Genomic DNA, 897,634 nt, shown 5'->3' with positions numbered 1-897,634 from the left:
CCGGCCGCGTCGATGACCTTGCTTACCTCGATGCTCGACTTCTCCGACACGGGCGTGCTCGACGTCTTCGTCGACGAGGCGCACGTGGCGATGCGCGAGCAGACCATCGGCGGCAAGAACGGCGCGCCGCCGGGACTCATGCGCGGCATCGAGTTCGCCAACACGTTCTCGTATCTGCGCCCGAACGATCTGGTGTGGAACTACGTCGTCGATAACTACCTGAAAGGCCGCACGCCGCAAGCGTTCGATCTGCTCTTCTGGAACAGCGATTCGACGAACCTGCCCGGTCCCATGTGCGTCTGGTATCTGCGCAACACGTATCTGGAGAACAAGCTGCGCGAACCGGGCGCGGTGACGGTGCTCGGCGTGCCCATCGACTTGTCGACCATCACGACGCCGACATTCATCTATGGTTCGCGCGAAGACCATATCGTGCCTTGGAAATCGGCGTATGCTTCGGCGCCGCTGCTCTCCGGGCCGCAGACCTTCGTGCTCGGCGCATCGGGGCATATCGCGGGCGTGATCAATCCGCCGTCGAAGAACAAGCGCAGTTTCTGGATGCTCGATAGCGCGGGCGAGCGCCTGCCGGAGACCGCCGACGCCTGGTTCGAGGCAGCGAGCGAGCACCCCGGCAGCTGGTGGCCGACGTGGACGCAGTGGCTCGCCAAGCAGTCCGGCGAGCAGCAGAAGGCGAGCGCAGGGCTCGGCTCGAAGGATTATCCTGTGATCGAGGCGGCTCCGGGCCGTTACGTCCTCAAGCGCGACAGTTGACCGACGCGAACGGATCGGCCGCAGCCACACCGCTCTAACATTCGATGCCAAAGGAAACGGAAATGACTGACGTAGTGATCGTATCGGCCGCGCGCACCGCGGTCGGCAAATTCGGCGGCTCGCTTGCGAAGATCGCAGCACCGGAGCTGGGCGCCACCGTTATTCGCGCGGTGCTCGAACGCGCGGGTCTCAAGCCCGAGCAAATCAGCGAAGTCATTCTGGGTCAGGTGCTGACCGCGGGCTCGGGGCAGAACCCGGCACGCCAGTCGGTCATCAAGGCCGGCTTGCCGGAGATGGTCCCCGGCATGACGATCAACAAGGTCTGCGGCTCGGGACTCAAGGCAGTGATGCTCGCGGCCAACGCGATCATCGCGGGCGATTCGGAGATTATCGTCGCGGGCGGCCAGGAGAACATGAGCGCCGCGCCGCACGTGCTGCCCGGCTCGCGCGACGGCTTTCGCATGGGCGACGCGAAGCTGATCGACTCGATGATCGTCGATGGCCTCTGGGACGTCTATAACAACTACCACATGGGCACCACCGCCGAGAACGTCGCGAAGGAATACGGCATCACGCGCGAAGCGCAGGACGCGTTCGCCGCGCTCTCGCAGAACAAGGCGGAGGCCGCGCAAAAGGCCGGCCGCTTCAACGACGAAATCGTGCCGGTGTCGATTCCCCAGCGCAAAGGCGAGCCGATCCAGTTCGCCACGGACGAGTTCGTGCGCCACGGCGTCACCGCCGAAGCGCTCGCGGGACTGAAGCCCGCGTTCTCGAAGGAAGGCACGGTGACGGCGGCGAACGCATCGGGCATCAACGACGGCGCGGCGGCGGTGGTCGTGATGTCGGCGAAGAAGGCCGAAGCGCTGGGTCTCACGCCGCTCGCGCGGATCAAGGCGTACGCGAGCGCGGGCGTCGATCCGAAGATCATGGGCATGGGCCCGGTGCCGGCATCGAAGCGCTGTCTGGAACGCGCGGGCTGGAGCATCGACGATCTCGACCTGATGGAGATTAACGAAGCCTTCGCCGCGCAGGCGCTCGCGGTGCACAAGCAGATGGGCTGGGATCAGGAAAAGATCAACGTGAACGGCGGGGCGATCGCGATCGGGCATCCGATCGGCGCATCGGGCTGCCGCATTCTGGTCACGCTGCTGCACGAAATGCAGAAGCGCGACGCGAAGAAGGGCCTGGCGTCGCTGTGCATCGGCGGCGGCATGGGCGTCGCGCTGGCGGTCGAGCGGCTGTAACGCGGCAAGCGGCTGCAAGCCGCGTCGGAATGAAGAAAGGGACAAGCGGGCGGCGCCTTCGGGCGCGCACCGCATAACGAAAAGGGAGTCGAGCATGACGAAGCGCGTAGCGTATGTAACGGGCGGGATGGGCGGCATCGGCACCAGCATTTGCCAGCGGCTCCACAAGGACGGCTTCACGGTCGTGGCAGGCTGCGGGCCGAACTCGCCGCGCCGGGTGAAATGGCTCGAAGACCAGAAGGCGCTCGGCTTCGACTTCATCGCGTCCGAGGGCAACGTCAGCGATTGGGAATCGACCAAGAACGCGTTCGACAAGGTGAAGGCCGAGGTCGGCGAGGTCGACGTGCTCGTCAATAACGCGGGCATCACGCGCGATGTCGTGTTCCGCAAGATGACGCATGAGGACTGGACCGCGGTCATCGACACCAATCTGACGAGCCTCTTCAACGTCACGAAGCAGGTGATCGACGGCATGGTCGAGCGCGGCTGGGGCCGCGTCATCAACATTTCGTCGGTGAACGGCCAGAAAGGCCAGTTCGGCCAGACGAACTATTCGACGGCCAAGGCCGGCATTCACGGCTTCACGATGGCACTCGCGCAGGAAGTGGCGACCAAGGGCGTGACGGTCAACACGGTCTCGCCGGGCTATATCGGCACGGACATGGTGAAGTCCATTCGCCCGGAAGTGCTGGAGAAGATCGTCGCGACCATTCCGGTGCGGCGACTCGGCACGCCGGACGAGATCGGCTCGATCGTCGCCTGGCTCGCGTCGGAGGAATCGGGTTTTTCCACCGGGGCGGATTTCTCGCTCAACGGTGGCTTGCACATGGGCTGACGGGCCGCGATCGCCGGCGGGGCGCATGGGGCGCCCGCGCCGGCGAATGCCGCCTGCCGGATACATCAACGATGCGGCGAACCCGCAGCAACGCTTTTTTGCGACAACGCAAGACATGCTTGCTGCCATCGCAGTAAAGTCTCGCGTTTTGAAGGCGTTCAATGACCACCACGACTACTACAAAGAAATCCGCCGAACGACTCATCAAAAAATATCCGAACCGGCGGCTCTATGACACGGAGACGAGCACCTACATCACGTTGTCCGACGTGAAGCAGCTCGTGCTCGATCAGGAAGACTTCAAGGTGCTCGACGCCAAGTCCAACGACGACCTGACGCGCAGCATCCTTTTGCAGATCATTCTGGAAGAAGAGAGCGGCGGCTTGCCGATGTTTTCGTCGGTGATGCTCTCGCAGATCATCCGCTTTTACGGCCACGCCATGCAGGGCATGATGGGCACGTATCTGGAGAAGAACATCCAGGCGTTCATCGACATCCAGCAGAAGCTCTCCGAGCAAAGCAAGGGCATCTACGACGGCAACGCGCTCAACCCCGAAGTCTGGTCGCAGTTCATGAACATGCAGGCCCCGATGATGCAGGGCATGATGACGAGCTACATCGAGCAGTCGAAGAACATGTTCGTGCAGATGCAGGAGCAGATGCAGAATCAGGCGAAGACGATGTTCAACACGTTCCCGTTCCCGACGCCGACTGCGCCGTCAGGGGACAAGAAGTAAGGAAGTCGGGCGTTCTCGCTTCGGGCGAGCCGGCCCGGAACGGCTTTGACGGATGCTCCGGGGTAAAATACGGGATTGGCCTCGTGCGTCCGGCGACGCCCCTCATCCGACCGTTTCCCCGTGAAAAATTCCCCAGATTCAATCGTCAAGACGAACTCCGCGCCGAAGATCGGCATGGTCAGCCTCGGCTGCCCGAAAGCCCTCGTCGATTCGGAGCAGATCATCACCCAGTTGCGCGCCGAGGGTTATCAAATCTCCGGCAGCTATGACGGCGCCGACCTCGTCGTCGTCAATACCTGCGGCTTCATCGACGAAGCCGTGCAGGAAAGCCTCGACGCCATCGGCGAGGCGCTCAACGAAAACGGCAAGGTCATCGTGACCGGCTGCCTCGGCGCGAAAAAGAGCGCGAGCGGCAGCGGGCTCATCGAGGAAGTGCATCCGAAGGTGCTGGCCGTGACCGGCCCGCACGCGACCAACGAAGTGATGAACGCGGTTCACGCGCACCTGCCGAAGCCGCACGATCCGTTCGTCGATCTCGTGCCGCCCGCCGGCATCAAGCTCACGCCGCGCCATTACGCGTATCTCAAGATATCCGAAGGCTGCAACCATCGCTGCACGTTCTGCATCATTCCGTCGATGCGCGGCGATCTCGTTTCGCGCCCCGTCGCCGAAGTGATGCTCGAAGCCGAGAATCTCTTCAAGTCGGGCGTGAAGGAACTGCTCGTCATCTCGCAGGACACGAGCGCGTACGGCGTCGATGTGAAGTACCGCACCGGCTTCTGGAACGGCAAGCCGCTCAAGACGCGCATGACCGAACTCGTCGGCGCGCTGGGTGAACTCGCCGCGCAGTACGGCGCGTGGGTGCGCCTGCATTATGTTTATCCGTATCCGAGCGTCGATGAAGTCATCCCGATGATGGCGGAAGGCCCGCTCAAAGGCCACGTGCTGCCGTATCTCGACGTGCCGTTCCAGCACGCGCATCCGGAAGTGCTGAAGCGCATGAAGCGCCCGGCCAACGCCGAAAAGGTGCTGGAGCGCGTCAAGGCATGGCGCGCGATGTGCCCGGATCTGACGATTCGCAGCACGTTCATCGCGGGTTTTCCGGGCGAGACGGAGGAACAGTTCCAGACGCTGCTCGACTTCATCGAGGAAGCGGATCTGGATCGCGTCGGCTGCTTCGCGTATTCGCCGGTCGAAGGCGCCACCGCCAACGAACTCGACGGCGCGTTGCCTGACGACGTGCGCGAGGAACGCCGCGCGCGCTTCATGGAACTGGCCGAGGAACTGTCGGCGAAGCGCATGAAGAAGAAAGTCGGGAAGACGCTGAAAGTGCTCGTCGATGAAATCAGCGCGGAAGGCGGCATCGGGCGCACGGCGGCGGATGCGCCGGAAATCGACGGCGTCGTGTATATCGCGCCGCCGACGAAGGCGTCCAAGCGCTACAAGGCAGGCGACTTCGTCTCGGTGAAGATCACGGGCGCGGACGGCCACGATCTCTGGGGCGAGGTCTGATCGATGACCCCGAAGACGCCCCACGCGCCGCACATCCTCGCGCTCGGCGAGGCGATGATCGAGTTCAATCAGGCGAGACGTGACGAGCCGACGTATCTGCAAGGCTTCGGCGGCGACGTATCGAACTTTCTGATCGCGGCGGCGCGGCAGGGCGCGGCGACGGGCTTCGTTTCGGCCGTCGGCAACGATGGGTTCGGGCAACTGCTGCTCGATCTGTGGCGTGCGGAGAACGTCGATACGTCCGCCGTTCGCGTCGATCCGGACGCGCCAACGGGCGTCTATTTCGTGTCGCACGGCGCGAGCGGGCATCGCTTCGATTATCTGCGCGCGGGGTCGGCGGCGAGCCGCTACGCGCCGGCGCATCTGCCGCTCGACATGATCGCGGCGGCGAAAGTCGTGCATCTGTCGGGCATTAGTCTCGCCATCGGCGTGAGCGCGTGCGATGCCGCGTTCGCGGCGATCGACCATGCGCGCAGCAACGGCGTGAAGGTCAGCTTCGACACGAACCTGCGCTTGAAGCTCTGGCCGCTCGCCCGCGCCCGCGCGGTGATGCTCGAAGCGATCCGCCAGAGCGATATCTGTCTGCCGAGCTGGGACGACGTCACCGTGCTCACGGGCCATGAAGACAAAGACGCCATCGTCGATTCGCTGCTCGCGCTCGGCCCGAAAATCGTCGCGATGAAGCTCGGCCCGGAAGGCGCGTATATCGCGACGCCGGACGAGCGGCGCGTGGTGCCGGGCCGCGTCGTGAATGCGGTCGATGCGACCGGCGCGGGCGATTGCTTCGGCGGCGCGTTCATCGCGCGGCTCGTCGCGGGCGACGATCCTTTCACGGCCGCGCACTACGCGAACGCGGCGGCGGCCTTGTCGACGCAAGGCTTCGGCGCGGTCGCGCCGATTCCTGACCGGGCGGCCGTCGAACGCGCGCTGGCGTGAGCTTTCAAAAAATCACTCGATAGGCAAAGGAGACGACATGGAACGCGAAGTGGTGGTGGCAAGCGGCGTGCGCACGGCAATCGGCGACTTCGGCGGCGCGCTCAAGGATTTCGCGCCGACCGATCTCGGCGCGCGCGTGGTGCGCGAGGCGCTGTCCCGCGCGAGCGTCGCGGGCGAGGAAGTCGGACAGGTCGTGTTCGGCAACGTGATCCAGACCGAGCCGCGCGACATGTATCTCGCGCGCGTCGCGGCGCTCGACGGCGGCGTGTCGCAGCACGCGCCCGCGCTCACCGTGAACCGGCTGTGCGGCTCGGGCTTGCAGGCGATCGTGTCGGCTGCGCAATCGATTCTGCTCGGCGACGCCGACATCGCCATCGGCGGCGGCGCGGAAAGCATGAGCCGCGCGCCGTACGTGATGCCCGCCGCGCGCTTCGGCCAGCGCATGGGCGATGCGCGCGTCGTCGACATGATGCTCGGCGCGCTCAACGACCCGTTCCACAAGATTCACATGGGCGTGACGGCCGAGAACGTCGCGAACAAGTACGGCATCACGCGCGAGGCGCAGGACGCGCTTGCGCTGGAATCGCACCGTCGCGCGGCCAACGCCATCGAAGCCGGCTACTTCAAGGAGCAGATTCTGCCGATCACGCTGGCATCGAAGAAGGGCGACACCGTCTTCGATCGCGACGAGCACGTGCGCATGAACGCGACAGCGGAAGACTTCGCGAAGCTTAAGCCGGTCTTCGCGAAGGAGAACGGCACGGTGACGGCGGGCAACGCGTCCGGCATCAACGACGCCGCGGCAGCCGTCGTGCTGATGGAACGCGGCGTCGCGGAGAAGCGCGGCGCGCGGCCGCTCGGGCGGCTCGTGGCGTACGCGCACGCGGGCGTCGATCCGACCATCATGGGCATCGGCCCGGTGCCGGCCACGCGCAAGGTGCTGGAGCGCGCCGGGCTTTCCGTCGACGATCTCGACGTGATCGAAGCCAACGAAGCGTTCGCCGCGCAAGCCTGCGCCGTCACGCAGGAGTTGCGGCTCGATCCCGCGAAAGTGAACCCGAATGGGTCGGGCATTTCGCTCGGGCATCCGATCGGCGCGACGGGCGCGCTCATCACGGTGAAGGCGCTGTACGAGCTCCAGCGCATCGGCGGGCGTTACGCGCTCGTGACCATGTGCATCGGCGGCGGGCAGGGGATCGCCGCGATCTTCGAGCGTATCTGACGTGGTATCGAAGGAAAGAAGGATGAGAGAAGCAACGAAGCGGCCGGGCTTGCCGGCCGCGCTGACGATGACCGCCGCTGTGTTCGTCGCGCTCGCACTCGCGGGCTGCAATTCGCTGATGCCGCCCGACGCGTCGGCGTCGGCGTCAGCGAGCGCCCGGAGCGCGCCGAGCGGCGAATCGTATGGCGCCGACAAGGCGATCCGGACGCTCGCGCTGCCGCCGCAAAAGCCGCTTGCGCCGAATCCGGAGTACGCGCGCTTTCCGCGCTACGTGGGCACGCTCGGCGGCAAGCAGATCGAGATGAAGCTCGGCGCCAAGACCGATGACGCGTCCGGCGTGCACGGCGAGTATCGCTTCGCCGGCAGTCCGACGGTGATTCTCGTGGCGGGCGACCGCGACGGCGAAACGCTCGAAATCGAGGAGTCGAACGACGGGACGCACATCACCGGCAACTGGGTCGGCAAGTTCGAGGCGGACGGAAGCGTCTCGGGCGAACGCATGGACCCGGACGATTCGAATGCGCAGCCTTTCGAACTGCGGCCTGCCGTCGCTGGCGTCATGCTTCCGCGCGCGCCAGCGGGCAATGCGGCGCCTGCTGCGCCATCGCTTGAGCCGGCGCCTCCTGCGCTGCCGCCGTCGCCGTCGAACGCCGTCGGCGGCACGAGCAACGTCATCATCGGCGAATAACGCCTTCTTCCATCCACGCTGACAGCCAGCCCATGACCGATTTCAGCAGCAAGGACCGAGACCTGCAAACGCGCATCGTCCAGCCGGACGACCGCATCACGCCCGGCTTCGAGTCGTTCTCCGTGCCGGTGGCGCGGGCCTCGACGGTCGTTTTTCCGGATCTCGCGACCATGCGCGCGCTCGTCTGGAGCGACGACTCGAAGTGGCGCTACGGCCTGCACGGCACGCCGACGACGATCGCGCTCGCGCAGCGCCTCGCCGCGATCGAAGGTGGCGAGCATGCGCTCTTGCAGCCGTCCGGCCTCGCGGCGATTTCGAACGTGTACTTCGGCCTCGTCAGAGCGGGCGATCACGTGCTCGTGCCGGACAACGCGTACTCGCCGAATCGCGAGCATGCAGACTGGCTCGCGAGCGACTTCGGCCTCGAAGTGAGCTACTACGATCCGATGATCGGCGCCGGCATCGCCGATTCGATCCGTCCCAACACGAAGCTCATCTGGCTCGAAGCGCCCGGCTCGGTCACGATGGAAGTGCAGGACGTGCCGGCCATCGCCGCGGTCGCGCGGGCGCGCGGCATCGTGACCGCGATCGACAACACGTTCTCGGCGGGACTCGCGTTCAAGCCGTTCGATCACGGCGTCGATATTTCGGTGCAGGCGCTGACGAAGTACCAGTCGGGCGGCAGCGACATTCTGATGGGCGCAACCATCACGCGCGACGTCGAATTGCACAAGAAGCTCAAGCGCGCGCGCATGCGGCTGGGCGTCGGTGTGTCGGCGGACGATGCATCGCTCGTCTTGCGCAGCCTGCCTTCGATGAAACTGCGTTACGAAGCGCACGACCGCTCGGCGCTCGCGCTCGCGCGTTGGCTCAAGACGCGCCCAGAAGTGGCGGCGGTGCTGCATCCCGCGCTCGACGATTGCCCCGGCCATGAGTTTTTCGCACGCGACTTTTCGGGCGGCGCGGGTGGCTTGTTCTCGATCGTGTTCGATGCCCGATACAGCGCCGAACAGGTCGATGCGTTCGTCGAGGCGCTCGAACTATTCTCGATTGGCTGGAGCTGGGGCGGCGCGCATAGCCTCGCGATGCCCTACAACGTGCGCTCGATGCGCACCGCGTCGCAATGGCCGCACGAAGGCGTGCTCGTGCGGCTCTACGTGGGTCTGGAAGACGAAGCGGATTTGCGCGCGGACATCGAATCCGCGTTCGGCAAGGCGTTCGCGTAACGTAACGTGACGTGACGGACGCTGCGCTTGCCTCGTTCAGAAGAGGCGAAGCAGTCCGTCCAGTCCGACGAAGTTGAACGCGACGCTCGCCAACTCCCGCACGACGGGCTTCGCGCGAAACGCCACGGACAGGCCGGCTTCGGCCATCATCTTCAGATCGTTGGAGCCGTCGCCCATTGCAATCGCCCGCTTCGGATCGATGCCGATCTTCTCGCACGTCTCGCGCAGCGTGCGCGCCTTCACGTCGGCATTCACGATTTCACCGATGACCTTGCCGGTCAGCTTGCCATCGACGATTTCGAGCGTGTTCGCGCGCGTGTAGTCGAGCCCGAGACGCGTTTTCAGGCGCTCGGTGAAGAACGTGAATCCGCCGGATACGAGCAGCGTCTTCAGTCCCGCCGCGCGCGCGCCTTCCAGCATGCGCTCCGCCCCCGGCGACAGTCGCAGGCGTTCTTCATAGACGCGTTCGAGCGCCGTGGCGTCGAGGCCCTTTAACAGGGCGACGCGGCGCGTGAGGCTTTCGTTGAAGTCCTTGATCTCGCCGCGCATCGACGCTTCCGTGATGGCGGCGACTTCGGCCTTCAGCCCGCAAAAGTCCGCGATCTCGTCGATGCATTCGATGGTGATCAGCGTCGAGTCCATGTCCATGGCGACGAGACCGAAATCGGAAAGCTGCGCTTGCGGCTCGATGTAGGCGTAGTCGAGCGCCTGCGTTCCGCAATACGCATCGACGTCGGGACGCTGAAGCGGATCGGCATCGACGAGGCGCAACAGCGTGTCGTCGATACGTGAAGCCGTGCGCGAGCGGGCGAGGGCGGCAAGCGGCCGCAAATGCGAATCGGCGATCGGGGCGGGGCTTTGAATGACGAGGTTCATCGGAGCGGGTATGTTTCGAGCGATGGCGCGGGAAGCGGGTATTGTACGGGGCGGGGTCTTGTTTCGACGCCGTGCGGCATCCTTGGCATTTTGCATGCGGCGTAGGGCATGCGGCATGCGGCATGCAAACGCGAACCTCCCTACCGCATGACCGCGGCCGGCTCGACGGTCTCAGTACGGCGGGTGGCCGAACCGCCTCGCGAGCTGTACGCGAGGGGCGCTACGTCGACGCCGTGCGGGCATCCTTGGCATTTTGCATTCGGCATAGCGCGTGAGCCATGCAAAACGCAAGACTTGCTACCGCATCACCGCAGCCGGCTCGACGTGCCAATACCGCGGCTCGCCGAGCCGCTTTGCGAGATGTAGGGCGGGGCGCTACCTCAACGCCGGGCGAGCAGCGTTGGCATCTTGCATGCGGCATAGGGCACGCAGCATGCAAAACACAGAACTCCCTACCGCGCGACCGCAGCCTACTCGACGGTCCCAGTACGGCGCGTGGCCGAACCGCCTGGGGAGATGTACGCGCGAGGGGCGCTACCTCGACGCCGTGCGGGTATTTTTGGCATTTTGCATCCGGCATAGGGCATGCGGCATGCAAATCACAAAACTCGCTACCGCATCACCGCTGCCGGCTCGACGTCCCAATAAGGCGGCTCCCCGAACCGGCCCGCGAGAAACTCGATGAACGCCAGCGTCTTCGGCGGAACGAAGGCGCGACTCGGGTACACCGCCCAGATCGCGACGGTCTGCGCGATCGGATAGTCATCGAGCACCGTGACGAGTTCTCCGCTCGCCAGCAACGGGGCCACGCTCCACGTCGACTTCAGCCCGATACCGATGCCCGCCGCGAGCGCATCGCGGATCACTTCGCCGTTGTCGGTGACGAGCCGGCCGGACACGCGCACATCGATTACGCCCGTCGGCGTGACGAAACTCCAGTCGCGCTGATCGGCGAGAATCACGCATTCGTGCTGCGCAAGATCGGCGGGATGGCGCGGCGTGCCGTGTTTCTCGAGATAGGCAGGCGACGCGCATAGCACGCGCCGGTTGCTCGCGAGCTTGCGCGCGACGAGCGTCGAGTCCTTCAACGCGCCGATGCGTATCGCGAGGTCGATGCCTTCATCCACCAGATCGACGATCTGATCCGTCATGCGCAAGTCCATCGTCACGCTCGGATACTGCGTGAGAAATGCCGGAATCAACGGCGAGATGTGCTGACGGCCGAGCGAAGAGGGCATCGTCACGCGCAGCCGCCCATGCGGCTCCGCGAGCGCCCGGCCGACCGACGCGCGCGCCGCTTCCGCCGCATCCAGCAACTGGCGCGCATGCGCCGCGAAAATCTCGCCTTCCTGCGTGACGCTCACGCGCCGCGTCGTCCGATGCAGCAGCCGCGCGCCCAGCATGCGCTCCAGGCCCGCGATCCGCGCGCTCGCCACGGCCGGCGACAAACCGAACTCCCGCGCGGCCGAGGACAGATTCGAGAGCGCCGCCGCCCGCACGAAAAGGCTTACGTCCAGCAGATCGAGCCGGTCTCGCGCGTGTCCTTCAACCCATGCGTCGCTCGCCATTCGATGGATTTCCCGAAAAATGTTTCCTGCATTATCGCGGTTTTCCGATAGCGTGGCGCGCGATACGATGCAGTCACCGTTTGCATTAAGAATCCAAAGTCACCTCAACAAGGACACGTCATGAAAGCCATCGGTTTGACCCGCTACTTGCCCATTTCGAATCCTGAATCGCTGATCGACATCGAGCTCGACAAGCCCACGCCGACCGGCCGTGATCTGCTCGTCAGAATCGAGGCCATCGCGGTGAATCCGGTCGACACGAAAGTGCGCGCGCCGAAGGACAAGGTCGAAGAAACGCCGCGCGTGCTCGGCTGGGACGCGGCCGGCGTCGTGGAAGCCGTCGGTCCGGACGTCTCGCTCTTCAAAGTGGGCGATGCCGTGTACTACGCCGGCGACATCACGCGGCAAGGCGCGAACAGCGAATTCCATCTGATCGACGAGCGCATCGTCGGCGCGAAGCCGAAGTCGCTCGACTTCACGCACGCGGCCGCGCTTCCGCTCACCACGCTCACGGCATGGGAAGCGTTGTTCGACCGGCTGAAGGTGTCCGCCGAAGGCAAGGACGCGGGCAAGACCGTGCTCATCATCGGCGGCGCGGGCGGTGTCGGCTCGATCGGTATTCAGCTCGCCAAGCAAGTGGCGAAGCTGCACGTGATCGCGACGGCGTCGCGGCCCGAGTCGGCGAAATGGGCGACGGAGCTGGGCGCGGATCGCATCGTCAATCACTTCGAGGACATCCCGGCGCAACTGAAGGACGCCGGCATTCCTCAAGTCGACTATGTGCTCATCTTCAACGACACCGACAAGCATTTCCCCGCCGCTGCCGAAGTCGTGAAGCCGCAGGGCAGCATCTGCACGATCGTCGAGAATGCAGCGCCGCTTCCAGTCGAACTGCTGAAGGCGAAAAGCGCGGCGTTCCACTGGGAATTCATGTTCACGCGGGCGATGTTCCAGACACCCGACATGATCGAGCAGCACAAGCTCTTGTCCGAAGTGGCGCGGCTGATCGACGCAGGCACCATCCGCACGACGCTCGGGAAGAACCTCGGAAAGATCAACGCCGCGAATCTGCGAGAAGCGCATCGCCTTCTGGAAGAAGGGCGCGCGATCGGCAAGCTCGTGATGACGGGTTTCTGAAACGCTTCGGCGCATTCTTTCCGGCATGCGCGGGCTCGGGTTTTCCCCGACGAAGCCCGCGCATCCTCGGCGCTAGACTGACTCCGCCTTAAGCCGATCCGGCGCCCAACGCGCCGGATTGCTCTCGCGCTTATTCAGGAGATGCCGGATGAATCGACTCTCGAACGCAGTGCGCGGCGCGTGTGCAGCCGTGGTCGCCTGCGGGCTGCTTGCGACGGCGCACGCCACGCCCGGCATCCGCGTCTTGTCCGAAGCGCCCAACGACGGGCCGATCAAATACACGGTCAAGATGACGTCGAAGACCTTCGGCAACGAGCAGGAGACGCGCACCATCCGCTCCGGCGAGAGCGACGACTTCACCTGGCAGGCGTCCGCGCCCAAGGGCGCGCAGGCGGTGCCGGACGGGTGCCCGCAGCTTTCGTCGATCCCGCGCAGCGCCGAGGGCGCAGCCGTGCGGCAGGTGCAGATCCGCTTTGCGCCCGTCGTCGCGGAGAACGGTTCGGCTAACATTCAACTCAGCTTTCGCGGCTATGCGCCGAAGGGCACGAGCAAGGTCACGGTCGCGGGCAAGGCGTTGCAGTGTCCCGTCGATTCCCGCGTCAGCCAGATCGTGCGTTTCAGCATGCCGACGTCGACCGGATCGAAGAAGACCGTCACGCTCGATGACGGCACTCAGCTGACCATCACGGCGAGCCGGAAGTAAGCCGCTCGCGCCGCGCCTCAACGCGGCAGATGATCACGCAACTAACGGTCTTTGTCGCCCACCGTCGTCGACAACAGGCGGTCGGCGACGTTGGCATCCTTCCTGCTACCAGAACCGATGCGCATGGCGTCGCGCTCGATCGCGCCGCCGACATGCCAACCGCCAACGCATCGACCGTTCCGTCAGCGAGGTAATCGCGATGCCGCACATGATCTGGAAAGGCGCGATCAGCTTCGGGCTGGTCCACGTGCCTGTGCAACTCTATCCGGCCACGCAGTCGGAGAAGGTCGGCTTCAATCTGCTCGATAAACGGTCGATGGACCCCATCGGCTACAAGCAGATCAACAAGAACACCGGCAAGGACGTCACGCGCGACAACATCGTGCGAGGCTTCGAGTACGAGAAGGGCAAGTACGTCGTGATGACCGACGCCGAAATCCGCGCGGCCAATCCCGAATCGACGCAGACGGTCGATATCCTCTCGTTCGTCGATGCTCCCGAAATCTCGTTCCTCTCGCTCGACACGCCGTATTACCTCACGCCCGACCGCAAGGGCGAGAAGGTCTATGCGCTCCTGCGCGACGCGTTGAAGGATACCGGCAAGGTCGGCATCGCGAGCGTCGTGCTGCACAACAAACAGCATCTCGCCGCGCTGATCCCGGTCGGCCCCGCGCTCGCGCTCAACACGCTGCGCTGGGGCGATGAAGTGCGCGACTTCAGCCAGTTCACGTTCCCTGACGAAGACACCAAGAAGGCCGGCGTCACGGCGAAGGAACTCGACATGGCGAAGCGTCTCATCGACGACATGAGCGACTCGTGGGATCCGACGAAGTATCACGACACCTTCCGCGACGACATCATGGCGCTCGTCGAGAAAAAGGTGAAGGAAGGCAAGGTCGCCGAAGTGATGAAGTTCGAGGAAGGCGGCGAGACAAAGGCGAGCGCAGACATTCTCGACCTGTCCGAACTGCTCAAGCGCAGCCTGAAGAAAGGCGGCGCGACGAAGCGCGGCGGCAGTTCCGCCAGTGCCGACGACGGCGGCGACGACGCGGGCAAGGACGCCAGCGAGGAACCCGCGCGCCCGGCGCGCAAGACGGCGCGTCGCAAGCGCGCTTAGCGCGAGATAAGCGCCATCGGACGACACAAGGACTCCACGACGATGACGGGCAAGCTCGAAACCTATCAGCGGATGCGGCGTTTCAACGAAACGCCCGAGCCTTCGGGCGAAAAGACCGCCGCGCGCAAAACGGCGCGCCGCAAGAAGGCGCCCGCGCAGGCGCTTTCTTTCGTGATTCAGGAACACGACGCGCGGCGCTTGCACTATGACTTCCGGCTCGAACTCGACGGCACGCTGAAATCCTGGGCCGTGCCCAAAGGGCCGAGCCTCGATCCGTCGGTGAAGCGGCTGGCGGTGCATGTCGAAGATCACCCGATCGACTACGGCTCGTTCGAAGGCGCCATTCCCGAGGGCAATTACGGCGCGGGCAGCGTCATCGTGTGGGATCGCGGAACGTGGGCGCCGCAGACCGGCACCGCCGAAGACGCCGCCCGCGAGTACGAAAAGGGCAAGCTCAAGTTCACGCTCGACGGCGAGAAGCTGCACGGCGGCTGGACGCTCGTGCGCAGTCACATGCGCGGCAGTGGCGACAAGGAACAGTGGTTCCTCATCAAGGAACGCGACGAGGATGCGCGGCCCGAATCCGAATATGACGTACTTCTGAAGAAACCAGGCAGCGTGCTGTCCGACTCGCTCGGCGCGCGGCTCGAAAACGGCGAACTGCGCGATCGCAACGAGCGCAAGGCGAAGCCGGCGGCGCGAAGAACAGTGCCGCGCGCACCGAGCGACGCATCGAACGGGCACGCGCATCCGGATATCGTCGCGACGCGCAACAGCGAATCGCTGCGGGCGCTGTCGCACGATCCGGCCATCGAAGGCGCCGAAAAAGCGAAGCTCCCCGCGCTTCTGAAGCCACAACTCGCCACGCTCGTCGATGCCGCGCCGCCCAGCGACGAGTGGTCCTACGAGATCAAGTTCGACGGTTATCGCGTGCTCGCGCGCATCGAGCGGACGAAGGGCAAGAGCGATATCCGCATCTTCACGCGCAACGGCAACGACTGGACGGCCAAGTTTCCGAAGCAGGTGAAGGCGCTGGAGAAGCTCGATATCGACAGCGGCTGGCTCGACGGCGAAGCGGTCGTGCTCGACGACCGCGGCTTGCCGGACTTTCAGGCGCTGCAGAACGCGTTCGATGTCGGGCGTCCGCAGGGCATCGTCGTGTACTTCTTCGACCTCGCGTTTCTGAACGGCTACGACCTGCGCAACGTGCCGCTCGTGCAGCGCCGCGCGCTCTTGAAAGCGATCGTCGAACCGGTCGACGACACCGCCTTGCGCTATTCCGAAGACTTCGCCTTCAGCGCCGACGACCTGCTCAAGAGCGCGTGCGACATGGCGCTCGAAGGGATCATCGGCAAGCGAATCGACTCGACGTATGTCTCCGGGCGCAGCAACTCGTGGATCAAGCTCAAGTGCCGGCGCCGACAGGAGTTCGTCGTCGCCGGTTATTCCGAGCCGTCCGGCAGCCGCGGAGCGTTCGGCGCGCTTCTGCTCGGCGTGTACGACGCGAAGGGCAAGCTGCAATACGCGGGGCGCGTGGGTACCGGCTTCGATCACGCGATGCTCGTCGCGGTCAAGAAGGAACTCGACAAGCGCGCGACGGATCGCATGCCGTTCGAGAAGGAGCCGCAGGAACGCAGCCGCACGCCGGTGCATTGGGTGAAGCCCGAACTCGTGGCCGAGTGCAATTTCGCGGAATGGACCAAGGAGCGCATCGTGCGACAAGCATCGTTCGTCAGTCTGCGCGACGATAAACCGGCGCGGCAGATCGTGAAGGAAGAGCCGGCATCGGCCGAAAAGGTCGAGGCTGAGCAAGAAGAGACAGTGACGCCCAAGGCGCGAAAGACGGCTGCTAAGACTGCGAAAAAGACAGCGGCCAAAACAGCCGCCAAGACAGCCGCCAAAACGGCCTCGAAGTCCCGCGCGAACGCGACCGAAATCGAAGGCGTGAAGATCAGCCATCCGGACCGCGTGATCGACAAGTCGACGGGCCTGAGAAAGATCGATGTGGTCGAATACTACGCGTCGATTGCCGAATGGATGCTGCCGCACTTGCAGGACCGGCCGGTGTCGCTCGTGCGCGCGCCCGACGATATCGGCGGCGAACTGTTCTTCCAGAAGCACAGCGCGCGGCTCGCTATTCCGCACATCACGCAGCATCCGGACGTCGATCCCGGACATCCGCCGCTTCTGACGGTGGAATCGGCGCAGGCGCTCGTCGGCACCGCGCAGATGGGCACCATCGAACTGCATACGTGGAACTCGGTGGCGTCGAACATCGAGAAGCCGGATCGCATGGTGTTCGATCTCGATCCGGGCGAGGGCGTCGGCTGGGATCGCATGGTGGAAGCGGCGAAGCTGACGCGCGACCTGCTGGAAGAGCTCGGGCTCGCGTCCTTCTGCAAGACGAGCGGCGGCAAGGGACTGCATGTGGTCGTGCCGCTCGCCAAGCAGGCAGGCTGGGACGAAATGAAGGGTTTCTCGCAAGCCGTCGCGCAGTTCATGGCCAAGACGCTGCCGAAATTTTTCTCGGCGAAAATGGGCATGCAGAATCGGCAGGATAAAATTTTCGTCGATTATCTGCGCAACAATCGCGGGTCCAGCACGGTCTGCGCGTTCTCGCTGCGGGCGCGGCCGGGCATGGGCGCGTCGATGCCGATCAGTTGGGACGAACTCGACGACACCACGCGCGGCGACCAGTGGAACATCGGCAATGCGCGCGAGCGGATGGACGCGCTCACCGCCGATCCCTGGGAAGGCTATGCCAAGGCGCGCCAGCGGCTCACGGCGCAGATGAAAAAGCGCCTGGGCATCGACGGCTCGCGCGGGTGATTGATCAAACCGGCATGCAGCGAAGCGCAAACGGAGCGCATCATGAAGCAGGCGAAGGACGAACCCAAAAGCACGCCCGAAGCGCCTCGGGACGACGAGGCCAACGCAACGAGCGACGACCGCGCGAAGCCCCCGCTGCCTCACGAGTCGGATCAGAGCGTGCAGTCGCAAGATGAGGGAACGCCGCGCGATGTAGGCAAGCAGGCGCATGAGGACATCGAACGCGGTCTCGTCGATACGGACCGCAGAAGCAGCGAACCGTGAAGCAGAAAACTGGCTGAAGCGCCGCCGAAGCGGCGATGTCCATGACATCGAAGGGGCGCCTGCGTAGAATGATCGTCTGTCTCGAAAAAAACGGGTAACACAGCCTGTTTTTACCGGACGCCACGCGCAACGCTCCTCCGGCCGGTAAGACCTTCCAGCCAGCTTGCCTTTTGCCGCATATCCGGCGCAACAAGCCACACAACCGAACATGCGACACGACCTTCTGTCCCGCCTGAAGCAAGAAACCGCTGCGTGTCATTCCCGTCTGGAGCATGCGCTCGACCTGATGCGGGACGGCTTGCAGCGCGACGATTACATTGCGCTGCTCGAACGTTTCTATGGCTACGTCGCGCCGTGGGAAGACGCGGTCGGCGCATGCCTGCCTGCGTCGCTGCATGCGTTCTTCGATGAGCGCCGCAAGGCGTCGCTGCTTGCCGCCGATCTCGTCGCGCTCAGTGGCGACCCCACAGCCGCCGAGTCCATCATGATCGCCAACGCACGGAGCTTGCCGCCGATCGACGATCTCGGCAGCGCCTTCGGCTCGCTCTATGTGATGGAAGGCTCGACGCTCGGCGGGCGCTTCATCGCGCCGCACGTGGCCGAGCAACTGGGCCTCGCGCCGGGCGTCGGCAACGCCTACTTCGACGGCTATGGCGCGCGCACGGGCAGCATGTGGAACGCGTTCCGCGAAACCGCCGTCTCGGTCGTCCCGGAAACGGGATACGACGCCGCGGTGAGCGCCGCCATAGGAACGTTCGAGAGTCTGCAGGCGTGGCTGTGCGTGGATGCGCCCGACGCGCGAGCGATTTCGGGAGCCGCCGCATGAGCCATATTCCAGAGGATTCTCTGAACGGAAGGCACGTCGCCGGTCCGCCGGACGCCGAAGCGCGCCGCCTCACGCTCGATTCGGGCGTGGCGAGCAAGGACTGCGAGGCCGAGCCGATTCACATTCCCGGCGGCATTCAACCGCACGGTTATCTGATCGTGCTGGCCGAAGAAGCCGGCGATCAGGCCGGCCCGCGCATCACGCAGGCAAGCGAGAACATCGCGGCGCTGATGGGCGAAAGCGTCGAGGCGCTGCTCGGCAAGCCGCTCGATGCGCTCGTCGGCGAAGACGCCGCGCGGCGCGTTCTGCGCGCCGCATCGACGATGCAGGTGGAGGACTCGCCGCTCTACGTCGGCGCCACGGATAAGCCCGCGCGGCTCGATGTCACGGTTCATCGGCACGACGGCGTGCTGATCGTCGAAATGGAAGCGACCGCCGAGCCCGGCGAAGCGGCGTTCTCGTCGATGTATCCGCTCGTGCGCACGTTCGCCCGCGATCTGCAGGACGCCACCACGGTCGAGGAACTCGCGGCGCTGGCCGTGCGCGAGGTCCGCGCGATCTGCGGTTTCGGCCGCGTGATGCTCTACAGCTTCGACGCCGAAGGCCGCAGCCACGTGCTCGCCGAAGACCGCGACCCGCGCTATCCGTCGTTCCTGCATCAGTTCTTCCCGGCATCCGACATTCCGACTCAGGCGCGCGCCTTGTACCTGCGCAACCGCATCCGCCTCGTGTCGGATGTGAACTACGTGCCCGCGCGCCTCGTCCCGGCAGTCAACCCGGTCACCGGCCGCCCGGTTGATCTGACCTTCGCCACGCTGCGCAGCTTCTCGCCGGTGCATCTGGAGTACATGCGCAACATGGGCACGAACGCGTCGATGTCCGTGTCGATCGTCGTGCGCGGGCAGTTGTGGGGCCTCATCTCGTGCCACGATCAGGACGCGCGCCGCGTGCCGTTCAGCACGCGCGTGGCCGTCGAGCATCTCGGGCACATGCTGTCGCTGCAAATCGAGGCGAAGGAGGAGCGCGAGCAGGGCGAATATCTCGCCGAACTGCGCCGCACGATGGCCCGCCTCATCGCCGCGATGAGCGAGCACGAGAGCTTCGTCGCCGGGTTGCAAGACGTGCCGGGCGATCTGCTCGGCTTCACGCGTTCCGAAGGCGCGGCCATCGTGATGAACGACCAGATCACGCTGATGGGCAAAACGCCCGACGAAGAGACGGTGCGCGCGCTCGCGCTCTGGCTCGCGGAGAACACGTCCGGCGTCTGGTCGACGGATTCGCTCGCGCGCCAGTGGCCGCCGGGGCAGGCGCATCAGGACACGGCGTGCGGCGTGCTCGCCGTGCCCGTGTCGCAGATTTTCCGGAACTATCTGTTGTGGTTCCGGCCCGAGGTCATGCAGACCATCAAGTGGGCCGGCGAGCCCGTGAAGATTCGCGGCGAGGACGGCGCGAGCGCGCCGCGCACGAGCTTCAGCCCCTGGCTCGAAACGGTGCGCGGACATTCGGTGTCGTGGCGCCAGGCCGAACTCGAGGTCGCGAGCGAACTGCGCGGCGCGCTGCTCAACATCGTGCTGCGTCGCGCGGAAGAGCGCGCCGAGATGGCGACCGAACTCGCCCGCGCGAACAAGGAACTCGAAGCCTTCTCCTATTCCGTGTCGCACGACCTGCGCGCGCCGCTGCGCCATATCGCCGGGTACGGAGACCTGCTGCGCGAGCTGGAAGCCGAGCGCATGTCCGACAAGAGCCGCCGCTTCCTCAACAACATGCTGGAATCGGCGCGCTTCGCAGGCACGCTCGTCGACGATCTTCTGACGTTCTCGCAGATGGGCCGCGCCGCGCTGCGCCCCGCGCCGGTCGACCTCGGGCAACTGGTGCGATTCGTCGTGCGCGAGTTCGACTCGGAAACCGTCGGACGGCACATCGAATGGGTGATCGGCGAGCTGCCGCGCGTCACCGGCGACGCCGCTTTCCTGCAACTCGCGGTGCGCAATCTGATCTCGAACGCAGTGAAATATACGCGGACGCGGGAATCGGCGAAAATCGAGATATTCGCGACTCGCAGTGGCGACGAGCACATCATCGGTGTGCGTGACAACGGCGTCGGGTTCGACATGAAGTACGAAGGCAAGCTCTTCGGCGTGTTCCAGCGGCTGCATCGCGCGGAGGAGTTCGAAGGCACGGGAATCGGCCTCGCGAACGTGCGGCGTATCGTCGAGCGGCATGAGGGGCGCACGTGGGCCGAAGGGCGGCTGGGCGAGGGCGCGGTATTCTATTTCTCGTTGCCGGTCGAGTTTCACAGCGTGACGGGCCGGGAGGCCGGCAAGCCGAAGGCCGCATCCGCAACGTCAGTGACAAAATCAAGACCAGACCATGCTTAAACCGATACTGCTCGTCGAAGACAATCCGAACGACCTCGAGCTTACCCTCGTCGCGCTGGACAAGAGCCAGCTCGCCAACGAAGTGATCGTTGCGCGCGACGGTCAGGAAGCCATCGACTATCTCACGTGCGAGGGCCAGTGGAAGGAACGCGCGCCGGGCAATCCTGCCGTCATCCTGCTCGATCTGAAGCTGCCGAAAATCGACGGCCTCGAAGTGCTGGACATGGTGCGGTCGAACGCGGGGCTCAAGAGCATTCCGGTCGTCATGCTGACGTCCTCGCGCGAGGAGCAGGATCTCGTGCGCAGCTACGAGCTCGGCGTGAACGCCTATGTGGTGAAGCCGGTGGAATTCGCGGAATTCGTCGAGGCCATCAGCGATCTCGGCGTCTTCTGGGCCGTGCTCAACGAGCCGCCGCCAGGCTCCACGCGCTTTCGTCGTCCGTCGGCGGGGCAGTGACGGTTGTGCCCATGTTCGCCGTCGTGACTTTCCCAGCGCCCGCGCGCCCGCTTTCGAGCGAGGCCGCCTAGACCATGCAGCCCCTGCATCTGCTTCTCGTCGAAGACAACGCACTCGATGCGGAACTGACGATTGCCCAGCTCGAACGCGCCGACTACATCGTGGACGCGACCATCGTCTACGATTCCGCGAGCTTCAACGCCGCGCTCGACAGCCAGCGTTTCGACGTGATTCTCGCCGACTTCGTGATGCCGACGTTCTCCGGCATCGAGGCGTTGTCCATTGCGAGCGAGCGCACGCCGGACACGCCGTTCATCTTCGTGTCGGGTCTGCTCGGCGAAGAACACGCCGTCGACATGCTCAAGCGCGGCGCGACCGATTACGTGCTGAAACAGCGTCTGCAACGCCTACCCGCGGTGGTGCGCCGCGCGCTGCGCGAAAGCGCGGAACGCGAGCAACGCATCGCGGTGGAGCGGGCGCTGCGCGAAACGGAAACGCATTTTCGCCTGCTGATCGACGCGCTGAAGGATTACGCCGTCATCACGCTCGATCCCGAAGGCCGCATCCGCACGTGGAACGCGGCCTCCGAGCGCATTCTGGGCTTTCCGGCGCAGGACGTGCTCGGGCAGAGCGCGAGCATCTTCTATAGCCAGGAAGACCGCGAAGCCGGCGTGTACGACAACGAGCTGGAAACGGCGCGGCGCGAAGGCAGCGCGAGCGACGATCGCTGGCTGTGGCGCAAGGACGGGCACTCGTTCTTCGCATCCGGCGTGACGACCGCGATCCGCACCGAGCATGACGAGCTGATCGGTTTCTCGAAGATCGTGCGCGACGCGACCGATGCCCACATGGCCGCCGACGCGCTGCGGCTCGCGAAGGATCAGGCGGAATCCGCGAACCGCGCGAAGGACCATTTTCTGGCGGTGCTCTCGCATGAACTGCGCACGCCGCTCACGCCGATTCTCGCGGCTGTGCGGCTGCTCGAAATCAAGCACCCGCTGCCGCCCGACGCGCATCCGACGCTCGATCTCATCCGCCGCAATGTCGAACTGGAGGCGCGGCTGATCGACGATCTGCTCGATCTCACGAGCATCGCGCGCGGCAAGCTGAGCCTGAACTTCGCGAACGTCGCGCTCGATACGCTGCTCACGAGCGCGGTCGACATGTCGGAGGCCGACTTGCGCGCGAAGCAGCTCACGCTCGAAACGCGGTTCGAGGCGGAGCGTTTCGTCGTGCTCGGCGATGCCGCGCGGCTTCAGCAGATCATCTGGAATCTGATGAAGAACGCGGTCAAGTTCACGCCGGCGGGCGGGCGTATCGAAGTGCGCACGTGGAACCCGGACGACCGGACCATTGCGGTGTCCGTGACGGACAGCGGCATCGGCATCAGCGCGGAGGCGTTGCCGCGCATTTTCTCGGCGTTCGAACAGGCCGACGATTCCATCACGCGCTCATTCGGCGGATTGGGCCTCGGTCTTGCCATCGCGAGCACGCTCGCGCAGAAGCACGGCGGCACGCTCTCCGCGCATAGCGACGGCCGCGACATGGGCGCGCGTTTCACGCTGACGCTGCCGCTCGCGCGCGTGCAGCCCACGCACGAAGCCGCGCCACTGCCGGAAGCCGCGCGCCACGAGAAGGGCCGCGCGCTGCGCGTGCTGCTCGTCGAAGACAACGAGCAGACGTCGTCGGCCATGGCGGAAGTGCTGGAGATGCTCGGCCACGATGTCGCGGTCGCCACGACCGTCGCGGCGGCGCTCGAACGCGCAAAGGGCGCGCCGTTCGACTTGCTGGTCAGCGATATCGGCTTGCCGGATGGCAGCGGACTCGATATCGCGCGCGCATGGCGCGAGCTTCAGCCGGACAAGCCTTCGGTCGCCATCACGGGATACGGCATGGACGAGGACATCCGCCGCTGCCGCGAGGCAGGCTTTCGCGATCATCTGACGAAGCCCGTCAACTTTTCGCGGCTGGAAGCGCTGATTCGCTCGATCGCGGAGCAGCTCTCGCAGTAGCGCCCTCGGTGCGCGCACGTCTGCAAAAATTTGCGCCGGATGCTCGGAACGATGTCGATTGGCGGCATGCTTGCACGTCGTAGGACAGAGAGAGCGGGTGAGCCCGCTCGTCCACCACGTTCATTCACGGAGCCACCATGTCGCACAGTCCCGTCAAAGCCATTCCCGAAGGCATGCACTCGCTCACGCCGCACCTCGTCTGCGCGGGCGCGGCCGAAGCCATCGAGTTCTATAAACGCGCGTTCGGCGCCGTCGAGATGGGACGCCTGCCCGGCGACGACGGCAAGCTCATGCACGCGATGGTCAAGATCGGCGATTCCATGCTGATGCTCGTCGACGAGCACCCGGACTTCGGCATGCTCGGCGCGAAGTCGCTGAAGGGCTCGCCCGTCACCATTCATCTGTACGTGGAAGATGTCGACGCCACGGTGAAGCAGGCCGAAGCCGCCGGCGCGCGCGTCACGATGCCCGTCGCCGACATGTTCTGGGGCGACCGCTACGGGCGTCTGGAAGACCCGTTCGGGCATCAGTGGTCGGTCGCCACGCATAAGCGCGATGTGAGTCCCGCCGAGATGCAGCAGGGCAAGTGCGCGCCCCGCGAATGACGTCAGGCGGTATCCGAATCCCAAGGAGAAAGCTCATGCAGAAGATTTCGCCCTGTCTGTGGTTCGAGGCCGACAATGCGCAGGAGGCCGTCGACTTCTACCTCACCGTGTTCAACAACGCGCGCATCGTCGAAACCATGCGCCATACCGAAGCCAGCCCCGGCCCCGCGGGCAGCGTCCTTGCCGTGCTGTTCGAACTCGACGGCGAGGAGTTCATGGCGATCAACGGCGGCTCGCAGTTCAAGTTCACGCCCGCCATTTCGCTGTTCGTGAACTGCGAGAGCCAGGACGAGATCGACCGGTACTGGGACAAGCTGCTCGAGGGCGGCCAGGCGCTGGCTTGCGGGTGGGTGACGGACCGCTTCGGCGTAACGTGGCAGGTTGCGCCGTCGCGCCTGCGCTCGATGCTTCAGGACCCCGACCCGGCCAAAGCCAACCGCACGATGCAGGCGATGATGAGCATGATCAAGCTGGACATCGCGGCGCTGGAGCGCGCTTACCACGGCGCGTGATCACGCGCGGCGCATCTTCGCCTTGCGCTCGACGAGCTTCGACGCATTGAAGCGGTGGTCCGGCGAGAAGAGCCGCCGGTACGTCATCACGACCGCGCCGACGACGCCCAGCCCCGACGCCGCCGCGATCAGGAACATGATGACGATCTGATAGCGCACCGCCTGCAACGGCGACTGCCCCGCCAGCACTTGCCCGGTCATCATGCCGGGCAGGCTCACGAGACCGACCACGGCCATCTGGTTGAGCGTCGGAATCATGCCCGCGCGCACTGCCTGGCGCGCGGGCCCTTTGGCTGCTTCCCAGCGCGTCGCGCCGAGCGCGAGCGACATCTCGACCGCGCCGCGTCCCGCGGTCAGTTCTTCCGTCATGCGTTCGATGCCGAGCGACACGCCCGTCAGCGTATTGCCGAGCACCATGCCGAGAATCGGAATCGTGTATTGCGGCTCGTACCACGGATGAATGCGGATCACGACGAAAAGCCCGAACGCGCCGATGAGCCATGAACTGCCCCAGATCGACACGATGCTGTCCGCGCGCTGGCCGGCATACGTGCGCCGCCCGCGGCCGGACGCCGCGAGCCCCGCGATCACCGTCATCAGGACCATGAGCGGCAGCACGACATACCAGCGGCTGAACGCGAACACCCAGCCGAGCACGTAGCCGATAAAGAGCAATTGCACGACGGTGCGCACCGCCGCGATCAGGAGCCGCCGCTCCAGCCCGAGGTCGAGCGCGACAGAAAGCGCCCCGTTCACGACGATCAGCGCCGCCGCGAGCCCGATATCGACGAGGCTCAGATTCTGGTAGCCGTTCACGCGGCCTCCGCGGTTTCGGTGAGCGTGCCCGCCGACATCGCGAGATGGCGCGTGGCGACGCGGCGAGCCTGCTCCGGATCATGCGATACCCAGATGCACGCGCGCGCTTGCGCGCCGTCCGAACCGTCGCCCCCGTCGAACCATGCGCCGACGAGCGCTTCGATCGCGCGCACGGACGCGGGATCGAGCGAAGCGGTCGGCTCGTCGAGCAGAAGCACATCGGGCGCGAGTTGCAGCACGCGGACGAACGCGGCGATCTGCGCTTCGCCGCCCGACAACTCGCTTGCGAGCTTGTCGAGGAAGTCGGCGCTGCGTCCGGCTTCGTGCGCGAGGCGCGCGGCGGCGTCGCGATCGAATTGCGCATCGCGATAGGTCTTCAGTGTGTACGGATAGCGCAGGTTGTCCTCGACCGTGCCGTCGAGCATGGCGGGCCGCTGCGCGATATAGGCCACGCGCCGCCGATACGCCGGAATGCCCGCGCGTTCGATGCGCTCGCCGCGCCACGTGACGACGCCCGCATCGCACGGATCGAGCAGCGCAAGCGTGCGCAGGAACACGCTCTTGCCCGACCCCGAGGGCCCGGTGATGGCGACGCGTTCGCCCGCGCGCAGCGTGAAATCGGTGGGATGCAGAAGTACCGTGCCGCGCAGCGCATCGCGGCGCGCGACGCCCTTGGCCGCTACGAGCGGTCTGTCGTTAGCCATCTGCGTAAATCGTGGGGAGTCTCGTGTGGCCGTCATCTTACGCGGCCTCGCCGACATGAGCCGGGCACATGTCATGCTGGCGCGAAGTGAATCAGAAAAAACGGATGGAGAGGTCATGGCGCAAGCCCGAACCGCCGGAAAAATCGGAAAGATCGCAGCATGGTTCTTCGCCATTCTCGCGGTCCTGATCGCCGTGCTGGTGATCGTGTTCCTGACCTTCGACTGGAACCGGCTGCGGCCCTGGATCGACGACAAGGTCTCGCAGGCGATCGGCCGTCAGTTTCAGATCACGGGCGACCTCAAGGTCGGCTGGCGCCGTCCGCCGAACGAAACCGGCTGGAAGCGGTGGGTGCCCTGGCCGCGCTTCTCCGCCGAAAAAATCACCATCGCGAACCCGGACTGGGCGCGCCAGCAGCACTTCGCGACGCTCGACGAAATCGACTTTCAGGTCGCCGTGCTGCCGCTTCTCGCGCATGACATCGTGATTCCGAACATCAACCTCGTGAATCCGTCCATCGACATCGAACGGCTGAAGGACAATCGCAACAACTGGACGTTCAAGTTCAAGCAGTCGAGCCAGCCTTCGACATGGAACCTGAAGCTCGGCGACATTTCGCTCGCCAAAGGCACGATCGGCGTCCATGACGAAGTGACCAAGACGCAGATGGACATCGTCGTCGATACGCTCGGCCAGGCCGTGCCCATCGGCGAAGTGATGAAGCAGCAGGAAGCGGCATCGACCAAGTCGTCGGCGGAAATGGTCGGCAAGGGCGGGGCGGCCAAGCTCAGCAAGCAGGCGGATGCAGCGGCGGCATCGGAAGCGTCGGCTGCATCGGCGGCGTCGGCGGCGGCAGCGGCGAATGCATCGGCGCCGAATCCGGCGAGCACATCCGCGAACAAGAGCATCACGACCAAGGACGCGCCGAAGCCGCCGATTCCGCCGTATGCGTTCGGCTGGACCGCGAAGGGCACGTACAACAACGGCAAGGTCTCGGGCGAAGGCAAGCTCGGCGGCGTCCTCGCGGTGCAGGACGCGCAGCGCCCGTTCCCCGTTCAGGCGGATGTGCGGCTCGGCGATACGCATATTGCATTCGTCGGCACCGTGACCGATCCGGCGCATCTCGCCGCGGTCGATCTGCGGCTCTGGGTGCAGGCGGTCAGCATGGCGCATTTGTACACGTTCACCGGCGTCACGCTGCCGGACACGCCGCCTTTCGCAACGGAAGGACGCCTGACCGGTCAGTTCAGAGAAGAAGGCAACGTCTTCCACTACGAGAACTTCACCGGGCGCGTGGGCGGCAGCGATATCAACGGTTCGCTCGTCTATGCCGCCAGGAAGCCGCGGCCGCTGTTGCAGGGCGAACTGGTATCGCACCTGCTGCAGTTCTCGGATCTCGCGCCGATCATCGGCGCGGACTCCAACGCCAGCAAGGAGAAGCGCGGCGACGCGAAGAAACAGCCGTCCGCCAAGGCGCTGCCGACGGAGGAATTCAAAACGGACCGGTGGAAGGCTATCGACGCCGACGTGAAGTTCACCGGCCAGCGCATCATCAAGGACCCGAAGCTGCCGATCACGGATCTCTACACGCATGTGGTGATGAAGGACGGCGTGCTCTCGCTCGAGCCGCTCAAGTTCGGCGTCGCGGGCGGCACGTTTGCATCCAATATTCATCTCGATGGCAGCGACGCGCCGCTGAAGGGCAAGGTGTCGGCGGAGGCGCGGCATCTGAAGCTGAAGCAGCTGTTCCCGACCAACAAGACGATGCAATCCGCGCTCGGCGAAGTGAACGGCGATGCCGCGCTGTCCGCGACCGGCAATTCGCCTGCGGCGCTCGCCGCGAGTTCGAACGGCGAAGTGAAGGCGCTGATCACCGAGGGCACGGTGAGCCGGCTCTACATGGAGGCGGCGGGCCTGAACGTGGCGAACGTGGTCTACGAGAAGCTCTTCGGCAACCGCGATGTGAACATCAATTGCGCGGCCGCCGACTTCGTGGTGACGAACGGCGTGCTGGATTCGCGCGTCTTCGCGCTCGATACGGACGATGCGGTGATCAACGTGGACGGCACCATCAATCTGAAGACCGAGGACATGGATCTCGGCATTCATCCGCACACCAAGGGCTTCCGCATTTTCTCGCTGCGCTCGCCGTTGTACGTGAAGGGCACGTTCAAGGAGCCGAAAGTAGGTGTGAACGTCGGGGCGCTGGCGGTGCGCGGAGGCGCGGCGGTCGGGCTCGGGCTGATCAATCCGTTCGCGGCGCTGATTCCGCTCATCGCGCCGAGCAACAACAAGCCGCTGCCGTGCGGGCAGATGCTCGCGGACATCCAGAAGCCGCCGACCGCGCCGCCCGCCGGGCAGAAGCAGAAGGCGAAGGCTGCGCCGGCGTATATGTCGTCGGGCGCGGCGGCCGCGGGCGCGGGTGCTACGGACAAGGCGCCGAAGAAGCCGGCGGTGCCGGGGGCGGCCAGTGCGGGGCAGTATCGGGGGAGTTGATTAATCCGCGACGCCGTGGCGCGCGCGTCTGTTGCGTGACGATGCGGCCGCGACGCTACCGCCGCTTACCTTTCTATTCGATGGAGCACGGGAAAGCCGGGGAGCGCGTTGACGGCAGGTCCTTTGAAGACGATGCAGAGGCCTTCGGGCAGACGCGGCAACGTAGAGTCGCATTCACGCGTGCGCGACGCCGCCGATTACGCAGACCGAGAGGGCTCCGTTGCCGAAGCGTGACGCGTTTCGACGCGCGCGTCGCTTTCGCTGCGCCCTCAACGACTTAACGCAGTTCTCGGCAGGTTATCAACAGGGTGATGCACGGTTTGTGTGGATAGCGGTCCGCGCCCGCGCGCGAAAGCATACGCTTGGCGCGTGCATCCGCGAAGTCGCTAGCGGACCGATGCTTCGTTGATTGACTTACGCGACGACGCGCCTTACCCCGCCATCCCCGGCCCGCCGTTACTCCCGAGCAACTGCTCGACCGAATCCGCGTCCGCATAATCCTGCTCCGGCAGGCCATCGAACACGTTGATCACATCGTTGCTCGCGCCCGCCTGCCGCGCCGCTTCCACCAACGCGTCCTTGTTCGCGGGAAACTGCACCATGCGCAGCGTCTGCGCGATCTCATCGTCGATCGGCTCGTCGTTCAGAAAGTGGTTCTCTGCGGGCTTGTCGGTCATCGTCGAATCCGTTGTTATGAAAGTAACGAGCGGTCAGGTCAGCACTTGAATCGGCTGGCTCGCCATGCCATGACTCGGCGTGCGCGATTTCGGCAGCGGCACATGACGCCAGCGGGCGTGATCGAGGTTTTGCGCGCTGACATCCGGGGCGGGCGGCGACACCGGCCCGGCATTCACGCGCAGCGCGGCGCGGGTCGCCGACGCGACCTCCGAATCCGTCGAACTGGTATGCAGCGGCGCGGCGTAGCACGACACCGAAACCAGCGCCATCGACAACAACGTTGAGGTCTTCATCGGGCAACCCCTCCTCACGTAAGCAGCCAGAGCATCAAGCAGCATCAAGCAAAGCCTATGCCGATCGTTCTGCGGCGGGCGTCCCGCGCGTTCGAGCGTCGCGCCGGCTTGCGCACGGGCGCGACGAGCGGGCGTCGCGAGACCGAACTTCGAGTGATGCGTGAACTCGCCATCCGCGCCTCGGACGCGCGTTCGCGTGAAGCTGCGAGCCACGAAATTGCACGGCCGCGCAGTTTCAGCGCGTGGTCGGGTTCAGACGGAAGTATGCGTCCAGAAGCGAGGTCTTGTACACGACGCCGAGCAGGAGCGGCGCGGACTTGCGCTCGATCACCGGCAGCCGCTCGCCCTGAAACGCGAGGAAGTGCTGTAGCGCCTCGCCGAGCGACATGTCGGGCGTGAGCACGTCGAATTGCGGCTGAAGATAATCGGCGGCGGTCTTCGTCGCCGTGTCGTGGGCGTCGAGCAGATCGGACGTGATGTCCTTCAGCGCGACGACGCCGCGAAAGCGTCCGGCTTCATCGATCACATAGAGGTACTTGACCGGATATTCGAGGAAGACGCGCGTCATGTCCTTCACGTTCGCCGTCAGCGGCACGACCGTATCGGCGGGCTTGACGAGTTCGCGCATCTGCGTCGCGGCGAGCCGCAGCCGCTCCTTTTCTTCGCGCGTGCGGCGCAGCGTGACTTCGTACATCGAGGTCTGCTCGGAGGTGCGCGCGATGAAATACGCGACGACGCACGAGAGCATCAGCGGCAGCACGACCTGATACGAGAGCGTCATTTCGAAGATCATCAGGATCGCCATCAGCGGCGCGTGCGTGGCCGCGGCGAGAAAGGCGCCCATGCCGACCATCGCGTAGGCGAACGGCGCGGACGTCGAATGCGGCCAGATGCCATGCACGCCCAGCCCGAAGAGACAGCCGAGCACCGCGCCCACGAAGAGCGTCGGCGTGAAGATACCGCCGACCGCGCCAGAGCCCGCGGTCGCCGCCGTCGCGATGGTTTTGAAGACGAGCACCGTGAGCAGCGCCGTCCAGGTCCACGGTTGATGCAGCAGCGAGTTCACGACCTCATAGCCGTTGCCCCAGACTTCCGGCCACCATACCGAGATGATGCCGACGATCAGTCCGCCGAGCGCGAGCCGCACCGGCAAAGGCAGCGGCAGCAGCGCGAAGCGGCGTTTCGACGCCGCGAGCAGCCGCAGAAAATGCGGCGCCAGCGCGCCGCACAGCAGGCCGAGCACCACGAAAAGCAGCACTTCGACGCCCGCGATGGTCGGGAACACCGGCATCTCGTAAGGCGGCCGATAGCCCGCGAACTCGCGCATCGTGATATTGGCGACGACCGACGACACGACGATCGGGCCGAAGCTCTCCATCGCCATCGAGCCGAGCACGATCTCGGTGACGAAGAACGCGCCGGCGATCGGCGCGTTATACGCCGACGTGATGCCCGCCGCCGCGCCGCACGCGACGAGCAGACGCAGGCGCGGCGGATCGAAGTGAACCCATCGGCCGATGAGCGACGAGGCGAGCGCGGCGAGCTGCACCATCGATCCTTCGCGGCCGATCGAGCCGCCGCTCGTGATGGTGAAGAGCGACGAGAGGCTTCGCCAGACCGTTTGCGAGACCGGCACCGCGCCGTCGCCGATGGTGACGGCTTCCATGTAATCGGCGTTGGCCTGCTTCTTCGCATGCCGCCGCGCCGCGATCAGGCAGAAGCCCGCGACGAGTCCGCCGGCGGCCGGCAGCGCGATGCGCGCGGGCCACGGCAGCATGGTCGCCAGCGCGACGAGCCCCTCGGAGTGGTTGCCCAAAAGCCGCTGCGAGAGCGCGATGCCTCCGCGAAACACGGTTGTCGCGAACGCGCCCGCCACGCCGACGACCACGGCCCAGATGAGCATCGTGTGCGAGTCGGACAGCCGAAAGAGTCGTTGCGCGTGCGTGCGCAGCTTGAGCAGGAACGAGAGCACGGGTCGATTAGCTGTAAGCGTGGATAGCTTAGAAGCAAAAGGAATAAAGCGCCGCAAGGATAGCATTGCGCGAGGGCCCCGCAGCCCGTGCGCGCGCAAAAAAGCCCGGCGCGCGATCGCGGGCCGGGCTCCGTGCGCGGACAGGCTACCACTTCGGCGCGAACGACGGATTCGCGTTGCGCTTGCCTTCGTCGAGCTTGTCGATTTTGGCGATGTCGTCGGAATCGAGCTTCAGCTCTTGCGCGTCCCAGTTGGCTTGCTGGTGCTCCGCATTCGTCGATGCCGAGAGCACCACGATGTCGCGCGACAGCAGCCAGGCGAAGGTCACCTGCGCGGGCGTCGCGCCGTGTTTCTGGGCGATCGCTTTGATGGTCGTGTCGTTGTGCGCGCGGCCTTCGCCGAGCGGCATGTAGGCGGTGACCTTGACGCCGAGCCGCTGCGTCGCTTCGACAAGCGGGCGGTTGGCGAGGAAGGGACTCACCTCGATCTGGTTCGTGACGATCTCGCGCCCGCCCGGCGCATTCAACGCTTCTTCGAGCAGCGGCGCGGTGAAGTTCGACACGCCGTAGTGACGGATCAGGCCGAGCTGCTGCGCTTCCTGCATCGCGGCGAGCGTTTCGGCGATGGGCACCGCGCCGTCGGGCGACGGCCAGTGCACGAGCGCCAGGTCGATGGTGCCGATATCGAGCTTCGCGTGACTGTCCTTCAGGCTCGCGATCAGCTTGTCGTGCGCAAGGCGATCCCACCAGACTTTCGTTGTCACCCAGACGTCGTCGCGCGCGATGCCCGATTCGCGCACGCCCCGGCCGACGGCGGCTTCGTTGTTGTAGAACTGCGCTGTGTCGATATGGCGATAGCCGATTTGCAGCGCGCTCTTGACGGCTTGCGTGGTTTTATCGGCATCGACGCGGAACGTGCCGAGACCGAAGGAAGGGATCGTTTCGACCATGCTGGCTCCTTTGTTGAGGTAGGTGACGTCTGGACGCGCCTTACTGCGCGTCCTGATCGAGTTCAGGGTAGTGCCGGAAAATGCCGGATTCGTTGAACGGAATGCGCCGCTCCGAATCGACGTACGCCGCGATGTTCGGCCGTTCGAGCACGGCGTCATGCAGCGCCGACACGCGTGGATAGTGCTTGGCGAAGGTCTTCATCGCGCGGGGGAATGCATAATGCAATCCCTCGACGATCTGGAACATAGACAGATCGACATAGGTGACCGTGTCGCCGATCATCTGCGTGTCGCCGTGCGGGTTCTGCTTGAGCACGCGCTCGAAATAGCCGATGAACTTCGGCACGCGCTTCTCGATGAAATTCTTCGTGCGAATTTTCGCGGCGTCTTTCTGGTCTTCGTAATACAGATCGGTGGCAAGCGGATGATGCGTGTCGTGTACCTCGGCGACGAAATCCGCGATGGTCAGCTGCAATCCATGCGCGACGTAGCGCAAGGCTTCGTCGCTCGGCGCAAGGTTCAGCTTCGGGCCGAGATAGAGCAGGATGTTCGCCACGTGCGGCACGATGATCTCGCCGTCTTTCAGGAACGGCGGCGCAAACGGAATATGCGGCTCCGTCTTGCTGTTCAGCAGCTTCATCATGGCGTCCATGCCGTAACCGCTCTTCTTGGATGCGCGCGCGACATCGATGTACTCCGCACCGGCATCTTCCAACGCGAGCCGCACGAATTCGCCGCGGCCCTGCAGGCCGTCCCAGTAATACAGTTCGTAAGCCATGCGTGAACTCCTCATCGATCGGCCGCAAGCGGCAAAGCGCGTCGTTGCTGCTATTGAAGCACGATGCGCGCGGCGCGAAGCGTGATCGAAGCAACGGCTATACCCGCGCGCGGAGCGGCGATTGGCTGAAAAGCTGCGGTGTAGAATGGCCTTTTGCATGCGGTCTACATAACGCCGCATGCAGCATGCAAGCGATACATCGACAAGCAAGCGGAGAAGGGATGGACAAGCAAGGCTTCACCACGAGCATCGTTCACGGCGACCGCAACGCGGGCGTCGAACATGGCGGCCTGCGCCAGCCGATTCATACATCGGTGCAGTACGGGTTCGAGCGCGTCGAAGACCTGATCGGTGTGTTCCAGGGCACGAAGAAGGGCGGCTATAACTACGCGCGCCAAGGCACGCCGACGACCGCGGCGCTGGAACGCAAGCTCACGATGCTGGAAGAGGGCGTCGGCTCGATCTGCTTCAGCACCGGCATGGCCGCGATCACGGCGGTGTTCCTGACGCTGTTGCGCGCGGGCGACCATGTCGTTGCAAGCCGCTATGTGTTCGGCAACACGAACAGTCTCTTCAATACGCTTCGCACGCTCGGTATCGAGGTGACGACCGTCGATGCCGGCAAGACCGAACATGTCGCCGAGGCCATCACGCCGAAGACACGCATGGTCTTCGTCGAAACCATCGCGAATCCGGGCACGCAGGTGCCGGACCTCGCGGGTATCGGCGAACTTTGCCGCGAACGCGGCCTGGCTTATGTCGTCGATAACACGATCACGTCGCCGGCGCTTTTCAAGCCGAAGCACGTCGGCGCGAGCCTCGTCGTCAATTCGCTGACGAAGACCATCGCGGGTCATGGCGCGGCGCTCGGTGGCGCGGTCACGGACACGGGGCTCTTCGACTGGAGCCAGTATCCGAACATCGCCGACGATTACCGACGTGCCGGTCCGAGGGAACAAGGGCTATTGCAGATCCGAAAGAAGGGGCTGCGGGACATGGGCGCCGCGCTCTCGTCCGAGCAGGCGCATCAGATCGCGCTCGGCGCCGAGACGCTCGCGCTACGCGTCGCGAAGTGCAGCGACAACGCGCTCGCCCTTGCGCGCTTTCTGGAAGGCCACGAGGCCATCGGGCGCGTCTTCTATCCGGGGCTGGAAAGTCATCCGCAATATGGCATCGCGAAGTCTTTGTTCAAAAGCGGCTCGTGGCTGCTTTCGTTCGAGCTGCGCAATCCCGACAAGATGATCGACGTCGTCAATGCACTGCAACTGCCGGTGAAGGCTACGGGTCTGGGCGATACGCGCACGCTCATTATTCCCGTCGCGCCGACGATCTTCTTCGAAGCGGGCGCGCAGACGCGCAAGGCGATGGGGATTTCCGACGGCATGATTCGGCTGTCGGCGGGCATCGAAGAGCGCAACGATCTGATCGCAGATTTGGAGCAGGCGCTTCGGCTTGCTTAATTTCGCGGGACAGCGATCGATTTGTTGAGGGACCGCCTTCTGGCGGTCCTTTTGATTTTGCTAGGTAGGATAACTAAAGATGGCTTGCTTGCTCGAATGATAGCTTCTGCGATGCGCAACCGTTGCGCCGAGTCTTACTGGCGACGCGCCAGTGGAAGCGCGCACGAACCGACACGTGTGCGAGGCCCGGTCACTCGACAAGCAACCGAGCCGAAGCGCACGGCTTAGCGATGGTGCTCGGCGTAGTAGCCCGCAGCCTGATCGAGCTCCGCCTGAGCCTGCTTCAACAACTGCTTGGCCTTTTCTGCGTGACCGCCGAACTGACCGTGACCGGCCGATTGCGCGGCCTCGATGTGCCGATATCCCTGATCGACGAGCTGGTGCGCGCCTTCGATGTCGTGATTGACTGCACCGCCAGCAGCCATCGCAGCGGTAGCGGCAAATGCGAGGGCAGCAGCAGTGATGATCGAGCGTTTCATATGTCTTTCTCAGTTGCGTTGTTGAGCAGCAGACGACACGGTAAGAGACGGTCTCTTCGTGTCGTTGACGGCGAATCGCGCTGCTTTGCAGCTATTCGCTGAGGCCTACAACGTTACTGAAGCACATGCCGCTGACTTGGCAGATTTTCCTTTTCGTAACCGCGAATTACGAGATCAGTCGGGTCTGCTTTTGTTATAGCGAAGGGAAGTTAGCACTCCGGTGCATTGCACGAGGTTCGTCGCGCAACAGCGAAAGGGCGTCTCAATGCATTGGACGCCGCATTCGCAGACTCACGAGCAGATCAACCGAAAAGGCGTTCAACGCCGTACGTGATCGCCAGCCCGCCACCGACCAGCCACACGTAGAGGATCCCGCCGGTTGCGATCGCCCGCGGGCCGGCTTCCCGAATCTGCGCGATGCGCGTTTCCATGCCGAGCGCAGTCATCGCCATCGTGAGTGCGAAGGTATCGAGCGTGTTGAGCGTGCTCGTGGCGCTTTCCGGCAGGATATGCAGCGAATTGACGACGACGAGTGCGAGGAATCCGAGCGCGAACCACGGCACCGCGAGCTTGCCTTTTGCATGGTTGACGCTCGTTGCCGCATCGCCGCGTGCCCGGTTGATCCATACGCCGACCACGAGCAGCACCGGCACCAGCAACATCACGCGCGTCATCTTGACGATCGTCGCGATGTGCGTCGCCTCCGGGCTCACGTTGCTCGCCGCGCCGACGACCTGCGCGACTTCGTGGATCGTGCCGCCAAAGAAAAGCCCCGCGCCGAGCGTATCGAGGTGCAGCCATCCCGCGTGCATCGCGATCGGATAAAGGAACATCGAGAGCGTGCCGAACAGCACGACGCTTCCGACCGCCATCGCGCTCTTGTGCGGCTTGGATTGCAGCGTCGATTCGAACGCGAGCACGGCCGCCGCGCCGCAGATCGCGCTGCCGGCCGCCGTGAGGAGCGCCGTATCGCGGTCGAGCTTCATGAGCTTCATGCCGACCCACGTGCCGATAACGAGCGTGCTCACGACGACGAGCGCCGATACGGCGAAGCCCGGCAGGCCGACTTGCGCGATCTCCTGAAGACTTACGCGCAGTCCAAAGAATGCCACCGCGATGCGCAGGAGCTTGCGCGCCGAGAAGTTGACGCCGGCGGCCCAGCTTTGCGGCATGCCGTCCTTGAGCGCATTGCCGTAGAGCGCGCCCGCCACGATTCCGACGATCAGCGGGCTGATCCCGAGCCCGGCGATGGCAGGAAGCGCGGATAGCCGCGTGACCGCAGCGGCGAACAGCGCGACGAACAGGATGCCGTTGAGTTGACCACGGGTGGACGAACCGGAGGCAAGCGAGGCGGGGGCGGTGGACATATACGGCGTCCTTCGATGAGCATTTGAGCGATGCCGCTATCCTAGTTCGGATATATGCATATGAGAAATCGTGATTTAGAATGCCAAATATCAGCTATCACGATACTTGCACGCCATGACCCCCGACCAGTTGATAACCTTCGCCACTGTAGCGGAGCACGGCAATATCAGCCGGGCGGCGGTTGCATTGCATCTTTCGCAGCCCGCCGTGTCGGGCCAACTCCGTTTACTGAATGAAGAATTCGGTGAACCGCTGTATCAGCGAGACGGACGCGGCATCCGACTCACGCCTGCTGGCGAAGGGCTGCTCGGCTACGCGACGCGCTTGCGAGAGGCGTACCAGCAAGCGCACGCGCTGCGCGACGCGATGCGCGGGCTGGAAAGCGGCACGTTGCGCATCGGCGCGAGCACGACGCCCGCGAGTTATCTGCTGCCATACCTGATCGCGGCGTTTCGCCAACGCTACCCGGACGTCGTCGTCACGACCATCGACGGGAACACGGCGGAAATCGTCGCGGCGCTCGGCTCGCTCGATGTCGCGATCATCGAGGGACCGGCCGGCCTTGGGCTGCCGCCAACGGCGGGCGTGACGCCTTGGCTCGACGACGAAATCGTGGCCATCGTGCGCGGCGGGCATCCGCTTGCCGACGGCCGTGTCGGGGCGACGCTGGAGGTCATCGGCGGGCATCCGCTGGTTTTGCGCGAGCGCGGTTCGGGCGTGCGCCAGATCGTCGAGCGGGCGTTCGCCGAAGCTGGGGTGGAGATGCGCGTCGCGCTCGAGATCGCAGGCGTGGAGGGCGTGAAGGAAGCGGTGCGGGCGGGCATGGGCATCGGCTTCGTCTCGGCGATGTCCATCCGTCACGAGGACGATGCGCTGCGGCGTCTGCATATCGCGCCCGAGCCGCTCATGCGGCGTTTCTCGATTTTGCTGCCACATGCAGCCGCGCCGTCGCGCGCAGCGGCGCGATTTCTCGAGATCTGCGAAGACCGCGCCGCGATCGGCTAGGGAATTCCACTATGGCGCGAGCGCCTCGTCAGGGCGCAGTATCCGAACTCAGTCAGGCGCTTCGGCGTCTTTTTTGAATGCGATATTGGAACCGGTTCCATGAGACAGTCGAGCAGCAGCGCCAGAACCGAAGTCGTGATCGTCGCGAGCGCGTTCGGCGTCGATGCGATTCGCCGCGACGGTCATGCCGCGTGGGCGGAGAAGGCGTCGCTCTCGGGCGCGGACGGTTTCGAGGTGCGTCGCGAACTGTGCGAAGACGCCAGCCTGGACGCACTCACGCGGCTCGGCGAGCGCATCCGGGCCGCTGGTTTATGGGCCGTGCATTCGACGCCTGCCGCGCTATTTTCTGCTGACGGCTCGCTCGACCATGAAGCGCTTGCGCTCGCAATCGATGAAGCGCGAGCATTGGATGCGCGCATCGTCAAGCTGCAACTAGGCGGCGACGAGCGCGGCGTGGCGACGGATTCCGCGACGCTGGAGGCGCTCACACGCGCCACCGACGGCTCTCCGGCCCGGGTGTTGGTCGAGAACGGTCAATTGCGGGCGGGCGGTTTGCCGAATGCATTCGAAATGCTATTTGCCGCGCTGCCGGCCGAGAGCAATCTTGCAATGACTTTCGATACCGGCAACTGGCGCTGGGCCGACGTCGATCCGCTCGACGCCGCCAGGCGGCTCGGGCAGCACGTCGGCTATATCCATTGCAAGGCGACGCAAGGCGAGGGCGCGCGGCGCTTCGCCGTCGCCCCGGACCATGACGACACGCAGTTCGCCGCGCTTCTCGCCCATTTGCCGTCCGATGCGCCACGCGGCATCGAATTTCCGTTCCGCGACGAAGCCGACGCGGCGACTCAGGTGGCGCGCATCGCGGCGTTCTGATTTGAATTCTGTACGCAAAAGACAAGGATCGAACATGCAGGTTGAGCACGAAGCTCTGGATGTCGTCACCTACGGCGAAGCGATGACGATGTTCGTCGCCGCGGAAACGGGTGATCTCGCGTCGGTCGGCCACTTCACGAAGCGCGTCGCCGGGGCGGATCTTAATGTCGCCATCGGCTTGTCGCGGCTCGGCTTTAAGGTCGGCTGGATGAGCCGCGTCGGCCGCGATTCGTTCGGCCGCTACGTGCTCGACGTGCTCGCGGCGGAAGGCATCGACGCGCGCTGCGTGAGCATCGACGAACGCTATCCGACAGGCTTTCAGCTGAAGGGTAAATGCGACGACGGCAGCGATCCGGCAGTCGAGTATTTTCGCAAGGGCTCGGCGGCAAGCCATCTTTCGGTGGACGATTACGTCGCCGACTACGTGCTCGGCGCGCGTCACCTGCACCTCACGGGCGTCGCGCCGGCGATCTCGGCAAGCTCGCGTGAACTCGCGTTCCATATGGCCCGCGAAATGCGTGCCGCAGGCAAGTCGATCTCCTTCGATCCGAACCTGCGCCCGACGTTATGGCCGTCTCGGGAAGCGATGGCCGAGTCGCTGAACGCGCTCGCCGCGCTCGCCGACTGGGTTCTGCCCGGCGTGAGCGAGGGCCTCGTGCTTACCGGTTATGCCGCGCCCGAGGACATCGCGGCGTTCTATCTCGATCGCGGCGCGAAAGGCGTGGTCGTCAAGCTCGGCGCAGACGGCGCATACTTCCGCACCGCCGATGGCGACTCCGGCGTCGTTGCCGGCGTGCCGGTCGCTAACGTGGTCGATACCGTCGGCGCTGGGGATGGCTTCGCAGTCGGCGTCGTCAGCGCGCTGCTCGAAGGGCGCAGCGTGCGCGATGCAATCGCGCGCGGCAATCGCATCGGCGCATTGGCGATTCAGGTGATCGGCGACAGCGAAGGCCTGCCGACGCGCGAGGCGCTCGATGCGCTCGAATCACAGGATCACAACGACAAGAACGACAAGAACGACAAGACGGCCCAAGCCGCGATCATCGTCTGACATCGCGAGACGACACCGAGGCGAGCTCGATCACGACCTCGCCCTAAACACCCGACACTCAGCGTTCGGAGACAACATGCACACATCCTCGACACCCAAGCTCGCCGTGCGCCGCTGGTGGACGATCATGCCGATCGTCTTCATCACGTACAGTCTTGCGTATCTCGACCGCGCGAACTACGGCTTCGCTTCGGCCGCCGGCATCAATCAGGACCTCGGGATCAGCAAGGGACTGTCGTCGCTGATCGGCGCGCTCTTTTTCCTCGGCTATTTCTTCTTCCAGATTCCGGGCGCGATCTACGCGGAACGCCGTAGCGTCAAAAAGCTCGTGTTCTGGAGCCTCGTGCTGTGGGGCGGATGCGCAGCGGCGACCGGCATGGTCAGCAACATTCCGTCGTTGATGGCGATTCGCTTCGTGCTCGGTATCGTCGAAGCGGCAGTGATGCCCGCGATGCTCGTCTTCATCGCTAACTGGTTCACGAAGTCCGAGCGATCGCGCGCCAATACGTTCCTCATTCTCGGCAATCCGGTGACGGTGCTGTGGATGTCGGTCGTATCCGGCTATCTCGTGAATTCGTTCGGCTGGCGTCACATGTTCGTCGCCGAAGGTCTTCCGGCGATCGTGTGGGCGGTGATCTGGTGGTTCATCGTCAAGGACAAGCCCGCGCAGGTGAGCTGGCTTTCGGATCAAGAGAAGCGCGATCTCGATGCGACGCTGCGCGCGGAGCAGGCCGCGATCAAGCCGGTGAAGAACTATCGCGAAGCCTTCAAATCGCCCGCGGTCATGAAGTTGTGCGCGCAGTATTTCTGCTGGAGCATCGGCGTGTATGGCTTCGTGCTGTGGCTTCCGTCGATTCTGAAGAGCGGCTCGACGCTCGGCATGGTCGAGACGGGATGGCTTTCGTCGGTGCCTTATCTCGCGGCCACCATTGCGATGCTGCTGGCCTCGTGGGCATCCGACAAGCTGCAGGCGCGCAAGGCGTTCGTGTGGCCCTTCCTGTTGATCGGCGCGGTGGCGTTCGCGGGTTCGTATCTGCTTGGGACAACTAACTTCTGGGCTTCGTACACTTTGCTCGTGATTGCCGGTGCCGCCATGTATGCGCCGTACGGGCCTTTCTTTGCGATCGTGCCCGAGTTGCTGCCGAAGAACGTCGCAGGCGGAGCGATGGCGCTCATCAATAGCATGGGCGCGCTGGGCTCCTTCGTGGGTTCCTACGTGGTCGGTTATCTGAATGGGGCGACCGGGTCGCCGGCGGCCTCGTACGTGTTCATGAGCGTTGCGCTCTTGCTTTCTGTTTGGTTCACGTTGGCTGTCAAGCCTCAGGCGGCCGTTCCGGCTTCGGGGGTATTGCGGTCTTGATGTATGCGGTTTCGTGCGACTGGCTTCGTCGGTATGTTGGCGTTGAATCGCACAACGGATTAATTGACACGTTAAGCTGAAGCAAGAACCGCAAAGAGAATTCATCGCTCACAGGGCGCAACCCAAATTCCGACCATGACCCAGAAAAAGATCGTAGCCTACAAGCCCCTACCACCCGACGTGGAAGCGTACCTTCGCACGCACGCGGAAGTCGTCAACGTCGATCCGAAGGACCACGCCGCGTTCGTAGCGGCGCTCAAGGACGCCGACGGCGCCATCGGCGCAAGCGTGAAGATCACGCCCGATATGCTCGAAGGCGCGACGCGCCTGAAGGCGTTATCGACCGTATCGGTGGGCTTCGACAACTTCGACGTCGACGACCTGACGCGTCGCGGCATCGTCCTGACGCACACGCCCGACGTGCTGACCGAATCCACCGCCGATACGGTCTTCGCGCTGATTCTTGCGAGCGCGCGCCGCGTCGTCGAACTCGCCGAATGGGTGAAGGAAGGCAACTGGAAGGGAAGCATCGGCGAAGCATGCTTCGGCGTCGACGTGCAGGGCAAGACGCTCGGTATCGTCGGGCTCGGGCGCATCGGCGGGGCAGTCGCGCGGCGCGCGGCACTCGGCTTTCGCATGAACGTGCTCTATACGAACAGGCAGCCCAACGAGCAAGCCGAGCAGCAGTATGGCGCGAAGCGCGTTCCGCTCGACGAACTGCTTGCGCAGTCCGATTTCGTGTGTCTGCAAGTGCCGCTCACGCCCGAAACGCGCGGTCTGATCGGCGCGAACGAGTTGAAGAAGATGAAGCCGAGCGCGATTCTCATCAATGCGTCACGCGGGCCGACCGTCGACGAAGACGCGCTCATCGAAGCCCTGAAAAACGGCACGATCCGCGCCGCCGGTCTCGATGTGTTTCAGCAGGAGCCATTGCCAGCCGATTCGCCGCTTCTCTCGATGAAGAACGTCGTCGCGCTGCCGCACATCGGCTCGGCCACGCACGAAACGCGGCATGCAATGAACCGCAATGCCGCGGAGAATCTGATCGGCGCGCTCGACGGCACGCTCACCGAAAACATCGTCAATCGCGAAGTGCGGATGCGCTAACCGCGATGGGATCGGCGCGTCGCATGCGATAACATGCGCTTGGGCGGCACGCTTGCACCGCCTCGCATTTTGTATGCAACGCGCATCGGCGCTCGACGAGCACGAGCCAGTCCTCACGACACATCATGTCCGACGATCCCAACAAGCAGACTCTTCGCCCGCTGACTTTCGCCGCGCGACGCGCGACGATCACCGACGTCGCACGCGAGGCCGGCACCGGCAAGACCAGCATTTCGCGTTATCTGAACGGCGAGACGGGCGTGCTCTCGCTCGAACTACGTGAGCGCATCGAAGCGGCCATCGCGAAGCTCGACTATCGGCCGAACCAGATGGCGCGCGGCCTGAAACGCGGGCGCAACCGGTTGATCGGCATGTTGCTCGCGGACCTCACCAATCCCTATTCGGTCGAAGTGCTGCAAGGTGTCGAGGCCGCTTGCCATGCGCTCGGCTACATGCCGCTCATCTGCCATGCCGCGAACGAGGTCGACATGGAGCGGCGTTATCTGCAACTGCTCACCACCTACCGCGTGGAAGGCGTGATCGTCAACGCGCTCGGCGTGAAGGAAGAACTGCTGCAGGGCTTCACGCAAGGCGGCATTCCGGTCGTGCTCGTGGACCGCACGGTCGAGGGCATCGTCACCGATATGGTCGGTCTCGACAATCCTGCCGCCGTGGCGCTCGCCACGCGTCATCTCGTCGATGAAGGCTTCGACGAGTTGCTCTTCATCGTGCAGCCGGTGACGCACGTGAGTTCCCGACGCTTGCGCGAAGCCGCGTTTCGCGAGACCGTCGCGACGCTCGGCGCAAGCGGTTCCACGCTCGTGCTCGATCTCTCGGATGCCGCATCCGCGCTCGCCGAAATGGACCGGCGTGTCGATACCGCGCGCTCGGCCGGCAAGCGCGTGGCGCTTTTCGCGGCGAACGGGCCAGTTGCGCTGCGCGTCGCCGTGCACCTGAAGGAGCGGCACGGCCCAAACTGGCAGGCGAGCGTCGCGCTGCTCGCCATCGACGATTCGGAATGGGCGGAACTCGCGGGCATGACGGCGGTTCGTCAGCCGACCTACGACATCGGCCGGCGCGCGGTCGAGTTTCTGCACGAGCGGCTCGGCGGTGCGTTGATGCCGGCGCGTGAGTGCCTGCTGCCGGGTGAACTCATCGTGCGGTCCTCGACGCAGCGCTCGGCCGGCGTCACGCAACAGCCGGCGACCCACGGACTCTGAAGGAACCTGAATGGTCAGCATCCCGACGCTGGCGGGCCTCGTATTCGTGACGCTCGTCGTCGCGGCCATGCCCGTCGTGTTGTACCGAAAGCTGCGCACGCGTTTTGCATTGGTGCCGCGCGAGCCGATTCTCGGCATCGCGGTCTTCGCGCTCTTTGCGATGGTCATCGAGCGCGCGCTGCACGGCTTCGTGCTCGGCAATGCGGTGACGTCGCATTGGTTGTCGAATCCTGTGGTGTTCGTCGTGTACGGCGCGCTCGCGGCGGGCGTATGCGAGGAAGCGGGGCGCTTCGCCGGCATGAAGTGGCTGATCCGGCGCGAGCCCGGTGCGCTCGAACGACACGGCCCGGCGCTCGGCTACGGCATCGGTCACGGCGGAGCGGAAGCCTGGATCGTCGGCGCGCTGGTGCAGGCGCAGTGGATCTTGTATGCAATCCTCGCGAATAACGGCACGCTCGACGCCCATTTCGAAAGCGCGCCGCTCGACGCCCTCGCGCGCATTCACATGATCCTCATGAGCTTGTCGCCGGTGTCGGCGGGCATCTTTCTGGTCGAGCGCGCGAGTGCATTCGTCTTCCAGCTCGGCTTCTCGGCGCTCATGTGGCAACTGCTGCGCGAGCGCTCGCGCGCTGCTCTTGGCGTGCTGATCGCCGCTCATGCGCTCGTCGGGCTGCCCGCAGCGCTGTTTCAGGCGCGCATGATTCCGCTCGTCGCGGCGGATGCGGTGTATCTCGTGCTGGGCGTGATCGTCGCGCTCGCGCTCGTGCGCTACTATCGCCGCGCCGCCAAAGCCGACAATTCAACGTCTCCCGCCGCCCGCCACCACTAACGACCGAAACCGAATGGACGACTACCAATACGACTGCGCGAGCGCGGATATCGACATGCTCGCGCACGCGATCAGCGATCTCTTCCCCGAGCAGACGCAGTTCGCCGAGCGCATCGACGACAACGGCCGTACTTCGCTAATGATTCACTACATCGCGATGCGGTTCGGCTCGACGGCGCGACGCATCACCATCGACGTGCGCTTCGATCCTGGCGCGCTCGCGCGATACCGCGCGCTGCCGCCGCGCTTGCAGGCGCGCAGTTACGCGGTGCTGCGGGCCTATGTCGAGGCGACGCTTGGCTCGCTCGAAGAACGTTATGCGAACGGGGAGGCCGTGCCGCGCGAGGTCGAGATCGAAATGAGCGATGACTTTGCTTGAGCGCACTCAGGGCTGCGCGTGAAGATTGAGAGTGTTGAAGCCGCTCGAAGCAGTTCGAGCGGAAAAGGCACCTTCACGCCATCGAGGCGTATGGATTTCGTCTGTGCGTTGAACGTATGGCGCTTGCAGCGTTGAAGGCGCAAGCCGTTCGCGCGCGTTGATCGGCACTTGGGATAGAGGGGCACTTGCAGATGCCGAGGCGTTCACGCCTCTTCAGAAGCGCTTCAGTCGAGAAGCTCAAGCGTCGCGATACACCTTCGCGAATCGCGCCGCCTTGACCACGCCATAATCGCCCGGTGCATACTGCATTACCCAGTCGCCGGGCTCGCCTATCAGCACGTCGCCCGCAGCGGAGCGCGCGATGCTGAACGGCTCCTGCATCTGCTTCGCGAGCACGACGCTCGGCCGGTTCCGATACGTGCCCGGCTCGCCATGCACGATGCCGCCTTCAGGCGCGTACTTCGCGTCGAAACGTTCGCGCGACACGACCCAGCGTTCGCCCGATGCGCTCGTCACGATGGCGTCGCCCGCCACATAGCGGTTCGGTCCTTCGAGACTCATCAGTTCACCGGCGGCAGCCGCGAATTCGACGGTAACGGCCTCATTCTTTACGACGCGGCGCGCGAGAGGATCGACGGAAAGGTCGGGTTGGGCGAGTTCGAGCATGGGAAAGATGAAGACATGAAGACGAGGTGAAGACCGCGATGCTAACGGCTATTGCGCTATTTTGCATCCATCACGCCGCGCGCATCATGCCGCATGCAGAATGCGAAAAGGCCCGCATCGATGAAATGCGGGCCTCTCGTTCCGGGACAATCGCCGCTTACTTAGGGCTTCGTCGTCGATGCAGCGTCCGCACCGGATGCGCGCGGATGCCGCGACCCATGTTCACGACGACCGTGGTGTTCGCCTTCCTGACGGAAGCTCGTATCGGCGAGCTTCTTCTGTTCGGGCGAGAGGCTCGCGTACAGCGGTTCGAATGCGTCGACCAGACGCTTCGTGCCGTCCGCATTGGCTTGGGTGATTTGCTGATACTGCTTCATGTCGTCCAGCGCGGACATGGTGTCGCGTTGCGCGATGCGTTGGCGATACAGGTCCGCCATCGTGCGGGCGTTTTCACGCATGGCGTCGGCGAAGGGCGCCCACTGTGCTTCCTGCGCGGACGTGATCTTTAAACTCGAATGCAATTGGGCGATGCGTTCTTCAACGCGCGCTTCGCGCTTCGAACCTGCCGGCGCGGCCGCCGACGCGGGTTGGGCGGCGACGGCAGGAGCGGATGCGCTTGCCGCAGGCGCCGACGATTGTGCGAAGACCGCCGTGACGGCGCAGGATGCCGCCAGTGCGACGAGTGTTTTTTTCATTCGTAAGCCTTTCGATCAATGGAAAAGTGGCGAGCCGCGTGGCCGGGCCCCGTCCAACAGTAGGGCCGGCTCGACCGCGAGAATGACGCCATCGCCCGATATTAGTATCACGAATGAGCGACAATCCGCCTGCATTGCCACAACTGCTTACATTCGATACGTCTCTGGAAAAATGCACATCGAATAAAGAATGCCAAACAAAGCCATGCAAAGCCAAGCGAAGGGGATGACGACATGAGACCACCGCGCCTCGATCAACTCGATGACATCGACCGCAATCTGGTCGCGCTCTTGCAGACCAATGCCCGCGACAGCGTCGCGAATCTCGCGCGGCAACTGGGCGTCGCGCGCACGACGGTCATTGCCCGCATCGCGCGGCTGGAGAAGAACAACGTGATCGCGGGCTACGGCGTGCGACTCGGGCAGGACGTGCTCGACGCGAGCATTCAGGCGTACGTCGGCATCAAGCTCGCGCCGAAGTACGGCCGCGACGTGCAGAAGCGTCTCGCGCGCATGCCCGAAGTCCAACTGCTGTGCGCGGTGAGCGGCGAATTCGATTACGTTGCGTGGCTTCGCGCCGACTCCCCCGACCGTCTCAACGACATGCTGGACGAGATCGGCGCGCTTGAAGGCGTCGAGCGGACGACGACATCGATCATTCTGGCACGCAAGATCGACCGCACCGGCTAAGGCATGCAAAGTACATATCGCATCGAACGGTCGTCTAAATGACGAAAACCGTCGCCGTTTCGCATCATTTTGAGTCTAGGATCAATATTCACGGGCTCCTACACTGAGGCGTTCATGCCCCAACAAGGAGACAAAGATGAAAGTGGCACTCGTCGGCGCAGGATTGATCGGTCAAAGCATTGCGCATCTGCTGCGTGAAACGGGCGACTTCGAGGTCGTCGCTTTCGATCGCGACGAACACGCGCTCGCGCAACTCGACGCGCAGGGCATCGCGACGCGCCGCGTCGATTCGGCCGATACGCCGGCCTTGCGTCACGCGCTCGGCGGTTTCGATGCGCTCGTCAACGCGCTGCCGTATTACCTCGCGATCGGCGTGGCATCCGCGGCAAAGTCGGCGGGCGTCCACTACTTCGATCTGACCGAGGACGTGCGCGCGACGCATGCGATTCGCGCCATCGCCGACGGATCGCATACTGCATTCATGCCGCAATGCGGGCTCGCGCCGGGTTTCATCGGCATCGTCGCGCACGATCTCGCCGGACGGCTCGACAACTTGCGCGAAGTGAAGATGCGCGTCGGCGCGCTGCCGCAGTTCCCAACCAACGCGTTGAAGTACAACCTGACGTGGAGCATCGACGGCCTCATCAACGAGTATTGCCAGCCGTGCGAAGCAGTGCGCGAAGGCCGCACGCAATGGGTGCAGCCGCTGGAAGGCGTCGAACATTTCTCGCTGGACGGCATCGAGTACGAAGCGTTCAACACGTCGGGCGGACTCGGGACCTTGTGCGAAACGCTTGCGGGAAGAGTCGAGACGCTGGATTACAAGTCGGTGCGCTATCCGGGGCATCGCGACCTGATGAAGTTCCTGCTCGACGACCTGCGCATGTCCACCGACCGCGACGGCCTCAAGGCGATACTTAAGCGCGCGGTCCCCTCGACGGCGCAGGACGTGGTGCTGATCTTCGTCACGGTGACGGGCATGCGCGGCGGCAGCGATCAACTGGTCCAGCAGGTCTTCACGCGCAAGATCGTCGCGAAGGATGTATGCGGTATGCCAATGAGCGCGATTCAGATCACGACGGCGGGCGCCGTGTGCGCCGAGCTGGATCTGTTTCGCGAAGGCGTCTTGCCGCAGAGTGGCTTCGTGCGGCAGGAGCAGGTTCCGCTGGATGCATTCCTCGCGAACCGCTTCGGCAAGCTCTACGAAGGGGCGAACGCGCTGGAGACGACGCGCCGCCTCGCGGTCGCATAGCACACTCGCTCATGTGTGAGCCACGAGGCGCGCCAGCAGACGCGCCTCGTCGTCCGCAGTCGAGGCCGTGTTGTCGAACATCAGCAGATCGGCGGCGAGCGCATCGTCGGGAAGGAAAAGGCGCTGCCGGTAGTCCTCCCAGTGCGCTAGTTTGTATGCATCATTCGGATCCGCCCGCGCGGCAATGCGCTCGCGCGCGACGTCCTCTCCGACATGCACCCACACGACGCGAATCGTCACATCGTCGTCGATGCCGAGCCATGCGCGATCGAAGAGCCGCCGCTCGCGCACTTCACGCGATAGCGGCGCGACCACGACCACGCTCACGCCGAGGGCCAGATTTTCCGCGGCCGTATCGACGAGACTTCGATACTCCGGGTCGCGCAGATGCTTGATGAAGAGCGGGCTGTCGCGGTCCTGCGGATCGCCCGTCAGCGCGCCGATGGCCGCCGCGCTGTACGCGCCGTAGAGCGTGTCTTTGTCGAGCAGACAGAACGGCTCGCCCGTTTCGCGCATCAGCGGCGCGAACAGGCGCTTCGCAAGCGTCGTCTTGCCGGTTCCCGCGTGGCCGCAAAAGAAAAGCAAGTGCTTCATGGGATCGTATCTTGTATTCAATCGTCGTCACGCGCGCGCTGATAGCGGTTCATCAGCGGCGTCGATGTCACGCCATGCACGATGACCGACGCCGTTATCGCCGCGATGATGATCGGCGTGAGCGGGGCGGCGACCTGCTTCGGAGCGTGCTCGATCGCGTAAAGCAGATAGTAGAACGATCCGACTCCGCGGATGCCGAACCAGCTCATCAATAGCCGCTGCCCGCGCGACGCGCACGAGCCGACGAGTGACGCCTGCACCGCCAGCGGCCGTATCACGAGAAAAAGCCCGCCGATGATGATGACCGCGCGCCACGTGAAGATATCGCGCCACATCGTCGCGAGCACGGAGCCGACGAGCAGCATGATCGCCACTTCGGCGATGCGTTCCAGTTCGATCGTGAAGCCGTGCACGCGCTCAGCCATGAACGCGTACGCGCGGTCGGGATCGGCTGCGGTCGCGCTGAGGTCCCCGACATCCACGGTGCCGACGGCTTCCCGCGCGCCCTTGTCGCCGCTTTCGCGATGCTCGACGCGCCGCATCGCAAGTCCTGCCGCGAACACGGCGAGGAACGAATACGAATGCAGCAACTCGGCGACGCCGTACGACAGCGCGATCAAACCGAGCGCATAGAAGCCTTCCGAGCCCAGCGCTTCGCCGTGGCGCGTGCGCAAGTAGCCCACCACGCGCACCGTCAGTTCGCCGAGCAGCCAGCCGCTTCCAAGCGCCGCGAGCGTGCCCCATACGGCCTGCAGGACGAAGCTCCACTGCAACGCATCGTGCGGCGATGCTTCGAAGCGGCAAACTGCAATGCCGAGCAGCGCGAACGGTAGCGCGATGCCGTCGTTCAGGCCGCCTTCGGCGGTCAGCGAGAAGCGCAGCAGATCCGTGTCGCCGGGGGCTTCGACCTGAACGTCGTGCGCGAGAACGGGATCGGTCGGCGCGAGCATCGCGGACAGCAGCAGCGACGCGCCCCACGACATGCCGAGCCCATACGTGCATAGCAGCGTGAGCACGCCGATGGTCAGCACCATCGCGACGAAGCCCAGACGCAGCGGCAGCAGCCAGCGGCGGTCGGTGGGCGGCACGCGCAGGCGCAGCCCGATGGCGAAGAGCGACACCAGCATGCCGACTTCGGTGATGAGGCGCAGGACGGCCGTGTCGCCGTCGAGCTGGACGTGCAGCAGATTCGCGACGCCGGGCCCGAGCAGGAAGCCGATGGCCAGATAGCACATGGCGGTGCTGATCGGAAGGCGTTTGAACGTCGAACTGGCGAGCGCCATCAGAATGAGCACGCCGCCGACGACGAGAAACCAGATCGTCTCGGTCATGAAAGCCTTGAAGCGGTGAGTCGGTTCGAGCCGGGCGAAAGGCCAATGGGGTGGGGCGAGCACGGAGCATGCCCGTGGGCGGCGTTCGGCGTAAGATGGCCGGGCATCGCCATCGGCTCATCTTCGTCTTCGTCGTCTTCGTGTTTGCGTCGCGCACAACGGTCAGGGAGGCTCAGCATGTCACAGCACTTCGATGCAGTCGTCATCGGCACAGGGCAGGGCGGCTCGCCGCTTGCCGTGCGACTCGCGCAAAACGGCAAGCGCACCGCCGTCATCGAGCGGCATCTTTTCGGCGGGACCTGCGTGAACTTCGGCTGCACGCCGACCAAAACCTATGTCGCGAGCGCGCGCGCGGCGCACGTGGCGCGCACCGCCGCGAAATACGGCGTGAATATCGGCGGACCCATTACGGTCGACATGGCGCGCGTGAAGGCGCGCAAGGACGAAGTGATCGGCGCGTCGCGCAACGGCATCGAGCAATGGCTCCATGAAACGCCGAATGTGACGGTATTCAAAGGACACGCGCGCTTCACCGGTCCGCATGCGCTCTCTATCGTAGGCGGCGACGGTGAATCGCACGACATCGACGCCGGCATGATCTTCATCAACACCGGCACGCGCGCCGCGGTGCCGGCCATCGACGGGCTCGACAGCGTGCCCTATCTCACCAATTCGAACGTCCTCGAACTGACGCACGTGCCCGAGCATCTCGTGATCGTCGGCGCGAGCTATATCGCGCTGGAGTTCGGGCAGATGTTCCGGCGCTTCGGCAGCCGCGTCACGCTGCTCGTGCGCGGCGAGCGTATCCTCACGCGCGAGGACGCCGATATCGCTCGCGCGATCCAGGACGTGCTCGTGCGCGAGGGCATCGAATTTCGCTTCGGCGCAGAGCCGCAGCGCGTCGAACGGAGGAACGACGGCGTGCGGATTTCGCTGCGCGACGAAGCCATCGACGCGTCGCATCTTCTCTTTGCGACGGGACGCACGCCGAATACCGACGATCTCGGACTCGACAAGGCCGGCATCGACGTAAACCGGCACGGCCTGATCGACGTGGACGGTCAGCTGCGCACGAAAGTGGATGGCGTCTGGGCTATCGGCGACGTGAACGGGCGTGGCGCATTCACGCATACGTCGTGGAACGACTATGAGATCGTCGCGGCCAATCTGCTCGATGGCCAATCGCGCAGTGTGGATACGCGCATCATGACGTACGCGGTGTTCGTCGATCCGCCGTTCGCCCGCGTCGGCATGAGCGAGGAGGACGTGCGGCGAGACGGCCGCGATGCGCTGATCGCGACGATGCCGATGTCGCGCGTCGGCCGGGCGCGGGAACGCGGCGAGACGGACGGTTTCATGAAAGCGCTCGTCGATGCGAAGACGAAGCGCATTCTCGGCGCGGCGATTTTCGGCATTGAGGGTGACGAAGTGATTCATACGTTCGTCGACATCATGAATGCGGACGCGCCGTACACCACGCTGCAACGCGCGATGCATATTCATCCGACGGTGAGCGAGCTTGTGCCGACGTTGTTGGGTGATTTGAAGCCGCTGGGGTGAGGGCGATGGCCGCGGCTGCATCTAAGACGCGACCGCATTTTGAGTGCCGACGCGTGACGCAGGGGCGCGCCAGGCAGGTTCGACCGATGGTGCGCGAGTTGAGCTTAGCTTCGTCCGGCGACTGGTGCCGCTCGCACAATCGAGCCCGCCGCGTCTTTTCGTATTTGGCGACGGCATTATGAATGCCAACGCTCCAACGCTGCGCTGCACTAGATGCGCAGTTAGCCGAGGGTGTGTTGATGTAGCCGTTGTGGGCGACCTGGAGCCGCCGACATAACCACGCCGTCACGTTCCCTGTGGAGCTCGACGGCACTATGAATGCCGACGCGCGAGGCTGGGCGCGCCGTGCATGTTGAACCGATGATCAGCAAGTTGACGAGTAACACTGTCGGGCGAGCTGTAGCTGCTGGCATAACGGAGCCCGCCGCGGTTTCGCTTACTACGCGTTGGCATTATGAATGCCAACGCGCGATGCATCGCTACAACCCGATGCACGTTCAACCGACGGTGAGCGAGCGGAGATAGCGTTGTGTGCGACCTGGAGCCGCCGGCATAACCCGCCAGTCGCGTCTCGGATGCACGTTGCGACGGCATTATGAATGCACGACACCGCATGCAACAGCCCAAAGCGCAATGCATAGCGATGGGACGGCGGGGGAAGTGGTGCCGACGTTCTCCAGCGTTCTCAAGTCACCCGAAATTGCCGGCTTACTGAATTTTCAATTCCGGCGCAATCGCGGCGTCGCCTCGATCGCATTCTGAATGCCAGCGCGTCATACAACGAAGACCGCCCCTGTCACAAATCACGCCCGCCCCACGCCTCAAGCCTCCACCGGCGGCTTCTGCACATTCTTCGCCGCGACCCCAGCCCCCCGCGTCTCCGGCATCGCGAGCCAGACGAGCGCGACCGCGATCGCGCCCGCCGCCGCCAGCCCGAAGAAGCTCATCGCCGTGCCGAAGCGGTCGGCGGCAAACCCGGCCGCCGCCGTCGAAAGCGTCGCGCCGACGCCCGCCGCGAGGCCGAAAAAGCCGATGGTGAGGTTGTAGTGGCCGCGTCCGCCGGCGACATCGGCGGCAATGAGCGGCAGCATCACGCCGAACACGGCCGCGCTGATGCCGTCGAGCATCTGCACCGGCACGAGCAGATACGGACTGCTGACGCCCGCAAACAGCAGCGCGCGCACCGGCAACGCACAGAAGCCGAGAATCAAGACTGGACGGCGTCCCCACTTCTGCGCCTGCCGTCCGACCCAAGGCGAAAGGGCCGCCACGATGAACTGCGGCACGATGATGCACGCCGCGATCACGAGTTGAACGTTGTCGCCCATGTGCGCGGTGACCTCGCCGGCGGCGAGATTCAACATCGCCGCGTTCGAAAGGTGGAACAGCACGACGCACGCGGCGAAGATCAGCAGGCGCTTGTCCTTCAGCAGTTCGCGCAGTGATTCGCGCTCTTCACCCTCGGGAGTCAGCTTCGGCTTACCCGGCGGGGCGCGCGGCACCGCGGGCAGCGGTTCGTAGTGAATCATCCGCAGCGCGAAGATGGCGGGCAGCGCGAGCGCCGCCGTCAGGAAGAACACCGAGCGCAGCGACAGATACTCGCCGAACGCGCCCATCAGCGCCGCCGTCAGCGCGCTGCCGATCGACGCCCAGCGCGCATTGCGCCCGAGCCGGTCGCCGAGATCGGCGCGCGAGACAAGCGCGAGCGAGATCGCGGCCATCGCCGGGACCAGCATGCAGCTCGCGAAGCCGTGCAGCACTTCCGCCGCGAACACGGGGACGAACGTCGGACTCGCGGCCAGCAAGAGCGCGCTCGCGATGATCGCGACGATCGCCGAAAGAGCCGCAAACTTTTTGTTGCGCATGGCGTCGACGAGCGCGCCCGCGGGAAGCTGGCTCGCCATCGCGCTGATCGTGCCGACGGACAGCATCAGGCCGATCTCGCCCTGCGTCCACTTGTTGGCCGCAAGGTACGAAGCGATGAACGGGCCGAAGCCGGTCTGCACGTTGGCGACGAAGAAGTTCAGCCAGTCGAGCGCGCGCAGACTGCGTGCAATTACCATGTCGTGAATCGGTTATCCATGTGGTGTTCCGTTATCGGGCCGGGCGCGCGCCGGACGACGGCGTTTGCGCCGCGACCGCGCCCGAGGCGGTCGTGCCGCCGGAGTTGGCCGAGGCTGCTCCGCTCGCCGCGCCGCTCGCCGTCGCCGACGACGCCGGCGCGGGAACGACCGGCGACACGATCTTGATCGGCTGCTCGGGCGCATAGGTGGGCGCGGCTTTCAGTTGCGCGTCGTTGAAATCCATCTGCAGCGCGAGCTGCTTGTTGCGCGACACCACCTGCAGATCGCTCCAGTTCACCGCGACGTGGCGCTTGTCCGCGGCGAGCGAGCTCGACAGATCGACGACGAGCGCCTGCGGTTGCGCCTGCGAATCGACGAGCACGTCGACCACGCGGCCGATGCGCGCGCCGTTTTTCTGCGTCACCGTCGAATCAACGAGCTGCATGAAGTTCGACGGCGCCTCGCTGACGGGCTGCGGCTTCGGCACCGGATCCGCCGCTGGCTTGCCCTTCACGGGCGGCGGCGGTGGCAGGAAGGTGATCGGCGCGGTCTTCGAATTCGGCGTGAAGCGAAACGCCGTCCACGGGAAATTGACCTTGCGATCGCCGATGCCCATGAAACCGGACAGGTTGACCATCAGCAACTTGGGTTTCGCCGACGGATCGACGTACAGATCGACCGCGCGGCCGACCACCTTGCCGTCGGGACGCTGAACTTCGGCATCGAGCAGGCCGTGAAGCTGGTCGTGCTGCATGAGGCGCGTCGAGATGATCTGCGGCGGGGGCGGCGGCTCGGGCGGCTCCGGCGGCGGCGTCACGACCGGCTCCGGCGGCTTCGGTTTCACGACGCGGCGCTTCGGCTTCGGCGCGGGCGCCGGCTTCACGGCGGACGCGGGCTCCGGCACGGTGACGACCGGGGCCGGTTCTTCCGGCTCGTTGGTTTCGGTCTCGCTCGGGCCCGGAATGTACGAATGCTCGACGATGGGCGCGGGCGTCTGCTGCTGAAAAATCCCGCAGGCCGACAGGCTGCACGCGCCGAGCACGACGAGCACCGACGATAGCCGCAGCGCGCGAATGCATTGGACGAGGGCGCTTACCAGAGCGAACAATCGCGCCGCCGCGCCCCCGATCGAGACCGAAAGAGCCGGCGCAAAGGCGCCCGCGCCGACCGACGACGCATCGCCCCGATGCGAGATACCGCCTGCCATCACAAACGCTCCATGTGTCCGGGCCGCCTTCCAGTTTTTGTTGGTGTCGATGAACGCGCTGCGCGCGCGCGTCCCTGTTCGTTCGATGCGCTCATGCGCCGCGCGCCGCCGGGTTGTCGCCAGCGTCCCCAGCGTCCGCGTTTTTGGCGAGGCGCGCCGCCGTATCGGCCGCGCCCATTCTCGCGGCGGCTTCACGCGCGGACAAGCCGCCCTGATCGCGGGCGTCCGGATTCGCGCCGCGAGCGATCAGCAAATCCAGAATCTCGACGCGGTTGAACATGGCCGCGATCATCAGCGCTGTGCGGCCATCGGGCGATGCGCCTTCGACATCCGCGCCGTGATCGAGCAGCGTCTCGGCGACATCCTTGAAGCCCTTGAATGCGGCCCCGGCGATCGGCGTCTGGCCGTTGTCGTTGCGCATGTCGGGATCGGCGTTGTGTTCGAGCAGCACGCGCACCGCGTCGGCGTGGCCGTGATAGCTCGCGAGCATCACGAGGCTGTCGCCCTTGTCGTTGCGCAGGTTCGGCGGCAAGCCCTTCTGGAGCCAGACTTCGAGCAGGGCGGCATCGCCCCGGCGCGCAGCGTTGAAGACTTCGTTGGCAAACGCGATGGTCTCTTCGTCGGGGCCTTCGCGCGCCGGTTGTTCCGGGTTCTGGTTGCTGTCCTGCTGCATGTTTGGCTCCGTGTCGGGCGCTCTGCGGCGCGCCGTTTCGTCGTGATGCGTTCGATGCTGCGCGTGGACTTTCGCAAACGCTCGAAAGAGGCGAGCGCGCCGGCTCATCGGGAGCATACACAGGTTGATGATGCTCCGCGCCTGAGTGCGTGCCTGTCGCGACGGTCGATGGAGAGCCCGGGCAGCACGTTTTGCGCCAAGGCTTTCGCCGCTCGCGACGGCTTGACGCCGCAGCGCGCGCGCCCTTAGTCTCGATGCCACCATTCGCAACTATCGACCGCCCGCGCGATCACCGCTCGATGCAAGCTCCATCCCATACTCAAGCCAGCGTGCGCCGCCGCGCGCCCGCCGCCGAACGCAATCGCGATGCGATTCTAACGGTGCTCGCACGCGTGCTGCCGCAAAGCGGCACGGTTCTCGAAATCGCGAGCGGCACCGGCCAGCATGCGGTGCATTGCGCGGCGGCGCTGCCGCACATCGTCTGGCAACCGAGCGATCCGGACGCCGCCGCGCGCGATTCCATCGCCGCCTGGCGCGCGCATGCGGGCCTCTCCAACCTCGCCGCGCCGCTTGCCATCGACGTGACCGAGCGCGACTGGGGCATCGGCGACGTGGCGGCGGTCGTTTGCATCAACATGATCCATATCGCGCCGTGGCAGGCGGCCGAGGCGCTCTTTCGCGGCGCGGCGAAGCGGATGGCTGCGGGCGGCGTACTGTACCTGTATGGGCCGTATCGGCGCAACGGGGCGCACACCGCGCCGAGCAACGAAGCATTCGATGCCCAGCTGCGCGCCACCGACCCGCGCTGGGGCGTGCGCGACATGGAAGCCGTCGAGGCGCTCGCGCACGACGCGCGATTCACGCTCGCCGAAGCCGTTCCAATGCCGGCGAACAACTTCAGTCTTGTGTTCGTGAAAGACGCGAAGCCGTAGGCGCCGCCGCATGCGGCTTTTCGCTCGCGCTGAAATGCGCGTCGCCGTGTAGACTGCGGAGGTCGTTCGTCGTGTCGTTTTTGCGCCGCTCCGACGGCGCGTACCCTGATCTCCCTCTACCGGAGGCGTTCTACATGCACGCAGCGTTGCCGCAAGGCGATGAGGATGGCGCTCTGACCGAAACGCCGGGAACCCCGCGCGACTTGCGCCGCACCGACATTCATCCCGATCACTGGTATCCGCTCGCGTGGTCGGGCGAAGTGAAGCGCGGCCGCGCGCACGCGGTGCGCTTTGCCGGCGACCCGATCGTGCTCGTGCGCACGGACTCGGGCAAGGTGTTCGCGCTCGAAGACCGCTGTGCGCATCGGCAAGTGCCGCTCTCTGCGGGCGTGGTCGACGGCGAGTCCATTCGCTGCTGCTATCACGGCTGGACCTACGACTGCACCGGCCGCTGCACCGACATTCCGTATCTCGGCCGCGAGCGTCTGCCCAATGGCGTGCGCGCATATCCGTGCCGCGAAGAAGCGGGGCTCGTCTTCGTCTTCACGGGCGACCCGCAGCGGGCCGCCGCCGCGAAGTTTCCCTCGCTCGTGAGCGCGACCGACAAGGCCTATAAGACGCGCCGCTTCGGCCGCGAAGTGAAGTGCCATTACACGTTCATGCACGAGAACCTGATGGACATGAACCATCAGTTCCTGCATCGCCGGCAGATGGGCAGCATGCGGGCGCGCTCGCTCGGGCGTCGCCGGGGCGAGGACTGGATCGAAGTGGACTACACCTTCGCGCGCGAGGCGGGCAAGCAGCCGATCGGCGAGGCGCTCGTGTTCGGGCAGAAGCGCGGCGAGAAGCCGGATGCGTCGCAGAAGGACGTGATGACCATCCGCACGGACTATCCGTACCAGACGCTCAAGATTCGCACGAAAGACGACACCATGGTGATGGACCTGTGGATCGCCTACGTGCCGCTCGACGCCGAGCAGCGCACCAACCGCACCTTCGGCCTGTTGTCCATCCGCCGCCCGAAAATCTCCGGCCTGCTCGACGTCGCGTGGCCGCTGCTCGTGTGGTTCACCGAGCGCATTTTCAAGGAAGACCGGTGGATCGTCGAGCGCGAGCAGGAAGCGCACGACCGGCAGGGCGCGGACCACAATCACGAAGTCTTTCCGGTCATCAACGAACTGCGCGCGCTTCTGATGGAGCACGGCGTGCCGCATCGCGCAGCCGGCGCGCATCCCGGCGACGGCCGGCGCGTGCATCGCATCGTGCCGGTGCAGGAAGTGCCCGCGCCCTAGGTGACACAGCGGCGCGACACTGCGGCGCGGCGGGCCCGGATTGCGGCCGTCGCGCGGCGGCGTTATACAGGAAGCGTGCACAGCTACGAAGGCAGACCATCATGAACGACGACCCGACCGATCCGCGCCCGCTTTCCCCGAACGTCGACGAAGCGCATCCGGATGTCGAGCATTTCGATGCGGCCATCACGCACGTCGATGAATCCGTCGCCGCCGGACGAATGGCCGCAGGCGCGGCGAAGGGCATCTTGTACAGCCTGATCGAGACGCTCGGCACGCTCGTCGGCGATCCCGATCTGCCTTCGCACGCCCGCTCGGGCTATGAAGGGCTGCTGGAAACCGCTCGGGAACTGCGCGCGAAGATCGAGCAGTAGGGTTCTTTCGTCGCGCAGTACGGCCGGAGCGAAGGCGAGCGGGGTGCTCGCCCGTTTACGTTTGCTTGCGACTCGCTGTCGGCGCTGGTTTCGTTGTTCTCTATTTTCTTCCTTCTTGGCAACCCGCCGCGCGGCTTGCCGGCCGGCGCGCGAGCTCCCGTCGTGCGTTGGTTTTCTGTCAGTTTCGTGCCTGGTTGCCAAATATTTGCGCGCTAGCAAATACTGGTTAACCACACGGTGAAAAAAAAAGACACCAGTACGCGCGATTCTTTCGAATTCCATCCGCAAGCCATACACTTGCCAGCGATAAAAGTTGCGCTCGCGGCGCGATAGCGCGCCGGTTTCGGCGTCGACGACGAAGAATCCGCTCATACCGCACAAAGCAAGAGGAGAAAAAATGAAGGGCTTGAAACTGACCAAGGCCGCCGTCATCGCCGCGACCGCGTTCGCAGCCGCCGCGCCGGCGTTCGCGCAAAGCAGCGTGACGCTGTACGGTATCGTCGACGATTCGATCGTCTATCAGAGCAGCCAGACCAATCTGGCGAAGACCCAGCCGGGCCGTTCCAACGTCAAGCTCGCCTCGGGCATCTGGGCGGGCAGCCGCTTCGGCCTGAAGGGTGCGGAAGATCTCGGTGGCGGCAACAAGGCCATTTTCCAGTTGGAGTCCGGCTTCAATATCAACAACGGCGCGCAGCAGTACACCAACGCGATGTTCGGCCGCCAGGCATGGGTCGGTCTCACGAATGCGAACTACGGTACGCTGACCGTGGGTCGTCAGTACACGTCCTACTACACGCTGATGTCGCCGTATAGCCCGACGAACTGGCTGACCGGCTACTTCGGCGCGCACCCGGGCGATCTGGACGAGCTCGACACGATCTACCGCGCGAACAACTCGGTCGTCTATACGTCGCCGAAGCTGTATGGCGTGACGGTCAGCGGCTCGTACTCGTTCGCCGGCGTGCCCGACAGCGTGTATCAGGGCTCGACGTGGTCGGCTGCGATCCAGTATCAGCAAGGCCCGATCGGCGGCACGGTGGCCTTCACGCGCATCAACAACTCGACGGTCGGCGGCGGCGTCTACGGCGATGCATCGACGACCAACACCGCAGGCCAGTCGGGCGTGTCCGCCGTGACCAACGGCTACCAGGGCGCGCAAGCCCAGAACCGCTTTGCGGTGGGCCTCGGCTACACGTTCAACAGCGCGTGGGACATCACCGCGACGTACACCAACGTTCAATACATTCCGGGCATCAACTCGAAGTTCACCGACGAAGCCGTCTTCAATACGGCCGGCACGGTGCTGCACTGGAAGGCGACGTCGGCATGGGACTTCGCGGCAGGCTACAGCTACACGTGGGCCAGCAAGGCGAACGGCATCTCGGATGCCGCGTCCTACCACCAGTTCAACCTGTCCCAGTACTACTCGCTGTCGAAGCGTACCGGCCTGTACGCGCTGGAAGCTTTCCAACGCGCCAATGGTCGTACGCTCGCGCAGCCGACGTTCTCGCCGACCGGCGCTGTAAACGCGCAGACGGCTGCGAACGCAACGATCGGCGACGGCTTCAACACGGCTCCGTCGGCGTCGCGCAGCATGTTTGCAGCAGGCGTGGGCATCATCCACCGCTTCTAAGCCGCACCTGCTTCACAGCGAACCGGACGCCTCGGCGTCCGGTTTTTTTTGCGCCGCGAAATCGCACGAACGCTGCGCGTCAGATGAACATCCCGCCCGACACCTCGACGCGCTGCGCCGTCATCCACCGGTTGCCGTCGGACAGCATCGCGGCAATCGCGCCGCCTATATCATCCGGCAGCCCAACGCGCCCGAGCGCCGTGTTCTGCGCGACGAATTCGTTCACTTCCTGATCGTCGCGCACGACGCCGCCGCCGAAGTCCGTTTCGATCGCGCCCGGGGCGATGGCATTGACCGTGATGCCGTGCGGCCCCAACTCCTTCGCCAGATAGCGCGTCAGCACTTCGACGCCGCCTTTCATTGCCGCATACGCCGCGTAGCCCGGCAGCGCGAAGCGCGTCAGTCCGCTCGACACGTTCACGATGCTGCCTTCCTCGTGCAGGAACGGTAGCAGCGCCTGCGTCAGAAAGAAGGGCCCCTTCAGGTGTATGTTCACGAGCTGGTCGAACTGCTCGGGCGTCGTGTCGGCGAAAGCCGCGTGTATGCCGATTCCCGCGTTGTTCACGAGAAAATCGAAGTTCGTGCGATCGAACGATTGTTCGAGCGCCTTGCATACTTCATCCGCGAAGGCGCCGAAGGTCTCACTGCGGGAGACGTCGAGCTGCAGCATCGCGCACTTGCAGCCGAGTTCCTCGATCTCGCCGGCCACGGCTTCGGCTGCGGCCGCGTCGCTGTGCCAGGTGCCGATGATGCCCACGCCCTGTTGCGCGAGCTTGAGTGCGGCGCTGCGCCCGAGCCCGCGGCCCGCTCCCGTGATGACTGCGACTTTCGCGCTCATGGTTCCGTCCACTTGCTGCTCCTTTGGGTTCGTCCTGCGAGTTGCATTCCGCGAGTCGTATCTCGTATTGCATCGGGTGACTACAGCACTTTAGGACGACCCGGTCCGCAATGGAAACATTGCGCGACGTTGCGCACTTCGCGTGGGACGGCGCGCGTCGGGCGCATGGCTTGCTTCCAGAAAACGACCTTAAGCATCCGAGGAGAAGCAGCGATGACAGCGCAAACGAATTCGAATGCAAAAGACCAGACCGGCTCGACGTCGGGCTCGGGCGACCCGGTCGGACTCGAGCGGCCTTTTCGCCTGTTCGCCGTTGAGCAGCGCGTGCTGGCGCAGAACGTCGATGGCAAGGTGATCGACATTGGCGCGATGGAATCGAAGGGCGGCGAATACTGCGCGCGCCTGGACGTCGACGATATCACGGTCGAGCCGAAACGCAGCCCCGAGCTTGCGCTGAAGGCGCTGGTCGACAAGCTGACCTTCGATTATCTCGACGGCCTCTTCACGAGCGAAGGCGAAGCCGAAGTGGCCGGCCGCTTGCAGGATTTCCCGAGCGTCGAGTTCGAACTCGAAGAACCGCTGCCCCGGGATATGGTGGATCGAACGCCGCCGCATCTCTTCTGAAAGCGCGCTCGGTGTTCCGACCCGTGCGGAAAGCGCATACAGAATACCGGGCGGTCGAAGCTAGTTCGCAAGGCCGAGATCGACCGGCTCTTGAGCGCTTCGCGGCGACGCGCGGCTCCGTCTAGCAGACGTCTTTCAGCGGCAGGTTCTTCTGTGTGAACTCTGAATGCAGAATGCCCTCAGGTTCCGACTGGTAGCGCGCGCAACTGGTCACGCAGAGAAGGGAATGCATCCAGAAAACCGGGTGTGCCGAGCCGGTCTGCAAGACTGCGGTCCACCGTCTCGTTGAGCGCGGATCCGGCGACGCGAGGCTCCTTTTTGCAGACATCTTCGAGCAACGGATTCATCTTTGTGAATTCCGAATACGAGTCGATCGGCTCGCAGCAGTAAGCCTCTTTAGGAATCTCGATCGGCTTGTCGAACGTGAGGCCGTGCAATTGCCCCTTGTGCCGGAGCCATTCGGCCGGGATCAGCGGCAGCAGATCGGCGGGATCGCGCGGCGGGCTTAAATAGCCGCCGCCCACGTTGGCGTGCGCCCCCGCGAACCATCGCTGTTCGAGCGGCAGCGGCCCGCGGTCCTCGGTTCCCTTCGTCCAGAGCGTAGGCTTGTAGAGCGAGCGGAATTCGTTCGCGGCTATCGCGTGATACGCGGCGCGCGTGCTGTTCGCGAGCGTGGTGTCGTGGAAGTTGTAGTAGCTGGAGAAGCCCGGCACCGGCAACCCGCCGATAGGAATGCCGAGTTCGCCGACGGTATCCCACACGCCGATGAACGCGACATCCACCTCGCGCGCGAACTGTTTGCGATACGCCTGCACCGAGTCGTCGGATGGCCCCACGCCCTGATCGCGATAAATGCCGTACGCCTGATCGACGGATTCATCGCTCCAGTCGTTCGACAGACCGCATTTGCGAATGAGGCCGGCCAGACTGCGTGCGGAGTAGGCGCCGCGCGAGAAGCCGAAGATATAGATCGAAGCATCGGGCTTGTACCGCTGGCAGAGCCACGCATAGCCGCTTTTGATGTTCGCGGAGAGGCCGTCGCCGAACGCGCCGCCGAGAAACTTGTTCGCCAGCGCGAACAGGCCGTTTCCCTGCGTGCCGACGCCGGGCACGTACAGCGTCTCTTGATCGTCGGTCTCGGGCGCGAGCTTGTAGAGCAGGTAGGCGTTGGTTCGGTCGTTCGGCTCATTCCAGGTGCCGTCGAAGAAAATGGCGAGTCTCATGGCGGGCGTCTCCTGAACATAGCGTTTGAGCTAACAGATAGGAGATGGCTGCGCCGCCCGCAAGGCCGCCTTTGCATGCAACATGCAGACGGCGCGGCGACGCTGTATTTTGGCGGATACGGGAGAGGCTCGCGATCGAGCATCGACGCGCGCATCCCGTCTTCCTGCGGAGGTGAATAATGAATACCAAACGCCTGAAGGCTATCGCTCTGATCGCGGGCGCCATGCTCGCGAGCGCAACGGCGCACGCACGCGACGATGGCCCGCGTTTCGCGCAGGATCGCCTCGATGCACTCGTCGCTCATCATGCGGAGGCGAGTCGGCATATAGCGCATGGGCGTGGACAGGCAACGCTGCCCGAGCGCCGCCACGAACCAAAAGACGCGTCCTGAACGTCTTGCGTGGCTGGCTATGCCGTTGCTTCGCCTGATGCAACGGGCGGGAAGGCTTGCGCCTGCGCGTCCGATGTTAGAAATGGTATGAGAATTGCTGCCGGCCCCGAGGCTCCGCGGCCACTGCGCCGACGATCTCCTCGCTGACCTCACTCAAGGCCATATGAACCGGACGACACCGACCCAGAAATCAACGAAGGCCCTTTCCATCGCTCTCATCAGCGCGACGTTCCTCGCGGCGGGCTGTTCGGGCATCGGGCCAACACGGCTCAAGGCCGATCAGGTGGACTATGCCCGCGCACTCGGCGACGCGCAGAAGCGCGAGATTCTCGCTGCCATCGTCGGGCTGCGTTTCGCCGATGCGCCGTCGTTTCTCACGGTGAGCAGCATCATCGCCGCGTACACGTTCGATGCAACAGGCGGCGCAATTTTGAATGCAGGTTCCGGCGCGCAGCCGAACTACGCGCAAGCGTCGGGCAGCGTCTCGTATTCGAATCACCCGACGTTCACCTTCACTCCGACCACCGGCGACGCGTACGCCAGCGCGTACATTCGCCCGCTCTCGCCGACGCTCGTGTTGCCGCTCGCAGAAAGCGGCATTCCGGTCGACTTGTTGCTGCGCATCACCGCGCAATCCATCGCGGGCCTGCAGAACGGCAATGCGCTCGGCGGTCCCAACGCGTCGGGCGCGCCGGAGTTCTTCCTGTTGCTCCAGGCGCTGCGCCGTCTGCAACTTGCCGGCGAACTGAATGTGGAAACGCGCGACCAGGATCATCAGCCGCGCATTTTCATGACGCTCGGCGCGACGCGCAGCGGCGCGAACAAGCAGACCGTCGACGACCTGGCGCTCGTGCGCAGGCTGCTGCATCTTTCGCCGAAGATGAAGACTTACGAGATCGTGTACGGACAGTCGGCGGACCACGATCGCATTCCGATGGTCACGCGCTCGGTGCTCGGCATCCTCACCGATCTGGGTGCGCAGATTCCGGTGCCGGATTCGCAGGTCGGCAGCGGGGCGACGAAGCCGACGATCGGGCTGATCGGCGGCGAAACGCGTCCGACGATCGTTGTGAAAGTCGGCGAGAAAGCGCCGCCGGACGCCTACGTGAGCGTGCTGTACGACAAGTCGAACTACTGGATAGACCGCGCCGACTTCGATTCGAAGTACGCATTCACCGTGGTGCAGAACCTGATGGCGCTCGGCGAGGTGACGGATACCGCGAAGGCGCCGGTGGTCACGATTCCGGCTAACTGACGCGCGGCATTTTGCATGCCGCGTCATGCATGCAAAATGCCAGCCGCAGCCTGTCCGCATATGCATAGGCTGACGCTCGCGTCCAGCCGAAGCGACGCGCGGGTCGAAGCGTTGCTTTCCGGAAGGCCAGCTAACCTTGAAGCAAATGCGGGCGGCAAAGCTCCGCGACGGGGCTGCCCGTTCACCTTAGCCTCGCACACGCGCCTCGCATTTTGCGTGCGTAGTGTTGCATGCAGAATGCGGGGCGCAGCCTTTTCGCATACGCATACGCTGACGCTCGCGTTGAGCCGCAGCGATGCGCGTTGCCCGCTTACCTCAACCTGGCCCGCGCGCCCCCGTTTTTCGCATGCGGCGTGTTGCATGCAGAATGCTGGACGCAACTGTCCGCATACACATACGCTGACGTTCGCGTTGAACCGCAGCGACGCGCGGGTTGGAACATTGCTTTCCGGAAAGTGCCGCTAACCTGGATGCGGGCGCGAGCGGAAAAGCTCCTCGACGATCGTTGGCCGTTACCTTAACCTCGCCAGCGCGCCCGCATTTCGCATGCGGCGTGTTGCATGCAGAATGCCGCCGCCTGTCCTCGCATGTGACGCCGGTGTTCCCCGACCAGCGCCCCGTGCCTGCACGCGTCGCTTTCTGAAAGAAGCCGTCAGCAGCAACGCGCACGCGGGCAGAAAAAGCTCGTCGACGCGTGTCCTTCGCAGACCTGAAGCTCCGAAACGCGCGCGGCAACGCCTCCCATCGCACTTCGAAGTACTACGCCCGACGCGCATGATCGACTTCCGCGACTGACGCACACCCTTTTCGAAAGCCCGGTCGGTCGCCGGACGAACGCAACGCAACCCGCACCCTCAGCGCAGCCCGTGCGTCCGGCAAACCATAAAGTACTGCGAACTAATCCACCAAGGCGCGTGCGGCACCGGACTCGTATGCACTGCATCGACAACGAAGCGCTCGCTCACGAGCTCGCGAAGCTCGCGAAAATCGAATCCCTTATGCGTCGTGCGCGGGTTCGCCGGCCGGCTCACGCGCATGCCGATCATCGACTTGAGCAATTCCGCAGGCGTGTATTCGGACTTGAGCGTGCGGCTGCGGATCATCCAGTTCGACACTTTCGGCGCAATCGCGAGTCCGTACATGATCGGCACTGAAATGACGAGCGCGCCGTCCGGCTTCAGGATTCGCGCGGCGTCATCGAGCAGCGCGTCCACTTCGCGGGGATAAAGATGCTCGCAGACCTCGAAAGCCGTCAGCACGTCCACGCTATGCGATGCAACCGTGTCCAGCGACTCCGCATACTTCACTTCGGCAAAGGCGGGCGCCATGAACTTGTCGTGGCCGATCAACGTGATGTCCCGCCGCGACTCGCCGAGCGTATGCAGAAAAAGGCCCGGTCCCGCGCCGAAGTCCACCACGGTTCCGCGTGCGGGGCATAGACCGGTGACGAGCTCGGTCGCCACGGTCATGCGCGTGCGATGGGCGAAGCGCGCGAGCGGATTGATCGAATTGACGGTTTGTTCTTCGTACGAGATTTCGCGCATGACAGAGTCCCCGTTGTTATGACTTTTATCGGACCGGCCGGGTCCGTATCTTGGCGCAGCACAGCGTTTTTTATTCGTCGTTTTCGGCGATATTGCCGGGACGCGAGGACTCGTGCAATCGGCGGCGGTAGGCGTTAGGCGCCGAACTTCTGCCGCCGCCCGCCATCGCGGTGCGCAACGAAAAGCGGCATCCACGCTATACCCAGAGCCAGATGCCGCATGCGATCAACGCCACACTCCAAAGCCAGTCGACGTTGACCCAGCCCGTGCGCAGGAACGCGAGGCCGGTACGCTCATGCAGCGACATGGCGGCCAGCGCGATGACCGCGATCACAGCGAGCATCGCCACGGTATGCACGGACAGCGCGAGCGCGCCGGCTTCGAACGCTGCCGCCGAGGACGCGCCCGCCGCGCCTGCATTTGCACCCGCGCCCCCGCACAGCGGCAGCAGGGCGGGCACGAGCATCAAGCCCGCGCCGTGCGCGCTCGACATCACGAATGACCATAGCGCGAGACCCGCGAGGCCGGTCCGCATGCCCACCGTCGGCCGTCCGCGATGTCCGCGCCACGCACGCCATGCGCCCCAGCCGATCAGACACACGCCAGAACCGCGCGCAAGCGTCTCATGATCCACCACCGAGCCGAGCGTCAGCACGCCCGCGAGCACCAGCGCCACCGACGCAGCATGCCCGAGCGCAATCGGCACGAGCGACACCAGCACCACGCGCCTGCTATGTGCATAGAGGCCGAGTGCGAGCGCGAACAGCCATCCCATCGCGGGATTCACGCCATGAAACGCGCCGAGGCCCGCCGCCGTGAGCCAGAGCGACGGCGTAACGGCATTCATGCGATGACGTCCGACGTGAGCATCAAGGATAACTCACGGGTAACAATAGGAGTCCGAAGAACAATCGCCGCCTTGCAGCCGGATCTGATGCGGGCGGTGTCCCTTCGGCCAGTCGATGAAGAACTTCTCGTCGATGGAGAGGCCGCCGTTCGGATCGGCGTCGAGCTTGACCATCCATCCGTCGATGCCTTCGGGGTAGAACTGCGCATCCACCGCGCCGTAGAGCGAGTTGGTGAAGTACACGCGTCGTCCGTCGCGGCTGACTTCGACCATCTGTGGCCCGCCGTTCAGCGAACCGTTCTTCGCGCCCGCATGCGTGGCGCGCGCCACCACACCGCCGATGCGGACCTTGCCCGTGAGTTTCGGCGTGAAGGGGTCCGAGACATCGTATTGCAGCATGTCGCCCGTGCCCCAGCATGACACGTAGAGGAAGCGGTCATCCATCGAGAGATCGATGTCCGACACGAGCGGCGGCACCGCGCCGAAGCCCTGCAAGAGCGGGGGAAGCACCGACGCATCGGCGGGCTCGGCCGGGATGTCGATCACTTTTTTCACGGCCCATTTGTCCTTGTCGCGATACCACGTCCAGATCGACGAAGACAGGTCCTTCAGGCTGATGACGCAATTGACGAAGCCATACGCCTTGGTCGGATCGTGGGCGGGCCGCAGTTCGAAGACGAGTTGATACTCGTCGCCGAAGTCGATCTCCTGAATATGCTTTCGCTTCGTGAAGTCCCAGAAATGCAGCTTGCGCCCGTACTTCGCGCCGAGCAGCAGTTCGGGCACGAGGCCCTCTTCGAAGGTGTCGGGCGTGCCCCATTCGCTCGTGACCATCGTGTCGTAGCCGAGATGCCACCAGCCGTCGTAGGCCAGTTGCTGCGGTCCGCGATCCACTTCCCAGCGGCCGAGTGGATCGAAGCTCTGCTGGTCGAGCAGCAGCACGCCGCCGGGCGCCTTGCCTTCGGCGTTGCCGAGCGCGGTGACATAGATGCCGCCCGGTCCGCAATGAACCGTATGCGGGCGCGTATAGCCCGTTTTCTCAGCAAGTTCTTCGGGCTCGATCGTCTTGACGATGACCGGGTTCTTCGGGTCGGGCTTCGTATCGACGATATGAATCCGCGACGAACGCAGTCCCGGCACGACGAGATAACGCCGCTCCATATGCGGATGCGGCGCGTTCGGGCACAGACACGACGAGCACGCGTTCCAGCCGAAGTGATGCAGTTCGTCGCCGGCGTCGGGCATCGCCAGTTCGCCGACGATCTGCGCATAGCTCGACGAATCCGGGTCCACATCGACGACGGCGAGCTTGTCCGGACTCTTGCGCTCGGGATCGAACGTCGCGACGTAGGCGAGCGTTTCGCGGGGCGCCTTCGCAGCAAGACGCGGGGAAGGGTAGAAGCTCGGGTCGGGTTTCCATGTCGCCATGTCGTGTCTCCCTCATGCGGTCCTCTGCACTATAGGACATGGTTAGAGCGCATGCGGCGGCTCGCATATAAGGGATTGCGCAATACAAAGCTGTCGCGTCGCAATCCCGTCTGGCTTAGACTGGGCACTTCTCAAAAGAGGACGGTTCGACGGATGTTCAGCTACGTAGGCGGCTGCGTGCTCTTCGCCGCACTTTTACACGCGACCTGGAACGCGATGCTGCACGGCAACGCGGACCGCTTCCTCTCCATGACGTGGATGAGCCTTTGCATCGGCGTCGTGTCCGTCGTGGCCATTCCGTTCTTGCCGCTGCCCGCGAGCGGCGCATGGCCGTGCATCGTGGCGTCGGGGCTCGTGCATATCGGCTATAACATGGCGCTCGTGCGCGCCTATCAGGGCGGCGATCTCGGCGCGACGTATCCCATCGCGCGCGGTTCTTCGCCGATGCTCGTCGCACTCGGCGCGGCATTTTTCGCGCGCGAGCATCCGGGCGCGCTTCCCGTGGTGGGTATCGTGATGGTATCGGCGGGCATCGTATGGCTCGCGTTGCAGCGCGGCAATCTGTCGGGAAAGGGCGCGTTGGCCGCGTTCGTCACGGGCGCGACCATTGCCGTCTACACCGTGATCGACGGCATCGGCGTGCGGGCTTCGGGGCACGCGCTCTCCTATACGGCGTGGATGTTCGCGTTCTATCTGCTGATGCTGCCGCTTTTCGTCGCGCTGCGAGGGCGGCATGCGTTGCGCGCGCCCGCCGCCGCCGTCGCGCAGAACGTAGCGGGCGGGCTCGTCTCGGTGGCCGCATACGGCATCGTCATCTGGGCGATGCAGTTCGGCGCGATGGGCGCCGTCTCCGCTCTGCGCGAAACGAGCGTCGTGTTCGCGGCGCTCATCGGGCGCATCTTCCTCGGCGAGCAACTGACCGCGCGACGCCTGCTGGCCTGTTGCGTGATCGCGGCGGGCGCGGTGTGCATCGGCGCGTGACATTCGCGTGTTCCGCGGCGGCGCAAGCACCTACAATGAAAGCGTTGCCCCTCGAGCCCGAAGGAGGTTGCGATGACCGAGCCGATGATCAGCTTGATGGTGGGAGTCGTCGTGGTGTTATGCGCCATCGTGATTCTCGTGATGCATCACAAACATCCGAACATTCATCCGCCGAAAGCGCGCTGGCTAGACACGCATCCGCCGCGAGACTGGACGCATCGCAGGCACTGAACGAGCGTGCGGACGCGAACGGCGCCGTCCACGCCGGCGCTTCTCGGGTCAACCATGCTTATCAACGCCGCGGGCCTTTCATCGCTTCGGCTTCCATTGCCGCGTGCCATTCCTCGCTGCTTTCGATCGGGTCCATGACATCGTCGATGAAAGCCGAAGCCCGTTCGGCCACCGCGCGCGCGTCGTCGTCCGCGACTTCATCCATCGCGCTTTCTTCGTCGGGCGGCTCGAGCATGTCGCGCAACATCGCGCGCAATTCGGGCGTCTTCCACGGCTCGCCGCGCTGCTTTTTCTTCTTGATGTAGTGCCTGACTTCGGCGTCCTGCTCAGGCGTGAGCGGTAGTCCGCGGAACGTGCTGTTCGCGTCTAGATCGATCATTCCAACCTCCTCGCCCGATGCACGCGTGCGATCGAGCGCCCTCAGTGTAGTCCCGTTTCTGCCGATGGATGCGCCGCGCTGCTTCGCATAAAGCCGGCGGCTCGCGCCACGCCGCATGCGTCGTATAGAATGGCCCGCTTTTCCGAACAACATCGAAAGCGCCGCCATGTGGTTCAAGAATCTTCAGCTTCACCGTCTTCCCGTTCACTGGACCGTCACGCCCGATCAGATGCAGCAGTGGCTCGCGCCGCTTGCTTTCAGCGATGCATCGAGCATCGAAAACGAGCGGCGCGGCTGGGTCTCGCCGCGCGGCGACGATGCGCTCGTCTACACCGTGAATCGCCAGATGCTGCTCACGTACCGCGCGGAGAAAAAGCTTTTGCCCGCGTCGGTGGTCACGCAGTTCACGAAGGACCGCGCGCTGGAACTCGAAGAGCAGCAGGGCTTCAAGCCGGGCCGCAAGCAGATGCGCGAACTGAAGGAGCAGGTGACCGATGAACTGCTGCCGCGCGCGTTCAGCATTCGCCGCGATACGCGGGTGTGGATCGATCCGGTGCACGGCTGGCTCGCCATCGATGCGGCATCCGCCACGCTCGCCGACGACATCATCGGCTTGCTGGTGAAGTCGGTCACGGACTTGCCGCTCGCCAGCGTGCGCGTCGCGCGCTCGGCCGTGTCGGCGATGACGGAATGGCTGCTGACGGGCGACGCGCCCGCGGGCTTCACGCTCGATCGCGATACGGAACTGCGTTCGGCGGGCGAGGGCAATGCGACCGTGCGCTATGTCGGTCACGCGCTGGAGGCGGAGGACATGCGCCGCCATATCGAAGCCGGCAAGCAGTGCATGCGTCTTGCGATGACCTGGGACGACCGCGTGTCGTTCGTGCTTACGCCGTCGCTCACGCTCAAGCGCGTGAGCCCGCTCGACGTCATCAAGGAAGCAGCCGATCCCACCGCCGCGAACGACGACGAACGCTTCGAGTCGGATTTCCTGCTGATGACGGGCGAGCTCGCGCGCCTTTTCGCGGCGCTGACCGAAGCGCTTGGCGGCGAAGAAGACTTGCGCGCGGCGGCCTGACGCGGACGATCGCGCAGCAGCGCGTAGTTATGAGGCCGCCGACGCGAACGCGTAGCCGTTCTTGCCGTTGCGCTTGACGGCGTACATGGTTTCGTCGGCGGCGGCGACGAGCCGCCAGTAATCGGTCACGCGATCCGGAAAGCTCGCGATGCCGATGCTCGCACGCACGAGCGACAAGCCCATGCGCGTGTCCGTTTCCGCGACGCAATGGATGATGCGTTGCGCAATGGCCGCCAGTTCCAGATCGCTCGAAAACTCTCTGACCAGCACCGCGAATTCGTCGCCGCCGATGCGCGCGACGATATCGCTGTTGCGCACCGTCTGCCGGAAACGCCGCGACACTGCGATCAGGAATTCATCGCCGATGCGGTGCCCGAGCGTGTCGTTGACGCGCTTGAAGCCGTCGAGGTCGATATACAGCACGGCGATGCGCTTCGCCTGCGAGCCGTCGGCGAGCGCCTCCGCCGATTCCTCCAGCGCCGCGAAGAGCTTGCGGCGATTGGGCAGATCGGTCATCGCGTCGTGCAGCGACGCGTGCTCGAATTCGCTGGAGATGCCGACGAGCTGCCGATTGCGTTTTGCATACATGCCGAGCGCCGTGATGAGCACGCCGAACACGACCGCCGTTAATGCAATCAACGTGTGCGACACGCTGACGATGCGCGCGCGAACGTCGCTGCTCGCGCGATCGCGTTGATCGCGCCAATAGGCGTCGGCGGAATCGAGCGCGGCGCTCGCCTGATTGAAGTCCGCTGCCGCGGATAGCGCGGAGGGCGGCAACGCGGGTGCGGGCGTGGGACTCGACGTGATGAGCGCATGCAGGCTCGCGAGTCGCGCCGCCCACTCGATGCGCGCCTCGCGGTATGCGGCGCGATGCTGCGCGTCGGTGGCGGACGCGTCCTTCAGCGCGATCGCCGAAGCGCGCGCCGCGTCCGCGCGCTCGACGGCCTGAAGCACGAGCCCGACGTATTCCTGCTCGAGCTGCGCGGAGAAGATGCCGCGCACCTGATACGCGAGAAACAGCAGGCCGATCAAAAGACACAGCAGCGCGGCGGCGGCCATCGGCGCCGGGCCGGGCATGCGCAGCCGCCCGGCCTGCGCGCGGGCCTCGTCGAACACGCGCGCGGCGCGCGCCGCCAGCACGTGCGTCGCGCCGTTCTCACGGACGGGAATATTCCTCTCGCTGGCCGGATGTGGCATTGCGTCGATAGCTCACTCGATGAAAGAACGCGCCCACGCGGGCAAAGAGTCCCGGCTCGGCCCTGGCACGCGACGCTCGATGCCGGGCCTCTTTTGCCTGTGTCGTGCGCACCGCCTGGCCGCTTGCGCCGCGACTCGGGCGATTCGCCGCGACCGTCTGCGACGCAGGAGTTGCCGCCGTTCGCGATGGCGACGCCGCATCTTGCGATGCGCCAGCGACGGTCGCGGCCGTGGCCACCGGCGCGACCGCGACGGGCCCGAGACTCGTGGTGCCGGACGTGTCGGCGGGCGGGTTGTCGGCGAGCGCCGTGGTGTCCGCGTGCGCCGCGACGAGGCTCGTGGTGGGCGGCGGTGCCTGCACGACGCCCGACGACAGCGTTTGCGACGGCGGCCCCGCCGCGATCACCGGCTGGTCGATGCCGAGCGTGCGGCGCGCGCTCGCCATCGCTTCCGTATAGACGCGCTGGTCGTGGTTGAACCACATGCTGTAGGCGACCGTGCCGAGCACGCCGATGCCGAGCGCGCTCGCCGACGCCATCCAGAGCGCGAGCCGCCCGAAGCGCAGGGGCGCGCGCGGCGCGTCGAGATCGTCGTCGAAGTCGGGCGCGGTCTCGGACGCGGCAAGCGGTACGGAAGGATCGTTCGCTGGCGTCGCGACGCCAGCGAACGGCTCTTCGGGTAGTTCAGCGTGGTGAGGCATGGCTGCGCTCTCCAGAACATGTACATCAGCGGCGGACACCGACCGCGCGCGCGGTCGTGCGCGGGTCGCCGCAGGAAGCCGGATGAAGCGCGTAAGCGAAGCGGGCGTGACCCCTTACGCTGCGCGCGTCATTCGAAATGAATAATCAAACTGAAAAAGCGTGCGGCCGATCTCGACGGCGTTGCCCCGAGCGTGGCTCATCGGGAAGCGGAGAACCGGCCGTACCGCCTGCAACGATGTAAGGCTTGCCGCAGGCCGGCAAAATCTGCCAATCGTCAGCAGCCACGGTGTTGCGCGACGCGCGCTGCCGGCCGCAAGCCGCACTGCGCATGACGCTGCCGCACGTGACCGCGCGAATACCGAATACTACCGTAGCATCGAGCAGGCCAGCCGACCGCAATCGCCATTCCTCAGATCAGCGAGGCTTCGCTTGGTTGCCTTGCGCACAGACGGAAGCGGCGAATGCATGAAGCGCCGCTCATTCTAGCGTTTTCGGCGACTGGCGATGACGAGCGCGATACCGCCGAGAATCGCCACCGAACTGACGACGAGCCGGACCGTAAGCGCCTCGCCTAGCAGCGCGACGCCGCCCGCTGCCGCAAGGACCGGCACGCTCAGTTGCACGGTCGCGGCGGTCGCGGGTTCGAGCTTCTTCAGCGCCGCATACCAGATGATGTATCCGAGTCCCGACGTCAGCGCGCCCGAGGCCAGCGCATAGCCGAACCCGGCGGCGTCGAACGTCGCGTGCCGGTAAGCGAGCGCGAAAACCGCCGCCACGATCGGGAACGCACGCAGAAAATTGCCGGCGGTCGCGGCGGTCGGATCAGCGAGACCGCGGCCTCTTAGCGAATACACGCCCCAGCCGACGCCCGCCACGAGCATCAGCGCCGATGACAACGGCTGCGGCGCGGCCAGTCCCGGCAGCACGAGCCAGACAAGGCCGGCGAGCGCGAGCGTCAGGCCGAGCCATTGACGCGCGGTGAGGTGTTCGCCCCGAAAGAGACCGTAGCCGATCATCGTCGCCTGCACCGCGCCGAAGAGCAGCAGCGCGCCTGCGCCGGCCGACAGCGCGACATAGGCATAGGAGAAGGCGGCCGCATAGAGCGTGAGCATCGCGGCCGACGCCCAGCTTCCGGCGCGCCGCGCATCGCCGCCGCGCGCCGCGAGTATCAGCCACAGCACGAGCGCCGCCGACGCGATGCGCACGAACGTGAACGTCGCGGCATCGATGCTCGTGCCCTTCAGCGCCAGGCGACACAGCAGCGAATTGCCGGCGAACGCGAGCATCGCGAGCGCGGCGAGCGTGGCGGTGCGCGCCGGCGACGACGCATCGGGATAGGCTTCGTCCATCGAAAGTCCCGGTGATGGCAACGCGCCGAATGTATCCCAACCGTGCCGCGCGGACATCGCGCGGTGTGTCAGTCGGCGTGTCAGTCGGTGCGAAAGGCGGGCGGCTTGTCCGGCTGTGGCAAGCCGAAACGCTCGAACTCCGAGATGACCTGCGCGCCGAAGAGCAGCAGCGTCGCAAGCGCTTCGAGGCTGAACAGCACGACGATCGACGTCGTGAGCGACCCGTACACCACGCTCACCTGCGAAAGCGTCGCGAAGTACCAGACGAGCACGTGGCGCGTGATCTCCCAGAGCAGGGCGGCGGTGATGCTGCCGAGCAGCGCGAGCCTGAACGACGGCCGCCCCACCGGCATCACGAGATAGATGGACGTCAGCACGAACACCTCGCCCGCCACGCCGAGCAGATAGAGCAGCACCCGCGACGCGCCCTTGAGCGACACGTCGAAGCCGAGCAGGGTGACGCTGTTATCGCCCATCGCCTGAAGGCCGTTCGACACCAGCGTGACGATCAGCATGCCCACGCCGAGAAACAGGATGTAGCAGTACGGCAGCAGCGCGGACCAGAGAAAGTGGCGCCGTCGAATGGCGACGCGGTGCACGAAGATGACCGACATCGCGTTCTCCAGCACGGTGAAGGCGAGCGAACTGAAGAAGATCATCGTGACGAGAAGCAGCCAGCCGATCACCGCGCGATGCGTCAGAAAATTGGCGAGCTCGCGCACGATGGCGCGCGCCTGTCCCGGCACCAGCCATTCCAGCAGATGCGCGAGCGTGTCCAGCAACTCCTGCTGACCGACGAACTTCGACAGCACGATCACGATGAGAATCAGGAGCGGCACGATGGAAAGCAGCGCGTAATACGCCACCGCGCCGGCGAGCAGCATGCCCTGATTGGCGCGGAACGCCTTCACGGTCCGCGTGAGAAACCCGAGCGGATGGCGCGCGACGCTTTTGATCTGTGGCCCGAGCACGGGGCCGAGAATCTTCGACATGGAACCTCCGCGGCGCGTGTGCGGCCCTCGCACGATGGCCAGCCCCATGTTCAGGGCGACGGGACGACAAGCCGCCAAGCAACTTGCACGCCCGAAGCGATGTCTATCCCGCGCGATGCGCTTTCGTGCGGCGTGCGGCGGCTTGCTGCGCGGCTTCTTCGAACGCGATGTCGAGCAGCGCATCGACGTCCTGTGCCGGCAGATCGGCCGCGTCGATGCGGCGCAACCGGCAGATGAGCGCAAGGGCTTCGGCGGCAGCGGCGAAGGCGAGATTCACATCGCGGGCGGGAAGGCGTTTTTTTCTCATGCCCCGCATATCGGCAAGCGCGCCGTTTTACTTTAATCTCTCTGTAACGGCGGGCGCGCGCCCGTCGTGGCCGGGCCCGCGCGCTTTTCCCCGGATCTGGCGATTCGCATCTCCATCGCGGCTTCATTTGTCGGCCGTTTGCGTTGCAGGCAACGCTACTCAACGTTGCTCAACGCGGCTCGACGCTTTGAACAGAGGGGACGATCATGCCAGCTTCGCACGTTGCGAATACCTCCGCTCTCGGTCCGGGCGCCGATGTCGACGTCGCCGACGCCGACGAGCGTCTCTACAACCACGACCTCGCGCCCGTGCCGCGCGCGCGGCGCACATGGACCGGCTACAGCATCTTCGCGATGTGGATGTCGGACGTGCACAGCGTCGGCGGCTACACCTTCGCGGCGAGCCTCTTTCTGCTCGGGCTCTCGGGCTGGCAGGTCCTGCTTGCGATGACCATCGGCATTCTGGTGGTCTACGTGCTGATGAACTGGGTCGGCAAGCCGAGCCTGGTGCACGGCATTCCATTCCCCGTGATGGCGCGCGTCTCGATGGGCGTGATGGGCGCGAACCTCGCCGCGCTGATTCGCGGCGTCGTGGGCATTGTCTGGTATGGCGTGCAGACGTACTTCGCGTCGAAGGCGGTGGCCACGCTGCTCTTGCTCTTCGTGCCGTCGGCCGTGGCGTTGCGCGATTCGAGCTTTCTGCGGCTCGACATGCTCGGCTGGGTCAGCTTTCTCTTCATGTGGCTGCTGCAACTCGTGATCTTTCAGCGTGGCATGGAGATCATCCGCAAGTTCATCGACTTTTGCGGGCCGGCTGTGTACGTCGTGATGTTCTTTCTGATGGGATGGATTCTGTATCGCGCGGGGCTCGGGAGCCTGAATCTCACGCTCTCCGGCAAGGTGCTGCCGGGCGACGAGCAATTGCACGCGATGGTGAACGCCATTCTGCTCGTCGTTAGCTATTTCGCCGCGCTGCTGCTGAATTTCGGCGACTTTTCGCGCTTTGCGAAAAGCGAGCGACAGATGAAGATCGGCAATTTCCTGGGCCTGCCGTTCAACTTCATTGCGTTCGCCATCATCACCGTGATCGTCACGGCGGGCAGCGAGAAAGTATTCGGCGCGATGATCATGGACCCGGTCGAGATCGTCTCGCGCATCGACAACAAGCTCGCGGTGGCGGTCGGCAGCATTACGTTCGTGATCGCGACGATGGGCATCAATATCGTCGCGAACTTCGTATCGCCGGCCTACGACATCGCCAATCTGTTCCCGAAGCACGTGGACTTCAAGAAGGGCGGGCTGATCGCGTCGGTGCTCGCGGTGGTCGTGTGTCCGTGGATCTTCGTCGATAGTCCGAAGGCGATCACGATTTTCGTGTCGGTGTTCGGCGCGGTCCTCGCGCCGCTCTATGGCGTGATGATCGCCGACTATTACCTCGTGAAGCGTCAACACGTGAACGCCGCCGAGCTGTACACCATGCAGCCCGGCTCGCGCTTTTACTACGACGGCGGCTGGAACAAGGTCGGGCTCGCGGCGCTGATCGTGTCCGGCGTGATCTCGGTCGGCTGGGAACTCTCGACGCAACTGCTCAAGGTGCTGCCACCGAACAACCTCGGCTGGCTGATCGGCGCGGTGGCGGGGGCGTTGCTTTATATCGTCTTCATGCGCGTTGCTCGGCGTACTTGACCGGAACGGCGCGTTCGCGCGACGACGCGGGCAAGGTGCTGCGAGCGGACGACGCGGATGTTGCCGTGCTGCACATGCCGATGGGAAGATGCCGAGTGCTTGCGCGATGCAACTCCATGTGCGCGAAGCCATTGCCGTATCCGCACGGCCGCACGGTCTGCTGCCGGCGTCGCAGCACGCGATGCGCTCTCACGGCCATCTCGCGCTCTCGCTGGCCGAAAGCGAGGCTCGTCGCACGCCTCGGCGGGCATCGCTGAGCCCGGGTCAGCGGCCCACAGCGATGGCCAGTCTTCGGCCCAGCGAGCCGCTCGACATTTGCATGCTGAGCGTGGAGCTCGCCACGTCGGACATCGCATACTTCCGTCGTCGCAGCCGTGGCTTTCACACGAATTCACTTCAGCCAGCGGCGGACATCCTGTTCCCAGTCGGGTTGTCCGCAATTCGGCGGATTCTCCGGGCCGAGCACGGTGATGTAGCCCTGCGTTTTCATGCACGCTTCATATGCGCGAACCTGCGCGCATCGGCCGGGGCCCGCGTTGCGCGACGAGGCTTTGCAGGTGTCCATCGCGCGGTCCATGCCGCTGAAGTCGGCGTTGACGGATTCGCTGGCAGGCGGCGGATTCGCGTTCGCGGAGAATTCGACGGGGCCGGTGCAGGCGGCCAGCGCGAGCAGAACCAGGGTGACGAGCGTGCGTGCGATGCGATATGCCATCGTGTCGTTTCCTCGCGTGAATGATGCCGTGGATGTTACGCGCAGTTTGGCGCTGCGGAGCATCGCGAGTCTGAGACGATCGAGCAGCCGAACAAGACGTTGCGACATTTGCGCCGCCGGCCCTCGCCACTAAGCTTTCTCCAACGACGAAGAACGCAACCGCGCGCTTCGGACATGCGAAAAGGAGAAGGCAATGGACAAGAACCAACCTGCAACCCGTCCCGGCCCGATGCCGGTGGCGTTCTTCGGCATCGCGGTGGGCACGCTGGCGCTGGCGGGCGCATGGCGCGCGGCGGCTCGCGTGTGGCATGTCCCGCATGGCGTGCCGGATCTGCTGACGGCGGGCGCGCTCGTCGTATGGATCGCGCTTCTGGTCGCTTATGGCCGGAAGTGGCTGACCGAGCGCGAGGAGGCCATCGCGGAGATGCGGCATCCGGTGCAGTCGTCGTTTGCGGCGCTCGTCCCGGTATCGACGATGCTCGCCGCGCAAGCGGTTCAGGCCGTTTCGCGCGAACTCGCGGTGGGGCTCTTCTTCGTAGGCGTTGCGAGCCAACTCGCGCTCGGGGCGTTCCTGCACGGGCGCTTCTGGCAAGGCGGCCGCAAACCCGAACTTACGACACCGGCGATGTATCTGCCGACTGTCGCGCCGAGCTTCGTCGCAGGCACGGCAGCCGCGGCCTTCGGCTGGACGCAGCTCGGCGCGTTGTTCTTCGGCGCGGGCGTGTTCTCGTGGCTCGCGATCGAATCGATTCTGCTTCATCGCGCCGCCGTGCACGAGCCGCTCGCCGATGCGCTGCGCCCGACGCTCGGCATTCAGCTCGCGCCGCCGGTGGTGGGAGGCGTGTCGTATCTCGCGATCACGCACGGGGTGCCGGATGTCTTCGCGTACATGCTGCTCGGTTACGGACTCTATCAGGCTTTGATCTTGACGCGCCTCGTGCCGTGGATTCGTCAGCGCGCGTTCGCGCCTTCGTACTGGGCGTTCAGCTTCGGCGTGGCCGCGTTGCCGACGATGGCCATCCGCATGCTTGAGCGCGGGGCGCAGGGTCCGGTGGAATGGATCGCGGTGGCTTCGTTTATCGTGGCTAACGTGGTGATCGCGGGGTTGGTTGCGGGGACGGTGCGGGCGGCTTTGCAGGGGCGGCTGGTGCCGGTGGTTCCGGCAGTGCCGGTGCAGGCGACGCAGGCGTGACGCGGGCGAGGCGGCGGGCGGGGCGGCGGGCGTCGGCGGTGGGTTGGTGGGGGGCTTCTTTGTCGGGAGTGAGTTGTTTGAAGTGGGGGACGGCGAAGGTCAAAGGCATGCTTAATGCCGAATGCAGAATGCCAAAGGCCAAGCGCGAGAAGCCAGAGCCGTTGTGCGCACCGGTAAACGCCGCCCGCTACGCTCGCCTCGCGCACCCTCAAGCCATAGGCTCGGTCGCGGGTTGGCGCCGGCCGTCTCCGTTGAAGCGAACTGATCGAATAGGGGCGGCATACGCCGAAGGGCGAAGGTCAATGGCATGTGGAATGCCGCTTGAGGAATGCCGAATGCCAAACGCCAAAGGCGAGAAGCCAGAACCCGTTTGGGGGCAACAGTAATCGACGCCCGCTGAGTCCGCGTTTGTGCACCCTCAACCCATAGGCGTCAGTGCCGGGGTGATGTCGGAACTCGGCGTTGGGAGCGAACCCCCAACAAGGGGCGATGGTCCTCAATGGGTAAGGCAAAGGCACGCAGAATGGCGAATGATGAACGGCGAATGGTGGATGCAAAACGCCAAACGCCAAAGGCGAGAAGCCAGACCCGTTCCTAGGGCAAACTGCAAACGCCGCGGCCACGCCCAACTTCATGCACCCTCAACCCATAGTTTTCAGTGGCGCGGTGATGCCGGGAGTCTGCGTTGCAAGTGACTGATCTAAGACGGGGCGGCGAACGCCAAAGGGCAAGAAGGTCAAAGCCACGTGGGACGAGATGCCGCATGCCGAATGCAAAACCCAAACGCGAGAAGCCAGACCCGAGAAGCCAGACCCGAGAGGCCAGACCCGAGAAGCCAGACCCGAGAAGCCAGACCCGAGAGGCCAGACCCGAGAGGCCAGACCCGAGAGGCCAGACCCGAGAGGCCAGACCCGTTCAGGGCAACCAGCAAATGCCACCCGCCACGCCCAGCTTCCCGAACGGTCAACCCGTCGGCTTCGGTGATGGGATGACGTGGGCCGTCTGCTTTTAGGAGAAGTTGTTCAAGTGGGGCCGGCAAGTGCCGAAGGGCAAAGGTCAAAGGCACGCGGAATGCCGAGTGCGAAATGCCAAACGCCAAACGCCAAACGCCAAACGCCAAACGCCAAACGCCAAAGGCGAGGCGCCAGACCCCATTCAGGGCAACCAGCAAACGCCGCCCACTGCGCCAGCTTCGCGCACCCTCAACCCATCGGCTTCGGTGGCGGGTGACGTCGGCCGGCTGCGTTGGAAGTCAAGGTTGTTCGAAGAGGGACGGCGAACGCCAAAGGACAACGTCAAAGGCAAGCGGAATGCCGAATGCAGAATGCCAAAAGCGAGACCGGTCGAACGCAACGAACAAAGCCCCGCCGACCACCCCGAGAACTTCCCGCCCCCTCACCCCATCTGCTCCGCCAGCGTCCCTTCGACGAATTCCTTCAAAAACGCCACCCACGTCTTGATCTTCGCATCGAGATATTGCCGCGACGCATACATCGCGTAGATCGTCATGGTTTGCAGTTCCCACTCGGGAAGCACGCGCACGAGTTCTCCGCTTCTAATGGACGGCAGCGCGGACAGCGCCGGCAGCGGCGCAATGCCGAAACCATCCGCGACCGCGAAGGCGAGCGCATCCGCCGAATTGACCCGCAGGCGCCCCGGCGGAAGATCCACCTCGGCTCGTCCGCGCGGGCCCTCGAACGCCCAGCGATCGACCGGAAAAAACGTGGTGACGAGTTGCAGGCAAGCATGCTTCGACAGATCGTCGATATCGCGCGGGACGCCCGCCCGCTCCAGATAACGCGGCGACGCGCAGAGCACGCTCGGCATCGAGCAGATGCGGGTCGAGACGAGCGCCGAGTCCGGCAGCGCCGATGTCGTCACCTGCACGAAGACGTCGTAGCCTTCGTCGAGCATGTCGGGCACGTTCTGCGACAACGTCAACTCCACGCGAACTTGCGGATGCGCCTCCAGATACCGCGTGAGCGCGGGCACCACATAGTGATGCCCGAACGTAATCGGCGCATGCATGCGCAGCACGCCGCTCGGCAGCACGCGGGCATCGCCGGCTTCGGCTTCGGACAGATCGACTAGCTCGATCACTTCCTTGCATCGCGCGAGATAGCGGTTACCGGCATCCGTCAGCGCGACGCGCCGCGTCGTGCGATTCAGAAGCCGCGTGCGCAAGTGCGTCTCGAGATCGGTGATGGCCCGCGATGCCTGCGCCGTCGTGATGTCCAACTGTTGTGCCGCCGCCGTGAAGCTCGACGCTTCCGCCACGCGCGCAAAAATCCGCATGCTTCGCAACAGGTCCATTCGCTCACAACCTTTTTTGACGAAGCCCGCACTATCCCACCGGGCGCCCGACCGCGCAACCGCTTGCGGCGACATCGCCGATACGCTCGCGACGGGCGATACGGCGCAAGCCGACCGTTCGTTTCAACGTTCACATCTGTTACAGGCGTTGTAACGCAAGGCCCGACGCGCCCGCCTAACATGCGGTCATGGCCGTGCTGCGGCCGTCAGGCAGAGGACAACATGAACGTCAAAACAATTATCGGACTGGGAATCGCCGCATGCGCCGCGCTCGCGTGCGAGGCGGCATTCGCGGGCGTGAGCATCGGGGTCAATCTGGGCGTCCCGGTCGCGCCGGTCTATGCCGCGCCTGCGCCGGTGTACGCCGCGCCGCAACCCGTGTACGCGCCGCCGCCGCCCGTCTACGTCGAGCAACCCGCGCCGCCGCCCGTCGTGTATGAGCCCGCGCCGCCGCCCGTCGTGTACCAGCCCGCGCCCGTGATGGTCGCGCCCGCGCCGGCTATCGTCGTCGGCTGGCACGGCGATCGTTACTGGGACGGCTACCGTTATTGGGACCGTCGCGACTGGTACGCGCATCACGGCGTCTATGGCCATCGCCATTGGTGAGACCGGACGTCGGGGAGCGCACATCATGAATAGGCACATGAACACCAAGCCGGGCCGGCGCGTGTCGCGTCTGGCGATCGTCTCCGCGACGCTCGCGCTCGCGGCGGCATTGAGCGGCTGCGTCTATGCGCCGCCGTATGCCTATGCGCCCGCGCCGGCTTATGGCTATGCGCCCGCATACGGCTACGGTTATGCGCCGGCGTACTACGCGCCGTCGGTATCGGTCGGCGTTGGCTTCGGCGGATACGGACACTGGCACGGCCGCTAAGCTCCGCGAGCCGGAGAGGCGTGGAAACGCGACGAATATCGGTCGGCGTCGGGTTCGGCGGATATCGACACTGGCACGGCCGCTAAACTCCGGTGAGCCGGAGAAGCGTGGAACGCGATGAATATCGGTCGGCGTTGGCTTCGGCGGATACGGGCACTGGCACGGCCGCTAAGCTCCGCGAGCCGAAGAGGCGTGAAAACGCGATGAATATCGGTCGGCGTCGGGTTCGGCGGAATGAACACTGGCACGGCCGCTAATCCCGGCGAGCGGAAGAGGCGTGGAAACGCGACGAATATCGGTCGGCGTCGGCTTCGGCGGATATGGACACTGGCACGGCCGCTAAACTCCGGTGAGCCGGAGAGGCGTGGAACGCGATGAATATCGGTCGGCGTCGGCTTCGGCGGATACGGGCACGGGCACTGGCACGGCCGCTGATCTCCGCGAGCCGGCGACGCGTGACAACGCGGTTAATAGGTGTCGGCGTCGGGTTCGGCGGAATGAGCACTGGCACGGCCGCTAATCTCCGCGAGCCGACGAAGCGCGAAAACACGCTGAACCGCGCCTAACGACAGGAACAGCCGTTGCTGCGATGCTCCCGATTCCACGGAGAAACGCATATGGCCGAGCACACCGAAACCGAGCAGGCGGCCGACGCCCGCTGCGAGTCGTTCATGCTCGCGGCGAACGGCTGGGTGCCGAACAACGCGCGCTTGCCGGTACTCGTCTGGCACGGCGCGATCGATCCTCAGGACCGCGACTGCGGCAGCCGCTTCGAGGCGCTCTTCGCGCAGAACGGCTGGCCGCCGCAATGGCGCGACAGCGTCTTCGACTATCACCATTTCCATTCGACGGCGCATGAGGCGCTCGGCGTGGCGTCAGGCGAAGCTGAACTGATCATCGGCGGACCGAACGGGCGCGTGATCCCCCTGCGCGCAGGCGATGCCCTGATTCTGCCTGCCGGCACGGGGCACTGCTTGCTGACGAGCGGACGCCGCTTTCAGGTGATCGGCGCGTACCCCCGGACCAGCAGTGGGACATTCGCCGCGACGCGCTCTCCGACGACGAGCGGCGCGCGATGGAAGCCCTGCCGTTCCCGAAAAGCGATCCGGTCGGCGGAGAAGGCGGACCGCTCACGCGCTTGTGGCGATAAGCGGCGTACTGCGCACTACGTTCACTGCTTGGCGCACGCCGCGCGGCGTTCGCGCACGAGCGGCACGCGCTTGACGACGCCCGTCGCGAGCGCGGTGCCGGCCAGCACGACGGCGCAAGCCGCGGCCATGCCCGCCGACACGCGCTCGGCCAGAAAGAGCGCGCCCCACAGAATCCCGAATATCGGAATCACGAACGTGACGGTGATCGCCCGCGCGGGTCCGGCGACCGCGATCAGGTGAAAGAACACCATGTAAGCCACGCCCGTGCACGCGACGCCGAGGCCGAGCACCGCGCCCCACGCGCTGAGCGACACCGCGCCCGCGGGCCACGCGACGAGCGCGAACGGGATGAGCACGAGCGTCGCTGCGCTCATCGTGCCGGCTGCCACGGTCAGCGAATCGACACCGGTCAGATACCGCTTCGTGTAACTGGCGGCGATGCCATAGCAGAGCGTCGCGGCCAGCGCGGCGAGGGCCGCTAGCGCCGTCGTCATCGGCGCGATCGCGGGTGTCGTGGCGTCGTGAACGAACATCTGATCCCACACGAGCGCCATCACGCCCGCGAAACCGATGCCCAGTCCCGCCACGCGCAGGCGGCTCAAGCGATCGCCGAGCCACAGGTAGGCGACGAGCGCGCCCCAGAGCGGCGTCGTCGCGTTGATCACGGAGGTGACGCCCGCGGTCAACGTCAATTCCGCATAGGCGAAGAGACAAAACGGCGCGGCGGAGTTGAAGACGCCGACCACGAAAAGCGGCCACGCGCGCTTGCGCATGGTCGCGAACGCCTCGCGCGGCGAGCCCCGCAGCATCAACACGATAACGAGAAAGGCAGCGCCGATGCCCACGCGCAGCGCCATCAGCGGCGCGACGCCGAGATCGGTCACCCCCACGCGAATGAAGAGAAATGAGCCGCCCCACAGCGCGGCGAGCAAAAGCAACTGAGCTAGATTGACGGGATTCATGACAGGCTTCGCGTAAAGAAAGGATGAAGCCATCGTAGCGGCGCGCAATCGCGCGATGCTTCGCTGCGGCCTGAAACGAAAGATGCGCGAGCCGAGGGCTTCGTCCGATGGAGGAGCATCGTAGGCGCGCGGCCGGGCGTCGGCAAACGAGCAATTCTCACCGGTATGTGAAAGAAATTGCGATTCATGCGGACGCGCTCCGGCGTCGGGCTTATGCCGTGCGGACGAGTGGCGCGCGTCTGTCGTCGGTGCGACTCTTGCTGGCAGGACGAAGAACGGCTCACGCATGACATCAACGACGCGAAAGGAGAGCGCCATGGAGAACGTCAACGTCAACGCAAATGCCAACGCCAGCGGCAACGCGAATGCAAAAGGGAACGCCGCGACATCGTCGGGCGAACCCGCTGTGTCGCGCAAGGCCGTGGAGCGCGCGATGGACGCCGCACTCGGGCCCGGCATGGAGCAGAGCGGCGAGGGCAACGCGGCGGCGCACGCGCCCGGCGCTGCGCAACAGCCCGCGCGTAATGCTCCGTATCCCGCGCCCTATCATGCGCACGGCAGCGTGCTGGAGGGCGGCGACAGTCCGGCCGTGCTTGCGCAGCCGGCGTCGGCTTCCTCGCAAGGGCAGGGCAGTCCGTTGCGTCCGGAGCGGCTGTCGGCGGGCCGCCGGGCGCAGCGCGTCATCTCGGGGGCGCAGGATGTCGCCGTGGCGCGCTATCGGCTCGTCACGGAAGGCACCGACGACTTCGTGCACGATAACCCGTGGAAGTCCATCGCGATGGCGGCGATAGGCGGCCTGATCGTCGGGCTGCTGATCGCGCGCTGATGCCGCATGGGGCGCGGCGGGCCTCGTCTTGCTTCGCAGCGATGGACGGCGCGGTGCGCATCGCCGCGCCGGACCGCTATGAATGGTTCGACGAGCGAAGCGCGCGCAAGCGGCTAACTATGGACGTCACGCAAGGCGGTCGTGCCGATGCACGATGAAAGCCGCGCCGCGTACTCATTGCGCATTCCGAATCGAAGGCAGGCGTTGGTCTAGCGCTCGTGCTTGCGACGCGCGGCTTCGAAACCGCGAGAAATCGGCGATGCTGGGGCAGCTGACAGCTCGCGTCGTCGCGGCGGCAGCTGGCGCTCTCCGTGAAAACGCGCATCGGCACGCGCACTGATTGCGCATTCCAAATCAAAGGTAGGTGTTTGTCTGACGCTCATGCTTGCCATGCGCGCCTCGAAACCGCGTGACCTGGCGATGCTGCGGCTGCGTTCGGGCCCACGTCGTCCCGGCGGCCGCAGGCGCTTCTCGTGGGCACGCGCATCGGCACGCATACTGATTGCGCATTCCGAAGCGATCGCAGGCGTTTGTCTCGCGCTCACGCTTGCCATGCGCGGTTTCGCAATCACGCGAATCGGCGGTGGTGCTGCTGTCAGGCTCGTGGTGTTCTGGCGGTGGCAGGCGCATTTCGTCGACACGCGCATCTGCGGGACGGGCCGGCAGCGCCAGGCGACGAATGGCATCGACATGCGCTTGAGCACTTCCGGTGGGAACTACAGCGCGAGGAACGTGTGGCAGGGTAGGAGCCGCTGCTGATCGGCGCTAGCCACGAACGAAGGCACCGAACCGCGCGACGCGTTGCGAGAAGTGGGCTACGACGGATCTATCGCGATCCTTCGCTGGTGAGTAATGGACCCGTCGCCGCACTTCTCGGATGCCGAAGCATTTCGGCAAGCGACGTCGGCGCCGTAGCGTCGACGCTGCCGTCGATTGAATCAAACCGACCGGCGGCGTCGATATATGAATGTTCAGGCCGTCTTCTTGAAGTCGTTGGTTTCGAGTTCCACCGACTGACCGCCATTGCGCTCGAGCGCCCGGCGCGCCGCTTCCTCGATCTGCAGACGTCCGCCTTCGAACGCGCTCAAGATGGCGTGCGACGAGGTTCCGCTATTGCCGAAGTGGTCGTTGAGCGCGTCGAGAGACACGCTGCACCAGACTTCGCGGCCGTCCACCGACGCTTCGAATGCGACACGCGCTGCCGCTACCACATGACGCCGCCCGCTGAACTCTATCGTCATCCTGATCACCTCCTGTTATTCGTTTGAGTTAAACGTTGGGAAAAAAGGAAAACTGGAAAGGCTTGATACACGCTGACCGTCACGCTCGGGACGAACTGGCCGAATGCCGGCATGCCGCCGGTGCCGCTTTCATCATACGCCGCGCGGCGCGTTCGCAGGGAAGTGCAACGCGTATGCCTGGCTGCGCGTCGGAAACGGCGCGCGCATCGGCGAGGACCGTTTCAGCAGCAGAGGCAGCCGCCGCGATGCCGCATGCCGTAACTGCCGACGTCGTCGTTCTGGGCCTGCGAGCTGCCGCCGCTGCTCCCGACAGACGGCGCGCCGACGGTCACGCGCACGGCCGTCGCGCCGCATGTGGGGCAGGCGGCGGGGTCGTCGCGTTCGGAGATGCGGCGGACTGCTTCGAATGCGCCGCATTCGGAGCATGCGTAGTCGTAGACAGGCATGGCGTCTCGTAAAGGAATTGAGAAGGGAAAGTGTAGCAAGCCAGCATCAGAAGGGCAGCAATAGCTATTCCGGAAGCGCGAGCGGCTCTCGGCTGGGTGGCATCGCCATTGCTATCGAAGGGGAGCTATCACCGCCAAAGGAGGCATCAATGAAACGCAATGCAGTTCTGCTCACCGCGCTGGCATCGGCGCTATTTGCCGCCGCGCCGGCAGTCACGCTCGCGCAGACGCAGGCGGCCAGCACCACGATGGCCAACGACTTGCCCTCGCCTGACAAGGAATTCGTGCAGGCCGCGTCGAAGTCCAGTTCCACGGAAATCGACGCCAGCAAGCTCGCCACCAAGCAATCGCAAGACAAGGATGTGAAGAGCTTCGCGCATCACATGATGGTCGATCACACGAAGCTCACGATGCAGCTGAAGATGGCCGCGCCGCACGGCATCGCCGTGCCGAAGGACAATTCGGACACGGCCGTGCTCGATTCGCTGAAAGGGCTGAAGGGCAAGGAGTTCGACACCGCCTATATCCAGAAGGTCGGCGTGCAAGGCCACCAGGAAGCGGTCGAAGCCTTCAAGAAGGAAGCCGAAGGCGGCCAGAACGCGGACTTGAAGAAGGCCGCGCAGAAGGCATTGCCGACCATCGAGCAACACCTGAAGATGGCGCAGGACCTCGCCTCGAAGAAGGGCGTGCAGTAAGCGTAAGCATCGAAACGGCGGGCGCGGCGTTCGGCGCCGCGCCGCCTTTCCTTGCTTCCCTCTGCTCCTGTCAGCGCGAGCCGCTGTGCAGGAGCCGCTCGCGTGCTTGCGGAATCGACTCGAACGCGCCGGCGTACTCATCGAATACGGACACCTCGCCCTGTCCGATGTCATAGACCCAGCCCTGCACCTGTAGCTTGCCGAGCGCGAGCCGTCCCGCCACCGCCGGGTGCGTGCGCAGATGCGTAAGCTGGAGGCGGATGTTTTCTTCGACCATCGCCTGCACGACGCGGCTTTCGTCGAGTTTCCTCGTCATCACGACACTGCGCGCCGCTTCCGCGTTGCGCAGCCACGCGTGGACCGTCGGCATTTCATCGGCAATGGTGGCGCCGGACGCGAGGCCCTTCATGGCGCCGCAATCCGAGTGGCCGCAGATGACGATCTGGCGCACGTTCAGCGCCAGCACCGCGAATTCCACCACGGCGGACACGCCTCCGAGCATTTCCCCATAAGCCGGCACGATATTGCCGATGTTGCGGCACACGAAAAGCTCGCCCGGGTGCGTCTGGGTAATCATCTCGGGCGACACGCGCGAGTCGGCGCACGTGATGAACAACGTATGCGGAGCCTGCTGATGAGCGAGGCTCTTGAAAAGCGCCTCGCGGTCGGGAAAGACGAACCGGCTGAAGTCTTCGGCGCCCTGCAGCAGATACAGCAGGTCGGGGTTATCGGAGCCTTTGCGCTCTTCGTTCATCGTCAATTTGTCGGACATGGGACCTCTACGTTTCACAGACCGGCGCGCGTCACGCGCCGCAACCGAGAGCTTGCGGGGTTTTGAGATGATCTGCAAGCGTGAGGCATTGTCGCGCTGAATGATGCAGTCGGCAGGAAACCGTTTTCTCTCTGCAGAAGAGCGGTGAAAGCTGCCTGGAAGCGTCGAGCTCGCCACTATGAGGCGTTCGTCACGGCCGCGCCGAAGCGCGACGCGCGATCATGCACCATCCGGGGTCGCAACGCGAGTCACGCCCGACGCTGCCACGGATGCCGACTCATCCGCTCAGAGCGCGTCGAGCCCGGTGACGGTCTCGACAGGAAACACGGCGTCCGACGGCGTGGCCAACTCGTGCCGGCGCAAGCGGTTGACCGCCGACAGTCCCAGCGACAAGCCCGGGTCCAGATAGTGAATGACGAGGCTGCGGCGTTCCCCTGCGAGCACATCCAGATTGCAATGCTGCATCAGGAATCCGTTGAAGACGTACACGTCGCCCGCGAAGCCCCGAATGCGAGAGCACAGGCCGCGTTCGAGATGCCGCTCGGTGCGCGCGGCGCGAAGCTGGAACGGCAGGCCGCGCTCGCCCCACTGCATGCTCTTGCGCAAGAGGTTGTGACGGCGTCGCGGAATCTCGCGTGTTCGCGGATAGACGACGAGATCGCCGCTCTTGTCCTTATCGCTCGCTGTCTTCAGCACGATCACGAGCGTGAGCACTTGCGAGTCGAAGTGTCGGCAATGGCTGCCCGCCGTCGTCGTGCTGCTTCCGATGCGCAGACCGAACCACGGTCCGACCGTCGCGGTGACCTGCATCGTCGACCTGAGCCAGTCGGATGCGGCGCGCACGGCCTCGTTTTCGAGTTCCTTGAAGGCGGGAATGTCGCGCAAGGTATGCACCACATCCTGCGCGCTGCCGAAAAACTGCTCGTGGTCGTGCGTGGCTTCATAGGCCGCATCCAGCATGCGGTTGATAGCGGAAAGCGTAGCCTGCGGCACGACGGATTCGAATACCGCAATGCTGCCCTTCGATGCCTGCGTCAACGCGGCACGGTCTTGTGCGTTCATATGCGCTCCCGAAGATGACGTGGAAAAGACGGCGATTCGTTGCGGGCGCGAGAGTCATCGGAGGCCGCGTGGCGCGTGCCTCGAAGCGAGAAGCATGACGTTGCCGCTGACGTGTGCGGCATTGCAGGCGTGCGTGCTGGTCTGACTCATGGCGAGCCTCTTTGATCTTTTCGATTCGTTCGATACCGCGACCCCGCGCGTCCGGCCCCGACCGCCTCCCGGCGCGCATTCCTGTCCGGCTTGATTCGTACGTAATCCTACGCGTTTCGATTCGTGCCGATATGGCTCTAATGTACGACGTCACGCGCGTTCGCGACACATGACGACCACGAGGACAAACCCGTAGCGACGCCACAATAAGCCGGCTTATGTTCGGTAACGATCGCAAGGAACGTTCGGGTGCAGACATCAGCGCCTGCGTGTGGCGGCTTATGAGCGCAAGCCGACATAGCAAACGTGAGCGCGGAGCATCGACCGGAACGAGCGTGCGTAGGCGCACGGAGGGGCCTCGACGGCGGCGGTAAGTTTTCGGCAACGGGGGCGGGCCTGGCCGGGTCCGTCGCGCTGGAAGCACAGCGCATACAACAAGAGGCGATCGGCGGCGACATGGGCGACATGCGCGACCGGCGATCCCCGGCGACATGCGACGGTGAAACAATGGAAAGGGCATCGCTCGAAGACAAACTGTGGGTCGCGACGTTTCTCGCCGCCGTGGCAAGCGACGTGCTCTCGGGCGTCATGCGCTATTACACGTCGATGGCCGGCGTGCCTCAGGCCGCGTATCTTCCGAAAGTCGTCATGGTCGCGTGGGTGTTGTTCACGCTCATCAAGCGCCCGAAGGCGAGCCACGCGCTCATTGGGCTCTACATGCTCGCGCAGTCGTGCGTATCGCTCTCGCATGGCGTCGTGCCGCAAGCCGTCGCGTTCTGGGTGTGGACGGTGACGCCGATGCTCTTTGCGCTCACGGCGCCGCGCGGCGCGCTCGCGCTGCTCAACGCGCGTACCGCGACAACCGGCTTTGTCGTGCTCGCCGCGCTGTGCGGCATCGGCATTCTCGCCAACACGTTCATGACGCTGCCGTGGGTGGGCGTGAGCGTATCGGTCGGCGGGCACAACGTGCGCGCCGCGGTGTCTTCCTATGTCGGTATCGCATCGCGGCTGTCGGGCTTCGGCCGCGATAGCGCGTCGACGGGGCTCATGGCCGGTCTGCTCACTACGTGGCTTCTCATGCGGACCGACAATCGCTGGTTGCAGTGCGCGTTGCTCGCGGCAGCGGGCGCGGCCATTCACGCCACCACCAACAAGACGGCGCCCGTGGCGCTCGCGCTTGTCGTCGGTGCGCACTGCCTTTTCTCCACGATGACGATGAAACGCGCCTGCCTGTGGGCGACGGCCTTCGCCATCGGCTTTCCGCTCGCGTCGTTCATCGCGGCCTCGGCGTTCAATCTCTCCGGCACGGGCTACATGACGCTCGCATCCTTCCAGGATCGCATGTTCAATACATGGCCGATCCTGATAGAAGGACTCCTGAAGAACAACCGCATATGGCTCGGACTCGGACCAGGTGGCTTCGGCTCGGCATCCACCTATTACGAAAGCGCGTTCGGGTTCAATGTGGCCTATGCGGACAACACGGTGCTGTATGTGCTCGCGAGCTTCGGCATGCTGGGCGCAGTAGCGCTTATCGGCTTTTTCGTGCGCGTGTTGCTGAGAGCGCAACCCGAGGACAGACCGTCGTGGGCAATGCTTCTTTATCTGCTCTTCGCCTGCGCCACGACCGATATCTGTGAATCGATCGGCTGCCTGCTATTCCTCGGCATCACGCTCGCTTATCTGCGTGAGAGCGGGCTCGCTGTGGAGCCGCGCGTGTGGCGCATGCCGGTGCCGTTGTCCGCGATGCAATGGCGCGCCCGCATGCCGGCGATGCATGCGATGCATGCGATGCCGTCGGTCAAGAGCGAGCCGATGCTCGAATCGGCGCGCGACGGACTGCGGAGCCTTTGACATGATCCGCGCGAAAAGCATCGCCCGGCACATCGCGGTAGCGGGCGTCGTGGCCGCCTGCATCACGATGCTGCCCGCATCCGCCACGACCGATGTAGCGCTCGACGGCTCGCCGGTGTCGCTCGAGCGCGCTTATGTCGCGTTGCCGTCGTTTGCCGCGTCGCGGGCGAACACGGGCGTCGCCATTCATCAGATCGGCGATACGCAACTGCTCGACGCGGTGAAGGACGTCGGCTTCTCGTTCGTGCGCACCGACCTCTTCTGGGAAGCGGTGCAAGCGCCGGACGGCTGGCACTTCGGTGAGTTCGACGGTCTCGTGAACAACCTGAAGGCGCGCGGTCTCGGCGCGCTTTTCATCCTCGGCTACAAGCATTACGCGTACAGCCCGGACCAGCCGCCGACGTCCGCGCCGCAGCTCGCCGCGTTTCAGACGTACACGTATCAGGCGGCATACCGCTATCGCAATGCGCCGGTACGCTTCGAAGTGTGGAACGAAGAAGATCATAAGGACTACTGGTTAGTCAGTCCCTCGGCGACCGCGTATCGCGCGTTGCTTCAGACTGCGGTGAAAGCGGCACGGGCCGCGAATCCCAACGTGGTGATTGCGACTGGTGGCGTGCAGCAGGTCGATCGCGACTTCATACGCGCGGTGGGCGATATCAGCGCGACGCAAACCGGGCCGGACGCCGTGAGCGTTCATCCGTACCGGCAGCAAGAACCGGAGACCGTGCTCGGGGATTATCGTGCGTTGCGCGAGGACCTCTCGACGTATGCAAGGCGTCCGCAAGTGTGGGCCACCGAATGGTCATACCCGAGCGTCGGCTATCACTATGTAGTTGATATCGGCAATGGTCACGCGAGCGAAGCGCGCGCGAGACAGGCGAACTATGCGGTGCGCTTGCTGTTGATGAACTGGATCGCGCAAGTGGGACTGACCTCCTACTACGACATGCGCAACGACGGCAATGATCCGAAGGAGATGGAACATAACTTCGGTCTGCTGGATGCGCAGAACGGAAAGCTCCCGGCGTATCGAGCGGTGAAGCATCTGTTCGCGTTCACGGCGGATGCGAAGAACGCGCGGTATTTCATCGACGAGAAGGAGCAATACATCGTGCTCAAGTTCGACGACGCGCAGGCAACGAAATATGTGGTCTGGTGCTACGGCGCCGGCAACGTGGTGAATCTGGATGTGTCGCGTCTGCCTGCGGGCGCGCGGATCACGGATCTGTTTGGCGTCGCGCGAGCCGGGCAGAAGGTGCTCGCCGTGACGGAAGCGCAAGGGCCGGTCTTCGTGACGGTTTCCTCGTAGTGGTTCGCTGTACGTATCAGCAGGCACATGCGAGGGAATGTGCCTGCGTGGAAATGCACTGACGTCCTGGGTCTTTTACTTTTCTTAGGGATATAACATGCTTTCATATAATATGCGCCCGGCCATGACGCCAGTTCCGCAACGCGGCGACGGTCTCGTCGACTTATGGCGCAGCGTGGTGCGCCATAAGACCTTGTTGGGCGCAGTCACCGGCACATGCTGCGCGGCCGGTGTGCTGTATGTGCTGCTCGCCACGCCGCAATATCGCGCTGAAGCGCTGTTGCGCGTGCAAAGCAAGGCCGGCACGTCGATCAGCGCGCTCTCCGACGTATCTGGCTCGATGGCCGCCGACGCCTCCGCGAACGACGAGAGCGACGTGCTCACGTCGCGTTCCGTGGTGAGCGCGGCTATCGCGCAGACGGGCGCGGAGACCGTCGTCGAGACGAAGAGCCACTTTCCTTTGATCGGTAGCTATCTCGCGTCGCGCCACGCGAGCGACAACGAGCTTGCGCCATCGCTCTTCGGCCTCGATGACTATGCTTGGGGCGGCGAGCGCCTGAAGCCCGGCGTGTTCACCGTTCCTGAGTCCACTTACAAGGCGAAGTTCCGCGTGGTCGCGGGACCAGCGGGACGATGGACGCTCTACGACAAGGACGACAGGCAACTCGCACAAGGGCGCGTCGGCGAGACAGTGCCGTTTCAGGTCAGTACGCCGGAAGGGCAGGCGCCCGGCGAACTGCGCATCGACACGCTGCGCGCGCGCCCGGGCATCAGCTTCGAACTGCGCAAGTACTCGCAGCAGATGACGTTCGACAACGTGATTGCGCGGCTGCGCACATGGATTCCGCCGCGCGAATCGTCGTTGCGCGACCCGTCGCTGATCCACCTGAGCTATCAGGCGGAATCGCCGCTGCTCGCGCAGGCCATGGTCAACGCGATCATCAAGACGTATCAGCAGCGCGACGTCGAACGCCGTGCCGCGCAGGCGCAGACGAGCCTCGACTTCCTGAAGCAGCGCCTGCCCGCGTTGAAGCAGGATCTCGAAACGGCCGAGCGACGCCTCAATGCATTCCGCACGCAAACGGGCACGGTCGACATGGCGCAGCAGAACACCGCGCTCATCACGCGCATGAGCCGGCTGGAAGAGCAGCAGACGACGCTGCAACTCGCCCTCGATGCCGCGCAGCATCGCTACAAGCCCGACAACGAGAACTATCAGAGCGCGCTCACGCAGTTGAATCAGGTGAAGCGCGAGATTGCCGATACGTCGAAGATCGCGGCGAATCTGCCGACCGTGCAGCGGCAATACGTCGAGCTCGCGCGAGATGTCGCCGTCACGACGCAGCTTTACACGAGCGTGCTCACGAATGCGCAACAACTGGAAGTGGCGGCCGCGAGCACGCCGCCGGGCGTCGCGGTTGTGGATTGGGCCGTCGCGCCCGAGAAGCAGTCGTGGCCGCGCGCGTGGATCGTGCTGCTCGGCTCTGTCTTCGGCGGCCTCTTTATCAGCACCGTTTCGATCTATCTGATCGCGTTGAATCGGCGCGAACTTCGGAGTCCGGAAGAAATCGATCAGTTCTCGCAGTTGCCGCGTCTTGCGGTGATCGCGCGTTCGACGGCGCAACTGCGCCAGGACGTGCGCGCGCTAACGCACAACGCCGCGCCTGCGAAGCTGCTCGCCATGACGAGTCCGACCGACCCGAGCATCGAGGCGTTGCGCTCGTTGCGCAACAGCGTCCGCGCGATGCTGAGCGGCGCGCCGGTGCCGATGGTTCATGCGGGACTCGGCGGCGGACTCAACTCGCTGAACCCGATGAACGGGATGCCTTTCGGCACGACCACGACGATGATGAATCCGCGCTATGTCGCGAGCGCCGACGATCGTCACGGCAAGGTGATCCTCTTCACCGGCCCGACGCAGGGCGTGGGCAAGAGCTTCGTCTCCTCGAACTTCGCGTATCTGCTAGCGGAAACGCGTGCGTCGGTGTTGCTGATCGACGCGGACATGCGGCAGGGCCGTCTGCGCCATCTCGTCGATGGCCGCACCGGGCCCGGTCTCGCTGAAGTACTGGAAGGCTCCGCGCACGTGGATGAAGCGATCGTCTCGCTCGGCGGTGGTCTTTCGATGATGGACGCGGGCGCGTTCTATCCCGAGAATCCCGCGGAACTGCTCGGCCGTCCGGCGTTCCAGGAGACGCTGTCGATGCTGCGCGACATCTACGATTACGTCGTCATCGACTCGCCGCCGGTGCTTCCGGTCAGCGACGCGCTCTCCATCGCCATGCACGATTGCGATCTCGTGCTGCTGGTGTCGCGGGCGGACCGGACGGGCGCGCGGCAACTGGAAGAGACCTTGCGCCGCCTTGAAAACGTGGGCGCGAAAGTGGGCGGCCACGTGTTCAACGGCTTCGCGCCCGGCCGCTACGGCGCGCGCGAGGAGTACGGTTTCCGGGCAGTCGCGCGCTGAGCGCGGCTAGCGTGCGTCGGCATTGAGCAGTCGCTGCAACGCGCCGACCACGTCGCCCCAAGCGCCCAGCTCGCGCGCCCGGACGAGCCGCACGTTCGGGTACCAGGCCGTTGTGGCGCCTTCGCGCTCGTAGCGCCATTCGGCGACGTGGTTCAGAAAGAGATAGGTGCGCTTGCCGAGCGCGCCGGCGAAATGCGTGAGCCCGCCGTCGTTGCCGATGAACGCATCCAGCCGATCGATCAGCGCCGCCGACTGACCGAGCGTCATGTCGAGATCGAGCGTGGTAAAGCGGTCGAGATCGTTCGAGCGCGGGTCGTTCAGCCAGCGGCGGCGTTCGAAGCCGCGCTGCATGACGACCCAGTAGACGTCGCTCTGCGTATCGAACAGCGGGTCGAGGTCGGGCAGGGTGAGGCTGCGGCTCGCGAAGTTATTCGCCGATTCGCACGATGACCAGAACACGCCGACGCAGCGCCGGCCCCGCGCGCGATGCCAGATGCGGTCGACGACGGCATCGACGCTCGCGGAGGCCGCCGGTTCGATGTACCGGTGCGACGGCGCGTGGCCGAGCACCGGGAAAAGGGCGGTGAACAGCGTGAACGGGTCCGTCCACATTGCGCCGTCGCCCGTCGGTCGCGTGAAGCCGGCGGCTTCCATCGCCCGGACGTAGTCGGCGCGATCGGCTTCCGGCGTCGCCACGCGGAAGAGGTCGGTGTCGTAGTCCACGGCGACGCGCATCGCCTGCAACGCGCCGATGTAGCGCGCCCAGTTCACCAGATCGCCGAAACCCGACGCGATGAGTTGGACAGACAGGCGCGCGGGCAGGGCGCGCTGACCGGTCCAGTAACCTTCGCGGTTCACATGCGGGAAAAGCACGCGCCGCGCGTCGTCGGACGACCAGTACTGATGCATCGCCTCGACGCCATGCGCGATGCCGTGAAGCCGCATGCGGCTGCGCGCCTGGTGATGACCGAGCACGAAGGCGGAATGCTCGTCGATGCCGTCGGGTCTCAATTCCAGTACGCGATTGTCTTCACCGAGATAATGCCATCCGTACACGCGCCACAGAAAACCGGCGATTTCAGGCGTCGACGCTTTCTGCGCGAACGATTCGATTCCCGCGAGCGCGACTTCTTTCAGACCGAGATGTGCGGCGACGTCGCACATGCAGTGGACGTGAAAGGCGAAAGAATCGGACAGACGCGTGAGCATGAAACAAATATCGAGCGCCTGAAGAAATTGTCCCGCGCGCAGATGCACGATTGCGCGCCAATGCCAGTATTCGGCCGTGTTGCCATCCGCCGCTCGCCGTTCGTCGAGAAAGCGCGCGCATGACTCGACATCGCCGGCGTAGAGTTTCGGATAAAGGTCGTCGTATTGTTCGAGCATGCTGTCGTGTCGTGGGTGGTGCGCAAAACTGGGCTTGAGCCCAGACGGAAGCGCTAATTACGCGACTATGGCACGATGCCGGGGCAGGTTTCGCTGAGTGAACGAATCGTCGAAGAAATTTGACGATTCAGCGCGCGTGCTTTCAGTATAGGTCGTGGTTTTGGTTTGGGGAGCACGGGGGAAAGCGCGTTGGAGAAGCGCCGACTTCTCGCGCTAGAACGCGTAAAGCTCCGGCACTCGTTCGCTCAGCTTGCGCGCTCGATACAACATGCGGTGGGTCTTCGGCGACAATACGTTGACTTCTCCTCTCAGCAAGCGGCTCACCATCTGTACGACGTCCTGTAACTCGTCGGCTTTATTGGCGACGCTCGGTCGGTTCAAATGCGTCATTTTCTCCAGAATTTGCGGATCGGTCACCGTGGTATGCAGGAGAATGGAAACGTGAGAATGCCGATTAATGAAAGCAGTGAGCGAATCGATATTGCCGAGATCGAGATCGTGCTGCAAGAATGCGGGATCGAGAATAAGAATATTGATGTCGCTACGATTTAGGCGGTCCGTTAATTCGACTTTGCATGAGGATATTCCGACAACTACCGGAAGACTGCTTTCGCTTAGAAGCAATTTTAAGCCTTCCGCTATCATCGGTGTCGTGTCCGCGATAAGCACTCGGTGTAAAGCCTTTCCTCGTTTCATCTTCAAGCCCCAAATCGATTGAAAGGTGCCACTGAGAAGGAGGATAACGCGGAACGCCTAGTTTCTCGAACGATTTTTATGCGCGTTTTTGCGAATGTCTTTTACTGAGCATTTTCTGATTAAATTCCGATGCCTTCGGGAAATACTCTCGGACGTCAAGCAATTGGTTCGGAACGGTTTGAAGTTGCTGAGACGAATTCGGCCGCGCCGATTATCGACGCGCACCATTGACGTGTTATCGCAGAGCAGTATCAGCGATCGTCCGGACGTGGAACGCCCGCCGGACTCGGGGGATCGCGCAAATCGGCGTCCGCTTGCGGCGGATGCGGCGGGTCTTCGGGCTGCGCCGGCCCGAGATCGGTCAGTCCCTCGGAGTCGATCGGGTTTTCGGGTGGTTTATTGGTTGAGCTGGTCGATGCGGACATGGTTGGCTCCGGTTGTCGAATACATCGACGCAACGAAGCAACGCGCATTCCGCGATCAGGCACTGTCGATGCTGATGGTCGGCAGCAATCTCAACAAAGGAGACGATCATGAGTATTCCGCAGAACGAACCGGGCACCGATGTCGTCGATACGGACAAAGCGGCGCAGCCCGCGCCGAAGTCCGGCGATCAACCGGCCGATATGCCGCTGACCGAGGCAGACGACGGCAACACGCGCACACCAACTGCGCCAGCGCAGGAATAGCAACGTAGGATCGGCGATGGCATAAGCGGTCGCCGATCATCAATTAAACGGCTAACTAAAAATGTGCTAATTTATCTTATGTCAAGTGACATAGCCGTCGCCCCCCCAATCAACCCATCTCCCGACTCCGCTCCAACAAAAACTCGCGCTCCCGCGCATTTCTCGCCAGCCCCGCCGCCCGCATGAACTCGTCCCGCGCCTCATCCACGCGACCGAGCCGCGCCAGCAAATCCGCGCGCACGCCGGGCAACCAGTGGTAGTTCTTCAGCGCGGCAGCATCTCGTAACCGGTCCACGATGGCGAGCGCCGCCTCGGGCCCCGACGCCATGCTCACCGCGACCGCGCGATTGAGCTCGACCACCGGCGTCGGCGCCACCTCCATCAGCGCATCGTAAAGCGCGACGATCATCGGCCAGTCGGTCTCGGCGGCGCTCGGCGCGCGCGCGTGGCATGCCGCCAGCTCCGCCTGCAACGCGTACACGCCGCGCGCGCCGCCCAACGCCGCCGCGCGCCGCAGCGCCGCCAGACCGCGCTGGATCAGCAACGGATCCCAGCGGCTGCGATCCTGGTCCGGCAACAGCACCGGGCGGCCGTCGCGGTCCACCCGCGCCTTCGTCCGCGATGCCTGGATCTCCATCAGCGCGACGAGGCCGTGCACCTCGCTCTCATGCGGCATCAGTTCGGCGAGAATGCGGCCGAGTCGCAGCGCGTCGTCGCAGAGCGCAGGCCGCATCCAGTCGTCGCCGGCTGTGGCCGAGTAACCTTCGTTGAAAACGAGATAGATGACTTCGAGTACCGATGCCAGCCGCGCCGCGCGCTCGCCGGCCTTCGGCACCTCGAACGGCACGCGCGCCGCCGACAGCGTGCGCTTCGCCCGTACGATGCGCTGCGCGATGGTCGGCTCCGGCGCGAGAAACGCCCGCGCGATTTCGTCCGTCGTGAGGCCGCCCAGAAGCCGCAGCGTCAGCGCGACGCGCGCATCCAGCGACAGCACCGGATGGCACGCCGTGAACACGAGCCGCAGCAGATCGTCGCCGATGTCGTCGTCGCGGGCGGCATCTAGGGAATCGACGAAATCGGGCGTGATGTGTCGCTCCTGCGCATCCAGATCGCGGCCGAGTTCCTCGTGCTTGCGCGCGTGCAGCGCGTGCTGACGCAGACGGTCGAGCGCGCGGTTCTTCGCTGTCGTCATGAGCCACGCTCCCGGTTTCTCGGGCACGCCTTCGCGGCTCCAGTGCTCGAGCGCCGCGACGAACGCGTCCTGCGCCAGCTCTTCCGCGAGCGCGACGTCGTGCACGACGCGCGCCGCGCTCGCAATCACCTTCGCCGATTCGATGCGCCACACCGCCTCGATGGTTCGCCGCGTCGCTGCTTCGCGTTCGTCCGACGACGCGCTCACGCTGCTTCCGGCTCCATATGCACCAGTTCCCAGGTATGGCCGTCGAGGTCCTCGAACGCGTGACCGTACATGGAACCGTGGTCCTGCGGCGCGCGCGGCGTGCGCCCGCCCGCAGCCACGGCCTTGGCGATGAGTTCGTCCACTTCCGCCCTGCTCTCGCATGACAGGCACACGAGCGCCTCGACGCTTTCACGCGCATCGACGAGCGACTTGTCGGTAAAGGTCTTGAAAAACGCCTCGGTGAGCAGCATCGCGAAGATGTTCTCGCCGATGACGAGGCACGCGGCGGCGTCGTTCGTGAATGCCGGGTTGAAGTGAAACCCGAGGGCCTTGAAAAACGTCATCGATTGCTGAAGGTCGCGAACCGCCAGGTTCACGAAGATCTGTTTGTGCATGGCGTGATGCTCCGTTTTCATGGGATGTCGTTTGAACGACGATCGAAGCACGCGGAAATCGACACCGCGTCACAGGTAGCACGGCCCGAGCTTGCGGACTTCCACCGTGCACCATGCCGCCGCCGGGCACTCGGCGGCAATCGCCACCGCTTCGGCGTGCGTCTCGCAATCGAGCAGGAAGAAGCCGCCGATCATTTCCTTCGCTTCCGCGAACGGGCCGTCGATGACCCGCGCGTCGCCTTTTAACGTGGAAACGCGCGACGCGTCCGCAAGCGACGTCAACGATTCGCACGCGCGCAGGACGCCGCGCGCCTTCAGCGTGTCGGCGAACTCGACCATCTGCCGATACGCCTCTCGCCCTTCCTCGGCCGTGCGCTGCGCGCGCTGACCGACGGGTTCCACGATGAGCAACAGAAAAGCCACGGCGGTCTCCTTTCGTGAAGTCATGTGCCGACAAAGTTAAACCGGCATCGCCTGAACAGCAACCTTCGGCCGCCACGCTCATTAGTCAGACGAAAAGACGTAATTGTCGTACGTTACAAGACGTTACGAGCTGTTACGTGCCATTGTCTGAATTATCCCGTAGTATTTGCCTCCGTCGGCCGGTAAGCGAATTGCCAAGAAGCAATTTATACCGCCCGGTGTCGCATGCCCTCAGTAGAGCGTCGCGCGGCGGTGGCCACCGCTGTACGTCCGCTCGTCCATCACGACGGCGCATTCGTTCGCTTCTTCGACATCCGGCCCGAAGCCGGGAGAGGCGAATACGTCGGTTCCCTGCCCGTCCCGAACCCGATGCCGAAGGCGTCGCCGGTCGCCTGCGCGCGTCCGGTCCATGCATATGAATCCATGAAGAAGAATACTTTCCTGCTTCCGACGCTCGTTCTCGCTCTCGCCGGTTGTGGCGGCAGCGACGACGCCTCCTCGCCCGCCTCCGTCATGAACGCAGCCGACGGTTCAACGGCTTCCGACCCGACTGCGGTCGCCAAGGCGGCGAGCGCGCAGTCGATGACTTGCGGCGCGCCCTCGGCAGCGGCGGCATCGGGCGGCAGCGGACAGATCACGGCGGACACGCCGAGCAGCGACGGCTCGCGCATGTTCCCCGCCGGCACGAAGTTCCAGGTGGCGATCACGACGCGCGCGGCTTCAGCCGACACGCTCAAATGGACCATCGCCGATGCGCTCGGCAAGACGGTCGCGAGCGGCAGCTTCCCGGCGCCCGCCGCGGCCACGAAGACCACGCTGACGTGTTCCTCGACGCTCGCTGGCTATTTCGCGGTCTCCGCGACGCTCGCCAATCACGGCGGACAGGTTCAGACGGCCGGCACGCGCCCGAACGGCATCGCCACCTTCGGCGTCATTCCGGATCTCGGCGGCGTGATTCCCGCCGTCACGTACGCGAAGCAGGAGCAGCATCGCTTCGGCATGCAGGGCTTCAACGGCAACGGCACGATGCTCGCCGCGCTCGGCATCTCGTCGACGATCGACGACCGCCAGATGTCCGTGATGGAGCCGAACGGCCGCTTCGCGTTCAACCCGAACGCGAACAACCTCGACCCGTTCTATACGTCCGGCAAGGTCATGCGCCTCGTCCGTCTGGACGGCATTCCCGGCGGCGCGAGCATGCACGGCCTGAGCCCCGACTACAGCTACATCCCGAACGACCTGAACTACTACGCGAACTACATGGGCCGTGTCGGACAGGAAACGGAAGCGATCCGCGCGCGCTACTACCCGACCATGTCGGCGAACTACTATCAGGTGACGTGGGAGCCGTACATCCAGTGGAAGGACACGGACGCGAACTTCGTCGCGCTCTACAAGGCGGCATATCAGGGCCTGCATTCGAAGGACCCGCACGCGGTCGTCATGGGTCCGGCCGAGCCGTTCCCGTCGCTCACCACCGATCGCCTGAAGCGCCTCGCGCCGCTCGGCCTCGCGCAGTATCTCGACGGCATCGCGACGCACGGTTACTACGATGCGGGCACGTCGCCGTCGCATCCGCCGGAGCGTCATCACACGGACGCGAATGCCGCCGATGCCGCGAACTCGCTGCTTAACGAAATGCGCAACCTGCGCGCGGAAATGGCGAAGGACTACAAGCCGAACATGAAGCTCTTCGTGACCGAGACGGGCATCAGCTATGACATCGGCGCGAACTACGGCCCGAACTATCCGTCGCCGAACATTCTGTTCGCGCACGGCGCGGTCGTCGCGCGCGCGCACATCATCCTGCTCGGCGAAGGCGCGGATCAGACCTACGTGTTCTTCGGGCCGGACTTCCCCGGCGAGCCGGGCTACGGCACGTTCTTCGATCTGGATCATCCGCAGGCCGCGTTCGGCACGACGAACATCAGCCCCAAGCCGGCCGCGATGGAAGTCGCCGCCATGACCCGCGTGCTCGACGGCACCACCACGCTCGGTCCCGTGAACAACCTGCCCTCCGGCGTGTACGCCTATGCGTTCCAGCAACTCGGCAACGGCAAGGTCATCACCGCGGTCTGGACGCACAACAACGCGGTGTGGCCGGCTTCGAACGGCGCATTCAGCACGACCTACAGCACTGCCTACAAGCTCAATGTCGATGCAGCCGGCACGAGCGGCACGGTGAAGCTGATCGACGCGATGGGCAACGTGTCGAGCGCGCCGTACACGAACGGCGTGGTGACGCTCACGCTCACCGAGTCCCCGCAGTACGTCGTTTCGACCAACGCCGACGTCGCGAAGAAGAACGCGACGAAGCCGCAGGGTTACACGGGCATGTGACCTCCGCGCCGTAGAAATGCGAACGCGCCCGCTATCTCGATATTGACAGCGCCGCGCGTTCGCATCGATACTGCGTTTCATGCACGCAATCCTTTCCCTCGCCATCGCCGCGATTAAAAACCCAGTGAACGCCATCATCGGCGGGTCATCGGGAGAACGCGTGCGCTAGCGAGACAGGCAAGCAAGTCGATTCCGAAGGCCCCGCCGCAAGACGGGGCCTTTTAGTTTGATGCGTGCCTGGCCTTCCGTCTTCGGCTCTATATGGAGAGCAAGATGGAAGAGCTATCGCAAGTGCTGGAAGGGCGTGGCGCGCGCCACGGCGTCGCCTCGGGCAAGCTGCATGCGTCGGGCGCGCGGGTGGTCGTGTATGTCGAGGTGTTGCCGCATCAGATGGTCTCGTGGCGGCTTGCGCGCGATGCCGAATTGCGCGCGGATGCCTCGATATGGCTCACGCGTCATGAGGACCCCTACGATTACTGGCTCAAGCCCGGCGATGTCGTGCGGCTTGCGCGCGGCGAACGCGTGTGGCTGTCGTCGGAGTCGGAGGGCGCGGTCGAGGTGTCGCTGACTTCGTATCGCGCGCAGCACGTTCGGCCCGCGTGGGCGCGCTTCATCGTTCGGTTCATCGCCCGCCTCAAACCGCCCGCCGTGAACGCGCTCTGATGGCGGCCGCCTACGGTGCCGTGCAGCGGAAGCTCGCGGCCACGTTCACTCGTCCCTTGCCGAGATAGCGCGGATAGCCGGGGTATCGGCAGATGGGACGCGTGCGTCCGTTGGTGGCCGGCGCGATGTCCGTGCCGATGAGCGTCTCCGGCGCGACGCCGTTCGTCACCCACTCGTCGAGCGCGCCGAGTTCGTCCCATGCGGGAATGAACACGCCGTTGCCGTGCTGGAAGCCCGGCACCATGTAGAGCCGCATGAACGAATCGACGGTCTCCTGACCATATCGCTCGACGAGTCCGCGATAGAACGCGATCGTCTGGTTCGGGCTGATCACTTCGTCGGCGAGGCCGTGCATGGCGACCAGCTTGCCGCCGTGCGCGATGAACGCCGAGAAATCCGGGTTCATCGCGCCGACCGTATAGGCGAGCGTGACGAGCCGCTGCCGGTAGCGGCCGGGATTGTCGATATCGAACGAGAGTCCGCTGACTGCCGCATCGCGCGTGACGAAGTGGCGGATATACGCGTCGCCCTGCGCGAACAGATAGCCGTTCGCGGCGAACGTCGGCGGGTTCACGAGCGTGGGCGAATCGCCGAGGCCGAGCACGCCGGAGAAGTCCACGCCCTGAAACACGTTGTAGCCCGGATAGGTCGCGACGCCATAGGCGAGCGGATAGCGCATCGAAAGACCGTCGCGCAGCAGTTCCAGCGTGTCGAGTTGGGCATCGGAGAGGCAACTGTCGCGCAGCGACGGACGCTGACCGTTCGCGCAGCGCAACGACGCGATGATCTGCGGTTCCAGTTGCCGGCACGCTTCGACATTGCCGACGATGCCGTCCGCGAGACCGTCGAGCCGGTCGCATTCGTGGACCACCGTCTCGTAGACGCGCCGTTGCTGCGCGAGCCCGACGAAGCCGCCCGGCTTCGCGTACGACGCCTGCCCCACTTTCACGCCGAGCAGCCGCACGCCCGAGAAGTTGATGGCGGGCGCGTTGGCGATCACGCCGTCGTAGTCGTTCGGGAAACGCTCGATGACGGTGAAGCCTTCGCGCCCGCCCGTCGAGCCGCCCGCGAAGTAGATCTTGTCGGGCAAGCGCCCGTAGCCCATTTCGATCAGCGCGAGCGCGACATCGCGCGTTTTCTTCAAATGCGCGAAGCCGAAGTTGACGATGGCTTCGTCGTTCACGGCGAAATCCGCGCGTCCCGAATTGCCGACGTGCCCCGAGTCCGAGCCGAAGGTCGCGTAGCCGCGCGCGAGCGGCGTCGAATCGGGCGCGAAGGGCATCGGCTCGGTGCCGGACACGAGCACGCCGTTGTAGCCGCCGCCGCCCATTTGCAGCGCGCGCCCGTTCCAGTGGCTCGGCAGGTTCACTTCGAAGCGGATGTCCGGCGTCGTCTCCTGAATCGCGCGGATGATGCCCGTCACGCGGCAGTACTCGCCGTTGCGATTGCCCGGCGCGGCCGCCTTGACCGCCGACGCCGTGACGATCAGCGCGCCGCGCGTCGGCAAGCCGATGATCGACGCGGGCACGGTCTTGCCGGCGAGGTCTTCGCAGTGCCGGGTCACGTACGCGGCGGCGTGCGCGCGCGAGAGCGGCATCAGCGCGAGCGCGGCGACGAGCAATGCCCGGCACGCGCGGCGCGAGGCATCGGCGAGGAAAAGACGGCGGAAAGAAAGCACGGGCTGGAGTGGATACTTCAATGGCCGCTCAATATATAAGAAGCGTTTCTGGTTAGCCATTCGGGGCCGCCGCCCGGCGTTGCGGCGGCACGACGTGATTGATCCGCCCAAAGCACGCCGCATTCCCTACTCCCCGTCCCACTCCCCGCGCAAATCGCTCGTCTCCAGAAGCTGGAGCAGCGTCTCCGCCGGCCGGCTCAGATGCTTCGCGCCGAACGCGATGAACTCCACCTCGGGCAACTCCGGCAAGTCCGCGCGATTGACCGGCGGCGCGAGCCCGCGGCCCGCCAGAAAGTGCGAGCGCACCGTCAGCCCGAGCCCGCCGCGCGCCGCCGCGATGCAGCCCGCGTGGCTGCTGCTCGTGCAGACCATTTGCCAGCGCGCGCCGCTCGTCGCGAGCGAATCCAGCACGACGGCGCGCGTGACGCTCGGCTCGGCGACGAGAATCAGCGGCAGCGGCAGCGTCGTATCGACGACGGTCCCCGGCTTCGCGAGCCATTCCAGCCGCCCGCTGAAAAGCCGCGTGCCGCGCGCATCGCCGAGACGCCGCTTGCCGACGGCAAGATCCAGCTCGCCCGCGTCGAGCAGTTGATACAGCCGCCCGGTCATGCCGATGGTGATTTCCAGTTCCACGTCCGGATGCGTGTCGCGAAACGCGGCGAGCACGCTTGGCAGCGGTCCGAGCGCGAGATCGTCCGATGAGCCGAGCCGCACGCGTCCGCGCAGTCGAGGCGAGCGGAACTGCGATTCGGCGTGCGACATCGCTTCCAGAATGACGCGGGCGTGGACGAGCATCGCTTCGCCGTCGGCGGTCAGCGCAAGCGAGTGCGTGTCACGCAGGAAAAGCCGCCGGCCCACGCTCTCCTCCAGGCGCCGGATATGCTCCGACACGCTGGACTGACGCAAGCCGAGTTGCCGCCCGGCTTCGGTGAAACTGTGCGACGCGGCCACCGTCGCGAAGGTGTTCAGCCAGAGCGGATTGAGCATGCGGCATTGTCATCGCCTATGCCGATGACAGTCAATGCGGTTAGCGGTCTTCCCGATAACGCTTGCAGTCACTAAGATTTCACAGATGCGCTGAAAACGGTTCCAGCGCGACGCCCAGCTCTCTCCCTTATGACCAGACAGTCTTCGCACACGGCGCTTTTGTGGATCGTCGCCGTGGGCTTCTTCATGCAGGCGCTCGATACGACGATCGTCAACACGGCGCTGCCTTCCATCGCGCGGGACCTGCACGCCGCGCCGCTCGCAATGCAGTCGATCGTCGTCGCCTACACGCTCACGATGGCGCTCTTCACGCCCGCCTCCGGCTGGCTCGCTGACCGCTTCGGCACGCGGCGCGTGTACTTCGTGTCGATCAGCTTGTTCGTCGTCGGCTCGCTCGCCTGCGCGGGCGCGCATTCGCTCGACCAACTCGTCTTTGCGCGCGTGCTGCAAGGCATCGGCGGCTCGATGCTGCTGCCGATCGGCCGCCTCGCGGTGTTGCGCGCCGTCAGCGGCGAAGCCTACGTCTCCGCGCTCGCGATGATTTCCGTCGCCGGACAAGTCGGCCCGATTCTCGGCCCGACGCTCGGCGGATGGTTCGTCCAGTCGTTCACATGGCACTGGATCTTTCTGATCAACGTGCCGATCGGCGCGGCCGGCCTCTATGCGGTCCAGCGTTTCCTGCCTCACGACACGCTGCACGACGCGCCGCCCTTCGACTTCATCGGCTGCGGCTTGGTCTCGCTGTGCATGGTCGCGTTTTCGCTCGCGCTCGATCCGCCTGTCGAGACGCATCGCGGCGCGCTGTCGGCGGCGCTTTTCGCGCTCGCGGCGATATCCGCCCTCGCCTACATTCCGTATGCGCGTCACCGGCGCAACCCGCTCTTCAAGCTCGCGCTCTTTCGCGAGCCCAACTTCAGCGTCGGCCTGATCGGCAATCTGCTGTGCCGCATCGGTTCGAGCGCGGTGCCGTTTTTGCTGCCGCTCATGATGCAGCTGGAACTCGGCTATAGCCCGCTGCATTCCGGGCTCATGATGCTGCCCATCGCGATTGCGGGCACCGTCTCGAAGCGCTGGATCGCGCGGCTCGTCAAGCGGTACGGCTACGACACGTTCCTGTTGGTGAACACGGCGCTCGTCGGCGCGTCGATCGTCGCGTTCGCGGCTTTCTCGCCGTCATTGCCGCTCGCCGCCGAAATCGCGATTCTCGCGATCTTCGGCGCATGCAACTCGATGCAGTTCGCCGCGATGAACAGCGTCACGCTCAAGGGTTTGTCGAAGCAGGACGCGGGCAGCGGCAACAGCCTGTTCTCGATGGTGCAGATGCTGGCCATCGGCCTCGGCGTGTCGATCGGCGGCTCGCTCGTGCAGGTCTTCGAAGGACACTTCGGGTCGGCGTCGCTCGGCTTCAAACTGAGCTTCGCGTGCATGGGCGTGGTCACGCTGCTGTCGGGCGCGGTGTTCCGCCGGCTCGATTCCGCGCCGCGCACGTCCGCGCCGACGCCCGCCGCACGATAAGCAGGCGCGCGCGGTACGGGCTATCCTGCCCGTTGCCGCACGCCTTCTTCCCTTCTTCTGGAGCGCAACCGTGCAATACCGCAAATTCGGCAGCACCGGACTCACCGTATCGCGTCTCACCCTCGGCACGATGACCTTTGGTCTGCAGACCGACGAGAACGTGTCGCGCAGCATCATGGACCGCGCGAGCGAGGCAGGCGTCAATTTCATCGATACCGCCGATGTGTATCCGCTCGGCGGCACGCACGATATCGTCGGCCGCACGGAGGAGATCGTCGGGCGATGGGTTGCGGGCAAGCGCGACCAGTTCATCCTCGCGACCAAGGCCGTTGGCGTGATGGGACCGCTCGACTGGAACAAGGGCGCGTCGCGCAAGCACCTGCTCGATGCCATGGACGCGTCGCTCAGGCGCCTGAACACCGATTACGTCGATCTGTATCAGCTGCATATGGACGACCGCGACACGCCGCTCGACGAAACGCTGGAGGCGCTCGACGTGATCGTGCGGCACGGCAAGGCGCGTTATATCGGCGTGTCGAATTTCCTGGCGTACCGGCTCGCGCGGGCGCTCGGCCGCGCCGACGTGCTCCGTACCGCGCGCTTCGTCTCGGTGCAGCCGCGCTACAACCTGCTCTTCCGGCAGATCGAGCGCGAGTTGCTGCCGCTCGCAACCGAAGAAGGGCTCGCCGTGATTCCGTACAACCCGCTCGCGGGCGGCCTGCTGACGGGCAAGCACAAGCACGGCGCGGCGCCTTCCGAGGGCCGCTTCACCGCGACCGTCGGCAAGGCGGGCGAGATGTATCAGGAGCGTTACTGGCACGAGCGCGAGTTTCAGACCATCGAGAAGCTGAAGGAAATCGTCGCGCCGACCGGGCGTTCTCTTGCGAGCACGTCGCTCGCGTGGGTGCTTGAGAATCCCGCGGTGACATCGGCGATCATCGGCGCGAGCCGCCCGGAGCAGCTCGACGATACGCTCGCTGCCGTCGATCAACCGCTGGATCCGGACATCAAGGCGAAGCTCGACGATGCGACCGTCGAATACCGCTGGGGCGATGCATCGCGCTGAACGGCGCTGACCGGCATCGGTCGGCTCAAGCTGCACGCGCTCGCCGCGCGCAATAGACGCCTTCGAGCGAATACAGCGCGAGCGCGGCCCAGATGGCGCCGTAGCCGATCAGCTGATCGTGCCCGAACGCCTCCTGATAAATCGCCACGCCGATCAGCAGTTGCAGCGACGGCGTGATGTATTGAATCAGCCCGAGCATGGACAGCGGAATGCGCCGCGCACCGGCGGCGAACAGCAGGAGCGGCACGGCCGTCACCGGTCCGGCCGCCGCGAGCAGCAGCTTCACGCTGATCGTCGCGTGCGCGAAGCCGCTTCCTCCGTGCGAGCCGAGCACGAAGAGATAGAGCAGCGCCACCGGACACAGCAGCATGGTTTCGAGCGTCAGGCCTTCGAGCGCGCCGAGCGAGGCGGTCTTGCGCAGCAGGCCATAGCCGCCGAACGTGAGCGCAAGCGCGAAGCTGATCCAGGGCGGCGCGCCGTTGACCCACGTGAGCCACGCGACGCCCAGCGCGGCCACGATCACCGCGATCCACTGCACCGGCCGCAGGCGTTCGTGCAAAAACGCCATGCCGAACAGCACGTTGACGAGCGGATTGATGAAGTAGCCGAGACTCGCCTCGACGATACGCCCCGCGTTCACCGCCCAGATATAGATGCCCCAGTTCGCTGAGAGCAGCACCGCGCTCGCCGCGAAGCGCGCGAGCAGCCGCTTGTCGCGCAGCACGGGCACGAGCCATTGCCATTGACGGCGCGCGGTCAGCACGATCAGCAGGAAGAGCATCGACCACGCCATGCGGTGCGCGAGCATTTCGATCGCGCCGATCGAATGCAGCGCCTTGAAGTAGATCGGGAAAAGACCCCAGATGGCAAAAGCCGCGAATGCGTAGACGACGCCTGGATTCATGGTTCGATGCGTGGCGCAGATGTAAGCCGTCCGGACGTGGCCGGAAGCCGTCTGCAAGAAATGGAAGCCGGATTTTAGTCGATGCGGACCACCCAACCGCGCATCTCGCGAACGTCAGGCGAGCTTCGTGCTCGCAGCGTGCGTGAAAGCTCGCCGACAGCGCGTGCTAGCATGGCCCGCTAACCCTCGCCCTGCCCGCTTTTTTGCCTTCTCCCGTCGCCGCTAATGAACAACAACCCGTCCGTTCACCAGAACTTCTTTCATATCCTGCTGTTCGTCGTGACCGTCGCGCTCGGCTGGGTGCTGCTGCCGTTCTTCGGCGCGATCTTCTGGGGCGCGATACTCGCGCTGCTTTTTCAGCCGATGCAGCGCTGGCTCACGGCACGCTTTGGCAAGCGCCGCAACCTGGCCGCGCTGACGACGCTCGCTGCCGCCATTCTCATCGTCATCATTCCGGTGTCGGTGGTCGCGGTGACGCTCGTGCAGGAAGTCGCGCTCGTCTATACGCGCATCAAGAGCGGCGATCTGAACTTCGGCATGTACTTTCAGCACGTGCTTCATGCGCTGCCGGCGTCGGTGCAGCAACTGCTCGGGCGTTACGGCCTCGACGACATCGGCGGCGTGCAAAGCAAGCTGATGGAAGGCGCCTCGCGCATCAGCCAGTTCGCGGCGGCGCAGGCGCTGCTCATCGGTCAGAACACGTTCCAGTTCATCGTGAGCTTCGGCGTGATGCTCTATCTCGTGTTCTTCCTGCTGCGCGATGGCGGCGAGATCGGGCGACGCATCCGCCGCGCGCTTCCACTCGACCCGGCGCCGAAGCAGCATCTGATCGCGAAGTTCACGACCGTCGTGCGCGCGACGGTCAAGGGCAATATCGCGGTGGCTGCCGTGCAGGGCTTTCTAGGCGGGCTGATCTTCTGGATTCTCGGCATCAACGGCTCCTTGCTCTGGGGCGTGCTGATGGCGTTTCTGTCACTCTTGCCGGCGGTGGGCGCGGCGCTCGTCTGGGCGCCGGCCGCGCTTTACTTTTTCATGACCGGCGAGATCTGGCGCGGGCTGGTGCTGGTGGCGTTCTGCGTCGTCGTGATCGGGCTCGTGGATAACGTGCTGCGCCCGATTCTCGTCGGCAAGGACACGAAGATGCCCGACTGGGTCGTGCTCATCTCGACGCTCGGCGGCATGGCGTTGTTCGGCATCAACGGCTTCGTGATCGGGCCGCTCGTGGCCGCGTTGTTCATGGCGAGCTGGGATATCTTTTCGCAGGATGAGGACCCGCAATAGCCAAGAAAAATGGCTCCGCGAAGGAGCCATTTCTCATTGCACACGAATCTCGATCAGCGCGAATTCGGCGCGGTGTACCGGCAGTCGAAGCGCTTCCTCACCGTGCCGTTTTCATCGACGCTTTCCAGATACACGTCGAACTGCCACAAGCGCGCCATGTGCTTGAGCACTTCGTCGCTGTCGTTCGAGAGGTGGCGATTGTCGGTCATGAAGTGACGCAGCGTGAGGCTGCGGTCGCCGCGCGTGTTGACCGAATACACCTGAATGTTCGGCTCGCGATGATGAATGTCGTACTGTCGCGACAGCGCCTGCCGCACGTAGCGATAGCCGCTTTCGTCGTGAATGGCCGAGACTTCGAGCGCGTCGCGCATGTCGTCGTCGAGAATCGAAAAAAGGCGCATCTCGCGGATCAAATGCGGCGACAGATACTGCGCGATAAAGCTCTCGTCCTTGAAGTTGCGCATCGCGTAGTGCAGCGATTCGAGCCAGTCGCTGCCTGCGAGGTCGGGGAACCACTCGCGGTCTTCGTCCGTCGGGTTCTCGCAGATGCGGCGAATGTCGCTCATCATCGAAAAGCCGAGCGCATACGGGTTAATGCCGCTGTAATACGGCTTCGTCACCGGCGGCTGATAGACCACATTCGAATGCGAGTGCAGGAACTCCATCATGAAGCCGTCTTCTAGCCGGCCTTCGTTGTAGAGCGTGTTCAGCAGCGTGTAGTGCCAGAACGTGGCCCAGCCTTCGTTCATGACCTGCGTCTGCCGCTGCGGATAGAAATACTGTCCGACCTTGCGCACGATGCGAATGACTTCGCGCTCCCAAGGTTCGAGGAGCGGCGCGTTCTTTTCCGCGAAATACAGCAGATTCTCCTGCGGCTCCGGCGGATAGCGGCTTTCGATTTCCTCGGCGGACGGCGCCTTTTTGTTCGGCAGCGTGCGCCACAATTCATTCACCTGCGATTGCAGATACGCCTCGCGCTCGCGGCGCATCGCGGCTTCTTTCGCGAGCGACAGTTTCTGCGGACGCTTGTAGCGGTCCACGCCGTAGTTCATCAGCGCGTGGCACGAGTCAAGCAGTTCTTCGACGCGATCCAACCCGTGACGCTCCTCGCATTCCGCGATGTAATTCTTCGCGTAGACGAGGTAATCGATGATCGCGTGCGCGTCCGTCCACAGACGGAACAGGTAGTTGCCCTTGAAGAAGGAGTTATGCCCGTAAGCGGCATGCGCGATGACGAGCGCCTGCATCGTCATCGTGTTCTCTTCCATCAGATACGCGATGCACGGGTTCGAGTTGATGACGATCTCATACGCGAGGCCCATCTGCCCGCGCCGGTAGCTCTTTTCCGTCGAGAGAAAGTGCTTGCCGAACGACCAGTGCCGATAGTTCACCGGCATGCCGACGGACGCGTACGCATCCATCATCTGCTCGGCGCTGATGATTTCGAGCTGGATCGGATACACGTCGAGCCCGTAGCGATTCGCGACGCGCGAGATTTCGGCGTCGTACTCCTCGATCAGCTCGACGCTCCAGTCCGATGGGCATGGCAGCGGCCGCCGTTTTTCTGCAACGTTCATGCTTACCTCGTGCGTCGTGGCGGACGCATTGCGTTGCCCCGCTTCCGGTCCGAGTTTCGACGGCGCACGATCGTCCGTGCCGTCGAGATGATATCCACGCGTTTCGTTGTTCACGTGCCTCGTCGTCATGCGGCCGCCTGTTGTTTTTCGAAGAGTTCGCGGAACACCGGATAAATGTCCGAGGCCGAGTCGACCTTCTTCATCGCCAGTTCAGGCGCGCCGGCCGCAAGTTGAGCATACTCCAACCACAGGTTCTGCTCTTCTGGCGCGACTTGAATATACGCAAAATACCGCACCTTCGGCAGGATGTCCTCCGCGAGCAGCTTGCGGCATTTCGGGGAATCGTCGGTCCAGTTGTCGCCGTCCGATGCCTGTGCGCCGTAAATGTTCCATTCAGTCGGCGAGTAGCGCTCGTCCATGATTTTCTTCATGAGTTCGAGCGCGCTCGACACCACCGTGCCGCCGCTTTCCGTCGAATGAAAGAACGTGTCTTCATCGACTTCTTCGGCGCGCGTATGGTGACGGATGAAAACTACCTCGATCTTCTCGTAGTTCCGCTGCAGGAAGAGATACAGCAGGATGAAGAAACGCTTCGAAAGGTCCTTGCGCTGTTCGTCCATGGAACCGGACACGTCCATCAGGCAGAACATCACCGCCTTGCTCGAAGGCGTGGGCTGCTTCACGCGGTTGATGTAGCGCAGATCGAACGGATCGATGAACGGAATGCGCGTGATCCGTCCCTGCATGATGACGATGTCCGCTTCCAGCCGCGCGATGTCGTCCGGATTGCCGTCCTCTTCCTTCAATTGTTCGAGCTGGCGTTCCATCTCGCGCAATTGCGCCGACAGCGGCCACCCGAGCGCGATGCGCCGGCCGAGCGCGCTGCGCAGCGAGCGCACCACGTCGATGTTGTTCGGCGTGCCTTCCGCCGCCCAGCCCGCGCGCACGTTCTTCCACGTCGGCACGGCGAGCAGCTGCGTTTTGACGAGGCGCGGCAGTTCGAGATCGTCGAAGAAGTACTGCATGAATTCTTCGCGCGACAGCTCGAAGACGAAATCGTCCTGGCCTTCGCCCTCGTTGCTCGCGCTCTTGCCGCCGCCGCCCGAGCCGCCTTGTGGGCGCGGGATCTTGTCGCCGCGCACGTAGTCGGCGTTGCCCGGATGCACGTATTCACGCTTGCCGCCCGGGCCATGCCGGAACGACGGCTCCGCGATGTCCTTCTTCGGAATCGTGATGCTCTGCGTGCTCTGAATGTCTTTGATGCTGCGATCGCGCACCGCGTCGGAAACGGCGCGGCGAATGTAGTTCTTGACGCGTCGCAGGAAGCGTTCGCGGTTCGCGATGCTCTTGTTCTTGCCGGCTAACCTGCGGTCGATGATTTGGTGCAGCACATCCAGTCTCCCGCAAAAATGGCGAGTGCGAGAGGCGCCGCATGTTTGCGCCACAAGCGGCGCCTCTCGCTCGCAATCTGCCCGCTTGGCCATCCGGATGCAAGCATCGAACCCGGACGGCGCGGACCTGCACTGCTTTACTGCAACTTCCTTCGTGAAACCGCGCCGCTTAAGACGACTTGCGCACGCGCAGATACCAGTCGCACAACAAACGCACCTGCTTCGGCGTATAACCCTTCGCGACCATGCGATTCACGAAGTCCTCGTGCTTGCGTTGCTCTTCGGCCGATCCCTTCGCATTGAAGGAGATGACCGGCAAGAGTTCCTCCGTATTCGAGAACATCTTCTTCTCGATCACGACGCGCAGCTTCTCGTAGCTGATCCACGCGGGATTCTTCCCGCCGTTGTTAGCACGCGCGCGCAGCACGAAATTCACGATCTCGTTGCGGAAGTCCTTCGGGTTGCTGATGCCCGCGGGCTTCTCGATCTTCTCCAGTTCCGCGTTGAGCGCGGCGCGGTCGAAGCTCTCGCCGGTGTCGTGATCGCGGAACTCCTGATCCTGAATCCAGAAGTCCGCATACGTCACATAGCGATCGAAGATGTTTTGTCCATACTCCGAATACGATTCCAGATAAGCCGTCTGAATCTCCTTCCCGATGAATTCGGCGTAGCGCGAAGCCAGTACGTCCTTGATGAACGACAGGTACTTCTGCTCCGTTTCCGGCGGGAACTGCTCGCGCTCGATCTGCTGTTCGAGCACGTACATGAGATGCACCGGGTTAGCCGCGACCTCGGTCGAATCGAAGTTGAACACGCGCGACAGAATCTTGAACGCGAAACGCGTGGACACGCCCGTCATGCCTTCGTCGACGCCCGCGAAGTCGCGATACTCCTGATACGACTTCGCTTTGGGATCGGTGTCCTTCAGGTTCTCGCCGTCGTAGACCTGCATCTTCGAGAAGAGGCTCGAATTCTCCGGCTCGTGCAGGCGCGTGAGCACGGCCATCTGCGCCATCATCTTGAGCGTGCCGGGCGCGCACACCGCTTCGGCAAGCGAAGAATTGCGCAAGAGCTTCTCGTAGATCTTCACCTCTTCGCTATAGCGCAGGCAGTACGGCACCTTTACCACGAAGATACGATCGAGCAGCGCCTCGTTGTTCTTGTTGTTGCGGAAAGCCTTCCATTCCGATTCGTTCGAGTGCGCGAGAATCACGCCGTCGAACGGAATCGCGCCGAAGCCTTCCGTGCCCTTGAAGTTGCCTTCCTGTGTTGCCGTCAGGAGCGGATGCAGCACCTTGATCGGCGCCTTGAACATTTCGACGAATTCGAGCAGGCCCTGATTCGCGAGGCACAGGCCGCCGGAATAGCTGTAAGCATCGGCGTCGTCCTGCGAGTAGGTTTCGAGCTTGCGAATGTCCACCTTGCCGACGAGCGAGGAGATGTCCTGATTGTTCTCGTCGCCCGGCTCCGTCTTCGCGATGCCGATTTGCCGAAGGATCGACGGATAGCGGCGCACCACGCGGAACTTGCGGATATCGCCGTTGTATTCGTGCAGGCGCTTCACAGCCCACGGCGAAAGAATGCTCTTCAGGTAACGGCGCGGAATGCCGTATTGTTCCTCGAGCACGGGACCGTCTTCGTCGTAATCGAAAAGACCGAGCGGCGATTCGTTTACGGGCGAGCCCTTGAGCGCATAGAACGGTACGCGCTCCATGAGTTGCTTGAGCCGTTCTGCAATGGACGACTTGCCGCCGCCCACCGGACCGAGCAGATACAGGATCTGCTTTTTCTCTTCCAGACCCTGCGCGGCGTGCCTGAAATACGACACGACGTTCTCGATCACTTCCTCCATTCCGTAGAACTCGCGGAACGCCGGATACACCTTGATGACCTTGTTTGCAAACACACGCGATAAACGCGGATCGAGGCGAGTGTCGACCATTTCGGGTTCCCCGATGGCCGTCAGCATGCGTTCGCCCGCTGTTGCATATGTGGCAGGATCTTCCTTGCAGAGCGCGAGATACTCTTCGAGCGAGAATTCCTCCTCGCGCGTTTTTTCGAAGCGGGTCGCGAAACTGCTGTAGATATCCATGCTACCTCCTCGCCGAAGTCAGAAAGCCTTGGTCGTCTCAACGCGCGTTATCGAAACGACATCGCTTGAATTCATCCTAAACCCTTTCGAATTTTTTTTCACGCACTTGCTTGGTTGATTTGCTTAGAAGCTGCTCGGAACAATCACTAGCTTGGTAGGTTATTTTCGTTCACCTACAATCCTCAGTCCCAAGATGCTCATCGTATCTGCTTCAAGCATCGCCGCGCATGAGTGCAGCCTGCGCTGCATCTGCGCTTCGGCATGTACGCTGCGCCGCGCCCGCTTCATCGGTACACCGCGACCTTCCGCCAAAGCATGTCGCGAGCGCATGTCGTCACGTCAGCACGAGTTCCAGTTCCCCGATGCGATCGATCGAGCCATGCACCATGGCCGGTCCTTCCACGCGATAAGCGCCTGTGTATGAGCCCGTGGTGATGGTCCAGAAAGGCTCGACCGTTAAACCCATGCGCGAACAATGGTTGACGAGCCAGGGCAGCAATTCGCGAGGATCGCCCGCCGGATTGCCGAGGGTAGCTGGAGCAATCCCCACGCCATCGAGCGTGAGTTCAAGGCGCGGCGCAAGAAAATCGAAGCCCGGCGCGACGACCTCGTAAGGTTCCATGCCGCTCGTGATGAGCGCGCCGTTGTTCTGCGCATCGGCAAGCTGCGCGAGCGGATCGAGATTGGGCCACTGCGCGAAACGGCTATCGACCACTTCGAGCGCGACTGCAATGCCGCTGATGGCCGCGAGCACTTCGGCGCGCGTGTAAGGATCGTTCTTCGGGGGCAACGCATACGCGAAGCGAAAGGCAATCTCCAGTTCCACGAGCACGCGAAAGAAGCCTTCGAAAGGAAGGCGCGCGGGCGAAACATAGACACATTCGGCATCGATGGGCGCGCCCGCCGCGAGCGCATCGGGCGCGCGCGCGCCGATCTTCCATGCGCCGATGCGCGCGTGGCTGTCGCGCAGGACTTCGTGCTGGATGGCGTAAGCGGTGGGCGCGTCGGCGGGGAGATCGCGCGGCTCCAGCGTGTCGATCAGTCGATGCTGACGCCGGGCCGCGACGAGCTTGGCGGCAAGTGTCGATCCGGTCATGTCGATCCCCTCGTGTGAATGGACGCGCAGTGTCGTCAGTGTACGGGTTACCGGACCGGCGGTGCTTCACGTTGCCCGCTTGCTGCTATTTCATGCGCTCGCATGCGATCTCATGCGCACGCGCGATGCGGGCAACGGCATCAAAAGGTCAGAACGTCTCCCAGTCGCCGCCCGCCGTCGACAGCGCAGCGGGTTTCGCGCTCGCCGCAGGCTTCATGCTCGCCGCGGGCTTAACAGCCGCCGCAGGCGGCGCGACGCGCTTCGGCTTCGTGGATACGGTCGCCGGCACTTGCAAGGAAGCAGCAGCAAGCCCCGCGCCTTCAGTCACCTGAAACACTGCGACCGCCTGACGCAGGCGCGCGGCCTGATCTTCGAGCGACTGAGCGGCCGCCGCCGCTTCTTCCACGAGCGCCGCGTTTTGCTGCGTGACCTCGTCCATCTGCGTGACGGCGCGCGACACCTGCTCGATGCCGGTCGTCTGCTCCGCCGATGCCGCCGCGATCTCGCCCATGATGTCGGTCACGCGTTGCACCGCGCCGATGATCTCGTTCATCGTGCGGCCCGCTTCGTCGACGAGCGTGGTGCCCGACTGCACGCGCGCGACCGACGTGTCGATCAACTCCTTGATTTCCTTGGCCGCCGTCGACGAACGCTGCGCCAGATTGCGCACTTCGCCGGCCACGACCGCGAAGCCGCGCCCTTCTTCGCCCGCGCGCGCCGCTTCGACGGCCGCGTTGAGCGCGAGGATGTTGGTCTGGAACGCAATGCCTTCGATGATCGTGATGATGTCGGCGATCTTCGCCGAGCTGCGGCTGATTTCGCCCATCGTATCGACGACTTGCGTGACGACGGCGCTGCCCTTGCCCGCGATCTCCGACGCGTTGGCGGCGAGCGTGCTGGCCTGACGCGCGTTATCCGCGTTCTGGCGCACCGTGCTCGTCAGTTCCTCCATGCTCGACGCCGTTTCCTGTAACGCGGACGCCTGTTCCTCCGTGCGCGACGAAAGATCGGTATTGCCCGCCGCGATCTGCTGCGTGGCCGACGCGATCGATTCGCTGCCCGAGCGCACCGTGCGAACCGTCGTGAGCAGACTGGCGCGCATCTTCGCGAGGCCTTCGAGCAGCAGGCCCATTTCGTCGCGCGAGGTCACGACTACGTCGCGGCGCAGGTCGCCGGCGGCGATGGCTTCGAAATGCGTGAGCGCGGCTTCGAGCGGCCGCGCGATGGCGCGCCGCAACGCGAACCACGCGAACGCCGCCGCCGCGAGGCCCAGCGCGATGGCCGAAAGACTCAGCGCGCGGAACCACGTATAGCGGCTCTGCGCGTCTTCGTAGCTCTTCTTCGAGGCGTCGGTGAGAAACGCGCGCAGCGCGTCGTTCGCGTTGGCGAGTTCGTTGTAGGCCGCCTGCATCGCCTTGGCCGCCTCGATCATGCCCGCGCGGTCGTCCGCCGTGACGGCCGCGAGTCCCCTGTCGACGGCGCGTTGAAGCGCGAGCCGCTTGTCCTGCGACGCATCGGCCAGACGCCGCTCGTCGGGCGTCTGCGGCAGCGACATGTAGTTCTTCCAGAAGGCGTCGGCGCGCTCGCGCATCATGCGCGAACGCTCGATGGTCGCGCTCACCTCGGACGTGCCGGCGAGCAGCGCCGCGCGGTCGAACACGAGCCGTTCGCGCGCCGCATACATTTCGCTGTTGCCGACCGCGATGGCGCCCGGCATCTGCACCGAGTATGTGTCGAGGAAAGCCTCGTTCGTGCGGCCCATGCCCGCGAGTCCCAGTGCGCCGATGCCGATGAGCAGCGCGCCGAGAAACGCCATCGAGATGCCGATGCGTGCCTTGATCGTCAAAGCCTTTTTCATGGATGTGTCCCTGATGCCGGTTCGAATGTGCGCGGGCGTCGTGACGCATAGAGCCGCGATCGGGCGGCACGCGTTTGCGCAGCCGCTTTCGACATGAACGGCATGAAGACACCGGGACTTGAGAAGGTTCTTTCCCTGATAGGGAAAACGACGCGTTGCGCGCGCCGTTATTCAGCGCGTGTTGAAAACTTATGCTGCGATTTCGCTGCGGCGCGGAATGGACGGCTGCGCGCCCTCGCGCGTGACGGCGAGCGCGGCGGCGCGCTGACCGAAGGCGATCGCATCCGCGACGGCGCTGCCGCGCGCCAGTTCCGCCGCGAATCCGCCGATGAACGTATCGCCCGCGGCAGTCGTGTCGACGGCCTCGACCTTCGGCGACGGCAGATGCTGGCCGTCGCTGTCGTCTCCTAAGAGCGCGAACACGCCCTGCGCGCCGAGCGTGACGATCACGTTGCGCGCGCCTTTCTCCTTCAGCACGCGAGCGGCGCGGCGCGCATCGTCCGGCGTCGCGATGGCGATACCCGAAAGCGTCGCGGCTTCCAGTTCGTTCGGAATCAGGTAGTCGATGAGCGCGAACCAGTCGGCGGGCAGCGTGCTCGCCGCGGGCGCGGGATTGAGAATCGTCGTGCGGCCCAGTCGGCGGCCCGCGGCCAGCGCCGCGCGCACGGTCTCCGGCGGCGTTTCGAGCTGGCAGACGATGACATCGGCGCGTGCGAGCAGTGCTTCTTGTTCGTCGATGACCGCAGGCGTGACCTGCGCGTTGCTGCCCGCGACGATGACGATCGCATTCTGGCTCGCGTCGTCCACGATGATGAGCGCGACGCCCGTCGGCGCGTCCGCGCTCGTCGCGAGCGCGGCGCAGTCGATGCCTTCCGCTTCGAGGCCCGCGCGCAGCGTTGCGCCGTTCGCGTCGCGGCCGACGCAGCCGATCATCGCGACCTGCGCGCCGAGACGCGCGGCCGCCACCGCCTGATTCGCGCCCTTGCCGCCCGGCGCCTGCACGAAGGCGGAGCCGGCGAGCGTTTCGCCCGGCTTCGGCAGGCGCGGCGCGCGCGCGACGAGGTCCATGTTGAGACTGCCGACCACTACCACGCGCCCGCGCGTGCCCGTTTCACTCGTTGCGTTGTCGCTCATCGCGATGAAATCCTGCTCCGGTTGTTGGTCCGCGTTATTCCGCGCTATTCCGCGTTATTCCGATCTGGCGTCTGCCACGGCGCCGCTCTCGGCGCCATGCGACTCGGGCACGACCGCCGTGGATTCGCGCAGCACGAGACGCGGCGGGACCACGCGGCGGCGCGTCGTGCCGCCGAGCTTGCCGACGATGCGCTCGATGAGCGTCTGCGCGGCCATCTCGCCGAGCGCGCGCACCGAATGGCCGACCGTCGACAGGGCAGGATACGTGTAGCGCGACAACTCGACATCGTCGAAGCCGATGATCGAGCAATCGTCCGGCACGCGAATCTTGCGCTCGGCCGCCGCCCGCAGCGCGCCGATGCCCATCATGTCGTTACACGCGAAGATCGCGGTCGGCTTCATCGCGTCGAACAGTTGCGAGGCCGCCGCATAGCCGCCCGTCGCGGAAAAGTCGCTCTGAACGATCGCGTTCGGCTCGATCTCGACGCCGCGCTCGGCCATCGCGCGGATAAAACCGTGCAGGCGCATGGCGCTCACCGCCGTCGCGACCGGACCGGTAATGCAGCCGATCTCCGAATGCCCCGTTTGCAGCAGATGCTTCGTCGCGATATACGCGCCTTTCTCGTGGTCGATCTGCACGAGGTCCGCCGAGACGCCCTCGATGTTGCGGTCCACGATGACGAGCGGCTCACGCGCGCCCGCGAGACACTGCGCGAGCACCGCGTCCTCGCCCGCCGATGCGATCACCAGGCCGTCGATGCGCTTTTCCTGCAAGACGCGCAAATAGTTGCGCTGCTTGGCCGGATCGTCGTCCGAGTTGCAGAAGAAGACGCAGTAGCCGTTTTTCGCGCAGCCGTCCTCGACGCCGCGCGCGAGTTCGGCGAAGTACGGATTCGTCGCATTCGGCACGAGCAGCCCGATGGTCGCCGTGGACTTCGCCTTGAGCGAGCGCGCCACGGCCGACGGCACGTAGTCCAGCTCGCGGATCGCGCGCTCGACCTTCGCCCGCACATCGGCCGACACCGGCCTTGAATTGTTCACTACGTGGGACACCGTCGTAAACGACACCCCAGCAATGGCTGCCACGTCCTTGATCGTCGCCATACATCGTCCTTCGCTTATGCTTTGGTCCAACTTCTTTTATTGACCGGAAACGTCCTCTCGCGCGGCCCTCCCGCGCCGGCCGTTTTCCTTCCGCTCAGCGCTCTCGACGTTGTCTAGACGTTGAACGGACTGCCCGGTCGTCTCTATTTGACTGCACTTACGTTTAACGTCGCCGCCCACCCCGTTGCGAGGCGCCGACGTGCTGCCTGCTGCCCTGCTACATCGAGCTCAACCGCGCCTGCGCCGGCTCCGGTACGTATCCAGCACCACCGCGACCACGATCACCGCGCCCGTGATGATGCGCTTGGTCGGCTCGTTCGCGCCGATCTGCGCGAGCCCCGCCGCCAGCACCGAGATGATGAGAACGCCGAAAAACGTGCTGATGACCGAGCCGCGCCCGCCCATCAGACTCGTTCCGCCGATCACCACCGCCGCGATCACCTGAAGCTCCACGCCCGCGCCCGCGTTCGGATCCGCGGCTTCGAGACGTGAAATCTGGAACAGCGCGGCCAGTCCCGACAGCGCGCCCATCAGCGCGAACACGATGACCTTGTACGGCCGCGGATCGACACCCGCGAGCCGCACCGCTTCCTCGTTCGTGCCGATGCCTACCAGATAACGGCCGAAAATCGTCCGGGTCAAGACCCAATGCGCAAGAATCATCACCGCGACCGCAATCAGGAACGCCGGCGAGATGCCGAACGCGATCGGATTCGACAGAAAATCGAACGCATCGCCGATGTACGCGGTGCGCGAGTTCGTCATCTGATACGCGAGCCCGCGCGCCGCTTCCAGCACGCCGAGCGACACGATGAACGACGGAATGCGCCACGCCACCGTGACGAGCCCCGTGACCGTGCCCGTCAGCGCGGCGGCGGCCAGCCCGATGAGCGCCGCCGGAAGCGCGGGCCAGTGCCACTTCAACGCGGCCACGCTCACCACCGACGCGCCGAGCGCAAGGACCGAGCCCACCGACAAGTCGATCCCCGCGATGATCAGCACGAACGTCATGCCGACCGACATCACGACGAGATCCGGTATCTGGTTCGCGATCGTGCTGAACGTGTCGTACGTCAGGAAGTGCGAACTCAGCACGGAGAAAAGCGCGATCATCGCGGCGAGCGCGCCGGCCAGCCCCAGATAATTGGAAAAGCCCAGGCGCGTGCCCGCGCCCTTCGCGTTCTTGCCGCTTTTCGGCGCATCGGCTGGCAGATTCGCTTCGGTCTGTCCGGTCATTCAATGCTCCAGCAAATTGTCTTGTTCGGGCGGCTTCGCGTCGGGCGCGAGCGGCTCGTGCAGAATCGCCTCGCGCTTCGCGTAGCCCGCGAAAGCCGCCGCGAGCAACGCATCCTGCGTCCAGTTCGCGCGCTCGAACACGCCGGTCATGCGCCCGGCCGACATCACGCCGATCCGGTCGCAGATCAACATCAGTTCGCGTAGATCGCTCGACACGACCACCAGCGCGCGGCCTTCGCGGGCGAGCGCGCCCATCAGCCCGTAAATATCGAACTTCGCGCCGACGTCGATGCCGCGCGTCGGTTCGTCGAAAAGCAGCACGGCGCAGTCGCGGGCGAGCCAGCGGCCGATCACGACTTTCTGCTGATTGCCGCCCGATAGCTCGGACACCGCTTGCGCCGGCCCCGACGTGCGGATGCGCATGGCGTCGATCTGGCGCTCGGCGAGCGCGGCTTCGCGGCGCGTGTCGATCACGCCGTGACGCGCCACCGCGCCCACGTTGCCGAGTGAAACGTTCACGGCGATGGGCAGGCCGAGCAGCAGGCCCTCGCCCTTGCGGTCCTCCGTGATGAGCGCGATGCCGTTTTTCACCGCGTCCGACGGCGACTGGATGTTCACCGGGCGCAGTGATTTGCCGCCGCGCGAAACGGACACCGTGCCGGCGTCCGCGCGATCCGCGCCGTAGATCAGGCGCATGAGTTCCGTGCGCCCCGCGCCGATCAGCCCGCTGATGCCGAAAATCTCGCCCGCGCGCACCTCGAAGGACACGTCGCGCACGGCCGGGGCGCGCGTCATGCCGTCCACTTTCAGCGCGACGCCGCCCAGCTTGCGCTCGCCGAGATCGATGCGTTCGCCCAGTTCGCGGCCGACCATCAGCGTGACGAGCTGGTCGCTGGTCAGCGCGCTCATCGGCCCGACGTGCACGAGGCGGCCGTCGCGCAACACCGCCGCGCGCTCCGCGATGCGCCTCAGTTCTTCCAGCCGATGCGAGATATAGACGAGCGCCACGCCGCGCGCCTTGAGCCGCGCGATCTGCTCGAAGAGGAGATCGACTTCGCGTGCGGTGAGCATCGCGGTGGGTTCGTCGAGAATCAGCACGCGGCAATCGCCGATCAGGTTGCGCGCGATTTCGACCATCTGCTGATGCCCGATGCCGAGGTCGCCCACGAGCGTGTCCGGGTCGATGGCATCGAGCCCGACTTGCGCCATCGCGTGCCGCGCGTCCTCGGCGAGCCGCTTGCGGTCGATCCAGCCGATCTTGAGGCGCCCTTTCTGCGGCAGGCGGTTGAGGAAGAGGTTTTCCGCGACCGAAAGCGTCGGCAGCAGGTTCAGCTCCTGCATTACCATGCGCACGCCGAGCGATTCGGCTTCGGTGCGGCTTTGCGGCGCGTACGGCTGGCCCGCGAGCGTCATCGTGCCCGTGGTCGGATTGGTGAGCCCGCCGATGATCTTCGACAGCGTGCTCTTGCCCGCGCCGTTTTCGCCGGTCAACGCGAGCACCTCGCCCGGCGAGAGTCCGAGCGATACGTCGGCCAGCACCGGCTCGACATAGGTCTTGCCGATTCCCGTGACGGTCAGCACGCTCGCGTCGTGCGCGTCTTTCATCATGGCGTAAGGTCGCTCAAGGCGGTCGGTGCATCCTCGGCAAAGTGGTGCATGCGTTGCGGCGGGACGGCGGCCGGCGCGCTCCGCCGCCATCCGTCCACCGCGCTCGTCCGTCTTAACGGCATGATGGCCGCGAACTTGAGGACGAACGGTTCGCGGCGCAACGCTGGCTGCGCTTTACTTCGTCACGAGATCGACGGGCGTTTCCACCACGGTCGAGAGCTCCGACTGCTTCTTGTGCCCGGAAATGGCCTTGAGCGCCACGTCGATGCCGAACACGGCCTGCTTCGCCGCGTATTGATCCGCGGTGGCGAGCACGCGGCCGTCTTTCAGCATCGGCTTGATGGCGTTGATGTTGTCGTAGCCGACCACCTGCACCTTGCCGGCCTTGCCCGCCGCGCGCACCGCCGACACCGCGCCGATCGCCATGTTGTCGTTGCCGCAGAGCAGCGCCTTGACGTTCGGATTCGCGTTGAGAATCTGCGACGCGACGGCGTTGCCCTTGTCGATTTCCCAGTCGCCCGACTGGAGCGCGACCACCTTCATGCCGGCCGCGTCCATCGCGTCCTTGAAGCCGGCCGTGCGCTGCTGCGCGTTGGTGGTCGTCGAGACGCCTTCGATGATGCCGACTTCGTCGCCCTTCTTCAGGTGCTTGGCGAGATAGTCGCCGACCTGGCGCGCGCCCTTGCGGTTGTCCGGGCCGACGAACGGGACGTTCAAGTCCTTCGACTTGAGCACGTCCTGGTCGAGCCGGTTGTCGATATTCACCACGATGATGCCTGCGTCCGCCGCCTTCTTGATGACCGGCACGAGCGCCTTCGAATCCGCCGGCGCGATGACGAGCGCATCGACCTTCGAGACGATCATCTGCTCGACGATGCGGATCTGCGCGGCCGTATCGGTTTCGTCCTTGATGCCGTTGGTGATGAGCTCGAACTTGTCGGCGTTGTGCTGCTGGTAGTCTTTCGCGCCGTTTTCCATCGTGAGGAAGAACTCGTTGGCGAGCGACTTCATCACGAGCGCGACCTTCGGCTTGCCGGCGCTTTGCGCGAACGCGGGCGATGCGGCGAAAGGCAGCGCGCTGCACGCAACGAGCGCGACGGCGGCTGACAGGACGCGACGGCGAATGGCTGACTTCATGCGGTTCTCCTCCAGTGTTTTGATTGATTTGTTTGCAGTGGGTCCTGCATGTCACGCGAAACGTGGGCGGTTCAACGTTTGCCGCCGTCGATTCTCGTTCGTGGGAGGCGCGCGGTCAATCGGGCTAACGTGCAGTGGGCGCTTCGGACGCACGCGCAATGTGGTCTCGCGCGCGTTCGGCGTTAACCGCAGCCGCTCAGAGATCGGCGACGGACTGGCCCTCGATCTCGTTGTCGATGATCTTGCGGCCATAGTCGATGCCAGCGCGCGTCGCATCGATCGGGCTCTCGAACGGCTCCTGCTCCGGCACGCCGAACATGGCGGAGCGGCCGCTCTCCCCGGCCGCGTCGCGGGAAATGGTCACGAAGATGTCGAAGTGGCGCGGGCCGTCGTCCGGCTCGTCGCGCTCTTTCGCGCGGCGCATGGCCTGCACGTGGATGGCGAAGCCCTTGTAATGATCGGCGAGCGGTGTGGACATGAAGCGGCTCCTGTCGTGGGATGAAGGATCGAAGCAACCGGATGACGAACACTGCGTCCGCTCGCCGGCGAAAGCGCGTTGCAAGGCCGCGGCGCGGCGGTGAAAAGATCAACCTCGAGATTTAACCTTATCGCACACTCAGTTGAAACCTGCTTTGCCATAATGCGCGGGCGAGACGTCGAAACTCGCTTATTCAAGAAGAATCGTCAATTACTCAGGGAGCGTCACATGACCATCCGAGCTACTGCCCTTATCGCTGTTTTAAGTCTTACGCTGGGCGCGCATACGGCTTTCGCTGCCAATAGCCAGCAGTCGAAGATGAGCGACTGCAACAAGCAGGCAGGCGACAAAAAGGGCGACGACCGCAAGGCGTTCATGAAGAGTTGCCTGTCCGCGACGCCCGCCGCGGCCTCCGCCGCCTCCGCGCCGATGACCCAGCAGCAGCGCATGACTGCGTGCAACAGCCAGGCATCCGGCAAGAAGGGCGACGACCGCAAGGCGTTCATGAAGAGTTGTCTCAGTACCAAGGGCTGATCGCGGCGCCGGCCGCATCGTCTGATTCGCGCCGCGTCGATTGCATGCGGCGCGCACTATTGCTTCCTTCCTCGTAGATATTGCACTGCACCCAAGCAAGTGTTTCGCACCGCCGTCTTTTTCTCATAAGATGGCGCGAAGGCGGCCCCTCACGAATACAAGAAACACGCCATCGGCCGCCGCTCGTCTAGCGTGGCGACAAGCCTCGCATGGAGGCAACGGATGGCATGGAAATACAAGAACCGCTGGTTCCGCCGGTGGCTCGTGACGATCACCTTCTGGGCCGTGCCCGTGATGATCGTCGCGGTCAACGAGGTGCGCGAGGAAATGGCCTACAACACGGTCGATCTTCAAAAGGCGCTCTCGACCTGGGAACTCACCGATGCCCAGCGGTCGGCCGGTGCCGCCGCCCGTTGCCACGGCGCGCCGGACGAAGCGCGCGCAGCCGGCTGCCCCGCCGACGTTCTCAGCGCCAATGCCCTCCGTCATCAGGAAGCGCTCGATGAATACGCGCATCGCAAGGCCACACTCGCCGACTATCTGTGGCATGCGTTCATCGGCTATTGGGTCGTGCCCGCGGCGTTTCTGCTTGCCGTCGGCATCGTGATCGGCGGCATCAAGCGCGCCTTGCGGCGGCCGTCGCGCGCGCCGGAGCCCGTTCCTCCGACCAAAGTAAAAACGACGAGCCAGTGACGCGGTCGACCCGGGTACGGTCGTTGCTACTCGCTACGCGGCGTTGCCGCCGTCACCGTGACCGGTGCGGTGAAATTAATGCAGGGCTTCAGGCAGCGGGGCGGGCGAAATAGCCGGCCATTCGCCGTCGTCAAGTGGACGACGCGCGGATGCGACGCAGGGCTTGCGCGGCACGCGCGGAACGCGGTATCTGTGTCCGGTGCGAGCGTCGCGTTGTTGCGTCGCTGTGCTATAACTTGGCGTGCCTCACCCTCCCGCACTATGGGGTTTCCTAAATTCCACGATGGAGAACAATGATGCAAAGACGAAACTTCATGCTCAAGACGACGGCCGTGTTGGCGCTGGGAGGCCTCGCGCTTGCCGGTTGCACGACGAATTCGAATACCGGCGCTGAAAAGGCCGCCGGCAGCGCGGACGATCGCCGCAGCATCGACGCGGACGTCGACAGCACCATCCAGCGGCTCTATGCGACGGTTCCGGGCTCGCGCGAACTGGTCGCGAAGTCGCGCGGCGTGCTCGTGTTCCCGTCCGTGATTCAGGCAGGCTTCATCGTCGGCGCGCAGTACGGCAAGGGCGCGCTGCGCGTGGGTGGCGGCACGGTCGGCTACTACAGCACGACCTCCGGCTCCTTCGGCTTGCAAGCGGGCGCGCAGTCGAAGTCGATCATCTTCCTCTTCATGACGCAGGACGCGCTCGACAAATTCCGCAACTCGGACGGCTGGTCGGCAGGCGCCGATGCATCCGTGGCGCTCGTCAAGATGGGCGCGAACGGCGCGGTCGACACGACCACCGCCACCAACCCGGTCGAAGCGTTCGTGCTGACGAACGCGGGCCTGATGGCCGACGTGTCGCTCCAGGGCACGAAGGTGACGCGCCTGAAGATGTAAGGCGGCGCGCGCCGTCTCACGGTCCCGGCGGAAAGCATGACCGCCGTGCGGCGCGACTCACGGTCGCGTCGCACGGCGGTTTTTTCGTCTTTGTTCTGGCGGTTCGAGGACTCAGGTTGCCGCGCGATCGATCAGCTTGAAGCGCGAGCGCTTTTGCGCGCGCACCACGGCCTGATACGCGTCGAGATATTGCCGCGCCATGCGGTGCGACGTGAAGCGCTCCTCGAAGCGCTGGCGCACGCCCGCGCGCGAGAGCGTATGCAGCCGGTTCACCGCCGCCACCGCGCCGATCTCGTCTTCCACGATGAAGCCCGACACGCCCTCGTCCACCACTTCCGGCACCGCGCCGCGATTGAACGCGATAACGGGCGTGCCGCACGCCATCGCCTCGATCATCGCGAGTCCGAACGGCTCGGGCCAGTCGACCGGGAAGACCAGCGCGTGCGCGCCCGACAGGAAGTCCGCCTTCTGCGCATCGTTGATCTCGCCGATGAATTCGACGTAGGGCAACTCCAGCAGCGGCGCGATTTCGCGCTCGAAGTATTCGTGATCGGCTGCATCGACCTTGGCCGCGATCTTGATCGGCAAGCCGCAGCGTCCCGCGATGCGAATGGCCGTATCGACGCGCTTTTCCGGCGAGATGCGCCCGAGGAACGCCAGATACTTCTGCTCGACGGGCTGCGGCACATAACGCGTCTCCGGCAGGCCGTGATAGACCGTCGAGACCCACTTCGCCTGCGGCAACGGATGGCGCTGCGAATCCGAGATCGAGATCACGGGCGCGGTGTTGAACGTGTCGAACACCGGCTGCTGCTCGGGCAAGTCGAGCCGCCCATGCAGCGTCGTGACGAACGGCGTGTCCTGCCGGTTGAAGAGCGAGAAGGAGTAGTAGTCCATGTGGAAATGCAGGACGTCGAACTCCTCGGCGCGGCGGCGCACCAGTTCCATCAGCAGCATGTGCGGCGCAATGCGGTCGCGGATCGCCGGGTCGAGGCGCAGCGCACGCGGCCAGACGGCCTCCAGCTTCGCGCTGGTTTGTGAATCGCCGGTTGCGAACAGCGTCACATCGTGGCCAAGCTCGACGAGCGCCTCCGTGAGATACGACACGACGCGCTCCGTGCCGCCGTAGAGCTTGGGCGGGACCGACTCGGTCAACGGGGCAATTTGGGCAATTCTCATCGTTCTCGTCTCCATGCGAACTTCGACGTGCGAGCGTGTGCTCGTGTTCTTAATGCGTCGCGCGAGATCGAGTATGACAGCAGACTGTCAGCTGGCTAACGAGGGTTTCCCTCGATCGATGGATGCGGCAAGCCGGCCCGCCGCGCGACGATTCATTATCGACGGCGACGCGGCGCGAACCGGCGTTCTCTTGCACTTTCATTGCTCTGTTACAGGCCGGAAACAACCGTTTCGCGCGCCTGTTACTTGCGTCGCACGCCGCGCAGGTCGGCCAGGAAATCGTCGCGCCAGACGCCGAGATTGTGTTTGCGCAGCGCCGCCATGTTGGTCTGGTAACGCTGCTGGCGCTCGGCGAGCGGCATGGCGAGCGAACGGGCGAGCGCGTCGCTCATGCCGACGACATCGTGCGGATTCACCATCACCGCGCCCGTCATTTCGCCCGCCGCGCCCGCGAACTGCGAGAGCACGAGCACGCCCGGATCGTCCGGATTCTGCGCGGCGACATATTCCTTCGCGACGAGATTCATGCCGTCGCGCAGCGGCGTCACGAGCCCGATCTGCGATTCGCGGAACAGCGACATCAGCTTCCAGCGGTCATATCGCTGGTTCAAATAGCGGATCGGCGTGTAATCGAGGCCGGAATAGCGCCCGTTGATGCGCCCTGCTTCGTATTCGAGGTTCTGGCGGATCTGCTGATACGTTTCGACGTCCGAGCGCGTGGGCGGCGCGATCTGCACGAGCGTGACGTTGCCGCGCCATTCGGGCGATTTCTCCAGAAAATGCTCGAACGCGCGAAACCGTTCGACGAGCCCTTTCGAATAATCCAGCCGGTCCACGCTCATGATGAGCTTGCGGCCTTCGAGACTCTGCTTCAGGTCCATCACGTCCTGCCGCGCCTCGCCGCGCTGCGCCTGTTCCGCGATCTCGTCGGGGAACACGCCGATGCGGTAGACGCCCGTCTTCAGCTTGCGCCCGAACGCCTCGACGTGGCCGTCCTCGGTCGCCGTGCCGCGCGCGTGCCGCACGATGTAGTCGTGAAACGCGGTCTGATCGCCTTCGGTCTGAAAGCCGACGACGTCGTAGCAGCACAACGACCGCACCAGTTCCTCATGCGGCGGAATGTTGAGCAGAATCTGCGGCGACGGAAACGGAATATGCAGAAAGAAGCCGATCCGGTTCGTGATGCCCGCGCTGCGCAGCGCCTCGGCGAACGGTATCAGGTGATAGTCGTGGACCCAGATGACGTCGTCGGGCTCCAGCAGCTTGATGAGCTTGTGCGCGAGCCACGAATTCACGCGGCGATAGCCGGCGTATTCGTCGCGGTCGTAGACGGCGAGATCGTTGCGATAGTGGAAAACGGGCCACAGCATGGCGTTCGAGAAGCCGCGGTAGTACTGGTCGTAGTCCTTCTTCGGCAGGCCGACGGTGGCGAACGTCACGGCGCCGTCCTGCACGAGCGTGGGCCCCTGATTCGCGACGCTCTCGCTCACCACGTCCCCGCTCCAGCCGAACCAGACGCCGCCGCTGTCCTTCAGCGCGCCGAACACGCCGACGGCGAGCCCGCCGGCCGAGCCCTTGGTTTCGGTCGGCGTGGCGACCCGGTTGGATACGACGACGAGACGGCTCATATGCTTTCCTCTTGCGTTTCTTGTGTGATGTGGGCGGATCGCTGTCCGACGTTCGACTAGCAAACGGCGTGCGGGTTTCCGCGCCGCGTCCGATCACCCGAGCCGTTGCAAGAGGCGCGTCGCCGTGCGTTCAGCGTTCCGCCTTGCAGGGAAACGCCTTGCCGAGACCCAACGAAACCATCGTCGTGGCGTTGAAATTCGCCTTGTCGGGGTTGTCCGCGATGTACTTGCGCACCGCGTCCGTCAGTTGCTGCGGCTTCACGTCGGCCGGCAGGCAGAAGTACTGGCCGACTTGCGGCCCCGTGGTGCCGCCGATGGCTTCGATCGTGTTGTACACGCCGTCGGCCGCGCCTTCGATATAGGCGGCACACGCGGTACGCGAGTTCGGGTCGGTTTTGATGCAGAGCTTGTTGAGATCGTTGCCGGTGAATGCGAACGCGCACACGGGCGTCGCAAGAACACAGGCGATGGCGAATTCCCGCAGCATGGTCTTCCTTGTCTGTTGAGCGGCGGCGTATTAGGGCGAGGCGGCCGCGCCTGACCGCGCTCGCCCGGTTTCGAGCGTAGCGGTGTTATTTTGACCCATTTGCGCCGCTTTGAGCAGCGCCGCCTTGCATGGCGTCGAGGCGCGCCTGCAAACCTTCCGCGACGTCCTTCTCGTTGTACTTGCGGGCGAAATCCACCGCCGTCATGCCGATCTGGTTCTTCACGCGCAAATCGGCGCCCTGATCGAGCAACAGCTTGCACGTCGACAGATGCCCGCCGCGCGCCGCCATCATGAGCGGCGTCGTGCCGTTCGGCGATCCGGCGTCGATGTAGGCGGAGTGGTCGAGCAGAATCTTAACGATGTCGTCGTGGCCGTTGGTCGCCGCGTAGTGCAGCGGCGTCCAGCCCTTCTTGTTCACTTCGGCGTCCTTCGCGATCAGCAGATTCACGAACGTCGCGTCGCCGTTGAGCGCGGCGATCATCATCGCGTTCTCGCCGGCGGAATCCAGCTTTTCGAGGTCCGTGTTCGGGTTGTCGGCGAGCAACTGGCCGACCTTGTCCGACTTCTCCCGCGCGGCGATGACGAGCAGCGGCGCGCCGGTGTTGTCGACCGTATTCGGGTCGGCGCCCTGCGCGAGCTGTTTCTTGACCTCGGACACGTCGTCGAACTTCACTGCCTTGATGAGCGAGTCCACGGAAGCGGCCCAGACCGGCTGCGCGAACGCACACGCGGCGATGAGCGCGCCCGCGAAAAGCCCGCGCACCGCCGCGCGCCTGCCGCCGCGCGTGGCGGGCTGCGAGCGTGCATTCGTGGCGGACTGAGTGGAAACCATCGGGGAATTGTTCATAGTGGACCTTCGAATTGCCATGAAACGATGAATCGCGCCGCTTGCCTGACCGTACTCAGGCAGCCGCGCGCGCGATCTTGAAAAGCCGGAAGAAGTTGTCGGTGGTCGCTTGCGCTACCGCTTCGTCCGTCTGCTCGCGCAACTGCGCGATGAAACGTCCGACATAACTCACGTACGCAGGTTCATTCGGCTTGCCGCGATACGGCACCGGCGCGAGATACGGCGAGTCGGTTTCGATCAGCAGCCGGTCGAGCGGCACGCGCCGCGCGACGTCCTGCACGTCCGTCGCCTTCTTGAACGTGACGATGCCGGAGAGCGAGATGAAGAAGTTCTGCGCGAGCGCCGCTTCCGCTACGTCCCACGGCTCGGTGAAGCAGTGCATCACGCCGCCCGGCACGCTCGCGCGCTCCTCTTCCATGATGCGCAGCGTGTCTTCCGACGACGACCGCGTGTGGATGATGAGCGGCTTGCCCGTCGCGTGGGCGGCGCGTATATGCGTGCGGAACCGCTCGCGCTGCCATTCCATGTCGGCGATGCTGCGGCCTTCCAGCCGATAGTAGTCGAGTCCCGTCTCGCCGATCGCGCAGACCTTCGGATGCGCCGCCAGTTCGACGAGCTCCGCGACGCTCGGCTCCTTCGCGTCCTCGTGGTCCGGATGCACGCCGACCGACGCATAGACGTTCTCACACTGCTCGGCGATATCGAGCACCGAGGGCAGCGTCTCCAGATCCACCGAGACGCACAGCGCATGCGTGACCGAGTGCGCGCGCATCTTGTCGAGCACGTCCGGCAGCCGGTCGGCCAAGCCTTCGAAATTGATGTGACAGTGCGAATCGACGAACATCCCGTGCTCCTTGCTACTGGTTCTGACCAAGGCCGTTTTTTCGTTGCGGCGCGCTTTCCAACCGCAAGCCGAGAATGACCAGATCGCGTTCCACGCCATCTAGCACGGCGACGCGTGGCAGCGTGCCCCACGCTTCGAAGCCGAAGCTCGCGAAAAGCCTCATGCTCGGCTCGTTGTGGCCGAAGACGAAGCCGAGCACCGTATCGACTTGCAGCGACGGCGCCTTATCCAGCGCTTCGCGCAGCAGTTGCTTGCCGAGCCCCTTGCCGCGCGCGCGCTCGTCCAGATAGATGCTGACTTCGACGGTGCGCGCATACGCCGGCCGGCCGTAGAAATCCGAGAAACTCAGCCACGCGATCACGGCGCCGCCCTCTTCGACCACCCACAGCGGCCGCGCGTTCGGGCCGTGCGAATGGAACCACGCGAGACGGCTTTCGACGCTGACCGGATCGAGGTCCGCGGTCACCTGCCGCGAGGCGATCGTCGAATTGTAGATGGCGACGATGGCGGGCAGGTCGTCGAGGGTGGCGTCGCGATACGTGAGACTCATGGGCGATGGCGTTGGAGACGAAGCGAAAGATCAGGCGGTGAAAATCCCGCGATAAGCGAGAAACAGTTCTTCGAAGACGAGCCGCGCGTTCAGCGGATGGTTCTCCACGGCGCGCTGACGCGTGACGGCCTTGATGCAGCGGGCGAGCGCGGCAGGATCGGCGGCTTGCGCGCAGCGCGCGAGCGCCTTGCCCGCGCCCGGGAAATAACGCGGCCGGCCGGCGGTGCGCTGCGCGAGCACGTCGTAGAGCCAGCGTTGCAGCCAGCCGAGGACCATCGGCACGGGCAGCTTCTGCAAGTTCTCGCCGCACGCAAAGGCATCGCAGTTCGGGCCTGCGGCGAGTTGCGCGAGCGTGAAATCGCGCAGCGCGCGGTTCTCGTCGTGCGCGAGCGACAGCGCGGCGAGCGGCGCGCCGCCCGCTTCGGCGAGCAGGCTCGCGGCATCGTCCACGCCTTGCGACGCGAGCCACGCGCGCGCCGCGTCGGCGTCGGGCAGGCTCATCGGCCATTGACGGCAGCGGCTGATGATCGTCGGCAACAGCCGGTCGATTCTCGCCGACACCAGAAGAAACACGACGCCCGAAGGCGGCTCTTCGAGCGTTTTCAGAAGCGCATTCGACGCGGCGACATTGAGCGCTTCGGCCGGGTACAGCAGCACCACGCGCAAGCCTCCGCGATGCGAACCGAGGCTGCAAAAGTCCAGCAGCGCGCGCACCTGCTCGATCTTGATTTCCTTGCTGGGCGCGCGCGATTTCTTGCCTTCGCCGTCGTCGGCCTTGTCGGCGGATGCTTCATCTGCGCCCGACGGTCCGGCGAGCGCGGCAAGCGCCTCGGGCAGCACGGCGCGGTAATCCGGGTGATTGCCTTGCGAAAACCACAGGCACGCGGGGCACGTGCCGCACGGCTCGCCGTTGCCGGCGGGCGTCTCGCACAAGAGCCCCTGCGCGAGATGCTGCGCGAACGCGAGCTTGCCGATGCCCGCCTCTCCGTGCAGCAACAGCGCATGCGGCCAGTGCGCGCGCAGTTGCTGGAGGCGTTGCCAGTCGTCGGTTTGCCAGGGGTAGATCATCTTTTCGTGTCGTAGTCTCAAAGGCCCGCGATCACGTCTTTCAGACGCTCGCGGATCGCGTCGATCGGCTGAGTCGAATCGACGATGATGAAACGCTCAGGCGATTCCGCAGCGCGACGCAGATATTCGGCGCGCGTGCGCTCGAAGAACGCGTCCGACTCGCTTTCGAACTTGTCCGGCGCCCGCGCGGCCGAGCGGCGGTCGCTCGCGGTCTCGGTCGGCACGTCGAAAAGCACCGTCAGATCCGGATGGAAACCGCCCTGCACCCACCGCTCCAGTGCCTCCAGCTTGTCGCGCGGCAGGCCGCGCCCGCCGCCCTGATACGCGAATGTCGCATCCGAGAAGCGGTCGGATAGCACCCAGTCGCCGCGCGCGAGCGCCGGCTCGATGACCTGCGCGAGATGCTCGCGGCGCGCGGCGAACATCAGGAGCGCCTCGGTTTCGAGGTCCATCGGCTGATTCAGCAAAATGCCGCGCAGCGTTTCGCCGAGTGCGGTGCCGCCGGGTTCCCGCGTCATGACGACATGGTGGCCGCCCGGCGCGATCTTCTCTTCGAGCTGCTGTCGAAACCAGTCGAGATGCGTGGTCTTGCCCGCGCCGTCGATGCCTTCGAACGTGATGAAAGTGCCGCGCGCCATCATTGACCCCGGATGTACTTGTCGACGGCCCTGTTGTGGTCGCCCAGATTGTCGGAAAAGATGCTGCTGCCGTCGCCGCGCGCCACGAAATACAACGCGCTGCTCGGGGCGGGATTCAGCGTGGCGCTGAGCGCGGCCACGCCCGGCAGCGCGATCGGCGTCGGCGGCAGGCCCATGCGCGTGTAGGTATTGTACGGAGTGTCCGTCTGCAGATCCTTTTTCTTCAGATGGCCTTCGTAGGTCGAGCCGAGACCGTAGATCACGCTCGGGTCCGTCTGGAGCGGCATGCCGATGCGCAGCCGGTTCGCGAACACGGCGGCCACGAGCGGCCGGTCTGAGGCGCGCCCCGTCTCCTTCTCGACGATCGACGCCATGATGAGCGCCTCGTACGGCGTCTTGTACGGCAGGTTGGGCGCGCGCGTCGCCCAGGCTTCGGCGAGGCGCTTTTGCATGGTGCGATACGCCCGCTTGTAGACGGCGAGATCGCTCGTGCCCTTGTCGAAGAGATAGGTGTCCGGGAAGAACAGGCCCTCGGCGGAGGCTTTGTCCACTTCCGTCGCGCCGATGGCTTTCAGCAAGTCGATGTCGCTCATGCCGGCCGTGTCGTGCGTGAGCGCGGGATTGCCGTCCAACTCACTCCGCATTTTCTGCAGCGTCCATCCTTCGATGACGGTCGCGACGTATTCGTTCACGTCGCCGCGCGCGATTTTCTGCAGCACCTCATAAGGCGTGATGCCGCTCTTGAACGCGTAGTTGCCGGACTTGAGCTGCGCGGACAGGCCGAGCACGCGCGTCATCAGCACGAACAGTTCGGGCTCGACAGGCACGCCGCCGCGATTCAACTGCGCGCTCACGCTGCGCAGACTGCTGTGCGGCTTGATGGTGACATCGAGTTCGGCGGGCGAAAGCGCCATCGGCCGATTGGCCCAGTAATAGACGCCGCCCGCGACGGCCGCTGCGAGTATCGCGACGAGCAGCGCGGCCACGACGCATTTCTTCAGGAAAGACACGACGAATAGAGGCAGTAATGGAGTGATGATGGAGAGGTGCGCGCCGATCAGGTCAGCGTGCGACTCCCTCTTGCAGCCGTTTGGCCGATTTCGACCCGTATTGTATAGATGCGGCCACGCTTCGGTCAGAGCGGACGGGTTGCTGATGCGAACGACCGGGCGAACGCGGCACGGCACTTGCGACTCATTCAATTAAGCAGGCGATGAGCGTCTGCCTCGATTTTGGAGAATAGCCAAGGAGGAAGAGATCATGAGCAAGGCAATGAGCACATTGATCGCGGCGGTCGCCGCGCTGACGCTGTCGGGCGGCGCGTTCGCGCAGGCGGGCGGCGGCGGCTCGGCGGGCGGTTCCAACGGCGGTTCGACGGGCAGCACGGCGAGCCCGGCGAATCAGGTCAACTCGGTCAACGGCGCGACGGGCGGCTACGGCTCGCCGGGCGCGACGGGCTCCGCCAGCGGCATGTCCGGCGGCGCGCCGAACTCGGGTTTGCCGAGCAGCACGAACGGCACTACCACTACGGCTCCTGCCACGAGCAATAACACGCTCGCGACGCCTAGTGTGAGGTCGCCGGCGGGGCAGTGAGGGGTGAGGCAGGGTGGCGCGGAGGATCGCGCCACATTCAGGGAAGCGGGAGCATCAGAGTCGCTCGAGCTGCCGCCTCCCGCAGTTTCGACGACAGCGGCGGGTGACACGCCCGCTGCTGCGTCTGATTTCAGCCGCTGAAGTTAATGAACAGGCGCGAGCAAGCGCATGCCAATGAGCAGGGGGCCGTCGCGGTACGGCCGCAGTCGGCCGTTTCACCTAACGGCCACTGCCCGACGGCACGCGCGGTCGATCGCCATGGAACGCACGGCCTGCCCAATAGCGAGTTCTCAGCGCATCTTCTGGTCAAGCCCCGACTGGCCGCACACTTAACGCGATACAAGATCGACGGTCGCGGCAGACCCCATCAACGCATCGGCTGATTCCGCGAAGCCCTGACTGGCCGCGCATGCAAGCGACTCTGTTCGCCTCGAGCAGACGCGCCTGCCTACGCCTACGCAATAGCCGTGCGCCGTGATGCTCGCCATCGGCGCTCGCCGCAATCCTCGCCCCACGCCGCCAGCGCGCGAAAACACGCCCCGCCCAACCCCCATATAATGACTTGCACCTGCGCGGGGCCGGATCGACCGGCCGCGCCTTTCGCATCGACACATCGTCCCTATGAATTCCCAGACCAGTTCCCTCGCCGCCGCCGATTTCGAAGCCGTCAGGACCGCGGGCGTCCACATGCCGCTCACGCAGTTCGGCGTGATCGACGTGAAAGGCGATGACGCCGTCGCGTTCCTGCATAACCAGTTGACCAACGACGTCCAGCATCTCGACGCCTCCACCGCGCGCCTCGCCGGCTATTGCTCGGCCAAAGGCCGCCTGCTCGGCTCGTTCCTCATGTGGCGCACAGCCGACGCCGTGCGTCTCCTGATCTCGCACGACATTCAGGCGCCCGTACAAAAGCGCCTCTCCATGTTCGTACTGCGCGCGAAAGCCAAGCTCTCCGACGCGACGCCCGAAGTCGCGGCCGTCGGTTTCGCGGGCGATGTGCGCGCGGCGCTCTCCGGCATCTTCGACGCGCTGCCGGATGGCATCCACGTCAAGGTGGAAGGTCCGCACGGCGCGCTGATCCGCGTGCCGGATGCCGCGGGCCGTCCGCGCTTTCTGTGGGTCGGCCCGAAAGCCGATATCGAGGCGCAGTTGCCGAAGCTCGACGAAAAGCTGCGGCGCGGGCCCGCCGAACTGTGGGACTGGCTCGACATTCACGCGGGCGAGCCGCGCATCACGGAGCCGACCGTCGAGCAATTCGTCCCGCAGATGGTCAACTTCGACGTGCTGGGCGGCGTCAACTTCAAGAAAGGCTGCTATCCGGGTCAGGAAGTGGTGGCGCGCAGTCAGTATCGCGGGACCATCAAGCGGCGCACGGCGCTCGCGCACGGGGAAACGGCCGCGCCCGGCGCAGCGCTCTTTCATTCCGACGATCCCGGCCAGCCGTGCGGCATGGTCGTCAATGCGGCGCCAGCCGAAGGCGGCGGCGTCGATTGCCTCGTCGAAATCAAGCTCGCGGCGCTCGATAACGGCTCGGTGCACGTCGGTGCCGTCGACGGTCCGCGACTCGACTTTCTGCCGCTGCCGTATGCGTTTCCGTCCGACGTCTGATCAGCCATGTGCCTGATCGTATTCGACTGGCAGCCCGACGCGCGTTCCAACGACGGTCGCCCGCTGCTGACGCTCGCCGCGAACCGCGACGAGTTCTTCCGCCGCGACGCCGAGCCGATGCACTGGTGGACCGATGCGCCCGGCGTGTTGGCCGGCCGCGATCTGACGGGCGGCGGCACGTGGCTCGGCGTGAGCCGCGACGGCCGCTTCGCCGCGCTGACGAACTATCGCGCGCCAAGCGAAATGCGCCCGGATGCGCCCACCCGCGGCACGCTCGTGAGCGCGTTCCTCGCGGGCGAACGCGAAGCGCCGCTGGACTATCTGCGGCGCGTGGCCGAGCAAGGGCATCGCTATAACGGCTTCAATCTGCTATGCGGCGATTTCGCGCGACGCGAGCTCGGCTGGTACGGCAATCGCGCCGACGCGCCCCCCGCGCTGCTCGAAGCCGGCGTGCACGGTCTCTCGAACAGCCTCTTGAACACGCCGTGGCCGAAGCTCGTCGCGCAGCGGCAGGCGCTTGCCGATCTGATTCATGCCGGCGAGCATCCGGCGCTCGACGTGCTGATCGACACGCTGCGCGATCCGCGTATTGCCGATGACGAACATCTGCCGTCCACCGGCATTTCGATCGAGCGGGAGCGCGTGCTGTCGGCGGCGTTCATCGAGACGCCCGATTACGGCACGCGCAGCACGACCGCGCTGCGCGTGCTGCCGACTGCACGCGGCTTCTCGCTGGCGATCAAGGAGCGCAGCGATGATGATGGTTCGCATCGGGTCGTCAGGCCGGGGAATGTGGAGCGGGCGTTTTCGTTTGGCATTGCGTGAGGGCGGCTTTCGGGCTCCGTGTCCTGTGTGCGTTCGCCGCTTCAGATACCTAACGGCCCATCGCGGTGCTGACGGACGCGTTGCATCGTCGCGCTGGGGGACGGCCGCGCCTCAGGTCTCAAACGCGCCGTTCACCGCCGCCACCGCATCTGCGTCGCCTGCGTCACTTCCGGCACGAAGCCGCCCACTTTGAAGAACGCGTGTATCGCGTGCGGCGATAACGGACGGCTCGCATCGTCGAGTTAGGAAACGTCCAACCATGCCGCGCCTTAGGTTCCGAACGCGCCTTCAACGCCGCTACCGCATCCGCGTGCGCCTGCCCCACTTCCGGCACGAAGCCGCCCACTTTGAAGAACTTGTGGATCACGCGGCGCTGACCGACGGCCGCATCACCGAGTTGGCGAAAGTCCGAAACCGCCGCGCCTCAGCTCTCAAACGCGCCCTTCAACGCCGCTACCGCATCCGCGTGGGCCTGCGCCACTTCCGGCACGAAGCCGCCCATCTTGAAGAATTCGTGGATCATGCCTTCGTAACGCGCGAGCGTCACCGGCACGCCCGCGGCCGCGAGCTTCGCCGCATACGCTATGTCTTCGTCGTAGAGCGGATCATGGTCCGCCGCCGCGATCCACGCCGGCGCCACGCCCGCGAAATCCGGCTGGCCGCCCGCTGCATCGAGCGGGGCGAAGCGCCAGTCGTCGCGGTCGCGGTCGTCGCGCAGATATTGAGCGAAGAACCACTGAATGGTCTCGCCCGAAAGCAGATAGCCCTCGGCCAGCCGCGCATGCGATTCGCTTTGCTGCCGCGCGCTCGTGCCCGGATAGATCAGCAGTTGCAGCCGCAATGCGATGCCCGCGTCGCGCGCCAGCACCGCGCAGACGGTCGCGAGCGTGCCGCCCGCGCTGTCACCGCCGATGGCGAGCCGCGCCGGATCGATGCCGAGCATCGGCGCTTCACGCGCGAGCCATTGCAGCGCGTCGAACGCGTCGTTCACGGCGACCGGAAACTTGTGCTCCGGCGCGAGCCGGTAATCGACCGATACCACCGCGCAGCGCGCGTCGAACGCGAACTTGCGGCAGAGCGCGTCGTGCGTCGCGATGCTGCCTACCGTAAAGCCGCCGCCATGCAGATACAGCAGCGCGGGCGCGGGCTCGGCCCAACTCGGCGCGGCCGGATGATAGACGCGCACGCCGATCTCGGCGCCATCGCGCGTGGCGATGCGCATGTCTTCGACGCTATAAAGCGGCAAGGGCGCGATATCGAGAATCGGCGCGCTCATCGCATACGCGGCGCGCGCCTCGTCGGGCGTCAGGGTGTGATACGGCGGACGGTTCGCGCGCGCGACCATGTCGAGGATCTGCGCGATCTTGGGATTGAGCGGCATCGTCACGCGTCCCGCTTGGTTTCGCCCCTGACCGACATCGGATCGCTCGGGTTGCGCAGTTGCGCGATATCGTCGAGCCGTAGGCGAATCGACGCCATGATGCCCGGATGCGTGATCACGTAGAAACGGCCTTCGCGGACCGCATCGAACGTCATGTGGGCGATGTCGCGCGCCGAGAGCCGCCCGCTTTCCACTGCGCGCGCCAACTGCCGCGCGGCCATCTTCTGCGATGCGGTCAGCGGCGCGTCGTTGGTCAGCGCGTCGGGGCGCGAGCGTTCGGCATCCGCAATGCCGGTCGGCACGAACGCCGGGCAAAGGAGCGACACGCCGATGGACGCGCCCGCGAGCCGCAGATCGTGATACAGCGTCTCGGTCAGGGCGACGACCGCATGCTTCGATGCGTTGTAGACGCCCATCGCGGGCGCGGCCAGCAGCCCCGCCACCGACGCCGTGTTCACGATATGCGCCGGCTCCGCCTGCTTCAGCATGATCGGCGTGAACGCGCGCACGCCGTTCGCCACGCCCATCACGTTCACGCCGAAAACCCACTGCCAGTCTTTCGCGCTGTTCTCCCAGACGAAGCCGCCCGCGCCCACGCCCGCGTTGTTGAAGAGCAGATGCACGCCGCCGTATGCATCGAGCGCGGCCTGGGCGAGCGCATCGACTTGCGCCGCATCCGAGACGTCCGTGCGCACGCCGAGCGCATCGCCGCCTTGCGCGCGCACGGCGTCGACGGTGGCGGCGAGCGCGGTGTCGTCGATATCGGCGAGCACGAGCTTCATGCCAAGCGACGCGCCCTTGTACGCGAACTCGCGGCCGAACCCGCTGCCCGCGCCGGTAATGACGGCGACCTTGCCTTCGAAACGATCCACGCGGATTCCTCTGCTGTCGTTAAATCAGCTTGACGAGTTGCTTGCCGAAGTTCTTGCCGCGCAACAGGCCAAGGAACGCTTCGGGCGCGCTTTCGATGCCTTCTGCAATCGTCTCGCGATACTTGAGCTTTCCGGTCGCGACCGCAGCGCCCAGTTCCTTTAACGCCTGCGGCCACACGTCCATGTGCTCGCTGACGATGAACCCTTGCAGCTTCAGCCGCTGCGTGAGCAAAAGCGCGGGCGCTTTCATCGGCAACGGCTTGCCGTCGTAGCCGGAAATCATGCCGCACAGCGCGATGCGTCCGAACGCGTTCATGCGCGCGAGCACCGCATCGAGCACTTCGCCGCCGACGTTTTCGAAGTAGCCATCGACGCCGTTCGGCGCGGCCGCCTTCAGATCGTCGCGCAGATTGCCCGCCTTGTAGTCGACGCACGCATCGAAGCCGAGCGTTTCCACCACATAGCGACACTTCTCCTCGCCGCCCGCGATGCCGACCGCGCGGCAGCCCGCCGCTTTCGCGAGTTGCCCCACGACGCTGCCGACCGCCCCGCTCGCCGCCGACACGACGACCGTCTCGCCCGCCGTCGGCTCGATGATGCGGTTCAGGCCGTACCACGCCGTCACGCCCGGCATGCCGACCGGCCCGAGATAAGCCGAAAGCGGCACGTGCGTCGTATCGACGATCTGCATGCCTTTGCCATCGGACGTGCCGTATTCCTGCCAGCCGAACATGCCGACGACCTTGTCGCCCGGCTTGAACGCCGGATTGCGCGACTCGATCACTTCGCCCACTGTTCCGCCGATCATCACTTCGTCGAGCGGTTGCGGCGGCGCATACGACTTCGTGTCGTTCATCCGTCCGCGCATGTACGGATCGAGCGAGAGATAGTGATTGCGCACGCGCACCTGCCCCTCGCCGAGCGGCGCGAGCGGCGTCTCGACCACCCGGAAGTTGTCCGCCGACGCTTCGCCTTGCGGACGCGAAACGAGCAGTATCTGACGATTGATGTTGGCGTTTGCCATAAGGATCTCCTGATCAGGCGTCGCTCGGTCCGGGCGTGGCCGCCGGGTCCGAACGCAGTTTCTGACGCACGACGTCGCGGCCCACCGCGAGCCGCTTCATGTACTTGAACGTGCCGAGCGCCTTCGCGACGAAGTGCCCTTCGCTGTCGCGGATTTCGCCTTCGCAATAGGCCATCGTCGTCGAGCGATGCAGCACGCGGCCGTAGCCGCGCAACTCGCCGCGGCCCGGCTGCATGAAGTTCACCTTCATCTCGACGGTGACGACGCCGACGCCGTCGCCCGCGACACTGCGCGCCGCAATGGCGAGCGCCGCGTCGAGCAAGGTCATCGTGACGCCGCCATGCGCGATGCCCCACGTGTTCAGATGCGCTTCGCTGAGCGGCAGGCGCACTTCGCCTTCGCCATCGACGGCTTTCACGAGCTGCACGCCGAGCGCGTCGATGAACGGGCTTTCGATTGCGATGGCGTGGTTCGCGGGCTGTTTTTGCGTATCGGTCATCGCGATCACACTTCGTAGTCGAGACATTGACGCGCTTCGTGAACCGCGGCCACGAAGTCCTTCACCGCGAGATGCTTCTGGTGAATCTGGTACGCCTGAAGCGAAGCGGTGTCGTCGAAGTCCGAGACGAGCACCACGTCATACGTGCAGTCGAAGCCCGGCTGCGCGATGCCGACCTCGAAGTGTCCCTGCCCTTTCACGAGGCTACGGCACGTTTCGAGCTTGGTCTTCAGCTTTTGCGCGTTCTCCGCGCGACTTGCGCCCTCGGCGAACTCCTTCAGCTTCCACATGACGATGTGACGTAGCACGGCGGCTCCTGTAATGCGAATGAACGAACGAAGCGCCAAGCGTAGCAAAAATCGCGAGCAGCCTTAGCCGGTGACATCGTCCGACCGCACCCGCGCGACGCCCGCCGCGCGCATGTCGGACCACGCGCGGTCCAGCGAGCCGTTCAGGTCGATCGCGCGGCACGCGTCTTCGATCACGCTCGCCTCGAAGCCCGCGGCGCGCGCATCGAGCGCGGACCACGCGACGCAATAATCGGTGGCGAGTCCCGCGAGCCATACGCGCTTCGCGCCCGTTTCGCGCAGATAGCCGGCGAGTCCGGTCGGCGTCGTGCGATCTGCCTCGACGAACGCCGAATAGCTGTCGACGCGCTCGTGATGTCCCTTGCGCACGATCAGCCGCGCATGCGGCACATCGAGATCGCGATGCAGCGCCGCGCCCTGCGTGCCCTGCACGCAATGCGGCGGCCACAGCACCTGTTCGCCATAAGGCATCGCGATGGTTTCGAACGGCGCGCGTCCCGCGTGATTCGCCGCGAACGACACATGCGACGCCGGGTGCCAGTCCTGCGTCAGCACGACATGCGAGAACGCCTTCGCGAGCCGGTTGATGACGGGCACCACTTCATCGCCCCGCGCGACCGCGAGCGCGCCGCCGGGCATGAAGTCGTATTGCACGTCGACGACAAGGAGCACTTCTTCCGCTGATTTCATTCGGCACTCATGCATTGAAGCGGCCGTTGCTCGCCGCCAGTTCCATAATGCGGGCAGCCGGCTGCCACGCTTCGCCGTTGCGTTGCGCGGCGTACTTGCTCATGGCGCGCTCGACGTTCGGCAGGCCGAGCGTGTCGGCATAAAACATCGGCCCGCCTCGCCACAACGGAAAGCCGTAGCCCGTCAGATACACGATGTCGATATCCGATGCCTTCGCCGCGATGCCTTCTTCCAGAATCTTCGCGCCCTCGTTGACGAGCGACAGCACGAGCCGCTCGACGATCTCGTCGTCGCTAATCTCCCGCCGCGCGATGCCCTGTTCCTTCGAATACGCGACGATCATCTCAATCACTGCCTGCGACGGCTTCGCCTCGCGGGAGCCGGCTTCGTAGTCGTACCAGCCCGCGCCGGTCTTTTGCCCGAAGCGGCCCAATTCGCACAGCCGGTCCGCGACGCCCGAATAGCGCATGTCCGGCTGCTCGCGATAGCGCCGTTTGCGGATCGCCCAGCCGATGTCGTTGCCCGCCAGATCGCTCATGCGGAATGGACCCATAGCGAAGCCGAAGGTCTCGATGGCGCGATCGACTTGCGCCGGCAGCGCGCCTTCTTCGAGCATGAAAAGCGCCTGCCGCAGATATTGCTCGACCATGCGATTGCCGATGAAGCCGTCGCACACGCGCGCCACGACCGCCGTCTTGCCGATCTTCCTGGCGAGTTGCATGACGGTCGCGAGCACGTCCTTGTCGGTCTTTGCGCCGCGCACCACTTCGAGCAGCTTCATGACGTTGGCAGGACTGAAGAAGTGCATGCCGATCACATCGCCGGGACGCTCAGTGAATGCCGCGATCTTGTCGAGATCGAGTGTCGATGTATTCGACGCGAGGATTGCGCCCGGCTTCGCGATCGCGTCCAGTTGACGGAAGACTTGCGCCTTCACGTCGAGGTCTTCGAACACGGCTTCGACGATCAGATCGGCTTGCGCGAGATCGGCGTAGTCGAGCGTCGGATGCACGAGTTGCATGCGCGCTTCGAGCTGTTCCGGCGTGAGCTTGCCCTTTTTCACCTGCGCTTCGTAGTTGCGCCGCACAGTGGCGAGGCCGCGATCGAGCGCGTCCTCTTTCGTTTCCAGCAGGACGACCGGCAAGCCCGCATTGATGAAGTTCATCGCGATGCCGCCGCCCATCGTTCCCGCGCCGATCACGCCGATGCATTCGACTTTCCGAACCGGCGTATTCGAGGGCACGTCGGCGATCTTGCTCGCCGCGCGGTCGGCGAAGAACGCATGCCGCAGCGCGCGGCTTTCCGGCGTCTGCACGAGAAAGAGAAAGCACTCGCGCTCGAAGGCGAGCCCGCGATCGAAGCCTTCCTTCGCGCCCATCTCGATGGCATCGATGCACTTGTGAGGCGCGGGAAAGTGCCTGGCTTTCTCAGCAATCGCATGACGCGCGGACTCGAAGCAACGCGCGGCGTCGGCATGCGCGATCGGGCGATCGCGCACTTTAGGATGCGGACCGCCTCGTTCGGCCATGCGCCGCGCAAAGCCGATGGCCGCATCGAGCAAATCGCCTTGCGCCATGTCGTCGAAGACCGCGGTGTCGGCGAGCTTCTCGGATCGCACTGGCGTGCCGGACACGATCATGTCGAGCGCCCGTTCGAGTCCGACGACGCGCGGCAGACGCTGCGTGCCGCCCGCGCCCGGCAACAGGCCGAGCTTCACTTCCGGCAGCGCGATCTGCGCGCCCGGCAACGCGATGCGGTAGTGCGCCCCGAGCGCGAGTTCCAGCCCGCCGCCCATCGCGACGGCGTGGATCGCCGCGACGACCGGCTTCTCGCTGCCTTCGACGGCTTTGATGACGGTGGCGAGCGTCGGCTCCTGCGTTGCCTTCGGCGTATTGAATTCGGTGATGTCCGCGCCGCCCGAGAACGCCTTGCCCGCGCCGATCAGCACGATCGCATGCACCGACGCATCGCTGCGCGCCCGCTCGATGCCCTCGACGATGCCAAGCCGCGTCGAATGTCCGAGCCCGTTGACCGGCGGGTTGTCGAGCGTGATGACGGCAACGCCTTCGCGGATCGTATAGTCGACTGCCATGGATGTTCCCTCTCGCGTGATGGCTCATTGTGGGCGATCGGGCAAAAATACACAAAGACGAACGACCGTGCAATTCGGCCGTGCCCTCATGCGCCACAAGCGCCGGATGCAAGAACGCCCCGCGGCGCGGGGCGTTTCAGCGGACCACGAGAGCGCTCAGACGGCCTTTTCTTCCGCGACAGGCAGCACATGATCGCGGTACTGCTCGCGCAGTCGCACCTTCTGCAGCTTGCCCGTGGCGGTATGCGGCAACTCGTCGGCGAACACGACGTCGTCCGGAATCCACCACTTCGCGACCTTGCCTTCGTAGTACGCGAGCAGTTCCTCGCGCGTGAGCGTCGCGCCCGGCCGCAGCACGGCGACGATCATCGGCCGCTCGGTCCACTTCGGATGCGAACACGCGATGCACGCGGCCTCCGCTACTTGCGGATGCGACATCGCGATGTTCTCCAGATCGATCGAGCTGATCCATTCGCCGCCCGACTTGATCACGTCCTTGCTGCGGTCGGTGATGTGCATGAAGCCGTCGGCGTCGATGGTCGCGACGTCGCCGGTCGGGAACCAGCCGTCGACGAGCGGGGATTCGTCGCGGCGGTAATAGCGGTCGATGACCCACGGCCCGCGCACGTAGAGATCGCCGAACGACTGGCCGTCCCACGGCAGTTCACGGCCGTCGTCGCCGACCACTTTCATATCCACGCCGAAAAGCGCATGCCCCTGCTTCTCGCGCGATGCGCGCTGTTCCTCCGGCGAGCGCTGCTTTTGGCGGAACGACAGGCGCGCGAGCGTGCCGAGCGGCGACATCTCCGTCATGCCCCACGCGTGAATCACTTCGACGCCGTATTCTTCTTCGAACGTGCGCAGCATCGCGGGCGGACACGCGGAGCCGCCTATCACGGTGCGCTTGAGCGTCGTGAAGCGCTTGTCCGCCTGCTTCATATAATTCAGGAGTCCGAGCCAGACCGTCGGCACGCCCGCCGAATACGTGACACCTTCCGCTTCCATCAGCTCATAGAGCGACTTGCCGTCGAGGTCTTTGCCCGGGAACACGAGCTTCGCGCCGACGAGCGGTCCGGCATGCGGAATGCCCCAGGCATTGACGTGGAACATCGGCACGACGGGAAGAATGGCATCGCTCGACGAGGCGCCCATCGCATCGGGCAGCGCGGCGGCGTACGCATGCAGCACGGTCGAGCGATGCGAATACAGCGCGCCTTTCGGATTGCCGGTCGTGCCCGACGTGTAGCAGAGAAACGAGGCTTGCCGCTCGTCGAGCACCGGCCATTCGAAGACGCCGTCCTGCGGCGCGATCAGGCTTTCGTAGCTCATCACGGGCACGCTCATGTCGCCGAGATGTTCGGCGATGCACGCCGCGTCGCCGAGCGCGATCCAGCCCTTCACATTCGGACAATACGGCGCGATGCGTTCGACGAGCGGCCCGAACGTCATGTCGAAGAAGACGTATGAATCGTCGGCGTGATCGATGATGAACGCGATCTGATCCGGAAAGAGCCGCGGATTGATGGTGTGGCACACGGCGCCCATGCCGCTCACGCCGTAATAGCACTCCAGATGTCGATAACCGTTCCACGCGAGCGTGCCGATGCGCTCGCCCTGTTCGACGCCGAGCGCGGCGAGCGCCTGAGCGAGTTGCTTCGCGCGCTTTTCGCAATCGCGATACGTGTAGCGATGGATATCGCCCTCGATGCGCTTCGACACGATCTCCGTATCGCCGAAGTGGCGCGCCGCATGCGAGAGCAACGACGATGCGAGCAGCGGAATGTCCATCATCTGACCGTAAAGCGGCGACGCCATGTGTGAAGTCCTCGACGAGTGGATGGTCCGAAAGATGGCCCGAAAGATGGTCCGACAGCTGCACGAGTGCCGCCCTGCAGGCCCGCGGGCGCGGAATTACAATATCGTTTAACTCAGAGGCGCTCAACATGTCGTTTTCCCCAAGCAATGCCGTGCGCGCAACGACCGGCGCAGCCGAATCCGAACTTGGCGCGCAGTCGATGCCGCAGTCGATGGAAGCCGTTGCCGAGTCGATTCAAAGCAACCGTCCCGGCTCGTTCGCCTCGCTCGGTCCCGCGTTTCTCACTCGTCTTCCCGCCACGCCTGTTCCCGATCCGTATGTCGTCGCCGTGTCGCGCGAGGCCGCCGAACTGCTCGGCTTCGACGCACGCATCGCAGAAGACGAAGCAGCCGCGTTCGCCGCTTACTTCGCGGGCAATCCCACGCGCGAATGGCCGCCCGAGGCGCTGCCCTATGCCGCGGTCTATTCGGGGCATCAGTTCGGTGTGTGGGCCGGTCAATTGGGCGATGGCCGCGCGCTCACGCTCGGCGAAGTCGACCGCGCGGGCGCCCGTCTCGAAGTGCAGCTGAAGGGCGCGGGCCGCACGCCGTATTCGCGTATGGGCGATGGACGCGCGGTGCTGCGCTCGTCCATCCGCGAATTCCTGTGTTCGGAGGCGATGCATCATCTCGGCATTCCGACGACGCGCGCGCTCGGCGTCGTCGGCTCCGACTTGCCGGTGCGCCGCGAGACCATCGAGACGGCGGCGATCGCCACGCGCATCGCGCCGAGCTTCGTGCGCTTCGGCAACTTCGAGCACTTCTATGCGAACGAGCGCGTGGACGATCTGAAGACGCTGGCCGATCACGTCATCGAGCGCTTTTATCCGCAGTGCCGCGACGCGGACGATCCGTACCTCGCGCTGCTCGATGAAGTCGTGCGTCGCACGGCGGATTTGATGGCGCAATGGCAAGGCGTGGGCTTCTGCCACGGCGTGATGAATACCGACAACATGTCGATTCTCGGCCTTACCATCGACTACGGTCCGTTCGGCTTCATGGACGGCTTCAACGCGCATCACATCTGCAATCACTCGGACACGCAAGGGCGTTATTCGTATAGCCGGCAGCCGCAAGTCGGGTACTGGAACCTGTTCTGTCTCGCGCAGGCGCTCGTGCCGCTCTTCGGCGCGAAGCTGCCGGAAGAAGGCCGCGCGGAACGCGTGGTCGAGGAAGCGCAGAAGGTGCTCGAACGCTACAAGACGTACTTCGCGCCCGCGCTCGAAGACAAGATGCGCGCAAAGCTGGGTCTGGAAACCGCGCGCGAAGGCGACGACAAGCTCGCCAACGGCCTGCTGGAAATCATGCACGCGAATCGCGCGGACTTCACGCTGACATTCCGCAATCTGTCGAAGCTCACGAAAGCGGACGCATCCGGCGACGCGCCCGTGCGCGATCTCTTTCTCGACCGCGCGGCCTTCGACGCCTGGGCGGTGCAGTATCGCGAGCGCCTCATGCACGAAGCGCGCGACGATGCGGCCCGCGCCGCGGCGATGAATCGCGTGAATCCGAAGTTCGTGCTGCGCAATCATCTGGCCGAGCAGGCCATCCGTCAGGCGAACGAGAAGGACTTCTCGGAAGTCGCGCGCCTGCTCGACGTGCTGCGCCGCCCGTTCGACGAGCAACCCCAAAACGAGGCTTACGCCGGCCTGCCGCCGGACTGGGCGAGCGACCTGGAAGTGAGTTGTTCTTCCTGAGCCCGCCCCCAACTACACAGCCCAGAGCAACGAAAGGAAGACCATGAACCGAGACGACACCCCCGGCGCTACCGAGCATCCGCTGCAAAAGGACGACGCGGTCTATCGCCGCGAGCTCAACGAGATGCAATACCAGGTCACGCGCCACGCGGCGACCGAACGCCCGTTCACCGGCGAGTACTGGGATCACTTCGAGCGCGGCGTGTATGACTGCGTGTGTTGCGGCACGCCGCTCTTCGAATCCGACACCAAATTCGATGCCGGCTGCGGCTGGCCGAGCTACTTCAAGCCGATCAACGGCGAAGTGATTCAGGAAAAGACCGACCGCTCGCACGGCATGCTGCGCATCGAAGTGCAGTGCAAGAACTGCGGCGCGCATCTCGGCCATGTGTTCGAGGACGGCCCCGCGCCGACCGGCCTGCGGTATTGCATCAATTCGGCTGCGCTACAATTCGAACCCAAGTAACCGGGTTCAGCCTTGAACGGACACGGGCTGGCACACTCGCTCGTGGCCGACGCCCGACCCGCGCCCGCTCTTTCGAGCGGGCGTTCGTTTAGCGTCATCGCGCCCCGCATCGCACCATTCGCCTCATCTCCGGACGCCAATGAAATTCCTGTTCGATCTGTTTCCGATCATCCTCTTTTTCGTCGCTTTCAAGATATGGGGCATCTATACGGCGACGGCCGTGGCGATCGCGGCGACGCTCGTGCAGATCGCGTGGGTGGCGTTCCGGCACCGCAAGGTCGATCCGATGTTGTGGGTGAGCCTCGGCGTCGTCGTCGTGTTCGGCGGCGCGACGCTCGTGCTGCATAACGACACGTTCATCAAGTGGAAGCCCACTGCCCTTTACTGGCTGTTCGCGTTCGCGCTGATCGTCGCGCAAGTCGGCTTCAGGAAGAACCTGATCGAAGCGATGATGGGCAAGCAGATCGTGCTGCCGCATCGCGTATGGGGACAGCTGAATATCGCGTGGGCGGTGTTTTTCGCGCTGCTCGGCATCGTGAATCTCTTCGTCGCCTATCACTTCACCACCGACCAGTGGGTCAACTTCAAGCTCTTCGGCGCGACCGGCTGCCTCGTGCTGTTCATCGTCGCGCAGAGTTTCTGGCTCGCGAAGTACATGAAGGAGGACAACCAGTGACCGCTCCTTTCGATTTCATGGCCGCCAGCGCGCAGGACAAGATCGCGCATCTCGAAGCGCGCCTGAACGCCGCGCTCGATCCGCAGTCCGTCCATATCGAGGACGACAGCGCCGCGCACGCGGGCCACGCCGGCGCGGCGTCGGGCAGTCACTACACGGTGACGATTGTCGCGGAACGCTTTGCCGGCAAGGCGCGCGTGGCGCGGCATCGGCTGGTGTATGATGCGCTGGCCGAAGAAATGCGGCGCGGCGTGCACGCGCTCGCCATCCGGGCTTATACGCCGCAAGAGTTCGCAGAACAATTCGAATAAATCGCGGTTCGGCCCGATCTCGCTAAACCCGCCTTTGAAGGCGTCTGTTTGTTCAGTTAGGAACCTCCGATGACTTTGAAAAAAACCCGTGTCTGGGTGTTGCTGGCTGCGTTCGCGGCGGCTCCCGCGTTTGCGCAGAACATCGCCGTCGTGAACGGCACGCCGATTCCCACGGCGCGCGCCGATGCGCTCGTCAAGCAACTCGTCCAGCAGGGTCAGCAGGATTCGCCGCAACTGCAACAGGCCGTGCGCGAAGAACTGATCAACCGTGAAATCCTGATGCAGGAAGCCGCCCGCGAAGGCGTGGCCAACCGCCCGGACGTGAAGGCGCAACTGGCCGTCGCGCAGCAGACCGTCGTGCTGCGCGCGATGATCGAAGACTACCTCGCGAAGAACAAGCCGACCGACGCCGAGATCAAGGCGCGTTACGACCAGCTCGTGAAGCAGCAAGGCGGCGGCAAGGAATTGCATCTGCATCACATCCTCGTCGAGAACGAAGCGCAGGCCAAAGACCTGATCGCGAAGATCAAGGGCGGCGCGAGCTTCGAAGATCTCGCAAAGCAGTATTCGAAGGATCCGGGATCGGGCAAGAACGGCGGCGATCTCGACTGGTCGTCGCCGTCGGCCTACGTGCCGGAATTCGGCGCAGCGGCCGAAAAGCTGAAGAAAGGCGAAGTCACGGCCGCGCCGGTCAAGACGCAGTTCGGCTGGCACATCATCCGCCTCGACGACAGCCGCGAAATCGCGCCGCCGCCGTTCGATCAGGTCAAGGCGCAGATCGCGCAGCAGATGCAGCAGGAAAAGCTGCAGGCCTTCGAAGAGGATCTGCGCAAGAAGGCGGTCATCAAGTAATCGCCCTTCTCACGCGAATCTGCGCATTAGACGACAAAGCCGCCCTCGGGCGGCTTTGTCGTTTCTGAAACCGCGAAGTTTAAAAGAAACGCCCCGGCAGCCGAGGCTCCGGGGCGTTGTTCTGCGCTTACGCGCGATCAGCCGAGGAAGCGTCGCGCATTCTGGAACGCGCGCAGCCACGGGCTCGCGTCGGTGGTCCAGTCGGCGGGCGTCCAGCTCATCTGCACATTGCGATGCACGCGCTCCATGTGCGGCATCAGCACCGTGAAGCGCCCGTCGGGCGTCGTGACCGACGTGATGCCCTGCGGCGACCCGTTCGGGTTGAACGGATACTGCTCCGTCGCGTTGCCGCGATGATCGACGTAACGCATCGCGACGAGCGCGCTCGCGGCATCGCCCTGTTGCGAGAAGTCCGCGAAGCCTTCGCCGTGCGCGACCGCCACCGGAATGCGCGAGCCTTCCATGCCGGCGAAGAAAATCGACGGCGAGCTTTGCACTTCCACCAGCGAGAAGCGCGCCTCGAACTGCTCGGACTTGTTGCGCGTGAACTTCGGCCAGCTTTCCGCGCCCGGGATGATCGACGCGAGGCTCGACATCATCTGGCAGCCATTGCAGATGCCGAGCGCGAACGTGTCCTGACGCGCGAAGAATGCCGCGAACATGTCCGCGAGGCGCGGATTGAAGCGGATGGTCTTCGCCCAGCCCTCGCCCGCGCCGAGCACGTCGCCGTACGAGAAGCCGCCGCACGCCACCGCGCCCGCGAAATCGGCGAGCGTCGCGCGGCCTTCGAGCAGGTCGCTCATGTGCACGTCGTGCGCGTCGAAGCCGGCGCGGTCGAATGCGTAAGCCGTCTCCAGATGCGAGTTCACGCCCTGCTCGCGCAGAATCGCCACGCGCGGGCGCTTGTTCGTCGCGATGAAAGGCGCGGCCACGTCTTCCGCCGGATCGAACGTGAGCACGGGCGAAAGGCCCGGATCGCTCGCGTCGAGAAGCGCGTCGTATTCCGCGTCCGCGCAGGCCGGGTTGTCACGCAGACGCGCGATGCGCCAGCTCACCTCGCTCCATGCGCGATGCAGTTCGACGCGCGGCGCATCGAAGATCTTCTTCGCGTCGCGATAAATCTCGACGGCATCGCGCTCGTTCGGCTTGCCGATCACGTGCGAGCACGCCGACAAGCCGTGTTCGCGCAGCGCGGCGAGCACCGCGTCGCGGTCGGCTGCGCGCACCTGCACGACCGCGCCCAGTTCCTCGGCGAAGAGCGCGCGAACGGTGCGGTCGTCGCGGCGGCCGCTTGTCTGCTTCGCCCAGTCCTTGGCGTCGCCGTAGTCGGATTCGTGCTCGGCGTCGAGCGTCAGCATGTCCACGTTCAGCGACACGCCCACGTGCCCGGCGAACGCCATTTCGCAGACCGTCGCCCAGAGACCGCCGTCCGAGCGGTCGTGGTACGCGAGCAGCTTGCCGTCTGCATTGAGCGACTGGATGGCGGCGAAGAAGCGCTTCAGGTCTTCCGCGTCGTCCACGTCGGGCACGGCGTCGCCGACCTGCTGCGTGACTTGCGCGAGAATGCTGCCGCCGAGGCGATTGCGCCCGCGCCCGAGATCGATCGCGATCAGCACCGTGTTCGTATCGGCGACGAGTTGCGGCGTCAGATGCCGGCGCACGTCCTCGACCGGCGCGAACGCCGAGATGATGAGCGACACCGGCGACACCACTTCCTTCTGAGCGCCGCGCGCGTCCTGCCATTTGGTGCGCATGGACAGCGAATCCTTGCCGACCGGAATGCTGATGCCGAGCGCCGGGCACAGTTCCATGCCGATCGCCTTCACCGTCGCATAGAGCGCGGCGTCTTCACCGGGGCTGCCGCACGCGGCCATCCAATTGGCGGAGAGCTTCAGCTTGTTGAGCGACTCGATCGGCGCGGACGCGATGTTGGTCACCGCTTCGCCGACGGCCATGCGGCCGGAGGCCGGCGCGTCGATGACGGCGAGCGGCGTACGCTCGGCCATCGTCATGGCTTCGCCGCGAAAGCCCGCGTAGTCCATCGTCGTGATCGCGCAGTCGGCGACGGGCACCTGCCACGGACCCACGAACTGGTCGCGCGCGGTCGTGCCGCCCACCGAGCGGTCGCCGATGGTGATGAGAAACGACTTGCTCGCCACCGTCGGATGCTTCAGCACGTCGAGCGCGACTTCCGACAGTGCGAGCCCGGTCACGTCGACCGGCTCGAACTGCGCGCGCTCGCGCTTCACGTCGCGATGCATCTTCGGCGGCTTGCCGAGCAGCACGTCCATCGGCATGTCGACGGGCTGCTGGCCTTCGTTCTCGTCGTCGATCAGCTTCAGTTGACGCTCTTCCGTCGCCACGCCGACGACCGCGACCGGGCAACGCTCGCGCGCGCAGATGGCTTCGAACGCGGGCAGATCGGCAGGCGCGATGGCCAGCACGTAGCGCTCTTGCGCCTCGTTCGACCAGATTTCGCGCGGCGACAGGCCGCTTTCTTCGAGTTGCACCTTACGCAGTTCGAAGCGCGCGCCCTTACCCGCGCCGTCGACGAGTTCGGGGAACGCATTCGAGATGCCGCCCGCGCCGACGTCGTGAATCGACAGAATCGGGTTGCGCTCGCCCAACTGCCAGCACGCGTTGATGACTTCCTGCCCGCGGCGCTGGATTTCGGGATTGCCGCGCTGCACGGAATCGAAGTCGAGCTCGGCGGTGTTCGCGCCCGTCGCCATGGACGAAGCCGCGCCGCCGCCCATGCCGATGCGCATGCCCGGCCCGCCGATCTGGATCAAGAGCGTGCCGGCCGGCAAGTCGTGCTTGTGCGTGTGCTGGTCCGAGATATTGCCGATGCCGCCCGCGATCATGATCGGCTTGTGATAGCCGCGCACGCGGCCGCCGACGTTCTGCTCGTAGGCGCGGAAGTAGCCGCCGAGATTCGGCCGGCCAAACTCGTTGTTGAAGGCGGCCGCGCCGATCGGGCCGTCGATCATGATCTGCAACGGCGATGCGATGCGGTTCGGGCGGCCATACGGCTCGTGCGTGTCGGCGGGATTGCGCGCGGACGGCGGCGTGGCGCTGTCGCGGGCGTTTTCCCACTTCTGACGCGCGTCGGGCAGATCCAGATTCGACACGGTGAAGCCCGCGAGACCCGCCTTCGGACGCGCGCCGCGGCCGGTCGCGCCCTCATCGCGGATTTCGCCGCCCGAGCCTGTCGCCGCGCCCGCGAACGGGGAGATGGCGGTCGGGTGATTGTGCGTCTCGACCTTCATCAGCGTGTGCGTCAGCTCGACGTGGCGCTCGTAGTGCTCGCTCTCGCCACGCGGGAACCAGCGTTCCGCTACGCCGCCCCGCATGATCGCCGAGTTGTCCGAATACGCGACGATCGTCCCTTCGTGATTCAGCTTCTCCGTGTTGCGGATCATCTGAAAGAGCGACATGTCCTGCTTCTCGCCGTCGATGGTCCACTCACCGTTGAAAATCTTGTGGCGGCAGTGTTCGCTGTTGGCCTGCGCGAACATCATCAATTCGACGTCGGTCGGATTGCGCCCGAGGCTCTGGAACGCGTCCACCAGATAGTCGATCTCGTCATCCGCCAACGCGAGGCCCAGTTCGACGTTCGCCGCTTCCAGCGCCGAGCGCCCCGTGCCGATGATATCGACCGTTTGCAGCGGCTTTGCGGGCAGTTCATCGAAGAGATGCAGCGCCTGATCGCGCGATGCCGCGACGCTTTCCGTCATGCGATCGTGCAGCGCGGCCGCGACCTGCGCGCGCGCCTCGTCCGACAGCGCCTTCTTGCCGCCGAGCAGCCCGCTTTTCATGACGACCGAATACTCGACGCCGCGCTCGATGCGCCGCACCTGCGTCAGACCGCAGTGATGGGCGATGTCGGTCGCCTTGCTCGCCCACGGCGACACGGTGCCGAAGCGCGGCACGACGAGAAACGTCTCGACATGGCCGCGCTCTTTCTGGTCCGCGAACGGCGTGCCGTAGTGCATCAGCGCGTGGATGCGATTCGTGTCCTCGTCGCTGAGCGGCTCGGACGCGTTGACGAAATGCAGGAATTGTCCGCGCACGCCGACGATGTTGGCGTCGATGCGGGCGAGCGTTTCGAGAAGACGAGTCTGACGGAAATCGGAGAGGGCCGAAGCGCCGGGGAAACACGAGAAGTGGGCCATTGTGACGGTGCGTCGATGACGTCTGTGAGCCGCTCGAGGGCACTCGGCGCGCCGAGTGCGGGAAAGCGGCGTGAGGCGGAGTGAAGACCGCGATTATAACCCGGATGCGTCTCGAAATCGGCTGCGCCCGGCCGGGCGGTGCTGTCGTGGTGGCGCCCGTCGTCCTGAAATTTCGCGGCTAAGTTGCACCGCTGGGTGACACGCTTTTTGACACATGAGCGGTTCCGGAATGGCCGTCCCTGGACGGCGCATTTGGCGCTATCATGGCGCGCTTTCTTCGGGCGCGGCATGCCGCCGCGCCTGCCGTCTTACCGTCAGGACACGCGGCTCGCCGGGCGCTCGATGCGCCGCGCCGCGCGTGCGTTCTCCCGCCCTCGGGCACAAAAAGTCATGGATGTCATCGTCATCGGCGGAGGAATCGCCGGCATCGCCACCGCTTATCAGTTGCACGCGGCCGGGCATCGCGTCTGTGTGATCGAGCGCCACGCGACCGTCGCGCAAGGCGCGACGTACGGCCAGGGCGGCGCGCTTCTGCCCTCGCCGCTCGACGTCTGGTTCGGGCCGACATTCATGGCGTCGAGCCGCGCGAAGCAAAGCGGCATGATCGTGAAAACCGGCTTCGACGGCGCCGCGCGCGATTTTCTCAAGCGACTCGGCGAGCTGCGCGATCCGCAGGCGTTCGCGGCGCAGTACGCGCGCCTGCAGCCGCTCGTCGAACTGTCGCGGCGCGCGCTTGCCGATATCGAAACGCGCTTCGAGCTCGACTACGAGCAGCGCGTCGGCATGCTGCACGTCTTCCGGCACGCCCGCGAACTCGACGACGCCCAGCCGGCCATCGAACTTCTGAAGAGCTTCGGCGTGCCGCACCGGCCGCTCGCGCCGGACGAATGCGTGCGGGCGGAGCCCTCCGTGCCGGACGATCCCGCGTTCGCAGGCGGCGTTCTGCTCCCCGAAGAACGCACCGCCAACTGCCCGCTTTTCACGAAGCAACTGAAGCAATTGCTGGAAGAAGCCGGCGTCGAGTTCCGCATGAATTGCGAAGTGGCGTCGCTGCGGCTCGAAGACCGCCGCGCTGCGGTCGAACTCGCACGCTCGAAGGACGACAAGAAGCGCCACGCCGACGCCGAAGTCGTATCCGCCGATGCGGTCGTCGTCGCGGCAGGCGCGGATACGCCCGCGCTCGTCGGCGGCTTTCGCTCCACGCCTTCGCTGTATCCGCTGCGCGTGCATACGCTGACCGCGCCCGTCGCCTACGAGGAACGCGCGCCGCATATCACGGTGGTCGATTCGGTGAAGCGCATCAGCATGTCGCGGGTGCATCAGCGGCTGCGCGTCGGCGGCGCGGGCGTTTTCCAGAGTTTCGCGAAGGCTGACAAACCCGCGCGCGCCGGGCTCGCGCGCCGCGCCTTCGACGTGCTCGGCCAAGGCACGCACGACTGGATTCCGGGCGCCGCGCGGGTATCGGCTGCGCGTTCGTGGGATGGCTTGCGGCTGCTTTCGGCGGACGGGCTGCCGGTCGTCGGCGCGACGCGGCATCCGCGTCTTTTCGTCAACGCGGCGCACGGTCCGGCGGGCTGGGGCCTCGCGTGCGGGTCTGCTAAAGTGGTCGCGGATCTCGTCTCCGGTGTCGCGCCCGATCTTCCCGCCGAGACGCTCGCGGCCATCGGCGTCGAACGTTTTTGACACGCTTCTGATGCGCTTCTGATGCGCTTCGAGGCGCAAGTCGCCCGCCCGGCGCGGCGTGGCATGAAGGGTGCGAGCCGGAACGCTTCTGCCTTCTTTGCCGACCCTTCGTTCGCGCCATCATGACCGCATCCGCTTCGTACTTTACGCCCGACGACGACGCGCTCCCGCTCTTCACGCTCGCGGAGCTGCGCAGTCTCGAAGCGCGAGCCGCCGCCGCGCTGCCGCCGCACACGCTGATGGCCCGCGCGGGCGCTGCCGCCGCGCAGTATCTGCTCGATGCCCTCTCCCGCGATCCGGACGCCCGCGCGCTGCCCGTGTGGATCGCGGCCGGCCCCGGCAACAACGGCGGCGATGCGCTCGTGGTCGCCGAGCATCTGCACCGCGCGGGCGTGGCCGTCGAGGTTTGCATGCCGATAGCCGTCAAGCCCGATGACGCGCGCTGGGCGCTCGATGCCGCGCAGGCGGCCGGCGTGCCGATCAAGAGCGAACCGCCCGCCTCCTTCGACGGTTTCGGCTGGCTCGTCGACGGCATGTTCGGCATCGGACTCACGCGCCCGCTCGACGGCGTTTTCGCGACGCTGGCCGCGCGCATGTCGCGTCGCGCGCAGCAATCCGGCCGCGTGCTCGCGCTCGATGTGCCGAGCGGCCTCGACAGCGATACCGGCGCGCCCGTCGGCGGCGGCGAGGCGCTGCGCGCGAACACCACGGTCACCTTCATCGGCGCGAAGCCGGGTCTCATCACCGCGCTCGGCCGCGATCTATGCGGCACGCTGCACGTCGCGACGCTGGACGTGGAGCCGCCCGCCGCGCCCGCGATCATGCTCAACGCGACAGCGCTTTTCCGGGCGAGCCTGCCGCCGCGCGACTTCGCGACCAACAAGGGCACGTTCGGCACGCTGGCCGTCGTGGGCGGCGACACGGGCATGTGCGGCGCGCCGATCCTCGCGGCGCGCATGGCGCTCTACGCGGGCGCGGGTAAGGTCCACGTCGCGTTTCTGGGCGAAGGCGGCCCGCCCTACGACCCGCCGCATCCCGAGCTGATGCTGCATCACGTCGACGGCTTCGCGCTCGACAAGACGGATGCGCTGTCCATCGGCTGCGGCATGGGGAAGACGGATCGCGCCAAGCGCGTGCTCGCCGATGTGCTCAAGCTCGACATGCCCAAGCTCCTCGATGCCGACGCGCTCAATCTCGTCGCGACGGACGACGCGCTCGCGGGCGAAGTCGCGGCACGCGGCCGCGCGGGCGATCCGTGCGTGCTGACGCCTCATCCGCTGGAGGCCGCGCGGCTTCTGCAATCCGACGCGAAAGCCGTGCAGGCGGATCGCATTGCCGCGGCGCGCCAGCTTTCGGCGCGCTACGCGGCTGTCGTCGTGCTGAAAGGATCGGGTACGGTGATCGCGTCGCCGGATGGCCGCGTCGCCGTGAATCCGACCGGCAACGCGGGACTCGCCACAGGCGGCACCGGCGACGTGCTCGGCGGACTGATCGGCGCATTGCTCGCGCAAAAGCTGCCGCAGTACGAAGCGGCGCTCGCGGGCGTCTATCTGCACGGACTGGCCGCGCAGTCGCTGACCGGTCGCGGCATCGGACCGGCCGGGCTCACGGCGGGCGAACTCGCGCCCGAGGTGCGCGGTCTCATCAACCGCCTGTTTTATCCGCCGAACGGCTAACGCGGCGGCGCGTGTGACGGCTTGCAAGCATCCATTCACGCATCGTCGCTATACTCCCTTTGATTCGTTGCTTCGATTCGGGCATCCGCGGCGGCACGCACCGCGTTCACGAACCTTCGATGGTCGCAGTACGCAGCCTCGGCAAACCGCATCCGCACGGACGTTTCCCACTGTCACTCTGGACTATCAGACCGCTATGACGCTCAAATCGCACCCTGCCTGGTCGGCGCTCCAATCGCACTACGATGCCATCTCCGGCGAGCGCCTGCGCGACTGGTTCGCGCCGCAAAACGACACGGCGCCGACGCGCGCCGAGCGCCTGACGTTCGAAGGCGGCGGCCTCACGATCGATTTCTCGAAGAACCGCATCACCGACGCCACGCTCGAACTGCTCGTCCAGCTCGCCGAAGAAGCCGGCGTCACGAAGCGTCGCGACGCGATGTTCGCCGGCGAAACCGTCAACGTCACCGAAGGCCGCGCCGCGCTGCACACGGCCCTGCGCGCGCAGTCGCCCGATGCGCCCTTCCACGAACAGGTGCAGAAAGAAAAGGCGAAGATGGCCGCGTTCGCCGACAAGGTCCGCGACGGTTCGTGGACCGGCTACACCGGCAAGCGCATTCGCCATGTGGTGAACATCGGCATCGGCGGCTCGGATCTCGGGCCGAAGATGGTCGTGCACGCGCTGCATCATCTCGCGTCGAAGGAACTGGATACGCACTTCGTCTCCAACGTCGACGGCGCCGATCTCTATAGCGTGCTGCAACAGATCGACGCGGAAGAGACGCTCGCCATCGTCGTCTCGAAGACCTTCACCACGCTCGAAACCATGACCAACGCGCACTCCATGCGCGACTGGTTCCTGAAACAGGGCTGTCCGGAAGACCAGTTGTCGAAGCACTTCGTCGGCGTGTCGGCGAATACGGCCGAGGTCGTGAAGTTCGGCATCGCGAAGGAGAACGTCTTCGAGATGTGGGACTGGGTCGGCGGGCGCTATTCGCTGTGGTCGGCGGTCGGGCTGTCGATCATGCTGTCGGTCGGGCCGCAGAACTTCGAGGCGCTGCTGCAAGGCGCCGACGCGATGGATCAGCACTTCCGCACCGCGCCGCTCGCGCAGAATCTGCCGGTGCTGATGGGCATGATCGGCATCTGGTATCGCAACTTCTTCGGCTCGCAAAGCGATCTCGTCGCGCCGTATTCACAGGCGCTGCACTATCTGCCGTCGTATCTTCAGCAACTGGAGATGGAGAGCAACGGCAAGTCCGCGACGCTCGACGGCGGCATGGTCGACTACCCGACCGCCGCGGTGATCTGGGGCGAGCCCGGCACGAACGGCCAGCACGCGTTCTTCCAGATGCTGCATCAAGGGCCGACCATCATCCCGATCGACTTCATCGCGCTGCTGACGCCGGAACATCCGCTCGTCGATCATCACGCGAAGCTGCTCGCGAACTGCTTCGCGCAGAGCGAGGCGCTGATGCTCGGCCGCACGCTCGAAGAAGCGAAGAAGGTGGCGGGTCCGGGCAAGGAAGAACTGGCGACGCACCTGAGCTTCCCGGGCAACCGGCCGACGACGACCATCCTGCTCGACGCGCTCACGCCGCAGTCGCTCGGCGCGCTGATCGCGCTTTACGAGCACAAGGTGCTGGTGCAGGGAACGGTGTGGGACATCAATTCGTTCGACCAGTGGGGCGTCGAGCTGGGCAAGATTCTCGGCAAGGTCGTCGAGGCGGATATCACGGCAGCGAGCGTGGACCCGGCCAAGCACGATTCGTCGACGTCCGCCTTGATCGAGCGCGCGCGCAAGGCGCTCAAGCGCTGACGCGCTGCCCGCCGTTTCCTTCAGTGCCGACGCCCGCATCTTCGCCGATGCGGGCGTTTTCACGTCTAGACCGCGAGACCGTTGACGAGCCGCCCCGCTTCGATCGTCACGGTCGCGTCGCAGCGTTGCGCGAGTTCGGTGTCGTGCGTGACGAGCACGAGCGTCGCGCCGTTGCGCGCGTTCATCTCGAACATCAGGTCGATGATCGCGTAGCCGGTCGCGGCATCGAGACTGCCGGTCGGTTCATCGGCGAAAAGAATGGCGGGATGCGTGACGAAGGCGCGCGCGAGCGCGACGCGCTGTTGTTCACCGCCCGAAAGCAGCTTTGGGTAATGCCCGGTCCGTTGTGAGAGACCGACCTGATCGAGCAGCGAGCGCGCGCGCTGCGCGATTTGTTCATGCGGCATCTCGGCGCGCAATTCGAGCGGCAGCATGACGTTCTCGAGCGCGGTCAGGTGCGGCATCAACTGGAACGACTGGAACACGAAACCGACCGCGCCGCTTCTGAGCGCGGCGCGCTCGTCTTCGTTCAGTGCCGACAGGTCCTTGCCGAGCAGGCGAACCGAGCCGTCGCTCGCGCTGTCCAATCCCGCGAGCAAGCCGAGCAACGTCGACTTGCCCGATCCCGATGCGCCGACGATCGCCACGCTGCTACCCTTCGCGATGGACAAGTCGATGTTGTCCAGAATCGTCAGCTCGCCCGTGGCGTCCTTCACCCGTTTGCTCAATCCCCGAACTTCGATGACCGGCTCGATATTGTTTTGCATGGACACCTTGAATAAGAACTGGAGCGCGCGCGGCTTCGTGAAGGCTGCGATCGCGAGCATCATGTTGTCGGCGGCCGCTTTCTCGCATGCTCAAGCTGCCGATGCGCAGACGAAGCCCGCCATCGTCGTGCTGGGCGACAGTCTTTCGGCGGAATACGGCCTGCCGCGCGATACCGGCTGGGTCGCGCTGCTGCGCGAGCGGCTGGCGAAAGAGCGTCTCGATTATAGCGTCGCCAATTCGAGCATCAGCGGCGACACGACGAGCGGCGGGCGCGCCCGGCTCACTGCCGTGCTCGCGCGGATCAAGCCGTCGGTCGTCATCGTCGAACTCGGCGCCAACGATGCGCTGCGCGGCGTGCCGCTCGCGACCACGGAGGCGAACCTTCGCGGCATCGTCGACGCGTCGCAGGCGGCGCACGCGAAAGTGCTGCTCGTCGGCATGTACGTGCCGCCCAACTACGGCCCGGACTATTCGCAAAAGTTCCACGCTGTGTATGAGCGCATCGCGAAGGACAAGCACGTCGCGCTCGTGCCGTTCCTGCTCGCCGGCATCGAAGACAAGCCCTCGATGTTCCAGTCCGACCAGATTCATCCGACGGCTCAGGCGCAACCCTTGCTATTGAACAACGTCTGGCCGACGTTGAAACCCTTGCTAGGCGCAAGCGCTTCGCAATAGCGGGACGCAAGCGCCGTAGCGGCGGGAATAACGCGGAACGCGGCCAGGATTCAGTCATCAGACTCTCGCGTCACTCTTATAACCCGCTCGACATCGAGCGACTCTACAAGGAGGTCACGTGAAACATATCCCCTTGCTCGCATTGACCGTTGCGATCTCTGCCTGTGCTGCGCAGCCGCCTGCCGGCGTGCAGCAAGTCGGCACGAGCCAGAAGGCGCCGAAGGTGGTCGCGCAATGCATCTCCCAGCAGTGGGCGACGAAGTCGCAGCAGCAGGTGATTTCGCAAGACACGCTCGCGAACGATCAGGCCGTCGACGTGTTCGTTCCGGGCCAGCAGCCGCCTAACGGCGCGGCGGCCGTGGTGCGTCCGTCGTGGTCCGGCTCGGGTACGTGGGTCGGCTTCCGCGCCTCGGGCGCAGCGGGCAGCGACGCGACCGGCGACATTCAAGGCTGCCTGTAAGTCCGCGTTCGCTCTGTGATGTGCCGAGACATCGCAGGCGGCTGATTCGCGGATGACGGCCAAGACAAAGCCCCCGCTCCTTTCGGACGCGGGGGCTTTTTCGTGAGCGACGCTTGAGATGCTTACTCGTTCGCGGACGGCGCCGGCGCCGCGCTGAGCTTGACCTTCGAGCGCGCCTTCAGCGAGTCGATATAGGCTTCCATTTCGGCCTGCCCATACACCTGCGCAATCTGCTGCTGCGCGCCCGCGAGGCGGTCCGCTGCGACCGGGGCAGCCTTCTCGATCCCGTTCACGCGATAAATGGCGTAGCCGTCCGCGCCCAGATCGACGCCCACATACGCCGGCAGTTTCGATGCGTCTGCCTTGAAGATCGCGGCGAGCGCGGCAGGCGGCAAGCCTTGCGCGTCGTTGCGCGAGACCGTGACGGCCGACGTGAAGCCGTCCGCCGACTTCGACTTCTGCAATTCCGCGAGCTTCGCCTCGCCTTCCTTGTGCGCGAGCGCCGCAGCCTGTTCCGCGACGACCTTCGTGCGCACGGCGTCCTTGACGGCGTCGAACGCCGGCACCGTAGGCGCCTTGTAGTCGGTCACGCGAGCCGCGATCAGCGTGTTGTTGCCGACGTCGATCGCCTGCGTGTTGTAGTGCTGCTTCACCGAATCCGGCGCGAACACGGCCGCGAGGAACTTCGCGTTATTGAGCGGATTGTCCGGCGGCAATTGGGGATTCGGCTTCGGTCCCACCGTGGCGGTCTGGATCGTCAGCTTGTACTTGTCGGCGGCGGGCTGAAGCGACTTCTCTTTCTCGTAGACGAGGTCAGTGAAGCCCTGCGCACTGTCCGCGAAGCCCTTCGAGCCCTGCTGCGCGGCGTAGTCCTTCGCGACGGCGTCCTTCACTTCGTCGAACGGCTTCGTCACGGCGGGCTTCACGTCCGTCGCCTGAATGATGTGATAGCCGAAGTCCGATTCGACGATGTTGCTGACCTCGCCCTTCTTCAGGCTGAACGCGGCGTCGTCGAATGCCTTGCCGCCTGCGATCTGGCCGGGTGCGAAGTAACCGAGATCGCCGCCCTTTTCGGCGGAGCCCTGGTCATCCGAATTCTTCTTGGCGATATCCGCGAACTGGTCCGGATGCGCCTTCACTTGCGCGAGCAGCGCTTCGGCCTTCTGCTTCGCCTTGGCCTTGTCGGCGGCGCTGGCGTCCTTCGGCGCGTTGATCAGAATGTGGCTCGCGCGCACTTCGCCCTGCGTGCGGTAACGCTGGATGTTGTCGTCGTAGAACTTCTTGAGGTCGGCGTCGCTCGGCTTCGATGCCGCCGCGAGCGTGGCCGGCGACAGCACGAGATACTGGATCGTCGCGGTCTCGGGCGTCGCGAATGCGTTGCGATGCGCGTCGTAGTAAGCGTGCAGTTGGGCGTCGGTCGGCTGGACCTTCGCGGTGTAGTCCGCGCTGCGCAGCGACAGGCCCTGCACCGATCGGCGCTGCTCGGCCAGTTCCGTCAGGTTCTGCGCAAGCGACTTCGACGTGAACGCGCTCTGCTGAATGCTCGACGGAATCTGATCGTTTGCAATCGTGTAGCGCATGCGTTCGTCGTATTGCGCGGGCGTCATGCCCTGCATCGCGAGAAGCTGCTTGTAACGGTCGAGGTCGATGGTGCCGTCCGGCTTGCGCAACGACGCAATGCCCGGATCGGACAGCAGCGCGCGACGCACGGCGTCGTCCGAAGCCGTGAGATGCAGGCGCTGGGTTTCGTCGGCCATGACGCGTTGCTGCACGAGGCTGTTCACCATCGCGCTGCGCGTTTCGGGCGAGTCGAACATTTTGGGATCGAACTGCGCGCCGAGCATGGCGCGGGCGCGGTCGACCTGCTGCCGGAAGGCGCTTTCATATTCGGCGCGCGTGATCTTGTGACCGTTCACGCTGGCGACGTAGGCGCTTTCGTCGAAGAAGTTGCTGAAGCCCTGAATCCCGACGATACCCAGTCCGGGCACGATGATGAGAATCAGCAGGGCCATCATCAGGCGCTGGTGGTTGCGGAAGAAGTCGAGCATGCGTTGCGCTGCGAGGTTAGACAAAACGCTCGATATTACAACAGCGGGAGGCGAAAAGGCGAAAGCCGGCGGCGTTTTGCGCTTTTTGATGCGGCGATCTTTCCTGCGATCGACGCGCGATGTCTCAACTTCGCCCGAATCGTTGCGCGAACTGCAACTCGAGAATCATTAGGATACTTAACCAAAGGCGTCGAAAATAAAAAATCCCGCAAGCCGTGAAGCTTGCGGGATTTCCAGTCGTTCTTGGCGGAGCGGACGGGACTCGAACCCGCGACCCCCGGCGTGACAGGCCGGTATTCTAACCGACTGAACTACCGCTCCTGGGTGCTGCTACTGCATCAATGTACTGCCTGCCGCTGGAAGTGGTGGGTGCTGAGAGGCTCGAACTCCCGACCTACGCCTTGTAAGGGCGCCGCTCTACCAACTGAGCTAAGCACCCGGATTTCTGTTCGCCTGGAACAGAAGAACCGGTGAATTGCACCGTTCCCAGCGAGTCAGCTAGTTTAGCGCATCCTTCAGGGCTTTGCCAGCGCGGAACTTGGGAATTTTTGCCGCTTCGATGGTGATCGCCGCGCCGGTGCGCGGATCGCGGCCGGTGCGGGCGACGCGCTCGCCTACCGCGAAGGTGCCGAATCCAACGAGCGTCACCGAATCGCCCTTTTCCAGCGTCGCGCGCACGCCGTCGATGACCGCTTCGAGCGCCCGCCCGGCCGTTGCCTTGGATATATCGGCTTGCTGCGCGATATGGTCGATCAGTTCCGTCTTGTTCATTGTTTCCCCAAATCTGAAATGGCACGTTGTAATCGATTTTTCGGCCCGCCGTCGTTCGCGAACCGCATCCGCCTGAGCCGATGCGCGGCCATTAGACGCAGCCGAAACTGCCGTGTCAACGAGGGTTGCGCCCGATTGGAACGCGTGCTCGGGCGAATTGGAAGCGGCAGACGAAAAAAAACCCGCGGACGAAGCCGCGGGTTTTGTTTGATGCCTTGAAACGCTCAGTGCTTCACGACGTCGCCCGTAGCGGGTTGGTCCTTCTGCGCTTCCGCTGCCACCGGGGTCGCTTTCGCTTCCTCTTCCGGCAGCGGTTCGGGCAGACGTTCCAGCGCCAGTTCCAGCACGCGGTCGATCCAGCGAACCGGCACGATCTCGATGGCGTTCTTCACGTTGTCGGGGATGTCGGCCAGATCCTTCGTGTTCTCTTCCGGGATCAGCACGAGCTTGATGCCGCCGCGATGCGCCGCCAGCAGCTTCTCCTTCAACCCGCCGATCGGCAGCACTTCGCCGCGCAGCGTGATTTCGCCGGTCATCGCCACGTCCGCGCGCACCGGAATGCCGGTCAGCACGGACACCAACGCCGTCGTCATCGCGATACCGGCGGACGGACCGTCCTTCGGCGTCGCGCCTTCGGGCACGTGGATGTGGATGTCCTTCTTCTCGAAGGACTCATCCGTGATGCCGAGACGCCGCGAGCGCGAGCGCACGACCGAGCGCGCCGCCTCGACGGATTCCTTCATCACGTCGCCGAGCGAACCGGTGCGGATCACGCCGCCCTTGCCCGGCATGACCGCCGCTTCGATCGTGAGCAGATCGCCGCCCACTTCCGTCCACGCGAGACCCGTCACCTGACCGATCTGGTTTTCCTTCGCGGCCAGACCGAAGTCGTACTTGCGCACGCCGAGGAACGTGTCGAGGTTCGAACCGTCCACCTTCACCGCGCCTTCCGCCTTCTTCAGGAGCAGCATCTTCACGACCTTGCGGCAGATCTTCGACACTTCGCGCTCGAGCGAACGCACGCCCGCTTCACGCGTGTAGTAGCGAATGATGTCGCGGATGGCTTGTTCCGCCACCTCGATCTCGCCTTCCTTCAGGCCGTTGTTGCGCTTTTGCTTCGGCAGCAGGTAACGCTGCGCGATGCTGACCTTCTCGTCCTCGGTGTAACCCGAGAGGCGAATCACTTCCATCCGGTCGAGCAGCGGCGGCGGAATGTTCAGCGAGTTCGACGTCGCGACGAACATCACGTCCGACAGGTCGAAGTCCACTTCGATGTAGTGGTCCGCGAACGTATGGTTCTGTTCCGGATCCAGCACTTCGAGCAGCGCGGAAGCCGGATCGCCGCGGAAATCCATGCCCATCTTGTCGACTTCGTCGAGCAGGAAAAGCGGATTGCGCACGCCGACCTTCGCCAGGCTTTGCAAGATCTTGCCCGGCATCGAGCCGATGTACGTGCGACGGTGCCCGCGAATCTCGGACTCGTCATGCACGCCGCCGAGCGCCATGCGCACGAACTTGCGATTCGTCGCGCGGGCGATGGACTGCCCGAGCGAGGTCTTGCCGACGCCCGGAGGCCCGACGAGGCACAGGATCGGCGCTTTCACCTTCTCGACGCGTTGCTGAACCGCGAGATATTCGAGAATGCGTTCCTTGACCTTTTCGAGGCCGAAGTGGTCTTCGTCGAGCACGCGTTCCGCGTTCGAGAGGTCGTTGTTGACCTTGCTCTTCTTGCGCCACGGCAAGCCGATCAGCGTGTCGATGTAATTGCGCACGACGGTCGCTTCAGCGGACATCGGCGACATCAGCTTCAGCTTCTTGAGCTCGGCGTCGGCCTTCTTCTTGGCTTCCTTCGGCATGCGCGCGGCGGCGATGCGCTTCTCGAGTTCTTCGAGATCCGCGCCTTCTTCGCCTTCGCCCAGTTCCTTCTGGATGGCCTTGACCTGTTCGTTCAGGTAGTACTCGCGCTGGCTCTTCTCCATTTGACGCTTCACGCGCCCACGGATGCGCTTCTCGACCTGCAGAATGTCGATTTCCGCTTCGAGCTGCGCGAGCAGGTGCTCCAGCCGTTCGATGACCGGGAACATCTCGAGGATGTGCTGCTTCTGGTCGAGCTTGAGCGGCAGATGCGCGGCGATGGTGTCAGCGAGACGACCCGCCTCGTCGATACCCGACAGCGAGGTCAGGATCTCCGGCGGAATCTTCTTGTTGAGCTTCACGTACTGATCGAACTGCGAGACGATCGCGCGGCGCAGGGCTTCGGTCTCGGCGCTGTCGGCGTGGTCCGGTTCGAGCGGCATCACGTCGCAGGAGAACTGGGTTTCCTGCTCTTCGATCGAGAGCGTCTTTGCGCGCTGCAAGCCTTCGACGAGCACTTTCACCGTGCCGTCCGGCAGCTTCAGCATTTGCAGAATGTTGGCGACACATCCCACTTCGTACATGTCTTTTTCGGTCGGCTCATCTTTCGCCGCCGTTTTCTGGGCGACGAGCATGATGTGCTTGCCGCCTTCCATCGCGGCTTCGAGTGCCTTGATCGACTTGGGCCGCCCAACGAAGAGCGGAATCACCATGTGCGGGAACACGACTACGTCGCGCAGCGGGAGCAGCGGCAACGTGATGCGTTCCTGCGGGAGGAGTTGGGTTCCTGACATTTCATTTCCCCATTAATGGAATCGGTTCGTTCGTAAGTAAGGCCGTTAAGAGCTATTGCAAGCCTTTATCGGAAGGGAAAAGTCGGTAGTCCAAGTTCGTCAGTAACGTCCACAAGATAAACCGAAAAATAAAAACAAAGGCCGTTCACGTCGCCATGAACGGCCTCTCGCCGACACACAGCCCGATTTAGTTCGACCCTGCTACTTTCGGTGCGTCTTCATAGATGAGCAACGGTTTGCCGTCGCCGTCGATGGTGTTGTCATCGACGATCACCTTCGACACGCCCTTCATCGTCGGCAGTTCGTACATCACGTCGAGCAACGCCTGTTCCAGAATCGAGCGCAGCCCGCGCGCGCCGGTCTTGCGGCGAATCGCCTTTTGCGCGATAGCCTGCAGCGCGGCCGGACGAATCTCCAGTTCCACGCGTTCCATGGCGAAGAGCTTGTGATACTGCTTCACCAGCGCGTTCTTCGGCTCGATCAGAATCTTCACGAGCGCGGCTTCGTCCAGCTTGCCGAGCGTCGCCACGACGGGCAGACGGCCGATCAGTTCAGGAATCAGGCCGAACTTGATCAGATCTTCCGGCTCGACTTCGCGCAGCACTTCGCCGGCGTCGCGATCCTGCTTGCTCTTCACGCTCGCGCCAAAACCGATACCGGTTTTTTCCGTGCGGTCCGTGATGACCTTCTCCAGACCGTCGAACGCGCCGCCGCAGATGAACAGGATGTTCGTCGTATCGACCTGGATGAAGTCCTGGTTCGGGTGCTTGCGCCCGCCCTGCGGCGGCACCGATGCCATGGTGCCTTCCACGAGCTTCAGCAGCGCCTGCTGCACGCCCTCGCCCGACACGTCGCGCGTGATGGACGGGTTGTCCGACTTGCGGCTGATCTTGTCGATTTCATCGATATAGACGATGCCGCGCTGCGCCTTGTCGACTTCGTAGTTGCAGTTCTGCAGCAGCTTCTGAATGATGTTCTCAACGTCTTCGCCGACGTACCCCGCTTCGGTGAGCGTGGTGGCGTCCGCGATCACGAACGGCACGTTCAGCATGCGTGCGAGCGTCTGCGCGAGCAGCGTCTTGCCGGAGCCGGTCGGCCCGATCAGCAGGATGTTGCTCTTCGACAGCTCGATGTCGTCCTTCTTGTCGAGATGCTTGAGCCGCTTGTAATGGTTGTACACGGCCACCGCGAGAATCTTCTTCGCGCGTTCCTGGCCGATCACGTACTGATTCAGGATGTCGCTGATTTCCTGCGGGCTCGGCAGGTCGGACTTGGTCAGCCCGGCCTCTTCCGCCGCGCCGGCCGCTTCATCGCGAATGATCTCGTTGCACAGGTCGATACATTCATCGCAGATGAACACCGACGGGCCGGCAATGAGCTTCTTCACCTCATGCTGGCTCTTTCCGCAGAACGAGCAGTACAGCAGCTTTTCGCTGCTGGAACCTTTTTTGTCCGCCATAAATGTGTAAGCCTCCGGACACTCTTGTTACATGATACGCCCTTCGATCCGGCCACGCAGATTCGACTCCGCGCGCCTGCCACGAAGGGCGTTTTGGCGTTGCGCCGCATGCGCCATCCGCATTGCCCGGCCCTGTTTACAGGGCCGGCGCGGCGCCGCTCCGGACGCCTTCAGGGACGCTTGTGCAGCACCTGGTCGACGATGCCGTAGGCTTGCGCGTCGTCGCCGGACATGAAGTTGTCGCGATCCGTGTCGCGCGCGATGCGCTCGACCGGTTGACCCGTGTGATGCGACAGCAACTGGTTCAGACGCTCCTTCAGGTACAGGATTTCCCGCGCCTGAATTTCGATGTCCGACGCCTGGCCGCGTGCGCCGCCGAGCGGCTGGTGAATCATCACGCGTGCGTTGGGCAGCGCGACACGCTTGCCCTTCGCGCCCGACGCCAGCAGGAAAGCGCCCATGCTGGCAGCAAGCCCCATGCACAGCGTGGAGACGTCCGGCTTCACGAACTGCATGGTGTCGTAGATCGCCATGCCGGCCGACACCGACCCGCCCGGGCTGTTGATGTACAGGCTGATGTCCTTGTCGGGATTCTCGCTTTCCAGGAACAGCAACTGGGCGACGACGAGATTCGCCGACTGGTCGTTGACCTCGCCGACGAGGAACACCACGCGCTCCTTCAGGAGCCGGGAATAGATGTCGTAGGCACGTTCGCCACGGCCGCTCGTTTCCACGACCATCGGGACGAGGCCGAGCGCCTGGGCTTCGAAGTCCCGCGGAGCGTGGGACGCCAACGTATCGAGCAATTCAGCGCGAAAGGTCATGCAATTTCCTTGTTCGGAATAGGGATACTGATCGACGAAGGAACATCCAAAAGAACGGCACGTGCATGCACAACTTTAATGCAAAAAAGGCGTGCGGGCCGCCCTCCGACGACCCCGCACGCCCCTTGGCTTTCCGCGTCAGGCTTGCGCCGTTGCGCTGGCCAGTTCCTCGAAGCTGACTTCCTTGTCGGTCACCTTGGCCTTGCCGAGCACGAATTCGACGACGTTGCTTTCCACGACGTACGCTTCCATTTCGGCGAGGCGCTGCTGGTTCGAATAATACCAGCGGACGACTTCCTTCGGGTCTTCGTAGCTTTTCGCGAATTCGTCCACTTCAGCGCGGATCTGTTCGGGCTTCGCCTGCAGGTCGTTCGCCTTCACCAGCTCGGCCAGCACGAGGCCCAGCTTGACGCGGCGCTCGGCCTGCTCCGCGAACATTTCCGCCGGAATCGGCGCGTCCGCTGCGTTCGGCACGCCGCGCTGCTGCAGGTCCTGACGGGCCATTTCCACCAGGCGCTGCTGGTCCTGCTCGATCAGCGCCTTCGGCACGTCCAGCTCCGAAATCTTCAGGAGCGCGTCCATGACCTGGTTCTTCACGATCTGCTGCGTGCGGCGCTTGGCTTCGCGTTCCAGGTTGTCCTTGATCTCGGCGCGCATCTTCGTGAGATCGCCGTCTTCGATGCCCAGCGACTTCGCGAATTCCGCGTCCACTGCGGGCATATGGGGCCATTCGACCTTTTTCACAGTGATCGTGAATTGCGCCGTCTTGCCCGCCACTTCCTTGCCGTGGTAGTCCTCGGGGAACTTCAGGTCGAATTCGCGCGTTTCGCCGACCTTCAGGCCGGTCGCCGCCTGCTCGAACTCCGGCAGCATGCGGCCTTCGCCGAGCACGAACGCGAAGTCCTGTGCGCTGCCGCCTTCGAATTCCACGCCGTCCAGCTTGCCGACGAAGTCGAGCGTCACGCGATCGCCGTTCTGCGCCGCCGTGTCCGCGCCACCGTCGCCGTGCTCGCCGCCTTCGCCGCGCGGGTGGAAATGCACGCGCTGCTTGCGCAGGATTTCCAGCGTGCGGTCGACTTCGGCTTCCGAAATGGTGGTGACGGTGCGCTCGATTTCAGCGGTGGCGACATCGCCCAGCTTCACTTCCGGATAGACCTCGAAGGTCGCGTCGAACGCGTACGCGTCGGCGGCCGGCTCGGCCTTCGGCGCGAAGCTCGGCTGGCCCGCGACGCGCAGGTTTTCCGCGCGCGTGACATCGAAGAACTCCTTGCCGACCTTGTCGCTCAGCACTTCGGCCTCGACCTGGCCGCCGTACTGCTGCGTCACCATCTTGAGCGGCACCTTGCCCGGGCGGAAGCCCGGCATGCGCACGTTCTTGGCCAACTGACGGATGCGCGAATCCACTTCCTTCTGCACCGAGTCTTTCGGCAGGGAAATGGTCAGGCGGCGTTCGAGCTTGCCGAGGTTTTCAACTACGTTAGCCATGGCTTCAATCGTCCTAGAGTAATTCGGTGTTCGTTCGGTGGTCGGTTCTTCCGCGGTTCTAAAGGCGCGGGTCCGGTGAGCTTGCCGGCGCTCGCCACTTCGACGCCCGATTCGCGAAAGCGCATGGATTGCGCATTTCGAAGACGCCCGGACCGTCGCCGAGCGAGTCAGCCAACAGAGCCCAGCATTTTAGCAAACAAATCAGGCTGCCCTGCTTGCGCGAACGTGAATGAAGCGCTTCTCGGGCGTTTTTGGCGGATTTAGGGCGCGGATACGGCGTAAATCCCCGTTTTCCGGACGGGCGCGGCCGCGCACAATTCCCGCTATCGCAGCCGCGCTATTTTGCCGGACACCGCGCGCTGCTAAGCTTGCCGCGCGTCGTTGACCCAATCTGCGCGCAGTTGTCCGACGCCGCGCCTCAAACAGAACATTCGAGACACCATGCCTACTACGTCCGCCACGCCCGCTCCCGTTGTCGTCATCGCGCCCGATTCGTTCAAGGGATCGCTCTCTGCGGAAGGCGTCGCGAACGCGATCGCGGAAGGCATCAGGCGAGCGCGGCCCGACGCGGAAATCCGCATTCGCCCGATGGCCGATGGCGGCGAAGGCACCCTCGACGCGATGCTCGCGGCCGGTGGCGAGCGCCGCATGCTCAATGTGCGCGGCGCGGCGGCGGCACGCCGCGAAGCTGCGACGGGCCTGCTCGCCGATGGCAGCGCGATGATCGAGACGGCGGAGGTCGTCGGCATCACGGACCCGGACGGCATGGCCGTGCCCGTCACCGAACGCAGCACGCTCGGCATGGGCGAGGCGATCCGCGCGCTCTTCGACTCCGGCGCGCGCCGGTTCTTCGTCGCGCTCGGCGGCAGCAGCACGAACGACGGCGGCGCGGGGCTGCTCGTTGGCCTCGGCGTGAAGCTCTTCGATGCCGACGGCAACGAACTCGCGCCGGTGCCGTCGTCGCTCAGCAAGATCGCGCGGGTCGACGCATCGGGGCTCGATCCGCGCGTGAAGGAAGCGGAGTTCGTCGGCATGTCGGATGTCGATAATCCGCTCACCGGCGAGCACGGTGCGACCGCCGTCTTCGGGCCACAAAAAGGCGTGACACGCGAGCAGATCGCCACCATCGACGCCGCCCTCGCCCATTTCGCTGACCGGCTCGAGCCGGCGATGGGTCTCGTGAAACGAAACGAGCCGGGCGCCGGCGCGGCGGGCGGTCTCGGCTTCGCGCTGCACATGCTGGGGGCGCGCTTCGAAACGGGCGCGGAAGTCGTCGCGCGCGAGATCGGTCTGGACGCGGCGCTGGAAGGCGCGAACTGGCTCATCACAGGCGAAGGCCGCTCCGACGTGCAGACGCTGCATGGCAAAGCGCCCTTCATCGCGTGCAAGCATGCGCGGGCGTCGGGCGTGCCGGCGTCGCTGCTCTCCGGCGCGATCGATCCGGCCGCGCTGCCGCGCCTGTCGGAATTTTTCAGCGGATGCTTCTCGCCCGCGCCCGGCCCGATCACGCTGGATGTCGCGATTCGCGACGCCGCGCGTCTGCTCGCCAACGAAGCGGAGCAACTGACGCGCTTGAAGTTCGGCGTCGCATAAGAGAAGGCCGCCGTCAGGTTTGCGCTGACCCCGCCCCGACTCTCGTTCGATGTCGCCATTCGCGACGCCGGGCGTCTGCTTGCCGACGAAGCGGAGCAACTGACGCGCTTGAGATTCGCGTCGCATGAGAAAGACGCGGCGCTACATTTGCGCCTGTCACCGCGCCCCGATTCTCGCCCACGCCCCGCCCGATCACGCTGGACGTCGCGATTCGCGACGCCGCGCGTCTGCTCGCCAACGAAGCGGAGCAACTGACGAGCTTGAGGTTCGGCGTCGCGCAATAGCGTCAGCCTTGCGCTCGTGCCCGCGCGCCGAACGCGAGGCGGTCGAGACACCAGACGGCCAGCATCGTCAGCCCCATCAACGGGAAAACCGCGCCGACGAGCGCGAGGCCGGCGCGCCACGCGCGCATCGGCGGGCGTTTCGCGGGCCGCGACGGCGCGCCGAGCGTGCGCGACGGGCGGCGCTTGAACCACATCACGAAGCCGGTCACGGACAGGGCGGCAAGCCCGAGCGAGATCGCCGCACACACGATCTGATTCCCGACGCCGAAATAGCGCCCCATGTGCAAGGACGTGCCATACGAGATGAAGCGCGCGACCGTGCCATAGGTGCCGTACGAAATGTCGGACAGCACGCGGCCGCTGTATTGGTCGATGTGCAGCGTGTGTTCCGAGCGCGGATCGGCGGGGAAATACGACACTGTGTAGACGCCCGTTGGCGACGTGGGTAGCGCGATCCCGTAGTCGCTCGTCACGCCCTGTTTCGCGGCGAGCGCGATCACATCGTCGAGAGAGAGGCTCGCCGCCGCCGACGCCTTCGCGGTCTGCGGCACGTCCGTCGCGCCGACGGCCCACGGCGTCTGATGCAGCGGGAGATCGTCCATTTTCATCGGCATGGCGTGCATCGCGTGATCGGCCGGCACGCTCGAATGGACGTGCGCCTCGCCCCACGCCCCTTTCGGATAGCCGAGCGATGCGGACGTCGCCAGCGCCTTGAACTGCTTGCCCCACGATCCGGACCACGGCAGTCCGCTCAACACGAAGAAAAGCGCGCCGATAGCGAGCCACACGCCGCCCACCGCGTGCAGATCGCGCCACCACGCGCGGCCTTCGAGCGTAAGACGCGGCAGCCACACGCCGCCCGCGCGACGGCCCGCGCCGCCCCACGGCCACCACAGCGCGACGCCCGTGCCGATCATCACGAGCGTCCAGCATCCCGCGAGTTCCATCGCGAGTTCGCCGGTCTTGCCGAGCATGAGCCCGCGATGCAGATTGCGAATCTGCTTCATCAGCCGATGCTCGACGGATAGCGTGCCGAGCACCGCGCCGTCGTACGGATTCACGTACACGCTCTCGCTCTCGCCCGAAGGCAGGCGGAACACGAATTCGGCGCTGCGCGTGCGACGCGTGTCGATCTGGGCGAGCGTCGGCACGGCGCCGCGCGGCTCGTGGGCGACGGCTCTGGCGAGCAGCGCATCGGTGGAAAGACGCGGGCCGTGCGTATCGGCGACAACCATGCGGTCGCGGTACAGCATCGGCTCGATCTGAGGCTGAAAGCAATACAGCGTGCCCGTGATGGCGAGCACGACGAGAAGCGGCATCACGAAGAGGCCGGCATAGAAGTGCCAGCGCCACAGCGTGCGGCGCTCGGCGACGGCGTCGCCCTGCGTCGAAGCGGGCGTGAAGGAAGGTGCGTGCATGACGTGTCCTTTGGAATCCAACGAATGCGAATGAATGGAGATCAGATGCCGATGCGTCCTTCGACATAGAACGTGCGTCCCGCATACGGGTGGAAGACGTAGTAGCGGCGGTCGAACAGGTTGTCGACGCCGATGCCCAGTTCCGTGCGCTTGGTCGGCTTGTAGGAGAACTTGGCATCGACGACGGCGTAGGTGCTCGTGCCGCCATACGTGTCCGGATTGACGTCCGTGTTGGTGAGTGTGTTGTACTGGCGTCCCGAATAACGCACCGCGAGCGTCGCCGCGGTTTTCGCGTTCGCGCGATACGTCGCCACCGCGTTCGCCCGCCACAGCGGAATGCGATAGAAGTACTTGCCCACGGACGCCGGATTGCCACTGTTCGCGAGAATCTTCGACTGCGTGTACGCGACGTTGGCCGCGAGATCGAGTCCGCGCAACAACACGTCCTGACTTTCGTAGCTCGCCTCGGCGCCGCGCGAGCGCACCTTGTCGATGTTCTGGAAGTTGGTGACGTTCGGAATGACGGTCGTGTTCGTCTGACTCAGGATGGTGTTCTTTACGTCGTCCTGAAAGAGCGTGAAGCGGTATAGGCCGTTGCCGTGCGCCCATTCCGCGATCAGTTCTTTCGAAAGATCGTCTTCGGGCTGGAGGTTCGGATTGCTGTTGACGATCGACACGCCGTTGATTTGCCCTTGGAACAGCTCGCCGACAGTCGGAAACCGATACGCCCGCCCGATGGATGCGCGCAACGTCAGATCGTTGGTGGCGTCGAACGAAAGCGACGCCTTGGGCGACCAGTGGCTCTGGCTCGCATCGCCGTAATCGAGCGATGTCGCGCCGACGGCCCGCGTGCCGTCATAAGCGTTCCAGTTCTCGTAACGCAGACCGTAAGTGAACGCCCAGCGCGGCAGGAAGCGAAACGCGTCCTGCGCATAGACCGCTTGCGTGCGCGTGCGCCCGCCGAACGCGTTAGCGAACGAGATGCCCGCGCCATCGCGCCATGCGGCCGTGTTCGAACTCACGTTGTCGAGAAAGTAATTGTCGTAGTGGTAGCCGAAAGACAGCGCATGCGCGGCCAGTCCCGAGCGCACGGTCGGCGTCCAGCTCGTGCGCAAGTCCAGCGATTTCCATCCCGATCCGGAGCCGTCCGTGAGCGTGCCGGGGCCGTCGCCGGGCACGCCGGAATTCGCCGTGCGCGCGATGCTCTGCGTGATGTCGAAGTACGACGCGATTGCTTCCGCGTTCCAGCCGGTGTCGTGGTGCGTGCGCAGCGTGAGGCCGTAGAGAAAGTTTTCGCTCGATCCCATGCTCGGCGCGAACGTCGCGGCGGGAATGATGTATTCGAACCCGCCGATGTTCACGCGTCCGCTATACACCGGGTTGCCGGCCGCGTCGCGCAGAAAGGTCGTCGTATCGCTGTTGTATTTCTGATGCCAGTAACCGAGCGTGAAGCCGGCTTGCAGCGTGTTCGTGATGTCGTAGGCGAGCTTCACGCGCAACTGGTCCTGAAACGTGCGCTCGATGCCTTCCGACGACGTGCCGAGCACCGCCGTGCGCGCGCCGTTCTGATCGGTGTAGAACGTCGCGCCGGTCACGGGCCGGTCGGCGGCGGTGGCGGGCGTCTTCGACTGCGCGAGCGTCGCGAACTGCAGCGGCTGCCCGGTGTTTTCCAGATGATTGACGCCGATCAGAAACGACAGCTTGCCGATGCGGTCGCCGACGGTCGCGGTCGTGTTCGTGCCGTTGAAGCTGCGGTTGATGCCGAAGAGGTCGAAGTGCTGCGTGAAGGCCTGCACTTTCGCGTCGGCTTCGAACTGCGTCGGCATGCGCGTCGTGATGGCGACGGTCGCGCCGATCGAGTTGCCCGGATAGAGCGCCGAGTAAGGACCGTACATGACGTCCGTGCGCGCGATGTCGTCGGCGAAGACCATCGACCAGCGCGGCGCGAAGGTGAACGTGTTACCGAGGAAATTGCTGAGCAGAAGGCCGTCGGCATACACGAGACCGCGCGCCGTTTGCGCGTTGCTCGTGCCGCGCACGGCGATGGGCGCGTTCACGTCGCCGATGAAGCGCTTGCGCACGGCCATGTTCGGCGCGTACTTGAGCACGTCTTCGGGTGTGACGACGTTCCAGTACTGCGACTCGTCCGCCGTGACGGTCGCGACGCTCGCGGGCAGGTTCGGATCGAGCGGCGATTTCAGGGACGCTGACTGCGCGCTCACCATTACCGGCGCGAGCGTGGTCTCGGTATCGGAAGCGGCTGCTGCTGCCGGCGTGGCCGGCCATGCGGCATGAGCGAAGAGGGACAGCGGCAATGCGGCGTGCAAGGACGCGACGGCGCGACGGCGCGCGTGTCGGCGCGCTCGCGCGAGGAGCGTGAACATGGTGAATTGAATTCCTGAATGAACTGACGAGCGAGCGCGCGCGTCGCCGGGCGCTCAGGCGCCTGACGAACAACGAAGCGATCGGACGGAGAACGGCTTCAGGAAAGGACGGGCGGCGCGCGCGCAGACGCGGCGTTGAACGACTTCGAGCGGGCGGCGTCGACCGCCGCGATGGGCACCGCGCGCGTGACGCGCTCGACAGGCGTGACCCCAAGCGCCGCCGCCGACGCGACCGGCAGATGATGCGCGAGCAGCCCGCAATACGCGCAGGCGTCGAAGTGGCTTGCGGCGTCATGATGGCCCGCGTGCTCGTCGGCGTCCGCATGCGCGGCATGGTGATCAGCGTGCTCGCCGCCTTGCGCGAAGAAGCTCGCTAAAGTACTGACGGTACAGAGCGGCGCCTCGGGATCGAGTGCCGCGTTGCGCGCGGCGATGCTCTGGCTGATGACCGGCGCGACAATGGCGAGCCACACGGCGGCGATGCCGAGCCATGCGACGAAGCGATTGCGCGCGTTGCGGGTCATTAGAGAGCGAAACGGAAGGATTGAGCGAGATTCTAGGCAGACGCCTGCCTCGCCGCAATGCTTGCGCCCATATCGCCACCATCGCGCGCTGCATGGCGCTGCGACCCATGCAGTCGTCACGCAAATTCCCAGACATCGCCTGACGAATGCGTTAGAATGCCCGGCTTGGCACAGTGGACCGGTGCCGGACACGGGGTGTGTCAAGCGCGGCAGGATTGAATCCGCTGCCTCGCAAAGCCCCCGTGCTGCGAGGATGGCGAAATTGGTAGACGCACCAGGTTTAGGTCCTGACGCCCGCAAGGGTGTGGGGGTTCGAGTCCCCCTCCTCGCACCACTCCCTTCACCGCTCGTTCAGAGCGGCTACAGCGCGATGTCGCTCAGCTCGACCATCATCACTTCGCCCTTCTCTTGCGATCGTCCCGCGAAGTCCACGCCCGTCTGATTCATCAGCTTCCTGATTTCTTCCGGCACGCGCTCGCTGGCACGCGCGGCGGCAATCGGCCGGTCCAGGTTCGATAGAAACTGGCGCACGCTCGACGGCGGCAAGTACACGAACACGTTGAGCGGATACGACGCTTTCGCGTCCGCCCGACGCGCCGCCGTGATGTGCAGTCCGGGCGTCGGCGAGACGCTCATCTGACGCGGGCATACGCGAAAATCGAACCCGAGGCCCGTTGCCAAGCTCCTCACGATGAGCGGCAGGCACTTGTCGCCGAACTGTTTGGTTTCCGTTTTGCTGAGCGGCATGGCGGCTGTCTCCGTTGGTCTCGCGCTTGTGCGTGTTTCGCGCAGTGTTGCGCGGGCCGTTCGCCGCGTCGGTGGGTCGGCGCACACGCGCAGGCAGCGCGGCGCGGGCGGCTGCGAAAGCCGCGCCGGGATAAAATGAGCGCCCGTCTCGCTCGACGCGCGGCGAACCGCGAGCGCAGGACAACCTATCGCCCTCCCCACCACAAGCTTCCCGTCCGTGAATTTCGACGACTATTGCCAGCAAAAGGCCGCTCCCGAAGGCTCAGGCACGTACTACGCGCTGCGCCGGGCCCCGGCCGCGCGTCAGCCGCTTCTCACCGCCCTCTATGCGCTCTATCGCGAGCTGGAGGAAACGGTGAAGGAGACGAGCGATCCGACCATCGGCCGCACCAAGCACGTGTGGTGGCAGAGCGAACTCGAGCGGCTTTTTCTCGGCGAGCCGACGCATCCGGTCACGAAGGCGCTGCACGCTCACGCCGACGGAAGCGGCCTGCTCGACGAAGAAGGCCGCGCGTCGCTGGCGATGCTCGTCGACGGTTTCTCGATGGACCTCGACCAGGCGCGCTATCTGGACTGGCCCGGCCTGCGGCGCTATCTGGACCAGACGGGCGGCGCGTTCGCGACCGCCGTCGCGCGTGCGACCGCGCGTCCGACTGCGCGCGGCGACGTGTCGTCGTGGGCCGCGCCGCTCGGCTCTGCGCTGCTGCTCGCCGAACGCGTGCAGGAAATCGGCGACGATGCGCGCAACGGCCGCGTCTACGTGCCCATCGACGAGTTGCAGCGGTTCAATGTCACGGCGGCGGATATCATCAACCGCAAGTACAGCGACGCGTTCACCGAACTCATGCGCTTTCAGACAGAGCGCGCGCGCCGCTCGCTCGACGAGGCGCTTGCCGCCATTCCGCCCGCCGAGCGCGCCTCTCAGCGCGTGTTGCGGGCACAGGCGGCTTTGTCGCTGGCCCGCTTCGATGAAATCGAGCGCGAAGGCTTCAAGGTGTTGCACCAGCGCATTACGCTCACGCCGATCCGCAAGCTTTGGATCACGTGGCGCACGCGGTAAGCGCGGGGCTCATGCGTGCGTGATCGGTTGTCGCGCGAACGGCCGACCGGGAACCGTGACGCGCGTGGTGAGCTTGGATCTAACGCGCGGATGATCGGCAGCGGCGCGAACTGCCGCTCAAAAAAAACTAACGCACGGGCTAAGCCCGAACCTCACGCGCGCATGACTGGCAGCGGCGCGAACGGCCGCCCGAGCACATCGGCGGCGTTCGCGTTCCAGCATGCATCGAGCGCGGTGGCGCAAAGCCGCCTGAAGTCGACCGCGGCCGTCACCCCGCCTTCCGCATCCAGCGCATCGAGTCGCGGCGCTTCGCCGAAAAGACCGCCGCGCACGGCGCCGCCCAGCACGAACTGCGGCGCGGCCGCGCCATGATCGGTGCCGCGCGTGTCGTTCTCGCGCGCCGATCGTCCGAACTCCGAACGAGTCATCACGAGCGTGTTGCGCCAGTCGCCGGTCGCGAGCAACGCGGCCCGCAGCGAAGCGATGCCGTCCGCGAACTGCGCGAGCAGCGCCGCATGTCGCGCCGCCTGATGCTGATGCGTGTCGAAGCCATCGAGCGTGAGTCTGATCAGCGTGACGCCGCTCTGCGCGCGATTCGCCGCGATGACGCGCGCAGCCGCCTCACACGATGCCGTAAAGGATCGCGGATCGAATGGCGTGCTTGCCGGATGAACCATCGCGGCTTGCGGCGCTTTCACGCGCGCGAGCCACGCGTCGCGGCGATATTCATCCGCCTCGGATGCCGTGTGCCATATCTGCTGCGCGCGATAGTGCGAGCGGTTCGGCCGCGCATAACCGACGCCCTGCACGATGGCGCATTCGCCCGCATGCCACGCCGGCATCAGCGCGCGCAGCGACGGATGCAGACCGGTGCGCTCGTCGATGCGCAACGCGTGATCCCGCGAAATGGCGAGCGTCGGCCGCAGCGCGTAGTAGCGCGGATCGGCGATCGGAATGACCGTGTTGAGTCCGTCGTTGCCGCCGTTGAAGTCGACGAGAACGAGCGCCCTCGTCGACGGGCGACGCGCTTCGGATGCGCAGCAGAGCGCGACCGGTTGTACTGCGGCGACGCTTGCGATCGACAGGAACTCACGTCTGTTCATCGCGTTCGTCCCTGTGTGAATCAGCGTTTGTAGAGATCCCGCACGGCCTCTTCGATGTGCTGACGCAAGAGGCGCCGCTCGTCGGCCGTCATGACGGTGTGGCGCGGCGGCCGCGCAGGCGGAGTGTCTTCGACTTGCTGCACCGGTTGCAGCGCGGCCGGCTTGCCGTCGCGCTCGCGCTTGTTCGAGCCTTTGCCTGTGCGATCCTGCGCGCGAATCATGCGGCCGTCGTAGCGACCCGCAGGCATATGCACGGAGCGGTCGAACTCGTTCGAGGATTGCGAAGAGGACGAGGACGAAGACGACGAAGACGACGACGCAGCGAAGCGGGAAGATTGCGCATAGGCATGCTGTGCGCTCAGTACAGCGTATAGCGCACTTGCCACTAACGTCTTTCTGAAAATGCGCTCGGTGCGCACAGGTCCGCGCCGCCGCGCTCCCTTCATGTTGTTCCCTTCGTTGCTCGACAACCGGACAGCCTCATTCTTTTCATGCGTCTCACGCGGCCTGGTCGCGCCGCTTGGGGCCGCTGGTCTAATGGAGTATCTACCGAATGGCGGGCTTAGGTAAAGCAGTGTACGCAGAGAAGTCAGGGGCCGTGCCACAGGCCCCGTAAATTTTGTAACTAACTGTTACACTCGCTTTTGTTACAAACTCGGCGTTTGAACAAACGCGCTAAGATGCCGCCATGGAAACCAAAAATCCTTCGAAAATTCTGGTAGTCGATGACGATCCGCGCCTGCGCGATCTGCTTCGGCGTTATCTCGGCGAGCAGGGCTTCAACGTGTATGTCGCGGAAAACGCCCCGTCGATGAATAAGCTATGGGTGCGCGAGCGTTTCGACCTGCTCGTGCTGGACCTCATGCTGCCCGGCGAAGACGGCCTTTCCATCTGCCGCCGTCTGCGCGGCAGCAACGACCGCACGCCCATCATCATGCTGACGGCGAAGGGCGAAGACGTGGACCGCATCGTCGGTCTGGAAATGGGCGCGGACGACTATCTGCCGAAGCCCTTCAATCCGCGCGAACTGGTCGCGCGCATTCATGCGGTGCTGCGACGCCAGACGCCGTCGGAGTTGCCCGGCGCGCCGTCCGAAACCACGGAAGTGTTCGAGTTCGGCGAATTCGCGCTGAATCTCGCCACTCGCACGCTGACCAGGAACGGCCAGGAGATTCCGCTGACCACCGGCGAATTCTCGGTGCTCAAGGTGTTCGCGCGTCATCCGCGCCAGCCGCTGTCGCGCGAAAAGCTGATGGAACTCGCGCGCGGCCGTGAATACGAAGTGTTCGATCGCAGCCTCGACGTGCAGATCTCGCGCCTGCGCAAGCTGATCGAGCCGGATCCGAGCAGCCCGCGCTTCATTCAGACGGTGTGGGGTCTCGGCTACGTCTTCATTCCCGACGGCGCAGCCTAAAGCACGTCGCGCCGCCTAGTCCCACGCACTTCAAGCGAGTCCGATACGCTTTATCCTCTTCACCGAGCGGAACCCGATAGACCCATGCGCATCGACAGGCGGCTACTGGCGCTTGCGTTCGGCGGCCTGTTCTGGCGAACTTTCGCGCTGATCGCGCTGCTCATCGCGGTCAGCCTCACCGCCTGGTTCCAGAGCTTTCGCGTGATCGAACGCGAGCCGCGCGCGCAGCGCGTGGCGCTTCAGCTCGTCGCCGTCGTGAAGCTCACGCGCACCGCCCTTCTCTATTCCGATCCCGATCTGCGCCGCGCGTTGCTCCAGGACCTGGAAAGCAACGAAGGCGTGCGCGTGTATCCGCGCGAGACCACGGACAAATACAAGCTCCAGCCGGACGAATCGCTCAACCGGTTGATCGAGCGCGACGTGCGCGGGCGGCTCGGCAACGACACGATCATCGCGCAGTCGGTCAACGACATTCCGGGCGTGTGGATCAGCTTCAAGATCGACGATGACGACTACTGGGTGGCGCTCGACCGCGATCAGCTCGACACTGTCACGGGCCTGCAATGGGCCGGATGGGGCGTGTTCGCGCTCGCGCTGTCGCTCTTCGGCGCAGCGTTCATCACGAGTCTCGTGAACCGGCCGTTCGCGCGGCTCGCGCTCGCGGCGCGCAAGGTCGGTTCCGGACAGTCGCCTGAGCCGTTGCCGGAACGCGGCATGGGCGTAGCGGCCGAAACGAACCGCAGCTTCAACCAGATGGTGCAGGACCTCGAACAGCTCGAAGCGGACCGCGCGCTGATGCTCGCCGGCATCTCGCACGACCTGCGCACGCCGCTCGCGCGCCTGCGGCTCGAAACGGAAATGAGTCCGTCGGACGAAGCGACCAAGCTCGCGATGATCGACGACATCGAGCAGATGGACATGATCATCGGGCGCTTCCTGGACTACGCGCGGCCGATGCAGCGCATGCCCGAAGCCGTCGATCTCTCGATGATCGCGAGCGAACTCGCCGCGCGCTTCCAGGCGGACGAAGGCGTCGTGATGCGCACGGACCTCGCGCCGGGCGCGGTCATCGAGGGCGATCCGACGGATGCGCGGCGCGTCGTCGGCAATCTGCTCGAAAACGCGCGGAAGTATGGCCGCAGCGAACGCGACGATATCGCGCGCATCACGCTGCAAACGCGCGTGGCGCACGGGCGCGTCGAGCTGTCCGTGATGGACGAAGGTCTCGGCATCCCTGACGATCAAGTGGCGCTCATCACGCGGCCCTTCTATCGCGTGGACGCGGCGCGCACGCAGGCCAACGGCACGGGCCTCGGCATGGCGATCGTGCAGCGGCTCGTCACGCGCCAGCGCGGCGCGCTCCGGCTGCGCAATCGCACGCCGCTTCCGGGCTTCGAAGTGACCATCGACTTCCCGCAGATGAAGGGCGCGCGCTTCGACGGCCCGCGCGACTAGCCCGCGTATTCACCTGCGCGTTCACCCGCGACTCGCTCGCACGTTCGAAAAAAGCTATCCGCGTCATTGGGCAAACCTTTTGAAGCGGTTCTGCCGTGGGGTTATGATGATCCGGTTCGACGCGCGGCATTCACGACCATGCTGTCATGCGCGCGTTACCGCTTTCCGGTAGTTTGGCTTGAGTTGTCCTTTCAACGAACACAGGAGCGTTGCATGAAGACCGTTGGCGATAAAGTCGAAGCATTCACCGTCACCGCTGCAAAACCCGGCTTCAACAACCACGAGGAAAACGGCCAGTCCGCCTTCGAGGAAATCACCGAGCAGTCGTTTCCGGGCAAGTGGAAGATCATCTACTTCTATCCGAAGGACTTCACCTTCGTGTGCCCGACCGAAATCGTCGAGTTCGGCAAACTCGCGAAGGACTTCGAGGACCGCGACGCGGTGCTGATGGGCGGCAGCGTCGACAACGAATTCGTCAAGCTCGCATGGCGCCGCGAGCACAAGGACCTGAACAAGCTGAACCACTATTCGTTCGGCGACGTGAAGGGCGAACTGATCGACCAGCTCGGCGTGCGCGACAAGGAAGCGGGCGTCGCGTTGCGCGCCACGTTCATCGTCGATCCGGACAACGTCATTCAGCACGTGTCGGTCAATAACCTGAACGTGGGCCGCAATCCGGAAGAAGTGCTACGCATTCTGGACGGCCTGCAAACCGACGAGCTGTGCCCGTGCAACCGCGCGGTCGGCGGCGCGACGCTCTAAAGCGAAGGCACACGAGCGCATGCGTGAGCCCGCCTTCTTTCGAGTGCAAGCTCGGGAGCCGGCGGGCTTTTTCAACGCCATCGAATAGGAGAAATCAATGGAATTCCTGTCGTCGATCAAGGAGCTGGTTCCCGATTATGCGAAAGACATTCGCCTGAACGTCGACGGCACGATCGCCCGTTCGTCGCTGGAAGGCAATGACGCGGTGGGCGTCGCGCTCGCTGCGGCTTACGCGGCCAAGGCGACGAAGCTTGTGTCGATCATCCGCAATGCCGGCGTGCTCTCGCCCGAGGAGACGAACGCGGCCCTCACCGCCGCCGCGCTGATGGGCATGAACAACGTTTGGTATCCGTATCTGGAGATGGCCGACAACGCCGACCTGAAGACGCAGCCGGCGGGGCTACGCATGAACGCGTACGCGTCGCACGGCGGCGTGGACAAGCGGCGCTTCGAGATGTACGCGCTTGCCGCGTCGATCATCGGCAAGTGCCACTTCTGCGTGAAGTCGCACTATGAGAATCTCGTGACCGAGGGCATGTCGACGACGCAACTGCGCGATGTCGGCCGCATCGCCGCGGTGATCGGCGCGGTGGCGCTCGCGATCGAAGCCGAAGGGAAGTAACGCGCCCCTCGACGCAGGCAGACGCCACGTCGTTCGCGCGTGGCGTCGCTCGTTCAATGATCGATCGACGTGCGCCGCAACAGCACGGCCGCCTGCGCCTCGATGCCTTCCTTGCGGCCGAGATAGCCGAGCTTCTCGTTGGTCTTCGCCTTCACGTTGACGCGATCGACGGGAAGATCGAGGTCGGCGGCGATGTTCTCGCGCATCGCCTCGATATGGGGACTCAGCTTCGGCGCCTGGGCGATCACGGTGCTGTCCACGTTCGCGATCGCGAAGCCCGCCTCCGACACGCGCTTGGCCGCCTCGCGCAGCAGCACGCGGCTATTTGCGCCGGCAAACTCGGTGGCCGTATCCGGAAAATGCCGGCCGATATCGCCGAGCGCCGCCGCGCCGAACAACGCGTCGGTGATGGCGTGCAGCAGCACGTCGGCATCCGAATGGCCGAGCAGCCCGCGTTCGTACGGAATCGTCACGCCGCCGATGATGAGCTCGCGCCCTTCGACGAGCTGATGCACGTCGTACCCCTGTCCGATTCTGAAATCCATCGATGCCACCTAGCAGTAGAGAGTGAGCGGTCCGTCAGGCGCGCGCCGAGAGGATCGCGCTGGCGAGACCGAAGTCTTCCGGATAAGTCACCTTGAAGTTGCGCAGGCTGCCCTGCACGAGCTTCGGCGAGTGGCCGAGCCATTCGATGGCGCTGGCTTCGTCCGTCAGATCGTGGCCGTCGCGGCGCGCACGGTCGATCGCTTCGCGCAACATGCCGAGCCGGAACATCTGCGGCGTCTGCGCCTGCCACAAGCCGTCGCGCGATTCGGTCCGCGCGATGCGCGCGCCGCCCGCCGGCGCATCGGGCATGGTCGGTGCGACGCGCTTCAACGTATCCGCGACCGGCAGCGCGAGAATGCCGCCGACGGGATCGTCGCGCACTTCGGTGACGAGCTTGCGAATCAGCTCGGGCGTGATGCCGGGGCGCGCGGCGTCGTGCACGAGCACCCAGTCGTCGTCGCGCGCGCCGAATTCCGCGAGCGCGACGAGGCCGTTATAAACCGACGCCTGCCGCGACGCCCCGCCCCGGCGCTGCACCACGAAGCGCAGGCCGGCGAAGCGGCGCGCGTCGAAGTGATGATCGTCCGGTGCGAGGACGACGAGTGTCTGCGAGAATTCGGGGCACGCGTCGAATGCGGCGAGCGTGTAGCCGAGCATCGGCCGTCCCGCGACCGTCTGGTATTGCTTGGGCATCGGCGCGCCGGAGCGGCTGCCGGTTCCGGCGCAGGGAATGAGCGCGAAAAGACGCGCAGTGGTAGACGGGGCGGCGGGCGAAGTCACGAGAAAATCATGTGGCCAAGTCAAAGTGAAGCCCGGATTTTATAATAGGTCCTCCGCGACCACGTCCGGCGCGCGCCTTTTCAGTGGCAGCGCGCGGGCGGTTCAATGCACACCTTATGTCTTCGAAAGCCGTCAACGCGCAGTCCAATTCCCCCATCGCGCTCGTCAAGGCAGGTCAGCGTTTCGTCTTCGACGGCGCTTCCGGCTCCGCCGATGCGCTCGCCATCGCGCGCTATCTAGCGGCGCATCGCGAGGCGGTGCCGCTTCTGACGGTGGTCTGCGCGAGCGCCGTCGATGCGCAGCGCCTCGCAGCCGAGTTGCCCTACTTCGCGCCGGACGCCCGCGTGCGCCTCTTGCCCGACTGGGAAACGCTGCCCTACGACACGTTCTCGCCGCACCAGGATCTCGTCTCCGAGCGGCTCGCGACGCTGCACGATCTCGGCGAAGGACGCTGCGACATTCTCATCGTGCCGGCGACGACGGCGCTGTATCGCATGCCGCCCGCGTCGTTTCTCGCGGCCTACACGTTCTCCTTCACGCAAGGCGAGCGACTCGACGAGGCCAAGCTCAAGGCGCAATTGACGCTCGCGGGCTACGAGCACGTGAGCCAGGTCGTGCGGCCGGGCGAATACTGCGTGCGCGGCTCGCTGATCGACCTGTATCCGATGGGCTCGCCGCTGCCGTATCGCATCGACCTGTTCGACGATCAGGTGGACTCGATCCGCGCGTTCGATCCCGACACGCAGCGCAGCCTCTATCCGGTGCGCGACGTGCGACTCTTGCCGGGCCGCGAGTTTCCGTTCGACGAAGCCGCGCGCACCGCGTTTCGCAGCCGCTGGCGCGAAGTGTTCGAGGGCGATCCGAGCCGCTCGCAGATCTACAAGGACATCGGCAACGGCGTGCCGTCGGCGGGCATCGAATACTATCTGCCGCTCTTCTTCGATGAAACCGCGACGCTCTTTCACTACTTGCCGCAAGGCTCGCAACTCGCGTTCATCGGCGATCTCGACGCCGCGATCAAGCGCTTCACGCACGACACGAAGCAGCGCTACGAATTTCTCTCGCACGACCGCGAGCGTCCGCTCTTGGAGCCGCGCCGACTCTTTCTCACGGACGACGACTTCTTCACGTTCGCCAAACCGTTCGCGCAACTGAAGTTTCCGCCGACGCCCGAAGGCGGCTGGGCCGTGCCGCTGCCCGGCCTTGCCATCGACCGTCACGCGGACGAACCGCTGCTCGCGCTGCGTCACTATCTGGAGCAGACGCCGAACCGCGTGATGCTCGTCGCGGAATCGGCGGGCCGGCGCGAGACCATTCAGCAATTGCTCGCGGACAACGGCTTGCGCGGCGAGTTGCACGACACGTTCCAGGAATGGCTCACGACCGACGCGAAGTTTACGCTCGGCATCGCGCCGCTCGCGAACGGTTTCGCGCTGCCCGCCGAAGAGCTTGCGATCATCACGGAGACCGAACTGTACGGGCCGCTCGCGCGCCGCGCCGGGCGGCGGCGTCAGGAACAGGCGAGCAACGTCGATTCGATGGTGCGCGACCTTGCCGAGCTCAAAGTGGGCGATCCGGTCGTGCACGCGCAGCATGGCATCGGCCGATACATGGGCCTCGTGTCGATGGACCTCGGCGAAGGCGAGACCGAGTTTCTGCACCTCGAATACCAGAACGAATCGAAGCTGTACGTGCCGGTCGCGCAGTTGCATGTGATCTCGCGCTACAGCGGCGCGGACCCGGAAAGCGCGCCGCTTCACACGCTCGGCTCCGGCCAGTGGGAGAAGGCCAAGCGCAAGGCCGCGCAGCAGATTCGCGATACCGCCGCCGAGTTGCTGAACCTGTATGCCCGCCGTGCCGCGCGCGAAGGCTTCGCGTTCAAGCTCGATCCGCGCGACTACACGAAGTTCGCGGAGAGCTTCGGCTTCGAGGAAACGCCGGATCAGGCGGCGGCGATCGCGTCGGTCATCGCGGACATGACGAGCGGCAAGCCGATGGACCGCCTCGTGTGCGGGGACGTCGGCTTCGGCAAGACGGAAGTCGCGCTGCGCGCCGCGTTCATCGCGGTGATGGCGGGCAAGCAGGTGGCGATTCTTTCGCCGACGACGCTGCTCGCCGAACAGCACACGCAGACCTTCACGGACCGCTTCGCGGACTGGCCGGTGCGCATCGCGGAGCTGTCGCGCTTCAAGAGCACGAAGGAAGTGTCGCAGTCAGTGCAGCAGATCAACGAAGGCTCGGTCGATATCGTGATCGGCACGCACAAGCTCCTGTCGAGCGATGTGAAGTTCAAGCGGCTCGGGCTTGTCATCATCGACGAGGAACACCGCTTCGGCGTGCGACAGAAAGAGGCGCTCAAGGCGCTGCGCGCCGAGGTCGACGTCCTCACGCTGACGGCGACGCCGATTCCGCGCACGCTCGGCATGGCGCTCGAAGGCCTGCGCGACTTCTCGGTGATCGCGACGGCGCCGCAGAAGCGTCTCGCGATCAAGACCTTCGTGCGCCGCGAGGAAGACGGCGTGATCCGCGAGGCGATGTTGCGCGAACTCAAGCGCGGCGGCCAGGTGTACTTCCTGCACAACGAAGTGGAGACGATCGACAACCGCCGCGCGATGCTGGAGGCGCTCGTGCCGGAAGCGCGCATCGCGGTCGCGCACGGGCAGATGCACGAGCGCGAGCTCGAACGCGTGATGCGCGATTTCGTCGGCCAGCGCGCGAACGTGTTGCTGTGCACGACGATCATTGAAACGGGCATCGACGTGCCGAGCGCGAACACGATCATCATGCATCGCGCGGACAAGTTCGGGCTCGCGCAGTTGCATCAGTTGCGCGGGCGCGTCGGGCGCTCGCATCATCAGGCGTATGCGTATTTGCTCGTGCATGATCCGCAGTCGCTGACGAAGCAGGCGCAGCGCCGGCTCGAAGCCATTCAGCAGATGGAGGAACTCGGCTCCGGCTTCTATCTCGCGATGCACGACCTCGAAATTCGCGGTACCGGCGAAGTGCTCGGCGACAAGCAATCGGGCGAGATTCACGAGATCGGCTTCCAGCTTTACACCGACATGCTCAACGACGCGGTGCGCGCGCTGAAGGACGGCCGCGAGCCGGACTTGAACGCGCCGCTCGCCGCGACGACCGAGATCAATCTGCACGCGCCGGCCATTCTGCCCGCCGATTACTGCGGCGACGTGCAGGAGCGTTTGTCGCTCTACAAGCGGCTTGCGAACTGCGAATCGAGCGATGCGATCGACGGCATTCTCGAAGAACTCGTCGACCGCTTCGGCAAGCTGCCGCCGCAGGCGCATGCGCTTGTCGAGACGCATCGGCTGCGATTGGCCGCGAAGCCGCTCGGCATATCCAAGATCGATGCCGCGGAGCTTTCCATCGCGTTGCAGTTCGTGCCGAATCCGCCCGTCGATGCGATGAAGATCATCGAGATGGTGCAGAAGAATAAGCACATCAAGCTCGCGGGGCAGGACAAGTTGCGTATCGAGACGCGTAGTCCGGATTTGGCGGTAAGGATCGCTACGGTGAAGGAGACGTTGCGGGCGTTGGGGGGGCCGGTGAGGACGGCGGTTGCGGCTCGGTGAGCGTTCCTTGCTCGAGCGTAGATATCACATACTGCCCCGATGCCGCGCTCTTAGTCGACGCTGTCGATTCGATGATGGAGGAAGCGCCCTTCGTAGCTGCCGTCCGATTCGGAGTAGTTACGCATTGCGTCGCGTCATCGTATTTGACCGACGGCAAAGGCTTCGGATACGCTTGCGGACTGATTCGGTAGCGAGCTCTATCTGTACTCGGCCCTCGCAGCGGGACCGTACTGGCGCCATCGGGCACGTCGTTTGGCTTCCGGTAGGAACGCAAACGTGGCGACTCAAAGCCGCACTTGCATGACGTTTTCAGGATTCGAATGAGGGTGCACTTCAGAGGAACCGACTCGTCCGGGATGTTATACATGTCTTGCACGATACGTCACCTACGCCTCGATCTAAACATGGAGCTCAAAGGCTGTGGATGCCGACCTTGAAGCGTCCTTCATGGAATAACGACATCGCCACGGTCACGCTTAAGCCGATGCAGATTTCGTCGAGCGGACGATGAGAGTCATGGGTTGGCGGCGCTCTCGGGTGGAGCAAGTCGGCCGCGCGGCTTAGAGTGACTATCGACGCCGCCGTGGCCGGACGGCGTCGTTGGCGCGGATTCAGTTTGCGATCCACATATTGCGCTAACATCGGCCCACGCATGCGAAGTCCCGACATACCGACACCTCTCCACATTTTCGCTTGATCGCAGGGATTCATGGAAGGCCATATCGGGCGGCCGTAACGGCATCGCGAAAGCGCTTTACCTCTGCCTTTTGCAAGTGAAGTATTGGGAAACATTGGGCAGAGACATCGGGCGCAGAATAGTAGAGAGCCAGTGACCCGTCTGACTCCGGCGCGAAGGTCAGCGGGAAGTTCGCTAATCCTTCCAGTAAATCTGGGTTGTCCAGGCAGGACGGGTTGCCGGCGTTCACTTGTCTGTAGACCTCTGCTGTGGAATCGACAAGCTCCGGCCGAAGGAACAAGTACTTGTCTTCGCGGATCGCAATCTGATAGACCGGCGCTAAATCGACCGGCTTTCCGCTTGCCTTCTCAAAAGCGACACCGTACCGGTATGTCGAGGAATGCACTCCGTCGCACATCTTCGACCCGGAGACTTGCAGAACAAGTATCTTCTCGTTGTCGACCATCTTGGTTAGAGACGCATTGTAGTTCCCTTTGGTTTCCATACCACGCGCGTTCTCGAGACAATCGCGCCCGTCGGACTGTGTGCGACTGGTTAGCGAGCGGAGTGCTTTTTTCAACCCCGGCGAAGCGTTCCCGAAAGCCGGCGTGAAGCCTACACTCATCAAGCCATTCAAGGCCCAAGCAGGCGGAAGGAAAAACAAAGTGGCAACGGTTAACCCTGCAAAACGTTTCATTGTCCGGGGGATATTTCGAGCTACGACCTTGGGGCAAATGGGCGAAAAGGTTCGCGGTGAGCGGAAACCTACGGCAGCCCTTCGTTAGCGGCCGGTGTCGAATGGCGTCGCGGCAAATGCGTCAAACGGACCCGATGGCCGACTCTCGGGTCTAGCGATTACAACGAGCGGCTATTAGTTGAACGTTGATTAGTCGTTGCTTCATAAGGTTCAACTTCATGTCGCTACCGATCCAACCTGGAATACGGTCTGCAACTTCAGCAGTACGCTGTTCCATGCGCGATGCGTCGTCTAGATATCGTTTGGCTAAATCAGCACATGGACCACCGTTCGTTCTCTCTAGACTCGACAAGATGACACTGATCTTGCTTTCCGCGTCGGCGACCGTTTCGTCATAGCACTGTTGGACTATCATCCCGCATCCGGCCTGGCAAGCGAAGCGACTTTGTTCGGTCCGACGTACACATTCTCGGAAGGTGTGCGGACTCGGTGACTTCGACAGCACCGCCACAGTAGTTCCTCCAAGGACAATAAACACCGCTGTCTTAATTAGTTTGATCATTCGAGAGAGTCTACGGGATCCGCATCGGCTCGGGAAAGTGAGAGTGCGGTTCGGGTGACACCCAACCAGGCTGGCCTCACGGTAAAAGAGACTCTCTTCCCGCCGCTATACGTCTCGACGTATTCGTAACGTTTCCCGGCTGCGTCGCAATCTGTCCCGGCCCTTTCCACGAGCGATACCTTCTCGCGTGGAGACGATCTGTGCCGCTCCGTCCAGTTTCCACACGCACTCTTGTGAAAACACTTCCTAATCAACCTGGTGCGTAACGCAAAGATGGCAGCCAATCCTTATCAATCTGGTGTATCGAAAGCAAAGGATGAGAACAAACGCCTAAGAACCGACCATTCTGTTCTTTGTGCGTTGTCTGCCCTCATGGGATATAGATAGTAAACGGCAGAGTGCCATCTGTCGCCAGCGGCAAAGATGACCTCGCGCGACTGTCTGAGCTGGAGCATTGACGCTGTTGGCTTGGCAGAGGAGTAGGTAAAAACATATCCGTCGCCCCGGACGGGGTTCGCGCGAACCTTCGAGTCCAACGTGAAGATGCCACCTTGACTTCCACCGCTCGCTGATTCAATCGCCTCGATCTGCTTGTCCAGCGGAACTTTCTTGATGGTTACCCAGAAGTCTACCTGTGTACGCCACTCATCCGGAATTGGAGGAAGATTCTGGGAATGCTTGTTTCCGGCAGATGAAGCATAGTTGAACGCTATATAACAAAGTTCGTCATTCGAGACCTGGGCTCCAGCTACCTCAATGTAACTCGACTCTGCTGGCACAGAGAAGGACAGGCGGCAATCAGGTCGCGTGATCTGTTGCGGCTCACCGCTTACAGCGTTTCCGAGAAACAGCATAACAGTCGCCGCGAGAAGCACTGAATATTTCATACACAACGCTGGTGGGGAGTCGGTATTGGGGCTTGACCTTGTTGTCCAATGTGAAGCCGGATAGTTACGGACGGAGAATGATCATTCGCGTGACCCCTCCCCTACCAATAGCATTACTTACTGACGCTCAGATCACCGACGCAGAAGGCGGCGAATCTCGAACGACCGAGGTCGATTCTCTCAACTATGAAATCAGCGCGGCCGTCCTGAGGAACCTACCGGACTAGGTAGAGTGTCGGAGCGGAGTCACTCGCCTGTTAGCGCACCGCTTTCGTCCCTGGTGGCGCTGAAGAGACAGGCCCTTTAATGCTGCTGTTTCGATCTCAGGTAGTCCGAAAACGCTTCGATCTCGTTGGGCGTCGAGGGATAGTCATGCGGAAACTCAATCATCTGATTGACCGAGTTCATCTCAATCACTCCCTTCAGTTCAGCGGGAGACACAACTCGGAGAACCATCGAAGCTCCGATCGAGTATTGTCCCTTCTTAAAACTCGCTTGTGGAAACACTCTGAATCGCGCGGTTCTCGTCTGCATGCTCGGAATGCACAAAAGATCATTTGGGAATTCACTGGCGTTGAGCATCGCCGAACCGCCAAAAAAACCCGTCCTCAATTCCCGTTGATCGCGTCGCAAACCCGAAGTATCGCTGCGTTTTGCACTCACGGCAATCCACGAACTGCCGGCGATGGGATTGTACGTGCCCTCCCACGTCGCTGGGCTCCGTAGGCATAGCTCTTCTCGCCCGGTGTTTATGAATTCGACAGTGACTAAGAGGGCGCCGTTTGTCGGAGCTATGTTGACAGTGGCGTCGAGCTTTACGATACGATCACCCTTTGCGTAGAACGACCTAATGAACTGGTCAATGATTGGAGTGGGAGTGAGCGGTCCATACTCTTTCGCTCGCTCATACGCAATAGCAATCTTCTGCCGTTCTTGGCTAGTCAACATCCCTTCGAAGATTCCGGCTCCCGGCATCGTTGTGTCCGCAGAGTCGCCTCGCATGATCAGCTTATACGTCTCTTGATGCACTGAAAGCGTAGTCAAAGCTGTATCGCCCTGTGTGTAACCGTTTGTGGAAAAGAAGTAATGATCTGTCGCAGCCATGCTTCCAGTTGTCAAAGAATATAAGAGAATTGTAAAGATTATCCGAATGGTGTAGTTCAATCTGCTAACCAATCTTTTAAATCGAGTCATTGAGCAACCTTCCACGTTGCTCCTGTCTTCTCAGAGAACCACTGTCGTATATGCGTAAGGTAGTAGGGCGGAATGGCAGGTTTATTCGGTCCATATACCCCGTTTCCCATTAACGTGTCCTTTGTAGTCCCTTGCCATACTTCTTTGTTCCGGTTGTTCTTCGCTAACTCCAAGTTGACCTTTTTCTCCTCGTCTAAGTAGGCCTTATGGACCGCCCCCGCTGCCCAATAATATTCGTCAGGGAAGCCGAACAGGTGCCCGACTTCATGGGTATGGACATGCTCGTCCAGGATGGGCTGATCGTCTCCAAAGTTATCACTGTAAACGCATTGCAGTCCCCAGTTTGCTGCGTCAGCGCGATATGCAGTAGGGAACAGATTGACGGATTTGTGCGCCGTCTCGTTCGGATCCTCCAGAAGGAATTCGACCCGGTATCTAACAGGAATCCTGCAATCGCATGAGGCTCCTTTCTTGCAGTCGGCGACGGTAAGGTAGTAGCCATCTTTGTTAAGGACGTCCTCGATTTTGGCTTTGTGTTTCGCGAGGGTTGACGTCAGTTCACTCTTCAAATCGGGAGACAAATCGCGCTTGATCTTCTTGCGTTGCGGGAACAGGTCCGGAAACGATTCTTTGTTCGCGTTATATGCTGAGTCCGCGATGGTCCCATCGGATCGAGTTTCTCGGATTGAGCAGGGGACGACGAGAATGCGAACGGTCGCTGCGATAGATCGAGCATCGGCTTTATATTCGAAGTCCGCGTTTCCACAGTAACTCGCGTAGTTGACAAAATACTGCCCCTTGGTTCCCTGCGGAATATAAGGCGTTCCGTCTTCGTTTACGGCCCAATAGTCGCCGCTCTGTATGTTCAACGCCTTCTTCGAGTCAAGGATACTTGGAAGTGGCGAGCACATTGAACCCGTCGCTTTGGTCGTTGAGTCAGTTGGTTTTGCCGCACCAGAATTCGCCGCACCAGAATTCGCCGCACCAGAATTCCCCGCGCCAGAATTCACCACGCCAGAATTCACCACGCCAGAATTCACCACACCAGAATTCACCACACCAGAACTCTCCGCACCAGAACTCTCCGCACCGGAATTCGCCGCACGCGATTCGGTTGGGTATGGATGAGTTCCTCTAGACTTTGGGTTTATAGGCCCAGTCGGATGCCCGGTCATGGTTGGCGGAGGCACGGCTGCACGAGGTATGAAGTCAGGTGTCGATGCACGGTCTTCGTCGAACTCTGAACTCTCTTCGCACACGTACAGGAAGGGATGCGTTGCCAAAGCTGAGAATCGCGGATACATCGTGCTCGCTTCAACCTTAGCCCATGTCGCGCCTTTTTCGAGGATCGGCCCTGGCGAGCCGTTAACTATTCCGCTACCGCTAATCTGGATGTAAGAGCCACCTGCACCAATCCAGACCTCCTTTTCGGCGGTAATGACTACGCGTCCTTCCGAACTGCTGACGGTAATGTCCTTCAACGCTTGTAGCGCCATCTGGTCACTCAACGCCTTCACTTCGACTCTGCCTTTCGCCGCAATCAACTTCAGCCCAAGCTTATAAGCAAACATCGAAATCGCGCCACGCACGGATGCAAACAACGAGCGCCCGAGCGACACGCTCATGTCCCGCCCAGCGGTGATCGCATGGTCTTCACCGCTCGCCTGATGCGTGCTCTCGGCCGCAGTGGTCGCGATCCCCGCGCTGCTCGCGAGCACCACGTCGGGCCGCGTCATCTCCGGCGACGGATTGTCGTGCGCCTTCGCGCCGCCTTTGATCGCCTCGTTCTGCGCTTTGATGGCTTGCGCCGCGTCGGCCTGGCTTATCTCGGCGGTCTGCGCGAGATGTCGCTGCGCAAGCCGCCCCAACTCCTCATGCTGTCCGCGCGCCTGCGTGAGCCGCGCGACAGTCTGGCCCATGTCCTTGACGGGCGATGTCGCACCGGCGCGTGCCTCGGTGGTCATCAACAGACCAGCGTTGGCACGAAGAACGCCATGCGCCTCGGTCGCCAGTTCGAACCCAACGCCGCGCGCCTCGCCGCGGCCCTTATGCCCGTCGATGCGCGTATTGGAGCCCAGCACCAGCCGCGACTGCGCGTGATCGCTCGCCACCTGAACCTGAAGTTGGCCCGGCGTATCGTCGGTGAGCACGCTATTGGCCGACTGCCCGTTCAAGTCGCGGCTGCGCCAGCCTGAGAGCACGCTATTGCGCGGCAACTCCCACGGCAGTTGATGGTTTTCCGTGCTGTGCGCAGCCATCACGAAAGGCCGGTCCGGATCGCTATCGAAATAGCCGATCTGCACCATCTGCCCCACACGCGGCGTCCACAACGCGCCGTAGCCGGGCCCTTGCCAGGGCGAGGCCACCTGCAGCCAGCAACTTGCCGTGTCGTTGAGCGGACTCACGCGGTCCCAGACGAAATGCACCTTCACGCGCCCATACGGGTCGGTGAGGATCTTGTCCTGATCGTCGAAGCCGACCACCACCGCCATCTCGCCGAAAGCGCGCGGCTTGACCGCCGTCTGCGGCGTGCGATAGAAGGTGTCGGCGGGCACGGCCGTGAAGTGCGTCTCGCACTGATAGCGTCGCTCGAGCGCGCCGCGAGTGGTGACCGTATCGTTGTTGACGATTTCCAATTCCGTCGAGACGACCAGATACTCGCCGTCGCCCGGCGTGAGCGGATAGCCTTCCAGCCGGAACGTGTAGCCGGTCATCAGTCCGCGCAGATTGCCCGAGCCGCTCGCGAGCCGACTTTGCGCGCGATGCGCCTCGACTTTGACCTGCGCCAGATGCTCGGCTTCGAATATCGCATCGTTCGGGCGTCCCGAGACGCCGAGCGGCGTCGCGAGCGGTTGTGCGTAGTCGCCCCAGGCGTACTCTTCGGCGTTGTCCTGCGTGCTCTCGCTGTGCTGCGTGCGCTGCGCGGTGAGCTTCGCGACCGACTGCGTGTAGTCGTAGTCCACCAGCGACACCTTGCCGGTGGTGATGCGACGCGTCACACTGAACGCGTGGATATGTTCTTCGTCGATGCGCTGGCCGCCGCGATCCAGATAGCGCACGGTCTGATACGCCGGCCCATGCTGCTTGAACGAGCCCGGCGAATCGCACAGCACGAGCGTCGCGTCGTCATAGAAGTACGTGATGCCCCATTCTTGCCAGAGCCGGTCGAGAAACGCGTAGTCCGACTCCCACCACTGTCTCTGATAGTCGCGCGCCGGATATCCGCGCTTGCCGAGAAACGGTCCGCTGAGCCGAAACTCGAACGGAATGCTCAGCCGGTTGAGAATCTCCGTCGAAATCTGTTTGATATCGCGGTTTTGGTACGTTCGGCTATCGCGGTTGAGGGTGGCAATCCACAGGCGCGGGCGCAGCTTGAAGCGATAGAACGCGCGCCGCTCGTCCGCGCCGATGGCTTGAGCTTCGGCGATCACGCCGGTGATCTTGCGCACGTCCGCGCCGATGTTGAGCATCGAGGCGCGCGTGGCGCCTTGTACCCACGTGCCGTTGCCTTCTATGGCAATGGATAGCGTGACTTCCTTGCCGGCGAGTTCGTCCAGATCGACCAGTGCCTGCGCCTGCTGCACGGGCAGGTGGGCGTCCTCTACAGTGCTGAGCTCGATGTAGTATTCATAGAGCTTCCCGAGCTCTTCGTTGCCCTTCACGCGCGAGACGACGAGCAACGGCTCGTCGAGCCACTGCGGCAGCGCGCGGCCCGACAAGGCGAGCGTGCGCGGCTGATCGAACCAACTCATGCTGCTACTCCTTTCTTGTTTCTACTTGTGAGACTCAAGCGATGCCTCGTGTACCCATGCGCGGCTGCCATTGCGTAATAAGCCCCCGCTGCACGGACCTGAGCGCCGTGGTCGTATAGCTGTGCGTGGACACGTGCCGCGCGACATAGCGCTCCAGCGCCAAGGCAACCGCATAGGGGCTCACGCCGTCCATGCGCGCCTCATCGAAAGTGAGTGCACATTCGATCGCGCGTCCGTACGGCTGGTCCAACTCGGGCGACAGCAGGCACGTCACCGGTTGCGTGCGCGTGCCGACCAGGGCATCGATCTGACGGCGCTGCGATGCGGCGTCGTCCTTCAGATACAGGCGCAAGAGGCGGCGCAAGCCTTCCGCGGACGATTCATCCGACGACGAATTGAGCGTGTGGTAGTCGAGGTTTAGTTGCCCGTACAACTCCCAGGCCCGCTTGCCGATCGCCATAGCCGGTTTAGGTGCGGTGGGCGCGCGAATTAGTCCGATGCCCGTGATCGGCAGCGTGCGGTCGGCAACCACATCGTTATGTTCGTTGCATTCGATCAGGCAAGGCAGGTCGCGATTGGTGAGCCACGCGTCCAGCGTCAGATAACCGAAGGCTTGCGCAAGCGGCTGGCCGTCCTTGTCCATCAGCGCGAGCAGCGTGCGCGTCTCGGTGAACGGCCGGCGCGTCTCGTACTGACGCTCGTCGTAGTCTGTCTGATTGAGCACCCGACGCAGCGCGAAGTAGCGCGCATCGCGCAGGCGGTCGTCCCGATAGGCGGCGTGATAATCATGAAAGGCCACCGGCGGCGAGTCCTGCCCGGCTTGCGCGCGCACGGCTTGCACCGAATGCACTTCGTAGTCACGTGGCGCGTCGGGCACGGGCGTCAGAACATGCTCACGAGCGGCAGCGTCGATCTTAAGCGGCCCGACAGTTCGCGGAAACAGGTTGATGATCGGCGTGCAGTAAAGGGCGAAGTCCGCCGCGCTTATCCGCTCCGCGAGCGCCCCGAACGGCCGATTCAACAGCACGACGATCTCGGCCTCGGATCCATGAATCGACGCGAGCGCCTTGCTCAGACCGGTCAGGGTGAAAAACCCGAAGCGCGCCGGAAAGCAAAACCACTCGTGCAGCAGATTGTGGCCGTGGAAACGGTCGGGCACGCGCGGCAACAGACTCTGCTCAGGATCCAGCCCCTCGTGAACCACGGCATCGCGGTTGACGCAGTGCAGCCTGCCGTTGGCGAACGCGCCGGGCGCGGCGATAACCGTCGAGATGCTGGCGGTGTGAAGCATTTCGAACAGGTGCGAGGCGGTGGTCTGATCACCTGCCAGATACACCGGCAGGCGGTCCAGGCCGCTTAGCCCGGAGATCGGCATGCCGTTGACGGTGCGCAGCGTGATGCGTAGCGCGCCGAGCACCGCCCGGTCCGCCGGCACGTAGCGATAAAGCATCGGGATGTCGGGCGGTGGAGCGTTGATGGCGCGAACCCGCGCGATGTCGAGCGGGAAAATCCTCACGTCCTGACTGCTGCGAAACTCGCATGCAGTCTGAGCTTCGTTGACCATCGAGGAACTGAACGCGGTGCCACGGGGCAGCAGAAGGCCGTCGTGACGATGCCCGTCGCCGTCCTTGGGGAACGCACGCGCCATCGCCATCGAAGGAATGGGCGTGACGTAGTTGGGGTAGGTCACCGCCAACAACGGCTGAATGAAGTCAGGAAACGCGTCCTCGATGCGTTGCGCGCCACGCGCCATGACGAAGGCAAACGTTTCGAGCAGCCTTTGAACGAAGGGATCGGCAACTTCGTTCTCGCTGATGCCCAGCCGTCGGCCGATCTTTGCATGATCGTTGCCGAATTCATGCGCGCTTGCTTCGATATAGCGCAGTTGCTCCAGATACTGCTCGAGAAAGCGCGGATCCATGACTATCGCTTATCGCTGGAGCGACCGGATGCTGCATTGATGCTCGGCTTGACGAATCGGACTGGCATGCGACTGAGCTAGGGACAGACGCGGAAGAGTTTGCCATCCTAAACATCGTTTTGTCTCTCGCTGCAATGAAACGTGACAGAAACGGATGATGTCTAGGCGCGCCGTCTGGAAAGGCTCGTCCACCGAAGGTTTAGCGTAATGCAGGTTAGAGATTGGACCAACAGCGCGACGCTGCATTCGAGCCGCCGCCGCTTTTGTTCTTTGAAACACTCTTGTCGCTGTCGGTGAGCGCAGACGACGATGAGGGGTGACCTGGAAAGGATGACGACGGTGGACTGGAACCGGTCGAACGCAAGTCTTATCTTTGTATTCAACGCCACCTGACAGAATTATCTGGCTCAGACACATAGGTGACGGGCTATCTCGGGGGGTCTCATGCGGGCTACGCCTGACGCAGTTCGACCACGCGCGCCTCGACATCGGCCGCCGTACGCTACGGCTATGGACGAACGCCGACATCGATCGGCAGTCGCGGCGTCGCCCTACTCGTAGTGCCCGATCCAGTTGTAACCGGCCTTCGGACTAATGCGGTACTGACGACACGAGGCGCGTTGATTGGCACCTTCTTGGCTGGCCAGGTTCGCGAATCCAAGCCGCAGTTGCTTCATGGCTTTGCTATCCAGGTCCACGACCGACTCCTGGGCGAACCATTCATCGGAATGTTACCTATGTTTTGACACACCCGCTACCCATGTCGCCGCCCTGCTCTGCAGCAAAGAACGTGACCCGCGTGCGCGTAAAGGCAAACCATGGGCCAGTACGAAACAAGTGCCCCGACGGCCGAAATCGCAATCAATAAAACGCGCTTCGACCGGCCCCTTTTTTTTCAGCTATGATCGAACCCTACCCGCAGGAGAGAAAAAATGTCACAGGTCGCTGACCCGGCGCATCGGCAGCAAGAAGCCGCAGCAAGCTCGAGCAACCCCCAATCCCTGCCGTGGATCGAACGGCTCATTTCCTTCGATACGGTAAGCCGCAATCCCAACCTCGGCCTGATCGAAACCGTCCGCGACGACTTGCGCAAATCGGGCATCGAAGCCGTCATCACGACCGACCCGCGCGGCCAGTGGGCGAATCTCTTCGCGACCGTGCCCGCGCACGACGGCGAGACCAACGGCGGCATCGTGCTGTCGGGTCATACCGATGTCGTGCCGGTCGACGGCCAGGACTGGACAAGCGATCCGTTCAAACCCGAAGTCCGCGACGGCCTGCTCTACGGCCGCGGCGCGTGCGACATGAAAGGCTTCATCGGCGCGGCGCTCGCAATGCTGCCCGTCATGCAGTCGACGAAGCTCGCCAAGCCCATTCACTTCGCGCTTTCCTATGACGAAGAAATCGGCTGCGCAGGCGCGCCGCTGATGATCGAAGACCTCAAGAAGCGCGGCGTGCGTCCGGACGGCTGCATCGTCGGCGAACCGACGTCCATGCGCCCGATCATCGCGCACAAAGGCATCAACGCGTTTCGCTGCTGCGTGCGCGGCGCGGCGGCGCATTCGTCTCTGACGCCGAAGGGCCTCAACGCCATCGAATATGCGGCGCGCCTGATTTGCTTCATCCGCGATGTCGCCGACGAATTCCGCGCCAAAGGCCCGTTCGACGAACTGTACGACGTGCCCTTCACCACCGCGCAGACGAGCACCATCAAGGGCGGCAACGCGCTGAACACCGTGCCCGCCGAATGCAGCTTCGACTTCGAATTCCGCAATCTCCCGACGATGGACCCGGAAGCCATCTTCGCGCGCATCGAGTCGTACACGCGCGAGACGCTCGTGCCGAAGATGCAGAAGGAGCACGCGAACGGCGCGATCGAGTTCTCCAAGATCGCGTCGGCGCCGGGGCTCGATGCCACCGAGCAGGCCGCCATCACGCAACTCGTGCGCGCGCTCACCGGCAACCAGGAAAAGCGCAAGGTCGCGTACGGCACCGAGGCGGGACTCTTCGCGCTCGCGGGCGTGCCGAGCATCGTGTGCGGGCCCGGCAACATCGAGCAGGCGCACAAGGCGAACGAGTACGTGTCGCTCGAACAACTCGCCGCTTGCGAAGCGTTCCTCGGCAAGTTCATTCACAGCATGTCGGTCGACGCGCAGGCGCGCTGATCGTTCATCGGAAAACGCATTGCACGCCATGTCCAGCGCGATACAGCCTACCGACAACACGATCGACGGCACGCCGATCCCGACCCTGGACGAGATCGCCGAACAGCATATGGCGCTCGCGCCGTGGGTCGCGCGCACGCCGGTGTTCGAGCGGCACGACTTTCCGAAGCTGGAAGGCACGCCCGTCACGTTCAAGTTCGAGCTGTTGCAGGCAAGCGGCACGTTCAAGGCGCGCGGCGCGTTCTCGAGCATCCTCGCGCTGACCCAGAGCGAGCGTGCCGCGGGCGTCACCTGCGTGTCGGCGGGCAATCACGCGGTCGCCGTCGCCTACGCGGCGCAGCGCATGGGCGTCGGCGCAAAGGTCGTCATCATCAAAACGGCGAACCCGGCGCGCGTCGAGTTGTGCCGGCGCTTCGGCGCGGAGATCGTGTTCGCGGAGAACGTCGCTGAAGCATTCGATGTCGTGCGGCGCGTCGAAGCGGAAGAAGGACGCGTGTTCATCCATCCGTTCAACGGTTATCGCACGGTGCTCGGCACCGCGACGCTCGGCTATGAGTGGACGTCGCAAGCGCCCGATCTGGATGCGGTCATCGTGCCGATCGGCGGCGGCGGGCTCGCGGCGGGCGTCTCGACCGCGATGCGCCTCGCGAATCCCGCGCTGCACGTGTACGGCGTGGAGCCGGAAGGATCGGATGCGATGAGCCGCAGTTTCGCGGCCAACCATACGGTGAAGATGGGCACGATGCACAGCATCGCCGATTCGCTGATGGCCCCGCATACCGAGCAGTACAGCTACGAGTTGTGTCGCCGTCACATCGACGCCGTCGTGACCGTGTCGGACAGCGAGTTGCGCAACGGCATGCGCCAGTTGTTCAGCGAACTGAAGCTGGCGGTCGAGCCGGCGTGCGCTGCGTCCACCGCCGCCCTGCTCGGCCCGTTGCGCGAGACCTTGCAAGGCAAGCGCGTCGGCCTCCTGCTCTGCGGGACCAACACCGACGCCGACACGTTCGCGAAGCATATCGCCACGCCCTGATGTGCAAACGGCCCCTTCCGGGGCCGTTTTGTCGCTTGCACGCGTGAACGCGTCAACTCACCGCCGCGAGCCGCCGCCGCTCGCTGCGCTGCATGAAGACATTTGCCGCGATCACCCCCACCGTTACCAGCGCGATAAAGAGCGTGGCCAACGCATTCATCTCCGGATTCAGGCCGAGACGCACGCGCGAAAACACGACGAGCGGCAGTGTCGTCGATCCCGGTCCGGACAGGAACGCCGACAGCACGAGGTCGTCGATGGACAGCGTGAACGACAGCAGCCAGCCGGCGACGAGCGCCTGCGAGATGAGCGGCAACGTGATCGCGAAGAACACGCGCAGCGGCGTCGCGCCGAGATCGAGCGCGGCTTCCTCGAGCGACGGATTCAGTTCCCGCACGCGCGATTCCACGATGATCGCGACATACGAGATGCACAGCATCACATGCCCGATCCAGATGGTGAAGATTCCGCGCCCCGCCGGCCAGCCGATCAGCTTCGCCATTTCGACGAACAGCAGCAGCAGCGAGATGCCCTGAATGACTTCGGGAATCACGAGCGGCGCGTTGATCATGCCGGTGTACAGCGTGAAGCCGCGAAAGCGCCCCATGCGCGCGAGCACGAAGCCCGCCCATGTGCCGATGACGACCGACGCGCACGCCGTCAGAAACGCGATGCGCAGCGACAGCCACGCGGCGTTGATGAGTTCGTCGTCGGACCACAGCGCGCGATACCACTTCAGCGAGAACTCGGTCCACACGGTGACGAGCGGCGAGTCGTTGAACGAGTACACGACGAGGCTGATGATCGGGATATACAGAAACGCGAACCCGATTGCCAACGCCGTGATTTGCAGCGAACGGCTCGGCTTGATCATCGGTTTTCCTCCAGTTGCTTCGCCTGGAAGTGCTGGAAAAGCGCCATCGGCACGAGCAGCAGCAGGACCATCGCGCAGGTGACGGCCGAAGCCATCGGCCAGTCGGCGTTATCGAAGAACTCGTTCCACATGACGCGGCCGATCATCAGCGTATCCGCGCCGCCGAGCAGTTCCGGAATCACGTACTCGCCCACCGCCGGAATGAACACGAGCAGGCATCCCGCGATAATGCCGTTCTTCGACAGCGGCAGCGTGATCTGCACGAATGCCTTCCACGGTTTCGCGCCGAGGTCGTAGGCGGCTTCGAGCAAGGTCAGGTCCATTTTCACGAGATGCGCGTAGAGCGGCATCACGAGAAACGGCAGATACGAATACACCATGCCGATATAGACGGCGATATTTGTGTGGTATAGCTCGATCGGCGTATGAATCAGGCCGATGGACATCAGGAAGTTATTCAGGAGTCCGTTGTTCTTGAGAATGCCGATCCACGCGTACACGCGAATCAGGAACGAGGTCCAGAACGGCAGCATCACGGCCATCATCAGCACATTGCGCGTGGCCGGATTAGAACGCGCGATGTAATACGCCATCGGATACCCGATCAGAAGGCACAGCACCGTCGACACCGCCGCGACCAGCAGCGAATTCATGTAGGTCGCGAAGTACAGGCTGTCCGTCAACAGGAACGCGTAGTGCGAGAAATCCAGCGCGATGTTCATCACGCCGTCTTTCATCGCGACGAGTTGCGTATACGGGGGAATGCCGAGTTCGCTGTCCGCGAAGCTGATCTTCACGACCAGCAGGAACGGCACGAAGAACAGCAGCAACAGCCACAGATACGGCCCGGCGATGACCGCGGTGCGCCCGCTCACGCCGATGCGCTTGAGCACGTTCATCATCATGACGTCAGCACCACGCCCGCCGACGCGCTCCAGCGCACGTAGACTTCGTCATCGAAAGTCGGCGATTCGATCTCGCCGATCGCGAGGCTCGACAGATTCGCGACCACGGTTTTGCCGCTTTCCAGCGTCACGTGATAGAGCGTGTAGCCGCCCATATAAGCGATGTTGCTGATCTTGCCGCGGCCCCAGTTGAACGCGCCTTCGGGCGGCTTGCGCGTGAGCGCGATGCGCTCGGGGCGCACGGAAATGGTCACCGGCATGCCGAGCGGCCCGGTGATGCCGTGGCTCACGTACAGGCGCACCGGCAGTTCCGCCGATTCCACGAAGATGTGGTCCGGCTCGTCTTCGACCACCGTGCCGTCGAAGAGATTCGTCGAACCGATGAACTGCGCCGAGAAACGTGTATTCGGATACTCGTAGACATCATGCGGCGTGCCGAGCTGCACGATGCGGCCTTCGCTCATCACGGCGAGGCGGTTCGCCATGGTCATCGCTTCTTCCTGGTCGTGCGTGACCATGATGCAGGTGACGCCGACCTTGTCGAGAATGTTCACGAGCTCCATCTGCGTGCGCTGGCGAATCTGCTTGTCGAGCGCGGACATCGGCTCGTCGAGCAGCAGCAACTTCGGACGCTTGACGAGACTGCGCGCGAGCGCCACGCGCTGCTGCTGGCCGCCGGAAAGCTGATGCGGCTTGCGCTTTGCGAACTGCGCCATCTGCACGAGTTGCAGCGCGTTCTCCACGCGGTCTTTCAGCTCGCCGCCTTTCACGCCTTCCTGCTTCAGCCCGAACGCGACGTTCGACTCCACGCTCATGTGCGGAAAGAGCGCGTACGACTGGAACATCATGTTGACCGGCCGGCGATACGGCGGCATTTTGGCGAGGTCTTCGCCGTCGATCAGAATCTGCCCTTCCGTCACGGATTCGAGGCCCGCCAGCATGCGCAGCAGCGTCGACTTTCCGCATCCGGAACTGCCGAGCAGCGCGAAAAGCTCGCCCTTCCTCACCGACAGATCGACGCCCCGAACGGCCACCGTCTCGCCGAATTTCTTGACGACGTTCACGACCTGCACGAAGTTGTCGTCCGTGCCCGGACCGGATGCCGCACTGCCCGGCTGCGGCCGGCCCGATTGTGGCGCTGCCTTCAACGCGCTCGACTGCTCACTCATGATTGCCTGTTCGACTCCTGCGTCTGTGGTTCGCCGCTTTCACTTTCGCCGACGAATCACGAACAAAGCCCCCGGAGGTCCGAGGGCTTCGTCATTTCAATGAATAACCGGTTCTCTCGACTCAGCGGCCGGACTTGAATTCCGTCCAGAGCCGCGTCTGCAGACGCTGGATCTCGGGCGGCAGCGGCTTCAGCAGGAACAGGGTCTTGATGACGTCCTGCGGCGGATACACCGCCGGGTCGTTCGCCACGTCCTTGTCCACGTACTTGCGCGCTTCCAGATTCGCGCTCGGGTAGTACACGGCGTTCGTGATCGCGGCATGGACCTGCGGCGTCTCGATGTAGTTGATCCACTCGTGCGCGGCTTCCTTGTTCTTCGCGTCCTTCGGAATCGCCATCACGTCGAACCAGATCGGCGCGCCGCCCTTCGGAATGTAGTAATCGATCTTGAACGGTTTCTTCGCCTCGATCGCGCGGTGCTTGGCGATCACCACGTCGCCCGACCAACCGTATGTGAAGCAGATATCGCCGCCGACCATGTCGTTGATATAGCCCGACGAATTGAACTGCGTGATGTAGGGGCGAATCTTCTTCAGCATCGCGAGTGCTTCGCGATAGTCGGCGGGATTCGTGCTCATCGGATCCTTGCCGATGTAGTGCAGCGCGGCCGCGAACATCTGGTCCGGCGCGTCGAGCACGGACACCCCGCACGCCTTCAGCTTCGAGATGTTCTCCGGCTTGAAGAGGATGTCCCAGTTGTTCAGCTCGGCGTTCGGGCCGAGGATCTGCTTCACCTTGTCGACGTTATAGCCGAGGCCGGTCGTGCCGTACGCCCAAGGCACCGCGAATTTGTTGCCGGGGTCCGCGCCCGCGACGAGTTGCATCAACGTGGGATCGAGATACTTCAAATTCGGCAGCTTCGACTTGTCGAGCGGCGAGAAGATGTTCGCGGCAATCTGCTTGCCGGCGTAGTTGCTCGTCGGCACGACGATATCGTAGCCCGAGTTGCCCGTGAGCAGCTTCGCCTGCAGCGTGTCGTCGCTATCGTAGTTGTCGTACTTCACCTTGATGCCCGTCTGCTTGGTGAAGTTCGGGATCGTGTCCTTGGCGATGTAGTCCGACCAGTTGTACACGTTGAGTTGCGTATCTTTCGCCGATGCCCCGAGCGGAAGCAGCATCGCCGCGCACCCGAGCGCGCCCGCGAGCTTCGCCAGTTTGTTGTTCATCTCGATTCTCCCTTGTTCCGACTTCTCGATGGCATCGCGCACGCGGTACGGCTCTTCTGGTCGAGCGGCCCGCGACAGCCTGTAAAACCCCGAAAACTACCACTAAACCGAAGTGCGACAAAAAATAATGCGCCGCTTGTCGCGCAAAGCACACGGGCGACGGCGCCAACGCCCTTCGCCCGTAAAAGTGCGCGCATTTTAGCCCCTAATCGCCCCGCGCGACACCGGATAAAACCACGCGCTTCGGTTCGGCCGCGCCGAAAGGCCGCAGTAATGTCATCACATGTGACGTTCGCCCGTCCGCCGGTCGCGTGCCCTTCTCGTTCCGCCGCGAAAAGCGGCGCGTGGCGCTTTCGGACCTCGCCCGAGGGGGCAGCGGAACAGTCGTTGCTTAACCAACCGGCGTGCGTCGCGGGAAAGCGTCGCCGTCGTGGCATCCGTCACGCTTATCCGTCACGCACGATGCCGCGGCGGCCTCGGGAACCGCCCGAGCGCGCCGTCGCACCGCACCTCGAGGCCACCGTCTGCATGAACACCAACCCGTCCGCGCTTGCTCAACTCTCCGCCTCGAAGTCCGGCGCACCGTCCCGCCCCGGCACGCGCGATCTCCCGCCCCGGCGGCCGCGCGGCCGCTGGTATTCGTTCGCCGGAGCCGGCGCGCTCGTCGCCGTCGGCTACATGGACCCGGGCAACTGGGCGACGGCGCTTTCCAGCGGCGCGCGTTACGGCTATCAGTTGCTCTTCGTCGTGCTGCTCGCGAGCCTGATGGGCATGCTGCTCCAGTGGGTCGCCTCGCGCGTCGGCGTCGTGACCGGCCGCGATCTCGCGCAGCTTTGCCGCGAGCGCTACAGCCGCCGCACGACCATCGTGCTGTGGCTCGCGTGCGAAGTCGCGATCATCGCGTGCGACGTCGCCGAGGTGGTCGGCAGCGCCGTCGCGTTGCAGATGCTGCTCGGCGTCTCGCTCACGGTGGGCGTGCTGATGTCGGCGGTCGGCACGTTCGCGATGCTCGCGCTGCAAAGCCGCGGCAAGCGGCGGTTGCAGCGCGCCGTGACCGCGCTGATCCTGTTCGTGAGCTTCTGCTTCGTGATCCAGCTTGCGCTCGCGCATCCGGCGTGGCACGAGGCGCTGGCAGGCTTCGCGCCGCCGCGCGCCCTGATTCGCGACGCCGGCATGCTCTGGCTCGCGGCCGGCGTGCTCGGCGCGACCGTGATGCCGCACAACCTCTATCTGCATTCGTCGCTCGTGCGGGACCATGCGGCGGACCGCGACGACGAAGCCATCGGCGACGCGCTCAAAGGTGTGAACATCGACACGTTCGCGTCGCTTGCGATTGCGTTCATCGTCAACGCGTCGCTGCTGATCGTGGCCGCCGCCGTCTTCCACGCGGGCGGCCACGCCGAAGTCGACGATCTCGCGGACGCGCATCGGCTCATCGCGCCGCTCGTCGGCAGTCACTGGGCGGGCATTGCGTTCGCGTCGGCGCTGCTCGCGTGCGGACTCAACGCGACGGTGACCGGCACGCTCGCCGGCCAGGCCGTGATGGAAGGCTTTCTGAATCTGAAAGTGGCGCGCTGGGCGCGGGCGCTGCTCACGCGCGGCCTCGCCATCGGCCCCGCGCTCGCGGCGGTCGCGAGCTTCGGTCCGCATGGCTCGAACTCGCTGCTCGTCGCGACGCAGGTCGTGTTGAGCGTGCAGTTGCCGCTCGCGGTGATCCCGCTCGTGCGCTTCGCTTCGGATGCCGGGCTCATGGGCCGCTGGCGCGTCGCGCGGGTGCCGCTCCTGCTGTCGTGGGGCTGCGCGGGCGTGATCGTCGCGCTCAATGCCGCGATGCTGTGGCAAGCGGCGACGGGCCACTGAACGTTCGACATCGCGGACAACACAGCGCCGGCGTCTGGGCAAGGTCGGCGTCATCCGGTTAGGATCGAAAGTTCGTGCTCTTCGTCGGACGCATAAAGACCGCAGCGACACCGCAGTCCGACGATCTCCCCTTTGCCAACAGGATGCCGACTACATGGCCTCAGGCCCCCGTTTGCTTGCGATTCCGTTCCTCCACCTCCGAATCCGCCGCACGCTGCGGTGCATGTGCCTTGTGTCGGGTCTCTCGATCGGCACCGCCGCGCACGCGACCGTCGCCGTGCTGCAACCGGCGCGCGAAGCGGCCGCCACGCAGCCGCTCGAACTGACGCTTCTCTACACCGACGACGACGAGAAGCCGCTCACCGTGGACGTGCCGAAGCAGCTCACCGTGCGCCTGACCAACGGCGATCTGCCGCCCGCGCCGCTCGTCCTCGCGCGCGATCCGAAGACGCCAGATCGACTGCGACTCGCGCCGGGACAGTATCGGCGCGTGCGTTATTCCGCGCCGTGGCCGGACTCGGCGCGCGGCACCATCAAGATCGATCCGGTGGGCTTCGATGCCTCGCCGATGCTCGTCACGCTGAACCGGGGCGAGGATCAGACGCAGGTGGTCGCCGCCGAGAAGCGCGAGACGCAAGCGGCGACGCCGACGCAACTCGCGAGCGCGGCCGCCGTTGCAAACACGTCGGACGTGCCGACCACGACGACCGACACCATGCTCTCCGGCCGCTTCTCGACCTTCGAGCCGATCTACTTCGCCGACGGCCGCAACGGCGACAATCTCGCCAAGTTCCAGTTCAGCTTCAAATACCGGCTGCATCTGCCCGACGATCCGCGCTCGCGCGGCTTTCTCGACAACCTGTATTTCGCGTACACGCAGACGTCGATCTGGAATCTGTCGGCGCCGTCCGCGCCCTTTCGCGACACGAGCTATCAGCCGCAGCTTTTCTACTACGTGCAGGACACCGGCTGGAAGAGCCCGCTGTTTACGCGCATGGGCGTCGCGGCGGGAATCGGGCATGAGTCGAACGGGCGAAGCGGCCCCGAGTCGCGCGCGATCAACATCGCGTTCGTTCGACCGACCTGGGATTTCGGCGACCTCAACAGCAATCACCTGACGCTATCGCCGAAGTTCTACTACTACCTGTCGAAGAGCGGCAACGAAGATATCGCGGATTACCGCGGCTATGTCGATTTCCTCGTGAAATACGGCAGCCCGGATAGCTGGCAACTCGCGACCACGCTGCGCAAGGGCACGAAGCACTGGTACGGCAGCGTCGAATCGCAACTGACCTATCCGCTCGCGAAGCTGATCGGCAGCGCGTGGGGCGGCTATCTGTTCGCGAGCTATTTCAACGGCTACGGCGAGGACATTCTGGACTACAACCAGCGGCATCACTGGATCGCGCGGATAGGCTACAGTATTGCCCGCTGATTCATTTCCGACGATCCCGCTCATGTCCTCGATTCTCCACGACCTTCCCGACAGCCCTTGCATCGGCGTGTGCTCCACGCTTTTCGACGAGGTCTGCAAAGGCTGCGGCCGCACGGCGGGCGAAGTCTCGAACTGGGTTTTCCTGAGCGACGAGGAAAAGCGCGCGATCTGGGAGCGGATCACGCGCGAAGGAACGGCGATGCGGTTTCGGAACGACAAGCTGTGAGCGTTGGGCGGTCGCCCGACACAGCAAAACCGGCGTCTAAAAACGAAAAAAGCCGCGAACGCGGCTTTTCCCTCTTCTTCGGCCGAACTTGCCGGCTTACTGAATCCCCTGGCTCGCCAGGAAATCCTCGTAATTGCCGCCGAAGTCCCGCAGCGTGCCGTCCGTCTTCACCTCGATGATCCGGTTCGCCAGCCCGCTCACGAATTCACGGTCGTGCGACACGAAGATGAGCGTGCCTTCGTACTTGTCCAGCGCGATCTGCAGCGACTCGATCGACTCCATGTCCATGTGGTTGGTCGGCTCGTCCATCAGGAGCACGTTGTGGCGGCCGAGCATCAGCTTGCCCCAGATCATGCGGCCCTTCTCGCCGCCCGACAGCACCTTCACGTTCTTCTTGATGTCGTCCGCGTTGAACAGCAGCCGGCCGAGCGTGCCGCGCACCATCTGGTCGTCGTCGCCTTCCTGACGGTACTGGTCGACCCACTCGGTCAGCGTCTCGTCCTTCGGGAACTCTTCGTACGTGTCCTGCGGCATGTAGCCGACGTTCGCGTTTTCCGCCCACTTGACCGTGCCGCCGTCCAGTTCGAGCGCGCCCTTCAGCGCCTTGAGCAGCGTGGTCTTGCCCGCGCCGTTCTCGCCGATGATCGCAATGCGTTCGCCCGGCTGCACGCTCAAGCTGAAGTTCTGGAAGATGGTCCGGTCGTACTTCTTCGTGATGCTTTCGGCCACCACCGCGATGTTATGCAGCTTCTTCTCGAAGTCGAAGCGGATGAACGGGTTCTGCCGCGACGACGGCTTGAATTCCTCGATCTTGATCTTGTCGATCATCTTCAGGCGGCTGGTGGCCTGGCGCGCCTTCGACTTGTTGGCCGAGAAGCGGCGCACGAAGTCTTGGAGATCGGCCACGCGTTCCTTCGCCTTGGCGTTCGCGGCCTGCTGACGCTCGCGCGCCTGCGTGCTCGCGAGCATGTAGTCGTCGTAGTTGCCCGGCCAGATTTTCAGCGTGCCGTAGTCCATGTCTGCCATGTGCGTGCAGACCTGGTTCAGGAAGTGCCGATCGTGCGAGATGATGATCATCGTCGAGTTGTACTGGTTGAGCACGTCTTCCAGCCAACGGATCGAGTTGATGTCGAGGTTGTTGGTCGGCTCGTCGAGCAGCAGCACGTCGGGCTTCGAGAACAGCGCCTGCGCGAGCAGCACGCGCAGCTTCCAGCCCGGCGCGATGTTGCTCATCGGGCCGTTGTGATCGGCAATGTTGATGCCGATGCCGAGCAGCAGTTCGCCCGCGCGCGCTTCCGCCGTGTAGCCGTCGTATTCCGCGAACTTCGCTTCGAGTTCGGCGGCGCGCATGTAGTCGTCGTCGGTGGCGTCCGGGTTCGCGTAGATCGCGTCGCGCTCGGTCATCGCGGCCCACATTTCGGTGTGGCCCATCATGACGACGTCGAGCACGCGCATGTCTTCGTACGCGAACTGATCCTGACGCAACTTGCCGAGACGCACGTTCGGCTCCAGCATGACGTTGCCGGAAGTGGGTTCGAGATCGCCGCCCAGAATCTTCATGAACGTCGACTTGCCGCAGCCGTTCGCCCCGATCAGGCCATAGCGATTGCCTTCGCCGAACTTGACCGAGATGTTCTCGAAGAGGGGCTTGGGCCCGAATTGCATGGTGATATTGGCGGTAGACAGCACGGCGCGTCCTTTCGAATGGAGTACGGCGAAAAACCTGAGATTTTAGCAGCTTTTGACGGCTTTTTCGCCGTCTGCGGCGGTTCTGCGGGCAGTTGTCCGGCACGGCGTCCGGCAAAAATGCCCGCGATGATGCGTCATGGGCGCGGTGCGGGCGCTGAAAGCACCGCGGGGGCGCGGCCCTCGCTCAGGCCGCGCCCCCGCGCGTCGTGTGGCTCCCGAAACTCAGGTCCGCTCGGCGATGTATGCCTTCACGACAGCCGCATCGGCAGGAACGATATCGAACCTTTGTGGCAGTTTTTCAAGTCCCACGAATGCCGCCGGCCGCTCGGGCTCGCGATCGAGCGCCTCGCGGATGGTTTCGCCGAATTTGATCGGCTGCGCCGTCTCCAGCACGATCATCGGCACGCCGGGCTTCAGGTTTTCGCGCGCCACCTTCACGCCGTCCGCCGTGTGCGTGTCGATCATCGTGTCGTAACGCTCGAAGACGTCGCGGATGGTCCGCACGCGGTCGTCGTGGCCGCTCTTGCCCGACACGAAGCCGAACTGCTTCACGCGGGCGTAGTCGCCGCTCGCCGCGAGGTCGAACCCGCCCTTCTCCTCGACATCGCGGAAAAGCTGCACGACGCGCGCCGGATCGCGGCCGAGCAGGTCGTACACGAAACGCTCGAAGTTCGACGCCTTCGAAATGTCCATGCTCGGCGAGGTCGTGTGATACGTCTCCGCCGCGCCGCGCACGCGATACACGCCTGTTCTGAAGAACTCGTCGAGCACGTCGTTTTCGTTCGTCGCGACGACGAGTTGGTCGATCGGCAGGCCCATCATGCGCGCGATATGTCCCGCGCACACATTGCCGAAATTGCCGGACGGCACGGTGAACGACACACGCTCGTCGTTGCTCTTCGTCGCGGCGAAATAGCCCTTGAAGTAGTAGACCACCTGCGCGACGACGCGCGCCCAGTTGATCGAATTGACCGTGCCGATCTTGTGCTTGGCCTTGAAGGCGTGATCGTTCGAGACGGCTTTCACGATGTCCTGGCAGTGGTCGAAGTTGCCTTCCACGGCCAGATTGAAGATGTTCGGGTCCTGCAGCGAGAACATCTGCGCGGTCTGGAACGCGCTCATCTTTTTGTGCGGCGACAGCATGAAGACGCGCACGCCCGTCTTGCCGCGCATCGCGTATTCGGCCGCGCTGCCCGTATCGCCCGACGTCGCGCCGAGGATGTTCAGTTCCTCGCCGTGTTTGGCCAATGCGTACTCGAACAGATTGCCGAGCAGTTGCATGGCCATGTCCTTGAACGCGAGCGTCGGACCGTTGGAGAGCTCCAGCAGCGAAAGCGGCGCGCCGTTTTCCACGCCCAGAGTCTTGAGCGGCGTGATCTGCGACGCGCTTTCCTCGTGGCGCACGTTGCTGTAGACCTGCGCCGTGTACGTCTTGCGCGTGAGCGAGCGCAGGTCGTCGGCGGGAATGTCGTCGCTAAACTTCGAGAGCACTTGGAATGCGAGATCCGCGTAAGACAGCGTGCGCCAGCGCGCGAGTTCATCGGCCGATACGCGCGGATATTCCGCCGGCAAGTACAAGCCGCCGTCCTTCGCGAGACCGCCGAGCAGGATGTCGGAAAACGTGTGGCGCTCGCCGGTGCCGGCGCCGCGCGTCGAGATGTAGTTCATGTCGCTTTCCTGCGCTTAATTGAGGGCTGCGATGCGCAGCTTCGTCACCTTCGAGACCACCGTCGCGAGCGCCTCGATCTCGGCGATGGCCGCGTTCGCGTTCTTTTCCACGGTCTCGTGCGTGATGAGGATGATGTCCGTTTCGCCCTTGTGGCCGCCGTCGACCTGTTGCGATTCCTTTTGCAAGAGCGCGTCGATGGAAATGCCCTTGTCCGCCAGAATGCGCGTGATGTCGGCGAGCACGCCCGTGACGTCCGCCACGCGCAGCCGCAGGTAGTAACCGCTCGTGATCTCGTCGATCGGCAGGATCGGCGTGTTCGAAAGACTATCGGGCTGGAAAGCCAGATGCGGCACGCGATGCTCCGGATCGGCGGTATGCAGACGCGTGACGTCCACGAGATCGGCGACCACGGCGGAAGCCGTCGGCTCCGCGCCCGCGCCCTTGCCGTAGTAGAGCGTCATGCCGACCGCATCGCCGTGCACGACGACCGCGTTCATCGCGCCTTCGACGTTCGCGAGCAGGCGCTTTTCCGGCACGAGCGTCGGATGCGTGCGCAACTCGATGCCCTTCTCCGTGCGCCGCGCGATGCCGAGCAGCTTGATGCGATAGCCGAGATCTTCCGCGTAGCGAATATCGATGGCCGCGAGCTTGCTGATGCCTTCCACGTACGCGCGGTCGAACTGCACCGGCACGCCGAACGCAATCGCGCTCATGATCGTGATCTTGTGCGCGGCGTCGACGCCTTCGATGTCGAAGGTCGGATCGGCTTCCGCGTAGCCCAGCCCCTGCGCGGCCGAAAGCGCCGTCGCGAAGTCGATGCCGCGGTCGCGCATCTCCGAGAGAATGTAGTTCGTGGTGCCGTTGATGATGCCCGCGATGGCCTCGATGCGATTCGCGGTCAGCCCCTCGCGCAGCGCCTTGATGATCGGAATGCCGCCCGCCACCGCCGCCTCGAACGCGACCATTACGCCCTTCGCGCGCGCCGCTTCGAAAATCTCCGTGCCGTGGACCGCGAGCAGCGCCTTGTTCGCGGTCACGACGTGCTTGCCGTTGGCGATCGCGCGCAGCACCAGCTCCCGCGCGAAACCCGTTCCGCCGATCATTTCGCACACGATATCGATGGCAGGATCGTCGACGACCGCGTGGAAGTCGTCGGTGACAGCGACGCCCTCCGCAGCCTTCGCCTTGGCCGGCGTGCGCACCGCGATGCGCGCGATCTCGATGCCGCGGCCCGCGCGTCGTTTGATTTCTTCCTGATTGCGCCGCAGCACCGTGAAGGTGCCGCTGCCCACCGTGCCGAAGCCCAAGAGTCCTACTTTGATCGGTTCCATACTGCGCGAGTCTTATAAAGGGAGATTTAAGCGGAGTGCCGTTTGCGATAGCCGTCGAGGAAGCGCGCGATGCGGTTGATCGAATCGGCCAGATCGTCGATGTTCGGCAGGAAGACCACGCGGAAATGATCCGGCGTCGGCCAGTTGAAGCCGGTGCCTTGCACGAGCAGCACGCGTTCTTCGAGCAGCAGGTCCGTGATGAACTGCTGGTCGTCGGCGATCGGGTACATCTTCGGATCGAGCTTCGGGAACATGTAGAGCGCGGCCTGCGGCTTCACGCAGCTCACGCCGGGAATGGCCGTGAGCATGTCGTAGGCGAGATCGCGCTGCTTGAAAAGCCGCCCGCCCGGCACGATCAGGTCGTTGATGCTCTGATAGCCGCCGAGCGCCGTCTGAATGGCGTACTGGCCGGGAACGTTCGGGCACAGGCGCATCGACGCGAGAATGCCGAGCCCTTCCAGATAGTCCTTCGCGCGGCGACGGTTCTCCTCGATCAGCCCGGAAATCGCCATCCAGCCCGCGCGATAGCCGCACGAGCGATAGCTTTTCGACAGGCTATTGAACGTGACCGTGATGACATCTTCGGAGAGCGCGGCCATCGACGTATGCGTCTTGCCGTCATAGACGATCTTGTCGTACACCTCGTCCGCGAAAATGATGAGACCGTGCTCGCGCGCGATGCCGATCAGTTCCAGCAGCAGTTCGTCCGAATACAGCGCGCCCGTCGGGTTGTTCGGATTGATGACGACGAGCGCCTTCGTGTTCGGCGTGATTTTCGCGCGGATGTCGTCGAGATCGGGCATCCAGCCGTTGCCTTCCTCGCACATGTAATGGCGCGGCGTGCCCGCCGAAAGGCTCACGGCCGCGGTCCACAGCGGATAGTCGGGTGCGGGCAACAGCACTTCGTCGCCGTCGTTCAGGAGCGCCTGCATGGCCATCACGATCAGTTCGGACGCGCCATTGCCGATGAAAATGTCGTCCAGTTCGACGCCCGCCACGCCCTTTTGCTGCGTGTAGTGCATGATCGCCTTGCGCGCCGCGAACACGCCCTTCGAGTCCGAATAGCCCGACGAGCCGGGCAGATTGCGGATCATGTCCTGAATGATCTCGTCTGGCGCCTCGAAGCCGAACGGCGCCAGATTCCCGATATTCAGCTTGATGATGCGATGCCCTTCCTCTTCGAGGCGCTTCGCGTGTTCGAGCACGGGTCCGCGGATGTCGTAGCAGACGTTTTGCAGCTTATTGGATTTAAGGATCGGTTTCACGGCTAGCGGCTCTTTTGTTGAACGGGCTGTCGGGTTCGCTTGTTGTGCGGCTGCTGAAGCGGGCGATTTCGGCGGCCACCGCGCCGTCCGGACGCGCGGCGCCGCTCGAAGTATCGCCGAAGTGTCGACGAGTATCGACGAAACAGCGCCGGACAGGCAAAGCGGGACGTTACGGAGTTGTGCGGCCGACCCAGCCGTTTGACTCTGCGCAATGGCCGGCGCCGCGATTGACGCCGGGCCAGATAGGGCAAGGGCGCTGCCGGCCGGATTGCGTGTCGATGGCGGCTTGTGGCGGCACGCGAGCGCAACGGGCGCCGCAAGCGAACCCGGCGGCCGGAAAGTTATAATTTACTGATTATGGCTCAGTTCCGCAATGCACCATCGGCGGGAGCGCTTCGCCCCGTTAAAGCGCCGCGCCGGATCAGCCGCGGCGCATCAGCCGGAACCGGGCCCGCCCCCTCTTTCCTTGCCGGATCATCGTTTTGAAACTTCATCAGGAATCCAGCGGCGCGCTCAACACCATCACGAGCTACGGCGAAGGTTTCGTGGCCGTCAATCTTCAGCGCCACGAAGGCAGCGTCATCATCGTGCCGGACGCGCCCGTGCAGGCTTGGCCCGTCGCCGCGTTCGACGCCCTCACCCCCGCCGACTTCGATGCGCTCATCGAAGCCGCGCCCGAAGTGGTGATCTTCGGCAGCGGCGCGAAGCTGCGCTTCCCGCATCCGCGCCTCGTCGCGAATCTGGCGAAGCATCACATCGGCGTCGAGACAATGGACTTCGGCGCGGCCTGCCGCACCTACAACATTCTGATGTCCGAGGGACGGCGCGTCGCCGCTGCGCTTCTGATCGAAGAGTGATGTCACCCGGAGCTTCAATAAGCGTCCGATAAGCCGGGGTCAGGCACACTCGCGGGTCGCGGGCTGCGCGTGCCCTAACCGCGTGCGCCAAATTGACGAATCGCGGCCGTCCGTGCGATACACTCCCGCCCGGCGCGCACGCCACCGCGTCCCGCACGTCATGGCCGTTGCGAGCGAACTTCGGCGGCGCATGCGTGCCTCAGGATGCGCGAGCGCGCCGGGAGCACCGGGCGCATGAAAGCGCCGGCATCGCGCCTCGCCAAGCCATTTCGAATCACTAGCGCCGCAATTGCGGCATCGGACAGGTCGACTTCATGAACGATACGCCTTCGCGGCTACCGCTCACACGTCTTTCGCTCATTCTTCTCGTACTCGCGCTCGCGATCGTCTGGTTCGCGCCGCTCGGCCTGCGTCATCTCGTGCCGAGCGACGAAGGCCGCTACGCCGAAATGGCGCGCGAGATGTTCGTGACCGGCGACTGGATAACGCCGCGCTACAACGGCTACAAGTATTTCGAGAAGCCGCCGCTGCAAACCTGGGCGAACGCGCTGACGTTCGCGTGGTTCGGCATCGGCGAATGGCAGGCGCGGCTCTATACGGCGCTCACCGGCTTCGCGGGCGTGCTGCTCGTCGGCTACACCGGCACGCGCGTGTTCAACGCGATGACCGGTTTCGCCGCCGCCGTGATCCTCGCGACGTGCCCGTATTGGAACCTGATGGGCCACTTCAACACGCTCGACATGGGCCTGTCGTTCTGGATGGAGGTGACGCTTTGCGCGCTGCTGCTCGCGCAGCGCCCCGGCCTGCCGACGCGGCAAGTGCGCCTGTGGATGTGGCTCTGCTGGGCCGCGATGGCCGCCGCCGTGCTCTCGAAGGGGCTGGTCGGGCTGATTCTGCCGGGCGCGGTGCTCGTGCTCTATTCGCTGGTCTCGCGCGACTGGGCGCTGTGGAAGCGGCTCTATATCGGCAGCGGGCTGATCGTGTTCCTTCTCGTCGCCGCGCCGTGGTTCGTGCTCGTGCAGATGAAGAATCCCGAGTTCTTCGATTTCTTCTTCATCGTCCAGCAGTTCAAGCGCTATCTGACGCCCGAGCAGAACCGCCCCGGCGCGTTCTATTACTTCGTGCCGGTGCTGATCGTCGGGTTCCTGCCGTGGCTGTCCATCGCGTTTCAGAGCGTGCGCCACGGCATCAAGACGCCGCGCCAGCCGAACGGCTTCGCGCCGGTGACGATGCTGCTCATCTGGTCCGCGTTCATCTTCATGTTCTTCAGCGCGTCGCACTCGAAGCTGATTTCGTACGTGCTGCCTATCGCGCCGGCCATCGCGCTCGTGCTGGGGCTCTATCTGCCGTCGCTCACGCGCAGCCAGTACCGCAGGCACCTGATCGGCTATGCGGTGTTTCTGATCGCCGCGGCGTTCGGCGCGATCTTCATCGGCCGGGCCGGGAGCGCGAACACGCCGAATGCGCTGTATCGCGAGTTCCAGGTGTGGGTCTATGCGGGACTCGCGGTGGCGTTCGTCGTGACGATCGTCGCGCTGTGGCTGAACCGTCGCAGCGTGCTCGCGGGCGCGGCGGGACTCGGCGCGGCGTGGCTGCTGCTCGGGACCATCGCGGGCACCGGCCACGATGTGTTCGGCACCGACAGCTCGGGCGTGAAGCTCGTGCCCGCCGTGAAGGCGGCGATGGCGAAGCTGCCGCCCGACACGCCGTTCTATTCGGTCGCGAAGCTCGATCACACGATGCCCTTCTACCTCGGCCACACGATGATCATGGTGCAGGAAGCCGACGAGCTGAATTTCGGCGTGCATGCGGAGCCGCAGAAGTGGCTGCCGACGCTCGACGACTGGGTGAAACAATGGGACGCCGACCGCTACGCGCTTGCGCTGCTGCCGCCGTCGCGCTATGACCAGATGCTCGCGCGCCATGTGCCGATGCAGGTCATCGCCCGGGACGCGCGCCGCGTGATCGTCGAAAAGCCGCAGCCTTGATGGCGCCGCCCCGCCCCGCCACGGTGCCGCCGGCGCACGAGCGTTCGGCATCCGGCGGCGAACCGAGTATCCTTATTCTTCATCGATGAACCCGATTTCCTTCACTTGCATCGTCATCGGCGTATTGTTGAACGCGTGCGCCCAACTGTTGCTCAAAGCAGGCGTGAATGCCGTCGGCCATTTCGACATGACGCCGGCGAACATTCTGCCGGTCGGCTTCAAGATCGCGACGCAGTGGCCTATCATCGGCGGCCTCGCGTGCTACGTCGTGAGCGTGGTCGTGTGGATCGTCGGGCTGTCGCGCGTGGACGTGTCGCTTGCCTACCCGATGCTCTCGCTCGGCTACGTCGTCAACGCGTTTGCGGCATGGTATTTGTTCGGCGAAGTGCTGTCGGTGCAGCGGCTCGTCGGCATCGGCATCATTCTCGTCGGCGTGGCCGTGCTCGCGCGCGGCTGACCCCCGATTCTCTCCACACTCTTTAAGCACACACTCCATGACTCAGACCTCGCGGCCGTTCCTGCCCTTCGTCAAGCCCGAGATCGACGAAGAGACCATCCAGGGCGTCGTCGACGTGCTGCGCTCCGGCTGGATCACCACCGGCCCCCAGAATCAGCAGTTCGAAGCGGAGTTGTCCGCGTACTTCGGCGGCCGTCCGGTGCGCGCGTTCAATTCCGGCACCTGCACGATGGAAATCGCGCTGCGGATCGCGGGCGTCGGCGCGGGCGACGAGGTCATCACCACGCCGATGACCTGGGTCTCGACCGCGAACGTCATTCTGGAAGTGGGCGCCACGCCGGTTTTCGTCGATATCGACCCGGTCACGCGCAACATGGACCTGAACTTGCTGGAACGCGCGATCACGCCGCGCACGAAAGCGCTGATGCCGGTGTATCTCGCGGGCTTGCCGGTGGACATGGACCGGCTCTATGAGATCGCGCGCGCCCACAAGCTGCGCGTGATCGAAGACGCCGCGCAGGCGGTCGGTGCGAGCTGGCGCGGCAAGCGCGTCGGTTCGTTCGGCGATCTGGTGTCGATCAGCTTTCACGCGAACAAGAACGTGACGTCGATAGAAGGCGGCGCGCTCGTGATGAACAACGAAGAGGAAGCGGAACTCGCGCGCAAGTACCGGCTGCAGGGCATCACGCGCACGGGCTTCGACGGCATGGACTGCGACGTGCTGGGCGGCAAATACAATCTCACGGATGTCGCGGCGCGCGTCGGGCTCGGTTCGCTGCGCCGGATCGAGTCGATCACCGAACGCCGCCGCGAACTGGCGCGTCTCTACTTCGACGCGTTCGAAGGCGGCGCGGCGGCGCGGCTCGGCGTGGGGCTGCCGGTCAAGAACTTCGCCGACAGCAACTGGCATATGTTCCAGATCGCGCTGCCGCTGGACAACCTGAACCTCACGCGTGCGGAGTTCATGGCGCAACTGAAGGAGCGCAACGTCGGCAGCGGCGTGCATTATCCGGCGCTGCATCTGTTCACGCTGTACCGCGAGCGCGGGTTCAAGGAAGGCATGTTCCCGCATGCGGAGCGCTTCGGCGCGAGCACCGTGACCTTGCCGCTCTTTCCCGGCATGAGCGCGGACGATGTCGCGCATGTCGTGAAGTCCGTCGACGAAATCTGCGAGCAGTATGAACACAATCGTTAAGGAAACGCACAGCCACATGAGTCATACCGATTTTCCGGCGAGTTCGCCCGAGGTCTCGGTCATCATCCCGGTGTACAACGAGGAGGACGGTCTCGCCGCCCTGTTCGAGCGTCTGTACCCGGCACTGGATGCGCTCGGCGCGTCGTATGAAGTCATCTTCATCAACGACGGCAGCCGCGACAAATCGGCCGCGCTTCTCGCGCAGCAGTTCCACGCGCGCCCCGACACCACGCGCGTCATTCTGCTCAACGGCAACTACGGCCAGCACATGGCGATTCTCGCGGGCTTCGAGCAGTCGCGCGGCGAGATCGTCGTGACGCTCGACGCCGATCTGCAGAATCCGCCGGAGGAAATCGGCAAGCTCGTCGCCAAGATGCGCGAGGGCTACGACTACGTCGGCACCATTCGCCAGCAGCGGCAGGACAGCCTGTGGCGCAAGAAGGCTTCGCGCGCGATGAACCGCCTGCGCGAGCGCATCACGAAGATTCGCATGACCGACCAGGGCTGCATGCTGCGCGCGTACAGCCGCCACATCATCGACACGATCAACCGATGCGGCGAGATCAACACGTTTATTCCGGCGCTCGCGTACACGTTCGCGCAGAATCCGATCGAAGTGGACGTCGCGCACGAGGAACGCTTCGCGGGCGAATCGAAGTACTCGCTCTATAGCCTGATCCGCCTGAACTTCGACCTCGTCACCGGCTTTTCGGTGGTGCCGCTGCAATGGCTGTCGTTCATCGGCGTGATTCTGTCGGTCGGCTCCGCGGGCCTGTTTGTGCTGCTCTTGATTCGCCGCTTCATGTTCGGCGCGGAAGTTCAGGGTGTGTTCACGCTCTTCGCCATCACGTTCTTCATGCTCGGCGTGATCATCTTCGCGCTCGGGTTGCTCGGCGAATACATCGGCCGCATCTATCAGCAGGTGCGCGCGCGTCCGCGTTATCTCGTGCAGACGATTCTCGAACAGCGCGACGGGCTCTCCATCGCGAGCAAGCCGATGCAGGAACCCGTGCAGCCGGTCGCCGCTGCCGTGATCGGCCGCGAGGAACCGGGCCGATGAAGCCGCGCGCCGTCGTCTTCGCGTATCACAACGTCGGCGTGCGCTGTCTGCAAGTGCTGCTCGCGCGCGGCGTGGACGTCGCGCTCGTCGTCACCCACGAGGACAGCGCGAGCGAGAACATCTGGTTCGGCAGCGTCGCGCAGGTCGCGGCGGAGCGCGGCATCGAAGTCATCACGCCCGCCGATCCCAAAGCGCCCGACGTGCACGAAGCCGTGGCGAAAGCCGCGCCCGATTTCATCTTCTCGTTCTATTACCGGCACATGCTGCCCGTCGCGCTGCTCGCGCTTGCGAAGCGCGGCGCGTACAACATGCACGGCTCGCTCTTGCCGAAGTATCGCGGCCGCGTGCCGACGAACTGGGCGGTGCTCAACGGCGAGACCGAAACCGGCGCGACGCTGCACGAAATGGCCGAAAAGCCCGACGCCGGCGCGATCCTCGCCCAGACGCCCGTGCCGATCCTCCCGGACGACACCGCCGCGCAGGTCTTCGATAAAACCGTGGTCGCCGCCGAGCAGACGCTCTGGCGCGTGCTGCCCGCCCTGCTCGCCGGCGAAGCGCCGCATCTGCCGAACGATCTCGCCGCCGGCAGCTACTACGGCGGGCGCAAGCCGGAAGACGGCCGCATCGACTGGACGCAGCCGGGAGAGCGCGTCTACAACCTGATTCGCGCGGTCGCGCCGCCTTATCCGGGCGCCTTCACCGATATCGGCGAGCATCGCTTCATCGTCGCGCGCGCGCGGCTCGTGCCGCCGACCGGCGCGCCCGGCATGCCCCCCGCGCGGCTCACGGCGATGGCCAGTTTGCCGCCGGGCCTGACGGTGACGGATAATGCGCTGTTTGGCGTCTGCGGCGATGGCCGCGTGATAGCCGTGTACGAGCTGCGTCACCGGCTGCTCGACAGCGCGTCGCAACCTTTGGGCGAAGAACGCGCCGTCGATTCCGCCGAATTCGGCCGACTCATTCAATCCTCTCGTCATTCATGAAAAAAGTTCTCATCCTGGGCGTCAACGGCTTCATCGGCCATCACCTGTCCAAGCGCATCCTCGAAACCACCGACTGGGAAGTCTTCGGGATGGACATGCAAACCGATCGTCTGGGCGACCTCGCGAATCACGAGCGGATGCATTTCTTCGAAGGCGACATCACCATCAACAAGGAGTGGGTCGAATATCACGTGAAGAAGTGCGACGTGATCCTTCCGCTGGTTGCCATCGCCACGCCCGCGACATATGTAAAGCAGCCGCTGCGCGTGTTCGAACTGGACTTCGAGGCGAACCTGCCGATCGTGCGTTCGGCCGTGAAGTACGGCAAGCATCTCGTGTTTCCGTCGACGTCCGAGGTGTACGGCATGTGCACCGACGAGCAGTTCGATCCGGAAAATTCGGTGCTCTCCTACGGTCCCATCAACAAGCCGCGCTGGATCTACGCGTGCTCGAAGCAGCTGATGGACCGCGTGATCTGGGGCTACGGCATGGAGGGGCTCAACTTCACCCTCTTCCGCCCGTTCAACTGGATCGGCCCGGGCCTCGACTCCATTTACACGCCGAAGGAAGGTTCGTCGCGCGTGGTGACGCAGTTCCTCGGCCATATCGTGCGTGGCGAGAACATCAGTCTCGTGGACGGCGGCGCGCAAAAGCGCGCGTTCACCGATATTGACGACGGCATCGGCGCGCTGATGAAGATCATCGAGAACAAGGACGGCGTGGCGACGGGCAAGATTTATAACATCGGCAATCCGAAGAACAACTTCTCGGTGCGCGAACTGGCGAACAAGATGCTCGCGCTCGCGGGCGAGTTCCCGGAATACGCTGACACGGCCAAGCAGGTGCAACTCGTGGAAACGTCGTCGGGCGCGTACTACGGCACGGGCTATCAGGACGTGCAAAACCGCGTGCCGAAGATCGACAACACCATGCAGGAGCTCGGTTGGGCGCCGCAGGCCACGATGGACGACGCGCTGCGCAAGATTTTCGAGGCGTATCGCGGACACGTGGGCGAAGCCCGTAAGCTCGTCGAACAGGCGTAAGAAAGCAGCGTGGCCCGCATCGTCCTCAAGATCGACGTCGATACGCTGCGCGGCACGCGCGAAGGCGTGCCGAACCTCGGGCGCCTGCTCGACAAGTACAACGCCCGCGCGACGTTCCTCTTCAGCCTCGGCCCGGATCACACGGGCTGGGCGCTGCGCCGCGTGTTCCGGCCCGGCTTTCTGCAAAAGGTGTCGCGCACGTCGGTGGTCGAGCACTACGGCATCAAAACGCTGATGTACGGCGTGCTGCTGCCGGGGCCGGACATCGGCCGGCGCGCGGTGTCGGAGATGCGCGCGATCCACGAAGCCGGCTTCGAGTGCGGCATCCATACGTGGGATCACGTCTACTGGCAGGACAACGTGCGCTCGCGCGACCGCGCGTGGACCGTCGGGCAGATGCAGCAAAGTCACGCGCGCTTCGTCGAGATTTTCGGCGCGCCGCCCGTGACGCACGGCGCGGCCGGCTGGCAGATGAACGGCTACGCGTTCGAGCAGATCGACGCCTGGGGCATGCGCTATGCCTCCGACGGCCGCGGACACACGCCGTACATTCCGGTGCTCGATGGCCGCACGCTCGCGCACATCCAGATGCCGACCACGCTGCCCACGCTCGACGAAGTGCTCGGCGTGAACGGCGTCGACGAGAGCAACGTCGCGGCGCACGTCTTGCGTCATACCGCGAATAATCCGCACGATCAGGTGTTCACGCTGCACGCCGAACTCGAAGGCCAGAAGCTCGCGCCGGTATTCGAGCAGCTGCTCGCGGGCTGGCGCGCGCAGGGACACAGCTTCGCCACGATGGGCGACTATCATGCGACGCTCGACCGCGCGAGCTTGCCGTCTTATCCGGTGACGTGGGGCGAGATCCCGGGCCGCGCAGGCGAGCTGATCTTGCAGCCGGGCTGAGACGCCGTTCTGCCTCGGCGATACACAGCGAACACAAGACAACAACAGGAGAAACCTTCGTGCCAGTCGCAGTCGACCAGCCCGTTCCCGACTTCACCGCGCCCGCCACGGGCGGCGAGTTCACGCTTTCCAGCCTGCGCGGCCAGAAAGTCGTGCTCTTCTTCTATCCGAAGGACAACACGCCGGGCTGCACCACGGAGAGTCTGCAATTTCGCGACCACTACGACCAGTTCAAGGCGGCCGGCGCGGAAATCGTCGGCATCTCGCGTGACAGCGTGAAGTCGCACGACAACTTCAAGGCCAAGCTGGAACTGCCCTACACGCTCGTCTCCGACGCCGACGAAGCCATTTGCTCGCTGTTCGACGTCATCAAGATGAAGAAGATGTACGGCAAGGAAGTGCGCGGCATCGAGCGCTCGACCTTTCTGCTCGACGCCGACGGCGTGCTGCGGCGCGAGTTTCGCGGCATCAAGGTGCCGGGGCACGTGGAGGCCATCGTCGAGGCTGTACAAGCCATTTGAGGCACGTTATATTGATTCGCAATGAGCGCCTGTCCACCCCATTCCTCAAGCCTTTGCGCGAGCCGCCGCATGCCGTTTGGCGCGGTCGGCATGGACCCGGGCTATGTGGAACGGGCACGGCGCAGGCGCTCTGAAAGAGAAGTCAGCCGCTGGTTCCGGTAGCCGGAACGGCGGCTTTTTTATTGGTGTCGCGCGCTTTATCGCTTTTGTCGTGGGCGCGACACAACCTCAAGGAGCAGATCGAAACCTAGGCGAACCGGCGTTTTCGACAACGAAGCGCGCCACCGGGCGCAAACTGCGGCACACGTAGCTTACGGGCGGACGAGCAGGATGCGACAGGCGGCGCACGATACACGACCCGATTCCTTTCGAGGGAACACCATGCCTTTGCCTACCGCCCCGGCCAAGCTCGGCCATCTCCTTCCGGCCGAAGAGTACAAGGCCAAAGCCCGGCCTTCGAAGCAGCCGAAAAAACAGGCTGCGGCGAGCGACGACGACGCCATCGGCTCGGTCGAGACCGTCGCCGCCGAGCGTCCCGCAGCTGCGAATGCGGCCACCACGCTGCGCTCCATCGCCAGTGACGTGCTCGCGCAGGCGCCGCAAGACGCATCCGCCGAGACGCCCGCCGCTGCCGCGCCGGTTGCACCCGCCGCGCGCGGCCGTCGCACGAAGCAAACTGCCGCCCTGCTGCAACCGGTGCCGGCCGCTCGCCAGAAAGAGGAAGAGACAAGCGAGGAAGCCCGTCCCGTCAAGCGCGAGGCCCGCGCGGACGCGCCCGCCACGACGCCGGCTCCGAGCGCCGCGCCCGCCAAGGACGCGCGCACGCAGAACAAGCGCCGCCAGCGCGGCGCGGTCGAGGAAGAACTGCGCAAGCTCTTCGTGCTCGACACCAACGTGCTGATGCACGACCCGAGCTCGCTTTTCCGCTTTGAGGAACACGACGTCTATCTGCCGATGATGACGTTGGAAGAGCTCGACAACCACAAGAAGGGCATGTCGGAAGTGGCGCGCAATGCCCGTCAGGTGAGCCGCACGCTCGACGCGCTCGTCGCGCACGCGGGCCAGATGTCGGAGGGCATTCCGCTTGCCGCGCAGGGCAACCGCGACGCGCTCGGCCGCCTGTATTTCCAGACGACGCTGACCGATATCGAGCCGGTCGAAGGCCTGCCTATCGGCAAGGCGGACAACCAGATTCTCGGCGTCGTGCGCGCGCTTCAGAAGGAGCGGCCGGATCGGCAGGTCGTGCTGGTGTCGAAAGACATCAACATGCGCATCAAGGCGCACGCGCTCGGCCTGCCCGCCGAGGACTACTTCAACGATCAGGTGCTGGAAGACAAGGACCTGCTCTATTCCGGCGTGCGCGCGCTGCCCCAGGATTTCTGGACGAAGCACGCGAAGGGCATGGAAAGCTGGCAGGACACCAAGACCGGCACCACGTATTACCGCGTGACCGGGCCGCTCTGCCCTTCCATGCTCGTCAACGAATTCGTCTATCTGGAGCCGCAGAACGGCGAGCCGTCGTTCCACGCGGTCGTGCGCGAACTCAACGGCAAGACGGCGCTGCTTCAGACGCTGCGCGACTACGGGCATCACAAGAACAATGTGTGGGGCATCACGGCGCGTAATCGCGAGCAGAACTTCGCGCTAAATCTCTTGATGAATCCGGAAGTCGATTTCGTCACGCTGCTCGGTCAGGCGGGCACCGGCAAGACGCTGATGGCGCTCGCCGCCGGCCTCGCGCAAGTGCTCGACGACAAGCGCTACAACGAAATCATCGTGACGCGCGCGACGGTGCCGGTCGGCGAGGACATCGGCTTTTTGCCGGGCACCGAGGAAGAGAAGATGCAGCCGTGGATGGGCGCCTTCGACGACAACCTCGAAGTCCTCCAGAAAACCGACGATGCCGCCGGCGAATGGGGCCGCGCAGCCACGCAGGAATTGATCCGCTCGCGGCTAAAGGTCAAGAGCATGAACTTCATGCGCGGGCGCACGTTCGTCGATAAATACGTGATCATCGACGAGGCGCAGAACCTGACGCCCAAGCAGATGAAAACGCTCGTCACGCGCGCCGGTCCGGGTACGAAGATCGTGTGCCTCGGCAACATCGCGCAGATCGACACGCCGTATCTGACTGAGGGCAGTTCGGGGCTGACTTACGTCGTCGACCGCTTCAAGGGCTGGACGCACAGCGGCCATGTGACGCTCGCGCGCGGCGAGCGTTCGCGGCTCGCGGACTACGCTTCCGACATTCTGTAAAGCACGCGCAGTTGGATGAGACGGCCCGGCGGAGTTATCCGCCGGGCTTTTTCTTGTCCGCGCGTTCCGCTCTCGCAACACTTATCGCACAAAGTTAAAGTGGAACCTCACGATGTCTTGCCGCACGGCCGTGCGGCGGGCTAGTATCGGCGGACTGTCTTCTCTTCGGCGAGCGCGCTCGCTCGGCTTCAATGCGTCGAATCTGGCTACCGCTTCTCGTGTCCGTCCTGCTTGCCGCGTGCGGAAGCGCGCCGCAACAGGCGGCGCACAAGCCCGCGGTTTCGGCGAGCACGACGCCGCGCGCGTATAAGCCGCCGTCGGGCTTCCCGAACTTCGTCGACCACAGCGTCGGGCGCGAGGAGATCTCCATTCAGGCGATGTCGCTCGTCGGCGTGCCGTACCGCTGGGGCGGCAATACGCCGGAGGCGGGCTTCGATTGCAGCGGGCTCGTGCGCTATGTGGTCGATCGCGCCGCGTCCGTGACTCTGCCGCGCACGACCGCCGAAATGAGCGGGCGCGGAGAATCCATCGAGCCGGACGAAGTCGCGCCCGGCGATCTGATCTTCTTCAACACGACCGGGCGACCGCATTCGCACGTCGGCATTTATGTCGGCAAGCTGCGTTTCGTGAATGCGCCGTCGACGGGCGGCACCGTGCGGCTCGATTACCTGACGAATCCTTATTGGGCGAAGCGGTTCGACGGCATTCGCCGCGTCGCGCCGCCGAAGACGGCGCCGACCCCGTTCGATGCGCCGACGTATGTGGCGGGGCGCGGCGCGGATTCTGGGGAGCCGGCGTATGCGCGTCAGCCGATGCCGGCAACCGCCAGCGTCGCTGCCGTCGAGCGACCGTCGACATCGATCGGCGCGGCGCAGCTGCAAACGTCTACGGCTTCGGCTTATGCGAGCCGGGCGCCTGTCTCAGCGACGACGGCCGGGGCTTCGGTCGCCTCGGCCTATGCCCGCCAGAAGCCGGCGGCAACCGCCGGCGCGGACCCGTTCGAGCCGCCGCCAGCGTCGTTGAGCGCTGCGCAGCGGCAGTCGTCGGCTGTGGCTTCGGCTTATGCGCGTGGTACGCCTGGCGCAGCCGCCGGTACAGACGCGACTGAGCCACCGCCCGCAACGTTGAGCGCCGCGCAGCGGCAATCGTCTGCTGCGGCTTCGGCTTACGCGCGTGGAACGCCTGGCGCAGCCGCCGGCACCGATGCGTTCGAACCGCCGCCCGCATCGTTGAGCGCTGCGCACCGGCAGTCGTCTGCTGCGGCTTCGGCTTACGCACGTCAAACGCCCACAGCGACCGCAAGCGCCGATGCGTTCGAACCGCCGCCCGCTTCGTTGAGCGCGGCGCAGCGGCAATCGTCGGCTGCGGCTTCGGCTTACGCGCGTCAAACGCGTACCGCAGCCGCCAGCGCGGACGCGTTCGAACCGCCGCCCGCATCGTTAAGCGCCGCGCAGCGACAGTCGTCTGCAGCGGCTTCGGCTTACGCGCGTCGAACGCCCGCAGCGTCAGCTAGCGCCGATGCCTTCGAACCGCCGCCCGCATCGTTAAGCGCCGCACAGCGTCAATCGTCTGCAGCGGCTTCGGCCTACGCCCGTCAAACGCCTGCCGCCGGCGCTGACCCATACGAACCACCGCCCGCATCGTTGAGCGCCGCGCAGCGCCAGTCGCAGACAGCCAGCAGAAGAACAACCACCTCCGCGAGCCAGGCACCCGACCCGATTCAGGCCGCCGCCGATGCCTACGAGCCTCCGCCGCCACTCTCACGCGCCGCCCGCCAGCAAGCGCAAGCGGCCATGGCGTCGCAGCCCGCCGAACCGCCCGTGCGCGCGATGCGGGCGTCGACGGGCTCGCTTACTCCGCCGCGCGCCGCATCGAACGACGACCCCATCGCCCGGTTCGCAACAGGCGCCGACTGACGCGACGCAAGCCGCGCAATGCGACACCCGCGGCCTGCTCTGCTATCGTGTCCGATACTTCCTCGACAGCGACAGCAAAGAACCGATAGGAGCGCAAGATCATGGATCTGGGACTGGCCGGCAAGGTCGTGTTGATCACGGGCGGCAGCAAGGGAATCGGCTTTGCGTGCGCGAAGGCGTTCGCGAGCGAAGGCGCGAAAGTCGCCATCGTCTCGCGCGATGCCGCGAATCTCGCCCGTGCGCGCGAACAACTCGCGGCCGACGGTCATCACGTCCACCTCGCGCGTGCCGATCTGCACGAGGCGCATAGCGCGGAAGACGTGGTCGAAGAAGCAAGCGCCGCGCTCGGTCCCATCGATATTCTGATCAACAGCGCAGGCGCTGCCCGCCGCTACGACCCCGATACGCTCGACGCCGCCGCCTACAAGGCCGCGATGGACGCGAAGTACTTCTCGTACGTCTATCCGCAACAAGTCGTCCTCAAGCGCATGGCCGAGCGCCTGCGCAACGATCCCGGCGCGGAGCCGGGCGCGATCGTCAATATCGTGGGCATGGGCGGCAAGATCGCGACGGACATTCATATAGCGGGCGGCGCGGCCAACGCGGCGCTGATGCTCAACACAGTCGGACTCGCGCATCACTACGCGAAGCTCGGCATCCGCATCAACGCGATCAATCCGGGCGCGACGCTCACCGAACGCGTCGAGGAAGCGCTGCAACTGGAGGCGCAACGACAAGGCGTCACGCGCGATCAGGTGCTCGCCGAAAGTCAGGCCAAGGTGCCGCTCGGGCGTTACGCGAAACCGGAGGAAATCGCCGACGTCGCCCTCTTTCTGGCGAGCCGCCGCGCAAGTTATGTGTCGGGCGCGATCATCCCGATGGACGGCGTGTCGTCGCCGATCATCTGATGCGCCGCGGCCCGCTTTCTGACGCGGGCCGCGGGCCAAGCTGACTGCTTACAGGAAGCGGTGTCCGAGCCACCAGCCCGCCGCGGCGAGCGCCGAGGAAGCCGGGATCGTCAAAATCCACGCCCAAACGATATTGCCCGCGACGCCCCAGCGCACCGCGCTGAACTTCTGCGTCGCGCCGACGCCGACGATCGCGCCGGTGATGGTGTGCGTCGTGGAAACCGGAATGCCGAGGAACGACGCGACGAAGAGCGTGATCGCCCCGCCCGTCTCCGCGCAGAAGCCGCCGACGGGCTTGAGCTTCGTGATCTTCTGGCCCATCGTCCGCACGATGCGCCATCCGCCGAACAGCGTGCCGAGCCCCATCGACAGATAACACAGCCCGATGACCCAGATCGGCGGCGCGTCCGAGCCTACGGAAGCGTAGCCGGTTGCGATCAGCAGCATCCAGATGATGCCGATGGTCTTCTGCGCGTCGTTGCCGCCGTGCCCGAGCGAATACAGCCCGGCCGAAAGCAATTGCAGGCGCCGGAAGCGCCGGTCCACTTTCGACGGCGGCGTGCGGAAATACAGCCACGACACCAGCAGCATGAAGAACGAGCCGAGCACGAAGCCGAGCAGCGGCGAGATGAAGATGAACGCGACCGTCTTCAGGAGCCCGTCCCAGTTGAGCGAGCCCCAGCCCGACTTCGCAAGCGCCGCGCCGACGAGCCCGCCGATCAGCGCATGCGACGAGCTCGACGGAATGCCGTACACCCACGTGACGATGTTCCAGCCGATCGCGCCCACGAGCGCGCCGAAGATGACGTAGTGATCGACGATGTCCGGGTCGATCGTGCCCCTGCCGACCGTCGCGGCGACCTTCAGGTGGAAGATGAAATACGCGATGACGTTGAATGCGGCCGCGAACGCGACGGCTTGCTGCGGCTTCAGCACGCCGGTCGAAACGACCGTCGCGATGGAGTTGGCGGCGTCGTGAAAGCCGTTCATGAAGTCGAACACGAGTGCGACCATGACGAGCGTAGCGACTGCCCAGATAGCGAGTTGAATCGAATGCATCAGTTGGTGTGGTATTGACCGGCGCTGTACTGACGGCCGGTCTGTGTCGTCATCGCCCGCCGCATCCGATGAGTCCTGCGCGAACGGGCTCGGGCGGCATGATCAGGCGTTTTCCAGCACGATGCCTTCGATGATGTTCGCGACATCCTCGCACTTGTCGGTGATCGTCTCCAGAAGCTCGTATATCGCCTTGAGCTTGATGAGCGTCTTCACGTCGTCTTCTTCGCGGAAGAGCTTCGACATGGCCGAGCGCAGCACGCGGTCCGCATCCGACTCCAGGCGGTCGATTTCTTCGCAGATCTTGAGAATCTCGCTCGCGCGTTTCATGTCTTCGAGCAAACTCACGGCCTGCTGCACGCGCAGACACGTCGCCGTGCAGATGTGCGCGAGCTGGCTCGCTTCCGACGTCACCGCGCGCACGTCGTACAGCGAAATGGCCGTGGCGACGTCTTCCATCAGGTCGAGGATGTCGTCCATCGTCGTGATGAGCTTGTGGATTTCGTCGCGGTCGAGCGGCGTGATGAACGTCTTGTGCAGCAGATCGATGGTTTCGTGCGTGAGCTTGTCGGCACGCTTTTCGTTGGTCTGGACGTTCTGCTTGTGAACCTCGGCTTCGTCGAGGTTGTCGATCAGCAGTTCGAGCTCGCGGCTTGCATCGACCATGCATTTCGCGTGCGCGTTAAAAATCTCGAAGAATTTGCCCTCGGTGGGCATGAAACGACCGAACATGAAAGTCCCGATAGATGGGTCAATGAGGCTGACATCAAACCGACATATTGTACCTGCGCCCAGCACCCCGCGCACCGCGCTCGGACGCCGCGTGCATGGGGCTCTGATCGAAGGCTTGACAGTCTTGCGCGAACGAGGCTATTCGCCGCCGTAGAAGCTCTGAACGCCGGCGAAGTTGTCGAACTTCGTGTATTGGCCGTGGAACGTCAGGCGAACCGGTCCGATGGGACCGTTACGCTGCTTGCCGATGATGATTTCCGCGGTGCCTTTGTCCGGACTGTCAGGGTTATACACCTCGTCGCGGTAGATGAAGAGGATCACGTCCGCGTCCTGCTCGATAGCGCCGGATTCGCGCAGGTCCGACATGATCGGCCGCTTGTTCGGACGCTGCTCGAGACCGCGATTGAGCTGCGACAGCGCGATCACCGGCACGTCGAGTTCCTTCGCGAGCCCCTTCAGCGAACGCGAGATTTCCGAGATTTCGGTCGCGCGGTTCTCGCCGCCGCCGGAGCCTGACATCAGCTGCAAATAGTCGACGATGATCAGCCCGAGCTTGCCGCACTGGCGCGACAGGCGCCGCGCCCGCGAGCGCAGTTCCATCGGATTGAGACCACCGGTCTCGTCGATGAAAAGCTGCGCCTCGCTCATTTTCTGCACGGCATGCGTGAGCTTCGGCCAGTCTTCGTCGGTGAGTCGGCCCGTGCGCATGCGGTGCTGGTCGAGCCGGCCGACCGAACCGAGCATACGCATGGTCAACTGCGTGCCGGGCATTTCCATCGAGAACACGGCAACGGGCAAGCCGTACTCCACGGCTACGTATTCGCCGATGTTCATCGAGAACGCCGTCTTACCCATCGACGGGCGCCCCGCCACGATAATCAGTTCGCCGCCGTGCATGCCGGAGGTCATGCGGTCGAGATCGACGAAGCCAGTCGGCGTGCCGGTCACGTCGCTCGGGTTGGCGGTGTGGTAAAGCGTATCGATGCGCTCGACGACCTGCGTCAGCAGCGGTCCGATTTCGAGAAAGCCTTGCGTGCCGCGCGCGCCGTCCTCGGCGATCGAGAACACCCGCGCTTCGGCTTCGTCCAGAATTTGCCGGACTTCCTTGCCTTGCGGATTGAACGCGTCGGCGGAGATTTCATCCGCCACGGACACGAGACGGCGCAGCACCGCGCGGTCGCGCACGATTTCCGCATAGCGGCGGATATTCGCCGCGCTCGGTGTGTTCTGCGCGAGCGCGTTCAAATACGCGAGACCGCCCACTTCCTCGGCCTTTCCGGCCATCGTGAGGGATTCGTAGACGGTGATCACGTCGGCCGGCCGCGTCGCGGCGATCAACTTGCCGATGTGCTCGTAGATGATGCGATGGTCGTAGCGATAGAAGTCGCTCTGCGACATCACGTCGGCGATGCGGTCCCATGCCGCGTTATCCAGCAGCAAGCCGCCGATTACCGATTGTTCGGCTTCGATCGAGTGCGGCGGAACCTTCAGCGCGTCGAGTTGCGGATCTTTGGACGGTGCGTTCATGGGGTGGAATTATCGACGAAATCGGCCATGCGGTGTATTGATCGGACAAACAAAAAAGGCAGGAACCCGCGAAGGTTCCTGCCCTTTCTTACTGCTCGCGAAGCCGAAGCCTCGCGTAAAACTTAGGCGTGTTCGCCGAGCACCGACACCGTGACGTCGACCACGACGTCCGTGTGCAGCGCCACTTGAACCGGATGGTCGCCGACCATCTTCAGCGGGCCTTGCGGCAGACGCACTTGCGCCTTTTCCACTTCCGCGAAGCCTTGCGACTTCAGTGCTTCGGCGATGTCCGCGTTCGTGACCGAACCGAACAGACGGCCGTCGACGCCCGCTTTCTGCGAGATCTGAACCGTGAAGCCGTTCAGCTTGTCGCCTTGAGCTTGCGCTGCAGCCAGCTTTTCAGCGGCGTTCTTTTCGAGTTCGGCGCGGCGAACTTCGAATTCGGCGATCGCGTCCTTGGTCGCGCGGCGAGCCTTCTTGCCGGGGATCAGGAAGTTACGTGCGTAGCCGTCCTTGACCTTGACGATGTCGCCCAGGTTGCCCAGGTTGACGACCTTTTCCAAAAGAATGATTTGCATTTTTGGCTATTCCTTATGCGTCGTCTGATTAGGCCTTGTGCAGGTCGGTGTACGGCAGGAGCGCGAGGAAACGCGCGCGCTTGATCGCCGTGTCGAGCTGGCGCTGATAGTGCGCCTTCGTGCCAGTCAGACGAGCCGGCGTGATCTTGCCGTTTTCGCCGATGAAGTCCTTCAGCGTTTCCGTGTCCTTGTAGTCGATGTACTCGACGCCGGCTGCCGTGAAGCGGCAGAACTTCTTGCGCTTGAAGAGCGGGTTTTGTTGCTGACGACGCTTGTCGAATTTCTTACCAGTCGGGCGGGGCATGTTCAGTCCTTTCCAATGTCCTGCAATTCTGTGATGTGAAACACCAGGGTTCGTGAGTTACGGCCTTTCTTCGCCAGAAAGCCCGTGAAGCGCGTTTCGACGCCCATCGGACAGCTTTCCAGCCTGCCGCTCGCTTCTCCGGCAGCGACTGCGGGCAGTGTCAGTTCGATCTTTCGGGCGATGCCCGCTTCGACGACTTCTGCCGCGTGTTGCAACGTGCAGCTTGCGATCGGAATGCCTGCGGGCGTGTATCGCACCGGTTCGCGTTCCACGACGCTCGCTGTCAGTTGCAGCCGGTTCACGAGTGAGTTTCGGTTCCCTGGTGGCTTGACAGTGTTGAACTGTCCTTAAGCCTGCGCTTCGGACGGCTGGCTGGCCGCCTTCTTGGCTTCTTCGCGCTGCACTTCCTTCATCATCGGCGACGGGCCGGTTTCGGCCTTCTTCATCTTGACGATGAGGTGGCGCAGAACGGCGTCGTTGAACTTGAACGCGTGTTCCAGTTCTTCGAGCGTCGCCTGGTCGCATTCGATGTTCATGCAGACGTAGTGAGCCTTCGCGAGTTTCTCGATCATGTAGGCCAGTTGGCGGCGGCCCCAGTCCTCGATACGGTGGATCTGGCCACCGTGCGACGTGATCGTGCTCTTGTAACGCTCGATCATCGCGGGCACTTGCTCGCTTTGATCGGGATGCACGATAAAGACGATTTCGTAATGACGCATATTCACTCCTTTTGGATATAAGCCGCCCGGGCGTCGGACCGGTGCGGCAAGTGAGAAGCCAGCGAGTATATACCGTTTGGCGGTCGGACGGCAAGCCAAACCGGAGTTTTCCGACTGACTTTCGCCGCTTTTTCAATCATTTAGCGCGCCCGCGCTCCGCTGCCGATGCGTTTCGCCGGGCGGCTCGAGCGCGCGGCTCCAATAACCGGGCTGCGCGTAGATTTCTTTCAGGTAATCAATGAAGTAGCGCACGCGCGCCGGCACGTAGCGTTGTTGCGGGTAGACGGCGAGGATGTCGTAGTCGGGCAGCTCGTACTCGTCCAGCACGGTTTCCAGTTCGCCCGCCGCCAGTTGCCGCTGAATCTCCCACGTCGAGCGCCAGCCGAGCCCGAGTCCTTCCGACACCCAGCGATGCAGCAATTCCCCATCGTTGCAGTCGAGGTTCCCGCTCACGCGCACGGTCGCGAGCTTGCCGTTGCGCCGGAAGTACCAGCCGCGGTTCTGCCCGCCTTGCAGGTTGAACGCGAGGCAGTTGTGATTCGGCAGATCGTCGAGCGATTTCGGCTTGCCGTGCTTGCGGAAATACGCGGGCGTGCCGCACACCACGCGCCGGTTGCTCGCCAGCTTCACCGCGACGAAGTTCGGATCGACCGTGCCGCCGATGCGAATCGACAGATCGTAGCCCTCGCGCACCAGATCCACGACGCGGTCGGTCAGATTGAACGACATCTGCAATTCCGGCTTGTCGGCAAGGAACGCCGGCGCGTGCGGCGCGACGTGCATGCGCCCGAACGCCGCCGGCGCCGACACGATCAGATGCCCGCCGACCGCGCGCCGCCCCGCCGCGAGTTCGTTCTCCGCCTGATCCCACTCGGCGAGCAGGTTCTTGCAGCGGTCGAGGAACGCCGCGCCCTCTTCGCTGACGACGAGCCGCCGCGTCGAGCGGTACATCAGCTTGACGCCGAGACGCTTTTCGAGCGCGTCGATGCGCCGTCCGAGAATGACCGGCGACACGCCCTCTTCCAGCGCGGCCGCCGCGAGGCTGCCGGCTTCCGCGACGCGCACGAATGTCTCGATCTGCTTGAAGCGGTCCATTTCCTTGTCTCCTGTGCCCAGCCGCGCCGCTGCGTCATTCGAAACTTTTTGTTTGGGAAAAAGCGACTCCGACTGATCTTATCAAACCTTTTCCACAATCTTAAAGTGCAACGGAACCCTGCTTCGATGCAGACAGCGATAACGGAAAGAGACTGAAGGAAGGAGACATTCATGGCCAAGATGAGAGCCGTCGACGCAGCCGTCCTCGTGCTGGAAAAGGAAGGTATTGATACCGCGTTCGGCGTGCCGGGCGCCGCGATCAACCCGTTCTACTCGGCGATGAAGAAGTCGGGCAGCATCAGCCACGTGCTCGCGCGACATGTCGAAGGCGCGTCGCACATGGCCGAAGGTTATACGCGCGCCGCGCCCGGCAACATCGGGGTATGCATCGGCACGTCGGGGCCGGCGGGCACGGACATGATCACGGGCCTCTACTCGGCTTCCGCCGACTCGATTCCGATTCTCGCGATCACCGGGCAGGCGCCGCGCGCGCGTCTTTACAAGGAAGATTTCCAGGCGGTCGATATCGAATCCATCGCCAAGCCCGTCACGAAGTGGGCGGTGACCGTGCGCGAGCCGGCGCTCGTGCCGCGCGTGTTCCAGCAGGCTTTCCACCTGATGCGCTCGGGCCGCCCCGGTCCCGTGCTGGTGGATCTGCCGATCGACGTGCAACTCGCCGAAATCGAATTCGACATCGACACCTACGAGCCGCTGCCCGTGTACAAGCCGAAAGCGACACGCGCGCAGATCGAGAAGGCGCTCGCGATGCTCAACGACGCCGAGAAGCCGCTCATCGTCTCGGGCGGTGGCGTGCTGAACGCGGCGGCCGAAGACCTGCTCGTGCAATTCGCCGAAACGCTCGGCGTGCCCGTCATCCCGACGCTGATGTCGTGGGGCGCCATTCCCGACGATCACCCGCTCATGGCCGGCATGGTCGGCTTGCAGACGTCGCATCGCTACGGCAACGCGACGATGCTCGCATCGGACTTCGTGCTCGGCATCGGCAATCGCTGGGCGAACCGGCATACGGGCAGCATCGAGGTCTACACGAAGGGCCGCAAGTTCGTCCACGTCGATATCGAGCCGACGCAAATCGGCCGCGTGTTCGGACCGGATCTCGGCATCGTCTCGGATGCAAAGGCGGCGCTGGAACTCTTCGTCGAAGTGGCGAAGGAATGGAAAGCCGCGGGCAAGCTGAAGGACCGGAGCGCCTGGGTCGCCGACTGCCAGCAGCGCAAGCGCACGATGCAGCGCAAGACGCACTTCGACAACGTGCCGATGAAGCCGCAGCGCGTCTACGAAGAGATGAACCTGGCGTTCGACCGCGACACGTGCTTTGTGACGACGATCGGTCTTTCGCAGATCGCCGGTGCGCAGTTTCTGCACGTGTTCAAGGCGCGCAACTGGATCAACTGCGGTCAGGCCGGCCCGCTCGGCTGGACGATTCCTGCTGCGCTCGGCGTGCGCGCGGCGGACCCGCAGCGCAAGATCGTCGCGCTCTCGGGCGATTACGACTTCCAGTTCATGATCGAAGAACTCGCCGTCGGCGCACAGTTCAAGCTGCCGTACGTGCATGTCGTCGTGAACAACTCGTATCTCGGTCTCATTCGCCAGGCGCAGCGCGGCTTCGACATGGACTACTGCGTGCAACTCGCGTTCGACAACATCAACGCGCCGGAACTCGAAGGCTACGGCGTGGACCACGTCGCGGTCGCCGAAGGCCTCGGTTGCAAGGCGCTGCGCGTGTTCAAGCCCGAGGACATCGCCGGTGCGCTGAAGCAGGCACAGGCGCTTGCGGCCGAACATCAGGTGCCGGTCGTCGTGGAGATGATCCTCGAACGCGTGACCAACATCGCGATGGGCACCGAGATCGACGCCATCAACGAGTTCGAAGAGCTCGCCGAGAGCCGTGCCGACGCGCCCACCGCCGTCACGCCGCTCGACTGAAGCATCAACTGACGACCCACTGACCGACCATCAGGAAAAGAACAATGCCGAAATTCGCCGCGAATCTGACGATGCTCTTCAACGAAGTCCCGTTCCTCGACCGCTTTGCCGCGGCGGCGAACGCGGGCTTCGAGGCAGTCGAATTCCTGTTTCCGTATCCGTATTCGATCAGCGATCTCAAAGCGCGCGTGCGGGACAGCGGCTTGCAGATCGTCTTGCACAACCTGCCTGCCGGTAACTGGGAAGCAGGCGAGCGTGGGATCGCGTGTCTGCCGGATCGCGTCGCCGAGTTTCGCGACGGCGTCCCGCGCGCGATCGAATACGCGAAGGCGCTGAACGTGCCGCAACTGAACTGCCTCGTCGGCATTCCGACGGCGGGCGTCTCGGCGCAACAGGCGCGCGAAACGATCATCGAGAACCTTCGTTTCGCCGCCGATGCGCTGAAGCAGGAAGGCATCCGTCTGCTCGTCGAGCCGTGCAATTCATACGACATTCCGGGCTTCGCGCTGAACCGTTCGCACGAAGGACTCGACGTGATTCGCGCGGTCGGCTCCGACAATCTCTTCCTGCAATACGACATCTATCACATGCAGCGCATGGAAGGCGAGCTGGCCGCGACGATCAGGAAGAACCTGCCGTCGATCGCGCACATTCAGCTTGCCGACAATCCCGGCCGCAACGAACCCGGCACCGGCGAAATCAACTACGCGTTCCTGTTCGATCTGCTCGATTCGATTGGCTATGACGGCTGGATCGGCTGCGAATACAAGCCGCTCGCGGGCACGGAAGCCGGGCTCGGCTGGCTGCGCTCGATCGCGACGGACAAGGCGCGCGCCGCTGCCTGAACCATGACACAAAGGAGGAGCACACAGTATGGCAACGATCGGTTTCATCGGCCTCGGCATCATGGGCGCGCATATGGCGCGCAACCTCATCAAGGGCGGTCACGCGCTCGTCGTGAACGGCAAGTATCCGGTGCCCGACGATATCCGCGCGCAAACGAAAGTCGTCGCGGACTCGACGGCCGTCGCGCAGGCAAGCGAGATCGTCATCACGATGGTGCCCGACACGCCCGATGTCGCCAACGTCTTGTTCGCCGATGACGGCGTGGCCAAGGGTCTTTCGAAGGGCAAGCTCGTGATCGACATGAGCTCGATCAACCCGCTCGACACGCAGGAGTTCGCGAAGAAGATCAACGCGCTCGGCTGCGATTACCTCGATGCGCCGGTGTCCGGCGGCGAAGTCGGCGCGCGCGAAGCGACGCTCACGATCATGGTGGGCGGCCCGGAGAAGTCGTTCAACATCGCGAAGCCGCTCTTCGAACTGATGGGCAAGAACATCTCGCTCATCGGCGACAACGGCGCGGGTCAGACCTGCAAGGTGGCGAATCAGATCATCGTCGCGCTGAACATCGAAGCGGTCGCGGAGGCATTGCTCTTCGCGTCGCGCTCGGGCGCCGATCCGGAACGCGTGCGCAAGGCGCTCATGGGCGGCTTCGCGTCGTCGCGCATTCTCGAAGTGCACGGCGAGCGCATGACGAAGCGCACGTTCAATCCCGGCTTCAGGATCGAACTGCATCAGAAGGACCTGAACCTCGCGCTCGACGGCGCGCGCAAGATGGGCCTCGCGCTGCCTCACACCGCGAGCGCGCAGCAGTTGTTCAGCGTGTGCGCAGCCAATGGCGGCAAAGCGTGGGATCACTCGGCGCTCGTGCGCGCGCTCGAGATCATGTCGAACTTCCAGGTGGCGGACGAACCGCAGCATGCGAAGGCTGCTGCGTAGGCTCGCGCCTGAACCGTGGGGCGTCCCGCGTATGGGCACGCGGGACAAATGCCGCTCTGGGCTGAGGGCGGCAAGTAAGGTCCGAGAGCGGCATCCGGCGGCGCGCCGGGTTAGCCTTGGTCGGTCAGACGGTTTGCCGTCGGGTGTCCGCGTCGGATTGCGTTCAGTAGGTATCGAAGATGCGTTGCAGCGCCGCGGCGTCCTCGATGCCGGCCGATAGCGCCAGCATCAACAGCACGCGCGCCTTGTAGGGATTCAGCGTTCCCGCGCTGACCGTGCCGAGCACATCGTCGCTGGCTGCGCCGTTGCGCATCACATGTCCCGAGCCGACGCGCGATGCCCGCACCACCGCGACGCCCGCCTTCACGGCATCGCTCACGGCTTCTGCGATGCTCTCGTGCATCGACCCATTGCCGGTTCCCGCGACGACGATTCCCTTCACGCCCGCCGCGACGAGCGCATCGATCGCGACGCGCGAAACGCCCGCATAGCTCGCGACGATCTCGACCATCGGCCAGCTTTCAGCCACCGCGAATTCGCTTGCCGTCGTATGCGGCTTCGTCACCGCACGCTGGAATTCCACGCGGCCGTCCTGCACGAAACCGAGCACGCCGGTTTCGGGCGAGCGAAAGGCATCGACGGCATACGTGCTCGTCTTCGTGACATCGCGGGCGCTGTGGATCTGGTTGTTGAACGCGACGAGCACGCCCTGCCCCGATGCTTGTTTCGACGCCGCGACCGTGACCGCGTTGAGCAGATTGAGCGGGCCATCGGCGGATAGCGCGGTCGATGGCCGCATCGCGGCCGTCAGCACGACAGGCTTCGCAATCTTCACGGTCAAGTGCAACAGATACGCGGTTTCTTCGAGCGTGTCGGTGCCATGCGTGACGACGATGCCGTCGATGTCGTCCTGCGCGGCGAGTTCATTGATGCGCGCGGCGAGCGTCGTCCATAGCGCAAGGCTCATGTCCTTGCTGTCGATGCTCGCGATCTGCTCCGCATGAATTCGCGCGACGGAAGCGAGCGCAGGCACGGCGTCGAGCAGCTTGTCGACGCCTACGACGCCTGCCTTATATCCGGCTGTGGAAGCAGCATTGCCGGCCTGTCCGGCAATCGTGCCGCCCGTTGCAAGCACGGCGATGCGAGGGAGTGTCTGTGTGTTCATGCCGGCGATTGTAAATCAGCCGGCATGCGTGTTTCAGGCCGCTTCGCGCAGTTGCGCGGCGATCTGCGCTTCGTCGAGTTGCGGCGCGAACATTTCGATCAGCCGGTACGCATACGCGCGCAGGAACGCGCCCTTGCGCAAGCCCACGCGCGTGGTGCTCGCCTCGAACAAGTGCTGCGTATCGAGCGCGACGAGTTCGGTGTCGCGCTTGGCGTCATAGGCCATCGCCGCGACGATGCCGATGCCCATGCCGAGTTCCACATACGTCTTGATCACGTCCGCGTCGATGGCGGTGAGCACGATGTCGGGCATCGCGCCCGCGCTCGCGAACGCCTGGTCGACGTGTGAACGCCCCGTGAAATCCTGATCGTAGGTGACGATCGGATATTCGGCGATCTGCTCCAGCGTGATGTCTTTACGCCCGACGAGCGGATGGTCCTTCGGCACCACGACCGTGTGGTGCCACGAATAGCACGGAAACGTGACGATGTCGGGATAACGGTCGAGCGCCTCTGTCGAGATGCCGATATCCGCCTCGCCGTTCACGATCATCTGCGCGATCTGTTGCGGACTGCCCTGCCGCAGCGCAAGATGCACCTTCGGGAATACTTCGGTGAACTGACGGATCACTTTCGGCAGCGCGTAGCGAGCCTGCGTGTGCGTTGTGGCGACCACGAGATGGCCGTTGTCCTGATCCGCGAACTGGCGCGCCACGCGCCGCAGGTTCTCCGCATCGAGCAACATGCGTTCGATCAGCTGATGCACCTGCTTGCCCGGCTCGGTCAGCCCCGTGAGCCGCTTGCCGCGCCGGATGAAGATATCGACGCCCAGTTCGTCTTCGAGATCCTTGATCTGCTTGGACACGCCCGACTGCGACGTGTACAGCACGTTCGCTACTTCCGTCAGATTCATGTTCTGACGCACGGCCTCGCGCACGAAGCGCAGTTGCTGGAAGTTCATGGTTCGCCTCTCTTGTCTTGCTGCCGTTTTATGGATGTCTCATTGCGCCGGAAAGACGCGCAGCGCGCGCGGCACGGCGCGCACGCCATCGCCGATATCGAGCTTCAGCGCGCGCCACGCTTCCCGATCCAGTTCCGCTTCGAGCACGCCGCCCGCGTCGCCTTCCAGTTCCACACGCACCGAGCCGCCGAGCGTCACCACGCGCCGCACGCCGACCACGATACCGTCGCGATGCGCGAGGCCCGCGGCATCGTCGGCGCGGTACAACGCGAGGTCGTGCGGCCGCACGTAAGCGAGCGCGCGTCCGCTGAAGTGCGCTTGCGCGGCGATGGCTTGCGCCGCGCCATCGGCGACGAAGCCGCCCGCATCGACATGACCCTGAAGGCGATTCGCCGCGCCGAGGAATTCATATACGAACGATGTCTGCGGATGATCGTACACATCCTGCGGGCTGCCGATCTGCTCCACGCGGCCATGATTCATCACGACGATACGATCCGCCACTTCGAGCGCCTCTTCCTGATCGTGCGTGACGAAGAGCGTGGAGATATGCAGATCGTCGTGCAGGCGTCGCAGCCAGCTTCGCAGTTCCTTGCGCACCTTCGCATCGAGCGCGCCGAACGGCTCGTCGAGCAGCAGCACTTTCGGTTCGACAGCGAGCGCGCGCGCAAGCGCGATGCGTTGCCGCTGCCCGCCCGAGAGCTCGGAAGGAAACCGCTGCGCAAGCCAGTCCAGTTGCACGAGCTTCAGCAATTCGTGCACTTTCTCGCGGATCACGGCTTCCGACGGACGCTCGCGGCGCGGCTTCACGCGCAGACCGAACGCCACGTTTTCGAACACCGTCATGTGGCGGAACAGCGCGTAATGCTGGAAGACGAAGCCCACTTGCCGGTCGCGTGCGCCCACTTGCGCGACGTCTTCGCCGTTGAGCACGACCTGGCCGGCATCGGCATATTCGAGGCCCGCGATCACGCGCAGCAGCGTGGTCTTGCCGCATCCCGACGGCCCGAGCAGCGCGACGAGTTCGCCCGCGGGAAAGTCGAGCGTGACGTTGTCGAGCGCGGTGAAATCGCCGAAGCGCTTTTGCAGATTGCGAACGATGATGCTCATGATGTTTCCTTTGCCTTAGTTCTTGGCGCCTGCATCGGCGAGCGATTGCGACATGCGGCGTTCCGCGACGAGCTTGAGTCCGAGCGTCACGAGCGCAAGCAACGCGAGCAGCGAGGCCACGGCGAACGCGGCCGAGAAGTTGTATTCGTTATAGAGGATCTCGACGTGCAGCGGCATGGTGTCGGTCTGTCCGCGAATGTGGCCCGATACCACCGAAACCGCGCCGAACTCGCCCATCGCGCGTGCATTGCAGAGAATCACGCCATACAGCAGGCCCCACTTCACGTTCGGCAGCGTCACGCGGCGAAAAATCTGCCAGCCCGAAGCGCCCAGCACATGCGCGGCTTCTTCCTCGTCGTTGCCTTGCGCCTGCATCAGCGGAATCAGTTCGCGCGCGACGAACGGGAAGGTCACGAAGATCGTCGCGAGCACGATGCCCGGCACCGCGAAGATGATCTGCACGTCGTGCGCCGCGAGCCACGGACCGAACCAGCCCTGCGCGCCGAACATCAGCACGTAGATCAGGCCTGAAATCACGGGCGAAACCGAGAACGGCAAGTCGATGAGCGTAGTCAGCAGCGCCTTGCCGCGGAAGTCGAACTTCGCGATCGCCCACGACGCCGCGAGGCCGAACACGACGTTGAGCGGCACCGCAATCGCCGCCGTCGTCAACGTGAGCTTAATCGCGGACCACGCGTCTGGGTCTTTGAGCGACTCGAAGTAATAGTCGATGCCCTTTGCGAACGCTTGCGCGAACACGGCGACGAGCGGCACCACGAGAAAGAGCGCGAGGAACAGCAGCGCGATGCCCGTGAGCAGCCAGCGCACCGCGCGCGGTTCGGTGACGGGATCGAGCGTGCGGGCATCGCGTGGCGCAGCGGTGTTCATCGCGATGGCTTTGGTGTCGGGCGTGCTCATGCGTGGCTCCCTTGCGCGGACGCGGCATGCGCGGCGTGCGCAGGGATCGCGCCCGTGCGGCTCGTGCGCCGTTGCAGGAACCATTGCAGCGTGTTGATGAGGAGCAGCATCAGGAACGACACGCACAGCATGACGACGGCGAGCGCAGTGGCGCCCGCATAGTCATACTGTTCGAGCTTCGTGATGATGAGAAGCGACGTGATTTCCGACTTCATCGGCACGTTGCCCGCGATGAAAATCACCGAGCCGTATTCGCCGAGCGCGCGCGCGAACGCCAGCGCGAAGCCCGTCAGCAGCGCCGGGAAAAGCGTCGGCAAGACGACGCGGCGAAACGTCAGCCAGCGCGTCGCGCCGAGGCACGCGGCGGCTTCTTCCTGCTCGCGCTCGAAGTCTTCGAGCACCGGCTGCACCGTGCGCACGACGAACGGCAAGCCGATGAACGTCAGCGCCACCAGCACGCCGAGCGGCGTGAACGCGACCTTGACGCCGAGCGGCGCGAGATACTGCCCGATCCAGCCGTTGCCCGCATAGACGGCCGCGAGCGAGATGCCCGCGACCGAAGTCGGCAACGCGAACGGCAAATCGACGATGGCATCCACGATGCGCTTCATCGGAAAGGTATAGCGCACGAGCACCCACGCGACCAGAAAGCCGAACACCGCGTTGATGAGCGCCCCGCCGAGCGCCGCGCCGAAGGTCAGCCGATACGACGCCAATACGCGCGGCGATGTCACCGCGCGGACGAACTGCGCCCAGTCGAGCGTCGCCGTCTTCGCGAACGTGGCGGCGAGCGGTATCAACACCACGAGGCTCAGATACGCGAGCGTGATGCCGAGCGTCAGGCCGAAGCCCGGTAGCGCGCTCGGCTTGCGCAAAGTGAAAGTCGTCATCCTTGCTTTCGTCCTGTTCCAGTGCGCCGGGGAGCGCGTGTCATCGAATGCTTGTGTGACCGGCGGCGTCATGGCGCGCCGCTTCGGTTTGCTTCGCGCTTTGCGCGCTTACTGCAGTTGTTATTGCGGCTGATAGATGGAATCGAACACGCCGCCATCGGCGAAATGCGTCTTCTGCGCCTTGGTCCAGCCGCCGAACGTGTCGTCGATGGTGTAGAGCTTGATCTTCGGGAACTGCTTCGTGAGGTCGGCCGGCACCTTGTCCGAGCGCGGACGATAGAAATTGCGCGCGGCGATCTGCTGGCCTTCGTCGCTGTACAGATACTTGAGATACGCCTCGGCGAGCTTGCGCGTGCCGTGCTTGTCGACGACCTTGTCGACCACCGCGACCGGCGGCTCGGCCAGAATGCTCACCGAAGGCACCACGATCTCGAACTTGTCCGGACCGAACTCCTTCAACGACAGAAACGCCTCGTTCTCCCACGCAATCAGCACGTCGCCCTGGCCGCGCTGCACGAAGCTCGTCGTGGCGCCGCGCGCGCCGGAATCGAGCACGCCCGCGTTCTTGTACAGCTTCGCGACGAAGTCCTTCGCGGTTTGCTCGTTGCCGCCCGGCTTGTGCTGCGCGTAGGCCCACGCGGCGAGATAGTTCCAGCGCGCCCCGCCCGACGTTTTCGGGTTCGGCGTGACGATGGAGACGCCCGGCTTCGTGAGGTCGTCCCAGTCCTTGATGTGCTTCGGGTTGCCCTTGCGCACGAGGAACACGATCGTCGACGTGTACGGCGAGGCGTTATCCGGCAGCCGCTTCTGCCAGTCCGCGGCGACGAGTCCCTTGCCCGCGAGCGCGTCGATGTCGTAGGCGAGCGCGAGCGTGACGACGTCCGCCTGCAGGCCGTCGATGACCGCGCGCGCCTGTCCGCCCGAGCCGCCATGCGACTGCTTGAACGTGACGGCCTCGCCTGTTTCGGCTTTCCACTTCTTGGCGAATGCCTGATTGAAGTCCTGATAGAGCTCGCGCGTCGGGTCGTACGACACATTCAGAAACGACGTCTGCGCGTGGGCTTGCGTGCTCGCCGCGACCATCGCGCCGATGCCCGCCGCCGTCAGCGCCAGCGCGGTCAGCGCTTTGCGTGCCCTGGTCCCCAATCCCGCTTTCGTGCTTTGCATTCCCCGTTCTCCGTCTTATCCAATTGACGGAATCAGTCTATCGGCGGGCCTATATGAACAGAAATAATCGTTTTTCAGTCTTTTATATCGAAAGCTGCTAAAGCAAGTCGCCGGCGCTTGCGGGGGGCCGAACGACGGAGCGTGTTGCGGTTTCGAGCCGAACTTAAAGTAATGCTTGAAAAGCGCCGAATACTGTATAAAAATACAGTCATCTGTTGATCCATACAGTGCACGAGAGGCCCGAGCCAGTGACCAGAACCTCAAAACTTACCGCGCGTCAGCAGCAGGTCTTCGAACTGCTCCAGCGCGCAATCGAGCGCACCGGCTTTCCGCCGACCCGCGCGGAGATTGCCGCTGAGCTCGGCTTCAGTTCCGCGAACTCTGCGGAAGAGCATCTGCGGGCACTGGCGCGTAAGGGCGTCATCGAGCTGGCTGCGGGTTCGTCGCGCGGCATCCGGCTGATTGGCGACGCGGGCCGGTCCGAAGACGTTCCGCACCAGTTCACCTTGCCGCACGCAAGCATCATGCAGCTCTCGTTGCCGCTCGTGGGCCGTGTGGCGGCGGGCAGTCCTATCCTCGCGCAGGAGCATATTTCGCAGCACTACGCGTGCGATCCCGCGCTCTTCTCCAGCAAGCCCGACTACCTGCTGAAAGTGCGCGGTTTGTCGATGCGCGACGCCGGCATTCTGGACGGCGACCTGCTCGCCGTTCAAAAGCGCACCGAGGCGAAGGACGGACAAATCGTCGTTGCGCGGCTCGGCGACGACGTCACGGTCAAGCGTTGGAAGCGACGTCCCGACGGCGTCGAGCTCATCGCGGAGAACCCGGACTACGAGAATATTTTCGTGCGGTCGGGCAGCGGAGACTTCGCGCTGGAAGGCATTGCAGTGGGCCTGATCCGCTCAGGCGAGTTCTAGTCAGCGGCGGCAGCGCGCTTTGAAGCGTCGCTGAGCGCCTCTTCACGCCACGCAAGACGCGGCGCGTTTCGAGTACATCAAGCACGGACGGCAGCCGCTTGCGGCATGCCGTGGTGCGTCCTATCGTCTGGAGAGTCATGATGGAACGTTTTGCCCGTTTGCTGCCCTTTCGCAAGTTCGGCCGTCTGCGCCATCTGCGTGCGTTGATTCCTTGCGGCGCCGCGGCGCCTTCGCGGGCCGAAGCTGCACCGGATCTCTTCGATTCCATGCCCGCGCTGCCGTCTCGCCAGCCTGCGTTCGCGCGGGTGTCGCTGACGCAGACGGTTCACGCGGAGCCGCCGCGGAGTACTCCCGTGCGCGTTTATCGGAGCGAGTCGCGGCTGATCCTCGTCGGCAAGATCGGCGAAGTGTCGCGCATGATCGACCGCTGCATCGACGAAGAGCGCGCCGGTCTCACGGGCGGAACGGTGGCGTGAACTGGCGGCGAGTTGGGGAATTAGTCGTGCGTCGGCGCGGTCAATCCTGCATTAACCTTCGCTAAAGGTTTGGCCGTCGCATGTCCCGCACCGCTCGTTCCGTTATTGCCACGCTCGCCGCCGTATTGCTCGTCGCGGCGCTCGGCTTCGTCTATGCGTCGCCGTATATCGTGCTGGACCGCGTCAAGCGCGCCGCCGACGCGCGCGACGCCCAAACGGTCAACCAATACGTCGATTTCCCCGCATTGCGCGCGAGCTTGAAGGATCAGATCGCCGCGCTGCTCACGCGGCGCATCGATGTGCAGAAGAGCGGCAACCCGCTCGCCATCATCGGCGCGATGATCGGCGCGGCGCTGGTCGGCCCGCTCGTGGATTCATACGCGACGCCGGACGGAGTCGCCGCCATCCTGAACGGCATACCGCCGCGCGGCAATCCCGGCGAACGTCCGCCCGCGGCCGGCAAAGCCGATGCAAACGCGTCGGCTTCGGCGAGCGCGTCCGTGAGCGCATCCAATTCGGCTCCGCAACCGCCGCAGACGACGGCCGGCTATCGCGGCATCAACACGTTCGTGGTGACGTACCAGCACGGCGCAGGCGACGCCCGCTATTCCGCCATATTTCACCGCAGCGGGCTAGTGTCATGGAAGCTCGTCGCCGTCGATCTCAACGGCTGACGCGCCTTCGCCAGCCATCCACGCTCACGCGCCCGCTTCGGCCTTCGCGGGCTTCGCGGCATACGCAGCGGCATCTTCCGCTTCCGCCGATTCGCCTGCCTGACAGACGGCAACCAGAATGCTGCACGACACGCGATCCAGCAAAGGGGTGTTGCCCGCGCCCATCCACCAACGAGCGAGTCCGCTCCGGCAGCGGTGCCCGACGACGACGAGATCGACCTTAAGGCTGTCGGCCAGCGCCGCGATTTCGTCGATCGGATGGCCGAACGCGAAATGCCCCTGCGCCGACAGGCCACGCTCGCGCAGCCACTCGACGCCTTCCTGCAAAATATCGCGCGCCGCGTCTTCGAAGCGCCCGCAGGCCATATCGGTCAGCAATCCGGCGCTCTGCGCAATGCTCGACCGCATGTCGACCACCGCGAGCACGTGCGTTTCCGCGTTGAGGTCGAGCGCGAGGTTCGCGCCCTGGCGCAGCGCCTTGCGGCCCTCTCTGGAACCGTCGTAGCACAGCAGAATCTTTCTGTAGCTTGTCATGATGCCTCCCTGCCGCATCGCAGATTGACTGCGGCGTAACTTCATGATCCTGTGCCGCGCCGGACGTGGCAACGATGGAAAACGCTAACTTCACGCAATAGCGCGCCGAACCCGCGCCACGTTGGACTCATGACTAGCTGGCCGCGTGCCAGATTGCGACGAAGCCCGTCGCACAAGGCTTCGCGGCTTTCTGCATGTTCGCACGACTCGCCCGGCGCACCGCTTCTGCCCGCGCAAGCGCCGCGCCGGTGCATTCGATTACACTAGCTCGCTGAACTTTCCCCGGCATAACACGCATGACACAGCGCACCACGCGCGAGCACGCCCCGGAATCAGCCGGCGCGCCCGCCATCGAATTCAGCGAAGTTATAAAAAGCTACGGCGCGAAGAACGTCGTCGACGGCCTGTCGTTCGACGTGCGTCCCGGCGAATGCTTCGGCTTGCTCGGGCCGAACGGCGCGGGCAAGACGACGACGCTCAGGATGCTGCTCGGCATGACGTCGCCGGATCACGGAAACATTCGGCTCGTCGGCGAAACGGTGCCGTCGCGCGCGCGTTTCGCCCGCGAACGCGTCGGCGTCGTGCCGCAGTTCGACAATCTCGATCCCGACTTCAGCGTACGCGAGAACCTCGTCGTCTTCGGCCGCTATTTCGGTATTGCGGGCGCGCGCATGGACGCGCTCGTGCCGTCGCTGCTCGAATTCGCGCGGCTCGAAAACAAGGCGGATGCGCGCGTCGGCGAATTGTCCGGCGGCATGAAGCGGCGGCTGACCTTGGCGCGCGCCCTCGTCAACGATCCCGACGTGCTGATCATGGACGAACCGACCACCGGTCTCGACCCTCAGGCCCGCCATCTCATCTGGGAACGTCTGCGCTCGCTGCTCGCGCGCGGCAAGACCATGCTGCTCACGACGCATTTCATGGAGGAAGCCGAGCGCCTGTGCGACCGCGTCTGCGTGATCGAAGAAGGCCGGAAGATTGCCGAAGGCCGTCCGCGCGACCTGATCGCGTCGGTGATCGGCTCGGACGTGATCGAGATTTACGGCCCCGATCCGCAGGCGCTGGCCGCCGAACTGCAACCGCTCGTCGAGCGCATGGAAGTGAGCGGCGAGACGCTTTTTTGCTACGTCGACGATCCGCAAGCCGTCCACGCGCGCGTCAAGGGGCGCGAGGGCGTGCGCTATCTGCATCGTCCCGCGAATCTGGAAGATGTTTTCTTGCGCCTGACCGGGCGTGAAATGGTGGATTAAACGCGATGGAAACCTTCGATCAACCGCGCGTCGCCAGCAAAAAGCCGAGCGAGACGCACCCGCGCGACGCCGCGCCGCTCACCAACGCGCTGCCGGCGAACGCAACGCACTGGATGTCGGTCTGGCGGCGCAATTACCTCGTCTGGAAGAAGCTCGCGGTCGCCTCGATGATCGGCAACCTCGCCGACCCGATGATCTATCTGTTCGGCCTCGGACTCGGTCTCGGCCTGATGGTCGGCCACGTCGAGGGCGTGTCGTATATCGCGTTTCTCGCCGCGGGCACGGTGGCCTCCAGCGTGATGATGTCCGCGAGCTTCGAGGCGATGTACTCCGGCTTCTCGCGCATGCACGTGCAGCGCACATGGGAAGCGATCATGCACACGCCGCTCACGCTCGGCGATATCGTGCTCGGCGAAGTGGTCTGGGCCGCGAGCAAGTCGGTGCTCTCGGGCGTCGCGATCATGCTGGTCGCGGGCGCGCTCGGCTACGCGAGTTTTCCGTCGATGCTGCTCGCGCTGCCCGTTATCGTGTTGACCGGGCTGGCGTTCGCGAGCACCGCGATGATCGTCACGGCCATCGCGCCGAGCTACGACTTCTTCATGTTCTATCAGACGCTCGCGCTCACGCCGATGCTGCTCCTGTCCGGCGTCTTCTTTCCGGTCGCGCAACTGCCCGCGCTCGCGCAGCATGTGACGCAGGCGCTGCCGCTCGTTCACGCCGTCGAACTGATCCGCCCCGCGATGCTCGGCCGCCCGCTCGACGGTTTCGCGCTGCACGCAGGCGTGCTCGCCGCTTATGCCGTGCTGCCGTTCTTCATCTGCGCGTGGCTTTTCCGCCGTCGCATGATGAAATGAAAAACGGCGATGGACCGTCGCGGTTCATCGCCGTCTAACGAGCGCTCAGCGCGTCACTTCGCCGGAAACTCCTTGTGGCCGCCAAAGCCGAAGCGCATCGCGGACAGCATGCGCTCGGGGAACAGATCGGCGTCGCGCGAGCGGAAGCGCGTGTACAGCGCCGCCGAAAGCACCTGCGCAGGCACGGCTTCCTCGATGGCCGCCTCGATCGTCCAGCGCCCTTCGCCGCTGTCCGCCACGATGGTCGAGAAGTGTTCCAGCCCGCCGTCGCTCGCGAGCGCGCCCGCCGTCAGGTCCAGCAGCCACGACGACACCACGCTGCCGCGCCGCCACACTTCCGCGATATCCGCCAGGTCGAGCGAATAGCGCTCGTTCTCGGGAAGGTCCGTCGATTCCTTGTGCTTCAGAATGTGGAAGCCTTCCGCATACGCCTGCATCAGGCCGTACTCGATGCCGTTGTGCACCATCTTCACGAAGTGCCCCGACCCGACCGGCCCGCAATACATGTAGCCGTTCTCGACGCGCGGATCGCGTCCTTCGCGGCCCGGCGTCGCGGGAATGTCGCCGCGTCCCGGCGCGAGCGTCGCGAAGATCGGATCGAGCCGGCTCACGATGGCCTCGTCGCCGCCGATCATCATGCAGTAGCCGCGTTCCAGTCCCCAGATGCCGCCCGACGTGCCCACATCGACATAATGCACGCCCTGCTCCCTGAACTGCGCGGCGCGGCGAATGTCGTCCTTGTAGAAGCTGTTGCCGCCGTCGATGACCACATCGTCCGCTTGCAGGATCTTGTGCAGGTCCGAAAGCGTGTCCTCGGTGATCTTGCCGGCCGGCAGCATCAGCCAGATGACGCGCGGCGCGGCGAGCTTCGCAACGAGATCGCCGAGATCGTTCGCGCCGGTCGCGCCTTCGCTCGCGAGCGCGTCGGTGGCTTGCGGATTGTGGTCGTACACGACGCATTCGTGTCCGTCGCGCATCAGGCGGCGGCCGATGTTGCCGCCCATGCGCCCTAGCCCTACGATGCCGATCTGCATGTCGATCACTCCCCGGCTGATTTGACGCGCTCGATCTGCTTTTTCGCCGCTTCGTAGACGCCTTCGAGCGTGAAGCCGAACTTCGTCTTCAGCGCCTTCAGCGGCGCCGACGCGCCGAACGTGTGCATCACGATGGTCGCGCCGAAGCGCCCCACGTAGCGGTCCCAGCCGAGCGTCGCGGCCTGCTCGACGGCCACGCGCGCATGCACGTCGGGCGGCAGCACCGAGTCCTTGTACGCGTCGTCCTGCTTCTCGAAGATGTCCCACGACGGCATGGACACGACGCGCGCCGCGATTCCCTCGCTCGTGAGCTTCTCCCATGCTTCGACGCACAGCGACACTTCGCTGCCGGTCGCGAGCAGCAGCACTTCCGGCTTCTTGCCGCCCTCGGCATCGGCGAGCACGTAGGCTCCGCGCCGCACGCCTTCAGCGGAGCCGAACTTGGTGCGGTCGAACGTCGGCAGCGGCTGGCGCGTGACGACGATGCACGACGGCTCCTTCGAGAACGACAGCGCCACGCGCCACGCCTCGCTCACTTCGTTCGCATCGGCCGGACGCAGTGTGCAGAGTCCCGGCACGCCGCGCAGCGAAGCCAGTTGTTCGATCGGCTGATGCGTCGGGCCGTCCTCGCCCACGCCGATGGAATCGTGCGTGAACACATAGATGACCGGCACTTCCATGATCGCGGAGAGCCGGATCGGCGGCTTCATGTAGTCGCTGAAAATCAGGAACGTGGACGCGAACGGCCGCATGTTCGAGAGCGCGAGCCCGTTGGCGACCGAGCCCATGCCGTGCTCGCGAATGCCGAAGTGCAGATTGCGCCCCGCGTAGTTGTCATGCTCGAAACTGCCCGCGCCTTCGAACTTGAGATTCGTCTTCGTCGATGGCGCGAGGTCCGCCGCCCCGCCGATCATCCACGGAATGCGCTTCGCGATGGCGTTGAGCACCTTGCCCGACGATTCGCGCGTCGCCATGCCCTTCGCGTCCGCCTCGAACGTGGGGATGTCGGCGTCCCAGTCATCGGGCAGCTTGGATTCGAGCATCTGCCAGAGCTGTTTCGCCAGATCCGGGTTCTGCTTCTCGTAGTCGTCGAAGCGTTGCTTCCATTCCGCATGCGCCGCCTTGCCGCGCGCGCCCATGCCTTCGGCGAAGTGCTGCATGACGCCGTCGGGCACGAGGAATTGCGCGTCTTCCGGCCAGCCGTAGAACTTCTTCGCGAGCTTGATTTCCTCGTCGCCGAGCGCCTCGCCGTGCGCCGCCGCCGTGTCCTGCTTGTTCGGCGCGCCCCAGCCGATGATGCTCTTCACGACGATCAGCGTCGGCTTGTCGGTCGTCGCCTTTGCTTGCTTGAGCGCGGCTTCGAGCGCGTTGGCGTCGTTGGCGTCGTCGACGTGCAGCGTGTTCCAGTTATAGCCGCGAAAGCGCGATTCCACGTCGTCGCTGTATGCGAGGTCGGTGTGGCCTTCGATCGTCACGCGATTGCTGTCGTAAATCCAGATGAGGTTGGACAGCTTCAGATGCCCGGCGAGCGATGCCGCTTCGTGCGAGATGCCTTCCATCATGTCGCCGTCGCCGCACAGCGCATAGACGCGGTAATCGAAAAGCGGCGCGCCCGACTTGTTGAAGTGCGCTTCCTTCCAGCGCGCGGCCATCGCCATGCCGACGCTGTTGCCGAGGCCCTGGCCGAGCGGCCCGGTCGTGGTTTCGACGCCGGCCGTCATGCGGAACTCCGGGTGGCCGGGCGTCTTGCTGTCGAGCTGGCGGAACTGCTTGATATCGTCGAGCGACACGGCCGGGTTGCCGGTCGGCTTGCCGCTTTCGTCCACTTCCTTGACGCCCGCGAGGTGCAGCAGCGAATACAGCAGCATCGACGCGTGCCCGACCGACAGCACGAAGCGGTCGCGGTTCGGCCAGAGCGGCGCGTCGGGGTCGTAGCGCAGATGGTATTGCCAGAGATGGAACGCGACGGGGGCGAGCGCCATCGGCGTGCCGGGGTGGCCGGAATTGGCCTTCTGCACGGCGTCCATCGACAGCGTGCGGATCGTGTCGATCGTGAGGCGATCCAAATCTTGGGACTGCGGCGTTGCTTGAGACATGAGCGACGACTCCTTTCGCGAAGAGCGCGCTGAGGCACGACGGGCGCCTCAGCGGCAACCAGGACCATCGAGCAAGCGCAGTGCCTTGCTAAAAGGCACCGCGCCCGGGTGCGAGCGGCCGCGCGCAGCCGTTTCATGCTGGCGCGGCGGCTTTCGGCAGGACGCGAACGCGCGGTATTCGGATGCGCGTTCGGTGTTTCAGCCGGGCGACGCGATGCAACGAAGGCGCATCGCCCGGATAGTGCATGCGGCTTCTGAGCCGCTAAAGTGCTTGAACATCAATGCTGACACATTCGCGGCGCGGCGGCCCGAATCATGCCTATGATTCATAGCCCGACTCACGGCGCCGGATTCGGCTGGCGCTCGTGCAGCGCCTCGATCTCGGCCAGAATCTCATCGGACAGTTCGATGTCCACGCTCGCGATATTCTCCTGCAACTGCGCCATCGACGTCGCGCCGATGAGCGTGCTCGTCGTGAACGGCCGCGTGTTGACGAACGCGAGCGCGAGCTGCGTCGGGCTCAGACCGTGGCGCTTCGCCAGTTCGACGTAAGACGACGTCGCGGCGATCGCTTGCGGCTTGCTGTAACGCTGGAACCGCTCGTAGAGCGTGATGCGCGCGCCGGCCGGACGCGCCCCGCCCTCGTACTTGCCCGAGAGCCAGCCGAACGCGAGCGGCGAATACGCGAGCAGACCGATGCCTTCCTTGTGCGTGAATTCGGACAAGCCCAACTCGTAGGTACGATTCACGAGACTGTACGGATTCTGAATGCTGACGATGCGCGGCAGCCCGGCCTTCTCCGCTGCGCGTAGGAATTGGGACACGCCCCACGGCGTTTCGTTCGACACGCCGACATAGCGAATCTTTCCTGCCTTGACGAGATCGCCGAGCGCGACGAGCGTTTCCTCGATCGGCACCGTGTATTCGTCGTCGATGTACGGATACGCCGAACGGCCGAAGGTCATCGTGCTGCGGTCCGGCCAGTGCAGTTGGTACAGGTCGACGTAATCCGTCTGCAGGCGCTTGAGGCTGCTGTCGATCGCCTCGTTGATGTTCTTGCGGTCGAACTGGTTGCCCGCGCCGCGAATGTGACGCGGATTGTGCGGCTGGCGCGCGGGCCCGGCGATCTTGGTCGCGAGCACGATATCGCCGCGTTTGCCCGCGTTCTTCGCGAGCCACGTGCCGATGTATTCCTCGGTGCGGCCCTGCGTTTCGGGGCGCGGCGGGACCGGGTACATTTCGGCGGCGTCGATCAGGTTCACGCCTTGCGCAAGCGCATAGTCGATTTGCTCGTGCGCCTCGCTCTCGGTGTTCTGCTCGCCCCAGGTCATGGTGCCGAGCCCGATGAGGCTCACGTCGACGCCCGAATCGCCCAGTTTCCGATACTTCATCGCTTCGTTCCTTTTTGTTGACGCCTGCTGGCGCGGTTCAACGGCGGCATTGCCGGCAAGCGCAGAAGCTACCATAGGCGCGCGAGGTCTGCTCCGCCGATAGAATGCAGGGCTTAGCGATGCAGCGGAACCGGTTCCCGGGCTTGCAGTTCGCTTGATATGGCTTACCGAAAACGTCTTCCAACGACAAACCACGCAGCCGATGTCATCCTCCACGACGCCCAGCCAGTCCGACGAAGCGAAGCCCGGTTCGTCGCTGATCGTTTCCCTCGTCGCCGCGACTTTCTTCATGGAGAACCTGGACGGCACGATCATCGCGACGGCCATGCCGCAGATGGCGCACTCGTTCGGCGTGCATCCGGCCGACATGAGCCTCGGCATCACCGCGTATCTTCTGACGCTCGCCGTCTTCATTCCGATCAGCGGCTGGGCGGCCGACCGCTTCGGGCTGCGCACCGTGTTCGGCAGCGCGATCGCGGTGTTCACGGCGGCCTCCGTGCTGTGCGGCGCCACGTCCACGCTGCCGGCGTTCGCCGCGGCGCGGGTGTTGCAAGGCATCGGCGGCGCGATGATGGTGCCGGTCGGCCGCCTGGCCGTGCTGCGCGCCACGCCGAAGGACGGACTGATGCGCGCGATCGCCATCATCACCTGGCCGGGGCTCGTCGCGCCGGTGATCGGACCGCCGCTCGGCGGCTTCATCACCACGTATTCGTCCTGGCGCTGGATCTTCTATCTCAACGTGCCGCTCGGTCTGATCGGCTTGCTGCTGACGCTGCGCCATATCGACAACGTGCGCGAAGACGCGAACCGCCGCTTCGATTTCGCGGGCTTCGTGCTGTGCGGCATCGCCTGCACGACGCTGCTCTACGCGATGGAACTGATCGGGCGCAACGACGCGTCGTGGAGCATGATCGGCGCGCTCGTCGCTGTCGGCGCGGCGGCAGGCATCGCGTCGTGGCGATATCTGATGCGAGCGACACAGCCGGTGGTCGATTTGTCGGCGCTGAAGGTGCACACCTTCGCCGTGGCGATGGGCGGCGGGTCGCTCTTTCGAATCGCGATCAGCGCCGCGCCGTTCCTCTTGCCGCTGATGTTCCAGGTCGGCTTCGGCATGAACGCGTTCATGTCGGGACTGCTCACGCTCTCCGTCTTCGCCGGCAATCTGGCGATGAAACTCGTCACCACGCCCGTCATGCGGCGCTTCGGCTTCAGGCCGGTGCTGGTGGTCAACGGGCTCATCGCCGCGCTCTCGCTTGCCGCGATGAGCCTGCTCGCGCCTTCGACGCCCACGCTCGCCATCGTCGTCGTCTTGTTCGTGAGCGGCCTGTCGCGCTCGCTGCAATTCACCGCGCTCAATACGCTCAGCTTCGCCGACGTGCCGAAGACGCAGATGAGCGGCGCCTCCGCGCTATCCAGCACGCTGTTTCAGATGTCGATGGGCGTGGGCGTCGCGGCCGGCGCGATCGCGCTGCGCATCGGCGAGTGGCTGCACGGGCATGATGCGCACTCCATCGGTCCTGAGGATTTCGGCGTGGCGTTCCTGATCGTGGCGTTGATCGGGGCTCTGGGTGTGATCGATCTGTGGCGTCTTCCGAAGGATGCAGGCGCGCTGGTTTCGGGGCATGTCAGAGGGAAGGCTACGGAGCGTTAGGCGCGTGAGAGGCGCGCAATGCGAGCCTTGCAGAACTGGAAGCGTTGGTGTCCTGCAAGGCTCGCACGGGCGGGGACGCTTACAAGAGTCCGAGCGGTTCATGGGTTCGGAACGGCTGCTGGTTCGAAGCTCTGGAAAGGTCGCCAGGCATCAAAGGCTCGGAAGCTTTGGAACGCTTTCAAGACTGCCAACAGTTCCAGGGTTCGGAACGGCTGCCGGCTTGGCGCCTCGGAAAGGTCGCCCGGTTCCACGGGCTTGCAAGATCGAACCAGGTTAAAGGTTTGCGCCCTTGCGCCGTAAACCCGCGTATGAATCTGCAAAGTCTCGAATCCCTCGCCGCGTTGAGCGAAGCCGTCGCCGTGATCCGCCATGCCCGCGGGCTGAAGAATCCGGATGACCTGCCGACCGGCACGCCCGAATGGCAAGCCGCCAGCGACGCCTTCGCGGACGACTTCCTGCGCGCGCTCGACGGCGAGCCGACCGTGCGCGCGTGGTGGACCATCTAGGCTTCGCCTCACCCCTAGCGTCTGAGTGAATCCAGCCAGCCGAGCGCGATCGCCGCATTGACGATCACGCCGGCTGTCGCCGCCAGTGCCGCGATCATCGTCCAGAACGCCGACCGGCGCGATGCCTCCGCGGATTCGCGAGCGAGTTGCGCGGCGTCGTTGGCCGACGACACCGACGCGAACATCGCCCGGAACTGCTCGTCCTGACGCGCCGTGTCCTTCGCGTGCAGCCATGCGCGCTTGTGCGCCGCTTCGGGGTCGGCGGAGGGCGCCGCGTCGAGTTGCGCGCGTATGGACGCTTCGCCGGCCGCTTCGTAGCTGCGGAAACGTGCTTCTCGCGCCTCGTCCGTGTCTTCTCGTTGATGCTCGGCCATACCCCCTCGCGCGCCGCTGACCGTGCCGCTACCGATCGTTCGACATCGCCTTCAGGCGATCGTTGCCGGCATCGCGCGCGGCGTCGGCCGTGGCGAAGTTGTCTTCGGACACCAACGCGCGCTTGACCTCGCCCGCCGCGAAATCGACGAGCGTGATGACCCACACGAACCCGCCGCCCTGTTCCGCCGTCTGCACGAATGCACGCAGCTTGCCTTCATTCGACGATGCCATCTGATCCTCCACGTTCGTCCGGGTACTTCCGACAAGGCGCGGCGCTCACGCCTCGAAGTCGAGCCCGCCGAGCAGCACCGACGGCTCCGCCTGCGAGCGCGTCGGTACATCCACTTCGCGGGCGTCCTGCCATGCGCGCAGCTTGTCGCCGAGCGCGTCGAGATAACGCTGCAAGCGTGCTTCGCCGCCGGGACGCAGCAATCGCTCGATTTCTTCGTCGTCCCACGTCAGGAAGACGTTCATGTCGAACGGATAACGCCGCGAGCGCGGGCCATCATCCGAGGGCGGCGCGCTCACGCGCAGCCGCGCCGGCTCGCGCGGACTGCCGCCGGGTACGATTTCGACGCGCAATTTAGCATCGACCACGCGGGCCACGCCCTCGGCGATGCGCGGCATGATTTCGGTTTCGAACCTGTGCGCCTGTTCGCGATTCAACGCCTTCCTCTCAAACCAGATTCAGACGTGCGGCAAGTCTTCGAGCGATTTCTCGATCTGCCCTTCCTGCACGCGCGCCTCGATGCCCACGTGGCCGTTCGAGTACGGCAGTGCGGTGACTTTGGGTCCGAGAAACGTGCGGCCGCCTAGCCTGAACAGCGTGCGCACTTCCTTGCCGCTTTTGATGGCGTCCACGACTTGATGGACGTCGACGATGGCGGTCGGCGCCGTCCAGTCGTTCGTGGCGGAATCGAAGCTGCCCCAGCGCACATTGGTCACGCGGTCGTTGACCCAACGCACGCCGTCGATCGCCAAAGTAGCCATAGCTGTCTCCGTGGTCGTTCGTTCGGGGTGGTGGTGCGTTGATGCTAGCACGGTGCGGGGGCTGTGTTTAGCGGCGGAAAAGCAAAAAGCCCGGTCGCGATGACCGGGCTTTTCGTATGAATTCTTTGGGGTGGCTGATGGGACTCGAACCCACGACGACAGGAATCACAATCCTGGACTCTACCAACTGAGCTACAGCCACCGCTGACAACTGCTGATTTGCTACTTCGCTTTACTACTTCTCGTATTAGCAAGATTGCCTGCCAATCGAGAAGCGAGATTATACGAACAAAGTATTTGCTTGCCTAGCCCTCTTGAGCATTCTTTTACGACCGACGCGTGCGGTCAGGACTCCACCGCTTCCGCCGCTTCGCGCAAGTACGCGCGCGCCTCGTCGAAGATGCTCAGGTCGCCCTTCGCAAGCCGGCGGCTGTCCGACAGCGTGCGCCGCCATCCACGCGCGCCCGCGACGCCGCGATATAGCCCCAGCGCATGGCGCGTCACCGCGCCGAGATACGTGCCGCGCGCGAGTTCGGCGCGCGCGTAGTCGATCAACTGGGCTTCGATTTCTTCGCGCGTCGGCACCGGCGTCGTCGCGCCGTAGAACCGCGTATCGACGCCCGCGAGCACATAAGGATTGTGGTACGCCTCGCGCCCGAGCATGACGCCATCGACATGCTTCAGGTGCTCCTCCACTTCGTCGAGCGTCGTGATGCCGCCGTTGATCGAGATCTCGAGATGCGGGAAGTCGCGCTTCAACCGGTACGCGTAGTCGTACTTGAGCGGCGGAATCTCGCGGTTCTCCTTCGGGCTCAGGCCCTTCAGGATCGCATTGCGCGCATGGACGATGAACACGTCGCAGCCCGCCTGCGCCACCGTGCCGACGAAATCGCGCACGAACGCGTAGTCCTCGACCGCATCGACGCCGATGCGATGTTTGACCGTCACCGGAATCGACACCGCATCGCGCATCGCCTTCACGCAGTCGGCGACGAGTTCCGGCTCCTTCATCAGGCACGCGCCGAACGCGCCCCGCTGCACGCGCTCAGACGGGCAGCCGCAGTTCAGGTTGATCTCGTCGTAGCCCCATTGTTCGCCGAGCTTCGCGCTCTTCGCGAGGTCGGCCGGTTCGCTGCCGCCCAGTTGCAGCGCGACGGGCGCCTCGGCCGGCGTGAAGGCGAGATGACGCGCGACATCGCCGTAAAGCAGCGCGCCCGTCGTGACCATTTCGGTGTAAAGCCACGCGTGATGCGACACCATACGATGCAGCGAGCGGCAATGGCGGTCGGTCCAGTCCATCATGGGAGCGACGGACACGCGGCGGGGACTGGTTTTCGAAGCGGCGGACATGGCAGACGTCTGTTTCAGCTAATCCGCGATTTTACCGCAGCGCGCAATGGGCGGTTCTGGGCGCGCATCCCGAATCTTTCCCCGCGCCGGCTGTCACACCGAACATGCGACGCCCGCGTGCGTCGAGCCTCGCGGAGACTGACATGAAAAGCAAATCGATCGCGGCCGCTGCGCTGCTGTGCGCGGCGTTCGCCGCACAGGCGCAAACCGCGCGACCGGGACCGGACGAAGGCGCGTCCATGGTCAAGCCGCCCAGCGCGCCCGGTTCGCCGGCAACGAGCGCCGCGCGCCCCGACAATCCCGACAACATGCCGGTCAAGCGCCCCGCGCCGCCGCCCAACAGCGACCGCATGCTGCATCACAGTCCCGCGAGCGACGCCATCGCGAAGTAGGCATCGGCTCCGGCTGGCGGGCGCGCGCCCCTATAATGGCGCTCGTCCCGATTTTCGCGCGAACCGCGTTCTCGCCCGCCAGCGGTCCAGCCAATGCATAAACTCATTCTGCCGTTCGTCTCCGGTTTTCTCGCCGCACTCTTCTTTCGCGAATCGACGCTCGCGCTGCTGCACGCAGCCGGAATGATCGACGCCGCCGGCTTCTCGACCGCGCCGTTCCTGCCGCTCGGCATTCCGGAATTCATCGCCAATGCGTTGTGGAGCGCCGTGTTCGGCGTATTGATGGCGTGGCTGTTGCGCGTCGCGCCGGAACACCGCGCGCCGTGGATCGGCGCGCTCGTGTTCGGCGGCATCGTGCTGACGGCGGTCAGCGCTTTCGTGATCGATCCGGCGCGCGGCATCTGGCCGAGCGGCAACATGCTGCCGCGCCTCGCGCCGGGCTTCATCGCAAACGCTATCTGGGGCTGGGGCGCGCTGGTGTTCATGCGCGCTTTCATGGCGGGCAGCGAGACCGCCTGAAGACAAGCACAAGCGCAGGCACAAGCGGCCAAGCGGCCGCTTCCATCAGTCCTTCAATGACCGCAGCGGATGCGTCGCCGGCGTCCAGGCGCTGTCGAACATGCGCTCGACGTCATCGGGCCGCACGTCTTCTGCGCGCGCCACTTTCCATTGCGGCTGATTGTCCTTGTCGACGATGCGCGCCCGGATGCCTTCCAGCACGTCGCCCCGCTCGAACACGGAGCGCGTCAGATCGAGATCGCGACGCAGCGTTTCGGCCATCGTCGAGAAGCGCGCGCGGTCGACCTGCTGAAGCGACACATCGACGGAGAGCGGCGAACGCTCGCGCAATGCGGCCGCCGTGGCACGCAGCCATTCGTTGCCGGATGCATCCGCGTCCCGCTCCAGCGAAGCGAGAATGGCCGCGCCGTTGCCGGCGGCGAAATGCTTGTCGATGAGCGTGCGCGCCTCGGCGAGCGCGCTCGTATCAGGGATCGGCGACACCTTGTACTTCGTGGTCTCGTTCTCGACAAAGCGCACGATTGCGACGCCATCCAGGAAACGCTGATGACGCAGCGATTCGATCAGGCCGGGCAGCGCGCCGTCGTCGAGATACGCGTCGGCCAGGCGGGCATAGAGCGCATCCGCCGGGCCGATGCTCGCGCCGGTGGCGGCGAGATAGCGACCGATCGCGCCGGGCGCGCGGGCGAGAAACCAGCTCACGCCGACATCCGGAAAGAGACCGATGCGCGTTTCCGGCATGGCCATCTTCGTGGATTGCGTGACGATGCGCAGGCCGCCCGTATGATGCGCGCCCTGCGAAATGCCCATTCCGCCGCCCATCACGACGCCGTTCACCACGGCAACATAAGGCTTCGGAAACGTGAAGATGGCGTGGTTGAGCTTGTATTCTTCCGTGAAAAAGGCGTCGATCGAATCGCGGTCGCCGGCCTTCGCGGCTTCATAGAGGAAACGGATGTCGCCGCCGGCGCAGAACGCGCGCACATGCGGGCTGTAGACGATTACGGCGCGAATCGCCTGATCGTGACGCCACGCGCGCAATGCCTCGCCGATGGCGTGCAGCATCGAGGGCGTCAGCGCGTTCAACGCTTTCGGGCGATCGAGCGCAATGAAGCCGATGCCGTTAGCGGTGTCAATACGAATGTCTTCGGTGGTCATCGTGTCGAGAAGTCGAAACGGTTCGTACGGTCACTTCACTCAGCAGGCGGCGAGCCACGCATCGAGCGACAACTCGACGAGTTCTCTCGCCGCGACGTCGGCGCTTGCCGCGCCGTTCAATTGTAGCGCGGTGATGCCATGCAGGTTCGCCCAGAAAGCCTGCGCGCAGGCAGTCGCAGCCGCGCCGGACGGCAGCCTTACGAGCCGGTTCGCTGCCTGTAGTTCCAGAAAGGCGTCCGCTATCAGCGAAAGCATGGCGGCGCTGTCGTCCGACACGTTCGCGCTGTTGGCGTTCGTGTTCGCATGGTCCATGAACATCAGGCGGTACGTTTCCGGCTCGTTCAGTCCGAACTGCACATAGGCGCGGCCGATCGCTCTCAGGCGCGCAGCAGCATCCGCGATGCTCGCGTGCGGCTCGAACGCCGCGCGCAGTTGCGCATGCCCTTCTTCGCGCAACGCCCGCTCGATCTCGCCGCGATTCCGAAAATGCAGATACAGCGCGGCGGGCGAGTAATCGATCGCCTCCGCGAGCTTGCGCATTGACAGCGACGCGAGCCCTTCCCTTTTGACAATGCCGCGCGAGACTTCGAGTATGCGCTCGCGCAGCGCGTCGCGCTGCTGCTTCTTATGTCGTGACTGGCGCGTGGGCGCGTCGTCGACACTCATACGAGGCATGGTCGGCTCCGCCCGTTTTGATGCCGCTTTCGAAGACGAGCCGCGTACTGGCGGACTCGCGGACCGGAGACGGTCAGACGATCATCGGACCGTCGTCGTCGCGGCGAGATCCCGATGCCGCGCGATACAGCGGCTCCTCCGAGTCGCCGAGCACGACCGACGAAAACACGATGCAAAAGCCCAGAATCAGGACACCGACCGCCGCCCAGATGAGCCACAGTGCATTGGACTCGACGAGCGCGTGAAGAAAGGAATGAAACATGACGACCCCGCGCGATTTTTATAATGGCTGCTCAACGCATACACAGACTGGTGAGCAAGTGACATGCCGTGCGAATCGCATCGCAAGCGGCAGAATGACAGGATCTTACTCCGTTGCTGCGCCGCGGGAAAGCGGGCGCAGCCTTCTCAGGCGCGGTTGGACGGTCAATTACACGCTCGAAGCGGTTAGGTGCGCCGCCGCTATTCGACGATCACCCGCCCCGGCGGAAAGTGGCCGCTTTTCAGCAGCACCGGCATGCCCTGCGTGACCTGCAGATGTTCGCGCGCCACCGCTTCAATGCGGGCGCGGCCGGCATCGAATGCGTCGATCCAGCCTGCGCTGTCGAAGGTCTTCGCGCCGAAGTGGTCTTCGAGCGCTTCGACGGAAATGGCGCATGGCACGCGTCGGCCATCGACGAGCGCGGCGAATTCGATCGTGAGATTGGAATCGCGATAATCGGGCGCGTCGGAAAGAAAACGAATGTTCATGAGACTCTCGTGGATCGGGCGGCGAGCAGCAGGCGGTGCCTGCGCCCGCACGCGATGAGGTTGACGCACTCGGTTCGGTACGCGGCACTGTATCGCTGGCGTGCGCGTGAATCGATTCGCGGTCTATGGTACTCGCGCTCGCGCCGCCGGGTCCAGCGGCGCGGCGCGCAGGCACCTCACGGATCGAGCACGTCTTCGTTCACGTCGACGACGAGCAGCGAGCTCGCGAGCGGGTCGGCGTAGTTGAAGTCGAGCGAGCGCGTCATGTCGCGCACGCGCTCGCAGACGCGTTGCCGCGCTTCATCCGACAAAGGCGGATAGTCGCGCAGCACTCGCGCGTCGAAGCGGTAATGCACGCCCCAGCCGATATTGCCCGCATGATTCGCCACCCCGCCCGTGCGCCAGCTCACGAATAGCGCCGGCGCAACGTCGGCTCCGCCTCCGATCTCGATGATGTCCGCGCCGATCGGAAACAGGTCGACGAGGCAGTTCGCGATATCGTAGAGCACCGCATGGCGAAGATGGATCGGGCGCATCATGTCGGTTGCAGCAATCGGTCGATGTAATCGCGCGCTGCCTTCTCGACGCTCGCGAGCGCTTCGTCTTCGGTGGCGAAGCGCTGCTCGGGACCGAGATCGACCAGCGCCTCGAAGTGACGCGGCTCGTCCGGGCCGTTCTGCGCAAGACTCACGGACCCGACGTAGATTGCCGTGCCGGGCTCACCCGGCTTCGCGTCGTGCGCCGGAACGAGCCGCGCCGATGCGCTGATGTAATAGCCTCGATACGGGCCCGTCACTCTGTCGACCATTCCCTTGCCTCCGTATGTGTTCCGGGATGTGTGCTCGGCCGCGCTCCATCGTCCGTTCGACGGCAAATCGAACCGATGCTCAGTAGCATAAGGCGCGCGACCCGGAAAATAGTTCACGGCTCATCGGGCCGTGATCGATGAAGCGAGTTCGTCGATTCAGGCATCGCAAGCATTGCGCCCGCACTGCTTCGTGCCCGCGCGCTCGGCGTCACGCAAGCGCCCTATGGGACAATGCTCATCCGAAAATACGCGTCTACGAACACAACGAGGAAAAGATGAATCGAAACGATCGGCCGATGCGCCGACTCCCGGCGTGCGCAAGCACGATGCCGAAAGCATTGCGCGCGGCGAGCATTAGCGCGGCCATCGTACTGGTCGCGAGTCTCGGCGCATGCGCGTCGTCGAACGAAGCGTCGCTGATTAATTTGCCGGATGGCCAGACGGGCTATGCCGTCAATTGCAGCGGCGCGGACGCGGGCTCGAGCTGGGCGAGCTGCTATGTGCTCGCGGGCAAGGCGTGCGGCGCGACGGGCTATGACATCGTCTCGAAGGACAATGAGGAAGGCGGGCCGAGCGGCGGCGGCATCAGCAACGTGATCTCGGCGAACGTGAAGAACCGTTCGATGATCGTGCGGTGCAAGTAGACGCAACCGGCAACGCAACGACAAGGCGCGCTCGCCTGCGTGGCCGGACCTTCAGTTATGGTCCAGCGAAAGTGCCGCGAAGCTATGGCCGAGCACGGCGCAGAGCGCTTCGACGACCATCTGGTGATCGCCGCGCTGCGGCAAGCCCGACACGGTCACGGACCCGATGACGCCCGCACTCGCGACGCGGATCGGGAAACTGCCGCCGTGCGATGCGAACTGCGCGGGATCGAGGCCGAACTTGTCGGCGAGCGTGGTGCCCGCCTGTTGCAATGTGAGACCGATGGCATACGAACTGCGTCGAAAGTGCTCGACCGTCTTCGATTTGCGCTCGGCCCAGCGCGCGTTGTCCGGGCTCGTGCCATCGAGCGCGGCGAAGAAGAGCCGTTGACCGAAGGTGCGCACGTCGATCACCACGGCAGCATCGCGAGCCAGCGCCATCTCGCGCAATTGCGTGCCGAGTTGCCACGCCTGATCGGCGTGAAACTGCGCAAAGACGAGCGTGTTTTCCTGATGCGCGATGGTTTGCAGGTCGTGCGGAATGTCCATGAGCGGCGCCTCTTCGTTAGCGTGGTGGCTGTTGTCGAATGCGGGATTTTGACACGGGCGCGCGCCGTGGTGAGCGATTCGATAGGAATACTGACGCTTAGAGAAAATACCCGGCGGAAAAACAGAAAGGGGTTACAGGCCGAAGCACTGTAACCCCTTGAATTTGGTTGCGGGGGTAGGATTTGAACCTACGACCTTCGGGTTATGAGCCCGACGAGCTGCCAGACTGCTCCACCCCGCGTCCGTCGAAGAAAAGATTATAGAGCATCGTTTATGGAAAAGCAACGGTCCATGACGATCAATACTCGAAACGACGCCCACGCACTGCGTCGATTCGACTCGTTACGCACCGGGCGCATCAGTAAAGCCGCACTTTCGTGCATGGCATAATCGCCCGTTCAGCGGCATCGGTTATTGCGGTTATCGGTTATCGGCTCGGGAACAGGCATGCATTCCTTGCGGCGCGGCGTTATGAGAAAGATCGGCGGCATCGCGGCGGTATGGGCGATGCTGCTTCTCTCGCTCGCGCCCGTCGTATCGCAGACGCTGAAGGCCGAGCCGTTCGAAGCGCTGCTCGCATCGATATGCGCGTCGCGCATCGATACGCCTGACATCCACTCGGCGCACCATGCCGGCCACAGCGCCGTCGGCGCGCTCGACGCCTGCGGCTATTGCGGCTTCGTCGGGCACGCGCCGGCGCCGCCGAGCTTGGTTCGCGCGAGTATCTTCGCGCACTTCCCTCGCGACGCTTTCCCATCAGGCAACGCCGTCAGCGCGTCGCCTCTTTCGCGCTTCGCTAACGCGCAACCTCGCGCTCCGCCTGCATTCGGCTGAGTCGCTCAACATCCGCACGCGTGGACCGCTTCTCTGCAAAGCGATAAGGCGCGTCGCGACACCATGTTTTCGACAGGACACACCATGACGTTTCAATCCGCATTGCGGACCGTGCTCGGCCTCGCGCTGGCCGCTTCCACACAACTGGCGCTCGCTCACGCGCTACCGAAGCTCCAGCAGCCCGGCCCCGGCGCGACGGTCAGCGCGCCGCACGAAGTCTCCATCGAGTTCGGTGAACGCGTCGAGCCGACTTTCAGTTCGCTCCTCGTCACCGACGCGCACGGCACGCAAGTCAACGCCGCGAAGTCGGCCGTCGATGCGAGCGACAAGAAGCACATGAGCGTCGCCCTAGGCGATCTCGCGCCAGGCGTTTATACGGTGCAATGGACCGCGGTCGCAGCCGACGGTCATCGCACGCAAGGTCACTATAACTTCACGGTCAAGTGAGGCCGCTTTGAACAAGAACACATTCCTCTCGGGCGCGCTCGCATGCGCGTCATTCGCCGTCTTCGCCAGCGCCGCGCACGCGGCCACGCTCGAAGCGCATGATTGCTGGGTCCGCGCGATGCCGCCGAGTCTGCCGTCATCGGGCTACTTCGTCGTGTCGAACAAAGGCGATGCGCCCGCGACGCTCACCGCCGCAACGAGTCCCGCGTTCGCCATGACGATGATGCACAAATCGGAAGACAAGGGCGGCACGGCAACGATGGCGCCCGTCGATACCGTCGAGGTGCCCGCGCACGGCTGGCTGGAATTCGCGCCGAAGGGCTATCACCTGATGATGGAACAGCCCGCCAAGCCGCTCAAGATCGGCTCGACGATTCCGCTCGCCCTCACCTTCGCCGACAAGAGCACGCTCAACGTGGAGTGCGCGGTGAAATCGGCGGCGACAGTCGGCAAGTAACTCGCCGCCGACGCAAAAAAAAAAACGCGCCAGCCACGGCGCGTTTTTTTCTGAGCAAGCCGATCAGGGCCGATTGAACATGTCCATGATCTGCTTGCGCTCGTCGGTAGTGACTTGCGGCACCGGCGGCGCCTGCATGCCCGCCGGGCCGACGCCGCCCGCGGTCGTCGAATCGCCCGCCATCGGGTTCGTATTGTCGAGACCGATACTCGCGACGAAGCCCGCGCCCGGCGTGCGGTCCGCATAGAACAGTTCGCCGTCGACGGTCGTCACGCCGTCGGGCATTGCCATCTGCTGTTGCGGAATGCCGCGCAGCGCTCGTCCCATGTACTCGACCCAGATCGGCAACGCGAGTTGCGCGCCGAACTCCTTCGTGCCGAGCGACTTCGGCTGGTCGTAACCCATCCACGCCACCGCGACGAGCTGATGCTGATAGCCCGCGAACCAGCCGTCCTTCGCGTCGTTGGTCGTGCCGGTCTTGCCCTGCAAGTCGTTGCGCTTGAGCACGTTGGTGCCCGAGCCCGTACCCGAAGTCGCGACCGTGTGCAGCAGGCTGTTCATCACGTACGCGTTGCGCGGTTCGAGCGTCTGCGGCGCATTCGCGCCCGCGGTCAGCGGATCGGCGCGCGAAATCACGGTGCCGCGCGCATCGGCGACCTGCGCGATCAGATACGGATTGATGCGATAGCCGCCGTTCGCGAACACCGAATACGCGCCGCTCAGTTGCAACGGCGTGACGAGCCCGGCCCCCAGCGCGAGCGGCAGATACGGCGGCGTCTTGTCCTTGTCGAAGCCGAACTTCTGCGTGACGAAGTCCTGCGCGTAGCCCGTGCCGATATACGACAGGATGCGGATCGACACTAGATTCTTCGACTTCTGCAAGCCGGTGCGCATGGACATCGGGCCGTCGGGCTGATCGTCGTCCTTCGGCTCCCACGGCTCGCCGCCCGCGGGCGCCGGGAAGTACAGCGGCGCGTCATTGATGATGGTCGCCGGTCCGAGACCCTTGTCGAGCGCCGCCGAGTAGATGAACGGCTTGAAGCTCGAACCCGGCTGACGCCAGGCCTGCGTGACGTGATTGAACTTGTTTTTGTTGAAGTCGAAGCCGCCCACGAGCGCGCGGATCGCGCCGTCCTGCGGCACCATCGAAACGAGCGCGCCTTCCACCTGCGGCAACTGCGTGACCTGCCAGTTGTCCTTCGCGTCCTTCGTCAGGCGGATGATCGATCCCGGTCGGATCGCGAGCGCCTTCGACGCATTGCTGCGCAACGCCGCTGCCACGAAGCGCAGCCCTTCGCCGGAAATCGTCGCGGTTTCGCCGCCGACGAACTGCACGTTCACCTGCTTCGGGCTCGCCGCCGTCACCACGGCCGCGACGAGATCGCCATTGTCCGGATGATCGACGAGCGCGTCTTCGATGGCTTCGGCGCGGTCATCCGCCGCCGACGGCAGCGCGATGTTGCCCTCCGGCCCACGATAGCCGTGACGCCGCTCGTAGTCCATCACGCCCTTGCGCACGGCGCGATAAGCGGCGTCCTGATCGGCCGAATCGATGGTCGTCGTCACCGTCAGGCCGCGCGTGTAGGTCTCTTCCTTGTACTGCGCGTACATCATCTGTCGCACCATTTCCGCGACGTATTCCGCATGCACGCCGTACTCGGTGCCCGCCGACTTCGTGTGGATTTCCTCGGCGACGGCCTGATCGTACTGTTCCCGCGTGATGAAGTTGAGGTCCAGCATGCGCTTCAGGATGTACTGCTGGCGCACCTTCGCGCGCTTCGGATTCACGACCGGGTTATACGCGGATGGCGCCTTGGGCAGACCCGCGAGCATCGCGGCTTCGGCCAGCGTGATGTCTTTCAGGTCCTTGCCGAAGTACACACGCGCCGCGGCCGAAAAACCGTATGCGCGCTCGCCCAGATAGATCTGGTTCATGTACAGCTCGAGAATCTGGTCCTTCGTGAGCGCGCGCTCGATCTTGTACGCGAGCAGCATCTCGTAGACCTTGCGCGTGTACGTCTTCTCGCTGGAGAGAAAGAAGTTGCGCGCCACCTGCATCGTGATCGTGCTCGCGCCCTGCGATGCGCCGCCGTGCATCAGGTCGGTCACGCCCGCGCGCAGGATGCCGACGAAATCGACGCCGCCGTGATCGTAGAAGCGGTAGTCTTCGATCGCGAGGACCGCTTTTTTCATCTGGTCCGGGATGTCCTGGAAGCGCACGAGGCTGCGCCGCTCTTCGCCGAATTCGCCGATCAGCACGTGATCCGCCGTGTAGACGCGCAGCGGCACCTTCGGCCGATAGTCGATGAGCGCATTGAGCGACGGCAGGTTCGGCTCCATCACGACGAGCGCATAGCCCACAATCAGCGCGCCGACCACTGCCGCCACTGCGGCAAGACCCGCGAACCACAGCGCGATGCGCGCGAACACTGAGCGGCCGCCATCGCGCCTGTCCCGGTCATTGCGGCCGTTGCGGCCGTTTCCACCGTTGCGGCCGTTCCCACCGCTACCGCCGCCGTCGCGGCCTGCCCCCGAGTCGTTGCGTGAGTCGTTCCAGCGCGGCTCGCGATCGTGTCGCGATGAATTCGATGAGTCGGGGCGTTTGATGATAGGCATGACTGGGATGGTTCGGCGCGCCTTATAGCACGCTTGGTAGCGCGCACTGCGCGGCGTATCGAAAGAAGCGGATCAGGCGGCGGATCAAGGCGCGCGTGGAAGAACGCAAGCGCGGCAAAGACCGGCGAGCGAATGCATGAGCCGGTCCGACCGAAGAGTAACGGCACATTTTAAAGAATTCGGGCGGCCCGCTACAGAATGGGCGGGCATTTTTTGTAAGCAAATGCCGCCGGTCGGCTCGAAAAAGCGGGCCGAAGACAACGTGCGCTTACCCACAGAAAGTGTTGAGAGCCTTGTGGACAACCCTATGAGAAAATAGCCAAGCCATTGAACGGACGCGTTTTTTCGTGCACGCTCATACGATGATCCAGGACGCGCATTCGGTGGACGCTGCAGAACAGCGAGCACGCACAGCCGCCTCGCGAACCGATATGATGGATACATGTATAGCCGGGGCTTTTCGCCGGCGAACGACCTGCGGTAACGAAGTGAGCGATCCCGGCGCCGGGACCGCGCATGCGATGTTTGCAATCGCCTTACTGTCTGCGAGCCGCTCATGACGACCAAGCCTACCGAACGCATCGTTGTATTCGTGACTCCCGCGCAGAAGCTCGCCATCAACAAGACCGCGGACGACCTCGGCATCAGCGTGAGCGAACTCATGCGGCGGGCGGTGCTCAACTTCAACGCGACGAGCGAGCAGATCAAGGTGGCGGGCATCGTCGACCGTCTGCGCGCGCCGAAAGCCCCCGATCCGCTCGATGTCGCGCTGCGCAGCGTGGCCGCCAAGGCAGCGGCCCGCGAGGCGCGCGAAGCCGCCGCGGGCGCGGCCAAGATCGCGCGATCGCAGGCTGCGGCCGCGGCTGCATCGACGGTGGCGACAGTGGCGACGACAAGCGTTCCCGTCAGCCGCGACGACACCGAAAGCGCCGGCGAAGACGCCTCGCTGACCGGCGACGAACGGCTCGGCGGCTAGGCTCGTCGGCACGCCTCCCTCTTCACGGCGCGCGTCTGCGCAGCCGTTACATTCCTTCACCTTGCTTAAGTCCATATTAAGTCGCGACGTGCTCTAATGAACGGGTAAACCCGCGCGTGAATGCCGCGCGCTTGCGCTTGCATTCCGGGCGCGGCGCCTCACATTCGATGCGCGGCGCGCCAGCCGCGGTCTAGTGGTCCGTGGTTTTCCTCCAGGAGATACATACATGTCGCTTTTCGATTCCATTTCGCGCACCGTCAAAGGTCTGCTGAACGATGCCGCCGACACCATGCAGGATCCCTCGCGCGACGCCCGCCAGATCGTGCGCGAACTGGACGACAGCATCGCGAAGGCGGAGAACTCGCTGATCGAGATCGAGGCGCAGGTCGCCACGCAGCAAAGCAAGCGCGACGCAGCCGCCGAGAAAGCGAAGAAGTACGAAGACGGCGCCAAACGCGCGCTGCAAAGCGGCGACGAAGGTCTCGCGCGCGAAGCGCTCGCGGCGCAAGCCAATGCCGAAACGGAGCGCGACGCGCTCGCGGCCGAACTGCAAACGCTCGTGCCTTCGGTCGATCACCTGAAGCAGCAGATCGCCGACATGCGCCAGCGCCGCAACGATCTCAACGCGCGCTCGAACATCCTTCAGGCGAAGCAGCAGATCGCGCAAGCAAAGGACACGGCCGCGACCGCGCTGGGCGGCATCGGCGGAAGAAATCTGTCGGAAGATTTCCAGAAGCTGGAGGACAAGGTCCAGCTCGCGAACGCCCGCTCCGACGCGCGCCTGAATTCGGCGGATCAGAAGTCCGGCAAGGCGCTCGATGACAAGCTCGCGGCGCTCAATCGCGGCCCTTCGGTGGAAGACCGTCTGGAAGCCCTGAAAAAGCAGCTGAATACGCCGGCGCAGTAACCCCGGCGGCTGCCGCCGTCGCTTCGCGGACTTTTGCGCTTTCGGGTATCCGCCTTGCGATGTCACGGCAATCACCGATCGCAGCTTCGAATGGAGACGGGCGTCGCAACGCCCGGCCCGCATATGAAAAAGACTTTGACGGCTCTCGCCTTATCGATGTCCCTCGCGCTGGCGGTCGCCTCGCCGCTCGCATCGGCCGCCGTGCCGACCGCGCAGCAGGTCGAGCAATCGATGACGCAGGGCAACTGGCAGAAGGCCGACGCGCAGTTGAGCGAAGTGCTCGACGCGCATCCGAACAACGCGCACGCCCACTATCTGTACGCGCAGGTGCTGGACCGCGAGGGCCGCGCAAGCGACGCGCTTTCCCACTTGCAGCAGGCGAAGACGCTCGATCCGTCGCTGAGCTTCACGGACCCGTCGCGATTCGCGTCCACCGAAGCGCGCATCCGCAGCGACGCCAACCGCGCCAATGCGACGACCAATCGCGGCTCCAACGGCTCCGTCGCGCTGAATCCGTTCAACCCGGCGCAAGCCGCCGCGCCGCAGAAGCATGGGCCGTCGATGGGCATGTGGATCGGCCTGGCGGTGCTGATTGCGGCGATTGCGCTGGTGCTGCGCTGGGGCCTGCGACGCGCTCGCGCCCGTGACGACGGCCGCAGCGAAGACGACCGCCGCGCGCAGCTTAAACGCGCGACCGAATTGCTCAACGATGTGCGCACGCTGAAGCTGGACGTGAGACTCTCGACCGCGCCCGGTCATGAGGCGCTTTTGCGCGACGTCGAGGGCGCGGAGACGCAGTTGCGCGAGATGGTGGAGTCGCTGTCGAACGCGAAGAACCCGGTGCCGCCCTATGCGATCGAGGATCTCGAGAATCAGGTGGCGAGCCTGAAGGCGCGCGCCGAAGGCCGGCCGGATCCAAATGCGGCGAATGCGGCGAATTCCAGTGCGCAAGGGCAGTCGCCGTTCGCGCAGGAGGCCGAGCGCTTCGGGCGCGGCCAGCAGCCCTATGGTCCGCAGGCGCCGTTTCCGCAGCAGGGACCGTATCCGCCGCAACCAGGGCAGCAGCCGCCCGTCATCATCCAGCAAGGCGGCGGCGGCTTCGGTGGCGGCATGGGCGGCCTGCTGACCGGCGTGCTGCTCGGCGAAGCCATGTCGCACGGACGCGACCGCGTGATCGAGCGCGAAGTGCCGGTCGAACGCCGCGACGTCGGCAACGACAATGGCGGGCTGGACTTCGGCAACAACAACGGCGGCGGCCTGGACTTCGGCAACGGATCGAACGACTGGGATGACGGCAGCGGCGGCGGAGGCGGCGGTCTCGACCTCGGCAGCAACGACGACAACTGGCGCGACACCTGAAGCGCTTCGTTGAGCCGCAAGCAAGCAAGGCCCCGCTCGCGGGGCCTTCTTTTTTTGCATGCGCGCTTCAGCCGCCGCCCAGAAAACGCAGCAGCGCCCACAGAAACTCGAAAAAGCCGACGACGAATTCCCAGATGCGTTCGAGCTGATCCCACGTCGCCACGCGCAACAACGTGTGCAGGATCATGCGAGGGAGCGTGGGAGGGAACGTGAAGAAGGCATCGTGGAAACAAAAGAGGCGGCTTGCGCCGCCTTTTGCGATTGCAAAGATCGCATGATAACCAATCGGCGTAAGCTCCCGCGTGATCGGCGGGAGCCCGTGCGTCAACTGGCGGACGGCGTGTCGCCCTGCTCCGGCGGCACCTCGTCGGTCAGCGCTTCTTCCAGCCGCTCGAACACGCGTTTCGTGGCCCCGCGCGCCTGAAGCGCGAAAAGCAGCAGCGACCGGCCCGTGACCTGATACACATCGCCCGAATCGAACTGCGGCAGTTCCTCGCGGACCGGCGCGTTCGTGTCGATCAGACAGCTCCACTGATCAGGGCCGGGAATGTCCGGCAGCGTGAAATCGACGACATCGTGGTACGCGTTCACGATCAACAGAAGCGTCGCGTCCGATGCCGGCTTGCGGATGCCGGTGGCCTGCGCGCGGCCGTCGATCACGAGACCGAAGCAGCGCATGCCGGGGTCGCTCCACTGCTCGGGCGTGAGCGCGTCGCCGCTCGGACTCAGCCATTTGACGTCGGCCACGCCCATATCCTCGCGGACTTCGCCCGTCAGGAAGCGCTGGCGTCGCAGCACCGGCAGCGTGTGGCGCAGCGTCGTCAGCTTGCGCACGAACTCGGTCAGCGCGCGGCCGTCGTCGTCGATGCCTTCCCAGTCGACCCAACTGATCTCGTTGTCCTGACAATACGCGTTGTTGTTGCCCTGCTGCGTGCGACCGAACTCGTCGCCCGCGAGGACCATCGGCGTGCCTTGCGAGAACAGGAGCGTCGCGAGCAGATTGCGCTTCTGGCGCTCGCGCAGCGCACGGATCTCCGGGTCGTCGGTCGGTCCTTCGACGCCGCAGTTCCACGATTTGTTGTCCGAATGACCGTCCTTGTTGTCCTCGCCGTTCGCCTCGTTGTGCTTGTCGTTGTACGAAACGAGATCGTTGAGCGTGAAGCCGTCGTGCGCCGTGATGAAGTTCACGCTCGCCCACGGACGACGCCCGCGCTTGTTGAACTTGTCGCCCGAAGCGGTGATGCGCGTCGCAAGTTCCGCGGATTCGCCCTCGTCGCCCTTCCAGAACGCGCGCACGGTATCGCGATAGCGGTCGTTCCATTCGGCCCAGCCCGGCGGAAAGCCGCCGACCTGATAGCCGCCCGGACCGCAATCCCACGGTTCCGCGATCAGCTTGACGCTCGAGAGAATCGGGTCTTGCCGGCAACTGTCGAGGAAGCCGCCGCCCTCGTCGAAGCCATACGGCTCGCGGCCGAGAATGGTCGCGAGATCGAAACGGAAGCCGTCGACGTTCATCTCCGTCACCCAGTAGCGCAGGCTGTCGGTGACCATCTGCAAGACGCGCGGATGCGAGAGATTGAGCGTGTTGCCGGTGCCCGTGTCGTTGATGTAGTAGCGCGTCTGGTCCGGCATCAGCCGGTAGTACGACGCGTTGTCGATGCCGCGGAACGACAGCGTCGGCCCGCGCTCGTTGCCTTCGGCGGTGTGGTTATAGACCACGTCGAGAATCACTTCGAGGCCGGCTTCGTGCAAGCGGTCGACCATCTCCTTGAACTCCGCGACCACGCCGGCTCCGCGCGAGAAATAGCGCGGATCGGCCGCGAAGAAGCCGATAGTGTTATAGCCCCAGTAGTTCGTCAGGCCCTTGTCGAGCAGATAGCTGTCGTTCACGAACGCGTGGATCGGCAGCAACTCGACGGAGGTCACGCCGAGGCTCTTAATGTAATCGACCACTTCCTTCTGTCCGAGCCCTTCGAACGTGCCGCGCATGTTTTCCGGAATCGCCGGGTGCCGCTTCGTGAAGCCGCGCACGTGCGTTTCGTAGAAGATCGTGTGTTCCCAAGGCACGCGCACGCGCGTCGCATGGGTCCACGTGAAGTTCTGGTCGATCACCTGGCATTTCTGCATGAACGGCGCGCTGTCGCGTTCGTCGAAGGTCAGATCGTCGCCTTCCGCGTTGAGCGTATAGCCGAAGAGCGCCGGGTCGAACTTCATCTCGCCGACGTGCGCCTTCGCGTACGGGTCGAGCAGCAGCTTGTTCGGATTGAAGCGATGCCCGTTCTCCGGCTCGTAGGGCCCGTGCACGCGGTAGCCGTACACGGCGCCCGGCGCGAGGCCATGCAGATAGACGTGCCAGACTTCGTCGGTGTATTCGGGCAGCTCGATGCGCTGCGTTTCCTTTTCGCCTTTCTCGTCGAAGAGGCACAGTTCGACTTTCGTCGCGTTCGCTGAAAACAGGGCGAAGTTGACGCCGTTTCCGTCCCACGTGGCGCCAAGCGGAAACGGGGACCCTTCGGCAATGCGGAATTGATTCGGCATGAGATGATCGGCAGAGAATGACGCGCGATGCGTCGGGATAAGGGTGCCGCATTGCACGGCATTAAGCGGATTGGGTTAGAGCAAGGCACGTGCCCGGCATCGGCGAAGCAGCGCTTTCCGAGTTGCGCCCCGTTACCGCGCGCGATCTGCGGTATGCTGGCCTGTCCATCGCACATGCAGCATTCGCTCGCCGAAGGAGGCACGTTTGTCCACGCGCTTCAGCTCCATCCCGACGACATCGCAAGCCAGCGGCACCGCCGACGAAAGCCGCTCCGCCGGCCGCGCGCTGCGCGACGCCATCCCTTTCGAAGCCCACGCGAACTGGCAGCCCGAGCCGGACCGCCCCGATCCCGTCGAGCGCGTGCTCGCCGTCAACGCCGGACGACAGGAACGGCTCGTGCCGCTGCGCATGTCGCGCATGGCCGAATCGCCGTTCGCGTTCCTGCGCGGCGCGGCGACCGTCATGGCGTGGGATCTGTCGAGGTCGCCGTCGATCGGCCACAACGTGATGATCGACGGCGACGCGCACATCAATAACTTCGGACTCTTTCGCACGCCGCGTCAGGACGTCGTGTTCGATCTGAACGATTTCGACGAGACGATCGTCGCTCCGTGGGAATGGGATCTCAAGCGCCTGACCGCGAGCATCAACGTCGCGGCCCGCGAAAACAGCGTGGACATGGAAGGCCGCGAGCGCGCCGTGCGTTCCGCGTGCGAGGCGTACCGCACGACGATGAACGAACTGCGCCAGGTGAGCCCGTACGATTTGTGGCAGATGCGCTCTTACGCGAGCGCACTGCACATCGACGCGCCCACGCATCTCGACGCCGACGAAAGAGCCACGATCGAGCGCACCGTCGAGCGCGCGATGAAACGCTCGCACGCGACGATGCTCGCCAAGGTCGCTGAGCCGGCCGGCAAAAGCTGGCGCTTCAAGGTCGATCCGCCGATCCTGACGCAACTCGACGCCGCCGAGAAAAATCACGTCATCGACGGCTTCAGGGCGTATTTGCAGACCATCGCGGGCGAGTGGCGCATGATGCTCGAACGCTACGATGTCGTGGATGTCGCGCATCGGGTGGTCGGCGTCGGAAGCGTCGGCACGCGTGCGTATCTCGTGCTGTTGATCGGCCGCGCGCTCGGCGACCCGATCTTCATGCAGGTGAAGGAAGGCATCGTGCCGGCTGCCGCGCCGTTCGTTCCGCCGCTTGAAGAGCCGTTCCGGCATCAGGGCAGGCGCGTCGTGCATGGTCAGCGGCTCCTGCAAAGCTCATCCGATGCGCTGCTCGGCTGGACGACCATCGCCGGGCGCGATTTCTACGTACGCCAGATGAAGCAGATTCGCGGCTCCGTTCCCGTCGACTGGCTGCACGGCGCCACGTTCGACTTCTACGCGTGGTGTCTGGGACTGCTGCTCGCCCGCGCCCATGCGCGCACCGGCGACCCCGCGCTCATCGCGGGCTACTGCGGCTCATCAGACAAGCTCGACGCCGCCTACGCGGTCTGGGCCGAGCGATACGGCGCTCAGACCGTCGCGGATCACGCGGCCTTTTGCGCGGCGATCAGCGTGGGGCGCGTTAAGGCCGCGTAGCCGTACGTGTCGCCCACGCAGTCACTCGCCGCGCGACGCGCCACTGGATTGACTATCATTGCCTTGCCTGCGAGCAAAACGCACGGCGTGCGTAAGTACTGCTCGCGCTCGATGCAGCGGCGCGCGCTCGTGGCCCGCCGCACCCTCACAACAATCGTTTCGGACCTGAAAAGGAGGAATCCCCGCATGAGCATGATCGAGGAATTCAAGAATTTCGCCCTCAAGGGCAACGTCATGGACCTCGCAGTCGGCGTCATCATCGGGGGCGCGTTCTCGACTATCGTGAACTCCGTCGTCAAGGATTTGATTATGCCGGTCGTCGGCCTCGCGACAGGCGGGCTCGATTTCTCGAATCTCTTCATCCGGCTCGGCCACATACCGCCGACCTTCAAAGGCAATCCCGATTCGTACAAGGATCTGCAAACCGCAGGCGTCGCGGTCTTCGGCTACGGCTCGTTCATCACCGTGCTGATCAACTTCATCATCCTCGCATTCATCATCTTTCTGATGGTCAAGTTCATCAACAATCTGCGCAAGCCCACCGAAACGCCGGCGCCCGCCGCGCCGCCCGAAGACGTACTGCTTCTGCGCGAAATCCGCGATGAACTCAAAAGGACGCCGCGCGTCTAGATCAGCAAGTGCGTCCAGCGGCACGAACGGGCCGTGAGAGCCCCGCTTTAGGGCACGCTATCCGCCTTTCGTTAGCATGGGCGCTTTTTTTCTTCGCGAAGTCTGTTCGCGCGGCTCGCAGCAGGACTATTATTGAGACAGATGTCAGATAGATACCCATAGGAAATGCCGAGGGGATGCCAGCGGGCCGCCAACGGGTCATCGGCACGATTCGTGCGCTTCTGACGCCTGTCGGCAATTTTGCCGATCGCGCGTTCCGGAGGCCCGAATCACCGTGACCCGATCACATCGATGCGCTATAAAAGATCGACGTGCGGCACGCAAGACGGGAGTGGCCGCATGAGGACGCTGCGTTTCTTGCAATTCTTTTTCAGGCGAGTTTTTATGTCCTTCCCGAAAAAGCGTAGACGCGTGAAGGCTGATGGCGATGAGTCGTTTCTCGCCGTGCTGAGGCATTTCAAGCCGTTCGGCCAGCTCGATACAAAGATTGCACGCGCTCGCGCGCAGGACGAACCGGTGCTGTATGCCCATGCGCTGCCAGGACTCGATGTCCTGCTGTGCAGCGTGCGCGGCGCCCAGCCGCCCTATCCGGCCATCGACGAGCTGCACCGGCGCTGCGTCGAATCCATCACGAATGCGCTGGAGCAGCCGCTCGACGGGCTCGAGAACGGCGGCTACTGGTATGAGGCGAACGGCTTCGGCTTTCTTGTCTTCGCGAGCCGCGCCCGCACGCAGATTCTGAGCGAATTCGGCGCGACCGTTTCGGCTCGCAGACGCCGCGGCACGCGCCGTCAGGATGCAGGCGACGCCGCTTCGCGTCCGCTGCGTTGAACGCCGGCATTTTGCATTCGATGTCTCCTGCGTGACACGGCAGCCTTGCTGCGCCGTGGCGCGCGCCTTGCTGGATCGCAGTCCGAGCACACCACAAGGAGAACAGCATGTCGGATCACGTCTATAAGCAGATCGAACTCACCGGCTCCTCGACTCAATCGAGCGACGACGCCGTGCGCGTCGCGCTGGCCAAGGCTTCGAAGACGTTGCGCAATATGCACTGGTTCGAAGTGACCGAGACGCGCGGGCATATCGAGAACGGCGAGGTCCTGCACTGGCAGGTGACGATCAAGGTGGGGCTGCGAATCGATGACTGAGCGTCGAGTGTTGGCGTTTTGCATGCCATAAGTGAAAACCGCGCCCTCGGGCGCGGTTTTCGTTTCGGCTGACGACGCGCCTTACTTCGGCAGCGACCCGTCCACGCCTTCCACATACCAGTTGATACGCTGCAGCTCCGGATCCGTCAGCGTCTTGCCCGTCGGCACCTTCTCCGCGCCCGACTGATCCTTGATCGGGCCGCTGAATACATCCCACTTGCCCGAGTGCAGTTCGTCACGCTTGGCGGCAACAGCCTGCACCGCCTTCGCCGGAATCGCGCCGGTGTTCAGATCCTCCAGGTCCACGGCCTTCTGCGGGATGCCGAGCCAGACCGGATCGTTCTTCCATTTGCCGTCGAGCACCTTCTGAATCACGTCGTTGTAGTACACGCCCCAATGCGCGACCACCGAGCCGAGATGCGCGTCCGGGCCGAACTTCTTCATGTTCGAATCCCAGCCGAACGCATGCACATGCTTTTCGTTCGCGGTGTTGAGCGTCGCGTTCGAATCGGTGTTTTGCAGCAGCACGTCCGCGCCCTGTCCGATCAGCGTCTCGGCCGCCTGCTTTTCCTTGCCCGGATCGAACCAGCTATTGATCCAGATCACCTTCGTATGGATCTTCGGATTCACCGAACGCGCGCCCAAGGTGTACGCGTTGATGTTGCGGACCACTTCGGGAATCGGAACCGACGCGACGAAGCCGAGCGTATTCGTCTTCGTCACATAGGCCGCCGCGACGCCCGCGAGGTACGCGCCCTGATACATGCGCACGTCGTATGTGCCGAAGTTTTTCGCCTTCTTGAAGCCCGTCGCGGTCAGGAAGATCGTGTCGGGAAAGTCCTTCGCGACCTTCAGCTGGAAGTCCTGATAGCCGAAGCTCGTGCCGAAGATGACCTTGTTGCCCTTGTTAGCCAGATCGCGGAACACGCGTTCGGAGTCCGCGGATTCCGGCACGTTCTCGACGCGCGTGATCTTGATCTTGTTGCCGAACTTCGCTTCGGCTTCCTTGCTGCCGGCGTCGTGCGCGAAGGTCCAGCCCGCATCGCCCGGATTGCCGAGATAGACGAAGGCGACGCCGGGGGCGTCGGCGGCTTGCGCACTCGCGGCGGCGAGCGTCGCGGAGAGCGCGACAGTGGCCGTGATCGCCTTCAGCCAGGTTTTCTGCATCGTGATGCTCCTCTTTGGATGTTGTATGCAAAACGGAAAACGGTTCGCCTGAAGTTTCGTCGGCCAAAAAACGCGGCGGAACTCAGGCGCGCGCGGTGCGGTGGCGGAACAACACACCGACCGCGCGAATTGAATGCGGCACTTTGCATGCGGTACCGCGAATGCAAAATGCCGGCGCGCCACGCGCTTCAACTCGCTGCGAAAAACGGCTTGCCGAGCGATGCAGGCGCGTTGAGCTTGATCGTGTTCGGGTTGCGCGAGATCAACACGAGCACGACGATGGTCGCGATATACGGCAGCATCGCGAGGAACTGCGTCGGCACCGGCACGCCGATGGCCTGCGCGTAGAACTGCAGCGCCATCACCGCGCCGAACAGCAGTGCGCCGATCAGGAGACGCCCCGGCCGCCACGTCGCGAAGACGACGAGCGCGAGCGCGATCCAGCCGCGGCCTGAGGTCAGTTGCTCCTGCCAGACATGCAGATAGACGATCGAGTAGTAGCCGCCCGCGATGCCCGCCATGCCGCCGCCGAAAAGGGTCGCGCCGTAACGCACGCCGACCACCGGGAAGCCGACCGAATGCGCCACCGCCGGCGATTCGCCGACCGAGCGCAGCACGAGCCCCGCGCGGGTCTTGTACAGGAACCAGCCGATCACCGCGAACATGAAGAACGCCAGGTAGCCGAGCGGCGTCAGCGAGAAGATCGCCGGGCCGAGAACGGGAATCGACGAGAGGCCGGGAATCGGCACCACGTCGATGGTCGCGCGCACCGCGGCCGACGTGTACGGCTTGCCGACATACGCCGAGAATCCGATGCCGAAGATCGTCAGCGACAGGCCCGTGGCGACCTGATTCGCAAGCATGGTGATGGTGAGGAAGCCGAAGAGCAGCGCCATCGCGAGCCCGGCGAACACCGACGCGACGATGCCGAGCCACGGACTGCCCGTGATCGACGTGACCGCGTAGCCCGTGACCGCGCCCATCAGCATCATGCCTTCGACGCCCAGGTTGAGCACGCCCGACTTCTCCGCGACGAGTTCGCCCGCGCCCGCGTACATCAGCGGAATGGCCGCGATGACCGCGCTCGATGCGAGATTGCTGGCTTGATTGATATCCATCTTCGAGTTCTCTTATGCGGTCTCAAGCAGCGCGGTGCGCCGGGGTCCTGCGCCTGATGCGGTAGTTCACGAACAGATCGCAGCCGAGCAGACAAAACAGCAGCAGCCCCTGAAACACGCCCGCGAGCGCCTGCGGCAATTGCAGCGATGTCTGCACCGCTTCACCGCCGAGATACAGCAGCGCCATCAACAGACTCGCGAGCACGATTCCCACCGGATGCAGCCGCCCGACGAATACGACGATGATCGCGGTGAAGCCGTAGCCCGGCGACCAGCCGGCCTGAAGCTGCCCGATCGGTCCCGCGACTTCGCCCACGCCCGCGAGACCCGCGAGTCCGCCGGAAAGCAGCAGTGAAGTCCAGATGGTCTTCTTGTCCGAGAAGCCCGCGTAGCGCGCGGCGAGCGGCGCGAGGCCGCCGACGTTCATCCGGAAGCCCGCGAAACTCTTGCGCACGAAAAGCCAGATGAGCGGAATCGCGATCACCGTCAGAAACACCGACGCGTTAATGCGCGTGCCCTTCAGGAAGCTCCAGTGCCAGTCGCCGTAGAGACGCGGGAACAAGGCGTCGTCGACGAACATCGCGGAAATCGGGAAGTTCATGCCTTCCGGGTCGCGCCACGGGCCGCTCACGAGATAGATCAGCAGTTGCGTCGCGACGTACGTGAGCATCAGGCTCGTGAGAATCTCGTTGGTGTTGAAGCGGCTTTTGAGCAACGCCGGAATCGCGGCCCACAGCATGCCGCCCGCGATGCCGCCGATCACCATGAGCGGCAGCGTCCACCAGCCGGATGCATCGCCGACGTGTATCGCAATGCCGCCCGCGACGATGCCGCCGAGCAGCATCTGCCCTTCCGCGCCGATATTCCACACGTTCGCGCGATAGCCGACCGCGAGCCCGAGTCCGATCAGGCACAACGGCGACGCCTTCAGCACGAGTTCGGACCAGCCGTTCACGGTCGAGAGCGGCTCGATGAAGAACGCGTGCATCGCGCGCAGCGGGTCCTGGCCGACGACGCCGAAGATCAGGAAGCCGATGACCAGCGTCGCGACGGCCGCCACGACCGGAACCGCAAGCTGCATGGCGCGCGAGGGCGTCGGGCGCGCTTCGAGTCGATAGGGAAAGATCATGCTTATTTGCTCAAAGAATCCAGTTCGGCCGCGGCCGCGCGCTTGCCTTCGAAGAGCCCCGCCATGAAGAGGCCGATTTCCTCGGCGTTCGTCTCGCCCGTCGCGCGCACCGGCGAGAGCTTGCCGCGCGCGAGCACCGCGAGCCGGTCGCAAATGTCGAACAGTTCTTCGAGCTCTTCCGAGATCACGAGAATGGCGACGCCGCGCGATGCGAGATCGAGCAATTGCTGGCGGATGAAACCGGCCGCGCCGACATCGACGCCCCAGGTCGGCTGCGCGACGACGAGCACCTTCGGCGCCTGCAAAATCTCGCGTCCGACAATGAACTTCTGCAAGTTGCCGCCCGACAGGCTCTGCGCGAGCGCGCCACTGCCGCCGCAGCGCACGTCGAACGCCTGAATGCAGCGGTCAGCGAAGCTGCGCACCGCGCCCGCGCGAATCCAGCCGCCGCGCACCATCTGTTGCCGATGCGCGGTCAGCAGACCGTTTTCCGCGAGCGACATCGCCGGGACCGCGCCGCGCCCGAGCCGTTCTTCCGGCACGAACGCAAAGCCGAGCCGCCGCCGCGCGCCCGCCGTGAGCCGCGCCGCGGGCGTGCCGCAGATCGACACGGCATCGGTCGCGACGTGGCGATCGCGAATCTCGCCCGACAGCGCGGCGAGCAGTTCCGCCTGGCCATTGCCCGAGACGCCCGCGATGCCGAAGATTTCGCCCGCGCGCACCTCGAACGACACGTTCTGCAGCGACGTCCCGAACGGGTCCGGACTCGCCACCGAAAGATTACTGACCGCGAGCAGCGCATCGCCCGGCGTGTGGGCACGGCGCGTGTAGTCGGGCAGCGAATGACCGACCATCAACTGCGCGAGCGACGCATGCGTTTCCTTGCGCGGATCGACATTGCCGGTCACGCGGCCGCCGCGCATCACGGTGGCGTTCTCGCAAAGCGCCTGGATCTCGTCGAGCTTGTGGCTGATATAGAGAATGCTGCAGCCCTCGGCGGCGAGTCGGCGCAGCACCGTAAAGAGCTTCTGCACAGCCTGCGGCGTGAGCACGGAAGTCGGCTCGTCCATGATCAGCAGCCGCGGATTCTGCAAGAGGCATCGCACGATCTCCACGCGCTGCCGCTCGCCCACCGTTAGGCTATGAACGTGCCGCTGCGGATCGACATCGAGCCCGTAGTCCTTCGACACGTCGCGAATGCGCTTCGAAAGCGCCTTCATGTCGAACTTCTCGTCGAGCGCGAGCGCGATATTTTCGGCGACCGTCAGCGTTTCGAACAGCGAGAAGTGCTGAAACACCATGCCGATGCCGAGCTTGCGCGCCGCGGCCGGACTGCCGATGTCGACTGTCTCGCCCTGCCAGCGGATTTCGCCTTCGTCCGGGCGCACCGCGCCGTAGATGATCTTCATCAGCGTGGACTTGCCCGCGCCGTTTTCGCCGAGCACCGCGTGGATCTCGCCCGGCATGACGACGAGATTCACGCCGTCGTTGGCCTTGACGGACGGGTACTGCTTGCTGATGCCGGACAACGCCAGGCGCGGTGGCGTTGTCGACTTTTGAATGGCGTCGCCCATTGAGCTCTGAATAAGCGCCCGGCCACCGAGCAGGCCGGACTGGAAAGGATTACCGCGAGAGCGAGCGCAAGACACCGGTTGTCGCACGAACTCATATCGCGGGCAGAATTTACAGAATTCGAGACGCTAAGTCGATAACTCAAAATTAGCGCAACTCCCCGCCGAGCCAGTATTTGCGGGTTAGCCACACCTTGACGCAAAGTCTATGTCATATTAAAAATGATATGTTGTACCCCACCGTCGATCAGCCAGAACATATAGTGGAGATAACATGAGTCAGCAACGCGAGGCGATCGATACGTACTTATTGCGCGTCTTGCATACCTTGCTGATGGAACGCAGCGTCACCCGCGCGGCCGTCAAGCTCAATCAGTCGCAACCCGCCATCAGCGCCGCGCTGCGCCGCCTGCGCGACATCACCGGCGACCCGCTGCTCGTGCGCGGCAAATCCGGCATGGTGCCGACCGAATACGGCCTGCGCCTGCTCGAACCGACGCAGAACGCGCTGCGCGAGATCGAGCGGATCAAGGTCCAGCAGCACAACTTCGACCCTTCGACGTCCGTGCGGTGCTATCGCATCGGCTGTCCCGACTATCTGAACGTGCTCTTCGTGCCGACGGTCGTCGAGCGTTTCCGGCAGGCCGCGCCGAACGCGACGCTCGAGTTCCATTCGCTCGGCCCCGCGTTCGATTACGAACTGGCGCTCGAAGACGGCAAGCTCGATATCGTCGTCGGCAACTGGCCGGAACCGCCCGAGCAACTGCATCTGTCGAATCTCTTCGTCGACAAGATCGTGTGTCTCGTCAGCAACACGCATCCGTTCGCGAAGCGCGGCGGGCTCACGCTCGATCAGTATCTCAACGCGCCGCACCTCGCGCCGACGCCCTATTCCGTCGGTCAGCGCGGAGCAATCGACGTGCATCTGGCGCGCGAACGCCTGAAGCGCCATGTCGTCGTGACGCTGCCGTACTTCAATCTTGCGCCTTACGTGCTGATCAAGTCGGACCTCGTGTTCACGACCACGCGCCTCTTCGCCGCCCATTACGCGAAGTTCCTGCCGCTCGCGGTGGTGCCCGCGCCGCTCGACTTCCCGCCCATGCAGTATTACCAGCTTTGGCATGAGCGGTGTCACTACTCCGACGAAGTTCGCTGGCTGCGCAGTCTCGTCGCCGAGGCGACGCGCTCGCTGATCGACCAGCCTTGACCTGATCGCAGGCGCATTCGCCCTCAGTGCGCCGCGTTCGCCAGTTCGGGCGGCAGTGTGTTGCGCCGGTCGACCGCCGCGCGCAAATTTACCGTCGTCAGGCGCCATTCGCCAGTTCGCGCGCCAGCAGGTTGTGCCGCTCGAAGACCGCGCGCAGAACCACAGTCGTCAGGCACCCTCTTTCACGACCGCTTTTCGGTCGATGACACTCGTCACGACCCGCGAAGGCGCGCGCCTCGCCTTGAGGCGCGGATCGCGCCTTCACTGCGCCGCATTCGCCAGTTCGCCCGCCAGCGCGTTATGCCGCTCCACGACCGCGCGCAGATCCACCGTCATCAAGCGCCCTTCCTTCACGACCACTTTCCCGTCGATGACGCTCGTCGCGACCTGCGACGGCGCGCAGAACACGAGCGCCGCGACGGGATCGTGCAGCGCGCCCGCGAACGCCGGCTGCGACAGATCGAATGAGACGAAATCCGCCGCCATGCCGGGCGCGAGCGCGCCGATGTCGTCGCGGTTCAGTACCTTCGCCCCGCCGAGCGTCGCGATTTCGAGCGCTTCGCGCGCGGTCATCGCGTCCGGTCCGAAGCCGACGCGCTGGAGCAAAAGCGCCTGCCGCACTTCGGCGACCATTTGCGCGCCATCGTTCGATGCCGAGCCGTCCACGCCGAGCCCGACCGCCACGCCCGCGTCGCGCATCGCGCGGATCGGCGCGATGCCGGACGCGAGCCGCATGTTCGAGCACGGACAGTGCGCCACGCCCGTTCCCGTGCGCGCGAAAAGCTCGATACCCGGCTTGTCGAGCTGGACACAATGCGCATGCCACACGTCGTGGCCGACCCAGCCCAGGTCTTCGGCATATTCGGCCGGCGTCATGCCGAACTTTTCGCGGCTGTACGCGACATCGTTCACGTTTTCGGCCAGATGCGTGTGCAGCGACACGCCATACCGACGCGCGAGCGCCGCGGAATCGCGCATCAACTCGCGGCTCACCGAAAACGGCGAGCACGGCGCGACGACCACGCGCAGCATCGCGTAACGGCCTTCGTCGTGATACGTCTCGATGAGGCGCTGCGAGTCCTTCAGGATCGCGTCTTCCTTCTCGACGACCGAATCCGGCGGCAGCCCGCCGTCTTTCTGGCCGACGCTCATGCTGCCGCGCGCCGCGTGAAAGCGCATGCCGATCTCGCGCGCCGCCGCGATGCTGTCGTCGAGCCGGCTGCCGTTCGGATAGATATACAGGTGATCGCTCGATGTCGTGCAGCCGGAGAGCAGCAGTTCGGCCATCGCGGTCGTCGTGGAGACGGAGATCATCTCGGGCGTCAGATGCGCCCAGATCTTGTAGAGGTTCGTGAGCCAGCCGAAAAGCTCGGCGTTCTGCGCGGCCGGAACCGCCCGCGTCAGGCTCTGATACATATGGTGGTGCGTGTTGACGAGACCGGGAATGACGAGATGCCCGCGCATGTCGAGCACGTCGTCGGCGGTCTGCGGAAGCTCACTCGTCGGGCCGACCGCGACGATGCGGTTCCCTTCGATATACAGGCCGCCATCGGCGATTTCGCGGCGCTCTGCGTCCATCGTGACCAGCATGTGGGCGTTCTTGACGAGCAGGCTGCGGGGTGTCGCATTCATCGAATGTTCTCCGTAAACGGGTTGCATCAGGGTAAGAGGACCAGTGAAAGCCCCGGTTACCCAGCGTGGAACGCCGTCTTCGGGACGCGGCTCGATTGCGCGCGGTGTCACTGTCGGCAGCCAAAAACATGGCGGCAATCACGCAGGCGTCATAGTCGAGTTCAGCCCGGCGATATATTTGCGAATTTTGGCGCAGGTAGCATCGCAGCAAAAGCCGTGCAGGTTGTCCGCGCGCCGTGGCTTTGCGCGAGCGGCGGCGCTCATGCGCCCGGCATTATCTTTCCTATCGCGGACGCACAGCGCGTCTCGAATTTCTACAATGCTGTACACGGCGCGCATCTGAAACGCCGACGGGTATGTAGCCACTGACGTGGAGCCTCGATCCGCCGCCGCCGCACGGTTCCCCAAGTGCGGATTTCGGATCGATGCGCGAGCCGGACATCGCACAACACAAGGAACATGCGAATGGGCAAGCTCACCACCCACGTCCTCGACACCGCGCACGGCCGCCCCGGCGCGAATATTCAAGTCGAGCTCTTCGCGCTATCCGGCGACACCCGGCGCGCAATCAAGACCACCCTGACCAACGACGACGGCCGCTGCGACTCGCCGCTGCTCGAAGGCGCGGAACTCGAAACCGGCGAATACGAACTCGTCTTTCACGCGGGCGAATATTTCGCCGCGCTTGGCGTGAAAGTGCCCGAGCCGCGCTTCGTCGATCGCGTCGTGCTGCGCTTCGGCATCGCGGACGCCGCCGCGCACTATCACGTGCCGCTTTTGGTCTCGCCGTGGGCGTACAGCACGTATCGCGGCAGCTAACCCGCGGCAGCTAACACGCGCCAGACATAGCGATCACAGCACGCCGCGCATCGACGGCGTGCGCATAACGAATCGGTAGTGGAGGAGTTCATGGAAGGCTTTATCACCGACTGGCTGAACCTGGTCTTGCGCTGTCTGCACGTCATCGTGGCGATCGCGTGGATCGGCGAGTCGTTCTATTTCGTCGCGCTCGACAACAGCCTGAAACCGCCGCAGGACCCGAACGCGCGCCGGCGCGGCGTGTTCGGCGACTTCTGGCACGTGCACGGCGGCGGCTTCTATCACATGCAGAAGTATTCGGTCGCGCCGCAGGACATGCCGGAAAATCTGCACTGGTCGTTCTGGCCGTCCTATACCACGTGGATGTCCGGCTTCGGCCTCTTCTTCGTGCTGTATCTGCTCTCCCCGAGCACCTATCTGATCGACAAGAACGTGCTCGACATGGGACCGGTCGTTGCGGTGTCGGCGGCGCTCGGCTTTCTGATGGCCGGCTGGATCGTCTACGATTCGCTCTGCCGCCTGCTCGGTCACAACGACAAGCTGCTCGGCATCTGCGTCGGCATCTACGTACTGATCGCGGCGTTCGTCGCGTGTCACGTATTCTCGGGCCGCGCGGCGTATCTGATCACCGGCGCGATGATCGCGACGATCATGTCCGCGAACGTGTTCTTCGTCATCATTCCGGGACAGCGCAAGATGGTCGCGGCGATGCTCAAGGGCGAAACGCCGAACGCCATCTACGGCAAGCGCGGCAAGCAACGTTCCGTACATAACACGTACTTCACGCTGCCGGTCGTCTTCGCGATGCTGTCCAACCACTACGCGATGACCTACACGCACAAGTACAACTGGGTGATCCTCGTGCTCATCATGCTGGCGGGCGCGCTGATCCGGCAGTTCTTCGTGATGCGTCACCGTGGGCAGGTGCTGTGGTACATGCCGGTCGCGGGTCTCGTGCTGGTGCTCGGCGCATTCGCGTGGACGATGCCCGCGCCGACGGTGCCGGTCGCGCAAGCCGCAGGCGCGCCGACGATCAAGGTCGCCGATATCCAGCCGATCATCCAGCAGCGTTGCGCGGCGTGCCACTCCGCGCATCCGACGATGATGGGCAGCGCGCCCGCAGGCGTTCTGCTCGACACGCCCGCGGAGATTCGCCAGAACGCGCAGCGCGTGCATCAGCAGGCGGTGACGCTAAAAGCGATGCCGCTTGGCAACGTCACGCAAATGACGGATGCCGAGCGTCAGAAGATCGCTGCATGGTTTGACGGAGGCGCGGTGCAGTAAGCATCGCTGCCGATGCGAGACGGGCCGATTCGGTTAGCGCCGATCGGCCCGTTTCTCATTGCGCGGCGAAGTAGGCTTTGACCGCGTCGATGACTGTGTCGATATCTTCGCGCGACACATCACGATGCGTCACGAACCGCGATGCGTAGAGCATCTGCGTGAGAATGCCGCGTTCCTTGAGCCAAGCTTCGAGCGGCGCGCAATGCTTCTCGGGAATTTGCGCGAACACCATGTTGGTGGCTTGCGACTGAATCACGATTCCGTCGATGCCGGCAAGCCCCGCTGCGAGCCGCGCCGCGTTCTCATGATCCTTCGCGAGCCCGTCGACATGATGATCGAGCGCATGAAGGCACGCCGCCGCGAGCACGCCCGCCTGCCGCATGCCGCCGCCGAGCACCTTGCGCCAGCGGTGCGCAACATCCACGAGCGCCTTGCTGCCGACCAGCACCGACCCGACCGGCGCGCCGAGCCCTTTCGAAAAGCAGATGGAAACCGTATCGAACGGCGCGCACAGCTCGCTCACCGGCCGGTCCGACGCCACCACCGCGTTGAAGATGCGCGCGCCGTCCAGATGCGTCGAGAGGCCGCGATCGCGTGCCAGCTTCGTCGCCTGCGCCACGTAGTCGGCCGGCAGCACTTTCCCGCCGATGGTGTTCTCCAGCGCGAGCAGGCGCGAACGCGCGAAGTGGTCATCGATAGGCTTGATCGCCGCCGCGATCTTTTCGAGCGGCAACGAGCCGTCGGGCGCGTTCTCGATAGGCTGCGGCTGAATGCTGCCGAGCACCGCCGCCCCGCCGCCCTCGTATTTGTACGTATGCGCCGCCTGCCCGACGATGTACTCGTCGCCGCGCGCGCAGTGCGCCATCAGCGCGGCGAGGTTGCTTTGCGTGCCGCTCGGAAAGAACAGGCCCGCTTCTTTGCCGGTGCGCTCCGCGAGCGTTGACTGGAGCTTGAGCACCGTGGGATCGTCGCCCCAGACGTCGTCGCCCACTTCGGCGGCTGACATGGCGGCGAGCATCGCTTGGCTCGGGCGGGTGACGGTATCGCTGCGTAGGTCGATCTGGCGTGCTGGCATCGTGAGTCGCTTGGTCGGGGATGAGCGGCATAGTGTAGCGCGCAACAAAAAAGACCGGCCATGCTGCGCCGGTCTTTCCGTGACTGCCAGGGGCAATACGCGCAATACGCGCAATACGCGCGACGACTCAGCGCAGCGCCTCTTGTGTCAGCCACAACGACTCTCTCAGGTCCTGCTCGTTCAGATTCAAGCCTTCCCCGCCGCGATCGACGACGATGAAATCGCTGACCTTATCCAGCGCAATGAGCGGATGATGCCAGACGCCTTTCGCGTAATTCACGCCCTGCCAGCCGCGCGTGACGAACGCGCGAATCTGCGACTCGTCGAGTTCTCCCGCCGGCGCCACGACCACGAGATACGGCCGCTCGTCGAGCGGAATGAACGCCTGCGAGCCCAGCGGATGACGCTCCATCATCTTCACTTCGAACGGCAGCACGCGCGGCTGTCCGCGAAAGAGATTCACGAGCGTTCGGCCGCCCTCGTCGGTCACGTCGACCTTGCAGAGATCGTGAAAGCGGATCGTCGTGCCGAGGTTGATCGGGATCTGCTTCGCGCCGTCGAGCTCGATCACATCGCCGAAAGGCTCGAACGCCGCGCGCGTCAACGGTTCGATCGCGAGCGTCTTCATCATGCAAGCGTTCCGAAAAGACGCAGGCGCGACACGCCGCCGTCCGGGTAGATGTTGAAGCGCACGTGCGTGACCGGGCCGAGCGCCGCGAGTTCGGACTCGAAGAAATGCTGCTTGTCCATCTGCAGCTTCTGTTCCGACAACAGCACCGGCCAGAACATGGCCTGCGTGACGAGCGAGCTGTCCGTGCCGCCCTTCACATACGCCGCCTGCAGCGAGCAGCGGTCGGGGAAATTGCCCTTGAAGTGCGCGGTATCCACTTCGACTTTCTTGATGATGCCCGGCTGCGCGAGCGCGACGATACACCAGTCGTTGCCCGGCTCCCGGCGGCGGCGCGTTTCCCAGCCGTCACCCATGTTGACGCCGCGGCCCGGCATCAGCAGCGTGGACGCGAGACCGAAGTGCTGGTTGTTCGTGCCGACCATGTACGCGCCGTTTTCCATCGCGGCGAGATCGAACAGTTCGTTGCGATCCGCGTTGCGCCAGTCGAGCTGCGGCTGACCGTACACCCGCAACCGCGCGATGCCGCCGTCCGGATAGATGTTCACGCGCAAGTGCGTGAACGGCTCGGCCGATGCGACGTCGAGATAATGATGGCTGTTGCCCTGCAGCGTCGTGGACGGCACGATTTCCGTCCATTGCGTGGACTGGCTCGGCGCGCCATCCGCGACATGCGCGCCTTCGATCGACGCCGCCGGCGGGAAGTTGCCCGTGAAGTGGCTCGTATCCAGATCGATGCCCTTGATCACGCCCGGCCGCGCCAGCTTGACGATGCACCAGTCGTAGCCGGTCGTGCGCTTGCGGCGCGTTTCCCAGCCGTCCATCCACTTGCCGTGCTCGTCGTACTTGCCGGGGATGAACACGGCCGGCTCGGGGTTCAGCATGCGTTCCTTCGGCGCGAAGAAATCGTCGCTCGCCTCGAGTGCCTGCGCGCCCAGACGCGGGTCCGCGAGATTCACATAGCGGCGCGTGAAGTCGGGCGCGTTGGGATCGAGTGTCGGAATTGCCATTGTCTTCGTCCTATTGTCGTTGCAAGGGAGGATCAGGCGCAGATCAGGTCGTCGAGCCTGAAGCGCGCGATCCGGTAGATCTGGTCGAGACTCGTGCGAAGCTCTTGGGCGCGGTCGTGATTCACGCGCGCCTCGAAGTTCGCGATGATGCCGTGACGGTCATAGCCGCGCACCGCGAGAATGAACGGAAAGCCGAACTTCTCGCGATACGCCGTGTTGAGCGACTGGAGCTTGTCGAATTCTTCCTGCGTGCAGAGGTTCAGCCCCGCGCCGCTCTGCTCACGCGTCGATTCGGCCGTCAGTTCGCCGCGCACCGCTGCCTTGCCCGCGAGTTCCGGGTGCGCGTTGATGAGCGCGAGTTGCTTCTCTTCGCCCGCCGTCTCCACCGCTTGCGACATGGTCGCGTGCAATTCGTCGATGCTCGAAAACGGGCGCTTCTCAGCCGCGATCTCCGCGACCCACGGCGAATGCTCGAAGATGCCGGCGAGCACGGTCACGAACGCGTCTTCGGGCATGGTGTTGAGTTGGTCGAGTGTGGTTTGCATCGCCTTCATGCCGCCGTCCCGTTGTCTGCCTGCGTTTGATCGTAAGGGTGATGTTCGCGCCAGTGCCGCGCGATATCCACGCGCCGCGTCACCCAGACGCGGTCGTGCTTTTCAATGTGATCGAGAAACTTCTGCAGCCCGCGAAAGCGCCCCGGCCGGCCGAGCAGCCGGCAGTGCATGCCGATGGACAGCATCTTCGGCGCTTCGTCGCCTTCTTCGTACAGCACGTCGAAGGCATCGCGCAGGTACGTGAAGAAGTGGTCGCCCGTATTGAAGCCTTGCGGCGTGGCGAAACGCATGTCGTTGGTGTCGAGCGTGTACGGCACGATGAGTTGCGGCGTGCTCTTGCCGTTGCCGAGCTCGACGTCCATCCAGAACGGCAGGTCGTCGCCGTAGTAGTCCGAGTCGTACAGGAAGCCGCCGTATTCCGCCACCAGCCGATGCGTGTTCGGACTGTCGCGGCCCGTGTACCAGCCGAGCGGCCGCACGCCCGTCACGCGTTCGATGGCTTCCATGCCGAGACGCATGTGCTCCGCTTCGCGCTCCGGCGACATGTCCTGATAGTGAATCCAGCGATATCCGTGGCACGCAATCTCATGCCCCAGCTCCACGAACGCCCGCGAAAGCTCGGGATGCCGCTCCATCGCCATGCCGACGCCGAACACGGTCAGCGGCAGGCCGCGCTTCTCGAATTCGCGCAAGATGCGCCAGACGCCTGCGCGGGAGCCGTATTCGTAGATGGACTCCATGCTCATGTGACGCGCCGGATACGACGCCGCGCCCACGATCTCGGACAAGAACTGCTCGGAGCCGGGATCGCCGTGCAGCACGCAGTTTTCGCCGCCTTCTTCGTAATTGAGCACGAATTGCACGGCGACGCGCGCACGCCCCGGCCAGTTCGCCTGCACGGGATGGCGGCCGTAGCCGATCAGGTCGCGTGGATAGTTCGGATCTAGAGACATGGCTGGGTCAGGAAACGGGGCGTTGGGAAGCGGAATGTCGACGATTCAGTGTAGCGAAAACGCCCGGATGCGCCCATACAGCAGCGCAGATATTGCGGGTCACGTCACCGGTATGTGTCGATCGCTTCGGGCGTTCAGCGCGGGCCGAAATCGGCCAGCACGCCGTCGTAGCGTTTCGGGAGCGGCCGCGCGAAGTCGCCGCGCTTCGCCGTATGCAGCCTGAGCGCGATGAGCGCCTCGGCCCATTTGACGGCCGCCGTCACGCCTTCGACGACCGGCGCGCCGATAGCGTCCTCCACTTCGCGGCAGAATTCCGCCATGCCCGCGCAGCCGAGCACGATGGCGTCCGAGCCGTCTTCGTCTAGCGCGCGCCAGCATTCGTCGATGATCGTCTGCCGCGCGGCCGAGCCCGGCTCGTCGAGTTCGAGCACCGCGACGTCCGTCGCACGCACGTTCTTGCAGAAGCGCGTCATGCCGTAGCGCTCGGCGAGATGCCATGCCATGCCGCACGTGCGCCGCAGCGTCGTCACGACCGAGAAGCCCGGCGCGATGACGCTCGCCGCGTGCATGGCCGCTTCCGCGATGCCGATGACCGGCCCGCGCGCCAGTTCGCGCGCCGCATACAGCGCCGGGTCGCCGAAACACGCGATCACGTAGCCGTCGAAGCCCTGCCGCTCGCCCGCCTCCACTTCGGCGAGCAGCCCGAGCGAGGCAATGGCTTCGTCGTAGTAACCTTCGATGGAAGGCGGGCCCATCGTCGGGCTGACCGCGATGATTTCCGTGCCCGGCGCGGCGACCTCGCGCGCGCAGCGGGCCATCGATTCCGTCATGCGCTGCGTGGTGTTCGGGTTGATCAGTTTGATGCGCATTGCTGTCTCCTGCTTATTGCGTCTTTCCGTCCGCCGCAACGTGTCGCGGCGGCTCGGGTTGCCTTCACTTCAAGCCGCGTGCTTGCGATCCGCCAGCATCCAGTAGAACAACGCGCCGAGCCCCGCGCCGATGAACCACGAGAAGTTCGAGGCGCCTTCGAGCGAAGGCAGCATCACACACAGAATCGCGATGACTGCGGCGGGCAAGAGCGCCATCACTGCGCGGCGATTCACCCCCTTCGTGTACCAGTACTTGCCGGTGTCGGACGTCGTGTAGAGGTCGTTCACCGCGAGCTTGCCGCGCTTGAGCAAATAAAAGTCGAGGATCAGCACGCCGTACAACGGTCCGATGAAGCTGCCGAGAATGTCCAGCGTGTAGTGGATCACGGCGGGGTTGTTGAACAGGTTCCACGGCGTGATGAAGATCGACGCGGTCGCGGCCATCATCCCGCCCATGCGCCAGCTGATGAGACGCGGCGCGACGTTGGAGAAGTCGAACGCCGGCGACACGAAGTTCGCCACGATATTGATGCCGATGGTCGCGATGGTGAACGTCAGCGCGCCGAGAATGACGGCCGTCGGATGATCGATGCGCCCGACCGTTTCGACCGGATCGGTAATCAGTTGTCCGAACACCGGCAACGTGGCCGCGGTCGTGATGACCGTCACGAGCGAGAACGCGAGGAAGTTGACCGGCAGCCCCCAGAAGTTGCCGCGCTTCACGCTGCGAAAGCTTTTGCAATAGCGCGAGAAGTCGCCGAAGTTCAGCATCGGCCCGGAGAAATAAGAGACGACGAGCGAGATCGCGGTAATCATCACCGGCACGACTTCCATGCCGTGATACTTCACGCCGCCGAGATTCAGCCCGATGTTGTGGATGCCCGCGCGCCACACCATGTATCCGGCGAGCCCGAACATCACGACATACACGGCAGGTCCCGCGAAGTCGATGAACTTCTTGATCATCTCCATGCCGCGCCAGAACACGACGGCCTGCAACACCCACAGCAGCATGAAGCCGGCCCAGCCGAGCGCCGACAGCCCGACGAAGCCGTAGCGATGCACGTCCGCATAAGGCATCAGCGAAGGCACGAACTTCAGCACGACGATCACGAGCGCGCTCGAAGCCAGATACGTCTGGATGCCATACCACGCCACCGCGATCAGTCCGCGAATCACAGCGGGAATGTTCGCGCCGAGCACGCCGAACGTCGCGCGGCACGCGACCGGATACGGCACGCCCGCGACCTGACTGGGCTTTGCGATGAGATTGCACAGCAGATTCACGAGCCCGATGCCGATCAGAAGCGACACGAGCACCTGCCAGCTCGTCAGCCCGAGCGCGAAGAGACTGCCCGCGAACACATAGCCGCCGACGCTATGCACGTCCGACATCCAGAACGCGAAGATGTTGTACGCGCCCCACGTCTGATTCCTGAGCGGCGCAAGATCTTCGTTGTACAGACGATCGCTGTAGCCGGCCGGCAAGCCGGTATCGTGCTCGGAAGATTCGTACGGGGTTTCATACGGCGGCAGTGCTGAACTGCCGGGCGTTGCACTGAACTGAGCCATGACCTCTCCTTGGATGGGCGGCTTGCGTCATGAAAAAGCGGCAATTGCTTGGGATCAAGCGTCGTCGGATACCTTCGCGAACGGGCTCGCCGCCACGCTCGCGCGGTACTCTTCGGATTTGCTCCATCGCCTGCGGCGTAGTGCCGAGAGCGAGCGGGCTTCGGCCCATCTCGCTCGCCGTCAGGCGCTTTTCATTGCACGCTCATCGATGAGCGTCTCGTTCAGTGCGGCGCATGCTGCGAACGGGGTCGCGCGCGCGTCTCGCCACGCGTCCGCTGCAATCAGCGCGGACGCGGTCTCCAGTCATGTGTGTTCGTGCTACGGCTTGGCTACGCGCCGAACGCCTTCTCGCGTTCGCCCGGCCTTGCAAATACTTCCTTCAGATCGACCGCGCCACGGGCGGGCCGCTCCAGCATCTTCAATTCGACATCGCGCAGATGTTGCGCCATCAGTTCCCCGGCTTTTGCGGCGTCGCCGGCATCGAGCGCGGCGAGGATCGCTTCGTGATCTTCGAACGAGCACGAGCTCTTGCCGAGCGATTCATACAGCGCCGAGATCAGCGTCGAGCGCGCGACGAGTCCGGACAGACAATCGCACAGCACGGCGTTGCCGGTGAGCGCGGCCAGTTCGGTGTGGAACTCGCCCGACAGCCGAATCCACGCGGAGAAATCGCGGTTCTCGAAGGCTCGCCTTTCGCGCCCGATGGTCGCGCCGATCGACTTCAGCCGCCGCGTGCCGTGCCCTTTGCAGATGCGCTCGACGACAGCCAGCTCGACGATGCGTCGCATCTCGAACACGTCGTGCACTTCCTGCAGCGACGGACTGGCGACGAACGCGCCGCGATTCGGTTCGAGATCGACGAGCCGCTCGCCTGCCAGTTGCGACAGCGCCTGGCGCACCGGGCCGCGTTTCACGTCGAACACTTCGCACAACTGCGCTTCGGTCAGCTTCGCGCCGGGAGCAAGCCGGTGTTCGAGGATCGCGGCGCGGATGTTCTCGGCGATCGACTCGGGGCTCGCTGCGACGGCTCCGTTCAGAGAACCGGCGGAAGCGTTCGATGCAGCACTCGTTTTACGGTCGGACATGATGTGCTCGCTTGCATGATGACCATCTTAGAATCGACATAAAGATTGTCAACAATTCAAATTAAAAATCTTGGTGGAGGACGGCGTCGCGCGAGATGATGTCTGCCTGCACGCCAATACCGGCAAGCATTTCAGGCGATTACGCCACTTTTTGTCGGCATTGCCTGCCGTATTTTGTCGACAATCCGGTGTGCTCGAATGGTGCATCGCGATTCACGGTGACGCATGAGGAGGACCGTTAGTTGCGTCAACATCCGAATAAAAAGGCACTCGCAACAAGTGCCCTCACCCGCGAACTCAAGCCAGATGCGGATAGTCCGACAGCGCCAGCGTGAAACCCCGCTCGTTCGCGACGAGGTGTGCAGTCGCACCAAAAGGCAGCGTGAGCAGATTATCGACGTGCCCGAACTGCAAGCCGGTCACGAACGGCACGCCGGTCGCCGCCCTCATCTGCTCGATCACCGCGTCGAGCGAGAAGCCGTTGTCGTAGTCGGACAGGCGCCCGCCTGAGAACTCGCCCATGATCACCGCTTGCTGCCGTCCAAGCACGCCCGCCTGATGCAGCTGATAGATCATCCGCTCGATGCGGAACGGATGCTCGTTCACGTCTTCGATGAAAAGAATCCCGCCATCCACAGGCGGCAGATACGGCGTGCCGACGAGCGCGGCGAGTATCGCGAGGTTGCCGCCCCACAGCATGCCGGTCACATCCACTGACTGGCGCTGCGGCGTGTGGCTCGTCACGGTGAAGCTCGGCTGCGAGATCGCCTGCCAGAAGTGGTGCATGGTGAACGCGCTCAGGTGCTCCGCGCCGAAGTTCCCGGCGAACATCGGGCCGCCGAAGCTCTTCACCGCCGAACGCGCGTACAAGGCGCACTGAATCGCCGTGAAATCGCTATGGCCGACGAGTGCCACGGGTTCGTCGGCCAGGCGCCGCAGGCCGTCGTAATCGAGGCCGTGCAGGATGCGCGATGCGCCATACCCGCCGCGCACGGCCAGCACGATATCGGGCAGCGGCCGCGACGGATCGGCGAGACGGTTCAGATCGGCGGCGCGTTCGCTGTCGGTGCCGCCGAATCGCTGGAAGCGCCGGCGCGTCGCATCGAGATTTTCGAGCCGATGACCCTGCGCCCGCAAACGCCCGATGCCCCGCTCGACGGCGGCGGGATCGTGCGGATAGCCGGAAGGCGCGATAAGGTCGATGGTGCGTGATTTCACGATGTTTGGTTCGTGTTGGTGATGGAATCGGCTGTTAGGCGCGCGGCCCGCTCTTCCCGCGCGAGAAGCCGGCGCTCGGCGAAAAAGTTCTTGAGCGCGTGTCCGCATTCGTCGGCGAGCACGCCGCCCGTCACGGCCGTGTGATGATTCAGCCGCTCGTTCGCGAACATATCGACGACGCTGCCGCACGCGCCGGTCTTCGGGTCGGCCGCGCCGTACACGACCCGGGCGATGCGCGCGTGCATGATCGCGCCCGCGCACATCAGGCACGGCTCCAGCGTCACATACAGCTCGCAGCCCGGCAGCCGATAGTTCCGCAGCGTCTGCGCGGCGGCCCGCAGCGCGACCATTTCCGCGTGCGCGGACGGATCGTGCCCGCGAATCGGATGATTGAAACCCGTGGCGATGACTTCATCGCCCAGCACGACGACCGCGCCCACCGGCACTTCGCCCGCGCGGCGCGCTTCGTCGGCGGCGCGTTGCGCGAGCGCCATGAAGCGGCGATCGCGGTCGCTGGCGGGAGCGGGATCTTCTGGTGTGTCGGGAGAAGCGCCGGGCGGCGGTTCGGTGAGCGTCAAGGCTGCTCCGGCTCCGTGTCGCCACGCGCCGCGACGCGCTCGGAGAGCCGCTCCGCGATGCGCCGACGATATTCGTGCGGCACGCAGCCGCCGCCGCGCAGCGATTCGAGCGCCATGTCGAGCGCGAGCATCTTCACCTGAATGCGGCAGCGGGCGGCAGGATCGGTCACCTTGTCGAGTTCGTCCTGCAGGCCGCGCAGCGCGCGAAGCTGCTCGACGGCGGGCGGAACGAAACCCGCGTTCTTGAGAATACGGTTGGCGACGCGCACTTCCTCGGGAACGAGAAGATCGTCGTCCAACTGAAGCGGCGCGCCTGCGCCCGGCAAGTTGTTCAACTCGCCGCGAGACACGGCTTCGTTGATCCGCTGTTCTACCAGAGCATCTAGCAATTTCATCGGGGATTACGACCGGCTTTCGAATGACGCCGAAGCGGTCTGTCACGATTTGCGGGGTTAGCGTGAAGTCGGAGCCCGCCGGAAAAACGCGCGCGCGTGGTTCGGCTCGCTTCGACAATTCATCTCGTATTCTATCAGCGGCGGCCCTGATTGCTTCGCGCGGCGCACGGCCGTTCGCGCGCGCCGGCCGTATAGAGCAGATATGCGGGTTTCCGCGACATCGCTTGCCGCGCGTCGGCCGTCTGTGCTTACGAGCGCACGGGCTCGCGCGTGTAGCCTTGCGTCGCGAGGAGAAGACGCCGCGTGTACTCGTGCTCGACGTCGTGCGCCCTCACCGCCTCCACGCCGAGTTGCTCGACGACTTCGCCGTTGCGCATGACGGCCACGCGCTGACAGAGGAAGCCGACGACCGCAAGATTGTGGCTCACGAGGATCATCGTGAGCTTGCGCTCGCGATGCAGACGCCGCAGCAGGTTCAGAATTTCGGCCTGCACGGAGACATCGAGCGCGGACGTCGGCTCGTCGAGCAGAAGCACGCGCGGCTCGACGATCAGCGCGCGCGCAATGGACACGCGTTGCCGCTGCCCGCCCGACAACTGATGCGGATAGCGAAAGCGGAACGCGGCCCCGAGGCCGACTTCGGCGAGCGCATCCAGAATGCGCGCGTCCTGATTGCCGATGCCGTTGATCGCGAGCGGCTCGCGCAATGTCCGGTCGACGGTGAAGCGCGGATGCAGCGAACCGTACGGGTCCTGAAACACCATCTGCACGTCGCGCTGCGGCCGATGCGCGATGGCCTGCCCGTCGATGCGCATGGCGCCTTCTGCAAGCGGCACGAGGCCCGCGAGCGCCCGCAGCAGCGTCGACTTGCCGCTGCCCGATTCGCCGACGAGACCGAATACTTCGCCATCCTCAACGCGCAACGACACGTCGCGCACGGCATCGACATGGCCGGTTTTCGTCTTGAAGCGAATGTGCGCGTGGTCGATCTCGATCATCGCGCGGCTTCCTCGATCGTTTCCGCGAGCCACGACGGATCGCGGCGCAGCGTCGGCAATTCGTCGGGCGGGTTCGTCAACGGCGGGCTGGCCGCGAGCAGTCCGCGCGTGTACGGATGCCGCGCGTTGGCGAGTTCACGCGCCGCGCACGTCTCCACGACGCGCCCGCCGTACATCACCGCGACGCGATCGCAGAACGACATGACGAGCGGCAAGTCGTGGCTGATGAACACGAGCCCCGTGCGATGACGCTCGATCATCTCGTCGAGCACGGCGAGCACCTGCATCGACACGAGCACGTCGAGCGCGCTCGTCGGTTCATCGGCGATCAGAAGGCGCGGACCAGCGCTCACCATCATCGCGATCATCACGCGCTGGCCCATGCCGCCGGACAACTCGTGCGGATACGCATCCGCCACGCGCTCCGGATCGCGGATGTGCACGGCCGCGAGCGCCTCCACGATGCGCGCACGCATCGCGCGCCGGCTCAAGCCGCCGTCCTGACGCGCGATGGTTTCGCGCATCTGCTGGGCGACCGTCATCACCGGATTGAGCGAGTACTTCGGGTCTTGCAGGATCATGCTCATCTGCGTGCCGCAGAGGCGCCGGCGCGCGTTCGGCTTCATCGCGAGCAGGTCGTGGCCATCGAAGCGCAAAGCCTTCGCAGACCATCGCGCTTCGGGCGGCAAGAGGCCGAGCAGCGCGCGGCCGGTCAGCGACTTCCCCGAGCCCGATTCCCCGACGATGCCGAGCCGCTCGCCGCGCCGTACCGTGAGCGAGACGCCGCGCACCGCGGGCATCGCGACGCCGTCGTGGCCGGCGAAGGCGACTTCGAGACCGTCGATTTCAGCGAGCGCATCTTCCATGTCAGCCTCCATGACGCGGATCGAAGACATCGCGCAGACCGTCGCCGAGCAGATTGAACGCGAGGCTCACCGCGAGTATCGCGAGGCCGGGAATGGTCGCGACCCACCAGGCGTCGAGCAGCACGTTACGGCCCGACGCCACCATGTAGCCCCATTCCGGGCTCGGCGGCTGCGCGCCCAGCCCGAGAAAGCCGAGCCCCGCGACGGCGAGAATGATGCCGGCCATATCGAGCGTCGCGCGCACGATCACCGACGACGAGCACAGCGGCACGATATAGCGCAGCAGGATGCGCGTATGCGATGCGCCCGCCAGCCGCGCCGCGTGGATGAAATCCGCCTGCGCGAGCCGCAGCGATTCGGCCCGCGCAAGCCGCGCATAAGGCGGCCACGCGGTGATGGAAATGGCGATTACCGCGTTCAGCACGCCCGGCCCCAGCGCCGCCGCGAACGCGAGCGCCAGCACGATCTTCGGGAACGCGAGCGCGACATCGGTCACGCGCATGAGCGCCGTGTCGACGAAGCCGCCGCAATAGCCCGCCAGCGTGCCGATCAGGAGTCCGACCGGCACGACGAGCACGACGACGAGCATCGCGATGGATAGCGTGAGACGCGAGCCGTGCACCAGTCTCGACAGGATGTCGCGGCCGAGTTGATCGGTGCCGAACCAGTGCGCCGCGCCCGGCGGCATCAGACGATCGGCGAGCACCTGCCGCAGCGGGTCCTGCGTGACCAGAAGCGGCCCGACAGCCGCCGCCACGACGAGCACGATGAGAATGACGAGGCCCAGCATGCTGAGCGGATTGCCCGAAAACCGCCGCCAGCGCCGGTACGCGCGCCCGAGCGCGGCCTGTCGCGGGGACGCGGGCGTGTCGGTCAGGAGCCACGCGCGCCACGAAGTCGGCGCGGGTTTCATCGGCGTGCGCTTGGCGGGCGAATGCATGCGGCAAAGGTCTCCGTTGTCAGCGAGCGCGCGGATCGAACACGCGGTAGAGCGCATCGGTCAGCAGATTGAGCGCGATGAACGTCGCGCCGATCACGAGCGTGCTGCCGAGCACCGCGTTCATGTCGGCGTTCAGCAGCGCGCCCGTCAGATACGAGCCGATGCCCGGCCACGCGAACACGATCTCGGTCAGCACCGAGCCTTCCAGCAGATAGCTGTACGCGAGCGCGATGACCGTGAGCAAGGGCACCGCGATATTGCCGAACGCATGACGCCAGATCACGCGGCGCTCGGGCAGACCCTTCGCGCGCGCCGTGGTCACGTATTCCTGGCTCAGTTGTTCGAGCATGAACGAGCGCGTCATGCGCGACAGATACGCGATCGAATAAAACGCGAGCACGCCCGCCGGCAGCGCGATATGCGAGAACGCGTTGGCGAACACGTCCCACTCGCGGGCGATGAGCGCATCGATCAGCAGACTGCCGGTGCGCGTATCGACCATGCCGTCGTACAGCGGATCGATGCGGCCCGGTCCCGACACCCAATGCAGCCGCGCGTAGAACAGCAGCAGTCCCATCAGCGCGAGCCAGAACACCGGCACCGAACTGCCCGCGAGGCCGATCACACGCGCGACGTGATCGACGATGCGGTTGTGGCGCACCGCCGCGATCACGCCGAGCGGCACGCCGATCATCACGCCGATGAACGTCGAGAGCGTCGCCAGTTCGAGCGTCGCGGGAAAGACGCGCCGGATATCGTCGATGACCGGATTCGCCGTCAGCAGCGACACGCCGAGATTGCCGTGCAGCACGTCGCGCGCGTAGATCAGGAATTGATCGACGAGCGGCTTGTCGAGCCCGAGCTGCGCGCGCGCCGCGGCATACGCGCTCGCCGATGCGCGGTCGCCGAGAATCGCGAGCACGGGGTCGATCGGGATCTTGCGCCCGATGAAGAACGTGATCGCGAGCAAGCCGGTGAACGTGACGGCGAGCATCGCGATCCAGCGCAGCAGCGCCAGCGCGATCCGCGCGCCGCCGCGATTCGCGTTCACGGCGCGCAGGCGGTCGAGCACGGTCGGATGCGGCGTCATCGCGTCACTGCTTCTTCAGGTTGCGATACGACACGAGATCGTTGATCGGCCCGACTTCGAGACCGGTCACGCCCGGACGCGCCGCCACTTGCGACACCTTCTGGAACATGATGACGAACGGCGACTTCGCGAGCATTTCCCGCTGCATTTTCTCGTACATCTGCGCGCGCTTGGTGGTCGAGCTTTCCGCGAGCGCCGCGTTGGTTTCCTTCGTCAGATCGGGAATATTCCACGCATTGCGCCACGCGAGCATCTTGAAGCTGGACGCATCCGAGTTGTCCGGATTCCACACGAAGCCCTGCGCGTTGCTGTGCGGATCGATATAGTCCGCCGACCATTCGCCGATATAGATGTCATGCGCGCGCGCCCGATAGCGGCCGAGCGTCTGCTTGTTGTCGCTCGGAATGAGCTGCACCTTGATGTTCGCGAGCGCCAGATTCGCCTGCACCGCCTGCGCGATCTCGCTGTACGGATAGTCGTTGCGCACGTCCATCTTCACGGTGAAGCCGTCCGCGAGCCCGGCTTTGGCGAGCAGCGCCTTCGCCTTCGCGACGTCCTGGTGATACGGGTTCTCGTTGAGCGCGCCGAGGAAGCCTTCGGGCAGAAACGTTTCGTGAACCTTGTACGTCGTGCGGATCACGTTCTTCTGGATGCCCTGATAGTCGATCAGCCACTTCATCGCTTCCCAGACTTCCGGCTTCGCCAGGTACTGATTCTTGTTGTTCAGGCCGAGATACATGAGCGTCGCCTGCGGCACGGCCGTCGCCTTGATGACGCCGTTCTTCGAGAGCGTGTCGAGGTCGTCGGGGCTCAAATCGCGCGCCACGTCGATATCGCCGTTCTGGATCATCAGGCGCTGGCTCGCCGCCTCGGTCACATGGCGCAGCACGATGCGCTTCATCGCGAGCGGCAGGCGATAGCCGTCGAAACGTTGCAGCACGATGCTGTCGTTCGCCGTCCACTTCACGAGCTTGTACGCGCCCGAGCCGGCCTCGTTGGTCTTGAGCCAGTCGTTGCCGTAGTCGTTACCTTTGGCATGCGATTCGAGCAGCTTGCGATCCACCACCGACGCCGGCCACGCGCCCAGCACGTTGAGCACGAAGGTCGGCGCATAGCGTTGATCGGTCGTCACGGACACCGTGCTGTCGTCGATCTTCTTCACGTTCGTGAGCGCGTTGGCCTTGGTGATGCCGATGCCCGCGAGCACCGCCGCCGCGCCCTTGTCGAGCAACGCGGTGCGCTGGATGGACCACGCGACGTCATCGGCCGTGAGCGGATTGCCGGAATGGAACTTGAGCCCCGAACGGATCTTGAACGTGAACGTGAGCCCGTCCGGGCTGACCGTCCACGATTGCGCGACATCGCCGTTGAACTTCGAGGGGTCTTTCAGATCGACGCGAACCAGTCGGTCGTACGTGTTCGCGACGTATTCCTCCGGCACGAGCTCGTAGACTTCGCCCGGATCGAGCGTGGTGAATTCGTCGAGCAGCGTCGCCATGACGAACATGTCTTTCGGCGTCGCCGCGTGCGCTGCGCAGGCGACGCTCAACGCCAGCGTCATCGCGACAAGGGCCTTTCGTGCGCTCAGTCTCATGGTCGTCTATCCCCGTTCACATCAGCCGCAAGGGGCCGCTTTCTTCGTTGTCGATGAGCGCGAGTTCGCGCGATCCGGGTAACTCGTAATGCCACCATTCGCTCGGAATATGCGCGAAGCCCGCGCCGTGCATCACGCCGAGCAAGAGCGTGCGATTGCGCTGCACGTGAGCCGGCAGACCCGCGTGAAAGTGGCCGGACTCCGGCACCATCGCGTCGAAGCCGGTGCCCATGTCGAACTCGATGCCGTCGCTATCGACGAGCGTCAGGTCCACCGCCGTCCCACGGCTGTGATTCGAGCCGCGGCCGAGATCGGCGATGAAGGTGGGATCGGGCAGGAAGTTCCACAGCACTTCCTGCGCTTGCGGCGGGCGGTAGGCGTCGAAGATCTTCAGCGTCGCGCCGAAGCTCTGCGCGATCGTCACCGCTTGGCGCAATGCCGCTTCGGCGGGTTCGAGCAGCAGGCAGTGCTGCGTCTTGTAGATGGGCTTGCCGGTGAGATTGCGATCGGTCGCGTAGACGAGGTCGATCTGGACGTGATGCGTTTCGGGCGTGACGGGCAGCAGACGGGATCGAGTCATGTAGGCGGAATCCTTGGGTCGAACCCTTGAACCTTAACCCGGACGAAAAATCCGCGAAACAGTTTATTCCGAATGTGCGGTGTCTTATGCGTCGAGCGGCCAGCGTTCGATGACCTGATGCTCCGAGCGTCCGAGCAGACTGCGCACGAGCGCGAACTCGCGGACGGTCCATGTGATCGGCTCGACGGCTTGCCGCGCGACGCGGTGCTCGTCGTAAAGCAACGTCACGTGCGGGATGAAGCGCGGATGCGATTTGACGAAGATGCCGACCGATTGCAGCGACTTGTCGAGTCGATCGACGAAAGCGGAGAACGCGTCGCCCGGCTCGCCGGCTATGACGAGCGGCCGCCTGGGACGGCGCGTGGCGAAGGTCTCGACGCGGTCGAGCGTCACGTCGAATGACGGCATGCGAACCGATGAGGCCGCCGCGTGGGCCGCGGCCAGCGTGTCGGCCGGCACGCCCGCGAAGGCGCCGAGGTAATGCAGGGTGATGTGAAGGCGGTCGGTTGGAATTGGCCGCGCTTTCAGCGCATGCGCGGCGCGAAGACGGGCCGCATGGTCCCCGATGCGCGCGGCTGCGGCGGCATCGGGGTAGACCGCGAAGAAGCGGGAGTCGGTGGGGCGGTTAGCGGGAGGAGTGTCCAAGTGACCGGCTCCGTTTCAGCGCTGCGCGACCGTCCTCACTCCCACTCGATCGTCGCAGGCGGCTTGCCCGAGATGTCATACACCACCCGATTGATCCCGCGCACTTCGTTGATGATGCGGTTGCTCACATGCCCGAGCAATTCATGCGGGAGATGCGCCCAGTGCGCGGTCATGAAGTCCATCGTCTGCACGGCGCGCAGCGCGACGACGTAATCGTAGGTCCGGCCATCGCCCATCACGCCGACGCTCTTCACCGGCAGAAACACCGCGAACGCCTGACTCGTCAGCTCGTACCACGACTTGCCGGTTTCCTTGTCGATGGTATTGCGCAACGTCTCGATGAAAATGGCGTCCGCGCGGCGCAGCAGATCGGCGAACTCGCGCTTCACTTCGCCGAGAATCCGCACGCCGAGGCCGGGACCGGGGAACGGATGGCGATACACCATCGCGGGCGGCAGGCCCAGCTTCACGCCGAGTTCGCGCACTTCATCCTTGAAAAGCTCGCGCAGCGGTTCGAGCAGCTTCAGCTTCAGCGTCTCGGGCAGCCCGCCCACGTTGTGGTGACTCTTGATCGTATGCGCGCCCTTCTTGCCCTTGCCCGCCGATTCGATCACGTCCGGATAAATGGTGCCCTGCGCGAGCCATTTCGCGTCGGTGAGCTTGTGCGATTCGGCGTCGAACACTTCGATGAACTCCGCGCCGATGATCTTGCGCTTCGCCTCCGGATCGGTCACGCCGGCGAGCTTCTCGAGGAACGCTTCGCTTGCATCGACATGAATGACCTTCACGCCGAGATGATCCGCGAACGTCGACATGACCTGCTCGGCTTCGTTTTCGCGCAAGAGGCCGTGATCGACGAACACGCACGTCAGCTGATTGCCGATCGCGCGATGCAGAAGCGCCGCGGCCACCGACGAATCCACGCCGCCGGACAAGCCGAGAATGACGTGCTCGTCGCCGACCTGCGCGCGAATCTTCGCGACGGCTTCGTCGATGTAATGGCCCATCTCCCAATCCGCCTTCGCGCCGCACAGTTCGAGCACGAAGCGGTCGAGCATCGCGCGGCCCTGCACCGTGTGCGTGACTTCCGGGTGCCACTGCACGCCGTAGAAGCGGCGGTCGTCGTCGGCCATCGCGGCGATCGGGCACGCGGGCGTCGAGGCCATCAGCTTGAAGCCGGCCGGCATGTCGGCCACCTTGTCGCCGTGGCTCATCCAGACCTTGAGCATCGACTCGCCTTCGGCGGTCTTGAAGTCTTCGATGCCTTCCAGAAAGCCCGTATGGTTCAGCGCCTGCACTTCCGCGTAGCCGAACTCGCGCACCTTGCCGAGCTCGACCTTGCCGCCGAGCTGGTCGGCCATGGTCTGCATGCCGTAGCAGATGCCGAGCACCGGCACGCCGAGATCGAACACGATCTGCGGGGCGCGCGGCGACTTCGCCTCGGTGACCGAATTCGGGCCGCCCGACAGGATGATGCCCTTCGGCGCGAACTCGCGGATGAACGTCTCGTCGACGTCGTACGGATGGATTTCCGAGTAGACGTGCGACTCGCGGATGCGCCGGGCGATCAGCTGGGTGACTTGGGAGCCGAAATCGAGAATCAGGATTTTGTCGTGCATGGCTGCGGCCAAAGGCTAAGTGAACGAATGGTGTGGGCAGCCGTCCCGGTGCTGCCGGGTCCGGCTGCCAATAAATCGACGGCCGGCGCGAAGGCCGACCGTCCTTGTGTTTCCTTGCTGCGCGCGCCGCCGCGCTCGCTTTCGCGCATCTGCGGGCGCCTCAGCGCGGCGTCCCGCTCGCCGGGTCCGGCGCCACGCGGCCTGTCAGCGGGTCCACGCGCCGTCCGGTGGCCGGATCGATGTCGCTGCCGATCACCGGGTCGATGCGCCTGCCGGTGGCCGGGTCGATCTCGCGGCCCGTTTGCGCATCGAGCGTGCGGCCCGTGACCGGATCGACGACGCCTGCTTCCGTGCGCGTGCGCGCAACCGGTGGCGTGGTATCGGCATCGATCGGACGCCCCGCCGAATCGACCGCTCGTCCGGTGACGGGATCGATGGCAGTCGCTTCGGGCGCGCGCGCCGCGGGACGCGTTGCCGTATCCGACGGCGGCACGGCGGTCGTGGCAGGCGGCCGCGCTTCGTCGCGCTTTTGCGCCGCCTTCTTTTCGGCCCGCTCCGCCGATGCCGCGCCCGCCAGTGCCGCGCGTTCCCGCCGCCGCACCGCGCCCGCGAGCCTCACGCTGCCGAGCCCCAGCACCAGCAACACGATGCCGATCAGCGCCGCGCCGACCTGCCCGAAGCCGTCGACCTCAGGCGTGCGCAGTCCGAGCAGCCAGACCAGCACGACGATGCCCGACAGCCATTCGACATGGCCCGACGCCCTCGCGGCTGCGGCGGTCAGCGCACCGTCGATGGCCGCATGCAGCGACAGCCACGCGAAACCGATCAGCGCGATGCCGAGCAGTTGCCCGGCGAACGCCGGTTCCACTCGCATCGCCTCGAGTTGCAGCGCGTCGTAGAGTCCCGCCCACGGCGTCAGCAGGAACAGCACGCCGAACACCAGAAAAATGAGGGCATTGACGACCAGCACGACGCGCAGCAACGGTTTCATGATCGGTCCACGAGGTTATCGGCGCAAAAGCCGGGAGACGGCGCGAGCAAGCCGGTCAGTCGACGTGATAGTTCGGCGCTTCCTTGGTGATCTGCACGTCATGCACGTGCGATTCGCGCATGCCCGCCGCCGTGATCTGCACGAATTCCGCCTTGTCGTGCAGTTCCGCGATGGTGCGGCAGCCGCAATAGCCCATGCTCGCGCGCACGCCGCCGACGACCTGGAACAGGATGGCGTTGACCGAGCCCTTGTAGGCCACGCGGCCTTCGATGCCTTCCGGCACGAGCTTGTCGATGTTCGCCGAGTTGTCCTGGAAATAGCGATCCGCCGCGCCGTCCTTCATCGCGCCGACCGAACCCATGCCGCGGTACGCCTTGTACTGACGGCCCTGGAACAGGAACACGTCGCCCGGCGACTCTTCGGTGCCGGCCAGCATGCTGCCCATCATCACGACGTTCGCGCCTGCCGCGAGCGCCTTCGCGACATCGCCCGAGAAACGCACGCCGCCGTCCGCGATGACCGGGACGCCGCTGCCGCGCAGCGCCTCGGACACGTTCGCGATAGCCGTGATCTGCGGCACGCCCACGCCTGCGACGATACGCGTCGTGCAGATGGAGCCCGGGCCGATGCCGACCTTCACGGCGTCCGCGCCGTACTCGACGAGCGCCTTGGCCGCCGCCGCCGTCGCGATGTTGCCGCCGATCACCTGCACGCGCGGATAGTTCTGCTTGACCCAGCGCACGCGCTCCAGCACGCCCTGGCTATGTCCGTGCGCCGTGTCGACGACGATCACGTCCACGCCCGCCTGCGCCAGCAGATCCACACGCTCTTCGTTGTCCGGGCCCACGCCGACCGCGGCGCCCACGCGCAGCTTGCCGTCTTCGTCCTTGCAGGCGTCCGGGTTTTCGGTCTGCTTCGTGATGTCCTTCACGGTCATCAGGCCGCGCAGTTCGAACGCGTCGTTGACCACGAGCACGCGTTCCAGGCGATGGCTGTGCATCAGCGCCTTCGCTTCGGCGAGCGACGTGCCTTCCTTGACCGTCACGAGACGCTCGCGCGGCGTCATGATGTTGCGCACCGGTTCGTCGAGCCGCTCTTCGAAACGCAGGTCGCGGTTGGTGACGATGCCGATGAGTTGCGTGCCTTCGACTACCGGGAAGCCGGAGATGCCGTGCTGCTGCGTGAGCGCGATGACATCGCGCACGCGCATTTGCGGCGGCACGGTGATCGGGTCGCGCACGACGCCGGACTCGAAGCGCTTGACCTTCGCGACTTCGCGCGCCTGTTCCTTCGCGGTGAGATTCTTGTGAACGATGCCGATGCCGCCCATCTGCGCCATGGCGATGGCGAGCCGGCCTTCGGTGACCGTGTCCATGGCGGCGGACACGAGGGGCATATTCAGGGAGATGTTGCGAGTCAGCTGGGATTTCAGGCTGGTATCGCGCGGAAGAACGCTGGAGAACGCAGGCACGAGGAGCACGTCATCGAACGTGAGTGCTTTCTGGATCAGACGCATGGCAAATCCTATGGGCGCAAAAGCAGATTATACCGATAGTTCCCCGCATTTTCACTGCCCGAACAGCAGGTTACGGCCGATCGCCGCAAAATCCGGGCCGGCGGCGGCGCGCCACGCGGTGCAGGTTTGAACAAGACGCGGGCGGCGCGCCGCGCTACGCTTTCGCGTCATTCGAGTGCAAGTCGGAGTCGGTCAATGCAGCGCGGTGTCGTTTATGGAATGCTGGCGGGAGCCATCTGGGGTTTCATTTTTCTCGCGCCGCGCCTGTTGCCGGACTTTTCGCCGCTCATGCTGAGCATCGGGCGCTACGTGATGTATGGCGTCGTGTCGCTGGCCGCCGCCCTGCCGTTCGCGCGACGGCTCGCCGCGAAGCTCACGCGCGCCGATGTGGTTGCGCTCGTGAAGCTCGCGCTCGTCGGCAATCTGCTCTACTACATGCTGCTCGCGAGCGCGGTGCAACTCGTGGGCGTGGCGCCGTCTTCGCTGATCGTCGGCATTCTGCCGGTGACGGTGACGCTCGCGGGCCGGCGCGATCACGGCGCGGTCGAACTCAAGCGCCTCGCCGCGCCGCTCTTGCTGGTGCTCGCGGGCATCGCCTGCATCAATCTGGACGTGTTCAGCGACGTCTTCACGCATCACGGCGACGCGAGTGCGAGTAGCGTGCTCACGCGCCTTGCCGGGCTCGCGTGCGCGGTCGGCGCGCTGGCGTCGTGGACGTGGTATGCGGTTGTCAACGCGCGCTATCTGCAGGCGAACCGCCACTTCGACGGCAACGAGTGGTCCGTGCTGTGGGGCATCGTGACGGGCGTGCTCGGCGCGGTCCTCGGGGCGGTTGTCTGGATGTTGCCCGCCGGCGTCGCGCAGGCGAGCGTGCCGGCCGCGCGCTGGCATCTGTTCTGGATCGTGTGCTTCGCGCTGGCGACGGGCGGTTCCTGGCTCGGCAACATGCTGTGGAACGCGGCGGCGAAACGCCTGCCGCTCACGCTTTCCGGGCAGATGATCGCGTTCGAAACGCTCTTCGCCCTGCTCTATGCCTTCGTCTACGACGCCCGCTGGCCGCGCGCCCCGGAAATGCTGGCTATCGTGCTGCTGCTGGCGGGCGTGAGCTGGTCGGTGCGGCAACATACCGTCGAGCCGGCGGCGGCATCGAAGGAAGCGCCCGCGCATTGATGCGATCCGGGATCAGCGCGAATCCTTCGACTGCCACTTGCGCCCTTCGATGGACCCCGCCTTGCGCGCCTTGTCCACGCGGCGCTGGCGTGCGGTCTTCGGATCGACCTTCAGCGGCCGATAAATCTCCACGCGGTCGAGATCGGCGAGCGCGGCATCGAGCGCTTGCAGCTTGCCGAACACGCCGACCTTCTGCGTCGTCAAATCGATCTCCGGATGCGCTCGGAGCACGCCACTCGCCTCGATGGCTTCGCGCACGGTCGCGCCGTCGCGCAGATCGACGCGCGTGAGAAAGCTCTTGCCGTCCGGCAGGCCGTAGCAGACATCGATATGCAGATTCATTTCTTGCCGTACCGCTGATCCGCGCGCTTCACGAACGAATCGACGAACGTGTTCGCGATATGGCTAAACACCGGCCCGATGATCTTCTCGAGAATCAGGTTCGAGAACTCGTAGTGCAGCGCGAATTCGATCTTGCACGCGTCGGCGCGCAGCGGCGTGAAGCGCCAGTAGCCCGTGAACTTCTTGAAAGGGCCGCTCAGGAACTCCATATCGATGTTCGTCGGGCGCTTCTGCACGTTGCGCGTCGCGAAGTGCTGCTTGATGCCCTTGAAGTTGATGTCGATCTTCGCTTCCATGCCGGTCTCGTCCTGGCGGCCGATCTCGACGCCGCCGCACCACGGCAGGAAGTTGGGGTAGTCGGCGACATCGGTGACGAGGTCGAACATTTCTTCCGCCGAATGGCGGATCAACACGGTTTTCTGGACGTCGGCCATAAGGGCGCAGCGGGTGACTGGATCGGGTGGCGGCGCGTGCGGCTTTAAGCGATGAGCTACGTCTGCCCATCGTGCGTCAAGCGGCGCGCTGCTAAAATCGTGATTTTAAACGAGTTGGGCACTTTCCATTCATGAGCATCATTGACAACAGAAAAGCCTTCTTCGATTACTTCATCGAAGAACGCTACGAGGCCGGTCTCGTGCTCGAAGGCTGGGAAGTCAAGGCGCTGCGCGAAGGCCGCGGGCAGATCAAGGAAGGCTATGTCGTGATCAAGAACGGCGAACTGTTCCTGATCGGCACGCACATCAGCCCGTTGCCCGAGGCGTCGAAGTTCGCCAATCTGGACCCGGTGCGCACGCGCAAGCTGCTCTTGCATCGCGAGCAGATCGACAAACTCATCGGTAAGGTGGAGCAACGCGGCCATACGCTCGTGCCGCTCAACTTCCATTACAAGGAAGGCCGCGTGAAGTGCGAAATCGGTCTGGCAAAGGGCAAGAAACTGCACGACAAGCGCGAGACCGAGAAGAAGCGCGACTGGGAACGCGAGCGCGCCCGTTTGATGCGCACCGCCGCACGCTGATCTTCGTCGTTGCATACAACTAGGGGCGCTTCGAAGCGCCCCTTCTTACATCAACTCTTTCGGATGACGCCGCCGCCCTCGCCCTTCACGATGGCAAGCGCCGACGCGATCATCGAACTCATGTCCGACATGTTGCCCGGCACGATCAGCGTGTTGCCGGTCTTCGCAATGTTGGCGAACGCGCCGACATACTGCTCCGCGACCTTGAGGTTCACGGCGTCCATGCCGCCCGCCGACTGAATCGCGGCGCCGATCTTCTCGATGGCCTGCGCGTTCGCCTCGGCCACCGCGAGAATCGCCGATGCCTCGCCCTGCGCCTGATTGATCGCCGCCTGACGCTCGCCCTCGGACTTCTGGATGGCCGCTTCGCGCGCGCCCGAGGCCAGATTGATCTGCTCCTGCTTGCGCCCTTCCGACGCCGCGATCAGCGCGCGCTTCTCGCGCTCGGCGGTGATCTGCGCCTGCATCGCGTGGAGAATCTCCTTCGGCGGCGTCAGGTCCTTGATCTCGTAGCGCAGCACCTTCACGCCCCAGTTGGACGCAGCTTCGTCGAGCGCATTCACGATGCTGTGATTGATGTACTCGCGCTCCTCGAAGGTCTTGTCGAGTTCCAGTTTGCCGATGACCGAGCGCAGCGTGGTCTGCGAAAGCTGCGTGATGGCGAGCACGAAGTTGCTCGAACCATACGACGCCTTCATCGGGTCGGTGACCTGGAAGTACAGCACGCCGTCGACCTGAAGCTGCGTGTTGTCGCGCGTGATGCAGACCTGGCTCGGCACGTCGAGCGGAATTTCCTTGAGCACGTGCTTGTACGCGATGCGATCGACGAACGGCAACACGATGTTCAGCCCCGGCGTGAGCGTGGCGTGATAGCGGCCGAGGCGTTCCAGCACCCACGCGTGCTGTTGCGGAACGATCTTGACCGTGTTGATCACGATCACGATTGCGATGACGAGCAGGACGACGGCGATAGTCATGTGTGACTCCTTCAGTTCTTATGCGGCGAGTGTGCGTGCTCTAGCGTTTGGCGGCGACGACGAGCCGGCTTCCGTCGAGCGCGGTGATGCGATACCAGCGCGCGCTTTCCGATTCGCCCGGCGCCAGCTCGACGTCCCACTCCGCGCCGCGATACATCGCGCGGGCCCGGCCGTCGTGCCATTCGGCCACTTCCAGCGTCGCGCCGATGTCGAGGTTGACGGCGGCATCGCGCGAGGCGTCGCGCCGCTTCCAGCTTCCGAAGCGCGACCGGCGCAGCGCTGCGACAGCGACCAACGCGACGAGCGCCGCGACGCCCAGTTGCACGTGCAGCGCAAGCCCGACGGCGAACGCGATGCCGCCCGCGATCATCCCGAGCGCGATCATCAACAGATAGAACGTGCCGGTGAAAAGCTCGGTGACGATCAGCGCGCCGGCTGCAATCCACCAGATGAGTACATGGGTCGCCATGCCAGTCTCCAAACGAAAACACCCCGGAAGGTCCGGGGTGTTTTTTATAGCACGCAGCGCCTTCCCGAAAGCATCCGGAAAGGCGTGACCGACTTATTTTGACAATGTGGTCGCGAGCTTCTGCCACGTGTCGATGATCGTGTCCGGGTTCAGCGACATCGATTCTATGCCCTGCTTCGCCAGCCACTCGGCGAGGTCCGGATGATCCGACGGCCCCTGGCCGCAAATGCCCACGTACTTGTTCAGTCTCAGACACGTCTCGATGGCGCGCTTGAGCATGAACTGCACGGCTTCGTCGCGCTCGTCGAAGTCGGCCGCGAGCAGTTCCATGCCGGAGTCACGGTCGAGACCGAGCGTCAACTGCGTCAGGTCGTTCGAGCCGATCGAGAAACCGTCGAAGTATTCGAGGAACTGTTCGGCGAGAATCGCGTTGCTCGGCACTTCGCACATCATCACGAGCTTGAGACCGTTCACGCCGCGCTTCAGGCCGAACTTCTCGAGCAGCCCGACCACGCGCTCCGCCTGCTTCAGCGTGCGCACGAACGGCACCATGATCTCGACGTTGTCCAGACCCATTTCCTCGCGCACCTTCTTCAGCGCGATGCATTCCATGTGGAACGCCTCGGCGAAGTCTTCCGCGATATAGCGCGACGCGCCGCGGAAACCGAGCATCGGGTTCTCTTCGTCCGGCTCGTAGCGCGAACCGCCGATCAGCTTCTTGTACTCGTTCGACTTGAAGTCCGACAGACGCACGATGACGGGCTTCGGATAGAACGCCGCAGCAATCGTGGCGATGCCTTCGGTCAGCTTGTCGACGTAGAACGCACGCGGCGACGCGTGGCCACGCGCGACGCTTTCGACCGCTTTCTTGAGATCCGCGTCGACGTTCGGGTACTCCAGAATCGCCTTCGGGTGCACGCCGATGTTGTTGTTGATGATGAACTCGAGCCGCGCGAGGCCGACGCCCGCATTCGGCAACTGCGCGAAGTCGAACGCGAGCTGCGGATTGCCGACGTTCATCATGATCTTGACCGGAATCTTCGGCAGTTCGCCGCGCTGGACTTCGGTCACTTCGGTTTCGAGCAGGCCGTCGTAGATCTTGCCTTCGTCGCCTTCCGCGCACGACACGGTGACGAGCGCGCCGTCCTTCAGCACGTCCGTCGCGTCGCCGCAGCCGACCACCGCCGGCACGCCCAGTTCACGCGCGATGATCGCCGCGTGGCAGGTGCGCCCGCCGCGATTCGTGACGATGGCGGATGCGCGCTTCATCACCGGCTCCCAGTTCGGATCGGTCATGTCGGCGACGAGCACGTCGCCCGGCTGCACGCGTTCCATTTCCGACGGATCGTAGATCACGCGCACGGGACCCGCGCCGATCTTCTGGCCGATCGCGCGGCCCGTGGCGAGCACGTTCGACTGGCCCTTCAGCTTGAAGCGCATCTCGGCCTTGCCCGCCGCCTGGCTCTTCACCGTTTCAGGACGCGCCTGAAGGATGAACAGCTTGCCGTCGCGGCCGTCCTTGCCCCACTCGATGTCCATCGGACGCTGATAGTGCTTCTCGATGATGACCGCGTACTTCGCGAGCTCGATCACGTCTTCGTCCGAGATCGAAAAGCGGTTGCGCTGCTCGTGCGGCACGTCGACGGTCTTCACGCGGCCCGGTTCGCCCGGCTGCGTGAACTCCATCTTGATGAGCTTCGAGCCGATGGAACGACGGATGATCGGATACTTGTTCTGCGCGAGCGTGGTCTTGAAGACGTGGAATTCGTCCGGATTCACCGCGCCCTGCACCACGGTTTCGCCGAGGCCGTAGCTCGACGTGATGAAGACCGTGTCCTTGAAGCCGGACTCGGTGTCGATGGTGAACATCACGCCCGCGGCGCCGACGTCCGAGCGCACCATGCGCTGCACGCCGGCCGACAGCGCGACTTCCGCGTGCGTGAAGCCCTTGTGGACGCGATACGAGATGGCGCGGTCGTTGTACAGCGACGCGAACACGTGCTTCATGCGATCGAGCACGTCTTCGATGCCGACCACGTTCAGATAGCTTTCCTGCTGCCCCGCGAACGATGCGTCGGGCAGGTCTTCGGCCGTGGCGGACGAGCGCACGGCGAACGACAGCTCTTCGGGCGAGCTCTTTTGCAGGACTTCGAATTGACGGCGGATTTCGTCTTCGAGACGCGGCTGCAGCGGCGCGTCGACGATCCACTGACGGATTTCCTTGCCGGCTTCGGCAAGCGCCTTCACGTCGTCGACGTCGAGCGTCTCGAGACGTTTGGCGATGCGCTCCGTCAGTTCGTTGTGGTGGAGGAAGTCGCGGAATGCGAGCGCGGTCGTGGCGAAGCCCGTCGGCACGCTGACGCCGGCTTCGGAAAGCTGGCTGATCATTTCGCCGAGCGACGCATTCTTGCCACCGACGATTTCCACGTCGGTCATTCGCAACTGCTCGAATGGAACTACATACGCTTGATCCTTTGCGACATCGTTCGCAACATTGACTGCGTTGGTCATACAAGCCCCTAAGGTGGATGGAATTCACGATCGCACGAGTGGGCTCGCATGCGGCGGCGCTCATTGGAAGCGCCGGCGCATCTCGTACAACCTGTTTGATAAGCCTTCGCGGCAGTGAGGGACCTCACTCCGGTTTGCCGAAAATCGCGCAGTCCTGCGGTGAAAACGCACGAACTACCCGTCAATTGAGGAAGAACAGGCTCAATCTCGACGCAATTGCTTATCGAACAGGTTGCCGCTATTCTACCGTGCCGATTCTCGCATTTGTCCGGGCACGGACAGTAAATCCACGGCAAAATCGAGGTCTTTCACGCCTCTTGGTGCGCCTGCGCACACGTTTGGGCCGCTCAATGTAACACACGCTCAGGCGAGGCCGCCTGACCGCGCACGCTCCGGTTGGAGCGTGCTGTTTTCAACTCGTTCCCACTGGTTCACCGCTGATGCCGCCTTCCGTATTCATCGTTTCCGACGGTACCGGGATCACCGCCGAAACGTTCGCGCATTCGATCCTCGCCCAGTTCGACCAGAAATTCCGGCTCGTGCGCGTGCCGTTCGTCGATTCCATCGACAAGGCGCATGCCACCGTCGAGAAGATCAACGAAGCCGTGTCGCTCGACGGACGCCGCCCGATCGTGTTCACCACGCTCGTGGACAGCGCATCGAACGAGATCGTCAAGCGCTGCAACGCGCTCGTGCTCGACATGTTCCAGACGTTCATCGAGCCGCTCGAACACGAACTGGAAATCAAGTCGACGCACGCGATGGGCCGCGTCCACCAGAATGCCGACACCGAGGAGTACAAGAACCGCATCGAGGCGATCAACTTCTCGCTCGCGCACGACGACGGCCAGTCCAACCGCAATCTGACCGAAGCGGACGTGATTCTGGTCGGCGTGTCGCGCAGCGGCAAGACGCCGACGAGCCTCTACCTCGCGATGCAGTACGGCGTGAAGGCGGCGAACTATCCGCTGATTCCGGAAGACTTCGAGCGCGGCAAGCTGCCGACGCCGCTTTTGGATCACCGCGACAAGATGTTCGGCCTGTCTATCGACCCGCAGCGCCTCGCGGAGATTCGCAACGAGCGCCGGCCCGGCAGCAAGTACGCCGCGCTGGAAAATTGCCGCTACGAGATCAACGAAGCCGAGAGCATGATGAAGCGCGAAGGCATCAAGTGGCTGTCCTCGACGCATAAGTCGATCGAGGAAATCGCCACGACGATCCTTCAGGAAATCAAGCCCGAGCGGCCTTCGTACTATTGATTGAAGTTTGACTTAGCGCTGCTGGCGGCACTGTTCGAAGAGACAGATGGCCGCCGCGGCCGCGACATTGAGCGATTCCATGCCGCCCGGCTGCGGAATGGTCACGCGATGCGTCACGGCATCGCGCCAAACCTGCGACACGCCCGCGCCCTCGTTGCCGAAGACCCACGCGACGGGCGACGACAGATCGCAATCGTAAATGGGGACGGCGCCGTGCGAATCCGTGATCGTGACCGGCACGTCGAGCCGCGCGATGAGCCCGGCGGGATCGACGTCCTCGAAGATATCCAGCAGAAAATGCGCGCCCATGCCCGAGCGCAGCACCTTCGACGACCACGCGTACGCGGTGCCCGGCGCGCAGAACACGCGGCCGACGCCCGCCGCCGCCGCGCTGCGCAGAATCGAGCCGACATTGCCCGCATCCTGAATGCCGTCGAGGATCACGCACGTCTCGCCGACGCGCTCGGGCAGAGCCGCTTCGATCTTCTCGACGAGCAGTAACATCCCCACGCCGTGCACGACGCTCGATAGCTGTCCGAAAAGCGCGTCCGGCAACACGACCACGCGCTTTTCTTCGATGCGCGCGACGATCTCGCGGGCTTCCGCGTGCGTCAATGCGCCTTCGGTGACGACGCACGTCTCCGGCTGGCCCGCAGTGTCCAGATAAGCAGCGGCGAGATGCAGACCTTCGAGCAGCGCGTGGCCGCTGCGGCGCTGCTGTGCGGTCGAGCCGGCGAGCGCCTTCAGGCGCTTGTAGAGCGGGTTGTCCCGCGAAGTGACGGATTTCACGTTGGAATGGAACGGCGAGGCCGCTTAGAACGGATGCGCTTCGGGATCGGCATCCAGCGCGGCGGTGGCCTGAATGACTTCGGGCGCGATGTCGGGCAGCACGGAGCCGAAGCGAAGATGCGCCTCGCGCACCGGCGCGAACGAACGCCGATGATGCGCGCAAGGCCCGTGTTCGCGCAGCGCGGCGAGATGCTGCGGCGTGCCGTAGCCCGCGTGCACGTTGAAGCCGTACATCGGATGCGCCTCGTGCAGTTCGCACAGCAGACGGTCGCGCGTGACCTTCGCGAGAATCGACGCCGCCGAGATTTGCTTGACGAGCGCATCGCCGCCGATCACGGCTTCCGCGCGTATCGACAGCACCGGGCAGCGATTGCCGTCCACTTTCACGAGCGTCGGCGCGACGGACAAGCCTTCGACCGCGCGCTTCATCGCCAGCATCGACGCGTGAAGGATGTTGATGGTGTCGATTTCCTCGACGCTCGCCGACGCGATGCAATACGCGAGCGCGCGATCCACGATCTTCTCGTAGAGGTCCTCGCGCTTCTTTGCGGAAAGCGCCTTCGAATCGTCCAGCCCGTTGATGCGCGGCTTCGCGGGATCGAAGATCACGGCGGCCGCCACGACCGGCCCCGCGAGCGGGCCGCGCCCGGCTTCATCGACACCGCAGACGATGTCGAACGGCGAGCTGAAGTCGAGTCCGCGTTGCGCCGACCGGTTCGCAGCCTTCATTGCGCCCTCCGCGTGTCGAGCACTCGCGCCACGGCTTCGGCCGCTCGCTGCGACGTGTTCTGGCGCAGCGCGATGTGCATCTCGGTGAAGATTTCGGTCAGGGTACGGCGGTTCGCGTCGTCGTTCAACTGTTTCAGCGTGGCTTCGGCGAGCGCTTCGGGCGTCGCGAAATGCTGGAGAATTTCCGGCACGACGAAACGGCCCGCGAGAATGTTCGGCAAGCCCACATACGGCAGATAGCCCTGCCGCTTCATGATCTGACCCGTGAGCCAGGGCACCTTGTATGAGATGACCATCGGCTTCTTCAGGAGCGCCGCTTCGAGCGTGACCGTGCCGCTCTTGACGAGGATGGCATCGGCGGCGGTCATCGCGGTTTGCGCGCGGCCGTCCGTGATCGTCAGCGACAGATGCGGATGCGCCTCCACCAACGGTTGCAGCAGTTCGCGCAGCGCCGGATTCGCCGCCGGCATCAGAAAGCGCACGCCCGGCTCGCGAAGCTGCATCAACTCCATGGCGTCGAAAAATGTCGGGCCGATCAGCGAGATCTCGGAACGGCGGCTCCCCGGCAGCACTGCGATGACCGGGCCGCCTTCCGCGATGCCCAGCTCGCGCCGCGCCGCCGCCGTATCCGGTTCGAGCGGAATTTCATCGGCGAGCGGATGGCCCACGTAGCTTGCCGCGACGCCCGATTTCGCCAGCAGCGCCGTTTCGAACGGAAACACGCAGAGCATGTGATCCACGGCTTTCACGATCTTCTTGATGCGCCCGCCGCGCCATGCCCAGATCGACGGACACACGAAATGCACGGTCGGAATGCCGGCTTCGCGCAACGGCTGTTCGAGCCCGAAGTTGAAGTCCGGCGCATCCACGCCGATGAACACCGACGGCGGATCCGCCAGCAACTGCCGCTTCAGCTCGTTGCGAATGCCCAGAATCTCGGGAATATGCCGCAGCGCCTCGACGTAGCCGCGCACGGTCAGCTTGTCCATCGGCCAGTGCGCTTCGAAGCCGGCCGCCGTCATGCGCGGGCCGCCGATGCCGCTATAGCGCGTTCCGGCCGGCAGCCGCTCCTGCAAGCCCTTGAGCAGCGAAGCCGCGAGCAGATCGCCGGACGGCTCGCCCGCGACCATCGCGATACGCGGCGCAGTGGTGATAAGCGTCATCGGATGGCGCGATCAGCGGATGATGCCGCGCTGCGACGCCGCGATGAAATCGGTGAACGCCTTGACCGGCGCGTCGCCGTCGCCGCCTGCCGCGCCCAGTTCCTTCAGTTGCGCCTTGGCTTCTTCGAGCGACAGACCGCTCTTGTAGACGATGCGATACGCCTGGCGCAGCGCCGAAATGGCGTCCGGCGTGAAGCCGCGGCGGCGCAGACCCTCGACGTTGATGCCGTGCGGTTCCGCCTTGTTGCCGGCCGCGATGACGAACGGAGGCACGTCCTGCACGAGCGCGGATGCGCCGCCGAGCATCGAATGCGCGCCGATCCGCACGAACTGATGCACGCCCGACATGCCGCCGACGATCGCGTGGTCGCCCACCGTCACGTGCCCGGCCAGTTGCGCATTGCTCGACATGATGACGTGGTTGCCGAGCGTGCAGTCATGACCGACGTGCACGTACGCCATGATCCAGCAATCGTCGCCCATCGACGTCACGCCCCGATCCTGCACGGTGCCGGTATGCAGCGTGGTGAATTCGCGGATGGTGTTGCGGTCGCCGATGACGAGACGCGTCGGCTCGTCGCGGTACTTCATGTCCTGCGGCCGTCCGCCGATGGACGCGTAATGCCCGATGCGGTTCTCGCGTCCGATGGTCGTGTGACCTTCGATCACGCTGTGCGAGCCGATCGTCGTGCCCGCGCCGATGACGACATGCGCGCCGACGACCGCGTATGGTCCGACTTCGACCGAATCGTCCAGTTGCGCGCCTGGCTCGATGATCGCGGTGGGGTGAATGATGGTCATGCGCCTCGCCTCTGTATGCTGTGTTTCTGCCGTTGTCTGCTGCGCTTAAGCGCCGGCGTCCGTGTTCTTCACGGTGCACATGAGTTCCGCCTCGGCGGCCGTCACGCCGTCCACTTCGGCGCGCGCCTTGAACTTCCAGATGCCGCGCATGTACCGCTCGAAGTTGACGTTGAGAATCAGCTGATCGCCCGGCTCCACCACGCGCTTGAAGCGCGCGCCGTCGATGCCGACGAAGTAATAGAGCGTGGTCGTCGGGTCGTGCGGCTCTTCGGCGAACGTGAGCAACGCCGCGGTTTGCGCGAGCGCCTCGAGAATGAGTACGCCGGGCATCACGGGCCGCGTCGGGAAATGACCCTGGAAATACGGCTCGTTGATCGACACGTTCTTCAGCGCCTTGATGCTCTTGTGCGGCTCCAGTTCGAGCACGCGGTCCACGAGCAGGATCGGGTACCGATGCGGCAGCAGCGTGAGGATCTTATGGATGTCGAGGTTGATTTTTTCTGTGCTCATGGTGGTTCTGCTCGCGCGCATCTCCTGCGCGGAAATTGACTGCGGGCGTCGTGCGCCCGCTTGGTGAATCTTACTGTGTTGCCGGTGCTCGCCTGCGCGCTCATCCGGCAGCCTTCTGGTTAAGCTTCGTCGCCCTGCTCGCCTGCCTTCTGCTGGCTCAGCGCCGATTCCAGCGCCTTGATGCGATCGCGCAGCTTGTCCAGATTGCGCACGAGCGCGGCGCTCTTGTTCCAGTCGGCGTGGTTCACGGCCGGGAATGCGCTCGTGTACATGCCGGGCCGCGTGAGCGACTTCGAGACGCCCGACTGCGCGGTGACGATGACGTGATCCGCCAGCGTCACGTGGCCCGCGATGCCCACCGCGCCGCCGATCATGCAATGCCGCCCGATGTTCGTGCTGCCCGCGATGCCCGCGCAGCCCGCGATCACCGTGTAGGCGCCGATGCGGCAGTTATGGCCGATCTGCACGAGATTGTCGATCTTTACGCACTCTTCGATGACCGTATCGGCCATGGCGCCGCGGTCGATGGTCGTGTTCGCGCCGATCTCCACGTCGTCGCCGATATCGACCGCGCCGACCTGCGGAATCTTCACCCAGCTTCCGGTGCGCGCCTCGCCCTCGCCGACGAAATCCGGCGCGAAACCGAAGCCGTCCGCGCCGATCACTGCGCCCGCATGCACGATCACGCGCGCGCCGAGCTTGCAGCCATGATAGACGGTGACATTGGGATACAGATGCACGTCGTCGGCCAGCGTGACGCCCTGACCGACGGACACGCCGGCGTCCAGCCGCACGCGCTCGCCGACGACCGCGCCCGCTTCCACCGTGACGTGCGGGCCGATGACCGCGCTCGCGGCCACTTTCGCGGCCGGGTCGATCCATGCGCTCGGATGCACGCCCGGCACCGCCTTCGGCGACGCCAGATCGATGAACGCCTGCGCGACGCGGGCGAAGTAAGCGTAGGGATTCGGCGTGACGATGAAATTACTGCCTTCGCGCGGCGCGGGCAGTTTGTCGAGATCCGCGCGGGAAATCAGCACGGCGCCGGCGCGCGTCGTCTCGACCTGCGGCAGATACTTGTGATTCGCGAGAAACGCGAGTTGCGCAGGCCCCGCCTTGTCGAGCGGCGCAAGGCCCTCGACGCGATGCGCGCCCTGGCCGACCACCTCGCCGCCAAAGCGCCTGACCAGTTCGTCGAGCGTGATCGCCATGCCTGATGCCATGCCTATGAAAACTCCTCGTCAGTTCGGGCTCGCGCCGCCGTTCTGGCTCGTCGCCGCCAGCGCCTTCAGCACCTGATCCGTGATGTCGATGCGCGGGCTCACGTACACCGCTTCCTGCACGATCAGGTCGTAGTGCTGCTGCTCGGCAATCTGCTTGATGACCTTGTTCGCGCGATCCAGCACCGCCGCCAGTTCCTCGTTGCGGCGCTGGTTCAGGTCTTCGCGGAATTCGCGCTGCTTGCGCTGGAAGTCCGCGTCGAGTTGCGCGAGATCGCGTTGACGCGCGGCGCGGTCGGTGGCCGACATCGAGGCGCCGTTCTTGTCGATGTTGTCCGACATCGACTTGAGCCGCTGCGCCATGTCCTGCAGCGCCTTGTCGCGCTTGGAGAATTCCTGCTCCAGCTTCGACTGCGCGGCCTTCGCCGCCGACGATTCGCGCAGGATACGGTCCGAATTGACCGCTGCGATGCGCGCTTCCTGAGCGTCCGCTTTCGCGACGGCGCCGAGGCCGAAGACCAGAGACAAAGCCAGCGCCAGCGCCGCATGTTTCGAAAGCATACCGGTTCGCAAAGTGTTCCTCACGTCACGTCGATTTGGATGAAGTGTCCGTTCGTTCACGTCGGGCCGTCTCTTAGAAGGCCGTACCGATCTGGAACTGGAACTTCTGGTATTGGTCGCCCGTGTGTTTCTGCAGCGGGAAGCCGAGGCTCAGCTTGAGCGGGCCGATCGGCGAAATCCACGCGAGACCCACGCCGTAGCCGTAACGCAGGCCGTTCGCGCCGCTCGTCGTGCCGCCCTGACCCGGATCGCCCCAGACGTTACCTGCGTCGAGGAACGTGAACACGCGCAGCGTGCGGTCGTAACCCGTTCCCGGCAGCGGGAAGGTCAGCTCGATATTGCCGACCGCCATGCGCGAGCCGCCGATCGGATCGTTCGTGGTGGCGTCGCGCGGGCCCAGCGAGCTCGGCGAGTAGCCGCGCACCGAACCGATACCGCCCGCGTAGTAGTTCTTGAAGATCGGGAACGTCTGGCCGTCGAGACCCTTGCCGTAACCGCCTTGCAGGTTGAAGCCGAGCACGAAGCCGCGAGCGAACGAGTAGTAGTACTGGAACTGCGCGTCGAACTTCGCGTACGTGGTGTTGCCGAGCGGCGTGCCGTATTCCGCGTTCGACTGGATGTAGTAGCCGCGGCTCGGCACGAGCGCGCTGTCGCGATTGTCGCGCGACCAGCCGACCGTGAGCGGGAAATTGTTGACCACGCGGCCGAACTCGGCGACGTAGTTCTTGTACGACTGCGGCGTGGATGCGTCCACGTCCATCGTGTTCTGCTCTGCGCCGACGCCGAAGAACACCGTATCCTGCTCCGAGAACGGAATGCCGAACTTCGTGTCCGCGCCCATCGTCACGATCTTGAAGCTCGAATCCGTCGAGTAGTACAGCGGCTGATACGTGCGGTAGTACGCGTCCGTGATGCGCTTGATGCCGTCGATGGTGAAGTACGGATCGACCTGCGTGACCGTGAGCGTGCGATACGTCTTAGCCGTGTTCACGTTGACGGAAAGGCTCGTGCCCGAGCCGAACACGTTGTCCTGCGACACGCCCGCCGACAGCACCACCTTGTCCGTCGACGAGAAGCCCGCGCCCAGCGTGATCGCGCCGGTCGGCTTTTCGGCCACCTTGACGTCGACATCCACCTGGTCGTTCGTGCCTTCCACCGGCGTCGTGGTGACGTCAACGTCGGTGAAATAGCCGAGACGATTCACGCGGTCCTTCGACAGCGCGAGACGGCTCGAATCGAACCACGAGCTTTCGAGCTGGCGCATTTCGCGGCGCACCACTTCGTCGCGCGTGCGCGTGTTGCCGACGATATTCACCCGGCGCACATAGACGCGGCGGCTCGGATCGACTTGCAGCGTGAGCGCGACCGTGTGATGCGCCTGATCGATTTCCGGCTGCGCATTGACTTGCGCGAACGCGTAGCCGTACTGGCCGAGCTTGTCGACGATCGCCTTGGTCGTCGCCTGCAGCTTCTCCGCCGAGAAGAGCTGGCCCGGCTTGACGGTAATGAGCTTGTTCAGCTCGGCTTCGCGGTCGAGCAGATTGCCGGCGAGCTTGACGCTCGCGACCTTGTACGGCTCGCCCTCATGCACCGCGATGGTCAGGTACATGTCCTTCTTGTCGGGCGAGATCGACACCTGCGTGGAGTCGATGCTGAACTCGAGGTAGCCGTGATTCAGGTAGTACGAACGCACGTTCTCGAGGTCGCCCGTCAGCTTTTCCTTCGCGTACAGGTCGCTCTTCGTATACCACGAGAACCAGTTCGGCGTGGACAGCTGCATTTCGCTCAGCAACGTGCCGCTGCTGACCGCCTTATTGCCGACGAAGTTGATCTGGCGAATCTTCGCGCTCGGGCCTTCGGCCACCGAGAAGAGGATCGACACGCGGTTGCGGTCCACCGGCGTCACCGTGGTGGTCACTTCGGCCGCGTAGTAGCCGCGCGTCAGGTATTGGCGCTTCAGTTCCTGCTCGGCCTTGTCGAGCAGCGACTTGTCGTAAGAACGGCCCTGCGACAGACCGACCGAGCGCAGCGCCTTGGTGATGGTGTCCTTGTCGAACTCGTGGAGACCGCTGAATTCGATGTTCGAAATGGCCGGCCGCTCCTGCACCTGCACGACCACCACGTTGCCTTCGGTTGCGATTTGTACGTCGTTGAAGAAGCCGGTTGCATACAGCGCGCGAATCGCTTCGGAGGCCTTGTCGTCGGTGAACGTGTCGCCTTGCTTGATCGGCAGATAAGCGAATACGGAGCCCGGCTCGATGCGTTGAAGACCTTCGATCCGGATATCCTGCACGACGAACGGCGTGGTGGCGTGTGCCGCCATGCCCGTTGCGGCGAGCGCCGCGGCCACAGCCGACTTAGGAACAAAGCGATGAGGTTTGAACAACGTGCTTCCCCAGTATTTAAAGCTGCATTCGTTCCGGCGGTCGCGTGAGGAGCGCCGCCAGACATTATCAAAGTGGATCAGAAACGGATCAGGCGAGTCAGGTCGTTGAAGAGCGCGATCACCGACAGAGCGACGATGCAGACCAGCCCCGCCCGCTGCAGAACCAGCTGCCAGCGATCGGACACGGCTTTGCCGGTAACGGCTTCAACCAAATAATATAACAGATGCCCACCGTCCAGAACCGGAATCGGTAACAAGTTCAACACACCCAGGCTGATGCTGACGAGCGCCAGGAAAGACACGAACGCGGTCAGACCGAGCCGCGCGCTCTTGCCCGCGTAATCCGCGATGGTGACCGGGCCGGACAGGTTTTTCAGCGACGCCTGCCCGACGATCATGCGGCCGAACATGCGCAGCGAATACACGCTGATGTCCCAGGTCCGATTGACGCCGAGACGCAGGCTTTCGAGCGGACCGTAACGCACGTCGACGGTCGGCAACTGGTTCGCGAGCGCCGCGCCGATGCGACCGATGTCCTTGCCCGTCGCCGCATCGCGCTTCACATCGGGCACGATCTGGACGGAGGCGCGCTTCGCATCGCTGCCCGCGCCGCGCTCGATTTGCAGCGTCACGGGCTTGCCGCCGTGCGCCTTCACGTAGTCGATGAAGCTCGTCGCGTTGTCGACGGGACGGCCGTCGATCGCGCGCAGCCGGTCGCCGGAAACCAGACCGCTCTTCTGCGCCGCGCTGCCCGGCTCGACGCCCGCGACCGTCAGCGTGCCGCCGCCCGGCGTGAAGCCGAGCTTGTCCATGAAATCCTGTTCGGCATCCGCGTCCGTGATGCCCGCGACGTTCACCGGAAAGTCGAACGTGCCGTCGTGCGTCTTCGCCATCAGCACGACGCGCCGGTGATCGAACGACGCGTCGAGCAGCTTCCAGCGCAGGTCGGACCACGAGCGGATCGGCTCGGTCTGGCCGCCTTGGGCATCGCGCATCGACACGATCTTCTCGCCGCCCTCGAAGCCCGCGCGTGCGGCGGCCGTCGCCGGTGCGGGCGTCGACACGATGGCCTGCGGTTCGGTCACGCCGCCCGCGAACACGGCGGAAAAGAGCGCAATGGCCAGCAGGAAGTTGGCGACCGGCCCGGCGGCGACGATCGCGATGCGCTTGATGACCGGCTGCCGGTTGAACGCGCGCGGCAGATCCTCGGACGGGATGCTGTCTTCCGTCTCGCGCTCGTCGAGCATCTTCACGTAGCCGCCGAGCGGCAGCGCCGCGATCGTCCACTCGACGCCGGTCTTCTTGCTGACCCAGCGCACGAGCGGCTTGCCGAAGCCGACCGAGAACCGCAACACCTTGACGCCGCACAGTCGCGCGACGCTGTAGTGACCGAATTCGTGGACGACGACGAGCACGCCAATCGCGACGACGAAGGCGACGATTTCGGTCAGGAAGTTCATGACGGCCTCAATGGGCGATGGGTTCCGCGCCTGGCGCGCTCGCAGTGAGCTCTGCGACGAAACGGGACGCGAGACGGCGCGCGCTGGCATCGGCGGCGAGCACGTCGTCGAGCGATGCGGCGCTCGTGTTCGGCAAGGCGCTCAGCACCCGCTCCACCACGCCGCCGATCGACATGAAGCCGATGCGCCGCGCGAGGAACGCTTCGACCGCGATCTCGTTCGCCGCGTTCAACGCCGCGCTCGCGATGCCGCCGGCTTCGAGCGCGTCGATGGCGAGCGCGAGACACGGAAAGCGAGCGAAGTCGGGCTTCTCGAAAGTCAGCGACGCGATCTGCGCGAGGTCCAGCGGCGCGACGCCCGACTCGACGCGATCCGGGAACGCCAGCGCGTGCGCGATCGGCGTGCGCATGTCCGGATTGCCGAGTTGCGCGAGCACCGAGCCGTCGGCGTACGACACCATCGAGTGAATCACGCTTTGCGGGTGAATCAGCACTTCGATGCGCGAGCCCGGCAGATCGAAGAGCCAGTGCGCCTCGATGACTTCGAGGCCCTTGTTCATCATCGTCGCGGAATCGACGGAAATCTTGCGGCCCATCGCCCAGTTCGGATGCTTGCAGGCTTCGTCGGGCGTGACGTCGACGAGCGTCGAAGGCTCGCGCGTACGGAACGGACCGCCGGAAGCCGTGAGAATGATCTTCGACACGCCGCCGTGCAGGCGCGCCTCGTTGTCCGCGCAGGGCGGCAGGCACTGGAACACGGCGTTGTGCTCGCTGTCGACGGGCAAGAGCACGGCGCCGTTGTCGCGCACGGCGTCCATGAAGATCTGGCCGGACATGACCAGGGCTTCCTTGTTCGCGAGCAGAATGCGCTTGCCGGCGCGCGCGGCGGCCAGCGTCGGCGCGAGGCCCGCCGCGCCGACGATCGCCGCGACCACGGTGTCGCACTGCGCGGCGCGGGCCACGTCGACGAGCGCGTCCGGGCCGTACGTCACTTCGGTCTTGCTGCCGGCGGCGCGCAACGCCGCGGCGACGCGCGCGGCGGTTTCGGCATCGCCCACGACCGCCACTTCGGGCTGGAAACGCAGGCACTGCGCGACGAGTTTGTCGCCGTTACGGTGAGCGGTGAGCGCGTAGACCGAGAACCGGTCCGGGTGCCGCTCCACGACGTCGAGCGTGCTGTCGCCGATCGAGCCCGTGGAGCCGAGCAATGTAAGACGTTTTTGCATGAAATCTTCTCTGGCCGATCTATCCGAGCATGAGCAATGCGATCGGCAATACCGGCAACAATGCATCGATGCGGTCGAGCACGCCGCCGTGGCCCGGCAGCAGAGCGCTTGAGTCCTTGACGCCGGCCTGGCGTTTCAGGAGCGATTCGAACAAATCGCCGACCACGCTGAACGCCACCAGCACGGTGAGCGCGACGAGCGCGCGCGCCCAGCCGAGATGTCCGACGAAAGCGGAGAACACGGTCGGCGCATAGACGCCGGTGGCCGCCGCCAGCGAGCCGATCACCATGACGGCCGCCCAGCCGCCGATGGCGCCTTCCCACGTCTTGCCCGGGCTGATGGACGGCGCGAGCTTGTGGCGGCCCAATGCTTTTCCGGCGAAGTATGCGCCTATGTCAGCCAGCCAGACGACTAGGAGAAGCGATAGCACGAACGCGACGCCGACGGTGCGCGCCGCGACGACCGCATGCCAGCACGCGACGAACACGATGATTCCGGCGAAAAGCAGAAACGCGCGCCACGCGCCGCCTGCCAGAACCGGCTTGCGCAAGAGCGCATACGGTCCCGCGAGCACCCAGAAAATCGCCGCCATCTGGAAGAGCGCCTTCGGCGCGACGCCGAGGTACGTGCTGAAAATGAGCGCGAGCCCTGCGACCAGCGCGTACGCCACGGGCCCTGCGCCGTTGAGCTTCAGCAGGCGTCCCCACTCCCACGCGGCGAACACGACGACGAAACCGATCAGCGCGCCGAATGCGCCGATCGGCGCGAACAGCGTGACCGGCACCAGAACCGCCAGCAGCACGATTGCCGTGATGACACGGGTCTTTAGCATGAAAGGGTGTCGGCCTTCTGCGATTGGGACGCGAGTTGCGCGCTGGTGCGCCCGAAACGGCGCTCACGGCCGCCGTATGACGCGATCGCGCGGTCGAGCGCGTCGGCGTCGAAGTCGGGCCAGTAAGTGTCGGTGAAATAGAACTCGGTGTACGCAAGCTGCCACAGCAGGAAATTGCTGATGCGCTGCTCGCCGCCCGTGCGGATGAAGAGGTCCGGCTCGGGCGCGTAAGCCATGGCGAGATGCTCGGCGAAGGACTCGTCGTCCACGCGGGCGGGCGTGCCCTGTTCGAGCGATTGCGCGATGAGCTTCTTGGTCGCCTGCATGATGTCCCAGCGCCCGCCGTAATTGGCCGCGATGGTCAGCGTGAGGCGCGTGTTGCGCGCGGTCTTGGTTTCGGCGCGCTGAATCAGCGCGCGGATACGATCGTCGAACATGGAGATGTCGCCGACGACGCGCAGGCGAATGCCGTTGGCGTGCAGCTTGCCGATTTCGCGTTCCAGCGCGGTCACGAACAGGCGCATGAGGAACGACACTTCTTCCGTCGGACGACGCCAGTTTTCGGAACTGAACGCGAACAGCGTGACGAATTCGACGCCGCGCTTGGCGCAGCTTTCGACGGTCGCGCGGACCGCATCGACGCCGCGCGTATGACCGGCGACACGCGGCAGGCGCCGCTCGGTCGCCCAACGGCCGTTGCCGTCCATGATGATCGCGACGTGGCGCGGGACAGCCGCGACATCGGGCACGCGAACGGTAGAGCTGGTATAGGTCATGGCCGCTGAATCTTGTAATCGACGGGAAATGAAAAGCCAGCCTGGGTTTTTCGTCACCCGAGGCTGGCAGGACCGGCTAGGGCCTCACACCGTCATGATTTCGGCTTCTTTCGTCTGAACGAGCTTGTCGATTTCCGCCACGAATTTGTCGGTGAGCTTCTGAACGTCGTCACTTGCGCGGCGCTCGTCGTCTTCCGAGATTTCCTTGTCTTTCACGAGCTTCTTCAGTTGCTCGTTCGCGTCGCGGCGCAGGTTGCGCACCGCGATCTTCGCCGTTTCACCTTCGCTCTTCACGACCTTCGTGAGTTCGCGGCGGCGCTCTTCGGTGAGCGCGGGCATCGGCACGCGGATCAGATCGCCTTGCGTGGCCGGATTCAGGCCGAGATCCGATTCACGGATCGCCTTTTCGACGACGGCGACCATCTTCTTTTCCCACGGCTGCACGCCGATCGTGCGGGCGTCGACGAGCGTCATGTTCGCCACTTGCGAGATGGGCACGTTGGAGCCGTAGTAATCAACCTGGATGTGATCCAGCAGGCCGGTGTGCGCGCGGCCCGTGCGGATCTTGGCGAGATCGGCCTTGAATGCTTCGATCGATCGCTGCATCTTCTGATCGACGCCCTTTTTGATGTCAGCCACACTCATTTGAACCTCCAAAACCTGGGTTTACTGGCGATGCGGGCGCCCGCTTCGCCCTCGCCCGGCGCGGTTCACGCCGGGGTGCGCGCGGCGCCCGATTACGCGAGAGTTTACACGTGGACGAGCGTCCCTTCGTCGTCGCCTTGCACGATGCGCTTGAGCGCGCCGGCCTTGGTGATCGAAAACACGCGGATCGGCAGCTTCTGGTCGCGGCACAGGGCGAAAGCCGTGGCGTCCATCACTTGCAGATTGCGGCCGATCGCCTCGTCGAAGCTGATCGTGCTGTAGCGCGTCGCGCTCGGGTCCTTCTTCGGGTCGGCGGAGTATACGCCATCGACCTTCGTCGCCTTCAACACCACCTCGGCGCCGACTTCCGAGCCGCGCAGCGCGGCAGCCGTATCCGTCGTGAAGAACGGATTGCCCGTGCCGGCCGCGAAAATCACGACCTTGCCTTCTTCGAGCTGTCGAATGGCGCGCGGGCGGATATACGGCTCGACCACCTGATCCATGCGCAGCGCCGACTGCACGCGCGCCTCGATGCCCGCGTGGCGCATGGCGTCCTGCAGCGCGAGCGCGTTCATCATCGTGGCGAGCATGCCCATGTAGTCGGCCGTCGCACGGTCCATGCCGGCCGCGCCGCCCGCGACGCCGCGAAAGATGTTGCCGCCGCCGATCACGACGGCCAGTTGCGTGCCCATCCGCACCACTTCAGCGACGTCCGCCACCATCCTTTCGATTGTTGCGCGATTGATGCCGAATGCATCGTCGCCCATGAGGGCTTCGCCGGAGAGTTTGAGGAGTACGCGTTTGTAGGCTGTGGGCATATGAGGTTCCGATCGCGCCGAGGAGGGTTGCAACAACGTAGAACTGTAGGGGTGAAACAATAGTTACCGCAAGCGGCCCGGATCGGACTGACGGGCGCGGCATGCACGGGTTAACCCGAACCTACCGCGCCCGCCACATGATGCGAACCGGAACGCCTTGAATCTTGCGGCAGACGCGTGCTGCGATCCGCCGCGGGTGTTCGCTTCGATGCGGCGCCGCGCCATTTGCGCGCAGGCGCCGCGAATACCGCTTACGACTGCTTGGCCGCCGCGACTTGCGCCGCCACTTCGGCTGCGAAGTCGTCCTGGCGCTTCTCGATGCCCTCGCCCACGACGAACAGCGCGAACTTCTGCACCGACGCGTTGGCTGCCTTCAGCATCTGCTCGATGGTCTGCTTGTCGTTCTTCACGAACGGCTGGTTCAGCAGCGACACTTCCTTCAGATACTTCTGGATGCTGCCGTCGACCATCTTCGCGACGATCTCAGCCGGCTTGCCCGACTCGGCGGCCTTCTGCTCGGCGATGCTGCGCTCCTTGGCGATCAGGTCCGCCGGCACTTCGTCCGACGACAGCGACACCGGCTTCATCGCGGCGACGTGCATGGCCACGTCTTTGCCGACCTGCTCGTCGGCGCCCGTGAACTCGACCAGCACGCCGATGCGCGTGCCGTGCAGGTACGACGCCAGCTTGTTCGTGGTTTCGAAGCGCACGAAGCGGCGGATCGACAGGTTCTCGCCGATCTTGCCGACGAGCGCGAGACGCACCGCGTCCACCGTGTTGCTTTCGTACGGCAGTGCCGACAGCGCGGCCACGTCAGCCGGGTTGCTCTTCGCGACCAGCGCCGCGATGCCCTTGCCGAACGTCATGAAGTCGTCGTTCTTCGCGACGAAGTCGGTTTCGCAGTTCAGCTCGACGAGCGCGCCCACGCCGCCTTCGACGTGCGCCACGACGATGCCTTCGGCCGTCACGCGCGATGCCGCCTTGCTCGCCTTGTTGCCGAGCTTCACGCGCAGCAGCTCCTCCGCGCGCGCCATGTCGCCATCGGCTTCGGTCAGCGCCTTCTTGCATTCCATCATCGGCGCATCGGTCTTCGCGCGCAGTTCTGCCACCATGCTTGCGGTAATTGCCGCCATCATTCGCTCCTTGAGTCTGTTTGATACGTGCCGCCGGCGTCTGCGCCCACGGCAAAGATTGGTTCAACCATCGCGCCGACTAAAAAAAAGGGGCCTTTCGCAAAGCCCCCTTTTTTGTCGGCCACAGGGCTCGATTACGCCTCTGCGTTGACCTCGACGAACTCGTCGCCTTCGCCGTTGCGCACAGCCTGAACGACGTCGTTCACGGCGTTCGCGCGGCCTTCGAGGATCGCGTCCGCGACGCCTTCGGCGTACAGGGCCACGGCCTTCGACGCGTCGTCGTTACCCGGGATCACGTAGTCGATGCCTTCCGGCGAGTGGTTCGTGTCGACCACGGCGATGACCGGAATGCCGAGCTTCTTCGCTTCGGTGACGGCGATCTTGTGGTAACCGACGTCGATCACGAAGATCGCGTCCGGAATACCGCCCATGTCCTTCACGCCGCCGATCGACTTTTGCAGCTTGGCGATTTCGCGTTCGAACAGAAGCGCTTCCTTCTTGCTCATGCGCTCGGTTTCACCCGACTCGACCGCTGCTTCCATGTCCTTCAGGCGCTTGATGGACACTTTCAGCGTCTTGAAGTTCGTCAGCATGCCGCCGAGCCAGCGGGCGTTGACGAAAGGCATGCCCGCGCGCTGAGCTTCCTGCGCGATGGTGTCGCGCGACTGGCGCTTCGTGCCGACGAAAAGGATCGTGCCGCGATTCGCTGCCAACTGGCGCACGTACTTCAGCGCGTCGTTGTAGAGCGGCAGCGTCTTTTCGAGGTTGATGATGTGAATCTTGTTGCGATGACCGAAGATGTACGGGGCCATCTTGGGGTTCCAGAAGCGCGTTTGGTGACCGAAGTGGACACCGGCTTCCAGCATTTGACGCATCGTGACTGCCATGAAATTCTCCGCGAGGGTTGGGTCTTAAGCCGGCTGCCGCATCCTGCGCCCGGTTTGAGCGACATCTCGCTGACCAGACGCCGGACACCCTGGGTGCGCCGGCTTGAGTTTCGAAAAAGCGCCGCCATTCCTTTCTTATGAACCGCGAGCGCTCTAAGTCTTCCACTCCGGGTGAGCTAAGAAAGTGGACTAAGACTTAGCCCATGAGTATAGCATGTGACGATTACACCGCTCAAGCCGCCCGATGCCCGCGAAAACCGGCGCGCAAAGCGGCGCCGGCGCCCCGCGCGCCGCAGAATCGCCCTGCGAGGCCTTTCCTAAGGTGCGATAATGCCGGCTTCGCGGCTCACGCCCGCCTCCCTGCAAAACCGCGCATTCAGAGCCCGTCATGTCCATTACGCTGAAAAACGAACACGATATCGCGCACATGCGCGTCGCCTGCCGGCTCGCCAGCGAAGTGCTCGATTTCATCACGCCGCATATCGTGCCCGGCGTGACCACCGAAGAACTCGACCGCCTCTGCCACGAATACATGGTGAAGGAACAGGGCACGGTTCCCGCGCCGCTCAACTATCAGCCGCCCGGCTATCCGCCGTATCCGAAGGCCACCTGCATTTCCGTGAACGACGTGATCTGCCACGGCATTCCCGGCGAGAAGGTGCTGAAGAACGGCGACGCGCTGAACATCGACATCACGGTGATCAAGGACGGCTATTTCGGCGACACGAGCCGCATGTTCATCGTCGGCGAAGGCTCGATTCTCGCGAAACGCCTCGTGCAGACGACCTTCGACTGCATGTGGCTCGGCATCGATCAGGTGCGCCCCGGCGCGCATCTGGGCGACATCGGCCACGCCATTCAGAAGCACGCCGAAGCGCAGGGCTACAGCGTCGTGCGCGAATACTGCGGCCACGGCATCGGCACGGTGTTCCACGAGGAGCCGCAAGTGCTGCATTACGGGCGGCCGGGCACGGGCATCGAGTTGCAGCCGGGCATGATCTTCACCGTCGAGCCGATGATCAACGCCGGCCGGCGCGACATCCGCACGATGCCCGACCAGTGGACCGTCAAGACGCGCGACCGCAGTCTCTCGGCGCAATGGGAGCACACCGTGCTTGTCACGCCGACGGGCTACGAAGTGCTGACGGTGTCCGCCGGCACGCAGGCGCCGTCGCAACTGATCGCGGCGACGGCCTGAGTGCCGCGCCAACGCGCTGCGCGCGCCGCGCGAGAGCCGCCTTCCGGTTCCCTCGTCCGCCGTTCCATTCATCTCTCGCTGATCCGTCCCATGAGCGTCACTGCCGTCGTCGCCTCGCCTTGCGAAACGCTGCGCGCCGCCTACAAGGCGGCGAAGGCGGCACTCATCGAACGCTTCAAGACGGCATCGAATGTCGACTCGTTGATGCAGGCGCTCGGCCGCGCCACCGACGACGCGCTCAAAGGCGCCTGGTCCGCCTCCGAGATGCCCGCGAACGCCACGCTCGTCGCGGTCGGCGGTTACGGGCGCGGCGAGCTTGCGCCCTACTCCGACGTCGACATTCTCGTGTTGCTGCCGGACGCCGTGCCGCAGGCCGAGGAGGCCGATCTCAACGAACGCGTCGAGCGGTTTATCGGCATGGCCTGGGATCTCGGCCTCGATATTGGCAGCAGCGTGCGCTCCGTCGAGCAATGCATCGCGGAAGCCGCGAACGACGTGACCGTGCTGACGTCGCTGCTCGAAGCGCGGCGCCTTTGCGGCGACGCGGCGCTCTTCAGTCGCTTCACGGAGCGCTATCGCGAAACGCTCGATCCGCGCGCCTTCTTTCAGGCGAAGGTGCTGGAGATGCGGCAGCGTCACGCCAAGTTCCAGGACACGCCGTACAGCCTGGAGCCGAACATCAAGGAAAGCCCGGGCGGGCTGCGCGACCTGCAACTGATTCTCTGGATCACGCGGGCGGCGGGGTTCGGGTCGAGCTGGCGCGAACTGGATGCGCGCGAACTGATCACGGAGCGCGAGGCGCGCGAACTGCGCCGCAATGAAGCCTTTTTGAAGACGCTGCGCGCCCGCCTGCATGTGATCGCAAAGCGCCGGCAAGACATTCTCGTGTTCGATTTGCAGACGCCGCTCGCCGAGAGCTTCGGCTTCAAGGCGACTGCCGCCAAGCGCGCGAGCGAACAGCTGATGCGCCGCTATTACTGGGCGGCCAAAGCCGTCACGCAGCTCGCCACTATCCTGATCCAGAACGTCGAAGCGCAGCTTTTCCCGTCGACGTCGGGCGTCACGCGCGTGCTGTCCGAGCGTTTCGTCGAGAAGCAAGGCATGCTCGAAATCGCCAGCGACGACGTGTTCGAACGCGAACCGCACGCCATTCTCGAAGCCTTCCTGCTCTACGAGCAGACGCGCGGCGTGAAGGGCCTGTCCGCGCGGACGTTGCGCGCGATCTACAACGCGCGCGAAATCATGGACCGCAACTGGCGGCGCGACCCGGAGAACCGGCGTCTTTTCATGGAGATCCTGAAGCAGCCCGAAGGCATCACGCATGCGCTGCGGCTCATGAACCAGACGAGCGTGCTCGGGCGCTACCTGCTGAACTTCCGGCGCATCGTCGGGCAGATGCAGCACGACCTCTATCACGTCTACACGGTCGATCAGCACATCCTGATGGTGCTGCGCAATCTGCGCCGCTTCGCCATTGCGGAGCACGCGCACGAATACCCGTTCTGCAGTCAGCTGATGGGCAACTTCGAGCGGCCGTGGGTGCTTTACGTCGCGGCGCTGTTTCACGATATCGCGAAGGGCCGCGGCGGCGATCATTCGACGCTCGGCATGGCGGACGCCCGCCGCTTTTGCCGCGAGCACGAGATGAGCGCCGACGACACGGAACTCGTCGTGTGGCTGGTGCAGCAGCATCTGACGATGAGCCATGTCGCGCAGAAGCAGGACACGAGCGATCCGGAAGTCATCAAGCAATTCGCGTCGGTGGTGAAGACGGAGCGCCGCCTGACCGCCCTCTATCTGCTGACCGTGGCGGACATTCGCGGCACGAGCCCGAAGGTCTGGAACAACTGGAAAGGCAAGCTGCTCGAAGACCTGTACCGTGCGACGCTCGCCGTGCTCGGCGGCGCGCGGCCCGACACGCATTCCGAACTCAAGTCGCGCAAAGAAGCCGCGCTTGCGCTTCTGCGCCTGGAAACGGTGCCCGAGCACGCGGAAAAGCGGCTGTGGGGTCAGCTCGATGTCGGCTATTTCCTGCGACACGATCCGGCGGACATCGCCTGGCAGACGCGCGTGCTGTACCGGCACGTGGAGAGCGACGCGCCGATCGTGCGCGCCCGTCCCTCGCCGATCGGCGCGGCGCTGCAGGTGCTCGTCTATCTGCGCGACCGGCCGGATCTTTTCGCCGGCATCTGCGCGTACTTCGACAAGAACGGCCTCTCGGTGCTCGATGCGCGCATCACGACGACGCGCCACGGCTACGCGCTCGACAACTTCCTCGTCGCGCATCCGGATCACGACGGCAGTTATCGCGATATCGCGAATCTCGTCGAGCAGCAACTGAGTGCGCGCCTGACGGACGAAAGCATTCTGCCGGAGCCGTCGAAGGGCCGCGTCTCGCGGCTCGTGCGCACTTTTCCGGTCACGCCGCGCGTGGATTTGCGCCCCGACGAGCGTGGCCAGTACTACATCCTGTCTGTGTCGGCGAACGACCGGCAGGGCCTTCTTTATTCGATCGCGCGCGTGCTCGCGCAACACCGGATCGGCGTGCAGGCGGCGCGCATCAACACGCTCGGCGAACGCGTCGAGGACGTGTTCCTGCTCGATGGCCGAGGCCTGTCGTCGAACCGCACGCAGATCCAGGTCGAAACCGAACTGCTGCGCGCGATCGCAGCCTGAGACTTTATGCGCGTCAAACTGACAGCCAAACATCCGCGTCCCACGTCGGCGACGCGATCGCCGATCCGTTCCGGATCGATCACTGGGCGCAAGCCTGCGCGCGATGCCGCGCCTGAGAAGGCGCTGGTCAAGCGCGGGAAGCCGGCGGAGGCGCGGGCGGGTTCGACCGGGCGGTCGGATGCGTCGGGCGAGCGGAGGCCTTTCAAGTCGCGTGATGCGGCTGGGGATCGCGATACGCGTTCCGACGAGCGGCGTGCTTTCAAAGCGCGTGGCGATGATTCGCGGGGTGCGTTCGGCGATCGTGGTCCGCGTCGGGCGGCTGAAGGACGCGGTGACCGCGAATCGCGTTCCGACGAGCGGCGTGCTTTTAAGCCGCGTGGCGATGATTCGCGGGCTGCGTTCGGCGATCGTGGTCCGCGTCGGGCGACTGAAGGACGCGGTGACCGCGATTCGCGCAGCGACGACCGCCGCCCGTTCAAGCCACGCGGCGAGGATTCGCGCCCGGCTTTCGGCGATCGTGGTCCGCGTCGAGCCACTGAAGTACGCGGCGACCGCGATTCGCGTTCCGACGAGCGGCGTGCTTTTAGGCCGCGCGGCGATGATTCGCGGGCTGCGTTCGGCGATCGTGGTCCGCGTCGGGCGACTGAAGGACGCGGTGACCGCGAATCGCGTTCCGACGAGCGGCGTGCTTTTAAGCCGCGCGGCGATGATTCGCGGGCCGCATTCGGCGATCGCGGTCCGCGTCGGGCGACTGAAGGACGCGGCGATCGCGATTCGCGTTCCGACGAGCGGCGTCCTTTCAAGCCACGCGGCGACGACTCGCGCCCGACTTTCGGTGATCGTGGACCGCGTCGCACAGCGGAAGGACACGGCGAACGACGTTCCAGCAGCGACGACCGGCGCCCGTTCAATCCACGCAGCGACGACTCGCGCCCGACTTTCGGTGATCGTGGACCGCGTCGGGCGACCGAAGAGCGCGGCGATCGCGATTCGCGTTCAGACGACCGCCGCCCGTTCAAGCCACGCGGCGATGATTCCCGCCCGGCCCTCGGCGATCGCGGCCCGCGTCGTCCGACTGAAGCGCGCGCCGACCGTGATTCCCGCAGCGACGACCGCCGCCCGTTCAAGCCACGCAGCGACGACTCCCGCCCGTCGTTCAGCGATGGCGGCCCCCGCAAGCCGACTGAAGCACGCGATTCCCGCACGGACGACCGTCGCTCATCGAAAACGCGCGGCGACGCTCCGCGCGCGGCCTTGGCAGCCAACGAAGGAGCCCCCAAGAAACCCCACGCTCACGGCGACAACCTCGTACGCCTGTCGAAAGTCATGTCCGAACTCGGCCTGTGTTCCCGCCGCGAGGCCGACGAGTGGATCGAAAAGGGCTGGGTGCTCGTCGATGGCGAAGTGATCGACACGCTCGGTTCGCGCATCCGGCCGGATCAGAACATCGAAATTCTGCCCGCCGCCCGATCCGCGCAGTCGCAACTGGTGACGATCCTGTTGCACAAGCCCGTCGGCTACGTGTCGGGTCAGGCCGAAGACGGCTACGAGCCCGCCGTCACGCTCATCAACCCGTCGAATCACTGGGACGAGGACCGCTCGGGCATTCGTTTCTCGCCCGGACATCTGCGCACGCTCGCGCCGGCGGGCCGTCTGGATATCGACTCGACCGGCCTGCTCGTTCTGACGCAGGACGGCCGCATCGCGAAGCAACTGATCGGCGGGCACTCCGAAGTGGACAAGGAGTACCTCGTGCGCGTGCGTTACGGCGAGCATACCGTCGATGTCGACCAGCACCTGCCCGCCGAAAAGCTCGCGCTGCTGCGTCACGGTCTGGAACTCGACGGCGTGCCCCTCAAGACCGCGCAGGTGAGCTGGCAAAACGGCGAGCAGCTTCGCTTCGTGCTGCGCGAAGGCAAGAAGCGTCAGATTCGCCGCATGTGCGAACTAGTCGGGCTGGAAGTCGTCGGCCTGAAACGTATCCGCATGGGACGCGTGACACTCGGGGCGCTGCCGCCCGGCCAGTGGCGTTATCTCGCACCCAACGAGACCTTCTGATTCGTCACGCGTCGCGAAAACGCGACATCCGAAGCCCGAAAACGGCGCGATCGCTTATCGATCGCGCCGTTTTATTTTGTTCACATTTAGGCTAAAGAAAATCGGTCAAATGTCCGTTAGGTACGGAATGTCCGAGAACTTTTGACAGCCCCTACGCGTCGAGGGCGGGCATCGGAATAACGGCAATCAGCATCAACGCTTCAAGGAGAAATGGCCATGTCAGTTGAGATCATCGTTCGTGCGACAGAAACCGGTCTTGAAATCGTGAGCGGCCGACGACGGCTCGAAGCCCTGCTCGCCCTGCGCGATGAAGTCGTCGTGACGAGCCCCGGCATCGGAGAGATGGTGTTCGCGCGCCTGCCCGACGGCCGGCTGCAAGGCTCGGCCAATCCCAAGCACGTCGCGCTCTTTCGCCAACCGGACCCCACGCGCGATCCTGAAACGTTGGCCTGAACGAAAAAAACCCGCTTGCAGCAAGCAGGTTTTTTCTTGGGCGGCGCGAGAATCGGCCGGCTCAGTCGTCGCGCGCCGGGTCAAGGCCCGGAAAAAGCACTTCGGTGAAGCCGAACTTCGAAAAGTCGGTGATGCGCATCGGGTACAGCTTGCCGATCAGATGATCGCACTCGTGCTGCACCACGCGCGCATGAAAGCCCTCCGCGAGCCGTTCGATCGCGTTGCCGTATTGATCGAAGCCCTGGTAGCGGATCATCGAGAACCGCTGCACCGCGCCGCGCAGCCCCGGCACCGAAAGACAGCCTTCCCAGCCCTCCTCCATGTCGTGCCCGTTGGGCGTGATGATCGGATTGATGAGCACCGTCTCCGGCACGGGCGGCGCGTCGGGATAACGCTCATTGTGGCCGAAGCCGAAGATAACCACTTGCAGATCGACGCCGATCTGCGGCGCGGCGAGTCCCGCGCCGTTCGCGTCGCGCATCGTGTCGAACATGTCCTGCACGAGCGTGTGCAGTTCCGGCGTGTCGAAGTGTTCGACAGGCTGCGCGATACGCAAAAGACGCGGATCGCCCATCTTGAGAATTTCCCGGATCATGGAGTGACTCCTTCCAATAGCTTCTTCATGCCGTCTTCGTCGACGACGGGAACCCCGAGTTCCTCCGCCTTCGCGAGTTTGCTGCCCGCTTCGGCGCCCGCCACCACGTAGTCGGTCTTTTTCGAGACGGAACCGGCCACCTTCGCGCCGGCCGCCTCCAGCATTTCCTTTGCTTCCTCGCGCGACAGCGTGGGCAGCGTGCCCGTCAGCACGACCGTCTTGCCGGCGAGCACCCCCTGCGGCGCTTTCGGCGCGGGCGGCCCTTCCGGCCACGACACCTTGGCGCGCAACTGCTCGATCACGTGCTGGTTATGCGCTTCGCTGAAGAAGTTGTGAATCGCTTCGGCGACGACCGGCCCGACATCATTCACTTCGAGCAACTGTTCGACCGATGCCGCCATGATCGGATCCAGCGAGCCGAAGTGCTTCGCGAGATCCTTCGCTGTCGATTCGCCGACATGCCGGATGCCGAGTGCATAGATGAAGCGCGGCAGCGTCGTGTGTCGCGCCTTCTCGAGCGAATCCAACAGGTTCTGCGCTGACTTGTCGGCGAAGCGGTCGAGCGCCGCGAGCGTCGAAAAGCCGAGATTGAAAAGATCCGCGGGCGTGCGCACGAGGTTCTGCTCCACCAACTGGTCGATGATCTTCTCGCCGAGACCGTCGATGTCGAGCGCGCGGCGCTGCGCGAAATGCCACAGCGCCTGCTTGCGTTGCGCCGGACAGAAGAGCCCGCCCGTGCAGCGCGCCACGGCTTCGTCCGGCAGGCGCTCGATTTTCGAGCCGCACACCGGGCATTCCGTCGGCATGACGAACTCGCGGGCGTCGGCAGGACGGCGTTCGAGGATCGCGCCGACGACTTCGGGAATCACGTCGCCCGCGCGGCGCACGGTCACCGTATCGCCGATGCGGATGTCCTTGCGGCGCACTTCGTCTTCGTTATGCAGCGTCGCGTTCGTCACCGTCGCGCCGCCGACGAACACCGGCGCGAGCCGCGCCACCGGCGTGATCGCGCCCGTTCTGCCGACTTGCACGTCGATGGCCACGAGTTGCGTCAGCGCTTCCTGCGCCGGGAACTTGTGCGCGAGCGCGAAGCGCGGCGCACGCGAGACGAAGCCGAGCTTGTCCTGCTCGTCGCGCCGGTTGACCTTGTAGACGACGCCGTCGATGTCGTATGGCAGCTTGTCGCGCTTGTCGCCGGTCTTGCGGAAAAAACCGAGCAAGCCTTCCGCGCCATCGACCACGCCGCGCTCGGCATTCACCGGCAGCCCCATGTCACGGTACCAGTCGAGCAGCGCCGCGTGCGTATCCGGCATCTCGGCGCCTTCGAGCACGCCGATGCCGTACGCGAAGAACGACAACGGCCGCTGCGCCGTCATTTTCGGGTCGAGCTGGCGCAGGCTGCCCGCGGCCGCGTTGCGCGGATTCGCGAATTCCCGCTGTCCGGCGTCGCGCTGGCGCGCGTTCAGGCGGTCGAAGTCGCGCTTGAACATCAGCACTTCACCGCGCACGTCGAGACGCTTCGGCACGTTCGCGCCTTTCAGCGTCAGCGGGATCGAGCGAATGGTCCGCACGTTGGCCGTCACGTCCTCGCCGGTCGCGCCGTCGCCGCGCGTCGACGCCTGCACGAAGCGGCCGTCGTCGTAGCGCAAGGAGATTGCCAATCCGTCGAATTTCAATTCGCACGCGTACTGCACCGGCGCATGGCCGAGCGCGTCCGACACGCGTTTGTCGAACGCGGCGATGTCTTCGTCCGCGAAGCCGTTGTTGAGCGACAGCATCGGCACGTCGTGCACGACCGGCGCGAAGCCCTCGGCGACCTGACCGCCCACGCGCTGCGTCGGCGAATCCGGCGTGACGAGTTCCGGATGCGCCGCCTCGATGCCCTGCAATTCCTTGAAGAGCGTGTCGTATTCGGCGTCGGGCAAATCCGGCTGGTCGAGCACGTAGTACGCGTAGTTCGCGCGCTCCAGTTCCGCGCGCAGCCACGCGGCGCGCTCCTCCGGCCGGTCGGCGCTGGGCACGGGCGCGAGCGACTTGGCGGTGGCGGCGGATTCGGCTTTCGTTTTGGCGGACATGCGGCTTTCGAGGGATGAATTGAGTCAGTTGAACCGACCGTTCGATTGTCTCAGAAGAACGGTCGTCGCGGCATCGGCCGAACGGTCTAGGCCATGCGCGCATGTGGCGGCGCGTACCAACGGAAAGCGCCCCAAAGCGGGGCGCAATCGCGACACGACATGCAGCTACGAACCAAGCGCTTACTGGCTGAACAACCTGCGCGTGGCGGGCGACCCGGCCGGCATGCCCGCCTGCTCCAGCTTCGCGTACAGCGTCATCAGTTGTTTCTCGATGGCGAGCAGCGCCGATTCCGGCAACGGGCGACGCTGATCGTCGACCACGCGCGCCCCGATGCGCTCGGACAGCGACTTCGCGTAATCGCACATCAGGCGGAACGGCAAGATGTCTTCGTCGGCGACGGGCACGTCCAGCACCAGCGTAATCATCTGGCCGCCCTTGTACGTGAGGTCGTCGCGCAGAAAATTGGTGTCGCCGAACTGGAGCATGAACACCGGGTTCTGCTTGGCGTCCAGCTTGACGAAGCGCGTGCCGTCGCGCGACAGCAGCAAGCCGTCTTGCGAGGCCACCGCCTGCACGTAGTTCGCGGACCACGGCGCGCCGTCGGAGAGAATGTTGATGGACAACTGCGCGTCGCACTGGGCGGCGAACGCGTCGAGCTCGCGCGCCATGCCGACGGTTTCCATCATGTCGGGGAATTCGGGCGCGCCGTCGATGGCGTCCGCGAGACGCTGCACGCCCGTGACGAACTCCGAGAACTCGAGTTCGTTCAGCGGCCCGCTGCGATTGGCGAGTTGCGCGGCCGCGCGCAGTTCCTCGTAGCGCACGCCGTGGCGCAACAGCTCCCACGTGCTCTCGCCTTCGGCCTTGCCTTCGATGGTCACGGGCTTCGTGCCCGCGCGACGCAGTCGCTGCGCGAGCGGAATCACGCGGTCGCCGGCCACGGGCGTGGCGAGCCGAATCGGCACGACGCAGTCGATGCGCCGGTCGACGACAGCGGGCGGCGTCGACGAAATGGTCGTGGCGGCGGGCATGACCGGCTCGCTGCGCTCGTCTTCCTCGACGACCGCGGGTTCATCAGCGACGCCGTTCGCGGAAGTCGCTTCCGCCTGCAGGTCGACGGGGGTATCCGCTGGCGCGACGGCAGGCGTGACCGCCGCAGCCTCGGTCGACACAGGGACGCCGCCGAAGCTGGGTTCGACGCGCGCGTCTTCCTGCGCATCGCCCGCGCCGCCGCCCGCTACAGGCTCGCGCCGCGCGGGGCGCACCGGCTCGATGAACGGCTGCTCGTCGTCGGTTTCCTGGCGCGCGAGCGCATCGGCGGCTTCGTCGGGCATCGGACGCGGCATCTTGCGCCGCACTTTCGCGGTCTGCCACGCGTTGTACACCACCACGCCGCCGACCACGACAGCTCCCGCTCCGATCAATCCGAGTGTCAACTCGTCCATGCACGCTCCATCATTCTTTTGAGTTACGAAGCGCCGCGCGATCTGTCGCGCGCATCCGATGCACGCCACTCCGCGCCTGCGCGCCTGGCCGGCTCCACGTCCGGCCTTCATTCATAAAACCGGGTCAGCCGTTTTGCGCGAATCCCGCGGCGGATTCCATATCCACCGCGACGATGCGCGACACGCCCTGCTCCTGCATCGTGACGCCGATCAGTTGCTGCGCCATCTCCATCGCGATCTTGTTGTGCGAGATGAAGAGGAATTGTGTCTTGCTCGACATGGCCCGCACGAGGTTGGCGAAGCGTTCCGTGTTCGCGTCGTCGAGCGGCGCGTCCACTTCGTCCAGCAGACAGAACGGCGCGGGATTCAGCTGGAACATCGCGAAGACGAGCGCCGTCGCGGTGAGCGCCTTTTCGCCGCCCGAAAGCAGGTGAATCGTCGAATTCTTCTTGCCGGGCGGCTGCGCCATGACCTGCACGCCCGCGTCGAGAATTTCGTCGCCCGTCATGATGAGCTTAGCCTGCCCGCCGCCGAAAAGACGCGGGAACAGGTCGCCGAAGTGGCGGTTCACTTCGTCGAACGTGCCTTGCAGCAAAGCGCGCGTTTCCTGGTCGATCTTCTGGATCGCGTCTTCCAGCGTGCCGATGGCGTCGTTCAGATCGGCCGATTGCGCGTCGAGGAAGTGCTTGCGCTCGGTCGCGGCCGCCAGTTCTTCGAGCGCGGCCATGTTGACCGGCCCGAGCGCGATCACCGCGTTGTTCAGGCGCGTGACTTCGCCTTGCAGATACGACGGCTTCATGTCGGGCGTGAGCTTCGCCTGCAATTCGGCTTCGTCGACGCCCGCGGCCTGTAACTGCTCGGCGAACTGCTCGCCGTTGATGCGCGCCGCCTGCTCCTTCAACTGCAATTCGTTGATCTTGTCGCGCAGCGGCTGAAGCGACCGCTCCGTCTGCAGACGCTGCTCGTCGGCCTGACGCAGCCGCGCGGTGAGATCGTCCAGTTCGATGCGCGCCGCGTGCAGCGCCTCTTCGCGTGCCGCGCGCACTTCGAGCGCGTCTTGCAAGCCGGTCTGTGCGGTCTGCGCGTTGATGGTTTCGAGTTCGGCCCGCGCGTCTTCCAGCGCGCCTTCGACGCGTTCGCTCTGCTCGTGCGCCGTGTCGATGCTGCGCTTGTATTCCTCGATCTTCGCCGCGAGGCCGCGCGCCGCGAAGTTCGCGTCGCTGGCCACGCGTTCCAGTTCGCGCAGTTCGTGGCGCGCGTTGGTGAGCGCCTCGTCGAGCGATTCGAACGCAAGCTGATTGTCTTCGAAGCGCGCCTGCAATTGCGCGATCTCGGCGTCGTGCTGCTCGAACGCGGCTTCGGATTCGGCCCGCAGCGCGCGTTGTTCCTCGATCTGCGCGGCGATTTCTTCGAGTTCCGCGCCGATCTGCGTGCTGCGCTGCGTGTAGCGCTCGTGCGCCTGCGTGAGCTTGAGCACGTCCATCTGCAACGCGTGGACGCGCTGCGTGGCGCGCTCGGCGGCGGCACGCGCATCGGCGAGAACTTGCGATGCCTGCGTGTGAGCCGCGTCGGCGCGCACGGCGTTGGCTTTCGCTTCGTCCGCGAGCAGTGCCTGCGCGCGCACTTGCCGCGCGAGATTTTCGATTTCCTGCGCGCGAGCCAGCATGCCCGACTGCTCGGAATCCGACGCATAGAGTTGCACGCCGACGCGCGTGACCGTATGCCCCGCCTTCACGACGAACGCGCCGCCTTCGGGCAACTGATTGCGCATGGCGAGCGCCTGCGCGATGTCGTCGGCGATGAACGTGTTGCCGAGCCATTCGTTGAGCACGGCGCGGATGCCCGGATCGTCGATGCGCACAAGCGAAGTCAACGGCCGCAAGCCCTGCGGCGCGTCCAGCGGCTTGCCCGCGACAGGCGGCGCGAAGAACGCGAGCTTGGCGGGCGGCGCGTCGCTCGCGAACGCCTTGATCCAGTCGAGATTCGAGACCTCCAGCGCGGCGAGACGCTCGCGCAGGACGGCTTCGAGCGCCGGCTCCCAGCCCGCCTCGACGTGCAGCTTCTTCCACAGACGCGGCAGTCCGCCGAGTTCGTGCTTGTCGAGCCACGGCTGGATCTTGCCTTCGGTCTGCACGCTTTCCTGCAACGCTTTCAGCGCGGCAAGGCGCGCTTCGAGCTGATGGATCTGCGCGCTTTCCGCCTGCACGCGCTCTTGCGCGGCGCGGCGATCGGCGTCGAGACGCGGCACGGTTTCCTGCGCATCGGCAAGACGCGCCTGTGCTTCGGCCAAGATCTCTTCGTTCTCGGCAAGCTGCATGCGCAGTTCTTCGAGTTGCGCTTCGTCGGGCGCGTCGAGACCGCCCGCTTCGTTCTTCAGGCGTTCCTGGCGCTGCTGCAATTGCTGAAGCTGTTGATCCGCGTTGCGCTGATGCGCGGCTTCGAGCTTCAACGCCTGTTCCGCCCGCGCGATGCCGGCGCGTTCCTCGTTCAATTGCGCCTGCGCGTCGCGCCAGCGGGCTTCGAGCGCGGGCAGCGCGTCGTGCTTCGCTGCGGCGTTCTCTTGCGCGATCGCGGCCTTCTCTTCGCCCTCGGCCAATGCTTCGGACGCCGTTTCGATTTCGTCGCGCGCCTTTTGCGCCTGCATCTGCCATTGCTCGCGCTGCGCGGCGAGCGCGGCAATCTGCGCCTGCACGCGGTTGCGCGACTCGACGATGAAGCGGATCTCCGCTTCCAGCCGGCTCACTTCGGCGTTGGCTTCGTAAAGCGCGCCCTGCGCGCCCTGCATCGCGTCGCTGGCGCTGTAGTGCGCCACACGCAGCGTTTCCAGTTGCGCTTCCACTTCACGCAGACGCGCCGTTTGCGCTTCGAGTTCGATCTGCGCGTCGCGAATGGCGCGCTGCTGGCGCTCGGCTTCGTTGCCCGCTTCGTTCTTGCGCAAGAGCCACAGCAGGCGCTGCTTCTCTTCGCCTTCGGTCTGCAAGGCCTTGTATTTCGTCGCGACGATGGCCTGCGCTTCCAGCTTCTCCAGATTAGCCGTCAGCTCGCGCACGATGTCTTCCACGCGCGTGAGATTCTCGCGCGTATCGTGCAGACGATTCTCCGTCTCCCGGCGACGCTCCTTGTACTTCGAGACGCCCGCGGCTTCTTCGAGGAACACACGCAGGTCTTCGGGCTTCGCCTCGATGATCCGCGCGATCATGCCCTGCCCGATGATCGCGTACGCGCGCGGGCCGAGACCCGTGCCGAGAAAGATGTCCTGAATGTCGCGGCGGCGCGCGGGCAGGTTGTTGATGTAATAGCTGGACGTGCCATCGCGCGTGAGCACGCGCTTCACGGCGATCTCGCCGTAGGCGCTCCATTGACCGGCGGCGCGGCCATCGGCGTTATCGAAGATCAGTTCGACGCTCGCGCGGCTGCCCGGCTTGCGCGCGGTGGATCCATTGAAGATGACGTCCTGCATCGATTCGCCGCGCAATTCGGATGCGCGCGATTCGCCGAGCACCCAGCGCACCGCGTCGATGATGTTGGACTTGCCACAGCCATTCGGCCCGACGACGCCGACCAGTTGGCCGGGGACCTGGAAATGCGTGGGATCGACGAAGGACTTGAAACCAGCGAGTTTGATCGAAGTCAGACGCACGGCGATATCGCTGTTTGAAGTGAATGACGGAGGATGAACGGCAGACAAGCCGCGGCGCGGCCGGTCGCGGATGAAAGATCTCATGCGCGCCGGACGCCGCCTGCCGCGGCGCGAGCGGACACCATCATACCATCGCGCGTGTCGATTTCTTTTCGGGTTCGGCCTCGCCGGGCGGCCGTTGCGATGGCTCGCGGCCCTGCCTGTGCGCCCATGCCGACAGCACGCACGCGGCCACGATGCACGCGCCGCCCGCCCATTCGCGCGGCCCCGGCACTTCGCCCGCGATGAGCCACGACGACAGCGCCGTCACCACGAGTTCGAACAGCATGATGATGGACGCGCGATTGGCCGGCACGCGCGCGAGCCCGATCTGCACGATCACGTTGTTGACCGCGAGCACGACGCCGAGCGCGATCACGATGAACGCGACCGTGCCCATCTGCGATGCGGCGGGCGGCGCGGGCATCGGCTCCAACAACGTGGCGACCGACGCCACGATCGCCGCGCCGCCGAAGATCACGGCCGTGCGCATCTCCGGCTTCATGCCCGGTAAGACGCGCGTGATCTTGACGACGAGCACGTTGCTCATCGCGAAGCCCATGCCGCCCATGAGCCCGGCCCATTCGGCAAGATTCGCGGGCAGCGGCACGCCGAGTTGGGGCGACCAGAGCATCGTGACCGCGCCCGCGAGCGACAAGAGCGACAGCGCCGCATCGGCGCGCGTCAAGCGGTCGCGCAAGATGAAATGCGCGAAGACGGCGGTCCATGCGGGCGTCAGATAGAAAAGCAGCAGCACGCGCATGACCTGCCCGTGGATCGCGCCCCAGACGAAGCCCACGCTCGTCACGCCCGCCGCCACGCCGAGGCACGCGAGCAGCCAGTGCCACGACACCGTGCGGATCGAGCGGCGTTTGAGCAGCAAAACAAAGAGACACGCGGCGCCGCTCGTCGTCGCGCTGGCGGCGGTGCCGGTGAGTCCCATCGATGCGAGCAGGCGCATCGGATACCAGACGAAGCCCCACACGGAAGCGCCGATCATGATGGCGAGCGTGGGCAGCGCGTCGTGCAGGCGGCGCGTCATTGCGGCGCTCCTCTGCGCGTGGATTTCGATACGGTTTCGCTACGTGTCATGCGTCTGTCGTCCTTGCCGCCGCGCGCCGTGGAGCGCAAATGCGCGCGGTATAATCGCCCGTTCTCTGATGTCTTTCTCATGCCGCTACATAGATCGCTGCGGCCGCATGGCGCCTCGCCGCCGCCCGACGTTCATCGCTCAATCGACACGCCGTGAATCCACTTCTCCAGAAACTCCAGCCGTATCCCTTCGAAAAGCTGCGCGCGCTGTTCAAGGGCATCGAGCCGCGCGCCGGATTCACGCCGATCAGCTTCGGCATCGGCGAGCCGAAGCATGCGACGCCCGCGCTGATCCGCGACGCGGTGATCGACGCGCTCGGCGGCCTCGCCGCCTACCCGGCGACGCTCGGCAGCGAGCCGCTGCGCGAAGCCATCGCCACATGGGTGAAGGCGCGCTACGGACTCGCTTCGATCGACGCGGCCACCGAAGTGCTGCCCGTTTCCGGCTCGCGCGAAGCCTTGTTCGCGCTCGCGCAGACGTTGATCGACAGCCGCAGCACGCAGGAACTCGCGGGCGCGAAACCGCCGATCGTACTCTGCCCGAACCCGTTCTACCAAATCTACGAAGGCGCGGCGCTGCTCGCGGGCGCGGAACCGTACTTCGTCAACAGCGACCCCGCGCGCAACTTCGCGTGCGATTACTCGGCCGTGCCCGACGACATCTGGGCGCGCACGCAACTGCTCTACATCTGCTCGCCCGGCAACCCGACAGGCGCGGTGCTCACGCTCGACAACTGGCGCGAACTCTTCGCGCTGTCGGACAAGCACGGCTTCGTGATCGCCTCCGACGAATGCTATTCTGAGATCTATTTCGACGAAGGGCAGCCGCCGCTCGGCGGTCTCGAAGCCGCGCGTCTGCTCGGTCGCGGCTTCGAGCGCCTCGTGATGCTGTCGAGCCTCTCGAAGCGATCGAACGTGCCGGGCATGCGCTCGGGCTTCGTCGCCGGCGACGCTGCCGTGCTCAAGAGCTTCCTCTTGTATCGCACGTATCACGGCGCGGCGCTCTCGACCGTGTTCCAGCGCGCGAGCATTGCCGCGTGGCAGGACGAAGCGCACGTGCGCGAGAACCGCGCGCTCTACGCGAGCAAGTTCCGCACGGTCACGCCGATGCTCACCGACGTGCTCGACGTGCGTCTGCCCGACGCCGCGTTCTATCTCTGGGCGAATGTTTCGCGCACCGGACTCAGCGATACCGAGTTCGCCGCGCGCCTGTACGCCGACTATAATGTGACGGTTCTGCCGGGCTCCTATCTCGCTCGTCCCGCGCATGGCACGAATCCCGGCGAAGGGTTCGTGCGTATCGCGCTCGTTGCCGGGACCGAGGAATGCATCGAAGGCGCCCGCCGCATCGTCGAATTCTGCCGCACGCTCAAGCCCTGAATGGTCCTGAAACGCGCTGCCGGTCCCTCTCTCTATCCTTGATATCACTATGTCGGAACAACTTCAGAGCATCATCGACAACGCCTGGGAAAACCGCGCCGAGCTGTCGCCGAAAGCCGCGCCCGCGGAAGTGCGCGAAGCCGTCTCGCACGCCATCGAGCAACTGGACCGCGGCGCCTTGCGCGTCGCCGAAAAACGCGACGGCGACTGGGTCGTGAACCAGTGGCTGAAGAAAGCCGTGCTGCTGTCGTTCCGCCTCGAAGACAACGCGCCGATGCCCGCCGGCGGCTACAGCCAGTTCTACGACAAGGTGCCCTCGAAGTTCGCCAACTACACCGCCGAAGACTTCGCAGCGGGCGGCTTTCGCGTGGTGCCGCCGGCCATCGCGCGGCGCGGCTCGTTCATCGCGAAGAACGTGGTGCTGATGCCGTCGTACACGAACATCGGCGCTTACGTCGACGAAGGCACGATGGTCGATACGTGGGCCACCGTCGGCTCATGCGCGCAGATCGGCAAGAACGTGCACCTGTCGGGCGGCGTGGGCATCGGCGGCGTGCTGGAGCCGTTGCAGGCGAACCCGGTCATCATCGAGGACAACTGCTTCATCGGCGCGCGCTCGGAAGTGGTGGAAGGCGTGATCGTCGAGGAGAACTCCGTCATTTCGATGGGCGTCTACCTCGGCCAGAGCACGAAGATCTATGACCGCGAAACCGGTCAGGTGAGCTACGGCCGCATTCCGGCGGGCTCGGTCGTCGTGGCGGGCAATCTGCCGTCGAAGGACGGCTCGCACAGCCTGTACTGCGCGGTGATCGTGAAGAAGGTCGATGCGAAGACCCGCGCGAAGGTCGGCCTGAACGAACTGCTGCGAGGCGACTGATCGTGGCGCGCGGCCCCAATGCCTTGACGGTCGTGTACGGCATTCCCAATTGCGACACGGTGAAGAAGGCGCGCGTGTGGCTGGAAGAGCACGGCGTGCCGTTCGAGTTCCACGACTTCAAGAAGGCGGGCGTGAACGAGAAGCTGCTTCAGGACTGGCTGAAGGACGTGCCGCTGGAACAGCTCATCAACAAGCGCGGCACGACGTGGCGCGGTCTTTCTGACGTGCACAAGGCGGAAGCCGACACGACTTCGGGCGCGATCGCGCTGATGATCCACAAGCCGTCGATCATCAAGCGGCCGGTCGTCGTGGTGAACGGCCGCGTGAAGACGCTCGGCTTCTCGGCCGAGCAGTACGAGACGCTCTTCGCGTGATCTCTGTGCGATGGCTCTGAACATCACGCCGTCGCGTCACGCCAAACCGCTTGCCGGCCCCGCGCCGGCATTTTTTTACGCTGTCGAAAGAAATGCAGGCTGAAACCATGTCCGGCACCTTGTCCTTAACCGAAGCCCTGATCGAGCGCGCGTCCGTCACGCCCGACGACCGCCATTGTCAGGCGCTGATGATCGAGCGTCTGTCGGCTGTGGGCTTCGAATGCGAAACCATCGAATCGGGCGGCGTCACGAATCTGTGGGCCGTGAAGCGCGGAACGGACGGCGCGTCGGGCAAGCTGCTCGCATTCGCCGGACATACCGACGTCGTGCCGACCGGCCCGCTCGATCAATGGACTTCGCCGCCCTTCACGCCGACGCATCGCGACGGCAAGCTCTACGGGCGCGGCGCCGCGGACATGAAGACGTCGCTCGCGGCGTTCGTCGTGTCGAGCGAAGAGTTCATCGCGAAGTGTCCGCAGCATCGCGGCTCGCTCGCGCTGCTCATCACGAGCGACGAGGAAGGCCCCGCCACCGACGGCACCGTGAAGGTGGTCGAAGCCTTGAAGGCGCGCGGCGAGCGGCTCGATTACTGCATCGTCGGCGAGCCGACCTCGAACGAAACGCTCGGCGACATGGTCAAGAACGGGCGGCGCGGCTCCATGTCCGGCAAGCTCGTCGTGAAGGGCGTGCAGGGGCATATCGCCTATCCGCATCTCGCGCGCAATCCGATTCACCTGCTCGCGCCCGCGCTCGCCGAACTCGTCGCGCAACGCTGGGACGACGGCAACGAATATTTCCCGCCGACCACCTGGCAAGTGTCGAACCTGCGCTCGGGCACCGGCGCGACGAATGTCATTCCGGGCCACGCCGAGCTGATGTTCAACTTCCGCTTCTCGACGGCGAGCACGGTCGAAGGCTTACAAAGCCGCGTCCACGCGATTCTCGACAAACACGCGCTCGACTACGATCTCACGTGGACGGTGAGCGGCCTGCCGTTCCTGACGCCGCGCGGCGCGCTCTCCAACGCGCTCGAAAAAGCCATCCACGATGAAACCGGCGTGCGGCCGGAGTTGTCCACCACGGGCGGCACGTCCGATGGCCGCTTTATCGCGCGCATCTGCGAGCAGGTGGTCGAGTTCGGGCCGCCGAACGGCAGCATCCACAAGATCGACGAACATGTCGACGTGCGCTTCATCGAGCCGCTGAAAAACGTCTACCGCCGCGTGCTCGAAGAATTGATCGCGTAAATCTTTACCCGTAAAAAAACAAGGAGCCTTCGATGGCGCTACCCTTCACCACCGTCCGCGACCTGCTGCGCTTCGGCGTCTCGCGCTTCACGGAAGCCGGGCTCTCGTTCGGCCACGGCTCGACCAACGCCTATGACGAAGCGGCGTATCTGATCCTGCATACGCTGCACTTGCCGCTCGACACGCTTGAACCGTTTCTCGATGCCCGCCTGCTCGACACCGAAATCGATGCCGTCATGCAGGTGATCGAGCGCCGTGCCAAGGAACGCGTGCCGGCGGCGTACATCACGCAGGAAGCATGGATGCACGGCCATCGTTTCTATGTCGACGAGCGCGTGATCGTGCCGCGCTCGTTCATCGGCGAGTTGTTGCAGGATGGCCTGCAGCCGTACGTGCCCGATCCGGACCACGTCACGCGCGTGCTCGAACTCTGCACCGGCTCCGGGTGCCTGGCGATTCTCGGGGCGCAAGCCTTCGAAAACGCGGATATCGATGCCGTCGACATCTCCGCCGATGCCCTCGCGGTCGCGCGCCGCAATGTCGACGACTACGGGTTGCAGGACCGCATCACGCTGCATGAAGGCGACCTGTACGCGCCGCTTTCGCCTGCCCGCTACGAGGTCATCATCACCAACCCGCCGTACGTGAACGCGACCGCGATGCAGGCGCTGCCCGAGGAATACCGTCATGAGCCGGAACTCGCGCTCGCGGGCGGCGCGGACGGCATGGACGTGGTGCGGCGCATCGTGCGCGACGCGGGCAAGTGGCTGACCGAAGACGGCGTGCTCGTCGTCGAGATCGGCAACGAGCGTGCGAACGTCGAGGCCGCGCTCGGCGGGCTCGATCTCATCTGGCTCTCGACCAGCGCCGGCGACGACAACGTGTTCCTGATCCAGGCGGCGGACCTTCCGGCCTGAGCGGCCTGAGCGGCATTCGCCGCGCAAGTCAGGTTCGGTAAGCGGGTTCGGTAAGCGGGTTCGGTAAGCGGGTTCGGTAAGATAAGGCATCGCCGCCGCGGCTCGCGGCGGCGATCGTCGTCTGGCTTCGCGTGGCGATCCGCGCGCATCGAGCTCCGAATCGAACGCATCTATGCAAGCAGCAGACTGGCTCCACGTTGGCACGCTCGTGATGGCCGCGCATGTGCTCGGCGTGATCGCGGCCGTCCACGCGATCATCAATACGCGCACCTCGCAAGGCGCGGTCGCGTGGGCGGTGTCGCTCGTCGCGATGCCTTACCTCACGCTCATTCCGTATCTCTTTCTCGGGCGCAGCAAGTTCGCCGGTTATATCGACGAGCGCCGGCTTGAAATCGAAATCCTGCGCAACCGCTCGAAGCCGACCGAGTGGGATTCCACCGACCGCAGCGACACTTCGACGACAGGCACGGCGCTCGTCGACGCTTCCGGCGCGCGCGGCGAACTCGACACTGGCCCCGCGCGATACCTCGGCAATCCGACCATCCGCACGCTGCAACGGCTCTCCGGCATGCCGTTCCTGCGCGGCAATGCCGTGCGTGTGCTAGTGAACGGCGACGCGACGTTTTCCGCGATCCTCGAGGCCATCGAAGCGGCCGAACAGTATGTCGTCGTGCAATTCTTCATCGTGCGCGCCGACGCGCTCGGCGAGATGCTGAAGGACGCGCTCATCGCGAAAGCGAAAGCCGGCGTGCGCGTCTATTTTCTCTACGACAGCATCGGCAGCTTCGACCTGCCGCATCGCTACGTGCATGCGCTGCGCGCGGGCGGCGTCGAAGCGCATCCGTTCGCGACCAAGCGCAAGTTCGTGCACCGCTTCCAGATCAACTTTCGCAATCATCGGAAGATCGTGGTCGTGGACGGCAAGCGCGCATTCGTCGGCGGGCACAACGTGGGCGTCGAGTATCTCGGCGGCAATCCCCGGCTTTCGCCGTGGCGCGACACGCATGTCGAAGTGCGCGGGCCGGCGATCGCCAGCATTCAGTTCGTCTTCACCGAGGACTGGTACTGGGCGACGCAGCGCCTGCCCGAGCTCGGCCCCGCGTCGCATTCGGACGAGAACATGCATTGCATGGTCCTCTCGAGCGGCCCCGCCGACAAACAGGAGACCTGCTCGCTCTTCTTCGTCGAGGCGATCAACGCGGCGCGCGAGCGGATCTGGATCACGTCGCCGTATCTGATTCCGGACGAAGCCGTATTCTCGGCGCTGAGGCTCGCCGTGATGCGCGGCGTGGACGTGCGCATTCTCATTCCGAGCCGGCGCGATCATCGCGTGGTGTTCGCGGCGTCGAGGCTGTACGCATACGATCTGGTGCAGGCGGGCGTGCGCATCTTCCGCTACAAGCCGGGCTTTTTGCATCAGAAAGTCGTGCTCGTCGACGACATCGCCGCGTCGGTCGGCAGCGCCAATCTCGACAACCGCTCCTTCCGGCTGAACTTCGAGATCACCGTGCTGACCGTCGATCACGACTTCGCCCGCGAAGTGGAGAGCATGTTGCTCGTGGACTTCGCGCATGCGTATGAGATCGACGGCAACGATTATCGCGGCGCCGCGTTCTGGCGGCGCATGGCGATGCACGTCGCCCGGCTCTTTTCCCCGATTCTCTGAGCGCGTCAGAGCAGCTTTTCGATGTCGTCCGCGATGGACTCGGGCTTCGTGATCGGCGCGTAGCGTTTCACGATGTTCCCGTTGCGGTCGATCAGGAACTTCGTGAAGTTCCATTTGATCGCCTCCAGTCCGAGCACGCCCGGCTCCTTCTCCGTCAGATACTTGAAGAGCGGATGCGCATTCGGCCCGTTGACGTCGATCTTCGCGAACATCGGAAACGTGACGCCATAGTTCGACTCGCAGAAGCTGCCGATCTGGGCCGCGTCGCCCGGCTCCTGCTTGCCGAACTGGTTGCACGGAAAGCCGAGCACCTCGAAGCCGCGCCCCGCGTACAGCGTGTAGAGCTCTTGCAAGCCCCGGTACTGCGGCGTGAAACCGCATTCGCTCGCGGTGTTCACGATTAGCAGCACCTTGCCGCGGTACGTGTCGAGGCTGACGGTCGTGCCGTCGAGCCGCTCTGCCGTGAAGCCGTAGATGCTGTCGGTAGTCGAATTCATGCCTGCTCCGCGCATTGAAGAGGTGAATCATCGAAGGGTGAAAGTCAGGCGATGCTACTCCGCCGCGCGCTCGCCCGCCATTAGCCGAACGGACGATCCCTTGCGGCATACGCGCCCGGTCTAAAATAGCGGTTTCCTCCAGTCCGCGCTCTGCCGCCGCCCTCCGACGTGATTCGCTTCAACCAGTTCAGCCTGTCCCGCGGCACCAAGCCGCTCTTCGAAGAGACCAGCTTCACGCTCAATCCGGGCGAGAAAGCCGGTCTCGTCGGCGCGAACGGCGCGGGCAAATCCACGCTCTTTTCTGTGCTGCGCGGCGAGTTGCACGCGGACGGCGGCAATTTCTCGATGCCACCGTCGTGGCGCATCGCGCATGTCGCGCAGGAAACGCCCGCCGTGGATCGCACCGCGCTCGACTACACGCTCGACGGCGACACGCACTTGCGCGCCATCGAAGCACGCATCGCGGCGGCCTCCGCGGCGCACGACGGCGCAGCGGAAGCCGAAGCCCACGCCGCGTTCGCCGATGCCGCCGGCTACACCGCGCCCGCCCGCGCGGAAACGCTGCTGCTCGGGCTCGGCTTCACGCTCGAACAGACGCGCGAGCCGGTGGCGAGCTTCTCGGGCGGCTGGCGCATGCGTCTGAACCTCGCGCAGGCGCTGATGTGTCCGTCCGACCTGCTGCTGCTCGACGAACCGACCAACCACCTGGACCTGGACGCCATCGTCTGGCTCGAAGACTGGCTCGGCCGTTATCCGGGCACGCTCGTCGTGATCTCGCACGACCGCGAGTTTCTCGATGCGGTCTGCAACGTCACGCTACATCTGGAAAACCGGCAGGTGAAGCGTTACGGCGGCAACTACAGCCAGTTCGAAGTGCTGCGCGCGCAACAACTCGCGTTGCAGCAAAGCGCCTACGAGAAGCAGCAGAAGACGGTGCAGCATCTGCAGAGCTTCATCGACCGCTTCAAGGCCAAGGCCACCAAGGCGAAGCAGGCGCAAAGCCGCGTCAAGGCGCTCGAAAAGATGGAGCTGATCGCGCCCGCGCACGCGAGCTCGCCGTTCACGTTCGAGTTCCGCACGCCGGATGCCGCGCCGAATCCGATGATGGTGATGGAAGACGTGCGCTGTGGTTATCGCACCGAGGACGGCGCCGAGATTCCGATTGTCGAAGGCGTGACGCTGTCGATTCAGAACGGGCAGCGCATCGGTCTGCTCGGCGCGAACGGTCAGGGCAAGTCGACGCTCATCAAGACGCTCGCCGGCACGCTCGACGCCCTCTCGGGTCACGTGCGGCAAGGCAAGGGCTTGCAGATCGGCTATTTCGCGCAGCATCAACTGGAAACGCTGCGCCCGGACGACTCCGCGCTCGCTCACCTCGCGCGCCTCGCGCCGGACACGCGCGAGCAGGAACTGCGCGACTTTCTCGGCAGCTTCAACTTCTCGGGCGACATGGCCACCGCGAAGATCGCGCCGTTCTCCGGCGGCGAGAAGGCGCGGCTCGCGCTCGCGCTCATCATCTGGCAGAAGCCCAATCTGCTGCTGCTCGACGAACCGACGAACCACCTCGATCTCGAAACGCGTCATGCGCTGACCATGGCGCTCGCGCAATTCGAAGGCACGCTCATTCTCGTGTCGCACGACCGGCATCTGCTGCGCGCCACCACCGACACGTTCATGCTGGTGGCGAAGCACCGGCTGAGTCCGTTCGACGGCGATCTCGACGATTATCGCGACTGGCTTCTGCAACATGCCGCCGACACGCGGGCGGCGGCGAAAGAAGCAAACGGCGTCGGGTCGGCTGCCGGCAATGCGCCGGACAGCACGGCGAATCGCAAGGAACAGCGAAGACAGGAGGCGCAAGAGCGGCAAAAGCTGTCGCATCTGCGCAAGCCGCTGCAATCGCGCATCGCGAAGATCGAGAAGGAAATGGACGCGCTGAATGCCGAAAAAACGACGCTGGATGCGTTCGTCGCCGATCCCGCAAGCTACGACGCCGCGCTCAAGGCGAAGCTCACCGACACGATTCGCCGTCAGGGCGAAGTCAACGCGCGGCTCGAAACGCTCGAACTGGAGTGGCTCGACGCGCACGAGGAACTCGAACAACTGAGCTCGTAATCCTCTACGGAGACCGACGACTTGACGACCTCCCCCGCTCTCGCCGGTCTTCGCGTGCTGGATCTGACGCGGCTTCTGCCCGGACCGGTTGCCACGCTGCGCCTCGCCGAACTCGGCGCGGACGTGTTGAAGATCGAGCCACCGGGCGAAGGCGACTACGCCCGCTCGATGCTGCGAAGCGACGCCGACCGCGCGAGCGGCGCTCCGAGCGCGTTCTATCGGATCGTGAATCGCGGCAAGCGCTCGCTCACCCTCGATCTGAAGACCGAAGCCGGGCGAGCAAAGTTGATCGAACTGGCAAGGGACGCGGACGTGCTCGTCGAGAGCTTCCGGCCGACGGTGATGACGCGGCTCGGCGTCGGCTACGACGTACTGCGGCAGGTCAATCCGAAGCTCGTCTACTGCGCGATCACCGGGTTCGGCAGCGAAGGCGCATTCGCCGACAAGGCGGGGCACGATCTGAACTACATCGCGTATGCGGGCGTGCTGGATCAGCTTGCCGATGCTGGCGGCGCGCCCATCGTGCCCAACTTCCAGCTTGCGGACCTGCTCGGCGGCGCGCTCGCGGCGGTGACGCAAATGCTGGCCGCGCTCTGGCACGTCGCGCGCGGGGGCGAAGGCCGCTTCGTTGACATCTCGATGACGCACGCCGTTCACGCCCACAACGTGATGGCGCATATCGCGCTCGCCAATGCCGACGAGCCGGGCACGCGCGCGGGAGCCGGCTTGCTCAACGGCGGCGTGCCTTGCTACAACGTGTATCGCACGGCGGACGACAAATTTGTGGCCGTCGGCGCGCTCGAACTCAAGTTCTGGCAGACGCTATGCGACGCGCTCGGCCACCCGGAGTGGGCCGCGCGGCACTGGAGTCTCGGGCAGGCGATCGGCGGCGCGGATGCGAAGGAACTGACCGCGCGCCTCGCCGCGTGCATCCGCGAGCGCACGCGCGACGAATGGACGGCGCGCCTCGAACCGCTCGACTGCTGCGTCGCGCCGGTGCTCACGCCGGCGGAAGCAGCAGCGCATCCGCTCTTTCGCGGCCGCGAAAACTAGCGTCGCGGCAAGGTCTGGCGCGGCTGACGCTCGTCGTCGACGAGCACGTGTTTGCGGCCCGTGACGTGACGGCGAATGGTGGCGACCACTTCGGCCTCGGTCACGTCCGCGGACACGACGCGCCGCGAAATCTGCCCTTCGCCGTCGATCCATTCGACGATCCGGCATCCGCTGCCAAACGGCTGTTGCAAGGGCGCCGAGACGCGGCAGCCGCGCAGGTGGAATGCTGGGGCGGGCCGGGCTGTTTTGACATGTTTCAAAGCGTGATCCTCTCGATCCATCCAGTCACTTCGGCGCGGCGGCGCGTGGTGGCATCATCCGCCGGTCCTGGGTCCCAGAAGGATATGAAAACCGCGCCCGCGCCAGGTTACAGCGGCGCGCGTTTTTCTTACGGCCCGTTACCGAGGGTCCGATCCGTTCACTCCAGATCGCGCACGCGGTCGATGGCTTCTTCGATGCGATCGACCGCGATCACCTTGAGACCGTCCACCGCCTGCTTCGGCGCATTGGCCTTCGGAATCAGCGCGACGGAAAAGCCGAGCTTGGCCGCTTCCTTCAGGCGATCCTGCCCGCGCGGCGACGGCCGGATTTCGCCCGCCAGCCCCACTTCGCCGAACGTGATCAAGCCCTTCGGCAGAGGCTTGTTGCGCATCGACGAGTGAATCGCGAGCAGCACGGCAAGATCGGCGGCGGGTTCGGTGATCTTCACGCCGCCCACCGCGTTCAGAAACACGTCCTGATCGAAACACGCGATGCCCGCATGCCGATGCAGCACCGCGAGCAGCAGCGCGAGCCGGTTCTGCTCCAGCCCGACCGCGAGGCGGCGCGGATTCGGCACATGCGCCGTATCGACGAGCGCCTGCACTTCCACGAGCAGCGGGCGCGATCCTTCCTGCGTGACGAGCACACACGACCCCGCGACGCTCTGCTCGTGCTGCGACAAGAAAAGCGCCGACGGATTCGCCACGCCGCGCAAGCCTTTCTCGGTCATCGCGAAGACGCCGAGCTCATTGACCGCGCCGAAGCGGTTCTTGAACGCGCGCACGAGCCGGAAGGACGAGTGCGTGTCGCCCTCGAAGTACAGCACCGTATCGACGATATGCTCCAGCACGCGCGGACCGGCGAGACTGCCTTCCTTGGTCACGTGCCCGACCATGATGATGGCCGTGCCCGTCTGCTTGGCGATGCGCGTCAGTTGCGCCGCGCATTCGCGGACCTGCGCGACCGAACCCGGCGCGGAGGTCAGCGCCTCGGAATAGACGGTCTGGATCGAATCGATGACGGCGACTTCCGGACGTTGCTCGTCGATGGCCGCCTGAATCTTCTCCAGCTGAATTTCGGCGAGCAGCGCGAGGTCCGCCGCCGCGCTCGCGGATCCGCCGAGCAGCCCGAGCCGCTGCGCCCGCAACGCGATCTGCGCGCCGCTTTCCTCGCCGCTCACGTAGAGCGACGGCCGCTCGCGCGCGATTTCCGCGAGCGATTGCAGCAAGAGCGTCGATTTGCCGATGCCCGGATCGCCGCCGATCAGCACCACGCCGCCCGGCACGAGACCGCCGCCGAGCACGCGGTCGAACTCGCCGACGCCGGTCGAAAAGCGCGGCACGTCCGCCGCTTCGATGTCGGCGAGCCGCTGCACCGGCGAACTCTTCGCGAGCGCCTGGAAGCGATGCGCCGAGGGCGCCTGCTCCACCGATTCCACGAGCGTGTTCCACGCCCCGCATGCCGCGCACTGTCCGGTCCACTTCGGCGCTTGTCCGCCGCACTCGCTACAGATGTAAAGCGTTTTTGCCTTCGCTGCTTTTGCCACGTAATGCCTTTAGATATTCAGTGCCAACGCCCGATGCGGCGCGCTCATTCCGCGCGGACCGGCACGCGCTGCGCGATCGCGCACATCAGCTCGTAGCCGATGGTGCCGCACGCGCGGGCCACGTCGTCGATCGGCAGGTTCGCGCCCCACAATTCCACGCGCGAACCCATGCCCGCGTTCGGGCACGGCGTCAGATCGACGGTGAGCATGTCCATCGAGACGCGGCCGACGAGCGCCGTCCGTATGCCATCGACGATGACGGGCGTGCCCTCGGGCGCGACGCGCGGGTAGCCGTCCGCATAGCCGCAGGCGACCACGCCGATGCGCATCGGCCGGTTCGCCGTGTAGGTCGAGCCATAGCCGATGCTGTCGCCCGGCTGCACCGTCTGCACGGCGATCAGCTCGGAAGTGAGCGTCATCGCGGGCTTGAGGCCCGTATCGGCGATATCGGCCGTCACGCCCGACGGCGACGCGCCGTAGAGAATGATGCCCGGGCGCACCCAGTCGAAATGCGCGTTCGGGTGCCACAGCACGGCCGCCGAGTTCGACAGGCTGCGCGCGCCCGCGATGCCTTCCGCGCCGCGCTCGAACGCCTCCAGCTGATGCGCGATGCCGCGTTCGCTGTCGGCGTCGGAAAAATGGGTCATGAGCGTGATCTGGCCGATGCCGTGGCAGGCGCGCGCCCGCTCCCACGCCGCGCGGAACCGCTCGGGCGTGTACCCGAGCCGGTTCATGCCGCTATTCATCTTCAACTGGATGTTGACCGGCTTCGAGAGCCGCGCCATTTCCAGCATGCGCAACTGCTCGTCGCAGTGAATGGCCGTGGTCAGGCTATAACGGTCGATCACGTCGATATCGGTCGGACGAAAGAAGCCTTCGAGCAACAAAATGGGGCCTGCCCAGCCGAGTTCGCGCAACTTCGCTGCTTCTTCGAGGTCCAGAAGACCGAAACCGTCCGTCGCGCGAAGTCCGGGGAACGCTCGCGCGAGACCGTGGCCATACGCATTGGCCTTCACGACGGCCCAGATTTTCGATTTCGGCGCGTACTTGCGCGCAATGGCAAGGTTGTTGGCGAGAGCGGCGGTGTGAATCGTTGCGGAAAGGGGGCGCGGCATGAGTTTTGGTCGGGAATGCGGTTCAAAAGGCGGTTCAGGCGGAAAGGCAAGCATACGCCAACGGGGCGAGCGGCCGGTTCGCCAATCGAGACACCTTGCGAATCAGTACTTTATGACGAAAGAGACGTGCGAACGTACCGTCTCGCATGTAATCGAGATTACTGCTAGTCAGAATGCGCCTATTTTCGTGTTATAAAGCCGTGCGCACAACCCATTTCGAACGGCATAAGCCCGAACGCGCGACCGGTATCAGCGGCGGCGTCGGGGGCGGATTCCCGGCAGTGAGGAAAGCTTCGGATCAGATGAAAAAAGGTTTTTACACCATCATGGCCGCGCAGTTTTTCTCGTCGCTGGCCGATAACGCTCTACTGATCGCTGCCATCGCATTGCTGAAAGACCTTCACGCGCCGAACTGGATGACGCCGCTGCTCAAGCTGTTCTTCGTGCTCTCCTATGTGGTTCTGGCGGCGTTCGTCGGCGCTTTCGCGGACTCGCGGCCGAAGGGGCGCGTGATGTTCGTGACCAATTCCATCAAGGTGGTCGGCTGCATCACGATGCTGGTCGGCGCGCATCCGCTTCTGGCTTATGGCATCGTCGGCTTCGGCGCGGCGGCCTATTCGCCCGCGAAGTACGGCATTCTCACGGAACTGCTGCCGCCCGACCGGCTGGTGGCCGCGAACGGCTGGATCGAAGGCACGACGGTCGGCTCGATCATTCTCGGCACCGTCATGGGCGGCGCGCTCATCAGTCCGCATATCGCGAGTCACTTGCTGACGCTGCACATACCGCGCATCAATACGCCCGCCGAAGCCGCGATGCTCGTCATCATGCTGATGTACGTGGTCGCCGCCGTCTTCAACCTGCGCATTCCCGATACCGGCGCGCGCTATCCGAAGCAGGAACACCGGCCCATCAAGCTCATCACCGATTTCGCCGACTGCTTTCTCACGCTCTGGCGCGACAAGCTCGGGCAGATTTCGCTCGCGGTCACGACGCTCTTCTGGGGCGCGGGCGCGACGCTGCAATTCATCGTGCTGAAGTGGGCCGAAGTGTCGCTCGGCATGACGCTTTCGCAGGCGGCCATCCTGCAGGCGGTGATCGCGGTGGGCGTGGCGGCCGGCGCGGTGCTCGCGGCGGCGCGCGTGCCGCTCAAGCGTTCGCTGTCCGTGCTGCCGGTGGGCATCGCAATGGGGCTCGCCGTCATGCTGATGGCCTTCTACACGCGGCATCTCTTTCCCGCGCACTGGGGCGTCTATTTCGGCCGCATGCACTTCCCGGGCTATCTGCTGATCGCGTATCTGTTCCTGATGATCGTCGGCGGTCTGTCGGGCTTTTTCGTCGTGCCGATGAACGCGCTTCTGCAGCATCGCGGGCACGTGCTGCTGTCCGCCGGCCATTCGATCGCCGTGCAGAACTTCAACGAGAACCTGTCCGTGCTCATCATGCTGTGCCTGTACGCGGTGCTCGTCTGGCTCGACATGCCGATCCAGTTCGTGATCGTGATGTTCGGCTCGTTCGTGTGTCTGATGATGTATTTCGTCATGCGCCGCCATCAGGCGAACCAGCGCGCATTCGATTCCGTCGCGCTGATCGGCGAAGCGCGGCACTGACGTTGCCTTCTTGGCTGTTGTTTGGGCCGCGGTCATCGGCCGATCGGGCTAATCTCTCTCCATCATGCTTGCTGCCGATCTTTTCTCGTTCGTCACGCGCGTGCGCGAGCGCGCGCCGCTCGTCCACTGCCTGACGAACCTCGTCGTCACCAACTTCACGGCCAACGTGCTGCTAGCCATCGGCGCGGCGCCGGCGATGGTCGTCGCGCGCGAAGAAGCCGCGCAGTTCGCGCCGCTCGCCAATGCGCTCCTGATCAACCTCGGCACGCTCGACGTGCCGCAAATGCGCGCAATGCGCGCCGCCGTCGATGCCGCCAACAGCGCGGGCACGCCCTGGGTGCTCGATCCGGTCGCAGTCGGCCCGCTCGCGTTTCGCACCGAGTTCGCGCTCGAATTGCTCGACGCGAAGCCGGCGGTGATTCGCGGCAACGCGTCCGAGATCATCAGCCTGTCGGGCGGCGAAGCGAGCGGACGCGGCGTCGACAGCACCGCCGCCACCGACGCGGCGCTCGACGCCGCGCAAATTCTCGCGCTCAAAACGCAGGCCGTGGTCGCCGTCACTGGCGCGACCGACTACATCACCGATGGCCGCCGCGTGATCGCGCTCTCGAACGGCTCGCCGCTGATGACGCGCGTGACGGGCGTCGGCTGCGCGCTCTCGGCGACCGTCGCGGCGTTCGTCGGCGCGGCGCAATCGCGCGATGAACACTGGGCGGCGACGATCGCCGCGATCGCCTATTCGACCGTCGCCGGCGAACTCGCCGCCCGCGAAGCCGCGTTGCCCGGCAGCTTCGCCGTCGCGTATCTGGACCGACTCGCCTCGGTCGATTCCCAAGCATTCGACGCGACGCTCGTGCTACGCGAGGTGGCCGTATCGTGAACATGCGGCGCGCGTTCGATCTCTCGCTTTATCTCGTGCTCGACCCGGTGCAGTGCGGCGGCCACGACGCGGCCGTTTCGGTCGCCCGCGCGGCGCTGGACGGCGGCGTGACGCTGCTGCAACTGCGCGCGCCCGAGTGGCACAAGCGCGCGTGGCTCGCGTTGGCGCTCGACTTGTTGCCGTTGACGCGCGCGCGCGGCGTTCCGCTCGTCATCAACGATCACGTGGATGTGGCGCTCGCGGCCGGCGCGGACGGCGTTCACGTCGGCCAGCGCGATCTGCCCGCGGATGTCGCGCGGCGCCTGCTCGGCCCGGATGCGCTGATCGGCCTGTCGGTGTCGAATCTCGCGGAAGTCGCGGATGCGAACCGGCTGGACGGCGTGATCGACTATGTCGGCGCGGGAGCCGTCTACGCGACGCCGACCAAGACCGACGCCTCCGCGCCCTGCGGCATCGACGGTCTCGCCGCGATGCGCGCGAGTTCGCGCTGGCCGACCGTAGCGATAGGCGGCATCCAGACGCACAACGCGGCTGACGTCATGCGCGCGAAACCGGCGGGACTCGCAGTCGTTTCCGCGATCTGCAAGGCGGCCGACCCGCGCCATGCTTCGGCCGAACTGCGCGAGATCATTCGTCGCGCTTCATCCTGACTTTTCTCATGTCTTCGACCCAACGCATTCCCAACGTGCTCACTGCCGCCGGTTCCGATTCCGGCGGCGGCGCGGGCATTCAGGCCGATCTTAAGGCGTTCTCCGCGCTCGGCGCGTACGGCGCGAGCGTCATTACGGCGCTGACCGCTCAGAACACGCGCGGCGTCACGGCTGTCCACGCGCCGGAGCCCGCGTTCGTCACGGCGCAGCTCGACGCCGTGTTCGACGACATCCGCATCGACGCAGTGAAGATCGGGATGCTGGCGAACGCGGACATCGTGCGCGCGGTCGCCGATGCGCTCAGGCGGCATCGCCCGGCGCATGTCGTGCTCGACACCGTGATGATCTCGAAGAGCAATCACGCGCTGCTCGCGCCCGAAGCGGTGGCAGCGCTGCGCGACGAACTGCTGCCGCTCGCCACGCTCGTCACGCCGAATCTGCCGGAAGCGGCGGCGCTGCTCGGCACGCAGCCCGCCGCAGACGAAGACGCGATGGTGCGTCAGGGCGAGGCGCTGCTTGCCTCGGGCGCGCGCGCCGTGCTGATGAAGGGCGGGCATCTGGCGTCGGCGGACAGTCCGGACTGGCTGATCGAAACGACGGGCGCGCTGCGGCTCGCCGGCGCGCGCGTCGCGCTGAAGAACACGCACGGCACGGGCTGCACGCTGTCGGCGGCGATTGCCGCGCTGATCCCTCGGACCGGCGACCTCGCGAGCGCCACTGCCGAAGCGAAGCGGTATCTCAGCGGCGCGATCGAGGCGAGCGCGCGACTGGACGTCGGGCACGGCGTCGGGCCGGTGCATCATTTTTATCGGTGGTGGTGATGGAAAAGCTGTAGGAAGCGGCGAACGCTTATCCCGACCACGTTGTTCGTCCGGAAAGATGAACCTGCGTGATTCCTCCGGTGAGCGCCACCGCCGAAGCGGAGCCCTATCCAGCGGCGCGATCGCGGCGAGCGCGCGGCCAAACGCCGACCACGGCGTCCGATAGTCACGCCGGCGCGGGAAGCCCGGAAGCCGCAAACGCCCTCGCCCGCTCGGGCCAGTCGTCCGGGACGATGAAGCCGCGCGATTCCTCTGCCCAGCCGGTCCTGCCATCGCGCACGTAAGCGGCGACCATCGTCGGCGCGGCGATGGCGGCGAGACGCGTGTGAATGGCGGCGGCCTCGTCGATCAGCGAATCGGCATCCGACGGGTTCAGGCGGCGCGGCGCGAGCCATGCAAGCCGCGGCTGCACGACCCATGCGCGATCTTCGCGCCCTCCGTGCGCTTCATGCTCTCCATGCCGATCGCGCCATTCCGTCGCCGTCAGCCACCAGCCGCGCACATGCGCTTCGCCCACTTCCGGCGCGGGCGCGATGCCTTCATCGTGATAGAAGAGCCGCCCCTTGATGAACAACTGCGGGTGCCACGGCCCCTCCAGCCCGAGCGCGGCGAACTCCGCCCGCGACGTCAAGCCGAGTTGATGCGTCAAAAGCCGCGCATGCTTCAAATCGAAACGGTCCTGCAAATTGGGCCCGACATAATCCGACAAGCGCGCCGCGCGCTCGACGCCATCGCCGATGTGCAGGTAGAACTTCACCGCCAGTTCCCAGTGCAGCCGCGCGCCCGTCGCCGTCTCCAGCAGAAAATCGCACTCTCCGATGGTGCGGCGCTGACGCCGCAGCGGTACGTTCGCCGCGATCAGCCGCGCGGCCGGCCCGTGCGCCAGAAAGAATTCGAGCAGGCTTTCGGCGTAGATGCCGAGGCGCGTCGATTTGGGGTTGCGCGAGCGCACGTGCAATGCGTCCGGCGCGGCGTCGAGCGCCGCGAGCCACATGAGCGTGGCGTCGCGCGCATCGGCTGATTCGAACGGCTGCGCGAGCGGCGCGCCGGCCGCGCTTTCGCGCAGAAGGTCGGGCGAGAAAAGCAGCCACGCCAGATCACGCACCGTCGCGTCCCCGAAGCGATCGACGAGGCGCGACAGGCCGGTCATCCGCGTGCGTCCTTCCCGGCTCCCGGCTCGACGCCGAGCGCGGCGAGCGCATCCGCGTGTGTCTTACGGGCGAGGCATAAGTCGGCCCAGGCTTTCGCCTTGTCGGGTAGGCTGCGCAACAGATACGCCGGGTGATAGGTGACGACGACCGGCACGCCGCGATACTCGTGCACGCGCCCGCGCAACGACGCGATGCTCGCCTCGCTCTTGAGCAGACTCTGCGCCGCGAAACGCCCGAGCGCGACGATGATCTTCGGCTTCACGAGTTCGACCTGACGCTGCAGATACGGCTCGCAACGCGCGACTTCGTCGAGTTCCGGATTGCGGTTGCCGGGCGGCCGGCACTTGATGACGTTCGCGATATAGACGTTCGATTCGCGCGAGAGGCCGAGCGCATGCAGCATGTTGTCGAGCAGCTTGCCCGCCTGTCCGACGAACGGCTCGCCCTGCTTGTCCTCGTTCTCGCCGGGCGCCTCGCCGATCAGCATCCAGTCGGCTTCGCGGTCGCCCACGCCGAACACCGCGTTCGTCCGGCGTTCGCAGAGGCGGCACAACTCGCAACCCGTGACGCGATCTTCGAGCGCGGTCCAGTCGAGCGTGCGGACGTCGTCGGGGACGGCGGGCGCGACGGGCGTTGCAGGCGATGGCGCGTCGTCGGTCCACGGAAGGTCGTCGTAGGCGTCGAACGGTGGGTAATCCGAGGGTGGCGCGTCGAATTCGGGCTGCGGCTCGGTGCGGGCTTTCGCGGATGCGGCGTTGCGGGCGGCCGCGGGAGCAGGCGCGTCGAGCGGCGGTGTCGATGTATCAGAGCGGCTCGCGGTGGGTGCCGGCTCTGCGCGGGGCGTCGTGTTTTCCGCGTGCAAGCGGCTGGGGGCCACTGCCGGCTCCGGGCGGGGCGCTGTTTTCGCTGCATCGGTCGCGCGCGCGCGGGGGGCCGCCGTATCCGCTAAATCCCTGGCTGCTGTGCGAGAGGCGTCGATCGGCGGCATCGATGCTTGCGAGCCGGTCGCGCCGACTGTCGTGTCAGCCTGCGGTACCGCTTTCGCCGCATCGGCGGCAGCGTCGCGGGAGGCGTGCGGCGGCAGCGGCTCGGCTGCGGCATTCGCCTCCGCCCTTCTCCTCACCCAAAGGAACCCGATGCCGAGTTCCTCGATCAGCGATTCATCGAGCGCCATGCGCACTCTCCTTGAACGACAGACGCATGACGATTGCGTCCTCGCGCGACCGATGCCGCGCGGGGTAATAGTTCTTGCGACGCCCGATGGCCGTGAAGCCGAAGCGCTCGTAAAGCTGGATGGCACGCGCATTCGACGGCCGCACTTCGAGCAGCATGCCTTCGAGCCTTTCGGCACGCGCGACGCGCACGGCTTCGCGCAGCAGCGTCAGGCCCGCGCCGGCGCGCTGGGCGGACGGCGCGACGCACAGATTCAGCAGATGCATTTCATCGACTACAGGCATCAGCACGCAATAGCCGATGAGCGTGCCGGTCACGTGGCGCAGGCACACGCCGTAGTAGCCGTTGCGCAGCGAATCCTGGAAATTGCCGCGGCTCCACGGAAATTCGTAGGCGAGCTTCTCGACGGCGGCGACTTCGTCGAGGTCCGCTTCGGTCATCGGCGTGAGATACCGATCCGCGAGCAACACGCCGCTCACCGAAGCGCCTCCGCGCCGGCAGACTGCGCGCCGGCCTTCGCCGCAGCGGCGCGCGCTTCGGTGCGCTCGGCTGTCGTCTGCGCGACCTTGTTGCGCACGTAGTCCGGCGCGGCGAGTTCCGGCGAGACCGCGCGTCCGGCCCTGAGCGCGCGCAAGCCGAGCAGCGCGACGGGGAGCGCATGCGGCAGCGCATCGCGGTCCACATGCGCGGCGGCCGCGAGCGCGGGGAGGCGATCGCCGAACGCCGCCGCCGCGTTGCCCGCGAGCGCGAACGGCACCGAGGGAAGCGGCAGCGCGTCGGGACGATCGAGCGATGCGGCGTGCAGTTCGCGCCAGTCGCCGGGCGCGGGTTCGCGATTTGATTCGTGCTGGTATTCGGCCCAGTAGACCTCGTCCATGCGCGCATCGAGCGCGACGAGCACGCGATTCGGCAACGACGCGTCGTTGAGCCGCGCCGCTTCCGCGCAGGCCAGCAGCGTGCTCACCGGCACCACCGGCACGTTCAGACCGAACGCGAGCCCTTGCGCGACGCCGGTTGCCGTCCGCAGTCCGGTGAACGACCCTGGCCCCGCGCCGAAGGCAATGGCGTTGCAATCGGCGAGCGCGAGCCCCGCTTCGTCGAGCAGCTCGCGCACCGCCGGCAACAGGCGCGTGCTGGACACCGCGCCCGTCGCTTCGTGGCGGAACCACACTGATGTGTCGCCGCTCGTGTAAGCGGGCGCGGCAACGGACGACGGCCTGGCCGCGGGATCGTCGAGCAGAAGCGCGACGGAGCAGAATTCCGTCGAAGTATCGAGAGCGAGCAGTACGGTGCGTGTCATAGGCCGTATTGTAATGCGGGACTGCGCCGGCTTTTGCGGCTCGCGTGACATGCGGCAGGCGTTCGCGGCTTTTCCCCGCGATGACGCGCCGGTTCGCCGTGCGATCCGATCGATTCGATTCGAAGGATGCCTCCACAGCCGGCCCGCTTGCGCTTGCTAAGATCGTCGGCATCTCAAATTAGACAGGACGCCCGCATGACCGACATCGATCAGCAATTCGCCCGCGCGCAAGCCGAGGTCACGCAGTTGCCCGAGCGCCCCGGCAATCTCACGCTCCTGCGTCTTTACGCGCTGTACAAGCAGGCGAGCGTCGGCGATGTGCAAGGCGACGCGCCCGGCTTCACCGATATCGCCGGCAAGTACAAGCACGAAGCCTGGGCCGCGCTGAAAGGCACGCCGGCCGATACCGCGAAGGAGCGCTACGTCGAGCTCGTCGAGTCGCTCAAACGCGGCGAGGCAGGCTGACCGAGCGACATCTGCCGCGCGCCTTCGATGCCCTCCGATGGCGCGCGAATGCGTCAAACTGTGGCGCGGTGCAGCAAATTCCGATATACTTCTTGTCATGCAGCTTGATTACGAGGCGCACGCCGCAAGGCAACGTGCCCCGTGTCAGAGTGCTTCGTAGCGTTTCGCTCCAATCCAGTTTAGAAACTGTCCCTTCCCTGCCAGGCCGTAGCGCATCGTTTGTGCGCTATTCATTTCGCGGCCCGTCATGCACCAGGCTGACGTCAGTGCTTAAGCGCCCTGACGTATCCGATACAGCTTCTAACAACGATGCTCGCCGTCTGTTTGCGCGAGTTGCCCCCGTTTTTCGATTTGCTCGCTGTTTCTTCGCTCGCTGAATCCAACGACCTGGGTATGCCGATTGGCGCCGACGCCTTATTTCCCGTTTCAAGGATCGACATGACTTCGAGCTTCACCCCCAGCCCGTTGGACAACATCGCAGCACAAACGCTTGGCCTTTCCCCCGCCGCTGACATGGCAGAACCCGCCGCCGAAACGACGCCCGCAGCACCCGCCGGCCCCACTTTCGAATCGCTCGGTCTTTCGGCCGATATCGTCTCGGCATTGACCGACGCCGGCTATCAGTCGCCGACGCCCGTGCAGCAGCGCGCGATTCCCGCCGCGCTCGCCGGCCGCGATCTGCTCGTTTCGAGCCCGACCGGCTCCGGCAAGACGGCGGCGTTCATGCTGCCGGCCATCGAAAAATTCGCGCAACTCGAAAAGCTCCAGGCGCAGCAGCCGCGTCAGCCGCGCGACCCGAACGCGCGTCCCGGCCGCCGTCCGCAGCCCATCGCGCGCCCGCAGTTGCTCGTGCTCACGCCGACGCGCGAACTCGCGATGCAAGTGTCCGCCGCCGCGACCACGTACGGCCGCCATCTGCGCCGCCTGCGCACAGTCAGCATTCTCGGTGGCGTCGCGTACGGCCAGCAATTGATGCTGCTCGCGAAGAATCCTGAAATCCTCGTCGCGACGCCGGGCCGTCTGATCGACCATCTGGAGCGCGGCCGCATCGACCTGTCGAACCTCAACATGCTCGTGCTCGACGAAGCCGACCGCATGCTCGACATGGGCTTCATCGAAGACATCGAGACGATCGTCGCGGCCACGCCGGCCACGCGTCAGACGCTGCTCTTCTCGGCAACCATCGACGGCAAGATCGCGTCGCTGACCGGCCGCCTGTTGAACGACCCGGAGCGCATCGAGATCGTGCAAAAACTCGAAGCGCGCAGCAACATCGCGCAGACCGTGCATTACGTCGACGACCGCGACCACAAGGATCGCCTGCTCGATCACCTGCTGCGCGATACCGAGCTGGATCAGGCCATCGTGTTCACAGCGACGAAGAGCGACGCCGATCTGATCGCGAATCGTCTGTCGGACGCGGGTTTCGAATCCGCCGCGCTGCACGGCGACCTGCCGCAAGGCGCGCGCAACCGCACCATCCGCGCGCTGCGCGAGCGCCGCGTGCGCGTGCTTGTGGCAACGGACGTCGCGGCACGCGGCATCGATATTCCGGGCATCACGCACGTCTTCAACTACGACCTGCCGAAGTTCGCCGAAGACTACGTGCACCGCATCGGCCGTACCGGCCGCGCGGGACGCAGCGGCACGGCCGTGAGCCTCGTGCATCACGCCGAAATGGGCGCGCTCAAGCGCATCGAGCGCTTCGTGCACGCGCCGCTGCCGGTGAATGTCGTCGCGGGCTTCGAGCCGCGCAAGTCGCCGCCGAAGGGCGGTTTCGGCGGACGCGGCCGTCCGGGCGGCGGTAACGGCGGCCGGCGCTTCGGCAGCGGCAATGGCGGCGGACGCGGCTACGGCGCGGCCAACGCCAGCGGCTACGGCAACAAGTCGGGCGCCGGTTCGCGCGAAGGCGGCTACCGCGAAGGTGGTTATCGCGGCGGCAACGCCGGCAGCGGCGACCGTGACGGCGGCTATCGCGGCGGCAATCGCGAGGGCGGTTTCGGCCAGCGCGACGGCTACAGCGCGCGCCGTAACGACGGCCCGCGCGCACCGCGCCGCGGCAACTGATGTAAGCGCAGGGACGACGCGATAACGCCGTCTTTCGCCAGCAGGACAAGAAAACCGATGCCTCGCACATCGGTTTTTTTTCGCTTTTCTCCGCATTTCATAATGCGCAATGAATTTTTGCGTCGCAAAAGCGTTGCTGCGCGGCACAACGCCCGCGATTGCAGCATGGGAAAGGACATTGCGCAATACGAAATGACGTCGATAAGCAATTGAATTTAAATGGTATTTTTACCTCACGAAACTCCTTGCGGCGGCTTTTTATCGACCACCGACCGGCCTACACTCTTATATAAGAGTTGAGCAAACCCAGCAGCACTTGCTCAAACGCGATCAAGCATCGACCACGGTTTCGTCGTACAGCCCAATCTCAAGGAGAAACGCCATGACGTCACGTCAACAACAAGCCCAGCAACTTCATCAGCAGTGGGAAACCGATCCGCGCTGGAAAGGCATCAAGCGCGGCTACTCGGCCGAGGACGTCGTGCGTCTGCGCGGCTCGGTGCCGGTCGAGCATACGCTCGCGCGACGCGGCGCCGAGAAGCTGTGGTCGCTGATCCAGGAAGAGCCGTTCGTCAATGCGCTCGGCGCGCTGACCGGCAATCAGGCGATGCAGCAGGTCAAGGCCGGCCTCAAGGCCATCTACCTGTCCGGCTGGCAAGTGGCCGGCGACGCCAACATCGCGGGCGAGATGTACCCGGACCAGTCGCTGTATCCGGCCAATTCGGTGCCGCTCGTCGTGAAGCGCATCAACAACACGTTCACGCGCGCCGATCAGATCCAGTGGTCCGAAGGCAAGAACCCGGGCGATGAAGGCTATATCGACTACTTCGCGCCGATCGTGGCGGACGCGGAAGCCGGCTTCGGCGGCGTGCTCAACGCGTTCGAACTGATGAAGGCGATGATCGAAGCTGGCGCGGCAGGCGTTCACTTCGAAGACCAGCTCGCCTCCGTGAAGAAGTGCGGCCACATGGGCGGCAAGGTGCTCGTGCCGACGCGCGAGAACGTCGCGAAACTCGTCGCCGCGCGTCTCGCCGCGGACGTCTGCGGCACGCCGACGCTGCTCGTCGCGCGCACCGACGCCGAAGCCGCCGATCTCGTGACCTCCGACATCGACGAAAACGACAAGCCGTTCCTGACCGGCGAGCGCACCGTGGAAGGCTTCTATCGCACGCGACCGGGTCTCGAACAGGCCGTGTCGCGCGGTCTCGCGTACGCGCCGTACGCCGATCTCGTCTGGTGCGAAACGGGCAAGCCCGACCTCGAATACGCGAAGAAGTTCGCCGAGGCCATTCACAAGCAGTTCCCCGGCAAGCTGCTGTCGTACAACTGCTCGCCGTCGTTCAACTGGAAGAAGAATCTCGACGACGCGACCATCGCCAAGTTCCAGCGCGAACTGGGCGCGATGGGCTACAAGTTCCAGTTCATCACGCTCGCGGGCTTCCACGCGCTGAACTACTCGATGTTCAACCTCGCCCACGGCTATGCGCGCACGCAGATGAGCGCGTTCGTCGAATTGCAGCAGGCCGAGTTCGCCGCCGCCGACAAGGGCTTCACGGCGGTCAAGCATCAGCGCGAAGTGGGCACGGGCTACTTCGATGCGGTCACGCAGACGGTCGAGCGCGAAGCATCGACGACCGCGCTGCACGGATCGACCGAAGACGAGCAGTTCTTCGACAAGAAAGTCGCGTAAAGAAATGCCCGAGGGCAGGCTGAATCAGGGAGAGCGGTAAAGAAAGCGGCGGCCGAGGCGCGCGTGGCAGGCGCGTCGGCCGCCGCGACATCAGCGGTACACGATGACCGGAATGCGCGTGTGCGTCAGCACGCGCTGCGTTTCGCTGCCGATAAGCAGGCTTCCGAGCCCGCGACGGCCGTGCGACGCCATCAGGATGACGTCGCAGCCGTTCTGCTCCGCCGCGTCGATGATGCCGATGTACGGCGCCGCCTCGATGCTCGTCACGCTGTCGCACGGCACGCCCGCCTCCTCGGCCGCGCGCTCGACGGCCCGCAGATGCTCGCGCGCCTCGCGTTCGGCGCGGGCGTGGAAGTCGTCGGGCGGCTCGACGGCGACATCCGCGAACGGCGAGTACGGATACTGCGGCAGACACGCATAAGCGGTGATGCGCGCGCCGACGGACTGCGCGAGGTCGATGGCGCCGTCTATGGCTTTCTGCGACAGCTCGGAGCCGTCGGTCGGTACCAGGATGTGCTTGAACATGGCGTCCTCCTTCGAACGGCGGGGCACGCTTTCATTGTAGTCAGGCGGTCGCGCGGCGATGCAGTCGAGATAACGATCAGTAGGAATCCGTAGCGAGTCTCGTTACGAAACGAGCGCCTCCCAGTATCCCGGAGCGGCATAGGTATGCTTGAGCAGATCGAGAAACAGCCGCACGCGCAACGGCAGGTGCCGGCGCTGCGGGAACACCGCGTGAATGCCGATGGGCGGCGCGGCGAAATCGTCGAGCACGCTGACGAGCCTTCCCGCGCCGATATCGGCGCCCACTTCCCACCACGATCGCCACGCGAGGCCGCGCCCTTCGAGACACCATTCGTGCAGCACGGCGCCGTCCGAGCATTCCATCGTGCCGGACACCTTGATGGTCACGACCTTGCCGTCTTGCTGAAACACCCAGCCACGCTGCTGATTGGCGGACGCGCCAAGCGCGAGGCAGTTGTGATCGGCGAGCGCGCTCAGCGTGGCGGGTTTGCCGCGCTTTTGCAGATACTCGGGCGACGCCACGCAGACGCGCCGGTTCTCGCCGAGCTTGAGCGACACGAGCGACGAATCCGGCAACTCGCCGAGCCGCACCGCGCAGTCGAAACCCTCGTTCACGAGATCGACCATGCGATCCGTCAGGTCGAGGCTCACGGAGACGTCCGGGTGCAGCGTCGTGAAGGCTGCGACGAGCGGCGCGACGTGCCGCCTGCCGAAGCCGGCGGGCGCCGACACGCGCACGTGCCCGCTCGCCTTCACGCCGCCCGCCGACACGCTCGCCTCCGCGTTCTGCATGTCGTTGATGATGCGCTGACAGTCTTCGAGAAACGCGGAGCCTTCGAACGTGAGCGTGATCTTGCGCGTCGTGCGCACGAGCAGCTTCACGCCGAGCCGTTCCTCCAGCGCGTCCAGCCTTCTGCCGATGACCGCCGGCGCAATGCCTTCCGCCTGCGCCGCCGCCGAAAGACTGCCTTTCGCCGCGACGGAGGCGAACGTCTCTATTTGCTTGAACCGATCCATACGCTTTGCTCGTCAATGCGGGGAATTGGCGCACAGATTAGGTATGAAAAAGTAAAAGATCAAGTGATCTCGCCGGCCTTTTTCCACCTGTTCGATCACCAATAGAATCGAGCCCGACCTCTTTATGGAGCGCACGGCTATGTCGGCCACAACGACACACGCATCGTCCACACCCTCGCCTGTTCTTCCCCGCGCAGTCATCTTCGACGCTTACGGCACGCTCTTCGACGTCCACTCGGTTGTCGCTGCCGCCGAGCAGCTTTTTCCCGGCAACGGGCAGGCGCTGTCTCAGCTTTGGCGGCAGAAGCAGATCGAATACACGCAGCTACGCAGCCTCGCCGATCCTTCCGGCAGCCATTACGCGCCGTTCTGGGACATCACCATCGACGCGCTGCGATACGCAGCCGCGCGCCTCGGCCTGACAGACGCGCTCACGGCCGCCGCCGAGAAGCGCCTGATGGACGAATACGCCTGCCTCTCCGCCTTTCCCGACACGCTGCCCGCGCTGAAAACGCTGCGCGAGCGCCACGGCCTGCCGCTCGCGATTCTGTCGAACGGCAATCCGCCGATGCTCGACATCGCCGTCAAAAGCGCCGGCATGACGGGCTTCTTCGATCACGTGTTGTCGGTCGAGCCCGTGCGCGCATTCAAGCCAGCCGCCGCTGCCTACGAACTCGGCCTGCAGGCGTTCGGCGCGGCGGCGCGCGAGATCGTGTTCGTCTCGTCCAACGGCTGGGATATCGCGGGCGCGACGTGGTTCGGCTACACCACGTTCTGGCTGGATCGCGCGAGCTTGCCGGTCGAGGAGCTCGGCGTCGCGCCGCGCGGGATGGGGCGCGACATGAACGACCTCGTCGCGTTCATCGAAGGGGGTTGCGCGCAGCAGCCGATTCCCCTCGCCGCCGATCGCGCGGGCGCGCGAAAGCGCTCGTCATCGCCAAACAGTAGAACCCAAAAGCAGAACCGTCTGACCGACCAAGGAGAAAACACATGACGCACCCTTCGAACCCGCTCGCGTTGCCGGAAGGCATGGCCATTTCGGCGGAGATCAAGCCCGGCTTCGAAGCCATTCTGACGCCCGAGGCGCTCGCGTTCGTCGCGATGCTGCATCGCCGGTTCGAGCCGCGCCGTCAGGAACTGCTCGCCGCGCGCGTGGAACGCACCCAGCGCCTCGACGCGGGCGAGCGCCCCGGCTTCCTCGAAGAAACAAGGGCGATCCGCCAAGGCGACTGGACCGTCGCGCCGCTGCCGAAGGATCTGCAATGCCGGCGCGTCGAAATCACCGGCCCAGTCGAGCGCAAGATGATCATCAACGCGCTCAACTCCGGCGCGGATTCCTACATGACCGACTTCGAGGATTCGAACGCGCCCGCGTGGGAGAACCAGATCGTCGGCCAGATCAACCTCAAAGAAGCCGTGCGCCGGACGATCTCGCTCGAGCAGAACGGCAAGTCGTACACGCTCAACGACAAGATCGCGACGCTGATCGTGCGTCCGCGCGGTTGGCACCTCGACGAAAAGCACGTGACCGTCGACGGTCAGCGCGTGTCGGGCGGCATCTTCGACTTTGCGCTTTATCTCTTTCACAACGCGAAGGAACTGATCGCTCGCGGCAGCGGCCCGTACTTCTATCTGCCGAAGATGGAAAGCCATCTCGAAGCGCGTCTGTGGAACGATATCTTCATCGCGGCGCAGGAAGGCGTCGGCATCCCGCGCGGCACGATTCGCGCGACCGTGCTCGTGGAGACGATTCTCGCCGCATTCGAAATGGACGAGATTCTCTACGAGCTGCGCGAACATAGTTCCGGCCTGAACGCCGGCCGCTGGGACTACATCTTCTCGGCGATCAAGAAGTTCAAAAACGATCCCGACTTCTGCCTCGCGGACCGTTCGCAGATCACGATGACCGTGCCGTTCATGCGCGCCTACGCGCTCGAATTGCTGAAGACGTGCCACAAGCGCAACGCGCCCGCCATCGGCGGCATGTCCGCACTCATTCCGATCAAGAACGACCCCGCCGCGAACGAGAAAGCAATGGGCGGCGTGCGCTCCGACAAGGCGCGCGACGCCACCGACGGCTACGACGGCGGCTGGGTCGCGCATCCGGGGCTCGTGCCCGTCGCGATGGAAGAGTTCGTCAAGGTGCTCGGCGACAAGCCGAACCAGATCGAGAAGCAGCGCCCCGACGTGCAAGTGACCGCGCACGATCTGCTCGATTTCCGCCCGGAAGCGCCGATCACCGAAGCGGGCCTGCGCAACAACGTGAACGTCGGCATCCATTACCTCGGATCGTGGCTTGCGGGCAATGGCTGCGTGCCGATTCACAACCTGATGGAAGACGCCGCCACGGCAGAGATTTCGCGCTCGCAAGTCTGGCAGTGGATTCGTTCGCCGAAGGGCAAGCTCGACGACGGCCGCAAGGTCACGGCCGCGATGGTGCGCGAGATCATCATCGACGAACTGGAGAAGGTGAAGCAAAGCGTCGGCGGCGCGGGCAGCGATACGAAGCCGTATGAACGCGCCGCGAAGATCTTCGAAACGATGTCGACCTCGGAGCAGTTCACCGAATTTCTGACGCTGCCGCTGTACGAAGAAATCTGAAACGCGCGTCGTTGATTGCCGCATGAAAAACGGCCCGCGGGTTCGCGCCCGCGGGCCGTTCGCACATGCGGGGCGCGTCACGGGGAACGCATGGCGTGTGCTACATTGCGCATCGTCTTTTTCAACGATTCAACCGTGGAGCGCACTCGCGTGCGAACGACAGCATGAGCAATATTCAACTCGACATCGAATGGACGGAAGCGGCATCGCGCAAGATCGAGAAACTGATGCCGCGCAACGCCAACCAGGACGCGTTTCTGGCGCTGCCGCCGGTCGAATGCCTGCCGATGGAAGGCGACGTGCTGTTTCTCGGGCCGGCAGGCAAGCAGCAGCCGTTTATCGTGGCGGAACGTCAGTATCATCATGATGGCGAAGCGGACTGGACCATCATCCTGATCCTGGACATCCCGCACGAAACGCATTGACGCCTGGCTTCAGAGCAGCTTGCTCGCGACGTGCACTTCGCCGTGTTCGCAGAGTTCGGGGGCCTTGGCCCTGAATGCCTGAATGTGCGCGGTCTGGCCGTGATCCGCGAGCGCGGCTTCGCTTTCCCAACGTTCGACGAAGATAAAGCGGCGCGGCTCCTTGATGTCGCGATGCAGATCGTACTGAAGCGCGCCGCGTTCCTGGCGCGTCGGCGCGACGTTGGCTTCCAGCACTTGCCGCAACTCTTCTTCTTTCCCCTGCTTGGCGATAAAAATGGCGACCACGGCGACTTCTGACATACGCTTTTTCTCCTGTCTTCGCTGAACGATTAAAAACGAAGCATAAACGCGTGACGCAAAACGCGCCGAAAACGATTTAAACGCGCAAAGAAAAAACCCGCGTTCCGGGTGGAACGCGGGCAAAAGCCGTCGCCCTACGAGGATAGGCGACGGGGCCATCGGGACTCGCTGCCGCGAGTCGTTATCGGGTATTGTCTGCGGTGACTTGCTGCTTTGAATCGAGCGGCGATGCGTCAATCACGCCATGACCGCAATGTACTGTCCCCGGAGAATTTTTTATAAGCTATTGCGCACATTGAACAGTGAAAAGAATCCTCTGCGCAATATAAGCACGTACTTCGCATGCAATTCGTCTGTCCTCGCACTTTCGCTTGCGAGCCACGATGCCGCTGACGCGCGCCGAGAAGAATAAAGCGCATGGCTAGCAAGTCATCTTCTGCCTTGCTTGGTCGATGTGCCGCAGAGAGCCACGCCTGCCCGCTTCCGCGGAATCGCTGCATGAGCCTGCCCTTCACCGCGAGCATGTTTCGTTTCGCTATGGCTCCGTTCACTGATAGGACATCGTGAATATCGCCGTCGTCTTAACGCTGCCCGAGACGACCGCTGCGGCACCGAGGCGGTAATACTGCGCGTAGAACGGAAAGCTCATGTTGCCCGTCGTGCTGGATGTCAACACGAGCGGAGCATCGAGCGTGACAGGCGTTTGCGTCGAATCGAGGAGTTGGACGCCCACGCCCTGCGCCGATCCCGCGTTGCCGAGCACTGAGGCCACGCCCGAATTGCCCGAACTGGAACTGAACGTCACGGACACCTTCACGCCGGACTGGCACGTCAACGTCAGCGCGAACGGCGTGCGAGCCGCAACAGCGCCGGCGGCGGAAAGCATCGACGGAGAAATCGTCGCGAGGTACACAGTCTGGTTGGCCGTTGCCGCCGTGACCGAGCAGGTGACCGTGCGGACCGGCGTGTTGCTTGCGACCGATATCCAGCTTGCAGAGCCGCCGCCATTGAGCGGGATGCCGGTGTTTAGCACGCCCGTGTAGTACGTCGCGCCGGTGATATTGCCGCTGCCGACCGGTCCGGTCTTCACGAGCTGGAACGTTCCCGTGACGTTGAACGTGCCATCCGCCCCGACGGTGCCGAGCGACGATGTCGTCGAGCACGCGCCCGTGCCGATCAGGGGATTGCCGTTCGAATCGAGCAAGCGCATGCCGATGCCGGCGACGTTCGTCGGATAGACGCCCGGCATTCCCGCTACCGGCGTGCCGCTGCCGGGGCATGCAACGACGGGTGTATTGAACGTAGACGATGCCGCGCACTTGCCGCTCAGAGCGATCGGCCGCGCCGTACCGGGAATCACGCTGCCGTTCGCGAGCGTGTCCGACACCGCAATCGAACCGTAGCTGAACGTGGCCGGAAGCCCGGTCGTCGGACAATCGGCGCTGGCGATGGTCGGCGTCGTGACAAAGAAGGCGAGTACCCCGAGGATTCGCAGCATTCGCATCGCGACGGTCATCGTTGCATGCATTTTCTCACCTTGTCTGCGCTTCACCGAGGCCTCCAAGGATTACCAGTGTAGGTCGCTCGGCGTCGTGACGACTAGCCGGCAATGCGACTCGACCGATGCGTACACCGCGCTCGCATCGCCTTTCGCGTCTTTCTTCGGCAGCGTGTAGGCGATCGCGCATTGCTGGCCGGGTTCATCGCCCCACTTCGCCACGAGCGTTCCGCTATCTTCGATGCCGCGCGCGAACACGCGGCTGTCCTGCGCGACGACGCCCACGTTGCGCCCGTTCGCATCGACCACTTCGGCGCCGAAGGGCAATACCCCGCCGCCGACGAGCGGCGCGCGAATCAGCGCGGCGCGGCCCGTCGTCGTCTTGTACTTGAGCATCACGATGGAGCCGAGATGCGGCGCGGTACGCTCCGACGTCGAGTCCAGCTCGACATCGCCGGACGTGCCCTTCGGATCGAGATCGACGGTATTCATACCGTAAGGCGTCAGATACGGCACCACCGCATAGCCGCGCTCGTCGACGTGGACGCCCTGCGCGCCGGACACGCTCGCGCCTTCCGCACCCTTCGCCTCGACGATCCCGAATGTATCGCCGACCGTCTGCGCCAGCGTGATGCCGCCGGGATGCGCGACGATCGACCCGCTCACGCCCGCCGACATCTGCGACGAATGGGCGCCGCCACTCGCCGACGCGCTCACCTGCGCGTGCGCGCCGCGGTACGTGCCGCTCGCCCCGCCGTTGAAGCTGGCACCTGCGGTGTCGTTCCTCGCGGCCGTGCCATACACGTTGTAGCTGGTCTCGTTGCCTTCGCCCGCCGTTCCGCTGATGCTCGTCTGCAAGCTCGACGCGCCACCGCTCGAATTGAGATTCGCGGTCAAGAGCGGCGCGTGCTGCGAATGTCCGAGCGGAATAGTCGTGCTGACCATGAACTGGTCCGAGAGCTTGCCGTCGCCGTTACGCGTGCGGCCCGCCGACACGCTATAGCTGCCGTATTTGAAACTGTTGGAATAGCCTGCCTGGTAGAACGTGTCGTGCCCCGGACGATTCCAGTAACTCTGCGACGACACCGTTGCAAAGAACGACCCGTGCGTGCCGAGCGACTGATTCACAGTGAGCTGAAGGCGTCCGCGCTGGCGGTCGGTCTGTTCGAGCTTGCCGCCGTGCATGGCGTCGTCGCGAAGGCGCGCGGCATCGGCAAAATTCAGGTAATGCGCGTCCGAAAACCGATACGCGCCGAGCGAGATGTCCGTGTCCGTGGGCGTGAACACCTTGCTATAGCCAATGTGAAGGCTGCGGCCGCTCAGCGTCTGCCCGCCCGGAACATCGGTCCGGGCCGTCGTGATATCCGCAGCCAGCGCGCCCAGCTTCGTGTTCAACGCCGCGCCGACGTTGGCGGCCACATAGCCCGTCGATGCGATGGCGCCGCCGTACAGCGTGACCAGGTTGGTCAGTCCGCGCTGCATCGTGACTTGCGCGAAGGCGGGTTGCTTCTCGAGCGACTCGTCGCGCAACTGGCCCGCCGTAACTGCGAAACGCGTCGTGCCCGGACGCAACAGCTGCGCGATCGACGCGTACGGAACGGAAAATTGCCGCGTGCGACCGTCGGCTTCCGTGACGGTCACATCGAGATTGCCGCCGTAGCCCGTCGCGTAGAGATCGCGAAGCTCGAACGGTCCCGGCGGGACGCTCGTTTCGTAGATGACCTGACCGTTCTGCCGCACCGTCACGCGCGCATTCGACTCCGCCGTTCCGCGCACGACCGGCGCATAGCCGCGCAGCGATTCCGGCAGCATGCGGTCATCGGTTGCGATCTGCGCGCCGCGAAACTGCACGCTGTCGAAAACGTCACCGGTGGTCCTCGCATCCCCGAGCGTGACTTGCGCGCGCAGCTTCGGCAGATCGTGTTGCAGGTAGGTGGCGATGTCGTCGAATTGCGTGGCCTGGCCCGTCGCCGCCGTCACCGACGATTGATGCCGGAAATGCCATTTGCCGATGTTGACGCCGGCGTTGATGCCGAGATATTCCTGCGTCGACGTCACGCCGCCGTTGTTCGAACGGTACGCGTTCGCGTTGTAGCTCAGAAAGCCCGCATTGACGCCCTCGTCCCATTGCTCCGGCGGCACATAACCGCGCGCGGTGTTTCGAACGTAGCTTTGGGGAACGGAGAGCGTGAGCTTCTGCTCGCCGAAGTCGAAATCGGCGTTCGCGCCGGGAATCGCAGCGTCGATGTCGATACAGGCGGTAGCGTCGTCATGACGGTCTGCCGCGACTTTCGCGAAATCCACGCCGTAGCCTTCCAGCGCCGCGCGCGTGAGACAGGCCCGCGCACTCCCGCCTTCGGGAGGCGCGACGAAACGCACCGGCTCGCGGGCCACGCGAGTGCCGTTGAACCAGACGTCGACGACGTACGTGCCGGGCTTGACCGCGTTGCCATGCGAGAAGCGCGAAACGTCCTGGCGTTCGTTCGCGTCGAGGCGCAGGAACGTCGTGTCGAACTCGACGTTCGCGCTGCCGCCAGCGACGTCCGCCGCCCGCACCGCGCCGGCGTGCATGCAGCCGAGCGCCGCGAACGCGAACATCGCGACTGATGCGACCGGATTCAACGAGAATGCCTTGAACGGCAGTTCGTCGCGTGATCCGCTTTGCAGTAAACGTTGACGCGTCGGTTTCATCGAGGGCAAGACGACAGGCGCAGGAGATCGGCGCGAACGCATCCGATGCACGTGACGAGCACGCGCATTGCGTTTCGCGAAATGAAAACGGAGATGGCGCGGGACCGGCGCGCCGCCGGACTACAGAACTACGGGACTACGGGGCGATCGCCGCGTCGCCTTCGATGCCGCCGCCGAAGTCGTTGATCGCGGTGAACTGGACCCGGCCGGCATGCACGCCAGTCATCTTCGGCATGTCGATCACGCCTTGGGCTTTCGGGGGGACCATTCCGCCCTGGTCGTTCACGTACCGCCGGCCATCCGCCGACACGCTGACTTCGCTGAACGACACGTAATACGGCGTGGGATTCGACACAGCCAGCGCCTGACCTTCGCCATGGGCCGCGGGCACGACTTTCCAGACGAGCTGGCGCGGCGCGTCATCGGGAGAGCCGGGGAGCTTCGCCGGACGCGCGAACAACTTGATGCGTGTGCGATACGCAAACTGCAGCGTATTCGCGCCCGGTTGCGTGTCGGCTTTCGGAGGTACGTCGAGCACGTTGAGCCAGAACACCGATTCGCGGTCTTGCGGCAGCGCCGCTCCGCTGAACATCACGCGCAGCGCCTGCGACTTGCCCGCGTCCATCCGAAAGATCGGCGGCGTGATGACGAACGGCGCCTTGCTGTCGGCGGGCGTGGCGTTGGCGTTGCCGTCGTCCATCCACACTTGAACGAGCGACGGATGCGCGCTGTCGTTTGTCAGCTTGACGGTGACTTCGCGTTGATCCATCGGATAGACGACCCGCGTCCCGCCGATCACGACGCTCGCTTGCGCGCCCGCCGTGGAGAACAGGGCGGCCATGCCGAGCGCCGCGAGCCATGTGTTGAACGTCTTCATTGCATTACTCCGATTGATTCACTGAAAACCGCGAAGTCACCGCGCGACACCTGACTTACTGATACTGCATCGTGTACTGCACCGACGTATTCACCGCGCCCGACTGTGCCTTGCCGGTCGCGTAGTACTGCGCGAAATAGTTCAGCGTGGCCGCACCGCCGGTGATCGTTGCGCCGTTCGTACCAACGACGTTGTTTGTGTTCGTCAACACGCTGATCGGCTGCATGGCCGAATTGAGCAGGCGAACTTCGACGTTCGTCGCCGGGGACGCCGATGCCTGATTGAGCAGATAGCCGGTCGTCTGGTCGACGGTCGAGCCGTTTTCGAAATGGGCGATCGCCTTGGTCGCCGCGCCGGAACAGCCGCTCAGTGCAAGTGTGATGTCGCCGAGATTCGACGTTCCCGCGACCGCGCCCGCGGAAGCCAGCGAGCCTGCCGGGACCGTCGGCAGCGTGACGGTGACGTTGGCTGGCGAGCCGCTTGCCACGCCGTTGATCGAGCAGGTCGTATCCGACACTGCGCCGTTGATGGTGATGGTGCCGTCGGCGGCGTGCGCCGACGCGCAGAACAAACCTGCGAGAGTCGCGGCGGCGACAGCTGCGGAAATGATGCCTTTCTTCATTGATACTGCTCCGGAGGTGAATGGTTAGGAAAACGGACAAACGTTTCTACGTTGTCATTCCCGATAGAAAGATGCCTTGGTTCGCTCGCTCGGGCCAACGTCAACGCTGCAAACGAATGTTACGAAGTTGCGCCCGGGCGGTATTTAGGAACCTTCTCAAATACATAAGAAAACTTCCGAGTGCCGTGAAGCAATTTTGCTAAGCAGCGACGAGGAGAATGCCGCCCCGACCTCGCTGGTATTCGCGTTTATAGGAGGTTGGCGGCGGTATCGATGACGGCAGCGGGAAGCTCGCCCGAAGGCGAGTCATCCGTGCCGAAGCGGCAGGCAAGAAGGTGGCGAGGCGACCGCCGTTCATCGAACCTGAGCGGCTCGACGCGGCACACGTCGGAGGAATGCGGGGATTACAGGCCGCGTTGAGATCCAAGCACTTCGCAGCAGGCCGAAAACGAAACAGCCCGATCGGCTTGAGCCGATCGGCTTGAGCCGATCGGGCTGTTTTCGTAACGCTCAGGATCTTTTCCGAACCGCCTCGCGAAGAGGCGGTTCTCATGGCACTGAGCGACCAGTGCGCGTCAGACGCCGGATCAGCTGATCTGATCAGCCAGCAGTGCCATGATCTGCCGCGCTTGCGGAGACGAATCGACCTGGCCTTTGTCATCGACGATCGCCACGCGCGTTTCGCCTTCGGTAATGGCGCGCACGTTGACCTGATACTGCTTCACGGCGATCTCCTTGCGGCCATGGAAAACCTGGCTCCAGAAACCTTGCTCGCGCGCCGACTTGTCGTTCGGGTCGGCATAACGCACGAAGTAGACGCCGCGCGCCCGATCCCGGTCGTCCACCGTGAAGTTCGCCCGGTCGAGCGCGATGCCCACGCGCAGCCACGCGCGGTCGTACGCTTCGGGCAACGTGAGTTGCGCGGACTCCGCCTGCGGCACGGTTTCGTTGCGAATCGGGCTATTGCCGGCGTTCGCGACGTTCTGCGCGGCCGTGGCGGCCGCCTTGCTGTCGCCGCCCTTCGCCGGCTGCGCGTTCGCGGATGCGGCGGTGTCGCCTGCGCCCGCGACGCCCGCCGCCTGGCGAGAGTCAGCGATGGCGAGCGACGACATCAGCCGCTTCAGGTATTCGTTCTCGAGCGCGGGATCGTTCGGACGCGCCTGCCACTGGCTCGTGTCGTTGTTCACGCCGGTCAGCGCCTCGCGCATGCCCTTCTGGCTGATGAAGACGTACGTGCCGCCGTTCGATGCCGCTTCCAGACGCGTGCGGTACTTGTTGCGCTCGGCGGTCACATAGGAGTTGCCGGTGGCCTTCGCGAGCGTGTCGCGGATGAGGCCGTCCGAAATCTGCGGATGGGTTTCGTTCCAGTCGGTTTCCATCACGCCCTTATCGCGCGAATCCACGACGAGCAGGAAGCCCTGCTCCTGCCAGAAGCGGCGGATTTGCGGCCAGACCTGATCGGGCGATTTGTTGTCGATGACGAGCCAGCGTTCCGCGCCGTCGCGCTGGATGTGCATGCCGGAAACCGGCGGCACCACGGTCGGCGCGCTCGGCGCGACTTTCTGAACCTGCTGGAGATCCGAGAGCGACGCCTGCCCGCCTTGCGGCGGCAGCGAGCGCTGGTCGACCGCTTCGTCGAGAAGGTTCGGCGGAACGGCGAGCGACGATTGCTTCGAGCGTTGGTCGCTCTTGTAGTTGATCGCGGTGGGCGATGAGGTGCCGCAACCCGCCACGATTCCGGCCACCGCGAAAAGCGCAGCCATCCGCTTGGTTACACGAAAATCTGTCATGTCTGGAAAGTCCTTCCGCTACGCCACGGGGTCGTCCGTGGATCAACCCAGCATTTTACCGGTCCGGCGCAACGCCGTGCAAAAAGAGGGATAAGCGACTCGCCGGGCACGCTCGGCGGTCGCAGTCACATCGCGGACCGCCGTCCGTAGACGGGGCCGCCGAGATCCCGTCCTGCGCCATCCGCATTCGACCGCTCCCCACACATTTGACAATTTATGACATCCGCGCAAATCGTCAATGTGACGTTCGGTTTTCCGCAACCTCTTGAATTTTCGGATTTCTCTGCGTTATTCCGTTGTTTCCTAGCGGCCTCGTCCCCCCATATCGCTCGCCTGCGCATTCATCTTAGAATTCCGTCTTAAAAATAGGACTACTCCTAGAACAGTCGGAGAGAACGATGCGAGAAATAAGACCTCCTCATTACCTTGCTGCCGCCGCGTGCATCGCGCTCGGCGTCAGCACGTTATGCCATGCGCAGCTCGGCGCGACGAAACGCGCGGCGGATGCTTCGGACGGCGCGGTAGTCCACCGAGCGCAGAGCGGACTCGTGACCTACCGCGAGACGACCGATCCGCACGGGATCGTCGTGCGCGAATACGTCGATGCGGCCGGCACCGTGTACGCCGTGTCGTGGCGCGGACCGGCAATGCCGAACGTCGAGGCGCTGCTCGGCGCTTACTTTTCGCGCTTTCGGGACGGCGCGAGCGCGACGGCAGGCGATGCCGGGCTGCACACCGCGCGCGTCTCGGACGCGGATCTGAGGGTCGAGAATCGGACGCGCTTGCGCCAATTCAGCGGGCGCGCGTGGCTCGCGAGCGCCCTGCCGGCGGGCGTATCGGCGGCGGATATCCAATAAAGCGCGAGAGACCAGTCATGACCATCCGCACGCTTTGCCGCCTTCCCGTGATCGCCGTCGTTCTGTTGCTCCATGCATGCGGCGGCGGTGGCTCGGGAAACACGACCGCTTCGCCCGCCACGCCGGCCACGCCGGCACCATCGGCCGCAAGCACGCCTGCGCCGGCCAGCGCGCCGGCTCCGGCTAGCGCGCCGCCCGCCGCGAGCAACGTCGTCGTTCAATCCACGACGCCCAACGTGCAGCCGATTCAGGTGACGCGCATTCCTACCGGCACGCGGAACATGCTGCAAACGAGCGTCACGCTGTGCGTGCCCGACACGAACCGATGCCAGACCATCGACAACATTCAGGTGGATACCGGCTCGCAAGGCTTGCGCGTGCTCGCGTCCGCGCTCGATCCGTCGATTGCGTTGCCTTTCGTGACGGGCAAGGCGGGCAGCGCGGGCAACTCGGCAGTCGCGGAATGCGCGGTGTTCGGCTCCGGCTACACGTGGGGCGCGGTTCGCCAGGCCGATGTGCGGCTCGCCGGCCAGGTGGCGAGCGCGACCTCCGTTCAGTTGATCGCGGATTCCGCCGTCCCCGCCGCCGCCACGGATTGCAGCCAGTCCGGTCTGCCGATGCTCACTGCGTCGAACCTGCGCGGCAACGGCATTCTGGGCGTCGGGCCGTTCACGGCCGATTGCGGCGGCGGTTGCGCTGCATCCGCGATGCCGCGCTGGTACTACGACTGCACGTCGAGCGCGTGTTCCGCGACCACGGTCGCGGTCGCGCAGCAAGTGACGAATCCGGTCGCGCGCTTCGCCACGGACAACAACGGCGTGCTGATTGAATTGCCGGCCGTGCCGCCCGAAGGCGCGTCCGCGGTCGCGGGAACGATGACCTTCGGCATCGGATCGCAGGCGAATAACCTGTTGGGCTCCGCGACGGTGCTCAAGTCCAACTCGATCACAGGCTACGTCTCGACGAACTTCGGCGGCAACGACTACGGCTCCAGCTTCATCGACAGCGGATCGAACGGCCTGTTCTTTCCGTCGACCACGCTGACGTCGTGCGGCGTCTGGTACTGCCCAGCGACGACGCAAACGCTCAACGCGACGCTCAGTTCCGCGACCGGCGCGTCGGTCGGCGTGTCGTTTTCCGTCGCCAAATCCACGACGCTCCTGTCGAGCGGCAACAACGCGTTCAGCAATCTGGCGGGTCCCGCGAGCGGCTTCTTCGACTGGGGCTTGCCGTTCTTCTACGGCCGGCGCGTGTTCACCGCCCTCGAAGGCCGCGCAACGCCAGCGGGTAACGGCCCGTACTACGCGTTCTAAAAGCGCAGAAGCCGTCTCCGGCATCGCGGAGACGGCTTCTTCGAAGGTGACCCGGTTACTGCCCGCCCGAGCGCGCTTCTTCCTCGAAAATCTTCTGCGCGAGGTGGAACGCCGAGTTCGCCGCGGGCACGCCGCAATAGACCGCGGTCTGCATCAGCACTTCCTTGATCTCGTCCTGCGTCACGCCGTTGTTTTTCGCGGCGCGCAGGTGCAGCGCGAGTTCTTCGCTGCGGTTGAGCGCCACCATCATCGCGATGGTGATGAGACTGCGCGTGTGGCGCGGCAAGCCTTCGCGCGTCCAGATCTCGCCCCACGCATAACGCGTGATGAAGTTCTGAAATTCGGTCGTGAGGTCCGTGCGGTTGGCAAGCGACCGGTCCACGTGCGCGTCGGACAACACCGCGCGGCGCACGGTCATGCCGGCTTCGTAGCGTTCGTCGTCGGTCATTGCTGTTCTCCGAGGAAGTCGAGCACGGCGTGAGTGTAGGCGTCGTGCTTCTCGATGTTCGACAGATGCGCGGCATCCAGTTCGACGTAGCGCGATCCGCCGATGGCGCCCGCGAGTTCGCGGCCCTGCTCGGCCGTCGTCGACATGTCGTGCGTGCCCGCGATCACGAGCACCGGCAGCGCGATGCTCTTCGCTTCTTCGCGAAGGTCGGCGTCGCGGATCGCCTCGCAGTTGGACGCGTAGCCGTCGCCCGAGGTGTGGCGGAACACGTCGCGGATATTCGCGAGCACGAGCCGCTCCCGCTCGATGAACGGCGCCGTGAACCAGCGCGCGATGACGCTATCGGTGAGCGCGGCCATGCCGCCCGTCTCGCGCGCTTTCGCGGCGCGCGGCGTCCACACGGCGTCCGAGCCGATCTTCGCGGCCGTGTTGGACAGCACGACGCGCGAGAACCGCTCGGGATGACGCGCGGCGAGGCCGATGCCGGTCAGGCCCCCCATCGACAGTCCGCAATAGTTCGCGCGCTCGATGCCGAGATGGTCCATCAGCGCGACGACGTCGCCGATCAGTTGATCGACGGTGTACGGGCCGGGCGCCACGTCGGAATGGCCGTGACCGCGCGTGTCGTAGCGCAGCACGCGGTAGTGCTTCGCGAACGCCTCGATCTGCGGCGTCCACATCGACACGTCCGCGCCGAGCGAATTCGAGAGCACGAGCCACGGCGCGTCGTTGCCGGCGGTGGCGTCGATCCGGTAGTGAATCCGGGTTTGATTGATAGCGGCGAAAGGCATGCTGTTATTGCTCCGTATCTTGATCTTGATACTGGCGATGCTGCGCGAGGGCGGCATCGACGAACGCCTGAGCCTGACCGACGTAATTCGCCGGATCGAGCAACTCCTTGAGACGCGCTTGCGAGAGATGCGCGCTGACCGTTTCGTTCGCGGCGAGCACGTCGAAGAGCGATTGCCCGCTCGCGACCGCCTCCTTCGACGCGCCTTCGACGAGCTTGTGCGCGTCGAGCCGGCCGATGGCGTCGCCGAGCGCGAGCATCACGGCTTCGCCGAGCACGAGGCCGTTCGTCGCGTTCAGGTTCGCCGCGAGCCGCCCGACGTTCACTTCGAGGCCCGGCACGATGTCTTTCACGTTGGCGAGCGCGCCCGCCGTCAGCCGCGCGAGGTCCGGCAGCGCTTCCCACTCGGCTTGCCAGCCGCCGAGCGCGCGCTCGTGTTCCTGCACCATGCCCGCGAAGATCGTCGCGACGAGATTCGGAGCGCGCGTGGCTGCCGTGAGCACGGCCGCGCAGCCGACCGGGTTGCGCTTGTGCGGCATCGTCGACGAGCCGCCCTTGCCCGCCGCCGACGGCTCGGCCACTTCGCCGAGCTCCGTCTGCATCATGAGCGAGATGTCCCGCGCGACCTTTCCGAGCGTGCCCGTCAGCATGCCGAAGAACGACGCCGCTTCCGCGATTCGATCGCGCTGCGTGTGCCACGGCAGCGCGGGCAGCGCGAGGCGCAGGTCATCGGCGAGCGCGCGCGCCGTCGGCAGCGCCTTGTCGCGCAGGCTCGCGAGCGTGCCCGCCGCGCCGCCGAACTGGAGCACGAGCGCGCGTGCGCGCACATCGGCAAGACGCGCCCGATGACGCGTCACGGCGTCCAGCCATTGCGCGAACTTCAGGCCGAGCGTGATCGGCAGCGCTTGCTGCAGCCACGTGCGGCCGATCATCGGCGTCGCGCGATGCTTGTCCGCCTGATCCGCGAGCGCGTTTGCGAGCGCTTGCAGATCAGCGTCGATGAGATCGAGCGCCGCGCGCAATTGCAGCACGACGCCCGTGTCGATGATGTCCTGGCTCGTCGCGCCCCAATGCACGTACTTCGCGGCTTCGGCGTCGCGCGCCTTGACGACGGCGGTCAGTTGCTTGACGAGCGGAATCGCGAGATTTCCGCCCGCCGCCGCGCCCGACATGAGCGCGGCCGCGTCGATGTTGTCGGCGTCGCACGCGGCGACGATCGCATCGACGGCGCTCGCGGGAATCACGCCCGCTTTGGCCGACGCGCGCGCGAGCGCCGCTTCGACGTCGAGCATGGCCTGCACGGTGGCGCGCGGCGACCACACGGCGTTGGCCGCTTCGCTGCCGCAGATGAGGTCGGTCAGGCGTCCGGTGGAGTCGAACATGTCGTCAGACGCGTTCGATGATCATCGCGATGCCCTGCCCCACGCCGATGCACATGGTGCACAGCGCGAAGCGGCCGCCGGTGCGTTCCAGCTGATACGTCGCCGCGGTGACGAGTCGCGCGCCGCTCGCGCCGAGCGGATGACCGAGCGCGATCGCGCCGCCGTTCGGATTGACGCGCGGATCGTCGTCGCCGACGCCGAGCATGCGCAGCACCGCGAGGCCTTGCGAGGCGAACGCTTCGTTCAGCTCGATCACGTCCATCTGATCGATGGTCATGCCAAGACGCGCGAGCAGCTTCTGCGACGCCGGGCCGGGCCCGATGCCCATCACGCGCGGCGGCACGCCAGCGGTCGCCATGCCGAGAATGCGCGCGCGCGGCGCGAGGCCGTGGCGCTTCGCGCTGTCCTCGTCGGCGATCAGAAGCGCGCACGCGCCGTCGTTCACGCCGGACGCGTTGCCCGCCGTCACGCTGCCGTCCGGGCGCACGACGCCCTTGAGCTTCGCGAGCGCTTCGAGGCTCGTCTCGCGCGGATGCTCGTCGCGATCGACGACGATCGCATCGCCCTTCTTCTGCGGGATCGTGACCGGCGTGATTTCCTGCGCGAGGGAGCCGTCCTTCTGCGCGCGCGCCGCCTTCTGCTGGCTGCGCAGCGCAAACGCGTCCTGATCTTCGCGGCTCACCTTGTAGTCGTCCGCGACGTTCTCGGCGGTTTCCGGCATCGAGTCGACGCCGTACTGCTTCTTCATCAGCGGATTCACGAAGCGCCAGCCGATGGTCGTATCGTAGATATCGGCCTGACGCGAGAACGCGCTCGTCGCCTTGCCCATGACGAACGGCGCGCGGCTCATGCTTTCGACGCCGCCCGCGACGAGCAAGCCCGCCTCGCCCGACTTGATGGCGCGCGCCGCGATGCCGATGGCGTCCATGCCCGAACCGCAGAGCCGATTCACCGTCGAGCCCGGCACGCCGACCGGCAAGCCCGCGAGCAGCGCCGACATGCGCGCGACGTTGCGGTTGTCTTCGCCCGCCTGATTCGCGCAGCCGTAGATGACTTCCTCGACCGCTTCCCAGTCCACTTCCTTGTTGCGCTCCATCAGCGCGCGCAGCGGCACGGCGCCCAGATCGTCCGCGCGCACCGACGACAGCGAGCCGGCGTAGCGGCCGAACGGCGTGCGGATCGCGTCACATACGAATGCATCTTTCATCGCTTGCTCCAATTCTGTTTGTCTCTGCCTATGTCTCTCAGGCTGCCTCGGATACGGGCGTGTACTGAAGCGGCACGTTGGCCAGCTTCTGCAATTCCTCGAACGACAGACCGTCGACGATCTCGCGCACCGCGAAACCATCGGGCGTCACGTCGAACACGGCGAGGTCCGTGTAGACGCGATCCACGCACTGCACGCCCGTCACCGGATAGGAACACTCGGCCACGAGCTTGCTCTCGCCCTGCTTCGTCAGCAGTTCCATCATCACGTAGACCTGCTTGGCGCCGATGGCGAGGTCCATCGCGCCGCCGACAGCCGGAATCGCGTCGGGCGCGCCGGTGTGCCAGTTCGCGAGATCGCCTTTCGCCGACACCTGGAACGCGCCCAGCACGCAGAAGTCGAGATGTCCGCCGCGCATCATCGCGAACGAATCCGCGTGATGGAAGAACGCGCCGCCCGTCAGCAGCGTGACGTGCTGTTTGCCGGCGTTGATGAGTTCGTCGTCTTCTTCGCCTTTCGCCGGTGCCGGGCCCATGCCGAGCAGCCCGTTTTCGCTATGCAGGAAGATTTCGCGGTCCGCCGCAAGATGATTGGCGACGAGCGTCGGCACGCCGATGCCCAGATTCACATATGCGCCTTCGGGAATGTCCGCGGCCACGCGCTTGGCCATTTCGTCACGAGTCAGTTTCTTCATGGCATTGATCCTTTATGCGGCTTCGGCGGCGAGTTCGGCGGCATGCACCGCTTGCGGCACTTCCACGACACGCTGCACGAAGATGCCGGGCGTCACGATGTGTTCCGGGTCCAGCCCGCCGAGCGGCACGACCTTCGAGACCTGCACGATGGCCGTCTTCGCGGCGCTCGCCATGATCGGCCCGAAATTGCGCGCCGTCTTACGATAGACCAGATTGCCCCAGCGGTCGCCCTTGAACGCCTTCACGAGCGCGAAGTCCGCATGCAGCGGCGATTCCAGCACGTAATGCTTGCCGTCGATTTCGCGCGTTTCCTTGCCTTCCGCGAGTTTCGTGCCGTAGCCGGTCGGCGTGAAAAATCCGCCGATGCCCGCGCCCGCCGCGCGAATGCGTTCCGCAAGATTGCCCTGCGGCACGAGTTCCAGCTCGATTTCGCCGGCGCGGTAGAGGGCGTCGAATACATGCGAATCCGTCTGCCGCGGGAACGAGCAGATGATCTTGCGCACGCGCTTTGCCTTCAGCAGCGCGGCGAGCCCCGTATCGCCGTTGCCCGCGTTGTTGTTCACGATGGTCAGCTCGCGCGCGCCCTGTTCGATGAGCGCGTCGATCAGTTCGGACGGCATGCCCGCCGTGCCGAATCCGCCGATCATGATGGTCGCTCCGTCGTGAACATCCGCCACCGCGGACGCGAGCGATTCGAAAATCTTGTTGATCATTGCCGTTCTTCTCCGGTCCCGTTCGGCGCGCGCAGACACTGCGCGCTGCTTCGAACTTCGGGTTTACCTGCGCGTCGATGACGCTTGCGTGAGTATGTTCGATATGCGAACATCGATTCGTTTAGCGAACAACCGAATGGTAGTCCCGCGTTCGTTGCAGTGTCAACGAAACCCGCGCAATTCGCGGGTTTGTACGGAGCCAGAGCCGTCGAGAATGTCATGAACAAGCTTCCAACGCCCTCTTCCGATACCGACGTGCAAGACGCGCCGTCGCGTCCCGGCGACGCCTACGTGCAGTCGTTCGCGCGCGGCCTGGCCGTGATTCGTTCGTTCGATGCGAGCCGCCCCGCGCAGACGCTCACCGATGTCGCCGCCGCCACGGGCCTCACGCGCGCCGGCGCGCGGCGCATTCTGCTCACGTTGCAGTCGCTCGGCTACGTGGAAGCCGACGGCCGGCTCTTTCAACTGACGCCGAAGATTCTCGATCTCGGCTTCGCCTATCTCACGTCGATGCCGTTCTGGAATCTGGCCGAGCCCGTCATGGAGGATCTCGTCGAGCAGGTTCACGAAAGCTGCTCGGCGGCGGTGCTGAACGGCGCCGAGATCGTCTACGTGCTGCGCGTGCCCACGCACAAGATCATCACGCAGAATCTGTCCATCGGCAGCCGTCTGCCCGCGTTCTGCACGTCGATGGGCCGCGTGCTGCTCTCGGCGCTCGACGACGCGCGGCTCGACGCGGTGCTCGACGCCAGCAACATCGTCGCGAGGACGCCGCACACGATCACTGACCGCAATGCGTTGAAAGACGCGATCGCGCTCGTGCGCCGTCAGGGCTGGGCGATTGTCGATCAGGAACTGGAGGAAGGGCTGATTTCGATGTCCGCGCCGATCCGCGACCGGCAAGGCCGCGTGATCGCAGCGCTCAATATCAGCGGCAACGCGCAGCGCAAGAACGCGAAGCAGATGGTGAAGGCGTTTCTCGACCCGCTGCAAAGCGCGGCGCAACGCGTGTCCGAACTGGTCGCGCGACGCGGCTGACAGCGGCCTGCCGCCTACATCATGAACGACCTCGACCTGAACCTGATTCCGTTTCTCGTCGCCATCGAGGAAACGCGCAACGTGAGCCGCGCAGCCGAACGGCTCGGCGTGAGTCAGCCGCGCGTCTCGACGGCGCTCGGGCGGCTGCGCGAGTACTTCAATGATCCGCTCTTCGTGCGCACGTCGCGCGGCATGGAGCCGACGCCGCGCGCGCTCGCGCTCGTGCCCGCGGCGCGCGAGGCGCTGAGCCGCATCGAGCGCGGCCTGCTGGACACACAGCATTTCGATCCGTCTTCCAGCACCGACACGTTCGCCATCGCGCTGTCGGATGTCGGCGAGATCGTGTTTCTTCCGCGTCTGTTGCAGGCGTTTGCGAAGGAAGCGCCGCACGCGAATCTGCGCTCGGTGTCGGCATCGCACGGCGAAGTCGAGCGCGGGCTCGCGTCCGGCGACATCGATCTGGCCGTCGGTTACTTCCCCGACCTGCATGGCAACAACTTCTTCCAGCAGCGGCTTTTCTCACATCGCTTCATCTGCCTGATGCGGCGCGATCATCCGTTTGCGAATGCGCCGCTCACGCTCGAACGCTTCGTCGAATGCGGACACGCGGTGGTGCGCGCCGAAGGTCGCAGCCAGGAAATCCTTGAGAATTATCTGGACAAAGAACGCGTGCGGCGCCGCGCCGTGCTGGAGACGCCGCACTTCATGAGCCTGCCGTTCATCCTCTCGCGCACCGATCTGATCGCGACGGTGCCGCATGCGATCGGCTTCGCGTATGTCGCGGAGCACGCGTCGATCACGCTCGCCGAGCCGCCGCTACCGTTGCCGCGCTTCGATCTCAAGCAGCACTGGCATCGCAAGTATCACAACGATCCGCGCACGACATGGCTGCGCGGCGTCGTCGCCTCGCTCTTCAACGACGCGCTCGATGAATGGCCGAAGTGATCCGGCTAAGATCGCGCTTTTCCTTTCCCGCGGACTCTGAACGATGGATGCGCTCACCAGCCTGCGCGTGTTTCGCGAAGTGGTCGAAGCCGGCAGCTTCGTGAAGGCGGCCGAGCGCCTCGACATGTCGACGGCGATGACGAGCAAGCATGTCGCGAATCTCGAACGTCAACTCGGCGTGCGGCTGCTGAACCGCACGACACGGCACCTGAGCCTGACCGAAGCCGGCAGCGTGTATTACGAGCAGTCCCGCGAGGCGCTCGACATATTGCAGGCGGCCGAGGCGGCGGTCGGCGCGCAGACCGCCGAGCCGAAGGGCGTGCTGAAGGTGACGGCGCCGGGCTGGTTCGCGAATCGCCGGTTCGCGGATCTGCTCGTCGCGTATCAGGCGCGTTATCCCGGCGTGCTGGTCGACTTGCGACTGGAGAACCGCTTCGTCGATCTGGTCGAAGAAGGCTATGACATGGCGTTGCGCGCAACGTCGGAGCCGTCGCCCTCGCTGATCGTGCGGCCGCTGTGCACGATGCCGTCCGTGCTGGCCGGCTCGCGCGCTTATCTCGAACGTCACGGCGAGCCTCGCCATCCCGACGATGTCGCGCGGCATCGCATGGTCTTGCCGACATATACGAACATCGAGTCCGTCACGCTGTCCGGCCCGGACGGCGCTGTCACCGTCAAAAATCAAGCCGTGTTGAAAACAAACGACACTTCGATGGCGCTACAACTCGTGAAAGCCGGCATCGGGCTCGCGTATTTCCCGCTGTGGATCGTCGAAGCGGAGTTGGCGTCGGGCGCGCTCGTGCGCGTGTTGCCGAGCTACGCGGCCTTTGCGCCAGCCGTCTACGCGGTGTACACGAGCCGCAAATACATGACGACGAAGGTACGCACGTTCATCGACTTTCTCTCCGGGGCGCTGGCGGATCGGCCAAACTGATTAGGAATACTCTTATTCAAGCGAAACGGGGCTGCGTGTGAAGATCGCGCCCGGCGTCCGGTTGGCGGACTGCCGATCTCTTCAGCGCATGAGGCATCCGCACATGGACTTCCCCTGGGTTCCGTTGCTTTTCAATCTGTTATTGCTGGGCGCCGTGCTCTTCGCGTGCCGCACGGCCAACGCGGCGATCGGCAAACCGGTCTGGAACGGCGCGCTGATCTACTGCGTCTTTTGCGTGCTGGCTATGGCGCTCGACTTTACGCTGACGATGGTCTTCGCGTCCGCTGGCTTCCATGCGCATACGCGGTACGAGGCCGTGGGGTCGCGCACGGCGTGGAGCGCGCGCGTGCTCGGCTATCTCGTTCCGTGTGCGGTGTCGCTGGTGCTGGCGCTGCGGTTCCGGCAGCGGCAACGGAGCGTCAAGCCGCGCGTCGTCGAGGAGAAGATGCCGGACATGGTGGATGCCGAAGCCACCTCGGTCGCAGCGTCGTAACGCAGGAGCGGCAGAAGTGGAATCTTCGACGTTTGCCGTAAAAATCGCCGAAGCAGTTCTACTATCCGTTTCGCTCTGATATACTTTCGCTCTTTCGGGGCGTAGCGCAGCCTGGTAGCGTACCTGCATGGGGTGCAGGTGGTCGGAGGTTCAAATCCTCTCGCCCCGACCAGACAGAAACCCGCGTCGGCATTGGCTGACGCGGGTTTTTTCTCGTTACATTCCTGTACAAAAACACAGTGATAGTTAGGCGCCGTATTAGGCGCGCCTAATAAAATGGACGGACATGGCTACTAACTTCAACTGGGTATGCCCGCACTGCGAGCGTCATGTAACCATCTCGTCGGCGAGACGTTCCGGCGCGATGCACACGCTGAAAATCGAGAACAGCGTCGGCCGCCGAACGCTGCTTTCTCAGTTCATCGTATGCCCGAATGAGCAATGCCAGAAGTACACGCTCGATCTGAAGCTGGCATCTACTTTTTTCAACGTTGGCACCGGAGAAGAGGTGATCGACGAGGTGATCGAATCGCTTCGGTTCGAGCCGCGTGGTGCGGCGCGGTCGTTTCCCGAATGCGTCCCAGCTGTATTGCGTGACGACTATCGTGAAGCATGCTCTATTGCGGATCTGAGCCCCAAGGCATCTGCAACGCTTTCCAGGCGGGTTTTGCAGGGCATGATCAGAGACTTTTGGAACGTCAGAATCGACAGACCTACCCTTTGGGCTGAGATCAAGGCAATCGAAGATAAGGTTGACCCTGACACATGGCAGGCAATCAAGGCCGTCAAAGATCTAGGCAATATCGGCGCTCATATGCAGGCGGATATAAACGTGATCGTAGATGTAGATCCGGAAGAAGCGAGGTTGCTAATCGGCCTGACCGAGACGCTGTTTGACGAATGGTACGTAGCGCGGGAGACCCGGCGCCAAAGAATGGCCGCCATAGCGGCTGCCGCGCAAGCGAAAATACTTCCGCCGCCGCAATAGTCTATCTAGGGCAGTTCTTCGCTACCGCGAGATCATGCGCGAGCACCGCCGTCCCAATCCGCCGGCTCCGCCTGTTTCGCATCGAGCAATGCAGTGCTTCACCAACCGGCGTTGCATCGCTGCGCTGCGTACGCGATTATTCCCTCGCGCGTGTCGCATCCATGCGCTTGCCCTCTCGGCATACTTTGCCCGGTCTCGCGCCGGGCTTTTTGTATCATCGTAGGAATCTGAATGGGGTGAGGCCGGCTCTTCGAAGACATGTGCGACATAGGTCGGGGCGACCGACGTTGACGGCGACGGCGATCAGATACCACAACTGTCGGCCGCCAGGCGGAACCAACTATAATTTGGCCCTCACGAACAATTCAGGGTGGTATCGCTTTGGAACGCTTGAACTTCGGAACGGAATCTAAATACATCGCCGTCGAAGCGGCGGTGCACCTGGCGCGATACGCGACCGTAAGACAGCTCTGTGTTGGCAAGCGCGTCCTCGACGCATCTTGCGGCGAGGGCTACGGGACGGCCCTGCTCGCTCGTTGGGGCGCGAAAAGTGCTGTTGGCGTCGACATATCCGCGGATGCGATCGAGGCTGCGCGAAAGACCTTCAGCGACTCCGGCGCGACTTATGTCTGCAGTTCTGGCGAAAACCTTCCCTCCGCTCTCGGGGATTCCAAGTTTGACTTGATCGTTTCTCTCGAGACGGTCGAGCACGTTGATGATCCTGCGCTGTTCCTGAGCAACCTGCGCAATCTGCTGGCAGAGAATGGAACGCTAGTAGTCTCTTGCCCGAACGACTTCTGGTACTACGACAAGGGCGGCAAGAATGAATATCACTTGCACAAGTGGACATTCACCGAATTCAAAGAATTCTCAGAGTCAGTCCTCGGTAAAGCATCTGCGTGGCATCTGGGAACGCTGGCTGTTGGCTTTTCTATTACGCGAGAAGGCGGCGCCGTGAAAGTCGCACCGGCAACAGGAAATCAGAAACTGATGCTTGATTATGTCGACAGCAACGCCCTGATAACAGCAATGGACGAAGATAGTGCTTTCGCCGAACACGACACAGCCTTCTATGTCGGTGTGTGGGGAGAATCTGCGCCTGAGGCCGTGTTCTCGGGCTTTCCAGTCTCTATGGATATGGCGCGGCAACCCCTTTTCCCACGCGAGGGTGCTTGGGTGGTAAACCGCCGCGGCACCGAATTCATTCCTGACTGGAAAGTCAAGGAAGATTACCAATCACTGAAGGACCGTATCTCCGCTCTGGAAGACGAACTAGCAATTTCTCAACGGGAGGCAACCAGACTCGGAATCCTCCGTCGGGTGATCCTGGGAGAAAACGAACTCGCGTCGCGCGCAATGAGCCGCTACAAACACGAGCTTCAAACGACTCGCGAAGAATTAAATGAGGCAAAGAGAAGCCATCTTGACACCCTGAACCGCGTGTCAGGACTAGAAGAGAGGACAGCAGCACTCGAGTCCCACGCGGCAGCGCTCGAGGCAGAAGCGGCAGCGTCGGCCGCTAGGCTTGCTTCCGTTCCGTGGCGAGTCGTCTGGGTCTGGTGGAAGATACGCCGCATCATTCCAACTAGGGTCTTAGTAAGGACCGTACGCGTTCTCAATTTCGTACGGGGGAAACATGCATAATCACGAAGCTCATCTGGGTTGGAACGTCGAGGCAAATCGATACGTGACCAGCCGGTACCACCAGTACCTTGACGAAGGCGCGTCACGCGAAGAAGGTGGCAACATCGGGATTAACGGCGAACATCTAACGATCACGTTTTTATCGTTGAATCGAAGCGGCCTGTCAAAGAAGCTTTGCCGCTCAATCGCTGAGCATATTCCCGCCTTCAAAGGCGAAGTGCTTATCATCGATAATGGATCTACCGAGGATGAGTTGGAGAGTCTTGAGCGCTACCTAGCGGGTATGCCATTCAAGTGGAGGATTGAGCGCCTTGGTCAGAACTATGGCGTGGCAGGAGGACGAAACAGAACGATGCCATTCGTCCAGACGCCGTGGGTGATGATGCTGGACAATGATATTTACCTGCTGAAAAATCCTCTTCCATCGATCCAACGCGACCTTTCCTTGCTAGGTTGTCACTTCATGGCGTTGACACTTCTCAACGACGATAAAGAGACAACGATGATCCGAGGAGGCAATATCTATCTTGGCCTCCACGAGAACGAATTAGTCATTGGATGCGGAAGCGCATACCTGCCTAGCTTCACCGCACCCGAAGGTCCCGGTTTTTTAGGTACTTTCATGCCCGGCGGTGCTGCTGTGTTTCGAAAAGATTCGTTTCTCGCACTGGGCGGATATGACGAGGGCATGTTTGTCGGCTTCGAGGACACCGAGTTCTCGTTGCGATTATTTCGGGCCGGCATGAAAGTCGGTGCAAGTGATGAGCGCGCTTTTGTACACGATCATCCGAAACCAACTAATGAAGACGACAAGGACTACGAACGAGCCCGCTTTGCCCGCAAGAGGCTGGAGGACTCAGCACAGTACTTTGAGCGGAAGCACGGGTTCAAGGTATGGAATTCCGGTGTTGACACTTGGCTTGAACAGCGCGAGCGTGACCTTGGCTTAGATATTACCCCGTCGAGAGATGCTTCCGCACCTGTCGCTCGGCCCTTGGAAAATAAACCACGAGTCGCGATCGTCACTGATACTTTGGGGTGGGCGCTCGGGAATATCGCCATCCAACTGCAACGCCACCTTGCCGATGAGTTCGTGATCGAACTGTTCACTACTTACGATGCGGTTCATCCTGCTTCAGTGCTTTATGCTACAAGAGGCTTCGATCTCGTTCATTTCTTGTGGCGTGAGCCCCTGCACACATTGACTGAGGCCTCGGCAGCAGCGTACGTGGACGACTGTTTTGGAGGGTGGAGCAATTTTGTCTCCGAGTGCGTAGACCCTCGGCCGATTACTGCTACTGTCTTCGACCATCTTTTCCTCGGTGACGAAGACATACAGCAGAGGGTTCGCATGTTTAACGAGGTGCTGAGCGGATATACAGTTTCTTCAAAGAAACTGTACGCCATCTACTCGGGAATCAATTCGTACCCTTCACCTTCCGGCACGACTCCGGATGGTGTGGATCTCCAGATGTTCCGACCTGCCAACCTTGAACGGCTCTCGACAGTTGGTAGGCGCGCGATCCGCATTGGATGGGCCGGCAATAGCGCGTTTGGGCACTGGACCGAAGGTGGGATTTCGAAGGACCACAAGGGGTTCCATAGCGTGCTCAAGCCCGCCATTGCAACGTTGCGTGACGATGGGCACGCGATTGAAGAGTTTTATGCGGATAAACAGATTCGGTCGATTCCTCATCACCGAATGACTGAATACTACAATTCGATCGACGTTCTGGTTTGCTGCTCGGAGTCAGAAGGGACGCCGAATCCTGTACTAGAAGCAATGGCGTGCGGCGTACCTGTCATTTCGACGAATGTCGGGATCGTGCCCGAGGCGTTCGGAGAGAAGCAACGGCGCTACATTCTTACGGAGCGGACTCCCGATGCGCTCGCTAGCAAGATCGGCGAACTTATCAGCAAGCCGAGCTTGCTTTCAGAACTAAGCACGGAGAACTTGCAATCGATCAAACGTTGGGATTGGAGCATCAAAGCTGATGAGTATCGACGCGTCTTTCGACGCCAGATTGATGCGTGCCAACGCGCGCTGCAAGTTGGCTAACCAGACGTTTGCGAAGTCGACCGGCTCAACCGTCAATGCGACTCCAGTGCGTTGCGCCAAATAGGCGGACGCCTTCGTACATCAGGTCCGCCTTCCACGCGGGCACGCCGGTCGCGATCGATGCTTCGCGGAGAACCGCGTCGGCGATGTCACGCGTGACCGGATGCGCCGTGTATAGGAAGTCGTGAACGACGCTCGCCATGTTCGCGACGCCACCGGCAATTTCGTAGACAACTGGGATGCGCGGCGTGCTCGCCAGATCGGTGACGAAGCCGGCGGGCACGGTGAACGTTTGGCCGGCCACATCCGACTGGTAGACAAGCGGCTGATTCAGACGCCAAGTCGCCGGCTCGTCTTTGATCAGGTCGGCGTCGAGCATGTCGTATGGCGCAAGAAACCCGCTCACGATGCGATGGCTCCGCTCGCGGCCGCCGCCGGCGCCGCTGTCTCCACCGGCTGGCTGGCCTTGTATGCGGCCACCGCATTCCTCAGCGAACCTTGAAACGCACCGATGAACGAATTGATCATCGCGACCTGCGTTTCGGTCAGGCCCGACAGTTTCGATACGACGCCCCGTGCCGCAGCAGCCGACGAGTTGATCACATTCTCGACCGACGTCAGGTTCATAACGACGTTGGCGCCGCACGCAAGCGCGACGTCAGCATTGAACGCGTCGACGGCCGTGTTGCCCGACAGAAGGATGGCGTACGGCGCGATCGCCGGCTGAAGGACGTTGCACGCGAGCGTGACGTCGGACTGGAGCTTCTGCGCGGCGGTCTGCGTGGCCTGCAACTGAGCCTGCGAGCAGCCGGTGAGGATTGCGACGAGCGCGACAAGACCTGCCGCTAGCAGCATGAGCTTCTTCATGGTGGATTCCTTCGAGGGGTGTGCCGCGCGCGCGGCGGAGACTTACGGCTGGATGATTTGCGACGACTGCGTGGATGCGGCAGCCCGAGACTTCAGGAAGTTGATTCCGCCATGCACTGCGTACGCGATCGCGCCGGCAACGAGCACGGAGACGCTTTCCGGAACGGGTACATGGAATGCCGTGCTGAGCGCCCAGCTCACCGCTGGCTCAAGAGTCGCGGCACTGATCGTAATGCCACCCGTGATAATGCTGGATGAGGGGTTCATCGCTTACTCCGTATCGGCCATCGGCCGGTGAGAAATCTTGTCGTGCCATCGCGTGGCGTCTGCAAGGACATCGACGTTGAAGCTCTTAAAATTGCCGAGGTGCCCCGCGAAGAGATGGCAGTTGACGCCGCCCTTGTTAGCCTCGCAGAGCGTCACAAGGTTGTTCGGATCTAGTTCGAGGTCCGGGTGCAGATGGAACGGACGGATGTGATGCACTTCCAGCTTCTCCGTGCCGCCGCATACCGCGCATGCGGGATTCAACGCGAGGTGATGTTTGCGCACAGTCGGCCAGTGCGACGAACGTTTCGCGGCGACCGGGTGCTTACCCTTCGCGGCATCGACAAGGTGTTTGATGATCGGCATGTCGTAAACGAAAAAAGCCACCCGAAGGTGGCTGATCAGTTGTGGTTCGAAGGTCGATCAAGACGGCATTACGCCGGTTTCCATCGCCTGGCATAGGCGCACGGCGCGTTGCTTAACCTGCCCGTACCACGCACTGTTCTTCATGCCGGCCGCAGCAACTGCATACGAGCCGCGTTGCATGGCCGCAAGCGTGTTCTTGAACGTCAGAAGCCCGGCGAGGCCCATGTTGAAACACATGTTGGCGAGCACGCGCTGGCGAACCTCGTCCATCTGTCGCCACCACGGGAGTGCTCTGTCGAGCTTACCCAACGTCGCCGAAATGTCGCGCTCGAGCAGCTGCGTCACCTGAGCGTCTGTCAGAGGGAACCTCCAGCCAGCAGGAAGCGGCGACACTTCCAGGTTGTGGCCGACGCCGGTTGTGTGCCGCGGCGGACTGGCCGTGTCGAGGTATGGCAAGTAGCGCACGCCCTCGTCGCGGCGCAATTCAGCTTCGAAAAGTGCGAGATTCATGTCACTCTCCCGGCCACTTGCCGTGCGCAATCGCCCACAGCACACCGGCGACTGTGAGAAACGGAGCCAAGAAGATGGCGGTGCTGCGAAGGAGGCGCGCGGTGCGCGCGAAGAACGTCGCGCTCTGCCCTGCCCGATTGAAGATGTCGACGAGCGCTTGAGTGTTCGTCTCAATGCGAAGCGACCGCGCGTCAGCCGACTTCGTCAGTTCGGTGTTCTCTTCGATCGACTTGTGGACCGCCTCGAACCGGCGGTCGATCTGGGCCTGAAAGTCTTCAAACCGCTGGTCAATCACGGCAAACCGCTCGTCGTGACTGAGGCGGCGCTCTGCGTGCGCGGGTGGATTCAAATTGGCCCCGAAAATAAAAAAGCCGCCCGGAGGCGGCTTGTTGCGTCGAACTCGCGACGGAATTACCAGGCGATTGCCTGCACTGCCGATACGCTAGTCGCGGCTGAGATCTGAGCCTTCAGCGTGGCACGCTTCTGAAAGGCCACCCAACCTTGCGCGAGCATCGCGCCGTACAAGCCTTGGAGGTCCGCAAGCGTGAAGGCGACAAGCGTGTTGTCTTCCGCCTTCCAGAAGAAGTTAGGGGGCACTTCGCCCGCGATCGTGTAGCCCTGCGTCGCCTTGGCGAGTATGTCTTGACTGTCGGCATCCGCCTGGAATGTCTGGCTGATGCCGGCCGCTGTCTTGAAAGTCACGCTGCTCTGGACCGCTGCCGCATAAGCCGCGTCGATCGCGAGTGATTGCGCGAGCTTTGCGCCAGGCAGAGTTGACGCCGGATTGACGAATGCTTGGTACCTCGCGTCCAGGACGTCGATTTCACCCTGGTTCGGATATGCATCCGCATCTTGCGGACACGAGAAAGCACCAATGATCTTCGATTCGCTCAAGTCGGAAAATTGAACGTAGATCGTCGTCATTTTCAGAACCGATAGGACGAAACGGAAATGGACATGTTGAGCGTGCCAGCAGACGCAGTTGCTGTGTAGTACATCGTCTGCGGGATGGCCAGGTCAAGCTCGTAGTTACCTACGATATACGTCGCGTTATTCTGCTGGACGGCATGCTGCCCAATACCAGTAGAAGACGCAGCAACGGAAAGAACGATCGTCGACGAAGTGTTGGACCCGGCCAGAAGTTCGCCGGAAACTGCGGTGGCGTTCTTTGGCACTGCGCCTCCGATTGACAGCGCGGTGAAAGATGGAAACGACGCGGTGCTAGCAGTTAGTACGCCGGTGTATGCGAACGAAACATGTCTGTCCCGTTGGAACGCCACTATGAACTGTCCGCTACTGTTGGTCGGCCACACCGAAACCAGTGCGCTCGCTGTATATCCTACCGGCAGGCTTGCGCCGCCGTAGACATTCGGCGCGGCCGCGCTAGTCGCGTTGGTCGCAAGCAGAGCGCTCCCACCCGTCGCCGGGTTGTAGATTGCATACAGCGCGACGTAACCGCTCACAGGAGCGGTCCCGGTATCCATTCCCCCGGCGCCAGTCGTCGCGAGGTTGATCGTCTTGTTGAACCCGGCGACGGTATATTTCAGTCCGCCTAGAGCAGAGCCGACGATGATCTCATCGGCGGTCAGCGTCGCTGTCGCGGAAGCCGTGGCGACATACATCGACAGGTTGCGTGCCGACCCGATGAGCGCCTCCGAATTTGCGCTTACTGCGGCCGCCAAGTTCGCCAAGAGCGTGGCCGTCGTGCCGTCATCAATCGCAGGCTGCCCAGTCGAATTGACGATGAACTGAGCGAGCACAGCCGCCATGATGGAACTCTGGCGCCAAGTCTTGTTGAGCTGTGCTGAGTTCGCAACGCCAGACTGATAGCCAGTTGCCAGCGCCGCCAGTGCAGCATATTGGGCCTGCGTCAGGACGTTGGCCCCATTCGCCGTTGCAAACGGCAGGAAGTCGTTTTCGATGGTCATTCAGAGCCCGAATGCAGAAAGCCGCCCGCAGGCGGCTCGTTTAGAAGCGAGAGGGTTCACGCTGCAACAGCCCAAGAGCCGGAGTCGAACCCTGCGATGTATTGATTCGAAACGTCGAAGCCGAACAGAGACGTGTTGTTGACCGAGGGAACCACGTACCTTGCCAGCACACCCTCCGGCCTGAGCTGCAAATAACCGCCGGAGAACAGCGCCCTGAGGACGGCACTCGGAATGGCTCCCGAGACGCCGACCATCATCGTCATGTCCTGGTTGTCTTGGATGAAAATGTAGCTTTCGGATCCAACGAACAGGTTCGCATACGCGGATGCCGCGCTGGGAATCGTCCCATCCCACGAGTTCGCCGCAATCTGCGCGCGGATCAGCGTGCGAAATGTAGCGTCGTCCAACGACACGAGGCCCGTTGACGGGTCAAAGGGCCCCTGCCATGAGCCTTGGTCGAAGCCGAGTCCGACTGTGTCGAGGCTGAAGTAGACGTTGAGCGGCGTTTTGATCTGCCGCGTAATGCCGACCCACAGCCCTACCGCATCCAGTTGCACGCCGATCGCCTCGTCCAGATCGAATGCAGGCGGGATCGACTGCGTGACGTTGATCTGATCGACGAAACACTGGGCGACCGCCGCAACCATCGCAGAAAACTTTGGCTTCGATGCGTGCTCGCTCGTGATGAGTGAGGTGTAATCGGTCGCTGCCGCCATCAAGTCACCGTGATGGTTACGCTAGACGATGTAGCTTGTCCAGCATGATTGAAGGCTAGCGGAACGTCTGGCGATCCAGCGCCGCTCGGTCCGCTCAGCGCCAGCGAGACGATGCGGAAGGTGTTCCCGCCAGATACCGACTTCGCCGCCGTCAATGCCGAATCCCACTCCACCATGCCGCTCGGAGCGCCGCCGATAGCAACCGAGTTGATGTACGCCGCTACGGCTGCCTGAACCGCCGCGCCGGTCGCCGATGTGTAGCCTGCTAGCGCCTTGAGCGTGATCGCACAGGTGATCGCGTCATACGTCGGCCGGTAGAAAGCGATGTTGTGCGCGATCCCGTAGGCGTCCTGCACCGAAACGCTGGTCGTACCGTACGTGCCGGTGCCCGGCGTTTTCTTCGACGCAATCGCATTGGCAATCGCTGCGGAGTCGCCACCCTCCACGACGATGTAGATCTTGTTGCCGGGTACGCCGTTCGCATCCGTCGTGCTCGTGTCGTTCTCGTAGGGCGTGACGCGCGTCACGCCGGGAACCGCCCACACCGCTCCGACCGTACCTTCCAGCACAGTGCGAGATGGGAGCGCCGTCGAGGTCGTCTGGCGCTGACGCAGCGCCGCGTCAGTCTCGACCGGCGAGCCCGCAGTCGCATTGTCAGCGGTCGTCGCCGATTGCCAGCCGAGCGTCGGCGTGGAAATCTTGAGGGCCGTGCCGCTCGCGAGCGAGATCGCCCCTTGTGTCTGGCACGTCGCTGTCACGGTCACCTGGCCGCCCGAAGGGATGACCACCGACGAAGGCAGCGCCCACTGGATCGAATTGCCGTCCGTGACAATGCCGTTCGTGATCGTCGTGCCGGCTTGGCCGACGACCGTCACATCCACTGTCGATGCCGACGACACGTTTCGGGCGATGCCATTGATCTTGACCACGCTGGACAGGTTCGCGCCCTGTGCCGTCGCCGGCGAGAACGCGTTATAGCAGGCGACCGCGCCATTGTTGCAGTCGTTGATGGCCGACGCGATGGCGGCAATCCACTGGCCGTCCTGGCTGTCAGGCGTCACGACCACGTCGGAGCCATAGATACTCTGGAATGTCGCGATCAGGCTCTGGTAGACGTCATTGAACGAGGGAATGGAAATCCCCGCGCTCGTGATCGTCGGCCCGAGCGTTGCAAGAGGGTAAGTCGTCGCCATCAGAGAGCCGTGGTAATGGTGGTTTGGCCGTACGTCGTGTCGATGGTCACAGCCACCGTGAAGGCGCGCGTCGTCGGGTTCACTACGCTCGCGTAATCGGCGATGCCGGTCACGCCCTGCGTCTCAAGAATCCGCTCCTGAATGGCAAGGTCGCGCGTCGACGCCGTGCCCGCGCCGAGGATCTCTGTCGCGTACGGCGTGCCTTCTGTGGTGTCGAGAAACCATTCGCCGGTCGAGAGCTTCAGCCGCGTGAGCACGAGTTGCGCGACCGCCTCGGGCGAGTCCACAAGGAAGTTCGCCGCGCCTTGGCCCCACGAGTAGTCGCCGTTTTCGTCGAGAGTTCGATAGCGCATGATCAGTTCGGCGGGTTCGTGTTGCTGCCGGCACCGTTTTCATGGTGCGTGTGAGTGCTGACGCTCTTGCCGGCCGCCGTGACGTCGTTGACGACGGTGATCGGACCTTGCAGCGTCGCCGGGTATTTCGTCGATCCAGTGCCCTGCGCCAGTTGGCCGTTCAGCGTGATAGTCGGCGCATCGACTTCGAAACCGCCCGGCGCGACGACCTTGACCGCCTTCGACGAGGGGTTCAGTTCGATGTATGCGCTGCCGTCATTGCTGCGCAGCTGGACTGCGCTGGTGCTCACACCGCTGATCTTCGTCGCCTGCGAGAACGGTCCGAGAATCGCGAAGCCGTCCGACAGGTCATGCATCCGCAGTTCGGCTTGCACCTGAACGCCGCCGGACTGCCACCATGCATCGATGCACCGCGACGAGAACACGATCAGTGCCTCGTCGCCGGTCGCTACCGGGAACGTCAGCGTGCAGCCGCCGCCGCGCGGGAAGCAGACCGGAACGTCGACGAGCAACGGAAGCGTCACCCACGAAGTGCTACCATCCTGCGCGCGCACCTGTGCCTGAATGGCGGGTTGCGCAGTGCAGGTCAATGCGTTAGCGTCGAAGCTCTGGATGATCGCCGGGAGTGCGGTCCAGATTCCTGCCTGATTGCCGCCGAGCGCGGCGCGCAGCGCGTCTTCGATGCTGGCTGAGCGTTCGGTTTGAAGCATGGGAACCTGAAAATGAAAATAACTACTCTGCTCTTTGTTATCCCGATGACTGCCGCTGCTGCGCAGACGGACATGCCCGAAATCACCATCGCGCCTGCGACAGTTTCAAAGCCGTCGCCTAGCGCGCCGACCGCGCGCGGCATCGATCTGGTTGATGGCGCGATCGTATGCAACTCCTACGACCTCGCAGAGTTCATGTACGGGCAGATCAATTCAGCGCGACACGCGCGCGCGTCGTTGCCTCCGGAATTGCGGAGACAAGCAGCTCTGGTCAATGGATACGATTACGGCGCGGAACCGCGTCTGGCCGACTACGGATGCGTCATGGTCCCGACTGGCACGAAGCTTTCTGTCGAAAAAGGAAACTTCGTTCCGGTCGTGTCGGGGAGGCTCGCGGACGGCCGCACGTTCACGGGCGTAACCCTGCCGCAGATGATTGCGCACTAGCCTGCTGCCTGCACAGAAGTGCCCGCCGGCGCCGACGTGTCGACCGCCAAACAGGTCAGATCGCAATACCACTCCTGCCCGCGCGTGTCGCCGATGAACTCAGACACGAGAACGCGGTAAAAGCCGGCGGCAGTCGTGACCGCGGCAGACGGCAAGCCCTGATACGACAGGCCTAACTGCTTGACCGTCAATGTGTTGATGTCCGCTTGTGCGATCTGCACAAGGCAGCCGATCCGCACGAGCGGGTTCAACAGGATCCGCGCGTGGACGCCGTCAGAAGTCGCCTCCGGGACGCCGATCAGACCTGTCGTCGACGACAGCACGACGGCCTCGCCGGGCCTGTAGCCTGTGACCGGCACAAGCACCGCCTGGCCGTTCTGGATGCTCCACCGAAAGCCGTTCTTTGCAGCCCAGTCGCGCGCATAGTCGCGCGTCATCCCGAAAAGCACTTTGCCGCGCGCTAACGCCTGCGCCGGGATGCCGCCGACCAGTCCGTTGACGTCAGTCGCGTACGGCAGCTTACCCGCGTCGGCGTTCTGCTTCGTGATCGAATCGAGGATCTGCTTCGGCGTGCTTCCTGCGGCCAGAGTCTGATTGACCATGCCGAAGTTATAGAACTCGTCGCCGTCCGCCGCCCAGATGTCGAGGAACGAATCGACGTTTCGCTCTTTCCCCCGCACGAACTGCTTAATCGTGCCTTGGAAGATGATGCCGAAGTTGCCCTTCTCGTACCCGGCTTGGAGCGTGATCGTCGTGAACTCGCCTTGGATCGCCTTGACGGTTGCGGGCGCGAGGTTGTAGATGCGCACGTAGAGCGTATTCGGCGCTTGCGTGTCAGCCTGCCGGACCTCGAACTTGAACCGCAGTTGCGACAGGTCGAGCCCGTTCGAGCCGGTCGAAACAATCAGCGTTGCCTTCCGGCCGAACTGGTTGCTCATGACGTGATGAAGTAAAGATGGCCCGTCGTGCCGAGGTTGTCGAACGTCGGTACAGCGTCGGGATCATGGTCGGTTTGAACGACCAGCTTTCCCGCGAAGCCCAAGTACGCGTACTGCCCGAGCAGGTCGACTCCTGTCACGAGCGGGATGCTGCCGACTAGCGGATTGTCCGTCGCATCGGCAATGCCGATCATCCACGCAGCCGCCGGCACGTTCCACCGGAGCGTCATCTTGAAGGTGACGCCGCCGAGCGCGATGCTGAACGTCTGCGGCTTAGCCGACAGCGGGATCTCGTATGCGGTCATGCCAATGCCGTCGCGTTGATGTTCGGAGCAGGTTCGAGGTTGAGCGTACCCGCGTCAGTTGGAGATGCGGTACTCGCGGGGTTCGACATGACGCTCGAATCAGGAACCGTCACCGTTTGTGTCTGTGCCATCAATATCTGACGCATCGCGATGCGAATCAGCATCCAGTTTGCGTTTTCCTTGTCCGTCGTGGTGGACAGGGACTTGATGAGCATGTTCTTGTACAGCCGCTTTCCGGTGTACACCGTGAAGAGCGTGCGCGCTTGATACGCCGCGAGGAGGTTGTCGTACGCCTTCTCCACTGGCGAAACGCCTCCGGTCAGCAGGTTGATGACGCCGCTTGCTAGCCCGAGGGCGCCAACAAGCGCGCGAGCGGCGCTGCTTTGCGCGGCTGCAAATCCCTCGACGGCACTTAGAAGCCTTAACAAAATGAGCGAAGGGGCTGTTAACTCTCGATGAATGCTGTTAACCTTTTCATTGTTTCGACGACGAAAAGGACATGGCCAAGCCGATACTCGACGACGAACTGTGGGCACTCATTGAACCGCTGCTGCCCCCGCCCAACCCACGACGAACCCGTTACCCAGGGCGCAGGCCGCTCCATAATCGTGCGGTGCTCACGGGCATCCTCTTCGTCTTACAGACGGGCCTGCGTTGGGACCTATTGCCTCGCGAGATGGGCTGCGGCAGTGGCATGAGTTGCTGGCGTCGTTTGCGTGACTGGCAGGCCGCCGGCGTCTGGGAGCAGTTGCACGAGGTGCTGCTTGCGCGATTGCGCGCAGCCGACCAAATCGACTGGTCTCGCGTCATCGTCGATTCCTCCTCAATCCGCGCTGTGGGCTCAGGTCAAAAACAGGACCGAATCCCACAGACCGCGCGCGACCCGGTTCAAAGCACCATCTCATCACCGAGGCCCAGGGTATCCCGCTTGCGGTGATACTGACCGGCGCCAACCGAAACGACGTCACTCAACTTCAATCGCTGGTCGAGGCTATTCCGCCCATCAGCGGCAAGCGTGGCAGACCGCTATCGAAGCCTCGGGTCGTTCAGGGCGACAGAGGCTACGACCACGACAAATACCGACGTCCACTGCATGCCGCCGGCATTGCAACCGAAATCGCTCGACGCGGTCAGCCTCATGGAAGCGGGCTGGGCAAAACACGCTGGGTCGTGGAGCGGACCATTTCGTGGCTTCACAACTTCCGCCGACTGCGCATCCGCTTCGAACGGCTCGCTTTCATACACGAGGCTTTCCTCAAAATCGCTTGCTGCATCATATGCTGGCGGCAGCTGCAAAAGTCATTCTGTTAACGCCTCTTAATGCGCTTGTCGAGTTCGGGCTGTTCGACCAGCCAGCCGTGATTATCAGGTCGGCCGGGCGAACGAACGCATGGTCGGCGATCACCGTTCCCTGCTCGACCGGATGCTCAGTCACCTCGAGCTCGTCCTGGTGGACTTCCTCAATGGTCGCGTGCGCAACGATCGAAGAGCCACCGTCCTGCGCGATAAGGCCGCGCTTCGGCTTCATAGTGAGAAGCTGAAGTCCGAGCTGCGCGCCCGATTCGATGAAGCCGAGAATGCTCACACGTATGCCCCTGTCATGTTGCGCACGAGGTCAGCGTTGACCCTCGCCTGCTCGCCAGCGACGGCGCGCGCGGTGCCGCCGGGATCGGGCGACCCGTGCACGTGCACGTCCGTCTTCTGGCTGACTGTGACTGACCTCGACGCGGCCGGCGCGGCGTTTGCACCCAGCTTGCCGTATGCCGAGCCGTTTTCATGCTGGAAAATCGAGCCCGCCACACCGCGAAGCTGGTCGACACTCAGTTGGGCGTCTGCCGACACTCCGATCTGCTTAGCGACCGCGGCGATATATGCCTGTGTGTCGTTCTCGTTCGCCGGAGCCCATCGCGAGATGATCTTGCGAATCGTGTCGAAGCCGCGGGACGCGTAGCTGCGCAGAAGCTTCACGGTCGCCTCAATGCCAGCGCTCATGTCCGCGAAGACCGCAAAGCCGCCGCTATCAGCGCCGACTGCGCCCGCGCTGCGCGCGAACTCGCCATACCGGATGTTTCCCGGATTATTGTTGCGGATGCCGCGCGGCGCAGAGCTTTGCGCTTGACCGGTCTTCGGCTGCACGGCGTTGCTGCCTTGCTGCTGAGTCTGCGGGGCGTCGGCATGACTGGCCGGTTGCTGCGGCGCCGTGCCGGCCCACTTCTGAAACGCGTAGCGCTGGCGGCGCACCCATGCGAGAAATGGGCTGTCGTCCGGACGTGCGTCCGGCGGAGTTTCGCCAGAAGGTGCAGGGCTCTGCTTTTCATCGCTACCACCGAACCAACTTGCCACCCTTGCGAAGCTGCCGACGATGTTGCCGATGACCTGCGCAACCTTCCCCGCTTTTTCGAGGAAGGTGTCGACATCCTTGCCGACCTTCTGCCAGTCGGTTTCCTGCACCCATTTAGCGACAGCTTCCAGAGCGGTCGCGATCTTGCGCGCCGTCTCGTCAGCGTGCCCCGACGCCCACTTCTCGAACTCGGACGAGATCGTCGCGAGAACAGGAGCTAGATGCTCCTGCAACAGCACCCAGAACAGGTGGATGTCGTTCGTGAGATCCCGGACCGAGTTGTCGAAGTCGACGCCGGCCTGCGCCGCGCGTTCCGGATCGATGTGGAATGCGCCGAGCTTCTCTTGATACTTGGCCTGCGCAGCCTGCAACTTCGGCAGGCCGTTCTCCAGCATCAGAAGCGTATCGGGGTCGATCCCGAACAGCCCCGCGTACTGCGCCGCGATGTACGGCTGCATCTGCTTCATCTTGCCGATGAAGCTCTCGAACTGTTCGAGCGGACCGTTGCCAGTGACGCCGAGCTGCGCGAGCAGTCCGTTCATGCCCGGATTGAGGCGAAGCGTGCGCGTGAAGCCTTCGAGCGACGCCTGAGCCTGTTCCGCCGTCAGCCCGATCTGGCCGGCGGCATACCGCAACGCCATGATGTTGCCGACAGTCTCGCCCGTGCGCTGCGACGCGTAGTACAGGCGCTCCATCTCTGCCGAGATGACCTTCACGCCTGCGACGACAGCCGCAGCGGTGGCTGCGACCACCGCGCCGAGCGCCATCACTTTCTTCGTGACGGACGCGAGTGAGAGCGTGAACTTGCGCAGGCTGGTCTCGTCGGTCTGGTAACCGATCTTGACCAGGAACTCCTTGATGACTTCCTCGTTCATCGCTTCGTCTCTTCCATGTAGGCGTGCACGCGCGCCTCGTTCTCGCGCTTGACCGAAAGCGCGTCGTTGAGCAGCGCGACGTCGCACAGATCAACCGTGCCGTCGATCAGGGACTCGTATTTGATGAGTCCCTCCATCACCGGCAGCAGCAGCCAGTCCTCGCCGTCAGGAAGGGAGACGAACTTGACGCCGCTCAGGCCGCCGCGGTCGAAGTCGACGGCCCGCCGGGAAAAAAACTGCCGAGGTTCTGCTGGACGACGGCGACCGTCAGTTGGAGCATTGCAGGCAGGTCGATGTCCTGAAAAACCAGACCGACGCCCTTCACCATGACGTTCTGCCAGCCGTCGCCCTGCTGCCGCGCGACGACCGACAGGCACGTGTCCAGCACGTAGTCGGTGTCCTCGTCGGACATCTTTGCGAGCGCATCGGCAATCGGGCTGACGAGTTCGGCGAAGCCTTGCGCCTTTCCGTTCAGCGCCCCGCCGAGGCCCGCGAGCAGCGGCGCGAGCCGCCGCGCAACGTGGAACTGCTTCTTCGCGTCGAGGCGGCCGATCCGGTAGGACTGGCCGTTGATGTCTACGATTCCGGTCATGGTCAGACGCCTGCCGCGAGTGCCGGGTCGATGATGCCGGCGTTGAATTCCCACTCGATCGTGCCCGCTTCCTTGGCGTAGTCGTTCTTCGGGAACTTGGTGAACGCGACAAGCTGGCACGTGTAGACGTCACCGCGGATCGTGTCCGTTGCCGTGAACGTGTTCTGTGCCCAGTTCGCCGAGCTCGTGCGCTGGAAGTTGTACATCGCCGACAAAAGCGCGTTCGTCGGCGAGGTCTTCTGCAGCCGGATGGTCAGTTTGCCGGCCTTGCTCGGGTTGAGACTGTGCATGGGCGTGCCATCGGCGCCGACCTTCATGTTGTCGGCTTCTTCGGTGAACTCCACCGAGAAGCCTTCCTCCGCGATGCCAGCGCCGGCACCGAGCGAGATTGCGCCGCCGGGACCGATCAGCGACGAATTGAAATTCAGAAACGAGTACGTTGCGCTCATCTATGCCCCTTACTGGTTGACGGTGAGAGCGATGTCGACGGAATGGATCGCGCCGGCGAGCTTCGCTGCAACTTGGAACGCGACCGACTTGCGCGCGCTGCGGTCCGCTTGACTCTGGTTCGCGATCGGAGGCGCGTAGACGTAGAAGCCCTTCGGCATGTAGTCGCCCTCGCTCAGCGTGCCGAAGCCGCCCGAATTCCACGTGCCCGGTGCGAGGAAGCCGTTGTTGACGTACTGCGCGCACACCTGCTCGATCTTCGTTGCGATCAGGTGATTGCCCGCGTCCGTCTGCGGGATCTTCGTCGTGCTCGTGTAGAGCAGGTTGAACACTGCGTTCTGCACGTCGATCGCGAAATTGTCCGCGCCAATCACTTCGTCGATGTAGTCGCCCGAGCAGCAGACGCCCTGCTCGATGATTGCCGTGTTGTTGTCGTACTCGACGAACACGTTGCAGTTGAACGCTTCGAGCGCGTTCGCTTGCGTGCTGTTCAGGTTCTCGGCGGTGATGCCGGGCTCCTGCTTGAACTTCAGCGTGATGACCGTGTTGTTGCCGGTGTAGTCGGTCGTCAGGATGCGCGCGAGCAGCGAGACCGCCGCGTACGCGTTGGAGCTCGAATACTGAACGGCCGTCTTCTTATAGCCGAGGCCCTTGAGCTGATACGCGATGTTCGTCGTATCGCTCGCGACGAGAGCGCCAGCCTCTTGCGTCGTGACGCCGTAGAAGTGCTTGGTCGATGCGCCTTCGATGTACGGTGCGATCGCGAGGTGGTCAGCGTCAGCAGCGGACGGCACGACGAGCCCATACCACTGCTGCCCGTAGTTCGCATCGAACAGCGTCACAGCCGAGATGGCCGATTCCGCGGCGACGCCCGCCGAGACGTATGCGCCGGAGAACGTCGAGGTGAAGCCCATCAGCGCGGAGATGTCCGTGCCCGATGCGGGAGCCGAAGCGAAGCTGACCGACGACGTCGCGCCGGTCGTCGCGCTCGCGATCTCGAAGCGGGCGAACTCGGCGTCCCACACGCAGGTGCCTGCGCCGCCGAGCGCCGTCGTGACAGCCGAGGCCACACCGTTCAGATTGGTGACGCCCGACAGGCTGATGCCCGACAGCGACTTGAGCGTGCCGTCGATGGTCACCTTCATGCCGCCGGATGACACCGCCGTGAAGTTCGCGAGTGCCTGTTGCGCCGCCGACAGCGTGCCGCCCAGCAATTGACCGGCGGCAGCCGTCTTCGCCCAGCGTCCGATCATGACCGTCGTGGGCTGCGGCGATTGCTCGAACCAGAGCGCGGCCGCGAGATACTCTTCCGCCGTCGTGCCGAAGTCGCTCGCCACATCGGCGAGGCTCCCGTACGAACGGAAGCGCGACACCAGGTCGATGACGTTGGACGTGCCGAGGATCAGCAGCGTCGAGGTGTTCTGAGCTTGCGCAGCCGCCTGCGTGAGCGTGATCGCGACATTGACCAGTCGGCTGATCGGCAGTTTGTTCGCCATGTGTGCGTCCTAAAAAGGAAAAGCCCGCACGCGGCGGGCCAAGGAATCCGATGTGAAAAGGCTTACTGCTCGACGACGAAGTCTGTCGTGTCGGGATCGCGGTTGATCGTGCCGTGCGCCGACAGCAGGTTGAGCACGCTGTATGTGCGCTCGACTTGGCGCCGCACTCGGAACTGCAGGTCGTACCGCCTCAGCCACTGCTGATTGAGCAGTTCGGGCGCCGCGGTCAAGCGGCCTACGTCGATCAGACCCATGCCGCTCAGTTCGAGCATGCCGTGGTTCTGCGCCACGAAAATGCCGTCGCGCGCCTGCGCCGCGTATTGCATCGCCGCCGGCCCGTAGAAACTGGCCGTCAGCGTGAGAATCTCGTTTCGGTAGAGCTTGTCGGTGCCAGCCGTATCCGGCACGTGGACGATCGTCGGCGCAAAGTCCTGATCGATGCCCGTCACGCCAACGGCGCACCAGTTCTGTGTCGGCTCCGGCATCTTCGGCACGGTCGGCTGCCAGCGCGGCCGCACCATGTTGCCGGGCAAGCCGGTCAGCCCGACGATGAGCTGCTGAAAGACGGCGTCGAGCGCGGCATCTTCGAGCGGCGGCGACGGCGCGGTCGGCTGGAGATAGCCGCCGGTGCTTGAATCGTTCGCCATGTCAGCCTCCCGAGAACGGCATCAGTTCGCACTGCGCCGCCACGAAGCCGCGACCGTACGTAGACCAGTCGCGCACGTTGACGACGGTGTACTGCCTGCCCTGCCACGTCACGATGTCGGCGTCGAATCCCGTCTTGCCGTCGATCAGTTGGAAGCGCGTGTGGATCGTGATCGAGCCTTCGATCATGGTGCCGTCCGGCCGGCGGCGCAGTTGGTCGCCGGAGTCGTTCGTCACGACGCCAGAGAACGGCGTCACGGTCGGCGCGTTGACCGCCATGCCGTCATCGCCTACCGTCTGCGCGCTCCGCGTGCAAGTCAGCGATGTGTCGACGAAATCGGGATCGGTCAGCAGGTCGGAGACGTCGAGAAGTGGCATGGTCAGGTCTTTTTGCGGACGACGTACGTGATCGAGTTGCGAAGCTGGCCGGTGTCGACCAGCGTATTGGTCCGAGTGACGCCGCGCGCGATACGCGCTGCGATCGTCGAGTCAGCCAGTTTCGGCTGGATGTTGCTGTTGATCTTCGCGCGCGCCGCATTCTGCCCGATGAGGCCAGCAGCGTTCAGTGTTTGCTCTGCCTGATCTTGGCCGTTCAGCGCCGCCTTGGCGCCCCTGCCGAGACGCTCGCCGATCTTGTCTTGCGCGTCGCGCACGCCGGGCACGAGGAACGGGCGCGCGGGGATATTTGCCGCCGGTGCGCCGTGCTCTTGGATATACCCGATCTGCGCGTTGCTGATTGGCTCGCCGTCTTTGCGCTCGGGCGCGCTGTCGGGAATGCCGACGAGCACATCCTTTGTGGCGAGGTCGCTCACAGCCTTGATCACCGATGCGACCTTGTCGCGCGTGATCTTGACCGTCATAGCTGCATGCCGCCCGCACCCATCAGCCGCGCGAGCCCCATGAACCGGACGCCGTATGACGTCATGTTCCAGAAGCCCGCATCAGCGACGGTGGTCGCGCCAGTGTCGTAACTGACGCTCACCTTGTCGATCGACTTCGACGACTGCGGCCCCGTTGATTGCCCCGGAACGCCGCCGCGATCCGCCGCCTGCTGGTCGCGCGCGGCAAGCACGAGGTGATGCGCCGTGACGAGCTCAAGCCCGATGTTAGTCAACTCGCCCCAGCGGTCCGCGTTCACGAGCGATGCCGCGACCGTCAGCCACAGCGTGACCATCGAGTCGGGATAGCGCGTCGTGTCGGCGAACTCGGGAAAGTCGGATCGGAATCGAGCAGCGTCCACAGCATCAGCCCTTGGTCTTGGCGGTCTTCATCTCGGGCTTCACGACTTGCGCGTGCGCCTGGACGTACCAGTGATTGGCGGTCGCGTCGTCCACTTCATGCTCGCCGGCCGGAAACTCGCGCTTCAGGCCGGTGGCATCGGTGAGAACGAACGGCTTCTCAACGATGATTTTCGCCATCGTTAAACACCGTCACGATAGCCGATGGTTTCGCCGTACACCACTTCGACCACACCGAGACGACCGAAGTAGGTCGTCAGTTGGCGGATGTCGCGGTATTCCAGCGGCGTGCGCTGCAGCGGCACGAGCGGGAAGCGCACGCGCTGCGGATCCTTCGTGTACGCGACCATGCGGTTCGCGCCACTGGTCCCGCGACCGGTCAGCCACTTCGACGGCAGGATCTCGAGCGGACGGCCATTGATGGCGTTCGACAGCGAGTTCTGCTTCAGGTATTCGAGCACACTGATGTTGCCGGCCGAACTGACCAGCGTCGACACGAGGCGCGAATAGTTCAGCGGGTCGACCAGCAGGCGCTCCGGGCAGATGGCGTATGCGGACGCCGCCCACACGCTGTTGAGCAGTTCGTTCACGTCAGCGAGGATCTGCGCCGGCGTTGCGGTGCCCCACGAACCCGTGACGGCGTTCGAAACGTTTGTCACCGAGCTGCTGTTCACGAGACCGGTCACGCCCAGCACGGAATCGCCGATGTAGACCTGCTCGTCGATGTCCATGTTGTGCTTCAGCTGCATGCCGGCGAACTTCTGCTGATCCACCGGACGGCCGAGCTTCTGCGCCGATTCCAGTTCGGGGATCGTCCAGCCGATCTGCATCGCCCAGAGGGTCAACGGGTTCGGCGTCTTGCCGATGTCCAGCGCGATACCAGCAATGGCCGATGCGTCTTTGCCGACCCACGACTTGCCGCTCGGCGATGCGCCGCCGGCCGCCGCGAAGGACGAGTTCGTGAACGACGACGTTTCGTCGGCGATCGACACATCCTCGCGGAGGTCGATGTCGCGCGTCCACGTGACCGACGCGAGCGGCATGTGCAGCGTCTGGTCAAGGCGTTCCAGTTCGCCGATGAGGAACGAGCCCGTGCTGTCGATGGTTTGCGAATCGAACGTCAGCAGGCTGTCTCGCGTGCGCGAGCGGATGATCGCCGGAGCGCCAGCGATCGCCATTGCCATCGCCAGCGGTTTGATGATTTTGCTCATGTGGTGATGGCCCCTTAGATGTTGAAGGCGATTTCGACGTTGCCGTTCGCGTCGCCCGCGTTCGTGAACGTCGCGCCGTTGATGGCGATCGTGTTGGTGGAGTCGGCAGCGGCTTCGATGCCGCCGATAACCTTCGAGCCCGACGCAGCAGCGACGCGGACGTAGACCTGACCGCCGAGCGCCGGCGTGCCTGCGTTGTTCTTCACGGTCATATAACCGCGGCGCAGCACGTTGGCGATGCCGGTCGTGGGCGGTGTCGAGGTGCCGAGCGGGTCTTGCGAGCCGCCGGTCGGATACGGACGCACGAGAGCGCCGTAGACGGCGGCTGCCGTGTCACCGGAGCCGATGGGCTGGAACGTGCCACTGACGATCTTGCCGAACAGGCCGAAGCCTGCGAACGGCGCGCTCGAGCTCAGCGGAATCGACTCGACGGTCGCGACCGATGCGCGGCTCAGGTCGCCGGGAATGCCCGAAGGCATGCGATACAGAATTGCGTTGCCCATGAGGCATTCTCCTTAGTGTGCGGCCCGATCGGCCCAGAATTCGCGGTTGCGCTTGTTGATGTCGGCGACGGTCGAACGCTTGCCGAAGTCCTTCGTCGGCGCGGCCGATGCGTGCGCACCGCCGTTGTTCTGCGCCTTCATCAGTTCCGAAGCGCCCATGAATGCGGCGTTGACCAGCGCGACGGGCATCTTTTCGAAGTCCGCCGTCTTGCCGCCGACGAACGGCGCGATTGCTGCGCGGCCCGCATCGGTTTGATACGCGAGATCGAGCGCCTTGCGCTGGCACTTGCACAGCGCCGCAGCGCGATCGGCCGTGCTGGCCTTCGAGTCGAGCGTCGGGAGCTTGATGCCCGGCGACAGGATCTCGGCGCGCGAGAGGATCGTCTTGGCGGAGTCGCCGGTGTACAGATGGACTTCGGCCTCGTTCAGCTTGCCGGCCGTTTCCGGCTTGGTCAGGTCGCCTTCGTCGCCGGTCTTCTTCGCAGCCGCCTCTTCTTCCTCGCGCTTCTTGCGCTCCTCTTCCGACTCTTCGTCGCGCACTTCGATCTTCGCCACGCGGGCGTCGAGCGCTTTCACGGCACTGAGGATCTGGGCGAGAGCGTCGCCGGTCTTGCCGTCGTCCTTCTTCTCCTTGCCCTCGTCGTCTTCGTCCGAGTCCATCGACTCGGCTTCCTTCGCGATCTCTTCAGCCGCCTCGGCATCCTTCGCCATGAATGCGGCGCGAATGCGATCCGCGAAACTGCGCTTGCCCTTCGGCTTGCTGTCGAATGTCTTCATTTCATCAGGTTCCTTATCTCCGATCGCACAGCGCGGACCACAGCGCCCGCGCTCCACGAGAGCTACGTGGTTGACAACGATGTTCCGCTGAACCCCGCGGCCGGGTGATACCTGTTCGTAGTCGGCCTCGTATCCAAGGCTGACTTCCTCGATTCCGTCTTCCTGCACCGCCTTGATCGCCTCGGCTTCCGTAACCAGCAGGTCGGCAATGATCAGGTCGTCCTCGATCCCCGAGCCGCGGCGCACGTTGAACATCGTTCCGCGGGAGAGCGCGCCGAAGTTCGACGGGTCGACGAAGTCGGTCGGATGGTCGAGCGTGACCGGCTTGCCGACACAGCTAGCGAGCGTCTCGTCGCGAAACACTTCCTCGGGCGTGCGGCTGATGCGGATCAGGCCATCGGGGCCGGGCTCGACGGGCACCTCGCCTGCGCCGTAGAGCATCTCGCCAGTGCGCGCGACGGGCACTTCCTCGCACAGCAGGAAGCCCTCGGGGGTTAGCGAACGCTTCGGCCCGAGCTTCTGGATGGTGTAAAAGCGCATATCAGTCAGGAATGACCGGTTCGGGATAGCACCGGCAGTTATAGATCTGGCCGGCGTGCGTGACCGTGCCATCGGATAGCCGCGGCGGCGTATCCCAGCGCACGTACTTGCCGTTCATCTCGCGATGCGAGTGGCGCACGTCAGAATCGTTGGAGGTCCGCCATATGTAACCCTCCGAGCCGATGTGCTCGGCGCGCGCCTGCGTCAGCACTGAGGCCGTGCGGGCGACCTCCGTCCGCGCGATGAGATTGGCGCGATTCTTCGCCACCTCGCCCGACCGCTGGATCTCCTTCGAGATTTCCTTCGCGCGCGTGCTGTCTTCGATGCCTTTCAGCGTCAGGTCGTGCACGCGTTGCGCGGCGTCGAGCGGCAGGCTCTTGATCAGCGTCACCTGCTCGGCGAGCAGCGCGCGCATGATCTCGCCGGTAGGAGCGAGACGAAGCTCATCGCGCAGCGCGCGCGACATTTCTTTGGCCTGCTCCTGCCATGCCGCCTCGTCGCGCCGGTTGACGTCGAACAGCATGCGCGCGGCGGTCGCCTCGGCCCATGGCGTGAGCGCCTCGGCATAGCGCCGCAGCATGTCGGTCATCGTCGGGACGGTGGACGGATCGCCCGGCGTGAAGCCGTTGATCAGTTCGCCCACCTGTTGCGCGACCTTGCGCAGCTTCAGCGCGTATTGCGTTTCGGCTCTACGCGTCTGCGGCTGGCTTGCCCGGCTCCGGCTGCGTTTCTTGTCCTGCGTTCGGATCATCGGGGTTCATCTCACTGAGATCCGGCAGTGCGTCTTCGGCCTCGTTGATGTCTTCGTCGGTGATGTTGCTGAAGACGCCGGTGATGTGGCTCGACTGACGCAGCTCGCGCAGAGCCGTCTGCTGGCTGATGAGACCAGCGCCTTCGACTTGCGTAACTGCGTCACTTATCGTCTTGGCGATCGTCGCCTTGTCCATGTCGGACATCTGCCAGAGCGGGTTGAACCCGAACTGGAATCCTTCGGGCGGCTCTATGCCAAGCTCGGAGCGCACGATGACTTCGAGCAGGCGCGTGAGCGGCAGCCGAAGCTTTCGCTCCTGCTGCTGCCTGATGTTGTCGTAATAGTTGCGGACGTCCGACTCGCCGGTTGCGCTCAAGCCCGCCGGCGATTGGCCGAAGAGCCGCACGAGCGGAATGCCGGTCGCACCCGAAAGCTGCTGGCCGAACTGCAGAAGCACGTTGTCGAGGCCGGAAAACGAATACTGGTGCGCCTCGAACTTGTCCTTCGCGTCAATGAGCGTGATGCCCTCGTTCGACTGGAATCGCCGAATCATGTCGACGTTCTTCAGCAGCGCCTCGAGGGCCGGACCGCCCATGCCGATGACTTCGCGCAGGCCGTCGACGGCGAGCGTGCGCAGATGCGCCTTGTAGACGAGCTGCGCCGCGCCGGCCGTCGTGCTGTCGAACGCAATCAGACGATCGAACAGACGCTCGATGACCGATTGGCCCCACAGGTTCTCGCTGATCTTCTGCCAGTACGGCAGTTCGACGCCGTCGAGCCGGATCGCGCGGCTGTAGTGGATGCGCTGACGCGCGAGCGCCATCGAATCCGCGACGATGTCGTAAAACTTGGGCTGGCCGAGATCCGGGCCGAACTCGGTCACCAGATCGGTCAGCGACGGCTGAATCAGCCACCGGTCGAGCACGAGAATGCCCTTGAACTGACCGGGAGCGATCGAATCCAGATTGAGCGGCGTTCGCATGTTCTGGCCGTCGATCATCATCACACCGATGGCGCCGCCGTACAGGCGCGACCACTTCGCGGTGTCGTTGATGCGGTCCCACAGCGCCATGCGCTCGAACGCCGCGTGGATCTTGTCCATCTGATCGGGCGGCAGGTCCGATTCGATCTCGATGCCCGCGCGCGTCATGTCGTCGGCGACGCAGTCCACCACCGCACCCACCACCCACGACGAGCGATACATCCCTTCCAACTGGACGCGGTTTCGGCTGATGAAGTCGAAGCCGTATCCAGAACCCGACGTCTGGTTGTTCGTGCCGTAGCCGACGCGCGCTTCGAAGTTCTGGAAGCTGTCGCCGGCCACCCACCGCTTGGCGCTCTCCACCTTCGCGGCGCGTGCCACTGAGTTGCCTCGTTTGCGTGTCATGTAAGAGAAATCCTTGCTTGCCACGCGGGAGGCGTCAGCATGTTATCCGTTAAGCCGCGACCAGATGTCGAGCGATCGCGCGGCAGGCTGATAGGCAATCATCACGGCGTCAGCCAAGTTTGGCGACTTCGTGCCGTCCGGCTTCTTGTCGATCTGCACCTTGCCGACGCCGTTGATCGTGTAGGTCGGCTGCGACAGCTCCATGATCAGGGTCGAGAGTTCCGGAAGGTCCGAACGGATCGAGATGATCGCGTCAGGGTCGTAGGGCATGCCCTCGACCACGGCGCGGTACGTCTCTTGAAACCGCATCCGCAGCGACCACCAGGCTTGCGCCTTGGCGTTCAGGAAGAAGTCCTTGTTCTTGCGCTTCGGGACCATCTCGCCTTCGGGATCGTGCGCCGCGCCGGAACCTCGAAACGGCTCGACGCGCACCATACGATGCCCGGCTTCGCGCCGCTTCTCGTTGATCTCTCGCGAGTCACCACGCACGCCAGCCCCTAAGCCGTCAGCGTCGTAGTCGAACACCTCGTACTCGCGCTCATCGCAGATCGCGAACGTCTTGACGACCGTCTGGTAGATGTCGCCACCCTTCCCAGACCACGACTGGAGGCATTCCAGCAGGATGCCGTGTCGGCCCGCGAAGGCATTTTTGTCGATGCCCTCGTCGGCGACGTCCAAGCCGCCGCGCCGCGCGCCGGTAGGCTCGATGCCGAGCTTCACGTGAGCATCAATGGATGCCTGCACCCACGCAGACGGGATCACGACACCCTCGACCGACGCCGAGTAGTTGATGTCGATTTCCTGCGCGACCGTGACAGCGTCGAGCTCGTTGACCTGCTTCTGGTACCACGCCTCGTCCTTGCGCGGATCATCGCGCCAGTGGAACGTGAAAACCTTGATCTTCCCGCCGAAACGCTTCTGCGCGAACGGGTTCCCCATGCCGTTCGGCGTGGAGATGTCCTGCCGGCAGTTGGTTGTCTGCGACAACGACGCATCGACGAGCATTGGGCGTTCGAGAAACGCTGACTCGTCGACGATGTAAAAGCTGGAACGGTCACCGCGGCCGATGCCGTCGCCGGACTCGCCAGTGATCGTCGAATCGGTGTCCGGGAACATGATGCGCATGTGAGGCGCATGCTTGTTGATGTCCCAGCTTCCGCGAAACTCCGGCGGCAGCATCGAGAGGAACATCCGAGCTTTCCAGAACAGCGACTTCGGTGCGCCGATCTTGTCGACGTACTCCTCTTTACGAGAACCGAAGCCCGCGACGACGCCACGATTGAACAGGCAGACCGAATCCGCGAGCGCAATCGTCAGCCACGACATTCCCATGTCGCGCGTCTTTTCGGTGATGCCCGGTTCCTGATTCTTCCACCGCTCCATGAACCAGACGATCCACTCCTCCTGCTTCGGGAAAAGCAGAAAGGGGATACTGGCCGGGAGGCCGCGCTCGACATTACGAGGGTCGAACGTCATGCCCCAGTCGATGATGAACTGGGCGGGATTGTCCTTGTAGAACGTCTTGAGCGCAGGCAGTGCGCCGGGATTCGCTCGTATGCGTTGCAGCCGCTCGATCCGCCACTCAAACACGGCTTTGTAGTCCGGTTTGCGGAAGTCAAACGGGAACGGCAGCGGCATTACTTTTCCATCATCATCTGCTGGTAGATCTTCGCCGCGTCCTGAGCAGTTGCGGCCTCGGTTACGGCCGGCGGCTCGTCAGGCTCCAGCGGGCGATCCTTGTTCGCATTCAGCAGGTTCAGCGCGATCTTTCCCGACTCGTTCGCAAGCGCCGTCAATGCGGCGATGCCTCTCAGGTTCTCGCCACTCTGCAGCGGATTCGCGTCGTCGATCTTCGCCACCTCGGAATGCGCCAGTGCGCTCAACCGATGCGCGGTTGCTGCGCCGTAGTCGGCCGCACTCGCCAGGTGGTTGCTGATGGAACGCAGCCTCGATGCGAGGTTTTGCGCGGTAATCTGCGCGGAAATAGGCAGCGCAGCAAGCGCGCGCTCAGTGCTAACTATCTGATTCGCAACATTTTTGATTTCCGAAACCTGCGCGGAAACCTTCTCGCGAATCGACGATTCGGAGATGCCGAATTCTTTAGCGATCGCGCGTCGCGACTCTCCCTCAAGCAGGCGGCGCTTTATCTGCTCCCACTGCTCTTCGGTTAGCTTTGACTTGCGGCCCATGGTGCGCGTGCGAAAAAGAAACGCCCCGGTGATGAGCCGGGGCGCGAATCCCTCATCTGAGGGCGAGGAGACACGGGGACGTGTTCAGTCTTGCGGCAGGTAGCCGCGCAGCTCGGTGAATTGCTGATCGATATGCGCGCGGGCTTCTGCCGACAGGAAGCGGAAATTGCCGATGAAGGCTTCGAGCTTGTCGACGATGGCGTTTGCCTCAGCGCGGCGGCTGATCGTCGGCTCGGTGCTGCAGGGTGCGGCGTCGTACATCACTTGCTCCAGAACAGCTTATCTTCCACCCGGCAGCATTTCTGGCCGCGCTCAAGCTCGCGCGAGCACCACCAGCAGCGGATGTAGTAGCCGAGTTTCATAGACTGAGAGTGACCGCGTCTTCCGGGGCTGGATTCGCTACGCGAGCGGAAGGGGTTGCGCTCTCATGCGCGCTCACTGCCCCGTGTGTGAGGCGGGTGCTTGCCCTGGGCAGAAAGCGCACATCAGAACGCAAAAAGCCCGCTCAGTGGCGGGCTTCTCTATCGACGACTATGCCTCCCATCAGGGAAGGCAAGGTCACGCACAAGGCGGAATTCGGTCGTCTGGTGCAACGGTAGATTCATTCTACCGACGTTTCTTCGGGTTTACAACAGGGCTCAGACACATTCTTCAGTAGCACTTCGGCGGCCTTCAGAGCCGAGATGTTGCGACACAGTGCGGTGCGCGCATCGGCCAGGACGATCTCCGACTTCACCCCTCGAAGACTTACGCCGTGCGCCTTGTGCATCCGCGCCCTGATCTGCTCCGGGCTCATATTCCAGACCCATGTGTACTTGAGCACCCATTTGTAGACGTGATTCGGCAGCATCGCCCACGCGCGCTCGATGAGCCAGCCGTCCGCCTCGTCCTTCGTCATCGACGGAGTGTCGAGGGTCTTTCCCGAGTCGCGGATCGCCACATAGAGCTTCGCCCACGCTGCGCACTCGCCCGACTGGAAGCGCGGGGACCGCACCACTCGCCCCCAGTTTTCCAAACGCTGCTCGATCGTCTCAAAAGTCATTCAGCCCCCGTATCGTATTGCGCACACTTGCGGCTCTGCCAGTCATCCCGCCAATGCTTTGTCCTGTCGCGCTTGCATGCCATGTAGCTGACGTCGAATACCCGCTGCTCGACGAAGTGACGGCACCCTCGACAGGTTTTCGACTCGCGTGATTCGACGATCAGCGCCGGATCTCGGTAATCGGATTGCCTCAGGACCGGCATGCGCTTTCTCTCATTTAGGACGCCTATATTTTACTTCAATTGTCCGACTTAAGCAATTGTTTCATAACGGCTTTGGGGCTCACGGAACCACCTCAAGAACGCCTTTTTCCATCAGCGCGACATACGTCTTTGCGATCACCTCATTCTCGAATGCTCGCCGCTCCTGCTTCGTCATCTTGCCGCCTTGGTCGAGCGCAGAATGGCACGTGACACAGAGGGCCGCGATGCGGGCGTCGCTCGCCTTGATCGCCCCGCCCTTGCCGTAATTGCCGTGCGCGGCCTGCGTCGACAGCTCCATTCCGCAGTTCACGCAGGGAAGCGCCGCGACGGCGCGCCGGAGCTTCTCGCTGCGGAACGTGTGCGGCTTCGGGATTCCGATAAGCCGCGCGGTCATCGATCGAACTCCACACCGAGCTCGCCCGAACCATAGGCTTGCACCTGCTCGATGAACTCCGAGAACTCGCCGACGCTCATCTGGGTCGTGGACTTGCGCCGCGTCACGATCTCGCCATCGGGCAACACCAGCTCGTCGAGCGCGCCGTACTTGCGCGCGAAGAACTCGTGCCACGCGTCCTTATCGAACTGGCGTCCGTCGACCCACGCTTTCTCGGCGATCTGCTTCAGGATGCCGCCCCAGTAGAAGCGGTTCTGCTGCGCGTTGCGCTGCTTCTCTTCAGCGGTGACGATCACGCGGAGCGGCTCGCCGCGCTCGGCGTACGCGCCGCAGTTCGCTTTCAAGAACGCGACGAGGTGATGACCGACGCCAGGCGTGTGCATCAGGAACTCACGGTAGAGGATTGGCGTGCTCATGACATGTACATCCCAATGAGACAAATGAACGTGGCAACAAGCAGCACCACCTCGATGCAGAAAAGCTTCGCTTCGCTCATCCCTTCCTCCTCAGTCGATCCCAAGCGTCAGCGTCGAGCGGCCCTTGCTCGTGCAGATAGCGAATCTCGACCGCCGGGCCTTTCGCCGCGAGCAGCGCCGCCTGCGCGGCCTGCCACGTCTGCCAGTGCTTCTCTTTCACCGTGGCGAGGAGGCAGCCGCCCACCTCCTCGTAGTGACGTTCGAATTGCTCGCGGTCTGTCACTTCGCCTCCGGTGATTGCCGATTCCACATTTTTTTGAGGCGCTTGCGTTCGCCGGCCTTCCATCGCGGCATCGTTATGTCCCAGTACCGCCGCTGCCCTGGATTGCACTGAAGCACGTGAAACATCCATAACTCGGTCAAGGAAAATGAACGATCCATCTGGGCAATCATCGTTCTGCGACGTTGCCTCATGTTCACTTTTGGCTCCCTGCCGGTTGCGTCCAGTCGCGGCGCTTTACGCCGGTGACGGCGAAATACGGGTCGAAGGTATCGGGCAACATTACGCAGCCTCCATCTGAATGACGCGCGACGCATAGCGCCCGCGCGGAGTGTGTTTGAATTGATTTCCGATGACCTGATGCATTGCCGTGGCGAACGGGTTCGCACGGTGCTGCTTCCTCTCGCGCGCGAGTTGGTTCTTCTCCGCGATCGTGAGATTCGCCGGCTTCGCCGCGTTTTCGCCCGGCCCGATCGCATAGACAGCGACCGGTTCGCCGCCGGTACTGCGCCGACGCCATTCGACGATGTGCACTTCGCCATCGATACCGGGGTTTGCGTTCTTCAACTCCTTGCACACTGGAGCCGTGGTCAGCCCGGTGCGCTTGACCAGCTCCGGAGCGGTGCCGGGGCCGCCGCGCTCGAGCTCGGCCCTGATCCACTCCCATGCGTATCCGGGCACGCCGCGCGCCGTCTTCGGGCGCGGGCCGAGCTTCAGTTGCTTCTTCGCGTGGGAGATGACCGCCTTATATGACCGATTGCCGAAGAGATGCAGCAGCGTTTTCAGGTTCTCGCCGGTGCTCCAGTGCTTCCGAAGCAGCGCGTTCTGATCGGGTGTCCAGCTGATCGTCATGCTGCCCTCCGCTCTTCAAACTGGATGCGGATCTGCACAGTGCGCACGAGATCCTTCGCGTACGCCGCGTTCATCTGCATCGTTTCCGCCTTCATCGTGGCGAGCGCCGCGCGCGCCGCGTCGGTGTCAGCCTTGAACAGCGGCATCTGCACTTCGAGCTTCTTCGCCATCTGGCGCAGCGCGTCGAGCGGCATCGATCGTAAGCGATCCACGAACGACGCCCCTCAGAGTAAGGTGGTAGAGCGCGTGATGTGTGATAGCGAAGTGGGTCAGCGGAGATCTGCGGGCATCTTCCAGGGAAGCAGCGCGTCGTAGTCGTCGACGGTCTTCGCCAGAGGTAGGCGCTGGAATAACCAGTGGAGATAACGATAAGGATCGATGCCGCCGGCTTTGCACGTTTCGATCAGGCTGTAGAGGTTTGCACTTGCGTTTGCCCCCGCAACCGTGTCGCTAAAAAGCCATGAACGGCGCCCAACGACGAAGGGGCGAATCGCGTTTTCACAAGAGTTGTTCGAGATAGGCCAACTGCCGTTCTCGACATAGCGGATCAGCTTCGGCCACTGCTCGCGTAGATAGGTCAGTGCCTTTCCAAGCAGACTTTTTGGCACGATGCCGGGCGACTGCGCGAGCGCCAAGGCGTAGATGGTGTCGAGGATGCGCGTGCTGTATCGCCGTCGCAATCGCTGTCGTCGCTCAGGCTTCCATTTCTTAGAGCGGGCCTCCGCAGCGAACAGCTTGCCGATCAGCGTGATGAAGCGTGTCGCGAGCAGGTCGGGGGAACGCGCGACTTTCGGCACGTTGTCCTCCGCTTTGATGAAGTACCGCCTCAGGTGCGCCCAACATCCGAGGTGCACGAGGTCGTAGCGTTGAGCGATGTCGTTGTAGGGCTCGTAGCCGTCAGTTACGAGAACCGCGCCTTTGCGGACGCCCGTGAACAGCTTGTCGGCCAGCTTGGCGCCGCGTCCAGGTGTATAGCTGAAGCAGCGGATAGGGACGCCCGAGCCGGTCATCTGCGCCCAGAGGTAGCTCTTCGTTTGTGGTTTTCTCCCTTTCTCTTTCAGTACCTGGAACGTTGTTTCGTCGCAGTAGATCAGCTCTGCCTCGAGCAACGCATCGCGCATCAAGTTAATCACGGGCTGGGTCGCGAGGCCAACGCGAACCATGCTGGCGGCGATCGTGTTCGACGAGATGTCGCCGCCGAAGCGACACAGCAAACCAGCCTGACGATACAGCGGCATGCCGAACTGATACTTGCCGGTCGTGATCCATGCAAGCGCCGATTCGCTCAACAGTCCGCGCGCGATGATGCGCGGCGGCGCCGGCGTGACCTTGATCCCGAGGTCACAGCAAGGGCACGCATATTTGACGCGCTGGTGTTGGATCACCCGAAGCTGCTCGGGGACCACATCGAGCTGCTCACTGATCTCCGCACCAATCTCGACGAGCGCGTGCCCATCGTTCGTGCAGAAGCGTTCGGCTTCGGGCAGTTCGTGTCGCACGACCTCGCGCGGCAGATTCGGATCTAGCGGCTTGCGATGACCGCGCTTCTTGCGCTTGTGCGCGGCGACCGTCGTCTCCGGCGTGTCTTCATGCGCGGGCGCGCTGTTCGCGCCGAGCGTCTCGGCTTCGTTGAACAGGCTAGGTTGATCAGAATCTCGTGCTTCACTCTTGGCGCCGAACAGTTCGCGACGATAGGCTCGGAGGCGCTCCTCGGCGAGATCGCGCTCGGCCGTCACGAGCCGCAAGGCGCCGCGTAATGCCTCCTGTTCTTCTCGCAATGCACGCGCAGCATCGCGCTCGGCAAGCAACGCCTTCAGTTCCTCGGCGGTGATCGTGACGTTGATCGGCATGGCGGGTTAGACCTGCACGCCGCCTCACTGTTCAGCTCACGCGATGATATTCCTGCTTCGGATGCCGTCGAATCGCGGTGATGTCATCGCCGTCGAGTAGCGCGTGCAGCACGTTGGTGGTCATCGTCACGATCTCAGCCTTGTTGTCGGGCCAGATGAAGTGGCTTCTCTCCAATCGCTTTATGAGAAGCCAGAAACCACTGCCATCCCAGCCAAGGATTTTTATGCGATCGCGACGCCGGTTTCCGAAGATGTATAGCGAAGTGTCCATCGGATTCAGGCGCATCGACTGCTCGACGAGAATCGACAGGCTATTCATGCCGTAGCGGAAATCAACGGGATCGCGGTGCAGATAGACCTTCAGATCGTCGTCGAACCGGAACACGGCATCCTCCCCAGAATCTGAACCATGGTCGTCAATTCGTCGATGGTCGCGATTGCCCCGCCGAGTTCAAGCTCGACGCCGTTCGACAGACGCACATGCAAGGCAAGTGTCATCGATGGTGGTGTGGACGGCTGTGGCGGCGCCGCTGAAACGACCGACACGAACGCAGACGGCTTTACCGCGACGGGGCCGCGTTGGTGCGACCCGGGCAGATCGACGGCCACCTCATTAATCGACTCGTCGGGCTGAGACGGGTTGTATTCGTCGTTGCCATTATGCTGCGACGCTGGCGAAATGGCTTTCTCGCGCTCCACCAGGTACTTCGCGATCCACTTGCGCAGCAGATTGGCGTTGATGCCGTGCTGCTGAGCCAGACCGGCGACTGATACTCCGGGACGAAGTGCTGCCTCAATCAAGGCGCGCTTACTTTTTTCGTCATAGCGGCGACGGCCATCGCTGCTGCGACGCACTACTGCCAACTCTGAGTCCATGCCAGTCATAGGTGTCCACCTCAAGATAGGTGGACACCTATGCTCCTCGCTACTGTCGCTCACTGCCAGACGTCGAAGATGGACCGCTTACCATCGATCGGCCAGTGCGCTTCTCGTGAATCTCGTACGCGTCGACTACACCCATTAGCGCGGGCGCCATCGGATACCAGCAGCCGTCGTTCGTGTCCTGAAAGATCGGCGTGCCGTCTGGCATCGAACTCACGGTGCCGTCGCTCTCCAACTCGTCGAGGATGTTTTCGAGCGGGCCGAACACGGCCGCGACCTTCCAGGGCTCCGTCTTCAATTTGACGTTTCCGCCATTCCAGCGGGGCTGATACTTCTTCCTTGGTTTCTTGTTCCCAGCCATCAAGCGGCCTCTCTCTCTGTGTATTCACTCGCCCGCACTTCGACGCGCGGGATCTCCCCGTACTGCTTGCTCAGCGTGATCGACGTCACTCGGGCGTCGTCCACGTACACCACACCATTCATTCCGTCCTTGATCGCCTTGAGCACGTTGTCGGCGTCGGGCTTCTTCGTCGCGCCGATGAATCCGCGCAGCGCCTGCTCCCTGCGCTTCTTCGACCAGCTAGCCGGCACGCCAACCCAGATCTGAACCAGCAGAGACACGGGCCGCTGAAACGGAGGCTGGCCGCACATCGCCTGCTGAGCCGCGAGCCGCACGAGGTTTTCGTACTTGGCCGTCTTCTCTGGCGTGTAGGTCGTTACGAAGTTGCCGCGGCGCGCGAATCGTGCGCGGCCCTTTGCAACCGGCTCGCCGGGCACCGAGAAACAGACCGCGCTCACGCCTGCTTCCCCGTCACGTTGAAAATCGCATCGCGCGCGATCTTGAGCTTGTTGAGCGGCACGGTGCCGGTCGCTCGCTCGTCTTCGATGATTCGGCGCGCCCACTCTATGTTTCCGCCCTTCGACATGTTCTTCATCGCTGCTGATGCGTTGAGCTCATCCAGGCGCTGGCGGCCGTATTCGCGCGTCGACTCGGCTGCACCCGGCGCGGCCAGCGCAGGAACGCGCGCAGGGACCGGCTGAATGTCGCCCGCTTCGAGCACCTTCTTCAGCGCGGCTTCGAAGCGCGGCTTGAGCTGCGAAACGGTCTGGCTGATCACGTCGTACTCGCCGACCTTTACAGCCGCCCAGAAAATCGCCGGGTTCGACCAAACGTCCTTTCCGTGTTGACGCGCGCGCATCTGGTCGATGGCTTCGTAGACGGCGGCGTCGATGTCGAGTGGCGGCTTGCAGGCCTTGATGAACTCGGAAACAGACGGAGGCCAGTCGTAGTGCTTGCGGCAGGCGCGGATCCCGTCCGAGATCATCTGCGTCGTCACGCCGTCCTCGTCGAACGCTTCAGCCCACGAGTCGCGCCAGTTGGCGATCGCCTGTTCGCTCTGGAATGCAGCGCGCCAGCGGTTCGGATACATGCCGTCGAGGCGGTTGAAAAGGTGGTCCATCAGCGAAATGCCGAGCTTCGGATGCGGCTCATGCCACTTGCTTGGCTTCAACATCGATGCAGTCATGGGTGCGTTCATCGCTCGGGCTCGGTCGGTTTCGGTTCACGTAGGCAACGGGGTCAAACTTTTGCGGCTTGCTCGTTCCAGCGGTCGGAGGAGCGGTCTTCTGCGCCAGCAGATCGCGGATGATCGGCGCGAGGTAGTTCGGGCCCGGCATCGGGTTCATCTGTCGGCTCGCAACCACGGAAAGCGCAGCGTCCAGAATCTCGTTCGTCACTCGAGCGTCGTCACCCCACGCGGAGATGTTCGGGTTCGCAGAGTTCGACCCGACGATTCCGCGCTGCCGGAGGTACACCGCGATCTCAGTCGATCGGCTCACAGGAGAAGCGAGGTTCTGCGTTTGTTCGGGCGCTATGCTCTGATCAACCACCTTCGCTTCTTGGGGTTGTTCTGTTTCTGTTTCTGCTTCTGCTTCTGTATCTGCTTCTGGGGGTGTTGCTGCAACGTTGCATGCCTGTTGCACTTGTTCCCGCTTCTTGTTTCGATGCTTGCGCGACCGCTCTGTGCTTGAGTCCGAGACGTATTGACGCTTGTCCCAATTGATCAAGTCCCACTGCTCATCGATGAACCCCTTGCGCATGAAAAGCGCCTTGGTTTGGGCAAGTTCAGCCTCATCGATGCGCAGTGCGAACGCGAGTTCGTCGTCTTGCAACGTTGCAAGGACGTTGCTGCAACGGAGGCACATCAACATGACGAGACGGCGTTGCATCGCCTCGGACATGCTCTGCACCTTCGGGTCATTGGCGAATTCGCCGTAGAGACGGAACCAGTCCATTAGGCAGCCTTGGGCAATCCGAGAAGTTCCTGACGCTTGCCCGTATGCAGATCGCGCACGGAGTCACGCACTTGCAGGCGGCCGGCATCGATCAACGATCGGACACGGCCGCACACGCTGGACAGCTTCAGGTAGGTCTGCGCGGCGATCTGCTCGCGCGTGAGAAGGGTCTCGCTACCGTCGAAGCAATCCATCACCATTTGCTGCGTGTGGCAGAGCTGCTTGACGGTCATCGAGTGAAACGCTTCGTGTTGCGTGTCGGCAACGCGGCGCCCAGAGCGAGCGCTGTAAATCTCTTGGTTCATGTTGGCTCCCCTGAGGAGTACTAAATCGGAACAGAAGGAGCCTTCCCTTGAAAGCTGCTTGTGTGTCGATTCATCCAACTTTGCGAGCGCCGGCACGTGGCCGGCGCGTCGTTCAATGCCCTTGCTGCGTCTGCTGCATCAACTGCCCGATCTGCTTGAATGCTTCGAACAGGCTCGGATCAATCGATCGTTGCTGCCTCAGATCCTCCCGAATCAACTTCTGGTCGTTACCGACTCGTTCTTGTGCTGCTTTAATGGCCCCGTCTACCTTTGCAATCGCTTCCTCGTCTGTCATGTCACCTCTTGTTGGCGATCATCCTCTCCAAAATGGTCAACTCGGCCCGGTCAGCCAGCCACTGGCTGATGGCCCGGTTGCCTACCACACGCTCGAACTCGTCGACCTTTTCGGCCGGCAAGTCCGCCCGCTTCTTGCCCTTCGAGTCAAACGCCTGCGCGTTCACGAAGTTCGTGACGTGCGGGGCGTAGAGCCCACACACTTCCGCGAGCGTCCTTTTCGTCATGCCGCGGATCGACCGGTTTTCCCAGGCGAGCCACACCGCATCACGGAAAGATCCGCATTGGGCGATCAGGTCATCAGGCAGAAAGCGCGGCGCATCCGAAACGACGTCGCGCTGAAGTGCTTGAGCAGCGGCCTTGTGCGGCGTTTGTTGTGTCTGCATCAGTTCCTTCCACTTAGAAAAAAACAATCGGGTTACTGCTTGGATTACTGGTTGCCCCTGTTGCCAAATTTAGGGGTCTCGAAGACCCCTACACCGATGAAACTTACCCAGAAGCGGGTGCGCTCAATGATGAGAGCTGGAAGGAAGTCGCTACGACCGAACACGACGGTTCAGGAATATGTGAGGCCAGTCGAGCTTCACGGCAGCGGGTATTCCCCGTCGCTTCCAGTTGTCCACGCGTTGAACGCCCCCGCGACCGTAGTTGAGGGCGCGTGCGACAGCGGCAGAGCCACCGAGAGACTCGATGAGCTTGCGGTCTGCGGTGATGTTGGGTTTCGTGTCCATGCCTTATTAAACACGACGTTTAAAGAAAAAGCAAACACTATGTTGAACAACAAAGTGTTTAATTCGGCGAACATGCGGGTTATGCACGAAACCATGTCCCGACTCTACGAAGCGGCTCGTCTGTTGCACGGCGTGACGACGCCGACCGAGCTCGCCCGCCTCCTGAACGTCTCTCCCCAAGCCGTCAATAACTGGGAACGACGGGGAATATCTGCCGCCGGGCTTCTCGATGCTCAAGACAAAGTCGGATGCAGTGCCACGTGGGTTATGACCGGTCAGCCGCCGATGGTGCTGGAGGGAGGCCACGCGTCGGCTGAAGTCAATGCCCCGAATAGCGCCCCAAAACAGGACGAGATCGCCGATTCAGCGCCTGCTGAAGTCGGTACGATGTCTTTGGCAGAAGGTGGACGGGCCAGCTCGACGCAACGTCTACGCGCCGCTCTCCACGATAAGGGCCTCACTAGTTCAGAGGTCGCATCAGTGGCAGGAGTGGGCATAGATACCGCGTCGCAATGGCTTGATGGCCAGGGCCCTGAAGTAAGTTTGGCTCAGGCTGTGTCCCTCCAGAATGCCTACGGCGTCAATGCGGTGTGGCTGACAAAGGGAAAGGGCGAGCCCGGTATCTCGGTCAGATATGCCGACGAGTTTCGCCCTATTCCAATAACAAAGTGGAGAGCAATTCCCGTGGTGGGTAGGGCGCAGCTAGGTGATAACGGGCATTGGGCCGACCTGGAGTATCCGGTCGGTCACGGCGACGGTTACATCGATTTCCCGACACAAGATCCGAACGCGTATGCGCTGAAGTGCGAAGGCGATTCCATGCGCCCGAGGATCAAGGCCGGCGAGTTTGTCGTGATCGAGCCAAACCAGCCGATCGAGCCCGGCGACGAGGTGCTCGTCAAGTCCAAGGACGGCCGGGTGATGGTGAAGGAATTCCTCTATAAACGCGGCGGCAGAACGCATCTGATCTCAGCCAACGACGCGCACAAGCCGATTGCCTTCGCGGACGATGAGATCGAGAAGATGCATTTCGTCCGCGCGATCTGCCGCCCGTCGAGCTGGCGGCCCGAATAACAACAAGCACCCGCATGGCACGCAGCGGAAGTCGCTCTGCTGGCAGAATCGTCAAAAAATGAAGAACAAGAAAGCGAAGCCCGTTCTGAGCGTGGACGAGGCCCAGGCATTGATCGCGATGGAGAAGAGCACCGTGCGACCCATGGAGTGGGTGGCAAAGAAGCAGGTGTCGAATCCGCAGTGGGTTCAATACGTATCCGCGTGCAGGATCGCGACGGCCGATGGAGGATCGGAAATTCGCGAGGACTTATTTTTCCTCACCCAATTTCGCGCAAGGAAGATTGAAATAGTCGGCGGCGCAACGATCGAGTACGAAGAGCAGTATAACGCGGCGTTCATGGTCGGCGGCGAGCGAATACTGGCGGTCGACGCAGACAGTACCCCTCATACGAACAAAGTGGGCCGCGGCCTTCCTTGGTACAAAAAGAGGGTGCCCGGACGCTATCATCTTCACATCTGGACCGAAGACGGTTACGGTTACACCGAACCTATCTTCCAAGAACTCGATGACATAGAATTGGCCATCAGCCACTTCTTGCCGTTGGCTAACCTGAATCTGCTGGGTGGGTTCGTACACCCGCTCAAGGGAAGCCAGATGGATCTCCTGCTATGAACTGCGATCAATTGCTTCAAGTGACGAGTTGGGAGTGCACGCCATCTGGGACCAGATCAGTGCGCGCCGTCTCTCCGTTCACGCTGGGCAACGACGGGCGTCACGCCGCATTTTATTTGGCCTCTCCGACCGACGACACCTTCTATTTGACAGACGGTGGCGAAACTGCAATGCACGCGGCACAGTCTGGAATAGAGCTTACGAAAGCGAGAATTGAGCAACTAAACCGGACCCCCGGTGTCCGATTCGCTCATTTCGGCGGAAACTTCGCAATCACCGCCGAAGGGGCCGCCGACGAAGCAGAGATGGCGCTTTGGGACGCAGTCAAGCTTGCTATGTCCCTCTCCTTTTCCAGCGAGAAATGGATGCCAAAGATCGATCATGTGCGATTTCGAGCGCTAGTCCAAAGCGCACTTGTCCGCGTCCTTGGTTCCGAGCGAGTGTCAACGTCTTATCGTACCAAAGGCATCAGTGGGCACATCGTTGAGTTCCCGCTAGCAGTCAAGTCGGCAAATGACAGGCTGTACCTCATTGAGCCAATTGCGCTGGCCGGGGGCGAAAAGATTGACTGGGGGCGAGTTCATCAAGTCTATGGGAAGCTCGCCGATGTAAAGCAAGCAGACGAGGTGGCCGACCGTCTCGTCGTTTTCGAGGAGGGCGCGAGTCAAGCCGAATTTGGACGGGCCGCCACCCTTCTCGCACAAACCGCCGAAGTCACCGCTTACCGTGAGTTGACGCGGTGGACGGAACGAGCGCTAGCAGCCTAGCCTTCGACAACTGTCGGCAAGACCCGCTTCGGCGGGTTTTTTCATTTCCGCCAATCGGCGAACCCTTCCCTCCACAGCGTCGCTCCGACTGACGTAAGCAGCGCGATGTCATCGTCTGGCAGATAGTCCCACGCGCCGGCCAGCCAGGCTGCGAACCCCGCTACAGCATCGTCCAGCGGCACGTCTGCCCTTCCCTCGACGTTCAGCCGCTCAAAGACCGAGATGACCTCGTCCGGCGTCATAAGCCCTCCGCTCGCCCCTACGAATTCTAGGTCAATTCCGAAGACGCATCGCGATGATCGGCCATTTAAACATCCGACGAACCTCCTATAAACAAAATGTTTGACACGTGTTTAAACATAGTGTTTAATGCGTCCATGCGCTGAACGAACAGCGCACCGCCTACAAGCGCGACGCTCTTTAACAGGATTGGAAACGATAGAACACGCCGATGGCTCTTGTGAGCGGCTAGGCGCAGGACGTAACCCTCGACTCCTGATGAAAGACCCGAGGCTATTCGCACGGCGCCTGGCTGCCAGATGCAGCTATAGAACGCGGCGCGGATTGAAGTGTTTTACCAGTGCGCCGTGAGACTACGACGCACCGCTAAAACAAAGGAGCGTGGCATGTCCACATTGGCGAAGGATCTGATCGAGCTGGTGAGGCTCGCTCGCGGCGGCGCTGGCGCGCTGGTCGAGCATCTGTTGCGTGAAGTGTCGACGAACCTGATCGCGCCGGGCGTGCAGGACGAACGTGTAGGAGGCTAGATGCGCTTTTACGACGACTGGCTTACGAAGGATCTCCCCGACGACCACGACGAGGAAGAAGAGCAGGACGACGACGAGTCGGATGCTTACTGGGAACGTCTGGATCGGGACTGAATGCTGTATCGAGTGGCAGGACCCTAATCGATGGGCGTTCCATGAGCGCCAATTTTTTAGCGCCTTGCCTTGAGGACTACTACTGATGCCCTGCTGAGTCTGGGGCTTGGAGAGAACGATGAACCTGCGATTGATGGAGGCGCTTCTTGAGGCGCTGAAGATGGCTCGCGAGGCGCTAAACGGCGAGTTGGGGGAGCGCGAGATCAGGCTGACGAAAGCCACGCTCAATCTGCGCATCTGCATGCTGGAGCAAGACGTCGACGCAGCCCGTAAAGCAGCGAACCGGATGGCTTACGACAGCTTCCGGGACCACTACAGCGCTGCAATCGTTAAAGCAGCCACTGCCTGACAACTACGCCCCGCAGAGTCTGGGGCAACGGAGAAAACCATGAGCAACATCGTCGCAAGCAACATGACCACCACGCTGGCCTCCAAGCTGGCGCAACGCTTCGGCCTCGAAGCAAACCCGGAAGTGCTCGACATCCTGAAGGCGACAGCTTTCAAGGGGCAAGTGAGCGACGCGCAGATGAGCGCCCTCCTCGTCGTCGCGACGCAGTACGGTCTGAATCCTTGGACGAAGGAGATCTACGCCTTCCCGGACAAGAACAACGGCATCGTCCCTGTCGTCGGCGTTGATGGATGGTCGCGGATCATCAACGAGCATCCGCAGTTCGACGGACTCGACTTCGAGCAAGACGCCGAGTCCTGCACTTGCATCATCCACCGAAAGGACCGGTCTCACCCGATCAAGGTCACGGAGTACATGGAGGAATGCAAGCGCGGGACGGGGCCGTGGACGTCACATCCGAAACGAATGCTGCGCCACAAGGCAATGATCCAGTGCGCGCGCCTTGCCTTCGGCTACGTCGGCATCTACGACCAGGACGAAGCCGAGCGCATCGTCGACATGGGGCCGGCGCAGGAAGTGAAGCGCACACCTGCCGAGACGGCTGCCGCAGCTCGGCCGACCGCCGAGCGAACCGAGCGCCATGGCGTTCTTATCGCCGAGTTGGAGTTCATCGCGAAAGAAGGCGGCCAAGATGCGCTTGCCAAAGCGTGGGCCGGCGGTGCGCTGCCAAATGGCGACGCGCTGACGGCGATGGACAGGAAGGCAATCGGCGCCGGCGAGTTGAACCGGCTGAAAGCGATGGCCGGTGCGGAAGACGTGACTGTGAACGAGGGTGAGTGAAATGAGCGAGCAAATTGAGCAGCGGACCGATGCATGGTTCGCACAGCGTGCCGGAAAGGTGACTGCCTCACGCTTTGCGGATGTCGTGAGCCTGACGAAGGCCGGCAAGCCGACCGCCGCGCGCGACAAGTACATGCGCGAGATCGTCTTCGAACGCCTGAGCGGGACGCCCAAGCACTCGGTAGGCGCGCTGTCGCTGAAGTGGGGGACTGACGTCGAGCAGTTCGCCCGCGAGGCATATGAGGTCGAGTCTGGTGACGTCGTGGCCGAGACCGGCTTCGTTACGCACCCCGACTATCCCTTCATCGGAGGATCGTGCGACGGCCTAATTGACGACGACGGGATCATCGAAATCAAGTGCCCGCACGACGAACAGGTGCACATCGAAACGTGGCTGAACGGCATGTCGCCGGATCACCGAGCTCAGGTGCAAGGCAACCTCCTAGTGACCGGCCGGAAGTACGCGATTTTCATCAGCTACGACCCGCGCCAGAACGAACGCTTCCGCCTGTACCACCAGCGCATTGAGCGCGACGACGCTTTCATCGATCAGATCCTCCTGCCCGGCCTCCTCCAGTTCAATGCCGAGGTCGAGCAGATGATCGCCGAACTGAACCGCCGGGCCGCCTGAGGACGACATGAGCGAGATCGCAAACAAGCGCGCGCTGCTCGAGAAAGCGCACGCGCTGGTCAAGACCAACCAGCCGACTCTGGAGCACCTGAGCGCAGTCGCTGATGCGCTCGCTCAGGTCGCCAGTGATCTGATCGGCGAGCAATGCACGGTTCATCTTCGCGTGCGTCGCGGCGCTGTCGAGGCGGCAATCGAACGAGCAAGAGTCACAGCATGAACGCAGCAGACATCAGCGACGCCGCGGCGCTTCAGAGCGCCGTTCTCGTCCTTTCCATCGTAGGCATCGCGACGACGCTGATCGTCGCTCTCTCACAGAACATCCTGCTATGAAAACGCCACGCTGCGGGGACGATCTCCGCCACTTCGACACATCCTCCTTGCTGTCGCCAGCCGAACGACTCGCCGCACGCAACACCGGCCGCTTGCAGAAGCTGCCGCGCCGTCCGCTGAAGGTCGTCATCGGAAAGTACTGGGTACCCGGCAACGTCGCCCGACAGTTCGCGTATCTGAACGTCGGCTCCCGGTAACTCCCGAACATCCTCACCGACGCCGGGTCAACCGGCGCGCACAAAAACATCAGGCCACTACGAGCGCTCACATGTCCGACTACCTCCCGATTCTTCTCATCTGGATTTTCTTCGCCCTCCTCGTCTGCATCTTCGTGCACGGCGCGAAAAAGGCAAAGCGCTCGATGGATGCAGTCGACGAGGCGCGACGGAGCATCAAGTGGCCGGCGCCTAAAGCAGATTAAGCGAGGAACACATGAGCACGAAACACACGCCGGGACCGTGGACGGTCAACCCGCGAGGCGACGAAGGCGAAAGCAATCTCGTTTTCGCGAACACGCTTGCAAACGGTTCTCGCCAGCTTGTCGCGTCGGTTGCGGTCGGGGCAGATGCGCCCGCGAATCGACGCCTGATCGCCGCCGCGCCTGACCTGCTGGCCGTACTGGAACGCGCCTCGCATATCAACGGCTTTCGAGAGTTCAACGACTATCTGCCAACGATCCGCGCCGCAATCGCCAAAGCAACCGGAGAGAAAGAATGAGCAACCTTCTAACGCTGCCCTCTTCGTCCTTGCTTTCGAGCATAAGCCGAGCCACCAGCGTATGCATCCTCCTCGCTCTCGTATCGAAGAGATGCTTCAAAACGGAGTTCAGTAATCTTCGGCCCCGTTCGATCGATTTCAACGCAAGCGTATGTGAATCCGCCGCCCACCAACGGTTCAACCAATACATGGAATTCCATAGCTCCGATTCTCAATACTCGCGACATGACGAGCTCCCGGAAGATTGTTCAGGCTGGCGATGCGTAAGCACTCCCATCATTTACGCATCCGTCGATGAACCTCTTCGCTTGCCGTTCGGCATATCTGAATCCAGCGTCGGGCGAAAGGAAGTTGAGTTGCTCGGGCAGGCTGACGATGGGCGCGGAGCCCGTGTCGAAGGAAAGAATCGACCACGAGACAGCGTATCGAATTTGTTGACCGTCGAGTGACGGCGTCTTGCTAGTAACGACGCGCACGTCGATGGTGTATCCGCGATAAGGGACACAGGATTGATTTTCCATGCTCACTCTCCTACACACCAGGGGCGGCATGTGAACCCACTATACGCGCTATATGAGCGGGCCGTGCGTTAAATACATCGGCCGCGCAAGAACCCTCCGCGCCGCGCGCTCATCCCTCGCGGCGCTTCTAAATGAATGAGGTTTGAGATGATCACGAAACATACGCCGGGGCCGTGGAAAGCCGTGCGCGCGCCGCATGGGCCTATCGATGTGTTCGATAGCGGTGAGCGCGACATCGTGACCGTGTACGGCGGGGGAACGAACGGAGACAAGGAGGCTAACGCCCGCCTGATTGCCGCCGCACCTGAGTTGCTTGAGTTTGCGGAACTGGTGCTTCGCGGCATTGAATCCGGCCACATCAAGGCCAAGCCGTTCCTCGATATGAATGCGCTCGTCGGCGAGAGCATTCCGATGCGCACCATCGGCGACGCCGCGCGTGAGGCAATCGCCAAAGCCACCGGCACATGACCCGCACCCTCCCCACCTTCCGCGCGCATGCCGAAGCCCTAGACGCGCTTGGAAGATCGAAGACGCCGCCGACCACCCTACTCCAACGCAGTTGCGCCACGTTCGCGCAGATGGTGGCAGATATGACGGGCGAGCGGTGCAGCGTGATGATTGGACAGACTGTTATTGCGAGGGAACATGACATTCGATGAATGGCTCAAGCGCCCGCTGGCTTCGTATAGCGAAGACGCCGCAGAACTGGATGCCATCGAGGACCGCGCACAAGACGTCGATAACCTGCGGCTCTTTTACGGGCAGTTGCAATGCCGCTGCTGCGTCTGTGACGAATGGTTTGAGTCGTTCGTCGGAATCGATGAACTCGAACCGATTGAGACGTTAGAAAAGCAGTATTGCGGCGGATCTCCAAGGTGCTGCCCGTAACGCCGCCTCCTGACCGCCGATAGCGGCAACCGATATTGAGGATGAAATGAACGACGAACAGATTAAAGCTCTGCGGAAAGCATCGGCGGTGCTGTGCGGAACCGGCCATCATGACGAGGCCAGCACGATCAACGGCTTACTCGCCGCATCCGCGAGCGCGGAGCCGGAATTTAGCAAAGTGGTCCCGCATGAGCCGACGAAAGAAATGCTCGAAGCGGGTCGCGAGCAGCTTGACCGCATGGGCTTCGTCAACGACGTGTGGCAGGCGATGTATTGCGCCGCCCCGCGCCCTATCGAAGCGCCTGACAACTCGCAGGACGCGCCAGTATCAGCGTTTCAGGTGTTGAAAGATGCGCTTAAAAACGATGCCGAATACGCATGGGCATGGCATTGCAACTTGGCTATGCCGATCATGGATGCCGTTCGATGCACCCCGGCTCAGGCGAACAAAGCCGGGGCGGACTTGATGCAATACCTGTTCGACATCGACATTCGGAAACATCCGCATTGGCAACATGCCGCCCCTGCTACCGAAGCGCCTGCGCAGGCGGTGGCAGCAATCCGCGCCCTGTACATCGAGAACCCGCCCGACGAACTCGGACCCAGTGACGAATCGCAGTATCGAGACGGCTATAACACGGCGCTCGAAGATGCGGCTGACGCAATCGCTGCTTTGTCTGCCCCCGCCAGCATGAGCGCGGAGCCAGTGAACGCCAAGCTGGATGAATACAGCCGAAAGCACGGGTTTCTGTCGCTGGCCGAAGCGGTAACGTTCGCAGTGAGTCAGCGCGAAGCCTTGCGCCCTGCTGCGCCGTCGAGCGCAGAGAATCGCCCGGCGCAAGACGATGTGCTAACCGATGAGCAAATAGATAGGCTCATTGTGAGCGCATGCCATAGCGACCCGCGCATGAAGAATGGCGAGTACTGCCTGACGATTGACGAGATGCGCGAAATTCTCGCAATCGCGTCGCAATCCGCGAAGGAGCCGAAATGACGCAGCTTACATACACCGGACGCCGACGCTATCGGCTCGAAGACCGTGTCTTCCGCGCCCCGCTGCTGGTACTTCAGGTTGAGATTCGCGAGCAAGGGTATCGCCCATGCCATACAGGGTACGGCGACGACATCGACAGATGCTTCTGGCGAGACGCAACACTCGAAGACATTTCCGAGGCAGACACAATCGAGCAATCCGCGAGCAAGGAGAAGCAGAATGGATGACGTGAAGCCGTGCCCGTTCTGCGGGAAGCCTCCGCACGTCGCAGAAGAGATGGACGAATGGGAGTGGTGGTTCGTCGCCTGTCGAACACCAGGGTGCATTCTGCCTATCTCCGGCGGCCACACGTCTATCGAATCAGCAATCGCTAGATGGAATCGCCGCGCCGCTCTCGCATCCGCGCCAGCGCAGCAGTGGATCAGCGTAAGGGATCGGCTACCGGCTGAAGGTCAGCCCGTCATGTTCGTTGTCGCGTCGAAGTACCCTGACTACAACGGCCGGGTATTCGGGGGATCGTTCTGCATGCTCGCTGACGTGCCTTCATTCAATACGCCTGGCGTCGGTTACAGAGCATCGCACTGGATGCCCCTGCCCGAAGCACCCGCGTCGAGCGTGGCGAGCAAAGAGGAGTCGACATCGTGAGCCGCCAATCGAGCTCGGATCATCCCTTCGTCGATGGTGAGGTAGAGATGGAGCGGCGACTATGGAAGTGCGCGCGATGCGGATGGCTGTGCGCCGATGACCAAGAACGGCCCTTCTCGCAATGGTGCGGCGAGTGCGATGCATATACGGAGCATCGCCCTATCGTTTTGAGGTAGCAGTGACCAGCAACATCGAAGAATTCATGCGCGTCTCGCGCGCGTATCTGGAGAACAAGAATGGCAGCAGTGCTCGAAACGCCACTTGAACTGACCGAAGACGAGCTCGAGCGCATCACCGGCTATAAGCGGCCATCGAAGCAGATGGAAATGCTGAAGTCGCTCGGCATTCCCGCGCGGCGCCGCCCGGACAATTCCCTGCTCGTCATGCGCATGCACTGCATCGCGCCGGCGCAGCTTCCCGCCACGATAAAGCGCGAGCCACGCGTTAAATGAACCGCAGAAGAAAACATAATCGCGGCCTCCCGCGCCGCGTCATCGTAAATCACGGCGCATATTACTTCTTCGCGCCGGAGCCGATGCGCAACCCATGGACGCAGAAAGAGCAGCGCTGGATTCGGCTCTGCTCCTTCGAGGAAGGCGAAGCCGTGATGTACGAGCGGCTCGGCTTCCTGATGCGCGAGAAGAAGCTCACGAGCGGCACGATGCCGAATCTGTGCGAGGAATGGAAGCAGCGCAAGCTCGCGCGCTACACGCCGGCCGTGCGCAAGGAATATGAGCGCATGGCCGACTTCATCGCCGAGAAGCTCGAGGAGTTCACCGTCGCCGACGTCAAGGCGCGCACGATCACCGTCTTCCTGCGCAAGTACTTCGCCGAGAAGCACAACACCGCGCAGAAGTACGTGGCGGTGCTGCGGAAGATGTTCAAGATGGCGATCAGCGAGATGGGCCTGCGTGACGACAATCCATGCGACCAGCTCGATTTGTCCGACTATGAGACGAAGCGCCGCGACGTGCTGCCATCGCACGACGTCATCGCCAAGATCCGCGCGGCCGCGCTTGTAGGCGACGACGGTCTCCCGACCGAGTCCGGCCCGATGTTTCAGTGCATCGTGGACATGGCCTACCTGTGCTGGCAGCGGGCGATCGACGTGCGGATGCTGCGCGACGCGCAGATCGAAGGCGGAGCGATCCGGTTCAAGCCGACGAAGACGGCGAAGTCGAGCGGGAAGATGGTGGACATCGCCATCACGCCGTCGATCGACGCGGTGATCGAGCGCGCAAAGGCGATCAAGCGGAAATATCAGATCATCAGCCCTTTCCTCTTCCCGTCGACGAAAGGCACGCCTTACACGAAGTCGGGGCTGCATTCGATGTGGCGCCGAGCGAAGGCTCGCGCCAAGGTGACCGACGATGTGGTCTTCAAGGATCTGCGCGCGCTCGGCGCGACGGACGCCGCGCGGCAGGGAAAAGACAAGAAGCAGATCCAGACGCGCCTGGCGCACACGAGCGGTCGGACGAGCGAAATTTACATCAAGGAAGTCATCGCCGAGCGGTCGGAAATGGACGTCACGTTGCCCTGGAATGCGCCTAATACGGAAACGGGGAAGTAGGCCGGATAAGGGTTGCAGCCCGATTATTATTTAAGCATTTGTTAGGCGGGCCAATGCGGGCGCTTTGACTGACGTGCGGTTGCGGCGAGTGAATTCCCGCATGGGGTGCAGGTGGTCGGAGGTTCAAATCCTCTCGCCCCGACCAAAATTCAAAAGGCTCTCCGGCTTCTGGCCGGAGAGCCTTTTTGTCTAATTCGGCTACGGTTTTCTCTTTCAGCCGAGACGACCCTCCAAGTCGAGCGCGTGTCTCAAAACCGCTGCGGCGCGCGAGATTTCACTTGCGCAACAGCCACTTAAGCTCTAATGTTCGACTGACACATAAGGAGCGGCACCGCAATGCCTCTGTCCGCTTGCGCGCCTGTCGATCACAGGCCCGCCCAGCCCGATCACATCCCATCCTCTTTGCGCAGTGAGATCGCCAGAAGGTTCGATGCGCGAAGTGCTGCGCGCGTGGCGCGCTTCGGCCGCATCTATCCCGGCGGAAGCCGCTATGTTTGTGTCAGCGCGCCCGACACGATACGCGGCGGCTTCTACGCACTCTATTTCTTCCACCACGGCGCGAATGACTGGCGCGTTTATCCACCGCGCGGTATCGGGCCCAGCATCGTCTATTGGTCGGTCGCGGGATCGGAGAAAAGCGTCAAGGCCGCGCCGGGCTGACGCTGCTCATCCCTTGGCGACGAGCAGCACTTCTCCGGTCATCGCTTCGTCGATCGTGCGCTTGTATGCCCGCGCCACATCTGCGGCCGGGATGCCGCCTGACGGGTCCTTGCCCATCGACTGAAGCGTCTCCGCGACCCATCCCGGACTCACCACGTTGACGCGCATTTTTCCCTGCAACTCCAGCGCCGCCGCACGCGCGAATCCTTCGACGCCCGCGTTGACGATGCTGACCGCCGCGCTGCCGATCATCGGCTGTTGAGCGAGCGTGCCGCTCGTCAGCGTGATGCAGCCGCCCTCGTCCACATGGCCGATCGCGCAGCGCACGAGATTGACCTGTCCCATCAGCTTGTTGGCGAGACTGAACGCGAAGTCGTCGTCGGAAAGCGAGTCGAGCGGCGCGAACTTCGCCGTTCCGCCGACGCAAAGTACCGCGCCCACGTTGCCGACCTTCGAGTACATCGCCGCGATGCTTGCCTTGTCGGACAAATCCACGGCGATATCCGAGCCTTTGCGGCTGGCCGTTATCACGTCGTGCTCGGGCGCAAGAACGCGCGCGATCTCCGTGCCCAGCAATCCCGTCGCGCCCACGATCAACACTCGCATAAAGCCTCCCTGAAGAGAACGAGAAAGACACGCGGGTATCGTACAGCCGGCGCTCCATGCACGCTCGATACGAATGAAAAAGCCGCGATACGCGATCGCGGCTTTTTCGTATTTATACGATCGGCGCTTACCCGCCGAGCAGATCGATCACCTGCATGATCTCCTTGCGGAGCTGGTCCACGTCGACCGCCGGCTGCTGCGCCTCTCCGGCGCCGGACGTCTCGGCGGACATGGCATCGTCGCCATTGGCGCGCCCTTGCGCGTCGAGCCGATTACGCGCGCCGTTAATCGTGAAGCCCTGCTCGTAAAGCAGTTCGCGAATCCGCCGGATCAGCAAGACTTCGTGATGCTGATAGTACCGGCGGTTGCCGCGCCGCTTGACCGGCCTGAGTTGCGTGAACTCCTGCTCCCAATAGCGCAGCACGTGCGGCTTGACACCGCACAACTCGCTGACTTCGCCAATCGTGAAATAACGCTTGGCCGGGATCGGAGGCAAGACGACTTTTTCCATCGTCGATCAACCATCGTGGTGAGTGATGTCGATGAAGCGCGGCGGTCGGACAGCGGGATGCGCCCTTCGGCGCGAGATACGCGTCAGCGAGTCAGACTCGTCTCCGCTCCCGTTTCGACCAGCGCCTTCAACTTCTGGCTAGCATGAAACGTGACGACCCGCCGCGCCGCGATGGGAATGGCTTCGCCAGTCTTCGGATTGCGTCCCGGACGCTGCGGCTTGTCGCGCAACTGGAAGTTGCCGAAGCCCGACAGCTTGACGCTGTCGCCGCTTTCGAGCGCGTCGCGGATGACCTCGAAAAACGCTTCGACCATGTCCTTCGCTTCGCGCTTGTTCAGACCGACGTGGTCGAACAGCATTTCCGCCAGTTCGGCTTTGGTGAGCGTCGGCGTGTCATTCGACAACGCGCCCGAAGTGGTGTTGTCTCGGGTCATGGCGCTACGCTGCGCCGAAAGAAGGGCTTCGAAATCACTCGAGTTCATTTGGTTCATATCGGTAAAACGGCAAATGCGATTGAGACGGAGGGGCCAACTGCAGGCTATCCGCGCAACCGCGCGCCGTGTACTCGAGCCAGGCGATCCACCAGCGTGTTGATGGCCGTGTCGACCGTTTCGTCCTGAAGCGTGCCGCCAGTATCTTGCAACGTTACACGGAAGGCAAGACTTTTCTCATGCGCTCCCAAACCGCCGGAAGTATTTGATTTTGGACGGAATTCGTCGAAAAGCACAACCCGTGTGACGTACTTGCAGGCGGGCTCTGAACGGGCGTTTTCGAGCTCGTCGAGAAGCGCCTGCACCGGCACGTTCTGATCCACGACGACGGCGATATCGCGGCGCACCGGCGGAAATTTCGATACTTCGGACGGCGTCGGCAGCGCGCGTTCCATGAGCGCCTCGGCATCGATTTCGAAGAGAATCGGCGCGTGCGGCAGGTCGTACTTCTGCATCCAGCGCGGATGCAATTCGCCGATCCAGCCGACCGCGCGCCCCGCCAACTCGATGCGCGCGCTGCGTCCCGGATGCAGCGCCGGATGCTCGGCCTTGACGAAGCGCGGCACGACCGGCGCGAATAGCGCCTCGACATCGCCCTTCACGTCGAAGAAGTCGACTTGACGCGACGCGACGCCCCACTGTTCTTCGAGCGCGGGACCATACGCGAGACCGCCGATGCGCTTCGGCTGCGCGAAGCCTTCCACGGTGAGTTCGCCCGCCTTCACTGATGCATCGCGCAGAAACACGCGCCCTGCTTCGAACACGCGGATGCGGTCTGCCCGGCGGTTCAGGTTGTAGCGCAGCACGTCGATCAGACTACCGAAGAGCGTCGTGCGCATGACCGAGAGCTGGCTCGCGATCGGATTGATGAGCTTGATCGGATTCTCGTTGCCGGCGAAGTCCTTCTCCCACTCGGCATCCACGAAGCTGAAGTTGACCGTCTCCGAATAGTCGCGCGCGGCAACGGCATGACGCAGCACGTGAATCGAGCGGACCGTCTCGTTCGTGCGGCGCATCTCGCTCGCAGCCACGGGCGGACGCGCCGGGATCTTCTCGAAGCCGTAGATGCGCGCGACTTCCTCGATCAGATCCTCCTCGATCTCGATGTCGAAGCGATACGGCGGCGGCGTGACCTTGAAGGTGTCGCCGTCGCGCTCGAACGCGAGGTTCAGGCGCGTGAAAATCTGCGCGATCTCTTCCGCGCCGATCTCGACGCCGATGATGCGATGCGCGCGCTCGACGCGCATCGTCACCGGCCGACGCTCGGGTACGTTGAGGATCTGGTCGTCCACCGGACCGGCTTCGCCGCCGCAGATATCGAGGATCAGCTGCGAGATGCGTTCGATATGCTCGACGGTCGTCGAATAATCGACGCCCCGCTCGAAGCGATGCGCTGCGTCGGTCGAGAAGTTGTACTTGCGCGCGCGGCCGCGGATAGCGTCGGGCCACCAGAATGCGGCTTCCAGATAGATGTTCGTGGTATCGAGCGACACGGCCGTGCTGTCGCCGCCCATGATGCCCGCGAGACTTTCCACCTGACGATCGTCCGCGATAACGCCGACGGTTTCATCGAGCTCGACGGTGTTGCCGTTCAAGAGCTTGAGCGACTCGCCCTTCTTGCCCCAGCGCACTTCGATGCCGCCGTGAATCTTGTCGAGATCGAACACGTGCGTCGGACGGCCGAGTTCGAGCATCACGTAGTTCGAAATATCGACGAGCGCGGAGATGCTGCGCTGGCCTGAGCGCTCGAGACGCTCGACCATCCATTGCGGCGTCTTCGCGCGTGCATTCACGCCGCGAATCACGCGGCCGGAGAAGCGTCCGCACAAGTCCGGCGCGAGCACCTTGACCGGCAGCTTTTCGTCGAGCGTCGTCTTGACGGGCGGCATGTCGAGCGTCTTCAGCGGCGCGCCGGTGATGGCAGCCGTTTCGCGCGCGACGCCGAACACCGAGAGGCAATCCGCCTTGTTCGGCGTGAGCTTGATTTCGAAGACGGTGTCGTCCAGATTCAGCGCTTCGCGGATGTCCTCGCCGACCTTCGCGTCCGCCGGAAGAATCAGCAAACCGCTGTGGTCTTCCGACAGCTTCAGTTCGCGCGCCGAGCACAGCATGCCCTGGCTGTCGATGCCGCGCAGTTTCGTCGGCTTGATGGCGAACGGCTCGCCGCCCGCTTCGACCGGCGGCAACACCGCGCCGATCAATGCCACTGGCACCTTGATGCCCGGCGACACGTTCGGCGCGCCGCAGACGATGTTCAACTGCTCGCCCGTGCCGGCATCGACCTGGCAGACGTTGAGCTTGTCGGCGTTCGGATGCTTCGCCACTTCCAGCACTTGCCCGACGACGATCTTCGCGGTCGGCGGCGCGACCGGGCGCAGGTCTTCGACTTCGAGACCGGCCATCGTCAGCGCGTGAGCGAGTTCGTCGGTCGAGAGCTTGGGATCGACGAAGCTACGGAGCCATGATTCGGGGAATTGCATGTGTGTCTACGTTCGAATGAGGTGGTGTCTCTCGCCCGATGCTTTTGCGCAAACCGGGCGTCGCGGGCTTTGCGGCTTCAGGCGAACTGGCGCAGGAAACGCAGATCGTTCTCGAAGAAGAGGCGCAAGTCCTGCACGCCGTAACGCAGCATGGTCAGACGCTCGAGGCCGCTGCCGAACGCGAAGCCGATATACCGCTCCGGGTCCAGACCCATGTTGCGGATGACGGTCGGATGCACCTGGCCCGAGCCGGAAATCTCCAGCCATTTGCCCGCGTTCTTGCCGTGCTCGAACATCATGTCGATCTCGGCCGACGGCTCCGTGAACGGGAAATACGACGGGCGGAAGCGCACGAGAATGTCGCCGCGCTCGAAGAATTTCTTGAGGAAATCGGTGTAGACGCCCTTCAGGTCCGCGAAGCTGATGTTCTCCTCGATCCACAGGCCTTCGACCTGATTGAACATCGGCGAATGCGTGGCGTCGCTGTCCACGCGATACGTGCGGCCCGGCACGATCACCTTGATCGGCGGCTTGTTCATGCGCGCGTAGCGCACCTGCATCGGGCTCGTGTGGGTGCGAAGCAGGAGCGGGCGTCCTTCGGCGTCCTTGCCATCGACGTAGAACGTGTCCTGCATCGAACGCGCCGGATGATTCTCCGGGCTATTGAGCGCCGTGAAGTTGTACCAGTCGGTCTCGATCTCGGGACCATCGGCCACGTCGAAACCGATCGAGCCGAAAATCTGCTCGACGCGTTCCCACGTTCGCATGACCGGATGCAGCGTGCCCACGCCCGCGCCGCGCCCGGGAAGCGTGACGTCGATCGCTTCGGCGGCGAGGCGCTGGTTCAGCAGTGCATCGGCCAGCGCTTGACGGCGCGCATTGAGCGCGGCCTCGACCTGCTGCTTCGCCTGATTGATGCGCGCGCCTTCGGTTTTCTTCGCTTCCGGATCGAGCTTGCCCAAGCCCTTCAGCAGTTCGGTCAGCGCGCCGGACTTGCCGAGAAAGCGGGCCTTCTCGTTTTCGAGCGTCGTGGCATCGGTGGCGTGTTCAAAGGCGCTTTTCGCGTCGGCGACAATCTGGTCCAGATCCATTGATCCCATCTTTTCAACGTCGAAAGTTCAGTCTGATTTACGGTTTTGCGCGTGACCTGGAAGCCAACGAAGCAGAAAAGCCAAGTCATGCGCAAAACCGTCCGGCCAACAAAAACGGGGCTCGGTGAGAGCCCCGTTTTCTGCCTTCGCGCAACCGTCTACGACACGGCGACGCTCAGGCAAACCACGCAGTACTAATTTCGCAATTAGGCTGCGACGGCGGCTTTCACCTGCTTGACGATCGCAGCAAAAGCGGCCTTGTCGAACACAGCCATGTCAGCCAGCACCTTGCGGTCGAGTTCGATCGAAGCCTTCTTCAGGCCGTTGATGAACACGCTGTAGGTCATGTCGTGCTGACGCACCGCCGCGTTGATACGCGTGATCCACAGTGCGCGGAACACACGCTTCTTGTTGCGGCGATCGCGGTAGGCGTATTGCCCAGCGCGCATGACCGCCTGCTTGGCGATGCGATAGACGTTATTGCGACGGCCGCGGTAACCCTTGGCCAGACGAATGATCTTCTTGTGACGGGCCCGTGCGGTAACCCCACGTTTTACTCGAGGCATGTTGCTCTCCTTAAGTTAGATGAGGTTAGGCGAACGGCAGCATTGCGCGGACGGAGTTCAGATCGGAATCATGAACGGCCGTGGCGCCACGCAGATGGCGTTTGTTCTTGGTGGTTTTCTTGGTAAGAATGTGGCGCTTGAAGGCCTGACCGCGCTTGACGGTACCGCCCGGACGCACCACGAAGCGCTTTGCAGCACTCTTCTTGGTCTTCATCTTCGGCATGAAACTACTCCAGTTTATTAGATGGTCATGGGTGTGCGGCTGATCTTCACGTACCGGCCAAGATCCCTTCCCGCCCTTCGAAACCCACGCGCCACTTGTATGCGGACAATCTCGTTGGTAGACCGCCGCTTTTCATGAACCGCGCCGCTGATCCGGCACGCTTCTGAAACCGCTGGCGATGCCGCGCTGGCCGCCCTGTCTACAGACCGGGCGGCGCGCGATCCATCGCGTACTACTGTGCTTACTTCGCCTTCTTCTTCGGCGCCAGCACCATGATCATCTGGCGGCCTTCCATCTTCGGCATCTGCTCGACCTGGCCGACTTCGTCCAGATCCGCCTTCAGGCGTTCGAGCATGCGCATGCCGATTTCCTGGTGCGCCATTTCGCGCCCACGGAAACGCAACGTGATTTTCGTCTTGTCGCCGTCTTCGAGGAAGCGTGTGAGGTTGCGCAGCTTGACGTTGTAGTCACCGTCATCCGTGCCAGGGCGGAATTTGACTTCCTTCACCTGCACGATCTTCTGCTTCAGCTTTGCCTCGTGCTGCTTCTTCGCTTCCGAGTACTTGAACTTGCCGTAATCCATCAAACGGCAGACAGGCGGCGAGGCCTGCGGCGCGATTTCGACGAGATCCACGTCGAGCTGTTCCGATTGACGGAACGCCTCGGCCAGTTTCACGATTCCGAGCGGCTCGTTGTCCACTCCGACCAAGCGCACTTCCGGTGCAGTGATTTCACCGTTGATGCGATGTGACGACTTATCAGTAGCGATGTTACGTTTCCTCTAAAAATGAAAAAACTAGCCGCGCTGCGAGTGACTTACTTGAACGCCCGCACTTCCTGCTGCAGACGTTCGAGGAATGCGCCGACCGGCATGACGCCGAGATCGACACCGCCACGAGCACGCACGGCCACGGTTTGCGCTTCACGCTCCTTGTCCCCGACAACCAGCAAATACGGGACCTTTTGCAGCGTGTGCTCGCGTATTTTATAGCTAATCTTCTCGTTGCGCAAATCGGCCTCAACTCTAAGCCCTTGTTTTTGCAACGATTGGACGAGAGATGCCGCGTATTCGGCCTGACTTTCGGCAATATTCAGCACGACTGCCTGCACAGGCGCGAGCCACGGCGGCATCGCACCGGCATGGTGCTCGATCAGGATGCCGAGGAAACGCTCCATCGAACCCACGATCGCGCGGTGAAGCATGACCGGGCGGCGACGGCTGTTGTCCTCCGCCACGTACTCCGCGCCCAGACGCTCCGGCAGCACCATATCGAGCTGCAGCGTGCCGCACTGCCAGGACCGGCCGAGCGCGTCCTTGATGTGATACTCGATCTTCGGACCGTAGAACGCGCCCTCGCCCGCCAGTTCTTCCCACTTGAGACCACACGCGGTCAGGGCTTCGCGCAGGCCCTGCTCCGCGCGGTCCCAGATCTCGTCGGTGCCCGCGCGCTGTTCCGGGCGCAGCGACAGCTTGATGTCGATGTGCTCGAAGCCGAAGTCCTTATACACGCTCATGGCGAGCGTGTTGAAGGCGATCGACTCGGCGATGAACTGGTCTTCGGTGCAGAAGATGTGCGCGTCGTCCTGAACGAAGCCCCGCACGCGCATGAGACCGTGCAGCGCGCCCGACGGCTCGTTGCGGTGGCACGAGCCGAACTCTGCGTAGCGCAGCGGCAGATCGCGGTACGAGCGCAGGCCGTGGTTGAAAACCTGCACGTGGCCCGGGCAGTTCATCGGCTTGATCGCGTAGTCGCGCTTTTCCGATTCGGTCGTGAACATATTTTCACGATAGTTCTGCCAGTGACCCGACGCTTCCCACAGCGAACGGTCCATGACCATCGGAGTCTTGATCTCGAGATAGCCGGCTTCGTTCACGCGACGGCGCATGTACTGCTCGACCTGTTGCCACAGCGACCAGCCCTTCGGATGCCAGAACACCATGCCGGGCGCCTCGTCCTGCAAGTGGAACAGGTCGAGTTGCTTGCCGAGCTTGCGATGGTCGCGCTTTTCCGCTTCCTCGAGCATGTGCAGGTACTGATCCTGATCTTCCTTCTTGGTCCAGGCGGTACCGTAAATGCGCTGCAATTGCTCGTTCTTCGAATCGCCGCGCCAGTACGCGCCCGCGACCTTCATCAGCTTGAAGACCTTGAGCTTGCCGGTGGACGGCACGTGCGGGCCACGGCACAGGTCGATGAAATTGCCGTGCGAGTAGAGGCGAATCTCGTCGGATTCCGGAATCGACGAGATGATTTCGGCCTTGTACTGCTCGCCGATGCTCTTGAAGTACTCGACCGCCTCGTCGCGCGAGACGACGCGGCGCGACACCGGCTCGTCCTTCTTCGCGATCTCCTGCATGCGCTTCTCGATCTTCTCGAGGTCTTCGGGCGTGAAGGGACGGCTGTACGAGAAGTCGTAGTAGAAGCCGTTGTCGATGACCGGCCCGATGGTCACCTGCGCTTCAGGGAACAGGTCCTTGACCGCGTAGGCGAGCAAGTGCGCCGTGGAGTGACGAACGACATCCACGCCTTCCGGATCTTTGTCGGTGACGATGGCGAGCGAAGAATCGTGGTCGATCACGAAGGACGTATCGACGAGCTCGCCGTTCAGCTTGCCGGCGAGCGCCGCCTTGGCGAGGCCCGCGCCGATCGATGCCGCGACTTCCGCGACGGTCACCGGGTGGTCGTATTGGCGGACCGACCCATCAGGCAAACGTACCGAAACCATTTCGTTCTCCAGGACGCCGGCGCACGCCGAGCGAGTTCGAATAAGCACTGGCCCGCGGTGTCGAGAAACAGAAACCGAGGGACAAAAAAAATGCGGCCCCGCTTTCGAGGGGCCGCATTCACTTTTCACACATACCGCGAAACAAAAAGGGCAGAAGGCGAAAGAGGTCCTCGACTAGCGTCGCTCCGAATATGTTTCGGTCAACGTTCGAAGTGACATTTCTTTATTCGCCTTTTGCGCCTTAGCGCTTCTTGCGGAGTGAAACTCCGTGAACCGATGATTCGCCGAAGTCTCGTTTTCGTTGGTAGGCTCGATTGGACTCGAACCAACGACCCCCACCATGTCAAGGTGGTGCTCTAACCAGCTGAGCTACGAGCCTGAAAGAAGTGAGATTATATGGAGCGTTTCGAATTTTGGCAAGTGTTTCTGTACATGAATCGCGAAAATATTCGCCGATCCGTTCAACTTTCCGCGCGATGAAACGCCAGGCGAACCGCTAGGCGCGCCGCGACGCGCGGATGACGCCCGGCACTTCGCCGAGCAACGTGCACGCGCGTTGGATCTGCGCCGCGTTCGACACCTCGACCGTGAACTGCATGAACGCGATGTTCCGCCGGCTCTGGCTCTTGACGCCGATCACGTTCATCTTCTCCCGCGCGAACACTTCAGAGATATCGCGCAGCAGCCCCTGCCGGTCCGCCGACTCCACCGCGAGATCCACCGGATAGACCGACGATCCACGGCCGTTCATCACCTCGGCAGACCACGTGGTATGCAGCACGCGCTCGGGAGAGCGATGCGCCATGCGCTGGAACGTCGCGCAGTCGGTGCGGTGAATCGACATGCCTTTGCCGCGCGTGACGAAACCTGCGATCGGATCGGGCGGCGCCGGACGACAGCAGCGCGCGAGCTGCGTGAGCAACGCGTCGACGCCGACGACCAGCACGCCCGTCGACGCGCCGTGCGCCACGCTCTGCCCGCTGCTGCGCTTTTCGAACTGCGCGGGCGCTTCCGGCTCCGGCTCGGGCGGCGGCGCGTCCGAGAGCGCCTGCTCGATGTTGCGAAGGCTGAACTCGTCCTTGGCGACGACCGCGTATAGCTCTTCCGGCGCCTTGAAGCCCAGCTTGGCCGCGAGCTGATCCAGATTGACCGACGTCTTGCCCTCGCGCTGCAACGTCTTTTCGACGATCGCGCGGCCTTGCGCGACGTTCTCGGCCGCGTCGATCGCGTTGAACCAGGCGCGCACTTTCTGCCGCGCGCGCGGGCTGTGCAGATAGCCGAGTTGCGGATTGAGCCAGTCGCGCGACGGTCCGCCCTCCTTCACCGCGATGATCTCGACCGTCTGACCGTTCTGTAGCGGCGTGTTGAGCGGCACCATCGCGCCATCGACACGCGCGCCCCGGCAGCGATGCCCGAGCTCGCTGTGCAGGTGATACGCGAAATCGACCGCCGTCGAACCGTGCGGCAGCGCGATCACGCGCGCCTGCGGCGTCAGCACGTAGATGTGGTCGTCGTCGAGCGTGGCGTCGCGCAGATGCTGCCAGCCGGGACGATCGCCCTCCACGTCGTCTTTCCACGCGAGCAGCTGACGAAGCCAGGCGATCTTTTCGTCGTACTTCTCGCTTGCCATGACCTGGCCCGCGTAGCCGCGCGCCCCGGCTTCCTTGTAACGCCAGTGCGCGGCCACGCCGTACTCGGCGAACTGATGCATCTCGTGCGTGCGGATCTGCACTTCGAATGCGCGTCCGTCGTCGCCGACGACCACCGTATGCAGCGATTTGTAGCCGTTCGGCTTCGGCCGCGAGATGTAATCGTCGAATTCGCGCGGCACCGGCTGCCACAGGTTATGCACGATGCCGAGCACCGTGTAGCAATCCTTGATATCGCCTACGATCACGCGGAACGCGCGCACGTCGTTGAGTTCCGAGAAGTCGAGATGCTTGCCGCGCATCTTCTTCCAGATGCTGTAGATGTGCTTCGGCCGGCCGCTCACTTCGGCCTTGATGTGCGCGGTGTCCAGTTCCTTTTGCAGCCGCGCGATCGCCTCAGTCACATACGATTCGCGCTCGATGCGCTTTTCGTCGAGCAACTTGGCGATGCGCTTGTAGGTGACCGGGTCTTCGAAGCGAAACGACAGGTCTTCGAGTTCCCACTTCAGTTGCCAGATGCCGAGGCGGTTGGCGAGCGGCGCGTAGATGTCGAGCGTCTCGCGCGGCACCTCGGGCGGCGGCTCGGTCTTGTTCGCGGCGTGGTAGCGCAGCGTCTGCAGGCGTGAAGCGAGCCGGATCAGCACCACGCGAATATCCTGCGCGAACGCGAGCAGCATCTTGCGCAGCGATTCGACCTGCGCGCGCCGCGCCGCTTGCGCGTCGCGCGTGTTGTCGGGCAACGCGGCGAGCGTCGCGCGGGAACTGACCGAGCCGAGGCGCAAGAGCTTGCGCACGTCGCTCACGAGCCGCTGCACTTCCGGCCCGAAGCGTTCGGCGATCAAGGTCTCGGGATGGTCGAGATGCGGCGCGAGCGCGAACAACGCGGCGGCCGCGACCGCATGCGGGTCGACGTTGAGCGTCTGCATGATGCGCGCGGTGCCTGCGGCGTGGTCCGCCAGCAATTCGCCCGTCGAGAGCCGCGCGTCCTTCGCGTGCTCGCGCACGAACGCGAGCGCGTCGTCGAACGACGGCTCGGGCAGCGTGTCAGCGGGGACGGTGCTCTCGGTCATACGGTAAAGCCACGACGGTCGTGCTGCTCGCCGGTTCAGCTACGTTGCGCAGCCACCACGACGACTTCGACGAGGCAAGCCGGATTCGCGAGCTTCGCCTCGACGGTGGCGCGCGGCGGCGTGTGGCCCGGCGCGACCCACGCGTCCCACACGGCGTTCATGCCGGCGAAGTGCACCATGTCCGAGATGAAGATCTGCACGGACAACAGGTGCGACTTGTCGCTGTTCGCCTCTTCGAGCAGACGGTCGATGTGGCCCAGCACTTCGCGCGTCTGGCCGGTGATGTCCTGATCGGTGTCCTCCGCGATCTGGCCTGCGAGATACACCGTGCCGTTATGAATAGCGATCTCGGAAAGGCGCGCGCCGACGTGATGACGAGTAACTGCCATGGGTTATCCAGTCCTGTGATGAGTTCAAAAACGAGACAGAGCGTCACGCGCTCAGCCCGATATTATGCCCCGCGGGCCTCGTTTTCGAGAAAGAAGCGCCGCGCGACGGCGATCTGCCCGCTGTCGAGAAACGCGGGCGCATGGCCGGCGTTCGGCACTTCCACGCTCGATACCGCCTGCCCTTTCTCGACCATCTGCGCGACGGTCTCGCGGGACAGCAGGTCCGAGCTTTCGCCGCGCACGACGAGCACCGGCGTCGCGATCGACGCGAACGAATGCCAGAGAAACGCTTCGCCTGCGGCGTTCTGTTCGTCCGTGGCCTCGGAGAACGGCGCGGCGATGCCCGGGTCGTAGCGGAACGTCCACGCGCCGTCGCGCTCGTGCAGAAGCGGCGCGTTGATGCTCGCCCACTCCTCGTCGGTAAGCGGCCCGAAGGACGCCGCGAGCGCCGCCGCCTGCCGGATGCCTTCATCGAGCGATGCAAAACGCGCGGGCTTGCCGAGGTAGCTGCGGATACGCTCGAGCGCCACCGGCTCGATATGCGGCCCGACATCGTTCAGGAGCAGCTTGCGGATCGGCGTGTTCTTCAATCCGCCGAGCACCATGCCGATCAGCCCGCCCATCGACGTGCCGAACCAGTCGACCGTTTCCACATTGAGCCGCGCGATCAGCGTGACCATGTCGGCGACATACTGCGCGAGACCGTAGTAACGCGAATCGGCGAGCCAGTCCGACAGGCCGCGGCCGACCACGTCCGGACACACCACGCGATACTCCGCCGCGAACGCCTGCGCGACCTTGTCGAAGTCGCGGCCGGACCGCGTCAGGCCATGCACGCACAGCAGCACGCGTGGATTGCCGGGATCGCCCCATTCGGTGTAAGCCATGCGATGCAGCCCCGCCGGACTCGCGCACTGCACGAAACGCTGGCGCGGCGCGGTGAGCGTGGAATGCGAAGCTTCGACGACGATGGATGCGCTCATGGAGATTCCTCGTGGAAGATGTCCGATCGATTCTAAAGCGTCCGGCGCACGGCCGAGCGTCGTTAGCCGAACGGACGATGCCTTGCGCGCCCCAAAAGCAAAACGGGCGAAGCCTTCCGCCCCGCCCGCTTCCGAACCGCGTTCTGTTGTGAACTTACTGCACGCTGCTGACGTCGAGCGGCGCGCCGGTCTTGCGCTGAATCTCTTCGACGGTCACGCCGTCGGCGAGTTCGACCAGCTTCAGCCCGCTATCGGTCACGTCGATCACGCCGAGATCCGTGATGATGCGATCCACGACGCCCACGCCCGTCAGCGGCAGCGTGCATTCTTCGAGAATCTTGTGCTGGTCGCCCTTCGCCACATGTTCCATCAGCACGACGACGCGCTTCACGCCCGCGACGAGGTCCATCGCGCCGCCCATGCCCTTGATCATCTTGCCGGGGATCATCCAGTTGGCGAGATCGCCCTTCTTGCTGATCTGCATCGCGCCGAGAATCGCGAGGTTGATGTGGCCGCCGCGGATCATGGCGAACGAATCCGCCGACGAAAAGATGGACGAACCGGGCAGCGTCGTCACCGTCTGCTTGCCCGCGTTGATGAGATCGGCGTCGACTTCTTCCTCGGTCGGCGACGGCCCGATGCCGAGCAGCCCGTTCTCCGATTGCAGCCACACTTCGACGCCCGGCGGGACGTGGTTCGCGACGAGCGTCGGCAAGCCGATGCCCAGGTTCACGTAGAAGCCGTCCTGCAATTCCTTCGCCGCACGCGCGGCCATCTGGTCACGAGTCCAAGCCATGGTCATTCTCCTTTCGCGCGGACGATGCGTTGTTCGATGCGCTTTTCCGGATGCGCATTCAGGACGAGCCGTTGCACGAAAATGCCCGGCGTGTGGATCGCGTCCGGATCGAGCTCGCCGACTTCCACGATCTCTTCCACTTCCGCGACGGTGATCTTGCCGGCCATCGCGCACATCGGGTTGAAGTTGCGCGCCGTGCGGCGATAGATCAGATTGCCCGACTTGTCGGCTTTCCACGCCTTGACGAGCCCGACGTCCGCCGTCAGCGAATGCTCCAGCACGTAGTGATTCTCGCCGAACTGGCGCGTTTCCTTGCCTTCCGCGATGATCGTGCCGTAGCCGGTATTCGTGAAGAACGCCGGAATGCCCGCGCCGCCCGCCCGCAGCTTTTCGGCGAGCGTGCCCTGCGGCGTGAATTCGAGTTCGAGTTCGCCGGCCAGATATTGCCGCTCGAATTCCTTGTTCTCGCCCACGTAGGACGAAATCATCTTCTTGATCTGGCGCGTCTCCAGCAAGAGGCCGAGGCCGAAGCCGTCGACGCCCGCGTTGTTGCTGATGCACGTGATGCCCTTCACGCCCGAATCGCGCAGCGCGGCGATCAGCGCCTCCGGAATGCCGCACAAGCCGAATCCGCCGACGGCGAACGTCTGCCCGTCCTTGACGATGTCATCGAGCGCCGCTTTCGCGCTGGGATAGACCTTGTTCATCTGTTTGTCCCTTCCATGTTGAACCCGACTAAAGAACCGGTTTTAGCGCCGCCGGACAGCGCGCGGCGGCGTTTTCATCTGGCCGAAAGGGTACGCTGCGCGATCCATCCTGCACAATACGCAAAAATACATAAGTCATTGCCCGCGCCCGTCGTTGCTTGCGACGCGGCCGGGCGCCGGAATCGACATGCGTGAACTGGACTATCAAACCGCGTTTCATCTCGCGCCCGTCGGGCTCGTGTTGTCGCGAGAGCGCACCATCGAGGACTGCAACGAGGAGGTCTGCGCCATTTTCGGCGCGACCCGCGAGACGCTCATCGGCTGCTCGTTCGAGGTGCTCTATCCGACGCCGGACGAATTCGCGCGCATCGGCGAGCGCATAGCAGCGCATATCAGCGGCCGCGGCACGTATAGCGACGACCGCATCATGAAACGCGCGAACGGCGAACTCTTCTGGTGCCACGTGACCGGCCGCGCGCTCGACCGCGCCGCGCCGCATGCGGCGGGCGTCTGGACGTTCGAGGACCTGAGCGCGACGCGGCGCGTCGCCATCGAACTGACGCCGCGCGAACGGGAAATCGCCGCGCAACTCGTCACGGGCAAGACGAGCAAGCAGATCGGCCGCGTGCTCGATATCAGCCCGCGCACGGTGGATATCTACCGTGCGCGGCTCATGCGCAAATACGACACCGGCAACGCAACGGAGCTTCTGCAGCGGCTGCTCGGCAACTGAGCTTGGGCGATCAGGACGCGACCGGCGCGGCCGTTTCGATCATCTGACGCAGCAGATCGGGAATCGGCACCGACTTCCCCGCCGCGTAGTCAACCCACACGACCTTCGCCGCGCCTCGCGCGTACAGCGTGCCCGGCGCGTCAGCGCGATACAGCTCGAAGCGCGTATCGAAACTGCTGCGTCCCGGCTTGCCGACCGACATGCGCGCGATGACGTCGCCGGGATAGTGAAGCTGCTTCAGGAACTCCATCGACGCATTCACGATGACGGGCCCCTGGCCCTCGCCGTTGCCGCCCGCCGCGCCGATCTGCTCGAACCACGAGATGCGGACCTGCTCCATGTAGCGGAAGTAGACCGTGTTGTTGACGTGCCCGAAGGCGTCCATGTCGCCCCAGCGGATGGGCATGGACATTTCGAAGACCGTGTGAAAGTCGGGGTCCGCGTTCGTGGGCGCGTTCGTGGGCGTATCGGTGTTGCTCATTCAACCTTCCAGTGTCTGAAAACAGCGCGCCGCGCGGCGTTTGCCCGCGCGATGCTCATAGTGAAAAACCGTCGTCCGCCGAAATGACCGAGCCGTTCATGAACTGCGATTCGTCGGCCGAAAGCAGCAGCAACAGGCCGTCCAGGTCTTCGGGCGCGCCGACGCGCCGGCGCGGCAGCATCGACACGAGCTTCTGGCCCTGCTCGGTCTTCCAGTGGTGGTGATTGATCTCGGTGTCGATATAGCCCGGGCAGATCGCGTTCACGTTGATGCCGTGGCGGCCCCATTCCATGGCCATCGCCTTGGTCATCTGCACGACGGCGGCCTTGCTCATGGAATAAAGGCCGATTTGCGGGAACACGCGCAGCCCCGCCACGGAGGCGATGTTGATGATGCGATAAGCGGGCTTGGCCGCGCCGTTGCCGCGCATGATCATGCGCTTGGCCACTTCCTGCGCGACGAAGAACGCGCCGCGCACATTCGTGCCGAAGACGAACTCGAAGTCCGCCGGCGTCACGTCGGTCAGCTTTTGCGTGGTCGAGACGCCCGAATTATTGACGAGAATGTCGATGGTACCGGCTTCCGTCTCGGCGTGCGCAACAGCGGCCTTGACGCTCAGGTAGTCCGTGACGTCGAGCGACACGACGTGCGCGGCGCCGCCGGACGCCTCGATTTCGGCGCGCAGTTCCTTCAGCCGCTCGACGCGGCGGCTCGCGAGCACCACTTTCGCGCCCGCCTGCGACAGCACCTGCGCAAAACGCTTCCCGAGCCCACTGGACGCGCCGGTAATCAGCGCGACCTTGCCTTCCAGGTTGATCGAACGGCCCATTGTGCTTCCTTCTTGTACGGTTGATTCAGCCTTGCGGGGGACGCGGGCAGCGCGAGGCGCGCGGTCGCGCCACTTGGCGTAGACACCGATACCACGGTATCACAAAAAATAGTACGATCGTGCAGATCAAGACACCTTCGGTTGCAGCCCGCCTGACGTTCGCTGACAATACGCGATCTTGGAAGGCCATTCTAACGGTAGAGAGGAACATTGATGACCCCGGCGAGCCTTATCGAGCAATACGGTCCCCGCGAATCGATGGAATACGACGTGGTGATCGTCGGCGGCGGCCCAGCGGGTTTGTCGGCTGCAATTCGCCTGAAACAACTGGCGGCGGAAAAAGGCGTCGAAATCGGCGTCTGCGTGCTGGAGAAAGGCTCGGAGGTCGGCGCGCACATTCTCTCGGGCGCGGTGATGGACCCGCGCGGCCTCACGGAACTCATCCCCGACTGGAAGGAACAGGGCGCGCCGCTCGACGTCGAAGTGACCGAAGACCGGTTCCTGTTCCTGTCGCCGACCGGCGCGAAGCAGGTCCCGAACTGGCTGCTTCCCGATAACTTCAAGAATCACGGCAACTACGTCGTGAGCCTCGGCAACGTCACGCGCTGGCTCGGGCAGCAGGCCGAAGCGCTCGGCGTCGAAATTTTCCCTGGCTTCCCGGCAGCGGAAGTGCTCTATGCCGACGACGGCTCGGTGCGCGGCGTCGTCACCGGCAACATGGGCGTCGGCAAAGACGGCCAACCGACCGACAACTTCCAGCTCGGCATGGAACTGCACGCGAAGTACACTCTCTTTTGCGAGGGCGCGCGCGGGCACCTCGGGCGCCAGCTCATCGACAAGTTCAAGCTCAATCAGAATGCCGATCCGCAGGTATACGGCATCGGCATCAAGGAATTGTGGGAGATCGATCCGGTCAAGCACAAGCCGGGGCTCGTGATTCACACGGCCGGCTGGCCGCTGGAACCGGACACGTACGGCGGGTCGTTCCTCTATCACATGGACAACAATCAGGTCGTGGTCGGCTTCGTGGTCGGGCTCGGGTATTCGAATCCGTACCTGTCGCCGTTCGAGGAATTCCAGCGTTACAAGACGCATCCGTCGATCCGCGGGTTTCTGGAAGGCGGCAAGCGCCTGTCCTACGGCGCGCGCGCGATCACCGCGGGCGGTCTGATGTCGCTGCCGAAGCTCACGTTCCCGGGCGGCGCGCTCGCTGGCGACGACGCCGGTTTCCTGAACGCGTCGCGCATCAAGGGCAGCCACGCGGCAATCAAGACCGGCAAGATGGCTGCCGAAGCCGCGTTCGACGCCGTGCAGGACGGACGTCAGGCCGACGAACTGACGGCTTACCCGGAAGCATTCGAAAACTCGTGGCTCAAGACCGAGCTCTACCGGGCGCGCAACTTCAAGCAGTGGATGAGCAAGGGCCTTTACCTCGGTTCGTTCATGGTCGGGTTGGAGCAGAAGGTGATGGGCGGCAACGTGCCGTGGACGCTGCATCATCAGCATTGGGATCATGAGATGCTGAAGCCGGCGTCGCAGTGCAAGCCGATCGTGTATCCGAAGCCTGACGGCAAGCTCACGTTCGATCGCCTCTCGTCCGTGTTCATCTCGAACACGAATCACGAAGAGAATCAGCCGGCGCATCTGACGCTGAAAGATCCGAGCGTGCCGGTCAACGTGAATCTGCGGACGTATGCGGGTCCCGAAGGCCGCTACTGCCCCGCCGCGGTCTACGAATTCGTGAAATCGGAAGACGGCAGCGATCGCCTGCAGATCAACGCGCAGAACTGCGTTCACTGCAAGACATGCGATATCAAGGACCCGACGCAGAATATCGTCTGGGTGACGCCGGAGGGCGGCGGCGGGCCGAACTATCCGAACATGTGACGAGAGCGCCGGTCCCACGACCGGCGTTTCTTTTGATGCCGCGTTACTTGCCCGGTACGTGCGCGGGAATCTTCGGGGTCGCGACGGTCACATCGCCGCATTGCGCGCGGTGCCGCAGCGCGTGGTCCATCAGCACCAAAGCGAGCAGCGCCTCCGCGATGGGCGTCGCACGGATGCCGACGCACGGATCGTGGCGCCCGAACGTCTCGACGGTAGCCGGCGCGCCCGTCTTGTCGACGGACTGACGCGGCGTGCGAATGCTCGACGTCGGCTTGATCGCGATGGACACGGTAATGTCCTGCCCGCTCGAAATGCCACCGAGAATGCCGCCCGCGTGATTGGTGGCGAAGCCTTCGGGCGTCATCTCGTCGCCGTGCTGAGAGCCGCGTTGCGCGACGCTGGCGAATCCCGCGCCGATCTCCACGCCCTTCACGGCATTGATGCCCATCATCGCGTGGGCGATGTCGGCGTCCAGCCGGTCGTATAGCGGTTCACCGAGTCCGACCGGCACGCCGCTCGCCACCACTTCGATGCGCGCGCCGACCGAATCGCCATCGCGGCGCAGTGCGTCCATGTACGCTTCGAGCTGCGGCACGACATCCGCGTTCGGCGCGAAGAACGGATTCTCGCGCACGTGCTTCCAGTCGACGAACGGAATCGGAATCTCGCCGAGCGCGCTCATGTATCCGCGCGTCTCGATGCCGAACTTCTCGCGCAGCCACTTCTTCGCGACCGCCCCCGCCGCGACCGTAGGCGCAGTCAGGCGCGCGGACGATCGCCCGCCGCCGCGATAGTCGCGCACGCCGTACTTTTGCCAGTAGGTGTAGTCGGCATGACCCGGACGGAACGTCTCCGCGATGTTGCCGTAGTCCTTGCTGCGCTGATCCGTGTTGCGGATCAAGAGCGCGATGGGCGTGCCGGTGGTGACGCCTTCGAATACGCCCGACAGAATTTCGACCTGATCGGCTTCCTGCCGCTGCGTCACGTGACGCGACGTGCCCGGACGGCGCCGATCCAGTTCCACTTGAATGTCGGCTTCGGTGAGCGCCATGCCCGGCGGGCAGCCGTCGATCACGCAGCCGATCGCCGGTCCATGCGATTCGCCAAAATTCGTGACGGTGAAGAGCGTGCCAAGGGTGTTGCCGGACATGAGCGTCGACCTGAGAGAAGTGTCGGGGAAGACCGCTATTATGCCAGCGCCGTCCAGCGTCCACCGCTATCGCCGCGCGCCGCGCAGCGCCGTCACGCGGTCCTGCAAGTGCTGCGGCGTCGCGTCTTCCGGCGCGATGGGCTCGCCGACCGCCAATGTCAGACGCGTCATCACGCCCCGCCGAATCGGACGCGGCCACTGCGCGTTCTGGTCGCGCGAGAAGACGCTGCCCCACAGTCCGCGCAGCGCCATCGGCACGACGGGCGCCGGATGCCGCCGCAGAATCTCCGAGATACCGTGCCTGAACGGGTTCATTTCCCCGGTTCGCGTCAGTTTCCCCTCGGGGAAGATGCAGATCAGATCGCCGTCTTCGAGCGCGCGCTGGCATGTCCGATACGCGCGTTCGAGCAGTTCCGCGTCTTCGTGCGCGGGCGCAATCGGGATCGCCTTCACATGACGGAACAGCCAGCCGACGAACGGCGTGCGAAAGATGCGGTGATCCATCACGAAGCGGATCGGCCGCGGACTCTCGGCCATGATGACGACCGCATCCACGTAACTCACGTGATTGCACACGAGCACCGCCGCGCCGTGCGACGGAATGCGCGCGGCATCGACCAGGCGAATGCGATAGAACGTGTGCACGAGCATCCACGCGATGAATCGCAGCAGAAACTCGGGCACGAGCGAGTAGATATACACGGCTACGAGCACGTTCAGCAGCGCCGTCACGAGAAAGAGACCGGGAATGCCCACGCCCATCGACGTCAGCGCGAGCGCCATGAGCGCCGAGACGATTATGAAGAACGAATTGAGAATGTTGTTCGCGGCGATGATGCGCGCGCGGTGCGTCGGCTGGCTGCGCGCCTGAATGAGCGCATAGAGCGGCACGCTGTAGAAGCCGCCGAACATCGCGAGGAGAAACAGGTCCGCGAGAATGCGCCAGTGCCGCGACGCGAGCAGAAATTCGCTGACGTTCAGCAGATGCGACGCGGGCGCGATGCGGTGACTCGCGAAGAACAGGTCGATCGCAAACACGCTGATGCCGATGGACCCGAGCGGCACCAGCCCGATTTCGACGCGGTGTTTCGAGAGCCGCTCGCACAGCAGCGACCCGGTGCCGATGCCGAGCGAGAACGTCGCGAGCAGGATGGTCACGACATCGGGATTCGCGGACAGCACGTCTTTGGCGAAATTGAAGAAGGACGTGAGAAACGTCGCGCCGACGAACCACAGCCACGAAATGCCGAGCAGACTCAGAAACACGGTTCGGTCCGACCGCGCGAGTTTCAGATTGCGCCAGGTCTCGGACACCGGATTCCAGTTGATGCGCAAGTCGCGCTGAGACGGGTCCGACTTCGGCACGAAGCCCGACACGACGCGCCCGACGATCGCCAACGCGAGGCACGCCGCCGCGAGCAACAGCGCGCCGTGCTCGGCCGCGCCCGCCGCCGCCCCGCCGATGATCGTGCCGATGAGAATGGCGACGAACGTGCCCATTTCGACGAGGCCGTTGCCGCCGACGAGTTCCGTGCCTTTCAGATGCTGCGGCAGATAAGCGTACTTTACGGGACCGAAGACGGTCGAATGCACGCCCATCAGGAAGGTGCAGACGTACAGCAGCGGCGCGCTGTGCAGCAGGAATCCCGCGCCGCCGATCAGCATCACCACGATCTCGAAGCTCTTTACGAGTCGCGCGAGCACGGCCTTGTCGTACTTGTCGGCAATCTGTCCGGAAGTCGCCGAAAACAGCACGAACGGCACGATGAAGATGGCGGAGATCAGGAACGCCGCGGTCTTCGGATCCACGCCGGAGAAGCGCGCCGCCTGAAACGTCACGAGCGACGTGAAGCCGACCTTGAAGACGTTATCGTTCATGGCCCCGAGAAACTGCGTCCAGAAGAACGGTGCGAAGCGGCGCTCGCGCAGCAGACGAAACTGACTCTCGCCTGCGGCGGGCGACTTGCGGGAAGCACGCGGGCCCGCGTCGTTCTGTGCGTTCAACGGGTTGTCACTCATGGTTATCGGTCAGATTGTGTCTTTATGTGCTCAAACGCCGGGCGAAAAAAAACGCGCCCTTCGGCGCGCTGCGATGTTCCGGCTACTTCGTATCTGGAATTCGGTCAGTGCAGGCAGCCGCGCGACGACGACGCGCGCGGCATGTTGCCCTGACTTCAGCGAACGTTCTGCTGCTCCTGCTGGCCCTGCTCTTCCGGCCAGTCGCGGATATACGCCTTCAACATGCGATTCTCGAAACCCTGCTCCTCGACGACGGCCTTCGCCACGTCGTAGAACGAGATCACGCCCATCAGCGCGCGATTCTCCATGACCGGCAGATAGCGCACGTGATGCTCCAGCATCATGCGGCGGATTTCGTTCACGTCGGTTTCGGGCGTGCAGGTGAGCGGGTGATCGTCCATGACCTTGCGGATGGTCGTGGTGCCGACGCCGCCGCCGTTCTCGCGCAGCGTCAGAATGATTTCGCGGAAAGTCAGCATGCCGACCAGATCGCCGTATTCCATGACGACCAGCGAGCCGATGTCGTGCGCCGCCATGACGTTGATCGCGTCGGAGAGCGGCGTATCGGGCGTAACGGTGAATAGCGCGTTGCCCTTCACCTTCAGAATGTCGCTGACTCGCATGACTTTCTCCTTGCGAAATGCCTGTTCAGATGCCTAAGCGTTTGTGAAACCATGGGTCGATGCTATCGGAAAGGCCCGCAAAAGGAAAGCGAACGGCGCCCGCGTTAGCCTTTCGGATAAGGCTTCGCGGCCCGGCGGCAGGCGTTCGCCCTAGGTTTGCGCGCGCCGCCGCGATGATAGGATGGCCGACCGACATTTTCGCCGGACGCACGCCGCGCCGGCCGCCGACGATGCCCGCCAACCGCTTCGATACGCTCGCGCTGCACGCGGGCGCCGCGCCCGATCCCGCCACCGGCGCGCGCGCGACGCCCATCTATCAGACCACGTCGTTCTCGTTTCGCGACACCGACCACGCCGCCGCGCTCTTCAACATGGAACGCTCGGGGCACGTCTATTCGCGCATCTCGAATCCGACGGTCGCGGTTTTCGAGGAGCGCGTCGCGGCGCTGGAAAACGGCGTCGGCGCCATCGGCACGGCGAGCGGTCAGGCGGCGTTGCATCTGGCGATCGCCACGCTGATGGGCGCGGGCTCGCATATCGTCGCGTCCGCCGCGCTGTACGGCGGCTCGCACAATCTGCTGCACTACACGCTGCGGCGCTTCGGCATCGAAACCACGTTCGTGCCGCCGCACGATCTCGACGCGTGGCGCGCCGCCGCCCGGCCGAACACGCGCCTGTTCTTCGGCGAGACGCTCGGCAATCCGGGGCTGGACGTGCTCGATATCGCCGGCGTCGCGGAAATCGCGCACGCGCACGGCGCGCCGCTGCTCGTCGATTCGACCTTCACGACGCCCTACCTGCTGCGCCCGTTCGAGCACGGGGCGGATCTCGTCTATCACTCCGCGACGAAGTTTCTCGGCGGCCACGGCACCACCATCGGCGGCGTGCTGGTGGATGGCGGCACGTTCGACTTCGCCGCGAGCGACCGTTTCCCCGAATTCACCGAGCCTTACGAAGGCTTTCACGGCATGGTCTTCGCCGAGGAAAGCACGGTCGCGCCGTTCCTGCTGCGCGCCCGCCGCGAGGGCTTGCGCGACTTCGGCGCGTGTCTGCATCCGCAGGCCGCGTGGCAACTGCTTCAAGGCATCGAAACCTTGCCGTTGCGCATGGACCGGCATGTCGCGAATACGCGCAAGGTGATCGAATTCCTGCTGAGTTCGCCCGCGGTCGAAGGCGTGGCCTATCCCGAACTGCCGACGCATCGCGATCATGCCCTTGCCAGGCGTCTGCTGCCGCGCGGCGCGGGCGCCGTCTTCAGCTTCGATGTGCGCGGCGGCGTGCCGGCAGCGCGCGCGTTCATCGAATCGCTGTCGCTCTTCTCGCATCTGGCGAATGTCGGCGACGCGCGCTCGCTCGTCATTCATCCCGCCTCCACGACGCATTTCCGCATGGACGCCGCCGCGCTCGTCGCCGCGGGCATCGGGCCGGGACGGATTCGCCTTTCGATCGGGCTGGAAGATCCTGACGATCTGATCGACGATTTGAAACGCGGGCTGAAGGCTGCGCAAAAGGCCGCCGAAAGTGGCGATCAGCCAAACGCGACGCCGCTCGGGAGCCGCGCATGATGCTCGAACTCGACGGCCGCCGCGCCTACGCCTACACCGGCGGCAAGCCTTTCGACGCGGCGCGCCCCGCCGTCGTCTTTATTCACGGCGCGCAGCACGACCATAGCGTCTGGGCGCTGCAGACGCGCTACTTCGCCCATCACGGCTTCGGCGTGCTGGCGCTCGACCTGCCCGGCCACGGCCGCAGCGACGGTCCCGCGCGGCACGACATCGCCGGGCTCGCGGACTGGGTCATCGGCGTGCTCGACGCCGCCGGCGTGGGCCGGGCCATCCTCGTCGGCCACAGCATGGGCTCGCTGATCGCGCTCGACGCCGCCGCGCGCTATCCCGACCGCGCCGCCGGCCTCGCGTTGATCGCAACCGCCGCCCCGATGACCGTCTCCGACGCCTTGCTCGACGCCGCCCGCGAGCGCGAGCCGCAGGCGATCGGCATGGTGAATCAGTGGTCGCATTCGACGATTGCAGCGAAGCCTTCCAGTCCCGCGCCCGGCTTCTGGCTGCAAGGCATGAATCAGCGGCTGATGGAGCGCGTGAGCGCATTGGGCGAGGCGCAGCTTTTCCACACGGACTTCAGCGCCTGCAACGGTTACACGGAGGCGCTCGACCGGGCCGCGTCCGTGCGCTGTCCCGTCACAGTGCTTTACGGCAAGCGCGATGTGATGACACCGCCGCGCGCCGCCCGCGCGCTCGTCGATGTATTCCGGAAAACAGGCGCGCGCGTGCGCACGGTCGAACTGGAGGCCGGCCATGCGCTGATGTCGGAACAGCCGGACGCCGTTCTGGATGCCCTGTTCGCGTTCGCGCTGGAGTGTGCCGAAGGCCAGTGAAGCGCGGCTTGCGCGTCCGGGCCGCCGGTCGCAGAATGAATCTTGCTGATGAATCAGATACCCGCCCGGTAGCGGCTCGTCGACACGGAGGCCATCATGGCGCACACGGCACACGGAGAGCACTTCGCGAGCTTCGCCGAGTTCTATCCGTATTACCTCGAAGAGCACCGCAACCTGATCTCGCGCAGGCTGCATTTCATCGGCTCGCTGGGCGTGATCGGATGCCTGGCGATGGCGCTCGCCACCGGCGACTGGCTCTGGCTTCCGGCGGCCGTCGTCTGCGGCTACGGCTTCGCGTGGATCGGACACTTCTTCTTCGAAAAGAACCGTCCGGCCACCTTTCGCCATCCGCTCTACAGCCTGATGGGCGACTGGGTCATGTTCAAGGACATCTGCATCGGCCGCATCTCGCTTTGAGCCGCGTTATGCCGTTTGTTGCGGCATCGGCGAACGCGGCGTCTCGCGCACGGGCGCATTCGGCAGTTCCTTCGCGCGCGCCGCGATCAGCGAGCCCAGCGTCGCCTCGAGTTTCTCGTTCTCCAGCGCGTTGATGAGCGCATCGCGCTCGATCTGTGTGGCATCCAGTCGCAACTGGTAGTCCAGTTCTTCGCGGTCGACGACGAATTCCTGAAACAGCATGGTGAGCGTGATCTGGTTCGGATTCGCGATCATCACGTAGCGCGGCATGCGCGCGTCCTCCAGCCTGCCGATCCAGCCGAGCGTGTCGAGCCGCGCGATGATGCGCGTGGACGTATCGAGGTCGCTGCGCACCATCTTCGACAATTCGAGCGCGGTATAGCCGGGCTTGCCCTCCTCGCGGGCCTCGACGAGCCGGGCGAGAATTTCGAGCGCGTCCAGCAGATCGCTGCCCGGAAACGCGCGCCGGTGATACTGCCCGATGCGGATAGCGGGCAGCGCCGAGGTCAGCATCGCGCCGACGAGCGCGATCATCCAGCAGAGATACACCCACAGCAGAAACACGGGTAGCGACGCGAACGCGCCATACACGGCGGTATAAGTCGGGATGCTGCGCACGTAGAGCCCGAAGCCGCGCTTGCCGATTTCGAACGCGACCGCGGCGATCAGCCCGCCCACGACCGCATCGCGCCACTCGACCTTGCAGTTCGGCATGTAGACGTAGGTGATCGTGAAGCCGAACACCGTGAGCGGCAATGAAACGCCGGTGAGCAGCCATTCGACGACGGGCGGCATCAGGTTGTGCGAGCCCGCGTACGCGACCGAATGCGCGAAGACGTAAGACGAAATCGACAGGCTGCAGCCGAAGAGAATCGGGCCGAGCGTGATGATCGACCAGTAGACCAGGACGCGCTGCGCGAGCGGACGCGCCTTCTTCACGCGCCAGATGACGTTGAATGCCGATTCGACGGTCATCATGGTCATCACGGACGTGACCAGCAGGATGATCATCCCGACCGTCGTGAGCCCTTTGGCCTTCGACGCGAATTCGTTCAGGTACCCGAGAATCTGGCTGTTGATCTGCGCGGGCATCAGGTGATCCGCGAGGAAATCCTGCAACGAAGCCTGGAACGACCCGAAGATCGGGAACGCCGTAAACAAAGCGAAAGCGACAGTGGCGAGCGGCACGAGCGACAGCACGCTGGTAAACGTAAGACTGCCCGCCACTTGCGCGACGCGATCCTCGCCGATGCGCCGCGCGACGAAACCGGCGAGGCGCTTCACTGCTGCGAGATCGATTGAAGGACGCTGCAAACGTTTTCTCCTATGCATCGAAACGGGTCGCCTTGCCCCGCGAAGCCGGCCCCTGCCCGCCTCGCCCACGCGCGCCGACCCAATCCCTATAATAGCCGTTCACCAAAAAGCTCATATGAACGACATCCTCGTGCTTTACTACAGCCGCCACGGCGCGACGCGCGAGCTTGCGCTCGCGATCGCGCAGGGCGTCGACAGCGTTCCCGGCATGCAAGCCCGCGTGCGTACGGTGCCGCCCGTTTCCACCGTCTGCGAAGCGACGCAACCCGACATTCCGGCAGACGGCCCGCCGTACGCGGAGTTGCGCGACCTCGAAGAATGCGCGGGCCTCGCGCTCGGCTCGCCGACGCGCTTCGGCAACATGGCCGCGCCGCTCAAATACTTCCTCGACGGCACCACGCCGCAATGGCTTTCCGGCGCGCTCGCCGGCAAGCCCGCGAGCGTCTTCACATCGACCGGCAGTCTCCACGGCGGCCAGGAAACCACTCTGCTTTCGATGATGCTGCCGCTCTTGCACCACGGCATGATGATCGTCGGCATTCCGTACACCGAGTCCCGGCTGACGACGACGCAAACCGGCGGCACGCCGTACGGCGCATCGCATCACGCGCGCACCGGCGACGAGGCCGGCCGGCAAGGCATCTCCGCCGACGAGAAAGCGCTCGCCGTCGCGCTCGGCGCGCGCCTTGCCCGCACGGCGCGCGACCTCGTGCGCGGCGCGCAGGCGAACTGAGCCGGCCATGCGCGCGCCTTCCGTCGACGAAACCCGAAACCACGGCGCGTTCGCGCTCGGCGCCACCGCGAGCCTCGCCGCGCTCATCGCGCTCACGCTGCTCTGGGAGTTGTGGCTCGCCCCGCTGCGCCCCGGCGCGTGGGTGCTCGCGTTGAAGGCGCTGCCGCTCGCGTGCGCGCTGCCGGGCGTCGCGAAACGCAACGTCTACACGCTGCAATGGTCATGCATGCTCGTGCTGCTGTATCTCGCCGAAGGCATCGTGCGCGGCATGAGCGAAGCAGGCTTGTCGGCGCGGCTCGCGTGGCTCGAAGCGTTGCTTGCGCTCGCGTTTTTCGTCTGCGCGATCGCCTATGTCGCGCCCTTCAAGCGCGCCGCGCGTGCGAGGAAGCGCCAGGAATGACCGCTGTCGTGCCGCTTCGTGCTTGCGCTGAGAAGCTTTGTAGCACGAAATACGGCCGAAAGCGCATCCGACGCGCGTGCCTATGCCATTCGGCCGATGCTTCGCGGATCGCCCGCCTGCGCGATACTGTCGCTTAATCTCAGCACTTCCCTTCGCCCATGACCGCTTCTGCCGCAACTTTCATCGACGCCTGCGTTCAACTGCTCGGCGCGTCGCACGTCCTCACCGATGACCACGACACCGAGCCGTATCGCGTGGACTGGCGCAAGCGCTATCGCGGCAACGCCTGCGCCGTGCTGCTGCCCGCCGACACCGAACAGGTCGCCGGCATCGTGCGGCTCGCGCGTCAGCATCGCGTGGCGATCGTGCCGCAAGGCGGCAACACCGGGCTCGCGGGCGGCGCGACGCCGGATGCAAGCGGCGCGCAAGCCATCATTAGCCTGAAGCGGCTGAACCGCATTCGCGGCGTGGACCCGCATAACAATACGATCACCGTCGAAGCGGGCGTCGTGCTCGCCGAGATTCAAGCGCGCGCCGAAAGCGCGCAGCGTCTCTTCCCGCTGAGCCTCGCGGCGGAAGGCAGTTGCACGATCGGCGGCAATCTGTCGACGAACGCGGGCGGCACCGGCGTGCTGCGCTACGGCAACACGCGCGAGTTGTGCCTCGGTCTGGAAGTGGTGACGCCGCAAGGCGAAATCTGGGACGGCCTGCGCGGACTGCGCAAGGACAACACCGGCTACGATCTGCGCGATCTCTTCATCGGCGCGGAAGGCACGCTCGGCATCATCACGGCGGCCGTGATGAAGCTGCATCCCGCGCCGGTCGCCAAGGTCACGGCGCTGGCCGGGCTGGCGTCGCCGCATGCCGCGCTCGACTTTCTCGCCATGGCGCAGCAGCACGCCGGCCCGCTTTTGACCGGCTTCGAACTGATGTCCGACTTCTCGATGCGCCTCGTCGGACGCCATTTCCCGCAACTGCGCTACCCGTTCGGCGAGCCGCACGGGCAGACCGTGCTCCTGGAGTTATCCGATAGCGAAAGCGACGAACACGCCCGCGCGCTGTTCGAACGCCTGATGGAGCAAGCCATCGAAGAAGGCATCGTCGAAGACGCGGTGGTGGCCGAGAACCTCGCGCAGTCGCAGGCGTTCTGGGACTTGCGCGAGCACATTCCGCTCGCGCAGGCGCAGGAAGGGCTCAACATCAAGCACGACATCGCCGTGCCCATTTCGAGCATCGGCCGCTTTATCGACGAAACGGATGCGATCATCGCGAACGCCGTGCCGGGCGCGCGCATGGTCACGTTCGGGCATCTCGGCGACGGCAACCTGCACTACAACGTTCAGGCGCCGGAAGGCGTCGATCAGAAGGCGTTCCTCGTCGAGTATCAGACGCCGATCAACGCGCTCGTGTACGAGCAGGTGCACAAGCATCGCGGGAGCGTCAGCGCGGAGCACGGGCTCGGACAACTGAAGGTCGACGAAGCCATGCGCCTGAAATCGCCGGTCGAAGTGCGGCTGATGCAAACCATCAAGGCCGCGCTCGACCCCGAGAATCTGATGAACCCCGGCAAGGTCGTGCGCTGGAACGCCGAAGCCGGCAAGGAGAAGACCGCATGAAGATTCGTGTGCTGTCGGACCTGCATCTGGAATGCGACGAGCCGCTCGCCATTCCCTATGCTGACGCCGATCTCGTCGTGCTCGCGGGCGACATTCACAACCACGCGGAAGGCTTGCGCTGGGCAGCGGAGAACTTCGACAGCGGCGTGCCCATCGTCTATGTGCCCGGCAATCACGAGTATTACGACGGCGAATTCGGCGCGATGGAAGCCGCGATGCACGACGCCGCGCGCAGTGTCGACAACGTGCACTATCTGAACAACGCCGCGCTCGTCGACCGCAAAGGCGCCTGGCGCGTGCTCGGCACGACGCTCTGGACCGACTTCGCCTTGTTCGGCGCGGGCGAGAACGAAATTGAGAAAGCAAAGGAAGCGTGCGCGAAGGTGATGCTGGACTATCGCGGATTGATTCAGCTCGCCTGGCCCGAACCCGACGGCGAACCGCGCGCCTTCACGCCGGACGATTCGCTCGCGCTCCACGTGCAGGCGCGCGCGTGGCTCGAAAGCGAGCTGGCGAAGCCGTTCGCGGGGCAGACCATCGTGGTCACGCACCACGCGCCGCTGCGCGAAAGCCTCGCGCCGCGTTATGCAGAGGACATCGTGTCGGCGGGCTTCATCAATCACTTGCCGGCGCTCGCCCGAGAGCCGGTCGCGCTCTGGATTCACGGCCACACGCATACGGCGTTCGACTACACCGTGAACGGCACGCGCGTCGTGTGCAATCCGCGCGGCTACTTCGACAAGCGCACGCAGCGCTGGGAGAACCCGGAATTCGCCTGGGACAAGGTCGTCGAAATCTGACGCCGAAGTGGAGGAACGCCATGTGCGGCCGAATCAGCCAGTACCGACTGCCGATGCACTATGCCGAGCGCCTGCATCTGAAAAACCCGTTCGTACTCGTGGACGCCGCCGACCGCCGCCCGGGCTATAACCTGTCGCCCGGCACGCATCCGCTCGCGGTCTATCCCGACGAGACCATCCGCGCGGTGCATTGGGGCTACTGCCCGCCGTGGGCCCGGGAAAAGAAGCTGCCGCAGACGATCAACGCGCGCGTCGAGACGGCATCGACGAGCGCGTATTTCCGCGACTTGTGGCGCAACGCGCGCATCCTCGTGCCGGCGGACGGCTGGTTCGAATGGCGCGTGGAACCGCGCCCGGGCGATCGCGCGGGCAAGCCGTTCAAGCAGCCGTATTACATTCGCCGCGCGGACGGCGAGCCGATGTTTCTCGCGGCGCTCACGAGCATCGTGCGCGATGAAGACGCCGCGACGCCGGGCGCGGGCTTCGTGATCGTGACGTCGAAAGCGGACGAAGGCCTCGTCGATGTGCACGACCGCCGTCCGCTCGTCTTCTCGCCCTCGGCAGGCCGGCGCTGGCTGGACGCGACGGCCACGCCCGCCGATCTTCACGCGCTCGTGAAAAGCGATGGCGTGCCGGCCGCGCACTTCGTCTGGCATCGCGTGACGAGCGACGTCAATCGCACGGTCAACGACGAACCGCGCCTCATCGAGCCCCTAGAAGCGGCTTAGCGACGATAGCGGTCGCGCTCGCCGTCAATCCGCACCGGCACGAGGCGCCGCTTGGCCTCACGCTCGGACTGGGCGCGCATTGCCTGAAAGAGATCGCGCGAGGCAGGCACGGCGACCAACACCAGCAGCGCGGCAAGGGCGAACAACAAAGGCGTACTCATTCGACGTTTTCCCGGAAAAGTTGCGTTGAGGGGAGTCCAGACGTTACCAAGCTGCGGACGAACCGAGAGTAAGCAAGTGTTGCACCGCGCTTTATTCGGTAACCAAAGACTCGGCCGCGCGCATCAGGTCGCGACGAACTCTTTGAGCGACTCCTCGTCGGCTGCGAGCGTCGCCGGCAGCGCCTCGCGCAAGAATTCGACCCATGTGCGGATCTTCGCGTCCAGATACTGGCGCGATGGATACAGCGCGTAGACCCGCAACTCCTGCATCGTGTATTGCGGCAGCACCCGCACGAGCGTCCCTGCGCGCAGCGCGGGCAGCGCGGAGGACGTCGGCAGCACGCCGATTCCCATGTTCTCGCGAATCGCGACGACCATCGCTTCGGCGACATTCACCGTGAACGTGGACGGCCCGAGCGTCACGGTCTCCTGCCCGTTCGGTCCGTCGAAGACCCATCGGCCGGGCGGAAACACCGGCGTGATCAGATGCAGACAGGTGTGGTGCGCCAGATCGGCCAAGGTGTGCGGCGCGCCGTGCTTTTCGATATACGCCGGCGACGCGCACGCGATGCTGAACACCGTGCCGAGCCGCGCCGAAACGAGGCCGGAGTCCGGCAGCTCCGAGGCGAGCACGAGCGACACGTCGTAGCCTTCGTCGAGCAAGTCCGGCATGCGCTGCGCGAGCGTCAGATCGACTTGCACTGACGGATGCCGCTCCTGATAGCGCGAGATCATCGGCACGACGTAGTGCTGGCCGAAGCTCGTCATCGAATGCACCTTCAGACGGCCGGCCGGACGCGCGTGCGCGTCGCTCGCCTCGGCTTCGGCCTGATCGACATACGCCAGAATCTGCTCGCAGCGTTGCAGGTAACGCTCGCCCGCTTCGGTCAACGCGATGCGGCGCGTCGTGCGATTCAGAAGGCGCGTGCGCAGATGCGCTTCCAGATCCGACACCGCCCGCGACGCGTACGCGGTCGTCGTATTCAGATGTTGCGCGGCGGCGGTGAAGCTGCCCGCCTCGACCACGCGCACGAATACGCGCATGTTTTGGAGCGTGTCCATATCGTTCTTCGACCCTGAACTGTCCTGTCGTCTCGTCAGACCTGAGCGACTGCCCTTGCATTGTTGCATGGGCTAGAAGTCCGCATTCTCTCACGATCTGCAAGAATTCTTTGCGTGAGCGCCGGTTATTCGCGGATCGTTGCAAAAATATAATCACCGCTTGGTCGATCTTTTTACGATTGAGGAGCGGAACGTGCAAGGCCGGGGGTTCAGACGCGCAAGCTGCGCGGCGCTGCTTACAACAATACTCACGATGGCCGGCTGCGCAAGCACGGGCCACATCGCGCCGCAGGACTCGCTGAAAGACGCTTCGACGCTCGATGCCGGCCACGCAATCGAAGCGGCCACGCGCGCCGCCGATGCCGACGCCGCCTGGCCCGATGCGCAATGGTGGCGCGCCTACCGCGACCCGCAACTCGACGCATGGATCGCCCGCGCGACGGCCGGCAATCCGACACTGGCGATGGCCGCCGCGCGCGTGCGCGAGGCGCGCGAACAGGCGGGCGTCGCGCGCTCGGCGTTGTATCCGCATGTGGACGGCAACATGAGCGTCACGCGCAAGAAATGGCCGGACAACGCGTTCTACGGGCCCGGGCCCTTCGCAGACGCGACGACCTGGGACAACACGGCCGGCCTCACGCTCTCCTATGACCTAGACCTGTGGGACCGCGACGAGCACGCCGCCGAGCGCGCGCTCGATGTCGCTCACGTGCGGGCCGCCGATGCGCGGGCCGCGCAACTCGAACTCGAAACGAACGTCGTGCGCGCCTACGTCGGCTTCTCGCAGTCTTTCGCGCTGCTCGACATCGCGCAGCAAACGTACGACCAGCAGGCGCGCATTGCCGAACTGGCGCGGCGGCGGCTGAAAGGCGGGATCGGCACGCAGCTCGAAGTGAGTCAGGCCGAAGCGCCGTTGCCCGAGTACGAACGGCAGATCGATCTGTACAAGGAAGCGATCCAGCTCGCCCGTCATCAACTGGCCGCGCTGGCGGGCGAGGGCCCCGGCGCGGGCGAAGCGCTCAGGCGCCCGGCGCTGTCGCTCGCGACGCCGCTGCCGCTGCCCTCCTCGTTGCCCGCGGAACTCGTCGGGCATCGGCCGGATATCGTCGCGGCGCGCTGGATGGTCGCGGCAGAGGCGCGCGGCATCGACGTCGCGAAGGCGCAGTTCTACCCGAACATCAATCTGGCGGCGTCGCTCACGCAGATGTTCGCGGGCGGCGCGCTATTGAGCTTCCTGACGAGCCAGGCGACCGGCTACGCGTTCGGCCCCGCGCTCTCGCTGCCGATCTTCGAAGGCGGACGGCTGCGCGCGCAACTCGGCGCGGCGTCGGCGCAATACGATCAGGCGGTCGATCACTACAACGCGACGCTCGTCGCGGCGCTCAAGGACATCGCCGATCAGGTCGTGCGCGTGCAGTCGCTCGACACGCAGCTCGAAACGTCGGGCCGCTCGGTCGCCGCCGCGCGCAAGAACTACGACCTCGCCAACGAAGGCTACAGGCGCGGCCTCACCGACTACGTCAACGTGCTCATCGCGCAGTCGCAACTGCTGCGCGCAGAGGACGGCGAAGCGCGCGTGCGGGCGCAACGGCTCGGCGCGTACGCGACGCTCACGGCCGCGCTCGGCGGCGGCATCGACGATCCCGCGAACGGACCGGACGCGACGAAGCTCGCGCCGTCGAAGCATATCGGGCCGTTCGCTCGCATTGCCGGCGAGAAGTAGAGGAAACGCCCATGTCGTCCTTAACTGCCAAACTCGCGCGTCCATCCGCGATGGACGCGTTCGCCGACTGGGCGCGCACCGACGGCCTCGCGTGGGTCTACATCTTCAAGGCCGTGCTCGCGGCCCTGCTCGCGCTCTGGATCGCGATGCGCCTCGACATGCAGCAGCCGCGCACCGCGATGACCACGGTCTTCGTCGTGATGCAGCCGCAAAGCGGCATGGTGCTCGCGAAGAGCTTCTATCGCTTCTGCGGCACGATGGTCGGTCTCGTCGTGATGCTCGCGCTGATCGCCGTCTTCGCGCAGCAGCCGGTGCTTTTCCTCTCGGCGACGGCGCTGTGGGTCGGCATCTGCACGGCGGGCGCGGCGCGCAACCGCAATTTCCGCTCGTACGGCTTCGTGCTCGCCGGCTACACGGCCGCGCTGATCGGCATTCCGGCCGCGCAGCATCCGGACGGCGCTTACTTGTCGGCGCTCACGCGCGTGGGCGAAGTCACGCTCGGCATCGTCTGCGCGGGCACGGTGAGCGCGCTCGTTTTTCCGCAGCACGCGGGCGAGCAGATTCGCGCGACGGTGCGCCGCCGCTTCGCGCAATTCGTCGACTACGTATGCCGCGCGATGTCCGGCGACATGGAGCGCGCGCAGATCGAGCGGGCGAATCTGGGCTTCGTCGCCGATGTCGTCGGCTTCGAGGCGGCGCGCAGTGTCGCCGTGTTCGAACACCCGGAATCGCGGCGGCGCGGCGGGCGGCTCGCGCGCCTCAACAGCGAATTCATGACCGCCTCGACGCGCTTTCACGCGCTGCATCAGTTGATGAACCGCCTGCGCGACAGCGCGTCCGCGACGACCATCGCGGCGCTGACGCCGTTCATCCACGAAGTGCCGCCGCTGTTGCTCGACGCGGGCCAGCCCGTGCGCAATGCGGCCGAAGCCGCGCACGCCGCCGCGCGATTGCGCGACTTCAAGGCCGCGCTGCCGAAGCGCGTGCGTTTGGCGCGCGAGACGATCGCGAGCGACGCGGCGTTCGCGCCGCTCGAATTCGACACCGCGACCGAACTACTCTACCGCTTCGTCGACGACATGCTCGCGTACGCGGAAACGTACGCGTCGCTGGCTGCGCCGTCGCATGAACGGGAACGCTGGACCGCGCGCTACGTGCCGAAGACCAACCTCGTCGCCGCCGCGATCTCCGGCGTGCGCGGCGCCATCGTGATGTTCGTGCTCAGCGCGTTCTGGATCGCGACCGCGTGGCCGAGCGGCGGCACGATGGTGCTGAACGCGGCGGCGGTTTGCGCGCTCGCGTCGTCCTCGCCGCGCCCGACGCTCATGTCGGCGCAAATGGCCATCGGCACGGCGCTCGCCGCGGTCGTCGGCATGATCGTCGTGTTCGGCGTCTTCCCGCACATGGACGGCTTCGTGCTCATGTGCGTCGCGCTCGTGCCGGCGCTCCTGCTCGGCACGTTCCTGAGCACGCGGCGCGCGGTGGCGGGCGTGGGCATCGGCTATTGCATCTTCTTCTGCTTTCTCGCGGGGCCGGACAACCTCGTTCACTACGATCCGACCGGCTTCATGAACGACGCGATCGCGCTCGTGCTGTCGATGATCGTCTCGGCCGTCGCGTTCGCGATCATCCTGCCCACCGATGCGCCGTGGCTGCGGCGTCTGTTGCTCGCCGACCTGCGCCGTGAAGTCGTGCTCGCGCGACGCGGCCGCCTGACGAACGTCGCGACGCGCTTCGAAAGCCGCACCCGCGACGTGCTCTCGCAGATCGACGCGCTTGCCGCCGGCCGGCCCGCGCTGCAACGGGAGGCGCTGCAATGGCTCTTTGCGGTGCTGGAGGTCGGCCGCGCGGTCATCGACTTGCGGCGCGAGATCGCCTCGCTGTCCGACGCGCCGGAGTCTGCAGCTTCTCAGCCCTGGCGGCGCGCGATCGACGCCACGCTCGATGCCGTCGCGCGTCTCTTCGATCGCCCAAACACGGCGCGCTTCGACGCCGCGCTGCGCTGCGCGGAAACCGCCATCGCCGAAGTGCAGCGTCTCATCGCCGCGTCGGAGCGTCCGCGCGAGGAGCGGCATCGGTTGCAACGCATCGCGAGTCATCTGCATTTCATTCGCACCGCGCTGCTCGATCCCGAGTCGCCGTTCGCCGCGCCCGAAACCGATTCGCCCGAAGGAGTGCCCCATGCCGCGTGACACCGCGATTCTCGAAGCCTATGTGCCGACGCTCCTGCTGCTGTTCGTCGCGGGCGCGCTGATCACATGGGTGATCGACCGCGCGCTTGCGCTGACCGGCATTTATCGCGTGGTCTGGCATCCGGCGCTGTTCCGCGCGAGCCTGCTCGTCTGCATCTGCGGCGCGCTCGGGCTCGCGGTGTATCGCTAGAAGCATTCATTCACTCATACACGTTCACACACGTTCACAAGAGTTGCATCATGGTTCTCAGGAAAATCATCGGCTTCGTCATGACGATCGTCATTTTCGCGGCCGCGCTCGTCATCGGCCGCATGCTGTGGGTGCATTACATGGATGAGCCGTGGACGCGCGATGGCCGCGTGCGCGCCGATGTGGTCAACGTCGCGCCGGACGTGTCGGGCGCGGTCGTGCAGATGCCCGTGCGCGACAACCAGTTCGTGAAGAAAGGCGATCTGCTGATGGAGATCGATCCGTCGCATTACCGGATCGCGGTCGAGCAGGCCGAGGCGAACGTCGCGGCGCGCGCGGCCGAACTGCGCATGCGGCGCTCGGACGCGGCGCGGCGCGCGGACATGGACAGCCTCGTCGTCTCGAAGGAAGCGCAGGAAAACGCGATGCAGACGGCATCGACGGCGGCCGCGCAGCTTCAGCAGGCGCAGGCGGCGCTGGATGCGGCCAAGCTCAATCTCGAGCGCACGAAGGTCTATTCGCCGGTGGACGGCTATGTGACCAACCTGAACGTATATCGCGGCGACTACGCGACGGCGGGCGCGGCGAAGCTTGCCATTGTCGATAGTCATTCGTTCTGGGTCTACGGCTACTTCGAGGAAACGAAGCTGCCGCACGTGCGCGTGGGCGACCGCGCGCAGATTCGCCTGATGAGCGGCGGCGAGTTGACCGGGCACGTCGAGAGCATTTCGCGCGGCATCTATGATCGCGACAATCCGCAAAGCCGCGAACTGCTCGCCGATGTGAACCCGACGTTCAACTGGGTGCGGCTCGCGCAACGCGTGCCGGTGCGCGTGAGAATCGACGAGGTGCCGCAAGGCGTCATGCTCGCGGCAGGGACGACGTGCACGGTGGTGATTGCGCCGTCGATGTGATAGCTTCGGCGTATCCGGATGAACGCGAGTCCCATCGAAATGGCACCCAAAAGAATCGGTCGATTGCTGGCCGACGAGATCCCGCCCCGCGCCAAAATTGCACCGCGCGCGGACCGAAGTATCGACATGTCCACGCCTGAGGCGCGCGAACGCGTCATGCAAGCCGTGCGGAAGGTGATTCGAACGCACAACGTCGCGATCAAGGCCCTCGCCAAACGCTGATGCTGCTCGATGCGCAGTACGTCATCGCGGTGCACGATGACATTCTGGAGCACGAAGGCGGCCTTCCCGGCTTTGCTCAGGCAGGCCCGGGCGGCGTAGAGGCGGTTCTGGCTCGCGTTGAAAATCACGCGCACTACGCCGGACTGGACGATACCTTCGGGATTGCGGCCATGTATGCGGTGGCCATCGCAAGAGGCCACGTGTTCAACGATGGAAACAAACGTACAGCGCTGGTTTGTGCGCTGGCGTATTTGAGCGTGCAGGGATTCGACCTCGCTTCGACCGTGGATATCGAAGACGATCTCGTCGAAGTGATGGTCGAAGTCGCCGAAGGAAAGATCGACCGCGAAGAACTGGCGGACTATCTGGCTGTCGTCTGCATGTGTTCGTGAGATCGACGCAAAAAAGCCCGCCCCGGCCACGACCGGAAGCGGGCTTCGCACCACCCTCACGCCATTACTTCAACACCACCTTCACATCGAAGTACTTCGTGGCAAGCCGGTCGATGGAGCCGTCGTCCTTCAGTTCCTTCAGCGCGCGGTTGAGCGCGTCCTTCAGGGCCTTGTCGCTCTTGCGCACGCCGAAGCCCACGCCCGAGCCCAACAGCTTGTCGTCCGTCACCGCCGGACCCGCGAACGCGAAGCCCGCGCCCTGCGGCTGCTTCAGGAAGCCCTTCGACGCCGCCTCGGCATCCTGGAACGCCGCATCCAGACGCCCCGACGCCAGATCCGCGTAAATCTGGTCCTGCGCCTGATACGACTCGATATCGATGCCCGCGGGCGCCCACTTCGCCTTCGCGTACGTCTCCTGAATCGAGCCCTGCAGCACGCCGACGCGCTTGCCCTTCAGGCCGTCCACCGTCGGGAGAATCGCGCTGCCCTTCTTCGCGATCAGCTGGTTCGGAATCGTGTAGATGGGATCGGTGAAGTCGATCGCGAGCTTGCGCTTGTCGGTGATCGTCATGTCCGAATTGATGCCGTCGAACTTGCGCGCCTCCAGGGCCGGAATCAGCCCGTCGAACGAGTTCTCGACCCACACGCACTTCATCTTGAGCTTCGCGCAGACCGCGTTGCCGATGTCGATATCGAAGCCGGTCAGTTCGCCCGCCGGCGTCTTCGATTCGAACGGCGCGTACGACGCCTCCACGCCGAAGCGCAGTTCCTTCATGTTATCGGCGGCGTGCGCGGTCAGCGACGCGGCGCCCGCGGCGGTCATGGCGCCCAGCACGGCGAGCGCGGCGAATTTGCGGTTGATCCATTGCGATTTCATCTACTGCCATCTCCTTCCAGTGTGTTTCGTGATCTGTCGTCCGATGCGGCACAACGCCGGCCAATGCAGAATCGCGGCGTCAATAAAAACGCTCAAACGAAGCGCGCGCTTTTGATGCAATGCATCATGGACAGGGCCGCGATTGTATCGCGCGCCCGAAGCCGCACCCGCGCGGCGGCGCGCGGCGTGTGCGGCAAAAGAGGAAACGAAAACTGGCAAGCGGATGTCGCGCCCATGCAAGTCCGGGCGCGAGGAGGCGGGATTATTCGAGCGATGCGAGCGTCGCGTCGGTAGTATCGACGACCATCAGACCCGCGCGCAGGCCCGGCTTCACCTTGGGATTCGGAAACACGATGCGCTCTTCGTCATGCGTCACGCGATAGGTGTAATCGCCGTCGCGCGCCAGCTCCGCGCCTGCCGGAAACGCGGTGAAATTCGGCACATCGGCGGCGACGTTCAGCACGAATGCTTCGCTCTGCTTGTCGATTTGCGCGACGACGGTGAATACGCGCAGCGGCGCCTCTTCAACCGGCGCGCTGCCCGCGACGAGCCGCCGCAAAGCCGCGTCCGATGCCGCGAAGCGCGCGAGATCGTTCTGACCGAAGGGCCGCACTTTGCCCAGTTCGAGCGTGCAGGCGAGCGCGCCGCACTGCTCGGCGGTGAAATGCGTGAACGTGTTGCCCTTCTCCCGGTGCAGCAGCACCGCTTGCAGACGCGCATCCCGCAGCCAGTCGAACATCGCGCGCGAAAGCGGCGCGCCGGTGTGCGGCAACAGCGCGAACTGCTCGAAGACCGACGCGCGAATGGCCGTGTGCATGTCGATATGCCACTTCGGGTGCGCGACGCCCTCGAAGAAGCCGCGCGCCGCGCGTTCGAGCTCGGCTGCGCGCGGCGCTTCCGCGCTTGCAGGCAAGTTCGCGTGACGGCCGCTGAAGAGGCGATTGAGGTCGTCGTCGGCATAGCGCACGCCCGCTCGCATCGCGCCGATGTTGCCGAGGATCACCAGCACGCGGGCTGCGAGCGCGGCCTTCCCGCTCGCGATATCGGCGACAAGGCGCGACAGCATTTCGATCGGCGCGGTTTCATCGCCGTGAATGCCGGCCGACGCAATCACGCTATGCGTCGCGGGTTGCGCGGCGGGTTCCAGCAGCAAGACGCCTTCGCTCTGCCACGTCCAGCGCACGCCGGATGCCGCCGTGCCGGACGCAACCGGCGGCTGCTTCCCCGCGAGACAGAACGCGAGAAAGTCGTCGAGAAGCTCAGTGCTGGAAGTCATAGATCGCGCCCAGTCCGAGAAGCGTCGTCAGTTCGTCGAGCGCCCTGCGCGATTGATCCAACAGTTGCGGATCGGCGAGATCGGCGGGCGCGAGGCGATCGCGATAATGCGTGTCGATCCACGCGTCGAGGCGCGCAAAAAGCGCGTCGTTCATCCACACGCCGGGGTTCACCGCCGCGCGCTCAGCAACGTTGAGCACGACGCGCAGCCGCAGGCACGCTGGGCCGCCGCCGTTTTTCATGCTCTCGCGCAGATCGAAGACGAGCACTTCGTCGATAGGCGTCGCGCGCGTGGCGAGCGAATCCAGATACGCCGCCACGCGCTCGTTCTCGCGGCATTCCTGCGGCACGACGAGCACTTGCGTGCCGTCCGCCCGCGACAGCAACTGGCTATTGAACAGATACGACGACACCGCATCCGCCACGCTCACTTCGCTCTGCGGCACTTCGAGCGCCGTGAACGCCGCGCCGTGTTGCGCGAGCTTCGCGGCGAGCTCGTCGTAGACCTTCTGCTGATCGACGAACGCCCGCTCGTGGCAGAACAGCGTCGTGCGATTGCCGACCGCGATGACGTCGTTGTGGAACACGCCGGCGTCGATCACATCGGGGGATTGCTGCGCGAACACCGTCGACGCGTCCGAGAGTCCATGCAGGCGCGCGACGGCGCGGCTCGCCTCCAGCGTCTGCCGCGCGGGAAAGCGCTGCGGCTGCGGCCCCTGGCCGTATTCGCTGCGGCCATACACGAAGAACTCGACGCCCTTCTCGCCGTATTCCCGCGCGAACCGCGTGTGATTGGCCGCGCCTTCGTCGCCGAGCGCGGGCGTGCCCGGCAGCGCATGATGAATGCGAAAGCGCGCTTCGTCGGCGAAAATCGCGGCGAGCGAGCGGCGCGTTTCGCCATGCTCGATCGCGCGATGCAGCTTCGCCGCCAGATTCGCGGGCGTGAAGTGGACGCGGCCATCGGCGGTATCGGCCGAAGGGCTCACGGTCGCGGCGTTGGCGGTCCACATCGCGGAAGCCGAACTCGCGGCGGCGAGCAGTTCCGGCGCTTCGCGGGCGGCGCGCTCGATCACGGCGGCGTCCGTTCCGGTGAATCCGAGACTTCTCAAGAGCCGGATCGACGGACGTTCGAGCGGCGGCAGCACGCCCTGATGAAAGCCCAGGTCGGCGAGCCGCTTCATCTTGCGCAAGCCCTGCTTCGCCGCGGCCTTCGGATTCGCGACGGACTTCTCGTTATTGCGCGACGCCACGTTGCCGAACGACAGCCCCGCATAGTTGTGCGTCGGCCCGACGAGCCCGTCGAAATTCGCTTCGCTCGCCGCGCGAGCTTCGTGGGACTGATTGGCTTGCTGTGCCTGCATGTCGGATTCCGGTGCTTAGAACGTGAGACCCGGCGATACGCTCGCGGGCATCTGCAATTGCGCGCTTTCGACGGACGCCATCGGATACGAACAGTAATCCGCCGCGTAATACGCGCTCGGCCGATGGTTGCCCGAGCGCCCGACGCCGCCGAACGGCGCCGCCGACGACGCGCCGTTGGTCGGCCGGTTCCAGTTGACGATGCCCGCGCGAATCGTGCGCTGGAAGTGTCTCCAGGCGGTTTCGTCGTCGGCGAGCAGGCCGGCGGAAAGGCCGAACGCCGTGTCGTTCGCGCGCTCGATGGCTTCATCGAAGGTCTTGTAGCGCGTCAACTGCACCATCGGGCCAAAGTGCTCTTCGTCGGGAACGTCGCGGGCGTCGGTCACATCCAGAATCGCGGGCGTGACGAAACCGAGATTCGCCGCGCGCTGCTGCATCGTCAGCAAGGGCCGTGCGCCGGCTTCGATCAGTTGCGTTTGCGCCGCGACGAGCCGCGCCGCCGCCCGCGCCGAGATGACCGCGCCCATGAACGGCTGCGGCTCGTCGTCGTAGGCGCCGATGCGGATGCCCGCGCTCACTTCCGTGAAGCGTTGCAGGAAGCGCTCGCCGAATGCATCGTCCGGGACGAAAAGACGGCGCGCGCACGTGCAACGCTGACCGGCCGAAAGAAACGCCGATTGAATCGTGTGATGCACGGCTGCGTCGATGTCCGCGACCGGCGCGACGATGAGCGGATTGTTGCCGCCCATTTCCAGCGCCAGCACGATTTCCGGCCGCCCGCCGAACTGGCGATGCAACAGCGTGCCCGTATCCGAACTGCCGGTGAAGAACAGCCCGTCGATCTGCCGATGGTTGGCGAGCGCGACGCCCGTGTCCTTTTCGCCTTGCACGAGATTGAGCACGCCCGCGGGCAGCCCCGCTTCGATCCACAGCGCGACGGTCGCCGCCGCGACGCCCGGCGCGAGTTCCGAAGGCTTGAACACGACCGCGTTGCCCGCGATCAGCGCCGGCACGATGTGGCCGTTCGGCAAGTGCCCCGGAAAGTTGTACGGACCGAATACGGCGACCACGCCATGCGGCCGGTGCCGCAGCACGGCGACGCCATCGGCCATCGGCGCGCGCTTTTCGCCGGTGCGTTCGTTATAGGCCTGCACGGAGATGTCGACCTTCGCGGCCATCGACGCCACTTCGGTGCGCGCTTCCCACAGCGGCTTGCCGGTTTCGCGGCCGATGGCGTGCGCGAGCGATTCCTTGTTTTCGTTCAGCAGCGACGCGAAACGCTTCGCGACCGCGGCGCGTTCATCGAAGCTCACGGCCGACCACGACGCGAACGCGCGCCGCGCCGCCGATACCGCGCGATCCACGTCGTCGGCGGATGCGCTCGCGCCTTGCCACACGGTTTCATCGCTTGCCGGATTGCGCGACGCGAACGCCGCGCCCTGCCCGTCCTGCCACTCACCGCCGATATACAACTGGTTTCGGATATCCATGACGTCTCTCAGTTATTTCGCGCGCTGCGATGTCAGCACGCGCACGGTGTCGCCGTTCTTCACGCGCAAGGCGGCGGCTTCTTCGGCGGTCAGCAGGAACGTGCCGTCGTCGACCGCGCCGGTGGTTGCGCCGCAGCGGAAGTCGTCGAGCGAGGTGTTCGACACGAGGCTCTTCGCATCGCTCTGCGCGTCGTCGCGCTCGCCGATGCGCACGGTCGCCAGCACGCTTTCGCGCACCGTGCGCAAGTCCGCGATGTGGCATTCGAGCACCGGACCGGCATCGAAAATATCGACGTGGTTCTCGTAACGCAGGCCTTCGGCTTCGAGCATCTTGCGCGCGGGCGCGGTGTCGCGGTGCGTGACGCCGACCGTCTGCTGCGCGGACTCCGGCAGCAAGTCCAGATACACCGGATAGCGCGGCATCAGTTCCGCGAGGAACGACTTCTTGCCGTGGGAGCTCAGGTAATCGGCTTCGTTGAAGTCGATCTGATAGAAGTGCGAGCCGACCGCGTTCCAGAACGGCGATTCGCCGTTCTCGTCGAAATGGCCGCGCAACTCCGCGCACAGCCGCTGCGGAAAGCGTTCCCGGAATTGCGCGATGAACATGAACCGCGACCGCGACAGCAACCCGCCCACGCCTGCCGTGCGATAACGCGGGCTCAGGAACAGCGAGCAGACTTCCGAGTAGCCCGTGAGATCGTGCGAGATGTTGAGCAGCGACATGCGCGTCCACACGCCCATGTCCTTGCTCGCATGAACGACCGTCGACACGCGATAGTTGTAGAACGGCTGCTCCAGCCCGACTTCCGTTTCGATGCCGCACACGCCCGCGACGTCGCCCGTGGCGGTGTCTTCCATCACGAAGAAGTAGCCCGCTTCGAACGGCTCGGCCTCGCCCGCGAGCGTGCGCCGCGCCCGTTCGACGCGTGCCGCCAGCGCGGCGCGATCCGGCTTGAACGTGGTGAGCCCCGGGCCCGTTTCCAGCGCCAGCGCGACGAGCGCGTCGACATCTCCCGGCTGCACGCAGCGCACGACGATCATTGCAATTCTCCCGAGGCTTGATGCAGCGGCACGCAGCGCACCGTGTCTTTTTCCGCGACGCCGAGCGCGCCGAACGCATCGGCGCTCAACGCCGCGCCGTCCGAGCGCGTGCCCATCAGTTCCGCGACGATGCAGCGGAACTCGTGCGCCCCGCCCGCCGCGACGAGATACGCCGCGCCTTTCGTGTCCGTGCCTTCGCGCACCGCGCGCAGTTCGCCCGAACTCGCGGATGCGCTCTTGTCCACGGCGAGGGTCAGCACCGGGCCGGCGTCGAAGATATCGACGAAACGATCCGGCTCGAAGCCTTCTTCGAGATGAATGTCGTAGGCGAGCAGCGTGCTCGCGTTCGGCTCGCCGAGCACGCGCTGCGCCTCGCCGGGCAGAAGCGGCACGTAGAGCGGATACGTCGGCATGACTTCGGCGATGAACGTGCGGCTGCGTCCGCCCGACTCCAGTTCCACCTGCTCGAAGTCGCGGCCGAAGAACTTGCGGCCGACGGCTTCCCAGAACGGCGACACGCCCGCGTCATCGGTGACGCCGAGCATCAGCGAGAACACTTCGCTCGAAAACCGCTTGCGGTTCGCCGCGATGTACATCATGCGGGCGCGCGAAAGCAGATGCGCCGTGGCTTCGCCCTCGGGCGTGCGCAGCGACGGATCGATATAGAAGCCCGTGAGCCGGCTCTTGCCCGTCAGTTCGTGCGACATGGTGAGCGCGTGAATCTTGCGGTTCACCTTGAGTTCGCGCGATGCGTGGATCAGCGCGTCGTTGCGAAACGTGTAGAACGGCTCGGAATAGCCCGCCGACGCGGCGATGCTCGACGTGCCGTAGAGCTTGCCGCTCTGCGCGTCTTCCAGCACGAAGAGATAGAACTCCTCGCCCGGAAAATCGACTTCGGCGCGGAACGAATCTTCGGAGAGCGCGACGCGCGTTTCCAGCGCGCGCCGGTCGCGCGGCAACGAGTGCAGCACGGGCGCGGCCGAGCGCGCCATGCGCTCCAGCTCGTCGAGATCGGAGAGTCTTGCCGGACGAACGAATAGCATCGCCGTTTCCTGTAAAGCGGTGATCAACGATGAATCAGCGCGCGACAGCCGTCGCGCCCACGAACTGCTCGATCGCCTGCCCGATGCGCGCGAAGCCTTCGTCGAGATCGGCCATCGGCATGATGAGCGACGGCGCGAAGCGCAGCACGTTCGGCCCGGCGATCAGCATGATGACGCCGTTGGCCGCCGCCGCGTTCAGCACGTCCTTCGCGCGGTCCTTGTAGGCGTCGGCGAGTTCCGCGCCGATCAAAAGACCGCGGCCGCGAATGTCTTTGAACAGGCCGAAACGCTCGTTGATACGCGCAAGATGCGCCTTGATCGCTTCGCTGCGCGCGCCGACGCCTTCGAGCAATTTCGGATCGCTGATCAGTTCGACGACCTTCTCCGCGATGGACGCGCCGAGCGGATTGCCGCCGTACGTCGTGCCGTGAACGCCGACCTTGAAGTGCTGCGCGATCTCATCGGTCGTCAGCATCGCGCCGATGGGAAAGCCGTTGCCGAGCGCCTTCGCGGTCGTGAGGATGTTGGGCGTCACGCCGTATTGCATGTAAGCGTAGAAGGTGCCCGTGCGGCCGACGCCCGTCTGCACTTCGTCGAAAATCAACAAAGCGCCGTGCTTGTCGCACGCTTCGCGCAGGCCCTTCAGGAACGCGGGATCGGCGGGCAGCACGCCGCCTTCGCCCTGCACCGGCTCCACGATCACCGCGCACGTCTTGTCCCCGATGGCTTCGAGCGCCTGCGCGAGATCGTTATACGGCAGATGGCGGATGCCTTGCGGCTGCGGCCCAAAGCCTTCCGCGTACTTCGGCTGGCCGCCGACGCTCACCGTGAAGAACGTGCGGCCATGAAACGACTGCGTGAACGAGATGATCTCGATCTTCTCGGGACCGAACTTGTCGATGGCGTAGCGGCGCGCGAGCTTCAACGCCGCTTCGTTCGCCTCCGCGCCCGAGTTCGCGAAGAACGCGCGATCCGCGAAAGTCAGGTCCGTCAGGCGTTTCGCGAGACGCAATACCGGCGCGTTCGTATAGCCGTTGCCGATGTGCCAGAGCTTCTCGCCCTGCTCGTGCAGCACCTTGAGCAGTTCGGGATGGGCGTGGCCCAGCGCCGTCACCGCGATGCCGCCGGCGAAGTCGATGTAATCGCGGCCTTCGGTGTCCCATACGCGCGAGCCGCGGCCTCTGTCCGGCACGAAATTGGCGGGCGAAAACACCGGAACCATTACTTCGTCGAACGTACCGCGATTCACATTGATGTCGGTCATGTGCCACTCCTCTACGGGTTCTTGCTGCAGTCGTATTGCAATGCTTTCGATATTAGGCGCTTGCGTGCGTTCCGTCTTGCGCGTTCGCGACATGCTTTCATGCGCTTTCACGCTAGGCTCAAGCGTCGATTCAACGAGACCCGGGCGGTTCGATCAACGCCCCGCCGCGCGGTTCGTCGAGCGCGCCGCGCTGCTTTTCGATCCAGTTGCGCCGCTCCTCGCGCGGCGTCACGCCAAAGCGGTCGCGATACGCATTGGAAAAATGCGCCGCCGATGAAAACCCGCACGCGAGACTGATCTGCACCACGGACTTGCTCGTGCGCTGCAATTGCGTGCGCGCCTTCGTCAGACGCAGATTGAGGTAATACTTCGAGGGCATCGCGCCGAGATACTGACGGAAGAGCCGCTCCAGTTGCCTGCGCGAGATGCCGACGAGATTTGCTATGTCATCGGTGGACAGCGGGTCTTCGATATTCGCTTCCATGAGTTGCAGCGCGTCGTTCAGGCGCGGATGCCGCTCGCCCGGCGCGGTCACGAACGGTATGCGCTGGCGCTCCGTGCCCGCGCGCAACGCGCCGACGCCGAGCGAATCCGCGATGCGCTCCGCCAGATCCTGCCCGTGATCGCGGGCGATCATCGCGAGCATGAAGTCGATGCTCGCCTGACCGCCGGCGCATGTCGCGCGGTCGCGGTCGATTTCGAAGATCTGCTGCGAGACGATCGCGCGCTCGAACTGCTCGGTGAACTGCTGGTACGTCTCCCAGTTCACCGCCACGCGATACTGCGCGAGTTGTCCGGCCATCGCGAGCCACCAGACGCCGTGATGAATGCCGGAGACGAGCGGCGTGCGCGGCGCGACGCGCGCGAGGCTCGCGAGAAAGAGCCGGTAGTCGGCGAACTGCTGATAGCGTTCCGATACGACGATCAGCCAGTCGCAATGGACGGCGTCGTTGAAGGCGCAGTCGGCGGGAAGCTGCGCGCCGCCCGAAAGCGGCACCGGACGGCCGTCCCACGAACAGACGCGCCAGTCGTAGAGACGATGCCCGTCGATTTCGTTGGCAAGCGCGAGACTGTCGATGATCGGCGCGATGCCGCTCATCGATACCGGCGGCAGCGCCACGATCGCCACTTGCAGCGGCCCGCGCGTCGGGCCCGAAGCGCTCGCCACGTTACTTGAGACTGCCCGACAGGAACTGCTTCAGGCGCTCGCTCTTCGGCGCGCTCAACACCTCGGAGGGCGCGCCTTCTTCTTCCGTGCGTCCCTGATGCAGGAACATGACGTGATTCGACACGTTGCGCGCGAAGCCCATTTCATGCGTTACGACGATCATCGTGCGGCCTTCTTCGGCGAGCCGCTGCATGACCTTGAGCACTTCGCCGACGAGTTCGGGGTCGAGCGCGGACGTGGGTTCGTCGAAGAGCATCACGTCCGGATGCATGGCGAGCGCGCGCGCAATCGCGACGCGCTGCTGCTGCCCGCCCGACAGATGCGACGGATACTGCTTTTCCACGCGCGGCGGCAGGCCGACTTTCTCCAGATACTCGCGGGCGCGGTCCTCGGCTTCCTTCTTCGAGACGCCGAGCACGTGAATGGGCGCTTCCATCACGTTCTCGATGGCCGTCATGTGCGACCAGAGATTGAAGTGCTGAAAGACCATCGCGAGCTTCGTGCGCACGCGCTGAAGCTGCTTGTGATCGGCCACTTCGAGATTGCCGTTGCGGTCGGTCTTCGTGCGCACGGCTTCGCCATCCACCACGATCTGCCCCGCGTTCGGCTTTTCCAGAAAGTTGATGCAGCGCAGGAACGTGCTCTTGCCCGAGCCGCTTGCGCCGATGATGCTGATGACATCGCCCGCGCGCGCCGCGAGCGACACGCCCTTCAACACTTCGTTGTCGCCGTAGCGTTTGTGGATGTCCTCGGCGACGAGCTTCGTCGCGACGTCTTTGGCTTTCGGCTCCAACGCAATCTCCTCGGGTGATGACATGATTCTCCGCACGGCTTGGAATTTTACCGCTCGTCAGGCGCGCGACGGGCTCAGGTACGCGAGCCAGCGCCGCTCCGCGCGTCGAAACGCCGCGACGAGCGCGAACGAGATCGCCAGATACAGAAGCGCAGCGATGCCGAACGAACCGAACGATTCATACGTCGCGGAATTCGCATCGCGCGCGACCTTCAGGATGTCCGGCACCGTCGCCGTGAACGCGACGGTGGTCGCGTGCAGCATCAGGATCACTTCGTTGCTGTACAAAGGCAAGGCGCGGCGCAGCGCGGACGGCAGGATCACGCGGCGATACATCGTGAAGGTGCCCATGCCGTAGGCGCGCGCGGCTTCGACTTCGCCATGCGGAATCGCGCGGATCGCGCCGGCGAAGATTTCGGTCGTGTAGGCGCAGGTGTTCAGCGCGAACGCGAGCACCGCGCAGTTGAAGCCGCTGCGAAAGAACGCTTCGAGCACGGAATGCGTGCGCACGAATTCCAGGCTGTACATGCCCGTGTAGAGCAGCAGCAGTTGCACGTACAGTGGCGTGCCGCGAAACACATACGTGTAGAGGCGCACGGGCGTCGAGAGCCAGCGGCGCTTCGAGACCCGCGCGCACGCGAGCGGCACGGCCGCGCAGAAGCCGATGGCAATGGACGCCGCGAGCAGCCACAGCGTCACGACGAGGCCCGACGCGCGCATGCCGTCGGAATACAGAAACGGACGCCAGTATTCGGCGAAGATCGACATCATGGTCTCTGTCCTCAAAGATCGGCGTGGCGCACGCCCGTCGAATAGCGTTGTTCCAGCGCCATCAGCACGAAGTTCGACGCCGTGGTGATGGCGAGATAGATGAGCGCGGCGATCAAAATGAAGAAGAACATGTTGAACGTGCTCTTGCCCGCGTCCTGCGCGGCCTTCACCACATCCGCGAGGCCGATGATCGACACGAGCGCCGTCGCCTTCACGAGTACTTGCCAGTTGTTGCCGATACCCGGCAGCGCGAAACGCATCATCTGCGGAAACAGGATGCGGCCGAACACGCGCATGCCGCTCATGCCATACGCGCTGCCCGCTTCGAGCTGGCCGCGCGGCACCGCGAGAAACGCGCCGCGAAACGTCTCGGTGAAATACGCGCCGTAGATGAAGCCGAGCGTGAGCACGCCCGCCGTGAACGGGTCGATGTCGAACTGATCCCAGCCGAACGCATCGGTGACGTGGTTGATGGCGATCTGGATGCTGTAGAAGAGCAGCAGCATCAGCACGAGATCGGGCACGGAGCGGATGAGCGTCGTGTACGCGGTCGCGATGCCGCGCAAGAGTCCGTGCCGCGAAAGCTTCGCCGACGCGCCGACCAGTCCTAGCAACACCGACACCGCGAGCGAAAGCAGCGCGAGCGCGAGCGTTTCCTTTGCGCCCGCCCAGAGCAGCGGGCCGAAGCCGTACAGCGACATGAGCGCCTCCTGTTTCGTCTAACGGAGGCGGCGGTTCTGCCGATGCGCGCCTCCCGGATTGGCGCGGATAGTCGCAAGCGAAAAATAATCGCTCAAAGAAGCGGCGTCGGCTTGCTGCGATGCAGCATCCGGTACGCGGCCGCGGCGCGTGGTTCATGCGCCCGCGCTGCAACGTCGGCGACGCGCGACAGCCGTGAAAACCCGCATGGGCGCGTCGTGCGGAATTCGTGCTTTTGCGTCGCTTTTTCGATAGCGGATGACGCGGCGCCGTCAGCCCGCCGACACGCCCCGCACGACCTGCACGACATGGCCGTTGGCGACCGCGATCTCCGGGCTCTCTTGCAGAAGCGGCAGGAAGCGTTCGGCGAAGGCGGGATCGCGCGTTTCGGCGCGGAACATGCCGATGACCGCCTTCGCGTGTCCGACGCGCGCATCCGGCGTGGCTTCGTCGTCGTCGAGCACGTCGTCGAGGGCGGCGATCAGCGTCGATAGCGGCGAAAGCCAGCGATACGCGCTGCCGTTAATCACGATCTGCAGGAATTCGCCGGGCGACACCGGCCCGAACTCGGCCTCGTGCGCGTGGCGCAGATGCGCGAGCACCGCGCGATGCAGCGCGAGCAGCGGATGTCGAACATCGCGGAGAAAGGAAACGGCGGTTTGATCGTCCATGAAGGCGTCCGGTTGGGGTTTAATGATGCGGCTCAATGATGCGGCTCAACGAGCGCGTGTCGCGCCCGCGTAGCGGATGAATTCGGCGGCCGTGAGCGGCGGCGAAAAGAGCCAGCCCTGCCCGAACTGCGCGCCGCGCGCATGCAGATAGGCCGCCTGCTCTTCGCGCTCGATGCCTTCGGCGATCACCTGCACGCCGAGCGTCGCGGCCATCTCGATGATATGCGAAGCGACGCTGCTCGACGCCGCGTCCTGTCCGACCGTATCGACGAACGATTTGTCGATCTTCAGGCCGTCCACGCGAAACGTCTGCAAGTGCGACAGGCTGGAGTAACCGGTGCCGAAGTCGTCCAGATAGACGGCGTGGCCCGCCGCCCGGAACGCGCTGATGACCTCTTTTGCCGCGTCGGCGTCGAGAAAGCCGCGCTCGGTGGCCTCGATGCGGATCTGCTGCGGCCGGATGCCTTGCCGCGCGAGCGCGGGCCCGATCACGCCGAGAAAACGATGCGTCGTCAAGTCCGGCGCGGACACGTTCACCGAGATGTAATAGTCGGCGTAGCCCCTGAGGAAGTCGCCCAGTTCCAGCAGAACGGTGTCGAGCACCTGATCGGTGATCGCCTGAATGAGCCCGCGATGCTCGGCGAGCGGAATGAAATGGTCCGGCCGCACGATGCGGTCATGATGCTTCCAGCGCACGAGCGCTTCCGCGCCGACGCATTGCCGCGTCGCGAGATCGACGATCGGCTGATAAGCGACGATGAATTGGTGGCGGCGCACGGCGTCGCGCAACTGACCGCGCGGCGAGAGCCTGCGCACGATCACATAGGCCGCCCAGCCCGCGCACAGCACGCCCGTGGCGATCCCGGCGAGCAACCACTCCCACGGCAGCGAGCGGGCGCGCGTGCGCCACGTCTCGCGCGGCGTGCTGACGACGACCGCGAGCGGCATCGTCGCCGAGCGGCGCACGGCCACCGACGCGCAATCCAAGAGCGACGGCAAGCTGCGATAAACGGCGAGGACCGCGGACGCATCGGTGGCGGGCGTGCCGGCGATCACGCGCCGCGCCTCGGTGTTGATGACCGCGACATCGCCCACGCGCTCTATGTTCGCGTCGATGTCGTCGACGTAGAGCGACGGATCCGCGGCAATGTAGACGCCGCCGCGCCCCATCACGAGCGAATCCTTGCCTCCGGGCAGTCGCGCCACGCCGTACCACGCGCTCACGCCATCGCGAGAACGCCAGTCGGGCGGCGGCAATGCGAGACTGTCCGACGCGCCCGCCGACACCGCGCCGAGCGACGACGAGCATTGCCACCGGCCGTCGCGGTCGTAGGCGCCCGCATCGCGCAGCGGCGCATTCGTGAGCGCGATGTGTCGCAGCGCCCGAAGATAGCTCGTGGAGCACGGCGCGTCGCTCACGTTGCCGATGTCGCCCAGCGCGCCCGACAGACGCCGCGTCAAGTCTTCCGCGCGAAGGAGCGTGGCATCGGCCAGCTTGCCGAGCCGCTCGACGCGCGCCTGCCGTTCGCTGCGCGCGGCGAGCGTCAAGCCGATCACCGCCGGCGCGAGCGCCGCGATCATCACGACGACGATCAGGAGCGCCGCCAGCGCCCAGCGTTGAAGTTTGTTCATTCGTATTGTGGTCGTGCGCCGCAAGGCAGGACGCTCGGGCGCGTTGCCGCGCCGCGTGGGCTGATCGCGCTGACGTGCCTGTGTTGCGACGGCTGCACTGGAAGCGCGGACAGGGACGCCGCACGAGGCGCATGCGCCGGCTCGGTCGACAGGCGCCTTAGTGTAGAGGGCGGCCAGCGCGCGACTCAACGCTTATTTAGCCAGAAAGTCGCGCATTGAGTGGGCTGGCGCACGGCCGCAAGCGATTTTCCGGTCCCGGCGCGGCGTGCGAAAATCGCGGCTGCACAGCCCGCCGGTGTGGGCTGCTCCGACCGCCATCCGAGAAACCGCCATGACATCGAGCCGCGCGCCAGCGCCCATCATTCGTGACGCCGCGTCCGGCGACTTCGACGCCATCGCGCGCATCTATGCGCACTATGTGCTCCACGCGCTGGCGACGTTCGAGGAGGCGCCGCCGACGGCCGACGAAATGCGCGCGCGTCACGCGGCGGCGGTCGCGGCGGGCCTGCCCTATCTCGTCGCGGAACTCGACGGCGAGGTCGCGGGCTACGCGTATGCCTCGACGTATCGCGCGCGCTCGGCGTACCGGCATACGATCGAAGATTCCGTCTATGTCGCCGACGGCCTCGGCGGACGCGGCATCGGGCTCGCGTTGCTTTCGGCGCTCGTCGAGCGATGCGAGCGCGGCCCGTGGCGGCAGATGATCGCGGTGATCGGCAACAGCGGCAACGCCGGGTCCATCGCGCTGCATGCGCGGCTCGGGTTCGAGCATGTCGGCGTGTTGCGCGACGTCGGCTTCAAGCTCGGCCGATGGGTCGATACCGTGCTCATGCAGCGCCCGCTTGGCGCCTCGGTCTAAATCCACTCTGTTCTAGTAGACGCTGCCCGCCTTGCCCACTTATACGCTCGCCTCTCCCGTCAGCGCCGAAATCGACGTGCGCAAGAGCCGCTTCATCGGGCTCGCCATTCCGGTGTCCGACCGCGACGCCGCCATGCAGCAACTCGACCGCCTGCGCGCCGAGCATCCGACGGCCACGCACGTATGCTGGGCGCTGCTGGCGGGCGGCCAGTCGGGCATGTCCGACGACGGCGAACCCTCCGGCACTGCGGGCCGCCCGATTCTCGAAGTCCTGCGGCATCACGAAGTGGACGGCGTGCTGGCGGCGGTCGTGCGCTACTACGGCGGCATCAAGCTGGGCGCGGGCGGACTCGTGCGCGCGTACACCGACGCCATCGCCACCGCGATGCAGTCGGCCGAGCGCGTCGAGCGCATCGAGCGCGGCCTGCTCGCCGTCGAGATCGACTACGCCGACGAAGCGCGCGTGCGCCGCTGGATCGAGCAGCACGAAGCCGAGCTGGTCGACAGCGCGTACGGCATGACGGTGCGGCTCGTCGTGCGCATGGCCGCCGCCGCGCGCGAATCGGCGGCCGCAGAACTGCGCGATCTCACGCACGGACGCGCGAACGTCGAGGTGCGCACGTGAGCGAGCCGCGCGTCTTCGCGATGACCGTCGCGCCGCGCGGCGATGTCGTCGAGGTGCAGCCGGGCGAAACGCTGCTCGACGCGGCATGGCGCGCGGGGCTGTCGCTGCCCCGCTCGTGCCGCAACGGAACGTGCCGGACATGCATGTGCCGGCTGGAAGCGGGCGACGTGGACTATCGCATCGAGTGGCCGGGGCTCACGGCGGAGGAGAAGGCGGACGGCTGGATCCTGCCGTGCGTGGCGCTCGCGCGTTCGGACGTGACCATCCATCAGCCGGACGCGGGACCGCGCGAGCCGGAAGACCGTCCGCGCCGTTCTCGCGGCTTTTGAGTGAGCACGAGGGCCGGGTTATTCAGGATTTGTCGTCTGGATTCAACGACCTACGATGTGAATCCCGAGCCGCGCTGCGCAGATTCTCGTGTAAAGAAGATGCAGCGCGCCTCTCAGAAAGTGTACAATTGCGCTTTGCCCCAAATTCTGGCAGGGCCAGATCAACCGAGATTTCAATGACTAAAGTACTATTGAAAGAGAATGAGCCTTTCGACGTCGCCATGCGACGTTTTCGTCGTACCGTCGAACGCACGGGCCTGATTCAAGAACTCAAGTCGCGCATGGCATACGAGAAGCCGACGACTGAGCGCAAGCGCAAGAAAGCTGCTGCTGTCGCTCGTCTTCGCAAGCAGATCCGTCGCGCGCAGCTGCCGAAGAAGTTTTATTGATCGCTGCGCGGAGCCATCGACGGTGGGTGTGACACCCTCGTCTTTCGCATTGCGTGGTAGGTCGGCGGTCTGAATTCGAACGGGTCGCGGTTTTGCGGAAGCGGCGGTCAAAACGCCGGACGCGAAAGCTCGCTGATAGCACGTCTCGCGCGTGCGCCCGGTCGGACGACGGCCCAAGGATTCGCAAAAAGCCTGCATGAGTTGGTGCTCATGCAGGCTTTTCGTGTTTGGGGTGGTGGTTCGGTTCGCGCTCAGCGAGGGCTTCAGGCGAACCAAGTAAGTCGAGCCGACGACGAACGCACTCGCCTAGCGACGGAACGGGAGCAGTGGAAAATTTGACGATGTACGGATAACAAGCAACGCCACTGCCTTGTTCCGACGAGCCGAGGAAGAGATACTAGATTGGCGCTTACGCCACTAAGACAACGTCTCCAAGCGGCCTGATACACCGGCCGCCGGGAACGCGATTTTGAATTCTGGTTGCGGGGGTAGGATTTGAACCTACGACCTTCGGGTTATGAGCCCGACGAGCTGCCAGACTGCTCCACCCCGCGTCTGAAGAATTAAATTGTAGACTGAACCGCTTCGCGTCGTCAAACAGTTTCGCTCAAGACGCAGAAACCGGCGCCATGCGCTCGCCATCGGTGCTCGCACTCGAGCCTGCCGCGCGATGATGCGCCCGCGACAGTCTGCCGAGCAGCGGCAACAACACGAGCGCGATCGCCGCCCCGCCCGTCGCCAGCCAGCCGAGCGACACGAAAAGATGCGTGTACAGAGGCAAGGACTGAAGCGGATCGAGATGGCCCGGCGGCATGCGCGCGACGTTCGCGACGACGGTGCCGAGATACTGCGACACCCCGTTCGCCACGAAATACGCGCCCATCATGAAGCCGCTCATGCGGGCCGGCACGTAGCGCGCGATCATCGCGAGACCGAGTCCGGACACCAGCAATTCACCCAGCGAATAAAGGCCGTAGCCCGCCACCATGAACCACGACGACACACGGCCCTCCACCGCGTAGCGTCCGCTCAGCCCGAACACGAAGAAGCCCACCGCGACCACCACGAAGCCAAACGCATATTTGGCGGCCACCGACACGTCGCGGCCGCGCCGCGCGAGCCCGGCATAAGCGACGGCGAGCAGCGGACTCAGAATCATGATCCAGATCGGGTTCAGCGCCTGGAACTGCGCCGCGCTCCACGTGAAGAGATGCACGCCGGCAATCGAGAATGCAGGATCGACATTGCGCAGCGCGAACAGCGTGAGCGACGTCGACATCTGCTGATAGAAGACGAAAAACAAGATGACTTGCAGCGTCAGAATAAGCGCCGCCCAGAGGCCGGCTCGCTCGCTGCGGTCGCAGCGCGCCAGCATATAGCCGAAAATCGCGAGAATGCCGAGCGCGGCGGCCCAGACGCAGACCCTCGCCACCGTCTGATGTTGGAGGATGAACACCGTCGCCGCCGCGAGCACGGCACCGCCGGCCGCGACCGCGACAAAGCGGCCCCAGCGCATCGGCTGATCGTCCGGTGCGGAACCCACATGCGCGAGCGTGCGGCGCATCAGCGCGAAATTCACGAGACCGAGCACCATGCCGCCGCAGCAGACGGCGAACGCCGCGTGCCAGCCCCAGTGGTCCTTGATCCACGGCGTCGCGAGCATCGAGAACGTCGATCCGATATTCACCGCCATGTAGTAAATCGTGAAGGCACTGTCGATGCGCGCCTCGTCGCCTTCGTAGATGCGGCGCACGAGATTCGCCGCGTTCGACTTGAAGAGCCCGTTGCCCACCACGATCACGCCGAGCGACGCATACATGAAGCCGAGCGCGTCGTAGGGCAGCGCGAGCATGAGGTAACCGAGCGACAGCACGATCGCGCCCAAGGCCATCGTGCGCCGGGCGCCGAGCACCTTGTCGCCGATCCAGCCGCCAATCGACGGCGCCGAGAACACGAGCGCGGAAAATGCGCCCCATGTGAGATTGGCGTAATCGTCGGCAAAACCGACTTTATCGATCATGAACAGCACGAGCAGCGCGGCCATGCCGTAATACCCGAAACGCTCCCACATTTCGATCAGAAACACGGTCGCAAACGCGCGCGTCTGCGACGCGGCGGGCGATTGATTATTCATGGGAAATTCCTTCAACCACAGAAGCGGTACGACGCCTTCGAGAATGCGTAAAGATTGAAACGAACTCGTCCTAAAACGGACGACGACTGAGTAAAAGCACGTGATTATCGCTTATCGCTGCTTGAGAAGGCGTGCATAAGCCGCAACGACTTATTCCGAATCAAGTCGCCGAGCGTTCAAACGCGCGATGGGAGAAAATCGCGAAAAGAAAAATGACAAACGTCCCTGTGCGCGGACGAGGCGCGTTGTCAGGCCGCCGGACGGCGCACCAGCGCCAGCATCACGCCGAAGCCGATCATCAACGCGCCGCTCACGCGATTGAACCACGTGAAACCGCGAGCGCCGCGCGAAAGCGAACCGAGTCGCGCGCCGAGCGCCGCATAAATGAGGATCGCGACAAGCTCGAACAGCAGGAATATCGCGCCGAGAATCGCAAAGCTCGTCGCATACGCGCTGCGGTCGACGAATTGCGGGAAGAAGGCGGTGAAGACGAGAATCGCTTTCGGATTGCCGGCGGCGACGAGAAACTCCTGCTTCGTGAGCCGCGCGAGTCCGGCAGCGCCCGCGCCTTCCTCGCCCGTGAGGGTTTGCGGTCCCGAGCGGATCAGCTTGATGCCGATCCACACGAGGTAAGCCGCGCCCACGAGCTTGATCGCCGTGAAAAGCGTCTCGGACGCGAGCAGCAACGCGCCGAGTCCCAAGCCGGCAATCGCGATCATGACGGCGAACGCGGCGAGCCGTCCGAACGACGCGAGCACCGACACGCGCACGCCCCGACGCGCGCCGTTCGAAAGCGAAAGCATGTTGTTCGGGCCGAACGCCATGTTGATGGCGAAACACGCGGGCACGAACAGCGAGAACGTCTGAATCGACATGAGACACCCTTCGCGGCGAGCAACGGATTCTCGCCAAATTACCAGATTCAGAAGCGGTGGCGAATGCCTGTCGTGAACATCAACTGATTGCGGCCGCTCGACGGGTCGTTCGTGTTGATGACGGCGGGCGCGTCCGATGACGCGCGTTGATAGATGGACTCGACATACACGTCCGTGCGCTTGCCCAACAGATAGTCCACCTGCAACGCGCCTTCGTGCCAGTGCGCGCCGCCGCCGTTCGTGTACACGTACATGCCGGCGAGCAGGATCGCGGGCGTCAGCTTGTAGATGCCGTTGATCTCGTAGTTATTGAGCGCGAGCGATGGCAGCGCGGCGCCCGTATCCGCGTCGTTCACGCCGGAATTGATCGAGCGGGAGAACGCGCCGGCAAGCTGGAAGTCGCCGATGCCGTAGCTCATCGCGACGCCGAAGGTGTTCTGCCGCTGCACGTTGGCCGCGACGACGGCGCCCGGCGCGTCGCCGGGCAGCGCGAGCGCGTCGTACGCGCCGCCGGTCGTGTTCCCGCGTCCGTCGTTGTGCAGATAGGCCGCCCCGGCGCTGAACGAATCGAGCGTGTAGTTCGCGCCGATGCTGTACGCGCGGTTATTCGCGAACCCGCCCGCCGCGTTCGAAAACGCGTACAGGCCGCCGAAGCTGAAGCCGCCGTACGTCGCGCTCGTGTATTTGACCGAGTTGGCCGCGAGGAACGAGTTGTTCGCGTTGTCGTTGTCGAGCACATGCGCGAAGGCCGTGCCGCCCGTGCCGCCCGTCAGCGTGAAGGGCGCGAAATAGTCGTGGATGGAGTCGTACTGATGGCCGAACGTCAGGGTGCCGAGCGCGTCGGTGCCGAGGCCGACGTACATCGGGTGATCGTTGAGCCCCTGCCCCGTCGATACCGCATAGCCGCGTTCGAGCCGGAAGATCGCCCGCGCGCCGCCGCCCAGATCTTCGCTGCCTTGCAGACCCCAATAGCTGCCGTCGATGGTGCCGGTCGTCAACCGGTATTGCGAATGCCCGCCGACATTGCTGACATACGCGAGGCCGGCATCCAGTTCGCCGTAGAGTTGTACGGAGCTCTGCGCCCATGCCGCGCCCGGCACGCCGATAAATCCGATGCAGGCCGCGAACGCTGCCGCGAAGTTCGGCCGGACGGCTGCGGGAGATGCTGTGCGCCGGGCACGGCTGACGGACGGCGCGGCGTTGCGCGCGGTTGGACGGATGGGCATAGAAAAACTCCAGATCGTTTCGCGGCTGACGATTGTCGATTCTGCAGCGCATCTTGTCAGGTAAAAAAGCGCCCGGCGCACGGGTGTGACCCATTACCAACGGATGAGCGCGAGCCCCTTCCCAATTCGGCATTTCGGCGCTATTGAGGCGAGCGCCGCTAGAATCGGTAGACATCGACTCCTTTCATGCCACCGGATCTTTCCATGCCACAGACCACTTTCGCGATCGTTACCGGCCACACGCGCGGCCTCGGCGCGGCGCTCGCCGACGCCCTGCTCTCGCGCGACGCCGAGATTCTCGCGATCTCGCGCAAGCGCAATGCAGCGCTGGCGGCGCGCTATCCCGGCCGGCTGCACGAAGCCGAGCTGGATCTCGCCGATCTGCCCGCGCTCGGCGCGTGGCTCTCGGACAGCGCGCTCGGCCGCTTTCTGGCGCGCGCCGATCGCGTGCTGCTCGTCAACAATGCGGGGATGCTCGCGCCCGTCGGGCCGCTCGCGGATCAGGATGCGGTTGCGGTCGCGCGCGCGGTCAGCGTGAACGTCGCGGCTCCGCTGATGCTTGCCGCTGCCTTCGCCGCCGCGAGCGCGCACGCGGCGGACCGCCGCGTCGCCCACATTTCGAGCGGCGCGGCGCGCAACGCGTATCCCGGCTGGAGCATCTATTGCGCGACGAAGGCCGCGCTCGACCACCACGCGCGGGCGGTCGCGCTGGACGACAATGGCGGCCTGCGCATTTGCAGCGTCGCGCCGGGCGTCGTCGATACGGACATGCAAGCCGAGATTCGCGGCACCGCGCTCGAGCGTTTCCCGCTGCGGGAGCGCTTCGACACGCTCAAGCGCGAGGGCCAGCTCGCGACGCCCGAGCAGTCGGCAAGCAAGCTCGTCGACTTCCTGCTGAGCGATGCCTTCGGCAGCACGCCGACCGCGGATATCCGCGAACTCGGCTGACCGTCAGGCGGCCGATACCGCGCACGCGGGCGCGTCGGCGACGGCGAGCGCCTCGCGCGACAGCCGGTCGGCGTGCGCGTTGCGGGCGCGCGGAATCCATTGCAGGCGGACTTCGCCCATTTGCGCGATGAGCGTCCGCACGCGCGCCGCGTGATCCGTGAGCGAGCGGATGCCCGCCGCTTCGCCGGCCTGAACGTCGTCGATGACGACGCGGCTGTCGCCATAGATCGTCAGATTGGCGGCGCCTTCACGCTGCGCCGCTTGGAGGAGCGCAGTCAGCGCGAGATACTCGGCCACGCTGCTGTCTCCTTGCCCCGCCGTCGCGCTGATTTGCAGCGTGCGGCCCTCCGGACTCTTGAGCACCGCGCCGATACCGATGCGCCCCGGATTCGGCAGCGCGGAACCATCGAACCAGCCTGTCCACGCGCTGGCATCGTCCGGTCGCGGCGAGGAGGCATGCGGCCGCGGCGGGCGATTCGCACGCGCCAGCCTGCGCAGGCGCAGCGCGTCGGCGGCTCGCGCGTGCGCGGCGCGCCGTGCATCGACCAGTTCTTTCAAGGACTGCGTGCCCGCTGCCTTCGTCAGCGTCTTCACGAGCGCCGCGTGCTCGGAAAACGCCGCGCTCTTCGCGAGCCGGCGGCTTTTAAGACGTTCCTTCTTGTAGGCGACGGCGAGCAGTTCCTCGAATTCGATCATGAGCGGCACGAAGGATGAACGAGCCCGCAGCTTAGCAGAACGCGGCGGGCGCACGGGCGCGGGAATTGCTTATCGAGAGGAGCCCGAACAAGAATCGACGCAGCAAACCGGGCAACGATGAACGGTCAGCCAGACACACGCCTGAACATCAAGGAAACGCCAAGGAGCAGATCATGAACCGACCGATGGAGGAATCGTCCGGTGGTGCAAAGATCATCGGCAAGGGCGCCGCGACGGCCGCGGGTCCCGGCCCGGACGTCATGGCGGCGAGCACGCTGGATGGCAACCCAGTGCTGAGCAGCGACGGGCACGACGTCGGCTCGCTCAAGGAAATCATGCTGGATGTGACGAGCGGCCGCGTGGCGTACGCGGTGCTGTCGAGCGGCGGCTTTCTCGGCATCGGCGACAAGCTGCTGGCCGTGCCGTGGAGCGCGCTGACGCTCGACACGGACAACCGCTGCTTTCGCCTCGCCGCGACGGCGGACCAAGTGCGCAATTCGCCGGGATTCGACAAGGACGCGTGGCCGTCGATGGCCGATCCCGTCTGGGCGAGCTCGGTGCATCAGCACTATGGCCGCGAGCCGTACTGGTCGAGCGGTTCCAGCGGCCCCAGCGCGCCGGACACAAACGATGTCACCGACACCGGGGCGATTCCGCCCGGCGGCGTCGACGCGCCGGAAGCCGGCGGCGTGAAGCTGTAGCGAAGCGCGCGCCGGACGGCGCGCGCGTGAGCGGCAATCAGTCGAGCGGACGCTCGCCGAGCGGCAAGTCGACGTCTTGCGCGTCGTCGCCCATGAGCACGCGCAGGACGTCGGTTGCGAACTCTTCCACCGCGAAATGCCACTCGAGCGAGCCAACGGGGAAATCGTTCGGGCTGCACTTGCCCTGCGCGCGACGGATCGCGCCGACGGACAGACTCAGCGCGCGCGCCTGCTGGAAGTGCGGATCGTTTGAATCGAGAAACGGCAATTGATCTTTATCCATGACACCCTTCTGGCCCCGGCCGCTGACACATAACAACGATATCGGCCGGAACCGGAAATTCTTTAGTACCGGCTTTGTTTAAATGCTTGCCGCCCGCCCTGCGGCGAGAACGAGCGGAGAAAATGCTTATGCAGCCCTATCGGAACGTCGCGGGCAATTCCGGCGTGTCGGCATATGAGATCCTGCGCGACGGCATTCGCGTGCGCTTCGCCGACGGGCGGACGTATCTCTACAACTACAGCGAGTCGGGCCGCGCGCACGTCGAGCAAATGAAGCGGTATGCGCGCGCCGGTCGCGGGCTCAGCAGCTACATTTCGCAGACTCGCGTTCCGTACGCCGACAAGGACGCGCGGAAAGACGCTTGACGGCGCGAACGCGCCCGAGATTCTGCCTCAATGCCCCGATGGCAGATGTGGCACCGTTTCGTTGCTGGTCGCGGCGAGTTGATGCATTTGCCGTTGCAGCTTGTTCAGTTGCGCCTGAGCGGCCACGCGCCGCGCTTCCAGTTGCGCAAGATCCTTGCGCACCTCTTGTTGCCTGAGCGCAACTTCCTGGTCCTGCGTACTGCCGCGCTGGAGATCCACGCGGGAACGCTCGACCTGCGCCTCGGACTCGGCAATCAGCCGTGCGAACTGCTCGTTTTGCGCCTGCAAGTGCGCGCGCCGCAATTCCGCTTCCGCGAGCCGCACGGCCTGCTCGACGAAATGACGGAATGCGGGCTCGGCGGCGTCGATATCGCCGGCTTTCAGCACGCGCCATACGGCGTCCTCGTGATAGAGCACGGCATAGTAAGTGAGATCGCGCGGATAGAAAAGCAGGCTCGCACTATACGCGAAACTTTGAAATGTTCGGAAAACGGCGAGCGTGGATTGCTGGATCAGCCACTCGACTTCGGCAATCTGCGCCGCCTGTAAAGCGTGCGTGGCGAACGGCGCCGACGCGTTGGCCGGGCGCAGCGGCGTGACGCGGGTGGCAGTACTTGGCGCGGCGGGTTCGGATTCTTCGGACGACTCCGGTGCGTCGGCCTTGTTTTGCGCTGCGAAGCGAACCGGAGCATTCCCCTTCTGGCGGAGAAGGAACGACGGCGCGTTATCGAGCAATGTGCCGCGTCTGCTCAGCAGGCTTTTCACGATGACTCCATAGTTGACTTACGGCTGCGTTTCTAATGTTCCCTGATGAGCCCTGGCTGCGTTATGCGGCTCGCATATTCTGAATATTCGCGCTGATTATTGTGGATGACGAACAAGCGGCCATGAGAATCGAACGAACTTTCGGCTGATGAAATCCAGTATAGGCGAGGGATTTTCAGTTGCAATCGAACCTATGCAGCAAATAAAAAACGGTGGCATGGCAATGCGCTAATTCGTGCGTGACCCGGCCTTTCGTTTCGCGCGCACAAAACATTACATGTGCCGGTAGACGGCCTGTATTCCGCTCATGCGCAAACTGGCGAGTTGCGCCGAGCGCGCTCTCGACATCAGCGCCACCATTCGCATGATCCGGATGCCCTGAATGCCACACGTGATGCCGGGCGTATCGGCAAGCCGCGATTCGAGATTCTTCATGCGCCCGTAGAGATTGACGATCGGCTCGGCCGGCGTTCCCGCTCTGATCGCGTAGTTCACGTCGCCGTTCGTCGCGACGGGCGCGCACAGCCGGTCCGGACCACCCTGACCGTCGACGAAGGAATCGGCGAGCATCTCGGGCGCTTCGAAATGCAAGCACCCTTCATTGCGATCCCGAAAATATTCATAAACCGCGTCGAGATGCGCGGTGGAAGTCTGCTCGATTCGCCGCGCCGTTGCCGCACACCGATGCAGTTTCCAGTTTTCCTGCTGACTCACAGCGGCTATCAGATCGGCGATGCGCGATCTCAATTCCTTTTCGCGTTTTTCGATGAGAGCGTCGAGCATTTTCGCTTCGTCGCTATTGCGATCCGGCAAGCTTTCGCGCCATGCCAATAAATCGTTCAGTGTGACCGACATGAAACACTCCGTTGCATTGGGCTCATTGAATCGAATCCGGGCGGCTCAAATTCGTTTGGAGCGCGAATTGTAATGAATCGGCACCCGTTTGGTAGCGCCATATTTATCGTAGAAGGTTTTGAGATAACCGCATATTTCGTCTGTAGAGCGCGGCACAGCCGATGCTAGAACGCTTGCAAGGCGCGCCTTGCGCCTGGAACCAGGAGACAGCCATGAAAGCGACCGCAGCGATAGCAGGCGCCCTCCTCGCGCTTGCCAGCACCGCCTCACTCGCGCAAGAAATGACGCGCGACCAGATGAACCAACGTCCGCAAACACAGCAGCAGGGGCAAAACGCCTCGCCGGGCGGCGCAAACGATGCGGCGCAAGGCGGCGCGCCTTCCGGCACGTCCGGAAGCGGCACGCTGATGCAAAAGCGCGAGCAAGGCATGTCGCCGGATACGTCGCAACCGCCGGCGCGCGGCTCCAAGTCGACCGGGACGATGAAGCAATAACGCGCGCGCCGTTCTACCACGCCTGCGCAGCGACGCCGGACGGCGAACCGGCGTCGCTGCCTGCCCCTTAGGGTGCCGAATCTTTGACTCATCGACGGAAAACGTAAAGGATCGTTGCCGACAGCGCGAATAGGAAAAGTCCTGCTGTATTTTGTCCGGCGAGCCGATTTAATGCCGCATTCTTCTGCACAATTGAGGCTCGCATCATGAAAGACCTGCACATTTCCGTCGACGCGAATGGCCGCGCAACGCTGTCGCACTCCATGCACATCAAGGAGCACTGCCTGAACCGTGCGCGTCTTTTGACGCCGCTCGTCAATATCGTCGCGGCGCCCGGCGGCTTCGAGCACTTCTGTTCGTACCCGGAGTCGATGCGCCGCGACATTCTGAGTCTTCTGCACTCGGTCGCTGAAGAACAAATTCCGCTCATCTCGGCACTCGAAGAACACACGGCGCGCGCGTCGTACGACCGCGGCGTCCAGGCCGCGCGCGAGTTCCTCGTGCAGGAGCAGGCAGCCAATTCCGCGCTGCACTTCGACGCCGAAAACCACCAGCCGGAACAGATGGTCGTCGCGCATTGAGCGAACGCGCTATCCAATCGGTGATGAATCGAGCCGCATGCTCCATGTCGTGTGGCCTTCACCGGTTCGCGCTCGGAAATCGAAAACGACAAGAATAAACATCATGCTCGCACGAAAAACCTCGTTTGCTCTGCTGCTTCCCTTCACAGTTCTGACGTTGACCACGCCCGCACTTGCCAAGTACACCGAAGAGTGGCTCGGAAGCGGGAACGTCACGCGCTCGCAGGCCGCGCCGCGCGCTGGCGACAAAGCGACCTCGGCGTCGAGCGCGGGAGCGTCGCGCGCGCCTTCGCAGCCGGGCCGGCCGAAATCGCCGCAGACAGCGTCACCGTTCGACAAGGATCCGATTGCCGCTTATGCCGACGATCCGATCGCCGAGTTCGCGCGTCCTCGGTCCAAGCGCAACCACCTTTAATGCTGCAACGAGAAAGCGCGAATCGTCCGATTCTCCGCAGTCGCGCGCCCGGTTAATCTTGCGCGCTGTCGCAGGAGGCGCGCTGCCATCGCCCGCCCTGCCATGTGCGCGACGGTTTGCGCATTATCAGAGGCGCGGACGTGCGGGCAGGTGACCTCTTGCGACGCCCCATTACTGCAACAGCGCGACCAGCGATGAACGCAAAAAATCGCCCGCGACCAGCAATGAACAGCTGGATCGCGGGCTTTGCTTTGGCGCGCGCGTTTAGCCGATGAGATCGGCCGGCAACTTCCCGCCGTTCGCGGCGAGCGCCTGCATCAGTTGCTTGTGCAGCCAGATGTTCATCGAAGCCGAGTCGTTCATGTCGCCGCTGTACTTGAGTTCCGTGGCGAGCTGCTTGCGATGATCGAGACTGCTGTCGACATCGAGCAGCTTCATCATGTCGACGATGGAAACGCGCCAGTTCAACTGCTGGCTGCTCTCGCTCGCCAGTTGATCCATCACGGCGGCGACGTCGATGTCGGACAGCGGCGCGGGAGCGGCGGCTGCCTCGACGCTTGGCTGCGGCGCGGGGTCGGGCGCGGCCACCGGTGCCGGGTCGGCGGGTTTGGCCTTGTGGAAGATCTTGCCTACGATGTCACCGAAGATGCTCATGTCTGTGTCCTTTTGCGAGTTAGCTGCGGAAGTGCCGGCCGCTCGCCGGTCAGCGACAGGACGCGGCGATGGCTGCCGGGGCTTTAACGCCGGGCATTTTGGAGAGTTGACTCGTTGGGACAAAACGGGGCGGATTTTGATGAATAGTTGCAGTGGTGGTTAGGAGTGCCGTTGATACTGGAGGCGCGTGCGTATCGCTTCATGAAGAAAGCAATTCTTTCCGGAGACCATTGCACCCATGCTTGCGAGACCAACAAGCCCTTGCCGAGCATCGACAAAAATAAAAATCCCGCAAGCCGATGAGCTGTGCGGGATTCGGGAATCGTTCTGGCGGAGAGAGGGGGATTCGAACCCCCGATAGGTTTTACCCTATACACGCTTTCCAGGCGTGCGACTTAAACCACTCATCCATCTCTCCGGAAGACTGCGATTATACCAAGTTCCCGCCGCCCGCCTAGCCCCTACGGGTGACGAATGTAGTCGACGAGCGCGCGCGTGTACTCGTCCGGCTTGCGGTCGAAGAGACTCACCGCAATCGCCACCGCGAAGCCGGCCGGCACGCCGAACACGCCCGAGCTGATCGGCTCGATGCCGAACCAGCGCGGCCCGTCGAAGCCCGTCAGGTGCGTGAAGAACGGATACGTCGACACGATGTAGTACACGCACACGATCAGCCCCGCGATCATCCCCGCGACGACGCCCCGCTGCGTCGTGCGCTTCCAGAACACGCCGAGCACCAGCGCCGGAAAAAGACTCGACGCCGCCAGCGAAAACGCCGCGCCCACAAGAAACAAAATGTTGCCCGCATTGAGCGACGCGACGTACGACGCAAGCAGCGCAACACCGAGCAGCAGTATTTTCGAAATCGTGACGCGGCGCTGGCTCGTCGCGCGGCGATCCACCATGCAGTAATAGACGTCGTGCGACAGCGCGTTCGCGATGGTGAGCAGCAGGCCATCGGCCGTCGAAAGCGCCGCGGCCAGCGCGCCCGCCGCAATCAGTCCGGACATCACGTAAGGCAAGCCCGCGATCTCGGGCGCGGCGAGCACCACCATGTCCGGCTGCATCTGAATGCCGGCCCAGCGCACGACGCCATCGCCGTTGATATCGCCGATACGGATCAGGTACGGCTCGATGTGCCGCCACTGCGTCACCCATTGCGGCAACTCCGCGAAGCGATGTCCGACGAGCCCCGTCAGAATCTCGTGCTTGATCAGCACGGCAAGCACCGGCACGGTCAGATAGAACAGCGCGACGAAAAAGAGCGTCCAGCCGACCGAGCGCCGCGCCGATGCCACGGACGTAGTCGTGTTATAGCGCGTGAGAATGTGCGGCAAGCTTGCCGTGCCAATCGACAAGCACAGGATGAGCGAGAGAAAGTTCAACCGGTGCGCCCGCGCGCTGCCCTGCTCCGCAGTGCCGGACGAAGACGCGAACGCATCGGTCAGCGGCACGGGAGCGGCGACACGCTCGCTCAACGCATCGCGTTCGCGCGACCACTTCGCCTGCGCATCGGCGGGATCGCGTGGAAACGACGCGAGTTCGCGCTCGCGTTCGCTGATCTCGCGCAGCGGGCCGTTGTGTCGGCGCAGATCGGCGATCTCGGCGACGAGCCGCGCGCGCTCGTCGAAGAACGATCGCGGCAGCGCATCGATGCGCTCCTGCGCGCGCGCCGCCTGACGCGCGAGATCCGCGCGGGCGCGGGCTTCGTCGGGCGACACGGCGAGCGCGCGTTCGAGCGTCTCGACGCGTTCCATCACGCGGCCATAGTTGAACTGCGGAAACCAGCCGAGCCCGTCGCGATGCGCGATCATCGAGACGGGTATCAGCATCGCGCTGATCAGGATGATGTACTGCGCGACCTGCGTCCACGTCACCGCGCGCATGCCGCCGAGAAACGAGCACACCAGAATGCCCGCGAGCCCGCAGAAGATGCCGATCGAGAACTCGATGCCGATGAAGCGCGACGCGATCAGCCCGATGCCCTGAATCTGCGCGACCAGATAGACGAACGAGCACAGGATCGCCGCGATGGCCGCGAGTCCGCGCACGAGGTTGCTCGAAAAGCGCGTGCCGAGAAAATCGGGAATCGTGTAGCGCGCAAGCTTGCGCACGTACGGCGCGAGAAGGAACGCGACGAGGCAATAGCCGCCGGTCCAGCCCATCATGTAGGCGAGGCCGTCGTAGCCGCTCGCATAGATGGAGCCGGCCAGTCCGATGAACGACGCCGCCGACAGCCAGTCCGCCGCCGTCGCCATGCCGTTGAACGCGGATGGCACGCGCCGCCCGGCCACATAGTATTCGACGAGATCGGACGTGCGCGAGAGCAGGCCGATGACCGCATACACCGCGATCGGCACGAACAGGAACACATAGCCGACCCACATGCCTGCGCCGGCCGTGCGCTCGATACGCTCCATCACGAAGATGAACAGCAGAAAGCCGAGCGTATAGAGCGCGTAGGTGACGATGAGCCGGTTGGTGAGCTTCATCGCGGGGCGTCGTCCTGCCCGCCGTCGTGCGCGCTGGCTTCGTCGACGGCGCGCGCGAGCCGCGCATCGGCGAGTTGCATCAGCACGATATAGACGGCAATCAGCGTCACGTAGACGAGAATGGCCCCCTGCGCGCCGAAGAAGAACGGCAGCGGAAACCCGGCGATGCGCACGTGCTGCAGACGCTCCGCGAAAAGCGGCACGCAGAACGACACGACGAATCCGACGGCGAGCAGCACCGCGATCAGCGCGACATTGAAGCGCCAGTACGCGCGATGCGCGCGCGCCGCGGCCGCCGATACGCGCGGCGGCGGGGCAAGCGTGGGATTGAGCGGATCGGCAGGCGTGACCATGCGGTTATGTACCAAAACCGCGTGGCATCGGCAATCGGGATCGACCGCCGCTTATCGGGCGGCGGTCGCTTGCGGCAGGCTCAGCGTGCTTCGCCCAGTTGATCGAGAATCGCGGGATTCTCCAGCGTGGACACGTCCTGCGTGATCTCCTCGCCCTTCGCGAGCGAGCGCAAGAGACGCCGCATGATCTTGCCCGAGCGCGTCTTCGGCAGGTTCTCGCCGAAGCGGATGTCCTTCGGCTTCGCGATCGGCCCGATCTCCTTCGCGACCCACGCGCGCAAGTCGTTGGCGACCTGCTTCGCTTCATCGCCTTCCGGACGCGCGCGCTTGAGCACGACGAAAGCTACGACCGCTTCGCCCGTCGTGTCGTCGGGACGACCGACCACGGCCGCTTCCGCGACCATCGGATTCGCGACCAGCGCCGACTCGATCTCCATCGTGCCGAGACGATGACCGGACACGTTGAGTACGTCGTCGATGCGGCCCATGATCGTGAAGTAGCCGGTCTCCTTGTCGCGGACCGCGCCATCGCCGGCGAGATACAGCTTGCCGCCGAGTTCTTCGGGGAAGTAGCTCGTCTTGTAGCGGTTCGGATCGCCCCAGACGTTGCGCAGCATCGACGGCCACGGGCGCTTCACGACCAGAATGCCGCCCTGCCCGTTCGGCACGTCCTGGCCGGTTTCATCGACGATCGCGGCCATGATGCCCGGCAGCGGCAGCGTGCACGATCCCGGCACGAGCGGCGTCGCGCCCGGCAGCGGCGTAATCATGTGGCCGCCGGTCTCCGTCTGCCACCATGTATCGACAATCGGACACTGCCCGCCGCCGACGTTCTCGTGGTACCACATCCACGCTTCCGGATTGATCGGCTCGCCGACCGTGCCGAGAATGCGCAGCGTCGACAGGTCGTAGCTCTTCGGATGCACCTTCGCGTCCGCTTCCGACGCCTTGATGAGCGAGCGGATGGCCGTCGGCGCAGTATAGAAGATGGTGACCTTGTGGCGCTGGATCATGTCCCAGAAGCGGCCCGCGTTCGGATACGTCGGCACGCCTTCGAACATGATTTGCGTCGCGCCGATCGCGAGCGGCCCGTACGCGATATAGCTGTGTCCCGTGATCCAGCCGATGTCGGCGGTGCACCAGAAGATGTCGCCGGGCTTCATGTCGAAGGTCCACTTCATCGTCTGCGCGGCCCACAGCAGAATGCCCGCAGTGCTGTGCTGCACTCCCTTCGGCTTGCCAGTCGAACCCGACGTGTAAAGGATGAAAAGCGGATGCTCCGCGCTGACCCATTCGGGCTCGCACTGCGCCGCTTCGTTCTCGACGATCTCGTGCAGCCACACGTCGCGCCCTTCGTTCCACGCGATCTTGCCGCCCGTGCGCCGATACACGATGACGTCCTTCACCGCGTCGCAGCCGCCCGCTGCAAGCGCTTCGTCGGCGATGCTCTTGAGCGGCAGCGCCTTGCCGCCGCGCATCTGCTCGTCGGCGGTGATGAGAGCGACCGCGCCGACATCGACGAGCCGCTCGTTCAGCGACTTCGACGAGAAGCCGCCGAACACCACCGAATGCGTCGCGCCGATGCGCGCGCACGCCTGCATGGCGACGACGCCTTCGACCGACATCGGCAGATAGATCACGACGCGGTCGCCCTTCTTCACGCCGCGCTTCTTGAGCGCGTTGGCGAGGCGGCACACGCGTTCGAGCAGGTCCTGATACGTGACGTTGGTCACGGTGCCGTCGTCGGCTTCGAAGATGATTGCGTTCTCGTTGCCGCGCCCCGCTTCGACGTGCCGGTCGAGGCAGTTATACGATGCGTTTAGCTCGCCATCCGCGAACCACGTATAGAACGGCGCGTTGCTTTCGTCGAGCACGTTCGAGAACGGCTTGTGCCACGCGAGCGTCTCGCGCGCGAGCCGCGCCCAGAAGCCTTCGTAGTCGCGCTCCGCTTCGGCGACGAGCGCCTTGTACGCGTCCATGCCCGAAATCGCCGCGCCGGACGAAGCCTTGGCTGACGGCGGAAACACACGTTTTTCCTGAAGAACCGATTCGATCGCAGACATCGACAACCCCTCCGATGGTGATTCCAAAAGCCGGCGGCGCGCTCGACGCTTAAGGCGGGCACGCCGCATGTTATTGAGGTTCGAAAGCGTCACGCGCACGGGCGTTCTCGCCGAACCCTGTCTCCTGTCGACCGGCTCCGCCGTCTCGCGGATTGCCGGCCCCTTGCAACCTTGCCAGCGCGCTTCGTTTGCGAAACGCGCTTGCCGACTCATTGCAGCCTGCATGAAGATCAAGATATGCCGCGCAACTTACCCGCTTCTTACGCGGCCGACGGCTGCGGCACGGGGTATACACGGAGTCGGCGCGGCTTCTACAATGCGTCCCCACAATCCTAACTGAACTCGCCGCGCGCTTGTCGTGCGCTCGACGCCGAAATCACAGCTTGAATCGCTACGCCCTCTATCTCATCGCGTCGATGCTGCTCGTCGGAAGTAATGTCGGCATCGGCAAGTCGATCGTCGCGTCGGTGCCGGTGCCGCTCTTCGCGCTACTGCGCTTCGTCATCGCGCTGGCGGTGCTGTGGCCGCTGTTGCGTCCGTCGAAGATGAAGCGCGTGGCGCGCGCCGAGTGGATCAACCTCTTCTTGCAGGCGCTCTTCGGCACGTTCGGCTTCACGCTGCTGATGCTCAACGGCGTCGCGCGCACGAGCGCAGTCGCGGCGGGCGTCATCACAAGCACCATGCCCGCTGTCGTCGCGCTGTTCGCGTGGCTCTTTCTCAGGGAGAAGCCGGGCGGACGAGCGTTCGCTTCCATCGCGCTGGCGGTCGTGGGCGTCGTCGTGATCAACGTCGCCCAGAGCGGCGGCGGCGATCACAGCGGCGGCTCGCTCGCGGGCAATCTGATGGTGGTCGGCGCGGTCTGCTGCGAATCGCTGTACGTGATCCTGTCGCGGCGGCTGACGCAGACGCTGCCCGCCATCGACATCTGCGCGTACACGCACGGCTTAGGCTTTCTGCTGATGTTGCCGCTCGGCCTGCCGACCGCGCTCGCGTTCGACTGGCGCGGCGTCGACGGAATCACGTGGGCGCTCGTCGGATGGTATGCGCTTTCGGCGAGCGTCTTCTCCTTCTGGCTCTGGATGAAAGGCATCCGACACGTCGCCGGGAGCCTCGCGGGTGTCTTCTCGGCCGTCCTGCCGATCGCCGCGGCGTTCTACGGCATTGCTTTCCTCGGGGAACGGCCGACGCTCGCGCACGGCGTGGCGCTCGCGTGCGTGATGGCGGGCATCGTCCTCGCGAGCCTGAAGCGCCGCGCGCCCGTGGCGCGTGACGAGCGTGGGAGCCGCGAAAGCGGCGTGTAGCGGCACGTTGGTGGCACGTAGGCGCGCATTCCATCCGATTGGCACAACAGTGCTTGCCGCTGCGTTCCGGCAGGCTCGGGCGGCGACACGCTACAATACCGGGCTTTCCCGGACGGGCCACGAACCGCCCGTTTCACGTTCCCAGCACTTCGATCTCCGCCGCCCGACCGACACGCCGCCCATGTCCGCTCAGAAGCACTTCCCCGACTCGCCCGCTCGTCCCGGCCCGATGAAGGCGCTGCCCAGATTCATCTTCATGAGCCGCTGGCTTCAGGTGCCGCTCTATCTCGGGCTCATCGTCGCGCAGGGCGTCTACGTCGTCCTGTTCCTGAAGGAAGTCTGGCACCTCGTCACGCACGCGATGACGCTCGACGAAACCAACGTCATGCTGGTCGTGCTCGGCCTGATCGACGTGGTGATGATCTCGAACCTGCTCATCATGGTGATCGTCGGCGGATACGAAACGTTCGTGTCGCGTCTCGGCGTGGAAGGCCATCCCGACGAACCCGAGTGGCTCGATCACGTCAACGCGGGCGTGCTGAAAGTGAAGCTCTCGATGGCGCTCATCAGCATCTCGTCGATTCATCTGCTGAAGACGTTCATCAATCCGGATCAGCACACGTTCCATACGGTGCTGTGGCAAGTCGTGATTCACGTGGCGTTTCTCGTGTCCGCGCTCGTCATGGCCTATGTCGACCGGTTGACCACGCATACGCATCCGCGGCATTTTCACAGCGTCGCGCCAACGAACATCAACGCGTCGCCCCGAAGCGCGACAGCCCGCAGCGCAGTCGAATAGAGCGTCGAAGAGAACGCACGCAGTCTTTCGTCCCCAGAGCCCAAGCCATGACCGTCATCAAGCAAGAAGACCTGATCCAGAGCATCGCCGATTCTCTGCAGTACATCAGCTACTACCATCCGCTCGACTATATTCAGGCGCTCGGCCGCGCCTATGAGCTGGAGCAAAGCCCCGCCGCGAAGGACGCCATCGCGCAGATCCTGACCAACAGCCGCATGTGCGCCGAAGGCAAGCGCCCGATCTGTCAGGACACGGGCATCGTCACGGTGTTCGTGAAGGTGGGCATGGACGTGCGTTGGGACGGCGCGACGATGTCGGTCACCGACATGATCAACGAAGGCGTGCGCCGCGGCTATCTGAATCCGGACAACGTGCTGCGCGCGTCGATCGTGAGCCCGCCCGAAGGCGCGCGCAAGAACACGAAGGACAACACGCCGGCCGTGATCCACTACGAGATCGTGCCGGGCGACAAGGTCGACGTGCAGGTCGCGGCGAAGGGCGGCGGCTCGGAGAACAAGTCGAAGTTCGCGATGCTCAATCCGTCGGATTCGATCGTCGACTGGGTGCTCAAGACCGTGCCGACGATGGGCGCCGGCTGGTGCCCGCCGGGCATGCTCGGCATCGGCATCGGCGGCACGGCCGAAAAGGCGATGGTGATGGCGAAGGAATCGCTGATGGACCCCATCGACATTCAGGACATCATCGCGCGCGGTCCGCAGGACTGGATCGAAGAACTGCGCGTCGAACTGCATGAGAAGGTCAACGCGCTCGGTATCGGCGCGCAGGGTCTCGGCGGCTTGTCGACCGTGCTCGACGTCAAGATCATGGCCGCGCCGACGCACGCGGCGAGCAAGCCCGTCGCGATCATCCCGAACTGCGCGGCGACCCGCCACGCGCACTTCACGCTCGACGGCTCGGGCGCAGCCAAGCTCGACGCCCCGCCGCTCGACGCATGGCCGAAGGTCTCGTGGCAGCCGAACACGGAGACGAGCAAGCGCGTCGACCTCAACACGCTGACGCCCGAAGAAGTCGCGTCGTGGAAGCCGGGCCAGACGCTCTTGCTGTCGGGCAAGATGCTGACGGGCCGCGACGCCGCGCACAAGCGCATCGCCGACATGCTCGCGAAGGGCGAAAAGCTGCCGGTCGATTTCACAAACCGCGTGATCTATTACGTTGGCCCGGTCGATCCGGTGCGCGACGAAGCGGTTGGCCCGGCAGGCCCGACGACGGCCACGCGCATGGACAAGTTCACGGAAACGATGCTCGCCCAGACCGGCCTCATCTCGATGATCGGCAAGGCCGAGCGCGGTCCGGTCGCCATCGAGGCGATCAAGAAGCACAAGGCCGCGTATCTGATGGCGGTCGGCGGCGCGGCGTATCTCGTGTCGAAGGCGATCCGCGAGGCGAAGGTGCTCGCGTTCGAAGACCTCGGCATGGAAGCCATCTACGAGTTCGACGTGAAGGACATGCCGGTCACGGTCGCGGTCGATTCGAACGGAACGTCGGTCCACAAGACCGGCCCCGCCGAATGGCAGGCGAAGATCGGCAAGATTCCGGTCGCGACGGCGTAAGCATGAAACGCGGACCGCATCGCGCACGACCTGCACGGCGCGGTCGGAAAGCCGGGCCGCGCGCCCGGCTTTTCTTTGCAAGCCGCATTCGCCGATAGAGCGTTCCATTCTCCATGTCGGCCGCGACAAAAAATTCCCTCTCAACCTTGGCAGGCCCCAGTCACAAGGTTTATCTTTCCCCCATGCTCACACGCCCGGCACAAGGACACCTATGAAAGGCGACGCGAAAGTCATCGAATATCTGAACGCGCAGTTGAAGAACGAGCTGACCGCGATCAATCAATACTTCCTTCACGCCCGGATGTACAAGCACTGGGGCCTCGAGCAACTGAACAAGCACGAATACGACGAGTCCATCGGCGAGATGAAGCACGCCGACTGGCTGATCCAGCGCGTGTTCATGCTCGACGGCTTGCCGAACCTGCAGGACCTGCACAAGCTCCTGATCGGCGAAGAGACCAAGGAAATCATCGAGTGCGATCTGAAGCTCGAACAGATTTCGCAGTCCACCTGCAAGGAAGCCATTGCGTACTGCGAGTCCGTGCGCGACTACGTTTCACGCGATATCTTCGACAAGATTCTGAACGACACCGAAGAGCACATCGACTGGCTGGAAACGCAACTGGATCTGATCGACAAGGTCGGCATCCAGAACTATCAGCAGAGCATGATGGGCGAGCAATAAGCCGTCTCAACCGATGTCCGCTGTCGTCGCATCCTCCCTCGCCACGAACGCGCGCGCGCCGGCTGGCGCACACGCACCCGTCGGCATCTTCGATTCCGGTCTGGGCGGTCTGTCCGTGTTGCGCGCGGTGCGCGCGCTGCTGCCGCACGAGCGGCTGATCTACGTGGCGGATTCGCTGCACGCGCCCTACGGCGAGCGGGACGACGCGTTCATCACCGGGCGCACCACGGCCATCGGCGAATGGCTCGTCGGCCAGGGCGTGAAGGCGCTCGTGGTCGCATGCAACACGGCGACCGCGCAATCCATCGCGCACGTGCGCGAGCGGCTGGCGATTCCGCTCGTCGGCGTCGAGCCCGGCGTGAAGCCGGCCGCGGCGGTGTCGAAAACCGGCGTGGTCGGCGTGCTGGCCACGCAGGCGACGCTGCGAAGCGCGCGCTTTCAGTCGCTTCTTGACCGCTATGCCGGCAATTGCCGCTTCATCTGCCAGCCGGGGCACGGGCTGGTGCAGGCGGTGGAACGGTGCGACACGTCATCGCCTGAACTCATGGCGCTGCTCGAAAGCTATCTTAAACCGATGCTCGACGCGGGCGCCGACACCCTCGTGCTCGGCTGCACGCACTACCCTTTTCTCGACCGCGCCATTCGCGAGATCGCGGGCGAGCGGCTGCATATCGTCGATACGAGCGTCGCGGTCGCGCGGCAACTCGAACGCCTGCTCGACGCGAGCGGACTTCGCAACGCCGATGCGTCGGTCGCAACGACCCCGCGTTTCTACTCCACCGCCGACGGTGAACCGCAGCGGCAACTCGCCGCCTCGTTGCTGCAGATTCAGGCGAATGTGCGGCACGTCGATATTCCGACAGTCTAAATCTCCACAGCGCGCGCAGGGTTGCTGCTTCGCCCTGACGCGCGCGGCCGCTGCTTTGCCCCGCCGGGCAAGGCTCTGGCGGGCGAACCGCCCAAGTCCCGCATCCTGTTACAAAAAACCCCGCCTCTCGCTTGCCAAGCACGCGGCACTGAATGATAATAATTCGCATTAACGGAAGCTATCGCGAACCATCATGATCGTCTGTGTCTGCAAGTCAGTGTCCGACAGAAAGATTCGCGCCGCCATCGCGGAGGGCGTCGATACGTTCGACGAACTCCAGTTCGAACTCGGCGTCGCCATGTGCTGCGGGAAGTGCGAAGAGAGCGTGCGCGATGTGATGGCGCAAAGCGGCGTCTGCGCCTCCCATTGCGGCGTGCAGGCCGCCCCGGTCACGTTCTACGAACGCCAGGCGGCCTGAGGCATTTGCGTCACCCGTCGCGCCATTCGGTCGCGCCGCGCCGGTAGTCAACCGGAGTACCTTCTGCAAGCCGTTCGGTCCCGCGCCGGAGAGAACGATGGAATTGCTGATCGGTTTCGTGGCTACGCTGTTCATTTCGCTGCTGATATTTCGTCGATGACTTTGCCCTTCGTTTCCGGGGGCAGCTTATGTTCGGGATGTCAGTGTCAGGAGCCGTCAGGCAAGCAGACTCTCGAATAACGCCTAAGAATGCAGTCCCCCACCACGTCTTCTGCCGACTTCTCGCTTGCGCCGTCAGCGCGCATCAATCCTCGCTTGGTCGCCGCGTGCGCACTGGTGCTTGGGATTCATGCGGCGCTCCTCGGCGTCGCGCTGACGATGCGGCATGAAGCGCCGCCGCGCCCCGTCGAAGCCAAGGCGATCACCGCGCAGCTGATTAGCGAGACCCCGCAGCCCGCGCCCCAGCCGGTTGCCGTCCAGTCCCCGCCGACGCCCCAGCCGCCCAAACCCGTTCCGCAGCCGCAGCCGAAGCCGCAGCCGAAGATCAAGCCCAAGGCCGAGCCGAAGCCCGCGCCGATGCCGGTCACGCCAGCGCCCTCGCCGATTGCGGCGCCCGCGGCCGAGCCCACGCCGCCGGCGCCTCCCGCTCCGCCGCCGCCCGCCCCCGCGCCGGCCGCACCGGCGCCGGCCGCGCCCGCCGCGCCCGCCATCGGAAAGCCGACGATGGACCTCGCCGCGCCGAAGAACGTCGCGCGCCTGTCGTGCAATATCGCGCAGCCGGACTATCCTGCCATGTCGCGCCGCCGCGGTGAGACGGGTACGGCGCTGGTCAAGCTGACCGTCGGCCTGTCGGGCAAGATCGAAAACGTGACGCTGCAAAAAAGCAGCGGCTCCTCGCGCCTCGACGACGCCGCGCTCGACGCCGTTCGTTCCAGCGCGTGCACGCCCTACAAGGAGAACGGCGAGGCGATCCGCGCCACGGCCACCGTCCCGTTCGTCTTCAGCCTGAACGACTGACCGGTTTTTTCGAAACAAGGAAACAGCAATGCAAAACTACGGAATTGCGCACGTCTGGGCGCAGGGCGATTTCGTGACGCGCGGCATCGCGCTCGCGCTCGTCATCATGTCGGTGCTCTCCTGGACGGTGATCGTCGTGAAGGCGTCGAACGTCGTGCGGCTCAAGCGCTTGACGAAGAACGCGGAGCAGGCGTTCTGGCACTCGGACGATTTCAACGACGGCATCCAGAAGCTGGGCGCGCAGTCGTCGAGCGCGGCGGACAACCCGTTCCTCGCGCTCGCGCTCGCCGGCCAGGAAGCGGCGGACCATCATCACCAGACGCAGCCGCATCTGCACGACCGCATGGATGTCTCCGACTGGATCACGCGCTGCCTGAAGGACGTGATGGACGAAAGCGTCGGCCGCATGCAGGCGGGGCTCGCGGTGCTGGCGTCGATCGGCAGCACGTCGCCGTTCGTCGGACTGTTCGGCACGGTGTGGGGGATTTATCACGCCCTCCTGACCATCGGCGCGACGGGGCAGACGTCGATCGATCAGGTCGCCGGCCCGGTCGGCGAATCGCTCATCATGACCGCGTTCGGCCTCTTCGTCGCGATTCCGGCGGTGCTCGGCTACAACGCCCTCACCCGCGCGAACAAGAGCATCGTGACCAAGCTGAACCGCTTCGCGCACGGCCTGCACGCGTTCTTCGTCACCGGCTCGAAGCTGTCGTCGACCAAGCGCGCGACGACCGCGCAATCCGACAGCCTGCGTCTTGCGACGCGCGCGAGCTAAGCGGAGGTTCGCATGGCCATGAGCCCATTCGCCGGCGACGAAGACGACGGCATGATGAGCGAAATCAACATGACGCCGCTCGTCGACGTCATGCTCGTTCTCCTCATCATTTTTTTGGTGACTATCCCCGCGATGCACCACGCGGTGAAGATCGACTTGCCGCACGCGAGCAGCCAGCCGCAGGACGAAAAGCCCGCGCATGTGGACGTGGCGATTCAAGCCGACGGCACGATTCTCTGGAACGACCAGAAGATCGACGACGCAGCGCTCGACGCGCGCATTGCGCAGGCGTCGAAAGAGACGCCGCAGCCCGAATTGCACTTGCGCGCCGATCGCAAGGTGCCGTATGAGCGCGTCGCCGATGTGATGTCCGCCGCGCAGGCGGGCGGCTTGTCGAAGATCGGTTTCGTGACGCAGCCGAAGAGCGCCAAGTAAGCGGCCGACAACGCACAAAAAGCAAAAGGCCTTCATCGTCGGATGAAGGCCTTTTTTCTTGCGCACTCGGCGCATTCGGGCGAGACGGTTACTTCGGGCTCGAATACCCTGAGCCGCCAGAACCGTCACATGCGGCAGCCGTGGTCGACACGGACAGCGCGATCAGCCCTATCAGGCTAACTATAAGAGTAGCCGTCAGTTTTCGCATAAGAAGCTCCTTAGCGAAAGAGACCTCAATATAACGCCGCCGATTTTGCCGTACAAGATTCCGCGCGATTGAATCTCTGCATCGCAAACGCGTGCTTCAATGTCTGAAGCGATGCTAAACCGCCTCCTGCTCGGCTGGCTCGATGACCGGACATTCGCCGGGAAAGCGCTTGCCGTCGTCGATGCATTCGACGAGAAAATCGACGAACGCGCGAATAGCCGGGACCATGCCCTGCCGCGACAGGAACACGGCGTAGAGCTGCGGCGTCGGAAACGTCCAGCCGGGCATCACGGGCGAGAGCTGCCCGCTTCGGAGCGGCGCGCCGTACATCATCTCGGGCAACGCCGCGATGCCGACGCCGCGCATGACGGCTTCGCGAATCATCGAGAGGTCGGCCGTCACGAGCCGCGGTTCGTGCTCGAACTCGTGACGCGTGCCGTCGGGCGCGATGAGGCGATACACGTGCCGCCCGTCCGCCGATGGCATGTCAAGCGTGTCGTATTGCGCGAGCTCCGCGACGCTCATCGGCGGCGCGTTGGGCTTGAGCAGCGAGGGCGCGGCAACCAGCATCTGCTGCGTGCGCCACAGCGGCCGCGCAACGACGTTCGAGCTCGCGGGCGGCTCGGAGCGCACGCGCAGCGCGACGTCGATGGCGTCCTCGAAGAGATCCACGACGCGGTTCGTCACGCGCAACACGACGCGCACTTCCGGGTAGCGATGCATGAAGTCGGGCATGACAGCCGCGAGGAACGTCTGCGCGATGGTCACGGGCACGCTCACGCGCACGGTGCCGCGCGGCGAATCGCGCAGGCTCTGCACGACATTGACGGCGGCCTGCGCCTCGGCGAGCATCGCCTGGCAGTGCTGGTAGAACAGTTGTCCTGCTTCGGTCAGCGCGAGCTTGCGCGTGGAACGCTGCAAGAGCCGCACGCCGAGCGACGCCTCCAGTTCCGACACGCGCCGCGAGAGCCGCGACTTCGAAATGCCCAGCACGCGCTCGGCCGCGGAAAAGCCGCCGTGTTCGACGACGTGCGAGAAGTACATCAGATCGTTGAGATCGTGCGAATCGGATGTCATGGCGTGTGCGGCTCTGGCTGTTGTCGCCGGCGCGAGGCCGGTTTGTTTATCGCAGCAGGACAATCCATTGCGCTGCGGCGTCTTTTACCCACAAATACGGCTCATATAATAGCTTCGTGTTTCACATTTATCGCTATTCCCCTAATGGCGAAGCGAGGCAAAACATCATGAGCCGCACCATTTCGAGCATCATTCCCGCCATGCGCACCGTCGAAGGCGGCGGATTCGTCGTGCATCGCCCGTTTCCGACGCGCCTTCTGATGGACTTCGATCCGTTCCTGTTGCTCGACGAGATGGGCCCGGTCGACTACGCGCCCGGCGAGGCGAAAGGCGCGCCGGATCACCCGCATCGCGGCTTCGAAACGGTGACGTACATGCTCGAAGGCGAGTTCGGCCACAAGGATTCGGCCGGGCATTCCGGCACGCTGCGTCCGGGCGACGTGCAATGGATGACCGCCGGCGCGGGCGTCGTGCATAGCGAAATGCCGGGCGAGGCGTTCGCGCAGCGCGGCGGCCGCGTGCACGGCCTGCAACTATGGGTGAACCTGCCGAAACGCGACAAGATGATCGCGCCGCATTATCAGGAGATCCCGTCCGAGCGCATTCCGGTGGCGACGAGCGAGGACGGCAAGGTGCGCGTGAAGGTGATCGCGGGCGAAGCGCTCGGCGTGAAGGCCGCGATCGAAACGCGCACGCCCATCCTGTACCAGCACTTCTCGCTGCAACCGGGCGCGACCATCGAGCATCGCGTGCCGCGCGATTTTCGCGTGTTCGCGTACAGCCTCTCGGGCACCGCGCTCTACGGTCCGCAGCGCCAGCCGGTGCGCGCGCAGCAGATGATCATCTTCCGCGACGATGCGGATACGATCACGCTCGCCGCAGGAGACGAGCCCGCCGAAGTGCTGCTGTTCGGCGGCGTGCCGCTGAAGGAGCCGGTCGTGCGCTATGGCCCGTTCGTGATGAACACGGAAGACGAGATTCGCCAGGCCGTGATCGACTTTCAGGCGGGCCGCATGGGCGCGATCGCGCACTGAGCGGGCGTATCGTAGCGTTGAAATAATGCGCGACGGCGCGGCAAGAACGGGTACATTGCGTCACAATGACCGCTCGGCCGGCGCCGTTTTTTCGCGCTCGTCTGTCGTCACGCTGTCCGTTCGTCATCGATAAATCCGAGGAAACGCGCATGTCCGCTCCTGTCGTGACCGCCACCATCGGCAGCGCCGATTACGAAACCCGCCTCGAAGACGGCACGCATACGTGGTTCGCCGACGAGCCGGCCAGTCTTGGCGGCGCGGATTCGGCGCCGCAGCCTTCGTCGCTCCTTCTGTCGAGCCTCGGCGCATGCACATCCATCACGCTGCGCATGTACGCGAAGCGCAAGGGCTGGCCGCTCACGTCGCTGCGCGTCGAGCTGTCGATGAACACCACGGCGGACGGCACCGTGATCGTCCGCCGCATCTCGCTGGACGGCCCGCTCGACGAAACGCAACGGGAACGTCTCTTGCAAATTGCCAATGCCTGCCCGATGCACAAGGTTCTCGCCGGTGCCATTCGCATCGACTCGGGGCTCGTTCCCGCCGAACCCGTGTGACCGGGCGTCACGAACGTCCAAGGAAACGTCGTCTTGAATTTCGAACACCTGATCCAGATCAACGATCCGACGAACCCGCTCGTCGACTCGCTGACGCGCGAGCAACTGTGGGAAGGCCTCGTGCTGCGCGCGGAGCAACCGCAGCTTTTCGTGCTGGGCCTCGATAGCTGCGCGATCCTCTTCCGCGAAGGCGATGTGATGGAGCGCGAGCTGCACTACGGTCAGGCCGTGGTGCGGGACCGCGTGACGCTCGATCCGCACAACAGCGTGCGCTACGACATCCTGCCGACTGCCGAGCACGTCGGCGGCTCGCTCACGATGGCTATCGAACAGCCGGACGCCATGCAGCTTTTCCTGCGCTTCACCTACAGCACGACGCTGCCCGAGAGCGAGAACTCGACGCCCGACGAACGGCAGACGCAGGAGATCGTGAAATCGGCGTATCGCGAGTCGGATATCGATACGGTGCGGCTCATTCGTCAGTACGCGCACGGGCGCACGGGCGAGAGTCCGCTGCACTGACGCGAGAAGGGATGAAGCGCGGCTATCGGAAGCCGCGTTTTCATCGGAAAGCCTTAGTTGCAAATAGGAATAGTTATCATTTACTATCGGTCCAACGAATCAACGACAGCACTTTCCGACCGACACACGAACATGACCGACACGCCGCGATCCACCACGCTCAGGCTGCGCCGCCCGCTTGCTCGCGACGCGGCCATCACCCGCCCGAAGGCTGCCGCAGAAGCCACGGAGCGCGTCTCGGCGAACGATGCCAATGGCGAACGGTCGCTGCGCAGCGACGCGCTGCTGCAAGGCCGCAGCCATGTCGCCATCGTGCATAACGGGGAAACGTATCAATTGCGCGCGACGCGTCTGGGCAAGCTCATCCTGACGAAGTAGCGCGGAAGAACAGCAGGACGTACCGGGTATTGTGGGGACCACCTCGCCAAGAGGTGTTTGGCCTTAGCCAGCAAGGACGACTTGCACGCGAGAATTTAGACCCCTTCGTGCAAACACCAGCCAGTCGTCGGTAGCCAGCGAAGCCGTTTTTTTGCCGCACGCGAACGCTCGAACAAACGGCGCGATCTCTCGCGAGAGCGCGCCGTTTTTCTATCTGCGATCAGCCGTGAATTCAGACGTTCTCGATCCCCAACGCCGCGATACCCGCGCGCGCGATCTGCGCGTCCTGATCTGACTTCACGCCCGACACGCCGACCGCCCCGACGATATCCGTGCCGACGAAAATCGGCACGCCGCCTTCGAGCATCGCCGTCATCGGCGCGGAGAGGAACGCCGTGCGCCCCTGCTTGATGGTGTCTTCGTAGACCTTCGTCTCGCGGCGGCCGAGCACGGCCGTGCGCGCCTTGCCCGTCGCCATGTCCACCGTGCTCGCGCCCGCTCCTTCCAGCCGATGCAGATGCAGCAGATGCCCGCCGTCATCGACGATGGCGATGGTCACGTTCCAGTTGTGATGCTTCGCGTGCGCCTCGGCGGCGGCGGCCATGGCTAACACGTCATCGTCGGTCAGTGCGGGTTTGGTTCTCACTTGGCGCGCCCTCGCGTGCTGGCGTTATCGGGAAAAGCCCCAGAACATCAGGTACCAGGCGCTGTCAACCACGGCCAGCGCCGCGATCAACCATATCATCGAAAGCAGCCGGGGACCAGGCGTCGACGCATAGCGCCCGGTCACGCGCCACGCGAGCCACGCGCTCCACACATTCGCGATGGCCAGCAGCGCGAGCCGCAGGTCCGCGACCCACCACAGCGGCACGTGCTCGGCGCGCAGAAGCGAAACCGTTGTCGCTGAGAGACCGAGGAACACGCCGACGCCCGCGATCGGAATCAGCGCGAGCGTCAGATGATGAACCCGCGTCGCGTTCAGCTTCCCGAGCATGCGCGCGCCCAATGCGATGAGCGCGAGCAACGTCGTGCCGTAGACGAGCGCCGTCGCGAGGATGTAGCCGATGACCATCGTGCCGTCGAGCCACGAGAAGACGTCGTTCTGATCCGGATAATGCGTGAACAGGAACCACGGCGCGTTGGTGTCGAGCGGCCACAGGATGTTGTGATCGATCAGCCAGCCCGCGAGAAACTGCTTCAAATCGACGAACCACGTGCTCACCGTCCAATGGAACGCGCCGATGGCAATGCCGAGCAGGCCGTAGAGAATGAGCGCCGTGTCCCACGGATTGGCCGCCTTGTCGCCGAGCTTCACGACTTCCTCGGCGGGCGAGCGCCACGTCAGCGCGATCGCATCGCGATGGCCGCTGCAACGGCCGCACATGTGGCAGTCCGCGGCACCCTTCATATTGCGCAGCGGCACGAGCGGCGCGCAGTTGATCGGAATGACGCGATGCCCGTGTTCGCCCTGCTTGTACGAGCGGCGCCACGCGTCTTCGCTGACCTTGTAGTGAAACGGGGCAAGACGCGCGAGCAGCGAGAACACGCCGTTGACCGGGCACAGATACTTGCACCACACGCGCTTCTCGCGGCCGTACAGCAGGCCGATGATGATCGCCGCGACCGTCGAGCCGCCGAGCACGAGCAGCACGGCCTTCGGATATTGATAGACGCTGACCATCTGGCCGTAGATGGTCGTGAGTCCGAACGCGACGAACGGCCAGCCGCCCCAGCGCATCCAGTGCGGAATCGCGCGCCCGCGGCCGAAGCGGCTCGCGAACTCGGTCAACGCGCCTTCCGGACACAGCACGCCGCACCACACGCGGCCGAGCATGACCATCGACAGCAGCACGAACGGCCACCAGATGCCCCAGAACACGAACTGCGCCGCAAGCGTCAGGTTGTTCCAGAGATGCGCGGAGCCGTCGGGCAGCGGAAGCACAGCCGGAACGATGATCAGAAACGCATACACGGCAACGACGAGCCACTGAATTGCGCGGATCACGCTGCCGTGCCGTTGCATCCAGTGGCCGGCTTGCTGCAGCCGGCTCTTGGCTTGCGTATCGGGTTGCACGCTTTGTTGCATCGAGGAGCTCATGCCGGGCGTCCGGCCGCCTTCTGTTTCTGCGCCATCTGGCTATTCGAGCGGCGCAACAGGAGATAGATGACGATCCAGTACACCGCATACGCGACGATGTTCATGCCCGCCGGATGCGCGCGATACCCCGTGAGCGTCGCGACGAGCGAGCCGAAGGTGCCGGAGTCGTCGAGGATCGCCGACGTGTTCCACATCTGATTGACGATGACGGGCAGCACTTCCATGTCGATCAGCTTGTCGATGCCCGTTTCGAAGAGACCCGCGGCGAGGAACAGCAGCATGATTTCGGTCACGCGGAAGAATGCGCGCCACGAGAACACCTTGCCGCCGAGCTGAAGCACGTAGAAGGTGAGGAGCGCGAGCCCGAATCCGATGATGATGGCCGCATACTGCGAAGCCGCGACGTGCCCGGTTTGCCCGAAGCCGACGCCGTACAGGAACACGGCGGTTTCGCTGCCTTCACGCGCGATGGCGAGCGCGACGAGCAGTGCGATGCCCCACCAGTGGCCGTCCTGCGTGGTCTTTTGCAGCGACGTTTCCATGTCGCGTTTCAACGTGCGGCCGTGGCGCTTCATCCACAGCACCATCTGCACGATCAGCACGCACGCGACGAGGACCATCGCCGTCTGAAAGTAGTCTTGAGCATTGCCGGAGAGGACTTCGGTGAAGCCGATCAACGCTGCCCCGAGGCCGACCGCCGCGAGCAATCCCGCCACGACGCCGAACCACAGATAAGGCAGGCCGCGACGCGCCTGATGATCGCCGTTCTTGAGCCACGCGTACAGAATGCCGACGACGAGAAGCGCCTCGACGCTTTCCCGCCACACGATGAAAAGTACCTGCCCCATATCGAAACTCCCTGCCCGTTCTGCTGTGTCGGCCGCGCGATGCCTATGCTGAAGCGCCGCGCGGCTCAATCATCACTTCGCGACGATCACGCCTTGCGCCGTCTGATGAAAATCGTCGAAGAACTTGTACTCGCCCGGATCCAGCGGCGCGATCACCACGAACGAATCCGCGCCCGGCGCCAGCACTTTCTCTTTACGCAGCTGCACGCTTTCGAACTCGGCCGCGCCCTTGCCCACGTTATGCACTTCGATCTTGATGCGCTGTCCCGCCGGCACCTCGATGCGCGCCGGGTTCAGCTTGCCGTCGTTCATTTCCAGCTTGAACGTCGGCAGATCGGCCGCGCCCGCCGTGCCGGCCAGCACGGACAACGCGAGCGCCACTGCCTGAATTTTCGAGTTCATTCTTTCTTCCCGAAGATGCACGCGCCCGCCTGCATGCGACACGCCGCGCGCGCAAAGCGAGCGAACTGCTCAAACCTGCTTAATATCCGCCCTTCTTGCCGATGCCCGCGAACGGGAAGTCGTACTCCACCGTGAAGGGCTTGAACCACGCGCCGACGCCCGTTTCCTTGTCGGTGTGACGGCCGAACGCCATGTGGCCCGTCTCCGACGGCGGCGAGACATGCAGCTTCAGGTGATACTTGCCCGGCCCGAACAGCTTGACGTTGTCGCCGTAGTGCGGGCCGTCGCTCGCGACCATCGGCATCAGGTCGCCCTTGATCGTCTGCGTCGTGCCGACCTTGCTCAGTTCGTACGTGACGTTCAGGTACGGCATCCAGTCGCCTTCCGCGAAACCGGTCGGATTGTTCTTCACCGCGTGGATGTCGGCTTCCAGATGGATGTCCGAATCCGACGCCTTGCGCATCATGCCTTCCGGCGCCATCGTGATCGGCTGGAGATAGACGGCCCCCGTTTCCATGCCGCCTTCGATGTGCTGCTTGCCGATCGGATATTCGGCAGCCGAGGCCGCCATCATCGCCGTGAGACCAGCGGCGGCGACGAGGCCGCGCGTCAACGTTGAAACCATCAAACACACTCCTTTCTTGTTATCGGTCGGCGCGTGCGGCGTTGCTTCGCGCTGCCATGCCACGAGACGGCTGCATCGCCGTTTTTCCGTGCCCGGCCGGGCTGCGGCGTAACGTTAATGCGAACCATTCTCAATGTTTGTCAGTTTAGCATCGTTTGATGCGGCGAACAATTTGACGGAGTGAATGAGACTAATGCTGGTAAGGGTTTTCGGCTGTCGGGCGGCTTTCACGGACGGTCTCGAAAGTCATGGAAGGCGGCGATTCCAGGCTCGCCGCCTTCCCCGACGCTCATTTGCCGCCGATTCCGCTCACGTGATCGCCCACGTTCGCGCCGAACACGCGTTGACGCAGGAGCGCCAATTGGTCGCGGGTCTGCGCCGCCTTTTCGAATTCGAGGTTCTTGGCGTGATCCATCATCTGCTTTTCGAGGCGCTTGATTTCCTTCGCGATCTGCTTCTCGCTCATGTCCTCGAACTTGGCGCGCGCCTGCGCTTCCTTCAGCTCGGCGCGCGCTTCGTCGGCGCTGTACACGCCGTCGATGATGTCCTTGATGCGCTTCTCGACGCCGCGCGGCGTGATGCCCATCGCCTGGTTATGCGCGATCTGCTTCGCGCGCCGCCGCTCGGTTTCGTCGATGGCGCGCTTCATCGAGTCAGTCATGTTGTCGGCATAGAGAATCGCCTTGCCGTTCACGTTGCGCGCGGCGCGGCCGATCGTCTGGATCAGCGAACGCTCGGCGCGAAGGAAGCCTTCCTTGTCGGCGTCGAGAATCGCGACGAGCGACACTTCCGGGATATCCAGCCCTTCGCGCAGCAAGTTGATGCCGACGAGCACATCGAACGTGCCGAGCCGCAAATCGCGGATGATCTCGACGCGTTCGACCGTGTCGATGTCGCTATGCAGATAGCGCACCTTCACGCCGTGGTCCGAGAGGAATTCGGTCAGCTGTTCCGCCATGCGCTTGGTCAGCACGGTGACGAGCACGCGCTCCCCTGCGGCCACGCGCGCGTTGATTTCCGAAAGCACGTCGTCCACTTGCGAGCGCGCGGGCCGCACTTCGATTTCCGGATCGACGAGGCCCGTCGGGCGCACGAGCTGTTCGGCGACCTGCCCCGCCTTCTTCTGCTCGTAGTCGGCGGGCGTCGCCGAGACGAAGATCGCCTGACGCATCTTGCGCTCGAACTCGTTGAACTTGAGTGGCCGGTTATCGAGCGCGGACGGCATACGGAAGCCGTAATCGACGAGATTCTCCTTGCGCGCGCGGTCGCCGTTGTACATGCCGTTCAACTGGCCGATCAGCACGTGTGATTCGTCCAGCAGCATCAGCGCGTCGGGCGGCAAGTAATCGACGAGCGTCGGCGGCGGCTCGCCGGGCGCGGCGCCCGAGAAGTGCCGCGAGTAGTTCTCGATGCCCTTGCAGAAGCCGAGCTCCTGAAGCATCTCAAGATCGAAACGCGTGCGCTGTTCGAGCCGCTGCGCCTCGACGAGCTTGCCCTCGCGGTGGAAAAACTCCAGCCGGTCGCGCAGTTCTTCCTTGATCGTCTCGATGGCGCGCATCACGGTGTCGCGCGGCGTCACGTAATGCGACGACGGATACACGGTGAAGCGCGGAATCTTGTTGCGCACGCGGCCGGTGAGCGGATCGAAGAGCTGCATCGCCTCGATCTCGTCGTCGAACAGCTCGACGCGGACCGCCATTTCCGCGTGTTCCGCCGGAAAGATGTCGATGGTGTCGCCGCGCACCCGGAACGTGCCGCGCTGGAAGTCGGCTTCGTTGCGGTTGTATTGCATCGCGATCAGCCGCGCGATGATGTCGCGCTGGCCGAGCTTGTCGCCCGTGCGCAGCGTCAGAATCATCTTGTGGTATTCGGACGGATTGCCGATACCGTAGATCGCCGACACGGTCGCCACGATTACCACGTCGCGCCGCTCCAGAAGGCTCTTGGTGGCCGAGAGCCGCATCTGTTCGATGTGCTCGTTGATCGACGAATCTTTCTCGATGAAAAGATCGCGCTGCGGCACGTACGCTTCCGGCTGGTAATAGTCGTAGTACGAGACGAAGTACTCGACCGCGTTGCGCGGGAAGAACTCGCGGAATTCCGCATACAACTGCGCGGCGAGCGTCTTGTTCGGCGCGAACACGATGGCCGGCCGGCCGAGCCGCGCGATGACGTTGGCCATCGTGAAGGTCTTGCCGGAGCCCGTGACGCCGAGCAGCGTCTGGAACGACAGGCCGTCCTCGACGCCTTCGACGAGCGTCGCAATGGCATCGGGCTGGTCGCCGGCGGGCGGATACGGTTGATAGAGCTGAAACGGCGAGCCGTCGAAGGTGACGAACTTCGACTCGTCCAGTGCGTCGGGCGCTTCGATGAGGGTATCGGACATGGGAAACGGAGTCTTCGCCGGGACAAACACTTATTCTAGCGGCTGCCGCAAAACTGGCGCTGCGCCCGGACGGGTGCGAAAAGGGCGTCGCAATGACGCGCATGAGAATGCACATTGGGCTCGTCCGGGCGATCTCAAGCGCTTTCTCGGCGCTCGCCGGGCGCCTTCCGACCGAACCGGTAAAAAGCACGCGCGTTCTCGCCACTGCGCGCCGAAAAGATGCGACGGATTCGATACAATGTGCGACTGGGCTGAACGGCACGCGACCTTTTTCTGAACCGCGCACCGCCGTCGATGCCCACGCGCCGCAATCGTCGCCGCGCGACCGCCGTCCGCATTTGCCGCAGCCTGTCCTTTCCACACTGCCGATAGATCATGTCCCTTTTTTCTGCCGTCGAACTCGCCCCCCGCGACCCGATTCTGGGCCTCAACGAAGCCTTCAACGCCGATCCGCGCCCGACCAAAGTCAATCTCGGCGTCGGCGTGTATACGAATGAAGAAGGCAAGATTCCGCTGCTGCGCGCCGTGCGCGAGGCGGAAAAAGCTCGCGTCGAGGCAGCGCTGCCGCGTGGTTATCTGCCGATCGACGGCATCGCCGCCTATGACGCCGCCGTGCAGTCGCTCTTGCTCGGCAAGGAATCGCCGCTGATCGCAGACGGCCGCGTCGTCACCGCGCAGGCGCTCGGCGGCACGGGCGCGCTGAAGATCGGCGCGGACTTCCTGAAGCGCATGAACCCGAACGCGATCGTCGCGATCAGCGATCCGAGCTGGGAAAACCATCGCGCGCTGTTCGAAGGCGCGGGCTTCGAGGTCGTCAACTATCCGTACTACGACGCCGCAACGCACGGCGTGAACTTCGAAGGCATGCTGGCCGCGTTGAACGGCTACGCGGCGGGCACGATCGTCGTGCTGCACGCGTGCTGCCATAACCCGACGGGCGTCGATCTGACCGACGCGCAGTGGGCGCAGGTCGTCGAAGTGGTGAAGGCGCGCAATCTCGTGCCGTTCCTCGACATCGCGTATCAGGGTTTCGGCGAGAGCATCGAGGCGGATGCCGCCGCCGTGCGCCTGTTCGCCGCGGCCGGACTGAACGTGTTCGTGTCGTCGTCGTTCTCGAAGTCGTTCTCGCTGTACGGCGAGCGCGTCGGCGCATTGAGCATCATCACCGCGAGCAAGGAAGAATCGGCGCGCGTGCTGTCGCAACTGAAGCGCGTGATCCGCACCAACTATTCGAACCCGCCGACGCACGGCGGCTCGATCGTCGCGGCCGTGCTGGCATCGCCCGAACTGCGCGCGACGTGGGAGCAGGAACTCGGCGAGATGCGCGATCGCATTCGCGCGATGCGCAACGGCCTCGTGCAGCGTCTGAAGACGGCTGGCGTGGACCGTGACTTCTCGTTCGTCGACAAGCAGCGCGGCATGTTCTCCTACTCGGGGCTGACGGCCGCTCAGGTCGATCGCCTGCGCGAAGAGTTCGGCATCTACGCGGTGAGCACGGGCCGCATCTGCGTGGCTGCGCTGAACACGCGCAATCTGGATGTCGTCGCCAACGCGGTCGCCAGCGTGCTGAAGTAAGCGGCGTTATCGCGCGATCGCTGGAAATACAAATGGCGTCTTTCGCATGAAAGACGCCATTTTTTGTGCGCCGCGTGGATGGCCAAAGTGCCCGGAGCGGTCAGAGCGCGCGGGAAGCCGGGCCGACAGCGGGCGCCACTTCGTCCGATTCGACAAGACCGTAGGAAATCGCGCGGGCCAGCTCCGCGCTCACGCTCGCGACGCCCGGCTGCTTGTGACGCACGGCGGCGGACTCGCGCTCCTGCGCGTGCATGCATACGGTCAGCGCGGCGAGCAACAACACCGCGAGAGGCCAGTAGGTCGATATTTTCTTTCTCATGGGACTACCTTCATTGGATGCCGGAGCGGGCAAACCGCCCACTTATCGACGCTACGAATGGTACGGAATCGTCCATCTCTTAAAAAGCCGGCTATGAGCGAAAGTCCGTTGCGCGAAGGACAACAAGCAAGGCGCCGGCCTGACGCTCCGCCGTACGAAAAAGTGCAACGGCCGTCATAAAACCTTACAAAGTTCTTAGGGACATTGGCGTCAAGCTGATGTCTCATTAAACATGCTTGCAACGAAACGCTCAACGGTCATGAAAGTCGCTGGATTGCTTGTTTTCTCGTCTGCGCTGTTGCTCGGCGGCTGCGCAGCCTATCCCGATGGCCCCACGTACGGCGGCTATCCCGCCGCGTACGGCGAGCCCGGTTACGACCCCTACGGATACGGATACGGCGGCCCGGTGGTCCAGCCCGGCGTCGTGGTCCAGGGCGGCTACTACGGCGGCGGCGGCTATTACCCTGGTCCCGGTCGCTATTGGGACGACGGCCCCGGCTGGCGCCACGCCCCTCCGCGCGGATGGAACGACGGCGGCCGGCACCACGGCGGTCCGCCGCCGGGTCACGAGGGACAGGCCGGCGGTCCGCCCCAGCACGGCGGCGGTGGCAATCCCCAGGCGGGCGGCGCCCCGCATGGCGGCGGCGGTGGCCCGTTGCCGCAGGCAGTCGGCGGCGCGCGGCCACGGCCGCCACAGCCCGGTCCCGCCGCGGCGCCTGCGGGCGGCCACGGCGAACCCGGTCGAGGCGCAGCCGATCAACGCGGCTTCCTCGGGCGCATCGGCGGCTAGCGGGCACTGACCAAGCGCGAAATCAAAAAGGCCGCGCCGGATCACGCGATCCGGCGCGGCCTTCTCTTTTGCGCGATGAGTCGACCGACCAATTAGCCGATGTGCGACCGCTGCGCCTTATACAGCTCCCGGAACGTGCGGCCGACTGGCGCGGGCATATCGCGCGTGGCGGTCCACCCCGCGCCGAACGGCAAACGCGAGATCGCCTTCCGGCTGCCGCCCGCGCGTTCCAGCACGCGCACCATCAGTTTGGTCAGCAGCGCATACGCAGCAGGCCGCATCGCCAGATAACCCCACGCCGCGAGCGCCGCGCGTTCGGTCCACGGCCGCAGCCGCCGCTCCATCTGCTTTTCGCGCAACTTGCGAAGCAGGTCCGAGATCGGAATGCCCACCGGGCACACGCTGTTGCATTCGCCGCAGAGCGTCGCGGCTTGCGGCAGGTCAAGCGCATTGTCGATGCCCACATACGCCGGCGTCAGCACCGACCCCATCGGCCCGGGATACACCCAGCCGTACGCGTGTCCTCCGACCTTCTGATAGACCGGGCAATGATTCATGCACGCGCCGCACCGGATGCAACGCAGCATCTCCTGGAAGTCGCCGCCGATGAGTCCCGTGCGCCCGCCGTCGACGAGCACGAAATACATATGCTCCGGCCCGTCCGTCTCGCCGGGCGCGCGCGGGCCGGTCAGCAGCGAGAAATAGTTCGAGATGGTCTGGCCGGTCGCCGAACGCGGCAATAACCGCATGGCCGTGGCGAGATCTTCGAGCGTCGGCAGAATCTTTTCGATGCCCGTCACCGCGACGTGCACGCGCGGCATGACGGTGCACATGCCTTCGTTGCCCTCGTTCGTCACGACCGCGACCGAACCCGTCTCCGCGATCAGGAAGTTGCCGCCCGTCACGCCCATGTCCGCGGTCATGAAATGCGGACGCAGGACTTCGCGCGCCTCGCGCGTCATCGCGGGAATCTCGGTCAGGCGCGGCCGCCCGTGCGTCTTCGCGAACAGGTCGGCGATCTCGTCATTATCCTTGTGCACGACCGGCGCGATGATGTGGCTCGGCGGCTCGTTGTCGTTGATCTGCAGGATATATTCGCCGAGATCCGTCTCGATGGACTGCACGCCCATCTCGCCGAGCACGCGGTTGAGCTGCATCTCCTCGGACACCATCGACTTCGTTTTGATGACCTTCTTCACGCCATGCTCCCGCGCGATGTCGGCGACAAGACGCGCCGCGTCCGCCGTCGATTCGGCGTAAAGCACCGTCGCGCCGCGCCGTGTCGCTTCGCGCTCGAAGGTTTCGAGCCACACGTCGAGGTTGTCGAGCGCGCGATTGCGCCGTTCCTTGAGCGCCGCCCGCGTCGCGTCGAAGTCGATGTCGCGCACGGCGCTCGCCCGCGCGCTGACGAACTTGGTCGAGAGCTTGGTGAGATTTTGCTGAAGCCGCTCGTCGGCAAGCTTGCTGCCGGCGCGCGCCTTGAAGTGCATCGTCTGTACTTGCATGTGTCTGGCTCTCAGGTGAGGCGCTGCGCATCGCCGGCGAGCACCTGCGCGATATGCAGCACGCGCGTCGTGGTGTCGCCGGTGCGGCGCAGGCGGCCTTCGATGTTGAGCATGCAGCCGAGGTCGCCGAGCACGACCGCCTCCGCCCCGCTCGCCTTGATGTTCGCGCACTTCTCGTCGACGATCGCGGTCGAAATGTCGCCGTACTTCACGGCGAAGGTGCCGCCGAAGCCGCAGCAATGCTCGCAGCCGGCCATCTCTTTCACCGGCACGCCGGCCTGCGCGAGCAGTTCGCGCGGCTGCGACTTCACGCCGAGTTCGCGCAAGCCCGAGCAGGCATCGTGATACGTGACGATGCCATCGAAGACGCCCGGTTCCATGCGCGCTTTCGCGACCGTCACCAGAAAATCGGTCAGTTCGAACACGCGCGGCTGCAAGCGCGAATAGCGGTTCATGAGTTCGGGATCGTCGCGGAACAGGTCGCCGTAGTGCGCGCGGATCGTGCCGCCGCACGACCCCGACGGCACCACCACGTAGTCGAACTGCTCGAATTCGCGCAGCGTCTTTTCGGCCAGATCGCGGGCGAGGCGGCGGTCGCCGGAGTTGTATGCAGGCTGGCCGCAGCACGTCTGCGCCGGCGGCACGCTCACCTCGAAGCCCGCGCGCTCGATCAGCTTGATGACCGAGAAACCGATCTCCGGCCGCATCATATCGATGAGACACGTCACGAATAAACCGACCCGCATGGCGTTTCCTTGTTTGAGTGGATGCGAAAGCGCGGCCATTATCCGCGACGGTCGGCTGTTTCCGAATGCGCCGTCTTTTCACATTATGAGATACAATCGATCTTCCGCTGTTTGACGCATCAACCGATTCAGACGATGAGCGATACGAACCCGGAATCAAAAACCTCCATTCAGGTCATCGAGCGCATGATGAGCCTGCTGGACGCCCTCGCCGATCATACCGATCCGGTCAGCCTGAAGGAACTCTCGCACAACACGGGGCTCCACCCGTCCACCGCGCACCGCATTCTGAACGACATGGTGCTGTGCCGGCTGGTCGACCGCTCCGATCCCGGCACCTACCGACTCGGCATGCGCCTGCTCGAACTCGGCAATCTCGTGAAAGCGCGGCTTTCCGTGCGCGAAGCGGCCATGTCGCCGATGCGCGAGCTGCACCGCCAGACCGGGCAGACCGTGAATCTCTCCGTCCGTCAGGGCGATGAGATCGTATATATCGAGCGCGCGTATTCGGAGCGCTCGGGCATGCAGGTGGTTCGCGCGATCGGCGGGCGGGCGCCGCTGCATCTAACGTCGGTCGGCAAGCTCTTTCTCGCCGCCGACGAAGCCGCCCGCGTGCGCGCCTACGCGATGCGCACCGGCCTGTCGGGGCACACACAGAACAGCATCACGGATCTCGCCAAGCTCGAACGCGAGCTGTCGTTCGTGCGGCAGCAGTCGTGCGCGCGCGACAACGAGGAGCTCGAACTGGGCGTGCGCTGCATCGCGGCAGGCATCTATGACGACACCGGACGGCTCGTCGCGGGGCTGTCGCTGTCCGCGCCGGCCGACCGGCTTCAGGACGCCTGGCTCAAGCAACTGAGCCATACCGCGCTGGAGATTTCGCGGTCGCTCGGCTATCAGGAGCAACAGCCGGGCGAGGCGCATCAGCCGCAGCGCTGATCGCGCGATCGAACGAAAAAGCCGGATTCGTCTCTCGACGAATCCGGCTTTTCTTTGGCCGCTGACTGCGCTGACCGCTAAGTGCGCTTACGCGATTACGGGTTCGCGCCGCCACCCATGTCCGCGCTCATGATGCGCGGCTCGCCGAGCGTATCGAGATACGTACGCAGACGCGTCGCATCGGCAAAACGCGAGTACTTCCCGTACGAATCGAGCAGCACCATGATGACGGGGCGCCCGTGCACGTTCGCCTGCATCACGAGGCACTCGCCCGCTTCGTTGATGAAACCCGTCTTCTGCAAGCCGATATCCCACGACGCGTTACGCACCAGCGCGTTCGTGCTGTTGTACGCGAGCGTGCGCTTGCCGGTGAAGACGTCGTAGCTGCGGTCCGTCGAGAACTTGCGGATCAGCGGATACTGGTACGCCGCGTTCACCATCTTGACGAGGTCACGCGCGCTCGACACGTTGAGGCTCGTGAGCCCGGTGGAATTCTCGAAGTGAGTATCGGTCATGCCGAGCGCCTTCGCCTTCGCGTTCATCGCCGCGATGAACGCGGGACGCCCGCCGGGGTAATAGCGCGACAGCGCGGCCGCGGCGCGGTTTTCAGACGCCATCAGCGCGATGTGCAGCATGTCTTCGCGATTCAGCACGGAGCCGACGGAAAGCCGGGAGCCCGTGTACTTCTCGTAGTCGCGGTCTTCGTCCGTCACCGTGATCTCATCGGTGAGCGGCATATGCGAGTCGAGCACGACCATGGCCGTCATCAGCTTCGTGATCGACGCGATGGGCACGACGGCGCGCGAGTTCTTGTCGAAAAGCGTCTCGGACGTGTCCTGGTCGACCACGTAGGCCACGCTCGAACGCAGCGCGAGACTATCCGCCGTGTCGTGCAGGCCGAACGCCTGACCGACCGACGTGGCGCGCGGCTGATACGCCACCGCATGCACGGCGGACCGGCGCGCGTGCGGGTCCATCCGGTAGTTCACGCGATGCTTGCGCGAGACCTTCGGCGCGTCGTCGTCATCGCCGGCTGCGGCGACTTTCGCGGCGCGCGCCGACTTGCCTGTCTTCGCGACGCGAGCGCGGCCAGCGGTCTTTTCTTCGGTAGCGGACTTCTTGTGATGGGTGACGGTGGCGGATTTGGCGAGGGCTTCAGCCGGAGCCGCTGCAAACGATGTCGCTACAGCCAGTGATACGGCGAAAGACAAAGCTGAGCGCAATGCCACGCCGTGCACCACCTTTAGCGACGAAAACATTTCGGTTTTCATTAGTGTTCTGTTGGGCGGCTGAGAGTACCGCCAAGTGTAGTGAAGCTGCGAAATTTAAGCAATATTAAGCACTTATCGACGCTCGTTAAACTGAGTTGTAAGCGTTGATCGCTTGTTTCTGACACATCGCGAAACGCGATCGGAAAAAACGATCGCTTTCTGCAGACCGAATGCCGCTGAGAACGCGCTTTTGTACGACACGACTCACGCGTTATCGGCAAATTCTTCTGAACCTTGAGTGCTGGACTGATGAATGGGCGCAGCCGTGGCGTTGCCAATGGATGCGCATCGGATCACAGTCGAAATGTTAACGTTTCTTCAACAATTTGGTGTACGGCGACATCCTAAAAATAGGACGGATGCACGAATCGTCTTATTCAGCCGCGACGCGTGGCGCGCACCGGCGTCGGTCACGCACTGCTCCGAGCGTTCCGATGCGGTGCAGGGGTTTCCCGCAGTGCCGGTCACCGTGCCAACGTCGATTACTTAAGTCCATGATTCACAACGTCTTCGCAACGATTGTGCAATGCACAAAAACTGCTTGACATCACTAAGAATATCTCTAAAATGGGCTTCATGTTGCGACGCACCAATAGAAGTAGCACCAACTAGCAGCACCTCGCTGCATCCACCAAGCCACGACCCGCCATGATGGGTCGGCAATCAGGAGCCTGAGATGACCCTACTGACCCCCGAACAAATCGCCGCTGCACAGAAAGCCAACTTCGACACGCTGTTCGGTCTCACGAACAAAGCGTTCGAAGGCGTGGAAAAGCTCGTCGAGCTGAACCTGCAAGTCGTCAAGTCGACGCTCGCCGAAGGCCAGGAAAACGCCCAGCGCGCGCTGTCCGTGAAGGACGCGCAAGAACTGCTCGCGCTGCAAGCCAGCCTGACGCAGCCGGTCGCCGAGAAGGTGCTGTCGTACGGCCGTCACCTGTATGAAATCGCGTCGGCCACGCAAGCCGAGTTCGCCCGTGTTGCCGAAGCCCAATACGAAGAGCAGAACCGCAAGGTGCAGGCACTCGTCGACAACGTTGCGAAGAACGCGCCCGCCGGTTCGGAAACCGCCGTCGCTGTGATGAAGTCGGCTATCACCGCCGCCAACACGACGTACGAAACGGTTCACAAGGCAACGAAGCAAGCTGTCGAAATCGCCGAGAGCAACTTCAACGCAGCCGCCACGGCCGCGACGAAGGCTGCCACGCAAGCGACGGAACAAGCTGCCCGCGCTGCGAAGCGCCCGACGGTCGCCTAAGTTCGAATCGACTGTTCGAGCGTTAAGCGTTGCACGAGAAACCCGGCTGCGGCCGGGTTTTTCTTTGCCCCGACGACTCGTCGTGCCAAATAAAAAGGCGCGTTCCCGCAAAGGGAACGCGCCTTTCTCACATCTGACCACCGACTGCCTTACTTCTTGCGCTGCGGCGGCAGGTCCGTACAGACGCCCTCGTAAAGCTCGGCCGCCATGCCGATCGACTCGCCGAGCGTCGGGTGCGGGTGAATCGTGCGGCCGATATCGGTCGCATCCGCGCCCATTTCGATCGCGAGGCACACTTCGCTGATCAGATCGCCCGCGTTCAGGCCGACGATGCCGCCGCCGATCACGCGATGCGTTTCTTCGTCGAAGATCAGCTTGGTGAAGCCCTCGTCGCGGCCATTGGCGATCGCGCGGCCCGACGCGGCCCACGGGAACACCGCTTTGCCGTACTTGATGCCTTCGGCCTTGCACTGGTCTTCGGTCTTGCCTGCCCACGCGACTTCCGGATCGGTGTACGCCACCGACGGAATCTGCATCGCGTCGAAGTACGCCTTCTCGCCGTGCGCCGCTTCCGCCGCGACGTGGCCCTCGTGCACGGCCTTGTGCGCGAGCATCGGCTGGCCGACGAGATCGCCGATCGCGAAGATGTGCTCGACGTTCGTGCGCATCTGCTTGTCGACGTTGATGAAGCCGCGCTCCGTCACCGCGACGCCCGCCTTGTCGGCGCCGATCTTGCCGCCGTTCGGCGTGCGTCCAACCGACAACAGCACGAGGTCGTAGCGTTGCGGCTCCGCCGGCGCCTTCTCGCCTTCGAAGGTCACGTAGATGCCGTCGTCCTTCGCTTCGGCCTTCGTGGTCTTCGTCTTCAGCATCACGTTCGCGAAACGCTTGGCGTTGAACTTCTCCCACACTTTCACGAGATCGCGGTCCGCGCCCATCATCAGGCCGTCGAGCATTTCAACGACATCGATTTCTGCGCCCAGCGTCGAATAGACCGTCGCCATTTCCAGACCGATGATGCCGCCGCCCACCACCAGCATGCGCTTGGGCAACTGACGCAGTTCGAGCGCGCCGGTGGAATCGACCACGCGCGGGTCATCCGGGAAGAACGGCAGCTTCACCGCCTGCGAGCCCGCCGCGATGATCGCCTTCTGGAACTTGACGACCTTCTTGCCTTCCGCGCCCTGCACTTCCATGTGATGCGGATCGACGAACGTGCCGACGCCCGTCACCACCTGCACCTTGCGCGCCTTCGCCATGCCCGCGAGGCCGCCCGTCAGCTTCTTCACGACGCCTTCCTTGAACCCGCGCAGCTTGTCGAGGTCGATGGTCGGCTTGCCGAAGCTGATGCCGTGTTCGGCGAGCTCGTGTGTTTCATCCATGACGAGCGCGGTATGCAAGAGCGCCTTCGACGGAATACAGCCCACGTTCAGACACACGCCGCCGAGCGTCGAATAACGTTCGACGAGCACGGTCTTCATGCCGAGATCGGCGGAACGGAACGCCGCCGAATAGCCGCCGGGGCCGGCGCCGAGCACGAGCATCTCGCACTCGATATCGGCCGAGCCCGAATAGCTGCCCGCTTGCGGCGCGGGCGCGGCGGTCGCCTTCTCGGCGGGTTGCGGCGCGGCGGCCGCGGGGTTCGTCGGCACGTAGGTCGTGCCGCCGCCCTGGCCTTCGAGCGTCAGGATGAGCGTGCCTTCCGAGACGTTATCGCCCACCTTCACCTTCAGTTCCTTCACGGTGCCGGCTGCGGGCGAAGGCACGTCCATCGTCGCCTTATCGGATTCCAGCGTGATGAGCGACTGCTCCTTTTCGACCGTATCGCCCGGCTTCACGTGGACTTCGATAATCGGAATGTCCGTGAAGTCGCCGATATCCGGCACCTTCACCTCCTGCGTGCCGCCGCCGGAAGCAGCGGGCGCAGCGGGAGCGGGCTGGGCCGTCGACGCTTCCTTCGGCGCGCCGCCGGCAGGCGCGCTGGATGCGGCCGCCGCGCCTTCGGTTTCGACCATCGCGATGACCGAGCCTTGCGAAACCTTGTCGCCCTGCTTGACCTTCACTTCCTTGATGGTGCCTGCCACGTCGGCGGGCACTTCCATCGTCGCCTTGTCGGTTTCGAGCGTGATGACGCCCTGTTCCTTTTCGATGACGTCGCCGGGCTGAATATTGACTTCGATGACATCGACATCGGAGAAGTCGCCGATGTCGGGTACTTTTAGTTCGACGAGACTCATGGTGTCCCCTAAGAGAAGAGCGGATGGAACCGGAACGCGCTTGGCAGCGCGCGCGGTTCCGCCGTCGGCTGGGTCGCGCGTTCGGACGGGCAAGCCCGAACGCGCGCCGCGATCAAAGAATCACGCGACGGAAATCCGCCAGAATCGCCGACAGATAAGCGTTGAAGCGCGCGGCTTCCGCGCCGTCGATCACGCGATGGTCGTACGACAGCGAGAGCGGCAGCGTGAGACGCGGCACGAACTGCTTGCCGTCCCACACGGGCTTTTGCTGGCCGCGCGACAACCCGAGGATCGCCACTTCCGGCGCGTTGATGATCGGCGTGAAGTGCGTGCCGCCGATGCCGCCCAGCGACGAGATCGAGAAGCAGCCGCCCTGCATCTGGTCCGGCTTCAGCTTGCCTTCGCGGGCGAGCTTCGACAGCTCGGCCATTTCCTTCGCGATATCGACGAGGCCCTTCTTGTCCGCATCGCGGATCACGGGAACGACGAGGCCGTTCGGCGTGTCGGCCGCGAAACCGATGTGGTAGTACTTCTTGAAGACGAGGTTGTCGCCGTCGAGGCTCGCGTTGAAGGTCGGGAACTTCTTCAGCGCCGCGACCACGGCCTTGATGACGAACGCGAGCATCGTGAACTTCACGCCCGCTTTCTCGTGTTCCTTGTTCAGCTTGACGCGCAGCTCTTCCAGCTCGGTGATGTCCGCTTCGTCGTTGTTCGTGACGTGCGGAATCATGACCCAGTTGCGATGCAGGTTCGCGCCCGAGATCTTCTTGATGCGCGACAGCGGTTTCGGGTCGACCGGACCGAACTTCGTGAAATCGACCTTCGGCCACGGCAAAAGGCCCAGCTCGCCGCCGCCACCGCCCGCCGGCGCGGCTGCCGCGGCGGGCGCCTTGGCCTGCCCCGTCATCACGCCCTTCACGAACGCGGTGACGTCCTGCTGCGTGATGCGTCCCTTCGGACCGGTGCCGTTCACCCGCGTCACGTCGACGCCGAGTTCGCGCGCGAACTTCCGCACCGAAGGCGACGCGTGGCTCGACGTGCGCGTGCCGTCGCCGGCCGGCATCACGGGCGCTTGCGCGAGCGCGGACGGCGCTTCCTTCGCGGGCGCGGGCTTCGCGGGCGCATCGGGCGGCGCTGCGGCGGGCGTCGGCGCTTCCTGCTTCGGCGCCGCTGCGGCTGGCGCTGCGGCAGCACCGCCTTCGCCGCCATCGAGCACCAGAATCAGCGATCCTTCGGAGACCGTATCGCCGATCTTCACCTTCAGTTCCTTGACCGTGCCCGCAGCCGGGCTCGGCACGTCCATCGTCGCCTTGTCGGATTCGAGCGTGACGAGCGACTGTTCCTTCTCGACCTTGTCCCCGACCTTGACGGCGATCTCGATGATCGGAATGTCCGTGAAGTCGCCGATATCCGGCACCTTCACTTCCATCGATCCGCCGCCGCCCGAAGCCTGCGCGGGCTGCGAGTGCGTCTGCGTTTGCGCGGGCGCTTCTTCTTTCGCAGGCGCGGCAGGCGCAGCGGACGCAGCGTTTGCGCCGCCTTCCAGCACGACGATGAGCGTGCCTTCGGAGACGTTGTCGCCCACCTTGACCTTGACTTCCTTCACCGTGCCCGCCGACGAGCTGGGCACGTCCATCGTGGCCTTGTCGGATTCGAGCGTGACGAGGGATTGTTCCTGCTCAACGACATCGCCCGGCTTGACCAGCACTTCGATCACCGGAATGTCCTTGAAATCGCCGATGTCCGGCACTTTGACTTCGATCGCTTGACTCATTATTAGTGTCTCCTGGGTTGCACGCGGCCTCTTTCCGCTTCGGAAAGAGGCCGCGTCACAACGCTCGGGGGCGATGCCTTTAGACGGTCATCGGGTTGGGTTTGGCCGGGTCGAGGTTGTACTTCTTGATCGCCTCAGCGACGACGTTACGCTCGATCGTGCCTTCGTCGGCGAGCGCGTTGAGCGCCGCCAGCGTGACCCAGTAGCGGTCGACTTCGAAGAAGTGGCGCAGCGCCTCGCGCGTATCCGAGCGGCCGTAGCCGTCGGTGCCGAGCACCACGAACTTGTTCGGCACATAGCCGCGAATCTGGTCGACGAGCGCGCGGATGTAGTCCGTCGATGCGATCACCGGGCCCTGCGCGTCCTTGAGCAGCTTCGTCACGTGCGGCACGCGCTTCTCTTCGGTCGGATGCAGCAGGTTGTAGCGCTCGCACGCCTGGCCTTCGCGGGCCAGTTCCGTGAAGCTCGGCACGCTCCAGAGATCGGCGGACACGCCCCAGTCGTTCTTCAGCAGGTCGGCGGCGGCGATCACTTCGTTGAAGATCGTGCCCGCGCCCATCAGCTGCACGTGTGCTTTGCCTGCGCTCTCGGCCTTCTTGAACGAGTACATGCCCTTGATGATGTCGGCCGCGACCGACTCGCCTTGCGGAATCGCCGGATGCTCGTAGTTCTCGTTCATCACGGTGATGTAGTAGTACACGTCCTCCTGCTCCTGCACCATGCGGCGCAGGCCGTCCTGCATGATGACTGCGAGTTCGTAGCCGAAGGTCGGGTCGTAGCTCACGCAGTTCGGAATCGACGCAGCCCACAGCAGCGAGTGACCGTCTTCGTGCTGCAGGCCTTCGCCGTTGAGCGTCGTGCGGCCAGCGGTGCCGCCCAGGAGGAAGCCGCGCGAACGCATGTCGCCCGCGGCCCACGCCAGATCGCCGATGCGCTGGAAGCCGAACATCGAATAGAAGATGTAGAACGGGATCATGATCTCGCCGTGCGTCGAGTACGACGTCGCGGCCGCGATCCAGTCACACATGCCACCGGCTTCGTTGATGCCTTCCTGCAGGATCTGACCCGTCTCCGATTCCTTGTAGAACATCAGCTGGTCGGAGTCTTCCGGAATGTACTTCTGACCGTCCTGATTCCAGATGCCGATCTGGCGGAAGAGGCCTTCCATGCCGAACGTGCGCGACTCGTCCGGCACGATCGGCACGACGCGCTTGCCGATGGTCTTGTCCTTCAGCAGGATGTTCAGCACGCGCACGAACGCCATCGTCGTGGAGATTTCGCGGCCTTCGCCCGTGCCTTTCAAGAGCGGTTCGAACGCGGAGAGCGCCGGCACCGGCAGCGATTCGGCCTTTTGGCGGCGCGCCGGCAGATAGCCGCCCAGATCCATGCGCTTCTGGCGCATGTATTCGAGCTCTTTCGAGCCTTCCTCGAACGTGAGATACGGCACGTCGACGATCTGCTCGTCGCTGATCGGCAGGCGGAACTGGTCGCGGAATTTCTTCAGCGTCTCGATCGGCAGCTTCTTCTGCTGGTGCGTGATGTTCATCGCCTGACCGTGCTCGCCCATGCCATAGCCCTTGATGGTCTTGGCGAGGATGACGGTCGGCGCGCCCTTCGTCTTCGTGGCGGCGTCGAACGCGGCGTAGATCTTGTGCGGATCGTGGCCGCCGCGGTTCAGGTTCCAGATGTCTTCATCGGACCAGTCGGCGACGAGCGCCTTGAGTTCCGGCGTGTTGAAGAAGTGCTCGCGCACGAACGCGCCCGACTCCGACTTGTACGTCTGGTATTCGCCGTCGACCACTTCCATCATGCGGCGCATCAGCGCGCCCGTCTTGTCGCGGGCGAAGAGCGCATCCCAGCGGCTGCCCCAGATCACCTTGATGACGTTCCAGCCCGCGCCGCGGAATTCGCTTTCCAGTTCCTGGATGATCTTGCCGTTGCCGCGCACGGGGCCGTCCAGACGCTGCAGGTTGCAGTTGATGACGAACACGAGGTTGTCGAGACGCTCGCGGCCGGCCATGCCGATCGCGCCGAGCGATTCCGGCTCGTCCGTCTCGCCGTCGCCGAGGAACGCCCAGACCTTGCGGCCTTCCGTCTTCGCGATGCCGCGCGCCTGCATGTACTTCATGAAGCGCGCCTGATAGATCGCCATGATCGGGCCGAGGCCCATCGAGACGGTCGGGAACTGCCAGAAGTCCGGCATCAGCCACGGATGCGGATACGACGAGATGCCCTCGCCGCCCACTTCCTGGCGGAAGTTGTCGAGTTGCTTCTCGGTCAGGCGGCCGAGCAGGAAAGCGCGCGAATACACGCCCGGCGACGAGTGACCCTGCACGAACACGAGGTCGCCGCCGTGTTCTTTGGACGGCGCGTGCCAGAAGTGATTGAAGCCGACGTCATAGAGCGTCGCGGCCGACGCGAACGAAGCGATGTGCCCGCCGACGTTCGTGTCCTTGCCCGCGCGCAGCACCATGGCGATGGCGTTCCAGCGCGTGTACGAACGGATGCGGTGCTCGACGTCCTGATCGCCGGGAATCTTCGCCTGCGACGCGACCGGAATCGTGTTGATGTACGGGGTGTTGGCCGAAAACGGCAGGTGTTCGCCGTGCACGCGAGCGAACTCGATCTGTTTCTCGATCAGGTAATGCGCGCGGTCAGGGCCGACCGCCGAAATCACGCCATCCAGTGCTTCGAGCCATTCGGCGGTTTCTTGCGGATCGTCGTCCTTGGCATTGGCGACATATTTGAGAACTTCGTCGGGTACAGCGGACATGCTCGTCTCCTGATGTGAGGAACGCTCTAAGAACAGCCGAAAAACACACGCCCGCACGGACTCGGGCACTGGCCGCGTGCCGGCATTCTAAAGAGGGTCCAGACCTAGTAGCAAGGAATTTTTCGAATCATGGGAGCGGATCTCATGATGTGAAAAAATGCTGCAATGCACCGTCCCATATGGTTTTTGTGTTCAGACGTTTCTCCTCCTTTTCCCGCAAATGAGCCGTCTTTACCGTCTTTTTACGCCAATTAACAATCGGGTGCTGCGTTACAATCGCTTCCATGTTGACTGACCGGCTGATCAAACGCTCGGCGCGCGTCGGTAAGAAACCGACCGACTCGTCGCCCTCCCGCTGGCACCACGGCCCGTGGTGGTCGAACTCCTATTTACTCACGCCGCTTATCTCCATCATCGTTTTTTTGGTGGTGATGAGTCTGATTCTCTGGAGCCTGAACCGGCGCGAGCAGCAGCAGCAGGAAGACACGCTGTACCGCAACGTCGCGTGGGCGCAGCAGCAAATCCGTCTCGCGATGACGGGTGCGCAAGAACAAATCCAGGCCCTCGCGCGCGACATCGCGGCCGGCCACGGCGACTCGCAGAACTTCCAGACCGCGTCCACCGACATCATGCAGGGGCATCCCGAGATCCTCTACATGAACTGGTACACGAGCGAGCACAAGCCGCGCTGGCCCAATACGCCGCTGCCGGTGCTCGGCTCGCGCCTCGCGAAGCCGAACGACACGCAAATGGACGAGGCCGTGCAGGCCGCGTTCGACGAAGCGCGCACCACGCGCCGCCAGGTCTACTCGCCGCTTCTCTACGACGACCTCGGCAACGGTTACATCACGCTGCAAACGCCGGTGTTTCGCGACCGCGAATTCCTCGGCTCGATCGCGGCGGTGTTTTCGATCGAAGGCATTCTGAAGCGCGACATTCCGAGCGAACTGTCGGCGAAGTACAAGATCTCGATCACCGATCTGAACAATCGCGAGCTCGCGACCACGTCGAGCCGGCCGCGCCTGCCGCGCGACATGTTCTACGACCTGCCGCTCGACCCGCCCGGCCAGGGCCTGTCGGTGCGCGTCTATTCGTATCCGCAGCTCACGAACTTCACCAATAACACGCTGGTGTGGCTCGTCGCGGGCTTGTCGTGCTTCGTGCTGTGGAGCCTCTGGAGTCTGTGGAAGCACACGCGCCAGCGCTTCGAGGCGCAGCAGGCGCTCTACGCCGAAGCCTTCTTCCGCCGCGCGATGGAAAACTCGGTGCTGATCGGCATGCGCGTGCTCGACATGCACGGCCGCATCACGCACGTGAATCCCGCGTTCTGCCGCATGACGGGCTGGGACGAAAGCGATCTCGTCGGCAAGAACGCGCCGTTTCCGTACTGGCCGCGCGACGCGTACCCCGAAATGCAGCGCCAGCTCGACATGACGCTGCGCGGCAAGGCGCCGTCGTCCGGCTTCGAACTGCGCGTGCGCCGCAAGGACGGCTCGTTCTTCCACGCGCGTCTCTACGTGTCGCCGCTGATCGACAGTTCGGGCCGTCAGACCGGCTGGATGTCGTCGATGACGGACATCACCGAGCCCAAGCGCGCCCGCGAGGAACTCGCCGCCGCGCACGAACGCTTCACGACCGTCCTCGAAAGCCTCGACGCGGCCGTGTCCGTGCTCGCCGCCGACGAAGCCGAACTGCTGTTCGCGAACCGCTACTACCGGCACCTGTTCGGCATTCGCCCGGACGGGCATCTGCAACTGGCGGGCGCGGCCTTCGACGGCAACGCGCAAAGTTCGTCCGACACGCTCGACATGATCGATACCTACGCGGGCCTGCCCGCCGCCGCGCTCACCGAAAGCTCCGCGGACGCGCAGGAGGTCTACGTCGAGGGCATCCAGAAGTGGTTCGAAGTGCGCCGCCAGTACATTCAGTGGGTGGACGGTCACCTGGCGCAGATGCAGATCGCGACCGACATCACGCAGCGCAAGCAGGCACAGGAACTGGCGCATCAGCAGGAAGAGAAGCTGCAATTCACGAGCCGCCTGATGACCATGGGCGAGATGGCGTCGTCGCTCGCGCACGAGTTGAACCAGCCGCTCGCGGCCATCAACAACTACTGCTCGGGCTGTGTGGCGCTCGTGAAGTCCGGCCGGATGACGCAGGAAACGCTGCTTCCGGTGCTGGAAAAGACCGCGCAGCAGGCGGTGCGCGCGGGCATGATCATCAAGCGCATCCGCGAGTTCGTGAAGCGCAGCGAGCCCAAGCGCCAGGCGACGCGCGTCGCAGATATCGTCGCGGACGCGGTCGGTCTGGCCGAAATCGAAGCGCGCAAGCGCAAGATCCGCATCGTCACCGAGATCCGCTCGCGCATGCCGGTGATCTACGTCGATCCGGTTTTGATCGAACAAGTGTTGGTCAACCTGTTGAAAAACGCGGCCGAAGCAATGCATGATGCAAAGCCGAACGCCGTCGATCCGGTGATACGCGTGGTCGTGCAGCGAACCGATGGCGGTTTCGTGTGCATCAGCGTGGTGGATCAGGGTCCGGGCGTCGACGAAGCCACGGCCGAGCGTCTGTTCGAGCCGTTCTACAGCACGAAATCCGACGGCATGGGCATGGGCCTGAACATTTGCCGCTCGATCATCGAATCGCATCGCGGGCGGCTGTGGGTGGTGAACAACGTCGAGGCGGACGGCCACGTGACCGGCGCGACCTTCCACTGCAGCTTGCCGATCGGCGAAGCGGACGGATCGACGGGACCGGGCGCCGACGCGCGCGACGAACATACCAATACGAGACAACATACCGTTACGGGAGAACTATGAGCAGTCCAGTCACCACTCAGGAAACCGTCTTTGTCGTCGACGATGACGAGGCCGTGCGTGATTCTTTGCGCTGGCTGCTCGAAGCCAACGGCTATCGCGTGCAGTGCTTCTCCAGCGCCGAATCGTTCCTCGACGTTTATCTGCCGATCGCGCATTCCGGCGCCATCGCCTGCCTGATTCTCGACGTGCGCATGGCCGGCATGACGGGGCTCGAATTGCAGGAAAAGCTGATCGCGGACAACTCCGTGCTGCCGATCATCTTCGTCACCGGTCACGGCGACGTGCCGATGGCGGTCTCCACGATGAAGAAAGGCGCGATGGACTTCATCGAGAAGCCGTTCGACGAGGCAGAACTGCGCAAGCTGGTCGAGCGCATGCTGGAAAAAGCGCGCAGCGAGAGCACGAGCGTCCAGCAGCAGCGCGCGGCCGCCGAGCGGCTCGGCAAGCTGACGGCGCGCGAGCATCAGGTGCTCGAGCGCATCATCGCGGGGCGGCTCAACAAGCAGATCGCGGACGACCTCGGCATCAGCATCAAGACGGTGGAAGCGCATCGCGCGAACATCATGGAGAAGCTGTCGGTGAATACCGTCGCCGACCTGTTGCGCCTCGCGCTGTCCAACAAGCCTCAGCAGTAACGCGTCCTGGCGGTTCTCTTGCGTGGCCGGCTTTCATGCCGGCCACTGTCGTTTGCTTCGCTTGCCGCATCCGCAAAACCGAAACGCGCCATTTCGTGTTTCGCGTTGACACCGTAGAGCGCCCGCCCGTAGTTTGATCGTGCCCCAACACCGGAGTCGATCATGCGCGACAAGGCAACCGCTGCACGCACAGGCAAACGTTTCGCCGTCCACCGCAAGCCCGCGCGAACGTGTCCATCCCTTGCCGCTTTCTTGCGTCGATCCGCGAACGTATCCAAGTCTTCCGCTTTCGATCAGTTCATCTGCCGTTGGTCAGTCGAAGCGCCGAAGCTATTGTGTTTTGGCAGTCATATCGCTCGCGGCGCGCTTCGGACAGGCGACTTCGCCGCCCTCTTTGGCCGTTCGACGCACGCATCCAAGTCCTCCGCGTCGAGTCAGTTCATCTGCCGCTGGCCTTCCGAAGCACCGACGTTACTGCGCCTTGAGAGTCGTGTCGCGCGCCAGGCGAACTTGGGCTCGCACGAAACGCCATGCCCTCCGGTCACGGACCGCCTGCGTCCAATACGCCTTCTCGCGCTCGCCGCGATGCTTGCCGCCGCGCCGCTCGCCGTGTTTCATGCAACGCCCGCCCACGCCCAGACGCAGCCCGCCGGCCAGAAGCTCTCGAGCGAGCAGATCGATGCGCTCGTCGCGCCCATCGCGCTCTATCCCGACGCGCTGCTCGCCCAAGTGCTGATGGCCTCGACGTATCCGCAGGACATTCAGGCGGCCGCGCAGTGGTCGAAGGCCAATCCGAACATCAAGGGCGACGACGCGGTGAAGGCCGTGCAGTCCGAGCCGTGGGACCCGAGCGTGCAATCGCTGGTTGCGTTTCCGCAAGCCCTGGCGACGATGGCCTCCAAGCCCGACTGGGTGACGCAACTCGGCAACGCGTTCATCGCGCAATCCGGCGACGTGATGGATTCCGTGCAGCGGCTGCGGCGCGCGGCGCAGAGCGCGGGCAATCTCAAGAGCAGCGAACAGCAGAAGGTGGTCGTCGAGCAGAGCACCATTCAGATTGTGCCGGCCAATCCGCAAGTGGTCTACGTGCCGACCTATAACCCGACCGTGGTCTACGGCGCGTGGCCGTATCCCGCGTATCCGCCGGTCTACGTGCCGCCGCCGCCCGGCTATGCGATTGCCTCCGGTCTCGCGGCCGGGCTCGCGTTCGGCACGGGCGTCGCGGTCGCGAACGCGCTATGGGGCAACTGCGACTGGGGCCGCCACGACGTCAACGTGAACGTGAACCGCTACAACAACATCAACATCAACAACCGCATCAACGCGAACAGCAACAACGTGCGCTGGAATCGCAACGACCCGCAGTTCAACCGCAATAACATCGGCAACCGGCAGAACTTCGGGAATCAGAATCTCGGCGCGGCGAATCGCTATCAGTTCCGCGGCCGCGATCAGGCGCGCGCGCAGGCTGCGCAGACGCTCCAGCAGCGCACCGGGCAGAACCTCAATCAGTCGGCGAGCCAGCGCGTGCAGAACATCCGGCAAGGCGGCGAAGGACGCGGCATCGGCAACAACGATCTGCATCAGCGCGCGCAGAGCGTGAATCGCGACAACGCGCTGCGCGGCGCGGGCGACGGCAACGCGGCGCGACAGGACATCCAGCGCGGGCAAGCGAGCCGCCAGGCGTTCGCGAGCGCGCATCCGAACGCGGGCGGCGGGCTCGAACGACAAGGCGGCCAACTCGGCAGCGGCGGCGGCGGGATCCAGCGCAGCGCCGGGTTCCAGGGCGGCGGCGCGGGCGGCGGGTTCCACGGCGGCGGCGGGGGCGGGTTTCATGGCGGCGGCGGCGGTTTTCATCGCCGCTGAGCCGCCGAGCTTCGCTGCGCCACAACCATGCCCATGCCCACGACTCAGGAGCCCGAGATGATCTCGATGAAGACACTTGCCGCATCGCCCCGCCCTTTTCTCTGCGCATCGCTTTTGCTCGCGGTCTCGCTCGCGCATGCGCAGGCCGTCTATCCGACGCCCGAAGCCGCGGCGCAAGCCCTCACCGACGCGATCGCATCGAACGACGAAACCGCGCTCTCCAAAGTGCTCGGCAAGGACCACGCGCGCTACGTGCCGACCGACAACATCGGTCAGGACGACATCTACGAGTACCTCGGCTCGTGGGCGAAGGAACACCGCATCGTCGAGGACAACCAGCAGACCGGCGGCCCGCGGCGCGCGCATATCGAGACCGGCGACAGCGGCTGGACCCTGCCGATTCCGCTCGTGCAGACGGACAAGGGCTGGCGCTTCGACATGCCCGCCGCGCGCGACGAAGTGCTGACGCGGCGCATCGGCCGCAACGAGCGATCGGCGATGCGCGTCGCGCTCGCCTGCGTCGATGCGCAGAACGACTATCGCAAGCTCACGAACCACTACGCCGACCGCTTCGTGAGCACGCCCGGCAAGCACGACGGGCTCTACTGGGACACCGCGCCCGGCGAGCCGGACAGTCCGCTCGGCCCGCTCGCGGCGGCCATGCCGAACAAGGCGACGGCCTCGGGCGGCTACTACGGCTATCACTACCGCATCCTCACCGCGCGAGGGCCGCACGCGAAAGGCGGCGCGAAGAACTACATGCAAGGCGGCGCGCTCGCGGACGGCTTCGGCCTGATCGCCTGGCCGGCGAAGTACGGCGAAACCGGCGTGATGTCCTTCATGATCGACCAGGACGGGCAGCTCTATCAGAAGAACCTCGGTCCGGCGTCGGCGCGCGTGGCGGCGTCGATGAAGACGTTCGATCCCGACCCTTCGTGGCAGCCCGTCTCGCCATAGACCGACGAGCACGGCGGGCACCCTCGCGCAAACACGCCGCCGGACGCCGGAAAGCGCCCGGCGGTATAATCTCGCCCTTCTTCGAGGGCGCCTTGCGCGCCCTGGCACGCCCGGCAGCACGACGTATCGCCTGCGCGCCCTCCTCGCTACGCCGCCCAATCTCGATTCCGATTCGCCATGACTGCCCAACTCATCGACGGTAACGCCCTCTCCAAGACTCTTCGCGCCGATGTCGCCGCCCGCGCGGCCGCGCTCACCGCTCGCGGACACAAGCCGGGGCTCGCCGTGGTGCTCGTCGGCGACAATCCGGCGAGCGAAGTCTACGTGCGCAACAAGGTGAAGGCGTGCCAGGACAACGGGCTGCATTCGGTCTTCGACCGCTTTCCGGCGACGCTCGCCGAAAGCGAACTGCTCGCGCACATCGAGAAGCTCAACGTCGATCCGGCCATTCACGGCATTCTCGTGCAGTTGCCGTTGCCCGCGCATATCGACAGCCACAAGGTCATCGAAGCCATTGCGCCGGAGAAGGACGTGGACGGCTTTCACGTCGCGAACGCGGGCGCGCTGATGACCGGCAAGCCGCTCTTTCGCCCGTGCACGCCGTATGGCGTGATGAAGATGTTCGAGGCGCACGGCATCGACCTGACGGGCGCGAATGCGGTGGTGATCGGACGCTCGAATATCGTCGGCAAGCCGATGGCGCTGTTGCTGCTCGAAGCGGGCGCGACCGTCACGATCTGCCACAGCAAGACGCGCGATATCGCGCACTACACGCGGAACGCCGATGTCGTGGTCGCGGCGACCGGCCGCCGCAACATCCTGACCGCCGACATGGTGAAGCCGAGCGCGACGGTGATCGACGTCGGCATGAATCGCGATGAAGCCGGCAAGCTCTGCGGCGACGTCGACTTCGCGGGCGTGAAGGAAGTCGCGGGCTACATCACGCCGGTGCCGGGCGGCGTCGGCCCGATGACCATCACCATGCTGCTCGTCAACACCATCGAAGCCGCCGAGCGCGCGGCACAGGCGTAAGCCGCCGGGGACGCGCGTCATCCCGATCGTCCCCTTAGGAACAATCCATTGGATTTTGGCCCCGCGGCCCCAATAATGCTCCAATAGTATTCGGACACGAGCGGCGCGGGCTTCGCATGACTGGCCCGCTCCGCGCTTCAACGATCACAGAACCGGGAGAGCCATGAGCGATACCACCGCAGCCACGCCGACCACGGCAGCATCCAATCCGCTGCTCGATTTTTCCGACTTGCCGCGCTTCGGCGACATCAAGCCCGAGCATGTCACCCCCGCGCTCGACGTGCTGCTGGCGGCGGCCAAAAGCGCCGTCGATCGAGCGAGCGCGCCGGACACGCCTGCCACCTGGCAGGACGTCGTCGAAACGGTGGAACGTGAATCGGAAAAGCTCTCGCGTGCGTGGGGCATCGTCGGGCACCTGAACGCCGTCGCCGATACGCCCGAGCTGCGCGCCGCCCATGCCGAGAATCTGCCGCGCGTCACGGAGTTTTCCGCGAGCGTCGGCCAGAATCTCGCGCTGTACGAGAAGTACAAGGCGATCGCCGCAGGCGACGAATTCGCGGGACTTTCGCCCGAGCGCAAGAAGATTCTGGAAAACGCGCTGCGCGATTTCCGCCTGTCCGGTGCGGAATTGCCCGAAGATCGCAAGCCGCGCTTCGCTCAATTGCAGGAAGAGCAGGCTGCGCTCTCGAAGGCATTCTCCGATCACGTGCTGGATTCGACCAACGCATACGCTTACGTCGTCACGCAGCAGAGCGACCTCGCCGGCCTGCCCGACGACGTGATCGAAGCCGCCCGCGAAGCCGCGCAGAAAGAAGGCAAGGAAGGCTGGAAGTTCACGCTGCACTTCCCCTCGTATTTCCCCGTGTTGCAATACGCAGAGCATCGTCCGATGCGCGAGGCGATGTATCGCGCGTATGTCACGCGGGCGTCGGAACTCGGCGAAACGTATGGCCACGGCAAGCCCGAATGGGACAACACGCAGAACATCGTCGAGCATCTGAAGCTGCGTCAGGAAGAAGCGCGCACGCTCGGCTACCAGAACTTCGCGGAAGTGTCGCTTGCGCCGAAGATGGCGGAATCGCCCGCGCAGGTCATCGCGTTTCTCGAAGACCTCGCCAAGCGCGCGCGTCCGTATGCCGAAAACGACTGGATGGAACTGCGCGCGTTCGCCGCGACCGAACTCGGCATGCCGGAGCTTCAGCCGTGGGATGTCGCCTATGCCGCCGAAAAGCTGCGCCAGAAGCGCTATTCGTTCTCCGAGAACGAAGTGAAGCAGTACTTCCCGCAGGAAGCGGTATTGAAGGGTCTTTTCAAGGTGACCGAAACGTTGTTCAACGTCTCGATTCGCCGCGACGAAGCCGCCGTGTGGAATCCGGACGTGCGCTTCTTCCGCGTCGAGAACAAGGACGGCTCGCTCGTCGCGCAGTTCTATCTGGACCTGTACGCGCGCGAAGGCAAGCGCGGCGGCGCATGGATGGACGACGCCCGCGCCCGCCACAAGCGCACGCAAGGCGACGTGCAGACGCCGGTCGCGTATCTCACCTGCAATTTCTCCGCGCCGGTCGGCGGCAAGCCCGCCTGCTTCACGCACGATGAAGTCATCACGCTCTTCCACGAATTCGGGCACGGCCTGCATCACATGCTTACGCGCGTCGACGAACTCGGCGTGTCGGGCATCAACGGCGTCGAATGGGACGCGGTGGAATTGCCGTCGCAATTCATGGAGAACTTCTGCTGGGAGTGGGACGTGCTGACCGACATGTCGGCGCACGTCGAAACGGGCCAGCCGCTGCCGCGCGAACTCTTCGACAAGATGCTCGCCGCGAAGAACTTCCAGAGCGGTCTCGGCACGCTGCGTCAGATCGTCTTTTCGATGTTCGACATGGTGCTGCACACGTCCTACGATCCGGCCAACGGCACGCAGAACGTGAACGACCTTGCCCGCGAGATCAACGAGAAGTTCCACGTCATTCCGCAGGCGCCGTTCTCTCGCTGGCCGAATACGTTCAGCCACATCTTCGCGGGCGGTTACGCGGCGGGCTATTACAGCTACAAGTGGGCCGAAGTGCTCTCCGCCGATGCCTATGCCGCGTTCGAGGAAGCCGCGAAGGCTGCGAACGGGTCGGTGCTGAACGCGGAGACCGGCACGCGCTATCGCCGCGAGATTCTGGAGGTCGGCGGCAGCCGCCCGGCGATGGATTCGTTCAAGGCGTTTCGCGGACGCGAGCCGAGCATCGACGCGCTGTTGCGTCACAACGGCATGAGCGAACACACGCAGACGGTGCACTGATGCACTGATCAACTGATCCGAACCCCGGCCGCCGCGCCGGGGTTTTGCTTTTCAGCGCTGGATTCTGAAGTCCACTTCCGCAGGCCGGCCTTCGAGCGCGAGCGTCGCGCGCATAGCCGGGCTGCGGCTCACCACCTTCCCTCTTCTGATCACCGCCGTGCGCGCCGCGCGCAAGCGGATCGCTTCGATCGGATCGCGCGCGTCCAGCACGACGCAGTCCGCATGACAGCCCACTTCCACGCCGTAGCCTTCGAGCCCGAGAATGCGCGCGGGCGCGCGCGTGACCGCATCGAAGCACGCGAGCATCGCGTCGACGCCCGTCATTTGCGCGACGTGCAGGCCCATGTGCGCGACTTCGAGCATGTCGCCGGAGCCCAGGCTGTACCACGGGTCCATCACGCAGTCGTGGCCGAACGCGACGTCGATGCCCGCCGCCATCAGTTCGGGCACGCGCGTCATGCCGCGCCGCTTCGGGTAGGTGTCCGAGCGTCCCTGCAATGTGATGTTGATGAGCGGATTCGCGATCGCCGAGACGCCCGCTTCGCGCATCAGCGGAATCAGCTTGCTGACGTAGTAGTTGTCCATCGAATGCATGGACGTGAGATGCGAGCCCGTCACGCGGCCGTGCAGTCCCAGCCGATGCGTTTCCGCCGCGAGCGTTTCGATGTGGCGCGACATCGGATCGTCGGATTCGTCGCAGTGCATGTCCACGCGCAAGCCGTGCTTGGCCGCGTACTCGCACAGCAGCGTGACGGATGCCGCGCCGTCCGCCATCGTGCGCTCGAAGTGCGGGATGCCGCCGACGACATCGACGCCGAGCGCGATCGCGCGCTTCAGGTTCTCGAATGCGCCCGGACTGCGCAGCACGCCGTCCTGCGGGAACGCGACGAGTTGCAGGTCGAGATACGGCTTCACGCGGCGCTTCACTTCGACGAGCGCCTCGGCGGCGAGCAGACGCGGATCGCAGACATCGACGTGCGAGCGGATCGCCAGCAGCCCGCGCGCGACGGCCCAGTCGCAATACTGCAGCGCGCGCTCGACGATGGCTTCCTGCGTGAGTTCGGGCTTCAGTTCGCCCCATAACGCGATGCCTTCGAGCAGCGTGCCCGACGCGTTCACGCGCGGCAGACCGTACGAGAGCGTCGCGTCCATGTGGAAGTGCGCGTCGACGAACGGGGCGGTGACGAGCGAACCGTTCGCGTCGATTTCCTCACGCGCGCTCGCATTCAGATGCGGCTCGATCGCAGCGATACGGCCTGCTTCCATGCCGATATCGACGAGCCCCGTCGAGCGCACGAGCGATGCGCGGCGAATGATGAGATCCATATGAAGCCCTCGGGCGTAAGCGGTTCGGACGATTGTAGCGGGACATAAAAGCGCGGGCGGGACGCTCTGGTTAGTGCGTGATGGAGCGAAGGGTAGGTTGCGCCGTCTCGCGTGCCGTTAAGCGTCGCGATGAGCGTGGCGCCCTCGTCGTGCGTGGAGACGCCGCGCGTCGTGCGATAGATCGCGCGCGTAGGCGGCATTCAGGGCGGCGGAGTCGTCGGCGCGGCCATCGCCTTTTGCGCCGAACGCAAACGGGGTGATGACATTGGCATTCGAAGGAATCGCCGCGGACGCGGCGCGCGGATACGCATGGAGACTGTACGCGCCGAGTGCGAGCCCGGCATCGATAAGAAAGCGTCGGCGATTGGAGGATGATTTCATGCGACGAATCTAACGCCGCGCCGCCTTCTCCACCGTGCGATCGCGCATGCACGCGCTAGATACCCTCGCCCTGCTCGATGTCAGGCGGCGCTTCGTCCGCCGGCAACGTGAACCAGAAGCGCGCGCCGCACACGCGCCCTTCCCTGTCGACGCGGTTCTCCACGCCGATGCGCCCGCCGTGCGCTTCCACGATCGCGCGACAGATCGCGAGCCCGAGCCCGATGCCCGGTTGCGCCGATTCCTTCTCGCCGCGCGTGAACTTCTCGAAGAGGCGCGTCTCCATGCCGGCCGGCACGCCCGGCCCTTCATCGTCGATGACGACGCGCACGGCGCGCGCATCGCCCGATGTCTCTTCTTCCGCCGCAATGGAAATCGGCGTATGCGGGGGCGTGTATTTCGCCGCGTTCTCCAGCAAGTTCGCGAATAGCCGTTCCATCAACACCGCGTCGAGCCGCAGCATCGGCAGATTCGACGGCACGCGAACCTGCACCGGACGGCCCGCGAGCGTGCGCCTCATCGATGCGAGCGCGGCGCCGACGGTTTCTTCGAGCATCGACCATTGACGGTTTAAGCGAATCGCGCCCGCCTGCAAGCGCGCCATGTCGAGCAGGTTCGTCACGAGCCCGCTCATACGCAGCGCCTCCTCGTGGATCGCGCGCACCAGTTCCTGCGACTCGCCCGAAAGACCGCCGATCGCGCGCGCTTCTTCCTCCAGCACCGACGCGAAACCGACTATCGACGTCAACGGCGTGCGCAGGTCATGCGAGATCGCCGAGAGCAGCGAATTGCGCAGGCGTTCGGACTCCATGTTGACGAGCGCGTCCTGCGCGATATCCACGTAATGCACGCGTTCGAGCGCCAGCGCGATCTGCGCCGCGAACGTCTCGATCATGCGCCGCTGCTCCGGCACGGCCAGTTCAGCTTCCCGCTCGACGACGAGCGCCAGCACGCCGCGCGTGCGCATCGGCGCGCGCAGCGGCAAGTAGAGCGCATCGGTGGCAGGCAGCGTATCGGTGCCGCGGCCCGCGGGGTTCTGCTGCTCGTAGACCCATTGCGCGATATCGAGGTCGATGCGCGCGGCGTCGAGCATCGCGTCGGCGTTCGGCTCGTCCACTTTCTGGCGCACGCGTTCGCTCGCATCGGGCAGCAGCATCGCGACCTTCGCGTGGAAGACCTCGGCCACATGCCGGGTGCCGATCTCGATGATCTGCCCGGTCATCAGCGCGGCGGCGAGTTCTTTCGTCATCGCATACATGGCGCTGGTGCGCCGTTCCCGCTGCGACGCGATGCGCGCCTCGCGGCGCAGGCTCGACGTGAGATGGCTGATCGTGAGCGATGTCAGCAGCATCACGACGAAGGTGAGCACGTATTGCGTGTCGGTGACGGAAAACGACAGCGCGGGCGGCACGAAGAAGAAGTCGAACGCCGCGACCGACACGAACGACAGCATCACGCCCGGCCCGCGCCCGAGCCGCGCGGCGGCGAAGATCACGCCGAGCAGATACAGCATCACGAGATTGGTGAGCGCAATCTGCCGCGCGGCCAGCCCATGCGCGACCAGCGTGATCGCCGCGCCGATGGCGAGCGCGTAGCAGTAAGCGCGCGGCGGCGAATGCCCCGCGTCGCGCCAAGCGCCGGCTATCGACGCCCGCCGCGTTGGCGATTCGTCGCGCGGGGCGGCGGAGACGAGCGTGACATCGATATCCGCCGCATGCCGGACGATGCGCTCCGCGACCGGCGTGTGCGCGATCCGCCGCCAGCTTCGCGCGGCCGGCGCGCCCGCGATGAGCTTCGACACGTTGCGCATGCGCGCATAATCGATGAGCGTCGCGGCGGCGTCCGCGCCATCGAGCGTGACCGTTTCCGCGCCGAGTTCGGAGGCGAGCTTGAGCGCGTCGAGCGTGCGGCGGCGCTCATCGTCGGAAAGGCGCTGAAGCTTCGGCGTTTCGACATAGACCGCGAGCCAGTCCGCCTTCAGCGCAGCCGCGAGCCGCGCCGCCGCGCGCACGAGCGCCGCGCCTTCCGGTCCCGGCCCGACGCACGCAATCAACCGCTCCCGCGCTCGCCAGATGCGCTCGATCGACTGATCGGCGCGGTACTCGCGCATCTGCGCATCGACGCGGTCGGCGGTGCGGCGCAACGCGAGTTCGCGCAGCGCGATCAGGTTGCCCTTGCGAAAGAAGTTGCGCACCGCCTGCTCGGCCTGCTGCGGCAGATAGACCTTGCCTTCGCGCAGACGATCGAGCAGTTCCTCGGGCGGCAGATCGACGAGCGTGACCTCATCGGCGAGATCGAACACGCGGTCGGGCACCGTCTCCCACACGCGAATGCCGGTGATGCGCCCGACGATATCGTTGAGGCTTTCCAGATGCTGCACGTTGACGGTCGTGTACACGTCGATGCCCGCGTCGAGCAGTTCGTGCACGTCCTGCCAGCGCTTCAGGTGCCGCGAACCCTGCACGTTCGAATGCGCGAGTTCATCGACGACGATGAGTTGCGGCCTGCGCGCGAGCGCGCCGTCGAGATCGAATTCCGCGAGCGTGCGGCCGCGATAGTCGATGTGCACGGGCGGCAGCGTCTCGAGTCCTTCACACAACGCGAGCGTCTCCTTGCGGCCATGCGTTTCGACGACGCCGATCACGACGTCGACACCTTCGTCGCGGCGGCGTCGCGCGGCTTGCAGCATCGCAAAGGTCTTGCCGACGCCCGCCGACGCGCCGAAGAACACCTTCAGCCGGCCGCGCTGGCGCTTCGCTTCCTCGCGTTGCAGCTTGTCGAGGAGTTCATCGGGGGTCGGGCGCATGGGCTCCTGAGCGGGTTCTCGTCATGTCGCGCATGGGGAATGGCGGCGCTCAGCGAACGCTCGCCCGGTCCAGCGCGAGATTCAATTTAAGCACATTCACCGCGGGTTCCCCGATGACGCCGAACGTGCGCATGGACGTCGCCTCGACGACGAGTGCATTCACCTGCGCGACGGACAGCCCGCGCGCCCGCGCCACGCGTGCGATCTGATACGCGGCCGCCGCTGGGCTGATGTCGGGATCGAGCCCGCTGCCCGATGAGGTCACGAGATCGACGGGTACGGCGGCCTCGTTCGAAGGATCGGCGGCGTGCAGCGCCGCGATGCGCGCCTTCACGGCATCGGCGAGCGCGGGGTTCGTCGGGCCGAGATTCGATCCGCCAGAGCTGCCCGCGTTGTACGGATTCGGCGTCGTGGCGGACAAGCGGCCCCAGAAATAGCGCGGCGCGTCGAACTGCTGGCCGATCAGTTCCGAACCGATGATTCTCCCGTCGAGCTCGATGAGACTGCCGTTCGCCTGATGCCTGAACGCCGTCTGCGATACCGCCGTGACGATGAGCGGATAAAGCAAGCCCGTGATGATCGTCAGTGCAACGAACAATACGATCGCCGGACGCAATGCATTCTTCATGATGTGTTCTCCTAGTTCCAACCGAGCGCGGTGATCGTCATGTCGATCAGCTTGATGACCGGAAACGGCAGCACGATGCCGCCGAGCCCATACACGAGCAGATTCCGCCGCAACAACGAAGCCGCCCCGAGCGCGCGATATTTCACGCCCTTCAGCGCGAGCGGAATCAGGAACACGATGATGAGCGCGTTGAAGATGACCGCCGAAAGAATCGCGGACGACGGCGACGCGAGATGCATCACGTCCAGCACGCGCAATTGCGGATACGTGGTGGCGAAAGCGGCCGGAATGATCGCGAAGTACTTGGCGACGTCGTTGGCGATGGAGAATGTCGTGAGCGATCCGCGCGTCATCAGCATCTGCTTGCCGATCTCCACGATTTCGATCAGCTTCGTCGGGTTCGAATCGAGATCGACCATGTTGCCCGCTTCTTTCGCGGCCTGCGTGCCGGTGTTCATCGCCACCGCGACGTCGGCTTGCGCGAGCGCGGGCGCGTCGTTGGTGCCGTCGCCGGTCATCGCCACGAGCCGCCCTTCGGCCTGATGCGCGCGGATCGTCGAGAGCTTCGCTTCGGGCGTCGCTTCGGCGAGAAAGTCGTCCACGCCCGCTTCCGCCGCGATGGCCGCCGCCGTCAGCCGGTTGTCGCCCGTGACCATCACGGTCTTGATGCCCATCTTGCGCAACTCGGCAAAGCGTTCCCTGATGCCGCCCTTCACGATGTCCTTCAGTTCGATCACGCCGAGCGCGCGCGCCTTGCCCGCGACGTATTCGGCGACGACGAGCGGCGTGCTGCCGCGCCGCGCGATCTCGTCGACGCCATGCTGCACTTCCTGCGGAAAGCGCCCGCCGCGTTCTTCGACATACTTTCTCACCGCATCGGCCGCGCCCTTGCGAATCTCGCGATCCGGCACATCGACGCCGCTCATGCGCGTCTGCGCGCTGAACGCGATGAACGTCGCGCCGAGCGTCGCCATGTCGCGTTCGCGGATATCGAAGCGCTGCTTCGCCAGCACGACGATGCTGCGGCCTTCGGGCGTTTCGTCGGCGAGCGACGCGAGTTGCGCGGCGTCGGCGAGATCGCGCTCGCTCACGCCCGGCGCCGGCGCGAACGACGACGCCTGCCGGTTGCCGAGCGTGATGGTGCCGGTCTTGTCGAGCAGCAACACGTCCACGTCGCCGGCCGCTTCCACCGCGCGGCCCGAGGTCGCGATCACGTTCGCCTGCATCATGCGGCTCATGCCCGCGACGCCGATGGCCGACAGCAGCCCGCCGATGGTCGTCGGAATCAGGCAGACGAGCAGCGCGACGAGCGCGGTGATCGTGACCACGTGCCCGGCTTTCGCGGCTTCGACCGAGAACATCGAGAACGGCAGCAAGGTCGCGGTGGCGAACAGCAGCACGAGCGTCAGCGCGACGAGCAGAATGGTCAGCGCGATTTCGTTCGGCGTCTTCTGCCGCTTCGCGCCTTCGACCATTGCGATCATGCGGTCGAGAAACGCCTCGCCGGGGTCGGCGCTCACGCGCACGACGATCCAGTCCGACAGCACGCGCGTGCCGCCCGTCACCGACGAGAAGTCGCCGCCCGACTCGCGGATGACGGGCGCGGATTCGCCCGTGATCGCGGATTCGTCGACGGACGCGACGCCATCGATCACTTCGCCATCGGCGGGCACGGCGTCCCCGGCTTCGATCAGCACGACGTCGCCCTTGCGCAGATCGCTCGACGCGACAATGCGAATGGGCGACTTCGGATGCGGCTCGTTCAGCTTCTTCGCCATGACGTTGTGCTTGGCGCTGCGCAACGACGCCGCCTGCGCCTTCGAGCGCCCTTCGGCGAGCGCCTCGGCGAAGTTCGCGAAGAGCACGGTGAACCACAGCCACAGCGCAATGGCGAGGATGAAGCCCGCGGGCGCTTCGGCCTGCCCCAAGAGCGCGGCGATCCAGAGCACCGTCGTCAGGATGCTGCCGACGTACACGCAGAACATCACCGGATTGCGCAGTTGCGTGCGCGGCGCGAGCTTCGCGAAGGAATCGGCGATGGCGGGTTTCCGGAGCGCCGGATCGAACATCGAACGCGCCGCCGTGCGCGCTTGCCCGAGGTTCTCCGGGCGATGCAGCGGCGCTTGATTCAGTTGAGTCATCTGTTCCTCGAAATCAGTGAGCGGCGATCATCGTCAGATGCTCGACGACAGGCCCGAGCGCGAGCGCAGGCACATACGTGAGCGCGCCGACGAGCAGAAGCGTGCCGAGCAGCAGCACCACGAAAAGCGGTCCGTGCGTCGGCAAGGTGCCGGCGGTGACGGCGAGGCGCTTCTTCGCCGCGAGCGATCCCGCGATCGCCAGCACCGGCACGATCGAGCCGAAGCGGCCGAGCCACATCGCGATGCCGAGCAGCACGTTGTAGAACGGCGTGTTCACCGAAAGGCCCGCGAACGCGCTGCCGTTGTTGTTCGCGGCCGAGCTGAACGCGTACAGCACTTCCGAGAAACCATGCGCGCCCGGATTGGCGATGCCCGCTGTGCCCGATGCCGTCAGCACGGCCACCGACGTTCCCGCGAGCACCAGAAGCGGCGTGAGCAGGATCGCGATGGAGACCATCTTCATCTCGAACGATTCGATCTTCTTGCCGGCGTATTCGGGCGTGCGGCCGATCATCAGCCCCGCGACGAACACCGCGAGCAGCGCGAAGACGAGCATGCCGTACAAGCCCGAACCGACGCCGCCGAAGATCACTTCGCCGAGCTGGATCAAGAGCATCGGAATGAGGCCGCCCAATGGCGTGAGCGAGTCGTGCATCGCGTCGACCGCGCCGCAGGACGCAGCGGTCGTCGCCACCGTGAAGATGCCCGACTGCGCGATGCCGAAGCGCGTTTCCTTGCCTTCCATGTTGCCGCCCGCTTGCAGCGCGCTCGCGTGGGTATCGACGTGAAGCGACGCGAAGAGCGGATTGCCCGCCTGCTCCGCCGCTATCTCGCCGACGCACGCCGCCGCGAACGCAATCGTCATCGCCGCGAGCACGGCGTAGCCCTGTCGCTTGTCGCCGATCATGCGGCCGAACACGACGCACAGCGCGGCCGGAATCAGCAGCATCGCGATCATCTGCATGAAGTTGGAGAACGGCGTCGGGTTCTCGAACGGATGCGCCGAGTTCGAGTTGAAGAAGCCGCCGCCGTTCGTGCCGAGCATCTTGATCGCTTCCTGCGATGCGACCGGGCCCATCGGCAGCGATTGCTTGTCGGCTTTCATGTCGCGCATGACCGGATTGCCGTGGGCATCTTTCACGGCGTTGCCTTGCGCGTCGGTCTCCGGTGCCTGATACGTCGTGACTTGCAGCGTCGACACATCCTGATAAGGCCTGAAGTTTTGAATCACGCCCTGGCTCACGAAGACGAGCGCGAACACCACGGCGAGCGGCGCGAACACGTAGAGCGTCGCGCGCGTGAGATCGACCCAGAAGTTGCCGATGGTCTGCGCGCTATGCCGCCTGAAGCCGCGAATCAGCGCGACGACGACCGCGATGCCGGTCGCCGCCGACAGGAAGTTCTGCACCGTGAGCCCGAGCATCTGCGCGAGATAGCCGAGCGTGCTTTCGCCGCCGTAGTCCTGCCAGTTCGTATTGGTGACGAAGCTCACCGCCGTGTTGAACGCGGCGTCCGGCGTCATCGCGGCCATGCCTTGCGGATTGGCCGGCAAGACGTATTGCAGGCGCAAGAGCGCGTAGAGCGCGAGCGCGCCAAGCGCGTTGAAGAGCAGCACCGCGAGCGCGTAATGCTTCCACGACATTTCGGCAACGGCATCGACGCCTGCGATGCGATACAACGCGTCTTCGAAGCGCTTTGTCTTGCGCAAGACGACCGACGAGCCGTCGAGCACGTCGGCGATGTATCGCCCGAGCGGAATGGCGAGCGCAATCAGCACGACGATGAACAGCGCCGTCTGCGTGAACGTGTTCGCGTTCATTCGAGATCCTCCGCGCGCAAAAGCGCGTACACGAGGTAGGCCAGAAGCAGCAGCGTCGATGCGGCCGCGAGCCAGATCATCCATGCAGTCATGCGCGCGCTCCTGGCAGACGGCAGCGCAAACGCTCGCAGCCCACGGTCAGCGCCGCGCACAGCCCCCAGAACAGGGCGATGCCGGTGACGTAAAGCAGGTCCATGGTTCGGTTCTCCTCTTGTGCATTGGACGCCTGCCAGAGTAGAAGGACCGGGATAAAGGGCGTGGCAAGAGTTCGCGCGGCGGCGTAAAAATCGCGTAAACGAGCGCGTGAGAGTGCGCGAGCGTCGTGGCGTTATCATTCCGGCTTCGATCGACACTCAAGAAGCCGCAGGCCATCGCCGTCACATGAAAATCGCCACCTGGAACGTCAACTCTCTCAAGGTCCGTCTTCAGCACGTCACCGACTGGCTGCAACTCTCGCAAGTCGACGTGCTATGCCTTCAGGAACTGAAGCTGCCCGACGAGAAATTTCCTCGCGCCGAGCTCGAAGCCGCCGGATACAAAAGCTGGTTCGCGGGACAGAAGACGTATAACGGCGTAGGCATTCTGGTGCGCGACGGCATCGAGGTGCACGACGCCACCGTGGTGCGCAATATTCCCGGCTTCGAAGACTTGCAGCAGCGCGTGATTGCCGCGACGGTGAACGGCGTGCGCATCGCGTCGGCGTATTTCCCGAACGGGCAGGCGCCCGGTTCTGAGAAGTTCGCGTACAAGATGCGCTGGCTGGATGCGCTGCGCGAATGGCTGCGCGAAGAGATGATGCAGTTCCCGAAGCTCGCGCTGCTCGGCGATTACAACATCGCGCCGGAAGACCGCGACGTGCACGACCCGAAGGCGTGGGAAGGACAGAACCTGGTTTCGCCGGAAGAGCGCGCGCATTTCATGCAGCTCGTCGGCCTGGGACTCACCGACGCCTTCCGCAAGTTCGAGCAGCCGGAGAAGCTCTTTACGTGGTGGGATTACCGCATGATGGCGTTCCGGCGCAACGCGGGCCTGCGCATCGACCACATCTTGTTGTCGTCGGAGCTGTCGGCGCTGTGCACGTCATGCGAGATCGACAAGGTGCCGCGCAAGTGGGATCAGCCGTCCGACCACGCGCCTGTCGTCGCGACGGTCGGCTGCTGATCCGCGCTGTGTCGTCACGCGTCGAGATGCAGTTCCTGAATCTTGCGCGTGATCGTGTTGCGTCCGATGCCTAAGCGCTCCGCCGCTTCGACCTTGCGCCCGCGCGTGAAGTCGAGCGCCTCGCGGATCACGGCGGCTTCGAAGCGGCGCGCGAGTTCGTCCATGACATCGGCGGAGTTTTCGCGCAAGAGGCGCGCGACTTCCGTGCGCAAGCCGTTTTCCCACACGCTCGCCGGCACGCCCGCTGGCGGCGTCGATGCGGGCGCCGAGGCCGGCATGGCCGAGCCGTTCGGCGCGACCGCGCCATCGGTCGATACGGCGATGCTCTCCGGCGTGACGTCCTGACGCGGCGTGAGATCGGGCGGCAAGTCCTTCTGCTCAATGACCTGTGCGGGCGCCATCACGGTGAGCCAGTTGCACAGGTTTTCGAGCTGGCGCACGTTGCCGGGAAACGGCAGCGACGCGAGATAAGCGAGCGCGCTGTCGGACACGCGCTTGGGCTCGACGCCCAGGTCGCGCGCGCTCTTTTGCAGGAAGTGCCGCGTGAGCAGCGGAATGTCCTCGCTGCGTTCGCGCAGCGCCGGCAGACGCAGGCGAATCACGTTCAGGCGATGGTACAAGTCCTCGCGAAACAAGCCCTGCCGCACGCGCGATTCCAGATTCTGGTGCGTCGCCGCGATCACGCGCACGTTCGCGCGCAGCGGATTGTGGCCGCCGACCCGATAGAACTGCCCGTCGGACAACACGCGCAAGAGCCGCGTTTGCAGATCGAACGGCATGTCGCCGATTTCATCGAGAAAGAGCGTGCCGTTCTCGGCCTGTTCGAAGCGGCCCTGCCGCATGGCCTGCGCGCCCGTGAACGCGCCGCGTTCGTGGCCGAATAGTTCGGACTCCAGCAGATCTTTCGGGATCGCGGCAGTATTGAGCGCGATGAACGGCCCGTTGGCCCGCGGGCTATGTCGGTGCAACGCGCGCGCGACAAGCTCCTTTCCGGTGCCTGATTCGCCGGTGATGAGCACGGTCGCCGCCGAATGCGACAGGCGGCCGATTGCGCGGAACATGTCCTGCATCGCGGGCGCTTGTCCCAGCATCTCGGGCGTCTCGGTCACGCGCTCATCGTACGCGGCCTCGCCGCGCATGCTTTCGTCGACGGCGCGGCGGATGAGCTCCACTGCCTTGTCGATATCGAAGGGCTTCGCGAGATATTCGAACGCGCCGCCCTGGAACGCGGCGACCGCGCTATCGAGATCGGAAAACGCCGTCATGATGATGACGGGCAGTCCCGGCAGCCTGTCGCGCACCGTTTGCAGCAGTTCGAGCCCGGAGCCGCCGGGCATGCGGATATCGGATACCAGCACTTGCGGGCTTTCGGTTTCGAGCGCGGCAAGCGCGTCGCGCACGCCCGAGAAACTGCGCGTCGTGAAGTTCTCTCGTGCGAGCGCTTTTTCGAGCACCCAACGGATGGATTGGTCGTCGTCTACTATCCAGATCGGCTTCATATCGTTCGGCGAGAAGTCTTCGTGTGGTTCGGTGTATGCCCGTCGAAACGGTCAGGCTTCGTGGCTTCGCGCGAAAATCGCGGCCCGCAGTCTGGTGAATGTCGATGTTGGTTGATTCGCGTGTCAGTTCCCGGTGTCAATTTTCGGTGTCAGTTCCCGGTGTCAATTTCCGAATGGCAGCAAGATGGCGAACTCAGTGCAGCCCGGCTTGCTCTCCACTTCGATCAGTCCGTCGTGCTGCTGCACGAACGACTGCGCGAGCGTGAGGCCGAGGCCGCTTCCGTCTTCCCTGCCCGACACGAGCGGAAAGAAGATGCGGTCGCGGATATCGCCGGGAATGCCAGGACCGTTGTCAGTGATATGCAAGTCCAGTGCCAGTTTGTGCAGGCGCTTGCCGATGGTCACCTTGCGCGCGATGCGCGTGCGCAGCTCGATCTTCGCGTCGCCTTGCGAGATGCGCTCCTTGAGCGCCTCGGCCGCGTTGCGCACGATGTTGAGCAGCGCCTGAATCAGTTGCTCCTTGTCGCCGCGCAAGTCGGGCACGCTCACGTCGTAGTCGCGCTCGATGGTGAGGCCGCGCGGAAACTCCGCGAGGATCACCGCGCGCACGCGCTCGCAAACTTCGTGAATGTTGACGTCGCCGACGATATGCGGATGCCGGTGCGGCTCCAGTAAGCGATCGACAAGCGTCTGCAAACGGTCGGATTCCTTGATGATGACCTGCGTGTATTCGCGCAACTCGTCGCGTTCGCGCGCGCCGAGTTCGAATTCGAGCAGTTGCGCCGCGCCGCGAATGCCGCCGAGCGGATTCTTGATCTCGTGCGCGAGATTGCGGATGAGTTGCTTGTTGACCGCCGTCAGATCGTGGATGCGCTCTTCGCGATCCGTGCGCAGATGGCGCTCGTTCTCGAAGAGTTCGAGCAGCACGTAATCGGTCGCGGCTTCGAGATACGCGACGATCGCATGCACATGAACCGGCTCGCGTCCCGCGCGTTCGAGCGCCGCGTCGAGCCGCGTCGCGTTGAAGCGGTTCTCCGCGATGGAAGCGATCGTCGTCGCCAGTTCGTCGGCGTTCGCGAAGAGTTCGGGCCAATGCGTCTGCATCAGTTGCTTGCGCGACATCTCCAGCATCGACTCCGCCGACGGGTTCGCGTACGCGATCCTCAGATTGCGCTTGTCGAGCACCAGCACGACAGTCGGCAGCGCTTCGAGGCCGGGCAGCAACCCGGTCGCGGCGAGTTGCGTGTCGTCGGAGAGCGCATCGGCGTGACCCTTTCGCGCCTTGATCAGATTCTTGAGCACCATCGTGCAATGATTGAGGTCGTTCGTGCTACCGATCTTCTTCTCGTTGCGTGACAACCGCGAGCGATTAAAAAAGGGACGGCGCGCCGTCCCTTTTCCGTCGTTCTTCATGACATGCGGCGAGCGCGCTTCATCGAATTAAAATCAACGAAACGCGCTGCCTTCATGCGTTACAGCGAGTAGTACATCTCGAACTCGATCGGGTGCACCGCCTGACGATAACGCTGCAGCTCGTTCGTCTTCAGTTCGATGTACGCGTCGAGCATCGAATCCGTGAACACGCCACCGCGCGTCAGGAACTCGCGGTCGCCGTCCAGCGCGTCGAGCGCCTGATCGAGGCCCGCGCACACGGTCGGGATCTTCGCGTCTTCTTCCGGCGGCAGGTCGTACAGATTCTTGTCCGCGGCTTCGCCCGGATGAATCTTGTTCTGCACGCCGTCGAGACCCGCCATCATCAGCGCGGAGAAGCACAGGTACGGATTCGCAAGCGGATCCGGGAAGCGCGTTTCGATACGGCGGCCCTTCGGGTTGCTCACGTGCGGAATGCGGATCGACGCCGAACGGTTGCGAGCCGAGTAAGCCAGCTTCACGGGCGCTTCGAAGTGCGGCACGAGGCGCTTGTACGAGTTCGTACCCGGATTCGTGATCGCGTTCAGCGCGCGTGCATGCTTGATGATGCCGCCGATGTAGAACAGCGCGAATTCCGACAGGCCCGCATAGCCGTTGCCCGCGAACAGGTTCTGGCCGTCCTTCCAGATGGACTGGTGAACGTGCATGCCCGAGCCGTTATCGCCGACGATCGGCTTCGGCATGAACGTCGCCGTCTTGCCGTACGTATGCGCGACGTTGTGGATGATGTACTTCATCTGCTGCAGCCAGTCCGCGCGCTGAACCAGCGTCGAGAACTTGGTGCCGATTTCGTTCTGGCCCTGGCCCGCCACTTCGTGGTGGTGCACTTCGACCGGAATGCCGATCTGTTCTAGCAGCAGACACATTTCCGAGCGGATGTCCTGGAACGTGTCGACCGGCGCGACCGGGAAGTAGCCGCCCTTCGTGCCCGGACGGTGGCCGGTGTTGCCGCCTTCGAATTCCTTCGCCGACGACCACGGCGCTTCTTCCGAGCCGATCTTCACGAACGTGCCCGACTGGTCCGTGTTCCACTGCACCGAATCGAAAATGAAGAATTCCGGCTCCGGACCGAAGAACGCGGTGTCGCCGAGGCCCGAGCTCTTCAGATACGCTTCGGCGCGCTTCGCGAGCGAACGCGGGTCGCGCTCGTAGCCCTTGCCGTCGGCCGGCTCGACCACGTCGCAGGTCAGAACCAGCGTGGATTCTTCGTAGAACGGGTCGATGAACGCGGTGTCCGCATCCGGCACGAGCAGCATGTCCGACGCTTCGATACCCTTCCAGCCGGCGATGGACGAACCGTCGAAAGCGTGGCCGCTTTCAAATTTGTCTTCGTCGAATGCCGAGACCGGCACGGAAACGTGTTGTTCTTTGCCGCGCGTGTCGGTGAAGCGAAAATCGACAAACTTGACGTCCTCGTCCTTGACGAGTTGCATGACGTCGGCCACGGATTTACTCATTACCTATCTCCTGATTAACAAAAGTCGGCGAATCGCTCCGCCGCCTCGACCAATTCTGCACTGCCGTTTCAATCGAGGGTGGAAAAAGCAGCTTCTATGCCACGTGCTTTATGCGCAGGCTAAATGCCTGAACTGCTTAGGTTTTTAAACGAGGCGCAAGCGGTGCCCGATTTTGCCACCTCGCTGGTGCCAACGACTCAGCACCAAATATGTGCATCCATCCTAGCACGGCCATCCGCTCGCACTATTTCCGTGCGTCGCTATCGTGATGCACCTAAAACGTGCTGAACTGTTCCCGAGTTGCGCGCTTGCACAGCACGCTAAAATTAATCGTTTAGCCAACGGAGACACCTCGCCATGACTACGCTTGACCAACTGTACGGCAAAGCTGCGAGCCGGGCCGCCGAGAACAATCTCACCTACGCGGGCGCGCTGCTGCCCGCCGAAGCCTTCGAGTTCCTTCAACTCGAACCGCGCGCTCGCCTGGTCGACGTGCGCACCCGCGCGGAGCTCGACTGGGTGGGCCGGCCGGCGATCAACGGCGAGCAATACGCGCACATCGAATGGATCCGCTACCCGGGTTCGGTGCCGAACGCTGAGTTTATCGAACAATTAAGACAAATCGCCACTCCTGATACGCCGCTCCTGTTTCTGTGCCGCAGCGCCGCGCGTTCTAAGCTCGCCGCCGTCGCCGCGCAAAATCAGGGGTTCACGAAAGCCTATGACCTGCTGGAAGGCTTCGAAGGCGACAAGGACGGTCAGGGGCACCGCAAGACGGTCTCAGGATGGTGCTTTCGCGGATTGCCGTGGATCGGGGCGTGAGGCCGCGCGTCGGGCGCTAGCCGTCGAGCAATGCCCGCGCGCGGGCGACCGCGGCTTCGTCGACGGGCGCGAGCCCTTTGCCGCCGATCCGCACGCCCGAGCCGAAGTGGACCGCGCGCACGCGTGTCGTAGCGACGAAGGGCGCGAGCGCGTCCACGGTCAGGCCCGCCCCGGCGAGCACGGTGCAATGCGTGCCTTTCGAGCGCTCGACGAGCGATCTGATGTGCGCTTGCGCTTGCAGCACCGACGGTTGGCCGCCAGACGTCAGCACGTTCGTGATGGCGTCGAACCCGAGCAGCGTGTCGAAGGCAGCGGACAAATCGCGCGCCTCGTCGATCGCGCGGTGGAACGTGAGCGGCAAGCCATCGGCGGCGTCGATCACGCGCGAGAGCGCATCGGTGTCGATATCGCCGTTCTCGCGCAGCATACCCACGACGATCGCGTTCGCACGGGTCTTCGCGATGGCGCGAACGTCGCGCAGCATGACGCCCAGATCGTCGGCATCGTAGACGAACGAGCGGCTATGCGGACGCACGATCACGTTCACCGAAATGCCGACCGCGTCCACGACCGCTTCGATCAGCCCGATGCTCGGCGTCAGCCCGCCCTCGCCCTTCGCGGTGATCAGTTCGATGCGGTTCGCCCCGCCGCGCTCGGCGGCGCGCGCGTCCGCGACCGTCGTCGCGATGACTTCGAGCAGAATCAACGCGCGTCCTCCGGCGGCACTTCGACAATCTCGCCACCCAGCGCCGCCACGCCTTCGCGCAGCGCCTCGAACGCGGCGTTGGCGCGCTCGGGATCGCCCTTCACGCCCAGATCGATGTGCGGCCGCGCGTACAGCGCCCCGCGCGCCGCGTCGCCGACGCTCGGCAAGCTAAAGGCCCGCACGCCGGCGAAATCGCGCTCGATGGCAACCATCAGCGGCGTGATGCGCGATTCCGGCAAGCCGAAGACGAGCAGCGATCGCTCGACATACGGCGTCGCGTGGTGCAGATGCGCGTATTTCGTGTCGAGCACCCATTCGATCATCGGCCACGCCATGACCGGAAAGCCCGGCACGAAGTGATGGTCGCCGACCGAAAAGCCCGGAATCTTGTTGTAGCTGTTCGGAATGATCTCGGCGCCTTGCGGGAACATGCCCATGTTCAGCCGATGCAGGTTCTCGGGCGAATCCAGATCCGCGGGCTGGTCGCCCGCCATGTCGCGGATGCGCGCGCGGATCAGTTCCGCCGCTTCCGGCTGCAACGCGAGCGGCACGCCGAGCGCCTTGGCCGCGCACTGCCGCGTGTGATCGTCGGGCGTCGCGCCGATGCCGCCGGTCGAAAACACGATGTCGCCCGACGCGAACGTGCGCGCGAGCGTCGCGGTGATGCGCGCGGGATCGTCGCCGACGTATTCCGCCCAGTCGAGGGACAGCCCACGCGCGCCCAACAGTTCGATGACTTTCGGCAGATGCTTGTCCGTGCGCCGCCCGGACAGGATTTCGTCGCCGATGATGATGACGCCAATGCCCATGAGTGCCTCTTCTTTCTGTTGACTGCCGTTCAGGACTGCGCCGTGATGGCCGGATAACGCGGCTCGTTCGCCCGCAGCCGCGCGAGCGCGTGCAGGCAATAGTGCGCGAACCACAGCGCCGAAAACACGAGAATGAACGCATACGCCCAGATCGTCACCGCGGCCACGACCGGAAACAGCGGCAGGAGCCAGACCGACCACGCCCACAGCAGCGTCGGAACGGAACTCAATAGTCCGCTCACGATGCCGATGGCGAGCAGCGGCCAGCGCGATTCGCGCACGATCGCGCGCCGTTCGTCGGGGCTCGCGTGCACGGCGAGCGCGTCGTAAGTCATCACGCGATACGTGAGCCAGCCCCACAGGAGCGGCGGAATCAGCGCGAAGAAAGGCGGGATCAACCAGAGCGGCAAGGTCACGACGAGCGCGACGAGGCACACGATGGTCGTCACCACCGAATGCCCGAGGCTGCCGTACCACGAGCCGCCGCGCCGGGCTTCGAGCGCTGCATAGTGGCCTTTCGGACTCCGCGTGAGCAGCTTGATGACGCCCGGCATCGAAAGCGTGGCGATTAGCAGAAGCACGGTCACGACGATCAGCGGAATCGTCATGATGACGACGAGAAACGGCGCGATGACCGCGTGCAGCGACGAAAAGCCGACGGCGTCGAAAAGGCGGTACATCGCGGAGGTCAGCGCCCAGCCGTCGAGCCAGCCGTTCGCCGCGCCGGTGAGCGTCTGCCAGAAGAACCACAGGATCGCGCCCCAGACGGCGGTGGCGACCGCGAACGGCATCAGCGTGAGCCAGAGCATGCGCGGATGGAAGACGTTCGCCAGCGCGCGCACGAACGAACGCAGCAGATCATTCATGCGTGATTCGTTGAAGGAAGAGTAAGCGACAGGATAAACCAGCGCGGGTTAGGCGCGCTGGCAACCACAAGAAGGCGAATGAAAGGCTCAGAGGGCAGCCGGCCGCTTGCCGGAATCCGCCGCGCGCCGCGACGCGAGACGCGCGCCGATGCGCTTGAACGCGAGCCAATGCTGCTCGAAGAAGCCGTCGCCGTAATTGACGGGCGCCAAGCCCGGCGCGCCCAGTTGATCGCGGATGCCGGTCGGCTCGACGGTGCGGTCGAACGACGCCGAGCGGAACAGGATGTCCCAGAACGAAAACAGCACGCCGAAGTTGCAGCCGTACGCCGTGCCTTCGTGACCATAGCCGATCGCGTGATGACGGCGATGAAACGCAGGACTCACGATCAGCCGGTCGCCGAGCCAGCCGAAATGCAGGCGGATGTTCGCGTGCTGCACGCTCTGCATCAGGTTCGTGATGGCGACGAGCACGACGAATTGCGACGGTTCAACGCCGATCACGAGCGCCACAGCGGCGAAGAAGCTCGCTTGCAGAACGTCGTCGAGCAGGTGGTTGCGGTCGTCGGACCACAGGGACATCTTCTGCTGGCTGTGATGGACGGCGTGCAGTTCCCACCAGATGCCGAAGCGATGCTCCAGCCGGTGATACCAGTAACCGGCCAGGTCCAACAGAATCAGATAGATGGCGAACGTGACGAGCGGCTGCGTGGTCACGCCGGGCCACAGATTGTCGATTTCGAGCGTCGGCACGCTGTGAATGCGCAGCCAGCTCTGCACGGAATCGAAAACAGGCTGGAACGTGAAGAAGAAAAACAGATTGAGGATGCCGAGCTTCACGATCCACGTGTACAGCACGTCCACGCGCACGCCCTTGCGGTCCTGCCATTGCTCGGCGGGGCGCAAGGCTTCCAGCGGGCGGAGGATCGCGTACATCGCGATCACTTCCAGCACGCCGACGATCACCCAGTACAGCGCGTCGTACGTGTCTTCGTCGTAGTCCATCATGCCGATCTTGAACAGCAGCGGCTGCACGACGTCCACGTACAACGTGGTCTGCACGGAAGAAACGAAGCTGTCGAGGGACGAGAGAATGACGTGAAACATGGTGCTCCGTGAAAGTCGGCCGGCCCTGTGACATGACGCCTAGCGGCCCGTGACTCAATCGTAGTACTGGGCGCCCGCGAGCGCCCTTCTCACCGTTCGCCGCCGCGGTCAGGCGCCGTTGGGCGCGGTGACCGGCGCGCGGTCGAGGAAAAAGATGCCGTGCGGCGAACGTCCCACCGCAATGGTCTGGATGAGCTTGCGGTTTGCAAGGTCGATCACGCCGACATGCTTCGCGAAGCGGAACGTCACCCAGAGATACTTTTTATCGGCGGAAAGTTCCATGTCGTCCGGTCCGGGCAAGAGGCCGGTGATATCGCCGACGTTCGTGAGCGTGTCTTCATCGATGATGCTGATGGTGTTCGCCACCCGGTTCGACACCAGAACGTGCTTGCCGTCCGCGAGCGAACGGAAGTTGTGCGCGCCCTTGCCCGTGGGAATCGTCTTCACGACCTTCTGGTTGCGCCAGTCGACGACGGCCACGTAGTCCGCGCCCGTCATGCCGACGAGCAGGAACTTGTCGCCCGGCGTCAGCCAGACGCCCGCCGGCACCTTGCCGACCTTCATCTTCCACTTGACCGTCTGCGTCGGCAGGTCGATGGCCGCGATCTCGCCCGACACCTGAAGCGAGATGAATGCCGTGGAACTGTCGTTCGAGAACGCGATGTGGCTCGGCATGGTCGCGAGCGGCAGGCGCTTGGCGAGGCTCAGATTCTTGCCGTCGTAATGGTAAATATCGAGCCGGTCGAGGCGCAGGCCGGTCGACACGAACCACTTGCGGTCCGGCGAAAAACCGATCTGATACGGATCTTCGATGTCCTGCACCCAGCGTTGCACCGCGCCCGTTTTCGGGTTGACGAACATCAGATTGTTGGACACCGAATTCGCCACGATCAGCGACGAATTGTCGGGCGTCGGCATCAGGTGATGCGGCTCTTTGCCGGTCGGCACCGTGCCGATGACCTGATGCGTGTTTTCGTCGATGAGGCTCAGCGTGGCTTCGGCCGAATTGAGCACGATGACGTTATTGGCGAATGCCGCGGTCGCGGCAAACGCTGCGACCGCCGGAACCGCGAAGCGCGCGGCGCGGGCGGCGGCCGCGCGGAGGCGGCCGGAGAAGAATGTGGAGCGCATGAATGTACACGTCGGAAAGCAGGCGTCATTGTAGAACGTTTGCATGCTCCAACGCGTTGACGATGCGGCTCTTTTTGCGCAATTCGGTGCGCGTGCGCAAGAAATGCCGCCTGTTGGCGCGGCTTTCCGCCACGTTCGCGCCAGAACGCGGACGCGTCACCGCTGCATCGATTCCCAGACCTTGTGGAGGCGCTTCACCGATATCGGCATCGGCGTGCGCAATTCCTGCGCGAAAAGCGACACGCGCAGTTCTTCCAGCAGCCACCGATACTCCGCGAGCCGCGCATCCGCGACGCCGCCGCGTTGCGACAAGGTCCGCTGATACTGCTGCACGAGCGGCAGCAATTCCGCCATCAGGCGCGCGTCGCGGGCGGCGTCGGCCTTCAGCTTGTCGATGCGCAGCGCGATGCCCTTCAGATAGCGCGGGAAGTGCGCGAGCTGCGCGTAGGGCGTGTCGATCACGAAGCGTTTGCCGATCAGCCCGCTCAACTGCGCCTGCATGTCGGCGTAAGCGGTGGCGAAGGGCTTCGCCTGCGCGAGCTTCTTCGTCAGCGCGGCGTACCCCGCGAGAATCGTCCCGGCGAGGCGCGCGATTTCGTTCGCCAGCAACGTGAGGCGCCCTTTCGCGGCATCGCGGCGGGCGTGAAAGCTGGCGTCGTCGTCGGGCAGCGGGTCTTGCAGGCACGCACGGTCCAGCGCCGTCTCGACGATCTGGTCGCGCAACTCGTCGGCGGTGCCGAGGGCCATGTATTGCATCGACATTTCGCGCAGGCCAGGCAGATTCTTCTCCAGATAGCGAATCGGCTCGCGCAATTGCAGCGCGAAGAGCCGCCGCAAGCCCGCGCGATGAATGCGCGCCGCTTCCTCGGGCGAATCGAACACTTCCACGTCGCAGTGCGTGATGCGATCCACCAGCGCCGGATAGCCGAAAAGCGTCTGCCCGCGCCGGCGGATTTCGAGCAACTCGGGCAGCTTGCCGAAGTTCCACGTCGTCAGGTTTTCGTAGAGCGCGGTGCTTTCGGCGGGCGCGGCCTGCGCGGCCGGTACCTTCGAATCGCCCGCATCGCCCCCATCGCTTGAGAGCGCGTCGAGCGCGACGCTCGCCGCTTCCGCCGTGAGCTTCTGAAAGTGCTGCTGCGCCTGTCCGCCGAGTTCTCCGCGCAATTGCGCGAGATTGCGGCCCATCGCGAGTTGCCGGCCGTGCTCGTCGATCACCTTGAAGTTCATAAACAGATGCGCCGGCAGCGTTTCCAGCTTAAAATCCGCGCTTTTCACGGCGATTTGCGTCTGTTCGCGGATATCCGCGATGAGCGCGTCGATCAGCGCGCCGGCGCCGAACTTCGGCCCCGCGTGACGCTCGGCGAAGGCGGCCGCGTATTCCGGCAACGGCACGACATGCCGGCGCAGCTTCTGCGGCAGCGACTTCAAGAGCAGTTGCGTCTTCTCCTTGATCATGCCCGGCACGAGCCATTCGACGCGGCGCGCGTCGATCTGATTCAGCCCGTAGAGCGGCACCGTGAGCGTCACGCCGTCGCGCGGCGCGCCCGGCTCGAAGTGATACGACAGCGTCATTTCGATGCCCGACATCGTCATGCGCTTCGGGAACAGATCCGTCGTGACGCCGGCGGCTTCATGGCGCATGAGGTCGTCGCGCGACAGGAAAAGCAGTTGCTGCCTGCCCTCTTTCTTCTGTTCGTCGCGATACCACCGCTCGAACGCCGCGCCCGTCCAGATGCCTTCGGGCACGAGCGAATCGTAGAACGCGTAGATCAGTTCGTCGTCGACCAGCACGTCCTGGCGGCGCGACTTGTGCTCCAGTTGCTCGATATCCGCGACCAGCTTGCTGTTATGCGCGAAAAACGGCAGACGCGTGTCGAACTCGCCTTCGACGAGCGCGCCGCGAATGAAGAGCTCCCGCGCGTATTTCGGGTCCTGCTTGCCGAAGCTCACGCGCCGCCGCGCGTAGACCGTGAGGCCATAAAGCGTCGCGCGTTCGAACGCGACGACCTGCGCCGCCTTCTTCTCCCAATGCGCGTCCGACAGCGACTTCTTCAGCAAATGCGCGCCGACCGTTTCGAGCCACTCCGGTTCGATCTTCGCGATGGTCCGCGCATACAACCGGCTCGTCTCGACGAGCTCGCCCGCCATCACCCAGCGCCCCGCTTTTTTCAGCAGCGCCGAGCCCGGCCACAAATGGAACTTGATGCCGCGCGCGCCGAGATAATGCGGCTCGTCGTCGGCCTTCACGCCGATGTTGCCGAGCAAGCCCGTCAGCAGCGACAGATGCACCTGCTCGAAGGTCGCATCCGATTCGTTCAACCGCCAGCCATGCTCGCGCACGACGGTCAGCAATTGCGAATGCACATCGCGCCATTCGCGCAGCCGCACATGCGACAGGAAGTTTGCGCGGCACGCGTCGGCGAGCTGCTTGTTCGACTTCTTGTGCGCGACGGCTTCCTCGAACCACTTCCAGATGCGCGTCCATTGCAGGAATTCGGAACGCTCGTCGACGAACTGTCGATGCTTCTCGTCGGCCTGCTCCTGCGCTTCGATCGGCCGGTCGCGCGGGTCCTGCACCGAGAGCGCGGAAGCGATCACGAGCACTTCGGTGAGCGCGTGATGATCGCGCGCGGCGAGGATCATGCGGCCGACGCGCGGATCGAGCGGCAGGCGCGCAAGCTCGCGGCCGAGACTGGTCAACGCGTTGTCGTCATCGACTGCGCCGAGTTCGTTCAGCAATTGATAGCCGTCCGCGATCGCGCGTCCCGGCGGCGGCTCGATGAACGGGAACGTCTCGATTTCCGTCAGGTGCAGCGACTTCATGCGCAGAATCACCGACGCGAGCGACGAACGCAAAATCTCCGGATCGGTGAAGCGCGGACGCGATTGAAAATCCGCTTCGTCGTAAAGCCGGATGCACACGCCGTCAGCCACGCGCCCGCAGCGGCCCGCGCGCTGGTTAGCGGCCGCCTGCGACACCGGCTCGATCTGCAACTGCTCGACCTTGTTGCGGTACGAATAGCGTTTGACGCGCGCGGTGCCCGTATCGACGACATAGCGGATGCCCGGCACCGTCAGCGATGTCTCCGCGACGTTCGTGGCCAGCACGATGCGCCGCGCGTTCGACGGCCTGAACACGCGCTCCTGCTCCTGCGCCGACAGGCGCGCGAATAGCGGCAAAATCTCCGTATGCGGCGGATGGTGCTTGCGCAGCGCCTCGGCGGCGTCGCGGATCTCGCGCTCGCCGGGCAGAAACACGAGCACGTCGCCGGGGCCTTCGCGGCAGAGTTCGTCGACGGCATCGACGATGCCTTCCATCAGATCGCGGTCCGTCTTGCGGTCGCTTCGTTTCTGCGTCGTGCCCTGCGCGTTCTTGATCGCCTCGCTTTCCTCTTCGATCGGGCGATAGCGGATTTCGACCGGATACAGCCGCCCGCTCACTTCGATCACCGGCGCGGGCTTTTCCTCGCTGCCGAAATGGCGCGCGAAACGGCCGGCGTCGATCGTCGCGGACGTGACGATCAGCTTCAGATCCGGGCGCTTCGGCAGGATTTCCTTCAGATAGCCGAGCAGGAAGTCGATGTTGAGGCTGCGTTCGTGCGCCTCGTCGATGATGATCGTGTCGTACGCCTTGAGCAGCGGGTCGGTCTGCGTTTCGGCGAGCAGAATGCCGTCGGTCATCAGCTTGACGGACGCGCCGGGCGCGAGATTGTCCGTGAAGCGCACCTTGTAGCCGACGACTTCGCCGAACGGCGTGCCGAGTTCCTCGGCGATGCGTCGCCCTGTCGCCGAGGCCGCGATCCGGCGTGGCTGCGTGTGGCCGATCAAGCCGGCGCCGCCCGCGCCGAGGCCGCGTCCGAGCGCGAGGCAGATTTTCGGCAGCTGCGTGGTTTTGCCGGAGCCGGTTTCACCGCTGACGATCACGACCTGATTCGACTCGATCGCGCGCGCGATCTCTTCGCGGCGGCCGGAGACGGGCAGCGCCTCGGGGAATGTGATCGGCGGGATCGGGTTCGGCGTGACGGTGCGCGGTTTGTCGCGCTTGCGGTCGGGGCGTGCTTCGGGGCGGGCGTCGGCGCGGGGCGGCGTGTCGGCGCTGCGTGGACTGCGCTCGGCGGGCGTTGTGTCCTGCGTTGCGTTGCGGTCATCGCGATTGGCGGCGGCCGGGTGCGTGTGCTCGTCCGCGTTCACGCGGCGGGCCTCGCGAAGGGATGCGCCGTCCTCCGCTCGGGGGGCCGCGCTCGTTTCGCCGCCCGACGATGCCGCCGCCCGTTCTTGCGAACGAGCGCGACCGGGGCCATCGCTGCGCTCCGATTCACGCTGATTCGATTGTGCCGGCTTCTGTGCGCCGGAAACAGCAGGCGATGAGTCCGCGCGGTGCGGCTTCGCCGCGCTCGCTCCGCGCCGGTCCGGCTGCTCGACGTTCGCGACGTCCCTTGCGCTCCGGCCAGCGTCTGATCGCCCCGCACCATGCGCCTTTCGTGCATCCATTTCGCGTTGATCCGACTGTGCAGACTCTGCGCCGCGCACAGCGGGCGATTGCGTGTGGCGATTGAGCTCCGCCGCCTCCGCGCCGCGTTGGTTTGATTGCGCGGCGTTCGCGCCGCTTTCCGCGTTCGGGAGAGCCGCTGGTTGCGCCGCGCGGTTCTGCTTCATCGCCGCGGATTCCTGTTGATTCGATCGTGCCGGCTTGACGGCGCCTTCCGCGCCGAACCCAACGCGCGATCGAGTCTCGCGATCCGACCTCGGCGCATCCACGCCGCGTTGGCCCGGCTGTGCGGCCTTCGCGCCGTCTTCCGCGCTGCGGCCGGCTCGCGATTGCGTTGCGCGATCCGGCTTCGGTGCAACTGCGCCGCGTTGCACAGGTTGATCAAGCTGCGCGGCATCGTCCGCGCTTCGGACACCGGGCGATCGCGTCGCGCGATCGGACTTCCCCGATGGCCGTGCTGCGCTTTCCGCGCCCGCCCCAGCAACGCGATGGGTCTTGTCAGCACCCGATCCGCGCTCTCCCGCGCTTCGGCCTTTCGAACCCGCGTCGCCCGATGATTTCGGCGCGCGCCCCGCCCCGGCATCACGCGATGGCTGCGTTTGCTTCGCCTCGTCCTGCGCCCCCGCAAACCGCCGCGCCGCCAGCTCCTTCTTGCTAAGCCCGGCCGATTCGCCCGGCGCCTCGCTCGGCCGCGCATCGCGCAACAGGTTCTCGCGCAGTTTCTTCAACTGCTCCTGAGCGGTGAGGGTCTTATCGGCGGACTGCGGCTGGCCCGGCTGAACGGGGCGTCTGGAAACATTCGGCATAGCGTCGCATTATAATCCCGGCATGAATTCCCAAACCGACCTCACCCTCGCGTCGCAGCCGCCCGCAAGCGAAGCCGACGCGCCGACTTCCCTCGGCCAGTTCGTCGACTGGATGCGCTCCGTGGCGCCCTATATTCACGCGTTCCGGAACAAGACGTTCGTCGTCGCGTTCGGCGGGGAACTCGTGCAGGAAGGACGGCTGAACGCGCTGGTGCAGGACGTCGGCCTGCTGCACGCCATGGGCATTCAGATCCTGCTCGTCCACGGCTCGCGTCCGCAACTCGACGAACAGTTGAGCCTGCACGGCGTCGAATCGTCGTTCTCGCATGGACTGCGCATAACGGATGCCCGCGCGCTCGAATCCGCGAAGGAAGCTGCCGGCGAAGTGCGTCTCGACATCGAGGCCGCCATCAGCCAGGGGCTGCCGAACACGCCGATGGCGCACGCGCACATCAGCGTCGTGTCGGGTAACTTCGTGACGGCGCGGCCGGTCGGCATTCTGGATGGCGTCGATTTCCAGCACACGGGCGTCGTGCGCAAGATCGACGGCGACTCGGTGCGTCAGTCGCTCGCGAGCAACAAGATCGTGCTGCTGTCCTCGCTCGGCTTCTCGCCGACGGGCGAAGCCTTCAATCTGTCGATGGAAGACGTCGCATCGGCCGCCGCCATCGCGCTGCGCGCCGACAAGATCATCTTCGTGACCGAAATTCCGGGCCTCGTCGATCAGGAAGGCGCACTGGTGCGCGAAATGTCGCTCGACGACGCCTACCGCCTGCACGAATCCGGCGAATTGCAGGGCGACACCGCGTTCTATCTGAAGCACGCCATTCGCGCCTGTCGCGGCGGCGTGGCACGGGCGCACATCATTCCGTATGCGCTCGACGGCAGCGTGCTGCTCGAACTGTTCCTGCACGACGGCGTCGGCACGATGATCTCGTACGAGAACCTCGAAAGCCTGCGCGAAGCCACGCCCGACGACGTCGGCGGCATTCTCACGCTGATCGAGCCGCTCGAAGCCGACGGCACGCTGGTGCGGCGCGGGCGTCATCAAATCGAGCGGGATATCGATCACTTCTCGGTCATCGAGCACGACGGCGTGCTCTTCGGCTGCGCGGCGCTCTATCCGTACACGCAGGAGCGCATCGGCGAGATGGCGTGTCTCACGGTCGCGCCTGAAGCGCAAGGTTCCGGCGACGGCGAGCGCCTTCTGAAACGCATCGAGCAGCGCGCCCGCGCGCGCGGCCTTACGCGCATCTTCGTGCTGACGACGCGTACCGAACACTGGTTCCTCAAGCGCGGCTTCGTGAAGGTGACGGTGGACGATCTGCCGGAAGACCGCCGCCGCCTCTACAACTGGCAGCGCAAGTCGCTCGTCTTGATGAAACAGCTTTGAACTGACTACGGACGCGCGCCGCGCGTGTCCGATTGCAAATCATGGAACCGGTAGGCCAAGCCGACACCGGTCGATAAAGGAGAAACACAGATGGCCCGAATGGTTCAATGCGCAAAGCTCGGCAAGGAAGCCGAGGGACTGGACTTCCCGCCGCTGCCGGGTGAACTCGGCAAGCGCATCTACGAGACGATCTCGAAGGAAGCGTGGCAAGGCTGGCTCAAGCAGCAGACGATGCTCATCAACGAAAATCGCCTGAACATGGCCGACCCGCGCGCGCGCCAATACCTGCTTAAGCAAACGGAGAAGTATTTCTTCGGCGAAGGCGCCGATACGGCCTCGGGCTACGTGCCGCCGCAGAGCTGATTTCCGCCTCGCGACCGTCGCAAAAACCGACCCTTCGAGGTCGGTTTTTTATTGCTTGCACGTACCGTTTAGAACATCGGATGCACAGGACACAATTTAGCGCAATCCTAAGCCCCGTAAAGGATAGAGCCGGGTCGGTACTGCTCGAATTACAGGCCGGTTTGCAGATCGTCTGTCATCGTGTTATCATCTTGCTCGTTATCAACAGCAATTCACCATCATTCACGCGCGGCCTGCCCGGCATATCGTTTATCGGGTAACGCGTGGTAGTGACAGTTTTTATACAAAGAGGCTTGTCGGTTAAGCAGTACGCCGGCCTTTTTCGTTCCAAGCCTTAGTTTTCGCCGACGTTGCGGTTCCACCCGCGGCTGCCTCCCGGCTTGCCGTCCGCGCGTCCAATTCGTTTGTTTTATCCGAGTGCAATTTCGCGACTTCCACCGCGAGGCACCGGCACCGCTTTTCTTCGATCGTCAGCTTCGGGCGCCCTGTCCGACGCTCGGCGGAGCCATTCGCTCTCGTCCTGACGGTCGGAACGGCTCGCGGCGCCGTCACGAAACTGCACTATCCGGCCCATGCGCTGCTCAGGCGGCGCGCCCGATGCTTTTCGCGAGCATCCGGCAAACGACACGGAGTCTTCAACTTATGACCGCCCTAAACGACGGCCTTTGGCGCAAGCGCCACACATCGAATCAAGCTCACTCACTTTCCCTCGACGACATCACGATCGTCGATCAATCCCTGCTCAAGCGCGCCGTCGGCGCCATGGCCATCGGCAACGCGATGGAATGGTTCGACTTCGGCGTGTACAGCTACATCGCCGTGACGCTCGGCAAGGTGTTCTTCCCCTCGTCGAGCCCGACCGCGCAGTTGCTCGCCACCTTCGGCACGTTCGCGGCGGCATTTCTCGTGCGCCCGCTCGGCGGCATGGTGTTCGGGCCGCTCGGCGACCGCATCGGCCGCAAGCGCGTGCTCGCGATGACGATGATCATGATGGCCATCGGCACGTTCTGCATCGGCCTGATTCCGAGCTATGGAAGCATCGGCGTGATGGCGCCGGTGCTGCTGCTCGTCGCCCGCCTCGTGCAAGGCTTCTCGACGGGCGGCGAGTACGGCGGCGCGGCGACGTTCATCGCCGAATTTTCGCCGGACAAGAAGCGCGGGTTCATGGCGAGCTTTCTGGAATTCGGCACGCTCGTCGGCTACGTGCTGGGCGCGGGCGTCGTCGCGGTGCTGACCGGCGCGCTCTCGCAAGATGCCCTCTTGAGCTGGGGCTGGCGCATTCCGTTTCTCATCGCAGGGCCGCTCGGCCTGATCGGTCTGTACATCCGCATGAAGCTGGAAGAAACGCCCGCGTTCCAGCGCGAAGCCGACAAGATGGAAGCGGCCGCGCACGAAACGACCAAGGCGCAGTTCCGCGAAACGCTGCTCGCGCAGTGGAAGCCGCTGTTGCAATGCGTGGGCCTCGTGCTGATCTTCAACGTGACCGACTACATGGCGCTCTCGTATCTGCCGAGCTATCTGTCGGCGACGCTCAAGTTCAACGAGACGCATGGCCTGTTCATCGTGCTCGTCGTGATGGTGCTGATGATGCCGCTCACGCTCTTCGCCGGGCGTCTCTCCGACAAGATCGGCCGCAAGCCGGTGATGCTCGCGGGCTGCGTCGGACTGCTGGCGCTGTCGGTTCCGGCGCTCTCGCTGATCCGCATGGGCACGGTGCCGTCGATTTTCGCCGGCATGATGATCCTCGGCGCGCTGCTGTCGACCTTCACGGGCGTGATGCCGTCGTCGCTGCCCGCGCTCTTCCCGACGAAGATTCGCTACGGCGCGCTCGCCATCGGGTTCAACGTGTCGGTGTCGCTCTTCGGCGGCACGACGCCGCTCGTCACGGCATGGCTCGTCGGCAAGACCGGCAACCTGATGATGCCCGCGTACTATCTGATGGGCGCGTCGGTGATCGGCATCGTCTCGGTGCTCGCGCTGCACGAAACCGCGAAGAAGCCGCTGAAGGGCTCGCCGCCCGCGGTCGCCACGCACTCCGAAGCGCATGCGATTTTGCGCGGCCATCGCGAGGCGGCCGAGATGGACGACGGCTTCCCGGAAGGCACGGTCCGCGCGTAAGCGACTGCTGGAATTAGGAAGCGCGAAAGGCCGGCGTCTGAAAAGACGCCGGCCTTTTTCATGCGATGAGCGTGACGATGCGCGCCTCGATCCCCGCCTCGCCGATGTCGAGCAGGCCCACGCTGATCGGCAATTTGAAGCGGCGCGGCCCCGCGCTGCCCGGATTCACGAAGAGCACGCCGCCGCGCCGCGCGACGACCGGCTTGTGCGAATGCCCGGTCACGACGACATCGACGCCGTCGAGCTCGGCGGGAACGTCGGCAATATCGTGCACGACGTGGATCGTCGCGCCGGCCACTTCGATGCGCGCATGCTCCGGCAGATGCGCGACGCTCGCAGCGACGTCGTTGTTGCCGCGCACGACGGTCAGCGGCGCGAGTTGCGCGAGCGCGTCGAGCACCTCATGCTTGCAGATATCGCCCGCGTGAACGATGTGCGCGCAATCGCGCAGCGCATCGAGCGCCTCGGGGCGCACGAGATTGTGCGTGTCGGAGATGAGACCGATGCGCGTCGTCGGCAAGTCAATGCTCCTCGCTCGCGAGCATGCGCTCGATGCGCCGGTCCGGCACGAGCCACCCGGCCGCGACGACCGTATAGATGACCGCCGCGATCCACGGCTGCCAGAACGAGGCGGCAATTGCCAACAGATACAGCAGCACCGACAGCTTGCCCTTGCGGTCCGCGCCGACGGCGCGTTCGAGCCGCGTGTTTTCGCCGTGCATGGCGATCAGCACGCGCGTGAGGATGTACCAGGCAACGGCCGTCATGAACAGCACGAAGCCGTAGCACGCGGTCGGCACGGCGCTCAGATGGCTCTCGCCCATCCAGTTGGTCGTGAACGGAAAGAGCGACAGCCAGAAGAGCAGATGCAGGTTCGCCCACAACGCCGAGCCGTTCACGCGTCCAATGGCGTGCAGCAGGTGATGGTGATTGCTCCAGTAGATGCCGACATAGACGAAGCTCAACACGTACGCCGCGAGCACGGGCACGAGCGGCGCGAGCGCGGCGAAGTCGTGGCCGTGCGGCACCTTGAGTTCGAGCACCATGATCGTGATGATGATGGCGATGACGCCATCGCTGAACGCTTCGAGCCGGGTTTTGCCCATCGTGTGTCCTTGCGCGTGATCGACGGCCTGCCGTTGCGCGCGTTCTCGGGCGCGCCGGTCCGTCGGCGATTATGCGTGAGGCGTGCGAGGTTGTCGAATGGCTTTCAATACGCGCGCGATCGCGGCGGATCGCGCGTCGACGCGGTTTTGGCGCGACCCGGCGCAATGGTAGAATCGCGTCCGCCCTGCCGGGGTGATGAAATTGGTAAACATAGCGGACTTAAAATCCGCCGCCTCACGGCTTGCCGGTTCGAGTCCGGTCCCCGGCACCAGGTCTGCATCACGTTCTTCCCACGAACCCGGGAAGATGCCCGCGGCCGTTATTTCGCGTTCCTCATGAAACGCGCGGCATTCACGCTACAGCCCGTGTTCGAGAATGCGCGAGACGTAATGCCGTCCCCACGCCTCGCCATGCGCCATCGCCTCCGCGACCGTCGCAAAAGGTCCGTGATCGCCGGTCATGTCGCCGGAATCGCTGGCGAGCGTCGATCCGTGGAGCGGTCGCCCGTCCAGGCGCGCCACGCGCACGCGCACCGCGTAGCCCTCGGCGGGCGCATCCGCCTGTTGGTCGGCCGGCGGCGATTTCGGCAACGTGTCGAGCGCGAGCACGTAATCGCCTACTTCGATGTCCTTTCGCATGGCGGCAGCCTCCGTCCGAACGCATTCGCCGATTGTGCTACCGTGCCGGCCCGCGTAACAAGCGGCCTGCTCCTCGCGCGACACTCGCGCCGGACGCGCCGCCCGCGCATGTTATAAAGCATCGCCGCACACTCACCTCACGCTCCGATGCGCGCGCCGCGTCGGGCATCGACCGACTGACCCGATGAACACTCGCTCTCGCCTGCTTCTCGCCTGCTCGTTTCCGCTGATGTTGACGGCGGGCTGCACGTCGTACTACCGCAATGTCGAAACGTGCAAGGACAAGGTGCGCGCGGCGTATCCCGATGCGGCGAGCGCGCCGCTCAAGATCACCGGCTCCGGTGCCGCTTATCATGGTTCGCGCGTGGTCGTGCGAGGCGTCATCGCGACGCCGCCGACGCCGCCCGCAACCAGGAAGACGGACCTTCCCGCCGCAGCCGAATGCACGTTCAGCGACACGACGCTCACCGGCTTCCGTTGGCTCGCGCCCGAGAAGCTCGCGCCGAAGCCCGCCGCAGACGAAGACGAATGAGGCGCGCGGTCCCGCGAGCGCCCTGAGCAAACGTCGCGCGTCTCCAGTATGATCGGCGGCTGGCCGAACGCCGCTTCCCGCCGCCCGACGGAACGAACTCATGTCCGCGCAATCGCATCAGCCGCCTCACTCATCGTCTCACGCTCACGCGCCCGAACCTCATCCGCATTATTCGCGGGCCACGCTCTGGCTGCTCGCGACTATCGCGGGCGTATCGGTCGCCAATATCTATTTCAACCAGCCGCTGCTCGGCGACTTCCGCGCGTCGTTTCCGCAGAACGCGTATCTGATCGGCGCCGTGCCGACCGCCACGCAGCTCGGCTATGCCCTCGGCATGCTCGTGCTCGCGCCGCTCGGCGACCGCTTCGACCGGCGCATGCTGATCCTGCTTCAGCTCGCCGCGCTGGGCGTCTCGCTCGTCGCCGCATGCGCCGCGCCGACGCTCGCGGTGCTGATCGCGGCGAGTCTCGCGATCGGCGTCGTATCGACGATCGCGCAACAGGCGGTGCCGTTCTCCGCCGAGCTTGCGCCGGCCGCCGAGCGCGGCCACGCAGTCGGCACCGTGATGAGCGGGCTTTTGCTCGGCATCCTGCTCGCGCGCACGGTCTCGGGTTTCGTCGCGCAGTACTTCGGCTGGCGCGCGGTGTTCGGCGCATCGGTGGTGGCGACCATCGCGCTCGCCGTCGTCGTTCTGATGCGGCTGCCGAAGAGCCGGCCCACATCCACGCTTTCCTACGGCAAGCTGCTCGTCTCGATGTGGCATCTCACTGTCGAAAATCCCGGCCTGCGCGAAGCCGCGCTGACGGGCGGCGCGCTCTTCGCCGGCTTCAGCGCGTTCTGGTCGCTGCTCACGCTATTGCTCGCGGGCGAGCCGTTTCACATGGGACCGCAGGCGGCGGGGCTCTTCGGCATCGTCGGGGCGGCCGGGGCGCTCGCTGCGCCGCTCGCGGGAAAGTCGGCGGACAAGCGCGGGCCGCGCGCGGTGATCTCGCTGTCGATCGGGCTCGTCGCGTTGTCGTTCGTCGTGTTCGCGCTGTCGTCGCGCAGCATCGCGGGGCTGGTCGTCGGCGTGATCGTGCTCGACATCGGCGTGCAGGCCGCGCAGATATCGAACCAGTCGCGTATCTATGCGCTGAAGCCCGAGGCGCGCAGCCGCGTGAACACGGTCTACATGGTGGCGTACTTCATCGGCGGCGCGGCGGGCTCGGCGCTCGCGTCGCTCGCGTGGCATGCGATGGGATGGACAGGCGTCTGTCTCGTCGGACTCGCAGCGACCGGGCTCGCCGGTTTCAGTCATTGGCGCGGGCGCGAGCGGCGGCTGGTTTCGCGTCAGGTGCGTGAGGAGTGAGGCGAGCCGCGATGACGGTTTTGCGTAGGCTTACGCGAGTCGCGCGAGTTCCCGCGTCTGAGACTCGCGGGACTGGCAGCCGAGAACGGGCGCGTGCCCTTGCGAACGTTAAAGCGGCGTTCATCGCCTATCGACTTTGCGCCAAATGAGTCGTGTCGCGCGGGTACTTTCAGCCGGAATCGAGCGGCGGAATCTTCACGCTCAGGTACGCGGATTCCGTCAGGCCGCAACGGATAATATGATGTACAGACGAAGCCGCCACGAACGCGCCAAACGTAGTCGCATCGCGCAACGGCTGACTGCCTTCGAAGTCGAATCGCAACTTCGCGCGAAAGCCTAAAGCCGCCTCAAACCCGCTCCCGCGCATAGTCCCACAGCGCATCGAGCACGCGGTCGAAGTCCAGCGACTTGTCGAAGAAATGCCGCGCGCCGTATTGCAGGCACCGCTCGCGATACGCCGGCAACGCGTGGTTGGTCAGCACGACGACGAAAGCGCCCTTGGCGACTCGCGACCGGTCAGCGTTCTTGAGCCACGCGAGCACGTCGATGCCCGAGCCGCGCTTCAGTTGCAGATCGACGATGACCGCGTCGAACCGCTGCGACGATAACAGCGCGATAGCTTCGTCGGGCGCATCGGCGAAAGCGGTCACGCGCCACGGACCGAGCGCCTCGATCGCTTCGGTGAGGCTGCGCCGGATCAGCGGCGAATCTTCGATCAGCAGCACCGCGAGCGGCCCGCCGCGCGGCTCATGCCGCCCTTTCGAATCGTCGGTGATGATGTGGTCGCCCACGGCAGGCATCCTCCGCAAGCACTATTCGATCAATCCGTTCTTGATCGCGTAGTACGTCAGATCGGCGTTGTTCGAGAGCCGCATCTTCTCCAGCACGCGCGCCCGGTACGTGCTCACCGTCTTCACCGAAAGATGCAGTTCCTGCGCGATTTCCGTCGGAATCCGGCCGCCCGCGAGCTTGCAAAAGATCTGGAACTCGCGCTCCGACAGCAACTCGTGCGGCCGCTCGGCGGCGGGCTTGTCGAGCTTGTCGGCGAGCGCATCCGCGATGAATTCGGACAGGTAACGATGCCCGCGCGCCACCGTGCGAATGGCGCGCACGATCTCGTCCGGCGCGGCGTCCTTGTTCAGGTAGCCGTTCGCGCCCGCCTTCAGCAGATTGATCGCGTACTGGCTCTCCGGAAAGCCCGATAGCATCAACACGCCCTGCTGGGGCCGGATCTGCTTGATGACCCGCAAGGTGTCCACGCCGTTCTTGTCCGGCATGGCGATGTCGAGCAGCACCACGTCGAACGCCGTTTCGCGTACGAGCGCGATGGTTTCATCGCCCGTCGATGCTTCCGCCGCCACTTCCATGTCCGGCTCGTCCGCGACGAACTGCCTGAACCCGCTGCGCACGATCGCATGGTCGTCGGCTATCAAGACTCGAATCATTCACGCCGTCCGTACTGCTGTAATGAAAGAACGGTGATTCTACCGAGGCAGGCGTGAAAGCCATGCGCGGCGCAACACGCACCGCGCCCAAGGCTTACGCTTACCCGTTGCGGCCTTCCAGCAGGTCGGCCATGTCGTCCGCGTGCTCTTCCTCGACGGCGAGGATCTCTTCGAAGATGCGGCGCGTGGTGACATCCTTGTCGCCGAGATAGCGAATGATCTCGCGGTACGTGTCGATCGCGATGCGCTCGGCGATCAGGTTCTCGCGAATCATGTCGATGAGATCGGCGCCTTCCTTGTACTCCGAATGCGCGCGCGACTTGAGGCTGTCCGGCGCGAAGTCCGGCGAGCCGCCCAGCTGCACGATGCGCTCGGCGAGCATGTCGGCATGTTCCTGCTCCTCGGTCGCGTGCTCGGCGAATTCCTTCGCGACGGCCTCAGAGTGAATGCCCTTCGCCATGAAGTAGTGGCGCTTGTAGCGCAGCGTGCAGACCCACTCGGTCGCGAGCGCGTCGTTGAGCAGCTTCAGCACGGTTTCGCGGTCGGCGGCATAGGTCGACGTGACCGGGCCTTCGTCCATGTGCTGCCGCGCGTCGTTCCGGATTTTTTCCACATCGAGGACGAAAGCGTCCTTGGACTGGCCCGGCGCGGTCGATACAGCAGATGAATCGGACATGTGTTTGCTCCTGTGAATTGGGGGGATGGACGGATGCGTCGAGCGAATCGCCGTGCGGCTTCATAGCGTTCCGCTATTCGATCATCGTCCGCGATGCATGGCGCGTGCCCGCTCCGCTCTATCGTCCGATGAGCGGGCGCGGGCACGACGATTCGGCAACGTCACGTCCTGAAGACACCGAGCAGCAGCGTCACGACGAACACGACGAGGAAAATATAAAACAGGATCTTCGCGATTTCAGCGGCGCCGGCCGCGATGCCCGTGAAGCCGAACACCGCCGCGATGATCGCGATGACGAAGAAAACGGCTGCGTAGTGAAGCATGGGACCCTCCTCGTGATTGTTCTAAGGTCGTTCAAGGTCGGCCGGGCATGGCGCGAAGCGCCATCCCGGCATGGCAAGGCATGGAGCAAACTAAGCCGCTAATCGACCGCTTTCTTGGTGATGACGAACCCCAGCACCAGAAACACGACGCAAAGAATCAGGAACAGCACGAACAGGAACTTGGCAATGGTCGCGGCGCCCGCGGCAATGCCCGTGAAGCCCAGCAAACCGGCGATCACAGCGACGATCGCGAAAAACAGAGCCCATCTCAGCATGATCGCTCCCCGTAGGAATGGTTGACGCACTCATGCTAGCCGCGCGTTCTGCCGCGCGCATTCGGGCTGGCTCCTTTTTTGCTGTGAGAATCCACCGACATTTGCTTTCAAATCGGCTGCGCGAAGCGCGCCATCTGCCTCGTCGCCGCATCGAGAACCACGTCATGAGCCACCTTCCCCACGCCGCGCTGACCGGCATCGCGCAGGACGACACCTCGCCCGCCCCGACGGCGAGCCGGGGCACGCGCGCCGGCTTCGCGCGCATCAACGATTGGATGCACCGGTATAGCTGGGCCGTCGCGATGACGGTGGCGATCGTGATTACCGTCGGCGGGCTCGTGATTCTGGAGTCGGGCCGCATGCGCATTGCCGCCGAGTACGAAACGGCGCTCGACGCCAAGAGCGCGACCGCGCAGCTTTCGGCGCTTGCCGCGGACATCGCGACGCTGTCCGCGCAGGGACAAGCGATGGCGCTGAAACCGGACGCCGCCTACAAGAACCAGTTCGAAGCGACCGCCGCGCACGTGCGCCGCGCGCTCGCCACGCTGGATGCCTACTATCGCCGCATCGGCGACGACACCGCGCTCGCGAGCTTCGCGCAAATTCGCGCGGCGGCGAACGACGGCATCGAGCGCAGCGCGGCGCCATCGGCCGCGCCTTCGGAGGCATCGACCGACAAGGACATGACGCTCGACGCCGCGCTCTCGCTCTTGCGCCTGAACGAGGAGCAGCGCGCCCAACACGCGCTCGACGCGAGCCGCGCCGATCAGCGCATTTCGACGCTGTGCGTCGCGGCGCTATGCGCTCTGAACATCGTGTTGTTCCTGCTGCTGTTTCGCAATCTCGGCATTCAGCTCGACAAGCAGGATCGCGTGCAGAAGGCGCTCATCACGCAGCAGGAAGAACTGGATCGACTCGTCTTCGAACGCACGCGCCAGCTCGAAGCGCTCGCGTGGCATCTGCAATCGGTGAGCGAGGATGAAAAGACGCAACTCGCCCGCGAACTGCACGACGAACTCGGCTCGATTCTGACCGCGAGCAAGATGGATGTCGCGTGGGTGCGCGGCAAGCTGCGTGAATCGGAGCCAGCGATGGCCGAGAAACTGTCGCGCGCCATCGGCAATCTGGATCAGGGCATTGCGCTCAAGCGGCGGATCATCGAGGACATGCGGCCGACGGTGCTCGCCAATTTCGGTCTCGTCACGGCGCTGCGCTCGCTCGTGGCCGAAGCCGCGCAGCGCAACGGCTGGACCGTCGAGGCCGAACTGCCGGACGACGAAGTGAAGCTCGGCGAAGCCATCGAGATCTCGCTCTTTCGCGTGGCGCAGGAAACGCTCACGAACGCCGCGAAGTACGCGCATGCGAGCCGAATCCGCATTGCGCTCACGCTCGACCCGGCGAACGTCGCGCTCGCGATCGACGACGACGGCATCGGCATCCGGCCGCAGGATCTGAAGCGCACGCAGACTCACGGACTAGTCGGCATGCGGCAGCGCGTGTCGGCGCGCGGCGGGCGCTTCGAGATTGAACGCGCGATGCCGCATGGCACGAGCATTCGCGTGTCGATGCCGCGCGAGCGCGTGCATGTGGATGTGGACGTGGATGTCGACGGATCGCCGGCCCGCGCCGCCGCGTAGGACGATGCCGACGCGAAATACGGAGTCCGCCGACACGAAAAACACATGTGTGCTTACAGCGCGCGCTCGGGCGCTTTTTTAAGATTATTCACACCGGTGAGGCCATCGAAGAGCAGCGGCCAATCCAGACATTTACTTCAAGGGGATTGAACATGACTCGAATCATCGCTTTGCTGCTGATCGCGGGCACCGCTGCGCTGGCAGGCTGCAACACCATCTCGGGCGCAGGTCAGGACATTTCGAAGGGCGGCCAGGCTATCTCGAACTCGGCGGAAGAACATAAGTAAGCCGGGACGCTCTACCAACGCAGCGTAGTTCCTGTCATCTCGCCGCCTCGCGCGGCGAGATTTTTTTTGTGCGTAAAAAAAACCCGCCCGACATCGCTCGGGCGGGTTTCGTCACGGCCTGACGCGCAAGCGCTTACTGCGTATCCGGCAACTCCAGCGCCGGCGTCTGCGTGTTGCCGCCCTGCGCCACCAGCACCCGAATCTTGCCGGGCACGACCTGCGACAGCGCGTTGCCCGAAGGCAGCGTCGTCACGAGCCAGTCCGCGTTATTGCCGAGATTAAACGAAGCCGACTTGTACACCGGCGTCTTCGAACCCGGAAGCGTCGCGATCAGCTGATACGTGCCGCCGGAAACATAGATCGAGTCCTGCGTGCTCGCCGGAACCGCGCTTTTGAAGGCGACGCTCGGCATCGTCGCGTTGACCGTCGCGATGTCCGTCCCCGGCGCGACCAGATACAGATCGAGGTTCTGCGCGTTCGCCGATGCGTTGAAGCCGCGCACGCGCGCGCTCGTCGAAAGGAGACCCTTGTCGAACGGATCGTCGATCACGGCGATCGACGGCAGGAAGCCCGCGTCCGGCAGCGCGACGACCGTGTATTCGTGGCCCTTCGCCGCGTTGCTGATGCTCGAATTGGATGCGAGCAGGGTCGTCGTGTTCACGGCCGCGTAGCCGAAGTTGTGCTGGCCCGTGCCGATGTTCGCGAAGTTGGTCACCGTCTTGTAGCCGAGGTTCGGTTGCAGCACCTTGCCGTTATCGTAGAAGTCGACGTTCGGGCCGCTCGGAATCGCGTGGATGAAGTGAACCTGCGCTTGCGTAAGGCCGAGTTCCTTGCCGACGTCGTCCGAACTTCCGCCGCATGCGGAGAGAAGCGAAGCGACGGCAGCGAGCGCCGTGACGGTGCGGATGAGCTTCATGTGCCACCTTCCTTTTTGTGATCGTTGATGGTGTCGTGAAGGCTGCGGACGGCGGGCGGATGGCCCGCTACGCCGCGTCCTCGCCGCGAGGAACGCGTCTTTGTTTCATCGGAATGACGCGCCTCGCGGGTGGCGCATATAGAGCAACACCCGTGCCCTTTTGCGGTGCGCGAGCGGCGCGACTTCAGCTGGAAGCCTTATCGCGCAAGGCTGCGGCATTCGTTAGAGGATTCGTTCGGGGCCCGACAGCGCAGCGGCGCGTGCGCGGCTTCGAGCGCTGCGTGCGCGCCCTTCTTACAAGCGAAGCGAACGGAAGGCTCACACCAACCCGCGCCGTCGATAATCGAACCAGAAAGAAAGCCCGACGCTCAGCAGAATGACGACCGTCGCAATGACGGTCCAGCGCGTGATCGCCTCGCCGAGCAGCAACGCGCCGAGCAACACCGCGACCACCGGGTTCACGTACATGCAGCTGCTCGCGATGATCGGGCTCGTATGGCGGATCAGGAAGCCGTAAGCGACATACGCGGCCATCGTTCCGACGAGCATCAAGTACAGAAACGACAGCCCCGGCACGAAGCCGATGCCCGCCAGCCGCTCGCCGGAGAGCAACGCGACCGTCGTGGAAATCGAACCGCCGAGGCCGATCTGCAGCGCGGTCGACATGAAGAGGTCCGACGGCAGCTTGACGCGGCTCGCCAGATGCGCCCCGCCCGCCCAGAAAATCGCGCCGCACAGAATCGCGATGCTGCCCGCGGTTGAGCCGGCACCTGAATCGCCGTGATTCAGCAACACGATGCCGATCAGCCCCAATCCGACCGCCACCCACTCGCCCTTCGCGATGCGCCGGCCCGTGAGCGCGGCGATGATCGTCGCGAAAAGCGGCACGGTCGCGACCATCACGGCGGCGGTCCCGGTTTCGACGGTGCGCATGCCGTAGGCGAGCATCCCGCTCGACAAGCCGACGAGCAGCGTGCCGACGAGCGCGGCATTGCGCGCTTCGGCCAACGTCGGCCAGACCGGCTTGCGGCGCGCCGCGAACACGAAGAGCCCGATGCCCGCGAACAGATTGCGCAAGCCGGAAAGCAGAAGCGGCGGAAACGACGCGAGCGACAGATGCACGGCGAGATACGTCGATCCCCACACGAGATAGACGACGGCCAGCGCGAGCGCGACTTGTCCCTTGTGCGAACGCGGCGCGCGAAACGGAAAACGATCGGGCAAGGAGAACGGCAGGCGCGGCAGGCGCGGCGGCTTGAAGGACGGATTGGGCGACGGATTGGACATGCGTTACCCGGCCAGCGTGCAGTGCAGCGCCGCGCATCGCATCCGGCAGACGGCAATTGAACGGGCGAAAGCTCCGGCGCGACAAACGAGACAGGACGACATGGCGAAACAGTTGGAATGCGAACGCGGACGCAGAGGAGAAACAGCGCAAGACGCGGGGCGTCGATTGCGGCTGCCGGGCGGTCAGGGAAAACACGCAGGCCGGGGCGAGCGACATTATGCAGTAAGCGCCCCGCGCGATCGACGAATCGCCGGACGAATTTTCGGATGGTTGCCAACACGCCACGCTGCGGTGTATGGTGGCGGCTGCTAACGCGGGGGTCCTGCGTTGCGCATCGCGATTGCGGCCGGTTTCATCGAGCGCAGTCGCCTCGCGCGGCGCGGGTGAGAAATACCCTTTGAACCTGATCTGGATAATGCCAGCGCAGGGAAGCGTTCGGGTTTCGACAGTCGCGCCGCATCAGACTACTTCTTCCGAACCCGTACCTTTCCGTCTCGTTCCTCCCTGTTTAGCTCCTGAGTCAGCCGAGCGCTGCAACGCTCGCATGTCAACACGTCCCACAGGAGAGACAGCACATGAATGCCAATCCCAAGTTTCTGTCGGAAAACGCCGTCGTCGACGCCGCCGCCATCGCCCCGCTGCCGAACTCGCGCAAGGTCTACGTGACCGGCTCGACGCCGGACATTCGCGTGCCGATGCGCGAGATCACGCAGTCCGACACGCCGGACGGCTTCGGCGGCGAGAAGAATCCGCCGGTGTACGTGTACGACACCTCCGGTCCGTACACCGATCCGGACGCGAAGATAGACATCCGCTCGGGACTGCCCGCGCTGCGCGCCGGCTGGATCGAAAAGCGCGGCGACACGGAAGAACTGGCGGGCCTGTCGAGCGAATTCGGCCGCGAGCGCGCCGCCGATCCGAAAACGGCCGAACTGCGCTTTCCCGGCCTGCACCGCAAGCCGCGCCGCGCCCTCGCCGGCAAGAACGTCACGCAGATGCACTACGCGCGCGCGGGCATCATCACGCCGGAGATGGAATACATCGCCATCCGCGAGAATCAGCGTCGCGCCGAATATCTCGAAAGCCTGCGCAAGAGCGGCCCGAACGGCGAAAAGCTCGCGCAGATGATGGGCCGCCAGCATCCCGGACAGGCGTTCGGCGCGGCGGCGTTCGGCAAGGACGCGCTGAAGGAAATCACGCCCGAGTTCGTGCGCGAGGAAGTGGCGCGCGGCCGCGCGATCATTCCCGCGAACATCAATCACCCGGAAAGCGAGCCGATGATCATCGGCCGCAACTTCCTCGTGAAGATCAACGCGAACATCGGCAATTCGGCGGTCACGTCGTCCATCGGCGAGGAAGTCGACAAGATGACCTGGGCGATCCGCTGGGGCGGCGACACGGTGATGGATCTGTCCACCGGCAAGCACATTCACGAGACGCGCGAGTGGATCATCCGCAATTCGCCGGTGCCGATCGGCACGGTGCCCATCTATCAGGCGCTCGAAAAGGTCAACGGCAAAGCCGAAGACCTTACGTGGGAAATCTTCCGCGACACGCTCATCGAGCAGGCGGAGCAAGGCGTCGACTACTTCACGATCCACGCGGGCGTGCGGCTGCAATACGTGCCGCTGACGGCGAACCGCATGACCGGCATCGTGTCGCGCGGCGGCTCGATCATGGCGAAGTGGTGCCTCGCGCATCACAAGGAGAGCTTCATCTACGAGCACTTCGAGGACATCTGCGAAATCATGAAGCAATACGATGTCTCCTTCTCGCTCGGCGACGGCCTGCGCCCCGGCTCGATCTACGACGCGAATGACGAAGCGCAGCTCGGCGAGCTGAAGACGCTCGGCGAACTCACGCAGGTCGCGTGGAAGCACGACGTGCAGGTGATGATCGAAGGCCCCGGCCACGTACCGATGCAGCTCATCAAGGAGAACATGGACCTGCAGTTGCAGTGGTGCGACGAGGCGCCCTTCTACACGCTCGGGCCGCTCACCACGGACATCGCGCCGGGCTACGACCACATCACCTCGGGCATCGGCGCCGCGATGATCGGCTGGTTCGGCACCGCGATGCTCTGCTACGTCACGCCGAAGGAGCACCTCGGCTTGCCGAACAAGGACGACGTGAAGGAAGGCATCATCACGTACAAGCTCGCGGCGCACGCGGCGGATCTGGCGAAGGGCCATCCCGGCGCGCAGGTGCGGGACAACGCGCTCTCGAAGGCGCGCTTCGAATTCCGCTGGGAAGACCAGTTCAATCTCGGCCTCGACCCGGACAAGGCGCGCGAATTCCACGACGAAACGCTGCCGAAGGACTCCGCGAAGGTCGCGCACTTCTGCTCGATGTGCGGCCCGCACTTCTGCTCGATGAAGATCACGCAGGATGTGCGCGACTTCGCCGCGAAGCAGGGCGTGAGCGAAACCGACGCGCTCACGCACGGCATGCAGACGAAGGCGATCGAGTTCGTGAAGAAGGGCGCGGAAATCTATCAGCCGACATGATGCGCCGTCTCTGACGGACTGAAAGCCTGACCGGAAACGGCCTGTCGCGCGGCGAGCGCGACAGGCCGTTTTGCTTGCTGCGTTCCCGCCCAAAGCCTTGCTCATCAAGGCTGGGCGCTCATTCAGACGATTCGGGCATCTTTCCTGCTCCGTATCGAACGAACCGGCGAAAAAACGCGGCATGCGCGCCGGACCGTCGTCTCGTCCGGGGAAGTCGCGCCGCAGCCGATTCGTTCCATCATCACTGGAGAGTCGACATGAAAAACATCAAACAAATCGGCGCCGCAGCACTGCTCACCGCTTCTTTCGCCGGACTGACCGGCTGCGACAACATGACCACGCGTCAGCGCGACACCGCCATCGGCGCGGGCGTCGGCGCAGCGGGCGGGGCCGTGATCGGCGGCAGCGCGCTTTCGACGCTGGGCGGCGCGGCCGTCGGCGGGGTCATCGGCAATCAGGTCGGCAAGTAAGGCCGTCGCGCATCGGCGTGCGGCGCGCCACCGTCGGCGCCGCACGTGTTTCAAGTCTGTTACAGGAAGCGATACCAGCCATCGTTCCTCACCGGGCGGATGCAACGCGCCATGCATCGATCGACTAAGCTCCTCTTTAACGGACCGCATCGGTTTTATCGAGACCACTGAACCCGAAGAGTCCCGCAGGCAATTCAAGGAGCAGCGTCATGATGTCCGCACGCATCGTCCTCGCAAAGAGCGGCATGGCCGCGCTTGCCGCGGGACTTCTGGTCAGCGGGTGTTACTACCCGTATCCCGACTACCCGGGCGCGGGTTACCCCACGGTCAGCGCCATCTATGCGCAGCGCGAATTCGCGCTGCCGGCCGACGCAGCGTCGGGCGCGTCGGCGGTGCCGGGGACCGGCATCGTCTACTCGACCGAACAGGTGCCCTACTCGGCCGTCTACCCCTATGCCGGCTACTACGGCGGCTATCCGGCCTACGGCTATCCGTATTACCCGTACCCGTATCCGGCGTATTACGGCTACGGCTATCCGGCGATCTCGGTCGGCTTCGGCTACTGGGGCGGCGGATGCTGCTGGGGCCACGGATACGGCTGGCACCACGGCGGATGGCACGGCGGCGGCGGATGGCACGGCGGCGGCGGATGGCACGGCGGCGGGACGTGGCAAGGCGGGTCCGGTGGATATGGCGGCTGGCACGGAGGCGGCGGTCACGGCGGCGGACGCGGCCACTGATTCACGCGGCGCCTGTTCGTCCGCGTTACAAAATCTGGCGCTTTGCAGCCCGCTAATCGGCGCGCCGTAACGATCCTGAAACGTTTTTTGCCGACGGGCGCTCGGCGTGCCGCGTCGTCGGCTTCGTGCGTTCTGCCACTTTCCTTTTCTGACAAGGCTTTGGCGGAATTGGACGGACCACGGGCACGGTTCTGGCTATTCACCGTCCCTATTTACCGCGATGCGACGGCAAACGGCCGCCGCCCACTTCACGTTCTCGGGGAGCAGGACATGATGGCCTTCGTGTTTTTTATGCTCTGGATGCTCGCGTCGATTGCGCTCCTGACCGTCTGGGTGTTCCGTCAAACGCCGCCCGCCAACCGCGACAGCGGCGCTGGCGCAGCCGCCACGGCCGCCGCCGCAGCCGTGGAGGGATGAGCCAGGTCTGATCGAATCCGGCGAACCACGGCGCGTACGCGGGCTTTCACCGCTTGACGCGGTTCATCGGTCACCTATTCTTAGTGGGCGTGTTACGCCGGCGCTTAAGACGGCGCACGTCGCCGGCGTGCGCGACTGAAACATCGAACTCCGCGCGCATGGCGGCTGCGGCCGCCGCTTCGCCAACAAGAGAAAAAAGGAGACTCGATGTTCCATCAGCTACTCACACCCATTGCCGATTCACTGGCGCTGTCGTTCATCGTGGCGGCGCTGCCGATCATCATCGTGCTCGTGCTGCTCGGCTGGGCGCGCCGCCCGGCGTGGCAGGCATCGCTCGCGGGATTGATCGCCGCGCTCATCATCGCCGTCGCGGGCTGGAAGTTCCCGGTCGGCCTCGCGCTGAATTCGGTCGCGGCGGGCGCCGTCTTCGCGCTCTGGCCCGTCATGTGGATCGTGTTCGCGGCGATCCTGCTCTACAACGTCGCGCAACGCTCCGGACGCTTCGAAGCGTTTCGGCTCTGGATGGTCGATAACCTGCCGAACGACAGGCGCATCGTGCTGGTGGTCATCGGCTTCTCGTTCGGCGCGCTGCTGGAAGGCATCTCCGGTTTCGGCACGCCGATCGCGATCACGAGTTCGCTTTTGATCCTGCTCGGCTTTCCGACGCTCGAAGCGCTCACCTTCACGCTCATTTTCAACACGGCGCCGGTGGCCTTCGGCGCGCTCGGCGTGCCGATCACCGTGCTCGGCGCGGTCACGCACCTGCCGACGGACGCGCTCGCGAAAATGGTCGGCCGCCAGTTGCCGCTTTTCGCGTTCTTCCTGCCCTTCTATGTGATCGCGGTGTATGCCGGTTTTCGCAACATGATGCGCGTGTGGCCGGTGCTGCTCGTCTCCGGCGGCGCGTTCGCGCTGACGCAGTTCGTTACGTCCAACTACATCAGCTATGCGCTCACGGACGTGCTGTCGTCGCTCATCTCGCTGATTCTGACGATCGCGTTCCTGCGCGTCTGGAAACCCGCGCCCGACGAACGCTTCGCGGTCAACGTCGATCGCGCGGGCGGCACGCGCGCCGCGCTCTCGGGCGGGCAAGGCTGGCTGCCGTGGATCGTGGTGTCGATCGTCGTGATCGTGTGGACGGTCGCGAAGATCTTCCTGATCGGCGACGTGAAGGTATCGTGGCCGGGGCTCGACAAGGCCGTCTACATCACGCTCTACAACCAGCCCTACGGCGCTATCTGGGACTTCCAACCGCTCGCGACCGGCACGGCCATTCTGGTCGCGGCGATCATCACGGCGGCGCTCGTCAAGCTGCCGGCGCGTGAATTCGGCGCGGCGATCGTCGATACTTGGGTGCAGACGCGCATCGCCATCCTGACGGTGGCGACCATCGTCGGCCTCGCGTATCTGATGAACTACTCGGGCATGAACTACACGCTGGGTCTCGGCGTGGCGTCGGTCGGGCCGCTGTTTCCGCTCGTGTCGGCGTTCCTCGGCTGGGTCGCGGTCTTTCTCTCCGGCAGCGATACCTCGGGCAATGCGCTTTTCGGCAACCTGCAAGTGGTGGCCGCGCACCAGCTCAATCTGAATCCGGTGCTGATGGCAGGAACGAACTCGTCCGGCGGCGTGATGGGCAAGATGATCTCGCCGCAGAACATCTCGACGGGCGTGGCGACCACCGACCTGAAGGGCAAGGAGGGCCTCGTGTTCGCGCGGACCTTCAAGCATTCCATTCTGCTCACCATCATTCTCGGCGTGCTCGTCTGGCTGCAACAGAACGTGCTCACGTGGATGATTCCCCCGCACTAACCACGCCCCCGCGCCCCGTTCGGCGACGGGGCGCGTTCCTGCTTTGTTCCTGCTTTGTTCCTGCTTCTTGCGGTCTCTTTGGGCAAACGCTGCGCGGCGCGCGGCGCGGTGTAACATGCGCGGACTTTTATCAGCAGGCAAGCAGTCCGCAACGTCATGTCCATCGTCAATTTGTGTCAATTAGTCGTCCTGGCCGCCTTGTGGGGCGCGTCGTTTCTGTTCATCCGCGTGGGTGTCGTGGAGTTCGGCGTCGCGCCGCTGATGGCCGTGCGCGTGGGCATCGGCGCGCTGTTTCTCATCGCGATGCTGCTCGCGCGACGCCCGTGGGCCGACACGCTTGCGACGATGCGCAAGCGCGCCGTGCCGCTTTTCGTCGTCGGCATTCTCAATTCGGCCGCGCCCTTCTGTTTCTTCGCGTTCGCGGAACTCACGCTGTCGGCGGGCGCGACCTCCGTCATCAACGCGACGACGCCGCTCTGGGGCGCCCTCGTCGCCTACGTGTGGCTGAAGGACCGGCTGACGACGATGCGCACCATCGGCATGGCGATCGGCTTCGCGGGCGTGCTGCTGCTCGTGTGGAATCAGATCGCGACGCCGGGCGCGCACGACGCGGGCGCGTCGGCGCTGCCGGTGCGCGGGCTGCTGGCGGCCGCGGCGGCGCTGGCGGCGTCCGCGCTCTACGGCGTGGCGGGCAACTTCGCGAAAAAGTACCTGATGGATGTCGACGCGACCACGAACGCGGCCGGCAGCATGATCGGCGCGACCATCGCGCTTTCCCCGCTCGCCGCGATGACGTGGCCCGCGAGCCCGATCTCCGCGCATGCGTGGGAGGCGGTGATCGCGCTCGGCGTGTGCTGCACGGGCATCGCGTATTTCCTCTACTTCGGGCTGGTGGCGTCGGCCGGCCCGGCGCGCGCGATGACGGTCACGTTCGTCATTCCGCTTTTTGGCATCTTGTGGGGCGCGCTTTTCCTCGACGAGCACGTGTCGCTCGTGATGATGGAAGGATGCGCGGTCGTGCTCGCGGGCACGGCGCTGGCGACGGGCTTGGTCAAGCGGATGCCGTTTGGCGGGAGGAAGTCGCTGGCGCGGTAGTTTTTGGACTCGTTGTGCTACGTTGCCCGGGATCGCGCTTCGCTTCGGCGGCGCAGTGCGGGCCGCTCTTCTCTCGATAAGCGCGTGTCGCTCGTGGTGAAGGATGCGGGGGCACGGCGCTGGTCACCGGATTGTCGAGCGGATGGCGGCTCGGCATCCACGCTCGGCTTGCGCGGCGCTCGTCGCTGAGCGGCTGGCGTCTTGGGCGCGACAGGCGCTTGCCTGCTCATCTTCCTACCCATTCACATGAGTCGCGCGGTTTGCGCTCGGCTTTCGCGACGCCCATTGTTGAGCGGATGCCGTCCAGCGCGCGACAGGCGCTTACCCGCTCATCTTTCTGCGTGTTCGAATGAGTCGCGCGGTATGCGCTCCGCTCCCGCGACGCCCGTTGCTAAGCGGATGTCGTCCAGCGCGCGACAGGCGCTGGCGCGGTAGTCCTTGTGCTCGTTCGAACGAGCCGGTCGAGTTTTGCGCTCCACTTTCGCGGCGCAGCGCAGCCGCCGCCATTCCCGATGAACACAAGTGTCGCTCGTGAACTCGGAGAAATGCGCAGACATGGTCGCGGGCAAGCGGATGCCGGCTTGGCATCCGCGCTCCGCTTTGCCGGCGCATTACAAGTCTCGAGCACGTCCTGCTCGCAATGCTCGCGCGAACGACTCTAGCGACGGACGTCACTTAGCGCATGCCTTCCCACGCGCAAGGATCGGCACCGCCGCCCTACTCGTCCCTCACCCGTCCGCGCCCCGCTTTCACTGCGCCGCGTTTCACTTTCCCTTCGACACGGCGCACCTGCGACGCACGCGTGGGCTTCGTCGCGATGCGTTTGCGACGCGTGACGCTCACGCTGCGAATGAGTTCGTCCAGCCGCGCGAGCGCCGCGGCGCGATTCATGTCCTGCGTGCGATGCTCCTGCGCCTTGATGACGATGACGCCGTCGCGCGTCACTCGGCTATCGGCGAGCGCGAGCAGACGCGCCTTGATGTGCTCTGGCAGCGACGACGCGCGAATGTCGAAGCGCAGGTGAATGGCGCTCGACACCTTGTTGACGTTCTGCCCGCCCGCGCCCTGCGCGCGCACGGCCGTCAACTCGATCTCGCCCGGCGCGATCGCGAAGCTATCGGTCATGAGAGTGACTCCTTCGAATAGGCACGCGCCTCAGGTCCCGGCGCTCCCGCTCATCAACCGCATCATTCTCGCGGCGAGGCCGGAATCGCGGCGCGTCGGCGCATTCACCGCCTGCGCGAAGATCTCCGCCGAGCCGATCACCTCGATCCGGCGCTTCGCCCGCGTGATGGCCGTGTACACCAGTTCGCGCGACAGCACGCGCACGAAGCTTCCCGGCAAGACGAGCGCCGCCTCGTCGAACTCCGATCCCTGCGACTTGTGGACCGTGAGCGCGAAGGCCGTATCGTGCGGCGGCAGCGCGGCGGGCGAGACGTAGCGCACCGAGCCGTCGGCCATGCGGAATGCCACGCGCAACGCGCCGTCCGCGCCCGGCAGCGCGATGCCGATATCGCCGTTGAACAGCCCGAGCGCGTAGTCGTTGCGCGTGACGATCACCGGCCGCCCGGCGAACCATTGTGCGCCGAGCGCAAGCGCAATGCCGGCCTGCTCCCGCACTTTCGCCGCGATGCGCGCGTTGACTTCATCGACGCCGCGCGGGCCTTTGCGCGTCGCGCATAGCACGCGAAAGCGGTTCAGCGCGTCGAAGAGGCGGGCTTCGTCGGCCTGCGCGCCCACTGAAGTGGAGCGCCGCGCCTCGAGTACGGACGAGAGCGCGTCGGCGTACGGCGCGAATGCTGTCGCCAGATGCGCGAGCGTGCGCTCGGAAAGCGTGGCGTGCGCGTCGTCGAAGAGCACGGCGGCTGCGTCTTCGGCTGTCGCGGGCGATTGCCGGATATCGAGCGCAGCGAGGGCAGCCTGCGCATCGCCGTCGCGGATGGCGATCGACAAGCGGCCGATCGCCGAATCCAGCCCGAAGCGGTAGTTGCGCGCGAGCCAGACGACGCAATCGGTGAGCGGAGCGTCGGTGTGGCTCCGATCGTCGGCCTCGGTGCGCCTGTCGTTTTCGCTGGGTTCGTTCAGATTGACGTGCTGCTTGGGATCGTCGCGTTCCCTTTGGCCGTCATGCTCGTTGTGGCCGTGGTGCTCGTGGTGCCGATCCCGCTCACTGCGTCGGTCCCGCTCGCTGTCGTCGGTTTGCTCGACGCGCTGGTTCCCCTCGTCGCGCCCGTTACGCTCAACTCGACGGTCGCGCTTATCAGACTCATCGCCCTCGCGTTGCGCGATAAGCTCGTCCCGCCGTTCGCGCTCGGCGTTGTCGTCCCGCGCATTGGGCTTGTCCGGTGCCTTCCGCTGACTTCCCTCGTCGTCGACGTTCCGCCGCGCCCCGTCGCCAGGTTCGTCGTCCGGATACCTCTCCGTATCGATGGTCGCGAAAAGGTCGGCGTAGCCTTCGTCATCGAAAACGGCTTGCGTGCGCGACGCCGAGCCCACGCGCAACGCCGCAGCGCTGGCGGCCGGCGCAACCCGAGTTTGCTCATCGCGTCGCGCGTCTCGCGGCGAGAACAGATCGCCCTCGTCTGCGCTTTGTTCCGCTGCGATCGCTTCGTCATCCGAATCGTCATCAGACGAAGCAACCGACGGCGAACCCGACGGCAACGCCGCCGACAAGCGCGCGTAGTCCACGCCGAGCCCCTCGGCAATGCGCCGCGCGCCGCCCTGACTGAACGACGGCTGCGCGCTCAGTTCCGCGAACACCGCGCCCGCTTCAACCGCGGAAAGCTGGTCCTTGTCGCCGAGCATCACGAGCCGGCTCGTCGGCGCGACCGCTTCGAGCAGATGCGCCGCGAGCGCGACATCGATCATCGACGCTTCATCGACGACGATCACGTCGTACGGCAGCGGATTGTCCCGATGATGCCGGAAGCCGCCGTCCGGCAGAACGCCCAGCAGTCGCTGCAGCGTGAACGACGTGCGCGGCAAGCGTTGCGCGAGTTCGGGCGGGAGCTTGTCCGCGCGCTCGATCAGCGCCTCCTGCATGCGCTGAGCGGCCTTACCGGTCGGCGCGGCAAGCGCGATGCGCAGGTTCGGATCGGCGTCCAGCAGACAGGCCAGCACGCCGACCACCGTCGTCGTCTTGCCCGTGCCCGGACCGCCGCTCACGATAGTCAGCCGTCCCGCCAGCGCCACGAGCGCCGCGACGCGCTGCCAGTCGATGTCATCGCCCGCGCTCGGCCCGAAATAACGCGTAATGCGCTCGGCGTGCGCCGCAAGCTCGCGCCCGGACACCGTCATCCGCGCGGCCCGCGCCCGCTCGACGAGCGCAAGCGCGAGCCGCCGCTCGTAGTCGAAGTAACGCGCGAGATAGAGCCGGCCGTCCTCGTCGATGACGAGCGGCAGCAAATCCGCCGACTGCATCGGCGACTGCGTGCGCGCGAGGCTCGCGACGCCGCTCGCGAGCAACGCCTCGCGCACCTCGCGCGCGCGTCCGCCGTGACGGCGTGCGATCGCCGCGAGCGGCATGCATACGTGCCCGAGCGCCGTCGCGCTGCTGATCGCGAGCGCCGCGCGTTCGGCCCATGCCGCTGCGTTTGCATTGGCACCGGAACGCCGCGACAGTTCGCCCATGCGCCGCGCGAAGCCTTCGGCCAGTGCCGCGCTTTCGTCCGCGAAACCTGATGCGGGCGCGTTCGACTCGATCGTGCTCATGCCACGCCTCCGGGCAACAGCCGGTCGTGCGCGGCGCCTTTGTCCGCGAAGCGCGATGCCGGCGCGTTCAGGCTCATCGTGCCCACGCCACGCCTCCGCACATGAGCCGCTCGAGCGCAGCGCCTTCGTCCGCGAAGCGCGATGCCGGCGCGTTCAGGTGTATCGTGCTCTGCCGCGCCTCCGCACATCAGCCGCCGGAGCGCAGCCCCTTCATCCGCGAAGCGCGATGATGTCGGCGCGTTCAAGTTCATCGTGCTCATGCCACGCCTCCGCACATGAGCCGCCGTAGCGCAGCCCCTTTGTCCGCGAAGCGCGATGCCGGTGCGTTCAGGTTCATCGTGCTCATGCCACGCCTCCGCACATCAGCCGCCGGAGCGCAGCGCCTTCATCCGCGAAGCGCGACGCCGGCGCGTAAAGCCGGATCGTGCTCATGCCACGCCTCCAAACATCAGCCGGTCGAGCGCCTCGACAAGCGCGAGCGGCGGGCGTCCGCGATGCACGCCGCTCGGCGCGCCGCTGTCGCCGTCGCGCCAGTCGGGTCGCACGCCACGCACGAACAAATACAGATAGCCGCCGACGTGCGTCTCATAGTCGTACGCAGCGAGCCGCGCGCGCAGATACCGGTGCAGCGCGACCACATAGACAAGCGCCTGAAGGTGATACGCGTGATGCGCCATCGCTTCGGCGAGCGGCGCGGCGCTGTAGTCCGCGGCGCGCTCGCCCAGATAATTCGACTTCCAGTCGATGATCCAGTAGCGCCCGTCGTGCTCCACGATCATGTCGATGAACCCCTTGATGAAGCCCCGCAACGCGCCCGCCTCCAGCGCGACGTCGGGATAGCCGTGCGCGGCGAGAATCCGCCGCAGCGCCGCGAAGTCCAGCGACGGCGCAGGAAACAGAAACTCCAGTTCGTTCATGCGACGCGCGGGCGGAATCTGCGACAGCCGAAGACCCGGCGCGATCTCGGTCGAGAGCGTATCGGCGAGCAGGCGCTGCATCATCGGCCGAAGACGCCGGGCGAGCGGCTCGGGCGCGGGCGTCGGATGCTCGCGCAGCGCGCGGTCGATCGCATCGCCCCACGTCGCGGGCTGCGTGAAGTCCGCCAGTTCGTACATGCGATGCAGACATTCCCCCGCCGCCGCGCCGCGCGGAAACGCGAGAATGTCGTCGTCGGCGAGCACGGTCTCGTCGCGCGGCGCGGCTGGCTGAAGAATCGGCACGTCGAGGTCCGCGAGTTCGTCGTGATCGGGCCGCGCGTCGACCGGCTGCGGCTGATACGCCTCGTCGCGCGCGCCCGCCGCGATCAGCGAACTGAAGCTCGCCATGCGCCAGCGGTCGCGCAACAGGCGCTGATTGGTGCGCGCGGTCATCTCGTGCGGTCCCGCGGCCTCGGCGGCGAGCGGCTCGCGCGCGCCGATCACCGGCAACGGCGCCACGCCGATCGCGCCATCCGCCTGTGCTTCGAGCGCATGCCACGCCGCGACGATTCCCACTTCGTCGGGCGGCTCCTCGCAGAACGCGTCGAAGTCCTGCCCCGCGCCCGCGACGAGCCAGTTAAGCACGCTCCGCCGCGACTCCTTCGTCGACTTGTTCGAGACATTCGACATATACACGCCCGCGACGACATAGCAGCGATACACCGCCCGCGTCAGCGCCACGTAGACGAGGCGCGCGCGCTCCGCCGCCTGCTCGCGGGCGATGGCGGCGCTCACTTCCTTCGATTCGTCCTCGTCGATGCCGTAATGCAGCACCGCTTCGCCCGCTTCGTCGTGATACTCCCTGGCGTCCGGCAAGCCGGACTTCGGCGCGTCGCGCGATGCGCCGTCGTTCAGGAACGGGCAGAACACGACCGCGTACTCCAGCCCTTTCGACTTGTGGATCGTCACGATCTGCACGAGGTTGCGGTCCGATTCCAGCCGCAATTGCGCGTCCTCGCCGCCGCCTTGCTGCGCGCGCTGCGCGGCCAGCCAGCGCAGCGTCGGCGCGATGCCGGGCTGCTCGGCCGAGCGCGCCTGCAACAGTTCCGCCAGATGGTTGATGTTCGTGAGCCTGCGCTCGCCGTCCGGCCGAGTGACGAGGCGCGCGGCGATCGACAGTTCGCGCGTCAGCGTGCGCCACATCACCGCGAAGCCGCGCTCGTGCCAAATGGTGCGATAGCGCGAGAAACGCTCGACCCAACTCGTCGAGTCGTTCGGGCCGTCGTTCGAATCTGCCGCCGAAACCGCGTGTTCGAGACGCCAAAGCGCGCCGGCATCGAGCCCGAACCAGTCGGTCGCGAGCGCGGCGCGCAGCCGCCGCAAGTCGCCCGGCGTGTCGATGGCGGCGAGCACGCGCTCGATCTGCTCGGCGTCGAGCGAGCCGAACACCGACGCCTGCGCGAGTTCCACGCTACCGACGCCCCACGCCGCCAGCACGCGCTTGACCATGCTGCCCTGCCGGTGCGTCTGCACGAGCACCGCGATATCTCCCGCGCGAAGCGGCTCGTCGCCTATGCTCACTTCGCCGCGTTGCGCGCCGCGCAAGAGCCGCGCGATTTCGGCGGCGCACGCTTCGGCCGCATCGCGCTGCGCGTTCCCCTTCGAGAGCGCCGACTCGCCGTGCGGCAGCATCCACACGCAAAAATCAGCGAAATCGGAATACGCGGCGGCGGGCGTCGCATCGACGAACGGGCCGCGCAGGCGCGTGCCCGCGCGCACCGGCTGATAGTCGAGTCCTTCGAGGATGAACGCCGACGGATTCGCGCCGAACACGCGGTTGCACGCCTCGATGATGCGCGCCGTCGACCGCTGGTTCACCGCGAGCGTGTAGCGCGCGCTCGCACCCTCGCGCGCCGCGAGATATGTGTGGAGATCCGCGGCGCGAAAGCTGTAGATGGCCTGCTTCGGATCGCCGACGAGAAAGAGCGGCCCGTGCGGCGCGAACACGCGATTGAAGATGGCGTATTGCAGCGGGTCCGTGTCCTGAAACTCGTCGATGAGCGCCGCCGGATAACGCTCGCGCAGAGCCTCTGCAAGCCACGCATGTTTGACGAGCGCGTGATGCAGATTCGAGAGCAAGTCGTCGAACGAGACGACGCGGCGCGCGCGCTTTCTCGCCGACAACTCGGCCGGCGCGTAGTCGAGCCACTCGCGCACGAGATCGAGCCACAGCGCGCGCTGCGACGCTTCCGCAGCAGCGGCCGCCGCAGCGAGCGTCTCCGCGTGCTCGAAGAACGGATGCGCGGGCGGCGTGTGCTTGACCTTCGTGCCCTTCGCCAGCGCCGACGCGGTGATCTTCAGCGCGTCTTTCGGCGGCGGCGCGTGACAGTCGGCATCGGCGAAATACTCGGCCCACGCGTCGATGGCCGCTTCGATCATCGACCGTTTGTGCGAGGTCTGCTTCAGCATGGCCTCGGCGTCGAAGAGCAGCTTCGCAATTGCATCGCGCTCGGCGTGCCACAGCGCGCAGGCTTGATCGAAGAGCGCCTTTGCGTCGGCGGCTTCTGCGGCTTGACCATCGGCGAAATTGCCCCAGCGCAGTGTCGCGAGCGGTTTCTTCAGGCGTCGCGCGAGCTGTGCATCGAGCGATGCAGGCCCCGCGCCTTTCGCGACCAGCCACGACGCGAACGAAGGCACGCGCGCCGCCGCAGGCTCGACGCGCTCGCGCCAGAAATCGGCCGCGAGTTCGAAGCGCAGCGTGCTGTCGTCGGCTTCCATGTCGAACGCGAACGGCATCGCGGCGGCGAACGGCGCTTCCTGTAGCGCGCGCTGGCAAAACGCGTGGATCGTGTGGATGGCGGCCTGATCGAAGCTGTGCAGCGCGATACGGATGCGTTGCAGCGCCTCCTCCGGGTCCATCTGTTCGAGCGTGGTTTCGAAAAGCCGCTCGATGAACGGATCGCCCGACGCGTCGCCGTTTTCGATGGCATGCGCGACACCCGCGAGCCGCGTGCGGATGCGCTCGTGCAGTTCGGCGGTCGCGGCCTTCGTGAAGGTGACGACGAGGATGCGCTCGACGCTCAACTGCTTTTCCAGCAGCAGGCGCACGTACAGCGCGCAGATGTTCCAGGTCTTGCCCGTTCCGGCGGACGCCTCGATCTGGTTGACGCCATCGAGCCCACAGGCGAAGACGTCGAGTTCCTGCACGGGTTCGTGATTCACAACGTCAGTCATGGTGGTCATGCGCCGCTCCGCAGATGCTCTCGAAGCGGTTCGAAGACGATGCGCGCGAGCGCGGCAAAGCGTTCGTCGAGCGCTAGAGATTCGCCGCGAAACGCGATGCGATACGCCGGATCGTCGGACTCGGCGCGCGTGCGATCCGACTCCCACGCGGCATGCGCTTTGGCATCGCCTTCTGTCAGCTTGACCCATGCGCTCTTCGGAAAAAAGCGCAGCGGCATGCGCCGTCCCGCGCGATAAAGCGCCGCGAGCGTGCCGAGATGCGCGAGCGGATCGGCGACGGGCGCGAGTTCGAAATCCGCCGACTGCGCGCCGCGCCCGTGCCAGATGGTGCGGCGCGGACCGTCCGGCAGCGCCGCGCAATAGGCCAGATGCGCGAGCCACGCCGACAGGTAATCGCGGGCGCGCGGCTGATCGTAGCGGTAGATCACCTGCCCTTGCGGCGTCAGTCGATTCAGCGTGCCGGCGAGCGTGAACGGCCGCTCGTCGATGAGCGCGTCGTCGTACTTCGCGAAGAGTGGCACGCCGGCGGTGTCCGGCCAGCGCGGCGCGATGTCGAGCACGAACGGCAGCCGCGTCACGCCTTCCGCCACCGACACGCGGATGCGGTCCGCCAGATGCGCGAGCGCGTGCATCTCGCGCGCCTGCCAGACCGCGCCCGTCGCGCCGCCCGGCATTTCCGGGCTCGTGCGCGCGACGTGGCGGGCGCGTTCGCGGGCGCGCGCGGCGGCATCGTCCGTGGCATCGAGCAGCGACGGGAGCACGCGGGCCGCGAGCGCATCGCGGCCCGCGAAGCCCAGTTCGAACGGCTCGGTGATGTCGAGCTCCGCATCGGCATCGACGAGCGCAATACCCAAGCGATCGCGCAGCAGCGCCCGCGCCGGGTGCCGCCAGAAACGCACGAAGTCGTCGAAGGCGACGATGTCTTCGTCCTCTTCCTGCGGCAGCGGCGCATCGAAGAACGGCGGGCTGCCCTGCGTGCGCCCTGCCGCGAGCGCGCGCGCCAGTTCCGCCCGCTCAGGCTCGTACGTGAAAAGGCGGCCGCCGGGCTCGAAGTACTCGGGCGCGAACGGCTGAAGCGGATGCTCGTGGACGAACAAGGCCCGCGCCTCGCGCAGCGCTTCCGGCGCCGCATGCTTGCCCGCGACCGCCTGCGCCAGATAATCGAGCAGTTCGTCGATGAGCGCGGCAGGCGGCAGCACGGCGTTGTCGCGAATGCTGCGCCCCGTGTACGCGATCATCAGCCGGTCGCGCGCGGCTAGCATCAGGTCGAGGAAGAGATTGCGCTCGTCGTCGCGCCGCTGGCGGTCGCCGAGCTTGCCGAAGCGCGCCATCAGATCGAACTCGTCGGCGCGCGCGAGGCTCGGCAGCATGCCGTCGTCCATGCCGAGCAGGCACACGACGCGATACGGCAAGCCGCGCAAGCTCGTGAGTGACGAGAACGTGACGCCGCCCCACGGCACGCCGCCGCGCGCGGGATCGTCGAGCGTATCGGTGAGCGCGGTGCGGATCACGGCGGCCGGCACTGGCGTATCGCGCGCGCCTTCGTCGATCGCGGCGATCAGCGCGTCGATGGCGTGGCGCACGTCGCCGATGGTGTCGTTGAACGCGACGCCTGCATCGAAGAAACGCTCGAGCGCATCGAGCAGCAAATGGCCCCACGCGCGCGCAGTGCGCGGCGCTTCGATCTCTTTCGCGAAGGCGTCGATGTCGTCGATGAAGCGCGTGAGCCGCCCGAGCAGTTCGGCCTCCGAGCCTTGCGGGCCTTCCACCGGCAGCCAGTCCGCGACCGGCGCGCCGCCGCCGGGCAACGCATAGCCGAGATAGAGCCGCGTGAGCGCGTCCGCGAACGTGTGGCGCGCGGCGGGCACATGCTCGCTCGTGACCTCGTCGGGCCGCAATCCGCGTCGCGCGCCCGCCTGCGCCAGCCACTCATGTGCCGTTTCGAGCGATGCGGCGTCGATGCCGTAGCGCGTGGCGATCGCATCGACGCGCAGCCACTCGATCAGCTCCGGCGCGCCGACGCCACGCTCGGCGAGCGCGAGCCAGTCGAGCATCGCGCGCGCGACGGGGTTCGCCTGCGACGGCGGCAAGCCCGTGATGCGATACGGAATGCGCCGCCGCTCGTTGCTGGCCCCGGCGGGCGCGGTGCCGAAGATGCCGTCGATCAGCGGCCCCGCCACGGCGAGATCGGGAAACGCGACGAGCACGTCGGACGGTTCCAGGCCTTCTATCGAGTCGAACCAGTCGAGCAGGCGGTCGTGCAGCACTTCCAGTTGCCGCGAGAGGCTATGGCAAACGTGAACTTCGACGCCCGTATTGACGATCTCTTCCGGCAGCGGCAAGGCGTTGTCTTCGTCGAGCGTGAGGATGCCGTTTTGCACGCGCGCGAGCCACGTCGGCGCGGGGTTCTCTTCGAACAGTTCGCGTTCGCTGGACGCGGCGCTTTCCGTCAGCTCGCTGAGCATATGCAGTTGCGCTTGCGTCTGCCGTCCCCACTCCGCGAGCAGCGGATGACCGACTTCCTGAAAGTCCGCCTCGCCCTTCAGTTGCAGTTGCTCGACGCGCGCCTCGCTCACGATGTCGAACCAGAATTCGCGGCACGGATTGAGCGCGTAGATGCGCACGTCGATCCAGCGCGACAGCTCGCGCAAGAGCGCGATGTGCAGCGGCGGCATGGTCGGCAGCGCGAAGACGCTGATGCGCCGCGGCCACTCGGCGCGCATCGCGGTATCGAGATCGAAGCGCGGCGCTTCGGCGAGAAAACGGTAAGCGGGCGGCGTCGGGTCATGCTCGCGATCCGGCGCTGCGAGGTCTTCCAGCAACGCGCGCCACAGCGCCGCCTGCCAGTGTTCGTCCTGGCGCTGGATGTCGCTCGCGCCGGACAGATGCGGCCCGCGCGCGTCGATCTGCGCGCCGCCGCCCGCGAGAATCGAGCCGCCCGCCTGCCAGTGCGTGAGCCATTCGGGGCGATACGTCAGATAGTGATCGAACACCGTCGCGATGCGGCGCGCGAGTTCGTAGCGCATGGAATCGTCGGCGGCGTTCAGATACGTCGACAGCCGTGGCGCCTCGCGGAACGCGGGTTCGTCGAACAGGCGATAGCAGCGCCAGGCGAGCCGGTCGGGCGCGAACGGCGAATGCGCGGGCACCGGCAGCACGCGCCCGATTTGCGACCATAGCCACTGCGCGAGATAGCAGAACTGCACGTTCGCGCAGATGCCGAAACGCTCGGCCATGTCGAGTTCCAGGCGGCGGCGCACGGCTGCGCTCGGCACGATCACGGCCTCGCTCGCGAAGGGATCGCTCTCGCGCATGGCGAAGGCGTCGAGGTCTTCGAAGAGCGCGGCAGCAAGCGTTTCGTGGCGATTCGAGTAGAAGAGTTCGAGCATGAAAGGCGGTCGGGATGCGCTCTGAAAGCCGCGAAAGGCAAAGCTTTGTCAAATCAAGCGCCAGCATAACAAAGGGTCGCGCGTGCCGAGAACTCGGCCATTCGGCCGAGGTCCGAAGGCCCGGTGAGTTGGGTTAGACTCGACAACGCCGTTGCCCGCCCCCGAGCGTCCACACAGGAAGTCGATGCGTTACTCGTTCGAAATCAGGAAGTTCATCTACAGCCAGTACTTCTTTGGCGGCTTGCGCTGCGCGCTCGGCATCTCGCTGCCCGCAGTGCTCATGCTCACGGTGTTTCACAACCGGGAGCTCGGCTTCACCATCGCGACGGGCGCGCTCGGCGCATGCGTCGTCGACATGCCCGGCCCGCTCAAGCACAAGCACAACGAGATGCTGGCGTGCACGTTCATCGGCTTCTTCACGGCCCTTGCCACCGGCATCGCGACGGCGAATCCGCTCACACTCTGGCTGACCGTGGTGCCGCTCACGTTCGTGCTCTCGCTGATCGTGGTCTACGGCAACCGCTGGCCGCAGATCAGCTTCGCCACGCTCTTCATGATGATCGTGACGCTGGAAGAGCATTTCACGCCGATGCAGGCGCTCATCAACGCGTCGTGGATTCTGCTGGGCGGGCTCTGGTACACGTACTGGGCCACGCTCGTGTCGCATCTGCTCGTCTATCGGATCGAGCGGCAGGCGCTCGCGCAGAGCATCTTCAGTTGCGCGGAATACCTTCAGGCGCGCGCCGAGTTCTATGACAACGACGCCGATCTCGACGAGTGCTACAGAAAGCTGATCGAAAAGCAGATCGCGGCAGTCGAGCAGCAGGAAGGCGCGCGCGACATCGTGCTGCGCAATCTGCCGAAGGTGAAAAGCGGCAAGCTGGATGCGCGGCGCGCGCGACTATTCAATCTGTTCATCAACATCGTGGATCTGCACGAGTTTTTCGTCGGCGCGCACACGGACTATCCGCTCGTGCGCAAGACGTTCGCGGGCTCGGACGTGCTCGTGTTCTATCGCGACCTGATGCGCAAGGCGGGCGAGGACTTGCAGGAGATCGGGCTCGCGGTGCTGCAGAACCGTCCGGCGCCGAAGCAGATCAGCACGAAGGCCGAACTGCGCGCGATCGAGTACGAACTGGAACTCATGCGCAAGCACGCGCTGCCGGAGAAGAATCCCGAAGCGTATGCCGCGGCGGCAGCAGTGTTCCGGCGGCTCTGGAGCGCGACGCGCCTCATCGACAAGATGCGCCGCCGCACGCGCGACGACGCGAGCCCGACCGAAACCGAATTGCAGATCGACCACGCGCTCTCGCGATTCATCTCCAGCCGGCGTGTGCCGTTCAGGCAGATCTTCTCGAACCTGACGATGGCATCGCCGAGCTTTCGCCATGCGCTGCGCGTGACCATCGCGGTGGGCGTCGGCTTCTGGCTCGGCAGGCTCTTGCCGCTCACCAATGCGTACTGGATCGTGATGACCACGGTCATCATCCTGAAGCCCGGCTATTCGCTCACCAAGCAGCGCAACACGCAGCGGATCATCGGCACGGCGATCGGCTGCGCGGTCACCATCGCGCTCATTCTGCTCGTGAAGGACCCGCATATTCTGCTGGTCGCCATGTTCGCGTCGATGGTGATGAGCTACAGCCTGCTGCTTTTCAATTACGCGGGCAGCGTCGTGTTCACGTCCAGCTACGTGTTGCTGATGTTTCACCTGCTCGCGCCGGGCAGCTTGCGGCTGATCGGCGAGCGGGCCATCGATACCGTCGTCGGCTGCGCGATCGCCATCGCGGCGAGCCACCTGTTCCCGTACTGGGAATATCGGCTGATGGGCAAGCTCGTGAAGGACCTGCTGGCCGCGACGCGGAATTACCTGGAAGCCAGCTGGGGCTGGAAGGCGAAGGCGGCAGCGGGCGCGGCGCGCGCGGCGGCCACGGCAACCGCTTCGAGCGCGCCGAGCGCCGTCTTTGCCGACGGTCAGGCGCGCGCCGCGTTCGCCTCGTCGATGCAGCCGGTGTCCGTGTCCGCCGAAGCGGCCAGCGAGCCAGCGGAAGCCACCGCGACGGCCGAAGCCGAAGCCGTCGCGGCCAGCGCGATCAAGGCCGCGAGCGCGACGGCCGAGCGACTGTCGTCGGCGGGCATCGGCGAGAGCACGGCTGCCACGGCAAGCAAGGGCGCATCGGCCGCCGCGACGGTCGTCGCGTCCGCGCTCGATCGCGACTACGGCTATCGGCTCGCGCGCAAGAACGTGCACGTCGCCTTCGCCAACCTCGCGCAGGCTTTCCAGCGCATGATGCTGGAGCCCAAGGCACAGCAACGCTACGTCGCCGAACTCAACGATCTGCTCGTGCAAAGCCACGTGCTCGCGTCGCAGATCACGGCGGCCGCGCCGCTCCTACAGTCGCTCAACGGTGCCGACGGCCAGTCATTCGAACCGGTGCAGCGCGCGTTCGCCGTCGTGCGGGACAACTTGTCGGAAGCGCAGGCGGTCGTCTCGGAAGAAGACGGCGCTGCATCGCCCGATGCGATCAAGGCGCTCCGCCGTGATCTGGATTCCATGGTCGCCGCAGCGGAACGCGCGCAGAGTCTGCCCGCCGATGCCATTCAGGATTTGAAACTGCTCGCGCATCAATGCAAGCAGATGCTCACGGCGTCGGCGCTCATCCGCAAGGACGCGACGCAGATTCATCTGCCCGCGTGATCGCGAACGCTTACTGCGAGGCGCCGGTGGCCGGCAGCGCCGGACGCGCGTCGCTCGCGGCGGCGGGCGGCGCGTTGTGCTCGTCGAACTCGCGCTTGTCGCGGATCGCGTTGAAGAGCAGCGTGAAGATCACGAGCAGCACCACGGCCACGATAAACACGGTGATGCCCAAGGTCGGATTCTTCTTGCGTGGGAGGTTCGGGCGATCTTGGCGAGGGTTGTCGGTCATGGCGGGCGCAGCGGCTCGTTGCGATTATCGAGATAAAGCCAGCATCGTACCCGCACTGCTTTTCAGTTGGATTGCGAATCGGATGTGGACCGGCCGCGGTCATTTCGCTGCGCGAACGAGGCCCGCGAAATTCACTGCTGCATCGCCCAACTTGTAAGAGGCGAGCCTGAACGACCATACTCGACGCGATTCCATGCGCGTCCGATTCCGGCGAGGGCTTGAAGGGGCAAGACCGGAATACCTAGTGACCGGACGTGTTGCGCCGCCCTCCCCGGGCGGCTTTTCTTTGCGCGTTTCTATGCGACGCGGTCAGGCGTCGGCGGCGGGCCGCACCGGCAGCGCCGTCGAATACTTGATCTGCTCCATCGCGAAGCTCGAACTGACATCGTAGAGCGGCACCGCGCGAATGAGCTGCTTGTAGACGCGGTCGTAATCGTCGATGTCGGATACCACCACGCGCAGCAAGTAATCCGTCTCCCCGCTCATTCGATACACCTCGACCACTTCCGGGATATCGCGCACGGCACGCGTGAATTCGTCGGCCCAGCTTTGCGTGTGCTGATTCGTGCGCACCGCGACGAACACCGTCGTGCCGACGCCGAGCTTCTTCGGGTCGCACAGCGCGACCTGCGCGCGAATCACGCCGGTCTCCTTCAGACGCTGCACCCGCTTCCAGCACGGCGTCTGCGACAGATTCACCCGCGACGCCAGTTCCGCGATAGGCATCGTCACGTCGCCTTGCAGCAGTTCGAGCAGCTTGCGGTCGATGAGGTCCATTCCCATACTGCACCCCCGATAGGAAAATTTTCTATTTTTGCTTCTCCGAGCGGAATTATATGGAAACCGTTTCCGGATGCAAGCCGGTATAAATTCGTGATCGACATCACCGGCAAGCAGGTCACCATGAAACTCGAACTCGCCACTCAACGCAGCGCGCATTTCCCGGCTGACCGGAATGCCTCCGTCAGCCGCCTCTGTCGCGAAATCGACGCCGCGCTCGATGCGGCGCAAGCCGATGGCGGCATGTCGTTCGGCGTGCGCGTGCATGCGGCGCTTTCCCGGGCGATCGCCGATCCGGCGCTTCTGCGTGCCGATCAGCGCGCCGGCAGTCCGCAGGGCTACCAGCGTCATCTGCTCGCCGCCGATCCGCTCGGCCGTTACGCGATCGCCGCGCTCGTCTGGGAGCCGGGGCAGTCGAGCCCCGTGCACGCGCATCGGACATGGTGCGGTTACGCGGTCACCGACGGCGCGCTCGCTGAGACGCAGTATCGCTGGGGCGCGAACACGCATCGCGCCGTCGAGACGCGCCGGCATCCGCGCGAAGCGGGCGCCGTGTCGTATGCGGACGCGGGACGCGGCGCGATTCATCAGCTCTGCAATCCCGCCGACGCGGCAACGCGCGCCGTATCGATCCACATCTACGGCGTGGCCGGCGAGCATATCGCCACGCACGTCAACGATCTTCTCGCCGCCTGAGCGACCCGGTCGACTCAGCCTTTGCCGGGCTCGGGCGCCGTCGTGATCTGCGGCGGAATCGGCACCGAGAGATCGGTGGCGGGCGGCGCGGGCCGCGGCTCGTGCGATACGTCCACGGCCTTGACCGTCGCCGCCGGGCCCGACTCCGCGTCGGCGAGCGGTGGCTCGTCGTCCAGCCAGATGCGCTTGGCCTTTGCCGCGTGGGCCGCATCGCCCGCATCGTGCCCGCCGCGCTGCGCCATCTGCACCTGCATTTGCGGCACGGGAATCTCCATGCCCGCTGCGTCCATTTTCCGCTTGATGCGCAAGTTGAACGCGCGCGCGACGCTCCATTGCAGAAGCGGCCGCGTCTTGATCTGCCCTTTCACGACCATCCAGTTCGGATCGAAACGGTCCAGTCCCCAAACTTCGACCGGACCCAGCATCTCCCGCCGATAGCGCAGATCATCCATGAGCTCGGCGCCGACCTCGCGAATCATCTCCGTCACTTCGTCCACGTCCGCCGAGAACGGCACGCGCACTTCGAACACCGCGTACGCGAAGTCGCGCGACAGGTTCTTCACCGTCTTGATCTGCGAAAACGGAATGGCGTGAATGGCGCCTTGCCCGTCGCGCAGCCGCACCGTGCGTATCGTCAGGCTCTCGACGATGCCCGCGTGACCGCCTTCCACTTCGATCGAGTCGCCGACCGAAATGGTGTCTTCGATGATGATGAAAAGCCCCGTGATGAGATCCGCCACCAGCGATTGCGCGCCGAAGCCGACCGCAAGACCGATCACGCCCGCACCGGCGAGCAGCGGCGTCACGTTCAGCCCGAGATTGGCCGCCGTGACGATCGCCGCGACCAGAAAGAGCACGACGAACACGACGTTGCGCAACAACGGCAGCATGGTGCGCGCGCGCATGCTCGGCCCGCGTCCGCTGCGCCGCGCGGAATCGGGCTTGAGCGCCTCCTGAATGCCCGTGTCGATCAGAATCCACACGAGCCATACGACGAAGAACGTCAGCACGATCATGCTGACCGCGTGCGTGATGCCGCGCGCCGCCACGCTGCGCTCGGCCATCTGCGCGAGCGAGAAGCCCCAGAAGCGCGACGAGACTTCGAGGAACGCGAGCCATATGCCGACGACGATCATCGTGCCGACGAACTTCACGAGCCGCCGGACATACGCCGACTGGCGGCGCGGCCTGCGCGATTTGGGCCGTGTGATGCGAATGACGATGGCCGAGAGGAAGAACGCGACGACGAGCAAGCCGGCCGTGGCGATCGCCATTTGCAGCACGTTCTCGGACGTGCCGATGCCCGCGAGCGTCGCCACCACCGACGCGCACGCGAGCAGCAACAGCGGCACTTGCCACAACGACGCGACCACCTCGAACGTTTCGGTCGCGGCCTTGCGGGTGTTGCGCTGCTCGTAGGTGCGGCTGCGGATCAGATGCGCGACGGGCCGCTGGAAAGCGAGCGCGAAATACGCGGTGAGGCCGGCCGCGACCATGTTCGCGAAGGTCGAAATGAGCGCCGACAGATTCGTGCCGAATTGCTGGGCGACGTCGTAATTGGCCGCAGCATCGCCGAGCGCGCCGAACGTGCCGATAGCGAACAAGAGCCGCCGCGCGTGAACGATCAGCACGTTCACCGCGACACGCCGGTGCGCCGACCCGAACAGCGAGAACATGATGAGACAGATCGCCGAGAACACCGCGCCCGCGACGATCGCGTAGGCGGTGACCATCGCGAGCGTGCGGCCGAGCGACTGCGGCATCATGTGCACGAACGTTAGCGCCGCGACGAACGCGAAGACATAGGGCGCCACGCGCCGCATCGTGAAGAGAAGCAGCTCGCGCGTGGTCGGATTCGAATGCAGCCCGGCTTCGATGCCGTAGCGCCTGTGCATGCGGCGCTGCAGGCTTACGAGCAGAAACGCACACGCGCCCCAGCCCGCGAGCGTCGCGAAGTAATTGAAGAGCGTGCGGCCGAACGGCTCGCGGCTCTGGCTCGTGACGATGGTGAAGAGCTCGTTGCCCGCGGCGTTGAAGCGCCCGCTCCAGTACGCGACCGGCGTCTTGCCGCGCTTCACGTCCGCCTCGATGCTCGTGAGCGCCGACGCGATCGCGCCGAGCAAACCGGCGTTCTGCGCGATGGCGGCCACCACGGATGAGGCGGCGTTGGTCGTGGCGATCGGCGGCGTGGTCGGCGACGGCGCGGCAGCGTCCGTCGATGCCGGCTGCGTGGCGGCGGCGGCTGCGGTCGGCGGCGCGGCGGCTTCGGCTGCGCGCTTGGCGTCGCGCAGCTTCTTCAGTTGCGCAACCAGCGCGCTGCGCTGACGGTCGCTGTCTAGCGTCGAAATGACGGTGTCGAGCGAGCGCACCATGTCGGCATCGGAGGGAACGGACGCGGATGCGCCCGATGCGGCGTCGGCTGACGCTGCCGGCGCTGGCGGCGCGATCAGTTCCTGGAGCGACGGCAGGTCGAGCGCCGGGGCGGCTTCTGCGGCGGGAATGGTCAGCGAGAACAGCGCGATGAGGATGAGCGTCGTCAGGAACGATATCGCACGGATTCCGGGGATGCCCGCCTGCTGTACGCCGCGCCGCAGCGCGAAGGCGGAGATCCGGGATATCGCGACAAACGCTAGCGCGCCGCGATCCGCGAGCTTGCGTAGTTTCATAACGGTCTCGATTTCCGAAAGACCGCCAGTTTAGCGGCTGACTTGCGCGCGCCGCGCACTGTCGAGGTAACCGAATGTTAAGCGCGCCTATTCGACCGGCCGCTTATTTGTCCATGTCCGTGCGCGTGCCGGCATCGCTCGCCGAGTCGGAACCCGACGCCTGCGTGCCCGATGCACCGCCGTCCTTGGCCGACCACTCCTGCAGCTTGCGGCCCGCCGTCTGCAAACCCGCGCCGGTTGCGCTCGCGGCATCGGCGATGGCGGCGTTCGTCGCGCTTGCCGCGCTCTGCAAATTGGCGCGCGCCGACGCGGCCACGCTGCTCGCGGACAAGTCCGGCGCGGAGCCGGCGTGATCGAAACTCTGTTGTGCCGACTGCTTTGCCGCGTCGACCTTCTGGCCGACGTAGCTCGCCGCCTGATCGAGCTTCTGCGTCGTCTGACTCGCAAGATTGTTGTAGGCGTTCGCAGCCTGGCCGGCGGCGGCGTCGTGCTTCTCGCATGCGGCGAGCACGCCGAGCACGGCGAGCGCGAATGCGATACGCGCGACCGGAGTCATCGAGTTGGGCTTCATGGTCCTGCCTCCTGCTTCGTGCTGAGATTCGGGCGCATCCCGAAACGCGGGCTCATCATACGCCTCGAACCCGGCAACTCGCGAAAGCTTGCATTGCAAGCGAACTGCGGTGGCTTCACTGCGACGCAGAGACGCTCAATAGAATGTTTCCTCTACATTTAGGACACTTCTGCTTTTGGCATCGTTCGGTCCGGTCTATATTCGCCGCAGTCTCGCCCCTCCCACCGAAACCCCGCCATGATTTACATGAACCTCGCCATCGCCCTCGTCGCTGGGTTGATGCTCTTCGAACCCTTCACGCGCGCCCCCGTCTCCCGTTTCACCACGCATCGCATGCGTCGCATTCTCGCGAAACGCTCGTACTATCAGGCGGGCGGCGCTTTCTTCGCCGCGCTGGTCGTCGCAACGAGCCAGCCCGCGCCCGAACGCGTATCCCCGCTCCTCGTGATGGGCGTCGCCTCGGCGCTGCTGGCAGCGAGCCTGTACTGGATCGTGCGCGGCAAGCTGTTGCTCCGGCAACGCCGCGTGTTCACCGAACTGCACTGACGTCTCCGCGCGGCGCGTTCTGACGCCGCGCTCGCCTGTCGCGCGAATTCAATAAACACTCCATACGTTTTCGGCGTATATTCGGGCCGAACTGGCTCAAAAGCACTCGACGAAAAAAAAGGCGCCACGTTTCCGTAGCGCCTTAAAAGTTCTAGCCATTCCGAGGGCCGTGCTAGAACCTGAGAGACTGTGATCGAAGCCTAGAGCGGAAAGCGGTCGCGCACATCGCCCAGTCCTTTCGAAATCGGATTCCATTTTTTCCGGGATCACTGCTCAAGTCAAGCAAAATTTCAGCGTCCGGGCATCTGCCCAACGATGTCTTTCGGAATCGGTTCCGATTACACCGACTCGGCGCGTGCGGCTTATCATCGGGCCTTGCATCGCTTGCAAGCTTCAGGCGTCGCCTGAATGGAATGTTCCACTCAGCATTCGAAACGATGTTTCACAAAAAAAGATGCCCACGATGAGCGACCGGTCGTCGAGCCGAACCAAAACGAAAGACAGGGATAGCGACGAAGTCACCGCCCTTGCGCGCGGTCTCGATGTGTTGCGCCGCATTGCCGCTGCGGATGCCCCGGTCAGCAACCGCGAACTGACCGAATGGACCGGCATTCCTAAACCTACCGTATCGCGGATCACGGCCACGCTCGTCGGCGCGGGACTGCTGCTGCGTCTGCCCGACAGCGAGCGCTTCGTCCTGACGGCGTCCGTACTGGAGCTCAGCAACGGCTTCTTGCGCAACTTCGACATCCGGGCGCGAGCGCGGCCGTTTCTGATCGCGCTAGCCGAACGGACCGGACTCAGCGTGCATCTGGCCGTGCGCGACCGGCTCGAAATGGTCGTCATCGACGCCATCCGGCCACGCTCGGCCGTGCTCGTCTCGCGACTCGAAGTAGGCGGCCGAATGGACCTGAGCCGCACGGCGGTCGGGCGCGCGTATCTCTCCGTTCTGTCGGACGCCGACCAGCAGGCGCTGATCGGCAGCCTACAGACGGCATCCGGCGACGACTGGCCGAGCATCTCCGGCGGCTTGCAGCGCGGCCTCGACGACGCGCGCCGCCGTGGTTTCGCGATTTCGCTCGGGGAATGGCATCACGGGCTAAATGCGGTGGCCGCGGGCTTCGTCGGGCCGTCGGAGGAGCGTTATTCGGTCAACTGCGGCGGCGCGGCGCATCAGTGTCCGCACGAGACCCTGATCACGAGCGTGATGCCCGCGCTGCTCGATTGCGTCGCGCAGATCGCGCGCGAGATCGGCGGCACGGCGGGCGCCGCGCCATCTGCCGTAAGCCATTAAACTTACGCGCTCTGCCGCACGCGTCCGGGCCTTTGCCGACGCGTGTAACGCTCGTAATTATCCGAAAGAAAGCCCGGTGGACGGGCATGGGCGCGCGACGTAGCATCATGCTTCGCGCGCACCGGGGCCGCGCCGGACCTCTGACTCAGGCTCTGTCCAGCCTGGCACGCGCGGGCCGCGCCCGCCGCCTTTCCCCGGCTCTCCCCCGACCGCATCGCGAGATGCCGCCCATCCGCGCCCCGTATGACAGACTTGGAAACACCCAGCCACCACACGATGGACGACCGAAAGAACCCTCCCGCCGAGCCGCGCACGACGCCCGCGCGCCCCGCCGATCCCACTCCGACTGCCCCGCCCGTCACCACCGCCGCGCCACGCCGCCGCCGTCTCGTGCCGCTCGTCGTGGCCGTCCTGATCGTCGCGGGAGCGGTCGCGTGGTGGCATCCGTGGAATCGCGGCGGCACAGCGGGTTCGCCGCAGCAGGCGAGTCAGGGCGGACGGCGCGGCGGCGCGAATGCGATGAACCAGCCTCAGCCGGTGCACGTGGCGACCGTGTCGCAAGGCGAGATGCCGGTCGTCATCAATGCGCTCGGCACGGTCACGCCGCTCGCGAACGTCACCGTGAAGACGCAGCTCAACGGCACGCTGATGGAAGTGGCGTTCCGCGAAGGCCAGATGGTCAAGAAGGGCGATCTGCTCGCGCAAATCGACCCGCGTCCCTACGAGATTTCGCTGCGTAACGCGCAAGGCACGCTCGCCCGCGATCAGGCGCTGCTGCAAACCGCGCGGCTCGACTTGCAGCGGTATCAGACGCTGCTCTCGCAGGACTCCATCGCCAAGCAGCAGGTGGACACGCAGGCCTCCCTCGTCAAGCAGTACGAAGGCGCGGTGAAGTCGGATCAGGCCAACGTCGACACGTACAAGCTCGACCTCGCCTACGCGCGCATTACCGCGCCGGTCTCCGGGCGCGTGGGCTTGCGTCAGGTCGATCCGGGCAACTACGTGACGACGGGCGACACCAATGGCGTCGTCGTCATCACGCAGTTGCAGCCGATCAGCGTGATCTTCACGACTTCCGAGGACAACCTCTCCGCGATCATGAAGCCGCTGCGCGCGGGCGTGAAAATGTCGGCGACGGCCTATGACCGCGCGAACACCACGGCGATCGAATCCGGCTATCTCGAAACCGTCGACAACCAGATCGACACGGCCACGGGCACCGTGAAGCTGCGCGCCACCTTCGACAACAAGGAAAACCGGCTCTTCCCGAATCAGTTCGTGAACACGAAGCTGCTCGTCGACGTCATCAAGAACGCGACCATCGTGCCGACTTCGGCGGTGCTCAACGGCTCGTCCGGTTCCTTCGTGTACGTCGTGAAGCCGGACAATACGGTGACCGTGCGCAACGTGAAAACCGGCCCGGTCGATGGCGAGCGCACGAGCATCAAGTCCGGCCTGCAAGTGGGCGAGCGCGTGGTGATCGACGGCTCCGACCGCCTGAAGGAAGGCGCGAAGATCACGATTCCGGCCGAACGCGCCAAGGCCGCGTCGGGGGCATCGGGCGCATCGGCTGCTGCGGCGGCTTCGGGCGCATCGGGCGCGCAGCACGGCGGGCATCATCGCCGTCAGCAACAGCAGCAGTGAACTCTAAGCCTCGCGCATGAATCCCTCCCGCATATTTATCCTGCGACCGGTCGGCACGGCGCTGCTGATGGCGGCGATCATGCTCGTCGGTCTCGTCGCGCTGCGCTTTTTGCCGCTGTCCGCGCTGCCCGCCGTCGACTATCCGACTATTCAGGTGCAGACCTTCTACCCCGGCGCGTCGCCGGACGTGATGACGTCCAGCGTCACCGCGCCGCTCGAAAAGCAGTTCGGGCAGATGGCGAGCCTGAACCAGATGTCGTCGCAGAGTTCCGCGGGGGCATCGGTCATCACATTGCAGTTCAGCCTCGACTTGCCGCTTGATATCGCCGAGCAGGAAGTCCAGGCCGCCATCAATGCGGCGGGCAATCTGCTGCCGTCCGACCTCCCCGCCCCGCCGATCTACGCAAAGGTCAATCCCGCCGACGCGCCGATCATGACGCTCGCGATCAGTTCCAAGACGCTGCCGCTCACGCAGGTGCAGGATCTCGCGGACACGCGGCTCGGGCAGAAGATCTCGCAGGTCGCGGGCGTGGGCCTCGTGTCGGTGAGCGGCGGCAACCGGCCGGCCGTGCGCATTCAGGCCAATACGCGCGCGCTCGCCTCGTACGGGCTTAATATCGACGATCTGCGCACCACGATCTCGAACCTCAACGTCAACACGCCGAAGGGCAATTTCGACGGCCCGACGCGCGCCTACACCATCAACGCGAACGATCAGCTCACCGACGCGAACGCGTACAAGAGCGCGGTCGTCGCGTACCGGAACGGGCGGCCGGTGATGCTGACGGACGTCGCGACCATCGTGCAGGGACCGGAGAACACGAAGCTCGGCGCGTGGGTCGATTCGACGCCCGCCATCATTCTCAACGTGCAACGTCAGCCGGGCGCGAACGTCATTCAGGTGGTGGACGGCATCAAGAAGCTGCTGCCGCAGTTGCAGCAGTCGCTGCCGGCCGCGCTCGACGTGCGCGTGGTCACCGACCGCACCACGACCATTCGCGCCTCCGTGCGCGACGTGCAGTTCGAGCTCGCCCTGTCCGTCGTGCTGGTCGTGCTCGTCATTTATCTCTTCCTCGCGAACGTCTACGCGACCATCATTCCGAGCCTGTCGGTGCCGCTCTCGCTCGTCGGCACGCTCGCGGTCATGTACCTGTGCGGCTTCTCGCTCGACAACCTTTCGCTGATGGCGCTCACCATCGCGACAGGCTTCGTCGTGGACGACGCCATCGTGATGATCGAGAACATCGCGCGTTACGTGGAGGAAGGCGAATCTCCGCTCGAAGCGGCGCTGAAAGGCTCGCGGCAGATCGGCTTCACGATCATTTCGCTCACGGTGTCGCTCATCGCGGTGCTGATTCCGCTGCTCTTCATGGGCGATGTCGTCGGGCGGCTCTTCCATGAATTCGCGATCACGCTCGCGGTGACCATCGTGATTTCGGCGATCGTGTCGCTCACGTTGGTGCCGATGATGTGCGCGAAACTGCTGCGCCATACGCCGCCGAAGGACAGCAAGCGATTCGAGGCGCGCGCGCATCAGTTCATCGATTACGTCATCGGCCGCTATGCGGTGGCGCTCGAATGGGTGCTCGACCGGCAGCGTTCGACGCTCGTGGTCGCGCTGCTCACGCTCGTGCTGACCGGCGTGCTGTACGTTTTCATTCCGAAGGGCTTCTTCCCGACGCAGGACACAGGCGTGATTCAGGCGATCACGCAGGCGCCGCAGGCGGCGTCGTATCAGGCGGTCGCGGAACAGCAGCAAGCGCTCGCGGCGAAGATTCTGCAGAACCCGGACGTCGAGAGTCTCACCTCGTTCATCGGCGTGGACGGCACGAATATCACGCTCAACAGCGGCCGCATGCTGATCAACCTGAAGCCGCGCGACGACCGCAGCAACAGTTCGAGCGAAATCATCCGCTCGATTCAGAACGAAGTGGCGGACATTCCGAGCATCAAGCTCTACATGCAGCCGGTGCAGGATTTGACGATCGACTCCACGGTCAGCCCGACGCAGTATCAGTTCATGTTGACGGACCCGAATCCTTCCGAGTTCGCGCAATGGGTGCCGAAGCTCGTCGACCGGCTGCAACATACGTCGATCCTGACGGATGTCGCCACCGATCTTCAGCAGAACGGCCAATCGGTGTATGTCGAAATCGACCGCGAAACGGCGGCGCGCTTCGGCATCACGCCGGCGACCGTGGACAACGCGCTGTACGACGCGTTCGGCCAACGCATCATTTCGACCATCTTCACGCAGTCGAACCAGTACCGTGTGATTCTGGAAAGCGAGCCGACGGACGCGCATTACAGCGAGACGCTCAACGGCATCTATCTGCCCTCTTCCACCGCGACGAACGGACAGGTGCCGCTCTCGGCCATCGCCAAGTTCCACGAACGCGCCGCGCCTTTGCTCGTCACGCACCTCGGGCAGTTTCCGGCGACGACCGTCTCGTTCAATCTCGCGAAGGGCGCGTCGCTCGGCGCGGCGGTGAAGGCCATCGAAGAAGCGAAGAACGAGATCGGCTTGCCGGCATCGTTCCAGATCCGCTATCAGGGCGCGGCGCTCGCGTTCCAGGCGTCGCTGTCCAACGAACTGTTCCTGATTCTCGCGGCCATCGTGACGATGTATATCGTGCTCGGCGTGCTGTACGAGAGCTTCATCCACCCGATCACCATTCTCTCGACGCTGCCTTCGGCCGGCGTCGGCGCGCTGCTCTCGCTGATAATCACCGGGCACGATCTGGACATCATCGGGATCATTGGCATCGTGCTTTTGATCGGCATCGTGAAGAAGAACGCGATCATGATGATCGACTTCGCGCTCGAAGCCGAACGCGAGCAAGGCAAGCCGCCGCGCGAGGCGATTTTTCAGGCGTGTCTGTTGCGCTTCCGCCCGATTCTGATGACGACGATGGCCGCGCTGCTCGGCGCGCTGCCGCTGATGCTCGGCTGGGGCGCGGGTTCGGAGCTGCGCCATCCGCTCGGCATCGCGATCGTCGGCGGGTTGATCGTGTCGCAGTTGCTCACGCTCTTCACGACGCCCGTGATCTACCTCGGCTTCGATTCGCTCGGCCGCAAGCTGCGCGCGCGCTTCGGCGGCGACGGCATGAGCGCGGCGCGTGCGGCCGGCGACGTGGAGTAAGGCATGAACCTGTCGCGCCTTTTCATCGACCGGCCGGTGGCGACGACGCTGCTCGCCGTCGGCATCGCGCTTGCCGGCATGTTCGCGTTCGTGAAGCTGCCGGTCGCGCCGCTGCCGCAGGTCGATTTCCCGACCATCTCCGTGCAGGCGTCGTTGCCGGGCGCGAGTCCGGAGACCGTGGCGACGAGCGTGGCGAGTCCGCTGGAGCGGCATCTGGGCAGCATCGCGGACGTGAGCGAAATGACGTCGATGAGTTCCGTCGGCAGCACGCGCATCACGCTGCAATTCGGCCTGAATCGCGACATCGACGGCGCCGCGCGCGACGTGCAGGCCGCGATCAACGCCGCGCGCGCCGACCTGCCGACTTCGCTGCGCAGCAATCCGACCTATCACAAGGTCAATCCCGCCGACGCGCCGATTCTCGTGCTCGCGCTGTCGTCGCCCACGCGCACGGCGGGCTCGCTCTACGATTCCGCCGCGACCGTGCTCCAACAGACGCTTTCGACGGTGCCGGGCGTCGGCGAAGTCGACGTGAGCGGGTCGGCGAACCCGGCGGTGCGCGTGGAACTGGAGCCGGGCGCGCTGTTCCACTATGGCATCGGGCTGGAGGACGTGCGGGCGGCGCTCGCGTCGGCGAACGCGAACAGCCCGAAAGGCGCGATCGAGTTCCAGGGCACGCACGTCCAGCTCTACACCAACGATCAGGCGAGCAAGGCCGCGCAGTACAAGGACCTCGTGATCGCGTATCGCAACGGCTCGGCGGTGAAGCTCTCGGACGTCGGCGAAGTGGTCGATTCGGTCGAGGACTTGCGCAATCTCGGCCTCATCAACAACAAGCACGCGGTACTCGTCATTCTGTACCGGCAGCCGGGCGCGAACATCATCGAGACGATCGATCGCGTGAAGGCGATGGTGCCGCAATTGCAGGCTGCCCTGCCCGCCGACGTGGAGATCACGCCGACGGCGGACCGCTCGACCACCATTCGCTCGTCGCTGCACGACACCGAACTCACGCTCGTAATCGCAGTCGCGCTCGTCGTGATGGTCGTGTTCCTGTTCCTGCGCAACTGGCGCGCGACGCTGATACCGAGCGTCGCCGTGCCGATCTCGATCATCGGCACGTTCGCGGCGATGTACCTGCTCGGTTTCTCGCTCGACAATCTCTCGCTGATGGCGCTCACCATCGCGACGGGCTTCGTGGTCGACGACGCCATCGTCGTGCTCGAAAACATCGCGCGGCACGTCGAAAAAGGCGTGCCGCGCATGCAGGCCGCGATCATCGGCGCGCGGGAGGTCGGCTTCACGGTGCTGTCCATCAGCGTGTCGCTCGTCGCCGTGTTCCTGCCCATCTTGCTGATGGGCGGCATCGTCGGGCGGCTGTTCCGCGAATTCGCGCTGACGCTCTCGCTCGCCATTGCGGTGTCGCTCGTCGTGTCGCTGACCGTCACGCCGATGATGTGCTCGCGCCTGCTCGAAGAACCGCGCGAGAAGCGCGAGGAAGGACGCGTCGCGCGCTGGCTCGAACGGCAATTCGAGCGCATGCAGCGCGGTTATGCGCGCACGCTCGGCTGGGCGCTCGGGCATCCGCGCACCATCCTGCTGATTCTGCTCGCGACCATCGGACTCAACTTCTATCTGTACGTGATCGTGCCGAAGGGCTTTTTCCCGCAGCAGGACACGGGGCGCATCATCGGCGGCATTCAGGCGGACCAGAGCACGTCGTTTCAGGCGATGAAGGTCAAGTTCTCCGAGATGATGCGCATTGTCGAGGCCGATCCCGCCGTCGATAGCGTCGCGGGTTTCACGGGCGGACGTTCGACGAATTCTGGCTTCATGTTCATCTCGCTCAAGCCGAAAAGCGAGCGCAAGATTTCGGCGGATCAGGTCATCAACCGCCTGCGCCGACCGCTCGCCAATGTCGCGGGCGCGCGCACGTTCCTTCAGGCGGTGCAGGACATTCGCGTGGGCGGCCGGCAGTCGAACGCGCAGTATCAGTTCACGCTGCTCTCGGACACGACCTCCGACCTGTACACATGGGCGCCGAAGATCACCGAGGCGCTGCAACACCGCCCCGAGCTGACCGACGTGAATTCGGATCAGCAACAAGGCGGCCTCGAAGCGATGGTGACGTTCGACCGCGCGACCGCCGCGCGCCTGAACATCAAGCCCGCGCAGATCGACAACACGCTCTACGACGCGTTCGGCCAGCGGCAGGTCTCGACCATCTACAACCCGTTGTCGCAGTATCACGTCGTCATGGAAGTCGCGCCGAAGTACTGGCAAGACCCGGAAATGCTGAAGCAGATCTACATCAGCACGTCGGGCGGCACGGCGAGCGGCGCCGCATCGACCAATTCCACGACGACATCCAGCGCGACGAGCACGGCATCCACATCCGCGACGGGTTCGACCGGCGCGGGCGGATCGTCGACCAGCACGGCCGACACCACCGCCGCGCTCGCGCTCGAATCCGTGCGCAATTCCGCGACCAACGCCATTGCGGCGAGCGGTAAGTCGGGATCGTCGTCGGGCGCGGCGGTGTCCACGTCGAAGGAAACGATGGTCCCGCTCTCGTCCATCGCGAAGTTCGGGCCGGGCAACACGCCGCTTTCGGTGAATCACCAGAGCCAGTTCGTCGCCTCGACCATTTCGTTCAACTTGCCGCCGGGCAAGTCGCTCTCGGCCGCGACCGCCGCCATCTACGAAACGATGGCCGAACTCGGCGTTCCGCCGACCGTTCACGGCAGCTTTCAGGGCACGGCGCAGGCCTTCCAGCAATCGCTCAACGATCAGCCGCTTCTCATTCTCGCGGCGCTCGCGGCGGTGTACATCGTGCTCGGCATTCTGTACGAGAGCTACATCCACCCGATCACGATTCTTTCCACGCTGCCGTCGGCGGGCATCGGCGCGCTGCTGGCGCTGCTGCTCTTTCACACGGAGTTCAGCATCATCGCTCTGATCGCCGTGATTCTGCTGATCGGCATCGTGAAGAAGAACGCGATCATGATGGTGGACTTCGCGATCGAGGCGACGCGCCACGGCGCGAAGACCTCGCGCGATGCGATCGAGGAAGCCTGCCTGCTGCGCTTTCGCCCGATCATGATGACGACCGCCGCCGCGCTGCTCGGCGCGCTGCCGCTCGCGTTCGGCACGGGCGAAGGCTCGGAGATGCGCGCGCCGCTCGGCATCGCGATCGTCGGCGGCCTGATCGTGAGTCAGATGCTGACGCTCTACACCACGCCCGTCGTCTATCTGTACATGGACCGCGTCCGCGTGCGCGGGGAAGCGCGGCGGGCGCGTCGCAAGGACGGCGCGACTCCTGCAAGCGCGGTCGAATGACGTTACGCTGGCATGGACCGCGAGAATGGCCTACGGTGTTCTGACCGTCCACGCAAGGAGCGTCTCGAATGAAGGCGATGAAAGTCCTGCTGATCGGCGCGCACGGCCGCACGGGCCGCCATGTCGCGCGGCGTTTGCATGAAGAAGGCATTCCCTTTCGCGCGCTGTTGCGCAAGTCCGCGCACAAGAGCGAGTTCGCTGCGCTCGGCGCGGAGATCGTGCTCGGCGATCTGACGCACGACTTCTCGCATGCGCTGGACGACATCACGCACGTCGTCTACGCGGCGGGCTCGGCGGAATCGGAAGGGGTGAGCGAGGAACGCGACATCGACCGCGACGCCGTCATGCGCACCGCCGATTACGCGAAGCGCCGGCGCGTGCGGCAACTGGTTGTGGTGAGCGCGTTGTCGGCGTATCAGCCGCAGCGCAGTCCGCTCGCGCTGCGCCACTATTCACGCATGAAGCGCGAAGCCGACGATTACGTCGCCCGCCGCGGCGTGCCGTACGCAATTCTGCGGCCGGGTCCGCTTTCGGATGCGCCGGGGCGCGGGACGATCGCGCTCGCCGACGAACGCGTCGAACAGATGCCGGCGGTCTCGCGCGAAGACGTCGCGGAAGTGGTGATGCGCTGCCTGCTGCTCGGCGTGACGAATCGCACGATCGGCTTCGTCGGCGGCGACGTGCCTATCGACGATGCGCTCGATGCGCCCGCTGCCGCTACGGCGTAAGCGCCCTCAGTTCGCGCCGACGAGCCGGTAGCCGACGCCCGTTTCCGTGACGATATGCTCCGGCTGCGCGGCGTCGCGTTCGAGCTTCTGCCGCAGATGCGCCATGTAGATGCGCAGGTAATGCGGACTCTCGACATGCGACGGCCCCCACACTTCGCGCAGCAAATGCCTGTGCGTCAGCACGCGCCCCGCGTCGCGCACGAGCGTCGCGAGCAGACGGTATTCGATCGGCGTCAAATGCACGCTTTCGCCGTTTCGCGTGACGCGGCGTAGCGCGAGATCGACCGTGACATCGCCGAAGCTGACCACGGGCGTTTCGCTCGCCGCCGTCTGATTGCGCCGCCGCAAGTGCGCGCGGATACGCGCCATCAGTTCGGAGACGCCGAAGGGCTTGGTCAGATAATCGTCCGCGCCGGCATCGAGCGCGGCGACTTTTTCCTCTTCCTGCGTGCGCGCCGAGAGCACGATCACCGGCACTTCGGTCCAGCTTCGCAATTCGCGGATCACGTCGATGCCGTCCGTGTCCGGCAGGCCGAGATCCACGATCACGAGATCCGGCTTGCGCGTGGCCGCCGCGATCAGCCCTTGCTGGCCGGTTTCGGCTTCGAACACGGTCATCTGCTGCGCTTCGAGCGACACGCGCACGAAGCGCCGGATCTGCTTTTCGTCTTCGATCAGGACGACGGTGAAGGACGGCTCGCTCATCGTTTTTTATTTGGTTGTGGTGGCGAGCCGGCCGCGCACATCCGCGCGTTCAAGGCAAAAGTATCGTCGAGCCGGTCGTCTTGCGCGCTTCGAGTTCTTCGTGGGCGCGCGCCGCGTCCGCGAGCGGATAGCGCTGCCGCACGTTCGTCTTCACCTTGCCCGACGACACCACGTCGAACAATTCGGCGGCCATCGTGTCGAGATCACTGCGCTTTGCGATATAGCTGAAGAGCGTCGGACGCGTGAAGAAGAGCGAGCCGCGCCCGGCGAGCTCCGACGAATCGATCGGCGGCAGCGGCCCCGACGAATTGCCGAAGCTCACGAAAAGACCGAGCGGCGCAAGGCAATCGAGCGAGCCCACATAGGTGTCCTTGCCGATCGAATCGTAGACCACGGGCACGCCCGCGCCGTTCGTGATCTCGCGCACGCGTTGCGTGAAGTTCTCGCGCGTATACACGATCGCGTGATCGCAGCCGTGCTCTTTCGCCAGCGCCGCTTTTTCGTCCGATCCGACCGTGCCGATGACCGTCGCGCCGAGCGCCTTCGCCCACTGGCACGCGAGCATGCCGACGCCGCCCGCCGCCGCGTGAATGAGCACGGTGTCGCCCGCCTTCACGCGGTACGTGCGGCGCAGCAGATATTGCGCCGTCAGCCCTTGCAGCATGATCGACGCGGCATCCTCATAGCCGATCGCATCCGGCAGCTTGACGACGTAATCCGCCGCCATCACGCGTTCTTCCGCGTAGGCGCCCGGCGGACGCGACGCATACGCCACGCGATCGCCCGGCTTGAACTGCGTGACGCCCTCGCCTACCGCCGTCACCTCGCCCGCGCCTTCCATGCCGAGGCCGCCGGGCAGCGGCATCGGATAGAGGCCGGTGCGGAAATACACGTCGATGAAGTTGAGCCCCACCGCATGATGCTTCACGCGGATTTCGCCCTTGCCCGGCTCGCCCACGTTCACATCGACCCATTTCATGACTTCGGGGCCGCCGGTTTTGTCGAATCGGATTGCCTTGGTCATCGCTCGAACGTCTCCTTCGTTTCGTGGATGCTTCAGCGCGCCTTCACCAGCCGGGCGCGCAACTCGTCGAGAATCATGCGCGCGGTCGACACGTTGGTCGCGCACGGCACGTTATGCACGTCGCAGGCGCGCACCAGCGCGTTGATGTCGGGCTCGTGCGGCTGCGGCGTCATCGGGTCGCGCAGAAAGATCACGACGTCGACGCGCCCTTCCGCCAGTTCGCCGCCGATCTGCAAGTCGCCGCCATGCGGGCCGGACAGCTTGCGCTCGACATCGAGCCCGTGCGCCGCCGCGATGCGCGCGCCCGTGGTGCCGGTCGCGACCAGCTGGCATTGCGCCAATGTGTCGACATACTCGCCCGCGAGCGCGACGATGTCGTCCTTTTTCATGTCGTGCGCAATCAGCGCGACGCGTGTGCTCATGTGCTGCCTTCTCCCCTCTTGTCGTGTCGCCGGTCAGTAGGTGCCAGGATAAGCGCCGCCGTCGATCAATATGTTCTGGCCGATGATATAGCCGGCATGCACGCTGCACAGGAACGCGCAGGTCCGCCCGAACTCGTCCGGATTACCGAAGCGCCCGGCCGGAAGACTCTGCGCGCGACGCGCGCGCGCCTCTTCGATGGAAATGTTCTGCGCCTTGGCCTGCGCCTCGAAGGTGACGGCGACGCGGTCGGTGTCGAACGTGCCCGGCAGCAAGTTGTTGATGGTGACGCCGGTAGCCGCCACCTTGCGCGCCACGCCCGCGACGAAGCCCGTGAGTCCCGAGCGCGCGCCGTTCGACAGACCGAGCACGTCGATAGGCGCTTTCACAGACGAACTCGTGATATTGACGATGCGCCCGAACCCGCGATCGATCATGCCGTCGATGGTGCGCTTGATGAGCTCGATCGGGGTCAGCATGTTCGCTTCGAGCGCCTTGATCCACATCTCATGCGTGAAGTTGCGGAAGTCGCCCGGCGGCGGGCCGCCCGCGTTGTTCACCAGAATGTCCGGCTGCGGACAGGCCGCGAGCGCGGCGTTGTGGCCTTCGGGCGTCGTGATGTCGCACGCGACGGCCTGCACGTTGACGCCATACTGCGCGCGGATGCTCGCCGCCGTCGCTTCGAGCGTCTCGGCCGTGCGCGCCGTGATAACGAGATTCACGCCCTCCGCGGCCAGCGCCTCCGCGCAGCCGCGCCCGAGTCCCTTGCTCGCCGCGCACACGAGCGCGGTGCGCCCTGCGATTCCCATATCCATCGTCCGTCCTCCATGATCGTCGCTTAGTGTTCGAATCGGTCCGTAGCGTGGCAACGTGGCATCGTTGCACGCGTCGAAACCCTCTCGCGCATTCTAGAAGAATCGGGGAGGCAACGTGGGCGCATGCATGGCCGCATCGCCGGCGATTATTCTTAGGTCATGGCGGCCTTTTCGGTAAACTGTCGCCACTGTCGGCCCGGCGCGCTGTGAATTGCGCCGCGCGCGACCGCCCACGGCAGGACCATCACCCGAGCAGGACGCGCACTGCGCGAGACCCATGAAACAAGACAGCCGCTTTCCCAATCTCTTCATCCTCAATCACCCGCTGATCCAGCACAAGCTCACGCACATGCGGGACAAGGACACGTCGACGCGCACGTTCCGCGAGTTGCTTCGGGAAATCACGCTGCTGATGGGCTATGAAATCACGCGCAACCTGCCGTTGACGACCAAGCGCGTGGAAACGCCGCTCGTGGAAATCGACGCGCCGGTGATCGCCGGCAAGAAGCTCGCGATCGTGCCGGTGCTGCGCGCGGGCATCGGCATGTCGGACGGTCTGCTCGACCTCGTGCCGTCGGCGCGCGTCGGGCATATCGGCGTGTATCGCGCGGACGATCATCGGCCGGTGGAGTATCTCGTGCGCCTGCCGCCCGATCTGGAGGAGCGCGTGTTCATTCTCTGCGATCCGATGGTCGCGACCGGCTACTCCGCCGTGCACGCCGTCGACGTGATGAAGCGGCGCAATGTGCAGGACGAGAACATCATCTTCGTCGCGCTGGTCGCCGCGCCCGAGGGGGTGAAGGTGTTTCAGGACGCGCATCCGAACGTGAAGCTCTACGTGGCGTCGCTGGATTCGCATCTGAACGAGCATGCGTATATCGTCCCCGGTCTCGGCGATGCCGGCGATCGCCTCTTCGGCACCAGGAACTGACCGCCCGTCCGCTTTTGCCGCCCGACCGCCGCCCGACCGCCGCGCCTTCGCGCGGCGGTTTCGTTTTCACGGCGGGCCGGCTCGCACGCCCGCTGTCCGGGCGTTGCGCCATGCTAAAATTTTGGTCTGTTTCCGATCCGAAATCGACGCGCGTCCGAGCATCGCGCCGCGTCGCCGGGCGGACCCGGCAGCCGCTTTGAAGCACTCAGCGAGGCAGCGCGCGGGCCGGTCGATAATCACGCAACACAGCACACTAGGCGCACGAATTCACGCGGCGCGCGACGGAGAAAGGTAATGGCGGGTCATTCGAAATGGGCCAACATCAAGCATAAGAAAGCAGCGGCCGACGCGAAGAAAGGCAAGATCTGGACGCGCCTCATCAAGGAAATCCAGGTCGCGGCCCGCATGGGCGGCGGCGACATCGACTCGAATCCGCGCTTGCGGCTCGCCGTCGACAAGGCCTACGACGCGAACATGCCGAAGGACAACGTCAATCGCGCGATCCAGCGCGGCGTCGGCGGCGTCGATGGCGCGAACTACGAAGAAATCCGCTACGAAGGCTACGGCATCGGCGGCGCGGCGATCATCGTCGACACCATGACGGACAACCGCACGCGCACGGTCGCGGAAGTGCGCCACGCATTCTCGAAGTTCGGCGGCAACATGGGCACGGACGGCTCGGTGTCGTTCATGTTCGACCACGTCGGCCAGTTCCTGTTCGCGCCGGGCACGCCCGAAGACAAGCTGATGGACGCGGCCCTCGAAGCCGGCGCCGACGACGTCGTGACGAACGAAGACGGCAGTATCGAAGTGCTCTGCCCGCCGAACGATTTCCAGAAGGTGAAGGACGCGCTCGAAGCCGCGGGCTTCAAGGCCGAACTCGCCGAAGTGACGATGAAGCCGCAGACGGAAGTCGAATTCAGCGGCGATGACGCAGTGAAGATGCAAAAGCTGCTCGACGCGCTCGAGAATCTCGACGACGTGCAGGAAGTCTATACGAACGCCGCAATCAACGACGAGTAACGAGGAGCAGCAGCCGCCGCGCTGGGTGGTTTCGCCGCGCCGCGACTGGAACGGCTTTCGCTTTGCTTCGACGATTGGAAGGCGCGTGACGCAGCCGATGTCCGCGCGAGCCGCCTTTCGACCGCTCTGACTGCGCCGCAACCAGGCGCGTACGCGTGCGCGGCCACAGTTTTCATTCAAGCTTTTCGGGGATTCAAATGAAGTTACTCGTCGTCGGTTCGGGCGGTCGGGAACATGCACTGGCATGGAAGCTCGCGCAGTCGCCGCGCGTGCAGATCGTCTATGTGGCGCCCGGCAACGGCGGCACCGCGCAGGACGAGCGCCTGCGCAACGTCGATATCACGGACCCGGCCGCGCTCGCCGATTTCGTCGAGAAGGAGCACGTTTCGCTGACCGTCGTCGGTCCGGAAACGCCGCTCGCCGCGGGCATCGTGAATCTGTTCCGCTCGCGCGGGCTGAAAATCTTCGGGCCGACCAAGGAAGCCGCGCAGCTCGAAAGCTCGAAGGACTTCGCCAAGGCGTTCATGAAACGCCACAACATTCCGACGGCCGAATACGAAACCTTCACGGACGCCGCCGCCGCGCACGCCTACATCGACGCGAAAGGCGCGCCGATCGTCGTGAAAGCGGACGGACTCGCCGCCGGCAAGGGCGTGGTCGTCGCGATGAGCGCCGAAGAAGCGCACGCCGCCGTCGATTCGATGCTTGCCGACAACCAGTTCGGCGATGCGGGCGCGCGCGTGGTCATCGAAGAATTCCTGACCGGCGAGGAAGCGAGCTTCATCGTGATGGTGGACGGCAAGCACGTGCTGCCGCTCGCCTCCAGCCAGGACCACAAGCGCCTGCTCGACGGCGACAAGGGTCCGAACACCGGCGGCATGGGCGCGTACTCGCCCGCGCCTATCGTCACGCCGCAACTGCACGCCCGCGTGATGCGCGAAATCATCCTGCCGACGGTGCGCGGCATGGAAAACGAAGGCATCCGCTATACCGGCTTTCTGTACGCGGGCCTGATGATCGACGCGAACGGCAATCCGAAGACGCTCGAATTCAACTGCCGAATGGGCGACCCGGAAACGCAGCCGATCATGGCGCGCCTGAAGGGCGATTTCTCGAAAGTCGTGGAGATGGCCATCGACGGCAAGCTCGACGGCGCGGAACTGGAGTGGGATCGGCGCACCGCGCTCGGCGTCGTGCTGGCCGCGCACAACTACCCGGACGCGCCGCGCAAGGGCGACCGCATCAACGGCATTCCGGCCGAAACGGACAACGCCGTGACGTTCCACGCGGGCACGACGCTGGCTGACGGCAAGCTGACGACCTCGGGCGGACGCGTGCTGTGCGTCGTCGGGCTGGCGGATTCGGTGCGCGGCGCGCAATCCGTGGTCTACGATACAGTGAATCAGATCTCGTTCGACGGCATGCAGTATCGCCGGGACATCGGTTACCGGGCGGTGAGCCGCAAACAGGCTGACCGCCACGGCTGACGCGGAATTTCCGCTTCGCCGAACCCGCGCTGCCGGACCTCGTGTCCGGCAGCGCGTTTTGAAGAGAACCACGACTTACGCGCCAGCCGGCTGGCGCAGTGCATCCATCGATGAGTGAACCGAAACGCAGCGCGGACCGCGAGGCACAACGAGACGCATCGCACGATATCGCGGCGGTGCGCGACTATCTGACCGGCCTGCAAACGCGCATCGCCGACACGCTCGGCGCGTTCGACGGCACGCCCTTCGCCACCGACGCCTGGACCCGCGAGCCGGGCGTGCATCTGCGCGGCGGCGGCGTGACGCGCATTCTCGAAGGCGGCGGGTTTTTCGAGCGCGCCGGCATCGGTTTCTCGGACGTCGCGGGCGACGCCCTGCCGCCATCGGCCAGCGCGGCGCGTCCGCAGCTCGCGGGGCGCGGCTTCGAGGCGCTCGGCGTCTCGCTCGTCATGCATCCACGCAACCCGCACTGCCCGACCGTGCACATGAACGTGCGCATGCTCACAGCCGTGAAACCCGGCGAAGCGCCGATCTTCTGGTTCGGCGGCGGCATGGACCTCACGCCGATCTACGGCTACGACGAAGACGCGGTGCATTTTCATCGCGTATGCCGCGAAGCATTGCAACCGTTCGGCGCGGACTTGTACCCGCGTTTCAAGACGTGGTGCGACGAGTATTTCTACCTCAAGCATCGGAACGAACAGCGGGGCATCGGCGGGATTTTTTTCGATGATTTCTCCGAGCCCGGCTTCGAGCGTTCCTTCGCGATGATGCAAAGCGTCGGCGATGCATTTCTGAACGCGTATCTGCCGATCATCGAGCGGCGGCGCGACACGCCGTACAGCGAGCGCGAGCGCGAGTTTCAGGCGTACCGGCGCGGGCGCTACGTCGAATTCAACCTCGTCTTCGATCGCGGCACGCATTTCGGTCTGCAAAGCGGCGGCCGCACCGAGTCGATTCTCATGTCGATGCCGCCGGTCGCGAACTGGCGCTACGACTGGCAACCGGAACCCGGCACGCCGGAAGCGCGGCTGTACCGGGACTTTCTGGTGCGCCGCGAATGGCTGTGATCTCCGCCGCCACTCCGGGCGCGCCGTGCGAGAAGCGCGTCGGCCTGCTCGGCGGCACGTTCGATCCAATCCACAACGGACATCTCGCGCTCGCCCGGCGCTTCGCCGCGCTGTTGCAGCTGACCGAACTCGTGCTGCTGCCGGCCGGCCAGCCGTGGCAGAAGGTGGGCGTATCGGCGCCGCATCATCGGCTGGCGATGACGCGCGCGGCGGCGCAATCGCTCGATCTCGGCGGCGCGAAAATTACCGTCGCGACCGATGAAATCGAGCGCGACGGCCCCACTTACACCGTCGACACGCTCGCTCAGTGGCGCGAGCGCGAAGGCTCGGAGGCGTCGCTTTCGCTTCTGATCGGCGCCGATCAGCTCGTGAAGCTCGACTCATGGCACGACTGGAAGCGGCTTTTCGACTATGCGCACATTTGCGTCGAGGCGCGGCCGGGCTTCGATCTGCGCGTGCTGCCCGATAAAGTGGCGCGGGAAATGGCCGCGCGCCGGGCGTCGGCGGACGTGCTAACCGCGAGTCCGTGCGGCCATGTGCTGATCGACGAATCGCTCTCCATCGACGTCTCCGCCACGGCGATCCGCGAGCACGCTCGCGCGCAAGACGGCACGCGCGAACTGCGCGCTCAGGTCCCATCCGCCGTATGGGACTATATTGTTCAACATCACCTGTACCGGACACGGTAAAGACACAGCAACCATGGAACTTCAAAAGCTGCAACGCGCGATCATCGACGGTCTCGAAGACGTCAAGGCGCAAGACATCAAGGTGTTCAACACGAGCCACCTGACGTCGCTGTTCGACCGCGTGGTCGTGGCGAGCGGGACGTCGAACCGGCAGACCAAGGCGCTTGCCAACAGCGTGCGCGAAAAGGTCAAGGAAGCGGGTGGCGACATCATCAGCACGGAAGGCGAGGAGATCGGCGAATGGGTGCTGGTCGATTGCGGCGACGCGGTCGTTCATATCCTGCAACCGGCGCTGCGCCAGTACTACAACCTCGAGGAAGTCTGGGGCGACAAGCCCGTGCGCGTGAAGCTGCAAAAGCCGAACATGTTCGGCGGCGCGAGCGTCGCCGATGACGACGAGGACGAAGAAGACGAGGCAACCGATAAGCCCGCGGTGAAACGCCCGGCGCGCAAGACCGCGCGCAAGCAGGCCTGAAGGCTCGCGCCTTCATGAAGCTCTATATCCTGGCCGTCGGACACAAGATGCCCGACTGGATCGAAAGCGGGTTCGACGAGTACGCGAAGCGCATGCCGCCCGAGCTGCGCATCGAACTCAAGGAAATCAAGCCCGAGCAACGCTCGTCCGGACGCAATGCCGAGAGCGTGATGACTGCCGAGCGGCAGCGAATCGAAGCCGCCTTGCCGAAGAACGCGCGCGTCGTCGCACTCGATGAACGCGGCCGCGACTGGACCACGATGCAACTCGCGAACGCCCTGCCCGGCTGGCAGCAGGACGGGCGCGATGTCGCGTTCGTGATCGGCGGCGCGGACGGCCTCGCGCCCGAAGTGAAGGCCCGCGCCGAACTGATGTTGCGCGTCTCCAGCCTCACGCTGCCTCACGGCATGGTTCGCGTGCTGCTGGCCGAACAGCTTTACCGCGCGTGGAGCATCACGCAGAATCATCCCTACCATCGCGCGTGAGTCCGGACCGATAGGCTTTCCGCTCAGGTCTTCGTTCAGGCTTGCTGTGCGGTCCGACCGCGCGCGCATTTCTTCGAGACCTTTTCGCCGATGTCCGCTCACTCCTCCGCTTATCCCTTCGTTTATCTCGCCTCGCAAAGCCCGCGCCGTCAGGAGTTGCTTCGGCAACTGGGCGTTCAATACGAACTGCTGCTGCCGCGCCCCGATGAAGACGCCGAAGCACTCGAAGCCGAGCTTGCGGGCGAGGCCGCGGATGCGTATGTCGTGCGCGTCTGCGCGTTGAAGGCGAAGGCGGCCCGCGCGCGTTTGCTTGCCGGCGGACATGCGCCCGCGCCGATTCTTGTCGCCGATACAACCGTCACCATCGACGGCCTGATTCTCGGCAAGCCTTTGCATGAAGCCGATGCCGTCGCGATGCTCGAACGCCTCGCCGGTCGCGAGCACGAAGTGCTCACCGCGCTCGCCGTGGTGGATGCCGAAGGGACAATGCTCGAAGTGGCGCTGTCGCGTTCGACGGTGCGCTTCGCGGCTGTAGACCGTGCTGCGCTGCAACGCTATGCCGCGACCGGCGAGCCGCTCGGCAAGGCGGGCGCGTATGGCATTCAGGGCCGCGCGGCGGCGTTCATCGAGCGAATCGAGGGGTCCTATTCGGGTATCATGGGTCTGCCCCTTTTCGAAACCGCAGCACTCTTGCGCGTGGCGCGCGTCGAATTCTAAACAGGCCATGAACGAAGAAATCCTGATCAACGTCACACCGCAGGAAACCCGCGTCGCACTGGTTCAGCAAGGCGCCGTTCAGGAGCTTCACGTCGAGCGCACGCTTTCGCGCGGGCGCGTCGGCAATGTGTATCTCGGCAAGGTCGTGCGCGTATTGCCGGGCATGCAGTCCGCGTTCATCGACATCGGTCTGGAGCGCGCCGCGTTCCTTCATGTGGCCGATATCTGGCATCCGCGCATCGCGGGCGAGGCGCATGGGTCCGCGGCGCATGTGCCGATCGAGAAGATTGTGTTTGAAGGCCAGGCGCTGATGGTGCAAGTCGTGAAGGACCCCATCGGCACGAAGGGCGCGCGGCTGTCGACGCAGGTGAGCATCGCGGGACGCACTCTCGTGTATCTGCCGCAGGAGCCGCATATCGGCATCTCGCAGAAGATCGAGAGCGAGGCGGAACGCGAGGCGGTTCGCGCTCGCCTTACCGCCGTGTTGCCCGCCGACGAGAAAGGCGGCTATATCGTGAGGACGATCGCGGAAGATTCATCCAGTGAAGAGTTGGCCGCCGATGTCGCCTATCTGCGCAAGACGTGGGCGACCATCGTGACGCAGGCGCAGCGCGTGCCGCCGACCACGCTGCTCTATCAGGATCTGAACCTCGCGCAGCGCGTGTTACGCGATTTCGTGAACGACGAGACCACGCGCATTCAGGTCGATTCGCGCGAGACGTATCAGATGCTCGCGGACTTCGCGGCCGAGTTCACGCCCGCCGTGGCGTCGCGCGTGCATCACTACACCGGCGAGCGGCCGCTCTTCGACCTGTACAACATCGAGGCGGAGATTCAGCGGGCGCTGTCGCGGCGCGTCGATCTGAAGTCGGGCGGCTATTTGATGATCGACCAGACCGAGGCGATGACCACCATCGACGTGAACACGGGCGGTTATGTGGGCGCGCGCAATTTCGACGACACTATCTTCAAGACGAACCTCGAAGCGGCGCATACCATCGCGCGGCAACTGCGCTTGAGGAATCTCGGCGGGATCATCATCATCGATTTCATCGACATGGAGAATGTCGAGCATCGCGATCAGGTACTGGGCGAGTTGAAGAAAGCGCTGTCGCGGGATCGCACGCGCGTGACGGTGAATGGCTTCTCGCAACTGGGGCTCGTCGAGATGACGCGCAAGCGCACGCGTGAATCGCTCGCGCATGTGTTGTGCGAGCCTTGCCCGACGTGTCAGGGCAAGGGACAGGTCAAGACGCCGCGTACCGTCTGCTACGACGTGCTGCGCGAAATCATGCGCGAATCGCGGCAGTTCAATCCGCGCGAGTTTCGCGTGGTAGCGTCGCAGCAGGTCATCGACCTGTTTCTCGAAGAAGAGTCACAGCATCTCGCCATGCTGATGGATTTCATCGGGAAGCCGGTTTCGTTGCAGGTGGAGTCGAATTTGAGTCAGGAGCAGTATGACATTGTGTTGATGTAGGCGCCTGCCCCGCCTCTTCCTGTTTCCCCTGCTCGACTGCGCGAATGGCCGCTAACACCTCTTCCACTGAAGGCGGCCTACCTTCGTCCCCGACCGACAAGCAAACGCCTGGAATATTGACCCCGAAATGCGGCCGTGATGTCGCGCTGAAGATCATCACGGTCGGCTTGCGCAGTGCGGACGCGAGATGGACCAGACCCGTGTCAGTTCCGACTACCAATGCGGCAAGATCGACGTGTTGCGCGATCTCCTCGATCGTGAGCCTGGGCAGCACGCGCGAATTCGGCACCTCGCGGGCAATCGCTTCGGCGTCGATCCGCTCTGCATCCGTTCCCCACGGTAATAGCGGCGTGAGCCCACGCTCGACAAGCGCTTTCGCCACAGCGACCCAGTTGGCGGCGGGCCACTTTTTTTCCGCTTTCGATGTCGCGTGAAAGAGCAACGCAAAAGGCATGTCCGATACCGCCTGGGGCGCCACCTTCGGCTTCGGAATGGCGAGGACAGTCGGCGGGAACGGCTCGATCGAATATCCGAAGGTTTCGGACAGCGTGCGGCGCATGCCTTCCCATGCGTTGTCGTCTCTGCGCGGCGCGAAGCGGTGTGTGTACGCGAAGGCCGCACCAGCCTCGCCCAGATTCGCACGCGAGTAGCCGAAGCGGCGCTTCGAGCGCGTTAGAAAAGAGATGATCGCGCTCTTGTAGACGCCGTGCAGGTCCACCACCAGATCGTACTTCTCGCGTCGAAGATCGGATATGGAAGACCAGATGGCCGACAAATCTCGAAGATTGCGCATCTTCTTGAAGCGTCGCAACGGCGCGCAGAGCACGCGCTCGACACCCGGATTCCAGCGTGGAATGTCGGCAAAGGCCTCGTCGACGGCCCAGTCGACAATCACGCCGGGAAACGCGCGATGCAGATCGCCGACCACCGCCTGCGCCTGAATCACATCGCCTAACGACGTGACCTTCACGACCAGGATTCGCTTCATCGTCCAGGTATCTTTCCGACGCCAATCGTCGGGATCATGAGGAGACTTCTATTCGACATGGGAGCTACGCCGCCTCTTGTTGATACTGCATGCGATGCAGGTGGGCATACAGCCCGTTCTGGCGCAGCAGTTCCGCGTGACTGCCCTGCTCGGCGATGCGGCCGCGTTCCATGACCAGGATGCGGTCCGCGCGTTCGATAGTCGATAGCCGGTGCGCGATCACGAGGGTCGTTCGACCCTTCATGAGCGTCTCGAGCGCGGACTGCACATGCCGCTCCGATTCGGAATCGAGCGCAGATGTCGCCTCGTCGAGAATCAGAATAGGCGCGTCCTTATAGATGGCCCGCGCGATCGCGAGCCGCTGCCGCTGGCCACCTGACAGACGCATGCCGTTACCGCCGATCAGCGTATCGATGCCATCGGGCATCGACGCGACCATGTCCGCCAGGTTCGCCGCGGTGAGCGCGCGAAGCACGCGTTCCCGGTCCGGCGTCGTGCCATAGGCGACGTTGGCGGCGATCGAGTCGTTGAAGAGCACGACATCCTGGCTCACCATCGCCATTTGCGCGCGCAGGTCTGAGAGCGCGTATTCGTGCAGCGGAACGCCGTCCACTAGCACGTCGCCGCTCGCGGGATCGAAGAATCGTGGCAGCAGATTCACGAGCGTGGTCTTGCCACTGCCGGACGGACCGGCCAGCGCAAGCATTTCGCCGGGCGCGACCTTGAACGACACATGATCGAGCGTCGACCGGTCGGGGGAATAGGCGAAGGAAACGTCGCGGAACTCCACTTCGCCGCGCGCGCGTTCCAGACGACGCCCGCCGCCGCTTGGCTCCGGAGGTTCGTCGATCAGGCCGAAGATCAGTTCGGCCGCGGTCATGCCGCGCTGCATCGGCTGATTGATGTCGATCAGATGCTTGAGCGGCGAAATGACCAGCAGCATCGACGTGACGAACGCCACGAAACCGCCGACCGTGGTCTGATCGTTTGCCGATTGCACGACCGCGATGGTGAGCACGACTGCAAGCGCGATCGACGCGAGAAACTGCGTGAGCGGCTGCGCGAGGCCGCCCGACACCTGCATGCGCATGGAATAGCCGCGCAGCCGGTGACTCATGTCCGTGAAGCGGTCGATCTCGTAACGCTCGCCGTTGTGCACCTTCACGACCTTGTAGCCGCCCACGGTTTCCTCGACGACATACGACAGTTCGTTCGTGAGCGCCTGATGCTCGCGGTTCAGCCGCCGCAGCCGGCGATTGATCTTGCTCACGAGCCAGCCGATCAGCGGAAGGATGACCGCGACGATCAAGGTGAGGCGCCAGTTGAGGATGAACAGATAGCCGAGCAGGAACACGACCGTGAGCGAATCGCGCACGAGGGTGACGACCACGCTCGACAGCACCGATAGAATCTGATTGACCTCGAAGACGATCGCGTTGATGACCGTGCTCGCCGTCTCGCGCTGGAAGAAACCGGCGCTTGTGTGGATCATGCGCTGGAACATTTCGAGCCGCAGTTGCAGCAGGATTTTGTTCGACACATACGACAGGAAATAGCCGGATGCGTACTGCGCCGCACCGCGCACGAGCGCGAGACCGATGACGGCTGCAGGCACGAGCCATTTCGCGTGATCGCTGCCCTTCGTACCGAAGCCGTGGTCGAGCAGCGGCTTGAGCAGCATTGGGATGCCGGCCTCGGTCGCGGCGACGATGCCCATCGTCGCGATCCCGAGAATGACCATGCCCAACAGCGGGCGAATGTACGGCCAGAGCCGCTTCATGACGGCCATCGGCGATGAAGCTTCCGTGCCGCCGATGGGCTTGCGGAGTGATGCCGGTTTATTCAAGAAAGTTTCTCCACTTCGCCCCGCGCCGGTCCGCTGTCGCGTGACCCAATCTCTAATAGTACGTCTGTGTGAATCGCTCGAGTCCCACGCGGGCAATCAGCAATTTCGGCTATCGGCTATCGTCTATCGGCTCTCGACTCGATGATCGAGCTTTGCGGCAGACGAGTGTCACGCGCAATGGCCGCAAGCAGCACAGCCCATATGAGCGCGATAAGGGCGGTAGTCATCACCACCGTGAGCACGTCGATGCTCAAGCCAAAGATGATAACCGACCCCGACACCGCGATTCCGCAATACGCGGCAGTCGAAACATCGCGGTGCGGCGAACGACGGTATCGCAAGAAGTACACGAGCGGCCCCAAATACAGCAAAGCAAGACAGACGACTCCGACGGCGCCGAGTTCGGCAATCGTCGAAAAGAATTCACTGTGCGCACGCTGGTTGACGACGAGCGGCGATATCGCGCCGGCGTCCGCCATGGTCTGCAGATGGCTTTTCAGGTGACCCTTTCCCACGCCGAGCAACGGATGCTCTTCGAACATTCGTATTGACGCCCGCCACAGCTGCAAGCGAGCACCGAGCGATGTACTCGGCGCGGCATCGTGGGTCAGTAGCGCAAGATCCGACTCCGTCGCCATGACGCGCTCGCGTCCGATGGGCGATGCAAGAAGAAGCGCCATTGCCAGGACGACGGCAGCGGCCGCCGTCAACCCATCTTGCCACCGTTTCACCCACCCGAAATTGAACGAACAAAGAACCAGAAAAAGCGGGATGGCGAGCCACCCGCCGCGCGTGCCCGAAAGATACGACGCATACAGTCCCGCGGCGAATCCTAACAGTTTGAGCCCGATGCCGAGGCGCCGCATCCAGGCATCGCGGTAGTCGTCCCAGCGAATCGTCATCACTGACAGGAAGCCGAGAAGCAAGGCGGTGTTGCCATACGGGATAGGATTGGTGAAATCATTGCCGAGACGGTTGAGTTCAGTCACCGTCATGTGAATTGCGCTATCGGCTGCCCAGACGCCCGCACCGAACGCGCCTAGCATGCAACCCCAACCAAGCGCCTTCAGATATCCGATCGGCACGTTGACGAGCAAAAGAAAGATCGGCAAAGACAGCGCAAAACGCGATAGTCCGTCGAACTCGCGCGGCAGATAGTAGCCTTCGAGTGCCTGCTGCAAGGGCAAATAGACCATGAAGCACAGCATGCCCGCGGTATATAACGGGTACGCTGAAATCAGCAAACGGGGGCTGAGCCTGAACGGCTTGGACATACCGGCGAAGACTGCGATCGCGACCAGGACAAAGAAACAGTACCCCGTTCCGCCTCTCACGACCAACGTGCTTGCGGGCGCCAGCAGGACCATGCTGGCAATAAGATAGCGAATTGTCTTTTCCAATCTTCGAACCTGAAGGGGTGCGGCAGGCCGGTCCGGCCGCGTGTCCCAGAACTCCGGTATTATACGGCTGCCCCATGGCGTACTCGTCAACGAAGGCGAGAGAGACCTGCATCAGCAAGGCTCTTTGGAACGGCCGATGTGTCTTGATCGATATATGTCTGCAACACCTCAATCTACGCGGACCGCGCCGCTCGCGAGCCTGCTGCTCATCACATTTCGCCAAGAAGACACTATCGCCGATGCAATACGAGGCGCCCTGGAACAAACATGGTCGCCGCTCGAAATCCTGATCTCGGACGATGCATCTCCGGACGCCACGTTTGCAATCGCGCAGCGCTGCGTGAACGCTTATCGAGGTCCGCACACTGTACGGCTCTTTCGGAATGAGGTAAATCTCGGCATCAGCGCGCATCTGAGCGCGCTTGCGGCGCGCGCGTCCGGTGAGATGCTGTTCATCGCCGCCGGCGACGACATATCGAAGCCCGAGCGCGTCGAGCGCGTGATGCGCGTGTGGCTCGACAGCGGCAAGCGCTGGGACCTGATCGCCACCGATCTGCAGGACCTCGACGCGAACGGCGAGGCGCACGGCGTGCTGCGCGTGACCGATCTGGACGCTTACCGAAGCTTCGAGACGTGGTCGACCAATCGCCCTCATCTGGTGGGAGCGGCGCATGCATGGACGCGGCGACTTTTCGAAGCATTCGGGCCGATTGCGCCCGGCATTTACGGCGAAGATCAGATCATGGCGTTCCGCGCCATCATGAGCCGTGGCGCGCATACGCTGCACGAGCCGCTGGTGCTCTATCGGCGCGGAGGACTATCGAGCAAGCGCAAATGGCGCACGCCCTATGATTATGTTGCGCGCATCAAGCTGGCCAATCTGAACGGCTCCGGCGAAACGCGCCAGCTCCAATGTGATGCCGACAAGGTCGGCGTTGGCGAACGAATGCGCGCGCTTCTTGCCGGCAAATCTGCCCGCGAGCGGTACGTCAGCGCCCTGTTCGACGAACCATCGGCCATGCGCCGCCTCTCGTTGATGTCAAGATCGAAGGACGTGAGCCTCGGCTTTCGCATTCGCATGTTCGTGTATGCGACGTGGCCGTGGTTGCTCGCGCCGTTCTTCTTCGTGAAATGGCATCTGCGCCGTTGACAGGTCGCGTCATGGCCGCCCGGCTCTTTTCGTCGCTTCCAAGGAAACGTTGAACGTGCCCACCCTCGGCATCGCCATCATCACCCACAACGCCGCCGCGCGGCTCGCGCAGTGCCTCCAATCCGTCTCTTTCGCGGATCAGATCGTTATCGTGGATGGCGGCAGCACGGACGCCACGGTGGACATCGCGCGGGCGAACGGCGCGCGCGTGATCGAAGCGCATGACTGGCCCGGCTTTGGCCCGCAGAAGAACCGCGCCGTCGATGCCCTCAGCACGGACTGGATCATGTCGATCGACGCCGATGAAATCGTTTCGCCGGAACTCGCGGCGTCGATCCAGTCGGCGATTGGCGCTCCGCACGCCGATGTGTACGCAATCGACCGCTTATCGAGTTTCTGCGGCGTGTGGGTGCATCACAGCGGCTGGTATCCGGACTGGATTCCGCGTTTGTTCAGGCGCGGCACGGCGCGGTTCTCGGGGGATCTGGTACACGAGCGCCTTATCCTGTCGACGGACAAACCCGTCGCGCGTCTGAGCGGCAAGCTCATGCATTACTCGTACGAGGACTTCGAGGCGGTCTTGCGCAAGCTGGACGCTTATTCGACCGCCGGCGCGCAGCAGCGCCATGCGGCAGGCAAGCGCGGCGGTTTCGGCGTGGCGGTGTCGCGCGGCGCGTGGGCGTTCGTTCGCACTTACGTGTTGAGGCGGGGCTTTCTCGATGGCAAGACCGGCTTTATGATCGCGCTGTTCAACGCGCAGACCGTCTATTACCGCTTTCTCAAGCTCGCACACTTGAACAAGACTAGGTAGCGCGAATGCCCTGCGCCAGCGCGAGCAGCGCATCGACATGCGCCGCAACGCTCGCGTCGTACTGCACGGCCGGCCCGGACACCCGCTGGCGCCGTGATGCGATGGCCGCGCTCGCCACGCGACGCAGATCGTCCGCGTCGCCCGGCACGAATACATGTTTGGCGCTCTCATCGATGGCATCCACGCAGCCGATGCTCGCGGGAAAGATCACTGGCGTGCCGCACATCACCGACTCGATGCCGACGAGCCCGAACGGCTCGTAGCTGGACGCAAGAATGGTGAAATCCGCCGCGCGATACGCGTCCTCGATATTCTTCACGTAACCGAGATAGCGCACGTTCGACGCCGCGGCTTGCGGCGCGCGTCCCGCCACCGCGACCGTTACCTTCATGCCTGCGAGCGCCTTTTCGATGAGCGGCAGGCCCTTGCGCTCGTGACTGCTCGACGGGAACAGCAGCACGGTCTCGTCGCGCGCAAAGCCGAACTGCTCGCGCAGACGTTCGCGTTCGGTGCCATCAACGGGCGAAAAGCGCGCGCTATCCACGGGCGGATACACCACGCGAATCTTGTCGTCGGCGATGTCGTAGAGCGTGCGAAGCTCGTCGCGCATCATGTCCGAATGCGCGACGATCACGGAAGCCGTCGCATACTGGCTCCGTTCCAGCGCGACCTGCCGCCTGTCCGAACGCTTCGCGCGCCGTCCTGTCGCTCGCAGAAAGCCGATATGCGTGCCCCCGCAAATCGCAATCTCCGAACCTTTCACGCGATTGCAGCCGATCAGGACATCGACGCTCGCGCGCCTGCGCTCGCGCTGCAACGCCCTCGAGAAAAAACCATCGCGCCACTTACCCGGCAGAAAGGACACGTTGATGCGATGCGCCTCCACCATCGCGTATTCGGGCAGCGAAGAATCGATCTTGCGCGCGAAGAATACGGGCTTATTCGGCGCGACGAAACCCGCTTGCGCGAAGCCGCGCACCAGGTCCATCGCGTAACGTTCCAAGCCGCCCGAATGCTTCAGCGCATTGGCGGATATGCCGATGCGCATCAATAAACAATCTCGATTTCACTCCCCGCGAACTCCCCGCGCAGCGCGCTGATGAGATCGTCGGTCGGCTTCACGCGCCACGCGTCGCCTAAACGCACTTCGCCTTCGGCGTGCTCGCTGCGATAGACGATGCTCACGTTGAGTCCATTGGGAATCGGCGCGGCGCTCTGACGCTGACGGCCGTTGTCCCTGACGGGTATCGGCGGCGGCGCGGCCTGTTCGCCTGCCGCATGCGCTTCGAGCACGCGACGCAGCCGCAACGCATCGGCATTGCCGTTCATCTCCACCTTCACCGATTGCGCGTAGCGGCTACGCGCGCGTTCAAGGTCCATCGCCGTATCGACGGTGAAGCGAATGCCGCCCGTGAACGCGTCGTTGCGCGCCTGCCCCTGCACCACCAGCAGTTCGTCTTCCTTGAAAAGCGCCTTGTTCGCTTCGAACTGCTCGTTGAACACGGTCACTTCGCACTGGCCGGTGCCGTCGTCGAGATTGACGATCAGCATCTTGCCGCGCTGGGTCATCTGCGTGCGCATCGACGAAATCACGCCCGCGACGAGCTTGTCGCGCCCTTCCTTCAGTTCGCCGATCTTCTGGCGCACGAAGCGGCGCACTTCGCCCTTGTAGGCGTCGAAAAGATGCCCCGACAGATAGAAGCCGAGCGCCGTCTTTTCTTCCTGCAGACGCTTCTTGTCCGACCACGCAGGCTCGTCGACGAGTTCGTGCTTCTGCAGCGGCGTGTCGCCCATGTCGAAGAGGCCCGCCTGCATGGCGTTGGCGGCGGCCTGTTCGGCGGCTTCCATCGCGAGCGGCACTGAAGCCAGCAGTTGCGCGCGATTGGCATGCAGCGCGTCGAACGCGCCCGCGCGAATCAGGGCCTCGACCGTGCGCCGGTTAACGACGCGCCGGTCGATGCGCTCGCAGAAGTCGAACAGGTCGGTGAATGGGCCGTCTTCGCGCGCCCGCAGGATCTCTTCGATCGCGTTCTGGCCGCTGCCCTTCACCGCGCCCAGACCATAACGGATGGTGCGCGAGCGCTTGCCGTCCGCCTCCGCGACCGGTTCGAAGCGATACGCCGACTGATTGATGTCCGGCGGCAGCACGGTCATGCCGTTGGCGATGCAATCCTCGAAAAGGATCTTCACCTTGTCGGTGTCGTCCATGGCGAGCGACATGTTGGCCGCCATGAATTCCGCCGGATGATGCGCCTTCAGCCACGCCGTGTAGTACGCGAGCAGCGCATACGCCGCCGCGTGCGACTTGTTGAAGCCGTAGCCCGCAAACTTCTCCATCAAATCGAAGATCTCGTCGGACTTCTCGCGCGTGAGGCCGTTCTTGGCCGCGCCTTCCGCGAAAATCTCGCGGTGCTTCGCCATTTCCTCGGGCTTTTTCTTGCCCATCGCGCGACGCAGCAAGTCCGCGCCGCCGAGCGAGTAGCCGCCGATGATCTGCGCCATCTGCATCACCTGCTCCTGATAGACCATGATGCCGTAGGTCTCTTTCAGGACAGGCTCGACGCGCGGGTCCGGATACTCGACGATCTCGCGCCCGTGCTTGCGTGCGCAGAAGCTCGGAATCAGGTCCATCGGGCCCGGGCGATAGAGCGCCACCAGCGCGATGATGTCCTCGAAGCGGTCCGGCTGCGCGTCCTTCAGCATGCCCTGCATGCCGCGGCTTTCCAGCTGGAACACGGCGACGGTGTTCGCTTTCTTGAGGATGGTGAACGAAGCCGGATCGTCCAGCGGCACCTGCCCGAGGCTCCAGTCCTTCTTCGACGGATCCAGCCGGCGGATATAGCGCTCCGCCCAGTCGAGAATCGTGAGCGTGGTCAGGCCCAGGAAGTCGAACTTGACGAGCCCGACGGCTTCCACGTCGTCCTTGTCGTACTGGCTGACGACCCCGCCGTCCTCGCCCTGCGTGTAGAGCGGGCAGAAATCGGTGAGCTTGCCGGGCGCGATCAGCACGCCGCCCGCGTGCATGCCCACATTTCGCGTCAAGCCCTCGACGCGCTGCGCGAGCTCCAGCAACTGATGCACTTCGTCTTCGGTGTCGAAACGCTCCTGAAGCGCCGGCTCTTCCTTCATCGCGTCCGCGATGGTTACGTGCTTGCCCGGCTTGAACGGAATGAGCTTCGCGATGCCGTCCGTGAACATGTAGCCGAGATCGAGCACGCGGCCGATGTCGCGCACCGCCGCCTTTGCCGCCATCGTGCCGAAGGTGGCGATCTGCGAGACGGCGTCCGCGCCGTACTTGCCCTTCACGTACTGGATGACGCGGTCGCGCCCTTCCTGACAGAAGTCGATGTCGAAGTCGGGCATCGACACGCGTTCCGGGTTCAGGAAGCGTTCGAAGAGCAGGTTGTAGCGCAGCGGGTCAAGATCCGTAATGCCGAGCGCGTACGCCACGAGCGAACCCGCGCCCGAGCCGCGCCCCGGGCCGACCGGCACGCCATTGTTCTTCGCCCACATGATGAAGTCGGCGACGATCAGGAAGTAGCCCGGAAAGCCCATCTTGATGATGGTCCCGCACTCGAAGTCGAGCCGCTTGTAATACGTGTCGCGCTGCGCGTCGCGCTCGGCCTCGTCCGGGTAAAGCTGCGCGAGCCGCACTTCGAGGCCTTCCTTCGACAACTGCACGAGGTAGTCGTCGAGCGACATGCCGTCGGGCGTCGGGAAAAGCGGCAGCTTCGGCTTGCCGAGTTCGAGCGTGAGATTGCAGCGTTTGGCGATCTCGACGGTATTCGCGAGCGCCGACGGAATGTCCGCGAAAAGCGCGCACATCTCGTCCTGCGTGCGGAAATACTGCTCGGTCGTGAAACGCTTCTGGCGGCGCGGATTGGCGAGAATGTCGCCCTCCGAAATGCACACGCGCGCTTCGTGCGCCGTGTAGTCGTCCGGCGTCATGAACTGCAGCGGATGCGTGGCGACCACCGGCAGGCGCAGCTTCGCGGCGAGCGCGACGGCCTCCAGAATGTACGCCTGCTCGCCGGGCTGGCCGGCGCGCTGGAGTTCGATGTAGAACGCGTTCGGAAAGAGCTTCGCCCAGCGCTCGGCGTGACGCTCCGCGCTCGCGGTATTGCCCGCCGCGAATGCCATGCCGATGTCGCCGGTCTGCGCGCCCGACAGCGCCAGCAGCCCCTCAGCGAGCCCTTCTTCGAGCCATTCGACCATCACCTCCGCGCGGCCGCGATACTGATTCGTGAGCCACGCGCGGCTCAGAAGTTCGCACAGATTCAGATAGCCGGTCTTGTCGCGCACGAGCAGCAACAGGCGCGAAGGCTTGTCGCGGTCGGCGGGATTCGTGATCCAGACGTCGCAGCCTGCAATGGGCTTCACGCCCTTGCCGCGTGCTTCCTTATAGAAGCGCACGAGGCCGAAAGCATTGGCAAGATCGGTCAGCGCGAGCGCGCCCTGACCGTCTTCGGCGGCCGATTTGACGACGTCGTCCAGCCGCACGATGCCGTCGGCAATCGAGAATTCGGAGTGGACGCGGAGATGAACGAAGCGGGGATCTGACATGCCGATATTGTACATGCGGGCTGTCGCAAAATTGCCCGCGAGGGCCGCGTTGGCCGAACGGATAAGGCGCCCTCCGCTCTCGAAATCGGGCGCGCGCAGCGAATCGCCGAGCGGGGCCGCGCGCCACGCCGGACGCGCCCGCCGTTTGCGGGATAATAGCGGTTTCGCGCAGCGCATGCGTGCCGCGCCTGGTCCCGTTTCGACATGTTTCACCCGTATCCGATCATGAGCATACTGAATCTCTCCGCCTACAAATTCGTCACCATCGAGGACGGCGCCGCGTGGCGGCCGCTCGTCACCGAACGCTGCAATGCGCTCGGCCTCAAGGGCACGATCCTGCTTGCGCCGGAGGGCATCAATCTGTTCATCGCGGGGCCGGTTGCGCAAGTGCGCGAGTTCATCGACTACATTCGGACGGACGCCCTCTTCGGCGGCCGTTTCGCCGATCTGCAGTTCAAGGAGAGCTTCTCCGAGACGCAGCCGTTTCGCCGCATGCTGGTCAGGCTCAAGCGCGAAATCATCACGATGAAAAAGCCCGCGATCAAGCCGGAACTCGGCCGAGCGCCGTCCGTCGATGCGCCCACGCTCAAAGCCTGGCTCGACCGCGGTCACGACGACGCCGGCCGCCCCGTCGTGATGCTCGACACGCGCAATGCGTTCGAAGTGGATGTCGGCACGTTCGAGAACGCGCTCGACTATCGCATCACGAAGTTCAGCGAGTTCCCCGAGGTAATCGAGCAGAACCGCGCCGACCTGGAAGGCAAGACCGTGGTGTCCTTCTGCACCGGCGGGATTCGCTGTGAGAAAGCCGCGATCCACATGAAGGAAGTGGGCATCGAGCATGTTTATCAGCTCGAAGGCGGCATTCTGAAATACTTCGAGCAAGTGGGCGGCGCGCATTACACCGGCGACTGCTTCGTGTTCGACTACCGCACCGCGCTCGATCCGAACCTCCAACCGACGGCAACCGCGCAGTGCTTCGGCTGCCGCGCGGTGGTGAGCGTCGAAGACCAGAAATCGCCGTACTACAAGCCAGGCGAGACGTGCCCCGCGTGCCACCCGGACGCGAAGGTCGGCCAGGCGGCTTAAGCCTCGCTACATGATTTATCGCGGCCGCTTCGCGCCTTCGCCGACAGGCCCGCTCCACGCGGGATCGCTCGTCAGCGCGCTCGCGAGTTTTCTGGATGCCCGCGCGCACGGCGGAACGTGGATCGTGCGAATCGAGGACGTCGATTCGCCGCGCACGGTCCCCGGCGCGGCCGACGACATTCTCGCGACGCTCGCCCGTTTCGGCATGCATTCCGACGAGCCGCCCGTCTGGCAGAGCCGGCGCGACGACGCGTACGCTCGCGCCTTCGCGCAGTTGCAAGCCGACGGCCTCGTCTATCCATGCGGATGCACACGGCGCGAGATCGCCGATTCCCTCGTGCACGCCCACGCGCGTCACGCGACGCTCGCGTATCCCGGCACGTGCCGCAGCGGGCTGAACGGCCGCGCCGCGCGCGCGTGGCGGCTGCGCGTGCCGGACGGCGACGCGGCGCGCGTCACGTTCGTTGATCGCTGGCAAGGGCCGCAGTCGCAAGATCTCGCCACCGAGGTCGGCGATTTTGCCCTGAAGCGCGCGGACGGCTTGTGGGCGTATCAACTGGCGGTCGTGGTCGATGACGCCGACGCAGGCATCACGCACGTCGTGCGCGGCGCGGATCTGCTCGATTCGACCGCCCGGCAAATCTACCTTCAGCGGTGTCTCGGCGTGCCGACGCCCGCCTATCTGCACGTGCCGGTCGTCAACAATGACATCGGCGAGAAACTCAGCAAACAGACCGGCGCGACGCCGCTCGACACCACCGCTCCGCTTGACGCGCTCATACAGGCAGCGCGGCATCTCGGAATCGATGCAGCGACCGCGTGCTCGCTGGATGCGTTCTACGCCCGGGCCATCGCCGACTGGGCGAAGCGATTCGTGCGGTAAAACGAAAAACGGCAGCCGTGAAGGGCTGCCGTTCCGATGGACGCGCGCAGGCTCAGGACGTCTTGCGCGGCATGCCGAGTCCGCCGAGGAGCGCCGCCAGCGGCTGCTTCGAAACACTCTTGCGCTCGGGCTCGACGGTTTCCTCTTGACGCTTCATCGCCGAGGGCGACGGTTCGTATGGCTTCAGGAAGAACTCGTCCACCGGCTGCTGACGCCCACGCGGCCGGTCGTATGCGCTCGACGTGCGGCGGCGCGAACCCGATTCGTCGCGCGCGCCATGCCGATGCTCCGAGCGCTCGCCGCGCGCCGGCCGCTCGTCGCGGCGGGATGCGTCGCGCCGCATCGGCGTGGCGACTTGCAGCGTCTCGACTTCGAGCGGACGCTTGATCAGCTTTTCGATGTCGGCCAGCTGCTTGCGCTCGTTCGGGCTGCACAGCGACAGCGCGTCGCCCGAAGCGCCCGCGCGCCCCGTCCGGCCGATGCGGTGCACGTAATCTTCCGCGTTGAACGGCAGATCGAAGTTGATGACCGCCGGCAGTTCGGCGATGTCGAGACCGCGTGCCGCGACGTCCGTGGCCACGAGCGCCTCGATCTCGCCGCGCTTGAACGCGTCGAGCGCCTGCATGCGCTCGCTCTGCGAACGGTCGCCGTGAATCGCGGTCGCCACGATGCCGTCGCGCTCCAGCACGCGCGCGAGCCGGCTCGCGCCGATCTTGCTGTTGCAGAACACGATCACCTGCTTGAGCCCGCGCTCGCGAATGATCTGCGCGACGGCGCCCGACTTGTCGCTCTCGTGGACTTCGTAGACGATCTGGCGGACGTTGGTCGCGGTCGAGTTGCTGCGCGCGACTTCGATGGTCTGCGGATTACGCAGATACGTCGCCGCCAGCTTCTTGATTTCCGGCGAAAACGTGGCCGAAAAAAGCAGCGTTTGCCGCTCCTTCGGCAGCAGATTCAGGATGCGTTGCAGGTCGGGCAGGAAGCCCATGTCCAGCATGCGGTCGGCTTCGTCGAGCACGAGCATCTGCACCTGGCCGAGATTGAGCGTCTTTTGCTGCACGTGGTCGAGCAGGCGGCCCGGCGTCGCGATGAGAATCTCGACGCCGCGACGCAGTGCCTCGGACTGCGGGTTCATGTCGACGCCGCCGAACACGACCGTGCTGCGCAGCGGCGTGTGCTTCGAATACGTCTGCACGTTCGCGGCGACCTGATCGGCGAGTTCGCGCGTCGGCGTGAGCATGAGCGCGCGCACCGGATGCCGCGCAGGCGATGCGCTGGTGTTGGCGTTCGGCAGCAGGCGCTGGATGATCGGCAGCGAGAAGCTCGCCGTCTTGCCGGTGCCGGTTTGAGCCGCGCCCATCACGTCGCGGCCCGAGAGCACGACGGGAATGGCTTTCGCCTGAATCGGCGTGGGCGTCGTGTAGCCCGACTCGCGCACCGCCTTGAGGATCTCGGGGGACAAGCCGAACTGGTCGAACGTCGGTGCGGCCGTGGCTTCTTCGGTGGACGTGTTCGGGGCGACGGAATCAGACATGGTGACTATGTTGGCTTTCGCTATAAAACCGCTGATGCGGCGCGCGTGAACGATCGTTGAATCCGACTCGGCGTTGCACGCGTGTTTCGGTGGCGCGGAACGACCCGCGACGCAATCTGTTAGGGGTTGCACGCTTCTCGTGCGCATGATGCGTGCCTTGGCGCGCGACTGGACAGGCTGCCGGACATCGGGCATCGGCGGCGCGGCTTGTTTCGCACGCTCCTTCGACGCACACCCGAATGGAACACGGCTTCGATGACGCTTTAGCGTCACCGGGCGCTGCGGCCGCGCGCGCCACCCGCTGCACAGCGGTTGCCCGGGCGCTGGGAAGGTCCGCTGGAAACCGCCGCCCTCTCACTGCGGGAAAGCCGCACATTGTAGCACCGCCTGTCGAAGGCTTCGGGCGCTCGTCCCGAGGGCGCGCGCTTGCATCCGGCTACTTCCCGCGCGCCTGACAGTCCGCCAGCAGCGGCGGCGAATCCTTGGCGGCCATCTCGTCGTACAGGTTCGCTTGCGGGCCCTTGGTCCACCAGACATATTGGTCGGCGGCGTATTTCGCGCCCGAACCGGCGATCACGTTCACGAACAGGAGCTTGCGCCCGTCCACGGTCAACGCCGCGAAGCTCTGGCGGTTGCGCGTGGTCGTGTACTGCACGGTGATGCTCTTGCCGTCGCGGCAGTCGTAGCGCGTGGATTGCGTCGATGCCGTCTGAATTTGCGGAACCGTCAGCGGCATGGCCCGCGCCGATTGCACGGCCAGCGCCATCGGCAACGCGATCGAGAGTGCGAGAAGCTTGTTCATCGTCCTGTTTTTCGGTGTTTGATATTGCTGCACGCCGGTCAGGGATCGATCACGTCGGCGCACGCATCGGTGGGCGCGGCCGCGACGTGACCGACGACCGGCACGATCTTCAGGCCCGCGGATGCAATGCGGCACGGAGCGGCGGCAAGGCCGCAGCCCGACAGCCCCACGCATGCCGCGACGAGCGCGGCGAGAACCAAGCGTTTCACTGGAATGCTCCTGTTTGTCGCACGGCGGCCTTCACTTGATGGAAACCGGACGCACCTTCGATGCCGCGAGCTTCGCCCGATCGCGCGCCTCGTCCGTATCGACGCCCGTCGCCACCGCCACGCCCATGCGCCGCTTCACGAAGCTCTCCGGCTTGCCGAACAGCCGCACATCCGCGCCCGGCACGGCGAGCGCCTCGCGCACGCCTTCGAAGGCAATGCCCGCTTCGTCCAGACCGCCGTAAATGACCGCCGACGCGCCCGGCGTGCTCAACGACGGGTCCACGGGCAGCCCGAGAATCGCGCGGGCGTGGAGCTCGAATTCGGAGAAACGCTGCGTCGCGAGCGTGACGAGGCCGGTGTCGTGCGGACGCGGGCTCACCTCGGAGAACCACACGTCATCGCCGCGCACGAACAGTTCCACGCCGAAAAGGCCGCGCCCGCCGAGCGCCGTCGTCACCTTCTCGGCGACCTCGCGGGCTTTTTCCAGCGCGGCCGCGCTCATCGGCTGCGGCTGCCAGGATTCCACGTAATCGCCCGCCACCTGAACGTGCCCGATCGGCTCGCAGAAGTAAGTCTGCGTTTCGCCGCTCGCCGGGTCCGCCGCGCGCACGGTGAGCTGCGTGATTTCGTATTCGAAGTCGATGAAGCCTTCCACGATCACGCGGCCGTGATTGACGCGCCCGCCGGCCATCGCGTACTGCCATGCCGGCTCCACGTCCGCCTCGCTGCGCAGCACGGACTGCCCCTTGCCCGACGACGACATGACCGGCTTCACGACGCACGGAAAACCGATGGTCGCGATCGCCGCTTTCATCTCGTCGAGCGATTGCGCGAACGCATAGGGCGAGGTCGGCAAGCCGAGCGTTTCGGCGGCCAACCGGCGAATGCCTTCGCGATTCATCGTGAGCTGGGTGGCCCGCGCGGTCGGAATGACGGTCGCGCTGCCCGACGCCTCGATGTCCGCGAGCGCGTCAGTGGCGATGGCCTCGATCTCGGGCACGATCAGATGCGGCTTCTCGCGTTCCACGAGCGCGCGCAGCGCGGCGGGATCGGTCATGTCGATGACATGCGCGCGGTGCGCGACCTGATGCCCCGGCGCGTTCGCGTAACGATCGACCGCGATGACTTCGACGCCGAGCCTCTGTAGCGCAATGATCACTTCCTTGCCCAGCTCGCCCGCTCCGAGAAGCATGACGCGCGTGGCGCCCGGGGAAAGCGGCGTGCCGATGCGCACGGCCATATCGTGCGGTGCGTTCTGGTCGGCTGAGTCGGTCTGCATGCGTGCTCCGGAAGCGTTTCGGTTGTGCGTCGGCAACGAGTCTCTTCGATAACTCGAACGCCGATTATCACGATTCGGCGGGGATGTTAACACGCAGCGCAGCCGCCGACTGCTATGCCATTCGGCCTATTGACAACGCATATGGACTCGCGTCCGCGCCGCGAATTCCCGCGTGCGTCGATGGTCCGCCGCATGACAAATGATTTGTTGCATCTCGATGCTAGACAAACGATACGACGCCTGCGGTACCCTTACGGCTTTCGCCAGCCCTGGAATTTTCGATGTCTTCGCATTTTCGCCGCGCTTTATCCTCACGCGCGATGCCGCGTCCGCTGGCCATCCTTGCGCCTTGCGCCGGCGTCGCTGTTTTGATGGCAAGCCTCGTGAGCGGGTGCGCCATGCCGAAGCACTCGGACGCGAGCGCGCCGCCCACCGATCCTTACAACCCGGCCGCGACTCAATTGCTCGACGACACGCATTGGGAACTGACCAGCTGGACCGAGGCGAACGGCCAGCCGCGCGCCGTGCCGAGTCGCGCCGCGGGCAGTCAGCCGATCACGCTCGATCTGTCCACGGAGAGCGGCCGTCGCCGGGCGAGCGGCTTTTCAGGCTGCAATCGCTACACCGGCCCGTACGTCCTCAAGGACGGCAAGTTGAGCTTCGGTCCGCTCGCCGGCACGCGCATGGCGTGTCCATCGAGCGTCGGCGGCGCTCTGGAGCAGCCTTATCTCGACGCGCTCGCTCATGTCGCGAAGAGCGGCGTGCAGATGAATCCGCCGCAATCGCTTCAGTTGACGCTCGACAACGGCGGCGTACTGACGTTCGCGCAGCGCGCTGAATGACACGCGGCCGCGTCGCGCTCGCGCGGCGCATGACAGGCTAAGTGTTGCTGACTGTTGCGCGCTTGCGCCATGCGCGTCCGGTTCAGCCCGCAACCGTTAAACTGCTCAGTCGATACGCCCGGCCAGTGCGCGACACACGCACGTTGCCCCCGTTACCGTTACGCGACCGGGCAGCCGTCTCTCACCCGTCTCATCCAACCTTGGTTCGATCCTTAGCATGCACACGGTAGTTCTCGGCTGGTTCGGTGCATCAGTCGTCTGGTTTCTCGCTCTCTTGTGGCGCGTCGTCAAATCGGTGCTTCCGGGCGGCGCGGGGCTGCGCGGTCCCGGCACGATCCGCCTGTGGCTCGGCTTCTTCACCGTCCTGCTGTCGAGCGCGACGCTGGAAGGCGCGCTCGCCGGCGCGCTCGAAGCACAGGAAAATGTCAATCGCGCCGGCCGCGCGCTCGCGGGGGCGCTCGCCGGCCTTGCGCATGCGCCGGGGGCCATCGCCATCGCGGCAGCGGTGTTTGCGATCAGCCTGCCGTGGCTCGTCGAATTCAGTTGGCGCTCGGTGCTCGCCTGGGCCGACGAAGCGTTCGGCTTCGGCCTTCCGCAAAGCTGGCTGACGCCGCGCGAGCCGTCCGAACGCGAGTCGCGCACTCGCGAGCCCGAGCGTGCCAAGTCGGGGCCGAAGTCCACGTCAAGGCGCAGCGCGCAGGCGAGCGCGAAGCCGACCGGCATGCGTTGGCGCGAGCGCCGCCCGCGCGAGACGACGACTGCGGATGCGCCGTTGCGAGGCATCGGCGGCGAGCGTTTCGATGCCACGGTCTCTCGCGCCTCGCACGACGAGCCGACGCTCGGCATGCCCACCGGGCAACGCAGCGGACGCTATCAGCGGCCGACGCCGTGGCGTCCGCCACCGACGGCGGGGCGCGTCGTGAAGGGCGCGGAGGCATCGGCGGCGGGCATCGCGGCGACGGCGGAGGCGTATTCGCGCCGCCCCGCGTTCGAGCGCGCCGGCACGCCGGTGTCCACGTTTGTCGAGCCGGTCGCGCCCGACGGATGGCTCAATTCCCTGTCGACGGCAGCGGCGGCGCTCGGCTCGACGGCTTCGCGTGCCACCTTGCCGTCGGGCTCGCCTGCCCGCAGCGAGGCGGGCGCGGCGGCTTCGCTGCGTTCTTCAGCTTCTTCCACGGGTTCTGCTTCTTTTGCGTCCGCCCGGGCGCCGCAGCGGCCGATGTCCACGCAGACCACGCCGGCACGCGCCGCAATGTCCGGCAACGGCCCGGCTTCCACGCCGAGAAATAGCGCCCCGGCGCGCAACCCGGCTTCGTCGTCCGCGGCGACGTCGACGCAGACATCGCGTGGCCCGGTGAGGCGCCCGTTGCCCACAGAGATGACAGGCGATGGACGCTCGTCGGCTTTCGCGCCGCCCGCGTTCTCGCGTCCGCCTTCGCCGCCTGTGCCGCCGCCCGCGCCCGACGCCATTCAGGCGACGCTGCGTTCCATCGAGGAGAAAGCGGCGCTCTGGACGTCGCTGGCAGGGGCGAGTCTCGCCCGCCATCACGAGGCGCAGGCGTCGCCGTCGACCGATGCGGCGTCGCTGGTTTCGGATGGCGCGGTGAGCGCGAGCGCGTTAAGGGACGGCGTTTCGGGCGACCGTGAGCCGCTCGGGTTGCGCGCTTCACCGGATTCTCTGTCTGACACGCGCGCCACGGCTGCACGGGTCGAAGAAGCGGCCTCGTCCAGCTTGCCGGTTCGACGCGAAGCAAGCGTGGAAGCGCCCTTTGCGCCACCGACCGATGCGACGCAATTCGCGGCACCGCAAACGCCGCAACACGAGTCCGCGAGCGAGGTCGAGGCGGCGCCGGCAATCCCAGACGCCGGTGCACGCGCCCAGCGCGAACTGAGCGCAACAACGCCTTCGATGCCGTCGCCGATCTCCGACGAGGCGTCGACCGAACCGATCACCACGACCGAAGCGCCGTTGGCAACCTCGGACGCTGGCGAAGAACCGCCCGCTATCGCGGAAACGCCCGCATTCGTTCCGCAATCAGCAGTCGACACGCGCGCCGGCTTTCAGACAGCCGAGAATAACGGACGCCTGACTGACGGCGACGCATCACGGGCTGACGAGTCGCCGGCCGACGCGCTGGAGCAAGCGACCGCATCTTCGTCGCTCGCTGAGGCGCCCGCATCGCACGAAGTCGTCCACGCGTCTGCCAGCGCTGTGAAAGCGCAAGGCGCGTCGACCGAGCCGGCGCCTTCGATGGCATCGCAATCGCCGAGGCCTATTTCAGAAGCGTCCACGACGACGGCGGTCGGGCATGGCGCAGAACCGCCCGCCGACTCGCCAAGCATGGACCCGGCGGTAACATTGCCGGCGCACATCGTCCCTGACGCACCGGCCACTCTCCAAACAAGCTCCGATGCGGAACGTGAGCCGCACGCGCCGTCATGGAAAGTGTCCACGGCGACTGCGGTCGGGCGTGGCGCAGAACCACACGCCGGCGTGCCAAGCATGGAACCGGCGGCAACATCGCCGGCGCACATCGTCCCTGACACACCGGGGACGCCCGAAGCACACTCCGATGCGGAACGTGAGCCGCACGCGCCGTCATGGAAAGCGTCCACGGCGACCACTGTCGGGCGTGGCGCGCAACCACCCGCCGACGCGCCAAGCGTGGAATCGGCGGCAACATCGCCGGCGCACATCATCCCCGACGCACCGGCCACTCTCCAAGCAAGCTCCGATGCCGAACGTGAGCCGCACGCGCCGTCATGGAAAGCGTCCACGGCGACCACCGTCGGGCACGGCGCAGAACCACCCGCCGACGCGCCACGCATCGAACCGGCGGCAACATTGCCGGCGCACATCGTTCCTGAGCCACCGGCCACGCTTGAAGCACGCTCCGATGCCGACCGTGATCCTCACGCGCCGTCATGGCTGATGCGCGAACCGCTGGCCGACGAGCCCGCGCATCCGGGGATGGACGCGATCGCCACCGCAGCTACCGCAGCCGCCGCGTCGAACGGCGCGCAGGAGTCTGTCCGGCGACTAGCAAGCGCACAGGACTTCGCCCCCTCTTCCGGCGTCGACGTCTCGCGAGACGCCCGGCCGATGCCTGCGAGCCCGCCACCGCTAGAAAAGCGCGAAGAGTCGCCCTTCGAACCGGACACTGCGCCGGATCGACCAGACTATCCGTTCGATTCGGCGCCCATCCTGCCGCCGCCGCTGCCCCGCGCGCTGTCCGAGCCGAGCGAGCCGCAGCCGTCGTTCGACGAGCCACCGCCCTGGCTCGATCACGAGCCGCAGACGTTGTCCGCGTTGCCCGTGCCGCCCGCGCCCGCGTTCACCGCGCCATCCACGCGCGCAACCTCCATCGACGAACCGCGCCCCGCCGCCGCTCCCGAGCCGCGTCAGCCGCTGCGCGGCTTCACGCCGACCGAGTTCGAATTCCACGCGCCGCAAGCGTCGGCCGTCGAGTTGCCGACGCTAGATCTCCTCGAACCCGCGTCCGACGAAGTCGAGCCCGTGTCCGAGGAACGCCTCGCCGATACCGGCCAACTCATCGAGCAGCGCCTGCAGGAGTTCAAGGTGCCGGTGACGGTGGTGGGCGCGTCGGCGGGTCCGGTCATCACGCGCTTCGAAGTGGAACCGGCGCTCGGCGTGCGCGGCAGCCAGATCGTCGGGCTGATGAAAGACCTGTCGCGCGGGCTCGGGCTCACGTCGATCCGCGTCGTCGAAACGATTCCCGGCAAGACCTGCATGGGCCTGGAGTTGCCGAACGCGCGGCGGCAGATGATCCGCCTGTCGGAGATTCTCGAAGACGACGTGTATCGCGCGTCGAAGTCGAACCTGACGATCGCGATGGGCAAGGACATCGTCGGCAATCCGGTCGTCACCGATCTCGCGAAGGCGCCGCACATGCTCGTCGCGGGCACGACCGGCTCGGGCAAGTCCGTCGCCATCAACGCAATGATCCTTTCGCTGCTCTTCAAGGCGAAGCCCGAGGACGTGCGCCTCATCATGATCGACCCGAAGATGCTGGAGCTGTCCGTCTACGAGGGCATTCCGCATCTGCTCGCGCCGGTCGTCACCGACATGAAGCTCGCCTCCAACGCGCTCAACTGGTGCGTCGGCGAAATGGAGAAGCGCTATCGGCTGATGTCGGCCGTGGGCGTGCGCAACCTGCAAGGCTTCAATCAGAAGGTGCGCAACACCGAAGCCGCGGGCAAGAAGCTCACGAACCCGTTCTCGTTGACGCCCGACGCGCCGGAGCCGCTCTCGACGCTGCCGCTGATCGTCGTCGTGATCGACGAGCTCGCGGATCTGATGATGGTCGCCGGCAAGCAGATCGAGCAATTGATCGCGCGCCTCGCGCAGAAGGCGCGCGCCGCCGGCATCCACCTGATTCTCGCCACGCAGCGGCCGTCGGTGGATGTCATCACCGGGCTCATCAAGGCGAACATTCCGACGCGCGTGGCGTTCCAGGTCTCCTCGAAGATCGATTCGCGCACGATTCTCGATCAGATGGGCGCCGAATCGCTGCTTGGCGCGGGCGACATGCTGTTCCTGCCGCCCGGCACCGGCTATCCGCAACGCGTGCACGGCGCGTTCGTCGCGGACGACGAAGTACATCGCGTGGTCGAATATCTGAAGCAGTTCGGCGAGCCGGAGTACGAAGAAGGCATCCTCTCCGGTCCGACGCCGGAAGGCGGCTCGCAGGATCTCTTTGGCGAAACGCCCGATGCGGAAGCCGATCCGCTCTACGACGAAGCCGTCGCGTTCGTCGTGCGCACGCGGCGCGCGTCGATTTCGTCGGTGCAACGGCAGTTGCGCATCGGCTATAACCGCGCCGCGCGTCTCGTCGAGCAGATGGAATCGGCCGGGCTCGTCTCGCCGATGGGCAGCAACGGCAATCGCGAAGTGCTCGCGCCGCCCGGCCCGGCCGACTGAGCCATCAGCTCAGCGCCTCACCACACGCGCAGCTTGCGCAGCAGGAAGATCGTGATGGCGGCGCAGCCCGCCATCACGCCGATCACGATCCAGAACGACGCCGGATCGTGCGTGCCCGGCAAGCCCGCCACGTTCATGCCGAAGATGCCCGTGAGAAGCGTCGCGGGCATCAAGAGCGCGGACATGATCGCGAGCCACAGCAGCTTGCGGTTGATGTCCTCGGAGAGCAGCGCCGCGATTTCATCCTGCAAGAGTTTCGCGCGTTCATAGAGTCCTTCCAGCCCCGCACCCAGGCCGTTGAGCACCTGAATGGCCTGCACGAGCGCCTCCATGGAACGCGGCTCGGCCCACTCCAGACGACGCGTGACGAGCTGCGTCAGCGCATTGCGCTCGGGATCGATGAAGCGCTTCACCTCCACGAGCCTGCGCCGCACGTCGCCGAGATGCGCGCGCCAGTTCCCCTGACCGTTTTCGAGCACGCCCTCCTCCACGTCGTCGAGCCGGTCGCCGATATCGTCGATGCGATCGACGAAGGTCTCGTTCAGCGCGCGGATCAGGCCCGCGAAAAGGTCGACGGTATCGCGGAACGTCGCGCCTTCGAGCACGGCGTGGCGCAGACGGTCGGTCGATTGCAGCGGACGCGCCCGCACGGTAATCATGCGGTGGCGGTCGACGTAAAAGCGCAGCGCGCTCGTCGCCCGATTGGCCTCGCGCACGCCCGGCGAGGCCGCATCCGGCGCGGCCGCGACGAGTTCGAGGTCCGCCACCACGCCGTACACGAAGTTCGCGCCCATGTGCACGCGCGGCCGCTTGTCCTCGCCGTTCAGGAATTCTCGCGCGACGTCCGGCATCGACGTGACGCCTTCGAGCCAGCTTTCCACGGTGTCGTCGTTGGCCGAAAGATGCAGCCACGTGAAGCCGTCGCCCGCGACGGCCCGGCGCGCCTCGTCCCACGAGAGCCGCAACGCGTCGCCGCCCGCAAAGTCGAACGCGCTGATGAATCCCGGCGGCGCCGGCTGGTCGTGACCGGCGCGCGCGCGCTCGGCCGGGTCTTGCGTACGGGTCGTATCCAATGTTGCTTCCCTGCTGTTACCTTACGAATTATCGGGACACCTTTCGATTCCCGATACGATGCAACTCCACGCCCGCACAAAAGCGGGCCGCCCGGCCATCGTACTAGAACTCGTAGCGTCCCCAGAAGAAGGCGACGTCGCCGTCGTTCAGGCCGGGCAGGCGCGGAATGAACGTGCCCATCAGCGACGCGCGCTTGTAGCGGATCGAGCCGATGGGCAACGCGAGCGGCAACGGGAAATAGTGCGCGACGTCCGAGCGCGCGGTGAGGCCGGCGAAGAAGCCGCCGCCCGCCTGCAAGCCGCCCAGCACCGGCTTCGTGAACCACTGCCGCGCATAGCCGCCTATCGGCTGGAAGTTGTGGTGAGAGTCCGAGAACCCGAACGCGAACAGGATGTCTTCGTGGCCGTTCGCGTCGGTCCAGTGCTTGCCCGCGCCGCCGCCCCACGACCACGGATTCAGCTCGCTGCGGTTGTGATAACCGTCGATGTGCCAGCCGTAGCCCGTGACGTAGAGATCCCACGTGCCGTCGCGCGCGACGCGCATCACGCGCTCACACGCCGACGACATCCAGTCGCGCTTGAAATCGCATTGCCCTTCGTCGGCGCGCGCGGCGAGAGAACTCATCGCGCACGCGCTCAGCAACGAAACCGTGACCGCCCTGACCGCTATTTTTCTTGTCATCGTCGATGGACTGCGTATCGCTGTGAAGGTAAGACGCCGGGGCGCCGCGCGTCAAACGCCGCGCGGCGCTTCGTCATGAGCTCACGAAGGCGAAACGAACTTGAAATCGACCGGCGAGCCGATCGACAACTGCTTGGGATCGGACGCGAGTTCGCCCGTCGCCGGATCGCGGCGGAAGAAGTACGCGCTGTCGCTCTCCTGATTGCCGACGACGAGCCAGCGTCCGCTCGGATCGATGGCGAATTCGCGCGGCGTCTTGCCGAGCGTCGGATAGCGTTTGAGCAGCTTCAGATGCCCGTTGGCCGGATCGACGGCGAATGCCACGAGCTGATTCGCGTCGCCGCGATTCGTCGCGTAGAGAAAGCGCCCGTCCTGCGACAGGTGCAGCGCGCCCCCGCCGATCTTGCCTTTGAAGCCGGGCGCGGTCATCGGCACGGACTGCGTTTCCGTGAGCTTGCCGTCGGCGTAGTCGAAGACAAGGACCGATGCGTTCAGTTCGGTCGTCAGATAGGCGTGCTTGCCGCTCGCGTTGAAAACCAGATGGCGCGGGCCGGAGCCCGGTTTGATCGGCGTGTAGCGCGACTCGGTCGGGCCGAACAGACCGCGGCTGCCGTCCGGCGTGTAGCGATAGCCGAACACCTTGTCGACGCCCAGGTCCTGCGCGAAAAGATACTTGCCGTCGGGCGAGAAGACAGTCGAATGCACGTGCGAGTTGTCCTGCCGTCCTTTGACCGGGCCGCTGCCTTCGTGATGCACGGTCAGCACCGACGTGCCGACGTGTCCATCGGCGGAAAGCGGAAACACCGCGAAGCTGCCGCCCGGATTCGCCGCGACCGAATAGTTGGCCGTGAGCAAGTACTTACCGTCGGGCGAGATGGCGAGATAGCACGGATCGTTGCCGTCCGCCGACACGCGGTTCAGAAAGCTCAACTGCCCGCTCGCGCGATCGAAGCGAAACGCGCTGACGCCGCCGCGCTGCGACGCCGGGCCATTGTCGCCCGGCAATTCGTTCACCGCGTAGACATAGTTTCGATCGCGGCTGACGACGAGATACGACGGATTCACCGTCTGCGCCGATGCAATGCGCGTGAGCTCGCCATTGCCCGCATCGAAACGATAAACATAGATGCCTTCGCTTTTCCCGCTGCCCGTGTACGTGCCGATGAGCAGGTCGAACACGTCTCCTGAGTTTCCCGTTGCAGCGCCGGTTGCGCTACTGCTCGCGGCGGTCGCCGGCGGCGTCGCGTTGCCGGCCGTCTGCGCGAACGATTGCGCGGCGGCAAGTGAGAGCATCAGCGCCACGCCTTTGGCCCAGCGCGCCGGCTTCGCGCGGGCGGGCCATGCGCGCAAGAGCGGGCGCGGCGCTTGCAACGGCGCACGCATCGGGGCGCAGGAACGGCTCGGTTGCATGAGACCTCCTCATCGACTGTTTGCTGCGTGTTATGGATATCACGCGCCCAGGCGTCGCGTGACCGGCGTGACTGGCGTGCGTGGGCAGCAAATTGCGGACCGCTCGCGCGAAGCCTGGGTCGATGCGTCGCGCGTTCCGTCCAGCCACAGCACTCTAACCAACAAAAGGAGCTGATGCGATGAACATCCACGTAAGCCTCGGGCCGCTCGTTTCGCTGATCGCGGGCATCCTCATCCTCGTCATGCCGCGCCTGCTCAACTTCATCGTGGCGATCTACCTGATCGTCATCGGGCTGATCGGACTATTCGGCATGGGCACGACACACTTGTGACGGCGATGCGCGCTCGCGGTTCCGCGCGCCGAGCGCAGAACGCAAAAGGCGCACGCGCGGATCGGGCCGCAAACGTGCGCAGGGTGTGATGGATGACGGAAGGTGCCGCGCTTCGAAAGCGCGCGGCTGGCGACGGCGTTCAGCCGTTCGCAAGCTGATCCAGACGCAGACGCCCTTGCAGCGACAGCGCCCCGACCGACAGCCCGCTCATATCGAAGCTGTAGCGGCTGAAACAGCCTCGTTCGGTGAGAAAAGCGGCAGCCGTGTCCATCGCGTTGCGGGAGAGGCCGAGGCGCTTGTGATCGAGAGGAAGCAGGTTGTCGCTGTCGCGCACGCGGCTCGCAGCGGAAAGAATGGCGATGCAGTCTGCTTTCGACGGATTGAGCATGGTGATGGTTTCCTCGAAACGCAAAGCAACGAATGATGCCGGCCGCCCCGGCAAGCCGACTGGGGAAAACGAAGCCGAAGGCGCAGTGATGCGCATCGCGGTTACGTTTAGCTTCCATTCTAAACATCAGCCGAAACGCGTGACAACGGTTTAATCGGCGCTTCAGTAGCGCTTTTCCGCCAACGCGCGCGGCGCGCGGTCGCAGGACGGGCCGGCAGCCACGGCACGCGCCCGGTTTTCTGCTTGCGCCAAGCGAATGCGGCAGAATGCGACCACATGAACGGCCCGTCGTTCCGGCTTGCCGCCCGAGCGTGGCCACCCGTCGACCGCGGCGCGTCGCCGCCAGCACAACCACGCTCACTATGCCCGCTCTGATTGAAGACTACGCCATGATCGGCGATGGCCATACCGCCGCCCTGGTCTCCCGCGACGGCTCCGTCGACTGGCTTTGCTGGCCGCGCTTCGATTCGGGCGCGTGCTTCGCCGCGCTGCTCGGCACGCCCGAGCATGGCCGATGGCTGCTCGCGCCGTCGATGCCGGACGGCGAGGCGCCGGTCGTGCGCCGCCGCTATCGCGACGACACGCTCATTCTGGAGACGGACTTCGAAACGCCGCAGGGCGCGGTGACGGTGGTCGATTTCATGCCGTCGCGCAATGGTCATTCGGAACTGGTGCGCATCGTGATCGGACGGCGCGGCGTCGTGCGCATGAAGATGGAACTCGTGCTGCGCTTCGATTACGGGTCGGTGGTGCCGTGGGTCAGTCGCCTGCCGAACGACAGCGGCATCCGCGCGATCGCGGGGCCGGACCTCGCGGTGCTGCGCACGCCGGTGGAACTGGTCGGCGAGAACATGCGCACGACCGCTTGCTTCGACGTCACCGAAGGCGAGCGCGTGCCCTTCTCGCTCTGCTATTCGCAGTCGCATCTGCGCTTGCCGCCCGCCCACGATCCGCACACGCAACTCGCGCGCACCGAGAATCACTGGCGCGAATGGTCCGGCAAGAGCCAGGTCTCGGGCCGCTGGGCGGGCGCCATCCGCCGCTCGCTCATCACGCTGAAGGCGCTGGCTTACGAGCCGACAGGCGGCATCGTGGCCGCGCCGACGACCTCGCTGCCCGAACAGCTCGGCGGCGCGCGCAACTGGGACTACCGCTACTGCTGGCTGCGGGACGCCACCATTACGCTGCTCGCGCTGATGCGCGGCGGCTACTACGACGAGGCCCGCGCCTGGCGCGCGTGGCTCGGCCGCGCGATGGCCGGCGCGCCGTCGCAGGTGCAGATCATGTACGGCATCGCGGGCGAGCGCCGGCTCGCCGAATGGGAGATTCCGTGGCTGCCGGGCTACGAGGGATCGCAACCGGTGCGCGTGGGTAACGGCGCGGTCGAGCAGTTGCAGCTCGACGTGTACGGCGAAGTGATGAACGCGCTGCATCTCGCGCGCGTCGGCGGCCTGCAAAGCGACGAAACCGCGTGGTCCGTCCAGTGCACGATGCTCCAGCATCTCGATACGGTCTGGGATCAGCCGGACGAAGGCATCTGGGAAGTGCGCGGCGGCCGTCAGCACTTCACGTTCTCGAAGGTCATGACGTGGGTCGCGTACGACAGGGCCATCCGTTCGGCCGAACAGTTCGCGCTGGCAGGACCGGTCGACCATTGGCGGGACATGCGCGCGCGCATTCACGCGGACGTCTGCGAAAAAGGCTGGAATCCGACGTTGAACGCGTTCACGCAGGTCTATCACGGCGACGCGCTCGACGCGAGCCTGCTCCTCATACCGCTGCTCGGCTTTTTGCCGCCGGACGATCCCCGTGTGACCGCCACCGTACATGCGATCGAGACCAACCTGACGCACGATGGTCTCGTGAAGCGCTATCACACGACGGAAACGGCGGACGGCCTACCGCCCGGAGAAGGCACGTTTCTGGCTTGTAGCTTCTGGCTGGTGGACAACCTGGCGTTGCAGGGCCGGATCGACGAAGCGCACGCGATGTTCGAGCGTCTCGTCGGTCTCGCGAACGACGTCGGGCTGCTCGCCGAGGAATACGACACGGTGGCGAAGCGCATGGTCGGCAATTTCCCGCAGGCGTTTACGCACGTCGCGCTGGTGCATACAGGGATGAACCTGATGAAGCACGAGCAGGCGATGGCGCATGCGACCGGCCAGCCATCCGACGCGCACAGAAGCGCCGCCGGAAAAGAGCCTGCGGTCGGCATGACCGAAGACTCCTGAGAAACGACGAGCCTCGGTGCATTTGAGGCTAGAATGGTGCAATGCACAACGATCAAGCTGTTGCGGGAAAACCAGCAACTTTGACCGGTCGATTGTGTTCTGCAAACGTTAGGCGGAAACTGTTGCCTGGTATGAAAATTCTGCGACGCTGGTCGTTAATGTAGAGAACCAAGGCTACAGCCCGGCGACGAAGCGCGAAGACGCGCTTCGCGCAAGATACAGCAGCCCCGCGGCGCGGTTCAGCCGCACGGCGGGGATTTTTCGATTGCCGTTGGGTCAGCTTGCCGGCCGAATTGCCGGGACCAACGGGCATTACCGGTTCGTACCGAAGTCATTGGGGCCACCATGCTCTACCAAATCCACGAATTTCAGCGGGCCATGTTGTCTCCTCTCACGGCATGGGCCCAGGCCGCCTCGAAGTCGTTCGTGAATCCGGCCAGCCCCCTCGCCTACGTTCCCGGCTCCACGCGTCTCGCGGCCGGCTATGAACTGCTCTACCGGCTCGGGAAGGACTACGAGAAACCGGAGTTCAACATTCACCAGATCGTCAAGGACGGCCACAACATTCCGATCGTCGAACAGACGGTGATCGAGAAGCCGTTCTGCCGGCTCTTGCGCTTCAAACGGTTCGCCGATGACAGCGCGACCGTGACGAAGCTCAAGGACGAGCCGATCGTGCTGGTGTGCGCGCCGCTCTCCGGGCATCACTCGACGCTTCTGCGCGACACGGTCCGCACGCTGTTGCAGGACCACAAGGTCTACATCACCGACTGGCTCGATGCGCGCATGGTGCCGGTGGAAAACGGCGCGTTCCATCTGGACGATTACGTCGAATATATTCAGGAGTTCATCCGTCACATCGGCGCGAAAGATCTGCATGTGATCTCGGTGTGTCAGCCGACCGTGCCCGTGCTCGCCGCCATTTCGCTGATGGCGAGCCGCGGCGAGGACACGCCGCGCACGATGACCATGATGGGCGGCCCGATCGACGCGCGACGCAGCCCGACATCGGTGAACTCGCTCGCGAGCGAGCACTCGTACGAATGGTTCGAGAACAACGTCATCTACACGGTGCCGGCGAATTATCCGGGCGTGGGCCGCAAGGTGTATCCGGGCTTCCTGCAACATGCGGGCTTCGTCGCGATGAATCCCGAACGCCATCTCACGGCCCATTGGGACTTCTATCAAAACCTGCTGCGCGGGGACGACGACGATGCCGAACAGCATCGCCGCTTTTATGACGAGTACAACGCCGTGCTCGACATGGCCGCCGAGTATTACCTCGAAACCATCCGCATCGTGTTCCAGGAGTTTCGTCTGGCCGAAGGCACGTGGGACGTGAACGGCGAGCGCGTGCGCCCGCAGGACATCACGCAGACGGCGCTCTTCACCATTGAAGGCGAGCTCGACGATATCTCCGGCGACGGCCAGACGCGCGCCGCGCACGACCTCTGCACAGGCCTTTCGCAGAAGGACAAGCGCCATTTCACTGCGGAAAAGGCCGGCCACTACGGCATATTCTCGGGCCGGCGCTGGCGCACGATGGTGTATCCGCAATTGCGCGAGTTCATTCTCGAACACGACAAGTCGCCGAAGAAAGAAGCGGTCCCTGCGTAAGTCGATTTATCGCGGCGCAGTGCTTCAACCTGCGCTTCGGTACCGATTCCACTCGCAAAAGAAAAACGTCGCGCCCTTTGCAAGGCGCGACGTTTTTTTCTTCAGACGGCGCTCTTTTTTAGCGGCGTCAGCGGCGTGTCAAGTATGCAAGCAGCAATTCCGTGTTCATCTTCACCATTTGTTCGCGCTGCGTAGGTTCGCTGAAGTCGAGGCCGAAGCTCACCTGAAGCGTAAAACGGTTCGATACGATGTAATAACCGAGGCCCGACAGCGTGATATAGAACTTCAGCGGATCGACGTCGGTGCGAAACAGTCCGGCCTTCTGTCCGCGCTCGAGAATGGTCGCGAGCGTCTCGACCACCGGCGAAATCACCTCGCGCATGCGATTCGATCCCTTGATATATCTCGCCTCGTGCAGGTTCTCGTTGTTGATCAGACGCAGCAGTTCGGGATGGTCACGGTAGTAATCCCAAACGAAATGCGCAAGCCGCGTCATGGCTTCGATAGGGGCGAGGCCCTCGAGATCGAGCGAACGCTCGGCCTCGACGAGTGCGGACAGTGCATGTTCGAGCACGGCTGTGAACAACTGCTCCTTGCTGCCGAAGTAGTAGTACAGCATGCGCTCATTGGTCTCTGCCCGCCGGGCGATTTGATCCACACGTGCGCCAAACAGGCCGCCGGCTGCGAACTCTTCCGCGGCGGCAAGCAGGATACGGCGGCGTGTCCCTTCGGGATCTCTTTTGATTTTCGGCTGATTCATGATGGCATGAGTCGGGAGCCGCGTTGTCCGGATATGCGTCACGCGGCCCGCAGTGGGGTACATGACGTGAACGGGCGCTGCCCATGGTTATGGGGGAACACCGTCCTGCGGTCAAACGATAAAGCGCTTCGATTATGCGCACATCATGGAGGCATTGGCAATTAGGATAAGGATCCCCTGCGGCGGGCATCGCGCACTTGCGCGATAATCACGTCTGCTGCAATGGATTGCGCCGCTGCCACCGCGTTCTGCGTCATTGCGTTTTCAAGGGCGCGCTGTCTTGTCTCTCGCTGGTTCTTGCCGCTATTCGTTGCTGCCGTTTCAACTGCTTTTTGCCCGCCTTATTTGCCACCGCGCAATTTCACGTGACCGCAACTGTTTCAAAGACGCTCGCCGAGCGCATCGAAGACCTTCTGCCGCAGACGCAATGCACCAAGTGCGGCTATCCGGCCTGCCGTCCTTACGCCGACGCCATCGCTGCGGGCGAGGCGAACTACAACCAGTGCCCGCCAGGCGGGCAGGAAGGCGTCGCGCGTCTTGCGGCGTTGCTCGGCAAGCCGGAGATCGCGCTCGATACCACGCATGGCGTCGAGCGCGCGCGACCGCTCGCGGTCATCGACGAGAACCTGTGCATCGGCTGCACGCTGTGCATGCAGGCATGTCCGGTCGATGCCATTGCGGGCGCGGCCAAGCAGATGCATACGGTCATCGACGCGCTGTGCACCGGCTGCGACCTGTGCGTGCCGCCCTGCCCGGTCGATTGCATCGCGATGATTCCCGTCACGGGCGACGCCACCGGCTGGGACGCATGGAGCCAGGAACAAGCGGATGCGGCGCGCGCGCGGCATGACCGACGCCTCGCGCGGCTGGAACGCGAGCGCGCGCAGGCCGAAGCGAAAGCGTCCGCGCGGCAGGCGTCGCGCGCCGCGCAGACAGCGGCCGCTGCGGCATCGGCTATGCCGTCCGCATCGACGGAAGACCCTGAAGCGAAGAAACGCGCCATCATTCAGGCCGCGCTCGAACGCGCGCGCAAGAAGAAAGAGGAAATGGCCAAGCTCGGCGCACGTCCGAAGAATACGGAGCACGTCAGCGCCGCCGTTCAGGCGCAGATCGACGCCGCCGAAGCACGCCGCAAACGCCTCGGCCTCGCCGAACAAGCGAGCGCAGCGAGCGATGCAGGCGGCGATCCAAACGAGACTGATTCAGACACGACGCAATGAACGCGAAGAAGCGCCGCGCCATCTTCGAGACGCTGCAAAGCATCGATCCGCATCCGAAGACGGAGCTCGAATACACGACACCGTTCGAACTGCTGATTGCCGTGATGCTATCGGCGCAAGCCACCGATGTCTCCGTCAACAAGGCCATGCGCAAGATGTTTCCGGTGGCGAATACGCCGGAGAAAGTGCTCGCGCTCGGCGAAGAAGGCGTGACGGAATACATCCGCACGATCGGGCTTTATCGAACGAAAGCGAAGAACGTGATCGCGACGTGCCGCATGCTCGTCGAGCAATACGGCGGCCAAGTGCCGGACAATCGCGAGGCGCTCGAAGGGCTGCCGGGCGTCGGACGCAAGACAGCGAATGTCGTGCTGAACATTGCGTTCGGGCAACCGACGATCGCGGTGGATACGCATATCTTTCGCGTCGCGAATCGCACGGGCATCGCGCCCGGCAAGGACGTGCGCGCGGTGGAAGCGGCGCTCGAAAAGCATGTGCCGAAGGGGTTCATCCAGGACGCGCATCACTGGCTCATTCTGCACGGCCGATACGTCTGCAAGGCGCGCGTGCCGGAGTGCTGGCATTGCGCGATCGAGCCGCTGTGCGAGTATCGGCCGAAGACGCCCGCGCCTGCCGAGTGACACCTCGCCTGCGGGCCGAGCACCGACATGCCGCCGCGATCTACAATGATGAATTCCCGAGCCGAACCGTACTCTCATGTTCAACCCTAGCCGCGACGAAGTCCGCCAGTTCTTCACCGAGACGTGGCGCAAGGAGCGCGCGGGCGACATCCTGACGCCGCTCGAAAGCATGGCCGCCGACTGGATCCGCGAGCATCCCGAGTATCAGGCCGAACTTGCGGACCCGGACGCGCGGCAGGCCGACTATTCGCCCGACGCGGGCCGCACCAATCCGTTCCTGCACCTGTCGATGCATCTCGCCATCAGCGAGCAGTTGTCGATCGACCAGCCGCCGGGCATTCGCCGCGCGCACGACAAGCTCGTCGCGCGGCTCGGCTCGCCGCACGACGCGCAGCATGCCATCATGGAATGCCTCGGTCAGGTCATCTGGGAAGCACAGCGCAGCAACACGCCGCCGGATACGGATGCGTACCTCGCGCTCATCGAGCGGCGGGCATCGCGCGACTGAGGCGCGACTGACGCGCGACTGAGGCGCGACTGACGCGCGACTGAGCCCCGACGCACCACGCGCACAAACGAAAACACCCCGCGAAAGCGGGGTGTTTCGTTTCCTGCGATGCGACGACGCGCTTACTTCTTCAGTACGAGACTGCCATCGAGCGATTCGATGTACGCGGCGATGTCCTTCAGGTCGCTCTGCGACAGGTTCTGCACCTGCGCGGCCATGATCGCGTTATTGCGACCGAAGTTCGGGTTGCCGTTGCCCATCTGATACTGGCGCAACGCCCAGTAGATGTAGGTCGCATGCTGGCCGGCTAGCTTCGGATATTCGCCGCTCACCGGCTTGTTGAGGCCGGGGCCGTGGCAGGCCGCGCAGTTGTGGCTTTCGGAAAGCACCTTGCCGTTGCCCGCATCCGCTGCGTGCGCCGTGCCGAACGCCGCGGAGCCGATGATCGCGGCGGCGGCGCATGCTGCCTTGAAGCTGAACCGAAATGCCTGAGACTGTGCCTGCGACTGTGCCTGATAGGGCTTCATGAATTCTCCTGTCGACCGGTTTTCGAGGCGCGGCGCCTGAACCCGGTCCCATGCAAGATGATGGCTGCCTGCGTTGTCGGATTGCCGTGCATCGGATTGTCCTGTCACGGCGGCGGGCGCTTTGACCCGCTCGATCGCGCAACGGGATTACTTGTCGGGGTTGTTCTTCGACTGCGGCGTCTGCGCGGCGTAGTAGGCGGCGATGTCCGCGATATCCTGGTCCGAGAGCGTCACCGCGATGGCGCGCATGGTGTCGAAGTGGCGGTCGCCCTTCTTGTAGGCGTGCAGCGCGTTGGAAATGTACTGCGCGTTCTGACCGCCCAGCATCGGCACCTCGTAGACCTCGGGGTAAGCCGTGCGATAGCCGGGAATGCCGTGGCAGCCGATGCACATCGCGACCTTGCCCTCTGCGGCCTTTGCATTGCCCACGACGTCGGCCGACGCCTGGGTCGCGAAGCCGGCAAGACCGGACAGCACTGCAATCACGGCAAGTTTGCCGACGAAATAGTTCATAGCTTGTAACCTAGCATGAGGGGAAAACCGGCGCTCGAAAGCCGCGGCCCGCGCCGAGCGCATCACAACCTTCTCGGGACTGTTTGCTGCCTTTCACTGCTTCGCAAGCGGCGCATGCGCACCGGAAATGCGGCCGCCTTGCCGCGCAGGCCAAAAAAATCGGGCTAATTGTACCGCGCGACCACCCTAGCGTCCATTCTCCGAGATAGCGCAGAGCCGCCTCTGGCAATGGGAACCGGCTGAAAGACGCCTTCTCGGCCTGCGACAATTCGCCTCTGTGCGCGGGCCTCGGCGCGCTTCACCGCGTGTTCTCAGCAAGCCGCATGCATCGCTTCCTTCGTGCTTTCGTGGACCGTCGCGGACGGCTGCCACAATACCGGCGAGGCGTCCATCGCAACAGGGCTTCTGACTTATACTGGGATTTTTTTCCTCACCGGAATCTTCGTCATGCGCTTCGAAGGCTCATCGCAATACGTCGCAACGGACGACCTCAAGCTCGCGGTGAACGCCGCGATGACGCTAGAGCGGCCCTTGCTCATCAAGGGCGAACCCGGCACCGGCAAGACCATGCTCGCCGAGGAAGTGGCCGGCGCGCTCGGCATGCCGCTTTTGCAATGGCATATCAAGTCCACGACGAAGGCGCAGCAAGGTCTCTACGAATACGACGCCGTCTCGCGTCTGCGCGATTCGCAGCTGGGCGACGAGCGCGTGAAGGACATCCGCAATTACATCGTGAAGGGCGTGCTGTGGCAGGCGTTCGAGTCGGACCGGCAATCGGTGCTCCTGATCGACGAGATCGACAAGGCCGACATCGAGTTTCCGAACGACCTGCTGCGCGAACTCGACCGCATGGAGTTCTACGTCTACGAGACGCGCGAGCTCGTGAAGGCGAAGCATCGGCCGCTCGTCATCATCACGTCGAACAACGAGAAGGAGCTGCCGGACGCGTTTCTGCGCCGCTGCTTCTTCCACTACATCAAGTTCCCCGATGCCTCGACGATGAAGGAAATCGTCGAAGTGCACTTCCCCGGCATCAAGCAGGATCTGCTCGCCGCCGCCATGCAGAGCTTCTTCGAACTGCGCAACGTCTCCGGACTCAAGAAGAAGCCGTCGACCTCCGAACTGCTCGACTGGCTGAAGCTGCTACTGGCCGAAGACATTCCGCCCGAGGCGCTGCAGTCGTCGGATCAGAAGCAGATCGTGCCGCCGCTGCACGGCGCGCTGCTCAAGAACGAACAGGACGTCGCGCTCTTCGAGCGGCTCTTGTACATGAACCGCCACAACCGCTGATCAGCACGCCAAGAAGAGGAAACCACGCATGAGCCGCTGGATCGAACCCGTCACGCTCGAAGGCGAGCACGTGAGGCTGGTGCCGCTGAGCGTCGAGCACGAACAGGCGCTTGCGGCGGCCGCCGCCGATGGCGAGCTCTGGAAGCTCTGGTACACGAGCGTGCCTTCGCCCGATACGGCGCGCGCCTATATCGACGCGGCCATCGACATGCGCGACCGGCTCGGCGCCCATCCGTTCGCGGTCATCGATGCGAAGACGGGCGATGTCGTCGGCTCCACGCGCTATTTCAACGTCGAAGCGGCGCACCGGCGGCTGGAAATCGGCCATACGTGGTACGCGAAGCGCGTGCAGCGCACGGCGCTCAACACCGAAGCGAAGCGCCTGCTGCTCGGCCACGCTTTCGAACAACTGAAGGCCATTGCCGTCGAGTTCCGGACGCATTTCATGAACCACCAGTCGCGCGCGGCTATCGCGCGGCTCGGCGCCAAGCAGGACGGCATTCTGCGCAATCACCAGATCGGCCGGGACGGCGCGTATCGCGATACCGTCGTGTTCTCGATCATCGAATCGGAATGGCCGGCCGTGCGCGCGCATCTCACGCACCGGCTCGACCGCTGATTCACGTCATGAAGGAAGGCGCGCCATGCTGATCGACTTCTTCTACTCGCTGCGCGACGCGAAGCTGCCCGTGTCGGTGAAGGAATATCTGACGCTGCTCGAAGCGTTGAAGGCGCAGGTCATCTCGCCGTCGCTCGACGAGTTCTACTTCCTCGCGCGCATGACGCTCGTGAAGGACGAGAAGTACTTCGACAAGTTCGACCGCGCGTTCGGCGCGTACTTTCATGGCGTCACGCAGTTGCCCGACGAAGCGTTCGACATTCCGCTCGACTGGCTCAAGAAGCGGCTCGACCGCGAGTTCACGCCGGAGGAGAAAAAGCGCATCGAGGCGTTGGGCGGGCTCGACAAGCTCATGGAGCGCCTCAAAGAGCTGATGGACGAGCAGAAGGAACGGCACGAAGGCGGCAACAAGTGGATCGGCACCGGCGGCACGTCGCCGTTCGGACATGGCGGCTACAACCCGGAAGGTATCCGCATCGGCGGCGAATCGGCGGGCAATCGCACGGCGGTGAAGGTGTGGGACGAGCGCGCGTTTCGGGACTACGACGATCAGGTGGAAATCGGCACGCGCAACATCAAGGTCGCCCTGCGGCGCTTGCGGCGTTTTGCCCGCGAAGGCGCGGCCGAGGAACTGGACTTGCCCGATACCATCCGCAGCACCGCGGCGAACGCGGGCTGGCTCGACCTCAAGATGGTGCCCGAGCGGCACAACAACGTGAAAGTGTTGATGTTGCTCGATGTCGGCGGCTCGATGGACGACCACATCAAGCGCGTCGAAGAACTGTTCTCTGCCGCGAAGGCCGAATTCAAGCATCTGGAGTTCTACTACTTCCACAACTGCGTCTACGACTATTTGTGGAAGAACAATCGCCGCCGTCACACCGAGCGCACGCCGACGTTCGACGTGTTGCACAAGTTCACGCCGGACTACAAGCTGATCTTCGTCGGCGACGCGACGATGAGTCCGTACGAAGTGCTTCAGCCGGGCGGCTCGGTCGAATACAACAACGCCGAAGCCGGCGCCGTGTGGCTGCGGCGGCTCGCGGATCAGTTTCCACATCACGCGTGGCTCAATCCGGAGCCCGAGCGGCTCTGGGAATACCGCCAGTCCATTTCCGCGATCCGCCACGTGCTCGGCAACCGCATGTACGCGCTGACCCTGTCCGGCCTCGAAAGCGCCATGCGCGCGCTGTCCAAATAACACGTTAGAAAGAAGCAGAACCCGCATGAAAGCCACGCCGTCTGTCGCGCGCGCCCCGCTGCGCCCTTTTTCCGATACGTCGGTGTCCGCGGTCGTCGCCGGATTCGTCGCGATGATGACCGGCTACACCAGCTCGCTCGTGCTGATGTTTCAGGCGGGACAGGCCGCGCATCTGTCGGACGCGCAGATTTCGTCGTGGATCTGGGCACTTTCCATCGGCATGGCGCTGTGCACGATCGGCCTCTCGCTGCGTTTTCGCGCGCCGATCGTCGTCGCGTGGTCGACGCCCGGCGCGGCGCTGCTCGTCACGTCGCTGCCGAACGTGCCGTACGCCGAGGCCATCGGCGCGTTCATCGCCTGCGCGGTATTGCTGACGGCGGTCGGCGTCACCGGCTGGTTCGACGCGCTCATGAAGCGCATTCCTTCGGGCATCGCGGCGGCGCTGCTCGCGGGCATCCTGTTCGAAATCGGCATCGAGATTTTTCGGGCGGCCGAGCACCAGACGGCGCTCGTGCTGGCGATGTTCTTCACGTACCTCGTCGTCAAGCGCGTGACGCCGCGCTATGCCATTCCAGCCACGCTCGCAGCAGGCGTGGCCGTCGCGGATGCGCTCGGCCTGCTCGACTTCTCGCGCTTTCACGTCGCGCTCGCGCATCCCGTGTTCACGATGCCGGCGTTTTCGTTCTCCGCCATCGTGAGCATCGGCGTGCCGCTTTTCATCGTCGCGATGGCTTCGCAGAACGTGCCGGGCATCGCGGTGCTGCGCGCGGACCGCTACACGACGCCCTCCGCGCCGCTCATCGCGACGACCGGCATCGCGTCGCTCCTGCTCGCGCCGTTCGGCTCGCACGGCGTGAATCTCGCGGCGATCACGGCCGCCATTTGCACCGGCCCCGAAGCGCACGAGCGCCACGACCGGCGCTATACGGCGGCGGTCTGGTGCGGCGTTTTCTATCTGATCGCCGGCATTTTCGGCGCGACCATCGCCGCGCTTTTCGCGGCGTTTCCGAAGGCGCTGGTCGTCTCGGTCGCGGCACTCGCGCTCTTCGGCTCGATCATGAGCGGGCTCGCCAACGCGATGCACGACGCCCGCCAGCGCGAACCCGCGCTCGTCACGTTCATGGTGACGGCGTCCGGCCTCACGCTGCTGTCCATCGGGCCGGCGTTCTGGGGCTTGATCGCGGGCGTCGTGACGCATGTCATTCTGAACGCCCGGCGCGGCTGACGCGGCCTACAATGCGGGAATCGGCCGAACGTGCTTCGCGCCGATGCATCACGACCGCATTTCAGAATCACGAAGATGGCTTTGCTCGACAAACTGCTGGCGCGCACCGCGCCGCCCGGCTCCACGAAACGCAAGACGATCGTCCGCGTGCTGCTCGACGACGCCGGCCACGTTCAGGACGTCGTCCTGAAAATGAGCTGCGGCGATCCCGCGAAAGACGCGCACGCGCTCGAAAAAGTGCGCAAGATGCGCTTCGCCCGGGGGCAGCTCGGCTCCGGCACCGTGCGGCGCTGGCACGAACTCGCCTACGCTGTCGACTGACGGATGCATCGCGCGCCTGGCTAAGGAACGCCCCGGCGCGCGCCCGGTCGAACCAGCGACGCGCACGCCCCGAGCGCGAACCGCACGCGCGGGTCTAAAATGAGACATTGGCAATAGGGGCGAGCCCGGCGCTTCAGAGGCGCGCGCCGGCATCGCGATCATGGACACCCGCGGGTTACCGCAATTTGACAAGGCGCTTGGCGCCGACGACTCGACATGACATCCGCTCTCGACCAGCTCAAGCAATACACCACCGTCGTCGCCGATACGGGCGACTTCCAGCAATTCGTTCAGTTCAAGCCGCAGGACGCGACCACGAATCCGTCGCTGATCCTGAAGGCCGTCCAGAAGGACGACTACAAGCCGCTGCTCGAGAAAACCGTCAAGGAGCACGCCGGCAAGCCGATGGGCCAGATCATCGACCATCTGCTCATCGCGTTCGGCACCGAAATCCTGAAGATCGTGCCGGGCCGCGTGTCCACCGAAGTCGACGCGCGCCTTTCGTTCGACACGAAGGGATCCATCGACAAGGGCCTCGAAATCATCAAGCTGTACGAAGCCGCGGGCATCAACCGCGAGCGCGTGCTGATCAAGCTCGCGTCGACGTGGGAAGGCATCCGCGCGGCCGAAGTGCTGCAGAAGGAAGGCATCCGCTGCAACATGACGCTGCTCTTCTCGCTCGCGCAGGCCGCGGCGTGCGCCGAAGCGGGCGCGCAGCTCATTTCGCCGTTCGTCGGCCGCATCTACGACTGGTACAAGAAGTCGGCCGGCGCGGAATGGGACGAAGTGAAGAACGGCGGCGCGAACGATCCCGGCGTGCAGTCGGTGCGCCGTATCTACTCGTACTACAAGAAGTTCGGCTACAAGACCGAAGTCATGGGCGCGAGCTTCCGCACCGTGAGCCAGATCACCGAACTGGCCGGCTGCGATCTGCTCACCATCAGCCCTGACCTGCTGAAGAAGCTGGCCGACAGCGACGAGAAGGTCGAGCGCAAGCTGTCGCCGGACGCAGCGGACAACACGGATCTGGAGAAGATCAGCGTCGACGAGCCGTCGTTCCGCTTCGCCGTGAACGAAGACGCCATGGCGACCGAAAAGCTCGCGGAAGGTATCCGCGCGTTCGCGGCAGACGCCATCAAGCTCGAAAAGCTGATCACGGCGCTGCAATAAGTAGGACGCGAGGCGCGCTTCGCGCGCCTCGCGAATCGGCTGCCGTAGGCCATTCAGACAAGTACGGTTTCCAGGCGTCTTTTGACGTAAATTGACCTTCTCCGGGTCGGCGCGGCTTCCGGTTGCAATAGACTTTCGTGCTTTGGCGGGAGCGCCGCCCAAGCTCGGAGAAGCTTTCAATGCAACTGGATACGTATCTTTTCTTCCACGGAGATTGCGCGGACGCCCTCGCGCTGTATCAATCCGCGTTCGGCGCGGAAATTCAGACGCTCATTCGTTTCCGCGACACGCCCGACGCGGCGAACGTGCCGGCAGAGTGGCACGACAAGGTCATGCACGCGCTATTCAGCGTCGGCGGCACGGCAATCATGGTGTCGGACGGCCAGTTCGGCCAGCCGCAGCGCGAATACCAGGGTTTCACGCTGTCGATCGGCGCGGACAGCCCCGAATCGGGCGAGCGCGCATTCAACGCATTGAGCGAAGGCGGCACGGTGCTGACGCCGTGGCAGTCCACGTTCTTCACGGCGGGCTTCGGCATGCTGAAAGACCGCTTCGGCGTGCCGTGGCTCATCAACGTCGTCAACGCCGTCGACATGGCCGACGCGCCACAACCGCCGCAGGAAGCGGCAGCGCAGTCGTGATCGCGGCGCGTCAGCCGGGAAGCGGCCGCGCGCCTTCGATATTCCACTGACGCTCTATTTCACTCAGACGCAGCCGCAAGCGATCCACCTGCTCCGCGAAACGCATCGCGAGCCAGTGCATGCCCTGCGTCGATCCATCGCCCTCCTCCGCTTCGACGCTCGCATCCGCGTTCGCGTCGGCACGCATGTACAGCAAACCGACGCGGCCGAAACGCAGCGCGCGCGCCATCTTCAGCAGCTTCTGCCGCACCTGCTGCTCGTGCGGCGAGCAGTCGAGCGCGAAACCGCACGTCGCGCGCGGCGTGTCCGGCATCGACGTCACGAGCATCTCCAGCGCGGCGAGAATCGAGCGATGCAGCCGCTGAATCTCTTCGAGCCGCGCCACCGGCACGCGCGTTTCCTTCGCGACGGATTCCATCAGCGCGCGCGACTGCACGAGACGCTGACTCATCGCGAAGAAGCGGCGCGCAGTTTCTTCCGCAAGCAACGGCGTGCCGTCGAGCAACGCACCGTAGAGACGCGCGCTTTCGCGCAGATTGTCGGCGAGGCGATAACGCCACGAGTATGTCGCGTACTGCGGCAGCACGAACGAGAACGCGAGCGCAATGGCAATGCCGATCAGCACGTTCGCTGTTCGCCACAAGCCGACATCGAACGGCGAATCGCCGTGGCCCGCGACAATGACCATGGTGATCGCCGTGAGCAGCGCGACGTAGCCCGCCTTGCCGATGGCGTAATACGCGCACGCCCCGGCGATGGCGGACATCAGAATGAAGAACAGCGTGAGCGAGCCGAAGAGCGTCTCGACCAGAATCAGCGCGAGTCCGATGGCCGCGCCGAGCGCCGTGCCGAGCGCGCGTTCGGCCGCCTTCTTGCGGATATTGCCGTAGTGCTGCAACCCGCCGACTACAACGAGCAGCGAGACCGACGCCCAACTGCCGTGCGGGATATTGATGCCCGTGGTGACGAGAAACGACGTCGCCATGCCGAGCGCGACGCGCACCGCGTGGATCATCTTCGCGTGGCGATAGCGAAAGAATGGGGACGCCAGGCCGTGCATGAGCCGCATCGCGCGGCTTCTGCGCGCTGACGCCGATGTCGATGAAAACATGAGTCGCTCGCGTCGGTAAGCGGTTTGTCGATCAGCGGGTGTCAATGAAAAACGCCCGCAACGGCCGAAGGCCATTACGGGCGTTAGCGTATCAGAGCCGCCACCGCGTCATGAAACGCGGCGCGTCTTTAGCTTTCCACGACGTCCAGATAGTCCTCGGGCCGCGTGCGGTCGTCCGAGCGCTTCAGGCCGATGGCGCGCACCAGCACGCTGACGCCCACCGACACGATCAGATTGACGATCAGCGCCCACACCGCCGCATAGCCCGGCACGGCGTAACCGAACATGTGCACCGTGAAGATCGAGCCCTTCAACTGGAGCGACACGGCCATCCACGTGCCGACGGCAATGCCCACCGCCCAGCCAATAAGAAGACCGCGATGATCCAGCACGCGCGTATAGAGACCCAGCACGAGCGCGGGCAACGTCTGGATGATCCAGATCCCGCCGAGCAGTTGCAGCTGAATCGCGTACGTAAGCGGCAGCGCCAGAATGAACACGACCGCGCCGACCTTCACGATCAGCGACACCAGCTTGGCGACGTTGGTTTCCTGCTCCGGCGTCATCGAGCGATTGAGGAACTCGCGATGCACGTTGCGCGTGTACAGATTGGCCGCTGCGATGGACATGATCGCGGCCGGAACCAGCGCGCCGATGCCGATGGCCGCGAACGCCACGCCCACGAACCACGACGGGAAGTAGTGCAGGAAGAGCGCCGGCACCGCGAAGTTCGCGCCGTAAGCCTTGAAGTACGACGCGTACTCCGGCATGTCCTTCACGCCCGAGGCGAGCGCCATGTAGCCGAGCAGCGCGAGCAGCCCGAGCACCAGCGAATACGCGGGCAAGAGCGCCATGTTGCGGCGGATGGTGTTGCCGGAGTTCGACGAGAGGATCGCCGTCACCGAATGCGGATACAGGAAGAGCGCGAGCGCCGAGCCGACCGCGAGCGTCGCGTAGGCGCTGTAGCCGTTCAGACTCGCGGCGTCGGGCGCCTTCAGTAGCAGCTTCGCGGGCGGCACGGTACCGAAGATATGCCCGAAGCCGCCGAGTTGCGCCGGAATCACGATCATCGCGGCGATGATGGTGATGTAGATCAGCACGTCCTTGACGACCGCGATCATCGCGGGCGCGCGCAGGCCGGACGTGTACGTGTAGGCCGCGAGAATCGCGAACGCGATGATGAGCGGCAGGTCGCCCACGAAGCCCTGCGTGCTGAAGCCGAGCGCGCCGATCACCACTTCGATGCCGACGAGCTGCAGCGCGATATACGGCATGGTCGCGACGATGCCCGTCAGCGCGATGGCGAGCGCGAGCATGCGGCTGTTGTAGCGCGCGTGCACGAAGTCGGCGGCGGTCACATAGCCGTGACGCTTCGCGATGCTCCAGAGCTTCGGGAACACGACGAAGGCGAACGGATAGATCAGGATGGTGTACGGCAACGCGAAGAAGCCCGTCGCGCCCGCGCCGAACACGAGCGCCGGCACCGCGACGAAGGTGTACGCCGTATAGAGATCGCCGCCGAGCAGGAACCACGTCACGATGGTGCCGAAGCGCCGGCCGCCGAGACCCCATTCGTCGAGCTGGCCGAGGTCCGCCTTGCGCCAGTGCGCCGCGATGAACCCGAGAATCGTCACCCCGACGAAGAACAGAACGAATACGAAAGTTGCGGTGACGTTCATCATCGCGCGCCTCCTTGGCCTTGCCCCGCGCGGCCGGACGACAGCGCCTTAGTTTTCTTGTAGACGACGGCCGTGATGACGGCGCTCACCAGCACCCAGAGAAGCTGATACCAGTAGAAGAACGGGAAGCCCCACAGCACGGGCTCGATCTTGTTGTAAAACGGCACCCACACCACGCCGATCCACGGAAGGATCAGAAGCCAGAGCCAATGCTTGTTGCGCGGTTGTCCAGTGCGGCCCGGATCTTGAGCCATGATGGTCTCCAGTTTGTTTTTGAGCATTTGCTTCGAGCCGTGGCCCGCGGAGCCGTCAGGTGCGGCCCTCGCGCAGACGACACGCCGCAGAAAGCGCCCCGAAATAACAGGAGGAGTATAGGGACCGCCAAAACACGGTCAAGCAGGGAGAATCCCGAGCATTCCCCAGATGTGAAAGGCGCGCAAACGCGTCAGCGCCCTGCGTGATTCGCTTCCAACTAGATAGAGAAAGAGCCGTTCAACGGCAGGCCCGCGCTTTCGGCGAGCCCCTTCACCCACTTGCGCGCGGGCAAGCCGAGCTCCGCTTCGATCAGCTTCGCGCGTTCGACGAGCGCGGCGAACGGCACGTCGAGCGCGGGACCGGCGAACGCAATCGCCACGCGATTGCCGTCATGCACTTCGGGCAGCGCGATCACGCGATGATCGAATGCTTCGTTCAGATGGCGCATGTTGCGCACGAAGCTCGGGTGATCGCCGAAGAGGTTGATCGTCACGACGCCCGCTTGCGGCGCGAGACACGCGCGGCACGCACGATAGAACGACACGCTGTCGAGCACGGGACCGCGCGCGGTGGCATCGTAGATATCGATCTGCAACGCGCCGATGGTGCCGTGATTCGCGCGGTCGTTGACGAACTCCCATGCGTCGCGCTCGGTCACGGTGAGGCGTGCGTCGTCGTAGGGCAGCTCGAACATGGCGCGGGCGGCGATCACGACCGCCGGATTGAGTTCGACCGCTTCGACCTTCGCGCGCTTCAGATACCGATGACAGAACTTCGTGAGCGCCGCGGCGCCGAGCCCCAGTTGCACGATACGCTCGGGCGTCTCGATGAAAAGCAGCCAAGCCATCATCTGCTGCGCGTATTCCAGTTCGATGTGATCGGGCTTTCGGAGGCGCATCGCGCCTTGCACCCATTCGGTGCCGAAATGGAGATAGCGCACGCCGCCCTCTTCCGAAAACGTCACGGGCGCGAAACGCGGCTTGCGCGGCGCGTCGATGCGCGGCGCGTTGGCGAGATCGTCTTCGTCGTGTCGATGCTTGTCGTTTTTCTTGCGGCTGAACGCACGCGCTTCGGCCGATGCGCGCTTGATGAGAGTCGTCATTGTGTGCTGAGAATGTCGCGCCAGATGCGCAATTTTTGATCGAACGAGAGGATAGCATTGGCGGGACTGGACGACGGCAGCACGAGCGTGGCGTAGCCCGCCGCAGCGATCACCGGCGCGAACTTGCCCGATGTCTTGCCGTTGAAGCACACCTTGCGCAGCGTCGGAAAGCGCTCGCGGAACACGGCGAAATCGTTCGGCGATGCGTTGCGGATCGCGCTGTCGAGACTGCCTTCGCGCTCGCATGCGGCGAGCACGTCCCACAAGCCGATGCCGTGCTTCATCACGCGCGCGAGCCGTTCTTCGTAAGCGAGTTCGTGCACCGGTTCGCCGATGACCGCGCCGACCAGCCGCCAGAACTGGTTGCGCGGATGCGCGTAGTACTGCGTCGCCGTGAGCGACGCGACGCCCGGAAAGCTGCCGAGAATCAGCGTATGCGTATGCGCGTCGCCGACCGGCGCAAAGCCCGCGAGTGTCATCGCGCTTCACCGTGCGCGACGCGCTTCGCATGCGAGCTCAAATGCTCGTAGGCACGCGCATGTTCCCGATGCACCGCATGCGGCACATGGCACGATGCGAGCGCGCACCAGAGCGCATCGAGAAAGCATTCGGTGACCATCAGCGCCGCGCCGTGGCGCAGGAACACGGACCGCCTCGCGACGAGCGCATGGCTCGCCTCCGCGTGCTTCGCCGCCAGCCGATACAGCGGATGCCGCGCGGTCAGCACGCGGCTGGCGAGCATCGAACGGGACACGCTGCTGTCGCTATAGAGAAGCTCGGCGAGCGGCCGCGTGCGCAGGCGTCGCATGGACTGCCACGCGCCCGTGCTGTGCGACAGCGCGACGATGCTGTGCGCCGCGACGAACGGCACGCCGTCGACCTTCAGCACGACTTCGCGCGCCCAGACCGGCGTGCGCGGCGTCGCGCCGAGCGCGCGCCATTCGTCGCGCCACGGTTTATCGACGGCTTCGCGCGTGACGTCGACCGTCACCGCGCCGAGCGTGCGCAGATGGGCGGTCAACGAGCCGCCACGCGTGAGCCAGTCTTTCTGATCGTCACTGCAAACAGGATGCGGCGCGATGCGCCAATGCGCATCGACGGGATCGTTCGGAATCGGCATGGCGGCCATTATAAAACCGGCCTCGGGTTCGGATGAATCGTATGGCGCGCGTGGCGCGGGCGGGCAAGACTCTCGAATCCGCGCGCCGTCGAGCGCCGGAATCGGAAAAACCTTGAGGACATCAAAATGACTAAGAACACGAAGCAAACCTCGCCGAAGGTCGCGCACCTCGCCGCCGAAACGCTGCACGATCCGAAGGCGTCCGCTATCGCGAAGAAGCTGGCTGGATCGGCGCTCGCGCAATCGCATTCTTCGAAGCAGACCAGCGCTGAAATGGAGCACAAAGCGGGCGAAGTGCTTCACAGCACGAAGTATTCGGAAGAGACGAAGACGCTCGCCGCATCCGTGCTCGCGCAGTCGACTAAAGACCGCAAGAGCAAATAAAAAACGCGCTGCCGGCTCACCCGGCAGCGCGTTTTTTCATGCGCGTTTCAATACGGCTTAACGCGCGAGCAACAACGCGTTCGTCCGCTTCACGAAGCTCGCCGGATCTTCCAGCATGCCGCCTTCGGCCAGAAGCGCCTGATCGAAGAGCAGATGGCACCAGTCCGCGAAATTCGGGTTCTCGGCGTTCAGCGCCTTCACGAGCGGATGGTCCGGGTTCACTTCGAGAATCGGCTCCGCCTGCGGCGCCTTCTGCCCCGCCGCCTTCAGCATGCGCTGGAGATAGCCGCTCATGTCGCCTTCGTCCGCGACGAGACAGCTCGGCGAATCGGTCAGGCGGAACGTGAGGCGCACGTCCTTCGCCTTGCCTTGAAGCGCCTCTTTCATCTTCTCGACGAGCGGCTTCATTTCCGCGCCGACCTTCTCCTGCTGCTGCTTTTCCTCGTCGTTGAGCGCGCCGAGGTCGAGGTCGCCGCGCGCCACGCTTGCGAGCGGCTTGCCGTCGAACTCGTTCAGGAACGACAGCATCCATTCGTCGACGCGATCCGTCAGCAGCAACACCTCGACGCCCTTCTTGCGGAACACTTCGAGATGCGGGCTGTTCTTCGCGGCCTGCCAGTTGTCGGCGGTCACGTAGTAGATCTTCGTCTGCTCGGGCTTCATGCGCGCGACGTAATCGGCGAGCGACACGTTCTGCACGTCGCTGTCGTTATGTGTCGATGCAAAACGCACGAGCTTCGCGATGCGCTCGCGATTGCTGAAGTCTTCGCCGATGCCTTCCTTCAGCACCTGGCCGAACTCACGCCAGAACGTCGCGTACTTTTCCTTGTCGGCGTCTTCGGTCGCTTCGGCCGAAGACGTCGCCAGTTCTTCGAGCATCGAAAGCACGCGCTTGGTCACGCCTTCGCGAATGGCCTTCACGTCGCGGCTTTCCTGCAGGATTTCGCGCGAGACGTTGAGCGGCAGATCCGCCGAATCGACCACGCCCTTCACGAAGCGCAGATACGCGGGCAGCAGTTGCTCGGCGTCGTCCATGATGAACACGCGCTTCACGTAGAGCTTCAGGCCGCCGCGATGCTCGCGGTTCCACAGGTCGAACGGCGCGTGCTTCGGCACGTACAGCAGTTGCGTGTACTCGCTGCGGCCCTCGACGCGGTTGTGCGTCCACGCAAGCGGATCGTCGTGATCGTGCGAGATGTGCTGATAGAACTGCTTGTACTGCTCGTCGGTGATCTCGCTCTTCGGGCGCGTCCAGAGCGCGCTCGCCTGATTGACGGTCTCGTCCTCGTCCTTCACGACCATCTCGCTCTTCTCGGCGTCCCATTCTTCCTTCTTCATCAGAATGGGCAGCGCGACGTGATCCGAGTACTTCTGGATGATCGACTTCAGGCGATACGACGACAGCAGATCGTCCTCGTCCGGACGCAGATGCAGCGTGATGGTGGTGCCGCGTTGCGCGCGCTCGATGTCCTCGACTTCGAAATCGCCCTCGCCCGCGCTCGTCCAGCGCACGCCCTGGCTCGCCGGCAGGCCGGCGCGGCGCGTTTCCACTGTGATCTTGTCCGCGACGATGAAGCCCGAATAGAAGCCCACGCCGAACTGGCCGATGAGCGCGGCGTCCTTTTGCTGGTCGCCGGAGAGCTTCGAGAAGAACTCCTTGGTGCCGGACCGCGCGATGGTGCCCAGATGCGAAATGGCTTCGTCGCGGCTCATGCCGATGCCGTTGTCGTCGATGGTGACGGTGCGCGCGGCTTTATCGAACGAAATGCGGATGCGCAGGTCGGGATCGTTCTCGTACAGCGCGCTGTTTTCGATGGCTTCGAAGCGCAGCTTGTCCGCCGCGTCCGATGCGTTCGAGATCAACTCGCGCAGGAAGATTTCCTTGTTGCTGTACAGCGAATGGATCATCAGGTGCAGAAGCTGCTTCACTTCCGCCTGAAAGCTCATGGTTTCTTGCGCCATGGTCGGGTCCTCTGGTTGATGTCGTCAGATGCTGTCGTGCCGCCGGGCAATGCGGCCGGCTTTCGGCGCGCCGCCCGGCGAATTCGTCCGATATGAGGGCGGCCCGCGCCATTTCAAGAGCGCGAGCGCCGCTTTCGATAAGATGCGCCTGCGCCACTTTCAAGCTCGCCGAACGACATGCTCAAGCCCGCCCGCCGCTCCCGCCCGCTCACGTCCGGCGAGATCGCGCTGGCACGACTCGTCTTTCGCGATTCGATCGACTATTCGACGGTCCGCGTGCATGCGCGGGCGTATCTGCCCTTCGGCTTGCAACCGCCGCATACCGCAATGGCGCCGAACGGCAGCCTGTATTTCCCGCGCGCGTGCCATCGCGACGACTTCTCGGCGTGCGGCATCGGCGATCAGATGTGGTTCATCCACGAGATGACGCACGTCTGGCAGTTCCAGCTCGGCTATTGGGTGCGCCTGCGCGGCGCGATTCGCATCGGGCTCGGCTACGGGTATGCGCTCGGAGCGAACAAGCGCCTGCCCGACTACAACATGGAAGCGCAAGGCAATCTGCTCGCCGACTATTTCGCGCTGAAGTTCTGCGACGCGCCCGGCGCGCTCTACGAACACCGCTACCGGCACGCGCCGGATGCGCTCGCGCTTTACATAACCGTGCTCGCGGATTTCATCGACGCGCCGCTCTCACGACGCCATCTGCCGGGCGGCCGTTAGACCGAGCGCCGCGCGACCTTCTCCAGGTGGCCCGCGATCAGCGCGGGCAGCGCCGGATCGCCGCAATTGGCGACGTTGAAGCGCATCCATGTGGTCGGCGACTGCTGCGGCGAAAAGAGGCTGCCGGGCGTCATCAGAAAGCCGGCTTCGTGACCTGCCGCCGCCAGACCATCGGAATCGACGCCCGCGTCCGCCCACAGGAACATGCCCGCCTCGGGCGTCGTGAAGAGCCGCAGACCGGTGCTTTCCAGCATCCGCGCGGTCTTGTCGCGCACGGTATCGAGCCGCGTCCGCAGCCGCTCGACGTGGCGCCGGTAGTGGCCCTCGGTCAGAATCTTGTAGACGACGCGTTCGTTCAGCTCCGGGCTCGTCATGCCGACGAGCATCTTTTGATCGGCAAGCGCGTTGGCCACGTCCACCGACGCCGCGACGTAGCCCACGCGCAGGTTCGCGGCGAGCGTCTTCGAGAAGCTGCCGAGAAAAATCACGCGCTTCAGTTGATCGAGCGATGCGAGTCGCGTGGCGGCGAAGCCCGTCGGGCAAAGATCGCCGTAGACATCGTCCTCGACGACGATGAAGTCGTATTCCTGCGCGAGCTGAAGAATGCGGAACGCCTGCGCCGCCGTCAGCGACGTGCCGGTCGGATTGTGGAGCACCGAGTTCACGATGAGCATCTTCGGCCGCCACGTCGCGACGAGCGTCTCCAGCGCGTTCAGATCCGGACCTTCGGGCGTGTACGGCATGCCGACGAGCCGCGCGCCCTGCGACGCGAAGCGGCCGAACATCTGGAACCACGCGGGATCGCCGACGATCACCGCATCGCCCGGCTTCACGTAGATGCGCGCAATCAGGTCGATGGCCTGCGTGATGCCCGACGTCAGCACGATCTGCTGCTCGGATGCGCCGATCTCCAGCTCCGCGAGGCGCGTCTGCAACTGCTGTCGCAGCGGCAGAAAGCCCTGCGGCGTGCCGAGGCCGAGCATTTGCGCGCCGGCGAGACGGCTCATCGACCGCAGCGCGTTGGTGATGAGTTCGCCGTCGAGCCAGCGCGAAGGCAGGTAGCCCAGGCCCGGCCCCTTCTCGGGACTCGCCGTGTGCAGCATGTTGCGCAAGAGCCAGACGACGTCGATGGTGCTCTGCACCGGCTCCCGTTGCGACGCGGCGAGCGCGCCCGGCGCAGACGGCGTGACGCGATCGCGCACGTAGAAGCCCGAGCCGCGCCGCGAATCGAGATAGCCGTGCGCGACGAGCCGCTCGTACGCTTCGACCACGGTGAACCGCGACACGCCCTTGTCGATCGCGAGCTTGCGGATGGACGGCATGCGCATGCCGGGCCGGAACACGCGCTCGTCGATGCGGCGTCGGCCCCACTGCACGAGCTGGTCGACGAGCGTGAGTTGCTGCGCGTCGTGCGGCGCGGGAATCTGGTCGAGCGGAACGGACATGCGGACCTCGGCGGACGGATCGGCACAGGATCGGCGAAAACTGTACCGAATGGGATCAGGCCGATTGTACCGTTACTGTTCTGGTGATTACCGCTACATTTTCCTTTCCGGCGACCGGTACGGACGCCCGACAGGCCAGAATCAGCGGTTATGCTATCGGCCCCCGATTACCGCCTCACGCCAGCCATGACCGCTCATCCGCTGAAACTCGACCATCTCGTGATCGCCGCGCGCACGCTCGAAGAAGGCGCGCGGTTCGTCGCCGCGAAGTTCGGCGTGGAGACGGCGCCGGGCGGCGCGCACGCGCAGATGGGCACGCATAACCGGCTTTTGAATCTGTGGGGCGGCGCGTATCTCGAAGTGATCGCCGTCGATCCGGGCGCGCCGGCACGCGAAACGCCGCGGGCACGCCTATTCGCGCTCGACGATCGGGCGATGCAGGCACGCATCGCCGACGGTCCGCAGTTGGTGCACTGGGTCGCGCGCGTCGAGCGTCCGAAGTCGCTGGCGCGCTGGCGCGAGCAGTATCCGCAACGCATCGCGCCCGTCGTCGCGATGTCGCGCGGCGGCAATACGTGGGGCCTCACCGTTCCCCACGACGGCGCGTTCCCCGCGTGGCAAGGCGCCGGCGACGGCGTGCTGCCCTCGCTGATTCAGTGGGACACGCCGCGCCATCCGAGCGGCGCGCTGCCGGAGACCGGCATCCTGCTGCGCTCGCTGACGGGCTATCACCTGAACGCGGGGGCAGTCGCGGAACAGCTCGCGTGGCTCGGCGCGGCGCATCTGATGCGCGTCGAAGCGACAGCGGGCGCGCCCGCGCTCGTCGCGGAATTCGAGTTGCCGGACGGCTCCGTCGTGGCGCTCGGCGAAACCGCCGAATCGTCGGATGCGGCCCGGCGCGCGCAGGAAGAAGCGCAGCAAGCGTCGAACAAGCGCCGCCGCGCGAAGACCCGCAAAGCAGACGAAGACGCGCCGCAGCCGGAACTCCCGCTTTCACCCGAAATACCCGACTGACGCATAAGAAAGGAGACGCCCCACGATGAGAACCCGCGAAACCGAAGGCATGCTGCTCGGCCTGGTCGGCGTCGTCATCTTCAGCCTGACGCTGCCGATGACGCGCATCGTGGTGCAGGAAGTGCATCCACTCCTGAACGGCCTCGGGCGCGCGCTCGTCGCGGCGATTCCGGCGGCGCTGCTGCTCGCGTGGCGGCGCGAGAAACGCCCGACCTGGCCGCAGGTGAAGAGCCTCGGGGTCGTATCGCTGGGCGTGGTCATCGCGTTCCCGGTGTTTTCCGCCTGGGCGATGAAAACCGTGCCCGCGTCGCACGGCGCGGTGGTCAACGGCTTGCAGCCGCTCTGCGTCGCCATCTACGCGGCGTGGTTGTCGCACGAACGGCCGTCGAAGGCGTTCTGGGCGAGCGCCGTGGCGGGCAGCGCGATCGTCGTCGCGTTTGCGTTGCAGGCGGGCGGCGGCGGCCTGCAGGCGGGCGACCTCCTGATGCTCGTCGCGGTCGGCATCGGCGCGCTCGGTTACGCGGAAGGCGCGCGGCTCGCGCGTCAGATGGGCGGCTGGCAGGTCATCTGCTGGGCGCTCGTGCTGTCCGCGCCGTTCCTGCTGCTGCCGGTGGGCTGGCTCGCGTGGGCGCATCACGCCGCGCACCCGGAGCCGCTCGCGTTGCGCACGTGGCTCGCGTTCGGCTACGTTACGCTCTTTTCGCAATTCATCGGCTTCTTCGCGTGGTACGCGGGACTCGCGATGGGCGGCATCGCGCGCGTCGGACAGGTGCAACTGCTGCAGATCTTCTTCACGATGGCGTTTTCCGCGCTCTTCTTCGGCGAGCACGTGAGCGCATCGACGTGGCTCTACGCGGCCGCGGTGATCGTCACGGTGGTGATCGGCCGCAAGACAGCAGTGCGCGGTGCGCCGCTTGCGGCAAAGGGCGCGACGCCCGTCGCCGCTCACACCGGCCACGCAAAATAACCCACGCGGGCGATAATCGCAGTTTGCGCGTCTTTCTTGCCCACGCGAACGCAACAACCGAAACCCGAGACAACCGAGACATTTCATGAATCAAGCCGACCTCCGCGCCACGCCGTGGCAACTCTCCGAACGCGCCCGCAAGCTCACCAGTTCGGCGATTCGCGAAATTCTGAAGGTGACGGAGCGGCCCGAAGTCATTTCCTTTGCTGGCGGACTGCCCTCGCCGGCCACGTTTCCGGTCGAGCAAATGCGCGAAGCGTCGGAGCGCATTCTGCGCGATCAGCCGTCGGCGGCGTTGCAGTACAGCGCGACCGAAGGCTTCATGCCGCTGCGCGAATGGGTGGCCGCGCGCTATTCGGCGAACGGCGTGACCATCCGACCGACGCAGGTGCTCATCACGACCGGCTCGCAGCAGGCGCTCGACCTGCTCGGCAAGGTGCTGATCGATCCGGGCAGCCGCGTGCTCGTCGAAACGCCGACGTATCTCGGCGCGCTGCAATCGTTCTCGCTTTTCGAGCCGAACTACGTGCAGGTGCCGACCGACGAATCAGGCCTGATTCCCGAAGGTCTCGATGCCGCGCTCGTCGCGAATGCGCGTCTCTTGTACGCGCAGCCGAACTTCCAGAACCCGACCGGCCGCCGCCTGCCGCTCGCACGCCGCCGCGCGCTGGCGGCGTTCGCGCAGAAGGCCGCGTTCCCGGTGATCGAAGACGATCCGTACGGCGCGCTCGACTACGCCGGCGCGCCGCTGCCGACGCTGCTCTCCATGGCGCCGGATCACATCGTGCATCTGGGCTCGTTCTCGAAGGTGCTCGCGCCGGGCCTGCGCGTGGGCTACATCATCGCGCCCGAGGAACTGCACTTCAAGCTCGTGCAGTCGAAGCAGGCCACCGACCTGCATACCCCGAGCCTCACGCAGCGCATCGTGTACGAAGTCGTCAAGGACGGCTTTCTCGATACGCACGTGCCGACCATCCGCGCGCTGTACCGCGACCAGTGCGCCGCGATGCTCGCCGCGCTGGAACGCCACATGCCGGCGGGAGTCGAATGGAACCGGCCGGAAGGCGGCATGTTCGTGTGGGTGAAGCTGCCGAAGCACATCGATTCGATGAAGCTGCTGGAACAGTCCATCGCGCAGAACGTGGCGTTCGTGCCGGGCGGTCCGTTCTTCGCGAACCAGGCCGAACACAATACGATGCGCCTCTCGTTCGTCACGGTTCCGCCCGCGACGATCGACGAAGGCGTCGCGAAGCTGGGCGCGCTGATTCGCGCGAGCATCTGACGGGATTCACGGGCGCCCGGGCGCCCTTCACTCTTGAACAGGAGCAACGATGGCATCCAACGTGTACGACAAGCTGAAGGAACTCGGCATCGACCTGCCCAGCGCGGGCGCGCCGGCCGCCGCTTACGTGATGAGCGCGCAAAGCGGCAACACCGTCTATCTGTCGGGCCATATCGCGAAGAAGGACGGCAAGCCCTACGTCGGCAAGCTCGGCGACACGCTCACGACCGAAGAAGGCAAGGCCGCCGCGCGCAATGTCGCCATCGACCTGATCGCGACGCTGCACGCGCACACGGGCGATCTGTCCCGCGTGAAGCGCATCGTCAAGGTGATGAGCCTCGTGAACTCGACCTTCGATTTCACCGAGCAGCACATCGTGACGAACGGCGCGTCGGAACTCATCGCGGACGTGTTCGGCGATGCCGGCAAGCACGCGCGCTCGGCGTTCGGCGTCGCGCAGATTCCGCTCGGCGCGTGCGTCGAGATCGAGCTGATCGCCGAAGTCGGCTGATCGCGGCCGTTCTTGCGCAGTCCCGCAAACCCGGCCGCGCGAGCGCGCCGGGTTTTTTATCACCCTTCCACTTTCAAACCATGTCCGCCCGCACCGTGCGCTTCAGTCAGGTCGATGTCTTCACGTCCGTCGCGTTCAAAGGCAACCCGCTCGCGGTGGTCTTCGACGCCGACGATCTTTCCACCGAGCGCATGCAGGCCGTCGCGCGCTGGACCAATCTCTCCGAGACCGCGTTCCTTCTGCGGCCGACCGATCCGCGCGCCGATTATCGCGTGCGCATCTTCACGACGGCGACCGAGCTTCCGTTCGCAGGCCATCCGACGCTCGGGAGCGCGCACGCGCTGCGTTCGAGCGGCTATGTGCCGAAAGAACCGGGGACGCTCGTGCAGGAATGCGGCGTCGGGCTGGTGACGCTGCGGGAGCGCGATGACGGATGCTGGGCGTTCGCCGCGCCGCCCGCGCGCATGGTCGAGCTGAATGACGCGCAGCGCGAACGTCTCGCCGCCGCGCTCGCGCCCGCCGAGATCGACTTCAGCGCGCCGCCGTGCGCCGTCGACAACGGCGCGCCGTGGCTGATCGTGCGTCTGCGCGACGCTGCACAATGCCTCGCGATGTCGCTTCGCGGCGAGGCACGGCAGGCGCTGACGGCCCTCGTCGCGGAAGCCGGCACGCACGGGCTCGTGGTCTATGGCCCGCATGAGAACGGCGTGCCGGCGACCTTCGAGTTGCGCGCGCTCTTGCTCGGCGCGGAGAACGTCGAAGATCCGGTGACGGGCAGCGCCAACGCCGGGCTCGCCATGTTGCTGACGCGCCAGGGCAGGCGGCCGGGCGACGCCTATACGGTGCGCCAGGGCACGGCGCTCGATCGTGACGGCCGCGTGACCGTCATCTACGACGACCGCGCCGACGGCTCGCCGGTGTGGATCGGTGGCGACTCCGTGACGGTCGTCGAAGGGACAATCCGCTTGTGAAACAATGACCTGCGCGCGGCTAGCCGTAAACCCCGAGCGGCCATGCTTTTGCTTTCTTAATCGCTGCGGCTTCAGTACTATCCGAACATTCGCGGGCCGGAAGAAAGGCGCGGATTCGGTCCGCGCCGTGCCGCGAGGCCGCGAACGCAAACGAAAATGCAAGCGCCGACGCCCGCTTCGTCATCACGCAAACGGTTAAACGGTCGCCTTCAGGCGGCCAAAGCTCGTCTAGCGGTATATTGAACGGCTTTGGCCGAACGTCTCGAGACATGCATCGCCACTTTCACCACGCGCGCCTTGTCGCATGGCGCGCGCTTCGCGGCAGGGCCGCGCCGGGCACTCCATGAAGCGTACGCGCTCCCACGCGGCGAGCGATTCGCGCGTCAACGCCCCGTCGGCACGGCGGCGTCGCGCGCTGCTGGCGATCCCGGTGCTCGGCAGCCTGCTGCTGGTGCTGCTGTGGGCGGTGATCTTCGCGCGGCTTTCGGTGGAACGGGACGCCACCACGCACGAATCGATGGCCTCCGCCGCGATTCTCTCGTCCGCGCTGGAACAGCACACGATCAAGGCGATTCATCAGGTCGATCAGATCACGCGCTTCGTCAAATACGAGTACGAGAAAGCGCCCGACCACTTCAATCTGATCGCCACCGTCGAAAAAGGCGTCGTGCAGAGCGACACGCTCGTGCAGGTTTCGCTGATCGACGAGGACGGCATTCTGGTCGCGAATACGTCGGACCCGCATCCGAAGCCGATCGACCTGTCCGACCGCGAGCACTTCAAGGTCCATCTGCACGCGAACGACGATCTGCTCTACATCAGCCGCCCGGTGCGCGGACGCGTATCGAACCTGTGGACGCTCCAGATCACGCGACGTCTCAATCATCCCGACGGCTCGTTCGCGGGCGTGGTCGTCGTTTCCGAAGACCCGACCTACTTCACGAGCGACTTCTATAACGTCGCGTCCATCGGGCGCGAAGGCGTGATCGCCGTGGTGTCGGACAACGGCTCGGTGCTTGCGCGCAGCACGAGCGTCGCGCTCGGAGAGAATCCGGCCGGCAATGCGGCGTCAACAGCCGGCGCGCGCAAAACGGGTGGCGCGTCAGGCTCCGCGCGCGCCGCGTTCAGCGCGAGCGGCGTCTATCCGACTTCCGAACACGCGTCGGGCATCTACGTCGATCCCATCGACCATGTGAAGCGCATCGTCTCTTATCGGCATATCGACGGTTATCCGCTCGGCGTGCTCGTCGGTCTTTCGGAGCGCGAGGAGTTCGCGGACTACAACCACACGCGCAACGTCTATCTGCTGATGGCGAGCTTCATCTCCTTCGCGATGCTCGGCTTCTTCGCCGTCGCGACAGGCTTGATCGGCAAGCTGCTCGGACGCGAGCGCGAGATGACGCATCTCGTCGAATACGACCTGCTCACCGGACTGCGCAACCGTTATTCGACGCTGCGCGCGTTGCGGGCCGATGTCGCGCAGACGGACAACATCGGGCGGCTCGCGCTGCTCTTTATCGATCTCGACAACTTCAAGACGGTCAACGACACGCTCGGCCACAACGCGGGCGATATCGTGCTGCAAATGACCGCGTCGCGGCTCGCAGAAACGGTGGGCCACGGCGGGACGCTCGCGCGCATCGGCGGCGACGAGTTCGTCGTGATCGTCAAGGGCGATGAAGTCGAAAAGCGCGCGGTCGGACTCGCCAACGACATCGTGACCATGTTCGCGACGCCCTTCGACGTGCGCGGCAGCGCGTTCGTGCTGCACGCGAGCATCGGCATTGCGCTCTATTCGGTGTCGAACGAAAGCGAGATCGACTTGCTGAAGAAGGCCGACCTCGCGATGTACAGCGCGAAGGACGCGGGCAAGAACTGCTATCAGTTCTACTCGCCGCAACTCTCGCATCGCGCGGACCATCTGATGAAGTGGGAGCAGCAACTGCGCGTGGCGCTCGCCGAGCGCCAATTGTTCCTCGTCTATCAGCCGAAGATCGATCTGGCCCGCCGCTGCATTACCGGATTCGAGGCGCTCGTGCGATGGAACCATCCGCAGCACGGGCTGATTCCGGCGAACGAATTTATTCCGGTGGCGGAATCGACCGGGCTGATCGTCGCGGTCGGCGATTTCGTGATTCACACGGCCTGCGCGCAACTCGCGCAGTGGCAGCGCGACGGCTACACGGGCCTGTCGCTCGCCGTCAACATCTCGGCCGTGCAATTCTGGCGCGGCGACTTGCTCGAAACCGTCGCCCGCGCGATTGAAGCGTCCGGCATTCCGCCGGCCAAGCTCGAACTCGAAATCACCGAGACCGTGATGGTCGAGTATCCGGAACTGGTGCAGGAAAAAATCGTTGCGCTCAAGCGTCTGGGCGTGCGCATCGCGCTCGACGACTTCGGCACCGGCTATTCGTCGCTGTCGTACCTGAACCGCTTTTCGGTCGATACGCTCAAGGTGGACCGCTCGTTCATTCAGGCGATTCCGGAGGACCGCAGCGTCTGCGTAATGGTGTCCGCGATCATCCACCTCGCCCGCTCGCTCGGGCTGACCGTGGTGGTGGAAGGCACCGAGCGCGAGGAACAGATCACCTGGCTCGCGGCGCTCGGCCCGGTGGAAGCGCAAGGCTTCCTGTTCTCGCGGCCCGTTCCCGCCGACGGCGTGCAGGCGCTTCTGGACCGCTTCGGCGTATGCGGCTGGGCGCTCTCAAGCGGCGCGCTCGGGCTCGGCACGCTCGGCCAGGAGCCGTCGAACACCGCGTTGAGCGACGAGCGCGGCAGTTGATCGGTTGATCCGGTTGCTGCGGTTAGATGCCGCGCGATAGCACCGCAGTCCCGATCGTCACGACGCCGAGCACGAGATTGACGACGACGAGCCTGCGCACGGTGCCGACCGCCCGCGCGCCATCGGGCCAGTTCTGCGCCTGCACCGCGCGGCGGATGCGCGGAAACACGGCAAAGCGGATATGCCCGAAGATCAGCATCATCACGATGCCTAAGCCTGCCATCGCGTGAAGCGGCCATGCGGCATGCGCGCCGCCGTATTGCGCGAGCAGAAAGCCGCCCGTGATCAGGATCACGAGCACGGCGCCCGCGACCCAGTTGAAGAAGCGCGCGAATACGGCTTCCCAGAGCGGCAGGCGCAGTTGCGGCGCGAGGTCGCCGAGCGCGGGGCGCAGGCAGAAGTGCGCGAAGACCATGCCGCCTATCCATACGGCCACGCCGAGCAAGTGAAGAAAGAGCGCGGCTTCGATGGCATGAGTCATGGTTTTCGAGGGCAGAAGGTAAGTGAAGTTTGGCCGTTCGACTCAGGCGCGGCGCGTCAGTTCCTAAACATCGGGCGCGATGCCAAAAGAAAACGCCTCGCTGCGAGGTTCGCAGCGAGGCGCTTATCTATGCTTTGACGCAGAGTCAGCCTTCGAACACCGGCCGCATTTCGCTCACCTTCAGCGACGTATCCGGCGTGCGGCCCTTTCTCGCCCGCTTGCCGAGATGCTGTTGCAGTTGCGCGCCCGAGAGCTTCTCGTCGCGGATCTTGCCGCCGCGCCCCGCGCCGATCAGCACGACGCCGCGCGCGTCGATGGCGAGCGCCTGACGCAGCGTTTCGTTCGGATCGAGCGTCATCAGCGTGACACCGCGTCCGCCGCCCGAAAGCGTCTTCATCTCGTCCATGCCGAAGACGAGCAGTCGGCCCGCATTCGACAGGCACGCGACGTACAGCGCGCCCGGCAGCACCGGCATCGGCGCGAGCGGCAACGCGCCTTCGTCGATGGTCATGAACGACTTGCCCGCCTTGTTGCGGCTCACCATGTCGCCGAGCTTCGCGATAAAGCCGAAGCCGTTGCTCGACGCCAGCAGCAACGGCTGCTCCGCCGACGCCGCGAAGTAATGCAGCAGGTGCGTGCCCGATTCGAGTTCGATCAGCGACGTGACCGGCACGCCGTCGCCGCGACCGCCCGGCAGCGCGGCCACCGGCACGGAATACACGCGGCCGTTGCTGCCCCACGCGATGAGCGTGTCCGGCGTGCGCGCCTGGAACACGGCGTACAGCGAATCGCCGGCCTTGAACGTGAAGCCGGCCGGATCGAGCCCGTGGCCCTTCAGCGCGCGCACCCAGCCCTTCTGCGAGACGACGACCGTCACCGGCTCGTCGACGACGCGCACCTCGAACGTCGCGCGCTTTTCCTGCTGGATCAGGGTGCGGCGGTCGTCGCCATATTGCTTCGCGTCCGCTTCGATTTCCTTGATGAGCAGGCGCTTCATCGCGGCGTCGCTGTTCAGCAGTTCTTCGAGCTTCTTCTTCTCGTCGCGCAAGTCGGAGAGCTCCTGCTCGATCTTGATCGCTTCGAGCCGCGCGAGTTGCCGCAAACGGATTTCGAGAATGTCTTCGGCCTGACGATCGGAGAGATTGAAGCGCGCGATCAGCGCCTGCTTCGGCTCCTCGGCCTCGCGAATGATGCGAATGACTTCGTCGATATTCAGGAAGACGATCATCCGCCCTTCGAGAATATGGATGCGGTCGTTCACTTTGCCCAAGCGATGCTGCGTCCGGCGCGTGACGGTGACGAACCGGAAGCCGACCCACTCGTGCAGGATTTCGACGATGCCCTTCTGCCTCGGCCGGCCGTCCGCGCCGATCATCACGAGGTTGATCGCAGCGTTCGATTCCAGGCTCGTATGCGCGAGCAGCGTATTGACGAACTCCGTCTGGTCGATGCGGCTCGACTTCGGCTCGAACACGAGGCGCACGGGCGCGTCCTTGCCGGACTCGTCGCGCACGGTGTCGAGCAGCGCCAGCAGCGTCTGCTTGGTCTGCAACTGATCCGGCGTCAGCGTCTTCTTGCCGAGCTTGATCTTTGGGTTAGTCAGCTCCTCGATTTCTTCGAGCACCTTCTGACCCGACGTGTTCGGCGGCAGTTCGTTGATGACGAGCTGCCACTGGCCGCGCGCGAGGTCTTCGATCTTCCAGCGCGCGCGCACCTTCAGACTGCCGCGCCCGGTTTCGTAGGCCGCCGAGATTTCCGCTTGCGACGAGATGATCTGCCCGCCGCCGGGGAAGTCCGGCCCGTTGAGCTTCTCCATCACGCCTGCGTGCCCGATCTTCGGATCGCGAATCATCGCGACGGCGGCTTGCGCGACTTCGCGCAGATTGTGCGACGGCACTTCCGTCGCGAGACCGACCGCAATGCCCGACGCGCCGTTGAGCAGCAGGAACGGCAGGCGCGCGGGCAAGAGCTTCGGCTCCTCGAACGAGCCGTCGTAGTTCGGCATGAAGTCGACCGTGCCTTGGTCGATTTCATCGAGCAGCAGGCGCGCGATCGGCGTGAGGCGCGCTTCGGTGTATCGCATGGCCGCCGCGCCGTCGCCGTCGCGCGAGCCGAAGTTGCCCTGACCGTCGATGAGCGGATAGCGCATCGAGAAGTCCTGCGCGAGACGCACGAGCGCGTCGTACGCGGACTGATCGCCATGCGGGTGATACTTGCCGAGCACGTCGCCCACCACGCGCGCCGACTTCACCGGCTTCGCGGTGCTCGCGAGGCCCATCTCGTTCATCGCGTAGAGGATGCGGCGCTGCACGGGCTTCTGCCCGTCCGATACGTCGGGCAGCGCGCGGCCCTTGACCACGCTCACCGCGTAGTCGAGATACGCGCGTTCGGCGTAATCGCCGAGCGTCAGGTGTTCTCCGTCGGGCGCGGCTTGCTGTTCGGCGAAAAGATCGTCAGTGATTCCCATCGAATATCCGTTATGCGTTTTCCGAAGCCGGCATCAGATGTCCGCTTCCACTTCGTTGCCCTTCTCTTCGAGCCAGCTTCGGCGCGACGCCGCTTCGCCCTTGCCCATCAGCATGGTCATGCGCGAGACGGTGAGATCGAAGCCGAGATCACCCAGCCGGACGGGCAAGAGACGCCGCGTGTCGGGGTTCATCGTCGTGTCCCAGAGCTGTTCGGCACTCATTTCGCCGAGGCCCTTGAAGCGGCTGATGCTCCATTGCGTTTCGCGCACGCCGTCCTTGCGCAGCTTGTCGAGAATCGCTTCGAGTTCGCCTTCGTCGAGCGCGTAGAGCTTCTGCGCGGGCTTCTTGCCGCGCGCGGGCGCATCGACGCGAAAAAGCGGCGGACGCGCGACGCAGACGTGACCGCGTTCGATCAGTTGCGGGAAGTGCTTGAAGAAGAGCGTGAGCAGCAGCACCTGAATGTGCGCGCCGTCCACGTCCGCGTCCGACAGAATGCAGATCTTGCCGTAGCGCAGATTCGAGAGATCGATCTGATCGTCGGGACCGTGCGGATCGACGCCGATCGCCACTGCGATGTCATGCACTTCGTTGTTGGCAAAGAGCCGGTCGCGTTCGGTTTCCCACGTGTTCAGCACCTTGCCGCGCAACGGCAGAATGGCCTGGAACTCCTTGTCGCGGCCCATTTTCGCGGAGCCGCCCGCCGAATCGCCCTCGACGAGGAAAAGCTCGTTGCGCGTGATATCGGTCGATTCGCAGTCCGTGAGCTTGCCCGGCAGCACGGCCACGCCCGAGCTCTTGCGCTTCTCGACCTTCTGACCCGCGCGCGTGCGCGCCTGCGCCTGGCGAATGACGAGTTCGGCGAGCTTCCTGCCGTATTCGACATGCTGATTGAGCCACAACTCCAGCGCCGGCCGCGAGAACGACGACACGAGCTTCACGGCATCGCGGCTATTGAGACGCTCCTTGATTTGCCCCTGGAATTGCGGGTCGAGCACCTTCGCCGACAGCACGAAGGAGACGCGCGCGAACACGTCTTCGGCGAGCAGCTTCACGCCCTTCGGCTGAAGGTTGTGGATCTCGACGAAGTTCTTGACCGCCTGAAAGAGCCCGTCGCGCAAGCCGGATTCGTGCGTGCCGCCCGCGGGCGTCGGAATCAGGTTCACGTACGATTCGCGCAGCAGCGGCCCTTCCTCGCTCCACGCGACAACCCACGACGCGCCTTCGCCTTCCGCGAAGGTCTCTTCCGTCGTGCGCGAGTTGTCCGCGTAACGCTCGCCTTCGAAAAGCGGAATCAGCAGTTCGCTGCCGCCCATGCCTTCGAGCAGATAGCCGCGCAGACCGTCTTCGTACTTCCACGTCTGGCGCTCGCCGGTCTTCTCGATGACGAGCACCACTTCGACGCCCGGCAGCAGCACGGCTTTCGAGCGCAACAGGCGCTGCAACTCGCCGAGCGGCAGATTCGGCGAATCGAAATACTTCGCGTTCGGCCAGGCGCGCACGCGCGTGCCGCTCTTCTTCTCGCCGCGTTCGGGCGAACGCGTCGTGAGCGGCTCGATGACGTCGCCATTGGCGAACGCCAGATGCGCGACCTTGTTGTCGCGCCAGACCGTGACTTCGAGGCGCGTGGCGAGCGCGTTCGTGACCGACACGCCGACGCCGTGCAGGCCGCCCGAGAACGTGTACGCGCCGCCCGCGGCCTTGTCGAACTTGCCGCCCGCATGCAGCCGCGTGAACACGATCTCGACGACCGGCACGCCTTCCTCGGGATGCAGGCCGAACGGAATGCCGCGGCCGTCGTCTTCCACCGAGACGGAGTTGTCCGCATGGACCGTCACGGTGATCTGCTTGCCGTAGCCGCCGAGGGCTTCGTCCGACGCGTTGTCGATCACTTCCTGCACGATATGCAGCGGATTTTCGGTGCGCGTGTACATGCCGGGCCGTTGCTTGACCGGCTCGAGGCCCTTCAGGACCTTGATCGATGCTTCGCTGTAGCCCGCCGCCTTCGCGCTCATCGCGCGCGGCCTGGCGCCCTCGGCGCGCTGTGGAGTGGCTGCTTGGGCCACACTGGATTTTTTCGTGGACATAGTTGAACGTTGATCCGGCTTGCGACCCCGCGCGGGAATGGTCACCGCACGACGCCGCGATGCCGGCAAATGCTTTATCGAATGCTCAAGATTGCCTCACCGGATAGGCGTCGCGAAGGCCTTCGCCCCGTCCGCCCGTCCGGCCGCGCTAGGAGAATAGCGGTTTTCGCCCGCCGCGCCCACCTCGGGCGCGCTAAAGCGAGCGCCGAATGGCGAATCGCGCCGCCCAGCCCCCAGCCTATCCGCGCTTCGCTTCGAGTTCTTCCCAGCGTTCCAGCGCGACGAGCAATTCCTCTTCGATGGCCGCGTGGCGCTCGGACAGGCGCGCGCCTTCTTTCGCGTCCGTGGCGAAAATGGAGCCGTCTTCGAGCTGTGCGCCGATGCGTTTCTGCTCGTCTTCCAGTTCCGCGATGCGCGCGGGCAGCGCTTCGAGTTCGCGCTGTTCCTTGAACGAGAGCTTGACCGTGCGCTGCGCGTTGCGGCCCGCCGCGCTTTCCTTCGGCGCGTCTTCCCTGGGCGCTTCCTTCGCGCTTTGCCGCGCGGCTTCCTCGGCGATGCGGTCCGAACGTTCGCGCTGAACCTGCCAGTCCGAGAAGCCGCCGACATACTCGCGCCACTTGCCGCCGCCTTCGGCCGCGAACACGGACGTCACCACGTTGTCGAGAAACGCGCGGTCGTGGCTCACGAGCAGCACCGTGCCGTCGTAGTCCGCGAGCAGTTCTTCGAGCAGTTCGAGCGTGGGAATATCGAGGTCGTTGGTCGGTTCGTCGAGCACGAGCACGTTCGCCGGACGCGCGAAAAGGCGCGCGAGCAACAGGCGATTGCGCTCGCCGCCCGAGAGCGACCGCACGGGCGAACGCGCGCGCTCGGGCGCGAACAGGAAGTCACCGAGATAGCTCATCACGTGCTTCTTCACGCCGTTCACTTCGACCCATTCGCTGCCGGGACTGATGGTGTCCGCGAGCGATTTGTCGAGATCGAGCTGCGCGCGCATCTGATCGAAATACGCGGTCTGAATGTTGGTGCCGGTGCGCACGCGGCCTGCGTCGGGCTGCAACTCGCCGAGAATCAGCTTGAGCAGCGTGGTCTTGCCCGCGCCGTTCGGCCCGACGAGACCGATCTTGTCGCCGCGCATGACCGTGGCCGTGAAACTATCGACGATGGTGCGCGCGCCATAACGCTTCGTCACGTCCGTCAGTTCCGCGACGATCTTGCCGGACTTCTCGCCCTGCCCGACGTCGAGCTTCACGTTGCCCTGCACGTTGCGCCGTTCGGCGCGTTCCTTGCGCATTTCGACGAGCCGCGCAATGCGCCCGACGCTGCGCGTGCGCCGCGCCTCCACGCCCTTGCGAATCCACACTTCTTCCTGCGCGAGCAGCTTGTCGAACTTGGCCTGCTCTACTTGCTCGACTTCGAGCTGCTGCGCCTTGCGAATCTGATACGCGCTGAAGTTGCCCGGATACGACAGCAAGCGCCCGCGATCCAGTTCGACGATGCGCGTGGCCACGCGATCCAGAAACGCGCGGTCGTGCGTGATGAAGAGCAAGCCCGTGCGCAGCGTGACGAGCAGTTCTTCGAGCCAGCGAATGCCTTCGAAGTCCAGATGGTTGGTCGGCTCGTCCAGCAGCAACACGTCCGGCTGCACGACGAGCGCCCGCGCCAGCGCGACGCGCTTTCTCATGCCGCCGGACAGCGCACCCGCGCGGGCCTCGCCGTCGAGCCCGATTTGCGCGAGCGTCGTCGCGACGCGCGTGCGCCAGTTCCAGGCATCGCGCGTATCGAGCGCCGATTGCAGCGTGTTCATGCGCGCGAGCAACGCGTCGTGCTCCGCGCCCTCGGGCGTGTCCGCGAGCCGGTGCGCGACGGCATCGTATTCGTCGAGCAGCGTGCGCGCATCGACGAGGCCGGAGGCGACGACATCGAACACGGATGCGTCGAGATCGAACTCGGGCTCCTGCGGCACATAGACGGTCGTGAGTTCGCTCTGGCGCGTGACGAGACCGTCGTCGGGCGCGGCGAGCCCCGCGACGATCTTGAGCAGCGACGACTTGCCCGCGCCGTTGCGGCCGATCAGCCCGACACGTTCGCCCGCTTCGAGCGAGAAGTCGGCGTGATCCAGCAACGCGACGTGGCCGAACGCGAGTTGTGCGTCCGTGATGGAATAAAGCGACATGGGGATGAATGCGAACGAAGGCGATACCGAGGAAGCGGTCATTGTACCGATGTTCCCTCGCGCCGAAGGTCGCATCAGCCGAATGGACAAGGGCGCGCGGGCCGTAGCGCGCGCCCGTGTGCCATCACGCCTACTTGACGTGGACCTTGATCGTCTGCGCCATCTCGGGCCCGTACGAGCGATGTGCGCCGTCGCCGAGCTGCATCGTCAGCGTGTGGTCGCCGGGCGGCAGCTTCACGTCGGCTTCGGTCTGCGCCTTGCCGTAATGCAGCGACGTCTCGCTCGCCGGGATCACGGTTCCCTTGGGCAGCGGACCGCTGTCGATCAGCAGATGATGATGCCCCGCGCCTTCCGTCATCGTGCCGGCCGGCGCGAGCGTCATGCCCTCGACGCCGAACTTCACGTGGACGGGACTCGTGACGGTCGCGCCGTCTTTCGGCTCGATGAAGTACACGCGCGACTGCGCGTGCGCGTGGCCCGCGAAGGCCGCCGCGACGACGATGGCGCCGGCAAATACGGTCTTGTTCAGCATGATCTTCTCCTTATTGGTGGAGCGAGCGTCGCTCCGGAAAGCAACGGCGCCCCAGCATACACCTGCCTTACGGCCAACCGCATCCGACGCGCGTTTTTTGCGACGGCGCTTCGGGTAAGATGCCGGCTCGCCGTTTCCCGAGCCCTTCGCTGGGCTTGCGCGGCCCTTTCCATTTGAATCAAGAGTCTGTCGTGAGCGAAGTCATCGAATACAAAAGCTGGGTATGCCTGATTTGCGGCTGGGTCTACAACGAGCAGGACGGCCTGCCGGGTCAAGGCATCGCGCCAGGCACGCGGTTCGCCGATATTCCCGCTAGCTGGCGCTGCCCGGAATGCGACGTCGGCAAGGAAGATTTCGTCGTCGTCGAGTTCTGACGCAACACGGCGCCGCGCTTGCGGCGCTCTTTCAGCGCGCCACCGCGATCAACTCGCGGCTCGTCTCGTCCACCGGCGCGCGGTTCCAGTCCCCATACCAGTCGATGTGAGCGAAGCCCGCGCGGTTGAGCAATTGCGCGAGCTCGTCGCGGCTGCGAAAGCGCAGTTCGCTTTCGGCGCGCAGGGTCTCGGTCTCCCCCTCGAAGCGCGCGTGAGTCGTGAACGCGACGCGGCCGGTGCCGAGCGGATCGGCTTTCGCGTGCCGCTCTTGCCACACGTCGACGGCACGTCCATCGGCGCTTTGCACGCGACGCAGCGAGCGTTCCGCCGTCCAGTTCTCCCAAGCCCGCGCCGCCGGATTGCGGCTCTCGAACGCGATGCGCCCGCCAGGGCGCAACGCGCGTCGCGCGGCGACAAGCGTCGCGAGGAACGATGCATCGTCGAGAAACACTTGCGCGACGTGGCCGGTCATCACGAGCAGGTCGGCCGCGCCGACGAACGGCAGCGCGGACGCATCGCCCTCGATCCACGTCACGCGGTCGCCGGACGGACGGCCGCGCGCGACCTTGAGCATCTGCGGCGACGGATCGATGCCCGTCACGCGATAGCCGCGCCCGGCAAGCTCGCAGGCAAGCAGACCGGTGCCGCATCCGAGGTCGATCACATGCGCCGCCGACTCGGCGAGCGCCACGTAGAACGCCGTGTCGGCAGCGGCGGGATTGAGCGCGTCGTAGAGCGCGACGAGGCGCGGGTCGTCATAGAGGTTCGTCGGCATCAGCGGGTTTGGTAGGCGAGCGCTTCGCGCATCGGCTGGCTGTGGACCATGATCGGGCCGGTGAACGGCGTATCGAGATCGAGAATGACGAGCACAGCCGACGCGATGGAAAGCGCGCCGAGCATGATCGTCACGAGAGACAGCGCGTTGCGCGGGGCGATCAGCCCGAAGCACAGAAAGATGATGAGCAGCCAGCCGACGAGAATGCGGTCAAACGGATACGAAATGGTGCCGTGCGCTTCCTCGATCAGCTTCCAGCGCAGCGCGATGAGCTGCTCGAAGCGCGTGGCGGTGTTGTCGGCGAGCGTGCGGTGGTACGCGTCCGCGGGCTGAAGCAGCCGGACCTGACGCTGCCCGCGATCGAGCAGTTCGCCCAGCGCGCGACTTTCGAGCTTGCCGCTTGCGTGCGGCGACGGTTCCACTTGCGGATAGTAATCGCCCGGCGGATGCGGCTCGGCCGGCCATGTGCTCGCAATCGCCGCCGCCGTGTAGCTGCGCAGCACGGTGCGCGTTTCGTCGAGGTCCGCGCCGTAGTCGCGCATCGCCCGGTCGAGTTCGATGATCGCGGCGGCGTAGGCGCGCACGTCGTTATCGGTGGTATCGAACACGGTTTTCGCGGATGCCGTCAGCAAGCCCAGCACGAGCGCCGCGAACGTCACCAGCATGCCGACGAGGAGTTGCACGAGCTGCACCGTTTCCTGCGCCTTGTGCTCCTCCGGCAACAGCGGCCGAATGATCGCGCCGATGCCGGTACTCGCGAGCAGCAGAAAGAACACGAGCAGCGCGGATTCGATTTCCGTCATGAGCGCATGGGCCGCGAGCGAGGATGAGTGTGCTCGCATTATCCGGTGGAAACGGCTCGCGGTCCAATGCGGGCGGCGGCTGAGGCCGACGACTAGCGCCTTGTCATGGCCGCGTTCCCGTGTCCCACGGCGGTTCTTCGCCGAACGCGTCCACGAGGTACTCCACGAATCGGCGCACCTTGAGCGGGATGCGCCGCGCGCCCGGATAGACCGCCTGAACCAGCAGTTCGGTCGCGCGGTAGTCGGGCAGCAGCGCGACGAGTTCGCCGCGCCGCACGTGCTCTCCGAAGACGAAGCTCGGGCCGTACGCGATTCCGGCTCCGGCGAGCGCGGCGGAAAGCAGCATCTGCGTGTTGTTCGCCGAAATGCGCGAAGGTCCGTCGATGACGTATGCGCGGTTGTCCGCATCGAACAAGGTCCAGTCGCCCGCCGAAACGGCTTCGCTGAACACGAGCCTCGGCGCGCCCAGCAGATCGTCGGGCGTGCGCGGCGCGCCTTGCCGCTCGATGTACTCCGGCGACGCGCACACGACCATGCGGCATGGCGCGATGCGGCGCGTCACGAGCGCCGGATCATCCAGACGACCGATGCGGATCGCGACGTCTATGCCGGCGTCGAGCAGGTCCACATACCGGTCGCCGAGGTCCACTTCCACATTCACTTGCGGATGGTCGCGGACATATCGCGCGATGACATCACCGAGATGCATCGCGCCGAACGTGACGGGCGCCTCGACGCGCAGCACCCCGCGCACCGTGGCCTGAGAATCGCTCACTTCGCGGTTCGCTTCGGCGAAGGCCTCCAGAATCTGCTTGCTGCGCTCGTAATAGGTCTGGCCCGCATCGGTCAGGCTGAGACGCCGGGTCGTGCGCTGAAGCAGGCGCGCATTCAGCCTTGCCTCGATCTCGGACACATGTTTGCCCGCCATCGCAGGCGACAATCCGAAACGACGCGCCGCCGCAGCCAGACTTCCTGCCTCCACCGCGGCGACGAACACGCCAAGACTGGTCAGTCGGTCCATGACTCCCCCGATTCGATCGCCGCATTATCGACTGCCGCCACTGATCGGGCAATTATCGGCGCGCAAGCGCACGCCTACGATTCCCGCATGTCACGAACGGAGGCGAGAAGATGAATATCGAAACGAACGGCACGCGGATTCACGTCACAGAGCGCGGCAGCGGGGATATGGCGCTCGTGTTCCTGCACTATTACGGCGGCTCGTCGCGGACATGGGACGGCGTTGCGGACGAACTAGCTGACCGTTATCGCATCGTTGCCACCGATCATCGCGGATGGGGCGATTCCGACGCCCCCGCGAGTGGCTACGGCATCGTCGATCTGGCCGCCGATGCCGAAGGCGTGATCGACGCGCTCGGCTTGCGGCGCTACGTGCTCGTCGGTCATTCCATGGGCGGCAAGGTCGCGCAACTGATCGCATCACGGCGGCCGAAGGGACTTCAAGGGCTCGTGCTCGTTGCTCCGTCGCCGCCCTCGCCCATGCGCCTCCCGGAGCAGGAACGCGCGACCTTGTCGGGCGCCTACGCATCGCGCGAATCGGTCGAATTCGTCATCGACCACGTGCTGACCGGAAGACCGCTCGACGCGGCCCGTCGCGAACGAGTCATCGACGACAGCCTCAAGGGCGCGCCGCAAGCGAAAGCCGCGTGGCCCGAAATCGGCATGAGCGAGGATCTGACGGCCGCGGTGGCGTCGATCGACGTGCCTACCGTCGTCATCTCCGGAGAACTGGACCGGGTCGATCGCATCGACACGTTGCAGAACGAGCTTCTGCCGCGCATCCCGCATGCGGCGATGGTCGTGCTGCCCGGCGTCGGACATCTTTCGCCGCTGGAAGCGCCGAACGACATCGCACGCGTCATCGCGCGCTTTGTCGGCGAGATCGAGAGCGGATCCGCGGGCTGTCGTGCGCCGGAGGACGTGCCGCTGGCCTTCGATGCAGCGATGAATGCCGGCGATCTCGACGGACTCCTGCGCCTCTTTCGCAACGATGCCACGATGCGTCTGACGAACGGCGTCGAAATCAGCGCGCGCCCGGATGAACTGCGCCGCGCGATGGCGCAACTGCTGGCCGCGAAGCCGCGCATTCGCAATACGGTGCGCCGCGTGGTGTCGAGCGGAAACATCGCGCTGGTTCTGGCGGACTGGACGCTGACTGTTACCCTACCTGACGGGCAGCCGCATGTCGAAGCGGGCTGCGCCACGCAGGTCATGGAGAAAGGACCGGACGATGCCTGGCGGCTGAGAATCTCGAATCCGCTGGGACTGGATTGAGATGAGAGTCGTCGGAGTTCGAACGCCGCCACCGACGAAAGTGGCCACCTACGAACAAAACGATAAGCATACCGAATTCAATACACCGCGACGCTCAGGTAAGCCTGCGCTCGTCGCAGGCTTCGCGGTCAACTGTCGGTGCCGGGATTGTGCAGCGCCTGCGATATCGCCGCGCGCAATTCGATCGCCTGATACGGCTTGTGGAGCACCGGAAACTCCGTGCCGTCGATGTCGTTTCTCGCGATGGACGTGTCGGCATAACCGGTCGTCAGCAAGACGCGCAGCAGTGGCTTGCGGCGTTTCGCTTCCTGCGCGAGCATCACGCCGTTCATGCCTCCCGGCATGATGAGATCGGTGAAGAGCAGTTCGATCTGCGCGTCCCCGCCCAGTATCTCGAGAGCGTCATGCGCCCCATGTGCGACGCGCGTCTTGTACCCGCCTTGCTGCAGGATCATCGCGGCGACTTCGGCCACGTCGGGCCGGTCATCGACGACAAGGATCGTCTCGTTGTGCGCGGACTCGGCGACACGCCGGTGCCGCTGCTCGGTGGATGGTTCCGCCGCCACCGCCGGGAAGTAGAGCCGCACTGTTGTGCCGTGGCCCGGCTCGGAGTAGATATCGACCGCGCCGCCCGATTGTCTCGCGAAGCCGTAGACCATCGACAAACCCAGGCCCGTTCCCTTTCCTTCTTCCTTCGTCGTGAAGAACGGGTCCATCACATGCGCAAGGATATGAGCAGGAATGCCGGTGCCGTTGTCGCTCACCGACACCCACACATACTCGCCGGGCGTGAGTTGCGCGAATCCGATGGGCCTTCTATCGGTCAGCGACAGATTGCCGGTGCGCACCGTGACTTGAGGCTTGTCCTTGCCGTGCAGCGCGTCGCGCGCGTTCAGAAGCAGGTTGAGCACCGCCACTTCCAGTTGCGAAGCGTCGAGCTGACAATTGCGCAGCGCCGGGTCCGGAACGAAGTTGAGCGCTCCGCTGTCGCCGAACGTGTTTTCCGCGAGTTCACGAATGTCGGCGAGCCGCGCGTTCAGGTTGATGATTCGGCCGCGCAGTTCCTGCTTGCGCGCGAATGCGAGCAGTTGCTGCGTGAGCGTGGAAGCTCGCGTGATGGCATCGCGCGTCCGTTCCACCGGCATCACGAACCTGCTGAGATCGAACCGCTCTTCGATGCCGAGCTTCATCACATCGACATAGCCGCTCATTACCTGCAACAGGTTGTTGAAGTCGTGCGCGATGCCCCCGGTCAACTGCCCGAGTGCCTCCATCTTCTGCGATTGCCGCAGCGCCTCTTCCGCGTCGCGGCGGCGGCTGATATCGAGTTGAGACGCGAAGAAATACACGATCTCGCCGGCCTCGTTCCTGACCGGCGAGATAAAGAGCGCGTTCCAGAAGGTCGATCCGTCCTTGCGATAGTTCAGCACCTCGATATTGATTTCGCGGCCCTGCTGGACGGCATCGCGAATCTCGGAGACGGTGGCCTGGCTCGTCTCCGGCCCTTGCAAGAGCCGGCAGTTCTGCCCGATCAGTTCTTCGACGCTGAAGCCCGTCAGATTGAGGAATGCCGAGTTCACGAAGACGATCGGATTGTCGGGCTGATTCGGGTCGGTGACGAGCATGGGCATGCGTGTCGTCGAAACAGCCGCGAAAAAGATATCGTTCGAATGGTCGCTGAAGGATGGCCGTACGTTGCTTACGGTGGGGCGCTCGATGTTCAATTTTTGTCCTCGTTTTAGCCGCATCCACCGTCTTGGCGGTGCGCGAGGACCGCCGAAACCCGGCGATGTGTCGACGAGGATTCTAGCTTGCGGCGCCCAACGTTGTCGCTTTCGCGTAGACGTGAATCACGCTCGCGGCGCACCGCTCAACTGCTCGTCTATCGTCCGCGTCAGCGGCGACTGCACGTCGCCCGTGTGCTTCGTCTCTACGGGCTCGATCAGCACGATCCAGCATTCTTCGTCGGCGACCGGGTTATGCAGCGTGCCGCGCGGCACGACGTGCATGGAGCCTGCGGGCAAATGCACGGCTCGGCCGCCTTCGTATTCGATGGTGAGATTGCCGCGCACGACGAAGAACAACTCGTCTTCGTTCGCGTGGTCGTGCCACGCGAGTTGACCGCGCACCTTGGCGACCTTCACATACTGATCGTTGACCTGCGCGACGACTTTCGGCGACCAATATTCGCGGACATCGCTGAACGCGGCTTCGAGGTCGAATGATTCGGCAAACTGAAGAACAGACATGGTCATCTCCACATGAACAGGACGTTTGGTCGAGCGTGACGCGGACTCTAGCGCATAAGCGGACGATCTGCCCGAATCACCGTCATTCGATGAGTGCCGCGAGTTCGTCCGCCGTGCCCAACGGAAACGACGCCTTGAGGTGCGCGAGAAAAGCCGACACGCGCGTGCTCAACAAGCGCCTCGACGGATACAGCGCCCACAACGCAATCTCCGGCCCGTCGACATCGCCCCAATGTGCGAGCTTGCCCGCGGCGATATCCCGGCTCACCAGCGACAGCGGCAGACAGGCGGCGCCCACGCCGAGGCGAACGGTGTCGCGCACCATGACGAGCGACGACAGTTGCGCGACCGGCTCGATGAGGATGCGCGCTTTTCCGCGCGCGCCGATCACGTCCCAGTACGCCGTGTCTTCGGGCGTGCCCCGAACGACTGCGCGAACGCTGGATTTCGCAGCGGGTCGCTTGAGGCCCGGCTTGGCCACGACAACGAGCCGGTCGCGCAAGAAGATGCGCCCGACGAGCGTCTCGTTCGGTTCGGGATTGACGCGGATCACGAGGTCATACCCTTCTTCGATCATGTTGACCGGGCGATCTTCTGTCGTCACTTCCATGCGGACGTGCGGGTACTTCAGGACGAACGACGCGACCAGCTTTCCCATGGCTATCTGCGAGAAGAGCGCGGGCGCGCTGATGCGCAAGCGGCCGCGCGGCTCATCGCTACCGGATGCAATGGCGGCGGCGCTCTCGTTGAGTTCGGCAAGGAGCGCACCCGTGCGCTCGTAGAGCGCGCGGCCTTCCTGCGTGAGCACGACGCCGCGCGGCCCGCGTTCGAAAAGCCGAATGCGAAGGTCGTTTTCGAGTTCGGTGACGCGGCGCGAGAGCGTCGCTTTGGGCCGCTCGGACGCGCGAGCGGCTTCTCCGAAGCTGCCGTAACGCGCGACGAGATTGAAGTCAGCGAGAGCGAGAAGGTCCATGCGGGTCCTAGTCAGCGTGCCAGGGGTGTTCCATGAGTGAGACGCCTCGTCTCTATATCACATCTTCCGGACAGTCAGTGGATCACTTACCTTAACTGCATGCCAACCACTTGAAGGAGTTTCGCCATGACTATTCTCGTTACCGGCGCCACCGGCCGCGTCGGCCGTCAGGTCGTCGAACAACTCGTCAGCCGCCATGTAGACGTGCGCGTGCTCGTGCGCGATCCATCGAAAGCGCACTTCCCGGCCGAAGTGACGGTCGCACAGGGCGATATGCTCGACGTCGATTCCCTTCGCCGGGCCTTCGCCGGCGTGCGCACGCTGTTCCTGCTCAACGCAGTCGCGGGCGACGAGTTCACGCAGGCGCTGATCACGCTGAACATTGCGCGCGAGTCGGGCGTCGAGCGCGTGGTCTATCTGTCCGTCATGCACGCGGACCGGTTCGTCAACGTGCCGCACTTCGCGGTGAAGTTCGGCGCCGAGCGGATGATTGAGCGAATGGGGTTCAGCGCCACGATCCTGCGCCCTGCGTACTTCATCGACAACGAACTGATGATTCGGGACGTCGTCGTCGATCACGGCGTTTATCCGATGCCGATCGGGAGCAAGGGCGTCGCCATGGTCGACACGCGCGACATTGCGGAGGTCGCGGCCATCGAACTGTTGCGTCGCAACGAGGCCGGCGCGGATCTTCCCGTGGAGGTCATCGATCTCGTCGGACCGGACACACTGACGGGCACCGCGCTGGCGTCCATCTGGTCCGACGTGCTCGGCCGGCCGGTGGTCTACGGCGGCGACGATCCGAGCGGGTTCGAACAGAACCTTGCGAGCTTCATGCCGAAGTGGATGGCCTACGAGATGCGCCTGATGGCCGAGCGTTATGTCAGCGACGGCATGGTGCCGGAAGCGGGCGACGTCGAACGGCTTGTGCGCATGCTGGGCCGTCCGCTGCACACGTACCGCGACTTCGTCACGCAGCTGGCGGGTTGAGCGGCGCGGTTGCTGATTGACGAGGACGAATCGGCATCCGCGGGTGCCGACGAAGGGAGGCGTCGGCGGCGCATTGGGAAGCTATCGTGGTCCCCCCGACAGGAATCGAACCTGTATCTAGCGCTTAGGAGGCACTCGTTCTATCCATTGAACTACGGGGAGCGGACCGCACGTCCCGCCGAGGGCCGAATCGACTAAAGCGGGCACCCAAGCGGGCGTCCGGGCTGGCGGGAGCGCAGAGTATAGCAAACGCATTCGACAGCCATGCGCGCGCCGGCCCAAAAAGCATCGGCGCAAAGGTTTGGCGACACAACCGCGGGTTTGTCCCTATCAAGTTCCGCCCGAGCGCGCCGCCATCGGACACATGGACCCCACATCCGATATCAAGCCCCAGGGCGCGTTTTCGGCGTTGCTGGCAGACCAGGACCTCGCGCATCTTCAGAAGGTGCTGCGTCGTTCGCTGTCTTGCGATCTCGGCGGTCCATTGCTGCCGCCCTCGTATTGGCGGGAGCGGCTGGCTGCCATCACGCGGCAGGCACATCTGTCGCATACGCAGATTCAGATCGTCCACCGGCTGTATCTCGTGATCGATGCGTTCGAAGCCGCGTCGGCCACGAGCGATGCCGATGCAGAACGCCCCGCGCCCGACGATCCGCAAGCCGCGTCAGGCGCGTGAGCGGCCCGTCGGTCAGTGCCGGTGCCTGAGCCACCACTCGCGCAGCGAATGGCCCGGCGCGGCCGCGCGCGTCGCTGCTTTCCCGCGATGCGCCCGCCTCTCGCGATATTCGTCGCGCCAATCATGCGCGAGCAACACGAGGCCGATCGCGGCGAGCGCCGCGACGCCGATGAGGATGTCGGAGAAATCGAGCATGGCGCCCTCCTGCTTGCGGCTGCCGTGATGATTCCATGATAGGCGGCGCGCGGCGCAAGTCAGTGACATGCGAGGCGGTATTTGCGCCGATACTGCCCTACGCTGCCTGCCGAGCGCGCTGTTGCTGCGCGTGCGCCGCTAGCCGCACCGCCGCGTTCGCCGCGCCGTAGCCATCGTAGCCACCGCGTCGCTCGATCACTTCGAGAAAGAAGCGCTGATCGAGCTGCTCCGTGTAGGCGTGGAAGAACTCGCCGCCGCGCTCGTCGCGGTCGTAGAGGATGTTGTGTTCGCGCATCGCGTCGATCTGCTCGTCGGGCAGGCCGTAGCGCGCCACGAGGTCGTCGTAGTAATTGCGCGGAATGCGCAGGAACTGCACGCCGTCCGCCTCCAAGCGAGGAATCGCGTCGAAGATGTCGGGCGTGCTGAACGCGACGTGATTCAACCCCGAGCCGCGATACGTCGAGAGCGATTCCGACACGGCCGTGAAGCGGTCCATCGACGCGTTGAGGGCAATGCGCACGGAGCCATCGCGGCTTCGCACCGCGCGGCTGCGCACGAGCCCGTACGGATCGGGCACGAGCACGCTCGCTTCCGTCTCGAAGCCGAACGCGCTGCGGAAGAAGAGCACCCACGTATCGAGCGCCTCGGCCGGCAGCGAAAGGCACACGTGATCGATGCGCGAAAGCGGCCCGACTTCGTAAGGGCCGTCGATATCCGTCAGAACGAAGTCCGATTCCCATAACGTCGGCGCGCCGGGCGCTTCATCGACGAAATAGTCGAGGCTGCCGTCCGGCGACTGCACGCCCGGCACCACGCGCTCGTTCGGTCCCACGCGGCCCGAGAACGGCTTCGAGCCGTAAGCGGCGGCGCGCTCGAACGCGCATTTGGCGTCATCGACATGAAACGCCGACGCGCACAGCGACAAGCCGTGCTGCTGAAAGAACGCGCTCGCGAAAGAATCGGCTTCCGCGTTCAGCACGATCGATCCCGCGCCGTGCCGATACAGCGTCACGTCCTTCGACCGATGCGTGCCCGCGAGCCGGAAGCCGAGCTTGCGCAGCCAGTCGGCGACGTGCTCGCGCGTCGTGTCGTCCACGGCGAATTCGAGGAACTGGAAGCCGATGTGCGCGGGCGGCGCGGGCGGATCGAAGAGTTCCGCGGGCGCGCGCTCGCCCATGCGCGCGCGTGTCTGCTCTTCGAGAAAGCGCAACGAGCGATGCCCGTCCGCCGCGGTGATGGCGGTCGGCGCGGCGCGAAAGCCGTCGTTGAAGATTTCGAGCGACAGCGGCCCGGTGTAGCCCGCCTCCAGCACGCGCGCCATGAATCCGGCGACATCGAATGCGCCCTGCCCCGGAAAACAGCGATAGTGACGGCTCCATTCGAGCACGTCCATCGAGAGCACGGGCGCATCGGCGATCTGCACGAAGGCGATGCGATCGCCGGGAATGGCCGCGATCTCATCGACGGAATCGGCAATGGACAGCGTATGGAAGCTGTCGAGCACGAGACCGAGGCTCGGATGATTCACGGCATCCACCAGCCGCCAAGCGTGCTTGTACGAGTTGACGTGCCGGCCCCACGCGAGCGCCTCGTAGCCGACGATCACGCCCGCTTCCTCGGCGAGGCGCGCGAGCACGCCGAGCTGATCGACGATGAGCGCGTCGTCGGCGACGGTGTCCGGCGACACGTTGCTGCACGCGAGCATGCGGTCCGCGCCCAGTTCGTGCATCAGGTCGAACTTGCGTTTCGCGCGCTCGACGTTCTTGGCGAGCCGCTCGCCGCTCACGCCCTCGAAATCGCGAAACGGCTGGAACAGATAGATGGCGAGGCCCAGGTCGTCGCACAGACGCCGGACGTCGGCGGGCGTGCCGTCGAAGTAGAGCAGATCGTTTTCGAAGATCTCGACGCCGTCGAAGCCCGCCGCGCGAATGGCCTTCAGCTTTTCGACGAGCGTCCCGCTGATGGATACCGTCGCGATGGATGTCGGGATGGAACGCGGCATCGCTGCCTCCTCTGCATTTCGTTGCGGGGTGAACCGTTAGAGTGTAGGCGCTCTGCACGCAGTCCACGTCATTGTGTGCGAGCATAACAAACTAACTAGATGGTACAAAATACGTGAAAATACCGAAGGACAGGATGCGCGCGCACGCGCACACTGCGCTTGCAATCGCCGCACTGCACCATCGCGCCCTCTTTCACTGCTGTACGCTACGTGCGAGCGTCTAGCCTCTTCTCGCGGGAGCACTCGCATGACCAGCAAAACTTCGTATCTGATCGGACTGATCGGCTCGGGCATCGCCGGATCGCTGACGCCCGCCATGCACGAGCAGGAAGGCCGCGTGCTCGGGCTGAACTACGTGTATCGGCGCATCGACCTGCAGGCGCTGAAGCTGGAGCCGTCCGCGCTTGCCGACTTGTTGATCGCCGCCGAGCGCATGGGCTACGACGGCCTGAACATCACGTATCCGTGCAAGCAAAGCGTGATCCCATTGCTCGACGAGCTCGATCCCGACGCCCGCGCGCTCGGCGCGGTGAATACCGTCGTGCTGCGGGACGGCAAGCGCATCGGCTACAACACGGACTGGTCCGGCTTCGCGCGCGCGTTCCAGCGCGGCCTGCCGGATGCGCCGCTCGGCCGCGTCGTGCAACTGGGCGCGGGCGGCGCGGGCGCGGCGGTCGCGCATGCGGCGCTCGTCATGGGCGCGAACGCGCTTACGCTGTTCGATTCGGACGAGGCGCGCGCATCGTCGCTCGCGGCGGAGTTGGCGGCGCGCTTTCCGGATCGCGAAGTGACGAGCGGCGGCGACCTGCGCGAGACATTGCGTCCGGCCAACGGCCTGATTCACGCGACGCCGACCGGCATGGCGAAGCTGCCCGGCATGCCGCTGCCCGCGGAGTATCTGCACAAGGACTTGTGGGTGGCGGAGATCGTCTACTTTCCGCTCGAAACCGAGTTGCTCAAGACGGCGAAGGCGCTCGGTTGCCGCACGGTGAGCGGCGGCGGCATGGCGGTGTGTCAGGCGGTGGATGCGCTGCGCATCTTCACGGGACGCGAGCCGGACGCCGAGCGCATGTTCGCCCACTTCCAGACTTTGCTGCCCGCTGACGCCAGTTAAGCGCGGCATCGAAAACAAAACGGCGGCCTCGCAAGAGAGCCGCCGTTTTGTTTTAGTCTTCGCGCCGCATGTAGCACAGCACCGCTTCGATAATCATCTCGCGATGCCGCGCCCGCGAGCGCGGCCCGGACGGATCGCGCCCGAATGCGGCGCTCCACGTATGGCGGTTCGCCACGCGATGAAAGCAGAACGAGCTGATCATCAGATGCAGGTCGAGCGGCTCGACATCGTCGCGAAAACGCCCCGCCGCGACGCCTCGCGCGATGAGATCTTCGAGTGTCTTGACGACTGTGGCATTGCGCGATTTGAAGGTCTTCGACTGCTCGACATACTTCGCGCCGTGCACGTTCTCGATCGTCACGAGACGCACGAAATCGCGATGTTTGTCGTGGTAGTCGAACGTGAAACCGATGAGCTCGCGCAGCGCCTCTTCAGGGTCCATCTCCGCGAGTTCCAGCTCCTGTTCCAGCGCGCGGATATCGCCGTAGACCTGTTCCAGCACCGCCTCGTACAGCCCTTCCTTGCTGCCGAAGTAGTAGTACAGCATGCGCTTGGTAGTGTTGGTGCGCTCCGCGATGGCATCGACGCGCGCGCCCGTGAGGCCCATCGCCGAAAATTCCTGCGTGGCGATGTCGAGAATATTGCGCTTGGTCTCCTCTGGATCGTACTTGCGTCGCCCCTCCGATCCGGCCGGCGTGGACGCAGCACTGGCGGCCTTGCTCACCTCGGTGGCGGCCTTGCTTGCTTTTTTCATGTTTGCGTCTGAGAACGGCATTGGGAAACGATTCTAGCATGGGGGTCATAGCCTTCTTGGCCAAGGAAAGCCCTTCTTTTCAAGGCTTCATCTATACTTTTTCGATGCCCGATTCCCTCATTCGATTCCACTCATTCCACATGCCGCGTCCCGCAGTTTTCGCCGCATGCTTGGCCTTGTTTTGCACGCTCTGCGCGAGTGCGTCGGCGCAAACGCAGCTTCCGCCGGGCCATCCATCGAGGCCGCAACTGCTCGCGGCCGAAGGCGTCATGACGAGCGCGAACATCGCGCGCGGCGCGGCCGATATCTGCCATATCGATGCCGCCAAGGTCGCGCGCTTCAAGGACGCTGCGCGCGCCAACTTCGTGGACGCGCCCGACTTCGAGGCCGAATGGACGCTCGGTTATCGCCAGGCGCAAGCGACGGTGGACCGCTTCGACAAGCTGAAGACGAGCAATCCGGCCGAGTACAAGAAGGAAATCGACGAGGCGTGTCCCGCGCTGAACCGCGGTATCGACGAAGTCACGCAGCCGCAATAGCGGCGGACGCCTGTATCGAGCATCGCGGCATGGCGCCTCTTAATCCGCGTATATCGCCGATGAGCCGCCCGCAGAAATTCAGGGGCGGATGCTACACTCGACGCGCTCCCCCGGCGCTCGCTCCATGGCGGGCACATTCGCTGCGTCGCTTCGCGCAATCGAAGAAGCGCCACGCGCTGCGGGGCACGCTTCTATCGCTCATCAGGAGGCATGACTCTCATGGCTGATTTCCGCATCTGGTCCGACGAATTTCCAGCGAACGGTTTCATGACCCGCGCGCAGGAACTCGACATGCAGGCGTTCGGCACGTCGGGCGAGAACATCTCTCCCGCGCTCCAGTGGGAAGACCCGCCCGCCGACACCAAAAGTTTCGCGCTCACCGTGTACGACCCGGACGCGCCCACGGGCAGTGGCTTCTGGCACTGGGTCGTGGTCAACATTCCGGCCGATGCCCGCTCGCTGCCGCGCAATGCCGGCAAGGCCGACGGCAGTCTGCTTCCTGCGGGCGCGCTGCAACTGCGCAACGACTACGGCACGGTCGGCTTCGGCGGGGCCGCGCCGCCGCGCGGTGACAAGCCGCATCGCTACATCTTCCGCATTCACGCGCTGCAGGCGGAAAAGCTGCCGCTCGACCTCAACGCGACCAACGCGGTCGCGCGCTTCATGACGCACCTGAACGAAATCGATTCGGCGACCTACACGGGTCTCTACGAACTCAAGTAACGCGTGAGCCACGCAGGCCGGGCCGCATGATCGATCACGCGGCCCGACGCCACAAGCGATTTGAAAACGGCGCGACGTACAATGCGCCGCCTTGCCACTCAAGATCCGTCGATGGATTCCGACCAAGGCCTGCCCCTTCCCCAACGCTATTGGGCGATTGTCGTCGTCGCGCTCGGCATCACGCTCGCGGTGCTCGACGGCGCGATTGCCAACGTCGCGCTGCCGACCATCGCGCGCAACCTGTCCGCGACACCCGCCTCGTCCATCTGGGTCGTCAACGCGTATCAGCTCGCCGTCACCATCTCCCTGTTGCCGCTCGCCTCGCTCGGCGACCGGATCGGCTATCGGCGCGTGTATCTCGGCGGCCTCGCGCTGTTCACGCTCTCGTCGCTCGGCTGCGCGCTCTCGGGATCGCTTGTCGCGCTTACTCTCACGCGCGTCGTACAGGGCTTCGGCGCGGCCGGGATCATGAGCGTCAACACGGCCATCGTGCGCATCATCTATCCGCAGAAGCAACTGGGGCGCGGCGTCAGCATCAACGCCACCGTGGTCGCGATCTCGTCGGTGATCGGTCCGACCGTCGCCTCGGGCGTGCTGTCGGTCGCGTCGTGGCCGTGGCTCTTCGCGATCAACGTGCCGATCGGGCTCGCGGCGCTCGCCATCGGCATGAAGTCGCTGCCGCGCACGCCGGGCCACCGGCAGCCGTACGATTACGTGAGCGCCGTGCTCAACGCGCTGTTCTTCGGCATCGCGATCGTCGCGGTCGATGGACTCGGCCACGGCGAACATCGCCCGTTCGTGATCGCAGAGTTCATCGCGACCGGCGTGATCGGCACGATCTTCGTGCGGCGGCAACTGAACCAGAGCGCGCCGCTCTTGCCCGTCGATTTGCTGCGCATTCCGGTGTTCGCGCTTTCGATCGGCACGTCGGTGTGTTCGTTCTGCGCGCAGATGCTCGCGTTCGTCTCGCTGCCGTTTCTGCTGCAGGACAGCTTCGGCATGAGTCAGGTACAGACCGGCTTTCTGATGACGCCGTGGCCGTTCGTGATCGTGTTCGTCGCGCCGCTCGCGGGCGTGCTCTCGGACCGCTATCCCGCCGGATTGCTCGGCGGCATCGGGCTGGCTGTGCTGACCGTGGGACTCGTTCTGCTCGCGACCGTCGGCGGGCATCCGGGAGCCTTCGACATCAGCTGGCGCATGGCCATCTGCGGGCTCGGCTTCGGCCTCTTTCAGTCGCCGAACAATCGCCAGATGCTGTCGTCGGCGCCCCGTCATCGCAGCGGCGGCGCGAGCGGCATGCTCGGCACCGCGCGGTTGACGGGGCAGACGCTCGGCGCCGCGCTCGTCGCGCTGATTTTCGGTCTGGAGCCGCATCGCGGGCCGTTGATCGCGCTCGGGGTTGCGGCGGTGTTTTCGGCGGCGGCGGCTGTTGTCAGCATGCTGCGGCTTGCCAGTAAGCAGAGCGTGGAAGCGGCGTGAAGCGCGGCGCTCCTCATTGACGAGATCCGCATCGCGGGCCGTTAATCGCGCTCGGCGTCGCGGCGGCATTCTCTGCGGCGGCGGCTGTCATCAGCCGTCATCCGCATCCTGCGCATCGCTAGCAAGCACAGCGTCGAACCGGCCTTACGCGCATTCCGGCTGCAACTCGCCCGCCATCCATCACGCCCGCTTCTGCATCCATCGCAAGCAATAAGGCGATCAATTGGGCACAACCCTTGCTCCCCTTTCGGGCGTGAATCCGCGCAGACATCTGTCGCGCGACCGTCCGAACCGAGCAATAAAAGGAGTTGTGTTCATGGCGATTTCCCTCAACGGCTACAAGGTAGCGATCCTCGCCGTCGACGGCTTCGAGCAGGCCGAACTCGTCGATCCGCAGCGCGCGCTGAAGGAAGCCGGCGCGCAGGTCGACGTCATCTCGCAGAAGCCCGGCGAGATCCAGGGTTTCAAGCACGTCGACAAGGGCGACACCGTGAAGGTGGATCGCACGCTCGACGAAGCAACCGCCGCAGACTACGACGCCGTCGTGTTGCCGGGCGGCGTCGTGAATGGCGATGCCATCCGCCTCGACGCGAAAGCGCAAGCCTTCGTCAAGGAAGCCGATCAGGCGAAGAAGCCGATCGCCGTCATCTGCCACGGCGGCTGGCTGCCGATCTCGGCGGGCATCGTCGCGGGCCGCACGATGACGAGCTGGCCGAGTCTTCAGGACGACGTGCGCAACGCCGGCGGCACGTGGGTCGACCAGGAAGTGCAGATCGACGGCAATCTCATCACGAGCCGAAAGCCCGACGACCTGCCGGCCTTCAATCAGGCGCTGATCGAGGCGCTCAGCAAAGCGCGCGCTGCCTGAATGCGCCGGCTCGACCCACGAACCGGAGTCACGCCGATGCCACGCCAGAGCCGTTTAATCGCCCGTCTCAGCGCCCTTCTGTTCGCGGCCTGCGCGACCCTCGCCCAGGCGCAGACCGAAGACGCCGCGAGCGCCAGCACGCCTGCGAACGCGCCGCCATCGCAGAAGCTCTCGGCGGCCGACCAGCAGTTCATCCAGGACGCCGGCACCGCGGGCGCGACCGAAATCGCGGCGAGCAAGCTGGCGCTCACGCGCTCGGGCGACAAGGACGTGAAGGAGTTCGCACAGCGAATGATCGCGGATCACGCCAAGCTCGCGCGCAACCTCGATGTCATCGCGAAGCGCCACGGGATCACGTCGCCGCCGAGCGCGGATTCGTCCGTCACCGGCAGTCTGCAAAATCTCAAGGGGGCCGAGTTCGACAAGGCCTATATTGAGAAAGTCGCGCTCGCCGCGCATCAGAAGGCGGTCGAGCTGTTCGCGAAGGAGAGCGAAAAAGGCAACGATGCCGCGTTGAAGGCGGCGGCGGCGAAGGCACTGCCGATCCTCCGTCATCACTACGCGATGGCGCAGCAACTAGCCAAGGCGAAGGCGTCATGAGCGCCGGGCACCTTCTCGACCGCGCGGACGCCCCATGCGTTCGCGCGTCCGCCGGCCCTCGTCCGGCTTATGAGGACTCGACCATGCACATTACGTTTTCCGACGATCCCCCCGTCTACAACGGCGACGATCTCGCCATCCACTTCACGGCGCTCGTCGATGGCGAAGCAGTCGTCTGCTCGATCAGCGCCGAGGCGCTGGAAGACCATTTCGGCGCGAAGTCGCCGCGCGAGGAAGACCTGCTACCCGCGTTCGAAAGCGGCGCGGCGCGCATTCGCGCGGTGTGCGCCGAGGCGCTCGACGACAACGGCGGCCAGTCGGTCGTGCTGCGCAGCGGGCTCTTTCGCGTGGCCGGCATGGAGCCGGACTGATTCCGCGCGCGTCTATGAACGGCTCCGCGCCGCGCGAGCCGCATTCGCGGGCCACATCCGATTAACCGATACTAAAAAGGAGGAAACATGTCCCTGATCATCGCGGGCCGGTTCCAGACTTTTCCTGACGCAGAAACGGCTGCCCAGCGGCTCTTCGCGAACGGCTTCGTGGAAGAGGACGTCACGCTGTTCTTCGTGAACCCGAGCGGGCAGCACGCGCGCTTTCCGATCGGCGGCGACGTCCATACCGACAAGGGCGCGGGCGCCGCGCCCAAAGGCGCCGGCAAGGGCGTGACCATCGGCGCGGTGATCGGCGCGGTCATCGGCGCGGCGATCTTCGCCTTGTTCAAGGCGCCGCTGCTCGTGTCGGTCGTCGCTGCCGGCGTCGGCGCGTATATCGGCTCGCTCGCGGGCGCGATGTCGCATACCAAGAAGAAGCCGGGCGCGCCCTCGCAACCGGAGGAAGAGCCCACGCGTCATGCCGGCGTGCTGGTGGCTGTGCATGTGTCGCCCGAGACGTATGACCGCGCCGCGAACATCCTGCGCGAAGCCGGCGGACTGGATATCGAACGCGCGTCGGGCCGCTGGAAGCAAGGCCGCTGGAGCGACTTCGATCCGCTCAAGCCGCCACAACCGGTTTGATCGTTACGGTTCGAAGATCACGCCTACAAAAGCTAGGGCGCCCGGTTTTCGCCGGGCGCTTCTTCGTGCGTTCTTCATGCTTGTTCGTTCTACGCAGCAATGCGCCGCATCAGAGCCACAGCCGCTCGGTCTGCGTCGGCTCGATACGCGCGCGCGGGCGGCAATCCGCGGGGCGCGGGTGCGCTCGCGTCGAGCCATGCGGCGACGGCTCGCATAGCTGCGAATAAGCTGCGCGCATAGCCGCGGCAGCCGCCGAAGCAGCGGACCGGTCGATCGCTTCCGCACGGACGTGCAGCGCGATCGCCGACGCCACGATCGCAACGAATACGAAAAGCTCGCGATTGGCGAGCACGCGTGACCATTTCATCGATTTTCCTGTTGCCTTTGTCGCTGCGCGCCCTGCGTGGGACGCGTCGTGATATTTGCGGCAGACGGCCAGCAATGCGCGTGCCGCAGCATACGTCCGTCCGGGCACGCGACGTGCAATACCTAACCGGCAAGCGCGCGCCTCGCACCGAGGCTGCGTCGAACGCAACTTCGTCACTAAAAGGAGGTGTATATGAGCACGAACGTCGTATCGGTACTGAATGACCTCATCGAAACGTCGAAGGACGGGGAAAAGGGGTTCCTCAAGGCCGCTGAAGACACGCGTGACCCGAGCCTCAAGCTGTTGTTCCAGAACCGCGCGGAAGCCTGCGCGCAAGGCGCCATCGAACTGCAAGGTCTCGTGCAGCGTCTCGGCGGCAAGCCGGAAACCGGCGGCTCGATCTCCGGCGCGCTGCATCGCGGCTGGGTGGATGTGAAGTCGGCGGTGACGAGCCCGACCGATCACGCGGTTCTCGCGGAATGCGAGCGCGGCGAGGACGCGGCGAAGAAGAACTACCGCCAGGCGCTCGACAAGGACCTGCCGGCCGATATCCGCGCCGTGGTCGAGCGGCAGTATCAGGGCGTGGTCGAGAACCATGACCGCATCCGCGATCTGCGTGATCAGTACGCTGCCGCGAAGTCCTAAAGCGCGAATCGTTGTCTCAGGCCATCGCCGCTTTCATGCGGCGATGGAAAAGCAAAACGGCCACTCACGTGGCCGTTTTGTCGAGCGCGAACCGCGGCGGCTTAGTGCGGCTGGCCCTTGTCGTTCGTGCCGAGCGACGAAGCGGCAGCGGCCGCCGACGCGCCCTTCAGCTTGTGGCTCTTGTTCTGCTGATGCAGATACGTGCCCTTCTTCTTCGCATGCGCGCCGGAAGCCGCGTCCGTCGTCGCGGCGCTGTCCGATGCCTGCGCGAACGCCGTCGTCGTGAATGCGAGCGCAAGCGCGCCGATCAATGCCATCTTCTTCGTCTTCATCAAGAGCTCCTTTTGCCGGGGCTTTTAGCGCCGCAGTACGGCGCTTCTCGCCGCCTCTAGTGACGCCTGAACGGGCCGTCTGTTTTTAGGGTGTCAACGATGCTGCGAGGTGATGCATCTTCTGCTTCGAGCCGCGAGCGGCATGACCGCCTGATGCGCGAACCCGCGCCCGGAGCCCGGTGTGCAGCCTTCTTCGGCCACATACCGGACGCCTGCGCGGGTTCGTTTGCTCGCGCCCTGACCCGCCGAGGCAGGCCGGGCATACGAACTATGCCATCACTTTCGTGTTAGTCGGCAGCAATTTTAAGATGGTTCTTCACGGATGCAACACCCGAGACTTCCTTGACAACCTGCTCGGCATTCGTCTTGTCTTCTGCCGACGGCACGGTGCCGGTCAGCGAAACGACGCCGCCGCGCGTCTTCACGTGGATGTGCGTGGACTTCACGTTCTTTGCGCTGAGCAGTTCGGCCTTGACCTTGGTCGTGACCGCGCCGTCATCCACCTTCTTGCCGACCTGATCCATTTTCTGGCCGACGGACGGTTCCGAGCCCGAGGAGGACGACGTCGAGTTGATCTGAGCGCCTGCGTTGAGCGCGAACACGACGCACGCGATACCGCCGGCTGCTTTGAGGAATTGAGTCGTCTTCATAGTGATACTCCTTGTTTTCAGTTCTGGTCTTGCGCCCCGGTCTTACCCGCTCGGTCGCGGGACATGGATGGAGCGCCCCGTTTGTGCTGCTGGTCTGGTGCCTGTTGCATGCTGCGTCATCCGGCCGGCGTCGCCGCGCCGACCGCGAGGACGGTGACGCAACATGCGTGCCGGATCGCGTCGGACGAAAGCTTCGTTCGGCGGCGAACACGTTCGCAAGGCTGAAGTCTGCGGGCACTCAGCGGTTTCGGCGCCCTCGCGCGCCATGCCGCCGAGGGCAGCGAAAACCCCGCGCGCCAAGCCTCGCCCGGCGCGGTGCTTTTGTCTGAGCCCGTGTAAAAACTGCGTGAAAGTGGCCTTCCGCACGCATCAATGCGGCGCCCGCCGAGAGAAAAAACTCAAGCTCAGCATGGCTTTAGCAATCGGTGGCATAGCTGTTGCTTTAGCTGGTCGACACACACATCGACCCCGTCAAGAACATCGAGGATTAGCAAGCAATGCCGCCTTCACTCGAACTCCGCACCAAGCAAAGCCTTGCGCTCACCCCGCGCCTGCAGCAGTCGGTACGCCTGCTGCAGCTTTCGTCGCTCGAATTTCAGCAAGAGCTGCGTAACGCGCTGGATACCAACCCCTTCCTCGAATACGACGAGTCGCAAACCGAGGACAACGCTCTCGGCGCGGACAACGGCAACTCGATGAGCGACACCGCGCTCTCGCCCGCCGCCGACAGCCCCGCCGAGGCGCCGCTCGCCTCGGAAACCAGCATGGACGGCGATTCCGGCGCGGACAGCGGTTCGCGCGACGACGCCATCAGCGAATTCTCGTCCGACCCGTTCGGGCGCAACGCATCGCGCAACAACGGCGATGGCGAAGGCTCCGATCCGGCCGACTGGGTCCGCATCGAACCGTCGCTGCACGAAACGCTGCACGACGCGCTGCGGCTCTATCAGCTCAACGAACGCGATCGCGCGGTGGCGCAGCTCATCATCGAGGCGCTCGACGATGACGGCTATCTGCGTCAGGAATTGAGCGAACTGGCCGATGTCGTCGACATCGAGCCGGCGATCAACGAGGACGAGCTTAATATCGCGCTCAAGCTCGTGCAGTCGCTCGACAAGCCGGGCGTCGGCGCGCGCAATCTGTCCGAATGCCTGACGCTGCAACTCGACGCGATGCCCGAAGACACGCCGGGCCGCGACGTGGCGCGAGAAATCGTCGCGCATCATCTGGAGCGGCTCGCGCGCCGCGAGCAGGCCGAGTTGCAGAAGAAGATCGGCTGCAGCGCCGAGGAACTGCGCATCGCGTGCGCGCTCGTGCGCCGTCTCGACCCGAAGCCGGGCGAGAACTACGGCCAGAGCGAAGACAACTACGTGGTGCCGGACGTGATCGTGCGCCAGGTCAAGAAGCAATGGGTCGTGACGATCAACCCGGCGGTGCTGCCGCGCGCGCGCATCCATCGCATGTACGCGGAACTCTTTGCGCAGTCGGCCGGCGCGAGCCGTTCGCCGCTCGCGCAGCAGTTGCAGGAAGCGCGCTGGCTGATCCGCAACGCGCAGCAGCGCTTCACGACGATTCAGCGCGTGGCCGAATGCATCGTCTCGCATCAGAAGGCGTTCTTCGACTACGGCGAGATTGCGCTGAAGCCGCTCGTCCTGCGCGATGTCGCCGATGAGCTCGGCCTGCACGAATCGACCATTTCTCGCGCGACGGGCAACAAGTACATGTCGACGCCGCGCGGCATCTTCGAGTTCAAGCACTTCTTCCCGCGCGAACTCAGCACGGAAAGCGGCGGCACGTGCTCGGCCGCCGCAGTGCGCGCGCTGCTGAAGGAAATGATCGCGAAGGAAAACACGCGCGATCCGCTCTCGGACGTGAGTCTCGCGAAGATGCTCGCCGATCAGGGCGTGATCGTCGCGCGCCGCACGGTGGCGAAGTATCGGCATCTGATGAAGGTGCCGCCTGCGGAACTGCGCAGGCAGGCTTGAGGCGGAACGCCGCAAGCAGTTTCCGCGCTCCCTGCACTCAGCGAAGACCCGGTCAAGCGAATCGCAGAGCAGCACAGCAGGAAGCGCCATGTCGGGCCGCCCAGATCGGGCGGCCTTTTTTTCGTCAGCGCCAGCCGGACTCGCGATGCGTGCGCTTGCGCGCCGCCGTCGCGGAAATCTCGGCGCCCAGCAGAAAGACCGCCGCCGAGTAGTAGAGCCACAAGAGGATGACGGCGAGCGATCCCGCCGCGCCGAACATGTTCGCCGTGCCCGCGTGTTGCACGTAGAGCGCGAGAAGCCGCTTGCCGCCTTCGAACAGCAGCGCCGCGGCGGCCGCGCCGAGCGCGGCGTCGCGCCAGCGCATGCGCGTCGTCGGCAGAAACTTGAGCAGGACGGAGAACGCGAGCACCAGCATCGCCAGCGAAATGGCGTGACGCGTGAGGCTCGATAGCACGACGAACGGATTGCCGTCGCCGAGCGCCCAATGGCCGAGCACTTCGACGGCCGCGTCGAGCAGCAGCAGCGCGACGACGAGCAGCCCCGCGCCGACCACGAGCGCGAACGACATCACCCGCACGCGCAACAGGCCGACGATGCTCTCGCGCGTACTGACGAGGGGCGTGGGCCAGATGACGTTCAGCGCGCTGTGCAGCGACGAGAACGTGGCCGACGCGCCGACCAGCACGCCCGCAATCGACAGCACCGCCGTGCTGCGCGCCATGTCCGCGTGCCACGCGTTCGCGACGATCGCTTCGAGCGTATGCGCGGCGTCCGCGCCGACGATGCCGCTGATTTCATGGAAGAGGCGCCCCTGTACGGCGTCCGCGCCGAAGAAGATGCTCGCTACCGCGATCACGATGACGAGCGTCGGCGCAAGCGAGAACGCAGCGAAGAACGAGATGGCCGCCGAGAACATCAGGCAGTGGTCCTGAATCCACTGCGTGACGGGATCGGCGACCCACGAAAGCCAGCCGAAGCGCGTGGTGCGGCCTTCGGCGAGCGGTGTCATCGGGTCGGGAACGTGGCGGTTCATCGGCAAGGGCGGCGCGGGCGTGCGCTTTTCGTGGTTCGACCGCCGATGTTAGCGTTCCCGGGCAATGCGCGTAAAAAAGCGCGCACGGAATGATCCGCGCGCGCTTCATTCTTGCGACCGGCCGGCCGGAACCGTCAGACGTCTTCCTCGTCGGCGTCGGGATCGACGGCTTCGTCGTCGGCGAGATCGGTGATCTCCGTTTCATCCTCGACGCCATCGGGCAGAATGTCCGCGTTCGCGAAGAGATTGTTGTCGCCGTCGGCGGATGCGTCTTCGCCGGTGCCGGAGCGATCGCTGTCGCTGTCGAGCTGCGCATCCGACAGGCCGAGCGCGTGGGCGTCGAGTTCGTCTTCGATGTCGCCCGGACGACGCATTTCGCCCTGCACGTCAGAGCCGGAGTCCGAAGAATCGCTCGGGCCGAGCGCGCCGGTGCCGTGCCCCTTGCCCCATTCCGTGCCGCCTTCTTCCGGCGGATTCAGTGTGCTTCCAGTCATCATCGATCTCCTTCGAGTGTGTCGATGACGAGATCGCAAGGACCGTTCCGCGCTTGGCATCGCCCAAGTGAAAAGCCCCGCGCTTCTTTCGATGTGCGGGGCTTCGTGGTAAAGCGGCGGCCGAGCGATCAGGCCCGCGCCGCCCGCTTCGCTTCGGATGCGCCCTGCTTCACCGTCTTGACCGTTTTCGCCGTCACGGACGTCGCCGTCGCGACGCTGCGCAGATCCGACAGGAAGGAATCACGCCAGACGGAGAGGTTGTTCTTGCGCAAAGGCGCCATCATGTCGGCGTGGCGCGCCTGGCGTTCGGCGAGCGGCATCGAGAGCGCGCGCTCCAGCGCCTCGGACATCTGCGAGAGATCGAACGGATTGACGACGAGCGCGCCCGGCAACTGATCCGCCGCGCCCGCGAACTGCGAGAGCACCAGCGCGCCCGGATCTTCCGGGTCCTGCGATGCGACGTACTCCTTCGCGACCAGATTCATGCCGTCGCGCAACGGCGTCACATAGCCGACCTGGGACAGCCGGAACAGCGCCATCAGCAGATTGCGTTCGTACTTGCGATTGAGGTACTGAATCGGCGTCCAGTCGAGCTGCGCGAAACGCCCGTTGATGCGCCCCGCCTCGCCTTCCAGATTCTGGCGGATGCGCTGATACGTTTGCACGTCGGCGCGCGTCGGCGGCGCGATCTGCACGAGCGACACGCGGCCGTGCCAGCCCGGCGCGTTGAGCAGAAGCCGCTCGAATGCCTGAAAACGCTCGACGAGACCCTTCGAATAATCCAGCCGGTCCACGCTCATGATGAGCTTGCGGCCGCGCATGGAGTCGCGCAGGCTCTTGACCTGCTTGCGCGTCGAGTATTGCTCGGCGGCTTTCGCGATCGCGTCCGGATAGATGCCGATCGGATACGCGCCCACCTTCAGCATGCGCCCGAACGCCTGCAACATGCCGTCGTCGCTGAAATGGCCGCGGCCGCTGCGCTCGATGTAGTCGATGAACGACTGCTTGTCGCTCTCCGTCTGGAAGCCGACGACATCGAACTGGCATAGCGCCGTCATCAGTTCCTCGTGCGGCGGCACCGTGCGCATGACTTCGGGCACCGGAAACGGAATGTGCAGGAAGAAGCCGATGGGATTCGTCACGCCGATCTTGCGCAACTCCTGCGCGAACGGCAGCAGATGGTAATCGTGGACCCAGATGATGTCTTCCGGCTGCAGCAGCGTCTTCAGCTTCGCGGCGAGCGTCGCGTTCACGCGCATGTAGCCTGCGTATTCTTCGCGGTCGAAGCGCGAGAGGTCGTTGCGATAGTGGAAGGTCGGCCAGAGCGTCGCGTTCGAGAAGCCGCGGTAGTACTGGTCGTAGTCGCGCCGCGTGAGTCCGACGGTGGCATAGGTCACGTTGCCGTTTTTCTCGACAACGGGCGCGGCCGCTTCGCCGACGATCTCGCCGCTCCAGCCGAACCACACGCCGCCCGTCTCCTTGAGCGCGTCCAGCACGCCGATCGCGAGCCCGCCCGCGCTGGGCTTGCCTTCCTGGACCGGCGCGACGCGATTCGATACCACGATCAATCTGCTCATTACGGCGTCACTCCATCAGTTATCGTTGCTGCTCAATTGGCGACGAGAAACATGCAAGTCCTATGCCTTTTTGCCCGCTATCGAGTGGGAAATTCGTATCCAGATGTTACCGGCGAACGAAAACACGCGGCGAAACGCAGCCGCGTAGAACTTTATGCTTGTGATGGTTGGCCCGGGCGGATGACGCTCACGCGTCCTGCTCGGAGCCGAGGTCGCGCTGATAGTCGATGCCTTCGGAGCGCACGCCGCCCTGGTTGTGTTCGCCATCGGGCGGAACGCCAGGCGCAGGGCGGTTCTGACCGGCCGGGTCGTGATGCGCAGGCGGCGTGACCGACGTCGGCGCGGCGCCGTTTTTCGCGGCTTCGGCGCGGGCTTCGCGCTTGGACGAATGACGCGCGGAGCGTCGCAGTGCGGGATGCCTCATTGATGCCTCCAGAAAGAAGGCCGTCGCGAATGGACCTCGGCGGCGTCGGACCGATGCGCTGCTGGCTTTGCTTGCGACTGCCGGCAGCGCGGTTTGAGAAGAAACGACCGGCCACCGTAGGCGACGCCGGTCATTCGTACTTTGTCTGTTGTAATCCCTACGCTCGGGATGGAAGATTGTTCAAGGCTTGCACGACATCGGTGAATCGGTCCGCCGCGGCTCGCGCGCGTCAGCGGACATGCGGTGTTTCGTTCGGCCCGGGCGGCGGATCGCCGATCGGCTGCGTCGGCGGCTCGGGCGGATCGCGCGTCGGGTCTGGATTCGTATCGGGCGGAATCGGCGTCGGCGGCGGCGGATCTGGCGGCGTCACCGGCGGGTCCGGCGGCTGTGGCGTCTGCGCGCTGAACGGCGCGCGCTCGGAGGCGAAATCGGACATTGCGGGCTCCTTGCGGTCTTGTGATCGTGGTTGCATCTTCGTCCGGAGAGCGGCTGCTGTCCCGTCGAACGCGGATGTCGCATGGATCGGCAGCAAGGGTTATGCCCCTGATTTCACCTCGGCCGACGCGTCCATTCCTGTCATTATCGTTGCTGAAAGCGCGCCTGCCAACAAAAACGCCCGCGCTTTTTGCAAGCAGCGGGCGTTGTTTTCATGTGAAGATAAGCGACGTTCAGCGATTTTCGCTTTCCGATTCGTTCACGTCTCCGCCTTCGCCGACGGCCGCCTTGTTCGCATCCTCGCCGTACTCCACGAGCCGGTTGTAGAGCGTTTTCAGGCTGATGCCGAGGATTTCCGCCGCCCTCGTCTTCACGCCGCCGCATTGTTCGAGCGTCGCGAGAATCAGTTGCCGATCCGCTTGCGCAAGCGACGTCCCGAACGGAATCGTCACCGCCGTGCCCGACGAAGGCCGCGACAGCGAGATTTGCAGCGGGACGGTCGCGGTGCTGTCGGAATCGGAGCCGGACATGATGTACGCGCGCTGCACGTAGTTCTTCAGTTCGCGGACGTTCCCCGGCCAGTTGTACGACGCGAGCATCTCGCGCACCGCCGGCGGGAAGTCCTTCTTCGTGTTGTAACGGGCGTTCAGCTCGTCGAGGAACGCCTGTCCGAGCAGCTCCACGTCCTTGCCGCGTTCGCGCAGCGGCGGCAGGTTGATCGGGAACACGTTGAGCCGGTGGTATAGGTCGAGCCGCAGCTTGCCTTCGAGCACGGCCTGCTCCGGATCGCGGTTCGTCGCGGCGATCAGGCGCACGTCGGTCTCGATTTCCTTCGTCGTGCCGACGCGCATGAACATGCCCGTCTCCAGCACGCGAAGCAGCTTCACCTGCAGTTCGATCGGCATTTCGGTGATTTCGTCGAGGAACAGCGTGCCGCCGTTCGCGCGTTCGAAATAACCCTTGTGCTGACGATCCGCGCCCGTGAACGACCCGCGTTCGTGACCGAACATTTCGGACTCGATCAGGTTCGGCGAAATCGCACCGCAGTTCACCGCGATGAACGAATGCTTGCGGCGCAGGCTGAGCTCATGCAGCGTCTGGGCGGCGACTTCCTTCCCCGTGCCCGACTCGCCGATCAGCAGCACGGAGGCCGCCGTCGGCGCGACGCGGCCGATCTGGTCGTAGACCGTTTGCATGGCGGGCGAATTGCCGAGCATGAGCCCGAAACGGCCCATGCGGCGCAACTCGCCGCGCAGCGTGCCGATTTCCGCCTTCAGATCGCCGGCGCGCGGCAGGCGCGACAAAATCGCCTTCACGCGCTGCATGTTGATGGGCTTGACGAGGTAATCGGCGGCGCCCATCTTGAGCGCGCTCACGGCGGATTCGACCGTCGCATGCCCGGTGATGACGATAAATTCCACGCCGGAGCGCGGATCGAGATCTTCGAACAGGTCGACGCCCGTTCCGTCGGGCAGTTTCAGGTCGGTGAAAACGACGTCCGGCGTCTGCCGCACGAGCTGGATGCGCGCTTCGCGCAGATCGCTGGCGGTGGCCGTGGTCAGTCCGTCTTCGCCGATGATCGCGGCTAGCGCCTCGCGGGTACTGGGATCGTCATCGACAATCAATACGTGTGGCATTGCGTCTCGAATTCTTCCAAAGCGTTTCAGGGTCACACGCCGCGTGGCGGCGTGGTCTTCTCCGGGCGACTGGGGCCGTCCGGGCCGGTGCGTCTGGGGGGTCGGGCGCCCGTGGGGCTAAAACCCGACCGCGAAGCGCAGAAAACAGATTAATTTCCGAAAGTTCCGCACGCTTGGGTCTCTGAGCCGTAAGTTTTTCCAATTCGCGACTTATGGCAGAGGTTCAATGATTATAAGGGTTTATCAAGATAAAAACGCACGCCGCGAGGGCGTGCGTTCTATTGCGTGGGGATCGCGAAGGGCTCGGCGCAGTGAGCCGATGCGCCCGACCGCGTGGTGCCGACGCGAATTGCGCGATCAGCTTTTTGGGAAATGCCAGGCGTCCGGCGTCCCGCCGACGACGTACTTTCCGCCGCGCGAGCGTCCTCCTTGCCAGCGGTTCGTGCCGCTGAGGGCGCGTCGCCCGTTTGCGTCCTGCGACTGCACCCATTTCCAGGCGAGCACGCTGCCGACGGCGAAAAGCGCGCCGAACACTCCAATCGATGACCGTGCCATTGTTGTTCTCTCCCGTGTCGTTGAGTTCGATGCCGCGCGCCCGTCAGAAACGGGCGAACGATCCGCGCGATCAGCGCGAAATGATTGCGGCGAGCAGGAAACCCGCAGCAGCCGCCATGCCGAGCGACTGCCACGGATTCTCGCGCACGTACCGCTCGGTGCATTCGATGCTCGCCCGATAACGGCTTTGCGCGTTCGCCTGCGCGTCTTCGAGCGCGGCGCGTGCCGTGTCGGCGTGATCGCGCAGACGCGAGCGCAGCGCCTCGACGCCCTCGCCCGGCAGCGCCGACGACAGGCGCAACAACTCTTCCGAGTCGTTCAGCAGCACCTTGATGTCTTCGATGATCTTCTGCTTGCCCAACGCAAGCTGGACAGTCGTGTGACTCATGAATCAGTCCTCGCCAAGTGGGTCCTCCGCAAAATTGCGGATCTCATTACAACTACAGCGGCCAGGCGACTACTGCGCCTTCGGCACCGTCACGGTCAGCGGCCGATGCGCGCCGCTCGCTGTCATGCGCGCGCGCAGCCGCCGGATGATGCCGCTCGCCGTCAGCGCGCCGCCTGCCACACCGAACACGAGGCTCGTCACGTTGGCGGCGCGAGCCAGCGCGGGCGTGCCGGCCGCGTAACCGAGCACCGCGCACATCAGCGCCGTCACCAGCGCGACGGCCGCCCAGTGATAGATGTCGATCGGTTCGCCCGCCGCGAGTTCCTGCCGATCGCCCGACGGCCGCGCGCCCCTGTCGCGAGCCGGCCGCGCTTGTGCCGCCTGATCGCGGCGCTCGTCGGCGGCAACATCGAAATCGAAAATGTCTTCCATGATGTGCTCGACCTCTCCCGTTGCCCGTTCTTCAGCTTCCCGTCTCGGGCATTCGAATAAGGATGAGTAAGGTGAAGCAGCTTCCGTGCCATTCGCGCAAAGGCGGCGCGCCCGCGGGCGTCTGCGCAAAAGTCGAAATAGACGCGCGGCTGTCGGGTAACTCTTACGCCGTGGACTTGTAAATTCGCGGCGCGCACGGAGAACCTTTCCGGATACCGTGCGCGGCGCAAAACGCAATCAGACAAATTGCCATCCGACCGACGGCACGCATTGCCGCAATATCGTCGCGAATGGTTAAATAGCGTTTATGAGATAGAGTCGCAGCGGCGAATCATCGAGTTGCGCCGCGACTCCGGACTGACGCTTTCGAGGGAAACCCATCGCCATCGGGCGCACGACAGCGCAGCGCGTCAGCACTTCCGCGCCGCCGCCGACGCCCGACGCCACGGACCCACCCGGCCGCGCCGGACATTCAGCCGAATCGAGCGACCGCGCGTGCCCACGGGCGGCGCGTCAGCCGACGGCGCCGCGCGCCGCCCGCCCATCACATTCGCAGAACTCAGGAACTATCAGGACCTATGGCGTCAACCGATCTTGACCCGCCGCTTGTCGCAGGCGAAACACCAGCGCAGAAAAAGCGCTCTGCGGGGGACGTGCCGGGTTTGAAGTCTTACGGACTACTGTACGGCTCGTCGCCCGTCATGCTGGAGCTGTACGCGCAGATCGAGCGCGTCGCCGCCACCGACGCGACGGCGCTCATCATCGGCGAGTCGGGCACCGGCAAGGAGCTCGTCGCGCGGACGATTCACGACCACAGCGCGCGCAAGGACGCGCCGTTCATCGCCGTCAACTGCGGCGCGATTCCGGACAACCTGATCGAAGCCGAGCTTTTCGGCCACGAGAAAGGCAGTTTCACGGGCGCGGTGCAGGGACGCATCGGCTATTTCGAGCACGCGAACGGCGGCACGCTATTCCTCGACGAAGTGACGGAAATGTCGCCGGTGCGTCAGGTGAAGCTGCTGCGCGCGCTCGAAACCGGCACGTTCTTTCGCGTCGGCGGCAATGATCTGATCAGTTCGGACGTGCGCGTGATCGCCGCGACGAACCGCGATCCGGTCGCCGCGGTCAAGGAAAACGGGCTGCGCGAAGACCTGATGTACCGTCTCGCCGTGTTCCCGCTGCGCGCGCCGCCCCTGCGCGAGCGCGACGCCGACCGCGAACTGCTCGCGCAGCATTTCCTCTCCGAAATGAACGCGCAGGAAGGCACGAACAAGGTTTTCAGCAAGCGCGCGCTCGACGTGCTGCGCACCTATTCGTGGCCCGGCAACGTGCGCGAGTTGAAGAACACGGTCTATCGCGCGTTCATCCTCGCGGAGAAGACGGTCGAAATCGCGCATCCGCATCTGGCGTCTCGGGTGAAGAAGCCCGTCACGCAAGGCGATGCGATGAACGTCTGGGTCGGCACGCCGCTCGCCGACGCGCAGAAGCAGATCATTCTCGGCACGCTCAAGCACTGCGGCGGCGACAAGCGGCGCGCGGCCAAGGCGCTCGGCGTCAGTCTCAAGACGCTGTACAACCGCCTCGGCGCGTACGAAAACGAAGACACCGACGCGAGCGACACCCCTTCCACCAGCGAAAGCTGATCCTCGTCTCACCGCCGCAGAAGGCCGTCGCCGCCTCCTGCGGCGTCCTTCCTTCACGGCCCGCGTTACGAAATCCGCAACGCGTTCCCGCCGCTTGCAATTTCTTGCAATTTTCCCGAAGCGGTAATTAGAGGCATGCTTCAAAATGCGCGAAGCCCGCGACAGGACTTGCACCCGAGTGCCTGCTCGAAGGAACGTCGGCTGCGGCCTTTCCGAAGACCGCAGCGAGAAAAAACGGCAGACGAAGGAAAAGCAATATGCAGATTGGTGTCCCCCGGCGCGGCAAGCGCGCCGCCGCGCTTGCCGCGATCACGAGCGGCGTCATTGCGTGCCTGACGCTCAGCGGATGCAATTCCCTCTATAGCGAAGGCGCGACAGCGGGCGCGGGTATCGCGGGCGCGGCCGTGGCGGCCAAGGTCACGGACAACGCCGCCGTGGCGACCGGCATCGGCTTAGGCGCGGTAGCGGCGGCGCGAGCGGGCGTGCAGTACACGCAGCGCATCGTGCACACGGATACGCAGGACAAGATCGCGGCGGTTGCCGGCCCGCTCGCGGTGGGCGCCGTGGCCCCATGGGTCGTGACGCATTCGATCCCGCTCGAAGAAGACGAAAAAGGCCGGGTGACGGTCAGCCGCACGATCAGCAGCGGCGCGCTCGACTGCAAGGAAATCGTGTTCTCCGTCGATCGCGACGCCACCAAGGACCGCCCCGCCGACAGCGCGTTCTACGTCGCGTCCGTCTGCCGCGATGGCAACAAGTGGAAATGGGCGTCGGCCGAACCCGCCACGCCGCGTTGGGGCTCGCTGCAATGACGGTGCGGCTCGCAGTTCATCCCGCGCTGCGCTTCTCGCTTGCCGTGGCGGTCGCCGCCGCGTGCGTGACGATGAGCGGATGCGCGTCCATCGGCGCGGCCACAGGCGCGGTCGCGGGCATCGCGACAGGCGCCGTGACGACGAATCCGGCCATCGGCTTAGGCGTCGGCATCGCGGTGCAGGCCGCCACCGACGAAGCCGTGAAGCGCGTGTCGAAGTCGCTGCATACGGATCAGCAAGTAGCCATCGCGGCTGCGGCGGGCGTATCGGCCGTCGGCGAGACGCGCCCATGGAAGGTCAAGCACACGTTGCCGATCGAAAACGGCCACGGCGATGTGCGCGTGCTGCGCGAGTTCGACAACGCGCTGGCAAGCTGCAAGGAGTTCGCGTTCTCCGTTGCGGACGGCGACGATGCGAATGCGCACGCCGAGTGGTTCGTGGCGAGCGCGTGCAAGCAGACGGAAGGCTGGAAGTGGGCGTCGGCGGAGCCAGCGGTCGAGCGTTGGGGCAATTTGCAGTAGGCGTAGAGCACACGCGGCGCGCGCAAAAAAGCGCGGTTTCCGTTTTCGGGAACCGCGCTTTTTATTTGGGCGAGGAACTGCGCAATCAGCTTGGGCGTCTACTCGCGTTCTCCGTCGTGAAGATCAAAGGCGCGGTTTCCGTCTCCGGAAACCGCGCCTTTGTCTGAGCGACGGACGGCCAAATCAGGCCTCCACATCCTCCAGACTCAGCATCTCCGTCTGGTCGTTATACGAGAAAATCTCGCCGTAACGTCCCCAGTCGATGACCGCATCGAGCGTCTCCTGCGCGGCTTTATCGGAGAGAAAGTCTTCGAGTTCCTGCTCGAAGCGCACGCGCGGCGCGCGATGCCCCGGCCGCTCGTTGAGCACCTTCTTGATTCGCGCGGCGAGCGGCACATGCCGCAGCAAGTGCTCGGCGAACATCATCTTGCGTTCCTGCGTGCCGAATTCCGCGAACACGCGGGCCTGCGGCGTCAGATAGATGTCGCCTTCGCGCACGTCCGCGAAACCGAGATGTTGCAGCACTTCGGCGATCGGGAACAGGTCGTCCACTTCCAGATGCAGCGTCCGCGCGATCTCCGGCATGTCCGCCCGGCCGTGGTACGGCTCGGCGGCGAGCGTTTCGATGAGACCGGCCATCAGGTTCGTCGACACGGACGGCAGCCAGCTTCCGAGCTCCAGCCCCTTCTTCTTCGCGTCGTCGAGCTGGCGGGCGGTCATCTTCGCGTAGATGTCGTCCACCAGGCGCCGGAACGCCGGGTCCAGCCGGTTGCGCGGGTGCTTGAACGGCACCTTGATCTCGGCCATCACGCGGCCGGGATTCGACGACAGCACGAGAATGCGGTCGCACATGAACACCGCTTCTTCGATGTTGTGCGTCACGATCAGCACGGACTTGATCGGCAGACGGCCCTGCGTCCACAAATCGAGCAAGTCGGTACGCAGGTTTTCGGCGGTCAGCACGTCGAGCGCGGAAAACGGCTCGTCCATCAGGAGCAGCGTCGGATCGACGACGAGCGCCCGCGCAAAGCCCACGCGCTGCCGCATGCCGCCCGACAGTTCGCGCGGATAGGCGTTTTCGAAGCCGTCCAGACCGATCAGGTCGATCGCCGCGAGCGCCCGTTCGCGGCGCTCCCGCGCGCCCACGCCCTGCGCTTCCAGACCGGCCTCCACGTTTTGCAGCACGGTCAGCCACGGAAAGAGCGCGAAGGTCTGGAACACCATCGCGACGCCCTTCGCCGGGCCGCGCAATGGCTCGTTCAGATAGGTCACTTCGCCGTCGGTCGGCTCGATCAGTCCGGCGATGATGCGCAGCAGCGTCGACTTGCCCGAGCCCGAGCGCCCGAGCAGACCGACGATCTCGCCTTCGCGCAGCGAGAGGTTCGCGTCGTCGAGCACGAGCAGTTCGCCCTGCGTCTTGTTGAAGCCGCGGCTCACGTTCTGCACGCGCAGAATCTCCGCGCCGAGGCGCGGCGGCTTCAGCGACGCCGACGCCGGCGCGCCGGCGGGCGTGCCGGGAGTGCGCACCGCCGCCTGCTGGGCGGGCGTCTGGGTATTTTTAAGGTTCTGCATCGGAACTCGTCCTCAATCCAGTCGAAGCCGCGCTTCGGCGTAGGCGTACAGCGGGCGCCACAACAGGCGGTTGAACAGCGTCACGAAGAGCGACATCACCGCGATGCCGAGAATGATCTTCGGGTAGTCGCCATCGGCCGTGTTCTGCGCGATATAGGCGCCCAGTCCGTGCGCGACGACACTGGTCTTGCCCCACGACACCGCTTCCGCGACGATGCTCGCGTTCCACGCGCCGCCCGAAGCGGTGATCGCGCCGGTGACGTAGTACGGGAATATGCCCGGCAGCATGGCCTTCTTCCACCACTGCCAGCCGCGAATCTGGAAGTTCGTCGCGGCTTCGCGGTAATCGTTCGGATAGGCCGACGCGCCCGCGATCACGTTGAAAAGGATATACCACTGCGTCCCGAGCACGATGAGCGGCGACAGCCAGATATCCGGGTTCAGGTGCCAGCGCACGATCCCGACGACGAACACCGGAAACAGCAGGTTGGCCGGAAACGCCGCGAGGAACTGGGCGAGCGGCTGGAACTTCTCGGCGAGCGCCGGGCGCAGGCCGATGAGCACGCCGATCGGCACCCAGATCACCGACGCAATCGCGATCAGCACCACCACGCGCAGCAGCGTGATGAAGCCGAGCACGAACACATGCCCGACTTCGCCCCAGGTGACGCCCGTCGCGACGAACGACACCACCTTCCAGACCACGTACGCGGTAATCACGAGCACCGCCGCGCCCCACGCGATATCGCCGGCGCGCGTCGACGACACCGGCGCGCGCAGCGGCAGCTTCACGCCTTGCAGCGACGGCAGTTTGATCGGCACGCGCGCCGCTTTGGCGAGAATCCATCCCGCCGGCACGAGCAGCCGGTGAATCAGGCGCGTGCGGCGAATCAGGTCGAGGAGCCACGATTCCGGCGCGTTGCCCGAACTCGTGTTCTCCATGCGGAACTTGTCCGCCCACGCGACGAGCGGGCGGAACATCAACTGGTCGTAGGCAAGAATCACAACGGTCATCGCCAGAATCACCCAGCCGATCGCGCCGAGGTTGCGCTCGCCGATGGCCGCCGCGAGATACGCGCCGATGCCCGGCAGCACAATGCTGCGATTGCCGACCGTGATCGCCTCGGAGGCCACGACGAAGAACCAGCCGCCCGACATCGACATCATCATGTTCCAGATGAGGCCGGGCATCGAGAACGGCACTTCGAGCTTCCAGAAGCGTTGCCAGTTGGTCAGGTGAAAGCCGCGCGAGACTTCGTCCAGGTCGCGCGGCACCGTGCGCAGCGACTGGTAGAAGCTGAACGTCATGTTCCACGCCTGGCTCGTGAAAATCGCGAAAATGGCCGCGCACTCCGCGCCGATCACGCGCCCAGGGAAAAGCGCGAGAAAGAACGTGACGGTAAAAGAGATGTAGCCGAGCACCGGCACCGACTGGAGGATGTCGAGAATCGGCACGAGCACGAGCGACGCGCGCCGGCTCTTCGCGGCGAGCGTGCCGTAGGCGAGCGTGAAGACGAGCGACGCGACCATCGCGGCCAGCATGCGCAAGGTCGTTCGCAACGCATATTCGGGGAGATTCGCGGGGTCGAGCGAGATCGCCTGCGTCTGCAGGGTCGAGATGGGCGCGAGCGTTTCGTGGAAGCCGACAGCGGCGAGCGCGATGATGCAGATGATCATCGGGAACGCCACGAAGTCCCAGCGGTTGGGCAGGAGCCGCCAGGCGGACGCGTTCGCCGTGCGATTCAGATTGAAACCAAATTCCATTCAAGGCCCTCCCCGTAAGGCTGTGTTACGACCGCGCAAGGCGCGGATGATGCTCGAGACGGCCAGTGCCGTCGTCCGGGCGAGCCCCCTCACTGTAGCTGCCGCGACGGCGCGCGATGACGCACGACGGGTTCAACAGGTTCAACGCGTCCGGCCGCCCGCCGGACGACACGCGCTCGCGCTGAACCGAGCGACACTACACCACTCACGATGACAGGCACAACCTTCGCGCCGAACTTTGACTCGCGGCGTGCGGCTTCTGTTGCTCATCGGCACGGCCGGGCCGAACTGAAGGGCCGGCGCAAACCGGCGCGCGCCGCTTCATCCTTGCAGCGCGCTTTCGGCCCGCCATCGCGCCGAACGCACGCACAAGCGGGCCGCCGCGGCAAGCGAACCGCGTGGTTGCGAAGCAATGTGTTGGGCGAACGCCTTTCGCAGTAATAAGGCGCTTGATAGACGACGAAAAACATCGTCCAATCTGGGCTTGTCACAAACAATAAATGAGCGCCGATGCAATGCGAGACGCCAAGATCGAGTCGGAAGGCCGTCCGACGGACACGAGACACCTTTCTGGCCGCACGCCCGAAGCTCGCGCGCATGCACAGACCGCCGCCGCCGCGCCTGACAGACGCAATGAACGCGCCCGGGCAAGCCGGCTGACCGCCCGCCTCAGGGCGGCGATTATCGCGTTTTTGGCCCGTGACGGCGAGTCCCCGCGCGAATCGGCCACGCCCGGCGCAGCGCTTCTCGCGGCCGCGTCGCGAGCACGCGCCGAACACCCGATGGCCGTGGCGTGACGCCGCGACACGGGCCCGACCAATGAACAAGCTCCTCCTGCACCGTGCCATCGCGACGCTTTGCCTCGCGTTGCTCGCGCTCGGGTGCTGGGTTGCCGCCGGGCTGCTGTCGGACCGGATGGTACAGCAGGAGATGACCGCGACCGTGCGCACCGAACGACAGATGGCTGGCTCCATCGTCGACAACATGGCGCAGATCATCGCGAGCGACCTCGCCATGTCCCGCGCCATTCCCGCGACGCTCGCGCAGATGGACGTCACGCAGCGCGCGCTGTCGGAGTCGCGGCGTTACGCGTCGAGCGTGAAGGCGACGGAAAACGTGCGGCGCCAGCAATGGATGGCCCGGCCCGGACTCGACAAGGTGAACCGCTTCCTGCACGACGCGCAGGGCTTCTCCGGACTCGACTCGCTCTGGCTCGTGAACGAACAGGGCTACTGCATTGCGTCGAGCAACGCGGGCGAAGACGACAGCTTCATCGGCTACGACATGAGCGGCCGCGCGTATGTCGTGCGGGCGCTGCTCGGCGGTTTCGTCGAAATGTACGGCGTCGGCCGGCTGTCGGGCGAACCGGGCATCTTCATCGCCGCGCCCGTGTATCAGGACGGGCTCCTGGTCGGCGCGGTGATCGCGAAGGTCAGCATCGACCGGTTGCGGCACTGGGTGTCGCGCCCCGGCACGTTCGTCACCGACGAGAACGGCGTCGTGGTGATGGCGCACGACGGCCGGCTCGAATATCGGGCGATGCCGGATGCGGCCATCGCCCGCATGACGGCCCGCGAGCGCCTCGAACACTATCGACGCGATGCGTTCGCGCCGCTGCGCATCGAAAACGTCGGCGAGCGCATGCGGCAGTCGGCGCCCTGGCTCGCGCCCGCGCTCGCGAAGGGCTTTTTCGCCGTCAACGGCGACACCGTGCCCTCGCTGTACGACGAGCGCACCGGCCTCAACTCGGGCTTGTCGGCGCATATCGTCCACCCGCTCACCAGCTGGACAGAAATCACGCGCAACCATAGCCGCGACCGCCTGCTCGTGTTCCTCACGATGCTGGGCGTCGTGACGCTCGCCGTGGTGATCGCCACCTCGTATTCGCGCGAGCGCAGGCTGCATCGCGCAACGCGTGATCTGGCGGAGCAGTTGCAATCGGCCAATACGCTCTTGTCGGCGGAAGCGCGCCACGACGCGCTCACGGGCGCCCTGTCGCGCCGCTATTTCCTCGACACGCTGCGGCAAGAGGTCGAACTGGCGCGCTCGACCGGCACGCCGCTGTCGGTCGCCATCGCCGATCTCGACCATTTCAAGCAGATCAACGACCGCTATGGGCACGCTTCAGGCGACCGCGCGCTCGAGCATTTCGCGGAAGTCTGCCGCGAGCAGCTTCGTCCGAGCGATGCGATCGGGCGGCTCGGCGGCGAGGAGTTCGGCATTCTGCTGCCGCAGACGTCGCTCGCCGACGCGCAAGCCGTGCTCGAACGGCTGCGCAAGCGCTTTCATCACGAGCACTGCGCGCATTTACCGGACGATGCGGTGCTTTCGGTGAGCATCGGCATCACCGAACAGGCGAGCGACGACGCGCTCGAATGGATGCTCTCGCGCGCCGATCTCGCGCTCTACGAGGCGAAGTCGCGCGGGCGCGACCGCAGCGAAGTGCGCCCCGCCGACCCGCCGGCCACACGCCACACCGAAGACTCGCTCGCCGGCAAGTAGCGCCGCTTGCATGTCCCTCGTCGCCACGCGGACATGTCCGCGCAGGTATCATCGGTGCTGGGTATCGACTGCGTGGCTGTTATCGGGAGGATTGCATGAAGGGAAATCTGGTCATCGTGTGCCGCGATCAGGACGCTGAAACGTTCGACCAATTGCTCGCGGAGTACGGGTCGTTCCAGACGCGGCTGTCGTCCACCGCGTGGTATCTGAAGATCGACCTCGCGCCCGAGGTGATTCAGGAGGAAATCCTGTCGCGCCTCGGCAAGTACACGACGCACTACATCTTCGAGGCGTCCACCGTGACGTACAACACGGTAGATAGCGAGGCGGCCTCGGCGCTTCAGACGCTGTTCGACTGAGCCTCGCGGAATTACGGGCGCGTGGTCAGAACGCGCGCTCCTCGTGCGGCGATCCGGCGCGGCGCGCCGTGACCGTCCGCGCGGCGGGATCGAACGGGAAGGTCATCGCGACCCGCAAGCCGCCATCGACCTGATTGCCGATCTCGCACTCGCCGCCCGCGCGCCGCGCGAGCCGCTCTACGATGGCGAGCCCGAGGCCGCTATGCCCGCTGCCGCCGCGCGCCGGATCCAGCCGCACGAACGGGCGGCTCGCCTTGATGAGGTCGTCGGGCGCAATGCCCTTGCCGTGGTCCGACACGGACAGCACCCAGCCTTTCGCCTCGCGCCGCGTCTCGATGACGATGGGCGGCGCGCCATAAGCATGCGCGTTGTCCAGCAGGTTCGAGAGCAGGCGGTCGAGCGTCGCGGCCGGCAGCACGAAGCCCGGCCCCGCTTCGAGCTTCAGGCGCACGGTATCCGCGCCCGGTGCGACCGCGCGATACGCCCGCGCGACGCGCTCGCACTGCTGATCCACCGCGACCGGCTCGCTGCCGTCCGGTCGGTCGTGCGCGAAGACGAGAAACTGATCGACGATATGCGCCATGGAATCGACGTCGCGCACCACGCCGTCGCGCGTTTTCTCGTCGTCCATCATTTCGGCGCGCAGGCGCAGGCGCGCAAGCGGCGTCTTCAGATCGTGCGCGACGCCCGCCAGCATCACCGCGCGGTCGCTCTCGCTTTGCGACACTTCGCGCACCATCTGATTGAAGCCGTGCGTGAGCTGGCGCAACTCGCGCGGGCCGCGCTCGGGCACGGGCGGCGTGGGCTGCCCGCGTCCGAAGCGCGCGACCGCCTGCGCGAGCGAGCGCAGCGGCGACTGCAACTGCCATGCGGCGAAGAGCGCCGCCAGCACGGCCGTCGAAAAGATGATGGCAAGCCACACGAGCATGCGGTCGCGCGAGCGCGGCGGGCGCAGCGGCTGCACCGGCACGACGATCCAGCCCGCGTCCTTCGCGCCGTGGACCCAGACGCTCGGCGGCGCGCCGGGCGGGCCGGGGCGCACGTCGGTGCCGTCCGGCAAGCGGTCTTTCATGTCCTCGATGAAGCGCGAGAGCGGACGCGGAAGCTCGTCGCCGCTCGCGGGCTGCGGCACATCCGCGGCTTGCAGCGGCACGATGCGCACGCGCGAGGGCAACGGCTGCTCCGGATTGTTCGCGATGTGCTGCCGCACCGCTTCGACGAGGAACGCCGCTTCCTCGACGGCATAGCGCGTTTGCGAGTAGTCGCGCTCGACGCGGATGACGGCGAACCACGCGAGGTGCGAGAGCACCAGCACGCCGATGACCAGAACGACGAGCCGGCCGAACAGCGAATCAATGGGCCGGCGCATTTTGCTCGCCGTCGGGCACGAACACGTAGCCGCGTCCCCGCACCGTCTGGATGAAGCGCGGCGCGGAAGGATCGCTCTCAAGAATGCGCCTCAGGCGCCACACCTGCACGTCGATGCCGCGGTCGGTGCCGTCGTATTCAGGACCGTGCAGCAGTTCGAGCAGGCGCTCGCGCGTGAGCGTGCGCATCGGGTGGTTCACGAAAATCTTGAGCAGCGCGAATTCGCTGCCGGACAGCGTGATCGGCTTTTCGTCGTGTTGCAGCGTGCGCGACTGGAAGTCCAGGCGGAAGCGGCCGAACGAATACGGCTCGCGCTGCTCGGGCGCGGCGGACGGAATGGTGCGGCGGCGGCGCAGCACGGCCTGCACGCGCGCGAGCAGTTCGCGCGGGTTGAACGGCTTGCCGAGATAATCGTCCGCGCCGAGTTCCAGACCGACGATGCGGTCCACGTCGTCCGCGCGCGCGGTCAGCATGATGACGGGAATGTCGTCGCCCGATGCGCGCAGCTTGCGCAGCGCCGTCAGGCCGTCGACGCCCGGCATCATCAGATCGAGAACGATCAGATCGGGGCGCTCGCGCTCGATACGGCGTTCGAGCGAACCGGCGTCGTGCAGCACCGATACTTCGATGCCCTGCCGGACCAGATAGTCGCGCAAGAGATCGCGCAGTTCGGCGTCGTCGTCGACGACAAGAATTTGTGTAGTCATGAGAGGGAGTTTAGCGCGTGAGCCCCGCCCGCTCGGCGGCTCTCGCGCCGCAAAGGGTTACGGGGTGTTACCGCGAAAGCAGCGCGTAAACCAGCGTAATACGAAACGCCGCCCCGGTAACACGCGCGCCGGTACGAGCCACTACGCTGTGTCTCACCGACCAAGCGCGGTCTCAACGAAATCCGCGCATTCGGCTCCGACATCAATCAGGGAGTCTCACGATGAGCAAGCAATATCGCATTCTCGCCGCCGCTGCTACCGCACTCGCGCTGACCTTCGGCGCGGCCCACGCCGCCACCAACGACGCGCCGAACGCGCCGCCGCCCGGCGCCCCGGCCATGATGGGCGGGCCCGGCGGTCATCACATGGAAATGCGCATGCAGAAGCAGCTCGACGAGTTGCACGGCCAGCTCAAGCTGAATACGGATCAGGAAAGGCTCTGGCAAACGGCCATCGACACGATGAAGCAGAATCACAAGGCCATGCGGGAAAGCCATCGCCAGATGCGCGAGCAGTTCCAGTCGATGCAGAACCAGCCGATTCTGGACCTGAACGCGATGCACGCGGCGCACCAGAAGCTCGAGCAGCAGCAGATGCAGTTGCACGAGCAGACGGCGACCGCCTGGCTCAACTTCTATAACGCGCTGAACGACCAGCAAAAGACGACCGTGAGCACGGCGCTCAAGCAACACTTCGCCCGCATGCGCGAGCATCAGCAGAAGATGCACGAGCGCTGGGGCAAGCATCGCGGCGGGCCGGACGCGGCTCAGGCCGCGCCGGGCGCGCCGGGCGCCTCGGCGACTGCGAAACCGTAAACGGTTCTCGCAGGATCGGGATAGGGGCAGGCCTCGCGGCCCGACCCCTCCCACACCACCGTGCGTACGGGTCCGTACACGGCGGTTCGGATCGGTTGACCGGCTATGGACGTAATGATGGAAGTCCGAGGGAGCCCAGGTAGCGGTTGGTGAGCGCAAGTTTCAGGGCGGGACTATTGCTTAACCGCCATGCAGCGTGCGGAGAGCCGACTGTTTGAGCAGCCAGTTCCCGAGCGACACCACGTACCGTCAGTTGCCGGAAGCGGTTGGGGCTATTTCCCCACTGCTTCCAGAACACACAACGGACCCGACGTCGCACCCACTCATCCAGCCGCTGTAATGCGCTGGGCGTCTCGCAGAAGCCGAAGTAGCCACGCCACCCGGTGAGGTAGCGTTTCAGTCGCCCCATCAACTGCTCGATGCTGATCCCTCGTGTGCGTTGGGTCAGTTCCCGAACTCGATCTTTGAATCGGTCCAGTGCCTTGGGCGCGATGCGCCGTTTGGTCTGTGCCCGGTGTAAGAACGTGAATCCGAGAAACTTACGCGTGTGTGGCCGCGCGACCGCGCTCTTCGCGTCGTTGACCTTCAGCTTCAGCCTGCTGGTAAGAAAGGCCTTCAGCCCCGCCATCACCCGCTGGCCCGCGCGTTCGCTGCGCACGTAGACGTTGCAATCGTCCGCATACCTCGCGAATCGCAGTCCGCGCCGCTCAAGCTCTCGGTCGAGATCGTCGAGCATCAGATTGGAGAGCAATGGGGACAGGGGACCGCCCTGCGGCGTACCTTCGTCCGTTGCACCAACCAGCCCATTCTCCAGCACGCCTGCCGTCAGGAAGGAGCGGATCAGTTTCAGGACTCGCCTGTCGCTAACCCGCTTTGCCACCCGGCTCATCAGGATGTCGTGGCTCACGCGATCGAAGAATTTCTCCAGATCCAAATCTACAACCCAGCAATGTCCCGCCTGAATGTAGCTTTGTGCCTTTGCCACTGCCTGATGCGCCGAACGTCCGGGACGGAAGCCATAACTGAATTCCGAGAACGTCGGATCCCACTGCCTCTGCAGCACCTGCAATACCGCCTGCTGGATGAACCGGTCGAGCGCAGAGGGGATGCCGAGCTTGCGCACGCCACCTCCATCCGGCTTGGGTATCTCGACCCTTCTCACAGGTTGCGGCCTGTACGTACCGTTCAGCAATGAGGCCCGTATCGTCGGCCAGTGCTCACGCAGGTACGCCGGTAATGCCTGAAGGGTCATCCCATCCACGCCCGGCGCACCCTTGTTTGCCTTCACACGTTTCAACGCCTGCTGCAGGTTGCCCCGCTCACAGACTTCTTCCATCAGTCGGTCATCGGCCGACGGGCTTTCAGACTCGGAGTATGCCGCCATAGGTTCAGCCCCTCGGGCGCCAGTGCCCCGGGCTTCACCCGGGTGTCCGTCGTCAAGGACGCGTTGCGTTTTCTGCTGCTCTCCCATGTCGAGTACTCCGGCTTACTCGCCGCTCCTCTCCGTTTGGGCCTTCAGGCGTCGCCGCCCTAATATGCCCGCTGCTGACTCCTGCACGGCGATCAACGGCCCTTACGGGTCCTTCAGTCCTGAGTTCAGGACACCGAGCAGGCCTCCCGAGGTAAGCACAACCGCCTTCGCCACACGCCTGCCAGATCTACCACCCCGGACCTTGATGGCTATGGACTTCGCGATCATCGGCTCGCTCGTCCGCCCGGGTAGGCCTCATATCTGATTTCTGTTCGTCAGGTCGTGGCTTTGCTACACGCTTCCTTCAGACCCCGCCTCACGACGACGCCCTTGCGTTTCACTAGCCCTTCACCACCATCAGGTTGGGCAGGGGACTCGCACCCCCGAGCTGTTGCGCATGCTCGGCGCACCGAAAAAAAACCGCGGGCTCGCGCCCGCGGTTTCTCACATCAATGGCCGGTCAAGCCAGATCGAACAGCAGCACTTCCGCCCGCTCGCCGCCGTCGATCGTCACTTTGGCGATGTCCTCGATCTTCGCGGCATCGCCCGCGCCGAGCGCCTCGCCGTTCACCGACACCTTGCCGCGCGCCACGTGCACATACACGCGGCGGCCCGCCGGCACGTCGAACTCGGCGCGCTCGTCGCCATCGAACAGGCCCGCGAAAATCCGGGCGTCGGCGCCGATCTTCACCGAGCCGTCCGTGCCTTCGGGCGAAGCGATCACGCGCAGGCGGCCGCGCTTTTCGTCATCGGTGAAACGCTTTTCCTCGTAGCCCGGCGCGCCGCCCGGCGCATCCGGAATGATCCAGATTTGCAGGAAGTGCGCCGTTTCGGTCGGCGAGCCGTTGAACTCGCTGTGCCGCACGCCGGTGCCGGCGCTCATGCGCTGGACGTCGCCGGGGCGGATGGTCGATCCATTGCCCATGCTGTCGCGATGCGCGAGCGCGCCTTCCAGCACGTAGCTCACGATCTCCATGTCGCGATGACCGTGCGTCCCGAAGCCCTGCCCGCCCGCGACGCGGTCTTCGTTGATCACGCGCAGCGCGCCGAAGTGGACGTGCTCCGGATCGTAGTAATCGGCGAACGAGAAGGTGTGATACGAGTCCAGCCAGCCGTGGTTAGCGTGACCGCGTTCGTTGCTGCGGCGAATCTCGAACATGTTGTGCTCCCGGTGTAGACGTTGAACTGCGATGGAGACAATGTAAGGGCGGCCGCCTGCCGGAACAACGAGCGCAACGGCACTACACCGTCCCGCCGATGGAGGTAATCGGACTTCTCCGGCTATCGCCGCGCGCACGCCGGGTTCGGGTAAAATACCGCGCTTTTCGGGCGGCAGCGCCTTCGGAAACACGGGCATTCGGGACCTTCGCGGCATCCACGACAATCGCGGCATTTGCGTTTTGGGCGTGCTCGCCAATTTTGGCCACCTAGAATACGGACCGCCGGCGCCCGCGCCACGAGCGGCGCCGGAAAGAAACGAGACCATCCGCGTCGGGGCTTCATCGAGGTAACGCCGGCGAGCCGCGCGTAGGCGGCCAAATTCGGCAGCGAGTTACGGCGGAAGCGCGGCGGCGAGCCGCTTCGTGCGCGCGTGGAATGGGCGCACCTTATCAAGGAATCACCATGTTGCAAGGCTACGGTCCGCTGATCCTCGCGGGCACCTGGCAGACCGTCAAGCTCGCGGTGCTGTCGCTGGCGTTCGCCTTCGTGATCGGCCTCATCGGCGCGGCGGCGAAGCTCTCCAAGAGCCGTATCGCGTCGGGCATCGGCACGGTCTATACGACGCTGATTCGCGGCGTACCCGATCTCGTGCTGATGCTGCTGCTCTTCTACAGCATCCAGATCTGGCTGAACCTGCTCACCGACCAGCTCGGCTGGGATCAGATCGATATCGATCCGTTCCTCGCGGGCATTCTCGTGCTCGGCTTCATCTACGGCGCGTATTTCACCGAGACGTTCCGCGGCGCGTTCCTATCGGTGCCGCGCGGCCAGCTCGAAGCGGGCGCCGCCTACGGCATGACGCCGTGGCAGACCTTCTCGCGCATCATGTTTCCTCAGATGATGCGCTTTGCGCTGCCGGGCATCGGCAACAACTGGCAGGTGATGGTGAAGGCGACCGCGCTCGTGTCGATCATCGGCCTCGCGGATGTGGTGAAGGCCGCCCAGGACGCCGGCAAAGGCACGCAGCGGTTCTTCTTCTTCACGCTGCTCGCGGGCGTCGTCTATCTCGCCATCACCACGATCTCGAACTTCGTGCTGATCTGGCTGGAGCGGCGCTACTCCATCGGCGTGCGCAAGGCGGACCTTTAACCAGCGGCATTCGGATATCCAGCCTTATTCCAGTATCAAAGAGCGGCGGACTTCATGATCGAAATCATCCAGGAATTCTGGAAGAACTACCTTTTCACCGACGGCTACCGCATTACCGGTCTCGCCATCACGATGTGGCTGCTCGTGGTGTCCATCGGCCTCGGGTTCTGCCTCTCCGTGCCGCTCGCCGTGGCGCGGGTGTCGAAGAACAAGCTGCTCTCGCGCAGCGTCTGGCTGTACACGTACGTGTTTCGCGGCACGCCGCTCTACGTGCAACTGCTGCTCTGCTACACGGGTCTTTACAGCCTGCAGGTCGTGCGCGATCACATGCTGCTGTCCGAGTTCTTCCGCAGCGGCATGAACTGCACGCTGCTCGCGTTCACGCTCAACACCTGCGCGTACACGACGGAAATCTTCGCCGGCGCGATCAAGGCGACGCCCTACGGCGAGATCGAAGCGGCGCGCGCATACGGCATGTCGAGCTTCACGCTGTATCGCCGAGTGATTCTGCCGTCGGCGCTGCGCCGCGCGCTGCCTTACTACAGCAACGAAGTCATTCTCATGCTGCACGCGACGACCGTCGCGTTCACGGCGACCGTGCCGGACATCCTGAAGATCGCGCGCGATGTGAACTCCGCGACGTATCAGTCGTTCCAGGCGTTCGGCATTGCCGCCCTGCTCTACCTCGTCATTTCGTTCGCGCTCGTGTGGCTCTTCCGCCGCGCCGAACATCGCTGGCTCGCGTACCTGCGGCCGCAAGGCAAATAAGTCAGGCAATCGGGCTACAGGACCGCACATGAATTCCCAGAAGCACAAGCTTTTCGTCGACGACATTCACAAGCAGTACGGCAGCAACGAAGTTCTGAAAGGCGTCTCGCTGAAGGCGAACGCCGGCGACGTGATCAGCATCATCGGGTCGTCGGGGTCCGGCAAGAGCACGATGCTGCGCTGTATCAACTTTCTTGAGCAGCCGAATCGCGGGCGCATTTTCGTCGACGGCGCCGAAGTGCGCACGATGTTGGACAAGACCGGCGCGTTGAAGGTCGCGGACGCGAAGCAACTGCGGCAGGTCCGCTCGAAGCTGTCGATGGTGTTCCAGCACTTCAACCTCTGGTCGCACATGAACGTGTTGGAGAACGTGACGGAGGCGCCCGTGAACGTGCTCGGCCTGCCGAAGAAGGAAGCCGAGGACCGCGCCCGCACGTATCTGGAGAAGGTCGGGCTCGCGCCGCGGCTGGAGAAGCAGTATCCGTCGCATTTGTCGGGCGGCCAGCAGCAGCGCGTGGCGATTGCGCGCGCCCTCGCCATGCACCCGGACGTCATGCTCTTCGACGAACCCACGTCTGCGCTCGATCCCGAGCTCGTCGGCGAAGTGCTGAAGGTGATGCAGACGCTCGCCGAGGAAGGCCGCACGATGATCGTCGTCACGCACGAAATGGCGTTCGCGCGCAATGTGTCGAACCACGTCGTGTTTCTGCACCAGGGGCGCATCGAGGAGGAAGGTCGCCCGAACGAAGTGTTCGCTCAGCCGAAGAGCGAGCGGCTCAGGCAGTTTCTTTCGGGTAGTCTCAAGTAGCTGCCGCACACTCTTCCAGAAAAAGCGCCCGCGAGGCGCTTTTTTTTCGCCGCCGCGCCCCGCCCGACGGCCCTTCCAGCCCATTTCTGCCACCTAGCGCCGAGACGTCCGCGCGTCAATAGGCGTGAAACCTGACCCCGAAACTTTCCCGAGCGCGGAGCCTTGCTGCATAAGGCTTTGCGGGCCGTTTCCCATGCTTTGGGTCGCGTCCACGCCACAATGGCTTTGCGTTTTTGACACACCGCATCGGCGAGCGTCAAATTCCTTTGGCGAGTGTGACGTAATTTGTTAAATTGGTAACTAAAGTACCAAAACGAAGTGCACAAAAAGTAGTTTTACTTCAAAACAAAGTGAGGAAACGCCAGTCGACGGACCGGCGTCAGATTCGCGCCCACGACGCGCGAGTCGTCACGAGCACTGTCGTTACGCGTGTGTCGTTCCTCGAAAAACAATTTCCGGTTGGATGCGCCCGCATCGAACCGCACACGGCAGCACTTGGTTCTATTTCTTGACAGGGTTGGAGGAGATGATGAAGAAAGCTTTGCTCGCGGCAGCAGCACTGCTGACGTTCAGCGCGGTGGCGCAGGCTCAAAGCAGCGTGACGCTGTATGGCCGCCTGGACGCCGGACTGGAGTACATGAACGGCGTGCCGACCGGCGTCGGCGCCAACGGCGCGGCCACCGGCTCGTCGCACCGCTTCCGTGCGGAAAGCGGCGACTGGGGTACGAGCCTCTGGGGCATGAAGGGCGTCGAAGATCTGGGCGGCGGCTATCGCGCCGTGTTCCAGTTGGAAGGCAGCTTCAACACGATGACGGGTCAAGGCCCGGGCGGCGGCGGCCTCTTCAATCGTTGGGCGACGGTCGGTGTCGCGAACAACAACTTCGGTACGCTGCTGTTGGGTCGCGAGCTCTTCATCGCTAACGGCGTGTGGGACTTCGATCCGTTCGGTCAGTCGAACTGGTCGTCGGCTTCGCTGGTGCGTGGCCGCAACTGGCCGCAATCGAGCAACAACATTTCGTACCAGTCGCCGAAGTTCGCGGGCTTCGACTTCTACGGCCAGTACGCACTGTCGAACGCAACGAACTGGAACGGCAACGGCACGACGCCGCAAGGCCGCGAAGGTGGCGCGTACATCACGTACACCACGCCGCTCTTCCAGATTCGCGGTATGTACGACGAGATCCGCAACCCGGCCAACGGTACGCTCGGCGGCGCCTACAACGCGCTCAACGGCGGCACGACCGGCGCGAACAACGCGAACGGCAACGGCGTCTACGCGTACTCGCGCGAGTACACGGCGATGTTCAACCTGTTCCTCGGCCAGTTCAAGGTTCAGGGCGCTTACCAGGCGATCCGCTCGTCCGGCATGGTGGGCCAGTTGCCCGGCCAGCCGACCACGCTCGACCACGAATGGGGCGGCGTGACGTGGCAAGCAACGCCGGCGGCGGCACTGATCGGCGCGGTCTACCACGTGAACGGCAACAACGGCGCGGGTAACGCGACCATCTACACGGTCGGCGGCTCGTACAACCTGTCGAAGCGCACCCTGTTCGACCTGCAGGTCGCGACGGTGCAGAACAGCAAGACGGCCAACTACGGCCTGAACGCCAACAACTTCGGCACGGCCGCCGCCACGGACAACCCGTTCGCCGGCCACAGCCAGACGGGCGTCTACGCCGGCATTCAGCACTCGTTCTAAGCAGCGAGTCTGAACCAAGAATAGTTCTATAAGGTTTTCACGCTGCTGCGAGAGGCGCGTATCGGTGCGGTGCCCGAAAGGGTGTCGCACCGTTTTTTATTGGCGGCTCGTCTGACGCATGCATGCGGCGGCTTGTTGCCGCGTTTGTCAAATTGAATCAAAAGTACAAAGCCGGCCCTCCGAAAATGTAGTTCTCCTTCAAAATCCAACGGCAGTTGATTCACTTTTGACAGGAGTTGGAGGAGATGATGAAGAAGGCTTTGCTTGCAGCGGCGGCGCTGCTCACGTTCGGCGCGGCGGCGCATGCCCAAAGCAGCGTGACGCTGTATGGCCGCCTGGACGCGGGACTCGAATACATGAACGGCGTGCCGACCGGGGCGGCGAAGAACGTCACGGCGAGCCGCATCCGCGCCGAAAGCGGCGACTGGGGCACGAGCCTGTGGGGCTTGAAGGGCGCCGAAGATCTGGGCGGCGGCAATCGCGCCGTGTTCCAGCTGGAAGGCAGCTTCAACACCATGACGGGCCAGGGCCCCGGCGGCGGCGGCCTCTTCAACCGCTGGGCGACGGTCGGTATCGCCAACAACAGCTTCGGCACCGTGCTGCTCGGCCGCGAACTGTTCGTGTCCAACGGCGTGTGGGACTTCGATCCATTCGGCCAGTCGAGCTGGTCGTCGGCTTCGCTGGTGCGTGGCCGCAACTGGCCGCAATCGAGCAACAACATCTCGTACCAGTCGCCCAAGTTCGCGGGCTTCGACTTCTACGGCCAATACGCGCTTTCGAACGCGACCAACTGGAACGGCAACGGCACGACGCCGCAAGGCCGTGAAGCAGGCGCGTACGTCACTTATACGTCGCCCTACTTCCAGATTCGCGGCATGTACGACGAGATCCGCAATCCGGCCAACGGTCAACTCGGCGGCAGCTACGGCACGACTCAAGGCGTCTACGCCTACTCGCGCGAATACTCCGCGATGGCCAACGTGTTCCTCGGCCAGTTAAAGGTTCAGGCCGGTTATCAGGCGATTCGTTCTTCGGGCATGACCGGCCAGTTGCCGGGCGAGCCGACCACGCTCGACCACGAATGGGGCGGCGTGACGTGGCAGGCGTCGCCGGCCGCGGCGCTGACGGCTGCTGTCTATCACGTGAACGGCAACAACGGCGCAGGCAACGCGACGATGTACACCGTCGGTGGCTCGTACAATCTGTCGAAGCGCACTCTGTTCGACCTGCAAGTGGCCACCGTTCAGAACAGCAAGACGGCGAACTACGGCCTCAACGCGAACAGCTTCGGCACCGCTGCGTCGACGGACAATCCGTTCCCCGGCCGCAGCCAGACGGGCGTGTACGCGGGCATTCAGCACTCGTTCTAAGCAGCGCGTCTGACTCAACAAGCATCATAGAAAGGGCCGCCGATTCGCATCGGCGGCCCTTTTTATTCGCACTGCTCGGGCGTTATTCCTTCGCCATGCCCGACGCACCGTGACTCAGCCAGTCGAGCACGGCGGCGGCTTCGTCGTCGCTGGACTCGCGGGCTTGCGCGACCGTCTCGCTGATCTTCGCACCCGGCTGCGGCGCCGCGCGGCGAATGGCCACGCCGACCGCCAGGATGTCGATGATCACGAGATGCAGAATGCGCGAGATCATCGACAACTGCGACTCGCGAATCTCGATGTGATCCGTCTCCAGCGCCACCGTCGCGCGCTTGGCGAGCGGCGTGTTGCTCGACGTGATCGCGATGACCGTCGCGCCCTGCTGCATCGCCACTTCCAGCACGCGCAGCAGTTCCGGCGCGCGCCCGGACTTCGACACGGCCACGATCACATCGCCCTTGCCGAGCAGCGCCGCCGACGCCGCCTGCATGTACAGATCGCCGTAGGCAATCGTCGGGATGCCGAAGCGGAAGAACTTGTAGTGCGCGTCCTGCGCGACGATGTTCGAATTCCCCAAGCCATAGAACTCGATGCGCCGCGCGCCGTTCAGAATGTCGATCGCGCGCTCGACGTTCTCGAAGTTCAGATGCTCGCGCAGCTGAAGGATGGCCGACACGGTGTTGTCCAGCACCTTCGCGCCGAAGTCGGTGGCCGTATCGCCGAGATGCACCTGGCTGTGGCTCACCGGAATCGTGCCGGTGAGACCCGTCGCGAGCTTCAGCTTGAAGTCGGAGAGGCCCTGACAGCCCAGCGAGCGGCAAAAGCGAATCACCGTCGGCTGGCTCACGTCGGCCTTGCGCGCGATGTCGATGATCGGATCGTTGATGATCGAGCGCGGATGATTCAGCGCGAGATCGGCCACGCGCCGCTCGGCGGGCGTGAGCGCATCGCGCATCTGGCGAATGCGCTCGAACACCGCCGACGATCCGCTGTTCGCGCGATTCGACAACTGCTCGGCAAGAATCGCGGAGACGCCGAGGAACGCCGGATATTCCGCGGTGATGACGTAAGTCGGAATGCCGGACAAATACTGCTGGAAACGCCCTTTCGACTCGAATCGCTCGCGAAACGGCGACTTGTGGAAGAGCTCGCCCAGCTTCAGCACGATGCCGCCGCCGATATAAATGCCGCCCAGCGCGCCGAGCGTCACCGCGATGTTGCCGGCGAACGTGCCGAGGATCGCGCAGAAGCAGTTCACCGTTTCGAGCGCGAGCGCCTCGCCTTGATGCGCGCGCGTGGTGACGTCGGCGGCGGTGAAGGTGTCGGCCACCGCGACGTTGTCGCGCTCCGCGAATGCGCGGTAGATCAGCTCCAGCCCCTGCCCCGCGCACACGCGCTCGAACGACACGTGCGGGAACTTGCGGCGCGCATAGCGCGTGACGAGGTCTTCGCTTTCATCGAACGGCGAAAAGGTAGCGTGGCCGCCTTCGCTGCCGAGCGCGATCCAGCGATCGTCCGCGGGAATCAGACCCGACACGCCCAGGCCCGTGCCCGGACCCAGAAGGCCGATCACGCTGTTCTGCCGGCGCGCGCCGCCGCCCACCTGCACGCGCTGCGCATCGGTGAGACCGGGCAGCGCCATCGCGAGCGCGGTGAAGTCGTTGACGACGAGCAGCGTGTCGAAGCCGAGCGCGCGGCGCGTCGCTTCGATCGAAAAGCTCCAGTCGTGGTTCGTCATCTTCACGTGATCGCCGTCCACCGGATTGGCGATCGCGATCGCAGCGTGATTCACGCGGCCGACTTTCGTGTCCTTCAGATACTGCTGCATGACTTCGGCGATGCCGGGGTAATCGGCGCCCGGATACACGCGAATCTGCCCGATTTCGCCGGGCGCCGTCTCCAGCGCGAAGCGCGCGTTGGTGCCGCCGATGTCGGCGAGCAGCCTCGGTCCATCGGCGTGGCTCGCCGCCGGCGCGGCCTTATGCACACCAGTAGACATCGAGCTTCACTCCTTCATCGTTGGCCAGGGTCGAGATGGCATTCTTTTGGCGCGCGGCGAGCGCCGCGTTCAGCACGTCCAGTTTCTTCTGGCCGGAGATGAAGAGGAAAAGCTGCTTCACCTGCTTGAGCGCGGACATCGACAGGCTCACCCGCGCGTGCGGCGCGTTGCCCGGATGCACGGCGACGAAGCGGTCCTGCGTGGAAATGGCGAAGTCCCATTCGGGCGCGTCCGCGAAGATGGACGCCGTGTGGCCGTCCTCGCCCATGCCGAGCACGGCGACATCCGGCAGACGGCGGCGCGCGTCGGCGTTGAGCGCGGCGACGTGCGCGTCGAGCGTGGCGGACGTATCGACGAGCGGCAGGAAGTAGGCGGCCGCGCCCGCGTCTTGCAGCAGCGTCTCGCGCACGAGGCGCGCGTTGCTCGCGGAATCGGTTTCAGGCACCCAGCGGTCGTCGACGAGCGTCACGTCGATGTGCGCCCACGCGAGCGGCTCGTGCGAGAGCGTCTGCAAGAACGGACGCGGGCTCGTGCCGCCGGACACGGCGAGCGTGGCATGAGCGGACTGTCCTGATGCGGCTGCGCTGGCATCGGCCGATGCGGCGCCTCTGGCCGCGAGCGACGCGGCAAGCGCGTCGCTGACGGCCTTCGCCAGCGCGTCCGAGTGGGCGCGCGGGTCGTCGAAAGTGCGAAGCTCGATCACTGCTCCTCCATCCTGCTTGTCTTGGTTTATCGACCCGCCTTATGCCGCGAAGCCGCGAACGGCCCGCGAAGCGGTCTTGTGTGCTGGCGTCCCGCGCGGCGTCTCTCTGAATGGAGGCGTCAGCGCGACGCCCTCAATTCTCTTCTTCCAGCCAGCACGTGCCATGCTGCGCGAGCATCGCGCTCGACGCCGCCGGCCCCCACGTGCCCGCCGCGTACGGCTTGGGCTTGTTCGTCGACGCCGCCCACGCGTTCAGAATCGGCTCGACCCAGCGCCACGCGGCTTCCTGCTCGTCGCGACGCACGAAGAGCGCGAGCCGCCCGTGGATCACGTCCAGCAACAGCCGCTGGTACGCCTCCATCTGCCCTTCCTTGAAGAACTGGTCGAACGCGAGGTCCAGATGGACGCTTGCGAGATTCATGCCCTCGCCCGGCTGCTTCGCGAGGCAGTAGAGGCGGATGGTCTCGTTCGGCTGCAGGCGGATCACGAGCCGGTTCGCGCCCGCGCGCAACGCATTTGCGCCGAGCGCCGAATGCGGCACGGGCCGGAAATTCACGACGATCTCCGCGACGCGGTCCGCGAGGCGCTTGCCGGTGCGTAGGAAGAACGGCACGCCGGCCCAGCGCCAGTTTTCGATCTCGACTTTCAGCGCGACGAAGGTTTCCGTGTTGCTGTCGGGGCGCACGCCGGCTTCCGTTGCGTAGGCGGGCACCGATGCGCCGCGAATCACGCCCGCGTGATACTGCCCGCGCACGGCGACGCGGCTGATGTCTCGCTCGTCGATTGGCTTCAGCGCGCGCAGCACGCGCAGCTTTTCGTCGCGCACGGAGTCGGAATCCATCGAATGCGGCGGCTCCATCGTCACGATGGAAAGCAGTTGCAGCAAGTGGTTCTGCACCATGTCGCGCAACGCGCCGGTGTTGTCGTAGAAGTCGCCGCGCGCTTCCACGCCGAGTTCTTCCGCAATGGTGATCTGGATGCTCTCGACCCATTCGCGCCGCCACAACGGCTCGAAGAGCGCATTGCCGAAGCGCAGTGCCAAGAGGTTCTGCACCGGCTCCTTGCCGAGATAGTGGTCGATCCGGTAGATCTGCTCTTCCTGGAAGATCTCGCCGACCGCGTCGTTGATGGCGTTGGACGACTTCAGGTCATAGCCGAGCGGCTTTTCAAGCACGATGCGCGCGTTCTGGTTCAGGCCGACTTCCGACAGCGCGCGGCAGATGGGCACGAAGAGCGACGGCCCCGTCGCGAGATAAAACACGCGCGTGCCGTCGTATTTGGCGAGCGCGTCGCGCAGCACCACGAAGTCTTCCGCGCGGCCCAGATCGAGCTGCACGTATTCGATGCGCTCCAGGAAGCTGCGCCACGCGGTCTCGTCGAGGCCCTTCTTCGACACATGAGGCTTCACGTGTTCCTCGACCCACGCGAGGTATTCGCCCGGAGCCTGCGCGCCGCGCGCCACCGCGACTATCTTGCCCGACGCGGCCAGCATGCCCGCCCGGTGCGCTTCGAACAGCGCCGGAAGAATCTTGCGCATCGACAAGTCGCCGGTCCCGCCGAAGAGCACGAAGATGAAATTCGAGTCGCTTTCCATGGGTTTTGAGGCCGTCTGTGAAGTCGGTGGGACGTCGAACGAAAGGGTACCGTAGTTCGACAAAATTTTTTTTGACACTGAATTGTAGTTTAACTACAATCCAAATCAAGAGGAAATGTCACCCGGGAAAAAAATGGCTTGTCAATCAGAAGCTGAGTGTTTTCCCTAAGGCGACCGCGTACTCATGTTAGCGAAGACCGGAAATCGCTGCTTCCATGCACCGGCTGCGTTTCGCACGTGTACCGCCTCGCGCCTGCGCCCTCTCGTTCCGCGTTGCAATCGCGGCTCGTGTGCGCGGGTAAAAATCAAAAGCAATCACTAGCATGGGCCGGCACAGGCATGACGCCATCGGCTCGCAGAGGAGACAGTCGTTGCGATTTGACCTACTCATCTCTTGAGAGCCGAGCGGCCGACTATCGGATATCGGACTGCCGGCTTCGCACGCGCGCATGCATCGCCCGCGTGGCGCGCTTCTCCGCCGACACCCCCGACACCCGAGCCACGGCCACCCAAGCATTGCCGTTGTGTAACCACCGTTTTTTTCAACGCTTCCTGGCGACATCAGGGGCCACTCGTTACTTGTTCAGGTGCTGGAGGAGATAAACAATGAAAGTCCGTAAGCTCATGGGCGCGCTGTGCGCCGCAGGTCTTCTGTGCGGCGCGACGGCGTCGGCGGTTCAGGCTGCCGAGGCTGTTTCCGTGCTGCACTGGTGGACCTCGGGCGGCGAATCGAAAGCGGTCGGCGTGCTCAAGGACGACATGACCAAGCAGGGCTATCAGTGGAAGGACTTCGCGGTCGCGGGCGGCGCAGGCGCTGCGGCGATGACCGCGCTGAAGACCCAGGTGATCTCGGGCAACGCGCCGTCGGCGGCTCAGATCAAGGGTCCGCTGATCCAGGAATGGTCGGAGCAAGGCGTGCTGGTGCCGATCGACTCGGTCGCCGGCGACTGGAAGAAGAACCTGCCGCCGGAAATCGACAAGATCATCCACGCTGACGGCCACTATGTCGCCGCGCCGTTCTCGGTGCATCGCGTGAACTGGCTGTACATCAACAAGGCCGCGCTCGACAAGGCAGGCGGCAAGGTCCCGACGACCTGGGCCGAGTTCTTCCAGGTGGCCGACAAGATGAAGGCCGCGGGCATCATGCCGATCGCGATGGGCGGCCAGCCGTGGCAAGACCTGACGCTGTGGGAAGACGTCGTGCTGTCGCAGGGCGCGGACTTCTACAAGAAGGCCATCGTCGATCTGGACCAGAAGACGCTGACCTCCGACAAGATGGTCTCGGTGTTCGACACCGTCCGCAAGATCCAGGGCTACTTCGATAGCGGCCGCACCGGCCGCGACTGGAACCTCGCCACCGCGATGGTCATCAACGGCAAGGCCGGCATGCAGTTCATGGGCGACTGGGCGAAGGGCGAATTCGCCGGCGCGAACAAGAAGGCCGGCACGGACTACGTCTGCGCCGCCGTGCCGGGCACGGAGAAGGCCTACACCTTCAACGTCGACTCGTTCGTGTTCTTCCAGCAGAAGGGCCAGAAGACGGCCACGCCGGGCCAGCTCGCGCTCGCGAAGACCATCATGTCGCCGGACTTCCAGGAACAGTTCAGCCTGAACAAGGGCTCGATCCCGGTGCGTCTCGGCGTGAAGATGGACAAATTCGACGACTGCGCGAAGAAGTCCTACGCTGATGAACAGACGGCGATCAAGTCGGGCGGCTATGTTCCGTCGCTCGCGCACGGCATGGCTCAGGGCGACGCTGTCGCGGGCGCCATGACCGACGTCGTGACGAAGTTCATGAATTCGTCGCAGGATTCGAAGAGCGCGGTTCAGGCGCTCGCGAACGCCGCCAAGACGAAGTAAGGACGTAGCAGCGTGACGGGCGGCAGGCGGCGCAGCACGGCCGCCCGCCGCCCGAGCCACAGAAGCGTCACATAACGTCGTACCAAGCGCCGGTCGTGCCGAAGTCAGCCGATCCGAAAGCACACCTTCGCACCGCGCGCGCAAGTCAGCGTCATTCAAGCGCGTCATGGCGCAATCTAAGCGCCGGCGCATCTTCCAGGAGTCGAGTTGTGACTGCCTCCCTCAGCGGTACCGCGGAAAAGAGTCCGCACCAGCCTCGCCGCGCTTCGCCCACGGCGGCGCTCGCCGATCGCTGGATTCCCAAGCTGGTGCTCGCTCCCAGCATCGTGATCGCGCTCGTCTTCGTCTACGGCTTCATTGCCGTGACAGGCTATCTGTCGCTGTCCGAATCGCGACTGATGCCGCGCTACGAGTTCGCCGGCTTCGACCGATACCGGCAGCTTTTCGCCAACGACGTCTGGTGGACCTCCGCCGCCAATCTCGGCTGGTTCGGCATTCCGTTCATCGCCATTTGCGTCGCCCTCGGCCTCTTCCTCGCGATCCTGCTCGACCAGAAAATCCGCAACGAAGGCGCGCTGCGCGCGGTCTTTCTGTACCCGATGGCGCTGTCGTTCATCGTGACGGGCACCGCGTGGCAATGGATTCTGAACCCCGGCCTCGGCATCGAAAAGGTGTTCCACGACTGGGGCTGGACGAGCTTCACGTTCAACTGGCTCGGCGATCCGGACAAGGCGATCTTCTGCGTCGTGATCGCGGCGGTCTGGCAATCGAGCGGCTTCGTGATGGCGCTTTTCCTCGCCGGCCTGCGCGGCGTGGACAGCGAAATCTTCAAGGCCGCGCAAGTGGACGGCGCGACGCTGCCGACCATCTACCGCAAGATCGTGATTCCGAGCATGCGTCCGGTGTTCTTCTCGGTGCTGCTGATTCTCTGCCACATCACGATCAAGACCTTCGACCTCGTCGTCGCGTTGACCGCCGGCGGACCGGGCACGTCGTCGTCGCTGCCGGCCATCTTCATGTACACGTTCTCGTTCAACCGGGGACAACTGGGCGTCGGCGCCGCTTCGTCGATGATGATGCTCGCCACGGTCGTCGCGGTTCTCGTGCCGCTCATGTATCTGGAATCGAGGAGCACTCGCAATGCAGCCTAAGATGACGATCAGCCGCGCCGTCATTTACGCGGTGCTGATTCTTTTCGCGCTCTACTTCCTGTTCCCGATCTACGTGATGCTGTCCACGTCGTTCAAGGACCTGGACCAGCTTCGCACCGGCAACCTGCTCACGCCGCCCACGCACTTCACGCTCGCGCCGTGGGTGAAGGCGTGGCAGGAAGCGTGTACCGGCGTGCGCTGCGACGGCATGGAGCCGTTCTTCATGAACTCCGTGCGCATGGTGATACCGGCCGTGCTGATCTCGTCGATCGTCGGCGCGTTCAACGGCTACGTGCTCACGCACTGGCGCTTCCGCGGCGCGGACGCGTTCTTCACGATGCTGCTCGTCGGCTGCTTCATCCCGTTTCAGGCCATTCTTCTGCCGATGGCGCGGCTGCAAGGCTTCCTCGGACTGTCGAACACGACGAGCGGCCTCGTGCTCGTGCACGTGATCTACGGCATCGCGTTCACGACCATGTTCTTCCGCAACTTCTACGTGAGCATTCCGGCTGAACTCGTGAAGGCGGCGCGCATCGACGGCGCGGGCTTCTTCATGATCTTCACGAAGATCCTGCTGCCCGTCTCGCTGCCGATCTTCATGGTCTGCCTGATCTGGCAGTTCACGCAGATCTGGAACGACTTCCTGTTCGGTATCGTGTTTTCGGGCGTGGATTCGATGCCGATCACGGTGGCGCTGAACAACCTCGTCAATACGTCGACGGGTGTGAAGGAATACAACGTGGACATGGCGGGCGCGATCATCGCGGCCTTGCCGACGATTCTCGTCTACATGATCGCAGGACGTTACTTCGTGCGCGGCCTGACGGCGGGCGCGGTGAAGGGTTGAGCGCAACGAACGCGCTTCCCGCTGAAGAGACAACATAGAGGAATCAAGCATGGCAAGCCTTTCCATCCGTGACGTGTACAAGACCTACCCGAACGGGGTGCCGGTTCTCAAGGGCGTCAACATCGACATCGAGGACGGACAGTTCCTGATCCTCGTCGGCGGCTCGGGCTGCGGCAAGTCCACGCTGCTCAACATGATTGCGGGGCTGGAGACCGTCACCAAGGGCGAGATCCAGATCGACGGCAAGACGGTCAACAACCTCTCGCCAAAGGACCGCGATATTGCGATGGTGTTCCAGTCGTACGCGCTCTACCCTTCCATGAGCGTGCGCGACAACATCTCGTTCGGCCTCAACATTCGCAAGGTGCCGAAGGACGAGCAGAAGAAGATCGTCGATCGCGTCTCCGAGACGCTGCAGATCGGCCACCTGCTCGACCGCAAGCCGGGGCAACTGTCGGGCGGTCAGCGTCAGCGCGTCGCCATGGGCCGCGCGCTCGCGCGCGATCCGGTGATGTTCCTCTTCGACGAGCCGCTCTCGAACCTCGACGCGAAGCTGCGCATCGAGATGCGCTCGGAAATCAAGCTGCTGCATCAGCGCCTCGGCACGACGATCGTCTACGTGACGCACGATCAGATCGAAGCGATGACGCTCGGCGACCGCATCGCCGTGATGAAGGACGGCATCGTGCAGCAGTTCGGGGCACCGCAGGAAATCTACGATTCGCCGTCGAACCTGTTCGTGGCGGGCTTCATCGGCGCGCCGCCGATGAACTTCATCAGCGGCAAGCTGGTCGAGGCCGGCGCGGGCGTCGGCCTGGAACTGGACACGGGCGTCGCGCGTAACGTGCTGAAGTTGCCGTTCGATGCCGCGAAGCTGCGCGGCAGGATCGGTCAGGACGTGGTGCTCGGCCTTCGCCCGGAGCGCATCACCGACGCGCGCAGCGCGCACGACGTCGCAGATGCGAGCCTGCAACCGATGGACGTGCGCGTCGACGTGATCGAGCCGACCGGCCCGGACACGCTCGTGTTCGCGCAGGTGAACGGCAAGCGCATCGTGTCGCGCGTGCACCCGGCGAGCAATCCGCAGCCGTTGTCGAACATGACGCTGCTGTTCGATGTGTCGAAGGCGGTGCTGTTCGACCCGAAGACGGAAGAGCGGCTGGCCTGAGCGCCGTCGTTGCTGATCTGCTTCCAAGCCGCGCCTCGTGCGCGGCTTTTTGTTTGATGGCGCGGTCGCGCCGATGCGGCACAATCAGCGTTTCGCTTTTGAATGCGCCGCGCCATGTCCCTTCTTTCCGATCACCCTTCCCTTCTCTGGCCGCAAGCCGACAACCCTGATCCTTTCATCGGACTCGAATCGCTCGACGACGCCCGCGTACAAGCCTGGATCGATGCCCAGAATCGCCGCACCGAAGCAGCCTTCGGCGAAACGCCCGACGCGCGCGCGCTCGCCGCGCGGCTCGAGAAGGCGTACACGTCGCAGGATCGCATCGTCACCTGCTCGCGCTACGGCGACTGGGCCTACAACACGTGGCAGGACGACGCGCATCCGCTCGGCATCGTGCGCCGCGCGCCGTGGAGCGCGTGGCTCGCCGGCACGCCCGAATGGGACATCGTGCTCGATGTCGATGCGCTCGACCTGAACACGAACGAGCACGACGACACGCGCTGGGCGCTCGCCGACTTCGACATGCTCTACCCCGGCTATGACCGCGCGCTCGTCTCGCTGTCGCCGGGCGGATCGGATGCGTGCATCGTGCGCGAGTTCGATATCCAGGAACGCCGCTTCGTGGAAGACGGCTTCGCGCTGACGGACGTCGGCAAGCACGACATTTCGTGGATCGACCGCGATACGGTCTATGTCGGCTGGGACGACAGCAAGACGAGCGCGCGGCCCGCGCTCACGACGTCGGGCTTTCCGCGTCAGGCGCGGCGCTGGAAGCGCGGCACGCCGCTCGCCGATGCGCCCGTCGTGTTCGAAGGCGCGCGCCGCGACGTATCGGCGGGCGCGGACTACGATCCGCTCGAAAAGCTGCATCTCGCGTCGCGCGCCGTGACGTTCTACGACACGCTGCACTTCTGGCTCGACGAAACCGCGAACGAATGGCATCAGTACGACCTGCCTCAGCACGTCGAGATCGAGCACTGGAACGGCTGGCTCTTCGTCACGCCGCGCAAGCAATGGAACGTGGGCGGCCGGCGTCACGCGGCAGGCTCGCTCACCGTGATCCGGCGCGACGCGTTTCTCGACGGCTCGCGCAACTTCACCGCGCTCTTTACGCCCGCCGAGCGGCGCGTGTTGGCGAGCATCGACTTCACGAAACAATGGCTGATCGTCTCGCAAATGGACGACGGCACGCCGCGCGTCACGCTCTGGCGTCCGCCCGCGGATGGCGACGGCGCGTGGCAATCGCGCGAGTTTGCGTTGCCGGACGCGAGCCAGAGCTATGTCGATTCCATCGACAGCGAGCGCGACGACACGGTCCTCATCCACGTCGAGCACTTTCTGATGCCGCCGTCGCTCTATCACGCCGATCTTGCCAGCGACGCCCCGTGGGCCTTGCTCGCGCGTCTGCCCGCGCAGTTCGACGCGTCCGGGCTCACCGCCGTGCGCCGTCATGCGATCGCGCCCGACGGCGAGCGCATTCCGTACTGGCTGATCGGCCGCGATGTCGATGCGCAGACGCCGCAACAAGCGCGGCCGTGCCTGCTCTACGGCTACGGCGGCTTCGAAGTCGCGCTGGACCCGCAATACGACGCGACGACCGGCATCGCGTGGCTGGAGCGCGGCGGCCTGTACGCGGTGGCGAACATTCGCGGCGGCGGCGAGTTCGGTCCGCAATGGCATCAGGCGGCGCTGCGCGAGAACCGGCAAGTCTCGTTCGACGATTTTGTCGCGGTGGCGCAGGCGCTCGTCGAGAGCGGCGTCACCACGGCGAAGCAGCTCGCCATTCGCGGCGCGAGCAACGGCGGCCTGCTCACCGCCGTGTGCATGGTGCAGCGGCCGGAGTGCTTCGGCGCCGTGCTGTCGGAGGTGCCGCTCGTCGACATGGCGCGGTTTCACACGCTCTTGCAAGGCGCATCCTGGATCGACGAATACGGCGATCCGGACGACGCCGCCGATCTCCCGCATCTGATGGCCTATTCGCCGTATCAGAACGTGAAGGCGGATGCCGTCTATCCGCCGGCGCTCTTCACGTCATCGACGAGCGACGACCGCGTGCATCCGGGCCACGCGCGCAAGATGGTCGCGAAGATGCAGGCGCAAGGCCACGACAACGTCTGGTATCAGGAAACGGGCGAAGGCGGCCACGGCGCGGGCGTCGAGCCGGAAGCGGTCGCGCAGGCCGAAGCGGCGGCGTTCACGTTTCTCGCTTCGGTTGTCGGGCCGCTGCCGCCGACACGGTGATCCGCTCGCGGCGCAACGGCGTGTTTCGGTGAAAAAGCGTCGCTCTCTTACGATTCGAATTCGTTCGATATAGCCGAGCTTACGGCCCGCCTATAGTTCAACCATTCCTTGTTGATCCGGCGAAACGCCTTCCTCGACAGAAGGTTCGCGGCAACGGGAATGGTTTGACTGACTTTTCGACCGAAACGAACTGATCGGGAACACCTTTGACCCAGGCACCCGATTCTCGACAGGAGGAGACGCCTATCGCCCAAACCGAATCGAGCGAGTATTCACCTTTGACCCGGACGAATACTGCCCACTAAAACGGCTCGACCGCGCGGCCTTCTGACCCAAGGCGGCATGAGTCGAGTTGAAACACCTTTGACCCAGATTGACCTCGCCATCGCGCGAGGTTTTTTTTCGCCCAACGCGCCGCGTCACTGCCTGACTTCAGACGCGCACGGGCGCCGCGTGCGAGCGCATCACGAGCGTGCGCCCGGCGAACGTCAGGACGCCGCACGTGCCGATGACGATGCCCATGCCGTGCGGCGAGACGTCGTGAAAGAGGCCGACGGCGAGACTCGCGAGCGCGCCGAGCGCGAGCTGCATCGCGCCGAAGACGGCGGCCGCCGCTCCCGCGTTGCGCGGATAACGGTGCATGAGTTCGGTCGTGCAATTGGCGGACAAGAGGCCGACCACGCCGACGACAAAGAACAGGCTCGCGACGATCGACCACAAGCCGCCCCAGCCCGTCAGCGAGACGAGCGCGACCACGAGGGCCGCCACGACGCTGACGAACGCCGCGCCGGAAATCATCTTCATCGCGCCCACGCGCCCGACGAGCTTCGTGTTGAGCACATTCCCGCCGATGATCCCGACGATATTGAGCCCGAATAAAAGCCCGTAATGCTGCGGCTTGACGTGGAAATAGTCGATGTAGACGAACGGCGTCGCGGTGATATACGCGAACATCGACGCGAACGCCATGCCGCCGCACAACACATGGCCCCACGTGACCGTATCGGTCAGCAGATGCCCGTATGCCGCGAACGACGTGCCGAGCGCCGCGCCCGCGCGTTTCTCCTTCGGCCACGTTTCGGGCACGCGCAGGAACGCGGTCACCGCGCACAGCGTGCCGAAGAGCGTGAGCGCAACGAACACCACACGCCAGCCGCCGAGCAGCAGCAGTTGCCCGCCGATCAGCGGCGCGAGCAACGGGCCGATGGACGTGACGATGGAGAGCATCGACAGGACGCGGGCGGCGTCGGTCGGCGCGTGCGCGTCGCGGGCGATGGCGCGCGCGAGCACCGACGCCGCGCCCGCGCCGAGCGCCTGCAGGAAGCGCACGAACACGAGTGCGTCGATGGAGAACGCCGTCGCGCACGCGATGCTCGCGAGCGCGTACAGCGCGATGCCGCCCAGAAGAATCGGCCGCCTGCCGTAGGCATCGGACAATGGGCCGTACAGCAGCATGCCGAACGAGAAGCCGAACATGAAGCTCGTCAGCGTGCTTTGCGCGGCGGCCGGGCTCGTCCCGAACGCGGCGGCGAGCGACGGCAGGCTCGGCAGATACATGTCGATGGACAGCGGACCGCATGCGGCGAGCGCGCCGAGCAACAGGATCAGCCGGCCATCGGGCCGGCGGCGGGTAGTGTCTGACATCGAGTGTGCAAGGATGAAGACGAGCGCTGCGTGGCCCGTCGTGGTGGTTGCAGCTATCGGAGAAAGCGTTCGAAGCGAGCGGCCATTGTACGCGACGCCCCGGTTTGACCGGGTACGCTAAGCTCACCGCTTCCGCCCTTCCCTCCTTTCCTCGACACGATGACCGCCTTTCTGCTGATCTGGAGCCCGAAGAAGTGGCCGTGGCCCGAATTGCCCGAGATCGCGCGCCGGGTGGCGGCAGGCGAAGCCGTCGCCGATGTCTGGGGCTGCGGCACCGCGCGCGGCCTCATGCCGGGCGATCGCGTGTTCGTGCATCGCGTGGCGCAGGAACCGAAAGGCGTGTTGGGCTCGGGCTACGTGACGCGCGCGCCGTATGAAGTGCCCGACGCGCAGTCGAAGCGCGGGTATCGGCTGTGCATCGACTTCGTGTATGACTGGCTCGTCGATGCACATGAACATGTCGTCGTCACGCGCGACGAGTTGCGCGCGCATCCGTTCTCCGTGCAGACGTGGGATGCGCAAAGCTCCGGCACGCTCATCAAGCCGATGGCCGAGGGCGCGCTCGAAAAGCTCTGGACCGAGCGCACCGGCCGGCGCGGCCGTCCGCCCGCGTTGAGCCAATCCACCGTTCCCGCAGTGCCGAGCAAAGCGAGCGCGCGCCAGGCCCGCGCAGCCGACGACGCGCCGCCGCGCAAGCCCGCGCGAACGCGCCAGCAGTAACCGGCTCCCCGTCAACGAGTCCGGTACAATTTCAGGCAACACTTGTCGCACCGGACGCGCATCGGCGCCGTGCTTTCATCGCGCCGGGCGGCGTCTTTCGCCGCGCAAGCCGGTCGCGTGTCTTGCATCCACTTTCAGCGCAGGCCTTCTCCATGTCCAAGAACCAAGCCCTCTTCGAACGCGCTCAGCGAACCATCCCCGGCGGCGTGAATTCGCCGGTGCGGGCGTTTCGCTCGGTCGGCGGCACGCCCCGCTTCATCGAGCGCGCGCAAGGCCCGTACTTCTGGGATGCCGAAGGCAAACGCTATATCGACTACATCGGCTCGTGGGGGCCGATGATCGTCGGCCACGTGCACCCGGAAGTGCTCGAAGCGGTGCAGCGCGTGCTGGCCGACGGCTTCTCGTTCGGCGCGCCGACCGAAGCGGAAATCGAAATCGCGGAGGAAATCTGCAAGCTCGTGCCGTCCATCGAACAGGTGCGCATGGTGTCTTCCGGCACCGAAGCGACGATGAGCGCGCTGCGTCTTGCGCGCGGCTTCACGAACCGCAGCCGCATCGTGAAGTTCGAGGGCTGCTATCACGGCCACGCGGACAGCCTGCTCGTGAAGGCGGGCTCGGGCCTGCTGACTTTCGGCAATCCGACGTCGGCGGGCGTGCCCGCGGACATTGCAAAGCACACGACGGTGCTCGAATACAACAACGTCGAGCAGCTCAACGAAGCATTCGCGGCGTTCGGCGCGGAGATTGCGTCGGTGATCGTGGAGCCGGTCGCGGGCAACATGAACCTCGTGCGCGCGACACCCGAGTTCCTGAACGCGCTGCGTGAACGCTGCAACGAGTACGGCTCCGTGCTGATTTTCGACGAAGTGATGTGCGGGTTTCGCGTCGCGCTCGGCGGCGCGCAGCAGGTGTACGGCATCAAGCCGGACCTCACGTGCCTCGGCAAGGTCATCGGCGGCGGCATGCCGGCGGCGGCGTTCGGCGGACGACGCGACATCATGGCGCATCTCGCGCCGCTCGGAGGCGTCTATCAGGCGGGCACGCTCTCGGGCAATCCCATCGCGGTGGCGGCGGGCCTAAAGACGCTGCAAATCATTCAGCGCGAAGGCTTCTACGACGACCTCGCGAAGAAGACGCGCAAGCTCGTCGACGGCCTCACGTCTGTCGCGCGCGAAGCCAAAGTGCCCTTCTGCGCCGACTCGATCGGCGGCATGTTCGGCCTGTACTTCATGGATCAGGTGCCGGGCAGCTTCGCGCAGATCGCGAAGGGCGACACGAAGCGCTTCAACGCGTTCTTCCACGCGATGCTCGATGCCGGCGTGTACTTCGCGCCGTCCGCGTTCGAAGCGGGGTTCGTGTCCAGCGCCCACGACGACGCCGTGCTCGACGCAACGCTCGACGCCGCGCGTGGCGCGTTCGCGTCGCTCGCGGTTTAAGGCCGCGTCGCGCAACGGGCCGCCGCGATGTTCTCGCAATCCGATTTCACCTACATGGAGCGCGCGCTCGCGCTCGCCTCGCGCGGCATGTACACGACGACGCCGAATCCGCGCGTCGGCTGCGTGCTCGTCAAAAACGGCGAAGTGATCGGCATGGGCTTCACGCAGCCGGCCGGCCAGGATCACGCCGAAGTGCGCGCGCTGAAAGACGCCCGTTCGCGCGGCAAGGACCCGCGCGGCGCGACCGCGTACGTGACGCTCGAACCGTGCAGCCACTTCGGGCGCACGCCGCCCTGCGCGCACGCGCTGATCGACGCGCGCGTCGAGAAAGTCATCGCCGCGATGGAAGACCCGAACCCGGCCGTGTCCGGCCGCGGCCTCGCGATGCTGCGCGACGCGGGCATCGACGTGCGCTGCGGGCTGCTCGCGAACGAGGCGCACGAAATGAACATCGGCTTCGTCTCGCGCATGACGCGCCGTCGGCCGTGGGTGCGCATGAAAGTGGCGGCGACGCTCGACGGACGCACAGGCCTGCCATCGGGCGAAAGCCAGTGGATCACCGGCGAAGACGCGCGCGCCGACGGTCACGCGTGGCGCGCCCGCGCCTGCGCGATCCTGACCGGCATCGGCACGGTACGCGAGGACGATCCGCAACTCACCGTGCGCGCGGTCGACACGCCGCGCCAGCCGCAGCGCGTTCTGATCGACAGCCGGCTCGACGTGCCGCTGGATGCGCGCATTCTCGACGGCGCGCCGCCGTGGATCTTCCATTCCGCGCACGCCGACGCCCAACGCGCCGAGTTGCTGCGCGATAAGGGCGCGCAATTGATCGAGTTGTCGAACGAGCACGGCAAGGTGGATCTTCCGGCGATGCTCACGGCGCTCGCAGATCGCGGCATCAACGAACTGCACGTCGAGGCGGGGCACAAGCTGAACGGCTCGCTCTTGCGCGAAGGCTGCGTCGACGAACTGCTGGTGTATCTCGCGCCGAGCCTGCTCGGCAGCGCGCCCGGCATGTTCGACTTCGCGCCGCCCGCCACGCTCGATGCGCGGCCGCATCTCAAGTTTCATCGCATCGACCGGCTCGGCGACGATCTGCGCATTCTGGCGCGCTTCGCCGATGCGCACGTCGCCGGTCCCTTGCTCTAAACACGCTTCGATACAAAGGAACGCGCTTCATGTTTACAGGAATCGTCGCGGCGGTAGGCCGCATCGAAAAGGTCACGCCGCTCGGCGCGGAGCCGCAAGCCGGCGTGCGTCTGCGGGTGGCGGCGGGCGGCCTCGATCTCGCGGACGTCGAACTGGGCGACAGCATCGCGATTCAGGGCGCGTGCATGACGGTGATCGAGAAGACGCCGGATGCGTTCGATGTCGACGTCTCGCGCGAAAGCCTGAACAAGACGGTCGGCCTGGGCGATGCGGGGGCGGAGGTCAATCTCGAAAAGGCGCTGCGCGCGCACGACCGGCTGGGCGGGCATCTGGTGTCCGGCCACGTAGACGGGCTCGGCACGGTGTCGCGCTTCGAGCGCGTGGGCGAATCGCATGAATTGCGGATCGTCGCGCCGAAGGACATTGGCAAATATCTGGCGTACAAGGGCTCGGTGACGGTGAACGGCGTGAGTCTGACGGTGAACGCCGTCGAGGATCGCGCGGATGGTTGCGAGTTTTCGATCAACCTGATTCCGCATACGGTCGAAGTGACGACGTTAAAGGCGCTTCACGCGGGCGCGAAGGTGAATCTGGAGATCGATCTGATCGCGCGGTATGTGGAGAGGATGATGTCGGCGGGGTAAGCCGGTACGGCGCATAGCGCGAGGCCCCCCGCGAGGTAACGGCCTCATGTGGGTTACAATGCGCATAAATACCCACATCGAGAGGGCGATCATGCGCCACACGACGACCGACACCATTCCGCGCCGGGCTACCAACATTAGCCTGCCCGAGGACGTCTACAAGGACGCAAAGGAGCTCGGCATCAACTTCTCGCAGACGTGCGAGCGCGCGATACGACAGGCAGTGCAGTTGGAGAAAGATCGCCAGTGGGCGATCAAACATGCGGAGTTCATCCAGGCGTACAACGACATGATCGAGCGCGATGGCTTGCCGCTCGGACAATACCGGACGTTTTGATGGCCCGGTTCGACGTTTTCGCCAATCCAAGTGGACACGCCAGTACGCCTTATATTGTCGAGGTCCAGGGGAATCATCTATCGGGGCTGGCAACGCGCGTGGTCATTCCACTGCGCCGATTAGACCGGATCGCTCCGGTACCGCTTCCGCCCGATCTGATTCCCGTGTTTTCAATCGAGGGAATCGAGTGCATGCTCGATACCCCGACGCTTGCCGCCATTCCGCGCAGCGCGTTGACCAAGCCAGTCAGCTCGCTCGTACATCGACAGGACGAGATCTTGTCGGCGCTAGACCGATTGTTCGGCGGCTGGTGAGCGTCATACGCAAACGTCGCTGAAGCGCGCGCGTTGCCGGACATCGCGCGTTCGTCCGGCGCCGGCGCCTCCCGCGGCCCTGCGCTCTACCCAAGCCGACGCAACGCTCGATCGCGTTGCAAGCAGCACGACACGCCGCCCCGCCCCGCGTTTTCCCGACAACTGTCCATCGGCCGTGGCGTAAAATACAGGCCTTTCCCAAACAGACCTGCCGGGACGCCACCATGTCGATCGCTTCCACTCCAGAAATCATCGCCGAGCTCAAGGCCGGCCGCATGGTGATCCTCGTCGACGAGGAAGATCGCGAGAACGAAGGCGACCTGATCGTCCCCGCCGACTTCATCACGCCCGAAGCGATCAACTTCATGGCGCGCTACGGCCGCGGCCTGATCTGCCTCACGCTCACGCAGGAACGCTGCAAGCTGCTGAACCTGCCGCTCATGACGCAGCGCAACGGCACGCAGTACGGCACGGCGTTCACCGTCAGCATCGAAGCCGCCGAGGGCGTGACCACCGGCATTTCCGCCGCCGACCGTTCGCGCACCATCGCCGCGGCGGTCGCGGCCCATGCGCGCGCCGAGGACATCGTCCAGCCGGGTCACGTGTTCCCGATCATGGCGCAGCCGGGCGGCGTGCTCGTGCGCGCGGGCCACACGGAAGCCGGCTGCGACCTGACCGCGCTCGCGGGCCTCACGCCTGCTGCCGTGATCTGCGAAGTGATCCGCGACGACGGCGAAATGGCGCGTCTGCCGGACCTCATCGAATTCGGCGAGCAGCACGGCATCAAGATCGGCACCATCGCGGACCTGATCCACTATCGCAGCCGCACCGAATCCATCATCGAGAAGGTCAGCGAGCGCACCATGCAGACCGCGCACGGCACGTTCCGCGCGGTGCTGTATCGCGACGAACCGACCGGCTCGCCGCATATCGCGCTCGTGCGCGGCACGCCGTCGCCGGACCGCGAAACGCCCGTGCGCGTGCACGAACCGCTGTCGGTGCTGGATCTGCTCGAAATCGACGCGTCCACGCACTCGTGGACCATCGACGCCGCCATGAAGGAAATCGCCGCGCGCGATCTCGGCGCTATCGTCATGTTGAATTGCGGCGACAGCCGCGAGCATCTGGTCGAAACCTTCCGCGCGCTCGACGAAAGCGACAAAGCGGCGAAGCCGCAGCGCCGCCCGATCGACTTCAAGACCTACGGCATCGGCGCGCAGATTCTGCGCGATCTGGGCGTCGGCAAGATGCAGGTGCTCGCCAATCCGCGGCGCCTCGGCAGCATGTCGGGCTACGGGCTCGAAGTGACCGGCTTCATTCCGATGCCCGGCTGCCCCGCGACGGCGGCGAGCGCCACGGACGGCACAGTGGCGCATCTGCGTTCGGCCTGATTCACGACAGCCGCCGCATCCAACTTATTCCAAACCAACGGATCTCTACATGGAAATCGGACAATACCAGCCGAACCTCGACGGTGACGGCCTGCGCATCGGCATCGTGCAGTCGCGCTTCAACGAACCGGTGTGCAACGGCCTCGCGGATGCCTGCATCGAGGAGCTGGAGCGCCTCGGCGTGATCGGCGAGGACGTGCTGCTCGTGACCGTGCCGGGCGCGCTCGAGATTCCGCTCGCGCTGCAAAAGCTCGCAGAATCCGGCCAGTTCGACGCCCTGATCGCGCTCGGCGCGGTCGTGCGCGGCGAGACGTACCACTTCGAGCTCGTGTCGAACGAAAGCGGCTCGGGCATTTCGCGCATCGCGCTGGATTTCGGCATTCCGGTGGCGAACGCGGTGCTCACGACCGAGAACGACGAACAAGCCGTCGCGCGCATGACCGAAAAGGGCCGCGACGCTGCGCGCGTGGCGGTCGAAATGGCGAATCTGTCGGTCGCGCTGGAACAGCTCGGCGGCGACGAAGAAGATGACGAAGACGAAGACGAGGACCGCGCATGAAGAGCGCACGACGCCGCTCGCGTGAACTCGCGACGCAAGGGCTTTACCAATGGCTGCTGTCGGGTGCGCCCGGCGGCGAGATCGACGCGCAACTGCGCAACGCGCAGGGCTTCGACAAGGCCGACCACGAACATCTGGACGCGATCCTGCACGGTGTCATCAAGGAAGCCGATGCGCTTTCCGCCGAACTGCAACCGTGCCTCGACCGCCCGATCGACCAGCTCTCGCCGGTCGAACGCGCGGTGTTGCTCGTGGCCGCTTTCGAGTTCAAGCATCACATCGACATTCCGTATCGCGTGGTCATCAACGAGGCCGTGGAGCTGACGAAGACCTTCGGCGGCTCGGACGGCTACAAGTACGTGAACGGCGTGCTGGACAAGCTCGCCGTCGCGATGCGCCCTGCCGAAGCGCAGGCGCGCGGGCGCGGCTAACGGGATCGACGGCATGAATACCGCTTCGGAACCGCTCATGCGGCTCGCCTCCCGCGTCGACGCGATCGAGCCGTTCTACGTGATGGAGCTGATGAAGGACGCCCAGGCGCTCGAACGCGCCGGACGCGACATCATCCACATGGGCATCGGCGAGCCGGACTTCACCGCGCCCGCGCCCGTCACGCGTGCCGCCGCCGACGCGCTCACGCGCGGCGTCACGCAGTACACGAACGCGCTCGGCGTCACGGCGTTGCGCGAGGCGATCGCCGCGCATTACCGCAACGCGTTCGGCCTAAGCGTCGATCCCGCGCGCATCGTGGTGACGGCGGGTGCGTCGGCGGCGCTCTTGCTCGCGTGCATGGCGCTCGTCGACAACGGCGACGAAGTGTTGATGCCCGACCCGTGCTATCCGTGCAACCGGCACTTCGTGTCGGCGGCGGACGGCAAGCCGGTGCTGATCGCGAGCGGCCCGGCCGAACGCTTCCAGCTCACCGCCGATCAGGTCGAAGCGCACTGGACGCCCGCGACGCGCGGCGTGCTGCTCGCGTCGCCGTCGAATCCGACGGGAACCTCCATCGAGCCGGACGAACTGCGGCGCATCGTCGGGAAGGTGCGGGAGCGCGGCGGCTTCACCATCGTCGATGAGATCTACCAAGGCCTGAGCTACGACGCAAAGCCCGTGTCGGCGCTCTCCTTCGGCGACGACGTGGTGACGGTCAACAGCTTCTCGAAGTACTTCAACATGACCGGCTGGCGGCTCGGCTGGCTCGTCGTGCCGCACGCGATGGTCGGCGCGGTCGAGAAGCTCTCGCAGAATCTGTTCATCTGCGCCTCGGCGCTGGCGCAGCATGCTGCGCTCGCGTGCTTCGAGCCGGAGACGCTCGCCATCTACGAAGCGCGCCGGCTGGAGTTCAAGCGGCGGCGCGACTACATCGTGCCGGCGCTGCGCTCGCTCGGTTTCGGCGTGCCGGTGGTGCCGGACGGCGCGTTTTACGTCTACGCCGATACGACGAGCGTGCCGCATCCCGCCGCCGGCGACAGCGAAAGGCTCACGCGTTCCATGCTGCACGACGCCGGCGTGGTGCTCGTGCCGGGCGCGGATTTCGGCTTTCACGCGCCGGACCGCTACATCCGGCTCTCGTATGCGACGGCGTATTCGAAGCTGGAAGAAGCGGTGTCGCGGCTCGGAGACTTGTTCAGTCGCTGAGTATTACTCGACGCAAACGAAAAAAGGGCACCCGCTTGAGGTGCCCTTTTCTTTTGTCCGACCGTTCGACTGACCGATCAGGCGCCCAGTTCGGCGGACGCGGCGTGCTTCGACTCGCCGGAATCGCTGTCGTCCTGCGCGTCGGCCTTCTTCGCGCCGTCTATCGTCACGTGGACGCGCTTGGCCGTATCCGCCGAGGCGGACGCCAGCACCTGCTTCGGCGCGGCCTGAACCGGCGCCTGCGGTGCGTTGATCGGCACATTGCGGCCGCGCGCGACATCGCGCAGACGCGCGCGTTCGGCGAGCACCTTGGCGCCGTAGCCGCCGTCGTCCTGCGAGGTCGAGCCGACGTAGTAGCGCAGGCCGCCCGCCACGGAGCCGCCCCGCGCGATGCAATCCTTCAGCACCAGCGCGCCGACCTTGATGTTTGCGAGCGGATCGAGTGCCGCGTGGCTGCCGCCGAAGTACTCGAACTTGTCCGAGTGCACCTTCGACATCACCTGCATCAGCCCTTTCGCGCCGACGCCGCTTTCCGCGTACGGATTGAAACCCGATTCGATGGCCATCACCGACAGCAGCAGCAGCGGATCGAGACCGACTTCGCGGCCGGTGTCGAACGCGGCGCGCACGAGGTCGCTGACCGGCTCCTCCGCCACGCGGTACCGCCGCGCGATGAAGTTGGCGACGAGCTTCTGCTCGCGCGTGGAGACGAGCACGCGGTCGTCGCGCGCATCGGCGACGATGCGCTGCGCCGGAATCGCGCTCGCCAGCAAGCTGACCGAAGGCATCGTGCGCGGATCGAGCCCGTTGGGCGACACCGCGAGACTGATGCCGCCGGTCAGTTGACGGGTGCTCTCGTCGTCCGTGGCGGCGGCGCCGAGCGACGGCACCTGCGCCGCCGGCGCAGCGGTCCGGTCCGGATTCGCGGCGAGGCTGATCGGCGCCGCGTCGGCCGGCTGGCGATGCACGGCCGAGAACGGCGGAAGCGGCTGGCCGGCGAGAAGCCGCGCAGGACCCGCCTGGACCGCGGCGGACACGAACGGCATGATCCGTGCGGCAAAGGTGGTGCGCCAGGACGGCAGGAGCCACAGCGCGAGCGCCGTGACGATGGCCGCGCAACCGACCAGGCTGAAGAGATAGTGACTCATACGGCTTCCACGACGCAGCGCGGTGCGCAAACTTTGCGCGACGCGAGTGTCGGGACGCCACGATAACCAAGCGTTCATCGATGCTCCCAATGTTGCATGATTTAGGCTGATGAATACCAATAAACCGGTGTTCGAAAGCGCAAATCAGACACCGCTCGCTCTTGGCAAGGCGTAAGCGGCATCGGGGAAACGGCATGCGCCGTCTGGAAAGCCGAACCGGCAAAAGCGGCCGGAGTGCGCGGCACGAACAGCATGCCCTTGATGCGCAGATGGCTTCCCACGCGAAAAACCGGCGTTCGATAACGCCGGCCGTGACAACCAACAGCCATGAATCGCCGGGCAGGTGCGGCGCAGGCGACGCATAGCGTCTGAGAAAAGACCTGAGGCTAAGGTAAAAAGTTTCAAAACCTGCAATGGATGCGAAGGGATTCTAGCAGGGTTTAATGATCCGTCAATGCTATACCGTTCCGTTTCAATTACTTACAGTAATAATGAACACCGTTTAGGAGCGCCAGCGCACGTCCCAAAGGCGGTTTCCAGCGGAATTACCTGAATGTCTCCCAGCGCACGGACTGACACGCAGGTAAAATCGACAATCGCCTAGCGCGCAGCCGTCCCGCCCGTCCCGCTCCATGGAGCGGCCTCGAGTCCTCGTCCGACCATCGATGAAATATAAAGATCTGCGCGACTTCACCGCCCGCCTCGAAGCGCTCGGTGAACTGCGCCGCATCCGGCAGCCTGTCTCCCCCGTCCTGGAAATGACCGAACTATCCGACCGCGTGTTGCGCGCGGGCGGCCCGGCGCTGCTTTTCGAAGCGCCGACCGGTCACAGCATGCCGGTGCTCGCGAACCTTTTCGGCACCACGCGCCGCGTGGCGCTCGGCATGGGCATCGAAACGGAGCCACAGACCGGCGCCGATGCGAGCCTCGGCAGCGACACCGCCGCGCTCAGTTCGCTGCGCGATATCGGCAGGCTGCTGTCCGCGCTGAAGGAGCCGGAGCCGCCGCGCGGCCTGAAGGACGCCGGCAAGCTGCTCTCGCTCGCCAAGGCCGTGTGGGACATGGCGCCCAAGTCGGTGAGCGCGCCGCCTTGCCAGGAGATCGTGTGGGAAGGCAACGACGTGGACCTCCCGCGCCTGCCGATCCAGACCTGCTGGCCGGGCGACGCCGGACCGCTGCTGACGTGGGGCCTTACCGTCACGCGCGGGCCGAACAAGACGCGGCAGAACCTCGGCATCTATCGGCAGCAACTCATCGGGCGCAACAAGCTCATCATGCGCTGGCTCGCGCATCGCGGCGGCGCGCTCGATTTCCGCGAGTTCGCGCTCGCGAATCCGGGCAAGCCGTATCCGGTGGCGGTCGTGCTGGGCGCGGACCCGGCCACCATTCTCGGCGCGGTCACGCCGGTTCCCGACACGCTCTCCGAGTATCAGTTCGCGGGCCTTCTGCGCGGTTCGCGCACCGAGCTCGCGAAGTGCCTGACGCCGGGCGTCGATACCTTGCAGGTTCCGGCGCGCGCGGAGATCGTGCTCGAAGGCTTCATCTATCCGCAGGAAAGCGCGGTGCCGCCCGCGCCGGAAGGCGCGCCGCCGCGTCCGTCGACGGGCGCCGCCGCGCGTTACGAGCACGCGCTCGAAGGCCCGTACGGCGATCACACCGGCTATTACAACGAGCAGGAGTGGTTTCCGGTCTTCACCGTCGAGAAAATCACGCTGCGCCGCGACGCCCTATTCCACTCGACCTACACCGGCAAGCCGCCCGACGAACCCGCGGTGCTCGGCGTGGCGCTCAATGAAGTGTTCGTGCCGCTCTTGCAGAAGCAGTTTCCCGAGATCACGGACTTCTATCTGCCGCCCGAAGGGTGCAGCTATCGCATGGCCATCGTGCAGATGAAGAAGAGCTACGCCGGTCACGCCAAGCGCGTGATGCTCGGCGTCTGGAGTTTCCTGCGGCAGTTCATGTATACGAAGTTCATCGTCGTGGTGGATGAAGACGTCAACGTGCGCGACTGGAAGGAAGTGATCTGGGCGATCACCACGCGCGTCGATCCCACGCGCGACACCGTCATGGTCGACAACACGCCGATCGATTATCTCGACTTCGCGTCGCCGGTCGCGGGCCTCGGCTCGAAAATGGGACTCGACGCGACCAACAAGTGGCCGGGCGAGACCAACCGCGAATGGGGCCGCCCGATCACGATGGATGCGGCCGTCAAGCGGCGCGTCGATGCGCTGTGGACCGAAATCGGACTGAACAACGCGGGGAAAAACGCATGATCGCAGCGACCTTGTATCGGGGAAACGCAATCGAGAACACGCACGTCGCGCATGTCGCGGTGGTCGATGCCGCCGGCCGTCTGCTCTATTCGTTCGGCGATCCGCATCGCGTGACGCTGCCGCGCTCGGCCGCGAAGCCGGCGCAGGCGCTTGCTGTCATCGAAACGGGCGCGCTAGAACAGTTCGGCTTCGATGAAGCCGATCTCGCGCTGATGTGCGGCTCGCACAGCAGTGAGCCGCGCCACATCGAACGCGCCCGCGCGATGCTGGCGAAGTCCGGCGCGAGCGAGAGCGATCTGCGTTGCGGCGGCCATCCGCCGATATCGGACGCCGTCTACAAGGACTGGATTCGCCGCGATTTCACGCCGACGCCCGTGTGCAGCAACTGTTCCGGCAAGCACGCCGGCATGTTGGCGGGCGCGCGGGCCATGAACGCGGCGCTCGACGGCTATCACCTGCCGGAGCATCCGCTCCAGGCGCGCGTGAAGCACGCGACGGCGCAGGCAGTCGATCTGCCGTTCGGCGACGTGCTCTGGGCCATCGACGGATGCAATCTGCCGACGCCCGCTTTCCCGCTCGACCGCCTCGCTCGGCTCTACATGAAGATTGCCGGCGCGCCGGACGGCTCGGCGCTCGGGCGCATTTATCGCGCGATGACCTCGCATCCCGAACTCGTCGCGGGCGAAGGACGCTTCTGCACGCGCTTGATGCGGGCGTACGGCGGCGCGCTCGTCGGCAAGACCGGCGCGGACGCGAGCTATGCGATCGGCGTGAAGCGGCCGGAAGGCGCGCTCGGCATTGCGGTGAAGGTCGAGGACGGCAACACGAACGTGCTGCATGCGATCGTCGCGCACGTGCTGGAGTTGCTCGACATCGGCACGCGCGAGCAACGCGCCGCGCTCGACGATTTCCGTCACCCGCCGATGGTGAACACGATGGGCGTGCCGACCGGCCGTCTCGACGTGACGCTCGCGCTCACGGAGCACGCATGACGCATTCGTGGTCGTTGATGTCGGACGGCTTCTTCTTGTCGCTGTCGCTGTGTCTGGATATCGGGATCGCCAACGTCGCGATCATTTCGCTCGCGCTGTCGCACGGGTTCAAGCCGGGCCTCGTGCTCGGCCTCGGGACGTGTTTCGGCGACCTGTTCTACGCCGCGCTCGCGCTGGCGGGCATGTCGGCGCTGCTGCAGTTCTCTGCGGTGCGGTGGGTCGTGTGGATCGGCGGGGCCATCGTGCTGCTGTTTCTCACGTGGAAGATGGCGCGCGAGGCGATGAACCCCGCGTCCGCGCCGCCCGTCGAGGGCGAAGCGGATACGCGCGCGCCGCGCCAGAGCCATCTCAAGAGCTTCCTGCGCGGATGCCTGCTCGCGGTTTCATCGCCGAGCGCGATTCTGTGGTTCGCGGCGGTCGGCGGCGCGCTGATCGCGAAAGCCGGCGCGACGAGCCCGATCAGCGCGTCGGTGTTTCTGCTCGGCTTCTTCTGCGGCGGACTCGGCTGGACGCTCTTCGTCTGCACGCTCGCCGCCCACGGCCGCAAGCGCGCCGGCACGCGCCTCCTGCGCGCGTGCCATGTGATGTCCGCCGTGCTGTTCGCCTATTTCGCGTACAGCGTGATTGTCAACGGCTACCGCGATCTGATCGTGCACGCGGCGTCCTGACGGCCCGCTTCACGCGATGAACTGCGCGAAGCGCGCCAGGTCGACGTTGCCGCCGCTCACGATCACGCCCACGCGCTTGCCTTCCACCGGCACGACCTTCTGAAGCACGGCCGCTGCCGCCAGGCAGCCGGTCGGCTCGACGACCATCTTCATGCGCTCGGCGAAAAAGCGCAGCGTATCGACGAGCTGCGCGTCGCTCACCGTGACGATGCGCTCCACGTGCTTGCGGATGATCGGGAAGTTGTATTCGCCGACGTGTGTGGACGCCGCGCCGTCCGCGATGGTGCGCGGCACCTCGATATGCACGATCTCGCCGCGCGCGAGCGACTGCTGCGCGTCGTTGCCGGCTTCCGGCTCGACGCCGATCACCTTGCACGAAGGCGACAGCGCCGCCGCCGCGAGCGCGCAGCCCGCGATCAGCCCGCCGCCGCCGAGACACACGAAGAGATAATCGAGCGGCCCGGTTTCTTCGATCAACTCCTTCGCGGCCGTGCCCTGCCCCGCGATCACATGCGGATGGTCATACGGCGGAATCAGCGTCATGCCGCGCTCTTCGGCCAGCACGCGGCCGATCTCTTCGCGATTCTGCGTGTAGCGGTCATACGTGATGACTTCGCCGCCGTAGCCGCGCGTCGCCGCGATTTTCGCGGCGGGCGCGTCTTCCGGCATGATGATCGTCGCGCGAATGCCGGCGAGCTGGGCGGACAGCGCGATCGCCTGCGCGTGATTGCCCGACGAATACGTGATGACGCCGGCCGCGCGCTGAGCGCCGTCGAAATGCGAAAGCGCGTTGAACGCGCCGCGGAACTTGAAAGCGCCCATGCGCTGGAAGTTCTCGCACTTGAAAAAGAGCGACGCGCCGGCGATTTCGTCCGCCGTGCGGGACGTGAGAACCGGCGTGCGATGCGCGACGCCGTCTATGCGGCGGGCGGCATCGGCGACGTCATCGAAAGTCGGGGCAGGAAGTGGAAGCATCGGATGTGAAGTGGCGTCGGAAAAACGCCATTCTCGCCAGTTCCGAAGCGAATCGGAATAGCCAGTTTCATCGATGCCAAAGAAAAGCCCCTTGCGGGGCTCGTGCGGTCGATCGCGGAAAACGGATTATTAGTGCCAGTGGCCGCGACCGTAGCCGTAACCGTGACCATACGGATGGCCATAATACCCGTGCCGCCAATAAGGACGGCCGTAATAACTGTATCCGTAGCCGCCCACGACGACTGCCGGCGGCGGCCCATAGACGACAGGCGGAGGCGGCGCGACATAAACCGGCTGCGGCGGAGCGACATAAACCGGCGCGGGCGGCGCCTGATACACCGGATACGCCGGCACGCTGATACCTACCCCGACCGACACATGCGCTTGCGCCAGACTCGCGACACCCAGGCCGAGGGCGCCGGCGACCAACAAACTACCGAGCTTTTTCACTTTGGTTCTCCTCGCCGCTTGAGGCCGACCGGTCCATCCGGTCGCGCGGCTGCGTACTCTGAATTTAGCTAAAAACGCGCGCGGCCGCTCGGGCCATTTGTTGCAAATTGCAAGGTCTGCGACTGGCGCTCGGGCAGGTTGGCGATGCTGTGGGCGAGGAGCAGTCCGAACGGCAAGGTGGAGGGCGCGCTGATGCTTTGTTTGCGTCGAGACAGCGTGCCGCTCGAGTAACGCATCTTTACAAATCAAATTAAAAGCCCCGCCGGACGGGCCGTCCGGCGGGGCTGTGTATTGTGTCTTGACTCCTTTTGAGGCGATCAGCCTACCTTCACATAAGCGAATTCACGCGTGACATTGGGTGGGACATACGCCCCACCGATTACGACACGCGGCGTCAATCGCTTCTTCTGATCCCACCAGCGACGCCTTTGCGCCTGGCTCAAGAAACGCAGATGCTTTCGATAAGAGAAAATGCTCATGCGACCTCCGAACGTAGCGTTTTGAAACGTCGAGGAAAGCAGCCGCTTAAAAGCGACGCGTTTCCGTTAATCACTCTTGTCTTTAGTATTCGCGCCCGGTTCGTTCATCAATGTTCGCAAAAGAACTAAAACACGCTAACCGCGTGCGGTGAACCACATAATCAGCAGAAAACATGCCATCGATTAAACGGCGCAATGCCGAAAGATTCGTAACGGCGTCTGATTCAATCGTTTTCTGTCATCCTATGCTGCCATTTTTGCGTGAAACGCGCTCGGGCAAAACGTCGTGCGGCGGCAACATCAGGGTTTGCGGCAATGCGCGCGAGCATGCGCTATGCTTGCGATCGGCTTTCAGTCGACTGTGAGAGGAAACGCTCGTCGTTGTTCGACAACGCGCCCAAGCCGCCCCGCAGCCATGTTATGGTGACGTCCGGCGCCCCACCGGCATTGACGGTGGGCGGGGAATGCAAGGCGCCTTTCGCTCGCAAGAGAAAGAAATCGCGGCGCTCGCGGGCTCCGGCCCGAGCGCGACGACTTCACATGACATCCAGTCCAGAGAACGAACAATGATCAAGGTCACTCACTACGACTCGCGCGACGCAGCGTGCGCGTTCGCCGCGCCAAGCCAGCCTCAGTCCCGGCGGCCGTCTTAGCGGCTGCCAGCGTCGTCTGTTCCTTCGCTTTTCCCGACCCCGGCGCGGCCTTCTCGCCGCGCACGTTTTCCAGAGGACCCGAGATGTTCGGCGATATCGCCCGTTTTCTGCTCAATACCGTTTTCACTCTGTTCGGCGCGGCGCTGCTCCTGCGCGCGTGGATGCAGGTCGTGCGCATGCCGCCGTACAACCCGGTTTCGAATGCCGTCATGCAGGCGACCAACTGGATCGTGCTGCCGCTGCGCAAGATTCTGCCGGGCGGCAAGATCGACTGGGCCAGCATTGTCGCCGCCTATATCGCGGCGCTCGTCTATGTGACGTTGATGGTCTATCTCGCCGGCGTCGATCCGACGGTCATGCTGCCGATGCTCCTGCTCGTCGCGGCGCTGACGGTCGTCAAGTGGGCGCTGAACCTGATCATCTGGATGACGATTCTGATGGCGCTGCTTTCGTGGCTCAATCCGCAGTCGCCCGCCATGCCGCTGCTCTATCAGATCACCGCGCCGTTTCTCGATCCGCTGCGACGCATCTTGCCGCGCTTAGGCGGCATCGATTTGTCGCCGATCCTGCTTTTCGTGATCGTGCAGGTGTTGCTGATGGTGGTGACGCGCGTCGCGGTCTCGATGACGCTCTTCGGCATCTGAGTGAGGCCGCGCCGCCCGCGATTGCGCGGCGGCGCGCGTTGCGCTTACAATAGTCGGCTCACGCGGGCGTCGTATAATGGCTATTACCGTAGCTTCCCAAGCTACTGACGTGGGTTCGATTCCCATCGCCCGCTCCAGATTCACGAGCAACACATAAGCAGCAAATAAGCGAAAGCCGCCTTCCATACAGCGAGGCGGCTTTTTAGTTTCCGCGCGACGCTTCTTCGCCTTCCGATCCCGCCATGAACGACCAATCCCACGATTCCCACGACGACGACGCGCATGCCGCCGGTGAGCGTACCGAGAGTGCGGCATCGCAGCCGCTGCATCATCGGCGCATTCGCAGTTTCGTGACGCGCGCGGGCCGCGTTTCGCCGGGGCAACAACGCGCGATGGACGAACTGGGTCCGCGCTTTGTCGTCCCGTATGCGCCGGAACTCGCGAACTGGGATGCCCTCTTTGGCCGGCAGGCGCCGCGCGTGTTGGAGATCGGCTTCGGCATGGGCGCGACGACGGCGGAAATCGCGGCCGCGCGCCCCGGCGACGACTTCATCGGCGTGGAAGTGCACGAGCCGGGCGTCGGTGCGCTGTTGAAGCTGATCGGCGAGCAGCAGCTCGGCAACATCCGCATCCTCCAGCACGACGCGGTCGAGGTGCTCGAACGCATGATCGCGCCCGCGAGTCTCGACGGCGTGCACATCTACTTTCCCGATCCGTGGCACAAGGCGCGGCATCACAAGCGCCGGCTCATTCAGCCGAAGTTCGTCTCGCTCTTGAGCTCGCGCGTGAAGCCGGGCGGCTACCTGCATCTCGCGACCGACTGGCAGAACTACGCGGAGCAGATGCTCGACGTGCTTTCGGCGGAACCGACGCTCGAAAATACGGCGGACGGCTACGCGCCACGTCCGGATTACCGGCCGGTGACGAAGTTCGAGCGCCGCGGCTTGCGGCTCGGACACGGCGTCTGGGATTTGCTCTTTCGGCGCAAGTAAGTCGCGCTGAAAATGACGACGCCACGGCTAGCCGTGGCGTTGTCTTTTGTGCGGCAAGCAAGCCGGATCAGTCCGCCCAGCTCAACCCGCCGCTATAGCCGACGATCAGAATCAGCAGCCCGAAGCCGATGCGATACCACGCGAACGCCGTGAAATCGTGCGAGGCGACGTAACGGAGCAGCCAGCGCACGCAGATGAAGGCGCTCACGAACGCCGATACGAGCCCGACGGCAAAGAGCCCGAGGTCGTTCACGGTGAGCGCGCGCCAGTACTTGGCCATTTCGTAGAGCGTCGCGCCGAAGATGATCGGAATGGCGAGGAAGAACGAGAATTCCGTAGCCGCGCGGCGCTCCAGCCCGAACAGCATGCCGCCGATGATCGTCGCGCCCGAACGCGAAGTGCCGGGAATCAGCGCGAGGCATTGCGCGAGGCCGACTTTCAGCGCATCGGCGTACGAGAGGTCATCGACCGAATGCACCCGTGGCGGCGCCCCGCGATCGCGCTGGCGCGCCTCCGCCCACAAAATCACGATCCCGCCGACGATCAGCGCGACCGACACCGGCACCGGCGAGAACAGTACCGACTTGATCTTCTTCTCAAGCAAGAGGCCCAGGACGATGGCCGGAATCGTCGCGATGATGACGTTGATCGCAAACCGCCGCGCGTCCGGACGGCTGCCGAGGCCGCCCACCACCGAGCCGATCTTGACGCGGTATTCCCAGCAGATCGCCAGAATCGCGCCGAACTGAATGACGACATCGAACGTCTTGGCTTGCGCGTCGGTGAAATTGAGCAGACTGCCCGCGACGATCAAGTGCCCCGTGCTCGACACCGGCAGAAACTCCGTCAAGCCCTCCACGACGCCCAGCACGAGCGCCTTCACCATCAGAATCCAGTCCATCCGTCAGCCCTTGTTCGCTTTTTTGCTGCAGGTGTGGAGCACTGCGCGCCGAGATTTCGAATCACTTCTCGACAATCTGAACGCGTATGCCGTTTGTAAGGACTGTGATTGTACCGGGTTCGTAAGACACGCCCGCAAATTGCAGCTCTTCCGGCTTGAAGGTGTAGATCGGATAGCGGTCGAGCAATTGCGCGGCGAGCAGCGCGCCGGCCGCCGCGATTTGTTGGTTGTACTGGGCAGCGTCGCCGGTTAGCTGCGAGTCGTCAACCGTTGGCGAGACGAGCACGACCGAGCGGCTCGCGGCGTCGTAGGCCAGTTGCGTCGACAATGTGAACGCGCCGTTCACCGGGTTCGGCATGAAAGGCGTGGACAGGCGCGCATCCACGCGCACCGTCACGCGGTTGCGGTCCGCCGCCATGCCGACCACAGGATTGCTGAGCACGACATCGAAAATCTGCCGCGCGGTGCGTTCCAGCGGAAACTTGCGCGCGACCGCTTCCTGCACCTGCTTTTGCGAAAATGTGTAGTGATCCGGAATAAACGGAAAGATGGATGCGGCATGCGCCGCCGATGCGAGCGCGAGTGCCGGCCACGCGGCGAGCGCGCCCAGCAGCAACCGGCGCCTGAGCGGCGCGACGGGTCGTGGCATGCGGGAATCTCCTCTACTGGATGTCGTGACGGTGCTTGGACAAACGAAGTTCATTGCGGTTGCGTGTCGATTTCGAGTCGCGTGAGCCACTGAACGGCGTGTTCGCGCGTCTCGCCGCACATCTCGGCGGACGGCTGCAGGCCGCCGCAGCACGCGGGCCGGCCCGGGTCGCCGAAAATCTTGCAGCGAAGGTCTTCGTCTAGCTGGACGCACCGCTCGCCCGCGCGCTTGCCGTTGGGCATGCCGGGAATGGCGCTCGTGATGGACGGCGCGATGCAGCACGCGCCGCATCCTTCGCGGCAGGCATGAGGGGACGAAGACGAAATTGACATGGCGAAAACGAGACAGCGGACGATCCTCCATTCTCCCATGCCAAGCCAAAGCGGCTGCGACGTTATCACGCAAGGCGCGCGCGCACGCGCACGCGTAAGATCGCCGCAACTCGAAGGCTGCCCATGACTCTCGCCGACACCCTTTTTCGCCCGGACCTGCTCGCGCGTTACGACGCGCACGGCCCGCGCTACACGTCCTACCCCACGGCCGTCCAGTTCACGGAATCGTTCGATCCCGCCCACTACTTCGAAGCCGCACGCCGAGGCGGCGCATCGGCGGATCTGTCGCTGTACTTCCACATTCCGTTCTGCGACACCGTCTGCTTCTATTGCGGCTGCAACAAGGTCGCGACGAAGAATCGCGCGCACGCCCGCCCGTATCTGGACCGCATGAAGCGCGAACTCGCGATGCAGGCCGCGCACTTCGATACGCGCCGCCCCGTCACGCAGCTTCACTGGGGCGGCGGCACGCCGACATTCCTCTCGCACGACGAGATGGCCGAGCTCATGGCCGCCACCGCCGAGCATTTCGACCTCGTGCCCGATGCGCGCGCCGAATATTCGATCGAAGTCGATCCGCGCGAAGCGTCCGCCGAAACCATCGCTGTGCTGCGCGAGCTCGGCTTCAACCGGTTGAGCCTCGGCGTGCAGGACTTCGACGAGCGCGTGCAGCAGGCCGTCAACCGCATCCAGCCACGCGCGATGACCGAGGACGTGATGCGCGCGGCGCGCGAGCACGGCTTCGAGTCGGTGAGCGTCGATCTCATCTACGGCTTGCCGCATCAGAGCGTCGAGAGCTTCACGCGCACGCTCGACGCGATCATCGCGCTCGCGCCGGACCGCGTCTCCGTGTTCGGCTATGCGCACATGCCCGCGCTCTTCAAGATGCAGCGTCAGATCGACGAAGCGGCGCTGCCTTCGGCCGCCGTGCGGCTCGCCATTCTGGAGCGCGTGATCGAGCGAATGAGCGATGCGGGCTACGTCTACATCGGCATGGACCATTTCGCGCTGCCCGGCGACGAACTCGCCCGCGCCTTTGAGGCCGGCACGCTCCAGCGCAACTTTCAGGGCTACAGCACGCATGCGGACTGCGATCTGATCGGCATCGGCGCGTCGTCCATCGGCAAGGTCGGGAACGTCTACGCCCAGAACGCGCGCGATCTCGCCGACTACGCAGCCGCCATCGACGGCGGGCGCTTCCCAATTCAGCGCGGCGTGCGTCTCTCCGCCGACGACCTCTTGCGCCGCGACGTCATCATGCGGCTCATGTGCGGCGGCGTCCTCCGGTTTGCCGACATCGAGCGGGAACACGGCATCGTCTTCAGCGACGCCTTCGCGGCCGAACTCGCGCGCCTGGCGCCGATGGCCGACGACGGCCTCATCGACATCACGCCGGACGCCATTCGCGTGCTGCCGGCCGGACGCATGCTCGTGCGCAACGTCGCATCGGTATTCGACCGCTATCTGGGACAGGCGAGCCTCCGGCGCTTCTCGCGGACCATCTGAACGGGCGACTCGTCGCACCTTCAACGGTGAGGTCGCGTATTTCTTACTGCGCTGGCTTAGAATGACAGCCACCCTGGGCGTCCGGCTGCAATTCGCCACGACCGCCCGCCCTTTCACCGCCGATGCGTCGCGCCGCCGCCCGCATCGGACCGCCGCCGGCACGATGAACGAAGCCCGCCGCACGCTTCGCCTGCGCCGCCGCCGGCAACGCCACTGCTCGATGCCATGCCGACCACTTCGCCGCAGTTCCCCCCGCTAGCCCTCCTCGCCGCAGAATTGAAGTGCGGCCGCACGACGAGCCGCGCGCTCGTCGAGACCGCGCTGGAACGGATCGCCGATCCCAATGGCCAGGGCTCGACCGTGTTCCTTCAGGTCGATGCCGAACACGCCCGCGCCGCCGCCGACGCCCACGACGCGCTGCGCCGCGCCGGCACGGTGCTCTCGCCGCTCGCGGGCATTCCGGTGTCCGTGAAAGATCTCTTCGATGTCGAAGGTCAGGTGACGCGCGCCGGATCGCGCGTGCTCGCGAACGCCGAGCCCGCCCGCGCCGATGCCGTCACGGTCGCGCGCCTGCGCCGCGCGGGCGCGGTGATCGTCGGACGCACGAACATGAGCGAGTTCGCGTTTTCGGGGCTCGGGCTCAATCCGCACTATGGGACGCCGCGCTCGCCGTACCGCGCGAACGTGCCGGACGACGCGCGCATTGCGGGCGGATCGTCGTCGGGCGCGGCGGCATCGGTCGCGGACGGCATGGCCGCCGTCGCGCTCGGCACCGATACAGGCGGTTCGCTGCGCATTCCCGCCGCGTTCTGCGGCCTGACCGGCTTCAAGCCGACCGCGAGCCGCATTCCGAAGCAAGGCGGCGTGCCGCTTTCCAGGACGCTGGATTCGTTCGGGCCGATCGGCGCGACGGTCGCGTGTTGCGCGCTCGTCGACCGCATTCTCGCGGGGCGCGAGCCGGACGTGCCCGCCACGCGCCCGCTCGACGGCGTGCGCCTCGGCGTGCTCACGAATTACGTGACGGACGGCGTGGAAGCGCCTGTCGCGCAGGCCGTGCAGGCGGCGGTCGATCATCTCGCCGCCGCGGGCGCGCTGGTGGAAGACGTGCGCTTCGCGCCGCTGGACCGTCTGCCGGACATCAACCGCTTCGGGCTGGTGGCGATCGAAGCGTACGCGTGGCATCGCAAGCTGATTGCCGAGCATGCCGGCGAATATGATCCGCGCGTGCTCGCGCGTCTGATGCGCGCGGAAACCGCGAGCGCCGCGGACTACATCGAGCTGTGCGAGGCGCGCGCCGCCATGATCGAGGCCGCGCGCACGACGCTCTGGCAACGCTTCGACGCCATTCTGTGCCCGACGGTGCCCGTGCTGCCGCCGCGCATCGCCGATCTTGAAGCCGACGACGACCGCTTCGCGCGCACCAACGCGCTCGTGCTGCGCAACCCGACGACCTTCAATTTTCTCGATGCCTGCGCGCTGTCGCTGCCGTGTCATCGGCGCGGCGAGGCGCCGGTCGGCCTCATGCTCGCGGGCGCGCCGAACGCCGACGACACGCTGCTGTCCATCGGCCGCGCGGTCGAAGCCGTGCTGGAGACGACGCGCTGACACGCCGCATCGGTCACGAAAACGCGGCTGTGTTTCGCACCGGGCGATCGCGCTAGAATTCCTGCGCGATGCCGGCCCGGTCAGGTGCTTCCTTCTCGAAACGTTGCGAAATAATGAACAACCATCTACATCAATTCACGATGCACGAGGACGACCGCGCGCTGCGCCGCGAGCGGCGGCTCTTGACGCTGCTGGGCTTCGTATGTCTCGGGCTCGTCGCCGGGGCGCTGTATCTGCAGTTCTTCCGTGGCGAAGACCCGTGTCCGCTTTGCATCATCCAGCGCTATTTCTTCGTGCTGATCGCGGTGTTCGCGTTTCTCGGCGCGGGCTTCAACGGCTGGCGCGGCGTCGCGCTGCTGGAGGCGCTCGTCGCGCTTTCGGCGCTCGGCGGCCTGGCCACGGCCGCGCGGCACGTCTACATTCAGGCGAATCCCGGCTTTAGCTGCGGTTTCGATGCGTTGCAACCCGTCGTCGACAGCCTGCCGCCCGCGCGCTGGCTGCCGCAAGTGTTCAAGGTGGCGGGGCTTTGCGAGACCGCTTATCCGCCGATTTTCGGGCTCTCGCTGCCGCAATGGTCGCTGGTCGCGTTCGCCATCATCTTCGCGCTGGTTGCGTTGAGCCTCCGGTCGAGGCGCAAAACGCGGGCGGCGGCGCTTTAACTGCCTTCGGCGCGGGCGTTCGCGTCCGCGCGTCTTGCCTTTCTCTCGCATTTCACTTCCCCGCATCACCGCTTCCGCATAATCTGAATACGATCCCAAAAATATTTTTGGGATATTGCGGTGCTATGGTCGAGGCTGGATGGCGATCTACGTGCGCGCAGTCCGCGCTGCATGCCCGAACTTCGGGATGCGGGCGGAAACCGCGTAACGCGCGCCTGGTCCGCAATGTCCCTGCCCGGTTCATGACAACGCACACCATCCGCTTCCTGCACCGCGGCGCCGTCCGCGACATCGCCGATGCGCCCGCCACGCGCACCGTGCTTCAGCATCTGCGCGCGAACGACTGCACCGGCACCAAAGAAGGCTGCGCCGAAGGCGATTGCGGCGCGTGCACCGTGGTCGTCGGCGAACTCGATTCAGCGGGCGAACTCGCGCTCAAGGCCGTCAACGCGTGCATCCAGCTGCTGCCGACGCTCGATTCGCGCGCGCTGTTCACCGTCGAAGACCTTCGCGGCGCCGACGGCGCACTGCACCCGGTGCAACAGGCGCTCGTCGATTGTCACGGCTCGCAATGCGGCTTCTGCACGCCGGGCTTCGTGATGTCGCTGTGGGCGCTGTACCACGCCCATCCGCGCGATGCGGGGCCGCCTTCGCGCGACGAAATCGCCGCCGCCATATCCGGCAATCTGTGCCGCTGCACCGGCTACCGGCCGATCATCGATGCCGCCGAGCACATGTTCGACTATCCGCCGCCGGCCTTCGACCGCGATGCGATCCGCGCGACGCTCGCCGGCCTGCGCCGCACGCAGACGTTCGAGTACCGCGCGCCGGACGCGCGCGGCGATGCCTTCGGCGCGCCGGCGTTTCATGCGCCCGTCACGCGCGCCGAATTCGCCCGCCTTCGCGCAGCGAACCCGGACGCGCGTTTGCTCGCGGGCAGCACGGATATCGGCCTGTGGATCACCAAGCAGTTTCGCGATCTCGGCGACATTCTGTTCATCGGCAACGTCGAGGAACTGAAGCGCATCGAGCGCGACGCGCAGACGGTGACGATCGGCGCGGCGGCATCGCTCGAAGATGCGTATGCCGCGCTTACCGCCGATTACCCCGAACTCGCCGAGCTATGGACGCGCTTCGCGTCGCGCCCGATCCGCAATGCCGGCACGCTCGGCGGGAACATTGCGAACGGCTCGCCGATCGGCGATTCGATGCCCGCGCTCATCGCGCTCGACGCCGAACTCGTGCTCCAACACGGCGACAAGACGCGCACGATGCCGCTCGACGCGTTCTACCTCGCGTATCAGAAGACCGCGCTTCAGCCGGGCGAATTCGTCGCGGCGATTCGCGTGCCGCGCCCGGCCGCGGACTTGCGGTTCCGGACGTACAAGGTGGCGAAGCGCTACGATCAGGACATCTCCGCCGTATGCGCGGCTTTCGCGATCCGGCTGGACGACAGCCATCGCGTGACAAGCGCGCGGATTGCGTTCGGCGGCATGGCGGCGACGCCCAAACGCGCGGCTCAGGCCGAAGCGGCGCTGACCGGCGCGCAATGGACCGACGACACCGTGCGCGCCGCCATGAACGCGCTCAATGCCGACTTTCAGCCGCTCACCGACATGCGCGCATCGAGCGCGTATCGGGCGAAGGTGGCGCGCAACCTGCTGCGGCGCTTCCATCTGGAGACGCGCGCCGACGCGCCGCTCGCGCTGGCCCAAGTGAACGCGTTCGCGTACGCCGCGCATGCGTCGATCTCCGAGGAGCAGCCATGAACAAGGCGAGCGAACCGATCGCACTCGATGCCGCAGCCCGGCCCGCCAACGTGGACGCCGACGCCGCGGGCGCCGCGCTGCCGCACGAATCGGCGGCGCTGCATGTGAGCGGCGAGGCGGTCTACACCGACGACATCCGCGAATTGCGCGGCACGCTGCACGCGGCGCTCGGGCTGTCGCGATACGCGCACGCGCGCATCGTCTCGATAAATCTCGATGCCGTGCGTGCCGCGCCCGGCGTCGTCGCGGTTCTGACCGCCGCCGACATTCGCGGCGAGAACAACTGCGGCCCGGTGCTGCACGACGACCCGATCCTCGCCGCCGACGAGGTGCAGTACCTCGGGCAGCCGGTGTTCGCGGTCATCGCAGAGACGCACGATCTGGCGCGCCGCGCCGCCGCGCTCGCCAAAAGCGACGATGTCGTGCGCTACGAGCCGCTCGAATCCGTCCTGACGCCGCGCGAAGCCAAGGCGCGCAAGCAGTTCGTGCTGCCGCCGCTGCATCTGAAACGCGGCGATCCGGACGCGCGCATCGCGGGCGCGAAGCATCGCATTGCCGGGGAATTCGAGGTCGGCGGGCAGGAGCAGTTCTATCTCGAAGGCCAGGTGGCGTACGCCGTGCCGAAGGAATCGGACGGCATGCTCGTCTACAGCTCGACGCAGCATCCGAGCGAAATGCAGCAGGTCGTCGCGCACATGCTCGACTGGCCGACGCACGCGGTCGTGTGCGAATGCCGGCGCATGGGCGGCGGCTTCGGCGGCAAGGAATCGCAATCGGCGGTGTTCGCGTGCGTCGCGGCGCTCGCCGCGCATGTGCTGAAGCGCCCGGTGAAGCTGCGCGCGGATCGCGACGACGACTTCATGATCACCGGCAAGCGCCACGACGCGGTCTACGAATACGAAGCGGGCTTCGACGACGACGGGCGCATCGTCGGCGCGCGCGTCGAGATTGCGCTTCGGGCCGGCTATTCGGCGGACTTGTCGGGCGCGGTCGCGACGCGCGCCGTGTGCCACTTCGACAACGCATATTTCCTGAGCGATGTCGATATCCGCGCGTTCTGCTGCAAGACCAACACGCAGTCGAACACGGCGTTTCGCGGCTTCGGCGGCCCGCAAGGCGCGCTCGTGATGGAAGTGATGCTCGATGAAATCGCGCATCGGCTGAAGCGCGATCCGCTCGATGTGCGACGCGCGAACTACTACGGCATCGACGCGCGCAACGTCACGCCGTACGGCCAGACGGTCGCGGACAACGTGCTCGCCCCGCTCACCGACGAGTTGATCGAGTCCAGCGATTACCACGCGCGCCGCCAAGCGATCGCCGCGTTCAACGCGACGAATGACGTGCTCAAGCGCGGCATCGCGTTCACGCCGGTCAAGTTCGGCATCTCGTTCAACGTGCCGTTTCTGAATCAGGCCGGCGCGCTCGTGCATGTCTACAAGGACGGCTCGGTGCTCGTCAATCATGGCGGCACGGAAATGGGGCAGGGGCTCAACACGAAGGTCGCGCAAGTGGTGGCGAGCGTGCTCGGCATCGGCCTGGCGCGCGTGCGCGTGACGGCCACCGATACGTCGAAGGTCGCGAATACGTCGGCGACGGCGGCATCTACCGGAAGCGATCTCAACGGCAAGGCGGCGGAAGCGGCGGCGCTGACCATCCGGGAGCGCCTCGCCGAATTGGCCGCGAAGCAGCTCGGCGGCGCAGCCGCGGACGTGCGCTTTCACGGCGGCGTGGTCGAGGCGAACGGCGGGCAAATGCCGTTCGATCAACTGGTCGCGGCCGCGTATCTGGCGCGCGTGCAGTTGTGGTCCGACGGCTTCTACGCGACGCCCAAGGTCCATTGGGACGCGAAGACGCTAACCGGCCACCCGTTCTACTACTTCGCGTACGGCGCGGCGGTATCGGAGGTCGTCGTCGATACGCTCACCGGCGAATGGAAGTTGCTGCGGGCCGACGTGCTTCACGACGCGGGGCGCTCGATCAACCCGGCCATCGACCTGGGACAAGTGGAAGGCGGCTTCATTCAGGGCATGGGCTGGCTCACGACCGAGGAGCTGTGGTGGAACCGCGACGGACGTCTGATGACGCACGCGCCCTCCACATACAAGATCCCCGCCGTCAACGACACGCCCGCCGCGTTCCACGTCGCGCTCTTTCGCGGCGCGGGCAACGAGAACGTCGAGCCGACCATCTTTCGCTCGAAGGCGGTCGGCGAGCCGCCGCTGTTGCTCGCGTTTTCGGTGCTGCTCGCGATCCGCGCCGCCATCGCGGGCGCTTCGCCCGAGGCGCCCAGCGCGCCGAAGCTGCGCGCGCCCGCCACGCCCGAAGCGATTCTCGACGCGCTCGCTTCCGTCGCCGCCGAGGCGGAGGCCGCCGCCCCGGTAAACTAGCGCCTGCGACGACGCAATAACCCGATCCTCTCCCGGAGCCTCATCCATGCAAGTTTGGCTGAACGACCTGCAACACCTGCTCGCGCACGGCGACGCCGTCGTGCTCGTGACGGTCGCGCGTGTCGAAGGCTCCGCGCCGCGGGAGCCGGGCACGAAGATGATCGTGACGCGCGAGGACGCCCGCTACACCATCGGCGGCGGCCATCTCGAATGGAAGGCGATCGAAACCGCCCGGCAAGTGCTGAAGGACGGCATGCGCAGCCCGCGCATGCGCCGGCTCGAACGTTTCGCGCTCGGTCCGAGCCTCGGCCAGTGCTGCGGCGGCGCGGTCGTGCTCGCGTTCGAGCGGCTCGACGTATCGGACCTGAACTGGGTGACTTCGCTCGCCAAACGCACGGCGGCCGGGCTTTCGACGGTGCGCAGCGTCTCCTTCGCGCCGATGCCCGACGCCGTGATGCTGTCCGATCCCGAGCCGGGCGCCGATAACGCCGACTGCCTGTTGTGGGACGGCGCCGGCTTCGACGAGAGCGGCGCGCTGCTCACCGAAACCATCGCGCCGCGCGCCTTTCAGGTGGTGCTGTTCGGCGCGGGTCACGTGGGCGCGGCGCTCGTGCGCGTGCTCGCCACGCTGCCCTGTCACGTGCGATGGGTCGACGAGCGCGACGCCGCGTTTCCGGCCGCGCAGTTCGTGCCGGACAACGTGACGATCGAGCCGAACGACGCGCCCGACGAAGCCGTCGACAACGCGCCGGCCGGCACGTACTTCATCGTCATGACGCACAACCATGCGGTGGATCTCGTGCTGGCCGAACGCATTCTCGCGCGCGGCGACTTCGCGTTCTTCGGCATGATCGGCTCGCACACGAAGCGCAGGCAGTTCGAGCACCGGCTCGCGGCGCGCGGCATCGACCCCGCGCGCATCGCGAGGATGGTGTGTCCGATCGGCATCGACGGCATCGTCGACAAAGCGCCGGAAGTGATCGCCGTCGCAGCGGCCGCCCAGCTGCTGCAGGCCGTGGAAGCGCGTGCCGAGCTTTCCGCGTCGTCGCAACAGACCGCTTGACCCCGAGCGGAAGCCCCTAGCATCGACATAAGAAAACAGCCCATGAATCCCACACTCGCCGACAAGATCGCGCGCGCGCCGAAGGCGGAACTGCACATTCACATCGAAGGATCGCTCGAGCCCGAACTGATCTTCGCGCTGGCCGAACGCAACGGCGTGAAGCTCGCGTACGACTCCATCGACGCGCTGCGCGCCGCGTACGCGTTCACCGACCTGCAGTCGTTCCTCGACATCTACTACGCGGGCGCGAGCGTCCTGCTGCATGAGGCCGATTTCTACGACATGACGATGGCCTATGTCGAGCGCGCGCTCGCCGACCACGTCACGCACGCGGAAATCTTCTTCGATCCGCAAACGCATACGGAGCGCGGCGTCGCCATCGAAACGGTCGTCGCGGGCATCGAGCGCGCGCTCGCCGAAGGCGAGAAACGCGGCCTCACGTCGAAGCTGATTCTGTGCTTCCTGCGTCATCTCTCCGAGGAAGACGCGCTCGCCACGTATGAGAGCGCGCTGCCGCTTTTCGATCAGTACGCGCACCGGCTGATCGGCGTCGGGCTGGATTCGTCGGAACGCGGTCATCCGCCGTCGAAATTCGCGCGCGTCTTCGCGAAGGCGCGCGAGCGCGGGCTGAAGCTCGTCGCGCATGCGGGCGAGGAAGGTCCGCCCGCGTATGTCTACGAGGCGCTGGATGTGCTCAAGGTGGATCGCGTCGATCACGGCGTGCGCAGCATCGAAGACGCGGCGCTCGTCGCGCGTCTCGCGGATGCGCGCATCGCGCTGACCGTGTGCCCGCTCTCGAACATCAAGCTCTGCGTGTTCGACGACATGACCAAGCACACGCTGAAAGACCTGCTGGATCAGGGCGTCGCGGTGATGATCAACTCGGACGATCCCGCGTACTTCGGCGGCTACGTCAACGCCAACTACTTCGCCATCGTCGATGCGCTGAAGCTCTCGGACAAGGAGGTCTACACGCTGTTGAAGAACAGCCTGGAAGCCTCGTTCGTCACCGACGGCGAACGCGCCGCGATGGTCGCGCGCCTCGATGCGTACTGGAAGCAGTAAAGCCAAGCACTAACCGTACTAAACGCAATAAAGATGGATACCACAGCAACATCACAACGCGACACCACCGCCCTCGAACGATTCTTCGGCATTCGCGCGGCCGGCTCGCGCACGAAGACCGAAATCGTCGCGGGCATCACGACCTTTCTCACGGCGATGTACATCATCGTCGTCAATCCAGGCATTCTTTCGCAGGCCGGCGTGCCGTTTCCGGCAGCGCTCACGGCAACCGTCATCGTCAGCTTTCTCGGCAGCTGCGCGATGGGCCTCTACGCGCGCAATCCCGTGCTCGTCGCGCCCGGCATGGGCATGAACGCGCTCTTCGCCTTCGTCATGGTCCACGGCGGCAAGATGCCGTGGCAGACGGCGCTCGGCTGCGTGTTCTGGGCCGGCGTCATCTTCGCGGTGCTCGCGGTGTTCAACGCGCGCAAGCTCGTCGTGGATGCGATTCCCGCGAACCTGCGCCATGCGGTGTCGTGCGGCATCGGCTTGTTCATCAGCCTGATCGGGCTCGTGAACGCGAAGTTCGTCGTCGGCGATCCGGTGACAATCGTGCATTCGGCCTCGCTCAATCCGGTGGTCATCACGTTCCTGATCGGCCTTGCCGTCACGACGATTCTCGTCGCGCGCAAAGTGACCGGCGCGCTGATGCTCGGCATCGTGTTCACGACGATCATCGCCATTCCGATCGGCCGCGTCTGGGGCGACGGCACCGCGTACTGGCCCGCCGCCATCGCCACGAAGACGCTCGTCAACTGGAACGGCCTCTTCGCCGCGCCGGACTTCTCGGGCATCTGGCAACTGGACCTCACGGGCGCGCTCAAGGTGGTCTACTGGCCGTTCATCTTCGTGATGCTGTTCACGTCGTTCTTCGACGCGCTTTCCACCTTCATGGCGATTTCCGAGGCCGGCAAGCTGTTCGACGCGAACGGCAACCCGCGCAACATCCGCCAGTCGATGATGGTCGACGCCTTCTCCGCGCTCGTTTCCGCGCCGCTCGGCACGAGTCCGGCGAACGCGTATATCGAATCGGCGGCGGGCATTTCGGCGGGCGGGCGCACCGGGCTCGTCGCCGTCGTCGCGGGCCTGTGCTTTCTGCCGTTCCTGTTTCTCTCGCCGCTCTTGTCGCTCGTTCCGGCGATCGCGACCGCGCCCGCGCTCGTGCTGGTCGGCGTGTTCATGATGGAAGCGATCACGCAGATCGAATGGCATCGCTTCGATGAAGCCATTCCCGCGTTCCTCGCGATGATCCTGATTCCGCTGACCTACTCGATCACCGACGGCGTCGCCTACGGCTTTCTCGCGTTCGTCGTGCTCAAGTCGGCGACCGGGCGCTTCAACGAGATCAAGCCGGCGATGTGGATCATCGCGGCCTTCTCGCTCGTATTGCTTTCGCAGTTGTAGACATCACTAGAAATCGGAGACGTTGCACCATGACTCAGACCGCCTACCGCGCCCAGTTGCTCACCTTCCGCGAAGACCCCGCGCTCGCCGCCGACGGCGCGGTGTACGAGGCCGACGGCCTGTTGATCGTCGAGGACGGCAAAGTGGCCGCGGCAGGCGCGTATGCGTCGCTGCGCGACACGCTCGGCGCGGACGCGACCGTGCACACCATGCGCGACAAGCTGATCGTGCCCGGCTTCATCGACTCGCACATTCACTTTCCGCAGACGGACATGATCGCGTCGCCCGCGCCGGGTCTTCTGCCGTGGCTCAACACGTACACGTTTCCGACCGAGCGCGGCTTCGAGAATCCAGCCGTCGCGCGGGAGACGGCGAGCTTTTTCCTCGATGAACTGCTCGCGTGCGGCACGACGACGGCGCTCGTCTACTGCACGGTGCACAAGCAATCCGCCGATGCGTTCTTCACCGAAAGCGAGGCGCGCAATCTGCGCATGGTGGCCGGCAAGGTGCTGATGGATCGCAACTGCCCCGAGTTCCTGCGCGACACGGCGCAATCCGGCTACGACGACAGCGCCGAGCTCATCGCGCGCTGGCACGGCCGCGGCCGACAGCATTACGCGCTGACGCCGCGCTTTGCGCCGACATCGACCGAAGCGCAGCTGGAGGCGTGCGGCGCGCTCGCGCAGCAGCACCGCGATGTGTTCATTCAGACGCACGTCGCGGAGAACACCGACGAGATCAAGTGGGTCGAGAGTCTGTTTCCGGGGCACCGCAGCTATCTGGACGTCTACGATCACTACGGACTTCTGCGGCGACGCGCGGTGTACGGCCACTGCATTCATCTCGACGATACCGACCGGCAGCGCATGGCCGAAACGGGCGCGGTCGCGTCGCATTGCCCGACGTCGAACCTGTTTCTCGGCAGCGGTTTGTTCGATTTCGAGAAAGCTGGCGCGTCGAAGATGCCGGTCGCGCTCGCGACGGACGTCGGCGGCGGCACGTCGTTCTCCATGCTCCAGACGATGAACGAAGCGCACAAGGTCGCGCGTCTGACGGGGCATCACTTAAGCGCGACGCGCATGTTCTGGCTCGCGACGACGGGCGCAGCGCAAGTCCTCGAACTGGACGACAAGATCGGCACGCTCGCGCCCGGCAGCGAAGCGGATTTCGTCGTGCTCGATCCGGCCGCGACGCCGCTGCTCGCCCGGCGCACGGCGCGCGTCGAATCGCTCGAAGAACTGCTGTTCGCGTTTGCGCTGCTCGGCGATGACCGCGCCGTGTTCGAAACCTACGCGGCAGGCAAGCGCGTGCACGAGCGCGAGCGGCGCAGGACGACGGCGCTGGAACTGGCGGCCTGAGTGTCGACTAAGCGCCCTTCGCACGAAGGGCGTTTTCCTTTGCGAGGCCGAGAAAGCGCTGATCCGAGCACAAATTTTGCGCGCTCGCTAAAGTGCAAGCTTTCGTCCGTCACCGTCAAGATTCGTTATGAAGGCCGCCGCGCTATTCTTTCGCCTAGCCGCATCCCTCGCGCTCGCTATGTCGGCTGCGCCGTCGCATGCACGCGCAATCGAAGCGCAACTCGACTGCCACTCCACCGCGCACGACTTCATCGCGCCGCTTCAGCAGGACGGATTGATCGAGAAGAAGCCGATGCGTGTCGAGCCGAACTCCGTCAACGCTTTCAAGGCGGTCAAAGGCGCGACGCTGACGGCATACGGATTCAAGGTGTATGCGGTCGTCGGCTACCAGAAGGACGATCCGATCTTCAAACAGGGCAACGGTGAGCCGATTGCGGATTCGGCTTACGGCGTGGTCGTCTGGGCGAGCGACGATGCCGTGAAGGAAAAGGTCGACGCAGCGGGCAGCGACGCCGACGTGCACCACGTCGCGCCCTTCATCACGGCGATTTTCTGCAAAGGCCCCTGACGCTTACGCTTAACGCAGCAGTTCCGCGACGGATGCGATCAGGCGATCCATGTCCCTGGCGTCGAGCGCGCCCATCGTCGAGATGCGGAACAAGGTCTTCGACAAGCCGCCCTGCCCCGCGTAGATCACGAAGCCCTTGGCCTTCAGCGCATCGTGCAGCGTTTCGTAGCTGATGCCCGCCGGCAGCCGGTACGCGCGCAGCACGACCGACGACTCGTCCGCCGGCAAAGCGCTTTCGATTCCGAGCGCCGCAAAGCCCGCTCGCACTTGCTCGGCGAGCGCCGCATAGCGCGCGTGGCGCTTGCGCCAGCCGCCTTCGTCCTCGAACTCGCGCAACGCCTCCACGAGCGCGTAGTACGCGTGCACCGACGGCGTGAACGGCGTGTTGCGCGCGTCCTGCAACTTCGCGAGCCGCGCGATGCCGAGGTAGTACGTGCGGCTCGCGGCCTTCGCCAGCGCGTCGCGTCGCGCGATCACGAACGCCGCGCCCGGCACGCCGTGCAGGCACTTGTTCGCCGTCGCCGCCACCGCGACGATGCCGCCGCCGTCGAAGTCGATCGCTTCCGCGCCGAAGCTGCTCACGCCATCCACCAACAGGCCGACGCCGCGTTCGGCGCACGCCCGCGAGAGCGCATCGAGCGGATTCAGGCGGCCCGTCGTCGTTTCATGATGAATGATCGCGACGTGCGAGAACGCCTTCTCGTCGATCATGCGGATGATCGCGTCGGTGTCCGGCGCCTGCATCCATTCGTACTTCAGCACGTCATGCTCGATGCCGTACTGCGCGGCGATCTGCGCGATGCGGTCGCCATACACGCCGTTTTCCACGACGAGCAGCCGACCGCCTTCCGGCACGAGGCCCGCGATCATGCTTTCGACGGCTGCCGTGCCGGAACCGGTCATCAGCACCGCGGTCCACTTCGCGGGATCGAGCTCGTATGCCGCGACGAGCCGGGTTCTCGCTTCGTCCTGCAAGTCGAAGAACTCCGGCTCGCGATGGCACAGGTCCGTTTGCAGCAGGCTGTTGCGCACGCGTTCGGTCAGCGTGACGGGACCGGGATTGAGCAGCAGCATCAGCGTTCTCCGATGTGTCGTTGCAGACGCGCGCGCACGTCTTCCGGCGTGATCTTCGGGCGCGGCAGGTCGGCGGGCGTGCCGGTGCGGATCGACAGCCGCGCGAAGCGCGCGCCTTCGGGCGCTTGCGCGTCGAAGAGGCGGTCGATCACGCCGATGTCGTCGCCGTCGAGCGCGAGCGCGTAGCCGCACGCCGACGCGATCGACGCGAAATCGACGCCGCGCGAGACGGTCGCCTGTCCGCCGGTCGATTCGTGCGCGCCGTTGTCGAGCAACAGGTGAATCAGGTTCGCCGGGCCGTAGGCGCCGAGCGTCGAAAACGCGCCCATGCGCATGAGCGCGGCGCCGTCGCCGTCGAGCGCGACGACGGTGAGATCCGGACGCGACAACGCGAGCCCGAGCGCCATCGGCGTCACGCAGCCCATGGAGCCGACGAGATACAGCTGATTCTCGCGGTCGTCGATGGCGTACAGTTCGCGGCCGCAGAAGCCGGTCGAGGCCAGAACGACGGTCGAATCCTTAGGCGTGCGTGCGATCACGCGCTCGAGCGCGGCATGACGCGTCACGCGCTCGCCTTCAAATCGGTCGACCGGCGCGTGCGCTTCGGTCGAGCGCACGCCCGACAGCCCGGTCTTCTTCAGTTCGTACGGCGCGACGCTGCCCTTCTGCATCACGAGCGCATACGGACGGCCGGTGCGGTCCATGTATTCGGTCGCGCGGTCGAGCGCCGGACCGATGGCGTCCGCTTCCGTCGGGAAAAGCTCCCACGGAATCTCCATCGTGTCGAGCATCTGCGGCGTGATCGGGCCCATCAGCGCGTGCTGCGGCTCATCGGCGACGCCCGGCTGGCCGCGCCACGTCACGATCAGAAGCTGCGGCAGCCGGAACGTCCACGTGAGCGAGGTCAGCGGGCTCACCGCGTTGCCGAGGCCGGAGTTCTGCATCATCGCGATGCCGCGACGTTTGCGCTCGCCGTTCCCCGCGCCGTTTGCTGCGCCAAGCGCCACGCCCGCGATCAGCGCGACCGCATCGCCTTCGTTCGCCGCCGACACGTAATGCAGCGATTCGTCCTGCAGCACGTAGTTGATGAACGGCGTGAGAAACGAGCACGGCACGCCCGCATACCAGTCGAAGCCGCGCGCGCGCGCCGCCTCGACGAACTGGGCGGCCTCAATCACGCGCGTTCTCCAGACCTTCCGAGCCGATCGGCGTTTGTCCGTGCGCGAAGTCGCCCGCGCGGCGGAAGTCGTCGAGGTCGTTCACGCCGCGCCAGTGGCCGTGCACGTACTGCACTTCGATCTTTTCGCCCGCCGCGACGAGCGCATTCAGCAGCGCGGCCATGTCGAGCGTATCGAAGTCGGGGCGCGCCTGAAGCTGCGCGAGGACCGCGAGCAGGCGGTCACGGGCGCCGCCGCGCACATTGATGAGACCCATCCAGCGGCCCTGCGGCACGCGGCCTTCGGTCAGGCCGTGTCCCGCGCCGACCACGCTTTCCAGCCACACTTTCTGGCCGAAGAGCGCACGGTCATCGGGTTGCGAGCAGTATGCGAAGTCGGTCGCGGAGGCGCCCGATTGCGGCGTCTGCGACGAATCGACGACGACGCAGAAGTCGCTCGGCGATTCGACCAAATCGCGCAGGATATAGCTGCGGAACAGCAGGTCGCCGTAGGACAGCACCGTGTCGCCGGTGATGTGCTTCGCGGCGCACGCGAGCGATGCCAGTTCGCCCGTCGACGCGTGCTTGTCATTCACGACGAGCCGCACGCCCGACGTATCGATCGCATCGGCACGGTAGCCGCCGACCACGGTGATGTCGTTGATGCCTTCCTTCTTGAATGCCTCGACGAGATGGCGCAGAAGCGGCTTGCCCGCGACCGGCAGCATCACCTTCGGACGATCGGCCGTCACGGCTTCGAGGCCCGCGCCGCGGCTCGCCGCCAGCACGACCGCGCTGCGCTTTTCGTTGGCCGCCGTCAGATAGATGTTCTCCGCCGCCGAGTATTCGTCGGCGTCTTGCAGCCGGAAAATCTCGTTCACCGTCGCGATCCGGTCTTCCACATTGACGAGCGTCTCGCTGTCGTGGATTTCCTTCGCGATGGCCTGCATCGCGGAGACGGCGCCGCGAATCAGATGGTTCGCCCAGATCACGCAGCTGATGCCCGCCTGACGGAACGCGTCGGTCGGCGTGCTGTAGTACTTCGTCGGCACGATCACGAGCGGACCGCGCCCGGCCCATTCGCGCGCGAAGGTCAGGATTTCGTCGGGCTTCGAGAGCTTGCTGTGGATCAGGATCGCGTCCGCGCCCGCCTGGCGATACGCCTCGGCGCGCTTGAGCGCCTCCTCCATCCCCCAGCCCGCGATCAGCGCCTCGACGCGCGCCACGATCGAAAAGTTAGGATCGCTTTGCGAATCCTTGCCCGCCTTGATCTTGCCGCAGAATTCGTCGATGTCCGCGAGCGGCTGCGCTTCGCCGTTGATGAAGCTGTTGGTCTTCGGGAACTGCTTGTCCTCGATGCACACGCCCGCGATGCCGCGCTGCTCCAGCTTCTTCACCAGCCGGCGCACGTTGTTGAAGTTGCCGTAGCCGGTGTCGCCGTCGAGCAGAATGGGCAGATCGCTCGCGTCGGCCATGAATTCGAGGTTATCGACAACCTGCGTCCAGCTCGCTTCGTTGTTGTCGCGCACGCCGAACTGCGCGGAGATCGAGAGGCCCGAGCCCCAGATTGCCTTGAAACCGGCTTCCTTCGCAATGCGCGCAGAGATGCCGTTGTGCGCTTCCATCAGGAATTCGAGGCGGCTGCTCTGCAGCATCTCGCGCAGGCGCATGGTGCGCGAGTAGCCGACGGGAATGGTTCGGGGTGCGTTCATTGTTGGGATGCTCCTGCAAACTGACGTAGCGGTTGCAACTGCGGCAGCACTTCGTCGGCTGCGCGTTTCACGTCGTTCTGAAAGTCGATTTCGATCCACGGCGCGCCGGTCACATCGGCGATATCGAACACGTGGGCTTTTTCCAGCAGCAGGTCGCGCACCGCTTCTTCGTGCGGCATCTTCGCGCGGCCCGTTTCGACATAATCCGCGACGATATCGGCAAGACGCGCGGCCGTCTTCTCGTCGAAGCGAAAGAAGCCGACCGATTCGCCGATGGTGTCGTAGTTCAGGCCCGCCGCGACCTGCTTGCGCAGTTCCACCGGCACGCCGTTTTCGACGCACAGCTTCACCGGCTCGTCGCCGGCTTCGAAATCGCGGTCGATCAGCAGGCGATTCACGGCGCCGCCCGCGACCAGCGGTTCGATGATGCGCTCGTCGTAAAGCACGTCGGCGTCCATCAGCAGCACGTCGCCGCCGCGCGTCATCGCTTCGCGCGCGGTGTGCACGGACAGCACGCTGCCGAGCGTGAATTCCTCGTTCACGACGATCTCCGTCTTCGGCTTCCAGTCGATCGACGCAAGTTCCGCCTCGATCTGTTCGTGCTTGAAGCCGGTGACGAAGACGATTTCATCGACGCCCGCGCCCTTCAGATAATGAAGATGGCGTTCGAGGAGCGAGGCGTCGCCAAAGCGCAGCAGGCATTTCGGCTTTTGCTGGCCTTCGGGCTGAACAAGACGCAGTCCCATCCCGGCCGCAAGAATAATTGCGCGCATGGTTGTTGTTCCCTTCGAGGGTGAATCAGTCGATATCCGGCACGCGCGCAAGACGACGGCGCTGCCAGCCTTTTTCAACGAAATGCAGATAGACGATGCCCGGCACACCGAGCAAGAGCTCGCGGGCGCGCTTGGCGAGCGAGAGCGCCAACGCCGTTTCGGGCGGCAGGCCGACGAGGCGCGCGAGCAGCAGATAACCGCCTTCCTGCACGCCGAGCGAGCCGGGAATGGCGAACGCCGCGCCGCGAATCGCCTGACCGAGGCTTTCGAGCAGCAGCGCTTCCGTCCAGCCGACCGGATGCCCGAGCAGATCGAGCACGATCCAGACTTCGCCCGTGCCGACGATCCAGCCGAGAAGGCTCAGGCCGAAGCTCGCCGCCACCTTGCCGCGCTCGCGATACAGCGCGTGCACGGCCGTATCGACCGCCTCGGCGCGCGTGACAAGCAACGACCAGTCGCGCTTCTTCGAAAAGCGCGCGGCAATGCCGGACGCAAAGCGCATCGCGCGGCCGAAGAGACCGCGCCGCTGCGCGAGATAGAAACCGAAGATCATCGCGCCGATCACGGCGACGACCGCGAGCACCGCAATCGACACGACCGTCGACGAGCCGCCCGCCGCGTAGCTCGTCAGCAGCACGACGCCGACGAGCGCGAAAAGAAGCTGCGCGACGGTCTGCATCGTCGTGCTCACGGTGATGACGGCGGCTGCGTCGCGCGCGCGCATGCCGCGCTGCGAGAGATGGCGGACCATCAGCATGGGCCCGCCGATTTGTCCGGCGGGCATCAGGCTATTGACCGATTCGCCCGCCCAGCGCGCGAGCAGCGCGTCGCGCAAGGTGACGTCGCGTTCGTTGCGGGAGAAGAGCACGCTGATCGCGCCCGCGTCGAGCACGAGCGGCGCGAAGTGAAACGCGGCCACCGCAAAGATGCCCCAGCCCGCGGCGGCGAGCGTCGACGCCACCGAGCCGAAACCTTGCCAGCCGAGCAGCGCGATGAACAACACCACGCCGATCGACAGCAGAAACGTGCCCGCGCGGCTCATGCCTGTCCGTTCTTGCCGCCTTTGCGGCGAAAGACCTGCTTAAAGCCGAAGTACGCGATCGAGTCCTTCATGTTCGAGATGAAACGCTGGAACGGCCGCATCTCCGGGTTCGTGACGTACTCGAACGTGAGCGACACGCGCATCTCGTTTTCGCCGAGCGGCGTGACGCGATGCCGGAGCTTGTCGCCGTCGAAGAACACCAGCGCGCCCGGCGGATACTGCACTGAGCCGGGCTGCGGCGTCGCGTTCGGCGTGCGCGTGTGCAGTTCGTAGTCGAGGCGGCAGGACGAGTCGTCGATCACGCCGAGCAGCATGGTGTAGCGGCGGCCGTTGTAGTACGACGTGTCGTAGTGCCAGCCGATGTGATCGCCGGGGCGCGTGTAGAAATAAAGCGCGTAGGCGTGCGGATCGTCTTCGGGCGAGAGTTGCAGCTTGTCGCCGCTCACCGCCTCCAGCCACTTGATGAGCGCCTCCGAGCGGTACAGGTCCGCGATGAACGGCGCGAGCTTGTCGAGCGTATGACGGCTCACGCTGCCGCCCGCCTTGTGGCCCGGCAGGTAGTTGCGGTTCACGGCCGGCATCACGTCGTGCACGGCGGCGATCAGGCGTTCGGTGTAGTCGCGCGGAAGGAAGTCGTCGAGATAGAGGAAGGAGCCTTGTTTCTCGTAGTCCGCGTGCAGCCTCGGCGTGGGCAACGTGGCGAGGCGCGCGTTGAGGGTCGCGTCGATATCGCGTGGCGACGGGCGGCCCGCGTGGTCCGCGTGTGACTGTCGAGGTTGCTGGTTGACCGGAGTTGCCGTATCGCTCATCTCACCGCCTGAAAATCGTTGCCGTCCTTGCGCGCGGCGTGCGCCGTCTGTGCTGTCTGTGCCTTCGCGCGCACGGTGGCTTCGGCGCGCACGCGGCGCGTCACGCGCCGGTAGTCCACCGCGACGAACACCGCGAACAACGGCGCGCCGATGGCCGCCGCGATCAGAAACGGCGTCATGCCGTTCAGCACCGTCACGAGCGGCAGCAGATACAGCACGTCTTCGGTTTCGAAGCCGGCGACCGTTGCCTGCTTGGTGCCGGACTTGCCGACCATCGACTCGATGCGCATGCGCAGGAAGAAAATGAGCGCGACCGCGACGCCCGCCACGCCGCCGAGCCACTGCGCGGCCGTCGCGTACGAAGGATGATGCACCGCGACGTAAAAACCGATGCCGGCGAAGAGCAGCACGGTCACGAGCGCGTCGCACGCAAGGTCGTAAAAGTGTCCGATCTTACTCGACTGACCGCTGATGCGCGCAAGCTCGCCATCGGTGTGATCGACGAAATTTGACAGCGCGATCAGGAGCGCGCCGAGCGAGCACAGCCAGAAGTCGCCGAGCGAAAGGTAGTACGCGCCGCCGAGCCCGATGGCGAGGCGAACGGTCGTCAGATGATTCGGCGTGACGGGCGTGCCGACGAGCGGCGTGACGAGGCGGCGGGCGAGCCGGGCGTCCCATGTGGCGGGCTCGGGAACGGCTTTCGGACGGGGCGGACACGGTTTTGTCATGACCGCGAATATATCGCTTATTGACCGCCGCTGCATATATTGCGGCGCGGCCGAATGCCCTGTTCTGGCGCGTCTCGGCGTGCCGCGAGCCACCGTCACTCCGCGGTTTTGGGCGCTGTTGCAGGCGCCGGCGCGGCGCCGCTCGCCGTCGAATCGGGCGATGCCGCCGTCTCGTTGCCGATGCCGACGTTCTTGTCCACCGGCAGCGTCACCGTGCGCACCGTGCCGTTGCCGAGCGGGAAGTCGGCGAGCGCGCTGCGGGCGAGATACGGCATCGCGCGATACAGCGAGGCGTCGTCGGTCGAATTGACCGCTGTCACCTTGTAGACCTCGCGTCCGGTCACGCGCTCGGTCATGCGGATCTGCAGCGCGTGGATATAGACGGGGTAACTCTGGTCGACATAGCCCGTCGGACCCCACGGGCCGTATGGACCGAAGCCGCCCCACGGCCCCCAGAACGGACGGCCGTAGTAGCCGTACCACGGCCACGGATCGTAATAGACGGGCTGCCGCACCGTCACGAGGTCGCCGCGCACGGAATACGCGAGCGCCACCTGAAAATGCGCGCTTGCTTGCGGCGCCTCCTTGAACGCGTATTTCGCCAGTTCGCTCGCGACGAGCGTCTCGTAAGTCTTCTGCTCGATGCTGTTCTGCTGGTCGTCACCGCGGGCGAACGCATAGGTGCGCGTGGCGTCGCTGCCCGTCCAGTCCGAGAACGCGGTCACCTGCGTCTGGACGTAGGTCGTGCAGCCAGCAAGCCACAACGCGCCGGGCAGGGAGGCCGCGCGTATCAGCCGATGGGTCGAGAGGTTCATGGCCATCCTCATTTCGTTGACTGCGCTCGGGCGAGCGTCGAACGGCGGCGCCGGACTCACCGGACTCACCGGACTCACCGGACTCACCGGACTCACGATAGCCAGCCGTTTTGTACAATGGTTCGACCTGCTGAGCCCGCGTTCGTGCGCGCATGAGCCGCACGTGAGCGTTCGGGCCGCCACTCTCACCGAGATGATCTTGCCATGTCCAACACGCCCGCACCGACCGCGTCCGCTGTGATTCGCCGCGAGGACTATACGCCGCCCGCTTTCCTCATCGATTCGGTCGCGCTGGAATTCGACCTCGTGCCGTCGCGCACGGTCGTGAAGAACACCATGCGCCTGCGCCGCAACCCGGACGCGCCGGGCCATGCGCCGCGCCTCGAACTGATCGGCGAGCAACTGGAGTTCGTGCGCGCCGCGATCAACGGCGCAGCGCACGCGGACGTGCAGACCAGCGAGAACGGTTTGTCGATCGGCGACCTTCCCGGCGACGCGTTCGAACTCAGCATCGAAACCGTCTGCAATCCGGAGCAGAACACGACGCTCTCCGGTCTTTATGTGTCGAGCGGCAACTTCTTCACGCAATGCGAGGCGGAAGGCTTCAGGCGCATCACGTACTTCCTCGACCGTCCGGACGTGATGGCCACCTACACCGTCACGCTGCGCGCCGACAAGGCGGCGTATCCGGTGCTTTTGTCCAACGGAAATCTGATCGAGGAAGGCGATCTGCCCGACGGCCGCCACTTCGCCAAGTGGGAAGATCCGTTCAAGAAGCCGAGTTATCTATTTGCGCTCGTCGCGGGCAAGCTCGTCGCGCTGGAAGAACGCATCAAGACCGGCTCGGGCAAGGAAAAGCTGCTGCAGGTGTGGGTCGAGGAACACGATCTCGACAAGACGCGCCACGCGATGGATTCGCTCATTCACTCGATCCGCTGGGACGAGAAGCGCTTCGGGCTGGAACTGGATCTGGACCGCTTCATGATCGTCGCGGTGAGCGACTTCAACATGGGCGCGATGGAGAACAAGGGCCTCAACATCTTCAACACAAAGTACGTGCTCGCCAATCCGGAAACGGCGACGGACACGGACTTTTCGAACATCGAGGCGGTGGTCGGCCACGAGTACTTCCATAACTGGACCGGCAACCGCGTGACGTGCCGCGACTGGTTCCAGTTGAGCCTGAAGGAAGGGCTGACGGTGTTCCGCGATCAGGAATTCTCCGCCGACATGGCCGCGGGCGACGCCGATGGCGCGGCGAGCGCGGCGGCCCGCGCGACCAAGCGCATCGAGGACGTGCGCGTGCTGCGGCAAATGCAGTTCGCCGAGGACGCCGGCCCGATGGCGCATCCGGTGCGCCCGGAGAGCTACGTCGAGATCAACAACTTCTACACGATGACCGTCTACGAGAAAGGCTCGGAAGTCGTGCGGATGTATCAGACGCTGTTCGGCCGCGACGGCTTCCGGCGCGGCATGGACCTCTACTTCCAGCGCCACGACGGCCAGGCCGTGACGTGCGACGACTTCCGTCAGGCGATGGCCGACGCAAATCATCGCGACCTCGCGCAATACGAGCGCTGGTACAGCCAGGCGGGCACGCCGCGCGTCACCGTGCGCGCGTCCTACGACGCCGCGAACAAGAAGTACACGCTGACGCTGACGCAAGGCTACGGCGAGACTTCGGAAGCCGCCCGCGCGACGCAGAAGGGACCGCTTCTGATTCCGTTCGCGGTCGGTCTGATCGGCGCGAACGGTGCGGATCTGCCGCTGCGTCTCGAAGGCGAAAAAGAGCCGAGCGGCACGACGCGCGTGCTCGAATTCACGGAGCGCGAGCAGTCGTTCACCTTCGTCGATGTCGCCGAGGCGCCCCTGCCCTCGCTGCTGCGCAATTTCTCGGCGCCTGTGATCGTCGAATACGACTACACGAATGAACAGCTCGCGTTCCTGCTCGCGCACGACAGCGATCCGTTCAACCGCTGGGAAGCCGGCCAGCGCCTCGCCACGCGCGAGTTGCTCGCGCTCGCCGGGCGCGCGGCGAAGGGCGAGACGCTTTCGATCGACGACGAAGTGATCGCGGCGTTCGCTCAGGTGCTCGACGACACCACGCTCACGCCCGCCTTCCGCGAACTCGCGCTGATGCTGCCGTCCGAGAGCTATCTCGCCGAGCAGATGAGCGTGTCGGACCCCGCCGCGGTGCACGCGGCGCGCGTGTTCATGAGCCGCCGGCTCGCGTCGCAGTTGCGCGACAAGTGGCTCGCTGTCTACGAGGCGAACCAGACGCCGGGCGAATACCGGCCGACGCCCGAAGACGCCGGCAAGCGCGCGCTCAAGAATCTGGCGCTCGCCTATCTGAGCCAAGTCGACGATCCGAGCGACGCCGTGCGTCTCGCGCAAAAGCAGTACGACGACGCGAACAACATGACGGACCGCTCCGCCGCGCTTTCGGCGCTGTTGCTTGCCAGCGCGACGGCAGGCGCGGACCCCACCGTCGCCGATGCGGCGCTCGCGGACTTCTATCGCCGCTTCGAGAAGGAGGCGCTGGTGGTCGACAAGTGGTTCGCGCTTCAGGCGACGCAGCGCGGCGGCGAGCAGCGTAAGGTGATCGAGATCGTGCGGCAGCTGATGCAGCATCCGGCATTCACGCTGAAAAACCCGAACCGCGCGCGCTCGCTCATTTTTAGCTTCTGTAGCGGCAATCCCGCGCAGTTCCACGCGGTCGACGGCTCCGGCTACGCGTTCTGGGCCGAGCAGGTTATCGCGCTGGACGCGTTGAATCCGCAGGTCGCGGCGCGGCTCGCGCGCGGACTCGAGATGTGGCGGCGCTTCACCCCGGCGCTGCGCGAGAAGATGCACGCGGCGTTGAGCGAAGTCGCGTCGAAGGCGAAGTCGCGCGACGTGCGGGAAGTGGTCGAGAAGGCGTTGGCGGCGTAACCGCGCTTGACCCGCTCAGTGGCCGTCGCGCGATGTTTCGTGCGACGGCCATTCTTGTTTATGGCGGCGACGGCCGGTGCTGTCACATGGGCGAGCAGGATCGAGCGGTTAGAATCGTGAATATTCGTCTAACGCTCACCGGAGCCCAGCATGTCCTCCATTTCCAGCCGTACCACGCTCACGAAGTATCTGATCGAGCAGCAGCGCGAACACCAGAACCTGCCGGCCGACCTGCGTCTTCTGATCGAAGTCGTCGCGCGGGCCTGCAAGCAAATCGGCTATCAGGTGAGCAAAGGCGCGCTCGGCGATGCGCTCGGCTCCGCCGGCAGCGAGAACGTGCAAGGCGAAGTGCAGAAGAAGCTCGACGTGCTCTCGAACGAAATCCTGCTCGAAGCCAACGAATGGGGCGGCAACCTGGCCGCGATGGCATCGGAAGAGATGGAAAAGATCTTCCCGATTCCGAACCGCTATCCGAAGGGCAACTATCTGCTGACCTTCGATCCGCTCGACGGCTCGTCGAACATCGACGTGAACGTGTCGATCGGGACCATCTTCTCGGTGTTGCGCTGCCCGGACGGCGCGGACCCGACGGAAGCGGTCTTCATGCAGCCGGGAAGCGCACAAGTGGCCGCAGGTTATGCCGTGTACGGGCCGCAGACGGTGCTGGTGCTGACCACGGGCAATGGCGTCAACTGCTTCACGCTCGACCGCGAACTCGGCTCCTGGGTGCTGACGCAGCGCGACATGCAGGTGCCGACGGAAACCCGCGAATATGCGATCAACGCGTCGAACAGCCGCCACTGGTACGAGCCGGTGCAGCGCTACGTCAACGAACTGAACGAAGGCAAGGACGGTCCGCGCAAGGAAGACTTCAATATGCGCTGGATCGCGTCGATGGTCGCGGACGTGCATCGCATCCTGAATCGCGGCGGCATCTTCATGTATCCGGCCGACAAGCGCACGCCGGATCGCCCGGGCAAGCTGCGCCTCATGTACGAAGCGAACCCGATGGCGTTCATCGTCGAGCAGGCGGGCGGCGCGGCGACCGACGGCGAGCGGCGCATTCTCGACATCGTCCCGACGAGCTTGCACCAGCGCGTGCCGGTGTTCCTCGGCTCGAAGAACGAAGTGGACCGCGTCACCCGCTACCATCAGACAAAGAAAAATTGATTCAGGGTCTTGCCAAATCGAGAATGTGGTCGCTATAATCTTGTTTCTCTGATGCCGGAATAGCTCAGACGGTAGAGCAGCGCATTCGTAATGCGAAGGTCGGGGGTTCGATTCCTCTTTCCGGCACCACAAGCTTCAAGCAGCAAACCAAAACCCGCGTTCATGCAAATGACGCGGGTTTTTGTTTTTGGTGGTCTCGAACGCGCGCGAGACCGGCTCTCCTCCAATGCGTAGTTGCTTCCTCCGGCTTCCTCGACTGCCTCGAATTTCGGTTCGCGGCGCAAATACGCAAAAGCATTTCGCATTCGCGCAACCGGCTTCTCTAAATCGCGCGATATGTGCGCTTTCGTACAACGACGAGCCATTTTCCGCTTTGCACCACAGCGTCAACGAAGGTTTCCCGGTATCGTTATATCCATAGAGGAAAGGCAACGATTCAGCGTGGGCGCGGCGCCGCGCCTGGCGCGACGGGGCTCCGCGTTGTTCTAACGGCTTGGTCCACTGCGGTTGTTTTTGCTAAAACTTAAGTAAGCGGGTTCATCCGTCAGCGAAAATTACCGACCGCCGCACGAACGGTCATATGCTTGATCGGTCACCATAGTTTTGCGCTCAAGCCGAAGCCACGCCGAACCGATAACGCTTAAACAGAGGATCAGTTAATCGGCCATGCGGCAGCGCACGAGACATGCAGCAGTCGCAATAGCCAGCAATCGAATGTCGATGTCACCCGAGGAGAGAACCATGGACGCCAAACCGACGAAAATCCCGACGCCCGACAAGGTGCATTGTCCGGACCCGGAGCCGGTAGCCGTCGAGTTTCTCGCGACCGAACTGCCCGAGCACGTGCGCGCGTTCTTCGACGAACAGCGCAAGCTGGCTTCGGTCAAGTAGGCGGCCGCGCTGAACCATCACGCCGCCGTCGTGAAGACGACGCCCGGTGCGCGCGGCGCGCACGGACTTCGCAGTCCGCACATGGCGCTCGCCAGGAAGCGTCACGCCCTCTCCTTCTGAAACGAGTCGGGCTGACGCCTGGCTTCGCTCGCCTGATCCAACCGTCCGCACGACTGCGCGCCTGCGCTATGCTGGCGCTTTTGCGCGAACCGCCCAGACGATGCGCCACCGATCGGCCCCCGCTCTTCTCTCTCTTCTTTCTCGCCTGACCGTCGCCTGCACGCTGCTGCTCGCGGCTGCCGCGCCCGCGCAAGCAGACGGCGACGACACGGCGTTCACCAACCTCATCGCGCTCGTTTCTCAACGCTTAGCTCTCGCTGAACCGGTCGCCCGCTATAAGTGGGCGCGCCACGAGCCGATCACCGACGCGCCGCGCGAAGCCGCGCTGCTCCGGCACGTTGACGAAAAAGCACGCGCCGCGGACATCGATCCAGAATTCGCGCAGCAGTTCTTCCGCGATCAGATCGACGCGAGCAAGGACGTGCAGAACGCGCTGTTCGCGAACTGGCGCGCGCTGAGGGCCGCGCCCGAAGGTTCGCCGCCCGATCTCGCCACCGAGACCCGCCCGAAGCTGGATCGGCTGACGAGCGCGCTGTTGACCGCGCTCTCGCGTATCGAGCCGATGCGCCACGCCGATGACTGTCCGCTGCGTCTCGCCGATAGCCTCGCGCGCTGGAAGCACGTCACGCGCTATGACTCGTCGATGAACGCGCCGCTCGGGCGCGCGTTGTCTCACGTGTGCGCGGCCGGCGGCGTCGGCGGGATCGGCTGAGGTTAGGAAGCCGCGCTCGCCAGCACGTCCTGCCGCAACGGCACGAACGCGAGACCGCGAGCCAGACGTTCGCCGAGAATGCGGTATACCGCCAGGTCGAAACGCGCGGGTTCGCCTGTCGCCCGCAATTCATGCGCTTGCTCGAGCGTCCCAGCGGTGCCGAAGTACTGCCAGTTGTCGACCACATGCCATGCGCGGTGCCCGGTTGCCGCGTCGCGTTCCTCGATGGCGATGGCGCCTGTGTGCGGCCACGGCATGCCGCGCGCATCACCGGCTCGGGACTTCGGCGCGCGGTTGAGCAAAGGACGCAGCGTCGCGATCATCTGCGCCTCGGCAAGCATCGCGCCGATTTCGCCGCCCGTCGCCTTCCATTCCACGCGTCGCACAAGGGCGGCCAGGCGCAGGTCCTTCGCTGACCGGCGCGGCCCGGTCAAATGCGAGCGCACGCGCTGGCGCAAGCGCACGCTGCGGCCGACATAGAGCGGTGCGTCGTCGTCGCCGAAGAAGACGTACGCGCCGCAGCCCGCCGGAATGCGCTCGATCGTGTCTTCGTCGATCTGCGCCGCGAGACGGAAGCGGCGCGTCACCCGGCCCACGTGTTCCGCCAGTGTCTCCGGCGCGTGCGCCCGATGCAGATGCTGCCAGAACTGCCACAGCAGATCCGCATCGGCGAGCGCGCGATGCCGGGCGGCGGGCACGAGCGCGTGACGTTCGACGAGCGCATCCAGCCCGTGCCGCGTTTCCGCCGGATACACCGCCCGCGACAGTTGGACCGTGCACAGCACGTCCGGCACGAAGCGCATGCCGATGCGCCTGAACTCGCTCTTCAGAAAACTGTGATCGAAGTGCGCGTTGTGCGCGACGAAGAGCCGCCCGTCCATCCGGTCGAGCAAGCCGGCCGCGAGTTCGGCGAAGGTGGGCGCGTCTCGCACCATCGCGTCGTCGATGCCGGTCAGCTGCTGAACGAATGCGGGAATCGGCCGCTCCGGATTCACGAGCGAGGTCCACTGCGACACCCCTTGCGGCCCGGCCTCGACGATACCGATTTCAGTGATGCGATCGACGCCGAACGTGCCGCCGGTGGTTTCGAGATCGACGAAAACGAGAGGGGTGGAAGGCAGTGCAAGCGCGGGAGGGAAATTGGGGTGCATCGTGATCTAAGGCAGTGCGGCAGCTTCGGCCGTGCAACGGGGAATTCGAATTGCCCATTCTAACGCACCGGTATCTCCGAGGCGTCGGCGGAAGGTTCGGGCAAATCGGGCGGTCTCGGCAATTCATCGAATATCTTGAGGGCGTCGACGTAGGTAGTTTCACCGATTTACCGGGATATTATGGAGTCGCAGGTGCGTCGATACGGCGAAAGCCGATTTCGCGCGTGGTCGCGCATGTTTTCGCCTTGCAATCTCGTATAAACCCCAGTCATAAAACGCATGCGGGAATACTGCTCGGAAATTCGGCGTGGTAGGCCTTGCCGCACCTGCGCCACGCGGGACAGCCGTTCCCGCTCGGCGGCTGCGCCGTGTGGGCCACGCTTCGCGGCCTCGCCAGGCAGCGTAGATCAGCCACGGCTGATTAACTCCGGAATTAACGGTTCGCGGCGTTCTGCAAAGTTACTTCATCACGCTTGATTAACTAGCCGCAGTTGGGATCATGTGACGGCTTTACTCGGCGCATATAGTTTCGATAAAGATAGCATTCGTGAAAAGCCGATTATCTGGCGCGAGGTGCAAATCTCATTACCAAGGAGTAAGTGTTAACTCGCCTTGCCCGATTCTCCACCCGAAAGGATCATGGAAATAAGATGTGATGCAATGAATAGGAGGATCGACGATGAATCACTTGACGCGCTTTGCGCAATGGCTGAAGTCACTCGTCGGTTCGTTTATTCCATCTGGCGCGCCGTCGATATCGCCGCTTTCATTCGAACCGGCATGGCACGGTGATCACTGGCAGAACCTGCTTGCATCGCCGATGGACGCCCGCCGCTACGTCACCGAGGACTGGGCCACGCCGCTGGACGACGACCTCGTGCCGAACCGGGAGGAAGCCGTCGACCTCGAGCCCGCTGAAGCCTCGACCACACTGTGACAAGCAAAAAAAAAGCGCGACCAAAAGGCCGCGCTGACAAAGTTTGGAGATCTTTTCCGTCAACGAAAAAGTCTGCTTCGGAAAGCAGAAATGACAGTATAGCCACCGCCGTCGCAATAATTACCCTCAGGCGTGGCAATCTTCTGTTGCTGTTTTCTCAACAATCCATTTTCCGAACTCGTCCCATTCCATTTCGGCGCAAATCGTGTCGCACATCTGCAACGCAGATTGGTTGACACTTAAGCGCCGCGCCCTTTATTCGCCAATAAATCACTGAATCTAAAGCAGAAAATCGCCTCTTGCGATCATTGCTAATCGGAGAATGATTTATTGCGCGAAGTGGAACGTGTCGCTATGTAACACCGTCTTTACACTTCGTCTGGTCCGGAAACAAACGCGTCGCTGTCCGCGGCACGTTGCTCCTCCGACCGCGCCTCTCGCAGCCGGTCGCAGCGAGGTTTCCTCAAAGCCTGGGTTCCTTAGGCCCAATCTGCTCTCGGAGTTACAAAGATGAAAAAGACTCTCATGGTCGCAGCCCTCACGGGCGTCTTCGCTACCGCCGCTCACGCGCAAAGCAGCGTCACGCTCTACGGCCTGATCGATGCGGGCATCACCTACACGAACAATCAGAACGGCCACAGCAACTGGAAGGCGACGAGCGGCGCGGTCAACGGCAGCCGTTGGGGCCTGCGCGGTTCGGAAGACCTGGGCGGCGGCCTGAAGGCGATCTTCACGTTGGAGAACGGCTTCAACATCATGAACGGCACGAACGGCCAAGGTGGTCGTGAGTTCGGCCGTCAGGCATATGTTGGTCTGTCGAGCAACCAGTTCGGCGCTGTGACCCTCGGCCGTCAATATGACTCCGTGGTCGACTTCCTCGGGCCTCTGGCTCTGACGGGCACGCAATACGGCGGCACGCAGTTCGCCCACCCGTTCGATAACGACAACCTGACCAACACGTTCCGCGTCGACAACTCGGTCAAGTACACCAGCGCGAACTACGCTGGCCTGAAGTTCGGCGCGATGTACGGCTTCTCGAACCAGGCTGGCGGTTTCGCGAACAACCGTGCGTACAGCGCGGGTGTGTCGTATAACTACGGTCCGTTGAACGTGGCGGGTGCGTACTTCCAGACGAACAACAGCGCGCCGATCAATGCAGCGGGCGCGGCAATCGCGGGCGGCGCGGTCACGGCTGACCAGGCTCCGTTCTCGGCAGGCCGTCAGCGCATCTTCGGTGGTGGCCTGAACTACGCGTTCGGTCCGGCGACGGTTGGCTTCGTGTTCACGCAAACCATGCTCGACAGCGGCGTCGGTCTGACGAACGTCGGCTCGCAAGGTCTCGGCAACATCACGCTGGGCAACAGCGTGCGCTTCCAGAACTACGAAGTGAACGGCCGCTACAACCTGACGCCGGCTCTGTCGCTGGCAGCGAACTACACGTTCACCGATGCGCGCATCGAAGGCGTGAAGCCGAAGTTCCACCAGGTCGACCTCCAAACGGCATATGCGCTGTCGAAGCGTACCGACGTGTATCTGCAGGGCGAGTACCAGCACGTGACGAACACGGACGGCACGAACATCGGCGCGACGATCAACGGCGTTGGCATCTCGTCGACCTCGAACCAAGTCTCGGCAACGGTTGGCGTTCGTCACCGCTTCTAAGCCTCGACTGCAGTTCTGCTTGTTAAAAAGCCGCTCCTCGGAGCGGCTTTTTTTCGTCTCTACGCCGACATGACGCGCGAACTAGCGCGGATACCGCACGTCGAGAATATCGATCTGCTGCACGCCCGCCGGCGTGTGCAGCGGCACCGTATCGCCGATACGCGCCTTCAGGAGCGCCCGCGCGACCGGCGAGATCCAGCTCACGTGCCCGCGGTCCAAATCCACCTCGTCGACGCCGACGATCGTCACCGTATGCACGATGCCGTCGTCGCCCGCGTAGTCCACCGTCGCGCCGAAGAAGACCTGATCGACGTTCTCCTGCTTGCGCGCATCCACGACCTCCGCGAGATCGAGACGCTTCGTCAGAAAGCGGATGCGCCGGTCGATCTCTCGCAGGCGCCGCTTGCCGTAGATGTAATCGCCATTCTCCGAGCGATCACCGTTCGACGCCGCCCACGACACGAGCTTGACCACTTCCGGGCGCTCGTTGTCGAGCAGTTGCAGCAACTCGTCGCGCAGCCGCTGATGGCCGGCAGGCGTGATGTAGTTCTTCGCGCCGGCCGGCACATCCGGCTGGCCCAGTTCGAGATCGTCGTCGCTCTCGTCGGATTCTTTGACAAATGCCTTGTTCATGGTGCAAACCGATTCCAGAATTCCGCGCATCGCGCGCTGAGTGTGTAGAGGCGTGTAATCGTCAACTTACCACGACGCTAGCCCATCTCACCCACTTTTCGGTCAACGCCTCTTCCCTTTTCAAACGGGCTTGGCTATAATTCCGCTTCTGCGTGCGGCTGTAGCTCAGTTGGATAGAGTACTTGGCTACGAACCAAGGGGTCGTGGGTTCGAATCCTGCCAGCCGCGCCACCTTTTCCGGTGTTTTGCTTCGAAGCCAAACACCAGCGCTTAACCAAAAGCGCGTTGAAGTCACTAGCAGTATCGTTGTAGTACCGTTTTGCGTGCGGCTGTAGCTCAGTTGGATAGAGTACTTGGCTACGAACCAAGGGGTCGTGGGTTCGAATCCTGCCAGCCGCGCCACTTTTGAAGGGCCTTCCATCCGGAAGGCCCTTTTTGTTTTTCCCCTCGCTTATCGCGACGCTGATCGTCAGGGCCGTGGCGGCGACTTGATATCGCCAATGCGCGCGTTGGGCGCCGGCACGTCCTCCGCCGAGATGAACGCCGTCGGCTCGCTGATCGCTTCCGCGCGCGTGCCGAGCAAGGTCTGCGGATGCCGCAAGTAGACATCCTCGACGGTATCGCCGAACGAATGCCGCACGAACGCGCGCAAGAGCGCCACGCGCAGCGACGGCCCCCGCGCGTGCACCGGCTCGCCGTCCTTGCCGAACGTCGCCGTGCACTCCACTTCCCCGCGTCCCACGTCGCTCATTTCGAGCCGGCAGGCGCGCTCCAGCACGACAGAGGCGGCCTCCCACGACGTCGACGGCAGAAACCGCCCGTCCCACGCCTTGCCGCGGTCATTGCCGCGGATCGAGAGCGTCGTGCCGCTGTCGGTAAAGTGGATTTCCCTGATGAAGTCGTGAAGGCCGCGCGCCACCCAGTAATCGAGCGTGGGGCCTTCGAGGTCGGATGTATTCATAACGGCGCTCTCCATGCTTTCGGTCGACTGACGACCGCATGCACGCCGCGTTCCCGCGCCGGATCAGTAGTCGGCGCGTTCCCGGTCGATGCGCATGCCGCCGTCCTGATTGCGATGATGCGGCTCGTCGCTCGGACGCTCGCGCGCAATGCGCATCACGTCCAGATTCGTGCGCACGCGACGCATCACATTCGCGAGATGCACGCGATCGCTCACCTGAATGACGAAGCGCAGCAGCTTCGCTTCCTGCGAGACGTCCTCGTCCATTGCGATGTGAACGATGTTCGCGTCCGCCGACGTGATGTCCGCCGCCACGCGCGCGAACACGCCCTTCGTGTTCTTCACGAGCACCTTCACGGCGACGTCGAAGAGACGCCCCGGCTGCGGCGCCCACGCCACGTCGATCCAGCGCCCCGGATCGCGCCGGTGGATGCGCTGCGCGACGCGGCATTCGGTCGTGTGGATCGCCATGCCGAGCCCGATCCCGATATAGCCCATGATGTCGTCGCCGGGAATCGGGCGGCAGCACGGCGACAGTTGCACCGACATGCCTTCCGTACCCGTGATAACCACGGGCGGCGCGGAATTGGTGTTGTGGTGCTCGCGATGCGGATGATCCTCGTCGTCCGCAATGCCGTTCATCAGCACTTCGATGCGCTTGGCCATCACGGCCGCCACGCGCCGGCCCAGACCGATATCCGCGAAGATTTCCTGACGCGTCTTGTTGCCGGTCCACAGCACCAGCTTTTCCCAGACCTCCGGCGTCACGTCCGACAGCGCGAGACCGTAGCCTTTGAGACTTTGGTCGACGAGCCGCTCGCCGAGTTGCACGGATTCGTTCAGGCGCATCGTCTTCAGATAATGACGGATGGCCGAGCGCGCCTTGCCGGTGCGCACAAACCCGAGCCACGCGGGATTCGGCTTCGAGTACGGCGCCGTGATCACTTCGACGATATCGCCGCTCTTCAACTCCGTGCGCAGCGGCAGGAGTTCGTTGTTGATCTTGACCGCGACGCACTGATTGCCGAGGTCGCTGTGAATCGAATACGCGAAGTCGAGCGCCGTCGCGCCACGCGGCAGCGGCATGATCTTCGACTTCGGCGTGAACACGTAGACCGCGTCCGGGAACAGGTCGATCTTGACGTGCTCTAGGAATTCACTCGAATCGCCCGCTTCGCTCTGGATGTCGAGCAGCGACTTGAGCCATTGATGCGCGCGCTTCTGCACGTCGTTCAGATCCGCGCCGCCGTTCTTGTAGAGCCAATGCGCCGCGACGCCCGCCTCGGCGATCTCGTGCATCTTGCGCGTGCGAATCTGGAACTCGATCGGCGCGCCGAACGGCCCGACCAGCGTGGTGTGCAACGACTGATAGCCGTTGACCTTCGGAATCGCGATGTAATCCTTGAACTTGCCCGGCACGGGCTTGTAGAGCGCATGCAGCGCGCCGATGCACGTGTAGCACTCCAGCGCGCTTTCCACGACCACGCGAAAGCCGTACACATCCAGCACTTGCGAGAACGACAACTGCTTGTCCCGCATCTTCTTGTAGATGCTGTAGATGGTCTTTTCGCGGCCGGTGACTTCGGCGCTAATCTTCGCGTCCGCGATCGTGCGCTGCACCGCTTCGAGAATCTTGCCGACCACTTCACGCCGATTGCCGCGCGCCGCCTTCACCGCTTTTTCGAGCGTGGCGTAACGGTTCGGATTGAAGTTCGCGAAGCTCAGGTCCTGCAACTCGCGATACGTGTTGTTGAGGCCGAGCCGATGCGCGATCGGCGCGTAGATATCCAGCGTTTCGCGCGCGACGCGCCGACGCTTCTCCGGCGGCACCGCGCCCAGCGTGCGCATGTTGTGCAGCCGGTCGGCGAGCTTCACCAGAATGACGCGCACGTCGCGCGCCATGGCGAGCAGCATCTTGCGGAAGTTTTCCGCCTGCGCTTCCTCGCGGTTGCGGAACTCCATCTTGTCCAGCTTGGACAAGCCGTCGACCAGTTCCGCGACCTTCGCGCCGAATCGCTCGGCGATTTCCGTCTTGGTCACGCCTTGATCTTCGATCACGTCGTGCAGGAGCGCGGCCATGATGGACTGCGCGTCCAGCTTCCAGCCCGCACAGATTTCCGCGACCGCGACCGGATGCGTGATGTACGGCTCACCGCTCTGGCGATACTGCCCGAGATGTGCTTCGTCGCTGAAATGGAAAGCCGCCTTGACTTCCTTGATCTCGTCGGCGGAGATGTAGCTGGCCAGCGCATTCGTCAGATTCGCGATGGAAACGACGTCGTGCTTGCGCGGCTGCTCCGGCGTGGCGGTCGGCCCGAACAGATGGCGAAACGACTGTTCGAGAACCGCGTCGATGTACTTGCGCGCCGCGTGCGGCTTGTCGGCATCGAGAAGCGAATCCTGATCGATCTCGATGTCCGGGTCCACTGAAGCGGAGACGGGCAGCGGTGTCTGACTCATGTTCGCCTCCGTGTTCGTCTGACGCGCCGCTTATCCATCAGTTGCGCCGGGTTTGCAAAAAGTGAAACGGATGAAACGGGTAAAAGTGGTCGGAAGAACCGCCCGTCAGACGGGCACTTTCTTCAGCATTTCGACGCCCACCTGCCCCGCTGCGATTTCGCGCAGCGCGACGACGGTCGGCTTGTCGCGGCTTTCGATCTTCGGGGTGTGGCCTTGCGCGAGCTGACGCGCGCGATACGTTGCCGCGAGCGCGAGCTCGAAGCGGTTCGGAATTTGTTTCAGGCAGTCTTCGACAGTGATGCGGGCCATGTTTGTATCCTTCTCGATGTGGGTTTTATTCTACCTTATGTGACCGATATGACTCGGCCACCGCTCGCGTCATTGCGGGTGCGTGGGATGAATGCCGAGCTCGACGAAAAGCTGCGTGTGACGCGCATATTGCGACGTGAAGCGCAGGCGCGTCGCGGCCACGAGGCAGCGCAGTTCGTTGAGCGCGCGATCGAAATTCTCGTTGATCACGACATACTCCGCTTCCGACGCATGCGCCATCTCGCTGCCTGCCGCGAGCAGCCGCCGCACGATCACGTTCGGCGCGTCCTGGCCGCGCTTCTTCAGGCGGTCTTCGAGCGCATCCAGCGAAGGCGGCAGAATGAAAATCTCGACCGCATTGCGAAAGCGTTTCTTGACCTGCTGCGCGCCCTGCCAGTCGATTTCGAGCAGCACGTCGTGGCCCATTTTCATCTGGTCCTCGATCCACAGGCGCGAGGTCGCGTAGTAGTTGCCGTGCACTTCCGCGCTTTCCAGAAACTCGCCCTTGTCGTGCCGCTCCATGAATTCGTCGACGGACACGAAGTGATACTGCACGCCGTTGGTCTCGGCCGGGCGCGGGTCGCGCGTCGTGTAGGAAACGGACAGGCGGATGGCCGGGTCCTGCGCGAGCAGCGCGTTCACGAGCGTGGACTTGCCCGCCCCCGACGGCGCGACGACCATGAACAGGTTGCCGGGATAGATGCCCGTGTACGTGCTATGCGAGCGGTGCGTGGTGTTCGGCATGATCGAGCGTTACTCCAGATTCTGTACTTGTTCGCGCATCTGTTCGATGAGCAGCTTCAGCGTCATCGACGCATCCGCGAGTTCCTTGGCGGCCGCCTTCGAGCCGAGCGTGTTCGCTTCGCGATTGAGCTCCTGCATCATGAAGTCGAGCCGCTTGCCGACCTTGCCGCCCTTTTGCAGCACGTGGCGCGTTTCCGTGAGATGCGCGCTTAAGCGCTGCAACTCTTCCGCAATGTCGATGCGAATGCCGTACATCGTCACTTCCTGACGGATGCGCTCGGCGATTTCATCGCGCGGCACGCTCGTCGTCGCGGCGTTGTCCGACGTCGCGATGCCGAGCGCGTCCTGCAGGCGCTCGACGATCTTCTGCTGATGTTTCGCGATCAGTTCGGGCACGAGCGGCGTGATGCGCGCGACGATCGCTTCCATCTCCGTCACGTTGTTGATGAGCACATTGGCGAGCGCCGCGCCTTCGCGCGCGCGGACTTCGATGAGGTCCGCGATCGCCTGCTTGGCGCACGCGAGCACCGCTTCGCGCAGCGTGTCCTGCGAGACCGAGCTTTCCGCGAGCACGCCCGGCCAGCGCAGGATCTCGCCGGTGCGCATGCGCTCGGCATCCGGAAAGACGTCGAGCACCGCGCGCTCCAGCGTGGCGAGTTGCGTGAGCGCGTCGCGGTTGAGCGCGCCGGCATTGGCCGTCTGCTCGACGCGATTCAGGTTGATGCGGATATCGACCTTGCCGCGCGAGAGCTTCGTCATCAGCATTTCGCGCATTTGCGGCTCGGTGGCGCGCACGTCTTCGGGCATGCGGAAGTTCAGGTCGAGAAAGCGCGAATTCACCGTGCGCAATTCCACCGAAACGCCGACGCCTGCGCCGCCCGCGCCGTCGGCTGCGACTTCGCGCGTCGCGCTGGCATAGCCTGTCATGCTGTAGATCATGGTACGTCTCGCGATGTGCGCCTTCGCTTGCCGAAGGCCGGTTCAACGAAACGCCCGGCGCGAATGAAGGTGCGCTGGGATTGGCACGCGTTTGGCCGCCGGGCGATGAACCCGCATTATCCCATTTTTACCGCGCGCGCCGTCCGCCCAAACGCGCGCCGCGCATTCCGCGGCCGGCAACGCCGCCCGATGATTGACGATAAAATCGCACCACCTGGCGCACCGAACATTCGAATCGCGCCCGACTCTTTCTTCCCTCGCTCACCATGACCGACTCTCCCCTGCTCAAGCCTTCCATTGCCCGCCCGAGCGGCCGCCGCGCGAGCCAGTTACGCGACGTGCGCATCACGCGGCACTACACGAAGCACGCGGAAGGATCGGTGCTCGTCGAGTTCGGCGATACGAAAGTGATCTGCACGGCGAGCATCGCCGAACGAGTGCCGGCGTTTCTCACCGGACGCGAGCAAGGCTGGCTCACCGCCGAATACGGCATGCTGCCGCGCGCGACGCACACGCGCAGCGACCGCGAAGCCGCGCGCGGGAAGCAGACCGGTCGCACGCAGGAGATTCAACGGCTGATCGGCCGGGCGCTGCGCTCCGTGTTCGATTTGAACGTGCTCGGCCCGCGCACGCTGCATCTCGACTGCGACGTGATTCAGGCCGACGGCGGCACGCGCACCGCGAGCATCACCGGCGCGTTCGTCGCCGCGCACGATGCCGTGACGAAGCTGCTCGCGAGCGGACGTATCGCGCAGTCGCCGGTGAAGGATTTCGTCGCGGCCATTTCGGTCGGCATCTTCGACGGCTCGCCCGTGCTCGACCTCGACTACGAAGAAGATTCGCAGTGCGATACCGACATGAACGTCGTGATGACCGGCGCGGGCGGCTTCGTCGAAGTACAGGGCACGGCCGAAGGCGCGCCGTTCTCGCGCGACGAGATGAACGCGCTGCTCGATCTCGCCGACAGCGGCATCAAGGCGCTGATCGCCAAGCAAAAGGCCGCGCTGGAGATCGAAGGTGTCTGATTCACATGGCATCGGCCGCGTGGTGCTCGCGTCGAACAACGCGGGCAAGCTGCGCGAGTTCGCGTCGCTTCTGGAAGCCGCGGGCATCGAACTGATCGCGCAGGGCGAACTCGGCGTGCCGGAAGCCGAGGAGCCGCATCCGACGTTCGTCGAAAACGCGCTCGCGAAGGCGCGTCACGCGTCGGCGTTGACCGGCCTGCCCGCGCTCGCCGACGATTCCGGCCTCTGCGTGCGCGCGCTGAACGGCGCGCCCGGCGTGCACTCGGCCCGCTACGCGATGAAGCACGGCGGCGAAAAGAGCGATGCCGCCAACAACGCGCGACTCGTCGCCGACCTCGCGAACGAAGCGGACCGTCGCGCGTATTACTTCTGCGTGCTCGTGCTCGTGCGTCACGCCGACGATTCCGAGCCGCTCATCGCGGAAGGCCGCTGGCACGGCGAAGTGATCGACACGCCGCGCGGCGCGCACGGCTTCGGCTACGACCCGCACTTCTTCCTGCCGGCGCTCGGCGCGACCGCCGCCGAACTCGATCCGGCGCGCAAGAACGCGGTGAGTCATCGCGCGCTTGCATTGCGTGATTTGCTGCAACGACTAAAGGAACTCGCGTGAGCAGCGGACCGAAGACGATCAACATCGTGCAGGCGTTCACGTCGCCCGGAAGCATCCGGCTGACGTCGCTGCCGCCGCTTTCGCTGTACGTGCATTTCCCGTGGTGCGTGCGCAAATGCCCGTATTGCGATTTCAACTCGCACGAGTGGAAGGACGATACGTTTCCCGAGAAACGTTATCTCGACGCCTTGCGCGCCGACCTCGAACGCGCGTTGCCGCTCGTCTGGGGACGGCACGTGCATACCATCTTCATCGGCGGGGGCACGCCGTCGCTGTTGTCGGCCAAGGGCCTCGACAGGCTGCTCTCGGACGCGCGCGCGCTCTTGCCCATCGACGCCGACGCCGAAATCACGCTCGAAGCCAATCCCGGCACGTTCGAAGCGGCGAAGTTCGCGTCGTTCCGCGCGAGCGGCGTCAACCGGCTGTCCATCGGCATTCAGAGCTTCAACGAGGCGCATCTGAAGGCGCTCGGCCGTATCCATGACGCGACGCATGCTCAGCGCGCCGTCGAGATCGCGGCGAAGCACTTTGACAACTTCAATCTCGACCTGATGTTCGCGCTGCCGCAGCAGTCGCTCGACGAATGCCGGCGCGATATCGAGACGGCGATTGCGTTCGCGCCGCCGCATTTGTCGCTGTATCACCTGACGATGGAGCCGAACACGCTCTTCGCCAAATACCCGCCCGCCCTGCCCGACGACGATGCCGCCGCCGACATGCAGGACTGGATACACGAGCGCACGCGCGATGCCGGCTACGAGCGCTACGAAGTGTCGGCGTATGCGAAGCCGCATCGGCAGAGCCGCCACAATCTGAATTACTGGCGCTTCGGCGATTACCTCGGCATCGGCGCGGGCGCGCACACGAAGCTATCGTTTCCGTCGAAGATCGTGCGGCAGGCGCGCTTCAAGCATCCGGCGACGTACATGGAGCACGCGCTGTCGCCTACGGAAAGCGCGATACAGGAAGAGCGCGAAGTCGGCCCGCGCGATCTGCCGTTCGAGTTCATGCTGAACACGCTGCGGCTGGTCGAAGGTTTTCCGGTGCATGCGTTCGTCGAGCGCACGGGACTCGCGCTCTCGGCCATCGAGCCGGCGCTCGTCGAAGCGGAGAAGCGCGGCCTCATCACGCGCGATTTCGAGCGCATTGCGCCGACCGAGCGCGGCCAACGCTTCCTCAACGATCTGCAAGAGCTCTTTCTGGACGATTCGGCACGATGAGCGCACCGACGATGGCGCCGGGCTCGGTCATGCGGCATCGCCCGTTCGCGCTCTTCTGGACGGCCCGCGTGATGTCGTCCGTCGCGTTTCAGATGATGTCGGTCGCCATCGGCTGGCAGGTCTACTCGATCACGCACAGCGCGTTCGCGCTCGGTCTCGTCGGCCTCGCGCAGTTCCTGCCGATGTTCGTGCTGACGCTCGTCGTCGGGCACGTTGCGGATCGCTACGACCGCCGCACGATTGCGTATGTCTGTCAGACAGTGGAGAGCGTCGCGGCGCTCATGCTGTGTCTTTACGCATGGCGCGGCTGGAATCACGCCGGCCCGATCTACGCGATCGCCGCCATCACGGGCGCGGCCCGCGCATTCGAATCGCCGTCGATGGCTGCGCTCCTGCCGAACCTCGTCGCGCGAAACCAGCTGCAGCACGCGAGCGCCTGGTCGACGTCCGCGAACCAGACGGCGCAAATTCTCGGCCCCGCGATGGGCGGCCTGCTCTACGGCCTGGGCGCGCTGACGGTGTACGGCGCGGTGTGCGTCGTGTTTCTCGTTGCCGCGTGCGCGGTCGGCGCGATCAAGATCGAGAACGCCGTGCGCGTGCGCGCGCCGTTGTCGTTCGAGGCGCTGTTCTCGGGCATCGGCTTCATTCGCAGCAAGCCGGTGATTCTCGGCGCGCTGTCGCTCGATCTGTTCGCCGTGCTGCTCGGCGGCGCGACGGCGCTGTTGCCGGTTTTCGCGCGCGACATTCTGCATACGGGCCCGTGGGGACTCGGCATTCTGCGCGCGGCGCCGGCGGTGGGCGCACTCTGCGGGTCGATCTGGCTCGCGCATTTTCCGCTGCGACGGCGCGCGGGCACGGCGCTCTTTGCCGGCGTGATCGCGTTCGGCATTGCGACGATCGTGTTCGGGCTCTCGCGCAACGTTTATCTTTCGCTGATTGCGCTGGCGGCGCTCGGCGCATCCGATGTAATCAGCGTGGTCGTGCGCATGTCGCTCGTTCAGTTACAGACGCCGGACGAGATGCGCGGTCGCGTCGGCGCGATCAATTCGCTCTTTATCGGCACGTCGAACCAGCTCGGCGAATTCGAATCGGGCATGACGGCGGGACTGTTCGGCGCGGTGCCGGCGGTGCTGATCGGCGGATTGGGGACGATCATCGTCGCGCTCGTGTGGATGCGGCTTTTCCCCGCGCTCAGGGCGACGCGCACACTCGAAGGCTGAGGTCGCTCGACGCCGACGAGTGCGCTACAATACGCGCCTTGCTGGAGGTGTGGCCGAGCGGTTTAAGGCACCGGTCTTGAAAACCGGCGAAGGAGCGATCCTTCCGTGAGTTCGAATCTCACCGCCTCCGCCACCCGCTTTCAAGGCGTTGATTTCTCGTATAATCCTGCGCTTTCAATAAGTTAGAGCAGGTAGGTGTGCCGGTTATGTGTGCCGAGACCGTACGAGAGGACGCCATGTCCGTCAAGCTGATTCCCCATCCCTCCGGCCGCAGTCGCAACTGGTACGTCGACATTTTTGTCCCCCTGTCGTTGCAAGCGGTCGCCGGCACTGGCCGTGTCCGACGTAGCACGGGCACTGCCGACCGCGTGAAGGCCCGCGCCGAAGGCGCGCGCATCGAAGCAGACCTGCGGGCCACATGGCTTGCCCTGAAGGCCGCGAAGACACCCGCCGACAGCAGCGCGCAAGCTTCTTCCGGCACTGCAATGGCAACGCCCACCGGCAGCGACTTCCAACCGCTCGAAAGCCCGCCCGTCCTTGACGGTTCACATTCCGCCGCATCCAAGCGCCCGGACGTGTACGACTCCCCCGGAAAGCCCATCGCCCTCTCGCCCGCGCTCATCCGGCGCATCTGCGCGATGCGTATGGCCGACTGGGAACACACTCATCACTTCGACCGGGCCATCAAGACGGGGGACACAGACAACGACAGGCAGAGGGACAAGCTCGCAGCCAAAGAGCTCGCGCGTGACGCGAAGTCTTTCAGTCGACGCCTCACGCGCATGACCCGAACGGTGCTTGCCCGTGGCCAGACGGCGCGCGCATGGCGTAGTCTCGAAGAAAACGCCCGCGAATATGCGGAAGACGCCGCGTATCTCATCGCCGCAGACGACCCCCTTCTGCCGGACTTTGTCCTCGCATTCGCAGAAACCGAGCGGTCCGCGCAGGAGACGTTTGCCATGATATTAAGCGGCAAAGCTGCGCAGTTCGACGTGCCTGAATCGTCCGGCGCGCTGCTGTCCGCCATGATTCCGGTCTACGAAAAACATAAGCGCGGCGCCGTCGAAAGCAAGTCCATCTCGAAGAGCGTGTCGGTCTGGAAACGCCTGATTGCGTTCGTCGGCGATGTGCCGCTTGGCGAGGTGAGCGCACACGATATCTATCGTTTCCTTGAAGACCGGCTGCATGCCGAGAACAAGCCTTGGGGGCAAACCTATGTGAGCGGATTCGCCCAGCGGACTCTGCGCGAGTTTTTCGGGCTCGCGCGTACGCACGGTCATATGTCCACCGACAATCCGATGAATCAGCTCGAAACCACGCCGAAAATCTCTAAGGAGGAGCAGAGAAAGCGCGAGAAGCGCCGGTATCCCTTCACGGCAGCGCAGCTCAACAAGGTCTTCGCGTCCGACTGGTACGACCCGAATGCCAGACACTGGTCCGGTGGGATGGCCACCGACCTCGGCATGCGCTACTGGGGGCCCATTATTTCCCTGTGCCACGGCTTTCGCGTGCGGGAATTGACGCAGCTGGTGAATTCGGATTTCGCGTTCTGCGACGGCATTCTGCTCGTGACCGTCCAAATGGTGCTTGAGGCCACCGATGACCCTGCACTCGAGTCCACCGCTCAGCTTCCGCTTCGCACGCTGAAAAACGAGTCGGCCGTGCGGACCGTCCCGGTTCACCCCCAGCTTTGTGCACTCGGATTCGCCGACTTCGTGCGGGAAAAGCAAGCGCTGCATCCGCCTGGCACACCCCTGTTTCCGTCGGCAATCCCGGATGAAAATGGCGAGGACCCGAAGTGGGGACGCGCGTACGAGCAAGCCTTTCTGAGACACGTGCGGGATAGGCTGGCTTTCGGTCCTGGCCATGGCAATCACAGCTTCCGGCATCTGTTCGAGGACCGGGTGCGCGATGCCCAGGTCATCAACGGGACGTGGCCGGTGGGCCTCGGCGAGTTCTTTAGTGGCCGGCGACTGCCGCGCGCTGCCGACAAGGCTATCTTTCTTCAGCACAGCAGCGCGATTGACTACGGCGATGGCTATAAGGCCGAGCATGTCCAGAGGTACATCGCGCAAATCACGTTCGAAGGTGTGGTTTTCCCGACACCCTACGCAGAGTGGCTCGCACGCAGGGCACAATGACTTACCGCCCGGAGGGACGACTCGCTTTCTGCGGCCCGTGACAGCGGTTTCGTCCGTCTAAAGCCCTCGTCGACAGAGGTTGAGCGCAACAGTCCGATTCGACATGCCTATCAAAGAACGTCGCGGACGCACCGCAGGACTCGCCCCACCCTGCGCACGTCCACGCAAACTCTCTGAGCGCGTTCTGCCGGTTCCATCCGAGGACCTCGGTTCGCCGATAGCCGAGAATGGCAGGGACGACGGCAAGCCCAGCACTATCTTCCGTTGCGCGTCGGAGACATCGTCTGCTTCGAAAGGCCTGCGCCCGTCGATAGCGTCCCAGCTTGTTCCGTCGATTCGCTCACCGTGGTTGCCGGGACTGTAGCCAAAGACGCCGGAAGCGTTCGTCCGTTTCAACAACTGGCAGTGCCTCACGAATCTGCTCAAGACAAGCGCGCAGTTCAGACGACGCCCATGCCTCCGCGTCCATCATCGCATTCAGCAACTGTAGCGCTTCCCTCGGAAAGCGGGCTGACAATCCGGCCTGGCAGACGAGATGCACCGTGTAAAAGGGATGCTCAAGCGGTTGCAACCAGTCGAGGACACTGGCGAGTGCCTCGGGGAATTGCTCTCCGGCGCCGATGGCGAGCCGCGCGAATTGTTCCGAAATCATCTGCGAGGCGATGTCCCTCGTTTTCGGCCAGATGCGTCGCAGGTAGGGGCGCACCCTGTGGGTCCAGTATTCTTCGCGTCGCTCCCCGGCGCTTTCGAGCGCGCGCACCAGCGCGCGAGTCGTCTCGGCTAAGCCCGACGGTGGAAGCGCACGCGTCGCGGTTTGCAGCTCAGATATCGTGAATGTCTCTTCCGGCTCGAGCGCCGCAAACGCGAGCATCGCTGCGTATTGCGCCTTGCCTTGTCCCAACCGCTCATAGTGGTTCGCGGTGTCGAGGAACGACTGTTTGACTGCGGACAGCAGCGGACGATAAAGACGCGCTGACCAAAGGAAACCTTGCCAAGCCAGCACGGCTTCATCGGGATGTCGGCGCCAATCGAAGAGTGGAAGCAGCGCTTGTCCGGCCCAGGAAGCCTTGGCAGAAGTCGTTGGCGCAACAGGATGTTCTGGGTCGCAGCAAGAACTCGATGGAGACCCGTTGTGCCCAAAATATCAGACCGGCCGTTAGGGAACGCTCCGTTACCGTCACGATAGCGTCAATCGCGTCTGCTGTTTCTCCATTGGCAGCACCAATACTCAGCAAGCCCGCACGCCCCCTCGTATCGTGGGGCTCCGTTCACTACTCGTTCTCCCGGCCGTTGCTTTTTCAAAGCCTAAGGGGTCAATTCTGAGGAACGGGTCCCCGGGCATTGTGCCAGGTCGAGGTTGGTGCAATCATAACCTTTTGGCTCAAACGTTCCTGCCTTCAGTCCATCGCCCCCCCTGTTCCTGCCTTGGGAAGAAAAGCGAACACATTCCCGTGGACCTTCGCTGAATGTACAAGTCCTAACGTCTGCGGAGGGTCACCGAGTAAATTTGCTCGATGAACCGTTCTGCGTCCACTGGCTTCTCCACCACCAAATCAGCGACACCCGTGGCTTCGATGCCTCTGGCTGCTGACCAGAGAATTATCGATGCTTCGCAGAGGCCGTCTTCAGCCCGAATAGCGGCACAGACTTCGAGTCCATTCATACCGGGCATCATGAAGTCGCAGATAACCACATGCGGCTTGCACAACATTGCCTTCAATAGACCGTCTCTTCCATCGAAGGCTGTTACGACTGTCATCCCCTGCATCTCGAGAAGCATCGTCCACACCTCACAAATGTCCACCTCGTCGTCGATGAGGAGAACAGTGATTCGCTCGACATGATTCTGGGGCTGTGCGGACATAGCGTATTGGCATCGAGGGCAGAACAGATGGTGCATAAAAGTGCAAGACGCATACCCCGTAAAGATGTAGATGAACTACGGGTTTGATAGCTTGTTTCGGCTTTACGCGCTATTGTCGCCAGCGCGCATTACCCATGTCACGGCGGCTTAAGCGACACATGCTATGTTCGCCTCGCGATGGTGGCGTTGGCTGACTCGCCGAGACCGTGTCGAGCTTTCGGCAGTACCGATAACACGCGCAATCCGAATGCCCAAAACGGCCTTCGGAAGAGTTCGGACGCGCTTTGACTACTCACCGGACCCTTCAAGCAAGTCCTCGACTCCCCAACGTGTGTGTATTGTCGATTCGGCATCTTGCGGAACCTGCCGGTCCGAGCTTTCGGCGACGCGCCAGACTACATGTCGAGCCCGACGTCGCCTGTGCAAACCGGGCGCGTAAACCGGCTAGACTTGCAGTTCTGGTTGCGGGTTCAAGGGACTGCCGATAGCTGATAATGGCGGGCGTTCTGCAACCTAGCTCGCTCGTTTTGCGCGGCTGCCAAATTCCTGACTCGACGAAAGTTCGACACATGCGCATCTCAAAGGAATGGCCTGCGGATTCGTACGCTTGCGCGGGATGGAATGGCGAGATGGCTGAGCGCGTCGCGACGTTCGATTGGAGCGAAACGGCGCTTGGTCCGATACAAGGCTGGTCGCAGAGCCTGCAATCCGCCGTCAGGTTTGTACTGGCTTCACCGTTGCCTCTGGTCATGCTTTGGGGCAAGCCAGGAACGATGGTGTACAACGACGCCTATGCCGTGTTTGCCGGTGGCCGTCATCCGTCGTTACTTGGAAAGCCGGTAGAAGACGGATGGCCAGAGATTGCGGAGTTCAACCGGAACGTCGTCGATACTTGTCTTGCTGGCGGAACGCTATCGTACAAAGACAAGGAACTCACCCTCGTACGCCGTGGAGTGCCTGAGCCAGCATGGATGGATTTGCACTATTCCCCGGTCACGGAGGACGATGGGCGGCCCGCCGGTGTTATGGCAATTGTCTTTGAGACCACTGAAAAAGTGGTTGCGGAAAGGGCAAGGCGAGTTGCTGAAGAAAAACTACTGAAGCTCAATCAAACGTTAGAACAGCGCATCGCTGAGGCCGTCACGGCACGGGTTGAAGCCGAGGAGCGGTTCCGTCAAGTGCAGAAGCTCGAGGCAATCGGAAACCTGACCGGTGGAGTGGCTCACGACTTCAACAACGTGCTGCAGATACTTTCGTCGAACCTAGAACTTGTTCGGCTAGCAACACGACAAACACCGAATCTAGAAGGCCGATTGGGCGCCATGTCGTCCGCTATAAACCGAGGCAGCAAGCTTGCATCGCAAATGCTCGCGTTCGCGCGTAGACAGCCGCTTAATCCAAGGCCTACACATGTAGCGAAGTTGCTCGAGTCAATGTCCGAACTCATGTCGCGCGCACTTCCTGAAACGGTAAAGTTGCATGTCGAGATTGCATCTGACGTCAGAAACATCAACGTCGACCGAAACCAGCTTGGGAACGCCCTGCTCAATCTGGTTCTGAATTCTAGAGATGCTATCGAAAAAGTTGGCCGAATAACGGTCAATGTGGGCAACGTCATTGGCGGTAATCGACTTCTGAACGGCTCCGTTCTACCGTGCGGCGGCTATGTGCGGTTGTCCGTTGTCGACGACGGTCGAGGAATGTCTGAGACCGTCCGAGCCCGCATGTTTGAGCCGTTCTATTCAACGAAGCCGGAGGGCCAGGGAACAGGCTTGGGCCTGTCTATGGTGTTTGGCTTCGTCAACCAGAGCGCCGGGTTCATCGACGTGGAGACCCAGCTAGGGAAAGGAACGACAATTTCGCTGTATTTCCCTGCATGCGACGCGGAGGAAAGCACTGACGAGCGAGGAACGCATTCGCACGCGATGCGTGGCGGAGAAACGATTCTGGTGGCAGAGGACGACCCGGAAGTACGCCTCGCTGCCATCGATATGCTTGCGCAGCTTGGGTACAAGGTTCTGTCCGCTCACGATGGCGATTCCGCCCTCGCGGCTCTGCAGAGAGGCCCGCGCATCGATTTGCTTTTTACGGACGTCGTGATGCCCGGTACCGTAAGAAGCAGCGAACTCGCGAACATCGCCAGCGCATCGCCGCATCGCGCTGCAGTCGTTTTCGCATCTGGATATACCCGCGACATAATCTCCCATGAGGGTCGGCTCGACGACGGTGTTACGCTTCTAGCTAAGCCGTATAGCCTCGATGAACTCGCCAAGGCCGTGCGGCTTGCCCTCAACTCTCGAAAGCAATGAACGCCGTTCCCGAAGACCCTTCGCCGGTCGGGCGGAGCAGCAGGCAACCTGACTTCTATGCACGTTCCGTCGAGCGTTCAAAGTAAAACGACTTCACCACATGCAAATGACACGACCGACACATGCAGTTCGGCGATGGACCTCGCGCACGTTTTTGGCGAGAGGACGCTCGCCGCGCGTGCTTGTAGTCGACGATAACAGCGGCGGCGCCGATGCACTGGCGGCATACTTGGCGATGGTGAAGCATAAGGTCGCAGCGGTTTATGGAGGAGCAGCCGCGATAGCGGCTGCGTGCGTGTGGAAACCAGACGTTGTTGTACTAGATATTTCCATGCCCCGCATCGACGGGTTTGCCGTCGCTCGGGCCCTTAGGACCAATCTTCGAACAGCGACTGCAGTGATTGTCGCTCTTACCGCGCACGCCGAGGATTTCGTAGCCAAGAGGTCGTCCCACACGGACTTCGACGCCTACTGCCAGAAGGGCCTTATGCTTGACGCGCTTCCAAGCCTGCTCTCTAGCTTTATGCGCGACGCCCCAGCCTAAGGCATGACCCACTCGACGTCCTGGAACGCGAGGGCAAGATAACACTGGGGCATCGAAAGCAACGAGGATGCGGCAGCGAGGGCTCCTGCCAGGGCCACAGTGAGCGCGCGCAAGCCGTCCCGGCCGAGCGCGTGCGCTTAAAGTTGCTCTTTCGGGAAGCAGACACCCGGGCTTGCATTTGCCTCACCGCTGGAAGAGTCTCGGTCTGAAAAACCATCGTGACGCTCTGCTCGGCTCGATACTGCCCGCTCCGAGGTCATGTTGCACGATGTGCGGAAATAAGTGCTCAGTATAGCCTTCTTGAACCGTTCCGAAGCTTCGTCCAGACGTTTCAAGACGACAAGAGACTCAGCCATCATTAGGTCATGTCGGAGCGCAACGTCTTCACAGCCTACTTCTTTTCCATATCCGATTAGCAAAAGTAATTCGGCAACCGATTGAGCATGCGAATACTCAAGAGAGGCCATTCGGTTATTCAAAAGCTCGACGGCGATGAGGAGTTCAATTTTTGTCATAGAGCCCGCCCACAGACGGACGACAAGACGAGGGCGCGTACGATTAGTGTATCGCCTTTCTTGGCAACGAATCTCCGTTTGTCACGCTGCGCTGGCGGTATAGGAAAGGTCCGCGTACTAAGCCGCTAACAGTTTACGTGTTGATGTTGGAAGCTAGGGAATTGCGGATGTCTAGCCATCGCAGTTGCATTGCCGCATTCCAACGCGCTCTGTATCCCGACCAACTGCACACGCAGCGTCGCCGCCGATAACACCGTTTCGACGAGGGAGGGACACTGCTGTCCAGCTCTACAGCTACGATGACGCCCTGAGGCTGTCCGACGAGCACTAGAACCCTGCCCAAATAGCTGCCGTGCTGCTTGCTCACTTTCCGTTACATAGATTGTCGAAAGAACAAGCGAGAGGGCCCACAAAGCTCGTCGCCCCGCCTTCGACATCCCGGTATGAGCACGCACGCACCGCTGAGGGCGCTGCGCTCCCTCGACGAGAAAATTGAAGATTTGCAGCGGAAGTTCAAAGCTATTCCCCACGTTACAAACGGTGCGACCTCGCTTGCATCGAATCGATGCGTGACGTCAAACTCGGCGTCCGCATCGGATTTCAACGCGAGCCACAGTTGCGCTGCTGCAGCGCGTTCGTCTTCGGATATATCCTTGATGCGCTCCGCCACATACTGGACGGTGGTCGCGTCGGGCGCGATAAGGGCCCCGCGTGCGCCTGCCTCGACCGTCATGTTGCAGAGGGTCATGCGCGCTTCAGCGGAAAGCGAGCCGATTGCAGCACCCGAATACTCGACCGCGAATCCGCGAGCGCCTTGTGCGCCAATCATCGAGATGATGTACAAGACGAGGTCCTTCGACGTCGTGCCGACCGGCAATTCACCGTCGACAACGATGTGCATGTCGCGGGCGACGCGATAGACCAGCGTCTGCGTCGCGAGCACATGTTCAACTTCCGACGTGCCGATACCAAAGCCGAGTGCTCCGAGTGCGCCGTAAGTCGTCGTGTGGCTATCGCCGCACAACACCACCATCCCTGGGCGAATCAGACCAATCTCGGGTGCCACGACATGCTCGATGCCTTGTTCGCGGTCTTTGACGTCGAACAGGTGAATGCCGTGCTTCTGACAGTTCCGCGTGAAATTTGCGGCCTGTTTGGCGGCGTCGTCGATGAAAATGGTGCGCTTGTCGACGGAAACGGGATGGGTCGGGATAACGTGGTCGACAAGCACCACACACCGGCACCTGCACTTCATTGACCAGGTCATCGGAAAGAAGAACGGCACGAGCGTCTACGCCGCCATGAACGCGTTGGTCTTGCCAGGTCGACAGATTTTCCTTGTCGATACGCATGTGAACGTCGACCCGACACCCGAGCAACTGGCCGAAATTACTGTTATGGCGGCCGAGGAGGTAAAGCGCTTTGGAATCGTTCCAAAGGTCGCTCTTCTGTCGCACTCAAATTTCGGGACAAGCAATGCGCTAAGTGCACAGAAGATGCGCGATGTTCTTGCCATTCTTCGAGAGCGCATGCCCGACTTGGACGTCGACGGTGAAATGCATGGTGACGTAGCCCTGGACCGCCGATTGCGCCGCGAAGTGATTCCCCAATGTACTCTCGAAGGAGATGCCAATCTTCTCGTTCTGCCGAACATCGATGCTGCGAACATCTCCTATAACTTGCTGAAAGTAGCCGCAGGTAACAACATCACCATCGGACCGATTCTGCTCGGTGCAGCAAGGCCCGTTCATGTGTTGACTGCGTCAGCAACGGTGCGTCGAATTGTGAACATGACCGCGCTACTGGTTGCCGATGCCAGAACGTATCAACCCATTGGCGTGCGTGGGGCAAACAGTTGAGACGGCACTCTTGACTACTATCTGGGTGCCTGTAATCGATACGAGGCACGAGAAAACTTGTCGTGCGGCGGCATTTTTTTCCCGGGCAAGCTACGAGGAAAGCTGTCAGTTACATTCCCGAAGAGCGCTGGTGACTGGCCTGCAAATACGCCGACGCAGTTTTCTGGCGTAAGCGTCAACGGTGCCCCGACGGTCACTTATTCCGAAGGTTTGCAGATTGGTTATCGTTGGTATGACGCACAAAACGTGAAACCATTGTTCTCGTTCGGGCACGGTCTTTCATACACGACTTTCAAGCTGTCTAGCCTGCAGGTGAGTCCGCAAGCCACTGACGGCAAGAAGCCAATCATTGTACAGGTCGATGTCGAGAACACCGGTGCAGTAGCGGGAGCGGAGGTTCCGCAAGTGTACCTCTCGTTGCCAGGTGGTATAGGGCAACCGCCGAAGCGGCTGGTCGGTTTCTAAAAGGTGCAATTGGCTCCGGGCGAAAAGAAGACGGTGGCAATATCCGTCGACCCGAGTTCTTCGAGCCATCCTCTTGGCGTCTGGGATTCAGCGAGTCAGCAATGGAAGAACGCGACCGGGCAGTTCCGGGTACTTGTCGGGAACAGCGCTGACAGCCTCTCACTGTCTTCGACAGTATCTGTCTCCGAATAGGCGTCCCACGCTGAGCATCGAGCTCGATAGGACTTTTCGTGACTAGGCGAGTGTCGGCCGAGGTACTGTCTTGAACGACGGCACGTCGTCCGCTCTTTGCGCTATAGGTTTAAGCATGTGCGGTTTCAATTGGTGTGACCGGTCATGCCGCAGGAAAACCCGGAATGATTCTTTCGTTGCGCCTCGCCGGCGAGCTGACCGGGACGGCTTCCCACAGCGGCTGCAAAGCCGCCCATACAACCGGCGTCTTCAATGATGTGCATAGAGTGGAAGGAAAGGGTCCTTCGAGCGCGAGGCCCCCTCACTGGGGGGGCGAAAGCCTTCAGGCATAGAACGCGGGGATGGGCATGACGGAATTTCCGCGCGAGGCGTCGATAGGCTGAGCATTTTCGAGAAGTCGTCAGCAGCGCGCACGCGAGCTGTCAAATCGAGTAGTCCATTGAGCCCGAGTAACCTATCCGCCGTCTTCAGGATTGACGTGTGGTCGTACGTCGAGTGGTCGATTGTGCCGGCTGGAACGAACGGAGAGACCACAACGGCTGGGACTCGCACGCCCATCCTATCGAATGCAAAGTTGTGAGCTTTCAACCGGGTATTCTCCGGTGAATCTGGTGGCTGGGCATTCGGTGGTGCCACATGGTCGAAAAAGCCACCATGCTCGTCAAAGACAATAAGCAGCACGCTGCTCGACCACACCTCGGATGAGCTTACAGCGTCGTACACTTGCTTAATCAACGCTTCCCCCTTACGGACGTCGCCGGCGGGGTGCATCGAGTTGCCGTTTCGGAAATCGTTCTTTGCGTCGTATGTCGGCTCGATGAAAACGAACATCTCGGTGAGTGAATTGGACGCGAGTCGATTCAGAAGCGTATCCATCGGCACAAAGCGGCTCAGCCGCTCTCCCATCCCGTAGATGCCTCTCGCCTGAGCCACGTCGCCTTGCACGATAAGCCATTGCTGGTCAGGCATCTTTGAGAAGATAGTTCCATTCGGGAAAGTGAAAATCGGCGCATTGAGAAACACAGCTTCCAGAACTTGCGCATCGCTCGGAGAATGGTCGAGACCCGAGGACGTCCCAGCCACGGCAAAGAAGCGGTTGGGCCATGTTGGTCCTGGCATCGACGCGAACCAGTTGTCGCAGACTCCGAACTGTCTGGCCAAGAAGTTTAATACCGGGAGTTGGTCCGGCGTGAACGCATTGAAGGCATCAGCCACCGGGTCTGAATGGTCCTCGTAGGTCGCAGCGAACCCCGTCGTCGAACTGGCGGTTGCAATCGGTGGGTAGCCTGCCACGCCGAGAACGAGAGCGTCGTTGCGCACGGTGTCTCCATTCGCCACCTGCAGACCGCACAGTTGGACGCATGCGTCGGTAAATTCGTGGCCCGGGTCGAAGCCAAGTGCATACGGCGCGCCTTTCCCTAGCTGATAAGCCGTCCCGCTCCGTCCGAAGTTGACAATCGGCATGGCGGGTAGTCCGTTGGCAGTCGTCGCCTCGCCGTTGGGCGTCGTACCGGCCAAGTCGGAGAATCCGAGCACGCTGTCGTAAGACCGGTTCTCGAGCATCAGTACGAAGAAATGTTCAATCTTTGCCGGCATCGCTCACCTCCGCGTTTCCGCAAGGCTAAAACGGCGAAGCACTGCCGATATAACGAAACGCTTACGGGGTCAATCGTTATGGGCTGCTTCGGCAGGGAAACTGTTTGAACGAATTAGCTCTACGCTGCTAGTTGCCCTGTCCGTGCGATTAACTGAAGTGGCGGGTATGACACAGGCATATGCTTGTCACGTCCGGCGTCGTCCGCGCGGCGGGCGGCGGGACGTTCGCAGGTAATACGCTGCGCTCCCGATGTTCCCCTGTTGAGCATCTGGCGGTTGCAGCTGAATTCGGTAAGCGCGCTGTCAAACAGAGCCAATGCCATCAAAACGTGACGTCGCTTTGCCCGAGCGCGCACGATAGCAAGGTGTCCGTGCAGGACCGCGTCGAATCCGAGCTCGTACTCAGCGATATCTGCAAGCCGGATAATATCGTTCTGCAATCGTATGTCAGAACACTCTCCCTCCGCCTTGATTCTGATTTTCAAGACGTTGCTTCTTTCGTACAAGTTCGCGAGAGACATTGCGTGGTGTCCAGGGAAGACCTAAGCGAACACAGTCAACGTACTCTAATGCTAGGCAAGCGAATTACCGAAAGTTTGTCGGAATGTGCGGTAGCGTTCTTAGACGAATTCAAACGCAGCCAGGAAATCTGCGGGGAGATACAAGCCTCAGGTCTACCATCGCGGAAAAATAGTTGTGGCTATAGCATCGCAAAACGGTGAGCGTAAGCAACTAATACAAATCATCTCATAAGGAAGGTGTCCACAACGGATGATACGATGAACCGTCCTTTTCCCGCCGACAAGCCGACACGGATGACATCGACGTCTTCGAAAAGTTGCGTGGAAGAGTTGAGCGGCATATCGAACAGCGAGAAGCCGAACTCATCCCATATCACGAGTACGTCTGTAGCTTAGAGAAAGCTGGTTACGATAGCAGCGCCGCTCGATATGTCCTTGAGCGTATGACCCAGGAACTGGCGAGTTGGCGGCACGCCAAACTGGAAATCGAAGCGTTCGCACCTCGCGCACTCATACGAGCGCGCGCCTAGCTTCGGTGCCGACGGACAGCGCAACGCGATGCCTTTCTCGCATTGATCCGGCCGACCGGAATCGTCGAATCTGCGGCATGAAGGTTTGAGCGAGTCGACGTGCCATCCTTCGGAATTATTCAACACAATCTTTTTGCGGCTCTGACGCCCACTCGACCATTCAAAGATTGGGCCGAAAGATTCCGACGCTCGACTCGATTAACATTTACGAGTGCGAAAGCAGGTCCGGAAAGCACAATGACGCGTCGGCCTGCGCGTTCGTCACAAACGCGCCGTGATCCGTCGCATAGAAGCGTTCAACATTCAGACAAACCGCATTGCCCCCCCACTCGTCCCCAAGTATCGTCGCAAAGCTTCTTCACGCGTTCCCCCGTATCCGCGTGACGGGAGCCTTCAATGGTAGGTTGGCTTGAGCCTCGCCGAGCGCGAGGCTTTTTTTCGCCGCCACGGTCTGTTCGCAGCACCGATTGAACGCCGCGCCCGCTGCCGCATCTAACCGCGCTCACCACTCAGCGCGGAGACCTGACGATGCACCGCACTCGCAGCATCCCCCTTCTGTTGGCGCTTGCCTGCTACGGCGAGGCGTCGGCGCAGGCGGACACATTGCCCAACACCCAATGGCGCCGCGCCGACACCACACTCTTCGATCTGGTTCAAAACGGCTACACCATCGTCGCGATGACGAGCGCGTCCACGCGCAGCCCGGCGTCGCCCGAGGACACGTACATCCTGCAGAAAACCAATAGCGTGTACCGCTGTATCGAGACACGCGCCGCCGAATCCGCCGGGACGCGTTCGACGTCGCCGCTGCGTTGCGCCGAGCTCGTCAAGCCCTACGCCGACTAGCCCGACGCGCCACAGCGCTCAACCCACGGGCGGTTCGCCCTCGCCGGGCTGCTGCCCCGGATTATCGTGCGGCGCCTGCTTGCGCCCCTGATCGTCACGCTCCGGCAGCTTGCTCTTCTCGTTGTCGCTGTGTTCGGCAGGCTGCGCGTCGTCGGGACGATTCGTTTCACCAGTCATGGCTCCCTCCTTGTACGTTCGAAGTATCTGAATAGCGGAGCAAGACCCGCACCCGGAAAGCGCTAATACCGGGCGGCTCCGGCAACCGCTACTATTTGAGTATCGCCCTGCGCGCCACTCGTCCTCACGAATCATGATCGCGACGTCCGCATCGCCCGTTCGGATCGCCGCTGCCTGGCTCGCCATCGCGCTGATCCTCGCGCTGATCCTCGCGACGACCGCCTGCACGTTCACGCCGCCGCCGAGCGTCGTTCAGGCGCGCGCCGCCGCGCCGTCGCCGGCGCCGGGGCTGACGCTCGATCAGTACAAGGCGCGCATCGCGGAGAGAATCTTCGAGCGCAATCCGTCGCTCGTGCTGCATGGCACGCCGCAGGCGATGCTGCGGTCGTTCGTGCTCGTCGCGTTCACGGTGGACCGTAGCGGGCGGCTCGTGCAATCGTCCGTGTATCGGACCAACGGCGACGACGAAGCCGAAGCCACCGCGCTCGCCTCCCTGCGCCGCTCCGCCCCGCTGCCCGCGCCGCCCGCCCGCCTGCTGAACGGCAAAGGCCAGGTCGAATTGTTCGAAGGATGGATGTTCAACGACAACGGACAGTTCCAGTTGCAGACGTCGCACTCCCCGCAAGCGACGAGCATCGACTAGCGCCGATCGGCGCGCGTTGGTGCAGATTGGCGCCTGCCGGGCCCGATCGTTATAATTTTTGGCATCCCCTTGCCGGTTCTACACCGGCCGGCCTTCGCCACGCGCTTACCCCGCGCGCCGTGCGAAGCGCCTCCAGGCATGGCCCGCTCGCCCCCGTCTCGCGCACCACGCCCAGCGCGAGCCCGAGCTATCGCGCACGATTTCCCAGACGCCCGACGCAGCGCCCATCTAGCACGTCCCGCGAATGCGAGCGCGCAGCAACAGACACTACAACGCAATAAACGGAGACAGCATGTCATCACCCTCGCTTTCCGCCGCCAAGCCCGGCGACAAAGCCCAAAGCACGTCGCGCGTGATTTTCGCGAGTTTCATCGGCACCGCGATCGAGTTCTACGACTTCTACGTCTACGCGACCGCCGCCGCGCTCGTCATCGGGCCGGTGTTCTTTCCGCACGGATCGCCCGCCGCACAGGCGCTGTCCGCGTTCGTGACCTTCGGCATCGCGTTTCTCGCGCGGCCTGTCGGCTCGTTTCTGTTCGGGCATTTCGGCGATCGCGTCGGCCGCAAATCGACGCTCGTCGCGTCCTTGCTGGTAATGGGTCTTTCGACGACGCTCATCGGCTTCGTTCCCGGCTACGCATCGATTGGCAGCCTCGCGCCCGTGCTGCTGTGCATCCTGCGCTTCGGGCAGGGCATCGGGCTCGGCGGGGAATGGGGCGGCGCGGCGCTGCTCGCTACCGAATACGCGCCGCAAGGCAAGCGCGGCCTGTTCGGGATGTTCCCGCAACTCGGGCCGTCGGTCGGCTTTCTGGCGTCGAACGGTCTTTTCTTCGGCCTCGCGCTCTCGCTGTCGGACGAGCAGTTTCGCAGCTGGGGCTGGCGCGTGCCGTTCCTCGTCAGCGCGGTGCTGGTGGCGCTCGGGCTGTACGTGCGACTGAAGATTGCCGAAACGCCCGCGTTCCGCGCCGCGCTGGAGCGTCACGAGCGCGTGAAGGTGCCGATCGCGACGCTGTTCAGCCGCTATCTCGCGCCGACGCTGCTGGGCGCGCTCGCGATGGTCGTCTGCTACACGCTCTTCTACATCTCGACGGTGTTTTCGTTGTCGTACGGCGTCGCGACGCTGCACTTTTCGCGCGAGAAGTTCCTCGGGCTGCTCTGCTTCGCCGTGCTGTTCATGGCGATCGCCACGCCGATCTCGGCCATCGCCAGCGACCGGTTCGGCCGCAAGCCGGTGCTCATCGTGAGTTGCATCGCGGCGATTCTGTCCGGTTTCGCGATGTCACCGCTCCTCGGCAGCGGCAACACGGCTTACGTGGCGCTCTTTCTCACGATCGAGCTGTTCTTGATGGGCGCGACGTTCGCACCGATGGGCGCGCTCCTTCCCGAGCTTTTCCCGACGAACGTGCGCTACACCGGGGCGGGCGTCGCCTACAACCTCGGCGGGATTCTGGGCGCGTCGGTCGCGCCGTATATCGCGCAATTGCTTGCCAATCGCGGCGGGCTGGCGTGGGTCGGCGGGTACGTGTCGGCGGCAGCGGCGGTCAGCCTGCTCGCGGTGCTTGCCATGCGCGAGACGCGCGACATCGTGATGGAATGAGGGCGTGGCCGGCGCGCTGGTGCGTGCGCTGAAGCGGAAAAGGCCGGCCTGCTCAGCAATCATTGGAAAAGCATTCGGGTACCGTCGCGGTGTCGTAGCTGGCGCGCTCGTCAGCGCTAGGGCATACCCGGACGAAAGCGGCTCGGCCGCTCGTAGTCGCCGTATCGGGGACATCCGGCCAGACCCCGCGACAACGACGAGCATCCACGCACGGCCGCGCTCACCTATCGCACCGTTTGACCGCATGCGCGGGAACAGGCCGTCGATTCATGGAGGCACGAGGCTGCGCCGTCGCATGCCCGACGCGCGCCGCCCTGGCTGCTCTCGCCGCCTTGCGCTCCGCCCAAAACCGCGCGAGCCACAGCAGGAAGCCGACGGCGATCGCATCCGCGGCGATCCCCGCCAGCCAGTGCGACGGATACCGCCCGAGGTTCTCGACGCCCATCGCGCGCAACGCCGAATCCAGCACGAGCGACACCGCCGCGCCCGCGATGAAGCATACGAGTCCCTGCTGCCCGACCGTCACGATGCCCGGAAATCGACGCGCGAGCGTGCCGATCCAGCCCGCGTAGACCGCGCGCGCGATGATCCACGCGACTGCGCCGAAGCTCACGATGCGCAGCGTCGCGAGGTTCTGCTTCATGTATCCCGGCGGCGCCTGCGTTTCCAGAAAGAGCTTCGCGAACGCGAACGTCAGCGCGAACGCAACCGCCAGGCAAGTCAGCGCCCGCGCGACGCGGCCCGCGTGGAAGTCGTCGCTGATCGGCTGCACGCGCGCGAGCACGCCGGTCACGAACATCAGCTGCCAGGCGAACGGATTAAACGCCCACGCCTGCGCATAGGAAGCCGGAAGCGCGTTGGCAAGCGGCGTGGCCGCGAGCCAAAGGAGAAGGCTGCCGAACATCGCGACGACCGGCCTGCGCGCGGCGAGCGGCACCACGACCGGCACGGCGAGCGCGAAAAGCGAATACATCGGCAGGACCGACGATAGATACGGCTGTTGCCGCAGCAGCGCGACATCGAAGAGCAGGCCGAACGGGCGGGCGAGAAACGTCGGCCATTCGGTGTACTGGAGCATCGGCGAATCGATCCGCAGCAGCATCAAGAGCGCCCCGCCGATGAGCATCAAGACCGCCGTCAGCAGATACGCGCGGTAGATTTCCCAGCTGCGCCGGAAAAAGCGACGGCGAGCGGCCGAATCACTCCGGCGCGTCGCAAGCGCCGTGTAAGCCGCCGCCGACGCGTAACCGCCCAGAAACACGAACACTTCCGCGGAATCGCAAAAGGCGTACTGATGCAGCGTGAAGCGCGACAGCACGCTTCCCGATATGTGGTCCACCGCGATGATCAGAAGCACGATTCCCCGAAAGAAATCGACTTCGAGCGAACGTGCCGGCGGGGAAGTCATCTGTCGAATGCTCCTCGGACTGCGGTCGGGCGCGCCTGTCGAAGCGATCGCGCGCATACGGGGTTTGTACCTAGCGTCGAAACAAAATTCCCGTGGCAACGTAATCAGGTACGTACTTTCAAGGTAACACCGGCAGACGGTCGGCAAGCTGGCGGCGACATGGCTTTTTCGCCGGTTTAGCCGCGCGCGGTTAGACCGATCCTGGACAACAACGGACTTGCATCGAGACCATCATGTCCCTGCACCTGACCAGCTCCCATCTCGTCGCGATGATCGCCATCGCGCTCTCGGTCGCGCTGCTGCTCGCGATCCGGTTTCGGCCTGCGACCTGGCGCGGCGTGGTCTGCGAAGCGCTTCTCGCCAACCTGAGCGCGATCGCGGCGGTCGTCGCTTTCGAAATGCTGACAGCCTGATTTTTTTGCGGACTACTTTCGATTTCTTTGAACTCTGGCGAGCGGGCGCGGTCCGAGGTTGTAATTGCCGTTCGTGTCGCTGATTGCGGCGCGCCCGGCTCTCTTCTCCTCTCCGCTCCTGTTTGATAGGAGCGTTTCCTGGGCGCCTGGCGAAAGCCCCGCGCCTGTTCTTTTTCCGCGCCCGCTTTCCTGTCGTCACGCCGGCGACGCGGATTGCGTTTCGGGATCGTCGTTATAATCGGCGCTTTGCCGATGGTCTTCGCATGATCCGCGCGCTTCGTTCCCTCTCGACTCTCACCACGCGCCGAACGCGCAGCCTTTGGCGCCGCTACGGCATCTTCTGGCTGGGCGCGATTCTCGTCGGTCTCGTCGCCGTGTATTACGCGCGGCTCATCGACTGGGGATACGGCCTCTTCATGGGCTTCCGCGCGGAACATACGTGGCTGCCGCTCATCGTGACGCCGGCGGTCGCGGCGCTCTGCGTGCTTGTCACGCGCGCGTTCTTTCGCGGCTCGGAAGGCAGCGGCATTCCGCAGGTGATCGCCGTGCTGCATAGCCCGACATCGGCGGCGGGCGGGCGCCTGCTCACGCTCAAGATTCTCGCCAGCAAGATCGCCGTTTCGTTCCTCGCGATTCTCGGCGGCTTCACCATCGGTCGCGAAGGGCCGACGGTGCAGGTCGGCGCGGCGCTGATGTTCAACATGCGGCGCTTCTATCCACGCTCGAATTCGCTGATCGAGCGCCAGCTCGTGCTCGCCGGCGCGGCGGCCGGATTGTCCGCGGCATTCAACACGCCGCTCGCGGGCATCGTGTTCGCCATCGAGGAACTCACGCGCAGCTTCGAAGTGCGCGCGAGCGGCGTGCTGATCACCGGCATCATCATCGCGGGTATCGTCGCGCTCGGGCTCAACGGCAACTACACCTACTTCGGCACCATCGACGTCGGCGCGCATTTTCCGAAGGTGCTGGCCGTGGCCGTCGTCGTCACGGCGATCGTCACGGGCATCGCGGGCGGCGTGTTCTGCTGGCTGCTGCTCAACACGAGCAAGTGGATTCCCGCGCCGTTGCGCAAGCTGCATGCGTCGCAGCCGGTCGCGTTCGCCGCGCTGTGCGGGCTTGTGATCGCGGCGGTCGGCATCGTGTCGGGCGGCAATACGTTCGGCAGCGGCTACGCGGAAGCGCGCGGCCTGCTGGAAGGACGCGAGCATCTTTCGGCGTTCTATCCGCTCTTGAAGATGGTTTCGATGATCGGCTCGTATCTGCCCGGCATTCCGGGCGGAATCTTCGCGCCGTCGCTGTCCATCGGCGCGGGCTTCGGCAACGTTCTGCACATGGTGTTCTCGGACATGCAGTTGCCCATGCTGATCGCGCTCGCGATGGTCGGCTATCTCGCCGCCGTCACGCAATCGCCGATCACCGCGTTCGTGATCGTGATGGAGATGATCAACGGGCACGCGCTCGTCATCTCGCTGATGGCGACCGCGCTCATTTCGAGCCGCGTGTCGCGCGTGTTCGCCCCGCCGCTATACGAGGCGCTGTCGGAGCGTTACATGGCGCCGCTCGCGCATCCAGCCGCGCCTTCGCCCGAAGTGCCGGACCCGGAGACGGAGGCCGCTGCGGAGGCCGCCGCTTCGCAGAAATAGCGCGCGCAAACGATAGCGCGCCAAAACAAAAAGCCAGGATCGCCCGATCCTGGCTTTTTCGTTTGCGAGTCCGCGACAGCAGGCGCCGCGCGGACCGATGGCGGCGCTAGGCCTGTGGAATCTCGATCTTGACTTCCAGCACTTCGAGATCGTCCTGACGTTCGAGGCTCACCCGAATATCGTCATCGGAAATCTTCACGTATTTCGAAATCACGGCAACGAGTTCTCGTTGCAACGCCGGCAGGTAATCGGCGGCGGCTTTGCCACCCGCGCGCTCGTGCGCAATGATCAACTGCAAGCGTTCCTTCGCGACCGAAGCGGACTTCTTCTTCTCGCCCAGCAAAAACGAAAGAATCGACATTGCGTCCCCTTACTTGGTGCCGAAGATGCGTTGCAGCAGACCAGGCTTTTGATAGTCGGTGAAACGCAGCGCCTTGTCCTCGCCGAGGAAACGCGACACCACGTCCTTGTAGGCTTCCGCGACATCCGTGCCGTCGAGATGCACGGCCGGCAAGCCCTGATTCGATGCATGCAGCACCGCTTCCGATTCCGGAATCACGCCGATCAGGTCGATGCGCAGGATCTCCTGAATGTCGTTGAGCGACAGCATCTCGCCTTCCGACACGCGCTTCGGGTTGTAGCGCGTGATGAGCAGGTGCTCCTTCACGGGCTCCTTGCCTTCCATCGCGCGCTTCGTCTTCGACGCGAGAATGCCGAGAATGCGGTCCGAGTCGCGCACGGAGGACACTTCCGGATTCGTCACGATGAGCGCCTCGTCGGCGAAATGCATGGCCATCAGCGCGCCCGATTCGATACCGGCCGGCGAATCGCACACGATGTACTCGAAGTCCATCTTGATGAGTTCGTTGATGACCTTCTCGACGCCTTCCAGCGTGAGCGCGTCCTTGTCACGAGTCTGAGACGCCGGAAGGATGTAGAGGTTCTCGCACTTCTTGTCCTTGATGAGCGCCTGATGCAGGTTCGCCTCGCCCTGGATCACGTTGATGAGGTCGTACACCACGCGGCGTTCGCAGCCCATGATGAGGTCGAGGTTGCGCAGACCGACGTCGAAGTCGATCACGGCCGTCTTGTGGCCGCGAATCGCGAGCGCCGATGCGAAACTCGCGCTCGTGGTCGTCTTGCCGACGCCGCCCTTCCCCGAAGTCACCACAATGATTTTTGCCATACAAGTACCTTGTGTTCGTCAAATGGGTCCGCCTGCGCTCCCTTCACGAGCGCGCGCCAACGCACCGGGCGCGCGGCTTCAGGTCAGCCGCAGCGGTTCGATCATGAGTTTTTCTTCGTCCAGCCAGATTTGCACGGGCTTGCTCGCCACGTCGGCGGGCAGCGGGTTCTCGGTCGTCCGGTAGATCCCCGCGATGGAGATCAGTTCCGGTTCGAGACAGGTGCAGAAGATGCGCGCGTCGAGATTGCCGTGCACGCCGGCGAGCGCGCGGCCCCGCAGCGGCGCATAGACGTGGATGTTGCCTTCCGCGATGACTTCCGCCCCGTACGACACGAGCCCGAGCACGATGAGATCGCCCTTCGCGTAGACCTGCTGCCCCGAGCGCAGCGGCCGGTCGATGATGGTCGCCGGTTGCGGAACGGCGGGCGGCGGTTCCTTGGCGACAGCCGCTTCGATGACGGCTGCGGCTTCGGTGTTGGGCTTGGCTTCGTCCACCGATGGCTTCGGCGCGCCGCGGCGATCGCGTGCTTCGAGAATCGGCAGGCCGCCCGCATTCGCCCATTGAATCGCCCACGTCTGCGCGGGCAGCGCGACGACGCCGACCGGCCGCATGCGCACGCTCTTGAGCAGCGCTTCGAGGTCCGCGAGCGAGATGCGTTCGCCTTCGCCGCCGTTGCCCGAAGCCGCGAGACGCCGCACGTCGATGGCGACGACATCGTTAGCAAAGAATTCGGGAGTCGCCTCGAAGCGCCGCGTGAGTTCGGTGCGCAGGGCATCGAGGTCTGGAGTCTTGACGACGAAGAGAAGCGTGTCGACGGAGCCGCTGCGCAGTTCGAAGAAGGGCGTTTTGTTGAGCGACATAGGAACGGCCAAAAATTTTGCGTATTTTACAGGCGTACACGCTCGCGGCCATAGTTTTTAAGACCGATTTGCAGCCGCTGGAAAGGAAGAACGCGCGACGAGATGCGCCCGAAAGTCTCAGGCGTCGTGCCCGGGCTTCACGTGACGCACGTAGAGCGATTCGGCTTCCTGCTCGCTCGGAGGCATGGCGCGGCGATCGCCCGTGGGACCGAAGCCGAGCCGTTCGTAGAAGCGCATTGCGGTGCGGTTTTCATCGGCGATCCACGCATGCACTTCGGATACGCCCTGCTCGGCGAGCCATTGCGACGCGACGTTCACGAGCAGTTCACCGCCGCGCAGATGACGCACGGCCGGCGCGACCCACAGCGCGCTCACGAACGCGCGCTTGTCGCCGCTCTCCTCGATGTACGCATGCACGAGCCCTGCGGGATGACCTTCGGTGTACAGCAGAAACGTCGCGAGCCGGGGCGAGGTGGCGTGCAGCGCGGCGGTCTGATCGAACGATGCGGGATCGACGAGCAGTGCATCTTCGAGCGTCTCGCCGAACGCATAGGGCGCTTCGCGCAGCGACGCCGTGCGAAGCTCGCGCAGAACCGAACCTTGTTGCGCGGCAATGCGGCTGACGGTCAGTGAGGGACTCATGCGGGCAATTATCTCTCTGGCTTTCTGGCTGTGCTTCGAACGCCTTGCGGCGGCTCGGACACATGGCCCATTCGCGTAGCTTCAACCGAACGGGCGAACCCGTCAATTCCTAAATCGTCGGAAAGTGCCTTACAGCGCACATCGTCTGCGCGGCGCGCGAGGCCGGCAGAGCTTGCGTCTCAAGGCGCCGCTCACGGCGTCTCATAACCGCCGGTGCCGTCCGGCCACGGCGTGAGCACCTCGTAGCCGTCGTCGGTGACGGCGATCATGTGCTCCCACTGCGCGGAGAGCGACCGGTCCTTGGTGGTCACCGTCCAGCCGTCGCGCGATTGCTGCGTGGCCGCGCGGCCCGCGTTGATCATCGGCTCGATGGTGAAGACGAGGCCCGGCTTCAGTCGCAGACCGGCGCCCTTCTGGCCGTAGTGCAGCACTTGCGGGTCCTCGTGATACACGCGCCCGATGCCGTGGCCGCAGTACTCCCGCACGACCGAAAAGCCTTCGCGATGCGCGACCGACTGAATCGCGAAGCCGATATCGCCGAGCGTCGCGCCGGGACGCACCTCGCGGATGCCTGCGAGCATCGCTTCGTAGGTCGACTCGGTGAGGCGACGCGCTTCCTTGCCGGGCGTGCCGGCGTAATACATGCGGCTCGTGTCGCCGAAGTAGCCGTCCTTGATGATGGCGACGTCGATGTTGATGATGTCGCCGTCTTTCAGTTCCTTCGGTCCCGGAATGCCGTGGCAGACCACGTGGTTCACCGACGTGCAGACGGTCTTCGGAAAGCCCATGTAGCCGACATTCGCCGGCACGGCCTTGAGTTCGTTGACGATGAACCGGTTGCAGATGGCGTCGAGTTCGTCCGTAGTGACGCCGGGGCGGACGTGTTCGGCGATCATCGCGAGGACTTCGGCGGCCATGCGGCCTGAGATGCGCAACTTTTCGATGTCGGCGGGGGTCTTGAGCGTGATGGCCATTGAGCGATGCGGATGGATTCGTGCCGCCTGCATGCGGGCGCCGGGCCGCCGTTCGCGAACGTTCGACGCGCGCCGCGCACGAGGACAATGAGGCCGATGATAGCATTCCCGCTTTCGTCGCCGGCTGCTTTCGGGCTGCATCTCTCGCCCGATCGCTGCCCTTGCGATGCGTCTTCGTCTGTGTTCAAGTGCGACGAATCGACTTTTCGTACGGAGCGTTATGAGCTTGTATCGCTTGAGTTTGGCTTGTGTGTTGGCGTCGGCTGCGGTGGCGCTCGCCGGGTGTGGATCAACGAGTGACCCGGAACTGCGGGCATCGAAACCTGTGATCTATGTGTCTTCGGCGCGCACGGCGTCGGATGTATCTAGCTGCCTTCAGCGCATGCTGCCGTCGGCGCAGATCACGCGCGATCAGGGCTCGACGGAGCTCCTTGTCGGGTCGAACGCGTGGCTCGTGACGCTGACGCCGTCGGGCTACGGGTCGATCGTCAAAGTGCAGCACGCCGCGTCGGACGACGGTGGCGTGCCCGAGCCGGAACTGCGCTTTGATGTGGCGCGCTGCGCGGTTTGAAGGCGCTTCAGACGATACGCGCGCCCGCCTGTTCGCCGGGCTGTTGAACGATGAACGCATGGCATCCATGCGTTCCAACGGCAGCCCCAAAAGGAAAAACCCCGCAAGCCTGACGACTTGCGGGGTTTTGAATTTTGGCGGAAAGGGTGGGATTCGAACCCACGGTACGGGGAAACCGTACGCCTGATTTCGAGTCAGGTACATTCGACCACTCTGCCACCTTTCCGTCTACCAGCTTGCTGCTGCCGGCCTTCGCTGAACGGGTCGTTGCTCAACGAAGAATCGAAGTATATCGAAGTCGCTAAAGGTTTCCAAGCACCTTTTTGCAAATAAACATCATGCAGCCGGCGCTTCAATCCGCTCCGCCCCGCCCATGTAGGGACGCAGCGCGGCCGGAATGGTCACCGAGCCGTCCGCATTCTGGAAGTTCTCCAGCACCGCGACGAGCGTACGGCCGACCGCGAGCCCCGAGCCGTTGAGCGTGTGCACGAACTCCGGCTTGTTCTGCGCGTTGCGAAAGCGCGCCTGCATGCGCCGCGCCTGGAATGCCTCGGTGTTCGAGCAGCTCGAGATCTCGCGATACGTGTTCTGCGCTGGCAGCCACACTTCCAGATCGAACGTCTTCGCTGCCGAAAAACCCATGTCGCCCGTGCAGAGCGTGATCACGCGATACGGCAGTTCGAGCCTCTGCAGAATGGCTTCGGCCTGTCCGACCATCTCGTCGAGCGCCGCGTACGAGTGTTCGGGCGCGACGACCTGCACCATCTCCACCTTGTCGAACTGATGCTGGCGAATGAGACCACGCGTATCGCGACCGTACGAACCCGCCTCCGAGCGGAAGCACGGCGAATGCGCCGTCAGCTTCACCGGCAGCGCGCTCGCTTCGAGAATGCTGTCGCGCACCGTATTCGTCAGCGAAATCTCGGACGTCGAAATGAGGTACTGCGTGACGGTGTTTTCGTCGCCGCCCTTCTCCACGCGGAACATGTCGTCGGCGAATTTCGGCAACTGGCCCGTGCCGTACAGAATCTCCGGATTCACGATGTACGGCGTGTACGCCTCGGTGTAGCCGTGCTGTTCCGTATGCGTGTCGATCATGAACTGCGCGAGCGCGCGATGCAGCCGCGCAATCGGCCCGCGCAGCAGTGTGAAGCGCGCGCCCGAGAGCTTCGCGCCGGTTTCGAAATCGAGTCCGAGCGGCGCGCCGACGTCCACGTGGTCCTTGACCTCGAAGTCGAACGCGCGCGGCGCGCCCCAGCGCCGCACTTCGACGTTGTGCGTCTCGTCCTGGCCGACGGGCACGCTTTCGTGCGGCAGGTTCGGCACCGTCAGCATGAGGTCCGACAGGCGCTTCTGGATGTCTTCGAGCTTCGCCGCCGATTCCTTCATCGTGTCGCCGATGCCGCTCACTTCCGCCATCACCGCCGACGTGTCCTCGCCGCGGCCCTTCATCGCGCCGATCTGCTTCGACAGGCTGTTGCGGCGCGCCTGCAGTTCTTCGGTGCGCGTCTGAATCTCGCGGCGCTCGGCTTCGAGCGCGGCGAAGGCGGCGACGTCGAGCGTGTAGCCTCGATCGGCGAGGCGCTTCGCGACGCCGTCCAGGTCTTTGCGGAGGAGTTGAATGTCGAGCATGGCGGGGCTGCGTTTGTTAAGTATTCGGAAACGCCGATTCTAGCGCACGGGCTCAGGCGTTCGCGGGCATCGCGGAATCGCTTCGCGAAATGCGCCTGGGGTCGCCGCGAAACGACGCTCAACGCTTCTTCGGGTCCGGATGCTCGCGGCGCCAGGCGTCGTCCAGTTCGGAAAGCCGCGCGAGCTTTTCGCCGATCTTGCCTTCGAGGCCGCGCGGCGTCGGCTGATACCAGTGCGGATCGCGCATGCCGTCCGGCAGATACGTTTCGCCCGCGGCGTACGCGTCCGGCTCGTCGTGCGCGTAGCGGTACTCGTGGCCGTAGCCGAGTTCTTTCATCAGCTTGGTCGGCGCGTTGCGCAGATGCACCGGCACGCCGCGCGACTGGTCCCGGCTGACAAACCGCCGCGCCTCGTTGTACGCGTTGTAGCCCGCGTTCGATTTCGGCGCGACGGCGAGATAAATGAGCGCCTGGGCGATGGCGAGTTCGCCCTCCGGCGTGCCGAGACGCTCGTACGTTTCTGCGGCGTCTAGCGCGATGCGCGCGCCGCGCGGATCGGCGAGCCCGATGTCCTCCCACGCCATGCGCACGATGCGCCGCACGAGATAGCGCGGGTCCGCGCCGCCGTCGAGCATGCGGCAGAACCAGTACAGCGCGGCGTCCGGATTGCTGCCGCGCACCGACTTGTGCAGCGCGCTGATCTGGTCGTAGAACGCGTCGCCGCCCTTGTCGAACCGGCGCAGATTTTCGGCGAGCGCGCTGCCGAGCAACGCGCCGTCCACCTCGGTCTTCTTCTGCTGCGCCGCCGCCCGCGCGACGATCTCCAGATTGTTCAGCAGTTTGCGGCCGTCGCCGTCGGCCGAACCGACCAGCGCCTCGCGCGCTTCGTCCGTGAACGTCAGTCCGCCGAGCTCGGCCGTTGCCCGTTCGAGCAGTTCCTTGAGCTCGTCGGCATCGAGACTCTTCAGCACATACACGGCCGCGCGCGACAACAACGCGCTGTTCACTTCGAACGACGGATTTTCCGTCGTCGCGCCGACGAACACGAAAAGTCCGGACTCGACATGCGGCAAGAACGCATCCTGCTGGCTCTTGTTGAAGCGATGCACCTCGTCGACGAACACGAGCGTCTGCCGCCCGTTCGCGCGATGGATCTGCGCCGTCTCGACGGCCTCGCGGATGTCCTTCACGCCGGAGAGCACCGCCGACAGCGAGATGAACTCGGCGTCGAAGGCCGCTGCCATCAAGCGCGCGAGCGTGGTCTTGCCGACGCCGGGCGGGCCCCACAGAATCATCGAGTGCGCCTCGCCCGACTCGAACGCGACGCGCAGCGGCTTGCTCGGCCCGAGCAGATGCTTCTGCCCGATGACTTCGTCGATGGTGCGGGGACGCAGACGCTCCGCGAGCGGAACGGTGCCACGGTTTTCTTCGAACATGTGCTGTGGACGCAATTTCAGGCGATTGAAGCAAATGGATGCGGGCTCTCGCGCAGAATCCGCAGGCGGCGATAATGTTGCGCTTTTTACCGGGCGCTTGGCATCGGCCGTTCGGCCTAGTTTTCAAGCCGGACGACGGCAGGCACAATCGCGCACGATTCGGGTGATTATGACAGCCGCGCGCCGGGCGCGACCGGCGCCGCTCCAACCGACTTTCATAGGAACTACTCGATGCAGCAAGAGAACACCTCCACCTACGCGCCGCTCGTGCCGGTGCCCTCCGAGCGCCGCGCCTTCGGCATGAGCGACGCCTTCGCGCTGTGGTTCTCGCTCGGCATCGGCTTGCTCGTCGCGCAGGCGGGCGCGTTGCTGGTGCCGGGCCTTTCGCTGCCGCACGCGCTCGCCGCGATCGCCATCGGCACGGTGATCGGCGTCGTGCTGCTGGCGCTCGCGGGCGTGGTCGGCACAGATACCGGGCTCGCGGCCATGTCCTCGCTGCGCCCGACGCTCGGCGTGCGCGGCGCGTCGGTGCCCGCCGTGCTCAATGCGGTGCAACTGGTCGGCTGGGGATCGTTCGAGATCATCGTGATGCGCGATTCCGCCGACGCGCTCGCCAAACAATCCTTCCATCTCTCGATGCCGCTCGTCTGGACGCTTCTCTTCGGCGCGCTCGCGACGCTGCTCGCGGTGAGCGGACCGCTCTCGTTCGTGCGGCGCTTCTTGCGCACATGGGGCATCTGGCTGCTGCTCGGCGGGGCCGGCTGGCTGACGTGGAATCTGCTGTCGAAGCACGATCTCGCCGCGCTGATGGCGCGCCCCGGCACCGGCGAATTGGCGTTCGGCGCGGGCATCGACCTCGTGGTGGCGATGCCGCTGTCGTGGCTGCCGCTCATCGCCGATTACACGCGTTTCGGCCGCAGCGCGAGCGGCACGTTTCGCGGGACGCTGCTCGGCTACGGCATCGCGAATCTGTGGTTCTATGCGCTCGGCGCGGTGTATGGGCTAGCTGCGGGCGGCGGCGACACGCTGCTGACCGTCGCGCTCGCGCAGGCGGGCGGCGGCATTGCGCTACTGCTGATTCTGATCGATGAAATCGACAACGCCTTCGCCGACATCCACTCGGCGGCCGTGTCCACCGGCACGTTCTGGGCGCGCGCGAGCGTGCCGATGCTGTCGGCGGCGTTCGGCGCGCTGTGCACGCTGGTCGCGCTCGTCGTGGCGATGGGCAAGTATCAGAACTTCCTGCTCTTGATCGGCTCGGTGTTCGCGCCGCTTTTCGGCGTCGTGCTGGCGGATCACTTCATCGTGCGAAAGCGCCGCGTGGATGCTGCCGCGGTCGGCCGCCTCGACGGACGCTACGGCTACTCGGGCGGCTGGCATGTGAGCGCGTTCATCGCGTGGGCGGTCGGCATCGCGGCCTATCACGCGATCAACGCTTGGCTGCCGAATCTCGGCGCGACGCTGCCGGCGCTCGCGCTCGGCGCAGTGTGCTATCTGCTGCTGGTGTCGACGCGGCGGGCTGCGGTCGCCTCGTGACCGCAACGGCAGCGCGCGCGGATTCGGCTCGCAAATCAACGCCCTAGGCGACTTGTCAGGCGCTTTTCCACAGGGCGCTGCACAGAAGTTGTGGAGAAGTGCTTGGGGCGCGCTGTGATTTCCATTGGCGGCGCTGCATCCCAAGCGCTGTCGCATCGCGTTAGAGAAGTGTCGTCGACGCCTTCATCGCTTGTCGCATTTGCAGCTTGTTAGCAGTCAAAACTATCCGTCATCTGCCCAGACAACACGCATCGCACATTTTTCAACCGCGCAAGCGAAAAGTCATTGTCGAATCGATCGGACTCCTCTTATTATCGTCTGACGCATTGAAGGATCGAGTAAGACCGTATCCGCCGATGCGCGCGGTATCGAACCGCGACAACACGACCAATAAGGGGAACACGATGAACAACATGACGCTGCGCAGAACGGGAAGCTGGCGAATTGCAATGGCAGGCGTGGCCGCCTGTTTCGCCATGTCGGCGAACGCGTACACCATGCCGGGCGGCACGATCACGTTCCGAGGCGCGCTTGTCTCGCCACCTTTAGCGGTATCGGCAACATCGGCAGGACCAGGCATGCACGCAGGCGCATCGACCACGCTGAGGCAAGACGGAGGAACAGCCACCGTCGCGTTCGACGCTTTTCCGAACAGCACGCCGAACGCCGTGGTTTCGCTGATGGTCGACAACCATCGTGCGAAAACGGATGCCCTGGTCGCGGATTTCGTCGACGGCAACGGCCATCGCATCCCGGCAGCGAGCGACGGTGCATTCCGCGTCGGCGCTTCGGGCGGACTGTTGTCGATGCAAAACAGATCGCCGTCCGCGATGCGCGTGACGCTCGTCACGGAATATCGCTAGACGTGCCACAAGCGACGCGCGGCTCCGAAGAGCCGCGCCGCGACATCATCCGTTGATGACGTCTGCGCCTTTCGGCACGTTGAACTTGAAGGTGTCGGCCTTGACCGGCGGGTTCTTCTGGATGTTCGAGAACGTGAGGAGGGTCACGTTGCCGAATACGTCATGCAGTTCCATCGCTTCGAGATTGCCATCCTTGAAGCCGATGCCGACCGTCTGGAACTGCGTGTCCTTCGCCTTCGGCGTCAGTTCGAGCCAGTCGATGCCGCCCTTCACGCCGGCATCGCGCAACGTGAAGTTCTTCTCCAGATCGTTGCTGCCGAAGAGAATGGCCGCCGGGCTCGCGCCTAGCGCGCCGCCGAGATTGCGCACCGTCACCTGGTTCAGGTCTTTGTCGTAGACGTAGAGCTTGTCGCCGTCGGCCTGCAACAACTGCGAATACGGCTTTTGGTAGGACCAGATAAACTTGCCGGGCCGCGCGAACATGAACGTGCCGCTCGATGTCGCGCCCTTGGTCGGCGTCGTGGTGCTGCTTGCGCCGTTGTTGGCCTTGCCGGGCGCCTTTACTTCCTGCTGCGTGAAGTCGCCGCGCGCCGCGTGAACCTGCGACACGAACATCTTCAACTGCTCGGTGCCGCTTGCGAATGCGTGCGACGCAAACAACATCGACGCCGACAGCAGCGCCGCGCCGAATGCCTTCTTCCCCGTGTACTGCTTCATGCTGTTGTTCTCCTTCCGTAGCCGCCCGCGCTATTCCGACTCGCGCGCGGGCGTGAGGATCTCGCGGTTGCCGTTTGACGACATGGCGGACACGAGACCCGAATTCTCCATCTGTTCCAAAAGCCGCGCGGCGCGGTTATAGCCGATGCGCAAGTGCCGCTGCACGAGCGAAATCGACGCGCGCCGGTTCTTGATCACGACCTCGACCGCCTGATCGTACAAAGGATCGGACTCGCCATCGGTCGAGCCGGTTGCGCCCGTGCCCGCCGCGCCTTCGTCGCCCTCGCCCGCCAGCCCGCCTTCGAGAATGCCTTCGATGTAATTCGGCTCGCCGTGCTCCTTCAGCTTGTCGACCACGCGATGCACTTCCTCGTCCGACACGAACGCGCCGTGCACGCGCACCGGCAGGCCCGAACCCGGCGGCAGATAAAGCATGTCGCCCATGCCGAGCAGCGACTCCGCGCCCTGCTGATCGAGAATCGTGCGCGAGTCGATCTTCGACGACACCTGGAACGCCATGCGCGTCGGCACGTTCGCCTTGATGAGGCCGGTGATCACGTCCACCGACGGGCGCTGCGTCGCGAGAATCAGATGGATTCCCGCCGCCCGCGCCTTTTGCGCGATACGCGCGATCAGTTCTTCCACCTTCTTGCCGACGACCATCATCAGATCGGCGAGTTCGTCGATCACCACGACGATATTCGGCAGGCGCGTGAGCGGCTCGGGATCGTCGGGCGTGAGGCTGAACGGATTCGGGATCTTCTCGTCGCGCTTCTTCGCCTCGTCAATCTTCGAGTTGAAGCTCGCGAGATTGCGCACGCCCATCTTGCTCATCAGCTTGTAGCGGCGCTCCATCTCGGCGACGGCCCAGTTCAGCGCGTGACCGGCCTGCCGCATGTCGGTGACGACCGGGCACAGCAGATGAGGAATGCCTTCGTAGACGCTCATTTCGAGCATCTTCGGATCGATCAGAATGAGGCGCACCTGCTCCGCGCTCGCCTTGTAGAGCAGCGAGAGGATCATCGCGTTGATGCCGACCGACTTGCCCGAGCCCGTCGTGCCCGCGACGAGCAAGTGCGGCATTTTCGCGAGGTCGGCGCACACCGGATTGCCGCCGATGTCCTTGCCGAGGCCCATCGTGAGCGGCGAGGCCGCCGCCGCGTAGACTTCGGAACCGAGAATTTCGGAGAGCTTGACCGTCTGCCGGCGCTGATTCGGCAATTCCAGCGCCATGTAATTCTTGCCCGGAATCGTTTCGACCACGCGAATCGACACGAGCGACAGCGAGCGTGCCAGATCCTTCGCGAGTCCGACGATCTGGCTGCCCTTCACGCCCGTCGCCGGCTCGATCTCATATCGCGTCACGACCGGCCCCGGATACGCGGCGACCACGCTCACCTCGACGCCGAAGTCCTTCAGCTTCTTTTCGATGAGACGCGAGGTGTATTCGAGCGTATCCGCGGCGATGGTTTCCTGCGTCTTCGGCGGCGGATCAAGCAACGCGATGGCCGGCAACGTGGAATCGCCCGGCAGATCGGCGAAAAGCGGCACCTGCTTTTCCTTCTCGACGCGCTCCGAGCGCGGCGGCGTGGCGACCGGCGGCACGATCACGATCGGCTCGTGATCCTCGCTCTTCACGCGCGATCGCACGACCTTGCCTTCGCGCTTGGATGCGGCTTCTTCGCCGAGCTTGCGGTCGCGGCCCGCTTCGCGGCGCAGTTGCGCGCCGGTGATCGCGTTCAGAATGCCCTCGCCGACCTTCTCGCACACGGAAAGCCACGAGAACCGGAAATACAGCGAGAGACCGATGGCGAGCGCAATCAGCAGAAACAGCGTCGCGCCCGTGAAGCCGAGCGCATGCGACACATGACGCGCGATCATGTCGCCGACCACGCCGCCCGGCGCGCGTGGCAGCGGCACCTTGAGCGACCACATGCGCAGCGCCTCGATGCCGTCAGTTGCGAGCAAGACGAGCACGAACGCGAACGCTTCAGCAAGCCAGGTACGGTCGCGCGGCGCGTTTTCATCGTCCGACGATGATTGCGCCGCCGGCTCCGCGATGCGCCGGTAATTCGCGACGATGCGCCGCCCGAGCAGCACGACGAGCCAGTACGACGACAGCCCGAACACGAGCAGCAGAATGTCCGACGTGTACGCGCCAACGCGCCCGGCCCAGTTGGAAATGTGATCGACGCTCACCGCGTGCGTCCAGCTCGGATCTTTCCGGCTGTACGAAATGAGCGCCATGACGAGGAAGAGCCCGAGGGCGACCTGGAGAATCCAGCGAATCTCGGTGAAGAGCCGCGACATGCGGTGCGGCAACGCCTGCGGGCTCGCGGAATAGGATGCTTTGGCCATTGATTCGGTGTCGCTTGTCGCGGCCTTCGTCAGTTAGATCGGGGCCGCATGAACGGTGACCTATTGTAAACGCTGCATTGCGGTGAAAGGCGCAAAAACGGCCGCGTTCTTGCAACCTGTAACACTCCTCACATGCCGTTCATCGCCCGTTTCTGCGTGAAATCTGCGACGCGCGCCTATCAAAGCGATTGAAAGGTTCACTCGGAACGCTTTCGCAGCGGCCTTTATAATCGAGGTTTCGCATCCAACTACGGGTCATCGGCCGGCACGCATCGGGTGCCGAACTTGCTGCGCGAAGCAGAGCGCATGCACTGCCGATCCGACCATCCATAACGGACCACCATCATGTCATCACCGCAACCCGCGCCCAAACACGCCAAAGTGCTGATTCTCGGTTCCGGCCCCGCCGGCTATTCCGCCGCCGTCTATGCGGCCCGGGCGAATCTGGCGCCGCTGCTCGTCACCGGCCTCGCGCAAGGCGGCCAGCTGATGACCACCACCGACGTCGAAAACTGGCCGGGCGATCCTTCGGGCGTGCAGGGTCCGGAACTGATGCAGCGCATGGAAGAGCACGCGCGCCGGTTCAACACCGAAATCGTCTTCGACCACATCCACACCGCGAAGCTCAACGAGCGGCCGCTGCGTCTCATCGGCGATGCTGGCGAATACACGTGCGATTCGCTCATCATCGCGACGGGCGCATCGGCGCAATATCTCGGCAATCCGTCGGAACAGGCGTTCATGGGCAAGGGCGTGTCGGCCTGCGCGACCTGCGACGGCTTTTTCTATCGCAACGGCGAAGTCGCGGTGATCGGCGGCGGCAACACGGCCGTCGAAGAGGCGCTGTATCTGTCGGGCATCGCGAAGAAGGTGACGGTCATTCACCGCCGGGACAAGTTCCGCGCTGAGCCGATCCTGATCGACCGCCTGCTCGCGAAGGAAAAGGAAGGCGTCGTCGACATCAAGTGGAATCACGTGCTCGACGAAGTGACCGGCGACGAATCAGGCGTCACGGGCCTGCGCGTCAAGCACACGCAGACCGGCGAAACCACGGACATTCCGCTGCAAGGCGTGTTCGTCGCGATCGGCCACAAGCCGAACACCGAACTGTTCGCGGGTCAGGTGGAAATGAAGAACGGCTACATCATCACCAAGGGCGGCACGAGCGGCAACGCGACGGCAACCAGCATCCCCGGCGTGTTCGCCGCCGGCGACGTGCAGGACCACATCTACCGCCAGGCCATCACCAGCGCGGGAACGGGCTGCATGGCCGCGCTCGACGCGCAGCGTTATCTCGAAGCCATCGACGAAACCCCGACGCCGCACTCGATGAGCCACGAAAAGGATCGGTAAGCACGAGGGCGCGGCGCGCCTTCACCCTTGACGACCCATTTCGTCGAAAAACGGGCCCCGGTTCGCGCCGCCGGCCCGTTTTTTGTTTCCAGCATTGTCGAAGGCTGTTTCCCGCCGGCGCATTCGGCGACGACCGCGCCCGTGGCACAATCGGCGCGCTGCGTCGGATCGCCGTCTTCCGTCCGCCGCTGCCCGCGCAGCCGTACTCTGTGGCCGAACGATGCCGAAAAATCATCCTCACCCGAACGAACCGAAGCCTCGCCGTCCGCAGACGCCGCGCGCGGCCGCTGTCGAAAAGCCGCCGGCCGCCGATCCGCGCGATGTCAAGGACGCAGTCAAGCGCGACGGGCTCGCGGGCCTCGCCGCGCTGAAGGACGCGCTGAAGTCGGACGCCGACCAGCGCGCCGCCGAACGCGCCGCAGCGGTGCTTGCCGAGCGCGAAGCGGCCGCGCACGCGGACGAGTTTCGCCGCTCCATCGGCCAGATCGAGCCGCTCAAGACGCCGCCGCGCATGACCGTGACGCGCGTGCCCCCGCCGCCGCTTCCGCTGCAAAGCCGCCGCGACGAGGAAGCGGTGTTGCAGGAGGCGCTCTCCGACGAGTACGACCCGGAAAGCCTGCTCGATATCGACGAGACGCTTTCCTACTGCCGGCCGGGCATCAGCCAGGAAGTCGTGAAGAAGCTGCGGCGCGGCGCGTGGATCGTTCAGGCGCAACTCGATCTGCACGGCATGCGGCGCGAAGAAGCGCGCGAGGCGCTCGCGGAGTTCATCCGCGAATCGGTGAAGCGCGGCCTGCGCTGCCTGCGCGTGATTCACGGCAAGGGGCTCGGCTCCATCGGCAAGGAACCGATCCTCAAAGGCAAAGTGCGCGCGTGGCTCACGCAAAAGGCGGAAGTGATTGCCTTCTGTCAGGCGCGTCCGCACGACGGCGGCGCGGGCGCCGTGCTCGTCCTGTTGCAGCCGGGCGGCACGCCGCGGCATCACAATCATCCCCAAGACAAGACCCGCTGACCGAACGACCGTGCATCCGAGACTCACCCTCGCCATTTCCATCATGGAGGCGTTCGCGATCTTCGCGTATGCGCTCTCCGGCCTCATCGAAGCGAGAAAGCGGCGGCTCGACGCCGTGGGCGCCTTTCTCGTCGCGCTCGCCACTGCATTCGGCGGCGGCACGGTGCGCGACGTGCTGCTCTCGCGCCGCCCGTTCTACTGGGTCGAGCATCAGGATTACGTGCTCGCGATCTTCGCGATGGCGATCTTCGCGCCGCTTTTTCTGCGCCTGACTTCGCGCCTGTTCGACCAGCGCGCGCTCCTCGTCACCGATGCGATCGGGCTCGGCCTCTTCAGCGTGTCGGGCACGTCCATCGCGCTCGATGCGCAGATGCCCGCGTTCACCGCAACGATGATGGGCGTCACGACCGGCGTCTTCGGCGGCATCATGCGCGACGTGCTGTGCAACGAGATTCCGCTGATTCTGCGCGATTCGCGGCCCTACGCGGTGTGCGCGTTCGCGGGCTGCTGGATCTATCTCGGCCTCGCGCAACTGGACGTCGACACCATCTACAACGTGCTGCTTTCGACGGCGTTCATCCTCGTCGCGCGGCTCGCCACGTTCAAGCTGGACATTCGCCTGCCGCATTAGGGCGGGCGGGAAAACCCGTCCGTTTGCTACAATCGCGAAGTCAATCCGCCCCGTCCGGCCGCTCGCGCCGGTGCTTCGGGGCACCGGTTTCCTGTCGTCAACACGCACACAGAACATGAACATCGAGCAAGCGCGTTTCAACATGATCGAGCAACAGATTCGTCCCTGGGATGTGCTGGACCTGGACGTGCTCAACCTGCTGTCGATCGTCAAGCGCGAGAACTACGTTCCCGCCGCCTATCGCAACATCGCTTTCGCGGACCTCGAAATCCCGCTGCCGGGCGGCGAGCGCATGCTGGCCCCGAAGATCGAAGCGCGCATCCTGCAGGAACTGACGGTGCACAAGGGCGAGACGGTGCTCGAAATCGGCGCGGGCTCGGGCTACATGGCCGCGCTCCTCGCGCATCGCGGCCGCAGCGTGACGACCGTCGAAATCTCACCGGAACTGGCCGAATTCGCGAAGCAGAATCTCGCGGCCAATGGCGTGACGAATGCTGAAGTAGTCGTCGGCGACGGCGCGCGCGGCTGGGACCAGGGCGCGCCGTTCGACGTGATTTGCGTGTCGGGCGGCCTGCCCGTGATGCCGCAGGAATTTCTGGAACTGCTGAACATCGGCGGGCGCATCGCGGCCTTCGTCGGTACGGCGCCGGTGATGGAAGCGCAGATCATCACGCGCATCGACGAGAAGCAGTTCCGCGTGTCGGCCGTGTTCGAGACTTTCGTCGCGCCGCTGAAGAATGCGCTGCATCCGCCCGCGTTCAAGTTCTGAGCGTTCCACTTTCGCCGCCGGGCCGCCGGGCTTTCCCGCGCCCGGCGTCCGCTTCGCCCCCATCTTCCGCGCCCGATATTCCATGCAAAACCTGACCGCATCCGAACTCGCCGCGTGGCTCGCGGATTCTTCCCGCCCCGCTCCCGTTTTGCTCGACGTGCGCGAGCCGTGGGAACTGCAAACCGCGAAGATGGAGAACGTCGTGTCCATTCCGATGCGCGACATTCCCGCGCGCAGCGAGGAACTGGAAGACGACGCGCAGATCGTCTGCATCTGCCATCACGGCGCGCGCAGCGCCCAGGTCGGCATGTTCCTCGAATCGCGCGGCTTCACGAATATCTTCAATCTGTACGGCGGCATCGACGCGTGGTCGCGTCAGGTGGATCCTTCCGTTCCGACGTATTGATTTCTGCGGGCGCGCTCGCCCGCGTCTCGTACTGCTTTTTCGGCGCCCCACGAAACAAAGGCCGCATGCGCTCTCACGCATGCGGCCTTGTCACGCTGAACCCACGACCTAGACGACGTTCATCGCCAGCGCGCTCGCCCGATAATGCTCGGCGGCCTTCTCGGCATCGCCCAGTTGCTCATGCAGGCGCGCGAGCGCGCGATGCGTCCGGATCTTGAGCGGCTCGTTGTCGGCCAGCTTGAGCGCCGATTCGAGAAACGCCTGCGCCTTGCCCCACAACTGCTGATGCAGGCACAAGCGCCCGAGCGTGAAAAGCAGGTCCGCGTCTTCGGTGCGCTCCTTCTGCCACGCTTCGGCGCGCTGAATGAGGGGGAACGCATCGCCGCCCACAACGCAATCCGGATAACGCCGCAACAGCCGCGCGTCCCAGTTATGCGCGAGCGCCTCCTCGACGATCTTCCTCGCCTCCGCGCGGCGGTCCAGCGCGATCAGCAATTCCGCGGCAAGATCCGCGAGACGCGGCGACTGGCGCTCCGTCGGGGACAGCGACTGCCACAATTCCAGGAGCGCGTCCGGATTGTGCCGCCGGTCGCGCAGCAGATTTTCCGCCGCGACCTGCCGCAAACGCACGGCGACCGCCGGATGCAAGGCCTCGCGCTTCTCCAGCATGCGCACGAGCTTCAGCACTTCTGCCCAGTTCTTCAGTTGCTGCTGCGCGCGCAGCGCGATCTGCTGCGCGTGAATGCGCCGCCCGCCTTGCGCCTGAATCTCCGTCAGCGCGACGAGCGCGCCGTCCGCGTCGCGGCCATCGGCGCGCATGTCGGCGGTAGCCATCAGACGCGCGTCCTGCCAGTCCGCTCCGCTGATCTGCGCGAGCCATTCATCGCGACGCCCGTATTCATGCAGCCGATGCGCCGCGTTCGCGCCGATCAGCCCGGCCGCGCCCTGATTCTCCGCGACGGAAAGCGCATCGCGCGCGGCCTTCTCCGCCTTCGAGAAACGCCCGGCGTACAGGTGGCCGATGGCATCGCGCAATGAAGCGTTCGCCTTCGCGAGCCGGCTGCGAGCGCGGTAAGCGGCCACGCGCTGCGGCATTTTCCAGACGCCGCGCGCCGCCCGAATCAGCGCGTACAGCGCGATGAACAGCACGGCGAGCGCCACCGCGAACAGATTGAGCGACACGTCCACGCGATACGGCGGAACGACGATCAATACCTGCCCGCCATTGAAGCCGCCGACCGTCGCGACGATCACCGCGACCGCGAAGAGCAGCGCGAGCCAGATGAGTCCTCGAATCGTCATCATCCGCCTCGCTTGAACTGATGCACGGCGGCAAGGCTCGCGTCCAGGTTCGGCACGGCGACCGCGAGCGACGCCTGATCGACCTGCTTCACGAGATCGCGCACGGCGGCGACCTTCTTGGACGACGGATCGAAGTAGCGGCCGAGCGCGGCATCCGCTGCCGCGAGATCCGACTTCAGCGTGGATTCGCTGCGCGAAAGCAGCGACAGACGCGCCGACAACAGGCGGAGCTTCACGTTCTCCCGCACAAAGTAGCCCTGATCGGGCGACGTCAGCATGGCGTCCGCATTGTCGATGCGTCGCACCGACACGAGACTCGACAACTGCTGTCCGATGCCGCTCGTGATCTGCCGCCACAGCACCTTCCAGCGCGGCTCGCCGGTGGCCGCCGCGATCGACGCGCTGTCGCCCGGCGCGGCGGCCTGCGCCCGCGCGCGCTCGATCGGCGCTTCGCCCGCGAGCGGCAAGCCGTCGATCTGCCCGATGGCCGTGTCCAGCTTGATGGCGAGACCGGTGAGGTCGGTAGTTTGCGTCGACTTCAGCTTGTCGATGTCCTGCGCGATGGCCTTGCGGATGGCGACGACTTGCGGGCCGGTCGTCGCGGCGAGGCGCGTGTCGGCGCTTTGCAGCGCGAAAAGCGCGAGCTGGACGTTGCCGGTCAACTGCAACTGCTGGCTCGCGCTGGAGAGAATCTGCTCGACTTCCGCGATCGTCCAGTCGTCGCGGTTGCTCGCGAGATCCTGATATTGCTGCTGCAACGCCTGACTGTGCGCTTCGGCATCCGCGAGCTTGCCTTGCAGCTGGATCAACTGCGTGTTGAGCGCGGAGGTCGCGCTCGCCGCCTGATCGGCCTTCGCGCGCAGCGCGGCGTTCTGCGCATCGGCTTCTTCGACGCGCTGCGCCATTTCCTGTTCCTTGCGGTCCATTTTGCGGTTCAGCGCGTAGCCGCCCGCGCCCGCCGCCACCGCCAGAATGACGACGAGAAACCACAACAACACAGTGCCCGCGCCGCCGCGCCGCTTCTGCTGTTCATACGGCGTGAAGGGCGTGTTCGGCGGCAAGGGCGGTGTCACGTTCGGCTGAGGTGAAGCTTTCTTGGAATCGTTCGAGTCAGTCATGCGTGATTGAGCCGTTTGGTGGGCCGGCGGCGTGGCCGGCGATGTGTCAGTCGCTCGAGAGAATGCGCCGGCCGTCGCCTGCGCGTCAGGCTCCTGATTCGCTGCCGAGGCGTAGGGAAATAGCGCCTCCAGCGTATGCACGATGCGTTCGTCGCCGGCGCCGGACACCGTAATCCTATCAAAACCCGTTTGGCGCGCGGCTTCGGCGATGCGCGGGTGCGGGCAGACGACGGGCGCGTGCTTGAGCCGCGCGATCTCGTCGGCGGTGAGATGCTCGCGGGCGAGCTCGTCCAGATTGCGCACGCCTTCCGAACTGGTAAGCAGCCACGCGTGATCCCCGCCCAGCAGCGCGTGAATGCGCTCCCAATTGCGCATCGACGGCTCGGGCAGCAGACGCCGGTAGGCCGCGACCTTCGTCACCCGGGCGCCGGCCTGTTCGAGCCGTTCGGCGAGCCACTCGCGCCCGCCGTCGCCGCGGACGATCAACACACGCCGGCCGTCGAGCCCGTTCGCGCCGAAGTGCGACTCGATGGCGGCGTAGAGCGCCTCGGAATCGAAACGCGGATCGTCAGCTTCTTCCGACGGGCTGATCACGCGATGCGTCGGCGCATGCACGCCTTGCCGCGCGAGCGCCGCGACGCTGCCCGGCCCGACGACCGCCACCGGCACGTCCGCGGGCCACGGCGCGAAGAGGCGGCCGAACGCATGATCGACCGCGTTCGGCGACACGAACACGACGAGCGCGTAGCGCTCGGGCGCGTACAGCTCGTCGAGCGCGGCGCGAAGGGGCGCGTCGTCCGCGACCGGCGCGATGTCGATCAGCGGAAACTCGAACGCGTCGAAGCCGGCGCGACTGAGCCGTTCCACGAGCGCCAACGACTGCCCGCCCGGACGCGTGATGACGACGGTGGCGCGGGCCGCGCTCGCCATCAGGATGCGTTCGCCGCGGGCGGCGGCGCGGGATTGTCCGTCGAACCGCTTGCGGGCGGCGGCTCGTTGGGCGCGTCGGCGCGGCTCATGGTCGAGAGCGCGTTGACGATGTCGGCCGCGCCTTGGGCTTCAAGATCGGCCGACACCCGCTGACCGAGCGCGAGCGCGCCGGCCAGATCGGGCGCGCGCACCGCTTCTTCGGCGCGCAGCATGCGTTTGCCGTCGGGCATCGACACCGCGCCGCGCAAAAACAGCGCGCCGTCGCGCCAGTGCGCGTACGCGGCGAGCGGCACTTCGCAGCTTCCGCCGAGCGCGCGCGACACCGCGCGTTCCGCTTCGACGGCGAGCGCGGTGGCTTCGTCATGCAGCGGAGCGAGCCACGCCGCGAGTTCCGGGCGATCGGCGCGAATCTCGATGCCGAGCGCGCCCTGCCCCGCCGCCGGCAAGCTCTCGGACGCATCGAGGCATGCGCGAATGCGCGACTCTAGCCCGAGCCGCTTCAGACCCGCCGCCGCCAGAATGATCGCCGCGTAATCGCCGCGATCGAGCTTGGCCAAGCGCGTGTCGAGATTGCCCCGCAGCGGCCGCACGTCGAGATGCGGAAAGCGCGCGCGGATCATCGCTTCACGGCGCAAGCTGGACGTGCCGACGACACTGCCCGCAGGCAAGGCATCGAGCGATTCGAAGTGCGGCGACACGAAGGCATCGCGCGGGTCTTCGCGTTCGAGAATGGCGCCGAGCGTGAAGCCTTCGGGCAACTGCATCGGCACGTCCTTCAGCGAATGCACCGCGAGATCGGCGCGGCCTTCCGCGAGCGCGGCTTCCAGTTCCTTCACGAAAAGACCCTTGCCGCCGACCTTCGACAGCGTGCGGTCCAGAATCTGATCGCCGCGTGTCGTCATTCCGAGAATTTTGACGTCGCAAGATGGATATAATTTGTGCAGCGCACACCGCACATGCTCGGCTTGCCACATTGCGAGCCGGCTTTCCCGCGAAGCGATGACAAGCGTGGCGGGCGGTGTCGTTGAATGCGTCTCGGAATTCATTGATGCTCGATCGAATACGGGATGAAATAACAAACAATGGTAGCACGCACGCCACGGTCCATTCGGGCATGGGCGGCGCGCGAGAGCCTTGTCCGGCGCGCCTTTCCGAGCGCCGGGAAGCGGGCTCGGCGCATGGGGAGACACATGCGCCGGGCGCGGACGCCTCGCACACGTTCATCTTGCTGGTCCGCATGACTTGCTTCGCGCGGCGCCGCACAGGCCGCCGTTTCGCCGATGGTCCCTGGCTTCGCCTATCAGAGAGCAGAGAGAGGAACTCAACGTGACGTCTTCCGCTTCGGCCCGCCCGGCGCGCCGCAACGCCGCATCGCCCGACTCATCCTCCGACACGTCCATCGCGGCTGCGTCGCCTTCCATTCCGAAGACGCGGGCCGCAGGTGCCGCGAAAGCGTCCACCGCGGCCGTCGCCGTCCAGGAGAAGCCGGGCGTCGAAGTGATGGTGAAAGCGCCGAAGCCGGCGAAGGCGTCGAAGAAGGCGAAGGCCGCTTCTCCCGCCGATGACAGCCCCGCCGTTGAGTTCGCCGATTCCGCTGACCGCGCGAAGCCCGCGAGCCGCGCCCGCGACGACAAGGATCGTCCGCTCTTCGAAGACATCCGCTTTCTCGGCCGCGTGCTGGGCGAAGTGCTGCGCGAGCAGGAAGGCGACGCCGTGTTCGACATGGTCGAGGCGATTCGTCAGACCGCCGTCAAGTTTCGCCGCGAGGACGACGTCGACGCCTCGCAGACGCTCGAAAAGCGCCTGCGTGCGTTGTCGCCGGAGCAGACGGTATCCGTCGTGCGCGCGTTCAGCTGTTTCTCGCATCTCGCGAACATCGCGGAAGACCGTCACCACAATCGCCGCCGCCGCATCCACGCGCTCGCGGGCTCGGCGCCGCAGCCGGGCACCATCGCCTATGCGATCGAGCGCATGCGCGAGCAGAAGAACGTCAGCGCCACGCGCAAGATGCTGCAGAAGTTCTTCGACGACGCGCTGATCGTTCCGGTGCTCACCGCGCATCCGACCGAAGTGCAGCGCAAGAGCATCCTCGACGCGCAGCACGACATCGCGCGTCTGCTCGCCGAGCGCGATCAGGAACTGACCGCCCGCGAACGCGCGCAGAACGAGGCGGTGCTGCGCGCGCGCGTGACGTCGCTCTGGCAGACGCGCATGCTGCGCGACGCGCGCCTGACCGTCGCCGATGAAATCGAGAACGCGCTCTCCTACTATCGCGCGACCTTTCTCGCCGAGATTCCCGCGCTCTACGCCGACATCGAAGCCGCGCTCGCCGAGCACGGCCTGCCCACGCGCCTGCCGCCGTTCTTCCAGATGGGAAGCTGGATCGGCGGCGACCGCGACGGCAACCCGAACGTCACGGCGGAAACGCTCGACGCCGCCATCACGCGGCAGGCGACCGTTATCTTCGAACACTATCTGGAAGAGGTGCACAAGCTCGGCGCGGAGCTGTCGGTGTCCAATCTGCTTGCCGGAGCGAGCGATGCGCTGCTCGCGCTCGCCGATGCGTCCCCTGACCACTCGCCGCATCGCACGGATGAGCCGTATCGGCGCGCGCTGATCGGCATTTACACGCGGCTCGCGGCGAGCGCGCGCGTGCGGCTCGGCGAAGGCGTGGTGGCCGTGCGCAGCGCCGGGCGCGGCGCGGCCCCGATTCGCGCGACGCCGTATGCCGACGCCGCCGAGTTCACGCGCGATCTGAACGTGCTGATCGAATCGCTTGCGCAGAACCACGGCGCGTCGCTGGCGGCGCAGCGCCTGTCGCCGCTCGCGCGGGCGTCCGAAGTGTTCGGCTTTCATCTCGCGAGCATCGACTTGCGGCAAAGCTCGGATATCCACGAAGCGGTCGTCGCGGAACTGCTCGCGCGCGGCGGCGTCGTCGCCGATTACGCGTCGCTCGACGAAGCGCAGAAGCGCGACGTGCTGCTGAAGGAACTCGGACAACCGCGCCCACTGCGCCTGCCGTACGCGCAATACTCGGATCTCGCGAAGAGCGAACTCGGCGTGCTGGAAGCGGCGCGGGAAATCCGCGAGAAGTTCGGCGCGCGGGCGGTGCGCAACTACATCATTTCGCACACGGAAACCGTCAGCGATCTGCTCGAAGTCATGCTGCTGCAAAAGGAAACCGGCGTGCTGCAAGGCTGTCTCGGCAGCAAGGACGACGCCGCGCGCGACGGCCTGATGGTCATTCCGCTCTTCGAAACCATCGCGGACTTGCGCAATGCGCCCGTCATCATGGGCGAGTTCTTTGCGCTACCGGGCATCGACAAGCTGATCGAGCATCAGGGCAAAGAGCAGGAAGTCATGCTCGGCTATTCGGACAGCAACAAGGACGGCGGCTTTCTCACGTCGAACTGGGAGTTGTATCGCGCGGAACTGGCGCTCGTCGCGCTGTTCAAGGAGCGCAAGACGACGCTTAGGCTCTTTCACGGGCGCGGCGGCACGGTCGGGCGCGGAGGCGGTCCGACGTATCAGGCGATCCTTTCGCAGCCGCCCGGCACCGTCGACGGCCAGATTCGGCTGACCGAGCAAGGCGAAGTGATCGCGAGCAAGTTCGCAAATGCGGAAATCGGACGGCGCAATCTGGAGACGGTCGTGGCCGCGACGCTCGAAGCATCGCTATTGCCGCACGAAAACGCGCCCGCGCAACTGCCGCAGTTCGAAGCGACGATGCAGACGCTTTCGGATGCGGCGATGTCGGCGTATCGCGCGCTCGTCTACGAGACGCCCGGCTTCACCGATTACTTCTTCTCCTCGACGCCGATTGCGGAAATCGCGGAACTGAACATCGGCAGCCGGCCGGCATCGCGCAAGCTGCAAGACCCGAAGCATCGGAAGATCGAGGATTTGCGCGCGATTCCCTGGGGCTTTTCGTGGGGCCAGTGCCGTCTGCTCTTGACAGGCTGGTACGGCTTCGGCAGCGCGGTGACCGCGTATCTCGATGAAGCCGGATCGGATGCCGAGCGCGCCCGGCGTCTTGCCGCGCTTCGCAAGATGCACAAGACCTGGCCGTTCTTCAAGAATCTGCTGTCGAACATGGACATGGTTCTCGCGAAGACCGATCTCGCGGTGGCGTCGCGTTACGCGCAGCTCGTCAGCGACAAGAAGCTGCGCAAGCTGGTGTTCGATAAGATCGTGGCTGAGCACGAGCGCACCTGTCACGTGCTGACCGAGATCACTGGGCGAAGCGAGCGGCTCTCCGACAACCCGCTGCTCGCACGTTCGATCAAGAACCGCTTTCCGTACCTCGATCCGCTGAATCACTTGCAGGTGGAACTGCTCAAGCGCCACCGCGCGGGCGATCAGAACGTGCGGCTGCGGCGCGGGATTCATTTGACCATTAACGGGATTGCGGCAGGCTTGCGGAATACGGGCTGAGCCTGCGTTGGGGAGCGCCGTCTATCGTGGCGGCGCTTCAGAACGCGCCAATTCCCGCAAGCACTGCCCCACCTTCGCGATCACGTCGGTCCAGTCGTCAGGCCGCGATTGCCGGAAGAGGCGCGCCGACGGATACCACGGCGAATCGTCCCGCCCGACGAGCCAGCGCCAGTCGCCGGCGAAGCGGCACAGGATCCAGACCGGCTTGCCCAGCGCGCCCGCCAGATGCGCGACGGATGTATCGACGCTGATGACCAGATCGAGCTGTTCGATGAGCGCCGCCGTATCGGCGAGATCCGTGACGCCGCTCATCAGGTCGACCGGCCGCAGGTGCGGCGGAATCTGAGTCAATTCGGCCTCGGGCCCGCCCATCTGCAGGCTGAAGAACTCGATTCCCGGTATCGCCAGACAGTCGATCAAGCTGCTCAAGGCGATGGACCGCTGCTCGTTCTCGGTCGTGTCGAACCGTCCGGGCCGGGCGCAGCCCAATCTGTGGCTGCCGCCCCAAACGAGTCCTACCTTCGGCGATCGGGACGGCGCGCGTTGCGCGAACGTCTTGCTCCACCGCGTGACCTGCGCATCCGGCAATCGAAAATACGGCACGTCCGCCGGCAGGTTCGCGAGCGTAATGTCCAGCCGGTGCGGCAGGCTCATCATGAAGCACCACCGGTCGTAGGAGGCGACGTCGATCCCTTGCGTCGACGGAATGACTTCGTCCACGCCGTCGACACATTCCAGCAATCGGGCCAGGTTCGGACTACAGAGGACGGACAGCCTGCTTACGCCGCGCGCTTTTAGCATCGGCAGAAAACGGGCGAACTGGATCACGTCTCCCAGACCTTCCTCCTGCACGACGAGGAGGGATTTTCGCGCGATCGGCTCGCCGTGCCGCCATCGGACGATCGAAAAGCTCGGTGCGGCCGCAGGAGCAAGATCGAAGTTGTCGCTATCCCAGTCGGTGGACCTGTGTGTGTCGAGCCGAGTCTCGAAGCGCGTCCATCCTTCCGCGTACTGGCCCGACCTGAGCAAGATGAATCCGAGAGACAACTTCGCAGGAGCATTGTCCGGGCGAATGGCTAGCGAGCGTCGCGTCGCAGCCTCCGCTTCTTCGACCCTTTCCTGCGAATCCAGCACGATGCCCAGCGTCTGATGAGTTTGGAACGAGTTCGGATCGAGCGTCAGCGCATGTTTCAGCACGGCCTCTGCTTCGGGCAGACGACGCTGAAGCCGGAGAACGTTGCCCAACGCGCTATATAAATTCGCATCGTGCGGCTTGATGGAAATGGCTTCGCGGAAAACCTTCTCGCTCTCGGCCCAGCGGGCTTGCTTGCTCAGCACGTCGCCAAGCACGCCGTGCGCATCGGCGAAGTCCGGCTTCAGGGCGCAAGCGCGGCGCACGGCCACTTCCGCTTCGTCGAACCGCCCGAGATCGACCAGGACGAGCGCCAGGTTGAAGCAAATCTCCACGGAATCCGGTCTCACGCGAAAAGCGTCTTGAAGCAGCGCCTCGGATTCCGCGTAGCGACCCTGCTGTCGCAAAAACGCGCCGTAGTTGTTCATCGCGGCGGCAGAGTGCGGGCTCTGCTCCAGCCGGCTGCGTAACTGAACTTCCAATTCGTTGGCTTGCATCGTGGATTCTCGCGGTGCATCGGCTCCGAACTGTCTTCGCCGTTTCGGGCTACCGATGCGCAAAACTTGTCCGAAGCGACAATTGTAGGATCGCGACGCCCACGCTTTGTGAAGTTCCATGAAACGCCAGCCGGCAAGACTACGATCGTCGCCCTTCGATCATCAACGCATCGAGTTCGAACGATCCATCTTCCTTCACTGCGAAGTACTGGCGCACTTCATCCGGAGCCCGCTCCCACATCGATTTGATCGCGGTCACGCGCTCGGCCGGCGTGCGCATGCGCGTCACCCATGCGTCGAATTCGAGCGGAATGCGCCAGCGTTCGGTCACGCGCGCGTCGAAGCCGGCGGCGCCGAGCATCGCGATCCATTCGTCCGCGCGATAGTCGCGAATATGCGATGCGTCGCGCAACACTTCGATTGCCTGAATGTGCGTGTCAAAAAGCGGATCGTCGATGCCCGCGATGTCGATGAACTTGAGCCGCCCGCCCGGCTTCAGCACGCGATGCACCTCGGCGAGCGCCTTTCGCACGTCGCGCCAGTGATGCGCGCTCATGCGGCTGATCGCCCAGTCGAACGAGGCGTCGTCGAAAGGCAGCGTTTCGGCCGCGCCCTGCTGCGTGCGGATGGCCGTCAGCCCGCGCTCTTTCGCGGCGGCTTCGACGGTGGCGAGCATCTGCGGCGCGATGTCGTAGGCCACGACTTGCTTCACATGCGGCGCGACCGCGAAGCTCGCATGACCCGCGCCGCAGCCCATGTCCAGCACCGTCGCGTTGCCGCACGTCGCGGCGAAGGTCGCGGCAAGGTTCTGCAAATCGGCGCCGGTCGCGTGAACCTGACTCGTGAGATAAGCGGCGGCAGTGCTGCCGAACGCGTCGGCGACCTGTTCGTGGTGTTTCATCGTGACTCCGCATGGTGGACGTGTTGTGCATCGGATACCGGTCGTCGCAGCGCCGGCGTGTCGATACAATAGAGCCCGCCTTGTACCGGTACAAGTTGACTGGTTATCCTGGTATCCGAACCACCCGTCGCCCGCCGACGTTTGCGTCCGAAGTCCGCATGAACCGAACCGACAACAAGCCCGCCGAACCGCTCGCCGGACCGCTCCCTGATACGCCCGCCCGCGCGCTCGGCGATTTCATCCGCACGCACCGCGAGCGTCTGTCGCCGCTCGCGGTCGGCTTGCCGCCGGGTCCGCGCCGCCGCACGCCCGGCCTGCGCCGCGAGGAAGTCGCGCAACTGTGCGGCGTGAGCCCGACCTGGTACACGTGGATCGAGCAGGGCCGGCCGGTGTCCGCTTCCGCCGACGCGCTCGCGCGCATTGCCGTCGCGCTGCAACTGTCGCGCGCCGAACGCGCGTATCTCTTCGAACTCGCCGCGCAACGCGATCCCGCCGAGCCCGATCCCGCCGCGCAGGACGTCCCCGCCGCGCTGTTGCAGACGGTCGGGCTGATCGGCGCGCCCGCCTACGTGCTCGACCGTCAGTGGAACGCGCTGCGCTGGAACGCGCCGGCGGCGGACCTGTTCGTCGGCTGGCTCGACGGCGAGCACGACCGCAACCTGTTGACCTATACGTTCACGTCGCCGGTGGCGCGAACGCTGATCGTCGACTGGGAAACGCGCGCGCGGCGCCTCGCCGCCGAATTTCGCGCGGATTCCATCCGCCATCTGAACAATCCGCCCACGCGCGCATTGATCGACGCGTTGAGCGCCGCAAGCGATGCCTTCGCGCGCTACTGGGCCTCGCAAGACGTGTTCGAGCGCGAAGGCGGCGAGCGCGCGTTCGATCATCCGTCGCGCGGGCGCGTGGTGTTCAATCAGATCACGTTCAAGCCGGCGCATCGCGAAGACCTGAAGCTCGTGATTCTGGTCGGGGACGCGTAGCCCCGAATGTTAAAATTCTCGTCTTTCTGACGCCTCGAACGCCGAAAACACACCATGACGTCCCAACTTCACAAAAAAGGCGAAGCCTGGTCGGCTCGCTTCTCCGAGCCGATGTCGGAGCTCGTCAAACGCTATACGTCGTCGGTGTTCTTCGACAAGCGGCTCGCGCTCGTCGACATTCAAGGCTCGCTCGCGCATGCGTCGATGCTCGCGGCGCAGAAAATCATCGGCGCCGACGACCTCGCGGCCATCGAGCGCGGCATGGCGCAGATCAAGGGCGAGATCGAGCGCGGCGAGTTCGAATGGAAGCTGGATCTCGAAGACGTGCACCTGAACATCGAGGCGCGGCTCACCGCGCTGATCGGCGATGCGGGCAAACGGCTGCACACGGGCCGCTCGCGCAACGATCAGGTCGCGACCGATATCCGCCTGTGGCTGCGCGGCGAGATCGATCGCATCGGCGACTTGCTGAAGGACCTGCGCCTCGCGCTCATCGACATGGCGGAGAAGCACGCGGACACCATCATGCCCGGCTTCACGCATCTGCAAGTGGCGCAGCCGGTGACGTTCGGGCATCACCTGCTCGCCTACGTCGAGATGTTCACGCGCGATGCCGAGCGCATGCGCGACTGCCGCCGTCGCGTGAACCGGCTGCCGCTCGGCGCGGCGGCGCTCGCGGGCACCAGCTATCCCATCGACCGTCACGCGGTGGCGGCCTCGCTCGGCTTCGACGGCATCTGCGCCAATTCGCTCGATGCGGTGTCCGACCGCGACTTCGCGATCGAATTCACGGCGGCGGCCGCGCTCATCATGACGCACGTCTCGCGCTTTTCCGAGGAACTCGTGCTGTGGATGAGCCCGCGCGTCGGCTTCATCGATCTGGCGGACCGGTTCTGCACCGGTTCTTCCATCATGCCGCAGAAGAAGAACCCGGACGTGCCGGAACTCGCGCGCGGCAAGACCGGCCGCGTGAACGGACATCTGATGGCATTGCTCACGCTGATGAAAGGTCAGCCGCTCGCGTACAACAAGGACAATCAGGAAGACAAGGAACCGCTTTTCGACACGGTCGATACGGTCGCCGACACGCTGCGCATTTTCGCGGAAATGGCCGCGGGCATCACGGTGAAGCCGCAGGCCATGCGCGCCGCGGCCTTGCAGGGCTTCGCAACCGCCACCGATCTCGCGGACTATCTCGTGAAGCGCGGCCTGCCCTTTCGCGATGCGCACGAAGCCGTGGCGCACGCGGTGCGCATCTGCGACGAGCGCGGCTGCGATATCGCGGATCTCTCGCTGGACGCGATGCGCATCGAACTGCCGAACGTCGCGCATCTGATCGGCGAAGACGTGTTCGAGTATTTGACGCTCGAAGGCTCGGTCGCGAGCCGCAATCATCCGGGCGGCACCGCGCCGGATCAGGTGCGCGCGGCGGCCAAGGCGGCACGCGAGGCGCTTTGAGCCCGCGCAGAAGCCGTCGGTTGCATGAAGGGCTGTCCGCAGGGACGGCCTTTTTTGTCGATGCATTTTCAGGACAGTCGCGCGTTTCCTCTCAAACATGATCATTCGCCCGAAGCTGCACTGGTTCCGCATGCTGTTCGTCTGGCGCGGCTCCGTCCTGCCGCAACTGCTGCCGCGGCTCGGGCTCATCTTCGCGCTGTCGGTCGCGGCGATCTTCATGCACGACCACATGCGGCACTATCCGATCGGGCTCGGCACGCCGCCGTTCGCGCTCGTCGGCATCGCGCTCGCGGTGTTCCTCGGCTTTCGCAATAGCGCGAGCTACGACCGCTGGTGGGAGGGACGCAAGCTCTGGGGCTCGCTCGTCATCACGGCGCGGTCGCTCGCGCGTCAGGCGATGTCGATGCCGCATCCGCGCGATGCCGCCGACACGCGGCGCTTTCTCGCGGCGATCGGCGGACTGGCGCATGCGTTGCGGCATCAGTTGCGCGGCACCGATGCGACAAGCGATCTCGCGCCACGCCTGCCGCCGGAATTGCACGCGCGCGTCGCCGCCGCGCAGTACAAGCCCGCGCTGATCCTGCTGTGGCTCGGCGAATGGGTCGCGGCGAGAAAGCGCGAAGGCGCGCTCGACGGCTACGCGGTGCTCGCCATCGACGCGAACCTGAACGCGCTGTCGGCCGTGATCGGCGGCTGCGAGCGGCTCACCTCGACGCCGCTGCCTTTCTCGTACTCGGTGATGATCCACCGCACGATCTACCTCTTCTGCGTGATGCTGCCGTTCGGCTTAGTCGATGGCGCGGGACTGTTGACGCCGCTCTTCGCGTTGCTGGTGGCGTATGCGTTCATGGCGCTGGAGGCGATCGCCGCGCAGATCGAAGACCCGTTCGGGTTAGAGGAGAACGACCTCGCGCTGAATGCGATGTGCGCGACGCTCGAAGCGGCGCTGCACGACATGGCGGCGGACCCGGAGTTCGCGTCCGCGCCGCCCGTGTCACGCGATTCATCGCGCAAGTTCATCGTCGATTAGCGGCGGCGGATGGCGCAGTCACGATTCCAGCGGTGAGATTGTCGAGTGCTTTGCTATCGAAGAGATCGATGCATTTGTTCGTTCCGAACGACGAGTGAACCGCGCCGGAGTAACGCCGGTTCGCGTACTCGGTCGCAAGCTTGTCGACCGCCAGGTAGGCGTCAGCCGGGACACTGCCAGCTTCGAGATAGCTGCTCGCTGTTGCGTTCGCGTCGTCCTTTGCCGGTGAGTCGGGATAGACCTTCGCGAGACAACGGCTCAGTGCCCATCGCTTCAAAAGCGCCTGTTGGGTCTCAGTCACTGACGCCGGAGAGGCCAGTGCAAGCTGGCCGAGCGCCAAGAGCACGACACCTGCGACGAAGAGGCGCATCAATGCAACTCCCACAGCGATGCCGTATCGGGAATGAACGTGCCGTTGTCCGGATTCTGAAGCAAGTGGCAGGAGTCCGAACATGCAGCGCCGTTCCACAGAGTGACGTGCCCTCCGACATCCGCCACGCTCACGTGTACACGGGTGAATGCGATCCATGCGCTCCCGAATGCTGGCCTGCCGCTCATGATGACCTCTCTGCTTTGCTATTGTTCAACAGCATGGTCGTGAACAGCTCGAAGCAACACACGATTTGTCCTATTCACGGCTGCGGCAAATTGATCTCCGATTATCAGAAGCGATCGCTCGCGCCGCGCCCTCGTCCGAATCGTTCATAATGGCGCGCGTTGCACTTTGGAGATTTGAATGAAACTGTTCTACAAAGCCGGCGCGTGCTCGCTTGCCTCGCATATCGTCCTCGAAGAATCCGGTCTGCCGTACGAAATCGAAGCCGTCGACCTGAAGACGAAAGTCACCGCAAGCGGCGCCGATTTCATGGCGATCAACCCGAAAGGCTACGTGCCCGCGCTTCAGCTCGACAACGGCGAACTGCTGACCGAAGGCCCGGCGATCATGCAGTACATCGCGGATCAGGCGCCGGCCAAGCATCTCGCGCCGCTCGCCGACGCGATGGCGCGCTATCGTCTGCAAGGCTGGCTGACGTTCATCGGCACGGAATTGCACAAGAATTTCACGCCGTTCTTCAGCCCGGCTGGGACGAGCGAGTGGAAAGCCGCCGCAATGGCCAATCTGGAGCGCCGTCTCGCGTACGTGGCGAAGCATATCGACGACAAGCAGTATCTGCTGGGCGACGAATACGGCATCGGCGACGCTTATCTCTTCACCGTGCTCGGCTGGGCGCCGTTCATCGACCTCGATCTGAACAAGTGGCCGGCGTTGACCGCGTATCAGGCGCGCGTCGCGGCGCGTCCGGCGGTGCAGGCGGCGATGAAGGCGGAAGGCCTGATTTAAGCGCTTCGCGCTTCCTAAAACGACAAACGGCCTTTCGATGAAGGGCCGTTTGTCTTTTGCAGCAGCGAATCACGCGATATCAATCACGCACGCAATCGACGAAATACTCGATGCGCCCGTTGATCATTTCACCGACGAGCCCGTGAATATCCGTGTGGAAGCCCGGGAAGCGCTCGTTGAACTCACGCGCGAAGCGCAGGTAATCGACGATCGTGCGGTTGAAGCGCTCGCCCGGAATCAGCAACGGAATGCCCGGGGGATACGGCGTCAGCAGAATGCTCGTCACGCGTCCTTCGAGTTCGTCGATCGGCACGCGGTCGATTTCGCGGTGCACGAGCTTCGCATAGGCTTCCGACGGCTTCATCGCGGGCTCCATGCTCGACAGATACATCTCGGTCGTGAGCCGCGCGATGTCGTTCGCGCGATAGACGCTGTGGATCTGCTCGCACAGATCGCGCAGGCCGATGCGCTCGTACGACGGATGCTGCGCGATGAACTCGGGCAGCACGCGCCACAGCGGCTGATTGTTGTCGTAGTCGTCCTTGAACTGCTGAAGCTCGGTGACCATCGAGTTCCAGCGGCCCTTCGTAATGCCGATCGTGAACATGATGAAGAACGAGTACAGCCCCGTCTTCTCTACGATGATGCCGTGCTCGGCCAGATACTTCGTCACGATGGCGGCCGGAATGCCCGTCTCGCCGAATTCGCCGTCCACGTCCAGCCCCGGCGTGATGATCGTCGCCTTGATGGGGTCGAGCATGTTGAAGTTCTCGGCGAGCGCGCCGAAGCCGTGCCAGCGGTCGTTCGGCTTCAGCATCCAGTCCTCGCGGTCGCCGATGCCCTCTTCGGCCAGCGCGTCCGGGCCCCAGACCTTGAAGAACCAGTCGTCGCCGTATTCGGCATCGACCTTGCGCATCGCGCGGCGGAAATCGAGCGCCTCGGCAATCGACTCTTCCACGAGCGCCGGGCCGCCCGGCGCTTCCATCATCGCGGCGGCCACGTCGCACGACGCGATGATCGCGTATTGCGGGCTCGTCGACGTGTGCATCAGATACGCCTCGTTGAAACGATGGCGGTCGAACGTGCTGTTCTCGCTGTCCTGCACGAGAATCTGCGATGCCTGCGAAATGCCGGCGAGCAGCTTGTGCGTGGAGTGGGTGGCGAACACGAGCGCGCCGGTGCGCGGCCGGCCCGCGCCGATCGCGTGCATGTCCTGATAGAACGAGTGGAACTCGGCGTGCGGCAGCCACGCTTCGTCGAAATGCAGCGTGTCGAGCATGTCGCCGAGTAGGTCCTTGATCATCTCGACGTTATAGATCACGCCGTCGTACGTGCTCTGCGTGATGGTCAGGATGCGCGGCTTGACCTTCGGGTTCTTCGCGAGCGCCTCGCGTGCGAACGGATTCGCTTCGATCTTGCGGCGAATGTTCTCGGGCTTGAACTCGTCGCGCGGAATCGGCCCGATGATGCCGAAATGATTGCGCGTCGGCGTGAGGAACACCGGAATCGCGCCCGTCATCGTGATGGCGTGCAGGATCGACTTGTGGCAGTTGCGGTCCACGAGCACGATATCGCCCGGCGCGACCGTCGCGTGCCACACGATCTTGTTCGACGTGGACGTGCCGTTGGTCACGAAAAAGAGATGATCCGCGCTGAAGATGCGCGCCGCGTTGCGCTCGGAGGCCGCGACCGGCCCGGTGTGATCGAGCAGCTGGCCGAGTTCATCGACCGCGTTGCACACGTCCGCGCGCAGCATGTTCTCGCCGAAGAACTGATGGAACATCTGCCCGAGCGGATTCTTCAGGAACGCGACGCCGCCCGAGTGCCCGGGACAGTGCCACGAATACGAGCCCTCTTCCGCGTACTGCACCAGTTCCTTGAAGAACGGCGGCGCGAGCGAATCGAGATACACCTTGGCTTCGCGAATGACGTGACGCGCGACGAACTCCGGCGTGTCCTCGAACATGTGGATGAAGCCGTGCAGCTCGCGCAGGATGTCGTTCGGCAAGTGCCGCGAGGTGCGCGTTTCGCCGTACAGGAAGATCGGGATGTCGGCGTTGCGGCGGCGCACGGCGTTGATGAACGCGCGCAACGCGACGATGGCCGACGCGAGTTCGGGCGTGTCGCCTTCCACGACGACATTGTCGGCGTAAGGCAGCAGCTCGTCGTCGTCGATCGACAGAATGAAGCACGACGCGCGGCTCGACTGCTGCGCGAAGGCGGCGAGATCGCCGTAGCTCGTGAGACCGAGCACTTCGGCGCCTTCGCCCTCGATCGCCTCGGCCAGCGCGCGAATGCCGGAACCCGAAATGTTCTCGGAGCGAAAGTCTTCGTCGATGATGACGACGGGGAAGCGGAACTTCATGAGGCGAATCTCCAAATGGAACGACCGCTGCCCGAGACTTTTTCCCGGAGCCAGCGGTCCTTCGACAAGCGCGTGCCGTGTGCGGTTCTAGGGACGCGGGGCGATCAGGTTTTCGGCAGCGTCACGCCGTGCTGCCCTTGATACTTGCCGCCGCGGTCGGCGTAGGACGTCTCGCAGATCTCGTCGCTTTCGAAGAAGAGAACCTGCGCGACGCCTTCGTTCGCGTAGATTTTGGCGGGCAATGGTGTCGTATTCGAGAATTCGAGCGTCACGTAGCCTTCCCACTCCGGCTCGAACGGCGTGACGTTCACGATGATCCCGCAGCGCGCGTAAGTCGACTTGCCGAGACACACGGTCAGGCACGAGCGCGGAATGCGGAAATATTCGACCGTGCGCGCGAGCGCGAAGGAATTCGGCGGAATGATGCAGACATCGCCCTTGAAGTCCACGAACGATTTCTCGTCGAACGCCTTCGGATCGACGATGGTCGAGTTGATGTTCGTGAAGATCTTGAATTCGTCGGCCACGCGAATGTCGTAGCCGTAGCTCGACGTGCCGTAGCTCACGATCTTGCGGCCGTCCTCGGCCACGCGCACCTGATCGCGCACGAACGGCTCGATCATCTTGTGCTCTTCGGCCATGCGCCGAATCCACTTGTCGGACTTGATGCTCATAGGGGACGTACCCAACGTTGCGGCGTGAAGTCGCGCACTTGGCGGGACCGCAGGCCTGCGGTGAAACGGCGCATGGCCTCGTGCGGCCAGACGAAAATGGAAGCGCGTATTTTACGCGGAACGACGCCCGCCGCGAGATCGGCCGTTCGGACGATGCCGTTATCGCCTGATGACGCCGCACGCAAGCGTCGGACCCACGTTGTGCGGACTCAGCGCGTAGGGGTCGGCCGCTTCGCGGTGCAGCATGATCGCGCGGGAGATGACCGAGCGCACGCCGTCGAGCGACACGTCCGTCGCCACGATGAAGCCGGTGGCCGCGCCCGTGGCGTCGGCGTGAATGTTGCCGAGTTCGCCTTCCAGCCGGCTGCCGGCGCGCCCGCGGTCGGAGGGCAGCGCGAAGACCGGGCTCGCGTCCCCGTTCACCGCGATACAGTCGCCGCGTTCGTGGACTTGCAGCGCGTGGTCGCTGTTGGGCGGCATGTCGACGAGGTTGTACGAAATCTGCACGCCGTCGGCGCGCTCGATGAGCGTCACCGTGCCGCGCGCGGTGTTGCCGGGCGTGGGCGTCAGCGTGGCGTCCGCGCGTTTCTCGTGATTCTGGAAGATGATGCCGCAGCCGCCGAGCAGCACGCTGCACACCGCCGCGGCCACGGCGAACAAGGCGAACCAGGCGGAGCGCGTCCGCCCGTTGACTCTGTCTCTCATGCGATCCTCTCGGCGGCCCGCCGACACCCGTTGCGTCGACGCTGCCGCGTCTCGAAGGCGACATGATACCGCGAGCCGCGCCGCACAAGGCTCGCGCGAGAGGGCCGCTTTGCGGCGGATCAGGTGTTCTGCACGACGATGCTCGGGAACTTCGAAGTCATGTCGCGCTGACGCTCGGCCACCGAAATCGCGACGCGCCGCGCAATCGCGCGATACGTCTCCGCAATCCTGCTTTCCGGCTGCGATACGACCGTCGGCTGGCCGGCGTCGGTGCGCTCGCGGATGGAAATGTCGAGCGGCAGCGAACCGAGAATCTGCACGCCGTATTCCTTCGCCATGCGCTCGCCGCCGCCCGCGCCGAAGATGTGCTCTTCATGGCCGCAGTTCGAGCAGATATGCGTGCTCATGTTTTCGACGATGCCGAGAATCGGAATGCCGACCTTCTCGAACATCTTCAGGCCCTTCTTTGCGTCGAGCAGCGCGATGTCCTGCGGCGTCGTCACGATCACCGCGCCCGTCACCGGCACCTTCTGCGACAGCGTGAGCTGGATGTCGCCCGTGCCCGGCGGCATGTCGACGACGAGGTAGTCGAGATCCTTCCAGTTCGTCTGGCGCAGCAGTTGTTCGAGCGCGGACGTGACCATCGGGCCGCGCCACACCATCGGGTTGTCCTGCTCGATCAGAAAGCCGATCGAGTTTGCCTGAATGCCGTGGCCGGTCAGCGGATTCATCGACTGATTGTCGGGCGATTCCGGCCGGCCGGAAATGCCGAGCATCATCGGCAGCGAGGGGCCGTAGATGTCGGCGTCGAGCATGCCGACCGATGCGCCTTCCGCCGCGAGCGCGAGCGCGAGATTCGCGGCCGTCGTGCTCTTGCCGACGCCGCCCTTGCCCGACGCCACCGCGATGATGTTCTTGACGTTGGGCAACAGCTTCACGCCGCGCTGCACCGCATGCGCGACCACTTGCGAAGAAACGTCGACGGCGGTATCGGTGACGCCTGGCACCTGACGCAGCGCGTCCTCGACGAGTTTGCCGATCAACGCGAACTGCGTCTTGGCCGGATAGCCCAGCACGACGCTTACCGACACCTTTCCGCCTTCGACCGATACGTTGCGGATGCTCTTGGTGTCGACGAACTTGCGATTGGTGTTGGGGTCGGTCAGGTTAGCGAGTGCAGTGTCGATCTGCGCGCGGTCAATGCTCATTGATACTCCGTGGAACGAGGGTTGCTGCCGTGCGTCGCCGTGCAACAAACTGATGAAATTGCAAGTAATTGTTAGCGCCGTTGCGCGCGACTTGCTTCGCGCTGCACTATGCCGCTGCTGTCGTTTTCCGGGGACGTATCGCCGCGGGAAAACGGACGTTTCTCAATATTGTAGAGGCTCGTCCGAAAGCCCGTCCGAAGACCCTTTCGCACTGTCGGCGCGTGCGCGTCGAATCGCTTGTTGAATTAAGGAGATCAAGATGAAGATGAAGATGTTGACCCGTTTGTCCGTGTTCGCCGTCGCGGGCGCGCTCGTCGCAGGCTGCGCGTCGCAGCAAGGCACCAACGCGGCGGTCGGCACGGGCGTCGGCGCGGCCACGGGCGCGGGCATTGGCGCGATTTTCGGCGGCGGCAAGGGCGCGGCGATCGGCGCGGCCACGGGCGCGGCGGTCGGCGGCATCACCGGCTACAACTGGCAGGCCATCCGCAACAAGATTTCCGGCGACTCGAAGGGCACCGGCACGCAGGTGACCGAGCAGCAGGACGGCTCGCTGAAGGTCAACATCCCGAATTCCATCTCGTTCGATACCAACAGCTACGCGATCAAGCCGTCGTTCGACCCGGTTTTGAACTCGGTCACGCAAACGTTGCAGCAGCATCCTGAACTGATCGCGAGCGTCGTCGGCCATACGGACAACACCGGCACGGCCGCGTACAACCAGACGCTGTCGCAGAACCGCGCGCAGAGCGTGGCGTCGTATATTTCGAGCCACGGCGTCGCGGCGCAGCGTCTGTCGGCGCAGGGCATGGGCCAGAACCAGCCGATCGCCGACAACTCGACAGAAGCCGGCCGCGCGCAGAATCGTCGCGTGGAAATCTATCTGCGCGCGACGGCGCAGCCGGGTCAGGTTCAGTAAGACCTGACTAACAGGGGAAAGGCGACGGGCGCTTGATCCGGCACCGTTTCAGACGCGAGTGAAAAATTTTTGAAACTTGCCGGCGTGCCGCTTGTCTGTCGTTATGGTGGGTGGATGGCTGGGCCATCGCCTGCCATTCTCCTCTTGTCGTTGTTGCTCCGGGGCCCGATTGGACCCCGGTTTTTTTTGGGCGGCGCAAATATCGCCGTTTCGCGCGCAGGCCGCCCCTACGCGAGAGAAATGCTGAGGCGCTTGCCCAGCGATTTCAATGCGGCTTCGATAGCGTCGAGTTTTGACGGATGACGCGGATTCAGCAGCCGGTCCACCTGCGGCATGTGAACATTGAGCCGACGCGCGAGCTCCGACTTTCGCACGCCTTGCCGCACCATTTCGTTAGCCAGTAGAACCTTCGAGACGACGAGCGCCGGCAACGTAACGACGGCCTGGCCCTTGCGCGGCTTCGACGGAGGCGGCAATTCGCGTTTCTCATTGAAGTAGATCTCGATGGCGCTTTCGAGCGCATCCAGCGCATTCAAGAGCGCCTCCTCTTTATCGTCGCCTACCGACACCGCTTCCGGAATGTCGGGGAACGTCACCAGGTAGCTGTTGTTCGTATCGAGCTCCAGGTTGACTGGATAGGACAACATGACTGTGTCAGCTCCCACGTGCATGAGACTTTCTTTCACTTCAATCCCAATTGTTTCTTGATCTGTTCGACTAGCTTGGTACCGATTTCCCTGCTTCCATGGTCGGGGAAAATCGTCGTTCTTCCATGCAAGGTCACGCGAAAATGGCTTCCTTTCGCCGGCTTGAACTCGGCTCCTTGCTGGCGCAGCCACCTTTTGAACTCGCTGTACTTCATATGCCTCCTGCAGTGCCGGAGTCACAGTACAGCGTCTTTCGCCTCGCTCGATCAACCATAGCACAACATTTGTGTTGCATTTTGTCGTGATGCGTAGCGCGCTTCACCTGGCGGGTTGATTTGCCCGGCGCAAGCCGCAGCCGCGCGTCCTGCCCGCCCGCCCTGCTAAAATCGACATTCCCCTTTTCACCCGCTTCCAGCACTCCTTCGGGCCGCGCCTCCATGTCAGCATCGTCAGCACCGATTTCCGCCACCGCGTCCGCCGCTTCGGCCAACGAAGGCGGCCGCCGCCAGATTCTCGTCACGTCCGCGCTTCCGTATGCGAACGGCCAGATTCATATCGGCCACATGGTCGAGTACATCCAGACCGACATCTGGGTGCGGACGCTGCGCATGCACGGCCACGAGGTCTACTACGTCGGCGCCGACGACACGCACGGCACGCCCATCATGCTGCGCGCCGAAAAGGAAGGCATCACGCCGAAAGCGCTGATCGAGCGCGTCTGGAAGGAGCACAAGCGCGATTTCGACAGCTTCGGCATCTCGTTCGACAACTACTATTCGACCGACGCCGAAGAAAACCGCGTGCTGTGCGACTCCATCTATACCGCGCTCCAGCAAGCCGGCCTGATCGAAGCCCGCGATATCGAACAAGCCTACGATCCGGTCAAGGAAATGTTCCTGCCGGACCGCTTCATCAAGGGCGAGTGCCCGAAGTGCGGCGCGAAAGACCAATACGGCGACAACTGCGAAGTCTGCGGCTCCACGTATCAGCCGACCGAGCTCATCAATCCGTATTCGGTGGTGTCGGGCGCGACGCCCATCCGCAAGACGTCGACGCATTACTTCTTCCGCCTGTCCGATCCGCGTTGCGAAGACTTCCTGCGCGGCTGGGTCGGCGGACTCGCGCAAGCCGAAGCGACCAACAAGATGCGCGAATGGCTCGGCGACAAGGGCGAAGCCAAGCTCGCCGACTGGGACATTTCGCGCGACGCACCGTATTTCGGCTTCGAGATTCCCGGCGCGCCGGGCAAGTATTTCTACGTGTGGGTGGACGCGCCCGTCGGCTATTACGCGAGCTTCAAGAATCTGGCGGATCGCATCGGCGTGGATTTCGACGGCTGGGTGAAGCCCGGCTCGAAGGCCGAGCAGTATCACTTCATTGGCAAGGACATTCTGTATTTCCACACGCTGTTCTGGCCCGCGATGCTCCAGTTCTCCGGCCACCGCACGCCGACGAACGTGTTCGCGCACGGCTTTCTGACCGTGGACGGCGCGAAGATGTCGAAGTCGCGCGGCACCTTCATCACCGCGCAAAGCGTGATCGACACGGGCATCAATCCGGAGTGGCTGCGCTATTACTTCGCGGCGAAGCTGAACAGCACGATGGAAGACATCGACCTCAACCTCGACGACTTCCAGGCGCGCGTGAACAGCGATCTGGTCGGCAAATACGTGAACATCGCGAGCCGGGCGGCGGGCTTCCTCATCAAACGCTTCGATGGCCGCGTGCAGGACAGCGCGATGCAGCATCCGCTTATCGCGCAACTGCGCGGCGCCATTCCGCAGATCGCGGCGTTCTACGAATCGCGCGAATACGGCCGCGCGCTGCGCACGACGATGGAACTCGCCGACGCCGTCAACGCGTACGTCGATACCGCGAAGCCGTGGGAACAGGCGAAAGATCCCGCGAACGCGGTCGCGCTGCATGAGACGTGCAGCGTGAGCCTCGAAGCGTTCCGCCTGCTCTCGCTGGCGCTGAAGCCTGTGATGCCGAAGCTGGTCGAATCCGTGGAAGCGTTCCTCGGCATCGCGCCGCTCGCGTGGGCCGATGCCGAGCGCCCGCTCTCGTCCGCGAATGCGATCAACGCGTACAAGCATCTGACCACGCGCGTCGATCCGAAGCAGATCGAGGCGCTGCTCGCGGCGAATCGCGAATCGCTGCAACCGGCCGCGCCGGAAGCGAGTGCAGCTGCGCCGAAGGCCGCGGCAACGAAGGAGCCGAAGCAACCGGACAACGGCGTCATTTCCATCGACGATTTCGCGAAGGTCGATCTGCGCATCGCGAAGATCGTCGACTGCAAGGCAGTGGAAGGCTCCGACAAGCTGCTGCAACTGACGCTCGATATCGGCGAGGAGAAGACGCGTAACGTGTTCTCGGGCATCAAGTCGGCATATCAGCCGCAGGACCTCGTCGGCAAGCTGACGGTGATGGTCGCCAATCTCGCGCCGCGCAAGATGAAGTTCGGCATGTCCGAAGGCATGGTGCTCGCCGCGTCCGCCACGGACGAAAAGGCCGAACCGGGCCTCTACATCCTGGAGCCGCATAGCGGCGCGAAGCCGGGCATGCGCGTGAAGTAACGCGCGGCGTCGTGGAAGAAAGGGCACGCGAGCGATCGTGTGCCCTTTTGTTTTGGTTGATCGTCGATCTGCGGGGACCGACTTCGCCTGACTGGAACAGGATGAGCGTTCCGAGATGGACCACCGCCTACGCGGCATCGAAGCCGTAAAGCCTCGTCGGATTCGTCACGAATATCATCCGCTGCCACTCCGGCCTGTCGATCCAGCCCGCGATGACATCGATCAGGCTGGCGTCGTCCGGCTTGCCCGAGGTCTGCGTCGGATGCGGCCAGTCCGTGCCCCATAGCATGCGCTCAGGGGCCAAGGCGATGAGTGCCCTGGCGACCGGCGCCACGTCTCCATAGCCGGGCGCGCCCGTCTTGCTGTCCACGTACGGCCCGGACAACGTGATCCACGTGTTGCCCCTCTCGACGAGACGCTGCACCGTGCGTAGCGCGTCGCTGGCGGCTCCGCCGGGCTGCGGCACGTGCCCGATATGGTCGATGACGAGCGGGCAAGGCAGCGCCGCAAGGTGCCCCTCCAGTTGCGGCAGCTTTGCGCCTTGCACGACGAGTTCGATATGCCATCCCATCGGAGCGATGCGCTTCGCCAGCGGCGCGAGCATCTCCAGCGTCGTCGCACCGGGATAGCTCAGATTGAATCGAATGCCGCGCACGCCGGCGTCGTTCAACGCATGAAGCTCTTCATCGGTCACCGACGTATCGACGACCGCAATGCCGCGCGCGTCGTTGCCGAAGCGCTGCAACGCTTCCACGGTGCATCGGTTGTCGGTGCCGTATGTCGATGGCGTCACGACGACGTTCCGCCGTATCCCGAGCCGCGTCTGCAACTGCCGATACTGCTCGACCGTTGCATTGGGCGGCCGCAGTTTGGTGCCGGGCGCCACCGGAAAGCGATCGTCATAGATATGCATGTGACAATCGACGGCATGCTCCGGCAATGCGAACGACGGTCGCTCCGAACCGCTCGACCACGTTTCCTCGGCCGCCGCCGTGCGAGGCAGCGCGGCCGTCGCGAGAGACGCGCAAACCAGTTCCAGAAAGCCGCGTCGCGACAGACCCTTGCTGCTCATGCCGCCTCCGTCTTGCCGACCATGCGCCCGGATTGACCCTTGCGCGTCAGAAGGAGCAGCGTGGCGACGCTGACCAGCGTCAGGATGCCGAGCGGCATGAGCGCGAGCGAATAGCTGCCCGTCGCCGCCTTGACCCAGCCGTAGACGTTGACCATCAGGCCGCCACCCAGCAAGTTCGCGATGGCATTGACGGTGGCCAAGCCCGCGGCGATCGTGCTGCTCGACAGCATGTCCGATGCGAGCGCCCAGAACGGTCCCTTGAACGCATAGGCGCCGACGAGCACGCAGCACAGCATGCACACGGTGGGCACCAGCGAGCCGCTGAGCGACGTGGCGAAGAGACCGCCGCCGATCAAGAGCATCGGCACGACGGTATGCCAGCGATGCTCCTTCGTGCGGTCCGAATGACGGCCCCAGAAGATCATCAGAATCGACGCCAGCGCGTACGGCACGGCGTTCAGCATGCCCGTCTGCAGCACGGTCAAGCCGTACGACTTCAACAACTGCGGCTGCCACACCGACAACGTGCTGCCCGCAGCGGACGCACAGGTATCGACGAGCGCGAGACACAGCACATAGCGGTTGCGAAAGAGCTTGGTCAGCGGCATCGGCGCGACCTTCTTCGGCTGCGCATTTTCCGCGGCGAGCGCGCCGAGCAGCCACGCGCGCTCGTCTTCGTTCAGCCACGTCGCCTTGGCGGGCTTGTCGGTCAGCATGAACAGGCACGCGATGCCGAGCAGAACCGTCGGCACCCCTTCGAGGATGAAGAGCCAGTGCCAGCCGCGCAGACCCGCAATGCCGTCCATCTGCAGCAAGAGCGCGGAGATGGGCGACCCGATGAAGCTCGCCGCCGGAATCGACACCATGAAGGTCGCGACGACGCGCGCGCGA

Annotated in this window: 848 protein-coding genes, 17 tRNA genes, 6 pseudogenes and 1 riboswitch (2 of these 872 cut by a window edge); of the genes and pseudogenes, 389 read left to right on the top strand and 482 right to left on the bottom strand. The window is 64.5% G+C overall.

All coding sequences use genetic code 11. From position 1 onward, the window contains the following. The 9 genes from phaC to LDZ24_RS07435 all read left to right on the top strand — a co-directional run. Nucleotides 1-771 carry the 3' portion of a class I poly(R)-hydroxyalkanoic acid synthase gene (gene phaC / locus LDZ24_RS07475; RefSeq protein WP_248319931.1) on the top strand. Its footprint begins 1,281 nt before the window's first position, so the window shows 771 of its 2,052 coding nt (coding positions 1,282-2,052); its start codon lies beyond the left edge, outside the window; the stop codon is at nt 769-771. Between the two features lie 62 nt (nt 772-833). Further along, on the top strand, nt 834-2,015 hold the full coding sequence (locus LDZ24_RS07470) for an acetyl-CoA C-acetyltransferase (RefSeq protein ID WP_175940418.1): 1,182 nt from the start codon (nt 834-836) through the stop codon (nt 2,013-2,015). Nucleotides 2,016-2,109: 94 nt separating this feature from the next. Next, nucleotides 2,110-2,850, top strand: coding sequence for a 3-ketoacyl-ACP reductase (locus LDZ24_RS07465; protein WP_175940417.1), 741 nt, complete (start codon nt 2,110-2,112; stop codon nt 2,848-2,850). 161 nt (nt 2,851-3,011) lie between these two features. Beyond that, complete coding sequence (gene phaR / locus LDZ24_RS07460; protein ID WP_175940416.1) at nt 3,012-3,587, top strand: polyhydroxyalkanoate synthesis repressor PhaR; 576 nt, start codon at nt 3,012-3,014, stop codon at nt 3,585-3,587. Nucleotides 3,588-3,761: 174 nt separating this feature from the next. Beyond that, on the top strand, nt 3,762-5,099 hold the full coding sequence (gene rimO, locus LDZ24_RS07455) for a 30S ribosomal protein S12 methylthiotransferase RimO (protein WP_206468240.1): 1,338 nt from the start codon (nt 3,762-3,764) through the stop codon (nt 5,097-5,099). Nucleotides 5,100-5,102: 3 nt separating this feature from the next. After that, nucleotides 5,103-6,035, top strand: coding sequence for a sugar kinase (locus tag LDZ24_RS07450; protein WP_248319930.1), 933 nt, complete (start codon nt 5,103-5,105; stop codon nt 6,033-6,035). 37 nt (nt 6,036-6,072) lie between these two features. Then, the gene (gene bktB, locus LDZ24_RS07445) at nt 6,073-7,257 is read left to right on the top strand and encodes a beta-ketothiolase BktB (protein ID WP_248319929.1); all 1,185 of its coding nucleotides are present in this window, start codon (nt 6,073-6,075) and stop codon (nt 7,255-7,257) included. 22 nt (nt 7,258-7,279) lie between these two features. Further along, nucleotides 7,280-7,945, top strand: a complete 666-nt coding sequence (locus tag LDZ24_RS07440; RefSeq protein WP_248319928.1) for a hypothetical protein — start codon at nt 7,280-7,282, stop codon at nt 7,943-7,945. 32 nt (nt 7,946-7,977) lie between these two features. Further along, a complete protein-coding gene (locus tag LDZ24_RS07435) occupies nt 7,978-9,171 on the top strand; it encodes a cystathionine beta-lyase (RefSeq protein WP_248319927.1) in 1,194 nt (397 codons plus the stop codon). Nucleotides 9,172-9,207: 36 nt separating this feature from the next. Here LDZ24_RS07435 and serB read toward each other — a convergent pair whose 3' ends face one another. After that, complete coding sequence (serB, locus tag LDZ24_RS07430; RefSeq protein ID WP_248319926.1) at nt 9,208-10,047, bottom strand: phosphoserine phosphatase SerB; 840 nt, start codon at nt 10,045-10,047, stop codon at nt 9,208-9,210. A 611-nt stretch (nt 10,048-10,658) separates the two neighbouring features. Next, nucleotides 10,659-11,615 (bottom strand): LysR family transcriptional regulator, encoded by a 957-nt coding sequence (locus LDZ24_RS07425; protein WP_248319925.1) that lies wholly within the window; start codon nt 11,613-11,615, stop codon nt 10,659-10,661. A gap of 120 nt (nt 11,616-11,735) precedes the next feature. Here LDZ24_RS07425 and LDZ24_RS07420 point away from each other — a divergent pair, with 120 nt between their 5' ends. From LDZ24_RS07420 to LDZ24_RS07370, 11 genes are all read left to right on the top strand, one after another. Continuing rightward, nucleotides 11,736-12,752, top strand: coding sequence for a zinc-binding alcohol dehydrogenase family protein (locus LDZ24_RS07420; RefSeq protein ID WP_248319924.1), 1,017 nt, complete (start codon nt 11,736-11,738; stop codon nt 12,750-12,752). A gap of 148 nt (nt 12,753-12,900) precedes the next feature. Beyond that, nucleotides 12,901-13,455, top strand: coding sequence for a DUF6013 family protein (locus LDZ24_RS07415; RefSeq protein ID WP_248319923.1), 555 nt, complete (start codon nt 12,901-12,903; stop codon nt 13,453-13,455). 199 nt (nt 13,456-13,654) lie between these two features. Further along, a complete protein-coding gene (locus tag LDZ24_RS07410) occupies nt 13,655-14,572 on the top strand; it encodes a Ku protein (protein ID WP_248319922.1) in 918 nt (305 codons plus the stop codon). A gap of 42 nt (nt 14,573-14,614) precedes the next feature. Continuing rightward, nucleotides 14,615-17,401, top strand: coding sequence for a DNA ligase D (gene ligD, locus LDZ24_RS07405; RefSeq protein WP_248319921.1), 2,787 nt, complete (start codon nt 14,615-14,617; stop codon nt 17,399-17,401). Between the two features lie 42 nt (nt 17,402-17,443). Next, on the top strand, nt 17,444-17,665 hold the full coding sequence (locus LDZ24_RS07400; protein WP_248319920.1) for a hypothetical protein: 222 nt from the start codon (nt 17,444-17,446) through the stop codon (nt 17,663-17,665). A gap of 208 nt (nt 17,666-17,873) precedes the next feature. Next, nucleotides 17,874-18,491, top strand: coding sequence for a biliverdin-producing heme oxygenase (locus LDZ24_RS07395; protein ID WP_248319919.1), 618 nt, complete (start codon nt 17,874-17,876; stop codon nt 18,489-18,491). Next, a complete protein-coding gene (locus LDZ24_RS07390) occupies nt 18,488-20,869 on the top strand; it encodes an ATP-binding protein (protein ID WP_248319918.1) in 2,382 nt (793 codons plus the stop codon). The genes LDZ24_RS07395 and LDZ24_RS07390 overlap by 4 nt, the downstream gene beginning before the upstream one ends. Further along, complete coding sequence (locus LDZ24_RS07385) at nt 20,862-21,326, top strand: response regulator (RefSeq protein ID WP_175940403.1); 465 nt, start codon at nt 20,862-20,864, stop codon at nt 21,324-21,326. The genes LDZ24_RS07390 and LDZ24_RS07385 overlap by 8 nt, the downstream gene beginning before the upstream one ends. A 74-nt stretch (nt 21,327-21,400) precedes the next feature. After that, on the top strand, nt 21,401-23,338 hold the full coding sequence (locus LDZ24_RS07380) for a response regulator (protein ID WP_248319917.1): 1,938 nt from the start codon (nt 21,401-21,403) through the stop codon (nt 23,336-23,338). 137 nt (nt 23,339-23,475) lie between these two features. Beyond that, the gene (locus LDZ24_RS07375; protein WP_175940401.1) at nt 23,476-23,943 is read left to right on the top strand and encodes a VOC family protein; all 468 of its coding nucleotides are present in this window, start codon (nt 23,476-23,478) and stop codon (nt 23,941-23,943) included. A 35-nt stretch (nt 23,944-23,978) separates the two neighbouring features. Continuing rightward, nucleotides 23,979-24,455, top strand: a complete 477-nt coding sequence (locus LDZ24_RS07370) for a VOC family protein (protein WP_248319916.1) — start codon at nt 23,979-23,981, stop codon at nt 24,453-24,455. Here LDZ24_RS07370 and fetB read toward each other — a convergent pair whose 3' ends face one another. Then, nucleotides 24,456-25,271 (bottom strand): iron export ABC transporter permease subunit FetB, encoded by an 816-nt coding sequence (gene fetB, locus LDZ24_RS07365; RefSeq protein WP_248319915.1) that lies wholly within the window; start codon nt 25,269-25,271, stop codon nt 24,456-24,458. Continuing rightward, the gene (locus LDZ24_RS07360; protein ID WP_248319914.1) at nt 25,268-25,975 is read right to left on the bottom strand and encodes an ATP-binding cassette domain-containing protein; all 708 of its coding nucleotides are present in this window, start codon (nt 25,973-25,975) and stop codon (nt 25,268-25,270) included. The genes fetB and LDZ24_RS07360 overlap by 4 nt, the downstream gene beginning before the upstream one ends. Before the next feature lie 115 nt (nt 25,976-26,090). Between LDZ24_RS07360 and LDZ24_RS07355 the strand changes: the two genes are divergently transcribed. After that, complete coding sequence (locus LDZ24_RS07355) at nt 26,091-28,469, top strand: AsmA family protein (RefSeq protein WP_248319913.1); 2,379 nt, start codon at nt 26,091-26,093, stop codon at nt 28,467-28,469. 431 nt (nt 28,470-28,900) lie between these two features. On the opposite strand, the gene LDZ24_RS07350 is transcribed toward LDZ24_RS07355, so the two are convergent. From LDZ24_RS07350 to LDZ24_RS07330, 5 genes are all read right to left on the bottom strand, one after another. Continuing rightward, nucleotides 28,901-29,146 carry a DUF2795 domain-containing protein gene (locus tag LDZ24_RS07350; protein WP_248319912.1) on the bottom strand — a complete coding sequence of 82 codons (246 nt, stop codon included), beginning with the start codon at nt 29,144-29,146 and terminating at the stop codon, nt 28,901-28,903. 33 nt (nt 29,147-29,179) lie between these two features. After that, nucleotides 29,180-29,440 carry a hypothetical protein gene (locus LDZ24_RS07345; RefSeq protein WP_248319911.1) on the bottom strand — a complete coding sequence of 87 codons (261 nt, stop codon included), beginning with the start codon at nt 29,438-29,440 and terminating at the stop codon, nt 29,180-29,182. Nucleotides 29,441-29,675: 235 nt separating this feature from the next. After that, nucleotides 29,676-31,412 carry a ClcB-like voltage-gated chloride channel protein gene (locus LDZ24_RS07340; protein WP_175940394.1) on the bottom strand — a complete coding sequence of 579 codons (1,737 nt, stop codon included), beginning with the start codon at nt 31,410-31,412 and terminating at the stop codon, nt 29,676-29,678. Nucleotides 31,413-31,557: 145 nt separating this feature from the next. Further along, nucleotides 31,558-32,361, bottom strand: a complete 804-nt coding sequence (locus tag LDZ24_RS07335) for an aldo/keto reductase (protein ID WP_248319910.1) — start codon at nt 32,359-32,361, stop codon at nt 31,558-31,560. Between the two features lie 40 nt (nt 32,362-32,401). Next, the gene (locus LDZ24_RS07330) at nt 32,402-33,139 is read right to left on the bottom strand and encodes a glutathione S-transferase (protein ID WP_248319909.1); all 738 of its coding nucleotides are present in this window, start codon (nt 33,137-33,139) and stop codon (nt 32,402-32,404) included. A 221-nt stretch (nt 33,140-33,360) separates the two neighbouring features. Between LDZ24_RS07330 and LDZ24_RS07325 the strand changes: the two genes are divergently transcribed. Next, nucleotides 33,361-34,599: a cystathionine gamma-synthase family protein gene (locus LDZ24_RS07325; protein WP_248319908.1), complete on the top strand. Its 1,239-nt coding sequence runs from the start codon at nt 33,361-33,363 to the stop codon at nt 34,597-34,599. A 224-nt stretch (nt 34,600-34,823) separates the two neighbouring features. On the opposite strand, the gene LDZ24_RS07320 is transcribed toward LDZ24_RS07325, so the two are convergent. Then, the gene (locus LDZ24_RS07320; RefSeq protein ID WP_248319907.1) at nt 34,824-35,078 is read right to left on the bottom strand and encodes a hypothetical protein; all 255 of its coding nucleotides are present in this window, start codon (nt 35,076-35,078) and stop codon (nt 34,824-34,826) included. A 302-nt stretch (nt 35,079-35,380) separates the two neighbouring features. Beyond that, entirely contained in the window at nt 35,381-36,445 is a 1,065-nt protein-coding gene (locus tag LDZ24_RS07315) for a YeiH family protein (protein ID WP_248319906.1), read from the bottom strand. Nucleotides 36,446-36,560: 115 nt separating this feature from the next. On the opposite strand from LDZ24_RS07315, the gene LDZ24_RS07310 reads away from it, so the two are divergent. From LDZ24_RS07310 to LDZ24_RS07275, 8 genes are all read left to right on the top strand, one after another. Beyond that, nucleotides 36,561-37,451, top strand: a complete 891-nt coding sequence (locus LDZ24_RS07310; protein WP_248319905.1) for a LysR family transcriptional regulator — start codon at nt 36,561-36,563, stop codon at nt 37,449-37,451. A 99-nt stretch (nt 37,452-37,550) separates the two neighbouring features. After that, on the top strand, nt 37,551-38,327 hold the full coding sequence (locus tag LDZ24_RS07305; protein ID WP_248319904.1) for a sugar phosphate isomerase/epimerase: 777 nt from the start codon (nt 37,551-37,553) through the stop codon (nt 38,325-38,327). A gap of 34 nt (nt 38,328-38,361) precedes the next feature. After that, entirely contained in the window at nt 38,362-39,378 is a 1,017-nt protein-coding gene (locus LDZ24_RS07300) for a sugar kinase (protein ID WP_248319903.1), read from the top strand. 76 nt (nt 39,379-39,454) lie between these two features. Further along, nucleotides 39,455-40,738, top strand: coding sequence for an MFS transporter (locus LDZ24_RS07295; RefSeq protein ID WP_248319902.1), 1,284 nt, complete (start codon nt 39,455-39,457; stop codon nt 40,736-40,738). Nucleotides 40,739-40,873: 135 nt separating this feature from the next. After that, on the top strand, nt 40,874-41,845 hold the full coding sequence (locus tag LDZ24_RS07290; protein ID WP_248319901.1) for a D-glycerate dehydrogenase: 972 nt from the start codon (nt 40,874-40,876) through the stop codon (nt 41,843-41,845). A gap of 125 nt (nt 41,846-41,970) precedes the next feature. Next, on the top strand, nt 41,971-43,065 hold the full coding sequence (locus LDZ24_RS07285) for a LacI family DNA-binding transcriptional regulator (protein WP_248319900.1): 1,095 nt from the start codon (nt 41,971-41,973) through the stop codon (nt 43,063-43,065). A 10-nt stretch (nt 43,066-43,075) separates the two neighbouring features. After that, nucleotides 43,076-43,894 (top strand): YhfC family intramembrane metalloprotease, encoded by an 819-nt coding sequence (locus LDZ24_RS07280; protein WP_248319899.1) that lies wholly within the window; start codon nt 43,076-43,078, stop codon nt 43,892-43,894. Nucleotides 43,895-43,907: 13 nt separating this feature from the next. Further along, a complete protein-coding gene (locus LDZ24_RS07275) occupies nt 43,908-44,273 on the top strand; it encodes a DUF3022 domain-containing protein (protein WP_248319898.1) in 366 nt (121 codons plus the stop codon). A gap of 237 nt (nt 44,274-44,510) precedes the next feature. Here LDZ24_RS07275 and LDZ24_RS07270 read toward each other — a convergent pair whose 3' ends face one another. Together LDZ24_RS07270 and LDZ24_RS07265 are read right to left on the bottom strand one after the other, a co-directional pair. Further along, a complete protein-coding gene (locus tag LDZ24_RS07270) occupies nt 44,511-44,939 on the bottom strand; it encodes a PGDYG domain-containing protein (protein ID WP_248319897.1) in 429 nt (142 codons plus the stop codon). A 161-nt stretch (nt 44,940-45,100) separates the two neighbouring features. Continuing rightward, nucleotides 45,101-45,634, bottom strand: coding sequence for a Spy/CpxP family protein refolding chaperone (locus LDZ24_RS07265; protein WP_248319896.1), 534 nt, complete (start codon nt 45,632-45,634; stop codon nt 45,101-45,103). Nucleotides 45,635-45,868: 234 nt separating this feature from the next. On the opposite strand from LDZ24_RS07265, the gene LDZ24_RS07260 reads away from it, so the two are divergent. Both LDZ24_RS07260 and LDZ24_RS07255 read left to right on the top strand, forming a co-directional pair. Further along, nucleotides 45,869-46,324, top strand: coding sequence for an Lrp/AsnC family transcriptional regulator (locus LDZ24_RS07260; protein ID WP_248319895.1), 456 nt, complete (start codon nt 45,869-45,871; stop codon nt 46,322-46,324). 136 nt (nt 46,325-46,460) lie between these two features. Further along, the gene (locus tag LDZ24_RS07255) at nt 46,461-47,576 is read left to right on the top strand and encodes a saccharopine dehydrogenase family protein (RefSeq protein WP_248319894.1); all 1,116 of its coding nucleotides are present in this window, start codon (nt 46,461-46,463) and stop codon (nt 47,574-47,576) included. A 9-nt stretch (nt 47,577-47,585) separates the two neighbouring features. Here the strand turns inward: LDZ24_RS07255 and LDZ24_RS07250 are convergent, their stop codons facing one another. Together LDZ24_RS07250 and LDZ24_RS07245 are read right to left on the bottom strand one after the other, a co-directional pair. Further along, a complete protein-coding gene (locus tag LDZ24_RS07250; RefSeq protein ID WP_248319893.1) occupies nt 47,586-48,170 on the bottom strand; it encodes an ATP-binding protein in 585 nt (194 codons plus the stop codon). Between the two features lie 17 nt (nt 48,171-48,187). Next, nucleotides 48,188-49,501, bottom strand: a complete 1,314-nt coding sequence (locus tag LDZ24_RS07245; protein ID WP_248319892.1) for a sodium:proton antiporter — start codon at nt 49,499-49,501, stop codon at nt 48,188-48,190. Between the two features lie 177 nt (nt 49,502-49,678). On the opposite strand from LDZ24_RS07245, the gene LDZ24_RS07240 reads away from it, so the two are divergent. Beyond that, on the top strand, nt 49,679-51,061 hold the full coding sequence (locus LDZ24_RS07240; RefSeq protein ID WP_248322300.1) for an FAD-containing oxidoreductase: 1,383 nt from the start codon (nt 49,679-49,681) through the stop codon (nt 51,059-51,061). Nucleotides 51,062-51,882: 821 nt separating this feature from the next. On the opposite strand, the gene LDZ24_RS07235 is transcribed toward LDZ24_RS07240, so the two are convergent. From LDZ24_RS07235 to LDZ24_RS07225, 3 genes are all read right to left on the bottom strand, one after another. Next, on the bottom strand, nt 51,883-53,124 hold the full coding sequence (locus LDZ24_RS07235) for an MFS transporter (RefSeq protein WP_248319891.1): 1,242 nt from the start codon (nt 53,122-53,124) through the stop codon (nt 51,883-51,885). 31 nt (nt 53,125-53,155) lie between these two features. After that, nucleotides 53,156-54,331: a hypothetical protein gene (locus LDZ24_RS07230; protein ID WP_248319890.1), complete on the bottom strand. Its 1,176-nt coding sequence runs from the start codon at nt 54,329-54,331 to the stop codon at nt 53,156-53,158. A gap of 91 nt (nt 54,332-54,422) precedes the next feature. Continuing rightward, nucleotides 54,423-55,004 (bottom strand): ankyrin repeat domain-containing protein, encoded by a 582-nt coding sequence (locus LDZ24_RS07225; protein ID WP_248319889.1) that lies wholly within the window; start codon nt 55,002-55,004, stop codon nt 54,423-54,425. 299 nt (nt 55,005-55,303) lie between these two features. Here LDZ24_RS07225 and LDZ24_RS07220 point away from each other — a divergent pair, with 299 nt between their 5' ends. From LDZ24_RS07220 to LDZ24_RS07205, 4 genes are all read left to right on the top strand, one after another. Beyond that, nucleotides 55,304-55,936: a DUF938 domain-containing protein gene (locus tag LDZ24_RS07220; RefSeq protein WP_248319888.1), complete on the top strand. Its 633-nt coding sequence runs from the start codon at nt 55,304-55,306 to the stop codon at nt 55,934-55,936. Nucleotides 55,937-56,070: 134 nt separating this feature from the next. Beyond that, nucleotides 56,071-57,228 (top strand): aromatic ring-hydroxylating dioxygenase subunit alpha, encoded by a 1,158-nt coding sequence (locus LDZ24_RS07215; RefSeq protein WP_248319887.1) that lies wholly within the window; start codon nt 56,071-56,073, stop codon nt 57,226-57,228. Nucleotides 57,229-57,329: 101 nt separating this feature from the next. Continuing rightward, nucleotides 57,330-57,602, top strand: a complete 273-nt coding sequence (locus tag LDZ24_RS07210; RefSeq protein ID WP_248319886.1) for a hypothetical protein — start codon at nt 57,330-57,332, stop codon at nt 57,600-57,602. Nucleotides 57,603-57,999: 397 nt separating this feature from the next. Next, nucleotides 58,000-59,235 (top strand): porin, encoded by a 1,236-nt coding sequence (locus LDZ24_RS07205; protein ID WP_248319885.1) that lies wholly within the window; start codon nt 58,000-58,002, stop codon nt 59,233-59,235. Between the two features lie 79 nt (nt 59,236-59,314). On the opposite strand, the gene LDZ24_RS07200 is transcribed toward LDZ24_RS07205, so the two are convergent. Then, the gene (locus tag LDZ24_RS07200) at nt 59,315-60,073 is read right to left on the bottom strand and encodes an SDR family NAD(P)-dependent oxidoreductase (RefSeq protein WP_248319884.1); all 759 of its coding nucleotides are present in this window, start codon (nt 60,071-60,073) and stop codon (nt 59,315-59,317) included. Between the two features lie 213 nt (nt 60,074-60,286). On the opposite strand from LDZ24_RS07200, the gene LDZ24_RS07195 reads away from it, so the two are divergent. Next, nucleotides 60,287-60,697 (top strand): hypothetical protein, encoded by a 411-nt coding sequence (locus LDZ24_RS07195; RefSeq protein ID WP_244846331.1) that lies wholly within the window; start codon nt 60,287-60,289, stop codon nt 60,695-60,697. 179 nt (nt 60,698-60,876) lie between these two features. Here the strand turns inward: LDZ24_RS07195 and LDZ24_RS07190 are convergent, their stop codons facing one another. Continuing rightward, nucleotides 60,877-61,920, bottom strand: a complete 1,044-nt coding sequence (locus LDZ24_RS07190) for a DUF2235 domain-containing protein (protein WP_248319883.1) — start codon at nt 61,918-61,920, stop codon at nt 60,877-60,879. A gap of 179 nt (nt 61,921-62,099) precedes the next feature. Between LDZ24_RS07190 and LDZ24_RS07185 the strand changes: the two genes are divergently transcribed. Next, on the top strand, nt 62,100-62,312 hold the full coding sequence (locus LDZ24_RS07185; RefSeq protein WP_248319882.1) for a hypothetical protein: 213 nt from the start codon (nt 62,100-62,102) through the stop codon (nt 62,310-62,312). Between the two features lie 163 nt (nt 62,313-62,475). Beyond that, complete coding sequence (locus tag LDZ24_RS07180) at nt 62,476-63,567, top strand: hypothetical protein (RefSeq protein ID WP_248319881.1); 1,092 nt, start codon at nt 62,476-62,478, stop codon at nt 63,565-63,567. A gap of 854 nt (nt 63,568-64,421) precedes the next feature. Here LDZ24_RS07180 and LDZ24_RS07175 read toward each other — a convergent pair. The 3 genes from LDZ24_RS07175 to LDZ24_RS07165 all read right to left on the bottom strand — a co-directional run bounded on the left by LDZ24_RS07175 (nt 64,422) and on the right by LDZ24_RS07165 (nt 67,386). Then, nucleotides 64,422-65,111 (bottom strand): bifunctional 2-polyprenyl-6-hydroxyphenol methylase/3-demethylubiquinol 3-O-methyltransferase UbiG, encoded by a 690-nt coding sequence (locus LDZ24_RS07175; protein ID WP_248319880.1) that lies wholly within the window; start codon nt 65,109-65,111, stop codon nt 64,422-64,424. 196 nt (nt 65,112-65,307) lie between these two features. Next, entirely contained in the window at nt 65,308-65,958 is a 651-nt protein-coding gene (locus LDZ24_RS07170) for a hypothetical protein (protein ID WP_248319879.1), read from the bottom strand. 33 nt (nt 65,959-65,991) lie between these two features. Beyond that, complete coding sequence (locus tag LDZ24_RS07165; protein ID WP_248319878.1) at nt 65,992-67,386, bottom strand: selenium-binding family protein; 1,395 nt, start codon at nt 67,384-67,386, stop codon at nt 65,992-65,994. A gap of 153 nt (nt 67,387-67,539) precedes the next feature. Between LDZ24_RS07165 and LDZ24_RS07160 the strand changes: the two genes are divergently transcribed. Together LDZ24_RS07160 and LDZ24_RS07155 are read left to right on the top strand one after the other, a co-directional pair. Next, nucleotides 67,540-68,367, top strand: coding sequence for a DMT family transporter (locus LDZ24_RS07160; RefSeq protein WP_248319877.1), 828 nt, complete (start codon nt 67,540-67,542; stop codon nt 68,365-68,367). A 72-nt stretch (nt 68,368-68,439) separates the two neighbouring features. Continuing rightward, complete coding sequence (locus LDZ24_RS07155) at nt 68,440-68,598, top strand: hypothetical protein (RefSeq protein ID WP_175940360.1); 159 nt, start codon at nt 68,440-68,442, stop codon at nt 68,596-68,598. Nucleotides 68,599-68,659: 61 nt separating this feature from the next. On the opposite strand, the gene LDZ24_RS07150 is transcribed toward LDZ24_RS07155, so the two are convergent. Then, a complete protein-coding gene (locus LDZ24_RS07150) occupies nt 68,660-68,977 on the bottom strand; it encodes a hypothetical protein (RefSeq protein ID WP_248322299.1) in 318 nt (105 codons plus the stop codon). Between the two features lie 166 nt (nt 68,978-69,143). Between LDZ24_RS07150 and LDZ24_RS07145 the strand changes: the two genes are divergently transcribed. Beyond that, complete coding sequence (locus tag LDZ24_RS07145; RefSeq protein ID WP_248319876.1) at nt 69,144-70,055, top strand: recombination-associated protein RdgC; 912 nt, start codon at nt 69,144-69,146, stop codon at nt 70,053-70,055. Between the two features lie 27 nt (nt 70,056-70,082). Here the strand turns inward: LDZ24_RS07145 and LDZ24_RS07140 are convergent, their stop codons facing one another. The 5 genes from LDZ24_RS07140 to LDZ24_RS07120 all read right to left on the bottom strand — a co-directional run bounded on the left by LDZ24_RS07140 (nt 70,083) and on the right by LDZ24_RS07120 (nt 74,604). After that, the gene (locus tag LDZ24_RS07140; RefSeq protein WP_371747413.1) at nt 70,083-71,141 is read right to left on the bottom strand and encodes a diguanylate cyclase domain-containing protein; all 1,059 of its coding nucleotides are present in this window, start codon (nt 71,139-71,141) and stop codon (nt 70,083-70,085) included. Between the two features lie 73 nt (nt 71,142-71,214). Then, the gene (locus LDZ24_RS07135; protein ID WP_248319875.1) at nt 71,215-71,955 is read right to left on the bottom strand and encodes a hypothetical protein; all 741 of its coding nucleotides are present in this window, start codon (nt 71,953-71,955) and stop codon (nt 71,215-71,217) included. 483 nt (nt 71,956-72,438) lie between these two features. Beyond that, nucleotides 72,439-73,305, bottom strand: coding sequence for a DMT family transporter (locus LDZ24_RS07130; protein WP_248319874.1), 867 nt, complete (start codon nt 73,303-73,305; stop codon nt 72,439-72,441). Nucleotides 73,306-73,385: 80 nt separating this feature from the next. Continuing rightward, nucleotides 73,386-74,297: a YihY/virulence factor BrkB family protein gene (locus LDZ24_RS07125; RefSeq protein ID WP_248319873.1), complete on the bottom strand. Its 912-nt coding sequence runs from the start codon at nt 74,295-74,297 to the stop codon at nt 73,386-73,388. Nucleotides 74,298-74,400: 103 nt separating this feature from the next. Continuing rightward, on the bottom strand, nt 74,401-74,604 hold the full coding sequence (locus LDZ24_RS07120; RefSeq protein WP_175940354.1) for a hypothetical protein: 204 nt from the start codon (nt 74,602-74,604) through the stop codon (nt 74,401-74,403). A 206-nt stretch (nt 74,605-74,810) separates the two neighbouring features. Between LDZ24_RS07120 and LDZ24_RS07115 the strand changes: the two genes are divergently transcribed. After that, entirely contained in the window at nt 74,811-76,289 is a 1,479-nt protein-coding gene (locus LDZ24_RS07115) for an NCS1 family nucleobase:cation symporter-1 (protein WP_248319872.1), read from the top strand. Between the two features lie 391 nt (nt 76,290-76,680). On the opposite strand, the gene LDZ24_RS07110 is transcribed toward LDZ24_RS07115, so the two are convergent. Next, complete coding sequence (locus LDZ24_RS07110) at nt 76,681-77,001, bottom strand: hypothetical protein (RefSeq protein WP_248319871.1); 321 nt, start codon at nt 76,999-77,001, stop codon at nt 76,681-76,683. Between the two features lie 193 nt (nt 77,002-77,194). On the opposite strand from LDZ24_RS07110, the gene tehA reads away from it, so the two are divergent. Next, nucleotides 77,195-78,193, top strand: a complete 999-nt coding sequence (tehA, locus tag LDZ24_RS07105; RefSeq protein WP_248319870.1) for a dicarboxylate transporter/tellurite-resistance protein TehA — start codon at nt 77,195-77,197, stop codon at nt 78,191-78,193. A 1,395-nt stretch (nt 78,194-79,588) separates the two neighbouring features. On the opposite strand, the gene LDZ24_RS07100 is transcribed toward tehA, so the two are convergent. Then, entirely contained in the window at nt 79,589-80,506 is a 918-nt protein-coding gene (locus LDZ24_RS07100; RefSeq protein ID WP_248319869.1) for a LysR family transcriptional regulator, read from the bottom strand. Between the two features lie 222 nt (nt 80,507-80,728). Between LDZ24_RS07100 and LDZ24_RS07095 the strand changes: the two genes are divergently transcribed. Beyond that, entirely contained in the window at nt 80,729-81,112 is a 384-nt protein-coding gene (locus tag LDZ24_RS07095; RefSeq protein WP_248319868.1) for a hypothetical protein, read from the top strand. 37 nt (nt 81,113-81,149) lie between these two features. Then, nucleotides 81,150-81,380 (top strand): hypothetical protein, encoded by a 231-nt coding sequence (locus tag LDZ24_RS07090; protein ID WP_248319867.1) that lies wholly within the window; start codon nt 81,150-81,152, stop codon nt 81,378-81,380. 467 nt (nt 81,381-81,847) lie between these two features. On the opposite strand, the gene LDZ24_RS07085 is transcribed toward LDZ24_RS07090, so the two are convergent. Further along, a complete protein-coding gene (locus LDZ24_RS07085; RefSeq protein WP_248322376.1) occupies nt 81,848-82,111 on the bottom strand; it encodes a hypothetical protein in 264 nt (87 codons plus the stop codon). Between LDZ24_RS07085 and LDZ24_RS07080 the strand changes: the two are divergent. Beyond that, nucleotides 81,998-82,530, top strand: a pseudogene (locus LDZ24_RS07080) (cupin domain-containing protein). The gene LDZ24_RS07085 and the pseudogene LDZ24_RS07080 overlap by 114 nt on opposite strands. A 21-nt stretch (nt 82,531-82,551) precedes the next feature. Here LDZ24_RS07080 and LDZ24_RS07075 read toward each other — a convergent pair. Further along, nucleotides 82,552-83,493 carry a DMT family transporter gene (locus tag LDZ24_RS07075; protein ID WP_248319866.1) on the bottom strand — a complete coding sequence of 314 codons (942 nt, stop codon included), beginning with the start codon at nt 83,491-83,493 and terminating at the stop codon, nt 82,552-82,554. 316 nt (nt 83,494-83,809) lie between these two features. Between LDZ24_RS07075 and LDZ24_RS07070 the strand changes: the two genes are divergently transcribed. Both LDZ24_RS07070 and LDZ24_RS07065 read left to right on the top strand, forming a co-directional pair. Then, nucleotides 83,810-84,319 (top strand): YqjD family protein, encoded by a 510-nt coding sequence (locus LDZ24_RS07070; protein ID WP_248319865.1) that lies wholly within the window; start codon nt 83,810-83,812, stop codon nt 84,317-84,319. A 381-nt stretch (nt 84,320-84,700) separates the two neighbouring features. Beyond that, nucleotides 84,701-85,078, top strand: coding sequence for a hypothetical protein (locus LDZ24_RS07065; RefSeq protein WP_248319864.1), 378 nt, complete (start codon nt 84,701-84,703; stop codon nt 85,076-85,078). 212 nt (nt 85,079-85,290) lie between these two features. Here LDZ24_RS07065 and LDZ24_RS07060 read toward each other — a convergent pair whose 3' ends face one another. Then, nucleotides 85,291-85,560, bottom strand: coding sequence for a DUF1488 domain-containing protein (locus LDZ24_RS07060; RefSeq protein ID WP_175940343.1), 270 nt, complete (start codon nt 85,558-85,560; stop codon nt 85,291-85,293). 221 nt (nt 85,561-85,781) lie between these two features. After that, nucleotides 85,782-86,006, bottom strand: a complete 225-nt coding sequence (locus LDZ24_RS07055) for a zinc ribbon domain-containing protein (RefSeq protein ID WP_248319863.1) — start codon at nt 86,004-86,006, stop codon at nt 85,782-85,784. Between the two features lie 149 nt (nt 86,007-86,155). Between LDZ24_RS07055 and LDZ24_RS07050 the strand changes: the two genes are divergently transcribed. Then, a complete protein-coding gene (locus LDZ24_RS07050) occupies nt 86,156-86,701 on the top strand; it encodes a DUF4142 domain-containing protein (RefSeq protein WP_248319862.1) in 546 nt (181 codons plus the stop codon). Nucleotides 86,702-86,771: 70 nt separating this feature from the next. Here the strand turns inward: LDZ24_RS07050 and LDZ24_RS07045 are convergent, their stop codons facing one another. Both LDZ24_RS07045 and LDZ24_RS07040 read right to left on the bottom strand, forming a co-directional pair. Next, nucleotides 86,772-87,473: a carbonic anhydrase gene (locus LDZ24_RS07045; RefSeq protein WP_248319861.1), complete on the bottom strand. Its 702-nt coding sequence runs from the start codon at nt 87,471-87,473 to the stop codon at nt 86,772-86,774. A gap of 285 nt (nt 87,474-87,758) precedes the next feature. Continuing rightward, on the bottom strand, nt 87,759-88,535 hold the full coding sequence (locus LDZ24_RS07040) for a hypothetical protein (RefSeq protein WP_248319860.1): 777 nt from the start codon (nt 88,533-88,535) through the stop codon (nt 87,759-87,761). 657 nt (nt 88,536-89,192) lie between these two features. Between LDZ24_RS07040 and LDZ24_RS07035 the strand changes: the two genes are divergently transcribed. From LDZ24_RS07035 to LDZ24_RS07025, 3 genes are all read left to right on the top strand, one after another. Continuing rightward, on the top strand, nt 89,193-90,539 hold the full coding sequence (locus tag LDZ24_RS07035) for a hypothetical protein (RefSeq protein WP_248319859.1): 1,347 nt from the start codon (nt 89,193-89,195) through the stop codon (nt 90,537-90,539). A 1-nt stretch (nt 90,540) separates the two neighbouring features. Further along, nucleotides 90,541-91,851 (top strand): cellulase family glycosylhydrolase, encoded by a 1,311-nt coding sequence (locus LDZ24_RS07030; RefSeq protein ID WP_371747330.1) that lies wholly within the window; start codon nt 90,541-90,543, stop codon nt 91,849-91,851. 124 nt (nt 91,852-91,975) lie between these two features. Beyond that, nucleotides 91,976-94,318, top strand: a complete 2,343-nt coding sequence (locus tag LDZ24_RS07025; RefSeq protein WP_248319858.1) for a GNVR domain-containing protein — start codon at nt 91,976-91,978, stop codon at nt 94,316-94,318. Nucleotides 94,319-94,324: 6 nt separating this feature from the next. Here the strand turns inward: LDZ24_RS07025 and LDZ24_RS07020 are convergent, their stop codons facing one another. The 3 genes from LDZ24_RS07020 to LDZ24_RS07010 all read right to left on the bottom strand — a co-directional run bounded on the left by LDZ24_RS07020 (nt 94,325) and on the right by LDZ24_RS07010 (nt 96,825). Further along, nucleotides 94,325-95,704 carry a glycosyltransferase family 9 protein gene (locus tag LDZ24_RS07020; protein WP_248319857.1) on the bottom strand — a complete coding sequence of 460 codons (1,380 nt, stop codon included), beginning with the start codon at nt 95,702-95,704 and terminating at the stop codon, nt 94,325-94,327. Between the two features lie 213 nt (nt 95,705-95,917). After that, entirely contained in the window at nt 95,918-96,406 is a 489-nt protein-coding gene (locus tag LDZ24_RS07015; protein ID WP_248319856.1) for a hypothetical protein, read from the bottom strand. A 245-nt stretch (nt 96,407-96,651) separates the two neighbouring features. Then, nucleotides 96,652-96,825 (bottom strand): hypothetical protein, encoded by a 174-nt coding sequence (locus LDZ24_RS07010; protein ID WP_248319855.1) that lies wholly within the window; start codon nt 96,823-96,825, stop codon nt 96,652-96,654. Between the two features lie 108 nt (nt 96,826-96,933). Here LDZ24_RS07010 and LDZ24_RS07005 point away from each other — a divergent pair, with 108 nt between their 5' ends. After that, on the top strand, nt 96,934-97,089 hold the full coding sequence (locus tag LDZ24_RS07005) for a hypothetical protein (RefSeq protein ID WP_248319854.1): 156 nt from the start codon (nt 96,934-96,936) through the stop codon (nt 97,087-97,089). A 109-nt stretch (nt 97,090-97,198) separates the two neighbouring features. On the opposite strand, the gene LDZ24_RS07000 is transcribed toward LDZ24_RS07005, so the two are convergent. The 4 genes from LDZ24_RS07000 to LDZ24_RS06985 form a co-directional block, all read right to left on the bottom strand. Then, nucleotides 97,199-98,488 carry an RNA polymerase sigma factor gene (locus LDZ24_RS07000; protein ID WP_248319853.1) on the bottom strand — a complete coding sequence of 430 codons (1,290 nt, stop codon included), beginning with the start codon at nt 98,486-98,488 and terminating at the stop codon, nt 97,199-97,201. Beyond that, complete coding sequence (locus tag LDZ24_RS06995) at nt 98,485-98,883, bottom strand: VOC family protein (RefSeq protein WP_248319852.1); 399 nt, start codon at nt 98,881-98,883, stop codon at nt 98,485-98,487. Before LDZ24_RS06995 ends, LDZ24_RS07000 begins: the two co-directional genes overlap by 4 nt. A 69-nt stretch (nt 98,884-98,952) precedes the next feature. Next, nucleotides 98,953-99,306 (bottom strand): YciI family protein, encoded by a 354-nt coding sequence (locus tag LDZ24_RS06990; protein WP_248319851.1) that lies wholly within the window; start codon nt 99,304-99,306, stop codon nt 98,953-98,955. Nucleotides 99,307-99,537: 231 nt separating this feature from the next. Continuing rightward, nucleotides 99,538-99,717 carry a hypothetical protein gene (locus LDZ24_RS06985; protein WP_248319850.1) on the bottom strand — a complete coding sequence of 60 codons (180 nt, stop codon included), beginning with the start codon at nt 99,715-99,717 and terminating at the stop codon, nt 99,538-99,540. A 12-nt stretch (nt 99,718-99,729) separates the two neighbouring features. On the opposite strand from LDZ24_RS06985, the gene LDZ24_RS06980 reads away from it, so the two are divergent. Both LDZ24_RS06980 and LDZ24_RS06975 read left to right on the top strand, forming a co-directional pair. Further along, nucleotides 99,730-101,646, top strand: coding sequence for a hypothetical protein (locus tag LDZ24_RS06980; protein WP_248319849.1), 1,917 nt, complete (start codon nt 99,730-99,732; stop codon nt 101,644-101,646). A gap of 273 nt (nt 101,647-101,919) precedes the next feature. Beyond that, complete coding sequence (locus tag LDZ24_RS06975; RefSeq protein WP_248319848.1) at nt 101,920-102,309, top strand: DUF2917 domain-containing protein; 390 nt, start codon at nt 101,920-101,922, stop codon at nt 102,307-102,309. Nucleotides 102,310-102,319: 10 nt separating this feature from the next. On the opposite strand, the gene LDZ24_RS06970 is transcribed toward LDZ24_RS06975, so the two are convergent. Continuing rightward, the gene (locus LDZ24_RS06970; protein ID WP_371747412.1) at nt 102,320-103,906 is read right to left on the bottom strand and encodes a tannase/feruloyl esterase family alpha/beta hydrolase; all 1,587 of its coding nucleotides are present in this window, start codon (nt 103,904-103,906) and stop codon (nt 102,320-102,322) included. 207 nt (nt 103,907-104,113) lie between these two features. Continuing rightward, nucleotides 104,114-104,974, bottom strand: coding sequence for a LysR family transcriptional regulator (locus LDZ24_RS06965; RefSeq protein ID WP_248319847.1), 861 nt, complete (start codon nt 104,972-104,974; stop codon nt 104,114-104,116). 129 nt (nt 104,975-105,103) lie between these two features. Between LDZ24_RS06965 and LDZ24_RS06960 the strand changes: the two genes are divergently transcribed. Together LDZ24_RS06960 and LDZ24_RS06955 are read left to right on the top strand one after the other, a co-directional pair. Beyond that, on the top strand, nt 105,104-106,489 hold the full coding sequence (locus LDZ24_RS06960; protein WP_248322234.1) for a DHA2 family efflux MFS transporter permease subunit: 1,386 nt from the start codon (nt 105,104-105,106) through the stop codon (nt 106,487-106,489). A gap of 70 nt (nt 106,490-106,559) precedes the next feature. Next, the gene (locus tag LDZ24_RS06955; RefSeq protein ID WP_248322233.1) at nt 106,560-107,555 is read left to right on the top strand and encodes an aldo/keto reductase; all 996 of its coding nucleotides are present in this window, start codon (nt 106,560-106,562) and stop codon (nt 107,553-107,555) included. Between the two features lie 25 nt (nt 107,556-107,580). Here the strand turns inward: LDZ24_RS06955 and rarD are convergent, their stop codons facing one another. Next, nucleotides 107,581-108,459, bottom strand: a complete 879-nt coding sequence (gene rarD / locus LDZ24_RS06950) for an EamA family transporter RarD (RefSeq protein ID WP_248322232.1) — start codon at nt 108,457-108,459, stop codon at nt 107,581-107,583. 225 nt (nt 108,460-108,684) lie between these two features. Here rarD and LDZ24_RS06945 point away from each other — a divergent pair, with 225 nt between their 5' ends. Beyond that, nucleotides 108,685-109,740 (top strand): AI-2E family transporter, encoded by a 1,056-nt coding sequence (locus LDZ24_RS06945; protein ID WP_248322231.1) that lies wholly within the window; start codon nt 108,685-108,687, stop codon nt 109,738-109,740. A gap of 53 nt (nt 109,741-109,793) precedes the next feature. Here the strand turns inward: LDZ24_RS06945 and LDZ24_RS06940 are convergent, their stop codons facing one another. The 11 genes from LDZ24_RS06940 to LDZ24_RS06890 form a co-directional block, all read right to left on the bottom strand. After that, nucleotides 109,794-111,446 carry a SpoVR family protein gene (locus LDZ24_RS06940; RefSeq protein ID WP_175940322.1) on the bottom strand — a complete coding sequence of 551 codons (1,653 nt, stop codon included), beginning with the start codon at nt 111,444-111,446 and terminating at the stop codon, nt 109,794-109,796. Continuing rightward, nucleotides 111,443-112,708 (bottom strand): YeaH/YhbH family protein, encoded by a 1,266-nt coding sequence (locus LDZ24_RS06935; RefSeq protein ID WP_175940321.1) that lies wholly within the window; start codon nt 112,706-112,708, stop codon nt 111,443-111,445. Before LDZ24_RS06935 ends, LDZ24_RS06940 begins: the two co-directional genes overlap by 4 nt. A gap of 169 nt (nt 112,709-112,877) precedes the next feature. Then, a complete protein-coding gene (locus LDZ24_RS06930) occupies nt 112,878-114,800 on the bottom strand; it encodes a PrkA family serine protein kinase (RefSeq protein ID WP_248322230.1) in 1,923 nt (640 codons plus the stop codon). Nucleotides 114,801-115,134: 334 nt separating this feature from the next. After that, complete coding sequence (locus LDZ24_RS06925) at nt 115,135-115,896, bottom strand: 2-keto-4-pentenoate hydratase (RefSeq protein ID WP_248322229.1); 762 nt, start codon at nt 115,894-115,896, stop codon at nt 115,135-115,137. A gap of 148 nt (nt 115,897-116,044) precedes the next feature. Further along, nucleotides 116,045-117,754 (bottom strand): methyl-accepting chemotaxis protein, encoded by a 1,710-nt coding sequence (locus LDZ24_RS06920; RefSeq protein ID WP_248322228.1) that lies wholly within the window; start codon nt 117,752-117,754, stop codon nt 116,045-116,047. A 189-nt stretch (nt 117,755-117,943) separates the two neighbouring features. Beyond that, the gene (rbsK, locus tag LDZ24_RS06915) at nt 117,944-118,888 is read right to left on the bottom strand and encodes a ribokinase (RefSeq protein ID WP_248322227.1); all 945 of its coding nucleotides are present in this window, start codon (nt 118,886-118,888) and stop codon (nt 117,944-117,946) included. 54 nt (nt 118,889-118,942) lie between these two features. Further along, a complete protein-coding gene (locus LDZ24_RS06910; protein ID WP_175940317.1) occupies nt 118,943-119,992 on the bottom strand; it encodes a LacI family DNA-binding transcriptional regulator in 1,050 nt (349 codons plus the stop codon). Between the two features lie 228 nt (nt 119,993-120,220). Next, complete coding sequence (locus LDZ24_RS06905; RefSeq protein ID WP_175940316.1) at nt 120,221-121,228, bottom strand: ABC transporter permease; 1,008 nt, start codon at nt 121,226-121,228, stop codon at nt 120,221-120,223. Then, nucleotides 121,229-122,836 carry a sugar ABC transporter ATP-binding protein gene (locus tag LDZ24_RS06900; RefSeq protein ID WP_371747399.1) on the bottom strand — a complete coding sequence of 536 codons (1,608 nt, stop codon included), beginning with the start codon at nt 122,834-122,836 and terminating at the stop codon, nt 121,229-121,231. 174 nt (nt 122,837-123,010) lie between these two features. Beyond that, nucleotides 123,011-123,973, bottom strand: coding sequence for a sugar ABC transporter substrate-binding protein (locus LDZ24_RS06895; protein ID WP_248322226.1), 963 nt, complete (start codon nt 123,971-123,973; stop codon nt 123,011-123,013). A gap of 196 nt (nt 123,974-124,169) precedes the next feature. Continuing rightward, nucleotides 124,170-124,451: a hypothetical protein gene (locus LDZ24_RS06890; protein WP_175940314.1), complete on the bottom strand. Its 282-nt coding sequence runs from the start codon at nt 124,449-124,451 to the stop codon at nt 124,170-124,172. A gap of 228 nt (nt 124,452-124,679) precedes the next feature. On the opposite strand from LDZ24_RS06890, the gene LDZ24_RS06885 reads away from it, so the two are divergent. From LDZ24_RS06885 to LDZ24_RS06875, 3 genes are all read left to right on the top strand, one after another. After that, complete coding sequence (locus tag LDZ24_RS06885; protein ID WP_206468135.1) at nt 124,680-124,985, top strand: PsiF family protein; 306 nt, start codon at nt 124,680-124,682, stop codon at nt 124,983-124,985. 222 nt (nt 124,986-125,207) lie between these two features. Further along, nucleotides 125,208-125,678, top strand: coding sequence for a hypothetical protein (locus LDZ24_RS06880; protein ID WP_248322225.1), 471 nt, complete (start codon nt 125,208-125,210; stop codon nt 125,676-125,678). Nucleotides 125,679-125,974: 296 nt separating this feature from the next. Further along, nucleotides 125,975-126,565, top strand: coding sequence for a YSC84-related protein (locus LDZ24_RS06875; RefSeq protein ID WP_248322294.1), 591 nt, complete (start codon nt 125,975-125,977; stop codon nt 126,563-126,565). A 111-nt stretch (nt 126,566-126,676) separates the two neighbouring features. Here LDZ24_RS06875 and LDZ24_RS06870 read toward each other — a convergent pair whose 3' ends face one another. From LDZ24_RS06870 to mltG, 9 genes are all read right to left on the bottom strand, one after another. Continuing rightward, nucleotides 126,677-127,744 carry a glycosyltransferase family 4 protein gene (locus LDZ24_RS06870; RefSeq protein WP_248322224.1) on the bottom strand — a complete coding sequence of 356 codons (1,068 nt, stop codon included), beginning with the start codon at nt 127,742-127,744 and terminating at the stop codon, nt 126,677-126,679. A gap of 242 nt (nt 127,745-127,986) precedes the next feature. Next, nucleotides 127,987-129,372, bottom strand: coding sequence for an alpha,alpha-trehalose-phosphate synthase (UDP-forming) (gene otsA, locus LDZ24_RS06865; protein WP_248322223.1), 1,386 nt, complete (start codon nt 129,370-129,372; stop codon nt 127,987-127,989). Nucleotides 129,373-129,502: 130 nt separating this feature from the next. Continuing rightward, nucleotides 129,503-129,859, bottom strand: coding sequence for a Rap1a/Tai family immunity protein (locus LDZ24_RS06860; RefSeq protein WP_175940309.1), 357 nt, complete (start codon nt 129,857-129,859; stop codon nt 129,503-129,505). An 85-nt stretch (nt 129,860-129,944) separates the two neighbouring features. Beyond that, complete coding sequence (locus LDZ24_RS06855; RefSeq protein WP_248322222.1) at nt 129,945-130,706, bottom strand: ankyrin repeat domain-containing protein; 762 nt, start codon at nt 130,704-130,706, stop codon at nt 129,945-129,947. Between the two features lie 55 nt (nt 130,707-130,761). After that, nucleotides 130,762-131,550: a TatD family hydrolase gene (locus LDZ24_RS06850; protein WP_248322221.1), complete on the bottom strand. Its 789-nt coding sequence runs from the start codon at nt 131,548-131,550 to the stop codon at nt 130,762-130,764. Between the two features lie 13 nt (nt 131,551-131,563). Next, nucleotides 131,564-132,100: a GNAT family N-acetyltransferase gene (locus tag LDZ24_RS06845; protein WP_248322220.1), complete on the bottom strand. Its 537-nt coding sequence runs from the start codon at nt 132,098-132,100 to the stop codon at nt 131,564-131,566. A 30-nt stretch (nt 132,101-132,130) separates the two neighbouring features. Next, complete coding sequence (locus LDZ24_RS06840) at nt 132,131-133,168, bottom strand: DNA polymerase III subunit delta' (protein ID WP_248322219.1); 1,038 nt, start codon at nt 133,166-133,168, stop codon at nt 132,131-132,133. Between the two features lie 17 nt (nt 133,169-133,185). Continuing rightward, entirely contained in the window at nt 133,186-133,806 is a 621-nt protein-coding gene (gene tmk / locus LDZ24_RS06835; protein WP_248322218.1) for a dTMP kinase, read from the bottom strand. Next, nucleotides 133,806-134,816 (bottom strand): endolytic transglycosylase MltG, encoded by a 1,011-nt coding sequence (gene mltG, locus LDZ24_RS06830; RefSeq protein ID WP_175940303.1) that lies wholly within the window; start codon nt 134,814-134,816, stop codon nt 133,806-133,808. Before mltG ends, tmk begins: the two co-directional genes overlap by 1 nt. Before the next feature lie 250 nt (nt 134,817-135,066). On the opposite strand from mltG, the gene LDZ24_RS06825 reads away from it, so the two are divergent. From LDZ24_RS06825 to LDZ24_RS06815, 3 genes are all read left to right on the top strand, one after another. Then, nucleotides 135,067-135,399 (top strand): hypothetical protein, encoded by a 333-nt coding sequence (locus LDZ24_RS06825; protein WP_248322217.1) that lies wholly within the window; start codon nt 135,067-135,069, stop codon nt 135,397-135,399. 621 nt (nt 135,400-136,020) lie between these two features. Further along, nucleotides 136,021-137,007: a folate-binding protein YgfZ gene (locus LDZ24_RS06820; RefSeq protein WP_248322216.1), complete on the top strand. Its 987-nt coding sequence runs from the start codon at nt 136,021-136,023 to the stop codon at nt 137,005-137,007. Between the two features lie 6 nt (nt 137,008-137,013). Next, complete coding sequence (locus LDZ24_RS06815; protein WP_248322215.1) at nt 137,014-137,832, top strand: NRDE family protein; 819 nt, start codon at nt 137,014-137,016, stop codon at nt 137,830-137,832. A 424-nt stretch (nt 137,833-138,256) separates the two neighbouring features. Here the strand turns inward: LDZ24_RS06815 and LDZ24_RS06805 are convergent, their stop codons facing one another. The 8 genes from LDZ24_RS06805 to LDZ24_RS06770 all read right to left on the bottom strand — a co-directional run bounded on the left by LDZ24_RS06805 (nt 138,257) and on the right by LDZ24_RS06770 (nt 146,513). Beyond that, entirely contained in the window at nt 138,257-139,213 is a 957-nt protein-coding gene (locus tag LDZ24_RS06805) for an alpha/beta hydrolase (RefSeq protein WP_248322214.1), read from the bottom strand. A gap of 2 nt (nt 139,214-139,215) precedes the next feature. Continuing rightward, on the bottom strand, nt 139,216-140,085 hold the full coding sequence (locus LDZ24_RS06800) for an SDR family oxidoreductase (protein WP_248322213.1): 870 nt from the start codon (nt 140,083-140,085) through the stop codon (nt 139,216-139,218). Between the two features lie 19 nt (nt 140,086-140,104). Then, entirely contained in the window at nt 140,105-141,109 is a 1,005-nt protein-coding gene (locus LDZ24_RS06795) for an NADP-dependent oxidoreductase (RefSeq protein WP_248322212.1), read from the bottom strand. A 13-nt stretch (nt 141,110-141,122) separates the two neighbouring features. After that, on the bottom strand, nt 141,123-141,608 hold the full coding sequence (locus tag LDZ24_RS06790) for a PaaI family thioesterase (protein ID WP_244849031.1): 486 nt from the start codon (nt 141,606-141,608) through the stop codon (nt 141,123-141,125). Between the two features lie 5 nt (nt 141,609-141,613). Further along, a complete protein-coding gene (locus tag LDZ24_RS06785) occupies nt 141,614-141,916 on the bottom strand; it encodes a Dabb family protein (protein ID WP_248322211.1) in 303 nt (100 codons plus the stop codon). Between the two features lie 63 nt (nt 141,917-141,979). After that, nucleotides 141,980-142,606: a bifunctional nicotinamidase/pyrazinamidase gene (pncA, locus tag LDZ24_RS06780; protein WP_248322210.1), complete on the bottom strand. Its 627-nt coding sequence runs from the start codon at nt 142,604-142,606 to the stop codon at nt 141,980-141,982. A 7-nt stretch (nt 142,607-142,613) separates the two neighbouring features. Then, complete coding sequence (locus tag LDZ24_RS06775) at nt 142,614-144,698, bottom strand: 3-hydroxyacyl-CoA dehydrogenase NAD-binding domain-containing protein (RefSeq protein WP_248322209.1); 2,085 nt, start codon at nt 144,696-144,698, stop codon at nt 142,614-142,616. Nucleotides 144,699-144,854: 156 nt separating this feature from the next. Continuing rightward, a complete protein-coding gene (locus tag LDZ24_RS06770; RefSeq protein WP_248322208.1) occupies nt 144,855-146,513 on the bottom strand; it encodes a 3-(methylthio)propionyl-CoA ligase in 1,659 nt (552 codons plus the stop codon). A gap of 200 nt (nt 146,514-146,713) precedes the next feature. Here LDZ24_RS06770 and LDZ24_RS06765 point away from each other — a divergent pair, with 200 nt between their 5' ends. The 5 genes from LDZ24_RS06765 (at nt 146,714) to LDZ24_RS06745 (ending at nt 150,554) form a co-directional block, all read left to right on the top strand. Then, nucleotides 146,714-148,249, top strand: a complete 1,536-nt coding sequence (locus tag LDZ24_RS06765) for a YdiU family protein (protein ID WP_371747411.1) — start codon at nt 146,714-146,716, stop codon at nt 148,247-148,249. 43 nt (nt 148,250-148,292) lie between these two features. Continuing rightward, nucleotides 148,293-148,715 (top strand): peptide-methionine (R)-S-oxide reductase MsrB, encoded by a 423-nt coding sequence (msrB, locus tag LDZ24_RS06760; RefSeq protein WP_175940290.1) that lies wholly within the window; start codon nt 148,293-148,295, stop codon nt 148,713-148,715. Nucleotides 148,716-148,854: 139 nt separating this feature from the next. Beyond that, complete coding sequence (locus LDZ24_RS06755; protein WP_175940289.1) at nt 148,855-149,391, top strand: septation protein A; 537 nt, start codon at nt 148,855-148,857, stop codon at nt 149,389-149,391. 17 nt (nt 149,392-149,408) lie between these two features. Next, complete coding sequence (locus tag LDZ24_RS06750; RefSeq protein WP_206468229.1) at nt 149,409-149,702, top strand: BolA family transcriptional regulator; 294 nt, start codon at nt 149,409-149,411, stop codon at nt 149,700-149,702. Between the two features lie 69 nt (nt 149,703-149,771). Beyond that, nucleotides 149,772-150,554 (top strand): peptidylprolyl isomerase, encoded by a 783-nt coding sequence (locus tag LDZ24_RS06745; RefSeq protein ID WP_206468117.1) that lies wholly within the window; start codon nt 149,772-149,774, stop codon nt 150,552-150,554. 137 nt (nt 150,555-150,691) lie between these two features. Here the strand turns inward: LDZ24_RS06745 and purL are convergent, their stop codons facing one another. Continuing rightward, nucleotides 150,692-154,729, bottom strand: a complete 4,038-nt coding sequence (purL, locus tag LDZ24_RS06740) for a phosphoribosylformylglycinamidine synthase (RefSeq protein WP_248322207.1) — start codon at nt 154,727-154,729, stop codon at nt 150,692-150,694. 390 nt (nt 154,730-155,119) lie between these two features. Here purL and LDZ24_RS06735 point away from each other — a divergent pair, with 390 nt between their 5' ends. The 3 genes from LDZ24_RS06735 (at nt 155,120) to pgi (ending at nt 159,907) form a co-directional block, all read left to right on the top strand. Beyond that, complete coding sequence (locus LDZ24_RS06735; RefSeq protein ID WP_248322206.1) at nt 155,120-156,412, top strand: FAD-dependent oxidoreductase; 1,293 nt, start codon at nt 155,120-155,122, stop codon at nt 156,410-156,412. Between the two features lie 122 nt (nt 156,413-156,534). Then, nucleotides 156,535-158,088 (top strand): NAD(P)H-hydrate dehydratase, encoded by a 1,554-nt coding sequence (locus LDZ24_RS06730; protein ID WP_248322205.1) that lies wholly within the window; start codon nt 156,535-156,537, stop codon nt 158,086-158,088. A gap of 196 nt (nt 158,089-158,284) precedes the next feature. Next, nucleotides 158,285-159,907: a glucose-6-phosphate isomerase gene (gene pgi, locus LDZ24_RS06725; protein ID WP_248322204.1), complete on the top strand. Its 1,623-nt coding sequence runs from the start codon at nt 158,285-158,287 to the stop codon at nt 159,905-159,907. 65 nt (nt 159,908-159,972) lie between these two features. On the opposite strand, the gene LDZ24_RS06720 is transcribed toward pgi, so the two are convergent. Then, nucleotides 159,973-160,674 carry an ABC transporter ATP-binding protein gene (locus LDZ24_RS06720; protein WP_248322203.1) on the bottom strand — a complete coding sequence of 234 codons (702 nt, stop codon included), beginning with the start codon at nt 160,672-160,674 and terminating at the stop codon, nt 159,973-159,975. Between LDZ24_RS06720 and LDZ24_RS06715 the strand changes: the two genes are divergently transcribed. Together LDZ24_RS06715 and LDZ24_RS06710 are read left to right on the top strand one after the other, a co-directional pair. Next, nucleotides 160,673-161,350, top strand: coding sequence for an arylesterase (locus LDZ24_RS06715; RefSeq protein ID WP_371747398.1), 678 nt, complete (start codon nt 160,673-160,675; stop codon nt 161,348-161,350). The two genes, LDZ24_RS06720 and LDZ24_RS06715, sit on opposite strands and share 2 nt — an antisense overlap. Before the next feature lie 118 nt (nt 161,351-161,468). Next, entirely contained in the window at nt 161,469-161,810 is a 342-nt protein-coding gene (locus LDZ24_RS06710) for a hypothetical protein (RefSeq protein WP_175940281.1), read from the top strand. A 122-nt stretch (nt 161,811-161,932) separates the two neighbouring features. Here the strand turns inward: LDZ24_RS06710 and LDZ24_RS06705 are convergent, their stop codons facing one another. From LDZ24_RS06705 to tig, 8 genes are all read right to left on the bottom strand, one after another. Then, nucleotides 161,933-163,858, bottom strand: coding sequence for a SurA N-terminal domain-containing protein (locus LDZ24_RS06705; protein WP_248322291.1), 1,926 nt, complete (start codon nt 163,856-163,858; stop codon nt 161,933-161,935). A gap of 244 nt (nt 163,859-164,102) precedes the next feature. Beyond that, nucleotides 164,103-164,179, bottom strand: a tRNA-Asp gene (locus tag LDZ24_RS06700). 42 nt (nt 164,180-164,221) lie between these two features. After that, a tRNA-Val gene (locus tag LDZ24_RS06695) sits at nt 164,222-164,297 on the bottom strand. Nucleotides 164,298-164,356: 59 nt separating this feature from the next. Then, on the bottom strand, nt 164,357-164,662 hold the full coding sequence (locus LDZ24_RS06690; RefSeq protein ID WP_256465392.1) for an HU family DNA-binding protein: 306 nt from the start codon (nt 164,660-164,662) through the stop codon (nt 164,357-164,359). A gap of 191 nt (nt 164,663-164,853) precedes the next feature. Continuing rightward, nucleotides 164,854-167,277 (bottom strand): endopeptidase La, encoded by a 2,424-nt coding sequence (lon, locus tag LDZ24_RS06685; protein WP_175940279.1) that lies wholly within the window; start codon nt 167,275-167,277, stop codon nt 164,854-164,856. Between the two features lie 187 nt (nt 167,278-167,464). Beyond that, entirely contained in the window at nt 167,465-168,736 is a 1,272-nt protein-coding gene (gene clpX / locus LDZ24_RS06680) for an ATP-dependent Clp protease ATP-binding subunit ClpX (RefSeq protein WP_106855990.1), read from the bottom strand. 170 nt (nt 168,737-168,906) lie between these two features. Continuing rightward, nucleotides 168,907-169,560, bottom strand: coding sequence for an ATP-dependent Clp endopeptidase proteolytic subunit ClpP (gene clpP / locus LDZ24_RS06675; protein ID WP_014191278.1), 654 nt, complete (start codon nt 169,558-169,560; stop codon nt 168,907-168,909). A 138-nt stretch (nt 169,561-169,698) separates the two neighbouring features. Continuing rightward, nucleotides 169,699-171,045, bottom strand: a complete 1,347-nt coding sequence (tig, locus tag LDZ24_RS06670; protein ID WP_248322202.1) for a trigger factor — start codon at nt 171,043-171,045, stop codon at nt 169,699-169,701. 441 nt (nt 171,046-171,486) lie between these two features. On the opposite strand from tig, the gene LDZ24_RS06665 reads away from it, so the two are divergent. Continuing rightward, on the top strand, nt 171,487-172,638 hold the full coding sequence (locus tag LDZ24_RS06665; RefSeq protein ID WP_248322201.1) for a glycerate kinase: 1,152 nt from the start codon (nt 171,487-171,489) through the stop codon (nt 172,636-172,638). 286 nt (nt 172,639-172,924) lie between these two features. Here LDZ24_RS06665 and LDZ24_RS06660 read toward each other — a convergent pair whose 3' ends face one another. The 3 genes from LDZ24_RS06660 to LDZ24_RS06650 form a co-directional block, all read right to left on the bottom strand. Next, a complete protein-coding gene (locus LDZ24_RS06660) occupies nt 172,925-174,340 on the bottom strand; it encodes a PepSY domain-containing protein (RefSeq protein WP_248322200.1) in 1,416 nt (471 codons plus the stop codon). 41 nt (nt 174,341-174,381) lie between these two features. Next, nucleotides 174,382-176,724 (bottom strand): TonB-dependent receptor, encoded by a 2,343-nt coding sequence (locus LDZ24_RS06655; protein WP_248322199.1) that lies wholly within the window; start codon nt 176,722-176,724, stop codon nt 174,382-174,384. A gap of 98 nt (nt 176,725-176,822) precedes the next feature. Next, nucleotides 176,823-177,248, bottom strand: a complete 426-nt coding sequence (locus LDZ24_RS06650; protein ID WP_248322198.1) for a DUF2946 domain-containing protein — start codon at nt 177,246-177,248, stop codon at nt 176,823-176,825. Between the two features lie 247 nt (nt 177,249-177,495). On the opposite strand from LDZ24_RS06650, the gene LDZ24_RS06645 reads away from it, so the two are divergent. After that, nucleotides 177,496-177,582 (top strand) — tRNA-Leu (locus LDZ24_RS06645). A gap of 26 nt (nt 177,583-177,608) precedes the next feature. Here the strand turns inward: LDZ24_RS06645 and LDZ24_RS06640 are convergent. Further along, nucleotides 177,609-177,995, bottom strand: a complete 387-nt coding sequence (locus tag LDZ24_RS06640) for a hypothetical protein (RefSeq protein ID WP_248322197.1) — start codon at nt 177,993-177,995, stop codon at nt 177,609-177,611. 217 nt (nt 177,996-178,212) lie between these two features. Here LDZ24_RS06640 and LDZ24_RS06635 point away from each other — a divergent pair, with 217 nt between their 5' ends. Continuing rightward, on the top strand, nt 178,213-179,055 hold the full coding sequence (locus LDZ24_RS06635; protein WP_248322196.1) for a squalene/phytoene synthase family protein: 843 nt from the start codon (nt 178,213-178,215) through the stop codon (nt 179,053-179,055). Nucleotides 179,056-179,207: 152 nt separating this feature from the next. On the opposite strand, the gene LDZ24_RS06630 is transcribed toward LDZ24_RS06635, so the two are convergent. Continuing rightward, on the bottom strand, nt 179,208-180,158 hold the full coding sequence (locus LDZ24_RS06630; RefSeq protein WP_248322195.1) for a DUF1501 domain-containing protein: 951 nt from the start codon (nt 180,156-180,158) through the stop codon (nt 179,208-179,210). 20 nt (nt 180,159-180,178) lie between these two features. Continuing rightward, nucleotides 180,179-180,577, bottom strand: coding sequence for a hypothetical protein (locus tag LDZ24_RS28115; RefSeq protein WP_371747410.1), 399 nt, complete (start codon nt 180,575-180,577; stop codon nt 180,179-180,181). Between the two features lie 269 nt (nt 180,578-180,846). Here LDZ24_RS28115 and ompR point away from each other — a divergent pair, with 269 nt between their 5' ends. From ompR to LDZ24_RS06605, 4 genes are all read left to right on the top strand, one after another. After that, on the top strand, nt 180,847-181,572 hold the full coding sequence (gene ompR, locus LDZ24_RS06620) for a two-component system response regulator OmpR (protein ID WP_248322193.1): 726 nt from the start codon (nt 180,847-180,849) through the stop codon (nt 181,570-181,572). A gap of 84 nt (nt 181,573-181,656) precedes the next feature. Continuing rightward, nucleotides 181,657-183,027: an ATP-binding protein gene (locus LDZ24_RS06615; RefSeq protein ID WP_175940270.1), complete on the top strand. Its 1,371-nt coding sequence runs from the start codon at nt 181,657-181,659 to the stop codon at nt 183,025-183,027. A gap of 213 nt (nt 183,028-183,240) precedes the next feature. After that, nucleotides 183,241-183,789: a peroxiredoxin gene (locus tag LDZ24_RS06610; protein WP_175940269.1), complete on the top strand. Its 549-nt coding sequence runs from the start codon at nt 183,241-183,243 to the stop codon at nt 183,787-183,789. A gap of 97 nt (nt 183,790-183,886) precedes the next feature. Then, entirely contained in the window at nt 183,887-184,411 is a 525-nt protein-coding gene (locus tag LDZ24_RS06605) for a carboxymuconolactone decarboxylase family protein (RefSeq protein ID WP_175940268.1), read from the top strand. A 53-nt stretch (nt 184,412-184,464) separates the two neighbouring features. Here the strand turns inward: LDZ24_RS06605 and ispF are convergent, their stop codons facing one another. Together ispF and ispD are read right to left on the bottom strand one after the other, a co-directional pair. Beyond that, entirely contained in the window at nt 184,465-184,956 is a 492-nt protein-coding gene (ispF, locus tag LDZ24_RS06600; RefSeq protein ID WP_206468103.1) for a 2-C-methyl-D-erythritol 2,4-cyclodiphosphate synthase, read from the bottom strand. Nucleotides 184,957-184,990: 34 nt separating this feature from the next. Beyond that, nucleotides 184,991-185,650: a 2-C-methyl-D-erythritol 4-phosphate cytidylyltransferase gene (gene ispD / locus LDZ24_RS06595; protein ID WP_244140014.1), complete on the bottom strand. Its 660-nt coding sequence runs from the start codon at nt 185,648-185,650 to the stop codon at nt 184,991-184,993. 203 nt (nt 185,651-185,853) lie between these two features. Here ispD and mfd point away from each other — a divergent pair, with 203 nt between their 5' ends. Then, entirely contained in the window at nt 185,854-189,327 is a 3,474-nt protein-coding gene (mfd, locus tag LDZ24_RS06590) for a transcription-repair coupling factor (protein ID WP_248322192.1), read from the top strand. A gap of 707 nt (nt 189,328-190,034) precedes the next feature. On the opposite strand, the gene LDZ24_RS06585 is transcribed toward mfd, so the two are convergent. From LDZ24_RS06585 to LDZ24_RS06560, 6 genes are all read right to left on the bottom strand, one after another. Continuing rightward, nucleotides 190,035-190,700: a hypothetical protein gene (locus tag LDZ24_RS06585; RefSeq protein WP_248322191.1), complete on the bottom strand. Its 666-nt coding sequence runs from the start codon at nt 190,698-190,700 to the stop codon at nt 190,035-190,037. 852 nt (nt 190,701-191,552) lie between these two features. Further along, entirely contained in the window at nt 191,553-192,149 is a 597-nt protein-coding gene (locus LDZ24_RS06580; RefSeq protein WP_248322190.1) for a hypothetical protein, read from the bottom strand. A gap of 303 nt (nt 192,150-192,452) precedes the next feature. Further along, nucleotides 192,453-193,313, bottom strand: a complete 861-nt coding sequence (locus tag LDZ24_RS06575; protein ID WP_248322189.1) for a hypothetical protein — start codon at nt 193,311-193,313, stop codon at nt 192,453-192,455. A gap of 26 nt (nt 193,314-193,339) precedes the next feature. Then, nucleotides 193,340-197,095, bottom strand: coding sequence for a type VI secretion system tip protein TssI/VgrG (gene tssI / locus LDZ24_RS06570; protein WP_248322188.1), 3,756 nt, complete (start codon nt 197,093-197,095; stop codon nt 193,340-193,342). Nucleotides 197,096-197,129: 34 nt separating this feature from the next. After that, entirely contained in the window at nt 197,130-199,016 is a 1,887-nt protein-coding gene (gene tssF / locus LDZ24_RS06565) for a type VI secretion system baseplate subunit TssF (RefSeq protein ID WP_248322187.1), read from the bottom strand. Between the two features lie 551 nt (nt 199,017-199,567). Beyond that, nucleotides 199,568-199,714: a hypothetical protein gene (locus tag LDZ24_RS06560; protein ID WP_248322186.1), complete on the bottom strand. Its 147-nt coding sequence runs from the start codon at nt 199,712-199,714 to the stop codon at nt 199,568-199,570. A 234-nt stretch (nt 199,715-199,948) separates the two neighbouring features. Here LDZ24_RS06560 and argE point away from each other — a divergent pair, with 234 nt between their 5' ends. Further along, complete coding sequence (gene argE / locus LDZ24_RS06555; protein ID WP_248322185.1) at nt 199,949-201,181, top strand: acetylornithine deacetylase; 1,233 nt, start codon at nt 199,949-199,951, stop codon at nt 201,179-201,181. Between the two features lie 28 nt (nt 201,182-201,209). Beyond that, nucleotides 201,210-202,214, top strand: coding sequence for a threonine/serine dehydratase (locus LDZ24_RS06550; RefSeq protein WP_248322184.1), 1,005 nt, complete (start codon nt 201,210-201,212; stop codon nt 202,212-202,214). A 52-nt stretch (nt 202,215-202,266) separates the two neighbouring features. On the opposite strand, the gene LDZ24_RS06545 is transcribed toward LDZ24_RS06550, so the two are convergent. The 4 genes from LDZ24_RS06545 to LDZ24_RS06530 form a co-directional block, all read right to left on the bottom strand. Next, entirely contained in the window at nt 202,267-203,085 is an 819-nt protein-coding gene (locus tag LDZ24_RS06545; RefSeq protein WP_248322290.1) for an ABC transporter permease subunit, read from the bottom strand. After that, nucleotides 203,085-203,993: an ABC transporter permease subunit gene (locus LDZ24_RS06540; RefSeq protein WP_175940262.1), complete on the bottom strand. Its 909-nt coding sequence runs from the start codon at nt 203,991-203,993 to the stop codon at nt 203,085-203,087. The genes LDZ24_RS06545 and LDZ24_RS06540 overlap by 1 nt, the downstream gene beginning before the upstream one ends. After that, the gene (locus tag LDZ24_RS06535) at nt 203,990-205,162 is read right to left on the bottom strand and encodes an ABC transporter ATP-binding protein (protein WP_248322183.1); all 1,173 of its coding nucleotides are present in this window, start codon (nt 205,160-205,162) and stop codon (nt 203,990-203,992) included. Before LDZ24_RS06535 ends, LDZ24_RS06540 begins: the two co-directional genes overlap by 4 nt. Before the next feature lie 121 nt (nt 205,163-205,283). After that, complete coding sequence (locus tag LDZ24_RS06530) at nt 205,284-206,339, bottom strand: polyamine ABC transporter substrate-binding protein (RefSeq protein ID WP_248322289.1); 1,056 nt, start codon at nt 206,337-206,339, stop codon at nt 205,284-205,286. Nucleotides 206,340-206,915: 576 nt separating this feature from the next. Between LDZ24_RS06530 and LDZ24_RS06525 the strand changes: the two genes are divergently transcribed. The 3 genes from LDZ24_RS06525 (at nt 206,916) to LDZ24_RS06515 (ending at nt 209,908) form a co-directional block, all read left to right on the top strand. After that, complete coding sequence (locus LDZ24_RS06525; RefSeq protein ID WP_248322182.1) at nt 206,916-208,247, top strand: Nramp family divalent metal transporter; 1,332 nt, start codon at nt 206,916-206,918, stop codon at nt 208,245-208,247. A 223-nt stretch (nt 208,248-208,470) separates the two neighbouring features. Beyond that, complete coding sequence (locus tag LDZ24_RS06520) at nt 208,471-209,682, top strand: phospholipase A (RefSeq protein ID WP_248322288.1); 1,212 nt, start codon at nt 208,471-208,473, stop codon at nt 209,680-209,682. A 22-nt stretch (nt 209,683-209,704) separates the two neighbouring features. Beyond that, nucleotides 209,705-209,908, top strand: coding sequence for a DUF1289 domain-containing protein (locus tag LDZ24_RS06515; RefSeq protein ID WP_159836099.1), 204 nt, complete (start codon nt 209,705-209,707; stop codon nt 209,906-209,908). A gap of 96 nt (nt 209,909-210,004) precedes the next feature. Here the strand turns inward: LDZ24_RS06515 and LDZ24_RS06510 are convergent, their stop codons facing one another. The 4 genes from LDZ24_RS06510 to LDZ24_RS06495 all read right to left on the bottom strand — a co-directional run bounded on the left by LDZ24_RS06510 (nt 210,005) and on the right by LDZ24_RS06495 (nt 215,862). Then, complete coding sequence (locus LDZ24_RS06510) at nt 210,005-211,597, bottom strand: ABC-F family ATPase (RefSeq protein ID WP_248322181.1); 1,593 nt, start codon at nt 211,595-211,597, stop codon at nt 210,005-210,007. 222 nt (nt 211,598-211,819) lie between these two features. Further along, the gene (thrC, locus tag LDZ24_RS06505; protein WP_248322180.1) at nt 211,820-213,265 is read right to left on the bottom strand and encodes a threonine synthase; all 1,446 of its coding nucleotides are present in this window, start codon (nt 213,263-213,265) and stop codon (nt 211,820-211,822) included. 15 nt (nt 213,266-213,280) lie between these two features. Continuing rightward, nucleotides 213,281-214,597 (bottom strand): homoserine dehydrogenase, encoded by a 1,317-nt coding sequence (locus LDZ24_RS06500; RefSeq protein ID WP_248322179.1) that lies wholly within the window; start codon nt 214,595-214,597, stop codon nt 213,281-213,283. A gap of 26 nt (nt 214,598-214,623) precedes the next feature. After that, the gene (locus LDZ24_RS06495) at nt 214,624-215,862 is read right to left on the bottom strand and encodes a pyridoxal phosphate-dependent aminotransferase (protein WP_206468098.1); all 1,239 of its coding nucleotides are present in this window, start codon (nt 215,860-215,862) and stop codon (nt 214,624-214,626) included. 482 nt (nt 215,863-216,344) lie between these two features. On the opposite strand from LDZ24_RS06495, the gene LDZ24_RS06490 reads away from it, so the two are divergent. The 12 genes and pseudogenes from LDZ24_RS06490 to LDZ24_RS06435 all read left to right on the top strand — a co-directional run bounded on the left by LDZ24_RS06490 (nt 216,345) and on the right by LDZ24_RS06435 (nt 229,952). Next, the gene (locus tag LDZ24_RS06490) at nt 216,345-216,719 is read left to right on the top strand and encodes an Mth938-like domain-containing protein (RefSeq protein WP_248322178.1); all 375 of its coding nucleotides are present in this window, start codon (nt 216,345-216,347) and stop codon (nt 216,717-216,719) included. 314 nt (nt 216,720-217,033) lie between these two features. Next, complete coding sequence (locus tag LDZ24_RS06485) at nt 217,034-218,707, top strand: glycosyltransferase family 39 protein (protein ID WP_248322177.1); 1,674 nt, start codon at nt 217,034-217,036, stop codon at nt 218,705-218,707. An 85-nt stretch (nt 218,708-218,792) separates the two neighbouring features. Further along, nucleotides 218,793-219,164 (top strand): SMR family transporter, encoded by a 372-nt coding sequence (locus LDZ24_RS06480; RefSeq protein WP_175940252.1) that lies wholly within the window; start codon nt 218,793-218,795, stop codon nt 219,162-219,164. Between the two features lie 37 nt (nt 219,165-219,201). Next, entirely contained in the window at nt 219,202-220,359 is a 1,158-nt protein-coding gene (locus LDZ24_RS06475) for a DegT/DnrJ/EryC1/StrS aminotransferase family protein (RefSeq protein WP_248322176.1), read from the top strand. Between the two features lie 16 nt (nt 220,360-220,375). Beyond that, nucleotides 220,376-221,419, top strand: a complete 1,044-nt coding sequence (locus tag LDZ24_RS06470) for a glycosyltransferase (protein ID WP_248322175.1) — start codon at nt 220,376-220,378, stop codon at nt 221,417-221,419. Beyond that, on the top strand, nt 221,416-222,402 hold the full coding sequence (locus LDZ24_RS06465; protein WP_248322174.1) for a formyltransferase: 987 nt from the start codon (nt 221,416-221,418) through the stop codon (nt 222,400-222,402). The genes LDZ24_RS06470 and LDZ24_RS06465 overlap by 4 nt, the downstream gene beginning before the upstream one ends. Next, complete coding sequence (locus tag LDZ24_RS06460) at nt 222,399-223,445, top strand: bifunctional UDP-4-keto-pentose/UDP-xylose synthase (RefSeq protein ID WP_206468093.1); 1,047 nt, start codon at nt 222,399-222,401, stop codon at nt 223,443-223,445. Before LDZ24_RS06465 ends, LDZ24_RS06460 begins: the two co-directional genes overlap by 4 nt. A 9-nt stretch (nt 223,446-223,454) precedes the next feature. Then, nucleotides 223,455-224,351: a polysaccharide deacetylase family protein gene (locus tag LDZ24_RS06455; protein WP_248322173.1), complete on the top strand. Its 897-nt coding sequence runs from the start codon at nt 223,455-223,457 to the stop codon at nt 224,349-224,351. Between the two features lie 59 nt (nt 224,352-224,410). After that, complete coding sequence (locus tag LDZ24_RS06450) at nt 224,411-224,872, top strand: peroxiredoxin (protein ID WP_206468091.1); 462 nt, start codon at nt 224,411-224,413, stop codon at nt 224,870-224,872. Nucleotides 224,873-225,253: 381 nt separating this feature from the next. Continuing rightward, nucleotides 225,254-227,128 carry a PhoH family protein gene (locus tag LDZ24_RS06445; protein ID WP_248322172.1) on the top strand — a complete coding sequence of 625 codons (1,875 nt, stop codon included), beginning with the start codon at nt 225,254-225,256 and terminating at the stop codon, nt 227,126-227,128. A 191-nt stretch (nt 227,129-227,319) separates the two neighbouring features. Next, nucleotides 227,320-228,381: pseudogene (locus LDZ24_RS06440) on the top strand (NlpC/P60 family protein); the annotation flags it as partial. 764 nt (nt 228,382-229,145) lie between these two features. Further along, nucleotides 229,146-229,952 carry an SDR family oxidoreductase gene (locus LDZ24_RS06435; RefSeq protein ID WP_248322171.1) on the top strand — a complete coding sequence of 269 codons (807 nt, stop codon included), beginning with the start codon at nt 229,146-229,148 and terminating at the stop codon, nt 229,950-229,952. Between the two features lie 48 nt (nt 229,953-230,000). Here the strand turns inward: LDZ24_RS06435 and LDZ24_RS06430 are convergent, their stop codons facing one another. The 8 genes from LDZ24_RS06430 to LDZ24_RS06395 all read right to left on the bottom strand — a co-directional run bounded on the left by LDZ24_RS06430 (nt 230,001) and on the right by LDZ24_RS06395 (nt 235,963). Then, complete coding sequence (locus LDZ24_RS06430; protein ID WP_175940243.1) at nt 230,001-231,011, bottom strand: inorganic phosphate transporter; 1,011 nt, start codon at nt 231,009-231,011, stop codon at nt 230,001-230,003. 102 nt (nt 231,012-231,113) lie between these two features. Beyond that, complete coding sequence (locus LDZ24_RS06425; protein ID WP_175940242.1) at nt 231,114-231,740, bottom strand: DUF47 domain-containing protein; 627 nt, start codon at nt 231,738-231,740, stop codon at nt 231,114-231,116. 138 nt (nt 231,741-231,878) lie between these two features. Next, nucleotides 231,879-233,267: a replicative DNA helicase gene (locus LDZ24_RS06420; RefSeq protein ID WP_175940241.1), complete on the bottom strand. Its 1,389-nt coding sequence runs from the start codon at nt 233,265-233,267 to the stop codon at nt 231,879-231,881. Nucleotides 233,268-233,389: 122 nt separating this feature from the next. After that, nucleotides 233,390-233,845 (bottom strand): 50S ribosomal protein L9, encoded by a 456-nt coding sequence (gene rplI / locus LDZ24_RS06415; protein ID WP_175940240.1) that lies wholly within the window; start codon nt 233,843-233,845, stop codon nt 233,390-233,392. A gap of 28 nt (nt 233,846-233,873) precedes the next feature. Further along, nucleotides 233,874-234,149 carry a 30S ribosomal protein S18 gene (gene rpsR / locus LDZ24_RS06410; RefSeq protein WP_007000150.1) on the bottom strand — a complete coding sequence of 92 codons (276 nt, stop codon included), beginning with the start codon at nt 234,147-234,149 and terminating at the stop codon, nt 233,874-233,876. Nucleotides 234,150-234,151: 2 nt separating this feature from the next. After that, the gene (gene priB, locus LDZ24_RS06405; protein ID WP_159836079.1) at nt 234,152-234,451 is read right to left on the bottom strand and encodes a primosomal replication protein N; all 300 of its coding nucleotides are present in this window, start codon (nt 234,449-234,451) and stop codon (nt 234,152-234,154) included. Between the two features lie 45 nt (nt 234,452-234,496). Beyond that, complete coding sequence (rpsF, locus tag LDZ24_RS06400) at nt 234,497-234,868, bottom strand: 30S ribosomal protein S6 (RefSeq protein ID WP_061117413.1); 372 nt, start codon at nt 234,866-234,868, stop codon at nt 234,497-234,499. 132 nt (nt 234,869-235,000) lie between these two features. Further along, nucleotides 235,001-235,963, bottom strand: a complete 963-nt coding sequence (locus LDZ24_RS06395; RefSeq protein ID WP_248322170.1) for a LysR family transcriptional regulator — start codon at nt 235,961-235,963, stop codon at nt 235,001-235,003. Between the two features lie 171 nt (nt 235,964-236,134). On the opposite strand from LDZ24_RS06395, the gene gcl reads away from it, so the two are divergent. Genes gcl through LDZ24_RS06380 form a run of 3 tightly spaced genes read left to right on the top strand, consistent with a single transcriptional unit; the run spans nt 236,135 to nt 239,692 of the window. Next, entirely contained in the window at nt 236,135-237,910 is a 1,776-nt protein-coding gene (gene gcl / locus LDZ24_RS06390) for a glyoxylate carboligase (protein WP_248322169.1), read from the top strand. 44 nt (nt 237,911-237,954) lie between these two features. Beyond that, on the top strand, nt 237,955-238,755 hold the full coding sequence (gene hyi / locus LDZ24_RS06385) for a hydroxypyruvate isomerase (RefSeq protein WP_248322168.1): 801 nt from the start codon (nt 237,955-237,957) through the stop codon (nt 238,753-238,755). Nucleotides 238,756-238,783: 28 nt separating this feature from the next. Continuing rightward, a complete protein-coding gene (locus LDZ24_RS06380; RefSeq protein WP_248322167.1) occupies nt 238,784-239,692 on the top strand; it encodes a 2-hydroxy-3-oxopropionate reductase in 909 nt (302 codons plus the stop codon). A gap of 163 nt (nt 239,693-239,855) precedes the next feature. Here the strand turns inward: LDZ24_RS06380 and LDZ24_RS06375 are convergent, their stop codons facing one another. From LDZ24_RS06375 to LDZ24_RS06350, 6 genes are all read right to left on the bottom strand, one after another. Continuing rightward, the gene (locus LDZ24_RS06375; RefSeq protein WP_248322166.1) at nt 239,856-240,857 is read right to left on the bottom strand and encodes an asparaginase; all 1,002 of its coding nucleotides are present in this window, start codon (nt 240,855-240,857) and stop codon (nt 239,856-239,858) included. 33 nt (nt 240,858-240,890) lie between these two features. Then, a complete protein-coding gene (locus LDZ24_RS06370; RefSeq protein ID WP_175940234.1) occupies nt 240,891-241,817 on the bottom strand; it encodes a CysB family HTH-type transcriptional regulator in 927 nt (308 codons plus the stop codon). Between the two features lie 39 nt (nt 241,818-241,856). Next, nucleotides 241,857-242,927: a sulfate/molybdate ABC transporter ATP-binding protein gene (locus LDZ24_RS06365; protein WP_248322165.1), complete on the bottom strand. Its 1,071-nt coding sequence runs from the start codon at nt 242,925-242,927 to the stop codon at nt 241,857-241,859. 15 nt (nt 242,928-242,942) lie between these two features. Continuing rightward, a complete protein-coding gene (gene cysW, locus LDZ24_RS06360) occupies nt 242,943-243,845 on the bottom strand; it encodes a sulfate ABC transporter permease subunit CysW (RefSeq protein WP_248322164.1) in 903 nt (300 codons plus the stop codon). Continuing rightward, nucleotides 243,842-244,735, bottom strand: coding sequence for a sulfate ABC transporter permease subunit CysT (gene cysT, locus LDZ24_RS06355; RefSeq protein WP_248322163.1), 894 nt, complete (start codon nt 244,733-244,735; stop codon nt 243,842-243,844). The genes cysW and cysT overlap by 4 nt, the downstream gene beginning before the upstream one ends. Before the next feature lie 120 nt (nt 244,736-244,855). After that, nucleotides 244,856-245,902, bottom strand: coding sequence for a sulfate ABC transporter substrate-binding protein (locus LDZ24_RS06350; RefSeq protein WP_248322162.1), 1,047 nt, complete (start codon nt 245,900-245,902; stop codon nt 244,856-244,858). A gap of 248 nt (nt 245,903-246,150) precedes the next feature. On the opposite strand from LDZ24_RS06350, the gene lexA reads away from it, so the two are divergent. The 3 genes from lexA to LDZ24_RS06335 all read left to right on the top strand — a co-directional run bounded on the left by lexA (nt 246,151) and on the right by LDZ24_RS06335 (nt 247,969). After that, nucleotides 246,151-246,819 (top strand): transcriptional repressor LexA, encoded by a 669-nt coding sequence (lexA, locus tag LDZ24_RS06345; RefSeq protein WP_175940229.1) that lies wholly within the window; start codon nt 246,151-246,153, stop codon nt 246,817-246,819. 140 nt (nt 246,820-246,959) lie between these two features. After that, nucleotides 246,960-247,295: a hypothetical protein gene (locus LDZ24_RS06340; RefSeq protein ID WP_248322287.1), complete on the top strand. Its 336-nt coding sequence runs from the start codon at nt 246,960-246,962 to the stop codon at nt 247,293-247,295. Nucleotides 247,296-247,375: 80 nt separating this feature from the next. Beyond that, a complete protein-coding gene (locus LDZ24_RS06335; RefSeq protein ID WP_248322161.1) occupies nt 247,376-247,969 on the top strand; it encodes a DUF2939 domain-containing protein in 594 nt (197 codons plus the stop codon). Between the two features lie 24 nt (nt 247,970-247,993). On the opposite strand, the gene LDZ24_RS06330 is transcribed toward LDZ24_RS06335, so the two are convergent. Then, nucleotides 247,994-248,503: a universal stress protein gene (locus tag LDZ24_RS06330; RefSeq protein WP_175940227.1), complete on the bottom strand. Its 510-nt coding sequence runs from the start codon at nt 248,501-248,503 to the stop codon at nt 247,994-247,996. Nucleotides 248,504-248,799: 296 nt separating this feature from the next. Here LDZ24_RS06330 and nodI point away from each other — a divergent pair, with 296 nt between their 5' ends. Further along, complete coding sequence (gene nodI / locus LDZ24_RS06325) at nt 248,800-249,753, top strand: nodulation factor ABC transporter ATP-binding protein NodI (RefSeq protein WP_248322160.1); 954 nt, start codon at nt 248,800-248,802, stop codon at nt 249,751-249,753. A gap of 5 nt (nt 249,754-249,758) precedes the next feature. Then, nucleotides 249,759-250,607: an ABC transporter permease gene (locus tag LDZ24_RS06320; protein ID WP_256465388.1), complete on the top strand. Its 849-nt coding sequence runs from the start codon at nt 249,759-249,761 to the stop codon at nt 250,605-250,607. A 53-nt stretch (nt 250,608-250,660) separates the two neighbouring features. On the opposite strand, the gene gnd is transcribed toward LDZ24_RS06320, so the two are convergent. The 3 genes from gnd to LDZ24_RS06305 form a co-directional block, all read right to left on the bottom strand. Continuing rightward, complete coding sequence (gene gnd / locus LDZ24_RS06315; RefSeq protein WP_248322285.1) at nt 250,661-251,662, bottom strand: phosphogluconate dehydrogenase (NAD(+)-dependent, decarboxylating); 1,002 nt, start codon at nt 251,660-251,662, stop codon at nt 250,661-250,663. Then, nucleotides 251,647-253,737 (bottom strand): transketolase, encoded by a 2,091-nt coding sequence (gene tkt, locus LDZ24_RS06310; RefSeq protein ID WP_248322159.1) that lies wholly within the window; start codon nt 253,735-253,737, stop codon nt 251,647-251,649. The genes gnd and tkt overlap by 16 nt, the downstream gene beginning before the upstream one ends. 338 nt (nt 253,738-254,075) lie before the next feature. Further along, entirely contained in the window at nt 254,076-255,128 is a 1,053-nt protein-coding gene (locus tag LDZ24_RS06305) for an NADP(H)-dependent aldo-keto reductase (protein ID WP_248322158.1), read from the bottom strand. A gap of 202 nt (nt 255,129-255,330) precedes the next feature. Here LDZ24_RS06305 and LDZ24_RS06300 point away from each other — a divergent pair, with 202 nt between their 5' ends. Together LDZ24_RS06300 and LDZ24_RS06295 are read left to right on the top strand one after the other, a co-directional pair. After that, nucleotides 255,331-256,779 carry an MFS transporter gene (locus LDZ24_RS06300; protein WP_248322157.1) on the top strand — a complete coding sequence of 483 codons (1,449 nt, stop codon included), beginning with the start codon at nt 255,331-255,333 and terminating at the stop codon, nt 256,777-256,779. Between the two features lie 308 nt (nt 256,780-257,087). Then, nucleotides 257,088-257,285 (top strand): hypothetical protein, encoded by a 198-nt coding sequence (locus LDZ24_RS06295; RefSeq protein ID WP_248322156.1) that lies wholly within the window; start codon nt 257,088-257,090, stop codon nt 257,283-257,285. 14 nt (nt 257,286-257,299) lie between these two features. Here the strand turns inward: LDZ24_RS06295 and LDZ24_RS06290 are convergent, their stop codons facing one another. The 6 genes from LDZ24_RS06290 to dusA all read right to left on the bottom strand — a co-directional run bounded on the left by LDZ24_RS06290 (nt 257,300) and on the right by dusA (nt 260,000). Beyond that, nucleotides 257,300-257,659: a hypothetical protein gene (locus LDZ24_RS06290; RefSeq protein ID WP_248322155.1), complete on the bottom strand. Its 360-nt coding sequence runs from the start codon at nt 257,657-257,659 to the stop codon at nt 257,300-257,302. Between the two features lie 28 nt (nt 257,660-257,687). Further along, the gene (locus LDZ24_RS06285; RefSeq protein WP_248322154.1) at nt 257,688-257,891 is read right to left on the bottom strand and encodes a hypothetical protein; all 204 of its coding nucleotides are present in this window, start codon (nt 257,889-257,891) and stop codon (nt 257,688-257,690) included. 45 nt (nt 257,892-257,936) lie between these two features. Further along, the gene (locus tag LDZ24_RS06280) at nt 257,937-258,326 is read right to left on the bottom strand and encodes a DUF5594 family protein (protein WP_256465386.1); all 390 of its coding nucleotides are present in this window, start codon (nt 258,324-258,326) and stop codon (nt 257,937-257,939) included. 21 nt (nt 258,327-258,347) lie between these two features. Then, nucleotides 258,348-258,650 (bottom strand): hypothetical protein, encoded by a 303-nt coding sequence (locus LDZ24_RS06275; protein ID WP_206468076.1) that lies wholly within the window; start codon nt 258,648-258,650, stop codon nt 258,348-258,350. Between the two features lie 126 nt (nt 258,651-258,776). Beyond that, nucleotides 258,777-258,852 (bottom strand) — tRNA-His (locus LDZ24_RS06270). Nucleotides 258,853-258,995: 143 nt separating this feature from the next. Continuing rightward, complete coding sequence (gene dusA, locus LDZ24_RS06265) at nt 258,996-260,000, bottom strand: tRNA dihydrouridine(20/20a) synthase DusA (protein WP_248322152.1); 1,005 nt, start codon at nt 259,998-260,000, stop codon at nt 258,996-258,998. Nucleotides 260,001-260,143: 143 nt separating this feature from the next. On the opposite strand from dusA, the gene LDZ24_RS06260 reads away from it, so the two are divergent. Continuing rightward, the gene (locus LDZ24_RS06260) at nt 260,144-260,392 is read left to right on the top strand and encodes a hypothetical protein (RefSeq protein WP_206468074.1); all 249 of its coding nucleotides are present in this window, start codon (nt 260,144-260,146) and stop codon (nt 260,390-260,392) included. A gap of 93 nt (nt 260,393-260,485) precedes the next feature. Further along, nucleotides 260,486-260,911 (top strand): hypothetical protein, encoded by a 426-nt coding sequence (locus tag LDZ24_RS06255; protein WP_248322151.1) that lies wholly within the window; start codon nt 260,486-260,488, stop codon nt 260,909-260,911. 45 nt (nt 260,912-260,956) lie between these two features. On the opposite strand, the gene LDZ24_RS06250 is transcribed toward LDZ24_RS06255, so the two are convergent. From LDZ24_RS06250 to LDZ24_RS06225, 6 genes are all read right to left on the bottom strand, one after another. Beyond that, nucleotides 260,957-262,069 carry an enoyl-CoA hydratase/isomerase family protein gene (locus tag LDZ24_RS06250; RefSeq protein ID WP_248322150.1) on the bottom strand — a complete coding sequence of 371 codons (1,113 nt, stop codon included), beginning with the start codon at nt 262,067-262,069 and terminating at the stop codon, nt 260,957-260,959. A gap of 39 nt (nt 262,070-262,108) precedes the next feature. Next, nucleotides 262,109-262,744 (bottom strand): TetR/AcrR family transcriptional regulator, encoded by a 636-nt coding sequence (locus LDZ24_RS06245; RefSeq protein ID WP_248322149.1) that lies wholly within the window; start codon nt 262,742-262,744, stop codon nt 262,109-262,111. A 73-nt stretch (nt 262,745-262,817) separates the two neighbouring features. Beyond that, complete coding sequence (locus LDZ24_RS06240; protein ID WP_175940211.1) at nt 262,818-263,006, bottom strand: hypothetical protein; 189 nt, start codon at nt 263,004-263,006, stop codon at nt 262,818-262,820. A gap of 200 nt (nt 263,007-263,206) precedes the next feature. Further along, entirely contained in the window at nt 263,207-263,494 is a 288-nt protein-coding gene (locus LDZ24_RS06235; RefSeq protein WP_248322148.1) for a DUF1488 domain-containing protein, read from the bottom strand. Between the two features lie 176 nt (nt 263,495-263,670). Further along, nucleotides 263,671-264,033 (bottom strand): hypothetical protein, encoded by a 363-nt coding sequence (locus tag LDZ24_RS06230; protein WP_175940209.1) that lies wholly within the window; start codon nt 264,031-264,033, stop codon nt 263,671-263,673. Continuing rightward, nucleotides 264,030-264,302: a hypothetical protein gene (locus tag LDZ24_RS06225; protein WP_248322147.1), complete on the bottom strand. Its 273-nt coding sequence runs from the start codon at nt 264,300-264,302 to the stop codon at nt 264,030-264,032. Before LDZ24_RS06225 ends, LDZ24_RS06230 begins: the two co-directional genes overlap by 4 nt. Nucleotides 264,303-264,628: 326 nt before the next feature. Here LDZ24_RS06225 and LDZ24_RS06220 point away from each other — a divergent pair, with 326 nt between their 5' ends. Continuing rightward, on the top strand, nt 264,629-264,946 hold the full coding sequence (locus tag LDZ24_RS06220) for a hypothetical protein (protein WP_371747409.1): 318 nt from the start codon (nt 264,629-264,631) through the stop codon (nt 264,944-264,946). 51 nt (nt 264,947-264,997) lie between these two features. On the opposite strand, the gene LDZ24_RS06215 is transcribed toward LDZ24_RS06220, so the two are convergent. After that, nucleotides 264,998-265,495, bottom strand: a complete 498-nt coding sequence (locus tag LDZ24_RS06215) for a heme-degrading domain-containing protein (RefSeq protein WP_248322145.1) — start codon at nt 265,493-265,495, stop codon at nt 264,998-265,000. A gap of 164 nt (nt 265,496-265,659) precedes the next feature. Next, nucleotides 265,660-265,736: transfer RNA gene (locus LDZ24_RS06210), tRNA-Met, on the bottom strand. Between the two features lie 230 nt (nt 265,737-265,966). On the opposite strand from LDZ24_RS06210, the gene LDZ24_RS06205 reads away from it, so the two are divergent. The 3 genes from LDZ24_RS06205 (at nt 265,967) to LDZ24_RS06195 (ending at nt 267,233) form a co-directional block, all read left to right on the top strand. Next, nucleotides 265,967-266,329: a DUF2946 domain-containing protein gene (locus LDZ24_RS06205; protein ID WP_248322144.1), complete on the top strand. Its 363-nt coding sequence runs from the start codon at nt 265,967-265,969 to the stop codon at nt 266,327-266,329. 84 nt (nt 266,330-266,413) lie between these two features. Next, complete coding sequence (locus LDZ24_RS06200; protein ID WP_248322143.1) at nt 266,414-266,776, top strand: copper resistance protein CopC; 363 nt, start codon at nt 266,414-266,416, stop codon at nt 266,774-266,776. 7 nt (nt 266,777-266,783) lie between these two features. After that, nucleotides 266,784-267,233: a copper chaperone PCu(A)C gene (locus LDZ24_RS06195; RefSeq protein WP_248322142.1), complete on the top strand. Its 450-nt coding sequence runs from the start codon at nt 266,784-266,786 to the stop codon at nt 267,231-267,233. 63 nt (nt 267,234-267,296) lie between these two features. On the opposite strand, the gene LDZ24_RS06190 is transcribed toward LDZ24_RS06195, so the two are convergent. Next, the gene (locus tag LDZ24_RS06190) at nt 267,297-269,849 is read right to left on the bottom strand and encodes a penicillin-binding protein 1A (RefSeq protein WP_248322141.1); all 2,553 of its coding nucleotides are present in this window, start codon (nt 269,847-269,849) and stop codon (nt 267,297-267,299) included. A gap of 556 nt (nt 269,850-270,405) precedes the next feature. On the opposite strand from LDZ24_RS06190, the gene LDZ24_RS06185 reads away from it, so the two are divergent. The 3 genes from LDZ24_RS06185 to LDZ24_RS06175 all read left to right on the top strand — a co-directional run bounded on the left by LDZ24_RS06185 (nt 270,406) and on the right by LDZ24_RS06175 (nt 273,091). Beyond that, nucleotides 270,406-270,825: a hypothetical protein gene (locus LDZ24_RS06185; RefSeq protein ID WP_248322140.1), complete on the top strand. Its 420-nt coding sequence runs from the start codon at nt 270,406-270,408 to the stop codon at nt 270,823-270,825. Nucleotides 270,826-271,051: 226 nt separating this feature from the next. Next, nucleotides 271,052-271,732: a PspA/IM30 family protein gene (locus LDZ24_RS06180; RefSeq protein ID WP_248322139.1), complete on the top strand. Its 681-nt coding sequence runs from the start codon at nt 271,052-271,054 to the stop codon at nt 271,730-271,732. Nucleotides 271,733-271,855: 123 nt separating this feature from the next. Then, nucleotides 271,856-273,091, top strand: a complete 1,236-nt coding sequence (locus tag LDZ24_RS06175) for a tetratricopeptide repeat protein (RefSeq protein WP_248322138.1) — start codon at nt 271,856-271,858, stop codon at nt 273,089-273,091. 324 nt (nt 273,092-273,415) lie between these two features. Here the strand turns inward: LDZ24_RS06175 and glgX are convergent, their stop codons facing one another. Continuing rightward, nucleotides 273,416-275,629, bottom strand: coding sequence for a glycogen debranching protein GlgX (gene glgX, locus LDZ24_RS06170; RefSeq protein WP_248322137.1), 2,214 nt, complete (start codon nt 275,627-275,629; stop codon nt 273,416-273,418). Between the two features lie 205 nt (nt 275,630-275,834). Between glgX and LDZ24_RS06165 the strand changes: the two genes are divergently transcribed. The 4 genes from LDZ24_RS06165 to LDZ24_RS06150 all read left to right on the top strand — a co-directional run bounded on the left by LDZ24_RS06165 (nt 275,835) and on the right by LDZ24_RS06150 (nt 278,998). After that, on the top strand, nt 275,835-277,220 hold the full coding sequence (locus tag LDZ24_RS06165) for a DUF2252 domain-containing protein (protein WP_248322136.1): 1,386 nt from the start codon (nt 275,835-275,837) through the stop codon (nt 277,218-277,220). A gap of 186 nt (nt 277,221-277,406) precedes the next feature. Continuing rightward, complete coding sequence (gene mscL / locus LDZ24_RS06160; protein ID WP_248322135.1) at nt 277,407-277,850, top strand: large conductance mechanosensitive channel protein MscL; 444 nt, start codon at nt 277,407-277,409, stop codon at nt 277,848-277,850. Nucleotides 277,851-278,189: 339 nt separating this feature from the next. Beyond that, nucleotides 278,190-278,681 (top strand): hypothetical protein, encoded by a 492-nt coding sequence (locus tag LDZ24_RS06155; RefSeq protein WP_206468060.1) that lies wholly within the window; start codon nt 278,190-278,192, stop codon nt 278,679-278,681. A 107-nt stretch (nt 278,682-278,788) separates the two neighbouring features. Further along, nucleotides 278,789-278,998 carry a dodecin gene (locus LDZ24_RS06150; protein WP_175940183.1) on the top strand — a complete coding sequence of 70 codons (210 nt, stop codon included), beginning with the start codon at nt 278,789-278,791 and terminating at the stop codon, nt 278,996-278,998. Between the two features lie 81 nt (nt 278,999-279,079). On the opposite strand, the gene LDZ24_RS06145 is transcribed toward LDZ24_RS06150, so the two are convergent. The 4 genes from LDZ24_RS06145 to LDZ24_RS06130 form a co-directional block, all read right to left on the bottom strand. Next, nucleotides 279,080-280,165 carry a BMP family ABC transporter substrate-binding protein gene (locus tag LDZ24_RS06145; protein ID WP_248322134.1) on the bottom strand — a complete coding sequence of 362 codons (1,086 nt, stop codon included), beginning with the start codon at nt 280,163-280,165 and terminating at the stop codon, nt 279,080-279,082. Nucleotides 280,166-280,353: 188 nt separating this feature from the next. Continuing rightward, nucleotides 280,354-281,283 (bottom strand): ABC transporter permease, encoded by a 930-nt coding sequence (locus LDZ24_RS06140; RefSeq protein WP_248322133.1) that lies wholly within the window; start codon nt 281,281-281,283, stop codon nt 280,354-280,356. Nucleotides 281,284-281,305: 22 nt separating this feature from the next. Next, nucleotides 281,306-282,412: an ABC transporter permease gene (locus tag LDZ24_RS06135; protein WP_248322132.1), complete on the bottom strand. Its 1,107-nt coding sequence runs from the start codon at nt 282,410-282,412 to the stop codon at nt 281,306-281,308. 2 nt (nt 282,413-282,414) lie between these two features. Further along, complete coding sequence (locus LDZ24_RS06130) at nt 282,415-283,986, bottom strand: ABC transporter ATP-binding protein (RefSeq protein ID WP_248322131.1); 1,572 nt, start codon at nt 283,984-283,986, stop codon at nt 282,415-282,417. Between the two features lie 271 nt (nt 283,987-284,257). Here LDZ24_RS06130 and LDZ24_RS06125 point away from each other — a divergent pair, with 271 nt between their 5' ends. Further along, nucleotides 284,258-285,190, top strand: coding sequence for a LysR substrate-binding domain-containing protein (locus LDZ24_RS06125; RefSeq protein ID WP_175940178.1), 933 nt, complete (start codon nt 284,258-284,260; stop codon nt 285,188-285,190). Between the two features lie 261 nt (nt 285,191-285,451). Here LDZ24_RS06125 and LDZ24_RS06120 read toward each other — a convergent pair whose 3' ends face one another. Then, entirely contained in the window at nt 285,452-286,822 is a 1,371-nt protein-coding gene (locus LDZ24_RS06120; protein WP_248322130.1) for an 8-oxoguanine deaminase, read from the bottom strand. A gap of 465 nt (nt 286,823-287,287) precedes the next feature. Between LDZ24_RS06120 and uraH the strand changes: the two genes are divergently transcribed. Both uraH and LDZ24_RS06110 read left to right on the top strand, forming a co-directional pair. Beyond that, a complete protein-coding gene (gene uraH / locus LDZ24_RS06115) occupies nt 287,288-287,641 on the top strand; it encodes a hydroxyisourate hydrolase (protein WP_248322129.1) in 354 nt (117 codons plus the stop codon). Between the two features lie 90 nt (nt 287,642-287,731). Continuing rightward, nucleotides 287,732-288,925: a urate hydroxylase PuuD gene (locus LDZ24_RS06110; protein WP_175940174.1), complete on the top strand. Its 1,194-nt coding sequence runs from the start codon at nt 287,732-287,734 to the stop codon at nt 288,923-288,925. A 55-nt stretch (nt 288,926-288,980) separates the two neighbouring features. Here the strand turns inward: LDZ24_RS06110 and ltaE are convergent, their stop codons facing one another. The 21 genes from ltaE to guaB form a co-directional block, all read right to left on the bottom strand. Beyond that, nucleotides 288,981-290,000: a low-specificity L-threonine aldolase gene (gene ltaE / locus LDZ24_RS06105; protein ID WP_248322128.1), complete on the bottom strand. Its 1,020-nt coding sequence runs from the start codon at nt 289,998-290,000 to the stop codon at nt 288,981-288,983. 127 nt (nt 290,001-290,127) lie between these two features. Then, complete coding sequence (locus LDZ24_RS06100) at nt 290,128-290,628, bottom strand: ureidoglycolate lyase (protein WP_248322284.1); 501 nt, start codon at nt 290,626-290,628, stop codon at nt 290,128-290,130. After that, nucleotides 290,628-291,638: an allantoicase gene (alc, locus tag LDZ24_RS06095; protein ID WP_175940172.1), complete on the bottom strand. Its 1,011-nt coding sequence runs from the start codon at nt 291,636-291,638 to the stop codon at nt 290,628-290,630. The genes LDZ24_RS06100 and alc overlap by 1 nt, the downstream gene beginning before the upstream one ends. 32 nt (nt 291,639-291,670) lie before the next feature. Next, on the bottom strand, nt 291,671-292,192 hold the full coding sequence (uraD, locus tag LDZ24_RS06090) for a 2-oxo-4-hydroxy-4-carboxy-5-ureidoimidazoline decarboxylase (protein WP_248322127.1): 522 nt from the start codon (nt 292,190-292,192) through the stop codon (nt 291,671-291,673). After that, complete coding sequence (puuE, locus tag LDZ24_RS06085) at nt 292,189-293,145, bottom strand: allantoinase PuuE (RefSeq protein ID WP_206468054.1); 957 nt, start codon at nt 293,143-293,145, stop codon at nt 292,189-292,191. Before puuE ends, uraD begins: the two co-directional genes overlap by 4 nt. A gap of 134 nt (nt 293,146-293,279) precedes the next feature. Beyond that, complete coding sequence (locus LDZ24_RS06080) at nt 293,280-294,014, bottom strand: aspartate/glutamate racemase family protein (protein ID WP_248322126.1); 735 nt, start codon at nt 294,012-294,014, stop codon at nt 293,280-293,282. Nucleotides 294,015-294,083: 69 nt separating this feature from the next. Then, nucleotides 294,084-295,586 (bottom strand): NCS1 family nucleobase:cation symporter-1, encoded by a 1,503-nt coding sequence (locus LDZ24_RS06075; protein ID WP_248322125.1) that lies wholly within the window; start codon nt 295,584-295,586, stop codon nt 294,084-294,086. A 329-nt stretch (nt 295,587-295,915) separates the two neighbouring features. Then, entirely contained in the window at nt 295,916-296,671 is a 756-nt protein-coding gene (locus LDZ24_RS06070; RefSeq protein WP_248322124.1) for a GntR family transcriptional regulator, read from the bottom strand. Nucleotides 296,672-296,968: 297 nt separating this feature from the next. Further along, nucleotides 296,969-297,892 (bottom strand): muramoyltetrapeptide carboxypeptidase, encoded by a 924-nt coding sequence (gene ldcA, locus LDZ24_RS06065; RefSeq protein WP_248322283.1) that lies wholly within the window; start codon nt 297,890-297,892, stop codon nt 296,969-296,971. Next, nucleotides 297,886-298,467, bottom strand: coding sequence for a tRNA adenosine(34) deaminase TadA (tadA, locus tag LDZ24_RS06060; protein ID WP_248322123.1), 582 nt, complete (start codon nt 298,465-298,467; stop codon nt 297,886-297,888). The genes ldcA and tadA overlap by 7 nt, the downstream gene beginning before the upstream one ends. Next, nucleotides 298,464-298,862, bottom strand: coding sequence for a DnaJ family domain-containing protein (locus tag LDZ24_RS06055; RefSeq protein WP_159836014.1), 399 nt, complete (start codon nt 298,860-298,862; stop codon nt 298,464-298,466). Before LDZ24_RS06055 ends, tadA begins: the two co-directional genes overlap by 4 nt. A 248-nt stretch (nt 298,863-299,110) precedes the next feature. Further along, a complete protein-coding gene (locus LDZ24_RS06050) occupies nt 299,111-299,860 on the bottom strand; it encodes an ABC transporter ATP-binding protein (RefSeq protein ID WP_248322122.1) in 750 nt (249 codons plus the stop codon). Next, entirely contained in the window at nt 299,857-300,726 is an 870-nt protein-coding gene (locus LDZ24_RS06045; RefSeq protein ID WP_248322121.1) for an ABC transporter ATP-binding protein, read from the bottom strand. Before LDZ24_RS06045 ends, LDZ24_RS06050 begins: the two co-directional genes overlap by 4 nt. A gap of 1 nt (nt 300,727) precedes the next feature. Beyond that, nucleotides 300,728-301,666 (bottom strand): nickel transporter permease, encoded by a 939-nt coding sequence (gene nikC / locus LDZ24_RS06040; RefSeq protein WP_248322120.1) that lies wholly within the window; start codon nt 301,664-301,666, stop codon nt 300,728-300,730. 19 nt (nt 301,667-301,685) lie between these two features. Beyond that, complete coding sequence (locus LDZ24_RS06035; RefSeq protein WP_248322119.1) at nt 301,686-302,756, bottom strand: ABC transporter permease; 1,071 nt, start codon at nt 302,754-302,756, stop codon at nt 301,686-301,688. A 4-nt stretch (nt 302,757-302,760) separates the two neighbouring features. Continuing rightward, the gene (locus LDZ24_RS06030) at nt 302,761-304,350 is read right to left on the bottom strand and encodes an ABC transporter substrate-binding protein (RefSeq protein ID WP_248322118.1); all 1,590 of its coding nucleotides are present in this window, start codon (nt 304,348-304,350) and stop codon (nt 302,761-302,763) included. Nucleotides 304,351-304,366: 16 nt separating this feature from the next. Then, a complete protein-coding gene (gene ddpX, locus LDZ24_RS06025; protein ID WP_175940159.1) occupies nt 304,367-304,930 on the bottom strand; it encodes a D-alanyl-D-alanine dipeptidase in 564 nt (187 codons plus the stop codon). Nucleotides 304,931-305,014: 84 nt separating this feature from the next. Beyond that, nucleotides 305,015-305,575, bottom strand: coding sequence for an RNA 2',3'-cyclic phosphodiesterase (gene thpR / locus LDZ24_RS06020; RefSeq protein WP_248322117.1), 561 nt, complete (start codon nt 305,573-305,575; stop codon nt 305,015-305,017). A 35-nt stretch (nt 305,576-305,610) separates the two neighbouring features. Beyond that, nucleotides 305,611-307,194 carry a glutamine-hydrolyzing GMP synthase gene (guaA, locus tag LDZ24_RS06015; protein WP_248322116.1) on the bottom strand — a complete coding sequence of 528 codons (1,584 nt, stop codon included), beginning with the start codon at nt 307,192-307,194 and terminating at the stop codon, nt 305,611-305,613. Nucleotides 307,195-307,354: 160 nt separating this feature from the next. Continuing rightward, on the bottom strand, nt 307,355-308,185 hold the full coding sequence (locus LDZ24_RS06010; protein WP_248322115.1) for a hypothetical protein: 831 nt from the start codon (nt 308,183-308,185) through the stop codon (nt 307,355-307,357). Between the two features lie 55 nt (nt 308,186-308,240). Beyond that, nucleotides 308,241-309,701, bottom strand: coding sequence for an IMP dehydrogenase (gene guaB / locus LDZ24_RS06005; protein ID WP_175940153.1), 1,461 nt, complete (start codon nt 309,699-309,701; stop codon nt 308,241-308,243). 195 nt (nt 309,702-309,896) lie between these two features. Between guaB and LDZ24_RS06000 the strand changes: the two genes are divergently transcribed. After that, the gene (locus tag LDZ24_RS06000) at nt 309,897-310,871 is read left to right on the top strand and encodes a DMT family transporter (protein ID WP_248322114.1); all 975 of its coding nucleotides are present in this window, start codon (nt 309,897-309,899) and stop codon (nt 310,869-310,871) included. Between the two features lie 12 nt (nt 310,872-310,883). On the opposite strand, the gene LDZ24_RS05995 is transcribed toward LDZ24_RS06000, so the two are convergent. Together LDZ24_RS05995 and LDZ24_RS05990 are read right to left on the bottom strand one after the other, a co-directional pair. Further along, on the bottom strand, nt 310,884-311,213 hold the full coding sequence (locus LDZ24_RS05995; protein WP_248322113.1) for an RnfH family protein: 330 nt from the start codon (nt 311,211-311,213) through the stop codon (nt 310,884-310,886). Continuing rightward, on the bottom strand, nt 311,210-311,647 hold the full coding sequence (locus LDZ24_RS05990; protein ID WP_175940150.1) for a type II toxin-antitoxin system RatA family toxin: 438 nt from the start codon (nt 311,645-311,647) through the stop codon (nt 311,210-311,212). The genes LDZ24_RS05995 and LDZ24_RS05990 overlap by 4 nt, the downstream gene beginning before the upstream one ends. A gap of 131 nt (nt 311,648-311,778) precedes the next feature. On the opposite strand from LDZ24_RS05990, the gene smpB reads away from it, so the two are divergent. Further along, entirely contained in the window at nt 311,779-312,228 is a 450-nt protein-coding gene (gene smpB, locus LDZ24_RS05985) for an SsrA-binding protein SmpB (RefSeq protein ID WP_175940149.1), read from the top strand. Nucleotides 312,229-312,278: 50 nt separating this feature from the next. Here smpB and LDZ24_RS05980 read toward each other — a convergent pair whose 3' ends face one another. From LDZ24_RS05980 to ppsA, 3 genes are all read right to left on the bottom strand, one after another. Continuing rightward, nucleotides 312,279-313,205, bottom strand: coding sequence for an SPFH domain-containing protein (locus tag LDZ24_RS05980; RefSeq protein WP_248322112.1), 927 nt, complete (start codon nt 313,203-313,205; stop codon nt 312,279-312,281). Between the two features lie 40 nt (nt 313,206-313,245). Continuing rightward, complete coding sequence (locus LDZ24_RS05975) at nt 313,246-313,674, bottom strand: NfeD family protein (RefSeq protein ID WP_248322111.1); 429 nt, start codon at nt 313,672-313,674, stop codon at nt 313,246-313,248. Between the two features lie 93 nt (nt 313,675-313,767). Continuing rightward, nucleotides 313,768-316,185, bottom strand: a complete 2,418-nt coding sequence (gene ppsA / locus LDZ24_RS05970) for a phosphoenolpyruvate synthase (RefSeq protein WP_248322110.1) — start codon at nt 316,183-316,185, stop codon at nt 313,768-313,770. Between the two features lie 440 nt (nt 316,186-316,625). Here ppsA and LDZ24_RS05965 point away from each other — a divergent pair, with 440 nt between their 5' ends. Beyond that, entirely contained in the window at nt 316,626-317,444 is an 819-nt protein-coding gene (locus tag LDZ24_RS05965) for a pyruvate, water dikinase regulatory protein (RefSeq protein ID WP_248322109.1), read from the top strand. Between the two features lie 12 nt (nt 317,445-317,456). Here the strand turns inward: LDZ24_RS05965 and LDZ24_RS05960 are convergent, their stop codons facing one another. The 16 genes from LDZ24_RS05960 to rpsB all read right to left on the bottom strand — a co-directional run bounded on the left by LDZ24_RS05960 (nt 317,457) and on the right by rpsB (nt 333,379). Further along, on the bottom strand, nt 317,457-318,233 hold the full coding sequence (locus LDZ24_RS05960; RefSeq protein WP_248322108.1) for an RNA methyltransferase: 777 nt from the start codon (nt 318,231-318,233) through the stop codon (nt 317,457-317,459). A 24-nt stretch (nt 318,234-318,257) separates the two neighbouring features. After that, the gene (rnhB, locus tag LDZ24_RS05955; protein WP_248322107.1) at nt 318,258-318,962 is read right to left on the bottom strand and encodes a ribonuclease HII; all 705 of its coding nucleotides are present in this window, start codon (nt 318,960-318,962) and stop codon (nt 318,258-318,260) included. Then, the gene (lpxB, locus tag LDZ24_RS05950) at nt 318,959-320,125 is read right to left on the bottom strand and encodes a lipid-A-disaccharide synthase (protein ID WP_248322106.1); all 1,167 of its coding nucleotides are present in this window, start codon (nt 320,123-320,125) and stop codon (nt 318,959-318,961) included. Before lpxB ends, rnhB begins: the two co-directional genes overlap by 4 nt. Nucleotides 320,126-320,137: 12 nt before the next feature. After that, nucleotides 320,138-320,926, bottom strand: a complete 789-nt coding sequence (lpxA, locus tag LDZ24_RS05945) for an acyl-ACP--UDP-N-acetylglucosamine O-acyltransferase (RefSeq protein WP_248322105.1) — start codon at nt 320,924-320,926, stop codon at nt 320,138-320,140. A gap of 45 nt (nt 320,927-320,971) precedes the next feature. Next, nucleotides 320,972-321,436 (bottom strand): 3-hydroxyacyl-ACP dehydratase FabZ, encoded by a 465-nt coding sequence (gene fabZ / locus LDZ24_RS05940; RefSeq protein WP_175940140.1) that lies wholly within the window; start codon nt 321,434-321,436, stop codon nt 320,972-320,974. Nucleotides 321,437-321,555: 119 nt separating this feature from the next. After that, the gene (lpxD, locus tag LDZ24_RS05935; protein ID WP_248322282.1) at nt 321,556-322,647 is read right to left on the bottom strand and encodes a UDP-3-O-(3-hydroxymyristoyl)glucosamine N-acyltransferase; all 1,092 of its coding nucleotides are present in this window, start codon (nt 322,645-322,647) and stop codon (nt 321,556-321,558) included. 30 nt (nt 322,648-322,677) lie between these two features. Beyond that, nucleotides 322,678-323,217 (bottom strand): OmpH family outer membrane protein, encoded by a 540-nt coding sequence (locus LDZ24_RS05930; RefSeq protein WP_175940139.1) that lies wholly within the window; start codon nt 323,215-323,217, stop codon nt 322,678-322,680. A 73-nt stretch (nt 323,218-323,290) separates the two neighbouring features. Beyond that, complete coding sequence (bamA, locus tag LDZ24_RS05925; protein WP_248322104.1) at nt 323,291-325,603, bottom strand: outer membrane protein assembly factor BamA; 2,313 nt, start codon at nt 325,601-325,603, stop codon at nt 323,291-323,293. 77 nt (nt 325,604-325,680) lie between these two features. Beyond that, entirely contained in the window at nt 325,681-327,063 is a 1,383-nt protein-coding gene (gene rseP / locus LDZ24_RS05920) for an RIP metalloprotease RseP (protein ID WP_248322103.1), read from the bottom strand. A gap of 7 nt (nt 327,064-327,070) precedes the next feature. After that, nucleotides 327,071-328,288 (bottom strand): 1-deoxy-D-xylulose-5-phosphate reductoisomerase, encoded by a 1,218-nt coding sequence (locus tag LDZ24_RS05915; RefSeq protein ID WP_248322102.1) that lies wholly within the window; start codon nt 328,286-328,288, stop codon nt 327,071-327,073. A 19-nt stretch (nt 328,289-328,307) separates the two neighbouring features. Continuing rightward, nucleotides 328,308-329,120 (bottom strand): phosphatidate cytidylyltransferase, encoded by an 813-nt coding sequence (locus tag LDZ24_RS05910; RefSeq protein ID WP_248322101.1) that lies wholly within the window; start codon nt 329,118-329,120, stop codon nt 328,308-328,310. Then, the gene (gene uppS, locus LDZ24_RS05905; RefSeq protein ID WP_175940134.1) at nt 329,114-329,896 is read right to left on the bottom strand and encodes a polyprenyl diphosphate synthase; all 783 of its coding nucleotides are present in this window, start codon (nt 329,894-329,896) and stop codon (nt 329,114-329,116) included. The genes LDZ24_RS05910 and uppS overlap by 7 nt, the downstream gene beginning before the upstream one ends. An 84-nt stretch (nt 329,897-329,980) precedes the next feature. Further along, nucleotides 329,981-330,541, bottom strand: a complete 561-nt coding sequence (gene frr, locus LDZ24_RS05900) for a ribosome recycling factor (RefSeq protein WP_159835988.1) — start codon at nt 330,539-330,541, stop codon at nt 329,981-329,983. 104 nt (nt 330,542-330,645) lie between these two features. Then, a complete protein-coding gene (gene pyrH / locus LDZ24_RS05895; protein ID WP_159835987.1) occupies nt 330,646-331,359 on the bottom strand; it encodes a UMP kinase in 714 nt (237 codons plus the stop codon). Between the two features lie 251 nt (nt 331,360-331,610). After that, the gene (gene tsf, locus LDZ24_RS05890) at nt 331,611-332,492 is read right to left on the bottom strand and encodes a translation elongation factor Ts (protein ID WP_175940133.1); all 882 of its coding nucleotides are present in this window, start codon (nt 332,490-332,492) and stop codon (nt 331,611-331,613) included. A gap of 134 nt (nt 332,493-332,626) precedes the next feature. Further along, nucleotides 332,627-333,379, bottom strand: coding sequence for a 30S ribosomal protein S2 (gene rpsB, locus LDZ24_RS05885; RefSeq protein WP_087043768.1), 753 nt, complete (start codon nt 333,377-333,379; stop codon nt 332,627-332,629). A 388-nt stretch (nt 333,380-333,767) separates the two neighbouring features. Here rpsB and map (LDZ24_RS05880) point away from each other — a divergent pair, with 388 nt between their 5' ends. From map (LDZ24_RS05880) to LDZ24_RS05865, 5 genes are all read left to right on the top strand, one after another. Next, nucleotides 333,768-334,577 carry a type I methionyl aminopeptidase gene (gene map / locus LDZ24_RS05880; RefSeq protein ID WP_175940132.1) on the top strand — a complete coding sequence of 270 codons (810 nt, stop codon included), beginning with the start codon at nt 333,768-333,770 and terminating at the stop codon, nt 334,575-334,577. A gap of 90 nt (nt 334,578-334,667) precedes the next feature. Beyond that, nucleotides 334,668-337,253: a [protein-PII] uridylyltransferase gene (locus LDZ24_RS05875; RefSeq protein WP_248322100.1), complete on the top strand. Its 2,586-nt coding sequence runs from the start codon at nt 334,668-334,670 to the stop codon at nt 337,251-337,253. Between the two features lie 214 nt (nt 337,254-337,467). Beyond that, nucleotides 337,468-338,661: a hypothetical protein gene (locus LDZ24_RS28110; protein WP_371747397.1), complete on the top strand. Its 1,194-nt coding sequence runs from the start codon at nt 337,468-337,470 to the stop codon at nt 338,659-338,661. Continuing rightward, nucleotides 338,580-339,311, top strand: coding sequence for an rRNA pseudouridine synthase (locus tag LDZ24_RS28105; RefSeq protein ID WP_347879149.1), 732 nt, complete (start codon nt 338,580-338,582; stop codon nt 339,309-339,311). Before LDZ24_RS28110 ends, LDZ24_RS28105 begins: the two co-directional genes overlap by 82 nt. Before the next feature lie 216 nt (nt 339,312-339,527). Beyond that, complete coding sequence (locus LDZ24_RS05865) at nt 339,528-339,764, top strand: hypothetical protein (RefSeq protein WP_248322098.1); 237 nt, start codon at nt 339,528-339,530, stop codon at nt 339,762-339,764. A 61-nt stretch (nt 339,765-339,825) separates the two neighbouring features. On the opposite strand, the gene def is transcribed toward LDZ24_RS05865, so the two are convergent. The 5 genes from def to LDZ24_RS05840 form a co-directional block, all read right to left on the bottom strand. After that, on the bottom strand, nt 339,826-340,359 hold the full coding sequence (gene def / locus LDZ24_RS05860; protein ID WP_175940128.1) for a peptide deformylase: 534 nt from the start codon (nt 340,357-340,359) through the stop codon (nt 339,826-339,828). Then, on the bottom strand, nt 340,356-342,434 hold the full coding sequence (gene ligA / locus LDZ24_RS05855; protein ID WP_248322097.1) for an NAD-dependent DNA ligase LigA: 2,079 nt from the start codon (nt 342,432-342,434) through the stop codon (nt 340,356-340,358). The genes def and ligA overlap by 4 nt, the downstream gene beginning before the upstream one ends. Before the next feature lie 180 nt (nt 342,435-342,614). Further along, the gene (locus LDZ24_RS05850) at nt 342,615-343,880 is read right to left on the bottom strand and encodes a cell division protein ZipA C-terminal FtsZ-binding domain-containing protein (protein ID WP_248322096.1); all 1,266 of its coding nucleotides are present in this window, start codon (nt 343,878-343,880) and stop codon (nt 342,615-342,617) included. Nucleotides 343,881-344,004: 124 nt separating this feature from the next. Further along, the gene (gene smc, locus LDZ24_RS05845) at nt 344,005-347,520 is read right to left on the bottom strand and encodes a chromosome segregation protein SMC (protein ID WP_248322095.1); all 3,516 of its coding nucleotides are present in this window, start codon (nt 347,518-347,520) and stop codon (nt 344,005-344,007) included. 124 nt (nt 347,521-347,644) lie between these two features. After that, entirely contained in the window at nt 347,645-348,601 is a 957-nt protein-coding gene (locus tag LDZ24_RS05840; RefSeq protein ID WP_248322094.1) for a DMT family transporter, read from the bottom strand. Nucleotides 348,602-348,804: 203 nt separating this feature from the next. On the opposite strand from LDZ24_RS05840, the gene dapC reads away from it, so the two are divergent. The 6 genes from dapC to cls all read left to right on the top strand — a co-directional run bounded on the left by dapC (nt 348,805) and on the right by cls (nt 355,112). Next, nucleotides 348,805-350,031 (top strand): succinyldiaminopimelate transaminase, encoded by a 1,227-nt coding sequence (dapC, locus tag LDZ24_RS05835; RefSeq protein ID WP_248322093.1) that lies wholly within the window; start codon nt 348,805-348,807, stop codon nt 350,029-350,031. Nucleotides 350,032-350,080: 49 nt separating this feature from the next. Beyond that, nucleotides 350,081-350,908 (top strand): 2,3,4,5-tetrahydropyridine-2,6-dicarboxylate N-succinyltransferase, encoded by an 828-nt coding sequence (gene dapD / locus LDZ24_RS05830; RefSeq protein WP_248322092.1) that lies wholly within the window; start codon nt 350,081-350,083, stop codon nt 350,906-350,908. A gap of 2 nt (nt 350,909-350,910) precedes the next feature. Then, entirely contained in the window at nt 350,911-351,282 is a 372-nt protein-coding gene (locus LDZ24_RS05825; RefSeq protein WP_248322091.1) for an ArsC family reductase, read from the top strand. Nucleotides 351,283-351,389: 107 nt separating this feature from the next. After that, the gene (dapE, locus tag LDZ24_RS05820) at nt 351,390-352,529 is read left to right on the top strand and encodes a succinyl-diaminopimelate desuccinylase (RefSeq protein ID WP_248322090.1); all 1,140 of its coding nucleotides are present in this window, start codon (nt 351,390-351,392) and stop codon (nt 352,527-352,529) included. A 32-nt stretch (nt 352,530-352,561) separates the two neighbouring features. Beyond that, the gene (prmB, locus tag LDZ24_RS05815) at nt 352,562-353,446 is read left to right on the top strand and encodes a 50S ribosomal protein L3 N(5)-glutamine methyltransferase (RefSeq protein WP_248322089.1); all 885 of its coding nucleotides are present in this window, start codon (nt 352,562-352,564) and stop codon (nt 353,444-353,446) included. Between the two features lie 172 nt (nt 353,447-353,618). Continuing rightward, nucleotides 353,619-355,112 carry a cardiolipin synthase gene (gene cls / locus LDZ24_RS05810; protein ID WP_248322088.1) on the top strand — a complete coding sequence of 498 codons (1,494 nt, stop codon included), beginning with the start codon at nt 353,619-353,621 and terminating at the stop codon, nt 355,110-355,112. Between the two features lie 5 nt (nt 355,113-355,117). Here the strand turns inward: cls and LDZ24_RS05805 are convergent, their stop codons facing one another. Next, nucleotides 355,118-355,609: a glutathione peroxidase gene (locus tag LDZ24_RS05805; RefSeq protein WP_248322087.1), complete on the bottom strand. Its 492-nt coding sequence runs from the start codon at nt 355,607-355,609 to the stop codon at nt 355,118-355,120. Between the two features lie 168 nt (nt 355,610-355,777). Between LDZ24_RS05805 and LDZ24_RS05800 the strand changes: the two genes are divergently transcribed. Together LDZ24_RS05800 and LDZ24_RS05795 are read left to right on the top strand one after the other, a co-directional pair. After that, nucleotides 355,778-357,724, top strand: a complete 1,947-nt coding sequence (locus LDZ24_RS05800; RefSeq protein ID WP_248322086.1) for an ATP-binding cassette domain-containing protein — start codon at nt 355,778-355,780, stop codon at nt 357,722-357,724. A 21-nt stretch (nt 357,725-357,745) separates the two neighbouring features. Further along, nucleotides 357,746-358,777 carry a CaiB/BaiF CoA-transferase family protein gene (locus LDZ24_RS05795; RefSeq protein ID WP_248322085.1) on the top strand — a complete coding sequence of 344 codons (1,032 nt, stop codon included), beginning with the start codon at nt 357,746-357,748 and terminating at the stop codon, nt 358,775-358,777. On the opposite strand, the gene LDZ24_RS05790 is transcribed toward LDZ24_RS05795, so the two are convergent. The 3 genes from LDZ24_RS05790 to alr form a co-directional block, all read right to left on the bottom strand. After that, nucleotides 358,774-359,037, bottom strand: a complete 264-nt coding sequence (locus tag LDZ24_RS05790; protein ID WP_241269851.1) for a DUF2866 domain-containing protein — start codon at nt 359,035-359,037, stop codon at nt 358,774-358,776. The two genes, LDZ24_RS05795 and LDZ24_RS05790, sit on opposite strands and share 4 nt — an antisense overlap. Nucleotides 359,038-359,195: 158 nt before the next feature. Beyond that, complete coding sequence (radA, locus tag LDZ24_RS05785) at nt 359,196-360,584, bottom strand: DNA repair protein RadA (protein WP_175940113.1); 1,389 nt, start codon at nt 360,582-360,584, stop codon at nt 359,196-359,198. Nucleotides 360,585-360,628: 44 nt separating this feature from the next. Continuing rightward, nucleotides 360,629-361,699, bottom strand: a complete 1,071-nt coding sequence (gene alr / locus LDZ24_RS05780; protein ID WP_248322084.1) for an alanine racemase — start codon at nt 361,697-361,699, stop codon at nt 360,629-360,631. 302 nt (nt 361,700-362,001) lie between these two features. On the opposite strand from alr, the gene lplT reads away from it, so the two are divergent. The 4 genes from lplT (at nt 362,002) to thiD (ending at nt 365,660) form a co-directional block, all read left to right on the top strand. Further along, a complete protein-coding gene (gene lplT / locus LDZ24_RS05775) occupies nt 362,002-363,309 on the top strand; it encodes a lysophospholipid transporter LplT (RefSeq protein WP_206468015.1) in 1,308 nt (435 codons plus the stop codon). A gap of 64 nt (nt 363,310-363,373) precedes the next feature. Then, nucleotides 363,374-364,189, top strand: a complete 816-nt coding sequence (gene thiM, locus LDZ24_RS05770) for a hydroxyethylthiazole kinase (RefSeq protein ID WP_248322083.1) — start codon at nt 363,374-363,376, stop codon at nt 364,187-364,189. Between the two features lie 2 nt (nt 364,190-364,191). Next, nucleotides 364,192-364,839, top strand: coding sequence for a thiamine phosphate synthase (thiE, locus tag LDZ24_RS05765; protein WP_248322281.1), 648 nt, complete (start codon nt 364,192-364,194; stop codon nt 364,837-364,839). An 8-nt stretch (nt 364,840-364,847) separates the two neighbouring features. Continuing rightward, a complete protein-coding gene (thiD, locus tag LDZ24_RS05760; RefSeq protein ID WP_248322082.1) occupies nt 364,848-365,660 on the top strand; it encodes a bifunctional hydroxymethylpyrimidine kinase/phosphomethylpyrimidine kinase in 813 nt (270 codons plus the stop codon). Between the two features lie 166 nt (nt 365,661-365,826). On the opposite strand, the gene LDZ24_RS05755 is transcribed toward thiD, so the two are convergent. Genes LDZ24_RS05755 through tsaB form a run of 4 tightly spaced genes read right to left on the bottom strand, consistent with a single transcriptional unit; the run spans nt 365,827 to nt 369,284 of the window. Next, a complete protein-coding gene (locus LDZ24_RS05755; protein WP_248322081.1) occupies nt 365,827-366,810 on the bottom strand; it encodes a DUF1853 family protein in 984 nt (327 codons plus the stop codon). Then, entirely contained in the window at nt 366,807-367,985 is a 1,179-nt protein-coding gene (locus tag LDZ24_RS05750; protein WP_248322080.1) for a uracil-DNA glycosylase, read from the bottom strand. The genes LDZ24_RS05755 and LDZ24_RS05750 overlap by 4 nt, the downstream gene beginning before the upstream one ends. Beyond that, nucleotides 367,972-368,463, bottom strand: a complete 492-nt coding sequence (gene rimI, locus LDZ24_RS05745) for a ribosomal protein S18-alanine N-acetyltransferase (RefSeq protein WP_248322079.1) — start codon at nt 368,461-368,463, stop codon at nt 367,972-367,974. The genes LDZ24_RS05750 and rimI overlap by 14 nt, the downstream gene beginning before the upstream one ends. Continuing rightward, complete coding sequence (gene tsaB / locus LDZ24_RS05740; protein ID WP_248322078.1) at nt 368,460-369,284, bottom strand: tRNA (adenosine(37)-N6)-threonylcarbamoyltransferase complex dimerization subunit type 1 TsaB; 825 nt, start codon at nt 369,282-369,284, stop codon at nt 368,460-368,462. Before tsaB ends, rimI begins: the two co-directional genes overlap by 4 nt. 195 nt (nt 369,285-369,479) lie before the next feature. Between tsaB and LDZ24_RS05735 the strand changes: the two genes are divergently transcribed. The 3 genes from LDZ24_RS05735 to aceA all read left to right on the top strand — a co-directional run bounded on the left by LDZ24_RS05735 (nt 369,480) and on the right by aceA (nt 373,506). Continuing rightward, nucleotides 369,480-369,749 carry an acyl-CoA-binding protein gene (locus LDZ24_RS05735; RefSeq protein ID WP_175940104.1) on the top strand — a complete coding sequence of 90 codons (270 nt, stop codon included), beginning with the start codon at nt 369,480-369,482 and terminating at the stop codon, nt 369,747-369,749. Nucleotides 369,750-370,187: 438 nt separating this feature from the next. Further along, nucleotides 370,188-371,816: a DEAD/DEAH box helicase gene (locus tag LDZ24_RS05730; RefSeq protein WP_248322077.1), complete on the top strand. Its 1,629-nt coding sequence runs from the start codon at nt 370,188-370,190 to the stop codon at nt 371,814-371,816. Between the two features lie 382 nt (nt 371,817-372,198). After that, a complete protein-coding gene (gene aceA, locus LDZ24_RS05725; RefSeq protein WP_175940102.1) occupies nt 372,199-373,506 on the top strand; it encodes an isocitrate lyase in 1,308 nt (435 codons plus the stop codon). Between the two features lie 90 nt (nt 373,507-373,596). On the opposite strand, the gene LDZ24_RS05720 is transcribed toward aceA, so the two are convergent. Both LDZ24_RS05720 and LDZ24_RS05715 read right to left on the bottom strand, forming a co-directional pair. Then, nucleotides 373,597-374,031, bottom strand: a complete 435-nt coding sequence (locus LDZ24_RS05720; protein WP_159835955.1) for a universal stress protein — start codon at nt 374,029-374,031, stop codon at nt 373,597-373,599. Nucleotides 374,032-374,133: 102 nt separating this feature from the next. Beyond that, nucleotides 374,134-375,048 (bottom strand): LysR family transcriptional regulator, encoded by a 915-nt coding sequence (locus LDZ24_RS05715; RefSeq protein ID WP_206468008.1) that lies wholly within the window; start codon nt 375,046-375,048, stop codon nt 374,134-374,136. A 139-nt stretch (nt 375,049-375,187) separates the two neighbouring features. Here LDZ24_RS05715 and LDZ24_RS05710 point away from each other — a divergent pair, with 139 nt between their 5' ends. The 3 genes from LDZ24_RS05710 (at nt 375,188) to LDZ24_RS05700 (ending at nt 378,074) form a co-directional block, all read left to right on the top strand. Next, nucleotides 375,188-376,042, top strand: a complete 855-nt coding sequence (locus LDZ24_RS05710; RefSeq protein ID WP_248322076.1) for a haloacid dehalogenase type II — start codon at nt 375,188-375,190, stop codon at nt 376,040-376,042. After that, nucleotides 376,039-377,649, top strand: coding sequence for a malate synthase A (aceB, locus tag LDZ24_RS05705; RefSeq protein WP_248322075.1), 1,611 nt, complete (start codon nt 376,039-376,041; stop codon nt 377,647-377,649). Before LDZ24_RS05710 ends, aceB begins: the two co-directional genes overlap by 4 nt. A 164-nt stretch (nt 377,650-377,813) precedes the next feature. Next, nucleotides 377,814-378,074 (top strand): DNA-binding protein, encoded by a 261-nt coding sequence (locus tag LDZ24_RS05700; protein WP_248322074.1) that lies wholly within the window; start codon nt 377,814-377,816, stop codon nt 378,072-378,074. Between the two features lie 9 nt (nt 378,075-378,083). Here LDZ24_RS05700 and LDZ24_RS05695 read toward each other — a convergent pair whose 3' ends face one another. The 6 genes from LDZ24_RS05695 to bamC all read right to left on the bottom strand — a co-directional run bounded on the left by LDZ24_RS05695 (nt 378,084) and on the right by bamC (nt 385,852). After that, nucleotides 378,084-378,374: a putative quinol monooxygenase gene (locus LDZ24_RS05695; RefSeq protein WP_248322073.1), complete on the bottom strand. Its 291-nt coding sequence runs from the start codon at nt 378,372-378,374 to the stop codon at nt 378,084-378,086. A 547-nt stretch (nt 378,375-378,921) separates the two neighbouring features. Beyond that, nucleotides 378,922-379,872: a fimbrial protein gene (locus LDZ24_RS05690; RefSeq protein WP_248322072.1), complete on the bottom strand. Its 951-nt coding sequence runs from the start codon at nt 379,870-379,872 to the stop codon at nt 378,922-378,924. Nucleotides 379,873-379,941: 69 nt separating this feature from the next. Beyond that, nucleotides 379,942-382,563: a fimbria/pilus outer membrane usher protein gene (locus LDZ24_RS05685; protein WP_248322071.1), complete on the bottom strand. Its 2,622-nt coding sequence runs from the start codon at nt 382,561-382,563 to the stop codon at nt 379,942-379,944. Between the two features lie 136 nt (nt 382,564-382,699). Continuing rightward, complete coding sequence (locus LDZ24_RS05680) at nt 382,700-383,440, bottom strand: molecular chaperone (protein ID WP_248322070.1); 741 nt, start codon at nt 383,438-383,440, stop codon at nt 382,700-382,702. Nucleotides 383,441-383,495: 55 nt separating this feature from the next. Then, entirely contained in the window at nt 383,496-384,062 is a 567-nt protein-coding gene (locus LDZ24_RS05675) for a fimbrial protein (RefSeq protein WP_248322069.1), read from the bottom strand. 587 nt (nt 384,063-384,649) lie between these two features. Continuing rightward, on the bottom strand, nt 384,650-385,852 hold the full coding sequence (bamC, locus tag LDZ24_RS05670; protein ID WP_248322068.1) for an outer membrane protein assembly factor BamC: 1,203 nt from the start codon (nt 385,850-385,852) through the stop codon (nt 384,650-384,652). A 398-nt stretch (nt 385,853-386,250) separates the two neighbouring features. Here bamC and LDZ24_RS05665 point away from each other — a divergent pair, with 398 nt between their 5' ends. Further along, nucleotides 386,251-386,709: a DUF2844 domain-containing protein gene (locus LDZ24_RS05665; RefSeq protein ID WP_248322067.1), complete on the top strand. Its 459-nt coding sequence runs from the start codon at nt 386,251-386,253 to the stop codon at nt 386,707-386,709. 17 nt (nt 386,710-386,726) lie between these two features. After that, nucleotides 386,727-388,022 (top strand): DUF3443 domain-containing protein, encoded by a 1,296-nt coding sequence (locus tag LDZ24_RS05660; protein ID WP_248322066.1) that lies wholly within the window; start codon nt 386,727-386,729, stop codon nt 388,020-388,022. A gap of 55 nt (nt 388,023-388,077) precedes the next feature. On the opposite strand, the gene pcaC is transcribed toward LDZ24_RS05660, so the two are convergent. From pcaC to LDZ24_RS05630, 6 genes are read right to left on the bottom strand one after another with little or no spacing between them, the layout of a single operon-like run. After that, entirely contained in the window at nt 388,078-388,470 is a 393-nt protein-coding gene (gene pcaC / locus LDZ24_RS05655; RefSeq protein ID WP_248322065.1) for a 4-carboxymuconolactone decarboxylase, read from the bottom strand. Continuing rightward, a complete protein-coding gene (gene pcaD, locus LDZ24_RS05650) occupies nt 388,467-389,261 on the bottom strand; it encodes a 3-oxoadipate enol-lactonase (protein WP_248322064.1) in 795 nt (264 codons plus the stop codon). Before pcaD ends, pcaC begins: the two co-directional genes overlap by 4 nt. 4 nt (nt 389,262-389,265) lie before the next feature. Next, complete coding sequence (locus tag LDZ24_RS05645) at nt 389,266-390,642, bottom strand: 3-carboxy-cis,cis-muconate cycloisomerase (RefSeq protein WP_248322063.1); 1,377 nt, start codon at nt 390,640-390,642, stop codon at nt 389,266-389,268. Between the two features lie 4 nt (nt 390,643-390,646). Then, complete coding sequence (pcaF, locus tag LDZ24_RS05640; protein ID WP_248322062.1) at nt 390,647-391,849, bottom strand: 3-oxoadipyl-CoA thiolase; 1,203 nt, start codon at nt 391,847-391,849, stop codon at nt 390,647-390,649. A gap of 37 nt (nt 391,850-391,886) precedes the next feature. Further along, a complete protein-coding gene (locus LDZ24_RS05635) occupies nt 391,887-392,543 on the bottom strand; it encodes a 3-oxoacid CoA-transferase subunit B (RefSeq protein WP_175940088.1) in 657 nt (218 codons plus the stop codon). A gap of 12 nt (nt 392,544-392,555) precedes the next feature. Then, on the bottom strand, nt 392,556-393,257 hold the full coding sequence (locus tag LDZ24_RS05630) for a 3-oxoacid CoA-transferase subunit A (RefSeq protein ID WP_248322061.1): 702 nt from the start codon (nt 393,255-393,257) through the stop codon (nt 392,556-392,558). Between the two features lie 219 nt (nt 393,258-393,476). Between LDZ24_RS05630 and LDZ24_RS05625 the strand changes: the two genes are divergently transcribed. From LDZ24_RS05625 to LDZ24_RS05590, 8 genes are all read left to right on the top strand, one after another. Then, complete coding sequence (locus LDZ24_RS05625) at nt 393,477-394,295, top strand: IclR family transcriptional regulator (protein ID WP_248322060.1); 819 nt, start codon at nt 393,477-393,479, stop codon at nt 394,293-394,295. Between the two features lie 21 nt (nt 394,296-394,316). Then, the gene (locus LDZ24_RS05620; RefSeq protein ID WP_175940085.1) at nt 394,317-395,240 is read left to right on the top strand and encodes a LysR family transcriptional regulator; all 924 of its coding nucleotides are present in this window, start codon (nt 394,317-394,319) and stop codon (nt 395,238-395,240) included. A 43-nt stretch (nt 395,241-395,283) separates the two neighbouring features. Next, nucleotides 395,284-396,174: a LysR family transcriptional regulator gene (locus LDZ24_RS05615; protein WP_248322059.1), complete on the top strand. Its 891-nt coding sequence runs from the start codon at nt 395,284-395,286 to the stop codon at nt 396,172-396,174. A gap of 37 nt (nt 396,175-396,211) precedes the next feature. Further along, nucleotides 396,212-396,667, top strand: a complete 456-nt coding sequence (locus LDZ24_RS05610; protein WP_248322058.1) for a hypothetical protein — start codon at nt 396,212-396,214, stop codon at nt 396,665-396,667. Nucleotides 396,668-396,762: 95 nt separating this feature from the next. Further along, nucleotides 396,763-396,839: transfer RNA gene (locus tag LDZ24_RS05605), tRNA-Pro, on the top strand. A 114-nt stretch (nt 396,840-396,953) separates the two neighbouring features. Further along, on the top strand, nt 396,954-397,655 hold the full coding sequence (locus tag LDZ24_RS05600) for a DUF4145 domain-containing protein (protein WP_248322057.1): 702 nt from the start codon (nt 396,954-396,956) through the stop codon (nt 397,653-397,655). Between the two features lie 381 nt (nt 397,656-398,036). Next, nucleotides 398,037-399,299 carry a bifunctional 2-polyprenyl-6-hydroxyphenol methylase/3-demethylubiquinol 3-O-methyltransferase UbiG gene (locus LDZ24_RS05595; protein WP_248322056.1) on the top strand — a complete coding sequence of 421 codons (1,263 nt, stop codon included), beginning with the start codon at nt 398,037-398,039 and terminating at the stop codon, nt 399,297-399,299. Next, the gene (locus tag LDZ24_RS05590) at nt 399,292-401,358 is read left to right on the top strand and encodes a glycosyltransferase (protein WP_248322055.1); all 2,067 of its coding nucleotides are present in this window, start codon (nt 399,292-399,294) and stop codon (nt 401,356-401,358) included. Before LDZ24_RS05595 ends, LDZ24_RS05590 begins: the two co-directional genes overlap by 8 nt. 25 nt (nt 401,359-401,383) lie before the next feature. On the opposite strand, the gene LDZ24_RS05585 is transcribed toward LDZ24_RS05590, so the two are convergent. From LDZ24_RS05585 to LDZ24_RS05530, 12 genes are all read right to left on the bottom strand, one after another. Continuing rightward, entirely contained in the window at nt 401,384-401,737 is a 354-nt protein-coding gene (locus LDZ24_RS05585) for a DUF1353 domain-containing protein (protein ID WP_248322054.1), read from the bottom strand. Between the two features lie 23 nt (nt 401,738-401,760). Then, nucleotides 401,761-402,225: a hypothetical protein gene (locus LDZ24_RS05580; RefSeq protein WP_248322053.1), complete on the bottom strand. Its 465-nt coding sequence runs from the start codon at nt 402,223-402,225 to the stop codon at nt 401,761-401,763. 42 nt (nt 402,226-402,267) lie between these two features. Next, complete coding sequence (locus tag LDZ24_RS05575; RefSeq protein ID WP_248322052.1) at nt 402,268-402,492, bottom strand: hypothetical protein; 225 nt, start codon at nt 402,490-402,492, stop codon at nt 402,268-402,270. A 3-nt stretch (nt 402,493-402,495) separates the two neighbouring features. Beyond that, nucleotides 402,496-402,855, bottom strand: coding sequence for an HNH endonuclease (locus LDZ24_RS05570; RefSeq protein WP_248322051.1), 360 nt, complete (start codon nt 402,853-402,855; stop codon nt 402,496-402,498). A 57-nt stretch (nt 402,856-402,912) separates the two neighbouring features. Further along, on the bottom strand, nt 402,913-403,365 hold the full coding sequence (locus LDZ24_RS05565; RefSeq protein ID WP_248322050.1) for a glycoside hydrolase family protein: 453 nt from the start codon (nt 403,363-403,365) through the stop codon (nt 402,913-402,915). A gap of 1 nt (nt 403,366) precedes the next feature. Beyond that, nucleotides 403,367-403,714, bottom strand: coding sequence for a hypothetical protein (locus LDZ24_RS05560; protein ID WP_248322049.1), 348 nt, complete (start codon nt 403,712-403,714; stop codon nt 403,367-403,369). Nucleotides 403,715-403,776: 62 nt separating this feature from the next. Continuing rightward, entirely contained in the window at nt 403,777-404,289 is a 513-nt protein-coding gene (locus LDZ24_RS05555) for a DUF4376 domain-containing protein (RefSeq protein WP_248322048.1), read from the bottom strand. A gap of 2 nt (nt 404,290-404,291) precedes the next feature. Beyond that, nucleotides 404,292-405,293 carry a hypothetical protein gene (locus LDZ24_RS05550; RefSeq protein ID WP_248322047.1) on the bottom strand — a complete coding sequence of 334 codons (1,002 nt, stop codon included), beginning with the start codon at nt 405,291-405,293 and terminating at the stop codon, nt 404,292-404,294. Nucleotides 405,294-405,349: 56 nt separating this feature from the next. Beyond that, nucleotides 405,350-406,009, bottom strand: a complete 660-nt coding sequence (locus LDZ24_RS05545; protein WP_248322046.1) for a DUF2612 domain-containing protein — start codon at nt 406,007-406,009, stop codon at nt 405,350-405,352. Continuing rightward, the gene (locus LDZ24_RS05540; protein WP_248322045.1) at nt 406,009-407,202 is read right to left on the bottom strand and encodes a baseplate J/gp47 family protein; all 1,194 of its coding nucleotides are present in this window, start codon (nt 407,200-407,202) and stop codon (nt 406,009-406,011) included. Before LDZ24_RS05540 ends, LDZ24_RS05545 begins: the two co-directional genes overlap by 1 nt. After that, nucleotides 407,202-407,555, bottom strand: a complete 354-nt coding sequence (locus LDZ24_RS05535) for a hypothetical protein (RefSeq protein ID WP_248322044.1) — start codon at nt 407,553-407,555, stop codon at nt 407,202-407,204. The genes LDZ24_RS05540 and LDZ24_RS05535 overlap by 1 nt, the downstream gene beginning before the upstream one ends. A 2-nt stretch (nt 407,556-407,557) precedes the next feature. Continuing rightward, nucleotides 407,558-408,265 (bottom strand): Gp138 family membrane-puncturing spike protein, encoded by a 708-nt coding sequence (locus LDZ24_RS05530; RefSeq protein WP_248322043.1) that lies wholly within the window; start codon nt 408,263-408,265, stop codon nt 407,558-407,560. Between the two features lie 72 nt (nt 408,266-408,337). Here LDZ24_RS05530 and LDZ24_RS05525 point away from each other — a divergent pair, with 72 nt between their 5' ends. Further along, nucleotides 408,338-408,712 carry a hypothetical protein gene (locus LDZ24_RS05525; RefSeq protein ID WP_248322042.1) on the top strand — a complete coding sequence of 125 codons (375 nt, stop codon included), beginning with the start codon at nt 408,338-408,340 and terminating at the stop codon, nt 408,710-408,712. On the opposite strand, the gene LDZ24_RS05520 is transcribed toward LDZ24_RS05525, so the two are convergent. From LDZ24_RS05520 to LDZ24_RS05510, 3 genes are read right to left on the bottom strand one after another with little or no spacing between them, the layout of a single operon-like run. Beyond that, the gene (locus tag LDZ24_RS05520; protein WP_248322041.1) at nt 408,709-409,650 is read right to left on the bottom strand and encodes a hypothetical protein; all 942 of its coding nucleotides are present in this window, start codon (nt 409,648-409,650) and stop codon (nt 408,709-408,711) included. The genes LDZ24_RS05525 and LDZ24_RS05520 overlap by 4 nt on opposite strands. Next, complete coding sequence (locus tag LDZ24_RS05515) at nt 409,647-409,955, bottom strand: hypothetical protein (protein WP_248322040.1); 309 nt, start codon at nt 409,953-409,955, stop codon at nt 409,647-409,649. The genes LDZ24_RS05520 and LDZ24_RS05515 overlap by 4 nt, the downstream gene beginning before the upstream one ends. Further along, nucleotides 409,952-410,491: a phage baseplate protein gene (locus LDZ24_RS05510; RefSeq protein WP_248322039.1), complete on the bottom strand. Its 540-nt coding sequence runs from the start codon at nt 410,489-410,491 to the stop codon at nt 409,952-409,954. The genes LDZ24_RS05515 and LDZ24_RS05510 overlap by 4 nt, the downstream gene beginning before the upstream one ends. On the opposite strand from LDZ24_RS05510, the gene LDZ24_RS05505 reads away from it, so the two are divergent. Next, nucleotides 410,455-411,266, top strand: a protein-coding gene (locus tag LDZ24_RS05505; RefSeq protein ID WP_248320663.1) for an IS5 family transposase whose coding sequence is annotated in 2 segments (ribosomal slippage) — nt 410,455-410,803 and nt 410,803-411,266 — 813 coding nt in all. Because the reading frame shifts where the segments join, the coding sequence is not laid out codon by codon here. The genes LDZ24_RS05510 and LDZ24_RS05505 overlap by 37 nt on opposite strands. On the opposite strand, the gene LDZ24_RS05500 is transcribed toward LDZ24_RS05505, so the two are convergent. The 35 genes from LDZ24_RS05500 to LDZ24_RS05330 form a co-directional block, all read right to left on the bottom strand. After that, a complete protein-coding gene (locus LDZ24_RS05500) occupies nt 411,229-411,540 on the bottom strand; it encodes a phage baseplate protein (protein WP_248322038.1) in 312 nt (103 codons plus the stop codon). The genes LDZ24_RS05505 and LDZ24_RS05500 overlap by 38 nt on opposite strands. Then, a complete protein-coding gene (locus LDZ24_RS05495; RefSeq protein WP_248322037.1) occupies nt 411,537-413,063 on the bottom strand; it encodes a hypothetical protein in 1,527 nt (508 codons plus the stop codon). The genes LDZ24_RS05500 and LDZ24_RS05495 overlap by 4 nt, the downstream gene beginning before the upstream one ends. A gap of 104 nt (nt 413,064-413,167) precedes the next feature. Beyond that, the gene (locus LDZ24_RS05490) at nt 413,168-413,308 is read right to left on the bottom strand and encodes a hypothetical protein (RefSeq protein WP_248322036.1); all 141 of its coding nucleotides are present in this window, start codon (nt 413,306-413,308) and stop codon (nt 413,168-413,170) included. Between the two features lie 56 nt (nt 413,309-413,364). Further along, a complete protein-coding gene (locus LDZ24_RS05485; RefSeq protein ID WP_248322035.1) occupies nt 413,365-413,763 on the bottom strand; it encodes a phage tail assembly chaperone in 399 nt (132 codons plus the stop codon). 2 nt (nt 413,764-413,765) lie between these two features. Beyond that, entirely contained in the window at nt 413,766-414,212 is a 447-nt protein-coding gene (locus tag LDZ24_RS05480) for a phage protein (protein ID WP_248322034.1), read from the bottom strand. 9 nt (nt 414,213-414,221) lie between these two features. Further along, nucleotides 414,222-415,706 (bottom strand): DUF3383 domain-containing protein, encoded by a 1,485-nt coding sequence (locus tag LDZ24_RS05475; protein WP_248322033.1) that lies wholly within the window; start codon nt 415,704-415,706, stop codon nt 414,222-414,224. 62 nt (nt 415,707-415,768) lie between these two features. After that, complete coding sequence (locus LDZ24_RS05470) at nt 415,769-416,353, bottom strand: hypothetical protein (RefSeq protein WP_248322032.1); 585 nt, start codon at nt 416,351-416,353, stop codon at nt 415,769-415,771. 1 nt (nt 416,354) lies between these two features. Continuing rightward, nucleotides 416,355-416,729 carry a hypothetical protein gene (locus tag LDZ24_RS05465; protein ID WP_248322031.1) on the bottom strand — a complete coding sequence of 125 codons (375 nt, stop codon included), beginning with the start codon at nt 416,727-416,729 and terminating at the stop codon, nt 416,355-416,357. A 2-nt stretch (nt 416,730-416,731) separates the two neighbouring features. Next, nucleotides 416,732-417,211 (bottom strand): hypothetical protein, encoded by a 480-nt coding sequence (locus LDZ24_RS05460; RefSeq protein ID WP_248322030.1) that lies wholly within the window; start codon nt 417,209-417,211, stop codon nt 416,732-416,734. Further along, nucleotides 417,208-417,591, bottom strand: a complete 384-nt coding sequence (locus LDZ24_RS05455; protein WP_248322029.1) for a DUF4054 domain-containing protein — start codon at nt 417,589-417,591, stop codon at nt 417,208-417,210. The genes LDZ24_RS05460 and LDZ24_RS05455 overlap by 4 nt, the downstream gene beginning before the upstream one ends. A gap of 4 nt (nt 417,592-417,595) precedes the next feature. Continuing rightward, nucleotides 417,596-417,769: a hypothetical protein gene (locus LDZ24_RS05450; RefSeq protein WP_248322028.1), complete on the bottom strand. Its 174-nt coding sequence runs from the start codon at nt 417,767-417,769 to the stop codon at nt 417,596-417,598. 2 nt (nt 417,770-417,771) lie between these two features. After that, nucleotides 417,772-418,800 carry a DUF2184 domain-containing protein gene (locus LDZ24_RS05445; RefSeq protein WP_248322027.1) on the bottom strand — a complete coding sequence of 343 codons (1,029 nt, stop codon included), beginning with the start codon at nt 418,798-418,800 and terminating at the stop codon, nt 417,772-417,774. A 14-nt stretch (nt 418,801-418,814) separates the two neighbouring features. Next, nucleotides 418,815-419,303: a hypothetical protein gene (locus tag LDZ24_RS05440; RefSeq protein ID WP_248322026.1), complete on the bottom strand. Its 489-nt coding sequence runs from the start codon at nt 419,301-419,303 to the stop codon at nt 418,815-418,817. A 12-nt stretch (nt 419,304-419,315) separates the two neighbouring features. Next, the gene (locus LDZ24_RS05435) at nt 419,316-420,692 is read right to left on the bottom strand and encodes a DUF2213 domain-containing protein (RefSeq protein ID WP_248322025.1); all 1,377 of its coding nucleotides are present in this window, start codon (nt 420,690-420,692) and stop codon (nt 419,316-419,318) included. Then, nucleotides 420,622-421,371, bottom strand: coding sequence for a phage minor head protein (locus tag LDZ24_RS05430; protein WP_248322024.1), 750 nt, complete (start codon nt 421,369-421,371; stop codon nt 420,622-420,624). Before LDZ24_RS05430 ends, LDZ24_RS05435 begins: the two co-directional genes overlap by 71 nt. Then, nucleotides 421,310-422,758: a DUF1073 domain-containing protein gene (locus LDZ24_RS05425; RefSeq protein WP_248322023.1), complete on the bottom strand. Its 1,449-nt coding sequence runs from the start codon at nt 422,756-422,758 to the stop codon at nt 421,310-421,312. Before LDZ24_RS05425 ends, LDZ24_RS05430 begins: the two co-directional genes overlap by 62 nt. 42 nt (nt 422,759-422,800) lie before the next feature. Next, on the bottom strand, nt 422,801-424,396 hold the full coding sequence (locus tag LDZ24_RS05420) for a TerL protein (RefSeq protein ID WP_248322022.1): 1,596 nt from the start codon (nt 424,394-424,396) through the stop codon (nt 422,801-422,803). Continuing rightward, nucleotides 424,396-424,947 (bottom strand): helix-turn-helix domain-containing protein, encoded by a 552-nt coding sequence (locus LDZ24_RS05415; protein ID WP_248322021.1) that lies wholly within the window; start codon nt 424,945-424,947, stop codon nt 424,396-424,398. Before LDZ24_RS05415 ends, LDZ24_RS05420 begins: the two co-directional genes overlap by 1 nt. A gap of 84 nt (nt 424,948-425,031) precedes the next feature. Beyond that, nucleotides 425,032-425,208, bottom strand: coding sequence for a hypothetical protein (locus tag LDZ24_RS05410; protein ID WP_248322020.1), 177 nt, complete (start codon nt 425,206-425,208; stop codon nt 425,032-425,034). Between the two features lie 340 nt (nt 425,209-425,548). Continuing rightward, a complete protein-coding gene (locus LDZ24_RS05405) occupies nt 425,549-425,989 on the bottom strand; it encodes a hypothetical protein (RefSeq protein WP_248322019.1) in 441 nt (146 codons plus the stop codon). 282 nt (nt 425,990-426,271) lie between these two features. After that, nucleotides 426,272-426,586: a hypothetical protein gene (locus LDZ24_RS05400; protein ID WP_248322018.1), complete on the bottom strand. Its 315-nt coding sequence runs from the start codon at nt 426,584-426,586 to the stop codon at nt 426,272-426,274. Continuing rightward, nucleotides 426,583-427,002, bottom strand: a complete 420-nt coding sequence (locus LDZ24_RS05395; protein ID WP_248322017.1) for a recombination protein NinB — start codon at nt 427,000-427,002, stop codon at nt 426,583-426,585. The genes LDZ24_RS05400 and LDZ24_RS05395 overlap by 4 nt, the downstream gene beginning before the upstream one ends. A gap of 76 nt (nt 427,003-427,078) precedes the next feature. Beyond that, entirely contained in the window at nt 427,079-427,285 is a 207-nt protein-coding gene (locus tag LDZ24_RS05390; protein ID WP_248322016.1) for a hypothetical protein, read from the bottom strand. 279 nt (nt 427,286-427,564) lie between these two features. Further along, on the bottom strand, nt 427,565-428,134 hold the full coding sequence (locus tag LDZ24_RS05385) for a hypothetical protein (protein ID WP_248322015.1): 570 nt from the start codon (nt 428,132-428,134) through the stop codon (nt 427,565-427,567). Then, nucleotides 428,131-428,328, bottom strand: coding sequence for a hypothetical protein (locus tag LDZ24_RS05380; RefSeq protein WP_248322014.1), 198 nt, complete (start codon nt 428,326-428,328; stop codon nt 428,131-428,133). Before LDZ24_RS05380 ends, LDZ24_RS05385 begins: the two co-directional genes overlap by 4 nt. 75 nt (nt 428,329-428,403) lie before the next feature. Further along, nucleotides 428,404-429,984 carry an IS66 family transposase gene (locus LDZ24_RS05375; protein WP_248322013.1) on the bottom strand — a complete coding sequence of 527 codons (1,581 nt, stop codon included), beginning with the start codon at nt 429,982-429,984 and terminating at the stop codon, nt 428,404-428,406. Nucleotides 429,985-430,015: 31 nt separating this feature from the next. Further along, nucleotides 430,016-430,369 carry an IS66 family insertion sequence element accessory protein TnpB gene (gene tnpB, locus LDZ24_RS05370; RefSeq protein WP_045463971.1) on the bottom strand — a complete coding sequence of 118 codons (354 nt, stop codon included), beginning with the start codon at nt 430,367-430,369 and terminating at the stop codon, nt 430,016-430,018. Continuing rightward, nucleotides 430,345-430,869, bottom strand: coding sequence for a transposase (locus LDZ24_RS05365; RefSeq protein ID WP_248322012.1), 525 nt, complete (start codon nt 430,867-430,869; stop codon nt 430,345-430,347). The genes tnpB and LDZ24_RS05365 overlap by 25 nt, the downstream gene beginning before the upstream one ends. A gap of 40 nt (nt 430,870-430,909) precedes the next feature. Continuing rightward, nucleotides 430,910-431,164 carry a hypothetical protein gene (locus tag LDZ24_RS05360; protein ID WP_248322011.1) on the bottom strand — a complete coding sequence of 85 codons (255 nt, stop codon included), beginning with the start codon at nt 431,162-431,164 and terminating at the stop codon, nt 430,910-430,912. A 62-nt stretch (nt 431,165-431,226) separates the two neighbouring features. Next, complete coding sequence (locus LDZ24_RS05355) at nt 431,227-431,664, bottom strand: RusA family crossover junction endodeoxyribonuclease (protein WP_248322010.1); 438 nt, start codon at nt 431,662-431,664, stop codon at nt 431,227-431,229. After that, a complete protein-coding gene (locus LDZ24_RS05350; RefSeq protein ID WP_248322009.1) occupies nt 431,661-432,380 on the bottom strand; it encodes a replication protein P in 720 nt (239 codons plus the stop codon). Before LDZ24_RS05350 ends, LDZ24_RS05355 begins: the two co-directional genes overlap by 4 nt. Further along, entirely contained in the window at nt 432,355-433,161 is an 807-nt protein-coding gene (locus LDZ24_RS05345; RefSeq protein WP_248322008.1) for a hypothetical protein, read from the bottom strand. The genes LDZ24_RS05350 and LDZ24_RS05345 overlap by 26 nt, the downstream gene beginning before the upstream one ends. Then, nucleotides 433,161-433,466: a hypothetical protein gene (locus LDZ24_RS05340; protein WP_248322007.1), complete on the bottom strand. Its 306-nt coding sequence runs from the start codon at nt 433,464-433,466 to the stop codon at nt 433,161-433,163. The genes LDZ24_RS05345 and LDZ24_RS05340 overlap by 1 nt, the downstream gene beginning before the upstream one ends. Nucleotides 433,467-433,578: 112 nt before the next feature. Beyond that, complete coding sequence (locus tag LDZ24_RS05335) at nt 433,579-433,761, bottom strand: hypothetical protein (protein WP_248322006.1); 183 nt, start codon at nt 433,759-433,761, stop codon at nt 433,579-433,581. A 1-nt stretch (nt 433,762) separates the two neighbouring features. Next, nucleotides 433,763-434,146: an XRE family transcriptional regulator gene (locus LDZ24_RS05330; protein WP_248322005.1), complete on the bottom strand. Its 384-nt coding sequence runs from the start codon at nt 434,144-434,146 to the stop codon at nt 433,763-433,765. Between the two features lie 384 nt (nt 434,147-434,530). On the opposite strand from LDZ24_RS05330, the gene LDZ24_RS05325 reads away from it, so the two are divergent. Genes LDZ24_RS05325 through LDZ24_RS05315 form a run of 3 tightly spaced genes read left to right on the top strand, consistent with a single transcriptional unit; the run spans nt 434,531 to nt 436,945 of the window. Continuing rightward, nucleotides 434,531-435,565 carry a S24 family peptidase gene (locus LDZ24_RS05325; RefSeq protein ID WP_248322004.1) on the top strand — a complete coding sequence of 345 codons (1,035 nt, stop codon included), beginning with the start codon at nt 434,531-434,533 and terminating at the stop codon, nt 435,563-435,565. Between the two features lie 58 nt (nt 435,566-435,623). Beyond that, nucleotides 435,624-436,178 (top strand): hypothetical protein, encoded by a 555-nt coding sequence (locus LDZ24_RS05320; protein ID WP_248322003.1) that lies wholly within the window; start codon nt 435,624-435,626, stop codon nt 436,176-436,178. Beyond that, a complete protein-coding gene (locus LDZ24_RS05315) occupies nt 436,175-436,945 on the top strand; it encodes a DUF1828 domain-containing protein (RefSeq protein WP_248322002.1) in 771 nt (256 codons plus the stop codon). Before LDZ24_RS05320 ends, LDZ24_RS05315 begins: the two co-directional genes overlap by 4 nt. A 41-nt stretch (nt 436,946-436,986) precedes the next feature. Here the strand turns inward: LDZ24_RS05315 and LDZ24_RS05310 are convergent, their stop codons facing one another. Further along, nucleotides 436,987-437,187: a hypothetical protein gene (locus LDZ24_RS05310; protein WP_248322001.1), complete on the bottom strand. Its 201-nt coding sequence runs from the start codon at nt 437,185-437,187 to the stop codon at nt 436,987-436,989. A 384-nt stretch (nt 437,188-437,571) separates the two neighbouring features. On the opposite strand from LDZ24_RS05310, the gene LDZ24_RS05305 reads away from it, so the two are divergent. The 8 genes from LDZ24_RS05305 to LDZ24_RS05270 all read left to right on the top strand — a co-directional run bounded on the left by LDZ24_RS05305 (nt 437,572) and on the right by LDZ24_RS05270 (nt 440,693). Further along, nucleotides 437,572-437,712: a hypothetical protein gene (locus tag LDZ24_RS05305; protein ID WP_248322000.1), complete on the top strand. Its 141-nt coding sequence runs from the start codon at nt 437,572-437,574 to the stop codon at nt 437,710-437,712. 232 nt (nt 437,713-437,944) lie between these two features. After that, nucleotides 437,945-438,175, top strand: coding sequence for a hypothetical protein (locus LDZ24_RS05300; protein ID WP_248321999.1), 231 nt, complete (start codon nt 437,945-437,947; stop codon nt 438,173-438,175). Between the two features lie 39 nt (nt 438,176-438,214). Then, nucleotides 438,215-439,015, top strand: coding sequence for a phage recombination protein Bet (bet, locus tag LDZ24_RS28100; protein ID WP_371747395.1), 801 nt, complete (start codon nt 438,215-438,217; stop codon nt 439,013-439,015). A gap of 1 nt (nt 439,016) precedes the next feature. Further along, the gene (locus LDZ24_RS05290) at nt 439,017-439,646 is read left to right on the top strand and encodes a lambda exonuclease family protein (RefSeq protein WP_248321998.1); all 630 of its coding nucleotides are present in this window, start codon (nt 439,017-439,019) and stop codon (nt 439,644-439,646) included. Between the two features lie 7 nt (nt 439,647-439,653). Continuing rightward, a complete protein-coding gene (locus LDZ24_RS05285; protein WP_248321997.1) occupies nt 439,654-439,863 on the top strand; it encodes a hypothetical protein in 210 nt (69 codons plus the stop codon). A gap of 109 nt (nt 439,864-439,972) precedes the next feature. Then, nucleotides 439,973-440,173, top strand: coding sequence for a hypothetical protein (locus LDZ24_RS05280; protein ID WP_248321996.1), 201 nt, complete (start codon nt 439,973-439,975; stop codon nt 440,171-440,173). Nucleotides 440,174-440,244: 71 nt separating this feature from the next. Then, complete coding sequence (locus LDZ24_RS05275; RefSeq protein WP_248321995.1) at nt 440,245-440,397, top strand: hypothetical protein; 153 nt, start codon at nt 440,245-440,247, stop codon at nt 440,395-440,397. 11 nt (nt 440,398-440,408) lie between these two features. Continuing rightward, on the top strand, nt 440,409-440,693 hold the full coding sequence (locus LDZ24_RS05270) for a hypothetical protein (RefSeq protein WP_248321994.1): 285 nt from the start codon (nt 440,409-440,411) through the stop codon (nt 440,691-440,693). A gap of 248 nt (nt 440,694-440,941) precedes the next feature. Here the strand turns inward: LDZ24_RS05270 and LDZ24_RS05265 are convergent, their stop codons facing one another. Further along, on the bottom strand, nt 440,942-441,214 hold the full coding sequence (locus LDZ24_RS05265) for a hypothetical protein (RefSeq protein ID WP_248321993.1): 273 nt from the start codon (nt 441,212-441,214) through the stop codon (nt 440,942-440,944). A gap of 147 nt (nt 441,215-441,361) precedes the next feature. On the opposite strand from LDZ24_RS05265, the gene LDZ24_RS05260 reads away from it, so the two are divergent. From LDZ24_RS05260 to LDZ24_RS05230, 7 genes are all read left to right on the top strand, one after another. Then, nucleotides 441,362-441,682: a hypothetical protein gene (locus LDZ24_RS05260; RefSeq protein WP_248321992.1), complete on the top strand. Its 321-nt coding sequence runs from the start codon at nt 441,362-441,364 to the stop codon at nt 441,680-441,682. 177 nt (nt 441,683-441,859) lie between these two features. Further along, entirely contained in the window at nt 441,860-442,102 is a 243-nt protein-coding gene (locus LDZ24_RS05255) for a hypothetical protein (RefSeq protein WP_248321990.1), read from the top strand. Between the two features lie 46 nt (nt 442,103-442,148). Then, nucleotides 442,149-443,096 (top strand): hypothetical protein, encoded by a 948-nt coding sequence (locus LDZ24_RS05250; protein WP_248321988.1) that lies wholly within the window; start codon nt 442,149-442,151, stop codon nt 443,094-443,096. A 219-nt stretch (nt 443,097-443,315) separates the two neighbouring features. Next, on the top strand, nt 443,316-443,741 hold the full coding sequence (locus LDZ24_RS05245; protein WP_248321986.1) for a DUF551 domain-containing protein: 426 nt from the start codon (nt 443,316-443,318) through the stop codon (nt 443,739-443,741). A gap of 236 nt (nt 443,742-443,977) precedes the next feature. Then, entirely contained in the window at nt 443,978-444,193 is a 216-nt protein-coding gene (locus LDZ24_RS05240; RefSeq protein ID WP_248321984.1) for a DUF4224 domain-containing protein, read from the top strand. Between the two features lie 83 nt (nt 444,194-444,276). Next, nucleotides 444,277-445,311, top strand: coding sequence for a tyrosine-type recombinase/integrase (locus LDZ24_RS05235; RefSeq protein WP_248321982.1), 1,035 nt, complete (start codon nt 444,277-444,279; stop codon nt 445,309-445,311). Nucleotides 445,312-445,761: 450 nt separating this feature from the next. Beyond that, the gene (locus LDZ24_RS05230; RefSeq protein ID WP_248321980.1) at nt 445,762-445,971 is read left to right on the top strand and encodes a hypothetical protein; all 210 of its coding nucleotides are present in this window, start codon (nt 445,762-445,764) and stop codon (nt 445,969-445,971) included. A gap of 6 nt (nt 445,972-445,977) precedes the next feature. On the opposite strand, the gene LDZ24_RS05225 is transcribed toward LDZ24_RS05230, so the two are convergent. From LDZ24_RS05225 to LDZ24_RS05155, 15 genes are all read right to left on the bottom strand, one after another. Beyond that, the gene (locus LDZ24_RS05225) at nt 445,978-446,577 is read right to left on the bottom strand and encodes a short chain dehydrogenase (RefSeq protein ID WP_248321978.1); all 600 of its coding nucleotides are present in this window, start codon (nt 446,575-446,577) and stop codon (nt 445,978-445,980) included. Between the two features lie 127 nt (nt 446,578-446,704). Continuing rightward, on the bottom strand, nt 446,705-447,088 hold the full coding sequence (locus tag LDZ24_RS05220) for a MerR family transcriptional regulator (protein ID WP_206467994.1): 384 nt from the start codon (nt 447,086-447,088) through the stop codon (nt 446,705-446,707). A gap of 83 nt (nt 447,089-447,171) precedes the next feature. Continuing rightward, complete coding sequence (locus LDZ24_RS05215) at nt 447,172-447,579, bottom strand: integration host factor subunit alpha (protein ID WP_159835930.1); 408 nt, start codon at nt 447,577-447,579, stop codon at nt 447,172-447,174. 47 nt (nt 447,580-447,626) lie between these two features. Next, entirely contained in the window at nt 447,627-450,059 is a 2,433-nt protein-coding gene (gene pheT / locus LDZ24_RS05210; RefSeq protein WP_248321976.1) for a phenylalanine--tRNA ligase subunit beta, read from the bottom strand. A gap of 77 nt (nt 450,060-450,136) precedes the next feature. Further along, entirely contained in the window at nt 450,137-451,150 is a 1,014-nt protein-coding gene (gene pheS / locus LDZ24_RS05205) for a phenylalanine--tRNA ligase subunit alpha (protein ID WP_248321974.1), read from the bottom strand. Nucleotides 451,151-451,356: 206 nt separating this feature from the next. Further along, complete coding sequence (rplT, locus tag LDZ24_RS05200) at nt 451,357-451,716, bottom strand: 50S ribosomal protein L20 (RefSeq protein ID WP_008350196.1); 360 nt, start codon at nt 451,714-451,716, stop codon at nt 451,357-451,359. A gap of 25 nt (nt 451,717-451,741) precedes the next feature. After that, complete coding sequence (rpmI, locus tag LDZ24_RS05195; RefSeq protein WP_004191477.1) at nt 451,742-451,939, bottom strand: 50S ribosomal protein L35; 198 nt, start codon at nt 451,937-451,939, stop codon at nt 451,742-451,744. Nucleotides 451,940-452,180: 241 nt separating this feature from the next. Then, on the bottom strand, nt 452,181-452,708 hold the full coding sequence (gene infC, locus LDZ24_RS05190) for a translation initiation factor IF-3 (protein WP_175940639.1): 528 nt from the start codon (nt 452,706-452,708) through the stop codon (nt 452,181-452,183). Between the two features lie 47 nt (nt 452,709-452,755). Beyond that, a complete protein-coding gene (gene thrS / locus LDZ24_RS05185; RefSeq protein WP_248321973.1) occupies nt 452,756-454,663 on the bottom strand; it encodes a threonine--tRNA ligase in 1,908 nt (635 codons plus the stop codon). A 302-nt stretch (nt 454,664-454,965) separates the two neighbouring features. After that, nucleotides 454,966-455,042, bottom strand: a tRNA-Val gene (locus tag LDZ24_RS05180). 117 nt (nt 455,043-455,159) lie between these two features. After that, the gene (locus LDZ24_RS05175; protein WP_248321971.1) at nt 455,160-457,382 is read right to left on the bottom strand and encodes a bifunctional (p)ppGpp synthetase/guanosine-3',5'-bis(diphosphate) 3'-pyrophosphohydrolase; all 2,223 of its coding nucleotides are present in this window, start codon (nt 457,380-457,382) and stop codon (nt 455,160-455,162) included. A gap of 35 nt (nt 457,383-457,417) precedes the next feature. Further along, complete coding sequence (locus LDZ24_RS05170; protein ID WP_175940075.1) at nt 457,418-457,771, bottom strand: RidA family protein; 354 nt, start codon at nt 457,769-457,771, stop codon at nt 457,418-457,420. Between the two features lie 62 nt (nt 457,772-457,833). After that, the gene (locus LDZ24_RS05165) at nt 457,834-458,754 is read right to left on the bottom strand and encodes an alpha/beta fold hydrolase (protein ID WP_248321969.1); all 921 of its coding nucleotides are present in this window, start codon (nt 458,752-458,754) and stop codon (nt 457,834-457,836) included. Between the two features lie 154 nt (nt 458,755-458,908). Next, complete coding sequence (locus tag LDZ24_RS05160) at nt 458,909-459,550, bottom strand: CoA transferase subunit B (RefSeq protein ID WP_248321967.1); 642 nt, start codon at nt 459,548-459,550, stop codon at nt 458,909-458,911. A 2-nt stretch (nt 459,551-459,552) separates the two neighbouring features. Continuing rightward, nucleotides 459,553-460,257: a CoA transferase subunit A gene (locus LDZ24_RS05155; protein WP_206467987.1), complete on the bottom strand. Its 705-nt coding sequence runs from the start codon at nt 460,255-460,257 to the stop codon at nt 459,553-459,555. Nucleotides 460,258-460,444: 187 nt separating this feature from the next. On the opposite strand from LDZ24_RS05155, the gene LDZ24_RS05150 reads away from it, so the two are divergent. Continuing rightward, on the top strand, nt 460,445-460,990 hold the full coding sequence (locus LDZ24_RS05150; protein ID WP_175940071.1) for a LuxR C-terminal-related transcriptional regulator: 546 nt from the start codon (nt 460,445-460,447) through the stop codon (nt 460,988-460,990). Between the two features lie 10 nt (nt 460,991-461,000). Here the strand turns inward: LDZ24_RS05150 and LDZ24_RS05145 are convergent, their stop codons facing one another. Then, nucleotides 461,001-461,471: a thioesterase family protein gene (locus LDZ24_RS05145; RefSeq protein WP_248321965.1), complete on the bottom strand. Its 471-nt coding sequence runs from the start codon at nt 461,469-461,471 to the stop codon at nt 461,001-461,003. 55 nt (nt 461,472-461,526) lie between these two features. Further along, nucleotides 461,527-462,300: an SDR family oxidoreductase gene (locus tag LDZ24_RS05140; protein WP_244848441.1), complete on the bottom strand. Its 774-nt coding sequence runs from the start codon at nt 462,298-462,300 to the stop codon at nt 461,527-461,529. A gap of 213 nt (nt 462,301-462,513) precedes the next feature. On the opposite strand from LDZ24_RS05140, the gene LDZ24_RS05135 reads away from it, so the two are divergent. Further along, the gene (locus tag LDZ24_RS05135) at nt 462,514-464,187 is read left to right on the top strand and encodes an electron transfer flavoprotein-ubiquinone oxidoreductase (protein WP_248321963.1); all 1,674 of its coding nucleotides are present in this window, start codon (nt 462,514-462,516) and stop codon (nt 464,185-464,187) included. A 43-nt stretch (nt 464,188-464,230) separates the two neighbouring features. On the opposite strand, the gene aroC is transcribed toward LDZ24_RS05135, so the two are convergent. The 3 genes from aroC to LDZ24_RS05120 form a co-directional block, all read right to left on the bottom strand. Beyond that, the gene (gene aroC / locus LDZ24_RS05130; protein ID WP_248321961.1) at nt 464,231-465,337 is read right to left on the bottom strand and encodes a chorismate synthase; all 1,107 of its coding nucleotides are present in this window, start codon (nt 465,335-465,337) and stop codon (nt 464,231-464,233) included. Between the two features lie 66 nt (nt 465,338-465,403). Then, nucleotides 465,404-467,356 carry an MFS transporter gene (locus LDZ24_RS05125; RefSeq protein WP_248321959.1) on the bottom strand — a complete coding sequence of 651 codons (1,953 nt, stop codon included), beginning with the start codon at nt 467,354-467,356 and terminating at the stop codon, nt 465,404-465,406. A 155-nt stretch (nt 467,357-467,511) separates the two neighbouring features. Beyond that, the gene (locus tag LDZ24_RS05120; protein WP_175940065.1) at nt 467,512-467,979 is read right to left on the bottom strand and encodes a CBS domain-containing protein; all 468 of its coding nucleotides are present in this window, start codon (nt 467,977-467,979) and stop codon (nt 467,512-467,514) included. Between the two features lie 230 nt (nt 467,980-468,209). On the opposite strand from LDZ24_RS05120, the gene LDZ24_RS05115 reads away from it, so the two are divergent. From LDZ24_RS05115 to LDZ24_RS05105, 3 genes are all read left to right on the top strand, one after another. Next, on the top strand, nt 468,210-469,544 hold the full coding sequence (locus LDZ24_RS05115) for an O-acetylhomoserine aminocarboxypropyltransferase (protein ID WP_248321958.1): 1,335 nt from the start codon (nt 468,210-468,212) through the stop codon (nt 469,542-469,544). Beyond that, nucleotides 469,541-470,371: an alpha/beta fold hydrolase gene (locus LDZ24_RS05110; protein ID WP_248321956.1), complete on the top strand. Its 831-nt coding sequence runs from the start codon at nt 469,541-469,543 to the stop codon at nt 470,369-470,371. The genes LDZ24_RS05115 and LDZ24_RS05110 overlap by 4 nt, the downstream gene beginning before the upstream one ends. A gap of 96 nt (nt 470,372-470,467) precedes the next feature. Further along, nucleotides 470,468-470,788: an Mpo1-like protein gene (locus tag LDZ24_RS05105; RefSeq protein WP_175940062.1), complete on the top strand. Its 321-nt coding sequence runs from the start codon at nt 470,468-470,470 to the stop codon at nt 470,786-470,788. Nucleotides 470,789-470,794: 6 nt separating this feature from the next. Here LDZ24_RS05105 and LDZ24_RS05100 read toward each other — a convergent pair whose 3' ends face one another. After that, nucleotides 470,795-472,102 carry a YihY family inner membrane protein gene (locus tag LDZ24_RS05100; RefSeq protein WP_371747394.1) on the bottom strand — a complete coding sequence of 436 codons (1,308 nt, stop codon included), beginning with the start codon at nt 472,100-472,102 and terminating at the stop codon, nt 470,795-470,797. Nucleotides 472,103-472,217: 115 nt separating this feature from the next. Between LDZ24_RS05100 and wrbA the strand changes: the two genes are divergently transcribed. The 5 genes from wrbA to LDZ24_RS05075 all read left to right on the top strand — a co-directional run bounded on the left by wrbA (nt 472,218) and on the right by LDZ24_RS05075 (nt 476,379). Then, on the top strand, nt 472,218-472,835 hold the full coding sequence (wrbA, locus tag LDZ24_RS05095; protein WP_175940060.1) for an NAD(P)H:quinone oxidoreductase: 618 nt from the start codon (nt 472,218-472,220) through the stop codon (nt 472,833-472,835). A gap of 7 nt (nt 472,836-472,842) precedes the next feature. Then, on the top strand, nt 472,843-473,235 hold the full coding sequence (locus LDZ24_RS05090; protein ID WP_248321954.1) for a DUF2069 domain-containing protein: 393 nt from the start codon (nt 472,843-472,845) through the stop codon (nt 473,233-473,235). A 158-nt stretch (nt 473,236-473,393) separates the two neighbouring features. Beyond that, nucleotides 473,394-474,851, top strand: coding sequence for an FAD-binding oxidoreductase (locus LDZ24_RS05085; protein WP_248321953.1), 1,458 nt, complete (start codon nt 473,394-473,396; stop codon nt 474,849-474,851). Next, nucleotides 474,848-475,651 (top strand): metallophosphoesterase, encoded by an 804-nt coding sequence (locus LDZ24_RS05080; RefSeq protein WP_248321951.1) that lies wholly within the window; start codon nt 474,848-474,850, stop codon nt 475,649-475,651. The genes LDZ24_RS05085 and LDZ24_RS05080 overlap by 4 nt, the downstream gene beginning before the upstream one ends. Nucleotides 475,652-475,671: 20 nt before the next feature. Beyond that, nucleotides 475,672-476,379, top strand: coding sequence for an SOS response-associated peptidase (locus tag LDZ24_RS05075; protein ID WP_248321949.1), 708 nt, complete (start codon nt 475,672-475,674; stop codon nt 476,377-476,379). Here the strand turns inward: LDZ24_RS05075 and LDZ24_RS05070 are convergent. After that, nucleotides 476,376-476,540, bottom strand: coding sequence for a hypothetical protein (locus tag LDZ24_RS05070; RefSeq protein ID WP_248321947.1), 165 nt, complete (start codon nt 476,538-476,540; stop codon nt 476,376-476,378). The two genes, LDZ24_RS05075 and LDZ24_RS05070, sit on opposite strands and share 4 nt — an antisense overlap. 123 nt (nt 476,541-476,663) lie before the next feature. Then, entirely contained in the window at nt 476,664-477,602 is a 939-nt protein-coding gene (locus LDZ24_RS05065) for a LysR family transcriptional regulator (RefSeq protein WP_175940054.1), read from the bottom strand. 253 nt (nt 477,603-477,855) lie between these two features. Here LDZ24_RS05065 and LDZ24_RS05060 point away from each other — a divergent pair, with 253 nt between their 5' ends. Genes LDZ24_RS05060 through LDZ24_RS05035 form a run of 6 tightly spaced genes read left to right on the top strand, consistent with a single transcriptional unit; the run spans nt 477,856 to nt 483,235 of the window. Further along, nucleotides 477,856-479,325, top strand: a complete 1,470-nt coding sequence (locus LDZ24_RS05060) for an efflux transporter outer membrane subunit (RefSeq protein WP_248321945.1) — start codon at nt 477,856-477,858, stop codon at nt 479,323-479,325. Nucleotides 479,326-479,336: 11 nt separating this feature from the next. Beyond that, nucleotides 479,337-481,517 (top strand): FUSC family protein, encoded by a 2,181-nt coding sequence (locus LDZ24_RS05055; protein WP_248321944.1) that lies wholly within the window; start codon nt 479,337-479,339, stop codon nt 481,515-481,517. Next, nucleotides 481,507-481,707 carry a DUF1656 domain-containing protein gene (locus tag LDZ24_RS05050; RefSeq protein ID WP_206467971.1) on the top strand — a complete coding sequence of 67 codons (201 nt, stop codon included), beginning with the start codon at nt 481,507-481,509 and terminating at the stop codon, nt 481,705-481,707. The genes LDZ24_RS05055 and LDZ24_RS05050 overlap by 11 nt, the downstream gene beginning before the upstream one ends. A 50-nt stretch (nt 481,708-481,757) precedes the next feature. Further along, the gene (locus LDZ24_RS05045; RefSeq protein WP_206467970.1) at nt 481,758-482,621 is read left to right on the top strand and encodes an HlyD family secretion protein; all 864 of its coding nucleotides are present in this window, start codon (nt 481,758-481,760) and stop codon (nt 482,619-482,621) included. Nucleotides 482,622-482,639: 18 nt separating this feature from the next. Then, a complete protein-coding gene (locus tag LDZ24_RS05040) occupies nt 482,640-482,843 on the top strand; it encodes a hypothetical protein (RefSeq protein ID WP_248321942.1) in 204 nt (67 codons plus the stop codon). Further along, the gene (locus LDZ24_RS05035) at nt 482,843-483,235 is read left to right on the top strand and encodes a type II toxin-antitoxin system death-on-curing family toxin (protein WP_248321940.1); all 393 of its coding nucleotides are present in this window, start codon (nt 482,843-482,845) and stop codon (nt 483,233-483,235) included. The genes LDZ24_RS05040 and LDZ24_RS05035 overlap by 1 nt, the downstream gene beginning before the upstream one ends. A gap of 64 nt (nt 483,236-483,299) precedes the next feature. Here the strand turns inward: LDZ24_RS05035 and LDZ24_RS05030 are convergent, their stop codons facing one another. From LDZ24_RS05030 to LDZ24_RS04970, 13 genes are all read right to left on the bottom strand, one after another. Beyond that, nucleotides 483,300-484,112 carry an ABC transporter substrate-binding protein gene (locus LDZ24_RS05030; RefSeq protein WP_248321938.1) on the bottom strand — a complete coding sequence of 271 codons (813 nt, stop codon included), beginning with the start codon at nt 484,110-484,112 and terminating at the stop codon, nt 483,300-483,302. Nucleotides 484,113-484,374: 262 nt separating this feature from the next. Then, complete coding sequence (gene astE / locus LDZ24_RS05025) at nt 484,375-485,388, bottom strand: succinylglutamate desuccinylase (RefSeq protein ID WP_248321936.1); 1,014 nt, start codon at nt 485,386-485,388, stop codon at nt 484,375-484,377. Further along, nucleotides 485,372-486,748 carry an N-succinylarginine dihydrolase gene (astB, locus tag LDZ24_RS05020; protein ID WP_248321934.1) on the bottom strand — a complete coding sequence of 459 codons (1,377 nt, stop codon included), beginning with the start codon at nt 486,746-486,748 and terminating at the stop codon, nt 485,372-485,374. Before astB ends, astE begins: the two co-directional genes overlap by 17 nt. 15 nt (nt 486,749-486,763) lie before the next feature. Beyond that, the gene (astD, locus tag LDZ24_RS05015; RefSeq protein ID WP_248321932.1) at nt 486,764-488,236 is read right to left on the bottom strand and encodes a succinylglutamate-semialdehyde dehydrogenase; all 1,473 of its coding nucleotides are present in this window, start codon (nt 488,234-488,236) and stop codon (nt 486,764-486,766) included. A 12-nt stretch (nt 488,237-488,248) separates the two neighbouring features. Continuing rightward, entirely contained in the window at nt 488,249-489,277 is a 1,029-nt protein-coding gene (gene astA / locus LDZ24_RS05010) for an arginine N-succinyltransferase (RefSeq protein ID WP_206467966.1), read from the bottom strand. Continuing rightward, a complete protein-coding gene (gene aruF / locus LDZ24_RS05005) occupies nt 489,274-490,320 on the bottom strand; it encodes an arginine/ornithine succinyltransferase subunit alpha (RefSeq protein WP_248321930.1) in 1,047 nt (348 codons plus the stop codon). The genes astA and aruF overlap by 4 nt, the downstream gene beginning before the upstream one ends. Before the next feature lie 34 nt (nt 490,321-490,354). Beyond that, nucleotides 490,355-491,584, bottom strand: coding sequence for an aspartate aminotransferase family protein (locus tag LDZ24_RS05000; RefSeq protein WP_248321928.1), 1,230 nt, complete (start codon nt 491,582-491,584; stop codon nt 490,355-490,357). A 130-nt stretch (nt 491,585-491,714) separates the two neighbouring features. Then, nucleotides 491,715-492,683, bottom strand: a complete 969-nt coding sequence (locus LDZ24_RS04995) for a GlxA family transcriptional regulator (protein ID WP_248322280.1) — start codon at nt 492,681-492,683, stop codon at nt 491,715-491,717. 70 nt (nt 492,684-492,753) lie between these two features. Further along, nucleotides 492,754-493,569, bottom strand: a complete 816-nt coding sequence (locus LDZ24_RS04990; protein WP_206467962.1) for an ABC transporter ATP-binding protein — start codon at nt 493,567-493,569, stop codon at nt 492,754-492,756. Between the two features lie 33 nt (nt 493,570-493,602). Continuing rightward, nucleotides 493,603-494,316, bottom strand: coding sequence for an ABC transporter permease (locus LDZ24_RS04985; RefSeq protein ID WP_248321926.1), 714 nt, complete (start codon nt 494,314-494,316; stop codon nt 493,603-493,605). Between the two features lie 11 nt (nt 494,317-494,327). After that, nucleotides 494,328-495,017, bottom strand: coding sequence for an ABC transporter permease (locus LDZ24_RS04980; RefSeq protein ID WP_175940037.1), 690 nt, complete (start codon nt 495,015-495,017; stop codon nt 494,328-494,330). A 270-nt stretch (nt 495,018-495,287) separates the two neighbouring features. Next, complete coding sequence (locus LDZ24_RS04975) at nt 495,288-495,686, bottom strand: hypothetical protein (RefSeq protein ID WP_206467959.1); 399 nt, start codon at nt 495,684-495,686, stop codon at nt 495,288-495,290. 45 nt (nt 495,687-495,731) lie between these two features. Continuing rightward, nucleotides 495,732-497,318 (bottom strand): EAL domain-containing protein, encoded by a 1,587-nt coding sequence (locus LDZ24_RS04970; protein WP_248321924.1) that lies wholly within the window; start codon nt 497,316-497,318, stop codon nt 495,732-495,734. Nucleotides 497,319-497,649: 331 nt separating this feature from the next. On the opposite strand from LDZ24_RS04970, the gene LDZ24_RS04965 reads away from it, so the two are divergent. The 4 genes from LDZ24_RS04965 (at nt 497,650) to rpsU (ending at nt 499,520) form a co-directional block, all read left to right on the top strand. Continuing rightward, on the top strand, nt 497,650-498,177 hold the full coding sequence (locus LDZ24_RS04965) for a GNAT family N-acetyltransferase (RefSeq protein WP_248321922.1): 528 nt from the start codon (nt 497,650-497,652) through the stop codon (nt 498,175-498,177). A gap of 31 nt (nt 498,178-498,208) precedes the next feature. After that, nucleotides 498,209-498,802: a YigZ family protein gene (locus LDZ24_RS04960; RefSeq protein ID WP_248321921.1), complete on the top strand. Its 594-nt coding sequence runs from the start codon at nt 498,209-498,211 to the stop codon at nt 498,800-498,802. Beyond that, on the top strand, nt 498,799-499,131 hold the full coding sequence (locus tag LDZ24_RS04955) for a 2Fe-2S iron-sulfur cluster-binding protein (RefSeq protein ID WP_371747393.1): 333 nt from the start codon (nt 498,799-498,801) through the stop codon (nt 499,129-499,131). The genes LDZ24_RS04960 and LDZ24_RS04955 overlap by 4 nt, the downstream gene beginning before the upstream one ends. A gap of 176 nt (nt 499,132-499,307) precedes the next feature. Continuing rightward, nucleotides 499,308-499,520 carry a 30S ribosomal protein S21 gene (gene rpsU / locus LDZ24_RS04950; protein WP_006999077.1) on the top strand — a complete coding sequence of 71 codons (213 nt, stop codon included), beginning with the start codon at nt 499,308-499,310 and terminating at the stop codon, nt 499,518-499,520. 477 nt (nt 499,521-499,997) lie between these two features. Here rpsU and LDZ24_RS04945 read toward each other — a convergent pair. The 4 genes from LDZ24_RS04945 to LDZ24_RS04930 all read right to left on the bottom strand — a co-directional run bounded on the left by LDZ24_RS04945 (nt 499,998) and on the right by LDZ24_RS04930 (nt 503,755). Further along, nucleotides 499,998-500,074, bottom strand: a tRNA-Met gene (locus tag LDZ24_RS04945). A 53-nt stretch (nt 500,075-500,127) separates the two neighbouring features. Continuing rightward, nucleotides 500,128-501,654, bottom strand: a complete 1,527-nt coding sequence (locus LDZ24_RS04940) for a peptide MFS transporter (RefSeq protein WP_248321919.1) — start codon at nt 501,652-501,654, stop codon at nt 500,128-500,130. Nucleotides 501,655-501,902: 248 nt separating this feature from the next. Beyond that, complete coding sequence (locus tag LDZ24_RS04935) at nt 501,903-502,529, bottom strand: LysE family translocator (protein WP_248321917.1); 627 nt, start codon at nt 502,527-502,529, stop codon at nt 501,903-501,905. Nucleotides 502,530-502,576: 47 nt separating this feature from the next. Next, complete coding sequence (locus LDZ24_RS04930) at nt 502,577-503,755, bottom strand: porin (RefSeq protein WP_248321915.1); 1,179 nt, start codon at nt 503,753-503,755, stop codon at nt 502,577-502,579. A gap of 204 nt (nt 503,756-503,959) precedes the next feature. Here LDZ24_RS04930 and LDZ24_RS04925 point away from each other — a divergent pair, with 204 nt between their 5' ends. Further along, entirely contained in the window at nt 503,960-504,703 is a 744-nt protein-coding gene (locus LDZ24_RS04925) for an SDR family oxidoreductase (RefSeq protein ID WP_248321913.1), read from the top strand. 3 nt (nt 504,704-504,706) lie between these two features. On the opposite strand, the gene LDZ24_RS04920 is transcribed toward LDZ24_RS04925, so the two are convergent. Continuing rightward, nucleotides 504,707-505,399, bottom strand: a complete 693-nt coding sequence (locus LDZ24_RS04920) for a ribonuclease HI family protein (RefSeq protein ID WP_248321911.1) — start codon at nt 505,397-505,399, stop codon at nt 504,707-504,709. Between the two features lie 173 nt (nt 505,400-505,572). Here LDZ24_RS04920 and LDZ24_RS04915 point away from each other — a divergent pair, with 173 nt between their 5' ends. Further along, a complete protein-coding gene (locus LDZ24_RS04915; protein ID WP_248321909.1) occupies nt 505,573-506,100 on the top strand; it encodes a PRC-barrel domain-containing protein in 528 nt (175 codons plus the stop codon). A 37-nt stretch (nt 506,101-506,137) separates the two neighbouring features. Here LDZ24_RS04915 and LDZ24_RS04910 read toward each other — a convergent pair whose 3' ends face one another. Continuing rightward, nucleotides 506,138-506,383: a hypothetical protein gene (locus LDZ24_RS04910; protein WP_248321907.1), complete on the bottom strand. Its 246-nt coding sequence runs from the start codon at nt 506,381-506,383 to the stop codon at nt 506,138-506,140. A 122-nt stretch (nt 506,384-506,505) separates the two neighbouring features. On the opposite strand from LDZ24_RS04910, the gene LDZ24_RS04905 reads away from it, so the two are divergent. Then, nucleotides 506,506-506,748: a hypothetical protein gene (locus LDZ24_RS04905; protein WP_371747392.1), complete on the top strand. Its 243-nt coding sequence runs from the start codon at nt 506,506-506,508 to the stop codon at nt 506,746-506,748. 27 nt (nt 506,749-506,775) lie between these two features. Here the strand turns inward: LDZ24_RS04905 and LDZ24_RS04900 are convergent, their stop codons facing one another. Continuing rightward, on the bottom strand, nt 506,776-507,513 hold the full coding sequence (locus LDZ24_RS04900; RefSeq protein WP_248321906.1) for a DUF2968 domain-containing protein: 738 nt from the start codon (nt 507,511-507,513) through the stop codon (nt 506,776-506,778). 273 nt (nt 507,514-507,786) lie between these two features. Then, the gene (locus tag LDZ24_RS04895) at nt 507,787-508,104 is read right to left on the bottom strand and encodes a hypothetical protein (RefSeq protein ID WP_248321904.1); all 318 of its coding nucleotides are present in this window, start codon (nt 508,102-508,104) and stop codon (nt 507,787-507,789) included. Here LDZ24_RS04895 and LDZ24_RS04890 point away from each other — a divergent pair. From LDZ24_RS04890 to LDZ24_RS04875, 4 genes are all read left to right on the top strand, one after another. Further along, nucleotides 508,099-508,347: a hypothetical protein gene (locus tag LDZ24_RS04890; RefSeq protein WP_248321902.1), complete on the top strand. Its 249-nt coding sequence runs from the start codon at nt 508,099-508,101 to the stop codon at nt 508,345-508,347. The genes LDZ24_RS04895 and LDZ24_RS04890 overlap by 6 nt on opposite strands. A 233-nt stretch (nt 508,348-508,580) precedes the next feature. Then, nucleotides 508,581-508,862 carry a hypothetical protein gene (locus tag LDZ24_RS04885; protein WP_248321901.1) on the top strand — a complete coding sequence of 94 codons (282 nt, stop codon included), beginning with the start codon at nt 508,581-508,583 and terminating at the stop codon, nt 508,860-508,862. A gap of 206 nt (nt 508,863-509,068) precedes the next feature. Then, complete coding sequence (locus tag LDZ24_RS04880) at nt 509,069-509,443, top strand: hypothetical protein (protein ID WP_248321899.1); 375 nt, start codon at nt 509,069-509,071, stop codon at nt 509,441-509,443. 103 nt (nt 509,444-509,546) lie between these two features. Further along, nucleotides 509,547-509,858, top strand: a complete 312-nt coding sequence (locus LDZ24_RS04875) for a hypothetical protein (RefSeq protein WP_248321898.1) — start codon at nt 509,547-509,549, stop codon at nt 509,856-509,858. 264 nt (nt 509,859-510,122) lie between these two features. On the opposite strand, the gene LDZ24_RS04870 is transcribed toward LDZ24_RS04875, so the two are convergent. From LDZ24_RS04870 to acs, 5 genes are all read right to left on the bottom strand, one after another. After that, nucleotides 510,123-510,512: a DUF3597 domain-containing protein gene (locus LDZ24_RS04870; RefSeq protein ID WP_248321896.1), complete on the bottom strand. Its 390-nt coding sequence runs from the start codon at nt 510,510-510,512 to the stop codon at nt 510,123-510,125. Nucleotides 510,513-510,840: 328 nt separating this feature from the next. Then, nucleotides 510,841-510,930, bottom strand: a tRNA-Ser gene (locus LDZ24_RS04865). A gap of 43 nt (nt 510,931-510,973) precedes the next feature. Then, nucleotides 510,974-513,004 (bottom strand): sodium:solute symporter family protein, encoded by a 2,031-nt coding sequence (locus LDZ24_RS04860; protein ID WP_248321895.1) that lies wholly within the window; start codon nt 513,002-513,004, stop codon nt 510,974-510,976. Beyond that, complete coding sequence (locus tag LDZ24_RS04855) at nt 513,001-513,357, bottom strand: DUF4212 domain-containing protein (protein WP_248321893.1); 357 nt, start codon at nt 513,355-513,357, stop codon at nt 513,001-513,003. The genes LDZ24_RS04860 and LDZ24_RS04855 overlap by 4 nt, the downstream gene beginning before the upstream one ends. A gap of 80 nt (nt 513,358-513,437) precedes the next feature. Continuing rightward, the gene (acs, locus tag LDZ24_RS04850) at nt 513,438-515,420 is read right to left on the bottom strand and encodes an acetate--CoA ligase (protein WP_248321891.1); all 1,983 of its coding nucleotides are present in this window, start codon (nt 515,418-515,420) and stop codon (nt 513,438-513,440) included. A 383-nt stretch (nt 515,421-515,803) separates the two neighbouring features. Between acs and LDZ24_RS04845 the strand changes: the two genes are divergently transcribed. The 9 genes from LDZ24_RS04845 to LDZ24_RS04805 all read left to right on the top strand — a co-directional run bounded on the left by LDZ24_RS04845 (nt 515,804) and on the right by LDZ24_RS04805 (nt 523,289). Then, entirely contained in the window at nt 515,804-516,721 is a 918-nt protein-coding gene (locus LDZ24_RS04845) for a DMT family transporter (RefSeq protein WP_248321889.1), read from the top strand. Nucleotides 516,722-516,950: 229 nt separating this feature from the next. Continuing rightward, the gene (locus LDZ24_RS04840) at nt 516,951-517,520 is read left to right on the top strand and encodes a TIGR00645 family protein (protein WP_371747408.1); all 570 of its coding nucleotides are present in this window, start codon (nt 516,951-516,953) and stop codon (nt 517,518-517,520) included. Nucleotides 517,521-517,567: 47 nt separating this feature from the next. Beyond that, on the top strand, nt 517,568-519,091 hold the full coding sequence (locus LDZ24_RS04835) for a fumarate hydratase (RefSeq protein ID WP_248321886.1): 1,524 nt from the start codon (nt 517,568-517,570) through the stop codon (nt 519,089-519,091). 211 nt (nt 519,092-519,302) lie between these two features. Then, the gene (gene bfr / locus LDZ24_RS04830; protein ID WP_175940014.1) at nt 519,303-519,776 is read left to right on the top strand and encodes a bacterioferritin; all 474 of its coding nucleotides are present in this window, start codon (nt 519,303-519,305) and stop codon (nt 519,774-519,776) included. A 13-nt stretch (nt 519,777-519,789) separates the two neighbouring features. Further along, nucleotides 519,790-520,644, top strand: coding sequence for a glutamate racemase (murI, locus tag LDZ24_RS04825; protein WP_248321884.1), 855 nt, complete (start codon nt 519,790-519,792; stop codon nt 520,642-520,644). A 193-nt stretch (nt 520,645-520,837) separates the two neighbouring features. Continuing rightward, nucleotides 520,838-521,062: a bacterioferritin-associated ferredoxin gene (locus tag LDZ24_RS04820; protein ID WP_244848381.1), complete on the top strand. Its 225-nt coding sequence runs from the start codon at nt 520,838-520,840 to the stop codon at nt 521,060-521,062. 249 nt (nt 521,063-521,311) lie between these two features. Continuing rightward, nucleotides 521,312-522,079, top strand: a complete 768-nt coding sequence (locus LDZ24_RS04815) for an energy transducer TonB (RefSeq protein WP_248321883.1) — start codon at nt 521,312-521,314, stop codon at nt 522,077-522,079. Nucleotides 522,080-522,107: 28 nt separating this feature from the next. Then, complete coding sequence (locus LDZ24_RS04810) at nt 522,108-522,854, top strand: MotA/TolQ/ExbB proton channel family protein (protein ID WP_248321881.1); 747 nt, start codon at nt 522,108-522,110, stop codon at nt 522,852-522,854. Between the two features lie 12 nt (nt 522,855-522,866). After that, nucleotides 522,867-523,289, top strand: coding sequence for a biopolymer transporter ExbD (locus LDZ24_RS04805; protein ID WP_248321880.1), 423 nt, complete (start codon nt 522,867-522,869; stop codon nt 523,287-523,289). 322 nt (nt 523,290-523,611) lie between these two features. Here the strand turns inward: LDZ24_RS04805 and LDZ24_RS04800 are convergent, their stop codons facing one another. Next, the gene (locus LDZ24_RS04800; protein ID WP_248321878.1) at nt 523,612-524,574 is read right to left on the bottom strand and encodes a LysR family transcriptional regulator; all 963 of its coding nucleotides are present in this window, start codon (nt 524,572-524,574) and stop codon (nt 523,612-523,614) included. Nucleotides 524,575-524,741: 167 nt separating this feature from the next. On the opposite strand from LDZ24_RS04800, the gene LDZ24_RS04795 reads away from it, so the two are divergent. The 4 genes from LDZ24_RS04795 to LDZ24_RS04780 all read left to right on the top strand — a co-directional run bounded on the left by LDZ24_RS04795 (nt 524,742) and on the right by LDZ24_RS04780 (nt 527,065). Then, nucleotides 524,742-525,608, top strand: a complete 867-nt coding sequence (locus LDZ24_RS04795) for a pirin family protein (RefSeq protein ID WP_248321877.1) — start codon at nt 524,742-524,744, stop codon at nt 525,606-525,608. 149 nt (nt 525,609-525,757) lie between these two features. Then, nucleotides 525,758-526,165 (top strand): OsmC family protein, encoded by a 408-nt coding sequence (locus LDZ24_RS04790; RefSeq protein ID WP_248321875.1) that lies wholly within the window; start codon nt 525,758-525,760, stop codon nt 526,163-526,165. Between the two features lie 33 nt (nt 526,166-526,198). Further along, nucleotides 526,199-526,687: an SRPBCC family protein gene (locus tag LDZ24_RS04785; RefSeq protein WP_244848375.1), complete on the top strand. Its 489-nt coding sequence runs from the start codon at nt 526,199-526,201 to the stop codon at nt 526,685-526,687. A gap of 132 nt (nt 526,688-526,819) precedes the next feature. Continuing rightward, entirely contained in the window at nt 526,820-527,065 is a 246-nt protein-coding gene (locus LDZ24_RS04780; protein WP_248321874.1) for a hemin uptake protein HemP, read from the top strand. 232 nt (nt 527,066-527,297) lie between these two features. On the opposite strand, the gene LDZ24_RS04775 is transcribed toward LDZ24_RS04780, so the two are convergent. The 6 genes from LDZ24_RS04775 to uvrB all read right to left on the bottom strand — a co-directional run bounded on the left by LDZ24_RS04775 (nt 527,298) and on the right by uvrB (nt 533,424). After that, a complete protein-coding gene (locus LDZ24_RS04775; RefSeq protein ID WP_248321873.1) occupies nt 527,298-527,711 on the bottom strand; it encodes a heme-binding protein in 414 nt (137 codons plus the stop codon). A gap of 24 nt (nt 527,712-527,735) precedes the next feature. Further along, nucleotides 527,736-529,088 carry a 4Fe-4S binding protein gene (locus LDZ24_RS04770; protein ID WP_248322277.1) on the bottom strand — a complete coding sequence of 451 codons (1,353 nt, stop codon included), beginning with the start codon at nt 529,086-529,088 and terminating at the stop codon, nt 527,736-527,738. Between the two features lie 71 nt (nt 529,089-529,159). Continuing rightward, nucleotides 529,160-530,011: an FTR1 family protein gene (locus tag LDZ24_RS04765; protein ID WP_248321871.1), complete on the bottom strand. Its 852-nt coding sequence runs from the start codon at nt 530,009-530,011 to the stop codon at nt 529,160-529,162. Nucleotides 530,012-530,083: 72 nt separating this feature from the next. Then, nucleotides 530,084-530,413 carry a cupredoxin domain-containing protein gene (locus tag LDZ24_RS04760; RefSeq protein ID WP_248321869.1) on the bottom strand — a complete coding sequence of 110 codons (330 nt, stop codon included), beginning with the start codon at nt 530,411-530,413 and terminating at the stop codon, nt 530,084-530,086. 79 nt (nt 530,414-530,492) lie between these two features. Then, nucleotides 530,493-531,038 carry an iron transporter gene (locus tag LDZ24_RS04755; protein WP_371747391.1) on the bottom strand — a complete coding sequence of 182 codons (546 nt, stop codon included), beginning with the start codon at nt 531,036-531,038 and terminating at the stop codon, nt 530,493-530,495. 289 nt (nt 531,039-531,327) lie between these two features. Further along, entirely contained in the window at nt 531,328-533,424 is a 2,097-nt protein-coding gene (uvrB, locus tag LDZ24_RS04750) for an excinuclease ABC subunit UvrB (protein WP_248321865.1), read from the bottom strand. A 375-nt stretch (nt 533,425-533,799) separates the two neighbouring features. Here uvrB and LDZ24_RS04745 point away from each other — a divergent pair, with 375 nt between their 5' ends. Beyond that, the gene (locus LDZ24_RS04745) at nt 533,800-534,999 is read left to right on the top strand and encodes an amino acid aminotransferase (protein WP_248321864.1); all 1,200 of its coding nucleotides are present in this window, start codon (nt 533,800-533,802) and stop codon (nt 534,997-534,999) included. A 100-nt stretch (nt 535,000-535,099) separates the two neighbouring features. On the opposite strand, the gene LDZ24_RS04740 is transcribed toward LDZ24_RS04745, so the two are convergent. Then, on the bottom strand, nt 535,100-535,318 hold the full coding sequence (locus LDZ24_RS04740; RefSeq protein WP_248321862.1) for a hypothetical protein: 219 nt from the start codon (nt 535,316-535,318) through the stop codon (nt 535,100-535,102). A 259-nt stretch (nt 535,319-535,577) separates the two neighbouring features. Here LDZ24_RS04740 and LDZ24_RS04735 point away from each other — a divergent pair, with 259 nt between their 5' ends. After that, nucleotides 535,578-536,108: a hypothetical protein gene (locus LDZ24_RS04735; RefSeq protein WP_248321860.1), complete on the top strand. Its 531-nt coding sequence runs from the start codon at nt 535,578-535,580 to the stop codon at nt 536,106-536,108. Between the two features lie 92 nt (nt 536,109-536,200). Here LDZ24_RS04735 and LDZ24_RS04730 read toward each other — a convergent pair whose 3' ends face one another. Continuing rightward, nucleotides 536,201-537,613, bottom strand: a complete 1,413-nt coding sequence (locus LDZ24_RS04730) for a lactate utilization protein B (protein WP_248321858.1) — start codon at nt 537,611-537,613, stop codon at nt 536,201-536,203. An 11-nt stretch (nt 537,614-537,624) separates the two neighbouring features. Further along, nucleotides 537,625-538,359 (bottom strand): (Fe-S)-binding protein, encoded by a 735-nt coding sequence (locus LDZ24_RS04725; RefSeq protein ID WP_175939994.1) that lies wholly within the window; start codon nt 538,357-538,359, stop codon nt 537,625-537,627. Nucleotides 538,360-538,494: 135 nt separating this feature from the next. Between LDZ24_RS04725 and LDZ24_RS04720 the strand changes: the two genes are divergently transcribed. Further along, nucleotides 538,495-539,298, top strand: a complete 804-nt coding sequence (locus LDZ24_RS04720) for an IclR family transcriptional regulator (RefSeq protein WP_244848364.1) — start codon at nt 538,495-538,497, stop codon at nt 539,296-539,298. A gap of 95 nt (nt 539,299-539,393) precedes the next feature. On the opposite strand, the gene pbpG is transcribed toward LDZ24_RS04720, so the two are convergent. Then, nucleotides 539,394-540,569, bottom strand: coding sequence for a D-alanyl-D-alanine endopeptidase (pbpG, locus tag LDZ24_RS04715; RefSeq protein WP_248321856.1), 1,176 nt, complete (start codon nt 540,567-540,569; stop codon nt 539,394-539,396). A 676-nt stretch (nt 540,570-541,245) separates the two neighbouring features. Between pbpG and LDZ24_RS04710 the strand changes: the two genes are divergently transcribed. Beyond that, nucleotides 541,246-541,824, top strand: coding sequence for a phasin family protein (locus tag LDZ24_RS04710; RefSeq protein ID WP_175939991.1), 579 nt, complete (start codon nt 541,246-541,248; stop codon nt 541,822-541,824). A gap of 149 nt (nt 541,825-541,973) precedes the next feature. Here the strand turns inward: LDZ24_RS04710 and lpdA are convergent, their stop codons facing one another. The 3 genes from lpdA to aceE all read right to left on the bottom strand — a co-directional run bounded on the left by lpdA (nt 541,974) and on the right by aceE (nt 548,608). Beyond that, nucleotides 541,974-544,061, bottom strand: a complete 2,088-nt coding sequence (lpdA, locus tag LDZ24_RS04705; RefSeq protein ID WP_248321855.1) for a dihydrolipoyl dehydrogenase — start codon at nt 544,059-544,061, stop codon at nt 541,974-541,976. 112 nt (nt 544,062-544,173) lie between these two features. Beyond that, entirely contained in the window at nt 544,174-545,835 is a 1,662-nt protein-coding gene (aceF, locus tag LDZ24_RS04700) for a dihydrolipoyllysine-residue acetyltransferase (RefSeq protein ID WP_248321853.1), read from the bottom strand. Between the two features lie 79 nt (nt 545,836-545,914). Further along, complete coding sequence (aceE, locus tag LDZ24_RS04695) at nt 545,915-548,608, bottom strand: pyruvate dehydrogenase (acetyl-transferring), homodimeric type (RefSeq protein WP_206467926.1); 2,694 nt, start codon at nt 548,606-548,608, stop codon at nt 545,915-545,917. A gap of 284 nt (nt 548,609-548,892) precedes the next feature. On the opposite strand from aceE, the gene fixL reads away from it, so the two are divergent. The 6 genes from fixL (at nt 548,893) to LDZ24_RS04665 (ending at nt 558,210) form a co-directional block, all read left to right on the top strand. Further along, entirely contained in the window at nt 548,893-551,430 is a 2,538-nt protein-coding gene (fixL, locus tag LDZ24_RS04690; protein WP_206467925.1) for a PAS domain S-box protein, read from the top strand. Then, entirely contained in the window at nt 551,427-552,065 is a 639-nt protein-coding gene (fixJ, locus tag LDZ24_RS04685) for an oxygen response regulator transcription factor FixJ (RefSeq protein WP_159835767.1), read from the top strand. Before fixL ends, fixJ begins: the two co-directional genes overlap by 4 nt. Before the next feature lie 585 nt (nt 552,066-552,650). After that, nucleotides 552,651-553,931: a DUF3300 domain-containing protein gene (locus LDZ24_RS04680; protein WP_248322276.1), complete on the top strand. Its 1,281-nt coding sequence runs from the start codon at nt 552,651-552,653 to the stop codon at nt 553,929-553,931. Nucleotides 553,932-553,964: 33 nt separating this feature from the next. Continuing rightward, nucleotides 553,965-554,888 carry a DUF2950 domain-containing protein gene (locus LDZ24_RS04675; protein ID WP_248321851.1) on the top strand — a complete coding sequence of 308 codons (924 nt, stop codon included), beginning with the start codon at nt 553,965-553,967 and terminating at the stop codon, nt 554,886-554,888. Between the two features lie 177 nt (nt 554,889-555,065). Then, a complete protein-coding gene (gene folD, locus LDZ24_RS04670; protein WP_248321850.1) occupies nt 555,066-555,920 on the top strand; it encodes a bifunctional methylenetetrahydrofolate dehydrogenase/methenyltetrahydrofolate cyclohydrolase FolD in 855 nt (284 codons plus the stop codon). 163 nt (nt 555,921-556,083) lie between these two features. Beyond that, the gene (locus tag LDZ24_RS04665) at nt 556,084-558,210 is read left to right on the top strand and encodes a M3 family metallopeptidase (protein ID WP_248321848.1); all 2,127 of its coding nucleotides are present in this window, start codon (nt 556,084-556,086) and stop codon (nt 558,208-558,210) included. A gap of 51 nt (nt 558,211-558,261) precedes the next feature. On the opposite strand, the gene LDZ24_RS04660 is transcribed toward LDZ24_RS04665, so the two are convergent. The 6 genes from LDZ24_RS04660 to LDZ24_RS04635 all read right to left on the bottom strand — a co-directional run bounded on the left by LDZ24_RS04660 (nt 558,262) and on the right by LDZ24_RS04635 (nt 567,400). After that, on the bottom strand, nt 558,262-559,536 hold the full coding sequence (locus tag LDZ24_RS04660) for an amidohydrolase family protein (protein WP_248321846.1): 1,275 nt from the start codon (nt 559,534-559,536) through the stop codon (nt 558,262-558,264). Nucleotides 559,537-559,972: 436 nt separating this feature from the next. Next, a complete protein-coding gene (locus LDZ24_RS04655) occupies nt 559,973-562,720 on the bottom strand; it encodes a sensor histidine kinase KdpD (RefSeq protein WP_248321844.1) in 2,748 nt (915 codons plus the stop codon). A gap of 49 nt (nt 562,721-562,769) precedes the next feature. Next, nucleotides 562,770-563,348 carry a potassium-transporting ATPase subunit KdpC gene (gene kdpC, locus LDZ24_RS04650; protein WP_248321842.1) on the bottom strand — a complete coding sequence of 193 codons (579 nt, stop codon included), beginning with the start codon at nt 563,346-563,348 and terminating at the stop codon, nt 562,770-562,772. Nucleotides 563,349-563,359: 11 nt separating this feature from the next. Next, a complete protein-coding gene (kdpB, locus tag LDZ24_RS04645; RefSeq protein WP_305854691.1) occupies nt 563,360-565,489 on the bottom strand; it encodes a potassium-transporting ATPase subunit KdpB in 2,130 nt (709 codons plus the stop codon). Between the two features lie 13 nt (nt 565,490-565,502). Then, nucleotides 565,503-567,308 carry a potassium-transporting ATPase subunit KdpA gene (gene kdpA, locus LDZ24_RS04640; protein ID WP_248321841.1) on the bottom strand — a complete coding sequence of 602 codons (1,806 nt, stop codon included), beginning with the start codon at nt 567,306-567,308 and terminating at the stop codon, nt 565,503-565,505. Continuing rightward, nucleotides 567,305-567,400, bottom strand: a complete 96-nt coding sequence (locus LDZ24_RS04635; protein ID WP_175939976.1) for a potassium-transporting ATPase subunit F — start codon at nt 567,398-567,400, stop codon at nt 567,305-567,307. The genes kdpA and LDZ24_RS04635 overlap by 4 nt, the downstream gene beginning before the upstream one ends. Nucleotides 567,401-567,689: 289 nt before the next feature. On the opposite strand from LDZ24_RS04635, the gene xth reads away from it, so the two are divergent. Then, the gene (gene xth / locus LDZ24_RS04630; protein ID WP_248321839.1) at nt 567,690-568,469 is read left to right on the top strand and encodes an exodeoxyribonuclease III; all 780 of its coding nucleotides are present in this window, start codon (nt 567,690-567,692) and stop codon (nt 568,467-568,469) included. A gap of 14 nt (nt 568,470-568,483) precedes the next feature. Here xth and ntrC read toward each other — a convergent pair whose 3' ends face one another. From ntrC to glnA, 3 genes are all read right to left on the bottom strand, one after another. Next, nucleotides 568,484-569,968 (bottom strand): nitrogen regulation protein NR(I), encoded by a 1,485-nt coding sequence (ntrC, locus tag LDZ24_RS04625; RefSeq protein WP_175939974.1) that lies wholly within the window; start codon nt 569,966-569,968, stop codon nt 568,484-568,486. A gap of 162 nt (nt 569,969-570,130) precedes the next feature. After that, a complete protein-coding gene (gene glnL / locus LDZ24_RS04620; RefSeq protein WP_248322274.1) occupies nt 570,131-571,273 on the bottom strand; it encodes a nitrogen regulation protein NR(II) in 1,143 nt (380 codons plus the stop codon). Nucleotides 571,274-571,440: 167 nt separating this feature from the next. Continuing rightward, a complete protein-coding gene (glnA, locus tag LDZ24_RS04615; protein WP_175939973.1) occupies nt 571,441-572,856 on the bottom strand; it encodes a type I glutamate--ammonia ligase in 1,416 nt (471 codons plus the stop codon). Between the two features lie 357 nt (nt 572,857-573,213). On the opposite strand from glnA, the gene LDZ24_RS04610 reads away from it, so the two are divergent. Beyond that, nucleotides 573,214-573,678, top strand: coding sequence for a rhodanese-like domain-containing protein (locus tag LDZ24_RS04610; RefSeq protein WP_248321837.1), 465 nt, complete (start codon nt 573,214-573,216; stop codon nt 573,676-573,678). Nucleotides 573,679-573,694: 16 nt separating this feature from the next. Here LDZ24_RS04610 and LDZ24_RS04605 read toward each other — a convergent pair whose 3' ends face one another. The 6 genes from LDZ24_RS04605 to hrpA form a co-directional block, all read right to left on the bottom strand. Then, nucleotides 573,695-574,384, bottom strand: coding sequence for a copper homeostasis protein CutC (locus LDZ24_RS04605; protein ID WP_248321835.1), 690 nt, complete (start codon nt 574,382-574,384; stop codon nt 573,695-573,697). Further along, entirely contained in the window at nt 574,381-575,193 is an 813-nt protein-coding gene (locus tag LDZ24_RS04600; protein ID WP_248321834.1) for a molybdopterin-binding protein, read from the bottom strand. Before LDZ24_RS04600 ends, LDZ24_RS04605 begins: the two co-directional genes overlap by 4 nt. 29 nt (nt 575,194-575,222) lie before the next feature. Then, nucleotides 575,223-576,059, bottom strand: coding sequence for an EI24 domain-containing protein (locus LDZ24_RS04595; RefSeq protein WP_248321832.1), 837 nt, complete (start codon nt 576,057-576,059; stop codon nt 575,223-575,225). Between the two features lie 87 nt (nt 576,060-576,146). Continuing rightward, entirely contained in the window at nt 576,147-577,163 is a 1,017-nt protein-coding gene (locus LDZ24_RS04590; RefSeq protein ID WP_248321830.1) for a sterol desaturase family protein, read from the bottom strand. Between the two features lie 108 nt (nt 577,164-577,271). After that, nucleotides 577,272-578,294 carry a beta-propeller fold lactonase family protein gene (locus tag LDZ24_RS04585; RefSeq protein WP_248322273.1) on the bottom strand — a complete coding sequence of 341 codons (1,023 nt, stop codon included), beginning with the start codon at nt 578,292-578,294 and terminating at the stop codon, nt 577,272-577,274. 156 nt (nt 578,295-578,450) lie between these two features. Then, nucleotides 578,451-582,950: an ATP-dependent RNA helicase HrpA gene (gene hrpA / locus LDZ24_RS04580; protein WP_371747390.1), complete on the bottom strand. Its 4,500-nt coding sequence runs from the start codon at nt 582,948-582,950 to the stop codon at nt 578,451-578,453. A gap of 661 nt (nt 582,951-583,611) precedes the next feature. On the opposite strand from hrpA, the gene argA reads away from it, so the two are divergent. The 3 genes from argA to proP all read left to right on the top strand — a co-directional run bounded on the left by argA (nt 583,612) and on the right by proP (nt 587,463). After that, nucleotides 583,612-584,982 carry an amino-acid N-acetyltransferase gene (gene argA, locus LDZ24_RS04575; protein WP_175939965.1) on the top strand — a complete coding sequence of 457 codons (1,371 nt, stop codon included), beginning with the start codon at nt 583,612-583,614 and terminating at the stop codon, nt 584,980-584,982. Between the two features lie 90 nt (nt 584,983-585,072). After that, nucleotides 585,073-585,345 (top strand): oxidative damage protection protein, encoded by a 273-nt coding sequence (locus LDZ24_RS04570; RefSeq protein ID WP_159835747.1) that lies wholly within the window; start codon nt 585,073-585,075, stop codon nt 585,343-585,345. A 642-nt stretch (nt 585,346-585,987) separates the two neighbouring features. Next, complete coding sequence (gene proP / locus LDZ24_RS04565) at nt 585,988-587,463, top strand: glycine betaine/L-proline transporter ProP (RefSeq protein ID WP_248321826.1); 1,476 nt, start codon at nt 585,988-585,990, stop codon at nt 587,461-587,463. Nucleotides 587,464-587,521: 58 nt separating this feature from the next. Here the strand turns inward: proP and LDZ24_RS04560 are convergent, their stop codons facing one another. Together LDZ24_RS04560 and LDZ24_RS04555 are read right to left on the bottom strand one after the other, a co-directional pair. Further along, a complete protein-coding gene (locus LDZ24_RS04560) occupies nt 587,522-587,983 on the bottom strand; it encodes a metallophosphoesterase family protein (RefSeq protein ID WP_248321825.1) in 462 nt (153 codons plus the stop codon). 1 nt (nt 587,984) lies between these two features. After that, entirely contained in the window at nt 587,985-588,569 is a 585-nt protein-coding gene (locus LDZ24_RS04555; RefSeq protein WP_248321823.1) for a TMEM175 family protein, read from the bottom strand. A 187-nt stretch (nt 588,570-588,756) separates the two neighbouring features. On the opposite strand from LDZ24_RS04555, the gene LDZ24_RS04550 reads away from it, so the two are divergent. Then, nucleotides 588,757-588,841, top strand: a tRNA-Leu gene (locus tag LDZ24_RS04550). Nucleotides 588,842-588,926: 85 nt separating this feature from the next. Here the strand turns inward: LDZ24_RS04550 and LDZ24_RS04545 are convergent. Continuing rightward, nucleotides 588,927-589,208: a hypothetical protein gene (locus tag LDZ24_RS04545; RefSeq protein ID WP_248321821.1), complete on the bottom strand. Its 282-nt coding sequence runs from the start codon at nt 589,206-589,208 to the stop codon at nt 588,927-588,929. A gap of 184 nt (nt 589,209-589,392) precedes the next feature. On the opposite strand from LDZ24_RS04545, the gene LDZ24_RS04540 reads away from it, so the two are divergent. Beyond that, nucleotides 589,393-589,740 (top strand): hypothetical protein, encoded by a 348-nt coding sequence (locus LDZ24_RS04540; protein WP_248321819.1) that lies wholly within the window; start codon nt 589,393-589,395, stop codon nt 589,738-589,740. Between the two features lie 100 nt (nt 589,741-589,840). Continuing rightward, entirely contained in the window at nt 589,841-591,088 is a 1,248-nt protein-coding gene (locus LDZ24_RS04535) for an MFS transporter (RefSeq protein WP_248321817.1), read from the top strand. 347 nt (nt 591,089-591,435) lie between these two features. Here LDZ24_RS04535 and LDZ24_RS04530 read toward each other — a convergent pair whose 3' ends face one another. The 5 genes from LDZ24_RS04530 to LDZ24_RS04510 all read right to left on the bottom strand — a co-directional run bounded on the left by LDZ24_RS04530 (nt 591,436) and on the right by LDZ24_RS04510 (nt 593,807). After that, nucleotides 591,436-591,879 carry a response regulator gene (locus LDZ24_RS04530; RefSeq protein ID WP_248321815.1) on the bottom strand — a complete coding sequence of 148 codons (444 nt, stop codon included), beginning with the start codon at nt 591,877-591,879 and terminating at the stop codon, nt 591,436-591,438. Between the two features lie 21 nt (nt 591,880-591,900). Next, nucleotides 591,901-592,533, bottom strand: a complete 633-nt coding sequence (locus LDZ24_RS04525) for a response regulator transcription factor (RefSeq protein ID WP_175939957.1) — start codon at nt 592,531-592,533, stop codon at nt 591,901-591,903. 100 nt (nt 592,534-592,633) lie between these two features. Beyond that, nucleotides 592,634-593,209: a bacterioferritin gene (locus LDZ24_RS04520; protein WP_248321814.1), complete on the bottom strand. Its 576-nt coding sequence runs from the start codon at nt 593,207-593,209 to the stop codon at nt 592,634-592,636. A gap of 161 nt (nt 593,210-593,370) precedes the next feature. Next, a complete protein-coding gene (locus LDZ24_RS04515) occupies nt 593,371-593,532 on the bottom strand; it encodes a DUF1328 domain-containing protein (protein WP_040048814.1) in 162 nt (53 codons plus the stop codon). 98 nt (nt 593,533-593,630) lie between these two features. Beyond that, a complete protein-coding gene (locus LDZ24_RS04510) occupies nt 593,631-593,807 on the bottom strand; it encodes a DUF1328 domain-containing protein (protein WP_159835737.1) in 177 nt (58 codons plus the stop codon). Between the two features lie 164 nt (nt 593,808-593,971). Between LDZ24_RS04510 and LDZ24_RS04505 the strand changes: the two genes are divergently transcribed. Continuing rightward, nucleotides 593,972-595,444 (top strand): sensor histidine kinase, encoded by a 1,473-nt coding sequence (locus LDZ24_RS04505; RefSeq protein WP_248321813.1) that lies wholly within the window; start codon nt 593,972-593,974, stop codon nt 595,442-595,444. Between the two features lie 152 nt (nt 595,445-595,596). Beyond that, nucleotides 595,597-595,731: an entericidin A/B family lipoprotein gene (locus LDZ24_RS04500; protein WP_175939954.1), complete on the top strand. Its 135-nt coding sequence runs from the start codon at nt 595,597-595,599 to the stop codon at nt 595,729-595,731. A gap of 133 nt (nt 595,732-595,864) precedes the next feature. Here LDZ24_RS04500 and LDZ24_RS04495 read toward each other — a convergent pair whose 3' ends face one another. Then, nucleotides 595,865-596,647 carry a DUF4397 domain-containing protein gene (locus tag LDZ24_RS04495; protein WP_248321811.1) on the bottom strand — a complete coding sequence of 261 codons (783 nt, stop codon included), beginning with the start codon at nt 596,645-596,647 and terminating at the stop codon, nt 595,865-595,867. Between the two features lie 318 nt (nt 596,648-596,965). Beyond that, nucleotides 596,966-597,934: an EamA family transporter gene (locus tag LDZ24_RS04490; RefSeq protein ID WP_248321809.1), complete on the bottom strand. Its 969-nt coding sequence runs from the start codon at nt 597,932-597,934 to the stop codon at nt 596,966-596,968. 306 nt (nt 597,935-598,240) lie between these two features. Continuing rightward, nucleotides 598,241-598,383: riboswitch (TPP riboswitch) on the top strand. Between the two features lie 127 nt (nt 598,384-598,510). On the opposite strand from LDZ24_RS04490, the gene thiC reads away from it, so the two are divergent. From thiC to LDZ24_RS04460, 6 genes are all read left to right on the top strand, one after another. Continuing rightward, a complete protein-coding gene (gene thiC / locus LDZ24_RS04485) occupies nt 598,511-600,442 on the top strand; it encodes a phosphomethylpyrimidine synthase ThiC (RefSeq protein WP_248321808.1) in 1,932 nt (643 codons plus the stop codon). A gap of 257 nt (nt 600,443-600,699) precedes the next feature. Further along, complete coding sequence (locus tag LDZ24_RS04480) at nt 600,700-600,912, top strand: glycine zipper 2TM domain-containing protein (RefSeq protein ID WP_248321806.1); 213 nt, start codon at nt 600,700-600,702, stop codon at nt 600,910-600,912. 209 nt (nt 600,913-601,121) lie between these two features. Continuing rightward, nucleotides 601,122-601,652, top strand: coding sequence for a hypothetical protein (locus LDZ24_RS04475; protein ID WP_248321805.1), 531 nt, complete (start codon nt 601,122-601,124; stop codon nt 601,650-601,652). A gap of 270 nt (nt 601,653-601,922) precedes the next feature. Then, the gene (locus tag LDZ24_RS04470) at nt 601,923-602,069 is read left to right on the top strand and encodes a hypothetical protein (RefSeq protein ID WP_248321803.1); all 147 of its coding nucleotides are present in this window, start codon (nt 601,923-601,925) and stop codon (nt 602,067-602,069) included. A 207-nt stretch (nt 602,070-602,276) separates the two neighbouring features. Further along, entirely contained in the window at nt 602,277-603,878 is a 1,602-nt protein-coding gene (locus tag LDZ24_RS04465) for an L-lactate permease (protein ID WP_248321801.1), read from the top strand. A 156-nt stretch (nt 603,879-604,034) separates the two neighbouring features. After that, entirely contained in the window at nt 604,035-604,973 is a 939-nt protein-coding gene (locus LDZ24_RS04460) for a DMT family transporter (RefSeq protein WP_248321800.1), read from the top strand. A gap of 717 nt (nt 604,974-605,690) precedes the next feature. Here the strand turns inward: LDZ24_RS04460 and arfB are convergent. The 4 genes from arfB to recC all read right to left on the bottom strand — a co-directional run bounded on the left by arfB (nt 605,691) and on the right by recC (nt 616,233). Further along, entirely contained in the window at nt 605,691-606,098 is a 408-nt protein-coding gene (gene arfB, locus LDZ24_RS04455) for an alternative ribosome rescue aminoacyl-tRNA hydrolase ArfB (protein WP_175939945.1), read from the bottom strand. Nucleotides 606,099-606,128: 30 nt separating this feature from the next. Further along, nucleotides 606,129-608,684, bottom strand: a complete 2,556-nt coding sequence (locus LDZ24_RS04450) for an AAA family ATPase (RefSeq protein ID WP_248321798.1) — start codon at nt 608,682-608,684, stop codon at nt 606,129-606,131. Between the two features lie 428 nt (nt 608,685-609,112). Next, the gene (recB, locus tag LDZ24_RS04445) at nt 609,113-612,835 is read right to left on the bottom strand and encodes an exodeoxyribonuclease V subunit beta (protein ID WP_248322272.1); all 3,723 of its coding nucleotides are present in this window, start codon (nt 612,833-612,835) and stop codon (nt 609,113-609,115) included. 5 nt (nt 612,836-612,840) lie between these two features. After that, nucleotides 612,841-616,233, bottom strand: a complete 3,393-nt coding sequence (gene recC / locus LDZ24_RS04440; RefSeq protein ID WP_248321797.1) for an exodeoxyribonuclease V subunit gamma — start codon at nt 616,231-616,233, stop codon at nt 612,841-612,843. Nucleotides 616,234-616,417: 184 nt separating this feature from the next. On the opposite strand from recC, the gene LDZ24_RS04435 reads away from it, so the two are divergent. Next, nucleotides 616,418-618,931: an FUSC family membrane protein gene (locus LDZ24_RS04435; RefSeq protein ID WP_248321794.1), complete on the top strand. Its 2,514-nt coding sequence runs from the start codon at nt 616,418-616,420 to the stop codon at nt 618,929-618,931. 10 nt (nt 618,932-618,941) lie between these two features. Here LDZ24_RS04435 and LDZ24_RS04430 read toward each other — a convergent pair whose 3' ends face one another. Both LDZ24_RS04430 and LDZ24_RS04425 read right to left on the bottom strand, forming a co-directional pair. Beyond that, nucleotides 618,942-619,160, bottom strand: coding sequence for a hypothetical protein (locus LDZ24_RS04430; protein WP_248321792.1), 219 nt, complete (start codon nt 619,158-619,160; stop codon nt 618,942-618,944). Between the two features lie 309 nt (nt 619,161-619,469). Further along, nucleotides 619,470-619,937, bottom strand: coding sequence for an Lrp/AsnC family transcriptional regulator (locus tag LDZ24_RS04425; protein WP_206467892.1), 468 nt, complete (start codon nt 619,935-619,937; stop codon nt 619,470-619,472). Between the two features lie 96 nt (nt 619,938-620,033). On the opposite strand from LDZ24_RS04425, the gene LDZ24_RS04420 reads away from it, so the two are divergent. Next, the gene (locus LDZ24_RS04420) at nt 620,034-620,636 is read left to right on the top strand and encodes a cysteine dioxygenase family protein (protein WP_248321790.1); all 603 of its coding nucleotides are present in this window, start codon (nt 620,034-620,036) and stop codon (nt 620,634-620,636) included. Between the two features lie 14 nt (nt 620,637-620,650). Here the strand turns inward: LDZ24_RS04420 and LDZ24_RS04415 are convergent, their stop codons facing one another. Both LDZ24_RS04415 and LDZ24_RS04410 read right to left on the bottom strand, forming a co-directional pair. Beyond that, nucleotides 620,651-623,302 carry a mechanosensitive ion channel family protein gene (locus LDZ24_RS04415; RefSeq protein ID WP_248321788.1) on the bottom strand — a complete coding sequence of 884 codons (2,652 nt, stop codon included), beginning with the start codon at nt 623,300-623,302 and terminating at the stop codon, nt 620,651-620,653. A 103-nt stretch (nt 623,303-623,405) separates the two neighbouring features. Continuing rightward, nucleotides 623,406-623,873: a hypothetical protein gene (locus LDZ24_RS04410; protein WP_248321786.1), complete on the bottom strand. Its 468-nt coding sequence runs from the start codon at nt 623,871-623,873 to the stop codon at nt 623,406-623,408. 237 nt (nt 623,874-624,110) lie between these two features. On the opposite strand from LDZ24_RS04410, the gene LDZ24_RS04405 reads away from it, so the two are divergent. The 6 genes from LDZ24_RS04405 to LDZ24_RS04380 all read left to right on the top strand — a co-directional run bounded on the left by LDZ24_RS04405 (nt 624,111) and on the right by LDZ24_RS04380 (nt 634,566). Continuing rightward, on the top strand, nt 624,111-624,419 hold the full coding sequence (locus LDZ24_RS04405; RefSeq protein ID WP_206467890.1) for a hypothetical protein: 309 nt from the start codon (nt 624,111-624,113) through the stop codon (nt 624,417-624,419). A gap of 454 nt (nt 624,420-624,873) precedes the next feature. Beyond that, nucleotides 624,874-625,713 (top strand): IclR family transcriptional regulator, encoded by an 840-nt coding sequence (locus tag LDZ24_RS04400; protein WP_248321784.1) that lies wholly within the window; start codon nt 624,874-624,876, stop codon nt 625,711-625,713. 276 nt (nt 625,714-625,989) lie between these two features. After that, nucleotides 625,990-627,357 carry an MdtA/MuxA family multidrug efflux RND transporter periplasmic adaptor subunit gene (locus tag LDZ24_RS04395; protein ID WP_250499205.1) on the top strand — a complete coding sequence of 456 codons (1,368 nt, stop codon included), beginning with the start codon at nt 625,990-625,992 and terminating at the stop codon, nt 627,355-627,357. A gap of 16 nt (nt 627,358-627,373) precedes the next feature. Further along, nucleotides 627,374-630,499, top strand: a complete 3,126-nt coding sequence (locus LDZ24_RS04390) for an MdtB/MuxB family multidrug efflux RND transporter permease subunit (protein ID WP_248321780.1) — start codon at nt 627,374-627,376, stop codon at nt 630,497-630,499. Nucleotides 630,500-630,502: 3 nt separating this feature from the next. Next, nucleotides 630,503-633,838 (top strand): efflux RND transporter permease subunit, encoded by a 3,336-nt coding sequence (locus LDZ24_RS04385; protein WP_248321779.1) that lies wholly within the window; start codon nt 630,503-630,505, stop codon nt 633,836-633,838. A 68-nt stretch (nt 633,839-633,906) separates the two neighbouring features. Further along, complete coding sequence (locus LDZ24_RS04380; protein ID WP_248321777.1) at nt 633,907-634,566, top strand: SDR family oxidoreductase; 660 nt, start codon at nt 633,907-633,909, stop codon at nt 634,564-634,566. A 6-nt stretch (nt 634,567-634,572) separates the two neighbouring features. On the opposite strand, the gene kdpE is transcribed toward LDZ24_RS04380, so the two are convergent. Genes kdpE through LDZ24_RS04360 form a run of 4 tightly spaced genes read right to left on the bottom strand, consistent with a single transcriptional unit; the run spans nt 634,573 to nt 637,530 of the window. Further along, a complete protein-coding gene (gene kdpE, locus LDZ24_RS04375; protein WP_248321775.1) occupies nt 634,573-635,271 on the bottom strand; it encodes a two-component system response regulator KdpE in 699 nt (232 codons plus the stop codon). 49 nt (nt 635,272-635,320) lie between these two features. Further along, nucleotides 635,321-636,295 (bottom strand): quinone oxidoreductase, encoded by a 975-nt coding sequence (locus tag LDZ24_RS04370; protein ID WP_248321774.1) that lies wholly within the window; start codon nt 636,293-636,295, stop codon nt 635,321-635,323. A 32-nt stretch (nt 636,296-636,327) separates the two neighbouring features. Then, nucleotides 636,328-636,717, bottom strand: coding sequence for a methylglyoxal synthase (locus tag LDZ24_RS04365; protein ID WP_248321773.1), 390 nt, complete (start codon nt 636,715-636,717; stop codon nt 636,328-636,330). A gap of 33 nt (nt 636,718-636,750) precedes the next feature. Continuing rightward, nucleotides 636,751-637,530 carry an SDR family oxidoreductase gene (locus tag LDZ24_RS04360; RefSeq protein ID WP_175939929.1) on the bottom strand — a complete coding sequence of 260 codons (780 nt, stop codon included), beginning with the start codon at nt 637,528-637,530 and terminating at the stop codon, nt 636,751-636,753. A gap of 277 nt (nt 637,531-637,807) precedes the next feature. Here LDZ24_RS04360 and upp point away from each other — a divergent pair, with 277 nt between their 5' ends. The 9 genes from upp (at nt 637,808) to rng (ending at nt 645,884) form a co-directional block, all read left to right on the top strand. After that, nucleotides 637,808-638,461 (top strand): uracil phosphoribosyltransferase, encoded by a 654-nt coding sequence (gene upp, locus LDZ24_RS04355; protein WP_206467883.1) that lies wholly within the window; start codon nt 637,808-637,810, stop codon nt 638,459-638,461. A 294-nt stretch (nt 638,462-638,755) separates the two neighbouring features. After that, nucleotides 638,756-639,484, top strand: a complete 729-nt coding sequence (locus LDZ24_RS04350) for a YebC/PmpR family DNA-binding transcriptional regulator (RefSeq protein WP_206467882.1) — start codon at nt 638,756-638,758, stop codon at nt 639,482-639,484. Between the two features lie 197 nt (nt 639,485-639,681). Beyond that, complete coding sequence (purD, locus tag LDZ24_RS04345; RefSeq protein ID WP_206467881.1) at nt 639,682-640,971, top strand: phosphoribosylamine--glycine ligase; 1,290 nt, start codon at nt 639,682-639,684, stop codon at nt 640,969-640,971. A 110-nt stretch (nt 640,972-641,081) separates the two neighbouring features. Then, nucleotides 641,082-642,041: an oxygen-dependent coproporphyrinogen oxidase gene (gene hemF / locus LDZ24_RS04340; RefSeq protein WP_248321771.1), complete on the top strand. Its 960-nt coding sequence runs from the start codon at nt 641,082-641,084 to the stop codon at nt 642,039-642,041. Next, the gene (locus LDZ24_RS04335; protein ID WP_248321769.1) at nt 642,032-642,730 is read left to right on the top strand and encodes a nicotinate-nucleotide adenylyltransferase; all 699 of its coding nucleotides are present in this window, start codon (nt 642,032-642,034) and stop codon (nt 642,728-642,730) included. The genes hemF and LDZ24_RS04335 overlap by 10 nt, the downstream gene beginning before the upstream one ends. Before the next feature lie 13 nt (nt 642,731-642,743). Beyond that, the gene (rsfS, locus tag LDZ24_RS04330) at nt 642,744-643,205 is read left to right on the top strand and encodes a ribosome silencing factor (protein WP_248321768.1); all 462 of its coding nucleotides are present in this window, start codon (nt 642,744-642,746) and stop codon (nt 643,203-643,205) included. A 14-nt stretch (nt 643,206-643,219) separates the two neighbouring features. After that, nucleotides 643,220-643,690, top strand: coding sequence for a 23S rRNA (pseudouridine(1915)-N(3))-methyltransferase RlmH (gene rlmH / locus LDZ24_RS04325; RefSeq protein WP_248321766.1), 471 nt, complete (start codon nt 643,220-643,222; stop codon nt 643,688-643,690). A gap of 90 nt (nt 643,691-643,780) precedes the next feature. Then, nucleotides 643,781-644,407, top strand: a complete 627-nt coding sequence (locus LDZ24_RS04320) for a nucleoside triphosphate pyrophosphatase (RefSeq protein ID WP_248321764.1) — start codon at nt 643,781-643,783, stop codon at nt 644,405-644,407. 7 nt (nt 644,408-644,414) lie between these two features. Beyond that, entirely contained in the window at nt 644,415-645,884 is a 1,470-nt protein-coding gene (gene rng, locus LDZ24_RS04315; RefSeq protein WP_206467875.1) for a ribonuclease G, read from the top strand. On the opposite strand, the gene waaC is transcribed toward rng, so the two are convergent. From waaC to LDZ24_RS04300, 3 genes are all read right to left on the bottom strand, one after another. Continuing rightward, nucleotides 645,811-646,872 carry a lipopolysaccharide heptosyltransferase I gene (gene waaC, locus LDZ24_RS04310; protein WP_248321762.1) on the bottom strand — a complete coding sequence of 354 codons (1,062 nt, stop codon included), beginning with the start codon at nt 646,870-646,872 and terminating at the stop codon, nt 645,811-645,813. The genes rng and waaC overlap by 74 nt on opposite strands. Nucleotides 646,873-646,936: 64 nt before the next feature. Next, the gene (msbA, locus tag LDZ24_RS04305; protein ID WP_248322271.1) at nt 646,937-648,661 is read right to left on the bottom strand and encodes a lipid A export permease/ATP-binding protein MsbA; all 1,725 of its coding nucleotides are present in this window, start codon (nt 648,659-648,661) and stop codon (nt 646,937-646,939) included. A gap of 173 nt (nt 648,662-648,834) precedes the next feature. After that, on the bottom strand, nt 648,835-650,118 hold the full coding sequence (locus LDZ24_RS04300) for an O-antigen ligase (RefSeq protein WP_248321760.1): 1,284 nt from the start codon (nt 650,116-650,118) through the stop codon (nt 648,835-648,837). 136 nt (nt 650,119-650,254) lie between these two features. Between LDZ24_RS04300 and LDZ24_RS04295 the strand changes: the two genes are divergently transcribed. Together LDZ24_RS04295 and LDZ24_RS04290 are read left to right on the top strand one after the other, a co-directional pair. After that, on the top strand, nt 650,255-651,268 hold the full coding sequence (locus tag LDZ24_RS04295) for a glycosyltransferase family 2 protein (RefSeq protein ID WP_371747389.1): 1,014 nt from the start codon (nt 650,255-650,257) through the stop codon (nt 651,266-651,268). Nucleotides 651,269-651,317: 49 nt separating this feature from the next. After that, the gene (locus LDZ24_RS04290; protein WP_248321757.1) at nt 651,318-652,079 is read left to right on the top strand and encodes a glycosyltransferase family 2 protein; all 762 of its coding nucleotides are present in this window, start codon (nt 651,318-651,320) and stop codon (nt 652,077-652,079) included. On the opposite strand, the gene LDZ24_RS04285 is transcribed toward LDZ24_RS04290, so the two are convergent. Together LDZ24_RS04285 and dnaE are read right to left on the bottom strand one after the other, a co-directional pair. Next, on the bottom strand, nt 652,072-653,127 hold the full coding sequence (locus tag LDZ24_RS04285) for a glycosyltransferase family 4 protein (protein WP_248321756.1): 1,056 nt from the start codon (nt 653,125-653,127) through the stop codon (nt 652,072-652,074). The genes LDZ24_RS04290 and LDZ24_RS04285 overlap by 8 nt on opposite strands. Beyond that, the gene (gene dnaE / locus LDZ24_RS04280) at nt 653,127-656,642 is read right to left on the bottom strand and encodes a DNA polymerase III subunit alpha (protein WP_248321754.1); all 3,516 of its coding nucleotides are present in this window, start codon (nt 656,640-656,642) and stop codon (nt 653,127-653,129) included. The genes LDZ24_RS04285 and dnaE overlap by 1 nt, the downstream gene beginning before the upstream one ends. A 225-nt stretch (nt 656,643-656,867) precedes the next feature. On the opposite strand from dnaE, the gene LDZ24_RS04275 reads away from it, so the two are divergent. Both LDZ24_RS04275 and gluQRS read left to right on the top strand, forming a co-directional pair. Then, nucleotides 656,868-657,731, top strand: coding sequence for a sulfurtransferase (locus tag LDZ24_RS04275; RefSeq protein ID WP_175939901.1), 864 nt, complete (start codon nt 656,868-656,870; stop codon nt 657,729-657,731). A 10-nt stretch (nt 657,732-657,741) separates the two neighbouring features. Then, nucleotides 657,742-658,614: a tRNA glutamyl-Q(34) synthetase GluQRS gene (gluQRS, locus tag LDZ24_RS04270; RefSeq protein ID WP_248321752.1), complete on the top strand. Its 873-nt coding sequence runs from the start codon at nt 657,742-657,744 to the stop codon at nt 658,612-658,614. A 52-nt stretch (nt 658,615-658,666) separates the two neighbouring features. On the opposite strand, the gene LDZ24_RS04265 is transcribed toward gluQRS, so the two are convergent. The 4 genes from LDZ24_RS04265 to purT form a co-directional block, all read right to left on the bottom strand. Beyond that, entirely contained in the window at nt 658,667-660,148 is a 1,482-nt protein-coding gene (locus LDZ24_RS04265) for a DEAD/DEAH box helicase (protein WP_248321751.1), read from the bottom strand. Nucleotides 660,149-660,584: 436 nt separating this feature from the next. Beyond that, complete coding sequence (locus LDZ24_RS04260) at nt 660,585-660,950, bottom strand: MliC family protein (RefSeq protein ID WP_248321749.1); 366 nt, start codon at nt 660,948-660,950, stop codon at nt 660,585-660,587. A gap of 38 nt (nt 660,951-660,988) precedes the next feature. Beyond that, nucleotides 660,989-661,159: a DUF6726 family protein gene (locus LDZ24_RS04255; protein WP_175939897.1), complete on the bottom strand. Its 171-nt coding sequence runs from the start codon at nt 661,157-661,159 to the stop codon at nt 660,989-660,991. Nucleotides 661,160-661,190: 31 nt separating this feature from the next. Beyond that, nucleotides 661,191-662,399 (bottom strand): formate-dependent phosphoribosylglycinamide formyltransferase, encoded by a 1,209-nt coding sequence (gene purT / locus LDZ24_RS04250; protein ID WP_248322270.1) that lies wholly within the window; start codon nt 662,397-662,399, stop codon nt 661,191-661,193. Nucleotides 662,400-662,719: 320 nt separating this feature from the next. On the opposite strand from purT, the gene LDZ24_RS04245 reads away from it, so the two are divergent. Both LDZ24_RS04245 and LDZ24_RS28095 read left to right on the top strand, forming a co-directional pair. After that, complete coding sequence (locus tag LDZ24_RS04245; protein WP_371747388.1) at nt 662,720-663,280, top strand: META domain-containing protein; 561 nt, start codon at nt 662,720-662,722, stop codon at nt 663,278-663,280. Nucleotides 663,281-666,704: 3,424 nt separating this feature from the next. Further along, nucleotides 666,705-668,222, top strand: a pseudogene (locus tag LDZ24_RS28095) (DNA translocase FtsK); the annotation flags it as partial. Nucleotides 668,223-668,239: 17 nt separating this feature from the next. Here the strand turns inward: LDZ24_RS28095 and LDZ24_RS04235 are convergent. The 3 genes from LDZ24_RS04235 to LDZ24_RS04225 form a co-directional block, all read right to left on the bottom strand. Continuing rightward, nucleotides 668,240-669,295 carry a transporter gene (locus LDZ24_RS04235; protein WP_248321744.1) on the bottom strand — a complete coding sequence of 352 codons (1,056 nt, stop codon included), beginning with the start codon at nt 669,293-669,295 and terminating at the stop codon, nt 668,240-668,242. 103 nt (nt 669,296-669,398) lie between these two features. Beyond that, entirely contained in the window at nt 669,399-669,920 is a 522-nt protein-coding gene (locus LDZ24_RS04230) for an antimicrobial peptide resistance and lipid A acylation PagP (protein WP_248321743.1), read from the bottom strand. A 138-nt stretch (nt 669,921-670,058) separates the two neighbouring features. Beyond that, nucleotides 670,059-671,387, bottom strand: a complete 1,329-nt coding sequence (locus LDZ24_RS04225) for a lactonase family protein (protein WP_371747387.1) — start codon at nt 671,385-671,387, stop codon at nt 670,059-670,061. 179 nt (nt 671,388-671,566) lie between these two features. On the opposite strand from LDZ24_RS04225, the gene LDZ24_RS04220 reads away from it, so the two are divergent. Then, nucleotides 671,567-671,719, top strand: coding sequence for a DUF3096 domain-containing protein (locus LDZ24_RS04220; protein ID WP_175939891.1), 153 nt, complete (start codon nt 671,567-671,569; stop codon nt 671,717-671,719). Nucleotides 671,720-671,858: 139 nt separating this feature from the next. Here the strand turns inward: LDZ24_RS04220 and LDZ24_RS04215 are convergent, their stop codons facing one another. Continuing rightward, nucleotides 671,859-672,107: a hypothetical protein gene (locus tag LDZ24_RS04215; protein WP_175939890.1), complete on the bottom strand. Its 249-nt coding sequence runs from the start codon at nt 672,105-672,107 to the stop codon at nt 671,859-671,861. Between LDZ24_RS04215 and LDZ24_RS04210 the strand changes: the two genes are divergently transcribed. The 3 genes from LDZ24_RS04210 to LDZ24_RS04200 all read left to right on the top strand — a co-directional run bounded on the left by LDZ24_RS04210 (nt 672,106) and on the right by LDZ24_RS04200 (nt 675,955). Further along, the gene (locus LDZ24_RS04210) at nt 672,106-672,261 is read left to right on the top strand and encodes a hypothetical protein (protein ID WP_248321742.1); all 156 of its coding nucleotides are present in this window, start codon (nt 672,106-672,108) and stop codon (nt 672,259-672,261) included. The genes LDZ24_RS04215 and LDZ24_RS04210 overlap by 2 nt on opposite strands. 208 nt (nt 672,262-672,469) lie before the next feature. Beyond that, nucleotides 672,470-674,338 (top strand): glycoside hydrolase family 15 protein, encoded by a 1,869-nt coding sequence (locus LDZ24_RS04205; protein WP_248321740.1) that lies wholly within the window; start codon nt 672,470-672,472, stop codon nt 674,336-674,338. A gap of 345 nt (nt 674,339-674,683) precedes the next feature. Then, on the top strand, nt 674,684-675,955 hold the full coding sequence (locus tag LDZ24_RS04200) for a polyhydroxyalkanoate depolymerase (RefSeq protein ID WP_248321738.1): 1,272 nt from the start codon (nt 674,684-674,686) through the stop codon (nt 675,953-675,955). A 127-nt stretch (nt 675,956-676,082) separates the two neighbouring features. Here LDZ24_RS04200 and LDZ24_RS04195 read toward each other — a convergent pair whose 3' ends face one another. Then, nucleotides 676,083-676,715, bottom strand: coding sequence for a TetR family transcriptional regulator (locus LDZ24_RS04195; RefSeq protein WP_244848279.1), 633 nt, complete (start codon nt 676,713-676,715; stop codon nt 676,083-676,085). A 365-nt stretch (nt 676,716-677,080) separates the two neighbouring features. On the opposite strand from LDZ24_RS04195, the gene rsxB reads away from it, so the two are divergent. The 3 genes from rsxB to LDZ24_RS04180 all read left to right on the top strand — a co-directional run bounded on the left by rsxB (nt 677,081) and on the right by LDZ24_RS04180 (nt 679,084). Continuing rightward, a complete protein-coding gene (rsxB, locus tag LDZ24_RS04190) occupies nt 677,081-677,935 on the top strand; it encodes an electron transport complex subunit RsxB (RefSeq protein WP_248321737.1) in 855 nt (284 codons plus the stop codon). Beyond that, nucleotides 677,932-678,576 carry an endonuclease III gene (nth, locus tag LDZ24_RS04185; RefSeq protein ID WP_248321735.1) on the top strand — a complete coding sequence of 215 codons (645 nt, stop codon included), beginning with the start codon at nt 677,932-677,934 and terminating at the stop codon, nt 678,574-678,576. The genes rsxB and nth overlap by 4 nt, the downstream gene beginning before the upstream one ends. Before the next feature lie 76 nt (nt 678,577-678,652). Further along, complete coding sequence (locus tag LDZ24_RS04180) at nt 678,653-679,084, top strand: DUF1841 family protein (protein WP_248321734.1); 432 nt, start codon at nt 678,653-678,655, stop codon at nt 679,082-679,084. Nucleotides 679,085-679,206: 122 nt separating this feature from the next. On the opposite strand, the gene LDZ24_RS04175 is transcribed toward LDZ24_RS04180, so the two are convergent. Next, complete coding sequence (locus LDZ24_RS04175) at nt 679,207-679,611, bottom strand: c-type cytochrome (protein ID WP_248321732.1); 405 nt, start codon at nt 679,609-679,611, stop codon at nt 679,207-679,209. Between the two features lie 147 nt (nt 679,612-679,758). Then, a complete protein-coding gene (locus LDZ24_RS04170) occupies nt 679,759-680,124 on the bottom strand; it encodes a c-type cytochrome (protein WP_175939883.1) in 366 nt (121 codons plus the stop codon). 447 nt (nt 680,125-680,571) lie between these two features. Between LDZ24_RS04170 and LDZ24_RS04165 the strand changes: the two genes are divergently transcribed. The 7 genes from LDZ24_RS04165 (at nt 680,572) to LDZ24_RS04135 (ending at nt 686,591) form a co-directional block, all read left to right on the top strand. Then, nucleotides 680,572-681,414 (top strand): MoxR family ATPase, encoded by an 843-nt coding sequence (locus tag LDZ24_RS04165; protein WP_175939882.1) that lies wholly within the window; start codon nt 680,572-680,574, stop codon nt 681,412-681,414. Nucleotides 681,415-681,442: 28 nt separating this feature from the next. Next, complete coding sequence (locus LDZ24_RS04160; RefSeq protein ID WP_206467854.1) at nt 681,443-682,033, top strand: GNAT family N-acetyltransferase; 591 nt, start codon at nt 681,443-681,445, stop codon at nt 682,031-682,033. 25 nt (nt 682,034-682,058) lie between these two features. Continuing rightward, the gene (locus LDZ24_RS04155) at nt 682,059-683,234 is read left to right on the top strand and encodes a VWA domain-containing protein (protein ID WP_248321731.1); all 1,176 of its coding nucleotides are present in this window, start codon (nt 682,059-682,061) and stop codon (nt 683,232-683,234) included. A gap of 25 nt (nt 683,235-683,259) precedes the next feature. After that, a complete protein-coding gene (locus LDZ24_RS04150; RefSeq protein WP_248321730.1) occupies nt 683,260-684,459 on the top strand; it encodes a benzoate/H(+) symporter BenE family transporter in 1,200 nt (399 codons plus the stop codon). Between the two features lie 75 nt (nt 684,460-684,534). After that, nucleotides 684,535-684,780, top strand: a complete 246-nt coding sequence (locus LDZ24_RS04145) for an energy transducer TonB (RefSeq protein ID WP_248321729.1) — start codon at nt 684,535-684,537, stop codon at nt 684,778-684,780. Nucleotides 684,781-684,996: 216 nt separating this feature from the next. Continuing rightward, the gene (gene tal, locus LDZ24_RS04140) at nt 684,997-685,950 is read left to right on the top strand and encodes a transaldolase (protein WP_206467850.1); all 954 of its coding nucleotides are present in this window, start codon (nt 684,997-684,999) and stop codon (nt 685,948-685,950) included. A 179-nt stretch (nt 685,951-686,129) separates the two neighbouring features. Continuing rightward, nucleotides 686,130-686,591: a VOC family protein gene (locus tag LDZ24_RS04135; protein ID WP_248321728.1), complete on the top strand. Its 462-nt coding sequence runs from the start codon at nt 686,130-686,132 to the stop codon at nt 686,589-686,591. A gap of 10 nt (nt 686,592-686,601) precedes the next feature. Here LDZ24_RS04135 and LDZ24_RS04130 read toward each other — a convergent pair whose 3' ends face one another. The 6 genes from LDZ24_RS04130 to LDZ24_RS04105 all read right to left on the bottom strand — a co-directional run bounded on the left by LDZ24_RS04130 (nt 686,602) and on the right by LDZ24_RS04105 (nt 691,858). Then, on the bottom strand, nt 686,602-687,702 hold the full coding sequence (locus LDZ24_RS04130; protein WP_248321727.1) for an FUSC family protein: 1,101 nt from the start codon (nt 687,700-687,702) through the stop codon (nt 686,602-686,604). A gap of 128 nt (nt 687,703-687,830) precedes the next feature. Further along, nucleotides 687,831-689,381 (bottom strand): monocarboxylate uptake permease MctP, encoded by a 1,551-nt coding sequence (gene mctP / locus LDZ24_RS04125; protein WP_248322268.1) that lies wholly within the window; start codon nt 689,379-689,381, stop codon nt 687,831-687,833. Next, nucleotides 689,381-689,635 carry a DUF3311 domain-containing protein gene (locus LDZ24_RS04120; protein WP_175939874.1) on the bottom strand — a complete coding sequence of 85 codons (255 nt, stop codon included), beginning with the start codon at nt 689,633-689,635 and terminating at the stop codon, nt 689,381-689,383. Before LDZ24_RS04120 ends, mctP begins: the two co-directional genes overlap by 1 nt. Nucleotides 689,636-689,853: 218 nt before the next feature. Further along, complete coding sequence (locus LDZ24_RS04115) at nt 689,854-690,738, bottom strand: spermidine synthase (RefSeq protein ID WP_248321726.1); 885 nt, start codon at nt 690,736-690,738, stop codon at nt 689,854-689,856. Further along, nucleotides 690,735-691,217, bottom strand: a complete 483-nt coding sequence (locus LDZ24_RS04110; RefSeq protein WP_248321724.1) for a DNA-deoxyinosine glycosylase — start codon at nt 691,215-691,217, stop codon at nt 690,735-690,737. The genes LDZ24_RS04115 and LDZ24_RS04110 overlap by 4 nt, the downstream gene beginning before the upstream one ends. Then, nucleotides 691,214-691,858, bottom strand: a complete 645-nt coding sequence (locus tag LDZ24_RS04105; protein WP_248322267.1) for a chorismate lyase — start codon at nt 691,856-691,858, stop codon at nt 691,214-691,216. The genes LDZ24_RS04110 and LDZ24_RS04105 overlap by 4 nt, the downstream gene beginning before the upstream one ends. Before the next feature lie 126 nt (nt 691,859-691,984). Here LDZ24_RS04105 and LDZ24_RS04100 point away from each other — a divergent pair, with 126 nt between their 5' ends. After that, nucleotides 691,985-692,242 (top strand): hypothetical protein, encoded by a 258-nt coding sequence (locus LDZ24_RS04100; protein ID WP_248321722.1) that lies wholly within the window; start codon nt 691,985-691,987, stop codon nt 692,240-692,242. A gap of 57 nt (nt 692,243-692,299) precedes the next feature. Here LDZ24_RS04100 and htpG read toward each other — a convergent pair whose 3' ends face one another. After that, nucleotides 692,300-694,204, bottom strand: a complete 1,905-nt coding sequence (gene htpG / locus LDZ24_RS04095) for a molecular chaperone HtpG (RefSeq protein ID WP_248321720.1) — start codon at nt 694,202-694,204, stop codon at nt 692,300-692,302. Between the two features lie 177 nt (nt 694,205-694,381). Here htpG and LDZ24_RS04090 point away from each other — a divergent pair, with 177 nt between their 5' ends. Then, the gene (locus LDZ24_RS04090; RefSeq protein WP_248321718.1) at nt 694,382-694,924 is read left to right on the top strand and encodes a Rhs element Vgr protein; all 543 of its coding nucleotides are present in this window, start codon (nt 694,382-694,384) and stop codon (nt 694,922-694,924) included. Here LDZ24_RS04090 and LDZ24_RS04085 read toward each other — a convergent pair. Beyond that, a complete protein-coding gene (locus LDZ24_RS04085) occupies nt 694,921-696,369 on the bottom strand; it encodes a PLP-dependent aminotransferase family protein (RefSeq protein ID WP_248321716.1) in 1,449 nt (482 codons plus the stop codon). The genes LDZ24_RS04090 and LDZ24_RS04085 overlap by 4 nt on opposite strands. Nucleotides 696,370-696,555: 186 nt before the next feature. On the opposite strand from LDZ24_RS04085, the pseudogene LDZ24_RS04080 reads away from it, so the two are divergent. The 6 genes and pseudogenes from LDZ24_RS04080 to LDZ24_RS04055 all read left to right on the top strand — a co-directional run. After that, nucleotides 696,556-697,218 (top strand): annotated as a pseudogene (locus LDZ24_RS04080) (VOC family protein); the annotation flags it as partial. 190 nt (nt 697,219-697,408) lie between these two features. Beyond that, on the top strand, nt 697,409-698,350 hold the full coding sequence (locus LDZ24_RS04075; RefSeq protein ID WP_248321713.1) for a DMT family transporter: 942 nt from the start codon (nt 697,409-697,411) through the stop codon (nt 698,348-698,350). Between the two features lie 85 nt (nt 698,351-698,435). Then, on the top strand, nt 698,436-699,632 hold the full coding sequence (locus tag LDZ24_RS04070; RefSeq protein ID WP_248321712.1) for a PLP-dependent aminotransferase family protein: 1,197 nt from the start codon (nt 698,436-698,438) through the stop codon (nt 699,630-699,632). A 49-nt stretch (nt 699,633-699,681) separates the two neighbouring features. Further along, the gene (locus LDZ24_RS04065; protein ID WP_248321711.1) at nt 699,682-700,143 is read left to right on the top strand and encodes a RidA family protein; all 462 of its coding nucleotides are present in this window, start codon (nt 699,682-699,684) and stop codon (nt 700,141-700,143) included. 80 nt (nt 700,144-700,223) lie between these two features. Beyond that, complete coding sequence (locus LDZ24_RS04060) at nt 700,224-701,114, top strand: PhzF family phenazine biosynthesis protein (protein ID WP_248321710.1); 891 nt, start codon at nt 700,224-700,226, stop codon at nt 701,112-701,114. A gap of 343 nt (nt 701,115-701,457) precedes the next feature. After that, nucleotides 701,458-703,896 carry an EAL domain-containing protein gene (locus LDZ24_RS04055; protein ID WP_248321708.1) on the top strand — a complete coding sequence of 813 codons (2,439 nt, stop codon included), beginning with the start codon at nt 701,458-701,460 and terminating at the stop codon, nt 703,894-703,896. Between the two features lie 22 nt (nt 703,897-703,918). Here LDZ24_RS04055 and LDZ24_RS04050 read toward each other — a convergent pair whose 3' ends face one another. From LDZ24_RS04050 to LDZ24_RS04030, 5 genes are all read right to left on the bottom strand, one after another. Further along, the gene (locus LDZ24_RS04050; protein WP_248321707.1) at nt 703,919-704,377 is read right to left on the bottom strand and encodes a CopD family protein; all 459 of its coding nucleotides are present in this window, start codon (nt 704,375-704,377) and stop codon (nt 703,919-703,921) included. A 145-nt stretch (nt 704,378-704,522) separates the two neighbouring features. Further along, complete coding sequence (gene parC / locus LDZ24_RS04045) at nt 704,523-706,844, bottom strand: DNA topoisomerase IV subunit A (RefSeq protein WP_206467834.1); 2,322 nt, start codon at nt 706,842-706,844, stop codon at nt 704,523-704,525. A gap of 33 nt (nt 706,845-706,877) precedes the next feature. After that, the gene (locus LDZ24_RS04040; RefSeq protein WP_175939858.1) at nt 706,878-708,857 is read right to left on the bottom strand and encodes a DNA topoisomerase IV subunit B; all 1,980 of its coding nucleotides are present in this window, start codon (nt 708,855-708,857) and stop codon (nt 706,878-706,880) included. Nucleotides 708,858-709,167: 310 nt separating this feature from the next. Continuing rightward, nucleotides 709,168-711,102, bottom strand: coding sequence for an ATP-binding cassette domain-containing protein (locus LDZ24_RS04035; RefSeq protein ID WP_248322266.1), 1,935 nt, complete (start codon nt 711,100-711,102; stop codon nt 709,168-709,170). Nucleotides 711,103-711,232: 130 nt separating this feature from the next. Then, entirely contained in the window at nt 711,233-711,634 is a 402-nt protein-coding gene (locus tag LDZ24_RS04030; RefSeq protein WP_248321706.1) for a DUF4399 domain-containing protein, read from the bottom strand. A gap of 191 nt (nt 711,635-711,825) precedes the next feature. On the opposite strand from LDZ24_RS04030, the gene LDZ24_RS04025 reads away from it, so the two are divergent. Continuing rightward, entirely contained in the window at nt 711,826-712,008 is a 183-nt protein-coding gene (locus LDZ24_RS04025) for a rubredoxin (protein WP_159835653.1), read from the top strand. 31 nt (nt 712,009-712,039) lie between these two features. Here LDZ24_RS04025 and LDZ24_RS04020 read toward each other — a convergent pair whose 3' ends face one another. The 3 genes from LDZ24_RS04020 to LDZ24_RS04010 form a co-directional block, all read right to left on the bottom strand. Further along, the gene (locus tag LDZ24_RS04020; RefSeq protein ID WP_248321705.1) at nt 712,040-712,783 is read right to left on the bottom strand and encodes a bifunctional 2-polyprenyl-6-hydroxyphenol methylase/3-demethylubiquinol 3-O-methyltransferase UbiG; all 744 of its coding nucleotides are present in this window, start codon (nt 712,781-712,783) and stop codon (nt 712,040-712,042) included. Next, nucleotides 712,783-713,586 (bottom strand): hypothetical protein, encoded by an 804-nt coding sequence (locus LDZ24_RS04015; protein WP_248321703.1) that lies wholly within the window; start codon nt 713,584-713,586, stop codon nt 712,783-712,785. Before LDZ24_RS04015 ends, LDZ24_RS04020 begins: the two co-directional genes overlap by 1 nt. Before the next feature lie 103 nt (nt 713,587-713,689). Next, on the bottom strand, nt 713,690-714,607 hold the full coding sequence (locus LDZ24_RS04010) for a LysR family transcriptional regulator (RefSeq protein ID WP_248321701.1): 918 nt from the start codon (nt 714,605-714,607) through the stop codon (nt 713,690-713,692). 110 nt (nt 714,608-714,717) lie between these two features. Between LDZ24_RS04010 and LDZ24_RS04005 the strand changes: the two genes are divergently transcribed. Further along, nucleotides 714,718-715,881: an alpha/beta fold hydrolase gene (locus tag LDZ24_RS04005; RefSeq protein WP_248321700.1), complete on the top strand. Its 1,164-nt coding sequence runs from the start codon at nt 714,718-714,720 to the stop codon at nt 715,879-715,881. A gap of 128 nt (nt 715,882-716,009) precedes the next feature. Here LDZ24_RS04005 and LDZ24_RS04000 read toward each other — a convergent pair whose 3' ends face one another. The 3 genes from LDZ24_RS04000 to LDZ24_RS03990 form a co-directional block, all read right to left on the bottom strand. Then, nucleotides 716,010-717,629, bottom strand: coding sequence for a histidine kinase famiy protein (locus LDZ24_RS04000; RefSeq protein ID WP_256465382.1), 1,620 nt, complete (start codon nt 717,627-717,629; stop codon nt 716,010-716,012). A 102-nt stretch (nt 717,630-717,731) separates the two neighbouring features. Further along, nucleotides 717,732-718,130 carry a cupin domain-containing protein gene (locus tag LDZ24_RS03995; protein WP_371747386.1) on the bottom strand — a complete coding sequence of 133 codons (399 nt, stop codon included), beginning with the start codon at nt 718,128-718,130 and terminating at the stop codon, nt 717,732-717,734. Nucleotides 718,131-718,212: 82 nt separating this feature from the next. Next, the gene (locus LDZ24_RS03990) at nt 718,213-719,103 is read right to left on the bottom strand and encodes a LysR family transcriptional regulator (protein ID WP_248321697.1); all 891 of its coding nucleotides are present in this window, start codon (nt 719,101-719,103) and stop codon (nt 718,213-718,215) included. A gap of 126 nt (nt 719,104-719,229) precedes the next feature. On the opposite strand from LDZ24_RS03990, the gene LDZ24_RS03985 reads away from it, so the two are divergent. After that, nucleotides 719,230-720,093 (top strand): SDR family oxidoreductase, encoded by an 864-nt coding sequence (locus tag LDZ24_RS03985; protein ID WP_248321696.1) that lies wholly within the window; start codon nt 719,230-719,232, stop codon nt 720,091-720,093. Nucleotides 720,094-720,180: 87 nt separating this feature from the next. On the opposite strand, the gene LDZ24_RS03980 is transcribed toward LDZ24_RS03985, so the two are convergent. Continuing rightward, nucleotides 720,181-720,255, bottom strand: a tRNA-Arg gene (locus LDZ24_RS03980). 202 nt (nt 720,256-720,457) lie between these two features. On the opposite strand from LDZ24_RS03980, the gene LDZ24_RS03975 reads away from it, so the two are divergent. Further along, nucleotides 720,458-720,769, top strand: a complete 312-nt coding sequence (locus LDZ24_RS03975) for a hypothetical protein (protein ID WP_248321694.1) — start codon at nt 720,458-720,460, stop codon at nt 720,767-720,769. A gap of 12 nt (nt 720,770-720,781) precedes the next feature. Here LDZ24_RS03975 and LDZ24_RS03970 read toward each other — a convergent pair whose 3' ends face one another. Continuing rightward, nucleotides 720,782-720,964: a hypothetical protein gene (locus LDZ24_RS03970; protein ID WP_248321693.1), complete on the bottom strand. Its 183-nt coding sequence runs from the start codon at nt 720,962-720,964 to the stop codon at nt 720,782-720,784. Nucleotides 720,965-721,061: 97 nt separating this feature from the next. Further along, nucleotides 721,062-722,954 carry a bifunctional sugar phosphate isomerase/epimerase/4-hydroxyphenylpyruvate dioxygenase family protein gene (locus tag LDZ24_RS03965; protein ID WP_248322265.1) on the bottom strand — a complete coding sequence of 631 codons (1,893 nt, stop codon included), beginning with the start codon at nt 722,952-722,954 and terminating at the stop codon, nt 721,062-721,064. A 259-nt stretch (nt 722,955-723,213) separates the two neighbouring features. Between LDZ24_RS03965 and LDZ24_RS03960 the strand changes: the two genes are divergently transcribed. Next, nucleotides 723,214-724,080, top strand: coding sequence for a shikimate dehydrogenase (locus LDZ24_RS03960; protein ID WP_248321692.1), 867 nt, complete (start codon nt 723,214-723,216; stop codon nt 724,078-724,080). A gap of 52 nt (nt 724,081-724,132) precedes the next feature. Here LDZ24_RS03960 and LDZ24_RS03955 read toward each other — a convergent pair whose 3' ends face one another. Continuing rightward, a complete protein-coding gene (locus LDZ24_RS03955; protein ID WP_248321690.1) occupies nt 724,133-724,834 on the bottom strand; it encodes a TetR family transcriptional regulator in 702 nt (233 codons plus the stop codon). A 269-nt stretch (nt 724,835-725,103) separates the two neighbouring features. Between LDZ24_RS03955 and LDZ24_RS03950 the strand changes: the two genes are divergently transcribed. From LDZ24_RS03950 to LDZ24_RS03920, 7 genes are all read left to right on the top strand, one after another. Further along, nucleotides 725,104-725,373 (top strand): hypothetical protein, encoded by a 270-nt coding sequence (locus LDZ24_RS03950; RefSeq protein WP_244848240.1) that lies wholly within the window; start codon nt 725,104-725,106, stop codon nt 725,371-725,373. A 219-nt stretch (nt 725,374-725,592) separates the two neighbouring features. Beyond that, nucleotides 725,593-726,096 (top strand): YbhB/YbcL family Raf kinase inhibitor-like protein, encoded by a 504-nt coding sequence (locus LDZ24_RS03945; RefSeq protein WP_175939842.1) that lies wholly within the window; start codon nt 725,593-725,595, stop codon nt 726,094-726,096. A gap of 111 nt (nt 726,097-726,207) precedes the next feature. After that, nucleotides 726,208-727,575, top strand: a complete 1,368-nt coding sequence (locus LDZ24_RS03940; RefSeq protein WP_350029420.1) for an MFS transporter — start codon at nt 726,208-726,210, stop codon at nt 727,573-727,575. A 316-nt stretch (nt 727,576-727,891) separates the two neighbouring features. Next, a complete protein-coding gene (locus LDZ24_RS03935) occupies nt 727,892-728,443 on the top strand; it encodes a type 1 glutamine amidotransferase domain-containing protein (protein WP_248321688.1) in 552 nt (183 codons plus the stop codon). Between the two features lie 36 nt (nt 728,444-728,479). Next, complete coding sequence (locus LDZ24_RS03930; RefSeq protein ID WP_248321687.1) at nt 728,480-729,043, top strand: DUF4142 domain-containing protein; 564 nt, start codon at nt 728,480-728,482, stop codon at nt 729,041-729,043. A gap of 83 nt (nt 729,044-729,126) precedes the next feature. Further along, nucleotides 729,127-729,414, top strand: coding sequence for a DUF1488 domain-containing protein (locus tag LDZ24_RS03925; RefSeq protein ID WP_248321686.1), 288 nt, complete (start codon nt 729,127-729,129; stop codon nt 729,412-729,414). An 87-nt stretch (nt 729,415-729,501) separates the two neighbouring features. After that, a complete protein-coding gene (locus LDZ24_RS03920; protein ID WP_248321685.1) occupies nt 729,502-730,056 on the top strand; it encodes a hypothetical protein in 555 nt (184 codons plus the stop codon). A 109-nt stretch (nt 730,057-730,165) separates the two neighbouring features. Here the strand turns inward: LDZ24_RS03920 and LDZ24_RS03915 are convergent, their stop codons facing one another. Beyond that, on the bottom strand, nt 730,166-730,423 hold the full coding sequence (locus tag LDZ24_RS03915; RefSeq protein ID WP_248321684.1) for a hypothetical protein: 258 nt from the start codon (nt 730,421-730,423) through the stop codon (nt 730,166-730,168). 192 nt (nt 730,424-730,615) lie between these two features. Here LDZ24_RS03915 and LDZ24_RS03910 point away from each other — a divergent pair, with 192 nt between their 5' ends. Then, entirely contained in the window at nt 730,616-731,068 is a 453-nt protein-coding gene (locus LDZ24_RS03910; RefSeq protein ID WP_175939835.1) for a PA2169 family four-helix-bundle protein, read from the top strand. A gap of 101 nt (nt 731,069-731,169) precedes the next feature. Here LDZ24_RS03910 and LDZ24_RS03905 read toward each other — a convergent pair whose 3' ends face one another. Beyond that, a complete protein-coding gene (locus LDZ24_RS03905) occupies nt 731,170-731,400 on the bottom strand; it encodes a hypothetical protein (protein WP_244848233.1) in 231 nt (76 codons plus the stop codon). A gap of 287 nt (nt 731,401-731,687) precedes the next feature. Continuing rightward, a complete protein-coding gene (locus LDZ24_RS03900; protein ID WP_248321683.1) occupies nt 731,688-732,050 on the bottom strand; it encodes a BON domain-containing protein in 363 nt (120 codons plus the stop codon). A 497-nt stretch (nt 732,051-732,547) separates the two neighbouring features. On the opposite strand from LDZ24_RS03900, the gene LDZ24_RS03895 reads away from it, so the two are divergent. Then, nucleotides 732,548-734,035 (top strand): RNA polymerase factor sigma-54, encoded by a 1,488-nt coding sequence (locus LDZ24_RS03895; RefSeq protein WP_206467814.1) that lies wholly within the window; start codon nt 732,548-732,550, stop codon nt 734,033-734,035. Nucleotides 734,036-734,159: 124 nt separating this feature from the next. Here the strand turns inward: LDZ24_RS03895 and LDZ24_RS03890 are convergent, their stop codons facing one another. The 9 genes from LDZ24_RS03890 to LDZ24_RS03850 all read right to left on the bottom strand — a co-directional run bounded on the left by LDZ24_RS03890 (nt 734,160) and on the right by LDZ24_RS03850 (nt 741,010). Next, nucleotides 734,160-735,068, bottom strand: a complete 909-nt coding sequence (locus LDZ24_RS03890) for a YihY/virulence factor BrkB family protein (protein WP_248321682.1) — start codon at nt 735,066-735,068, stop codon at nt 734,160-734,162. 134 nt (nt 735,069-735,202) lie between these two features. Then, the gene (locus tag LDZ24_RS03885) at nt 735,203-735,565 is read right to left on the bottom strand and encodes a chemotaxis protein (RefSeq protein WP_175939830.1); all 363 of its coding nucleotides are present in this window, start codon (nt 735,563-735,565) and stop codon (nt 735,203-735,205) included. A 125-nt stretch (nt 735,566-735,690) separates the two neighbouring features. Continuing rightward, entirely contained in the window at nt 735,691-737,139 is a 1,449-nt protein-coding gene (gene otsA, locus LDZ24_RS03880) for an alpha,alpha-trehalose-phosphate synthase (UDP-forming) (protein ID WP_248321681.1), read from the bottom strand. Between the two features lie 187 nt (nt 737,140-737,326). Continuing rightward, nucleotides 737,327-737,563, bottom strand: coding sequence for a hypothetical protein (locus LDZ24_RS03875; RefSeq protein ID WP_175939828.1), 237 nt, complete (start codon nt 737,561-737,563; stop codon nt 737,327-737,329). 229 nt (nt 737,564-737,792) lie between these two features. Further along, complete coding sequence (locus tag LDZ24_RS03870) at nt 737,793-737,999, bottom strand: hypothetical protein (protein ID WP_248321680.1); 207 nt, start codon at nt 737,997-737,999, stop codon at nt 737,793-737,795. 232 nt (nt 738,000-738,231) lie between these two features. Next, nucleotides 738,232-739,635, bottom strand: a complete 1,404-nt coding sequence (locus LDZ24_RS03865; RefSeq protein WP_175939826.1) for a sigma-54 dependent transcriptional regulator — start codon at nt 739,633-739,635, stop codon at nt 738,232-738,234. Nucleotides 739,636-739,992: 357 nt separating this feature from the next. Continuing rightward, nucleotides 739,993-740,190: a hypothetical protein gene (locus LDZ24_RS03860; RefSeq protein ID WP_248321679.1), complete on the bottom strand. Its 198-nt coding sequence runs from the start codon at nt 740,188-740,190 to the stop codon at nt 739,993-739,995. 70 nt (nt 740,191-740,260) lie between these two features. Beyond that, nucleotides 740,261-740,578 (bottom strand): YqjD family protein, encoded by a 318-nt coding sequence (locus LDZ24_RS03855; RefSeq protein WP_248321678.1) that lies wholly within the window; start codon nt 740,576-740,578, stop codon nt 740,261-740,263. A 69-nt stretch (nt 740,579-740,647) separates the two neighbouring features. Further along, nucleotides 740,648-741,010, bottom strand: coding sequence for a hypothetical protein (locus LDZ24_RS03850; RefSeq protein WP_248321677.1), 363 nt, complete (start codon nt 741,008-741,010; stop codon nt 740,648-740,650). Nucleotides 741,011-741,588: 578 nt separating this feature from the next. Between LDZ24_RS03850 and LDZ24_RS03845 the strand changes: the two genes are divergently transcribed. The 3 genes from LDZ24_RS03845 to LDZ24_RS03835 all read left to right on the top strand — a co-directional run bounded on the left by LDZ24_RS03845 (nt 741,589) and on the right by LDZ24_RS03835 (nt 743,986). Then, nucleotides 741,589-742,653, top strand: a complete 1,065-nt coding sequence (locus LDZ24_RS03845) for a sigma-54-dependent Fis family transcriptional regulator (RefSeq protein WP_244848222.1) — start codon at nt 741,589-741,591, stop codon at nt 742,651-742,653. Nucleotides 742,654-742,910: 257 nt separating this feature from the next. Then, nucleotides 742,911-743,465, top strand: coding sequence for a hypothetical protein (locus tag LDZ24_RS03840; protein WP_248321676.1), 555 nt, complete (start codon nt 742,911-742,913; stop codon nt 743,463-743,465). Further along, complete coding sequence (locus LDZ24_RS03835; RefSeq protein ID WP_371747406.1) at nt 743,462-743,986, top strand: hypothetical protein; 525 nt, start codon at nt 743,462-743,464, stop codon at nt 743,984-743,986. Before LDZ24_RS03840 ends, LDZ24_RS03835 begins: the two co-directional genes overlap by 4 nt. Nucleotides 743,987-744,169: 183 nt before the next feature. Here LDZ24_RS03835 and LDZ24_RS03830 read toward each other — a convergent pair whose 3' ends face one another. Further along, nucleotides 744,170-745,558: an AAA-associated domain-containing protein gene (locus LDZ24_RS03830; protein WP_248321675.1), complete on the bottom strand. Its 1,389-nt coding sequence runs from the start codon at nt 745,556-745,558 to the stop codon at nt 744,170-744,172. Nucleotides 745,559-745,570: 12 nt separating this feature from the next. After that, nucleotides 745,571-747,322 (bottom strand): ABC transporter permease subunit, encoded by a 1,752-nt coding sequence (locus LDZ24_RS03825; protein ID WP_248321674.1) that lies wholly within the window; start codon nt 747,320-747,322, stop codon nt 745,571-745,573. Nucleotides 747,323-748,141: 819 nt separating this feature from the next. On the opposite strand from LDZ24_RS03825, the gene LDZ24_RS03820 reads away from it, so the two are divergent. Both LDZ24_RS03820 and LDZ24_RS03815 read left to right on the top strand, forming a co-directional pair. Further along, nucleotides 748,142-749,824, top strand: a complete 1,683-nt coding sequence (locus tag LDZ24_RS03820; RefSeq protein WP_248321673.1) for a diguanylate cyclase — start codon at nt 748,142-748,144, stop codon at nt 749,822-749,824. A 95-nt stretch (nt 749,825-749,919) separates the two neighbouring features. Further along, nucleotides 749,920-750,183 carry a hypothetical protein gene (locus LDZ24_RS03815; protein ID WP_175939818.1) on the top strand — a complete coding sequence of 88 codons (264 nt, stop codon included), beginning with the start codon at nt 749,920-749,922 and terminating at the stop codon, nt 750,181-750,183. Between the two features lie 25 nt (nt 750,184-750,208). Here LDZ24_RS03815 and LDZ24_RS03810 read toward each other — a convergent pair whose 3' ends face one another. Next, a complete protein-coding gene (locus tag LDZ24_RS03810; protein ID WP_248321672.1) occupies nt 750,209-751,552 on the bottom strand; it encodes an ATP-binding protein in 1,344 nt (447 codons plus the stop codon). Then, on the bottom strand, nt 751,536-752,258 hold the full coding sequence (locus tag LDZ24_RS03805) for a response regulator (protein ID WP_175939816.1): 723 nt from the start codon (nt 752,256-752,258) through the stop codon (nt 751,536-751,538). Before LDZ24_RS03805 ends, LDZ24_RS03810 begins: the two co-directional genes overlap by 17 nt. A gap of 221 nt (nt 752,259-752,479) precedes the next feature. Between LDZ24_RS03805 and LDZ24_RS03800 the strand changes: the two genes are divergently transcribed. Next, nucleotides 752,480-753,073 carry a periplasmic heavy metal sensor gene (locus LDZ24_RS03800; RefSeq protein ID WP_248321671.1) on the top strand — a complete coding sequence of 198 codons (594 nt, stop codon included), beginning with the start codon at nt 752,480-752,482 and terminating at the stop codon, nt 753,071-753,073. A gap of 103 nt (nt 753,074-753,176) precedes the next feature. Here LDZ24_RS03800 and ltrA read toward each other — a convergent pair whose 3' ends face one another. Both ltrA and LDZ24_RS03790 read right to left on the bottom strand, forming a co-directional pair. Beyond that, nucleotides 753,177-754,544: a group II intron reverse transcriptase/maturase gene (ltrA, locus tag LDZ24_RS03795; protein WP_371747385.1), complete on the bottom strand. Its 1,368-nt coding sequence runs from the start codon at nt 754,542-754,544 to the stop codon at nt 753,177-753,179. A 460-nt stretch (nt 754,545-755,004) separates the two neighbouring features. Next, nucleotides 755,005-755,703 (bottom strand): pirin family protein, encoded by a 699-nt coding sequence (locus tag LDZ24_RS03790; protein ID WP_248321669.1) that lies wholly within the window; start codon nt 755,701-755,703, stop codon nt 755,005-755,007. Nucleotides 755,704-756,167: 464 nt separating this feature from the next. Here LDZ24_RS03790 and LDZ24_RS03785 point away from each other — a divergent pair, with 464 nt between their 5' ends. The 5 genes from LDZ24_RS03785 (at nt 756,168) to LDZ24_RS03765 (ending at nt 761,499) form a co-directional block, all read left to right on the top strand. After that, nucleotides 756,168-756,854: an ABC transporter permease gene (locus tag LDZ24_RS03785; RefSeq protein ID WP_175939813.1), complete on the top strand. Its 687-nt coding sequence runs from the start codon at nt 756,168-756,170 to the stop codon at nt 756,852-756,854. Between the two features lie 54 nt (nt 756,855-756,908). Beyond that, nucleotides 756,909-757,622: an ABC transporter permease gene (locus tag LDZ24_RS03780; RefSeq protein WP_248321668.1), complete on the top strand. Its 714-nt coding sequence runs from the start codon at nt 756,909-756,911 to the stop codon at nt 757,620-757,622. Between the two features lie 28 nt (nt 757,623-757,650). Further along, entirely contained in the window at nt 757,651-758,430 is a 780-nt protein-coding gene (locus tag LDZ24_RS03775; protein ID WP_175939811.1) for an ABC transporter ATP-binding protein, read from the top strand. A gap of 529 nt (nt 758,431-758,959) precedes the next feature. After that, complete coding sequence (locus tag LDZ24_RS03770; protein WP_248321667.1) at nt 758,960-760,129, top strand: porin; 1,170 nt, start codon at nt 758,960-758,962, stop codon at nt 760,127-760,129. A gap of 248 nt (nt 760,130-760,377) precedes the next feature. Further along, nucleotides 760,378-761,499, top strand: a complete 1,122-nt coding sequence (locus LDZ24_RS03765) for a porin (protein WP_248322264.1) — start codon at nt 760,378-760,380, stop codon at nt 761,497-761,499. Nucleotides 761,500-761,581: 82 nt separating this feature from the next. Here the strand turns inward: LDZ24_RS03765 and LDZ24_RS03760 are convergent, their stop codons facing one another. The 3 genes from LDZ24_RS03760 to zwf form a co-directional block, all read right to left on the bottom strand. Beyond that, complete coding sequence (locus LDZ24_RS03760) at nt 761,582-763,498, bottom strand: bifunctional transcriptional regulator/glucokinase (protein ID WP_206467803.1); 1,917 nt, start codon at nt 763,496-763,498, stop codon at nt 761,582-761,584. Next, entirely contained in the window at nt 763,479-764,201 is a 723-nt protein-coding gene (pgl, locus tag LDZ24_RS03755; RefSeq protein WP_248321666.1) for a 6-phosphogluconolactonase, read from the bottom strand. Before pgl ends, LDZ24_RS03760 begins: the two co-directional genes overlap by 20 nt. A gap of 133 nt (nt 764,202-764,334) precedes the next feature. Then, nucleotides 764,335-765,795 (bottom strand): glucose-6-phosphate dehydrogenase, encoded by a 1,461-nt coding sequence (zwf, locus tag LDZ24_RS03750; protein WP_248321665.1) that lies wholly within the window; start codon nt 765,793-765,795, stop codon nt 764,335-764,337. A 606-nt stretch (nt 765,796-766,401) separates the two neighbouring features. Here zwf and LDZ24_RS03745 point away from each other — a divergent pair. The 5 genes from LDZ24_RS03745 to LDZ24_RS03725 all read left to right on the top strand — a co-directional run bounded on the left by LDZ24_RS03745 (nt 766,402) and on the right by LDZ24_RS03725 (nt 773,062). Next, nucleotides 766,402-767,655 carry an ABC transporter substrate-binding protein gene (locus LDZ24_RS03745; protein WP_248321664.1) on the top strand — a complete coding sequence of 418 codons (1,254 nt, stop codon included), beginning with the start codon at nt 766,402-766,404 and terminating at the stop codon, nt 767,653-767,655. Nucleotides 767,656-767,864: 209 nt separating this feature from the next. Beyond that, nucleotides 767,865-768,806, top strand: a complete 942-nt coding sequence (locus tag LDZ24_RS03740; RefSeq protein ID WP_248321663.1) for a carbohydrate ABC transporter permease — start codon at nt 767,865-767,867, stop codon at nt 768,804-768,806. After that, nucleotides 768,796-769,653, top strand: a complete 858-nt coding sequence (locus LDZ24_RS03735; protein ID WP_248321662.1) for a carbohydrate ABC transporter permease — start codon at nt 768,796-768,798, stop codon at nt 769,651-769,653. Before LDZ24_RS03740 ends, LDZ24_RS03735 begins: the two co-directional genes overlap by 11 nt. Before the next feature lie 49 nt (nt 769,654-769,702). Next, nucleotides 769,703-770,821, top strand: a complete 1,119-nt coding sequence (locus LDZ24_RS03730) for an ABC transporter ATP-binding protein (protein ID WP_248321661.1) — start codon at nt 769,703-769,705, stop codon at nt 770,819-770,821. A gap of 114 nt (nt 770,822-770,935) precedes the next feature. Then, the gene (locus tag LDZ24_RS03725; protein ID WP_248321660.1) at nt 770,936-773,062 is read left to right on the top strand and encodes a prolyl oligopeptidase family protein; all 2,127 of its coding nucleotides are present in this window, start codon (nt 770,936-770,938) and stop codon (nt 773,060-773,062) included. A 432-nt stretch (nt 773,063-773,494) separates the two neighbouring features. Here the strand turns inward: LDZ24_RS03725 and LDZ24_RS03720 are convergent, their stop codons facing one another. Beyond that, a complete protein-coding gene (locus tag LDZ24_RS03720) occupies nt 773,495-774,706 on the bottom strand; it encodes a Bcr/CflA family multidrug efflux MFS transporter (RefSeq protein ID WP_248321659.1) in 1,212 nt (403 codons plus the stop codon). 159 nt (nt 774,707-774,865) lie between these two features. On the opposite strand from LDZ24_RS03720, the gene LDZ24_RS03715 reads away from it, so the two are divergent. The 10 genes from LDZ24_RS03715 (at nt 774,866) to LDZ24_RS03670 (ending at nt 782,894) form a co-directional block, all read left to right on the top strand. Next, the gene (locus LDZ24_RS03715; RefSeq protein ID WP_248321658.1) at nt 774,866-775,426 is read left to right on the top strand and encodes a hypothetical protein; all 561 of its coding nucleotides are present in this window, start codon (nt 774,866-774,868) and stop codon (nt 775,424-775,426) included. A gap of 152 nt (nt 775,427-775,578) precedes the next feature. Then, nucleotides 775,579-776,862, top strand: a complete 1,284-nt coding sequence (gene hemL / locus LDZ24_RS03710) for a glutamate-1-semialdehyde 2,1-aminomutase (protein WP_248321657.1) — start codon at nt 775,579-775,581, stop codon at nt 776,860-776,862. Nucleotides 776,863-776,889: 27 nt separating this feature from the next. Then, nucleotides 776,890-778,011, top strand: a complete 1,122-nt coding sequence (gene ribD, locus LDZ24_RS03705; RefSeq protein WP_175939798.1) for a bifunctional diaminohydroxyphosphoribosylaminopyrimidine deaminase/5-amino-6-(5-phosphoribosylamino)uracil reductase RibD — start codon at nt 776,890-776,892, stop codon at nt 778,009-778,011. 29 nt (nt 778,012-778,040) lie between these two features. Then, a complete protein-coding gene (locus LDZ24_RS03700; RefSeq protein WP_248321656.1) occupies nt 778,041-778,655 on the top strand; it encodes a riboflavin synthase in 615 nt (204 codons plus the stop codon). Between the two features lie 91 nt (nt 778,656-778,746). Beyond that, nucleotides 778,747-778,992 (top strand): type II toxin-antitoxin system CcdA family antitoxin, encoded by a 246-nt coding sequence (locus LDZ24_RS03695; RefSeq protein ID WP_248321655.1) that lies wholly within the window; start codon nt 778,747-778,749, stop codon nt 778,990-778,992. Next, nucleotides 778,992-779,306 carry a CcdB family protein gene (locus LDZ24_RS03690; protein ID WP_248321654.1) on the top strand — a complete coding sequence of 105 codons (315 nt, stop codon included), beginning with the start codon at nt 778,992-778,994 and terminating at the stop codon, nt 779,304-779,306. Before LDZ24_RS03695 ends, LDZ24_RS03690 begins: the two co-directional genes overlap by 1 nt. A 224-nt stretch (nt 779,307-779,530) precedes the next feature. Further along, the gene (gene ribBA / locus LDZ24_RS03685) at nt 779,531-780,697 is read left to right on the top strand and encodes a bifunctional 3,4-dihydroxy-2-butanone-4-phosphate synthase/GTP cyclohydrolase II (protein ID WP_248321653.1); all 1,167 of its coding nucleotides are present in this window, start codon (nt 779,531-779,533) and stop codon (nt 780,695-780,697) included. Nucleotides 780,698-780,746: 49 nt separating this feature from the next. Next, a complete protein-coding gene (gene ribH, locus LDZ24_RS03680) occupies nt 780,747-781,256 on the top strand; it encodes a 6,7-dimethyl-8-ribityllumazine synthase (protein ID WP_175939795.1) in 510 nt (169 codons plus the stop codon). After that, nucleotides 781,253-781,687, top strand: a complete 435-nt coding sequence (gene nusB, locus LDZ24_RS03675) for a transcription antitermination factor NusB (RefSeq protein ID WP_175939794.1) — start codon at nt 781,253-781,255, stop codon at nt 781,685-781,687. The genes ribH and nusB overlap by 4 nt, the downstream gene beginning before the upstream one ends. Nucleotides 781,688-781,700: 13 nt before the next feature. Continuing rightward, nucleotides 781,701-782,894 carry a pyridoxal phosphate-dependent aminotransferase gene (locus tag LDZ24_RS03670; RefSeq protein ID WP_248321652.1) on the top strand — a complete coding sequence of 398 codons (1,194 nt, stop codon included), beginning with the start codon at nt 781,701-781,703 and terminating at the stop codon, nt 782,892-782,894. A 77-nt stretch (nt 782,895-782,971) separates the two neighbouring features. Here LDZ24_RS03670 and LDZ24_RS03665 read toward each other — a convergent pair whose 3' ends face one another. Next, nucleotides 782,972-784,120 (bottom strand): lytic transglycosylase domain-containing protein, encoded by a 1,149-nt coding sequence (locus LDZ24_RS03665; RefSeq protein ID WP_248321651.1) that lies wholly within the window; start codon nt 784,118-784,120, stop codon nt 782,972-782,974. 587 nt (nt 784,121-784,707) lie between these two features. Here LDZ24_RS03665 and LDZ24_RS03660 point away from each other — a divergent pair. From LDZ24_RS03660 to LDZ24_RS03650, 3 genes are read left to right on the top strand one after another with little or no spacing between them, the layout of a single operon-like run. Beyond that, nucleotides 784,708-786,318: a UbiD family decarboxylase gene (locus LDZ24_RS03660; RefSeq protein WP_248321650.1), complete on the top strand. Its 1,611-nt coding sequence runs from the start codon at nt 784,708-784,710 to the stop codon at nt 786,316-786,318. Beyond that, nucleotides 786,315-787,310, top strand: a complete 996-nt coding sequence (locus LDZ24_RS03655; protein WP_248321649.1) for an asparaginase — start codon at nt 786,315-786,317, stop codon at nt 787,308-787,310. Before LDZ24_RS03660 ends, LDZ24_RS03655 begins: the two co-directional genes overlap by 4 nt. Continuing rightward, on the top strand, nt 787,307-787,978 hold the full coding sequence (locus LDZ24_RS03650; RefSeq protein WP_248321648.1) for a LysE family translocator: 672 nt from the start codon (nt 787,307-787,309) through the stop codon (nt 787,976-787,978). Before LDZ24_RS03655 ends, LDZ24_RS03650 begins: the two co-directional genes overlap by 4 nt. Nucleotides 787,979-787,987: 9 nt before the next feature. Here LDZ24_RS03650 and LDZ24_RS03645 read toward each other — a convergent pair whose 3' ends face one another. Together LDZ24_RS03645 and LDZ24_RS03640 are read right to left on the bottom strand one after the other, a co-directional pair. Further along, nucleotides 787,988-788,953, bottom strand: a complete 966-nt coding sequence (locus tag LDZ24_RS03645; protein ID WP_248321647.1) for a threo-3-hydroxy-L-aspartate ammonia-lyase — start codon at nt 788,951-788,953, stop codon at nt 787,988-787,990. A 129-nt stretch (nt 788,954-789,082) separates the two neighbouring features. Continuing rightward, nucleotides 789,083-789,403, bottom strand: a complete 321-nt coding sequence (locus LDZ24_RS03640) for a hypothetical protein (RefSeq protein ID WP_248321646.1) — start codon at nt 789,401-789,403, stop codon at nt 789,083-789,085. Nucleotides 789,404-790,618: 1,215 nt separating this feature from the next. Here LDZ24_RS03640 and LDZ24_RS03635 point away from each other — a divergent pair. The 3 genes from LDZ24_RS03635 (at nt 790,619) to trmB (ending at nt 792,171) form a co-directional block, all read left to right on the top strand. Beyond that, on the top strand, nt 790,619-791,179 hold the full coding sequence (locus tag LDZ24_RS03635) for a YggT family protein (RefSeq protein WP_248321645.1): 561 nt from the start codon (nt 790,619-790,621) through the stop codon (nt 791,177-791,179). Nucleotides 791,180-791,241: 62 nt separating this feature from the next. Next, nucleotides 791,242-791,316: transfer RNA gene (locus tag LDZ24_RS03630), tRNA-Gly, on the top strand. A 105-nt stretch (nt 791,317-791,421) separates the two neighbouring features. Next, nucleotides 791,422-792,171: a tRNA (guanosine(46)-N7)-methyltransferase TrmB gene (gene trmB, locus LDZ24_RS03625; protein WP_248321644.1), complete on the top strand. Its 750-nt coding sequence runs from the start codon at nt 791,422-791,424 to the stop codon at nt 792,169-792,171. A 67-nt stretch (nt 792,172-792,238) separates the two neighbouring features. Here trmB and LDZ24_RS03620 read toward each other — a convergent pair whose 3' ends face one another. From LDZ24_RS03620 to LDZ24_RS03610, 3 genes are all read right to left on the bottom strand, one after another. Further along, a complete protein-coding gene (locus tag LDZ24_RS03620) occupies nt 792,239-793,072 on the bottom strand; it encodes an undecaprenyl-diphosphate phosphatase (protein WP_248321643.1) in 834 nt (277 codons plus the stop codon). Nucleotides 793,073-793,133: 61 nt separating this feature from the next. Further along, nucleotides 793,134-793,721: a DUF1439 domain-containing protein gene (locus LDZ24_RS03615; protein ID WP_248321642.1), complete on the bottom strand. Its 588-nt coding sequence runs from the start codon at nt 793,719-793,721 to the stop codon at nt 793,134-793,136. 50 nt (nt 793,722-793,771) lie between these two features. Further along, on the bottom strand, nt 793,772-794,053 hold the full coding sequence (locus tag LDZ24_RS03610; RefSeq protein WP_248321641.1) for a YkgJ family cysteine cluster protein: 282 nt from the start codon (nt 794,051-794,053) through the stop codon (nt 793,772-793,774). Between the two features lie 123 nt (nt 794,054-794,176). Between LDZ24_RS03610 and hemN the strand changes: the two genes are divergently transcribed. The 10 genes from hemN (at nt 794,177) to LDZ24_RS03560 (ending at nt 807,440) form a co-directional block, all read left to right on the top strand. Next, entirely contained in the window at nt 794,177-795,559 is a 1,383-nt protein-coding gene (gene hemN / locus LDZ24_RS03605; protein ID WP_248321640.1) for an oxygen-independent coproporphyrinogen III oxidase, read from the top strand. Between the two features lie 225 nt (nt 795,560-795,784). Next, complete coding sequence (locus tag LDZ24_RS03600) at nt 795,785-797,164, top strand: amidase (protein WP_248321639.1); 1,380 nt, start codon at nt 795,785-795,787, stop codon at nt 797,162-797,164. A 140-nt stretch (nt 797,165-797,304) separates the two neighbouring features. Continuing rightward, nucleotides 797,305-797,823 carry a disulfide bond formation protein B gene (locus LDZ24_RS03595; RefSeq protein ID WP_248322263.1) on the top strand — a complete coding sequence of 173 codons (519 nt, stop codon included), beginning with the start codon at nt 797,305-797,307 and terminating at the stop codon, nt 797,821-797,823. A 242-nt stretch (nt 797,824-798,065) separates the two neighbouring features. After that, nucleotides 798,066-799,592, top strand: coding sequence for a xanthine dehydrogenase small subunit (gene xdhA, locus LDZ24_RS03590; protein ID WP_248321638.1), 1,527 nt, complete (start codon nt 798,066-798,068; stop codon nt 799,590-799,592). Beyond that, a complete protein-coding gene (gene xdhB / locus LDZ24_RS03585) occupies nt 799,589-801,982 on the top strand; it encodes a xanthine dehydrogenase molybdopterin binding subunit (protein WP_248321637.1) in 2,394 nt (797 codons plus the stop codon). Before xdhA ends, xdhB begins: the two co-directional genes overlap by 4 nt. A gap of 46 nt (nt 801,983-802,028) precedes the next feature. Next, the gene (gene xdhC, locus LDZ24_RS03580) at nt 802,029-803,045 is read left to right on the top strand and encodes a xanthine dehydrogenase accessory protein XdhC (protein ID WP_248321636.1); all 1,017 of its coding nucleotides are present in this window, start codon (nt 802,029-802,031) and stop codon (nt 803,043-803,045) included. Nucleotides 803,046-803,087: 42 nt separating this feature from the next. Continuing rightward, a complete protein-coding gene (locus LDZ24_RS03575; RefSeq protein ID WP_248321635.1) occupies nt 803,088-804,110 on the top strand; it encodes an adenosine deaminase in 1,023 nt (340 codons plus the stop codon). Nucleotides 804,111-804,143: 33 nt separating this feature from the next. Then, on the top strand, nt 804,144-805,514 hold the full coding sequence (locus LDZ24_RS03570; protein WP_248321634.1) for an NCS2 family permease: 1,371 nt from the start codon (nt 804,144-804,146) through the stop codon (nt 805,512-805,514). Between the two features lie 29 nt (nt 805,515-805,543). Then, nucleotides 805,544-806,872 carry a guanine deaminase gene (gene guaD, locus LDZ24_RS03565; protein ID WP_248321633.1) on the top strand — a complete coding sequence of 443 codons (1,329 nt, stop codon included), beginning with the start codon at nt 805,544-805,546 and terminating at the stop codon, nt 806,870-806,872. Between the two features lie 178 nt (nt 806,873-807,050). Next, nucleotides 807,051-807,440, top strand: coding sequence for a hypothetical protein (locus LDZ24_RS03560; protein WP_248321632.1), 390 nt, complete (start codon nt 807,051-807,053; stop codon nt 807,438-807,440). A 9-nt stretch (nt 807,441-807,449) separates the two neighbouring features. Here the strand turns inward: LDZ24_RS03560 and LDZ24_RS03555 are convergent, their stop codons facing one another. From LDZ24_RS03555 to LDZ24_RS03520, 8 genes are all read right to left on the bottom strand, one after another. Continuing rightward, entirely contained in the window at nt 807,450-808,514 is a 1,065-nt protein-coding gene (locus tag LDZ24_RS03555; protein ID WP_248321631.1) for a 2-aminoethylphosphonate aminotransferase, read from the bottom strand. Further along, nucleotides 808,514-809,692: a phosphonopyruvate decarboxylase gene (gene aepY / locus LDZ24_RS03550; protein ID WP_248321630.1), complete on the bottom strand. Its 1,179-nt coding sequence runs from the start codon at nt 809,690-809,692 to the stop codon at nt 808,514-808,516. Before aepY ends, LDZ24_RS03555 begins: the two co-directional genes overlap by 1 nt. Continuing rightward, nucleotides 809,685-811,382, bottom strand: a complete 1,698-nt coding sequence (gene aepX, locus LDZ24_RS03545; protein ID WP_248321629.1) for a phosphoenolpyruvate mutase — start codon at nt 811,380-811,382, stop codon at nt 809,685-809,687. The genes aepY and aepX overlap by 8 nt, the downstream gene beginning before the upstream one ends. Next, complete coding sequence (locus LDZ24_RS03540; protein ID WP_206467776.1) at nt 811,379-812,155, bottom strand: NTP transferase domain-containing protein; 777 nt, start codon at nt 812,153-812,155, stop codon at nt 811,379-811,381. The genes aepX and LDZ24_RS03540 overlap by 4 nt, the downstream gene beginning before the upstream one ends. A 25-nt stretch (nt 812,156-812,180) precedes the next feature. Continuing rightward, nucleotides 812,181-813,197 carry a flippase-like domain-containing protein gene (locus LDZ24_RS03535; protein ID WP_248321628.1) on the bottom strand — a complete coding sequence of 339 codons (1,017 nt, stop codon included), beginning with the start codon at nt 813,195-813,197 and terminating at the stop codon, nt 812,181-812,183. Then, nucleotides 813,194-814,006 carry a 2OG-Fe(II) oxygenase gene (locus tag LDZ24_RS03530; protein WP_248321627.1) on the bottom strand — a complete coding sequence of 271 codons (813 nt, stop codon included), beginning with the start codon at nt 814,004-814,006 and terminating at the stop codon, nt 813,194-813,196. The genes LDZ24_RS03535 and LDZ24_RS03530 overlap by 4 nt, the downstream gene beginning before the upstream one ends. Beyond that, nucleotides 814,003-814,734, bottom strand: coding sequence for a CDP-alcohol phosphatidyltransferase family protein (locus LDZ24_RS03525; RefSeq protein ID WP_248321626.1), 732 nt, complete (start codon nt 814,732-814,734; stop codon nt 814,003-814,005). The genes LDZ24_RS03530 and LDZ24_RS03525 overlap by 4 nt, the downstream gene beginning before the upstream one ends. Before the next feature lie 95 nt (nt 814,735-814,829). Beyond that, nucleotides 814,830-815,549, bottom strand: coding sequence for a DUF4136 domain-containing protein (locus tag LDZ24_RS03520; RefSeq protein WP_248321625.1), 720 nt, complete (start codon nt 815,547-815,549; stop codon nt 814,830-814,832). A 204-nt stretch (nt 815,550-815,753) separates the two neighbouring features. Here LDZ24_RS03520 and pepN point away from each other — a divergent pair, with 204 nt between their 5' ends. The 5 genes from pepN (at nt 815,754) to LDZ24_RS03495 (ending at nt 821,373) form a co-directional block, all read left to right on the top strand. Then, entirely contained in the window at nt 815,754-818,480 is a 2,727-nt protein-coding gene (gene pepN, locus LDZ24_RS03515) for an aminopeptidase N (RefSeq protein WP_248321624.1), read from the top strand. Between the two features lie 150 nt (nt 818,481-818,630). Continuing rightward, nucleotides 818,631-819,650: a class 1 fructose-bisphosphatase gene (locus tag LDZ24_RS03510; protein ID WP_248321623.1), complete on the top strand. Its 1,020-nt coding sequence runs from the start codon at nt 818,631-818,633 to the stop codon at nt 819,648-819,650. A gap of 53 nt (nt 819,651-819,703) precedes the next feature. Next, a tRNA-Thr gene (locus tag LDZ24_RS03505) sits at nt 819,704-819,779 on the top strand. A gap of 612 nt (nt 819,780-820,391) precedes the next feature. Continuing rightward, complete coding sequence (locus LDZ24_RS03500; protein WP_175939762.1) at nt 820,392-820,541, top strand: hypothetical protein; 150 nt, start codon at nt 820,392-820,394, stop codon at nt 820,539-820,541. Between the two features lie 220 nt (nt 820,542-820,761). Continuing rightward, entirely contained in the window at nt 820,762-821,373 is a 612-nt protein-coding gene (locus tag LDZ24_RS03495) for a chorismate mutase (RefSeq protein WP_248321622.1), read from the top strand. Nucleotides 821,374-821,375: 2 nt separating this feature from the next. On the opposite strand, the gene LDZ24_RS03490 is transcribed toward LDZ24_RS03495, so the two are convergent. Next, nucleotides 821,376-822,524 carry an exonuclease domain-containing protein gene (locus LDZ24_RS03490; RefSeq protein WP_248321621.1) on the bottom strand — a complete coding sequence of 383 codons (1,149 nt, stop codon included), beginning with the start codon at nt 822,522-822,524 and terminating at the stop codon, nt 821,376-821,378. 679 nt (nt 822,525-823,203) lie between these two features. Here LDZ24_RS03490 and LDZ24_RS03485 point away from each other — a divergent pair. Both LDZ24_RS03485 and LDZ24_RS03480 read left to right on the top strand, forming a co-directional pair. Beyond that, nucleotides 823,204-823,461 (top strand): hypothetical protein, encoded by a 258-nt coding sequence (locus LDZ24_RS03485; protein WP_248321620.1) that lies wholly within the window; start codon nt 823,204-823,206, stop codon nt 823,459-823,461. A gap of 510 nt (nt 823,462-823,971) precedes the next feature. Next, nucleotides 823,972-825,123: a porin gene (locus LDZ24_RS03480; RefSeq protein ID WP_248321618.1), complete on the top strand. Its 1,152-nt coding sequence runs from the start codon at nt 823,972-823,974 to the stop codon at nt 825,121-825,123. An 81-nt stretch (nt 825,124-825,204) separates the two neighbouring features. Here LDZ24_RS03480 and greB read toward each other — a convergent pair whose 3' ends face one another. Continuing rightward, nucleotides 825,205-825,756, bottom strand: a complete 552-nt coding sequence (gene greB, locus LDZ24_RS03475) for a transcription elongation factor GreB (protein ID WP_248321616.1) — start codon at nt 825,754-825,756, stop codon at nt 825,205-825,207. Nucleotides 825,757-825,910: 154 nt separating this feature from the next. Between greB and LDZ24_RS03470 the strand changes: the two genes are divergently transcribed. Beyond that, nucleotides 825,911-825,987: transfer RNA gene (locus LDZ24_RS03470), tRNA-Arg, on the top strand. 94 nt (nt 825,988-826,081) lie between these two features. Further along, nucleotides 826,082-826,158: transfer RNA gene (locus LDZ24_RS03465), tRNA-Arg, on the top strand. A gap of 67 nt (nt 826,159-826,225) precedes the next feature. On the opposite strand, the gene LDZ24_RS03460 is transcribed toward LDZ24_RS03465, so the two are convergent. The 5 genes from LDZ24_RS03460 to LDZ24_RS03440 form a co-directional block, all read right to left on the bottom strand. Continuing rightward, nucleotides 826,226-826,717, bottom strand: a complete 492-nt coding sequence (locus tag LDZ24_RS03460) for a phage protein NinX family protein (protein ID WP_175939757.1) — start codon at nt 826,715-826,717, stop codon at nt 826,226-826,228. Between the two features lie 63 nt (nt 826,718-826,780). After that, nucleotides 826,781-829,177, bottom strand: a complete 2,397-nt coding sequence (locus LDZ24_RS03455) for a bifunctional (p)ppGpp synthetase/guanosine-3',5'-bis(diphosphate) 3'-pyrophosphohydrolase (protein WP_248321614.1) — start codon at nt 829,175-829,177, stop codon at nt 826,781-826,783. A 105-nt stretch (nt 829,178-829,282) separates the two neighbouring features. Beyond that, the gene (gene rpoZ / locus LDZ24_RS03450) at nt 829,283-829,486 is read right to left on the bottom strand and encodes a DNA-directed RNA polymerase subunit omega (RefSeq protein WP_006025620.1); all 204 of its coding nucleotides are present in this window, start codon (nt 829,484-829,486) and stop codon (nt 829,283-829,285) included. Between the two features lie 69 nt (nt 829,487-829,555). Continuing rightward, on the bottom strand, nt 829,556-830,230 hold the full coding sequence (gene gmk / locus LDZ24_RS03445) for a guanylate kinase (RefSeq protein WP_175939755.1): 675 nt from the start codon (nt 830,228-830,230) through the stop codon (nt 829,556-829,558). A 9-nt stretch (nt 830,231-830,239) separates the two neighbouring features. Continuing rightward, nucleotides 830,240-831,169 carry a YicC/YloC family endoribonuclease gene (locus LDZ24_RS03440; RefSeq protein ID WP_248321612.1) on the bottom strand — a complete coding sequence of 310 codons (930 nt, stop codon included), beginning with the start codon at nt 831,167-831,169 and terminating at the stop codon, nt 830,240-830,242. 266 nt (nt 831,170-831,435) lie between these two features. On the opposite strand from LDZ24_RS03440, the gene rph reads away from it, so the two are divergent. The 6 genes from rph to LDZ24_RS03410 all read left to right on the top strand — a co-directional run bounded on the left by rph (nt 831,436) and on the right by LDZ24_RS03410 (nt 837,385). Then, nucleotides 831,436-832,194, top strand: coding sequence for a ribonuclease PH (gene rph / locus LDZ24_RS03435; protein WP_206467770.1), 759 nt, complete (start codon nt 831,436-831,438; stop codon nt 832,192-832,194). Further along, nucleotides 832,187-832,804: an RdgB/HAM1 family non-canonical purine NTP pyrophosphatase gene (gene rdgB, locus LDZ24_RS03430; protein WP_248321611.1), complete on the top strand. Its 618-nt coding sequence runs from the start codon at nt 832,187-832,189 to the stop codon at nt 832,802-832,804. Before rph ends, rdgB begins: the two co-directional genes overlap by 8 nt. Continuing rightward, nucleotides 832,801-834,024, top strand: coding sequence for a radical SAM family heme chaperone HemW (gene hemW, locus LDZ24_RS03425; protein ID WP_248321609.1), 1,224 nt, complete (start codon nt 832,801-832,803; stop codon nt 834,022-834,024). Before rdgB ends, hemW begins: the two co-directional genes overlap by 4 nt. Beyond that, the gene (locus tag LDZ24_RS03420; RefSeq protein WP_248321607.1) at nt 834,021-835,244 is read left to right on the top strand and encodes an MFS transporter; all 1,224 of its coding nucleotides are present in this window, start codon (nt 834,021-834,023) and stop codon (nt 835,242-835,244) included. The genes hemW and LDZ24_RS03420 overlap by 4 nt, the downstream gene beginning before the upstream one ends. A gap of 43 nt (nt 835,245-835,287) precedes the next feature. Beyond that, nucleotides 835,288-835,377: transfer RNA gene (locus tag LDZ24_RS03415), tRNA-Ser, on the top strand. Nucleotides 835,378-835,480: 103 nt separating this feature from the next. Continuing rightward, nucleotides 835,481-837,385 (top strand): DUF6538 domain-containing protein, encoded by a 1,905-nt coding sequence (locus LDZ24_RS03410; RefSeq protein WP_248321605.1) that lies wholly within the window; start codon nt 835,481-835,483, stop codon nt 837,383-837,385. A gap of 340 nt (nt 837,386-837,725) precedes the next feature. Here the strand turns inward: LDZ24_RS03410 and LDZ24_RS03405 are convergent, their stop codons facing one another. Both LDZ24_RS03405 and LDZ24_RS03400 read right to left on the bottom strand, forming a co-directional pair. After that, nucleotides 837,726-838,388: a hypothetical protein gene (locus tag LDZ24_RS03405; protein WP_248321603.1), complete on the bottom strand. Its 663-nt coding sequence runs from the start codon at nt 838,386-838,388 to the stop codon at nt 837,726-837,728. A gap of 474 nt (nt 838,389-838,862) precedes the next feature. Further along, a complete protein-coding gene (locus LDZ24_RS03400; protein ID WP_248321601.1) occupies nt 838,863-839,249 on the bottom strand; it encodes a response regulator transcription factor in 387 nt (128 codons plus the stop codon). 629 nt (nt 839,250-839,878) lie between these two features. Between LDZ24_RS03400 and LDZ24_RS03395 the strand changes: the two genes are divergently transcribed. Both LDZ24_RS03395 and LDZ24_RS28090 read left to right on the top strand, forming a co-directional pair. Beyond that, the gene (locus LDZ24_RS03395; protein WP_371747384.1) at nt 839,879-841,558 is read left to right on the top strand and encodes an ATP-binding protein; all 1,680 of its coding nucleotides are present in this window, start codon (nt 839,879-839,881) and stop codon (nt 841,556-841,558) included. A 100-nt stretch (nt 841,559-841,658) separates the two neighbouring features. Then, nucleotides 841,659-842,102 carry a response regulator gene (locus tag LDZ24_RS28090; RefSeq protein ID WP_371747383.1) on the top strand — a complete coding sequence of 148 codons (444 nt, stop codon included), beginning with the start codon at nt 841,659-841,661 and terminating at the stop codon, nt 842,100-842,102. A 137-nt stretch (nt 842,103-842,239) separates the two neighbouring features. On the opposite strand, the gene LDZ24_RS03390 is transcribed toward LDZ24_RS28090, so the two are convergent. Continuing rightward, nucleotides 842,240-842,617 (bottom strand): hypothetical protein, encoded by a 378-nt coding sequence (locus LDZ24_RS03390; protein ID WP_248321597.1) that lies wholly within the window; start codon nt 842,615-842,617, stop codon nt 842,240-842,242. A gap of 523 nt (nt 842,618-843,140) precedes the next feature. Further along, a pseudogene (locus LDZ24_RS03385) lies at nt 843,141-843,845 on the bottom strand (aconitase family protein); the annotation flags it as partial. Between LDZ24_RS03385 and LDZ24_RS03380 the strand changes: the two are divergent. From LDZ24_RS03380 to LDZ24_RS28085, 3 genes and pseudogenes are all read left to right on the top strand, one after another. Continuing rightward, nucleotides 843,829-844,476 (top strand): annotated as a pseudogene (locus LDZ24_RS03380) (phosphate acyltransferase); the annotation flags it as partial. The pseudogenes LDZ24_RS03385 and LDZ24_RS03380 overlap by 17 nt on opposite strands. A gap of 57 nt (nt 844,477-844,533) precedes the next feature. Continuing rightward, complete coding sequence (locus LDZ24_RS03375; protein WP_248321595.1) at nt 844,534-844,941, top strand: hypothetical protein; 408 nt, start codon at nt 844,534-844,536, stop codon at nt 844,939-844,941. A 3-nt stretch (nt 844,942-844,944) separates the two neighbouring features. Further along, entirely contained in the window at nt 844,945-845,133 is a 189-nt protein-coding gene (locus LDZ24_RS28085; protein ID WP_371747382.1) for a fibronectin type III-like domain-contianing protein, read from the top strand. Nucleotides 845,134-845,382: 249 nt separating this feature from the next. On the opposite strand, the gene LDZ24_RS03370 is transcribed toward LDZ24_RS28085, so the two are convergent. Together LDZ24_RS03370 and LDZ24_RS03365 are read right to left on the bottom strand one after the other, a co-directional pair. Next, on the bottom strand, nt 845,383-846,729 hold the full coding sequence (locus LDZ24_RS03370; RefSeq protein WP_248321593.1) for an alkaline phosphatase family protein: 1,347 nt from the start codon (nt 846,727-846,729) through the stop codon (nt 845,383-845,385). A 119-nt stretch (nt 846,730-846,848) separates the two neighbouring features. After that, entirely contained in the window at nt 846,849-847,214 is a 366-nt protein-coding gene (locus LDZ24_RS03365; protein ID WP_248321591.1) for a hypothetical protein, read from the bottom strand. A 1,094-nt stretch (nt 847,215-848,308) separates the two neighbouring features. Between LDZ24_RS03365 and LDZ24_RS03360 the strand changes: the two genes are divergently transcribed. Continuing rightward, the gene (locus LDZ24_RS03360) at nt 848,309-848,626 is read left to right on the top strand and encodes a hypothetical protein (protein ID WP_248321588.1); all 318 of its coding nucleotides are present in this window, start codon (nt 848,309-848,311) and stop codon (nt 848,624-848,626) included. Between the two features lie 18 nt (nt 848,627-848,644). Here the strand turns inward: LDZ24_RS03360 and LDZ24_RS03355 are convergent, their stop codons facing one another. Further along, entirely contained in the window at nt 848,645-848,803 is a 159-nt protein-coding gene (locus LDZ24_RS03355) for a hypothetical protein (RefSeq protein ID WP_175939749.1), read from the bottom strand. Nucleotides 848,804-848,936: 133 nt separating this feature from the next. Between LDZ24_RS03355 and LDZ24_RS03350 the strand changes: the two genes are divergently transcribed. Together LDZ24_RS03350 and LDZ24_RS03345 are read left to right on the top strand one after the other, a co-directional pair. Next, nucleotides 848,937-849,446, top strand: coding sequence for a TonB family protein (locus LDZ24_RS03350; RefSeq protein ID WP_248321586.1), 510 nt, complete (start codon nt 848,937-848,939; stop codon nt 849,444-849,446). A 292-nt stretch (nt 849,447-849,738) separates the two neighbouring features. After that, nucleotides 849,739-851,043: an MFS transporter gene (locus LDZ24_RS03345; RefSeq protein WP_248321584.1), complete on the top strand. Its 1,305-nt coding sequence runs from the start codon at nt 849,739-849,741 to the stop codon at nt 851,041-851,043. A gap of 220 nt (nt 851,044-851,263) precedes the next feature. Here the strand turns inward: LDZ24_RS03345 and opgC are convergent, their stop codons facing one another. After that, nucleotides 851,264-852,451, bottom strand: a complete 1,188-nt coding sequence (gene opgC / locus LDZ24_RS03340) for an OpgC domain-containing protein (RefSeq protein ID WP_248321582.1) — start codon at nt 852,449-852,451, stop codon at nt 851,264-851,266. Nucleotides 852,452-852,684: 233 nt separating this feature from the next. On the opposite strand from opgC, the gene LDZ24_RS03335 reads away from it, so the two are divergent. Then, nucleotides 852,685-852,864 (top strand): hypothetical protein, encoded by a 180-nt coding sequence (locus LDZ24_RS03335; protein ID WP_244848904.1) that lies wholly within the window; start codon nt 852,685-852,687, stop codon nt 852,862-852,864. Between the two features lie 263 nt (nt 852,865-853,127). Further along, nucleotides 853,128-854,507 carry a chloride channel protein gene (locus tag LDZ24_RS03330; RefSeq protein ID WP_248321580.1) on the top strand — a complete coding sequence of 460 codons (1,380 nt, stop codon included), beginning with the start codon at nt 853,128-853,130 and terminating at the stop codon, nt 854,505-854,507. Between the two features lie 106 nt (nt 854,508-854,613). Here the strand turns inward: LDZ24_RS03330 and minE are convergent, their stop codons facing one another. The 5 genes from minE to map (LDZ24_RS03305) form a co-directional block, all read right to left on the bottom strand. Next, nucleotides 854,614-854,868, bottom strand: a complete 255-nt coding sequence (gene minE / locus LDZ24_RS03325) for a cell division topological specificity factor MinE (protein WP_106855712.1) — start codon at nt 854,866-854,868, stop codon at nt 854,614-854,616. Nucleotides 854,869-854,877: 9 nt separating this feature from the next. Beyond that, the gene (minD, locus tag LDZ24_RS03320) at nt 854,878-855,693 is read right to left on the bottom strand and encodes a septum site-determining protein MinD (protein ID WP_175939742.1); all 816 of its coding nucleotides are present in this window, start codon (nt 855,691-855,693) and stop codon (nt 854,878-854,880) included. Nucleotides 855,694-855,771: 78 nt separating this feature from the next. Next, nucleotides 855,772-856,554: a septum site-determining protein MinC gene (gene minC, locus LDZ24_RS03315; protein WP_206467761.1), complete on the bottom strand. Its 783-nt coding sequence runs from the start codon at nt 856,552-856,554 to the stop codon at nt 855,772-855,774. 117 nt (nt 856,555-856,671) lie between these two features. Next, nucleotides 856,672-857,196 (bottom strand): GNAT family N-acetyltransferase, encoded by a 525-nt coding sequence (locus LDZ24_RS03310; RefSeq protein WP_248321578.1) that lies wholly within the window; start codon nt 857,194-857,196, stop codon nt 856,672-856,674. Nucleotides 857,197-857,387: 191 nt separating this feature from the next. Then, nucleotides 857,388-858,170, bottom strand: a complete 783-nt coding sequence (map, locus tag LDZ24_RS03305) for a type I methionyl aminopeptidase (RefSeq protein WP_248322262.1) — start codon at nt 858,168-858,170, stop codon at nt 857,388-857,390. A gap of 325 nt (nt 858,171-858,495) precedes the next feature. On the opposite strand from map (LDZ24_RS03305), the gene LDZ24_RS03300 reads away from it, so the two are divergent. Further along, a complete protein-coding gene (locus tag LDZ24_RS03300; protein ID WP_248321576.1) occupies nt 858,496-858,741 on the top strand; it encodes a hypothetical protein in 246 nt (81 codons plus the stop codon). Nucleotides 858,742-858,876: 135 nt separating this feature from the next. Here LDZ24_RS03300 and LDZ24_RS03295 read toward each other — a convergent pair. The 3 genes from LDZ24_RS03295 to LDZ24_RS03285 all read right to left on the bottom strand — a co-directional run bounded on the left by LDZ24_RS03295 (nt 858,877) and on the right by LDZ24_RS03285 (nt 861,808). Beyond that, nucleotides 858,877-858,967: transfer RNA gene (locus tag LDZ24_RS03295), tRNA-Ser, on the bottom strand. A gap of 110 nt (nt 858,968-859,077) precedes the next feature. Next, on the bottom strand, nt 859,078-860,373 hold the full coding sequence (serS, locus tag LDZ24_RS03290; RefSeq protein ID WP_248321575.1) for a serine--tRNA ligase: 1,296 nt from the start codon (nt 860,371-860,373) through the stop codon (nt 859,078-859,080). 118 nt (nt 860,374-860,491) lie between these two features. Then, nucleotides 860,492-861,808 (bottom strand): replication-associated recombination protein A, encoded by a 1,317-nt coding sequence (locus LDZ24_RS03285; protein WP_248321573.1) that lies wholly within the window; start codon nt 861,806-861,808, stop codon nt 860,492-860,494. Between the two features lie 231 nt (nt 861,809-862,039). On the opposite strand from LDZ24_RS03285, the gene cytX reads away from it, so the two are divergent. Beyond that, nucleotides 862,040-863,344 carry a putative hydroxymethylpyrimidine transporter CytX gene (cytX, locus tag LDZ24_RS03280; RefSeq protein WP_248321571.1) on the top strand — a complete coding sequence of 435 codons (1,305 nt, stop codon included), beginning with the start codon at nt 862,040-862,042 and terminating at the stop codon, nt 863,342-863,344. 262 nt (nt 863,345-863,606) lie between these two features. On the opposite strand, the gene LDZ24_RS03275 is transcribed toward cytX, so the two are convergent. From LDZ24_RS03275 to LDZ24_RS03265, 3 genes are read right to left on the bottom strand one after another with little or no spacing between them, the layout of a single operon-like run. Then, nucleotides 863,607-864,194, bottom strand: a complete 588-nt coding sequence (locus LDZ24_RS03275; protein ID WP_248321570.1) for a hypothetical protein — start codon at nt 864,192-864,194, stop codon at nt 863,607-863,609. A gap of 58 nt (nt 864,195-864,252) precedes the next feature. Beyond that, nucleotides 864,253-864,924: an outer membrane lipoprotein chaperone LolA gene (gene lolA, locus LDZ24_RS03270; RefSeq protein WP_248321568.1), complete on the bottom strand. Its 672-nt coding sequence runs from the start codon at nt 864,922-864,924 to the stop codon at nt 864,253-864,255. A 30-nt stretch (nt 864,925-864,954) separates the two neighbouring features. Further along, nucleotides 864,955-867,282: a DNA translocase FtsK gene (locus tag LDZ24_RS03265; protein WP_248321566.1), complete on the bottom strand. Its 2,328-nt coding sequence runs from the start codon at nt 867,280-867,282 to the stop codon at nt 864,955-864,957. Nucleotides 867,283-867,627: 345 nt separating this feature from the next. On the opposite strand from LDZ24_RS03265, the gene trxB reads away from it, so the two are divergent. The 5 genes from trxB (at nt 867,628) to LDZ24_RS03240 (ending at nt 871,453) form a co-directional block, all read left to right on the top strand. Further along, nucleotides 867,628-868,635, top strand: coding sequence for a thioredoxin-disulfide reductase (gene trxB / locus LDZ24_RS03260; protein ID WP_175939732.1), 1,008 nt, complete (start codon nt 867,628-867,630; stop codon nt 868,633-868,635). Nucleotides 868,636-868,855: 220 nt separating this feature from the next. Beyond that, nucleotides 868,856-869,647: a Smr/MutS family protein gene (locus LDZ24_RS03255; protein WP_248321565.1), complete on the top strand. Its 792-nt coding sequence runs from the start codon at nt 868,856-868,858 to the stop codon at nt 869,645-869,647. 10 nt (nt 869,648-869,657) lie between these two features. Then, a complete protein-coding gene (locus tag LDZ24_RS03250; protein WP_175939730.1) occupies nt 869,658-870,278 on the top strand; it encodes a trimeric intracellular cation channel family protein in 621 nt (206 codons plus the stop codon). Nucleotides 870,279-870,393: 115 nt separating this feature from the next. Further along, nucleotides 870,394-871,047, top strand: coding sequence for a protein-L-isoaspartate O-methyltransferase (locus tag LDZ24_RS03245; RefSeq protein WP_248321564.1), 654 nt, complete (start codon nt 870,394-870,396; stop codon nt 871,045-871,047). An 82-nt stretch (nt 871,048-871,129) separates the two neighbouring features. Then, nucleotides 871,130-871,453 (top strand): rhodanese-like domain-containing protein, encoded by a 324-nt coding sequence (locus tag LDZ24_RS03240; protein WP_175939728.1) that lies wholly within the window; start codon nt 871,130-871,132, stop codon nt 871,451-871,453. Nucleotides 871,454-871,561: 108 nt separating this feature from the next. On the opposite strand, the gene LDZ24_RS03235 is transcribed toward LDZ24_RS03240, so the two are convergent. Genes LDZ24_RS03235 through hemC form a run of 3 tightly spaced genes read right to left on the bottom strand, consistent with a single transcriptional unit; the run spans nt 871,562 to nt 875,849 of the window. Then, nucleotides 871,562-872,755: a heme biosynthesis protein HemY gene (locus tag LDZ24_RS03235; RefSeq protein WP_248322261.1), complete on the bottom strand. Its 1,194-nt coding sequence runs from the start codon at nt 872,753-872,755 to the stop codon at nt 871,562-871,564. Next, complete coding sequence (gene hemDX / locus LDZ24_RS03230) at nt 872,755-874,803, bottom strand: fused uroporphyrinogen-III synthase HemD/membrane protein HemX (protein WP_248321563.1); 2,049 nt, start codon at nt 874,801-874,803, stop codon at nt 872,755-872,757. Before hemDX ends, LDZ24_RS03235 begins: the two co-directional genes overlap by 1 nt. Further along, entirely contained in the window at nt 874,803-875,849 is a 1,047-nt protein-coding gene (gene hemC / locus LDZ24_RS03225) for a hydroxymethylbilane synthase (RefSeq protein WP_248321561.1), read from the bottom strand. Before hemC ends, hemDX begins: the two co-directional genes overlap by 1 nt. A 280-nt stretch (nt 875,850-876,129) precedes the next feature. On the opposite strand from hemC, the gene ppc reads away from it, so the two are divergent. After that, nucleotides 876,130-879,237: a phosphoenolpyruvate carboxylase gene (ppc, locus tag LDZ24_RS03220; RefSeq protein ID WP_248321559.1), complete on the top strand. Its 3,108-nt coding sequence runs from the start codon at nt 876,130-876,132 to the stop codon at nt 879,235-879,237. A gap of 21 nt (nt 879,238-879,258) precedes the next feature. Here the strand turns inward: ppc and LDZ24_RS03215 are convergent, their stop codons facing one another. Further along, the gene (locus tag LDZ24_RS03215; RefSeq protein WP_248321558.1) at nt 879,259-880,866 is read right to left on the bottom strand and encodes a tetratricopeptide repeat protein; all 1,608 of its coding nucleotides are present in this window, start codon (nt 880,864-880,866) and stop codon (nt 879,259-879,261) included. Between the two features lie 139 nt (nt 880,867-881,005). Further along, nucleotides 881,006-881,767, bottom strand: coding sequence for a class I SAM-dependent methyltransferase (locus LDZ24_RS03210; protein WP_248321556.1), 762 nt, complete (start codon nt 881,765-881,767; stop codon nt 881,006-881,008). 158 nt (nt 881,768-881,925) lie between these two features. Here LDZ24_RS03210 and LDZ24_RS03205 point away from each other — a divergent pair, with 158 nt between their 5' ends. The 3 genes from LDZ24_RS03205 (at nt 881,926) to LDZ24_RS03195 (ending at nt 885,238) form a co-directional block, all read left to right on the top strand. After that, nucleotides 881,926-882,750 (top strand): helix-turn-helix transcriptional regulator, encoded by an 825-nt coding sequence (locus LDZ24_RS03205; protein WP_248321554.1) that lies wholly within the window; start codon nt 881,926-881,928, stop codon nt 882,748-882,750. Nucleotides 882,751-882,804: 54 nt separating this feature from the next. Then, nucleotides 882,805-884,208, top strand: a complete 1,404-nt coding sequence (argH, locus tag LDZ24_RS03200) for an argininosuccinate lyase (RefSeq protein WP_248321552.1) — start codon at nt 882,805-882,807, stop codon at nt 884,206-884,208. A gap of 97 nt (nt 884,209-884,305) precedes the next feature. Next, the gene (locus LDZ24_RS03195) at nt 884,306-885,238 is read left to right on the top strand and encodes a bestrophin family protein (RefSeq protein WP_248321550.1); all 933 of its coding nucleotides are present in this window, start codon (nt 884,306-884,308) and stop codon (nt 885,236-885,238) included. Here the strand turns inward: LDZ24_RS03195 and LDZ24_RS03190 are convergent. Further along, nucleotides 885,225-885,692: a T6SS amidase immunity protein Tai4 family protein gene (locus LDZ24_RS03190; protein ID WP_248321548.1), complete on the bottom strand. Its 468-nt coding sequence runs from the start codon at nt 885,690-885,692 to the stop codon at nt 885,225-885,227. The genes LDZ24_RS03195 and LDZ24_RS03190 overlap by 14 nt on opposite strands. Nucleotides 885,693-885,974: 282 nt before the next feature. Here LDZ24_RS03190 and gstA point away from each other — a divergent pair, with 282 nt between their 5' ends. Further along, nucleotides 885,975-886,580 carry a glutathione transferase GstA gene (gstA, locus tag LDZ24_RS03185; protein WP_248321546.1) on the top strand — a complete coding sequence of 202 codons (606 nt, stop codon included), beginning with the start codon at nt 885,975-885,977 and terminating at the stop codon, nt 886,578-886,580. Between the two features lie 79 nt (nt 886,581-886,659). On the opposite strand, the gene LDZ24_RS03180 is transcribed toward gstA, so the two are convergent. From LDZ24_RS03180 to apbC, 4 genes are all read right to left on the bottom strand, one after another. Next, nucleotides 886,660-888,945, bottom strand: a complete 2,286-nt coding sequence (locus LDZ24_RS03180) for an arginine/lysine/ornithine decarboxylase (protein ID WP_175939708.1) — start codon at nt 888,943-888,945, stop codon at nt 886,660-886,662. 104 nt (nt 888,946-889,049) lie between these two features. Beyond that, nucleotides 889,050-889,619, bottom strand: coding sequence for a dCTP deaminase (gene dcd, locus LDZ24_RS03175; protein WP_014190693.1), 570 nt, complete (start codon nt 889,617-889,619; stop codon nt 889,050-889,052). 159 nt (nt 889,620-889,778) lie between these two features. After that, nucleotides 889,779-890,324, bottom strand: a complete 546-nt coding sequence (locus tag LDZ24_RS03170) for a superoxide dismutase family protein (protein WP_175939707.1) — start codon at nt 890,322-890,324, stop codon at nt 889,779-889,781. Between the two features lie 119 nt (nt 890,325-890,443). After that, a complete protein-coding gene (gene apbC, locus LDZ24_RS03165) occupies nt 890,444-891,532 on the bottom strand; it encodes an iron-sulfur cluster carrier protein ApbC (RefSeq protein WP_175939706.1) in 1,089 nt (362 codons plus the stop codon). Between the two features lie 259 nt (nt 891,533-891,791). Between apbC and LDZ24_RS03160 the strand changes: the two genes are divergently transcribed. Further along, on the top strand, nt 891,792-892,448 hold the full coding sequence (locus tag LDZ24_RS03160) for an OmpA family protein (RefSeq protein WP_248321544.1): 657 nt from the start codon (nt 891,792-891,794) through the stop codon (nt 892,446-892,448). A 227-nt stretch (nt 892,449-892,675) separates the two neighbouring features. Here the strand turns inward: LDZ24_RS03160 and LDZ24_RS03155 are convergent, their stop codons facing one another. Together LDZ24_RS03155 and LDZ24_RS03150 are read right to left on the bottom strand one after the other, a co-directional pair. Next, complete coding sequence (locus LDZ24_RS03155) at nt 892,676-893,095, bottom strand: type II toxin-antitoxin system HicB family antitoxin (RefSeq protein WP_248321542.1); 420 nt, start codon at nt 893,093-893,095, stop codon at nt 892,676-892,678. Between the two features lie 35 nt (nt 893,096-893,130). Continuing rightward, nucleotides 893,131-893,310: a type II toxin-antitoxin system HicA family toxin gene (locus LDZ24_RS03150; protein ID WP_248321540.1), complete on the bottom strand. Its 180-nt coding sequence runs from the start codon at nt 893,308-893,310 to the stop codon at nt 893,131-893,133. Between the two features lie 222 nt (nt 893,311-893,532). Between LDZ24_RS03150 and metG the strand changes: the two genes are divergently transcribed. After that, nucleotides 893,533-895,671 carry a methionine--tRNA ligase gene (gene metG, locus LDZ24_RS03145; protein ID WP_248321538.1) on the top strand — a complete coding sequence of 713 codons (2,139 nt, stop codon included), beginning with the start codon at nt 893,533-893,535 and terminating at the stop codon, nt 895,669-895,671. Between the two features lie 127 nt (nt 895,672-895,798). On the opposite strand, the gene LDZ24_RS03140 is transcribed toward metG, so the two are convergent. Both LDZ24_RS03140 and LDZ24_RS03135 read right to left on the bottom strand, forming a co-directional pair. Beyond that, on the bottom strand, nt 895,799-896,743 hold the full coding sequence (locus tag LDZ24_RS03140; RefSeq protein ID WP_248321537.1) for an amidohydrolase: 945 nt from the start codon (nt 896,741-896,743) through the stop codon (nt 895,799-895,801). Beyond that, nucleotides 896,740-897,634 carry the 3' portion of an MFS transporter gene (locus LDZ24_RS03135; RefSeq protein ID WP_248321535.1) on the bottom strand. It continues 422 nt past the right edge of the window, so 895 of the gene's 1,317 nt are visible here — the last part of the coding sequence; its start codon lies beyond the right edge, outside the window; it ends in the stop codon at nt 896,740-896,742. Before LDZ24_RS03135 ends, LDZ24_RS03140 begins: the two co-directional genes overlap by 4 nt.

Source organism: Caballeronia sp. Sq4a (genome assembly GCF_023170545.1).
In the GTDB taxonomy this organism is placed as follows: domain Bacteria; phylum Pseudomonadota; class Gammaproteobacteria; order Burkholderiales; family Burkholderiaceae; genus Caballeronia.
This window is presented reverse-complemented; position numbering and strand designations above follow the sequence as displayed.

Excerpts from the sequence above, each read along its gene's own strand:
- LDZ24_RS07470 (WP_175940418.1), top strand. The coding sequence starts at position 834 with ATGACTGACGTAGTGATCGTATCGGCCGCGCGCACCGCGGTCGGCAAA.
- LDZ24_RS07465 (WP_175940417.1), top strand. The coding sequence starts at position 2,110 with ATGACGAAGCGCGTAGCGTATGTAACGGGCGGGATGGGCGGCATCGGC.
- phaR (WP_175940416.1), top strand. The coding sequence starts at position 3,012 with ATGACCACCACGACTACTACAAAGAAATCCGCCGAACGACTCATCAAA.
- rimO (WP_206468240.1), top strand. The coding sequence starts at position 3,762 with ATGGTCAGCCTCGGCTGCCCGAAAGCCCTCGTCGATTCGGAGCAGATC.
- LDZ24_RS07450 (WP_248319930.1), top strand. The coding sequence starts at position 5,103 with ATGACCCCGAAGACGCCCCACGCGCCGCACATCCTCGCGCTCGGCGAG.
- bktB (WP_248319929.1), top strand. The coding sequence starts at position 6,073 with ATGGAACGCGAAGTGGTGGTGGCAAGCGGCGTGCGCACGGCAATCGGC.
- LDZ24_RS07440 (WP_248319928.1), top strand. The coding sequence starts at position 7,280 with ATGAGAGAAGCAACGAAGCGGCCGGGCTTGCCGGCCGCGCTGACGATG.
- LDZ24_RS07435 (WP_248319927.1), top strand. The coding sequence starts at position 7,978 with ATGACCGATTTCAGCAGCAAGGACCGAGACCTGCAAACGCGCATCGTC.
- serB (WP_248319926.1), bottom strand. The coding sequence starts at position 10,047 with ATGAACCTCGTCATTCAAAGCCCCGCCCCGATCGCCGATTCGCATTTG.
- LDZ24_RS07425 (WP_248319925.1), bottom strand. The coding sequence starts at position 11,615 with ATGGCGAGCGACGCATGGGTTGAAGGACACGCGCGAGACCGGCTCGAT.
- LDZ24_RS07420 (WP_248319924.1), top strand. The coding sequence starts at position 11,736 with ATGAAAGCCATCGGTTTGACCCGCTACTTGCCCATTTCGAATCCTGAA.
- LDZ24_RS07415 (WP_248319923.1), top strand. The coding sequence starts at position 12,901 with ATGAATCGACTCTCGAACGCAGTGCGCGGCGCGTGTGCAGCCGTGGTC.
- LDZ24_RS07410 (WP_248319922.1), top strand. The coding sequence starts at position 13,655 with ATGCCGCACATGATCTGGAAAGGCGCGATCAGCTTCGGGCTGGTCCAC.
- ligD (WP_248319921.1), top strand. The coding sequence starts at position 14,615 with ATGACGGGCAAGCTCGAAACCTATCAGCGGATGCGGCGTTTCAACGAA.
- LDZ24_RS07400 (WP_248319920.1), top strand. The coding sequence starts at position 17,444 with ATGAAGCAGGCGAAGGACGAACCCAAAAGCACGCCCGAAGCGCCTCGG.
- LDZ24_RS07395 (WP_248319919.1), top strand. The coding sequence starts at position 17,874 with ATGCGACACGACCTTCTGTCCCGCCTGAAGCAAGAAACCGCTGCGTGT.
- LDZ24_RS07390 (WP_248319918.1), top strand. The coding sequence starts at position 18,488 with ATGAGCCATATTCCAGAGGATTCTCTGAACGGAAGGCACGTCGCCGGT.
- LDZ24_RS07385 (WP_175940403.1), top strand. The coding sequence starts at position 20,862 with ATGCTTAAACCGATACTGCTCGTCGAAGACAATCCGAACGACCTCGAG.
- LDZ24_RS07380 (WP_248319917.1), top strand. The coding sequence starts at position 21,401 with ATGCAGCCCCTGCATCTGCTTCTCGTCGAAGACAACGCACTCGATGCG.
- LDZ24_RS07375 (WP_175940401.1), top strand. The coding sequence starts at position 23,476 with ATGTCGCACAGTCCCGTCAAAGCCATTCCCGAAGGCATGCACTCGCTC.
- LDZ24_RS07370 (WP_248319916.1), top strand. The coding sequence starts at position 23,979 with ATGCAGAAGATTTCGCCCTGTCTGTGGTTCGAGGCCGACAATGCGCAG.
- LDZ24_RS07360 (WP_248319914.1), bottom strand. The coding sequence starts at position 25,975 with ATGGCTAACGACAGACCGCTCGTAGCGGCCAAGGGCGTCGCGCGCCGC.
- LDZ24_RS07355 (WP_248319913.1), top strand. The coding sequence starts at position 26,091 with ATGGCGCAAGCCCGAACCGCCGGAAAAATCGGAAAGATCGCAGCATGG.
- LDZ24_RS07350 (WP_248319912.1), bottom strand. The coding sequence starts at position 29,146 with ATGACCGACAAGCCCGCAGAGAACCACTTTCTGAACGACGAGCCGATC.
- LDZ24_RS07345 (WP_248319911.1), bottom strand. The coding sequence starts at position 29,440 with ATGAAGACCTCAACGTTGTTGTCGATGGCGCTGGTTTCGGTGTCGTGC.
- LDZ24_RS07335 (WP_248319910.1), bottom strand. The coding sequence starts at position 32,361 with ATGGTCGAAACGATCCCTTCCTTCGGTCTCGGCACGTTCCGCGTCGAT.
- LDZ24_RS07330 (WP_248319909.1), bottom strand. The coding sequence starts at position 33,139 with ATGGCTTACGAACTGTATTACTGGGACGGCCTGCAGGGCCGCGGCGAA.
- LDZ24_RS07325 (WP_248319908.1), top strand. The coding sequence starts at position 33,361 with ATGGACAAGCAAGGCTTCACCACGAGCATCGTTCACGGCGACCGCAAC.
- LDZ24_RS07320 (WP_248319907.1), bottom strand. The coding sequence starts at position 35,078 with ATGAAACGCTCGATCATCACTGCTGCTGCCCTCGCATTTGCCGCTACC.
- LDZ24_RS07315 (WP_248319906.1), bottom strand. The coding sequence starts at position 36,445 with ATGTCCACCGCCCCCGCCTCGCTTGCCTCCGGTTCGTCCACCCGTGGT.
- LDZ24_RS07310 (WP_248319905.1), top strand. The coding sequence starts at position 36,561 with ATGACCCCCGACCAGTTGATAACCTTCGCCACTGTAGCGGAGCACGGC.
- LDZ24_RS07305 (WP_248319904.1), top strand. The coding sequence starts at position 37,551 with ATGAGACAGTCGAGCAGCAGCGCCAGAACCGAAGTCGTGATCGTCGCG.
- LDZ24_RS07300 (WP_248319903.1), top strand. The coding sequence starts at position 38,362 with ATGCAGGTTGAGCACGAAGCTCTGGATGTCGTCACCTACGGCGAAGCG.
- LDZ24_RS07295 (WP_248319902.1), top strand. The coding sequence starts at position 39,455 with ATGCACACATCCTCGACACCCAAGCTCGCCGTGCGCCGCTGGTGGACG.
- LDZ24_RS07290 (WP_248319901.1), top strand. The coding sequence starts at position 40,874 with ATGACCCAGAAAAAGATCGTAGCCTACAAGCCCCTACCACCCGACGTG.
- LDZ24_RS07285 (WP_248319900.1), top strand. The coding sequence starts at position 41,971 with ATGTCCGACGATCCCAACAAGCAGACTCTTCGCCCGCTGACTTTCGCC.
- LDZ24_RS07280 (WP_248319899.1), top strand. The coding sequence starts at position 43,076 with ATGGTCAGCATCCCGACGCTGGCGGGCCTCGTATTCGTGACGCTCGTC.
- LDZ24_RS07275 (WP_248319898.1), top strand. The coding sequence starts at position 43,908 with ATGGACGACTACCAATACGACTGCGCGAGCGCGGATATCGACATGCTC.
- LDZ24_RS07270 (WP_248319897.1), bottom strand. The coding sequence starts at position 44,939 with ATGCTCGAACTCGCCCAACCCGACCTTTCCGTCGATCCTCTCGCGCGC.
- LDZ24_RS07265 (WP_248319896.1), bottom strand. The coding sequence starts at position 45,634 with ATGAAAAAAACACTCGTCGCACTGGCGGCATCCTGCGCCGTCACGGCG.
- LDZ24_RS07260 (WP_248319895.1), top strand. The coding sequence starts at position 45,869 with ATGAGACCACCGCGCCTCGATCAACTCGATGACATCGACCGCAATCTG.
- LDZ24_RS07255 (WP_248319894.1), top strand. The coding sequence starts at position 46,461 with ATGAAAGTGGCACTCGTCGGCGCAGGATTGATCGGTCAAAGCATTGCG.
- LDZ24_RS07250 (WP_248319893.1), bottom strand. The coding sequence starts at position 48,170 with ATGAAGCACTTGCTTTTCTTTTGCGGCCACGCGGGAACCGGCAAGACG.
- LDZ24_RS07245 (WP_248319892.1), bottom strand. The coding sequence starts at position 49,501 with ATGACCGAGACGATCTGGTTTCTCGTCGTCGGCGGCGTGCTCATTCTG.
- LDZ24_RS07240 (WP_248322300.1), top strand. The coding sequence starts at position 49,679 with ATGTCACAGCACTTCGATGCAGTCGTCATCGGCACAGGGCAGGGCGGC.
- LDZ24_RS07235 (WP_248319891.1), bottom strand. The coding sequence starts at position 53,124 with ATGGTAATTGCACGCAGTCTGCGCGCGCTCGACTGGCTGAACTTCTTC.
- LDZ24_RS07230 (WP_248319890.1), bottom strand. The coding sequence starts at position 54,331 with ATGGCAGGCGGTATCTCGCATCGGGGCGATGCGTCGTCGGTCGGCGCG.
- LDZ24_RS07225 (WP_248319889.1), bottom strand. The coding sequence starts at position 55,004 with ATGCAGCAGGACAGCAACCAGAACCCGGAACAACCGGCGCGCGAAGGC.
- LDZ24_RS07220 (WP_248319888.1), top strand. The coding sequence starts at position 55,304 with ATGCAAGCTCCATCCCATACTCAAGCCAGCGTGCGCCGCCGCGCGCCC.
- LDZ24_RS07215 (WP_248319887.1), top strand. The coding sequence starts at position 56,071 with ATGCACGCAGCGTTGCCGCAAGGCGATGAGGATGGCGCTCTGACCGAA.
- LDZ24_RS07210 (WP_248319886.1), top strand. The coding sequence starts at position 57,330 with ATGAACGACGACCCGACCGATCCGCGCCCGCTTTCCCCGAACGTCGAC.
- LDZ24_RS07205 (WP_248319885.1), top strand. The coding sequence starts at position 58,000 with ATGAAGGGCTTGAAACTGACCAAGGCCGCCGTCATCGCCGCGACCGCG.
- LDZ24_RS07200 (WP_248319884.1), bottom strand. The coding sequence starts at position 60,073 with ATGAGCGCGAAAGTCGCAGTCATCACGGGAGCGGGCCGCGGGCTCGGG.
- LDZ24_RS07195 (WP_244846331.1), top strand. The coding sequence starts at position 60,287 with ATGACAGCGCAAACGAATTCGAATGCAAAAGACCAGACCGGCTCGACG.
- LDZ24_RS07190 (WP_248319883.1), bottom strand. The coding sequence starts at position 61,920 with ATGAGACTCGCCATTTTCTTCGACGGCACCTGGAATGAGCCGAACGAC.
- LDZ24_RS07185 (WP_248319882.1), top strand. The coding sequence starts at position 62,100 with ATGAATACCAAACGCCTGAAGGCTATCGCTCTGATCGCGGGCGCCATG.
- LDZ24_RS07180 (WP_248319881.1), top strand. The coding sequence starts at position 62,476 with ATGAACCGGACGACACCGACCCAGAAATCAACGAAGGCCCTTTCCATC.
- LDZ24_RS07175 (WP_248319880.1), bottom strand. The coding sequence starts at position 65,111 with ATGCGCGAAATCTCGTACGAAGAACAAACCGTCAATTCGATCAATCCG.
- LDZ24_RS07170 (WP_248319879.1), bottom strand. The coding sequence starts at position 65,958 with ATGAATGCCGTTACGCCGTCGCTCTGGCTCACGGCGGCGGGCCTCGGC.
- LDZ24_RS07165 (WP_248319878.1), bottom strand. The coding sequence starts at position 67,386 with ATGGCGACATGGAAACCCGACCCGAGCTTCTACCCTTCCCCGCGTCTT.
- LDZ24_RS07160 (WP_248319877.1), top strand. The coding sequence starts at position 67,540 with ATGTTCAGCTACGTAGGCGGCTGCGTGCTCTTCGCCGCACTTTTACAC.
- LDZ24_RS07155 (WP_175940360.1), top strand. The coding sequence starts at position 68,440 with ATGACCGAGCCGATGATCAGCTTGATGGTGGGAGTCGTCGTGGTGTTA.
- LDZ24_RS07150 (WP_248322299.1), bottom strand. The coding sequence starts at position 68,977 with ATGATCGATCTAGACGCGAACAGCACGTTCCGCGGACTACCGCTCACG.
- LDZ24_RS07145 (WP_248319876.1), top strand. The coding sequence starts at position 69,144 with ATGTGGTTCAAGAATCTTCAGCTTCACCGTCTTCCCGTTCACTGGACC.
- LDZ24_RS07135 (WP_248319875.1), bottom strand. The coding sequence starts at position 71,955 with ATGCCTCACCACGCTGAACTACCCGAAGAGCCGTTCGCTGGCGTCGCG.
- LDZ24_RS07130 (WP_248319874.1), bottom strand. The coding sequence starts at position 73,305 with ATGGACGAAGCCTATCCCGATGCGTCGTCGCCGGCGCGCACCGCCACG.
- LDZ24_RS07125 (WP_248319873.1), bottom strand. The coding sequence starts at position 74,297 with ATGTCGAAGATTCTCGGCCCCGTGCTCGGGCCACAGATCAAAAGCGTC.
- LDZ24_RS07120 (WP_175940354.1), bottom strand. The coding sequence starts at position 74,604 with ATGAGAAAAAAACGCCTTCCCGCCCGCGATGTGAATCTCGCCTTCGCC.
- LDZ24_RS07115 (WP_248319872.1), top strand. The coding sequence starts at position 74,811 with ATGCCAGCTTCGCACGTTGCGAATACCTCCGCTCTCGGTCCGGGCGCC.
- LDZ24_RS07110 (WP_248319871.1), bottom strand. The coding sequence starts at position 77,001 with ATGGCATATCGCATCGCACGCACGCTCGTCACCCTGGTTCTGCTCGCG.
- tehA (WP_248319870.1), top strand. The coding sequence starts at position 77,195 with ATGGACAAGAACCAACCTGCAACCCGTCCCGGCCCGATGCCGGTGGCG.
- LDZ24_RS07100 (WP_248319869.1), bottom strand. The coding sequence starts at position 80,506 with ATGGACCTGTTGCGAAGCATGCGGATTTTTGCGCGCGTGGCGGAAGCG.
- LDZ24_RS07095 (WP_248319868.1), top strand. The coding sequence starts at position 80,729 with ATGAACGTCAAAACAATTATCGGACTGGGAATCGCCGCATGCGCCGCG.
- LDZ24_RS07090 (WP_248319867.1), top strand. The coding sequence starts at position 81,150 with ATGAACACCAAGCCGGGCCGGCGCGTGTCGCGTCTGGCGATCGTCTCC.
- LDZ24_RS07075 (WP_248319866.1), bottom strand. The coding sequence starts at position 83,493 with ATGAATCCCGTCAATCTAGCTCAGTTGCTTTTGCTCGCCGCGCTGTGG.
- LDZ24_RS07070 (WP_248319865.1), top strand. The coding sequence starts at position 83,810 with ATGGAGAACGTCAACGTCAACGCAAATGCCAACGCCAGCGGCAACGCG.
- LDZ24_RS07065 (WP_248319864.1), top strand. The coding sequence starts at position 84,701 with ATGCTTGCCATGCGCGCCTCGAAACCGCGTGACCTGGCGATGCTGCGG.
- LDZ24_RS07060 (WP_175940343.1), bottom strand. The coding sequence starts at position 85,560 with ATGACGATAGAGTTCAGCGGGCGGCGTCATGTGGTAGCGGCAGCGCGT.
- LDZ24_RS07055 (WP_248319863.1), bottom strand. The coding sequence starts at position 86,006 with ATGCCTGTCTACGACTACGCATGCTCCGAATGCGGCGCATTCGAAGCA.
- LDZ24_RS07050 (WP_248319862.1), top strand. The coding sequence starts at position 86,156 with ATGAAACGCAATGCAGTTCTGCTCACCGCGCTGGCATCGGCGCTATTT.
- LDZ24_RS07045 (WP_248319861.1), bottom strand. The coding sequence starts at position 87,473 with ATGTCCGACAAATTGACGATGAACGAAGAGCGCAAAGGCTCCGATAAC.
- LDZ24_RS07040 (WP_248319860.1), bottom strand. The coding sequence starts at position 88,535 with ATGAACGCACAAGACCGTGCCGCGTTGACGCAGGCATCGAAGGGCAGC.
- LDZ24_RS07035 (WP_248319859.1), top strand. The coding sequence starts at position 89,193 with ATGGAAAGGGCATCGCTCGAAGACAAACTGTGGGTCGCGACGTTTCTC.
- LDZ24_RS07030 (WP_371747330.1), top strand. The coding sequence starts at position 90,541 with ATGATCCGCGCGAAAAGCATCGCCCGGCACATCGCGGTAGCGGGCGTC.
- LDZ24_RS07025 (WP_248319858.1), top strand. The coding sequence starts at position 91,976 with ATGACGCCAGTTCCGCAACGCGGCGACGGTCTCGTCGACTTATGGCGC.
- LDZ24_RS07020 (WP_248319857.1), bottom strand. The coding sequence starts at position 95,704 with ATGCTCGAACAATACGACGACCTTTATCCGAAACTCTACGCCGGCGAT.
- LDZ24_RS07010 (WP_248319855.1), bottom strand. The coding sequence starts at position 96,825 with ATGTCCGCATCGACCAGCTCAACCAATAAACCACCCGAAAACCCGATC.
- LDZ24_RS07005 (WP_248319854.1), top strand. The coding sequence starts at position 96,934 with ATGAGTATTCCGCAGAACGAACCGGGCACCGATGTCGTCGATACGGAC.
- LDZ24_RS06995 (WP_248319852.1), bottom strand. The coding sequence starts at position 98,883 with ATGCACAAACAGATCTTCGTGAACCTGGCGGTTCGCGACCTTCAGCAA.
- LDZ24_RS06985 (WP_248319850.1), bottom strand. The coding sequence starts at position 99,717 with ATGGACCGGACGCGCGCAGGCGACCGGCGACGCCTTCGGCATCGGGTT.
- LDZ24_RS06980 (WP_248319849.1), top strand. The coding sequence starts at position 99,730 with ATGAAGAAGAATACTTTCCTGCTTCCGACGCTCGTTCTCGCTCTCGCC.
- LDZ24_RS06975 (WP_248319848.1), top strand. The coding sequence starts at position 101,920 with ATGGAAGAGCTATCGCAAGTGCTGGAAGGGCGTGGCGCGCGCCACGGC.
- LDZ24_RS06970 (WP_371747412.1), bottom strand. The coding sequence starts at position 103,906 with ATGCCGCTCTCGCGCGCGCACGCCGCCGCGTACGTGACCCGGCACTGC.
- LDZ24_RS06965 (WP_248319847.1), bottom strand. The coding sequence starts at position 104,974 with ATGCTCAATCCGCTCTGGCTGAACACCTTCGCGACGGTGGCCGCGTCG.
- LDZ24_RS06960 (WP_248322234.1), top strand. The coding sequence starts at position 105,104 with ATGACCAGACAGTCTTCGCACACGGCGCTTTTGTGGATCGTCGCCGTG.
- rarD (WP_248322232.1), bottom strand. The coding sequence starts at position 108,459 with ATGAATCCAGGCGTCGTCTACGCATTCGCGGCTTTTGCCATCTGGGGT.
- LDZ24_RS06945 (WP_248322231.1), top strand. The coding sequence starts at position 108,685 with ATGAACAACAACCCGTCCGTTCACCAGAACTTCTTTCATATCCTGCTG.
- LDZ24_RS06940 (WP_175940322.1), bottom strand. The coding sequence starts at position 111,446 with ATGACGACGAGGCACGTGAACAACGAAACGCGTGGATATCATCTCGAC.
- LDZ24_RS06930 (WP_248322230.1), bottom strand. The coding sequence starts at position 114,800 with ATGGATATCTACAGCAGTTTCGCGACCCGCTTCGAAAAAACGCGCGAG.
- LDZ24_RS06925 (WP_248322229.1), bottom strand. The coding sequence starts at position 115,896 with ATGACCGGATCGACACTTGCCGCCAAGCTCGTCGCGGCCCGGCGTCAG.
- LDZ24_RS06920 (WP_248322228.1), bottom strand. The coding sequence starts at position 117,754 with ATGAAAAAGGCTTTGACGATCAAGGCACGCATCGGCATCTCGATGGCG.
- rbsK (WP_248322227.1), bottom strand. The coding sequence starts at position 118,888 with ATGAGCGACAACGCAACGAGTGAAACGGGCACGCGCGGGCGCGTGGTA.
- LDZ24_RS06910 (WP_175940317.1), bottom strand. The coding sequence starts at position 119,992 with ATGGCGACGATCAAGGACGTGGCAGCCATTGCTGGGGTGTCGTTTACG.
- LDZ24_RS06905 (WP_175940316.1), bottom strand. The coding sequence starts at position 121,228 with ATGACCGGACAGACCGAAGCGAATCTGCCAGCCGATGCGCCGAAAAGC.
- LDZ24_RS06900 (WP_371747399.1), bottom strand. The coding sequence starts at position 122,836 with ATGATGAAAGACGCGCACGACGCGAGCGTGCTGACCGTCACGGGAATC.
- LDZ24_RS06895 (WP_248322226.1), bottom strand. The coding sequence starts at position 123,973 with ATGAAGTCAGCCATTCGCCGTCGCGTCCTGTCAGCCGCCGTCGCGCTC.
- LDZ24_RS06890 (WP_175940314.1), bottom strand. The coding sequence starts at position 124,451 with ATGTCCACACCGCTCGCCGATCATTACAAGGGCTTCGCCATCCACGTG.
- LDZ24_RS06885 (WP_206468135.1), top strand. The coding sequence starts at position 124,680 with ATGACCATCCGAGCTACTGCCCTTATCGCTGTTTTAAGTCTTACGCTG.
- LDZ24_RS06880 (WP_248322225.1), top strand. The coding sequence starts at position 125,208 with ATGGCATGGAAATACAAGAACCGCTGGTTCCGCCGGTGGCTCGTGACG.
- LDZ24_RS06875 (WP_248322294.1), top strand. The coding sequence starts at position 125,975 with ATGCAAAGACGAAACTTCATGCTCAAGACGACGGCCGTGTTGGCGCTG.
- LDZ24_RS06870 (WP_248322224.1), bottom strand. The coding sequence starts at position 127,744 with ATGAGAATTGCCCAAATTGCCCCGTTGACCGAGTCGGTCCCGCCCAAG.
- otsA (WP_248322223.1), bottom strand. The coding sequence starts at position 129,372 with ATGAGCCGTCTCGTCGTCGTATCCAACCGGGTCGCCACGCCGACCGAA.
- LDZ24_RS06860 (WP_175940309.1), bottom strand. The coding sequence starts at position 129,859 with ATGCTGCGGGAATTCGCCATCGCCTGTGTTCTTGCGACGCCCGTGTGC.
- LDZ24_RS06855 (WP_248322222.1), bottom strand. The coding sequence starts at position 130,706 with ATGAACAATTCCCCGATGGTTTCCACTCAGTCCGCCACGAATGCACGC.
- LDZ24_RS06850 (WP_248322221.1), bottom strand. The coding sequence starts at position 131,550 with ATGTTCGTCGATTCGCACTGTCACATCAATTTCGAAGGCTTGGCCGAC.
- LDZ24_RS06845 (WP_248322220.1), bottom strand. The coding sequence starts at position 132,100 with ATGAGTCTCACGTATCGCGACGCCACCCTCGACGACCTGCCCGCCATC.
- LDZ24_RS06840 (WP_248322219.1), bottom strand. The coding sequence starts at position 133,168 with ATGATCTACCCCTGGCAAACCGACGACTGGCAACGCCTCCAGCAACTG.
- tmk (WP_248322218.1), bottom strand. The coding sequence starts at position 133,806 with ATGGCGCGCGGCACTTTCATCACGTTCGAAGGCATCGACGGCGCGGGC.
- LDZ24_RS06825 (WP_248322217.1), top strand. The coding sequence starts at position 135,067 with ATGAGCAAGGCAATGAGCACATTGATCGCGGCGGTCGCCGCGCTGACG.
- LDZ24_RS06820 (WP_248322216.1), top strand. The coding sequence starts at position 136,021 with ATGAATTCCCAGACCAGTTCCCTCGCCGCCGCCGATTTCGAAGCCGTC.
- LDZ24_RS06815 (WP_248322215.1), top strand. The coding sequence starts at position 137,014 with ATGTGCCTGATCGTATTCGACTGGCAGCCCGACGCGCGTTCCAACGAC.
- LDZ24_RS06805 (WP_248322214.1), bottom strand. The coding sequence starts at position 139,213 with ATGCCGCTCAATCCCAAGATCGCGCAGATCCTCGACATGGTCGCGCGC.
- LDZ24_RS06795 (WP_248322212.1), bottom strand. The coding sequence starts at position 141,109 with ATGGCAAACGCCAACATCAATCGTCAGATACTGCTCGTTTCGCGTCCG.
- LDZ24_RS06790 (WP_244849031.1), bottom strand. The coding sequence starts at position 141,608 with ATGACCGATACGCAAAAACAGCCCGCGAACCACGCCATCGCAATCGAA.
- pncA (WP_248322210.1), bottom strand. The coding sequence starts at position 142,606 with ATGAAATCAGCGGAAGAAGTGCTCCTTGTCGTCGACGTGCAATACGAC.
- LDZ24_RS06775 (WP_248322209.1), bottom strand. The coding sequence starts at position 144,698 with ATGGCAGTCGACTATACGATCCGCGAAGGCGTTGCCGTCATCACGCTC.
- LDZ24_RS06770 (WP_248322208.1), bottom strand. The coding sequence starts at position 146,513 with ATGGCGTCGCCGCTTTACGGTCAGATGATGGACATTCCGCTGCTCGCA.
- LDZ24_RS06765 (WP_371747411.1), top strand. The coding sequence starts at position 146,714 with ATGCCGCAGTCGATGGAAGCCGTTGCCGAGTCGATTCAAAGCAACCGT.
- msrB (WP_175940290.1), top strand. The coding sequence starts at position 148,293 with ATGAACCGAGACGACACCCCCGGCGCTACCGAGCATCCGCTGCAAAAG.
- LDZ24_RS06755 (WP_175940289.1), top strand. The coding sequence starts at position 148,855 with ATGAAATTCCTGTTCGATCTGTTTCCGATCATCCTCTTTTTCGTCGCT.
- LDZ24_RS06750 (WP_206468229.1), top strand. The coding sequence starts at position 149,409 with ATGGCCGCCAGCGCGCAGGACAAGATCGCGCATCTCGAAGCGCGCCTG.
- LDZ24_RS06745 (WP_206468117.1), top strand. The coding sequence starts at position 149,772 with ATGACTTTGAAAAAAACCCGTGTCTGGGTGTTGCTGGCTGCGTTCGCG.
- purL (WP_248322207.1), bottom strand. The coding sequence starts at position 154,729 with ATGGCCCACTTCTCGTGTTTCCCCGGCGCTTCGGCCCTCTCCGATTTC.
- LDZ24_RS06735 (WP_248322206.1), top strand. The coding sequence starts at position 155,120 with ATGGATGTCATCGTCATCGGCGGAGGAATCGCCGGCATCGCCACCGCT.
- LDZ24_RS06730 (WP_248322205.1), top strand. The coding sequence starts at position 156,535 with ATGACCGCATCCGCTTCGTACTTTACGCCCGACGACGACGCGCTCCCG.
- pgi (WP_248322204.1), top strand. The coding sequence starts at position 158,285 with ATGACGCTCAAATCGCACCCTGCCTGGTCGGCGCTCCAATCGCACTAC.
- LDZ24_RS06715 (WP_371747398.1), top strand. The coding sequence starts at position 160,673 with ATGGACACCTTGAATAAGAACTGGAGCGCGCGCGGCTTCGTGAAGGCT.
- LDZ24_RS06720 (WP_248322203.1), bottom strand. The coding sequence starts at position 160,674 with ATGCAAAACAATATCGAGCCGGTCATCGAAGTTCGGGGATTGAGCAAA.
- LDZ24_RS06705 (WP_248322291.1), bottom strand. The coding sequence starts at position 163,858 with ATGCTCGACTTCTTCCGCAACCACCAGCGCCTGATGATGGCCCTGCTG.
- lon (WP_175940279.1), bottom strand. The coding sequence starts at position 167,277 with ATGTCAGGAACCCAACTCCTCCCGCAGGAACGCATCACGTTGCCGCTG.
- clpX (WP_106855990.1), bottom strand. The coding sequence starts at position 168,736 with ATGGCGGACAAAAAAGGTTCCAGCAGCGAAAAGCTGCTGTACTGCTCG.
- clpP (WP_014191278.1), bottom strand. The coding sequence starts at position 169,560 with ATGACCTTTCGCGCTGAATTGCTCGATACGTTGGCGTCCCACGCTCCG.
- tig (WP_248322202.1), bottom strand. The coding sequence starts at position 171,045 with ATGGCTAACGTAGTTGAAAACCTCGGCAAGCTCGAACGCCGCCTGACC.
- LDZ24_RS06665 (WP_248322201.1), top strand. The coding sequence starts at position 171,487 with ATGCCTACTACGTCCGCCACGCCCGCTCCCGTTGTCGTCATCGCGCCC.
- LDZ24_RS06660 (WP_248322200.1), bottom strand. The coding sequence starts at position 174,340 with ATGCACGCACCTTCCTTCACGCCCGCTTCGACGCAGGGCGACGCCGTC.
- LDZ24_RS06655 (WP_248322199.1), bottom strand. The coding sequence starts at position 176,724 with ATGTTCACGCTCCTCGCGCGAGCGCGCCGACACGCGCGCCGTCGCGCC.
- LDZ24_RS06650 (WP_248322198.1), bottom strand. The coding sequence starts at position 177,248 with ATGACCCGCAACGCGCGCAATCGCTTCGTCGCATGGCTCGGCATCGCC.
- LDZ24_RS06640 (WP_248322197.1), bottom strand. The coding sequence starts at position 177,995 with ATGCCGCTCAGCAAAACGGAAACCAAACAGTTCGGCGACAAGTGCCTG.
- LDZ24_RS06630 (WP_248322195.1), bottom strand. The coding sequence starts at position 180,158 with ATGAACAGACGTGAGTTCCTGTCGATCGCAAGCGTCGCCGCAGTACAA.
- ompR (WP_248322193.1), top strand. The coding sequence starts at position 180,847 with ATGGAAACCAAAAATCCTTCGAAAATTCTGGTAGTCGATGACGATCCG.
- LDZ24_RS06615 (WP_175940270.1), top strand. The coding sequence starts at position 181,657 with ATGCGCATCGACAGGCGGCTACTGGCGCTTGCGTTCGGCGGCCTGTTC.
- LDZ24_RS06610 (WP_175940269.1), top strand. The coding sequence starts at position 183,241 with ATGAAGACCGTTGGCGATAAAGTCGAAGCATTCACCGTCACCGCTGCA.
- LDZ24_RS06605 (WP_175940268.1), top strand. The coding sequence starts at position 183,887 with ATGGAATTCCTGTCGTCGATCAAGGAGCTGGTTCCCGATTATGCGAAA.
- ispF (WP_206468103.1), bottom strand. The coding sequence starts at position 184,956 with ATGGATTTCAGAATCGGACAGGGGTACGACGTGCATCAGCTCGTCGAA.
- ispD (WP_244140014.1), bottom strand. The coding sequence starts at position 185,650 with ATGCCCAAGCAATACCAGACGGTCGCGGGACGGCCGATGCTCGGCTAC.
- mfd (WP_248322192.1), top strand. The coding sequence starts at position 185,854 with ATGTCTTCGAAAGCCGTCAACGCGCAGTCCAATTCCCCCATCGCGCTC.
- LDZ24_RS06585 (WP_248322191.1), bottom strand. The coding sequence starts at position 190,700 with ATGAAACGTTTTGCAGGGTTAACCGTTGCCACTTTGTTTTTCCTTCCG.
- LDZ24_RS06580 (WP_248322190.1), bottom strand. The coding sequence starts at position 192,149 with ATGAAATATTCAGTGCTTCTCGCGGCGACTGTTATGCTGTTTCTCGGA.
- tssI (WP_248322188.1), bottom strand. The coding sequence starts at position 197,095 with ATGAGTTGGTTCGATCAGCCGCGCACGCTCGCCTTGTCGGGCCGCGCG.
- tssF (WP_248322187.1), bottom strand. The coding sequence starts at position 199,016 with ATGGATCCGCGCTTTCTCGAGCAGTATCTGGAGCAACTGCGCTATATC.
- argE (WP_248322185.1), top strand. The coding sequence starts at position 199,949 with ATGTCACAGGTCGCTGACCCGGCGCATCGGCAGCAAGAAGCCGCAGCA.
- LDZ24_RS06550 (WP_248322184.1), top strand. The coding sequence starts at position 201,210 with ATGTCCAGCGCGATACAGCCTACCGACAACACGATCGACGGCACGCCG.
- LDZ24_RS06540 (WP_175940262.1), bottom strand. The coding sequence starts at position 203,993 with ATGATGATGAACGTGCTCAAGCGCATCGGCGTGAGCGGGCGCACCGCG.
- LDZ24_RS06535 (WP_248322183.1), bottom strand. The coding sequence starts at position 205,162 with ATGAGTGAGCAGTCGAGCGCGTTGAAGGCAGCGCCACAATCGGGCCGG.
- LDZ24_RS06530 (WP_248322289.1), bottom strand. The coding sequence starts at position 206,339 with ATGCTGCTTCCGCTCGGGGCATCGGCGAAAGATACGCAACTCAACGTG.
- LDZ24_RS06525 (WP_248322182.1), top strand. The coding sequence starts at position 206,916 with ATGAACACCAACCCGTCCGCGCTTGCTCAACTCTCCGCCTCGAAGTCC.
- LDZ24_RS06520 (WP_248322288.1), top strand. The coding sequence starts at position 208,471 with ATGTGCCTTGTGTCGGGTCTCTCGATCGGCACCGCCGCGCACGCGACC.
- LDZ24_RS06515 (WP_159836099.1), top strand. The coding sequence starts at position 209,705 with ATGTCCTCGATTCTCCACGACCTTCCCGACAGCCCTTGCATCGGCGTG.
- thrC (WP_248322180.1), bottom strand. The coding sequence starts at position 213,265 with ATGAACTACATCTCGACGCGCGGCGCCGGCACCGGCGAGCGCCACACG.
- LDZ24_RS06500 (WP_248322179.1), bottom strand. The coding sequence starts at position 214,597 with ATGGAACCGATCAAAGTAGGACTCTTGGGCTTCGGCACGGTGGGCAGC.
- LDZ24_RS06485 (WP_248322177.1), top strand. The coding sequence starts at position 217,034 with ATGAACGATACGCCTTCGCGGCTACCGCTCACACGTCTTTCGCTCATT.
- LDZ24_RS06480 (WP_175940252.1), top strand. The coding sequence starts at position 218,793 with ATGAACCCGATTTCCTTCACTTGCATCGTCATCGGCGTATTGTTGAAC.
- LDZ24_RS06475 (WP_248322176.1), top strand. The coding sequence starts at position 219,202 with ATGACTCAGACCTCGCGGCCGTTCCTGCCCTTCGTCAAGCCCGAGATC.
- LDZ24_RS06470 (WP_248322175.1), top strand. The coding sequence starts at position 220,376 with ATGAGTCATACCGATTTTCCGGCGAGTTCGCCCGAGGTCTCGGTCATC.
- LDZ24_RS06465 (WP_248322174.1), top strand. The coding sequence starts at position 221,416 with ATGAAGCCGCGCGCCGTCGTCTTCGCGTATCACAACGTCGGCGTGCGC.
- LDZ24_RS06460 (WP_206468093.1), top strand. The coding sequence starts at position 222,399 with ATGAAAAAAGTTCTCATCCTGGGCGTCAACGGCTTCATCGGCCATCAC.
- LDZ24_RS06445 (WP_248322172.1), top strand. The coding sequence starts at position 225,254 with ATGCCTTTGCCTACCGCCCCGGCCAAGCTCGGCCATCTCCTTCCGGCC.
- LDZ24_RS06435 (WP_248322171.1), top strand. The coding sequence starts at position 229,146 with ATGGATCTGGGACTGGCCGGCAAGGTCGTGTTGATCACGGGCGGCAGC.
- LDZ24_RS06430 (WP_175940243.1), bottom strand. The coding sequence starts at position 231,011 with ATGCATTCGATTCAACTCGCTATCTGGGCAGTCGCTACGCTCGTCATG.
- LDZ24_RS06425 (WP_175940242.1), bottom strand. The coding sequence starts at position 231,740 with ATGTTCGGTCGTTTCATGCCCACCGAGGGCAAATTCTTCGAGATTTTT.
- LDZ24_RS06420 (WP_175940241.1), bottom strand. The coding sequence starts at position 233,267 with ATGAACGCACCGTCCAAAGATCCGCAACTCGACGCGCTGAAGGTTCCG.
- rplI (WP_175940240.1), bottom strand. The coding sequence starts at position 233,845 with ATGCAAATCATTCTTTTGGAAAAGGTCGTCAACCTGGGCAACCTGGGC.
- rpsR (WP_007000150.1), bottom strand. The coding sequence starts at position 234,149 with ATGCCCCGCCCGACTGGTAAGAAATTCGACAAGCGTCGTCAGCAACAA.
- rpsF (WP_061117413.1), bottom strand. The coding sequence starts at position 234,868 with ATGCGTCATTACGAAATCGTCTTTATCGTGCATCCCGATCAAAGCGAG.
- LDZ24_RS06395 (WP_248322170.1), bottom strand. The coding sequence starts at position 235,963 with ATGGACCGCTTCAAGCAGATCGAGACATTCGTGCGCGTCGCGGAAGCC.
- gcl (WP_248322169.1), top strand. The coding sequence starts at position 236,135 with ATGGCCAAGATGAGAGCCGTCGACGCAGCCGTCCTCGTGCTGGAAAAG.
- hyi (WP_248322168.1), top strand. The coding sequence starts at position 237,955 with ATGCCGAAATTCGCCGCGAATCTGACGATGCTCTTCAACGAAGTCCCG.
- LDZ24_RS06380 (WP_248322167.1), top strand. The coding sequence starts at position 238,784 with ATGGCAACGATCGGTTTCATCGGCCTCGGCATCATGGGCGCGCATATG.
- LDZ24_RS06375 (WP_248322166.1), bottom strand. The coding sequence starts at position 240,857 with ATGAACACACAGACACTCCCTCGCATCGCCGTGCTTGCAACGGGCGGC.
- LDZ24_RS06370 (WP_175940234.1), bottom strand. The coding sequence starts at position 241,817 with ATGAACTTCCAGCAACTGCGCTTCGTGCGCGAGGCCGTGCGTCAGAAC.
- LDZ24_RS06365 (WP_248322165.1), bottom strand. The coding sequence starts at position 242,927 with ATGAGCATCATCGTTCGCAATCTGCAAAAGCGCTTCGGCGATTTCACC.
- cysW (WP_248322164.1), bottom strand. The coding sequence starts at position 243,845 with ATGAGCACGCCCGACACCAAAGCCATCGCGATGAACACCGCTGCGCCA.
- cysT (WP_248322163.1), bottom strand. The coding sequence starts at position 244,735 with ATGACGACTTTCACTTTGCGCAAGCCGAGCGCGCTACCGGGCTTCGGC.
- LDZ24_RS06350 (WP_248322162.1), bottom strand. The coding sequence starts at position 245,902 with ATGCAAAGCACGAAAGCGGGATTGGGGACCAGGGCACGCAAAGCGCTG.
- LDZ24_RS06340 (WP_248322287.1), top strand. The coding sequence starts at position 246,960 with ATGGAACGTTTTGCCCGTTTGCTGCCCTTTCGCAAGTTCGGCCGTCTG.
- LDZ24_RS06335 (WP_248322161.1), top strand. The coding sequence starts at position 247,376 with ATGTCCCGCACCGCTCGTTCCGTTATTGCCACGCTCGCCGCCGTATTG.
- LDZ24_RS06330 (WP_175940227.1), bottom strand. The coding sequence starts at position 248,503 with ATGACAAGCTACAGAAAGATTCTGCTGTGCTACGACGGTTCCAGAGAG.
- nodI (WP_248322160.1), top strand. The coding sequence starts at position 248,800 with ATGACACAGCGCACCACGCGCGAGCACGCCCCGGAATCAGCCGGCGCG.
- LDZ24_RS06320 (WP_256465388.1), top strand. The coding sequence starts at position 249,759 with ATGGAAACCTTCGATCAACCGCGCGTCGCCAGCAAAAAGCCGAGCGAG.
- tkt (WP_248322159.1), bottom strand. The coding sequence starts at position 253,737 with ATGTCTCAAGCAACGCCGCAGTCCCAAGATTTGGATCGCCTCACGATC.
- LDZ24_RS06305 (WP_248322158.1), bottom strand. The coding sequence starts at position 255,128 with ATGAAGTATCGGAAACTGGGCGATTCGGGCGTCGACGTGAGCCTCATC.
- LDZ24_RS06300 (WP_248322157.1), top strand. The coding sequence starts at position 255,331 with ATGTCATCCTCCACGACGCCCAGCCAGTCCGACGAAGCGAAGCCCGGT.
- LDZ24_RS06295 (WP_248322156.1), top strand. The coding sequence starts at position 257,088 with ATGAATCTGCAAAGTCTCGAATCCCTCGCCGCGTTGAGCGAAGCCGTC.
- LDZ24_RS06290 (WP_248322155.1), bottom strand. The coding sequence starts at position 257,659 with ATGGCCGAGCATCAACGAGAAGACACGGACGAGGCGCGAGAAGCACGT.
- LDZ24_RS06285 (WP_248322154.1), bottom strand. The coding sequence starts at position 257,891 with ATGGCATCGTCGAATGAAGGCAAGCTGCGTGCATTCGTGCAGACGGCG.
- LDZ24_RS06275 (WP_206468076.1), bottom strand. The coding sequence starts at position 258,650 with ATGGCTACTTTGGCGATCGACGGCGTGCGTTGGGTCAACGACCGCGTG.
- dusA (WP_248322152.1), bottom strand. The coding sequence starts at position 260,000 with ATGTCCGCCGCTTCGAAAACCAGTCCCCGCCGCGTGTCCGTCGCTCCC.
- LDZ24_RS06260 (WP_206468074.1), top strand. The coding sequence starts at position 260,144 with ATGAAAAGCAAATCGATCGCGGCCGCTGCGCTGCTGTGCGCGGCGTTC.
- LDZ24_RS06255 (WP_248322151.1), top strand. The coding sequence starts at position 260,486 with ATGCATAAACTCATTCTGCCGTTCGTCTCCGGTTTTCTCGCCGCACTC.
- LDZ24_RS06250 (WP_248322150.1), bottom strand. The coding sequence starts at position 262,069 with ATGACCACCGAAGACATTCGTATTGACACCGCTAACGGCATCGGCTTC.
- LDZ24_RS06245 (WP_248322149.1), bottom strand. The coding sequence starts at position 262,744 with ATGCCTCGTATGAGTGTCGACGACGCGCCCACGCGCCAGTCACGACAT.
- LDZ24_RS06240 (WP_175940211.1), bottom strand. The coding sequence starts at position 263,006 with ATGTTTCATTCCTTTCTTCACGCGCTCGTCGAGTCCAATGCACTGTGG.
- LDZ24_RS06235 (WP_248322148.1), bottom strand. The coding sequence starts at position 263,494 with ATGAACATTCGTTTTCTTTCCGACGCGCCCGATTATCGCGATTCCAAT.
- LDZ24_RS06230 (WP_175940209.1), bottom strand. The coding sequence starts at position 264,033 with ATGATGCGCCCGATCCATCTTCGCCATGCGGTGCTCTACGATATCGCG.
- LDZ24_RS06225 (WP_248322147.1), bottom strand. The coding sequence starts at position 264,302 with ATGGTCGACAGAGTGACGGGCCCGTATCGAGGCTATTACATCAGCGCA.
- LDZ24_RS06220 (WP_371747409.1), top strand. The coding sequence starts at position 264,629 with ATGCCGAAAGCATTGCGCGCGGCGAGCATTAGCGCGGCCATCGTACTG.
- LDZ24_RS06215 (WP_248322145.1), bottom strand. The coding sequence starts at position 265,495 with ATGGACATTCCGCACGACCTGCAAACCATCGCGCATCAGGAAAACACG.
- LDZ24_RS06205 (WP_248322144.1), top strand. The coding sequence starts at position 265,967 with ATGAGAAAGATCGGCGGCATCGCGGCGGTATGGGCGATGCTGCTTCTC.
- LDZ24_RS06200 (WP_248322143.1), top strand. The coding sequence starts at position 266,414 with ATGACGTTTCAATCCGCATTGCGGACCGTGCTCGGCCTCGCGCTGGCC.
- LDZ24_RS06190 (WP_248322141.1), bottom strand. The coding sequence starts at position 269,849 with ATGCCTATCATCAAACGCCCCGACTCATCGAATTCATCGCGACACGAT.
- LDZ24_RS06185 (WP_248322140.1), top strand. The coding sequence starts at position 270,406 with ATGACGACCAAGCCTACCGAACGCATCGTTGTATTCGTGACTCCCGCG.
- LDZ24_RS06180 (WP_248322139.1), top strand. The coding sequence starts at position 271,052 with ATGTCGCTTTTCGATTCCATTTCGCGCACCGTCAAAGGTCTGCTGAAC.
- LDZ24_RS06175 (WP_248322138.1), top strand. The coding sequence starts at position 271,856 with ATGAAAAAGACTTTGACGGCTCTCGCCTTATCGATGTCCCTCGCGCTG.
- glgX (WP_248322137.1), bottom strand. The coding sequence starts at position 275,629 with ATGCCGAATCAATTCCGCATTGCCGAAGGGTCCCCGTTTCCGCTTGGC.
- mscL (WP_248322135.1), top strand. The coding sequence starts at position 277,407 with ATGAGCATGATCGAGGAATTCAAGAATTTCGCCCTCAAGGGCAACGTC.
- LDZ24_RS06155 (WP_206468060.1), top strand. The coding sequence starts at position 278,190 with ATGAGGACGCTGCGTTTCTTGCAATTCTTTTTCAGGCGAGTTTTTATG.
- LDZ24_RS06150 (WP_175940183.1), top strand. The coding sequence starts at position 278,789 with ATGTCGGATCACGTCTATAAGCAGATCGAACTCACCGGCTCCTCGACT.
- LDZ24_RS06145 (WP_248322134.1), bottom strand. The coding sequence starts at position 280,165 with ATGCAGAAAACCTGGCTGAAGGCGATCACGGCCACTGTCGCGCTCTCC.
- LDZ24_RS06140 (WP_248322133.1), bottom strand. The coding sequence starts at position 281,283 with ATGGATATCAATCAAGCCAGCAATCTCGCATCGAGCGCGGTCATCGCG.
- LDZ24_RS06135 (WP_248322132.1), bottom strand. The coding sequence starts at position 282,412 with ATGATCTTTCCCTATCGACTCGAAGCGCGCCCGACGCCCTCGCGCGCC.
- LDZ24_RS06130 (WP_248322131.1), bottom strand. The coding sequence starts at position 283,986 with ATGGGCGACGCCATTCAAAAGTCGACAACGCCACCGCGCCTGGCGTTG.
- LDZ24_RS06125 (WP_175940178.1), top strand. The coding sequence starts at position 284,258 with ATGAGTCAGCAACGCGAGGCGATCGATACGTACTTATTGCGCGTCTTG.
- LDZ24_RS06120 (WP_248322130.1), bottom strand. The coding sequence starts at position 286,822 with ATGAATGCGACACCCCGCAGCCTGCTCGTCAAGAACGCCCACATGCTG.
- uraH (WP_248322129.1), top strand. The coding sequence starts at position 287,288 with ATGGGCAAGCTCACCACCCACGTCCTCGACACCGCGCACGGCCGCCCC.
- LDZ24_RS06110 (WP_175940174.1), top strand. The coding sequence starts at position 287,732 with ATGGAAGGCTTTATCACCGACTGGCTGAACCTGGTCTTGCGCTGTCTG.
- ltaE (WP_248322128.1), bottom strand. The coding sequence starts at position 290,000 with ATGCCAGCACGCCAGATCGACCTACGCAGCGATACCGTCACCCGCCCG.
- LDZ24_RS06100 (WP_248322284.1), bottom strand. The coding sequence starts at position 290,628 with ATGAAGACGCTCGCGATCGAACCGTTGACGCGCGCGGCGTTCGAGCCT.
- alc (WP_175940172.1), bottom strand. The coding sequence starts at position 291,638 with ATGGCAATTCCGACACTCGATCCCAACGCGCCCGACTTCACGCGCCGC.
- uraD (WP_248322127.1), bottom strand. The coding sequence starts at position 292,192 with ATGAAGGCGATGCAAACCACACTCGACCAACTCAACACCATGCCCGAA.
- puuE (WP_206468054.1), bottom strand. The coding sequence starts at position 293,145 with ATGTCTCTAGATCCGAACTATCCACGCGACCTGATCGGCTACGGCCGC.
- LDZ24_RS06080 (WP_248322126.1), bottom strand. The coding sequence starts at position 294,014 with ATGCGCATCAAACTGATCAACCCGAACACCACGCAGCGCATGACGGAA.
- LDZ24_RS06075 (WP_248322125.1), bottom strand. The coding sequence starts at position 295,586 with ATGGCTCAGTTCAGTGCAACGCCCGGCAGTTCAGCACTGCCGCCGTAT.
- LDZ24_RS06070 (WP_248322124.1), bottom strand. The coding sequence starts at position 296,671 with ATGTCCGACCGTAAAACGAGTGCTGCATCGAACGCTTCCGCCGGTTCT.
- LDZ24_RS06055 (WP_159836014.1), bottom strand. The coding sequence starts at position 298,862 with ATGAAATTGCTAGATGCTCTGGTAGAACAGCGGATCAACGAAGCCGTG.
- LDZ24_RS06050 (WP_248322122.1), bottom strand. The coding sequence starts at position 299,860 with ATGATCGAGATCGACCACGCGCACATTCGCTTCAAGACGAAAACCGGC.
- LDZ24_RS06045 (WP_248322121.1), bottom strand. The coding sequence starts at position 300,726 with ATGGAAGATGCGCTCGCTGAAATCGACGGTCTCGAAGTCGCCTTCGCC.
- nikC (WP_248322120.1), bottom strand. The coding sequence starts at position 301,666 with ATGCATTCGCCCGCCAAGCGCACGCCGATGAAACCCGCGCCGACTTCG.
- LDZ24_RS06035 (WP_248322119.1), bottom strand. The coding sequence starts at position 302,756 with ATGACGCCGCATCCGACCGTGCTCGACCGCCTGCGCGCCGTGAACGCG.
- LDZ24_RS06030 (WP_248322118.1), bottom strand. The coding sequence starts at position 304,350 with ATGAGACTGAGCGCACGAAAGGCCCTTGTCGCGATGACGCTGGCGTTG.
- ddpX (WP_175940159.1), bottom strand. The coding sequence starts at position 304,930 with ATGACTCGATCCCGTCTGCTGCCCGTCACGCCCGAAACGCATCACGTC.
- guaA (WP_248322116.1), bottom strand. The coding sequence starts at position 307,194 with ATGCACGACAAAATCCTGATTCTCGATTTCGGCTCCCAAGTCACCCAG.
- LDZ24_RS06010 (WP_248322115.1), bottom strand. The coding sequence starts at position 308,185 with ATGAAACCGTTGCTGCGCGTCGTGCTGGTCGTCAATGCCCTCATTTTT.
- guaB (WP_175940153.1), bottom strand. The coding sequence starts at position 309,701 with ATGCGTCTGATCCAGAAAGCACTCACGTTCGATGACGTGCTCCTCGTG.
- LDZ24_RS06000 (WP_248322114.1), top strand. The coding sequence starts at position 309,897 with ATGCAGCGCGGTGTCGTTTATGGAATGCTGGCGGGAGCCATCTGGGGT.
- LDZ24_RS05995 (WP_248322113.1), bottom strand. The coding sequence starts at position 311,213 with ATGAATCTGCATATCGATGTCTGCTACGGCCTGCCGGACGGCAAGAGC.
- LDZ24_RS05990 (WP_175940150.1), bottom strand. The coding sequence starts at position 311,647 with ATGGCCGACGTCCAGAAAACCGTGTTGATCCGCCATTCGGCGGAAGAA.
- smpB (WP_175940149.1), top strand. The coding sequence starts at position 311,779 with ATGAGCATCATTGACAACAGAAAAGCCTTCTTCGATTACTTCATCGAA.
- LDZ24_RS05980 (WP_248322112.1), bottom strand. The coding sequence starts at position 313,205 with ATGACTATCGCCGTCGTCCTGCTCGTCATCGCAATCGTGATCGTGATC.
- LDZ24_RS05975 (WP_248322111.1), bottom strand. The coding sequence starts at position 313,674 with ATGGCGACCCATGTACTCATCTGGTGGATTGCAGCCGGCGCGCTGATC.
- ppsA (WP_248322110.1), bottom strand. The coding sequence starts at position 316,185 with ATGACCAACGCAGTCAATGTTGCGAACGATGTCGCAAAGGATCAAGCG.
- LDZ24_RS05965 (WP_248322109.1), top strand. The coding sequence starts at position 316,626 with ATGCCGCCTTCCGTATTCATCGTTTCCGACGGTACCGGGATCACCGCC.
- rnhB (WP_248322107.1), bottom strand. The coding sequence starts at position 318,962 with ATGAAGGCTGCGAACCGGTCGGCGCAACGCGGACTCGACTTCAGCTCG.
- lpxB (WP_248322106.1), bottom strand. The coding sequence starts at position 320,125 with ATGACGCTTATCACCACTGCGCCGCGTATCGCGATGGTCGCGGGCGAG.
- lpxA (WP_248322105.1), bottom strand. The coding sequence starts at position 320,926 with ATGACCATCATTCACCCCACCGCGATCATCGAGCCAGGCGCGCAACTG.
- fabZ (WP_175940140.1), bottom strand. The coding sequence starts at position 321,436 with ATGAGCACAGAAAAAATCAACCTCGACATCCATAAGATCCTCACGCTG.
- lpxD (WP_248322282.1), bottom strand. The coding sequence starts at position 322,647 with ATGGCGATCACGCTCGACGAACTGGTCAGGCGCTTTGGCGGCGAGGTG.
- LDZ24_RS05930 (WP_175940139.1), bottom strand. The coding sequence starts at position 323,217 with ATGCTTTCGAAACATGCGGCGCTGGCGCTGGCTTTGTCTCTGGTCTTC.
- rseP (WP_248322103.1), bottom strand. The coding sequence starts at position 327,063 with ATGAACTTCCTGACCGAAATCGTCGCCTTCGTCGTCGCGATTGGCGTG.
- LDZ24_RS05915 (WP_248322102.1), bottom strand. The coding sequence starts at position 328,288 with ATGCAAAAACGTCTTACATTGCTCGGCTCCACGGGCTCGATCGGCGAC.
- LDZ24_RS05910 (WP_248322101.1), bottom strand. The coding sequence starts at position 329,120 with ATGCTAAAGACCCGTGTCATCACGGCAATCGTGCTGCTGGCGGTTCTG.
- uppS (WP_175940134.1), bottom strand. The coding sequence starts at position 329,896 with ATGACCTATACCAGCTCTACCGTTCGCGTGCCCGATGTCGCGGCTGTC.
- frr (WP_159835988.1), bottom strand. The coding sequence starts at position 330,541 with ATGAGTGTGGCTGACATCAAAAAGGGCGTCGATCAGAAGATGCAGCGA.
- pyrH (WP_159835987.1), bottom strand. The coding sequence starts at position 331,359 with ATGCCCACAGCCTACAAACGCGTACTCCTCAAACTCTCCGGCGAAGCC.
- tsf (WP_175940133.1), bottom strand. The coding sequence starts at position 332,492 with ATGGCGGCAATTACCGCAAGCATGGTGGCAGAACTGCGCGCGAAGACC.
- rpsB (WP_087043768.1), bottom strand. The coding sequence starts at position 333,379 with ATGGCAGTCACGATGCGTCAAATGCTGGAAGCCGGTGTCCACTTCGGT.
- map (WP_175940132.1), top strand. The coding sequence starts at position 333,768 with ATGTCCATTACGCTGAAAAACGAACACGATATCGCGCACATGCGCGTC.
- LDZ24_RS05875 (WP_248322100.1), top strand. The coding sequence starts at position 334,668 with ATGAGCGTCACTGCCGTCGTCGCCTCGCCTTGCGAAACGCTGCGCGCC.
- LDZ24_RS28110 (WP_371747397.1), top strand. The coding sequence starts at position 337,468 with ATGCGGCTGGGGATCGCGATACGCGTTCCGACGAGCGGCGTGCTTTCA.
- LDZ24_RS28105 (WP_347879149.1), top strand. The coding sequence starts at position 338,580 with ATGTCCGAACTCGGCCTGTGTTCCCGCCGCGAGGCCGACGAGTGGATC.
- LDZ24_RS05865 (WP_248322098.1), top strand. The coding sequence starts at position 339,528 with ATGTCAGTTGAGATCATCGTTCGTGCGACAGAAACCGGTCTTGAAATC.
- def (WP_175940128.1), bottom strand. The coding sequence starts at position 340,359 with ATGATCCGGGAAATTCTCAAGATGGGCGATCCGCGTCTTTTGCGTATC.
- ligA (WP_248322097.1), bottom strand. The coding sequence starts at position 342,434 with ATGTCCGCCAAAACGAAAGCCGAATCCGCCGCCACCGCCAAGTCGCTC.
- LDZ24_RS05850 (WP_248322096.1), bottom strand. The coding sequence starts at position 343,880 with ATGGACGAGTTGACACTCGGATTGATCGGAGCGGGAGCTGTCGTGGTC.
- LDZ24_RS05840 (WP_248322094.1), bottom strand. The coding sequence starts at position 348,601 with ATGACGCGCCGCCTGCACGACGCGCTGCCCACGCTCGCCATCATGATC.
- dapD (WP_248322092.1), top strand. The coding sequence starts at position 350,081 with ATGTCGGAACAACTTCAGAGCATCATCGACAACGCCTGGGAAAACCGC.
- dapE (WP_248322090.1), top strand. The coding sequence starts at position 351,390 with ATGTCCGGCACCTTGTCCTTAACCGAAGCCCTGATCGAGCGCGCGTCC.
- prmB (WP_248322089.1), top strand. The coding sequence starts at position 352,562 with ATGGCGCTACCCTTCACCACCGTCCGCGACCTGCTGCGCTTCGGCGTC.
- cls (WP_248322088.1), top strand. The coding sequence starts at position 353,619 with ATGCAAGCAGCAGACTGGCTCCACGTTGGCACGCTCGTGATGGCCGCG.
- LDZ24_RS05805 (WP_248322087.1), bottom strand. The coding sequence starts at position 355,609 with ATGAATTCGACTACCGACAGCATCTACGGCTTCACGGCAGAGCGGCTC.
- alr (WP_248322084.1), bottom strand. The coding sequence starts at position 361,699 with ATGCCGCGCCCCCTTTCCGCAACGATTCACACCGCCGCTCTCGCCAAC.
- lplT (WP_206468015.1), top strand. The coding sequence starts at position 362,002 with ATGAAAAAAGGTTTTTACACCATCATGGCCGCGCAGTTTTTCTCGTCG.
- thiM (WP_248322083.1), top strand. The coding sequence starts at position 363,374 with ATGCTTGCTGCCGATCTTTTCTCGTTCGTCACGCGCGTGCGCGAGCGC.
- thiE (WP_248322281.1), top strand. The coding sequence starts at position 364,192 with ATGCGGCGCGCGTTCGATCTCTCGCTTTATCTCGTGCTCGACCCGGTG.
- thiD (WP_248322082.1), top strand. The coding sequence starts at position 364,848 with ATGTCTTCGACCCAACGCATTCCCAACGTGCTCACTGCCGCCGGTTCC.
- LDZ24_RS05755 (WP_248322081.1), bottom strand. The coding sequence starts at position 366,810 with ATGACCGGCCTGTCGCGCCTCGTCGATCGCTTCGGGGACGCGACGGTG.
- LDZ24_RS05750 (WP_248322080.1), bottom strand. The coding sequence starts at position 367,985 with ATGGCGCTCGATGAATCGCTGATCGAGGAACTCGGCATCGGGTTCCTT.
- tsaB (WP_248322078.1), bottom strand. The coding sequence starts at position 369,284 with ATGACACGCACCGTACTGCTCGCTCTCGATACTTCGACGGAATTCTGC.
- LDZ24_RS05735 (WP_175940104.1), top strand. The coding sequence starts at position 369,480 with ATGACCGACATCGATCAGCAATTCGCCCGCGCGCAAGCCGAGGTCACG.
- LDZ24_RS05730 (WP_248322077.1), top strand. The coding sequence starts at position 370,188 with ATGACTTCGAGCTTCACCCCCAGCCCGTTGGACAACATCGCAGCACAA.
- aceA (WP_175940102.1), top strand. The coding sequence starts at position 372,199 with ATGACGTCACGTCAACAACAAGCCCAGCAACTTCATCAGCAGTGGGAA.
- LDZ24_RS05720 (WP_159835955.1), bottom strand. The coding sequence starts at position 374,031 with ATGTTCAAGCACATCCTGGTACCGACCGACGGCTCCGAGCTGTCGCAG.
- LDZ24_RS05715 (WP_206468008.1), bottom strand. The coding sequence starts at position 375,048 with ATGGATCGGTTCAAGCAAATAGAGACGTTCGCCTCCGTCGCGGCGAAA.
- LDZ24_RS05710 (WP_248322076.1), top strand. The coding sequence starts at position 375,188 with ATGTCGGCCACAACGACACACGCATCGTCCACACCCTCGCCTGTTCTT.
- aceB (WP_248322075.1), top strand. The coding sequence starts at position 376,039 with ATGACGCACCCTTCGAACCCGCTCGCGTTGCCGGAAGGCATGGCCATT.
- LDZ24_RS05700 (WP_248322074.1), top strand. The coding sequence starts at position 377,814 with ATGAGCAATATTCAACTCGACATCGAATGGACGGAAGCGGCATCGCGC.
- LDZ24_RS05695 (WP_248322073.1), bottom strand. The coding sequence starts at position 378,374 with ATGTCAGAAGTCGCCGTGGTCGCCATTTTTATCGCCAAGCAGGGGAAA.
- LDZ24_RS05690 (WP_248322072.1), bottom strand. The coding sequence starts at position 379,872 with ATGCTGCGAATCCTCGGGGTACTCGCCTTCTTTGTCACGACGCCGACC.
- LDZ24_RS05685 (WP_248322071.1), bottom strand. The coding sequence starts at position 382,563 with ATGAAACCGACGCGTCAACGTTTACTGCAAAGCGGATCACGCGACGAA.
- LDZ24_RS05680 (WP_248322070.1), bottom strand. The coding sequence starts at position 383,440 with ATGAAGACGTTCAACACATGGCTCGCGGCGCTCGGCATGGCCGCCCTG.
- LDZ24_RS05675 (WP_248322069.1), bottom strand. The coding sequence starts at position 384,062 with ATGAAGAAAGGCATCATTTCCGCAGCTGTCGCCGCCGCGACTCTCGCA.
- bamC (WP_248322068.1), bottom strand. The coding sequence starts at position 385,852 with ATGACAGATTTTCGTGTAACCAAGCGGATGGCTGCGCTTTTCGCGGTG.
- LDZ24_RS05665 (WP_248322067.1), top strand. The coding sequence starts at position 386,251 with ATGCGAGAAATAAGACCTCCTCATTACCTTGCTGCCGCCGCGTGCATC.
- LDZ24_RS05660 (WP_248322066.1), top strand. The coding sequence starts at position 386,727 with ATGACCATCCGCACGCTTTGCCGCCTTCCCGTGATCGCCGTCGTTCTG.
- pcaC (WP_248322065.1), bottom strand. The coding sequence starts at position 388,470 with ATGACCGACGACGAACGCTACGAAGCCGGCATGACCGTGCGCCGCGCG.
- pcaD (WP_248322064.1), bottom strand. The coding sequence starts at position 389,261 with ATGCCTTTCGCCGCTATCAATCAAACCCGGATTCACTACCGGATCGAC.
- LDZ24_RS05645 (WP_248322063.1), bottom strand. The coding sequence starts at position 390,642 with ATGTTCGACTCCACCGGACGCCTGACCGACCTCATCTGCGGCAGCGAA.
- pcaF (WP_248322062.1), bottom strand. The coding sequence starts at position 391,849 with ATGAAAGATGCATTCGTATGTGACGCGATCCGCACGCCGTTCGGCCGC.
- LDZ24_RS05635 (WP_175940088.1), bottom strand. The coding sequence starts at position 392,543 with ATGAAGAAACTGACTCGTGACGAAATGGCCAAGCGCGTGGCCGCGGAC.
- LDZ24_RS05630 (WP_248322061.1), bottom strand. The coding sequence starts at position 393,257 with ATGATCAACAAGATTTTCGAATCGCTCGCGTCCGCGGTGGCGGATGTT.
- LDZ24_RS05625 (WP_248322060.1), top strand. The coding sequence starts at position 393,477 with ATGAACAAGCTTCCAACGCCCTCTTCCGATACCGACGTGCAAGACGCG.
- LDZ24_RS05620 (WP_175940085.1), top strand. The coding sequence starts at position 394,317 with ATGAACGACCTCGACCTGAACCTGATTCCGTTTCTCGTCGCCATCGAG.
- LDZ24_RS05615 (WP_248322059.1), top strand. The coding sequence starts at position 395,284 with ATGGATGCGCTCACCAGCCTGCGCGTGTTTCGCGAAGTGGTCGAAGCC.
- LDZ24_RS05600 (WP_248322057.1), top strand. The coding sequence starts at position 396,954 with ATGGCTACTAACTTCAACTGGGTATGCCCGCACTGCGAGCGTCATGTA.
- LDZ24_RS05590 (WP_248322055.1), top strand. The coding sequence starts at position 399,292 with ATGCATAATCACGAAGCTCATCTGGGTTGGAACGTCGAGGCAAATCGA.
- LDZ24_RS05585 (WP_248322054.1), bottom strand. The coding sequence starts at position 401,737 with ATGCTCGACGCCGACCTGATCAAAGACGAGCCGGCGACTTGGCGTCTG.
- LDZ24_RS05580 (WP_248322053.1), bottom strand. The coding sequence starts at position 402,225 with ATGAAGAAGCTCATGCTGCTAGCGGCAGGTCTTGTCGCGCTCGTCGCA.
- LDZ24_RS05575 (WP_248322052.1), bottom strand. The coding sequence starts at position 402,492 with ATGAACCCCTCATCCAGCATTATCACGGGTGGCATTACGATCAGTGCC.
- LDZ24_RS05570 (WP_248322051.1), bottom strand. The coding sequence starts at position 402,855 with ATGCCGATCATCAAACACCTTGTCGATGCCGCGAAGGGTAAGCACCCG.
- LDZ24_RS05565 (WP_248322050.1), bottom strand. The coding sequence starts at position 403,365 with ATGAATCTCGCACTTTTCGAAGCTGAATTGCGCCGCGACGAGGGCGTG.
- LDZ24_RS05555 (WP_248322048.1), bottom strand. The coding sequence starts at position 404,289 with ATGACGACGATCTACGTTCAATTTTCCGACTTGAGCGAATCGAAGATC.
- LDZ24_RS05550 (WP_248322047.1), bottom strand. The coding sequence starts at position 405,293 with ATGACCATCGAAAACGACTTCCTGCCGTTTGCAACGGCGAATGGGGCC.
- LDZ24_RS05545 (WP_248322046.1), bottom strand. The coding sequence starts at position 406,009 with ATGGCGGCAGCGACCGATTACACCTCACTCATCACGAGCGAGCACGCA.
- LDZ24_RS05540 (WP_248322045.1), bottom strand. The coding sequence starts at position 407,202 with ATGGCGACGACTTACCCTCTTGCAACGCTCGGGCCGACGATCACGAGC.
- LDZ24_RS05535 (WP_248322044.1), bottom strand. The coding sequence starts at position 407,555 with ATGCGCTATCGAACTCTCGACGAAAACGGCGACTACTCGTGGGGCCAA.
- LDZ24_RS05530 (WP_248322043.1), bottom strand. The coding sequence starts at position 408,265 with ATGCTTCAAACCGAACGCTCAGCCAGCATCGAAGACGCGCTGCGCGCC.
- LDZ24_RS05525 (WP_248322042.1), top strand. The coding sequence starts at position 408,338 with ATGCCCGAAATCACCATCGCGCCTGCGACAGTTTCAAAGCCGTCGCCT.
- LDZ24_RS05520 (WP_248322041.1), bottom strand. The coding sequence starts at position 409,650 with ATGAGCAACCAGTTCGGCCGGAAGGCAACGCTGATTGTTTCGACCGGC.
- LDZ24_RS05515 (WP_248322040.1), bottom strand. The coding sequence starts at position 409,955 with ATGACCGCATACGAGATCCCGCTGTCGGCTAAGCCGCAGACGTTCAGC.
- LDZ24_RS05495 (WP_248322037.1), bottom strand. The coding sequence starts at position 413,063 with ATGGCGCTCGGCGCGGTGGTCGCAGCCACCGCTGCGGCTGTCGTCGCA.
- LDZ24_RS05490 (WP_248322036.1), bottom strand. The coding sequence starts at position 413,308 with ATGGAGGGACTCATCAAATACGAGTCCCTGATCGACGGCACGGTTGAT.
- LDZ24_RS05485 (WP_248322035.1), bottom strand. The coding sequence starts at position 413,763 with ATGACCGGAATCGTAGACATCAACGGCCAGTCCTACCGGATCGGCCGC.
- LDZ24_RS05480 (WP_248322034.1), bottom strand. The coding sequence starts at position 414,212 with ATGAGCGCAACGTACTCGTTTCTGAATTTCAATTCGTCGCTGATCGGT.
- LDZ24_RS05475 (WP_248322033.1), bottom strand. The coding sequence starts at position 415,706 with ATGGCGAACAAACTGCCGATCAGCCGACTGGTCAATGTCGCGATCACG.
- LDZ24_RS05470 (WP_248322032.1), bottom strand. The coding sequence starts at position 416,353 with ATGGCGAACGATTCAAGCACCGGCGGCTATCTCCAGCCGACCGCGCCG.
- LDZ24_RS05465 (WP_248322031.1), bottom strand. The coding sequence starts at position 416,729 with ATGCCACTTCTCGACGTCTCCGACCTGCTGACCGATCCCGATTTCGTC.
- LDZ24_RS05460 (WP_248322030.1), bottom strand. The coding sequence starts at position 417,211 with ATGACGGTCAAGATCACGCGCGACAAGGTCGCATCGGTGATCAAGGCT.
- LDZ24_RS05450 (WP_248322028.1), bottom strand. The coding sequence starts at position 417,769 with ATGGCGAAAATCATCGTTGAGAAGCCGTTCGTTCTCACCGATGCCACC.
- LDZ24_RS05445 (WP_248322027.1), bottom strand. The coding sequence starts at position 418,800 with ATGAGCAAAATCATCAAACCGCTGGCGATGGCAATGGCGATCGCTGGC.
- LDZ24_RS05440 (WP_248322026.1), bottom strand. The coding sequence starts at position 419,303 with ATGGGCAACGCAATTCTGTATCGCATGCCTTCGGGCATTCCCGGCGAC.
- LDZ24_RS05435 (WP_248322025.1), bottom strand. The coding sequence starts at position 420,692 with ATGGCACGGTCACGCACGCCGGCCAGATCTATAACTGCCGGTGCTATC.
- LDZ24_RS05430 (WP_248322024.1), bottom strand. The coding sequence starts at position 421,371 with ATGATCCGAACGCAGGACAAGAAACGCAGCCGGAGCCGGGCAAGCCAG.
- LDZ24_RS05425 (WP_248322023.1), bottom strand. The coding sequence starts at position 422,758 with ATGACACGCAAACGAGGCAACTCAGTGGCACGCGCCGCGAAGGTGGAG.
- LDZ24_RS05420 (WP_248322022.1), bottom strand. The coding sequence starts at position 424,396 with ATGCCGCTGCCGTTCCCGTTTGACTTCCGCAAACCGGACTACAAAGCC.
- LDZ24_RS05415 (WP_248322021.1), bottom strand. The coding sequence starts at position 424,947 with ATGGGCCGCAAGTCAAAGCTAACCGAAGAGCAGTGGGAGCAGATAAAG.
- LDZ24_RS05410 (WP_248322020.1), bottom strand. The coding sequence starts at position 425,208 with ATGTACGACGCCGCACCCTGCAGCACCGAGCCGACGATCAGCCGCCGC.
- LDZ24_RS05405 (WP_248322019.1), bottom strand. The coding sequence starts at position 425,989 with ATGACTTTTGAGACGATCGAGCAGCGTTTGGAAAACTGGGGGCGAGTG.
- LDZ24_RS05400 (WP_248322018.1), bottom strand. The coding sequence starts at position 426,586 with ATGACCGCGCGGCTTATCGGAATCCCGAAGCCGCACACGTTCCGCAGC.
- LDZ24_RS05395 (WP_248322017.1), bottom strand. The coding sequence starts at position 427,002 with ATGAGCACGCCAATCCTCTACCGTGAGTTCCTGATGCACACGCCTGGC.
- LDZ24_RS05385 (WP_248322015.1), bottom strand. The coding sequence starts at position 428,134 with ATGACGATCAGCTGGACACCCGATCAGAACGCGCTGCTTCGGAAGCAC.
- LDZ24_RS05380 (WP_248322014.1), bottom strand. The coding sequence starts at position 428,328 with ATGCCGCTCGACGCGCTGCGCCAGATGGCGAAGAAGCTCGAAGTGCAG.
- LDZ24_RS05375 (WP_248322013.1), bottom strand. The coding sequence starts at position 429,984 with ATGCCGATCAACGTCACGATCACCGCCGAGGAACTGAAGGCGTTGCTT.
- LDZ24_RS05365 (WP_248322012.1), bottom strand. The coding sequence starts at position 430,869 with ATGACTGGCATGGACTCAGAGTTGGCAGTAGTGCGTCGCAGCAGCGAT.
- LDZ24_RS05350 (WP_248322009.1), bottom strand. The coding sequence starts at position 432,380 with ATGTTGAAGCCAAGCAAGTGGCATGAGCCGCATCCGAAGCTCGGCATT.
- LDZ24_RS05345 (WP_248322008.1), bottom strand. The coding sequence starts at position 433,161 with ATGGACTGGTTCCGTCTCTACGGCGAATTCGCCAATGACCCGAAGGTG.
- LDZ24_RS05340 (WP_248322007.1), bottom strand. The coding sequence starts at position 433,466 with ATGAACCAAGAGATTTACAGCGCTCGCTCTGGGCGCCGCGTTGCCGAC.
- LDZ24_RS05335 (WP_248322006.1), bottom strand. The coding sequence starts at position 433,761 with ATGACAGACGAGGAAGCGATTGCAAAGGTAGACGGGGCCATTAAAGCA.
- LDZ24_RS05330 (WP_248322005.1), bottom strand. The coding sequence starts at position 434,146 with ATGCAGACACAACAAACGCCGCACAAGGCCGCTGCTCAAGCACTTCAG.
- LDZ24_RS05325 (WP_248322004.1), top strand. The coding sequence starts at position 434,531 with ATGTTGAACAACAAAGTGTTTAATTCGGCGAACATGCGGGTTATGCAC.
- LDZ24_RS05320 (WP_248322003.1), top strand. The coding sequence starts at position 435,624 with ATGAAGAACAAGAAAGCGAAGCCCGTTCTGAGCGTGGACGAGGCCCAG.
- LDZ24_RS05315 (WP_248322002.1), top strand. The coding sequence starts at position 436,175 with ATGAACTGCGATCAATTGCTTCAAGTGACGAGTTGGGAGTGCACGCCA.
- LDZ24_RS05310 (WP_248322001.1), bottom strand. The coding sequence starts at position 437,187 with ATGACGCCGGACGAGGTCATCTCGGTCTTTGAGCGGCTGAACGTCGAG.
- LDZ24_RS05305 (WP_248322000.1), top strand. The coding sequence starts at position 437,572 with ATGTCCACATTGGCGAAGGATCTGATCGAGCTGGTGAGGCTCGCTCGC.
- LDZ24_RS05300 (WP_248321999.1), top strand. The coding sequence starts at position 437,945 with ATGAACCTGCGATTGATGGAGGCGCTTCTTGAGGCGCTGAAGATGGCT.
- bet (WP_371747395.1), top strand. The coding sequence starts at position 438,215 with ATGAGCAACATCGTCGCAAGCAACATGACCACCACGCTGGCCTCCAAG.
- LDZ24_RS05290 (WP_248321998.1), top strand. The coding sequence starts at position 439,017 with ATGAGCGAGCAAATTGAGCAGCGGACCGATGCATGGTTCGCACAGCGT.
- LDZ24_RS05285 (WP_248321997.1), top strand. The coding sequence starts at position 439,654 with ATGAGCGAGATCGCAAACAAGCGCGCGCTGCTCGAGAAAGCGCACGCG.
- LDZ24_RS05280 (WP_248321996.1), top strand. The coding sequence starts at position 439,973 with ATGAAAACGCCACGCTGCGGGGACGATCTCCGCCACTTCGACACATCC.
- LDZ24_RS05275 (WP_248321995.1), top strand. The coding sequence starts at position 440,245 with ATGTCCGACTACCTCCCGATTCTTCTCATCTGGATTTTCTTCGCCCTC.
- LDZ24_RS05270 (WP_248321994.1), top strand. The coding sequence starts at position 440,409 with ATGAGCACGAAACACACGCCGGGACCGTGGACGGTCAACCCGCGAGGC.
- LDZ24_RS05265 (WP_248321993.1), bottom strand. The coding sequence starts at position 441,214 with ATGGAAAATCAATCCTGTGTCCCTTATCGCGGATACACCATCGACGTG.
- LDZ24_RS05260 (WP_248321992.1), top strand. The coding sequence starts at position 441,362 with ATGATCACGAAACATACGCCGGGGCCGTGGAAAGCCGTGCGCGCGCCG.
- LDZ24_RS05255 (WP_248321990.1), top strand. The coding sequence starts at position 441,860 with ATGACATTCGATGAATGGCTCAAGCGCCCGCTGGCTTCGTATAGCGAA.
- LDZ24_RS05250 (WP_248321988.1), top strand. The coding sequence starts at position 442,149 with ATGAACGACGAACAGATTAAAGCTCTGCGGAAAGCATCGGCGGTGCTG.
- LDZ24_RS05245 (WP_248321986.1), top strand. The coding sequence starts at position 443,316 with ATGGATGACGTGAAGCCGTGCCCGTTCTGCGGGAAGCCTCCGCACGTC.
- LDZ24_RS05240 (WP_248321984.1), top strand. The coding sequence starts at position 443,978 with ATGGCAGCAGTGCTCGAAACGCCACTTGAACTGACCGAAGACGAGCTC.
- LDZ24_RS05235 (WP_248321982.1), top strand. The coding sequence starts at position 444,277 with ATGCGCAACCCATGGACGCAGAAAGAGCAGCGCTGGATTCGGCTCTGC.
- LDZ24_RS05225 (WP_248321978.1), bottom strand. The coding sequence starts at position 446,577 with ATGCGAGTGTTGATCGTGGGCGCGACGGGATTGCTGGGCACGGAGATC.
- LDZ24_RS05220 (WP_206467994.1), bottom strand. The coding sequence starts at position 447,088 with ATGGAAAAAGTCGTCTTGCCTCCGATCCCGGCCAAGCGTTATTTCACG.
- LDZ24_RS05215 (WP_159835930.1), bottom strand. The coding sequence starts at position 447,579 with ATGAACCAAATGAACTCGAGTGATTTCGAAGCCCTTCTTTCGGCGCAG.
- pheT (WP_248321976.1), bottom strand. The coding sequence starts at position 450,059 with ATGCAATTCCCCGAATCATGGCTCCGTAGCTTCGTCGATCCCAAGCTC.
- pheS (WP_248321974.1), bottom strand. The coding sequence starts at position 451,150 with ATGGATCTGGACCAGATTGTCGCCGACGCGAAAAGCGCCTTTGAACAC.
- rplT (WP_008350196.1), bottom strand. The coding sequence starts at position 451,716 with ATGCCTCGAGTAAAACGTGGGGTTACCGCACGGGCCCGTCACAAGAAG.
- rpmI (WP_004191477.1), bottom strand. The coding sequence starts at position 451,939 with ATGCCGAAGATGAAGACCAAGAAGAGTGCTGCAAAGCGCTTCGTGGTG.
- thrS (WP_248321973.1), bottom strand. The coding sequence starts at position 454,663 with ATGGTTTCGGTACGTTTGCCTGATGGGTCGGTCCGCCAATACGACCAC.
- LDZ24_RS05175 (WP_248321971.1), bottom strand. The coding sequence starts at position 457,382 with ATGACCGAGAGCACCGTCCCCGCTGACACGCTGCCCGAGCCGTCGTTC.
- LDZ24_RS05170 (WP_175940075.1), bottom strand. The coding sequence starts at position 457,771 with ATGGCAGTTACTCGTCATCACGTCGGCGCGCGCCTTTCCGAGATCGCT.
- LDZ24_RS05165 (WP_248321969.1), bottom strand. The coding sequence starts at position 458,754 with ATGAGCGCATCCATCGTCGTCGAAGCTTCGCATTCCACGCTCACCGCG.
- LDZ24_RS05160 (WP_248321967.1), bottom strand. The coding sequence starts at position 459,550 with ATGGCTTGGACTCGTGACCAGATGGCCGCGCGTGCGGCGAAGGAATTG.
- LDZ24_RS05155 (WP_206467987.1), bottom strand. The coding sequence starts at position 460,257 with ATGAACAAGGTCTATCCCAGCGCGAAAGCGGCGCTCGATGACATCGTC.
- LDZ24_RS05150 (WP_175940071.1), top strand. The coding sequence starts at position 460,445 with ATGCGTGAACTGGACTATCAAACCGCGTTTCATCTCGCGCCCGTCGGG.
- LDZ24_RS05145 (WP_248321965.1), bottom strand. The coding sequence starts at position 461,471 with ATGAGCAACACCGATACGCCCACGAACGCGCCCACGAACGCGGACCCC.
- LDZ24_RS05140 (WP_244848441.1), bottom strand. The coding sequence starts at position 462,300 with ATGGGCCGTTCGATCAACCTGGAAGGCAAGGTCGCGCTGATTACCGGC.
- LDZ24_RS05135 (WP_248321963.1), top strand. The coding sequence starts at position 462,514 with ATGACCCCGGCGAGCCTTATCGAGCAATACGGTCCCCGCGAATCGATG.
- aroC (WP_248321961.1), bottom strand. The coding sequence starts at position 465,337 with ATGTCCGGCAACACCCTTGGCACGCTCTTCACCGTCACGAATTTTGGC.
- LDZ24_RS05125 (WP_248321959.1), bottom strand. The coding sequence starts at position 467,356 with ATGAGTGACAACCCGTTGAACGCACAGAACGACGCGGGCCCGCGTGCT.
- LDZ24_RS05120 (WP_175940065.1), bottom strand. The coding sequence starts at position 467,979 with ATGCGAGTCAGCGACATTCTGAAGGTGAAGGGCAACGCGCTATTCACC.
- LDZ24_RS05115 (WP_248321958.1), top strand. The coding sequence starts at position 468,210 with ATGCCCGCCAACCGCTTCGATACGCTCGCGCTGCACGCGGGCGCCGCG.
- LDZ24_RS05110 (WP_248321956.1), top strand. The coding sequence starts at position 469,541 with ATGATGCTCGAACTCGACGGCCGCCGCGCCTACGCCTACACCGGCGGC.
- LDZ24_RS05105 (WP_175940062.1), top strand. The coding sequence starts at position 470,468 with ATGGCGCACACGGCACACGGAGAGCACTTCGCGAGCTTCGCCGAGTTC.
- wrbA (WP_175940060.1), top strand. The coding sequence starts at position 472,218 with ATGAACGACATCCTCGTGCTTTACTACAGCCGCCACGGCGCGACGCGC.
- LDZ24_RS05090 (WP_248321954.1), top strand. The coding sequence starts at position 472,843 with ATGCGCGCGCCTTCCGTCGACGAAACCCGAAACCACGGCGCGTTCGCG.
- LDZ24_RS05085 (WP_248321953.1), top strand. The coding sequence starts at position 473,394 with ATGACCGCTTCTGCCGCAACTTTCATCGACGCCTGCGTTCAACTGCTC.
- LDZ24_RS05080 (WP_248321951.1), top strand. The coding sequence starts at position 474,848 with ATGAAGATTCGTGTGCTGTCGGACCTGCATCTGGAATGCGACGAGCCG.
- LDZ24_RS05075 (WP_248321949.1), top strand. The coding sequence starts at position 475,672 with ATGTGCGGCCGAATCAGCCAGTACCGACTGCCGATGCACTATGCCGAG.
- LDZ24_RS05070 (WP_248321947.1), bottom strand. The coding sequence starts at position 476,540 with ATGAGTACGCCTTTGTTGTTCGCCCTTGCCGCGCTGCTGGTGTTGGTC.
- LDZ24_RS05065 (WP_175940054.1), bottom strand. The coding sequence starts at position 477,602 with ATGGACACGCTCCAAAACATGCGCGTATTCGTGCGCGTGGTCGAGGCG.
- LDZ24_RS05060 (WP_248321945.1), top strand. The coding sequence starts at position 477,856 with ATGGCCGGCTGCGCAAGCACGGGCCACATCGCGCCGCAGGACTCGCTG.
- LDZ24_RS05055 (WP_248321944.1), top strand. The coding sequence starts at position 479,337 with ATGTCGTCCTTAACTGCCAAACTCGCGCGTCCATCCGCGATGGACGCG.
- LDZ24_RS05050 (WP_206467971.1), top strand. The coding sequence starts at position 481,507 with ATGCCGCGTGACACCGCGATTCTCGAAGCCTATGTGCCGACGCTCCTG.
- LDZ24_RS05045 (WP_206467970.1), top strand. The coding sequence starts at position 481,758 with ATGGTTCTCAGGAAAATCATCGGCTTCGTCATGACGATCGTCATTTTC.
- LDZ24_RS05040 (WP_248321942.1), top strand. The coding sequence starts at position 482,640 with ATGAACGCGAGTCCCATCGAAATGGCACCCAAAAGAATCGGTCGATTG.
- LDZ24_RS05035 (WP_248321940.1), top strand. The coding sequence starts at position 482,843 with ATGCTGCTCGATGCGCAGTACGTCATCGCGGTGCACGATGACATTCTG.
- LDZ24_RS05030 (WP_248321938.1), bottom strand. The coding sequence starts at position 484,112 with ATGAAATCGCAATGGATCAACCGCAAATTCGCCGCGCTCGCCGTGCTG.
- astE (WP_248321936.1), bottom strand. The coding sequence starts at position 485,388 with ATGACTTCCAGCACTGAGCTTCTCGACGACTTTCTCGCGTTCTGTCTC.
- astB (WP_248321934.1), bottom strand. The coding sequence starts at position 486,748 with ATGCAGGCACAGCAAGCCAATCAGTCCCACGAAGCTCGCGCGGCGAGC.
- astD (WP_248321932.1), bottom strand. The coding sequence starts at position 488,236 with ATGGATATCCGAAACCAGTTGTATATCGGCGGTGAGTGGCAGGACGGG.
- astA (WP_206467966.1), bottom strand. The coding sequence starts at position 489,277 with ATGATCGTCGTGCGCTGCGTGCAGCCGGGAGATGTCGACGCGCTCGTC.
- aruF (WP_248321930.1), bottom strand. The coding sequence starts at position 490,320 with ATGCTATTCGTTCGTCCGGCAAGACTCTCCGATCTCGACGAGCTGGAG.
- LDZ24_RS05000 (WP_248321928.1), bottom strand. The coding sequence starts at position 491,584 with ATGACCGACATCAATGTGAATCGCGGTACGTTCGACGAAGTAATGGTT.
- LDZ24_RS04995 (WP_248322280.1), bottom strand. The coding sequence starts at position 492,683 with ATGAGCGGCATCGCGCCGATCATCGACAGTCTCGCGCTTGCCAACGAA.
- LDZ24_RS04990 (WP_206467962.1), bottom strand. The coding sequence starts at position 493,569 with ATGTCATCACCCGAGGAGATTGCGTTGGAGCCGAAAGCCAAAGACGTC.
- LDZ24_RS04985 (WP_248321926.1), bottom strand. The coding sequence starts at position 494,316 with ATGATGTCGATCTTCGCCGAATACTGGCGTCCGTTTCTGTATTCCGAC.
- LDZ24_RS04980 (WP_175940037.1), bottom strand. The coding sequence starts at position 495,017 with ATGTCGCTGTACGGCTTCGGCCCGCTGCTCTGGGCGGGCGCAAAGGAA.
- LDZ24_RS04975 (WP_206467959.1), bottom strand. The coding sequence starts at position 495,686 with ATGGACGATCAAACCGCCGTTTCCTTTCTCCGCGATGTTCGACATCCG.
- LDZ24_RS04970 (WP_248321924.1), bottom strand. The coding sequence starts at position 497,318 with ATGAACAAACTTCAACGCTGGGCGCTGGCGGCGCTCCTGATCGTCGTC.
- LDZ24_RS04965 (WP_248321922.1), top strand. The coding sequence starts at position 497,650 with ATGACATCGAGCCGCGCGCCAGCGCCCATCATTCGTGACGCCGCGTCC.
- rpsU (WP_006999077.1), top strand. The coding sequence starts at position 499,308 with ATGACTAAAGTACTATTGAAAGAGAATGAGCCTTTCGACGTCGCCATG.
- LDZ24_RS04940 (WP_248321919.1), bottom strand. The coding sequence starts at position 501,654 with ATGAATAATCAATCGCCCGCCGCGTCGCAGACGCGCGCGTTTGCGACC.
- LDZ24_RS04935 (WP_248321917.1), bottom strand. The coding sequence starts at position 502,529 with ATGTCGATTCAGACGTTCTCGCTGTTCGTGCCCGCGTGTTTCGCCATC.
- LDZ24_RS04930 (WP_248321915.1), bottom strand. The coding sequence starts at position 503,755 with ATGCCCATCCGTCCAACCGCGCGCAACGCCGCGCCGTCCGTCAGCCGT.
- LDZ24_RS04925 (WP_248321913.1), top strand. The coding sequence starts at position 503,960 with ATGCCACAGACCACTTTCGCGATCGTTACCGGCCACACGCGCGGCCTC.
- LDZ24_RS04920 (WP_248321911.1), bottom strand. The coding sequence starts at position 505,399 with ATGATCGAATTCGAGGAACTGCTCGCCGTCGCCTACAAGAAGGAACGT.
- LDZ24_RS04915 (WP_248321909.1), top strand. The coding sequence starts at position 505,573 with ATGAACCGACCGATGGAGGAATCGTCCGGTGGTGCAAAGATCATCGGC.
- LDZ24_RS04910 (WP_248321907.1), bottom strand. The coding sequence starts at position 506,383 with ATGGATAAAGATCAATTGCCGTTTCTCGATTCAAACGATCCGCACTTC.
- LDZ24_RS04905 (WP_371747392.1), top strand. The coding sequence starts at position 506,506 with ATGCTTATGCAGCCCTATCGGAACGTCGCGGGCAATTCCGGCGTGTCG.
- LDZ24_RS04890 (WP_248321902.1), top strand. The coding sequence starts at position 508,099 with ATGCAAGCACCCTTCATTGCGATCCCGAAAATATTCATAAACCGCGTC.
- LDZ24_RS04885 (WP_248321901.1), top strand. The coding sequence starts at position 508,581 with ATGAAAGCGACCGCAGCGATAGCAGGCGCCCTCCTCGCGCTTGCCAGC.
- LDZ24_RS04880 (WP_248321899.1), top strand. The coding sequence starts at position 509,069 with ATGAAAGACCTGCACATTTCCGTCGACGCGAATGGCCGCGCAACGCTG.
- LDZ24_RS04875 (WP_248321898.1), top strand. The coding sequence starts at position 509,547 with ATGCTCGCACGAAAAACCTCGTTTGCTCTGCTGCTTCCCTTCACAGTT.
- LDZ24_RS04870 (WP_248321896.1), bottom strand. The coding sequence starts at position 510,512 with ATGAGCATCTTCGGTGACATCGTAGGCAAGATCTTCCACAAGGCCAAA.
- LDZ24_RS04860 (WP_248321895.1), bottom strand. The coding sequence starts at position 513,004 with ATGAAGCTCACCAACCGGCTCATCGTCACCTACGCGCTCTATACGCTC.
- LDZ24_RS04855 (WP_248321893.1), bottom strand. The coding sequence starts at position 513,357 with ATGGTCACGCCTGCCGATCCGCTCAATCCCACGCTTGCCCCGCCGCCG.
- acs (WP_248321891.1), bottom strand. The coding sequence starts at position 515,420 with ATGTCTGCGATCGAATCGGTTCTTCAGGAAAAACGTGTGTTTCCGCCG.
- LDZ24_RS04840 (WP_371747408.1), top strand. The coding sequence starts at position 516,951 with ATGAAGGCGCTGCCCAGATTCATCTTCATGAGCCGCTGGCTTCAGGTG.
- LDZ24_RS04835 (WP_248321886.1), top strand. The coding sequence starts at position 517,568 with ATGACCGTCATCAAGCAAGAAGACCTGATCCAGAGCATCGCCGATTCT.
- bfr (WP_175940014.1), top strand. The coding sequence starts at position 519,303 with ATGAAAGGCGACGCGAAAGTCATCGAATATCTGAACGCGCAGTTGAAG.
- murI (WP_248321884.1), top strand. The coding sequence starts at position 519,790 with ATGTCCGCTGTCGTCGCATCCTCCCTCGCCACGAACGCGCGCGCGCCG.
- LDZ24_RS04820 (WP_244848381.1), top strand. The coding sequence starts at position 520,838 with ATGATCGTCTGTGTCTGCAAGTCAGTGTCCGACAGAAAGATTCGCGCC.
- LDZ24_RS04815 (WP_248321883.1), top strand. The coding sequence starts at position 521,312 with ATGCAGTCCCCCACCACGTCTTCTGCCGACTTCTCGCTTGCGCCGTCA.
- LDZ24_RS04810 (WP_248321881.1), top strand. The coding sequence starts at position 522,108 with ATGCAAAACTACGGAATTGCGCACGTCTGGGCGCAGGGCGATTTCGTG.
- LDZ24_RS04805 (WP_248321880.1), top strand. The coding sequence starts at position 522,867 with ATGGCCATGAGCCCATTCGCCGGCGACGAAGACGACGGCATGATGAGC.
- LDZ24_RS04800 (WP_248321878.1), bottom strand. The coding sequence starts at position 524,574 with ATGACATCCGATTCGCACGATCTCAACGATCTGATGTACTTCTCGCAC.
- LDZ24_RS04795 (WP_248321877.1), top strand. The coding sequence starts at position 524,742 with ATGAGCCGCACCATTTCGAGCATCATTCCCGCCATGCGCACCGTCGAA.
- LDZ24_RS04790 (WP_248321875.1), top strand. The coding sequence starts at position 525,758 with ATGTCCGCTCCTGTCGTGACCGCCACCATCGGCAGCGCCGATTACGAA.
- LDZ24_RS04780 (WP_248321874.1), top strand. The coding sequence starts at position 526,820 with ATGACCGACACGCCGCGATCCACCACGCTCAGGCTGCGCCGCCCGCTT.
- LDZ24_RS04770 (WP_248322277.1), bottom strand. The coding sequence starts at position 529,088 with ATGCAACGGCACGGCAGCGTGATCCGCGCAATTCAGTGGCTCGTCGTT.
- LDZ24_RS04765 (WP_248321871.1), bottom strand. The coding sequence starts at position 530,011 with ATGGGGCAGGTACTTTTCATCGTGTGGCGGGAAAGCGTCGAGGCGCTT.
- LDZ24_RS04760 (WP_248321869.1), bottom strand. The coding sequence starts at position 530,413 with ATGAACTCGAAAATTCAGGCAGTGGCGCTCGCGTTGTCCGTGCTGGCC.
- LDZ24_RS04755 (WP_371747391.1), bottom strand. The coding sequence starts at position 531,038 with ATGGTTTCAACGTTGACGCGCGGCCTCGTCGCCGCCGCTGGTCTCACG.
- uvrB (WP_248321865.1), bottom strand. The coding sequence starts at position 533,424 with ATGTCCGATACCCTCATCGAAGCGCCCGACGCACTGGACGAGTCGAAG.
- LDZ24_RS04745 (WP_248321864.1), top strand. The coding sequence starts at position 533,800 with ATGTCCCTTTTTTCTGCCGTCGAACTCGCCCCCCGCGACCCGATTCTG.
- LDZ24_RS04740 (WP_248321862.1), bottom strand. The coding sequence starts at position 535,318 with ATGAGAAAGAAAATATCGACCTACTGGCCTCTCGCGGTGTTGTTGCTC.
- LDZ24_RS04735 (WP_248321860.1), top strand. The coding sequence starts at position 535,578 with ATGAAAGTCGCTGGATTGCTTGTTTTCTCGTCTGCGCTGTTGCTCGGC.
- LDZ24_RS04730 (WP_248321858.1), bottom strand. The coding sequence starts at position 537,613 with ATGCAAGTACAGACGATGCACTTCAAGGCGCGCGCCGGCAGCAAGCTT.
- LDZ24_RS04725 (WP_175939994.1), bottom strand. The coding sequence starts at position 538,359 with ATGCGGGTCGGTTTATTCGTGACGTGTCTCATCGATATGATGCGGCCG.
- LDZ24_RS04720 (WP_244848364.1), top strand. The coding sequence starts at position 538,495 with ATGAGCGATACGAACCCGGAATCAAAAACCTCCATTCAGGTCATCGAG.
- pbpG (WP_248321856.1), bottom strand. The coding sequence starts at position 540,569 with ATGAAAACCGAAATGTTTTCGTCGCTAAAGGTGGTGCACGGCGTGGCA.
- LDZ24_RS04710 (WP_175939991.1), top strand. The coding sequence starts at position 541,246 with ATGACCCTACTGACCCCCGAACAAATCGCCGCTGCACAGAAAGCCAAC.
- lpdA (WP_248321855.1), bottom strand. The coding sequence starts at position 544,061 with ATGAGTCTCGTCGAACTAAAAGTACCCGACATCGGCGACTTCTCCGAT.
- aceF (WP_248321853.1), bottom strand. The coding sequence starts at position 545,835 with ATGAGTCAAGCGATCGAAGTCAAAGTGCCGGACATCGGCGATTTCAAG.
- aceE (WP_206467926.1), bottom strand. The coding sequence starts at position 548,608 with ATGTCCGCTGTACCCGACGAAGTTCTCAAATATGTCGCCAATGCCAAG.
- fixL (WP_206467925.1), top strand. The coding sequence starts at position 548,893 with ATGTTGACTGACCGGCTGATCAAACGCTCGGCGCGCGTCGGTAAGAAA.
- fixJ (WP_159835767.1), top strand. The coding sequence starts at position 551,427 with ATGAGCAGTCCAGTCACCACTCAGGAAACCGTCTTTGTCGTCGACGAT.
- LDZ24_RS04680 (WP_248322276.1), top strand. The coding sequence starts at position 552,651 with ATGCTTGCCGCCGCGCCGCTCGCCGTGTTTCATGCAACGCCCGCCCAC.
- LDZ24_RS04675 (WP_248321851.1), top strand. The coding sequence starts at position 553,965 with ATGCCCACGACTCAGGAGCCCGAGATGATCTCGATGAAGACACTTGCC.
- folD (WP_248321850.1), top strand. The coding sequence starts at position 555,066 with ATGACTGCCCAACTCATCGACGGTAACGCCCTCTCCAAGACTCTTCGC.
- LDZ24_RS04665 (WP_248321848.1), top strand. The coding sequence starts at position 556,084 with ATGAGCGATACCACCGCAGCCACGCCGACCACGGCAGCATCCAATCCG.
- LDZ24_RS04660 (WP_248321846.1), bottom strand. The coding sequence starts at position 559,536 with ATGGATCTCATCATTCGCCGCGCATCGCTCGTGCGCTCGACGGGGCTC.
- LDZ24_RS04655 (WP_248321844.1), bottom strand. The coding sequence starts at position 562,720 with ATGCGCCCGACCCCCGATGAACTCCTCGACAAGCTGCAACGCGAGGAA.
- kdpC (WP_248321842.1), bottom strand. The coding sequence starts at position 563,348 with ATGAAGAATGCATTGCGTCCGGCGATCGTATTGTTCGTTGCACTGACG.
- kdpB (WP_305854691.1), bottom strand. The coding sequence starts at position 565,489 with ATGACTCAACTGAATCAAGCGCCGCTGCATCGCCCGGAGAACCTCGGG.
- kdpA (WP_248321841.1), bottom strand. The coding sequence starts at position 567,308 with ATGAACGCGAACACGTTCACGCAGACGGCGCTGTTCATCGTCGTGCTG.
- LDZ24_RS04635 (WP_175939976.1), bottom strand. The coding sequence starts at position 567,400 with ATGACTGCATGGATGATCTGGCTCGCGGCCGCATCGACGCTGCTGCTT.
- xth (WP_248321839.1), top strand. The coding sequence starts at position 567,690 with ATGAAAATCGCCACCTGGAACGTCAACTCTCTCAAGGTCCGTCTTCAG.
- ntrC (WP_175939974.1), bottom strand. The coding sequence starts at position 569,968 with ATGAAGCCGATCTGGATAGTAGACGACGACCAATCCATCCGTTGGGTG.
- glnL (WP_248322274.1), bottom strand. The coding sequence starts at position 571,273 with ATGGTGCTCAAGAATCTGATCAAGGCGCGAAAGGGTCACGCCGATGCG.
- glnA (WP_175939973.1), bottom strand. The coding sequence starts at position 572,856 with ATGAGTAAATCCGTGGCCGACGTCATGCAACTCGTCAAGGACGAGGAC.
- LDZ24_RS04610 (WP_248321837.1), top strand. The coding sequence starts at position 573,214 with ATGACTACGCTTGACCAACTGTACGGCAAAGCTGCGAGCCGGGCCGCC.
- LDZ24_RS04600 (WP_248321834.1), bottom strand. The coding sequence starts at position 575,193 with ATGGGCATTGGCGTCATCATCATCGGCGACGAAATCCTGTCCGGGCGG.
- LDZ24_RS04595 (WP_248321832.1), bottom strand. The coding sequence starts at position 576,059 with ATGAATGATCTGCTGCGTTCGTTCGTGCGCGCGCTGGCGAACGTCTTC.
- LDZ24_RS04590 (WP_248321830.1), bottom strand. The coding sequence starts at position 577,163 with ATGTTTCACGTCATTCTCTCGTCCCTCGACAGCTTCGTTTCTTCCGTG.
- LDZ24_RS04585 (WP_248322273.1), bottom strand. The coding sequence starts at position 578,294 with ATGCGCTCCACATTCTTCTCCGGCCGCCTCCGCGCGGCCGCCGCCCGC.
- hrpA (WP_371747390.1), bottom strand. The coding sequence starts at position 582,950 with ATGAAGCAGAACCGCGCGGCGCAACCAGCGGCTCTCCCGAACGCGGAA.
- argA (WP_175939965.1), top strand. The coding sequence starts at position 583,612 with ATGAATTCCCAAACCGACCTCACCCTCGCGTCGCAGCCGCCCGCAAGC.
- LDZ24_RS04570 (WP_159835747.1), top strand. The coding sequence starts at position 585,073 with ATGGCCCGAATGGTTCAATGCGCAAAGCTCGGCAAGGAAGCCGAGGGA.
- proP (WP_248321826.1), top strand. The coding sequence starts at position 585,988 with ATGACCGCCCTAAACGACGGCCTTTGGCGCAAGCGCCACACATCGAAT.
- LDZ24_RS04555 (WP_248321823.1), bottom strand. The coding sequence starts at position 588,569 with ATGGGCAAAACCCGGCTCGAAGCGTTCAGCGATGGCGTCATCGCCATC.
- LDZ24_RS04545 (WP_248321821.1), bottom strand. The coding sequence starts at position 589,208 with ATGCGAAAGGACATCGAAGTAGGCGATTACGTGCTCGCGCTCGACACG.
- LDZ24_RS04540 (WP_248321819.1), top strand. The coding sequence starts at position 589,393 with ATGAACACTCGCTCTCGCCTGCTTCTCGCCTGCTCGTTTCCGCTGATG.
- LDZ24_RS04535 (WP_248321817.1), top strand. The coding sequence starts at position 589,841 with ATGTCCGCGCAATCGCATCAGCCGCCTCACTCATCGTCTCACGCTCAC.
- LDZ24_RS04525 (WP_175939957.1), bottom strand. The coding sequence starts at position 592,533 with ATGATTCGAGTCTTGATAGCCGACGACCATGCGATCGTGCGCAGCGGG.
- LDZ24_RS04520 (WP_248321814.1), bottom strand. The coding sequence starts at position 593,209 with ATGTCCGATTCATCTGCTGTATCGACCGCGCCGGGCCAGTCCAAGGAC.
- LDZ24_RS04515 (WP_040048814.1), bottom strand. The coding sequence starts at position 593,532 with ATGCTTCACTACGCAGCCGTTTTCTTCGTCATCGCGATCATCGCGGCG.
- LDZ24_RS04510 (WP_159835737.1), bottom strand. The coding sequence starts at position 593,807 with ATGCTGAGATGGGCTCTGTTTTTCGCGATCGTCGCTGTGATCGCCGGT.
- LDZ24_RS04505 (WP_248321813.1), top strand. The coding sequence starts at position 593,972 with ATGAGCCACCTTCCCCACGCCGCGCTGACCGGCATCGCGCAGGACGAC.
- LDZ24_RS04500 (WP_175939954.1), top strand. The coding sequence starts at position 595,597 with ATGACTCGAATCATCGCTTTGCTGCTGATCGCGGGCACCGCTGCGCTG.
- LDZ24_RS04495 (WP_248321811.1), bottom strand. The coding sequence starts at position 596,647 with ATGAAGCTCATCCGCACCGTCACGGCGCTCGCTGCCGTCGCTTCGCTT.
- LDZ24_RS04490 (WP_248321809.1), bottom strand. The coding sequence starts at position 597,934 with ATGTCCAATCCGTCGCCCAATCCGTCCTTCAAGCCGCCGCGCCTGCCG.
- thiC (WP_248321808.1), top strand. The coding sequence starts at position 598,511 with ATGAATGCCAATCCCAAGTTTCTGTCGGAAAACGCCGTCGTCGACGCC.
- LDZ24_RS04480 (WP_248321806.1), top strand. The coding sequence starts at position 600,700 with ATGAAAAACATCAAACAAATCGGCGCCGCAGCACTGCTCACCGCTTCT.
- LDZ24_RS04475 (WP_248321805.1), top strand. The coding sequence starts at position 601,122 with ATGATGTCCGCACGCATCGTCCTCGCAAAGAGCGGCATGGCCGCGCTT.
- LDZ24_RS04470 (WP_248321803.1), top strand. The coding sequence starts at position 601,923 with ATGATGGCCTTCGTGTTTTTTATGCTCTGGATGCTCGCGTCGATTGCG.
- LDZ24_RS04465 (WP_248321801.1), top strand. The coding sequence starts at position 602,277 with ATGTTCCATCAGCTACTCACACCCATTGCCGATTCACTGGCGCTGTCG.
- LDZ24_RS04460 (WP_248321800.1), top strand. The coding sequence starts at position 604,035 with ATGTCCATCGTCAATTTGTGTCAATTAGTCGTCCTGGCCGCCTTGTGG.
- arfB (WP_175939945.1), bottom strand. The coding sequence starts at position 606,098 with ATGACCGATAGCTTCGCGATCGCGCCGGGCGAGATCGAGTTGACGGCC.
- LDZ24_RS04450 (WP_248321798.1), bottom strand. The coding sequence starts at position 608,684 with ATGAGCACGATCGAGTCGAACGCGCCCGCATCAGGTTTCGCGGACGAA.
- recB (WP_248322272.1), bottom strand. The coding sequence starts at position 612,835 with ATGACTGACGTTGTGAATCACGAACCCGTGCAGGAACTCGACGTCTTC.
- recC (WP_248321797.1), bottom strand. The coding sequence starts at position 616,233 with ATGCTCGAACTCTTCTACTCGAATCGCCACGAAACGCTTGCTGCCGCG.
- LDZ24_RS04435 (WP_248321794.1), top strand. The coding sequence starts at position 616,418 with ATGCGTTACTCGTTCGAAATCAGGAAGTTCATCTACAGCCAGTACTTC.
- LDZ24_RS04430 (WP_248321792.1), bottom strand. The coding sequence starts at position 619,160 with ATGACCGACAACCCTCGCCAAGATCGCCCGAACCTCCCACGCAAGAAG.
- LDZ24_RS04425 (WP_206467892.1), bottom strand. The coding sequence starts at position 619,937 with ATGGACCTCATCGACCGCAAGCTGCTCGAACTGCTGCAAGGCGACGTG.
- LDZ24_RS04415 (WP_248321788.1), bottom strand. The coding sequence starts at position 623,302 with ATGAAACTACGCAAGCTCGCGGATCGCGGCGCGCTAGCGTTTGTCGCG.
- LDZ24_RS04410 (WP_248321786.1), bottom strand. The coding sequence starts at position 623,873 with ATGAAGCCCAACTCGATGACTCCGGTCGCGCGTATCGCATTCGCGCTC.
- LDZ24_RS04405 (WP_206467890.1), top strand. The coding sequence starts at position 624,111 with ATGATTTACATGAACCTCGCCATCGCCCTCGTCGCTGGGTTGATGCTC.
- LDZ24_RS04400 (WP_248321784.1), top strand. The coding sequence starts at position 624,874 with ATGCCCACGATGAGCGACCGGTCGTCGAGCCGAACCAAAACGAAAGAC.
- LDZ24_RS04395 (WP_250499205.1), top strand. The coding sequence starts at position 625,990 with ATGGACGACCGAAAGAACCCTCCCGCCGAGCCGCGCACGACGCCCGCG.
- LDZ24_RS04390 (WP_248321780.1), top strand. The coding sequence starts at position 627,374 with ATGAATCCCTCCCGCATATTTATCCTGCGACCGGTCGGCACGGCGCTG.
- LDZ24_RS04385 (WP_248321779.1), top strand. The coding sequence starts at position 630,503 with ATGAACCTGTCGCGCCTTTTCATCGACCGGCCGGTGGCGACGACGCTG.
- LDZ24_RS04380 (WP_248321777.1), top strand. The coding sequence starts at position 633,907 with ATGAAGGCGATGAAAGTCCTGCTGATCGGCGCGCACGGCCGCACGGGC.
- kdpE (WP_248321775.1), bottom strand. The coding sequence starts at position 635,271 with ATGAGCGAGCCGTCCTTCACCGTCGTCCTGATCGAAGACGAAAAGCAG.
- LDZ24_RS04370 (WP_248321774.1), bottom strand. The coding sequence starts at position 636,295 with ATGACCAAGGCAATCCGATTCGACAAAACCGGCGGCCCCGAAGTCATG.
- LDZ24_RS04365 (WP_248321773.1), bottom strand. The coding sequence starts at position 636,717 with ATGAGCACACGCGTCGCGCTGATTGCGCACGACATGAAAAAGGACGAC.
- LDZ24_RS04360 (WP_175939929.1), bottom strand. The coding sequence starts at position 637,530 with ATGGATATGGGAATCGCAGGGCGCACCGCGCTCGTGTGCGCGGCGAGC.
- upp (WP_206467883.1), top strand. The coding sequence starts at position 637,808 with ATGAAACAAGACAGCCGCTTTCCCAATCTCTTCATCCTCAATCACCCG.
- LDZ24_RS04350 (WP_206467882.1), top strand. The coding sequence starts at position 638,756 with ATGGCGGGTCATTCGAAATGGGCCAACATCAAGCATAAGAAAGCAGCG.
- purD (WP_206467881.1), top strand. The coding sequence starts at position 639,682 with ATGAAGTTACTCGTCGTCGGTTCGGGCGGTCGGGAACATGCACTGGCA.
- hemF (WP_248321771.1), top strand. The coding sequence starts at position 641,082 with ATGAGTGAACCGAAACGCAGCGCGGACCGCGAGGCACAACGAGACGCA.
- LDZ24_RS04335 (WP_248321769.1), top strand. The coding sequence starts at position 642,032 with ATGGCTGTGATCTCCGCCGCCACTCCGGGCGCGCCGTGCGAGAAGCGC.
- rsfS (WP_248321768.1), top strand. The coding sequence starts at position 642,744 with ATGGAACTTCAAAAGCTGCAACGCGCGATCATCGACGGTCTCGAAGAC.
- rlmH (WP_248321766.1), top strand. The coding sequence starts at position 643,220 with ATGAAGCTCTATATCCTGGCCGTCGGACACAAGATGCCCGACTGGATC.
- LDZ24_RS04320 (WP_248321764.1), top strand. The coding sequence starts at position 643,781 with ATGTCCGCTCACTCCTCCGCTTATCCCTTCGTTTATCTCGCCTCGCAA.
- rng (WP_206467875.1), top strand. The coding sequence starts at position 644,415 with ATGAACGAAGAAATCCTGATCAACGTCACACCGCAGGAAACCCGCGTC.
- waaC (WP_248321762.1), bottom strand. The coding sequence starts at position 646,872 with ATGAAGCGAATCCTGGTCGTGAAGGTCACGTCGTTAGGCGATGTGATT.
- msbA (WP_248322271.1), bottom strand. The coding sequence starts at position 648,661 with ATGGCCGTCATGAAGCGGCTCTGGCCGTACATTCGCCCGCTGTTGGGC.
- LDZ24_RS04295 (WP_371747389.1), top strand. The coding sequence starts at position 650,255 with ATGTGTCTTGATCGATATATGTCTGCAACACCTCAATCTACGCGGACC.
- LDZ24_RS04285 (WP_248321756.1), bottom strand. The coding sequence starts at position 653,127 with ATGCGCATCGGCATATCCGCCAATGCGCTGAAGCATTCGGGCGGCTTG.
- dnaE (WP_248321754.1), bottom strand. The coding sequence starts at position 656,642 with ATGTCAGATCCCCGCTTCGTTCATCTCCGCGTCCACTCCGAATTCTCG.
- LDZ24_RS04275 (WP_175939901.1), top strand. The coding sequence starts at position 656,868 with ATGAGCATACTGAATCTCTCCGCCTACAAATTCGTCACCATCGAGGAC.
- gluQRS (WP_248321752.1), top strand. The coding sequence starts at position 657,742 with ATGATTTATCGCGGCCGCTTCGCGCCTTCGCCGACAGGCCCGCTCCAC.
- LDZ24_RS04265 (WP_248321751.1), bottom strand. The coding sequence starts at position 660,148 with ATGTCTGATTCCGTCGCCCCGAACACGTCCACCGAAGAAGCCACGGCC.
- LDZ24_RS04260 (WP_248321749.1), bottom strand. The coding sequence starts at position 660,950 with ATGAACAAGCTTCTCGCACTCTCGATCGCGTTGCCGATGGCGCTGGCC.
- purT (WP_248322270.1), bottom strand. The coding sequence starts at position 662,399 with ATGGCCGTGCGCATCGGCACGCCGCTTTCCCCGGGCGCCACGCGCGTC.
- LDZ24_RS04245 (WP_371747388.1), top strand. The coding sequence starts at position 662,720 with ATGTCTTCGCATTTTCGCCGCGCTTTATCCTCACGCGCGATGCCGCGT.
- LDZ24_RS04230 (WP_248321743.1), bottom strand. The coding sequence starts at position 669,920 with ATGAGTTCTCTCGCCGCGCGCGCCGACGAAGGGCAATGCGATTTCAAG.
- LDZ24_RS04225 (WP_371747387.1), bottom strand. The coding sequence starts at position 671,387 with ATGCAACCGAGCCGTTCCTGCGCCCCGATGCGTGCGCCGTTGCAAGCG.
- LDZ24_RS04220 (WP_175939891.1), top strand. The coding sequence starts at position 671,567 with ATGAACATCCACGTAAGCCTCGGGCCGCTCGTTTCGCTGATCGCGGGC.
- LDZ24_RS04210 (WP_248321742.1), top strand. The coding sequence starts at position 672,106 with ATGGTGATGGTTTCCTCGAAACGCAAAGCAACGAATGATGCCGGCCGC.
- LDZ24_RS04215 (WP_175939890.1), bottom strand. The coding sequence starts at position 672,107 with ATGCTCAATCCGTCGAAAGCAGACTGCATCGCCATTCTTTCCGCTGCG.
- LDZ24_RS04205 (WP_248321740.1), top strand. The coding sequence starts at position 672,470 with ATGCCCGCTCTGATTGAAGACTACGCCATGATCGGCGATGGCCATACC.
- LDZ24_RS04200 (WP_248321738.1), top strand. The coding sequence starts at position 674,684 with ATGCTCTACCAAATCCACGAATTTCAGCGGGCCATGTTGTCTCCTCTC.
- LDZ24_RS04195 (WP_244848279.1), bottom strand. The coding sequence starts at position 676,715 with ATGAATCAGCCGAAAATCAAAAGAGATCCCGAAGGGACACGCCGCCGT.
- nth (WP_248321735.1), top strand. The coding sequence starts at position 677,932 with ATGAACGCGAAGAAGCGCCGCGCCATCTTCGAGACGCTGCAAAGCATC.
- LDZ24_RS04180 (WP_248321734.1), top strand. The coding sequence starts at position 678,653 with ATGTTCAACCCTAGCCGCGACGAAGTCCGCCAGTTCTTCACCGAGACG.
- LDZ24_RS04175 (WP_248321732.1), bottom strand. The coding sequence starts at position 679,611 with ATGAAGCCCTATCAGGCACAGTCGCAGGCACAGTCTCAGGCATTTCGG.
- LDZ24_RS04170 (WP_175939883.1), bottom strand. The coding sequence starts at position 680,124 with ATGAACTATTTCGTCGGCAAACTTGCCGTGATTGCAGTGCTGTCCGGT.
- LDZ24_RS04165 (WP_175939882.1), top strand. The coding sequence starts at position 680,572 with ATGCGCTTCGAAGGCTCATCGCAATACGTCGCAACGGACGACCTCAAG.
- LDZ24_RS04160 (WP_206467854.1), top strand. The coding sequence starts at position 681,443 with ATGAGCCGCTGGATCGAACCCGTCACGCTCGAAGGCGAGCACGTGAGG.
- LDZ24_RS04155 (WP_248321731.1), top strand. The coding sequence starts at position 682,059 with ATGCTGATCGACTTCTTCTACTCGCTGCGCGACGCGAAGCTGCCCGTG.
- LDZ24_RS04150 (WP_248321730.1), top strand. The coding sequence starts at position 683,260 with ATGAAAGCCACGCCGTCTGTCGCGCGCGCCCCGCTGCGCCCTTTTTCC.
- LDZ24_RS04145 (WP_248321729.1), top strand. The coding sequence starts at position 684,535 with ATGGCTTTGCTCGACAAACTGCTGGCGCGCACCGCGCCGCCCGGCTCC.
- tal (WP_206467850.1), top strand. The coding sequence starts at position 684,997 with ATGACATCCGCTCTCGACCAGCTCAAGCAATACACCACCGTCGTCGCC.
- LDZ24_RS04135 (WP_248321728.1), top strand. The coding sequence starts at position 686,130 with ATGCAACTGGATACGTATCTTTTCTTCCACGGAGATTGCGCGGACGCC.
- LDZ24_RS04130 (WP_248321727.1), bottom strand. The coding sequence starts at position 687,702 with ATGTTTTCATCGACATCGGCGTCAGCGCGCAGAAGCCGCGCGATGCGG.
- mctP (WP_248322268.1), bottom strand. The coding sequence starts at position 689,381 with ATGAACGTCACCGCAACTTTCGTATTCGTTCTGTTCTTCGTCGGGGTG.
- LDZ24_RS04120 (WP_175939874.1), bottom strand. The coding sequence starts at position 689,635 with ATGGCTCAAGATCCGGGCCGCACTGGACAACCGCGCAACAAGCATTGG.
- LDZ24_RS04115 (WP_248321726.1), bottom strand. The coding sequence starts at position 690,738 with ATGACGACTCTCATCAAGCGCGCATCGGCCGAAGCGCGTGCGTTCAGC.
- LDZ24_RS04110 (WP_248321724.1), bottom strand. The coding sequence starts at position 691,217 with ATGACACTCGCGGGCTTTGCGCCGGTCGGCGACGCGCATACGCATACG.
- LDZ24_RS04105 (WP_248322267.1), bottom strand. The coding sequence starts at position 691,858 with ATGCCGATTCCGAACGATCCCGTCGATGCGCATTGGCGCATCGCGCCG.
- LDZ24_RS04100 (WP_248321722.1), top strand. The coding sequence starts at position 691,985 with ATGACTAAGAACACGAAGCAAACCTCGCCGAAGGTCGCGCACCTCGCC.
- htpG (WP_248321720.1), bottom strand. The coding sequence starts at position 694,204 with ATGGCGCAAGAAACCATGAGCTTTCAGGCGGAAGTGAAGCAGCTTCTG.
- LDZ24_RS04090 (WP_248321718.1), top strand. The coding sequence starts at position 694,382 with ATGCTCAAGCCCGCCCGCCGCTCCCGCCCGCTCACGTCCGGCGAGATC.
- LDZ24_RS04085 (WP_248321716.1), bottom strand. The coding sequence starts at position 696,369 with ATGTCCGTTCCGCTCGACCAGATTCCCGCGCCGCACGACGCGCAGCAA.
- LDZ24_RS04075 (WP_248321713.1), top strand. The coding sequence starts at position 697,409 with ATGAGAACCCGCGAAACCGAAGGCATGCTGCTCGGCCTGGTCGGCGTC.
- LDZ24_RS04070 (WP_248321712.1), top strand. The coding sequence starts at position 698,436 with ATGAATCAAGCCGACCTCCGCGCCACGCCGTGGCAACTCTCCGAACGC.
- LDZ24_RS04065 (WP_248321711.1), top strand. The coding sequence starts at position 699,682 with ATGGCATCCAACGTGTACGACAAGCTGAAGGAACTCGGCATCGACCTG.
- LDZ24_RS04060 (WP_248321710.1), top strand. The coding sequence starts at position 700,224 with ATGTCCGCCCGCACCGTGCGCTTCAGTCAGGTCGATGTCTTCACGTCC.
- LDZ24_RS04055 (WP_248321708.1), top strand. The coding sequence starts at position 701,458 with ATGAAGCGTACGCGCTCCCACGCGGCGAGCGATTCGCGCGTCAACGCC.
- LDZ24_RS04050 (WP_248321707.1), bottom strand. The coding sequence starts at position 704,377 with ATGACTCATGCCATCGAAGCCGCGCTCTTTCTTCACTTGCTCGGCGTG.
- parC (WP_206467834.1), bottom strand. The coding sequence starts at position 706,844 with ATGGGAATCACTGACGATCTTTTCGCCGAACAGCAAGCCGCGCCCGAC.
- LDZ24_RS04040 (WP_175939858.1), bottom strand. The coding sequence starts at position 708,857 with ATGAGCGCGAAGGCGGCGGGCTACAGCGAAGCATCGATCAAGGTCCTG.
- LDZ24_RS04035 (WP_248322266.1), bottom strand. The coding sequence starts at position 711,102 with ATGTCGCTTTATTCCATCACGGACGCACAACTCGCGTTCGGCCACGTC.
- LDZ24_RS04030 (WP_248321706.1), bottom strand. The coding sequence starts at position 711,634 with ATGCTGAACAAGACCGTATTTGCCGGCGCCATCGTCGTCGCGGCGGCC.
- LDZ24_RS04020 (WP_248321705.1), bottom strand. The coding sequence starts at position 712,783 with ATGCCGACGAACCTCTATGACGACCCGCGCCTCGTCGCGCTCTACGAC.
- LDZ24_RS04015 (WP_248321703.1), bottom strand. The coding sequence starts at position 713,586 with ATGACGGAAATCGAATCCGCGCTGCTCGTGTTCTTTCTGCTGCTCGCG.
- LDZ24_RS04010 (WP_248321701.1), bottom strand. The coding sequence starts at position 714,607 with ATGGACCGACTGACCAGTCTTGGCGTGTTCGTCGCCGCGGTGGAGGCA.
- LDZ24_RS04005 (WP_248321700.1), top strand. The coding sequence starts at position 714,718 with ATGAATATCGAAACGAACGGCACGCGGATTCACGTCACAGAGCGCGGC.
- LDZ24_RS04000 (WP_256465382.1), bottom strand. The coding sequence starts at position 717,629 with ATGCGGCTAAAACGAGGACAAAAATTGAACATCGAGCGCCCCACCGTA.
- LDZ24_RS03995 (WP_371747386.1), bottom strand. The coding sequence starts at position 718,130 with ATGTCTGTTCTTCAGTTTGCCGAATCATTCGACCTCGAAGCCGCGTTC.
- LDZ24_RS03990 (WP_248321697.1), bottom strand. The coding sequence starts at position 719,103 with ATGGACCTTCTCGCTCTCGCTGACTTCAATCTCGTCGCGCGTTACGGC.
- LDZ24_RS03985 (WP_248321696.1), top strand. The coding sequence starts at position 719,230 with ATGACTATTCTCGTTACCGGCGCCACCGGCCGCGTCGGCCGTCAGGTC.
- LDZ24_RS03975 (WP_248321694.1), top strand. The coding sequence starts at position 720,458 with ATGGACCCCACATCCGATATCAAGCCCCAGGGCGCGTTTTCGGCGTTG.
- LDZ24_RS03970 (WP_248321693.1), bottom strand. The coding sequence starts at position 720,964 with ATGCTCGATTTCTCCGACATCCTCATCGGCGTCGCGGCGCTCGCCGCG.
- LDZ24_RS03960 (WP_248321692.1), top strand. The coding sequence starts at position 723,214 with ATGACCAGCAAAACTTCGTATCTGATCGGACTGATCGGCTCGGGCATC.
- LDZ24_RS03955 (WP_248321690.1), bottom strand. The coding sequence starts at position 724,834 with ATGAAAAAAGCAAGCAAGGCCGCCACCGAGGTGAGCAAGGCCGCCAGT.
- LDZ24_RS03950 (WP_244848240.1), top strand. The coding sequence starts at position 725,104 with ATGACGAGCGCGAACATCGCGCGCGGCGCGGCCGATATCTGCCATATC.
- LDZ24_RS03945 (WP_175939842.1), top strand. The coding sequence starts at position 725,593 with ATGGCTGATTTCCGCATCTGGTCCGACGAATTTCCAGCGAACGGTTTC.
- LDZ24_RS03940 (WP_350029420.1), top strand. The coding sequence starts at position 726,208 with ATGGATTCCGACCAAGGCCTGCCCCTTCCCCAACGCTATTGGGCGATT.
- LDZ24_RS03935 (WP_248321688.1), top strand. The coding sequence starts at position 727,892 with ATGGCGATTTCCCTCAACGGCTACAAGGTAGCGATCCTCGCCGTCGAC.
- LDZ24_RS03930 (WP_248321687.1), top strand. The coding sequence starts at position 728,480 with ATGCCACGCCAGAGCCGTTTAATCGCCCGTCTCAGCGCCCTTCTGTTC.
- LDZ24_RS03925 (WP_248321686.1), top strand. The coding sequence starts at position 729,127 with ATGCACATTACGTTTTCCGACGATCCCCCCGTCTACAACGGCGACGAT.
- LDZ24_RS03920 (WP_248321685.1), top strand. The coding sequence starts at position 729,502 with ATGTCCCTGATCATCGCGGGCCGGTTCCAGACTTTTCCTGACGCAGAA.
- LDZ24_RS03915 (WP_248321684.1), bottom strand. The coding sequence starts at position 730,423 with ATGAAATGGTCACGCGTGCTCGCCAATCGCGAGCTTTTCGTATTCGTT.
- LDZ24_RS03910 (WP_175939835.1), top strand. The coding sequence starts at position 730,616 with ATGAGCACGAACGTCGTATCGGTACTGAATGACCTCATCGAAACGTCG.
- LDZ24_RS03905 (WP_244848233.1), bottom strand. The coding sequence starts at position 731,400 with ATGAAGACGAAGAAGATGGCATTGATCGGCGCGCTTGCGCTCGCATTC.
- LDZ24_RS03900 (WP_248321683.1), bottom strand. The coding sequence starts at position 732,050 with ATGAAGACGACTCAATTCCTCAAAGCAGCCGGCGGTATCGCGTGCGTC.
- LDZ24_RS03895 (WP_206467814.1), top strand. The coding sequence starts at position 732,548 with ATGCCGCCTTCACTCGAACTCCGCACCAAGCAAAGCCTTGCGCTCACC.
- LDZ24_RS03890 (WP_248321682.1), bottom strand. The coding sequence starts at position 735,068 with ATGAACCGCCACGTTCCCGACCCGATGACACCGCTCGCCGAAGGCCGC.
- LDZ24_RS03885 (WP_175939830.1), bottom strand. The coding sequence starts at position 735,565 with ATGATGACTGGAAGCACACTGAATCCGCCGGAAGAAGGCGGCACGGAA.
- otsA (WP_248321681.1), bottom strand. The coding sequence starts at position 737,139 with ATGAGCAGATTGATCGTGGTATCGAATCGCGTCGCGCCGGTCCAGGAA.
- LDZ24_RS03875 (WP_175939828.1), bottom strand. The coding sequence starts at position 737,563 with ATGAGGCATCCCGCACTGCGACGCTCCGCGCGTCATTCGTCCAAGCGC.
- LDZ24_RS03870 (WP_248321680.1), bottom strand. The coding sequence starts at position 737,999 with ATGTCCGATTTCGCCTCCGAGCGCGCGCCGTTCAGCGCGCAGACGCCA.
- LDZ24_RS03865 (WP_175939826.1), bottom strand. The coding sequence starts at position 739,635 with ATGCCACACGTATTGATTGTCGATGACGATCCCAGTACCCGCGAGGCG.
- LDZ24_RS03860 (WP_248321679.1), bottom strand. The coding sequence starts at position 740,190 with ATGGCACGGTCATCGATTGGAGTGTTCGGCGCGCTTTTCGCCGTCGGC.
- LDZ24_RS03855 (WP_248321678.1), bottom strand. The coding sequence starts at position 740,578 with ATGAGTCACACGACTGTCCAGCTTGCGTTGGGCAAGCAGAAGATCATC.
- LDZ24_RS03850 (WP_248321677.1), bottom strand. The coding sequence starts at position 741,010 with ATGGAAGACATTTTCGATTTCGATGTTGCCGCCGACGAGCGCCGCGAT.
- LDZ24_RS03845 (WP_244848222.1), top strand. The coding sequence starts at position 741,589 with ATGGCGTCAACCGATCTTGACCCGCCGCTTGTCGCAGGCGAAACACCA.
- LDZ24_RS03840 (WP_248321676.1), top strand. The coding sequence starts at position 742,911 with ATGCAGATTGGTGTCCCCCGGCGCGGCAAGCGCGCCGCCGCGCTTGCC.
- LDZ24_RS03835 (WP_371747406.1), top strand. The coding sequence starts at position 743,462 with ATGACGGTGCGGCTCGCAGTTCATCCCGCGCTGCGCTTCTCGCTTGCC.
- LDZ24_RS03830 (WP_248321675.1), bottom strand. The coding sequence starts at position 745,558 with ATGCAGAACCTTAAAAATACCCAGACGCCCGCCCAGCAGGCGGCGGTG.
- LDZ24_RS03825 (WP_248321674.1), bottom strand. The coding sequence starts at position 747,322 with ATGGAATTTGGTTTCAATCTGAATCGCACGGCGAACGCGTCCGCCTGG.
- LDZ24_RS03820 (WP_248321673.1), top strand. The coding sequence starts at position 748,142 with ATGAACAAGCTCCTCCTGCACCGTGCCATCGCGACGCTTTGCCTCGCG.
- LDZ24_RS03815 (WP_175939818.1), top strand. The coding sequence starts at position 749,920 with ATGAAGGGAAATCTGGTCATCGTGTGCCGCGATCAGGACGCTGAAACG.
- LDZ24_RS03810 (WP_248321672.1), bottom strand. The coding sequence starts at position 751,552 with ATGCGCCGGCCCATTGATTCGCTGTTCGGCCGGCTCGTCGTTCTGGTC.
- LDZ24_RS03805 (WP_175939816.1), bottom strand. The coding sequence starts at position 752,258 with ATGACTACACAAATTCTTGTCGTCGACGACGACGCCGAACTGCGCGAT.
- LDZ24_RS03800 (WP_248321671.1), top strand. The coding sequence starts at position 752,480 with ATGAGCAAGCAATATCGCATTCTCGCCGCCGCTGCTACCGCACTCGCG.
- ltrA (WP_371747385.1), bottom strand. The coding sequence starts at position 754,544 with ATGGGAGAGCAGCAGAAAACGCAACGCGTCCTTGACGACGGACACCCG.
- LDZ24_RS03790 (WP_248321669.1), bottom strand. The coding sequence starts at position 755,703 with ATGTTCGAGATTCGCCGCAGCAACGAACGCGGTCACGCTAACCACGGC.
- LDZ24_RS03785 (WP_175939813.1), top strand. The coding sequence starts at position 756,168 with ATGTTGCAAGGCTACGGTCCGCTGATCCTCGCGGGCACCTGGCAGACC.
- LDZ24_RS03780 (WP_248321668.1), top strand. The coding sequence starts at position 756,909 with ATGATCGAAATCATCCAGGAATTCTGGAAGAACTACCTTTTCACCGAC.
- LDZ24_RS03775 (WP_175939811.1), top strand. The coding sequence starts at position 757,651 with ATGAATTCCCAGAAGCACAAGCTTTTCGTCGACGACATTCACAAGCAG.
- LDZ24_RS03770 (WP_248321667.1), top strand. The coding sequence starts at position 758,960 with ATGAAGAAAGCTTTGCTCGCGGCAGCAGCACTGCTGACGTTCAGCGCG.
- LDZ24_RS03765 (WP_248322264.1), top strand. The coding sequence starts at position 760,378 with ATGAAGAAGGCTTTGCTTGCAGCGGCGGCGCTGCTCACGTTCGGCGCG.
- LDZ24_RS03760 (WP_206467803.1), bottom strand. The coding sequence starts at position 763,498 with ATGTCTACTGGTGTGCATAAGGCCGCGCCGGCGGCGAGCCACGCCGAT.
- zwf (WP_248321665.1), bottom strand. The coding sequence starts at position 765,795 with ATGGAAAGCGACTCGAATTTCATCTTCGTGCTCTTCGGCGGGACCGGC.
- LDZ24_RS03745 (WP_248321664.1), top strand. The coding sequence starts at position 766,402 with ATGAAAGTCCGTAAGCTCATGGGCGCGCTGTGCGCCGCAGGTCTTCTG.
- LDZ24_RS03735 (WP_248321662.1), top strand. The coding sequence starts at position 768,796 with ATGCAGCCTAAGATGACGATCAGCCGCGCCGTCATTTACGCGGTGCTG.
- LDZ24_RS03730 (WP_248321661.1), top strand. The coding sequence starts at position 769,703 with ATGGCAAGCCTTTCCATCCGTGACGTGTACAAGACCTACCCGAACGGG.
- LDZ24_RS03725 (WP_248321660.1), top strand. The coding sequence starts at position 770,936 with ATGTCCCTTCTTTCCGATCACCCTTCCCTTCTCTGGCCGCAAGCCGAC.
- LDZ24_RS03720 (WP_248321659.1), bottom strand. The coding sequence starts at position 774,706 with ATGTCAGACACTACCCGCCGCCGGCCCGATGGCCGGCTGATCCTGTTG.
- LDZ24_RS03715 (WP_248321658.1), top strand. The coding sequence starts at position 774,866 with ATGACCGCCTTTCTGCTGATCTGGAGCCCGAAGAAGTGGCCGTGGCCC.
- hemL (WP_248321657.1), top strand. The coding sequence starts at position 775,579 with ATGTCCAAGAACCAAGCCCTCTTCGAACGCGCTCAGCGAACCATCCCC.
- ribD (WP_175939798.1), top strand. The coding sequence starts at position 776,890 with ATGTTCTCGCAATCCGATTTCACCTACATGGAGCGCGCGCTCGCGCTC.
- LDZ24_RS03700 (WP_248321656.1), top strand. The coding sequence starts at position 778,041 with ATGTTTACAGGAATCGTCGCGGCGGTAGGCCGCATCGAAAAGGTCACG.
- LDZ24_RS03695 (WP_248321655.1), top strand. The coding sequence starts at position 778,747 with ATGCGCCACACGACGACCGACACCATTCCGCGCCGGGCTACCAACATT.
- LDZ24_RS03690 (WP_248321654.1), top strand. The coding sequence starts at position 778,992 with ATGGCCCGGTTCGACGTTTTCGCCAATCCAAGTGGACACGCCAGTACG.
- ribBA (WP_248321653.1), top strand. The coding sequence starts at position 779,531 with ATGTCGATCGCTTCCACTCCAGAAATCATCGCCGAGCTCAAGGCCGGC.
- ribH (WP_175939795.1), top strand. The coding sequence starts at position 780,747 with ATGGAAATCGGACAATACCAGCCGAACCTCGACGGTGACGGCCTGCGC.
- nusB (WP_175939794.1), top strand. The coding sequence starts at position 781,253 with ATGAAGAGCGCACGACGCCGCTCGCGTGAACTCGCGACGCAAGGGCTT.
- LDZ24_RS03670 (WP_248321652.1), top strand. The coding sequence starts at position 781,701 with ATGAATACCGCTTCGGAACCGCTCATGCGGCTCGCCTCCCGCGTCGAC.
- LDZ24_RS03665 (WP_248321651.1), bottom strand. The coding sequence starts at position 784,120 with ATGAACGCTTGGTTATCGTGGCGTCCCGACACTCGCGTCGCGCAAAGT.
- LDZ24_RS03660 (WP_248321650.1), top strand. The coding sequence starts at position 784,708 with ATGAAATATAAAGATCTGCGCGACTTCACCGCCCGCCTCGAAGCGCTC.
- LDZ24_RS03655 (WP_248321649.1), top strand. The coding sequence starts at position 786,315 with ATGATCGCAGCGACCTTGTATCGGGGAAACGCAATCGAGAACACGCAC.
- LDZ24_RS03650 (WP_248321648.1), top strand. The coding sequence starts at position 787,307 with ATGACGCATTCGTGGTCGTTGATGTCGGACGGCTTCTTCTTGTCGCTG.
- LDZ24_RS03645 (WP_248321647.1), bottom strand. The coding sequence starts at position 788,953 with ATGCTTCCACTTCCTGCCCCGACTTTCGATGACGTCGCCGATGCCGCC.
- LDZ24_RS03635 (WP_248321645.1), top strand. The coding sequence starts at position 790,619 with ATGTTCGGCGATATCGCCCGTTTTCTGCTCAATACCGTTTTCACTCTG.
- trmB (WP_248321644.1), top strand. The coding sequence starts at position 791,422 with ATGAACGACCAATCCCACGATTCCCACGACGACGACGCGCATGCCGCC.
- LDZ24_RS03620 (WP_248321643.1), bottom strand. The coding sequence starts at position 793,072 with ATGGACTGGATTCTGATGGTGAAGGCGCTCGTGCTGGGCGTCGTGGAG.
- LDZ24_RS03615 (WP_248321642.1), bottom strand. The coding sequence starts at position 793,721 with ATGCCACGACCCGTCGCGCCGCTCAGGCGCCGGTTGCTGCTGGGCGCG.
- LDZ24_RS03610 (WP_248321641.1), bottom strand. The coding sequence starts at position 794,053 with ATGTCAATTTCGTCTTCGTCCCCTCATGCCTGCCGCGAAGGATGCGGC.
- hemN (WP_248321640.1), top strand. The coding sequence starts at position 794,177 with ATGACTCTCGCCGACACCCTTTTTCGCCCGGACCTGCTCGCGCGTTAC.
- LDZ24_RS03600 (WP_248321639.1), top strand. The coding sequence starts at position 795,785 with ATGCCGACCACTTCGCCGCAGTTCCCCCCGCTAGCCCTCCTCGCCGCA.
- LDZ24_RS03595 (WP_248322263.1), top strand. The coding sequence starts at position 797,305 with ATGCACGAGGACGACCGCGCGCTGCGCCGCGAGCGGCGGCTCTTGACG.
- xdhA (WP_248321638.1), top strand. The coding sequence starts at position 798,066 with ATGACAACGCACACCATCCGCTTCCTGCACCGCGGCGCCGTCCGCGAC.
- xdhB (WP_248321637.1), top strand. The coding sequence starts at position 799,589 with ATGAACAAGGCGAGCGAACCGATCGCACTCGATGCCGCAGCCCGGCCC.
- xdhC (WP_248321636.1), top strand. The coding sequence starts at position 802,029 with ATGCAAGTTTGGCTGAACGACCTGCAACACCTGCTCGCGCACGGCGAC.
- LDZ24_RS03575 (WP_248321635.1), top strand. The coding sequence starts at position 803,088 with ATGAATCCCACACTCGCCGACAAGATCGCGCGCGCGCCGAAGGCGGAA.
- LDZ24_RS03570 (WP_248321634.1), top strand. The coding sequence starts at position 804,144 with ATGGATACCACAGCAACATCACAACGCGACACCACCGCCCTCGAACGA.
- guaD (WP_248321633.1), top strand. The coding sequence starts at position 805,544 with ATGACTCAGACCGCCTACCGCGCCCAGTTGCTCACCTTCCGCGAAGAC.
- LDZ24_RS03560 (WP_248321632.1), top strand. The coding sequence starts at position 807,051 with ATGTCGGCTGCGCCGTCGCATGCACGCGCAATCGAAGCGCAACTCGAC.
- LDZ24_RS03555 (WP_248321631.1), bottom strand. The coding sequence starts at position 808,514 with ATGCTGCTGCTCAATCCCGGTCCCGTCACGCTGACCGAACGCGTGCGC.
- aepX (WP_248321629.1), bottom strand. The coding sequence starts at position 811,382 with ATGAACGCACCCCGAACCATTCCCGTCGGCTACTCGCGCACCATGCGC.
- LDZ24_RS03540 (WP_206467776.1), bottom strand. The coding sequence starts at position 812,155 with ATGCGCGCAATTATTCTTGCGGCCGGGATGGGACTGCGTCTTGTTCAG.
- LDZ24_RS03535 (WP_248321628.1), bottom strand. The coding sequence starts at position 813,197 with ATGAGCCGCGCGGGCACGTTTCTGCTGTCGATCGGCGTGGTGTTGTTC.
- LDZ24_RS03530 (WP_248321627.1), bottom strand. The coding sequence starts at position 814,006 with ATGAGCGATACGGCAACTCCGGTCAACCAGCAACCTCGACAGTCACAC.
- LDZ24_RS03525 (WP_248321626.1), bottom strand. The coding sequence starts at position 814,734 with ATGACAAAACCGTGTCCGCCCCGTCCGAAAGCCGTTCCCGAGCCCGCC.
- LDZ24_RS03520 (WP_248321625.1), bottom strand. The coding sequence starts at position 815,549 with ATGAACCTCTCGACCCATCGGCTGATACGCGCGGCCTCCCTGCCCGGC.
- pepN (WP_248321624.1), top strand. The coding sequence starts at position 815,754 with ATGTCCAACACGCCCGCACCGACCGCGTCCGCTGTGATTCGCCGCGAG.
- LDZ24_RS03510 (WP_248321623.1), top strand. The coding sequence starts at position 818,631 with ATGTCCTCCATTTCCAGCCGTACCACGCTCACGAAGTATCTGATCGAG.
- LDZ24_RS03500 (WP_175939762.1), top strand. The coding sequence starts at position 820,392 with ATGGACGCCAAACCGACGAAAATCCCGACGCCCGACAAGGTGCATTGT.
- LDZ24_RS03495 (WP_248321622.1), top strand. The coding sequence starts at position 820,762 with ATGCGCCACCGATCGGCCCCCGCTCTTCTCTCTCTTCTTTCTCGCCTG.
- LDZ24_RS03490 (WP_248321621.1), bottom strand. The coding sequence starts at position 822,524 with ATGCACCCCAATTTCCCTCCCGCGCTTGCACTGCCTTCCACCCCTCTC.
- LDZ24_RS03485 (WP_248321620.1), top strand. The coding sequence starts at position 823,204 with ATGAATCACTTGACGCGCTTTGCGCAATGGCTGAAGTCACTCGTCGGT.
- LDZ24_RS03480 (WP_248321618.1), top strand. The coding sequence starts at position 823,972 with ATGAAAAAGACTCTCATGGTCGCAGCCCTCACGGGCGTCTTCGCTACC.
- greB (WP_248321616.1), bottom strand. The coding sequence starts at position 825,756 with ATGAACAAGGCATTTGTCAAAGAATCCGACGAGAGCGACGACGATCTC.
- LDZ24_RS03460 (WP_175939757.1), bottom strand. The coding sequence starts at position 826,717 with ATGAATACATCCGACCTCGAAGGCCCCACGCTCGATTACTGGGTGGCG.
- LDZ24_RS03455 (WP_248321614.1), bottom strand. The coding sequence starts at position 829,177 with ATGAGTCAGACACCGCTGCCCGTCTCCGCTTCAGTGGACCCGGACATC.
- rpoZ (WP_006025620.1), bottom strand. The coding sequence starts at position 829,486 with ATGGCCCGCATCACTGTCGAAGACTGCCTGAAACAAATTCCGAACCGC.
- gmk (WP_175939755.1), bottom strand. The coding sequence starts at position 830,230 with ATGCCGAACACCACGCACCGCTCGCATAGCACGTACACGGGCATCTAT.
- LDZ24_RS03440 (WP_248321612.1), bottom strand. The coding sequence starts at position 831,169 with ATGATCTACAGCATGACAGGCTATGCCAGCGCGACGCGCGAAGTCGCA.
- rph (WP_206467770.1), top strand. The coding sequence starts at position 831,436 with ATGACCGACTCTCCCCTGCTCAAGCCTTCCATTGCCCGCCCGAGCGGC.
- LDZ24_RS03420 (WP_248321607.1), top strand. The coding sequence starts at position 834,021 with ATGAGCGCACCGACGATGGCGCCGGGCTCGGTCATGCGGCATCGCCCG.
- LDZ24_RS03410 (WP_248321605.1), top strand. The coding sequence starts at position 835,481 with ATGTCCGTCAAGCTGATTCCCCATCCCTCCGGCCGCAGTCGCAACTGG.
- LDZ24_RS03400 (WP_248321601.1), bottom strand. The coding sequence starts at position 839,249 with ATGTCCGCACAGCCCCAGAATCATGTCGAGCGAATCACTGTTCTCCTC.
- LDZ24_RS03395 (WP_371747384.1), top strand. The coding sequence starts at position 839,879 with ATGGCTGAGCGCGTCGCGACGTTCGATTGGAGCGAAACGGCGCTTGGT.
- LDZ24_RS28090 (WP_371747383.1), top strand. The coding sequence starts at position 841,659 with ATGCAAATGACACGACCGACACATGCAGTTCGGCGATGGACCTCGCGC.
- LDZ24_RS03390 (WP_248321597.1), bottom strand. The coding sequence starts at position 842,617 with ATGACAAAAATTGAACTCCTCATCGCCGTCGAGCTTTTGAATAACCGA.
- LDZ24_RS03370 (WP_248321593.1), bottom strand. The coding sequence starts at position 846,729 with ATGCCGGCAAAGATTGAACATTTCTTCGTACTGATGCTCGAGAACCGG.
- LDZ24_RS03360 (WP_248321588.1), top strand. The coding sequence starts at position 848,309 with ATGCACCGCACTCGCAGCATCCCCCTTCTGTTGGCGCTTGCCTGCTAC.
- LDZ24_RS03355 (WP_175939749.1), bottom strand. The coding sequence starts at position 848,803 with ATGACTGGTGAAACGAATCGTCCCGACGACGCGCAGCCTGCCGAACAC.
- LDZ24_RS03350 (WP_248321586.1), top strand. The coding sequence starts at position 848,937 with ATGATCGCGACGTCCGCATCGCCCGTTCGGATCGCCGCTGCCTGGCTC.
- LDZ24_RS03345 (WP_248321584.1), top strand. The coding sequence starts at position 849,739 with ATGTCATCACCCTCGCTTTCCGCCGCCAAGCCCGGCGACAAAGCCCAA.
- opgC (WP_248321582.1), bottom strand. The coding sequence starts at position 852,451 with ATGACTTCCCCGCCGGCACGTTCGCTCGAAGTCGATTTCTTTCGGGGA.
- LDZ24_RS03335 (WP_244848904.1), top strand. The coding sequence starts at position 852,685 with ATGTCCCTGCACCTGACCAGCTCCCATCTCGTCGCGATGATCGCCATC.
- LDZ24_RS03330 (WP_248321580.1), top strand. The coding sequence starts at position 853,128 with ATGATCCGCGCGCTTCGTTCCCTCTCGACTCTCACCACGCGCCGAACG.
- minE (WP_106855712.1), bottom strand. The coding sequence starts at position 854,868 with ATGTCGATTCTTTCGTTTTTGCTGGGCGAGAAGAAGAAGTCCGCTTCG.
- minD (WP_175939742.1), bottom strand. The coding sequence starts at position 855,693 with ATGGCAAAAATCATTGTGGTGACTTCGGGGAAGGGCGGCGTCGGCAAG.
- minC (WP_206467761.1), bottom strand. The coding sequence starts at position 856,554 with ATGTCGCTCAACAAAACGCCCTTCTTCGAACTGCGCAGCGGCTCCGTC.
- LDZ24_RS03310 (WP_248321578.1), bottom strand. The coding sequence starts at position 857,196 with ATGAGTCCCTCACTGACCGTCAGCCGCATTGCCGCGCAACAAGGTTCG.
- map (WP_248322262.1), bottom strand. The coding sequence starts at position 858,170 with ATGGCCATCACGCTCAAGACCCCCGCCGACATCGAAAAGTTGCGCATC.
- serS (WP_248321575.1), bottom strand. The coding sequence starts at position 860,373 with ATGCTCGACATTCAACTCCTCCGCAAAGACCTGGACGGCGTCGCGAAG.
- LDZ24_RS03285 (WP_248321573.1), bottom strand. The coding sequence starts at position 861,808 with ATGTTCGAAGAAAACCGTGGCACCGTTCCGCTCGCGGAGCGTCTGCGT.
- cytX (WP_248321571.1), top strand. The coding sequence starts at position 862,040 with ATGCAGCAAGAGAACACCTCCACCTACGCGCCGCTCGTGCCGGTGCCC.
- lolA (WP_248321568.1), bottom strand. The coding sequence starts at position 864,924 with ATGAAGCAGTACACGGGGAAGAAGGCATTCGGCGCGGCGCTGCTGTCG.
- LDZ24_RS03265 (WP_248321566.1), bottom strand. The coding sequence starts at position 867,282 with ATGGCCAAAGCATCCTATTCCGCGAGCCCGCAGGCGTTGCCGCACCGC.
- trxB (WP_175939732.1), top strand. The coding sequence starts at position 867,628 with ATGTCATCACCGCAACCCGCGCCCAAACACGCCAAAGTGCTGATTCTC.
- LDZ24_RS03255 (WP_248321565.1), top strand. The coding sequence starts at position 868,856 with ATGCCGAAAAATCATCCTCACCCGAACGAACCGAAGCCTCGCCGTCCG.
- LDZ24_RS03245 (WP_248321564.1), top strand. The coding sequence starts at position 870,394 with ATGAACATCGAGCAAGCGCGTTTCAACATGATCGAGCAACAGATTCGT.
- LDZ24_RS03240 (WP_175939728.1), top strand. The coding sequence starts at position 871,130 with ATGCAAAACCTGACCGCATCCGAACTCGCCGCGTGGCTCGCGGATTCT.
- LDZ24_RS03235 (WP_248322261.1), bottom strand. The coding sequence starts at position 872,755 with ATGACGATTCGAGGACTCATCTGGCTCGCGCTGCTCTTCGCGGTCGCG.
- hemDX (WP_248321563.1), bottom strand. The coding sequence starts at position 874,803 with ATGGCGAGCGCGGCCCGCGCCACCGTCGTCATCACGCGTCCGGGCGGG.
- hemC (WP_248321561.1), bottom strand. The coding sequence starts at position 875,849 with ATGAATTCCGAGACGCATTCAACGACACCGCCCGCCACGCTTGTCATC.
- LDZ24_RS03215 (WP_248321558.1), bottom strand. The coding sequence starts at position 880,866 with ATGCAAGCCAACGAATTGGAAGTTCAGTTACGCAGCCGGCTGGAGCAG.
- LDZ24_RS03210 (WP_248321556.1), bottom strand. The coding sequence starts at position 881,767 with ATGAAACACCACGAACAGGTCGCCGACGCGTTCGGCAGCACTGCCGCC.
- LDZ24_RS03205 (WP_248321554.1), top strand. The coding sequence starts at position 881,926 with ATGAACCGAACCGACAACAAGCCCGCCGAACCGCTCGCCGGACCGCTC.
- argH (WP_248321552.1), top strand. The coding sequence starts at position 882,805 with ATGACGTCCCAACTTCACAAAAAAGGCGAAGCCTGGTCGGCTCGCTTC.
- LDZ24_RS03195 (WP_248321550.1), top strand. The coding sequence starts at position 884,306 with ATGATCATTCGCCCGAAGCTGCACTGGTTCCGCATGCTGTTCGTCTGG.
- LDZ24_RS03190 (WP_248321548.1), bottom strand. The coding sequence starts at position 885,692 with ATGTTCGGACTCCTGCCACTTGCTTCAGAATCCGGACAACGGCACGTT.
- gstA (WP_248321546.1), top strand. The coding sequence starts at position 885,975 with ATGAAACTGTTCTACAAAGCCGGCGCGTGCTCGCTTGCCTCGCATATC.
- LDZ24_RS03180 (WP_175939708.1), bottom strand. The coding sequence starts at position 888,945 with ATGAAGTTCCGCTTCCCCGTCGTCATCATCGACGAAGACTTTCGCTCC.
- dcd (WP_014190693.1), bottom strand. The coding sequence starts at position 889,619 with ATGAGCATCAAGTCCGACAAGTGGATTCGGCGCATGGCCGAAGAGCAC.
- LDZ24_RS03170 (WP_175939707.1), bottom strand. The coding sequence starts at position 890,324 with ATGAGAGACAGAGTCAACGGGCGGACGCGCTCCGCCTGGTTCGCCTTG.
- apbC (WP_175939706.1), bottom strand. The coding sequence starts at position 891,532 with ATGAGCATTGACCGCGCGCAGATCGACACTGCACTCGCTAACCTGACC.
- LDZ24_RS03160 (WP_248321544.1), top strand. The coding sequence starts at position 891,792 with ATGAAGATGAAGATGTTGACCCGTTTGTCCGTGTTCGCCGTCGCGGGC.
- LDZ24_RS03155 (WP_248321542.1), bottom strand. The coding sequence starts at position 893,095 with ATGTTGTCCTATCCAGTCAACCTGGAGCTCGATACGAACAACAGCTAC.
- LDZ24_RS03150 (WP_248321540.1), bottom strand. The coding sequence starts at position 893,310 with ATGAAGTACAGCGAGTTCAAAAGGTGGCTGCGCCAGCAAGGAGCCGAG.
- metG (WP_248321538.1), top strand. The coding sequence starts at position 893,533 with ATGTCAGCATCGTCAGCACCGATTTCCGCCACCGCGTCCGCCGCTTCG.
- LDZ24_RS03140 (WP_248321537.1), bottom strand. The coding sequence starts at position 896,743 with ATGAGCAGCAAGGGTCTGTCGCGACGCGGCTTTCTGGAACTGGTTTGC.